The sequence below is a fragment of the Pseudomonas lurida genome (assembly GCF_002563895.1).
GTDB classification, from domain to species: Bacteria; Pseudomonadota; Gammaproteobacteria; order Pseudomonadales; family Pseudomonadaceae; genus Aquipseudomonas; species Aquipseudomonas lurida.
In genome coordinates, this window is record NZ_PDJB01000001.1 from 967,627 (window position 1) to 1,884,252 (window position 916,626).

847 protein-coding genes, 2 tRNA genes, 1 other RNA gene, 11 pseudogenes and 1 riboswitch (2 of these 862 cut by a window edge) are annotated in these 916,626 nt (G+C 60.2%); of the genes and pseudogenes, 480 read left to right on the forward strand and 381 right to left on the reverse strand.

What is annotated here, in order from left to right; translation table 11 throughout:
- The 4 genes in view from ATH90_RS04325 to ATH90_RS04340 are tightly spaced (at most 20 nt apart) and all read right to left on the reverse strand, a layout consistent with a single transcriptional unit that may run on beyond the window.
- Positions 1-526: the 5' end (the start) of an osmoprotectant ABC transporter ATP-binding protein OsmV gene (locus ATH90_RS04325; RefSeq protein ID WP_098465776.1), read on the reverse strand. 632 nt of this gene lie to the left of the window's left edge; the window shows 526 of its 1,158 coding nt (coding positions 1-526); it begins with the start codon at positions 524-526; its stop codon lies off the left edge, out of view.
- Positions 523-1,176, reverse strand: a complete 654-nt coding sequence (locus tag ATH90_RS04330) for an ABC transporter permease (RefSeq protein ID WP_034102123.1) — start codon at positions 1,174-1,176, stop codon at positions 523-525. The genes ATH90_RS04325 and ATH90_RS04330 overlap by 4 nt, the downstream gene beginning before the upstream one ends.
- 13 nt (positions 1,177-1,189) lie before the next feature.
- On the reverse strand, positions 1,190-2,083 hold the full coding sequence (locus tag ATH90_RS04335) for a glycine betaine ABC transporter substrate-binding protein (RefSeq protein WP_034102124.1): 894 nt from the start codon (positions 2,081-2,083) through the stop codon (positions 1,190-1,192).
- 20 nt (positions 2,084-2,103) lie between these two features.
- On the reverse strand, positions 2,104-2,820 hold the full coding sequence (locus ATH90_RS04340; protein ID WP_098465777.1) for an ABC transporter permease: 717 nt from the start codon (positions 2,818-2,820) through the stop codon (positions 2,104-2,106).
- 331 nt (positions 2,821-3,151) lie between these two features.
- Here ATH90_RS04340 and ATH90_RS04345 point away from each other — a divergent pair, with 331 nt between their 5' ends.
- From ATH90_RS04345 to ATH90_RS04355, 3 genes are all read left to right on the forward strand, one after another.
- Positions 3,152-4,735 (forward strand): peptide chain release factor 3, encoded by a 1,584-nt coding sequence (locus ATH90_RS04345; protein WP_098465778.1) that lies wholly within the window; start codon positions 3,152-3,154, stop codon positions 4,733-4,735.
- Positions 4,736-4,870: 135 nt separating this feature from the next.
- Positions 4,871-5,116 carry a hypothetical protein gene (locus ATH90_RS04350; protein ID WP_034102128.1) on the forward strand — a complete coding sequence of 82 codons (246 nt, stop codon included), beginning with the start codon at positions 4,871-4,873 and terminating at the stop codon, positions 5,114-5,116.
- Between the two features lie 96 nt (positions 5,117-5,212).
- Positions 5,213-5,476, forward strand: coding sequence for a hypothetical protein (locus ATH90_RS04355; protein WP_034102130.1), 264 nt, complete (start codon positions 5,213-5,215; stop codon positions 5,474-5,476).
- A gap of 117 nt (positions 5,477-5,593) precedes the next feature.
- On the opposite strand, the gene ATH90_RS04360 is transcribed toward ATH90_RS04355, so the two are convergent.
- The 11 genes from ATH90_RS04360 to ATH90_RS04410 form a co-directional block, all read right to left on the reverse strand.
- Positions 5,594-6,565, reverse strand: a complete 972-nt coding sequence (locus ATH90_RS04360) for a peptide ABC transporter ATP-binding protein (protein WP_034102132.1) — start codon at positions 6,563-6,565, stop codon at positions 5,594-5,596.
- Positions 6,565-7,533: an ABC transporter ATP-binding protein gene (locus ATH90_RS04365; RefSeq protein ID WP_034102134.1), complete on the reverse strand. Its 969-nt coding sequence runs from the start codon at positions 7,531-7,533 to the stop codon at positions 6,565-6,567. Before ATH90_RS04365 ends, ATH90_RS04360 begins: the two co-directional genes overlap by 1 nt.
- Before the next feature lie 10 nt (positions 7,534-7,543).
- On the reverse strand, positions 7,544-8,455 hold the full coding sequence (locus ATH90_RS04370; RefSeq protein ID WP_003188486.1) for an ABC transporter permease subunit: 912 nt from the start codon (positions 8,453-8,455) through the stop codon (positions 7,544-7,546).
- Between the two features lie 10 nt (positions 8,456-8,465).
- Positions 8,466-9,476, reverse strand: a complete 1,011-nt coding sequence (locus ATH90_RS04375; protein ID WP_034102486.1) for an ABC transporter permease subunit — start codon at positions 9,474-9,476, stop codon at positions 8,466-8,468.
- Positions 9,477-9,552: 76 nt separating this feature from the next.
- Complete coding sequence (locus tag ATH90_RS04380; RefSeq protein ID WP_034102135.1) at positions 9,553-11,148, reverse strand: ABC transporter substrate-binding protein; 1,596 nt, start codon at positions 11,146-11,148, stop codon at positions 9,553-9,555.
- Positions 11,149-11,228: 80 nt separating this feature from the next.
- Positions 11,229-12,623 (reverse strand): OprD family outer membrane porin, encoded by a 1,395-nt coding sequence (locus tag ATH90_RS04385; RefSeq protein WP_034102137.1) that lies wholly within the window; start codon positions 12,621-12,623, stop codon positions 11,229-11,231.
- 170 nt (positions 12,624-12,793) lie between these two features.
- Entirely contained in the window at positions 12,794-14,398 is a 1,605-nt protein-coding gene (locus ATH90_RS04390) for an ABC transporter substrate-binding protein (protein WP_034102139.1), read from the reverse strand.
- Positions 14,399-14,702: 304 nt separating this feature from the next.
- Positions 14,703-16,331: an ABC transporter substrate-binding protein gene (locus ATH90_RS04395; RefSeq protein WP_034102141.1), complete on the reverse strand. Its 1,629-nt coding sequence runs from the start codon at positions 16,329-16,331 to the stop codon at positions 14,703-14,705.
- A 258-nt stretch (positions 16,332-16,589) separates the two neighbouring features.
- Complete coding sequence (locus tag ATH90_RS04400; RefSeq protein ID WP_098465779.1) at positions 16,590-18,191, reverse strand: ABC transporter substrate-binding protein; 1,602 nt, start codon at positions 18,189-18,191, stop codon at positions 16,590-16,592.
- Positions 18,192-18,299: 108 nt separating this feature from the next.
- Entirely contained in the window at positions 18,300-22,169 is a 3,870-nt protein-coding gene (locus ATH90_RS04405) for a dermonecrotic toxin domain-containing protein (RefSeq protein ID WP_141537459.1), read from the reverse strand.
- Positions 22,170-22,398: 229 nt separating this feature from the next.
- Positions 22,399-23,109, reverse strand: coding sequence for an SIMPL domain-containing protein (locus tag ATH90_RS04410; RefSeq protein ID WP_034102144.1), 711 nt, complete (start codon positions 23,107-23,109; stop codon positions 22,399-22,401).
- Positions 23,110-23,314: 205 nt separating this feature from the next.
- On the opposite strand from ATH90_RS04410, the gene ATH90_RS04415 reads away from it, so the two are divergent.
- From ATH90_RS04415 to ATH90_RS04425, 3 genes are all read left to right on the forward strand, one after another.
- Positions 23,315-24,577, forward strand: coding sequence for an ATP-binding protein (locus ATH90_RS04415; RefSeq protein WP_034102146.1), 1,263 nt, complete (start codon positions 23,315-23,317; stop codon positions 24,575-24,577).
- Positions 24,570-25,130 (forward strand): response regulator transcription factor, encoded by a 561-nt coding sequence (locus ATH90_RS04420; RefSeq protein ID WP_003171731.1) that lies wholly within the window; start codon positions 24,570-24,572, stop codon positions 25,128-25,130. Before ATH90_RS04415 ends, ATH90_RS04420 begins: the two co-directional genes overlap by 8 nt.
- A gap of 100 nt (positions 25,131-25,230) precedes the next feature.
- The gene (locus ATH90_RS04425; protein ID WP_034102148.1) at positions 25,231-26,955 is read left to right on the forward strand and encodes an ABC transporter ATP-binding protein/permease; all 1,725 of its coding nucleotides are present in this window, start codon (positions 25,231-25,233) and stop codon (positions 26,953-26,955) included.
- A gap of 134 nt (positions 26,956-27,089) precedes the next feature.
- On the opposite strand, the gene ATH90_RS04430 is transcribed toward ATH90_RS04425, so the two are convergent.
- On the reverse strand, positions 27,090-27,527 hold the full coding sequence (locus ATH90_RS04430; protein ID WP_003171734.1) for a Z-ring associated ZapG family protein: 438 nt from the start codon (positions 27,525-27,527) through the stop codon (positions 27,090-27,092).
- 147 nt (positions 27,528-27,674) lie between these two features.
- Between ATH90_RS04430 and ATH90_RS04435 the strand changes: the two genes are divergently transcribed.
- The 3 genes from ATH90_RS04435 (at position 27,675) to zapE (ending at position 30,858) form a co-directional block, all read left to right on the forward strand.
- The gene (locus ATH90_RS04435) at positions 27,675-28,304 is read left to right on the forward strand and encodes an alpha/beta hydrolase (protein WP_098465780.1); all 630 of its coding nucleotides are present in this window, start codon (positions 27,675-27,677) and stop codon (positions 28,302-28,304) included.
- A 24-nt stretch (positions 28,305-28,328) separates the two neighbouring features.
- Positions 28,329-29,684 carry a tryptophan--tRNA ligase gene (locus ATH90_RS04440; RefSeq protein ID WP_098465781.1) on the forward strand — a complete coding sequence of 452 codons (1,356 nt, stop codon included), beginning with the start codon at positions 28,329-28,331 and terminating at the stop codon, positions 29,682-29,684.
- 79 nt (positions 29,685-29,763) lie between these two features.
- The gene (gene zapE, locus ATH90_RS04445) at positions 29,764-30,858 is read left to right on the forward strand and encodes a cell division protein ZapE (protein WP_034102154.1); all 1,095 of its coding nucleotides are present in this window, start codon (positions 29,764-29,766) and stop codon (positions 30,856-30,858) included.
- 190 nt (positions 30,859-31,048) lie between these two features.
- Here zapE and ATH90_RS04450 read toward each other — a convergent pair whose 3' ends face one another.
- Positions 31,049-31,969, reverse strand: coding sequence for a GlxA family transcriptional regulator (locus tag ATH90_RS04450; RefSeq protein ID WP_174555873.1), 921 nt, complete (start codon positions 31,967-31,969; stop codon positions 31,049-31,051).
- A gap of 220 nt (positions 31,970-32,189) precedes the next feature.
- Here ATH90_RS04450 and ATH90_RS04455 point away from each other — a divergent pair, with 220 nt between their 5' ends.
- Complete coding sequence (locus ATH90_RS04455; RefSeq protein ID WP_034102157.1) at positions 32,190-33,326, forward strand: acyl-CoA dehydrogenase family protein; 1,137 nt, start codon at positions 32,190-32,192, stop codon at positions 33,324-33,326.
- A gap of 112 nt (positions 33,327-33,438) precedes the next feature.
- Here the strand turns inward: ATH90_RS04455 and ATH90_RS04460 are convergent, their stop codons facing one another.
- Entirely contained in the window at positions 33,439-34,479 is a 1,041-nt protein-coding gene (locus ATH90_RS04460; RefSeq protein ID WP_098465782.1) for an NADP(H)-dependent aldo-keto reductase, read from the reverse strand.
- 248 nt (positions 34,480-34,727) lie between these two features.
- On the opposite strand from ATH90_RS04460, the gene rplM reads away from it, so the two are divergent.
- The 8 genes from rplM (at position 34,728) to ATH90_RS04500 (ending at position 40,525) form a co-directional block, all read left to right on the forward strand.
- Complete coding sequence (gene rplM, locus ATH90_RS04465) at positions 34,728-35,156, forward strand: 50S ribosomal protein L13 (protein WP_003188508.1); 429 nt, start codon at positions 34,728-34,730, stop codon at positions 35,154-35,156.
- Between the two features lie 14 nt (positions 35,157-35,170).
- Positions 35,171-35,563, forward strand: a complete 393-nt coding sequence (gene rpsI, locus ATH90_RS04470) for a 30S ribosomal protein S9 (RefSeq protein ID WP_002555064.1) — start codon at positions 35,171-35,173, stop codon at positions 35,561-35,563.
- Positions 35,564-35,829: 266 nt separating this feature from the next.
- Entirely contained in the window at positions 35,830-36,423 is a 594-nt protein-coding gene (petA, locus tag ATH90_RS04475; RefSeq protein ID WP_034102161.1) for a ubiquinol-cytochrome c reductase iron-sulfur subunit, read from the forward strand.
- The gene (locus tag ATH90_RS04480) at positions 36,423-37,634 is read left to right on the forward strand and encodes a cytochrome b (RefSeq protein ID WP_034102162.1); all 1,212 of its coding nucleotides are present in this window, start codon (positions 36,423-36,425) and stop codon (positions 37,632-37,634) included. The genes petA and ATH90_RS04480 overlap by 1 nt, the downstream gene beginning before the upstream one ends.
- Positions 37,634-38,413: a cytochrome c1 gene (locus tag ATH90_RS04485; RefSeq protein ID WP_034102164.1), complete on the forward strand. Its 780-nt coding sequence runs from the start codon at positions 37,634-37,636 to the stop codon at positions 38,411-38,413. The genes ATH90_RS04480 and ATH90_RS04485 overlap by 1 nt, the downstream gene beginning before the upstream one ends.
- A 149-nt stretch (positions 38,414-38,562) precedes the next feature.
- Positions 38,563-39,180 (forward strand): glutathione S-transferase N-terminal domain-containing protein, encoded by a 618-nt coding sequence (locus ATH90_RS04490; protein ID WP_024073431.1) that lies wholly within the window; start codon positions 38,563-38,565, stop codon positions 39,178-39,180.
- Between the two features lie 17 nt (positions 39,181-39,197).
- Positions 39,198-39,617, forward strand: coding sequence for a ClpXP protease specificity-enhancing factor (locus tag ATH90_RS04495; protein ID WP_025856284.1), 420 nt, complete (start codon positions 39,198-39,200; stop codon positions 39,615-39,617).
- A 158-nt stretch (positions 39,618-39,775) separates the two neighbouring features.
- On the forward strand, positions 39,776-40,525 hold the full coding sequence (locus tag ATH90_RS04500) for a FadR/GntR family transcriptional regulator (RefSeq protein ID WP_034102166.1): 750 nt from the start codon (positions 39,776-39,778) through the stop codon (positions 40,523-40,525).
- A gap of 1 nt (position 40,526) precedes the next feature.
- Here ATH90_RS04500 and ATH90_RS04505 read toward each other — a convergent pair whose 3' ends face one another.
- The gene (locus tag ATH90_RS04505) at positions 40,527-40,901 is read right to left on the reverse strand and encodes a hypothetical protein (protein ID WP_141537460.1); all 375 of its coding nucleotides are present in this window, start codon (positions 40,899-40,901) and stop codon (positions 40,527-40,529) included.
- 132 nt (positions 40,902-41,033) lie between these two features.
- Positions 41,034-42,188, reverse strand: coding sequence for a phospholipase (locus ATH90_RS04510; RefSeq protein ID WP_098465784.1), 1,155 nt, complete (start codon positions 42,186-42,188; stop codon positions 41,034-41,036).
- Positions 42,189-42,422: 234 nt separating this feature from the next.
- On the opposite strand from ATH90_RS04510, the gene kdgD reads away from it, so the two are divergent.
- From kdgD to ATH90_RS04535, 5 genes are all read left to right on the forward strand, one after another.
- Positions 42,423-43,334 (forward strand): 5-dehydro-4-deoxyglucarate dehydratase, encoded by a 912-nt coding sequence (gene kdgD, locus ATH90_RS04515; RefSeq protein WP_034102171.1) that lies wholly within the window; start codon positions 42,423-42,425, stop codon positions 43,332-43,334.
- Positions 43,335-43,388: 54 nt separating this feature from the next.
- Positions 43,389-44,834, forward strand: a complete 1,446-nt coding sequence (locus ATH90_RS04520; RefSeq protein WP_034102172.1) for an aldehyde dehydrogenase family protein — start codon at positions 43,389-43,391, stop codon at positions 44,832-44,834.
- Positions 44,835-45,015: 181 nt separating this feature from the next.
- On the forward strand, positions 45,016-46,380 hold the full coding sequence (locus ATH90_RS04525) for an MFS transporter (RefSeq protein WP_034102173.1): 1,365 nt from the start codon (positions 45,016-45,018) through the stop codon (positions 46,378-46,380).
- A gap of 11 nt (positions 46,381-46,391) precedes the next feature.
- Complete coding sequence (gene garD / locus ATH90_RS04530; RefSeq protein WP_034102174.1) at positions 46,392-47,945, forward strand: galactarate dehydratase; 1,554 nt, start codon at positions 46,392-46,394, stop codon at positions 47,943-47,945.
- Between the two features lie 123 nt (positions 47,946-48,068).
- Positions 48,069-49,010, forward strand: a complete 942-nt coding sequence (locus ATH90_RS04535; protein WP_034102175.1) for an AEC family transporter — start codon at positions 48,069-48,071, stop codon at positions 49,008-49,010.
- A gap of 109 nt (positions 49,011-49,119) precedes the next feature.
- On the opposite strand, the gene ATH90_RS04540 is transcribed toward ATH90_RS04535, so the two are convergent.
- The 6 genes from ATH90_RS04540 to gatC all read right to left on the reverse strand — a co-directional run bounded on the left by ATH90_RS04540 (position 49,120) and on the right by gatC (position 54,332).
- A complete protein-coding gene (locus ATH90_RS04540) occupies positions 49,120-49,503 on the reverse strand; it encodes a carboxymuconolactone decarboxylase family protein (RefSeq protein ID WP_034102176.1) in 384 nt (127 codons plus the stop codon).
- Positions 49,500-50,546 carry a calcium/sodium antiporter gene (locus tag ATH90_RS04545; RefSeq protein ID WP_098465785.1) on the reverse strand — a complete coding sequence of 349 codons (1,047 nt, stop codon included), beginning with the start codon at positions 50,544-50,546 and terminating at the stop codon, positions 49,500-49,502. The genes ATH90_RS04540 and ATH90_RS04545 overlap by 4 nt, the downstream gene beginning before the upstream one ends.
- Positions 50,547-50,604: 58 nt before the next feature.
- Positions 50,605-50,976, reverse strand: coding sequence for a septal ring lytic transglycosylase RlpA family protein (locus ATH90_RS04550; protein ID WP_098465786.1), 372 nt, complete (start codon positions 50,974-50,976; stop codon positions 50,605-50,607).
- Between the two features lie 144 nt (positions 50,977-51,120).
- Positions 51,121-52,566 carry an Asp-tRNA(Asn)/Glu-tRNA(Gln) amidotransferase subunit GatB gene (gene gatB / locus ATH90_RS04555; RefSeq protein ID WP_034102179.1) on the reverse strand — a complete coding sequence of 482 codons (1,446 nt, stop codon included), beginning with the start codon at positions 52,564-52,566 and terminating at the stop codon, positions 51,121-51,123.
- A 10-nt stretch (positions 52,567-52,576) separates the two neighbouring features.
- A complete protein-coding gene (gene gatA / locus ATH90_RS04560; protein WP_069021761.1) occupies positions 52,577-54,028 on the reverse strand; it encodes an Asp-tRNA(Asn)/Glu-tRNA(Gln) amidotransferase subunit GatA in 1,452 nt (483 codons plus the stop codon).
- A gap of 16 nt (positions 54,029-54,044) precedes the next feature.
- Complete coding sequence (gene gatC / locus ATH90_RS04565; protein WP_034102181.1) at positions 54,045-54,332, reverse strand: Asp-tRNA(Asn)/Glu-tRNA(Gln) amidotransferase subunit GatC; 288 nt, start codon at positions 54,330-54,332, stop codon at positions 54,045-54,047.
- Positions 54,333-54,542: 210 nt separating this feature from the next.
- Between gatC and mreB the strand changes: the two genes are divergently transcribed.
- The 8 genes from mreB to tldD all read left to right on the forward strand — a co-directional run bounded on the left by mreB (position 54,543) and on the right by tldD (position 65,814).
- Positions 54,543-55,580, forward strand: a complete 1,038-nt coding sequence (gene mreB, locus ATH90_RS04570) for a rod shape-determining protein MreB (protein ID WP_002555108.1) — start codon at positions 54,543-54,545, stop codon at positions 55,578-55,580.
- 140 nt (positions 55,581-55,720) lie between these two features.
- On the forward strand, positions 55,721-56,902 hold the full coding sequence (gene mreC, locus ATH90_RS04575) for a rod shape-determining protein MreC (protein ID WP_098465787.1): 1,182 nt from the start codon (positions 55,721-55,723) through the stop codon (positions 56,900-56,902).
- Positions 56,902-57,390, forward strand: coding sequence for a rod shape-determining protein MreD (gene mreD / locus ATH90_RS04580; protein WP_003171788.1), 489 nt, complete (start codon positions 56,902-56,904; stop codon positions 57,388-57,390). Before mreC ends, mreD begins: the two co-directional genes overlap by 1 nt.
- Positions 57,391-57,441: 51 nt before the next feature.
- A complete protein-coding gene (locus ATH90_RS04585; RefSeq protein WP_034102183.1) occupies positions 57,442-58,038 on the forward strand; it encodes a Maf family protein in 597 nt (198 codons plus the stop codon).
- Positions 58,039-58,108: 70 nt separating this feature from the next.
- Entirely contained in the window at positions 58,109-59,566 is a 1,458-nt protein-coding gene (gene rng, locus ATH90_RS04590) for a ribonuclease G (RefSeq protein WP_010213134.1), read from the forward strand.
- A gap of 76 nt (positions 59,567-59,642) precedes the next feature.
- Complete coding sequence (locus tag ATH90_RS04595) at positions 59,643-63,458, forward strand: YhdP family protein (protein WP_098465788.1); 3,816 nt, start codon at positions 59,643-59,645, stop codon at positions 63,456-63,458.
- A gap of 48 nt (positions 63,459-63,506) precedes the next feature.
- The gene (locus tag ATH90_RS04600; protein ID WP_098465789.1) at positions 63,507-64,355 is read left to right on the forward strand and encodes a carbon-nitrogen hydrolase family protein; all 849 of its coding nucleotides are present in this window, start codon (positions 63,507-63,509) and stop codon (positions 64,353-64,355) included.
- Between the two features lie 16 nt (positions 64,356-64,371).
- The gene (tldD, locus tag ATH90_RS04605; RefSeq protein WP_012722229.1) at positions 64,372-65,814 is read left to right on the forward strand and encodes a metalloprotease TldD; all 1,443 of its coding nucleotides are present in this window, start codon (positions 64,372-64,374) and stop codon (positions 65,812-65,814) included.
- Between the two features lie 45 nt (positions 65,815-65,859).
- Here the strand turns inward: tldD and yjgA are convergent, their stop codons facing one another.
- Positions 65,860-66,381, reverse strand: coding sequence for a ribosome biogenesis factor YjgA (gene yjgA / locus ATH90_RS04610; RefSeq protein WP_025856302.1), 522 nt, complete (start codon positions 66,379-66,381; stop codon positions 65,860-65,862).
- A gap of 108 nt (positions 66,382-66,489) precedes the next feature.
- Here yjgA and pmbA point away from each other — a divergent pair, with 108 nt between their 5' ends.
- The 6 genes from pmbA (at position 66,490) to ATH90_RS04640 (ending at position 71,749) form a co-directional block, all read left to right on the forward strand.
- A complete protein-coding gene (gene pmbA / locus ATH90_RS04615) occupies positions 66,490-67,836 on the forward strand; it encodes a metalloprotease PmbA (protein ID WP_034102186.1) in 1,347 nt (448 codons plus the stop codon).
- 152 nt (positions 67,837-67,988) lie between these two features.
- Positions 67,989-68,384, forward strand: coding sequence for a hypothetical protein (locus ATH90_RS04620; protein WP_034102187.1), 396 nt, complete (start codon positions 67,989-67,991; stop codon positions 68,382-68,384).
- Entirely contained in the window at positions 68,377-69,753 is a 1,377-nt protein-coding gene (locus ATH90_RS04625; RefSeq protein ID WP_034102188.1) for a class II fumarate hydratase, read from the forward strand. The genes ATH90_RS04620 and ATH90_RS04625 overlap by 8 nt, the downstream gene beginning before the upstream one ends.
- A gap of 27 nt (positions 69,754-69,780) precedes the next feature.
- Positions 69,781-70,209, forward strand: coding sequence for a hypothetical protein (locus ATH90_RS04630; protein ID WP_034102189.1), 429 nt, complete (start codon positions 69,781-69,783; stop codon positions 70,207-70,209).
- Between the two features lies 1 nt (position 70,210).
- Positions 70,211-70,822: a superoxide dismutase gene (locus ATH90_RS04635; protein ID WP_034102190.1), complete on the forward strand. Its 612-nt coding sequence runs from the start codon at positions 70,211-70,213 to the stop codon at positions 70,820-70,822.
- 33 nt (positions 70,823-70,855) lie between these two features.
- Positions 70,856-71,749: a ZIP family metal transporter gene (locus tag ATH90_RS04640; protein ID WP_098465790.1), complete on the forward strand. Its 894-nt coding sequence runs from the start codon at positions 70,856-70,858 to the stop codon at positions 71,747-71,749.
- Between the two features lie 97 nt (positions 71,750-71,846).
- Here ATH90_RS04640 and ATH90_RS04645 read toward each other — a convergent pair whose 3' ends face one another.
- The 10 genes from ATH90_RS04645 to ATH90_RS04690 form a co-directional block, all read right to left on the reverse strand.
- Entirely contained in the window at positions 71,847-72,119 is a 273-nt protein-coding gene (locus ATH90_RS04645; protein WP_012722237.1) for an HPr family phosphocarrier protein, read from the reverse strand.
- A gap of 16 nt (positions 72,120-72,135) precedes the next feature.
- On the reverse strand, positions 72,136-72,993 hold the full coding sequence (gene rapZ / locus ATH90_RS04650) for an RNase adapter RapZ (RefSeq protein WP_069021773.1): 858 nt from the start codon (positions 72,991-72,993) through the stop codon (positions 72,136-72,138).
- 2 nt (positions 72,994-72,995) lie between these two features.
- Positions 72,996-73,460 carry a PTS IIA-like nitrogen regulatory protein PtsN gene (ptsN, locus tag ATH90_RS04655; protein ID WP_034102194.1) on the reverse strand — a complete coding sequence of 155 codons (465 nt, stop codon included), beginning with the start codon at positions 73,458-73,460 and terminating at the stop codon, positions 72,996-72,998.
- Between the two features lie 10 nt (positions 73,461-73,470).
- Positions 73,471-73,776, reverse strand: coding sequence for a ribosome hibernation-promoting factor, HPF/YfiA family (hpf, locus tag ATH90_RS04660; protein WP_034102196.1), 306 nt, complete (start codon positions 73,774-73,776; stop codon positions 73,471-73,473).
- Between the two features lie 75 nt (positions 73,777-73,851).
- Entirely contained in the window at positions 73,852-75,345 is a 1,494-nt protein-coding gene (locus ATH90_RS04665) for an RNA polymerase factor sigma-54 (protein ID WP_034102197.1), read from the reverse strand.
- Between the two features lie 185 nt (positions 75,346-75,530).
- Entirely contained in the window at positions 75,531-76,256 is a 726-nt protein-coding gene (gene lptB / locus ATH90_RS04670) for an LPS export ABC transporter ATP-binding protein (RefSeq protein ID WP_003171806.1), read from the reverse strand.
- The gene (gene lptA, locus ATH90_RS04675) at positions 76,256-76,789 is read right to left on the reverse strand and encodes a lipopolysaccharide transport periplasmic protein LptA (protein WP_034102200.1); all 534 of its coding nucleotides are present in this window, start codon (positions 76,787-76,789) and stop codon (positions 76,256-76,258) included. Before lptA ends, lptB begins: the two co-directional genes overlap by 1 nt.
- Positions 76,776-77,348 (reverse strand): LPS export ABC transporter periplasmic protein LptC, encoded by a 573-nt coding sequence (lptC, locus tag ATH90_RS04680; RefSeq protein WP_034102202.1) that lies wholly within the window; start codon positions 77,346-77,348, stop codon positions 76,776-76,778. Before lptC ends, lptA begins: the two co-directional genes overlap by 14 nt.
- Positions 77,349-77,356: 8 nt before the next feature.
- Positions 77,357-77,881 (reverse strand): KdsC family phosphatase, encoded by a 525-nt coding sequence (locus ATH90_RS04685; protein ID WP_034102204.1) that lies wholly within the window; start codon positions 77,879-77,881, stop codon positions 77,357-77,359.
- Positions 77,882-78,856 carry a KpsF/GutQ family sugar-phosphate isomerase gene (locus ATH90_RS04690; RefSeq protein WP_069021777.1) on the reverse strand — a complete coding sequence of 325 codons (975 nt, stop codon included), beginning with the start codon at positions 78,854-78,856 and terminating at the stop codon, positions 77,882-77,884.
- Between the two features lie 324 nt (positions 78,857-79,180).
- On the opposite strand from ATH90_RS04690, the gene ATH90_RS04695 reads away from it, so the two are divergent.
- The 10 genes from ATH90_RS04695 to hisC (ATH90_RS04740) all read left to right on the forward strand — a co-directional run bounded on the left by ATH90_RS04695 (position 79,181) and on the right by hisC (ATH90_RS04740) (position 87,185).
- Positions 79,181-79,990 carry an ATP-binding cassette domain-containing protein gene (locus ATH90_RS04695; protein WP_003171811.1) on the forward strand — a complete coding sequence of 270 codons (810 nt, stop codon included), beginning with the start codon at positions 79,181-79,183 and terminating at the stop codon, positions 79,988-79,990.
- On the forward strand, positions 79,990-80,787 hold the full coding sequence (gene mlaE / locus ATH90_RS04700; protein ID WP_034102208.1) for a lipid asymmetry maintenance ABC transporter permease subunit MlaE: 798 nt from the start codon (positions 79,990-79,992) through the stop codon (positions 80,785-80,787). The genes ATH90_RS04695 and mlaE overlap by 1 nt, the downstream gene beginning before the upstream one ends.
- Entirely contained in the window at positions 80,787-81,254 is a 468-nt protein-coding gene (gene mlaD / locus ATH90_RS04705) for an outer membrane lipid asymmetry maintenance protein MlaD (RefSeq protein ID WP_003171814.1), read from the forward strand. The genes mlaE and mlaD overlap by 1 nt, the downstream gene beginning before the upstream one ends.
- A gap of 11 nt (positions 81,255-81,265) precedes the next feature.
- On the forward strand, positions 81,266-81,913 hold the full coding sequence (locus ATH90_RS04710; protein ID WP_034102210.1) for an MlaC/ttg2D family ABC transporter substrate-binding protein: 648 nt from the start codon (positions 81,266-81,268) through the stop codon (positions 81,911-81,913).
- Positions 81,910-82,215: an STAS domain-containing protein gene (locus ATH90_RS04715; protein ID WP_034102213.1), complete on the forward strand. Its 306-nt coding sequence runs from the start codon at positions 81,910-81,912 to the stop codon at positions 82,213-82,215. The genes ATH90_RS04710 and ATH90_RS04715 overlap by 4 nt, the downstream gene beginning before the upstream one ends.
- A gap of 114 nt (positions 82,216-82,329) precedes the next feature.
- On the forward strand, positions 82,330-82,569 hold the full coding sequence (locus ATH90_RS04720) for a BolA family protein (protein WP_034102215.1): 240 nt from the start codon (positions 82,330-82,332) through the stop codon (positions 82,567-82,569).
- A 23-nt stretch (positions 82,570-82,592) separates the two neighbouring features.
- Complete coding sequence (gene murA / locus ATH90_RS04725; RefSeq protein WP_034102217.1) at positions 82,593-83,858, forward strand: UDP-N-acetylglucosamine 1-carboxyvinyltransferase; 1,266 nt, start codon at positions 82,593-82,595, stop codon at positions 83,856-83,858.
- A gap of 185 nt (positions 83,859-84,043) precedes the next feature.
- On the forward strand, positions 84,044-84,679 hold the full coding sequence (gene hisG / locus ATH90_RS04730) for an ATP phosphoribosyltransferase (protein WP_003188599.1): 636 nt from the start codon (positions 84,044-84,046) through the stop codon (positions 84,677-84,679).
- Positions 84,680-84,806: 127 nt separating this feature from the next.
- The gene (hisD, locus tag ATH90_RS04735; RefSeq protein WP_098465791.1) at positions 84,807-86,129 is read left to right on the forward strand and encodes a histidinol dehydrogenase; all 1,323 of its coding nucleotides are present in this window, start codon (positions 84,807-84,809) and stop codon (positions 86,127-86,129) included.
- A gap of 3 nt (positions 86,130-86,132) precedes the next feature.
- Positions 86,133-87,185 (forward strand): histidinol-phosphate transaminase, encoded by a 1,053-nt coding sequence (gene hisC / locus ATH90_RS04740; protein WP_098465792.1) that lies wholly within the window; start codon positions 86,133-86,135, stop codon positions 87,183-87,185.
- 75 nt (positions 87,186-87,260) lie between these two features.
- On the opposite strand, the gene ATH90_RS04745 is transcribed toward hisC (ATH90_RS04740), so the two are convergent.
- Both ATH90_RS04745 and upp read right to left on the reverse strand, forming a co-directional pair.
- The gene (locus ATH90_RS04745) at positions 87,261-88,535 is read right to left on the reverse strand and encodes a uracil-xanthine permease family protein (protein WP_034102220.1); all 1,275 of its coding nucleotides are present in this window, start codon (positions 88,533-88,535) and stop codon (positions 87,261-87,263) included.
- A gap of 2 nt (positions 88,536-88,537) precedes the next feature.
- Positions 88,538-89,176: a uracil phosphoribosyltransferase gene (gene upp, locus ATH90_RS04750; RefSeq protein WP_025856322.1), complete on the reverse strand. Its 639-nt coding sequence runs from the start codon at positions 89,174-89,176 to the stop codon at positions 88,538-88,540.
- Positions 89,177-89,340: 164 nt separating this feature from the next.
- On the opposite strand from upp, the gene ATH90_RS04755 reads away from it, so the two are divergent.
- The 4 genes from ATH90_RS04755 (at position 89,341) to ATH90_RS04770 (ending at position 91,386) form a co-directional block, all read left to right on the forward strand.
- Positions 89,341-89,898, forward strand: coding sequence for a hypoxanthine-guanine phosphoribosyltransferase (locus ATH90_RS04755; protein ID WP_034102221.1), 558 nt, complete (start codon positions 89,341-89,343; stop codon positions 89,896-89,898).
- A 3-nt stretch (positions 89,899-89,901) separates the two neighbouring features.
- Entirely contained in the window at positions 89,902-90,369 is a 468-nt protein-coding gene (locus tag ATH90_RS04760; RefSeq protein WP_034102222.1) for a WbuC family cupin fold metalloprotein, read from the forward strand.
- A gap of 35 nt (positions 90,370-90,404) precedes the next feature.
- Complete coding sequence (locus tag ATH90_RS04765; RefSeq protein ID WP_098465793.1) at positions 90,405-90,890, forward strand: hypothetical protein; 486 nt, start codon at positions 90,405-90,407, stop codon at positions 90,888-90,890.
- A gap of 208 nt (positions 90,891-91,098) precedes the next feature.
- Positions 91,099-91,386: a PA4642 family protein gene (locus tag ATH90_RS04770; protein WP_016976601.1), complete on the forward strand. Its 288-nt coding sequence runs from the start codon at positions 91,099-91,101 to the stop codon at positions 91,384-91,386.
- Between the two features lie 69 nt (positions 91,387-91,455).
- Here ATH90_RS04770 and mqo (ATH90_RS04775) read toward each other — a convergent pair whose 3' ends face one another.
- Positions 91,456-92,964 (reverse strand): malate dehydrogenase (quinone), encoded by a 1,509-nt coding sequence (mqo, locus tag ATH90_RS04775; protein ID WP_034102224.1) that lies wholly within the window; start codon positions 92,962-92,964, stop codon positions 91,456-91,458.
- Between the two features lie 395 nt (positions 92,965-93,359).
- On the opposite strand from mqo (ATH90_RS04775), the gene ATH90_RS04780 reads away from it, so the two are divergent.
- Positions 93,360-93,680: a hypothetical protein gene (locus ATH90_RS04780; RefSeq protein ID WP_069021785.1), complete on the forward strand. Its 321-nt coding sequence runs from the start codon at positions 93,360-93,362 to the stop codon at positions 93,678-93,680.
- A gap of 8 nt (positions 93,681-93,688) precedes the next feature.
- Here the strand turns inward: ATH90_RS04780 and ATH90_RS04785 are convergent, their stop codons facing one another.
- Positions 93,689-93,922 (reverse strand): hypothetical protein, encoded by a 234-nt coding sequence (locus tag ATH90_RS04785; protein ID WP_034102226.1) that lies wholly within the window; start codon positions 93,920-93,922, stop codon positions 93,689-93,691.
- A 194-nt stretch (positions 93,923-94,116) separates the two neighbouring features.
- On the opposite strand from ATH90_RS04785, the gene ATH90_RS04790 reads away from it, so the two are divergent.
- Positions 94,117-94,704: a YajG family lipoprotein gene (locus ATH90_RS04790; protein ID WP_034102227.1), complete on the forward strand. Its 588-nt coding sequence runs from the start codon at positions 94,117-94,119 to the stop codon at positions 94,702-94,704.
- Between the two features lie 56 nt (positions 94,705-94,760).
- Here the strand turns inward: ATH90_RS04790 and ATH90_RS04795 are convergent, their stop codons facing one another.
- The gene (locus ATH90_RS04795; RefSeq protein WP_034102228.1) at positions 94,761-94,970 is read right to left on the reverse strand and encodes a hypothetical protein; all 210 of its coding nucleotides are present in this window, start codon (positions 94,968-94,970) and stop codon (positions 94,761-94,763) included.
- Positions 94,971-95,153: 183 nt separating this feature from the next.
- Between ATH90_RS04795 and ATH90_RS04800 the strand changes: the two genes are divergently transcribed.
- A complete protein-coding gene (locus ATH90_RS04800) occupies positions 95,154-95,411 on the forward strand; it encodes a hypothetical protein (RefSeq protein ID WP_034102229.1) in 258 nt (85 codons plus the stop codon).
- A gap of 129 nt (positions 95,412-95,540) precedes the next feature.
- On the opposite strand, the gene ATH90_RS04805 is transcribed toward ATH90_RS04800, so the two are convergent.
- On the reverse strand, positions 95,541-96,704 hold the full coding sequence (locus ATH90_RS04805) for a 1-acyl-sn-glycerol-3-phosphate acyltransferase (RefSeq protein ID WP_177431151.1): 1,164 nt from the start codon (positions 96,702-96,704) through the stop codon (positions 95,541-95,543).
- A gap of 132 nt (positions 96,705-96,836) precedes the next feature.
- Here ATH90_RS04805 and ATH90_RS04810 point away from each other — a divergent pair, with 132 nt between their 5' ends.
- The 3 genes from ATH90_RS04810 to ATH90_RS04820 are packed head-to-tail and all read left to right on the forward strand — an operon-like array spanning position 96,837 to position 97,949.
- Complete coding sequence (locus ATH90_RS04810) at positions 96,837-97,019, forward strand: CPXCG motif-containing cysteine-rich protein (RefSeq protein WP_034102231.1); 183 nt, start codon at positions 96,837-96,839, stop codon at positions 97,017-97,019.
- A 12-nt stretch (positions 97,020-97,031) separates the two neighbouring features.
- Positions 97,032-97,292 carry a putative signal transducing protein gene (locus tag ATH90_RS04815; protein ID WP_034102232.1) on the forward strand — a complete coding sequence of 87 codons (261 nt, stop codon included), beginning with the start codon at positions 97,032-97,034 and terminating at the stop codon, positions 97,290-97,292.
- Positions 97,293-97,328: 36 nt separating this feature from the next.
- Positions 97,329-97,949, forward strand: a complete 621-nt coding sequence (locus ATH90_RS04820) for an SOS response-associated peptidase (RefSeq protein WP_034102233.1) — start codon at positions 97,329-97,331, stop codon at positions 97,947-97,949.
- A gap of 112 nt (positions 97,950-98,061) precedes the next feature.
- Here the strand turns inward: ATH90_RS04820 and ATH90_RS29850 are convergent, their stop codons facing one another.
- Both ATH90_RS29850 and ATH90_RS29855 read right to left on the reverse strand, forming a co-directional pair.
- A complete protein-coding gene (locus ATH90_RS29850; RefSeq protein ID WP_420884284.1) occupies positions 98,062-98,904 on the reverse strand; it encodes a methyl-accepting chemotaxis protein in 843 nt (280 codons plus the stop codon).
- Positions 98,905-98,919: 15 nt separating this feature from the next.
- A pseudogene (locus ATH90_RS29855) lies at positions 98,920-100,200 on the reverse strand (methyl-accepting chemotaxis protein); the annotation flags it as partial.
- A gap of 246 nt (positions 100,201-100,446) precedes the next feature.
- Here ATH90_RS29855 and ATH90_RS04830 point away from each other — a divergent pair.
- Complete coding sequence (locus tag ATH90_RS04830) at positions 100,447-101,265, forward strand: M48 family metallopeptidase (protein WP_034102488.1); 819 nt, start codon at positions 100,447-100,449, stop codon at positions 101,263-101,265.
- Between the two features lie 143 nt (positions 101,266-101,408).
- On the opposite strand, the gene ATH90_RS04835 is transcribed toward ATH90_RS04830, so the two are convergent.
- The 3 genes from ATH90_RS04835 to ATH90_RS04845 all read right to left on the reverse strand — a co-directional run bounded on the left by ATH90_RS04835 (position 101,409) and on the right by ATH90_RS04845 (position 104,248).
- Positions 101,409-101,993, reverse strand: a complete 585-nt coding sequence (locus ATH90_RS04835) for a TMEM165/GDT1 family protein (RefSeq protein ID WP_004372026.1) — start codon at positions 101,991-101,993, stop codon at positions 101,409-101,411.
- A gap of 88 nt (positions 101,994-102,081) precedes the next feature.
- Positions 102,082-102,203, reverse strand: a riboswitch (yybP-ykoY riboswitch).
- 50 nt (positions 102,204-102,253) lie between these two features.
- Positions 102,254-103,252 carry a class I SAM-dependent methyltransferase gene (locus tag ATH90_RS04840; protein WP_069021791.1) on the reverse strand — a complete coding sequence of 333 codons (999 nt, stop codon included), beginning with the start codon at positions 103,250-103,252 and terminating at the stop codon, positions 102,254-102,256.
- Between the two features lie 30 nt (positions 103,253-103,282).
- On the reverse strand, positions 103,283-104,248 hold the full coding sequence (locus tag ATH90_RS04845) for a 2-hydroxyacid dehydrogenase (RefSeq protein ID WP_098465795.1): 966 nt from the start codon (positions 104,246-104,248) through the stop codon (positions 103,283-103,285).
- 85 nt (positions 104,249-104,333) lie between these two features.
- On the opposite strand from ATH90_RS04845, the gene ATH90_RS04850 reads away from it, so the two are divergent.
- The 5 genes from ATH90_RS04850 (at position 104,334) to ATH90_RS04870 (ending at position 113,334) form a co-directional block, all read left to right on the forward strand.
- Complete coding sequence (locus ATH90_RS04850) at positions 104,334-104,966, forward strand: LysE family translocator (protein WP_010213066.1); 633 nt, start codon at positions 104,334-104,336, stop codon at positions 104,964-104,966.
- A 132-nt stretch (positions 104,967-105,098) separates the two neighbouring features.
- Positions 105,099-106,781: a fatty acid--CoA ligase gene (locus tag ATH90_RS04855; RefSeq protein ID WP_034102238.1), complete on the forward strand. Its 1,683-nt coding sequence runs from the start codon at positions 105,099-105,101 to the stop codon at positions 106,779-106,781.
- A 330-nt stretch (positions 106,782-107,111) separates the two neighbouring features.
- The gene (locus tag ATH90_RS04860; protein WP_098465796.1) at positions 107,112-108,971 is read left to right on the forward strand and encodes a DUF1302 domain-containing protein; all 1,860 of its coding nucleotides are present in this window, start codon (positions 107,112-107,114) and stop codon (positions 108,969-108,971) included.
- A 30-nt stretch (positions 108,972-109,001) separates the two neighbouring features.
- The gene (locus tag ATH90_RS04865) at positions 109,002-110,366 is read left to right on the forward strand and encodes a DUF1329 domain-containing protein (protein ID WP_034102240.1); all 1,365 of its coding nucleotides are present in this window, start codon (positions 109,002-109,004) and stop codon (positions 110,364-110,366) included.
- Between the two features lie 238 nt (positions 110,367-110,604).
- On the forward strand, positions 110,605-113,334 hold the full coding sequence (locus tag ATH90_RS04870; RefSeq protein WP_098465797.1) for a winged helix-turn-helix domain-containing protein: 2,730 nt from the start codon (positions 110,605-110,607) through the stop codon (positions 113,332-113,334).
- On the opposite strand, the pseudogene ATH90_RS29510 reads toward ATH90_RS04870, so the two are convergent.
- A pseudogene (locus ATH90_RS29510) lies at positions 113,331-113,623 on the reverse strand (HipA domain-containing protein); the annotation flags it as partial. The gene ATH90_RS04870 and the pseudogene ATH90_RS29510 sit on opposite strands and share 4 nt — an antisense overlap.
- Positions 113,624-113,794: 171 nt before the next feature.
- Between ATH90_RS29510 and ATH90_RS04880 the strand changes: the two are divergent.
- Positions 113,795-114,439: an MBL fold metallo-hydrolase gene (locus tag ATH90_RS04880; RefSeq protein WP_034102243.1), complete on the forward strand. Its 645-nt coding sequence runs from the start codon at positions 113,795-113,797 to the stop codon at positions 114,437-114,439.
- 193 nt (positions 114,440-114,632) lie between these two features.
- A complete protein-coding gene (locus ATH90_RS04885; RefSeq protein WP_021491873.1) occupies positions 114,633-115,406 on the forward strand; it encodes a YiaD family glycine zipper/OmpA-like lipoprotein in 774 nt (257 codons plus the stop codon).
- Between the two features lie 58 nt (positions 115,407-115,464).
- Here ATH90_RS04885 and ATH90_RS04890 read toward each other — a convergent pair whose 3' ends face one another.
- From ATH90_RS04890 to ATH90_RS04905, 4 genes are all read right to left on the reverse strand, one after another.
- Positions 115,465-116,046 (reverse strand): BON domain-containing protein, encoded by a 582-nt coding sequence (locus ATH90_RS04890; protein WP_012722284.1) that lies wholly within the window; start codon positions 116,044-116,046, stop codon positions 115,465-115,467.
- Positions 116,043-116,636, reverse strand: a complete 594-nt coding sequence (locus tag ATH90_RS04895) for a phosphoheptose isomerase (RefSeq protein WP_007904374.1) — start codon at positions 116,634-116,636, stop codon at positions 116,043-116,045. Before ATH90_RS04895 ends, ATH90_RS04890 begins: the two co-directional genes overlap by 4 nt.
- Positions 116,637-116,728: 92 nt before the next feature.
- On the reverse strand, positions 116,729-117,100 hold the full coding sequence (locus tag ATH90_RS04900; protein ID WP_080758217.1) for a YraN family protein: 372 nt from the start codon (positions 117,098-117,100) through the stop codon (positions 116,729-116,731).
- Positions 117,100-118,911 carry a penicillin-binding protein activator gene (locus ATH90_RS04905; protein WP_034102245.1) on the reverse strand — a complete coding sequence of 604 codons (1,812 nt, stop codon included), beginning with the start codon at positions 118,909-118,911 and terminating at the stop codon, positions 117,100-117,102. Before ATH90_RS04905 ends, ATH90_RS04900 begins: the two co-directional genes overlap by 1 nt.
- A 176-nt stretch (positions 118,912-119,087) precedes the next feature.
- On the opposite strand from ATH90_RS04905, the gene rsmI reads away from it, so the two are divergent.
- From rsmI to lpxC, 18 genes are all read left to right on the forward strand, one after another.
- Complete coding sequence (gene rsmI / locus ATH90_RS04910) at positions 119,088-119,993, forward strand: 16S rRNA (cytidine(1402)-2'-O)-methyltransferase (RefSeq protein ID WP_164441208.1); 906 nt, start codon at positions 119,088-119,090, stop codon at positions 119,991-119,993.
- Between the two features lie 96 nt (positions 119,994-120,089).
- Positions 120,090-120,443: RNase P RNA component class A (gene rnpB / locus ATH90_RS04915), an RNA gene on the forward strand.
- Positions 120,444-120,797: 354 nt separating this feature from the next.
- Entirely contained in the window at positions 120,798-121,253 is a 456-nt protein-coding gene (gene mraZ / locus ATH90_RS04920; protein ID WP_003171868.1) for a division/cell wall cluster transcriptional repressor MraZ, read from the forward strand.
- The gene (gene rsmH, locus ATH90_RS04925; RefSeq protein WP_034102246.1) at positions 121,250-122,197 is read left to right on the forward strand and encodes a 16S rRNA (cytosine(1402)-N(4))-methyltransferase RsmH; all 948 of its coding nucleotides are present in this window, start codon (positions 121,250-121,252) and stop codon (positions 122,195-122,197) included. The genes mraZ and rsmH overlap by 4 nt, the downstream gene beginning before the upstream one ends.
- Complete coding sequence (gene ftsL / locus ATH90_RS04930; RefSeq protein WP_010213047.1) at positions 122,194-122,487, forward strand: cell division protein FtsL; 294 nt, start codon at positions 122,194-122,196, stop codon at positions 122,485-122,487. Before rsmH ends, ftsL begins: the two co-directional genes overlap by 4 nt.
- Positions 122,487-124,229: a peptidoglycan D,D-transpeptidase FtsI family protein gene (locus ATH90_RS04935; protein ID WP_164300045.1), complete on the forward strand. Its 1,743-nt coding sequence runs from the start codon at positions 122,487-122,489 to the stop codon at positions 124,227-124,229. Before ftsL ends, ATH90_RS04935 begins: the two co-directional genes overlap by 1 nt.
- A complete protein-coding gene (locus ATH90_RS04940) occupies positions 124,229-125,692 on the forward strand; it encodes a UDP-N-acetylmuramoyl-L-alanyl-D-glutamate--2,6-diaminopimelate ligase (RefSeq protein ID WP_034102248.1) in 1,464 nt (487 codons plus the stop codon). The genes ATH90_RS04935 and ATH90_RS04940 overlap by 1 nt, the downstream gene beginning before the upstream one ends.
- Positions 125,685-127,055 carry a UDP-N-acetylmuramoyl-tripeptide--D-alanyl-D-alanine ligase gene (locus tag ATH90_RS04945; RefSeq protein WP_069021807.1) on the forward strand — a complete coding sequence of 457 codons (1,371 nt, stop codon included), beginning with the start codon at positions 125,685-125,687 and terminating at the stop codon, positions 127,053-127,055. Before ATH90_RS04940 ends, ATH90_RS04945 begins: the two co-directional genes overlap by 8 nt.
- Positions 127,055-128,137, forward strand: coding sequence for a phospho-N-acetylmuramoyl-pentapeptide-transferase (gene mraY / locus ATH90_RS04950; RefSeq protein ID WP_034102250.1), 1,083 nt, complete (start codon positions 127,055-127,057; stop codon positions 128,135-128,137). The genes ATH90_RS04945 and mraY overlap by 1 nt, the downstream gene beginning before the upstream one ends.
- A 6-nt stretch (positions 128,138-128,143) precedes the next feature.
- Positions 128,144-129,490: a UDP-N-acetylmuramoyl-L-alanine--D-glutamate ligase gene (gene murD / locus ATH90_RS04955; RefSeq protein ID WP_098465798.1), complete on the forward strand. Its 1,347-nt coding sequence runs from the start codon at positions 128,144-128,146 to the stop codon at positions 129,488-129,490.
- On the forward strand, positions 129,487-130,710 hold the full coding sequence (ftsW, locus tag ATH90_RS04960; RefSeq protein WP_016974959.1) for a putative lipid II flippase FtsW: 1,224 nt from the start codon (positions 129,487-129,489) through the stop codon (positions 130,708-130,710). The genes murD and ftsW overlap by 4 nt, the downstream gene beginning before the upstream one ends.
- Positions 130,700-131,770, forward strand: a complete 1,071-nt coding sequence (gene murG / locus ATH90_RS04965; RefSeq protein WP_098465799.1) for an undecaprenyldiphospho-muramoylpentapeptide beta-N-acetylglucosaminyltransferase — start codon at positions 130,700-130,702, stop codon at positions 131,768-131,770. Before ftsW ends, murG begins: the two co-directional genes overlap by 11 nt.
- Complete coding sequence (gene murC, locus ATH90_RS04970; protein ID WP_034102253.1) at positions 131,763-133,208, forward strand: UDP-N-acetylmuramate--L-alanine ligase; 1,446 nt, start codon at positions 131,763-131,765, stop codon at positions 133,206-133,208. The genes murG and murC overlap by 8 nt, the downstream gene beginning before the upstream one ends.
- Complete coding sequence (locus tag ATH90_RS04975; RefSeq protein WP_098465800.1) at positions 133,205-134,161, forward strand: D-alanine--D-alanine ligase; 957 nt, start codon at positions 133,205-133,207, stop codon at positions 134,159-134,161. Before murC ends, ATH90_RS04975 begins: the two co-directional genes overlap by 4 nt.
- A 4-nt stretch (positions 134,162-134,165) precedes the next feature.
- Positions 134,166-135,035, forward strand: coding sequence for a cell division protein FtsQ/DivIB (locus ATH90_RS04980; protein WP_034102255.1), 870 nt, complete (start codon positions 134,166-134,168; stop codon positions 135,033-135,035).
- A gap of 15 nt (positions 135,036-135,050) precedes the next feature.
- Positions 135,051-136,313, forward strand: a complete 1,263-nt coding sequence (gene ftsA, locus ATH90_RS04985; protein ID WP_025855584.1) for a cell division protein FtsA — start codon at positions 135,051-135,053, stop codon at positions 136,311-136,313.
- A gap of 66 nt (positions 136,314-136,379) precedes the next feature.
- Entirely contained in the window at positions 136,380-137,576 is a 1,197-nt protein-coding gene (ftsZ, locus tag ATH90_RS04990) for a cell division protein FtsZ (protein ID WP_010170471.1), read from the forward strand.
- Positions 137,577-137,688: 112 nt separating this feature from the next.
- Complete coding sequence (gene lpxC, locus ATH90_RS04995; protein WP_003171886.1) at positions 137,689-138,600, forward strand: UDP-3-O-acyl-N-acetylglucosamine deacetylase; 912 nt, start codon at positions 137,689-137,691, stop codon at positions 138,598-138,600.
- Between the two features lie 137 nt (positions 138,601-138,737).
- On the opposite strand, the gene ATH90_RS05000 is transcribed toward lpxC, so the two are convergent.
- The 6 genes from ATH90_RS05000 to ATH90_RS05025 all read right to left on the reverse strand — a co-directional run bounded on the left by ATH90_RS05000 (position 138,738) and on the right by ATH90_RS05025 (position 148,267).
- On the reverse strand, positions 138,738-140,231 hold the full coding sequence (locus ATH90_RS05000) for a sensor domain-containing diguanylate cyclase (protein ID WP_098465801.1): 1,494 nt from the start codon (positions 140,229-140,231) through the stop codon (positions 138,738-138,740).
- A gap of 87 nt (positions 140,232-140,318) precedes the next feature.
- Positions 140,319-141,641 carry an OprD family porin gene (locus ATH90_RS05005; RefSeq protein WP_098465802.1) on the reverse strand — a complete coding sequence of 441 codons (1,323 nt, stop codon included), beginning with the start codon at positions 141,639-141,641 and terminating at the stop codon, positions 140,319-140,321.
- Positions 141,642-141,945: 304 nt separating this feature from the next.
- Positions 141,946-143,310 carry a heavy metal sensor histidine kinase gene (locus ATH90_RS05010; protein ID WP_069021821.1) on the reverse strand — a complete coding sequence of 455 codons (1,365 nt, stop codon included), beginning with the start codon at positions 143,308-143,310 and terminating at the stop codon, positions 141,946-141,948.
- Positions 143,300-143,977, reverse strand: coding sequence for a heavy metal response regulator transcription factor (locus tag ATH90_RS05015; protein WP_034102259.1), 678 nt, complete (start codon positions 143,975-143,977; stop codon positions 143,300-143,302). The genes ATH90_RS05010 and ATH90_RS05015 overlap by 11 nt, the downstream gene beginning before the upstream one ends.
- Positions 143,978-144,008: 31 nt before the next feature.
- Positions 144,009-147,104 carry a multidrug efflux RND transporter permease subunit gene (locus tag ATH90_RS05020; RefSeq protein ID WP_098465803.1) on the reverse strand — a complete coding sequence of 1,032 codons (3,096 nt, stop codon included), beginning with the start codon at positions 147,102-147,104 and terminating at the stop codon, positions 144,009-144,011.
- Positions 147,101-148,267: an efflux RND transporter periplasmic adaptor subunit gene (locus ATH90_RS05025; RefSeq protein ID WP_069021825.1), complete on the reverse strand. Its 1,167-nt coding sequence runs from the start codon at positions 148,265-148,267 to the stop codon at positions 147,101-147,103. The genes ATH90_RS05020 and ATH90_RS05025 overlap by 4 nt, the downstream gene beginning before the upstream one ends.
- A 213-nt stretch (positions 148,268-148,480) precedes the next feature.
- Between ATH90_RS05025 and ATH90_RS05030 the strand changes: the two genes are divergently transcribed.
- Together ATH90_RS05030 and ATH90_RS05035 are read left to right on the forward strand one after the other, a co-directional pair.
- The gene (locus ATH90_RS05030) at positions 148,481-148,714 is read left to right on the forward strand and encodes a hypothetical protein (protein ID WP_034102262.1); all 234 of its coding nucleotides are present in this window, start codon (positions 148,481-148,483) and stop codon (positions 148,712-148,714) included.
- Between the two features lie 163 nt (positions 148,715-148,877).
- Positions 148,878-149,648, forward strand: a complete 771-nt coding sequence (locus ATH90_RS05035; protein WP_034102263.1) for a transporter substrate-binding domain-containing protein — start codon at positions 148,878-148,880, stop codon at positions 149,646-149,648.
- A gap of 299 nt (positions 149,649-149,947) precedes the next feature.
- On the opposite strand, the gene ATH90_RS05040 is transcribed toward ATH90_RS05035, so the two are convergent.
- From ATH90_RS05040 to ATH90_RS05065, 6 genes are all read right to left on the reverse strand, one after another.
- Positions 149,948-150,691 carry a YkgJ family cysteine cluster protein gene (locus tag ATH90_RS05040; RefSeq protein ID WP_098465804.1) on the reverse strand — a complete coding sequence of 248 codons (744 nt, stop codon included), beginning with the start codon at positions 150,689-150,691 and terminating at the stop codon, positions 149,948-149,950.
- Between the two features lie 108 nt (positions 150,692-150,799).
- Positions 150,800-151,282 (reverse strand): GNAT family N-acetyltransferase, encoded by a 483-nt coding sequence (locus tag ATH90_RS05045; RefSeq protein ID WP_069021829.1) that lies wholly within the window; start codon positions 151,280-151,282, stop codon positions 150,800-150,802.
- 3 nt (positions 151,283-151,285) lie between these two features.
- The gene (locus ATH90_RS05050) at positions 151,286-152,188 is read right to left on the reverse strand and encodes a chemotaxis protein CheV (RefSeq protein WP_069021831.1); all 903 of its coding nucleotides are present in this window, start codon (positions 152,186-152,188) and stop codon (positions 151,286-151,288) included.
- Between the two features lie 184 nt (positions 152,189-152,372).
- Positions 152,373-153,347, reverse strand: coding sequence for a 2-hydroxyacid dehydrogenase (locus tag ATH90_RS05055; protein ID WP_098465805.1), 975 nt, complete (start codon positions 153,345-153,347; stop codon positions 152,373-152,375).
- Between the two features lie 123 nt (positions 153,348-153,470).
- Positions 153,471-154,439 (reverse strand): LysR family transcriptional regulator, encoded by a 969-nt coding sequence (locus ATH90_RS05060; protein WP_034102268.1) that lies wholly within the window; start codon positions 154,437-154,439, stop codon positions 153,471-153,473.
- A 97-nt stretch (positions 154,440-154,536) separates the two neighbouring features.
- Positions 154,537-156,738, reverse strand: coding sequence for a hypothetical protein (locus tag ATH90_RS05065; protein WP_141537461.1), 2,202 nt, complete (start codon positions 156,736-156,738; stop codon positions 154,537-154,539).
- Positions 156,739-156,968: 230 nt separating this feature from the next.
- Between ATH90_RS05065 and ATH90_RS05070 the strand changes: the two genes are divergently transcribed.
- Genes ATH90_RS05070 through ATH90_RS05085 form a run of 4 tightly spaced genes read left to right on the forward strand, consistent with a single transcriptional unit; the run spans position 156,969 to position 161,741 of the window.
- Entirely contained in the window at positions 156,969-158,480 is a 1,512-nt protein-coding gene (locus ATH90_RS05070; protein ID WP_098465807.1) for an efflux transporter outer membrane subunit, read from the forward strand.
- A gap of 10 nt (positions 158,481-158,490) precedes the next feature.
- Complete coding sequence (locus ATH90_RS05075; protein ID WP_098465808.1) at positions 158,491-160,680, forward strand: FUSC family protein; 2,190 nt, start codon at positions 158,491-158,493, stop codon at positions 160,678-160,680.
- A complete protein-coding gene (locus ATH90_RS05080) occupies positions 160,670-160,870 on the forward strand; it encodes a DUF1656 domain-containing protein (RefSeq protein WP_034102272.1) in 201 nt (66 codons plus the stop codon). Before ATH90_RS05075 ends, ATH90_RS05080 begins: the two co-directional genes overlap by 11 nt.
- Positions 160,871-160,880: 10 nt before the next feature.
- Positions 160,881-161,741, forward strand: coding sequence for an efflux RND transporter periplasmic adaptor subunit (locus tag ATH90_RS05085; RefSeq protein WP_098465809.1), 861 nt, complete (start codon positions 160,881-160,883; stop codon positions 161,739-161,741).
- A 13-nt stretch (positions 161,742-161,754) separates the two neighbouring features.
- Here the strand turns inward: ATH90_RS05085 and ATH90_RS05090 are convergent, their stop codons facing one another.
- On the reverse strand, positions 161,755-162,156 hold the full coding sequence (locus ATH90_RS05090; RefSeq protein WP_098465810.1) for a DUF4440 domain-containing protein: 402 nt from the start codon (positions 162,154-162,156) through the stop codon (positions 161,755-161,757).
- Positions 162,153-163,337: an MFS transporter gene (locus ATH90_RS05095; protein ID WP_098465811.1), complete on the reverse strand. Its 1,185-nt coding sequence runs from the start codon at positions 163,335-163,337 to the stop codon at positions 162,153-162,155. Before ATH90_RS05095 ends, ATH90_RS05090 begins: the two co-directional genes overlap by 4 nt.
- A gap of 111 nt (positions 163,338-163,448) precedes the next feature.
- On the opposite strand from ATH90_RS05095, the gene ATH90_RS05100 reads away from it, so the two are divergent.
- On the forward strand, positions 163,449-164,306 hold the full coding sequence (locus ATH90_RS05100) for a LysR family transcriptional regulator (protein WP_034102276.1): 858 nt from the start codon (positions 163,449-163,451) through the stop codon (positions 164,304-164,306).
- Here ATH90_RS05100 and ATH90_RS05105 read toward each other — a convergent pair.
- On the reverse strand, positions 164,303-165,115 hold the full coding sequence (locus ATH90_RS05105; RefSeq protein ID WP_098465812.1) for an SDR family oxidoreductase: 813 nt from the start codon (positions 165,113-165,115) through the stop codon (positions 164,303-164,305). The two genes, ATH90_RS05100 and ATH90_RS05105, sit on opposite strands and share 4 nt — an antisense overlap.
- 14 nt (positions 165,116-165,129) lie before the next feature.
- Positions 165,130-165,594, reverse strand: a complete 465-nt coding sequence (locus ATH90_RS05110) for a hypothetical protein (protein ID WP_034102278.1) — start codon at positions 165,592-165,594, stop codon at positions 165,130-165,132.
- A 333-nt stretch (positions 165,595-165,927) separates the two neighbouring features.
- On the opposite strand from ATH90_RS05110, the gene ATH90_RS05115 reads away from it, so the two are divergent.
- Complete coding sequence (locus ATH90_RS05115; RefSeq protein ID WP_034102279.1) at positions 165,928-166,251, forward strand: hypothetical protein; 324 nt, start codon at positions 165,928-165,930, stop codon at positions 166,249-166,251.
- A 93-nt stretch (positions 166,252-166,344) separates the two neighbouring features.
- On the opposite strand, the gene ATH90_RS05120 is transcribed toward ATH90_RS05115, so the two are convergent.
- The 13 genes from ATH90_RS05120 to yaaA form a co-directional block, all read right to left on the reverse strand.
- Complete coding sequence (locus tag ATH90_RS05120) at positions 166,345-167,796, reverse strand: mannose-1-phosphate guanylyltransferase/mannose-6-phosphate isomerase (RefSeq protein ID WP_034102280.1); 1,452 nt, start codon at positions 167,794-167,796, stop codon at positions 166,345-166,347.
- A 210-nt stretch (positions 167,797-168,006) separates the two neighbouring features.
- A complete protein-coding gene (locus ATH90_RS05125; RefSeq protein ID WP_033899560.1) occupies positions 168,007-168,663 on the reverse strand; it encodes an alginate O-acetyltransferase AlgF in 657 nt (218 codons plus the stop codon).
- A gap of 16 nt (positions 168,664-168,679) precedes the next feature.
- A complete protein-coding gene (locus ATH90_RS05130; RefSeq protein ID WP_034102281.1) occupies positions 168,680-169,864 on the reverse strand; it encodes an alginate O-acetyltransferase in 1,185 nt (394 codons plus the stop codon).
- A gap of 11 nt (positions 169,865-169,875) precedes the next feature.
- Positions 169,876-171,408 carry an MBOAT family O-acyltransferase gene (locus ATH90_RS05135; RefSeq protein ID WP_034102282.1) on the reverse strand — a complete coding sequence of 511 codons (1,533 nt, stop codon included), beginning with the start codon at positions 171,406-171,408 and terminating at the stop codon, positions 169,876-169,878.
- A 154-nt stretch (positions 171,409-171,562) separates the two neighbouring features.
- Positions 171,563-172,672: a mannuronate-specific alginate lyase gene (locus ATH90_RS05140; RefSeq protein ID WP_098465813.1), complete on the reverse strand. Its 1,110-nt coding sequence runs from the start codon at positions 172,670-172,672 to the stop codon at positions 171,563-171,565.
- A gap of 8 nt (positions 172,673-172,680) precedes the next feature.
- On the reverse strand, positions 172,681-174,129 hold the full coding sequence (locus ATH90_RS05145; protein WP_034102490.1) for an alginate O-acetyltransferase: 1,449 nt from the start codon (positions 174,127-174,129) through the stop codon (positions 172,681-172,683).
- An 11-nt stretch (positions 174,130-174,140) separates the two neighbouring features.
- Positions 174,141-175,730 (reverse strand): mannuronan 5-epimerase AlgG, encoded by a 1,590-nt coding sequence (gene algG, locus ATH90_RS05150; protein ID WP_069021845.1) that lies wholly within the window; start codon positions 175,728-175,730, stop codon positions 174,141-174,143.
- Complete coding sequence (locus ATH90_RS05155; RefSeq protein ID WP_034102285.1) at positions 175,730-177,217, reverse strand: alginate export family protein; 1,488 nt, start codon at positions 177,215-177,217, stop codon at positions 175,730-175,732. The genes algG and ATH90_RS05155 overlap by 1 nt, the downstream gene beginning before the upstream one ends.
- Positions 177,214-178,605, reverse strand: a complete 1,392-nt coding sequence (algK, locus tag ATH90_RS05160; protein WP_098465814.1) for an alginate biosynthesis TPR repeat lipoprotein AlgK — start codon at positions 178,603-178,605, stop codon at positions 177,214-177,216. Before algK ends, ATH90_RS05155 begins: the two co-directional genes overlap by 4 nt.
- Before the next feature lie 2 nt (positions 178,606-178,607).
- The gene (locus tag ATH90_RS05165) at positions 178,608-179,774 is read right to left on the reverse strand and encodes an alginate biosynthesis protein Alg44 (protein WP_034102287.1); all 1,167 of its coding nucleotides are present in this window, start codon (positions 179,772-179,774) and stop codon (positions 178,608-178,610) included.
- Between the two features lie 36 nt (positions 179,775-179,810).
- Positions 179,811-181,292 carry a mannuronan synthase gene (alg8, locus tag ATH90_RS05175; RefSeq protein ID WP_034102288.1) on the reverse strand — a complete coding sequence of 494 codons (1,482 nt, stop codon included), beginning with the start codon at positions 181,290-181,292 and terminating at the stop codon, positions 179,811-179,813.
- Between the two features lie 83 nt (positions 181,293-181,375).
- Complete coding sequence (locus ATH90_RS05180; protein ID WP_034102491.1) at positions 181,376-182,692, reverse strand: nucleotide sugar dehydrogenase; 1,317 nt, start codon at positions 182,690-182,692, stop codon at positions 181,376-181,378.
- A gap of 896 nt (positions 182,693-183,588) precedes the next feature.
- On the reverse strand, positions 183,589-184,368 hold the full coding sequence (gene yaaA, locus ATH90_RS05185) for a peroxide stress protein YaaA (RefSeq protein WP_034102289.1): 780 nt from the start codon (positions 184,366-184,368) through the stop codon (positions 183,589-183,591).
- Positions 184,369-184,488: 120 nt separating this feature from the next.
- On the opposite strand from yaaA, the gene ATH90_RS05190 reads away from it, so the two are divergent.
- The 5 genes from ATH90_RS05190 to moaE all read left to right on the forward strand — a co-directional run bounded on the left by ATH90_RS05190 (position 184,489) and on the right by moaE (position 188,691).
- Complete coding sequence (locus ATH90_RS05190) at positions 184,489-185,613, forward strand: polysaccharide deacetylase family protein (RefSeq protein WP_098465815.1); 1,125 nt, start codon at positions 184,489-184,491, stop codon at positions 185,611-185,613.
- A gap of 339 nt (positions 185,614-185,952) precedes the next feature.
- The gene (locus tag ATH90_RS05195) at positions 185,953-187,347 is read left to right on the forward strand and encodes a PhoH family protein (protein ID WP_012722339.1); all 1,395 of its coding nucleotides are present in this window, start codon (positions 185,953-185,955) and stop codon (positions 187,345-187,347) included.
- 179 nt (positions 187,348-187,526) lie between these two features.
- A complete protein-coding gene (gene moaC, locus ATH90_RS05200; protein WP_069021851.1) occupies positions 187,527-188,000 on the forward strand; it encodes a cyclic pyranopterin monophosphate synthase MoaC in 474 nt (157 codons plus the stop codon).
- On the forward strand, positions 187,997-188,239 hold the full coding sequence (locus tag ATH90_RS05205) for a MoaD/ThiS family protein (RefSeq protein WP_098465816.1): 243 nt from the start codon (positions 187,997-187,999) through the stop codon (positions 188,237-188,239). Before moaC ends, ATH90_RS05205 begins: the two co-directional genes overlap by 4 nt.
- A gap of 2 nt (positions 188,240-188,241) precedes the next feature.
- Positions 188,242-188,691, forward strand: coding sequence for a molybdopterin synthase catalytic subunit MoaE (gene moaE, locus ATH90_RS05210; protein ID WP_034102294.1), 450 nt, complete (start codon positions 188,242-188,244; stop codon positions 188,689-188,691).
- Positions 188,692-188,819: 128 nt separating this feature from the next.
- Here the strand turns inward: moaE and rhlB are convergent, their stop codons facing one another.
- Together rhlB and ATH90_RS05220 are read right to left on the reverse strand one after the other, a co-directional pair.
- Positions 188,820-190,289 carry an ATP-dependent RNA helicase RhlB gene (gene rhlB / locus ATH90_RS05215; RefSeq protein WP_170041152.1) on the reverse strand — a complete coding sequence of 490 codons (1,470 nt, stop codon included), beginning with the start codon at positions 190,287-190,289 and terminating at the stop codon, positions 188,820-188,822.
- 96 nt (positions 190,290-190,385) lie between these two features.
- Complete coding sequence (locus ATH90_RS05220; RefSeq protein WP_098465818.1) at positions 190,386-191,042, reverse strand: alpha/beta hydrolase; 657 nt, start codon at positions 191,040-191,042, stop codon at positions 190,386-190,388.
- Positions 191,043-191,388: 346 nt separating this feature from the next.
- On the opposite strand from ATH90_RS05220, the gene ATH90_RS05225 reads away from it, so the two are divergent.
- The 4 genes from ATH90_RS05225 (at position 191,389) to ATH90_RS05240 (ending at position 195,558) form a co-directional block, all read left to right on the forward strand.
- A complete protein-coding gene (locus tag ATH90_RS05225) occupies positions 191,389-192,420 on the forward strand; it encodes an amino acid ABC transporter substrate-binding protein (RefSeq protein WP_025855626.1) in 1,032 nt (343 codons plus the stop codon).
- Between the two features lie 72 nt (positions 192,421-192,492).
- On the forward strand, positions 192,493-193,674 hold the full coding sequence (locus tag ATH90_RS05230) for an amino acid ABC transporter permease (RefSeq protein WP_034102297.1): 1,182 nt from the start codon (positions 192,493-192,495) through the stop codon (positions 193,672-193,674).
- Between the two features lie 10 nt (positions 193,675-193,684).
- The gene (locus ATH90_RS05235; protein ID WP_034102298.1) at positions 193,685-194,782 is read left to right on the forward strand and encodes an amino acid ABC transporter permease; all 1,098 of its coding nucleotides are present in this window, start codon (positions 193,685-193,687) and stop codon (positions 194,780-194,782) included.
- Between the two features lie 11 nt (positions 194,783-194,793).
- Positions 194,794-195,558, forward strand: a complete 765-nt coding sequence (locus ATH90_RS05240; RefSeq protein ID WP_003171943.1) for an amino acid ABC transporter ATP-binding protein — start codon at positions 194,794-194,796, stop codon at positions 195,556-195,558.
- A 53-nt stretch (positions 195,559-195,611) separates the two neighbouring features.
- On the opposite strand, the gene ATH90_RS05245 is transcribed toward ATH90_RS05240, so the two are convergent.
- The gene (locus tag ATH90_RS05245; RefSeq protein ID WP_098465819.1) at positions 195,612-196,103 is read right to left on the reverse strand and encodes a type II toxin-antitoxin system MqsA family antitoxin; all 492 of its coding nucleotides are present in this window, start codon (positions 196,101-196,103) and stop codon (positions 195,612-195,614) included.
- On the reverse strand, positions 196,100-196,411 hold the full coding sequence (locus ATH90_RS05250) for a type II toxin-antitoxin system MqsR family toxin (protein ID WP_098465820.1): 312 nt from the start codon (positions 196,409-196,411) through the stop codon (positions 196,100-196,102). Before ATH90_RS05250 ends, ATH90_RS05245 begins: the two co-directional genes overlap by 4 nt.
- Before the next feature lie 158 nt (positions 196,412-196,569).
- On the opposite strand from ATH90_RS05250, the gene ATH90_RS05255 reads away from it, so the two are divergent.
- Together ATH90_RS05255 and ATH90_RS05260 are read left to right on the forward strand one after the other, a co-directional pair.
- Positions 196,570-197,229, forward strand: a complete 660-nt coding sequence (locus tag ATH90_RS05255) for a FadR/GntR family transcriptional regulator (RefSeq protein ID WP_025855630.1) — start codon at positions 196,570-196,572, stop codon at positions 197,227-197,229.
- Positions 197,219-198,484, forward strand: a complete 1,266-nt coding sequence (locus tag ATH90_RS05260) for a CynX/NimT family MFS transporter (protein ID WP_098465821.1) — start codon at positions 197,219-197,221, stop codon at positions 198,482-198,484. The genes ATH90_RS05255 and ATH90_RS05260 overlap by 11 nt, the downstream gene beginning before the upstream one ends.
- On the opposite strand, the gene ATH90_RS05265 is transcribed toward ATH90_RS05260, so the two are convergent.
- From ATH90_RS05265 to ATH90_RS05305, 9 genes are all read right to left on the reverse strand, one after another.
- A complete protein-coding gene (locus tag ATH90_RS05265) occupies positions 198,481-199,119 on the reverse strand; it encodes a DUF1120 domain-containing protein (protein ID WP_098465822.1) in 639 nt (212 codons plus the stop codon). The genes ATH90_RS05260 and ATH90_RS05265 overlap by 4 nt on opposite strands.
- Positions 199,120-199,140: 21 nt before the next feature.
- Positions 199,141-200,274: a DUF1120 domain-containing protein gene (locus tag ATH90_RS05270; protein ID WP_098465823.1), complete on the reverse strand. Its 1,134-nt coding sequence runs from the start codon at positions 200,272-200,274 to the stop codon at positions 199,141-199,143.
- A gap of 11 nt (positions 200,275-200,285) precedes the next feature.
- Positions 200,286-202,718 carry a fimbria/pilus outer membrane usher protein gene (locus ATH90_RS05275; RefSeq protein ID WP_098465824.1) on the reverse strand — a complete coding sequence of 811 codons (2,433 nt, stop codon included), beginning with the start codon at positions 202,716-202,718 and terminating at the stop codon, positions 200,286-200,288.
- 141 nt (positions 202,719-202,859) lie between these two features.
- Positions 202,860-203,561, reverse strand: a complete 702-nt coding sequence (locus tag ATH90_RS05280) for a fimbria/pilus chaperone family protein (RefSeq protein ID WP_237142817.1) — start codon at positions 203,559-203,561, stop codon at positions 202,860-202,862.
- Positions 203,562-203,586: 25 nt separating this feature from the next.
- On the reverse strand, positions 203,587-204,213 hold the full coding sequence (locus ATH90_RS05285; protein ID WP_098465826.1) for a DUF1120 domain-containing protein: 627 nt from the start codon (positions 204,211-204,213) through the stop codon (positions 203,587-203,589).
- Positions 204,214-204,274: 61 nt separating this feature from the next.
- Positions 204,275-204,895: a DUF1120 domain-containing protein gene (locus tag ATH90_RS05290; RefSeq protein ID WP_098465827.1), complete on the reverse strand. Its 621-nt coding sequence runs from the start codon at positions 204,893-204,895 to the stop codon at positions 204,275-204,277.
- 47 nt (positions 204,896-204,942) lie between these two features.
- Positions 204,943-205,566 (reverse strand): DUF1120 domain-containing protein, encoded by a 624-nt coding sequence (locus tag ATH90_RS05295; RefSeq protein WP_034102305.1) that lies wholly within the window; start codon positions 205,564-205,566, stop codon positions 204,943-204,945.
- 29 nt (positions 205,567-205,595) lie between these two features.
- On the reverse strand, positions 205,596-206,222 hold the full coding sequence (locus ATH90_RS05300) for a DUF1120 domain-containing protein (RefSeq protein ID WP_098465828.1): 627 nt from the start codon (positions 206,220-206,222) through the stop codon (positions 205,596-205,598).
- A 51-nt stretch (positions 206,223-206,273) separates the two neighbouring features.
- Positions 206,274-206,903 (reverse strand): DUF1120 domain-containing protein, encoded by a 630-nt coding sequence (locus ATH90_RS05305; protein WP_098465829.1) that lies wholly within the window; start codon positions 206,901-206,903, stop codon positions 206,274-206,276.
- 401 nt (positions 206,904-207,304) lie between these two features.
- Here ATH90_RS05305 and ATH90_RS05310 point away from each other — a divergent pair, with 401 nt between their 5' ends.
- From ATH90_RS05310 to dacB, 7 genes are all read left to right on the forward strand, one after another.
- Entirely contained in the window at positions 207,305-208,135 is an 831-nt protein-coding gene (locus ATH90_RS05310) for a response regulator (RefSeq protein ID WP_098465830.1), read from the forward strand.
- A gap of 207 nt (positions 208,136-208,342) precedes the next feature.
- Positions 208,343-208,978: a response regulator gene (locus ATH90_RS05315; RefSeq protein ID WP_069021882.1), complete on the forward strand. Its 636-nt coding sequence runs from the start codon at positions 208,343-208,345 to the stop codon at positions 208,976-208,978.
- 91 nt (positions 208,979-209,069) lie between these two features.
- A complete protein-coding gene (locus ATH90_RS05320; RefSeq protein ID WP_034102309.1) occupies positions 209,070-209,540 on the forward strand; it encodes a nuclear transport factor 2 family protein in 471 nt (156 codons plus the stop codon).
- 37 nt (positions 209,541-209,577) lie between these two features.
- Complete coding sequence (locus ATH90_RS05325; protein WP_016978233.1) at positions 209,578-209,853, forward strand: GIY-YIG nuclease family protein; 276 nt, start codon at positions 209,578-209,580, stop codon at positions 209,851-209,853.
- Between the two features lie 76 nt (positions 209,854-209,929).
- The gene (locus tag ATH90_RS05330; protein WP_098465831.1) at positions 209,930-210,865 is read left to right on the forward strand and encodes a glutathione S-transferase family protein; all 936 of its coding nucleotides are present in this window, start codon (positions 209,930-209,932) and stop codon (positions 210,863-210,865) included.
- A gap of 109 nt (positions 210,866-210,974) precedes the next feature.
- Positions 210,975-213,398, forward strand: coding sequence for a TonB-dependent siderophore receptor (locus ATH90_RS05335; RefSeq protein WP_098465832.1), 2,424 nt, complete (start codon positions 210,975-210,977; stop codon positions 213,396-213,398).
- 95 nt (positions 213,399-213,493) lie between these two features.
- On the forward strand, positions 213,494-214,951 hold the full coding sequence (gene dacB / locus ATH90_RS05340) for a D-alanyl-D-alanine carboxypeptidase/D-alanyl-D-alanine endopeptidase (protein WP_098465833.1): 1,458 nt from the start codon (positions 213,494-213,496) through the stop codon (positions 214,949-214,951).
- A gap of 1 nt (position 214,952) precedes the next feature.
- Here the strand turns inward: dacB and ATH90_RS05345 are convergent, their stop codons facing one another.
- Positions 214,953-215,732, reverse strand: a complete 780-nt coding sequence (locus ATH90_RS05345; protein WP_034102313.1) for an IclR family transcriptional regulator — start codon at positions 215,730-215,732, stop codon at positions 214,953-214,955.
- 120 nt (positions 215,733-215,852) lie between these two features.
- Here ATH90_RS05345 and hmgA point away from each other — a divergent pair, with 120 nt between their 5' ends.
- The 4 genes from hmgA (at position 215,853) to ATH90_RS05365 (ending at position 220,547) form a co-directional block, all read left to right on the forward strand.
- Complete coding sequence (gene hmgA / locus ATH90_RS05350) at positions 215,853-217,136, forward strand: homogentisate 1,2-dioxygenase (protein ID WP_034102314.1); 1,284 nt, start codon at positions 215,853-215,855, stop codon at positions 217,134-217,136.
- Between the two features lie 3 nt (positions 217,137-217,139).
- A complete protein-coding gene (gene fahA / locus ATH90_RS05355) occupies positions 217,140-218,426 on the forward strand; it encodes a fumarylacetoacetase (RefSeq protein WP_098465834.1) in 1,287 nt (428 codons plus the stop codon).
- A gap of 12 nt (positions 218,427-218,438) precedes the next feature.
- Positions 218,439-219,074, forward strand: a complete 636-nt coding sequence (gene maiA, locus ATH90_RS05360) for a maleylacetoacetate isomerase (RefSeq protein ID WP_069021892.1) — start codon at positions 218,439-218,441, stop codon at positions 219,072-219,074.
- Positions 219,075-219,209: 135 nt separating this feature from the next.
- Positions 219,210-220,547, forward strand: a complete 1,338-nt coding sequence (locus ATH90_RS05365) for an MFS transporter (RefSeq protein WP_098465835.1) — start codon at positions 219,210-219,212, stop codon at positions 220,545-220,547.
- Positions 220,548-220,564: 17 nt separating this feature from the next.
- Here ATH90_RS05365 and ATH90_RS05370 read toward each other — a convergent pair.
- A pseudogene (locus ATH90_RS05370) lies at positions 220,565-221,367 on the reverse strand (SirB1 family protein).
- A 187-nt stretch (positions 221,368-221,554) separates the two neighbouring features.
- Between ATH90_RS05370 and ATH90_RS05375 the strand changes: the two are divergent.
- Positions 221,555-222,574, forward strand: a complete 1,020-nt coding sequence (locus ATH90_RS05375) for a Leu/Phe/Val dehydrogenase (protein WP_034102319.1) — start codon at positions 221,555-221,557, stop codon at positions 222,572-222,574.
- 54 nt (positions 222,575-222,628) lie between these two features.
- Here ATH90_RS05375 and ATH90_RS05380 read toward each other — a convergent pair whose 3' ends face one another.
- Positions 222,629-222,889, reverse strand: a complete 261-nt coding sequence (locus ATH90_RS05380; protein WP_012722374.1) for a YebG family protein — start codon at positions 222,887-222,889, stop codon at positions 222,629-222,631.
- A gap of 248 nt (positions 222,890-223,137) precedes the next feature.
- Here ATH90_RS05380 and ATH90_RS05385 point away from each other — a divergent pair, with 248 nt between their 5' ends.
- On the forward strand, positions 223,138-223,626 hold the full coding sequence (locus ATH90_RS05385; protein ID WP_034102320.1) for a phosphate-starvation-inducible protein PsiE: 489 nt from the start codon (positions 223,138-223,140) through the stop codon (positions 223,624-223,626).
- Here the strand turns inward: ATH90_RS05385 and ATH90_RS05390 are convergent.
- The 3 genes from ATH90_RS05390 to ATH90_RS05400 form a co-directional block, all read right to left on the reverse strand.
- A complete protein-coding gene (locus ATH90_RS05390; RefSeq protein ID WP_034102321.1) occupies positions 223,623-223,937 on the reverse strand; it encodes a DUF3509 domain-containing protein in 315 nt (104 codons plus the stop codon). The genes ATH90_RS05385 and ATH90_RS05390 overlap by 4 nt on opposite strands.
- A 300-nt stretch (positions 223,938-224,237) precedes the next feature.
- Positions 224,238-225,539 carry a serine/threonine transporter gene (locus ATH90_RS05395; protein ID WP_098465836.1) on the reverse strand — a complete coding sequence of 434 codons (1,302 nt, stop codon included), beginning with the start codon at positions 225,537-225,539 and terminating at the stop codon, positions 224,238-224,240.
- 61 nt (positions 225,540-225,600) lie between these two features.
- Positions 225,601-226,977, reverse strand: coding sequence for an L-serine ammonia-lyase (locus ATH90_RS05400; protein ID WP_098465837.1), 1,377 nt, complete (start codon positions 226,975-226,977; stop codon positions 225,601-225,603).
- A 137-nt stretch (positions 226,978-227,114) separates the two neighbouring features.
- Here ATH90_RS05400 and ATH90_RS05405 point away from each other — a divergent pair, with 137 nt between their 5' ends.
- Positions 227,115-228,062: a LysR substrate-binding domain-containing protein gene (locus ATH90_RS05405; protein WP_017135169.1), complete on the forward strand. Its 948-nt coding sequence runs from the start codon at positions 227,115-227,117 to the stop codon at positions 228,060-228,062.
- Positions 228,063-228,274: 212 nt separating this feature from the next.
- Positions 228,275-228,685: an HPF/RaiA family ribosome-associated protein gene (locus tag ATH90_RS05410; RefSeq protein ID WP_016978251.1), complete on the forward strand. Its 411-nt coding sequence runs from the start codon at positions 228,275-228,277 to the stop codon at positions 228,683-228,685.
- A gap of 53 nt (positions 228,686-228,738) precedes the next feature.
- Here ATH90_RS05410 and ATH90_RS05415 read toward each other — a convergent pair whose 3' ends face one another.
- Complete coding sequence (locus ATH90_RS05415; RefSeq protein WP_098465838.1) at positions 228,739-230,250, reverse strand: MFS transporter; 1,512 nt, start codon at positions 230,248-230,250, stop codon at positions 228,739-228,741.
- 105 nt (positions 230,251-230,355) lie between these two features.
- On the opposite strand from ATH90_RS05415, the gene ATH90_RS05420 reads away from it, so the two are divergent.
- Entirely contained in the window at positions 230,356-231,228 is an 873-nt protein-coding gene (locus ATH90_RS05420; protein WP_034102325.1) for a LysR family transcriptional regulator, read from the forward strand.
- Here the strand turns inward: ATH90_RS05420 and fecA are convergent.
- From fecA to ATH90_RS05435, 3 genes are all read right to left on the reverse strand, one after another.
- On the reverse strand, positions 231,225-233,561 hold the full coding sequence (gene fecA / locus ATH90_RS05425; protein ID WP_034102326.1) for a TonB-dependent Fe(3+) dicitrate receptor FecA: 2,337 nt from the start codon (positions 233,559-233,561) through the stop codon (positions 231,225-231,227). The two genes, ATH90_RS05420 and fecA, sit on opposite strands and share 4 nt — an antisense overlap.
- Positions 233,562-233,652: 91 nt before the next feature.
- A complete protein-coding gene (locus tag ATH90_RS05430) occupies positions 233,653-234,594 on the reverse strand; it encodes a FecR domain-containing protein (protein WP_098465839.1) in 942 nt (313 codons plus the stop codon).
- Positions 234,591-235,079: a sigma-70 family RNA polymerase sigma factor gene (locus ATH90_RS05435; RefSeq protein ID WP_025858984.1), complete on the reverse strand. Its 489-nt coding sequence runs from the start codon at positions 235,077-235,079 to the stop codon at positions 234,591-234,593. The genes ATH90_RS05430 and ATH90_RS05435 overlap by 4 nt, the downstream gene beginning before the upstream one ends.
- Before the next feature lie 170 nt (positions 235,080-235,249).
- On the opposite strand from ATH90_RS05435, the gene ATH90_RS05440 reads away from it, so the two are divergent.
- The 7 genes from ATH90_RS05440 to ATH90_RS05470 all read left to right on the forward strand — a co-directional run bounded on the left by ATH90_RS05440 (position 235,250) and on the right by ATH90_RS05470 (position 241,780).
- Positions 235,250-235,552, forward strand: a complete 303-nt coding sequence (locus ATH90_RS05440) for a DUF3649 domain-containing protein (RefSeq protein WP_069021912.1) — start codon at positions 235,250-235,252, stop codon at positions 235,550-235,552.
- Complete coding sequence (locus ATH90_RS05445) at positions 235,549-237,123, forward strand: PepSY-associated TM helix domain-containing protein (protein ID WP_069021914.1); 1,575 nt, start codon at positions 235,549-235,551, stop codon at positions 237,121-237,123. The genes ATH90_RS05440 and ATH90_RS05445 overlap by 4 nt, the downstream gene beginning before the upstream one ends.
- On the forward strand, positions 237,124-237,450 hold the full coding sequence (locus tag ATH90_RS05450) for a DUF3325 domain-containing protein (RefSeq protein WP_034102330.1): 327 nt from the start codon (positions 237,124-237,126) through the stop codon (positions 237,448-237,450). It abuts the gene before it with no gap.
- Between the two features lie 7 nt (positions 237,451-237,457).
- Positions 237,458-238,036 (forward strand): RNA polymerase sigma factor, encoded by a 579-nt coding sequence (locus tag ATH90_RS05455; RefSeq protein ID WP_069021916.1) that lies wholly within the window; start codon positions 237,458-237,460, stop codon positions 238,034-238,036.
- Positions 238,033-239,010: a FecR family protein gene (locus ATH90_RS05460; RefSeq protein WP_098465841.1), complete on the forward strand. Its 978-nt coding sequence runs from the start codon at positions 238,033-238,035 to the stop codon at positions 239,008-239,010. The genes ATH90_RS05455 and ATH90_RS05460 overlap by 4 nt, the downstream gene beginning before the upstream one ends.
- A gap of 194 nt (positions 239,011-239,204) precedes the next feature.
- Positions 239,205-240,449, forward strand: a complete 1,245-nt coding sequence (locus ATH90_RS05465; protein ID WP_098465842.1) for a DUF2599 domain-containing protein — start codon at positions 239,205-239,207, stop codon at positions 240,447-240,449.
- Positions 240,450-240,511: 62 nt separating this feature from the next.
- Positions 240,512-241,780, forward strand: coding sequence for a DUF2599 domain-containing protein (locus ATH90_RS05470; RefSeq protein WP_098465843.1), 1,269 nt, complete (start codon positions 240,512-240,514; stop codon positions 241,778-241,780).
- Positions 241,781-241,827: 47 nt separating this feature from the next.
- On the opposite strand, the gene ATH90_RS05475 is transcribed toward ATH90_RS05470, so the two are convergent.
- A complete protein-coding gene (locus tag ATH90_RS05475) occupies positions 241,828-242,178 on the reverse strand; it encodes a glutaredoxin family protein (protein ID WP_098465844.1) in 351 nt (116 codons plus the stop codon).
- Complete coding sequence (gene yejK / locus ATH90_RS05480) at positions 242,178-243,182, reverse strand: nucleoid-associated protein YejK (protein WP_010212893.1); 1,005 nt, start codon at positions 243,180-243,182, stop codon at positions 242,178-242,180. The genes ATH90_RS05475 and yejK overlap by 1 nt, the downstream gene beginning before the upstream one ends.
- Positions 243,183-243,578: 396 nt before the next feature.
- Between yejK and ATH90_RS05485 the strand changes: the two genes are divergently transcribed.
- Positions 243,579-243,860, forward strand: a complete 282-nt coding sequence (locus ATH90_RS05485) for an HU family DNA-binding protein (RefSeq protein ID WP_003188840.1) — start codon at positions 243,579-243,581, stop codon at positions 243,858-243,860.
- Between the two features lie 67 nt (positions 243,861-243,927).
- On the opposite strand, the gene rlmF is transcribed toward ATH90_RS05485, so the two are convergent.
- From rlmF to ATH90_RS05510, 5 genes are all read right to left on the reverse strand, one after another.
- Positions 243,928-244,944 carry a 23S rRNA (adenine(1618)-N(6))-methyltransferase RlmF gene (rlmF, locus tag ATH90_RS05490; protein ID WP_034102334.1) on the reverse strand — a complete coding sequence of 339 codons (1,017 nt, stop codon included), beginning with the start codon at positions 244,942-244,944 and terminating at the stop codon, positions 243,928-243,930.
- A 226-nt stretch (positions 244,945-245,170) separates the two neighbouring features.
- A complete protein-coding gene (locus tag ATH90_RS05495; protein ID WP_098465845.1) occupies positions 245,171-248,017 on the reverse strand; it encodes a valine--tRNA ligase in 2,847 nt (948 codons plus the stop codon).
- Positions 248,018-248,138: 121 nt separating this feature from the next.
- Positions 248,139-248,519, reverse strand: a complete 381-nt coding sequence (locus ATH90_RS05500; protein WP_034102336.1) for a hypothetical protein — start codon at positions 248,517-248,519, stop codon at positions 248,139-248,141.
- Positions 248,520-248,526: 7 nt separating this feature from the next.
- Positions 248,527-248,955, reverse strand: coding sequence for a DNA polymerase III subunit chi (locus tag ATH90_RS05505; RefSeq protein ID WP_034102337.1), 429 nt, complete (start codon positions 248,953-248,955; stop codon positions 248,527-248,529).
- Between the two features lie 69 nt (positions 248,956-249,024).
- Positions 249,025-250,515 carry a leucyl aminopeptidase gene (locus ATH90_RS05510; protein WP_098465846.1) on the reverse strand — a complete coding sequence of 497 codons (1,491 nt, stop codon included), beginning with the start codon at positions 250,513-250,515 and terminating at the stop codon, positions 249,025-249,027.
- A 283-nt stretch (positions 250,516-250,798) separates the two neighbouring features.
- Here ATH90_RS05510 and lptF (ATH90_RS05515) point away from each other — a divergent pair, with 283 nt between their 5' ends.
- From lptF (ATH90_RS05515) to tadA, 10 genes are all read left to right on the forward strand, one after another.
- Positions 250,799-251,917, forward strand: coding sequence for an LPS export ABC transporter permease LptF (lptF, locus tag ATH90_RS05515; RefSeq protein WP_016978267.1), 1,119 nt, complete (start codon positions 250,799-250,801; stop codon positions 251,915-251,917).
- A complete protein-coding gene (gene lptG, locus ATH90_RS05520) occupies positions 251,910-252,989 on the forward strand; it encodes an LPS export ABC transporter permease LptG (RefSeq protein WP_034102339.1) in 1,080 nt (359 codons plus the stop codon). The genes lptF (ATH90_RS05515) and lptG overlap by 8 nt, the downstream gene beginning before the upstream one ends.
- 151 nt (positions 252,990-253,140) lie before the next feature.
- Entirely contained in the window at positions 253,141-254,940 is a 1,800-nt protein-coding gene (gene lepA, locus ATH90_RS05525) for a translation elongation factor 4 (RefSeq protein WP_003188853.1), read from the forward strand.
- A gap of 5 nt (positions 254,941-254,945) precedes the next feature.
- On the forward strand, positions 254,946-255,800 hold the full coding sequence (gene lepB, locus ATH90_RS05530) for a signal peptidase I (protein WP_025858998.1): 855 nt from the start codon (positions 254,946-254,948) through the stop codon (positions 255,798-255,800).
- Between the two features lie 150 nt (positions 255,801-255,950).
- Complete coding sequence (gene rnc, locus ATH90_RS05535; RefSeq protein WP_016978270.1) at positions 255,951-256,640, forward strand: ribonuclease III; 690 nt, start codon at positions 255,951-255,953, stop codon at positions 256,638-256,640.
- Positions 256,633-257,535, forward strand: a complete 903-nt coding sequence (gene era / locus ATH90_RS05540; RefSeq protein ID WP_034102340.1) for a GTPase Era — start codon at positions 256,633-256,635, stop codon at positions 257,533-257,535. Before rnc ends, era begins: the two co-directional genes overlap by 8 nt.
- Positions 257,536-257,692: 157 nt before the next feature.
- A complete protein-coding gene (recO, locus tag ATH90_RS05545; protein ID WP_098465847.1) occupies positions 257,693-258,382 on the forward strand; it encodes a DNA repair protein RecO in 690 nt (229 codons plus the stop codon).
- Between the two features lie 51 nt (positions 258,383-258,433).
- On the forward strand, positions 258,434-259,177 hold the full coding sequence (pdxJ, locus tag ATH90_RS05550; protein ID WP_098465848.1) for a pyridoxine 5'-phosphate synthase: 744 nt from the start codon (positions 258,434-258,436) through the stop codon (positions 259,175-259,177).
- Between the two features lie 270 nt (positions 259,178-259,447).
- A complete protein-coding gene (locus ATH90_RS05555) occupies positions 259,448-260,830 on the forward strand; it encodes a multicopper oxidase family protein (RefSeq protein WP_098467647.1) in 1,383 nt (460 codons plus the stop codon).
- Positions 260,830-261,327, forward strand: coding sequence for a tRNA adenosine(34) deaminase TadA (gene tadA, locus ATH90_RS05560; RefSeq protein WP_034102344.1), 498 nt, complete (start codon positions 260,830-260,832; stop codon positions 261,325-261,327). Before ATH90_RS05555 ends, tadA begins: the two co-directional genes overlap by 1 nt.
- Positions 261,328-261,406: 79 nt before the next feature.
- Here tadA and cmoB read toward each other — a convergent pair whose 3' ends face one another.
- The 6 genes from cmoB to ATH90_RS05590 form a co-directional block, all read right to left on the reverse strand.
- On the reverse strand, positions 261,407-262,363 hold the full coding sequence (gene cmoB / locus ATH90_RS05565) for a tRNA 5-methoxyuridine(34)/uridine 5-oxyacetic acid(34) synthase CmoB (protein WP_098465849.1): 957 nt from the start codon (positions 262,361-262,363) through the stop codon (positions 261,407-261,409).
- Positions 262,360-263,103 carry a carboxy-S-adenosyl-L-methionine synthase CmoA gene (cmoA, locus tag ATH90_RS05570; RefSeq protein ID WP_034102346.1) on the reverse strand — a complete coding sequence of 248 codons (744 nt, stop codon included), beginning with the start codon at positions 263,101-263,103 and terminating at the stop codon, positions 262,360-262,362. Before cmoA ends, cmoB begins: the two co-directional genes overlap by 4 nt.
- Before the next feature lie 36 nt (positions 263,104-263,139).
- Positions 263,140-263,796, reverse strand: coding sequence for a lysoplasmalogenase (locus ATH90_RS05575; protein ID WP_034102347.1), 657 nt, complete (start codon positions 263,794-263,796; stop codon positions 263,140-263,142).
- Position 263,797: 1 nt separating this feature from the next.
- Positions 263,798-264,187: a protease inhibitor I42 family protein gene (locus ATH90_RS05580; RefSeq protein ID WP_069021930.1), complete on the reverse strand. Its 390-nt coding sequence runs from the start codon at positions 264,185-264,187 to the stop codon at positions 263,798-263,800.
- Between the two features lie 123 nt (positions 264,188-264,310).
- The gene (lon, locus tag ATH90_RS05585; RefSeq protein WP_034102349.1) at positions 264,311-266,731 is read right to left on the reverse strand and encodes an endopeptidase La; all 2,421 of its coding nucleotides are present in this window, start codon (positions 266,729-266,731) and stop codon (positions 264,311-264,313) included.
- 160 nt (positions 266,732-266,891) lie between these two features.
- On the reverse strand, positions 266,892-267,881 hold the full coding sequence (locus ATH90_RS05590; RefSeq protein WP_034102350.1) for a GntR family transcriptional regulator: 990 nt from the start codon (positions 267,879-267,881) through the stop codon (positions 266,892-266,894).
- A gap of 337 nt (positions 267,882-268,218) precedes the next feature.
- Between ATH90_RS05590 and ATH90_RS05595 the strand changes: the two genes are divergently transcribed.
- The 9 genes from ATH90_RS05595 (at position 268,219) to ATH90_RS05635 (ending at position 279,436) form a co-directional block, all read left to right on the forward strand.
- The gene (locus ATH90_RS05595) at positions 268,219-269,541 is read left to right on the forward strand and encodes an amidase (protein WP_098465850.1); all 1,323 of its coding nucleotides are present in this window, start codon (positions 268,219-268,221) and stop codon (positions 269,539-269,541) included.
- 11 nt (positions 269,542-269,552) lie between these two features.
- Positions 269,553-270,431, forward strand: coding sequence for a polysaccharide deacetylase family protein (locus ATH90_RS05600; RefSeq protein WP_034096065.1), 879 nt, complete (start codon positions 269,553-269,555; stop codon positions 270,429-270,431).
- A gap of 54 nt (positions 270,432-270,485) precedes the next feature.
- Positions 270,486-271,826 (forward strand): MFS transporter, encoded by a 1,341-nt coding sequence (locus tag ATH90_RS05605; protein WP_034102352.1) that lies wholly within the window; start codon positions 270,486-270,488, stop codon positions 271,824-271,826.
- 10 nt (positions 271,827-271,836) lie between these two features.
- The gene (locus tag ATH90_RS05610) at positions 271,837-272,598 is read left to right on the forward strand and encodes an SDR family NAD(P)-dependent oxidoreductase (RefSeq protein WP_069021939.1); all 762 of its coding nucleotides are present in this window, start codon (positions 271,837-271,839) and stop codon (positions 272,596-272,598) included.
- 52 nt (positions 272,599-272,650) lie between these two features.
- Entirely contained in the window at positions 272,651-273,400 is a 750-nt protein-coding gene (locus tag ATH90_RS05615; RefSeq protein WP_098465851.1) for an SDR family NAD(P)-dependent oxidoreductase, read from the forward strand.
- A gap of 13 nt (positions 273,401-273,413) precedes the next feature.
- On the forward strand, positions 273,414-273,713 hold the full coding sequence (locus tag ATH90_RS05620) for a hypothetical protein (protein WP_034102355.1): 300 nt from the start codon (positions 273,414-273,416) through the stop codon (positions 273,711-273,713).
- Positions 273,710-274,684, forward strand: a complete 975-nt coding sequence (locus ATH90_RS05625; protein ID WP_034102356.1) for a CobW family GTP-binding protein — start codon at positions 273,710-273,712, stop codon at positions 274,682-274,684. The genes ATH90_RS05620 and ATH90_RS05625 overlap by 4 nt, the downstream gene beginning before the upstream one ends.
- A complete protein-coding gene (locus tag ATH90_RS05630; protein ID WP_034102357.1) occupies positions 274,681-275,856 on the forward strand; it encodes an ABC transporter substrate-binding protein in 1,176 nt (391 codons plus the stop codon). Before ATH90_RS05625 ends, ATH90_RS05630 begins: the two co-directional genes overlap by 4 nt.
- Before the next feature lie 1,243 nt (positions 275,857-277,099).
- Positions 277,100-279,436, forward strand: a complete 2,337-nt coding sequence (locus tag ATH90_RS05635; protein WP_098465852.1) for a putative bifunctional diguanylate cyclase/phosphodiesterase — start codon at positions 277,100-277,102, stop codon at positions 279,434-279,436.
- Between the two features lie 97 nt (positions 279,437-279,533).
- On the opposite strand, the gene ATH90_RS05640 is transcribed toward ATH90_RS05635, so the two are convergent.
- The gene (locus tag ATH90_RS05640) at positions 279,534-281,945 is read right to left on the reverse strand and encodes a glucose/quinate/shikimate family membrane-bound PQQ-dependent dehydrogenase (RefSeq protein ID WP_034102359.1); all 2,412 of its coding nucleotides are present in this window, start codon (positions 281,943-281,945) and stop codon (positions 279,534-279,536) included.
- A gap of 414 nt (positions 281,946-282,359) precedes the next feature.
- Positions 282,360-284,378, reverse strand: a complete 2,019-nt coding sequence (locus tag ATH90_RS05645; RefSeq protein ID WP_098465853.1) for a TonB-dependent receptor — start codon at positions 284,376-284,378, stop codon at positions 282,360-282,362.
- A 142-nt stretch (positions 284,379-284,520) separates the two neighbouring features.
- Between ATH90_RS05645 and ATH90_RS05650 the strand changes: the two genes are divergently transcribed.
- A complete protein-coding gene (locus ATH90_RS05650) occupies positions 284,521-284,754 on the forward strand; it encodes a VF530 family protein (RefSeq protein ID WP_016977534.1) in 234 nt (77 codons plus the stop codon).
- A 4-nt stretch (positions 284,755-284,758) separates the two neighbouring features.
- Entirely contained in the window at positions 284,759-285,400 is a 642-nt protein-coding gene (locus ATH90_RS05655) for a Pr6Pr family membrane protein (protein WP_098465854.1), read from the forward strand.
- A 30-nt stretch (positions 285,401-285,430) separates the two neighbouring features.
- Here the strand turns inward: ATH90_RS05655 and ATH90_RS05660 are convergent, their stop codons facing one another.
- Positions 285,431-286,198: a siderophore-interacting protein gene (locus ATH90_RS05660; RefSeq protein ID WP_069021954.1), complete on the reverse strand. Its 768-nt coding sequence runs from the start codon at positions 286,196-286,198 to the stop codon at positions 285,431-285,433.
- Entirely contained in the window at positions 286,195-286,770 is a 576-nt protein-coding gene (locus ATH90_RS05665) for a PadR family transcriptional regulator (RefSeq protein ID WP_034102364.1), read from the reverse strand. The genes ATH90_RS05660 and ATH90_RS05665 overlap by 4 nt, the downstream gene beginning before the upstream one ends.
- 460 nt (positions 286,771-287,230) lie before the next feature.
- Between ATH90_RS05665 and ATH90_RS05670 the strand changes: the two genes are divergently transcribed.
- The 5 genes from ATH90_RS05670 to ATH90_RS05690 all read left to right on the forward strand — a co-directional run bounded on the left by ATH90_RS05670 (position 287,231) and on the right by ATH90_RS05690 (position 292,954).
- Entirely contained in the window at positions 287,231-287,722 is a 492-nt protein-coding gene (locus ATH90_RS05670) for a CS1 type fimbrial major subunit (protein ID WP_069021956.1), read from the forward strand.
- 119 nt (positions 287,723-287,841) lie between these two features.
- Complete coding sequence (locus tag ATH90_RS05675; protein WP_098465855.1) at positions 287,842-290,361, forward strand: TcfC E-set like domain-containing protein; 2,520 nt, start codon at positions 287,842-287,844, stop codon at positions 290,359-290,361.
- 31 nt (positions 290,362-290,392) lie between these two features.
- Entirely contained in the window at positions 290,393-291,637 is a 1,245-nt protein-coding gene (locus ATH90_RS05680; RefSeq protein ID WP_069021960.1) for a hypothetical protein, read from the forward strand.
- A gap of 70 nt (positions 291,638-291,707) precedes the next feature.
- Entirely contained in the window at positions 291,708-292,466 is a 759-nt protein-coding gene (locus tag ATH90_RS05685; RefSeq protein WP_069021962.1) for a pilus assembly protein, read from the forward strand.
- 5 nt (positions 292,467-292,471) lie between these two features.
- Positions 292,472-292,954, forward strand: a complete 483-nt coding sequence (locus tag ATH90_RS05690) for a CS1 type fimbrial major subunit (protein WP_034102493.1) — start codon at positions 292,472-292,474, stop codon at positions 292,952-292,954.
- Between the two features lie 100 nt (positions 292,955-293,054).
- On the opposite strand, the gene ATH90_RS05695 is transcribed toward ATH90_RS05690, so the two are convergent.
- Both ATH90_RS05695 and ATH90_RS05700 read right to left on the reverse strand, forming a co-directional pair.
- Complete coding sequence (locus tag ATH90_RS05695) at positions 293,055-298,043, reverse strand: NEL-type E3 ubiquitin ligase domain-containing protein (protein WP_098465856.1); 4,989 nt, start codon at positions 298,041-298,043, stop codon at positions 293,055-293,057.
- 151 nt (positions 298,044-298,194) lie between these two features.
- The gene (locus tag ATH90_RS05700; RefSeq protein WP_098465857.1) at positions 298,195-301,284 is read right to left on the reverse strand and encodes a transglycosylase domain-containing protein; all 3,090 of its coding nucleotides are present in this window, start codon (positions 301,282-301,284) and stop codon (positions 298,195-298,197) included.
- A 642-nt stretch (positions 301,285-301,926) separates the two neighbouring features.
- Between ATH90_RS05700 and ATH90_RS05705 the strand changes: the two genes are divergently transcribed.
- A complete protein-coding gene (locus ATH90_RS05705; protein ID WP_098465858.1) occupies positions 301,927-303,345 on the forward strand; it encodes an amino acid permease in 1,419 nt (472 codons plus the stop codon).
- Positions 303,346-303,394: 49 nt separating this feature from the next.
- On the opposite strand, the gene ATH90_RS05710 is transcribed toward ATH90_RS05705, so the two are convergent.
- The 5 genes and pseudogenes from ATH90_RS05710 to ATH90_RS05730 all read right to left on the reverse strand — a co-directional run bounded on the left by ATH90_RS05710 (position 303,395) and on the right by ATH90_RS05730 (position 313,809).
- Entirely contained in the window at positions 303,395-309,871 is a 6,477-nt protein-coding gene (locus ATH90_RS05710; protein WP_098467648.1) for an NEL-type E3 ubiquitin ligase domain-containing protein, read from the reverse strand.
- A gap of 63 nt (positions 309,872-309,934) precedes the next feature.
- Positions 309,935-311,068, reverse strand: a complete 1,134-nt coding sequence (locus tag ATH90_RS05715; RefSeq protein WP_098465859.1) for an OpgC family protein — start codon at positions 311,066-311,068, stop codon at positions 309,935-309,937.
- A 149-nt stretch (positions 311,069-311,217) separates the two neighbouring features.
- Positions 311,218-311,331, reverse strand: a pseudogene (locus ATH90_RS05720) (cupin domain-containing protein); the annotation flags it as partial.
- 65 nt (positions 311,332-311,396) lie between these two features.
- Entirely contained in the window at positions 311,397-313,016 is a 1,620-nt protein-coding gene (locus ATH90_RS05725) for an FMN-binding glutamate synthase family protein (protein WP_034102373.1), read from the reverse strand.
- 28 nt (positions 313,017-313,044) lie between these two features.
- Positions 313,045-313,809: a helix-turn-helix transcriptional regulator gene (locus ATH90_RS05730; RefSeq protein WP_034102374.1), complete on the reverse strand. Its 765-nt coding sequence runs from the start codon at positions 313,807-313,809 to the stop codon at positions 313,045-313,047.
- 94 nt (positions 313,810-313,903) lie between these two features.
- Between ATH90_RS05730 and ATH90_RS05735 the strand changes: the two genes are divergently transcribed.
- From ATH90_RS05735 to ATH90_RS05760, 6 genes are all read left to right on the forward strand, one after another.
- Positions 313,904-314,725 (forward strand): carbon-nitrogen hydrolase family protein, encoded by an 822-nt coding sequence (locus ATH90_RS05735; RefSeq protein WP_034102375.1) that lies wholly within the window; start codon positions 313,904-313,906, stop codon positions 314,723-314,725.
- Between the two features lie 135 nt (positions 314,726-314,860).
- Positions 314,861-316,186 (forward strand): APC family permease, encoded by a 1,326-nt coding sequence (locus tag ATH90_RS05740; protein WP_034102376.1) that lies wholly within the window; start codon positions 314,861-314,863, stop codon positions 316,184-316,186.
- 100 nt (positions 316,187-316,286) lie between these two features.
- Positions 316,287-316,559 carry a type B 50S ribosomal protein L31 gene (locus ATH90_RS05745; RefSeq protein WP_098465860.1) on the forward strand — a complete coding sequence of 91 codons (273 nt, stop codon included), beginning with the start codon at positions 316,287-316,289 and terminating at the stop codon, positions 316,557-316,559.
- Positions 316,560-316,725: 166 nt separating this feature from the next.
- A complete protein-coding gene (gene nosR, locus ATH90_RS05750) occupies positions 316,726-318,066 on the forward strand; it encodes a response regulator c-di-GMP phosphodiesterase, NosR family (protein ID WP_034102378.1) in 1,341 nt (446 codons plus the stop codon).
- Between the two features lie 166 nt (positions 318,067-318,232).
- On the forward strand, positions 318,233-318,640 hold the full coding sequence (locus ATH90_RS05755; protein WP_069021972.1) for an NUDIX hydrolase: 408 nt from the start codon (positions 318,233-318,235) through the stop codon (positions 318,638-318,640).
- A complete protein-coding gene (locus ATH90_RS05760) occupies positions 318,637-319,143 on the forward strand; it encodes a GNAT family N-acetyltransferase (protein ID WP_034102380.1) in 507 nt (168 codons plus the stop codon). The genes ATH90_RS05755 and ATH90_RS05760 overlap by 4 nt, the downstream gene beginning before the upstream one ends.
- Positions 319,144-319,175: 32 nt before the next feature.
- Here ATH90_RS05760 and metR read toward each other — a convergent pair whose 3' ends face one another.
- Positions 319,176-320,093, reverse strand: coding sequence for a transcriptional regulator MetR (metR, locus tag ATH90_RS05765; RefSeq protein ID WP_034102381.1), 918 nt, complete (start codon positions 320,091-320,093; stop codon positions 319,176-319,178).
- 194 nt (positions 320,094-320,287) lie between these two features.
- On the opposite strand from metR, the gene ATH90_RS05770 reads away from it, so the two are divergent.
- The 5 genes from ATH90_RS05770 (at position 320,288) to ATH90_RS05790 (ending at position 323,903) form a co-directional block, all read left to right on the forward strand.
- Complete coding sequence (locus tag ATH90_RS05770; protein WP_034102382.1) at positions 320,288-321,307, forward strand: alpha/beta fold hydrolase; 1,020 nt, start codon at positions 320,288-320,290, stop codon at positions 321,305-321,307.
- 55 nt (positions 321,308-321,362) lie between these two features.
- Entirely contained in the window at positions 321,363-322,016 is a 654-nt protein-coding gene (locus tag ATH90_RS05775) for a DsbA family oxidoreductase (RefSeq protein ID WP_034102383.1), read from the forward strand.
- A gap of 188 nt (positions 322,017-322,204) precedes the next feature.
- On the forward strand, positions 322,205-323,125 hold the full coding sequence (locus tag ATH90_RS05780; RefSeq protein ID WP_069021977.1) for an arginase family protein: 921 nt from the start codon (positions 322,205-322,207) through the stop codon (positions 323,123-323,125).
- Positions 323,122-323,502, forward strand: a complete 381-nt coding sequence (locus tag ATH90_RS05785; protein ID WP_034102385.1) for a DMT family transporter — start codon at positions 323,122-323,124, stop codon at positions 323,500-323,502. The genes ATH90_RS05780 and ATH90_RS05785 overlap by 4 nt, the downstream gene beginning before the upstream one ends.
- A complete protein-coding gene (locus ATH90_RS05790; RefSeq protein ID WP_069021980.1) occupies positions 323,499-323,903 on the forward strand; it encodes an EamA family transporter in 405 nt (134 codons plus the stop codon). Before ATH90_RS05785 ends, ATH90_RS05790 begins: the two co-directional genes overlap by 4 nt.
- A gap of 38 nt (positions 323,904-323,941) precedes the next feature.
- Here ATH90_RS05790 and ATH90_RS05795 read toward each other — a convergent pair whose 3' ends face one another.
- Both ATH90_RS05795 and ATH90_RS05800 read right to left on the reverse strand, forming a co-directional pair.
- Complete coding sequence (locus ATH90_RS05795; protein WP_069021983.1) at positions 323,942-324,808, reverse strand: fatty acid desaturase; 867 nt, start codon at positions 324,806-324,808, stop codon at positions 323,942-323,944.
- A gap of 56 nt (positions 324,809-324,864) precedes the next feature.
- On the reverse strand, positions 324,865-325,635 hold the full coding sequence (locus ATH90_RS05800) for a MipA/OmpV family protein (protein WP_034102388.1): 771 nt from the start codon (positions 325,633-325,635) through the stop codon (positions 324,865-324,867).
- A 227-nt stretch (positions 325,636-325,862) separates the two neighbouring features.
- On the opposite strand from ATH90_RS05800, the gene ATH90_RS05805 reads away from it, so the two are divergent.
- The 6 genes from ATH90_RS05805 to ATH90_RS05830 are packed head-to-tail and all read left to right on the forward strand — an operon-like array spanning position 325,863 to position 333,213.
- Entirely contained in the window at positions 325,863-326,564 is a 702-nt protein-coding gene (locus ATH90_RS05805; protein ID WP_098465861.1) for an HAD-IB family phosphatase, read from the forward strand.
- A complete protein-coding gene (locus ATH90_RS05810; RefSeq protein WP_034102390.1) occupies positions 326,557-327,951 on the forward strand; it encodes an aspartate aminotransferase family protein in 1,395 nt (464 codons plus the stop codon). The genes ATH90_RS05805 and ATH90_RS05810 overlap by 8 nt, the downstream gene beginning before the upstream one ends.
- Complete coding sequence (locus ATH90_RS05815) at positions 327,948-328,901, forward strand: alpha/beta hydrolase (protein WP_034102391.1); 954 nt, start codon at positions 327,948-327,950, stop codon at positions 328,899-328,901. The genes ATH90_RS05810 and ATH90_RS05815 overlap by 4 nt, the downstream gene beginning before the upstream one ends.
- A gap of 31 nt (positions 328,902-328,932) precedes the next feature.
- Positions 328,933-330,057: a GNAT family N-acetyltransferase gene (locus tag ATH90_RS05820; RefSeq protein ID WP_098465862.1), complete on the forward strand. Its 1,125-nt coding sequence runs from the start codon at positions 328,933-328,935 to the stop codon at positions 330,055-330,057.
- On the forward strand, positions 330,057-331,826 hold the full coding sequence (locus tag ATH90_RS05825; protein WP_069021991.1) for a sensor histidine kinase: 1,770 nt from the start codon (positions 330,057-330,059) through the stop codon (positions 331,824-331,826). Before ATH90_RS05820 ends, ATH90_RS05825 begins: the two co-directional genes overlap by 1 nt.
- Positions 331,816-333,213 (forward strand): sigma-54-dependent transcriptional regulator, encoded by a 1,398-nt coding sequence (locus tag ATH90_RS05830; protein ID WP_034102394.1) that lies wholly within the window; start codon positions 331,816-331,818, stop codon positions 333,211-333,213. Before ATH90_RS05825 ends, ATH90_RS05830 begins: the two co-directional genes overlap by 11 nt.
- Positions 333,214-333,884: 671 nt before the next feature.
- Here ATH90_RS05830 and ATH90_RS05835 read toward each other — a convergent pair.
- From ATH90_RS05835 to ATH90_RS05885, 11 genes are all read right to left on the reverse strand, one after another.
- Positions 333,885-334,223 carry a GlpM family protein gene (locus ATH90_RS05835; RefSeq protein WP_034102395.1) on the reverse strand — a complete coding sequence of 113 codons (339 nt, stop codon included), beginning with the start codon at positions 334,221-334,223 and terminating at the stop codon, positions 333,885-333,887.
- On the reverse strand, positions 334,223-335,572 hold the full coding sequence (gene aauR / locus ATH90_RS05840) for a two-component response regulator AauR (RefSeq protein WP_034102396.1): 1,350 nt from the start codon (positions 335,570-335,572) through the stop codon (positions 334,223-334,225). Before aauR ends, ATH90_RS05835 begins: the two co-directional genes overlap by 1 nt.
- A complete protein-coding gene (gene aauS / locus ATH90_RS05845) occupies positions 335,569-337,470 on the reverse strand; it encodes a two-component sensor histidine kinase AauS (RefSeq protein WP_034102397.1) in 1,902 nt (633 codons plus the stop codon). The genes aauR and aauS overlap by 4 nt, the downstream gene beginning before the upstream one ends.
- Positions 337,471-337,657: 187 nt before the next feature.
- Positions 337,658-338,392, reverse strand: coding sequence for an amino acid ABC transporter ATP-binding protein (locus ATH90_RS05850; RefSeq protein WP_034102398.1), 735 nt, complete (start codon positions 338,390-338,392; stop codon positions 337,658-337,660).
- On the reverse strand, positions 338,389-339,060 hold the full coding sequence (locus ATH90_RS05855; protein ID WP_034102399.1) for an amino acid ABC transporter permease: 672 nt from the start codon (positions 339,058-339,060) through the stop codon (positions 338,389-338,391). Before ATH90_RS05855 ends, ATH90_RS05850 begins: the two co-directional genes overlap by 4 nt.
- A complete protein-coding gene (locus ATH90_RS05860) occupies positions 339,060-339,806 on the reverse strand; it encodes an amino acid ABC transporter permease (protein ID WP_098465863.1) in 747 nt (248 codons plus the stop codon). The genes ATH90_RS05855 and ATH90_RS05860 overlap by 1 nt, the downstream gene beginning before the upstream one ends.
- A gap of 194 nt (positions 339,807-340,000) precedes the next feature.
- Complete coding sequence (locus tag ATH90_RS05865) at positions 340,001-340,927, reverse strand: glutamate/aspartate ABC transporter substrate-binding protein (protein WP_034102400.1); 927 nt, start codon at positions 340,925-340,927, stop codon at positions 340,001-340,003.
- A gap of 304 nt (positions 340,928-341,231) precedes the next feature.
- Positions 341,232-342,770 (reverse strand): glycerol-3-phosphate dehydrogenase, encoded by a 1,539-nt coding sequence (gene glpD / locus ATH90_RS05870; RefSeq protein ID WP_034102401.1) that lies wholly within the window; start codon positions 342,768-342,770, stop codon positions 341,232-341,234.
- Positions 342,771-343,072: 302 nt separating this feature from the next.
- A complete protein-coding gene (locus ATH90_RS05875; protein ID WP_034102402.1) occupies positions 343,073-343,828 on the reverse strand; it encodes a DeoR/GlpR family transcriptional regulator in 756 nt (251 codons plus the stop codon).
- A 95-nt stretch (positions 343,829-343,923) separates the two neighbouring features.
- Entirely contained in the window at positions 343,924-345,429 is a 1,506-nt protein-coding gene (glpK, locus tag ATH90_RS05880) for a glycerol kinase GlpK (protein WP_034102403.1), read from the reverse strand.
- 79 nt (positions 345,430-345,508) lie between these two features.
- Positions 345,509-346,366 carry an MIP/aquaporin family protein gene (locus ATH90_RS05885; RefSeq protein WP_028619056.1) on the reverse strand — a complete coding sequence of 286 codons (858 nt, stop codon included), beginning with the start codon at positions 346,364-346,366 and terminating at the stop codon, positions 345,509-345,511.
- Positions 346,367-346,694: 328 nt separating this feature from the next.
- Here ATH90_RS05885 and ybaK point away from each other — a divergent pair, with 328 nt between their 5' ends.
- The gene (gene ybaK, locus ATH90_RS05890) at positions 346,695-347,165 is read left to right on the forward strand and encodes a Cys-tRNA(Pro) deacylase (RefSeq protein WP_034102404.1); all 471 of its coding nucleotides are present in this window, start codon (positions 346,695-346,697) and stop codon (positions 347,163-347,165) included.
- A 133-nt stretch (positions 347,166-347,298) separates the two neighbouring features.
- Here ybaK and ATH90_RS05895 read toward each other — a convergent pair whose 3' ends face one another.
- Both ATH90_RS05895 and argF read right to left on the reverse strand, forming a co-directional pair.
- Complete coding sequence (locus tag ATH90_RS05895; RefSeq protein WP_098465864.1) at positions 347,299-348,408, reverse strand: ABC transporter ATP-binding protein; 1,110 nt, start codon at positions 348,406-348,408, stop codon at positions 347,299-347,301.
- Entirely contained in the window at positions 348,405-349,325 is a 921-nt protein-coding gene (gene argF, locus ATH90_RS05900) for an ornithine carbamoyltransferase (protein ID WP_098465865.1), read from the reverse strand. Before argF ends, ATH90_RS05895 begins: the two co-directional genes overlap by 4 nt.
- Positions 349,326-349,759: 434 nt before the next feature.
- On the opposite strand from argF, the gene ATH90_RS05910 reads away from it, so the two are divergent.
- Both ATH90_RS05910 and grxD read left to right on the forward strand, forming a co-directional pair.
- Positions 349,760-351,868 carry a molybdopterin oxidoreductase family protein gene (locus ATH90_RS05910; RefSeq protein ID WP_098465866.1) on the forward strand — a complete coding sequence of 703 codons (2,109 nt, stop codon included), beginning with the start codon at positions 349,760-349,762 and terminating at the stop codon, positions 351,866-351,868.
- A 77-nt stretch (positions 351,869-351,945) separates the two neighbouring features.
- Positions 351,946-352,284, forward strand: coding sequence for a Grx4 family monothiol glutaredoxin (grxD, locus tag ATH90_RS05915; RefSeq protein WP_016970749.1), 339 nt, complete (start codon positions 351,946-351,948; stop codon positions 352,282-352,284).
- A gap of 98 nt (positions 352,285-352,382) precedes the next feature.
- On the opposite strand, the gene bfr is transcribed toward grxD, so the two are convergent.
- Positions 352,383-352,853: a bacterioferritin gene (gene bfr, locus ATH90_RS05920; RefSeq protein ID WP_010212744.1), complete on the reverse strand. Its 471-nt coding sequence runs from the start codon at positions 352,851-352,853 to the stop codon at positions 352,383-352,385.
- 201 nt (positions 352,854-353,054) lie between these two features.
- Complete coding sequence (locus ATH90_RS05925) at positions 353,055-353,273, reverse strand: bacterioferritin-associated ferredoxin (protein ID WP_010564137.1); 219 nt, start codon at positions 353,271-353,273, stop codon at positions 353,055-353,057.
- 244 nt (positions 353,274-353,517) lie between these two features.
- Here ATH90_RS05925 and ATH90_RS05930 point away from each other — a divergent pair, with 244 nt between their 5' ends.
- The gene (locus ATH90_RS05930; RefSeq protein WP_003172097.1) at positions 353,518-354,120 is read left to right on the forward strand and encodes a peroxiredoxin; all 603 of its coding nucleotides are present in this window, start codon (positions 353,518-353,520) and stop codon (positions 354,118-354,120) included.
- 64 nt (positions 354,121-354,184) lie between these two features.
- Here the strand turns inward: ATH90_RS05930 and rnt are convergent, their stop codons facing one another.
- Together rnt and pyrC are read right to left on the reverse strand one after the other, a co-directional pair.
- Positions 354,185-354,856, reverse strand: coding sequence for a ribonuclease T (rnt, locus tag ATH90_RS05935; protein WP_010564138.1), 672 nt, complete (start codon positions 354,854-354,856; stop codon positions 354,185-354,187).
- Positions 354,853-355,899, reverse strand: coding sequence for a dihydroorotase (gene pyrC / locus ATH90_RS05940; RefSeq protein WP_034102409.1), 1,047 nt, complete (start codon positions 355,897-355,899; stop codon positions 354,853-354,855). The genes rnt and pyrC overlap by 4 nt, the downstream gene beginning before the upstream one ends.
- Before the next feature lie 156 nt (positions 355,900-356,055).
- Here pyrC and ATH90_RS05945 point away from each other — a divergent pair, with 156 nt between their 5' ends.
- The 3 genes from ATH90_RS05945 to ATH90_RS05955 all read left to right on the forward strand — a co-directional run bounded on the left by ATH90_RS05945 (position 356,056) and on the right by ATH90_RS05955 (position 359,578).
- Entirely contained in the window at positions 356,056-356,964 is a 909-nt protein-coding gene (locus ATH90_RS05945) for a flagellar protein MotY (RefSeq protein WP_034102410.1), read from the forward strand.
- A gap of 142 nt (positions 356,965-357,106) precedes the next feature.
- On the forward strand, positions 357,107-358,324 hold the full coding sequence (locus tag ATH90_RS05950) for an argininosuccinate synthase (protein ID WP_034102411.1): 1,218 nt from the start codon (positions 357,107-357,109) through the stop codon (positions 358,322-358,324).
- A gap of 621 nt (positions 358,325-358,945) precedes the next feature.
- Positions 358,946-359,578: a response regulator transcription factor gene (locus ATH90_RS05955; RefSeq protein WP_034102412.1), complete on the forward strand. Its 633-nt coding sequence runs from the start codon at positions 358,946-358,948 to the stop codon at positions 359,576-359,578.
- An 84-nt stretch (positions 359,579-359,662) separates the two neighbouring features.
- Here the strand turns inward: ATH90_RS05955 and ATH90_RS05960 are convergent, their stop codons facing one another.
- The 4 genes from ATH90_RS05960 to metG form a co-directional block, all read right to left on the reverse strand.
- Complete coding sequence (locus ATH90_RS05960; protein WP_034102413.1) at positions 359,663-359,845, reverse strand: PA3496 family putative envelope integrity protein; 183 nt, start codon at positions 359,843-359,845, stop codon at positions 359,663-359,665.
- Positions 359,846-359,952: 107 nt separating this feature from the next.
- On the reverse strand, positions 359,953-360,591 hold the full coding sequence (gene nth / locus ATH90_RS05965) for an endonuclease III (RefSeq protein ID WP_038847851.1): 639 nt from the start codon (positions 360,589-360,591) through the stop codon (positions 359,953-359,955).
- Between the two features lie 151 nt (positions 360,592-360,742).
- Entirely contained in the window at positions 360,743-361,906 is a 1,164-nt protein-coding gene (gene rsxB / locus ATH90_RS05970) for an electron transport complex subunit RsxB (protein ID WP_098465867.1), read from the reverse strand.
- 137 nt (positions 361,907-362,043) lie between these two features.
- A complete protein-coding gene (gene metG, locus ATH90_RS05975; protein ID WP_069022002.1) occupies positions 362,044-364,095 on the reverse strand; it encodes a methionine--tRNA ligase in 2,052 nt (683 codons plus the stop codon).
- A 172-nt stretch (positions 364,096-364,267) separates the two neighbouring features.
- Between metG and apbC the strand changes: the two genes are divergently transcribed.
- A complete protein-coding gene (gene apbC, locus ATH90_RS05980) occupies positions 364,268-365,362 on the forward strand; it encodes an iron-sulfur cluster carrier protein ApbC (protein WP_034102417.1) in 1,095 nt (364 codons plus the stop codon).
- Between the two features lie 494 nt (positions 365,363-365,856).
- Here the strand turns inward: apbC and fdxA are convergent, their stop codons facing one another.
- A complete protein-coding gene (fdxA, locus tag ATH90_RS05985; protein ID WP_003208688.1) occupies positions 365,857-366,180 on the reverse strand; it encodes a ferredoxin FdxA in 324 nt (107 codons plus the stop codon).
- A gap of 143 nt (positions 366,181-366,323) precedes the next feature.
- Positions 366,324-368,915 (reverse strand): DNA mismatch repair protein MutS, encoded by a 2,592-nt coding sequence (mutS, locus tag ATH90_RS05990; RefSeq protein ID WP_034102418.1) that lies wholly within the window; start codon positions 368,913-368,915, stop codon positions 366,324-366,326.
- Positions 368,916-369,113: 198 nt separating this feature from the next.
- On the opposite strand from mutS, the gene ATH90_RS05995 reads away from it, so the two are divergent.
- From ATH90_RS05995 to recX, 24 genes are all read left to right on the forward strand, one after another.
- Positions 369,114-369,848 carry a LexA family transcriptional regulator gene (locus ATH90_RS05995; RefSeq protein WP_080758221.1) on the forward strand — a complete coding sequence of 245 codons (735 nt, stop codon included), beginning with the start codon at positions 369,114-369,116 and terminating at the stop codon, positions 369,846-369,848.
- A gap of 593 nt (positions 369,849-370,441) precedes the next feature.
- The gene (locus ATH90_RS06000) at positions 370,442-370,786 is read left to right on the forward strand and encodes a phage holin family protein (protein ID WP_034102420.1); all 345 of its coding nucleotides are present in this window, start codon (positions 370,442-370,444) and stop codon (positions 370,784-370,786) included.
- A gap of 21 nt (positions 370,787-370,807) precedes the next feature.
- Entirely contained in the window at positions 370,808-371,323 is a 516-nt protein-coding gene (locus tag ATH90_RS06005; RefSeq protein ID WP_034102421.1) for a hypothetical protein, read from the forward strand.
- 3 nt (positions 371,324-371,326) lie between these two features.
- A complete protein-coding gene (locus ATH90_RS06010) occupies positions 371,327-371,938 on the forward strand; it encodes a phage baseplate assembly protein V (RefSeq protein WP_098465868.1) in 612 nt (203 codons plus the stop codon).
- Between the two features lie 9 nt (positions 371,939-371,947).
- Positions 371,948-372,280: a phage baseplate protein gene (locus tag ATH90_RS06015; protein WP_098465869.1), complete on the forward strand. Its 333-nt coding sequence runs from the start codon at positions 371,948-371,950 to the stop codon at positions 372,278-372,280.
- Entirely contained in the window at positions 372,277-373,272 is a 996-nt protein-coding gene (locus ATH90_RS06020; RefSeq protein ID WP_098465870.1) for a baseplate J/gp47 family protein, read from the forward strand. The genes ATH90_RS06015 and ATH90_RS06020 overlap by 4 nt, the downstream gene beginning before the upstream one ends.
- Positions 373,269-373,997 carry a phage tail protein I gene (locus ATH90_RS06025; protein ID WP_098465871.1) on the forward strand — a complete coding sequence of 243 codons (729 nt, stop codon included), beginning with the start codon at positions 373,269-373,271 and terminating at the stop codon, positions 373,995-373,997. Before ATH90_RS06020 ends, ATH90_RS06025 begins: the two co-directional genes overlap by 4 nt.
- Positions 373,994-374,524 (forward strand): hypothetical protein, encoded by a 531-nt coding sequence (locus ATH90_RS06030; RefSeq protein WP_098465872.1) that lies wholly within the window; start codon positions 373,994-373,996, stop codon positions 374,522-374,524. The genes ATH90_RS06025 and ATH90_RS06030 overlap by 4 nt, the downstream gene beginning before the upstream one ends.
- A 47-nt stretch (positions 374,525-374,571) precedes the next feature.
- Entirely contained in the window at positions 374,572-375,354 is a 783-nt protein-coding gene (locus ATH90_RS06035) for a phage tail protein (protein ID WP_098465873.1), read from the forward strand.
- 2 nt (positions 375,355-375,356) lie between these two features.
- Positions 375,357-375,653, forward strand: coding sequence for a hypothetical protein (locus tag ATH90_RS06040; protein WP_240038420.1), 297 nt, complete (start codon positions 375,357-375,359; stop codon positions 375,651-375,653).
- 95 nt (positions 375,654-375,748) lie between these two features.
- Positions 375,749-375,922 (forward strand): hypothetical protein, encoded by a 174-nt coding sequence (locus ATH90_RS29320; protein ID WP_170041096.1) that lies wholly within the window; start codon positions 375,749-375,751, stop codon positions 375,920-375,922.
- A 2-nt stretch (positions 375,923-375,924) separates the two neighbouring features.
- The gene (locus ATH90_RS06045) at positions 375,925-377,091 is read left to right on the forward strand and encodes a phage tail sheath protein (protein ID WP_098465875.1); all 1,167 of its coding nucleotides are present in this window, start codon (positions 375,925-375,927) and stop codon (positions 377,089-377,091) included.
- The gene (locus tag ATH90_RS06050) at positions 377,091-377,597 is read left to right on the forward strand and encodes a phage major tail tube protein (RefSeq protein ID WP_069022024.1); all 507 of its coding nucleotides are present in this window, start codon (positions 377,091-377,093) and stop codon (positions 377,595-377,597) included. Before ATH90_RS06045 ends, ATH90_RS06050 begins: the two co-directional genes overlap by 1 nt.
- A gap of 181 nt (positions 377,598-377,778) precedes the next feature.
- Positions 377,779-378,351, forward strand: coding sequence for a phage tail assembly protein (locus tag ATH90_RS06055; protein ID WP_098465876.1), 573 nt, complete (start codon positions 377,779-377,781; stop codon positions 378,349-378,351).
- A complete protein-coding gene (locus ATH90_RS29695) occupies positions 378,348-378,473 on the forward strand; it encodes a hypothetical protein (protein ID WP_034102430.1) in 126 nt (41 codons plus the stop codon). The genes ATH90_RS06055 and ATH90_RS29695 overlap by 4 nt, the downstream gene beginning before the upstream one ends.
- Positions 378,474-378,478: 5 nt before the next feature.
- Positions 378,479-380,212, forward strand: a complete 1,734-nt coding sequence (locus tag ATH90_RS06060) for a phage tail tape measure protein (RefSeq protein WP_098465877.1) — start codon at positions 378,479-378,481, stop codon at positions 380,210-380,212.
- The gene (locus ATH90_RS06065; RefSeq protein WP_098465878.1) at positions 380,212-380,595 is read left to right on the forward strand and encodes a phage tail protein; all 384 of its coding nucleotides are present in this window, start codon (positions 380,212-380,214) and stop codon (positions 380,593-380,595) included. Before ATH90_RS06060 ends, ATH90_RS06065 begins: the two co-directional genes overlap by 1 nt.
- A complete protein-coding gene (locus ATH90_RS06070) occupies positions 380,588-380,800 on the forward strand; it encodes a tail protein X (protein ID WP_098465879.1) in 213 nt (70 codons plus the stop codon). The genes ATH90_RS06065 and ATH90_RS06070 overlap by 8 nt, the downstream gene beginning before the upstream one ends.
- Positions 380,801-380,809: 9 nt before the next feature.
- A complete protein-coding gene (locus tag ATH90_RS06075; protein ID WP_034102434.1) occupies positions 380,810-381,820 on the forward strand; it encodes a contractile injection system protein, VgrG/Pvc8 family in 1,011 nt (336 codons plus the stop codon).
- Positions 381,821-381,840: 20 nt separating this feature from the next.
- Entirely contained in the window at positions 381,841-382,398 is a 558-nt protein-coding gene (locus tag ATH90_RS06080; protein ID WP_034102435.1) for a glycoside hydrolase family 19 protein, read from the forward strand.
- Positions 382,386-382,865 carry a lysis system i-spanin subunit Rz gene (locus tag ATH90_RS06085; protein WP_098465880.1) on the forward strand — a complete coding sequence of 160 codons (480 nt, stop codon included), beginning with the start codon at positions 382,386-382,388 and terminating at the stop codon, positions 382,863-382,865. The genes ATH90_RS06080 and ATH90_RS06085 overlap by 13 nt, the downstream gene beginning before the upstream one ends.
- A gap of 86 nt (positions 382,866-382,951) precedes the next feature.
- Entirely contained in the window at positions 382,952-383,452 is a 501-nt protein-coding gene (locus tag ATH90_RS06090; protein WP_034102437.1) for a CinA family protein, read from the forward strand.
- An 84-nt stretch (positions 383,453-383,536) separates the two neighbouring features.
- Positions 383,537-384,595: a recombinase RecA gene (gene recA / locus ATH90_RS06095; protein ID WP_003189042.1), complete on the forward strand. Its 1,059-nt coding sequence runs from the start codon at positions 383,537-383,539 to the stop codon at positions 384,593-384,595.
- An 8-nt stretch (positions 384,596-384,603) separates the two neighbouring features.
- Positions 384,604-385,071, forward strand: coding sequence for a recombination regulator RecX (gene recX, locus ATH90_RS06100; protein ID WP_098465881.1), 468 nt, complete (start codon positions 384,604-384,606; stop codon positions 385,069-385,071).
- A 63-nt stretch (positions 385,072-385,134) separates the two neighbouring features.
- Here the strand turns inward: recX and ATH90_RS06105 are convergent, their stop codons facing one another.
- Entirely contained in the window at positions 385,135-386,247 is a 1,113-nt protein-coding gene (locus tag ATH90_RS06105; RefSeq protein ID WP_098465882.1) for an LOG family protein, read from the reverse strand.
- Positions 386,248-386,628: 381 nt separating this feature from the next.
- Complete coding sequence (locus ATH90_RS06110; RefSeq protein WP_034102440.1) at positions 386,629-387,069, reverse strand: PA3611 family quorum-sensing-regulated virulence factor; 441 nt, start codon at positions 387,067-387,069, stop codon at positions 386,629-386,631.
- A gap of 179 nt (positions 387,070-387,248) precedes the next feature.
- Between ATH90_RS06110 and ATH90_RS06115 the strand changes: the two genes are divergently transcribed.
- The 3 genes from ATH90_RS06115 to ATH90_RS06125 all read left to right on the forward strand — a co-directional run bounded on the left by ATH90_RS06115 (position 387,249) and on the right by ATH90_RS06125 (position 389,311).
- On the forward strand, positions 387,249-387,968 hold the full coding sequence (locus tag ATH90_RS06115; protein WP_069022050.1) for a tRNA-uridine aminocarboxypropyltransferase: 720 nt from the start codon (positions 387,249-387,251) through the stop codon (positions 387,966-387,968).
- A 254-nt stretch (positions 387,969-388,222) separates the two neighbouring features.
- Positions 388,223-388,873, forward strand: a complete 651-nt coding sequence (erdR, locus tag ATH90_RS06120; protein ID WP_003189050.1) for a response regulator transcription factor ErdR — start codon at positions 388,223-388,225, stop codon at positions 388,871-388,873.
- 75 nt (positions 388,874-388,948) lie between these two features.
- A complete protein-coding gene (locus ATH90_RS06125) occupies positions 388,949-389,311 on the forward strand; it encodes a diacylglycerol kinase (protein ID WP_012722527.1) in 363 nt (120 codons plus the stop codon).
- Positions 389,312-389,314: 3 nt separating this feature from the next.
- Here ATH90_RS06125 and ATH90_RS06130 read toward each other — a convergent pair whose 3' ends face one another.
- Positions 389,315-390,241: a LysR family transcriptional regulator gene (locus ATH90_RS06130; RefSeq protein ID WP_010212678.1), complete on the reverse strand. Its 927-nt coding sequence runs from the start codon at positions 390,239-390,241 to the stop codon at positions 389,315-389,317.
- 123 nt (positions 390,242-390,364) lie between these two features.
- On the opposite strand from ATH90_RS06130, the gene fpr reads away from it, so the two are divergent.
- Positions 390,365-391,144 carry a ferredoxin-NADP reductase gene (fpr, locus tag ATH90_RS06135; protein ID WP_003189055.1) on the forward strand — a complete coding sequence of 260 codons (780 nt, stop codon included), beginning with the start codon at positions 390,365-390,367 and terminating at the stop codon, positions 391,142-391,144.
- 114 nt (positions 391,145-391,258) lie between these two features.
- Here the strand turns inward: fpr and tsaA are convergent, their stop codons facing one another.
- The 5 genes from tsaA to rimO form a co-directional block, all read right to left on the reverse strand.
- The gene (gene tsaA / locus ATH90_RS06140) at positions 391,259-391,954 is read right to left on the reverse strand and encodes a tRNA (N6-threonylcarbamoyladenosine(37)-N6)-methyltransferase TrmO (protein ID WP_098465883.1); all 696 of its coding nucleotides are present in this window, start codon (positions 391,952-391,954) and stop codon (positions 391,259-391,261) included.
- 70 nt (positions 391,955-392,024) lie between these two features.
- Entirely contained in the window at positions 392,025-392,486 is a 462-nt protein-coding gene (locus ATH90_RS06145; protein WP_034102443.1) for a YehS family protein, read from the reverse strand.
- A gap of 69 nt (positions 392,487-392,555) precedes the next feature.
- Positions 392,556-393,266 carry an rRNA pseudouridine synthase gene (locus tag ATH90_RS06150; protein WP_034102444.1) on the reverse strand — a complete coding sequence of 237 codons (711 nt, stop codon included), beginning with the start codon at positions 393,264-393,266 and terminating at the stop codon, positions 392,556-392,558.
- A gap of 128 nt (positions 393,267-393,394) precedes the next feature.
- On the reverse strand, positions 393,395-393,865 hold the full coding sequence (locus ATH90_RS06155; protein ID WP_034102445.1) for a GNAT family N-acetyltransferase: 471 nt from the start codon (positions 393,863-393,865) through the stop codon (positions 393,395-393,397).
- Between the two features lie 97 nt (positions 393,866-393,962).
- Positions 393,963-395,303, reverse strand: coding sequence for a 30S ribosomal protein S12 methylthiotransferase RimO (rimO, locus tag ATH90_RS06160; protein ID WP_003231334.1), 1,341 nt, complete (start codon positions 395,301-395,303; stop codon positions 393,963-393,965).
- A 289-nt stretch (positions 395,304-395,592) separates the two neighbouring features.
- On the opposite strand from rimO, the gene ATH90_RS06165 reads away from it, so the two are divergent.
- The 3 genes from ATH90_RS06165 (at position 395,593) to ATH90_RS06175 (ending at position 399,207) form a co-directional block, all read left to right on the forward strand.
- Entirely contained in the window at positions 395,593-397,494 is a 1,902-nt protein-coding gene (locus tag ATH90_RS06165; protein WP_069022057.1) for a potassium transporter Kup, read from the forward strand.
- 149 nt (positions 397,495-397,643) lie between these two features.
- The gene (locus ATH90_RS06170; RefSeq protein ID WP_034102448.1) at positions 397,644-398,750 is read left to right on the forward strand and encodes an NADH:flavin oxidoreductase/NADH oxidase; all 1,107 of its coding nucleotides are present in this window, start codon (positions 397,644-397,646) and stop codon (positions 398,748-398,750) included.
- Between the two features lie 271 nt (positions 398,751-399,021).
- A complete protein-coding gene (locus ATH90_RS06175) occupies positions 399,022-399,207 on the forward strand; it encodes a hypothetical protein (RefSeq protein WP_034102449.1) in 186 nt (61 codons plus the stop codon).
- A 41-nt stretch (positions 399,208-399,248) separates the two neighbouring features.
- Here ATH90_RS06175 and ATH90_RS06180 read toward each other — a convergent pair whose 3' ends face one another.
- The 9 genes from ATH90_RS06180 to ATH90_RS06220 all read right to left on the reverse strand — a co-directional run bounded on the left by ATH90_RS06180 (position 399,249) and on the right by ATH90_RS06220 (position 411,510).
- Positions 399,249-400,874: a glucan biosynthesis protein D gene (locus ATH90_RS06180; protein ID WP_098465884.1), complete on the reverse strand. Its 1,626-nt coding sequence runs from the start codon at positions 400,872-400,874 to the stop codon at positions 399,249-399,251.
- A 276-nt stretch (positions 400,875-401,150) separates the two neighbouring features.
- Complete coding sequence (locus ATH90_RS06185; RefSeq protein WP_098465885.1) at positions 401,151-403,013, reverse strand: flavin monoamine oxidase family protein; 1,863 nt, start codon at positions 403,011-403,013, stop codon at positions 401,151-401,153.
- Positions 403,014-403,119: 106 nt separating this feature from the next.
- Complete coding sequence (locus tag ATH90_RS06190) at positions 403,120-404,544, reverse strand: gamma-aminobutyraldehyde dehydrogenase (RefSeq protein ID WP_034102452.1); 1,425 nt, start codon at positions 404,542-404,544, stop codon at positions 403,120-403,122.
- 159 nt (positions 404,545-404,703) lie between these two features.
- Entirely contained in the window at positions 404,704-405,513 is an 810-nt protein-coding gene (locus ATH90_RS06195) for an ABC transporter permease (RefSeq protein ID WP_069022064.1), read from the reverse strand.
- Positions 405,503-406,432, reverse strand: a complete 930-nt coding sequence (locus ATH90_RS06200; protein WP_034102453.1) for an ABC transporter permease — start codon at positions 406,430-406,432, stop codon at positions 405,503-405,505. The genes ATH90_RS06195 and ATH90_RS06200 overlap by 11 nt, the downstream gene beginning before the upstream one ends.
- Before the next feature lies 1 nt (position 406,433).
- Entirely contained in the window at positions 406,434-407,468 is a 1,035-nt protein-coding gene (locus tag ATH90_RS06205; RefSeq protein ID WP_034102454.1) for an ABC transporter ATP-binding protein, read from the reverse strand.
- A 230-nt stretch (positions 407,469-407,698) separates the two neighbouring features.
- Complete coding sequence (gene ydcS, locus ATH90_RS06210) at positions 407,699-408,850, reverse strand: putative ABC transporter substrate-binding protein YdcS (RefSeq protein ID WP_034102455.1); 1,152 nt, start codon at positions 408,848-408,850, stop codon at positions 407,699-407,701.
- Positions 408,851-409,007: 157 nt separating this feature from the next.
- Positions 409,008-410,465: a gamma-aminobutyraldehyde dehydrogenase gene (locus ATH90_RS06215; RefSeq protein WP_034102456.1), complete on the reverse strand. Its 1,458-nt coding sequence runs from the start codon at positions 410,463-410,465 to the stop codon at positions 409,008-409,010.
- Between the two features lie 133 nt (positions 410,466-410,598).
- The gene (locus tag ATH90_RS06220) at positions 410,599-411,510 is read right to left on the reverse strand and encodes a LysR family transcriptional regulator (protein ID WP_012722545.1); all 912 of its coding nucleotides are present in this window, start codon (positions 411,508-411,510) and stop codon (positions 410,599-410,601) included.
- Positions 411,511-411,678: 168 nt separating this feature from the next.
- Here ATH90_RS06220 and ATH90_RS06225 point away from each other — a divergent pair, with 168 nt between their 5' ends.
- The 16 genes from ATH90_RS06225 to ATH90_RS06300 all read left to right on the forward strand — a co-directional run bounded on the left by ATH90_RS06225 (position 411,679) and on the right by ATH90_RS06300 (position 428,581).
- Entirely contained in the window at positions 411,679-412,389 is a 711-nt protein-coding gene (locus ATH90_RS06225) for a tellurite resistance TerB family protein (protein WP_034102458.1), read from the forward strand.
- 148 nt (positions 412,390-412,537) lie between these two features.
- On the forward strand, positions 412,538-414,160 hold the full coding sequence (locus ATH90_RS06230; protein ID WP_034102459.1) for a methyl-accepting chemotaxis protein: 1,623 nt from the start codon (positions 412,538-412,540) through the stop codon (positions 414,158-414,160).
- Positions 414,160-414,672, forward strand: a complete 513-nt coding sequence (locus tag ATH90_RS06235; RefSeq protein ID WP_069022068.1) for a chemotaxis protein CheW — start codon at positions 414,160-414,162, stop codon at positions 414,670-414,672. The genes ATH90_RS06230 and ATH90_RS06235 overlap by 1 nt, the downstream gene beginning before the upstream one ends.
- A complete protein-coding gene (locus ATH90_RS06240; protein ID WP_098465886.1) occupies positions 414,669-415,928 on the forward strand; it encodes a CheR family methyltransferase in 1,260 nt (419 codons plus the stop codon). Before ATH90_RS06235 ends, ATH90_RS06240 begins: the two co-directional genes overlap by 4 nt.
- Positions 415,925-416,626 carry a chemotaxis protein CheW gene (locus ATH90_RS06245; protein WP_069022072.1) on the forward strand — a complete coding sequence of 234 codons (702 nt, stop codon included), beginning with the start codon at positions 415,925-415,927 and terminating at the stop codon, positions 416,624-416,626. Before ATH90_RS06240 ends, ATH90_RS06245 begins: the two co-directional genes overlap by 4 nt.
- Entirely contained in the window at positions 416,623-418,893 is a 2,271-nt protein-coding gene (locus tag ATH90_RS06250; RefSeq protein WP_098465887.1) for a hybrid sensor histidine kinase/response regulator, read from the forward strand. The genes ATH90_RS06245 and ATH90_RS06250 overlap by 4 nt, the downstream gene beginning before the upstream one ends.
- Positions 418,890-419,900, forward strand: coding sequence for a chemotaxis response regulator protein-glutamate methylesterase (cheB, locus tag ATH90_RS06255; protein ID WP_034102464.1), 1,011 nt, complete (start codon positions 418,890-418,892; stop codon positions 419,898-419,900). Before ATH90_RS06250 ends, cheB begins: the two co-directional genes overlap by 4 nt.
- Positions 419,901-419,951: 51 nt before the next feature.
- Positions 419,952-420,953 (forward strand): response regulator, encoded by a 1,002-nt coding sequence (locus ATH90_RS06260; protein ID WP_034102465.1) that lies wholly within the window; start codon positions 419,952-419,954, stop codon positions 420,951-420,953.
- A 338-nt stretch (positions 420,954-421,291) separates the two neighbouring features.
- Positions 421,292-422,387, forward strand: a protein-coding gene (gene prfB / locus ATH90_RS06265) for a peptide chain release factor 2 (RefSeq protein ID WP_098465888.1) whose coding sequence is annotated in 2 segments (ribosomal slippage) — positions 421,292-421,363 and positions 421,365-422,387 — 1,095 coding nt in all. Because the reading frame shifts where the segments join, the coding sequence is not laid out codon by codon here.
- Positions 422,388-422,495: 108 nt separating this feature from the next.
- On the forward strand, positions 422,496-423,998 hold the full coding sequence (gene lysS, locus ATH90_RS06270; protein WP_008431110.1) for a lysine--tRNA ligase: 1,503 nt from the start codon (positions 422,496-422,498) through the stop codon (positions 423,996-423,998).
- 106 nt (positions 423,999-424,104) lie between these two features.
- A complete protein-coding gene (locus ATH90_RS06275) occupies positions 424,105-424,821 on the forward strand; it encodes a TetR/AcrR family transcriptional regulator (RefSeq protein WP_080758224.1) in 717 nt (238 codons plus the stop codon).
- Between the two features lie 127 nt (positions 424,822-424,948).
- Positions 424,949-425,497: a hypothetical protein gene (locus ATH90_RS06280; protein ID WP_034102467.1), complete on the forward strand. Its 549-nt coding sequence runs from the start codon at positions 424,949-424,951 to the stop codon at positions 425,495-425,497.
- 21 nt (positions 425,498-425,518) lie between these two features.
- Positions 425,519-426,796: a flavohemoglobin expression-modulating QEGLA motif protein gene (locus ATH90_RS06285; protein ID WP_034102468.1), complete on the forward strand. Its 1,278-nt coding sequence runs from the start codon at positions 425,519-425,521 to the stop codon at positions 426,794-426,796.
- Positions 426,797-426,971: 175 nt separating this feature from the next.
- On the forward strand, positions 426,972-427,877 hold the full coding sequence (locus tag ATH90_RS06290; protein WP_098465889.1) for an alpha/beta hydrolase: 906 nt from the start codon (positions 426,972-426,974) through the stop codon (positions 427,875-427,877).
- Positions 427,874-428,200 (forward strand): PA3694 family proteiin, encoded by a 327-nt coding sequence (locus ATH90_RS06295; RefSeq protein ID WP_069022076.1) that lies wholly within the window; start codon positions 427,874-427,876, stop codon positions 428,198-428,200. Before ATH90_RS06290 ends, ATH90_RS06295 begins: the two co-directional genes overlap by 4 nt.
- Before the next feature lie 117 nt (positions 428,201-428,317).
- Positions 428,318-428,581 (forward strand): hypothetical protein, encoded by a 264-nt coding sequence (locus ATH90_RS06300; RefSeq protein WP_052211064.1) that lies wholly within the window; start codon positions 428,318-428,320, stop codon positions 428,579-428,581.
- A 52-nt stretch (positions 428,582-428,633) separates the two neighbouring features.
- On the opposite strand, the gene lptF (ATH90_RS06305) is transcribed toward ATH90_RS06300, so the two are convergent.
- The 3 genes from lptF (ATH90_RS06305) to ATH90_RS06315 all read right to left on the reverse strand — a co-directional run bounded on the left by lptF (ATH90_RS06305) (position 428,634) and on the right by ATH90_RS06315 (position 430,517).
- Entirely contained in the window at positions 428,634-429,419 is a 786-nt protein-coding gene (gene lptF / locus ATH90_RS06305) for a lipotoxin F family OmpA-related lipoprotein LptF (RefSeq protein ID WP_034102471.1), read from the reverse strand.
- A gap of 55 nt (positions 429,420-429,474) precedes the next feature.
- Positions 429,475-429,900, reverse strand: coding sequence for a DUF4398 domain-containing protein (locus ATH90_RS06310; RefSeq protein ID WP_033902822.1), 426 nt, complete (start codon positions 429,898-429,900; stop codon positions 429,475-429,477).
- Positions 429,901-430,172: 272 nt separating this feature from the next.
- Positions 430,173-430,517, reverse strand: coding sequence for a pilin assembly protein (locus ATH90_RS06315; RefSeq protein WP_098465890.1), 345 nt, complete (start codon positions 430,515-430,517; stop codon positions 430,173-430,175).
- A 185-nt stretch (positions 430,518-430,702) separates the two neighbouring features.
- Between ATH90_RS06315 and ppc the strand changes: the two genes are divergently transcribed.
- The 7 genes from ppc to ATH90_RS06350 all read left to right on the forward strand — a co-directional run bounded on the left by ppc (position 430,703) and on the right by ATH90_RS06350 (position 437,903).
- A complete protein-coding gene (gene ppc, locus ATH90_RS06320; protein WP_069022092.1) occupies positions 430,703-433,330 on the forward strand; it encodes a phosphoenolpyruvate carboxylase in 2,628 nt (875 codons plus the stop codon).
- 279 nt (positions 433,331-433,609) lie between these two features.
- Entirely contained in the window at positions 433,610-434,257 is a 648-nt protein-coding gene (gene adk / locus ATH90_RS06325) for an adenylate kinase (protein WP_010212617.1), read from the forward strand.
- A 91-nt stretch (positions 434,258-434,348) separates the two neighbouring features.
- On the forward strand, positions 434,349-435,035 hold the full coding sequence (gene tsaB, locus ATH90_RS06330; RefSeq protein ID WP_098465891.1) for a tRNA (adenosine(37)-N6)-threonylcarbamoyltransferase complex dimerization subunit type 1 TsaB: 687 nt from the start codon (positions 434,349-434,351) through the stop codon (positions 435,033-435,035).
- A gap of 160 nt (positions 435,036-435,195) precedes the next feature.
- Complete coding sequence (locus ATH90_RS06335; protein ID WP_034102475.1) at positions 435,196-435,486, forward strand: hypothetical protein; 291 nt, start codon at positions 435,196-435,198, stop codon at positions 435,484-435,486.
- Positions 435,486-436,346, forward strand: coding sequence for a DUF72 domain-containing protein (locus ATH90_RS06340; RefSeq protein WP_098465892.1), 861 nt, complete (start codon positions 435,486-435,488; stop codon positions 436,344-436,346). Before ATH90_RS06335 ends, ATH90_RS06340 begins: the two co-directional genes overlap by 1 nt.
- A gap of 27 nt (positions 436,347-436,373) precedes the next feature.
- The gene (locus ATH90_RS06345) at positions 436,374-437,201 is read left to right on the forward strand and encodes an isocitrate lyase/PEP mutase family protein (protein WP_098465893.1); all 828 of its coding nucleotides are present in this window, start codon (positions 436,374-436,376) and stop codon (positions 437,199-437,201) included.
- Positions 437,202-437,222: 21 nt separating this feature from the next.
- Positions 437,223-437,903, forward strand: coding sequence for an extensin-like domain-containing protein (locus tag ATH90_RS06350; RefSeq protein ID WP_189655478.1), 681 nt, complete (start codon positions 437,223-437,225; stop codon positions 437,901-437,903).
- A 3-nt stretch (positions 437,904-437,906) separates the two neighbouring features.
- On the opposite strand, the gene ATH90_RS06355 is transcribed toward ATH90_RS06350, so the two are convergent.
- Complete coding sequence (locus tag ATH90_RS06355; protein WP_034102479.1) at positions 437,907-438,527, reverse strand: hypothetical protein; 621 nt, start codon at positions 438,525-438,527, stop codon at positions 437,907-437,909.
- 96 nt (positions 438,528-438,623) lie between these two features.
- Between ATH90_RS06355 and ATH90_RS06360 the strand changes: the two genes are divergently transcribed.
- Positions 438,624-439,406, forward strand: a complete 783-nt coding sequence (locus ATH90_RS06360; protein WP_098465895.1) for a class I SAM-dependent methyltransferase — start codon at positions 438,624-438,626, stop codon at positions 439,404-439,406.
- 751 nt (positions 439,407-440,157) lie between these two features.
- Here ATH90_RS06360 and ATH90_RS06365 read toward each other — a convergent pair.
- Positions 440,158-440,793 carry a TetR/AcrR family transcriptional regulator gene (locus ATH90_RS06365; protein ID WP_034109131.1) on the reverse strand — a complete coding sequence of 212 codons (636 nt, stop codon included), beginning with the start codon at positions 440,791-440,793 and terminating at the stop codon, positions 440,158-440,160.
- 93 nt (positions 440,794-440,886) lie between these two features.
- Between ATH90_RS06365 and ATH90_RS06370 the strand changes: the two genes are divergently transcribed.
- Positions 440,887-441,987: an efflux RND transporter periplasmic adaptor subunit gene (locus ATH90_RS06370; RefSeq protein ID WP_034109130.1), complete on the forward strand. Its 1,101-nt coding sequence runs from the start codon at positions 440,887-440,889 to the stop codon at positions 441,985-441,987.
- A 6-nt stretch (positions 441,988-441,993) separates the two neighbouring features.
- Entirely contained in the window at positions 441,994-445,059 is a 3,066-nt protein-coding gene (locus ATH90_RS06375) for an efflux RND transporter permease subunit (RefSeq protein WP_098465896.1), read from the forward strand.
- A 559-nt stretch (positions 445,060-445,618) separates the two neighbouring features.
- Here ATH90_RS06375 and ATH90_RS06380 read toward each other — a convergent pair.
- From ATH90_RS06380 to plsB, 3 genes are read right to left on the reverse strand one after another with little or no spacing between them, the layout of a single operon-like run.
- Positions 445,619-446,308, reverse strand: coding sequence for a DUF4197 domain-containing protein (locus ATH90_RS06380; RefSeq protein WP_010212601.1), 690 nt, complete (start codon positions 446,306-446,308; stop codon positions 445,619-445,621).
- A 40-nt stretch (positions 446,309-446,348) separates the two neighbouring features.
- Positions 446,349-446,750, reverse strand: coding sequence for a YbaY family lipoprotein (locus ATH90_RS06385; protein WP_034109126.1), 402 nt, complete (start codon positions 446,748-446,750; stop codon positions 446,349-446,351).
- 51 nt (positions 446,751-446,801) lie between these two features.
- Complete coding sequence (plsB, locus tag ATH90_RS06390; protein ID WP_034109124.1) at positions 446,802-449,306, reverse strand: glycerol-3-phosphate 1-O-acyltransferase PlsB; 2,505 nt, start codon at positions 449,304-449,306, stop codon at positions 446,802-446,804.
- Positions 449,307-449,487: 181 nt separating this feature from the next.
- Here plsB and ATH90_RS06395 point away from each other — a divergent pair, with 181 nt between their 5' ends.
- Entirely contained in the window at positions 449,488-449,697 is a 210-nt protein-coding gene (locus ATH90_RS06395; RefSeq protein ID WP_003219353.1) for a cold-shock protein, read from the forward strand.
- 81 nt (positions 449,698-449,778) lie between these two features.
- On the opposite strand, the gene ATH90_RS06400 is transcribed toward ATH90_RS06395, so the two are convergent.
- The 4 genes from ATH90_RS06400 to ATH90_RS06415 form a co-directional block, all read right to left on the reverse strand.
- The gene (locus ATH90_RS06400) at positions 449,779-450,156 is read right to left on the reverse strand and encodes a hypothetical protein (protein WP_034109122.1); all 378 of its coding nucleotides are present in this window, start codon (positions 450,154-450,156) and stop codon (positions 449,779-449,781) included.
- Positions 450,157-450,210: 54 nt separating this feature from the next.
- Positions 450,211-451,020: a putative RNA methyltransferase gene (locus tag ATH90_RS06405; protein ID WP_098465897.1), complete on the reverse strand. Its 810-nt coding sequence runs from the start codon at positions 451,018-451,020 to the stop codon at positions 450,211-450,213.
- Positions 451,020-452,171 carry a succinyl-diaminopimelate desuccinylase gene (gene dapE / locus ATH90_RS06410; protein ID WP_034109119.1) on the reverse strand — a complete coding sequence of 384 codons (1,152 nt, stop codon included), beginning with the start codon at positions 452,169-452,171 and terminating at the stop codon, positions 451,020-451,022. Before dapE ends, ATH90_RS06405 begins: the two co-directional genes overlap by 1 nt.
- A 246-nt stretch (positions 452,172-452,417) precedes the next feature.
- Positions 452,418-455,009 (reverse strand): glycosyltransferase, encoded by a 2,592-nt coding sequence (locus ATH90_RS06415; protein WP_034109118.1) that lies wholly within the window; start codon positions 455,007-455,009, stop codon positions 452,418-452,420.
- 217 nt (positions 455,010-455,226) lie between these two features.
- On the opposite strand from ATH90_RS06415, the gene tcdA reads away from it, so the two are divergent.
- Positions 455,227-456,036, forward strand: a complete 810-nt coding sequence (gene tcdA / locus ATH90_RS06420; RefSeq protein WP_052198936.1) for a tRNA cyclic N6-threonylcarbamoyladenosine(37) synthase TcdA — start codon at positions 455,227-455,229, stop codon at positions 456,034-456,036.
- Between the two features lie 55 nt (positions 456,037-456,091).
- Here the strand turns inward: tcdA and ATH90_RS06425 are convergent, their stop codons facing one another.
- The 4 genes from ATH90_RS06425 to ATH90_RS06440 form a co-directional block, all read right to left on the reverse strand.
- Positions 456,092-456,505 (reverse strand): SufE family protein, encoded by a 414-nt coding sequence (locus tag ATH90_RS06425; protein ID WP_098465898.1) that lies wholly within the window; start codon positions 456,503-456,505, stop codon positions 456,092-456,094.
- Positions 456,502-457,707, reverse strand: a complete 1,206-nt coding sequence (locus ATH90_RS06430) for an aminotransferase class V-fold PLP-dependent enzyme (RefSeq protein WP_034109113.1) — start codon at positions 457,705-457,707, stop codon at positions 456,502-456,504. The genes ATH90_RS06425 and ATH90_RS06430 overlap by 4 nt, the downstream gene beginning before the upstream one ends.
- Before the next feature lie 64 nt (positions 457,708-457,771).
- Complete coding sequence (dapD, locus tag ATH90_RS06435; RefSeq protein ID WP_034109111.1) at positions 457,772-458,806, reverse strand: 2,3,4,5-tetrahydropyridine-2,6-dicarboxylate N-succinyltransferase; 1,035 nt, start codon at positions 458,804-458,806, stop codon at positions 457,772-457,774.
- A gap of 33 nt (positions 458,807-458,839) precedes the next feature.
- Positions 458,840-459,148 carry an arsenate reductase gene (locus ATH90_RS06440; RefSeq protein ID WP_234010469.1) on the reverse strand — a complete coding sequence of 103 codons (309 nt, stop codon included), beginning with the start codon at positions 459,146-459,148 and terminating at the stop codon, positions 458,840-458,842.
- Between the two features lie 267 nt (positions 459,149-459,415).
- Between ATH90_RS06440 and ATH90_RS06445 the strand changes: the two genes are divergently transcribed.
- Positions 459,416-461,059, forward strand: a complete 1,644-nt coding sequence (locus ATH90_RS06445; protein WP_098465899.1) for a Na+/H+ antiporter — start codon at positions 459,416-459,418, stop codon at positions 461,057-461,059.
- 26 nt (positions 461,060-461,085) lie between these two features.
- Here the strand turns inward: ATH90_RS06445 and ATH90_RS06450 are convergent, their stop codons facing one another.
- The 4 genes from ATH90_RS06450 to map form a co-directional block, all read right to left on the reverse strand.
- Entirely contained in the window at positions 461,086-461,805 is a 720-nt protein-coding gene (locus ATH90_RS06450) for a M12 family metallopeptidase (RefSeq protein ID WP_098465900.1), read from the reverse strand.
- A 124-nt stretch (positions 461,806-461,929) separates the two neighbouring features.
- Complete coding sequence (gene dapC / locus ATH90_RS06455) at positions 461,930-463,129, reverse strand: succinyldiaminopimelate transaminase (RefSeq protein WP_034109106.1); 1,200 nt, start codon at positions 463,127-463,129, stop codon at positions 461,930-461,932.
- A gap of 147 nt (positions 463,130-463,276) precedes the next feature.
- Positions 463,277-465,979 carry a [protein-PII] uridylyltransferase gene (locus ATH90_RS06460; RefSeq protein ID WP_069022118.1) on the reverse strand — a complete coding sequence of 901 codons (2,703 nt, stop codon included), beginning with the start codon at positions 465,977-465,979 and terminating at the stop codon, positions 463,277-463,279.
- Positions 465,980-466,043: 64 nt separating this feature from the next.
- Positions 466,044-466,838: a type I methionyl aminopeptidase gene (gene map / locus ATH90_RS06465; protein WP_025855126.1), complete on the reverse strand. Its 795-nt coding sequence runs from the start codon at positions 466,836-466,838 to the stop codon at positions 466,044-466,046.
- Between the two features lie 387 nt (positions 466,839-467,225).
- Here map and rpsB point away from each other — a divergent pair, with 387 nt between their 5' ends.
- The 23 genes from rpsB (at position 467,226) to ispD (ending at position 493,410) form a co-directional block, all read left to right on the forward strand.
- Positions 467,226-467,963 (forward strand): 30S ribosomal protein S2, encoded by a 738-nt coding sequence (gene rpsB / locus ATH90_RS06470; RefSeq protein WP_003189158.1) that lies wholly within the window; start codon positions 467,226-467,228, stop codon positions 467,961-467,963.
- Between the two features lie 191 nt (positions 467,964-468,154).
- The gene (tsf, locus tag ATH90_RS06475; RefSeq protein WP_025855127.1) at positions 468,155-469,018 is read left to right on the forward strand and encodes a translation elongation factor Ts; all 864 of its coding nucleotides are present in this window, start codon (positions 468,155-468,157) and stop codon (positions 469,016-469,018) included.
- 211 nt (positions 469,019-469,229) lie between these two features.
- Complete coding sequence (pyrH, locus tag ATH90_RS06480; RefSeq protein WP_003172271.1) at positions 469,230-469,973, forward strand: UMP kinase; 744 nt, start codon at positions 469,230-469,232, stop codon at positions 469,971-469,973.
- Complete coding sequence (frr, locus tag ATH90_RS06485) at positions 469,970-470,527, forward strand: ribosome recycling factor (RefSeq protein ID WP_034109101.1); 558 nt, start codon at positions 469,970-469,972, stop codon at positions 470,525-470,527. Before pyrH ends, frr begins: the two co-directional genes overlap by 4 nt.
- Before the next feature lie 17 nt (positions 470,528-470,544).
- On the forward strand, positions 470,545-471,300 hold the full coding sequence (gene uppS, locus ATH90_RS06490; RefSeq protein ID WP_016974405.1) for a polyprenyl diphosphate synthase: 756 nt from the start codon (positions 470,545-470,547) through the stop codon (positions 471,298-471,300).
- Positions 471,301-472,107: a phosphatidate cytidylyltransferase gene (locus ATH90_RS06495; protein ID WP_069022125.1), complete on the forward strand. Its 807-nt coding sequence runs from the start codon at positions 471,301-471,303 to the stop codon at positions 472,105-472,107.
- Positions 472,104-473,294 carry a 1-deoxy-D-xylulose-5-phosphate reductoisomerase gene (gene ispC, locus ATH90_RS06500; protein WP_098465901.1) on the forward strand — a complete coding sequence of 397 codons (1,191 nt, stop codon included), beginning with the start codon at positions 472,104-472,106 and terminating at the stop codon, positions 473,292-473,294. The genes ATH90_RS06495 and ispC overlap by 4 nt, the downstream gene beginning before the upstream one ends.
- Before the next feature lie 53 nt (positions 473,295-473,347).
- On the forward strand, positions 473,348-474,700 hold the full coding sequence (gene rseP / locus ATH90_RS06505) for a sigma E protease regulator RseP (RefSeq protein WP_034109094.1): 1,353 nt from the start codon (positions 473,348-473,350) through the stop codon (positions 474,698-474,700).
- Positions 474,701-474,774: 74 nt separating this feature from the next.
- Positions 474,775-477,162, forward strand: a complete 2,388-nt coding sequence (gene bamA / locus ATH90_RS06510) for an outer membrane protein assembly factor BamA (protein ID WP_034109092.1) — start codon at positions 474,775-474,777, stop codon at positions 477,160-477,162.
- Positions 477,163-477,207: 45 nt separating this feature from the next.
- Positions 477,208-477,711, forward strand: coding sequence for an OmpH/Skp family outer membrane protein (locus ATH90_RS06515; protein WP_003219314.1), 504 nt, complete (start codon positions 477,208-477,210; stop codon positions 477,709-477,711).
- 3 nt (positions 477,712-477,714) lie between these two features.
- Positions 477,715-478,770, forward strand: a complete 1,056-nt coding sequence (lpxD, locus tag ATH90_RS06520) for a UDP-3-O-(3-hydroxymyristoyl)glucosamine N-acyltransferase (RefSeq protein WP_034109090.1) — start codon at positions 477,715-477,717, stop codon at positions 478,768-478,770.
- 111 nt (positions 478,771-478,881) lie between these two features.
- On the forward strand, positions 478,882-479,322 hold the full coding sequence (gene fabZ, locus ATH90_RS06525) for a 3-hydroxyacyl-ACP dehydratase FabZ (protein WP_003172281.1): 441 nt from the start codon (positions 478,882-478,884) through the stop codon (positions 479,320-479,322).
- Positions 479,319-480,095 (forward strand): acyl-ACP--UDP-N-acetylglucosamine O-acyltransferase, encoded by a 777-nt coding sequence (gene lpxA, locus ATH90_RS06530; RefSeq protein ID WP_034109089.1) that lies wholly within the window; start codon positions 479,319-479,321, stop codon positions 480,093-480,095. The genes fabZ and lpxA overlap by 4 nt, the downstream gene beginning before the upstream one ends.
- Positions 480,096-480,097: 2 nt before the next feature.
- On the forward strand, positions 480,098-481,237 hold the full coding sequence (gene lpxB / locus ATH90_RS06535) for a lipid-A-disaccharide synthase (RefSeq protein WP_098465902.1): 1,140 nt from the start codon (positions 480,098-480,100) through the stop codon (positions 481,235-481,237).
- Positions 481,234-481,866 carry a ribonuclease HII gene (gene rnhB, locus ATH90_RS06540; protein ID WP_098465903.1) on the forward strand — a complete coding sequence of 211 codons (633 nt, stop codon included), beginning with the start codon at positions 481,234-481,236 and terminating at the stop codon, positions 481,864-481,866. Before lpxB ends, rnhB begins: the two co-directional genes overlap by 4 nt.
- Positions 481,867-481,942: 76 nt before the next feature.
- Positions 481,943-485,464, forward strand: a complete 3,522-nt coding sequence (dnaE, locus tag ATH90_RS06545; protein ID WP_034109083.1) for a DNA polymerase III subunit alpha — start codon at positions 481,943-481,945, stop codon at positions 485,462-485,464.
- Between the two features lie 128 nt (positions 485,465-485,592).
- On the forward strand, positions 485,593-486,540 hold the full coding sequence (locus ATH90_RS06550; RefSeq protein ID WP_016976871.1) for an acetyl-CoA carboxylase carboxyltransferase subunit alpha: 948 nt from the start codon (positions 485,593-485,595) through the stop codon (positions 486,538-486,540).
- A gap of 193 nt (positions 486,541-486,733) precedes the next feature.
- Positions 486,734-488,053, forward strand: coding sequence for a tRNA lysidine(34) synthetase TilS (gene tilS, locus ATH90_RS06555; protein ID WP_098465904.1), 1,320 nt, complete (start codon positions 486,734-486,736; stop codon positions 488,051-488,053).
- Between the two features lie 273 nt (positions 488,054-488,326).
- Positions 488,327-489,958 carry a CTP synthase gene (locus tag ATH90_RS06560; protein WP_010212443.1) on the forward strand — a complete coding sequence of 544 codons (1,632 nt, stop codon included), beginning with the start codon at positions 488,327-488,329 and terminating at the stop codon, positions 489,956-489,958.
- A 5-nt stretch (positions 489,959-489,963) separates the two neighbouring features.
- Positions 489,964-490,809, forward strand: coding sequence for a 3-deoxy-8-phosphooctulonate synthase (kdsA, locus tag ATH90_RS06565; protein WP_010212442.1), 846 nt, complete (start codon positions 489,964-489,966; stop codon positions 490,807-490,809).
- Between the two features lie 157 nt (positions 490,810-490,966).
- Entirely contained in the window at positions 490,967-492,256 is a 1,290-nt protein-coding gene (gene eno, locus ATH90_RS06570) for a phosphopyruvate hydratase (RefSeq protein ID WP_003189193.1), read from the forward strand.
- Positions 492,257-492,427: 171 nt separating this feature from the next.
- Positions 492,428-492,706: a cell division protein FtsB gene (gene ftsB, locus ATH90_RS06575; RefSeq protein WP_003172294.1), complete on the forward strand. Its 279-nt coding sequence runs from the start codon at positions 492,428-492,430 to the stop codon at positions 492,704-492,706.
- Positions 492,703-493,410 carry a 2-C-methyl-D-erythritol 4-phosphate cytidylyltransferase gene (gene ispD / locus ATH90_RS06580; protein ID WP_034109077.1) on the forward strand — a complete coding sequence of 236 codons (708 nt, stop codon included), beginning with the start codon at positions 492,703-492,705 and terminating at the stop codon, positions 493,408-493,410. The genes ftsB and ispD overlap by 4 nt, the downstream gene beginning before the upstream one ends.
- A 93-nt stretch (positions 493,411-493,503) precedes the next feature.
- On the opposite strand, the gene ATH90_RS06585 is transcribed toward ispD, so the two are convergent.
- The gene (locus tag ATH90_RS06585) at positions 493,504-494,400 is read right to left on the reverse strand and encodes a LysR substrate-binding domain-containing protein (RefSeq protein WP_098465905.1); all 897 of its coding nucleotides are present in this window, start codon (positions 494,398-494,400) and stop codon (positions 493,504-493,506) included.
- Between the two features lie 110 nt (positions 494,401-494,510).
- On the opposite strand from ATH90_RS06585, the gene ATH90_RS06590 reads away from it, so the two are divergent.
- From ATH90_RS06590 to rpoS, 8 genes are all read left to right on the forward strand, one after another.
- On the forward strand, positions 494,511-495,623 hold the full coding sequence (locus ATH90_RS06590) for an S-(hydroxymethyl)glutathione dehydrogenase/class III alcohol dehydrogenase (protein ID WP_010212435.1): 1,113 nt from the start codon (positions 494,511-494,513) through the stop codon (positions 495,621-495,623).
- A gap of 88 nt (positions 495,624-495,711) precedes the next feature.
- Entirely contained in the window at positions 495,712-496,557 is an 846-nt protein-coding gene (gene fghA / locus ATH90_RS06595; RefSeq protein WP_034109074.1) for an S-formylglutathione hydrolase, read from the forward strand.
- A gap of 54 nt (positions 496,558-496,611) precedes the next feature.
- Positions 496,612-497,085, forward strand: a complete 474-nt coding sequence (gene ispF / locus ATH90_RS06600) for a 2-C-methyl-D-erythritol 2,4-cyclodiphosphate synthase (RefSeq protein ID WP_012722614.1) — start codon at positions 496,612-496,614, stop codon at positions 497,083-497,085.
- Positions 497,082-498,140, forward strand: a complete 1,059-nt coding sequence (gene truD / locus ATH90_RS06605) for a tRNA pseudouridine(13) synthase TruD (protein ID WP_025855146.1) — start codon at positions 497,082-497,084, stop codon at positions 498,138-498,140. The genes ispF and truD overlap by 4 nt, the downstream gene beginning before the upstream one ends.
- Positions 498,128-498,877 carry a 5'/3'-nucleotidase SurE gene (gene surE / locus ATH90_RS06610; protein WP_098465906.1) on the forward strand — a complete coding sequence of 250 codons (750 nt, stop codon included), beginning with the start codon at positions 498,128-498,130 and terminating at the stop codon, positions 498,875-498,877. Before truD ends, surE begins: the two co-directional genes overlap by 13 nt.
- 41 nt (positions 498,878-498,918) lie before the next feature.
- Entirely contained in the window at positions 498,919-499,554 is a 636-nt protein-coding gene (locus tag ATH90_RS06615; protein ID WP_010563544.1) for a protein-L-isoaspartate(D-aspartate) O-methyltransferase, read from the forward strand.
- Positions 499,555-499,761: 207 nt separating this feature from the next.
- Positions 499,762-500,598, forward strand: a complete 837-nt coding sequence (locus tag ATH90_RS06620; RefSeq protein ID WP_034109070.1) for a peptidoglycan DD-metalloendopeptidase family protein — start codon at positions 499,762-499,764, stop codon at positions 500,596-500,598.
- 105 nt (positions 500,599-500,703) lie between these two features.
- Positions 500,704-501,708, forward strand: coding sequence for an RNA polymerase sigma factor RpoS (rpoS, locus tag ATH90_RS06625; protein WP_025855149.1), 1,005 nt, complete (start codon positions 500,704-500,706; stop codon positions 501,706-501,708).
- 199 nt (positions 501,709-501,907) lie between these two features.
- Here rpoS and ATH90_RS06630 read toward each other — a convergent pair whose 3' ends face one another.
- Positions 501,908-502,117, reverse strand: a complete 210-nt coding sequence (locus tag ATH90_RS06630) for a cold-shock protein (protein WP_002554837.1) — start codon at positions 502,115-502,117, stop codon at positions 501,908-501,910.
- A gap of 400 nt (positions 502,118-502,517) precedes the next feature.
- Between ATH90_RS06630 and dcd the strand changes: the two genes are divergently transcribed.
- Both dcd and ATH90_RS06640 read left to right on the forward strand, forming a co-directional pair.
- On the forward strand, positions 502,518-503,084 hold the full coding sequence (gene dcd / locus ATH90_RS06635; protein ID WP_034109068.1) for a dCTP deaminase: 567 nt from the start codon (positions 502,518-502,520) through the stop codon (positions 503,082-503,084).
- 108 nt (positions 503,085-503,192) lie between these two features.
- Positions 503,193-503,390: a hypothetical protein gene (locus tag ATH90_RS06640; RefSeq protein ID WP_010212420.1), complete on the forward strand. Its 198-nt coding sequence runs from the start codon at positions 503,193-503,195 to the stop codon at positions 503,388-503,390.
- A gap of 15 nt (positions 503,391-503,405) precedes the next feature.
- Here the strand turns inward: ATH90_RS06640 and pdeM are convergent, their stop codons facing one another.
- The 15 genes from pdeM to ATH90_RS06720 all read right to left on the reverse strand — a co-directional run bounded on the left by pdeM (position 503,406) and on the right by ATH90_RS06720 (position 519,553).
- Positions 503,406-504,056: a ligase-associated DNA damage response endonuclease PdeM gene (pdeM, locus tag ATH90_RS06645; RefSeq protein WP_069022149.1), complete on the reverse strand. Its 651-nt coding sequence runs from the start codon at positions 504,054-504,056 to the stop codon at positions 503,406-503,408.
- Positions 504,056-506,536, reverse strand: a complete 2,481-nt coding sequence (locus tag ATH90_RS06650) for a ligase-associated DNA damage response DEXH box helicase (protein WP_098465907.1) — start codon at positions 506,534-506,536, stop codon at positions 504,056-504,058. Before ATH90_RS06650 ends, pdeM begins: the two co-directional genes overlap by 1 nt.
- Positions 506,537-507,123: 587 nt before the next feature.
- Entirely contained in the window at positions 507,124-507,888 is a 765-nt protein-coding gene (locus ATH90_RS06660; RefSeq protein ID WP_016973168.1) for an ABC transporter ATP-binding protein, read from the reverse strand.
- A gap of 13 nt (positions 507,889-507,901) precedes the next feature.
- Positions 507,902-509,020, reverse strand: a complete 1,119-nt coding sequence (locus ATH90_RS06665; protein ID WP_034103891.1) for a succinylglutamate desuccinylase/aspartoacylase family protein — start codon at positions 509,018-509,020, stop codon at positions 507,902-507,904.
- 9 nt (positions 509,021-509,029) lie between these two features.
- A complete protein-coding gene (locus tag ATH90_RS06670) occupies positions 509,030-509,740 on the reverse strand; it encodes an ABC transporter permease (RefSeq protein ID WP_034103893.1) in 711 nt (236 codons plus the stop codon).
- Complete coding sequence (locus ATH90_RS06675) at positions 509,737-510,465, reverse strand: ABC transporter permease (protein ID WP_025855156.1); 729 nt, start codon at positions 510,463-510,465, stop codon at positions 509,737-509,739. The genes ATH90_RS06670 and ATH90_RS06675 overlap by 4 nt, the downstream gene beginning before the upstream one ends.
- A 57-nt stretch (positions 510,466-510,522) precedes the next feature.
- Entirely contained in the window at positions 510,523-511,302 is a 780-nt protein-coding gene (locus ATH90_RS06680) for a transporter substrate-binding domain-containing protein (RefSeq protein ID WP_027604451.1), read from the reverse strand.
- 332 nt (positions 511,303-511,634) lie between these two features.
- On the reverse strand, positions 511,635-513,269 hold the full coding sequence (locus ATH90_RS06685; RefSeq protein ID WP_098465908.1) for an ATP-dependent DNA ligase: 1,635 nt from the start codon (positions 513,267-513,269) through the stop codon (positions 511,635-511,637).
- Positions 513,266-514,270 carry a ligase-associated DNA damage response exonuclease gene (locus ATH90_RS06690; protein ID WP_098465909.1) on the reverse strand — a complete coding sequence of 335 codons (1,005 nt, stop codon included), beginning with the start codon at positions 514,268-514,270 and terminating at the stop codon, positions 513,266-513,268. Before ATH90_RS06690 ends, ATH90_RS06685 begins: the two co-directional genes overlap by 4 nt.
- A gap of 140 nt (positions 514,271-514,410) precedes the next feature.
- Complete coding sequence (locus ATH90_RS06695; protein WP_098465910.1) at positions 514,411-516,852, reverse strand: penicillin acylase family protein; 2,442 nt, start codon at positions 516,850-516,852, stop codon at positions 514,411-514,413.
- Between the two features lie 166 nt (positions 516,853-517,018).
- On the reverse strand, positions 517,019-517,663 hold the full coding sequence (locus ATH90_RS06700; protein WP_098465911.1) for a glutathione S-transferase N-terminal domain-containing protein: 645 nt from the start codon (positions 517,661-517,663) through the stop codon (positions 517,019-517,021).
- Positions 517,664-517,881: 218 nt separating this feature from the next.
- Positions 517,882-518,082 (reverse strand): SEC-C metal-binding domain-containing protein, encoded by a 201-nt coding sequence (locus ATH90_RS06705; RefSeq protein WP_003189235.1) that lies wholly within the window; start codon positions 518,080-518,082, stop codon positions 517,882-517,884.
- Positions 518,079-518,561, reverse strand: a complete 483-nt coding sequence (locus ATH90_RS06710; protein ID WP_098465912.1) for an LEA/WHy family protein — start codon at positions 518,559-518,561, stop codon at positions 518,079-518,081. Before ATH90_RS06710 ends, ATH90_RS06705 begins: the two co-directional genes overlap by 4 nt.
- 19 nt (positions 518,562-518,580) lie before the next feature.
- On the reverse strand, positions 518,581-519,051 hold the full coding sequence (locus tag ATH90_RS06715) for a YchJ family protein (RefSeq protein WP_098465913.1): 471 nt from the start codon (positions 519,049-519,051) through the stop codon (positions 518,581-518,583).
- 4 nt (positions 519,052-519,055) lie between these two features.
- Positions 519,056-519,553: a DUF6231 family protein gene (locus ATH90_RS06720; protein ID WP_034103906.1), complete on the reverse strand. Its 498-nt coding sequence runs from the start codon at positions 519,551-519,553 to the stop codon at positions 519,056-519,058.
- A gap of 190 nt (positions 519,554-519,743) precedes the next feature.
- Here ATH90_RS06720 and ATH90_RS06725 point away from each other — a divergent pair, with 190 nt between their 5' ends.
- Together ATH90_RS06725 and ATH90_RS06730 are read left to right on the forward strand one after the other, a co-directional pair.
- Positions 519,744-520,439, forward strand: a complete 696-nt coding sequence (locus ATH90_RS06725; RefSeq protein WP_098465914.1) for a PA1041 family peptidoglycan-binding anchor lipoprotein — start codon at positions 519,744-519,746, stop codon at positions 520,437-520,439.
- Positions 520,440-520,601: 162 nt separating this feature from the next.
- Positions 520,602-521,360, forward strand: a complete 759-nt coding sequence (locus ATH90_RS06730) for a hypothetical protein (RefSeq protein WP_098467649.1) — start codon at positions 520,602-520,604, stop codon at positions 521,358-521,360.
- A 79-nt stretch (positions 521,361-521,439) separates the two neighbouring features.
- On the opposite strand, the gene ATH90_RS06735 is transcribed toward ATH90_RS06730, so the two are convergent.
- Positions 521,440-521,904 carry a CopD family protein gene (locus tag ATH90_RS06735; protein ID WP_098465915.1) on the reverse strand — a complete coding sequence of 155 codons (465 nt, stop codon included), beginning with the start codon at positions 521,902-521,904 and terminating at the stop codon, positions 521,440-521,442.
- A 99-nt stretch (positions 521,905-522,003) separates the two neighbouring features.
- On the opposite strand from ATH90_RS06735, the gene dinG reads away from it, so the two are divergent.
- The 5 genes from dinG (at position 522,004) to pdxH (ending at position 529,724) form a co-directional block, all read left to right on the forward strand.
- Positions 522,004-524,148: an ATP-dependent DNA helicase DinG gene (gene dinG, locus ATH90_RS06740; protein ID WP_034103915.1), complete on the forward strand. Its 2,145-nt coding sequence runs from the start codon at positions 522,004-522,006 to the stop codon at positions 524,146-524,148.
- An 88-nt stretch (positions 524,149-524,236) separates the two neighbouring features.
- On the forward strand, positions 524,237-526,534 hold the full coding sequence (locus ATH90_RS06745) for a beta-galactosidase (protein WP_098465916.1): 2,298 nt from the start codon (positions 524,237-524,239) through the stop codon (positions 526,532-526,534).
- 80 nt (positions 526,535-526,614) lie between these two features.
- Complete coding sequence (locus ATH90_RS06750) at positions 526,615-527,760, forward strand: serine hydrolase domain-containing protein (protein ID WP_098465917.1); 1,146 nt, start codon at positions 526,615-526,617, stop codon at positions 527,758-527,760.
- Between the two features lie 143 nt (positions 527,761-527,903).
- The gene (locus ATH90_RS06755) at positions 527,904-529,049 is read left to right on the forward strand and encodes an OmpA family protein (protein ID WP_080758253.1); all 1,146 of its coding nucleotides are present in this window, start codon (positions 527,904-527,906) and stop codon (positions 529,047-529,049) included.
- A 27-nt stretch (positions 529,050-529,076) separates the two neighbouring features.
- Positions 529,077-529,724, forward strand: a complete 648-nt coding sequence (gene pdxH / locus ATH90_RS06760) for a pyridoxamine 5'-phosphate oxidase (protein ID WP_034103922.1) — start codon at positions 529,077-529,079, stop codon at positions 529,722-529,724.
- A 36-nt stretch (positions 529,725-529,760) separates the two neighbouring features.
- On the opposite strand, the pseudogene ATH90_RS06765 reads toward pdxH, so the two are convergent.
- Positions 529,761-530,020 (reverse strand): annotated as a pseudogene (locus ATH90_RS06765) (hypothetical protein).
- Positions 530,021-530,177: 157 nt separating this feature from the next.
- Between ATH90_RS06765 and ATH90_RS06770 the strand changes: the two are divergent.
- Complete coding sequence (locus ATH90_RS06770; protein ID WP_003189251.1) at positions 530,178-530,642, forward strand: outer membrane lipoprotein; 465 nt, start codon at positions 530,178-530,180, stop codon at positions 530,640-530,642.
- Between the two features lie 593 nt (positions 530,643-531,235).
- Here ATH90_RS06770 and nhaA read toward each other — a convergent pair.
- Positions 531,236-532,411 (reverse strand): Na+/H+ antiporter NhaA, encoded by a 1,176-nt coding sequence (gene nhaA, locus ATH90_RS06775; RefSeq protein ID WP_098465918.1) that lies wholly within the window; start codon positions 532,409-532,411, stop codon positions 531,236-531,238.
- 217 nt (positions 532,412-532,628) lie between these two features.
- Here nhaA and ATH90_RS06780 point away from each other — a divergent pair, with 217 nt between their 5' ends.
- Positions 532,629-533,723, forward strand: a complete 1,095-nt coding sequence (locus ATH90_RS06780; protein WP_098465919.1) for a PLP-dependent cysteine synthase family protein — start codon at positions 532,629-532,631, stop codon at positions 533,721-533,723.
- 127 nt (positions 533,724-533,850) lie between these two features.
- On the opposite strand, the gene ATH90_RS06785 is transcribed toward ATH90_RS06780, so the two are convergent.
- From ATH90_RS06785 to ATH90_RS06795, 3 genes are all read right to left on the reverse strand, one after another.
- The gene (locus ATH90_RS06785; RefSeq protein WP_098465920.1) at positions 533,851-535,464 is read right to left on the reverse strand and encodes an NAD(P)/FAD-dependent oxidoreductase; all 1,614 of its coding nucleotides are present in this window, start codon (positions 535,462-535,464) and stop codon (positions 533,851-533,853) included.
- Positions 535,465-535,570: 106 nt separating this feature from the next.
- Complete coding sequence (locus tag ATH90_RS06790; protein WP_034103929.1) at positions 535,571-536,242, reverse strand: COG3650 family protein; 672 nt, start codon at positions 536,240-536,242, stop codon at positions 535,571-535,573.
- 96 nt (positions 536,243-536,338) lie between these two features.
- Positions 536,339-536,938 carry a short chain dehydrogenase gene (locus ATH90_RS06795; RefSeq protein ID WP_098465921.1) on the reverse strand — a complete coding sequence of 200 codons (600 nt, stop codon included), beginning with the start codon at positions 536,936-536,938 and terminating at the stop codon, positions 536,339-536,341.
- Between the two features lie 104 nt (positions 536,939-537,042).
- Here ATH90_RS06795 and ATH90_RS06800 point away from each other — a divergent pair, with 104 nt between their 5' ends.
- Positions 537,043-537,951: a LysR family transcriptional regulator gene (locus tag ATH90_RS06800; protein WP_034103933.1), complete on the forward strand. Its 909-nt coding sequence runs from the start codon at positions 537,043-537,045 to the stop codon at positions 537,949-537,951.
- On the opposite strand, the gene ATH90_RS06805 is transcribed toward ATH90_RS06800, so the two are convergent.
- The 9 genes from ATH90_RS06805 to ATH90_RS06845 all read right to left on the reverse strand — a co-directional run bounded on the left by ATH90_RS06805 (position 537,948) and on the right by ATH90_RS06845 (position 545,698).
- Positions 537,948-538,433: a DoxX family protein gene (locus ATH90_RS06805; protein WP_034103935.1), complete on the reverse strand. Its 486-nt coding sequence runs from the start codon at positions 538,431-538,433 to the stop codon at positions 537,948-537,950. The two genes, ATH90_RS06800 and ATH90_RS06805, sit on opposite strands and share 4 nt — an antisense overlap.
- Positions 538,430-539,206 carry an HvfC/BufC N-terminal domain-containing protein gene (locus ATH90_RS06810; RefSeq protein ID WP_098465922.1) on the reverse strand — a complete coding sequence of 259 codons (777 nt, stop codon included), beginning with the start codon at positions 539,204-539,206 and terminating at the stop codon, positions 538,430-538,432. Before ATH90_RS06810 ends, ATH90_RS06805 begins: the two co-directional genes overlap by 4 nt.
- Positions 539,203-540,081, reverse strand: a complete 879-nt coding sequence (gene bufB / locus ATH90_RS06815; RefSeq protein WP_098465923.1) for an MNIO family bufferin maturase — start codon at positions 540,079-540,081, stop codon at positions 539,203-539,205. Before bufB ends, ATH90_RS06810 begins: the two co-directional genes overlap by 4 nt.
- A gap of 23 nt (positions 540,082-540,104) precedes the next feature.
- Positions 540,105-540,401 (reverse strand): BufA1 family periplasmic bufferin-type metallophore, encoded by a 297-nt coding sequence (locus tag ATH90_RS06820; RefSeq protein WP_034103941.1) that lies wholly within the window; start codon positions 540,399-540,401, stop codon positions 540,105-540,107.
- Positions 540,402-540,689: 288 nt separating this feature from the next.
- Positions 540,690-541,391: an ABC transporter ATP-binding protein gene (locus tag ATH90_RS06825; protein WP_010212366.1), complete on the reverse strand. Its 702-nt coding sequence runs from the start codon at positions 541,389-541,391 to the stop codon at positions 540,690-540,692.
- A 1-nt stretch (position 541,392) separates the two neighbouring features.
- Positions 541,393-542,160, reverse strand: a complete 768-nt coding sequence (livG, locus tag ATH90_RS06830; RefSeq protein WP_016975067.1) for a high-affinity branched-chain amino acid ABC transporter ATP-binding protein LivG — start codon at positions 542,158-542,160, stop codon at positions 541,393-541,395.
- The gene (locus ATH90_RS06835) at positions 542,157-543,410 is read right to left on the reverse strand and encodes a high-affinity branched-chain amino acid ABC transporter permease LivM (RefSeq protein WP_010212364.1); all 1,254 of its coding nucleotides are present in this window, start codon (positions 543,408-543,410) and stop codon (positions 542,157-542,159) included. The genes livG and ATH90_RS06835 overlap by 4 nt, the downstream gene beginning before the upstream one ends.
- Positions 543,407-544,330, reverse strand: a complete 924-nt coding sequence (gene livH / locus ATH90_RS06840; protein WP_098465924.1) for a high-affinity branched-chain amino acid ABC transporter permease LivH — start codon at positions 544,328-544,330, stop codon at positions 543,407-543,409. Before livH ends, ATH90_RS06835 begins: the two co-directional genes overlap by 4 nt.
- 228 nt (positions 544,331-544,558) lie before the next feature.
- On the reverse strand, positions 544,559-545,698 hold the full coding sequence (locus tag ATH90_RS06845) for a branched-chain amino acid ABC transporter substrate-binding protein (RefSeq protein ID WP_034103944.1): 1,140 nt from the start codon (positions 545,696-545,698) through the stop codon (positions 544,559-544,561).
- 341 nt (positions 545,699-546,039) lie between these two features.
- Here ATH90_RS06845 and ATH90_RS06850 point away from each other — a divergent pair, with 341 nt between their 5' ends.
- Positions 546,040-546,342, forward strand: a complete 303-nt coding sequence (locus ATH90_RS06850) for a DUF2288 domain-containing protein (RefSeq protein WP_034103946.1) — start codon at positions 546,040-546,042, stop codon at positions 546,340-546,342.
- Between the two features lie 291 nt (positions 546,343-546,633).
- On the opposite strand, the gene ATH90_RS06855 is transcribed toward ATH90_RS06850, so the two are convergent.
- From ATH90_RS06855 to ATH90_RS06865, 3 genes are all read right to left on the reverse strand, one after another.
- The gene (locus ATH90_RS06855; protein ID WP_098465925.1) at positions 546,634-548,811 is read right to left on the reverse strand and encodes a hypothetical protein; all 2,178 of its coding nucleotides are present in this window, start codon (positions 548,809-548,811) and stop codon (positions 546,634-546,636) included.
- 205 nt (positions 548,812-549,016) lie between these two features.
- On the reverse strand, positions 549,017-551,281 hold the full coding sequence (locus ATH90_RS06860; RefSeq protein WP_034103950.1) for a putative bifunctional diguanylate cyclase/phosphodiesterase: 2,265 nt from the start codon (positions 551,279-551,281) through the stop codon (positions 549,017-549,019).
- Between the two features lie 139 nt (positions 551,282-551,420).
- On the reverse strand, positions 551,421-551,786 hold the full coding sequence (locus ATH90_RS06865) for a YkgJ family cysteine cluster protein (RefSeq protein WP_069022195.1): 366 nt from the start codon (positions 551,784-551,786) through the stop codon (positions 551,421-551,423).
- A 251-nt stretch (positions 551,787-552,037) separates the two neighbouring features.
- Between ATH90_RS06865 and ATH90_RS06875 the strand changes: the two genes are divergently transcribed.
- The gene (locus ATH90_RS06875) at positions 552,038-553,384 is read left to right on the forward strand and encodes a spinster family MFS transporter (RefSeq protein ID WP_034103954.1); all 1,347 of its coding nucleotides are present in this window, start codon (positions 552,038-552,040) and stop codon (positions 553,382-553,384) included.
- Between the two features lie 147 nt (positions 553,385-553,531).
- On the opposite strand, the gene rapA is transcribed toward ATH90_RS06875, so the two are convergent.
- Positions 553,532-556,378, reverse strand: coding sequence for an RNA polymerase-associated protein RapA (rapA, locus tag ATH90_RS06880; RefSeq protein WP_034103956.1), 2,847 nt, complete (start codon positions 556,376-556,378; stop codon positions 553,532-553,534).
- Positions 556,379-556,596: 218 nt separating this feature from the next.
- On the opposite strand from rapA, the gene ATH90_RS06885 reads away from it, so the two are divergent.
- Positions 556,597-556,938 (forward strand): hypothetical protein, encoded by a 342-nt coding sequence (locus ATH90_RS06885; RefSeq protein ID WP_034103958.1) that lies wholly within the window; start codon positions 556,597-556,599, stop codon positions 556,936-556,938.
- Here the strand turns inward: ATH90_RS06885 and ATH90_RS06890 are convergent.
- The 3 genes from ATH90_RS06890 to ATH90_RS06900 form a co-directional block, all read right to left on the reverse strand.
- Positions 556,935-558,116: an aminotransferase class V-fold PLP-dependent enzyme gene (locus ATH90_RS06890; RefSeq protein WP_098465926.1), complete on the reverse strand. Its 1,182-nt coding sequence runs from the start codon at positions 558,114-558,116 to the stop codon at positions 556,935-556,937. The two genes, ATH90_RS06885 and ATH90_RS06890, sit on opposite strands and share 4 nt — an antisense overlap.
- Positions 558,113-558,583, reverse strand: a complete 471-nt coding sequence (locus tag ATH90_RS06895) for a RidA family protein (RefSeq protein ID WP_034103960.1) — start codon at positions 558,581-558,583, stop codon at positions 558,113-558,115. The genes ATH90_RS06890 and ATH90_RS06895 overlap by 4 nt, the downstream gene beginning before the upstream one ends.
- A 90-nt stretch (positions 558,584-558,673) precedes the next feature.
- Positions 558,674-559,540 carry a LysR substrate-binding domain-containing protein gene (locus tag ATH90_RS06900; protein WP_098465927.1) on the reverse strand — a complete coding sequence of 289 codons (867 nt, stop codon included), beginning with the start codon at positions 559,538-559,540 and terminating at the stop codon, positions 558,674-558,676.
- A 96-nt stretch (positions 559,541-559,636) separates the two neighbouring features.
- On the opposite strand from ATH90_RS06900, the gene ATH90_RS06905 reads away from it, so the two are divergent.
- Both ATH90_RS06905 and ccoM read left to right on the forward strand, forming a co-directional pair.
- Positions 559,637-559,831: a hypothetical protein gene (locus ATH90_RS06905; protein WP_141537463.1), complete on the forward strand. Its 195-nt coding sequence runs from the start codon at positions 559,637-559,639 to the stop codon at positions 559,829-559,831.
- Between the two features lie 143 nt (positions 559,832-559,974).
- A complete protein-coding gene (gene ccoM / locus ATH90_RS29700; RefSeq protein WP_010212341.1) occupies positions 559,975-560,091 on the forward strand; it encodes a cytochrome c oxidase subunit CcoM in 117 nt (38 codons plus the stop codon).
- Positions 560,092-560,261: 170 nt separating this feature from the next.
- On the opposite strand, the gene ATH90_RS06910 is transcribed toward ccoM, so the two are convergent.
- Both ATH90_RS06910 and ATH90_RS06915 read right to left on the reverse strand, forming a co-directional pair.
- Complete coding sequence (locus ATH90_RS06910) at positions 560,262-561,737, reverse strand: inorganic phosphate transporter (RefSeq protein WP_034103966.1); 1,476 nt, start codon at positions 561,735-561,737, stop codon at positions 560,262-560,264.
- Positions 561,738-562,049: 312 nt separating this feature from the next.
- Positions 562,050-562,250 (reverse strand): hypothetical protein, encoded by a 201-nt coding sequence (locus ATH90_RS06915; protein ID WP_003189295.1) that lies wholly within the window; start codon positions 562,248-562,250, stop codon positions 562,050-562,052.
- Between the two features lie 560 nt (positions 562,251-562,810).
- Between ATH90_RS06915 and pcaR the strand changes: the two genes are divergently transcribed.
- From pcaR to pcaC, 11 genes are all read left to right on the forward strand, one after another.
- Complete coding sequence (pcaR, locus tag ATH90_RS06920) at positions 562,811-563,653, forward strand: pca regulon transcriptional regulator PcaR (RefSeq protein WP_034103970.1); 843 nt, start codon at positions 562,811-562,813, stop codon at positions 563,651-563,653.
- A 145-nt stretch (positions 563,654-563,798) separates the two neighbouring features.
- Positions 563,799-565,139 carry a 4-hydroxybenzoate transporter PcaK gene (pcaK, locus tag ATH90_RS06925; RefSeq protein WP_098465928.1) on the forward strand — a complete coding sequence of 447 codons (1,341 nt, stop codon included), beginning with the start codon at positions 563,799-563,801 and terminating at the stop codon, positions 565,137-565,139.
- Between the two features lie 264 nt (positions 565,140-565,403).
- Positions 565,404-566,261: a CoA transferase subunit A gene (locus ATH90_RS06930; RefSeq protein ID WP_034103974.1), complete on the forward strand. Its 858-nt coding sequence runs from the start codon at positions 565,404-565,406 to the stop codon at positions 566,259-566,261.
- The gene (locus ATH90_RS06935; RefSeq protein WP_034103976.1) at positions 566,261-567,040 is read left to right on the forward strand and encodes a CoA-transferase subunit beta; all 780 of its coding nucleotides are present in this window, start codon (positions 566,261-566,263) and stop codon (positions 567,038-567,040) included. Before ATH90_RS06930 ends, ATH90_RS06935 begins: the two co-directional genes overlap by 1 nt.
- Positions 567,037-568,242, forward strand: a complete 1,206-nt coding sequence (pcaF, locus tag ATH90_RS06940) for a 3-oxoadipyl-CoA thiolase (RefSeq protein WP_174555877.1) — start codon at positions 567,037-567,039, stop codon at positions 568,240-568,242. Before ATH90_RS06935 ends, pcaF begins: the two co-directional genes overlap by 4 nt.
- Positions 568,243-568,259: 17 nt before the next feature.
- Positions 568,260-568,964 (forward strand): protocatechuate 3,4-dioxygenase subunit beta, encoded by a 705-nt coding sequence (gene pcaH, locus ATH90_RS06945; protein ID WP_034103980.1) that lies wholly within the window; start codon positions 568,260-568,262, stop codon positions 568,962-568,964.
- 1 nt (position 568,965) lies between these two features.
- A complete protein-coding gene (gene pcaG, locus ATH90_RS06950) occupies positions 568,966-569,532 on the forward strand; it encodes a protocatechuate 3,4-dioxygenase subunit alpha (protein ID WP_098465929.1) in 567 nt (188 codons plus the stop codon).
- 186 nt (positions 569,533-569,718) lie between these two features.
- Entirely contained in the window at positions 569,719-571,017 is a 1,299-nt protein-coding gene (locus tag ATH90_RS06955) for an MFS family transporter (RefSeq protein ID WP_034103984.1), read from the forward strand.
- Positions 571,018-571,027: 10 nt separating this feature from the next.
- A complete protein-coding gene (locus ATH90_RS06960) occupies positions 571,028-572,383 on the forward strand; it encodes a 3-carboxy-cis,cis-muconate cycloisomerase (RefSeq protein WP_098465930.1) in 1,356 nt (451 codons plus the stop codon).
- Between the two features lie 10 nt (positions 572,384-572,393).
- Positions 572,394-573,185: a 3-oxoadipate enol-lactonase gene (gene pcaD, locus ATH90_RS06965; protein WP_034103987.1), complete on the forward strand. Its 792-nt coding sequence runs from the start codon at positions 572,394-572,396 to the stop codon at positions 573,183-573,185.
- A 15-nt stretch (positions 573,186-573,200) separates the two neighbouring features.
- Positions 573,201-573,599 (forward strand): 4-carboxymuconolactone decarboxylase, encoded by a 399-nt coding sequence (pcaC, locus tag ATH90_RS06970; protein WP_069022212.1) that lies wholly within the window; start codon positions 573,201-573,203, stop codon positions 573,597-573,599.
- Positions 573,600-573,670: 71 nt separating this feature from the next.
- Here the strand turns inward: pcaC and ATH90_RS06975 are convergent, their stop codons facing one another.
- The 5 genes from ATH90_RS06975 to ATH90_RS06995 form a co-directional block, all read right to left on the reverse strand.
- Positions 573,671-574,570: a polysaccharide deacetylase family protein gene (locus ATH90_RS06975; protein WP_034103991.1), complete on the reverse strand. Its 900-nt coding sequence runs from the start codon at positions 574,568-574,570 to the stop codon at positions 573,671-573,673.
- Positions 574,571-574,654: 84 nt separating this feature from the next.
- Positions 574,655-575,905 carry an OprD family porin gene (locus ATH90_RS06980; protein ID WP_098465931.1) on the reverse strand — a complete coding sequence of 417 codons (1,251 nt, stop codon included), beginning with the start codon at positions 575,903-575,905 and terminating at the stop codon, positions 574,655-574,657.
- A 246-nt stretch (positions 575,906-576,151) separates the two neighbouring features.
- Positions 576,152-577,609, reverse strand: a complete 1,458-nt coding sequence (adeC, locus tag ATH90_RS06985; RefSeq protein WP_034103996.1) for an AdeC/AdeK/OprM family multidrug efflux complex outer membrane factor — start codon at positions 577,607-577,609, stop codon at positions 576,152-576,154.
- Positions 577,606-580,767 carry an efflux RND transporter permease subunit gene (locus ATH90_RS06990; protein ID WP_034103998.1) on the reverse strand — a complete coding sequence of 1,054 codons (3,162 nt, stop codon included), beginning with the start codon at positions 580,765-580,767 and terminating at the stop codon, positions 577,606-577,608. The genes adeC and ATH90_RS06990 overlap by 4 nt, the downstream gene beginning before the upstream one ends.
- 3 nt (positions 580,768-580,770) lie before the next feature.
- Positions 580,771-581,919 (reverse strand): efflux RND transporter periplasmic adaptor subunit, encoded by a 1,149-nt coding sequence (locus tag ATH90_RS06995; protein WP_034104000.1) that lies wholly within the window; start codon positions 581,917-581,919, stop codon positions 580,771-580,773.
- 286 nt (positions 581,920-582,205) lie between these two features.
- Between ATH90_RS06995 and ATH90_RS07000 the strand changes: the two genes are divergently transcribed.
- Entirely contained in the window at positions 582,206-582,838 is a 633-nt protein-coding gene (locus ATH90_RS07000; RefSeq protein ID WP_034104001.1) for a TetR family transcriptional regulator, read from the forward strand.
- A gap of 301 nt (positions 582,839-583,139) precedes the next feature.
- On the opposite strand, the gene ATH90_RS07005 is transcribed toward ATH90_RS07000, so the two are convergent.
- The 3 genes from ATH90_RS07005 to ATH90_RS07015 are packed head-to-tail and all read right to left on the reverse strand — an operon-like array spanning position 583,140 to position 585,731.
- Entirely contained in the window at positions 583,140-584,195 is a 1,056-nt protein-coding gene (locus ATH90_RS07005) for an alkene reductase (protein ID WP_034104003.1), read from the reverse strand.
- 29 nt (positions 584,196-584,224) lie between these two features.
- Complete coding sequence (locus ATH90_RS07010; RefSeq protein WP_098465932.1) at positions 584,225-585,391, reverse strand: MFS transporter; 1,167 nt, start codon at positions 585,389-585,391, stop codon at positions 584,225-584,227.
- A 13-nt stretch (positions 585,392-585,404) separates the two neighbouring features.
- Positions 585,405-585,731: an ArsR/SmtB family transcription factor gene (locus tag ATH90_RS07015; protein WP_034104007.1), complete on the reverse strand. Its 327-nt coding sequence runs from the start codon at positions 585,729-585,731 to the stop codon at positions 585,405-585,407.
- Positions 585,732-585,885: 154 nt separating this feature from the next.
- Here ATH90_RS07015 and ATH90_RS07020 point away from each other — a divergent pair, with 154 nt between their 5' ends.
- The gene (locus ATH90_RS07020) at positions 585,886-586,470 is read left to right on the forward strand and encodes an acyl carrier protein phosphodiesterase (protein WP_034104009.1); all 585 of its coding nucleotides are present in this window, start codon (positions 585,886-585,888) and stop codon (positions 586,468-586,470) included.
- A gap of 108 nt (positions 586,471-586,578) precedes the next feature.
- On the opposite strand, the gene ATH90_RS07025 is transcribed toward ATH90_RS07020, so the two are convergent.
- A complete protein-coding gene (locus tag ATH90_RS07025; protein WP_069022220.1) occupies positions 586,579-587,370 on the reverse strand; it encodes a lysophospholipid acyltransferase family protein in 792 nt (263 codons plus the stop codon).
- Positions 587,370-588,125, reverse strand: a complete 756-nt coding sequence (gene olsB / locus ATH90_RS07030) for an L-ornithine N(alpha)-acyltransferase (RefSeq protein ID WP_003172415.1) — start codon at positions 588,123-588,125, stop codon at positions 587,370-587,372. Before olsB ends, ATH90_RS07025 begins: the two co-directional genes overlap by 1 nt.
- Before the next feature lie 186 nt (positions 588,126-588,311).
- On the opposite strand from olsB, the gene ATH90_RS07035 reads away from it, so the two are divergent.
- The 8 genes from ATH90_RS07035 (at position 588,312) to ATH90_RS07070 (ending at position 596,543) form a co-directional block, all read left to right on the forward strand.
- Positions 588,312-589,385 (forward strand): serine hydrolase domain-containing protein, encoded by a 1,074-nt coding sequence (locus ATH90_RS07035; RefSeq protein ID WP_098465933.1) that lies wholly within the window; start codon positions 588,312-588,314, stop codon positions 589,383-589,385.
- Positions 589,382-589,696 carry a hypothetical protein gene (locus tag ATH90_RS07040; protein ID WP_034104014.1) on the forward strand — a complete coding sequence of 105 codons (315 nt, stop codon included), beginning with the start codon at positions 589,382-589,384 and terminating at the stop codon, positions 589,694-589,696. Before ATH90_RS07035 ends, ATH90_RS07040 begins: the two co-directional genes overlap by 4 nt.
- A gap of 108 nt (positions 589,697-589,804) precedes the next feature.
- Positions 589,805-590,980, forward strand: a complete 1,176-nt coding sequence (locus ATH90_RS07045) for a M20 aminoacylase family protein (RefSeq protein WP_098465934.1) — start codon at positions 589,805-589,807, stop codon at positions 590,978-590,980.
- 59 nt (positions 590,981-591,039) lie between these two features.
- Entirely contained in the window at positions 591,040-592,350 is a 1,311-nt protein-coding gene (locus ATH90_RS07050) for a citrate-proton symporter (protein ID WP_098465935.1), read from the forward strand.
- A complete protein-coding gene (locus ATH90_RS07055) occupies positions 592,347-593,789 on the forward strand; it encodes an amidase (protein ID WP_098465936.1) in 1,443 nt (480 codons plus the stop codon). Before ATH90_RS07050 ends, ATH90_RS07055 begins: the two co-directional genes overlap by 4 nt.
- A gap of 64 nt (positions 593,790-593,853) precedes the next feature.
- Positions 593,854-594,612: an IclR family transcriptional regulator gene (locus ATH90_RS07060; protein ID WP_034104021.1), complete on the forward strand. Its 759-nt coding sequence runs from the start codon at positions 593,854-593,856 to the stop codon at positions 594,610-594,612.
- 190 nt (positions 594,613-594,802) lie between these two features.
- On the forward strand, positions 594,803-595,384 hold the full coding sequence (locus ATH90_RS07065) for a YceI family protein (protein ID WP_034104023.1): 582 nt from the start codon (positions 594,803-594,805) through the stop codon (positions 595,382-595,384).
- Position 595,385: 1 nt separating this feature from the next.
- Positions 595,386-596,543: a phospholipase D-like domain-containing protein gene (locus ATH90_RS07070; RefSeq protein WP_098465937.1), complete on the forward strand. Its 1,158-nt coding sequence runs from the start codon at positions 595,386-595,388 to the stop codon at positions 596,541-596,543.
- A 71-nt stretch (positions 596,544-596,614) separates the two neighbouring features.
- On the opposite strand, the gene bglX is transcribed toward ATH90_RS07070, so the two are convergent.
- Entirely contained in the window at positions 596,615-598,906 is a 2,292-nt protein-coding gene (bglX, locus tag ATH90_RS07075) for a beta-glucosidase BglX (protein WP_069022225.1), read from the reverse strand.
- A gap of 242 nt (positions 598,907-599,148) precedes the next feature.
- On the opposite strand from bglX, the gene ATH90_RS07080 reads away from it, so the two are divergent.
- The 4 genes from ATH90_RS07080 to ATH90_RS07095 all read left to right on the forward strand — a co-directional run bounded on the left by ATH90_RS07080 (position 599,149) and on the right by ATH90_RS07095 (position 602,602).
- Complete coding sequence (locus tag ATH90_RS07080) at positions 599,149-599,760, forward strand: LemA family protein (protein WP_034104029.1); 612 nt, start codon at positions 599,149-599,151, stop codon at positions 599,758-599,760.
- 18 nt (positions 599,761-599,778) lie between these two features.
- Positions 599,779-600,510, forward strand: a complete 732-nt coding sequence (locus ATH90_RS07085; protein ID WP_098465938.1) for a TPM domain-containing protein — start codon at positions 599,779-599,781, stop codon at positions 600,508-600,510.
- A 28-nt stretch (positions 600,511-600,538) separates the two neighbouring features.
- Entirely contained in the window at positions 600,539-601,156 is a 618-nt protein-coding gene (locus ATH90_RS07090) for a TPM domain-containing protein (protein ID WP_098465939.1), read from the forward strand.
- 243 nt (positions 601,157-601,399) lie between these two features.
- On the forward strand, positions 601,400-602,602 hold the full coding sequence (locus ATH90_RS07095) for a class I SAM-dependent methyltransferase (RefSeq protein WP_098465940.1): 1,203 nt from the start codon (positions 601,400-601,402) through the stop codon (positions 602,600-602,602).
- Between the two features lie 89 nt (positions 602,603-602,691).
- Here the strand turns inward: ATH90_RS07095 and ATH90_RS07100 are convergent, their stop codons facing one another.
- From ATH90_RS07100 to ATH90_RS07125, 6 genes are all read right to left on the reverse strand, one after another.
- Entirely contained in the window at positions 602,692-603,591 is a 900-nt protein-coding gene (locus ATH90_RS07100; RefSeq protein ID WP_034104036.1) for a DMT family transporter, read from the reverse strand.
- A gap of 222 nt (positions 603,592-603,813) precedes the next feature.
- Positions 603,814-606,378: a TonB-dependent receptor gene (locus ATH90_RS07105; RefSeq protein ID WP_098465941.1), complete on the reverse strand. Its 2,565-nt coding sequence runs from the start codon at positions 606,376-606,378 to the stop codon at positions 603,814-603,816.
- A gap of 127 nt (positions 606,379-606,505) precedes the next feature.
- Positions 606,506-607,480 carry a FecR family protein gene (locus tag ATH90_RS07110; RefSeq protein ID WP_098465942.1) on the reverse strand — a complete coding sequence of 325 codons (975 nt, stop codon included), beginning with the start codon at positions 607,478-607,480 and terminating at the stop codon, positions 606,506-606,508.
- A complete protein-coding gene (locus ATH90_RS07115; RefSeq protein ID WP_034104040.1) occupies positions 607,477-608,016 on the reverse strand; it encodes an RNA polymerase sigma factor in 540 nt (179 codons plus the stop codon). Before ATH90_RS07115 ends, ATH90_RS07110 begins: the two co-directional genes overlap by 4 nt.
- A 210-nt stretch (positions 608,017-608,226) precedes the next feature.
- Positions 608,227-609,099, reverse strand: a complete 873-nt coding sequence (locus tag ATH90_RS07120; RefSeq protein ID WP_098465943.1) for a dihydrodipicolinate synthase family protein — start codon at positions 609,097-609,099, stop codon at positions 608,227-608,229.
- Positions 609,100-609,127: 28 nt separating this feature from the next.
- On the reverse strand, positions 609,128-609,910 hold the full coding sequence (locus tag ATH90_RS07125; protein ID WP_034104044.1) for an aldolase: 783 nt from the start codon (positions 609,908-609,910) through the stop codon (positions 609,128-609,130).
- A 160-nt stretch (positions 609,911-610,070) separates the two neighbouring features.
- Here ATH90_RS07125 and ATH90_RS07130 point away from each other — a divergent pair, with 160 nt between their 5' ends.
- Positions 610,071-610,598, forward strand: coding sequence for a helix-turn-helix domain-containing protein (locus tag ATH90_RS07130; RefSeq protein ID WP_034104046.1), 528 nt, complete (start codon positions 610,071-610,073; stop codon positions 610,596-610,598).
- Between the two features lie 63 nt (positions 610,599-610,661).
- Here ATH90_RS07130 and ATH90_RS07135 read toward each other — a convergent pair whose 3' ends face one another.
- Positions 610,662-611,678, reverse strand: a complete 1,017-nt coding sequence (locus ATH90_RS07135; protein ID WP_098465944.1) for a DUF4917 family protein — start codon at positions 611,676-611,678, stop codon at positions 610,662-610,664.
- Between the two features lie 123 nt (positions 611,679-611,801).
- Here ATH90_RS07135 and yiaY point away from each other — a divergent pair, with 123 nt between their 5' ends.
- The 6 genes from yiaY (at position 611,802) to ATH90_RS07165 (ending at position 618,279) form a co-directional block, all read left to right on the forward strand.
- On the forward strand, positions 611,802-612,950 hold the full coding sequence (gene yiaY / locus ATH90_RS07140) for an L-threonine dehydrogenase (protein ID WP_098465945.1): 1,149 nt from the start codon (positions 611,802-611,804) through the stop codon (positions 612,948-612,950).
- Between the two features lie 93 nt (positions 612,951-613,043).
- Positions 613,044-613,718: an NAD(P)H-binding protein gene (locus ATH90_RS07145; protein ID WP_098465946.1), complete on the forward strand. Its 675-nt coding sequence runs from the start codon at positions 613,044-613,046 to the stop codon at positions 613,716-613,718.
- Positions 613,718-614,626 (forward strand): LysR family transcriptional regulator, encoded by a 909-nt coding sequence (locus ATH90_RS07150; protein ID WP_069022245.1) that lies wholly within the window; start codon positions 613,718-613,720, stop codon positions 614,624-614,626. Before ATH90_RS07145 ends, ATH90_RS07150 begins: the two co-directional genes overlap by 1 nt.
- A 130-nt stretch (positions 614,627-614,756) precedes the next feature.
- Positions 614,757-615,950, forward strand: a complete 1,194-nt coding sequence (locus tag ATH90_RS07155; protein WP_034104055.1) for a CaiB/BaiF CoA transferase family protein — start codon at positions 614,757-614,759, stop codon at positions 615,948-615,950.
- Positions 615,947-616,888: a hydroxymethylglutaryl-CoA lyase gene (locus tag ATH90_RS07160; protein ID WP_098465947.1), complete on the forward strand. Its 942-nt coding sequence runs from the start codon at positions 615,947-615,949 to the stop codon at positions 616,886-616,888. The genes ATH90_RS07155 and ATH90_RS07160 overlap by 4 nt, the downstream gene beginning before the upstream one ends.
- 59 nt (positions 616,889-616,947) lie before the next feature.
- Positions 616,948-618,279 carry an MFS transporter gene (locus tag ATH90_RS07165; protein ID WP_034104059.1) on the forward strand — a complete coding sequence of 444 codons (1,332 nt, stop codon included), beginning with the start codon at positions 616,948-616,950 and terminating at the stop codon, positions 618,277-618,279.
- Here ATH90_RS07165 and ATH90_RS07170 read toward each other — a convergent pair whose 3' ends face one another.
- On the reverse strand, positions 618,280-618,768 hold the full coding sequence (locus ATH90_RS07170; RefSeq protein WP_034104061.1) for a DMT family transporter: 489 nt from the start codon (positions 618,766-618,768) through the stop codon (positions 618,280-618,282).
- Positions 618,769-618,845: 77 nt separating this feature from the next.
- Between ATH90_RS07170 and ATH90_RS07175 the strand changes: the two genes are divergently transcribed.
- The 4 genes from ATH90_RS07175 (at position 618,846) to ATH90_RS07190 (ending at position 621,597) form a co-directional block, all read left to right on the forward strand.
- A complete protein-coding gene (locus ATH90_RS07175) occupies positions 618,846-619,754 on the forward strand; it encodes a LysR family transcriptional regulator (protein ID WP_392396932.1) in 909 nt (302 codons plus the stop codon).
- Positions 619,755-619,843: 89 nt separating this feature from the next.
- The gene (gene fos, locus ATH90_RS07180) at positions 619,844-620,254 is read left to right on the forward strand and encodes a fosfomycin resistance glutathione transferase (RefSeq protein ID WP_098465948.1); all 411 of its coding nucleotides are present in this window, start codon (positions 619,844-619,846) and stop codon (positions 620,252-620,254) included.
- Positions 620,255-620,308: 54 nt separating this feature from the next.
- On the forward strand, positions 620,309-620,950 hold the full coding sequence (locus ATH90_RS07185; protein ID WP_069022252.1) for a LysE family translocator: 642 nt from the start codon (positions 620,309-620,311) through the stop codon (positions 620,948-620,950).
- Positions 620,951-621,069: 119 nt separating this feature from the next.
- Complete coding sequence (locus ATH90_RS07190) at positions 621,070-621,597, forward strand: DUF4142 domain-containing protein (RefSeq protein ID WP_005785958.1); 528 nt, start codon at positions 621,070-621,072, stop codon at positions 621,595-621,597.
- A gap of 54 nt (positions 621,598-621,651) precedes the next feature.
- On the opposite strand, the gene ATH90_RS07195 is transcribed toward ATH90_RS07190, so the two are convergent.
- The 3 genes from ATH90_RS07195 to ATH90_RS07205 form a co-directional block, all read right to left on the reverse strand.
- The gene (locus ATH90_RS07195; protein ID WP_034104070.1) at positions 621,652-622,077 is read right to left on the reverse strand and encodes a low affinity iron permease family protein; all 426 of its coding nucleotides are present in this window, start codon (positions 622,075-622,077) and stop codon (positions 621,652-621,654) included.
- A 110-nt stretch (positions 622,078-622,187) separates the two neighbouring features.
- Positions 622,188-622,688 (reverse strand): methylated-DNA--[protein]-cysteine S-methyltransferase, encoded by a 501-nt coding sequence (locus ATH90_RS07200; RefSeq protein ID WP_034104072.1) that lies wholly within the window; start codon positions 622,686-622,688, stop codon positions 622,188-622,190.
- Positions 622,689-622,735: 47 nt separating this feature from the next.
- Positions 622,736-623,674 carry a LysR family transcriptional regulator gene (locus ATH90_RS07205; RefSeq protein ID WP_098465949.1) on the reverse strand — a complete coding sequence of 313 codons (939 nt, stop codon included), beginning with the start codon at positions 623,672-623,674 and terminating at the stop codon, positions 622,736-622,738.
- Positions 623,675-623,769: 95 nt separating this feature from the next.
- On the opposite strand from ATH90_RS07205, the gene ATH90_RS07210 reads away from it, so the two are divergent.
- Together ATH90_RS07210 and ATH90_RS07215 are read left to right on the forward strand one after the other, a co-directional pair.
- A complete protein-coding gene (locus ATH90_RS07210) occupies positions 623,770-624,933 on the forward strand; it encodes an MFS transporter (RefSeq protein WP_069022258.1) in 1,164 nt (387 codons plus the stop codon).
- Entirely contained in the window at positions 624,930-626,117 is a 1,188-nt protein-coding gene (locus ATH90_RS07215) for an MFS transporter (protein ID WP_098465950.1), read from the forward strand. Before ATH90_RS07210 ends, ATH90_RS07215 begins: the two co-directional genes overlap by 4 nt.
- Here the strand turns inward: ATH90_RS07215 and ATH90_RS07220 are convergent.
- The 8 genes and pseudogenes from ATH90_RS07220 to ATH90_RS07255 form a co-directional block, all read right to left on the reverse strand.
- A pseudogene (locus tag ATH90_RS07220) lies at positions 626,110-626,337 on the reverse strand (addiction module antidote protein); the annotation flags it as partial. The gene ATH90_RS07215 and the pseudogene ATH90_RS07220 sit on opposite strands and share 8 nt — an antisense overlap.
- A 140-nt stretch (positions 626,338-626,477) precedes the next feature.
- Positions 626,478-626,783 (reverse strand): DUF6482 family protein, encoded by a 306-nt coding sequence (locus ATH90_RS07225; RefSeq protein ID WP_034104078.1) that lies wholly within the window; start codon positions 626,781-626,783, stop codon positions 626,478-626,480.
- A gap of 23 nt (positions 626,784-626,806) precedes the next feature.
- Complete coding sequence (locus ATH90_RS07230) at positions 626,807-627,331, reverse strand: DUF3833 domain-containing protein (protein ID WP_034104080.1); 525 nt, start codon at positions 627,329-627,331, stop codon at positions 626,807-626,809.
- 188 nt (positions 627,332-627,519) lie between these two features.
- Positions 627,520-627,593: transfer RNA gene (locus ATH90_RS07235), tRNA-Gly, on the reverse strand.
- A 163-nt stretch (positions 627,594-627,756) separates the two neighbouring features.
- Positions 627,757-628,641, reverse strand: coding sequence for an alpha/beta fold hydrolase (locus ATH90_RS07240; protein ID WP_034104082.1), 885 nt, complete (start codon positions 628,639-628,641; stop codon positions 627,757-627,759).
- Positions 628,642-628,945: 304 nt separating this feature from the next.
- The gene (locus ATH90_RS07245) at positions 628,946-629,638 is read right to left on the reverse strand and encodes a pseudouridine synthase (protein WP_098465952.1); all 693 of its coding nucleotides are present in this window, start codon (positions 629,636-629,638) and stop codon (positions 628,946-628,948) included.
- Positions 629,638-629,850: a cysteine-rich CWC family protein gene (locus tag ATH90_RS07250; RefSeq protein ID WP_034104086.1), complete on the reverse strand. Its 213-nt coding sequence runs from the start codon at positions 629,848-629,850 to the stop codon at positions 629,638-629,640. Before ATH90_RS07250 ends, ATH90_RS07245 begins: the two co-directional genes overlap by 1 nt.
- 84 nt (positions 629,851-629,934) lie before the next feature.
- Positions 629,935-631,557, reverse strand: coding sequence for a methyl-accepting chemotaxis protein (locus tag ATH90_RS07255; protein WP_034104089.1), 1,623 nt, complete (start codon positions 631,555-631,557; stop codon positions 629,935-629,937).
- Positions 631,558-631,819: 262 nt separating this feature from the next.
- Here ATH90_RS07255 and ATH90_RS07260 point away from each other — a divergent pair, with 262 nt between their 5' ends.
- Entirely contained in the window at positions 631,820-632,185 is a 366-nt protein-coding gene (locus ATH90_RS07260) for a hypothetical protein (protein ID WP_034104091.1), read from the forward strand.
- A gap of 51 nt (positions 632,186-632,236) precedes the next feature.
- Here the strand turns inward: ATH90_RS07260 and ATH90_RS07265 are convergent, their stop codons facing one another.
- The gene (locus ATH90_RS07265) at positions 632,237-633,349 is read right to left on the reverse strand and encodes an enoyl-CoA hydratase/isomerase family protein (RefSeq protein ID WP_098465953.1); all 1,113 of its coding nucleotides are present in this window, start codon (positions 633,347-633,349) and stop codon (positions 632,237-632,239) included.
- A gap of 136 nt (positions 633,350-633,485) precedes the next feature.
- Between ATH90_RS07265 and ung the strand changes: the two genes are divergently transcribed.
- The 4 genes from ung (at position 633,486) to ATH90_RS07285 (ending at position 641,112) form a co-directional block, all read left to right on the forward strand.
- On the forward strand, positions 633,486-634,178 hold the full coding sequence (ung, locus tag ATH90_RS07270) for a uracil-DNA glycosylase (protein ID WP_034104096.1): 693 nt from the start codon (positions 633,486-633,488) through the stop codon (positions 634,176-634,178).
- Between the two features lie 140 nt (positions 634,179-634,318).
- Complete coding sequence (locus ATH90_RS07275) at positions 634,319-636,328, forward strand: hypothetical protein (RefSeq protein ID WP_098465954.1); 2,010 nt, start codon at positions 634,319-634,321, stop codon at positions 636,326-636,328.
- A gap of 363 nt (positions 636,329-636,691) precedes the next feature.
- Entirely contained in the window at positions 636,692-638,623 is a 1,932-nt protein-coding gene (locus ATH90_RS07280; protein WP_098465955.1) for a DUF5011/hyalin repeat domain-containing protein, read from the forward strand.
- 317 nt (positions 638,624-638,940) lie between these two features.
- Positions 638,941-641,112, forward strand: coding sequence for an autotransporter outer membrane beta-barrel domain-containing protein (locus ATH90_RS07285; protein ID WP_420884278.1), 2,172 nt, complete (start codon positions 638,941-638,943; stop codon positions 641,110-641,112).
- A gap of 113 nt (positions 641,113-641,225) precedes the next feature.
- Here the strand turns inward: ATH90_RS07285 and ATH90_RS07290 are convergent, their stop codons facing one another.
- The 6 genes from ATH90_RS07290 to ATH90_RS07315 all read right to left on the reverse strand — a co-directional run bounded on the left by ATH90_RS07290 (position 641,226) and on the right by ATH90_RS07315 (position 650,393).
- A complete protein-coding gene (locus ATH90_RS07290; protein ID WP_098465957.1) occupies positions 641,226-644,828 on the reverse strand; it encodes a YncE family protein in 3,603 nt (1,200 codons plus the stop codon).
- A 129-nt stretch (positions 644,829-644,957) separates the two neighbouring features.
- The gene (locus ATH90_RS07295) at positions 644,958-645,986 is read right to left on the reverse strand and encodes an AbrB family transcriptional regulator (RefSeq protein ID WP_098467650.1); all 1,029 of its coding nucleotides are present in this window, start codon (positions 645,984-645,986) and stop codon (positions 644,958-644,960) included.
- Complete coding sequence (locus ATH90_RS07300) at positions 645,979-647,493, reverse strand: tripartite tricarboxylate transporter permease (RefSeq protein WP_098465958.1); 1,515 nt, start codon at positions 647,491-647,493, stop codon at positions 645,979-645,981. The genes ATH90_RS07295 and ATH90_RS07300 overlap by 8 nt, the downstream gene beginning before the upstream one ends.
- Position 647,494: 1 nt before the next feature.
- Positions 647,495-647,953: a tripartite tricarboxylate transporter TctB family protein gene (locus tag ATH90_RS07305; protein ID WP_034104104.1), complete on the reverse strand. Its 459-nt coding sequence runs from the start codon at positions 647,951-647,953 to the stop codon at positions 647,495-647,497.
- Between the two features lie 130 nt (positions 647,954-648,083).
- A complete protein-coding gene (locus ATH90_RS07310) occupies positions 648,084-649,067 on the reverse strand; it encodes a Bug family tripartite tricarboxylate transporter substrate binding protein (RefSeq protein ID WP_034104106.1) in 984 nt (327 codons plus the stop codon).
- A gap of 33 nt (positions 649,068-649,100) precedes the next feature.
- Positions 649,101-650,393: an OprD family porin gene (locus ATH90_RS07315; RefSeq protein ID WP_098465959.1), complete on the reverse strand. Its 1,293-nt coding sequence runs from the start codon at positions 650,391-650,393 to the stop codon at positions 649,101-649,103.
- Between the two features lie 235 nt (positions 650,394-650,628).
- Here ATH90_RS07315 and ATH90_RS07320 point away from each other — a divergent pair, with 235 nt between their 5' ends.
- Both ATH90_RS07320 and ATH90_RS07325 read left to right on the forward strand, forming a co-directional pair.
- The gene (locus tag ATH90_RS07320) at positions 650,629-651,300 is read left to right on the forward strand and encodes a response regulator (protein ID WP_017736361.1); all 672 of its coding nucleotides are present in this window, start codon (positions 650,629-650,631) and stop codon (positions 651,298-651,300) included.
- The gene (locus ATH90_RS07325) at positions 651,293-652,678 is read left to right on the forward strand and encodes a sensor histidine kinase (protein ID WP_034104116.1); all 1,386 of its coding nucleotides are present in this window, start codon (positions 651,293-651,295) and stop codon (positions 652,676-652,678) included. The genes ATH90_RS07320 and ATH90_RS07325 overlap by 8 nt, the downstream gene beginning before the upstream one ends.
- Here the strand turns inward: ATH90_RS07325 and ATH90_RS07330 are convergent, their stop codons facing one another.
- Positions 652,679-653,500: an HDOD domain-containing protein gene (locus ATH90_RS07330; RefSeq protein ID WP_034104118.1), complete on the reverse strand. Its 822-nt coding sequence runs from the start codon at positions 653,498-653,500 to the stop codon at positions 652,679-652,681.
- 36 nt (positions 653,501-653,536) lie between these two features.
- Positions 653,537-654,478 (reverse strand): CAF17-like 4Fe-4S cluster assembly/insertion protein YgfZ, encoded by a 942-nt coding sequence (ygfZ, locus tag ATH90_RS07335; RefSeq protein WP_098465960.1) that lies wholly within the window; start codon positions 654,476-654,478, stop codon positions 653,537-653,539.
- A 140-nt stretch (positions 654,479-654,618) separates the two neighbouring features.
- On the opposite strand from ygfZ, the gene ATH90_RS07340 reads away from it, so the two are divergent.
- Together ATH90_RS07340 and ATH90_RS07345 are read left to right on the forward strand one after the other, a co-directional pair.
- Positions 654,619-654,873 carry an FAD assembly factor SdhE gene (locus tag ATH90_RS07340; protein WP_012722757.1) on the forward strand — a complete coding sequence of 85 codons (255 nt, stop codon included), beginning with the start codon at positions 654,619-654,621 and terminating at the stop codon, positions 654,871-654,873.
- Positions 654,857-655,303 (forward strand): hypothetical protein, encoded by a 447-nt coding sequence (locus tag ATH90_RS07345; RefSeq protein ID WP_098465961.1) that lies wholly within the window; start codon positions 654,857-654,859, stop codon positions 655,301-655,303. The genes ATH90_RS07340 and ATH90_RS07345 overlap by 17 nt, the downstream gene beginning before the upstream one ends.
- Here ATH90_RS07345 and nadB read toward each other — a convergent pair.
- Positions 655,272-656,888, reverse strand: coding sequence for an L-aspartate oxidase (nadB, locus tag ATH90_RS07350; RefSeq protein ID WP_098465962.1), 1,617 nt, complete (start codon positions 656,886-656,888; stop codon positions 655,272-655,274). The two genes, ATH90_RS07345 and nadB, sit on opposite strands and share 32 nt — an antisense overlap.
- Positions 656,889-657,351: 463 nt before the next feature.
- On the opposite strand from nadB, the gene rpoE reads away from it, so the two are divergent.
- The 3 genes from rpoE to ATH90_RS07365 are packed head-to-tail and all read left to right on the forward strand — an operon-like array spanning position 657,352 to position 659,531.
- Positions 657,352-657,933, forward strand: coding sequence for an RNA polymerase sigma factor RpoE/AlgU (gene rpoE, locus ATH90_RS07355; protein ID WP_003172477.1), 582 nt, complete (start codon positions 657,352-657,354; stop codon positions 657,931-657,933).
- 32 nt (positions 657,934-657,965) lie between these two features.
- Positions 657,966-658,553 carry a sigma-E factor negative regulatory protein gene (locus ATH90_RS07360; protein WP_003172479.1) on the forward strand — a complete coding sequence of 196 codons (588 nt, stop codon included), beginning with the start codon at positions 657,966-657,968 and terminating at the stop codon, positions 658,551-658,553.
- Between the two features lie 15 nt (positions 658,554-658,568).
- Complete coding sequence (locus tag ATH90_RS07365; protein ID WP_034104123.1) at positions 658,569-659,531, forward strand: MucB/RseB C-terminal domain-containing protein; 963 nt, start codon at positions 658,569-658,571, stop codon at positions 659,529-659,531.
- A gap of 29 nt (positions 659,532-659,560) precedes the next feature.
- Here the strand turns inward: ATH90_RS07365 and ATH90_RS28990 are convergent, their stop codons facing one another.
- Entirely contained in the window at positions 659,561-659,740 is a 180-nt protein-coding gene (locus ATH90_RS28990) for a hypothetical protein (RefSeq protein ID WP_105161795.1), read from the reverse strand.
- Between the two features lie 25 nt (positions 659,741-659,765).
- Here ATH90_RS28990 and ATH90_RS07370 point away from each other — a divergent pair, with 25 nt between their 5' ends.
- Complete coding sequence (locus ATH90_RS07370) at positions 659,766-661,205, forward strand: DegQ family serine endoprotease (RefSeq protein WP_034104125.1); 1,440 nt, start codon at positions 659,766-659,768, stop codon at positions 661,203-661,205.
- A 65-nt stretch (positions 661,206-661,270) separates the two neighbouring features.
- Here ATH90_RS07370 and ATH90_RS07375 read toward each other — a convergent pair whose 3' ends face one another.
- Entirely contained in the window at positions 661,271-662,704 is a 1,434-nt protein-coding gene (locus ATH90_RS07375) for a M48 family metalloprotease (protein WP_034104127.1), read from the reverse strand.
- A gap of 95 nt (positions 662,705-662,799) precedes the next feature.
- Here ATH90_RS07375 and ATH90_RS07380 point away from each other — a divergent pair, with 95 nt between their 5' ends.
- Positions 662,800-663,039 carry a sulfurtransferase TusA family protein gene (locus ATH90_RS07380; RefSeq protein WP_003172483.1) on the forward strand — a complete coding sequence of 80 codons (240 nt, stop codon included), beginning with the start codon at positions 662,800-662,802 and terminating at the stop codon, positions 663,037-663,039.
- Positions 663,040-663,069: 30 nt separating this feature from the next.
- Positions 663,070-664,140 carry an AI-2E family transporter gene (locus ATH90_RS07385; RefSeq protein WP_069022293.1) on the forward strand — a complete coding sequence of 357 codons (1,071 nt, stop codon included), beginning with the start codon at positions 663,070-663,072 and terminating at the stop codon, positions 664,138-664,140.
- A 38-nt stretch (positions 664,141-664,178) separates the two neighbouring features.
- On the opposite strand, the gene ATH90_RS07390 is transcribed toward ATH90_RS07385, so the two are convergent.
- Positions 664,179-664,652 carry a peroxiredoxin gene (locus ATH90_RS07390; protein ID WP_025855402.1) on the reverse strand — a complete coding sequence of 158 codons (474 nt, stop codon included), beginning with the start codon at positions 664,650-664,652 and terminating at the stop codon, positions 664,179-664,181.
- 10 nt (positions 664,653-664,662) lie between these two features.
- Positions 664,663-665,223 (reverse strand): glycine cleavage system transcriptional repressor, encoded by a 561-nt coding sequence (locus ATH90_RS07395; RefSeq protein ID WP_003172487.1) that lies wholly within the window; start codon positions 665,221-665,223, stop codon positions 664,663-664,665.
- 273 nt (positions 665,224-665,496) lie between these two features.
- On the opposite strand from ATH90_RS07395, the gene dapA reads away from it, so the two are divergent.
- From dapA to ATH90_RS07420, 5 genes are all read left to right on the forward strand, one after another.
- The gene (dapA, locus tag ATH90_RS07400) at positions 665,497-666,375 is read left to right on the forward strand and encodes a 4-hydroxy-tetrahydrodipicolinate synthase (protein WP_098465963.1); all 879 of its coding nucleotides are present in this window, start codon (positions 665,497-665,499) and stop codon (positions 666,373-666,375) included.
- Between the two features lie 17 nt (positions 666,376-666,392).
- On the forward strand, positions 666,393-667,508 hold the full coding sequence (gene bamC / locus ATH90_RS07405; RefSeq protein ID WP_012722775.1) for an outer membrane protein assembly factor BamC: 1,116 nt from the start codon (positions 666,393-666,395) through the stop codon (positions 667,506-667,508).
- A gap of 4 nt (positions 667,509-667,512) precedes the next feature.
- Positions 667,513-668,271: an MBL fold metallo-hydrolase gene (locus ATH90_RS07410; protein ID WP_098465964.1), complete on the forward strand. Its 759-nt coding sequence runs from the start codon at positions 667,513-667,515 to the stop codon at positions 668,269-668,271.
- Positions 668,272-668,298: 27 nt separating this feature from the next.
- Positions 668,299-669,012 carry a phosphoribosylaminoimidazolesuccinocarboxamide synthase gene (purC, locus tag ATH90_RS07415; protein ID WP_010212191.1) on the forward strand — a complete coding sequence of 238 codons (714 nt, stop codon included), beginning with the start codon at positions 668,299-668,301 and terminating at the stop codon, positions 669,010-669,012.
- A gap of 82 nt (positions 669,013-669,094) precedes the next feature.
- Positions 669,095-669,184 (forward strand) — tRNA-Ser (locus ATH90_RS07420).
- A gap of 63 nt (positions 669,185-669,247) precedes the next feature.
- On the opposite strand, the pseudogene ATH90_RS07425 reads toward ATH90_RS07420, so the two are convergent.
- Positions 669,248-669,913, reverse strand: a pseudogene (locus ATH90_RS07425) (methyl-accepting chemotaxis protein); the annotation flags it as partial.
- 217 nt (positions 669,914-670,130) lie between these two features.
- On the opposite strand from ATH90_RS07425, the gene ATH90_RS07430 reads away from it, so the two are divergent.
- The 5 genes from ATH90_RS07430 to ATH90_RS07450 all read left to right on the forward strand — a co-directional run bounded on the left by ATH90_RS07430 (position 670,131) and on the right by ATH90_RS07450 (position 673,017).
- A complete protein-coding gene (locus tag ATH90_RS07430) occupies positions 670,131-670,379 on the forward strand; it encodes a hypothetical protein (protein WP_098465965.1) in 249 nt (82 codons plus the stop codon).
- A gap of 163 nt (positions 670,380-670,542) precedes the next feature.
- The gene (locus tag ATH90_RS07435; RefSeq protein WP_098465966.1) at positions 670,543-671,100 is read left to right on the forward strand and encodes a cytochrome b; all 558 of its coding nucleotides are present in this window, start codon (positions 670,543-670,545) and stop codon (positions 671,098-671,100) included.
- A 43-nt stretch (positions 671,101-671,143) separates the two neighbouring features.
- Complete coding sequence (locus ATH90_RS07440; RefSeq protein WP_098465967.1) at positions 671,144-671,695, forward strand: tetratricopeptide repeat protein; 552 nt, start codon at positions 671,144-671,146, stop codon at positions 671,693-671,695.
- A gap of 72 nt (positions 671,696-671,767) precedes the next feature.
- Positions 671,768-672,253: an RNA polymerase sigma factor gene (locus ATH90_RS07445; protein ID WP_034104260.1), complete on the forward strand. Its 486-nt coding sequence runs from the start codon at positions 671,768-671,770 to the stop codon at positions 672,251-672,253.
- Entirely contained in the window at positions 672,250-673,017 is a 768-nt protein-coding gene (locus tag ATH90_RS07450; RefSeq protein WP_098465968.1) for an anti-sigma factor family protein, read from the forward strand. The genes ATH90_RS07445 and ATH90_RS07450 overlap by 4 nt, the downstream gene beginning before the upstream one ends.
- Here ATH90_RS07450 and ATH90_RS07455 read toward each other — a convergent pair.
- Entirely contained in the window at positions 673,006-673,944 is a 939-nt protein-coding gene (locus ATH90_RS07455) for a LysR family transcriptional regulator (RefSeq protein ID WP_034104143.1), read from the reverse strand. The two genes, ATH90_RS07450 and ATH90_RS07455, sit on opposite strands and share 12 nt — an antisense overlap.
- Before the next feature lie 157 nt (positions 673,945-674,101).
- Here ATH90_RS07455 and ATH90_RS07460 point away from each other — a divergent pair, with 157 nt between their 5' ends.
- From ATH90_RS07460 to ATH90_RS07475, 4 genes are all read left to right on the forward strand, one after another.
- Positions 674,102-675,421, forward strand: a complete 1,320-nt coding sequence (locus ATH90_RS07460) for an MFS transporter (RefSeq protein WP_098465969.1) — start codon at positions 674,102-674,104, stop codon at positions 675,419-675,421.
- 13 nt (positions 675,422-675,434) lie between these two features.
- Positions 675,435-676,664 carry a Zn-dependent hydrolase gene (locus tag ATH90_RS07465; protein ID WP_098465970.1) on the forward strand — a complete coding sequence of 410 codons (1,230 nt, stop codon included), beginning with the start codon at positions 675,435-675,437 and terminating at the stop codon, positions 676,662-676,664.
- An 11-nt stretch (positions 676,665-676,675) separates the two neighbouring features.
- Complete coding sequence (locus tag ATH90_RS07470) at positions 676,676-677,701, forward strand: histone deacetylase family protein (RefSeq protein WP_098465971.1); 1,026 nt, start codon at positions 676,676-676,678, stop codon at positions 677,699-677,701.
- Positions 677,702-677,841: 140 nt separating this feature from the next.
- Positions 677,842-678,744: a LysR family transcriptional regulator gene (locus ATH90_RS07475; protein ID WP_034104154.1), complete on the forward strand. Its 903-nt coding sequence runs from the start codon at positions 677,842-677,844 to the stop codon at positions 678,742-678,744.
- Here the strand turns inward: ATH90_RS07475 and ATH90_RS07480 are convergent.
- Positions 678,736-679,494, reverse strand: a complete 759-nt coding sequence (locus tag ATH90_RS07480; protein ID WP_034104156.1) for a substrate-binding domain-containing protein — start codon at positions 679,492-679,494, stop codon at positions 678,736-678,738. The genes ATH90_RS07475 and ATH90_RS07480 overlap by 9 nt on opposite strands.
- Positions 679,491-680,798, reverse strand: a complete 1,308-nt coding sequence (gene tcuC, locus ATH90_RS07485) for an MFS transporter (protein WP_034104158.1) — start codon at positions 680,796-680,798, stop codon at positions 679,491-679,493. The genes ATH90_RS07480 and tcuC overlap by 4 nt, the downstream gene beginning before the upstream one ends.
- Before the next feature lie 197 nt (positions 680,799-680,995).
- Here tcuC and ATH90_RS29325 point away from each other — a divergent pair, with 197 nt between their 5' ends.
- The 7 genes from ATH90_RS29325 to ATH90_RS07520 all read left to right on the forward strand — a co-directional run bounded on the left by ATH90_RS29325 (position 680,996) and on the right by ATH90_RS07520 (position 687,578).
- Positions 680,996-681,139: a hypothetical protein gene (locus ATH90_RS29325; RefSeq protein WP_170041098.1), complete on the forward strand. Its 144-nt coding sequence runs from the start codon at positions 680,996-680,998 to the stop codon at positions 681,137-681,139.
- 210 nt (positions 681,140-681,349) lie between these two features.
- A complete protein-coding gene (locus ATH90_RS07495; protein ID WP_034104162.1) occupies positions 681,350-682,072 on the forward strand; it encodes a GntR family transcriptional regulator in 723 nt (240 codons plus the stop codon).
- On the forward strand, positions 682,069-682,857 hold the full coding sequence (locus tag ATH90_RS07500; RefSeq protein ID WP_034104164.1) for an SDR family oxidoreductase: 789 nt from the start codon (positions 682,069-682,071) through the stop codon (positions 682,855-682,857). The genes ATH90_RS07495 and ATH90_RS07500 overlap by 4 nt, the downstream gene beginning before the upstream one ends.
- 67 nt (positions 682,858-682,924) lie before the next feature.
- Entirely contained in the window at positions 682,925-683,857 is a 933-nt protein-coding gene (gene kce, locus ATH90_RS07505) for a 3,5-dioxohexanoate:acetyl-CoA acetone transferase (protein WP_034104166.1), read from the forward strand.
- 65 nt (positions 683,858-683,922) lie between these two features.
- A complete protein-coding gene (locus ATH90_RS07510; protein WP_034104169.1) occupies positions 683,923-684,801 on the forward strand; it encodes an SMP-30/gluconolactonase/LRE family protein in 879 nt (292 codons plus the stop codon).
- Positions 684,802-684,874: 73 nt separating this feature from the next.
- A complete protein-coding gene (locus tag ATH90_RS07515) occupies positions 684,875-686,197 on the forward strand; it encodes an MFS transporter (RefSeq protein ID WP_034104171.1) in 1,323 nt (440 codons plus the stop codon).
- Between the two features lie 55 nt (positions 686,198-686,252).
- The gene (locus ATH90_RS07520; protein WP_034104173.1) at positions 686,253-687,578 is read left to right on the forward strand and encodes an MFS transporter; all 1,326 of its coding nucleotides are present in this window, start codon (positions 686,253-686,255) and stop codon (positions 687,576-687,578) included.
- Here the strand turns inward: ATH90_RS07520 and ATH90_RS29330 are convergent.
- Positions 687,533-687,709 carry a hypothetical protein gene (locus tag ATH90_RS29330; protein WP_164403686.1) on the reverse strand — a complete coding sequence of 59 codons (177 nt, stop codon included), beginning with the start codon at positions 687,707-687,709 and terminating at the stop codon, positions 687,533-687,535. The genes ATH90_RS07520 and ATH90_RS29330 overlap by 46 nt on opposite strands.
- A 129-nt stretch (positions 687,710-687,838) precedes the next feature.
- On the opposite strand from ATH90_RS29330, the gene ATH90_RS07525 reads away from it, so the two are divergent.
- Together ATH90_RS07525 and ATH90_RS07530 are read left to right on the forward strand one after the other, a co-directional pair.
- Entirely contained in the window at positions 687,839-688,762 is a 924-nt protein-coding gene (locus ATH90_RS07525; RefSeq protein ID WP_034104176.1) for a LysR substrate-binding domain-containing protein, read from the forward strand.
- Positions 688,763-688,817: 55 nt separating this feature from the next.
- Positions 688,818-689,180, forward strand: coding sequence for a 5-carboxymethyl-2-hydroxymuconate Delta-isomerase (locus ATH90_RS07530; protein ID WP_034104178.1), 363 nt, complete (start codon positions 688,818-688,820; stop codon positions 689,178-689,180).
- Positions 689,181-689,183: 3 nt separating this feature from the next.
- Here the strand turns inward: ATH90_RS07530 and ATH90_RS07535 are convergent, their stop codons facing one another.
- From ATH90_RS07535 to ATH90_RS07555, 4 genes are all read right to left on the reverse strand, one after another.
- Complete coding sequence (locus tag ATH90_RS07535; protein ID WP_034104180.1) at positions 689,184-690,119, reverse strand: LysR family transcriptional regulator; 936 nt, start codon at positions 690,117-690,119, stop codon at positions 689,184-689,186.
- A gap of 137 nt (positions 690,120-690,256) precedes the next feature.
- Complete coding sequence (locus ATH90_RS07540; RefSeq protein ID WP_098465973.1) at positions 690,257-691,444, reverse strand: cyanate transporter; 1,188 nt, start codon at positions 691,442-691,444, stop codon at positions 690,257-690,259.
- A gap of 946 nt (positions 691,445-692,390) precedes the next feature.
- Positions 692,391-693,833: an aldehyde dehydrogenase family protein gene (locus ATH90_RS07550; protein WP_098465975.1), complete on the reverse strand. Its 1,443-nt coding sequence runs from the start codon at positions 693,831-693,833 to the stop codon at positions 692,391-692,393.
- On the reverse strand, positions 693,830-695,455 hold the full coding sequence (locus ATH90_RS07555) for a 5-guanidino-2-oxopentanoate decarboxylase (protein ID WP_034102505.1): 1,626 nt from the start codon (positions 695,453-695,455) through the stop codon (positions 693,830-693,832). Before ATH90_RS07555 ends, ATH90_RS07550 begins: the two co-directional genes overlap by 4 nt.
- A gap of 111 nt (positions 695,456-695,566) precedes the next feature.
- Here ATH90_RS07555 and ATH90_RS07560 point away from each other — a divergent pair, with 111 nt between their 5' ends.
- On the forward strand, positions 695,567-696,439 hold the full coding sequence (locus tag ATH90_RS07560; RefSeq protein ID WP_098465976.1) for a LysR substrate-binding domain-containing protein: 873 nt from the start codon (positions 695,567-695,569) through the stop codon (positions 696,437-696,439).
- A gap of 59 nt (positions 696,440-696,498) precedes the next feature.
- Here ATH90_RS07560 and ATH90_RS07565 read toward each other — a convergent pair whose 3' ends face one another.
- Both ATH90_RS07565 and ATH90_RS07570 read right to left on the reverse strand, forming a co-directional pair.
- A complete protein-coding gene (locus ATH90_RS07565; protein ID WP_069022335.1) occupies positions 696,499-697,113 on the reverse strand; it encodes an NAD(P)-dependent oxidoreductase in 615 nt (204 codons plus the stop codon).
- 33 nt (positions 697,114-697,146) lie between these two features.
- The gene (locus tag ATH90_RS07570; RefSeq protein ID WP_034102502.1) at positions 697,147-698,013 is read right to left on the reverse strand and encodes an MBL fold metallo-hydrolase; all 867 of its coding nucleotides are present in this window, start codon (positions 698,011-698,013) and stop codon (positions 697,147-697,149) included.
- Between the two features lie 104 nt (positions 698,014-698,117).
- On the opposite strand from ATH90_RS07570, the gene ATH90_RS07575 reads away from it, so the two are divergent.
- Together ATH90_RS07575 and ATH90_RS29335 are read left to right on the forward strand one after the other, a co-directional pair.
- On the forward strand, positions 698,118-699,023 hold the full coding sequence (locus ATH90_RS07575) for a LysR family transcriptional regulator (RefSeq protein WP_069022339.1): 906 nt from the start codon (positions 698,118-698,120) through the stop codon (positions 699,021-699,023).
- Positions 699,024-699,124: 101 nt separating this feature from the next.
- Positions 699,125-699,301: a hypothetical protein gene (locus ATH90_RS29335; RefSeq protein WP_164403623.1), complete on the forward strand. Its 177-nt coding sequence runs from the start codon at positions 699,125-699,127 to the stop codon at positions 699,299-699,301.
- A 16-nt stretch (positions 699,302-699,317) separates the two neighbouring features.
- Here the strand turns inward: ATH90_RS29335 and ATH90_RS07580 are convergent, their stop codons facing one another.
- Entirely contained in the window at positions 699,318-700,196 is an 879-nt protein-coding gene (locus ATH90_RS07580) for a helix-turn-helix domain-containing protein (protein ID WP_034102500.1), read from the reverse strand.
- 189 nt (positions 700,197-700,385) lie between these two features.
- Here ATH90_RS07580 and pobA point away from each other — a divergent pair, with 189 nt between their 5' ends.
- Together pobA and ATH90_RS07590 are read left to right on the forward strand one after the other, a co-directional pair.
- On the forward strand, positions 700,386-701,570 hold the full coding sequence (gene pobA, locus ATH90_RS07585) for a 4-hydroxybenzoate 3-monooxygenase (protein ID WP_392396933.1): 1,185 nt from the start codon (positions 700,386-700,388) through the stop codon (positions 701,568-701,570).
- 66 nt (positions 701,571-701,636) lie between these two features.
- Positions 701,637-703,154 (forward strand): MDR family MFS transporter, encoded by a 1,518-nt coding sequence (locus ATH90_RS07590; RefSeq protein WP_098465977.1) that lies wholly within the window; start codon positions 701,637-701,639, stop codon positions 703,152-703,154.
- A 741-nt stretch (positions 703,155-703,895) separates the two neighbouring features.
- On the opposite strand, the gene ATH90_RS07595 is transcribed toward ATH90_RS07590, so the two are convergent.
- Both ATH90_RS07595 and ATH90_RS07600 read right to left on the reverse strand, forming a co-directional pair.
- Complete coding sequence (locus ATH90_RS07595; RefSeq protein WP_098465978.1) at positions 703,896-704,735, reverse strand: cache domain-containing protein; 840 nt, start codon at positions 704,733-704,735, stop codon at positions 703,896-703,898.
- Positions 704,736-704,785: 50 nt separating this feature from the next.
- A complete protein-coding gene (locus tag ATH90_RS07600; RefSeq protein ID WP_034102508.1) occupies positions 704,786-705,556 on the reverse strand; it encodes a transporter substrate-binding domain-containing protein in 771 nt (256 codons plus the stop codon).
- 343 nt (positions 705,557-705,899) lie between these two features.
- Here ATH90_RS07600 and ATH90_RS07605 point away from each other — a divergent pair, with 343 nt between their 5' ends.
- The 5 genes from ATH90_RS07605 to ATH90_RS07625 all read left to right on the forward strand — a co-directional run bounded on the left by ATH90_RS07605 (position 705,900) and on the right by ATH90_RS07625 (position 710,551).
- Positions 705,900-707,270 (forward strand): glutamine synthetase family protein, encoded by a 1,371-nt coding sequence (locus tag ATH90_RS07605; RefSeq protein ID WP_034102509.1) that lies wholly within the window; start codon positions 705,900-705,902, stop codon positions 707,268-707,270.
- 100 nt (positions 707,271-707,370) lie between these two features.
- Positions 707,371-707,970 (forward strand): class I SAM-dependent methyltransferase, encoded by a 600-nt coding sequence (locus tag ATH90_RS07610; protein WP_034102510.1) that lies wholly within the window; start codon positions 707,371-707,373, stop codon positions 707,968-707,970.
- Between the two features lie 121 nt (positions 707,971-708,091).
- Entirely contained in the window at positions 708,092-709,225 is a 1,134-nt protein-coding gene (rnd, locus tag ATH90_RS07615; protein WP_034102511.1) for a ribonuclease D, read from the forward strand.
- Positions 709,222-709,515, forward strand: coding sequence for a YcgL domain-containing protein (locus ATH90_RS07620; RefSeq protein ID WP_069022347.1), 294 nt, complete (start codon positions 709,222-709,224; stop codon positions 709,513-709,515). The genes rnd and ATH90_RS07620 overlap by 4 nt, the downstream gene beginning before the upstream one ends.
- 103 nt (positions 709,516-709,618) lie before the next feature.
- Complete coding sequence (locus ATH90_RS07625) at positions 709,619-710,551, forward strand: D-2-hydroxyacid dehydrogenase (RefSeq protein ID WP_098465979.1); 933 nt, start codon at positions 709,619-709,621, stop codon at positions 710,549-710,551.
- 125 nt (positions 710,552-710,676) lie between these two features.
- Here the strand turns inward: ATH90_RS07625 and ATH90_RS07630 are convergent, their stop codons facing one another.
- The gene (locus ATH90_RS07630; protein WP_034102514.1) at positions 710,677-711,261 is read right to left on the reverse strand and encodes a nitroreductase family protein; all 585 of its coding nucleotides are present in this window, start codon (positions 711,259-711,261) and stop codon (positions 710,677-710,679) included.
- Between the two features lie 153 nt (positions 711,262-711,414).
- On the opposite strand from ATH90_RS07630, the gene ATH90_RS07635 reads away from it, so the two are divergent.
- Both ATH90_RS07635 and ATH90_RS07640 read left to right on the forward strand, forming a co-directional pair.
- Complete coding sequence (locus ATH90_RS07635) at positions 711,415-711,864, forward strand: YcgN family cysteine cluster protein (RefSeq protein WP_003172524.1); 450 nt, start codon at positions 711,415-711,417, stop codon at positions 711,862-711,864.
- Positions 711,865-711,877: 13 nt separating this feature from the next.
- Positions 711,878-713,098 carry a M61 metallopeptidase family protein gene (locus tag ATH90_RS07640; protein ID WP_098465980.1) on the forward strand — a complete coding sequence of 407 codons (1,221 nt, stop codon included), beginning with the start codon at positions 711,878-711,880 and terminating at the stop codon, positions 713,096-713,098.
- A gap of 132 nt (positions 713,099-713,230) precedes the next feature.
- On the opposite strand, the gene ATH90_RS07645 is transcribed toward ATH90_RS07640, so the two are convergent.
- The 3 genes from ATH90_RS07645 to ATH90_RS07655 form a co-directional block, all read right to left on the reverse strand.
- Positions 713,231-713,572: a YgaP family membrane protein gene (locus tag ATH90_RS07645; RefSeq protein WP_034102516.1), complete on the reverse strand. Its 342-nt coding sequence runs from the start codon at positions 713,570-713,572 to the stop codon at positions 713,231-713,233.
- A gap of 68 nt (positions 713,573-713,640) precedes the next feature.
- Complete coding sequence (locus ATH90_RS07650; protein WP_003189607.1) at positions 713,641-714,108, reverse strand: RNA methyltransferase; 468 nt, start codon at positions 714,106-714,108, stop codon at positions 713,641-713,643.
- 169 nt (positions 714,109-714,277) lie between these two features.
- Positions 714,278-714,652, reverse strand: a complete 375-nt coding sequence (locus tag ATH90_RS07655; protein WP_003210675.1) for a YajD family HNH nuclease — start codon at positions 714,650-714,652, stop codon at positions 714,278-714,280.
- A gap of 97 nt (positions 714,653-714,749) precedes the next feature.
- Between ATH90_RS07655 and ATH90_RS07660 the strand changes: the two genes are divergently transcribed.
- Positions 714,750-715,670 (forward strand): ParB/Srx family N-terminal domain-containing protein, encoded by a 921-nt coding sequence (locus ATH90_RS07660; protein ID WP_098465981.1) that lies wholly within the window; start codon positions 714,750-714,752, stop codon positions 715,668-715,670.
- Between the two features lie 69 nt (positions 715,671-715,739).
- On the opposite strand, the gene ATH90_RS07665 is transcribed toward ATH90_RS07660, so the two are convergent.
- Entirely contained in the window at positions 715,740-716,426 is a 687-nt protein-coding gene (locus ATH90_RS07665; RefSeq protein WP_069022356.1) for a spermidine synthase, read from the reverse strand.
- Between the two features lie 78 nt (positions 716,427-716,504).
- Between ATH90_RS07665 and ATH90_RS07670 the strand changes: the two genes are divergently transcribed.
- A complete protein-coding gene (locus ATH90_RS07670) occupies positions 716,505-716,783 on the forward strand; it encodes a hypothetical protein (RefSeq protein ID WP_034102519.1) in 279 nt (92 codons plus the stop codon).
- Here ATH90_RS07670 and ATH90_RS07675 read toward each other — a convergent pair.
- Both ATH90_RS07675 and ATH90_RS07680 read right to left on the reverse strand, forming a co-directional pair.
- The gene (locus ATH90_RS07675) at positions 716,780-717,253 is read right to left on the reverse strand and encodes a cyclic nucleotide-binding domain-containing protein (protein ID WP_034102520.1); all 474 of its coding nucleotides are present in this window, start codon (positions 717,251-717,253) and stop codon (positions 716,780-716,782) included. The genes ATH90_RS07670 and ATH90_RS07675 overlap by 4 nt on opposite strands.
- 70 nt (positions 717,254-717,323) lie before the next feature.
- Entirely contained in the window at positions 717,324-719,366 is a 2,043-nt protein-coding gene (locus tag ATH90_RS07680) for a S9 family peptidase (protein WP_034102521.1), read from the reverse strand.
- A gap of 24 nt (positions 719,367-719,390) precedes the next feature.
- Here ATH90_RS07680 and ATH90_RS07685 point away from each other — a divergent pair, with 24 nt between their 5' ends.
- From ATH90_RS07685 to ATH90_RS07695, 3 genes are read left to right on the forward strand one after another with little or no spacing between them, the layout of a single operon-like run.
- Positions 719,391-719,927 carry an MFS transporter gene (locus tag ATH90_RS07685; protein WP_098465982.1) on the forward strand — a complete coding sequence of 179 codons (537 nt, stop codon included), beginning with the start codon at positions 719,391-719,393 and terminating at the stop codon, positions 719,925-719,927.
- 30 nt (positions 719,928-719,957) lie between these two features.
- Positions 719,958-720,734 (forward strand): class II glutamine amidotransferase, encoded by a 777-nt coding sequence (locus ATH90_RS07690; protein ID WP_034102523.1) that lies wholly within the window; start codon positions 719,958-719,960, stop codon positions 720,732-720,734.
- A gap of 11 nt (positions 720,735-720,745) precedes the next feature.
- The gene (locus ATH90_RS07695; protein ID WP_032888750.1) at positions 720,746-721,288 is read left to right on the forward strand and encodes a DUF2937 family protein; all 543 of its coding nucleotides are present in this window, start codon (positions 720,746-720,748) and stop codon (positions 721,286-721,288) included.
- 121 nt (positions 721,289-721,409) lie between these two features.
- Here ATH90_RS07695 and ATH90_RS07700 read toward each other — a convergent pair whose 3' ends face one another.
- Entirely contained in the window at positions 721,410-722,321 is a 912-nt protein-coding gene (locus ATH90_RS07700; RefSeq protein ID WP_034102524.1) for a LysR family transcriptional regulator, read from the reverse strand.
- A 175-nt stretch (positions 722,322-722,496) separates the two neighbouring features.
- On the opposite strand from ATH90_RS07700, the gene ATH90_RS07705 reads away from it, so the two are divergent.
- The 4 genes from ATH90_RS07705 to ATH90_RS07720 all read left to right on the forward strand — a co-directional run bounded on the left by ATH90_RS07705 (position 722,497) and on the right by ATH90_RS07720 (position 725,505).
- A complete protein-coding gene (locus ATH90_RS07705) occupies positions 722,497-723,237 on the forward strand; it encodes a 5-oxoprolinase subunit PxpA (protein ID WP_034102525.1) in 741 nt (246 codons plus the stop codon).
- Positions 723,234-723,938, forward strand: a complete 705-nt coding sequence (locus ATH90_RS07710) for a 5-oxoprolinase subunit B family protein (RefSeq protein WP_098465983.1) — start codon at positions 723,234-723,236, stop codon at positions 723,936-723,938. The genes ATH90_RS07705 and ATH90_RS07710 overlap by 4 nt, the downstream gene beginning before the upstream one ends.
- Positions 723,935-724,843, forward strand: a complete 909-nt coding sequence (locus tag ATH90_RS07715; RefSeq protein ID WP_069022364.1) for a 5-oxoprolinase subunit C family protein — start codon at positions 723,935-723,937, stop codon at positions 724,841-724,843. The genes ATH90_RS07710 and ATH90_RS07715 overlap by 4 nt, the downstream gene beginning before the upstream one ends.
- 83 nt (positions 724,844-724,926) lie before the next feature.
- Positions 724,927-725,505, forward strand: coding sequence for a hypothetical protein (locus tag ATH90_RS07720; protein WP_141537465.1), 579 nt, complete (start codon positions 724,927-724,929; stop codon positions 725,503-725,505).
- A gap of 41 nt (positions 725,506-725,546) precedes the next feature.
- Here the strand turns inward: ATH90_RS07720 and ATH90_RS07725 are convergent, their stop codons facing one another.
- The 3 genes from ATH90_RS07725 to ATH90_RS07735 form a co-directional block, all read right to left on the reverse strand.
- Positions 725,547-726,725, reverse strand: a complete 1,179-nt coding sequence (locus ATH90_RS07725) for a vWA domain-containing protein (protein ID WP_098465985.1) — start codon at positions 726,723-726,725, stop codon at positions 725,547-725,549.
- A complete protein-coding gene (locus ATH90_RS07730; RefSeq protein ID WP_003210690.1) occupies positions 726,725-727,570 on the reverse strand; it encodes an AAA family ATPase in 846 nt (281 codons plus the stop codon). The genes ATH90_RS07725 and ATH90_RS07730 overlap by 1 nt, the downstream gene beginning before the upstream one ends.
- Before the next feature lie 99 nt (positions 727,571-727,669).
- A complete protein-coding gene (locus tag ATH90_RS07735; protein ID WP_098465986.1) occupies positions 727,670-728,746 on the reverse strand; it encodes a DUF748 domain-containing protein in 1,077 nt (358 codons plus the stop codon).
- Between the two features lie 125 nt (positions 728,747-728,871).
- Between ATH90_RS07735 and cysK the strand changes: the two genes are divergently transcribed.
- Entirely contained in the window at positions 728,872-729,846 is a 975-nt protein-coding gene (gene cysK / locus ATH90_RS07740) for a cysteine synthase A (protein WP_034102531.1), read from the forward strand.
- Between the two features lie 109 nt (positions 729,847-729,955).
- Positions 729,956-730,894, forward strand: a complete 939-nt coding sequence (locus ATH90_RS07745) for an aspartyl/asparaginyl beta-hydroxylase domain-containing protein (RefSeq protein ID WP_034102532.1) — start codon at positions 729,956-729,958, stop codon at positions 730,892-730,894.
- A gap of 64 nt (positions 730,895-730,958) precedes the next feature.
- On the opposite strand, the gene acnA is transcribed toward ATH90_RS07745, so the two are convergent.
- Positions 730,959-733,700 carry an aconitate hydratase AcnA gene (gene acnA / locus ATH90_RS07750; protein WP_098465987.1) on the reverse strand — a complete coding sequence of 914 codons (2,742 nt, stop codon included), beginning with the start codon at positions 733,698-733,700 and terminating at the stop codon, positions 730,959-730,961.
- Between the two features lie 191 nt (positions 733,701-733,891).
- On the opposite strand from acnA, the gene rlmM reads away from it, so the two are divergent.
- Positions 733,892-734,968, forward strand: coding sequence for a 23S rRNA (cytidine(2498)-2'-O)-methyltransferase RlmM (gene rlmM, locus ATH90_RS07755; RefSeq protein ID WP_034102534.1), 1,077 nt, complete (start codon positions 733,892-733,894; stop codon positions 734,966-734,968).
- Between the two features lie 142 nt (positions 734,969-735,110).
- A complete protein-coding gene (gene tusA / locus ATH90_RS07760) occupies positions 735,111-735,362 on the forward strand; it encodes a sulfurtransferase TusA (protein ID WP_034102535.1) in 252 nt (83 codons plus the stop codon).
- A 22-nt stretch (positions 735,363-735,384) separates the two neighbouring features.
- Here the strand turns inward: tusA and ATH90_RS07765 are convergent, their stop codons facing one another.
- Positions 735,385-736,764 (reverse strand): MATE family efflux transporter, encoded by a 1,380-nt coding sequence (locus ATH90_RS07765; protein WP_098465988.1) that lies wholly within the window; start codon positions 736,762-736,764, stop codon positions 735,385-735,387.
- 140 nt (positions 736,765-736,904) lie between these two features.
- Here ATH90_RS07765 and pdxB point away from each other — a divergent pair, with 140 nt between their 5' ends.
- Positions 736,905-738,047, forward strand: coding sequence for a 4-phosphoerythronate dehydrogenase PdxB (gene pdxB, locus ATH90_RS07770; RefSeq protein WP_098465989.1), 1,143 nt, complete (start codon positions 736,905-736,907; stop codon positions 738,045-738,047).
- Positions 738,048-738,127: 80 nt separating this feature from the next.
- Here pdxB and ATH90_RS29340 read toward each other — a convergent pair whose 3' ends face one another.
- The gene (locus ATH90_RS29340) at positions 738,128-738,301 is read right to left on the reverse strand and encodes a PA1571 family protein (protein WP_014717504.1); all 174 of its coding nucleotides are present in this window, start codon (positions 738,299-738,301) and stop codon (positions 738,128-738,130) included.
- Positions 738,302-738,547: 246 nt separating this feature from the next.
- Between ATH90_RS29340 and ATH90_RS07775 the strand changes: the two genes are divergently transcribed.
- Entirely contained in the window at positions 738,548-740,332 is a 1,785-nt protein-coding gene (locus ATH90_RS07775) for an ABC transporter ATP-binding protein/permease (protein WP_170041100.1), read from the forward strand.
- A gap of 85 nt (positions 740,333-740,417) precedes the next feature.
- On the opposite strand, the gene ATH90_RS07780 is transcribed toward ATH90_RS07775, so the two are convergent.
- Positions 740,418-742,346, reverse strand: a complete 1,929-nt coding sequence (locus ATH90_RS07780) for a transglycosylase SLT domain-containing protein (protein ID WP_034102539.1) — start codon at positions 742,344-742,346, stop codon at positions 740,418-740,420.
- A gap of 213 nt (positions 742,347-742,559) precedes the next feature.
- Between ATH90_RS07780 and ATH90_RS07785 the strand changes: the two genes are divergently transcribed.
- Positions 742,560-744,482: an ATP-binding cassette domain-containing protein gene (locus ATH90_RS07785; protein WP_098465990.1), complete on the forward strand. Its 1,923-nt coding sequence runs from the start codon at positions 742,560-742,562 to the stop codon at positions 744,480-744,482.
- 118 nt (positions 744,483-744,600) lie between these two features.
- Here the strand turns inward: ATH90_RS07785 and ATH90_RS07790 are convergent, their stop codons facing one another.
- Positions 744,601-745,041 (reverse strand): universal stress protein, encoded by a 441-nt coding sequence (locus ATH90_RS07790; RefSeq protein ID WP_034102541.1) that lies wholly within the window; start codon positions 745,039-745,041, stop codon positions 744,601-744,603.
- 105 nt (positions 745,042-745,146) lie between these two features.
- On the opposite strand from ATH90_RS07790, the gene ATH90_RS07795 reads away from it, so the two are divergent.
- The 7 genes from ATH90_RS07795 to ATH90_RS07825 all read left to right on the forward strand — a co-directional run bounded on the left by ATH90_RS07795 (position 745,147) and on the right by ATH90_RS07825 (position 753,606).
- On the forward strand, positions 745,147-745,584 hold the full coding sequence (locus tag ATH90_RS07795) for a hypothetical protein (protein ID WP_034102542.1): 438 nt from the start codon (positions 745,147-745,149) through the stop codon (positions 745,582-745,584).
- Positions 745,585-746,065: 481 nt separating this feature from the next.
- Entirely contained in the window at positions 746,066-748,213 is a 2,148-nt protein-coding gene (gene fadB, locus ATH90_RS07800; RefSeq protein WP_034102543.1) for a fatty acid oxidation complex subunit alpha FadB, read from the forward strand.
- Between the two features lie 29 nt (positions 748,214-748,242).
- Positions 748,243-749,418, forward strand: a complete 1,176-nt coding sequence (gene fadA, locus ATH90_RS07805) for an acetyl-CoA C-acyltransferase FadA (RefSeq protein WP_016971415.1) — start codon at positions 748,243-748,245, stop codon at positions 749,416-749,418.
- Between the two features lie 98 nt (positions 749,419-749,516).
- Entirely contained in the window at positions 749,517-749,753 is a 237-nt protein-coding gene (locus ATH90_RS07810) for a DUF1653 domain-containing protein (protein WP_028619417.1), read from the forward strand.
- Between the two features lie 114 nt (positions 749,754-749,867).
- Positions 749,868-752,489, forward strand: coding sequence for a type I DNA topoisomerase (gene topA, locus ATH90_RS07815; protein WP_034102544.1), 2,622 nt, complete (start codon positions 749,868-749,870; stop codon positions 752,487-752,489).
- 127 nt (positions 752,490-752,616) lie between these two features.
- A complete protein-coding gene (locus tag ATH90_RS07820) occupies positions 752,617-753,138 on the forward strand; it encodes a DUF6586 family protein (protein WP_034102545.1) in 522 nt (173 codons plus the stop codon).
- 234 nt (positions 753,139-753,372) lie between these two features.
- The gene (locus ATH90_RS07825; RefSeq protein ID WP_010212068.1) at positions 753,373-753,606 is read left to right on the forward strand and encodes a hypothetical protein; all 234 of its coding nucleotides are present in this window, start codon (positions 753,373-753,375) and stop codon (positions 753,604-753,606) included.
- Positions 753,607-753,728: 122 nt separating this feature from the next.
- Here ATH90_RS07825 and sulA read toward each other — a convergent pair whose 3' ends face one another.
- Both sulA and lexA read right to left on the reverse strand, forming a co-directional pair.
- Positions 753,729-754,202 (reverse strand): SOS-induced cell division inhibitor SulA, encoded by a 474-nt coding sequence (gene sulA, locus ATH90_RS07830; RefSeq protein WP_012722849.1) that lies wholly within the window; start codon positions 754,200-754,202, stop codon positions 753,729-753,731.
- Positions 754,203-754,212: 10 nt separating this feature from the next.
- On the reverse strand, positions 754,213-754,821 hold the full coding sequence (gene lexA, locus ATH90_RS07835) for a transcriptional repressor LexA (RefSeq protein ID WP_003172575.1): 609 nt from the start codon (positions 754,819-754,821) through the stop codon (positions 754,213-754,215).
- A 263-nt stretch (positions 754,822-755,084) separates the two neighbouring features.
- Here lexA and ATH90_RS07840 point away from each other — a divergent pair, with 263 nt between their 5' ends.
- Together ATH90_RS07840 and nagZ are read left to right on the forward strand one after the other, a co-directional pair.
- Positions 755,085-755,792 carry a TetR/AcrR family transcriptional regulator gene (locus tag ATH90_RS07840; protein WP_034102546.1) on the forward strand — a complete coding sequence of 236 codons (708 nt, stop codon included), beginning with the start codon at positions 755,085-755,087 and terminating at the stop codon, positions 755,790-755,792.
- A gap of 136 nt (positions 755,793-755,928) precedes the next feature.
- Positions 755,929-756,939, forward strand: coding sequence for a beta-N-acetylhexosaminidase (nagZ, locus tag ATH90_RS07845; RefSeq protein WP_034102547.1), 1,011 nt, complete (start codon positions 755,929-755,931; stop codon positions 756,937-756,939).
- A gap of 101 nt (positions 756,940-757,040) precedes the next feature.
- Here the strand turns inward: nagZ and ATH90_RS07850 are convergent, their stop codons facing one another.
- Genes ATH90_RS07850 through mfd form a run of 3 tightly spaced genes read right to left on the reverse strand, consistent with a single transcriptional unit; the run spans position 757,041 to position 763,771 of the window.
- Entirely contained in the window at positions 757,041-759,734 is a 2,694-nt protein-coding gene (locus tag ATH90_RS07850; RefSeq protein ID WP_098465991.1) for a DEAD/DEAH box helicase, read from the reverse strand.
- Positions 759,735-759,743: 9 nt separating this feature from the next.
- Positions 759,744-760,310, reverse strand: a complete 567-nt coding sequence (locus ATH90_RS07855; RefSeq protein WP_034102549.1) for a CsiV family protein — start codon at positions 760,308-760,310, stop codon at positions 759,744-759,746.
- Positions 760,311-760,321: 11 nt separating this feature from the next.
- Positions 760,322-763,771, reverse strand: a complete 3,450-nt coding sequence (mfd, locus tag ATH90_RS07860; protein WP_034102550.1) for a transcription-repair coupling factor — start codon at positions 763,769-763,771, stop codon at positions 760,322-760,324.
- Between the two features lie 340 nt (positions 763,772-764,111).
- Here mfd and ATH90_RS07865 point away from each other — a divergent pair, with 340 nt between their 5' ends.
- Complete coding sequence (locus ATH90_RS07865; RefSeq protein ID WP_034102551.1) at positions 764,112-765,575, forward strand: glyceraldehyde-3-phosphate dehydrogenase; 1,464 nt, start codon at positions 764,112-764,114, stop codon at positions 765,573-765,575.
- A gap of 158 nt (positions 765,576-765,733) precedes the next feature.
- Here the strand turns inward: ATH90_RS07865 and ATH90_RS07870 are convergent, their stop codons facing one another.
- Positions 765,734-766,267, reverse strand: a complete 534-nt coding sequence (locus ATH90_RS07870; protein ID WP_034102552.1) for a chalcone isomerase family protein — start codon at positions 766,265-766,267, stop codon at positions 765,734-765,736.
- A 260-nt stretch (positions 766,268-766,527) separates the two neighbouring features.
- Between ATH90_RS07870 and sthA the strand changes: the two genes are divergently transcribed.
- Positions 766,528-767,922, forward strand: coding sequence for a Si-specific NAD(P)(+) transhydrogenase (gene sthA, locus ATH90_RS07875; protein WP_010212052.1), 1,395 nt, complete (start codon positions 766,528-766,530; stop codon positions 767,920-767,922).
- 42 nt (positions 767,923-767,964) lie between these two features.
- Here sthA and ATH90_RS07880 read toward each other — a convergent pair whose 3' ends face one another.
- Both ATH90_RS07880 and ATH90_RS07885 read right to left on the reverse strand, forming a co-directional pair.
- A complete protein-coding gene (locus tag ATH90_RS07880) occupies positions 767,965-768,687 on the reverse strand; it encodes a glycerophosphodiester phosphodiesterase (RefSeq protein ID WP_034102553.1) in 723 nt (240 codons plus the stop codon).
- Between the two features lie 44 nt (positions 768,688-768,731).
- Complete coding sequence (locus ATH90_RS07885; protein ID WP_098465992.1) at positions 768,732-769,316, reverse strand: PilZ domain-containing protein; 585 nt, start codon at positions 769,314-769,316, stop codon at positions 768,732-768,734.
- Positions 769,317-769,410: 94 nt separating this feature from the next.
- Between ATH90_RS07885 and ATH90_RS07890 the strand changes: the two genes are divergently transcribed.
- From ATH90_RS07890 to ATH90_RS07900, 3 genes are all read left to right on the forward strand, one after another.
- Positions 769,411-770,661, forward strand: a complete 1,251-nt coding sequence (locus ATH90_RS07890; RefSeq protein WP_034102555.1) for a lipoprotein-releasing ABC transporter permease subunit — start codon at positions 769,411-769,413, stop codon at positions 770,659-770,661.
- Between the two features lie 7 nt (positions 770,662-770,668).
- Positions 770,669-771,352 carry a lipoprotein-releasing ABC transporter ATP-binding protein LolD gene (lolD, locus tag ATH90_RS07895; protein WP_162830773.1) on the forward strand — a complete coding sequence of 228 codons (684 nt, stop codon included), beginning with the start codon at positions 770,669-770,671 and terminating at the stop codon, positions 771,350-771,352.
- A 62-nt stretch (positions 771,353-771,414) separates the two neighbouring features.
- Positions 771,415-772,659 carry a lipoprotein-releasing ABC transporter permease subunit gene (locus tag ATH90_RS07900; protein WP_034102556.1) on the forward strand — a complete coding sequence of 415 codons (1,245 nt, stop codon included), beginning with the start codon at positions 771,415-771,417 and terminating at the stop codon, positions 772,657-772,659.
- Between the two features lie 105 nt (positions 772,660-772,764).
- On the opposite strand, the gene ATH90_RS07905 is transcribed toward ATH90_RS07900, so the two are convergent.
- Together ATH90_RS07905 and ATH90_RS07910 are read right to left on the reverse strand one after the other, a co-directional pair.
- Positions 772,765-774,111 carry a heavy metal sensor histidine kinase gene (locus ATH90_RS07905; protein ID WP_098465993.1) on the reverse strand — a complete coding sequence of 449 codons (1,347 nt, stop codon included), beginning with the start codon at positions 774,109-774,111 and terminating at the stop codon, positions 772,765-772,767.
- Positions 774,108-774,788 (reverse strand): heavy metal response regulator transcription factor, encoded by a 681-nt coding sequence (locus ATH90_RS07910; RefSeq protein WP_098465994.1) that lies wholly within the window; start codon positions 774,786-774,788, stop codon positions 774,108-774,110. Before ATH90_RS07910 ends, ATH90_RS07905 begins: the two co-directional genes overlap by 4 nt.
- A 155-nt stretch (positions 774,789-774,943) precedes the next feature.
- Between ATH90_RS07910 and copI the strand changes: the two genes are divergently transcribed.
- Together copI and queF are read left to right on the forward strand one after the other, a co-directional pair.
- The gene (gene copI, locus ATH90_RS07915; protein ID WP_034102562.1) at positions 774,944-775,456 is read left to right on the forward strand and encodes a copper-resistant cuproprotein CopI; all 513 of its coding nucleotides are present in this window, start codon (positions 774,944-774,946) and stop codon (positions 775,454-775,456) included.
- A 69-nt stretch (positions 775,457-775,525) separates the two neighbouring features.
- The gene (queF, locus tag ATH90_RS07920; RefSeq protein ID WP_034102564.1) at positions 775,526-776,356 is read left to right on the forward strand and encodes an NADPH-dependent 7-cyano-7-deazaguanine reductase QueF; all 831 of its coding nucleotides are present in this window, start codon (positions 775,526-775,528) and stop codon (positions 776,354-776,356) included.
- Between the two features lie 75 nt (positions 776,357-776,431).
- Here queF and ATH90_RS07925 read toward each other — a convergent pair whose 3' ends face one another.
- Positions 776,432-776,698 (reverse strand): DUF4404 family protein, encoded by a 267-nt coding sequence (locus ATH90_RS07925; protein WP_034102566.1) that lies wholly within the window; start codon positions 776,696-776,698, stop codon positions 776,432-776,434.
- 110 nt (positions 776,699-776,808) lie between these two features.
- On the reverse strand, positions 776,809-777,417 hold the full coding sequence (locus tag ATH90_RS07930) for an HAD superfamily inactivated hydrolase PcrP (RefSeq protein WP_098465995.1): 609 nt from the start codon (positions 777,415-777,417) through the stop codon (positions 776,809-776,811).
- 195 nt (positions 777,418-777,612) lie between these two features.
- Between ATH90_RS07930 and ATH90_RS07935 the strand changes: the two genes are divergently transcribed.
- The gene (locus ATH90_RS07935; RefSeq protein ID WP_034102570.1) at positions 777,613-778,302 is read left to right on the forward strand and encodes an MlaA family lipoprotein; all 690 of its coding nucleotides are present in this window, start codon (positions 777,613-777,615) and stop codon (positions 778,300-778,302) included.
- Between the two features lie 59 nt (positions 778,303-778,361).
- On the opposite strand, the gene ATH90_RS07940 is transcribed toward ATH90_RS07935, so the two are convergent.
- Entirely contained in the window at positions 778,362-778,658 is a 297-nt protein-coding gene (locus ATH90_RS07940) for a PilZ domain-containing protein (protein WP_034102572.1), read from the reverse strand.
- Positions 778,659-778,934: 276 nt separating this feature from the next.
- Here ATH90_RS07940 and rssB point away from each other — a divergent pair, with 276 nt between their 5' ends.
- Together rssB and rssC are read left to right on the forward strand one after the other, a co-directional pair.
- A complete protein-coding gene (gene rssB, locus ATH90_RS07950; protein ID WP_025856971.1) occupies positions 778,935-780,116 on the forward strand; it encodes a two-component system response regulator RssB in 1,182 nt (393 codons plus the stop codon).
- Positions 780,116-780,598, forward strand: a complete 483-nt coding sequence (rssC, locus tag ATH90_RS07955) for an anti-sigma factor antagonist RssC (RefSeq protein ID WP_003172602.1) — start codon at positions 780,116-780,118, stop codon at positions 780,596-780,598. Before rssB ends, rssC begins: the two co-directional genes overlap by 1 nt.
- A gap of 145 nt (positions 780,599-780,743) precedes the next feature.
- On the opposite strand, the gene tal is transcribed toward rssC, so the two are convergent.
- Positions 780,744-781,670: a transaldolase gene (gene tal, locus ATH90_RS07960; protein WP_034102574.1), complete on the reverse strand. Its 927-nt coding sequence runs from the start codon at positions 781,668-781,670 to the stop codon at positions 780,744-780,746.
- Positions 781,671-781,931: 261 nt separating this feature from the next.
- Positions 781,932-782,897, reverse strand: coding sequence for a tRNA dihydrouridine(20/20a) synthase DusA (dusA, locus tag ATH90_RS07965; RefSeq protein WP_098465996.1), 966 nt, complete (start codon positions 782,895-782,897; stop codon positions 781,932-781,934).
- 144 nt (positions 782,898-783,041) lie between these two features.
- Here dusA and ATH90_RS07970 point away from each other — a divergent pair, with 144 nt between their 5' ends.
- Positions 783,042-784,184 carry a tyrosine-type recombinase/integrase gene (locus ATH90_RS07970; protein ID WP_141537466.1) on the forward strand — a complete coding sequence of 381 codons (1,143 nt, stop codon included), beginning with the start codon at positions 783,042-783,044 and terminating at the stop codon, positions 784,182-784,184.
- A 30-nt stretch (positions 784,185-784,214) separates the two neighbouring features.
- Here the strand turns inward: ATH90_RS07970 and ATH90_RS07975 are convergent, their stop codons facing one another.
- The 3 genes from ATH90_RS07975 to ATH90_RS29860 form a co-directional block, all read right to left on the reverse strand.
- Complete coding sequence (locus ATH90_RS07975; RefSeq protein ID WP_141537467.1) at positions 784,215-784,427, reverse strand: helix-turn-helix domain-containing protein; 213 nt, start codon at positions 784,425-784,427, stop codon at positions 784,215-784,217.
- Between the two features lie 22 nt (positions 784,428-784,449).
- Positions 784,450-784,680 (reverse strand): hypothetical protein, encoded by a 231-nt coding sequence (locus tag ATH90_RS29000; protein ID WP_141537468.1) that lies wholly within the window; start codon positions 784,678-784,680, stop codon positions 784,450-784,452.
- A gap of 1,231 nt (positions 784,681-785,911) precedes the next feature.
- Complete coding sequence (locus ATH90_RS29860) at positions 785,912-786,409, reverse strand: helix-turn-helix domain-containing protein (RefSeq protein WP_098465999.1); 498 nt, start codon at positions 786,407-786,409, stop codon at positions 785,912-785,914.
- A 239-nt stretch (positions 786,410-786,648) separates the two neighbouring features.
- Here ATH90_RS29860 and ATH90_RS07985 point away from each other — a divergent pair, with 239 nt between their 5' ends.
- The 3 genes from ATH90_RS07985 to ATH90_RS07995 all read left to right on the forward strand — a co-directional run bounded on the left by ATH90_RS07985 (position 786,649) and on the right by ATH90_RS07995 (position 788,012).
- The gene (locus tag ATH90_RS07985; protein ID WP_098466000.1) at positions 786,649-787,044 is read left to right on the forward strand and encodes a DUF6957 family protein; all 396 of its coding nucleotides are present in this window, start codon (positions 786,649-786,651) and stop codon (positions 787,042-787,044) included.
- 47 nt (positions 787,045-787,091) lie between these two features.
- Positions 787,092-787,538 (forward strand): hypothetical protein, encoded by a 447-nt coding sequence (locus ATH90_RS07990; RefSeq protein ID WP_098466001.1) that lies wholly within the window; start codon positions 787,092-787,094, stop codon positions 787,536-787,538.
- Between the two features lie 90 nt (positions 787,539-787,628).
- Positions 787,629-788,012, forward strand: coding sequence for a hypothetical protein (locus ATH90_RS07995; protein WP_064052241.1), 384 nt, complete (start codon positions 787,629-787,631; stop codon positions 788,010-788,012).
- Between the two features lie 287 nt (positions 788,013-788,299).
- On the opposite strand, the gene ATH90_RS08000 is transcribed toward ATH90_RS07995, so the two are convergent.
- The 4 genes from ATH90_RS08000 to ATH90_RS08020 form a co-directional block, all read right to left on the reverse strand.
- The gene (locus ATH90_RS08000; protein WP_064052017.1) at positions 788,300-790,459 is read right to left on the reverse strand and encodes a YecA family protein; all 2,160 of its coding nucleotides are present in this window, start codon (positions 790,457-790,459) and stop codon (positions 788,300-788,302) included.
- Between the two features lie 110 nt (positions 790,460-790,569).
- Positions 790,570-790,866 carry a hypothetical protein gene (locus ATH90_RS08005; RefSeq protein ID WP_032900667.1) on the reverse strand — a complete coding sequence of 99 codons (297 nt, stop codon included), beginning with the start codon at positions 790,864-790,866 and terminating at the stop codon, positions 790,570-790,572.
- A 307-nt stretch (positions 790,867-791,173) separates the two neighbouring features.
- The gene (locus tag ATH90_RS08015) at positions 791,174-791,428 is read right to left on the reverse strand and encodes a hypothetical protein (protein WP_098467652.1); all 255 of its coding nucleotides are present in this window, start codon (positions 791,426-791,428) and stop codon (positions 791,174-791,176) included.
- Positions 791,429-791,928: 500 nt separating this feature from the next.
- Positions 791,929-792,183 (reverse strand): hypothetical protein, encoded by a 255-nt coding sequence (locus ATH90_RS08020; protein ID WP_141537469.1) that lies wholly within the window; start codon positions 792,181-792,183, stop codon positions 791,929-791,931.
- 368 nt (positions 792,184-792,551) lie between these two features.
- Here ATH90_RS08020 and ATH90_RS29705 point away from each other — a divergent pair, with 368 nt between their 5' ends.
- Positions 792,552-792,680, forward strand: coding sequence for a hypothetical protein (locus tag ATH90_RS29705; protein WP_256324232.1), 129 nt, complete (start codon positions 792,552-792,554; stop codon positions 792,678-792,680).
- 199 nt (positions 792,681-792,879) lie between these two features.
- Here the strand turns inward: ATH90_RS29705 and ATH90_RS08025 are convergent, their stop codons facing one another.
- Positions 792,880-794,088: a hypothetical protein gene (locus ATH90_RS08025; protein ID WP_064052019.1), complete on the reverse strand. Its 1,209-nt coding sequence runs from the start codon at positions 794,086-794,088 to the stop codon at positions 792,880-792,882.
- A gap of 109 nt (positions 794,089-794,197) precedes the next feature.
- On the reverse strand, positions 794,198-794,566 hold the full coding sequence (locus tag ATH90_RS08030) for a hypothetical protein (protein ID WP_098466002.1): 369 nt from the start codon (positions 794,564-794,566) through the stop codon (positions 794,198-794,200).
- A gap of 705 nt (positions 794,567-795,271) precedes the next feature.
- On the opposite strand from ATH90_RS08030, the gene ATH90_RS08040 reads away from it, so the two are divergent.
- From ATH90_RS08040 to ATH90_RS08065, 6 genes are all read left to right on the forward strand, one after another.
- The gene (locus ATH90_RS08040; protein WP_098466003.1) at positions 795,272-795,571 is read left to right on the forward strand and encodes a hypothetical protein; all 300 of its coding nucleotides are present in this window, start codon (positions 795,272-795,274) and stop codon (positions 795,569-795,571) included.
- Between the two features lie 372 nt (positions 795,572-795,943).
- Positions 795,944-796,162 carry a hypothetical protein gene (locus ATH90_RS08045; RefSeq protein ID WP_098466004.1) on the forward strand — a complete coding sequence of 73 codons (219 nt, stop codon included), beginning with the start codon at positions 795,944-795,946 and terminating at the stop codon, positions 796,160-796,162.
- 58 nt (positions 796,163-796,220) lie between these two features.
- Positions 796,221-796,454, forward strand: a complete 234-nt coding sequence (locus ATH90_RS08050; protein ID WP_098466005.1) for a hypothetical protein — start codon at positions 796,221-796,223, stop codon at positions 796,452-796,454.
- A 554-nt stretch (positions 796,455-797,008) separates the two neighbouring features.
- Positions 797,009-797,791 (forward strand): DUF4253 domain-containing protein, encoded by a 783-nt coding sequence (locus ATH90_RS08055; protein WP_065874735.1) that lies wholly within the window; start codon positions 797,009-797,011, stop codon positions 797,789-797,791.
- 666 nt (positions 797,792-798,457) lie between these two features.
- Complete coding sequence (locus ATH90_RS08060) at positions 798,458-800,098, forward strand: methyl-accepting chemotaxis protein (RefSeq protein WP_098466006.1); 1,641 nt, start codon at positions 798,458-798,460, stop codon at positions 800,096-800,098.
- 292 nt (positions 800,099-800,390) lie between these two features.
- Complete coding sequence (locus ATH90_RS08065) at positions 800,391-801,668, forward strand: DUF2254 domain-containing protein (protein WP_098466007.1); 1,278 nt, start codon at positions 800,391-800,393, stop codon at positions 801,666-801,668.
- A 3-nt stretch (positions 801,669-801,671) separates the two neighbouring features.
- On the opposite strand, the gene ATH90_RS08070 is transcribed toward ATH90_RS08065, so the two are convergent.
- On the reverse strand, positions 801,672-802,994 hold the full coding sequence (locus ATH90_RS08070) for a chloride channel protein (protein WP_098466008.1): 1,323 nt from the start codon (positions 802,992-802,994) through the stop codon (positions 801,672-801,674).
- A 105-nt stretch (positions 802,995-803,099) separates the two neighbouring features.
- Between ATH90_RS08070 and ATH90_RS29515 the strand changes: the two are divergent.
- Positions 803,100-803,324, forward strand: a pseudogene (locus ATH90_RS29515) (histone-like nucleoid-structuring protein, MvaT/MvaU family); the annotation flags it as partial.
- A gap of 280 nt (positions 803,325-803,604) precedes the next feature.
- Here ATH90_RS29515 and ATH90_RS08080 read toward each other — a convergent pair.
- The 4 genes from ATH90_RS08080 to ATH90_RS08095 form a co-directional block, all read right to left on the reverse strand.
- On the reverse strand, positions 803,605-804,627 hold the full coding sequence (locus tag ATH90_RS08080) for a transketolase family protein (RefSeq protein WP_098466009.1): 1,023 nt from the start codon (positions 804,625-804,627) through the stop codon (positions 803,605-803,607).
- Positions 804,624-805,472 (reverse strand): transketolase, encoded by an 849-nt coding sequence (locus tag ATH90_RS08085; protein WP_098466010.1) that lies wholly within the window; start codon positions 805,470-805,472, stop codon positions 804,624-804,626. The genes ATH90_RS08080 and ATH90_RS08085 overlap by 4 nt, the downstream gene beginning before the upstream one ends.
- 17 nt (positions 805,473-805,489) lie before the next feature.
- Positions 805,490-806,788, reverse strand: a complete 1,299-nt coding sequence (locus ATH90_RS08090; protein ID WP_098466011.1) for an MFS transporter — start codon at positions 806,786-806,788, stop codon at positions 805,490-805,492.
- A 99-nt stretch (positions 806,789-806,887) separates the two neighbouring features.
- Positions 806,888-807,637 (reverse strand): SDR family NAD(P)-dependent oxidoreductase, encoded by a 750-nt coding sequence (locus tag ATH90_RS08095; protein WP_098466012.1) that lies wholly within the window; start codon positions 807,635-807,637, stop codon positions 806,888-806,890.
- A 193-nt stretch (positions 807,638-807,830) separates the two neighbouring features.
- On the opposite strand from ATH90_RS08095, the gene ATH90_RS08100 reads away from it, so the two are divergent.
- Entirely contained in the window at positions 807,831-808,748 is a 918-nt protein-coding gene (locus ATH90_RS08100) for a LysR substrate-binding domain-containing protein (protein WP_098466013.1), read from the forward strand.
- A gap of 255 nt (positions 808,749-809,003) precedes the next feature.
- Here ATH90_RS08100 and ATH90_RS08105 read toward each other — a convergent pair whose 3' ends face one another.
- Both ATH90_RS08105 and ATH90_RS08110 read right to left on the reverse strand, forming a co-directional pair.
- The gene (locus tag ATH90_RS08105) at positions 809,004-810,161 is read right to left on the reverse strand and encodes an MFS transporter (protein WP_098467653.1); all 1,158 of its coding nucleotides are present in this window, start codon (positions 810,159-810,161) and stop codon (positions 809,004-809,006) included.
- Positions 810,162-810,340: 179 nt separating this feature from the next.
- Entirely contained in the window at positions 810,341-811,267 is a 927-nt protein-coding gene (locus ATH90_RS08110; protein ID WP_170041103.1) for an alpha/beta hydrolase, read from the reverse strand.
- A 121-nt stretch (positions 811,268-811,388) separates the two neighbouring features.
- Here ATH90_RS08110 and ATH90_RS08115 point away from each other — a divergent pair, with 121 nt between their 5' ends.
- The 5 genes from ATH90_RS08115 to ATH90_RS08140 all read left to right on the forward strand — a co-directional run bounded on the left by ATH90_RS08115 (position 811,389) and on the right by ATH90_RS08140 (position 817,106).
- Complete coding sequence (locus ATH90_RS08115) at positions 811,389-812,327, forward strand: LysR family transcriptional regulator (protein ID WP_098466014.1); 939 nt, start codon at positions 811,389-811,391, stop codon at positions 812,325-812,327.
- Positions 812,328-812,981: 654 nt separating this feature from the next.
- A complete protein-coding gene (locus ATH90_RS08125; protein ID WP_098466016.1) occupies positions 812,982-813,752 on the forward strand; it encodes an SDR family oxidoreductase in 771 nt (256 codons plus the stop codon).
- A gap of 74 nt (positions 813,753-813,826) precedes the next feature.
- Positions 813,827-814,918, forward strand: a complete 1,092-nt coding sequence (locus ATH90_RS08130) for a glycerol dehydrogenase (RefSeq protein ID WP_240038453.1) — start codon at positions 813,827-813,829, stop codon at positions 814,916-814,918.
- Positions 814,919-814,965: 47 nt separating this feature from the next.
- The gene (locus tag ATH90_RS08135; protein ID WP_027620510.1) at positions 814,966-815,928 is read left to right on the forward strand and encodes a cyclase family protein; all 963 of its coding nucleotides are present in this window, start codon (positions 814,966-814,968) and stop codon (positions 815,926-815,928) included.
- A 161-nt stretch (positions 815,929-816,089) separates the two neighbouring features.
- Positions 816,090-817,106 carry a LacI family DNA-binding transcriptional regulator gene (locus tag ATH90_RS08140; protein ID WP_098466018.1) on the forward strand — a complete coding sequence of 339 codons (1,017 nt, stop codon included), beginning with the start codon at positions 816,090-816,092 and terminating at the stop codon, positions 817,104-817,106.
- Between the two features lie 18 nt (positions 817,107-817,124).
- Here ATH90_RS08140 and ATH90_RS08145 read toward each other — a convergent pair whose 3' ends face one another.
- The gene (locus ATH90_RS08145; protein WP_098466019.1) at positions 817,125-818,072 is read right to left on the reverse strand and encodes a nuclear transport factor 2 family protein; all 948 of its coding nucleotides are present in this window, start codon (positions 818,070-818,072) and stop codon (positions 817,125-817,127) included.
- Positions 818,069-819,073, reverse strand: coding sequence for an LLM class oxidoreductase (locus tag ATH90_RS08150; RefSeq protein ID WP_098466020.1), 1,005 nt, complete (start codon positions 819,071-819,073; stop codon positions 818,069-818,071). The genes ATH90_RS08145 and ATH90_RS08150 overlap by 4 nt, the downstream gene beginning before the upstream one ends.
- 352 nt (positions 819,074-819,425) lie before the next feature.
- Here ATH90_RS08150 and ATH90_RS08155 point away from each other — a divergent pair, with 352 nt between their 5' ends.
- The 8 genes from ATH90_RS08155 to ATH90_RS08190 all read left to right on the forward strand — a co-directional run bounded on the left by ATH90_RS08155 (position 819,426) and on the right by ATH90_RS08190 (position 829,305).
- Positions 819,426-819,962 carry a 2,4'-dihydroxyacetophenone dioxygenase family protein gene (locus ATH90_RS08155; protein ID WP_007913179.1) on the forward strand — a complete coding sequence of 179 codons (537 nt, stop codon included), beginning with the start codon at positions 819,426-819,428 and terminating at the stop codon, positions 819,960-819,962.
- An 84-nt stretch (positions 819,963-820,046) separates the two neighbouring features.
- Complete coding sequence (locus ATH90_RS08160) at positions 820,047-820,973, forward strand: LysR family transcriptional regulator (protein ID WP_098466021.1); 927 nt, start codon at positions 820,047-820,049, stop codon at positions 820,971-820,973.
- 390 nt (positions 820,974-821,363) lie between these two features.
- Positions 821,364-822,752 carry an MFS transporter gene (locus ATH90_RS08165; RefSeq protein ID WP_098466022.1) on the forward strand — a complete coding sequence of 463 codons (1,389 nt, stop codon included), beginning with the start codon at positions 821,364-821,366 and terminating at the stop codon, positions 822,750-822,752.
- A gap of 65 nt (positions 822,753-822,817) precedes the next feature.
- Entirely contained in the window at positions 822,818-824,038 is a 1,221-nt protein-coding gene (locus tag ATH90_RS08170; RefSeq protein ID WP_098466023.1) for an alpha/beta fold hydrolase, read from the forward strand.
- 322 nt (positions 824,039-824,360) lie between these two features.
- Positions 824,361-825,323: a 3-hydroxyacyl-CoA dehydrogenase gene (locus ATH90_RS08175; RefSeq protein ID WP_098466024.1), complete on the forward strand. Its 963-nt coding sequence runs from the start codon at positions 824,361-824,363 to the stop codon at positions 825,321-825,323.
- 50 nt (positions 825,324-825,373) lie between these two features.
- A complete protein-coding gene (gene kce / locus ATH90_RS08180; RefSeq protein ID WP_007913166.1) occupies positions 825,374-826,300 on the forward strand; it encodes a 3,5-dioxohexanoate:acetyl-CoA acetone transferase in 927 nt (308 codons plus the stop codon).
- A gap of 111 nt (positions 826,301-826,411) precedes the next feature.
- Positions 826,412-827,782 (forward strand): MFS transporter, encoded by a 1,371-nt coding sequence (locus ATH90_RS08185; protein WP_098466025.1) that lies wholly within the window; start codon positions 826,412-826,414, stop codon positions 827,780-827,782.
- Positions 827,779-829,305, forward strand: coding sequence for a UxaA family hydrolase (locus tag ATH90_RS08190; RefSeq protein WP_098466026.1), 1,527 nt, complete (start codon positions 827,779-827,781; stop codon positions 829,303-829,305). The genes ATH90_RS08185 and ATH90_RS08190 overlap by 4 nt, the downstream gene beginning before the upstream one ends.
- Positions 829,306-829,370: 65 nt before the next feature.
- Here ATH90_RS08190 and ATH90_RS08195 read toward each other — a convergent pair whose 3' ends face one another.
- From ATH90_RS08195 to ATH90_RS08210, 4 genes are all read right to left on the reverse strand, one after another.
- Positions 829,371-830,063 (reverse strand): GntR family transcriptional regulator, encoded by a 693-nt coding sequence (locus ATH90_RS08195; protein WP_240038452.1) that lies wholly within the window; start codon positions 830,061-830,063, stop codon positions 829,371-829,373.
- Between the two features lie 198 nt (positions 830,064-830,261).
- Positions 830,262-831,050, reverse strand: coding sequence for an SDR family oxidoreductase (locus ATH90_RS08200; protein WP_038364716.1), 789 nt, complete (start codon positions 831,048-831,050; stop codon positions 830,262-830,264).
- 244 nt (positions 831,051-831,294) lie between these two features.
- Positions 831,295-832,374, reverse strand: coding sequence for an alkene reductase (locus ATH90_RS08205; protein WP_098466028.1), 1,080 nt, complete (start codon positions 832,372-832,374; stop codon positions 831,295-831,297).
- Positions 832,375-832,446: 72 nt separating this feature from the next.
- The gene (locus ATH90_RS08210) at positions 832,447-833,286 is read right to left on the reverse strand and encodes a pirin family protein (RefSeq protein ID WP_098466029.1); all 840 of its coding nucleotides are present in this window, start codon (positions 833,284-833,286) and stop codon (positions 832,447-832,449) included.
- Between the two features lie 238 nt (positions 833,287-833,524).
- On the opposite strand from ATH90_RS08210, the gene ATH90_RS08215 reads away from it, so the two are divergent.
- Positions 833,525-834,442, forward strand: a complete 918-nt coding sequence (locus ATH90_RS08215; protein ID WP_098466030.1) for a LysR family transcriptional regulator — start codon at positions 833,525-833,527, stop codon at positions 834,440-834,442.
- A 586-nt stretch (positions 834,443-835,028) separates the two neighbouring features.
- A pseudogene (locus tag ATH90_RS08225) lies at positions 835,029-835,495 on the forward strand (IS66 family transposase); the annotation flags it as partial.
- A gap of 60 nt (positions 835,496-835,555) precedes the next feature.
- Here the strand turns inward: ATH90_RS08225 and ATH90_RS08230 are convergent.
- The 3 genes from ATH90_RS08230 to ATH90_RS08240 all read right to left on the reverse strand — a co-directional run bounded on the left by ATH90_RS08230 (position 835,556) and on the right by ATH90_RS08240 (position 838,835).
- Positions 835,556-836,500: a DMT family transporter gene (locus tag ATH90_RS08230; protein ID WP_098466032.1), complete on the reverse strand. Its 945-nt coding sequence runs from the start codon at positions 836,498-836,500 to the stop codon at positions 835,556-835,558.
- Positions 836,501-836,579: 79 nt separating this feature from the next.
- Positions 836,580-837,308: a helix-turn-helix domain-containing protein gene (locus ATH90_RS08235; RefSeq protein WP_098466033.1), complete on the reverse strand. Its 729-nt coding sequence runs from the start codon at positions 837,306-837,308 to the stop codon at positions 836,580-836,582.
- A gap of 213 nt (positions 837,309-837,521) precedes the next feature.
- Complete coding sequence (locus ATH90_RS08240) at positions 837,522-838,835, reverse strand: sensor histidine kinase (RefSeq protein WP_098467655.1); 1,314 nt, start codon at positions 838,833-838,835, stop codon at positions 837,522-837,524.
- Between the two features lie 219 nt (positions 838,836-839,054).
- On the opposite strand from ATH90_RS08240, the gene ATH90_RS08245 reads away from it, so the two are divergent.
- Entirely contained in the window at positions 839,055-839,234 is a 180-nt protein-coding gene (locus tag ATH90_RS08245; protein WP_003191424.1) for a CsbD family protein, read from the forward strand.
- Between the two features lie 100 nt (positions 839,235-839,334).
- On the forward strand, positions 839,335-839,583 hold the full coding sequence (locus ATH90_RS08250) for a CsbD family protein (RefSeq protein WP_083221824.1): 249 nt from the start codon (positions 839,335-839,337) through the stop codon (positions 839,581-839,583).
- A 305-nt stretch (positions 839,584-839,888) separates the two neighbouring features.
- Here the strand turns inward: ATH90_RS08250 and ATH90_RS29865 are convergent, their stop codons facing one another.
- The 4 genes and pseudogenes from ATH90_RS29865 to ATH90_RS08265 all read right to left on the reverse strand — a co-directional run bounded on the left by ATH90_RS29865 (position 839,889) and on the right by ATH90_RS08265 (position 842,904).
- Positions 839,889-840,404 (reverse strand): DUF7693 family protein, encoded by a 516-nt coding sequence (locus ATH90_RS29865; RefSeq protein ID WP_420884285.1) that lies wholly within the window; start codon positions 840,402-840,404, stop codon positions 839,889-839,891.
- Positions 840,405-840,431: 27 nt separating this feature from the next.
- Positions 840,432-841,040 (reverse strand): annotated as a pseudogene (locus ATH90_RS29525) (histidine phosphatase family protein); the annotation flags it as partial.
- 68 nt (positions 841,041-841,108) lie between these two features.
- Positions 841,109-842,110, reverse strand: a complete 1,002-nt coding sequence (locus ATH90_RS08260; protein WP_098466035.1) for a metallophosphoesterase — start codon at positions 842,108-842,110, stop codon at positions 841,109-841,111.
- Positions 842,111-842,436: 326 nt separating this feature from the next.
- Positions 842,437-842,904: a helix-turn-helix domain-containing protein gene (locus ATH90_RS08265; protein ID WP_098466036.1), complete on the reverse strand. Its 468-nt coding sequence runs from the start codon at positions 842,902-842,904 to the stop codon at positions 842,437-842,439.
- 304 nt (positions 842,905-843,208) lie between these two features.
- Between ATH90_RS08265 and ATH90_RS08270 the strand changes: the two genes are divergently transcribed.
- From ATH90_RS08270 to ATH90_RS08280, 3 genes are all read left to right on the forward strand, one after another.
- Positions 843,209-843,763 carry a hypothetical protein gene (locus ATH90_RS08270; protein WP_215729431.1) on the forward strand — a complete coding sequence of 185 codons (555 nt, stop codon included), beginning with the start codon at positions 843,209-843,211 and terminating at the stop codon, positions 843,761-843,763.
- 122 nt (positions 843,764-843,885) lie between these two features.
- Entirely contained in the window at positions 843,886-844,287 is a 402-nt protein-coding gene (locus ATH90_RS08275; protein WP_098466038.1) for a hypothetical protein, read from the forward strand.
- 86 nt (positions 844,288-844,373) lie between these two features.
- Positions 844,374-844,838 (forward strand): 3'-5' exonuclease family protein, encoded by a 465-nt coding sequence (locus tag ATH90_RS08280; protein WP_098466039.1) that lies wholly within the window; start codon positions 844,374-844,376, stop codon positions 844,836-844,838.
- Between the two features lie 130 nt (positions 844,839-844,968).
- Here ATH90_RS08280 and ATH90_RS08285 read toward each other — a convergent pair whose 3' ends face one another.
- Positions 844,969-845,922 carry an aromatic alcohol reductase gene (locus ATH90_RS08285; RefSeq protein ID WP_098466040.1) on the reverse strand — a complete coding sequence of 318 codons (954 nt, stop codon included), beginning with the start codon at positions 845,920-845,922 and terminating at the stop codon, positions 844,969-844,971.
- 96 nt (positions 845,923-846,018) lie between these two features.
- On the opposite strand from ATH90_RS08285, the gene ATH90_RS08290 reads away from it, so the two are divergent.
- Positions 846,019-846,462, forward strand: a complete 444-nt coding sequence (locus ATH90_RS08290; RefSeq protein WP_098466041.1) for a winged helix-turn-helix transcriptional regulator — start codon at positions 846,019-846,021, stop codon at positions 846,460-846,462.
- A gap of 235 nt (positions 846,463-846,697) precedes the next feature.
- Here ATH90_RS08290 and ATH90_RS08295 read toward each other — a convergent pair whose 3' ends face one another.
- The 4 genes from ATH90_RS08295 to ATH90_RS08310 all read right to left on the reverse strand — a co-directional run bounded on the left by ATH90_RS08295 (position 846,698) and on the right by ATH90_RS08310 (position 852,030).
- On the reverse strand, positions 846,698-847,183 hold the full coding sequence (locus tag ATH90_RS08295) for a hypothetical protein (protein WP_098466042.1): 486 nt from the start codon (positions 847,181-847,183) through the stop codon (positions 846,698-846,700).
- Between the two features lie 192 nt (positions 847,184-847,375).
- Positions 847,376-849,550, reverse strand: a complete 2,175-nt coding sequence (locus tag ATH90_RS08300) for a DEAD/DEAH box helicase (RefSeq protein ID WP_098466043.1) — start codon at positions 849,548-849,550, stop codon at positions 847,376-847,378.
- The gene (locus ATH90_RS08305) at positions 849,543-851,207 is read right to left on the reverse strand and encodes a dsDNA nuclease domain-containing protein (RefSeq protein ID WP_098466044.1); all 1,665 of its coding nucleotides are present in this window, start codon (positions 851,205-851,207) and stop codon (positions 849,543-849,545) included. Before ATH90_RS08305 ends, ATH90_RS08300 begins: the two co-directional genes overlap by 8 nt.
- 256 nt (positions 851,208-851,463) lie before the next feature.
- Positions 851,464-852,030 carry a hypothetical protein gene (locus ATH90_RS08310; RefSeq protein ID WP_141537470.1) on the reverse strand — a complete coding sequence of 189 codons (567 nt, stop codon included), beginning with the start codon at positions 852,028-852,030 and terminating at the stop codon, positions 851,464-851,466.
- A 518-nt stretch (positions 852,031-852,548) separates the two neighbouring features.
- Here ATH90_RS08310 and ATH90_RS08315 point away from each other — a divergent pair.
- The 4 genes from ATH90_RS08315 to ATH90_RS08330 all read left to right on the forward strand — a co-directional run bounded on the left by ATH90_RS08315 (position 852,549) and on the right by ATH90_RS08330 (position 856,349).
- Positions 852,549-853,715, forward strand: a complete 1,167-nt coding sequence (locus ATH90_RS08315; protein WP_098467656.1) for a restriction endonuclease — start codon at positions 852,549-852,551, stop codon at positions 853,713-853,715.
- A 30-nt stretch (positions 853,716-853,745) separates the two neighbouring features.
- Positions 853,746-854,249, forward strand: coding sequence for a TIR domain-containing protein (locus ATH90_RS08320; RefSeq protein ID WP_098466046.1), 504 nt, complete (start codon positions 853,746-853,748; stop codon positions 854,247-854,249).
- A 61-nt stretch (positions 854,250-854,310) separates the two neighbouring features.
- Entirely contained in the window at positions 854,311-855,774 is a 1,464-nt protein-coding gene (locus ATH90_RS08325; protein WP_098466047.1) for an SIR2 family protein, read from the forward strand.
- 23 nt (positions 855,775-855,797) lie between these two features.
- Positions 855,798-856,349 carry a toll/interleukin-1 receptor domain-containing protein gene (locus ATH90_RS08330; protein WP_098466048.1) on the forward strand — a complete coding sequence of 184 codons (552 nt, stop codon included), beginning with the start codon at positions 855,798-855,800 and terminating at the stop codon, positions 856,347-856,349.
- Between the two features lie 583 nt (positions 856,350-856,932).
- On the opposite strand, the gene ATH90_RS29870 is transcribed toward ATH90_RS08330, so the two are convergent.
- From ATH90_RS29870 to ATH90_RS08345, 3 genes are all read right to left on the reverse strand, one after another.
- Positions 856,933-857,265 (reverse strand): type II toxin-antitoxin system RnlB family antitoxin, encoded by a 333-nt coding sequence (locus ATH90_RS29870; protein ID WP_098466049.1) that lies wholly within the window; start codon positions 857,263-857,265, stop codon positions 856,933-856,935.
- A gap of 15 nt (positions 857,266-857,280) precedes the next feature.
- Positions 857,281-858,354: a type II toxin-antitoxin system RnlA family toxin gene (locus ATH90_RS08340; protein WP_170041107.1), complete on the reverse strand. Its 1,074-nt coding sequence runs from the start codon at positions 858,352-858,354 to the stop codon at positions 857,281-857,283.
- 333 nt (positions 858,355-858,687) lie between these two features.
- Entirely contained in the window at positions 858,688-858,936 is a 249-nt protein-coding gene (locus ATH90_RS08345) for a hypothetical protein (RefSeq protein ID WP_098466051.1), read from the reverse strand.
- Between the two features lie 403 nt (positions 858,937-859,339).
- Here ATH90_RS08345 and ATH90_RS08350 point away from each other — a divergent pair, with 403 nt between their 5' ends.
- From ATH90_RS08350 to ATH90_RS29010, 5 genes are all read left to right on the forward strand, one after another.
- The gene (locus ATH90_RS08350; protein WP_098466052.1) at positions 859,340-861,598 is read left to right on the forward strand and encodes an nSTAND3 domain-containing NTPase; all 2,259 of its coding nucleotides are present in this window, start codon (positions 859,340-859,342) and stop codon (positions 861,596-861,598) included.
- 36 nt (positions 861,599-861,634) lie between these two features.
- The gene (locus ATH90_RS08355) at positions 861,635-862,138 is read left to right on the forward strand and encodes a 3'-5' exonuclease family protein (RefSeq protein WP_098466053.1); all 504 of its coding nucleotides are present in this window, start codon (positions 861,635-861,637) and stop codon (positions 862,136-862,138) included.
- The gene (locus ATH90_RS08360) at positions 862,131-862,532 is read left to right on the forward strand and encodes a hypothetical protein (protein WP_095181555.1); all 402 of its coding nucleotides are present in this window, start codon (positions 862,131-862,133) and stop codon (positions 862,530-862,532) included. The genes ATH90_RS08355 and ATH90_RS08360 overlap by 8 nt, the downstream gene beginning before the upstream one ends.
- Positions 862,533-862,609: 77 nt before the next feature.
- Positions 862,610-862,978: a histone-like nucleoid-structuring protein, MvaT/MvaU family gene (locus ATH90_RS08365; RefSeq protein WP_098466054.1), complete on the forward strand. Its 369-nt coding sequence runs from the start codon at positions 862,610-862,612 to the stop codon at positions 862,976-862,978.
- Between the two features lie 285 nt (positions 862,979-863,263).
- Positions 863,264-863,791, forward strand: a complete 528-nt coding sequence (locus ATH90_RS29010; RefSeq protein ID WP_141537471.1) for a hypothetical protein — start codon at positions 863,264-863,266, stop codon at positions 863,789-863,791.
- 813 nt (positions 863,792-864,604) lie between these two features.
- Here the strand turns inward: ATH90_RS29010 and ATH90_RS08385 are convergent.
- From ATH90_RS08385 to ATH90_RS08415, 7 genes are all read right to left on the reverse strand, one after another.
- Positions 864,605-865,207, reverse strand: a complete 603-nt coding sequence (locus tag ATH90_RS08385) for a DUF262 domain-containing protein (protein ID WP_098466057.1) — start codon at positions 865,205-865,207, stop codon at positions 864,605-864,607.
- Complete coding sequence (locus ATH90_RS08390) at positions 865,204-865,515, reverse strand: hypothetical protein (RefSeq protein ID WP_098466058.1); 312 nt, start codon at positions 865,513-865,515, stop codon at positions 865,204-865,206. Before ATH90_RS08390 ends, ATH90_RS08385 begins: the two co-directional genes overlap by 4 nt.
- A 489-nt stretch (positions 865,516-866,004) precedes the next feature.
- On the reverse strand, positions 866,005-867,159 hold the full coding sequence (locus ATH90_RS08395) for a relaxase/mobilization nuclease domain-containing protein (RefSeq protein ID WP_098466059.1): 1,155 nt from the start codon (positions 867,157-867,159) through the stop codon (positions 866,005-866,007).
- Positions 867,156-867,449 carry a plasmid mobilization protein gene (locus ATH90_RS08400; protein WP_098466060.1) on the reverse strand — a complete coding sequence of 98 codons (294 nt, stop codon included), beginning with the start codon at positions 867,447-867,449 and terminating at the stop codon, positions 867,156-867,158. Before ATH90_RS08400 ends, ATH90_RS08395 begins: the two co-directional genes overlap by 4 nt.
- Positions 867,450-867,806: 357 nt before the next feature.
- Positions 867,807-869,003, reverse strand: coding sequence for a hypothetical protein (locus ATH90_RS08405; protein WP_078732153.1), 1,197 nt, complete (start codon positions 869,001-869,003; stop codon positions 867,807-867,809).
- A 676-nt stretch (positions 869,004-869,679) separates the two neighbouring features.
- Positions 869,680-870,336, reverse strand: a complete 657-nt coding sequence (locus ATH90_RS08410) for a Wzz/FepE/Etk N-terminal domain-containing protein (protein WP_098466061.1) — start codon at positions 870,334-870,336, stop codon at positions 869,680-869,682.
- 190 nt (positions 870,337-870,526) lie between these two features.
- On the reverse strand, positions 870,527-871,714 hold the full coding sequence (locus tag ATH90_RS08415; RefSeq protein WP_034102581.1) for an MFS transporter: 1,188 nt from the start codon (positions 871,712-871,714) through the stop codon (positions 870,527-870,529).
- A gap of 482 nt (positions 871,715-872,196) precedes the next feature.
- On the opposite strand from ATH90_RS08415, the gene mqo (ATH90_RS08420) reads away from it, so the two are divergent.
- A complete protein-coding gene (gene mqo, locus ATH90_RS08420; RefSeq protein WP_034102583.1) occupies positions 872,197-873,843 on the forward strand; it encodes a malate dehydrogenase (quinone) in 1,647 nt (548 codons plus the stop codon).
- Between the two features lie 72 nt (positions 873,844-873,915).
- On the opposite strand, the gene ATH90_RS08425 is transcribed toward mqo (ATH90_RS08420), so the two are convergent.
- Complete coding sequence (locus ATH90_RS08425) at positions 873,916-874,587, reverse strand: NADPH-dependent F420 reductase (protein ID WP_098466062.1); 672 nt, start codon at positions 874,585-874,587, stop codon at positions 873,916-873,918.
- Between the two features lie 99 nt (positions 874,588-874,686).
- Between ATH90_RS08425 and ATH90_RS08430 the strand changes: the two genes are divergently transcribed.
- Positions 874,687-875,583, forward strand: a complete 897-nt coding sequence (locus ATH90_RS08430; protein ID WP_098466063.1) for a LysR family transcriptional regulator — start codon at positions 874,687-874,689, stop codon at positions 875,581-875,583.
- 174 nt (positions 875,584-875,757) lie between these two features.
- Positions 875,758-876,087, forward strand: a complete 330-nt coding sequence (locus ATH90_RS08435; protein WP_043274284.1) for a YXWGXW repeat-containing protein — start codon at positions 875,758-875,760, stop codon at positions 876,085-876,087.
- 7 nt (positions 876,088-876,094) lie between these two features.
- On the opposite strand, the gene ATH90_RS08440 is transcribed toward ATH90_RS08435, so the two are convergent.
- The 3 genes and pseudogenes from ATH90_RS08440 to ATH90_RS29345 all read right to left on the reverse strand — a co-directional run bounded on the left by ATH90_RS08440 (position 876,095) and on the right by ATH90_RS29345 (position 877,002).
- The gene (locus tag ATH90_RS08440) at positions 876,095-876,463 is read right to left on the reverse strand and encodes a hypothetical protein (RefSeq protein WP_098466064.1); all 369 of its coding nucleotides are present in this window, start codon (positions 876,461-876,463) and stop codon (positions 876,095-876,097) included.
- A gap of 77 nt (positions 876,464-876,540) precedes the next feature.
- Positions 876,541-876,868, reverse strand: a pseudogene (locus tag ATH90_RS08445) (PIN domain-containing protein); the annotation flags it as partial.
- Positions 876,853-877,002, reverse strand: coding sequence for a hypothetical protein (locus ATH90_RS29345; protein ID WP_170041109.1), 150 nt, complete (start codon positions 877,000-877,002; stop codon positions 876,853-876,855). The gene ATH90_RS29345 and the pseudogene ATH90_RS08445, both read right to left, overlap by 16 nt.
- 151 nt (positions 877,003-877,153) lie before the next feature.
- Between ATH90_RS29345 and ATH90_RS08450 the strand changes: the two genes are divergently transcribed.
- Positions 877,154-877,546: a RidA family protein gene (locus ATH90_RS08450; RefSeq protein WP_098466065.1), complete on the forward strand. Its 393-nt coding sequence runs from the start codon at positions 877,154-877,156 to the stop codon at positions 877,544-877,546.
- Between the two features lies 1 nt (position 877,547).
- Here ATH90_RS08450 and ppnN read toward each other — a convergent pair whose 3' ends face one another.
- Both ppnN and ATH90_RS08460 read right to left on the reverse strand, forming a co-directional pair.
- Positions 877,548-878,921 carry a nucleotide 5'-monophosphate nucleosidase PpnN gene (gene ppnN / locus ATH90_RS08455; protein WP_034102596.1) on the reverse strand — a complete coding sequence of 458 codons (1,374 nt, stop codon included), beginning with the start codon at positions 878,919-878,921 and terminating at the stop codon, positions 877,548-877,550.
- Between the two features lie 150 nt (positions 878,922-879,071).
- On the reverse strand, positions 879,072-879,896 hold the full coding sequence (locus ATH90_RS08460; RefSeq protein WP_069022410.1) for an aspartyl/asparaginyl beta-hydroxylase domain-containing protein: 825 nt from the start codon (positions 879,894-879,896) through the stop codon (positions 879,072-879,074).
- Between the two features lie 309 nt (positions 879,897-880,205).
- Here ATH90_RS08460 and fabV point away from each other — a divergent pair, with 309 nt between their 5' ends.
- Together fabV and ATH90_RS08470 are read left to right on the forward strand one after the other, a co-directional pair.
- Complete coding sequence (fabV, locus tag ATH90_RS08465) at positions 880,206-881,399, forward strand: enoyl-ACP reductase FabV (protein WP_034102600.1); 1,194 nt, start codon at positions 880,206-880,208, stop codon at positions 881,397-881,399.
- A 240-nt stretch (positions 881,400-881,639) separates the two neighbouring features.
- Positions 881,640-882,263, forward strand: coding sequence for an HAD family hydrolase (locus tag ATH90_RS08470; RefSeq protein ID WP_034102602.1), 624 nt, complete (start codon positions 881,640-881,642; stop codon positions 882,261-882,263).
- Here the strand turns inward: ATH90_RS08470 and ATH90_RS08475 are convergent.
- Positions 882,260-883,165, reverse strand: a complete 906-nt coding sequence (locus ATH90_RS08475; protein WP_034102603.1) for a LysR family transcriptional regulator — start codon at positions 883,163-883,165, stop codon at positions 882,260-882,262. The genes ATH90_RS08470 and ATH90_RS08475 overlap by 4 nt on opposite strands.
- A gap of 103 nt (positions 883,166-883,268) precedes the next feature.
- Between ATH90_RS08475 and ATH90_RS08480 the strand changes: the two genes are divergently transcribed.
- Positions 883,269-884,438 carry an aspartate aminotransferase family protein gene (locus ATH90_RS08480; protein WP_098466066.1) on the forward strand — a complete coding sequence of 390 codons (1,170 nt, stop codon included), beginning with the start codon at positions 883,269-883,271 and terminating at the stop codon, positions 884,436-884,438.
- A gap of 119 nt (positions 884,439-884,557) precedes the next feature.
- Here the strand turns inward: ATH90_RS08480 and punR are convergent, their stop codons facing one another.
- Positions 884,558-885,472, reverse strand: a complete 915-nt coding sequence (gene punR, locus ATH90_RS08485; protein ID WP_034102608.1) for a DNA-binding transcriptional activator PunR — start codon at positions 885,470-885,472, stop codon at positions 884,558-884,560.
- 122 nt (positions 885,473-885,594) lie between these two features.
- Between punR and punC the strand changes: the two genes are divergently transcribed.
- Positions 885,595-886,785, forward strand: coding sequence for a purine nucleoside transporter PunC (gene punC, locus ATH90_RS08490; RefSeq protein ID WP_034102610.1), 1,191 nt, complete (start codon positions 885,595-885,597; stop codon positions 886,783-886,785).
- Between the two features lie 63 nt (positions 886,786-886,848).
- Here the strand turns inward: punC and ATH90_RS08495 are convergent, their stop codons facing one another.
- Positions 886,849-887,682, reverse strand: coding sequence for a hypothetical protein (locus tag ATH90_RS08495; RefSeq protein WP_034102612.1), 834 nt, complete (start codon positions 887,680-887,682; stop codon positions 886,849-886,851).
- Positions 887,683-887,840: 158 nt separating this feature from the next.
- On the opposite strand from ATH90_RS08495, the gene ATH90_RS08500 reads away from it, so the two are divergent.
- Complete coding sequence (locus ATH90_RS08500; protein WP_034102715.1) at positions 887,841-889,343, forward strand: nucleobase:cation symporter-2 family protein; 1,503 nt, start codon at positions 887,841-887,843, stop codon at positions 889,341-889,343.
- 55 nt (positions 889,344-889,398) lie between these two features.
- Here ATH90_RS08500 and ATH90_RS08505 read toward each other — a convergent pair whose 3' ends face one another.
- Both ATH90_RS08505 and ATH90_RS08510 read right to left on the reverse strand, forming a co-directional pair.
- Positions 889,399-890,331 (reverse strand): proline iminopeptidase-family hydrolase, encoded by a 933-nt coding sequence (locus ATH90_RS08505; RefSeq protein WP_098466067.1) that lies wholly within the window; start codon positions 890,329-890,331, stop codon positions 889,399-889,401.
- 94 nt (positions 890,332-890,425) lie between these two features.
- Complete coding sequence (locus ATH90_RS08510) at positions 890,426-891,190, reverse strand: LuxR family transcriptional regulator (RefSeq protein ID WP_034102616.1); 765 nt, start codon at positions 891,188-891,190, stop codon at positions 890,426-890,428.
- Between the two features lie 183 nt (positions 891,191-891,373).
- On the opposite strand from ATH90_RS08510, the gene ATH90_RS08515 reads away from it, so the two are divergent.
- Genes ATH90_RS08515 through ATH90_RS08540 form a run of 6 tightly spaced genes read left to right on the forward strand, consistent with a single transcriptional unit; the run spans position 891,374 to position 897,534 of the window.
- Positions 891,374-892,261 carry a proline iminopeptidase-family hydrolase gene (locus ATH90_RS08515; RefSeq protein WP_034102618.1) on the forward strand — a complete coding sequence of 296 codons (888 nt, stop codon included), beginning with the start codon at positions 891,374-891,376 and terminating at the stop codon, positions 892,259-892,261.
- Between the two features lie 3 nt (positions 892,262-892,264).
- On the forward strand, positions 892,265-893,212 hold the full coding sequence (locus ATH90_RS08520; RefSeq protein ID WP_012722919.1) for an ABC transporter permease: 948 nt from the start codon (positions 892,265-892,267) through the stop codon (positions 893,210-893,212).
- Complete coding sequence (locus ATH90_RS08525) at positions 893,209-894,066, forward strand: ABC transporter permease (protein ID WP_098466068.1); 858 nt, start codon at positions 893,209-893,211, stop codon at positions 894,064-894,066. Before ATH90_RS08520 ends, ATH90_RS08525 begins: the two co-directional genes overlap by 4 nt.
- Positions 894,063-895,019 carry an ABC transporter ATP-binding protein gene (locus tag ATH90_RS08530; protein WP_098466069.1) on the forward strand — a complete coding sequence of 319 codons (957 nt, stop codon included), beginning with the start codon at positions 894,063-894,065 and terminating at the stop codon, positions 895,017-895,019. Before ATH90_RS08525 ends, ATH90_RS08530 begins: the two co-directional genes overlap by 4 nt.
- On the forward strand, positions 895,016-895,987 hold the full coding sequence (locus tag ATH90_RS08535) for an ABC transporter ATP-binding protein (RefSeq protein WP_069022422.1): 972 nt from the start codon (positions 895,016-895,018) through the stop codon (positions 895,985-895,987). Before ATH90_RS08530 ends, ATH90_RS08535 begins: the two co-directional genes overlap by 4 nt.
- A gap of 32 nt (positions 895,988-896,019) precedes the next feature.
- Complete coding sequence (locus ATH90_RS08540; RefSeq protein WP_034102625.1) at positions 896,020-897,534, forward strand: ABC transporter substrate-binding protein; 1,515 nt, start codon at positions 896,020-896,022, stop codon at positions 897,532-897,534.
- 74 nt (positions 897,535-897,608) lie between these two features.
- On the opposite strand, the gene ATH90_RS08545 is transcribed toward ATH90_RS08540, so the two are convergent.
- The 4 genes from ATH90_RS08545 to ATH90_RS08560 all read right to left on the reverse strand — a co-directional run bounded on the left by ATH90_RS08545 (position 897,609) and on the right by ATH90_RS08560 (position 901,211).
- Positions 897,609-898,349 carry a YciK family oxidoreductase gene (locus ATH90_RS08545; RefSeq protein WP_034102626.1) on the reverse strand — a complete coding sequence of 247 codons (741 nt, stop codon included), beginning with the start codon at positions 898,347-898,349 and terminating at the stop codon, positions 897,609-897,611.
- A gap of 91 nt (positions 898,350-898,440) precedes the next feature.
- Positions 898,441-899,112: an N-acetylmuramic acid 6-phosphate phosphatase MupP gene (mupP, locus tag ATH90_RS08550; protein ID WP_034102628.1), complete on the reverse strand. Its 672-nt coding sequence runs from the start codon at positions 899,110-899,112 to the stop codon at positions 898,441-898,443.
- 4 nt (positions 899,113-899,116) lie between these two features.
- Positions 899,117-899,815: a bifunctional 2-polyprenyl-6-hydroxyphenol methylase/3-demethylubiquinol 3-O-methyltransferase UbiG gene (gene ubiG / locus ATH90_RS08555; RefSeq protein ID WP_034102630.1), complete on the reverse strand. Its 699-nt coding sequence runs from the start codon at positions 899,813-899,815 to the stop codon at positions 899,117-899,119.
- 64 nt (positions 899,816-899,879) lie between these two features.
- A complete protein-coding gene (locus ATH90_RS08560; protein WP_069022426.1) occupies positions 899,880-901,211 on the reverse strand; it encodes a TRZ/ATZ family hydrolase in 1,332 nt (443 codons plus the stop codon).
- A 108-nt stretch (positions 901,212-901,319) separates the two neighbouring features.
- Here ATH90_RS08560 and mtnA point away from each other — a divergent pair, with 108 nt between their 5' ends.
- The 13 genes from mtnA to wbjC all read left to right on the forward strand — a co-directional run.
- On the forward strand, positions 901,320-902,390 hold the full coding sequence (mtnA, locus tag ATH90_RS08565; RefSeq protein ID WP_069022428.1) for an S-methyl-5-thioribose-1-phosphate isomerase: 1,071 nt from the start codon (positions 901,320-901,322) through the stop codon (positions 902,388-902,390).
- Positions 902,391-902,815: 425 nt separating this feature from the next.
- Positions 902,816-905,470, forward strand: a complete 2,655-nt coding sequence (gene gyrA, locus ATH90_RS08570; protein ID WP_010211963.1) for a DNA gyrase subunit A — start codon at positions 902,816-902,818, stop codon at positions 905,468-905,470.
- Between the two features lie 243 nt (positions 905,471-905,713).
- On the forward strand, positions 905,714-906,799 hold the full coding sequence (gene serC, locus ATH90_RS08575) for a 3-phosphoserine/phosphohydroxythreonine transaminase (RefSeq protein ID WP_034102635.1): 1,086 nt from the start codon (positions 905,714-905,716) through the stop codon (positions 906,797-906,799).
- Positions 906,799-907,893: a prephenate dehydratase gene (pheA, locus tag ATH90_RS08580; protein ID WP_003172650.1), complete on the forward strand. Its 1,095-nt coding sequence runs from the start codon at positions 906,799-906,801 to the stop codon at positions 907,891-907,893. The genes serC and pheA overlap by 1 nt, the downstream gene beginning before the upstream one ends.
- A gap of 9 nt (positions 907,894-907,902) precedes the next feature.
- Positions 907,903-909,015: a histidinol-phosphate transaminase gene (gene hisC / locus ATH90_RS08585; RefSeq protein WP_069022430.1), complete on the forward strand. Its 1,113-nt coding sequence runs from the start codon at positions 907,903-907,905 to the stop codon at positions 909,013-909,015.
- Positions 909,016-909,043: 28 nt separating this feature from the next.
- Complete coding sequence (locus ATH90_RS08590; RefSeq protein ID WP_244906011.1) at positions 909,044-911,254, forward strand: bifunctional prephenate dehydrogenase/3-phosphoshikimate 1-carboxyvinyltransferase; 2,211 nt, start codon at positions 909,044-909,046, stop codon at positions 911,252-911,254.
- Positions 911,251-911,940, forward strand: coding sequence for a (d)CMP kinase (gene cmk / locus ATH90_RS08595; protein WP_034102642.1), 690 nt, complete (start codon positions 911,251-911,253; stop codon positions 911,938-911,940). The genes ATH90_RS08590 and cmk overlap by 4 nt, the downstream gene beginning before the upstream one ends.
- 119 nt (positions 911,941-912,059) lie before the next feature.
- Positions 912,060-913,754 carry a 30S ribosomal protein S1 gene (gene rpsA / locus ATH90_RS08600; RefSeq protein ID WP_034102645.1) on the forward strand — a complete coding sequence of 565 codons (1,695 nt, stop codon included), beginning with the start codon at positions 912,060-912,062 and terminating at the stop codon, positions 913,752-913,754.
- A 161-nt stretch (positions 913,755-913,915) separates the two neighbouring features.
- Complete coding sequence (locus ATH90_RS08605; protein WP_098466071.1) at positions 913,916-914,200, forward strand: hypothetical protein; 285 nt, start codon at positions 913,916-913,918, stop codon at positions 914,198-914,200.
- Between the two features lie 132 nt (positions 914,201-914,332).
- Positions 914,333-914,629, forward strand: a complete 297-nt coding sequence (ihfB, locus tag ATH90_RS08610) for an integration host factor subunit beta (protein WP_003369729.1) — start codon at positions 914,333-914,335, stop codon at positions 914,627-914,629.
- 24 nt (positions 914,630-914,653) lie between these two features.
- A complete protein-coding gene (locus ATH90_RS08615) occupies positions 914,654-914,884 on the forward strand; it encodes a lipopolysaccharide assembly protein LapA domain-containing protein (protein WP_098466072.1) in 231 nt (76 codons plus the stop codon).
- Positions 914,885-915,220: 336 nt separating this feature from the next.
- Entirely contained in the window at positions 915,221-916,255 is a 1,035-nt protein-coding gene (locus tag ATH90_RS08620; RefSeq protein WP_098466073.1) for a polysaccharide biosynthesis protein, read from the forward strand.
- A 3-nt stretch (positions 916,256-916,258) separates the two neighbouring features.
- A protein-coding gene (gene wbjC / locus ATH90_RS08625) for a UDP-2-acetamido-2,6-beta-L-arabino-hexul-4-ose reductase (protein WP_098466074.1) crosses the window boundary here: on the forward strand, positions 916,259-916,626 show its beginning. The gene runs 751 nt beyond the window's last position; only the first 368 of its 1,119 coding nucleotides appear in the window; it begins with the start codon at positions 916,259-916,261; its stop codon lies off the right edge, out of view.

The following is a 916,626-nucleotide window of genomic DNA, read 5'->3' on the forward strand; positions in this document are numbered from 1 at the left end:
CGCGGTTGATCGGGTCGACCGCGCCGAACGGTTCATCCATCAGCAGCAGCGGCGCGTCGGCCGCCAGTGCGCGGATCACGCCGATACGCTGCTGCTGGCCGCCCGACAACTCGCGCGGGTAGCGATGCAGGTACTGCTTGGGCTCCAGCTTGATCATGCTCATCAACTCGCGGGCGCGGTCGTGGCATTTCTGCTTGTCCCAACCGAGCAGCTTGGGCACCACCACGATGTTCTCCTCGATGGTCATGTTCGGGAACAAGCCGATCTGCTGGATCACGTAGCCGATGTTGCGACGCAGGGTCACTTCATCGAGGTCGGTGGTGTCTTCGCCGTTGATCAGGATCTTGCCCGAGGTGGGCTTGATCAGGCGGTTGATCATCTTCAGCGTGGTGCTCTTGCCGCAACCCGAGGGGCCGAGGAATACGCAAATCTCGCCTTCGTTGACGGTCAGGCTCACGTCGTTGACGGCAGAAACAGTCTTGCCGTTGCTTTGAAAAGTCTTGGTCAGGTTTTGAAGTTCGATCATTTGAGCAGTCCTTTTGGGGTCAGCGAGCGTTGCAGCCATTGCAGAAGCAGGTCGGCGAAGATGGCCAGGAGACTGACCAGCACGGCGCCAACGATCAGCATCGACATGTCGCTGCGGCTGATGGAAGCCAGAATAAGTACACCCAGGCCACCGGCGCCGATGGTGGCGGCGATGGTCATCACACCAATGTTCATCACGACGGCGGTGCGCACCCCGGCGAGGATCACCGGCACGGCGATGGGCAATTCGACCATGCGCAGGCGCTGGCCGAAGGTCATGCCGATGCCTTTGGCGGCTTCGCGGATGCCTGGCTCCACGCCAGTCAGGGCGAGGTAGGTGTTACGCATGATCGGCAGCAGGGAGTAGAGGAACACGGCAGTGATCGCCGGCATCGGCCCCAGGCCCTGGCCGAACTTGGAGTAGAACGGCAGCAGCAGGCCGAACAGGGCGATGGACGGCACCGTCAGCAGCACCGTGGCGCTGGCTTGCAATGGGCCGGCCAGGGTCGGGAAGCGCGTCATCAGGATGCCCAGGGGCACGCCGATCAGGATCGCGAGGATCACGGCGATGCCGACCAGGGTAATGTGCTGCCAGGTCAGGTGCAGGACCTGGGCCCAATCAAGATGGGAAAAGGCGTTTAAAAATTCCATGTCTTCTCCTCTTTTAGTTGATTGGATGTTGGCGCAGGAAATCTGCGGCGACAGCGGAAGGGCTTTCATGGTCGACGTCGACCCGCGCGTTCAGCTGGCGCATGGTTGCGTCGTCGAACAGGTCGGCCAGTGGTTTGAGTTCAGCGGCGAGCGTCGGGTGCTGGTCGAGGTATTCCTGGCGGATCACCGGCGCGGCGGTGTAGTCGGGGAAGTAGTGCTTGTCGTCTTCCAGCAGCTTCAACTTGAAGGCATTAAGGCGGCCGTCGGTGGTGTAGACCAGGCCGGCAAACACCTGGCCGTTACGCAGGGCGGTGTAGACCAGGCCGGCGTCCATCTGCCGGGTGTTTTTGCGCGTGAGGTTCATGTCATACAGCTTGACCATGCCGCCCATGCCGTCGGAACGGTTGGCGAACTCGGTGTCCAGCGCGACCAGGCGTGTGCCTTTGGTTTTTTCCGCCAGGGCTTGGGTGAGGTCGCTGATGCTGTTGATCTGCGGGAATTCCTTGGCCACGTTCTCGGGCAGGGCCAGGGCGTAAGTGTTGCTGAAGCGCGACGGCGAGAGCCAGACCAGGCCTTTTTTCGCGTCGAGTTCTTTCACTCTTGCGTAGGACTGTTCGCTGTCGAGTTTCTCGTCGACATGGTTGTAGGCCACCAGCGACACGCCGGTGTATTCCCAGATCAGGTCCAGTTGCCCACTCTCCTGGGCACTGCGTGCCAGGTTGCTGCCCAGGCCACCGGTTACACGGGCGTCATAGCCCTTGGTGCGCAGGTACTGGGACGTGATTTCGGCGAGCAGGGTCTGTTCGGTGAACACCCGGGCGCCGATGCGGATCACAGGTTTTTCGGCGGCTTGCGCAATACCTGCAAACAGCAGGACGCAGCTCAATATCAGGGTCAGTCTTTTCATGTGATTTCCTTTGCCAAGCCTTAAGACGGACGCAACCCGCGTTCCAGCCAGAGGCGGCTGGCCATGGTCACCAGACCGTCAAGCAGCAATGCCAGCAACGCGGTGCATGCGGCGCCGAGCAGCAATTGCGGCTGATTGTTCAGGGCGATGCCAGGGAAGATCAGGCTGCCCAGGCTGTTAGCGCCAATCAGGAACGCCAGCGGTGCGGTACCCACGTTGATCGCCAGGGCCACGCGCACACCACCGATGATGATTGGCACGGCGTTGGGCAACTCCACGCGAAACAGCACCTGGCGCGGCGTCATGCCGATGCCGGTGGCGGCTTCTTTGAGCGAGCCTTGAACGTTTTTGAGGCCTTCGTAGGTGTTGCGCACAATGGGCAGCAACGAGGCGAGGAACAACGCGAAGATGGCCGGGCCACTGCCGATGCCGAGGACGCCGAGGGCGATGGCCAGTACGGCCAGGGGAGGGACGGTGTTGCCGATGTTGAAGATCTGCATGAAGCGTTCTGCGCGCCCGACCATGTTCGGTCGGCTGAGCAGGATACCGGCGGGGATCCCTACAACGATGGCTGCCAGCATGGAGACAAGAACGAGGATCAGGTGTGCTTGCAGGTAAAACAACAAATCGTCGCGGTACAGTTCGATCGTGTTGATGCCGATCCAGTGGACCAGCAGGGCCAGGAGAGCGACGACAACCGCTCCTCCTATCAGCCCTTTGCCATAGCGAATAGCCACAGGCGGACTCCTTTTTTCTTTTGTCGGCGAACACATTTCCTAGCGGCAATGCCATTCCTGGCTGTCGGCGAATGTGGTCGCGAAATGCAGCTCGCCGATACCGGCAACGCGGTATGCGATCGAGCCATGAGCGCAGCCTCGTCAGGCTAACTTGCTGATTTATCAGCCCCTGTTCCGAGTGCGGCAGCAGGGGAGTGGACGTCTCTACCTTTTAAAAGGTTCCACACTTGGCAGCATTTAGCCACCCCCAATCGGGTGAACGGTGGTCCGGCACCCGGGGTTTGCGCTATACTCGCAGCCCTTTTTTGACTCACCTGCCAGGCGATTTCCCATGACCCACCAGGCCGCCGAAGTCGCGAAACGCCGCACTTTCGCCATTATTTCCCACCCCGATGCCGGTAAAACCACCATCACCGAGAAGCTCTTGCTGATGGGCAAGGCAATCGCAGTGGCCGGCACGGTGAAATCCCGCAAATCCGACCGCCATGCCACCTCCGACTGGATGGAAATGGAAAAACAACGGGGTATCTCCATTACCACGTCGGTCATGCAGTTCCCGTATCGCGACCACATGGTCAACCTGCTCGACACCCCGGGCCACGAAGACTTCTCCGAAGACACCTACCGCACCCTGACTGCAGTGGACTCGGCGTTGATGGTCCTCGACGGCGGTAAGGGCGTAGAGCCACGTACCATCGCGCTGATGGACGTGTGCCGTCTGCGTGACACGCCGATCGTCAGCTTCATCAACAAACTCGACCGCGATATCCGCGACCCGATCGAGTTGCTCGATGAAATCGAAGCCGTCCTGAAGATCAAGGCCGCGCCGATTACCTGGCCGATCGGTTGCTACCGCGACTTCAAGGGCGTGTACCACCTGGCCGACGACTACATCATTGTCTACACCGCCGGCCATGGTCACGAGCGCACCGAAACCAAGATCATCGAGAAACTCGACTCGGACGAAGCCCGCGCCCACCTGGGTGACGAGTACGACCGCTTTGTCGACCAGTTGGAACTGGTGCAGGGCGCCTGTCATGAGTTCAACCAGCAGGAGTTCCTCGACGGCCAACTGACCCCGGTGTTCTTCGGGACCGCCCTGGGCAACTTCGGTGTCGACCACGTACTCGATGCTGTCGTCGACTGGGCGCCGCGCCCACTGGCACGCGTGGCCAACGAGCGCACCGTGGAGCCGGTGGAAGAGAAGTTCTCGGGCTTCGTGTTCAAGATCCAGGCGAACATGGACCCCAAGCACCGCGACCGTATCGCCTTCATGCGCATCTGCTCCGGCAAATACGAAAAAGGCATGAAGATGCGCCACGTGCGCACCGGCAAGGACGTGCGCATCGGCGATGCCCTGACGTTCTTCTCCTCCGAGCGTGAACAGCTCGAAGAAGCCTACGCCGGCGACATCATCGGCCTGCACAACCATGGCACCATCCAGATCGGCGACACCTTCACCGAAGGCGAAGCGCTGGGCTTTACCGGCATCCCGCACTTCGCCCCGGAACTGTTCCGCCGCGTACGCCTGCGTGACCCGCTGAAATCCAAGCAACTGCGCCAGGGCCTGCAGCAATTGGCGGAAGAGGGCGCCACCCAGGTGTTCTTCCCCGAGCGCAGCAACGACATCATCCTCGGCGCCGTCGGCGTGCTGCAGTTCGACGTGGTCGCCAGCCGCCTGAAAGAGGAATACAAGGTCGAATGCTCCTACGAGCCAATCACCGTGTACTCCGCGCGCTGGATCGATTGCAGCGATATGAAGAAGCTGGAAGAGTTCTCCAACAAGGCTGTGGAAAACCTGGCGGTGGACGGCGGTGGTCACCTGACCTACCTGGCTCCGACCCGGGTGAACTTGGCGTTGATGGAAGAGCGCTGGCCGGATGTGAAATTCCGCGCGACCCGCGAGCACCACTAATTCCTGAGCGCTGCAAAACAAAATGTGGGAGGGGGCTTGCCCCCTCCCACATTTTTTTGTCTCCATCAAGCGTGGGATTGGCGATAACCCTGCATCGGGTCTAGCGTTTACCCACCGACTGTAAAGGAGACAATCGTGCGAAATACTCAACGCGCCATCCCCCTGGTGTTGCTGGCCGCCCTAGGGCTGACGGCCCTTCCAGCCCTGGCGGGCGCAGGGGCGCCGCAGTGGAAAGACACCGGCCCGGTTACCAAGAAAAAGCAGCAGGAGGTCAACTCCGGCAGTTGGCAGCCCCAGGCCCAGCCTGCGCCCAAGGAGGATGCAGAAAACCCTTACAACGAAGGCGAGGACAGCGAGACCTACGACGATGGCGACACCTGACGCCTGGCGTAAACCCGGCATTGGAACTAGCGTCTAAGCTGATGAGGGTAAACCGCTGTCGTGCAGATTCATCTACTGACTGGATGGAAATCGACCATGAGTATTTTTCAACGTGTGGTGCTGTTGATAAAAGTGCTGGTGCTGTTGTCGTTGGGGATGTCGACGGCCTGGGCACATAACCCGGTGCAGAGCGGTCAGGCGAGCGTGTCGGCGTCGCATGACAAGGGCCTGCAACTGGCCAAGTCCGAAGCCGAGCCTGGGGACCAAGACCAGGGTGGCAGCAAGGACGATGATGACTCCACCACTAACGAGCCGGACAGTGACGACCCAGACGACGATGATGGCGACAGCCAAACGTAGGCGCTGATCAAAAAAAAGCCCCTCCCAACAGGCTGATGCGCAACCTGATGGAAAGGGCTTGTAGAACACCTGTCATGCCCTGGCTTTATCGCCAGGGCATTTTTGTTGCACGCAGGCTCAGGCCACGAACTGCTCCGCGTAGTGGCAAGCCACCTGGCGGTTGTCCAGCGGCCGCAACAACGGCTCCTCACTGCTGCAACGCGCTGTCGCATACGGGCAACGCTTGTGGAACGCGCAGCCAGGTGGCGGGTTCAGCGGGTTGGGCAGCTCGCCGACGATCTTGATCTTCGGCTTGTTCGGGTCCGGGTGGATGGTCGGGGTGGCCGACAGCAGTGCCTGGGTATACGGGTGCAGCGGGCGGGCGTAGATGTCTTCCTTGGGGCCCACTTCAACCGGGCGGCCGAGGTACATCACCATCACGTCGTCGGCAACGTGTTGCACCACCGCGAGGTTGTGGGAGATGAACACGTAGGCTGTGTTGAACTCCTGCTGCAGGTCCATGAACAGGTTGAGCACCTGGGCCTGGATCGATACGTCCAGTGCGGAGGTTGGCTCATCGGCAACCAGCACTTTCGGTTGCAGCATCATGGCGCGGGCGAGGGCGATCCGCTGGCGTTGACCACCGGAGAACATGTGCGGGTAACGCTGATAATGCTCAGGGCGCAGGCCCACTTGCTTCATCATCGCCTGCACTTTCTCGCGGCGTTCGGCGGCGGACAGGTTGGTGTTGATCAACAGCGGCTCACCCAGTTGATCACCGACTTTCTGCCGAGGGTTCAGCGAGGCGTACGGGCTCTGGAACACCATCTGCACGTCTTTGCGCAATTGCTTGCGCTGAGCCTTGTCGGCGCCGGCGACTTCCTGGCCGGCGATTTTCAACGAGCCCGAGGACGGTTCTTCAATCAGCGTCAGTGCACGGGCCAGGGTGGATTTGCCGCAACCCGACTCGCCCACAACGGCGAGGGTCTTGCCGGCTTCCAGCTCGAAGGACACGCCATTGAGGGCACGCACAGTGGCATGGCCCTTGAACAGGCCACGGGACACTTCGTAGTGACGGGTCAGGTCGCGGGCGGTAAGAACGACGGCCATTACGCCACCTCCTGGTTCAAGGGGTAGAAGCAGCGCGCGAGGCTGTTGCTTTTCGGGTCAAGGCCGGGACGCTGGGTGCGGCAGTTTTCCTGCACGTACGGGCAACGCGGCGACAGCAGGCAACCCTGCGGACGGTCATAACGACCGGGCACGATACCCGGCAGCGTGGCCAGACGCGTGGCGCCGAGGCTATGCTCGGGGATCGCCTTGAGCAGGGCTTCGCTGTACGGGTGCGCTGGGATATCGAACAGTTGCGGCACCTGGCCGACCTCGACTGCTTGCCCTGCGTACATCACGCACACGCGCTGGGCGGTTTCCGCCACGACCGCGAGGTCGTGGGTGATCAGCACCAGGCCCATGTTCTGCTCTTTCTGCAGGGCCAGTAGCAGGTCCATGATCTGCGCTTGAATGGTGACGTCCAGAGCGGTGGTCGGTTCGTCGGCGATCAGCAGTTTTGGCTCGCCAGCAATCGCCATGGCGATTGCCACCCGCTGGCTCATGCCACCGGAGAGTTGGTGCGGGTATGCATCCATACGGCTGGCAGCGCCCGGGATTTCAACCTTTTCCAACAGCTCGATGGCACGCTTGCGCGCTTGCTTGCCGGACATTTTCAGGTGCAGGCGCAGCACTTCTTCAATCTGGAACCCCACGGTGTAGCTGGGGTTCAGGGCGGTCATCGGGTCCTGGAACACCATCGCCAGGTCTTTGCCGACGATCTGGCGGCGCTGGCGGTTGCTCAACTTGAGCATGTCCTTGCCGTCAAAGTTCAGCGCGTCGGCGGTGACGATGCCGGGATGCTCGATCAGGCCCATCAGCGCCATCATGGTCACGGATTTACCCGACCCCGACTCGCCAACGATCGCCAGTACTTCGCCTTTGTCGACGGAAATGTCGAGGCCATCGACCACCGGTACGGCGGTCTTGTCGCCGAAGCGGACGTTGAGATTCTTGATTTCTAACAGTGACATGGGAATCTCCTCAGGCGGCGTTCTTGAGTTTCGGGTCCAGCGCGTCGCGCAGGCCGTCACCCATCAAGTTGATTGCCAGCACGCTGAGCAAAATGGTCAAACCAGGCAGGCTCACGACCCACCAGGCGCGTTCGATGTAGTCACGGGCCGAAGCCAGCATGGTGCCCCACTCGGGGGTTGGCGGTTGTACGCCAAGACCAAGGAAGCCCAGGGCCGCGGCATCGAGGATCGCCGAGGAGAAACTCAGGGTGGCCTGGACGATCAGCGGCGCCATGCAGTTAGGCAGCACGGTGATGAACATCAGGCGCGGCAGGCCTGCGCCGGCGAGGCGGGCGGCGGTCACGTAGTCGCGGTTCAGTTCGCCCATGACCGCAGCGCGGGTCAGGCGGACGTAGGACGGCAGCGACACGATAGCGATCGCAATCACGGTGTTGATCAGGCCAGGGCCGAGGATCGCGACAATGGCAACGGCCAGCAGCAGCGACGGCAGGGCCAGCATGATGTCCATCAGGCGCATGATGGTCGGGCCGAGCAGGCGCGGGAAGAAGCCGGCGAACAGGCCCAGCAGGATGCCCGGGATCAGCGACATCACCACCGACGACAAACCGATCAGCAAGGACAGGCGCGAGCCCTGGATCAGGCGCGAGAGCAAGTCACGGCCCAGTTCGTCGGTGCCGAGCAGGAACTGCATCTGCCCGCCTTCCAGCCAGGCCGGTGGGGTCAGCAGGAAGTCGCGGTATTGCTCGCTCGGGTTATGCGGTGCAACCCATGGGGCGAAAATCGCGCAGAACACGATCAGCAACATGAACAGCAGGCCGGCAACCGCGCCTTTGTTCTTGGAGAAGGCTTGCCAGAATTCTTTGTACGGGGACGGGTACAGCAGGCTTTGATCGACTGCTGACACTTGAGTAGGTGTGGTCATGGTCATGATCTCAGCGCTGGTGACGGATGCGTGGGTTGGCGAAGCCGTAGAGGACATCCACTACGAAGTTCACCAGGATCACCAGGCAGGCGATCAGCAGGATGCCGTTCTGCACCACCGGGTAGTCCCGCGCGCCAATGGCTTCGATCAGCCATTTGCCGATGCCGGGCCAGGAGAAGATGGTTTCGGTCAGGACCGCACCGGCCAGCAGCGTGCCGACTTGCAGGCCGACCACGGTCAGCACCGGGATCAGTGCGTTGCGCAGTCCGTGCACGAACACCACGCGTGCCGGCGACAGGCCCTTGGCCTTGGCGGTGCGAATGTAGTCTTCACGCAGGACTTCGAGCATCGACGAACGGGTCATCCGCGCGATCACCGCCAGCGGGATGGTGCCGAGCACGATGGCCGGCAGGATCAGGTGGTGCAGGGCGTCGAAGAAGGCGTCCGGCTCGTCAGCCAGCAGGGTGTCGATCAGCATGAAGCCGGTGCGCGGCTCGATGTCGTAGAGCAGGTCGATACGCCCGGAAACCGGGGTCCAGCCCAGGCTTACCGAGAAGAACATGATCAGGATCAGGCCCCACCAGAAGATCGGCATCGAATATCCCGCCAGGGAGATGCCCATTACCCCATGGTCGAACAGGGATCCTCGCTTCAGCGCCGCGATCACCCCGGCCAACAGGCCCAGGATACCGGCGAACAACAGGGCAGCCATGGACAGTTCCAGGGTCGCCGGGAAGAGCGCGGTGAATTCGGTCCACACGCTGGTGCGGGTGCGCAGCGATTCGCCAAGGTCGCCCTGGGCGAGCTTGCCGACGTAATCCAGGTATTGCGCATACAACGGCTTGTTAAGGCCAAGGCGTTCCATTGCCTGTGCGTGCATCTCGGGGTCGACGCGCCGCTCGCCCATCATGACTTCAACGGGGTCGCCAGGGATCATGCGAATCAACGCAAACGTGAGCAACGTTATGCCGAAAAACGTGGGGATCAATAACCCCAGTCGGCGGGCAATAAAACTAAACATCTTGTCGTTTACCTCAATCAGCCGGTTAGGCAGGTCCGGCACCGTCAGTGTCGACGGTGCCGAGCGTTTTTCTTATTTACTTCACCTGGGTAGTGGCGAAGTTATTGTTCGTCAGAGGGCTTTGGGTATATCCCTCGACGTTCTTGCGCATGGCGGTGAACATTTTCGGGTAAGCCATGGGAATCCACGGTTGGTCCTTGTCGAAAACGTCCATTGCTTGTTCATAGAGTGCAGCGCGTTGTGCGGGTTCAGCGATAGCGCGCGCCTTGTCGATCAAGTCTTGAAACTCCTTGTTACACCAGCGCGCGTAGTTTTCGCCGTTTTTCGCTGCATCGCAACTCAGGTTCGGCGTGAGGAAGTTATCCGGGTCGCCGTTATCCCCCGCCCAACCGGCGGACACCATGTCGTGCTCGCCGTTTTTAGCACGCTTGAGCATTTCGCCCCATTCCATGACTTTGATATTCACCTTCAGGCCAATCTGCGCCAGATCCGCCTGCATGCGCTGTGCGCCGAGCATCGGGTTAGGGTTGGTCGGGCCGCCGCCGTTACGGGTGAACAGGGTGAACTCGGTGCCTTCCGGCACGCCGGCTTCCTTGAGCAGGGCGCGGGCCTTATCGAGGTCGCGCGGTGGGTTTTTCAGCTTGTCGTTGAATCCCAGCAGCGTGGGTGGAAACGGGCCGGTGGCATCGACAGCGTTGCCTTTGCCGTACAGCGATTCGTTGTAGCCTTTTTTGTCGAACGCGATGTTGATCGCATGACGCACCCGCGCGTCGCTCATGTACTTGTGGGTGGTGTTCAGTGCGGTGTAGGCGGTGGTCATCGCCGCCAGTTCATCGACCTTCAGGTTCGGGTCTTTCTTGATGCTGGGCAGGTCATCGGGCTTGGGATATAGCGCGACCTGGCATTCGTTGGCCTTGAGCTTCTGCAGGCGCACGTTGTTGTCGACGGCAATGGCCAGGATCAACGGGTCGGCCGGCGGCTTGCCACGGAAGTATTCCGGGTTGGCCTTGAAGCGTACCTGAGCATCTTTCTGATAGCGGATGAAGATGAACGGGCCGGTGCCGATCGGCTTGCTATTGAGCTCATCGGTCTTACCGGCGGCGAGCAGTTTGTCGGCGTATTCAGCGGAGTGGATGGCGGTAAACGGCATCGCGACATCGGCCAGGAACGGTGCTTCAGGGCGCGTCAGGGTGAAGACCACCGTGTGGTCATCAGTCTTCTCGACGCTTTTGAGCAGTTCCTTGAAGCCCATGCTTTCGAAATAGGGGAAACCTGTGGCGGATTTGTTATGCCAAGGGTGTTTCGGGTCCAACTGGCGTTGGAAGCTCCAGAGCACGTCATCGGCATTCAAGTTGCGCGTGGGCTTGAAGTAGTCGGTGGTGTGGAACTTGACGTCATCACGCAGGTGGAACGTATAGGTCAGGCCGTCATCACTGATTTCCCAGGTCTTGGCGAGCGCGGGAACGATTTCAGTGGTGCCTGGCTTGAAGTCCACCAGACGGTTGAACATGGTTTCAGCGGCGGCGTCTGCGGTCACGGCCGTGGTGTACAGGACCGGGTCGAAACCTTCCGGGCTGGCTTCGGTGCAGACAACCAGTGGTTTGGCCGAAACGCCGATCGCCACGCTCAACAGCGCGGCGGCCATGGTGGCTTGTAGCGGAAGCATTTTCATTCATAGCCCTCTGCAATCGATGGGACCAGACAAGCGTAGACGGCGGGCTCGTCCTGAGCCCGCCGTCTACCTGGCGCTAATTAAAGAATGTTGAACGGGATGGTGGTCACCAGACGGAACTCTTTGATGCTGCCGTCGGATTGGAACTCGCTACCGCGGTGCTCAACGTAGGTTGCACGCACGGTGGTGGCCTTGAGCGCGCCGCTCTGGATGGCGTAAGAGGCGCCTACACCGTATTCCTGGTGTTTTTCGCCGTCTTGTTTCTGGATGCCGTCGTAGGCGAACTTGGCCCGGCCGTTGTTGCCGGTGTAGTGAGTACCGTCGATGTCCCAGCCGCGCGCCGAGTAGGCGTTGAACTTCAGGCCTGGCACGCCGTATTCGGCCATGTTGATGCCGTAGGCGATCTGGAAGGATTTCTCGTTCGGACCGTTGAAGTCAGAGGTCAGGGAGTTGGCCAGGTAGATGCCGTTGGTTTCGTGCAGGTAGTCGAAGTACTCGTTACCGTTCACTTGCTGGTAGGAGAACGTCAGGCTGTGAGCCTGGTGCGCCAGGCCCAGGGACAGGGAGAAGGTATCGTTGTCGATTTCCCCCATCTCTTTTTTGCCTTCATCGACCGTTTTGTAGTAGTTGAAACCGGTGGTCAGCGCCAGTTGCTGGGCATCACCCAACTCGTGGGTAGCGCCGAAGTAGTACTGGTTCCAGAAGTCCTTCACGTTAGCGCCGAAGACGCTGACTTTCAGGCTTTTCAGCGGCTGGTAGTTCAGGCCCAGGGTGGACACCTTGTCGGTCTCCGCGCCATTGCCGTATTCGCTACGGAATTTCGACAGGCTCTGTTCGGTACGTGGCGAAACGCGGTCAAACACGCCGCCCTGGAACGACAGGTTGCTGAACTCTTCGCTGTTGAAGCTCACACCTTCGAAGCTCGATGGCAGTGCACGGTTGCCGATGGTGTCGACGATGCCGCTGCTGAAGTTCTGACGACCGGCGGTCAAGGTGGTGTTCGATACGCGGAACTGCACGTTGGCCAGGCCCAGTTTGCTCCACTGGCCTACTGCATCACCGTCGGAGTCAGCCAGTGTACGGTTGGAACCGCCCTTGATGTCACGCTTGCTGCGGTCCAGGACCAACGCGTTGTAGACCGCCAATTCGGTCTTGACGCCTACGGTGCCTTGGGTGAAACCCGAGCTGGCGTTGATGATGGTGCCCTGTACCCAGTTGGTACGGTTACGGTCGGTACGGGTTTGACCGTGCTTCTGGTATTCGAAGTTGCCGCCACGGTACTTGCTCTCGTGGGAGTACCAGTTACGCGTGGTGCCACCCAGGCTGAAGTCTTCGATAAAGCCCTTGGCTTCGCTTTGGGCGCTGGTGCCGGCCAATGTGGTGGGAACGAAGTCCTGGCTGGTGGATTCAGCGTAGGCGGTGGCCGTGATGCTGCTGATGGCCAGGGCCAGAAGCGCTTTGCTGCTCAGTTTCATTGATGAAGCTCCTTTGGTTCTCTTTTTAATGCCGGTCTTTTTTGGTGATCCGGCTATTGGGTGTGTAACTCGTTCAAGCCATGGCAAACGTTTGGCGTAGGAAAAATCCCAACAAAAGGCCGCGCGTTTGCAGCAAGGCGGGTTTCGCCCTGCGCAATCCGGTTATTTTCTTATGGGGTGATACTGACGCCCGAGAACACGTTGCGGCCGAAGGGGCTGACTTTGAACCCTTCGACGTTGGCGCTTAACGGCTGGTTGACCGTCGAGTGGGCGACTGGCGTGATCGGCACCTGCTGCTTGAGCAGTTGCTGCGCCTGTTTGTAGAGAACAGTCCTTTGTTCGCGGTCGGTCACGACCTTGGCTTGCTTGATCAGCTTGTCGTACGCCGGGTCACACCACATGGAGTAGTTGTTCCCGCCGATGGCGTCGCAGCTGTAGAGGGTGCCCAGCCAGTTGTCCGGGTCACCATTGTCGCCGGTCCAGCCGATCAGGCTCACATCGTGCTCACCGTTCTTGGTGCGCTTGATGTACTCGCCCCACTCATAGCTGACGATCTTGACCTTGAGGCCGATCTTGGCCCAGTCGCTTTGCAGCATCTCGGCCATCAGCTTGGCGTTGGGGTTGTAGGGGCGTTGTACGGGCATCGCCCACAGGGTGATTTCGGTGCCTTCCTTCACGCCGGCAGCCTTGAGCAGTTCCTTGGCTTTTTCCGGGTTGTAGGCGGCGTCCTTGATGCTGTCGTCGTAGGACCATTGCGTCGGCGGCATGGCGTTGACCGCCAGTTGCCCTGCGCCCTGGTACACCGCATTCAGGATGCTCTGCTTGTTCACCGCCATGTCCAGCGCCTGGCGCACTTCAAGCTGGTCGAACGGCTTATGGCGCACGTTGTAGGCGATGTAGCCGAGGTTGAACCCTGGTTTGGTCAGCAGTTGCAGCTTGGGGTCCGCCTTGAGGGCGTCGACGTCAGCCGGGCGTGGATGCAGGGTCACCTGACATTCGCCGGCCTTGAGTTTTTGCACCCGCACCGACGGGTCGGTGTTGATGGCGAAAATCAACTGGTCCAGCTTGACCTTGCTCGGGTCCCAGTACTGTTTGTTGGCCACATAACGGATCTGCGAATCTTTCTGATAGCGCTGGAACGCGAAGGGGCCAGTGCCGATCGGCTTCTGGTTGATGTCGCTGGGTTTGCCGGCCTTGAGCAATTGCTCGGCGTATTCAGCCGACAGGATAGCGGCGAAGCTCATGGCGATGTTCTGGATGAACGCGGCGTCAACCGTGTTCAGGGTGATCACCACCGTGTGCAGGTCGGTTTTCTCGACCTTGGCAATATTCTTGTTCAGGCTCATCCCGTTGAAGTACGGAAACTCGGTGGGGTAGGCCTTGCGGAACGGGTGGTCGGGGTCAAGCATGCGATTGAAGGTGAACAGCACGTCGTCGGCATTGAAGTCCCGCGTCGGCTTGAATTCCTTGTTGCTGTGGAATTTCACCCCTTCACGCAGGTGAAAGGTGTAGGTCAGGCCATCTGGCGAAATATCCCACTTGGTAGCCAGCGCGGGTACGACACCTGTCTCGCCCTTTTCAAACTCAACCAGACGGTTGTACAGCGGCTCGGCCGCATCGTTATCGGTGGCGGTGGTGTATTGCGCGGTGTCAAAGCCAGCCGGGCTGCCTTCCGAGCAGAACACCAGGCTCTTCTTGTCGGCGGCCTGGCCCATCGTGGCCACAGCCAGCAGGCTGGTGCCAAAAATTGCGGATAGAACGGTGGTATGGCGCATGACGATCCCGATCCTTGTTTGTAATTGTCATCAGTGAACAATCACCCTGGCGTACGGCCAGGGAAACATCACTGATCCCACACTCAGCAAGTGCCTTTCCGAATATGGAGCTTCTGCCGTCCTACGACGTTATGGGTCGCGGACTTCACAGTAAATGCGCCAAATCGGATTGACCTTGTAGGCAACGGCGCCGCGCATCGCAGTTCATTGCTGTAGGACGCAACGACTGCGAGCGTGGTTTGTTTCCTACGGGCCTGGCGGATGCAATAACGGCGACGTTATGAAACGTCGCCGTCAAGGCTCCTTACTTGCCGCTTACGCTCACGCCGTAGAAGGAGTTCAAGCCAAACGGGCTGATCTTGAAGTCCTGCACGGTGTTGCGCATGGGTTGATACACCGTCGAGTGCGCGATAGGTGTCATCGGGACTGCATCTTTGAGGATATGTTGCGCCTGCTTGTACAGCTCGGTGCGTTTGGCGACATCCGATGTGGCCTTGGCTTCTTTCACGATGCCATCGAATTTCTTGTCGCACCATTTGGAGAAGTTGTTACCGGACAGCGAGTCGCAGCCGAACAGCACGTTCAGCCAGTTGTCCGGGTCACCATTGTCACCGCTCCAGCCAATGATCATGGCCTGGTTCTCGCCACCTTTGGAGCGCTTGATGTACTCGCCCCACTCGTAGCTGGTGATCTTCACGTTGAGACCGATCTTCTTCCAGTCGTTTTGCAGCATTTCCGCCATCAGCTTGGCGTTCGGGTTGTACGGACGCTGAACCGGCATGGCCCACAGGACGATTTCAGTCCCTTCCTTGACGCCGGCTTCCTTGAGCAGCGACTTGGCTTTCTCCGGATCGTACTTGGCGTCCTTGATGGTGGTGTCATACGACCATTGGGTCGGCGGCATGGCGTTGACGGCCAATTGGCCGGCGCCCTGGTACACGGAGTCGATGATCTGCTGCTTGTTCACCGACATGTCCAGCGCCTGGCGTACGCGCAGGTCAGCCAGCGGGTTCGGCTGGTCGCTGCCCTTGACCTTGTCCATGACGTTGTAGGCGATGTAGCCCAGGTTGAAACCAGCCTGGTTCGGCAGTTTCAGGTCCTTGTCAGCTTCCAGCGCCTTGAGGTCGGCCGGACGTGGGAACAAGGTGATCTGGCATTCGTTTTTCTTGAGCTTCTGGATACGCACCGACGGGTCAGTGGTGATGGCGAAGATCAGGTTGTCGATCTTCACGTCTTCAGGTTTCCAGTAGTCCTTGTTGCCGGTGTAGCGGATGTTCGAGTCTTTCTGGTAGCTCTTGAACACGAACGGGCCAGTGCCGATTGGCTTCTGGTTGATGTCCGCGGCCTTGCCTTCTTTCAGCAGTTGGGCGGCGTATTCAGCCGACTGGATCGAAGCGAAGCTCATTGCCAGGTTCTGGATGAAGGCGGCGTCCACGGTGCCAAGGGTGAACTTGACGGTGTGTTCATCGACCTTCTCGATGTTCTTGATGTTGGTGTCCATCCCCATGTCCGTGAAGTACGGGAACTCGGTGGGGTAGGCTTTGCGGAACGGATCGTCCTTGTTGATCATGCGGTTGAACGTGAACAGCACGTCATCGGCATTGAAGGTACGGGTCGGCTTGAAGTACGAGGTGGTGTGGAACTTGACGCCGTCGCGCAGGTGGAAGGTGTAGGTCAAGCCATCCGGGGAAACGTCCCAGCTGGTAGCCAGGCCAGGAATCACAGCGGTGCCGCCGCGTTCGAACTGGGTCAGGCGGTTGAACATGGTTTCGGCCGAGGCATCGAAGTCTGTTCCGGTGGTGTACTGGCCTGGGTCAAAACCGGCCGGGCTCCCTTCGGAGCAGAACACCAGGTTAGTCGCCGCTTGGGCGAAAGGAGCTGCGGCCATAAGGCCAGCGCTAACAATTAACGGAATGACTGCGTGTTTAAGCATGTTGGCCTCATGATTTGTTGTCATTTTTGGTGGTGAGGGCGACCTCGTGAGTCGGCCTGCGGATACTTATGCAGGCGCCATACCCAATGCAAGATGCTGAACCGTTACGAGGGTGAAACAGTGGTACGAACGTACAGGAATGTCGCAATTATGAAAGTTTGTACATATTTGCGCATATTTTGAGGGTTTTTTCGGTGCAGCAGACGCACCAAAAATGACCAACCGAGGCGTCTAGCGCACTCGGTTGGGGCGTCGCTGTTACTTATCTAGACTCACGCCATAGAACGGGGTCAGTCCAAAGGGGCTGATCTTGAAGTCCTTCACTTCCTTGCGCAGTGGTTGGAAAACCGTCGAGTTTGCAATGGGCGTTATAGGTACTTGTTCCTTAAGGATTTTCTGTGCCTGTTGATACCACTTGATGCGCTGCTCGCGGTCGTTGCTGACCTTGGCTTGTTGCACGAGTTTATCGTAGGCCGGGTTACACCATTTGGCGTAGTTGCTGCCCTTGACTGCGGCACAACTGTAGAGCACGCCCAACCAGTTATCCGGGTCGCCATTGTCGCCAGTCCAGCCGTAGATCATCGCGTCATGCTCACCGTTTTTAGCGCGCTTGATGTACTCGCCCCACTCATAGCTGACGATATTGGCCTTGATGCCAATTTTCTCCCAATCCTGTTGGATCATTTGTGCCGACATGCGCGCGTTGGGGTTGGACGCACGTTGTACGGTCATTGCCCAGAGGTTGATGGTGGTACCAGGTGCAACCCCTGCTTCTTTTAGTAGCGCACGGGCTTTGGTCGGGTCGTGGGGTGCATCCTTGATGCTGGGGTCATAAGACCACTGCGCAGGCGGCAGCGCGTTCTGCGCCAATTGCCCGGCGCTCTGGTACACGGCCTTGATAATCGCCGGCTTGTCGATGGCCATGTCCAGCGCCTGGCGCACCTTGAGCTGGTCCAACGGCGGGTGGGTCACGTTGTAGGCCAGGAAGCCCAGGTTGAACCCGGCCTGTTGCAGCACGCGCAGGTTCGGGTCCTGCTTCATCACTTCAATGTCGGCAGGGCGTGGGTAACCACTGACCTGGCATTCGCCAGCCTTGAGCTTTTGCAGGCGCGATGCAGCATCCGGGGTGATCGCGAACACCAGGTTGTCGAGCTTCACGTCCTCGGGCTTCCAATACTGTTTGTTGGCCACGTAGCGGATCTGCGAGTCCTTCTGATAGCGCTTGAACACAAACGGCCCGGTGCCCACGGGCTTCTGGTTAATGTCCGAGGCTGTGCCTTGTTTCAACAGTTGGGCAGCGTACTCGGCGGACTGCACCGAGGCGAAGCTCATGGCCAGGTTCTGCACAAATGATGCATCGACGTTATTCAGGTTGAAGCGCACGGTGTGTTCGTCAAGTTTGTCGACGCTCTTGATCGTGGTGTTCAAACCCATGTCGGTGAAGTACGGCGATTCGGAGGGGTAGGCCTGGCGGAAGGGGCTCTGTGCATCCAGCAGCCGATTGAAGGTGAACAGCACATCATCCGCGTTGAAATCGCGGGTAGGGGTGAAGAAATCGGTGGTGTGGAACTTGACGCCATCGCGCAGGTGGAAGGTGTAGGTCAGGCCGTCTTTGGAGACCTCCCAGCTCGTCGCCAGGCCGGGCTCCACTTCGGTGCCGCCGCGCTTGAACTGGGTCAGGCGGTTGAACACGGTTTCAGCGGAAGCATCAAAATCGGTGCCGCTGGTGTACTGGCTGGGGTCGAATCCGGCGGGGCTGGCTTCGGAGCAGTAGACCAGGGTGGTGGCCGCATGGGCCATCGGCATAAAAGCCAACAGGCCGGCGGCGAGGAGCAGCGGTTTTAAGGTGATTCTTTCCATGGAGACCCCTGAAGTGGCAGGCATATATGAGCTGCTCAAACGAAAACGGCGCTACCGAGGGTAACGCCGTTCAGGGGGATCAGGTAAGAGGGCAGTTATTGACCCGCCTTACGGACCGGGTGCGACGGACACCTCGATATTGGTTGGCGCGTTTTTATCGATCACATAGGGCGCGTCCAGTTCGTTGCTCGCGCGTATCGTAAATGTCCTGGTGATGGTGACCTCCACGCCAGGAACATGGTTGATATCCTGCTCCGGATTGGAGAGGTGCCCTCTGGATGTGATCCGTACCGTGGTCACGTCCTTGGCAGGGACATGCTCGATATGAAACTGGGTATCGTCAGCGCCGAAGTAGTAGCCGTCCTGCAGCACCGAGCCCCCGTTCAAATCGATGGTCGCGGGTGCAATGGAGCCCTGATGCGCCACTTCGGAGATACGGGCGCGCAAATCGGCATCGGGGACGGCTTGCTCAAACTGCTTCAATCGTGCTTGCCGGATGCCCTCGGCCGAGTCTGCCTCGGCATTCAGTCGCTGAGTATTTAGCAGCCTGTTTTCTGTCGTGGTGACGGTGTAGGGGTTACGGTTTATATCCAAGACAAAGTTGGGGGAGTACTCACTGGAACTGTGCTCTGTGATTTGTGCTTTTTCGCCAGCCTCCACGGCGAATCCGGTTTCGTCGAGGTTCCAGGACACCCTGGCGTTTGCCTTGATGACGCCATTGTCCTCGTAGTTGTTGCTGGCGAATTCGTAATGGCTTCCTTCGCTGAATTTCAAGAATTCATCCGCTCGTTTACCGGCGGACAATTTCTTGCCGTCGAGATCGCGGAATTGGTTGGAGAAGGTGGAGGTGGACTTCATGTCGTCACTCAGCGTAGGTGATGGCGTGCGCTCCCATGGCCATTTTACCCCGCCATCTGCGGGCGCCCGCGCCCACTCACGATTGCGGCCGGGGTTAACCCTCATCACGGCCTTGCCGGTTTTGGGGTTGATGATCGACGCAAACATATCGCCTGTTTTGTAATGCCCCTTGAGTTCAAATACCTTGCTGCTGCCTGTTTCATCGGTAAAACGAACGAACGCGCGGTACAGGCCGTCGGCATCCTGGACCCTATAAACACCCAACGCATCAGGCGTGACATTTTTGATTGATGCCTCTCCATCGGACACTGCGTGCGCGCTCATTTTAATGAGGCTGCTTGAGGATTGGCGTGGTGGCGTTGCGCTGCGCGCACCCTTGCGCAGCGGTATGTCATCTGAACCGTCGGGAGTGGATCTTGGTGTGTCATCAATGTTTGAAACGGGAGATGATGAAAGCTCTTCTTCCGATAAATCGAACGGATCATTTGCTTTCTCTGCACCGGGGAGTGCCGAAAACAAGGTATTGAGGGCGCCATCGAAAATCTTCCAGGCGCCTTCTTTGCGCTCGGCCTGTGCGTCGCCCGAATAGGATTTCTCCGTTCCCAGCGCCATTTGGGTGAGGCCGGTGCCAATCCCTGCCAGGGCGACAGGCAAACCCAGGGGGGCCAGTTTGGCCAAGAGGCCTGCGCCCGCGGAAATATCATTGAGCCAAGTGTCCCGGGTGACCTCGCTGTTGGACTTGATCACGGTATCGGCGTCACTCGTCATGCGCTCCCTGGCGTTGTCACGCAGGTGCGTGAAGACATCACCCGCGATTTTAATATCTCGACGGTCGATGGTTTTTCCCTCCCAGTTCTCCCAGTCGCCAGTGGCCAGGTGGGCGAGTGCCGAATCGACGCCATACTTGCCAAAACTCCCACCGTCCTGGCGGTTGTACAGAGAAAAGTGCGAGGCCAGGGCTTCGCGTTTTTTCGGGTCCTTGGCCTGCTCGACCACCCAATCGTCCATTTTCTTGAGCGAATCAAACCGCAAGAACGCAGGTGTAGCGCCAGGCAGATAGAGGATTTGTCGGCCGTCTCGACGGTTATTTTCGTAGTTGTACTGGCCGTCATCCGCGTCAGCAAAACGGATGATATTGCTGGGCCAACCGTTGATATCGAAGACATGCGCGCGCACTTTGCCTTCTGTTGGCGCTTCAGCCTGCAACTGCTCAAGCGTGGCAGGGGCTTTTGGGTCCGCAGGGACGTTGGAAACGGCCTTCATCACCAGTTGGTAGTCAGACCGGGTAAATTGGTGTTCGCCTGCCTGTGACGCACGTTCAGAGGCGCTTTTTGCGTCTTGCGCCTTGAGCTGCTGGCGCGCTTGATTGACGAACTCCCCCTTTGAAGCCGTGCGGTAGTCAGTACCGTGCTCGGCCCAGAACGCGTCTATTTTTTGGGTCATCTCGCCCTGGAAGTCGGCTTTCCAGACGGCGCGCATAAAGGTTGAAGGGTCGATAGCCACTTCGTTGTGGGCCCCGTAGCCCTGCTTTTTACTTTGCCCTGGGCCATCCACATAAATGCCGGCGTTATTGTCGAGCTCTCCCGGAAGCCAATCGTGTTCGGTAAAGTTACTCAGCACCGCCTCGGTCAGAGTGAGTGAGCGTTTAGGCTCCTCGCCCGGATGGTCCCACCCGGATCGTGCCGTCGACGGTGCAACACCTCCCTGAAAACGGTTCAGGTACAGCTTGTCTGCATCCAGCGGTTCAAGCTTGGCCAGTTGCTCTGTCGACAGGTTTTCCCGGAGTATTTTTTCCGCCAATTGTTTCGCTTGCGCACGCGGTTCGGGAACAGCCTTTGCCACGCCGGTTGCCAGGCGTGTGTAGGCGAGCTTGGCAGGCGCCACTGCGTAAGCTTTGGCGGCATTGCGCCTGAGTGCCTCAAGGGCGTATGCCGATTGCCGTTCATCTGGCACGGCGTCAAAGCTTTTCTGCCTATTCAACTGTTCTATACGCGGCATGCACGCAGCCACGTTGGCAGGGGTAGATTCTCCATAGAACTTGGCAACCACTTTCAGGGAAACGGCTGCGACGCCTTGGTCAAAGGATACGCTCAAGGACTGTTTCGCAGAGGGGGCGATCACCTTGCCTGCTTCCAGCAACGGCCCCGCAATTTGCCGCCAGCCCGAATCGTCGGTCAGTGAGAAGTTTTTGGTGTTACCGGCGACCGTCGCCGACATGGCGCCGGTGGATGGAACGATTTTCAGGGTGCCTGGATCGATGTTCTGATCGCGCATCCAGTTTTTTACCACTGGCGTTTCCAGCAGGGCGCCATAGAGTGCCAGCCATTGGCCTAATGTGGTTTGAGCCGGGACGGTGACCAGGCCAGCGGTGCCACCCTCCATCTTTTTTTGCCATTCGCCGGTGAAGCGCTGCACCAACTGCGCATCGCCGGGCGGGGCAAGGCTGGCGCTGTTGCGCTGATAAATGGCAGCCAGGACCTGCTGTTGTTCACCCAATGCGTTGTCTCCGCGTACTGACGGCGACCTTTGCGCATCTGTCGGTTCAATCGGAGGGAACGCGCGAGTGCGCTCGATTTCTTTGACCGTCGCATCTTCCAGGGCTGGCACCCCATAGAATGACGCCACGTTTTTCAGTTCAGCGGTGTCGCGAAAAACCTCAGGATAGTGAATGGAGTCACCACTGCCGCTCCCTATCACTTTGCTTGCCGACACAATAGGGCCGGCTACGGTGGACCATCCGGAGTTGTCGTTGAGGGTGAACGTGCTGCGCTGATGGTTGATCGTGACCATGATGGCGCCGGAGTCTGGAAAAATCACAATGCTTTCAGGCCTGATCCCCTTGGCCTTTATCCAGTTTTGAAACTCAGGGTTCCTCAGTGCGATCACCAATTGGGTTCGCCACTGACCCAGCGTAGAAGAGGGGGGAACCTGAACAGGTGCCTGCCCATCATCCTTCGTCTTTTGCAGTGCGCCGACCAGGTTTTGTGCCAATTGGCGGTCGCCCTCGGCGCGGCTGCTGGGCGGTACATTAATCACACTTGGGGCGGTGGAGTCTTGCTGAATGGCGAGCGCTGGGCTGTGAGGCGCAAGGACGGACGAACGGGGTGCTGTGATGGTCATTAATTCAGTTCTCGCTGTGGTTTGGATACCTGCCCGCCGTGCTCTCCTTGCTAGTCTGGGAGGGTGTAGGTGAGTGTCCAGAACCGGATGACCAATTCCACAACGACAGTGCTGATTGATGGCGGAATGTTACGAAAAGGCTGACGCGACGCGTGTCGTATTGGGATTGCTTTACGCAAAAAAACGGCACGGTTTTTTAGGCCGTGCCGTTTCAGGATGGGGGCAGGCCTTACTGGATGACTTCAATCACGCCATCTGCCGACATGGATACTTGGCTGGTGCCCGCTTCCACTTCAGGCGTTGGCGCCGAATCCGCCATGGCTGCCTTCATCATCATGCCGCCACGGGCATACGGCATTGGGTAGCCGTTGGTGTTGAAGTTCAGGTTGACGATCTTGTAGCCCTTGCCGCCCAGCGCATCGGTGGCCAGTTGCGCGCGTGCTTTGAACGCGGCGACCGCGTCCTTGAGCAACGCGTCTTCGCTGGACTTGCGCGTGGCGTCGGCGATGGCGAAGTCCATGTTCTCCATTTTCAGCGTGTTCAACAGCTCGCCGGTGAGTTTGGACAGCGCCGGGAAGTCTGCGCTTTCCAGGCGCAGTTCAGCGCGCTCGCGCCAGCCGGTGATCTTCTGGTTCTTGTTGTCGTAGATCGGGTAGCTGTTGCGGCTGCCCTGGCGCAGGGTCACGCCTTTGACTTCGCGGGCCTGGCCCAGGGCCGTGTTCAGGGTGGTCGTGATTTCGGCAGCCAGTTTGGCCGGGTCGCTGTTCTGGGATTCGGTGTAGAGGGTAACGATCATCTTGTCCCGGGCCACCTCCTGGCTGACCTCGGCGCGCAAGGAAATCTGGTTGTAGTTCAGTGCGTCGGCGGCCGTAGCCGGCAGGCTGGCCAGGGCGCTCGCGCTGAGGGTGATGAGGGCGGCACTGCGAATGAAACGAGACATGGAAGCTCCTTGGGGTGTTCGTGTTCGGTATGACTGTAGACGCTGGCACTGGGTTCTTCGGGTTTACACATTACCTACAAGTGAGGGGGATGCCGACGAACGGTCATTTGCCCGGCCTGCGGCAAAGAGCCACACGCGCCGTGCCAGCGCGCCTGCTTCGTTTATACTCCTGCCGATCCGCCTGCAGCGCTCACCGGGAGAGCTCATGCTCGCCGCCGTAAAACTGACTTCCGCCACCCGCCAGAACCTCTGGCGGCTGACGTTCATCCGTACCCTGGTCCTGGCCGCACAGGCCGGCTCCGTCGGGCTCGCCTATTGGTTCGACCTGTTGCCGCTGCCGTGGCTGCAACTGGCCGTGACCCTGGGTTTCTCCACGGTGCTCTGTGTGTTCACCGCCATCCGGTTGCGCACAACCTGGCCGGTGACCGAGCTGGAATACGCCCTGCAATTGGCCTGCGACCTGTTTATCCACAGTGTGTTGCTGTATTTCTCCGGTGGCTCCACCAACCCGTTCGTTTCGTACTACCTGGTGCCACTGACCATCGCCGCCGTGACCCTGCCGTGGCGCTATTCGGTGGTGCTGTCGGGCATCGCCCTGACCCTGTATACCCTGCTGCTGGCGCGCTTCTACCCGCTGCAGACCTTTCCCATCGCCCGGGAAAACCTGCAGATCTACGGGATGTGGCTGAGTTTTGCCCTGTCCGCCGCGGTCATCACCTTTTTCGCCGCACGCATGGCCGAAGAACTGCGGCGCCAGGAAGAACTGCGCGCCATTCGCCGTGAAGAAGGTTTGCGCGATCAGCAACTGCTGGCCGTTGCCACCCAGGCAGCGGGGGCGGCCCATGAGTTGGGTACGCCGTTGGCCACCATGAGCGTGTTGCTCAAGGAAATGACCCAGGACCATCACGACCCGGCGCTGCAGGATGACCTGAGTGTGCTGCAGGAGCAGGTCAAGCAGTGCAAGCAGACCTTGCAACAACTGGTGCGCGCCGCCGAAGCCAATCGCCGACTGGCGGTGGAGATGCAGGACGTGACCCAGTGGCTCGACGAAGCCTTGAACCGCTGGCACCTGATGCGTCCTGAAGCGAGTTACCGTTTTCATCTGTTAGGGCAGGGCACCGTGCCACGCATGGCACCGCCTCCGGATTTGACCCAGGCGCTGCTCAACCTGTTGAACAATGCCGCCGACGCCTGCCCCGAAGGCCTGGGCGTGCAGCTGGACTGGGACGCGGAAAACGTCACCATCAGTATTCGTGACCACGGCGCGGGCGTGCCGCTGGCCATTGCCGAGCAGATCGGCAAACCTTTCTTTACCACCAAGGGCAAGGGCTTCGGCCTGGGCCTATTCTTGAGCAAGGCCAGCGTGACCCGCGCGGGCGGCTCAGTGAAGCTCTATAGTCATGAGGAAGGCGGCACGCTTACCGAGCTGCGCCTGCCCCGTGTCGCACGAGGAGATATCGATGAGTGACGAGATCCAAGTCGAAGGCGAAGAACTGCCGCACTTGCTGCTGGTAGATGACGACGCCACCTTTACCCGCGTGATGGCGCGCGCCATGAGCCGTCGCGGTTTCCGGGTCAGCACCGCCGGGTCTGCCGAGGAAGGCCTGACCATCGCCCAGGCCGACCTGCCGGACTACGCCGCGCTCGACCTGAAAATGGATGGCGACTCCGGCCTGGTGCTGTTGCCCAAGCTGCTGGAACTCGACCCGGAAATGCGCGTGGTGATCCTCACCGGTTATTCCAGCATTGCCACCGCCGTCGAGGCGATCAAGCGCGGTGCCTGCAACTACCTGTGCAAGCCCGCGGATGCTGATGATGTGCTGGCAGCGTTGCTGTCCGAGCACGCTGACCTGGACACCCTGGTGCCGGAAAACCCGATGTCGGTGGACCGCCTGCAGTGGGAGCACATCCAGCGCGTGCTCACCGAGCATGAAGGCAACATCTCCGCCACGGCCCGCGCCCTGGGCATGCACCGCCGCACCTTGCAGCGCAAGCTGCAGAAGCGCCCGGTACGTCGCTGAACGCCGGCTGAACAATCTGCTTCAGGCCGCACGGAGCTGCGAACCGATCAACTATGATCGGTTCGAATGCCTGTCACCTTTTCCCTACCGAGCCTGAACGATGAATCAGAACGCTGAGTACTCCGCGGTCAACGACGCGGTGCGTGGGCAATTCTTTCGCCGCACCTGGGCGATGATCACGCCCTATTGGCGCAGTGAAGAGAAGGGCAAGGCCTGGTTGTTGCTGGCGGTGGTGATCGGCCTGTCGCTGTTCAGCGTGGCGATTTCCGTGTGGCTCAACCACTGGTACAAGGACTTCTACAACGCCCTGGAGAACAAGGACACCGCCGCCTTCTGGCAACAGATCGGCTATTTCTGCGGCATCGCCACGGTGGCCATTCTCGGCGCGGTATACCGCCTCTACTTGACCCAGATGCTGACGATCCGCTGGCGGGCGTGGCTCACTGAAAAGCATTTTGCGCGCTGGCTTGGCCACAAGAACTACTACCAGCTGGAGCAGGGCGGCTACACCGATAACCCGGACCAGCGGATTTCCGAAGACCTCAACAGCTTTACCTCGAACACCTTGAGCCTCGGCCTGGGCCTGCTGCGCAACGTGGTCAGCCTGGTGTCGTTCTCGATCATCCTGTGGGGCGTGTCGGGCAGCATCGAGGTCTTCGGTATCACGGTCCCTGGCTACATGTTCTGGTGTGCATTGGTGTACGCCGTCGTCGGCAGTTGGTTGACCCACCTGATCGGTCGCCGTTTGATCGGTTTGAGCAACCAGCAACAACGTTTCGAAGCGGACCTGCGTTTTTCCATGGTGCGGGTGCGGGAGAATGCCGAGAGCATCGCCCTGTACAACGGCGAGCCCAACGAGAATCAACGCTTGAGCGCGCGCTTCGGGAAGGTCTGGCATAACTACTGGGACATCATGAAGGTGTCCAAGCGCCTGACGTTCTTCACCGCCGGCTACGAACAGATCGCTATGGTGTTTGCGTTTATCGTGGCCGCTCCGCGCTACTTCGCGGGCAAGATCGAGCTGGGCGAACTGATGCAAATCAACTCGGCGTTCGGCAACGTGCAAGGCAACTTCAGCTGGTTTATCAGCGCGTACGCCGACCTGGCGACCTGGCGTGCGACCAGCGACCGTCTATTGAGCTTCCAGCAGGCCATGCGTGACAACGAGCAGCGTCCCGCGGCCATCGATGTGAGCGCCGAGGGCGAACGCCTTGTGGTGCAAGGGCTGGGCATGGACCTGGGCGATGGTCGCCACCTGCTGGCCGACGCCGACATGGTCGTTGAGCCGGGTCAGCGCGTGATGCTCAGCGGCCGTTCCGGCAGCGGCAAAAGTACCTTGTTGCGCGCGATGGGTCATCTCTGGCCTGCCGGTCACGGCAGCATTCGCCTGCCGGCCAAGCGTTATCTGTTCCTGCCGCAGAAGCCCTACTTGCCGATTGGCACGTTGAAGGCGGTGTTGAGTTATCCACAGGACGACAGCGTGTATTCGGCAGAGCGTTATGCACAGGTCCTTGATACTTGCCGCCTGCCGCACCTGGTTGGACGGCTGGATGAGGCCAATCACTGGCAGCGCATGCTCTCACCCGGTGAACAGCAACGCTTGGCGTTCGCCCGTGCGTTGCTGTTCGCACCGCAATGGCTGTACATGGACGAAGCGACCTCGGCCATGGATGAAGAGGATGAGGCGACGTTGTATCAGGCGTTGATCGATGAGTTGCCGGGGCTGAGTATCGTCAGTGTCGGCCACCGCAGCAGCCTCAAGCGTTTCCATGGGCGGCATGTGCGTATCGAGGGGGGGCGGTTGCAAGAACAACAACCTGCTTGAAGCGATACTCGGTCACTGTGGGCGCTGGCTTGCCTGCTCCAACAGGTGATCAGCGTTGCGTGATGGATTGAGCGCCCAACAAAAAGCCCGGCTGATCATCGATCAGCCGGGCTTTTTGATTGCTTGAAGAGGACTTACTTCTTCAAACCGTAATGCTCATCCAGCATGCCTGGGGCGTTCGGCGTTTTTGGCGCGTAGTCCCGTGGTGGTTCCTGGTTTTCCCGGGGCGGGGTCAGGCGTTCCCGTGGGGTTTGCGGTGCATCGGAATGCAGCGCGGCCAGCAGGCGCTGACGGGTGATGTCGTCGAGGGCCAGGCGATTGGCGCCATCGGCGAGGTGATCCTGTACTTCCTGGTAGCTCTGGGTGAGCTTCTTGACCAGGGTCGCGGTGCTGTTGAAGTGGGTAACAACCTCGTTCTGATAACTGTCAAAACGTTCCTGAATGTCATCCAGCTGACGCTGCGTGCGGTTAGGCGCGGCATTCGGCAGCAAGCGAGCAACCAGGAAACCAATGGCGACACCGGCAACCAGGGCAAGAGTCGGCAACAACCAAACTAAGAGCGAGTGTTCCACGAGTCCTTCCTCTATAAACGGCTTTGCTTTACGTTAACGGCTCGGACCTGCGCTGTATACCGCGATTAAGCTCGCAATGATGCCATGCACAGACTTTTAGCTAGACGAGTCGACCCTTTGAGAGGTCACGGAGTTCATTCCTTGCTCATGCGTGAAACCCCCGTTTTGATCGATGGCCCGGTAGGCCAATTGGAAGCCCTGTACCTGGATCACCCCGAGCCACGTGGCCTGGCGCTGATCTGCCACCCCAACCCGGTGCAGGGTGGGACCATGCTCAATAAAGTTGTGTCGACCCTGCAACGCACCGCCCGTGATGCCGGTTTGATTACTTTACGTTTCAATTACCGCGGCGTCGGTGCCAGCGCCGGCACCCATGACATGGCCACCGGTGAAGTGGACGATGCCGAAGCGGCCGCCACCTGGCTGCGGGAAAAACACCCCGGGCTGCCGATCACCTTGCTCGGCTTTTCCTTCGGCGGCTACGTGGCCGCCAGCCTCGGCGGCCGCCTGGAAGCCAAGGGGGAAAAACTCTCGCATCTGTTCATGGTCGCCGCTGCGGTGATGCGCCTGCGCGATACCGACACGTTGCCACACGGCTGCCCGCTGACCCTGATCCAGCCGGAAACCGACGAAGTGGTCGACCCGCAAGTGGTCTATGACTGGTCCGCCGCCCTGAAACGCCCCCATGAGCTGCTGAAAGTGGCAGAATGCGGACACTTTTTTCACGGCAAGCTGACCGATCTCAAGGATCTGGTACTGCCGCGCCTCTCGAATTGATAGCAGTCTGATAAGCGATTACCCATGACGACTCGTACCCGTATCCTCACCGGCATCACCACCACCGGCACGCCGCACCTGGGCAACTACGCCGGTGCGATCCGCCCGGCGATCATCGCCAGCCAGGACGCCAATGCCGATTCCTTCTACTTCCTGGCCGACTACCACGCCCTGATCAAATGCGATGACCCGCAGCGCATCCAGCGCTCGCGCATGGAAATCGCCGCGACCTGGCTGGCCGGTGGCCTGGATGTGAACCGGGTGACGTTCTATCGCCAGTCGGACATCCCGGAAATCCCCGAGCTGACCTGGCTGCTGACCTGCGTTGCCGCCAAGGGCCTGCTCAACCGCGCCCATGCCTACAAGGCGTCGGTGGACAAGAACGTGGAAGCCGGCGAAGACCCGGATGCGGGCATCAGCATGGGCCTGTACAGCTACCCGGTGCTGATGGCGGCGGACATCCTGATGTTCAACGCGCACAAGGTGCCGGTGGGCCGCGACCAGATCCAGCACGTGGAAATGGCCCGCGACATTGGCCAGCGCTTCAACCATCTGTTTGGCAACGGTAAAGAATTCTTCACCATGCCCGAGGCGTTGATCGAAGAAAGCGTCGCCACCTTGCCGGGCCTGGATGGCCGCAAGATGTCGAAGAGCTACGACAACACCATCCCGCTGTTCACCAGCGCCAAGGACATGAAGGACGCGATCTCGCGGATCGTCACCGACTCCCGCGCGCCCGGCGAGGCCAAGGACCCGGACAATTCGCACCTGTTCACCCTGTACCAGGCGTTTGCCACCAAGGACCAGGAAGCAGAATTCCGTGCCGAGCTGCTGCAAGGGCTGGGCTGGGGCGAGGCGAAGAACCGTCTGTTCCAACTGCTGGATGGCCAACTGGGCGAAGCCCGTGAGCGCTACCACCAATTGATGTCGCGCCCTTCCGACATGGAAGACCTGCTGCTGATCGGTGCCAAGAAGGCCCGTGCCGTGGCGGCGCCGTTCCTGGCTGAGCTGCGTGAGGCGGTGGGCCTGCGTTCGTTCGTCAACCAGGCTGCAGCGCCGGTGGCGACCAAGAAGAAAGCCGCGAAAGCCGCGCGCTTCGTCAGTTTCCGCGAAGACGACGGCAGCTTCCGCTTCCGCCTGCTGGCGGCCGATGGCGAGCAACTGCTGTTGTCGCGCAACTTTGCCGATGGCAAGGCGGCGGGCGCGGTGACCAAGCAACTGCAAAACGGCGACGCGCTGGACCTGCGCACCGAGGCCCTGGGCTTCAGCGTTTGGCTGGACGGCGCCGCTGTCGCTGACAGTGCCGAGTTCGCCGACGAAGCGTCCCGTGATGCTGCCATCGCCGCTCTGCGCGTCGCGTTGACCCCCATCGAGGATTAACCCGACCAAGGGTTGATTGCCATTATCCAGGGCCGTCGTTACAGTGACGGCCCGTTTTTGTTGCCTTGCTAACGAAATTATGACGCCCCTAGAACGATATCAAGCTGATCTGAAACGCCCTGAATTCTTCCATGACGCGGCCCAGGAAAATGCGGTGCGTCATTTGCAGCGCCTGTACGACGACCTGATCGCGGCCTCGCAGAACAAGCCAGGGATGTTCAGCAAGCTGTTTGGCAAAAAGGACCACACGCCGGTCAAAGGCCTGTACTTCTGGGGCGGCGTAGGCCGTGGCAAGACCTACCTGGTCGACACGTTCTTCGAGGCGCTGCCGTTCAAGGAGAAGGTACGGACGCACTTCCACCGCTTCATGAAGCGCGTGCACGAAGAGATGAAGACCCTGCCGGGCGAGAAAAACCCGCTGACCATCATTGCCAAGCGCTTCTCCGAAGAAGCGCGGGTGATCTGCTTCGATGAGTTCTTCGTCTCCGACATCACCGATGCCATGATCCTCGGCACCCTGATGGAAGAGCTGTTCAAGAACGGCGTGACCCTGGTTGCCACCTCGAACATCGTGCCCGACGGCTTGTACAAGGACGGCCTGCAACGCGCGCGCTTCCTGCCGGCCATCGCGCTGATCAAGCAGAACACCGAGATCGTCAACGTCGACAGCGGCGTCGACTACCGCCTGCGTCACCTGGAGCAAGCGGAGCTGTTCCACTTCCCGCTGAACGAAGCGGCCCACGAGAGCCTGAAAAAGAGCTTCCGCGCGCTCACGCCGGAATGCACCCAGGCAGTGGAAAACGACAAGCTGATGATCGAGAACCGCGAAATCATCGCGCTGCGTACCTGCGATGACGTGGCCTGGTTCGAGTTCCGCCAGCTGTGCGATGGCCCGCGTAGCCAGAACGACTACATCGAACTGGGCAAGATCTTCCACGCGGTGATCCTGAGCGGCGTGGAGCAGATGAGCGTCACCACCGACGACATCGCGCGACGTTTCATCAACATGGTCGACGAGTTCTACGACCGTAACGTCAAGCTGATCATCTCGGCGGAAGTCGAGCTCAAGGACCTGTATACCGGCGGTCGCCTGAACTTCGAATTCCAGCGCACCCTGAGCCGCTTGCTGGAAATGCAGTCCCACGAGTTCCTGTCGCGCGGGCACAAGCCTTGAAGTGATGTACTTGAAATGAAAAGGCCCGCAGTGATGCGGGCCTTTTTTTATCGATGGATTCCACAGCACTGAAGATCAATGTGGGAGCCGGGCTTGCCCGCGATGGCGGTGGGTCAACAGCCGATGTATTCGCTGATACACCGCTATCGCAGGCAAGCCAGCGCCAACAGTGGGCCGTGTTCAACCGGGGTCATGCGGCCTGCTGGAACTGCTGGCGATACTGGTTCGGCGACAACTCGGTGTGCTGCCTGAACAGTCGCGCAAAGAAACTCGCATCGTCGTAACCCACCTCGTAACTGATGGTCTTGATGCTCTTGCGGCTGCCCGAGAGCAGGCCCTTGGCGGTCTCGATACGCAGCCGCTGCAGGTAATGCAGCGGCTTGTCACCGGTGGCGGTCTGGAAGCGGCGCATGAAGTTGCGGATGCTCATGCCGTGTTCCCGGGCGACGTCTTCGAAGCGGAATTTGTCGGCGAAGTGTTCTTCGAGCCAGTGCTGGATCTGCAGGATGATCACGTCCTGATGCAGTTTTTGCCCGCCAAACCCAATGCGGCCCGGCGAATAGCTGCGCTGCACTTCGTAGAGGATGTCGCGGGCCACGGCCTGGGCGATATTGGCGCCGCAGAAGCGCTCGATCAGGTAGATGTACAGGTCGCACGCCGAGGTGGTGCCGCCCGCGCAATACAGGTTGTCGGCGTCGGTGAGGTGCTTGTCCTGGTTGAGCTGAACCTTGGGGAAGCGTTCGCTGAACGCGTTGAAGAAGCGCCAGTAGGTGGTCGCCTCCTTGCCATCGAGCAGGCCGGCTTCGGCCAGCCAGAACACCCCGGTGGCTTCACCGCACAGCACCGCACCGCGTGCGTGTTGTTCGCGCAACCATGGCAGCACCTGCGGGTAGCGTGTGCACAGGGCGTCGAAGTCATCCCAGAAGGCCGGCAGCACGATGATGTCGGCGTCTTCCAGGCCGCCGTCCACTGGCATGATCACATCACTGAAGCTGCGTACCGATTGCCCGTCGGGGCTGACCAGGCGCGTTTCAAACGCGGGGGTCAGGCCCAGGCCTTGCTGTTTGCCGTAACGCAGGCTGGCGAGGTGGAAGAAATCCTTGGCTTGCATGAGGGTTGAAGCGAATACCCGATCAATGGCCAAAATGCTGACGCGCCGCAACGGCGTGGAGATTTGGTTAGACATAATTTCATTTATTCTTATAGGGGAAAGTGGTCACCAGACGGCTGGATCGTCTTATTTTTTGTCGCATGTGTCCAGTGTCCCGTGATGCCTTCGCGGCATAGTCTCTGTGGGTCCGTCTTTGTCCGACAATCCACGCAGGTGACCCATGATTCCCAGAACCTTGTTCAGCCCGGAACACGAACTCTTCCGTGAGAGCGTGCGCACCTTCCTCGAAAAACATGCGGCGCCGTTCCATGGGCAATGGGAGAAACAGGGCTACATCGACCGCAGTGTGTGGAGCAAGGCAGGGGAGGCGGGCATGCTGTGCTCCCACCTGCCGGAGGAATATGGCGGGCTGGGCGCGGACTTTCTATACAGCGCGGTAGTGATCGAAGAGATCGGCCGGATGGGCCTGACCGGCATCGGGTTTTCCCTGCACTCGGACATTGTTGCGCCGTACATCCTGCATTACGGCAGTGAGGCGCTGAAGCACAAATACCTGCCCAAATTGATCTCCGGCGAAATGGTCACGGCCATTGCCATGACCGAGCCGGGTGCCGGTTCCGACCTGCAAGGCGTCAAGACCACCGCCGTGCTGGACGGCGATGACTACGTGATCAACGGCTCCAAGACCTTTATCACCAATGGCTACCTTGCCGAACTGGTGATCGTCGTCGCCAAGACCGATCCCAAGGCCGGCGCCAAAGGCACCAGCCTGTTCCTGGTGGAAGCCGATACGCCGGGCTTCGACAAGGGCAAGCGCCTGGAGAAGGTGGGCATGAAGGCCCAGGACACCTCTGAGCTGTTCTTCCAGGATGTGCGGGTGCCCAAGGAAAACCTGCTGGGCCAGGCAGGCATGGGCTTCGCCTACTTGATGCAGGAGTTGCCTCAGGAGCGCCTGACGGTGGCGATCGGCGCGCTGTCGTCAGCCGAGGCGGCGTTGCAATGGACCCTGGAATACACCCGCGAGCGCAAGGCGTTCGGCAAGGCGATTGCCGACTTCCAGAACACGCGCTTCAAACTGGCTGAGATGGCCACCGAGATTCAGATCGGCCGTGTGTTCGTCGACAAGTGCCTGGCGTTGCACCTGGAGGGCAAGCTGGATGTGCCCACGGCGGCGATGGCCAAGTACTGGGCCACGGACCTGCAATGCAAGGTGCTCGATGAGTGCGTGCAGTTGCACGGTGGCTACGGCTTCATGTGGGAGTACCCGATCGCACGGGCGTGGGCGGATGCGCGGGTGCAGCGGATCTATGCGGGGACCAACGAGATCATGAAGGAGATCATTGCGCGGGCGCTTTGACCTTTGGTGTTGCTGAAGGCCTCTTCGCGGGTAAGCCCGCTCCCACATTTGAATGTATTCACAAGTCAAAGTGTGGAAGCGGGCTTGCCCGCGAAGGCGGCTTAAGGATCAATCAAGGCGCTGGGTTCGGATGATCCTTCTGAATTGCCTCAATCCCTTCCAATACGTCCTTCGACAGTGTCAGGTCGGCGCTGGCAATGTTGCTGTCCAGTTGCTCCAGGCTGGTGGCGCCAATGATGTTGCTGGTCACGAACGGTTGTTGCGTCACAAACGCCAGCGCCATCTGCGCCGGGTCCAGGCCATGCTCCCGTGCCAATGCGACGTAACGGCTGCACGCCGCTTCCGACTGCGGGTTGAAATAGCGGCTGAAGCGGCTGTATTCCGTCAGGCGGGCCTTGGCCGGGCGCGCACCGTTTTCATACTTGCCGCTGAGCATGCCGAACGCCAGGGGCGAATAGGCCAGCAGGCCGCACTGTTCGCGAATCGCGACTTCCGCCAGGCCCACTTCAAAGCTGCGGTTGAGCAGGTTGTAGGGGTTCTGGATCGACACCGCACGGGTCCAGCCACGGGCTTCGGCCAGGGCCAGGAATTTCATGGTGCCCCACGGAGTTTCGTTGGACAGGCCGATGTGGCGGATCTTGCCGGCCTTGACCTGCTCGTCCAGCGCTTCGAGGGTTTCTTCCAGTGGCGTGAGGTCGTCTTCGTCCTTGTGCTTGTAGCTCAGTTGGCCGAAGAAGTTGGTGCTGCGTTCCGGCCAGTGCAATTGGTAGAGGTCGATCCAGTCGGTCTGCAGGCGCTTGAGGCTGGCGTCCAGGGCGTCGACGATGTGTTTGCGGTTGTGGCGCAGGTGGCCATCGCGGATGTAATCGATGGTGTTGCCGGGGCCGGCGATCTTGCTGGCGAGGATCCAGTCGGCGCGGTCGCCACGGCTCTTGAAGTAATTACCGATGTAGCGCTCGGTGGTGGCATAGGTGTCGGCCTTGGGCGGCACCGGGTACATTTCGGCCGTGTCGAGGAAGTTGATCCCCGCGGCCTTGGCCCGCTCGATCTGTGCGAAGGCCTCTGCCTCGCTGTTCTGCTCGCCCCAGGTCATGGTGCCCAGGGCTATCGCGCTCACGTTCAGATCCGTACGGCCCAGCTGTCGATAATCCATCGGGTACTCCTTCGGGGAAAACAATCATAAAAGCAGGTTGAATTTTTTTTCGCAATCTGCATAATTGCCCACCTCTTTCTGCAGTGGAAGTGATGCGCCGCCTGCCGAAGAATCTTGCCGTTGAACGGACGCGCCGACCCGAGCCCCCGATAGCGTCTGTATCCGGCTGCCTTTGACTTGTCAAAGTACGCACTATTCAGTAAGATCCGCCGTCTAATTTACAGGGCGGCCCCTGAGGCTATTAAAGAATGACAACTTTTACTGCAAAACCGGAAACAGTTCAGCGCGACTGGTTTGTCGTCGACGCCGCTGGTCAGACCCTGGGTCGTCTGGCCACTGAAGTCGCCAGCCGTCTGCGTGGCAAGCACAAGCCTGAGTACACCCCTCACGTTGACACCGGTGACTACATCGTGATCATCAACGCTGAGCAGGTTCGTGTAACCGGCAACAAAGCAAGCGACAAAATGTACTACCGTCACTCCGGTTTCCCAGGCGGTATCAAGTCTTCCAACTTCGAAGGCCTGATTGCCAAGAAGCCTGAAGCCCCGATCGAAATCGCGGTCAAAGGCATGCTGCCTAAGGGCCCACTGGGTCGCGATATGTTTCGCAAGCTGAAAGTCTATGCGGGCGCTGTACACCCTCATGCTGCTCAGCAGCCCCAAGAACTGAAGTTTTAACGGAATAGTTCATTATGTCGGCGACTCAAAATTACGGCACTGGCCGTCGCAAAACCGCAACCGCACGCGTTTTCCTGCGTCCGGGCACTGGCAACATCTCGATCAACAACCGCTCCCTGGACAACTTCTTCGGCCGCGAAACTGCCCGCATGGTAGTTCGTCAGCCGCTGGAACTGACCGAGACTGTTGAAAAGTTCGACATCTACGTCACCGTTATCGGTGGCGGTGTAAGTGGTCAAGCTGGCGCAATCCGCCACGGTATCACTCGCGCTCTGATGCAGTACGACGAAACCCTGCGTGGCGCTCTGCGCAAAGCTGGCTTCGTGACTCGCGATGCCCGTGAAGTTGAACGTAAGAAAGTCGGTCTGCGTAAAGCGCGTAAGCGTCCGCAGTACTCGAAGCGTTAATTCGCTTTACGTTCCACAAAAACGCCCAGCCTCCTCACGGAGCTGGGCGTTTTTTATTGCCTGCGATTTATGCATAAAAATCGCCGTGACAACTTGCCACATCCGTAGACCCCCTATACTACAAGGCCTGGAGGCGGAGCCCCGGGCAATTCCCTTGTCATACGTGGGGCTTTTCATTACCATTCGGCAAAATTTTTATAAGTTCAGATTTAATACTTAGTAGACGCCTGATTTAACAGGCCAAAAAGCTGATGGGAGAGGACTGAATGAGCAATGACGGCGTGAATGCAGGCCGGCGTCGCTTCTTGGTAGCAGCCACATCCGTGGTGGGTGCTGCAGGAGCGGTGGGGGCTGCGGTCCCGTTCGTGGGGTCATGGTTTCCCAGTGCCAAGGCGAAAGCCGCAGGTGCACCGGTGAAGGTGAATATCAGCAAGATCGAGCCAGGACAGCAGATGATTGCTGAGTGGCGCGGCCAGCCGGTGTTCATTGTTCGTCGTACCGAGGAAATCCTGGGGAATCTGAAGAAGATCGAAGGCCAGTTATCTGACCCAAAATCCGAGAATTCCGACCAACCCGCCTACGCCAAGAACGAAGTGCGTTCGATCAAGCCAGAGATCCTGCTGCTGGTCGGTCTCTGTACCCACCTCGGATGCTCGCCAACCTTCCGCCCGGAAGTGGCCCCAGTCGACCTGGGCAAGGACTGGGTCGGTGGTTATTTCTGCCCCTGCCACGGCTCCCATTACGACCTCGCTGGCCGCGTCTACAAGTCCCAGCCTGCGCCCTTGAACCTGCCCGTGCCTCCGCATACCTACGAAACTGACGACCTCATTGTCATTGGCCTCGATAAGGAGAACGCGTGATGAGCAAGTTCATGGATTGGGTGGATGCGCGCTTCCCCGCCACTAAAATGTGGGAAGACCATCTCAGCAAATATTACGCGCCAAAAAACTTCAACTTCTTCTACTTCTTCGGTTCCCTGGCACTGCTGGTGCTGGTCAACCAGATCGTCACCGGCGTCTGGCTGACGATGAGCTACACCCCGTCGGCGGAAGAGGCATTCGCCTCCGTCGAGTACATCATGCGCGACGTCGAGTACGGCTCGATCCTGCGCCTGTTGCACTCTACCGGCGCTTCGGCGTTCTTCATCGTCGTCTACCTGCACATGTTCCGTGGCCTGCTCTACGGTTCGTACCAGAAGCCCCGTGAGCTGGTGTGGGTCTTCGGCATGCTGATCTACCTGGCGCTGATGGCCGAAGCCTTCATGGGCTACCTGCTGCCGTGGGGCCAGATGTCGTACTGGGGCGCCCAGGTGATCATCTCGCTGTTCGGTGCGATCCCAGTGATTGGCAACGACCTGACCCAGTGGATCCGTGGTGACTACCTGATCTCGGGCATCACCCTGAACCGCTTCTTCGCCTTGCACGTGGTGGCCTTGCCAATTGTGATCCTGGGCCTTGTGGTGTTGCACATCCTGGCGCTGCACGAAGTCGGTTCCAACAACCCGGATGGCGTGGACATCAAGAAGCACAAGGACGAAAACGGCATCCCGCTGGATGGTATTCCGTTCCACCCTTACTACACCGTGAAGGACATTGTCGGCGTAGTGGTGTTCCTGTTCGTGTTCTGCTCGATCGTGTTCTTTTTCCCGGAGATGGGCGGTTATTTCCTGGAGAAGCCTAACTTTGAACAGGCCAACGCCTTCAAGACGCCTGAGCACATTGCACCGGTCTGGTACTTCACGCCGTTCTACGCGATCTTGCGCGCGATCCCCGACAAACTCATGGGCGTGATCGCCATGGGCGCGGCCATCGCGGTGCTGTTCGTGCTGCCTTGGCTCGACCGCAGTCCGGTCAGGTCCATGCGCTACAAGGGTTGGCTGAGCAAGATCTGGCTATGGGTGTTCTGCATTGCGTTCGTGATCCTGGGTGTACTGGGCGTGTTGGCGCCGACCCCTGAGCGTACGTTGCTGTCGCAGGTCTGCACCTTCCTGTACTTCGCCTACTTCATTCTGATGCCGTTCTACACCCGGCTCGAGAAGACCAAACCGGTTCCGGAAAGGGTGACTGGCTGATGAAAAAGTTATTCGTTGCTTTGATGCTTGCGGCCCTGCCGCTCCTGTCCTTCGCTGCCGAACACGGCGGCCCGGAGCTGGAAAAAGTCGATATCGACGTGTCTGACAAGGCGGCCATGCAAGACGGCGCGCGTACGTTCGCCAACTACTGCATGGGCTGCCACAGCGCCAAGTTCCAGCGTTACGAGCGCGTGGCCGATGACCTCGGTATCCCCCATGAAATGATGCTCGAGAAGCTGGTGTTCACCGGTGCCAAGATCGGCGATCACATGACCATCGGCATGAAGCCTGCAGACGCCAAGACCTGGTTCGGCGCAGCACCGCCTGACCTGACCCTGGTGGCGCGTGTGCGCGGTACCGACTGGCTCTACGGCTACCTGAAATCCTTCTACGAAGACCCGGCGCGCCCTTACGGCGTGAACAACCGCGTGTTCCCGAACGTCGGCATGCCTAACGTTCTGGTCGGCCTGCAAGGCAAGCAAGTGGTAGGATGCAAGCAGATTCAGGTCGTTGAAGACGGCAAGAAGCAATACGATCCGTTGACCGGCACACCTTTGACTCATGAAGCGTGCGATCAACTGAAGATAGAAACCCCAGGTTCGTTGACAGACGAACAGTTCGACGAGAAGGTCAAGAACCTGGTGACCTTCCTGGCCTACTCGGCCAACCCGGTCAAACTGCAGCATCAGCGCATCGGTACGTATGTGTTGCTGTACCTGGCCTTCTTCTTCGTATTCGCCTATCTGCTCAAACGCGAATACTGGAAGGATGTGCATTGATCCAACCGTAAGCAATTGCTGTTAATCTTGCGCGCCCAGCGGCATCTCTGAATACGTAGCGGTCTGGTTGTACCAGGCGTTACAGGGATGCTCTCTGGGCGCGCTCGTTTTTGAGCTTTCGATAATTTCAACAAGCGAGGAGGACCGCCATGGGCGTGACCAACCGGTTGGCCTGTTACTCCGACCCCGCCGACCACTATTCCCACCGAGTACGTATCGTGCTCGCAGAGAAGGGTGTCAGCGCCGAGATCATCAGTGTGGAAGCAGGTCGTCATCCACCCAAACTGATCGAAGTGAACCCTTACGGCAGCTTGCCCACCCTGGTCGATCGTGACCTGGCGTTGTGGGAGTCGACCGTCGTGATGGAATACCTGGATGAGCGTTATCCGCATCCACCCTTGCTGCCGGTGTACCCGGTGGCGCGTGCCAACAGCCGGCTGCTGATCCATCGGATCCAGCGTGACTGGTGCGGCTTGGTGGATGTGATTCTGGATACCCGCAGCAAAGAAGCGGCACGTGTACAGGCGCGTAAGGAATTGCGCGAGAGCCTGACCGGCGTTTCGCCGTTGTTCGCCGATAAACCTTTTTTCCTCAGTGAGGAACAAAGTTTGGTGGATTGCTGCCTATTACCGATACTCTGGCGTTTGCCGATTCTCGGTATTGAACTGCCGCGGCCGGCCAAGCCGCTGCTTGATTACATGGAGCGCCAGTTTGCGCGTGAGGCTTTCCAGGCGAGTCTGTCTGGCGTCGAACGCGATATGCGCTAAGGCTTAAGGAGCCGCTGATGAACTCCAGTCGACCCTACCTGGTCCGCGCGCTCTATGAGTGGATTGTGGACAACGATTGCACCCCGCACATGCTGGTCAATTCCGAATTTCCTGCGGTTCAGGTACCGCAGGGTTTTGCCAGCGACGGGCAGATTGTGCTGAACGTATCACCCAGCGCCGTGCGCCACCTGCACATGGACAATGAAGCGGTAAGCTTCGAAGGGCGTTTCGGCGGTGTGCCGCATACGCTGTACGTGCCCATTGGCGCCATCCTCGGCATTTACGCCCGGGAGAACGGCCAAGGCATGGTGTTCGATCTGGAATCACCTTTCGAGGATGACGAATCGATCGAGACCGAAGAGGGCGATGATCTGCCGCCACCGGATTCCGAGCCACCGCGCCCGAGTGGCCGGCCGAGCCTGAAAGTCGTGAAGTAGCGAGCTGTCCCCTTGGGGTTAGCTGAAAAAATGCCTCGACCTGCGTCGGGGCATTTTTTTGCGCGCACGATAAGGATGAAAGTCGCGGCCAGACGGTGATCGTACAACCACCATGGGCTATGATGCGTGCTCAAGCTCACCGAGAAAGATGATTCATCATGGAAAACGCCAACACCGCCCCTCGTCTTCCCCGCAAGCGCCGTAGCCTTGCCCAGGAATTGGTCACGGTGTTGTCCGAGCAGATCCGCGACGGCCAACTCAAGCGTGGCGACAAACTGCCCACCGAGTCGGCGATCATGGACGCCCATGGGGTCAGCCGCACCGTGGTGCGCGAGGCGATCTCACGCTTGCAGGCAGCGGGGCAGGTCGAAACCCGTCACGGTATCGGTACCTTCGTGCTGGACACACCGAGCCCGAGTGGCTTTCGCATCGACCCGGCCACGGTGGTGACCCTGCGTGATGTACTGGCGATTCTGGAACTGCGGATCAGCCTGGAAGTGGAGTCGGCAGGCCTCGCGGCGTTACGTCGTAGTGACGAACAGTTGGCCGCCATGCGTGCGGCACTCGATGCCTTGAATGAAAGTGCCGCCCATGCCGGCGATGCTGTGGCCTCAGACTTCGCGTTCCACTTGGAAATTGCCCTGTCCACCGGCAACCGCTACTTCACCGACATCATGACCCACCTGGGCACCAGCATCATCCCGCGTACCCGCCTCAATTCGGCGCGGCTGGCCCATGATGACCAGCAGCACTACATGGGGCGCCTGAGTCGTGAGCATGAAGAGATCTATGAGGCGATTGCCCGCCAGGATTCGGATGCGGCGCGGGCGGCCATGCGGTTGCATTTGACCAACAGCCGGGAACGGCTGCGCCATGCCCATGAAGAGGCGCAAGCGCAGCGCGGGTGAGCTATCTGGTGATGGTCAGCGAAATCGGCGCAGAGCTCAGCGGTACGCTGGATTCACCGATGGTTTGATAGCGCAGCAGTGTGGTCTGGTCTGCAAATCGCTCCAAGGCTGATTTGGGAACCTCCACTGTCAGGTTCGGAAGCTGTTGATAGTCTTGCGCATCCTCCGGACATTCACCTGCGCTGATCTTGTCCCCCGACCAGGCAGGCTCTTCCGGATCAGCGCCCAGAATCGCGTACACCGTCCCCTCTGGAAAGAGGCGAGCGTCTTCTGGAATGAAGACCACCAAAGGGCCTGTGAACGTGGACAGGCTGATCTCCGCTTGGTCAAAGGGGCCAGTGACAGTGATAGTGAGGCCAGGGACTGGATTTTCCATGATGAGCGCTCCGATGCCATTGCGGTGGTAGGTCAACCCAGGGTTCAGATTCCTGGCTCCTGAGCCACCTTATCCACCGCAGCGGCGCTGTATGAAACTGTTAGAAATCACAGTTTCGATAAACGGTATTCCTCACGTAGGAGTATTCGGTTTGTAATCCTTGAGCAGCAAATACGTACTCCATCCCCACCAATCATTGGTCCATTGCTTGTCGTTCAAGTTATTCACGTCCTTGCGGCGCAACACTTTGTTTCCCTCCATCTTGAACAGCGGCGAGAAATTATTTGCCGGGTTTTGCGCGGCATTCAGATCCGGCACATACAGGGGCGCCTGGAATTCGGCCGGGGAGGGGGCAACACCCTTGATAAAGGTGTCGAAGATCTCATCCGCCGAGGCTTGCACCGCACGTTTGACCTGCTCCCGGTTGTCCGCGTCGATGGCGTCGAAGTAGCGTTTATCCCCATAGGCATGCCATTGGTCTCCGTGGGCATTGCGTACCTTGAGCCCGAACTTGCTGTCTTCGTCGTGCATGAAACGGCTGATCAGCGAGCCCAATTCGCCGGGTGTCACGACTGCAGCCAACTGCTTGCGCGGTACGCGCAGGTGGCCGGCGGAGAACAGGTCGGTCAAGAAGTGATCAGCAAAACTGTTCATGGCATACGCCAGTTCCAGTGCCTGGTCGGTACCTGTTTGATGCGCCACCACTGCCTGCTGCAACGCCGCCGTATGGCCGGCAAGGTAGGCCGACAGTGCCCATTCGCCGAAGTGGTCGGCATTGTCCGCCGCCAATTTCAGGTAGCGTCCCAATGGAATCAGTGCCGAAACGGCGCTGCCTCCTCCGGTGATGCGGTTCCACTCTTCAGACAACGAATCGCCCAGCGCGTCATAAGCCTCATGGGCTTGCTTGCCGTCCTTGATCGCCTGCTTGACCGCATTGATCTCCTTTTGCATCACCGCGAGGATCTTGTGCGCTTCTTCCCGCGAAGCGGGCAGCACCGCCAGGCTGTTGAAGGCGGCGTTAAAGCGTTGCACGCGTTCCGCAGGCGAGGCACCGTCGCTGATGGGCTGGCCTGGGATGCCGTAGAAGTCGCCGCCCAGTGCGATCACTTGGCCATACGTCAGCGCCAGTCCGTTGGGCAGGTGCAGTTCGACTTGGCGTGCGGGGATCGCCGGGGCGTCCTTGACGAAACGCAACAGCGTGTCGTCGCCAATGGCGGTGTGTTCACCCCCTTCGAAACGCAGGGTGGGCGGGTTCTTTTCGGGTGCCGCGAGTTCTAGACCTGACATGTTAGCTCCTTGCTATGTCGTAGGAATCTTCCGTAATAACTGTATGTATATACAGTTAATGCGAGCATAGAGGAAAAACTTCCTACGTCAAGAACTCACGCTTCAACTCGGCGGAGGATGAAGTCTGATGAATTGCTGTTGACGAATCTTTTTATGGTTGTACGATGACGTACGACATCACCAAAACCAACAACAACCTTTCGACAGAAAGTCTTCGCCCAGGGTGTTCGAATAATGAATCCACAAGAACTGAAGTCCATCCTCTCCCACGGTCTGCTGTCTTTTCCGGTGACCGATTTCAACGCCCAGGGTGACTTCCACCAGGCGGGCTACATCAAGCGTCTGGAATGGCTCGCCCCTTACGGCGCCACTGCCCTGTTCGCTGCCGGTGGTACCGGTGAGTTTTTCTCCCTCGCCGCCAGCGAATACTCCCAGGTGGTGAAAACCGCTGTTGATACCTGCGCCACCAGCGTGCCGATCCTTGCCGGTGTCGGCGGTTCGACCCGCCAGGCCATCGAGTACGCCCAGGAAGCCGAGCGCCTCGGTGCCAAGGGCCTGCTGCTGCTGCCGCACTACCTCACCGAAGCCAGCCAGGACGGCGTCGCCGCCCACGTTGAGGCGGTGTGCAAATCGGTCAAGATCGGCGTGGTGGTGTACAACCGCAACGTCTGCCGCCTGACCGCGCCGCTGCTGGAACGCCTGGCCGAGCGCTGCCCGAACCTGATTGGCTACAAGGATGGCCTGGGTGACATTGAGTTGATGGTCTCGATCCGCCGTCGCCTGGGTGATCGTTTCAGCTACCTCGGCGGCCTGCCGACTGCAGAGGTTTACGCCGCTGCCTACAAGGCCCTGGGCGTGCCGGTGTACTCCTCGGCGGTGTTCAACTTCATCCCGAAAACCGCGATGGACTTCTACCACGCGATTGCCAAGGACGATCACGCCACCGTCGCCAAGATCATCGACGACTTCTTCCTGCCGTACCTGGACATCCGTAACCGCAAGGCCGGCTATGCGGTGAGCATCGTCAAGGCCGGTGCAAAAATCGCAGGCTATGACGCCGGCCCGGTGCGTACGCCGCTGACCGACCTGCTGCCAGAAGAATATGAAGCACTGGCCGCGCTGATCGACAAGCAAGGCGCGCAATAACCCATCTACAAGGCCGCTGAGTGATCAGCGGCCTTTTGCGTCAGGAGAAGATTTGTGTCCCAAGCCCAACGTTTTGACAACTACATCAACGGCCAATGGGTGGCCGGTGCCGATTACTGCGTCAACCTCAACCCGTCGGAGTTGTCCGATGTCATCGGTGAATACGCCAAGGCTGATGTTGCCCAGGTCAACACCGCCATCGACGCTGCCCGTGCGGCATTTCCGGCCTGGTCCACTTCTGGCATCCAGGCTCGACACGACTCCCTGGACAAAGTCGGCAGCGAAATCCTCGCGCGCCGCGAAGAACTCGGCACCTTGCTGGCCCGTGAAGAGGGCAAGACCTTGCCCGAAGCCATTGGCGAAGTGACCCGCGCTGGCAATATCTTCAAGTTCTTCGCCGGTGAATGCCTGCGCTTGTCCGGTGACTACGTGCCGTCGGTACGCCCTGGCGTTAACGTTGAAGTCACGCGTGAAGCCCTGGGTGTGGTTGGCCTGATCACGCCGTGGAACTTCCCGATCGCCATCCCCGCCTGGAAGATCGCCCCAGCCCTTGCCTACGGTAACTGCGTGGTGATCAAGCCTGCCGAGTTGGTACCGGGCTGTGCCTGGGCCCTGGCCGAAATCATTTCTCGCGCCGGTTTCCCTGCCGGTGTGTTCAACCTGGTGATGGGCAGCGGCCGCGTCGTGGGTGATGTGCTGGTCAACAGCCCGAAGGTCGATGGCATCAGTTTTACCGGCTCTGTCGGTGTCGGTCGTCAGATCGCCGTCAGTTGCGTGTCGCGCCAGGCCAAGGTCCAGTTGGAAATGGGCGGCAAGAACCCGCAGATCATCCTCGACGACGCGGACCTCAAGCAGGCCGTCGAGCTGTCGGTACAGAGCGCGTTCTACTCCACCGGCCAGCGTTGCACGGCGTCCAGCCGCCTGATCGTCACCGCCGGTATCCACGACCAGTTCGTTGCGGCGATGGCTGAGCGCATGAAGTCGATCAAGGTCGGCCACGCCCTCAAAAGCGGCACTGACATCGGCCCGGTGGTTTCCCAGGCCCAGTTGGACCAGGACCTCAAGTACATCGACATCGGCCAGAGCGAAGGTGCGCGACTGGTCAGCGGTGGCGGCCTGGTCACCTGTGACACCGAAGGCTACTACCTGGCACCGACGCTGTTTGCCGACAGCGAAGCCGCCATGCGTATCAGCCGTGAAGAGATCTTCGGCCCGGTCGCCAACGTCGTGCGCGTGGCGGACTACGAGGCGGCGCTGGCGATGGCCAACGACACTGAGTTTGGCCTGTCGGCGGGCATTGCCACTACGTCGCTCAAGTACGCCAACCACTTCAAGCGCCATTCCCAGGCCGGGATGGTGATGGTCAACCTGCCGACTGCCGGCGTGGACTATCACGTTCCATTCGGTGGCCGTAAGGGCTCCTCCTACGGTTCACGCGAGCAAGGTCGCTATGCGCAAGAGTTCTACACCGTGGTGAAGACCAGCTACATCGGTTCGTAATACGCAGTACCCGAGGCGCCTGCTTGTTGGTGGCTGGCGTGCCTGCGATAGCATCATCGGTGTGTGCCTGACACACCGAGTTGCCTGTATCGCGGGCACGCCCGGCTCCCACCTAAAAGCGGTCCTCATCGACAACTAGGCAATTACCCGCAAAAAAAATAATTAGTGGGAGTACTTCTACATGCAAGCGACCAAGCCGACCCACGTCCGCTATTTGATCCTGCTCATGCTGTTCCTGGTGACCACGATCAACTACGCCGACCGGGCCACCATCGCCATCGCGGGCTCCAGCCTGCAAAAAGACCTCGGCATCGACGCGGTCACCCTGGGTTACATCTTCTCTGCTTTCGGTTGGGCCTACGTGGCCGGGCAAATTCCCGGCGGCTGGCTGCTGGACCGGTTCGGTTCGAAAAAAGTCTATGCCCTGAGCATCTTCACGTGGTCACTGTTTACCGTGCTGCAAGGCTACGTCGGTGAGTTTGGCGTCTCTACCGCGGTTGTTGCGCTGTTCATGCTGCGCTTCATGGTGGGCCTGGCCGAAGCGCCGTCCTTTCCCGGTAACGCACGGATCGTGGCCGCCTGGTTCCCGACCGCAGAACGCGGTACGGCGTCGGCGATCTTCAACTCGGCGCAATACTTCGCCACCGTGTTGTTTGCACCGTTGATGGGCTGGATCGTCTACAGCTTCGGCTGGCAGCACGTGTTTATCGTGATGGGCGTGATCGGTATCCTCTTCTCGCTGATCTGGTTGAAAGTCATCCACAGTCCGCGCCAGCATCCGATGATCAACGAGGCCGAGTTCAACCATATCGCCGCCAATGGTGCGATGGTCGATATGGACCAGGACAAAGGCAAGGGCAAGAAAACCGACGGTCCGAAGTGGGACTACATCCGCCAGTTGTTGACCAACCGCATGATGCTCGGCGTTTACCTGGGCCAGTACTGCATCAATGGCATCACCTACTTCTTTCTCACCTGGTTCCCGGTGTACCTGGTGCAGGACCGGGGCATGACCATCCTCAAGGCGGGTTTCATTGCGTCGTTGCCGGCGATCTGCGGGTTTATCGGCGGCGTGCTCGGCGGGGTGATTTCCGATTACCTGCTGCGCAAGGGCCACTCCCTGACCTTTGCACGCAAGGCGCCGATCATTGGTGGCCTGTTGATCTCCAGCAGCATCGTGGCCTGCAACTATGTGGATATCGAATGGATGGTGGTGGGCTTCATGGCCCTGGCCTTCTTCGGTAAAGGCGTTGGCGCACTGGGGTGGGCGGTGGTGTCCGACACGTCGCCGAAACAAATCGCCGGCCTCAGTGGCGGCTTGTTCAACACCTTCGGTAACCTCGCATCGATCACTACGCCGATCGTCATCGGCTACATCATCAGCACCACCGGTTCGTTCAAGTGGGCCTTGGTGTTCGTCGGCGCCAATGCGCTGGTGGCGGTGTTCAGCTACCTGGTCATCGTTGGCCCGATCAAACGTGTAGTACTCAAAGAGCCGCCCACCAAGGGACCTGAGTTGACCAACCTAACCGAAGCGCATTCCTGAGGGGCCGTGTGATGCAGTTGATTGAACATGCCGACTCACCGCGCTCGATTCGTCTGCACGAGCGCGACAACGTGGTGATCGTGGTCAATGACCAGGGCGTACCGGCCGGGACCGAGTTCCCGGACGGCCTGGTGACCGTGGATTTCATCCCGCAGAGCCACAAGGTGACCCTGGAAGATATCCCTGAAGGCGGTCAGATCATTCGCTACGGCCAGACCATCGGTTACGCCCTGGCGCCGATTCCACGCGGCAGTTGGGTGCAGGAAGATCAACTGCGCATGCCCACCGCGCCGCCGCTGGACAGCTTGCCGCTGTCCACCGAGGTGCCTGACACCCAGGCACCGCTGGAAGGCTTTACCTTCGAGGGCTATCGCAACGCCGACGGCACCGTGGGCACGCGCAATATCCTCGGTATCACCACCACGGTGCAGTGCGTCACGGGCGTGCTCGACCACGCGGTCAAGCGCATCAAGGACGAATTGCTGCCCAAGTACCCGCATGTCGACGACGTGGTAGCGCTGACCCACAGCTACGGCTGCGGCGTGGCGATCACTGCGACGGATGCCTACATCCCGATTCGCACCGTGCGCAACCTGGCGCGCAACCCGAACCTGGGGGGCGAGGCCCTGGTGATCAGCCTGGGCTGCGAGAAATTGCAGGCCGGGCAGGTGATGCACGACAACGACAGCTCGGTCGACCTGAGTGAGCCGTGGCTGTATCGGTTGCAGGATTCCAGCCACGGCTTTACTGAAATGATCGAGCAGATCATGGCGCTGGCCGAGACGCGCTTGAAGAAGCTCGACCAGCGCCGACGCGAAACCGTGCCGGCGTCCGAGTTGATCCTGGGCATGCAGTGTGGTGGCAGTGATGCGTTTTCCGGCATCACCGCCAACCCCGCGCTGGGGTATGCCTCGGATTTGTTGCTGCGGGCCGGGGCGACGGTGATGTTTTCCGAAGTAACGGAAGTTCGCGATGCGATATACCTGCTGACGTCTCGCGCTGAAAGCGAGGCCGTTGCCCAGGAGCTGGTCCGGGAAATGGACTGGTACGACCGCTACCTGGCCAAGGGTGAAGCGGACCGCAGTGCCAACACCACGCCGGGTAACAAGAAGGGTGGCTTGTCGAATATCGTCGAGAAGTCCCTGGGCTCTATCGTCAAGTCCGGCAGCAGTGCGATCAATGGGGTGCTGGGGCCTGGCGAGCGCTTCAAGCGCAAGGGCCTGATCTTTTGTGCCACACCCGCCAGTGACTTTGTGTGCGGTACCCTGCAACTGGCGGCGGGGATGAACCTGCATGTGTTCACCACCGGGCGCGGCACGCCTTACGGGCTGGCAATGGCGCCGGTGGTGAAGGTTTCGACCCGAACGGAACTGGCGCAGCGCTGGCCGGACCTGATCGATATCGACGCCGGGCGCATTGCCACCGGGCGCGCGACCATCGAGGAGCTCGGCTGGGAGTTGTTTCACTTTTACCTGGATGTGGCGAGCGGCAAGAAGCAGACGTGGGCGGAGCACCATAAACTGCATAACGACATCACCTTGTTCAACCCGGCGCCCATCACCTGAGACCGTCGCGGACCTTGTGGGGGCCGGCAAGCCAGCTCCCACATTTGATCAGCGTTGCCCGGACGAATCGGGCTGCATGGCTTATCATTAGCCACCTAACGACGCTCACCAAGGTTCACCGGCATGCTGGCAATTTTCCTCACCACCCTCACCATCACCGCGCCGGTGTTTGCCATGCTGTTCCTGGGTGTGCTGCTCAAGCGCATCAACTGGATCAACGACAACTTTATCCACACGGCGTCGTCCTTGGTGTTCAACGTCACCATGCCGGCGTTGTTGTTCCTTGGCATCCTGCATGCCGACCTGCACTCGGCGCTCAAGCCGGGCTTGCTGATTTATTTTGCCGTCGCCACGTTGCTCAGCTTTGCCCTGGCCTGGGGCTGGGCGATCTTGCGTTGCCCACGTGAAGACCGCGGCATTTATACCCAGGGTGCATTTCGCGGCAATAACGGCGTGATCGGGCTGGCGCTGGCCGCCAGCATGTACGGCGACTACGGGATTTCCCTCGGCGCGATTCTCGCGGCGCTGGTGATTCTGTTCTACAACACCCTGTCGACCATCGTGCTGGCGGTGTACAGCCCGGTGATCAAGTCCGACCCGTGGAGCATCTGCAAGAGCGTGGTGGCCAACCCGCTGATCATCAGCGTGATTGCGGCCACGCCGTTCGCGGTGTTCCAGATTGGCTTGCCGGGTTGGCTGGAGTCTTCGGGCCAGTACCTGGCGGACATGACCTTGCCGCTCGCGTTGATCTGCATCGGTGGCACGCTGTCACTGGCGGCTCTGCGCAAAAGCGGGAGCATGGCCCTCAGCGCCAGCCTGGTGAAGATGATCGGCCTGCCGCTGGTCGCGACGTTGGGCGCCTGGCTGCTGGGGTTCCGGGGGCCAGAGCTGGGGATTCTGTTCCTGTACTTCGGTGCACCGACTGCAGCGGCCAGCTTTGTCATGGCGCGGGCGGCCGAGGGTAATCATGAGCTGGCGGCGGCGATTATCGTGATCACCACCTTGATGGCGGCGGTGACCACGAATATCGGGATCTTTGTGTTGCAGGCGGGTGGTTGGATCTGATTTTCCCGGTGTGTGTGAGGGCCAATCGCAGGCGAGCCAGCTCCCACATTTACGCGTACTAAACATCAACCCAGTGGGAGCTGCCTTGCCTGTGATCGCTCGCTAACCGTCACTGCTTATCGGCCTGGTAGGCATCGATCACTTCCTGCGCCGCCCGAAACGCATCAATCGCCGCCGGCACCCCGGCATATACCGCGCAATGCAACAGCGCTTCGCGGATCTCTTCCACCGTACACCCGTTGTTCAGCGCGCCGCGCACGTGGCCCTTGAGCTCTTGCGGGCACTTGAGCGCGGTGAGGGCGGCGAGGGTGATCAGGCTGCGGGTCTTCAGCGGTAACCCTTCGCGGTTCCACACACTGCCCCAGGCGTGTTCGTTGACGAAATCCTGCAGCGGCTGGCTGAACTCGGTGGCGTTGCCCAGGGCGCGGTCGACGAACACGTCGCCCATGACCTGGCGACGCATTTCAACCCCAGGCTTTTTCTGATCGGTCATTGCGATTCCCTCTTGTGTTGGCGGCGCCAGGCTCGCAGCGTGCTGAACAACAGGAAAGCCACCAGCACTGGCAGGACGTAATACAGCATCAGTTGTTCAAGCTTGTTCGCCAGGGGCATGCCAGTGGTGAATGCCATCACATGCAGGCCGTACGCCAGGTACAAGCCCAGCAGCACCAGGCCTTCGGCGCGGGTGACGCGGTAGCCGATGTAGAACACCGGCAGGCACAGCACCACCACGCCGAGCATCACCGGCAGGTCGAAATCCAGGGCGTTGGGCGACACCGACAGGGGGGAGGGCGCGAGCAGGGCGGTCAGGCCCAGTACACCGAGCAGGTTGAACAGGTTGCTGCCGATCACGTTGCCCACGGCAATTTCACGTTCGCCGCGCAGGGCTGCAATCAGTGACGTCGCCAGGCACGGCAACGAGGTGCCGACACCGATCAGGGTCAGGCCGATCACGCGCTCCGACAGGCCCAGGTCGCCAGCCACATCCACCGCCGCTCCCAGCAGCAAATGCCCGGCCAGCACCAAGACCAACAACCCGCCGAATATCAACAGCACACTGCTCAACCAGGGGGCGCGGGCGACGGTGTCCAGTGTGCGTGGGCGGCGGGAATGGCGCGTCTGGTAATGCAACACGCCCAGGTAGGCAAGCAGGGCAACGAGCAGCACCAGGCCGTCGATGGGCGTGAGTTCTTCATTGGCCGCGAGGGTGAACACCAGCAGCCCGGCCAGGATCATCACCGGAATGTCCAGGCGCACCAGCTGGCGTGAGACTCGCAGGGGAATAATCAATGCCGACAGGCCCAGGGTCACCAGGATGTTGAAGATGCTGCTGCCGATCACGCTGCCCACGGCGATATCGGTGTTGCCGGCCAAGGTGGCTTGCAGGCTGACGGTCATCTGCGGCGCGCTGCTGCCGAAGGCGACGATTGTCAGGCCAATGATCAGCGGGCGCACCTTGAGGCTTGCGGCCAGGCGCACGGCGGCGCGTACCAGGATTTCGGCACCGATGATCAGCAGCACCAGGCCGCTGACCAATTCCAGCAGGCTCCAGGGCGAAAGGGCGGTTAATCCGAAAATGGCCAGGGCTCCGTCTTCAGTTGCTCAAGGCTTGCACGCGAACCCGTGCGGTTCCGCTGCTGATCATACCCAGTTGCTGTGCAGCCTTGCGCGAAAGATCAATCAAGCGCCCACGGGTATGCGGGCCGCGATCATTGATGCGGACAACCACGGATTTGTCGTTGTCGAGATTGGTGACCTTGACCTGGGTGCCGAACGGCAATTGCCGGTGGGCGGCGGTCAGGGCGTTCTGGTTGAAGGGTTCACCGCTGGCGGTCTTGTTGCCATGGTGCTTGGCGCCGTAATAGGAGGCGGTGCCGGTTTCGTCGTAGCCGTTGGGGTTGATGATACCGCTGGCACAACCGGCCAGCAGGGAGAACAGGGCCAGCAGGCCGAATAGACGCTTCATGCAAGGAGTCCCATTACAAATGTTGGCGTTGGCTTGTGTGGGAGCTGGCTTGCCTGCGATGGCATCACCTCGGTGTAACTGATGCACCGAGGCGCCTGCATCGCGGGCAAGCCCGGCTCCCACAGAAGCCGGGTCCTACACGTGTCAGCCTTCGAGCTTGCTTTTCAGCAGTTCGTTCACCTGTTGCGGGTTGGCCTTGCCTTTGGAGGCTTTCATCGCCTGGCCCACAAAGAAGCCGAACATCTTGCCGCGCTTGGCTTCGTCTGCCGCGCGGTACTGCTCGACCTGCTCGGCGTTGGCCGCGAGCATTTCATCGAGCACGGCCGAGATCGCGCCGCTGTCGGTGACTTGCTTGAGGCCGCGCTTCTCGATGATCTCGTCGGCGCTGCCTTCACCGCTGGCCATGGCTTCGAACACGGTCTTGGCGATTTTGCCGGAGATGGTGTTGTCCTTGATGCGCAGCAGCATGCCGCCCAATTGCTCGGCAGTGACCGGGGCTTCGTCGATTTCCAGGCCTTGCTTGTTCAGCAGGCTGCCCAGCTCCACCATCACCCAGTTGGCCGCCAGCTTGGCGTCACCGGCAATGCTCACGACTTTTTCGAAGTAGTTGGCTTGCTCACGGCTGGAGGCCAGCACGCTGGCATCGTAGACCGACAAGCCGAACTGCTCCTGGAAGCGCTCGCGCTTCTGCTGCGGCAATTCCGGCAGGGTGGCGCGGATGTCGTTGAGGAAAGAGTCCTCAAGCACGACCGGCAACAGGTCCGGATCGGGGAAGTAACGGTAGTCGTTGGCTTCCTCTTTGCTGCGCATGGCGCGGGTTTCGTCTTTGTTCGGGTCGTACAGGCGGGTTTGCTGGATGACCTTGCCGCCGTCTTCGATCAGCTCGATCTGGCGACGCACTTCGCTGTTGATCGCCTTCTCGATGAAACGGAACGAGTTGACGTTCTTGATCTCGCAGCGAGTACCGAACTCGACTTGGCCTTTTGGGCGAATCGACACGTTGCAGTCGCAGCGCAGCGAGCCTTCGGCCATGTTGCCGTCGCAGATACCCAGGTAACGCACCAGTGCGTGGATGGTCTTGACGTAGGCCACGGCTTCCTTGGCGCTGCGCATGTCCGGCTCGGAGACGATCTCCAGCAACGGCGTGCCGGCACGGTTCAGGTCGATACCGGTAGCGCCCGGGAATTCTTCGTGCAGGCTTTTGCCGGCGTCTTCTTCCAGGTGGGCGCGAGTGACGCCGACGCGCTTGATGGTGCCGTCTTCCAGGGGGATGTCCAGGTGGCCTTTGCCGACGATCGGCAGTTCCATCTGGCTGATCTGGTAGCCCTTGGGCAGGTCCGGGTAGAAGTAGTTCTTGCGCGCGAACACGTTGTGCTGGCCGATCTCGGCGTCAATCGCCAGGCCGAACATCACCGCCATGCGCACCGCTTCCTGGTTCAGCACCGGCAGTACGCCGGGCATGCCCAGGTCTACCAGGCTGGCCTGGGTGTTGGGCTCGGAGCCGAACGTGGTGGCGCTACCGGAGAAAATCTTCGATTGGGTGGCGAGCTGGGTATGAATCTCCAGCCCGATCACGACTTCCCATTGCATAGTGTTCTCCTCAGAAGCCGGTAGGGGTGCGAGTGTGCCAGTCAGTGTTCAACTGGTACTGGTGCGCCACATTGAGCAGGCGGCCTTCCTGGAAATACGGGGCGAGCAATTGCACGCCGACCGGCAGGCCATCGACGAAACCGGCAGGCATGGACAAGCCCGGCAGGCCCGCGAGGTTGGCGGTAATGGTGTACAGGTCTTCAAGGTACGCTGCCACCGGGTCGCCGTTCTTGGCGCCGAGCTTCCAGGCCGGGTTCGGCGTGGTTGGGCCAAGGATCACGTCGACCTGTTCAAAGGCGGCCATGAAGTCGTTCTTCACCAGGCGACGGATTTTCTGCGCCTTGAGGTAGTACGCGTCGTAGTAACCCGCCGACAGGGCGTAGGCACCGACCATGATCCGGCGTTGTACTTCGGCGCCGAAGCCTTCGCCACGGGAGCGCTTGTACAGGTCGGTGAGGTCTTTCGGGTTTTCGCAGCGGTAGCCGAAACGCACGCCATCGAAGCGCGACAGGTTGGAGGAAGCCTCTGCCGGTGCGATCACGTAGTAAGCAGGAATCGCGTGCTGGTTGTTCGGCAGGCTGATTTCCTTGATCACCGCGCCGAGCTTCTCCAGCGCCTTGACGCTGTTGTGCACCAGTTCAGCAATGCGTGGGTCGAGGCCGGCGCTGAAGTATTCCTTCGGCACGCCGATGCGCAGGCCCTTGATCGAGGTATTCAGGCTGGCGCTGTAGTCCGGCACGGGCTCATCGATGCTGGTGGAGTCCTGTTTGTCGAAGCCTGCCATGCCTTGTAACAAAATCGCGCAGTCTTCGGCAGTGCGGGCCAGAGGGCCGCCCTGATCAAGGCTGGAGGCGTAGGCGATCATGCCCCAGCGGGAAACGCGACCGTAGGTCGGCTTCAGGCCGGTGAGGTTGGTGAAGGCCGCTGGCTGGCGGATCGAACCCCCGGTGTCGGTGGCGGTGGCGGCCGGCAGGAAGCGCGCGGCAACCGCGGCAGCCGAGCCACCCGACGAACCGCCGGGCACGTGGTCCAGGTTCCACGGGTTTTTCACCGCGCCGTAGTAGCTCGACTCGTTGGCCGAGCCCATGGCGAATTCGTCCATGTTGGTCTTGCCCAGGGTCACGGCCCCGGCTGCGGCCAGTTTGGACACCACGGTGGCGTCGTAGGGTGCCTTGAAGTTGTCGAGCATCTTCGAGCCGCAGCTGGTGCGAATGCCCTGGGTGCAGAACAGGTCCTTGTGGGCGATCGGTGCGCCCAGCAGTGCGCCATTTTCACCGTTGGCGCGACGTGCGTCGGCGGCCTTGGCCTGGCTCAAGGCCAGCTCTTCGGTGAGGCTGATGAAGCTGTTGACCTTTGGATCGTGCTCGGCGATGCGCGCCAGCAGGGTCTTGGTCAGCTCTTCGGAAGAAAACTTTTTGTCGGCGAGACCGCGGGCGATCTCGGCCAGAGTCATGTGATGCATTGCAGGCTCTTTCCCTTTAGTCGATGACTTTCGGAACCAGGTACAGGCCGTTTTCGACCGCTGGCGCGATGGACTGGTAGGCCTCGCGATTATTACTCTCGGTCACGACGTCTGCGCGCAGGCGCTGGCTGGCTTCCAGCGGGTGAGCCAGGGGCTCGATGCCGTCGGTATTCACGGCCTGCATTTGGTCGACCAGCCCGAGAATGCTGTTCAGGGCTGCGGTGGTCTGTGGAAGATCGCCTTCATTCAGGCCAAGCGAGGCCAGATGCGCGATTTTTTCCACGTCGGAGCGTTCAAGCGTCATGGGAATCTCCAGTGGAAAACAGAACGGAGGCTGTCCGTGTGTTAGATTGTCGGAACACTACCGCATTTCTACGGTCTTACGGCCGCGATTGTGGGGGTTGGTGCACAGAAAGTCGGCCAATTTAGCACATTGGCGCCTTGCCCAAAATCCCTGTCGTTGTTAGAGTTTGCCGCACTTTTTTACCCACGCGTTGCCTAGGGTCCCTTTCCCATGTTCAAGAAACTGCGTGGCATGTTTTCCAGCGATCTTTCCATTGACCTGGGCACTGCCAACACCCTTATTTACGTGCGCGAGCGCGGTATCGTCCTGAATGAGCCATCGGTTGTGGCCATTCGGACCCATGGTAATCAGAAAAGTGTCGTTGCCGTCGGCACCGAGGCCAAGCGCATGCTCGGCCGTACACCAGGCAATATTGCCGCCATTCGTCCGATGAAAGACGGCGTGATCGCCGACTTCAGTGTCTGCGAGAAGATGCTGCAGTACTTCATCAACAAGGTTCACGAAAACAGTTTCCTGCAGCCCAGCCCTCGTGTGCTGATCTGCGTTCCCTGCAAGTCCACCCAGGTTGAGCGTCGTGCCATCCGTGAATCGGCCCTCGGTGCCGGTGCCCGCGAAGTGTTCCTGATCGAAGAGCCAATGGCCGCTGCGATCGGTGCCGGCCTGCCGGTTGAAGAAGCCCGTGGTTCGATGGTGGTGGATATCGGTGGTGGCACCACTGAAATCGCCCTGATTTCCCTGAACGGTGTGGTGTATGCCGAATCCGTGCGCGTCGGCGGCGACCGCTTCGACGAAGCGATCATCACTTATGTGCGTCGTAACTACGGCAGCCTGATCGGCGAATCCACCGCCGAGCGCATCAAGCAGGAAATCGGTACCGCTTACCCTGGCGGCGAAGTGCGCGAAGTCGATGTGCGCGGTCGCAACCTGGCCGAAGGCGTCCCACGGGCCTTCACCCTGAACTCCAATGAAGTGCTGGAAGCTCTGCAAGAGTCCCTGGCCACCATCGTTCAGGCTGTGAAGAGCGCCCTGGAGCAATCGCCGCCGGAACTGGCTTCCGATATCGCCGAGCGTGGCCTGGTGCTGACCGGTGGTGGCGCCCTGCTGCGCGACCTCGACAAGCTGCTGGCCCAGGAAACCGGCCTGCCGGTGATCGTCGCCGAAGACCCGCTGACCTGCGTCGCCCGTGGTGGTGGCCGTGCACTGGAAATGATGGATAAACACACCATGGACCTGCTCTCCAGCGAATAAGTGGTTGCTGGTTTGCCCATGTTTCGCCCGCAGGCAGCACTTTGCAGTGCTGCCTGTTGGCGTTTATCTTCTTCAATCTGCATCCAGGCCGGTTAGATGCCGTATGAATAAAGAGAACATTTGCCTGGGAGGAGCGGCTTATTAAACCGCTTTTCGCCAAAGGCCCCTCATTGGGCGTGCGCCTGTTGGTGCTGGTCGTGCTTTCGGTCGCGCTGATGGTGGTCGATGCCCGCTTTGCACTGCTCAAGCCCGTGCGTAGCCAGATGTCGCTGGTGTTGATGCAGACCTACTGGATCACCGACCTGCCGCAACGTCTGTATCAGGGCGTGGCCAGCCAATTCGGCAGCCGCACCGAGCTGGTCGCCGAGAACGAAAAACTCAAGACGGAAAACCTGCTGTTGCAGGGGCGCATGCAAAAGCTGGCGGCCCTCACCGAGCAGAACGTTCGGCTGCGCGAGTTGCTCAATTCCTCGGCACTGGTCAACGAAAAGGTCGAAGTGGCCGAGTTGATCGGCATGGACCCCAACCCCTTCACCCACCGGATCATCATCAACAAGGGTGAGCGCGACGGCGTGGTCCTCGGCCAGCCTGTGCTTGACGCCCGTGGCCTGATGGGCCAGGTGGTTGAACTGATGCCCTATACCTCGCGGGTGTTGCTGCTGACCGACACCACCCACAGTATTCCGGTACAGGTGAACCGCAACGGGCTGCGCGCGATTGCCAGCGGTACCGGTAACCCCGAGCGCCTTGAGTTGCGGCATGTGGCCGATACCGCCGATATCAAGGAAGGCGACCTGTTGGTCAGCTCCGGCCTGGGTCAGCGTTTCCCGGCCGGTTACCCGGTGGCCACGGTCAAGGAAGTGATCCACGACTCCGGCCAGCCGTTTGCCATTGTGCGTGCCGTGCCCACTGCTGCGTTGAACCGCAGTCGCTACCTGCTGTTGGTGTTCAGCGACAACCGCACCCCGGAAGAGCGCGCCAACGACGCCGCCCAGGCCCAGGAAGCCGAAGACAAGAAGAACGGCACCACGCCGATCGTTCCTGCCACGGTGCCAAAGCCTGCCGCTGCGACACCGGCTACGCCTGCGGCTGCCCCGGCAACGGCGGCGCCAATGACTACACCCGTGAAGCCCGCCGCGCACGCGGTTAAACCGGCCGCGACCAAGCCTCCCGCATCGACGCCGGCCACTACCACTCCGGCGGCCAAGCCTCCTGCGTCGACGCCGGCCACCACCACTCCGGCGGCCAAACCGCCTGCTGCTACCCCGGCCGCACGCCCAGCGGCCAGCGCCCCGGCAACCACGCGGCAGAGGGAGGAATAATGGCCGGTACTCATTCCCGCAACGGCTGGATCGTCTGGCTGACCTTCGCCATCGGCTTGCTGCTCAGCGTTTCGCCGCTGCCCCAGTTCATGGAAATCCTGCGTCCGCTTTGGCTGGCGCTGCTGCTGGCGTTCTGGTCGCTGAACCTGCCGCACAAAGTCGGCATGGTCACGGCGATGTTCCTGGGCTTGGCGGAAGATGTGCTCTATGGCACCTTGCTGGGCCAGAACGCGTTGATCCTGACCCTGATCACTTTCCTGGTGCTGTCCTTACAGCAGCGCCTGCGCATGTTCCCGATGTGGCAGCAGTGCCTGGTGATCCTGGTGATCTTCGGCCTGGCGCAGCTTGTCCAACTGTGGCTCAGCGCGTTGACCGGCAACCGTCAGCCGACCCTGGCGCTGGTGCTGCCAGCCCTGGTCAGTGCGTTGCTGTGGCCATGGATCAGCTTCGGTCTGCGTGGGTTGCGCCGTCGCTATAAAATCAATTGAATGGATTGCGAGGCTCTGCCTGGTTATCGAACCCTACAGGGAGAGTCTGCAATGAATTCGCTTTACCTGGCCTCGGGCTCTCCGAGGCGGCGTGAACTGCTGACCCAGATCGGTGTGCCCTTCACCGTGGTCAGTGCCGCCATTGATGAAACGCCTCTCACAAACGAACCTGCCGTTGCCTACGTCGAGCGCCTTGCGCGCGGCAAGGCCGCGGCGGGTTTTGCCGTGCTCGGGAAAACCTTGGGCGCCTGTGTATTGGGGGCCGATACTGCCGTGATCGTCGATGGCAAGATCCTCGGCAAGCCCGTGGACCAGGCCGACGCCCTGGCGATGTTGATGGCCTTGGCGGGGCGTGAGCATGAAGTGCTCACGGCCATTGCCCTCACCGACGGTCAGCGCAGCGAAACCCGATGTGTAAGCAGTCGTGTACGTTTTCGCGGTATTTCTGTCGAGGAAGCGACAACCTACTGGCACAGTGGCGAACCCCAGGACAAGGCGGGCGGCTATGCTATTCAAGGCCTGGGCTCGGTATTCGTCGCCGGGCTCAATGGCAGTTATTCCGCCGTGGTAGGCCTGCCGGTGTGCGAAACCGCGCAACTGCTCGACCAATTCGGCATACCCTGTTGGCAAAACCTTACCGTGCGCTGAGCGTCGTATTCCAGCGCCCAGCCTTAAGCGACCGGTCACTATTGTGAAAACGCCTGAACGAGACCCAGCCATGAGCGAAGAGATTCTGATCAATATCACGCCGATGGAATCGCGCGTGGCGGTGGTAGAGAACGGTGTTCTGCAAGAAGTGCATGTCGAGCGCACCCAGAAGCGCGGGATCGTCGGTAATATCTACAAAGGCAAGGTGGTGCGCGTATTACCGGGGATGCAGGCTGCATTCGTCGACATCGGCCTCGACCGTGCCGCGTTTATCCATGCTTCGGAAATTTCCCTGCGCGAAGGCCCGGCGGTAGAAAGCATCAGCGCCCTGGTGCATGAAGGGCAGAGCCTGGTGGTGCAAGTCACCAAGGACCCCATTGGCTCCAAGGGCGCACGCCTGACCACCCAGCTGTCGATCCCGTCGCGTTACCTGGTGTACATGCCACGTACCGCGCATGTCGGCATTTCCTTGAAGATCGAAGATGAAGCCGAGCGCGAGCGCCTGAAGAAGGTGGTCAGCGACTGCGTGGCCGCCGAGGGCATCAAGGAAGCCGGCGGCTTTATCCTGCGCACCGCTGCCGAGGGCGCTGGCGCCGATGAGATCCTCATGGACATCCGCTACCTGCGGCGCCTGTGGGACCAGATTGGCGCACAGATCAAGACCATTGGCGCGCCGAGCGTGATCTACGAGGACCTGGGCCTTGCCCTGCGCACATTGCGCGACCTGGTCAGCCCGAAGATCGAGAAAATTCGCATCGACTCGCGGGAAACCTTCCAGCGCACCACGCAATTTGTTGCCGAGTTGATGCCGGAAATTGCCGACCGCCTGGAACACTACCCCGGCGAGCGGCCGATCTTTGACCTGTATGGCGTCGAAGACGAAATCCAGAAAGCCCTGGAGCGCAAGGTGCCGCTCAAGTCCGGCGGCTATCTGGTGGTGGACCCGGCGGAAGCCATGACCACCATCGACGTCAACACCGGCGCGTTCGTCGGTCATCGCAACCTCGAAGAGACCATCTTCAAGACCAACCTCGAAGCGGCCACCGCGATTGCCCGCCAACTGCGCCTGCGCAACCTGGGCGGCATCATCATCATCGACTTCATCGACATGGAAGATGAAGAGCATCAGCGCCAGGTGCTACGCACCCTCGAGAAGCAACTGGAGCGCGATCACGCCAAGACCAACATCATCGGCATTACCGAGCTTGGCTTGGTGCAGATGACCCGCAAACGCACCCGAGAAAGCCTCGAGCAGGTGCTGTGCGAGCCGTGCAGCAGTTGCCAGGGCCGCGGTAAATTGAAGACGCCGGAAACGGTTTGCTACGAGATTTTCCGCGAAATCCTGCGGGAGGCGCGGGCCTACCAGGCCGAAGGCTACAGGGTGCTCGCCAACCAGAAAGTGGTCGATCGGCTGCTGGACGAAGAATCCGGTAACGTCGCCGAGCTGGAGGGGTTTATCGGGCGCACGATACGCTTCCAGGTCGAAACCATGTATTCCCAGGAACAATACGACGTGGTGCTGCTCTGATCCCCAATCGTTTTCCCTTTATGAGACAGGCAGGCCTTGACCTGCCGTCCGATTACCGCCTTGAGGGTCGCCTGACATGGAGCGTCTGATACGCTTTTTTGCCGCTTTGACCCGTTGGGGCCTGGGCCTCTGTGCCTTGCTGCTGGTATTGGCGGCAGTGTATGTGAGCCTGGGTCGTGAATTGACGCCGCTGGTGGCCGAGTACCGTGCAGAAGTCGAGGCCAAGGCGCAGGCTGCGGTGGGCATGCCATTGCACATCGGCAGCCTCGAAGGCCGCTGGAGCGGCTTTGCGCCGGTATTGCTGGCCCATGATGTGATGGTGGGCGAGGGCAGCAGTGCCTTGCGCCTGGACCAGGTCGAAGTGGTGCCGGACATCTGGGCCAGCCTGATGGCCCGCGAAGTCCGAATCGCGCACCTGCAAGTCAGCGGCCTGCAACTCAGCGTCAAGGAAGACAAGGACGGTAAATGGGCCCTGCAGGGCTTGCCCGTCCAGGACGAGCAGCCGCTGGACCCAGCGCAAGTGCTCAAGCGCATGCAAATGGTCAAGCGCGTTTCGCTGCTCGACAGCCAGGTGACATTGCAGCCGTTTGACCATGCGCCGGTGACCCTGACGTATGTCGGCCTGAGCCTGCATACCGGCGCAACTCGCCAGCGTCTGGACGCACGCTTGACGCTGCCTGACGGGCAGCCGCTGGCCGTCAATCTGCGCACCCGTATCCGGGCGAGCCAGTGGAAGGACGCTGAAGTCCAGGCTTACCTGAGCCTGCCGCAGAGCGACTGGGCCAAGTGGATCCCGGCCAAGCTCACCCAGCAGTGGAAACTCACCCAATTCAAGGCGGGCGGCGAGTTCTGGCTGACCTGGGCCAACGGCACCGTACAAAGCGCAGTGGCGCGGCTCAATGCGCCGCAGGTGAAGGGCAGCTACGCCGATCGCAAGCCGGTGCATATTGAGAACCTCGCCCTTACCGCCTACCTGCAACGCAGTGACACCGGCCTCAAGGTGCTGTTCGACTCGCTGGCGATGAACCTGGGGGAGACCCGCTGGGAATCTCGCCTGCAATTGCAGCAGGCCCTGGCCACCGATAAGGGCCAGGAAGTCTGGAAGCTCCAGGCCGACCGCCTGGACCTGACCCCGATCACGCCACTGCTCAATGCACTGGCACCGCTGCCGGAAGGCGTGGCCAAGACTGTCCAGCACCTCAAGGCCACAGGCCTGCTGCGCAATGTGCTGGTGGATTTCCGCCCTCAAGACACCACGGATCAAAAAGTCAGCTTCGCCGCCAATCTCGAGCGCATCGGTTTTGATGCCTACTTCGGCGCGCCGGCCGCGCGCAATGTGTCCGGCAGCATCAGCGGTGACCTTGGCCATGGCGAGTTGCGCATGGACAGCAAGGACTTCTCGCTGCACCTCGATCCAATCTTTGCCAAGCCCTGGCAGTACATCCAAGCCAACGCGCGCCTGACATGGAAGTTGGACAAAGAGGGCTTCACCCTGATCGCACCGTACATCAAGGTGTTGGGCGAAGAGGGCAAAGTGGCTGCCGACTTCCTGATTCGCCTGCATTTCGACCACAGCCAGGAAGACTACATGGACCTGCGGGTCGGCATGGTCGATGGCGATGGGCGCTTCACACCCAAGTACCTGCCGGCGGTGTTGAGTCCTGCGCTGGATGAGTGGCTGCGCACCGCGATCCTCAAAGGCGCGGTGGACCAGGGTTTCTTCCAGTATCAGGGTTCGCTGAACCACGACGCATTGCCAGCTTCGCGCAATATCAGCCTGTTCTTCAAGGTGCATGATGCCGAACTGGCGTTCCAGCCGGGCTGGCCGCATGTGAGCAAGGTCAATGGCGAAGTGTTTGTCGAGGAGAGCGGCGTGCGCATCCTCGCCAGCAAAGGCCAGTTGCTCGACACCAAGGTCAAGGATGTCTACGTCAATATTCCCCACGCCCCTGAAGGCAAGGACAGCCATCTGCTGCTCACCGGTGGTTTTGCCGGTGGCTTGGGCGATGGTCTGAAAATCCTCCAGGAGGCACCGATTGGCACCGCCTCGACTTTTGCCGGCTGGAAGGGCGAGGGCGACCTGCAAGGCAGTCTGGACCTGGACATTCCGCTGGCCAAGGGCACCGAGCCGAAAATCGTGGTGGACTTCAAGACCGATAAGGCACGCCTGCAACTGGCTGAACCCTCCCTGGACCTGACGCAACTCAAGGGCGATTTCCGGTTCGACAGTGCCAAGGGGCTCAGCGGCCAGAACATCACGGCCCAGGCGTTTGACCGGCCGATCAGCGCGCAGATCTTTGCCGACGGCAAGCCGGGCAATATCAGCACTCGCGTGACTGCCAAGGGCCAGGTCACGGTCAAGCGGCTGACGGATTGGCTGAAAATCACCCAGCCGTTGCCGGTGTCGGGCGATATTCCTTACCAGCTGCAACTGACCCTGGACGGCGCCGACAGCCAACTGATGGTCAGCTCCAACCTCAAGGGTGTGGCAGTGGACCTGCCAGCGCCGTTTGGCATGCCCGCCAGCCAGGGGCGTGACAGTGTCTTCCGTATGACCTTGCAGGGCGCCGAGCGCCGCTATTGGTTCGATTATGGTGAGCTGGCGAACTTTACCTTTGCTGCGCCGCCGGACAAATTCAATGACGGTCGCGGTGAACTGTTCCTTGGTGATGGCGATGCCGTGCTACCGGGGTCCAAGGGGTTGCGCATTCGTGGGGTGTTGTCGGAACTTGATATCGATCCCTGGAAGAAACTGGTGGACCGCTATGCGGGCAACGATCCGGGCGGCAGTGCCAAGCAATTGCTCAGCGGCGCCGATTTCAAGGTGGGTAAGCTGACCGGTCTTGGCACTCAGTTCGATCAGGTCAATTTGCAACTGGACCGCAAGCCTGCGGCGTGGGGCTTGCAGCTTGACAGCCAGCAGGCCAAGGGCACGGTGAACCTGCCAGACGCCAAGGGCGCGCCGATTGCGATCAACCTGCAATACGTGAAACTGCCGGCGGTGGACCCAACAGTTCAGGCTGACGAAAACGCGCCGGACCCGTTGGCGAGCATCGACCCCAAGGATATCCCGGCGCTGGATATTGCCATTGGCCAGCTATTCCAGGGCCCGGACCTGATAGGCGCGTGGTCGTTGAAAATCCGTCCGACGGCCAAGGGCCTGGCCTTCAACAACCTGGACCTGGGTCTCAAAGGCATGCAGCTCAAGGGTGCCGGTGGATGGGAAGGTGCGGCGGGTGACAGCAGCAGTTGGTACAAGGGCCGCCTGGACGGCAAGAATATTGGCGATGTACTCAAGGGCTGGGGTTATGCCCCCACCGTCACGAGCCAGGATTTCCATTTGGATGTGGACGGGCGTTGGCCCGGCTCGCCGGCCTATGTGGGGCCCAAGCGCTTCTCCGGCAGCCTGGATGCGGCGTTCCGCAACGGTCAGTTCGTGGAAGTGGAAGGCGGCGCCCAGGCCCTGCGGGTATTCGGGCTGCTCAACTTCAATTCCATTGGGCGCCGCCTGCGACTTGACTTCTCGGACTTGCTCGGCAAGGGCCTGAGTTATGACCGGGTCAAAGGCTTGCTCGCGGCCAGTAATGGCGTGTTCGTGACGCGTGAGCCGATCACCATGACCGGTCCTTCCACCAATCTGGAGCTTAATGGCACCCTGGACCTGGTGGCCGACCGTGTCGACGCCAAGCTGCTGGTGACCCTGCCGGTCACCAACAACCTGCCGATCGCCGCGCTGATCGTCGGGGCGCCGGCCATTGGTGGCGCGTTGTTCCTGATCGACAAGCTGATCGGTGATCGTGTTGCGCGCTTCGCCAGCGTGCAATACAAGGTCGAAGGGCCGTGGAAGGACCCGAAAATCACCTTCGACAAGCCATTTGAAAAGCCAAACTGAGAGCCTGTGGAGTAGCATGGCCGCATGCCCATTACGGAGTGTCGGCCCATGTCCTTTGCGGTAATTCAAATGGTCAGCCAGAGTGACGTGCTGGCCAACCTGGCCCAGGCCCGTCGCCTGCTGGAAGAAGCGGCGGCAGGCGGTGCGAAGCTGGCGGTGCTGCCGGAAAACTTCGCTGCCATGGGCCGCCGTGACGTGGCCGATATCGGCCGTGCCGAAGCGCTGGGCAAGGGCCCGATCCTGCCATGGTTGAAACAGACCGCTCGCGACCTCACCTTATGGATAGTGGCGGGTACTTTGCCGTTGCCACCCAAGGACCAACCGCACGCCAAGCCTAACGCCTGCTCGCTGCTGGTGAATGATCAGGGCGAAATCGTTGCTCGATACGACAAGCTGCACCTGTTCGATGTGGATGTCGCCGATGCTCGCGGTCGTTATCGCGAATCCGACGACTATGCTTTCGGGGGCGATGTGGTGGTAGCGGACACGCCCGTCGGTCGTTTGGGCCTGACGGTGTGTTATGACCTGCGCTTCCCCGAGCTGTATAGCGAATTGCGCGCGGCGGGGGCCGAATTGATTACGGCGCCTTCGGCGTTTACGGCAGTGACCGGTGCTGCACACTGGGACGTGCTGATTCGCGCGCGGGCCATCGAGACCCAGTGCTACCTGCTGGCGTCCGCCCAGGGTGGTGTGCATCCGGGACCACGGGAAACGCATGGCCATGCAGCGATCGTCGACCCCTGGGGACGCGTGCTGGCACAACAGGATCAAGGCGAGGCGGTGTTGCTGGCCGAACGCGATAGCAGTGAACAGGCGTCGATAAGGGCGCGCATGCCGGTGGTCAACCATCGGCGCTTTTTCTCGCAGGGCGCACAGCGACCTGCTTCGGAACGATGAATTTAAGGCCATACCTATGAGCGAGTTGTTGTCCTCAGTCAGTGAACACCTCCTGGCACCCGGTGGCGTGACCATCGAAAGCTTGCAAACCGTGCTGGGCGATCTCGCCGGGCCGGGCATCGATGCGGCCGACCTGTATTTCCAGGGGCAGATTTCCGAGTCCTGGGCCCTGGAAGACGGCATCGTCAAGGAAGGCAGTTTCAACCTTGATCAAGGGGTTGGTGTACGTGCGCAATCCGGCGAGAAAACCGGTTTTGCCTACAGTAATGCGATCACCCTGGAGGCCTTGGGCCTGGCCGCACGCGCCGCACGTTCCATCTCTCGCGCCGGGCAAAATGGCACGGTGCAGGCGTTCAGCACCCAGGACGTCGCGCAGTTGTACGCGCCGGATAACCCCCTGGAAGTGATCAGTCGCGCGGAAAAAGTCGAGCTGCTCAAGCGTATCGACGCCGCTACCCGCGCCCTGGACCCGCGTATCCAGCAGGTTACCGTCAGCATGGCCGGTGTGTGGGAACGCATCCTGGTGGCGTCGACTGACGGCGGCCTGGCGGCAGATGTGCGGCCGCTGGTGCGTTTCAACGTGAGTGTGATCGTCGAACAGAACGGCCGTCGCGAACGCGGTGGCCATGGTGGTGGCGGGCGTACCGACTACCGCTATTTCCTCACCGATGACCGTGCCATGGGATATGCCCGTGAAGCGCTGCGCCAGGCACTGGTCAACCTGGAAGCCATTCCGGCGCCGGCCGGTACTTTGCCGGTGGTACTGGGCTCAGGTTGGTCCGGCGTGCTGCTGCACGAAGCCGTTGGCCACGGCCTGGAAGGTGACTTCAACCGCAAGGGCAGTTCGGCCTACAGCGGCCGCATGGGCGAGATGGTCGCGTCCAAGCTCTGCACCATCGTCGATGATGGCACCCTGGCTGGGCGCCGCGGCTCGTTGAGCGTCGATGACGAAGGCACGCCGACCGAATGCACCACCCTGATCGAAAATGGCGTGCTCAAGGGCTACATGCAAGACAAGCTCAACGCTCGCCTGATGGGCGTGGCGCGCACCGGTAACGGCCGTCGTGAGTCCTACGCGCACTTGCCAATGCCCCGCATGACCAATACCTACATGCTCGGTGGCGAAAGCGACCCGGCCGAGATCATCGCGTCGGTGAAGCGCGGTATCTACTGCGCCAACCTCGGTGGTGGCCAGGTGGATATCACCAGCGGCAAGTTTGTGTTCTCCACCAGCGAGGCGTACTTGATCGAAGACGGCAAGATTACCGCCCCGGTCAAAGGTGCGACGTTGATCGGTAACGGTCCGGAAGCCATGAGCAAGGTGTCGATGGTCGGTAACGACCTGTCGCTGGACAGCGGCGTGGGCACGTGCGGGAAAGATGGGCAGTCGGTGCCGGTAGGTGTTGGCCAGCCAACGCTGAAGATTGATGCGATCACCGTGGGTGGCACGGGGTCGTAAGCGCGGGAGCTTCGGGTGGCGAAGACCGCCACCCGGGGAAGAGGATCAGCGCAGGCCGCGTTGAGTCTCGTCCAGCTCACGGATGTACTTGAAGATTTTACGGCTGGTGGCCGGCGCCTTGTTATGCGCCAGCTCGTGCTGGGCCTGACGGATCAGGGAGCGCAGTTGCTGGCGGTCCGCGTCCGGGTAGTCCAGTACGAATTTTTCCAGCACGGCGTCATCGCCCGAGATCAGGCGGTCACGCCAACGTTCCAGGTTATGGAAGCGTTCGTTGTACTGGCGAGTGGAGGCATCGGTTTGATCGAGCAAGGCCAGAATGGCGTCAGTGTCCTGATCGCGCATGAGTTTGCCGATAAACATGATGTGCCGTTTACGCGCGATATTCGCGGTGTGCTTGGGCGCATCCGCCAAGGCCCGGCGCATTTCGTCGGTCAATGGCAGTTTTGCAATCAAATCCTTCTTGAGCGTTGTAAGGCGCTCGCCGAGGTCAACCAGAGCATGCAGCTCACGTTTGACCTGGGTTTTGCTTTTCTCCCCATCGAGGGAGTCGTCGTAAGAATCAACCATGGTGGCAGTCCGCAAAGAAACGCCGCCATGATAACCAGTCGGGGGCCGCTTGTCCGGCCCGGTCGCTCGATGGCCTTAACCGAAAGCAGAATTTGAGTGGAGAAAACCATGAGTGCAGCCCAAAGCGTCGGTCCGCAAGCGTTACCGGCACTGCAGGAACAAGTCGAGCAGATCCTTGCCGAGGCCAAGCGCCAGGGGGCCAGTGCCTGTGAAGTGGCGGTGTCGCTGGAGCAGGGGCTGTCGACGTCGGTGCGCCAGCGGGAAGTGGAAACTGTAGAGTTCAACCGCGACCAAGGTTTTGGTATCACCTTGTATATGGGGCAACGCAAAGGTTCGGCCAGTACCTCGGCCAGTGGCCCCGAAGCGATTCGCGAGACCGTGGCAGCGGCGCTGGCGATTGCCAAGCACACCTCCGAGGATGAAAGCTCGGGCCTGGCCGACAAGGCGTTGATGGCCAAGGACTTGAAAGACTTTGACCTGTTCCACGCCTGGGACATCACGCCTGAGCAGGCCATAGAACAGGCGCTGACGTGTGAAGCCGCCGCGTTCGACGCCGATCCCCGCATCAAGAATGCAGATGGCACCACGTTGAGCACCCATCAGGGCTGTCGTGTGTATGGCAACAGTCATGGTTTTATTGGGGGTTATGCCTCCACGCGTCATAGCCTGAGCTGCGTGATGATCGCCGAAGCCAACGGCCAGATGCAGCGTGATTACTGGTATGACGTGAACCGCCAGGGCGATTTGCTGGCAGATCCGGTCAGCATCGGTCAACGTGCTGCGCAGCGTGCGGCGAGCCGATTGGGCGCGCGCCCGGTGCCGACCTGTGAGGTGCCGGTGCTGTTTTCGGCGGAATTGGCCGGGGGCCTGTTCGGCAGTTTCCTGGGAGCGATTTCCGGCGGCAATCTGTACCGCAAGTCCTCATTCCTGGAGGGGGCGATTGGCCAAAAGCTGTTTCCTGAATGGCTGACCATCGATGAGCGTCCACACCTGATGCGCGCCATGGGCAGTTCGGCGTTTGACGGTGATGGCCTTGCAACGTACGCCAAGCCGTTTGTCGAGAACGGTGAGCTGGTGTCCTACGTGCTTGGCACTTATGCCGGTCGCAAGCTTGGCCTGCCAAGTACCGCCAACTCCGGCGGCGTGCACAACCTGTTTGTGACCCACGGCGACGAAGACCAGGCGGCGCTGTTGCGGCGTATGGGCCGCGGCCTGCTGGTGACTGAGTTGATGGGGCATGGCCTGAATATGGTCACGGGCGACTATTCCCGTGGCGCGGCGGGTTTCTGGGTGGAAAACGGCGAGATTCAGTTTGCCGTCCAGGAAGTGACTATCGCCGGCAACATGCGCGATATGTTCAAGCAGATTGTGGCGGTCGGCAATGACCTGGAACTGCGCAGCAACATCCGCACGGGCTCGGTGTTGATCGAACGGATGACCGTCGCCGGTAGCTGATCCTTCCGACACGCTTCAACCAAAAGGCGCGCCATCTTAAAGATGGCGCGCCTTTTTTTGTGGTCGCGTGTCAGCGGTGATTGATTTGCCACTCTTGTTTTGATTCTCAATATCATTTAATAATAAATATCATTACCGAATGAGTGTGGATCATGAGTTCTGTCCTGCATGAGGATCCTTACCTCGAGAGCTGGCGCTGGATGAGTCGTCAGATTCGCTGCGGCCTCGACCCCAACGAGCCACGCCTGATCGAACACTACCTCAATGAAGGGCGATACCTGGCGTGCTGCACCGCGACCCATCCGTGGACGATCGCTGAAACCTCATTTCGCCTGTTGCTCGACACCGCCAGCGATATCGCGCTGCCCTGGCACTGGCGCTCCCTGTGCCTGGACCAGGCCTGGCGCCCGCTGCGCGACCTGGAAAAACTCTCGCACTGTGCCTGCCGCCTCAAGCGCTGGCAGGCGTTCGCCTGGCAACTGGCGACCTGCCAATTGCTGCCTTCCATTTCTCACTCCGACCTGGTGCAAGGATCTAACGATGAGTAACACCCGTATCGAACGCGACAGCATGGGCGAACTGCAAGTCCCCGCCGAGGCCTTGTACGGCGCACAAACCCAGCGCGCGGTGAATAACTTCCCGATCAGCAACCAGCGCATGCCGGCGCAATTCATTCGCGCCTTGATATTGGCCAAGGTTGCGGCGGCCAAGGTCAACGTTGACCTCAAGCAAATCAGCGAAGGGCAGGGCAAGGCGATCGTCGACGCTGCCCAAGGTTTGCTGGAAGGCGATTTCATGCGGCACTTCCCGGTGGATATCTTCCAGACCGGCTCCGGCACCAGTTCCAATATGAACGCCAACGAAGTGATCGCCACCCTCGCGAGCCGTTTACTGGGCGAGGCGGTCAACCCCAACGACCACGTGAACTGCGGTCAAAGCAGCAATGACATCATCCCGACCACAATCCACGTCAGCGCTGCGCTGGTCCTGCACGAGCAAACGCTGCCGGCCCTGTTGCACCTGGTGCAGGTGATCGAGCAAAAGGCCGAAGAGGTTCACCCGTTCATCAAGACCGGCCGCACGCACCTGATGGACGCCATGCCGGTGCGCATGAGCCAGGTGCTCAATGGCTGGGCGCAGCAGCTCAAGGCCAATATCGGGCATCTGCAGGACCTCCTGCCGAGTTTGCAGGCGCTGGCTCAGGGCGGTACTGCAGTAGGGACGGGGATCAACGCACACCCTGAGTTCGCCGCGCGTTTCAGCCGGCAACTGAGCAGCCTCACCGGCGTGACATTCACGCCCGGAAAGAACCTGTTCGCCCTGATTGGCTCCCAGGACACCGCCGTTGCCGTGTCCGGTCAGTTGAAAGCCACCGCTGTGTCGCTGATGAAAATCGCCAATGACCTGCGCTGGATGAACTCCGGTCCGCTCGCCGGCCTGGGTGAAATTGAGCTGGAAGGCCTGCAGCCTGGCTCTTCGATCATGCCTGGCAAAGTCAATCCGGTGATCCCGGAAGCGACGGCGATGGTGGCGGCGCAGGTCATCGGCAATGACACGGTGATCACCGTCGCCGGCCAGTCGGGCAACTTCGAGCTGAACGTAATGCTGCCAATCATCGCGCAGAACCTGATCGCCAGCCTCGAGTTGCTGGCCAATTCCAGCCGATTGCTGGCGGACAAGGCTGTCGCCAGTTTCAAGGTCAACGAAGCCAAGCTCAAGGAAGCGCTGTCGCGCAACCCGATCCTGGTCACCGCACTCAACCCGATCATCGGTTATCAAAAGGCCGCTGAAATCGCCAAAAAGGCCTATCAGCAGGGCCGCCCGGTGATCGATGTCGCCCTCGAGCATACCGACTTGCCGCGTAGCCAACTGGAGATCCTGCTGGACCCGGAAAAGCTCACGGCCGGCGGCGTGTAATCACCGACCCTGCTTTGGAGGCTCACCATGGAGCACTGGAAACGCACGATCGAACGGGCCAATCGCTGCTTTATGGCGGGCGAATTGGTTGACGCTCGCGAGGCCTATTTGCAAGCCCTTGCCCTGGCTCAAGTTTTGTTCGAACGCTGGGCGGATGCCGACGAAGCAGTGGCGGCTTGCGTCATTTCCCATCACAACCTGGCGGATCTGCACCTGCGCCTGAACCAACCGGAGGAAAGTGCGGAATACCTCTGTGCTATTCACCAACGTCTGTTGCAGACCATGCAGGACCCACGCCTGAGCCCGCAGCTGCGGGAAGCGGCCCTGCGCCAGAGCAGCAAAACCTACGTCGAGCTGTTGAATTTCATCAGCGATCACGGCGAGTACCCTCGAACCCATCGCTTGCTGGGTGGCACTGCGGCGCAGCCGACCACGTCTCAATACGGAGCCCATTGATATGACTTATACCTTGCCTGCCCTGCCTTACGCGTACGACGCCCTGGAACCGCATATCGATGCGCAAACCATGGAGATCCACTACACCAAGCACCATCAGACTTACATCAACAACCTCAACGCTGCGGTCGAAGGCACCGAGTTTGCGGGTTGGCCGATCGAGAGGCTGGTGGCCAGCGTGCAGCAGCTGCCGGAAAAACTGCGTGCAGCGGTGATCAACCAGGGCGGCGGGCATGCCAACCACTCGCTGTTCTGGGCGGTGATGTCGCCCAAAGGCGGCGGGAAGCCCGAGGGCGTGCTGGGCAAGGCCATCGACGAGCAGTTGGGCGGCTTCGACAGTTTCAAGGAGGCCTTCACCAAAGCCGCGTTGACGCGCTTTGGCAGCGGCTGGGCGTGGCTGAGTGTCACCCCGCAAAAGACCTTGGTAGTGGAAAGCAGTGGCAACCAGGACAGCCCACTGATGAACGGCAACACGCCGATCCTCGGCCTCGACGTGTGGGAGCACGCCTACTACTTGCTGTACCAGAACCGCCGCCCGGAATACATCAATGCCTTCTACAGTGTCATTAACTGGCCAGAAGTCGCCGCCCGCTATCAGGCCGCTGTGGCCTGACAATCACCTTCATAACAAGATCTAAGGCCGACTATGGGTACTGAAACACTGGCGATCAGCAGCGGGCGAATGTTTCGTTATGCGCTTGGTTCGTTGCTGCTATTGGCAGGTACTGCATTGCTGGTGGCCCACGGGCTGGCCTGGCTGAACCTTGAACCGCGCATTCTGCGCGCCCTACAGGGTGGCTCTATCTGCGCGCTTGGCACGGCGCTCGGTGCGGTGCCTGTGCTGGTGATCCGCCGCATGCCGGTGGCATTGAGCGATACATTGCTGGGCTTTGGTGCCGGGGTGATGCTGGCGGCGACGGCGTTTTCGCTGATCGTCCCGGGCATTGCCGCGGCTGAAGGCCTGGGGCTTTCGCCCTGGGGCGCCAGTGGCCTGATCAGCTTTGGCATTATGCTGGGGGCGTTCGGACTGTATCTGGTTGACCGCAAGGTCTCCGGCGCGAGCCCGGAAATGCTGGTGGGCACCCCGGACAAACCGGTGATTCCGCCACGCATCTGGCTGTTCGTGTTTGCCATTATCGCCCACAACATCCCTGAAGGCATGGCGGTGGGTGTCTCGGCCGGCGGCGGTATGCCGGATGCCGACAGCCTAGCGATGGGCATTGCCTTGCAAGACGTGCCCGAAGGCTTGGTGATTGCCTTGGTATTGGCCGGGGCGGGGATGTCGCGAATCAAGGCGTTCCTGATCGGAGCGGCATCAGGTCTGGTCGAGCCCGTGTTTGCTGTGCTTTGTGCCTGGTTGGTCAGCCTGGCCGAGGTGTTCTTGCCTCTGGGGCTGGCCCTGGCGGCGGGCGCGATGCTTTTAGTGGTGACCCACGAGGTCATCCCCGAATCGCGGCGCAATGGTCACGAAAAGCTCGCCAGCCTGGGGTTGTGCATCGGGTTCTGCTTAATGATGGTGATGGACACGGCCCTGGGGTAACAGCCGCTCCCTTGTAGGAGTCGGCTCGCCGGCGTTCAATCCCGAGACTTGCGGACTTGGCGACGCCACTGCCGGCGAGCCGGGCTCCTAAAGGGGGTTATTCACCTTCGTCGAAGTAGTTGTTGATCAACGCCACCAGGGCATCCATCGCTTCCTGCTCTTGCTCACCTTCGGTCTTCAAGTGAATCTTGGTGCCCTTGCCGGCGGCCAGCATCATCATGGCCATGATGCTTTTGCCGTCGACCATCGATTCTGGTGTGCGCCCGGCGCGGATCTGGCAAGGGAACTGCCCGGCAACGCCAACGAATTTGGCAGATGCCCGGGCGTGCAAGCCCAACTTGTTGATGATTTCAATTTCCAGAGCGGGCATCGCGGAGGTGTTCCTTTCAGCTAAGGTCGCGGTGGCGGACCTGGACATTCTTGAGGGTTTGTTGCAGCACCTGGCCCAGGCGCTCGGTCAGGTAGACGGAGCGGTGGTGACCGCCGGTGCAGCCGATGGCAATGGTCACATAGGCCCGGTTGCTTGCAGCAAAGCGTGGCAACCATTTGAGCAAGTAGCTGGAAATGTCCTGGAACATTTCCTCGACATCCGGTTGCGCAGCCAGGTAATCGGCCACGGGCTGATCCAGCCCGGACTGATCGCGCAGTTCCGGCTTCCAATACGGGTTGGGCAGGCAGCGCACGTCAAACACCAGGTCGGCATCGACCGGCATGCCCCGCTTGAAGCCAAACGACTCCACGAGAAACGCCGTGCCTGGCTCCGGCTGGTTCAGCAGGCGCAGCTTGATGGCGTCGCGCAATTGATACAGGTTGAGGCTGGTGGTGTTGATCTTGAGGTCGGCGAGGTCAATGATCGGCCCCAGCAGCGTGGTCTCGTCCTCGATGGCTTCGGCCAGGGAGCGGTGAGGGCTGCTGAGGGGGTGGCGCCGGCGGGTTTCGGAGAAACGCTTGAGCAGCGTCTCCTCGTCGGCATCCAGGTACAGCACGTCGCAATGGATGTGCTTGGCCCGCACTTCCTCTAGCAATTGCGGGAATCGCTCAAGGTGGCTGGGCAAGTTGCGGGCATCAATCGATACGGCGACCAGGGGTTGCGCCAGTTCAGTGTGGATCAACGCGCGTTCCGCCAATTCCGGCAGCAGGCCGGCGGGCAGGTTATCAATGCAATAGAAACCGCTGTCCTCAAGAACGTTGAGGGCGGTGCTTTTACCCGAGCCGGAGCGGCCGCTGACGATGATCAAACGCATGATTACTGCCCGTTCTGTTCATCCAGGACAACCTGGTACAGCGCCTCGTTGCTGTTGGCACTGCGCAGTTTGTCGCGTACTTCCTTGCGGTCGAGCATGCTGGCGATCTGCCGAAGCAGTTCCAGGTGCGCATCGGTGGCAGCCTGCGGGACCAGCAGTACAAACAGCAGGTCGACCGGGGCACCGTCGATAGCGTCGAAATCGATGGGAGCGTCCAGGTGAAGCAGGGCGCTGACTGGGGTCTCGCAGCCTTTGAGGCGGCAGTGGGGAATGGCGATGCCGTTGCCAAAACCGGTGGAACCGAGTTTTTCACGGGCAATCAGAGCCTCGTAGACATCTTGCATTTCCAGTTCAGGCACTTCGCGGCTGATCAGGTTGGCAATTTGCTCAAGGGCTTTCTTCTTGCTGCCGCCCGGCGCGTTCACGAGGGAACGGCCGGGGGTCAGGATGGTTTCAAGTCGGATCATGGGGGGAGAGTTAACGACCTGTGCCCTGAAGCAGGCTCAGATTCTTTTCCTTATGCTTTTTAAGTTGGCGGTCAAGCTTGTCTGTGAGCAAGTCGATTGATGCATACATGTCTTCATGTTCGGCATTGGCGACCACTTCACCACCGGGTATCTGGAGGGTCGCTTCAATTTTCTGCTGAAGCTTGTCGACCTTCATGATGACCTGCACGTTGGTGATCTTGTCGAAATGTCCCTCAAGCTTCCTCAGCTTCAGCTCGACATAGTCGCGTAGTGGAGGGGTGACTTCTACATGGTGTCCACTGATGTTGACTTGCATACAGCTTCTCCTTCGTTGCCAGTGCATAAAGCGGCAGGTAGGAATACCTGCCACTGGAACGCTGTGGCCCGCCCGTCACATCAAACGCTTACGCTCGCTGGAAGGCGCGATCCCGAGGGACTCGCGGTACTTGGCGACGGTTCGACGGGCGACCTGAATGCCTTGTGCCTCCAGTAAACCAGCGATCTTACTGTCACTCAATGGCTTTTTCTGATTTTCCGCGGCAACCAGTTTTTTGATGATCGCGCGGATCGCCGTGGACGAGCATTCACCGCCTTCTGAGGTGCTGACATGGCTGGAGAAAAAGTATTTCAGTTCATAAATGCCCCGTGGGGTATGCATGAATTTCTGCGTGGTCACCCGCGAAATGGTCGACTCATGCATGCCTACCGCTTCGGCGATGTCATGCAGTACCAGCGGCTTCATCGCTTCGTCGCCGTACTCCAGGAAGCCGCGCTGGTGCTCGACGATCTGGGTGGCCACTTTCATCAGGGTTTCGTTGCGGCTTTGCAGGCTCTTGATGAACCAGCGGGCTTCCTGCAATTGGTTGCGCATGAAGGTGTTATCGGCGCTGGTGTCGGCGCGACGCACAAAGCCGGCGTATTGCGGGTTGACCCGCAGGCGCGGCACCGATTCCTGGTTCAGCTCTACCAGCCAGCGCTCGTTGTCCTTGCGTACGATCACATCCGGAACCACGTATTCGGCTTCGCTGGACTCGATTTGTGAGCCGGGACGCGGGTTGAGGCTCTGCACCAGCTCGATGACCTGGCGCAGGTCGTCTTCCTTGAGCTTCATGCGGCGCATCAACTGGCTGTAGTCGCGGCTGCCCAACAGGTCGATGTAATCGGTGACCAGGCGCTGGGCCTCGGCGAGCCAAGGGGTCTTGGCTGGCAGTTGGCGCAATTGCAGCAGCAGGCATTCGCTGAGGGAGCGCGCGCCGATACCGGCAGGTTCGAACTGCTGGATGCGGTGCAGGACGGCTTCGATCTCGTCCAGCTCGATATCCAGTTCAGGGTCGAAGGCTTCAAGAATCTCTTCAAGCGTCTCGTCTAGATAACCCTGGTTATTGATGCAGTCGATCAGGGTCACGGCGATCAGGCGATCGGTGTCCGACATCGGCGCAAGGTTCAGTTGCCACAGCAGGTGGCTCTGCAAGCTCTCGCCGGCGGAGGTGCGGGTGGTGAAGTCCCACTCGTCATCGTCACTGCTGGGCAGGCTGCTGGCGCTGGTCTGGTAGACGTCTTCCCAGGCGGTGTCGACCGGAAGCTCGTTGGGGATGCGTTCGTTCCATTCGCCTTCCTCGAGGTTGTCCACCGTAGGGGCGGATTCCTGGTAGGAGGGTTCCTGCACGTCGGAATTGGGTTTTTGCTCGATGTTATCGGCCAGCGGGTCTGCGTTATCGAAGTCGTCGCCTTCTTCCTGGCGTTCGAGCATCGGATTGGACTCCAGGGCCTCCTGGATTTCCTGTTGCAGGTCCAGGGTCGACAATTGGAGCAGGCGGATGGCCTGTTGCAGCTGCGGTGTCATCGTCAGCTGCTGGCCCATTCTCAGGACTAGCGATGGTTTCATGGCAGGGGCTTAACACCTTATTCGCCGGCGCAATGCGCCATCCACGACAGGGCGCGTGAGCGCCAAACATAAGCAAATTATATGCCTGATGTCGGGGGCTTTGCCTAGAGCGCGGTAACAATAAAAATCCGGAGGTTTTCATTGACTCCCGCGCACCTTGGCGAACGGCCGTGACACCACGGTGTTTACAGGCGGAACTCGTGACCCAGGTACACTTCCTTGACCAGTTCGTTGGCCAGGATCGTGGCGGAATCACCTTCGGCGATTAGCTGGCCATCGTTGACGATATAAGCGGTCTCGCAGATATCGAGGGTCTCACGGACGTTGTGGTCAGTGATCAGCACGCCAATGCCCTTGGCCTTGAGGTGATGGATGATCTGCTTGATGTCGCCCACCGAGATCGGGTCGACGCCGGCAAACGGTTCGTCCAGCAGGATGAACTTGGGCGCAGTGGCCAGGGCGCGGGCGATTTCCACACGGCGACGCTCACCACCGGACAGGCTCATGCCGAGGTTGTCGCGGATATGGTTGATGTGAAACTCCTGCAGCAGGCTTTCCAGCTCCTTGCGGCGGCCGTCTCGGTCGAGCTCCTTGCGGGTCTCGAGGATGGCCATGATGTTATCGGCGACCGACAGTTTGCGGAAGATGGACGCCTCCTGCGGGAGATAGCCGATACCGGCGCGGGCGCGGCCGTGCATCGGCTGGTGGCTCACGTCCAGATCGTCGATCAGTACGCGGCCCTGATCCGCCTGGACCAGGCCGACGATCATGTAGAAACAGGTGGTCTTGCCGGCGCCGTTGGGGCCGAGCAAGCCGACGATCTGGCCGCTGTCGATCGACAGGCTGACGTCGCGCACGACCTGACGGCTTTTATAGGCCTTGGCCAGATGCTGGGCTTTCAGGGTTGCCATTACTCGGCCTTCTTCTTCGGCTGGATAACCATATCGATGCGTGGGCGCGGCGCGCTGAGCTTGCTGCCAGTCGCGCGGCCGGCGTTGGCAACCTGTTTCACGGTGTCATAGGTGATTTTCTCACCTTCCGTAGAGTTGCCATCGGGGCTGAGTACCTTCGCCTGGTCGATCAGGACAATGCGGTTCTGCTGGGCGTGGTACTGGATGGTCTTGCCGTAGCCCTTCATGGGGCCGGTATCGGTAGCAGACTGCTTCTGTTCGAAGTAAGCCAGGTTGCCTACCGACGTCACCACGTCGATATCGCCCGATTGGGTGCGCGTCAGTGTCACCGTGTTGCCGGTGATCTTCATCGAACCCTGGGTGATGATCACGCCGCCGGTGTAGGTGGCGACGCCTTGCTTGTCATCGAGCTGCGCGTCGTCAGCCGAGATGTGGATCGGTTGCTGGCTATCGTTCGGCAGAGCCCAGGCGCTCACGCTTCCCAGTGCTGCGCCCAGACCGAGCAAAATAGGGAGAGTTTTAACGAGCCTCATACTGTCCTCTTACGTTCGATAGCAGGTGTATCCTGCTTTCTTTCAAATACGCTTTCATTCCCTTGCCAGTCGATACACCGCCAGCGCCGTCGATTCTAACGTCTTGCTCGGTCTGCGCATATTGCTTCTGCGGGAATACGGTCATTCGACTGGTGGTAATCACGGTCTCACGCTTTTTATCGTCGGTACGCGCAACGCGCACCGAGTCGATCAGTTCCACCTCGGTACCGTCCGGGTTGACCTCGCCACGCTTGCTGGTGACGTGCCATGGAAACTCGGTACCCCGGTAGATATTCATGTCCGGGTTGGTCAGCAGGGTGACTTCGCTGGCCTTGACATGCTCAACCTTGTCCGAAGTCATTTCGTACTGCACCTTGCCATCTGGCAGGAACTGCACGCTCTTGGCATTGGTGGCGTAATAGTCGATAGCGCTCTCGTCAACCTGCGCAGCAGGCTGGTCGAGAAAGCGCTCCGGGCTGATATTCCAGTAGCCCACCGCCAGGAACAGCGCGGCGATGACCCCGAATAGCAGGAAGTTGCGAATCTTTTTGCTCAGCATAAAACGCTCTATAAGTAGGCGGCGTGGGCCGCTTCAAGGCTACCCTGGGCACGCAGGATCAGCTCGCAGAACTCGCGGGCGGCACCTTCACCGCCGCGGGCGGTGGTAATGCCATGGGCGTGCTCGCGAACAAAGGCTGCCGCATTGGCGACGGCCATGCCCAGGCCCACTCGGCGGATCACCGGCAGGTCTGGCAGGTCATCGCCCAAGTAGGCGACCTGCTCATAGCTTAGGTTGAGTTGGCCAAGAAGCTCGTCCAGAACCACCAGTTTATCCTCGCGGCCCTGATACAGGTGAGGAATCCCCAGGTTTTGTGCGCGGCGTTCCACTACCGGCGTTTTTCGGCCGCTGATAATCGCCGTTTGCACGCCCGACGCCATCAGCATCTTGATGCCCTGGCCATCGAGGGTGTTGAACGTCTTGAATTCACTGCCGTCTTCGAGGAAGTACAGGCGGCCATCGGTCAGCACGCCGTCAACGTCGAAAATCGCCAGTTTGATGTGCTTGCCGCGTTGCAGCAGGTCGCTGGTCATTTACATCACTCCCGCACGCAGCAAGTCGTGCATGTTCAGGGCGCCAATCGGGTGGTCGTCGCCATCGACCACCACCAGTGCGCCGATCTTGTGGTCTTCCATGATCTTCAAGGCTTCGGCTGCCAGCATTTCAGGGCGCGCGGTCTTGCCGTGAGGTGTCATCACCGCGTCAATGGTCGCGGTATGGATATCGATGGTGCGGTCCAGGGTGCGGCGCAGGTCGCCGTCGGTGAAGACCCCGGCCAGACGGCCGTCGGCTTCCAGGATCACGGTCATGCCCAGGCCCTTGCGGGTCATCTCCATCAACGCGTCCTTCAGCAAGGTGCCGCGTTGGACGTGGGGCAATTCATCGCCCGAGTGCATGACATTTTCCACTTTCAGCAGCAGGCGGCGGCCCAGTGCGCCCCCTGGGTGAGAAAATGCGAAGTCCTCGGCGGTAAACCCGCGGGCTTCCAGCAGCGCTACGGCCAGGGCATCGCCCATGACCAGCGCGGCGGTGGTGGAGGAGGTGGGTGCCAGGTTCAGCGGGCAAGCCTCGTGGGCCACGTGAACATTCAGGTTCACTTCGGCGGCCTTGGCCAGCGTCGACTCCGGGTTGCCGGTGATGCTGATCATCTGGATGCCCAGGCGCTTGATCAGCGGCAACAGGGTCACGATTTCGTTGGTAGTGCCGGAGTTGGACAGTGCCAGGATGACGTCATCCTTGGTGATCATGCCCATGTCGCCGTGGCTGGCTTCGGCAGGGTGCACGAAAAACGCGGTGGTCCCGGTGCTGGCCAGGGTGGCGGCGATCTTGTTGCCGACGTGGCCCGATTTGCCCATGCCGACCACGACAACGCGGCCCTTGCTGGCCAGAATCATCTCGCAGGCGCGTACGAAATCTGCGTCGATATGCGCCAGCAAGCCTTCCACGGCTTCAAGCTCGAGGCGGATGGTGCGTTGTGCGGATTGAATAAGGTCGCTGGATTGGCTCATGTCTGAAATCGTATAGCCTGACGAAAAGTCGGCGATTATAGCGGTAATGATCAATTCCCTCACGCAAGTTCGTCAGGGTTTGTTCACGATGCGGTTGAGATTCCATCTTCGGCAACCCTCCTTGGTAACATAGCCAGCAACGTTTTTTCCCTGTCCTCAATCTGAACAAGCGCTGTTCCGGCCTTGGGCGCCTTGTACCAGCAGTGATATAGTTCGCCGCCAGTTCGGTCCGCCCAGCCCACGTGGCCAACTATTGCGCAACGGTTGCAAACGTTTGTCGCACGCGTGGTGTCTGAGTGAGAGGCTGCATCCCAAGGAGTTTAGATGAGTGCCGATAACGCCTACGCGGTCGAGCTGAAGGGACTGACCTTCAAGCGCGGGACGCGCAGCATCTTCAATAACGTCGATATCCGCATTCCGCGCGGCAAGGTCACGGGCATCATGGGGCCTTCCGGTTGCGGTAAGACCACCCTGTTACGCCTGATGGGCATGCAGCTGCGCCCCAGCGCCGGCGAAGTGTGGGTCAACGGCCAGAACCTGCCGACCCTGTCGCGCAGCGATCTGTTCGATGCGCGCAAGCACATGGGTGTGCTGTTCCAGAGCGGTGCATTGTTCACCGACCTCGATGTTTTCGAGAACGTGGCGTTCCCGCTGCGGGTGCATACTCAGCTGTCCGACGAAATGATTCGTGACATTGTATTGCTGAAACTGCAGGCGGTAGGCCTTCGCGGTGCCATCGATCTCATGCCCGACGAGTTGTCCGGTGGCATGAAGCGTCGTGTGGCCCTGGCGCGCGCCATCGCCCTCGACCCGCAGATCCTCATGTACGACGAGCCCTTCGTCGGCCAGGACCCCATCGCCATGGGCGTGCTGGTGCGCCTTATCCGCTTGCTCAACGATGCGCTAGGCATCACCAGCATCGTGGTTTCCCATGATCTTGCAGAAACCGCGAGCATTGCCGACTACCTGTATGTAGTGGGCGATGGCCAGGTGCTGGGGCAGGGCACGCCCGAAGAGCTGATGAACGCGGATAACCCGCGCATTCGCCAATTCATGACCGGCGATCCTGATGGCCCGGTGCCTTTTCATTTTCCGGCAGCGGACTACCGCTCAGATCTTCTGGGGAAGCGCTGATGCGCAAGACATCTCTCATCGAGAAGGTTCGCCTTTTCGGTCGCTCGGGCATCGACATTGTCGAAGTGCTGGGCCGCTCGACGATTTTCCTGTTCCACGCCTTGCTCGGCCGCGGTGGCATTGGCGGCGGCTTTGGCCTGCTGGTCAAGCAACTGCATTCCGTGGGCGTTATGTCCCTGGTGATCATCGTGGTCTCCGGGGTGTTCATCGGCATGGTGCTGGCGCTGCAGGGCTTTAACATTCTTTCCAGCTACGGTTCGGAGCAGGCCGTGGGGCAAATGGTTGCCCTCACGCTGTTGCGTGAACTGGGGCCGGTGGTCACCGCCTTGCTGTTCGCCGGGCGCGCAGGATCTGCACTGACCGCTGAAATCGGCAACATGAAGTCCACCGAGCAGCTGTCCAGCCTGGAGATGATTGGCGTGGATCCGCTCAAGTACATTGTTGCCCCGCGCCTGTGGGCCGGCTTCATTTCCCTGCCACTGCTGGCAATGATCTTCAGCGTGGTCGGTATCTGGGGCGGTTCGTGGGTGGCGGTGGACTGGCTGGGCGTCTACGACGGCTCCTACTGGTCCAACATGCAAAACAGCGTGACGTTCACTGGCGACGTGCTCAACGGCATCATAAAGAGCATCGTCTTCGCCTTTGTTGTCACCTGGATCGCCGTATTCCAAGGCTACGACTGCGAGCCCACCTCAGAAGGGATCAGTCGCGCCACCACCAAGACCGTTGTGTACGCCTCGCTGGCGGTACTGGGCCTTGACTTCATTTTGACCGCCTTGATGTTTGGAGATTTCTGATGCAAAACCGCACTGTGGAAATCGGTGTCGGCCTTTTCTTGCTGGCTGGCATCCTGGCTTTACTGTTGTTGGCCCTGCGAGTCAGCGGCCTGTCGGCCAGCCCCACCGCCGACACCTATAAACTTTACGCGTACTTCGACAATATCGCCGGTTTGACTGTCAGAGCTAAAGTGACTATGGCCGGTGTGACGATCGGCAAGGTCACGGCAATCGATCTGGATCGCGACAGCTTCACCGGCCGAGTGACGATGCAATTGGACAAGAAGGTAGATAATCTGCCGACCGACTCCACTGCATCTATCCTCACTGCGGGTCTGCTGGGCGAGAAGTACATCGGTGTCAGCGTGGGCGGGGAAACAGCCCTGCTCAAGGATGGCTCGACAATCCACGACACACAGTCGTCGCTGGTACTTGAAGACCTGATCGGTAAATTCCTGCTCAATACGGTCAATAAAGACGCCAAATGAGGAATCTGTACATGATCTCTACCTTGCGACGTGGCCTCCTGGTACTGCTTGCAGCGCTGCCGTTGATGGCCAACGCAGCAGGTTCTGCCCACGAGCTGGTGCAGGACACGACTAACAAGATGTTGGCTGACCTGTCGGCCAACAAGGAAAAGTACAAGCAAGATCCAAGTCAGTTCTACAACGCGCTCAATACCATTGTCGGTCCGGTGGTCGATGCCGAAGGCATCTCCCGCAGCATCATGACCGTCAAGTATTCGCGCAAGGCTACCCCGGCGCAGATGCAGGCTTTCCAGGAAAACTTCAAGAAAGGCCTGTTCCAGTTCTACGGCAATGCACTGCTTGAGTACAACAACCAGGGCATTACCGTTGCTCCAGCCGGCGATGAGTCGGGCGATCGCACCAGCGTGAACATGAGCGTCAAGGGCAACAACGGCGCCGTCTACCCTGTGCAGTACACGCTGGAGAAGGTCAACGGCGAGTGGAAGCTGCGTAACGTGATCATCAACGGCATCAACATTGGCAAGCTGTTCCGTGACCAGTTCGCCGATGCCATGCAGCGCAATGGCAACGACCTGGACAAAACCATCAATGGTTGGGCTGGTGAAGTCGCCAAAGCCAAGGAAGAAACCGATAAAGCTGCCGGGAAGCCAGCGCAATGACCGAGTCGGCTGTTCGTCTCGGCGATGCCGGCGAGCTGTTCCTCAGCGGCGTGCTGGATTACCGCACCGGGCCTGACCTGCGCAAGCAGGGCCAGGCACTGATCAAGACCAGCACCGCGCCCGCGTTGGTGCTGGATTGTTCGTCCGTGACCAAGTCCAGCAGCGTCGGCCTATCGCTGCTGCTGTGCTTCATGCGCGATGCTGAAGCCGTCAAAAAAACGGTCAGCATCCGGGCATTGCCCGAAGACATGCGTGAAATTGCCGAAGTTTCCGGTCTGACCGAGCTGTTGGCGCATCCTTAATACACACTATTAGAGAAGCCCCCCGTCAGAGTCCTGCTATGCGGGGTTCGCAGGCGCGGGGCTTTTTTGTATGATGTGCGACCCGCGCGCACTGGGCGCCGATAGAGGTTGAGCATGCAGGCCCTAGAAGTTAAGCGCTTTCTTGAAGGAAAGCTGCCGGAAACGACCGTAGAAGTTGAAGGCGAAGGCTGCAACTTCCAGCTGAACGTGATTAGCGATGAACTGGCGGCACTCAGCCCGGTCAAGCGTCAGCAGCAGATCTATGCCCATTTGAACCCGTGGATCACCGATGGCAGCATCCATGCGGTCACTATGAAATTTTTCAGCCGCGCGGCCTGGGCCGAGCGCACCTGAGCCCCCAAGGCGTCGAGATTCTTATGGATAAATTGATTATTACCGGCGGTGCCCGCCTTGATGGCGAGATTCGCATCTCCGGTGCAAAAAACTCTGCCTTGCCGATCCTGGCAGCGACCCTGCTGTGCGATGGCCCGGTCACCGTGGCCAACCTGCCGCACCTGCACGACATCACCACCATGATCGAGTTGTTCGGTCGCATGGGCATCGAGCCGGTGATTGACGAGAAGCTGGCCGTCGAAATCGACCCGCGCACCATCAAGACCCTGATCGCCCCGTACGAGCTGGTGAAAACCATGCGTGCGTCGATCCTGGTATTGGGCCCGATGGTTGCTCGTTTCGGCGAAGCCGAAGTCGCTCTGCCTGGCGGTTGCGCCATCGGCTCGCGTCCAGTTGACCTGCACATCCGTGGCCTTGAAGCCATGGGCGCGACCATCGACGTCGAAGGCGGCTACATCAAGGCCAAGGCGCCGGAAGGCGGTCTGCGTGGCGCCAACTTCTTCTTTGACACCGTCAGCGTGACCGGTACCGAGAACATCATGATGGCCGCTGCCCTGGCCAACGGCCGCAGCGTCCTGCAAAACGCCGCGCGCGAGCCGGAAGTGGTCGACCTGGCCAACTTCCTGATCGCCATGGGTGCCAACATCACTGGCGCCGGCACTGACACCATCACCATCGACGGTGTGAAGCGCCTGCACCCGGCTACCTACAAAGTGATGCCGGACCGCATCGAGACCGGTACCTACCTGGTTGCCGCCGCCGTCACCGGTGGTCGCGTCAAGGTCAAGGACACCGATCCGACCATCCTGGAAGCGGTCCTGGAAAAACTGCGTGAGGCCGGTGCCGAAATCACCACCGGCGAAGACTGGATCGAATTGAACATGCACGGCAAGCGTCCTAAAGCCGTCAACGTCCGTACCGCTCCGTACCCGGCGTTCCCGACTGACATGCAAGCGCAGTTCATTTCCTTGAACGCCATTGCCGAAGGCACCGGTGCCGTGATCGAGACCATTTTCGAAAACCGCTTCATGCACGTGTACGAGCTGCACCGCATGGGCGCGAAGATCCAGGTCGAAGGCAACACCGCTATTGTCACCGGTACCGAGAAACTCAAGGGCGCGCCGGTCATGGCGACCGACCTGCGTGCTTCGGCCAGCCTGGTGATCTCGGCGCTGATCGCCGAAGGCGACACCTTGATCGACCGCATCTATCACATAGACCGTGGTTACGAGTGCATCGAAGAAAAACTGCAGATGCTCGGCGCGAAAATCCGCCGCGTACCGGGCTAGTCCCTGCTGCTGAGAGCGCCTTCATTGGGATGAGCGGGGGCAAGCCCGCTCACCCCAGGAAGGTGCTTGCCGTTGAATAGGCGGTATGCTGAATGTGTTCCAAATCGAGGCTGTAATGGCCTCGATCTGTGTCTGGCGCCGTTTGCGACCGGACAGCAATAGCCTGATGAAGGACTGACGTTTCCATGTTGACCATCGCACTGTCCAAGGGCCGCATCCTTGACGACACTTTGCCGCTTCTGGCTGAAGCGGGCATCGTGCCGACCGAGAATCCGGACAAGAGCCGCAAGCTGATCATCCCCACGACCCAGGACGACGTGCGCCTGTTGATCGTGCGGGCTACCGACGTGCCGACCTACGTTGAACATGGCGCAGCCGACCTCGGTGTCGCCGGCAAGGACGTGCTGATGGAATACGGCGGCCAGGGCCTGTACGAGCCATTGGACCTGCGTATCGCCCTGTGCAAGCTGATGACCGCTGGCCGTGTCGGTGACGTCGAGCCCAAAGGCCGCCTGCGCGTGGCGACCAAGTTCGTCAACGTCGCCAAGCGCTATTACGCCGAGCAAGGCCGCCAGGTCGATATCATCAAGCTCTACGGCTCCATGGAGCTGGCGCCGCTGATTGGCTTGGCCGACAAGATCATCGACGTGGTCGACACCGGCAACACCCTGCGCGCCAATGGCCTCGAGCCCCAGGATTTCATTGCCGACATCAGCTCCCGCCTGATCGTCAACAAAGCATCGATGAAGATGCAGCACGCCCGTATCCAGGCGTTGATCGACACCCTGCGCAAGGCAGTGGAGTCGCGACACCGCGGTTGACTCACCTGCGCGGCCCTAGGTCGCGCCCGTCTATCCGCCTCATAGCCAGAATTCTCAGGTGCCCAAGCGGATCGACTGCTAACTTTCGGCGCCTGAGCATTTTTGCCAATCCTATGAGGCCCTCGCTATGACCACGTCCACTGCAATTGCCCGACTCAACGCTGCCGACCCGGATTTCTCCCATCATCTGGATCATCTGCTGAGCTGGGAAAGCGTGTCCGACGATTCGGTCAACGGGCGAGTACTCGATATCATCAAGGCCGTGCGCGAGCGCGGTGATGCGGCGTTGGTGGACTTCACCCGCCAGTTCGATGGCCTGGACGTCGCGTCGATGGCCGACCTGATTCTGCCCCGTGAACGCTTGGAGCTGGCCCTGACGCGCATTACTGCACCTCAGCGCGAAGCCCTGGAAATCGCGGCGGCCCGCGTGCGCAGCTACCACGAAAGACAGAAACAGGACTCCTGGAGCTACACCGAGGCCGACGGCACCGTGCTGGGCCAGAAGGTCACGCCACTCGACCGCGCTGGCCTGTACGTGCCGGGCGGCAAGGCGTCGTACCCGTCGTCGGTACTGATGAACGCAATCCCGGCCAAAGTGGCGGGCGTGACCGAAGTGGTCATGGTGGTACCGACCCCACGCGGTGAAATCAACGAGCTGGTGCTGGCTGCAGCCTGCATCGCCGGTGTCGATCGCGTGTTCACCATCGGCGGTGCCCAAGCCGTTGCCGCCCTGGCCTATGGCACTGAAAGCGTGCCGAAGGTCGACAAAGTGGTCGGCCCTGGCAACATCTACGTCGCCACCGCCAAGCGCCACGTGTTTGGCCAGGTGGGCATCGACATGATCGCCGGCCCTTCGGAAATCCTCGTGGTGTGCGACGGCCAGACCGATCCGGACTGGATCGCCATGGACCTGTTCTCCCAGGCCGAGCACGACGAGGACGCCCAGGCGATCCTGGTCAGCCCGGACGCCGAGTTCCTCGACAAGGTTGCCGCCAGTATCGATAAGCTGCTGCCGACCATGGAGCGCGCCGAGATCATCGAGAAATCGATCAATGGCCGTGGCGCGCTGATCCTCGTGCGCGACATGGAGCAGGCCATCGAAGTGGCCAACCGCATCGCGCCGGAGCACTTGGAGTTGTCCGTAGCCGACCCACAAGCCTGGCTGCCGTCGATTCGCCACGCAGGCGCGATCTTCATGGGCCGCCACACCAGCGAAGCCCTGGGTGACTACTGCGCGGGCCCGAACCACGTTCTGCCTACCTCTGGCACCGCGCGTTTCTCGTCGCCGCTGGGGGTGTATGACTTCCAGAAGCGTTCGTCGATCATCTTCTGCTCGCCGCAGGGCGCTTCCGAACTGGGCAAGACTGCCTCGGTGCTGGCCCGCGGTGAATCCCTGAGCGCCCATGCCCGTAGCGCCGAATACCGCATCCTGGAAGAGAAGGGGAACTGAGACATGAGCAAATTCTGGAGCCCTTTCGTCAAGGACCTCGTGCCTTACGTGCCAGGCGAACAACCCAAGCTGACCAAGCTGGTCAAGCTCAACACCAATGAAAATCCCTACGGCCCATCGCCCAAGGCGTTGGCGGCGATGCAGGCCGAGTTGAACGACAACCTGCGCCTGTACCCGGACCCCAACAGCGACCTGCTCAAGCAGGCCGTGGCCAAGTATTACGGGATCGATGCCGCCAAAGTGTTCCTCGGTAACGGTTCCGATGAAGTCCTGGCGCACATTTTCCACGGCCTGTTCCAGCACGATCTGCCGCTGTTGTTCCCGGACATCAGCTACAGCTTCTACCCGGTTTACTGCGGCCTTTATGGCATCAAGTCCGACCCGGTACCACTGGATGCGCAATTCCAGATCCGAGCAGCCGACTACGCCAAGCCCAACGGCGGGATTATCTTCCCCAACCCGAACGCGCCCACCGGCTGTGTGCTGGCGCTGGACGCGGTGGAGCAGATCCTCAAGGCCAGCCCGGACTCGGTAGTGGTGGTCGATGAAGCCTATATCGACTTCGGCGGCGAAACCGCCATCAGCCTGGTGGATCGTTACCCGAACCTGCTGGTCACCCAGACCCTGTCCAAATCGCGCTCACTGGCCGGTTTGCGCGTGGGCCTGGCCGTGGGGCACCCGGACCTGATCGAAGCGCTGGAGCGCGTCAAGAACAGCTTCAACTCCTACCCGCTGGATCGCCTGGCGATTGCCGGCGCTGCGGCGGCGTTCGAGGACCGTGAGTACTTCGAGAAGACGTGCCAGTGGGTGATCGACAGCCGCAACACGTTGGTCGCGCAATTGGAAGGCAAGGGTTTTGAAGTGTTGCCGTCGGCCGCCAACTTCATCTTTGCGCGTCACCCACAGCATGATGCTGCGGGCCTGGCGGCCACGTTGCGTGAGCAAGGGGTGATCGTGCGTCACTTCAAGCAGGAGCGGATTGCCCAGTTCCTGCGGATCAGCATCGGCACGCCGGAGCAGAACCAGGCGCTGATCAATGGGTTGGGTGAGCTCTAGGCTTCATTGACTGAATGGCCCCATCGCCGGCCTTGCCGGCGATGGGGCCATCAGCAACCCAGAAAGCCGACAGCCCTACAGCAGCGGCTCATCCGGCTTCTTGTTCTTCCAGCCATCATTGCCCGGCAGCAACAGGTTCAAACCGATCGCTACCACCGCGCACAGGGCGATGCCCTTTAGGCCGAAGTCATCCGGGCCGGTGCCGGTACCGACCAGTACACCGCCAATCCCGAACACCAGGGTCACCGACACGATCACCAGGTTGCGTGCTTCGCCCAGGTCGATCTTGTGGCGGATCAGCGTGTTCATCCCCACCGCGGCAATCGAGCCGAACAACAGGCACAGAATCCCGCCCATCACGGGCACCGGAATGCTCTGCAGCAATGCGCCGAACTTGCCGATGAACGCCAGGCTGATGGCAAACACCGCTGCCCAGGTCATGATCTTCGGGTTGTAGTTCTTGGTCAGCATCACTGCGCCCGTCACTTCGGCGTAAGTGGTGTTCGGCGGGCCGCCAAACAGGCCGGCGGCGGTGGTGGCAATGCCGTCACCCAGCAAGGTGCGGTGCAGGCCGGGCTTCTTCAGGTAGTCGCGACCGGTCACGCTGCCCACTGCAATCACACCGCCGATATGTTCGATCGCCGGGGCCAGGGCCACCGGGACGATGAACAGGATCGCTTGCCAGTTGAATTCCGGCGCGGTGAAGTGGGGCAGGGCGAACCAGGGGGCTGCGGCAATCTTCGCCGTGTCGACCACGCCAAAATAGAACGACATGGCAAAGCCCACCAGCACGCCGGAGATGATCGGCACCAGGCGGAAGATGCCCTTGCCGAACACCGCCACGATCAAGGTGGTCAGCAGCGCTGGCATCGAGATCATCATCGCCGTCTGGTAATGAATCAGCTCGGTGCCGTCACCGGCCTTACCCATCGCCATGTTGGCGGCGATCGGTGCCATGGCCAGGCCGATGGAGATAATCACCGGCCCGATCACCACGGGCGGCAGCAACCGGTCGATAAACCCGGTGCCCTTGATCTTCACCGCCAGGCCCAGGAAGGTATAGACGAAACCGGCCGCCATCACCCCGCCCATGGTCGCCGCGAGGCCGAACTGGCCCTTGGCGAGAATGATCGGGGTAATGAAGGCAAAGCTCGATGCCAGGAAGACCGGCACCTGTCGCCCTGTCACCACCTGGAACAGCAATGTGCCCAGGCCTGCGGTGAACAGTGCGACGTTTGGATCAAGACCTGTGATCAGTGGCATCAACACCAGCGCGCCAAATGCTACGAAGAGCATTTGTGCGCCAGACAGGATCTGGCGCCAAAGCGGGTCGTTGAATTCATCCTGCATGTTCACGCGTCCTTCTGCTTGGTGCCGAAGATCTTGTCACCGGCATCGCCCAGGCCTGGAATGATGTAGCCGTGTTCGTTCAGGCGCTCATCGATGGATGCGGTGTAGATCTGCACATCCGGGTGAGCCTTCTCGACGGCAGCAATGCCTTCTGGGGCAGCGACGAGGACCATGGCACGGATGTCACGGCAACCGGCTTTTTTCAGCAGGTCGATGGTGGCAACCATGGAGCTGCCGGTGGCGAGCATCGGGTCGATGATCATCGCCAGGCGCTCGTTGATTTCCGGGACGAGTTTTTCCAGGTAGGTGTGGGCCTGCAAGGTTTCTTCATTGCGGGCCACGCCCACGGCGCTGACCTTGGCGCCCGGGATCAGGCTGAGGACGCCTTCGAGCATGCCGATACCGGCGCGCAGGATCGGCACCACAGTGATTTTCTTACCGGCGATTTTCTCGACCTGGACGGGGCCGGCCCAACCAGGAATCTCGTAGCTCTCCAAGGGCAAATCCTTGGTCGCTTCGTAGGTGAGCAACGCTCCGACTTCCTGAGCAAGCTCACGGAAGTTCTTCGTGCTAATGTCGGCGCGGCGCATAAGGCCGAGCTTGTGTCGGATCAGCGGGTGGCGGATCTCGCGAGTGGGCATGGGAAAGGCTCCGGCGGCGGGCAAAAAAACCGGCCTAGATTAATCTATCCGAGGGTGTTGTCCTATAGACATCTAGTACGTTAGTCCATTAAGGCTTGCTCGGAGCGCACGAGAAGCGTACCTTCGCCCGCTTTTCTTGCCACAGCACCCCCTTGGAGAGCGCCATGTCCGCTGATCTCGAGCATATCCGTCAAATCATGCGCGAGGCTGACTGCCTGTACACCGAAGCGCAAGTCGAAGAAGCGATCGCCAAGGTCGGCGCACATATCACCCGCGAAATGGCCGACACCAACCCGGTGGTTTTCTGCGTCATGAACGGTGGCCTGATCTTCGCCGGCAAATTGCTCACCCACCTGCAATTCCCATTGGAGGCGTCGTACCTGCACGCCACTCGCTATCGCAATGAAACCACCGGCGGCGACCTGTTCTGGAAAGCCAAGCCGGAAGTCTCCTTCATCGATCGCGACGTGCTGATCATCGATGACATCCTCGACGAAGGTCACACCCTGGGCGCGATCATCGACTTCTGCAAACACGCCGGTGCGCGCAAAGTGCACACCGCCGTGCTGATCGACAAAGACCACGACCGCAAGGCCCGTCCGGACCTGAAAGCCGATTACGTGGGGCTGCCGTGCATTGACCGCTACATCTTCGGTTATGGCATGGACTACAAAGGCTACTGGCGCAATGCCAATGGGATTTTCGCCGTCAAAGGGATGTAAGCCATGGTCCGCTTTCTTGATCAGACGCTGTTTGCCGACCTGGCCGAGAAAGCGGCCGCCAGCCCTCGCGGTCGACACCACCACAACTTTCATCAGATGGAAGAGCCTTGCCATCGGCTGGCGGTGGGCCTGCAACCTGAGACGTATGTGCCGCCTCATCGGCACCTGAGCGCGGATAAGGCGGAAACGTTGTTGGTGCTCCAGGGCCGCTTGGGCTTGCTGGTCTTCAGCGAAACCGGCGAGGTGCTTGCCAAGCGCGTCATGCAGGCCGGTGGCGAGTGTGCGGGCGTCGATCTGCCACCGGGCGTGTTCCATGGCCTGGTGGTGCTGGAGCCCGACACGGTCATGTTCGAGTGCAAGGCCGGACCCTATCGTCCGGTCAGTGAGGGCGAACTGGCCGACTGGGCGCCCCGCGAAGGTGACGCCGGCGTGGCCGAGTACCAACGCTGGATGCTTGCCCAGTTCGATTGAGCTACAGTGCTGGGCTCATCTTGCCGGAGCAGCCCATGAGCTTGTTGACACGTATCGGCGCCGTCCTGGCGCTGACCCTCAGTTTGCCCCTGGCCGCCGCGCCTGCACCGATGCACAGCCAGTTCCTGCCCTCGGATGACCTCACCCTGCGTGCCGAAGCGCCGGACCAGCAGCAACTGCTGCAAGTCACCGAGTACACGGTGGTGGCAGGCAACCAGCGCCAATCCAGCCAGCAGCCGATTCCGGTGACCTCCCCGTTGATGATCCGCCTCAAGGGTAAGCCCCTGAACAAAGGCGCGAGCATCAACCAGGTGGTGCTCAACTTCGACGCTGAAAGCAAAAGCCTGAAAAAGCCGGTGTATGACGACAAGAGCAAGGTCCTGACCTTGTCCTACCCGGTGGCTCAGTATCGGGTGATTATCGACCTGCTGCGCAATGACACGGTGTATGTGCAGTTCCTCGGTTATGCCAATGGGCATATCTGGGCGGATTTGCATACCGGTGCGGTGCGCGCAAAGTAGTCAGGCGACGCAGATTCCGCTATGTGGATGCAATTGATGTGGGCGCTGGCTTGCCTGCGATAGCGTTATATCAGTGACAGAGGGGCCGCTTGACGCACCGCTATCGCAGGCAGGCCAGCGCCCGCAGGCATGTTTGGTTGTTTTCGAAGGGGGTGTCTGGCAGGTAGACTTCCTTTCCCGTGTAAATGTCTGCAGGCTGGAGTCGGTAATGCGTAAAGATAAGAAACAGGTGATTGGTGACGAGATCGGTGACGACCAGATCAAGTTGTTCCTGGACTTCGAGCCGGTCGACGCGACTTCACCGTCCTTGCACAAGCTGATCAAGGCCTACCGTGGCCTGCGTATCGACGATTTCGAACGGTTCTTGGGCTTCTTCAAGGAAGCTGGCCTGGACCTCGACGGCAAGGATGAGCACGGCCAGACCTTCGTCGACCTGATCAAGGACCAGCGTAACGCGGACGAGTACATCGAACTGATCGAAAACGCTCGCGGCTGATTATCCGAGACCTAAAAAAACGCCCCGTTCTCATCACGAGAACGGGGCGTTTTTTATTGCGTCATGACCTCAAGCGTAGCTTTCGGTCTCGGCGGCAGGTTCCACCAGCTCCAAGCTGATGTTGTTCTGGGTGTTGATCTTGCGGTACAACTCGGCATCCGTCTCGAGCACCTTTTCCCGTGCGGGGAAGATCTCGTGCAGTTTGGATGCCCACTCACCGGCAGCTTTGGCCGGGAAGCAGCGCTCGATCAGTTCCAGCATGATCGAAACAGTCACCGAAGCGCCCGGGGATGCGCCCAGCAGGGCTGCCAGCGAACCATCCTTGGCGGCCACCAGCTCGGTGCCGAATTGCAGCACGCCGCCTTTCTTCGGGTCTTTCTTGATGATCTGCACCCGTTGGCCGGCCACTTCCAGGCGCCAGTCTTCGGCTTTCGCCTCGGGGTAGAAGCGGCGCAGGGATTCCAGGCGCTGCTCCATCGATTGGCGCACTTCGCTGACCAGGTACTTGGTCAGGTCCATGTTGTCTCGCGCCACTGCCAGCATCGGGCCGATGTTGCCGGCACGAATCGACATTGGCAGGTCGAGGAACGAGCCGTGCTTGAGGAACTTGGTGGTGAAGCCGGCGTATGGCCCGAACAGCAGGGACTTCTTGCCCTCCACCACGCGGGTGTCCAGGTGCGGCACGGACATCGGCGGCGAACCCACGGCGGCTTGGCTGTAGACCTTGGCCTGGTGATGCTTGACCACTTCCGGGTTGTCGCAACGCAGCCATTGGCCGCTGACCGGGAAGCCGCCAAAGCCTTTGCTTTCTTCGATACCCGAGGCTTGCAGCAGCGGCAGGGCCGCGCCACCGGCGCCGAGGAACACGAACTTGGCGTCCACTTCACGGCTGTTGCCGCTGTTGACGTCCTTGATGCTCACGGTCCAGCCCGCGCCATTGCGCTTGAGGCCGGTGACACGCTTGCTGTACTTGACCTGGGCGTCCGGCGAACTGGTCAGGTGGTTCAGCAGCTGATTGGTCAGTGCGCCAAAGTTGACGTCGGTGCCGTTCATCACACGGGTGGCCGCGATTTTTTCGTCGAGCGGACGGCCCGGCATCATCAGTGGCATCCACTCGGCCATCTCGCTGCGGTCTTCGGTGTAGTGCATGTCCGAAAACGCGTGATGCTGGCTGAGGGTTTCAAAGCGCTTCTTGAGGAAGGACACGCCTTTTTCGCCTTGCACGAAGCTCAGGTGCGGCACCGGGCTGATAAAGGACTTGGACGAGCCAAAGGTGCCCTTTTTGGTCAGGTACGCCCAGAACTGCTTCGACACCTCGAACTGGGTGTTGATGTGCACGGCTTTCTTGATGTCGATGGAACCATCGGCAGCCTGCGGCGTGTAGTTCAGCTCACACAGGCCGGCGTGGCCGGTACCGGCGTTGTTCCACGGGTTGGAACTTTCCGCGGCACCCGAATCCATCAGCTCAACGACTTCCAGCTTGAGGCCGGGGTCGAGCTCTTTGAGCAGTACGGCCAGGGTGGCACTCATGATGCCGGCCCCTACCAGTACTACGTCGACTGCTTCGTTATGCGCCATTTAACGCGTCTCCAAAATCTGCAGCACCAAATTGACGGCATGGCTGCCAGGAGTGACGGGGCGGTTCACGTGTTGCCCCAGGTTACCCATGGCCAGGATCGCCATGTCCGATTCGCAATTCTTTGCAACTTCAGCACACGCTTCCTGCCGGGCTAATCTGCCTATGAACGCATTCATGGGCGCCTGTGGCAATTCGACTTATGGTCAAAGCGTGTGATTCGTGCAACCAATCCGTAGCGGACAGGCTCAAGCTCCGGTTTTTGAGGCGTGCTCGGTCCTGTGTGGTTGGGCTGTTCCAGACGCTGATGGTGCTTGTACAAACGCCAAACTATTCATTTGCTCGCCACACTCTTGTGAAGTTGTGAAAACCCGTTTTTTCACGCTCTTTTGAAGACGTGAACCTCAAAAAAGGGCTGCCCCAGCCTGGCACCTGGCCCGGATACCTTGCCGACACGCGGCAAAACGGGCAAAAACTCAAGTGGCCGAGCGCAATGGCAGCTCTGGCAGATTCGGTAAAGGTGGGTGGTTTGCACGGAAAACAGCAAGCGCGCCAGCTTCACTCGATCTGTGTGGGCGGCTCTCTGTGGGCGATTCTTGGGGTTAATGCCGAGGCATTAACGATGCTGCGAGGCCCGATCAGGAGACGTCCTTATAATCGGGGGGAGATTGTAGCGAAGAACGCTATGGAAATGGGCGTGTTTTATGACTTTTATTAGGTGTTCGGTCAGGCGGCCAACGGCTGGTGCCGGGGCGACCGCGCTGGACGTGGGCTGACGCGCGCGCGGGCCGGCAGCGGGTGGTGCATCCAGCTCAGGCGGATTTCATCGATTTCCACCCAGCCGTCGCCTACGGGAGGCTGGCTGCACTCCTTGAAGGCCTGGCAGCGCCCCTGCGCATCCAGCAGGGCGAACTGGCGAAGGGTGGGTTTGCGCGTGAACAGCGACCAGAGAAAATGCATGGCGGTTGACCTCCTGAGATTGGGGCCAAGCTTGCCTGTCGGGCATGACGGGGCTGTGTATCGGTCGTGACATATCAGTGACAGCGAACCGCTCCGGGCCACGCAGGTCTCAGGTTGTAACTGGCGCTAGTTCCCGGCGCCGGCGCACCGCTATACTGCCCGCCTGTCGGTACCCGATTTCTGGAGAGAAGAGCATGTTGCAACGCCTGTTGTTCGGTTTGATCACTGTGACCAGTTTGACCCTGGTTGGCTGCGCCAACAGCCCGCAACAACTGACCCCGGAACCGAAGATCACCACGCAGCTGGCCCCAGTGGGCCACGGCCAGGCGGTGTCGGTGCGTGTGGTCGATGGCCGCCCATCGCCGACACTCGGCTCGCGCGGTGGCCTGTACCCGGAAACCGCGCTGGTGTCGGTGAACGCCCAGGACGTGCTGCCCAAGCTGCAGGCCCAGGCCGAAGCTGCCGTGCGCCTGCTGGGTTTCACCCCGAGCCCCAACGCGCCGGGCGCTCCGCAGTTGACTATCACCCTGGCCGAATTGAAGTATCAGTCGCCTAAAGACGGCCTGTACGTGACTGAAGCTTCCATTGGCGCAACCTTCAAGTCTGACGTCACCGCCGGCACTCGTCGCTATAGCGGTCGCTACGGCGCGTCCCTGAACCAGCGCTTCGGTATGTCGCCGAATCAGGAAACCAACACCAAGCTGGTCAGCGACGTCCTGAGCGACGCCTTGACCCGCCTGTTCAAGGACCCAAGCATCGGTTCATTGCTCAGCTCGCAATAATCGATCCTTCAAAAACCGGGCGCCTTGAGGCGCCCGGTTTTTTTTCGCCTCCAGTTTCACGCGGCGGTGTCGATACAGAAGTCCAGCATGCTCACCCCCGTCAGCAGATCGGTCTCCGGCAAGTCCGCATGCTGGTGCCCACCAAGGGCGCAATACACCAGCCAGTGGCGGTCCTGGACGTTGAAGGCCAGGCTGCCGATCAGCGCCTCCTGCTCATCGCTTTGGGTGATCAGGTACAGCCGATCCTGGTTCTGGGCGTGCAACATGACAAGCTCCTAAAGCGTCGAAGGGCAACAGAGTGGCCTGTTAAGGTGACGTTCAGGTGACGTTGTAAATTACTGGATACATTAGCCGTCAATGGGGGAGGGAGCATTTCAGGCGCCGGAGGCCGCTATCGTTCAGGTTTGTATCTGAACTGATACCAAGACACTGTTCTACTGAGGTTTGCGATGGCGCTGCCCGCACTATTGATCAATGCTGTGGCTTTATTGGTGGCCTGCCCCGGGGCGGCGCTGCTGTTCATCACTCGCCTGCGCGAACAGCGCGCGATGGCCGACCTGACCGCGCAAAGCGAAGAGCGCGCGATCGACCAACCGATGTTGTTTCTGGATGTGCGCACTGAACGGGCGCATCGCCTGGCTTACCGCATCGGGTTCGCCTGCCTGGGGCTGGCACTCACGATTTCCTGGCTGAGCACCCGCCTCTAAAAATACCGCGAAACAGCTATGGGAGCTGGGCTTGTGTGGGAGCTGGCTTGCCTGCGAATAGCATCACCTCGGTGTGACTGACACACCTAGGTGCCTGCATCGCGGGCAAGCCCAGCTCCCACACGTTGTTTACAGCGCGATTCCAGCCTTGACCCGATACTGATTGCGCACCGGCGTTGCATATTGCAGCACCAGGTATGGCCGGTGTTCGGCCGGGCATTCGTTCAGGCGGCGCTCCCATTCAGCCTTGGCCTTGGCCAATTCATCCGCCGGGAACACTTCGGCGGCCGTCGGCACCTGCAATTGCGGGTCGGCGTCGCTCCATTGCTGATACGCCAGGTAGTGCACCGGGAACAACCGGTAACCGCCCAGAATCTGCCGGTCCATTTCCACCGCCAGCAACTTGGTGTCTTCGAAACGCTCGGTGATCGGCGGTGCGAAATTGATGTGGACCCGGCCCTTGTAGCCTGTAATGCCAAGGGCGATGCTCACGTCGTCTTCGCCCGGCGCCTTGGTGTAGGTGCCGGTGGTGGCGCGGATGTACAACTCGCGAGCCTTGGCGGTGTCGCACGGGTCGTACTCGTAGCTGATCGACACCGGCGTCAGGTTCAGCGACTGGATCACCTCGGCGAACGGCTCGTCCTTGCGGCTGACGTGGAACATCTTGAGGATCGCCGACTCGGTGCGATCGTCCCCATCCTTGGCGCGCCCTTCGGCCTGTGCGATCCAGATGGATTGGCAATCGTTGCGGATCGAATGGTTGATGTAGGCCGACAACAGGTTGTAGGCCGCCATTTTCTCCTTTCGTCCGGTGATCGAGCGGTGCACGATGAAGCTCTTGTTCAGGCGCATCAGGTCGCTGACAAACGGCTTTTGCAGCAGGTTGTCGCCAATGGCGATGCGTGGCGTCGGCAGCCCGGCGTGGTAGACGGCATAGTTGACGAACGCCGGGTCCATCACGATATCGCGGTGGTTGGCCAGGAACAGGTAGGCGGTGCCGGACTTGAGTTGCTCGACGCCGGTGTAGGTCACGCCGTCGGTCGCGCGGTCAATGGTGTGGTCGACGTAGTACTCGACTTTGTCCTGCAGCGTGGCCACGGTAGTGACGCCGGCAAACTCACGGCGCAGTTTGCGGGCGATCATCGGCTTGAGCAGCCAGCCCAGGGCGCCGGCAAAGCGCGGGAAGCGGAAGTGGGTCAGGATGTCCAGAAAGGCCTTGTCACGGAACAGACGTGCCAGCACTGCCGGGACTTCGCTGTCGTTGTAAGGTCGGATGGTATCGAATTCGCCCATCATGCTCTCTTGTTAGAAACGGCTAGGGTAAGTATAGGAAATACCAGGGTACGGACCGAGTAATGGGCTCGGCCGGAAATAGCCCTGTAAATAGACCGGCGATTATACGCACAAGTCACCTTGGAGGCTGCGATGCTGGAAACCGCGACGTACGATTGTCCTTATTGTGGTGAAGAGGTCGAGACAACCGTGGATTTGTCCGGTGGTGATCAGACCTATATAGAAGACTGCCAAGTGTGTTGCCGACCGATCATTTTCCATCTGCAGGTTCATGGTGAAGAATGGATGCTGGAAACCCGTAGCGAAAATGAATGACGGGGGTGCCCCATGCAGCGAATCTACGAACCGGAAAACCTGATGGAAGGCGAGCTGCTGCAACAGATGCTCGCCAGCGAGGGCATCGAGGCGCACCTGGTTGGCCGCCATTTGCTCGGTGGCACCGGCGAACTGCCGATCTTTGGCCTGTTGGGCCTTGAGGTAGACAATGACCGCGCCGTGGATGCGCGCGAGCTGATTACCGCCTACATGGGCGCGCAACCCTTGCCCGGTGACGAACCTGACAGCTACCCCGACGTGCTGGTCTGTTAGGCTGTCGTTCGGTTTACCCAAGAGTCGTGTTGCCCCATGTGTGGACGTTATGCCCTGTTTCGCTGGACCCCTGCTTTTGCTGCTTTGCCAGGCTTCCCCGCCGACCAGCAGGCCCAGTGGAACATCTCCCCGAATGATTCGGTGCTGATCCAGCGCCTGAGCGACGGCCAGCGCACCCTGGCGCGCGCGCGCTGGGGGCTGACGCCGCCGTGGCTGACAGACCTTTCTCGCACACCCGCGCATGCCCGCGCGGAAACCCTGGCCGAGCAACCAATGTTTCGCGAAGCATTCCGGCAGCGCCGTTGCCTGCTGCCGGCCAATGGGTTCTACGAATGGCGCGGCACCCAACGCAAACGCCCGTACTGGCTGACGCCGGGGGAGGGCTCCACGTTGTTTTTTGCCGCGATCTGGGAAGCGTACCCCGTGCAGGAACAGGTGTGGCTGAGCACGGCGGTGGTGACCCAGGCTGCGCAGGCTCAGCGCCGGCCGCTGATTCTGGATGCCGCGGGGCAGGAAGCCTGGCTTGATCCCGAGACGCCGTTGCACGTGTTGCAAGGGCTATTGGCCGGTGAACCCACCGCATTGCGCGAGCGGGTGTTGGCCAACATGGTCAATGATCCGAAGCTCAATGGGCCGGAGTGCCTGACCCCGGCGTGACGCTGGGCGCTACGCGGTGTATGTGCGGGCCTCATCGCAGGCAAGCCAGCTCCCACATTGGACTGTATTCACACGTCCAAGTGTGGGGGCAAGCTTGCCTGCGATGGCGGTCTTACACCTTGAACTGATTGATCAGCCGGCGCTGCTGCTCCGCCAACTTGGTCAAATCCGCACTGGCCGCGCTGGACTCATCCGCGCCGCCCGCCACCTCGTTGGCCACCTGGCCGATATTGATCACGTTGCGATTGATGTCCTCGGCTACCGCGCTCTGCTCCTCGGCCGCGCTGGCGATCTGGGTGTTCATGTCGTTGATCACCGACACCGCCTGGGTGATTGTCTCCAACGCTTCAGCCGCCTGGGCGGCGTGCTGCACGCTTTCATCGGTGCGGTTCTGGCTGTCTTCCATTACCCGCACCACATCCCGCGTGCCTTGCTGCAGTTGCTGGATCATGGCCTGGATTTCTTCGGTGGCCTTCTGGGTCTTCTGCGCCAGATTGCGCACTTCGTCGGCCACTACCGCGAAGCCACGGCCTTGTTCGCCGGCACGCGCCGCCTCAATGGCCGCGTTGAGGGCCAAGAGGTTGGTCTGTTCCGCGATCCCGCGAATCGCCGTGAGGATGGCGTTGATGTTCTCGCTGTCCTTGGCCAGGGTTTGCACCACGCCGACCGCCTTGCCAATTTCCTCCGCGAGCGCACCGATGGAGAGGGAAGTATCGCGCACAATGCGCATGCCTTGGCTCGCGGCCTGGTCGGCATGGCTGGCGGCTTGTGCGGCTTGGGTGGCGTTGCGTGCAACGTCTTGCGCAGTGGCGGTCATCTCATGCACAGCGGTGGCCACTTGATCGATCTCCACCATTTGCTTATGCACCCCCTGGTTGGTGCGGATCGCAATATCAGCCGTGTGCTCCGATGAGTCGCTGACCTTCTGCACTGAACTCACCACCTGAGTGATCATGCCTTGCAGCTTGATCAGGAAGGTATTGAAGCCCGTGGCGATCGCGCCCAGCTCATCGGCGCGATCACTGGTCAGGCGCCGTGTCAGGTCGCCTTCGCCCTGCGCGATGTCATTGAGCATGGCCACCATTTGCTTGAGCGGGCGGGCGATACCGTGGCCGACCAGCCAGATCACCAGCAGGCCGATACCGGCGATCACCAGGCCGGCGACGGTCATGCCCAGGATGTCGGTCTTGCGCTGGGCTTCCAGGTCGCTTTGCAGTTTCTGCAAGTCGGCCATCACTGCGCTCAGGGGCAGTTGCACCATCAGGGTCCAGCGTGCGTCGGTCTGGCCGATATTGAACGGCAGGAACAACTCGATATGCCCGTGTTCCTTGTCGATGTCGTAGCGCACTTCACCGACTTTCAGCTGGTTCAGGTTGGTCAATTCGTTGCTGTCGAGCAGGTCGCCGGCTTTTTCGCCGAGTTTGCTCGCGTCCTTGGTGTAGGCCACCAAGCGGCCGTTGCTGGAGATCAGCGCCAGCTCGCCGGCGCCGTTGTAGAGTTTCTGGTCGGCGCTGGTGAGCATGTCCTGAATGAAATTCACCGACAGGTCGGCACCGACGATCCCCTCAAATGTGCCGTCGATCATGATCGGCTCGATAAACGAAGCCAGCATCACCATTGCATTGCCGACCTTGTAGGGAGCCGGGTCGATGGCGCAGGCTTTCTTGCTTTCCTTGGAACACAGGTAGTACTCACTGGCGCGTACACCGGTGGACAGGATGTTCTGGTCGTTGACGTCAGCGAGTTTATCCAGGCCCAGGCTGCCATCCGCGTTGCGGTACCACCACGGCAGGAAACGTCCGTCGGCGCCTATGCCGACAATAGGGCTGTTCACGTAGGCCGCGTCGTTGTGATCGATGGCGTTGGGCTCCCAGCCAATGTAGGCGCCGAGGATCTTCGGGTTGCGTACCACGGTTTCGTGCAGCAGGTTGATCAGTTGTTCGCGGCCGACTTGCAGGGCCGGATCGCCCTTGGCGTCTTTCATGCCGAGCAGGGCGTTGGCGGTGGCCAGGCCCTTGGCGGTCACCAGTGGCGCTTCCAATTCACGCTGGATCAAGGTGGCCTGGGTGTGCGCCAGGGTGGTGAGGCGTTGCTCGATAATCTGTTCGAACTGCACCTGGGTGCGCGTTTGCACCATCTCTTGGGTCCGCGCGCCGGCAAACAACGCGTAGAGCACCAGCACCGCGACCACACTCAGGACAATGGCCCCGGCCAAGGCCGCGACAGAAAACTGAATCGACTTGAATTTCATGAAAGCTCCGGGCACAGGGGGGGACGGTCCGCCTTTTTGTATCGGCCACGGGCGTGCTGGGCATGAGGGGGCGCCCTGCAAAATTGTTCGGGGTGTCGCGAATGGAATGCCCGCCGCCGTTACGGGTATTGGTGGGATGTATCTGAAAATCGGTGGTTACACGTCTGGTGTATCTGGCGCAGATACAAATGTACGCCTACGATACGCGCCATGTTTTCAGGGAGCAGGCGCATGAATATGAAAGGTATGAAGAAGTCGTTGGTCGTCAGCGGGTTGGTTGCAGCGATGCTGCTGGCCGGGTGTCAGTCGGTCAACACCACCAGCGGCGGCGCCGTCGGGGTTGAGCGCAAGCAGTACATGTTCAGCATGCTGTCGAGCCAGGAAGTCGACCAGATGTACGCCCAGTCCTACCAACAGACCCTGGGTGAAGCCAGTGGCAAGGGCCTGGTCGACAAAACCAGCGCCAACGCCAAGCGTGTGCAGGCCATCGCTAACCGCTTGATCGCACAGGCGCCTACCTTCCGCGCCGATGCCGCGCAGTGGAAGTGGGAAGTGAACCTGATCAAGAGCGACGAAATGAACGCCAACTGCGGGCCTGGCGGCAAGATCTTCGTGTACAGCGCATTGATCGACAACCTCAAGCTCACCGATGATGAACTGGCTGCCGTGATGGGCCATGAAATTGCCCACGCCTTGCGTGAACACGGTCGTGAAGCCATGTCCAAGGCCTACGGGATCGAGATGGCCAAGCAGGGGGCTGGTGCATTGTTCGGCCTCGGCCAGGACAGCCTGGCATTGGCCGATACCGTGGCGAACTACGGCATGACCTTGCCCAACAGCCGCAGCAATGAAAACGAAGCTGACCTGATCGGTCTGGAACTGTCGGCCCGTGCGGGTTACAACCCGAATGCCGCCATCACGCTGTGGAACAAGATGGCCAAGGCTTCGGAAGGCGCGCCGCCGGAGTTCATGAGCACTCACCCGGCGTCCGACAGCCGGATCGCCTCGTTGCAGGCGGCGATTCCGAAGGTGATGCCGTTGTACCAGCAGGCCAAGAAATCTTGATATTCCAGGGCCGGTGAACATCCAACTGTGGGAGCGGGCTTGCTCGTCAAAGCGTCAGGTCAGTCAATATACCTGTTGTCTGACACGCCGCCTTCGCGAGCAAGCCTGCTCCCACATTGGATCGGGTTTACCGTCTTGAACCCTTAGATCCAACCGCTGCTTTGCATGGCTTTGTACACGGCGACGATAGCCAGGATGAAGAACGCTGTTGCCGCCAGTCGACGAATCAAGGTCAACGGTAGTTTTTCCGCCGCAAAATTCCCCGCCAATACCACCGGCACGTTGGCAATCAGCATGCCCAAGGTCGTCCCGATAATCACCAGCCACAGTTCTGGGTACTGCGCCGCCAACATCACCGTGGCGATCTGTGTCTTGTCACCGATTTCCGCCAGGAAGAACGCGATCAGCGTGGTCAGGAACGGCCCGAATTTGCGCGTGGTGCTGGCTTCGTCATCGTCGAGTTTATCCGGCACCAAGGTCCACAACGCCGTGGCGCAGAAGCTCGCCGCCAGGATCCAGTGCAACACCGCATCCGAGAAGAAGCTCCCGAACCAAGCCCCGACTGCACCGGCAGCCGCGTGGTTGGCCAGGGTCGCGGCAACGATGCCGGCGATGATCGGCCAGGGTTTGCGAAAGCGGGCAGCAAGAATGAGCGCGAGCAGTTGGGTCTTGTCGCCGATTTCGGCCAAGGCAACGATTGCGGTAGGAACGAGCAGTGAATCCAGCATCAGGTAGGTTTCCAGGGGCGGGTCGACACGGCTATGACACGTACAGCCTTCCCGCCCCGGGTAAGGTGTGCGTGTCATAGGTCTTGTCAAACCCCGGTCCGTCTGTGCGGACTCCTGGGTCGCATACGCCATGGTCTGCTGACCAAGTATGTTGACGTATGCCGGACGAGCGTGGCGCTCGTGGGAGACTACTCCCCTAGGACGGAGCGGATTCTGCCTAGGCAAAACCCATTCGGCAAGCCTTCTTTTTCAAACGCCCGTCAGCCACGCTTGGCGCGGTAGATGCGAAAACCATTGCCTTCTGCCTTCACCGCGCACACGCCCAGATGCTCTTCGATCAGCGGTTGATACTTCAGGAAGCTGTTGGCAACCAAGCGAAGTTCGCCGCCTTTTGCCAGATGTTTGGCTGCTTTTCGCAGCAGATTCTCAGTGGCGAAATAGTCGGTATGCACCCCGACGTGGAACGGCGGGTTGCTCAGAATCGCGTTCAAACCCATCGGTGCGGCGTCGATGCCATCACCGGTCAACACCTCGGCCTCAAGGCCGTTTGCGGTCAGGGTCAGGCGGCTGCTGGCGGCGGCAAAGGCGTCCACATCCAGCATCGTCACGGCGTTGTGCGGGTAGCGACGTTTTACCGCAGCCCCCAGTACGCCGGCGCCGCAACCGAAATCCAGCAGATGACCGCTCGGCAGCTTGTCCAGGTGCGCCAGCAGCAACTCCGTGCCGCGGTCCAGGCGACCGTGGCTGAACACGCCCGGCAGGCTCACCACCTTCAGCGGACCTTCGGCCAGTGGCACCTCGAAGACCTGTGCCAGGCTCTCCAGCTCGATCGCTTGCGGTGCGTTGGCCACGGTAACCTGCCACAACTGGCAATGCCGTGCATTGTCGAGCTTGCGCGGTTTGCCGAAGGGGATCATCTGCTTGGCGGCGCTTTCGATACCGGCTTTTTTCTCGCCGACCAGAAACAGTTCGGCGCCGGGCAAGCGTGCAGCCACGGCGTTGAGCAGGTAATCGGTAAGGTCCTTGGACTTGGGCAGGAAGATCACGGCTGCATCAAACGCACGCTCAGGTACGTTCACGCCGAAGTGGCTGCGCTCGGCGAAGCGTGCATCAAGCGCCGCCTGGTCGCCAGCATGCCAGCTCCAGCCGTGTGCGTTGGGCAGGCGGCCGAGCAAGTCGTCGGCAGGCAAGCCCACCAACAGCAGGTTGCCTTGAAAAAGTTCGGCCTGACGAAGCAGTACTTCACTGCGCGGATCCATGGTCTGCTCCTTGAAAAGGGGCGCAGTTTATCAACTCACAACGCGCAGCGGGGTGCCGCTGAAAAAGCCCCGGGCGTTTTCCGCCAATTGGCCGACGATGCGCTGGCGCGCCTCACGGCTGCCCCAGGCATTGTGCGGCGTAACGATCAGGCGAGGGATATCGCCGGCCAACAACGGGTTGCCGTTGACTGGCGGTTCCACGCTCAGCACATCGGTCGCCGCACCACCCAGGTGGCCGTTGCGCAACGCATCGGCCAGCGCTTGCTCGTTGATCAACCCACCGCGTGCGGTGTTGACCACCAACGCGCCGGGCTTGAGCAGCGCCAGTTCGCGGGCGCCGATTAAGTCACGGGTATGTTCGTTGAGCGGGCAGTGCAAGGTGAGCGCGTCGACCTGCGTCAGCAGTTCATCCAGCGGCACGCGGTCGGCACGCGCCGGGCGGCCCGGAATCGCGCCAAGCAGCACGCGCATGCCGAAGGCTTCGGCCAGGCGTGCCACGGCGCCACCCAACTCGCCATGACCGAGCAGGCCGAGGGTCTTGCCTTCCAGCTCGATGATAGGGTGGTCCAACAGGCAGAACTGCTTGGCCTCCTGCCACTTGCCGGCGCTCACGTCCCGTTGGTAGTCCTTCAAGCGCGTCGCCAGGTTGAGCAGCAGCATGATCGTGTGCTGCGCCACCGATGGCGTGCCGTAGCCCTGGCAGTTGCTCACGGTGATGCCATGGGCGCGAGCGGCTTCAAGGTCAACGTTGTTGGTGCCGGTAGCCGACACCAGGATCAGCTTGAGTTCCGGGCAGGCCGCCAAGGTTTCACTGTTCAGGGCGATCTTGTTGCTGATCACCACTTGGGCGCCCTGCAGGCGTTCAACCAGGTTCTGCGGCGTGGTGTCCGAAAACAGCTGCAACTCGCTGAAACTGTTGCGCAAGTCGCTGAGGTCAAGGTCCCCCAGGTCCAGGGACGGGTGATCAAGGAAGACGGCGCGGCGATTGTTCGTCATCAACTGTACCTTTTGCGACAGGGTTCGAAGGCGTAATCTTCCGAGCCTATCAGATGAAATAATCAGTTACTTAATTGGAGTGAGCATGTACGCCGCCGAGTTCTTGACCGTAGCCCTGATTCACTTATTGGCGGTGGCCAGCCCAGGCCCGGATTTCGCGGTGGTGGTGCGTGAAAGTGTTACCCACGGCCGCCGCGCCGGGACCTGGACCGCGCTGGGCGTGGGGTCGGCGATTTTCCTGCACGTGGGGTATTCGTTGCTGGGAATCGGCTTGATCGTGTCCCAGTCCATCGTGCTGTTCAACGCGCTCAAGTGGGCGGCGGCGGCCTACCTGTTGTACATCGGCTTCAAGGCTCTGCGCGCGCAGCCGGCCAAGCCTGCCGCCGAGGGCGAGTTGCACCGCGAAGCTGGCGAGCGCACTCCGCGCGGCGCGTTTACCGCCGGTTTCGTGACCAACGGCTTGAACCCCAAGGCCACGCTGTTTTTCCTGTCGCTGTTCACCGTGGTGATCAACCCGCACACGCCGCTGGCAATCCAGGCCGGTTACGGCGTGTACCTGGCGGTGGCGACAGCGCTGTGGTTCTGCCTGGTGGCCATGCTGTTCAGCCAGCAACGGGTGCGAGCCGGGTTTGCGCGGATGGGGCATTGGTTTGATCGGACCATGGGCGCCGTGCTGATTGCCATCGGGGTAAAGCTGGCCTTCACCAGCATGAAATGAGCCGAATGCTGGCGCAAAGCTAGCATTCATTGGGGTCTGCAAATCATTCCTTTGGCTGATTTGGCTGAAACATAAGGTCTCTACAGTGCAGATCTTCAAGCCAAGACTGTGCAGTCATAAAAAGGGATTCGTATGTTGCAGACCCGTGTTATCCCGCCCGCCGAAGGTGCGTACCAATACCCGCTGTTGATCAAACGCCTATTGATGTCCGGCGCCCGTTACGAGAAAACCCGGGAGATCATCTACCGCGACAAGCTGCGCTATACCTACCCGACCCTGATCGAGCGCGTCGCGCGGCTGGCCAACGTGTTGACCGAAGCGGGCGTCAAGGCCGGTGATACGGTGGCGGTGATGGACTGGGACAGTCACCGTTACCTGGAATGCATGTTTGCCATTCCGATGATTGGCGCTGTGATCCACACCATCAATGTGCGCCTGTCGCCGGAACAGATCCTGTACACCATGAACCATGCCGAGGACCGCTTCGTGCTGGTCAACAGTGAGTTCGTGGGCCTCTACCAGGCCATCGCCGGCCAGCTCACCACCGTCGACAAGACCCTGCTGCTCACCGATGGTGACTCCACGACCGCCGAGCTGCCCAACCTGGTAGGCGAATATGAAACCCTGCTGGCCGCCGCCAGCCCGAAGTACGACTTCCAGGACTTCGACGAACACTCCGTTGCCACCACGTTCTACACCACCGGCACGACCGGTAACCCCAAGGGCGTGTACTTCACCCATCGCCAGCTGGTGCTGCACACCATCGGCGTGGCGACCATCATGGGCAGCGTCGACAGCGTGCGGCTGCTCGGCACCAACGATGTGTACATGCCGATCACGCCGATGTTCCACGTACACGCCTGGGGCCTGCCGTATGTGGCGACCATGCTGGGCCTCAAGCAGGTGTATCCCGGTCGCTACGACCCGGAATACCTGGTGGAGCTGTGGCGCAAGGAAAAGGTCACGTTCTCCCACTGCGTACCGACCATCCTGCAAATGCTGCTCAACGCCAAGGCTGCCCAGGGCGTGGATTTTGGTGGTTGGAAAATCGTCATCGGCGGCAGTGCACTCAACCGTTCTCTGTATGAAGCGTCCAAGGCGCGTGGCATTCAGTTGACCGCCGCCTACGGCATGTCCGAGACCGGGCCGCTGGTGTCCTGCGCCCACCTCAACGAAGAACTGATGGCCGGCACCGAGGATGAACGCACCACTTACCGCATCAAGGCTGGCGTGCCCGGGCCATTGGTGGAAGCGGCGATCATCGACGCTGACGGTAACTTCCTGCCCGCCGACGGCGAGTCTCAGGGAGAGCTGGTGCTGCGCGCACCGTGGCTCAGCGAAGGCTATTTCAACGAGCCGCAAAAGGGCGCCGAGCTGTGGGCTGGCGGCTGGATGCACACCGGCGATGTGGCCACGCTGGATGCCTTCGGCGTGATCGATATCCGCGACCGCATCAAGGATGTGATCAAGACTGGCGGCGAGTGGATCTCTTCCCTGGCCCTCGAAGACCTGGTCAGCCGTCACCCGGCGGTACGCGAAGTAGCGGTGGTGGGCATCGCCGACCCGCAGTGGGGCGAGCGTCCGTTTGCCTTGCTGGTGGTGCGTGATGGCCATGTGATAGGGGCCCGCGAGCTGAAGGAACACCTCAAGCCGTTCGTGGAATTGGGCCACTTGAGCAAGTGGGCGATTCCAAGCCAGATCGCCGTTGTTACGGAAATTCCCAAGACCAGCGTAGGAAAACTCGACAAAAAACGTATCCGTATCGACATCATTGAATGGCAAGCCAACAACAGCACGTTCCTGTCCACCCTCTGAGCTGATTTGCCGTGCCGTTGTGGCACGGCACTGCTCTATATCGCGCCTTCACTTGTGATTTGCCGATTTTCAGCCATCCTTGCCGCGTCGGCCCTCGCCGACATGGCGAAAGGACTGTGGCAGACGGGTTGGTGATGCAAATCACACTTTAGAGGGATCAAGCGGTACCCCCTGCTGGCTATAGTCCCACCCAGAGTTTTTCAAGGATGTTCCGCTTCGGGCCATGGGGGCTCGGCTGCCGAGCGGCATTGGAGTCGTTGTATTCCGGCCGTTACACGCATCAGGGAAAGAACTCACTGCCATAACAATAATGCACATGGAGTAGCGTCGATGACCTCAGTAAACCAGTTCTGGCGCCGGGCAAGACTGCCCCTGGCCGTCAGTCTCGCTTCTACGCTCGCCGGGCCCGCATTCGGCGTCAGTTTCAATATCGGTGAAATCGAAGGGAGTTTTGACTCGTCGCTTTCCGTGGGTGCCAGTTGGTCGACAGCCAAGGCCAATCGGGATCTGATCGGTGTCAACAACGGCGGCAGAGGCTTGTCGCAGACCTCCGACGACGGCCACTTGAACTTCAAGCGCGGTGAAACGTTCTCGAAGATCTTCAAGGGTATTCATGACCTGGAACTGAAGTACGGCGACACCGGTGTGTTTGTGCGTGGCAAGTACTGGTATGACTTTGAGCTCAAGGACGAAAGCCGTCCGTTCAAGGACATCAGCGACAACAACCGCAAAGAAGGCGCCAAGTCTTCGGGCGGGCAGATTCTTGATGCGTTCGTCTACCACAACTATGCGATTGCCGATCAGCCAGGGTCGGTGCGGTTGGGCAAGCAGGTTGTCAGCTGGGGTGAGAGTACTTTCATCGGTGGTGGCATCAACTCCATCAACCCGATCGACGTGTCGGCATTCCGTCGTCCGGGGGCTGAAATCAAGGAAGGCTTGATTCCAGTCAACATGTTCTATGTGTCGCAGACGCTGACGGATAACTTGTCGGCCGAAGCGTTTTACCAGTTGGAGTGGGACCAGACCGTCACGGACAACTGCGGAACGTTTTTCTCGCAGCCTGACGTGATCTCGGACGGTTGCGACAATAACCTGCGAGTACTCAACAAGCGCTCGACCATTCCGGGTGCCGCGCTCCCGACGTTGAATGCCCTGGGTGTGGACGTCAACAACGAAGGCGTGTTGGTGCGTCGTGGTCCGGACCGGGACGCGCGTGACAGTGGCCAGTTCGGCGTGGCCATGCATTACAACTTCGAACCGCTGGACACCGAGTTCGGTGCCTACTTCATGAATTACCACAGCCGTGCACCGATCTTCAGTGCGCAGGGTGCACCCTCCTCGGCGTACACCCGTCCGCTGGGGCCGCTGGCAGCGCTGCGTCCGCTGATCGTGGCGGGTAGCTCGAACTACTTCGTCGAGTACCCGGAAGATATCCGCCTCTACGGTTTGAGCTTCTCCACCACGCTGCCTACCGGTACAGCCTGGAGCGGTGAGTTGAGCTACCGGCCGAACGCGCCTGTGCAACTGAGCACGACTGACATCCTGTATGCCGGTGTCACGCCCATTCCGGGCTTTGGCAATGCATCAGTGCTTAAAGGGACGCCTGGCCAGGACCTGCATGGCTATAACCGCAAGGAAGTGACTCAGTTCCAGACGACCTTCACGCACTTCTTCGATCAGGTGATGGGCGCCAGTCGCTTGACCACCGTCGGTGAGATCGGTGTGACCCATGTAGGCGGCTTGGAAAGCAAGTCCGAGGCCCGTTACGGCCGTGATCCGGTATTTGGCCCAGGCAGTCTGCCTGGTGGGTTCTGCAACGCCCTCAATAACTCGACGGCCACCGGAGCCGGTCTGTCCAATGCGGCAGGACTGAACACCAACTGCAACAACGACGGTTACACCACCGCCACATCCTGGGGCTACCGCGCTCGCGCCATCTGGGAATACCCGGACGTGTTCGCAGGCGTCAACCTCAAGCCAAACGTGGCGTGGTCCCACGACGTCAAAGGTTACTCGCCAGGCCCTGGCGGTAACTTCGAAGAAGGTCGCAAGGCGGTCAGCCTGGGCCTAGATGCCGAGTATCAGAACACTTATACCGCCAGCCTGGCCTACACCAACTTCTTTGGTGGCAAGTTCAGTACGGTGGATGATCGCGACTTCGTCGCCTTGAGCTTCGGCGCCAACTTCTAAGCACACTGTATTTTCAGGAAGAACAACAACATGAAAATAACCAAAAGTCTGTTGCACGTGGGTGTGCTTGGGCTGTCGATCCTGGCGAGCAACGTCATGGCGGCAGTCTCGGCGGATGAAGCCGCCAAGCTGGGCACGACCCTGACTCCGATGGGCGCCGAGATGGCCGGCAACGCCGCCGGCACCATTCCAAAATGGTCGCCGCTGCCAACCAACGCCGGTGCCGTCGATGCCCGTGGGTTCCTGGCCAACCCCTACGCCAGTGAACAACCGCAATTCACCATCACTGCGGCAAACGTCGAGCAGTACAAAGACAAGCTGGCGCCGGGGCAGTACGCGATGTTCAAGCGTTACCCGGAGACCTTCAAGATGCCGGTCTACCCGACCCATCGCGGCGCTACCGTGCCGGCCGATGTGTTTGCGGCCATCAAGAAGAACGCCACCACCACCAACCTGGTGTCTGGCGGCAACGGCCTGGAAAACTTTGAAACCGCCGTGCCGTTCCCGATTCCAAAAAGCGGCGTCGAGGTGATCTGGAACCACATCACCCGTTATCGCGGCGGCAGCGTGACCCGCCTGGTCACCCAGGCCACCCCGCAAACCAACGGCTCGTTCAGCCTGGTGTATTTCAAAGACCAGTTCGTGTTCCGCGACAAAATGAAAGACTTCGACCCGAAGAACCCGGGCAACGTGCTGTTCTACTTCAAGCAACAAGTGACCGCGCCAGCGCGCCTGGCCGGTGGTGTGCTGCTGGTGCACGAAACCCTGGACCAGGTGAAGGAGCCGCGTTCGGCGTGGGTCTACAACGCCGGCCAGCGCCGCGTGCGTCGGGCGCCACAAGTGTCCTATGACGGCCCGGGTACCGCCGCCGACGGCCTGCGTACCTCCGACAACCTCGATATGTACAACGGTGCACCGGATCGCTACGACTGGAAGCTGGAAGGCAAGAAGGAGATCTACATCGCGTCCAACAGCTACAAGATCGACGATCCGAAGCTCAAATACGCCGACATCATCAAGGCCGGCCATATCAACCAGGACCTGGCTCGCTACGAGTTGCGCCGCGTCTGGCACGTCGTGGCCACCTTGAAGGAAGGCCAGCGCCACATCTACGCCAAGCGTGACTTCTTCATCGACGAAGACACTTGGCAAGCGGCGGTCATCGACCACTACGACGGCCGTGGCCAACTGTGGCGCGTCGCCGAAGCGCATGCCGAGAACTACTACGACAAACAAGTCCCGTGGTACGCCCTGGAAACTCTCTACGACCTGCAGTCCGGCCGCTACCTGGCCTTGGGCATGAAGAACGAAGAGAAGCAGGCGTATGACTTCGGCTTCACCGCCACCACCAGCGACTTCACCCCGGCGGCCCTGCGCCAGGATGGTGTCCGCTAAGCTGCACGCGTCACTCAATGTGGGAGGGGCTTGCCCCCGATAGCGGTGTGACAGTCAGCGCGTATTGACTGAGCCACCTCTATCGGGAGCAAGTGCCCTCCCATTTTTGTTTGTCGCGATATGTCTTGTCTCAGTTCTTTTTCAGGCAAATCCTGCAAAGATCTACAAACCTGCCGCTTTTACCGCTAGTCTGCGGACATCTGCAATGCCGACAACAGCCTTCTACAAGAGCCCGGCGATGACTGATCTGTCCCGAATCCAAGGGCCTGCCAGTGCGGTAATCCCAACCCTGGAAGGTCGCTTCTACAGGCCACCCCTACCTGACGGCTATGTGCTGCGTCCACGCCTGTGCGAACGCCTGAGTGCCGGCCTGGAAGGGCGGTTGTTGCTGGTCAGCGCACCGGCGGGGTTCGGCAAGAGTTCGTTGGCGGTGGAGTTCTGCCAGAGCCTGCCGGCGCATTGGCAAAGCCTGTGGCTGGGCCTGAGCCCTCGGGACAACGACCCTGGGCGTTTCCTCGAGCGCCTGCTCGACGGTTTGCAGCAATTCTTCCCGCAAATTGGCGCCCAATCGTTGGGCCTGCTGAAAATGCGCCAGCGTCACCAACCCTTTGCCTTCGAAGAATGGCTGGATGGCCTGCTCGATGAGCTGACCGTGCACCTGTCTACCCGCGCCCCCCTGTTGCTGGTGCTGGATGACTACCATCTGGCCCAGGGGCCGGTGCTCGACCGCTGCCTGCAGTTTTTCCTCAACCATCTGCCCGACGGCCTGGTGGTGCTGGTCACCAGCCGCCAACGCCCGGACTGGCATCTGGCACGGTTGCGGTTGTCGCGTCACCTGCTGGAGCTGCATGAGCAGGACCTGCGCCTGACGCACGGCGAATCGCTGGCAGTGCTGGATCGCCACAGCAGCTCGTTGCGCGGCGAAGCCCTCGATAACCTGATCCGCCGAAGCGAAGGCTGGGTCGCCGGGCTGCGTTTCTGGTTGCTGGCCGCCTCCGAAGCCGGCAGTGACGGCGCCTTGCCACAGAGCCTGCACGGCGGCGAAGGGCTGATTCGCGATTACTTGCTGGAAGAAGTCATCGACTGCCTGCCGGCCGAAGTCCAGGCGTTTCTGTACGACACGGCCCCGCAGGATCGTTTTTGCAGCGAACTCTGCGACGCGGTGCGTGAGGCCCATGACAGCGCCGACATCCTGCGCTACCTGCAAGCTCACCAAGTGTTCCTGGTGCCCCTGGACGAGCAGGGCCATTGGTACCGTTATCACCACCTGTTTTCCGACCTGCTGCGCACCCGTCGAGCCAGCAGTAATGTACTGCCGGCGGCCAGCCTGCACCTGCGCGCGTGCCGCTGGTTCAATGCCCAGGGCTTGATCGATGAGGCGGTGGAGCAAGCATTGCGCGCCGGCCACCTGGATGTCGCGGCCAACCTGGTGCAGAACCTGTCCGAAGAACAGCTGTTGGCCGAGCAGAATGTCGGCATGCTGCTGCGCTGGAAAATGGACTTGCCCGACAGCCTGCTGATCAGTACGCCGCGCTTGATCGTGCTCTACAGCTGGGCGCTGGGCCTGGCCTGCCAGTTGGATGCGGCCGAAGAACTGTCCAGCTACCTCAGCCGCTTCCTGCCGGCACCGTCGGCCACCGCGCAAAAGTCGATGTTGGCCCAATGGCTGGCGTTGAGCGGCATCATCGCCCGGGGCCGGGGGGACCGCGAACTGACCCAGCGCTATTGCAGCGAAGCCTTGGAAAGCTTGCCGCAACGGCGTTATGGCCAGCGGTTGATGTGCCTGTCGACCTTGTCCAACCTGGCCATTGTCGATGCCGACCTGTGGCGTGCGCGTGGCTTGAATCGCGAGTCCCTGGAGCTGGCGCAACGCGTCGGCAACCCATTGTTCGAGGCCTTGGCCCATTACGACCGGGCACGGGTGCTGCAGGCGCGCGGTGAAATCCTGCGTTCCCTGGATGAAGTGCGCCAGGGCCTGCAGCGCCTGCACGGGCTGGCGCCCCAGCGCTTGTACGCGGTGCGTGCGCGCTTGTCGCTCTATGAAGGTTATTTGCTGCTGGTGCGGTTCCAGCCCGAAGCCGGGCTTACCCGTTTGCGCGCCGGCCTTGCCGAAGCCCGTGCTTGCCGCGACATCAGCGTGTTGATCGGCCATTGTGTGATCGCCAGTTTCGAAGGGCGCCGGGGCGAGTTCGCCAAGGCCTTTGCCGAACTCGCCGAGGCCGAGCGCCTCATGCATATCTGGGACGTGCCGCCGATCTACTACCTGGCGATGATCACCCTGATCAAATGCGAACTGTGGCTGGCCCAGGGCCGTACCGACCTGGCCGACGCCTGGCTGACCCGCCTGGGGCAGACCTACAACGGTGAGCATGCCGCCGCCGCACCGGAATTCCACCCGCACCTGCCGCAGCACATCGGGCTGCAGCAGGCAGCGCTGGATGCTACTCGCCATCAACCCGCCGCGGCGTTGCAACGCCTCGAAGAACTAGCACAACAGGCCCATAACGACGGGCGCCAGATGATCGCCCTCATGGCCCTGACGCAACAGGCGCAGTTGCTGCTGGAAGGCGGCCAGGAAGCCAAGGCGCGTCCGGTACTGGCCCAGGCACTTGAGGCGGGCGCCGGTGGCGCGTTGCAACCCTTCCAGCGTTTGCTGGAAACCCACCCGGAGTGGATGCGCGAGCAGCTCGCCAAGGACCCCCATGGCCTGCTGAACCAGAGCCTGCTGGCGCTGTTGCCGGCGGTCGTGGTGGCGGAGATTGCGTCGACCCACGAAACCCTGAGCACGCGCGAGCTGGCGGTACTGCAACTGATCGCTCAGGGCTGTTCCAACCAGGAGATCAGTAACCGGCTGTTCATCTCTTTACATACGGTCAAGACCCACGCGAGCCATATCAACAGCAAGTTGGGTGTCGAACGACGTACGCAAGCGGTGGCGCGGGCGCAGGAGTTGAGGCTGATTGGTTAAGCCTGGGCTGTTGCGAAAGCCGCAGCCATGCAGCCTTGTTCTCGGGGTGAACCACCCGCTACTTCAGCCACGGTCCGCCAGTGGCTCACCGAAAGGCGCGGTCCATTGCCTGGCTCCAGGATAAGGCCCTGATTGCGCAAGTGTCGTCGGTGGTTGAAACCGAGATATTGAAGACGCTGCGTGTCCACAGTTCCTGCAGATCCCGCTCGGTATTCGAGCCGTTGCGCATCAGCACTTCTGCCAGCTCCATGTAGCGGGCTCCTGAACTCGCGTCGTCATCGTCGACCCGGCCAGGAGGGGCATGGCGCCAGCACGAAAGAGGTGACGGGCGCCCAGCAATTAGTCTGACTCGCCGAGCTGAGTGTTCGCGTCATATAACCCGTCGTGTAGGTCGCGTTCCAGGCGTCGCTTCATCAAATTATAGTTTAATTGCATTTAGTACGACTCAGAGACTCCTCCCATGACGCTAACGCCCCCCACGCTCATTCGCGAAACCTTCCCCGTCGGCCCGTTGCAGTGCAACTGCACCATCATCGGCGACCCCATTAGCAAGCAAGCCATCGTCGTCGATCCGGGCGGCAACCATGAACTTATCCTGGCGCGGCTCGATGCCCTGGGGCTCAAGGTGGTGAGCATCATCCACACCCATGCCCACCTGGATCACTTCCTGGCGTCTGGCCAGTTGAAAGAGAAGACCGGCGCCACGTTGCACCTGCACAAAGAGGATCAATTCCTTTGGGATAACCTGGAAATGCAGTGCCAGATGTTTCGTGTGCCCTATACCCCGGTGCCTGCCCCGGACCGCTGGCTGGAAGATGATGAAGAGCTGGCGTGCGGCTGCGGCGTGGCGTTGCACACGCCGGGGCATACGCCGGGTTCGATGAGCTTCTGGTTTGCCGATGCCAAGCTGCTGATTGCCGGCGATACACTGTTCCGTCGAGGCGTGGGGCGTACGGATCTATGGGGCGGCGACCAGGCCACCATCGTGCGTTCGATCAAGCAGCGTCTGTATACCCTGGACGAGGGCGCGACCGTGGTCACCGGTCACGGGCCGGACACCCGCTTGGGTGATGAAATGCGTGAGAATCCTTTCGTGCGGGCGTGAAGGAATAATGGCTGGGGAGGGGCTTTTGCCTGGCAGGCAAACGTTGTAGCAAAAAACTCAGGTCGTGTTCAGCGAGCGTCTGCTACGGTTTCTGTAGCCACGGAATTTTTACCGTTTATCGCGTTCCAAACTCGGCACAGGTCCATTGCCAATGTCCTTTGCACCATAGAATGCAAAAGTAGGAGCTCCCTTCATGTTCACTTCGCGTCGTCTGCTTGTTGTCGCTACCTGCGTAGCTTTGTTGTCCGGCTGCGCATCCCCTAACCCTTATGACGGCAGCAGCCAGGGGCAGGCAAGTAATGAGTCCGGCGGGATGAGCAAGACCGCCAAGTACGGTGGGCTGGGTGCCCTCGCTGGTGCCTTGGCCGGCGCGGCCATCGATCACAACAACCGTGGCAAGGGCGCACTGATCGGTGCCGTCGTTGCGGGTGCTGGCGCTGCCGGCTATGGCTACTACGCCGACCAGCAGGAAAAGAAACTGCGTGAAAGCATGGCCAATACCGGTGTTGAAGTTCAGCGCCAGGGCGATCAGATCAAGCTGATCATGCCGGGCAACATCACCTTCGCGACCAACTCCGATGCGATCTCCAGCAGCTTCTACCAGCCACTGAACAACTTGGCCAACTCCCTCAAGCAGTTCAACCAGAACACCATCCAGATCGTCGGTTACACCGACAGCACGGGTAGCCGCCAGTTGAACATGGACCTGTCCCAGCGTCGTGCGCAGAGCGTGGCCAACTACCTGACTTCCCAGGGCGTCAACGGTGCCAACCTGAGCGCCCGTGGCGCCGGGCCGGATAACCCGATTGCCAGCAACGCCGACGTCAACGGCCGTGCGCAGAACCGTCGTGTGGAAGTGAACCTCGGTCCGATCCCGGGCCAGCAGTACGGCCAGCCAGGCGCCCAGCAACAGGCGCCGCAACAGAACAACCAGTTCCAGGGCAACCCGTACTCCCAGTACCAGTAAATATTCGTTCATAAAAAAGGGCGCCGTAAGGCGCCCTTTTTTATGGCTGTCGGTTACATCAATCGATGTACTCGAAGACCTTCACGATTTTCTGCACGCCGGACACACCCTGCACCAGGTTGGCGGCGCGAGTGGCTTCCGCCTGGGTGAGCAGGCCCATCAGGTAGACGATGCCGTTGTCGGTGACGACCTTGATGCGCGAGCCGGGGATCGCGTTATCGGTGAGCATCTGTGCCTTGATCTTGGTGGTCAGCAATGCGTCATTGCTGATTGCCAGCAGCGTGATCGGGTCCATCACCTGCAATTCGTTGTGCACCTTCTTAACCCGCTGTACCGCGGCGGCGGCTTGTTCGGCCTGGGCCTTGAGGTCGGCGCGTGGCGTCTGGCCGGCGAGTAGCACGACGCCGTTGAAGCTGGTCACCACGATGCGCGAAGCACCGTTGCCCAGGTCTGGCGCGGCCTTGGCGACGTTGACCTCGACCTTGGTCTCGATCAGCGAGTCGTCGATCTTGCTGCCGAAGGTGCGGGTGCCCTTGTCATCCTGAATAGGGGTGTCACGTGTTGCGGTGATGGCCGTGCTGCAGCCGCTGATAGCGAGGCACAGGGTGATGGCCAAAAGGCTTAGGCGGTTAACGGTCATTCTTCACTCCCAAACAGTTGGCTGTCGATCAGGTCGCACAGGCAGTGGATCGCCAGCAGGTGGACTTCCTGGATACGTGCGGTGACATTGGCCGGTACGCGAATCTCCACGTCTTCAGGCAGCAGCAGCGAGGCCATGCCGCCGCCATCACGTCCGGTCAATGCTACGACAATCATTTCGCGATCATGTGCGGCCTGGATCGCTTGAATAATATTCGCCGAGTTGCCGCTGGTGGAAATCGCCAGCAGCACGTCACCTGGTTGGCCCAGGGCACGGATCTGCTTGGAGAAGATTTCGTTGTAGCTGTAGTCGTTGGCAATCGAGGTGATCGTCGACGAATCGGTGGTCAAGGCGATGGCCGGCAGGCTCGGGCGCTCACGCTCGAAACGATTGAGCAGCTCGGACGAGAAATGCTGGGCATCGCCGGCCGAACCGCCGTTGCCGCACGAAAGCATTTTGCCCTCGTTGAGCAAGGCATTGACCATGACCTGACTGGCTTGCTCGATGTGCGGTGCAAGTACGTCCATCGCCTGTTGCTTGGTGTCGATACTGGCCTGGAAAAGCTGGCGAATTCGGGATTGCATGTCCATCTGTGTGACCTTAAGTAGCGCGGCTGTTTGGCACAGGAATGTGCAGCCCGCAAAGCAAAGAGCAAAAGTGTGTGGTGAAGATGTCCGGCGAATCAGCTGTCGAAGGCATTTTTAAGCCAGTTCAGATCAGCCTGACCAGACGGTGTGCTTTCTATGGCAACCACATCGAAACGGCAGGGGGCGTCGGCCCAGCGATGCTCTTTTTGCAGGAAGAACTGCGCGGCGAGTATCAGCTTCTGACGCTTGCGCCCGTCGATACTGGCGAGCGCGCCACCCCATTGTGCGTGTTTTCTGTAGCGGACTTCGACGAATACTACTGTATCGCCGTCAAGCATGACCAGATCAAGCTCGCCACGTTTACATAACCAGTTCTGCGCCAACAGGCGCAGACCTTGTTGTTGCAAGTGCGTGAGCGCTTGTCGTTCGGCGTCCTTGCCGCTTTGTGCGCTGGACCGCTCGGGCATCAGCGCGGGGTGTCTGGCAGGCGTTGGACCTCACCGCCGACAAACTTGGCCCAAGGCATCTGGCGATCTACGCGTTGGTTGTTGCTGATGCCCAGGTTGCCCGACAGACCGTCGACACGGGTATCCGGCAGGGCCTTGAGTTGCCCCAGGCGTGGCGCCAGGCGGTAGGCATCGACGCCCATCGCGTAGAGGCGGCCGAGGCTGCCATTGGCTTGCGGCCATTGTGCGGCAACCTGGTTGCGCAGTGGGTCAGTGGTGTTGAGCAGCCAAGGGGTTTCGCAGAACATCACGTTGGTCATGTCCAGGTACTGGTTCTTGTCGCCGCTGGCACTGAACACGTGGGACGTGGCGTACACCGGTACATCGCCGGCGTATTGGAAGTTCAGTGTCGGCTTGATCTGCTGGGCCAGTTGCGGGGTGACGGCCAGGAAGATGAACTCGATGTCCTGGCGACGCGACGGCTGCGCGGCTACGTCGGTGCCAACGGTGCTTTGCAGGCTCTTGGCGCGGCCTTCGCTTTTACGCAGTTGGAACAGGTCGGCAATCTGCTGGGCGAGGGCAACCGGCTGGTCGACATACTCGACACCCACAACCGTACCGCCATTGGCTTCCCAGTCCTGGCGGAACGCCTTGTAGACGCGCTCGCCCCATTCGCCACGAGGCACCATCGCCGCAGCGCGATGCAGGCCGTCGGCACGGGCGCGGCGCGATACTTCGCGAGCTTCGTCTTCTGCGGCCAGGCCGAACTGGAACAGTTGCGCCGGGCCTTGATCCGTCTCGCTGTAGTTGAGCGCGAGGGTGGTGATTGGCAATTGCGGGCGCGCGCTGAGTTGCTTGACCAGCGGTTTTTCCAGCGGGCCGACCACCAGTTGCACGCCGGCGGCCTGGGCCTTGGCGTAGAAATCATCGAGGGAGGTCAAGCGCGAGCTGTCATAGAACTCGATCACTGGCGGCTTCTGCCCGGCTTGTTCAGCCTGGTAGTGCGCGGCCATGAAACCTTCGCGCAGCGCTTTGCCGACGGAGGCCAGAGGGCCATCCTGCGGCAGCAGCAGGGCGATCTTGTTCAGGGGCTGGCTGGCCAGTTCCTTGAGTTTGGTCAACGGCGTTGGCAGTTCCACGGCAGCCGGATGGCCCGGGTTCTGCGCGCGCCAGGTGTCGATGGCCGCTTGTTGTTGCTCCAGCGTGCCGGCGCCCTTGACCGACTGGGCCAGGGTGATCCAGCCGTCCAGCACCGGGTTGCCGCTGGCCTGTAGCTGTTCGGCCGGCAGGGCGGCAATCAGTACCCAGATGGCTTCGTGGTTGTTTTTGGCGGCATCGCCGGTGAGCAGCGGCGCCATGGCGACGCGTTCACGCGCGGCAGCCAGGGTCTGGCCATCGGCTTCATAAGCACGTGCGTGCACACTGCCGGTTCGGAGCTGCTGTTCAGGCGGCAGGTCCTTCAGGCTTTGCAGGCTCGGGTGGTTGAGGGCAGCCAGCGCCGCCTTGGGCTGGTTGCGCGCCATGGCCAGTTCGGCGGCCAGGGTGCTGGCAAAGACTTGCGCGGCTGGCTTGAGGACGTCCAGGGGCACTTGCGCAAGAATCTGCGACGAGCGACCAGGGTTGTTCTGCTTGTAGGCCATGTCTGCCGCACTCAGGCGCAGCAATGCGGCCTTTTCTGGCGTCTTGGCGGTAGTCGCCTGTTCGAGCAGTTGCTCGATACTGGCGTCCGGGGTCCGTGGAAGGTCGCCAAGGCTGGACGAGGGCGAGCTGGCGCACGCGGCCAGCAAGGCAGCGAGGCAGAGGGCGGAGAGCAGCCGCAGGCAAGCGATCATGTAAGTGTTCCTGATACCGATCAAATTAGCGTGGAATTGTACCCAAGCACTGGCCCAGGCGCGATGTTACTGGCGTGAAACCGTCGATTTAGGTCGTGCAAATGTTGCAGGTGGCTATCAGCGGCCTGAAAGGCATCGGCCGTGATGGCATATTTTCAAGGCGCCTACGCGCTACAATGTCGCTTTTGCCAACCATCGAGGTGTGCGTTTTGACTGCTCCAGGTCCTTTGAATTCCACTGCAGGCTCGCTTTTTGTCGTGGCGACGCCCATTGGCAACCTGGACGACATCAGTGCCCGGGCATTGAAGGTGTTGCGCGAGGTTAAATTGATCGCGGCTGAAGACACGCGGCACTCCCAGCGTTTGATGCAGCATTTTGGTATCAGCACGCCATTAGCGGCCTGCCATGAACACAACGAGCGCGAAGAAGGCAGCCGTTTTATCGTGCGCCTGCAGGCTGGCGACGATGTGGCGCTGATCTCCGATGCGGGCACGCCCCTTATCTCCGACCCTGGCTACCATCTGGTGCGCCAGGCGCGGGCCGCTGGTATCAATGTAGTGCCAGTTCCGGGAGCGTGCGCGCTGATCGCTGCATTGTCGGCGGCGGGCTTGCCGTCCGACCGTTTTATCTTTGAGGGTTTTCTGCCGGCCAAGGCCGTGGGGCGACGTGCGCGCCTGCAAGCGCTGAAGGAAGAACCGCGCACCTTGATCTTCTATGAAGCCCCGCATCGCATCCTTGAGTGCCTGCAGGACATGGAGCTGGTATTTGGCGGCGAACGCCTGGCACTGCTGGCCCGTGAGCTGACCAAGACCTTCGAAACCCTCAAGGGCCTGCCGCTGGAGGAGCTGCGCGCATTTGTCGAAGGCGACAGCAATCAGCAGCGCGGCGAGTGTGTGGTGCTGGTGGCGGGCTGGACGGCGCCTGAGGATGAAGATGCGGTTGGCAGCGAGGCCATGCGCATCCTCGACCTGTTGCTCAAGGAGATGCCGCTCAAGCGTGCGGCGGCCCTGGCGGCGGAAATCACTGGCGTGCGCAAGAACCTCTTATATCAAGCTGCGCTGGATAAACAGAAAGGCGAATAGTTCCGGGGTCTAAGCTGTATTCCGTCTGAACGTGATGGCAATTCTGAACTTTTATTACTTGTCCTAAGTCCGCCGTGCCGTTAACCTGCGCGGCGGAGAGTCGATTGGACAGTCGCTGCCCTCTATGAAAATTAGGGGGGGGAGGAAAGTCCGGGCTCCATAGGGCGAAGTGCCAGGTAATGCCTGGGAGGCGTGAGCCTACGGAAAGTGCCACAGAAAATAACCGCCTAAGCACTTCGGTGCCGGTAAGGGTGAAAAGGTGCGGTAAGAGCGCACCGCACGACTGGCAACAGTTCGTGGCTAGGTAAACCCCACTTGGAGCAAGACCAAATAGGGTCCCAAGGCGTGGCCCGCGCTGGGACCGGGTAGGTTGCTAAAGATGTCCAGTGATGGCCATCGTAGACGAATGACTGTTCAAGACAGAACCCGGCTTATAGATCGACTCTCCACCTTTTTCCTTCTGTCCGAATCTCGAGCAGAAACCCGGTAGTAACGCAAGAATCCCTCCCTGCCAAATCATTGGCAGATGCATCTTCGTAATACCAAAAAAATCTTACTCTTAATAAATTACTTTAACTTTAGGCCATAGCTCTTTGAGCTATTTGCGCTTGTTGGGCCCAAAACATCGCCGAACTCTGGTTTCTCCTCCTTTTACGCTCCTAAATCTCCGTTCTGTAAGGCTTTTCCTTGAATCCGCGCCTTGACGGTGTGGTGGGCGCATTCCTATAGTGTGCGCAAGTGGCGGAAAGTGGCACAAAGTGGGTTTTTTGAACGTAAAACGCTAAAATTTGGAGAAACGCATCTGTGTTTCGCGGAGCTAACGCTATCAGTCTCGATGCAAAAGGCCGTCTCGCCATGCCGAGCCGGTATCGTGACGAGCTCATTTCGCGAAGTTCCGGGCAGTTGATCATCACCATTGATGCCGTTGACCCTTGTTTATGTGTTTACCCGCTCGATGAGTGGGAGTTGATCGAAACCAAATTGCGCGCCCTGCCTTCATTGCGTGAAGAAAACCGCCGCCTGCAGCGTTTGCTGATTGGTAATGCCGTCGACCTCGAGCTCGATGGCAGCGGTCGTTTCCTGGTGCCACCGCGGTTACGCGAGTACGCCAAGCTGGACAAGCGCGCAATGCTGGTCGGCCAACTGAACAAGTTCCAATTGTGGGACGAAGATGCCTGGGATGCTGTTTCTGCAGCTGACCTGGCTGCTATTCAACAACCGGGCGCCATGCCTGATGAACTGCGTGATTTGATCCTGTGACTATTGATAGCGGCTTTAACCACATCACCGTACTGCTTGACGAAGCCGTTGAGGCTCTCGCCGTACGCGCGGATGGCTGCTATTTGGATGGCACCTTTGGCAGGGGCGGGCATAGCCGGTTGATACTCAGCCAGCTCGGGCCTGACGGTAAGCTCCTCGGGTTCGACAAAGACCCTCAAGCGATTGCCACCGGGCAAGCGCTAGCGGCCGAAGACGGCCGCTTTGTCGTTGTACAGCGTAGCTTTGCCGAGCTGGGTGCCGAAGTTGCCGAGCGTGGCATGGCGGGCAAGGTGGCCGGGGTTTTGCTCGACTTGGGCGTGTCTTCGCCACAGCTCGACGACCCGGAGCGTGGCTTCAGTTTCATGAACGACGGCCCACTCGACATGCGCATGGACCCGACCCGTGGCATCAGTGCCGCGCAGTTCATCGCCACCGCGCCGGTGGAAGAAATCGCCCGCGTATTCAAGGAATACGGTGAAGAACGCTTCGCCGGCCGCATGGCCCGTGCCGTGGTCGAGCGCCGCGAAATCCAGCCGTTCGAGCGCACTGCCGACCTGGCCGAAGTGCTGAAAGTCGCCAACCCTGCGTGGGAAAAGGGCAAGAACCCGGCCACCCGTGCATTCCAGGGCCTGCGCATTCACGTCAACAACGAATTGGGCGACCTGGAGGCTGGCCTCGAGGCTGCCCTCGAGGCGCTGGAAGTGGGCGGTCGCCTGGTGGTGATCAGCTTCCACTCCCTGGAAGACCGTATCGTCAAACTGTTCATGCGTCGCCTGGTCAAGGGTGAATCCGACAACCTGCCGCGCAACCTGCCGGTACGTTTCGAAGCCTTTGTGCCGAAAATCAAAATCCATGGCAAAGCGCAGTTCGCTTCCGAAGCCGAACTCAAGGCCAACCCACGTTCCCGTAGCGCCGTGATGCGCGTCGCGGAGAAGTTGCGGTGAGCAAGCTTTTCGCCAAGCCCCTCCCGGGCGGCAGCTTCTTTATGTTGCTGCTGTTTGTGGGCGTGCTGATTTCCGCGATTGCGGTGTCGTACAGCGCCCACTACAACCGTCAACTGCTCAACACCCTGTACGGGGAGTTGAGTGTGCGCGACAAGGCGCAAGCGGAGTGGGGGCGGCTGATCCTGGAGCAAAGCACCTGGACGGCCCATAGCCGTATCGAAGTGCTGGCCACCGAACAGCTGAAAATGCACATCCCCGGCGCGGCCGAAGTCCGCATGGTGGCGCCATGATGAAACTTGAGGGCGCACTCTACCCATGGCGCTTCCGCCTGATGCTTGGCTTGCTGGCATTGATGGTCGGTGCGATCACCTGGCGGATCATCGACCTGCAAGTGGTCGACCGTGACTTCCTGATCGGTCAGGGTGATGCTCGCAGCCTGCGTCATATCCCTATTCCTGCGCATCGCGGCCTGATCACCGACCGTAATGGCGAGCCTCTGGCTGTCAGTACACCGGTGACCACCCTGTGGGCCAACGCCAAGGAATTGCAGGTGGCCAAGGACCGTTGGCCGGCGCTCGCTGCCGCCCTGGGCCAGGACCCGAAAGCCTTGGCCGAGCGCCTTGAAGCCCAAGCCAATAAAGAATTCATCTACCTCGTTCGTGGCTTGACGCCTGAACAGGGCCAGCAGGTGCTCGACCTTAAAGTCCCTGGTGTCTACGGCATCGAGGAATTCCGTCGTTTCTACCCGGCCGGTGAAACCACCGCGCATATGGTTGGCTTTACCGACATCGATGACCACGGCCGTGAAGGGGTGGAACTCGCCTACGATGAATGGCTCGCCGGAGTTCCCGGCAAACGACAAGTCATCAAGGATCGGCGCGGCAGACTGATCAAGGATGTCCAGGTCACCAAAAACGCCAAGGCCGGTAAGCCCTTGGCGTTGTCGATTGACCTGCGCCTGCAATACCTGGCCAACCGCGAGCTGCGGAATGCGATCATCGAGAACGGCGCCAAGGCCGGCAGCCTGGTGATCATGGACGTGAAGACCGGCGAGATCCTCGCGATGGTCAACCAGCCGACCTACAACCCCAACAACCGTCGCAACCTGCAGCCGGCGATGATGCGCAACCGCGCGATGATCGACGTGTTCGAACCGGGTTCGACCATGAAAGCCATCTCCATGAGTGCCGCACTGGAGACCGGACGCTGGAAGCCCAGCGACAAGGTCGAGGTGTATCCAGGCACCCTGCAGTTGGGCAAATACACCATTCGTGACGTATCGCGTACCGAAGGTCCGGTGTTGGATCTGACAGGTATCCTGATCAACTCCAGTAACGTAGGCATGAGTAAGGTTGCCTTCGATATCGGCGGCGAAACCATCTACCACCTGGCGCAGAAAATCGGTTTGGGCCAGCCTACCGGCCTCGACTTCCCCGGCGAGCGCGTGGGCAACCTGCCCAACTACCGCGACTGGAAAAAAGCCGAGACCGCCACGCTTTCCTATGGCTACGGCCTGTCGGTGACCGCGATCCAATTGGCTCACGCGTTCTCGGTGCTGGCCAACAATGGCCGCATGGTGCCGTTGAGCCTGATCCACGTCGACGAAGCACCGAAAGCCACCCAGGTGATCCCGGAAAACGTCGCCAAGACCATGCAAGGCATGCTGCAACAAGTGATCGAAGCGCCGCGCGGTGTGTTCCGTGCCCAGGTGCCTGCGTATCACGTGGCCGGCAAGTCGGGTACTGCGCGTAAAACGTCGGTGGGCACCAAGGGCTACGCGGAAAACTCCTACCGTTCGCTGTTCGCCGGCTTCGGCCCGATGAGCGACCCACGCTACGCCATCGTCGTGGTCATCGATGAGCCGAGCAAGGCCGGTTACTTCGGTGGCCTGGTATCGGCGCCAGTGTTCAGCAAAGTGATGTCCGGCACCCTGCGCCTGATGAACATCACGCCGGACAACTTGCCGCCGACCCAACAAGCGAACGCCGGTCCACCGGCCGCTGCCGTGAAAGCCAATGGAGGGCGCGGCTGATGTCTCTTAGCCTGAACAAGATTTTTGCCCATGCCGGTCGCGATCTGTTGATCCGCGAGCTAAGCCTGGACAGTCGTAATGTGCGCGCCGGTGACCTGTTCCTGGCCGTGCCGGGTGGCAAGCTCGATGGCCGTGCGCACATCGCCGATGCGTTGCAACGCGGCGCTGCTGCCGTGGCTTATGAAGTGGAAGGCGCGACTGTGCTGCCGATCACCGACGTGCCATTGATTCCGGTCAAGGGGCTCGCCGCACAGCTGTCGGACATTGCTGGGCGCTTTTATGGCGACCCGAGCCGCCAACTCAACCTGGTCGGCGTCACGGGCACCAACGGCAAGACCAGCGTGACCCAACTGGTTGCGCAGGCCCTTGACCTGCTGGGCCAGCACTGCGGCATCGTCGGCACCCTCGGCACCGGTTTCTACGGCGCGCTGCAAAGCGGCCTGCACACCACGCCGAACCCGATCGCCGTGCAAGCGACCCTGGCCGACCTGAAAAAAGCCGGCGCCAAGGCAGTTGCCATGGAAGTGTCGTCCCACGGCTTGCACCAGGGGCGCGTGGCCGCGCTGGCTTTCGATGTGGCGGTGATGACCAACCTGTCCCGCGATCACCTGGACTACCACGGCACCATGCAGGCCTACGCTGCCGAGAAGGCCAAGCTGTTTGCCTGGAATGACCTCAAGTGCCGCGTGGTGAACCTGGACGACGAATTCGGTCGCCAGCTGGCCGCCGAAGACCGTGAGTCGCGCCTGATCAGCTACAGCCTGGAGGACGCGAGCGCTTACCTGTATTGCCGTGAAGCCCAATTCAATGACGAAGGCGTGCGCGCCACGCTGGTGACGCCGCAGGGCGAGCACCATTTGCGCAGCAGCCTGCTGGGGCGCTTCAACCTGAGCAACGTCCTTGCCGCCGTTGGCGCGTTGCTCGGCCTGGATTACGCCCTGGATGAAATCCTGCGTGTGCTGCCGAAGCTGGAAGGCCCGGCCGGTCGCATGCAGCGCCTGGGTGGCGGCACCCAGCCGCTGGTGGTGGTCGATTATGCCCATACGCCCGACGCCCTGGAAAAAGTCCTGGTGGCCCTGCGCCCCCACGCCAAGGGCAAATTGCTGTGCCTGTTTGGTTGTGGCGGTGATCGTGATCGCGGCAAGCGTCCATTGATGGCCGAGATCGTCGAGCGCCTGGCCGATGGCGTACTCGTGACCGACGACAACCCGCGCAGCGAAGACCCGAGCCAGATTTTCGACGATATCCGTGTTGGCTTCAAAGACGGGTCCAAGGCCACGTTCGTCGCCGGTCGCGGTGCGGCCATTGCCCAATTGATCGCCAGCGCCAGCGCTGACGACGTAGTAGTGCTGGCCGGTAAAGGCCACGAGGACTATCAGGAAATCAATGGCGAACGCCATGCCTTCTCCGATCTGGTCGAGGCCGATCACGCCTTGACCGCATGGGAGGTCGCCCATGCTTAAAGCAATGACATTCAGCGAACTGACCCAGGCCCTGTCGGCCCGTGTCCTGTCGAGCGATTGCAGCTTCGACGGCGTCAGTATCGACAGTCGCAACATCAAGCCGGGGCAGTTGTTTGTCGCGCTGGCTGGCCCGCGCTTCGATGGTCACGACTACCTGAATGAAGTCGCCGCCAAAGGCGCCGTCGGCGCTTTGGTGCAACGCGAAGTAGCGGACTCCAGGCTGCCGCAGCTGTTGGTCGCCGACACCCGCCTGGCCCTCGGCCAGCTCGGCGCGTTGAACCGCGCCGCATTCACCAATCCCGTTGCCGCCATCACCGGCTCCAGCGGCAAGACCACGGTCAAGGAGCTGCTCGCCGGCGTGCTGCGTACGCGCGGCCCGGTGCACGCCACCCGTGGCAACCTGAACAATGATTTCGGCGCACCGCTGACCCTGCTTGAACTGGCGCCGGAACACACCGCGGCGGTGATCGAACTGGGCGCCTCGCGCGTCGGCGAAATCGCCTACACCGTGGCGCTGACCAAGCCCCACGTTGCGATCATCAACAACGCGGGTACCGCCCACGTCGGCGAGTTCGGCGGCCCGGAAAAAATCGTCGAGGCCAAGGGTGAAATCCTTGAAGGCCTCGATGCGTCGGGCACTGCTGTGTTGAATCTCGACGACAAGGCCTTCGAAACCTGGCGTGTACGCGCCGCCGGGCGCAAGGTCCTGACGTTTGCCGTGCTCAACGCTGCGGCTGATTTCCATGCATCCAACATCACGGTCGATGCCCGTGGTTGCCCGTCCTTCACCTTGCATACCCCGCAAGGCAGCGAGCACGTCCAGCTGAATCTGCTGGGCAACCATAACGTCGCCAATGCCTTGGCCGCCGCCGCCGCCGCATACGCCCTGGGCGTTTCGCTGTTCGGTATCGCCACAGGCCTGGGTGCGGTGCAGCCGGTCAAGGGCCGCACTGTTGCTCAGCTTGCGACCAATGGCATGCGGGTGATCGATGACACCTACAACGCTAACCAGTCCTCGGTCTGTGCTGCCATCGACCTGCTCAAGGGCTTTGCCGGTCGCAAGGTGCTGGTGCTGGGCGATATCGCCGAACTGGGCGACTGGGCCGAACAGTCCCACCGCGAAGTCGGCGCCTACGCGGCGGGCAAAGTCGACGCTCTCTATGCCGTCGGCAAGAACATGGCCCACGCCGTCGACGCCTTTGGCCCCGGCGCGGTGCATTTTGCGACACAGGCCGAGCTGATCCAGGCGCTGACGGCGGCTGAACACGACACACACACAACCATTTTGATCAAGGGATCGCGCAGCGCGGTGATGGAAAACGTCGTCGCGGCCTTGTGTGGCTCAAGTACGGAGAAACATTAATGCTGCTGCTGCTGGCTGAGTATCTGCAACAGTTCCACAAAGGCTTCGCGGTCTTTCAGTACCTGACCCTGCGCGGGATCCTGGGTGTGCTGACCGCGTTGTGTTTGTCGCTGTTCCTGGGGCCGTGGATGATCCGCACCCTGCAGAACCTGCAAATTGGTCAATCGGTTCGTAATGACGGCCCGCAGTCGCACCTGTCCAAATCCGGCACCCCGACCATGGGCGGCGCGCTGATCCTGTCGTCCATCGGCGTCAGCACCTTGCTGTGGGCTGACCTGCACAACCGCTACGTGTGGGTGGTGCTGTTGGTGACCCTGCTGTTTGGCGCCATCGGTTGGGTGGATGACTACCGCAAGGTGATCGAGAAGAACTCCAAGGGCCTGCCCAGTCGCTGGAAGTATTTCTGGCAGTCGGTGTTCGGTCTCGCTGCCGCGATCTTCCTTTACATGACAGCGCCAAGCGCAGTGGAAACGACCTTGATCATTCCGATGCTCAAGGACGCCAGCATTCCACTGGGCATCGGCTTCGTGGTGCTGACCTACTTCGTGATCGTCGGCTCCAGCAACGCGGTCAACCTCACCGACGGTCTCGACGGCCTGGCGATCATGCCGACGGTGATGGTGGGCGGCGCGCTCGGCATCTTCTGCTACCTGTCGGGTAACGTGAAATTCGCTGAATACCTGCTGATCCCGTATGTACCGGGTGCAGGTGAATTGATTGTGTTCTGCGGCGCGCTGATTGGTGCAGGCCTGGGCTTCCTATGGTTCAACACCTATCCCGCACAAGTCTTCATGGGCGACGTTGGCGCGTTGGCGCTGGGCGCTGCCTTGGGCACCATCGCGGTGATCGTTCGCCAGGAAATCGTGTTGTTCATCATGGGCGGTGTGTTCGTGATGGAAACCCTGTCGGTGGTCATCCAGGTGGCTTCCTTCAAATTGACCGGGCGCCGTGTGTTTCGCATGGCGCCAATTCACCACCACTTTGAACTCAAGGGCTGGCCTGAGCCACGTGTGATCGTCCGCTTCTGGATCATCACCGTGATTTTGGTGCTGATCGGCCTTGCCACCCTGAAACTGAGGTAGAAACGAGTGTCCCTGATCGCTTCAGACCACTTCCGCATCGTTGTCGGCCTCGGCAAGAGCGGCATGTCCCTGGTTCGCTTCCTGGCGAACCGGGGCAAGCCGTTTGCCGTGGCCGATACGCGGGAAAATCCACCGGAGCTGGTCACGCTGCGCCGTGACTACCCGCACGTGGAAGTGCGTTGTGGCGAGCTGGATGTCGAGTTTCTGTGCCGCGCCGATGAGCTCTACGTGAGCCCCGGCCTGGCCCTGGCGACACCGGCCCTGCAAGCCGCTGCGGCCCGTGGCGTGAAGCTGTCCGGCGATATCGACCTGTTCGCGCGTAACGCGAAGGCACCGATCGTGGCCATCAGCGGTTCCAATGCGAAAAGCACCGTGACCACCCTGGTCGGCGAGATGGCGGCTGCGGCCGGCAAGCGCGTGGCCGTGGGCGGCAACCTCGGTACACCGGCGCTGGACCTGCTCAGCGACGACGTCGAGCTGTACGTGATGGAGCTGTCGAGCTTCCAGCTGGAAACCACCCACGACCTCGGTGCCGAAGTGGCCACCGTGTTGAACGTGAGTGAAGACCACATGGACCGCTACAGCGGCCTGCCGGCGTACCACCTGGCCAAGCACCGGATCTTCCGTGGCGCCAGGCAAGTGGTGGTCAATCGCCAGGACGCCCTGAGCCGTCCGTTGATGGGCGAGGGCCTGCCGTGCTGGACCTTCGGCCTGGGCAAACCCGACTTCAAGGCCTTCGGTATTCGCGAAGAGAACGGCGAGAAATACCTGGCCTTCGAATTCCAGAACCTGATGCCCGTCCGCGAACTGAAAATCCGGGGCGCGCACAACCAGTCCAACGCCCTGGCCGCGCTGGCATTGGGGCATGCCGTTGGCCTGCCATTTGATGCCATGCTGTCGGCGCTGCGTACCTTTGGCGGCCTCGAGCATCGCTGCCAGTGGGTGCGCGATCTGAATGGCGTGAGCTATTACAACGACTCCAAGGCCACCAACGTCGGTGCCGCCCTGGCGGCGATCGAAGGCCTCGGCGCCGATATCGACGGCAAGCTGGTGCTGATCGCCGGCGGCGACGGCAAGGGTGCCGACTTCAAGGACCTCAAAGGCCCGGTGGCTGAACACTGCCGCGTCGTGGTGCTGATGGGGCGCGACGCTGGCCTGATCGCCGCTGCCTTGGGTGATGCCGTGCCGCAAGTACGCGCCACCTCGCTGGACGATGCCATTGCCCAATGCAAAGCCCTGGCGCAGCCGGGCGATGCGGTGCTGCTGTCGCCGGCGTGCGCCAGTTTCGACATGTTCAAGAACTACGAAGAGCGCGGCCAGCTGTTCGCCCGCGCCGTGGAGGCCTTGGCATGAGTATCAATTTCAGAAACATCATCAAGCCGTACCCGTCGCCGATCATTACCGGGCGTGGTATCGACCTTGATTTTCCGATGCTTGCCGGTTGCCTGGCATTGCTCGGCCTGGGCCTGGTGATGATCACGTCGGCGTCTTCCGAAGTGGCCGCCGTGCAGTCGGGCAACACCCTGTACATGATGATCCGTCACCTGGTGTACCTGGTGATCGGCCTGGGCGCGTGCATCGTCACCATGATGATTCCTATCGCCACCTGGCAACGCCTGGGTTGGTTGATGCTGATCGGCGCGTTCGGCTTGCTGATCATGGTGATCCTGCCCGGCATTGGCCGGGAGGTGAACGGTTCGATGCGCTGGATCGGCTTCGGCGCCTTCAACGTGCAGCCGTCGGAAATCGCCAAGGTGTTCGTGGTGATCTACCTTGCGGGCTACCTCGTGCGTCGCCAGAAAGAAGTGCGCGAAAGCTGGATGGGCTTCTTCAAGCCGTTCATCGTGCTGCTGCCGATGGCCGGCCTGTTGCTGATGGAGCCTGACTTCGGTGCCACCGTCGTGATGATGGGAGCGGCGGCGGCGATGCTGTTCCTCGGCGGTGTGGGCCTGTTCCGTTTCACCTTGATGGTGGTGCTGGCCGTGGCCGCCGTGACCATCCTGGTGCAGGCACAGCCCTACCGGATGGCGCGTCTGATCACCTTTACCGACCCATGGTCCGATCAGTTCGGTTCCGGCTACCAGTTGACCCAGGCCTTGATCGCCTTCGGTCGTGGTGAATGGCTGGGCGTGGGCCTGGGCAACAGTGTGCAGAAGCAATTCTACCTGCCGGAAGCCCACACCGACTTCGTGTTCTCGGTCCTCGCCGAAGAGCTTGGCGTGGTCGGTTCGCTGTGCACCGTCGCGCTGTTCGTGTTCGTGTGTGTACGCGGCATGTACATCGGCTTGTGGGCCGAGAAGGCCAAACAGTATTTCGCCGCCTATGTGGCGTATGGCTTGTCGTTCCTGTGGATCGGCCAGTTCCTGATCAACATTGGTGTGAACGTCGGCCTGCTGCCGACCAAGGGCCTGACCTTGCCGTTCCTCAGTTACGGTGGCAGTTCGTTGGTGATCTGCTGCGCGTGCCTGGGCTTGTTGCTGCGCATCGAGTGGGAGAGCCGAACCCACCTGGGCAGCGAAGAGATGGAGTTCAGCGAAAGCGACTTTGCCGAGGAGCCGACCCATGGGCGCTAATGTGCTGATCATGGCGGGCGGCACCGGGGGCCATGTGTTCCCGGCCCTGGCGTGTGCGCGGGAATTCCAGAACCGTGGCTACACCGTGCACTGGCTGGGCACACCGCGTGGCATCGAAAACGAATTGGTGCCGAACGCCGGCTTGTCGCTGCATTTGATCAACGTCACCGGCCTGCGTGGCAAGGGCAAGTTGTCCCTGCTCAAGGCACCGTTCGTGTTGCTCAAGGCGGTGTGGCAAGCGCGCAAGCTCATGCGTGAATTGAAACCGGTGTGCGTGCTCGGCTTTGGCGGTTACGTGACCGGCCCGGGTGGTGTCGCCGCCAGGCTTGCCGGCGTGCCGGTGATCGTGCACGAGCAGAACGCCGTTGCCGGTACCGCTAACCGCCTGCTGGTGCCCTTGGCGGCGCGGGTGTGTGAAGCGTTCCCGAATACCTTCAGTGCGTCGCACAAGCGCCGTACCACCGGCAACCCGGTGCGCACCGAACTGTTCATGGACATCGCCCGCCAGGCGCTGGTCGGGCGCAAGGCACACCTGCTGATCCTGGGCGGAAGCCTGGGCGCCGAGCCGCTGAATAAATTGCTGCCGCAAGCGCTGGCGCAACTCCCTGTGGAATTGCGTCCGGAGATCTTCCACCAGGCTGGCAAGAATCACGATGAAGTCACCGCCACTCGCTATCGCGAAGCCGGTATAGAGGCAAACGTACAGCCCTTCATCAAAGACATGGCCCACGCCTATGGCTGGGCCGACCTGGTGGTCTGTCGCGCTGGTGCGTTGACCGTCAGTGAACTGGCTGCCGCCGGTCTGCCGTCCTTGCTGGTGCCCTTGCCCCATGCGATCGACGATCACCAGACCCGCAACGCCGAATATTTGGCCGGGGAGGGCGCTGCCTTCCTGCTGCCGCAAAGAACGACTGGCGCCGCCGATTTGGCCGCACGCCTGACCGAGGTTTTGATGCAACCGGAACGACTCAACAGCATGGCGAGCACCGCAAGCCGCTTGGCCAAACCTGACGCAACCCGCACCGTGGTCGATATCTGCCTGGAGGTGGCCCATGGTTGAGAATCAGAAAGCCATGCCGCAACCGGAAATGCGCCGTATCCGTCGCATCCACTTCGTCGGTATCGGCGGCGTGGGCATGTGCGGCATCGCCGAAGTGTTGCTGAACCTGGGCTACCAGGTGTCCGGCTCCGACTTGAAAGAGTCGCCGGTCACTGATCGCCTGAAGTCCTTCGGCGCACAGATCTTTATCGGCCACCGCGCCGAGAACGCCGCCGAGGCTGACGTGCTGGTCGTCTCCAGTGCCGTGAACACCTCCAACCCGGAAGTGGCCACCGCCCTCGAGCGCCGCATTCCCGTGGTGCCACGCGCCGAGATGCTGGCTGAGCTGATGCGTTACCGCCACGGCATCGCCGTCGCCGGTACCCATGGCAAAACCACCACCACCAGCCTGATCGCCTCGGTGTTCGCCGCCGGTGGCCTGGACCCGACGTTCGTCATCGGTGGCCGCCTGAATGCAGCCGGCACCAATGCCCAGCTCGGCACCAGCCGCTACCTGATCGCCGAAGCCGATGAAAGCGATGCCAGCTTCCTGCACCTGCAGCCGCTGGTGGCCGTGGTCACCAACATCGACGCCGACCACATGGCGACCTACGACGGTGACTTCAACAAGTTGAAGAAAACCTTCGTCGAGTTCCTGCACAACCTGCCGTTCTACGGTCTGGCCGTGGTGTGCCTGGACGATCCGGTGGTGCGTGAAATCCTGCCGCTGGTCAAGCGTCCTACCGTGACCTACGGCTTCAGCGAAGACGCCGATGTGCGTGCGATCAATGTGCGCCAGGAAGGCATGCAGACCTTCTTCACGGTACTGCGCCCGGATCGCGAGCCACTGGATGTGTCGGTGAACATGCCGGGCAACCACAACGTACTCAATTCCCTCGCGACCATCTGCATTGCCACCGATGAGGGCGTCAGCGACGAAGCCATCGTCGAAGGCCTGTCGCGCTTTGCCGGCGTGGGCCGTCGCTTCCAGGTCTACGGCCAGTTGCCGGTAGAAGGCGGTGACGTAATGCTGGTGGACGACTACGGTCACCACCCGACCGAAGTCGCCGCCGTGATCAAGGCCGTGCGCGGTGGCTGGCCGGAGCGCCGCCTGGTGATGGTCTACCAGCCGCACCGCTACAGCCGTACCCGCGACCTGTACGACGACTTCGTCAATGTACTCGCCGATGCCAACGTGCTGCTGTTGATGGAAGTCTACCCGGCCGGTGAAGAACCGATCCCGGGCGCCGACAGCCGCAAGCTGTGCAACAGCATCCGTCAGCGTGGGCAGTTGGACCCGATCTACATCGAGCGTGGTGTGGACCTTGCGCCGATCGTCAAGCCACTGCTGCGTGCCGGCGACATCCTGCTGTGCCAGGGCGCCGGTGATATCGGCGGCCTTGCGCCGAAATTGCTCGCGAGCCCGCTGTTCGCTGCCGTGCAGGGGAAGTCGAAATGACCACGAATTACGACGCCCTGTTCTCCACCCTCACGCCTGCCGACTTCGGCCGTGTGGCGGTACTGTTCGGCGGCAAGAGCGCCGAGCGTGAAGTGTCGCTCAAGTCCGGCAATGCTGTGCTCCAAGCCCTGCAAAGCGCCGGTGTGAACGCGTTCGGCATCGACGTCGGTGATGATTTCCTCGCCCGCCTGCAGGCTGAGAAGATCGACCGCGCCTTCATCATCCTGCATGGCCGTGGCGGTGAAGACGGCAGCATGCAAGGCCTGTTGGAGTGCGCTGGCATCCCTTACACCGGCAGCGGCATTCTCGCCTCGGCACTGGCGATGGACAAGTTGCGCACCAAGCAGGTATGGCACAGCCTGGGTATTCCAACCCCGCGTCACAGTGTGCTGTGCAGCGAAGACGATTGTATTTCTGCAGCCAAGGAACTGGGCCTGCCTTTGATCGTCAAACCAGCCCATGAAGGCTCCAGTATCGGCATGGCCAAAGTGAACTCGGCCGCCGAATTGATCGACGCATGGAAAGCGGCAAGTACCTACGATTCGCAAGTGTTGGTGGAACAGTGGATCCAGGGTCCCGAGTACACCATCGCCACCCTGCGTGGCCAGGTTTTACCGCCTATCGCATTGGGCACGCCCCACACCTTCTACGACTACGACGCTAAATACCTGGCTTCCGATACCCAGTACCGGATCCCATGTGGCCTGGACGCAACCAAGGAAAAAGAATTGATGGACCTCACGGCGAAAGCCTGTGAGGCGCTGGGTATCGCCGGTTGGGCGCGGGCAGACGTGATGCAGGATGACCAAGGGAATTTCTGGTTCCTGGAAGTCAACACCGCTCCCGGCATGACCGACCACAGCCTGGTACCTATGGCCGCCCGTGCCGCCGGCCTGGATTTCCAGCAGTTGGTGCTGGCGATCCTGGCCGCAAGCATCGAGCCTCGAGGCTAAGCACATGAACGGCGCATCGCTTCGTCATCAGCCCCCACAAGCACCCGGCCGCAAGCCGGTGCCACGGGGTGCCAGCCGAATGGTGGCTAAAGAGCCGATGTCGGCGCGCCTGCCGAAAGCCAATTTTGGTTTCCTCAAGGCGTTGTTCTGGCCTGTGCTGCTGGTGGTGTTGGGCTTCGGAACCTACGAGGGCGCCCAGCGTCTGTTGCCGTATGCCGACCGGCCGATCACCAAGATCAGCGTGCAGGGCGACTTGAGCTACATCAGCCAGCAAGCGGTACAGCAGCGCATTGGCCCATACCTGGCGGCGAGCTTCTTCACCATCGACCTGGCCGGTATGCGCGCGGAGCTGGAGCAGATGCCGTGGATCGCCCACGCCGAAGTCCGCCGCGTATGGCCGGACCAGGTGACGATCCGCCTGGAAGAGCAACTGCCCGTGGCCCGTTGGGGTGACGAAGCATTGCTGAACAACCAGGGCCAGGCATTCACCCCGCGTGAGCTGGCCAACTACGAGCACCTGCCGCAGCTGTTCGGGCCGCAGCGGGCGCAGCAGCAAGTGATGCAGCAGTACCAGGCCTTGAGCCAGATGCTGCGGCCACTGGGCTTCTCCATTGCACGCCTGGAACTGCGTGAACGGGGCAGCTGGTTTTTGACGACCGGGGCAGGCAGTTCCGGCCCGGGCATCCAGTTGTTGCTGGGACGCGACCGCTTGGTGGAAAAGATGCGCCGTTTCATTGCCATCTATGACAAGACCTTGAAAGAACAGATTACGAACATTGCGAGCGTCGACCTGCGTTACGCCAACGGCCTTGCCGTCGGCTGGCGTGAACCGGCTGCGCCCACGGCAGCGCAACCCGCTGTCGCGAAGAATTAAGAAGAGGCAGGACCCATGGCAAACGTGCAAAGCGGCAAAATGATCGTCGGTCTCGATATCGGCACCTCCAAGGTGGTGGCGCTGGTGGGCGAGGTCGGGGAAGACGGCACGATCGAAATCGTCGGTATTGGCACGCATCCGTCCCGGGGCCTGAAGAAGGGCGTGGTGGTGAACATCGAGTCCACCGTGCAATCGATCCAGCGCGCCATTGAAGAGGCGCAGCTGATGGCCGGTTGCCGGATCCACTCGGCGTTCGTCGGCGTGGCCGGCAACCATATCCGCAGCCTGAACTCCCACGGCATCGTGGCGATCCGCGACCGCGAAGTCAGCTCGGCCGACCTTGAGCGCGTCCTCGACGCAGCCCAGGCCGTGGCGATCCCGGCTGACCAGCGCGTGCTGCACACCCTGCCGCAGGACTACGTGATCGATAACCAGGAAGGCGTCCGCGAGCCCCTGGGCATGTCGGGCGTGCGTCTGGAAGCCAAGGTCCACGTGGTGACCTGCGCCGTCAATGCCGCACAAAACATTGAAAAATGCGTGCGCCGCTGCGGCCTGGAAATCGACGACATCATTCTTGAGCAACTGGCTTCGGCCTACTCGGTACTGACCGACGACGAAAAAGAACTGGGCGTGTGCCTGGTCGACATCGGCGGCGGCACCACGGACATCGCGATCTTCACCGAGGGTGCGATCCGTCACACCGCTGTGATCCCGATTGCCGGTGACCAGGTGACCAACGACATCGCCATGGCGCTGCGTACACCGACCCAGTACGCCGAAGAAATCAAGATCCGCTACGCCTGCGCCCTGGCCAAGCTGGCCGGCGCCGGCGAGACCATCAAGGTGCCAAGCGTGGGCGACCGTCCACCGCGCGAACTGTCGCGCCAGGCCCTGGCCGAAGTGGTCGAGCCGCGCTACGACGAACTGTTCACCCTGATCCAGGCTGAACTGCGTCGCAGCGGCTACGAAGATTTGATCCCGGCCGGCATCGTGCTGACCGGTGGCACCTCGAAGATGGAAGGCGCGGTCGAACTGGCCGAGGAAATCTTCCACATGCCGGTACGCCTGGGTGTTCCCCATGGCGTCAAAGGCCTGGGCGACGTGGTGCGCAACCCGATTTATTCCACCGGTGTGGGCTTGCTGTTGTACGGGCTGCAAAAGCAGACCGACGGCATTTCCCTGTCGGGCCCGAGCAACCGTGACAGCTACCGCAGCGACGACGAGGCCAAAGCGCCGTTGTTCGAGCGCTTGCAGGCTTGGGTTAAAGGCAATTTCTAAAGATTTACCGCAACACCGTTTCAAGCAGTAGGCGAAAAAACTAGAGAAAACGAAAGGAGAGGGAACATGTTCGAACTCGTAGACAACATCCCCGCAAGCCCGGTCATCAAAGTGATCGGTGTCGGCGGTGGCGGCGGCAACGCTGTCAACCACATGGTCAAGAGCAACATTGAAGGCGTTGAATTCATCTGCGCCAACACTGATGCCCAGGCGCTGAAAAGCATCGGCGCGCGGACCATCCTGCAATTGGGCACTGCCGTGACCAAGGGCCTCGGCGCTGGCGCCAACCCGGAAGTCGGCCGTCAAGCCGCGCTGGAAGACCGCGAGCGTATTGCCGAAGTGCTGCAAGGCACTAACATGGTGTTCATCACCACTGGCATGGGCGGTGGTACCGGTACCGGTGCTGCGCCGATCATTGCCGAAGTGGCCAAGGAAATGGGCATTCTGACGGTTGCTGTCGTGACCCGTCCGTTCCCGTTCGAAGGTCGCAAGCGCATGCAGATCGCCGACGAAGGCATCCGTCTGCTGTCTGAAAGCGTCGACTCGTTGATCACCATCCCTAACGAGAAGCTGCTGACCATCCTGGGCAAGGACGCAAGCCTGCTGTCCGCGTTCGCCAAGGCCGACGATGTACTGGCCGGTGCCGTTCGCGGTATCTCCGACATCATCAAGCGCCCAGGCATGATCAACGTCGACTTTGCCGACGTACGTACCGTCATGAGCGAAATGGGCATGGCAATGATGGGCACTGGCTGCGCCAGCGGTCCGAACCGTGCACGCGAAGCCACTGAAGCGGCTATCCGCAACCCGTTGCTGGAAGACGTGAACCTGCAAGGCGCACGTGGCATCCTGGTGAACATCACCGCCGGTCCTGACCTGTCCCTGGGTGAGTACTCCGACGTGGGTAGCATCATCGAAGCCTTCGCTTCCGAGCACGCCATGGTCAAAGTCGGTACCGTTATCGACCCGGACATGCGCGACGAACTGCACGTGACGGTCGTGGCTACCGGCCTGGGCGCAAAAATCGAGAAGCCTGTGAAGGTCATCGACAATACCGTTCATACCAGCCACGCCAGCCAGCAAGCTGCCGCTCCAGCGCCTGCGCGCCAGGAACTGCCGTCTGTGAACTACCGTGACCTGGACCGTCCGACCGTGATGCGCAACCAGGCTCAGGCCGGTGCTGCGGCGTCCCGTAGCCCGAATCCGCAAGATGATCTGGACTACTTGGACATCCCGGCATTCCTGCGTCGTCAGGCCGATTAATGGAATGTATCAGGGCTATGAAGGTGATTGGTGTTCAGCAAAGGTCTGGTCTGCTATTATCGCCAGCCTTTGTTGATACCAGTTCGCAATTTGCGCTGAAGCGGTCCAAGCCATGATTAAACAACGCACTCTGAAGAATATTATTCGTGCCACAGGTGTAGGTCTGCACTCCGGGGAGAAGGTATACCTGACCCTCAAGCCTGCACCTGTCGACACCGGCATCGTGTTTGTGCGTGCCGACCTGGACCCTGTGGTGCAGATTCCTGCTCGCGCGGAAAACGTTGGCGAAACCACCATGTCGACCACATTGGTCAACGGTGACGTCAAAGTGGATACGGTGGAGCACTTGCTCTCGGCCATGGCTGGCCTGGGCATCGATAACGCCTACGTCGAGCTCTCCGCGTCCGAAGTCCCGATCATGGATGGCAGCGCTGGACCCTTCGTATTCTTGATTCAATCTGCCGGCCTGGAAGAACAGGACGCAGCCAAGAAGTTCATTCGCATTCTGCGGGAAGTGACAGTAGAAGACGGCGACAAGCGCGCCACCTTCGTCCCGTTCGAAGGCTTTAAAGTGAGCTTTGAGATCGATTTCGATCACCCGGTATTCCGTGACCGCACCCAAAGTGCAAGCGTGGATTTTTCCAGCACTTCGTTTGTAAAAGAAGTCAGCCGCGCCCGTACCTTTGGTTTCATGAGTGACATCGAGTACCTGCGCAAGCACAACCTCGCACTCGGCGGCAGCGTTGAAAACGCCATTGTGGTCGACGCGGATGGTGTACTGAACGAAGACGGCCTTCGCTACGAAGACGAGTTCGTGAAGCACAAGATCCTCGATGCAATCGGTGACCTCTACCTGCTGGGCAATAGCCTGATAGGCGAGTTCAAAGGCTTCAAGTCGGGCCATGCCCTTAACAACCAGCTGCTGCGCAAGTTGATTGAGCAGACAGATGCTTGGGAAGTCGTGACCTTCGAAGATGCCAGCACCGCACCGATCTCTTACATGCGTCCCGTTGCGGCGGTGTAAGTCACAACTCTCTTCTTTAGTTTTGAAAGGCTGCCTTCGGGTGGCCTTTTTTTATGCCTGGTGATCCGCCAGCGATAACGCGCGGCAAGCCCCGCTCACCGCAGAAACCTGCGCACCCCAGGAAGGGGCCGCGCTCATCACAGGGTCGCCGCATCCACAATCCGATTACGCCCCGTATGCTTGGCTTCGTACAGCGCCCGATCCGCACTCAGCAACAACGTCTCCAGCGACAGGCGGCTGCGCTTTTCCCAGGTACTCATGCCAATGCTCACCGTAATCGGCTGTTTATCCCCCGCCACCCTCGGCAAGTGTTCGATGCTGCTGCGGATATGCTCGGCGATCACCCTGGCGCCCTTGGCATCGGTCATCGGCAGCACCACAGCAAACTCTTCACCGCCATAACGCGCCGCCAAGTCGGCCGGACGGCGGATATTGGCGCCGATCACTTGCGCCACCGTGCGCAGCGCCGCATCACCGCCATGATGGCCGTGGCGGTCGTTGAAGGCCTTGAAGTGATCCACGTCGATCATCAGCACTGTCAGCGGCTCCGTCGAGCGTTGCGCGCGATCCCACTCCAGGCGCAGGCGCTCGTCCAGGATGCGGCGGTTGGCCAGGCCGGTCAGGGCGTCGGTGGCTGCCAATTCTGACAGGACGCGCTCAGCGCGATAGCGGCGTCGCAGTTCCCGGCGCAGCATCCAGGTCAGCCATAACAAGCCAATACAGAGGATGCCAGTGGCACCACTGGTCAGGAGTGCGGCGCGTATCCAAGGGGCGAATACATCTTCACTGGACAGTGCTACCACCACAATCAGCGGCAGTTCTCCGACATTGGTGAAGGTGTACAGGCGCTCCTTGCCGCTAATGGCCGAGATGGCCTGGAAGCTGCCATTGCCTTCACGCAGTATTCTTTTGAAGTTCGGTCGTTCGCTCAGGTCCTTGTCAATCATGTCGCTTTCCAGCAGTGGCTGCTGCGCCAGCAAGATGCCTTGGTTGTTCAGCAGGTTGATGCTGCTGCCATTGCCGATCGTCAGGGTGCTGAATAGCTGATCGAAATACGCCAGGCGCATGGTCGCGACCGCGACGCCCGCGAACTCGCCATTGGGTCCCGACACGCGCCGACTGAATGCCATGCGCCAGACCTGGTCGCAGTTGCAGTGGATCTTGAACGGCCGACTGATAAACAGGCCGGCCTGGGCGTCCTTGGCATGCACCTGGAAATAATCGCGGCTGGCAAAGTTGCGCGGGGTGGGTTGCAGGGTGGAAGAGTCAGCGATCACCGCGCCATTGGCGTCCAGCAACAGCACTTCGCCCTTGAAAGGCGCCGCCGTGGATAAGTCGAACTGCACCAGGTGCTGGATATTCGCCGCAACCTGCGACAGATCATTGCGCTGCTTGGCTGCGATCAACCCCTTGAGGGCCAGGTCGTAGAGCTCGACGTTACGCAGCACGTCGGCGTTGATCAATTGCGCAATATTGGTGGTTGAGCGCGTGGCGGCCCGCAGGGTGCTGGCGTGTTCACGGATCAGCAATACGGCGACGATCACAACGATCAAGGCGACGGTGAGGCCACTGCCCAGAATCAGTAGAAGTTCCGGGCGTGCTGGCAGGGTACGAATGCGGGGTCGACTCATCGCGCAGACTTCAGCAGGGAAGATGCTGGCAGTTTAGTTCTACGCGATGAAAATTAAATCACTGGTTAAAAAGAAAGATGCGTGGGGTCAGAACACGTTGATCGGATAGTCGACGATCACCCGGTACTCATCCACGTCCCGGTCTACCGCGGCATAACCGTTGCTCCCGCGGTTGACCGCCCATTGCAGGCGCACCGCCAGGTCCTTGGCCTTGCCGCCCTGTACCACGTATTTCACGTCGATGTCCCGTTCCCAATGCTTGGCGTCCTTGCCATCGGCGCTGTACCAGGCACTGTAGCCACGGCTTTGCGGGTCGACTTTGGTCAGGTCGGTCTTGCCGCTGATGTACGAAACGGCCGAGGTCAGCCCGGGCAGGCCCAGGCCGCCGAAGTTATAGGCGTACTTGAGTTTCCACGAACGCTCATTGGGGCCGTTGAAGTCGGAGTATTGCTGGGAGTTGTCCAGGTACACGCTGTCGCCCTGGGCGATGTAGTCGAACGGCGTGTTGCCGTTGACCCGCTGGTACGCGGCGGTCACGCTGTGATGGCCGACGTCCACGGTGAAGTGCAGGCTGTAGGTGTTGTTGTCGATATCCCCCAGCAGCGACTGCCCGGTGTCCTGGGTATGGTAGTAATGCAGGCCGGGGTTGAGACTGATCATCTCGTTCACCACGTAGGTGTAGTCCAGGTCGTAGTAGTACTGGTGCCACACGTCCTTGAGCTCGGAGGCGTAGAGGTTGCTGGTCAGCCCGTCGATACCGCTGAACGACACGCCTGCCCAGTTCATGTGCTGGCTGTCTGCGTTGGCGGGCAGGGCGCCATAGCTGGTGCCGATGCGGCGGTGGCTGCTCTGGTTGTAGAGCTTGGTAAAGCTGGCCTGGCCACCTTCGAACATCCAGCCATCGAGGCTGTGATTGGTCAGGCTCACGCCGCGGAAGGTCTGCGGCAACATGCGGGTCGCGCCGCCGGCGATCACCGGGTTATTGAGGAACAGGTCGCCGGCTTTCAGTTCGGTGTCGAATGCGCGCATTTTCAAGGTGCCACCTGCGGTCGAGAACGAACCGGGGGCCTTGCCGTTGCCGCTGCCGTACGGAAGGATGCTGGAACCATCCGTGCCGCCACCGCCGTCGAGTTTAAGGCCGAGCATGGCGTGAGCGTCCAGGCCGAAGCCGACGGTGCCCTGGGTGTAGCCGGATTCGAAGGTGCCGATGAAACCCTGGCCCCACTCCTTGCTGTCATCGGTGTGGATGTCACGACGGTCGCGGTTCATGTAGTAGTTGCGGGTGTTGATGTTGAGGTGCGAGCCTTCGACGAAACCGTCTGCAGGTAGGGTGTCTGCCGCGTGGGCAAGGGGCGTGATCGTTGCTGTGATTGCGAGAAATAACGGGGTGAACGTCAGCGAGTTCTTCACCGGTGTAGCTCCTTTGGTCAATCGGAAACGGCCAATGTCGTGGGTGTGTGCCTGGCCTTTTTTACGGCAAAAAAAAGCCGCTGAAGTCAGCGGCTTTAAGACAGATTCCCAGTGTAGAGCCCTGGAAATAAGTCGAGGGAAATTCGGGTAAGCGGGAGGCTGCCTTTGCCGTCGCGCTCATCGATGCGTCAAATTAACGCAGGCGAGCGGTGCGATACAGAGTGTAACAAGATAATGACTGTTGCCCAAATCGCAACAGTCAGGGCGATGGAGGGCTTCTGTGGCCACCTGTTGACCGAGGTGTTCAGGCCGGAAGAGTAATGCCGAAGGTATTGCCGCCTTGCTCGCTGCGCACGAACACATCGCCGCCGTGCATCAACGCAATAGCCTTGACGATGGCAAGGCCCAGGCCGTGATTGGCGCCGCTGTTGCTGCGCGACGCATCTACCCGGTAAAAACGCTCGAACAACCGTGGCAGGTGTTCGCTGGCGATCGCGTCGCCGGGGTTGGTCACACCGATCGCCACCTGATGCTCCTGCACCTCGATGTTCACGGTGATCACCTGCCCGGGCGCGGTGTGCTGTACCGCGTTGCTCAGCAGGTTGATCAGGGCTCGGCGCAGGTGCGCCTTTTCGATCTGCACCAGGGCATCGCCTCGGACCTGCACCTGGACCTGGGCGTCTTCGAGGATGAAGTCCAGGTAGTCGAGGGTGGTCGCCACCTCATCGGCCAGGGAGCTTTCGATCAGCTTTGTGGCCTTGCTGCCCTGGTCGGCGCTGGCCAGGAACAGCATGTCGTTGATGATCGAGCGCAGGCGCTCCAGCTCCTCGAGGTTGGATTGCAGCACCTCGAAATAATGCTCGGCAGAGCGCCCGCGAGTCAGCGCGACCTGGGTCTGGCCGATCAGGTTGGTCAGTGGCGAGCGCAGTTCGTGGGCCACGTCGGCATTGAACGACTCAAGGCGTGAGTAAGCCTGTTCCACGCGGTCGAGGGTGGAATTGAATGAGTTGACGAACTGGCTCAACTCCGGCGGCAACGGTGACAGTTGCAGGCGTCCGGAGAGCTTGGGTGGGGCGAGTTTCTGTGCCTCATCCGAGAGTTTGCCCAGGGGTTTGAGGCCGATGCGCGCGACCCAGAAGCCCAGCAACGACGCCAGCACCACGCCCACCAGCGAGAGGGCGACCAGCGCTACCAGCAGGTGGTGCTGGGTGGCACGGAAATTCTCGGTGTCGATGGCGATCATGAAACGCAAGGGCGGGCGTTGATCCTTGGCCGGGAACTGGCTCACCAGGACCTTCAGCGGGTATTCGCGCCCCGGCAGGCGCAGGTCGCGCTTGCCCGTCGGGCCTTCGGCGAAGGCACGGATCTGCGCATCGGGGTTGCCGTACTCGTAGTTGGGATCGCTGCTCACGACCCAGAACCGGATGCGCTTGTCTTCCTCGCCCAACAACTTGAGCTTGGCCTGAATCTTCACCCAATGGTCCGGTGTGCCGAAGCGGTTCACCGACGACTCCAGCACGCTGTAGCGCGCATCCAGCTCGGCGCCTGGCAACAAGCCGAGGCTGCGGTCCACCTGCTGATACAGCGCGCCGCCGATCAACAGGAAGATCAGCAGCGCCACCAGCGTGAACAGGCTGCTCAGGCGCAGGGCAATGGAGTTAGCTGACACTTCGGCTCTCCAGCACATAGCCCATGCCGCGGATGGTGTGCAGCAGCTTGGTGTCGAACGGCCCGTCGAGTTTGGCACGCAGGCGCTTGATCGCGACTTCCACCACGTTGGCGTCGCTGTCGAAATTGATGTCCCAGACCATTTCCGCAATCGCGGTCTTGGACAGGATCTCGCCCTGGCGCCGCGCCAATACGCTGAGCAGCGAGAATTCCTTGGCGGTCAGGTCCAGGCGCAGGCCGTTGCGGCTGGCCTTGCGGCTGATCAGGTCGATCCACAGGTCGGCAACCGTCACCTGCACCGGTTCGTGGCCGCCGCTGCGCCGTGTCAGGGCTTGCAGGCGCGCCACCAGTTCCAGGAAGGAAAACGGTTTGCCCAGGTAATCGTCGGCGCCCTCGCGCAGGCCGCGAATGCGGTCTTCCACACGCTCGCGGGCGGTGAGCATGATCACTGGCGTCTGCTTGCGTGCGCGCAATGCACGCAACACACCAAAGCCATCGAGGCCGGGCAGCATCACGTCGAGCACGATCACGGCGTAGTCGTTTTCCAGCGCCAGGTGCAAGCCCTCGACGCCTTCGCGGGCGACGTCGACGGTGTAGCCCTGTTCCGTCAGGCCGCGGTGCAGGTAATCCGCGGTTTTTTCTTCGTCTTCAATAATCAGGACGCGCATCAGCCTTTTGCTCCAGGGCGGGGCCTCAGCCTCAATGTGTGGTCGCCAACGCAGGCGTTGGTTTGGGCTTGTGGAAAAACTTTTCAAGGTACAAGTATATGACGGGGGTGGTGAACAGCGTCAGCGCCTGGCTCACCAGCAAGCCGCCGACCACCGCGATACCCAGCGGTTGGCGCATCTCCGCACCGGGGCCGGCACCGAGCATCAGCGGCACCGCGCCGAGCAGGGCCGCGAGGGTGGTCATGATGATTGGCCGGAACCGCGTGACACAGGCTTCATAGATCGCGTCCTCCGGCGACAGGCCCCTGACGCGCTGGGCCTCCAGGGCAAAGTCGATCATCAGGATGCCGTTTTTCTTCACGATACCGATCAGCAGCACCAGGCCGATCAGCGCCATGATCGAAAAGTCCTGGCCCATCAGCGACAGCATGATCAGTGCACCCAACCCCGCCGAGGGCAAGGTGGAGATGATCGTCAACGGGTGCACGAAGCTCTCGTACAGCACACCGAGGATGATGTACACCGCCACCAGCGCCGCCAGGATCAGCCATGGTTGACTGGCCAGCGAGCTCTGGAAGGCTTGGGCTGCGCCCTGGAAATTGCCGATGATGGTGGTCGGCATGCCGATTTCATTCTTGGCCTGGTTGAGCATGATCACCGCATCGCCCAAGGCCACGCCCGGCGCCAGGTTGAACGACAGGTTGGCGGCCGGGAACATGCCGTCATGGCTGATCGAAAGCGGCCCCACGCTAGGTGGGTCAACCTTGGCCAGCGCTGACAGTGGCACCATCTCGTTGGTCAGCGGCGAGCGCAGGTAGAAATAGTTGAGGCTTTCGGCCTTGCCGCGTTGCTGGGTGTCCAGTTCCAGCACCACTTGGTACTGGTTGATCTCAGTCTGGAACTCGTTGATCTGGCGCTGGCCGAAGGCGTCGTACAGCGCCTGGTCGACATCGGTGGCGGTCAGGCCAAAGCGCGCGGCGGCCTGGCGGTCGATGCTGATATGGGTGATGCTGCCGCCCAGTTGCAGGTCGTTGGACAGGTCGCGGAATGCCGGGTTGGCGCGCAGTTTTTCGGTCAGGCGTTGGGTCCAGGTATTGAGCGTCGGGCCGTCATTGCTCTTGAGCACATACTGGTATTGGGCGCGGCTGGGGCCGGAACTCAAGTTGATGTCTTGCCCTGCGCGCAGGTACAACACGATGCCCGGCACCTTGGCCAGCTTCGGGCGGATGCGGTCGATGAACTGGCTGGCGGATACATCGCGGTCGCCGCGGTCTTTCAAGGCGATCCAGAAGCGGCCGTTGGCGATGGTCTGGTTGCTGCCCGTTACGCCTACCGAGTGCGAAAACGCCTGCACCGCCGGGTCGGCCTTGACGATCTCGGCCAGTGCCTTGTGCTTGGCGACCATGTCCGGGTACGACACATCAGCCGCCGCTTCACTGGTGCCGAGCACGAAGCCGGTGTCCTGTACCGGGAAGAAGCCCTTGGGGATAAACACATAGCCGACCACGGCCAGGGCGAGGGTTACCACGAAGATCGCCGCCATCGTGCGTTGATGCGCCAGGGCGCGGCGCAAGTTGCGCGCATAGCCAGCCAGCAGTCGCTCGCTGAAGCCTGGTTTGTCGTGGGCGTGATGGGTGGGGGCGCGCATGAACAGTGCGGCCAGGGTAGGCGCCAACGTCAGCGAGACCACTACCGAGATCAGGATGGTCGAGGTCGCCGTCAGCGCAAACTCCTTGAACAGCCGCCCGACCACGCCGCCCATGAACAGCAGCGGAATAAACGCCGCCACCAGCGAGAAGCTGATGGACACCACGGTAAAGCCGATCTCGCCGGCCCCCTTGATTGCTGCTTCGCGCTTGTCGAGGCCTGCCTCCAGGTGGCGGTGAATGTTCTCCACCACCACGATGGCATCGTCCACCACAAACCCCACGGCGATCACGATCGCCACCAGTGTGAGGTTGTTCAAGCTGAAGCCCATCAGGTACATCAACGCAAAACTGGCGACCAGCGACACCCCCAGCACGCTGGACACAATCATCGTGGCCGACAACTGCCGCAGGAACAGCGCCATCACCGCCACCACCAGCAGGATGGCGATCAGCAGCGTCACCTCGACTTCATGCAGCGACGCACGGATGGTCTTGGTGCGGTCAGTCAACACGCTGACCTGCACTGATGCCGGCAGCATGGCTTGCAGGCGCGGCAGCTCGGATTGGATGCGGTCAACGGTCTCGACGATATTCGCGCCGGGCTGGCGCGAGATCACAAGGTTGACCCCTGGCGTGTCGCCGGACCAGGCCTGTACGTAGGCGTTTTCCGACCCGTTGATGACTTTGGCAATATCACGCAGTTGAACCGGTGCACCGTCCTTGTAGGACACGATCAACTGGGCGTACTCATCCGGGTGGAACAACTGGTCGTTGGTCGACAGGGTCGACACGCTGTTCTCGCCGTAGATCGCGCCCTTGGCCAGGTTGAGGCTCGATTGCTGGATGGCCAGGCGGATATCGGCCAGGGTGAGGCCGATGGCGGCGAGTTTGTCCGGGGAGGCTTGTACCCGGATCGCCGGGCGCTGCTGGCCGGTGATATTGATCTGGCCCACGCCGTCGATCTGGCTGATCTGCCGCGCCAGCAGGGTTTCCACGTAGTCGCTCAGCTCAGTGCTGGGCATGCTGTTGGAACTGACGCTGAGGATCAGCACCGGGCTGTCCGCCGGGTTGACCTTCTTCCAGGTCGGCAGGCTGGGCATGTCACTGGGCAGTTTGCCGGACGCGGTGTTGATCGCCGCCTGCACTTCTTGCGCGGCCGTGTCGATGCTCTTGGTCAGGGTGAATTGCAGGGTCAGCAGGCTGGAGCCGAGGGCGCTGCTGGAGGTCATCTGGGTCATGCCGGGGATGGCGCTGAATTGCACTTCCAACGGCGTGGCCACGGATGAAGCCATGGTGTCCGGGCTGGCCCCGGGCAGGGTGGCAGTGACCTGGATCGTCGGGAATTCCGCTTCTGGCAGTGGGGCGATGGCCAGGCGTGGGAATGCGATGAGCCCGAGCAGCACCAGTGCGAAGGTCAGTAGCAGCGTGGCGACGGGGTGGTCGACGCACCAGGCCGACGGCGAACGAATGCCACTCATGGCTGCACCTTGGCATCGACGGTCTGGATCACCTGCGGCGGCTCCTTGAGCACCTCCACCTGGGCACCGGCCTTGAGCCGAGACTGGCCATCACTGACCAGCACATCCCCGGCCTGCACGCCCTTGATGATGTTCACGTCGCTGTCCTGGTACGTGACCTGCACCGGTACCACATCGACCTTGTCACCCTTGACCCGATACACAAAGTGCGAATCCAGGCCGCGTTGCACCACTGTCGGCGGTACCACCAGGGCATTTTTGTCGAGGGCGGTCTGGATCTTGATGGTCACCAGTTGCCCTGGCCACAGGCGCTGCGAGGCGTTGTTGAATTCGGCCTTGGCACGCAGGGTGCCGGTGGTAGAACTGATCTGGTTGTCGATGAGGCTCAGGTGGCCTTCGCCCAGCAAATCACCGGTCTGGCCGTCAGTGTCGGCACCCATGTAGGCATCGACGCTGGCCTTGGTGGGCGCCGCGATCAGGCCTTGCAGGGTCGGCAGCATCTGCTGCGGCAGGGAGAACTCGACGGCAATCGGGTCGATCTGTGTCACGGAGAACAGGCCCTGGGTGTCGCTGGTGCGCAGGAAGTTGCCTTCATCCACGGTGCGAATACCCACACGGCCGCTGACCGGTGAACGTATTTGGGTGTAGGAAAGTTGTACCTGAGCCGAGTCGATCGCCGCCTGGTTGCCTTGGGCCGTGGCCTTGAGCTGGTTGACCAGGGCTTGTTGCTGGTCATAGGTCTGTTTGGACACGCCGTCGTCGACGCTCAATTCCTTGTAGCGCTTGAGGTTGACCAGCGCCACCTGCAACTGCGCCTGGCTTTCGCCGAGTTGGGCCTTGGCCTGGTCAAGGCTGGCGCGGATCGAGCGGTCATCGATGGTGGCCAGCAGGTCGCCGACCTTGACCAATTGGCCTTCCTTGACCAGCAATTTGGTCAGGATGCCGTCCACTTGAGGGCGAATCACCACACTGTGCAGCGACAGTACCGAGCCAATCCCGCTGACAAAGCGCGGAATATCCTGCTGTACCACGCTGACCACCCGCACCGGTATCGCCGTGGGCGCCGCCAGCTTGGTCTTGGCTGGGCGGGTCAGTGCCCAGGCTGCAACAGCCAACACCACGAGGACACCCACGATCAGGGCGGTTTTTCGTTGAATTTGCATGGGTGAGGCGCCAGGACAAAGAATTGGAAGTGTGTGAGGCCTTTATAGCCTGCCAACCCGGTCAGCACGGTGACTGCTAACTGACAGCGCTGTCAGTAAAGGCCGACCATTCGTACAGGTGGTGGTTAAAGATCCGAGGCGGGCAGGTATACTGCGCCCCAGCGTGGCCCGCAAGCCGGCCCCGCGTCATTCTTTGCACGCTCCGGAGCTTCCATGACTTCCCCGACACAACCCCCTGTTGACGCGGCCGACCTCGTCGATCCGGCCAGCGCCGAAGGCGTTGAAAAAGCCGAGATCCCGGCGTTCAAGTTTCCCTTCAAGCCGGGTGAGCTGGCGGGGGCCAAGAATACCGCCCAGCCCTGGTACAAGAACGGCGCCAAGAATGGCCACACCAAGAGCCCAGGCATGGCGCCGCCGGGCACTCGCCGTTCCATGGGTAAACGTTAGGATTAATCCGCTGTAATATTTGCGGATGTTGCCTACAGCCTCCGTTGATCTTTCTGCTTGTAGGCCCGCGACCGTTTCTTGAAAGCTTGCACAGCTTCCGCTCTGCCCCGATTTTTTACCGGGGTGCAGCGGAGGGCGCTCTTTCCGGAAAAGGACGTTTCCTGTGCCCCTGATACACCTCTGTGTAGCGCTTGCCCTGTTATTCGCGGTGGATGCCGTAGCCGGCACTGATCAACCGCGACGCGAAATCCGCTTCGCTGTTGCCGCGCAATTCCCTCCCTTTCAGAGCCGCAACCCGCAAGGGCAGTTGGTCGGCCTGAACATCGAGCTGGGCAACGCGCTCTGCCAGCAATTGAATGCGCGCTGCACCTGGGTGGATCAGGTGCTGGTCGAAAGCTTCGAAGGCCTTGAGTCCCGGCGATTCGATGCAATCATGGGCATTGCCCCCACGCCCCTACGGCGGCGTTGGGTGAGCTTCACCGATAACCTCTACCCCTTCACCACGCGCCTCGTCGCGCGGCGAACTTCTGGTCTGTTACCGACGCCAAGGTTGCTCAAGGGCAAGCGAGTCGGTGTATTGCTCGGCAGTAATCGCGAGGCCTTCGCGCGGTCGCAATGGGCGCGCAAAGGCGTGATCATCAAGAGCTTCTGGCTCAACGACGAACTGGTTCGTAGCCTGGTGGCAGGCGATATCGATGCGACGCTGCAGGGCACGGTGGAAATCCGCGACGCCCTGCTCGACACCGCTGCCGGCCAGGATTTCGACTTCCTGGGCCCCGCCGTCTCCGCCGAATTGCTGGGCGACGGTGTGGCGATCGCGCTGCGCAATACCGACACAACACTGCGTGCGGAGCTTAACCGTGCCCGCGAAGAACTGGTGCACAACGGTGAATACCAGCGGATCCTGGCGCCCTATCGCCTGGATGTCCCTTGAAGGCCGGTTATTGCGCAAAACAGGCGCTGGACCCGTGTTCGCCTCACCGGTGGGCTTGGCGTCGACGCCAGCAACCGTTCGACTGAGGGCGTTGAGGTATTGCCTACGAAGTCAAAAGCCCAGTCGTGAGGGCCCACGTGTACTTGTTAAACCGTGTGGCGCGTTCTTGGCGTCGTTTCCCTGCCCGCACTACCTTTGCAGCGAGCACACAGTTCGCGAACGCGCGGATCGAAACCGACTGCCTGGCCAGCTATTGACCCGCTACAGACAGGTGAGCGAGGCGCCAGGGGCGACGCAGATCACGCAGCGCGCAACGAAATAAATGCGTAGTTGGCCGGCACCTCAGTTGCAATCTGCGCCCCGGCATCCAGCACTTGCTCGGCGATGTCCATGCCGGAGACATGGAACACCCACTCATTGGCCACGGGCGGCCGATCCACGGCCAATTCAATTGCGGTGGCAAACGCGCCCATGTCCGGAAGGTACGCGGTAAACCCATCACCCTTGAGCGCCGTGGTGCGAATGCCCAGCAGGGCGCATACCGCCTCCTTGGTCTGCACATCGTCACGGTCTGCCTGGCGCGAGCGGCGGATCAACTCGACCAGTTCCAGGTCCATCAACTCGCCACCGACGATCAGCGCCGGTCCCTGTTGCCAGGATTCCGGTGGGCAATCCTTGGCGGCTGGGTTCAGTGGGATATGCGGGTTGATCTCCATCGGGTAGATGCGACACACCAGCGGGCGACGCTCATAGATGCGACACAGGTTGTCTTCGTCAAGATTCCGGCAGCGCCCGGCGTTATAGGCGGCAAAGGTGATTGCCACAAACGCCTCGGTGGTGCCGCTGGGCACGATCACCGAACGGCGCTCGGCATGTTCGCGTTGCTGCTGGGGCAGGCCCAGGCCATTGCCCAGGAAGCCCTCCACCAGAACGATGACATGGCCGCCATCGGCCGCCCACATGCGGGCCTCGTCGAGGGTCAGGGGCACGTGGTGGTCCGTGCAGCATTTGCCGCAACCAACGCAGGAAAACTGAGTATTCATGGCGGATCTGTCACCAGGCTAGGTCAGAGGGCACGCAGGAACAGTGACGGGTTTTTACCTCTGTTCACCGTTTTGGATCTCTGGAAGCAAGTTATACGCCAGTGCCTGTCAGTCCTCAGGCACTGCATCGCGCAGGACAAATCTCATTCCCGCGCTTTCATACAGCTGGCGGGCACGCAGGTTGCTCTCGCGCACCTTGAGGTCCACATAGGGTTCTCCGCGCTGCTTGAACGTCTGGAAGCTGTGCAGCAACAACGCGCGGCCCAAGCCTTGGCCCTGGGCACACGGGTGAACCGAGAGGTTCTTGATAAACGCGCTGGTCCAGCACTGCGCCACGGCGAGGATGCCTTCGTCGTTGCTCGCCACCAGGCAGAGCGTGGGGTCGAACTCGGCATCGGTGGTGAACTGGTGCTGCCAGGTTTCCAGGTTGGGAACGCGGCCGCCGCCCTGGTCCTGGGTCAGGCGCAACACCGCATGAATCGCCGGGGCGAGGTCGGCGCGGTAATGATCCAACTGCGTGCCCGCCGGCCACTGCGGCGCCGGTAGGGCGGTGGTGAGGTCACGGCGCAACAGTTGGAAATACTCTGCCACCCGTTACTGCCCCTGTTGTGCCACGGTCTGCGCTGCCACGACCAGGCACTTGGTCAACTCGGGCGAGGAAAACTTGGTCAACACCGCGTTGGCGCCGGCCAGGCGGGCTTTCTCGCTGTTCATCGCGCTGTCCAGGGAGGTGTGCAGCAACACGTAGAGGTGCTGGAAGTCCGGGGTTTCGCGCAGGGTGCGGGTGAGGGCGTAGCCGTCCATTTCCGACATCTCGATGTCCGACACCACCACGTTGATCTGCTCGGCGGTGCCTTGCAGCTCCAGCAGCACGTCGATGGCCTCCTTGGCGCTGCGGGCGGTGTGGCAGGTGAGGCCGAGGTTGCGCAGGGTGTGCACGGATTGCTGGAGCGCCACCTGGCTGTCGTCCACTACCAGGATACGTGCGTGGCCGAGCACCTCGGCCTCTTCCATGGTCAGGTCAGTCGGTGCCACTTCGATCGGTGCCGGCGCGATGCCATGGATGACTTTTTCGATATCCAGCACTTGCACCAGGCCGCCTTCCACCTGGGTAACCCCGGTGATGAACGCGCGGTTCCCCCCGGAGCCATAGGGCGGCGGGCGGATGTCGGTGGTTAGGCAATGCACAATCTTGCTCACCGCCTGCACATGCAACCCCTGCTTGGAACGGCTTACGTCGGTGACGATCAGGCAGCCTCCGTCCGGATCCTGCAGGGGCATTTCGCCGAGTGCGCGGCTCAGGTCGATCACGGCCAGCGAGTTACCGCGCAGGGTGGCGATGCCTTTGACGTGCGGGTGGGACTCCGGCAGCTTGGTCAACGGCGGGCAAGGGATGATTTCGCTGACTTTCAGCAGGTTGATCGCCATCAGCTTGCCGCTGCGCAAGGTAAAGAGCAGAAGCGAGAGGGAGTCTGCGCGGGCTTTGGTGGTGGACATAAAAACCTTCTGTGGATCAGGAATGATGATCTATAGAGAGTTATCGACTTGGGGGAGCCAGGCTTTAACCGGATTTTGTGTCGGGATGGGGGGGCGCTGGCTTGCCTGCGATGCGCGCACCTCGGTCATTGATTTGCACCGGGGTGATGCGATAGCAGGCCAGCCAGCTTAAATGCGCTAGGGGTCAGCCCTTCCACACCTGCGGGTTCACCAGGTCCTGCGGGCGCTGGCCCAGCAGGGCGCTGCGCAGGTTGTCGAGGGCACGGTTGGCCATGGCTTCGCGGGTTTCATGGGTGGCCGAGCCGATATGCGGCAGCGTCACGGCATTGCTCAGTTGGAACAGCGGCGACTCGGCCAGGGGCTCTCGCTCATACACATCCAGCCCGGCACCGCGGATACGCTGGCTTTGCAGGGCTTCGATCAGCGCCGGCTCGTCCACCACCGGGCCGCGTGAAATGTTGATCAGGATCGCGCTGGGCTTCATCAGCCCCAGCTCGCGGGTGCTGATCAAGTGACGGGTCTTGTCGCTCAACGGCACCACCAGGCAGACGAAATCCGCCTCGGCGAGCAGCTCGTCCAGGCTGCGAAACTGCGCACCCAGTTCCTGCTCCAGCGCCGGCTTGCGGCTGTTGCCGCTGTACAGGATCGGCATGTTGAAACCCAGCCGCCCACGCCGGGCCACGGCCGCGCCGATATTGCCCATGCCGACGATACCCAGCGTCTTGCCATGCACATCGCAGCCAAACAACGACGCGCCGACGCTGGCTTTCCACTGGCCGGCCTTGGTCCAGGCGTCCAATTCGGCCACGCGGCGGGCACTGCTCATCAGCAGGGCGAAGGCCAGGTCGGCGGTGCTTTCGGTGAGCACGTCGGGGGTGTTGGTGAGCATGATCCCGCGCTCGTTGAAGTACGGTACGTCATAGTTGTCGTAGCCCACCGAGACGCTGGACACCACTTCCAGCTTGTTCGCCCCTTGCAACTGCTCGCGGCCCAGCTTGCGACCCACGCCGATCAGACCATGGGCGTGGGGCAGGGCTTCATTGAATTGAGCGTTGATATCCCCCAGCTTGGGGTTGGGCGCGATCACCTCGAAGTCCTGCTGCAGGCGTTCGATCATTTCCGGGGTGACACGGCTGAAAGCGAGGACAGTCTTTTTCATTGCAGGCGGGCTCATCGACTACGGAAGAATGCCAAGCACGCTAACATTCCTGGCCCCGGTTGTCAGGAGACGGCATACCTAAACTGGGCAGCGTCCCCATTGGGCCGGTGTTGCCAGATTGAATCAGTTCGCCAGTCGCGCACCGCTGAGGCTGCCACTCAATTCATACGCCACCAGTTCCGCCTGGTGTGCCGCCAGAATCTCTGGCAGCGAGCCGCGCAGGTATTCCACCCAGGTCTTGATCTTCGCATCCAGGTATTGGCGCGACGGGTAGATGGCGTACAGGTTCAACTCCTGGGAGCGGTAGTTGGGCATCACCCTCACCAGGGTGCCGTTGCGCAGGCCCTCGATCGCCGCGTACACCGGCAGCAGGCCGATGCCCATGCCGCTGGTGATCGCGGTTTTCATCGCATCGGCCGAGTTCACCAGAAAGGGCGAGGTGTTGATTGCCACGCTTTCCTGGCCTTCGGGGCCGTTGAAGGTCCACTTGTCGAGCTGGATCACCGGGCTGACCAGGCGCAGGCAGGCGTGGTTGAGCAGGTCATCGGGGCGATGGGCGCAGCCCTTGGCCTTGACGTACTCCGGTGAGGCACAGGCGATGCTGTAGGTGATGCCCAGGCGCTGGGACACGAAGCCGGAGTCAGGCAGCTCGCTGGCCAGCACGATGGACACGTCATAGCCTTCGTCGAGCAGGTCTGGCACGCGGTTGGCCAGGGTCAGGTCGAAGGTGACGTCCGGGTGGGTACGGCGATAGCGCGCAATGGCGTCGATGACGAAGTGCTGGCCGATGCCGGTCATGGTGTGCACTTTCAACTGCCCGGCAGGGCGTGCATGGGCGTCGCTGGCTTCGGCCTCGGCTTCCTCGACGTAGGCCAGGATCTGTTCGCAGCGCAGTAGGTAGCGTTTACCGGCCTCGGTCAGAGCAATGCGCCGGGTAGTGCGGTTGAGCAAGCGGGTTTGCAGATGGGCCTCAAGGTTGGAGACCGCGCGCGACACATTGGCTGTGGTGGTATCCAGTTGCACGGCGGCGGCGGTGAAGCTGCCGGCTTCGGCCACGCAACTGAAGGCGCGCATGTTTTGCAAAGTGTCCATGGAGTGTTCTCAAGGGAGATGCCAAATTGTGACATGAAGTTGCGCGCAGGTGTGTATCCGCTGGGCGCTGTACCCCCCCGACATAAGTGGCGAAAGGTCAGGACAAGGTCCAAGCCGCACTGACGTTCGCCCTATAGTGCGGCATATATTCCCGGAGCAAGTGATGGAAAGCCGCCCGTGCGCGGGCGCGGTTTTCACCGGTAGGCGCGTCGAGGGCGGCGTGGGCGTGCTGTATCAGCGCTTCGGCGGCCCGGGTGAGTACCGGGCTGATGCGCTTGAGCGCGTCAATCTCGGCGGTCAGCGACGTACCGTGGGCCTGCCGGCCCAGGGTGTCGAGCAATGCATGAACGTCATCGGCGTGCCGGTCTACGTAATCGTCCCAGCCCGGCTGCTCATCGGGGTTTTCCAGGTAGCGGCGGGCGATTGGCAACAGATGATCCAGCGAGTCGCTGCCTAGGCGTTCCTTGCGCAAGGTTTGCCGGGTGCGCAACGACTGCGCCTCGATGCCGCTGAACTGCTCGACCTGTTCCGGCAGCACCAGGTCGCGGTCTTTGTCCACCGTATGACGGGTATAGAGCACCACCGGTTGGCCGTGCTTGATCTTCACCAGCACTTGGGTGGACGAGGGTCTGGCGGGATCAAGCAGCGATTCGCTGATCGAGCGGACCAGGTGTTCCCAGTCGAATGCCTGCTCGCCAATGGCGCGAAGTGCTTGGTGCAGCATTTTCTTGACGACTTGCCGGGATTTTAAAGGGGCAATATCGATTGTCAGGTAATCACCGCTCAGGTGCGGGTCATCGAGCTTGCGGTGGCTGACTTCAATCGCCACCCCTTTGCCTGCCCCGGCCTGCGACGAGGCCGTTACCCCGGCAGAGAAACTCTGCACCTGGGCCGTGGCGGTCAACTTGTAGACTTTCAGCGCATCGGGGCGCAGCTGTGCACGGTTGCGCTGGATCAGCGTGTGCAGTTCAGTATCCAGCGACCTATCGATGCGCGATTGTGCCTTGAGCAGCACATAGCGCTCCAGCAATGACTGGGCCTGTTTGTTGCTGGCGCGGCGGGTGGCGTTCAGCTCGGAGGCGGGCACCGGTGTGCAGACCTGCTGGGTGAATTGTGTGCTGGTGGCGCCTATGTGGTTTTTCATGTCGGCCAACAGCGCCAAAGGGTTGTCGTTGTAGTGCGTGTGCGAGGCCAGGCGGCGGAGTGCTAACTCAGGCGCTGTTTCATACAGGCCCAGGATGTCCAGGGTGATGTGGCGGTGAGTGCGTTGCAGGGTTGGCTTTATCGTGGTGTTGACCTGCAGGGCACTGAAGACATTCACCGTCGCCTTGTTATGGGCCGTCAACGTGAAACCGCGTTCGGTGATCACCGGTTGGGAAGTGTTTCTTACGCTGGGCAGCTCGACATCGGTCAGGCCCGCGCCGGCCAGCGCAGCCCTGACATAGGGTTGGCTCAGCGCTGAGTAAGCCAGGTGTTTCTGCAGGTGATGGCTATCACGCAACAAACTGGGCAGGTTCTTCACCGTGCGACGGATGCTCTCGCTAAGAGAGGTGCGAACGGAATGGCTGCGGGCATCGGCGTACTGCTCCAGGTTGGTGTATTCGCAAGACGAAACATAGCCGATACCGAGTTGGCTGCGGGTCTGGAACTGCGCTTCGATCGATGACTTCAACTGTGCCTGCAGGCTGATGGCGCGCGTGCTTCTGATGCGCTGGTCGGCGCCGACCTCCAGGCGCGAGTCGGCTGCCAGCTGCGGCCCGGCACGCGTCTGCAGCGTTGGCTCCAATGCAAAGCTGTAGCCGATATGACGGTGGTTGCTGCGTTCGCCGCCGTTGCGGACATAGGCGAGTGCCGGCAATAGCTTTTGCGTCAGGCGCAGATGTTTGCCAGCGCTGACGGCTGCCCGAAACTGCCATTTGAGGGCGCGACACAGTGCATAGTCGGCTTCAATGCCCGGGTCCCGGGAGGTGCGGTGCCGGCGAAGCAGGTGTTCGGCCTTTTTGAAAAACGCGTAAAAATCCGGTAACGCCTCTACCGACACCTCAAGGCTCGGCTCTGGGCTGGACAGCTTGTGGTGAAGCGCCTCTATCGACGCTCGATCGCGATGATAGCCCGCAAGCGGGATCAGCTTTTCCAGGACTCGGTCTGCGATCCAGCACACATCACGTTCCAGGGGGCGCATGCCGGGTTGCAGGGGGGCTGGCGAGAGGTGTAGCTGCCTGCGCAGAACGTCAGCGGTCTCTTGTGCAGGCGCGGGTATGGACGCCTCGAAAGGGCGTGCGTTGAGGACTGAAAACATTCGGGCACTCCAGAGGGTGGAATGCTCGTTATTCTGCTCGCCGGCATCGCACCGGGCTGTAGGGGGAATACCCCTGCGCCGGTATAAATAGCCCAACATCCTTGGCGCCGACCCGGATTATCGTCTGAACGGTAACAAAGATTCACAGGAATGCCCGCTTATCGTTCCCCATGCCGCCCCCTAGAATTGCGCCACCTCTCCCCGCTATACCACCTCAGGAATTCGCAGCAGTGCCGCGTCGCATCAGCAGAGAGCTGAAGACTCTCAGTGTTTGGGCCTTATCGTTAGCAATCAGCGGCTGCATCGGAACCGGAGGAATCGCCCCCCAAGGCCAGTCCCTCAACGCCAGTAACCTGGCCACCGACGAAGCGATCCAGAGCGCCGCCCAGGATGCTCACTGGCCCACCGCGCAATGGTGGCAGGCCTACGGCGATCCCCAACTCAACCGTTGGGTCGACCTCGCCACCCAACACAGCCCGAGCATGGCCATGGCCGCCGCGCGGGTGCGTGAAGCACGGGCCATGGCCGGGATCGCCGAGTCGGCGGAGGCGTTGCAGATCAACAGCGACACCACCCTCAAGCGCCACAATTGGCCCAAGGATCAGTTTTATGGCCCCGGCGAGCTGAGCGGCGCCAACACCTGGGACAACGCTGCGTCCCTGGGCCTGAGCTATGCCCTCGACCTGTGGGGCCGCGACAGCAACGCCACCGAGCGTGCCGTAGACCTTGCCCACATGAGCGCCGCCGAAGGGCGCCAGGCCCAGCTCGAATTGCAGAACAACGTGGTACGCGCCTATATCCAGCTGTCGTTGCATTACGCCAACCGCGACATCGTCGCGGCCACATTGGCCCAGCAACAGCAGATTCTCGACCTGGCCAATAAGCGCCTGGACGCCGGGATCGGCACCCACTTCGATGTCAGCCAGGCCGAAACCCCCTTGCCCGAAACCCATCGCCAACTGGACGCCCTGAATGAAGAAATCGCCCTGACCCGTAACCAGTTGGCGGCATTGGCGGGCAAAGGGCCGGGGGAGGGGGCGACGTTGCAGCGTCCGACGTTATCCCTCGCCGCACCCTTGAAACTGCCGTCGAGGCTGCCGGCGCAATTGCTCGGGCAACGCCCTGACGTGGTCGCCAGTCGCTGGCAAGTCGCGGCCCAGGCCCGGGGCATCGATGTGGCCCACGCCGGGTTCTATCCCAATGTCGATTTGGTCGGCAGCCTCGGCTACATGGCCACCGGTGGCGGCGTGCTGGAGTTCCTGGCGGGCAAGAAACTCAACTACACCGTGGGGCCTGCGATCACCTTGCCGATCTTCGACGGCGGTCGCTTGCGTGCAGAACTGGGCGAAGCCAGCGCCGGTTATGACATCGCTGTCGCCAAGTACAACCAGACCCTGGTCAATGCCCTCAAGGGCATCAGCGACCAATTGATCCGTCGCGAATCCATGGCTAAGCAATCCGCCTTTGCCGCGCAATCGGTGGCGTCGGCGCAGAAAACCTACGATATCGCGATGATCGCCTACCAGCGTGGCCTCACCGACTACCTCAATGTGCTGAATGCGCAGACGTTGCTGTTCCATCAGCAGCAGATCGAGCAACAGGTCCAGGCCGCGCGCCTGAGTGCCCATGCTGAATTGGTGACGGCCCTGGGCGGCGGCCTCGGCGCCGGCGACGATGTGCCGCAAGACGCCAAGACCCTTCCGCGCAAGACCCCGGCGGCGCTGGCCGTGTTCGATCACTGAGTAGACTTTGATGACTCCCTTGCCTGCACCGCTGCGCTGGCTGCATTCCCTTGAGTGGCGCCGTGGTTTTTTCGACTGGGCACGCAGCGATGGCGTGACCTGGGTGTACATCTTCAAGGTCCTGGTCGCCGCGTTCCTGACATTGTGGTTAGCCATGCGCCTGGAGCTGCCGCAACCGCGCACCGCGATGATCACCGTCTTTATCGTGATGCAGCCACAGAGTGGCCAAGTGTTTGCCAAGAGCTTCTATCGTTTCCTCGGCACCCTGGCGGGGTCGGCGGTGATGGTGCTGTTGATCGCCTTGTTCGCGCAGAACACCGAGCTGTTCCTGGGGGCTTTGGCGATCTGGGTGGGCATTTGCACCGCTGGCGCGACGCGCAACCGTAACTTCCGTGCCTATGGCTTTGTACTGGCCGGCTACACCGCGGCGATGGTCGGCCTGCCGGCCCTGGCCCATCCCGACGGTGCCTTTATGGCGGCGGTGTGGCGGGTACTGGAGATTTCCCTGGGGATCCTGTGTTCCACGTTGGTCAGTGCTGCGATCCTGCCGCAGACCAGCAGCGCCGCGATGCGCAACGCCTTGTACCAGCGCTTTGGCGTGTTCGCGCTGTTCGTCACCGATGGCCTGCGCGGGCGCAGCCAGCGTGAGGGGTTCGAGGCCAGCAACGTGCGCTTTATCGCCGAAGCGGTGGGCCTGGAAGGGTTGCGCAGTGTCACCGTGTTTGAAGACCCGCACATGCGTCGACGCAATGGCCGGCTCAGTCGCCTCAACAGCGAGTTCATGAGCATCACCACGCGCTTCAACGCCTTGCACCAATTGCTGGAGCGGTTGCGCACGGATGACGCGGACCATGTGGTCGCGGCAATCAAACCCGGCCTGCAAGACCTTGCCGAAGTGCTTGATGGCTTTTCCGGTCGTGCGCTCACCAGCCCAGATGCGGCGCGCCTGGTCAATCAGCTGAGCGCCTACAAGGACGGCCTGCCCGCCAAGGTTCGTAGCCTGCGTGCGAGCTTCCAGGAGCAAAACCCCAGCGAAGCCGAACAGCTGGATTTCCACACCGCTTACGAACTGCTTTACCGCTTCGTCGATGACCTGCACAACTACGCGCAAACCCACGCTTCCCTGGCAGACCACAGCCATGCCCGCGAGCAATGGGACGAAACCTTTATCCCGAAAACCAACTGGCTGGCCTGCGCCGCCTCGGGGATTCGCGCGTCGTTCATCCTGATCGTGCTCGGCAGCTATTGGGTGGCGACCGCCTGGCCCAGCGGCGCCACCATGACCCTGATCGCCGCCGCCACCGTGGGCCTGTCGGCCGCCACACCCAACCCCAAGCGCATGGCCTTCCAGATGGCTTGCGGCACGTTGATCGGCGCGCTGGTGGGCTTCGTCGAAATGTTCTTCGTGTTTCCCTGGATCGACGGCTTCCCGCTGCTGTGCGTGATGCTCGCCCCGGTGATCATCTTCGGCGCGTTTCTCGCCTCGCGCCCGCAGTACGCGGGTGTCGGGGTCGGCCTGCTGATCTTTTTCAGCACCGGCTCGGTGCCGGATAACCTCACGGTCTACAACCCCTATACCTTTATCAACGACTACATCGCCATGGTCATCGGCATGCTGGTGTGCGCCGCGGCGGGGGCGATCATCCTGCCGCCCAACAGCCGCTGGCTATGGCGCCGGCTGGAGCAGGACCTGCGTGAGCAAGTGGTGTATGCGATCAGCGGCAAGCTCAAGGGCCTGGCTTCGAGTTTCGAAAGCCGTACCCGCGACCTGCTGCACCAGGCCTACGGCCTTGCCGTCGGCCAGCCGCAGGTGCAACGCGATTTGCTGCGCTGGATGTTCGTGGTGCTGGAAGTCGGCCACGCGATCATCGAGCTGCGCAAGGAGCAGGCGATTTTGCCGGTGCACCCGGCGTACGCCGAATCCCAGCCCTGGCGCCAGGCGATCCGGGTGATGGGCCGCTCGCTGGTGCGGCTGTTCCTGCAACCCAGCGCGAGCAACCTGGAGCGTGGCCTGATTGCCGTCGACCATGCGATCAGCCGTGTGCAGGCCACCGACGAGCCCTTCGCCCCGCACTTCGACACCTCGGCGCTGCGCCGGGTGAAGAGTTACCTGCACTTTATCCGCACCTCGCTTTTGGACCCGCAATCCCCCTTGGCGGCCCTCAAAGGCGCCACGCAAGGAGCCCTGCATGCCTCGTGAAATCGCGTTCCACGGCGTCTACATGCCGACCATGACCCTGATGTTCTTGATCGCAGCCGCGCTCGCCTGGGCGTTGGATCGCTTCCTGGCCGGGTTCGACCTGTACCGTTTTTTCTGGCACCCGGCGTTGTTGCGCCTGAGCCTGTTCGTTTGCCTGTTCGGCGCCTTGGCGCTGACCGTCTACCGTTGAGAATGCCCCGATGAAAAAGTTTTTCAGCCTGCTCGCGACATTGCTGGTACTGGCCCTGGCGATCTGGATTGGCCGCACGCTGTGGGTGCATTACATGGAGACGCCCTGGACCCGTGACGGCCGTGTGCGCGCCGACATCATCAACGTGGCGGCCGATGTGACCGGTGAGGTGGTCGACGTCCCGGTACGTGATAACCAGCGGGTGAAAAAGGGCGACCTGCTCATGCAGATCGACCCCGAGCACTACCGCATCGCGGTCAAGCAGGCGCAATCGCTCGTCGCCTCCCGCAAAGCGACCTGGGAAATGCGCAAGGTCAACGCCCATCGCCGGGCTGACCTGGATGCGCTGGTGATCTCCAAGGAAAACCGCGACGACGCCAGCAATATTGCCGACGCCGCGCTGGCGGATTACCAGCATGCGTTGGCGCAACTGGAAGCGGCCGAACTCAACCTGAAACGCACCCAAGTGGTGGCGGCGGTGGACGGCTACGTCACCAACCTCAACGTGCACCGTGGCGACTACGCACGGATCGGTGAAGCCAAGATGGCCGTGGTGGATATGAACTCGTTCTGGGTTTACGGCTTCTTCGAAGAAACCAAACTGCCCCATATAAAAGTCGGTGATAAAGCCGATATGCAGTTGATGAGCGGCGAGACGTTGAAGGGCCACGTCGACAGTATCTCGCGCGGCATCTACGACCGCGACAACCCCGAGAGCCGCGAGTTGATCGCCGACGTGAACCCGACCTTCAACTGGGTGCGCCTGGCTCAGCGCGTGCCGGTGCGCATTCACATCGATGAGGTGCCGGAAGGCGTGTTGTTGGCGGCGGGTATTACCTGCACCGTCATCGTCAACCCAACGCAACATTAACACCGTGGGAGCGTCAGGCCTTGATAAAGGTCTCATGCAGATGGCGCCACAACAGCGCGCCACTGGCCTGTTTCTCGAACACCACCGTGGCGCGGCGATCGGTCTGGGTGCCGCTGTCATCGACCTGATGCTCACGGTAGGTCACCGTCGCCCCCCGCGCATGCCGGTCAATCCCGGCCATCTCGCTCAGGGTGATCTTCAACCCCGGGCGCATGCCGCCCAGGCGCGTGAACAACGCATTGACCCCGGCCGTGTTGACCCGTGTACCCGTGGCGGGCGCAATCATGCTGAACTCGGGTGAGAAGCGCGCCAGCAGATTTTGCAGCGTGCCCTCAGGCGCAACGCCGGCAAACCATTGCTCGATCTCGATGTGGGTCTGGATCACTTCTTCAAAAAAATCACTGTAGTCAATCATCGCTGGGGCTCGCTGGCAGGGTGAAGCAGTGTGCGGACTCTGGAAGCGTCCAGGCGCAGCACCGCAAAAAAAGGCAGCAGGGTCAGGGCTGCCGCCATCGTGAAGGTTATGGCGAAGGAATCCAAGGCTGACAGCACTGCACTGAGCACGGCGGCGCCCACGCAGAAACTCACTTGGCGGTTGATGTTCCACAAGGCGCTGGCGTGGCCCATGCGCTCGCCGGGGATATCGAGAAACGCCAATGTCTGCGCGGTGCTGCTGCACAGGCTGCCGCCCAGGCCCATCAAGAGATAAGCCGGCACGATCAGGGAGGGCGCGTTGAGCAACAGGATGCCGACGCATTGCAAAGCCATGCCGGCCAGCAGCAGCGGCGTTGGCCCGTAACGGTTGAACAGCTTCTTACTGAGGTAAATAGCCAGTGCCGAGGCCAGCGCCCAGGGCAGCATCAGCACGCCGGTCTGTGCCGCGTCATAGCCGAGGCCGCGCAGGTAGAGGATGGCGATGAGGCTGGTGCCGATGAATACGCCTGGGATGCACAGGTAGATCAGCATGGCGGTGCGCAACATCGGGCTGCGGGCCTGTTTGAAAATACTGCCCACATCCAAGGCAGGTCGGGCATTGGTGGGTGCTACGGGTTTTATCCACAACAGGGCCAGTAGCAACGTGATCAATGCCAAGGGCAAGTTGGCATAGAAAATCCAGCGCCAAGACATGCTGTCGACAATCAAGCCGCCCAGCGCCGGGGACAACGCCGGCACCAGCAAGGCCACCGACATCACCCGCGCCGTCAGCTGGCTGCGCTCGGCGGGCGGAAAATACCGGTAGGCCATCGCCTGGCCCACTGGGATCAACAACCCACCGCCCAACCCTTGCAGAAGGCGCCAACCGATCAGCGCCTCAATCGAACTCGCCTGGTCTACCCATAACGAGGCGCCGGCGAACAGCAGCAAGCTGGCGGCAATCAAGCCGCGTTCACCCATCATCGCTGCCAACCACACGCTGAAGGGAATAATCAGGGTCAACCCGAGCATGTAGGCGTTGCTGACCCACGCCAGCTGCGTGACCGAGGCGTGCAGCTCACGGGCGATATCCGGGTAGGCGATCGTGGCGACGAACATGTTCACCAGGTCCAGGGCAAAGCCCAGCAAAAAGATCCAGGCGACTTTCGAGCGGTAGGTCATGGGCGCGATCCTGCGAGTGAGGCGGGCAGGGTAGGTGGCACGCAACGTTTGGGATACCTCGGTTTGCCTGCTAGTTTGTCAAAAATATTTTGACAAAGAGGCACGCAACCGATGGTCAGCCTGGACCGATTCGATACCTTCAAGGCCGTGGTCGAGGCCGGCTCGCTGACCGCTGCCGCCGACCTGCTGGGGCAGACCCGTGCCGTGGTCAGCTTCAACCTCAAGCGGCTGGAGGCCGAACTCGGCGTCACCTTGTTGACCCGTAACACCCGCCAACTGGCACTGACCGATGCGGGTGAGCGCTTCTACCGGCGTTGCACGCGCGTGCTCGAAGAGGCGCGGTTGGCGGTGGAAGAAGCGCGTTCGGAGCATGCCCAGCTCAAAGGGACATTGCGCATCACTACGACCGTGGAATACGCGTTGGCTGTGGTAGCGCCGGCGGTCGAGGCCTTCCGCCGCTTGCATCCCGACCTGAACATTCACTTATCCACCTCCTCGACCCATGCGGACCTGATCTCCGAGCGTTTTGACGTGGCGATTCGGTTGGGCAGCCTGCTGGATTCCAATCATCGCGCGGTGCAACTGTCCACGTTCGAGGTATTCGCCGTGGCGGCGCCCGCGTTTGTCGGGGCTGACACCCTGGATGCAGTGGAGCGATTGCCCAAGCTGGGGCACGGTCGCTTGGCGGAGCTGAGTGTGACCGACCCCGCAGGTGGCCAGCATCAATACCGCCCTGGCAATGCTTCGCTGGTGGCCGACAGCGCGGCGGTTCTCCAGGCCTTTGCCGTGCGCGGGCATGGCGTGGCAGTGTTGCCGCAATGGTTGGTGAAAGACGATCTGGAGGCCGGGAGGCTAGTGCGCCTGTTGCCGGACCATCGCTTCGCCCCGCAAGGGATCTATGCGATGTATCCGGACACCCGGCATTTGCCCCTGAAAGTGCGGGCGTTCATTGATTTCATGAAGGGCTAGAGCGAACCGGCCAGCCCGAAGCGTTTCTTCAGCACTTTTTCCAACAGCGCTTTGGGCAGCAACGCTGCCATTAACGGCAACGCTCGGCTGCCATTGCCCGAACGCAACAGCCGAGGTGGTTGCGCCTGTTGCACGGCTTTCAGCACCTGCGCCGCAAAGACGCTGGCCGGGGTCGGCTTGTGCTGCGAGGCCTGGCTGCGTGCACGAATGCCCTCGCGCAAGGGCCACCACGGCGACTGTTCATTGATCAACAGCTCTGCCTGGGCGCCGGCGTTTTTTGCGAAGTGGGTGTTGATGGCGCCCGGTTGCACTTCCATGACCCGCACGCCAAACGGTGCCAGTTCCATGCGCAACGCATCGCTCAGGGCGTGCACAGCCGCTTTCGATGCGCAGTAGGCGCCAGCGAAAGGGGTCACCAATACACCGGAAACGCTGCCGATATTCACCACCAGGCCTTTGCCGCGCCGCAGGGCCGGGAACAACGCCTGGGTCACGCCGACGATCGAGAACACGTTGGTTTCGAATTGGCGCTGCATCGCCTCGGTGCCGCCGTCGAGCAGCGGGCCCATGGCACCGTAGCCAGCGTTATTGATCAGTACATCCAGTTCGCCCCATTGCTCGGCCAGGTGCTGCAGGGCGGCGCTGTCGTTGACGTCCAGTTTCACGGCGTTGAAGCCGGCGGCGCTGAGGGTGGTGACGTCTTCTTCGCGACGGGCGCTGGCCCACACGTCATAGCCTGCCGCCTTGAATGCGTCGGCCAGGGCGCGGCCGATGCCACTGGAACAACCGGTGATGAGTACGTTGGGCATGGATCAATCCTTTGTCAGTCCGAGAAACTGCCTTGCAGGTGCTCGGCACGAAATTCCAGGGTTTGCGGGCGGTAGCCGGGGCGCAAGGGGGGTGTGGGCAGGCAGTCTTCCCAGGTGGCGGCGGCCTGCAGCTCGCCGGGGCCGCGATAGCGTGGGGCGGCGTAGACGTTGTCGGCCAGGTTGACCGAGTCGCCCGGTGCATAGGCGGCGACGCGCCAGCGCAGTTCGGTCAACGGTACGTCGTTGCCGTTGTTCAGGGTCAACTTCAGTGGGCGGTCCGCAGGGCATTCCTGTGGGGCGTAGGTGATGCGCAGCTCGAGGCGGGCCAATTGCGCGGCTTCGCGGTTGTCCAGCCATACCACCCAGGCGGCGACGCAACCCAGGCCGACGGCAGCCGCCAGCGAGACCGGCAGCGCCTTGGCCGGGTAGCGCAGCAGCAGGATCAACCAGGTGATGATCAGTAGGACGCCGAAGAACATGATGACAGTCTCGTGTGCGGGTAAAACATCCTACTCGCGGCATGGCCTTGATGCCTATCGCGGGCATGAGTTTTCGTCTGCGGGGGAACCGGATAACTCATTTTTCCCACAGAGCCAGCATAGGGACATGCAGATCATCCAGGAGGGTATCAACCGCGTTCTGATTATGTGAGACGAACTATGATTGCTTCAGCCCTTCTTGCGCCGGCTGCCACTTCCCTGATTGCGTCAGTGGTGACCTCTCTCGTCACGCCTGCGCCAGCGTCGACGCCAACCAACCCTCGAACCTCCAGCCAGGCGAATGCAGGGCGCCACACGCCTGTGCAGCCGCGCATGCAGAATCAAAGGCTGACCAGCCTGGGGCAAACGCTGCTGCAAGGGGCCGGGACGCTTTTCCCTACTGCGCGGTACAACCACAGCGAGCAAGCCAAAGGCGCGGGTTATATGGCGGGTGGCGCAGCGGCAGAAGGGATTGGGAAAAGGCTTGGCAGCAGTGGCGGCATGCTCACCAAGGCGTTTGGCGCCGCAATGGTCATGGGGGGCAGGGTTGCCCAGGAATATGGCCAGAACAAATATGACGGCGCTCGCAGTACCACCCAAAATACCGGCAGTTACAACGCCTATTCCCCGTCGGCCTGGGGGAACAAGTCGGCTTGACAGCTGATTGCCGTCGAATTGAAAAAGCCCCCACCCAACCCACTGCGGATAGGGGACGCAATGGGCTGGGCGAGGGCTTCTTGTACGACTGTTTTACTGCGCGATAGTTTTCACCGACACGCCACGTTCAACCGGGGTCGAGCGACCGTAGATATCTTCGAACCGCTCGATATCGTCTTCGCCCAAGTAGCTACCCGATTGCACTTCGATGATTTCCAACGGGATCTTGCCCGGGTTGCGCAGGCGGTGTACCGAGGCGATCGGGATGTAGGTGGACTGGTTCTCGGTGAGCAGGAACACATTCTCGTCACAGGTGACTTCGGCCGTGCCGCTGACCACGATCCAGTGTTCGGCACGGTGGTGGTGCATCTGCAGCGACAGGCATGCGCCCGGCTTGACCGAGATGTGCTTGACCTGGAAACGCCCGCCCATGTCCACCGAGTCGTAGGAGCCCCACGGACGGTAGACTTCGCAGTGGTTCTGGGTTTCGCTGCGGCCTTGGTCGTTGAGGGTCGAGACCATCTGCTTGACGCCCTGGACCTTGTCCTTGTGGGCAATCATCATCGCGTCCTTGGTTTCCACCACTACGATGTTGTCCAGGCCGATCACCGATACCAGCTTGCCGTTACCGTGGATCATGCAGTTGCGGCTGTCCTGGATCACCACGTCGCCCTTGCTGACGTTGCCGTTGACGTCTTTGTCGTTGACGGCCCACAGCGACGCCCAGCAACCCACGTCGCTCCAACCGGCACTCAGTGGCACCACGCAGGCACGCTGGGTTTTTTCCATCACGGCGTAGTCGATGGAGTTGTCCGGGCAGCAGGCGAAAGTGGCTTCGTCGAAGGTCACGGTGTCAGCGGTCTGCTCGCTGCGCTCCAGGGTCAGCAGGCAGGTGTCGTAGATGTCCGGGTCGTGCTTTTTCAGCTCTTCGAGGAAGCGGCTGGCGCGGAACAGGAACATGCCGCTGTTCCAGAAATAACCGCCGCTCTTGACGAACTCGACGGCGCGTTTTTCATTGGGTTTTTCCACGAACTGCTCGACGCGGCTCACGCCTTCGGGCAGCAGCGAATCATTGGTGGACTTGATGTAGCCGTAACCGGTTTCCGGACGAGTAGCCGGGACGCCGAACAGCACCATCTCGCCACGTTCAGCGGCCACAGTGGCCAGGGCCAGGGCGCGTTGCAGGGCTTTCTGGTCGTCGATCACGTGGTCGGCCGGCAGCACCAGCATCAGCTCATCACGGCCTTCATTGACCAGCATCATCGCCGTGAGGGCCACGGCCGGCGCGGTGTTGCGGCCGAATGGTTCCATCAGGATGCGTTGGCTTTCCAGCTTACGGGCGGCCAGTTGCTCGTTGACGATGAAACGGTGGTCCTTGTTGCAGACCACGATCGGGGTGTCCATGCCTTCGAACACCAGGCGCTCCAGGGTTTGCTGGAACAGCGTGTGTTCACCGGTCAGGGCCAGGAATTGTTTAGGGAACTGTTTACGGGAAAGCGGCCAAAGACGTGAGCCGCTACCACCGGAAAGGATTACTGGAATCATGGGTGTTTCTCCTTGAATCGATTTGGGTCAGAGCTACGAAGGTTTGTCGTTTCACTCTTGTTTTTGTCTCGGTCCGACCAGGCTCCTCGGTCCCTGTGGGCGCCGGGCTTGCCCGCGATGCAGACGACTCGGTTTGTCAGTTACACCGAGGTGATGCCATCGCAGGCAAGCCAGCTCTCATGGGGGAACGGAGCCAGGTCGAAAATGTAATCAGCGGGTCGACACAGGGCGTTTCACCCACACTGGCGACAGGCTCGAGCCGGAACCGGTGACGTACAGCACCGCTGCCTCACCACGCTCCAGTGCTACCGGCTTCACGTCGCCGACTTTCTTGTCGCCGTCATACAGCGCCAGGCTGACTTTCACCGGGTTGATTTCGCGCTCGCCACGGCCTTTGGCAGCGACTGCCTTGACCACGTCGGTCTTGCCGTCAGCGGTTTTCAGGGTCAGGGCCTTGTCGCTGAGGTTCTGCACGCGTACCAGGGATTTCTGCTTGTTCTTGAACGGTGGTTCTTCGATCAGCTGTGGCTGGCCGCTGCCGCTGTTGACCAGGGTGTAGTAGTGGTCCGGTGCCAGTTTGACCGGTACGGTCTGGCTGCCGACCTTGGCGCTGTAGTCACCGCCGGGCATGAAGCTGAAATCGCTGCTGGCCAGGGGGGCAACGTCGCTCAGGTTGGTGGCACCGACGGTGGCGCTGACTTCCTGGTTGCTGGCGTTGTAGATGCGCACGAAGCTCGAGCCTTTTGGCGCGGTAGGGCCGTAGAGGGCGGCGTCGCCACCGGCGAAGGCGGACATCGAGACGAAGCTCAGGCCGGCCGCGATAGCCAGGGTTTTAGCGAGACGACGAGGAGTTGTGGTGAAAGTCATGTGAGTTACCTCTCTTTCAGTTTTGCGCCCGGTCGGGCGTCTCGGATTTTTGGTGTTTAACTGGGGTGTTGATTGCCATGTTCTGTTGGCGCGAACCGGCTTGTTTAAGCTGCGCAACCCACGCGGGGTCGGCATCACCGATTTCGTTGTTCACGGGCAGATAACGTTCAGGAAACTCCCAGATCAGCACCTGCGGCGGGCTGTTCTTGAAGTCATCGCTTTTCAGGTAGCTGAGCATCGGCAGGATCGGGCCGTGGCCGTCTTCGGCGTAGCTGACCACGTCGCTGCCCAGGGCTTGCTTGAGGGCGCCGACGAAGTTCCAGTTGGGGTTGGCGCTGTAGCTGGTGCCTACCAGTGCTACCGGGGTTTCGCTGTCGCTGAACAGCGCGTCGTCGCCTTTGGTTTCGGCCAAGTGCGTCACGCGTTTTTCCAGCGGCTCTTTCGGCGGCATGAGGTTTTCGAACAGTGGGTCCAGCGGCAGGAACAGACGCAAGTCGCCTTTGTGCGGCTCGGTCTTCTCGGCTTCGGTGACAAAGCGCTGCGGCTCGCCACTCAGCGGGGTCTTGTCGGCAATGGCCTTGGCCAACTGCTTGGCGGCGATTTCAGCGCCGTCCGGCGTCCAGTGGGTGTCGGTGCGCAGGAACACTTGCTTGCCGCCGAGCTTGGCCTGTTGCAACGGGCCGAGCAGGTCCGGGGCGATGATCTTGTCGGCCGCCACGCGGGCATGGAAGTCCTGGTACAGGTTGGCGTGAATGCTGGCGGGTTTCACCTCACCCAGGTGCTCCGGGTACAGGCGCACCTTGGCCGGCACGATCGCCATCACCAGTTGAATACCCTGGGCCTTGAGTTTCTGGCGCACGCCTTCGACCAGCGCGTAGTTGCCTTCAAGGTTCTGGTCTTCGTTGACGGCGGGGTTGAACTCCTCGTCGCTGTACAGCCAGTGATCGCGGCCTAGCACCACGCCGGGACGGCCCTCATTGAACAGCTTGTAGTCCAGCGCCGCCCACAGGTTGGTGCCGATACGCTTGATCGGGAACTGGTCGTCGTAGTGCGTCTCGACGGCCTTGGTCCAGCGACCGTTGAGCACCGTCGCGTCGGCATTGGTGCTGAAGCCGAAGAAACTGCGCAGCGACCAGGCGCCCAGGGCCAGCAGCACCACCAGGAACAGGCCGATATAGAGGACGCGGAATGAACGGGTCATGGTCGGCTCCCTCAGAATTGGAAGTAAAGGAACGGCGAGAAACTCTGCGCCGACAGTTTGAGAATCGACGCCACGAACAGCAGCAGCACCGCAGCGCGCATGGCGTAGCGTGGCCAGTCAGCGGTCCAGTAGGCCGGTTGCACGGCGGCATCCTGGCCAACGGTGAAGCCTGGCTCGTGGATGCTGCCTGGGTTGTCGCCCGGCACGGCCTTGATCAGGCTCGGGTCGGCCGGCTTGGTTTTTTCCGCAGGGCGATTGGTGTAGAAATCGCGCAGGCCGAAGAACGCCAGCGTTGCGTAGGCCACCACCAGGGTCGCCACTTGCAGGCCAGTGAGGTTGGCGCGGTTGAGTTCCGACAGCGACCACTCGCCAAAGCTGAACATCGCGCCGTACATACGGCCGGCGACATGCAGGTTTTCGGCGCGGAAGATGACCCAGCCCATCACCACCAGCAAGAAGGTGAAGGCCCAGCGCAAGACGTTGAAGCTGCGCGGCGCGGTATTGAGGCCGATGGCTTTTTCAATCGCCAGCCACATGCCGTGCCAGGCACCCCACACGATGTAGGTGATGTTCGCCCCGTGCCACAGGCCACCGAGCAGCATGGTCAGGAACAGGTTGCGGTAAGTGGTCAGCGTGCCTTTGCGGTTGCCGCCCAGGGTGATGTACAGGTAGTCACGCAGCCAGGTGGACAGGCTGATGTGCCAGCGACGCCAGAACTCGGTGATCGACTGGCTGATGTACGGCTGCTTGAAGTTTTCCATGAAGCGGAAACCCATCATCAAGCCCAGGCCGATCGCCATGTCGCTGTAGCCGGAGAAGTCGAAGTACAACTGCGCGGTGTAGGCCAGCGCCCCGAGCCAGGCATCGCCGGTGGTGGGGTTTTGCAGGGCGAAGCAATGGTCGGCCACCACCGCCAGCGTATCGGCAATGAAGACCTTCTTGATGAAGCCCTGCATGAACCGCGTGCAGCCCTCGGAGAATTTGTCGAGGGTGTGCGTACGGTTGTTGAACTGGTCGGCCAGGTCGCGGAAACGCAGCACCGGGCCGGCAATCAGGTGCGGGAAGATCGCCACGAACGCTGCAAAGTCGATGAGGTTGCGAGTCGCTGGGGTATCGCCCCGGTACACGTCGATGATGTAGCTGATGGACTCGAAGATGTAGAACGAGATCCCGATCGGCAACAGCACGTGAGTCAGGATGAATGGCTCCAGGCCGGCCGACTTCATCATCAGGTTGATGCTGTCGACGCCGAAGTTGGCGTACTTGAAGTAGCCCAGGATGCACAGGTCGACCGCCACGCCCAACAGCAGCCAGCGTTGAGCCGGCTTGGTGCGCACGCCGGCTGCACCGACCTTGAGGCCGATCCAGTAGTTCCACAGCGTCACAGCGGCGAACAGCGCCAGGAAGTCCACTCGCCACCAGGCGTAGAACACGTAACTGGCAATCAGCAGCAGCAGATTGCGATAGCGTTGCCCGCTCAAGTAGTACAAGCCGAGAAAGATCGGCAAGAACAGAAACAGGAACACATTGGACGAGAAAACCATCCCGATCTCTCCATGTTTAACCAACAGTCAAGGGCCAGAGCCCCCCCAAACCCCCCCACGATTTCGCGAGGGGGCGGTACTACATTCCTACTGACGAAACCGGCTCAAACTGTGGGAGCTGGCGTGCTCGCTCCCCCATTTGAAGTGCGTTTCGTCAACTGCCTTTGTTGCCCTTTTCATGCGTCGGGTCGTAGACCTTGGTCAGGTCGCCCCCGAGACGGAAGGTCTTGAACGGCTGCATCCCGTGCTTGCGCTCGATGACATCCGGGGCGCAGGTGTAGAGGGTGCAGAAGGGTTCCAGCCAGGCGAATTTCATGTCCTGCTTCAAGTCCTTCATGTCCTGCTCCTTGCCGTTCTTCTGCTCGAAGATCTCCGGGTCCTTGACCCCAGCGAGCACTTTGTCGCCCAGGCGCTTGAGCGCGCTGTTGTTTTCCTGGCGCAGGTCCACACCGTTGACCAGGGCAAAACTGGCGATCATCGACAGCGGGGGCAGGGCGTAGTTGTGGTACGACAAGGCCCGTTGCTGGCGCTTCAATTCGTTCGGCAAGAAGCCTTGGTCGTCGACCTGGTTCGCGCCGACCTTGTATTCCTTCACGGCCCAATCGAACAGGTCGCGACGGTTGGTGGCGACGGACGTTGCCATCACCGACCAGGCGGCCCAGTAAGAGTGGTTGTTGGTTTTTTCCAACGGCAGGTTGTCCCAGTCGCTCACCACCTGGTCAGCCAGTTTGTTGAACCAGGCTTCGATCAGTTGTGATTCCTGCTGGTGGTTGGCCAGCGGGCGCGATTCGGAGAACTTCAAGCGAACATAGGCCGACGCCATGCTGCCCAGCGCCCATTTGCGCATGGACTTGCCGGTGTGGTTGAAGTCCTTGGACATCAACGCATCCGCCTTGGCCCAGCTGGTCAGCCAGTTGAGCGTGCATTCCAACTGCTCCGGACGACCGTCGCGCATGAACTGCATCACGCGCTTGCTGGTGTCTTTTTCCAGCTTGGTGATGTCGGCGGTGCTGTCGCGAAAGGCTTTTTCCGACTGCACATTCAGGGTGGAACGGGCCTTGTCCGAACCTTCGTACTTGCTGCGAAATTGCAGCGAGCCGGTGTACGGCGCCGGCATGGCGTCGCAGTCATTCTTGAAGTCGCCGGTCTTGAACGCTTCCACGGGGGCGAAATAGCCCTGGGGTGGACGCAGTGGCGCGGCGGCGTTGACTGAGCCGGCGAACATCGCCAGGCCCAGCAGCGTTGGAATCAATAACTTCTGCATAGGTAACCTCATTGCCCGAGCGACGCAGTCTTCTGACCGCTGCTAGGGAACACGTTGCGTGTGCAAATTTTCGCTTCGACTTTCTGCGCTGCAGCGCCCGCTTCGGGACCCTGCACTTCCACGGCCAGCAAGTTCTGCGAGGCCCAGTCTTCATCGGTGCGCAGTTCAAAGGCGAAACGCCCGTCTGTATCGGATGTTTCGGGTTTCTCGATCTTGATGTCCTCGTGGCGACCGTTCATGTACCAGAGGGTGGCTTGCAGGGTTTTCACCGACGGGTCGGCGAAGCGGATATCAACCTGATGGTTGGCGTTGCGCAGGTCTTTGTTCGAACTGTTAACCAGCAATTCGTTCTTGCCGGGTTTCAATGTCGTGCTGGCTGTCATCTGTGCGGTCTTGCCTTCGCAGCCGTTGTCGAGCAAGGCCATCATCTGGCGGTAGATGGTCTCCTGGTCGAGGCGATACAGCGGCGAGAATTCCCAGATCAGGATCTTCGGCGGGGTCTTCTGGAACTCATCGCTGCCCAGGTACTGGATCATCGAACCTTCCAGGCCACCGCCGGGGAAGGCGACGTTGAGGATGTCTGCACCGATTTCCTGTTCGAGGAAGCCGGCGAAGTTGTAGTTCTTGCCGCTGTGGCTGGTGCCCACCAGGGTGATCTGCGGGTTGCCCGAATCGCCGAACAGGTCGCCGTCGCCCGCTTCGCCCTTGGGCTCGGTGGTGAACTGGTCCATGTACTGGATCGCGTAGCTGGTGCCGCACAGTTGCCCGGCCATGTTGTGCAGGGTGCCGGTCTTGCCCATGCGCCCGGAGCGCTTGGTTTCGAATTCACGCTGCGGGATGCCCGCAAACTCAGGCATTGCACGCACTTTGGCACCGACGATTTTCGCCGTGCGCTGGGCACCATATGGGGTCCAGTGCTGGTCGCCACGGAAGTAGAAATCGTGGGCCGGCAGTTCATCCGGCAGTTGCTCGTTGGTCAACGGTGACAGGTCCGGCACCACGTAGCCCATCTTGGCGAAACGGCCGAGCATGGTCTTGTAGTTGCCCAGGGCCTTGTCGAAATCGAACTTGGCTTTCTCTTCCGGGTTGAGCTTGTTGCGGTTCACCAGGCCACGGGTCGGCTGGTAGACCACCACCAGTTCCACACCCTTGGCCTTGAACGCATCGTGCAGTTGTTGCATGCGCTTGTAGCCGGCCGGCGTGGTATCGAATTCGGTACGCAGGTCTTCCTGGGTACGGAACAGCCAGTCGCCCTGGGCTTGCACCAGGGTGGTGAAGTTCTGCTGGTAGCGCGTGGTGTAGTTCTTCGCATCGTGGGCGGCCGGGCACAGGCTGCAGCATGGCTCGGCGGTGAAGGTCGGTGCCTTCACATCGTCGGCGCGTACGCCCTGGCTGGCCGCGAGCAGGCCGAGGGTCAGACCCGAGAGGCTCAGCAGTTTGATCATGTGTGGGTGCATAAGGGTCATCCTCAGTCCTGCAATTCGGTCTGGCGTTCGACAGGGTCGATCAGCACGGCTTTCTGCTGGCGCACCAGCAGGTCGAGAATCTCTTCCTGGCGATCGCCCAGCACGCCGTTGAAGCTGATGCCGCTGGATTTGGTCGGCGCCAGCATCGACACGCGGTACAACTCGACACTCAACGGCGAGTCGATGGACAGCGGGCCACTGCCGTTACCCGCCAGTTCACCGCCGACCACGATCAGCGAGACCTTGGCGTCGAACGGGTCGAGGGCGATGTCGCGGTCGGTGTCGGTCAGGTCCTTGATGTGGCCGTAGAGGCCGGTGAGGCCGTTGGCCATGGAGGTGTTTTCGTACAGCTTGATGTTCACGCTGTTACGCACGCGGATACCGTGGCGACGGTTGGCAATCACCTTGTTGCCCCACAGCAGGTTGTCACCGCTCTCATAGAGCGTGATGCCGTCGGTGTGGTTACGATAAAACTCGTTGTCGGCCACGATGTTGTTGACGCTGTTACGGTCGAGCACCAGGCCCGAGAGCTTGTTGTCGAAGCTGCGGTTGTTGAAGATGAAGCTGTCGTTCACTTCCCGGGAGATGATGATGCCGTGCTTCTTCTTGGTGCCGTAGACGGTGTTGTCCGCGATGATCAGGCCGTGGGAACGGTCGTGGGGGTCAATGCCGTAGACGATGTTGTCCTTGTAGGTATTACCCTTGATCACAAAGCCCGTGGTCTCGTAGCAGTAGAAGCCGTACCACATGTCCGAGAACTCGGAGTCGATGATCCAGCCGGTCGGCTCGGGACGCTTGAGGACCTTGGCCATGTTTGGCGTGTACTGGGAAATACTCACCCCGTACGACTTACTGTTGGCGTAGCCGAAACTGGCCATCTTGGTGTTGGAGATGTAGGTCTGCGTACCGCCCCAGGCCAGCAGGAACGGGCGGAACTCCTTGGGCGACTTGAACAGCGCAGGGCCCTTGGCCTTTTCGTTCCAGCCGGTGACTTTGGTGTCACGCACGAACAGTTGGCCGTCGTTGATCAGGAACGAACCGGCTTCCTGGGACAAGCGCAGCTCCTGGGTTTTCTTGTCAATTTCCAGGATGCCCTTACGCCCAACCACGATCGGCAACTTCGCCAGGAACACACCCGGCGAGGTTTCGCTCAGGTACTGCTTGGGCACCTTGCCCAGCAAGTCCTTGAGGTTCATGTAGCCGTCGTCGACAAAGATCGCCTGGGGAATGCCGTGCTGGCGCACCACCCATTCGGCCATCTTGTTGTCACCGCCGATGAAGTCCTTGAGGGCGTCTTCCTGCATCATGCGACGGATGCTGATCTTGCCCGGCTTGGTGCGCACGATCTTCTTTTCCATCGCCGCGTCGGTGTAGCCGGACAGGTCCGGCAGGGCCGGCTTGGCCATTTCCAGCGGCGCGGTCGGCGGGCTGGAGATGGTGTAGGTCTTGGCCTGTTGCAGCTCCTTGGCGATGGTCGGCGCTTTAGCCTGCGGCGCGACATCGGCCATGGCAGCAGCGCTGGCCAGCAGCATCGCTGCCGCCAGCATGGCCGAGCCTTTGAGGGCTTGAGGGTTCATTGCGCAGGCTCCCATCAGAACTTCCAAATCACGTCGACAAACGCGCGATGCATGTACGAGTCAACCTGGCTGCCATAGGCGTCGCCCGGCTTGAACACACCTGCACGGAAACGCACCAGGGCCGATGGCTCGTCGATCGACTGGCTGAGCGCAGCCGGCAACAGGCCGGTCTTGAAGTACTTGGTGACCACCAGGTCCATCTCCTGGCCCAGGTCTTTCTTGCCGTCTTCAAGCGGCAGGGAAGTGCTGGACAGGATCGCGCCGGTCACGTCATCGGTGTTGTTCTGCACGGCATCGATGCCGTTGCTGCCCACCGGCTTGTTGCCGTCGACGCGCCAGAACTTGTGGTACACCAGGCTGGCGTCGTAGTCCTCGCGCAGCTGCCAGGAACCGAACAGGCTCATCGACTGCATGTTGTTCATCTCGCCGCGGAACGCTTCGCCGAAACGGTGCACGCGGGACTGGGTGCCGGTCCAGTTCGAACGGTTGCTTTGCAGGCCGTTCTGCTCGTACTCGGCGCTGGCGCGGGAGTAGGCCGCACCGACTTGCCATTGCGGGTCCAGGCGCAGGCGGATGCCCAGGTCGGTGGCCCAGCCATTCACGTCGTCGCTGCGCTTGGCCGTGGTCGGGCGGGTGCCGTCGGCGTTCAAGGCGTTGACCGTGTCGCGGTCGCCCTGCACGCCGGTAATGCTCGCCCAGTAGTTGACGGTGTTGGTGTTGCGCCAGTTGTAGGCATCGCTGTTGGCTTCGATACCGAGCCAGGTCAGATCGCCGTTCTCGCGCTTGTCCAGCGAGTCAGTGGCCACGCCTGGTTCCGGGTAGTCGAGCTTGCCGTCGTCATGGGTGTGGTGCGCGCGCAGGCCGATCCACTGGCCTGGGGTCCACTGATAGGCGGCGTCGGCATAGAGGTGCTGACGGTCCTTGTCCTTGGGCGACAGTTCCTTGAGGTCGGTGCGGTATTCGCTGAAGCGTTCAGCGACACCGACGTTGGCCTTGAGCAGGGTGGTGTCGAAGGTCCAGTTGAGTGCTTCGATGTTGGTGTCGCGCCATTGGCCGTCGTCATTGCGCAGGCGCTGGCGACCCAGCTTGAGGATCTCGCCTGGGTAAGGCGTGAAGCCGCTGTAGCCGACCCAGAACTCGCGCATGGCCAGGTAATTTTTCTTGGTCTTGCGATCGTCGTTGGTGGTCTGCTGGTTTTCGTCATCCGCCGACTGTTGCAGGGTGTCGGTCTCGATGATGTCGCTCGACACCACCGCCTGGCCCATGGCGTAGGCGCTCCAGTTGCCGCTTTCACCGTAGATCCACGGGCGCAGGTCGAGGCCGATACCGTTGACGTCACCGCCTTTTTGCGTGCCGAGGTCGCGGTCATCTTCGGACTGCGCGGTGGCTTTCACTTCCAGGCCGAAGTTCTTGGCTTCGGTCAGCGCGGCCAGGGTCGGGCACGACCACAGCAGGGCAAAGGTCAGGCCGATGCCGGCCTTGACGAATGGGTTGAGCTTCATAGGGATTCCTCGCCGTCTTCTTCTTCCAGGGCGTGCAGTTGCAGCGTGCTCTGGGCCAGGGTGCCGCGTGCGGCCAGTTCCTGTTGCACCAGGCGTTGGCCTTGGGCGCGTTGCTCCGGAGTGAGCGGGGTTTCGAGCTGCGTGGCCAAGTCATTGGCCTCTGGCGTGTCCTGGGCTTTAGCCAATTGGCTGAAGACATAGGCATTCAACGGGTCGGGCTTGGTGCCCTTGCCTTGGGAAAACAACTGGGCGATGGCGAAGTCGGCGCTGTTCTGGCCGTTGCGCGCAGCGGTCAGCAAATGGTCCAGGGCTTTTTGCGGGTAGACCTTGCCCAGGTAGCCGCGGCGGTAGATCTGGCCGAGGTAGTAATCGGCGGCGACTTCCTTGCCCACGGCTTTTTCGAAGTGTGCTTCGGCGGCCTTGGCATCGGCAGGCACCCACTTGCCTTCGTAGTAGAGCTTGCCCAGCAACAGCTCGGCGCGCGGCTGATCGGCGGCGCGGCCATTGTCCAGGTACTTCATCATCTGGTCGATGTCGCCCAGTTCAGGGAAGTCGTAGAGCAGTTGTGCCAGGCTGACCCACGACGCCGGGTAGCCGGGGGCGATCTTTTCCAGCAGCGCCTGGGCGGTTTTTTCGTCGGTCTTGCCCAGCGAGGCATCACCCAATACGCGAGCTACGCTGTCGACGCGCTGTGCAGTGACGGTGCCACGGCTGTAGCCGGCTTCCATCTGCTTGAGCAACTCGGCCTGTTTTTCCGGCTCGGCTTTTTTCTGGTAGACCGTGGCCAGCTCGACATAGCAGATATCGGTGGTGTTCAGCGCGGCCTTGCAGATGCGCTCCACGTCATCCAGGTGCTGGTCGTAGGTGTCCTGGGTGCGATACAGCAGCACTTGGGCCAGGCCCGCCTCCGGGTAACCGGAGGCCTGCCATTGGCTGATCTGCTGCTGGGCATTCACGTCCGGGAAGCTGTGCGGGTACTGCAGGTACAGCATCGCCAGTGGGATCAGGGTGTTGCCTTCGCCATTGGCAAAGGCTTTTTTCAGCAGGCCTTCGGCCTCATGGTGTTCGGCTTCGGTGCTGCCAGGCTTGGCCACCAGCAGGCGACCCAGGCGGGCCTGGGCGCGCGGCGAGGTGTCCGCCGCCGCACGGTAGGTGGCTTCAGCCTGTTTGATTTGCGCCGGATCGCGGGTGCCTACCTGGATGTCGGCCAGGCCCACCTGGGCCTCGCTGTAACCCAGGTCTGCCAGCTGCTGGTAATTCTGCTGGGCGGTGACGGTATCGCCACGCTTGAGCGCTTCATTGGCCAGGCGTTGGTCGGGCAGGCCGGCGCAACCGGCGAGGGCGATGGCCAGCGCCAGGGGCACCGGCAGGTTTCGAAGGGCGCTCATGATTAAAGACCCGAAGCCATGGCTTTATCGATCAGCCAGTTCAGGGACGGGCCACGGTCGCTGGTCACTTCCACCGGGCGGCCGGCGTAGGTGGTATCCAGCGGCGCATCAGGCTTGATCTGTACGCGGATGTCGGAAGACAGGTCGGCGCTGTTCAGGCTGGTGCTGCTGACGATGGTGCCGGTGCGAACCTGTTCTTCGTCGGCCACCTGGAAGCTCACCGGTGTACCTGGGCGGACGTCACCGAACTGGCGATAGGTGAAGCGCGCTTCAACATTGGCCAGGCTGCCACGGGGTACCAGTTGGAAGATCACATCGCCTTTGTTGGCGTACTGGCCGTCAGCGACCATTTGCTGGGTCACCACGCAATCGCATGGCGACGTCAGCGTACCGGTCATTTGCTTGCCGAACAGCTCCTCGACCTTGGCCGGTTGCAGTTGGTCTTCGTCCAAATGGCCCTTGAGCACATCGAGCATGCTGGTGCTGAAGGTCGCCAGTGGTGCGCCCTTGGCGGCAATTGCGTCGCCTTTGAGCAGGCTTTGCACGGTGCCGTCGCGTGGCATGGTCACGTTCATGCCCGGTACGCTGACGATGCCCGCCTGGGCGTGGCTGACGAAGTACATGCCGTAGATCGACTTGAAGACAAAACCGAACGCGGCGAGGCCGACCAGGAAGATTGCCAGGCTGAACGTCACGGCGCGCAGGCGACCGAAGGCGCTCATGTTGCTGCCGCTGTCCTTGACCTTGCGCGCTTTGGTGAAGTTGTCACGTTGCAGCGTCGCCAGCACGTCGCCCATGGTGACGATGTCACCCGACAGGTGCGAAGTGATCAGGTGGCGCAGGGTGGAAATGTCCTGCTGTTCCAGGTTCTGGAACTGGCAACCGGTGCGGCCGCTCTGGCGGTCGTAGGAGCGGATCTGCAGTTCCACGTCCATGGCCAGGCCGAGGTTGTCGATGACGAATTGCAGGCGACCCTTGTGCACTTCACCCACGGTCAACGGCTGGGTGGCGGTGAACGCCAGGCCGCCAGCGGACAGGTCGATCACCCGCGCTTCGGTCTGGGTGCGGTCGGTGTTGAAGAAGCGCAGCTTGGCCGGGATCTTGACCCGGGCATGTTGGCGCTGGGCTTCGGACTCGTGGACAACGTTGGCGTTTACTTGGCTATTCATGGTGTGTAGTTCCTAGTTAATTCAGGCTTGGCAGGGTCAGACCATCATCAGCAACACGGCGACGAAAATGCTGCCGGCGGAGAAGGTCATGGTCCGAGACGACCAGGTGTTGAACCAACGTTGAAAGCTGGCCAAATCGCGGGTCAGTTTGGTGTCCTGGCGGGTCCAGGACTGTTGATCAAGGCGGAAGAACACGTAGATCTTCACCAGCGCGCCCATGATCTGGTTGTAATAGAGAATCACCGGGTACGCCGGGCCGATCTTGTGGCCGGAGCACGACAGCAGCAGGGTCAGGATCAGGCGGGTGATGCCGATCCACAGCAGATACGCGAGGATGAACGCGCCGCCGTACTTGAAGGTGGCGATGATCGCCACGGTCAGGCCGAGCAGGGAGGTCCACATCGACACACGCTGGTCGAACAACACGATGCTGGTGAACAGGCCCAACCGGCGCATACCCAGGCCCAGGGCGCGGGAGTTCTGGCGCAGGTTGTTGCCGTACCAGCGGAACATCAGCTTGCGGCTGGCCTTGATGAAGCTCTTTTCCGGCGGGTGTTCCACGGTGTGGATCGCGGCGTCCGGCACGTAGAAGGTGTCGTAGCCCAGGCGCATCAGGCTGAACCAGCTGGACTTGTCATCGCCGGTCAAAAACTTGAAGCGGCCCAGGCGCCAGTGTTGCAGCGAGTCGCTTTCCACGTCGGCGATAAAGCCCGGGTCGGTCACGACATTGGCGCGGAACACCGACATACGACCGGTCATGGTCAGTACGCGCTTGGACAGGGCCATGGAGCACATGTTGATGTGGCGCTGGGCGAAGCGCAGCTTGTGCCACTCGCTCATGATGTAGCCGCCGCGCACTTCGCAGAACTCGTTGGTGGTCAGGCCACCGACGTTGCCGAACAACTGGAACCACGGCACGGTCTTGCGTACCACGCCTTCGGCCAGCACGGTGTCGCCATCGATCACCGCAACTACCGCACGTTCATCCGGCAGGTGGCGGGAGATGGCGCGGAACCCGAAGGCCAGGCCGTCGCGCTTGCCGGTACCGGCGATGCGCACGAAGTCGAGCTTCACGTGTTCCGGTGGGTTCATGCGTTCCCACAGGCTTTTCACCAGCAGTTCATCGGACATTTCCACCAGCGAGCAGACTACGGTGGTGGGGAAGCCGCATTCGATGGCTTCACGGATGACTGAGCTGTAGACCTGCGCGGTGGTCAGCGCGTCGATACGGAAGCTGGTGACCATCAGGAACACATGGGATGGGTCGGCAGCCTTGCCCAGCTTGCGTACTTTGCGGCGCAGGTGCGGGTAGACCACATACAGGAACAGCATGCCGCGAAAGAAATGCGTAGCACCCATCGAGTAGCGCCAGATGCCGACGGCGCCAATCAGGAAAATAAAATTCTTCGACTCGGAGTCGAACGTACTCGCCGGCAAGAGCAGGGCGAGTCCCATCAGCAGGCTCAGAAAGAACAGCCAGCCGGCGGATTGGAGCAGTACGTGTTTTAACTTGGACATAAGCGTCATCCGAAGGTGAAGAAGGCTCCAGGCTGCAAGCGCTGGGGATTGGTACGCTTGCAGCCCGGAACTTGCCGTTGCTGTTACCAGCAAATGCCTTCGGTGCGGCCGCTGACGCTGGTGGCCTTGGACATGAAGCCCACCAGGTCGACCACTTGCTTGCCGTGCGGTGCGTTATGCGCCAGGGCACGGAACTTCTCATCGCGGTTGCCCAGGATGATCACGTCGGAGTTGTTGATCACGTCGTCGAAGTTCGAGTTGAGCAGGGACGACACGTGCGGGATCTTGCCTTCGATGTAGTCTTTGTTCGCGCCGTGAACACGGGCGTACTCGACGTTGCTGTCGTAGATGCTCAGGTCGTAGCCCTTGCCGATCAGCATTTCGGCCAGCTCTACCAGCGGGCTTTCACGCAGGTCATCGGTGCCGGCCTTGAAGCTCAGGCCCAGCAGCGCGACTTTGCGTTTGTCGTGGCTGGAAACGATGTCGAAGGCGTTCTGTACCTGGGATTCGTTGCTGCGCATCAGCGAGTTGAGCAGCGGCGCTTCCACGTCCAGGGAGCTGGCGCGGTAGGTGAGGGCGCGCACGTCCTTGGGCAGGCAAGAACCACCGAAGGCGAAGCCTGGGCGCATGTAGTACTGGGACAGGTTGAGGGTCTTGTCCTGGCAGACCACTTCCATCACTTCGCGACCGTCGACGCCGACAGCCTTGGCGATGTTGCCGATCTCGTTGGCGAAGGTGACTTTGGTGGCGTGCCATACGTTGCAGGTGTACTTGATCATCTCGGCAACGGCGATGTCCTTGCGGATGATCGGCGCGTCGAGTTCTTCGTACAGGGATTGCAGGACATCGCCGGAGGCTTTGTCGAATTCGCCGATGACGGTCATCGGTGGCAGGTCGTAGTCGGCAATGGCGGTGGATTCACGCAGGAATTCAGGGTTGACCGCAACGCCGAAGTCGACACCGGCTTTTTTGCCCGAGCAGTCTTCCAGAATCGGGATCACCACGTTAGCGACGGTGCCTGGCAGGACGGTGCTGCGCACGACCACGGTGTGGCGGGTAGCTTTGTCACGCAGGACCAGACCGATTTCGCGGCATACCGCTTCGATGTAGTCCAGTTCCAGGTCGCCGTTTTTCTTGCTCGGCGTACCGACGCAAATCATCGACAGGTCGGTGTCTCGGATGGCTTCGGCGAAGTTGGTCGTGCCGCGCAGTCGGCCGGTTTCGATACCCTGGCTCAACAGCTCGCCCAGACCTGGTTCAACGATTGGCGATTTGCCCGCATTGATCAGGTCAATCTTGTCCTTGGAGATGTCTACGCCGACCACGTCGTGGCCACGGGCAGACAGGCAACCGGCACATACCGCGCCAACGTAACCGAGACCAAATATGCTGATGCGCATCGCATTTACCTCTTTGTCATTGAAGACGTTCATAATCATGCCAATAATTGGCCGGAGTTCATGTTTGCAAGCGTCACTGATGCCACGGAAGTTGAGCGAATAGACGCCGACTTACCGCGTACTGGCATGTTAAATAGTGAGTGACTAACTATTGCACTCAAGTTGTGCGCAACTTGGCCTTGTTATTGGGGCTTGCCCTGAAATGCAGCCAGCCTTCCTGGGAGAAGGGCTCGGCGCCAGTGCCGCATGGCTTTGATAGAGGCTGCAAGCCCTTAAATATCAATGCCTTGGGTTTTCTCACTGACCCATTAGGGTAAGCACAGCCTTGGCCTTATAGTTCGTGGCAATTGTTCCTTATCGCCGCTCTCAACTAATGGGTTTGTAATGTGACCACTGAGTCAAAGTTAATGTGACAACTTTGCTACTTCCCTGGGTCCGCCTTGTAAGTCATCTCCTACACAAGCAGAGAATTTCGTTACCGGTGGTATGAGCGGTGCTTTAGGACGAAGTTCCAGCCCGCTCATCCTGTTTACTGAAATTTTTTGAAATATTAGCCAAGATGGCACTAGTACTATATTGATAGCACTTGCTATTTGGGCCAGTAGTTATGGGGAGTTGGCACGCTGGGATAGTTTTTTGCCACTAGTGTTTTAAAAAAGTGGTGCCACTACGAAAAAAATCGACGAATGTCGAGTGAAAGAATTGTTAGAGAGGTGTCATGATATTTTTTGACGCCAAAATAATGACGTATATCTGTCAGCCGGGCGATGAAAACGTGGGCGCTGGCTTGCCTGCGAGGGCAGTGTTTCAGTCAGGATGGAGTCGACTGATGCACCGGCATCGCAGGCAAGCCAGCGCCCACGTTTTATATTCAGCGCGGCGACCGGCGGGCCGCTTTATTCCGGTGCGTGATCGCGCAGAAACACCAGGTTGTCCGGCTTCGACTGCTCGGCATTGAAGCGATAGCCCTGCACATCAAACGTTTTGAGTTTGGCCGGGTCATTGATCCGCTCTTGGATCACAAAGCGGCTCATCATGCCCCGCGCCTTCTTGGCGTAGAAACTGATGATCTTGTACTGGCCGTTCTTCAGGTCCTTGAACTCGGTGTTGATGATCCGCGCGTTCAGGGCGGTGCGCTTGACCGCAGAGAAGTACTCATTGGAGGCCAGGTTGAGCAGCACGTCGTCGCCTTGCTCAGCCAGCGCTTCGTTGAGCCACTCACTGATTCGCGTACCCCAGAAGGCGTACAGGTCCTTGCCACGGGCGTTGGGCAGCTTGGTGCCCATTTCCAGGCGGTACGGCATCATCAAGTCCAGGGGGCGCAGCAGGCCGTACAAGCCCGATAGCATGCGCAAGTGGTCCTGGGCGTAGGAGAAGTCGGCGTCGCTGAAGGTTTCGGCGTTCAGGCCGGTGTAGACGTCACCTTTGAACGCCAGCAGCGCCTGCTTGGCATTGGTTTGGTTGAATGCTGGGGTCCAGCTGCCGAAACGGGCGGCGTTGAGGCCGCCGATCTTGTCGGATACGTGCATCAATTCGCTGATTTGCGCCGGGCTGAGGGTACGCAGCTGCTCGATCAGCGCCTGGGAATGGTCCAGGTACTGCGGCTGGGTAAAGCGCTGGGTTACCGGCGGGGCCTCGAAGTCGAGGGTCTTGGCGGGGGAAATCACCATCAGCATGAAGTCGTCTCCTGTAAACGTGGAGGGGATTCTAGGGGGTTGGGCGGTTTGACTCCACCTATGATGGCGATAGGCGCGATCCGCTATGATGGCCGGTGACTCTGGAGAGGGAGACCCCGTGTGCGAATAGCACTTTTGTTGTCGGCTTGCTTGTTTTGCCTGAATGCACAGGCGGCGCCCGTGGATGTGGCCAGCCTGGACCGTGGCACCTGGCCGGAAAAACTCGGCAGCCCGGCGCTGTTCGATGTGGCCTCGCGCGCGGAAATTCTCATGTTCGCCCACAGCCTGCTGGCCAGTGAAAATCAGGATGAAGCTGCGCTCAAGCAGCGCCTGGGCCTGAAGATCATCAACTTGGCGGCCATTGACGACCTGCGTCGCCAGCTCTGGCAACGCCTGCTGGAGAACTACACCTTTGCCCAGCAGAGTTGCGAGGTCGATGCCTCGTTCTGCTACCTGGTGGAGAGCATGGACGACCTGCGCGAACAGGCCGGCAAGTTCGAAGTCAGCGAAGATTCCTTCTATATAGGCTGGGCGAACCCTAGCCATATCTTCCATGAGCGCTACCTGGACGAGCTGCTGCGCAAGGCCGCGCTGTTCCCGCAGATCAGCAGCGAAATCGCGCGTTTCGGCGACCATGAGCGAAACGGAGACGAATTCAACGATCGCCTGTTCCTGCTGACGTTCGACGGCGGCCCCGCCCCGGTCAGTGGCAACACCGACTGGCTCACCGACTACCTGCGCAAGCAGAAGATGAACGCGACCTTCTTCGCCCTCGGCAGCAGCCTGCAAACCCGCGTTGAACGCAGCGCTGTCGCCGATGTGCAGGCGCTGTACCAGGACCAGTGCGTGGGCACCCAGGGCTGGCAGTATCGCTCCCATAGCCATTGGGTGGATTGGCAGAGCTCAATCACCCGCAGTGCCTCGCTGGTGCAGAACCTGATGCCGGAAAACTATGTGCCGCTGTTCCGTCCGCCCTATGGCCAGCGCCGAGCGGACAGCCAGGGCTTTTTCCAGGCCCAGGGCCTGCAGGTGGCGTTGTGGGATATCGATTCCCAGGACGAGCCCGGCAAACTCAAGGCCGATGAGTCGGCGCAACGGGTGCTGACGTTGATGCTGCTGTGGCGCAAAGGCGTGATCGTGTTTCACGACACTCAGGACAAGGCGCGGGTCGCTTTGCCGATGTTGTTGCAGGCAACGGCACAGAGTGGTCTGGGTTGGCAGGACTGCCGAGAGGCTTTTCGCTGAAGTGCCCGGCCCTGTTGGACATGAGGCTTTTTAGGGGTGATTTTTCGCGACATTTCGATGCAGGCGGACTTCCGACTTTAACGGGGTACCTGGCACTCGGCTAGTGCTATTCGTCATCCTGAAAAATAAACTTCAAAAAAGCGTCAAAGTGCTTTTTCCTGTCATGGGTTTTGCGGTATTACGAAGTCAGATCGCCGAAACCTGCAGCACAGGTGGCGTCTTCCAAGACTCCTCATGTGGGCACTGCGCTTGACGTCACTCAGGTGCAGTCGGTGGTCGAATCGAGGCGCAGCACCGCTCAGGTATTGCGTCGACTGGCTCCCACAAAGGTGACCGAGTATGGATGATCATGGACGTAACCCTTCTTCCGACCAGCCAATCCTTTACGTGCTTGATACCAACGTATTGATCCACGATCCAAACGCACTGCTTAACTTCGAAGAACACCACGTCGCCATTCCGATGATCGTGCTTGAGGAGCTCGACAAACTCAAAAGCGGGCACCACAGCGTGGCTGCCGAATGCCGCCAGGCCATCCGCCTGATCGACAAGACCTTGGGCGAAGCATCGCCGGAGGACGTAGAGGTCGGTGTGCCGATCCAGCGCGGCAAAAGCGGGCCCAAGGGTTTGCTGTCGATTCTGATGAGCAAGCGCAGCGAGCCCAACAGCCTGCTGCCGGAAAACCTGAACGACAACAAAATCATCAACCAGTTGATCGACCTGCACGCGCGCGACAAGGACCTGCGCCTGGTGCTGGTGACCAAAGACATCAATATGCGCCTCAAGGCACGAGCGTGTGGGATCGCTGCCGAGGACTACAGTACCGACCAACTGGTCGACGACGTGTCGATGCTCTCCCGTGGTTATCACACGGTGACCGGCTCGTTCTGGGACCTGGTCAGCAAGGTCGAAACCCGTCAGGACCATGGCCGCACCTGGCACCAGGTGCAACTGATCGACAACCTGCCGGCCGTGCACATCAACGAATTCATCATCGACGAACAAGGCTTCGTAGGCTGGATCAAAGAGATCCAGGTCGACAAGCTGCTGATCCTCGACCTGCATCAGGAGCCCCTGTTGCACCAGGAAGCCTGGGGCCTGAAACCGCGTGACATCTACCAGAGCCTGGCGCTGTACGCGCTGCTCGACCCGGACATCCACCTGGTCAACCTGACAGGCGCCGCAGGCTCGGGTAAAACCATCCTCGCCCTGGCTGCCGCCATCGAACAGACCATGGTGACCAAGCGCTATCGCCGTATCATTGCCACCCGCAGCGTGCAGGGCCTGGACCAGGAGATCGGCTTCCTGCCCGGCACCGAAGCGGAAAAAATGGAGCCGTGGCTGGGGGCGATCACCGACAACCTCGAAGCCTTGCACATGGATGACGAAAACACCCATGGCAGCGTCGACTACATCCTCAGCAAAGTGCCGTTGCAGTTCAAATCCCTCAACTACATCCGAGGTCGCAGCTTCCAGCAAAGCCTGATCCTGATCGATGAATGCCAGAACCTGACCCCGCACCAGATGAAAACCATCATCACCCGTGCCGGTGCCGGTTCCAAAGTGGTGTGCCTGGGCAACCTGGCACAGATCGACACCCCTTACCTGTCCGCGACCAGCTCCGGGCTGACGTACCTGACGGAACGCTTCAAGGATTTCCCGAACGGCGTGCACATTGCGCTGCAAGGGGTGCCTCGTTCGATCCTGGCTGAATACGCCGAGTCTCACCTGTAACCACTGAACGGTAGGAGCCGGTTTGTGTGGACGCTGGCTTGCCTGCGATAGCCTCACCGCGGTGTAACGGATACACCGCGGTGCCTGCATCACGGGCAAGCCCGGCTCCCACACAAGCCGGCTTCCACTTTTAGTCAGCGTTGGGTTTACAATCGATGCTCCTGATCAGGAGTATCCCTGTGCTGACTCATCTCGATTCCCAAGGTCGCGCCCATATGGTCGACGTCACCGACAAGTCCGTGACGTTCCGTGAGGCGGTGGCCGAAGCGCGCGTGCGCATGCTGCCCGAGACCCTGAAAATGATTGTCGACGGCGCCCATCCCAAGGGCGACGTGTTTGCCGTGGCCCGCATTGCGGGGATCCAGGCGGCAAAAAAAACCAGCGACCTGATCCCCCTGTGCCACCCGCTGATGCTCACGGGCGTCAAGGTCGAGCTGCGCGCCGATGGCGTGGACGCGGTGCATATCCTGGCGCGCTGCAAACTCTCCGGCCAGACCGGCGTGGAGATGGAGGCCCTCACCGCTGCGAGCGTCGCGGCATTGACGATCTACGACATGTGTAAAGCCGTGGACCGTGGCATGACCATCGAAAGCATCCGCCTGCTGGAAAAGCTCGGTGGTAAAAGCGGGCACTTCAAGGCGGACCAGGCATGAGCATCACGGTATTGTTTTTTGCGCGTTACGCCGAGGCGGTGGGCTTTGACTCGCTGGAAATGGAAGGCGATTTTGCCACTGTCGAAGCTGTGCGCCTGGCGTTGGCCGGTGACCCGGATTTTGATGTGCTCAACGAAACCCGTTTGATGTGCGCCCGTAACGAAGAACTCTGCGGACTCGACGAGCCGCTGCAACCGGGTGACGAAGTCGCCTTCTTCCCCCCCGTGACCGGAGGCTGAACATGGCCATTCGTGTGCAGGCCCAGGCGTTCGATCCAGGGGCAGAGGTGAATGCCATGCATGCGGCCAATGTCGGTGTGGGCGCGGTGGTGAGTTTTGTCGGTTATGTGCGCGACTTCAATGACGGCCGCGACGTGTCGGGGATGTTCCTGGAGCACTACCCGGGCATGACCGAGAAAGCCCTGGCCAAGATCGCCGTGGAAGCGGAGCAGCGCTGGCCGTTGCTCAAGCTGGAAGTGCTGCACCGTGTTGGCGCGCTGGAACCTGGTGAGCCGATTGTGTTCGTGGCCGCTGCCAGTGCCCATCGCCAGGCTGCGTTTGATGCCTGCGCGTTTGTGATGGACTACCTGAAGACCCGGGCGCCGTTCTGGAAAAAAGAAAATACCCCTGAGGGCGCGCGTTGGGTGGAAGGGCGCAGCAGTGATAACGCCGCAGCGGATCGCTGGAAGTAGCCAGCCGAACCCAGAACACACTGTGGGAGCTGGCTTGCCTGCGATGCTGACACCTCGGTGTTTTTAGTGACACCAGGTGATGCTATCGCAGGCAAGCCAGCTCCCACGTTTGTTATTGCGTTTGAAGCTTAAGGACGTTTGCGCTCGACGGCGCGCAACAGATGCGTTGGCGGCGTTTCACAGCTGATCTTGCGCCCCAGCAGCGTCTCGATCGACGGCAGTTGGTACGAGTCATCCTCCCCGGCAAAACTGATCGACACACCCGCAGCCCCGGCACGACCGGTACGGCCGATGCGGTGCACGTAGTCGTCGGGTACTTCCGGCAAGGTGAAGTTGATCACGTGGCTGATGCCGTCGATGTGAATCCCGCGACCGGCGACGTCGGTGGCCACAAGCACACGAATCTTGCCTTCGCGGAAACCTTCCAGCGTCTTGATGCGCTTGTGTTGCGGCACATCGCCGGACAGTTGCGCGGCGTTCACACCGTCACGCACCAGGCGTTCTTCGATGCGGCGCACTTCGTCCTTGCGGTTGGCAAACACCATCACGCGCTCCCAACCATTGTCGTTGACCAGGTTGTAGAGCAGCTTGTACTTGTCCGCACCGGCCACGGCGTAGATGTGTTGCTCGACGTTTTCGCTGGCGACGTTTTCCGCTTCGATCTCGACGATGGACGGCTCAGTGGTCCATTGCTTGGCAAGGTTCATCACGTCTTCGGTGAAGGTCGCGGAGAACAGCAGGGTCTGGCGTTCGGATTTCGGCGGGGTCTGGCGAATGATCTGACGCACTTGTGGGATAAAACCCATGTCGAGCATGCGGTCGGCTTCGTCCAGGACCATCACTTCGACCATGTCCAGGTGCACGTCGCCGCGCTGGTTGAAGTCGAGCAAACGGCCAGGGGTGGCCACCAGGATGTCGCAGTGACGGGCTTCAAGGTGCTTGAGCTGCTTGTCGAAGTCCATGCCGCCCACAAACGTCATGACGTTGAGGCCGGTGTACTTGGTCAGGTCCGCGGCGTCCTTGGCGATCTGAACCACCAGTTCCCGGGTAGGGGCGATGATCAGTGCGCGCGGCTCACCCATGTAGCGTTCTTTCGGCGGCGGCGTTTGCAGCAGTTGGGTGATGATCGAGATCAGGAACGCGGCGGTCTTGCCGGTACCGGTCTGGGCACGGCCGATGGCGTCTTTGCCCGCGAGGGTAAAGCCCAGCACTTGCGCCTGGATCGGCGTGCAGTACGGGAACCCCAGGTCCTGGATGGCGTGCATCAGTTCCGGAGCCAGCTTGAAATCGTGGAAGCGGGTCTTGCCTTCCTGGGGCTCGACGACGAAGTCTTCGAGCTTCCATGGGGTCGCGGGCGGTTTGGGAGCACGTTCGCGCCGCGGCTTGGGTGCGACTGGCGCGGGAGCGGCTTCAACCGGCGTTGCCTGTTCAGGTGGCGTCACGGTTGGTTTCTTCGGCTGCGCGACAGGTGCGGTCCGGCCGGGCTGTTTACCGTCATTGCGGCTGCCGGGTGTCGGGACAGGAGCACTGGGAACAGGCGCGAGCGGCTCAGCCTCGCTTTTGCCGAACATCTTCTTAAGTGCTTTGAGCACGGTGATCTCATTAATTGGTTAAGGAATGTACGCCGGCCAGTGTAATGCAAGAATCGGGCGCGGCGTAGTGCGTCTGTCATACGGCTACATAAACGCTGGTTTTCAGCCCAGGCGAGCGGTCAACCAGGCGCCGATGTCGCGTATCTCCTCGGGTAACACTTCGTGGCCCATTGGGTATTCCTGCCATGCAACGGTGACACCACGGCTTTTCAAATGCTCGTAGGCACTGCGGCCCATGGCGTTCTGCACCACGTCATCGTATTGGCCATGCAGGCACAGGGCGGGAATGCGCTGCTGGCTGGCGGACAACTCCAGCTCGTCACCGAATGTCGGCGCATAGGTGGAGAGAGCGATCACGCCACCCAATGGGCCTTCCCAATTCAGAAACGCCGTGTGGAAAACGACGGCGCCGCCCTGGGAAAACCCGGCGAGGAAAATCCGCGAGGCGTCTATTCCGGTTCTCTTCTGCGTCTCGATCAGATCCACGACCATTTTGGCCGATACCTCCAACTCTTCCAGGCTGATAGACCGGGCCGGGCTCATGGCCTTGATGTCGTACCAGCTGGGCATCTCGTAGCCGCCATTGATCGTCACCGGACGGGTAGGCGCCTGGGGCAAAACGAAGCGAGTGCTCAGCAAGCTTTCCTGCAGCGCTTCGGCCACCGGCAGAAAGTCAAAGCGATCGGCACCCAGGCCATGCAACCAGATTACGCAGGCGTCTGCGGGCTTGGCGGGCTGAAGAATCAAGGGTTCGGTCATGTCTGCTCCATTAATGTGCGTGCGCTCCGATTGGGTGCGTCGGAACGGTGCGCGACGGGTTGATCTGTTAATAAGATGTCGCACGGTTGAATGTTTTACTATTGACCGTGGGCTGAATCGACTCAGCCGGCACTCTGGTACGGGCCTTGCTATGTGTTGAACGATGTCAGCGCTATCTCAGGACGGTAACACTATCAGTGACTGCCGCTCATGGGATAGCAACTGGAATTACCGCGACAACTTCATGCCGCTTGACCCTAAAAAAAGCCAACACGGGTCGATATCGCCTCATAAGGGTGCGCTGAGGTTCTAGCTCCGACACAACAAGAGCAAACTGGAGGTTTGAATGAAGGTATTGAAATCCACCCTGGCCATCGTTTCCGCGGCGGCTGTACTGGGTGTCAGTGGTTTCGCCCAAGCTGGCGCCACGCTGGACGCCGTGCAGAAGAAAGGCTTTGTGCAATGTGGCGTGAGTGACGGTCTGCCGGGTTTCTCGGTACCGGATGCCAGCGGCAAGATCCTGGGGATCGACGCTGACGTTTGCCGCGCTGTGGCCGCTGCCGTTTTCGGCGACGCTACCAAGGTCAAATTCAGCCAGTTGAATGCCAAGGAGCGTTTCACCGCGCTTCAATCCGGCGAAGTCGACATTCTGTCCCGTAACACCACCATGACCAGCTCCCGCGACGCCGGCATGGGCCTGAAATTCCCAGGCTTCATCACTTACTACGACGGCATCGGCTTCTTGGTAAACAATAAGCTGGGCGTTAAAAGTGCCAAGGAACTGGACGGTGCAACCATCTGCATCCAGGCCGGTACCACCACTGAGCTGAACGTTTCCGACTACTTCCGCGGCAACGGCCTGAAATACACCCCGATCACCTTCGACACCTCCGACGAAAGCGCCAAGTCGCTGGAATCCGGTCGCTGCGACGTACTGACGTCCGACAAGTCCCAACTGTTCGCCCAGCGCAGCAAGCTGGCCGCGCCGAAAGACTATGTGGTCCTGCCGGAAACCATTTCCAAGGAACCCCTGGGTCCAGTCGTGCGTAACGGCGACGACGAGTGGCTGGCCATCGTGCGCTGGGTTGGCTACGCCATGCTCAACGCTGAAGAAGCCGGTATCACTTCCAAAAACGTTGAAGCTGAAGCCAAGTCCACCAAGAACCCGGACGTTGCACGTCTGCTCGGTGCTGACGGTGAATACGGCAAAGACCTGAAAGTGAAGAAAGACTGGGTCGTACAGATCGTCAAGCAAGTGGGTAACTACGGTGAAGTGTTCGAGCGCAACCTGGGCAAGAGCACCCCGCTGGAAATCGACCGTGGCCTGAACGCACTGTGGAACGCCGGCGGCATTCAATACGCACCACCTGTGCGCTGATTGCTGATGGTTCTGTCACCCGGTGGGCCAACCGCCGGGTGATGTTCTGTTCCATTATTTCCGGGGCACTTCATGCAAAATCAAATCGGCGCACCAAAGCAGAAGCTCAGCTTCAGCGATCCCAAAGTGCGTGCGTGGCTCTTCCAGATCATCACGATTGTGGCGGTGGTCTCGCTGGGCTGGTACCTCTTCAACAATACCCAGACCAACCTTCAGCACCGGGGCATTACCTCGGGTTTCGACTTTCTTGAACGCAGTGCCGGCTTCGGCATCGCGCAGCACCTGATCGACTACACCGAATCGGACAGTTATGCCCGTGTGTTTGTGATCGGTTTGCTCAACACCTTGCTGGTGACCTTCATCGGCGTGATCCTGGCGACGCTGCTCGGGTTCGTCATCGGCGTGGCTCGACTGTCGCCGAACTGGATGATCAACAAGCTGGCGACCGTGTATGTAGAAGTCTTCCGAAACATTCCGCCGCTGCTGCAAATCCTGTTCTGGTACTTCGCGGTGTTCCTGACCATGCCGGGGCCGCGTAACAGCCACAACTTCGGCGATACCTTCTTTGTCAGCAGCCGTGGCCTGAACATGCCGGCAGCGATTGCCGCTGACGGCTTCTGGCCGTTTGTGGTCAGCATCGTCGTCGCCATCGTGGCAATCGTGCTGATGGCGCGTTGGGCCAACAAGCGTTTCGAAGCCACCGGCGTACCGTTCCACAAGTTCTGGGCAGGCCTGGCGCTGTTCATCGTGATCCCGGCGTTGTGCGCCTTGATCTTCGGTGCACCGCTGCACTGGGAGATGCCCAAGCTGCAAGGCTTCAACTTTGTCGGCGGCTGGGTACTCATCCCTGAACTGTTGGCACTGACCCTGGCACTTACGGTGTACACGGCGGCGTTTATTGCCGAGATCGTACGTTCGGGCATCAAGTCCGTCAGCCACGGCCAGACCGAAGCTGCGCGCTCCCTGGGCCTGCGCCCTGGTCCGACGCTGCGCAAGGTGATCATCCCGCAGGCACTGCGAGTGATTATCCCGCCGCTGACCAGCCAGTACCTGAACCTGGCGAAAAACTCGTCGCTGGCCGCCGGTATCGGTTACCCGGAAATGGTTTCGCTGTTTGCCGGCACGGTGCTCAACCAGACCGGGCAGGCGATCGAAGTCATTGCCATCACCATGAGCGTGTACCTGGCGATCAGCATCAGCATTTCCCTGCTGATGAACTGGTACAACAAGCGCATTGCGCTGATCGAGCGGTGAGGAAACACGCATGAGTACGCATACTTTCAAACCTGATATGCCGCCGCCGAACAAGGTGTTCGGGCCGATGGCATGGATGCGCGCCAACCTGTTTTCCAGCTGGCTCAACACCCTGCTGACCCTGTTGGCGTTTTACCTGATCTACCTGGTGGTGCCGCCGATCCTGCATTGGGCAATCCTGGACGCCAACTGGGTCGGCACCACGCGTGCCGATTGCACCAAGGAAGGCGCTTGCTGGGTGTTTATCCAACAGCGTTTCGGGCAGTTCATGTACGGCTACTACCCTGGCGACTTGCGCTGGCGCGTAGACCTGACCGTGTGGCTGGCCATCGTCGGCGTCGCGCCGTTGTTCATCTCGCGTTTCCAACGCAAGGCGATCTACGGCCTGAGCTTCCTGGTGTTGTACCCGATCATCGCCTACTTCCTGCTGCACGGCGGGATCTTTGGCCTGGCCAACGTGGCGACCAGCCAATGGGGCGGGCTGATGCTGACCCTGGTGATCGCCACCGTCGGCATCGCCGGCGCCTTGCCGCTGGGCATCATGCTGGCGTTGGGGCGCCGTTCGAACATGCCGGCGATTCGAGTGGTCTGCGTGACCTTCATCGAATTCTGGCGAGGCGTGCCGTTGATCACCGTGCTGTTCATGTCGTCGGTGATGCTGCCGTTGTTCCTGCCTGAAGGCATGGGCATCGACAAATTGCTGCGCGCGCTGATCGGCGTGATCCTGTTCCAGTCGGCCTACGTGGCCGAAGTGGTGCGCGGAGGCCTGCAGGCGATTCCCAAAGGGCAGTACGAAGCCGCCGCCGCGATGGGCCTGGGTTACTGGCGCAGCATGGGCCTGGTGATTCTCCCGCAAGCCCTGAAGCTGGTAATCCCTGGCATCGTCAACACCTTTATCGCGCTGTTCAAGGACACGAGCCTGGTGATCATCATCGGCCTGTTTGACCTGCTCAACAGCGTCAAGCAAGCCGCTGCCGACCCTAAATGGTTGGGCATGGCCACCGAAGGCTACGTGTTTGCAGCCCTGGTGTTCTGGATTTTCTGTTTTGGTATGTCGCGCTATTCCATTCATTTGGAACACAAGCTCGACACAGGCCACAAGCGTTAGGAGTTGTTGTTATGAGCGAAGCGATCAAACAGCCTGTGAGCCCTGAAGGCATTATCCAGATGCAGGGCGTCAACAAGTGGTACGGCCAGTTCCACGTGTTGAAAGACATCAACCTCAACGTCAAGCAGGGCGAGCGTATCGTGTTGTGCGGCCCGTCCGGTTCCGGCAAGTCCACCACCATCCGTTGCCTCAACCGCCTGGAAGAACACCAGCAGGGCCGCATCGTGGTCGATGGCGTGGAGCTGACCAACGACCTCAAGCAGATCGAAGCGATCCGCCGTGAAGTCGGCATGGTGTTCCAGCACTTCAACCTGTTCCCGCACCTGACCATCCTGCAGAACTGCACGTTGGCACCGATGTGGGTGCGCAAGATGCCCAAGCGCAAGGCCGAGGAAATCGCCATGCACTACCTGGAGCGTGTGCGCATCCCGGAGCAGGCCCACAAGTTTCCGGGGCAATTGTCTGGCGGCCAGCAACAGCGCGTGGCGATCGCCCGTGCCCTGTGCATGAAGCCGAAAATCATGCTGTTCGATGAGCCGACCTCGGCACTCGACCCGGAAATGGTGAAAGAGGTATTGGACACCATGATCGGCCTGGCCGAAGACGGCATGACCATGTTGTGCGTAACCCACGAGATGGGCTTCGCCCGTACCGTGGCCAACCGCGTGATCTTCATGGACAAGGGCGAGATCGTGGAACAGGCGGCGCCGAATGACTTCTTCGACAACCCGCAGAATGATCGGACCAAATTGTTCCTGAGCCAGATCTTGCACTGATCGATGCTTGAAACGATAAACCCGGCCTGGTGCCGGGTTTATTTTTTGGGGAGCTAGGAGGCCTTGAGTGTTTCAGTGTCGTTGTGCACGGTGTAGGTAAAGGCGCCGCGCATATCCGCGCCTTCTGCCAGGACTTTTGCGTCAGCAAGCAGGTGCGGGTGACGATCCAGTAGCCGCATCAGCACCACCAATGGTTTGGGAGCAAGCAACTCGCCACGTTCGTAGCGAGAGAATGCGTTGTGGCCGCCACCGGACAGCAATTCCACCGCTTCTTTTTGCGTAAGATGGAGTTTGCGACGGGTACGTTTGATCTCGGCGCCGATCATCTTTCTGGCTGCGAGGACAAGCTCATCACCTGCCTCTCCATAACGGTCAGCACTGTCGGTATCAGGATCCCAAAAGCCGTCTGCGCATACGTGACATTCCCAACCTGAAAGGTTGTCCACCCGGCGCTCCATGCCTTTGACTTTGATGGTTTCGCTGCGCCCCTCAAAATAATGCAACGCGTCGGGGGCGCCACAGATGTAGCAATTTTTTACCTTCATGGGTTTTTCTCCTTGAAAGAGATCACCGGCGGGGCACTGTCCGGGGAGTAAGTGACCTTTATGTAGATATCCCTTTCTTTTGAATGAGTGCAGTAAACGTCCTGCCAGACCCGATGATCGCTATAGGTGGTCATCGATTTGTACAACATCCAGTGTTGTAACCCATAGATGGCCTCCTGCATCTCACCGATGCTGAAGTGAAGTTCCCTGCCGCACCTTTGTGCTGTATGTGTAAACGCTCTTCTTCCAAGCCGCCTCACATCCAGCTTTATCACCGCCAAATCGTAATGAGGTGTGTACTTTTCCATAAGACACCTGAATCCATAATTACCCTCAGAGGGTAATTTTACCAATCGAAAATACTGCTCCTTTGCCTGCCTAAGAACCCTAGTGCGTTGCCTTTGTAGTCAAGTCCGAATAGGCTGTAGGAAAATTCATCCTATGATTGGACGAAAGCGCTGAGCCCATGACAGACATCGCCCCCTTGATCAAACGCTCCCTGGTCGACCAAGCCTTGGAGCAGTTACGGCTACGCATCACCGAAGGCCGATGGGCCATCGGTGAGCGCCTGCCCACCGAGCCTGAGCTGTCCGCCGAGCTGGGTATCAGCCGCAATACCGTGCGCGAGGCCATGCGCGTATTGGCGTTTTCCGGGTTGATCGAGATCCGTCAGGGCGATGGCAGTTACCTGCGCTCGATGACCGATCCGCTTGGAGCGATGCGGGCGCTGTCCCATTGCACCCTGGAGCAGGCGCAGGAGACGCGGCAGATACTGGAGGTGGAGGCCATCGGGCTGGCTGCAGTGCGCCGCACCCAGCAAGACCTCAAAGCGTTGCGCAGCGCACTGGACGCCAGCGCCGAGCTGTATCACGGTGACCTGGAGGCCTATATCAGCGCTGACCTGGTGTTTCACAAACACTTGGTCGACGCCGCGCACAACCCTGCCTTGAGCGAGCTCTACCAGTATTTCTCCGCCATCGTTGGCGCACAGTTGCGCCAGACCCTGAATATCTCACCGCGCCGCCAGGCCGTGTTTGACTTGCACGTCGCCCTGCTCGACGCGGTGGAACACCAAGACCCCGAGCGCGCCAAATCCGTCTGCCGGCAGTTGATCAATGAACCTTGAAGCCAAACGCACGACCGAACTCGAAGAACTCTTGATCGACGCCGAAGCCGACGACGAGGTGGTGCAGCACAGTCACCCGGTGGTCAGCCGCCCCTGGCTGTTGTTGCTGGGCCTGATCCTGGTGGCGTTGAACTTGCGCCCGGCACTGTCGAGCATGTCGCCGCTGCTGGCCGAGGTTTCACACAGCCTTGGGTTGTCAGCGGCCAAAGCCGGCTTGCTGACCACCTTGCCGGTGCTGTGCCTGGGCCTGTTCGCGCCGATGGCACCGATCCTGGCCCGGCGCTTCGGCGCCGAGCGCGTGGTGTTGGGGATTTTGCTGACGCTGGCTGCCGGGATCATCCTGCGCAGCTCGTTCGGTGAGGTTGGTTTGTTTGCCGGCAGCCTGATCGCGGGTGCGAGCATTGGCATCATCGGCGTGCTGCTACCGGGTATCGTCAAGCGTGATTTCGCCAGGCAGGCCGGCGCCATGACCGGCGTCTACACCATGGCGTTGTGCCTGGGGGCAGCGCTGGCGGCGGGCTCCACAGTACCGTTGAGTGATTACTTTGGCGACAGCTGGAACATCGGCCTGGGGTTCTGGCTGGTGCCGGCGTTGGTGGCGGCGTTGTTCTGGTTGCCGCAAGTGGGGCACAAACACGGCGCGCACCAAGTCGCCTATCGGGTGAAGGGTTTGCTGCGTGACCCCTTGGCGTGGCAGGTCACGGTGTACATGGGCCTGCAATCGTCCCTGGCCTACATCGTCTTTGGCTGGCTGCCGTCGATCCTCATCGGTCGTGGCTTGAGTGCCACTGAAGCCGGGCTGGCGCTGTCCGGCTCGATCATCGTGCAATTGGCCAGTTCGCTTGCGGCACCGTGGCTGGCCACCCGCGGCAAGGACCAGCGCCTGGCCATCGTCGTGGTGATGCTGCTGACCCTGGGGGGGTTGTTCGGTTGCCTGTACGCACCGCTCGATGGGCTGTGGGGGTGGGCAATCCTGCTGGGCCTGGGCCAGGGCGGTACGTTCAGCCTGGCGCTGACCTTGATCGTGTTGCGTTCGCGTGACGCCCACGTCGCCGCCAACCTGTCGAGCATGGCCCAGGGGGTTGGCTATACGCTGGCTTCCCTTGGCCCGTTTGCGGTCGGCCTGATTCACGACTGGACCGGCAGTTGGTCGGCTGTGGGCTGGGTCTTCGCGGTGATTGGCCTGGGCGCGATCGTCGCCGGGCTGGGCGCAGGCCGTGCGTTGTACGTCGGGGTGTGCAGCGAGAAGGTCTAGAGGTAGATCACCTCCAGAGTGCCCGAGCCGTCCAAGGGGATATCGGTGCTCAGGTCCAGGTTCTGCTTGGCATTGATCACCGCTTCGAGGGTCAGCGTGCTGGTCAGTGTCTGGATCGCAGCGGGGCCGGCCGTGCTGCCTTCAAGGTCGGTAAACCCCAGCAGGCTTCTGGCGCCGATGTCGATCGGGTTGCGGTTGGACGTGCGCCACGCTACGCCGCCGGTGGTGGACTCGGTGCCATAAAGGCCTGGCAGCGTGTCTGCCACGGTTTGCTTCGGATCGAAACTGACCGAATACACACCGATCTTGTTGCTGCTGTTGTCCAGGCCCATCCCGTAATAGATCTCGCTGTTGACGTGGGCGGTGCCGTCACGGTTATCGCGCATGCGCAGGGCGTAGCGCACCGGGCCATTGCAATCGACGCTCAGGTTCAGGGATTTGGCCGGCAGCCGCGTACCTGTGGTGAGGTTGAGGTCTTGTTGGGAAATCTTGCCGAAGTCGACCAAGCCCCCGGCTGACAAGGTTGGGGTGCAGGCCACCGGGGTGATCAGGCCTTTGACGTTCAGCTCGACCGTGGAGTCGGCCATCGCCAGCGGGCTCAGGGCAAGGGTCAGGAACATCAGTGACGGTTTCATTGTGGGGCTCCGGTACGCGGGTTAGAGGTAGATGATTTCCAGGGTGGCCGAGCCGTCGAGTCTGATCTCGCTGCTCAGGTCCAACTGCTGGAGCGGGGCGATGACTGTCTTCAGCGTCAGCAGCGCGGATACCTTCTGCAACGCTGTGGGGCCAAGGATGCTGCCGGCACTGTCGGTAAAGCCCAGGTAGCTGCGGCCAGCCAGGGGCAGTGGGTTGGCATTGGCGCTGCTCCAGGCAGCGCCCGCCGTGGTGGACTCGGTGCGATACAGCTGTTGCAGGTTATCGGCGCTGGCCTGCGCCGGGTCGACGTTTACCGAGTAGCGGCCGATCTTTTGCGCGCGTGCGTCCAGGCCCAGCCCGTAGGCTGTCTCATCGGTGCCGCCGGTTGCCGAGCCCAGGCGATTGTCTTGCATGAGCAACGCAAAATGAGTCGGTCCGTCGCAGTTCACTGTCAGGGCCAATTGCTTGTCCGGCAGGTGCGTCTCCTTGTCGGGGTTCAGTGCCTTGGCCGACACCTTGCCAAAGTCCACCGTGCCGCCATTGGACAGGCTGGGCGTGCACGCCGCTGGCGCGAAACGCGCGAGCAATTGCAGCTCCCGGGAGCGACCGGAGGCGGGCGCATCGACCCACCCAGAGGCCTGCCAGGTCACGGCATCGCGAACGCGGGCGGCGCCGTCCTCGGCCCAGGCATTGGCCACCATCTGTACGGAAAAGCGGCGACCGAGCGCGGGCTGGCCGTTGTGCAACGGCACGATGCCATGGTCGGCTCGCCAGGTCAGGCTTGAACCGTGGGTACTCGGTGCTAGCCCGTGACCGGCAATCAAGCCCAGGTTCACGGCATGGCCATCCAGCACCGCGTCCTGGACCTGTAACTGGTAGCTGCCCTGGTCGGTGAAACGAAACCGTTCGGCACCGGCGGCCAGGCCTCGGTAAAACAGGCTCATCGCCACAGGTTGCGAGCAGGTGAGGGTCAGGCCGACACGTCGCTCGCCGAGTAAACGCTCGGGCGCAGGCGTCACCAGTACGGCGCGGTTCATCAGGCCGAAATCCAGGCGTGGCTCGCTGAGGTCCAGGCGGCATTCTTCCTGCGCCTGTGCAGGGCCGATGCCGAACAGCACGAGCGCTATCGCGGGCAGCAGGTAATCAAGGTTCATGGCAGGTTTCCTCAAGGCAGTGGGCATCGGGCCGTGGCGGTTTCGAAATACACCTGCGGGTCGGCCTTCTTTGGCAATTCAAAGTGCAAGCGGCAGCGTGGCTGCCCTGGCGCCTTGATCCACAAGGGGGGCAGGTCAAGCACCGTGGGCAGGAACACGTGGTTGCTTTCTTGCACCAGCGTGACGAACTCGCCGTCGGCGGTGGTCACCGTGGCCCCACGCGGAACGGGCCTGTCCAGGGTCAGCAAGGCCCGACGCGTCAGCGCCACGCCAAACTCAAGCCGGTCTACCGCCCCACGGCCCGCCGAGACCACGGCCAGGCCATTGCTGATGTCGGCATTGCGCGGCAACGAGCCGGTTTGCACTTCCACCGGGCTTCGGCCATAGGCGCTGACCTGCGGCACCACCGCCTGGCCTTGCCAGTCGGTCCACACAGGGCCGCTCGGCGTGCTGACCTTGACGCCGGCCATGTCCCCCACCGACAGCAACGCGAAGGTGTCGCGCACCGGGTACGGCGAGAAGGTCACGCCGTCGCCGTGCAATACCACCGCGCCACGCGCGCCCCCCTGATAGCTGGAACGCTCGTCGTCCGAGCGCGTGTAGTTGACGTCCAGCTGGGTGTAGAACGGCAGCGCCGAGAGCCCCAGCGACGATTCCACCTGGCGGTCACGGCTGTCATGTTCAACCCCGACCCGATAGGCCAGTTGATCGTTGATCTGTTCGTTGACGCCCGTCCCGATACGGTGCTCGCCGCCGGAATTACGCACCCAGGCCCGGCCACGGCGGCGCTCGCCAAGGGGCACGCTGATATTCAGGTAAACGGCGTCATCGTTGTATCGGCGGCCGCCCATGTGCCATTCGGCGGTGGCCGACAGGGACACGCCACCCACTTGTGTTCCCCACGAGGCCAGCGCGCGGCTGCTGCTGTCGCCGGCAAACGAGGAGGTGCGGGAAACCCCGGCGCTGAACGCGCCCAGCCGGGGATGGGACCATGAGGCCGTGGCACTCTGCTGGTCGCGGTAGCGTGAGCGCTGTTGTTCACGCGTGTCCGTGAGGTAGGTTGATTCGCTGAGGTCGCGGTAGTCCTCGGTTCGCCAGGAGTTGGCGGCGCTGATGGCCCAGCGTTCACCCAGTCGTTGGCTCCATGAGAGGTCGGTCTGCAGGCCGCGTTGCTGATCACGGCGCGTTGACTCGGCGGCGATGACTGCCAGTTGCCATTGGCTGTCCTGCGCGGGCAAGAAGCCCAGGTTCAGGCCAACCGACCGGTAATCCATCGCCGCCAGTACGCCACTGCCCAGTGACACCAGAGGGTGAGGTGCACTGGTCCACCCCGCGCTGACCACCCAGGGTTGCGCGCCGTCGCCTCCGTCTGCATCGCGCACCCGGCCGGCGGCCACCGAATAGCCCGGCGCCGGCAAGCCCAGCCCGAGCATCGCAGCCGGGACGGTGAAGCGCCGTTCTTCGCCGGAGGTTTCCTTGACGGTCACCTCCACATCGGAGCGCCCGCTCAGGCGCGGCACATTGCTCAGGGAAAAGGGGCCGGCCGGCACCACGGTGGAGTGGATCAGCGCACCGTTCTGGCGTACTTCCACCTGGGCCGGCCCATTGGCGATGCCATCGATGGTCGCACCTTGATTCTGGTCTTGCAGGCCCTGCTCGGTCAGCACTTGTACGCCGGTGATCTGGGCCCCGGCCAGCACTGGGTTATAGAGATTGATCTGCCCCGCCTGCAACACCGCTTGTTGGCGGGCGAAGGTGCGTTGGGCGTAGGCGTCCAGGTGAGTGCTGCGCGAGACGCCGTCTTGCCAGGTCTGGACTTGGCGACTGCGCACAATCCAGTCGCCGGCATTCAAGCCGACTTCGGTATTGGCCGAGCCGAATCGGCTGGTGTCATCGCCGTACTGGTTATGCAGCCCCGTCACGTCGTAGTTGAGCAGGCCGGCAAACCCGCCGGTGCTGTAGCCGGAAAAATCCCGAGTCGCCGGACGCAGCGCCTGGGTGGGCACCACGAGGGACAGGCTCAGGCTGGCCGGGTCTGGCTCAATCATGGTTTGCGGGTACTGCTCGATAAACCCGTGACAGGCGCCCGTGCTGCGAGGCGGTGTTTCCAATTGCGCCGCGTCCAGCAATGCAGTGTCGAAGCACAGCGTGCCGTGGTCGTCGAAGGTGGCGTCGACACGCCCTCTGCGCAGGCCGTTGACCGACAGGTTGACGGCGTGGCGACCGCTGGCAAAGCGCGGTGCTTGCAGCAGCAAACTGGCCAGCTCCGGGTCGATGCCGCGTTGGTGCAGGGTCTGGTTGTCGAAGGTGCCCGTTGCCGGATCGGCCCAGGCGGGGCCAGCCAATAGGGCAGGGCCAAGGGCGGCCCAGGCAATGATGTGCAGCTGAGCGCGTGACAGGCGTGGTAAAGCGCCGGGCACGGCGTTGCCGTCACGGTAATTCATGACTGTGTTCACACAAATGCACTCTTGTGATGGAGGCCCGTGGCTAGACTTTCGTTGGCGCCAGGCTGTCTTCCCGGTGGCCTTCAGGGAGTGGCCACTTCGTTTTATAGAGGCGTCGCAGTGTCCATGGACGCCGTTGGATCAACGTGTGATCGGCGCATCATGAGGCGCGACGGCAAAGCCATACACCGTGGCCGGCTGCAGGCGTACCGCGGTTGCGGCAGGCCCTTTCGCCGGGACCGTCAAGGTCTCTCCCGGCAGCACATAGGTGCGTGGCAGCATGGCCGCGCCTTTGCCGGGTAGCAGTCGCAGTTCCTGGGCCAGGCGTACCACGTAAGGCGTGGGGTTGTGCACGCTGAGCCGGCCGTTTTTCAGCTTCCAGCTCAACCCCAGCCACGGCGTGCGGTTGGGCGGCAGGCCCTTGGGATTCAGGATCACCGGCAGGTTCTGCCGCACCGTGACGCCCACTTGGGCGCGCCCGGCCTCGGCGCCGGATCGTTTCTGGGGCATGCCCTCGAAAATCACCCGCTTGAGGCGTTGGGTCTTCAGCGGCTCCTTCGATTGCAGGATGAACCGCACCAACTGACTCTTGCCGGGCTCCACCCGTGCGAGAGGGGGCGTGACGAACAGCAGCGTGTCCTTGTCTTCGGGGATGTCTTCAAGGGTCACATGCAGCAGGGCCAGCTTGCTGTCGGTGTTGGTCACCGACACGGCAGCTTCGCCCTCCGCTTCGTGGACGATGACTACCGAGGTGTCGGGCACCATACCGTCGGCCAGCGCGCTGGTGGCGCAGCACCACAGGGCGAAGCCGGCACAACCGGCGCGTATCCAGGAAACTTGCATCATCTGAGCACTCATTCAATAAGGGTTACAGGTACTTGAGGTCCAGGGTGATCGAACCTTGCAAAGGCACTTCTTCCTTCAGCGTCAGGCCACTGGCCGGGCTGATGGCGGTTTCCACTCGCAGGCTGGCTACCAACTGCCTGATGGGCTCGGGCTGGAGGGCGTCCGAGCGCGCGAACCCAATGTATTGCGCCGGGTAGGCGTTGGCCTCGGGGTGCCAGGTGCCGCCGTTGTCGGGCGACGTCAGGACACGCAGCGCCGCGCCGTCGCCTACCGGCCCACGCAACGCCAAGCCCACTGACCCCAGGCGTTCCGACGGCGCGTGAATGTTCATGCCCAACCCGTAGAACACCAGCGGTGCCGGCGATGAGCCCGGGTGATTATCGATACCCACCAGGGCAAACAGGGTCGGGCCTTCGCAGCTGATACTCAGGCCCAGTTGCTGGCTGGGCAGTTGGGTGTATTCACTTGGCTTCAAGGTCCGTGCCGGGATCTTGCCGAAATCGACCAGGCCGCTGTCGGACAGCGACACGCTGCAGGCCTGGGGCGTGATTCGGCCGGTCACGCTCAAGTCCACGGTGGACCCTGCGAGGGCGGGCGTCAGGTTCACGGCGAGCAGTATGAGCGCGCAGGAGAGGATCGTTGTGTTCATCACGTAGGATCACTGTGGAAGAGTTCGGTATCAAAGACGTGCGCCAAGCAGCGCCAGGGTGTTACAGGTAGCGGGCTTCAAGGGTTACGTTGCCTTCGAAGGGGACTTCGCTCGTCAGCGTCAGGCTGTCGGTAGCCTCGATGGCGGCGATGACGCCTAACCTTGCCGAGAATCGAGTGCTGGGAATCGGCTGGCTGGCATCCGCCACGGCGCTGGGCGCGTATAGCCCCGGTAGAGTATAGGTGTAGGCTTTTTTCCAGGTCGCTCCAAGGTCTTGCGACTCACTCATTTGGACGGCGGTGTTATCCACCCTCGGCTCTTGCAGGTACGGGGTAAGAAAGCCGATTTTCTCCCCGGCGGGGGTCAACCCCAGCCCTGGGTAACTCGGGTTGGAGCTGGTCCCCGATCGGTTATCAACGAACTGCAAGGCCATCGCGGTGGGCGCCTCGCAATGGATGTCGAGTGACAAGTCCATGTGTTCGAGAAACGTGATATCGGTCTGTTTCAAGTCTTTTGCCGCTATCTTTCCGTAATCGATAACCCCTCCATCGGACAGTGTGGGAGCACAAGCACTCGGCGTGATCAACCCCCGTACGGTCAGGTCGGTAGTCGAGGCCGCAATGGCGCTGGTACTCGCGCCCAACAGCAGGGCGCAACTAAGGGTGCGGTGCAGGGTGTTCATGGCTCGGATCAATCCTGGGTTGTTGGGGGTAAAGCGCACGGTCGGGCTTACCAGTACTTCAATTGCAGGGTGGCATGACCGTCGATGGGCACCTCATCCACCAGGGTCAGGTCGGTGGCCTTGACCAGGGTGGTAAACGCGCTCAAGCGGGCGGTCAACACCTTCAGGGCGATCGGGGCGTTGAGGTCGTCAGCGCTGGCAAAGGCAGTCAGGCCTGCGTGCCCCAGGTAAGTGGAAGGGCGCCAGGAGGTCCCGCCGTTGCTGGACATGATGGTGCGCACCGGCACCGTGTCGGCCACTGCGTCCAGGACGCTGAACGCGACGCTGCCCAACATCTGGTCGTCATTGACCCTGCCCAGGCCCTGGCTGGCAGGGTGGATGGCCGAGGTGCCGGCGCGGTTGTCGATGGCAGTCAGCGTGAACAGCGTTTCTGCCTCGCAAGTCACCTCCAGTTGCAGGTTGGCGGTCTCCAGGCGAGTCGGCTGGTCGGGGGCCAGGTCCTTCACGGTCAGTTTGCCGTGGTCGACGATGCCGCCGCTGGACAGGCTGGGAACGCAGGAACTGGGTGTAATCACGCCGGTGACGCTCAAGTCGGTGGCGCTCGCGGCAAAAGCACCAGGAGTGCCAGCCATCAGCACAGTTGCGGTAAAGCAGGTCAGGGCACGAATCATGGTTGACACATCCTGTGGGGTAAGGTGGCTTACAGGTACTTCACTTCGAGGGTGGCAGAGCCGTTGAATGGCAGTTCATCGCGCACATTCAGTCTACGGGTCGGAGAGATAAGGGGGCTGATGACGAGATCCGTGCTCAGCGCCTGGATGGGGCTTGGCGCCCACAATGGACCACCGGGTTGATCACTGAATGCTGCGAGGAAAACCACAGGCCACACGTTGTCTTCATTGTTTTTCCAACTGTCACCGTCGGCTGAGGCGATGTGGGTAGCCGGGGACCCGTCGGCAATCGGGTTGGTGAGCATGAGGTGATAGCTACCGATGTTTTTGTCGCCAATCATGCCCAGGCCGTAGTAGTTGTAAGGGTCAATCGAGCCGGTACTGTTGTCGATGCCTTTGAGGGCGAACAGTGTGGGGGCCTCGCAGGTGACGGTCATTTGAAGGCTGGTCGCCGGTAACTCGGTTAGAAGGTCGGGATGGAGATCCGACAGGGAGATTTTTCCGTAGTCGACAACACCCATGCCAGACAAGTTGGGTGTGCAGGCCGTCGGCGTGATTATTCCCTTGACGGTCAAGTCGACGCTGCTGGCGGCATACACCTGTGAGCCGGCGGTCAGCAGCAATGAGAGGGCAAAGAGTCGGGAGCAGGGGGGCATGGCAAAAGAATCCGAGAGGGCGCGCGGTGCGCCGGGTCAAAAAAGGGTGATTTACAGGTACTTCACTTCGATCGTGGCGGAGCCGTCGAGGGACACTTCATTGCTCAGGTTCAAGTCTTGCGCAGGCGCGATCTGGGTCATCACGGCCAAGTCAGTGGACAGGTCCTGAATAGGCACGGGTACATACCGGTCACCGGAAACACCGCCGAAACCGGCCAGTTTGCCGCTGTACCAATATTCACCATCAATCGCGCTCCAGGTTTGCCCGCCGTTGTTGGATTCCAGGGGTATGACGGCGACGTTGTCCGCAACCGGGTTCACAAGCTCAAGGTGGTAGGTGCCGATTTTCTGCGTGTTATCGATCAAGCCCAGACCATAGCCCGTCGCGACGATGGCTGAGGACGCCCGGTTGTCGTTGCCGTTCAAGCCAAACAAGGTCTGTGCATCGCAGTTCACATTCATCTGCAAGGTCACGGCTGGCAGATCAGTGGGGGTGCCTTGATTGAGGTCCTTGGCGGAGATCTTGCCGTGATCGACAATGCCGTTGGCGGATAAGGTCGGCGTGCAGGCACTCGGCGTGATCAGGCCTTTGACGATCAGCTCCACTGAGCTTGCGGCAACGGCCGAGCCCTGGTGGGCGATCGTGAGAAAGAGGGCGAGTGCAGCGAGAGGCTTATTCATGTCGTGGGTTCCGGTGCAAGGATTGCTGACTGTGGGTCGTGTGTAACCGTCATGTGTTTGCGACCACCGGGAATGGCTGGCCGCGCCCTTTTTGGGCAGCGGCGAATTTATCCAGCGTTGAAGGGCTGGGGGAATACAACAATTACGACAGTGAGCGGAAGTCGTACGTCGTTGATCGGCGATGTCGGAACCGGCTTTTGATTACGTAGGATTTATGCAGTTTTCGTAGTTGTTGTATGGTCCGAAGCCCTCCATTCGACTATTTTCCGGTCCGCTTTCGCGGTCATGAAAAACTCAAAAAGATCATCCAGAATGCCGCGTCCTGTTGATCAGGTCGGGGCTGTTTCCTGCACGCCTTGCGTGCCATCCACGCCCGTTCATTACGGTAAGTCGAGGTCGTCATGTCATCGGGCATTCCCCCAGGCAACGGCAGTGGGCATGAACCCCTGCCGCCGGCCACCTCGCCCGCCTATTGGCGCCGGCTCAAGGTGTTGGTGATCGACGACCACCCGGCGTATTGCCTGCTGATGGGCGGGATCCTGGAACGGCTGGGCCTGGACTATGAGGCCTGTCGGGACGGTCGCGCCGCGCTCGCCGCCATGGACGAGCACCACTTCGACCTGATCCTGACCGACTGCCAGATGCCTGGTATGGATGGCTACGCCATGACCCGCAGGGTTCGTGCGCAGGAACGTGAGGCCATGACGACGCGAGTCCCCATCATCGGCTTGACCTCCAACCTGGGCCCGGAAGAGGTCCGCCTGTGCCTGGAAGCCGGCATGGACGCCTGGCTGGTCAAGCCCCTCACCTTCATACAACTGCGCAACGTCCTGGTGTACTGGCTGGCGCAGGCCGACATGTGCGTGCCGAGGCCGGAGGGTGAGGTTCATGCCCAGTTCACGCGCGAAGGCTGGCCAACGCGTGCCGTGCTGGTGCAGATGTTTGGAGGTGGCGAGGTCTTGGAAAGCATGCTGGGCAGCCTGACGCATGAGGCACGGCAAGACTTGCGAGCGCTGTCGAGTGCAGTGGTCCGCCTCGATGAGGGGGCCACCGTCCAGCACTTGCACCGGCTGATCGGCAGCGTTGCATTCCTGGGCGTTACCTCGCTGGAAAAACGTGGCATCCGGCTGATCTCGGCGGTCACCCGCGATGGCGTAGCCATGCATGCCCGTACCTTGGTGCGACTGCGACAGGATCTGGTGCGTTACCTGGCCTACCTGTCGACGCTCTGAAGTTCACCGTCATGGGCCGATTTGCAGGAATTTTACGACCTGTAATGTAGGGCGTTTCTGGCGGTACATTCTGTTTGTTTTGTAGGCCTTAATCTCGTCGGCAGCGATTGCGGGGCTATTCGCCATTAGCGGGTTTTGTTGACGGTTGTTGCGATCCAGAACCAGCGCTATTTTTGCGCAGGTCAATTTGCCATCATGGTGTCCCTCATGCTTCGCGTAATAATTGCTGACGATCATCCAATTGTGCGTATCGGCCAAAAAGTAGTGATCGAAGCGAATGGAAAGTGCAAGGTGGTCGGCGAGGCCGATGGTCCCGATCAGTTGCTCGCCTTGCTCGACCGCACGCCCTGCGACCTGCTGGTGACCGACTTTGCCATGCCGGGCAACCAACAGGCGGACGGTTACGGCCTGTTGAGCCTGATGCACCGCAAGTACCCGGCGATGCCGGTGATCCTGGTGACCATGTTTGCCAACGTCGCCACCCTGCGTGCTTCCTTCGCCCACGGCGCCCGGGCGATCGTGGCCAAGAGTGCCTCGGCCAGGGAGTTGCCCCAGGCCATCAAGGCGGTCAGCGAGGGCCAGACCTTTGTCAGTGAATGCCTGCGGGTGCAACTGGTGGAAGCCGGCACCGGTGATCAACAGGCGGTGCCGCAGTTGTCCGGCAAGGAGCGTGAGGTGGTGCGCATGCTCGCCAGTGGCCTGACCGTCAGCCAGATTGCCGCGCGGGTCAATCGCAGTATCTCGACCATCAGCAAGCAGAAAAGCACAGCGATGAGCCGGCTGTGCATTTCCACCGACGTGGATTTGTTCGCCTATGCCCGCAGCAGCGGCATGGTGCCGTGATACCGGTCATTTGCGCGGCGAATGTCAGTAGCATTGGCGACGTGGGCGGCTTATCGTGCGGCTATCTTTTCGACGCCAGCGGAGCCTGCCCATGAGTGATGCCCATAACGCCCTGATCACCGAGTTCTACAGCGCGTTCCAGCGCCTGGACGCCGAAGCCATGGCTGCCTGCTACACGGACGACGTGCTGTTCAGCGACCCGGCGTTTGGCGAACTGCGCGGGCGCGATGCCGGGGATATGTGGCGCATGTTGACCACGCGGGCCAAAGACTTCTCCCTGACGTTCGACCATGTGCGCAGCGACGAAACCACGGGCAGCGCGCATTGGGTGGCGACGTACCTGTTCAGCGCCACCGGCAATACGGTGGTCAATGATATCGGTGCGCGGTTCGTGTTTCGCGACGGCAAGATCTGCGAGCATCACGACCACTTCGACCTGTGGCGTTGGTCGCGCCAGGCGTTGGGTCTCAAGGGCCTGCTGCTGGGCTGGTCGCCGGCGCTGAAAAACGCCGTGCGCGCCCAGGCGCTCAAAGGGCTGAAGGCATTCCAGGCCAGTCGTTGATAAGATTGGCGCTCTTCTGGTTTGCCGACATTGACCCGTGACTGATCCTTCCGAACCCAAGCCCTGGTTTGTCTACCTGGTGCGTGCCGCCAATGGTTCGCTCTATTGCGGCATCAGTAATGACCCGGTGCGCCGCTTTGCCTCCCACCAGAGCGGCAAGGGCGCACGGTTCTTTCTCTCCAGCCCGGCCGTGGCGCTGGTGTACACCGAGCAATGTGCGAGCAAGGGCGAGGCGCTGCGCCAGGAACGCCTGATCAAGAAGTTGAAGAAGAGCGCCAAGGAGTGCCTGGCGGCAAGCGGCTCATTGATCTGACTGATGGGTTCCCATCGCCCCCACGCGTGATTTTGCAGGCTAAGCTAGCGGCTCATTCCATTGAGCGGAGCCTGGCATGTCTGAGTTGATCCTCCACCATTACCCGCAGTCCCCCTTCGCTGAAAAAGCTCGCCTGTTGTTGGGCTTCAAGGGCTTGTCCTGGCGCTCGGTGCTTATTTCACCGGTGATGCCCAAGCCCGACCTGACCGCCCTGACCGGTGGCTATCGCAAGACACCCGTACTGCAGGTCGGCGCCGATATCTATTGCGATACCGCGTTGATCGCCCGCCGCCTGGAGCAGGAGAAGTCGTCGCCGGCGCTGTATCCACAGGGCCTGGAACTGGTTACTCAAGGCTTCGCCGCCTGGGCCGATTCGCTGGTGTTTTCCCATGCGGTGGCGCTGGTGTTCCAGCCGGAATCCCTGGCGGTCAAGTTCGCCAAGGTGCCGCCGCACATGCTCCAGGTGCTGGTGGCCGACCGTACCCAATTGTTCAGCGGCGGCACCGCGACCCGGGTACAACTGGAGGTGGCCAAGCATCAGTGGCCGGCCATTGCCAGCCGTATTGAACAGCAGCTGCAGCACCAGGCCGGGGATTTCCTGTTCGGCGAGCCGTCGATTGCCGACTTTGCCCTGGCCCATCCGCTGTGGTTCCTCAAAGGCTCGTCGGTGACCGCGCCACTGGTTGACGCGTATCCCGCTGTCGCCGCGTGGCTGGACCGAGTGCTGGGCTTTGGCCATGGCACCGCCAGTGAGATGAGTGCCGAGCAAGCCTTGGACGTCGCCCGCAACGCCACACCTGCCGCCTTGCCCGATGAAGTGTTCGCAGACTTGAACGGCTTCAAGGCCGGCCAGCCGGTCACTGTTTCGGCGACCGACTACGGCACTGACCCGGTGGCCGGTGAACTGCTGTTTGTCGGGCGTGAAGAGCTGATCCTGCGCCGTAGCGACGAACGCGCTGGCACCGTGCATGTGCATTTCCCACGCATGGGGTTTCGCATTCAGGCGCAATAAAGAAAAATATTTGCAAATAAAGGTGAGGTAAATCCACCGCCCAACCGTGTAGTGCTTGAAACTGCGATCTATTCGCATTAACAGCGTTTTCTACACGGGTTCTCACAGCATGAAGTCGACGGCGGGCGGTTGGGTAAAACAGTGGCTGGGAGCCTCGGCATTGGCAGTGTCGGGGCTGGCGTTGCTGCCTCTGGGCGTGGCGCAGGCGCAGGAGCAGCAAAGCACGCAGTTCAACTTTGCCCTGGCAGCCAAGCCGCTGCCCCAGGCACTGAGCGATTTCAGCCGGGTCACCGGGATCAGCGTGATCTACACCGATGAAGCGCCGTACGGCTTGAACGCCCCGGCGGTCAGCGGGCAGATGAGCGCGACCCAGGCCCTGCAACGGTTGCTCGGCAGCACCGGCTTTACCTTCCGCCAGATCGACGCCCGCACCCTGGCCCTGGAGCCGGTACCCACCGAAGGCGCGGTCAATCTCGGCGCGACCACCATCAGTGGTGTCGGCCAGCAAACCCAGGACAGCACCAGCTACCAGCCACCGCCCACCAGCTCGGTGATGCGCTCCCATGGCCTGCTGCTGGAGACCCCGCAAACCGTTAACGTCGTGCCCGCCCAAGTACTGCGCGACCAGACCCCGCGTAACCTGGACGATGCTCTGGGCAATATCAGTGGCATCACCCAGGCCAATACCCTGGCCAGCACCCAGGACGCGGTGATGTTGCGCGGTTTTGGCGACAACCGTAACGGCTCGATCATGCGCGACGGCATGCCTATCGTGCAGGGGCGTGCGCTGAACGCTACGGCGGAGCGGGTCGAAGTCCTCAAGGGCCCCGCCTCCTTGCTGTATGGCATCCAGGACCCGGGCGGCGTGGTGAACATCGTCAGCAAAAAGCCTGAGCTGGTTCAATCCACCGCGCTGACCGTGCGCGGCTCCACCTTCGGTGACGGCAAGAATGGCAGCGGCGGCAGCCTCGACACCACCGGCCCGATTGGTGACAGCGGCCTGGCCTATCGGCTGATCGTCGACCATGAAGACGAAGACTACTGGCGCAACTTCGGCACCCACCGCGAAAGCCTGATCGCACCGTCGCTGGCCTGGTATGGCGACACCACCCAGGTGTCGTTCGCCTACGAGCATCGCGAGTTTCTGACGCCGTTCGACCGTGGTACCGCCATTGATCCCAAGACCAACCACCCGCTGGATATCCCGTCCACCCGTCGGCTGGATGAACCGTTCAACAACATGGAAGGCCGTTCCGACCTGTACCGTTTCGAAGCCGATCATGACCTGAACGACAACTGGAAAGCCCACTTCGGCTACAGCTGGAACCGCGAAACCTACGATGCCAGCCAAGTGCGTGTCAGTGCGGTGAATACCAACGGCACCCTGACCCGCAAGATGGACGGTACGAAGGGGGCGATCACCACCGACCGCTTCGCCACCGCGAGCCTGGAAGGCAAGGTCAATGTGTTCGGCCTGCAGAACGACCTGGTGTTCGGGCTGGATGACGAGTACCGCAAGATCTACCGTGCCGACCTGATTCGCCAGGATTCACGGGGCACGTTCAGCTACCAGAACCCGGTGTATGGCAATGAAGTCGCAGGCACCAAAGTCAGTGCTGCCGACAGCGCCCAGACCGACCTGCTGCGCAGCGATTCGCTGTTCTTCCAGGATGCAATCCACCTGAATGAGCAGTGGATCTTTGTCGCCGGCGCGCGCTACCAGATGTATGACCAGTACGCAGGCAAAGGCGTACCGTTCAAGGCCAACACCAACGGCAACGGCCAGGCCTGGGTGCCGCGTGCCGGGCTGGTGTATCGCTACACCGATGAACTGTCGTTCTACGGCAGCTACACCGAGTCGTTCAAGCCCAACTCCACCATCGCCGCGCTGGCCGACGGCAGCACCTTGACCGGCGACCTCACCCCCGAGGAGTCCAAGTCCTGGGAGCTGGGGGCCAAGCTCGACATCCCAGGGCGCATCACCGCCAGCGCGGCGTTGTTCACCATCGACAAGCGCAATGTGCTGGTGTCGGTCGGCTCCGGCGCGAACACCATTTACAGCATCGCCGGCCAGGTGCGCTCCCGTGGCCTGGAACTGGACGCCACCGGCCAACTGACCGACAAGTGGAGCCTGATCGGCAGCTATGCCTACACCGATGCCGAAGACATCAAGGACAAGGATCCGACCCTGGAAGGCAACCGATTGCAGAACGTCGCCAAGCACACCGGCTCGCTGTCGGTGGCGTATGACTTTGGCAATATCTTCGGTGGCGATCAGTTGCGGGTGGGGACCGGTGCGCGTTACGTCGGCGAGCGTGCGGGCGACGCCGCCAATGATTTCACCTTGCCGGGTTATACCGTGGCGGATGCGTTTGCCACTTACGACACCAAAATCGATGGGCAGAAGGTCAAGTTCCAGCTCAACGTGAAGAACATGTTCGACCGCGTCTACTACACCTCGGCGGCCAGCCGGTTGTTCGTGTCCATGGGCGATGCGCGGCAGGTGTCAGTATCGAGCACCCTGGAATTCTAAAAGGGGGGCATCACCCTTGTGGCAAGCCTGCTCGCCACAAGGGAACGGAGCTGTTAGCGTTGCCGCCACTGATAGCTTTGCGGACAACGCGACTGATGTATTTTGGAAAATGGACACACACCAGCGGCATGCTGGTTGGCCTGAGCCTTTTGCTGGGAGGTTGCGCGAGTGTTTCTCAGACTTCCTCCCCAGCCATCATCGAACACTTGATGGCTGACCCGGCCCTCAACGGTGCCACCGTCTCCCTGACGGTGCGTGACGCCCGCAGCGGCAGCACGCTCTACCAGCACAACCCCCGGGCTCGTCTAATCCCGGCATCCAACCTCAAATTGCTGACCACCGCAGCGGCAATGGACGTGTTGGGGCCGAACTACCGCTTCTCCACCCAACTGCTGAGTAACGGTTCGCAGCAAGGCGGGCGCCTCAGCGGCAACCTGTACCTGCGCGGCCTGGGCGATCCGACCACGCAATTGGCCGACTATCAGGCATTGGCGGCACAACTGGCAGCGCAGGGCGTGCGTCAGGTCCAGGGCGATCTTGTCTTCGACGACACGTGGTTCGACGCCGAACGGCTGGGCGTGGACTGGGCACATGACGATGAAAGCACCTACTACGGCGCGCAGGTTTCGGCGCTGACCGTGTCACCCGATACGGATTTCGATGCAGGTACGTTGCTGGTCACGGCGAAGGCGCCCGTGACGGCTGGCCAGCCGGTGAGCGTGGTCGTCAGCCCCTCCACCGATTACGTGCAACTGAACAACCGCGCTGTCAGCGGCCCCGGTAACAGCTACGGCATCACCCGCCAGCATGGCACCAACCTGCTGCAACTGACGGGCGCACTGGCGCCGGGCAAACAAAGCCGGCAATGGGTGAGTGTGTGGGAGCCGACGCAACTGGTCGCCAACCTGTTTGAGCAGGCGTTGGCGCAGCAGGGCATCCAGGTGCTAGGCCGGCGGGTGATTGGCGGTGCAAGCCCTGCGACAGCCAACGTGGTGGCCGAACATCAGTCAGCGCCGCTGCAAGAGCTGATCACGCCGCTGCTCAAACTCTCGAACAACAACATGTCCGAAGCCTTGCTCAAGGCCATGGGGCGCAAAGCGTCTAATGCGGGCACGGCGCAGGCTGGCGTGGCAGCAGTGGCGGACTTCATGCGGCGCCAGGGGTTGGACCCGATGACGCTTAGCCAGGTGGATGGCTCGGGCCTGTCACGGCGCAATCTGGTGTCTTCGCAGGGCCTTACCGATCTGCTGCTGGTGACGGCCAAACAGCCCTGGTTCGAAGCTTGGTACAACGCCTTGCCGATTGCCGGCAACCCGGATCGCATGAGCGGCGGCAGCCTGCGCTACCGCCTGCGTGCCACGGCGGCGCAAGACAATCTGCACGCCAAGACCGGCTCCATGGCCGGCGTTTCCTCCTTGAGCGGCTACATCACCGACGCCGATGGCCGGCGCCTGGTGTTTTCAATGATCAGCAACAATTACCTGAGCAACGCGGCGCCGATCCGGACGCTGGAGAACCGGGTGGCGCTGGCGCTGACCCAATGGCACGACTAGCTCAGGGCTGATAGCCCATGCGCCAACTGACTGCGCGGGTCGCTGCCAGTAAGCGTTGCGCCGCCGGGCCGTCCTCGTCGGCGTGGAACAGCGAGGTAGGGCCGACCACGGTCATCACCGCCGCCACGTGGCCGATGGCGTTGAACACCGGCGCCGACAACGCATCGACGCCGGGCATCAGCAAACCATGCACAAAGTGCAGGCCACGGCTGCGGATCTGTTCGCAGACGGTGGCGTAGGCCTGGTCGTCCGCCAGGGCATGGGCGATGCCGGCCTGGATCTCGCGCTCGCGCAACTCCACGGTTTCCCGCGAGGGCAGGAAGGCGCTGAAGACCAGTCCGGTGGACGAACCGAGCAGTGGTAGCACCGAGCCCAATTGCGTCACCACGGTCACCGCACGTACCGCCGGTTCGATCTGCACCACGGTCGCGCCCTGGTTGCCCCACACCGCCAGGAAGCAGGTTTCATTCAATTCATCGCGCAGCTCCGCCAGGGGCATCGCGCCGACTTTCAACACGTCCATGCTGCCCAGTGCCGCCAGGCCCACGCGCAGCGCTTCGCGACCCAGGCCATAGTGGTTGGTGGCGGTGTTCTGTTCGGCAAACCCGGAGGCGATCAGTGCTTGCAGGTAGCGGTGCACCTTGCTGGCCGGCATCTGCACGTGCTCGGCCAGGCGCGACAACGAGGTCGCCGGAGACAGCTCGGCCAGGGCCTTGAGGATATCGGTGCCCACTTCGGCCGAGCGGACTTTCTGTTTACCGGTGTCGCGGGGCTTTTCCATGGAGGGGCGAGAATCCGAGAGATGAATGGGCGTCTTTATAGCTTGACGGTCGATAGTGATCAAATTACGTTATGCGTAACTGGATTACGATAAAAACAACTTCCGCTCAGAGGACGATCCATGAACCTCGAATACCTGTCGGGCTTCGGCAATGAATTCGCCAGCGAAGCCCTGCCCGGGGCATTGCCCGTGGGCCAGAACGCTCCGCAAAAAGCCCCCTACGGCCTGTACACCGAACTGTTCTCCGGCACGGCGTTCACCATGGCGCGCAGTGAAGCCCGGCGTACCTGGCTGTACCGCATCCAGCCGTCGGCCAATCACCCTGCGTTCAGCAAGCTTGAGCGACAGTTGGCCGGGGGGCCGTTGGGGGGCGTGACGCCCAATCGCTTGCGCTGGAATCCGATGGATATTCCGAGCGAGCCGACGGACTTTATCGATGGGCTGGTAGGAATGGTCGCTAATTCCGGGTCCGATAAACCCTCGGGTATCAGCATCTATACCTACCGCGCCAATCGCTCGATGGAGCGCGTGTTCTTCAACGCCGATGGCGAACTGTTGATCGTCCCCGAGCAGGGTCGCCTGCGTATCGTGACTGAACTGGGGGTGCTGGAAGTCGAGCCGCTGGAAATCGTCGTGCTGCCACGCGGGCTCAAATTCCGTGTCCAATTGCTGGATGCGCAAGCTCGCGGTTATGTTGCCGAAAACCACGGCGCGCCGTTGCGACTGCCGGACCTGGGCCCGATCGGCAGCAATGGCCTGGCCAACCCGCGCGATTTCCTTACGCCGGTTGCCCACTACGAAGACTTGAAACAATCGACAACGCTGGTACAGAAATTCCTCGGCGAGCTCTGGGCCTGTGAGCTGGATCATTCCCCGCTCAACGTGGTCGCCTGGCACGGCAACAACGTGCCGTACAAATACGATCTGCGCCGCTTCAATACCATTGGCACCGTAAGCTTCGACCACCCGGACCCGTCGATCTTCACCGTATTGACCTCGCCCACCAGCACTCATGGCCTGGCCAATCTCGACTTCGTGATCTTCCCACCGCGCTGGATGGTGGCCGAGAACACCTTCCGTCCGCCATGGTTCCACCGCAACCTGATGAACGAATACATGGGCCTGATCCAGGGCGCCTACGACGCCAAGGCCGAAGGCTTCCTGCCCGGTGGCGCGTCGCTGCACAGCTGCATGAGTGCCCATGGCCCGGACGGCGAGACTTGCACCAAGGCCATCAATGCGGACCTGGCGCCGCACAAGATCGATAACACCATGGCCTTCATGTTCGAGACCAGCCAAGTGCTGCGCCCGACCCAGTTCGCCTTGGACTGCCCACAACTGCAACCTTCCTATGACGCGTGCTGGGCCTCGTTGCCCGCCACCTTCAACCCGAACCGGAGATAACCCATGACTCAGCCCACACTTACCCGCAGCTGGGTGGCCTCCGCGAATGGTCACACCGATTTTCCCCTGCAAAACCTGCCGCTGGGGGTGTTCAGCGTCAATGGCTGCGCACCGCGCGCTGGCGTCGCGATTGGCGACTCGATCCTGGACCTGCACGCCGCGATCGATGAGTTTGACGGTGATGCCCGTCGCGCCGTCGAAGCGACCGCCGGTGGCCAACTGAACGCTTTTTTTGAACTGGGCCGCGGCCCGCGCGTGGCCTTGCGCGAGCGTCTGCTGGCGTTGTTGGCCGAAGGCAGCAAACTGCAGGTGCGTGAAGCGCAAGTGCTGCATCGTGCTGCCGATTGCCAGATGTATGTACCGGCGCGAATCAATGACTACACCGACTTCTATGTCGGCATCGAACACGCGCAAAACGTCGGCAAACTGTTCCGGCCTGATAACCCCTTGCTGCCGAACTACAAGTACGTGCCGATTGGTTACCACGGCCGTGCGTCGACCATCCGCACCTCGGGCACGGACGTGCGCCGCCCCAAAGGCCAGACCTTGCCAGCCGGCCAGGCCGAGCCGACCTTCGGTCCGTGCGCGCGCCTGGACTACGAATTGGAACTGGGCGTCTGGATCGGCCAGGGCAATGAGATGGGGGATTCGATTGCCATTGGTGATGCGGCTGAGCATATCGCCGGTTTCTGCCTGCTCAATGACTGGTCGGCGCGGGATATCCAGGCCTGGGAATACCAGCCATTGGGGCCGTTCCTGTCGAAGAGTTTCATTACCACCATTTCGCCGTGGGTAGTGACGGCCGAGGCGCTTGAACCGTTCCGCAAGGCGCAACCGGCGCGACCGGCAGGTGACCCGCAACCGCTGCCGTACCTGCTGGACCCACGCGACCAGGCTGCTGGCGCCCTGGATATCGAGCTGGAAGTACTGCTCACCACGGCGGCCATGCGCGAACAGAACCTACCGGCTTTTCGCCTGGCCCTGAGCAATAGCCTGCATATGTACTGGACGGCCGCGCAATTGGTGGCGCACCACAGCGTCAACGGCTGCCAACTGCAGGCGGGTGACCTGTTCGGTACAGGGACCCTGTCGGGGCCGCAAGCCGGTCAGTTCGGCAGCCTGTTGGAAATGACCGAGGGCGGTAAAAAGCCTGTCGAGCTACCGTCTGGCGAAGTGCGCAAGTTCCTCGAAGACGGCGACGAAATCATCCTGCGTGCCCGCTGCAGCCGCGAGGGATTTGCCTCCATCGGCTTTGGCGAATGCCGTGGCACCGTGGTCGCGGCGCGCTAGGAGGGCAGGGTGATGGAACTCTACACCTACTACCGTTCCACCGCGTCCTACCGGGTACGCATTGCCCTGGCACTCAAGGGCCTGGATTTTACCGCCGTGCCGGTCAACCTGCTGGTGCCGGCGGGCGGTGCAAATCGCCAGCCGGCGTACCTGGCGATCAACCCGCAAGGCCGTGTGCCGGCCTTGCGCACCGATGAAGGTGAGGTGCTGATGCAGTCGCTGGCGATCATCGAGTACCTGGAGGAACGTTATCCACAGGTGCCGTTGCTTTCCACCGACTTGGTGGCCCGGGCCCATGAGCGTGCGGTGGCGTCGATTGTCTGCTGCGATATTCATCCGCTGCACAACTCCAGCACCCAGAACCTGTTGCGCCAATGGGGGCATGACGAGGCGCAACTGCTGGAGTGGATCGGCCATTGGATCAGCCAGGGGTTGGGCGCGGTGGAGCAGCTGATAGGCGATCGGGGCTTTTGCTTTGGTGAGCAACCGGGGATGGCGGATGCATTCCTGATTCCGCAGCTGTATGCCGCGGAGCGCTTCAAGGTGTCGTTGGCGGCGTATGCGCGTATTGGGCGGGTGGCGGCGTTGGCGGCGCAGCATCCGGCATTTATCCAGGCGCACCCTGCCAACCAACCTGATACCCCTTGATCCCTGTAGGCGCCGGCTTGCTGGCGACGGCGGTAGTTGAGTCGATCGATCATGGTCTGCTCCCCCGCCATCGCTGGCAAGCCAGTGCCTTCGGGCTGTGCTTGACCCTAAAAATAAAAACAAAGGTACCTTGCGATGCACAATCAGATTGCCAGCTTGCGCGCGGCACTCGACGCCCGTCCGGTGTCGCGCTATCAGTGGTTGATCCTCCTGTTGCTGGCGCTGCTGCTGGTGACCGATGGCTACGACGCCCAGGTGCTGGGCTATGTGGTGCCGGCGCTGGCCAAGGACTGGGGCCTGGAGAAAGCCGCGTTTGGTCCGGTGTTCAGTGCCAACCTGCTCGGGCTGACGTTGGGTTCACTGCTGGTCACGCCATTGGCCGATCGCTTTGGCGTGCGACGCATCCTGCTCGGCTGCGTGCTGATCTACGCCAGCCTCACCGTGCTGATGGTGTTCGCCAACTCACTGACCACCCTGATGGCCGCAAGGTTTATCTGCGGCATCGGCATGGGCGGCGCCATGCCCAGTGCCATGGCGTTGATGTCGGATTATTCCCCACCGCGACTGCGCACGTTGATGGTGACGTTGGCGGCCTGTGGCTTCTCGTTCGGTGGGGCGGCGGGTGGGTTTGCGGCGGCGGGGTTTATCGAAGGCTTCGGGTGGCAGGCGGTGTTCCTGGCCGGGGGCGTGACGCCGCTGCTGTTGTTTCCTTTTCTGGTGTGGTTGCTGCCGGAGTCCCTGCCGCGCTTGCTGCGTGACGCGCCACCTTATACGCGGCTGCAGAAGGTCACGTCACGCATGCTGCCGGGCTGGCAACCGCCGCCTGCGACCCAGGCCGAAAACCAGCAGGAGCAAGGCAGTAAACTGACCGTCGTGGAGCTGTTTCGAAACGGTTACGCGCGGCCGACCGTGCTGATCTGGGCGACCTTTTTTGTCAGCCTGATCCTGCTGTACTTCATGATCAGTTGGTTGCCTTCGCTGCTGCTGGAGAGTGGGCTGACGTTAAAAGAAGCCAATCTCGTGACCTCGATGTTCCTGTTTGCCGGCACCTTGGGCGCCATCGGCATGGCCTGGTTCGCCGACCGCTTGAAAAACAAAGTGCGACTGCTGGCCGGCGTGCTTGCGGCCGCAGCGGTGTGCACCCTCCTGCTCGGCCTCAACCATGACAACCCACGCTATCTGGTGGCCTGTGTGTTTGCGGCCGGGTTTTGCATCATTGGGGGCCAACTGACCCTCAATGCCTTCGCCAGCAACTTCTACCCGGCACACGTACGCGCCACCGGTACGGGCTGGGCGCTCGGTGTGGGGCGGTTTGGCTCGATCCTCGGGCCGCTGTTTGGCAGCATGCTGCTGGCGATGCATATCCCGGTGGAGCAGATTTTCTTCTTCTGTGCGATCCCGGCAGTGATTGCAGCGTTGTTGATCATCCAAGTGCGCTCGCCGCAACAACCGCGTTCACCGCAGGAGAAATGACCCCGCAAAGCAGGGGTTCAATGCACGACTGAATTGGGCGGCAGGTGCCCGAGGCGCTCGGTCAAGCGCAGGCGTTGGATGGGGTCTTCGCTGAGCATCAACGCATGTTCCAGGTCAAAACGCTCGGCATTCGGGCAGTCAAGGCGCTGGTAGAGGCTGGCCCGTGCCAGGTAGTCGGCGGCGCTGGCATTGCCCAGTTCCAGCACACGCTCGGCGTCGACCAGTGCCGCGAGCGGGGCATCGTTGGAAAGGTGCAATTGCCGCAGGTTGCGTGACAGCCGCTGCAGGATCGAACGCGGATCGGCGGTGTGCAGGTGGTCGGCCTGCAATGTGAGGTTGGGCCCATACTGGCGTTGCAGCAGGTCACGGCAATCATTCGGGTACAGGCGCCGGCCGCCGCACGGGTCCAGCAGATGATCGGCGCCGGGCACCCGCAGTAGGAAGTGGCCGGGGAAGTTCACGCCGACCAGGGGGATGTCCAGGCGTCGCGCCAGCTCAAGGGCGATCAACCCCATGGCCAAGGGCTGCCCGCGTTTGCGCTGCAGCACCTTGTCCAGCAGGGCGGCGGCGGGGCGCAGCGGGGTGAATTCATCCTGGGCGAACCCCAGGTCATTCATGCGCCGCAACAGCGGCTGCCCCAGTTCGTCCGCCGGCAGCAGGGGCATGCCCTGGTGCACCTGTTGTTGCAGTAACGTCAACGCCTGCAGGATCTGCACCGGCTGCACTGCCGGGTCATGCTCGGCGGCTATCCACAACGCCGCCTCAAACAGCGCGGGGGGGAGCGTTCCAGGCAGGCGAAAAAGGCTTTGCGGGGATTCATTGCATTCTCCGGCGGATGCTCCCGTTTTAGCCTTGCTGGGAATGTTCGTCCAGTGCCTTAGGAAATATCCTGCTCGCTTATGTCACAAGCGTTTCGAAAACGGGCGTCTTATTCCAGCGTGGTCCGGCAGTTTTCTGCCGCAAGCCTATACTTGGCCCACTACCAAAAGTGATTCGGGAGCTTGACGATGTTTGCTCTCATGCATAGCACCCGCCTTGAATCGCTGCACCTGAGCGTCGACCCGGTCACCGGGCTGAAGGCGGTCATCGCCATCCATAACAGCCGCCTGGGGCCTGCTCTCGGCGGCTGTCGCTATCTGTCCTACCCCGACGATGAAAGCGCCGTGGCCGATGCCGCGCGCCTGGCCCAGGGCATGAGCTACAAGGCCGCATTGGCGGGCTTGCCGGTGGGCGGCGGCACCGCGGTGATCCTGCGCCCGGCCCACGTGGAAAACCGCGCGGCGCTGTTTGAAGCCTTCGGCCGCTGTATCGAGCAACTCGACGGTCGCTACATCACCGCCACCGACAGCGGCACCTCAGTGGCCGACATGGACTGCATCGCCCAACACACCCGCTATGTCACCAGCACCAGCGCCGCTGGCGACCCTTCGCCGCATGCCGCCATGGGCGTATTCGCCGGTATCCGTACCACCGCGATGGCACGCCTGGGCAGTGATAACCTCGAGGGCTTGCGCGTGGCGATCCAGGGCTTGGGCAACGTCGGTTATGCCCTGGCCGAACAACTGCACGCCGCCGGGGCCGAACTGCTGGTCAGCGACATCGACCACGGCAAGGTGCAATTGGCCATGGAGCAACTGGGCGCGCACCCCATCGCCAACGATGCCTTGCTCAGCACCCCCTGCGACATCCTCGCACCCTGCGGCCTGGGCGCCGTATTCAATCGCCAGAGCGTCGGCCAACTGCGCTGCGCCGCCGTTGCCGGTTCCGCCAGTGCGCAATTGACCAACCTGCAAGTGGCCGACCAACTGGAAGGCCGCGGCATCCTCTATGCCCCCGATTACGTGATCAACTCCGGTGGCCTGATTTACGTCGCGCTCAAACACAGCGGGGCGGAACTGCCGACCATCACCGCGCACCTGTCGAACATCGGCAAACGCCTCACGGAAATCTTCGCCCACGCCCAGGCCGAAAAACGCTCGCCCGCACGGGTGGCGGATGAATTGGCCGAGCGCCTGCTTTACCAATAGCCAGTTATTAAAAAGGCCCTGAATCCATGATTCAGGGCCTGTTCAATTCGGGCTTTATTCCGCCGGTGCGTTCAGCAACTCGGACAACGCGTCCGGCTGGCTCTTGAACGCCTTGGCAAATACATCGCGGTTCTTCGCCATGTAGATCCCGGCTTCTTCCACCTGCTGCTCGCTCAGTGACGGCACGGCTTTTTGCAACACTTCTGCCAGCAACTCAGCGAGTTCAAGCATCTTGTCATGACGGTCAGCTTCGGCTTTATCCATGAACAAACGCTCCAGATCTCGGCTGCTGCGGTATACCACTTCGACGGCCATTCACCACCTCACATGCCTTCACGATAGTTGTCTTTTGCGACTACTGTATTTATATACAGCTAAAAGGGTAAGCCAAACAGCGGGCTTTGGGTAGCAGTTTTTTAATGTAGCCCGTAAATACAGGTTTGGCGTGTCTCATGTCACGCCGCCATCATCTCATACCTGCCCCTGGCCTTTTTTCTGCATGCAGAACAACCGTCACGTCCAACCCGCATTATCCGGTCGAGTCGACCTAAGGAAGCATCATCGTGAAGATCAATTGGGCCGAAAGGCTGCGCCAGAACGTACACGGGCTGGCCGAGTCCCTGGGCAATCTGTTTGTCGAGTCGTTCCACTACCTGGCGCTGTTCGCCATTGGTGCGGTGACCGCGTGGGCAGCGGTGATGGAGTTTCTGGGGATGCTCGAGAACGGGCATATCAAGATCGATGACATCTTGCTGCTGTTCATCTACCTGGAATTGGGTGCGATGGTCGGGATTTATTTCAAGACCAACCACATGCCTGTGCGCTTCCTGATCTACGTGGCGATCACCGCGCTGACGCGCTTGCTGATCTCCAACGTGTCCCACCACAACCCACCCGACGTTGGCATCATCTACCTGTGTGGCGGGATTCTGCTGTTGGCGTTTGCGATCCTGGTGGTGCGCTACGCGTCGTCGGCGTTTCCGTCAGTGAAGGTCGAAGGCCCGCGTCGCAAGGGCGAGGCGAGCCTGGAAACCGAGAAAGGCGAGCTTTAAAGCCCGACGCTGAAGGGCAGGGGACGTGCCGGCGGCCGCTGCAGCACTTTGTGGTCGCCATCCGTCATCACCGCCAGGATCTCCATGGCGCTGTGGCCCTGCTCGATGGCGATGCCGAATTGGATGCTCTGCACCAGTCGCTTCAGGCGCTTGGGGTCATTGCGTTGTTCGGCGCTGATCATGCGTTTGGCCACCACGCCTTGATCGTTGGAAAGGGTCAGCATGATGCTGCCGTCCAGCCGTTGGATGCTCAGGTTGACACGGTATTGGGGCGTAAACGTGTCAGTGATGATCTGAAAAGGATTGTCCATGGTGCGTTACCGCCTGATAAGAACATGCAGTCATTGACGACCGGTGTCGGGATTAGTTCGCGTTGCCTGACCACCGGCCACTCCGTCGCTGAGGTTTCACAAATTCCGTTTGCCTCATGAGCTGTACAGCAAAGGGCGTGCCGTGCGCGACTCCGCTAAGCAGCCGAATCCCAATGTGGGAGGGGGCTTGCCCCCGATAGCAGTCTTTCCGCCGAGCATTCATTGGCTGACGCTCCGCTATCGGGGGGCAAGCCCCCTCCCACCGTTGCTTTGGATTGCTGTTGAAATCGGTGACCTGTTTCAGGGCAGTACCGAGAAAACGATCGCAGACAGCGCAATCAAGCCGATCGCCACCACAAACACGTTCGACAGCTGGCCCGAATACTGGCGCAGGGAGGGTACGCGGCGGACCGCGTACATCGGCATCAGGAACAGCAGGCAAGCGATGATCGGCCCGCCCAGTGTCTCGATCATGCCCAGGATGCTCGGGTTGAAGGTGGCCACGGCCCAGCAGGTCAGCACCATGAACAGTGCGGTGCAGCGCTCCAGCCATATGGCCGACATCGAGCGGTTACGCCCGCGCAGGGATTTGACGATCAGGCCCTGGAAACCTTCGCTGGCGCCGATGTAGTGGCCGAGGAAGGATTTGGTGATCGCTACCAGCGCGATCAATGGCGCGGCGTAGGCGATCACCGGGGTCTGGAAGTGGTTGGCCAGGTACGACAGGATCGAGATGTTCTGGGCCTTGGCCGCTGCCAGGTCTGCCGGCGACAACGCCAGTACACAGCTGAAGCAGAAGAACATCACGGTCAGCACCATCATGCCGTGGGCGGTGGCGAGGATACCGCTGCTTTTGCGCTCGGCCTGCGGCCCGTACACGCGTTTCTGGTCGACGGCAAACGCGGAGATGATGGGCGAATGGTTGAAGGAAAACACCATCACCGGGATTGCCAGCCACAGGGTCTTGAAGAAGATCGGCAGCGGCATGCCCTCGCCAGCGGAGGCGAAGAATGCGCCGTTCCAATTGGGGATCAGGCTGACGGCCAGCAACAGCAGGGCGGCAACGAACGGGTACACCAGCACGCTCATGGCCTTGACGATTACGCCCTGGCCGCAGCGCACAATGGCCATCAGGCCGAGGATCAGTACCAGCGACAGGATCGCCCTGGGCGGCGGGACCGTGTGCAGTTGGTGTTCCATGAAGCTCCCGAGGGTGTTGGTCAGCGCCACGCTGTACACCAGCAGGATCGGGAAGATTGCGAAGAAATACAGCAGGGTAATCAGCTTGCCCGCGCCGACGCCGAAGTGTTCTTCGACCACCTCGGTAATGTCGCCGGATTTGCCCGACAGCACAAAGCGCGTCAGCCCACGGTGGGCGAAGAAGGTCATGGGGAAGGCCAGCAGTGCCAGCACGATCAGCGGCCAGAAGCCGCCGACGCCGGCATTGATTGGCAAGAACAGCGTGCCGGCACCGATGGCGGTGCCGTAGAGGCCCAGCATCCAGGTGGTGTCGTGTTTGCTCCAGCCAGTTGTAACGGTGTTCTCTACAGCAGGACCTGCTTTTGAAGGTGTCGCAACGTCAGGTGTACGTACATCGGTCATCGTTATTGCCTCGTTATTATTTTTGCGCGGGCTCACGTAGGGGGCGGTCGGGGAATGCTCCTCAGCACTCCACCCAGCTCACGGCCAGGCCGCCCCGTGAAGTTTCTTTGTATTTGTCATGCATGTCGGCGCCGGTATCGCGCATGGTGCGGATCACCCGGTCGAGGGAAATGAAGTGCTTGCCGTCTCCGCGCAGGGCCATTTGCGTGGCGTTGATCGCCTTCACGGCGGCGATGGCATTGCGCTCGATGCACGGCACTTGCACCAGGCCACCTACCGGGTCGCAGGTGAGGCCGAGGTTGTGTTCCAGGCCGATCTCGGCGGCGTTTTCCAGTTGCTCGGGGGTTGCACCCAGTACATCGGCCAAGCCGGCAGCGGCCATGGCGCAGGCCGAACCGACTTCACCCTGGCAGCCGACTTCGGCGCCGGAGATCGAGGCGTTTTTCTTGCAGAGAATGCCGACGGCAGCAGCGGCCAGGAAGAAATTGACCACGTCGTCGTCAGACGCGTCGGTGTTGAATTTCATGTAGTAATGCAGCACGGCCGGGATAATCCCCGCCGCGCCATTGGTCGGCGCGGTCACCATGCGCCCGCCGGCGGCATTTTCTTCGTTGACGGCGAGGGCAAACAGGTTGACCCATTCCATGGCCGACAAGGTTGAAGTGATCACATTCGGCTTGCCGATTTCCAACAGGCTACGGTGCAGTTTCGCCGCCCGGCGCGGCACGTCCAGACCACCTGGCAGAATGCCTTCATCGCGCAGGCCTTGCTCTACGCATTCGCGCATCACGGACCAGATATGCAGCAGCCCACTACGGATCTCTTCGTCGCTGCGCCACGCGCGTTCGTTGGCCATCATCAGTTCGGAAACCCGCAGGCCGTGCTTGTTGCACAAGGCCAGCAGTTCCACGGCGCTGGAGAAGTCGTACGGCAATTGCACATCGCTGGTCGGTGCAATGCCGGAGGCTGCTTCCGCCGCTTCGATGATGAAACCGCCGCCCACCGAGTAATACGTTTGCTCGCTCAGCAGGCCGTTTTCACCATAGGCATGTAAGGACATCGCATTAGGGTGGTAGGGCAGGCTCTCGTCCAGCAGCAGGAGATCTGTGTGCCAGTTGAAGCCGATTTCGTGAGTGCCGGCGAGCAACAGTCGCCCCGACTCGCGCAGTTGCTGGATGCGGGCATTGATCGAAGTGGGGTCGACCTTGTCTGGCCATTCGCCCATCAGGCCCATTACACAGGCGCGGTCGGTGGCGTGGCCGACGCCGGTGGCGGACAGCGAGCCGTATAGCCGCACTTCGACGCGCTGTGTTTTACCCAGCAATTGTTGGTCGGTGAGGGCCTGGGCGAAGGTCGCCGCCGCCCGCATGGGGCCGACGGTGTGGGAGCTGGAAGGGCCAATGCCCACCTTGAATAGATCGAAAACACTGATAGCCATGCTAAAGCCTTACAAGCAATGGAGTAGGAATCGCTGCCATGTTTTGTAGGACGAGCGCAATTGGCGCGATACTGAGCCTCTGGAACGGCACTGACCAACGAATTATCCTAAGACACCCTTTAGCAGGACTAAACGCTATGACCCGGCCTCTCCATGGCCAGACTTATGTCTGGCTGCACGTTTTTTCCTGCGCTGCGCGGCATTTGTCGTTCACCCGCTGCGCAGAAGAACTGCACATCACCCCTGGGGCGGTGAGCCAGCAGATTCGCCAACTGGAGGAACGTTTGGGCTTTCGGCTGTTTCACCGACGCGCACGCGGCGTGGAGTTGAGTGCCGAAGGCCAGCGCCTGGCGGCAACCGTGGGAGAGGCCTATGGCAGCATCGATGCCGAATTGCAGCGGCTGGACGCCGGAATGATCAGCGGCACCCTGCGCCTGCGCTCGATCCCGTCGTTCCTGGGCAAATGGCTGACCCCACGCTTGCCGCGCCTGCAGCAACGCTTTCCGGATATCCAACTGCGCATGGTCGCCGAGGACAGCAGCATTGCGCTGCATGAGGGCGATTTCGACCTGGCCATCGATTTGAACGACGGCAGCTACCCTGGTCTGTTATCCACAGCCCTGTTGGACGAACAGATCTTCCCGGTGTGTGCCCCCAGCCTGTTGCGCGGCCGCCCGCCCCTGCATGGTCCGGCGGACCTGGTGCACTTCCCGCTGCTGCACGATATTACTGCCTGGCGTGGGAGCTATGAGTATGCGGAGTGGGAGTTCTACCTGAATGCCATCGGCTATCACGACGCCGATGTGCGCCGCGGGCACACCTTCAACCGCAACCACCTGACTATCGAAGCGGCCATCGCCGGCATGGGCGTGGCCATCGCCCGTCGCACCTTGCTCAACGATGAATTGGAACGCGGCACCTTGATCGTGCCGTTCGGCCTGGCTGTGCCCAACCACAAACGCTACGTGCTGCTGTATGCGCCGGGTGCATTGAGCCACCCAGGCGTGCGTGCCGTGCATGACTGGCTGGTGGAAGAGGCCGGGATTTTTCGCGGATTGCACCCGTTGGGAGAGGGGCAATTGTAGGATTCGCAGGGCGTAAGAAGACGCGGCTAACTCCCCACCCTAACAGCGTTTTTGCTTGTCGTCAGGGTTAATTTGTAATGTGGGATTTATCTTTGCAAAGGGGTTGAAATGTTCTTCTGGCTGCTCAATTGTGTAATCAGGAGGTCATGGTTTCACCACACCGGTGTTGCAGTTGTGACCTCTAGCGAGCTAGCTGAAATAAGGGAAGAACTATGCAAATCCAAGTCAATAGCGATAACCATATTGAAAGCAGCATCCGACTGGAGGAGTGGGTACGTACCACCATTGAGAGCACGCTCGAACGTTACGAAGAAGACCTGACCCGAGTGGAGGTCTACCTGCGGGATGAGAACGGCGACAAGCCCGGTCCCCATGATTTGAGTTGCCGCCTGGAAGCGCGTCCAAAAGGCCATCAACCACTGTCGGTGCTGCACAAAGCCGATACCCTGGAACAGGCGATCGACGGTGCGGCGACCAAGCTGGACCATGCGTTGGAACATCTGTTTGGCAAACTGCAAGGCAAGCCACGCGCTGCCGGGAAAAACCAGCCGACCACCAAAGTCAACGAAGATGAACTTGAGCAGGAGTTCCTTGAAAAAGAACGTGCCGTATTTAATGGCTGACAGTGTTTAAGTCCCTCTAAAAAACGGGCCTGCATACGCAGGCCCGTTTTCGTTTACGGCCCGCGCCGGAAGAAATGCCGGCTCAATAATGCCAGCCCACAGGCTCCCAGCCCTGCAAACACCATGGCCCAGCCTGCACCGTGACGTAGTGCGGCCCGGGCATTCGTGACGTCCAGCCCGGGTACGTCCAGGTTCCCCGCTGCAATCTGCTGGCTGAGTGCCGGCCAATCCAGTGCAGTGCTGTCGGGCAGCAGACTGGCCAACGCATGACCGATCCCCAGCAACAGCACCAGCCCCATCAGCGCGATATTGACCGCCAGGGTGATCAGCCGTGCGCTGAGGTCAATGCCTGAAGCCATGCCGGCGCGGTCTGCCGATACCGACCCCGTTGTGGTGTTGGTAGTGGGCGAGTTGGTCAGCGCCAGTCCGACGCCGGCGAGGGCGCAACTGCCGAGGATCAGCAGGATGCTGGGATGCGCGGTGCCATTGATGGCGGCCATGGCCAGGAAACTCGCGCCCATCAGGCCGAGGCCGGTCGGGATGATGCGCTCGGCGCCGTAGCGCAGGGCCAGGCGTTCAGCCAGCGGCGGTACGAGCAAGGTGGGCAGGGTATAGGCGAGCAGGGCGCCGCCGGTGGTCAGGGTGTCGTAGCCCAGGCCAGCCTGGAAATACAGCGGCAGGTAGATCATGAACGGCCAGAAGCTGAAGTTCATGCCGATCGAGCCCATCAATGCGCCGTTGAAGCGCTGGATACGGAACACCGAGAAATCGAACATAGGGTGGGCGCTGCGCCGTTCAACGACGCCGAACAGCAGCAGCCCCGCCACGGCCAAGCCTGCCCAGCCGAGCATTGCCGGTGTGCCAAAGCCGTTTTCAGTGCTCTGGGTGATGAAGTAGACCAGGGCGAACACAGACAACGTCAAGGTGAGCATGCCGGAGATGTCGAGACGATGGGCGGCCGGGTCGCGAGACTCCTGCACACTGACGTGCAGCAGCACCAGGGTGAACAAGGTGAGCGGCACATGCACGAGAAACACCCAGCGCCAATCCGCGATCGCCAGGATCAGCGCGCCCACCATCGGCCCGAAGCCCAGGCCCACGCCGGCAATCACGCCCCATATTGCGAACGCTCGCGCCCGCGCCGCCGGTTCTCGAAACAGGTGCGACAGAATTGCGAACTGGCAGATCATCATCGCCCCGGCGCCGATGCCCTGGACAAAGCGCGCCGTTACCAGCGTGGACGCATTCTCGGCCAGCCCGCAGGCCAAGGATGCCAGCCCGAATGCCCACAGGCACAGCACCAGCATGCGGCGGCGGCCGAAGCGATCGGCCAGGGTGCCGGCGGCCATCAGCACGCTGGTGCAGGCCAGGGTGTAGGCGTTCATGATCCATTGGGCGTCCTGGAAGCCGGTGCCCAGTTGGTGTTCAAGGGTGGGCAGGATCACCGGTACGCTGGAAATTTCCAGGCCGAACATCAGCGCGACCAGGCACACGGCGGTGAGGGCGAGGCCGTTTCTGGCGGTGCGCGCTGGGCTGGCGACCGATAACGTGGCAGCGGGTGGCATGGGGACTCTCCTGTCGATGGGGTGTCGGGGTATTTTCAGGGGAATCTGGCTCTTTATTCGTGATAAGTTTTCCACTTATCAGGGACTTCAGGGCGACAATCGAGCATGGCCACTCCGCGTTTTGATGGTGTTGAGCTCTTTCTGCAAATTGTCGAAAGCGGCAATCTGACCGAGGCCGCCGAGCGCCTGAACCTCACGCGCTCCGCTGTCGGCAAGGGGTTGGCGCGATTGGAGGCGCGCCTTGGCACCTGCCTGTTGCAGCGCTCCACGCGGCGCCAGCGTCTGACCGAAGACGGCCAGGCCTACTACGAACATTGCCTGCGTGCACTGGCCGAGCTTGAGGCGGCTGAATCGGTACTCGAAAGCGGCCGGCAACAGCCACGCGGACGCTTGCGGGCAAGCCTGCCGCTGGCTTTCGGTCACCACTATGCGGCGCCCGCATTGTGGGGCTTGATGGCGCGTTATCCGGAACTGGAGATCGAGATCAGCTTCGCCGACCGGTTGGTAGACTTGGCACAGGACGGCTTCGACATTGCTGTGCGGATCGGTCCACTGCCCGATACCGACCGCCTCAGCGCGCGACGCCTGGGCGAGCAGTCGGTGGGGCTGGCGGCTTCACCGGCGTATTTGCAGCGGGTCGGGCCGATTTCATGCATCGAGGATCTGGCCGGTCACCGTGGTATCGCCTACCGCAGCAATACCCCGCACCGCAATCGAGTGGCCTCGCCGCTGATGATGGACGACCTCCAGGCCGTGGCCGATGCCGCCATTGCGGGCGTGGGCCTGGCCTGGTTGCCGAGTTGGTTGATTGCCCACTATGTGCTGCGTGGGCAATTGCAGGCAGTGCTGCCCGAGTACCGTGAGCAACCCGCACCTATCCATGTGATCTGGCCCACGGCGGCGCATATGCCGGCCAAGACGCGCTGCGCCATCGACGCGTTGGTGGCCGGCACCCCCAGTTGCCTGGCAGGCAGCTAGAACGCTATAGAGGTCTGCACATACACCGTGCGCGGCTCACCGACGTATTTGCCTTTGTTGTTATCGTCGAACGAGCGCGTGTAGTACTGCTTGTTGAAGATGTTTTTCACCCCCACTGCCACGTTCAGGTCCGACAGTTGCGGGCCGAAGTCGTAAGCCGCACGGCTGCTGAACAGCATGTAGCCGGGAATGCGCCCGTTCGCACCGTCGGCACTTTCGGCCTGGGTGTTGGCGTTGTCGGCGAACTGGCTGCTCTGGTAGCTGCTGTCCACATTGAGTTTCCAGCGACCTTCCGTGTAGCCCACGCCGAGGGTGCCCTTGTGTTTGGACGAGAAGGGCACGCGGTTGCCTTTGTTCGGGCCATCCTCGCGAATGGTCGCATCGACGTAAGCGTAGCTGGCATACACATCGAACCCCGCCAGCGCCGGGCTCAAACCGTCGAGGGCGTAGTTGACGCTCGACTCGATGCCCTGGTGACGGGTCTCACCTCGGGCAATCACCGAGTCGTTGGTCTGGTTGCTTTCATATTGGTTGTCGAAGTTGATCAGGAACGCGCCGATCTCCGCGCGCAGGCTGCCGTTGTCATAGCGCGTGCCGAGTTCCCAGGTGCGCGCTTTTTCCGGCTTCACTTCGCCGCTGGTCACCCGGTTGGGCATCTGGCTGTACTGCACGCTGCCGAACGATCCTTCGGTATTGGCGTAGAGGTTCCAGTCATCGGTGAGGTGATAGAGCACATTCAAGGCCGGCAGGGCAGTGTTGTAGTCACCCTTGTATTTGACGTTGCTCAGGTTGTTGGTTTGCTGGGACTCGATCATCTCGTAGCGGATGCCCGGGGTGATGGTCCACTTGCCGATATCGATCCGGTCATCGATGAAGAAGGCATTGGCTTCGGTGCCGCCGCGCGTGTCGCGGTCGTTGCGGCTGTTGGTGGTGGGGATCTGCTGGTTGGCAGCAATCGGCGTGCGATAACGCAGCTCGTGGCCGGCCTCGTTGATATAGCGGTAGCCGACGCCGACTTCGTGGCTGGTCGGGCCCAGATCAAAGCCCTGGGCGAAGCGGGTCTCCAGGCCGCGCACCCAGTATTCGCGTGGCGACAGCGACAGGAACGTGCCCTGGTCCAGGTAACCGCTGCGCAGGGTCTTGGTGAAGAAGCTGTTCACGGTGAATTCGCGACGGTCCTGCTCATAGCGATAGCCGACGTTGAACATCGTACGGCGCCCCCAGAATTTGTCGTAGGGGCGGGTGGACTGGTACGGATCGGCCTTGTAGTCCGCGACGTTCAGGCCGCCGGGCATATCGGCCTGGCCCTCGTAGTACTGCGCCATGGCGTTGAAGCTGTTGGCGTCGTCGAGCTGGTATTTGCCCTTGAGGATCAAGTCGTCGATGCGCGTGTTGCTGTTCTCACGCCAGTCGCCGCCACGGGTACCGGAGTACAGCAGCGCGCCACCCAAGCCATTGTCGGCGGTGCCGCCGGCCAGCAGGTTGCCGGTGGTCTTGAAGCCGTCATGGCTGGAGGAAGGACTGGTCTCGGTCTGCAGGCCACCTTTGACTGTGGGGGCATCCGGGATCGCGCGGGTCACGAAGTTGACCACGCCCCCGACGTTCTGCGGGCCGTAGCGCACAGCGCCGCCGCCACGTACGACGTCGACGGCGTCCATGTTGCCCATGCTGATGGGCGCGAATGAAAGCTGCGGCTGGCCATAGGGCGCAAAGGGCACGGGGATGCCGTCCATCAATACGGTAGAGCGTGACGCCAGGCGCGGGTTGAGGCCGCGAATGCCGAAGTTCAGCGCCATGTCGTGGCTGCCGGTGCCGTTGTTATCCGGGGCGTTGACACCGGGAATGCGGTTGAGCACGTCCTTGGCCTGGGTCGCGCCCTGGCGTTCGAATTCTTCACGGCGGATCACGTCACGGGCGCCTGGATGTTCGAACACGTTGGTTTGCGCCGCGTCGCCCAGCCAGTCGCCCACGACGCTGGAGGTGGCCAGTTCCACGCTGGCCGGCGCGTCGGCCGGTTGCAGGCTGAAAGCGTTATCCCCTTCCGGGCGGGCTTGAAGGCCAGTGCCTTCGAGCAGTTTGTGCAGGCCTTCTGCGGCGCTGTAGTTGCCGGACAGGCCCGGGCTCTGCCTACCCGCCGTGACTTCGGAACCGAAGGAGATCAGCACGCCCGCCTCGCGACCAAACTGATTCAACGCAGCTTCCAGCGAAGTCGGGGCAATGTGATAAGGCTTGGCCTCCGCCGCCACCGCAGGGGGCAATGCGGTAAGGCTCAGGCTGGCGCCGAGTAGGAGTTGGCGCAGGGTGCGGGCAAGAGGCGTCGGTGGCTGGGGCATGAAGAGCGGTCCTGAGAAGGAAGGATCAAGGTGGCTTTCCTTCTCTGTCACGCGAGGTGTGGAAAACGGCTCACAGTCTTTGAATTTAATTTCAGGCACGCGCCTGGACGGTCACCCAATACCGGGTAAAGCGCCGCACCTTGACCGGCAGGCTCACCTCCAGCAGGTCGAGAATGCGTTCGCTGTCATCCACCGGGTAGCTGCCAGAGATCAGCAGGTTGGCCACTTGCGGATCGCAATTGACCTGGCCACGGCGGTAGCGACCCAGTTCGCCGAGGAAATCTTCCAGACGCATATGCGCAGCCACCAGCATGCCATCGGCCCAGGCGCCGCTGTTGGCGTCGGTGGGGCGCGGGGTGTCCCAGCCTTTGCGCGTGAAGTTGACCTGGCGCGCGGCCTCCACAGTGAGGGGCAGGCCGCTGTAGGTATTGGGCATGACCTCGACGCGCCCGTCGAAGACCGCCACTTGGGTGTGATCATTGAACTGGCGCACGTTCATACGTGCCGCCTGGCTGGTGAGCAGGCCCTGGCCGGTCAGGATGTTCAGCGGTGTGTTGCCCGCGATGCCGGTCAGCAGGATCTCGCCTTCGAGCAAGCGGATCAGTCGTTGCCGGCCATCGAAATGCACATCCACGGCACTGCCGGTATTGAGTTGCAACTGGCTGCCGTCCGCTAGTTGCACCTGGCGGCGTTGGCCGACGGGGCTGCGGTAGTCGGCGGTCAGCGGCGGCAGAATGTGTTGCTGGCGCAGGCTCCAGGCAGCGGCCGACCCGGCACCGAGGATCAGTAGCAACTTGAGGGCCTGGCGGCGGCTGGTGGAGGTTGGCGCGTTCAATGCCGCATGGGCCAGTGGCGAGGGCATGCCCCGCAGGCGCTGGTTGACGCGTTGCATATGGTCCCAGGCACGCTGGTGTTCGCTGTGGGCGTTCAGCCATTGTTGCCAGGCCGCTTGCTGACGAGGATTGAGCGCGCCTTGCTGCATTTCCATCAGCCAATGCACGGCCTGTTCGGCCACTTGAGTGGAAAAACTCATAGGGCGAAGTAACAGCGCATGGCTGCTTTGTTCAGGTGACGTTTGACGGTGGCGATGGAGATGCCCAGTTCAGCGCCGATTTGTGCGTAGGTCAGGCCATCCAGTTGGGCCAGCAGGAACGCGCGTTTGACCTGGACGGGCAGGCCATCGAGCAGCTGATCCAGCTCCACCAGGGTCTGCAGGATGATGGCGCGTTCCTCTTCCGACGGTGCCACGTGTTCGGGCATCTGCGCCAAGGCGTCGAGGTAGGCGCGCTCCAGGTCCTGGCGGCGGTAGAAGTTGAACAGCACGCGCTTGGCGACAGTGGTGAGGAACGCACGGGGCTCGATCAGCGTGGGCGTTTCCCGCGCGGTAAGCACGCGAATGAAGGTGTCCTGCGCCAGGTCGGCGGCACTTTCGGGGCAGCCGAGCTTGCGCCGCAACCAGCCGGTGAGCCAGTGGTGATGGTCGTTGTACAAAACTTCGACAGTGTTGGACGGGCTCAACGGGGACACTCCACAAGCATCGCCATGCTTTAGAGAACAAGAATTGTTCGCATTGTAGGGCGCGTGGGAGGCTTCGGCAATCCATCTGCGCAGGTGATTCATCCGTTCTGTTTTGCTTATGAGAATATTTATCATTAATATTGCGCACTGATGAACCTGGCGCCTCCCGCATGAAAAGCAAAACCTCGCTGCCCGTCTCCTATCGTCTTGCCGTGACCTCGCGGGTGCTGGCTGCCGTGGTAGGGGGTTACCTGATGGCTTCTCTGGCCAGTATCTGCCTGGCGCTGTGGTTGCCCACGTCCCGTGCTGACGCGGTGATCACCGGCATGATGAGCTCGTTTGTGTTCTATCTGCTGGCCGTGCTCTGGTGTTTCGCCTGCCGCAGTGCCGCGCGTGCCTGGTTCGGCGTGATGCTGCCCAGCGCGGCATTTGCCACGCTGGCGGGGGTGGGCTTCTGGATGGCACGCACATGAAGGAGGGCTTTCGCCAAGCCATGGCCTGGCTGCACACCTGGGCCGGGTTGATCTTTGGCTGGCTGCTGTTCGCGATTTTCCTGACCGGCACCTTGTCCTACTTCAAGGACGAGATCAGCCATTGGATGCAGCCCGAAGTACAGGCCCATCCGCTCGACGACGCGCGCAGCCTCATGGTGGCGCAAACGTATCTGCAGCAGCAGGCACCGAAGGCCGCGCGCTGGTTCATCACCCTGCCGGACAGCCGCGACCCCGGCCTGTCGGTGATGTGGCAAGACAAGGTCGACCCCGGCAAGCGCGGCAATTTCATCCAGAAAACCCTCGACCCGGTCAGCGGCCAACCGGTGCAAGCCCGTGAAAGCATGGGCGGCGAGTTCTTCTATCGTTTCCACTTCCAGCTGCAAATGCCTCACCCGTGGGGCCGCTGGCTGTCGACCATTGCCGCGATGGTGATGTTTGTCGCGCTGGTCACCGGCATCATCACCCACAAGAAAATTTTCAAGGACTTCTTCACCTTTCGCCCCCGCAAAGGCCAGCGCTCCTGGCTCGACGGGCATAACGCGGTGGGGGTGCTGGTGCTGCCGTTCCACTTGATGATCACCTACAGCAGCCTGGTGATCTTCATGAGCCTGGTGATGCCCGCGCCGATCCTGGCCTCCTACGGCAACGACACCCGCGCGTTTTTCAGCGAGGTGTTCCCGGCGACCGACAATGCGCCGGCACTGGGCGAGCCCGCACCCTTGAAATCGCTGGTGCCGATGTACGAAGAGGCCCGGCGGCAGTGGGCGGGCGGGCATGTCGGCCGGCTGGCGGTGAATAACCCCAGTGACGTGAACGCGTCAGTGAATGTATTCCGCGCCGGGTCCGATCGCGTGGTGCACGATTTCGGCAGCACTGTGTCCTTCAACGGCAGCACAGGTGAATTACTGCGAGTGAGCGGCGAACAGTCGTTGCCGGCCGTCATCGGCGGCAGTTTCTACGGCCTGCACATGGGCCATTTCGCCGGGCCGGTACTGCGCTGGTTGTACTTCATCTGTGGCCTGGCCGGCACGGCGATGATCGGCACCGGGCTGGTGATCTGGCTCGGCAAGCGCCAGCTCAAGCACGCTAAAGCCTCGGTCATGCCGTTTGAGTTGCGCCTGGTAGAAGTGCTCAACATCGCCAGCATGGCCGGGCTGATGATCGCCATCGCCGCGTTCTTCTGGGCCAACCGTGTGTTGCCGGTGAGCTTCGCCGAGCGTTCCGACGGGGAAGTGCAAACCTTCTTTATTGCCTGGGGCCTGAGCCTGTTGCACGCCATCCTGCGGCGCGGTCGCCAGGGTTGGGTCGAGCAACTGAGTGTCGGTGCGCTGCTGTTCGTCACGATTCCATTGCTCAACGCACTGACCACGTCCAGCCACCTGGGGGTGTCACTGGCGACCGGCGATTGGGCGATGGCCGGCTTCGACCTGACCTGTCTGGCCAGCGGTGTGTTTCTCGCTTGGGCTGCCTGGAAGATGCAGCATCGCACCGCGCCAGCGCCCAAGGCTGAACGCGCTCGCACGTTGACCCTCAAGCAGGAGGCCAACTGAATGCTGCTCGCACTGCTGATGTGCTACGCCGGGTTCACGGCGCTGTGCTTGTCCACCGACCGTCATCACGGCGAACTGTTGCACCGCAAACTGTCACCACGCCGGCGCCTGGGCTTGCGTGTGGCCGGCTGGTTGCTGCTGACGCTGTCGATCTGGCCAGCGGTGAGTGTCGCGGGGTGGGGACAGGGCCTGGTGCAATGGTGCGCCGTGTTGATGCTCAGCGCGTTGCTGCTGGTGCTGTTGTTGCCGTATCGGCCAAGGTTGGCCTTGATCCTGGCGGGCGTCGGCCTGCTGGCCAGCCCCGTTGCGGCCTTCGCCACCCTTTGAGCTCACCTTGATGATCAGCACCCCACCCGAATCCCAAGACAGCCAGCACGCTGACGCGGCCGGTGGGCGTGCGCATTTCCTGCAGGTCTTCTTGTCCCAGCGCTCGCAGATGGAGGCCTTGGTGAGCCGCCGCGTAGGGTGCCGCGCCACGGCGGCCGACCTGGTGCAGGACCTGTTCCTGCGCTTCTGGCGTCGGCCGCTGGTGCAGGTCGAAGAGCTCAGCACCTACTTGTTGCGCTGCGCTGGCAACATCGCCATCGACCACCTGCGCAGCGAAGGCGCACGGGTACGCAGCAGCGAAGGTTGGCTGCCCGAGCAGCAAGACAACCAGGGCTGCGAACCCCAGGCGGCGCTTGAAGCCGGCAATGACCTGCGCCACGTCGAAGCCGCCCTGCGCAGCTTGCCTGAGCGCACGCGGCAGATTTTCCTGCTCAACCGCATCCACGGCCGCAAATATGCGGAAATCGCCAAGGCCATGGGCTTGTCCCAAAGTGCCGTGGAAAAACATATGATGCGTGCCCTCGAAGCCTGCAAAGCCAGCCTTCGCGACCCCTCATCCCCACGCACGCCAGGGAAAGCACCGTGAACGTCACCCCCACGCCCGACCAGGAACAAGCGGCCCTGGCCTGGTTAAGCCTGCTGCATGACCAGCCCAGCAGTGGCGACCAGGCCACGTTCAGCCAGTGGCTGCGGGCCGACCCTGCGCACATCGAGGCCTACTCCCAGGCCCAGGTGCTATGGGAGTTGAGCGAAGTACCGGCGCGCAAGCTGGCGGACGAAGAGGCGTTTGCACTGCAAGGCTACCTCAATGCGATGAACACCTCGAAGCGCTCGCGGGTGGTGCGCTGGTCCGGGGCGCTGGCCATGGCGGCCTGCCTGGTGGTGATGGTGTCCATGGGGGCGGGTTGGCAGCCATCGCGCTGGATCGATGACTTGGGCGCCGACTACGTGACCGCGCCCGGCGAAGTCAAAACCGTCACCCTGGCCGACAAATCCCAAGTCACCCTCGATGCCGACAGCGCCATTGCCGTGGATTTCAACCAGGGCGAGCGGCATATCCAACTGCGTCGCGGCGCGGGCTTTTTCAGCGTGACCCATACCGGTGAGTCCTTCGTCGTGGAGGCGGGCAGTGGCGAGGCGCGGGTCCTGGGCACACAGTTCGAAGTGCGCCTGCAACCGGCAGGGGCCCAGGTTACGGTGTTGTCCGGGCGGGTTGGCGTGACACCGTCAAAGCACGGCCAGCAGCAAATTCTTGCGGCCGGCCAGCAAGTGGCCTACGCCGATGGCATTGCTGATCAGATGCACGGGGTCGACAGCGAATCACGCCTGGCCTGGCGCGACGGTTGGCTCAACTACTACAAGGCGCCGCTGGCCGACGTGGTCAAGGACCTGGAGCGTTACTACCCCGGTCGCATCCTGTTGCTCAATGAGGAGATGGGCGCCAAGCGCGTCAGCGGCAGTTTCCCGAGCAAGGACCCGCAGGCCGTGTTGAATGCGTTGCAGGCCGTGCTCGGCTTTGAACAGCACACGGTACTGGGGCGGATGATCGTGGTGCGCTGAGCCTTACCTCATAAACTTGACTAAAGCTACTGTAAAAGTCAGCAATACGACGACAGACAAGTGTTGTTTCAGCATAACTACGGATTGGTCATTGCTAATCAGTATTCCTGACTGTTAATTCTCACAGTAGATACTGAGTACGTGCTGCGCTTTTATAAGGGGACAGATTTATCTGGTTCTTATAGAGGTGTATCGTGAAAAGCTTCATTAGGGCTTATATCCTTTCGGTACTGGTGTGTGCCTGCGGTAGTGTCGGCGCTGCCTATGAGACTCACGATCAAACCGGTGCGCGCACCGTGTTTGACATGTGGAAGTTCTACAGTCATGTCGTTTCTAATTGCGGAACGTCCAGGCGGCCGGCTTTTCTGTGTTCTGGTTTACTTCTTCGCGGTACGGTTTATTCTGAATCCTATCAATTTTGGAATTATGGCCCGGCCTCCGTGCAGGCCACCGCGTTTTCTTTTCTTCGTCAGGATGCAAAGTTCCGTCAGTTGGCGTCTGACCATCGGCACGGCTATGTAATGCGCGCTATGTTTGATACGCCTGATGATTATATTCAACTTGAAGTGTTATGTGTGTTCCCAATGGATGCGGGCTCCCATGCCAGGGGGGACGCTGGTTGTGGGGACTATAGTCTCACCCAACAGATTGAACGGAGTTGCCAACAGCAGGGCATCAAAACGGCGAATGCCTGGCTTAACGACTACTTGGTAAATGCAAAGTCTCATTATCGGCAATGTGGTTTTGACGTCAGGCCTGCCAACGAGCCTGCGGGTGCCGATATGTTCATGCAATTTATACAAGCACATCGTTTTCCTGACGTATTAAGCGAGCACTTCGGATCGACAGGGTTCAGTAATAACGAAATGCGTATCCAATCCTGGCCACAAAGTGATGGCAGTCGCGTGCCGGTATGGGCGATTTTTTGGGTAAATAAAGACACGGTCACAGGGGCGCCTTCTGAAGTCGGAAAAGACTTGGCCCAGAAAGATCAAATGGCACTCTATAAGTCGTCTGGGCATTTTGTTCCGGTCATCAGAATAGCTTTTCCAATGACGCCCAGTGAGGAACCCGCGTTTTTTTACTCGCCCGCAGACCAAGCCCCACTGGACACCGTGTTGTGTGATCGGTTTGTGGATAAAGCGCAGTGGATCAACCGCTACGATCCGGGTGCCAAAGGAGATCGATGGACACTACAAGTTACGCCCACGGATTGTGGTCGGTTGAGTCAGGCCAACCAGTTGGATCGCTTTTACTCGGAGATAGTTACCAAATATGGAAGCGATCCTCAGTGGATTGCAGAGAATAAAGGCGGTGTTCGTCGTCAGTTGGCTTGTTTGCTGGCGACCTATCGAAACAACACTAATTATAATCTCGAACCGTTCAGGCCAGATGTTTCCCAGTCCATTGCAGTCGCTGCGCAGTGTAACCCTGCTTAAAGCGTGTGGTGTTTAATTGCTGCAACTTCTTTCATTTTCATGAATGCTTAAGAGAGGCTGTTATGAATGCCAGGATTGCCAATATGGTTGTGGTTGTGATTGTGCTTCTTTGCGGTGGTTGGGGACGGACTGTTATTGCCGGCCCCGCTGAAGATTTCATTGGACAGGAGGCCGTCAAGGTGTTGCGTGACCGTTATAATGACACTCGCGATGGCTGCCCAAATGCCCCCGGTATCGTGTGTAATGGCGTTTTATTAAGGTCCACTGTGCCTGGGCCTACGTTCAGGTTTTGGGGCATCAGCCCCAATGCAGCGAAGAAAAATGGCCTGTCATTTTCTTATCTGCGTAAGGATATAAAGTTCGATAGAACTATCCGGGATGATGACAACGGCTATTTTGTCGATCCGCCTATTGGAAATCGCTCTAACAAGGAGGATGTCAATATTTTGTGTGCGACACCCAAGGATTCGTGGTCTGATTTTCGCAATGAACAGGGGTGTGGGATAAGTGCCAATACCGGGGCCGTCAGTGCGTCGTGTGAAACACAGGGCATTACAACCGGTGCACAGTGGATGACTAAGTTTCAGGCGGATGGCTTCGATAATCAAAAACAATGTGGTTTTAATCTCAGGGAAGGAAGGGGCGCCGCCGGGGTCACTGCGTTTAAAGCTTTCGTAGACGCTTCAAAAATGCTGTCACCGCAACCCCTGAATCAACAAAATGAAGTGATCTTGGCGATCGCCGACCCTGCTGATGTAAATAACCGTATTTATTGGAACGATTCTTCGCCGAAAACACTGCCCCTACGTGCGTTGTATTTCATCCCTGATAAAGAGGGCAGGGGCCAGGGACAACTCGATGCTCAATATGACCAGGGCGACTATTGCAAATACACAGGGGAATTCATGCCGATCGTCAGGCTGACACTGCCCAAAGCGCCTGATCAAGATGCAACGTTCACCTACGATCCAGCAGACCAGAAAAGCTGCGTAGCACCGGCAGCGGTTGGTAAATATATCGAAAAAGGAGAATGGATCTCTCGCTATGACCCCGGTACTAAGCAGGTTGAATGGTCACTGGCCCTGACCCCCACCACTCTCGGTCGCAATGTCAGGGACGATGCAGAAACCGAGTTGGTAATTGCGGAAATCAGGTCGCTGTTTGGCAAAGACCACCAGTGGCAATCCCCACCGGGTCGCGGGGCAAGTATGCGTGAACAATTGATTTGCCATTATCTGGACGCGCGCAATAAACCCGTATGGAACCTGGAGCCATTCCGTCCGGCAGCGACAACGGCGCAGTCACGCCAGTACGGCTGTAACCATTTGTGACTAGCAGTAATGCCCAGGGCGCCTGTGTGCGCCTCGGGTATTTAGGGTCAGGGGAGCGCGCGCAGTATGGCCTGCGGATCAAAATCGCGAATCAGCGTGCCATTTACGTCCACAAACGGAATCCCACCACCCCCCAACGCCTCATACGCCTTGCGTGCCTGGGCGTCTTTCTCGATATCGAACGCCTGGTAGGGAATGCCTTTCTGGTCCAGGAACCGGCGGATCTGCTTGCAGTACCCACACCACTCGGTGGCATAAAGCACCACGTGCGCCGAGGCGCGCACGTGCTCAGGGGCCACCTGCGAGGGGTTGAACACCCGCTCGATCTTGCCCCAGTTCTGGATCACTACCACGACCAGCAATACCAGCAGGACTTTCTTGAAAACCCCGCCGAGCATCAGTTACGGCGCTTGAGCTGATCGGTCAGTTGGGTGGGCAGGCCCTTGATGATCAAGGTACCGGCGGCTTCGTCGTATTCGATCTTGTCGCCCAGCAAATGGGCCTCAAAGCTGATGGACAGGCCTTCGGCACGGCCGGTGAAGCGGCGGAACTGGTTGAGGGTGCGTTTGTCGGCCGGGATTTCTGGCGACAGGCCGTAGTCCTTGTTGCGGATGTGATCGTAGAACGCTTTTGGCCGATCTTCATCGATCAACCCGGAGAGTTCTTCCAGGCCCATCGGTTCACCCAGCTTGGCCTGGCTGCTGGCGTAGTCCACCAGGGTCTTGGTTTTTTCGCGGGCGGACTCGTCCGGCAGGTCTTCGCTTTCGACGAAATCGCTGAAGGCCTTGAGCAGGGTACGGGTTTCACCCGGGCCGTCGACGCCTTCCTGGCAGCCGATGAAGTCGCGGAAGTACTCCGAGACCTTCTTGCCGTTCTTGCCCTTGATAAAGGAGATGTATTGCTTGGATTGCTTGTTGTTCTGCCACTCGGAGACGTTGATCCGTGCCGCAAGGTGCAGTTGACCGAGGTCCAAGTGACGCGAGGGGGTCACGTCCAGCTCGTCGGTCACCGCCACGCCTTCGCTGTGGTGCAGCAGGGCGATGGCCAGGTAGTCGGTCATGCCCTGTTGGTAGTGGGCAAACAGCACATGGCCGCCGGTGGAGAGGTTGGACTCTTCCATCAGCTTCTGCAGGTGCTCGACAGCGGTGCGGCTGAAGGTGGTGAAATCCTGCCCACCGTCGAAATACTCCTTCAACCAGCCGCTGAACGGGTGCGCGCCGGACTCGGCATGGAAGAAACCCCAGGCCTTGCCTTGTTTGGCGTTGTAGCTCTCGTTGAGGTCGGCAAGCATGTTCTCGATGGCGGCCGACTCGGCAAGCTCGGAGTCGCGGGCGTGAAGAACTGCAGGTGTGCCGTCGGGTTTTTTGTCGATCAGGTGGACGATGCAGTGACGGATCGGCATAGGCTTCTCGGCTGGTTGATAGGGGAGCGGTTGGCCTCCCCGAAAAGTCGCCAAGTGTACCGCACCATTGGCCGGGGCGTGCTTCGAAGGGTGTTTTGGGCACCGTCCGACGGGCTATATACCTTTTTTTCACGGTTTAGAGCGATAAAGCTGACCAAATGGGTAGGTAGAGGCGGATATTTCCCCGTCTCTGTGCTAGTTTTGCCCCGTCTTACGCCAAGTCTCGGCGATAAGCGTGCATTCAGCATCTGTCAGGTCGAACCAATCCCCGTTTCAAGCATCTATAACCCCGATCTCCGTGGTTATAGCCGGGGGTGCCAGGCCTTAACGGTCGGGCTCGATGGCTGACACTGCACTCTGCAATCCATATGAATTTGATAGGGAAGGAACACCACAATGGCTATTACTAAAGACCAACTGATCGCTGACCTGGCTGAAGCAGTAGACGCACCGAAAACTACCGTGCGCGCTCTGCTGGACCAACTGAGCCAAGTTGTTGCTGATCAGCTGGAAAACGGCGGCGAAATCACTCTGCCAGGCGTTGGCAAACTGAAAGTGACCGAGCGTCCTGCCCGTACTGGCCGTAACCCTTCGACTGGCGCTGCCATCGAAATCGCTGCCAAGAAAGTTATCAAGCTGGTTGTGGCCAAAGGCCTGACCGACGCTGTTAACAAGTAAGACGCAGCAAAAAAAACCGTGCACCGGAGCGATCCGGGCACGGTTTTTTGTTGCCTGCGATTTGTGCTTAGCGCACCCAGCGCTGGCGCCAGATCTGTTGCTCGTTCTTGGTCTGGAAGGTCCAGGCCACGAAGCGGCTTTGTTTCTGTCCCTGGGACATTTCCACCACGTGGCTTTCCAGCACGCCGGCTTTTTTCAGGGCTGTCTCGATCGCGGGCAAGTTCGACGCTTTTGACACCAGGGTGCTGAACCACAACACCTTGTGGGCAAAGTGCGCGCTCTCGGCAATCAGCTGCGTCACAAAGCGCGCTTCACCGCCTTCACACCACAGTTCGGCCGATTGGCCGCCAAAGTTCAATACTGGCAGCTTGCGCTTGGGGTCCGCCTTGCCCAGGGCGCGCCACTTGCGCTCGCTGCCCTTGGTGGCTTCTTCCATGGACGCGTGGAACGGTGGGTTGCACATGGTCAGGTCAAAGCGCTCACCCGGTTCCAGCAGGCCCAGCAGGATCTGCTTGGGGTTGGTTTGCTGGCGCAACTGGATGACCTTGCTCAGGTCGTTGGACTGCACGATGGCTTTGGCGGCAGCCACGGCGGTAGGGTCGACCTCGGAGCCGAGGAAATTCCAGCGGTACTCCATGTAGCCAATCAGCGGGTAGACGCAGTTGGCGCCCATGCCGATGTCCAGCACCTTGACGATCGAACCGCGCGGGATCTTGCCGTCATTGCCGCTGGCCAGCAGGTCGGCGAGAAAGTGCACGTAGTCGGCACGCCCCGGCACCGGTGGGCACAGGTAATCCGCCGGGATGTCCCAGTGCTGGATGCCATAGAAGGCTTTCAGCAACGCGCGGTTGAACACGCGCACCGCATCGGGGCTGGCGAAGTCGATGCTTTCCTTGCCGTACGGGTTCATGATCACGAACTGCGCCAGTTCCGGCGTGGTCTTGATCAGCGCCGGGAAGTCGTAACGGCCTGTGTGGCGGTTGCGCGGGTGCAGAGTGGCCTCTTTGCGCGGCGTGACGGGTTTGGCCGTGGCTGCGGTTTTAGGCTTCTTGCGCGGAGGTTTTGGCGTGCTGGGGGCGGTCATGGGCTACGTCGATTCTGGGGTTGCTTCAAAAGTGGTGGGTATTGTCACACATTCCGAAGTTGACCTCGGTTAAATGTGGGAACGGGCTTGCTCACAAATACGGCGGGTCCGTCATTGGGTGTGTGTCTGATAGACCGCATTCGCGAGCAAGCCCCCTTCCACATTGACCGGGTTTTCAAACCCAAAAAAAGAGGCCCGAAGGCCTCTTTCTTACACGCGGTCCACCTTACAGGCTGGAAATTCGCGCATGTTGCTCCGCCAGCTTGCCCAAGGCCTGTTCCGCCTCGGCCAGCTTGGCGCGTTCTTTCTCGATCACTTGCGGCGGTGCCTTGTCGACGAAGGCCGCGTTGGACAGCTTGCCGCCCACCCGCTGCACTTCGCCTTGCAGGCGCGCGATTTCCTTGTCGAGACGGGCCAGTTCGGCGCCCTTGTCGATCAGGCCGGCCATCGGCACCAGCACTTCCATGTCGCCGACCAGTGCGGTGGCGGACAGAGGCGCTTCTGCATCGGCCGCCAATACGGTGATCGACTCCAGCTTGGCCAGTTTCTTGAGCAGCGCATCGTTCTCAGTGAGGCGACGCTGGTCTTCGGTGCTGGCGTTCTTCACGAACACTGCCAGTGGCTTGCCCGGGCCGATGTTCATCTCGGCGCGGATGTTGCGCGTGCCAAGCATCAGCGTCTTGAGCCATTCGATATCACTTTCGGCGGCCTCATCGATGCGTGCTTCGTTGGCCACCGGCCAAGGTTGCAGCATGATGGTCTTGCCTTCGATGCCGGCCAGCGGCGCCAGGCGCTGCCAGATTTCTTCGGTGATGAACGGCATGAACGGGTGCGCCAGGCGCAGCGCCACTTCCAATACGCGCACCAGGGTACGGCGAGTGCCGCGCTGGCGTTCGATTGGCGCGTTTTCGTCCCACAGCACGGGCTTGGACAGTTCCAGGTACCAGTCGCAATACTGGTTCCAGATGAACTCGTACAAGGCCTGTGCGGCCAGGTCAAAACGGAACTGGTCGAGTTGGCGGGTCACCTCGGCTTCAGTGCGCTGCAGCTGCGAGATGATCCAGCGGTCGGCCAGGCTCAGTTCGACGGCTTCGCCGTTCTGGCCGCAGTCTTCGCCTTTATCCAGCACGTAGCGCGCAGCGTTCCAGATCTTGTTGCAGAAGTTGCGATAGCCTTCGACGCGGCCCATGTCGAACTTGATGTCGCGACCAGTGGACGCCAGCGAGCAGAAGGTGAAACGCAGGGCATCGGTGCCATAGCTGGCGATACCGTCGGCGAATTCGTCGCGTGTCTGCTTCTCGATCTTCTTCGCCAGTTTCGGCTGCATCAGGCCCGAGGTGCGCTTCTGCACCAGGGTTTCCAGGTCGATGCCGTCGATGATGTCCAGCGGGTCCAGGACGTTGCCCTTGGACTTGGACATCTTCTGGCCCTGGCCATCACGCACCAGGCCGTGCACATACACGGTCTTGAACGGTACCTGCGGGGTGCCGTCCTCGTTCTTCACCAAGTGCATGGTCAGCATGATCATCCGGGCAACCCAGAAGAAAATGATATCGAAACCGGTGACCAGCACGTCGGTGGAGTGGAATTTCTTCAGGAATTCGGTCTGCTGCGGCCAACCCAGGGTAGAGAAGGTCCACAGGCCCGAACTGAACCAGGTGTCCAGAACGTCGTTGTCCTGTTGCAGCACGACGTCTGCACCCAGGTTGTGCTTGGCGCGCACTTCGGCTTCATCGCGGCCGACATAGACCTTGCCCGACTCGTCGTACCAGGCCGGAATGCGGTGGCCCCACCACAGCTGGCGGCTGATGCACCAATCCTGTATGTCACGCATCCACGAGAAGTACATGTTTTCGTACTGCTTGGGCACGAACTGGATACGGCCGTCTTCCACTGCGGCAATGGCAGGTTCTGCCAGCGGCTTGGTGGACACGTACCACTGGTCGGTCAGCCACGGCTCGATCACGGTGCCGGAGCGGTCGCCCTTCGGCACTTTCAGGCCGTGGTCGTCAACGCTGACCAACAGGCCGGCGGCGTCGAAGGCGGCGACGATCTGCTTGCGCGCTTCAAAACGGTCGAGGCCTGCGTATTCAGCCGGGATCTTGCCGTCGATGCTGTCGTTCAGCGTGCCGTCCAGGTTGAACACCTGGCAGGCCGGCAGAACGGCGGCATTCTTGTCGAAGATGTTCAGCAGCGGCAGGTTATGGCGCTTGCCCACTTCATAGTCGTTGAAATCGTGGGCTGGGGTGATTTTCACGCAGCCGGTGCCGAATTCAGGGTCGCAGTACTCGTCCGCGATAATCGGGATGCGACGGCCCACCAGCGGCAGCTCGACAAACTTGCCGATCAGCGCCTGGTAGCGTTCGTCGTTCGGGTTAACCGCGACGGCGGCGTCGCCGAGCATGGTTTCCGGGCGCGTGGTGGCGACGATCAGGTAGTCGTTGCCTTCAGCGGTCTTGGCGCCGTCGGCCAACGGGTACTTGAGGTTCCACAGGAAGCCTTTCTCGTCGTGGTTTTCCACTTCGAGGTCGGAAATGGCCGTGTGCAACTTGGTGTCCCAGTTGACCAGGCGCTTGCCGCGGTAGATCAGGCCGTCTTCATGCAGGCGCACGAAGGCCTCTTTCACGGCTTCCGACAGGCCGTCGTCCATGGTGAAGCGCTCGCGGCTCCAGTCCACGGACGAACCCAGGCGACGGATCTGACGGCTGATATTGCCGCCGGACTGGTCTTTCCATTCCCAGATCTTTTCCAGGAATTTCTCGCGGCCCAGGTCGTGACGGCTCTGGCCGGTGGCTTCGAGTTGGCGTTCCACCAGCATTTGGGTGGCGATACCGGCGTGGTCGGTGCCCGGCTGCCACAGGGTGTTGCGGCCCTGCATGCGGCGGAAACGGATCAACGCATCCATGATCGCATTATTGAAGCCATGGCCCATGTGCAGGCTGCCAGTGACGTTCGGGGGCGGAATCATGATGGTGTAGGAATCGCCCGCGCCTTGCGGGGCGAAATAATTCTCGGACTCCCAGGTCTCGTACCAGGAAGTTTCAATAGCGTGCGGCTGGTAGGTCTTATCCATGCGCGGCGGGACCCTAGTTGGCATTTATTCAGGAAAGCCGGCAAGTATAGCGGGGGGGAGCAGTTGCAAGCTACAAGCTATGAGCTACAAGCTTGGGGGCAACTGCTCTGGCAGCGTGTTGCTAATTGTTTGTAGCTGCAGCGATCAACCGCTCCATCCGCGCATCCAGCCGGCGCTTGATCTCGGTTTCGATATGCGGGGCAAAGTCGTCGATCACGTCTTGCATGATCAGTTGCGCGGCTGCGCGCAGTTCGTTGTCCAGGTGCAGCAGCAGGGCGTCGGGGCCTTTTTCGACAGTGGCAGGGGCGCCAGCCTTGACCGCCGGCTCCGGCTCGACCGGCTTGCCACCGACCATATCGAATAACAGCGGAATCTGTACCTCGCCATCGACCGGCTCGGTCAATAGCGGCGGTTGCAAGTCATCATCACCCAGCAACTGACGGATCGACTCGAGGTCGTCCAGCAGGTGGTCATCTTTTTTTAGCGGGTTTGGAGTGTCCATCGTGTGCTCAAAGTCGTTGTAGCCGGTGATCTTGCAGAGGATAGCCCTGTTCGCGGTAGAAACGGAAACTCTCCCGCGCGGCCTGACGAATAGCCGGATCCTCCACCACGACTTCCGCCACACGGGCGAATGCCTTGGCAAACGGCGGTACTTTCAGGTCCAGGTTGACCAGCAGGTCATGGTGATCGCCGCAAGTGTCGCCCAGGCCCAGCACCACCAGGCCTTCAGGTTCAGACTCGGCGGGTCCGTGGGGCACGAAGCTTTCACCCTTGAAGCGCCACAGGCGGGCGTCTAGCTCTTCACGCTGGGCGGCATCGCTGCAATGCAGGTAGATGCGGTGGCCCATGCGCCAGGCTTTTTCGGTGAGTTTGCAGGCAAAGTCCAGGCGCGCGAGTGGGTCGGCGCTGGGCAATATATAGAAGTCGACTTGGGTCATTGCAATTCCTGGGCGTGCCATTTCCCCCTGCAGGCGCCAGCAAGCCGGCTCCTGCAGGGGGGATTGCATTTAAGCCTTGGCGCGATCCAGCAGGTATTGGGTCAGCAGTGGCACCGGACGGCCAGTGGCGCCCTTGTCCTTGCCGCCGCTGGTCCAGGCCGTGCCGGCGATGTCCAGGTGGGCCCAGTTGAAGTTCTTGGCAAAGCGCGACAGGAAGCAGGCAGCGGTGATGGTGCCGGCTTTCGGCCCGCCGATGTTGGCGATGTCGGCGAACGGGCTGTCCAGCTGTTCCTGATACTCGTCGAACAGCGGCAGTTGCCAGGCGCGGTCGTCAGCCGCCTTGCCGGCGCTGAGCAGTTGCTCGATCAGTTCATCGCTGTTGCCCAGCAGGCCCGAGGTGTGGGAACCCAGGGCGACGATGCAGGCACCGGTCAGGGTGGCGATATCGATCACGGCTTGCGGCTTGAAGCGCTCGGCGTAGGTCAGGGCATCGCACAGCACCAGGCGGCCTTCGGCGTCGGTGTTGAGGATCTCGACGGTCTGGCCGCTCAGGGTGGTGACGATGTCGCCCGGACGGGTTGCGCCGCCGCTCGGCATGTTCTCGGCGCAGGCCAGGATGCACACCAGGTTGATCGGCAGCTTGAGTTCCAGCACGGCGCGCAGGGTACCGAACACGCTGGCGGCGCCACCCATGTCGTACTTCATCTCGTCCATGCCCAGGCCCGGCTTGAGGCTGATGCCGCCGGTGTCGAAGGTGATGCCTTTGCCGACGAGGGCGTAAGGCTTCTCGGACTTCTTGCCGCCGTTGTATTGCATCACGATCAAGCGTGGCGGCTGGTCGCTGCCCTGGCCCACGGCATAGAACGAGCCCATGCCCAGTTCCTTGATCTTCTTCTCGTCCAGCACTTCGACTTTCAGGCCCTTGAACTCTTTGCCCAGTGCCTTGGCTTGTTCGCCCAGGAAAGTCGGGTGGCAGATGTTCGGTGGCAGGTTGCCCAGGTCGCGGGTGAAGGACATGCCGTTGGCAATGGCCTGCGCGTGGGTCACGGCGCGCTCGACTTCAGCTTGGGCAGCCTTGATGGTCAGCAGGGTGATTTTCTTCAGTGCGCGCGGTTCGGCTTTCTGGCTCTTGAACTGGTCGAAGCTGTAACCACCGTCTACCAGGGTTTCGGCCAGCAGGCGGGTCTTGCCGTAGCTGTCGCGGCCTTTTACAACGATTTCATCGAGTGCCAATGCTGCATCGCTGCCGCCCAGGCCCTTGAGCGTGTTGAGGATGCCGCTGATGATTTTGCGGAACGGACGGTCGCCCAGCTCGGCATCCTTGCCCATGCCTACCAGCAATACGCGGTCGGCCTTGAGGTTGGGCAGGCTTTGCAGCAGCAGGCTCTGGCCGACTTTGCCGGCCAGGTCGCCGCGCTTGAGCACTGCGCTGATAGCGCCGCCGCTGAGTTCGTCGAGTTGCTTGGCAGCAACGCCGAGCTTGCGGCCTTCGCCGATGGCGACCACGAGGGTGGCGGTTTTCAACGTTTCGGGGCTAACGCTTTTTACAACCAATTCCATTTTCGGGTCCCTTATAAAGGTCTGTTAGCCAGGAGTCTGTACTCCGGCTTTAATACCAGGCAGCTGTGTAAACCGCCGGTGACAAAGGCCGCAGTTTGAACCTCGTCGGCGGAGCCTGACAACCCTTGCCACCTGCTTTGTGCATGTGCATGAGGTTGCGCAGTGACAGGCGCGGCCAATCACAGGATAATGCGCCATCTTTTTAGCCGGCCCTGTGTAAAGGGCTGACTCGGTATGCTTGCTTGTTTGGCCGCCTTAGCCTGACAACCCTGGAGTGTCTGGTTTGATTGTCTTCCGTTATCTGTCCCGCGAAGTCCTGTTGACCCTGAGTGCCGTGAGTGCGGTATTGCTGGTCATCATCATGAGTGGTCGTTTCGTCAAATACCTGGCTCAGGCTGCTTCCGGCGCCCTTGATCCGGGCTCGTTGTTCCTGATCATGGGCTTTCGCCTGCCGGGCTTCCTGCAGCTGATCCTGCCGCTTGGCCTGTTCCTCGGGATCCTGCTGGCGTACGGCCGGCTGTACCTCGAAAGCGAAATGACTGTGCTCTCGGCCACCGGAATGAGCCAGCAGCGCCTGCTGGGCATGACCATGATCCCGGCCGCCGGTGTTGCGCTGATCGTTGCCTGGCTGAGCCTGAGCCTGGCGCCCCAGGGCGCCATGCAATTCCAACTGGTGCTGAACAAGCAGGACGCGATGACCGAGTTCGACACCCTCGAGCCGGGCCGCTTTCAGGCGCTCAATGACGGTTCGCGGGTGACCTACACCGAAACCCTGACCGACGATCGCGCCAACCTGGGCGGTGTGTTCATCTCCGAGAAGCGTCTGGGCCAGGACAAGAAAGACCGCGGTATTTCCGTATTGGTGGCTGATTCCGGTCGCCAGGAAGTCCGTCCTGACGGCAGCCGCTACCTGATCCTGGAAAATGGCTATCGGTATGACGGCAGCCCTGGCATGGCCGACTATCGCGCGATCAAGTACGACACCTATGGCGTGATGCTGGCCCGCCCGGATATCAGCGACGAAGTCACCGACCGCGACGCCATCCCGACCACCGATCTGTTCGGCAGCAAGGAATTGCGCTCCATCGCCGAGCTGCAATGGCGGATTTCCCTGCCGCTGCTGGTGTTTATCGTCACCCTGATGGCGGTGCCGCTGTCGCGCGTCAACCCGCGCCAAGGCCGTTTCCTCAAGCTGTTGCCGGCGATCCTGCTGTACATGGCTTACCTCACCATCCTGATTTCCGCCCGTGGCTCCCTGGAGAAAGGCAAGCTGTCGCCGACCCTGGGCCTGTGGTGGGTGCACGGAATCTTCCTGGTGATCGGCCTGGGGCTGCTCTACTGGGAACCGATACGTTTGAAAATGATGAGCCGTCGTGGCCAGAAGGAGTTGGCTCGTGGCTAAGCTCGATCGCTACATTGGTAGCAGCGTACTGATCGCCATCCTGGCGGTACTGGGCATCATCCTGGGCTTGGCGTCGTTGTTCGCCTTCATCGACGAAGTGGGCAACGTCAGCGACACCTACACCGTGTGGGACGTGCTCAGCTACGTGGCCCTCACCGCGCCGCGCCGCCTCTACGACATGATGCCGATGGCTGCGCTGATCGGCTGCCTGATCGGCCTGGGCAGCCTGGCCAGCAACAGCGAACTGACCATCATGCGCGCCGCAGGCGTGTCGATTGGCCGTATCGTCTGGGCGGTCATGAAGCCTATGTTGCTGCTGATGGCGTGTAGCGTGCTGATCGGCGAATACGTGGCACCGCCCGCCGAAACCACCGCCCAGGCCAATCGGGCCCTGGCGCAGGGTTCCGGTGATGCGCAGAGTTCCAAGCACGGCCTGTGGCACCGCCAGGGCGATGAATTCATCCACATCAACGCCGTGCAGCCAGGCGGCCTGTTGATTGGCGTGACCCGCTACACCTTCGACAAAGAACGGCACTTGCTGGCGTCGAGCTTCGCCAAACGTGCGCAGTACAGTGACGAAAAATGGCAACTGAGCGACGTCACCACCACCCACTTCCGCAATATCGGCCAAGGCACCAAGGCCAGCACCGAAGTGATCAATACGCCGAGCGAAGAGTGGGATATCGCCCTCAAGCCACAATTGCTGAATACCGTAGTGATGATCCCGGAAAGCCTGCCGATCTCCGGCCTTTGGGGGTATATCCACTACCTCAAGGACCAGGGCCTGAATAATGGCCGTTACTGGCTGGCATTCTGGGTCAAGGTGTTGCAACCGGTGGTGACTGCCGCGCTGGTGTTGATGGCCATTTCGTTCATCTTCGGTCCGTTGCGCTCGGTTACCCTCGGCCAGCGGGTATTTACCGGGGTACTGGTGGGCTTCACCTTCCGTATTGCCCAGGATCTGCTTGGCCCCTCTAGCCTGGTATTCGGCTTCTCGCCGCTGTTTGCGGTGCTGGTGCCCACGGCCATTTGTGCCCTGGCCGGCTTCTGGTTACTGCGCCGGGCCGGTTGATACCGCGCTTATGATCAAAAAATGCCCCGGTCGAGAGATCGGGGCATTTTTGTTCTGGTCAGCAAAGATGACGTCTGGCCTGAGCATCAGGTACAATTCCCGGCTATTTTTCAGCGGGCAATCTGCCTGCAGCCTTTTTGAGTGTTGATCCGTGAGTGATTTGAGTCATATCCGCAATTTCTCCATCATCGCCCACATTGACCATGGCAAGTCGACGCTGGCCGATCGATTTATCCAGATGTGCGGCGGCCTTGCCGAGCGTGAAATGGAAGCCCAGGTACTGGACTCCATGGACCTCGAACGCGAGCGCGGGATCACCATCAAGGCCCACAGCGTTACTCTGTATTACAAGGCCAAAGACGGTATCACCTACCAGCTGAACTTCATTGACACCCCGGGCCACGTCGACTTCACGTACGAAGTCAGCCGTTCGCTGGCGGCCTGTGAAGGTGCCTTGCTGGTGGTGGACGCCGGCCAGGGCGTGGAAGCGCAGTCGGTAGCCAACTGCTACACCGCGATCGAGCAGGGCCTGGAAGTCATGCCCGTGCTCAACAAGATCGACCTGCCCCAGGCCGAGCCCGAGCGCGTCAAGGAAGAGATCGAGAAGATCATCGGCATCGACGCCACCGACGCCGTCACCTGCAGCGCCAAGACGGGCCTGGGTGTCGACGAAGTGCTCGAGCGCCTGGTGCACACCATTCCCGCCCCGACCGGCAACTACGAGGATCCGCTGCAAGCGTTGATCATCGATTCCTGGTTCGACAACTACCTGGGCGTTGTCTCCCTGGTACGCGTGCGCCATGGCCGCGTGAAGAAGGGTGACAAGATCCTGGTCAAGTCCACCGGCAAGATCCACCTCGTGGACAGCGTTGGTGTATTCAACCCCAAGCACACCGCTACCGTTGATCTGAAAGCCGGTGAAGTAGGCTTCATCATCGCGGGTATCAAGGACATCCATGGTGCCCCTGTGGGTGACACCCTGACCTTGAGTTCCACGCCGGATGTCGACGTGCTGCCAGGCTTCAAGCGTATCCAGCCGCAGGTCTACGCCGGCCTGTTCCCGGTCAGTTCCGATGACTTCGAAGACTTCCGCGAAGCCCTGCAGAAGCTCACCCTCAACGACTCGTCGTTGCAGTACACCCCGGAAAGCTCCGACGCCCTTGGCTTCGGCTTCCGTTGCGGGTTCCTGGGCATGCTGCACATGGAAATCATCCAGGAGCGCCTGGAGCGCGAGTACGACCTGGACCTGATCACCACCGCGCCGACGGTTATTTTCGAGTTGTTGCTGAAAACCGGTGAAACGATTTACGTCGACAACCCGTCCAAGCTCCCGGATCTGTCGGCCATCGAAGACATGCGCGAGCCTATCGTGCGGGCCAATATCCTGGTACCGCAGGAGCACCTGGGCAACGTCATTACCCTGTGTATCGAAAAGCGTGGCGTACAGCGCGACATGCTGTTCCTCGGCACCCAGGTCCAAGTGACCTACGACATGCCGATGAACGAAGTGGTGCTGGACTTCTTCGACCGCCTCAAATCCACCAGCCGCGGCTATGCTTCGCTGGATTACCATTTCGATCGTTACCAATCGGCTAATCTGGTGAAACTGGATGTGTTGATCAACGGCGACAAGGTCGATGCCCTGGCACTGATCGTGCACAAGGACAACGCGCACTACAAAGGTCGCCAGTTGACCGAGAAGATGAAAGAACTGATTCCGCGCCAGATGTTCGATGTCGCGATCCAGGCCGCCATTGGCGGGCAGATCATTGCGCGGACTTCCGTCAAGGCTCTCAGAAAGAACGTACTGGCCAAATGCTACGGCGGTGACGTAAGCCGTAAGCGCAAGCTGCTTGAGAAGCAAAAGGCCGGTAAAAAACGCATGAAGCAAGTAGGTAACGTGGAAGTTCCACAAGAAGCCTTCCTTGCGGTGCTCAGGTTGGATAGTTAGGTCCTATGTCGCTAAATTTCCCGCTGTTGCTGGTCATCGCCGTTGCCGTTTGCGGTCTCTTGGCGTTGCTCGATCTAGTGTTCTTCGCCCCGCGTCGTCGGGCGGCTATCGCGTCCTATCAGGGCAGCGTCAGCCAGCCCGATGGCGTGGTGATCGAGAAGCTGAACAAAGAGCCTTTGCTGGTTGAATACGGCAAGTCGTTCTTCCCGGTGTTGTTCATCGTGCTGGTGCTGCGTTCGTTCCTGGTGGAGCCGTTTCAGATCCCTTCGGGGTCGATGAAACCTACCCTGGACGTGGGTGACTTCATCCTGGTGAACAAGTTTTCCTACGGGATCCGCCTGCCGGTGATCGACAAGAAGGTCATCGAAATCGGTGATCCGCAGCGCGGCGACGTGATGGTGTTTCGCTACCCGAGCGACCCGAACGTCAACTACATCAAGCGTGTAGTCGGCTTGCCGGGCGACGTGATTCGCTACACCAGCGACAAGCGCCTGTTCATCAACGGTGAGTCGGTGGCCGAGAAGCTGCTGGGTTCCGAGCCGAACACGCTGGGCAGCGCCGAGTTGTACCAGGAGAAACTCGGTGCAGTGGAGCACGAAATCCGCAAGGAAATGAGCCGCTACCGTGCCCAGCCTGATGGCGAATGGAAAGTGCCGGCCGGGCACTACTTCATGATGGGCGACAACCGCGACAACTCCAATGACAGCCGGTACTGGGATGACCCCAACATTCCCAAGGACCTGCTGGGCATGGTTCCCGACCAGAATATCGTCGGCAAGGCCTTTGCGGTCTGGATGAGCTGGCCGGAACCCAAACTCAGCCACCTGCCGAACTTCTCGCGGGTCGGGCTGATCAAGTAATACAGGCGGCGCTGTGAACACAGCGCCGAATGCTTTTCTGGGGTTGGGACAAATCGGTCCTGCCTCATGCAGCACCAACCAGGATTTGAATTTGAACACTGCGTCAATCGTCGATGGCCGCCGGTGCCACCAAACAGATATGGGTAAACCGTGAGCGTTTCTTTAAGCCGTCTCGAGCGCCAGCTCGGCTACACCTTCAAGGACCAGGAATTGATGGTCCTTGCCCTCACACACCGCAGCTTTGCAGGGCGCAACAACGAGCGCCTGGAATTCCTCGGTGATGCCATCCTCAACTTTGTCGCCGGTGAAGCCCTGTTCGAGCGCTTCCCTCAAGCCCGTGAAGGCCAGCTGTCACGCTTGCGTGCACGCCTGGTGAAAGGCGAGACCCTGGCCGTGCTGGCCCGTGGCTTCGGCCTGGGCGAGTACCTGCGCCTGGGCTCCGGTGAGTTGAAGAGCGGCGGTTTCCGGCGTGAATCGATCCTGGCCGATGCGCTCGAGGCGCTGATCGGTGCGATCTACCTCGATGCAGGCATGGAAGCGGCCAAGGAACGCGTCACCGCGTGGCTGACCTCCGAGATTGAAAGCCTCACGCTGGTCGACACCAACAAAGATCCCAAGACCCGCCTGCAGGAATTCCTGCAGTCCCGCGGTTGCGAACTGCCACGCTACGAAGTGGTGGATATCCAGGGTGAGCCCCATTGCCGCGTGTTCTTCGTGGAATGTGAAATCACCTTACTGAATGAAAAAAGCCGAGGTCAGGGTGTGAGCCGTCGTATTGCCGAACAGGTAGCGGCCGCTGCAGCACTGATTGCCCTAGGCGTGGAGAATGGCCATGACTGATTCAACCGCAACACGCTGTGGCTATGTTGCCATCGTCGGCCGCCCGAACGTGGGCAAGTCCACGCTGCTCAACCATATCCTTGGCCAGAAGCTCGCGATCACCTCGCGCAAGCCGCAGACCACTCGCCACAACATGCTGGGCATCAAGACTGAAGGCACCGTGCAAGCGGTCTACGTCGACACCCCAGGCATGCACAAAGGCGGCGAGAAAGCCCTCAACCGCTACATGAACAAGACCGCTTCGGCGGCGTTGAAAGACGTCGACGTGGTGATCTTCGTGGTCGACCGCACCAAGTGGACCGATGAAGACCAGATGGTCCTGGAGCGTGTGCAGTACGTCACCGGCCCGTTGATCGTCGCGCTGAACAAGACCGACCGTATCGAAGACAAAGCCGAGCTGATGCCGCACCTGAGCTGGCTGCAGGAACAACTGCCGAACGCGCAGATCATGCCGATCTCGGCCCAGCACGGCCACAACCTCGATGCCCTGGAGCGTGTGATCGCCGAGCACCTGCCGGAGAACGAGCATTTCTTCCCGGAAGACCAGATCACCGACCGCAGCAGCCGCTTCCTGGCCGCCGAACTGGTACGCGAGAAAATCATGCGCCAGATGGGCGCCGAGCTGCCGTACCAGATCACCGTCGAGATCGAAGAGTTCAAGCAGCAGGGCAAGACCTTGCACATCCATGCGCTGATCCTCGTCGAACGTGACGGCCAGAAGAAAATCATCATTGGCGACAAGGGCGAGCGCATCAAGCGCATCGGCACCGAGGCGCGCAAGGACATGGAATTGCTGTTCGATTCCAAGATCATGCTCAACCTGTGGGTGAAGGTGAAGGGTGGTTGGTCTGACGACGAGCGTGCACTGCGCTCCCTGGGCTACGGCGACCTGTAAGACACCGCTCCCCCTGCAGGAGCCGGCGGCTGTGGGAGCTGGCTTGCCTGCGATGGCGTCACCTCGGTGCAGTTGAAGAACCGGGTTGCCTGCATCGCGGGCAAGCCCGCTGCCACAGTGGTTTATCGCTGTTCCTGAGTTCCGCGAAGAGACGTCCATGTCCCAATCCCCGCCACCCAGCCAACTCGCCTACGTCCTGCACAGCCGCGCCTATCGCGAGACCAGCGCCTTGGTGGACTTCCTCACGCCCCAAGGTCGCCTGCGCGCAGTCTTGCGCAGTGCGCGAGGCAAGGCGGGCACACTGGCGCGGCCGTTCGTGGCCCTGGACGTAGAGTTTCGCGGCAAGGGTGAGCTCAAGAATGTCGGCCGCATGGAAAGCGTCGGCACGTGCGCCTGGCTCAATGGCGAGGCCCTGTTCAGCGGTCTCTACCTCAATGAGCTGCTGATCCGCCTGTTGCCCGCCGAGGTCCCGCACCCAGCGGTCTTCGACCATTACGCCGCTACCCTGTTGGCCCTGGCTGAAGGCCGTCCCCTGGAACCGCTGCTGCGTGCCTTTGAATGGCGCCTGCTCGACGACCTGGGTTACGGCTTCGCACTTGCCAACGACCTGCGTGGCGACCCCATCGCCGCCGACGGCATGTACCGCCTGCAGGTCGACGCCGGCCTTGAACGCGTGTACCTGCTGCAACCCGGCCTGTTCCAAGGCACCGAGCTGTTGGCCATGAGCGAAGCGGACTGGACGGCGCCGGGTGCCTTGTCCGCCGCCAAGCGCCTGATGCGCCAGGCGCTGGCCGTGCACTTGGGCGGACGGCCGCTGGTCAGTCGCGAGTTGTTTCGAAAGCCCTGACGTCCCCGTGTATGCTGTGCACCGATTCTTTCCCTTTTCAGGAGCGCTTCCGTGACCACCAGCAATCGCATTCTTCTTGGCGTCAACATCGACCACGTCGCTACCCTGCGCCAGGCCCGGGGCACCCGTTACCCTGACCCGGTCAAGGCCGCGCTGGACGCCGAAGAAGCGGGCGCCGACGGCATCACCGTGCACCTGCGCGAAGACCGTCGTCACATCCAGGAGCGCGACGTGCTGCTGCTCAAGGACGTGCTGCAAACCCGCATGAACTTCGAGATGGGCGTCACCGAAGAAATGATGGCCTTCGCCGAGCGCATCCGCCCGGCGCATATCTGCCTGGTCCCGGAAACCCGTCAGGAGCTGACCACCGAAGGCGGCCTCGATGTGGCCGGCCAGGAAGCGCGGATCAAGGCTGCCGTGGAGCGCCTGTCGCAGATCGGCAGTGAAGTCTCGCTGTTCATCGACGCCGACGAGCGCCAGATCGAAGCCTCGCGCCGTGTCGGCGCACCGGCCATCGAACTGCACACCGGCCGTTACGCCGACGCAACCACGCCCACCGAAGTGGCCGACGAGCTGCAGCGCATCATTGACGGTGTGAGCTGCGGCCTCAAGGAAGGCCTGATCGTCAATGCCGGCCATGGCCTGCATTACCACAACGTCGAGGCTGTAGCGGCGATCAAGGGCATCAACGAGCTGAACATCGGCCATGCGCTGGTGGCCCACGCGCTGTTCGTCGGTTTCAAAGGCGCCGTGGTCGAGATGAAAGCCCTGATCCTGGCCGCTGCCAGGGCCTGAAGTCCCCCTGCAGAACCCTTATGGGAGCAGGCTTGTGTGAGAGCGGGCTAGCTCGCGAATTCGCTGTGCAAGTCGACTCCTGTAGGGTCGACCTACTGCATTCGCGCACACGCCCGCTGCCACACGGCGCTCTTTCCATCTCTTGATCTGCGGTGTGATCTCCCGTGTTTCAGCCATGCGGCAATGCGAAGCCTTACTGTTTAGCCGGTGCAGGTGTATCGTATCTGCCCTTTGCAGGCCCTGGGCCTGCGGCAGATACGTGAGGTTGTTGTGTCCCGATCCTTTTCCCGTCGACAAATCCTGGGTGGTCTGGCAGGCCTGGCCGTAGTGGGTGTGGGTGCCGGTGGCGCCTACCGCTACTGGCTGGGAAAAGTCGCCGAGGCCGAAGCGGGGCACGACTACGAGCTGATCGCCGCGCCGTTGGACGTGGAGCTGGTGCCGGGACACAAGACCCAAGCCTGGGCGTTCGGCCCTTCGGCGCCCGGCACGGAGTTGCGGGTGCGTCAGGGCGAGTGGTTGCGGGTGCGTTTTATCAACCACCTGCCGGTCGCTACCACTATCCACTGGCATGGCATCCGCCTGCCGCTGGAAATGGACGGCGTGCCTTACGTCTCGCAATTGCCGGTGCTGCCCGGCGAATACTTCGATTACAAATTCCGCGTGCCCGACGCCGGCAGCTACTGGTATCACCCCCATGTGAACAGCAGCGAAGAACTTGGCCGTGGCCTGGTCGGCCCGCTGATCATTGAAGAGCGCGAGCCCACCGGTTTCAAACACGAGCGCACCCTCAGCCTGAAAAGCTGGCACGTGGACGAAGAAGGGGCTTTCGTGGCCTTCAGCATTCCCCGTGAAGCCGCGCGTGGCGGCACGGCCGGCCGCCTGTCGACGATCAATGGCGTGTCCCAGGCGGTGATCGATCTGCCGGCTGGGCAGATCACCCGCGTGCGTTTGCTCAACCTCGACAACACCTTGACCTATCGCATCAATATTCCCGACGTCGAAGCGCAGATCTACGCGCTGGACGGCAACCCCATCGAGCCGCGCCCACTGGGCAAGGAATACTGGCTGGGGCCGGGCATGCGCATCTGCCTGGCGATCAAGGCTCCGCCGGCCGGCGAAGAGCTGTCGATCCGCAATGGCCCCGTGCGCCTCGGCACGTTCCGCTCGGTGGCCAATACCGATGCGCCGACCGAGTGGCCGCCGGCGTTGCCCGCCAACCCGATCAGCGAGCCGGACCTGGCGAATGCCGAGAAGCTCAACTTCAATTTCGAATGGGTGGGTTCCGTTTCGGTCGATGTCGACAACGGCAGGCCGCCGAGCCTGTGGCAGATCAACGGCAAGGCGTGGGACATCACCGACAAGACCTGCGCCGACCGCCCGATTGCCAAGCTGGAGAAGGGCAAGAGCTACATTTTCGAATTGAAGAACATGACCCAGTACCAGCACCCGATCCACTTGCATGGCATGAGTTTCAAGGTGATTGCCTCGAACCGCCACAAGGTGATCCCGTATTTCACCGACACTTACCTGTTGGGCAAGAACGAACGCGCGCGCGTGGCGTTGGTAGCCGATAACCCAGGCGTATGGATGTTCCACTGCCATGTGATCGACCACATGGAAACCGGCCTGATGGCCGCCATCGAGGTGGCGTGATGCGACAATTTCGCCCCACCGCGATCATCGACCGCAGCCGCGACCAGGACTTCATGCGCGAAGCCCTGGCCCTTGCCGCCCAAGGTGCGGCGCTCGGTGAAGTGCCCGTCGGCGCGGTGCTGGTTCAAGACGGTGAGATCATCGGCCGTGGCTTCAATTGCCCGATCAGCGGCAACGACCCCAGTGCCCACGCCGAAATGGTCGCCATCCGCGCGGCTGCACACGCCATCAGCAACTATCGCCTTGTGGGCAGCACGCTGTATGTCACCCTGGAACCCTGCAGCATGTGCGCCGGGCTGATCGTGCACTCACGGATTGCGCGGGTGGTGTATGGCGCGCTGGAGCCCAAGGCCGGGATTGTGCAAAGCCAGGGGCAGTTTTTTACCCAGGGCTTTCTCAATCACAAGGTGCTGTTTGAAGGTGGGGTGTTGGCCGAGGAGTGCGGGACGGTGTTGAGCGAGTTCTTCAAGGCCAGGCGAGCCAAGCCCGCAACCTGAGCATCACGGAGAGATCAACGTGGGAGCAGGCAAACCAACTCCCACCGGTTGATCTCCATCTATTCAAGGAAACCGCAGGTTATTTCCTGGCGATGATCACCGCCCGCATCGGCGCCGGCAGCCCTTCGATGGTCTTGCTGTGATCCTCCGGATCCAGGAAGTCACTCAGCGACTGGTACTTCATCCACTCCGTCCCACGCTGTTCCTCGACCGTGGTCACGCTCACGTCCACGCAGCGCACGTCGCTGAAGCCTGCGCGGCGCAGCCACAGCATCAGGGCCGGCACTGACGGCAGGAACCACACGTTACGCATCTGCGCGTAGCGATCTTCCGGCACCAGCACTTGCTGCTGATCGCCTTCGACAACCAGGGTTTCCAACACCAGTTCGCCGCCTTTTACCAGGGTGTCCTTCAACGCCAGCAAATGCTCGATCGGCGAGCGGCGGTGGTAGAACACGCCCATCGAAAACACAGTGTCGAAGCCTTCCAGGTTCGCCGGCAGGTCTTCGAACGGGAACGGCAGGTGCCAGGCCCTGGGCTCGGACAAGTAGCGCTGCAACGCCTGGAACTGGCAGAAGAACAGCCAGTTGGGGTCCACGCCAATCACGCTGTCGGCGCCGGCGCCGAGCATGCGCCACATGTAGTAGCCGTTGCCGCAACCGACATCGAGGATGCGCTTGCCTTTCAGGTCCAGGTGCGGTGCCACGCGCGACCACTTCCAGTCCGAACGCCATTCGGTGTCCACATGCACGCCGAACAGGTGGAACGGCCCTTTACGCCAAGGGCTCAGGCCCATCAACGCCGTGCGCATTTGTGCGCGGGTATCGTCGTCGCAGTCGGTGTCGAGTGTCAGGCCATTGAGCAAATCCACTGTGCTGGGCTGGATGGCAGGCAATGCATCCAACGCACTTTGCCAGCGCTCCAGGTCGCCATGACCTTTTTCCATCTTGCTATCGAGTTGCGCTTGCAGGCCCTGGGCCCACACGGCCAGGGGAGTGCCGACCAAATGGCGGGCGAGGGGGGACAGATCAATCATGGCAAGGCAATCAACGAGGCAAAGTTAAGACACTGGAACCACGGCACGACTTTCGAGAACCCCGCCGCCAGCAGGCGTTCACGGTGTTCTTCGAGGCTGTCGGGCTTCATGACGTTTTCGATGGCGCTGCGCTTCTGGGCGATTTCCAGTTCGCTGTAGCCGTTGGCGCGTTTGAACGCGATGTGCAGGTCGGTGAGCAGCGCGTGTTCTTGCGCATCGTTGAACCGCAGCTTCTCCGAGAGAATCAACGCACCGCCCGGCAACAGCGACTGGCGGATGCGACCGAGCAGGGCCAGGCGTTCATCGGGGGCAATGAATTGCAGGGTGAAATTCAGCGCGACCACCGAGGCTGGCTGGAACTGCAGCGCGAGGATGTCGCCCTCGATCACTTCAACCGGCAGCAACTCCTGGAACATCGAGTCCTGGCCATTGAGGTACTCGCGGCAGCGCTCGACCATCGCCGCCGAGTTATCCACCGCGATCACGCGGCAACCGTCGGTGCGCACATGGCGGCGCAGGGCCTGGGTAACGGCGCCGAGGGATGAGCCCAGGTCGTAGAGCACGCTATTGGGCTGGGCAAATTGCGCCGCGAGGACGCCGAGGTTCTCGACGATGGTGGGGTAACCCGGTACCGAGCGCTTGATCATGTCCGGGAACACCCGCACCACGTCTTCGTTGAAGGCGAAGTCCGGCACCTGGGGCAGGGGCTGGGCGAATAGGCGATCGGGTTCTTTGCTCACGGCTGTTCCGGTGACGAGGAAGGAAAGGCCGGCATTTTAGCCAAGTTGGCCCTCGGATGCGCGGGTTGTCTGATGGAAAGCCGAAGCGGTGATGCCCCACTGGCCGAGCCAATACGTCGTGATCAGCAAATACGGCGCTGCCTCGAACGCCACGACAAAGCGGTTGATGCCGATCAACGTGTCGGAAAACACAAACGAGCCCGCACCCGCCGCCGCCAGCAGTGCCGAGCGTTTCGGTACGTCACTGCCCAGGCGTGCCAGTGCACGCCAGAGCATGGCGCTGATGACCAGTGCATAAACCACCACCGGTATCAGCAACTCGCCGAGACCGTGGGAAATCAGAATGCTAAGCAGCACTGCACCCACGCCTAGCGCCAGTACCAACGGCAACAAGGCCAGGCGACGGCAGTCACTGAAATAGGCCTTGAGATACGCCAGGTGCGCAAACAAAAACGCGCCCAGGCCAAAGATAAACAAGTCGCCCGGCCAGGCGAGCAACACATCGCCCACCAGGGAAAAAATCAGCCCCAGGCTGATCCAGCGCCGATAGTCGGTGGGCGGTGCATCATGCAGCCAGCCCAGCAACGCCAGGACCGGCAGCGGCTTGACCAGCAGGCACAGCAAGGTGGCATGGGTGGTCAGGCCATAGATGAAAGTGCCAGCGCCCATCAACGCAAGAATCAGCCATGGCATATCAGTTCACCGTAATGGCGCAGTCAAAGGTTTCGACGGGTTCGGCTTCCGGTTCCCAGGGTTGCTGGGAGGTCAGGCGCAAACGCCCCTGGCCGGCCGCGAAGGCCTGGAAGCGCCACGTCGACTGGCCACCGCCACCGATCACTCCGGATTCCGCGCTGCTGTAGACCTCGGGGCTCAACGCACGCAGCACCCCGCCAGCGGAGTCCTGGATGGCCCAGCGGTAACCCGTAGTGGGGTTGCTTGGCAGGGTGAGGGTCAGGTTCTGCCCGGTTTTAAGCTGGAGCGGGCAGGCGCTCTGGTTTTCCACGCTGATGTTTTGCTTCGGTGCGCTGGCGCACGCAGCCAGCAGGGCAAGGCTCAAGGGGAGAAGCAGGCGGGCAGCGGTCATGGGGGCTCCGTTGTGTGGCGACGAAGACCGAGCATAACCGAAGATGAGACAAGGTGTGACAAGAGGGGCTTTTGTGCGCAGGGCCTGGCCCCATCGCGGGCCAGGCCAGGCACTACCTATCTATCAGAACAACACCTTCGCCACGTCCGCAAAGCGCTTGGCAAAGTGCACGGTCATGCCTTCCTTCAGGTACTCCGGCAACTCTTCAAAGCTGCCGCGATTCGGCTCCGGCAAAATCAGCTCATGAATCTTCTGGCGTCGCGCCGCGATCACCTTCTCGCGCACGCCGCCAATGGGCAGCACATGCCCGGTCAGTGTCAGCTCGCCAGTCATGGCCACACCTTTCTTCGGCGGCTGGTTACGTGCCAGGGACAGTAGCGCACTGGCCATGGTCACACCTGCGCTCGGGCCGTCTTTCGGCGTGGCACCTTCCGGCACGTGCAAGTGCACGAAGGCTTCATCGAAGAACTTCGGATCACCGCCAAACGACTTCAGATTCGAACTGATGTAGCTGTAGGCGATTTCGGCGGATTCTTTCATCACCTCACCCAACTGCCCGGTCAGCTTGAAGCCGCGATTGAGCGTATGGATGCGCGTTGCTTCGATCGGCAGGGTAGCGCCGCCCATGCTGGTCCAGGCCAGGCCGGTGATCACACCGGTGCCGGACAGCACTTGTTCATTGCGGAACACGGGCATGCCCAGGGAGCTTTCCAGGTCCTTGTTGCCGATCTTGATCACCGAGTTCGGCTCATCCAGCAGCTTGACCACCGCTTTGCGCACCAGTTTGCCCAACTGCTTCTCCAGTTGGCGCACCCCGGCTTCGCGGGCGTAGCCGTCGATCAATGCACGCAGGGCGCCATCGCTGATGGTCAGGGTGTTTTTCGACACACCGGCTTTTTCCAGCTGTTTAGGCCACAGGTGGCGCTTGGCGATGGCGACTTTCTCTTCGGTGATATAGCCCGACAGGCGAATCACTTCCATGCGGTCCAGCAGCGGGCCCGGGATGGAGTCCAGGGTGTTGGCCGTGCACACGAACAGCACCTTGGAGAGGTCCAGCCGCAGGTCCAGGTAGTGATCGAGGAATTCGACGTTCTGCTCCGGGTCGAGGGTTTCCAGCAGCGCCGACGCTGGGTCGCCCTGGAAGCTCTGGCCCATCTTGTCGATCTCGTCGAGCATGATCACCGGGTTCATCACCTCGACATCCTTGAGCGCCTGCACCAACTTGCCCGGCATCGCGCCGATGTAGGTGCGGCGATGGCCCTTGATCTCGGCCTCGTCGCGCATGCCGCCCACGCTGAAGCGATAGAACGGCCGCCCCAGGGACTCGGCGATGGATTTACCGACGCTGGTCTTACCCACGCCTGGCGGGCCGACCAGCAGTACGATGGAACCGGCGACCTCGCCTTTATAGGCGCCCACCGCGAGGAACTCGAGGATGCGACTCTTGATGTCATCCAGGCCTGCGTGGTGTTTATCCAGTACCTTGCGCGCGTGCTTGAGGTCGAGTTTGTCCTCGCCGTACACGCCCCACGGCACTGAGGTGGCCCAGTCGAGGTAGTTGCGCGTCACCGCGTATTCCGGCGAGCCGGTTTCGAGGATCGACAGTTTGTTCAGTTCTTCATCAATGCGTTTCTTCGCCTGCGCCGGCAGCACCTTGCCTTCCAGGCGTTGTTCGAACTGTTCGACATCCGCACTGCGGTCGTCCTTGGTCAAGCCCAGCTCCTGCTGGATGACCTTGAGTTGTTCCTTGAGGAAGAACTCGCGCTGGTGTTCGCCGATCTTGCGGTTCACCTCGGCGGAGAGTTCTTTTTGCAGGCGTGCGACTTCGACTTCCTTGCGCAGCATCGGCAGCACTTTTTCCATGCGCTTGAGCATGGGCACGCAGTCCAGCACTTCCTGCAACTCGTTACCGGTGGCCGAGGTCAATGCGGCGGCGAAGTCGGTGAGTGGCGACGGATCGTTGGGGCTGAAGCGGTTGAGGTAGTTCTTCAGCTCTTCGCTGTACAGCGGGTTGAGCGGCAGCAGTTCCTTGATCGCATTGATCAGCGCCATGCCATAGGCCTTGACCTCGTCGGTCGGCTCGCTCGGCTGGTGCGGGTATTCGACTTCCACCAGGTACGGTGGGCGGTGGTGCTTGAGCCAGGTCTTGATGCGCACGCGGGTCAGGCCCTGGGCCACGAACTGCAGCTTGCCGTTCTCGCGGCTCGCGTGGTGCACCTTCACCAGGGTGCCGTACAGCGGCAGGCTGGAGGTGTCGAAGTGGCGCGGGTCTTCTGGCGGTGTGTCCATGAAGAACAGGGCCAGGGAGTGGTGGTCGGATTTGCTCACCAGCTCCAGGGTTTCGGCCCACGGCTCTTCATTGACGATCACCGGCAGCACTTGCGCCGGGAAGAAGGGCCGGTTGTGGATCGGGATGATATAGACCTTGTCCGGCAGGTTTTGCCCAGGCAGGGCCAGGCCGGTATTGGACGATGGGGATTCAGCGTTTTCGGGGTCGGCGTAGTCGTTCAAGTCGTAATCGGGGAAATCTTGCTGGTCGCTCATGGGGCACCTGCATAAGGAAGTATGGTGCTTAGATGGGGCGGGGCAGCGGTGGTTTCAATGGTGGGGGGTAGATAGCAACAAATTGCATGATATTAACGAAAGCGCCGCAGTACCTGTGCGGAGCAGGCAAGCCAGCTCCCACGGTTTGTGTTGCCCACGATCAGCTGATTTTGTGCAAATAGGCGGGAAGTGGCTGTTCGGGCAGTACTGAAAGCACCTTCAAACGCTGCAACATGCGCTGGCGTGCACGCTGCAAATGCTCGCGCAGGTTCAACGCTGCCGCGTCCACCGCGCCGTGCAGCAACAACTCCAGAATCAACCGATGTTCGGCCAACATCGCTGGATCAGCGCCAATCCCCAGTAAACGGTAGAAAATCCGACTGATGATCATCGGGCTCTGTCCCTGGCGAATCAGCGCGGCGATCTTGCGATTCTGCAAACCGGCCAGGCAGCGTTGGTGCAAGTCCTCTTCGATCTGTTCGATGGCCTCCAGGCTGCAGTGGGGGCTTTGCTGGGCATCCAGTACGCGCTGCAACATGGCTTCAAGCAGCTCGCGGTCGAGGTTGGGCGCGCTCTGGCGCAGGGCTTCGGGCTCCAGGCATGCGCGCAGCTCGTAGTCTTCGGTGACTTCCCGTGCGGTCAGGGGCCCCGCCAGCCATTGGGAGTAGGGTTCCTTTTCCACCAGGCCACGGTCGCGCAGGCGCATCAACGCTTCGCGCACTACCGCGCGGCTGACGCCGTAGTGGTCGGCCGCGGCTTGCTCGTCCAGGCGGTAATGGCCGAAGGCAATGCAGGTAGACAGCGCCGCGCCGATCTCTTCGACGATGCGCTCGCCCAGTGGCCGCGTGTCCACCAGTTCATCTTCACCGTTGAGCCCCAGGTGCGCATGGCTCAAGGGCAGGCGCAGTGGCTCCATCGCCAGGCCTTCGGGGTTGATCAGGTAACCCCGGCCGTTGAAGCGACAGATCAGCCCCTCTTCGTGCAGCAGGTCCAGGGCCTTGCGCACCGGCACGCGGCTGGTGCCGAACAGTTCGGCCAGCGGTGCTTCCAATAAGACCAGGCCGTGGCGCGCCGTACCGTTGACGATCGCGTCGCGCATCACTTGGTGAATCATCGCGTAACGGGAGGCCGAGGCGGACACTGCTTTCATCGCTTTCTCTGAAGGGCGTAGGACGGTGGCCGGGGATTCTCTCATAACTTGCGCCTGTCACTCTGCGCCACGTCAGTGGCACTTTTTTGGGGCCTTGGCTGTAGGAATGTTACTTTTCTGCACCAAAATGTATTTATTAATAAAAGATACGTTATTTCATTGAGAGCGCTTTCCCACCGCCGCGCAAGAATTTTTTCTACCGATTAAAACCATCTATCCCGTAGCTCTGGTCGCTATTGCTGTAAAGCGCACACACATGTCGCCAGAGACTGGCACGAATTCTGCCTTTGTAAAATGTACATTTTATTAATATGTACGTTTTATGAGGGGCACCCTGATGTCAGACGCCACATCAATGGCCGAGGATTTCGCCAGCGGTCGCAGCGACCCCGTGCAAGCACTCGAACAGGCACTCGAAAAAGCCAGCCAGACCCCGGCAGTCTTTATCAGCCTGACCGCTGGACGCGCGCGCCGCGAAGCTGAAGCCGCCGCTGCGCGCTGGCGTGCTGGCCAGCCATTGAGCGTGTTCGATGGCGTGCCGCTGGCCTGGAAGGACCTGTTCGATGTAGCCGGCAGCATCACCACGGCGGGCGCCGCCTATCGCCGCAACGCTCCCGCTGCATTGCTTGATGCGCCCACTGTCGGCCTGTTGTGCCGTGCCGGGATGGTCAGTGTCGGCAAGACCAACCTCAGCGAACTGGCGTATTCCGGCCTGGGCCTGAACCCGCATTTCGGCACGCCGCACAATCCCCATGGCGCAGACGAACCGCGCATCCCGGGTGGCTCGTCGTCGGGCTCGGCGGTGGCCGTTGCCGCCGCTGTCGTGCCGATCGCCATGGGCACTGACACGGCGGGTTCGATCCGCATTCCGGCGGCCCTCAATGGCTTGGTAGGTTACCGCAGCAGCAGCCGACGCTACAGCCGCGACGGGGTCTTCCCGCTGGCCCATACCCTCGACAGCCTCGGCCCGCTGACCCGCAGCGTGCGGGATGCGTTGGCCATCGACGATCTGTTGCACGGCCGTGCCCAAACCCACCGCGCCCGCAGCCTCAAGGGCCAGCGCTTTGTGTTGGCACAACAGGACGCCGAACCCGCTGTGCGCAACAATCTGTTGCGCGCCGTGGAGCAACTCAAGGCCCAGGGCGCACTGATCGAAGAGCGCGACTGCCCGACTTTCCAGGCGACGCTGGATCTGATCAAACAGCACGGCTGGCTCGGCGCTTTTGAAGCCTTCGCCCTGCATGAAGCGCTGCTCGACAGCCCCGACGCCGAACAACTCGACCCCCGCGTACGCCGCCGCCTTGAAGCCGCGCGCTCACTGCCGGCCAGCCAGCTCATCCACCTGGCCGACGCCCGCCGCCACCTGCAACAACAACTGATCCAAGACCTCGACGGTGCCGTCCTTATCACCCCCACCGTCGCCCACGTCGCACCGGCGTTGGCGCCGCTGGAAGCCGACGACGACCTGTTCGTCAGCACCAACCTCGCCACCCTGCGCCTGACGATGCCCGGCAGTTTGCTCGACATGCCCGGCGTCACCCTGCCCAGCGGCCGCGATGCCCAGGGCCTGCCCACCGGGTTGCTGCTCAGCGCCCCGGTGGGAGAAGACGCACGCCTGCTGCGCGCGGCGCTGTCCGTCGAAACCGTACTTAACGTTTAAGGAGACACACCATGGCTAAAGACATCCTCTGTGCATTTGGCGTCGACGTCGATGCCGTCGCCGGCTGGCTCGGTTCCTACGGCGGCGAAGACTCGCCGGACGATATCTCCCGGGGCCTGTTCGCCGGTGAAGTCGGCGCGCCGCGCCTGCTCAAACTGTTCGAACGCTACGGCCTGCGCACCACCTGGTTTATCCCTGGCCATTCGATGGAAACCTTCCCCGAGCAGATGAAGGCCGTGGCCGACGCCGGTCACGAAATCGGCGTGCATGGCTACAGCCACGAAAACCCCATCGCCATGACCGCCGAGCAGGAAGAAATCGTCCTGGATAAGTCCATCGAGCTGATCACCCAGGTCACCGGCAAGCGCCCCACCGGTTATGTCGCACCGTGGTGGGAATTCAGCAAGGTCACCAACGAGCTGCTGTTGAAAAAAGGCATCAAGTACGACCACAGCCTGATGCACAACGACTTCCACCCCTATTACGTGCGCAAGGGCGACAGCTGGACCAAGATCGACTACAGCCAGCACCCCGACACCTGGATGAAACCCCTGGTGCGTGGCGAAGAGACTGACCTGGTGGAGATCCCGGCCAACTGGTACCTCGACGACCTGCCGCCGATGATGTTCATCAAGAAAGCCCCCAACAGCCACGGCTTCGTCAACCCGCGTCACCTGGAAGAAATGTGGCGCGACCAGTTCGACTGGGTCTACCGCGAACACGAGCACGCGGTGTTCACCATGACCATCCACCCCGATGTCTCCGGCCGCCCGCAAGTGCTGCTGATGCTTGAGCGCCTGATCGAACATATCCAGAGCCATGCCGGCGTGCGCTTCGTCACCTTCGACGAAATCGCCGACGACTTTATCCGCCGCCAACCCCGTAGCTGAACCCCATCCCTGTAGGGGCCGGCTCCTACAGGTCAACCCCCAGAGGCGCGACCCATGTCCATCTACAACAAGCTTGACCTGACTGGCTGGAAACCCCGGCAACTGACATCCAAGGAGGTGCGCTTCGCCACCTGGATCGCGTTTTTCGCCTGGGTGTTTGCGGTGTATGACTTCATTCTGTTCGGCACGTTGTTGCCCGAGATCGGCCGGCACTTTGGCTGGGGTGAAGTGGAGCAAGCTGAAATCGCGACCTGGGTGGCGGTGGGCACGGCCGTGGTCGCCTTCGCCATTGGCCCCGTCGTCGATAAGTTGGGGCGGCGCAAAGGCATTATCTTCACCGTGGCCGGCTCTGCGCTTTGCTCGGCGTTGACCGCGATCGGCGGCGCGTGGGGCAAGTCGCCGCTGATTCTGATCCGTTCGTTGGGCGGCCTGGGCTATGCCGAGGAAACCGTCAATGCCACCTACCTGAGCGAGCTGTACGGCGCCTCGGAAGACCCGCGCCTGACCAAGCGTCGTGGCTTTATCTACAGCCTGGTGCAGGGCGGCTGGCCGGTCGGTGCATTGATCGCCGCCGGGTTGACCGCGTTATTGCTGCCGATCATCGGCTGGCAGGGTTGCTTTATCTTCGCCGCGATTCCGGCGGTGGTGATCGCGATCATGGCGCGCAAGCTCAAGGAGAGCCCGCAGTTCCAGATTCACCAGCGCATCAGCGAGCTGCGTAAAAGCGGCGCGGTGAAAGAAGCGCAGAACGTCGCCGTGACCTACGGCGTGGACTACGACGAACACAGCAAGGCCGGTCTCAAGGCCGCCTTCCGTGGCCCGGCCCGCCGCGCCACCCTAGTGATCGGCGCTGCACTGTTGCTCAACTGGGCCGCGATCCAGGTGTTCAGCGTGCTTGGCACTTCGGTGATCGTCAGCGTGCACCACATCTCGTTCGAGAACTCGTTGATCATCCTCGTGCTGTCGAACCTGGTGGGTTACTGCGGCTACCTCAGCCACGGCTGGATGGGCGACAAGATCGGCCGCCGCAACGTGATCGGCCTGGGTTGGATGCTCGGCGGCCTGGCGTTTGCCGGCATGCTGTTTGGCCCGAGCAATATGCCGATGGTGGTCGGGCTGTACAGCCTGGGCCTGTTCTTCCTGATCGGGCCGTACTCGGCGGCGCTGTTCTTTATCAGTGAAAGTTTCCCGACCAGCATCCGCGCCACCGGCGGCGCGATCATCCATGCCATGGGCCCGATCGGTGCGGTGGTCGCAGGTTTTGGTGCGACCCAGGTGTTGTCCGCCGGCAGCGACTGGCAGACCGCCGCGCTGTGGTTCGGTGCACTGCCGTGCTTCCTGTCTGGCGCCCTGATGTTTGCCGCGCGCCATGTGCGCCCGGAAACCGTTCAGTAAGGAGTTTTCGATGAGCCGTAAAGTTGCGTTGATTACCGGAGCCGCCAGCGGCATCGGCCAAGCCCTTGCCGTGGCTTATGCCCGCGTTGGCGTGGCCGTGGTGGGCGGGTATTACCCGGCCGATCCTCATGACCCGCATGCCACTGTCCGCCGGGTGGAAGAGGCGGGTGGCGAGTGCCTGATGCTGCCGCTGGACGTGGGCAATACCGCCTCGGTGGACGCCCTGGCCGCGCAGGCGGTACAGCATTTTGGTCGACTTGATTATGCCGTGGCCAATGCGGGCTTGCTGCGCCGCGCACCGCTGCTGGAGATGACTGACGCGCTGTGGGACGAGATGCTGAATGTTGATCTGACGGGGGTGATGCGCACCTTCCGCGCGGCGACTCGGCACATGAGCGAGGGCGGTGCGCTGGTGGCAATTTCATCCATTGCCGGTGGCGTGTATGGCTGGCAGGAACACAGCCATTACGCGGCGGCCAAGGCCGGTGTGCCAGGGTTGTGCCGGTCGCTGGCGGTGGAGTTGGCGCCGATGGGTATCCGTTGCAACGCGGTGATCCCGGGGTTGATCGAGACGCCGCAGTCCCTGGATGCAAAGAACTCGCTGGGGCCGGAAGGCTTGGCGAAAGCGGCGCGGGCCATCCCGCTGGGCCGGGTAGGGCGGGCGGATGAAGTGGCGTCGTTGGTGCAGTTTTTGACCAGTGAGGCGTCGAGCTATTTGACCGGGCAAAGCATCGTCATCGACGGTGGCCTGACCGTACGCTGGCCGGACTGACGGGTGTACATCAATCCAAATGTGGACCTGTGTTTGATTCAGGAGAATTTACATGCCTCAACTTCCTAATCGCCGCGCCGTGATCACCGGCGCCGGCAGCGGCATCGGTGCTGCTATCGCCCGCGCCTACGCCGCCGAAGGCGCGCGCCTGGTGCTGGCCGACCGCAACGCGGCCAGCCTCGCCGAAACCGCGATCACCTGCCGCAACCTGGGCGCCGAGGTGTTCGAATGCCTGGCCGACGTGGGTACCGTCGAGGGCGCCCAGGCCAGTGTCGACCGTTGCGTCGAACAGTTCGGCGGTATCGATATCCTGGTCAACAATGCCGGCATGCTCACCCAGGCGCGCTGCGTCGACCTGAGCATCGAGATGTGGAACGACATGTTGCGTGTCGACCTCACCAGTGTATTCGTCGCCAGCCAGCGCGCCTTGCCGTACATGCTCGCGCAGCGTTGGGGGCGGATCATCAACGTCGCTTCACAGTTGGGTATCAAGGGCGGTGCTGAACTCACCCATTACGCCGCGGCCAAGGCCGGGGTGATCGGCTTTACCAAGTCCCTGGCGCTGGAGGTGGCCAAGGACAATGTGCTGGTCAACGCCATCGCCCCCGGCCCCATCGAGACGCCGTTGGTGGGCGGTATCAGCGAAGACTGGAAACGCGCCAAGGCCAAGGAGCTGCCCCTGGGCCGCTTCGGCCTGGCGGACGAAGTGGCACCGGTTGCGGTGCTGCTGGCCAGCGAGCCGGGGGGCAATTTGTTCGTCGGCCAGACCCTGGGCCCGAACTCCGGCGACGTCATGCCATGAGCGGGGTGTAGTCATGTGCGGACTCTGCGGATTGCTCGGCGAAGACCTGCACTGGAGCGACCCCCTGGGCGACGAACTGCCCCGGCGTCGCGAACGCCTGCGCAGGATCGCGGCGATCAACCAGGTGCTGGCGGTGTTCCGGCTCAAGGTTGAAGACTTCCAGGGCGCGTCCTACCTGTTGTTGGGCGCCACCGGTAAACAGGCACTCGCCAGTGGCCTGGATCAACTCTGGCAGGCCGCCGAGACCCTGCTTGGCCGCCCGCTGGATCCCCTCGATCCGCGCTTGCTGGATCATCTGGAGTCACCCGCATGAGCATCGCCCTCAACGTCATTACCGGCTTCCTCGGCAGCGGCAAGACCACCTTGCTCAAGCGCCTGCTGCAAGGCGAAAGCCTGGGCGACACCGCGTTGCTGATCAACGAATTCGGCGATGTCGGCATCGACCACCTGCTGGTGGAGGAGGTCGCGCCGGATACGGTGTTGCTGCCCAGCGGCTGCGTGTGCTGTTCGATCCGTGGTGAGTTGAAAGACGCGCTGCTCGGCCTGTTGCAACGCCGCGAGCGCGGTGAAATCCCGGCCTTCAAGCGGGTGATCCTGGAGACCACCGGCCTGGCCGACCCGGCGCCGATCCTCGCTACGTTGAACAACGATGTGCAACTGCGCGGGCGTTTCCATATCGGCCTGGTGATCACCTTGGTCGACGCCAGCCACGCCGCGCTGCAAGAACGCTTGCACCCGGAGTGGTTGGCGCAGGTGGCGGCGGCGGATCGCCTGCTGCTGAGCAAGACCGATCTGGCCGGCGACTGCGCGGCACTGCGCGCGCATTTGCAGGCGCTCAATGCCGGTACGCCGATGCTGGATACCCACGATATCCACAGCGGTGATCAACTGCTGCTCGGTGAAGGCCTGCGCAGTCCCGAACCCGCGGTGGAGGTCAATCGCTGGCAGCTGCATCGCACCACCACGGCCACCCACGGTGATGCGCAAGTGTGCAGCCTGACCTTTGACCAGCCACTGGATTGGGTGGGGTTCGGGGTGTGGTTGTCGATGCTGTTAAGATGCCATGGCGAACGAATCCTTCGTGTCAAAGGGCTGCTCAACGTGAACGCCAGTAACGCTCCCATCGTCATTCATGGTGTGCAGCATTGCCTGCATGCGCCGGTGCATTTGCCTGCGTGGCCGGGCAGTGATCGCCGATCGCGCCTGGTGTTTATCCTGCGCGGACTCGACCCGGCGCTGCTGCGGCGCTCCTTCGACGTGTTCTCGCGGCGGTTCGCGGCATGATCACACTTCGCGTCCTCGGCACCTCGGTCACCCTGCTCGAATGCTTGCGTGTACGCGCCGAACAGGAGTTGGGCATTCGCTTGGTGTACCAGGTGCATGACGTCGAACAGGCCCAGCGTATCGCAGTGATGCAGCCCGAGAGCTACGACCTGTACGACCAGTGGTTTCACAATGTCGACTTCGTGTGGCCAGCCCGTGCGATCCAGCCCATCGACACCCGGCGCATTGCGCTGTGGCACGAGATCAATGACCTGCCCAAGCGCGGGCGCCTGTCGGCCAACGATCGCCTGGGCAGTGGTAGCGTGCCCAGCGAGCGCCTATTCGTGCAACACGATGGCAGCTTGGGCAGCACGGTCACCGAGCGCATCAGCATGCTGCCCCTGACTCACAACGCCGACAGCTTCGCCTACCGACCCGAGCGCCTGCCCGAAGGATTTTGCCACGGCAACGAAAGCTGGGGCTGGCTGCTCGACCCCGCGTGGCGTGCGCGTACCGCCTTGCAAAGCGACGCCGCCATTGGCGCCCTGGACGCCGCATTGGCAGTGCAGGGCGCGGGGCTGGCGAGTTTCAGGGACATCGGCAATATGAGCATCGAAGAGATCGACGTGCTCGCCGACATCCTCGTGCGTAAACGTAAGGAAGGGCACTTCGCGGCGTTCTGGTCCGATGATGAAGAGGCCGCGCAGTTGATGCTGAGCCCGAGCATCGACATCCAGAGCCTGTGGTCGCCGACCTTGATGCGTTTGCATCGCGCCGGGGTGAAATACCGCTTGGCGGTGCCGCGCGAAGGGTACCGGGCGTGGTTTGGTGGGTTGTCCCTTTCCCGGCATGCCAAGGGGCCCGTGCTGGATGCGGCCTATGCCTATTTGAACTGGTGGCTGTCCGGCTGGCCTGGGGCGGTGATGGCGCGGCAGGGGTATTACATCGGTAACCCGGCGCGTAGTCGTGATCACTTGAGCAGCGCGGAGTGGGATTACTGGTATGCCGGCAAACCCGCGCGGGAGGAGTTGTCGGGGAGTGATGGGTTGCCGTTGATTGATGTGGGGGAAGTGCGGGATGGGGGGTCTTATGAACAGCGTATGGGGCATATTGCTGTGTGGAACTCGGTGATGGATGAGCATAATTATCTGGTGCGGCGGTGGGGGGATTTTATGCGGGCGCGTTGTCTTTGATTGATTGAGTCCATATCCGTTGCTGCGGTAACGGCTGCTTAGGGTCCCGCTCCTGCAGCGGTTCACTTTTGGAGGACCGGGATGCCGGCCCAGCCAAAAGTAACCAAAAAGTCCTCGCCCCAACACTCGGCACCTCGACCAGGCTCCGATCAAAAAAAAAAGTGCGGCGACCTTAGAGCCGACCTCGTTCAAAGGTGGGAACTGGCTTGCCTGCGATGGCATCAACCCGGTCTGCCTGCTGTACCGAGGTGTCAGCTTCGCCGGCAAGCCAGCTCCCACAGAAAAGCAGATAGGTGATCGATCTCTCAGCCAAGCACGGCGGCCTCAAAGTCGACCGGTTTCTTTCTGCCGACCTCTGTCAAAGGTGGGAGCTGGCTTGCCTGCGATGGCATCAACCGGGTGTGCCTGCTGTACCGAGTTGCCTGCATCGCAGGCAAGCCAGCTCCCACAGAAAAGCAGATAGGTGAGCGATCTCTCAGCCAAGCACGGCGGCCTCAAAGTCGACCGGTTTCTTTCTGCCGACCTCTGTCAAAGGTGGGAGCTGGCTTGCCTGCGATGGCATCAACCCGGTCTGCCTGCTGTACCGAGTTGCCTGCATCGCCCGCAAGCCAGCTCCCACAGAAAAGCAGATAGGTGAGCGATCTCTCAGCCAAGCACGGCGGCCTCAAAGTCGACCGGTTTCTTTCTGCCGACCTCTGTCAAAGGTGGGAGCTGGCTTGCCTGCGATGGCATCAACCCAGTCTGCCTGCTGTACCGAGGTGTCAGCTTCGCAGGCAAGCCAGCTCCCACAGAAAAGCAAATAGGTGAGCGATCTCTCAGCCAAGCACGGCGGCCTCAAGGCCGACCGGTTTCTTTCTGCCGACCTCGTTCAAAGGTGGGAGCTGGCTTGCCTGCGATGGCATCAACCGGGTGTGCCTGCTGTACCGAGTTGCCTGCATCGCCCGCATTCCAGGCTCTTTTCCAACAGTGAACCGCCGTGTGGGCGGAACCCATAGCGGCCGTTACCCAAATAACGGAGATGTATTCAGCTTCCCAACACAGCCAACCCTCTGTCGCCAAAAAACCGCCACCAAATCCGCCGTTTTTATTGGGTGCACTCAAGCCCACTCCCAGCTAATCTGCTAAAACCAAATATCCTACTAAAATAGATGTTTTTTTGACGCCAGGTCAGCTGTCGCAAGGAATGCACATGACAAAAGGACGTAATGGCAGAGAGAGGCGAACGCTGCCAGAGGGCACTGCAATGAGGTGGCGCCACACGTTCCAAACCCGCATCGCCGGGGTGCTGGCGCTGTTGCTGCTGGTCGTCGTCGCCGCCACTTACTTCGCCGTCAAGGCCGCTACTTCCCGCGCCGTGGAAAACCAGGCGCAAGTCCAACTGCAGACCGGCAGCCAAGTCTTCGAACGCCTGCTTGACTTGCGCGGGCGTCGCCTGCAGTACGGCCTGGACTGGCTGACTGCCGATCTCCCGTTCAAACGGGCCGTGGCCGAAGGCAAGGCGGCGGCGGTTCTTGCCGCGCTGCGTCGCCACGGGACCGGTATCCGCGCCAGTGAAGTGTTCGTGCTGGGCCTGGATGGCAAGGTCATGGTCAGCACCTTGTCTATCCTTGCACGTGGCCAGGTGTTCCCCTACGACCATGCCTTGCGCAACGCGCGGCGTACAGGGCTGCAGATGCTGATCGTGGCGATGGATGGACGCCCCTATTTGCTGGTGCAGGATGAGGTGCTCGACCCGCTGCCCATCGCCCGCATTGTCATGGGCTTCGCCATGGACACACTGTTCGCCCATGAGCTGCGCTCCATGAGCAACCTGGAGGTGTCGTTCCTCAGTGTGCAAAACGGCAACCCCGGGCCGTTGTTCAGTACCCAGCCGGATGCCTACCAGGCCGCTGCCCTGAGTCTGTTGCGCGACGGCCACGTCGACCCCGAACCGAAGTTCCATCTGTTCCATGGCCAGCGGGTGCTCAGCCAGGTACTGCCGCTGGCCAACACCGACGATGGCGACGACGTGCGGGTGTTGCTGCAAAGCCCGCTCGACCACGCCCTGGAATCCTTTGCACCGCTGGACCGGCAGTTCCTCGGGATTGCCCTGGCGGTGCTGCTGGTGTCCCTGGCCGGTGCGCTGTTTCTGGCGCGACGGGTGTCGCGCCCGCTCAATGCCCTGGTGCAGGCGGCTGAGCGCATCGGTGCCGGTGACTACCGCACGCCGGTGCGGGGGCGCAGCCACGATGAATTCGGGCTGCTGGCCCGTGCTTTCAACGCCATGCAAAGCGGGATTGCCGTGCGCGAGCGACAACTGGCGCACAACGCGCTGCACGATCCGCTCACCGGCCTGCCCAACCGTGCGCTGGCCATGGAACGCCTGGGCAGTGCGATCAGTGCGCGGCGGCCGGTGGTATTGCTGTACCTGGGGATCGAGAACTACCGGGTGATCAACGAAGGTTTCGGGCCACAAGGCGTAGAAGAAATGCTGCGCGAAGCCAGCCGCTGCCTGTCCATGAGCCTGTTGGCCAGCGACACGGCGGCGCGCATTACCGGCAGCGAGTTCCTGCTATTGCTCGAGAATACCGAGATCGACCGCGCCGTGGCCCGTGCCGACCGCCTCTACGCACTGCTCACCGAGCCCCAGCGCATCGGCAATGACGAATTGCGCCACGAAGTGAGCATCGGTATTGCCGCGTACCCCGCCGATGGCCAGCAGGTAGAAGAGTTGATCAGCCGCGCCGCCATCGCCCGGCATGACGCCGCTAGCCTGCCGGGGCATTTGCAGATCTACCAGCAGGACCGCGACCTGGTGCATCAGCGCCAGATCACCCTTATCCGAGACTTGCGACGTGCGGCCATCGAGGGTGAGTTATTCCTGTGCTACCAGCCCAAGCTCGACCTCAAGCACGGCTATGTCCGCCAGGCCGAAGCGTTGTTGCGCTGGCAGCACCCAACGCTGGGGCAGGTGTCTCCAGCCGAATTCATCCCGCTGGCCGAACGCACCGGCAGTATGGGCAGCCTGACCCTGTGGGTGATCGAAGAAGCTATCCGCCAGATCGCCGAGTGGGCGCAGCGTGGCATGCTGATCCAGCTGTCGGTGAATATTTCGGTGGACGACCTGGCCGACAATGACTTGGCGATTCGCGTCACCACATTGTTGATGCAGTATCAGGTGGAGGCCGAGCAACTGATTTTCGAAATCACCGAAAGCGCGATCATGCACAACCCGCAACAAGCGCTCAGCGTGCTGGAGCAACTGCGCAACTGTGGCATCAGCCTGTCGGTGGATGACTTCGGCACCGGTTATTCCTCGCTGGCCCAATTGCAGCGTTTGCCGGTGCAGGAATTGAAGATCGACCAGTCTTTCGTGCGCAACCTCAACAGCACCAGCAGCGACGGGGTGATCGTGCGTTCCACCATCGAGATGAGCCACAACCTGGGCCTCAAGGTGGTAGCCGAAGGCGTCGAGTTTGCCCCCAGCCTCAAGCTGCTCAAACAGTGGAATTGCGACACCGCCCAGGGCTACCTGATCAGTCGGCCGTTGAACGCGATGGCGTTCGAGATGTGGATGCGCCGCGAGCGCTCACCCGTCTGATATCGGCCCCTGCACGCGCCGGCAGCCTGTTCCTGCGGGTTATGAAAAAGGCGGCTACCTGTTGAGGGTAGCCGCCTTTTTTTACCGCCGGTGTCGCTTAATCCGGCAGTTTGAACGCCATCACGTAGTCACCCTGTTTGGTACCCAGGGAACCGTGACCGCCGGCCATGACCAGCACGTACTGCTTGCCGTCCTTGCCGGTGTAGGTCATCGGGGTGGTCTGCGCGCCTGCAGGCAGGCGGCCTTCCCACAGTTGCTTGCCGTTCTTCACGTCGTAAGCACGCAGGTACTGGTCGAGCGTACCGCTGAGGAATGACACGCCACCGGCGGTGGTGAAGGTGCCGCCCAGGCTAGGCACGCCCATGGTCAGTGGGATCGGAACCGGCGAGCTGTCACGCACGGTGCCGTTCTTGTGCATCCAGATGGTTTTGTGGGTGGTCAGGTCGACCGCCGCCACGTAACCCCATGCCGGTGCCTGGCACGGCAGGCCCATTGGCGACAGCATGGCTTCGAGGATCACGCCGTAGGGCGCGCCTTTGTTCGGCTGCACGCCTTCGGTTTCGCTGACGCGTGGACCTTGCTTGGCGATGTCGGCGGCCGGGATCAGTTTCGATTTGAACGCCATGTAGCTCGGGTTCACGAAGGCAATCTGGCGAACCGGGTCGACGGAAATGCCACCCCAGTCGAACACGCCGAAGTTACCTGGGTAAACGATCGAGCCCTGCAGCGATGGCGGGGTGAAAGCACCGTCGTAGCGCATGGATTTGAAATCAATCCGGCACAGCATCTGGTCGAACGGCGTCACGCCCCACATGTCGCGCTCTTTGAGCGGCGGCGGCATGAAGTTCAGGTCGGACTTGGGTTGGGTCGGCGACGTGTGGTCGCCAGCGACTGCACCTTGCGGTACCGCGACTTCGTGGATCGGCACCACTGGTTGGCCGGTAGCACGGTCCAGCACGTAGATGCTGCCTTGCTTGGTCGACGCCATCACTGCCTGCTTCACGCCGGCTTCGGTCTTGATGTCGATCAGCGAAGGCTGGCCGCCCACGTCCATGTCCCACAGGTCATGGTGAGTGAATTGGAAGGTCCACTTCACGTGGCCACTGTCGATGTCCAGGGCGGTCAGGCCGGCGCTGTATTTTTCCGAGTCTTCGGTACGGTCGCCGCCGTATTGGTCGGGCATCTGGTTGCCCATCGGCAGGTACAGCATGCCGAGTTTTTCATCCACGGCGAACATGGACCACATGTTCGGCGAGTTGCGGGTGTAGGTCTTGCCCTCGGCCAACGGCGTGGTGTCGTCCGGGTTGCCGCTGTCCCAGTTCCACACCAGCTTGCCGGTGTGCACGTCGAACGCGCGGATCACGCCGCTTGGCTCGTCGGTGGAAACGTTGTCGGTCACGTGGCCGCCGATCACCACCAGGTTCTTGGTCACAGCAGGTGGCGACGTGGAGTAGTAACCGCCTGGGGCGAAGCTGCCGATGTTGGCACGCAGGTCGACCTGGCCTTTGTCGCCGAAGTCTTCGCACATCTTGCCGGTGTCGGCGTTGAGGGCGATCAGGCGGGTGTCGGCAGTCGGTACGAAGATGCGTTTCGGGCAGGCATTCGGTGCAGCGGCGGGGCTGGCGCTGCCAGTCGGGCTCTGCTCGGAAGCGTAGGCAGCGTCATCGTGATACGACACGCCACGGCAGGTCATGTGTGCCCAACCCTTGAAGTTCTCGGCACCCTGGCTGCTGATCTTCGGATCGAAGCGCCAGATTTCCTTGCCGGTGTCGGGGTCCAGTGCAATCACCTGGCTGTGCGGCGTGCACACGTAGAGCATGCCGTTGACTTTCAGCGGGGTGTTTTCTGCGGTGGTTTCACCTGGATCGTTCGGACCTGGGATGTCACCGGTGCGGAACGTCCACGCGGGGACCAGCTTGTGCGCGTTTTCCGGGGTGATCTGTGCCAGTGGCGAGTAGCGGTCGCCAAAGGCCGAACGGCCATAGGAGTTCCAGTCGCCATCGGCCTGGGTCGGTGCAGCGCTGGCCATGCCCGGTACCGCGTCGCGGTCCAGTTGGCCTTTGATCTCACCCGGGTTGGTGAATTGGCTGGCAACGGCAGCAGCGCCAGCGAGCACCACGGCCACGCTCAGCGCGCCAGTGCCCAGTGGGGCAGGCTGGCCGCGCAGTAGCGGACGGCGAAACCACGGGAGCAGCATGACGATGCCCAGGGCGAACAGCAGTGCCAGGCGCGGCACCAGCTGCCACCAGTCCAGGCCGACTTCCCACAAGGCCCACACAGTGCTGGCGAACAACACCAGTGCGTACAGGCCCAGCGCAGCGCGGCGGGTGGCCAGCAGCAGGACGCCGGTCAAGGTGATGCCGATACCGGCCAGCAGGTAGTACAGCGACCCGCCGAGCATCGTCAGCTTGATACCCCCGGCCAGCAAGGCCAGGCCCATGATCAGCAGCAAGACTCCAAGCAGCCTGGGCAGCAGGCGGCTTGGCGTTGAGGCACCGTCAGTGCTCATAGTTGTGTTTCTCCGTTACGTTGGAATTATGTAACCCCGTGCTTCACTGTAGATGACGATTCGGCGCGGGCTTGGTTCAGCGTTAATTCGGTTTTTCTAGGGATCGCAGTGTTATCCACAGGCGGGCGATTTATCCCCAGGCGCAGGTCGGTGAAAGACAGCGCTGTCTTCGAGGAGAGGAGAGTTCGGCAAGATGGGGTCGACCGCGGAAGTGAAACGTTTCAGTTTGTTGCGGCAAGGATAAAGTGCTGACGCGCCAAGAGAAAGCGCAAATCGCAAGATGCATCATTTCCGATTTGGTAACAGTGACAGAACGTCGCTGCTAGAGGCCCGGCAAACCCTGTGGGAGCCGGCTTGCCTGCGACAGGGCCCATGAGGACGCCATCGCCGGCAAGCCGGCTCCTGAAGGTAGGTTTAGAACGTGGTACGCACGCCGAACTGCACACTGCGGCCGGGTGCCGGTGCAATGTCGCGCAGGATCGAGCTGGCATACCGCACGGTCTGGTTGGTCAGGTTTTCCCCGTTCACAAATGCCAGCCATTGGCTGCCACCGAGAGTGAAGCGATACCCTGCGCTCGCCCCCAACGTGGTGTAGCCATCGGTGCCGCTCTCGTTATCCGGCACACGTCCCTGGCCTGCGGCATGCTCCACATCGATGCGCGCCTGCCAGCGGTCGAGTTCCCACAGCAAACCGCTGTTCACGCGCAACGGTGCAATGCGCGGCAGGGCTTCACCGGTGTCGAGGTTGGTGGCCCGGGTATAGTCGCCCGACAGTTCGAGGGCAAACTTGCCGTAGGCGCCTTCACCCAGCTTCCAATGATCCTGGGCTTCAAAGCCGGCGAAACGGGCACGCACGCCGGAGTATTCGTACTCGGGGATGCCGGCTGCGTCTTCTTCACCGTCGTCGTTCAAGGTACGACCGGTGCCCAGCAAGCCGATGTAATTGGAGAAGCGGCTGTAGAACACGCCGAAGCTGCCCTTGTGGGTGCCATTGTCGAAGCGCAGGGCCAGGTCGCTGGACACGGCTTTTTCTTTTTTCAGGTTGGCGTTGCCCCGTTCATAAGTGCCGGTGGCCACGTGGGCTCCGTTGGCATACAGCTCATAAAACGTCGGCGCGCGCTCGGTGTAGCCCAGGGTCGCGGCCAGGGACCAGATGGGCGTGAGCGTGTAGACCGCACCCGAGGACAGGCTGCCGGCGGTGAAATCGTTGGATTTGTCGGCATTGGCGAAGCGCGCATTGCCTTTGCCGTCGGGGTCGACGTTGGTGTGTTCCACGCGCCCGCCGAGGCTGAGTTTCAGGCGCTCGGTGGCCTGCATTTCCTCAAGGATAAACAGCGCGCCGGCGTTGGTGTCGGTCTGCGGTACGAAGGCTTCTTCGCCGAGGGCCGAGAATTCGTTGCGCGTCACCTGGGCACCGACCACGCCGTCGAACGGCCCGATGGGCTGGTGGCGAGCCTCAACGCGAGCTTCGTAGCCCTTGTTCTTGAAGACCGTGCCGGTCTCGCCACCTTCGATCTCGCGGTGCTCGTAGTCGGTGTAGCCGGCGTCGAGTTTTACCGAGGTGAACGGGCCTTGCAGGTTGCGGATCTGCGAGGCAAACGCGTAGTGATCCTGCTTCATGCGGATGCGCACGTCCTGCTCGGCGGGCGAGCCGTAATTAGCGTCGTAGTTGCTGTAGGACAGCCCGGCATAACCGTCATCCCACGTGTAGGCGCCGCCCACAGCGCCGCCGTCCTGGCGCCCGTCGCTGTTGCCCAGGCGACCGTTTTTGCCGGGGCCGTCTTCGCTCTCCGGGGCGTGGCGGCTGCGGGCAGCGCCGGGGATTCTCAGGTCGTTGAATTCCCGGGCGTTGGCGTCCAGGTGCAAGGCGAAGGTGCCGTTACCGGCTTCCAGTTTGCCCGCGCTGCTGCGCGTGGTGTCGGCGCCGCCGTAACGCAGTTCACCGGCACCGTGAATGCCCTCGATGGCTTCGGTGGGGATGCGGTTGTCGAAGGTGTTGACCACGCCGCCGATCGCGCTGCCGCCGTACAGCAGGGCGGCGGGGCCGCGCACAATTTCAATACGGTCGACGTTGACCGGGTCCAGCGGCACCGCGTGGTCGTAGGACAGTGACGAGGCATCCAGTGCGCCTACGCCATTACGCAGCAGGCGAATACGGTCGCCATCCTGGCCACGAATGATCGGCCGGCTGGCACCAGGGCCAAAGTACGATGACGACACTCCGGGCTGCTTGTTCAGGGTCTCGCCGAGGCTGCCCTTTTGTTGCAGGGTCAGATCGTCACCTTCAAGCACCGTGGTCGGCGAGGCGAGTTGCTCGCTGCCCAGTGGGTTGCCGGTGATGACTTGGGGTTGCAGTTCAAGGGCCTGGGCTTCAGAGCCGATCAGCAGGGCGGCAGCGAGCGGTGACAAGCGCCACAGAGAAGAGAGGGACATAGGACATTCCTTGGCAGAACGGGTATAGAGATTTATCGTTACAATATAACATCTCTTTTTCGCCGCGCACGGGAACTTTTTTACCTGGCAGGGCAGGGTGATAAGGTATGCACCTTCGTGACCCTTTTTTCATAGGCCCGGCATGACCGCGACAAGCAACGACCCGCTCCACGGTGTGACCCTGCAACACGTCCTCACTACGCTTGTGGAACATTACGAATGGGAGGGCCTGGCCGAGCGCATCGATGTCCGCTGTTTCAAGAGCGATCCGAGCATCAAGTCCAGCCTGACCTTCTTGCGCAAGACACCGTGGGCGCGGGAGAAAGTCGAAGGTTTGTATGTGAAGCTGATGCGCACCAAACGACCGTTGGATTGATCCCATGAAGCGGTTTGTTGCAGTGGCGGCGCTGGCCGGTTGGGTGGGGTTGGCGATCCAGCAATACCTGATTTTCTATTCGCGCTGGTCGACCGGCGCCAGCCTGCTCGGAGGGCTGATCAACTTTTTCAGTTTCTTCACTGTGCTCACCAACACCCTGGCGGTGGTGGTGTTGAGTTATGCGCTGGTCCGTCGGGAATCAGCGGCGAAGCGGTTTTTCCTGTCGCCCCCGGTCAGCAGTGGGATCGCCGCGAGCATCGTCGTGGTGAGCCTGGCCTATAACCTGTTGCTACGGCACTTGTGGAGCCCCACAGGCTTTCAGTTCATTGCGGATGAGTTGCTGCACGACGTGATGCCAGTGCTGTTTCTGATCTACTGGTGGCGGTGTGTGCCCAAGGGCAGTGTGCGGCTCAAGCACATTGGCGCGTGGATGATTTACCCACTGGTGTACTTCGCCTATGCACTGCTGCGCGGGGATTTGCTCGGGCAATATCAGTACCCGTTCATTGATGTGAGCACCCTGGGTTATCCCCAAGTATTTGTGAATGCCGTGGGTATTCTGGTGGGGTTTGTCGTCATCGCGCTGGTGGTGGTGGGGCTGGATAAAGGCTTGAAATCACCGTCGAACCAATGGGGCAGCGGGTGATTCCGCTCCCCCTGTTGGATCGCGCCAGGCTTACTCTTCCTGGCTGCCCTCGGCCCGCCAGTAACCGGCGGCCTTGAGGTAGTCTTCATTGACCTTGTGCGTATCCAGCAGCACACGCCGCAGCTGGCGCGACAGCTTGCTTTCCGTCGCGACGAAGCTGTAGAGCGAGCCGCTCGGCAGCGTCAGGTCGTGCACGGTGTCGAGCAAGTTGTCCTTGCCGCGCACGACCCATTTCACCTGGACATCGGCGGCACTTTTCAGGGTTTGCTGCTCTGCTTCGTCGGCGATTTCAATCACCGCCAGCACCGTACGCCCTGCGGGCAATTCTTCCAGGCGGCGCGCAATGGCCGGGATCGCCGTTTCATCACCAATCAACAAGTAGCTGTCGAAGATATCCGGCACGATCATCGAGCCCCGTGGCCCGCCGATGTGCAGGTGCTGGCCGACCTGCACTTGCTCGGCCCAGGTGGACGCGGGGCCATCGCCGTGCAGCACGAAGTCGATGTCCAACTCACCGATACTCAGGTCGAAGCGCCGTGGTGTGTAGTCACGCATGGCCGGTTGCGGACCGTCGCCCTTGAGACTGAAGGTCGGGCTTTCCAGCGCGGCTTGTTCGGCGGCGTTCTGCGGGAACAGCAGCTTGATATGGTCGTCGCTGCCCAAGCTGATAAAACCCGCCAGTTCCGGCCCGCCCAACGTGATGCGGCGCATGCGTGGAGTGAGGTCGACGACTCGTAGCACCTCAAGGCGACGGCGTTTGATCTCGTGGGTGACGCGATGGATGACTTGCGTATTCATTGAGCTTTCCCCTGCACAGGTGGGACGGCCGGGCCGTCGACAATGGCTTGGGCGGTGCTGTTGAGCAGCGCCGCGACGCGAATGATTTCTTCCGGGCTCCAGCGCCCATGGTGCAACTGCAAGGCGTGGCGCAGGTTATGCACCGCCTCGTGGATTTCGGGCGGGCGATCATGGCCGCGCAACGAGCGTTTGCTGACGTCGATGCGCATGCGCACGCCTTCCAGTGCAATCGCCTGCTCACTTAAAGAAAGACGACCGGCGTCGGTGATTGTGTAGCGTTTTTTTCCGCCCTCGGCGTCGCCCGTGACCAGCTCGGTTTCTTCCAGGAAGGTCAGGGTCGGGTAGATCACGCCGGGGCTGGGGCTGTAGGCGCCGTCGAACATGCCTTCGATCTGCCGGATCAAGTCGTAGCCGTGGCACGGCTGTTCGCCGATCAACGCCAACAGCAGCAACTTCAGGTCACCGGGGGCAAACACGCGCGGGCCACGGCCACCGCGTTCACGCCCAGGGCGTTTTTCAAACCCGTCACGGCCGTCGCCGTGCTCGCGGGGGTGGGGGTGATGCTCTCTCATTTTCGCGCTCTCCGTTTTGGATAAGATAGAACTTAAGATATATCTTGAGGCGGCGAAAGGTCCAGGCGACCAACGGCAGGTATCGTATGAGCGGGTCTAAGGCATATATTTAGAGTTAACGCTCAACTTCCGGTAAGCGTGTTAATGGACGTTAGTTGTTTCTGTCGTACAACTCTTACACTAATTTTTTCGGGAGTTCGTTTTGATTTTATGAATGTAGGTTGATTCTTACAGTTGATTTAAAAGTTTTGGCAAAATGCCATCTTTTTCGCTCGGGACTTATGCACTTAAGCCACGCTACTGTGCGAAATGGCGGGCATACCTGTGGGTTGATTTGCTTGATCATTGCTGCGCTTTTCAGTCTTTGAAGAGTCTGTAATGCCCATCGAAGTTGTGCCGTGGACTGCCCTCTGGCCCAACGTTCAAGCGATTCAAAACCATGCCAAAACAGGTGTCGACCATGTTCAAGAAATTCGCAATTGCCGCCCCCCTGGCTGCCTTGGCGCTATCCTCCACGGTGTTTGCAGCCGGTGAAGCCAACCATACCGTCAATATCAGGGCGTTCATCTCAACCATCGCGTTTCACGTACAACCGCGTGACCCTAACTGGGGCCGGGATGAGACCATGGCTTACAACTTGGCCAATGGTGAGTTGATTCCGTTGACCGCTATTTATGACATGCGCAACACCAACGGCTCGATCCACGCCCATATCGACGGAGGCCCGGCCGTACTCTTTAACGGCGACGCCTCGCAAAACATTCCGTTGACCGCCACCTTGAATGGCGTCGTGCTCACAGGTACGCCCCAGGAAGTTGTCAACGAGGCTGACTCAACCCCTGGGCTGGGGGCCGAACTGCGTATTGTCGCTGCCAAGCCGTCGGCAACTCAGCGCGGTCACTACACCACCGTCATTCCGTTGATATTCGACGCGGTGCTGCCAAACCTTTGATGTTCCCCCTTGCCCTCCAGCGTCGCGCTGGAGGGCAGCGCATCAGCAGGACGGCCGGCGTTAACGCGCGCCGACGGCCTAATTTTCATTCTGTGATTTGGCATTCAGAGTATTAGTTCATGTTCCCGATGACTCACATCGCGGCGGCGCTCGCGCTGCTGATTTGTATGGGCGTCCTGGCGGCGCCGAGTGCCGGTGCCGAGAACCCTGGCAGTCTGATTTCCCAGGCCCAAGACTTACCCCGCGGGTTCAGTGATCACTTCTTCGATGTGCCGCTGGCGGTGCGGGTCGATCTTGATCAGCAATTGCTCGGCGAGGCGCTGATCGTATTGTCCCGGGATGACCGGGTAACCCTGCTTGAATTCACCGACGTGGGTGACAGCAGGGTGCCCCTGCCCACCCGCGATACCTGGCAAGCCATCCTTGAACAGGGTGTGGCCCTGGGCGCCTGTAGCCAGGCGTGCCCCGAGCAAATGGTGTCTACCCACTACAGCCTCGAGAGCTCGCAGCTTTCGATCATCACGCGAAACGTCGAGCGCGCCGGCGACGCCCCGCGCTATTACGCGCAGCCTGAAGGCGGCAGCCATGGCGTGATCATCAACAATCAACTGAACCTCAATGGCGGCCAGAACGAAGACCTGGGCGGGCGTTTTGGCTTGCAGGCCAGTGCCAGCCTGGGCAACTGGAGCCAGGTGTTCAACTTGCAACTGGCTCGCCAGAGTGGCGACGAGGAACAACTGCGCCACGCGATCCACGAGCTGTACACCCAGCGCGAACTGGAAGGGCGTTTTCTGCGCCTGGGTCATTTCACGCCCAACTCCGATGGCCTGACCCGGCAGTTGCGCAGTTTTGGCGCCAGCCCCGACACCGCATTGGGGGTGATGTACGGCAGCTCCGACACCCTGGCGATCAACAACGCCAAGCCCAGTGTCTATCCGATCTACGTCACGGCCAACCGCCAGGCCGCCGTGGAGATCTACCGCAATGGCCTGCTGATCAATACCCAGTCGGTGGCTGCCGGCTTGCAGACGCTGGACACACGCCCGCTGCCCGGCGGTATCTATGAAGTGGAAGTGCGCCTGTTGGAAGACGGTATGACCGTCAGCACCACCCAGGAACTGGTGTACAAGCCGAGCAACTGGCGCAACGCCGAGGACCGCTGGCGCTACAACGTGTTTGCCGGTCGGGAGACCAAATTATTCAGTAACTGGGATGAGCAGGCCTCCGGCGCGGCAACCGCCGGCGCTTCCGTCAACTACCTGCTGCACCCACGGGTGATCCTTGGCCTGTCCGCGCGCGAAGTGCGTGAGCAACTGCAGTACGGCGGTTCGGTGGACTGGACCGTCGCCAACAACACCAGCCTCTACGCCAACCTCTACGAAACCCACGAACACGGGACCGGGATGGACCTGCAGGCGCTCTACACGTTGGGCGCCACCAACCTGGTGTTCAGCCACAACCGCAGTTGGCTGGACACCCGCGATACCTATGAAACGCTGCCTGACGGCACGCGGTTGCGGCGCAATACGTTCGTTGGCGAAGCCAGCAATTCGGCGTTGTCGGTCAACCACCGGTTCGACGCCTTCAACTCCTGGAACGTGCGCCTGTCCCACAGCGAAGGCAATGTCGAGGGTACCGGCCTGGACCTGGGCTGGAACCGTCGCGGTACCTGGCTGGGCAACGACGCCAATTGGCGCTTCTCGGTGTTCGATCGGCCGGGTACCAATGGCATCGACGATGAACGCAACCGTGGCCTCGACGTCACCTTGAGCCTGGCCCTGGGCACCGACGGCCGGCAAGTGTCCGGCAGTGTCGGCACCCGCACCGCCCGAGATGGCGGTCGCGACAACAATGCCTCGGTCACCTATCGCCAGGACCTCACTGACCACGTACTGCAAAGCGTCTCGGCCACCGCCCTCACCGATACCTATGGTGTTGGCTTGTCGGGCACGGCCAGCTTCACGACGGATACGATCAGCGGTGACGGCTTCCTGCAGCGCAGCTCGTTCAACAACACATTCACCGGTGGCTTGAACCTCAACAGCACGTTCGTGGCGGGCGCCGACAAAGCGTTGCTGACCAGCCAGTACCACGGCACGGGCGCGGGAATGATCATTGATGTCGAGACCGATCTCGAGGCCATTACCCTGCGTGCCGACGACTTCAGTGGCGGTGGCGCCCTGCTGCATCCCGGTCGCAATTTTGTGCCGCTGACCGCCTACAAGAGCAGCACCGTCAACTTCGACTTCGAGGGCAACCATCCGCCCGCCGCCAACATCCAGCCGGCGCGGACTCGCTATCACCTGAACAAGGGCGGGGTGGACTACCGCAAGGTCACGGTGATGAAAACCGTGTCGGTGCTGGGACGCCTGCTCGATGCCCAGGGTCGCCCGCTCAAGGGCCATCACGTGATCAACCACGCCAGCCGCGGGGTCAGCGAGGTAGACGGGTTCTTCTCGATGGAAATGAGCGCCAGCTCACCGACCCTCGAAGTGCGCTACCAGAACCAGTTGCTCTGCCAGTTCCGCCTCGACCCTGCCAACACGCCGAATGAAAGCGACGTGCTGATGATCGGCGACCTGCGCTGCACGCCCGACTCGCTGGCCGACACCCACTTCAACGCAGGAACTGCTGGCTGACGGCTGCCCGCACCTTTGAACCGGAGAATGTATGAAGTCAGTTGCCGTAACCAGAATTGCCTTGGGATCGTGTCGCGCACTGGTCCTGCTCGTGGGCCTGTTCAGTACGCCAGCGCAGGCATTTGTCGAGGAAATTACCGCCGTGTTCCGCCCCGATCCGGGCAACCCGATGGTCAACAAGTTCGAGAACACCACGCCGCAAAGCGGGATTTGCCCCTGGCATATTCCTGCCAGGTGCAAGGCGATGAATATTTTCACTATTCGCAGGACCTTCACGGCGACCTCCAGCCAGCCTGTCGTTGCCAATGCCGAGCCGCGCAAAGGTGCTTATTTCAAGGTGCCCTCGTCGTGGCGGGATCTACAGGTGACCCACCGTTCGACCGGCGAAACCGAGACTGTGCAGATGCGCATTGCCGGCGTCGGTGCTCGCTGGGATGTTGCCTACCCGCCGGGCGTCAGCGCCTGGGCGACCACCGGGGTGCCCCAGTGGTCCTACTACTGGCAGCACGGGCCAGCGCCTTGCCAGGGCGTGAACTACCTGGCGGCATCACCCGCCTTTGCGCTGTTTTTCTGGATCGTCCCCGAGAATGCCGGGGCCTGCAGTGTGACGGCTGGCAGGGATATCCCGTGGATGGTCTACAGCACCCTCGAATACGCCTACGAACTCAGGACCCCGAACCCGCTCACCATGTCCGCGGGGGAATACACCGGCAGCCTCACCTACACCCTGGGGCCGGGCGGTGATTTTGACCTGGGCGACGTGATGCAAACCAATGACAGCGTCGCCACCTTCAATTTCCAGCTGTCGGTGGAACACGCCCTCAAAGTCGACATCCCTCCCGGCGGCAACCGCATCGAGTTGATCCCCCAGGGCGGCTGGCAGGCCTGGCTCAACCACGGGCGCGCACCGGCACGCTTGTACCGTGACCAGACCTTCCGCATCGCCGCCAGCTCGCGTTTCAAAATGCAACTCGAATGCTCGATCGTCATGGGCAACACCTGCGGCCTGCGCAATGCCGAGGGTGATGAGGTGCCGCTGCAGGTCGCCGTGACCTTGCCCAACGGTCTGGTCGACCAGTACGGGCAAGCGGTGAACACATTGCCGCTGCGCCTGGATGGGGTCGGCACCGAGCTGTTCCAACCGTCGCGCTACGTGAACGACCGGCCGGGCAGCCTGCACTTCGAAGTGCGGCGAGGCGACATGGGCGAGATGCTCAAGCGACCGGGAAGTACCTATTCGGGCGTGGTGACCGTGGTCTGGGATTCGCAGGTCTAGACGGTCATCCGCATTACCGGCCCCGCGGGGTTTGCGCGGGCCGTGTTCAATCATTGAGGCGTAGTCAAACATGAAGCATGCAGTGTTATGGATCGGGATGTTCCTTTATGCCCTGGGCGCCCAGGCGGCACCGGCGATCAACGTCGGGGTGGTGTATGACTACCTGGAGCCGGACCGCAGTTCCTTTCTCAAGCGCGTGTCCAACACCGGCACCAGCACGGCGTTTATCCGGGTCGATGTGCTCGAGATCGTCTACAACGCCGACGGCACGCACCGCGAGGTGCCGGTCTCGTCGCTGGCCGACAACGAAGGCAAGACCACCAGCCGCGACGGCCTGATGGCCAGCCCGGCGCGGTTAATCGTGCCGGCCAACGGGCGACAGGGCACACGGCTGTTGTACATGGGGCCGCGGGACAGGGAGCGTTATTTCCGGGTGCGCTTCATCCCCGTGGTGCCGGGAAAGGACGACAACTTTGCCGTCACCGACGAAGAACGCGCCGAATACAACGACAGCCTGGCGGCGGGGGTCAACATCATGGCGGGCTACGGCACGGTGTTTTTCGTGCGGCCGAAGAACACGCGTTTCGACACGCAAATAAAGGAGACGGCCAACCAGTACCAACTGCGTAACCAGGGCAACAGCGTGGTGCTGCTGGATGAGTTTCGCGACTGCTCGGCGACGGCAAAAAATGACTGCCTGCCGACCACCAAGCATCACATCCTGCCGGGGCGCCTGTTGGTGCTCGAGAAAAAGGCCGGGCGCACCTTTGGCTTTCAAATGATTGAAGGGCAGAAGAAAAAGCTGATCACAGTCGACAGCAACGGGTGATAACGATGTTCAAGCTACTGACAAGGCTGCTGGTGTTGACGGCGCTGCTGTTCACGGCCGGTTACGCCAGGGCGATCGAGGAGCGTCATGCGTTCGATGTTTCGGTGACGATTCCGGTTCACGAGGCCTATGTGCTGCCTTCGGAGCCCGATTGGATGGGGCAGGAGCAAGAGCTTGCCTGGAACCTGGCGACCTCCCAGTTGAGTCGCCTGCGCAAGAATTTCGATGTGAAAAACCTCTCCGGCGGGGTCGCAGCACGCTTGGGCGCCGAGCCCTACCTGTTCAACGGGCGGTACCGGATCGACTTGCGGGTGCTGTTCAATCAGGTGCCCCTGACCCTGGACAGCACCGAGGTGGTCAACGCTGCCGAGGCTCAGGTGGGCCGGCGCGCAGAGTTGGAAATCGCGGCCATTGAGCCCGATGAGGGCTACAAGCCCGGGGAATATTACGGCACGGTCCATATCGTGTTTGACTTCCTTGCGCCCTGAATCGGGGCCGAGGTCATCCGGTTGAGCGTGAGCCGTGGGTTGGCCGGGCAATAAACCAGGCAGTGGCGAGGGGGCGTGTTCTCGCCACTGGCAACCGTGTTTATTGCGCCCGATTGCTGTGCCCGGTTGCCTTGTCAAGCGCCCTGCGTGTCAGGCGGCGCATCCATTCCTGTTGGTTGTAGCCCAAGTCGTTGAGCAAGCGATTGTACAGCTCGTCGCTCATCGGCTCGTCGGAGAACACCACGCTTTCGGGTACCTGCACCGCGTCGGTCAGGGCGATGAGTGGCGCCCTCAGGCGTTCGCGTGTCGGCGCATCGGCCTGCGTCCATTGAGCCTGAAGCGCTTGCAGATCGTCCAGGGCCAGGAAGCGTTCGCCATAGGCACGCTCGTTGTCGCGATATTCACTGTCATAAGCGTCGCGCAGGTGCTGCTCCCACCAGGGTTCGAGCAGCATCTGGTTGACCAGCCCGTCTCCCGTGCCCAGCTCCAGCACCGTGTCATGGGCTTGATCGATCTGTGCCGGGCTCACATTGGCGTTGACCCGATAAAGCATGTGATCACTCAGCCAGGGCAAGTCCAGTCGGCTGGCGAGGGCGGTTTGATACGCCAGGTGAATATCAACTTCATCGACCTCGCCGGGCTCGCCATCGCGCACATCCGAGCGCAACCGCAACCCCTCGCCTCCGTCCTGCACCGGTCGCAGGCGCCGGGCGACTTCCTGGCCGACGACCTTCGCCAGTTGCTTCAAGCGCGCGCTGCCTTTGGCCAGGGTGACCAGGTGGCCTTCGCGTTCGGCAAGGGTGACGGCGTTATGCTGGATCTCGCTGACCAGTACCTCAACCCCCATTTCGTTGAAAATCTGCGCGCCGGCGTCCGGGCACAGGCCGGGAAAGCTGGCCATCTTGAACAGGCGTTCACGCAACTCGGTATCCTCATGCACCTCCCACAGCATGCGCCAGACCTGCTGCGTCAACAGCGGGCGGTTGATGATGAAGCGTTGGCGGTCGGCATCGGTTTCAAAAACGTTCTCGATCACCAAAGCCTCGATGACTTCGAAGAAACCCTGGGAACCCTGCTCCTGCTCCACCGCTTGCCACAAAGCTTCAGCGCTCTGGCGGTCTTCGCCTTCAAGTCCTTCCATCCAGAAATCGTTGTGGCTGAGAGGCTCATACGTACGGTTGGGATCGAGGCCGGCGGCCACGCGCAAACCTTCATAACGTGCGCGTTGTTCGTCGACCAGGGTGCGCCGGTCCAGGCGTGTGCGGGCCACAACCCTGGCCCGCGCGGAGCCCGTCTCGACCGTGGGAATGCGGCTGATGCGGGTACCGCGCAGGTCGAGTACAAACGCGTCGTCGCGAGGGTGCGCGAACAGTCCTTCGGGCCAGGTCTCAAGCGGTGTGCCGCTGAGGTAAAGCAGGCGCAGGCCCGGCATCCAGCTGATGTCCGGCGCCCGCGCCAGCGGGTTGTTGCTCAGGTCGAGGCTGTTGAGTGCGCGCAGTTTCTTCAGCCGTGCCACCTCGTGGGCCGCCAGTTCCAGGCGGTTACCGGCCAGTTTCAGCACCCTGAGAAAACGCATCTGTTCCAGCGCTTTGGGAACCTGTGTGAGGCGGTTGTCGGCCAGGTTGAGCGCGCGCAGCGCGGGGAAGTGTTTGAGGAAATCGCTGTGAGCGTCACCGAAGTTACACACGCTGGCATCCAGGAAGGTCACGTGTTCGAAACTGGCGCTCAAGGTGGGCAGCCTGGGCGGCATGGGGATGCCCCGCAGCTTCAGGGAAGCACCTTGCTGGACGTGTCCCCAGTCGTCGGTGTACTCGGCGAATCGCTCACTCCAGCAGCGCTCGAGCATCCCCGTCAGTTGCCTTATGGAGGCACGCACTTGCTGTTCATGGGCCGCGTCCCGGAGGCTGAGGATGACCGAATTCTGCCAGCCCAGCAGGTCGGTATGCAGTTGCTGTTTTTCCAATACCAGACCGTTCAGCGTTTTACGCAATTGGGTGTTGGGGATGTCGTCCAGGAAGCGGTTCAAGCGCGCTTCACTCAAGTGCGGAAACAACAGTTGCAGCGTTTGCCGTGCGTGCTCGGTCTGGGTTCGGGAGGGTGGGGTGGCGCTGCGGCTGAGCACCGGGCCACCCAGCAGCCGGCTGGTTTCGCGGCCCTGGATGACCGACACCGGCGGTTCGGCAAGGATTTTGCGCCGCTCGGCCAGGGACGCCACGCGCTGCTTGAGCCACTGCCGGAGCGCGTCGCCTTCGCCGGCTTGAATGCCCAGCGCGTCACGCCGGTCGGCAGGCAGGGCCTGCACAATCGCCTGGTACAGGTCGGTGGGCGGCGACCGCTGTGTGGTTGCCGGGCCGTGCACTTGATAACCCTGGGTGTTGCGCAGCAGCACGTGTGTGGTACGGGCGGTCGCCGGTCCGGCTTCGCACAGCACGTCGCCAGTGGCGGAGTGTTCGCGGATTTCGATCCGCAAGTGGGCAAAGGTGTCGCTGTGGGATTTCAAGGTATTGAGCGCCAGCCTTTCCGTGTCCAACGGCAGCGGTGAAGGTTGGTCGAAGCCTTCGAAGGCCAGGACCGAACGCGCGGCGAAGTCCAGTTCGCGGGCCAGGTTGCGCAGGCGCAGCGGCAGTCGGTGTTGATTGAGCGCCTGGCGCTCCTGTTCCGTGGCGCTGTCGAGCAAGGTACTCGCGGTGAGGGTATCCAGGTGCGTAAAGGGTTGGCGCAGGGTCGACAGGCCGGGGTCGTCATTCTGTTCCCAGGTCTGGTACACCTTGTCGGCGATGTCGGGCGCCATGAGGTTCACATGGTCGGCCAGTGTGTTGCGCAGGGCTTGTACGCGTTGCTCGGTGGGCACATTGGCGCCGAGCAGGTCGCGTACGGCTGTCTCGCCGAGAAACCCCACTATTTTGTCCGGCAGTGTTCCCGACAGTGCCTGGGCCAGGCTCAGGCTCAACGTGTCGGCGGGGGCGGCCTCAGGGTTGCCGAACCGATGGGGCGACCCTGACCTATCTGTCTGGCGGAAGATTTCAAGAGCCTTGTCCTCGGGCCAGCCGGGCAGCTCCGTGACCATTTGCGGGAGCCAGTCGGAAGGGGGCTCCAGGGCCAACGCCTGACCCGCGCGAATCTTGCGGCTTGCAGCTTCGGGGTAGGTTTGGGCTTCCAGGCGTCTGAGGCTGCTGGCCAACAGGGGCGGCATCGGTTCGTTGTAGCGATACATGTTGCGTAGCACACCTTCATCGGTGCCGCTGGCGATCCGCAGTTGCTCCAATTGCTGGTCGGTGAAGCCCTGTACGCGAGGGCCGAGACGGCGCATCAGGGTCTGGCTGTCCCAGCTTTGCGGGAATTCGCCCTCGTGTACGAATGCACCGTCGCCATTGAAAAAGACCTGGGGCTGATAAGCGTCGGTGCGGGACGGATGCACGATGCGGTGTTGGTCCAACTTGGGCTCATGGCGTACGTCGAAGTGCCGGTCGTCCAGCGTTACCAGGGGTTTGCCCTGGTCGAGGTGTTCCTGGGCGTAAGGGGTGAGGTCCGGGTTCCACAGCTTGAGCGGGCCGTCGCCCCGTTGTACCGGGTGCAAGCCTTCGACAAACGACGACAGTTTGAGACGCGTGATTTCGCCTATTTTACCGGCACCGGCAAACAGGGCGACCTGGATCAGGTTTTCCGCCACCCCCAGCACGTGCTCGCCGGCTTCTTCGGCGTGCCCCTGGGCCCAGTCGACGATGCCTTCGAAGACGTCGTCGCACAGTTGATAAACGCTGTAGGCCAGCATCAGTTGCCCCACCACGGGCACAAAGGGCGTGACCACCAGCAAGGCCGCATTCAGCACATCCGAGAGCATCTGCTCCAGGTTGTCCCACCAGGCCCAACGGGCCAGTTGGTCGACATAGGCCGTGGACACCGCCAGCTCGCGGGCGTCATTCACCAGTTTGTTCAGCTTGGCCCTGTACAGGTAGTGCCAGGCATTGTCCTGCGCCGGTTCGGCGGCGCGGTTGGGGTGATCCTGGGTAATGTCCAGCAGGCTGATCGGGAGTTGGGCACGGGACCTTACCTGGGCGAAAAAGCTGCCGCGTTGAGCGTGTGCCACGAACTGGCTGAAGAACGCCTGATAGTCGGTGCCGCTGTGCAACTGGCGCGTCAGTTGCGCGACAAACGCCAACGGCGAGGGGTATTGCTTGAGGGGGTGCTCGGGGTCTTGGGGCACCCAGGCAATAAGGCGGCCACTGGCGGCACGTTGCTCCGGCGGTGTGGCGAACAGCAGGATCCCGGCCAGTTGGCAGCCTGCAAGGCTCAGGGTGTAGCAGCGCAGTGTGCGGCCATCCAATGTGAGGCCCAGCGGACCGTTGATAAAATCGAGCACCGCCTGACAGGCGTCACTTGGCAGGTGCCCGTGGTGCAGGCCAAGGTGGGCGCTGCTGCGCAAGTCCGCCTTGAGCTGGCTGACCACTTCGTTGCGCACGGTGCGGGCCAACGCAGGCTGGTCGAAGCCCAGGGCGCTTCTTAGTCGCGCCTGATAGAGGCGGCCGATGTCCAACGACCGACACAAGGTCTTGAAACCTTCGGCGGTCAGTTTTTGCCCATTGAAGCGATGACGGATCGACAGGATGTCGCGCTGGCCGCGGGCGTCCTCCGGGCCCATGAAGGCATGGTCGACGAAGCTGTCGCCAGCGGCGAAGTTGTGCAGGGCCATGTCCAGCAGCGACAGGGTCTTGCTGTGCACGCCGCGCTTGACGTTCATCATCCACCAGGCCCCGGGCGCGTTCACATAGATCCGCAGCCAGGTGTTGCGCACATCGACCTCGCCGTAGTGCGTGAACAGCGCACGCTTGAGCAGCGGCTCGGCAAAGGCGCGTAAATCGTTGAGGGGGCCGAGGCGGCGGTCAAGCGTCCCCTGGGCTTGCCAGTGGTCGGCGACGGCGCGCTTGAGTTCGGGCGAGACGTTGGCGGGCGGTGCCGGGGCTCGCAGGCCGTTGAGCTTGAGGGCGCGAATGCGTGCCAGCGTGGTGCCCTTGACCCAGGCGGGCAGTGCGTTCTGGATCAGTTCGAATTGACGGCCCTGGAACGCCAGGGCGGATGACTCGGTAGGCATGGTTCTAACCTGAATAGGGGAGTGGGGACTCCCTGAGTCTATTCAGCCGAGGGGGCGAAAATAAGTTTGAAAAATAGCGGGTTGCACGCCTGCTGGCGTGCCTGACAACCCACAATTCGAAAGTCGAAAATGCAGGAATACCACCCCGGTTTCAGCGCGCCACACACAGCGTCTGTGTGCCCGGTTGCAGATAGGGCGTCAGGATCGGCGCCATGCCCTTGAGCACTTGCACCGGCAGGGCCGAGGTGAACGTGAAGTGCTCCGCCGACGCGCCGGGGACGAAGGCTGTCAGCGTGCCGAAATGATGCTCGCCGATGTAGAACACGAAGGTGGCGGTGCGGTTGATGGATTTGGAACTGAGGATGCGTCCGCCGGCGCCCATGGCTTCGATACGGTTGTCGCCCGTGCCGGTCTTGCCACCCATGCCCAGGGGTGTGCCGTCGGCCAGTTTGAAACTGCCCGCCACGCGTTTGGCGGTGCCGGCGTCCACCACCTGGGACAGGGCACCGCGCAACGCCGTGGCGATTTCGCTGCGCAGCACGCGCTTGGCACGGTTCGGGTCGTTGATCACCCGGGTTTCATAAGGCGTACCGCTGGCAAATTGCAGGCTATCGATGCGCAACGCCGGCACACGCACACCGTCGTTGAGGATAATACCCATGAGTTCGGCGAGGGCGGCGGGGCGGTCGCCAGAGCTGCCGATGGCGGTGGCCAGGGAGGGCACCAGGTGATCGAAGGGGTAGCCAACCGCTTTCCAGCGCTCGTGGATACCGAGGAAGGCTTCGATCTCCAGCATGGTGCGGATGCGACTGTCCCGTGCGCTCTGGTGCCGGCTCTTGAACAACCAGCTATAGACTTCCTGGCGCTCGAATTCACTGGCTTTGACCATCTCGGTGAACGTCGCGTCGGGGTGGTTGATCAGGTAGCCCAGCAGCCACAGGTCCAGCGGGTGCACCTTGGCGATGTAGCCCTGGTCTGGTAGGTCGTAGGCGCCGGGGCCATAGCTTTTATACAGCGTGTCCAGGCGTTCATCGGTGAGCTTGTCGGTGGTTTTCAGCGTCTTGAGGTGCGAACGCACGAAGCTGTTGAAGCTCTCCTGGCTGGCCTGGGGCAGCAGGTAACGGTGCACGGCGGCCAGGCGAATCGCGGTGGGGTGCAGACTGTCCATGAACGTGTCGAGGCGCGCCTGGGTGTCTTTGTTGCGGTACTTTTTCCAGAACTTGAGCAGGAACGCGGTGCCTTCATGGTCGGCGAATTTGGCCAGGTATTCCTGGCGACGCGGGTCGCTGTCGTCCTTGAGCAACCGCGCGCTGTTGTCTTCACCGGAATAGGTGGTGTAGCGCACCAGGTCACGCATCAGGCGAATGAACGGCAGGTTGATCGACTCGCGCAGGGCATCGCGCAGGGTCGGGCTGCGACCGTTGTCTTCATTGCGAAAGTTGTGGAAGCGGTGCAGGCCGCCACCGGTGAAGAAGGCTTCGCCGGGGCTGGCTGAATAGGTGCGATCGAGCGCTGCGTCGAGCATCCGGGACAGGTCTCGGTCGGGGCTCTGGATCAGGTAGTCCAACGCCCAGCGCGATAATGGATCCTGGTCGGGCACTTCGATTTTCTTCAGATCGGCAGCGCGTTGTGCGCCATAGCGATCGTGCAGCTCGGTGATGATTTGCAGGTAGGTGGTGAGCACCCGCAACTTGGCGGTGGAGCCCAGTTCGAGTTTGCTGCCTTCGTTGATATCGAAGGGCTGGTCGGTGTTGTCGGTTTGGACCCGAACCCGCGCGCCATCGGGCGTCAGTTCGAACAGGGTGAAGCTGTAGCGCACCTGGGGCGTGCTTTGCGGGGTGAGCAGGCGCGGGCCGAGCAGGCCCATTTGCGCGGCGAACGTCGGGTCTGCCAGGTGCTTGAGATAGTCGGTGGCCTGGGTTTGCAAGTCGTAGTTGAGGGTGCTGGTGGCCGACAGATCGAGGCGGTCAAGATCGTACAACGGACGGTTGAGCAGATTGGCCAATCGGCTGCGGGCGACGTTGATCGCCTTGTTGGTTTCCACCGGCTGCACCGTCGGTTGCAGCTGCCAGTCGCGGTAGGTGACATGGCTGGTGAGGGCCGCCTTGGCCAGCGCCGGGTCGATCACGTTGTTCTGCGCCAGCAGGCGGATATGGCTATCGGTCAGTTGCGCCAGCTCCTCCCGGCCTTTGGTCAAATAGTGCGAAGGCCGGCGTTGGGCAATCATCAATGACAGCACTTCGCGCAGTGCCAGGCCCTTTGCGCCCAGGTCTTTGGGCGCGTTGCCGGCCAGCAGGGCATTGACCTGGTTGAAATCGGCGCCGTACCACACGCGTAACCCCTCGGCCAGGCCATGCACCTCACCGTGGCCTGGCACCGCCGACAGCGGCACGCTGTTGAGGTAATCGCGCACGATATTCTGCCGGCTACCCAGGGTGTTCGGCCCCGGTTGATAGGCGCGGACGCTGGCGGAAATCATCTGGCGGATTTTCTCGCCACCGGACAGGGTCAGGCCGTCGGGCGAGTGGCGGTATTTTTCCAACTGCGTGGCCAGGGTGCTGCCACCCGCCGTTTGCCCCGGCAAGTGCAGGAGTTTGGCCACCTGCGACCAGGCGGCCTTGGCGAAGCGCGGCCAGTCCACCGCCGGGTTGGCGAAGGGTTGCCTGGTGTCCAGCAAGTCGCGGTCTTCGATAAACAGCAGGCTCTGCACCACCAGCGGCGGGATCGCGGCAAAGTTGGCATACAGTTGTTGCGGGTAGGTAAAGCTGTACAGCGGTGCGGCACGGCAATCGGTGATGGTCAGGCCGGCCTGGACTTTTTCCGCGTAGGGCACGAACAAACCGTGTTCGGTGTAGTTCATCAGTGCCGGGGAAAAACGCGCCTGCGCCTGGATCAGGTAATTGCGCTTGAGCAGGCGTGGCAGGAATTCATCGAGGGCGCTGTAGCCCAGGCGCTGGTCAAACGGACCATCGCCCGGGTACACCACGGCGTCGCTGGCGCCAGGTTCCACACGGTAGCTGAGCTGTGCGGCGAACGGGCTCAGGTGCTCGGCCTGCAGGCGCGAGGTGCGCATTTCCTTGCTGGCGACCCACCCCAGGGCCACCAACGCGAGCAACAGCACCAGCCACATCAGCCGCCACCACAACCGTCGCGAGTGGGGGCTTTGTGGCAATGGCGGTGGATCCGCGCTGTCGGTGGAAGCCACAGCGGGTTTCGAATCGGTTTGCCATAAAGCGCCCATAGTCGATTGATCCATTCACGCAGATTGATCGGACTTGGGTGAAGCTTAGTCGCTGGCGATGCGCTGTGAAGAATTTGTGCGGCGAGCGCCGAGCGCCACCTGGATTCGACCCCGCGGGTCCACGCCCGAATCCGTGCATCGAATGCCCAAGGGTATGCATCCGCCGAGCAGGCAATCCTCGCCCAGGGGGCGCAGATCCACAGGTTCTGCCAGCCGTCCTCCTGGAAGTCCAGGGTTTGGATCAAGGGCGACGAGTTTTTACTGACGACCAGAAAGGCATGGGTGGCCGGGCTCAATGTGTTGCGCCAGAGCCTTCGGTGCGGTCATTGCGGCGTTGGCGGGGACATGACGCTACACCCTCACTGTGCAATACTCGCTGCCCTGCTAAATGCGTCAAGGCAGGCAATGCTTCCTTGTAAAAGGCGTATTTACCCCGACTTATCGCTGAATTTAGTCTGTTTTAGAGTGAAAGACCCTAGTGCCAGCTTTTTATACTGCACCCCCGCCGATCCCGCAGGCTGTGCCCTGTCGGACGTACCTGTCCACGAAACAGGCCCGGTTGAAGTTCGCCCCCGGCTTACCCGCCAGGCGCGCGGAACGCTCGGTGGCTCATATCCAATAACAAGACGAGGTTGTACCCCTATGCCAGTTGGCAATCACCTGCCCCATGGCGAGACCGCTCAGGGCGGCCCGCTGAAACGTGAACTGGGCGAACGGCATATTCGCCTGATGGCCCTTGGCGCCTGTATCGGCGTCGGCCTGTTCCTTGGCTCGGCCAAGGCCATTGAAATGGCCGGCCCGGCGATTATGCTTTCCTACATCATTGGCGGCCTGGCGATCCTGGTGATCATGCGCGCGCTGGGTGAAATGGCCGTGCACAACCCTGTCGCCGGCTCGTTCAGCCGTTACGCGCAGGACTACCTTGGCCCGTTGGCGGGCTTCCTCACCGGCTGGAACTACTGGTTCCTGTGGCTGGTGACCTGCGTCGCGGAAATCACCGCCGTCGCGGTGTACATGGGCGTCTGGTTCCCCGATGTGCCGCGCTGGATCTGGGCCCTGGCGGCCCTGGTCAGCATGGGCACGATCAACCTGATCGCGGTCAAGGCCTTCGGTGAGTTCGAATTCTGGTTCGCGCTGATCAAGATCGTCACCATCATCGCCATGGTGATCGGCGGTGTCGGCATCATCGCGTTCGGCTTTGGCAATGACGGCGTCGCGCTGGGTATTTCCAACCTGTGGGCGCACGGCGGCTTCCTGCCCAACGGCGTGCAGGGCGTGCTGATGTCCCTGCAGATGGTGATGTTCGCCTACCTGGGCGTGGAAATGATCGGCCTCACCGCCGGTGAAGCGAAGAACCCGCAGAAGACCATTCCGAATGCCATTGGCTCGGTGTTCTGGCGCATCCTGCTGTTCTACGTCGGTGCGTTGTTCGTCATTCTGTCGATCTACCCGTGGAACGAAATCGGCACCCAGGGCAGCCCGTTCGTGATGACCTTCGAGCGCCTGGGCATCAAGACTGCCGCAGGCATCATCAACTTCGTGGTGATCACTGCCGCGCTGTCGTCGTGCAACGGTGGCATCTTCAGCACCGGGCGCATGCTCTACAGCCTGGCGCAAAACGGCCAGGCGCCGGCAGCCTTCGGCACCACCTCGCGTAACGGCGTGCCGCGCAAGGCGCTGCTGTTGTCGATTTTTGCGTTGCTGCTGGGCGTGTTGCTCAACTACCTGGTGCCGGAAAAAGTCTTTGTCTGGGTGACCTCGATTGCCACCTTCGGCGCAATCTGGACCTGGGTGATGATCTTGCTGGCGCAGCTCAAGTTTCGCCAGGGCCTGAGCCCGGCCGAACGTGCCGGCCTCAAGTACCGCATGTGGCTGTACCCGGTCAGTTCGTACCTGGCCTTGGCGTTCCTGGTGCTGGTGGTGGGCCTGATGGCGTACTTCCCGGATACCCGTATCGCGCTGTACGTAGGCCCGGTATTCCTGGTGCTGCTGACGGTACTGTTCTACGTGTTCAAGTTGCAGCCGACTGACGTCGGGCAACGGGCCCCCCACTCGGTTTGATGGCCAACACCCTGGAGCTTGCGGTTTCAGCAGGCTCCAGGGTGCCGACTCAGGCGTGTTGCAAGGCGGCCTGTGTGGCGACGGTCAGCTGTCGCACCAGAAGGTCATGTTCATCCTTCTCCCAATCGACCAATGACTGGCGCCGCTCCAGATATTCGTCGGAGGTTTTGTTGGGCAGCTCTCGTTCCAGCAACCTCACTTTGTATTGAGTACGGTCCTTGATGGTGGAAAAGGGCTCCGGGTGACTCCTTGCCAGGTACTCGATCCAGAACCCTTCCGTCAACAGCCACTCTTGCAAGGCCGGGCTTTGACCCAGCCGACGCAGTTGGACGCGGGCATCATCGAGTACCGCGTCGGTCACGTAGCGCTCGACGGTATACAGCAACTCCAGCGGGTAGAACGGCAGATCGAACTCCGCGGCCATTTGGGCGCGAAAGTAAATGCAGACCTCGGCCGGATCGACCTCCAGGTTGGCCAGTTCCCGTTGCCGGATGAAGTTGTCGGAAATATGGTCCAGTTGGTTCAGATAAAAACGCCCGGTGGACAAGGCAATCAGCTCCCGGTCGCTTTCGTAGGTGCGAGGCTTGTTCTTGGCCTGGTGAATCCGGTGTTCCAGCTCCATTTTGGTGAAGGCCAGCAGGGCACTGTCGCCGCAATCCCCCGAACCATAGGTATTGAGGAATACGTTGTTACGTAACTCTGTCGATTCCCCCATCGCCAACAGCAACGTCCATACGCGGGTGGTCAGCGATTCCCTGGATACCCTCGACCCGACGTAGGCGTAGGTTTGGGTCAGGTCTCGAAGGACCTGGAATGCGTCATCCGGGCGCGTCTCCTCACTGAGCAGCAAACTCTCCCACAGCAACTTGCGCTCGGGGTACTCGCTGCCGGGCACCCCGTCCAGCCACTGGTTGAGTTCGTCATCGACCCCTGGAATATGGCGCAGGCCACCGAGGGCGCCGCCCAGGTCAATGCCGTTGCGACGTCGGTAGTCGGCAATCTGCTGACGCGCCGTGCCTGATAAGGGGTTGCTGTGCAAGAAGGTGTTGCGGTTGGTCGTTGCCAGCCGCGTGTCGGTCAACACCTGTTCGGGAATGCTGCTGATCAGGTTGTCCTCCAGGTGCAGGGTCAGCAGGCCGGGTAATTCCCAGGTACCCGTGGGCCACTGGCTGATCTGGGTATTGCGCAGGTTCAGGTAGGTCAGTTGGTTGAGCCGGCTTACGTCCGGTGTGTTGCCCAGTGCGTTATTGCTCAGGTCGAGATGCTTCAAACCGACCATGTTGGCCAAGCGTGCCGACGCTTCGTCGGTCAGGACCAAGCCGTTGCGGGACAGGTTCAGGTGGGTCAGCTGTGTCATGACGGTGATGGCTTGGGGTAAAACGTTCAGGCTGCAGTCGATCTCCAGGGAATTGAGCCCGGAGAACTTGCCCAGGAAGGCGTCGCCGCTGTCCGGGAAGGCGTTGCCCGAAATCTTCAGGTGTTCGATGTGTTCGAACCCTGTGAGGCTGGCGATGAACGAGGCCGGGGGCAGGTTGATGTCGTCCAGCTGCAGCGCCAGTGAATGCACATGGAACAAGCCGGTGATATAGCGCCGTGGCTCTTCCCGTCGCCAGGCGCGGCGCAATTGGTTGGCCACGAAGCGGCGGCGGCCCAGGTGCTGACCGAGGGGGTCGTTGTCGGGGTCGTCCATCGCCTGGTAGGTGTCGGACCAGCGTGTCAGTTCTGTGTCCATGGCGCTGTATTCGGCCTGGCGCCGGTCAAGTTCGATCATCGCGAGGGGCTCGCTCGTATTCAGTGAGCGGATAAACCGCTGGGCATCGCTGCTGCTGAAGCTGGGGTACAGCTCTTGCACCTTGGACACCAGGTCGAGTGGACGATTGGCACCGAACGGCCAGTGCCATTGCCAGATCGGGTAGGCCAGGAATGATCGGTCGACCCGCATGGGGGGCTGCATCCAGGGTTGCAGGTGGGGCAGGCCCAGCACGCCTTTGATGTCCACCCGGCGTCCTAGGGCCAGGGCTACCAGCTGTTCGCGCAAGGCGGACAAGTCTTCAGTGTCGGTGATGCCCAGGCTTGCCTGTTCGCTGGCAGACAGCAATGTCACCAGCGCGGGCAACAGCCTGTTCGAGGCGCTGCCCATCGGCCTGCCTGCGGCATCGTAGGCCTGATATCCACGGTCGGTCCTGGCCAGCAGACGACGCACCGCGCCGTCCAGGTGCCCTGCGCTTTCCAGCAACCTCCCTTGAGGGTCGCCTTGATGGATATCGACGCGCATTGCCCGTGGCCAGTCGGGCAGGAACTTGAGCAGGTACAGCGCGATCTTGTCGCTGTCCGGGTTGGCGCAGGACGGCAGGTACAACCCCTCGTACGCGCGGTTCAACCGCAGGTCGTGGCTGGACAGGCGTGCCTGCTCCGAAAGGCGCAGGCCCACCTGGTTGTTTTCATTCAGCTGCTTGAGTTCCCGTGGCGACGCGTGGCTGAGGATCGCCTTGACGGTACTGGTGGGCAGGTTCGGGTGTTTGGCCTTGAAGCGTTTTTCTTGCGCGGAGCCATTGCGTTCGCTGCTTGCGTAGATTGAATCTAAAAAGCCCATGCGTTCTTGCTCAGTGTACGCAACGATTTTGGTCACCAGTTTGAACAAGCGTTCGTCGTCGGTGGCGGGCGTTTCGGCCAGCAATCCCTGGCAAACGTGATCGTTCTTGATCACGGCGCCAAGCAATTTTCCGTCGAGGTAGTCCTGTTCCGTCACCGTGATCCTGCGCGCCGTGGCCGGTGCAGTGTCGGGGTATTGCTTCAGCACGCGTTGCTGCTCGTCGACAATTTGCAGCACATGGTCGGAGGGCCAGCCACGTAACCCGATCAGTGCCAGCAATTGGATTTCCGGGCGTGCTGTCTTTGCGGCGGGGTCGATGCGTATCGCCTTGAGAAACAGCTGGATCTCCTCATCGATCTTGAAGCGTTTGCAGGTGTCGGCCAGCAACGGTGGCGCGGCCCGCCCCGAACGGTGGACCTGGCGCAGCACTTCTGGCGAGGTATCGGTCAAGGCCATGATCTTGCCGGCCATGTCCTCGGTGAAGGCATAACGGTGATTGCCCAGACGGTAAAGCAGGCGGTGGTTGTCCCAGGTCATCGGGTTTTCGCTGGATAAGCGCCAGGCCCCGTCACCGTTGTGCTCAAGGGTGGGGGTGTTGACTCCGATTTTTTGCGGGTGGACCAGGCGCCACTTGAGCAGGTCTTTATCGAAGGCGATCCGATACAAGGAGCCCTGCAGTGGCAAGTAATGCCGGGCGTTGAACTCGAAGGGGCCGTCGGCCTTGGGCGTCAGGCCGAGCGGTAGCACCAGTTGTTGTTCGTACTGCACCAGGGAGCCGTTGACCAGGCTGACGAACCCCTCGGGGCTGCGCTGGGTACTCATGTAGTCGCCCAGTGTCTTGCGCAAACCCTTGGCGTCGTCAGCGCTGCTCATGCCCAGCAATCGATGTTCGTGGGGCTGCAGCACCGAACCGATCGCCAGGTAAAAACTGTCGACCGGGGGCGACACCGGGATTTCGCCGCCGTTGCGCATATCGTAGGCCCTGTAGTCGCCACCGCCGTAGTGACGCAGCGCGACGGTGGGATCGTCGGGGCCGGTAGATGCGTAGAGTTCGCCGCTCGCCACATCATTGACGACAAAGGGGCGCTTGAGCGTGTGGCGCACCAGCGCCGAGGCGAATTCCCTTGCCCATTGATCGATGTCTTCAGTGAACTCACGGGGGTGGTACAGGCCGTCGATCACCGCGTCGATGCGCAGCGCGGTGCGTTGGTGATCCAGCAGGTCGCGAAACGTCAGCGGCAGGGTGCCGTGTTGCAGGTAGTCCTGTTGCTGGCGCGGCGTCAGGGGTTCTTGCTCCAGCAGGCGCTTGAGGTTGGCGGTGGACAATGGTTGGTTCAGGTCGCGTAGTTTTTTCAACAACGGGGTGACTGTCACCAGTGGTGGCGCAGCCTTGAGCGGCAAAAAGCGGCGAGCGCCGAGGGGAGGGATGAGCTCGGTTTTTTCGTAACCGGCGTAGTTGACCACGGCGTTGAACAGCGTAATGCGCTCGCGGGCGGCCAGTTGCGCGACCTGGCGACGCAAGTGACTGAGGCGCTGCTCTTCGCTATGCGAGACCCCGCCGTCCTTGCCCAGGCTCGACGCGCCGGGCTGTTGCCGCATGATCAAGCGCAGCAGCGGGTCTACCGTGCCGGGCGGCAGGCGCTGGTTGTCCGCGTCACCGTAGCGGCCATCCTCCTGGCGGGTGAGGTACACCGTAGGCGAGGTGGGCGAGGGCAGGACGGACGGGCTGTAGGTCTCGATCAATACGCCGTGCTCATCCCGCACGCTCAGCAGCGTGTCGGCCGGCCAGCCGGGCAGTTGCGTCAACAGGCAAAACACCAGGCTGTCGCCATGGGGCGGCAGGTAGCCCGGCTCGTCGAAGCGCTCGATGACCTGTTGAATGACCTGGTCGGCCTGCAGGCGCCGCACGCCTTCGATCAGGTTCAGCGGGGCCGCCTGCTCGCTCCAGACCGCGTCCAGGGCGGTGCGGGTGGTCGAGGTGCTGCGCAGCATCAATTCCAGGTCGACATCCGGGGTGATGGAGGAACCATTGGGCAGCATGCGTTGCAGCAGTTGTACGTCGGATAAGGTGTGGGCGTTTTTCAGGTCGAACACCCAGGCCTGCAAGGCCGGCTCGAAGAGGATGGGCGGCGTGTAACTGGCGCCGGTCCCGTGCTTGAGGGTGTAGCGCATGCTGTGCGGGTCGCGACGGACTTCTACCACCAGGGTCTGGGCGCCCTCGCGCAGTTTGGCGTAGGTCTTGCCGTCCAGGGTGTAGATGCCCAGCGCGTCAGCGGTCCGCCCATCGAGCAGGTTCTGCCGTGAGTAGGCATAGGGCGAAGCGTCGGGTTTCCATAGCTCCTCGGTGCCGTCGGGACGGATCACCTTGCGCGGGTTACCGAGTGTCTCCAGGTAATTGAGCATGCGCAGGCGATGAGCGCGGCCGGCGACACTCATCAAGCGGCCGCTGATGGCGAGGTCGGCCAAGTCCGCCAGGGCGGAGGCGAAGCTGTTGGCCTGGCCTTTGGACGCATCGTCCAGGCCCTGGGCCAGGCTGTAAGTCATGCTGCCCAGTACGGTCAGTTGCATGATCCGATTCATGCCGCTGACACCGCCGGGCATGGGGGTCAGCAGCAGGTGCAGGACTTCCCCGGCGACGGCCGCCACGGCGTCCTTGAGCGCCCGCCAGTCAGCTTCGGAGCGCTCGGTGGCGAGGGTGGCGAGGTCCGACTGGTAACGCTGGATCAGGCGACGGGTGAATGCGTCGACCAGTGATAACGGGCGGCCGGTCTTGGCGTCGGCGGCGAAGCGCACAGTGTCCAGGGTCCGTGGTGCAAAAGCTGTGTGAAACCCGTCGTACAACGGTCCTGCCAGCCAGTTCAGGCCTTCCGGGCGTGGCTCCTGGTTCAGGAGCGAGGTGAAGACCGACAGGCCGATCAAGGGCAACTGCCGGGAAAACCAACCGAGGTCCTGTTGTTGCTGGCTGTCCTTGAGTTGCTGGCGCAGGTCGGCTTCGCCCGCCTGGGCGTCGATGTGATAACGGAAGGCACCGCCGGGGCGCTGGGGGAAATACGTCACTACCCCGAGGCTGGCGACGCGAATCAGCAGCAGTGGTAGCGGGATCACGTTTTCCCAGGGCACGAACGGGACGGACACGATAAGCGTCAGGCCCGAGGTCAGGCCCAGGGTGTCGAATGCCAGTGACGGCCCCCTCTCGGTGAGGCTGGCGCGCAAGGCGTCATACACTGGCTGGGTGAGCCCGGTGGTGGCACGCAGGCGCCAGGACTCCAGCAGGTCAAACTGCAACGTGGCTTTTGCGGCGGTGGCGAACAGGTTGCGCAATCGGCCGTTTTCCCCAAGTGCCGCATCGGTGCGTACCCGCAGTTGACCACCGAGGTTCAACGCTCGGGCCGTGTTGATAAACCTCAAGGTGTCGAGAGGCGGGCCAGGGCCGACAATTTCACTGGCCTCGACCTGGCTGAAGCCGGAGTCCTGGATGATCGAATGGGTAAACCCGAAATTCAGGCAGGCTGCCTCCCAGAGCGTCATGTCCTTGGTGTGCAGGGTGAACTGCCATTCGTCATAGGCGCGGCGCGGTCGATCGTCACGCTGGCGAGGCGGCGGGTCCCAGGGAAACGGTTGCTCGCGTTTCTCCAGGTAGGTGGTGTAGATCCGGTACTGCTCTGGATCCCGGCCCTCCAGCTTGTCGCGCAATTGCGCAAGCCCCTGGGTCTTGAAGGCCTGGACCAGCGCATTTTTTGCACGGTCGAGCGCGGTGAGCGCCTGCTGGGCCTCGCGTTGCAATTTCAGGTAAAGCGCTTGTTCTTGCGCGGTCAGGCTGCTCATGGCTTGCACAACATTGCGCTGGATCAGGTCCAGCGCCTGCTGCTGTGCCCAGGTGGTACTCGATTGGAGGTTGCCGGACAGACCGTTGAGGAGTTGATGGGTCGGCATGTGCATTGGCCTTTCACGAAGAGTGGAAGGCCAATGGGAGCATGCCGTTTTTTCGCTGCGGGGCTAACTATGTAGCTGTTGTCGGGCCGGCACCGGTTGGCTCAGGCGTTTATTGAATTCCAGCCAGGCGGCCAGCGCGGCCATCAGCCCGGCACCCACCAGCGCGGTGAACACCTGTACGGCGAAGGTATCGCCAGCCAGGGCGTTGACCATGTCTGCCAGTGGCGCCAACAGCACGCCCAGGCAGAACACCTCGAGGGAAAAACGGCCCATGCGGCAGACCTCGGCGGCCAGTCGGTTTCGTGTCCACCCGGCACCCGGCAGCAGCTTGGCGGTGACGTACGCCAGTGCGAGGAAGTGCACCAGGCGCACTGGCGACAAGTCGGTCTTGCTGATCGGGTACAGCAGGTCGCTCAAGGCTGACGGCATCAGTGCATCGTGGACCTCGGGCAAGCGCCAGCCGAGGGTGATCACGCCGGCCACCAGCACATACAGCGCCGCGGCGACGAACAAAGGCTGGCGCAGTAACGGCCGGGTCTCGGGTTGGCGCGGCTGTTGTGCGTGAATCGCCGCGGCTGCGCCCAGCACAAACAGAAATTGCCAGGTCACTGGGTTGAAGTACCACACGCCATCGGCAATCGCGCGCAGGTTCCACCCCATCCAGGGGGCCAGCAGGTACACCGTGGCGGACACCGTCACCACCGTCCAGGTCTTGCGGATCATCAGCGGCAACACCACCGACAGGCCGGCCAGCAGCACGATGTACAGCGGCAACGGGTCCATCAGGTTGGGCTTGAAGCGCAGCAGCAGCTCATCTGTAAGTGCCTGCTGTGGGTGGGTGACGAAGTGCGTCAGGCCCATCTCTTCGACCAGGTCACGGGTTTCCACGTGGCTGTTGGCGTAGAAGACGATGCCCATCAGCATGGCTAAAAGAAAGATATGCACCACGTACAACACCCAGGTGCGCCGCAGGATTTTCAGGCAGGCCATCCAGTAGCCGTCGCGCTGCATGATCTTGCCGTACGCCAACACGGCGGCAAAACCGGCGAGGAACACGAACACCTCGGCGGCATCGCTGAAACCGATATTGCGCAGGGTGATCTGGCCCAGGGGATTGTGGGGGACGTGATCCCAGAAAATGAAGATCAACGCCAGGCCCCGAAAAAAATCGATGCGCGGGTCGCGTCCGTTCAGCATGGCTACGGGCTCTTGAGCAAGGTGTTTAGTAATGACAAGCGAGCGCGGTTGTTATCGTACGCCGCACGTCGGGCGGGCGCAGGTTGGCGGTATTTGTAAGCAATTGCAAAGGTTGGGTATTACTGAATGTCTCTAGATATCAATGATCACTGGCGTGCCATGCGCAACACCTTGATCAGCGCCGGGCCGACCTGGCCCAGGCGCCTTGATTTCCAACTGTCGGGCAGTTGCCCGGCGATGGCGGCGAAGTCCACTAACGGCATGTGAGGCTCCTTGTTTCAACGATGCCGTCGGTGGTCCGGTTCAGCGCAGAAGGGGGGTACTGATGTTACGCAGCGCTGGCTTCATGGGGTTCAAAACTGTCCGCCCGTGCCATCTGCCACATGCGCGAATAGAACTCGCCGTTCACTTCGCCGGTGAGCAGTTCGCCTGGCTTGAGGAACACATGCAACTGCGAGAACAACTTGATCTCGGTCGCCGACATGCGCCGTACCAAGTGCTTGGCCGATAGCTGCGACGGGTGATCCAGGCCCGCTGCCGCGAGCATTTCCGCCAGGGCCTTGAGGGTGTTGCGATGGAAGTTGAACACGCGCTGGGCCTTGTCGGGTACCACCAGCGCACGTTGGCGCAAGGGGTCCTGGGTGGCGACACCGGTCGGGCACTTGTTGGTGTGGCAGCTTTGCGACTGAATGCAGCCGATGGCGAACATGAAGCCGCGTGCGGCGTTGGCCCAGTCTGCGCCGATGGCGAGGACGCTGGCGATATCGAAGGCACTGACGATCTTGCCGCTGGCGCCAAGCTTGATCTTGTCGCGCAGGTTCAGGCCCACCAGGGTGTTGTGCACGAACAGCAGGCCTTCACGCAGCGGCACGCCGATATGGTCGGTGAACTCCACCGGTGCGGCGCCGGTGCCGCCTTCCTTGCCATCGACGACGATAAAGTCCGGAAGGATGCCGGTTTCGAGCATGGCCTTGGCGATGCCCATGAACTCCCACGGGTGACCCAGGCAGAACTTGAAACCCACCGGTTTGCCGCCGGACAGTTCGCGCAGTTGGGCGATGAACTGCATCAGTTCGATAGGCGTGGAAAAGGCACTGTGGCGTGACGGCGAGATGCAGTCTTCGCCCATCATGATCCCGCGCGTATCTGCGATTTCCTGGGTGACCTTGTGCTTGGGCAGGATCCCGCCATGGCCGGGCTTTGCGCCCTGGCTCATCTTGATTTCAATCATCCGCACTTGCGGGTCTTGCGCCTGCACGGCGAAGCGTTCCGGGTCGAAGCGGCCATCGCTGGTGCGGCAGCCGAAGTAGCCGCTGCCCAGTTCCCAGGTCAGGTCGCCGCCGTTTTCGCGGTGGTAGGGGCTGATGCTGCCTTCGCCGGTGTCATGGGCGAAGTTGCCGAGTTTGGCGCCCTGGTTCAACGCGCGAATGGCGTTGGCGCTCAACGAGCCAAAGCTCATCGCCGAGATGTTGAACACCGACGCCGAGTACGGCTGCTTGCACTGCGGGCCGCCGACCATCACGCGAAACGCGCTGGGGTCGCTCAGCGGCGCGGGGCGCATGGAGTGGCCGATGAATTCGAAGCCCGACTGGTACACATCGATCAGGGTGCCGAAGGGTTTGTCGGCGGTTTCGTTCTTGGCGCGCGAATACACCAGCGAACGCTGGGCGCGGGAAAAGGGCAGGGCATCGCTGTCGGATTCGAGCAGGTACTGGCGGATTTCCGGGCGGATGGCCTCCACCAGGTAACGGATATTGCCCAGGATCGGGTAGTTGCGGCGTACCGCATGGGGGCTTTGCAGCAGGTCGAACAGGCCGATCAGGCTCAACACGCCGGTGACCAGGGTGATCGGCCATAGCCATTCATGTTCGATAAAGGGGAGGCTGGCGAGGGTGAAAATGACGCACACGGCAAAGAAGGCGTAACGGCTTAGTAACGACAGGCTCATACGGTTTTCCTTGGTTCGGACTCATCGGCTAGGCGTTTTGCGCCTGTAGAAAGATCGAGAACAGCTCAGACTGGGATTTGATCCCTAGCTTGCTGTACATGTGTTTCTTATGGACTTTCACGGTTTCAACAGAGATTTCCAGCTTACGAGCGATTTCCTTGCTGGAGCAACCGCTGAGCATCAAGCGGCCTACATCCAGCTCGCGGGCGGTGAGTTGCGCGCCCCAGTCATCATTCTGGATCGGCGGCTGCGGCGCGCTGACCTGGTTGAGTTCATAGGGCAGGCGCTGGCGCAACAGGCTCAGCACCCAGGGTTGTATCAGCGACAGCAGCGCAATCTGCTGCGGGTCAAAACGCTGTTTCGAGCCCAGGGACAGGCATAGCGTACGCCCATCCGGCAGTTGGCAATTAAATTGGATTTCATCGGCAACCACGTTCAGGCGGAAGTAGCGCTGGTAGTACTCGGTGAGTTCAAAGTGCTCCGGCGCGACTTCCGCCAGGCGGAACAAGCCGGTGCGCGAATGTTCACGGCTGGCGATGTAGAACGGGTCGAGCAGGTACAGGCCGTTGAGGTAGTCCTGGAACAGATGGTCTGGCGTGCCGTCGGCACCGGGGCATTCGGCGAACACCAGCGGGCGGTGCTCGCTGCTGAACAGCACCACCACCCAACTGTCGAACGGCACGTACTGGTCGAGCAAACGCACCAGTTGGGTCCAGAAATTGGCCTGGTCGAGGGCGTCTATCATTTGCCCGACCGAACGGTGCCAGGCGATGTCGTGCAGCGAGACTGTCATTCGTCTACCCCCATAGGGTTACCCCGGCGGCGTGATTTGCGCGACGGGTGCGGCTGCGCATACTGCGCCACAGATAAAACAACAGGACGTCCCAATGAAGGTCGAATTTGCCCAGTTGGCAGGCCGCGATAACGGCACAGCTTACAACCTTGAGCGCGCTTTGGCGGCGATTGCTGCAAGTGCAGTCGACACGCAACTGATCGTGTTCCCGGAAACCCACCTGATGGGCTTCCCTTCGGCCGAGACCGTCGCCGACATCGCGGAACCCCTGGATGGCCCCACTGTGCAGGCCATTATCGACGCCTGCCGCGTGCGCGATATTGCGGTGGTGATCGGGATGGCTGAAAGCGAAGCAGGCCAATTCTATAACACCACCGTGTTGATCACCCCTGACGGCATCGCCCTGCGCTATCGCAAGACCCACCTATGGGCCTCGGACCGTGGCGTGTTCACCCCGGGTGATCGCTACGCCACCTGCCTGTGGAACGGCGTGCGCGTCGGGCTGTTGATCTGCTACGACATCGAGTTCCCGGAAACCGCGCGTGCCAACGCGCAACTGGGTGCCGAGTTGTTGATCGTCACTAACGGCAACATGGACCCGTATGGCCCCACGCACCGCACCGCGATCATGGCGCGCGCCCAGGAAAACCAGGCGTTTGCGCTGATGGTCAACCGTGTGGAGGAGGGCGATGGCGGGTTGTTGTTTGCGGGCGGCAGCGCCTTGGTCGACCCCTTTGGCACGTTGCTGTTCGAGGCCGGGCGTGAGGAAGGGCAGTTCACCGTCGAACTGGATCTCGACCAACTGGCAGCGGCGCGCAAGGACTACCGCTACCTGGATGACCAGCGTTTGAAATTGCCCGGTGAGGTGATCGAGCGCAGCGATGGGACACGCGAGTTGTTGATCCCACGCCCCTGATCTGTGAATCGATCCTCGTGTCGAGTGGGGCAAGCCCACTCGCCACCGAAAACGTGCTTGACCATAAGAAAAATGACACCGGCTTCACCGACTTCAGTTCTGCCATAAATCTAATAAATCAGCGGAGAATCGCTCATGGCTCGTTTGCAACGCACCCTGTCGTTAGGGTCGGTGGTGCTGTTTGGCATCGCCTATATGACGCCGATCATTGTGCTCGGCACCTTCGGCATCCTGGCGCAATCCACCGCCGGCATGGTCCCCGCCGCTTACCTCGCCGCCCTGGTGGCGATGTTCTTCACCGCCATGAGCTATGGGCGCATGGCCTCGGCCTTCCCGGTAGCCGGTTCCGCCTACAGCTATGTGCGCAAGGCCATCAGCCCCAAGCTGGGATTCATCGCCGGTTGGGCGGTGTTGCTCGACTACCTGTTCCTGCCCATGGCCATCTGGCTGATCGGCGCGGCGTACCTGAATTCGGCGTTTCCGGCGGTGCCCCAGTGGGTCTGGGTGCTGGCATTCATCGGCATCACCAGCGCCATCAACATCGTCGGCCTCAAGTTGGCCAACGGCATCAATGCCTTGCTGATGCTGGTGCAGTTTCTGGTGCTGATCGCGTTTGTCGCGTTGTGCATCCACTACATCGGGGGCGATGCGAGCAAGCCGCTGTGGACCATCACGCCATTCTTCAATGGCCAGATGCAAATGCCGTTGATCATGAGTGGCGCGGCCATCGCCTGCTATTCGTTCCTGGGCTTTGACGCGGTCAGCACCCTCACCGAAGAAACCCGCGACCCACGCCGCACCATTCCACGGGCGATCATGTTGATCACCCTGATCGGTGGGCTGATCTTCGTAGCGGTGTCCTACTTTGTGCAGATCGCTCATCCATCGTTCGAATTCACCAATGTGGACTCTGCGGCGTATGAAATCGCGCGCAACATCGGTGGTGACCTGTTTGTGTCGATCTTCCTCATCGGCCTGATCGTGGGTCAGTTCGCCTCGGGGCTGTCGGCCCAGGCCAGTGGGTCGCGCTTGCTGTTCGCGATGGGCCGCGATGGTGTGTTGCCCAAATCGTTCTTCGGCACCCTGCATGCGCGATTCGGCACGCCGGTCAACAGCATCTTGCTGTGTGCAGTGGTGGCACTGCTGGCGTTGAAGCTGGACGTGACCACCTCCACCTCGTTCATCAACTTCGGTGCGTTCCTGGCATTCAGCCTGGTGAACCTGTCGGTGATCTTCCACTACTGGATCGGTGCCAGGCAGCGGGGTGTGCGTGAGCTGATCCTGTTCCTGGTGTTCCCGGCCATCGGCCTGCTGGCGGACCTGTGGTTGATGGTCAGCCTCGATCACTTGGCAATCTACCTGGGCCTGGTGTGGTTGGCGATTGGCTTGGTTTACCTGGGCGTACTCACCCGCGGTTTCTCGCAACAGCCACCGGAAATGGATTTCCAGGAAGCGGCATAGACCGTCCCGGTCTATTCTTATTGCAATCGGTTCTCGTTTGGGCGCATGCTTTGTGTTACTGTATAACACATCGAATGCACCCAGACGCCCCGGAGGCCTTATGAAAGCTGGTATCCATCCCGAGTACCGCACCGTGCTGTTCCACGACACCGCCGCCGACGTGTTCTTCCTGATCGGCTCCACTGCCGACAGCGACCGCATCCACTCACACAGCGACGGCAACACTTACCCGTACATTCCTCTGGACGTGTCCAGCGCCTCGCACCCGATCTACACCGGCCAACAGCGCAAGACCCAGGCCGAAGGCCGGATCGCCGGGTTCAACAAGCGCTTCGCTTCGTTCGGCTCAAGCCCGAAAAAAGCCGAGGCGTGAGGCTTGCATGCTTCACCTCGAAAGCCGCTCCGATGCCGGAGCGGCTTTTTTTTGCGTTGATATCGTAAGGCCATCACGCTGCGCAAAACCGACTAGACTACTCTGTAACCGCCAGGAGGGCAGGCCCAGACAATAAGGAACGCACACCGACGATCCGAGGTGTCCCATGGGAGAGTCAACGACGTTCACCGATGCCGACCGTGCCGTGGTGCTGTTGATCGATGCCCACCCGGACGTACTCCACAGCCTGACGCACTTGCTACGGCTGGAGCCCTTCGACGTGCACAGCGCCACGTGCGCTGCCGATGCCCTCGCCATTCTTGCCAGCCAACCCGTCGACCTGGTGATGAGCGCCGCACGCCTGCCGGACATGGATGGCGCCTCGCTGCTGGCGCATGTCCACCAGCACTATCCCCACACTGTGCGGATCCTGCTGACCAGCGAGACCGACCTGACCCTGATCATCAAAGCGATCAACGAAGGTGAGATCTATCGCTACCTGAGCAAACCCTGGAACGATGAAGAGTTGCTGCTGGCCCTGCGCCAATCCCTGGCCCATCAGCATTCCGAGCTGGAACGCCTGCGCCTCGAACAGCTGATCCAGCAGCAGAACGATGAGCTCAAGCAGCTCAATGCCACCCTGGAAAAACGCGTGGCCTCGCGTACCAGCGAACTGCAGCAGACCGCCGACATGCTCGACCTGGCCTACGAAGAGCTCAAGCACAGCTACGCCACAGGCACTGAAGTGTTCTCGCTGCTGGCCAACCTGCGCCTGCCGCGCGCCAAGCAGACCAACCGGCAGATCATCGAACTGGTGCGCACCTGGTGCGTGGCCCATGGTGTGGACGAAGCCAGCAACCGCGACCTGACCATGGCTGCCGCGCTCTACAACATCGGCAAGCTGAGCTGGAGCGACAGCATGATGGCCTCGCCCTCGGACCTGCTGCACAGCAGCGACCGCGAACGTTATCGCGCCTATGCGACCCAGAGCGAGTCGTTGCTGATGACCCTGGAGCCGATGAAAGACGCCGCGCGGTTGATCCGCCATCACCAGGAACGCTGGGATGGCAGCGGTTTCCCGGACCACCTCAAGGGCGAAGCGATTCCCGTCGGGTCGCGCCTGCTTAAACTGGCGGTGGACTTTATCGAACTGCAAAAAGGCCTGATCCTGGAACGGCAGATGAACAGCGACGAAGCGCTGCTCTACATCCGCAAATACGCTGGCCGGCTGTATGACCCGGTGATGGTCGAAGACTTTGTGCTGGTCTGCGCCACTTACCTCAACGACGTGACCCTGGGCGACCCCAACGTCAAAGTGCTTGGCACCCGCGAGCTTGCGGAAGGCATGGTGCTGGCGCGCAATCTCAATGCCGACAACGGCATGCTGCTGCTCAATGCGGGCAAGGTGTTGAACCTGCCGTTGGTGGACAAATTGATTGCGTTTGAGACCATGGAAGGCGCGCGGTACAGCGTGTTCATCAAGGACCACACGGTGATCCCGGGCTGAACACCGTCAACCGTGTGGGAGCGGGCTTGCTCGCGAAGGCGGTGGGGCAATCACCACAGCGTTGCCTGACACTGCGCTTTCGCGAGCAAGCCCGCTCCCACATTGGATTGCGGGGGGGCTTTCGGCATGTGATCCTTACGCTCTTTGCAACCAAGGAAGACCGTTCATGCCCTCCACCATCCGCATCGCCGCCGCACTCCTGATCGGCAGCGACGGCCAGACCCTGCTGGTGCGCAAGCGCGGCACCCAAGCCTTCATGCAACCAGGCGGCAAGATCGATGCGGGCGAGCAGCCCGCCGAGGCCCTGGCCCGTGAGCTGCACGAAGAACTGAACCTGCGTATCGACCCCGGCGCCGCGGTCTACCTTGGCACGTTTTCCGCGCCGGCGGTCAACGAGCCAGGTTTCACGGTGGAAGCCGAGCTGTTCCAGGTCCAGATCGACGTCGCGGTCAACCCGGCCGCCGAGATCGAAGAGGTGCGCTGGATCGATCCGGCCGGTGATGGTGGCCTGGTCCTGGCACCGTTGACGCGGGATCTGATCCTGCCGTTCTATCGCGCATCGTTGACGGCATGATCATCCGCACGCTGGGGGCCGACGACGCCGAGGCCTACCGGGCGTTGATGCTGGAGGCCTATGAGGCGTATCCCCAGGCGTTCACCTCCAGCGTGGCCGAGCGCGCCGCGATGCCATTGAGCTGGTGGCAGAAGCGCCTCGACAACCCGCTTGATCGGTTGCTGGGCGGGTTCCATGGGGATGAACTGGCGGGCATTGTCGGCCTGGCGTTCGAGCCACGGGAGAAGGCGCGGCACAAGGTGACCTTGTTCGGTATGTACGTGACGAAGGCTTGCCAACTCAAAGGCCTGGGCCGTCGACTGGTCGAGGCGGCGCTCGATGAAGCCCGCCAGCACCCGCGCCTGAAAGTGATCCAACTGACCGTCACCGCCGGCAATGACGCCGCCTTTGCCTTGTACCAGCGCTGCGGCTTCATCCAGTACGGCCTGGAGCCGCTGGCGGTGCGGGTAGGCGTTGATTATTTCGACAAGATCCACATGTGGCGCGAATTGCACGACCGGTGATAGCGACCACAATTGATCTCATCGGCTGTGCGCTAGCGCACCGCGCTGACCCCATCCAAGGTGGAAAACGAGGTGTCCTTGGCAGTCAGCAAGAAGTCGCGCATATACGGCGCGTCCAGCATGTCCGCACGGATCCCTGCATACAGCGTCGCAAACAAGCCTTTCTCGCCCAGGCGCTTGGCCTTCACGTAGCCGCGCGAGCTGTATTCATGCAGCGCCCAATGGGGCATGCCGCATACGCCGCGGCCGCTGGCTACCAGCTGCATCATCATCACCGTCAGTTCCGAGGTGCGCACCTGGGCCGGTTCGACGTCGGCCGGTTCCAGGAAGCGGGTGAAGATGTCCAGGCGGTCGCGCTCCACCGGGTAAGTGATCAGGGTTTCGGTCAGCAGGTCCTCCGGCACGATGTACGCCTTGTGCGCCAGCGGGTGCTGGTTGGCGACCGCGAGCATGGCTTCGTAAGTGAACAACGGCACGTAGGTGATGCCGGGCAACTCAAGTGGGTCAGATGTCACCACCAGGTCCAGATCGCCCCGGGCCAAAGCAGGCAAGGGCGCAAAGGCGAAGCCTGAGGCCAGGTCCAGCTCGACTTCCGGCCACGCGTCGCGGAACTGGTCGATGGTTGGCATCAGCCACTGGAAGCAACTGTGGCACTCGATGGCCATGTGCAAACGCCCGGCAGTGCCGCCGGCCAACCGTGCGATATCGCGTTCGGCACCGCGCAGCAACGGCAGGGTGGCATCGGCCAGTTGCAGCAGGCGCAGGCCGGCGCTGGTGAAGCGCAGGGGCTTGGTCTTGCGCACGAACAAGGGCATGCCCAGGCGCTCCTCCAGCTCCTTGAACTGGTGGGACAGCGCCGACTGCGTCAGGTGCAGGCGCTCGGCGGCTTCGACCAGACTGTCGGCTTCGCGCAGGGCGTGCAGGGTCTTGAGATGACGGATTTCGAGCACGGGCTCTCCATGAGTACAATTTGTGACGAATCGAAAGGCCGTGAGTTTGTCTCATGTTGGCAGGCCTGTCGACAAGCAGGTCCACCAGGACCGTTGAGCACTCTTCATCAAACTGTCACGTAACTGTGGCAGCGCGCTTGAACAAACTTCATCAGACTCGCGCTCTACTGGGGTTCTGCGTTTCGGTGTTTTTCATGCGCGTGTTGCTTTTACTGGCCGCTCTATTGTTCGGCCTGCCGTCTTTTGCGGCTTCTCGATGTGACGTCAATGTCCCGACCCAAACGGTCGACCTGGCTCAGGTGAGCATCGCCTACCAGAGCATCGGCCGTGCGTCCGACCCGGCCTTGCTGCTGGTGATGGGGCTGGGTGGGCAGTTGATTCATTGGCCCGACGAAGTCGTCGTTGCCCTGTGCCAGCAAGGGTTTCGGGTGATCCGTTATGACAACCGTGACGTCGGCTTGTCCACTTGGCGCCAGGCGCCCGCGAATGCCAACCTGACCTTCGAGGTGTTGCGCTACAAGCTCGGCCTGCCGGTGGCGGCGCCGTACACCTTGACCGACATGGCCGATGACGCCATCGGCCTGATGGACGCCTTGCAGATCGAGCAATTCCACGTGCTGGGGGCGAGCATGGGCGGGATGATCGCCCAGCACCTGGCCGCCATGGCGCCGCAGCGGGTCGAGAGCCTCACACTGATCATGACCAGTTCCGGCGCCGAAGGCCTGCCGGCACCGAATGCGGCGCTGGTGCAATTGCTGTCGCGGCGCAGCGCGCCGAACCGTGAAGTGGCCTTGGAGCAACAAGCCGATCTGCTCGCCGCGCTGGGCAGCCCGAACGTAAAGGATGATCGCCAGGCCTTGTTGCACCAGGCGGCGCTGTCCTATGACCGGGCCTTCAACCCGGACGGCGTGAAGCGCCAGATCATGGCGATCCTCGCCGAGCCGAGCCGTGTGCCGTTGCTCAACCAATTGCGCGTGCCGACCCTGGTGGTGCACGGTACCGCCGACCCGTTGCTGCCGGTGATGCATGGCGTGCACCTGGCGGCGCATATCCAGGGCAGCCAATTGAAGCTGATCCCCGGCCTGGCCCATCGTTTCCAGGAAGCCTTCAAGGCGCCGTTGCTGGCGGCGGTGCTGCCGTACCTGCAAGCGCATCGCGAGGACGCCGCGCACTGGGCGCAGGTCGATCCGGTCGCCCCTTCGAAGCTGCTGTGACATTGGTGTATCGTGCAACCTTTGCGGCCCATTCAAGCCAGCGAGGTTGCCTGCCATGAGTACTCCCCTGAAAATCGATTTCGTCAGCGACGTGTCCTGCCCCTGGTGCATCATCGGCCTGCGCGGCCTGACCGAAGCCCTCGACCAGCTTGGCGCCGAAGTGCAGGCCGAGATCCATTTCCAACCGTTCGAACTGAACCCGAACATGCCTGCCATCGGTCAGAACATCGTCGAGCACATCACCGAGAAATACGGCTCCACCGCCGAAGAATCCCAGGCCAACCGTGCGCGTATCCGCGACATGGGCGCCGAGTTGGGCTTTGCCTTTCGTACCGATGGCCAGAGCCGTATCTACAACACCTTCGACGCACACCGCCTACTGCACTGGGCCGGGCTCGAAGGCTTGCAATACAACCTCAAGGAAGCGCTGTTCAAGGCCTACTTCACCGATGGGCAGGACCCGTCCGACCACGCCACCCTGGCGATCATCGCCGAAAGCGTCGGCCTGGATATCAAGCGGGCGGCCGAGATTCTCGCCTCCGATGAATACGCCGCCGACGTGCGTGAGCAAGAGCAGCTGTGGATCTCCCGTGGCGTGAGCTCGGTGCCGACCATCGTGTTCAACGACCAGTACGCCGTGAGCGGTGGCCAGCCGGCAGAAGCCTTTGTGGGTGCGATTCGCCAGATCATCAACGACGCGAAAAACTAAAGCCGATCACGGTTCAAAATGTGGGAGCGGGCTTGCTCGCGAATGCGGTGGGGCAGTCAACACTTCAGTGACTGATTTACCGCATTCGCGAGCAAGCCCGCTCCCACATTGGTCAGTCACCGTCTTCAAGAGTTGTGCTGGCCCGTCCCTTGCATTGACCCCCTAAAGCCATTAGGGGGCACATTGCCTTGAACATTCTTGACCTCGACCACAGCCTCACGGGCCAGGCCCCGATTGCCCGGCGCCTGGCCAGTGGCCGCGCCACCCGTATCGACCTGCTGGACCTAGGGCCCAAGCTGCGCCTGTGGTCCACCGAAAAAACCTGGAAGCGTTTCACCGAACGCCTGGCCCAACGGCCCCGGCCCACGGATGCGCGGCCGGAAATCCTGTTTGTCGGCTCCGGTGATTATCACCACCTTACGCCGGCGTTTCTCGCCGATCTCAAAGAGCCCATCAGCCTGATCCATTTCGACAACCACCCCGACTGGGTACGCTTTGCGCCCAAGCGCCACTGTGGTTCATGGGTCAACCGCGCGCTGAAAATGCCGGCGATCAAACGCATCGTCACCCTCGGCCCGTGCAGCGATGACCTGCATAACCCGCAACTGCGGGGTGGCAACCTTGGCGCCCTCAAGCGCGGGCATTTGCAGCTGTTTCCCTGGCAGCATGCGCCTTCCAAGGTCTGGGGGCGGGTAGGGGACGGCGCCGGCCATCGGCAGCAGGAAGACCACCTGCACTGGCGCAACCTGGCCGAGCTGGAGTGGACGGCTTTCCTGGAGCAGATGATCAGCAGCCTGCCCACCGAGGCGATCTGGATCACCGTCGACAAAGACGTGCTCGCCAGTGAAGACGCGGCGACCAACTGGGACCAGGGCGGCATGCGCCTGACTCACCTGCTGCAAGCCCTGCGGGCCTTGGCGGCGCGCAAGCGCATCATCGGCATCGACGTGTGCGGCGAGTTTGCCCAGCCTGCCTTCAGCAATGCGTTCAAGCGCTGGGAGGCCAAGTCCGACCAGCCGCCGCCGGAGCGCTGGAGCGCGGCGGACCTGCAGCGCAACGCCGCCACCAATGAAGCCCTGATCGACCTGTTTGAGGAGCTGTTCCCGTGACCCTGACCGTCGTGTTGCTGGTGGCGTTTTCCATCGTGCTCGATGTGATCGGCCAGCTGTGTTTCAAGATCGGCCTGGACCGGTTGCCCGAGCTGGAGGGCGGCTTTCGCCTGAACGCGTTCTGGGGCCAGGTGTTCAATGCGCCGCTGCTGTGGGCCGGGATCGGCGCCTATGCGATCGAATTCTTCGTGTGGCTCGAGGCCTTGTCCCGTGCACCGTTGAGCCTGCTGTTTCCAGCCGCCGCGCTGGCGTATTGCGGCGTGGTGCTGGCAGGCAAGGTGGTGCTGGGCGAGACCGTCAGCCGCCGCCGTTGGTTGGGTACGCTGGTGATTACCTTGGGTGTGATGTTGGTCGCGATTGCGGGGAGTCAGGCATGAGTACGCAGACGATGAATACGGGATGGCTGCACGGGCGCTTCGGCACGGTGGTGCTGTGGGCCTTGTTGATCGGCACCGAAAGCGCCGGCCAGCTGTTTACCAAAGTGGCTGGGGATCAATTGGGCCAGATGGATTTCAACTGGCAATGGCTGGGCGAGGTGGCCCGCAACCCTGGGATCCTGGCGGCGATTGCCAGTTACATCGGTGCGTTTTTCGTGTGGATGCTGATCCTGCGGCGCAGCAGCCTGTCCTTGGCGTTTCCGCTGAGCTCACTGGTGTTTGTGGTGGTGCTGCTGGGGTCGTGGCTGGGGCTGGGAGAACATATCAGCCCGCTGCACTGGGTGGGGGTGGCGGTGATTATCGCCGGCATCGCCCTCCTGGCCGAAGGCGAAGAAAACTGACGGTCCCCTGCAGGAGTCGGCTTGCCGGCTCCTGCAGGTCAGGGTTTGCGGTGCGCCACCAGGAAGCCCAACCCGTGTGACACCGAAATCGCCTTGACCCCCGCCTCACGCTGCTGTTGGGCAATCTCCCGATGAAACGCCTTCACTTTGGTCCAGTGCATCTTCGGCCGGTAGTGGTGTTCGGCGTGGTAGCCGTTGTTCATCCAGATCAGGTTGTACAGCACGCTGTAGGAACTCACGCCCCAGGCAATCGGCAGGTCAGGGTTGCCACCGAAGTGTTCGTAGTATCCGTTGAGCGATGACAGGCACTGGCCCAGGTACCAGAACGGCAATAGCCACAGCACCGCCTGCCAGTTGTAGAACGCCAGGGCGATATAGAACGCCACGGTCACGCCGATCTCGACCTTGACCCAGCGCGCATCGGCCGGGCGCTTGCGCTTCATTTCGTCATAGAACGGCTTGGGATCGTCGCGGAAAAAACTCAGGAAGGTATAGGCCCAGGGGTTCTCCGGCTCGCCATTGTGGCCGCGCTGGTAGATCGACAGCGGGTCGATGGTTTTGCCATCCGGGCCGGGCAGGTCGGCGTTGCCACGGTGATGGCGGTTGTGGATATCGCGGTAGAGCGTCTGGGAAAACCCGATGGTCACCGACAGCAGCAGGTCGAAGGCCCGGTTCATCGCACGGTGGGTGAAGTAGGCGTTGTGGATCTGGTTGTGGGAGATGCTGTTGATGCTCCACGACAGGCTCACTGCGTAGACCAGAGCCAGCGGAACCAGGGCCCACCAGCTCAGGCTGTGGAAAGCGGTAACCAGCCAGATGACAAAGGCGAAATGCGCCAGGCCCAGGGCGATGGGCACCAGGTCCCAGAGTGAGTGATGCAGCAGGCGGTAAGCGGGGCGAGCCATGAGGAATGTCCTGGAAAAATGGATTCCAGGACCTCATTGCAAACCCCAGACCAACCTCAATCGAACGTATAGCTGATGGCCGTCTGCACTTGGCCCTGGTTCACGTCGCCGGTCTGCCGGACGATGCTGCTGTCCGCCGCCGAGCCCACCAGGTGTACCCAGCTGGCGCTGGTCAACAACGACCATTTGGCCGCCAGGGGAAACTCGAAACTCTGGGTCAGCGTCACGTTCTGGAAGCCACCGCTGGCGTTGTACGGGCGAATACCCGACGCGGCCGCCTCGTTGTCATCCACGCCGAAAAACGTCTGGGTCTGGCGTGCATCGGCGAAGTGCGCCACCAAGCCACTGCTACCGATAATCCCGTTGCCCAGCGGATAGCCAAGCTCGCCACCGACCTTGCCCAGTGCGCCGCTCTGCGAGTGGCCACCGCCGACGGCTTGGCCCAGCTGTGCATACACCCGCCAGAAATCAGCCGGCGCGTATTGGATGAAACCCCCTACCTCGGCCATGTCCGACACATTGCGCAGCCCCTGCAGCGCGCCGTTCGAGGTGCGTCCCTGCAGGTAGTTGATGTACGGGCCGGCGGTAAAGCCGTTGCTGTCCAGGGCGCTCCAGGTCAAGCCGTCATCGGTACTCAGGCTGAGAGTGCCCCAGTCCAGATCGAAATAGGGAACGGGCCGCGTTTCGTAGCGGCTGCCGGTAGGGTCATGGGGTTGGTAGCTGACGCCTGCACCGACTTCGCCGGTGATACCGTCGGCCTGAGCCGCGTTTGAAACGCTCCAGAGGCCCAGTAAACCGGCCAGTGCAGCGCAAGTGATCCTCAACATGGTCACTGTTCCTTGATTGATTACGTGCGCATGAACGCGCGAACGGCCGCCCTCGCGCAAGCACTCATCTTGTTTGTAGCAAGCTACAAAAATTGTAGCTCCCACGACACAAATCACCCTTCATGCCGAGCAAAGCCCCAGCCCCGCTGGGCTTGCGCCAGTTGGCACAGTCCCTGCTCTACCCCTGTTGCAAGCGCACAGAGCGCGCTCCTCCTAAGGTAAACGCAATGATCCACTGGCATATCGTGTGTGACTTCGACGGGACCATTACCCCCACCGATGTCATCGACAACGTCCTCCAACGCTTCGCCGGCCCCGAGTGGGAAACCATCGAACAGGAATGGCTGGATGGGCATATCGGTTCACGCGAATGCCTGAGCCGCCAACTGGCACTGATCAAGGCCACGCCTTCGCAGCTGCTGGCGTATTTCGACAGTGTCGAGATCGATCCGGACTTCCCGGACTTCGTCGATCACGTGATCGGCCTGGGCGCGTCCATCGAGGTGGTCAGCGACGGCATCGAGCAGGGCATCGCGCGGATCCTGTCACGCAACTACGTGACCTTGCTGCCGATCCTCGCCAACCGCCTGCGCCAGGTCGACCAGAACAGCTGGCGCATCGACTTCCCGTATGCCAGCGATGCCTGCCGCGCCGCCTCCGGCAACTGCAAGTGCAAGTCCACCCCGCGCAACAAGCGCGTGCTGGTGATCGGCGATGGCAAGTCCGACATGTGCGTGGCCTCCACCGCCGACTTCGTGTTTGCCAAGGGCAGCCTCGCCGACTACTGCGTGGCCAACAACCTCCCTCACGCGCGCTTCGACACGTTTGCCGAAGTGCCCGCATTGCTGGCGCTGCTGCCACAAGGCATTGCCGCCAACGCCACCTCCTTTACTGCTGCTGACAATCAGGAACTCTTCCATCATGTCTGATATCCGTATCGCTACCGCCGAAGACCAGGTGCTTCTGGATAAAGAAGCCAAGTACTGCTCCTACGGCGACACCGTCCACTACATCGAGCCGCCACGTATTTTCAGCCGCTGCGAAGGCTCCTACGTGTGGGACACCGAAGACCAGGCCTACCTTGACCTGCAAATGTGGTACTCGGCGGTCAACTTCGGCTACGCCAACCCGCGCCTGAACAACGCGCTGAAACAGCAGATCGACACCCTGCCGCAAATCGCCAGCCAGTACCTGCACAAGGGCAAGATCGAGCTGTCGGAAATGATCGCGGTCGACGCCAAGAAGAAGTTTGGCCTCGACGGTCGCGTGCACTTCAACGTCGGCGGTTCGCAGTCCATCGAAGACTCCCTGAAAGTGGTGCGTAACGCCACGAACGGCAAGAGCCTGATGTTTGCCTTCGAGGGCGGCTACCACGGACGTACCCTCGGCGCGTCGTCGATCACCTCCAGCTACCGCTACCGTCGCCGCTACGGCCACTTCGGCGAGCGCGCGCAGTTCATCCCGTTTCCGTATCACTTCCGTGGCCCGAAAGGCATGACCAAGGAAGAATACGGCAGCCACTGCGTGCAGCAATTTGCGCGCCTGTTCGAGACCGAATACAACGGTGTATGGGACCCGAAAGTCGGCCAGAGCGAATACGCCGCGTTTTACGTCGAACCGATCCAGGGCACCGGTGGCTACGTGATCCCGCCGATGAACTTCTACCGCGAACTCAAGCACGTGCTGGACCAGCACGGCATCCTGATGGTGTCCGATGAAATCCAGATGGGCTTCTACCGCACCGGCAAGTTGTGGTCGATCGAGCACTTCGACGTGCAGCCGGACGTGATCGTGTTCGGCAAGGCACTGACCAACGGCCTCAACCCACTGGGTGGCATCTGGGCCCGTGAAGAGTTGATCAACCCGAAAGTCTTCCCGCCAGGTTCGACTCACTCCACCTTTGCCTCCAACCCGTTGGGCACGGCGGTAGGCCTGGAAATGTTCAAGATGACCAACGAAGTCGACTACGGCGCGATGGTCATGGCCAAGGGCAAGTTCTTCCTCGAAGGCCTGCAAGACCTGCAGAAACGTTTCCCGATCATCGGCGATGTCGACGGCCTGGGCCTGGCGCTGCGCTGCGAAATCTGCGGCCCGGATGGTTTCACGCCGGACAAGGCGACCCTGGACTACATGGTCGAAGAAGGCATGAAGGGCGACATGGTGGTAGACGGCCAGAAACTCGGCCTGATCCTCGATGTGGGCGGTTACTACAAAAACGTGATCACCCTGGCACCGTCCCTGGAAATCAGCTATCCGGAAATCGAGCTGGGCCTGAAGCTGCTCGAACAACTGCTGGTGCGGGCGACTCGCCGGTGAGCCAGGCAGAGATCGACCTCGGTGAAGGTGATGCCGGCTTCGTTCTCGGTGAAGGTCCGGTCGGGATCCTGTTGATCCACGGCCTGACCGGCACCCCGACGGAATTGCGCCAGGTCGCCAAGGGCCTGGCCAAGGCGGGTAACTGCACGGTGTACGTGCCCACCCTGGCCGGGCATTGCGGCGACAACAGCGACCTGCAAGCCACCGGCTGGCGCGACTGGTACGAAGGCGTGCGCAAGACCTTCGTGGGTGTCAAACAGCGACACCCGCAGGTGTTTGTCGGTGGCTTGTCCATGGGCGCGGTCATGTCGATGTACCTGGCGTCGGAGCATCCGGGCGAAGTGGCCGGGTTGCTGATGTACTCCACAACGCTCAAGTACGACGGCTGGAGCATCAACAAAATGGCATTCATCACGCCGTTGTTGATCCGTATCCCGTTTGGTGTGCGTCTGTTCCGCTTTACCGAAAAGCCACCCTACGGCATCAAGAACGAACGTTTGCGTGCCATCGTTGAACGGCAGATGAAAGAAGGCGAAAGCAGCGAAGCGGGCTTGTTGACGATGGAAGGGGTGACTGTCCGGGAATTGCACTGGATGAACGCCGTGGTCAAGAAACGCATGCCGCAGATCAAGGTGCCGGCACTGGTGCTGCACTCCATCGAGGATGACATCACCAGCCGCTGGAACGCGGACTACGTGGAGCGCCATCTCGGCGGGCCGGTGACCAAGATCCTGTTGGACAACTGTTACCACATGATCACGGTCGACCTGCAATACCGGCGGGTGATCGAGTTGAGTGCCGACTTCGTCGAGCAGCACGCGGGCTTAAAACCAACGCGGGTCGATGTGGGAGCTGGTTTGCCCGCGATGCGGACACCTCGGTCTATCAATGAAACCGAGGCGATGCCATCGCAGGCAAGCCAGCTGCCACACACGCACGTGCACATCTGATCGGTGCTGGCCCAAGAAATAAGGGAAACCTGTGATTACCACCCAAGCGTTCCCGACCATCCGGGCCCTCCAGCGCAGCGCCTGGAACGACTGTTTTCCGGGTGCCTTGGAGGACTGGGACTATTACGTCGCCGTGGAAAACGCCGCCATTGCTGATTTCCAGTGGCGGTACCTGGCGGTTTACCAGGATGGAACGCTGGTGGCGGTGGCTGCCGCGTTCATCACTCATTATCGCCTCGACACCACGGTGTCGGGTGCCGGCAAGCGCTTGGCCGAGCGTGTGGAGCGCCTGTGGCCGGGGCTTTTGCAACTGGGGCTATACGCCCTTGGTTCGCCGGTGGCCGAACGTTGCGACGCCGGTTTCGCCAGCGGCGTGCCGCACGCGAGTCGTCCGCTGTTGCTCAAGCACCTGCTGCAGGCTGCGCGCCGGGATGCCGATGAGTTTGGCGTCGGCCTGGTGGCGGTCAAGGACGCGCCGAGCAAAGACCCGCATTGGCTCGAGAGTTGCCGGGCGGCAGGCTTCCAAAGCATGCCGAGCTTGCCCTCGGGCGTATTGCCGCTGCCGTACGGTTCGGTGGACGCCTACCTGGGCTCGCTGGGTAAATCCACCCGCAAGGACCTGCGCCGCAAACTGCGCGCGCCGGGGCCGCGGGTGGAGTGGCGGCGCAACATCGACGACGTGCTTCCCGAGGTCATGCGCCTGTACGAGGCCACGCTCACGCGCGCCGAATTGCAATTCGAGCGGCTGCCCGCCGGCTACTTCACTGGCGTGCTCGAACGGCTTGATGAACGCGCGGTCTGTGTTCTTTACTGGGTGGACGAGCACCTGGTGGCGTTCAACCTGGTCCTGGTGGATGAACACCGGTTGGTGGATAAATTCTTCGGGCATGACGTCGAATTCACCCGCGACTACAACCTGTACTTTCGCAGTTGGTTGACCAATGTCGACTACTGTATTGAGCACAATATTGCGTTGTATGAGTGCGGGCAGGCCGGGTATGCCAGTAAGCTGCGCCTGGGCTGCGAGTTCCAGGGCAACAGTGTGTTTTTCCGCCACCGCAACCGGCTGGTCAACGGCCTGCTCATGTTTGTAAAACTGTTTATTCGACCGGATCGTTCCGACCCTGCCATGGCTGCTGCGATAAGCGAAACCTGATGATCACCAAGACCCGCCAGAAAGCCCGCCCCTTTGCCATTTCGCGTTGGAGCGTCCAGCGCAAGCTGGTGCTGGCGTTCTGGTTGGTCAGCGTGATTCCCACCATGATCGCGGCCGAGTTGGCCGCTACCACGTTGTCGCAGATCTTCGACAGCAACGTGCGCATCTGGCTGCAGGAGTCGACCAAGATCGTCAAGGACGAGATCGGCGACATCCTTCATGACAACGCACGCATGGCCAAGCTGTTCCTGCGCTATACCAGCCCACCCTCCAACCGGCAGGCGGCCAAGCATGACCGGCTGACCGCCGACATTGCCGATGCGACGGATATCGACGTGGTCGCACTGATCCGCGTCAGTGACCACAAACTGGTGTTCAGCACCGCCTCCGACGACATCGTCAAGCAGATCAGCCTGACCAGCAATGCGGTGTTGCAGACGGTGCAGGTGGCCGGGGTGAGCACCGGCATCGTGGTGTCCACCTTCGAGACCACGCAGGACGGCGTCGATTACCTGCTGCTGGTGGCTACGTACCTGGACAGCAGTTTCCTCACCAGCGTGGCCGATGTGCATTCCCTCGACCTGCGCCTGTACCTGGCGAACCCCGAGGGTTTCTCCGAAATCTTTTCGACCCAGCGCTTCGAGGATCACCCCTCGCGCATTCCCAAGAATGTCGAAACCGCGATGCGCAGCACCAAGCAGCCCAGCGAACAGTTCACCAATAACTACAGCGGTCTCTACTGGCCAATCTTCAACGACGCCGGCGACTTGCAGGGCGTTATCTTCAGTGGCCTGCTGCGCCACACCAGCCTGGTGGGGCTGGTGAACCAGAGCAATCTGTTCGTGCTGATCTTCCTGCTCAGCTCGGCACTGTCGTTGGCGGCGGGGGTGTTGGTGTCACGGCGCCTGACCAAGCCGTTGCGCGACCTGTCCCAAGGCGTGAGCGCGGTGATCTCCGGCAATTACGCGCACCGTGTGGTGGTCAGCGGCGGTGACGAACTGGCGCAGTTGAGCAGCACCTTCAACCATATGACCGAGCGCCTGGGAGAGTTGCATCACCTCGAAGCCCAGTTGCGCCGGCGTGATCGCCTGCACGCCCTGGGTGAAGTCGCCATGGGCCTGGCCCACGAGATCCGTAACCCGCTGGGCATCATCAAGACGGCCACGCAACTGCTGCACCGCCGCGCCGACCTGCCGGACACCGACAAGCGTCATCTGGAATACGTGATCAGTGAAGTCAGCCGCATCAACGACCTGATCACCGAGTTCCTCGACTTCGCCAAGCCCAACCCGCCGTTGCGCGTGTTGCAGCCCGTGCGCCCGCTGGTGGAGGAAATACTCGGCTTCTGTGCCCCGGAACTGGCCACCCACAACATCGACGCGCACATCGATGACCAGGCGCCGGGGGCGACGATCTACGCGGACGCCAAGCAGCTCAAGCAGGCATGCCTCAACCTGATTATCAACGCCATCGATGCAATGCCCGAAGGCGGGCGCCTGACCCTGGGCATTCGCACGCACGACGACAACACCGTGATCAGCATCGCCGACACTGGCCAGGGCATTCCGGCGGACATGATCGAGCGTATCTTCACGCCATTCGTCACCACCAAGGCGTCAGGCACCGGGCTGGGCCTGGCCAAAGTCTATTCGATCATGGAAAGTCACGACGGCAGCATCGAATGTGCCAGCGAGAAAGATGCCGGCGCCACCTTCAGCCTGTACATTCCGGCGATTGGCGAAGACGACGAGGACAGTCATGACGCATAACATTCTGGTAGTCGACGACGAACCCAAGCTCTGCGACCTGCTGGCGTCGGCCCTGGGCCAGAACAACGTGCAGGTGTTTATCGCCGGCAACGGCCTGCACGCGCTCAAGGTGCTGGAGCAGGAAGACATCGACCTGGTGATCAGCGACTGGCGCATGCCGGGCATGGACGGGCCGGCGCTGCTGGCCGAGATCAAGGTGCGCTACCCCCACGTACCCGTGATCGTGATGACCGCCTACAGCACCGTGAAAAACGCCGTGCAGTCGATGCGCAACGGCGCCTACGACTACATCGCCAAGCCGTTTGACATCGACGAGCTGGACATCACCGTGGCCAAGGCCCTGCAGTTTCGCGACATCATGCGCGACAATGCGCGCTTGCGTGCCGAGTTGGACGAGCATGCGCAGTTCGACAGCCTGGTGGGCGACAGCCCGGCATTTCGCAAAGTGCTGCAAGCAGTGGACTCGGTGCGCGACAGCAGCGCTACCATCCTGCTGACCGGCGAAAGCGGTACTGGCAAGGAAATGGTCGCCCGCGCCATCCACAAGCACGGCAGCCGTGCTGACAAACCGTTCGTGGCGGTCAACTGCGCGGCCATCCCGGAGGGCCTGCTGGAAAGCGAGATGTTCGGTCACCGCAAAGGCGCGTTCACCGGTGCCGTGGCTGATCGGGTAGGGCGCTTCCAGCAAGCCGACAAGGGCACGCTGTTTCTCGACGAAGTGGGCGATATGCCCCTGGCGTTGCAAGCCAAGATTTTGCGTGCATTGCAGGAGCGCGTGATCGAACCGGTAGGCGATCCCCGCGAGCGCAAGGTGGATGTGCGGGTGATCGCCGCCACCAACAAGAACCTGCTGGACGCGGTGGCCAACAAGGAGTTTCGCGAAGACCTGTATTACCGCCTCAACGTGTTCCCGATCCCGTTGCCCGCGCTGCGCGAGCGGGTGGAAGACATTGCGCCACTGGCCCGTCACTTCGCCCAGACCCTGAGCGCCACCGCCGGCAAACGCATTACCGGTTTCAGTGCCGAAGCGTTGCAGGCCATGGCGGCGTATCACTGGCCGGGCAATATCCGCGAGCTGCAGAACTGCGTGGAGCGCGCGACCATCGTTGCGGCGTCGCCAGTGATCGAAGACATCGACCTGCCGGGTTACCTGTTTGCGTCGAAGCCGAGCGAGGGCGGCGTAACGGCCATCCTCAGCGACGGGCCGGGCATTCCCCAGGATTTGGACGCGGCGCTGGCGGAGGTGGAGAAGGCCTATATTCTGGCGGCGTTGCAGGAGAGCAATGGGGTGCAGGCTGCTGCGGCGGCGAAGATCGGGATTTCCGAGCGCAGCTTCTGGTATCGCCTGAAGAAGTTGGGCATCCAGGTCGACAAAATCGTGCGCTGATCGCTGGGTCAGCCACCGATGCAACTGTGGGATCTGGCTCGCCCGCGAAGGCGGCCTGACAGCCGACCGCAATCTACCGGTAAGGCCACGATCCAACTGTGGGAGCGGGCTTGCCTGCGAAGGGGGCCTGACAGCCGACCGCAATCTACCGGTAAGGCCACGATCCAAATGTGGGAGCGGGCTTGCCCGCGAAGGCGGCCTGACAGACGACCAGGAGATTGGATCAGACCGGGTACATATCCGTTATCTAGGTAACGGCTGCTATGGGTTCCGCTCTTACAGCGGGTCACTTTGGAAAAGCCCCAAAGTAACCAAAAGGCTCTTGCCCCAACACTCGGCACCTCGCCTAGGCTCGGTGTGCCCGTAATCCGACAGTGATTTGGGGGGCCGCCGCCACGCGCCCTCCATGGCGCGGGGCAGCTAAACCGGCATCCCTGCCGGTTTACCCCCCAAATCCCTGTCGAATTCCGGCCAGCGTGTTTGACGGGGCGCCTAAGATCAAGATCAACAGCAAGAGCAAGGCGGCCTGGCAGCCGGCCTGAGTGGGTGGATCAAAAGCAGCTAGGTGTATGAGCTGGCTTGCCGGCGATGCAGGCGACTCGGTATAGGAGGCACACCCAGGCGGTGCCATCGCCGGCAAACCAGCGCCCATATTGTTTGACCGAGCGGGGTCAGGAATGGATGCGGACCCAGACGCTGACCAATATCGTCGCGGCCATCAACCAGGCGACCGCCGCTACCGCGAGTGACGCCTCCAAGCGCATCCGGTCCACCATCACATACAACGTGGCCAGGTACACAAAGTACGGAATGATCGACCACATCCCGAACAGGATCGTGGTCTTCAAATCGTCCACCGAACGGCCCTTGCCGACGATGTAGTGGGCAATCAGCGCAAAGGTCGGAAACAGTGGCACCAAACCGGCGATGTAATAGTTTTTGGTCTTGGCCAGCGCGGCCAGAATCAACACCACTGCCGCGCCGAGGGCGGCCTTCAATACCAGATCCATCAGTGGCTCAACCCGTATTTTTTGACTTTGTCGAACAGCGTGGTCTTGGCCATTCCCAGTTCCTGGCTGGCCTGGGTCAGGTTGCCGCCGCTGCGTTGCAGCGCATCGTTGAGCAGGTTGCGTTCGAAGGCTTCCACCGCCTCGGTGAAGGCCAGGCCATGGCTGCCGCTGCTGGCGCCGCTTTTCTTGAAGGCGGGCAGGCCGAGGGCGAAGCGTTCGGCGACATTGCGCAGTTCGCGCACGTTGCCGGGCCAGTCGTGGCTCATCAGGCTGGACAGGGTCTGGTTGTCCAGCTCCGGCACACTGCGGTCAAAACGTAGGGACGACTGCTGCAGGAAATGTTCGAACAGTTGCAGGATGTCTTCGCGGCGCTCACGCAGCGGCGGCAGTTCCAGGGTCACCACATTGAGGCGGTAATACAGGTCGCTGCGGAACTGGTTGGCGCGGCTCAGTTCATCGAGGTCAGACTTGGTGGCGGCGATCACCCGGCAATCCACCGACACGCTCTGGTTCGAACCCAGGCGTTCCAGGGTGCGTTCCTGCAGCACCCGCAGCAACTTGATCTGCAGGTTGATCGGCATGCTTTCCACTTCGTCGAGGAACAACGTGCCTTCGTGGGCGTGTTCGATCTTGCCGATACGACGCTTGCCGGCACCGGTAAACGCATTGGCTTCGTGGCCGAAGATCTCGCTTTCGAACAGGTTCTCCGGCAGGCCTCCGCAGTTCAGCGCGACGAACTGATGGTCGTGGCGCCGGCTGAAATCATGCAGGCAGCGCGCGACCAGTTCCTTGCCGGTGCCGGTCTCGCCCTCGATCAGCACGTTGGCCGACGTGTCGGCAACGTTGGCGATCAGCTCACGCAGGTTTTGCATGGCCGGCGAGCGGCCAATGATGCGGCCTTCCAGCGAGTCGCGCTCGGCCAGTTGGCGGCGCAGCGACCAGACTTCGCGCGCTAGCCCGCGTTGCTCCAGGGCGCGGCGGGCCACGTCCACCAGGCGTTCGGGGGAGAAGGGTTTTTCCATGAAGTCGTAGGCGCCGTTGCGCATGGCGCCGACGGCCATGGAAATATCGCCGTGCCCGGTGATCAGCACCACTGGCAGGCTCTTGTCCAAAGCCTTGAGGCGCGTGAGCAGTTCCAGGCCGTCGATCCCCGGCAAGCGAATATCACTAATGACAATGCCCGCGAAGTTCTCGCCGATGCGCTTCAACGCTTCTTCGGCACTGCCCACGCCGACGCTGGGAATGTCTTCCAGGGCCAACGCTTGCTGGCAACCCAGCAGCACATGGGGGTCGTCTTCGACGATCAGTACGGTGAGGTCGTCTTTAAGGGCTGTAGCGTCTGTATTCATGTCGACTCAGCTTTTTGAGCGCCCGCCAGAGGCAGGCACAAGACAAAGGCCGTTCCACCACTGGCCGGGTGTTCCACGGCGAGGGTGCCGCCGGTGGCCGCCGCCAGGCTGGCGGACAGCGTCAGGCCCAGGCCCAGGCCTTGCTCGCCGGGTTTGGTGGTGAAGAACGGTTCGAACAAATGCTTGCGTGCCTCGGGGTCGATACCGTGGCCATTGTCGCGCACTTGCAGGCGGTATTTGCCCTCGCTGCTGCTGCCTTCCAGCCAGAGTTCGGGGGCCGGTTGCGCTTGCATGGCGTCGAGGGCATTGCCAATCAGGTTGACCAGGATCTGTTCCAGGCGCGTCTGGTCGATTTGCAGTTGGGCGTTGGAAAAGTCACGGTGCAGGGTCAGTGGCTGGCTGTCCAGGCGTGCGCCGAGTACTTGGAACGTGGCGTCCACCGCCTTGGCGAGGCTGGCTTCGCCCTGGTCGTCACCACGCCGGGCGAAGGAGCGCAGGCTGGCGGTGATGCGGCCCATGCGGTCGATCAGTTCGTTGATGGTCTTGAGGTTGGCGCTGGCCGTGTCCAAGGCGCCGCGCTCAAGGAAGCGCACGGTGTTGCCGGACAGGGTACGCAGCGCTGCCAGCGGCTGGTTCAATTCGTGGGCAATGCTGGTCGACATCTGGCCGATGGCTGCCAGCTTGCCGGCCTGCACCAGCTCATCCTGGGCGCGGCGCAGGGTTTCCTCGGCCTGGCGCCGTTCACGAATCTGGCCCTTGAGCCGTTCGTTGCTGGCGCGCAGGTCGGCGGTGCGTTCGGCAATCCGCCTCTCCAGTTGGCTGTTGGCTTCCTGCAGGGCTTCACGCGCGGCGAGGCGGGTGGCGATAACTTTGCGACGCTCGTTCCAGGCAATCAGCAAAAACGCCACCAGGCCAAACGCAACCGCCACCAGGATGCCCTGGTTGATCGCTGCGCGGCGCAGGTCGTTGAGCGGGGTGAGCAGGGTGAAATTCCACGGTGTGTCGTTGAGCGGGCGGGTTTGGGCCAGGTAACTGACCTCATGCTCGTCGTTGACCACTTCGCTGTTGGCCGGAAAGGTCAACTTCTCGGTGCCTTCGTTCAGGCGTTCGCGGGCCAGGGGTTCGAGCTCGTTGAGCGTCGCCCAGTAATATTGGAGGCTGTGGGCCAGGCGGTCCTTGGTGTCATCGCTTAGCGGGCGCACGGCCTTGAGGCGGCGGGCCGGGTCGCTGGAGAGAATAATGATGCCGTTCTCATCACTCACGAAGGCTTCGAGACGTGCGCGTTGCCAGCGTTCTTCCAACGCTTCGAGGCGTACCTTGACCACGGCGACGCCGATGATCTTGCCGTGCTCTTCCAGGCCGTGGGCCAGGTAGTAGCCGGGTTCGCCGTTGGTGCTGCCGATGCCATAGAAACGCCCAGGCTGGCCACGCACGGCGTTCTGGAAATACGCGCGGAACGACAGGTCTTCACCCTGGTAACTGTCGGCATCGCGCCAGTTGCTGGTGGCCAGCACGCGGCCGGTGGTGTCCATCACGTAGATGGCCCGACTGCGACTGCGTCGGTTCAGGCCTTCGAGGTAGTCGTTGACGGTCTTGCGGGTTTCCTGGTTCGGGTCGGCCAGCAGCGTGGAGACGCTGGACTCCAGTTCCAGCAGGCTGGGCAGGTAGGTGTATTTGCTCAGTTCGCTTTCGACAGTGCGGGCGTGCAGCTCCAGTTGGCGTTCGCCGGTGTCGCTGAGGGTGCGGATGCCATAGTACTCGCTGATCCAGAAGCCGATATAACCCAGGCCGATCATCAGGGCGATGATCAACGGTGGCAGGAACAGTTGGCGGATCAGGCGTGGTTTCACGGCAAGTGATGGCGGTGCGGCGCGAAATTGGTTGGGGTCGCATTTCATCACAGATGCCTTGGGTCAACCAGAGCTTGCCGGCCTGCGCAGTCCAATGTGGGAGCGGGCTTGCTCGCGAAGGCGGTGGGTCAATGAAAAATGTACCGACTGACACTACGCCTTCGCGAGCAAGCCCGCTCCCACACAAGCCCACTGTTACATGGGCCCGGTTTCTGCAGTGGAAGCTCTGTGGGGCTTAGTGCTGCAGGATTTTCTCAAGGAAGTGCTGCGCGCGCTCGGAGCGGGCGTTGATGTCGCCGAAAAATTCTTCTTTCGGGCAGTCTTCGATGATCTTGCCGGCGTCCATGAAGATCACGCGGTCGGCCACTTTACGGGCGAAGCCCATTTCGTGGGTCACGCACATCATGGTCATCCCTTCGTGGGCCAGTTGCACCATCACGTCGAGTACTTCGTTGACCATTTCCGGGTCCAGCGCCGACGTCGGTTCGTCGAACAGCATGACGATCGGGTCCATGGCGAGGGCGCGGGCAATGGCCACACGTTGCTGCTGGCCACCGGAGAGTTGGCCCGGGTGCTTGTGGGCGTGCGCCGACAGGCCCACGCGCTCCAGCAGTTGCAGGCCCTTCTTGGTGGCTTCTTCCTTGCTGCGGCCAAGTACCTTGATCTGCGCGATGGTCAGGTTTTCGGTGATGGTCAGGTGCGGGAACAGCTCGAAGTGCTGGAACACCATGCCCACGCGTGAACGCAATTTCGGCAGGTCTGTCTTCGGGTCGGCAATCGAGGTGCCGTCCACGACAACGTCGCCTTTCTGGAACGGTTCCAGCGCGTTGACGCACTTGATCAGGGTGGACTTACCCGAGCCAGACGGCCCGCACACCACGATCACTTCGCCTTTCTTAACCTCGGTGCTGCAATCGGTCAGCACCTGGAAGTCGCCATACCACTTGTTGATGTTCTTGATAGAGATCATACGGCAAACCTTTTTTGCAGACGCTTGACCAGCAGCGAGGCGGAAAAGCTGATGATGAAGTAGACGACACCGGCAAAGATCAGGAACTCATTGGAGCGGCCGATGATGTCGCCGTTCGAGCGGGCGGAGTTGAGGAAGTCCACCAGACCCACGGTGTAGACCAGCGAGGTGTCCTGGAACAGGATGATCGACTGTTGCAGCAGCAACGGGGTCATCTTGCGGAACGCCTGGGGCAGGATGATCAGGCGCATGGTCTGGCTGTAGGTCATGCCCATTGCCTGTGCCGCCGCCATCTGGCCCTTGGGGATCGACTGCACGCCGGCCCGCACGATTTCACAGAAGTACGCGGCTTCGAACATCATGAAGGCCACGACGCAGGAAGTGAACGCGCCGATCGGGGTGTCTTCGCCGGTGATCCAGCGCAATACGAACGGCACCGCCAGGTAGAACCAGGTGATCACCAGCAGCAGCGGGATCGAGCGGAAGTAGTTCACATAGGCGCCAGCCACACGTGACAGCAGTTTGCTGGAGGACAGGCGCATCAGCGCCAGGATCGTACCCAGCACGATACCGCCGACCACGCCCATGACCATCAACTGCAGGGTCATGACCATGCCGTTCCACAGGCCCGGGATGGCGGGGATGATGCCGCTGAAATCGAATTCCATTATTTACCCCCCACGGAGATCAGGCCGGGCACCGCGACTTTCTTCTCGACCACGCGCATCAGCAGCATCAGGCTCATGTTCAGGGTGAAGTAGATCAGCGTGGCCAGGGTGAAGGCTTCAAACAGGTTGGCCGAGAACTCGGCGGTCTGTTTGGTTTGCGCCAGCAGTTCCATCAGGCCGATCAAGGACGCCACGGAGGAGTTCTTGAAGACGTTGAGGAATTCCGAGGTGAGCGGCGGAATGATGATCCGGTAGGCCTGGGGCAGCAGCACGTTCCAGTAGATCTGCGGCAGCTTGAAGCCCATGGCGCGCGCGGCGGATTCCTGGCCACGTGGCAGCGCCTGGATGCCGGTACGCACTTGCTCACAGACACGGGCGGCGGTGAACAGGCCGAGGCACACCACAACGCTCAGGTAGGCCGAGGTGGTCGGGTTGAGGTCTTGTTTGTACCAGTCCTGCAGGTTCTGCGGCAGCATATCGGGTACCAGGAAGTACCAGATAAACAGCTGAACCAGCAGCGGCACGTTACGAAACAGTTCCACGTAGCAGGTCGCGATGCCCGATACGATGCGGTTTGGCACGGTGCGCATGACGCCCAGAATGGACCCCAGCAGCAAGGCGATAATCCATGCCACGACAGCGATGGCGATGGTCCAGCCCAAGCCAGCGATGTACCAGTCGAGATAAGTCTCGCTGCCCACGCCAGTGGACTTGAAGAACACGCTCCAGTCCCAGTTGTAATTCATTAGGGTCTCCCCTCGAGATCGATCGATGTACAAGCACCCGCTTGGGGAAAATCCATTCCCGCCTGGCGATGAACGCCAGGCACACGCGATCGGCTCGAAAACCGCCCGGTCGAGTGTTCCAAAGTAAAGCCAGCAGGTAGTAACAGACGCCTGAGGGAGGGTTGGCTCCCTCAGGAGATAAGCTTAGTCAGGTATCAGATTTTTACGTCAGGTGCTGGTTTGTCGCTTGGGTTAGCGATCAGCTCCTTAACCTTGTCGCTCATCGGGAAGTTCAGGTTCAGGCCTTTTGGTGGGATCGGGCTCTCGAACCACTTGCTGTAGATCTTGTTGATTTCGCCGGATTTGTACAGGGCAACAATGGCGTCATCGACCGCTTTCTTGAAGGCTGGATCGTCTTTACGAACCATGCAAGCGTAGGCTTCGAAGGATTGCGGGGTACCGGTGATGACCCAGTCGTCCGGCTTCTTGGCCTTGGCTTCTTCGCCGGCCAACAAGGCGTCGTCCATCATGAAGGCAACGGCGCGGCCGCTTTCCAGCATCTGGAAGGATTCGCCGTGGTCTTTGGCGGAGATCACGTTCATGCTCATCTGCTTGTCGGCGTTCATCGCTTTGATGATGCGCTCGGACGTGGTGCCGGCGGTGGTCACGACGTTCTTGCCTTTCAGGTCGGCGAAGTCGGCGTAGCTCGGCTTGCCATCCTTGTCTTTCTTGACCAGCAGGCGGGTGCCGATTTCGAAGATGTTGACGGTGAAATCAACTTGCTGGGCGCGTTCGGCGTTGTTGGTGGTGGAGCCGCACTCGAGGTCCGCGGTGCCGTTCTGGATCAGCGGAATACGGGTTTGCGAAGTGACCAGGTTGTACTTGGCCTTCAGGTCGGGTTTGTTCAGGTCTTTTTTCAGTTGCTCGACAACGGCCAACTGAATGTCGTGGGAATAGCCCACTGGCTTGCCCGAACCATCCGCGATGTAGGAGAACGGAATGGAGCTGTCGCGGTGAGCGAGAGTGATGGTGCCGGAGTCGTTGATCTTCTTCAGCGTGCCGGTGAGTTCAGCGGCGAACACTGGAGTGCTGATCAGAGCAGCAGCGATAGCTGCGCCCAGAATATGGGGAACGATGCGCATCAATACTTCCTCGACATTTGTTTTTTTTATGAAGCCGGCTAAACGGCTCTCTTGTACAGCGAATGCCCGTGACGGCTCCTGAGGCGTCCCAGGCAATCGTCCAAGAGTGTAGAGCATGAGTCGTGCCAGGCCAGCAGTAAAAGGCTAACTCTATGATTTATAGGGTGATTAACTTTGTGTGACGAATAATGGCTAGCCTTTGGGTCCGGCAAACCGAATACGTCGAGGCGCCTCGTTCGGAAAACCGAACGCCAAAAAAAGCCCCTGGGCCTTTCGGCGCAGGGGCTTTTGTCGTATCGGGCTGTCAGGCCGCTTCAATCTTGCTGCGATGCTGCTCGACCTTGGACAAGTAACGCTGCACGTTATCCTGCTCTTCGGGGGTAGTGAACAGGCCAAGCTTGGTACGGCGCCACAGGACGTCCTGGGGTTGGGTCGCCCATTCTTCGGCACACAGGTAATCGACTTCGCGGGTGTACAAGCCGCCACCCAGATGCTCACCGAGGTCGGCCTGGGACTGCACGCCTTCCAGCAGGCGCCAGGTACGGCTGCCGTAGGTGGTGGACCAACGACGTGCGATTTCACTCGGTACCCAGTCGAACTTGTTGCGAATGGCTTCGGCCAGGGCTTCTGGCGTGGTCATGTCTTCGCCACCGGGCAAACTTGCCGTGGCCGTCCAGCTTGGGCGCATCTGGGTAAAGTAGGGGGCCAGTTGCGCCATCGCCGACTCTGCGAGCTTGCGATAGGTGGTCAACTTGCCGCCGAATACCGACAGGATTGGCGCCTCGCCCGTGCCGCCGGACAGCGACAGGGTGTAGTCGCGGGTAATGGCCGATGGGTTGTCCGACTCGTCGTTGCACAGCGGGCGCACACCGGAATAAGTGTGGACGATATCATCGCGGCTCAGCTGTTTCTTGAAGTGAGCGTTGACCACCTTGAGCATGTAGTCGGTTTCGCCTTCGGTAATCGCGACTTTCGCCGGGTCGCCGGTGTATTCGCGGTCCGTGGTGCCGATGATGGTCAGGTGATTCAGATACGGAATAGTGAAGACGATCCGCTGGTCTTCGTTCTGCAGGATATGCGCGTGGGCGCCTTCGTACAGTTTCGGCACGATCAAGTGGCTGCCCTGGATCAGGCGGATGCCGTAAGGCGAGTCCAGCTTCAGGTCGTCCTTGATGAACTTGGCCACCCACGGGCCGGCGGCGTTCACCAACGCTCGGGCACGGATCGAGAACAGGCTGCCATCGGCGCGCTCCATGTTCATTTCCCACAGGCCTTTGCTGCGATGAGCACTGACGCAGCGGGTCTGGGTGTGGATGTGCGCGCCTTTTTCGCGGGCGGCCATGGCGTTCAACACCACCAGGCGAGCGTCATCGACCCAGCAGTCGGAGTATTCGAAGCCTTTGGTGATTTCGCTTTTGAGCGGGCTGTCGGGGCCGAACTTCAAGCTTTTCGAGCCGGCCAGTGTTTCGCGCTTGCCCAGGTGGTCGTACAGGAACAGGCCGGCGCGGATCATCCATGCGGGACGCAGGTGAGGACGGTGCGGCAATACGAAGCGCATCTGCTTGACGATGTGTGGGGCCTTCGCCAGCAATACTTCACGCTCGGCCAATGCTTCGCGCACCAAGCGGAATTCGTAATGTTCGAGGTAGCGCAGGCCGCCGTGGATCAATTTGCTGCTGGCAGAAGACGTGTGGCTGGCCAGGTCGTCCTTTTCGCAAAGGAATACCGACAAACCGCGCCCGGCTGCGTCTGCTGCGATGCCGACGCCGTTGATCCCGCCACCGATAACGGCAACGTCATACACTTCGGCAAGCGGTGGAGCAGGCAAGGTAGAAGGGTTCATCGGCTGGCCTCGCGATCTTTTTCGTATTGGAATTCGAACATTAATGTTCATTTGCGAAAATGGTAGCTGATAAACGCGCGCGCAGCCAGCCAACTTCGATTGAAAAAACTCATCGAAGGGCGGGAAAAGGAAAATTTGTGAACATAAGCCTGGGGAAGGCTCGAGCGTAAGAGGAGTGTTGAATAGCCTTCGCGGGCAGGCCCGCCCCCACAAGGGACCGCGTTCCGCCAGGGCCATGCGGTCAAGTGTGGGAGCGGGCTTGCCCGCGAGGGCGGTGGCACAGTTGCCAGGGATAGGGGGAGTTACACGACTTCCAACCGAACCTTATGCTGGTTCAGCAACTGCACCAATGCCGGCACCGGTTGCTGGTCAGTCACCAGGCAATCCACCAGGCTGATCGGCCCCAGGCGAATCATGGCGTTGCGGCCAAACTTGCTCGAGTCCGCTGCCAGGATCACCTGGCGAGCATTGGCAATGATCGCTTGCGACACCCGTACTTCCTGGTAGTCAAAGTCCAGCAGGCTGCCGTCTTCATCGATGCCGCTGATGCCCACCAGCGCAAAGTCGACCTTGAACTGGTTGATGAAGTCGACACTCGCCTGGCCCACCACGCCGCCATCACGGCGCACGTTACCGCCGGTCAACAGCACATCGAAGTCGTCCTTGGCGCTGAGCATGGTGGCGACGTTGAGGTTGTTGGTGATGATCTTCAGGTGGTTGTGGTTGAGCAACGCACGGGCGATGGATTCGGTGGTGGTGCCGATATTGATGAACAGGGAGGCGTGATCGGGGATCTGCGCGGCGATGGCTTCGCCGATGCGCTGTTTCTCGTCACGCATCTGGTCGGCACGCATGGCGTACGCCGTGTTCTCGACACTGGAGTCATAGGCCGCGCCGCCGTGGTAGCGGCGCAGCAGATTGGCGTCCGCCAACTGGTTGATATCGCGGCGGATGGTTTGCGGGGTGACAACGAACAGCTGCGCCATTTCCTCGATACTGACGTAGCCGCGTTCGCGGACCAGTTCGAGAATGTGTTGCTGGCGGGGAGGCAGATTCATGGGGCGTCCTTTGGGCTGCCATACAAAAGTGGCCCATGATGACGCAGGAATCTGCTCCCTGCCAGTTACAACCCTATATGGGTCCGGCGCTTGGCTTATTCAGCGCCTTCGTGAGGTTCCCAGTCGCGGGTGCGGCTCACGGCTTTTTGCCAGCCGGCGTAGAGTTTCTCTTTGGCCGCTTCGTCCAACTGCGGCTCGAACTCACGCTCGATCACCGCCTTGCCGCGCAACTCGTCCAGGCTGCCCCAGAAGCCACACGCCAGGCCGGCCAGGTAGGCGGCGCCGAGTGCGGTGGTCTCGCGCATTTGCGGGCGCTCGACCTGGGTGCCGAGGATATCGGCCTGGAATTGCATCAGGAAGTTGTTGGCCACCGCACCGCCGTCCACGCGCAGGGCTTTCAGGCGTTCGCCCGAATCCTGTTGCATGGCGTCGAGTACGTCGCGGGTCTGGTAGGCGATCGACTCCAGGGCGGCACGAATGATGTGATCCACGCGCACGCCACGGGTCAGGCCGAACAGTGCGCCACGGGCATACGGGTCCCAGTACGGAGCGCCCAGGCCGGTGAAGGCGGGGACCAGGTACACGCCGTTGCTGTCCTTGACCTTGCCGGCGAAGTATTCGGTGTCGGTGGCATCCGCGATGATCTTCAACTCGTCACGCAACCACTGCACAGTGGAGCCGCCGTTGAATACCGCACCTTCCAACGCATACGCCACTTCGCCACGCGGGCCGCATGCGATGGTGGTGAGCATGCCGTGCTTGGATTTCACCGCCTTGTCGCCGGTGTTCATCAGCAGGAAGCAGCCGGTGCCGTAGGTGTTCTTGGCCTGGCCGGCTTCGACGCACATTTGGCCGAACAGTGCCGCCTGTTGGTCGCCCGCAATGCCGCCGATGGCAATACCGCTTTTGGTGCGGCCATAGATTTCCGAGGAGGACTTCACTTCCGGCAGCATTTCGCGCGGTACGTCGAGGATCTCCAGCATCTTCGCATCCCATTCCAGAGTGTGGATGTTGAAGAGCATGGTGCGCGAGGCGTTGGTGTAGTCGGTGACGTGGGTCTTGCCGCCGGTAAATTTCCAGATCAGCCAGCTGTCGATGGTGCCGAACAGCAACTCGCCGTTGCGCGCACGCTCGCGGCTGCCCTCGACGTTGTCGAGGATCCACTTGAGCTTGGTGCCGGAGAAGTACGGGTCGGTGACCAGGCCGGTGGTGTCATTGATGTATTGCTCGTGGCCGTCGCGCTTGAGCTGCTGGCAGATCTCGGTGCTGCGGCGGCACTGCCAGACGATCGCGTTGTAGATCGGGCGGCCGGTGACTTTGTCCCAGACCACGGTGGTTTCACGCTGGTTGGTGATGCCGATGGCGGCGACCTGGTCGTGGTGCAGCCCGGCCTGTGCCAGCGCTTCGACCATCACCGCGCTCTGGGTCGCGAAGATTTCCATCGGGTCATGCTCGACCCAGCCCGCTTGCGGGTAATGCTGAGTGAATTCACGCTGGGCGGTGCAGACCACGTTGGCGTCACGATCAAAGATGATCGCGCGGGAGCTGGTGGTGCCCTGATCAAGGGCAATGATGTAGTTCTTATTCTGAATGTCGGTCATGTCGATTGCCTTGGACGAAATAAGGAAGTCAGAAATCAGCCTGGACCGCAGAAGGGCAGTGGGGACCAGGCTGGTGTTTTCAGGAAATACGCGTCTTGCCGTTGACAGCCGTGTCAGGTGTTTCTTCAGCTATAGCAGGTGCGGCGCTCGGCAGATGGCGGGCAATCAGCCCGCGATAGGCCGCAGCGCCGAGGCATGCGCCGACAATCGGCGCGAAAATCGGTACCAGGAAGTAAGGAATATCACGACCGCCGGTAAAGGCCATTTCACCCCAGCCGGCGAAAAAGGTCATCAGCTTGGGCCCGAAATCCCGCGCCGGGTTCATCGCAAAGCCGGTCAATGGGCCCATGGCGCTGCCGATCACGGCGATCAGCAGGCCGATCAGCAGCGGGGCCAGGGGCCCGCGAGGCAGGCCGTTGTTGTCATCGGTCAGGGCCATGATCACGCCCATCAGGATGGCGGTGATAACCATCTCCACCAGAAACGCCTGGGCAGTGCTCAGCAGCGCATGGGGGTAGGTGGAGAACACCGACGCCAGTTCCAGGCTGGCCTGTGAGCCGCGCACCATGTGATGGGTTTGTTCGTAATCGAAAAAAAGATTGCTGTACAGCGTGTACACCAAGGCCGCCGAGCAGAAGGCGCCTGCGATCTGGGCGAGGATATAGAAGGGCAGTTTGCGCTTGTCGAAGTCGGCGAAAATACACAGCGCGATGCTGACGGCCGGGTTGAGGTGGGCTCCGGAAATGCCGGCGCTCAGGTAGATCGCCATGCTGACGCCGACCCCCCATATGATACTGATCTCCCACAAGCCAAAGCTTGCACCCGCGACCTTGAGCGCAGCGACACATCCTGTACCGAAGAAGATCAGAAGCGCAGTCCCCAGGAATTCGGCCATGCATTGGCTCGAAAGTGAAGGCTGTTGAAGAGCAGTTGTCATGGAAAACCTCAGTTGTTGTTCTTGTCTGGCGCACGACCTCAACGGGTTGTTGCGCGATTTTCACCGTGACAAGGATCCCCATCCCGGTCACGGCTTACTGCTCGAATGCTGCGGCACTATTCCTACAGTATTCGGAAACGAAAAAATATAGACAAGAATGACTGCTGTCAAAGGTCGAAAGTGAACTGTCGGTCACTTTCCAACTATTGGTCTGGTGAATGATCACGCTTGTCACATTGAGCACGTACCGCGACAGAGGGCGCACTAGAGCGTTTTGTGTGGGGTTGGCCTAGAATTGGCCATCTGCTTGCCACGCTCCGGAGACTCCATGACCCCCGCATTGGATCTGTTGAAAAAAGTTCGCGCCGAACATCGAATCCACAGTTACGAACATGACCCCAAGGCTGCTTCCTATGGGCTGGAGGCCGCGGAAAAATTGGGCCTCGACCCCGCGCAGGTATTCAAGACCCTGCTGGCGAGCAGTGAAAAAGGCGAATTACTGGTGGCAGTGGTGCCGGTCGTCGGAAGTCTGGATTTGAAGGCGCTGGCACACGCAGCAGGCGTCAAGAAAGTCGAAATGGCCGACCCGGCAGCGGCTCAGCGTTCCACCGGTTACCTGTTGGGTGGCATCAGCCCGTTGGGGCAGAAGAAGCGACTGCGCACGTTTATCGATGTAACGGCGCAGCCTTTTACGACGATTTTTGTGAGTGCGGGGAGGAGAGGGTTGGAGGTCGAATTGCCAGCGGCGGTACTGGCTGAGCACACCCAGGCCACGTTCGCGCCGATTGGTCGCGCCTGACATTGATCTCAACGTGCGTGCGACCAAATGTGGGAGCGGGCTTGCCCGCGAAGGCGGTGTATCAGCTAATAACAAGTCGACTGACACTTCGCCTTCGCGAGCAAGCCCGCTCTCACAGGTTGCCCCGGTTTCTTCAGTTAGCGGGGCTGTGGCGGCGCACGCCTGATTCGCCTTGGGGGATTTGGGCGGCAGTGCTGCCGGACGCCTGGAACAACACCAGGTGTTCAGCGGCGACCCGAATCCCGACATCCGCACCCACCTGATGGTCTGCATGGCTGGGGAAAATCGACTCCAGCTGCGCGCCGGTCGGCAGTTGCAGGCGGTACAAGGTCGACGCGCCGAGGAAGGTCTTGCCGACGATCCGCGCGTTCAATGCGCTGTCCGGTGCGTAGACGATGTCATCCGGGCGCAGTAGCACGTCCACCGCACCGCCGGTAGGCCATGTGTAGGCGCGGTTGCCGCGCAACTCACCCAGTTCGGTGCTGACCGATTCCGGCGAGCTCAATTGGCCACGAATGAAGTAACCCTGGCCGATAAAGCTGGCGACGTAAGGCGTCTGCGGTTCGTGATAAAGGTTGTACGGCGTGTCCCACTGCTCAAGCCGGCCCTCTTTGAATACGCCGACCTGATCGCTGACAGCGAAGGCTTCCTCCTGATCGTGGGTGACCAGGATCGCACTGGTGCCGCGTGCCTTGAGGATGTCGCGCACCTCGTGGCTCAGCTTGCGTCGCAACTCGCCATCGAGGTTGGAGAACGGCTCATCCAGCAGCAACAGCGCCGGTTCTGGCGCCAAGGCGCGGGCCAGGGCGACGCGTTGTTGCTGGCCGCCCGAGAGCTCGTGGGGGAAGCGCTTGCCCAGGTTCTTCAGGTTCACCAGTTCCAGCAGTTCAGCCACCACGCGGTCTTTTTGCGGGTGCTTGCGAATGCCGAAGGCGATGTTGTCGGCCACGCTCAGGTGGGGAAACAGCGCGTAGTCCTGGAACACCATGCCGATGCGACGTTTCTCCGGTGCCAGGGTGAACCCGGCACTGGAGATCACTTCGCCGGCCAGGCTGATTTCACCTTCGTGCACCGGCTCAAACCCTGCGATCGCCCGCAGCGTAGTGGTCTTGCCGCAACCCGATGAGCCCAGCAGGCAACCGATGTCGCCAGCATTGAGGTGCAGGTTGAGGTTCTGCACCACCCGTTGATCTTGGTAGCCGCATGCCAGATTGCGCAGGTTCAGCAGTAATGGATGGCTCATGCGTGTTGGTACGACGGCGGAACGAGGAACTCGAGCAGCGCTTTTTGCGCGTGCAAGCGGTTTTCTGCCTGGTCCCAGGCGACCGAGCGTGGGTCGTCGAGCAGGTCGAGGCTGATTTCTTCGCCACGGTGGGCTGGCAGGCAGTGCATGAACAGTACATCCGGCGCAGCCAGGTCGAGCAGGGCACGGTTTACCTGGTACGGGGCGAACAAGGCAAGGCGCTGGGTGGTTTCGTCTTCCTGGCCCATGGAGGTCCAGACGTCGGTACTCACCAGGTGCGCGCCGATCACGGCGTCGCGTGGGTCGCGTACGAGGGTCACGCGGTCACCGGCTTGTGCCAGGAAGCGTGCGTCCGGCTCGTAGCCTTCAGGGCAGGCAACGCGCAGGTGGAAGTCGAATTGGATAGCGGCTTCTATATAGCTGTTGCACATGTTGTTGCCGTCGCCGATCCAGGCCACGGTCTTGCCCTGGATCGAGCCACGGTGTTCGAGGAAGGTTTGCATGTCGGCCAGCAGCTGGCACGGGTGCAGGTCATCGGACAGGCCGTTGATCACCGGTACGCGGGAGTTGGCGGAAAATTCGGTCACCGTGCTGTGGGCAAAGGTACGGATCATCACCGCATCGAGCATGCTCGACAGGACAATGGCGCTGTCGGCGATAGGCTCGCCACGGCCCAGTTGGGTGTCGCGCGAGGACAAAAAGATGGCTTGGCCACCCAGTTGGATCATGCCGGCTTCGAAAGACACGCGAGTGCGGGTCGACGACTTCTCGAAAATCATCCCAAGCACACGGTTTTTCAAAGGCTCGAACAGTACGCCGCGGTTACGCAGGTCTTTGAGCTCAATGCCTCGACGGATCACGCTGACCAGCTCTTCGGGCGTGCAATCCATCAGGGAGAGAAAGTGCCTTGCGCTCATCATTAACTACCTTTTTGCAACAGACCGCAGATACTCAAAGCCTTGTTTATTGTGACAACGGGCGAGACCTGCGGCGAAAGCCGCACGGGGCGACGAAATAGGGGAAGGCGCGATCTTATAATTAAATGTCGCGTCTTACCAATAGGGCTACGGTTTTTAGGGGCGTTCAAGGAGGGCGCGGGAGCGCTTTTGAAGACGAATTCCAGACAGCAGCAGGTCATTTGTACACTGGCGTCACGACCTTTTGCAATGCGCGGGGACGGCTGCAGGCCAGGCTGCGTCGGTTTCAGGGCGCATGTGCGAAGTTTTTGAAACATTTGCTCATGCTTGGCCATGGCTTGGCCTGATGCTCATCGATTCACGGCACTGACGTTGGTGGTGCCTTGGCCGTTCGCAGCCCATAGTGGGATCAAAGCCCTGATAAGAGACTGGCCATGACCAAGACTCTCCACCACCGTGCCTGCCATCTGTGTGAAGCCATATGCGGCCTGACGCTGGAAACGACTCAAGCCGACGATGGCAGCCTGGCGATCACGTCGATCAAGGGCGACGCCCAGGACAGTTTCAGTCGTGGGCATATCTGTCCCAAGGCCGTCGCGCTGCAGGATATCCAGAATGACCCCGACCGCCTGCACCAGCCCATGTTGCGGGTGGGCAGCGAGTGGCAGCCGATTGCCTGGGACGAGGCCTTTGCGCTCGTCGCCGAACGGCTGGTGGGGATCCAGGCGCGGCATGGGCAGAATGCCGTGGCGGTGTATCAGGGCAACCCCAGCGTGCATAACTATGGGCTGATGACCCACAGCAACTACTTTCTTGGCCTGTTGAAGACGCGCAACCGGTTTTCCGCCACGTCGGTAGACCAGTTGCCTCATCACCTCACCAGCTACCTCATGTACGGCCATGGCCTGTTGTTGCCCATCCCGGACATCGACCACACCGACTTCATGCTGATCCTGGGCGGCAACCCATTGGCGTCCAACGGCAGCATCATGACCGTGCCGGATGTCGAGAAGCGTCTCAAGGCCATCCAGGCCAGGGGCGGCAAAGTGGTGGTGGTCGACCCACGGCGCAGCGAGACGGCGGCGATGGCCGATCAGCATCTGTTCGTGCGCCCAGGCGGTGATGCGGCCTTGTTGTTTGGTGTGCTCAACACCTTGTTTACCGAGCACCTGACGCGCGACAGCCATCTGCCGGTTGAAGGTCTGGAAGATGTCCGCCGTGCCATCGCCGGCTTTACTGCCGAAGCCATGAGCCGCCAGTGCGCGGTGCCTGCCGAGCAGATCCGCCAACTGGCGCGAGACTTTGCCGCCGCGGACAAGGCGGTGTGTTACGGGCGCATGGGGGTCTCGACGCAGGCGTTCGGCACCCTGTGTCATTGGCTGGTGCAATTGATCAACCTGGTCACGGGCAACCTGGACCGTGTCGGTGGCGCGTTGTGCACCACACCGGCGGTGGACCTGGTGGCATCGACCGGAGGCGGGCATTTCAACCGTTGGCAGAGCCGGGTTTCCGGGCGGCCGGAGTACGGCGGAGAGTTACCGGTGTCCGCCTTGGCTGAAGAAATGCTGACTGAGGGCGAAGGGCAGATCCGTGCACTGGTGACGGTAGCGGGTAATCCTGTGTTGTCGACGCCTAATGGTCGTCAGTTGGAACAAGCCCTCGATGGCCTGGAGTTCATGGTCAGCATCGACCTCTATATCAACGAAACCACCCGGTATGCCGACCTGATCCTGCCGTCCACGTCAGCGCTGGAAAACGATCACTACGACACGACCTTCAACCTGTTCGCGGTGCGTAACGTCACCCGGTTCAATCGGGCGATCCTGCCCAAACCGGTGGGCGCGTTGCATGACTGGGAGATCTTTATCGGCCTGGCCCAGGCGTTCGCGGCCCACACCGGCGCAACGCTCAAGCCAACGATGCCGCCCGCGCAGATGATCGATTTCGGCCTGCGTGCCGGGGTATACGGTGATGCGTCCAGTCACAAGGTGTCCGTGGCAATGCTGGCGGATCATCCCCATGGTCTGGACCTGGGGCCGCTCCATCCCAATCTTGCTGCTCGGTTGAAAACCGCTGACGGCAAAGTGCAGGCGGCACCGCCGGTGATCCTCGCCGACCTGGCACGGTTTGCCGCGCAGCCGATGCCGGTGGCCGACGAACTGCTCCTGATCGGCCGACGTCATGTGCGCAGCAATAATTCCTGGATGCATAACTACCACCGGTTGGTGAAGGGCAAGCCGCGCCATCAGTTGCTGATGCATCCGGATGACCTCGCCAGTCGGCAGTTGAGCGATGGCCAGCGTGTGCGCGTCAGTTCGCGCATCGGCATGATCGAAGTGGAAGTGCTGGCCAGCCTGGACATGATGCCCGGCGTGGTCAGCCTGCCCCATGGTTGGGGCCATGGGCGACCCGGCGTACAAATGACGATCGCCAGCGGGCAACCAGGGGCGAGTGCCAATGACTTGACCGACGAGCGGCAGTTGGATGAGTTGTCGGGCAATGCTGCATTGAACGGCGTTCCAGTGCAGGTAGCAGCGGCCTGAGCACCACGCTGGAATTTTGCGTTACAATGCGCCACCGTGCCGACCTGTGAGTCGCAAAGTTCCAGCCGAGGTGTTCCATGGATATCATCGAAACGATCAAAGAGCAGATTGCCAACAACACCATTCTGCTTTACATGAAGGGCGCGCCAAACGCTCCTCAGTGCGGTTTCTCCGCGAAGGCTTCCCAGGCCATCATGGCGTGTGGCGAAAAGTTCGCTTACGTGGATATCCTGCAAAACCCTGAAATCCGTGCCAACCTGCCGAAGTACGCCAACTGGCCTACCTTCCCACAACTGTGGGTAGCCGGTGAGTTGGTCGGCGGTAGCGACATTATCGTTGAGATGGCGGCTGATGGTTCGCTGCAAACGTTGATCAAAGAAGCAGCCGCCAACGCTGCCGCAAAGACCGACGCTTGATTGTTGCAGGGGCCGGCGAGCCGGCTCCTCTCGCGGTCAATAAAAAGCCCCGCTTCTCGTGAGAGAGCGGGGCTTTTTTGTACCTGCGCGCTGAGGGCTTATTCGCCCATCTGCGATTGCAGGTAGTTTTCCAGGCTGACTTTGTCGATCAGGCCCAGTTGGGTTTCCAGCCAGTCGATATGTTCCTCCTGGTCTTCCAGGATGTCCTCCAGCAGTTCACGGCTGCCGAAGTCGCCCTTGGTTTCGCAGTGAGCGATGGCGGCCTTGAGGTCGCTGTGGCTCTTGCGCTCGAAACCCAGGTCGCTGCCGAGCATTTCCTGGGTGTGCTCGCCGATGTTCAGCTTGCCCAGGTCCTGCACATTCGGCAGGCCTTCCAGGAACAGGATGCGCTTGATCAGCGCGTCAGCGTCCTTCATGGCCTTGATGGATTCTTTGTATTCACGCTTGCCCAGCTTTTCCAGGCCCCAATCGTCATACATGCGTGCATGCAGGAAGTACTGATTGATCGCGACCAGTTCATTGGCAAGGATTTTGTTGAGTTGCTGGATGACTGAGATGTCGCCTTTCATGACTGGGGTCCTGCCCTGTAATAGCTGTGTATAGGGCGGAGTTTGAGCGGCGAACTCCTTAGTGTCAAACCTAAGTTATTGAATAATAAATGAAAATTAATCGGAATAAGAATGTTTGTGTTCCGCGTCTTGACGCTAACTAATTGAATTACGGGCATAAAAAAACCGGACACTAAGTCCGGTTCTTTAAAACACGCCCAATCAGGCGTGTGTAAATTCTGCTGAATAGGGGAGCGCGGCCTGGGCTGTCTGCAGCTGCGTCAGGGTTTCCCGTACCACTTGCTTGGCGAGGCAAGCACATTTACCGCACTGGCTGGCAACGCCGGTGGTTTCACGTACTTCCTTGTAGCTGCAGCAACCTTCATAGATTGCTTCGCGGATTTGTCCGTCGGTGACGCCAGTACAGAGGCACACATACATAAGGGAGAACCGTCGCGGGTTTAAGGCTTAAGTGCGATGGATCTTAATGTTAACGAGAATGATTGTCAAAGTAGATTCGCAGGGTATCTGCTGGTGCCGCGCCCGCACTGACGAACGGTTTTTTCAGTGTATGATGGTTGGTCTTCACGAAGCGTGACCGCGTCACAGGGCTGTCGCTTGAATGCGGCAGACTCAAGGCCGGTCCTTTTACTTCAATCGTCACCCTCACATCAGGAGATATCCAATGAGCGTACTCGTCGGCAAACAAGCCCCGGATTTCGACGTCCCAGCCGTCCTCGGCAATGGCGAAATCGTTGACAGCTTCAAACTGTCTGAAGCCATCAAAGGCAAATACGGCCTGGTATTCTTCTACCCGCTGGACTTCACCTTCGTCTGCCCGTCCGAGCTGATTGCCCTGGACCACCGCATGGACGATTTCAAGGCGCGCAACGTTGAAGTGGTCGCTGTTTCCATCGACTCCCATTTCACCCACAACGCCTGGCGCAACACTGCCATCAACGATGGCGGCATCGGCAAAGTCAAATACACCATGGCTGCCGACATGAAGCACGACATCGCCAAGGCCTACGACGTTGAATCCGAAGGCGGCGTGGCTTTCCGTGGCGCATTCCTGATCGACGACAAAGGCGTGGTTCGCTCGCAGATCATCAACGACCTGCCACTGGGTCGTAACATGGAAGAGCTGATCCGCCTGGTTGACGCCCTGCAATTCCACGAAGAGCACGGCGAAGTCTGCCCTGCCAACTGGAAAAAAGGCGACAAAGGCATGAACGCTTCGCCAGAAGGCGTTGCGGCTTACCTGACCGAGAACGCTGGCAAGCTGTAAGCCAGAATCGAGGTAAAAAAAACCGGCCTGTGAAGGCCGGTTTTTTTATGCGCGGGATTCAACGTCAGTCGTTGAAGTCTTCCCAGCCGCCCATCTGCTTCCAGCGGTTGACGATGCCGCAGAACAGCTCGGCAGTCTTCTCGGTGTCATAGCGGGCCGAGTGGGCCTCACGCCCGTCAAAGTCGATGCCGGCTGCCTGGCAGGCTTTCGCCAGCACGGTCTGACCGTAAGCAAGGCCAGCGAGGGTCGCGGTGTCGAAGCTGGAGAACGGGTGAAACGGGTTGCGCTTCATGTCCAGGCGCGCCACGGCAGCATTCAGGAAGCCCAGGTCGAAGCTGCTGTTATGGCCGACCAGGATCGCGCGCTTGCAGCCATTGGCCTTCAGCGCCTTGCGCACGCCACGGAAGATATCGGTCAGCGCCGCTTCTTCACTCACCGCCATGCGCAGTGGGTGATCGAGCTTGATCCCGGTGAACTCCAGGGCTGCGGCTTCGATGTTGGCGCCTTCGAACGGCTCGACGCGGAAGAAGTGGGTGTGTTCCGGGAACACGAAACCCTGTTCGTCCATGCCGATGGTGGTCGCGGCGATTTCCAGCAGCGCGTCGGTGGCGCAGTTGAAACCACCGGTTTCTACGTCGATGACAACCGGCAGATAGCCGCGGAACCGCTCGGCCATCGGGTGACGGGAACCGCCACCACTGTGCTCGTGTTCGTCATCGTAATGGTCTTCACTCACTTGCTTTCCTCCAGCAGGCGCCAGCGCAGTGTTTCACCGGCGCGCAGCGGGATAACAGTCAGCTCGCCAAACGGCAGGCTGGCAGGGGCGGTCCAGTCTTCACGGACCAGGGTGATGCGGTCGGTATTCGCCGGCAGGCCGTAGAATCGCGGACCATTGAGGCTGGCGAACCCTTCGAGCTTGTCCAGGGCGTTGCGCTGTTCGAACGCTTCGGCGTACAGCTCGATCGCGGCATAGGCGGTGTAGCAACCGGCACAACCGCACGCGGCTTCTTTTGCATGCTGGGCGTGTGGGGCGGAGTCGGTGCCGAGGAAGAACTTTGGATTGCCGCTGGTGGCGGCATCCAGCAAGGCCACCTGGTGGGTATTGCGCTTGAGGATCGGCAAGCAATAGAAGTGCGGCCGAATCCCGCCCACCAGCATGTGATTGCGGTTGTACAGCAGGTGATGTGCCGTGATGGTTGCGCCGACGTTGGCCGAGGCCTCGGTGACGAATTGCACGGCATCGGCGGTAGTGATGTGCTCGAACACGACCTTGAGGGTCGGGAACAGCTCGACTACACGGCGCATATGCTCGTCGATGAAGATCTTCTCGCGATCGAACACGTCCACATCGCCACGGGTGACTTCACCGTGGATCAGCAGCGGCATGCCGACTTCCGCCATGGCTTCGATGGCTGGCAGGATCTTGTCGATACTGGTCACGCCGGAATCGGAGTTGGTGGTCGCGCCGGCCGGGTACAGCTTGGCGGCGTGCACGAAACCGCTGGCCTTGGCCTCACGAATTTCTTCGGGCTGGGTGCGGTCAGTGAGGTACAGCACCATCAGCGGTTCGAAGCGGCTGCCGGCCGGCCGTGCAGCGAGGATACGCTGGCGGTAGGCGTCGGCTTGCTCGGCGTTACGCACCGGAGGTACCAGGTTAGGCATGATGATGGCGCGGCCAAACGTGCGCGCTACATCGGCCACGGTGTGGGGTAACGCAGCACCATCGCGAAGATGAATATGCCAGTCGTCGGGACGCAGCAGGGTCAGGCGGTCGGACATTGGGGATTCCAGGCGGGTCAATCTGGTGGGAATGCTACCGGAAAAGACTCTTGCAGGCACTCGCTATCAAGTTTTGCAGGATGCAACCGATAGCCTTTCGTATGCCTTATCGATGTATGACGCCTTGAAGTGTTGTAGAAACCAGTGGAGCCTCCCGTGCGCCAGCATTATCTAGCCCTGCTCAGTGTGTTTGCCAGCCTGCCTGCGATGGCCCTCACGTTCCAGACACGTCTGGAGAATATTGAGTGGAAGGTAGAGGGCGACCAGTTCGAGTGCCGCTTGACCCAACCGATCACCGACTTCGGTTCGGGTGAGTTCGTGCGCCGGGCTGGTGAGCAGGCGACGTTTCGCCTCAAAGCCTATAACGGCTCGCTGGGCGCGGGCTCGGCCACGTTGCTGGCCGCCGCGGCCCCTTGGCAGCCTGGGCGCGGTGATATCAACCTCGGCGCGGTGCGTGCCGGCAGTGGCGACGTCTTGTTCAACAGCTCCCAGGCCCAGGCCGGGCGCCTCTTCACCGGGCTGCTGGAAGGGCGTAGCCCGACGGTCCGCCACTACGGGCGTGAGGGCGGCTACTCGGAAATCCGCTTGTTGCCGGTGAAATTCAACAAGGCCTATAACGACTACCAACTCTGCACCACCAAGCTGTTGCCGATGAATTACGACCAGGTCAAGCAGACCGAAGTCGGGTTCCCCGGTGGCGGAATCGAGCTGGATGCGGCGGCCAAGAAGAAACTCGACGTAATCCTCGCGTTCATGAAAGCCGACCCCACCGTCAACCATATCGAGTTGAACGGCCATTCGGACAACAGTGGCAACCGCCTGACCAACCGCGACGTCTCGCGCCGTCGTGGCTTGGCAGTCATGGACTATTTGAAGGCCAATGGCATCCAGGAATCGCAGATCACCCTGCGTTTCCATGGCGAAAGTTACCCACTGGCGCCCAACACCAATGCGGCCAACCGGGCACGCAATCGGCGCGTGAATATCCAGCTTGAACGCGTGGCAGCCCCCGAGAAACCAGCGCCCACAGCCACTGGCCCGAGTAACCCAGCACATACTTCATAAATTGCTGCCCTGAGGTGCGGCTATCGGTCGCCCGTTCGACATAATCTGTCGCTTTATCTTCATTTGCTGTCGCGCCCCTGTAAATTCGCGGTTTTGGTCGGTAGAATCGACGCCTTTCCGTACAACCCCGTGGAGTGATGGCATGGCCGACGTAAACAAGGTCGTTCTCGCGTATTCCGGCGGCCTGGACACTTCGGTGATCCTCAAGTGGCTGCAGGATACTTATAACTGTGAAGTGGTGACCTTCACCGCTGACCTGGGTCAGGGCGAAGAGGTCGAACCTGCACGTGCCAAGGCGCAAGCCATGGGCGTGAAAGAGATCTACATTGACGACCTGCGCGAAGAGTTCGTCCGCGATTTCGTTTTCCCGATGTTTCGCGCCAACACCGTCTACGAAGGCGAGTACCTGCTGGGTACCTCCATCGCACGCCCGCTGATCGCCAAGCGCCTGATCGAAATCGCCAACGAAACCGGCGCCGACGCCATTTCCCATGGCGCTACCGGCAAGGGCAATGATCAGGTGCGTTTCGAACTGGGCGCCTACGCGCTCAAGCCAGGCGTGAAAGTGATCGCTCCTTGGCGTGAGTGGGACCTGCTGTCCCGTGAGAAGCTGATGGATTACGCTGAAAAGCACGCCATCCCGATCGAGCGTCACGGCAAGAAAAAGTCCCCGTACTCGATGGACGCCAACCTGCTGCACATCTCCTATGAAGGCGGCGTGCTGGAAGACACCTGGACCGAGCACGAAGAGGACATGTGGCGCTGGACCGTCTCCCCGGAGAACGCCCCAGACAAGCCGCAATACCTGGAGCTGACCTACCGCAACGGCGACATCGTCGCGCTGGACGGCGTCGAAATGACCCCGGCCACCGTACTGGCGACCCTCAACCGTATCGGTGGCGAGCACGGTATCGGCCGTCTCGATATCGTCGAGAACCGTTACGTGGGCATGAAGTCCCGTGGCTGCTACGAAACCCCAGGTGGCACCATCATGCTGCGCGCTCACCGCGCGATCGAGTCCATCACCCTGGACCGCGAAGTGGCTCACCTCAAAGACGAGCTGATGCCCAAGTACGCCAGCCTGATCTACACCGGCTACTGGTGGAGCCCTGAGCGTCTGATGCTGCAACAGATGATCGACGCTTCCCAAGCCCACGTGAACGGTGTTGTGCGCCTGAAGCTGTACAAGGGCAATGTGATCGTTACCGGTCGCAAGTCCGATGATTCGCTGTTCGACGCAAACATCGCCACCTTCGAAGAAGACGGCGGCGCCTACAACCAGGCAGACGCAGCGGGCTTCATCAAGTTGAACGCATTGCGCATGCGCATTGCGGCCAACAAAGGTCGTTCGTTGTTCTAAGTCTCAACCTGTTACGAAGAGTGGCCCCTTGTACAAGGGGCCATTTTTTTTGCCTGTGGTTTTACAAAGCGCTGCGATGTTTATAGCGGTTAAACATGAATTGATGCTTTTCACCGCAACAGTTTCTCAAGCGACGGCTTTGATTGAATGGTTGGAAGTTTGGAGAGGAATGAATTTTTTACACCTGTGTAGGAACTAGTCTTACAGATAATTCACTCATGGAAGTACAGCGGGGATATAAAACGCTGAACGGTCTGTAGGAATTAAGGATGTAAATGAATATGTTGAATGGAACTAAAACAGCCGGACTCTTCTCGTCGTGTTTCTTGTTCGCCGGCAAGAGGCAAGGGGCGTTTCCTGACAGTTGCGTCAGGCACGTTTACCCAGCCCCTCTTGGCGCACGGATATTTCACTCAAAATATGTAAGTCCCCGGAAAGGTCTGAAAGGCTCCATAAAATCGGATGCGACCGAGATAGCGTTTTTTTGTAGGGAAATTCTTTTATCGCTGTGGGGTGGGTCTCTGCTTGCTGTTGCTTGGGGGGGAACGCTATGCCAACTATGAAACGACTAGGCTATTGTGCTTGCTCTAAATAATTCGAACAGCGAAATTGGACTTTCTCATGAATAAAGTGCTGATCGTGGATGATCATCCCGTCATTCGTCTTGCTGTGCGTATGCTAATGGAACGTCATGGTTATGAGGTCGTTGCCGAGACCGATAACGGTGTCGATGCGTTGCAACTTGCACGGGAGCATATGCCGGACATTGTCATACTGGATATTGGGATTCCCAAACTTGATGGGCTGGAAGTTATTTGCCGGCTGTCTTCTACCAAACAGCTCGCGCCGTTCAAGGTGCTGGTGCTGACGTCCCAGGCGCCGGGTCATTTTTCCATGCGCTGCATGCAGGCGGGCGCTGCCGGCTACGTGTGCAAGCAACAGGACCTGACCGAGTTGCTGAGCGCGATCAAGGCGGTCTTGTCGGGCTACAGCTATTTCCCGAACCAGGCGCTCAACTCGGTGCGCTCCACCATGGGCAATGCCAGTGAGGCCGACATGGTCGAGCGTCTGTCAGGCCGGGAAATGATGGTGTTGCAGCAGTTGGCCCGGGGCAGGACCAACAAGGAGATTGCCGACGGCATGTTCCTCAGCAACAAGACCGTCAGTACTTACAAGACGCGTTTGCTGCTCAAGCTCAATGCCCGCTCGCTCGTAGACCTGATTGAACTGGCCCAGCGCAACGGCCTGGTGTAGAGGAGGGCCCCGCACCGCGCATTGCCCCGGCAACCGGCAGAAAAAAGCCTCCGTGAGGGAGGCTTCCGGCCGTCGAGTCTTCGATCAGAGATCGAAGTCGTAATCGGCCAGTTGTTTTTGCAAGCGTCGTTCTTCCAGAAGATTGTCGATAGTGCGGCGTTTGCTCAAATTGGTCTTCGCAACCTCTGCCACGGGTGCCTCAATCCCATCGTCATCCGACTCAACGAGGTCGTCTTCCACTTCCAGTTGTTCTTTGCCAGTGCTCATAAGGTTCACTCCGGGCTAAGACTGCCGTTGGCGCTCCTTATAACGATAATCCATGATCGGGTAAAAAAGATTTTTTCAATCGGCTGATCAAAAAAACCAATGATTCCTCAATCGTCCGACGTTTTGTCCTTGTATTCGCACAGGTCTTCGATGCGACAGCTGCCGCAGCGTGGCTTGCGGGCCTGGCAAACGTAGCGTCCGTGCAGAATCAGCCAGTGGTGGGAATCCAGCAAATAGGGCTTGGGCACGAACTTCATCAGCTGCTTTTCTACCTCCACCACGTTCTTGCCACGGGCAATGCCGGTGCGATTACTCACTCGGAATATGTGGGTGTCGACGGCCATGGTCAGTTGACGGAATGCGGTGTTGAGCACCACGTTGGCGGTCTTGCGGCCAACGCCTGGTAGGGCTTCCAGGGCTTCGCGGGTTTGTGGCACTTCACTGCCGTGCAGTTCCACCAGTAGGCGGCAAGTCTCGATAACGTTCTTGGCCTTGCTGTTGTACAGGCCGATGGTCTTGATGTACTCCGACAAACCCTCGACACCCAGCGCATAGATCGCCTCCGGTGTGTTCGCCACCGGATACAGCTTGGCGGTAGCCTTGTTGACGCCGACATCCGTGGATTGGGCCGACAGGATCACCGCAATCAGCAACTCGAACGGCGTGGTGTAGGCCAGTTCGGTCTTGGGTTCCGGATTGTCTTCGTGAAGCCTGCGGAAAATTTCCAGGCGTTTTGCGGCGTTCATGGGGCGGAGGGTTCCTTGCAAGCGGTCGACGTAAGGGTGAGCAGTGAATCCAGGCTTGGGATTCGGCGAGCAATAATCCGGGCAGGATAAACCATCGCCTCGGTGGTCGGCAGCGTGCACCTGCAGTCCAGGTGGCGGCGGCTGCGGTGGGTCAAGCGCCGGTGTAGACGTCCACCTGGCGCTGCGCCTCCTCCTGCTTATGTTGTGCGGCTTTCAATTGGTCCGTACTGGCGTCCGTTTGGCGTTGTAATTTGCTGACCTCGGCCCGGGCGTAGGCCAATGCAGTTTTCAGCTGACGCAGTCCGGCGTCGATGGGGCGTTTTTCTACGCGCTGCAGATCTGGCCTGGGCTGCTCGCTGTCAGCCTCGGCATCATGCAAGGCTTGCTCCGCGCTGGACAGCGCAGCGCTCAAGGCGGCCAGTTGCTGCTCGTCAGCCTGCAGGTCCTGAGCTTTTTTCAAGTCGGCGCGCCGCATGGCCAACTGGATTTTCGCGCGCTTGAGTGCGGGGTCTTTTTGCGTGGGCACGTCGGCTGGAGCGGTGGCTTCCAGGGCCGTGAGTGCCTGCTCCGCTGCTTCGAACTGCTGCTGCAGGACGATCAACTGCGACTGCTGCTCGAAGGTCGGCGGGTGGCCGAACGCCTTCAGAGACTTGTGCAATTGGGCACGACTCATGGCAACCGTGATTTTGGCCTTCTTGACCGCTGCATCTCGGGCCGCCTGAGCGGCGTTGTTCTGCATGGGCAACGCGGGCGTCGAGCGCTTGGCCCGTGCCAGGCGTTCGGCGAGTTTGTCTGCTTCTTCCCGTTGCAGGCGCGCATTGCGTTGCTCAAAACGCCGCCGCGCCCGGTCGCGTTTCAAGCTGCGTTCATGGCGCTGTTGATCATTGGTCGCCAGGCCGCCCACGATCGGCAGCACGTTGGTCGTTGGGCGCATCTCGATGCAATCGACAGGGCAGGGCGCGACGCACAGGTCGCAACCGGTGCACTCATCAATAATGACGGTGTGCATCAGCTTGGCGGCGCCGACAATGGCGTCGACCGGGCAGGCCTGGATGCACTTGGTGCAGCCAATGCACTCGGCCTCGCGAATATACGCAACCTGGGCTGGCGCCTCCCCGCGGCGGGTGTCCAGGTCCAGCACGGGCACGCTCAGCAACTGCGCAAGGCCAGCGATGGTTTCCTGCCCTCCGGGCGGGCACTTGTTGATCGCCTCGCCACGTGCGATGCCCTCGGCGTAAGGCTTGCAGCCCGGGTGCCCGCACTTGCCGCATTGGGTCTGCGGCAGCAGCGCGTCGATGCGTTGAATCAAATTCATGGGGTGATCATTGGCATGCCGGTTGAACAAACAGGGTTCGTTGTGGTGAGCCCGCCCGCGGTGGCGAGTGGGCTCGCCACGACAAGCCCGCTCACCACAGCGGGCGGGCTTACCGCAAGCATAGACCTCGCAGGGGCTTACTTGATGCGTTGACCCGGCTTGGCGCCGCTGTCAGGGCTCAGCAGGTAGATCTCTTCGCCACCAGGGCCGGCCGCCATCACCATGCCTTCGGATATACCGAATTTCATTTTCCGTGGCTTGAGGTTGGCGATCATCATGGTCAGGCGGCCATCGAGCTTGGACGGGTCCGGATACGCGCTCTTGATCCCGGAGAACACGTTGCGTTGCTCGCCCCCGAGGTCCAGGGTCAGTCGCAGCAACTTGTCTGCGCCCTCAACGGCTTCGGCCTTGACGATCAGCGCGACACGCAGGTCCACGGCAGCAAAGGCGTCAAACTCGATTTCCGGGGAAATCGGGTCCTTGGCCAGCTCGCCGTTACCGGCCGGTGCCGATTCGCCGGTGTCGGTCTGGCTGGCGACCAGGTCTTCTTTCGAAGCGTCGGTCATGGCCTGGACTTTCACTGGATCGATTCGGGTCATCAGCGGCTTGAACTCGTTCAACTGATGGTTGCTGAGCAGGGTGGCGTGGTCGTTCCAGGTCAGTGGTGCCACGTTAAGGAACGCCTCGGCATCGGCGGCCAGCAGCGGCAGCACCGGCTTGAGGAAGATCACCAGTTGGCGGAACAGGTTGATGCCCGTGGCGCAGATCGCCTGGACTTCCGCCTGCTTGCCTTCCTGCTTGTTCAGCGACCACGGTGCCTTGTCGGCGATCCAGGCGTTGGCGCGATCGGCCAGGCCCATGATCTCGCGCATGGCGCGGGCGAAGTCACGGGCTTCGTAGGCGTCGGCGATGCTTGGCGCGGCGGCCAGGAAAGCGTCGGTCAGTTCTGGCGCGGCGTTCTCGGCCACCAGCAGGCCGGCGTTACCTTTGTGGATAAACCCGGCGCAACGGCTGGCGATGTTGACGACTTTACCGACCAGGTCCGAGTTGACCTTCTGCACGAAGTCTTCCAAGTTCAGGTCCAGGTCATCGACGCCACGGCCCAGCTTGGAGGCGTAGTAGTAGCGCAGGTATTCCGGCGACAGGTGGTCTAGGTAGGTGCGCGCCTTGATGAAGGTGCCACGGGACTTGGACATCTTCTGGCCGTTGACCGTCAGGTAGCCGTGCACGGCGATGCCGGTTGGCTTGCGGTAGCCCGAACCTTCGAGCATCGCCGGCCAGAACAGGGCGTGGAAATTGACGATGTCCTTGCCGATGAAGTGGTACAGCTCGGCGGTGGAATCCTTGCCCCAGAACGCATCGAAGTCCAGCGCCGGCGTGCGGTCGCACAGGTTCTTGAAGCTGGCCATGTAACCGATCGGCGCATCCAGCCATACATAGAAGTACTTGCCTGGCTCGCCCGGGATCTCGAAGCCGAAGTACGGCGCATCGCGGGAGATGTCCCACTGCTGCAGGCCGCTGTCGAGCCATTCGGACAGTTTGTTGGCCACGGCGTCCTGCAGGGTGCCGCTGCGCGTCCAGGTTTGCAGCATCTGCTGGAAATCCGGGAGCTTGAAGAAGAAGTGTTGGGAATCCTTGAGCACCGGGGTAGCGCCAGAGATCGCCGACTTCGGATCCTTCAGGTCAGTTGGCGCATAGGTCGCACCGCATTTCTCGCAGTTGTCGCCGTACTGGTCTTCGGTGCCGCATTTCGGGCAGGTGCCTTTGATGAAGCGGTCGGCCAGGAACATTTTCTTTTCCGGGTCGAAATACTGGGTGACCGAACGCTGGTCGATGTGCCCGGCATCCTTCAACCGCAGGTAGATCTGGCTCGACAGCTCGCGGTTTTCGTCGGAGTGCGTCGAGTGGAAATTGTCGAAATCCACCAGGAACTCGGCAAAGTCGGCGCTGTGTTCAGCCTGCACGTTGGCGATCAGTTGTTCCGGGGTGATGCCTTCCTTTTCGGCGCGCAACATGATGGCCGAACCGTGGGCGTCGTCCGCGCAGACATAAATGCATTGATTGCCGCGATGCTTCTGGAAGCGCACCCACATATCGGTCTGGATGTACTCAAGCATATGGCCAAGATGGATGGAACCATTGGCATAGGGCAGGGCGCTGGTGACGAGGATCTTGCGTGGCTCGGACATGGGGCTCGGCTACTTGATGAAACGGAGGTCGGCCACTATAAAGCGCCGGGAAATATATTTCACCCCGTGGCGCTGTTTCAGAATCCTGCGAACCTGCGAAAGCATGCCGCAACGCCGCTGGAACGGTTAGGATAGCCGCCTGTTTCAGTCAGTCTTTTTTCGGGAGTAGCCCATGAGCGCCGTCAATCGCGCAGCGGTGGAAGCCGTTCTTCGCCAGTACACCGACCCTTATTTGAACCAGGACCCGGTCAGTGCCGGCTGTGTGCGCGCCATCGAGGTCCAGGGCGACCAGGTCTCGGTCCAGATGCAGTTGGGCTATGCCGCCGGTTTGTTCAAGAGCGGCTGGGCCCAGATGCTGCAAATGGCCATCGAAGGCTTGGACGGCGTGGGTTCCGCCAAGGTCGACATTCAGTGCGTGATCGCGCCGCACAAGGCCCAGGCGCAGATCCCAGGCCTGGCCAACGTCAAGAACGTGGTCGCCGTGGCGTCTGGCAAGGGCGGCGTGGGTAAATCCACCACGGCGGCCAACCTGGCGCTGGCCCTGGCCCGCGAGGGCGCGCGCGTGGGTATTCTCGACGCGGATATCTACGGGCCGAGCCAAGGCGTGATGTTCGGCATCGCCGAAGGTACACGGCCGAAGGTCAAGGACCAGAAGTGGTTTGTGCCGATCGAATCCCTGGGCGTGGAAGTGATGTCCATGGCCTTTCTCACCGATGACAACACGCCGATGGTCTGGCGCGGGCCGATGGTGTCCGGTGCCTTGCTGCAACTGGTCACTCAGACCGCCTGGGGCGACCTGGACTACCTGGTGATCGACATGCCGCCAGGCACCGGTGATATCCAGCTGACTCTGGCGCAAAAGGTCCCGGTGGCCGGCTCGGTCATTGTCACCACGCCTCAGGACCTGGCGCTGCTCGATGCGAAGAAAGGCGTGGAGATGTTCCGCAAGGTCAACATCCCGGTGCTTGGCGTCGTGGAGAACATGGCGGTGCACATCTGTTCCAACTGCGGCCATGCCGAGCATTTGTTTGGCGAAGGGGGGGGCGAGAAGCTGGCGACCCAATACGGCGTCGAACTGCTGGCCTCGTTGCCGCTGTCGAGGGGGATTCGTGAGCAAGCCGATGGCGGCAAGCCCACGGTGGCGGCAGAGCCCGATGGCCAGATCGCCATGATCTATCAGGAACTGGCACGCCACGTAGGCGCGCGAATCGTGTTGCAGGAAGCGGCAAGCCCGGCGATGCCGACCATTTCCGTCAGCGACGACTGAGACGGTTGCGGGTAAAGGAGCCTCGACAGTGTCGGGGCTTTTTCTTGCCTGCTGATTGAGAAAGGGTGCCTGTTACGCTTTTACGCAATTGCTCGTGTAAGCATTCACTTACTTTCTCGTAAGTGTTTGGTTTTTTCTCCGTCCCATAGCGCCTAAAATTTCCTGGGTGATTTTCTATATTATTGAAAAATAACACTTATTTATAGATTCTTTGGCGCTGAAAGCTGGCAGTTGCCGGGTTAGATCCTGTTGAACTTACTTTGGAACTCTCTAAGATCAGCCCTGTGTCCACGGATTGACACAGCCATCAAGGAACGATGGTTAGAAGGAACGTCGCAGGATGCGATTCATCAGGATGATGAAAAGGAATACAGGGACTAGGGAAAAAATGTGGGCGGGTCATACCGCCCCTTTTTTTTGCCTGTAGAAAAGTGAAACCCTTCATCCAGAAACGCAAAAAGGCCCGCGAGGGGCCTTTTAGGGGGGCGACGCTATCAGCGTTCGAGGTCTGCAATCTTACCTTTCTTGCCATCCCACTCCGCTGCATCCGGCATCGGGTCTTTGCGCTCAGTGATATTCGGCCAGATTTCCGCCAGCTCGACGTTCAACTGAATAAATTCCTGCATCTCTGCCGGGACTTCGTCCTCGGAGAAAATAGCAACGGCCGGGCATTCAGGTTCACACAGGGCGCAATCGATGCACTCATCCGGGTGGATAACCAGGAAGTTCGGGCCTTCGTAGAAGCAGTCCACCGGACAGACTTCTACGCAGTCGGTGTACTTGCACTTGATGCAGTTGTCGGTGACGACGAAGGTCATTTCTAATTTTCTCCTCAGGCGGCGGCAGCGAAACCCTTTGTGGCAGGGCTCGCGAGGTTTGGGAGCGATAGTCTGCAGGCCAGGCTAAAAAGCCCGCAGCATCCCAAACCGCGCGAGAGTCTACCAGCTTGCAAGCGTCTGCGTTATATCCGAGTCTTAAGTGCATATAACATTTCGAGCGCTTTTCGAGGCGTCAAGTCGTCCAGGTCAAGTTTAGCCAACTCGTCCAGCACGGGGTGGGGCAGGCTGGCGAACAGGTCACTCTGATGTGGGGCACTGGCTTTGCTGCTGGTTTTCTTCGGGCTGGCCACCACGGTTTCGTGAGGCAAGGCCGTGGTTTCCAGGCGGCTGAGGTGTTCGCGGGCGCGCGTGATCACATCGTTCGGCACACCGGCCAACTGGGCCACGGCCAAGCCGTAACTCTGGCTGGCCGGCCCTGGCAGCACGTGGTGCAGGAACACGATGCGCTCGTTGTGCTCGGTGGCGTTCAGGTGCACGTTGGCGACCAGCGGCTCGCTTTCCGGCAGCACGGTGAGCTCGAAGTAGTGCGTGGCAAACAGCGTATAGGCGCGCAAATGCGCCAGTCGCTCCGCCGCCGCCCACGCCAGCGACAGGCCGTCGAAGGTGCTGGTGCCGCGGCCCACTTCGTCCATCAGCACCAGGCTGCGTTCAGTGGCGTTGTGCAGAATGTTGGCGGTCTCGCTCATTTCCACCATAAAGGTCGAACGGCCACCGGCCAGGTCATCGCTGGAACCGATCCGGGTGAAAATGCGGTCCACCAGTGACAGCTCGCAACTGGCTGCCGGCACAAAGCTGCCGATATGCGCCAGTAACACGATCAACGCGGTCTGGCGCATGTAGGTGGATTTACCGCCCATGTTCGGACCGGTGATGACCAGCATGCGGGTATCGTCGTCCAGCGACAGGTCGTTGGCGACGAACGGCGTGGTCAACACCTGCTCTACCACCGGGTGGCGACCTTGCACGATGCGCATGCACGGCTCGCTGACAAAGCGCGGGCAGTTCAGGTCAAGGTTCAGTGCGCGTTCGGCCAGGTTGCTCAGCACATCCAGTTCGGCCAGGGCGGCGGCGGTGTCCTGCAGCGGCGCCAACTGGCTGATCAGGTCTTCAAGCAGGTTTTCATAGAGCATCTTTTCCCGAGCCAGGGCGCGGCTCTTGGCCGACAGTGCCTTGTCTTCGAACGCTTTGAGTTCCGGGGTGATAAAGCGCTCGGCACCTTTGAGGGTTTGACGACGCTGATAATCGATCGGCGCCGACTCCGCCTGTTTGCTCGGCAACTCAATGAAGTAGCCATGCACGCGGTTGTAACCGACCTTCAAGTTGGCCAGGCCGGTTCGGGCTTTTTCGCGGGCTTCCAGATCGATCAGGAACTGCCCGGCGTTTTCGCTCAGGGATTGCAGTTCATCCAGCTCACTGTCGTAACCGGTCTTGAGTACGCCCCCATCACGAATGATTGCGGGTGGGTTGTCGATGATGGCTTTTTCCAGCAGTGCCGCCAGTTCCGGGTAGGTGCCAGCCGTGACCGCAAGTTGCTGCAGGTGCGGGGTATCCAACTCGGTCATCGCCGCTTGCAACTGCGGCAGGGCGCCAAGAGCATCGCGCAGGCGCGCCAGGTCACGAGGCCGTGCGTTACGCAGGCCGATCCGCGCCAGGATGCGCTCGATATCGCCGATTTCCTTCAGCTGTGGCTGAAGCTTTTCAAAGCGGTAGCCGTCCAGCAGACAGGTAATAGAAGACTGGCGCGCTTGCAGCACCGCCAGGTCACGCAGCGGACGGTTCAGCCATCGGGTCAGCAAGCGACTGCCCATGGCGGTCTGGCAACGGTCCACCACCGATTGCAGGGTGTTGTCGCGACCACCGGCCAGGTTGGTATCCAGCTCCAGGTTGCGACGGCTGGCGCCATCGAGCACCACGGTATCGTCCAGACGCTCATGACGCAGGCTGCGCAAGTGCGGCAGGGCAGTGCGCTGGGTTTCCTTGGCGTAGCCCAGCAGGCAGCCGGCGGCGCCGATGGCCAGGGTCAGGGTTTCGCAACCGAAGCCTTTAAGATCCTGCACGGAGAACTGTTGGCAAAGACTTTTCAGCGCCGAGTCACGCTCGAAATCCCACGGCGCACGGCGCTTGGCCCCACGGCGTTTTTCCGCTGGCAGATCTTTCGGCCAATCATCCGGAATCAGCAACTCCACCGGATTGATGCGCTCCAGCTCCGCCAGCAGATTCTCCCAGCCCTTGATCTCCAGCACAGTGAAGTTGCCACTGGTGATATCGAGTACCGAAAGCCCGAACAGACGCTCATCGCCCAGCACGGCGGCGATCAGGTTGTCGCGACGCTCATCCAGCAGCGCCTCGTCACTCACCGTCCCCGGGGTAATAATGCGCACTACCTGACGTTCGACCGGCCCTTTGCTCGTGGCCGGATCGCCGATCTGCTCGCAGATCACCACCGACTCGCCCAGCTTCACCAGCTTGACCAGGTAACCTTCCAGCGAGTGGTAAGGAATCCCACACATAGGAATCGACTGTCCTGCCGACTGCCCGCGTGCGGTCAGGGTGATGTCCAGCAACTTGGCGGCCTTCTTCGCGTCTTCGTAGAAGATCTCGTAGAAGTCGCCCATGCGATAGAACATCAACTGATCAGGGTGCTGGTTTTTCAGGCGCCAGTACTGCTGCATCATCGGCGTATGGGAGGACAGATCGGACGTATTTTTACTCATTGGGTAGTAGGCAAATTCGTTGAAAGTGATGGGGCAAAGGGGGCGCTTGGCCCAGCATTTTTTGCGATGGCGGCAAGGTTAACACGCGAGGTCGGGGGTTCGCAGGTTGCGAACGGGGAGGTAGGCAGGCATGGCAAATGCATTAAATATGCAAATTAGCATTTGCCAACCCCAAAAACTCCCGTCACTATCCGCGTTATGCAAAAACGCAACGTTTCTATCGTCTTAAGAGAATTGCTGGACCGCGACCGGATCTCCCCCACGGAGCTTCACCGGCGTACCGGCGTGCCTCAATCCACACTGTCCCGGATCCTCAGCGGCAAGATCGTCGATCCGTCGGACAAGCACATCTCGCGCATCGCCGAGTACTTCCGCGTCAGCACCGACCATTTGCGCGGGCGCGCGGCAGTAGGGGCTTTGCGCGATGACGGGCGCGACCCGATGCATTCGGAACTCAAGGACATAAGCCTGTGGGACGACGACACCCCCGTGAATGACGACGAGGTGTCGATCCCTTTTCTGCGCGAGGTTGAATTGGCTGCTGGATCAGGAAGATTCGTCATCGAGGAAAGCGAGAAGGCCAGCCTGCGGTTCGGCAAGCGCAGCCTGCGGCATAACGGGGTGCAGTTTGACCAGGCCAAATGCGTGACGGTGCGCGGCAACAGTATGTTGCCGGTGCTGCGCGATGGCGCGACGGTCGGTGTGAATGCGGGTAAAAGCGCCATTGGTGATATCGTCGATGGCGACTTGTACGCCATCAATCACAATGGCCAGTTGCGCGTCAAACAGCTCTACCGCCTGCCTTCCGGGATTCGCCTGCGCAGCTTCAACCGCGATGAGCACCCGGATGAGGACTACAGCTTCCAGGATATCCAGGATGAACAGATCAGCATCCTCGGTCATGTGTTCTGGTGGGGCATGTACGCTCGTTAACCTTCTTCAGTAAGACAAAGCCCGCCAACGTGCGGGCTTTTTTTCGCCTATCGAAAATCATCAAACCCACAGCCCATAAGGCCGAAAATGCATGCATGCATTTCAATCGGCAAAATAAATGCATTCATGCATTGACTGTATATGCATACATGCATATTCTTCATCTCAAGCCAGCCAACAAGGCCTGGTGGAGGCGGCAAGGATGCTGCCAAGGAAGACAAGGAAGGCACGCAACATCGGCAAGGACGCCATCAGAGCGATGGCAGGGAGGCCAGGCAACACCGGCAAGGATGCCGACGCTCTTTAGTTATATCGCTTCAAGAACAGGCAGCGATGAACCGGCCTTAACGGTTCAGAGGGTTGGCAACTGACCCGGGTGCGCAGCGTAAAGCACCAGAAGCAGTTATCCGGCAGACAGGGATCGTGGTCGGAAAAACATTGAGGAAAGGTCCGTACCGCGCCAGTAGCGCCGAAAGACCGAGGACATCATTACTGAAAAGCCCGGGCAACCGGGCTTTTTGGAATGCCGACCTATAAATGGATTTACCCAAGTGCCGGCCTTTTGCCGGCAGTGCTCAGCCAGGAGGCGTGACATGACAAACGAGCAGCAAGCGTTAGCGGAAATGCCTGTCTGGCTGGTGATCGTACTGGCCCTGATCGGCGGGGTGTCCGGCGAAATGTGGCGCGCCGACAAGGAGGGCGCTCGTGGTTGGTCCCTGGTACGGCGCCTGGCGCTGCGGTCCGGGGCATGCATGGTCTGCGGCGTGTCGGCGTTGATGCTGTGCTACGCCGCCGGCATGTCGATCTGGACCGCCGGCGCCATCGGTTGCCTGACCGCCATGGCCGGCGCGGACGTGGCCATCGGCCTTTATGAACGCTGGGCGGCCAAGCGCATCGGGGTCAACGAGGCCCCGACCTCTCGCCCGGATCAGCAGTAACCGCTGCAAGGATGCAAGCAGATGACATTTCTCGAAAAACCTTCCCAGTTGCCCATGGCGATCGGGGACGCACTCAAGCGCGCGTTCCCCCACCTGCGCGTAGGCAATCACCTGGACTTTCCCGACACGGGCGATAAAACCGGGATCTTGATCAGCGTGGAGCGCAACGGTCCAGGTGTTCGCTCCCTCGCAGGGCGCAAGGCGCATGCCTTGTCGGTTTCACTCAAGGCCATGGTCGCGAGCGGCGCAGCACCTTTTGATGCGTGCGACCTGGCCAGCCAACTGATGGACCTGGCCCTGGACAATCGTTGGGGGCTGCCGCCGGACCAGTGCGACCTGCCCACCGCGATTGTCGCGGCGCCTTCGGTGCTGACCGGGGCGCAAACGGACTACGACACCTGGACCGTGTCCTTCAGCCAAAACCTCTACCTCGGCCCATCGCTGCTCGAAGATCCCACCGGCAAACCGCTGTTTGCCCGCACCTGGGAAGTGTCGAACATCGACGACCCCGACCAATATCGCCCATTGCAGGAGTAGTCCATGTTCGATGCACTGCTACGCATGCAATTGGGACCGATCGTCGAGCGCCTGGCGGAAATGGAGGCCCAGCTCGAAGACTTGTACCGACGCGCAGAAAGCTTCTGTCGGATTGGCGTGTGCCAGGAGGTCGATGCTGCCAGCAATACCTGCAAGGTCAGCCACGGTGAGTTGCTCAGCCCGGCGATCAAGTTTTTCAACCCCAGCGCTGGGGCGCAAACCGAAACCCGCATTCCTTCAGTGGGCGAGCAGTGCCTGCTGCTCAACTACGGCGGCGGGGAAGGGGGCACGCAGTCTGTGGCGTTGTTCGGCCTCAACAGTAGTCTCTTTCCGCCTGTTTCCGGTGTTGCGTCGCTGACGAGGCGTCGTCATCAGGACGGCACCCAGAGCGACTACGACGACACCACCCATACGTTCAACTGGGTTAACGGCCCAACCACGTTCAGCGGCTCCCGCGAGCAAGTCGAGGTCAACGTCGGTGCCGCCAGCCTCACTATGAGTGCCCAGCGCATCACCCTGCAACTCGGCCCCACCGGCTTGTTGCTGGATGCTGCCGGCGTGCATTTGAGCGGCCCGCTGGTGGATCACCAGGGCCGCGTGATCAGTCGCGCATAAGGATTTGCCATGATTGGAATCGAGAGGAATACCGGGGCAGCCGTCGATGACTGGCTGCAATTCGTACAGCGTGCTACCCGAGCGCTGACCACCCCTGTAGGTACCCGCCAGAAGCGCCCGCTGTACGGCTCGTTGATCCCGCAACTGCTCGGCCAGAACCTTGGCGACGATCTGCTGATCCTCGCCCAGAGCCACGCCGCCCAAGCGTTCTACAACGCCCAGAACGGCATCGCCGACTTTCAACCCCAGGTCATCGTTGCCACCCTTCAGGGCGCGGGTTTGTTGCTGCGTTTTGCCGGCACCTGGAAAAACCGCCAACAATCCTTCGAGGTCGTGACATGAGCATGTTGATCCCTGGCCAGAACCAACTGGCGGAACCGGCCATCATCGCGGTGGACGAGTTCGAACCGCTGTTGGCCGAGTTCAAGGCCTTCGTCGTTGACTATGTCGCCACCCGGGCACCGCAAAGCGCGGCCAAACTCAAGGTCAGCCTCGACAACGAAAGCGAACTGCTGACCCTGGCCCTGGAAGCGTTTTGCGTGCGCCTGCAAACCCACGAGCGCAAGTACAACGCCCGCATCAAACAGATGCTGGCGTGGTGGGCCACCGGCAGTAACCTGGATGCACGCCTGGCCGACATGGGCCTGGAGCGCCAGGTGCTCGACCCCGGCGACCCGGCCGCTTTCCCGCCGGTGCCGCCGATTCTGGAAAGCGACGACGACGCCCGCCTGCGTTACTACCTGGCCCCACACGCACCGGCTGCAGGCTCGCGCATGCACTATCGTCGCGAAGTGTTCACCCTCGGCGAGCGGCCGTCGGTCAAGGTGCAAAGCGCCACGCCGGGTGTGGTGACTGTCAGCTATACCTTTGATACGGACGGGTATGCGGCCCAGGTAAAAGATGGCAATGGGCGTCGAACGGCGCCTGGCGAAGTGATGGTCACTGTGCTGTCCCGCGACGGCGACGGTACGCCATCTGCGGATTTGCTTGACGGTGTTCGTCGCCATTTCGCACGGCCGGATGTACGGCCCGAGACGGATTCGGTCACTGTGCAAGCTGCGCAAATCCTGCGCTATAAAATTCGCGTGGTCGCGAAGATCAACGCAGGTCCCGATTCGGGCCTTACTCAAGTCGCCGCGCAGAAACTGCTGCAAGACTACGCAGGGTCGTGTCATCGCCTGGAAGGCCGAGTAGATCCGAGCTGGATCGATTACGCGATCCACAGTGCCGGCGCCGCCCAACTGCAAATCCTTGAACCGCTGGTACCGATTGTCAGCACTGCGTTCCAGGCCCCGTACTGTACGGGCGTCGAGGTGGAGGTGCGCACGCTATGAGTGAACCCAAAGCGAGCCTCTTGCCGGCTAACAGCTCACCGTTGGAGAAGTCGCTGGACCTGGGCTTCGGGCAGTTGCTGGAGCGGGTTGTACCGCCGTTTCCGGCCTTGATGAACCCGCTGCAGACGCCAGCCGAATTTCTTCCTTACCTAGCCGCCGACCGTGGTGTCAGTGAGTGGGATGCGGACGCCAGCGAGACCGAAAAGCGCCTCACCACAGCCTTGTCCTGGCAGATCCAGCGCCAGGCGGGTACGCCCAAGGCACTGAGCTACGCAGTGGAGTCGCTGGGGTTCACCCCCAACATCAGCGCCTGGTATCAGCAAAGGCCATTGGGTGCCCCCTACACCTTTGATGTGCAGGCGATTATCGGGCGCAGTTGGTCCAGCGGCGATCATAACCGGCTTATTCGCCGGATCAATGCTGCGCAGAGTGAGCGGGACCTGGCGACGATCACCATCGTGCATGAAACCTCCCAGGGGCTGCGGCTCACCAGTGCCGTTGACCCCGGTTTGAGCATCGGCGAGGACAACCCTCCTGGCGCACTGCCCGAAGTGAAGCTTCACGGTGCCGTGTGCTTCAACAGCGCAGCCCATACCCCATTGAGCGATGGCGAGTTGCAGCTTGAAGGTACGCTACCGGAATTCGGGCTTGCCGCCCGGCTAACCAGTGCCGGGCTGGCCCGGCACTACACCATTAACGACTACGACCTCAGGGCGCAGCCATGACAGATGACATTACGCGCCTGGTGCGCTTCACCTCCAAGGGTTTGGATGAAGTGCTGCAGGCAAAGAACCAGGGCCTGAAAGGCGAAATCACGCACGTCGGCGCCGGCACCGGTCGCTACAACCCGGACGGCACGGAGGTGGCGCTGCGCGATGAGCGCCAACGGGTCGCGATTGTGGATTACGAGGATCTGGGCGATCGGCAACTCAGGATGGCCGCGCTGTTTGATGGCGAGGCCGAATATGAAATTGGCGAGTTCGGGTTTTATCTCGCCAGCGGGACTTTGCTAGCGGTGTATTCCGTGGCAGGGAAGTTGTTGACGTACAAAGCGGCAGCGGCGCGAGTACTGCAAAAGTTTACGCTGGATATTTCGCCATTGCCGGCGGATAGCGTGACGATCGTGGTGGGGAGTGAAAACCTTAACGTGCTGTTGGCTGAGGAGATCGCAATCATGGGCGCCGCCTCCGTTGGCAATATGTCGCGGCATGTTGATTTGATGTTCAGGGTTATGAATCTCGAAGCGAAGTAGTTGCACTGAAAAAAGTGCAGGGAAGATTAATTAACAGGGAGTTGATGATGGGAATTGAAACGACTATCACGAAAGTTGTAGATGCGTGTAATAAGCTAACGGAAACGGTTACTAACCAAATTGGGAAAATTGATGCGCGGGTAGACATGGCTTCGAGTCAATTTACTGCGTGGCGTAATAGTGTGCAGGCTAAGGATATTAATGGCCGTGCTTCTTATACGCAGACGATTGATCTTACGGGACTTTCTACCAGTATTTTCTACCCGGTCTGGTGGCGTATGCCGGGTAATGAAAGAGGTATGTCGGAGGTCATTATTTCCAGAAATTATGGCTTGGATGCAGGCCTCAATCCGTTCAACAATAATTTCGACGTACATGTTGCCGGTTTGAACTTGCAAATGGAGGGCTGCGGAATTCCATGGAACGGGGACGCAAATTTTTTGACGATTAAGCGCATCTCTCAGACTTACCGCGAGACCGTCCGTCGCGCTCAGTTCGGCATGTTGTCTATCGTTCGTCCTGTTACTGGCCTTAAACCCATTTGGCTGAATCAGACGCCGGGTACGCTGGTCTCTTCCCCGCAGGAGTCGGGCTGTTACTTGCGAGGTGGACTGACGTATATCGTTACCAAGAGTTTTGAAGAACCTGTGAAGTTCAGTCGCTCAGACGCTGAAGTAGAACTTAGCCAATCGGTGGCACCGGAATATGAAATTTCTTGGAAGGTCAAACCGTTTGCGTTGACCGCCCCCGAGCTTGGAGAAACCTATCCGGAGAGCAGGTTGGCTTACACACTGGATAACGATCTGCGCTACGCGGTGAAAGGAGTATGAATATGGTTGGGACTATTAAAAAATTGCTGCTGGCTTCAGGTGAGACGCTCATCAATGTTCCGGCGGATCGTTCGACCCTTGTAGCGCTGGGTTTTGACGAATCTAGCGCAGATGAACTCGTTATCGAGGCTGAAAAAAGCGCCAAGTTAGAAGGTGTCATTTCCGCGCGCCGAACGTTATATGTAACTGAAGCCGATCCTTTGTTTCTCGAGTGGCAATACGACGAAACGCCGGAAAAAGAAAAAGCCTGGCGCGACAAAATTGCTGAAATCAAGGCGCTTTACCCCTTGCCTGACTGAGCGCTCCTGACCCCCCACCGCGAAAGCGGTTTTTTTGCCCCCCAAAGCCCCTGCCCGCAGGGGCTTTGGCGTTTTCCACCCTGAGAATCTCACTTATGCACACCCGCCAAACCTACACCGTCCTCATCCCATTCCCCACCGGCGCTGGCCATTGGTCTGTCGCCGGCCAGGAGCTGGACCTCCTGGACGTCGAAGCATCCGTCCTGCGCACCGCTGGCCGCCTGGAACTGACCAGCGTCCTTAACCCCACCCCCAAGAAGGCTGACTAACCATGGCTGAGGTTCTGAACTTCGAGCACAACGGCATCACCGTGAATGCCACTGAATCCCCCGAGGCCATGGGTGGCCTTGGCGACAACGTCATCGGCCTGGTCGGCACTGCGCCGAATGCCCATGCGTCGATCCCGAAAAACGCGCCGTTTCGTATCAACAGCTTCACCACCCAGGCGCTGCTGGACCCTACTGGTGCGGAGACTGGCACCCTGTTTCATGCCGTCTACCAGATACTGAAAGTGGTCAAGGTGCCGGTCTACGTGGTGATCGTGGAGGAGGGCGCCACTCCGGCTGACACGATCAACAACGTGATCGGCGGCGATGAGCCGGTCACTGGCCGCAAGTTGGGCCTGGCCGCGCTGGCCAGCGTGCCGGAAGACTTGACCATCATTGGCGCCCCTGGCTTTACCGGCACCAAGGCCGTGGCCGGTGAGTTCGCCTCCTTCGGCAAGCGCATCAAGGCCCGTGTGGTACTGGATGGCAAAGACGCAACCGTCGCCGATCAAGTGACCTACAGCGGCGAACTGGGCGGTGCCGACCTGGGCTTCGACCGTTGCCTGCTGGTGCACAACATGCCGTCGGTGTACTCCAAGGCGGCGAAGAAAAACGTGTTCCTGGCGCCATCGTCCCTGGCCATCGCCGCCTTGGCCAAGGTCAAGCAGTGGGAGAGCCCGGGTAATCAGGTGACGTTCGCCGAGGACGTTTCCCGCGTGGTCGAGTACAACATCCTCGACACCTCCACCGAAGGCGACCTGCTCAACCGCTACGGCGTGAGCTACTACGCCCGCACCATTCTCGGCGGCTTCTCGCTGCTGGGTAACCGCTCTATCACCGGCAAGTTCATCAGCTATGTCGGCCTTGAAGATGCGATCAGCCGCAAGCTGGTCAAGGCCGGCCAGAAAGCCATGGCCAAGAACCTCACCAAGTCCTTCATGGACCAGGAGGTCAAGCGCATCAACGACTGGCTGCAAACCCTGGTCGCCGACGAAACCATTCCCGGTGGCAGCGTGTACTTGCACCCGGAACTGAACAGTGTCGAGAAGTACAAGAACGGCACCTGGTACATCGTCATCGACTACGGCCGCTACGCGCCGAACGAACACATGATTTATCAACTCAATGCCCGCGATGAAATCATCGAGCAGTTCCTGGAGGACGTTCTCTAATGTTTACCAACCGTGTAAGACAGGCCATTGCGGCCACCCTCCAAGGCCTACCGTTGTCCGCGACCGTAGAGGAATTTACCCCGCCGAAGATTGAATTCGACATGGAGCCCATGTCCGGTGGGCGCTTTATCGCCGAAGAAATGGCCAAGAGCGGCAAGGTGCTCGGCGCCACGCTAGTGCTGCAAGGCGCCGGCCCGGAAATCATGCTGGCGCTGGGCGTGCGTCTGGGTGACGACATTCTGTTGAACGTGCGCGAAGCCGGCCAGGACCAGGACGGCAAGACCTACTTCACCTACCACACCGTCGGCGGCAAGCTCAAATCCCTGGCCGAGGCGAAGCTGAAGATGGGCGACAAGGCCACCACCACCCTGGAATTGTCCTGCCGCACCTACAACCGCCTGGAAAACGGTATTTCGGTGATCGACATCGACGTGCGCACCCAGAAGTTCGTGCTCAACGGCGTCGACATTCTTGGCGATGCCCGCCGCGCCGTGCTGATGCCTTAAGTGAGACCGTGATCTGACGTGGGCACGGTCCAAGTGGGCGTCGGCCTTGCCCGCGATGCAGGCGACTCGATTTGTCAGTTGCACCGACCTGATGCCATCGCAGGCAAGCCAGCTCCCACATTGATCGTGCACGCTCTGAGATGTAGCGTTTTTCAACAACGTTTGACCAAGGAGTTACCCCATGGCCTGGATGCCACCGCTGCATGTCCTGCTGTCTCCGATCACCGCCGATACCGGCGCGTCGATCCAGCAGGTTCAACTCAAGCCGCTGTACTACGCCGCGCAGAAAGACGCGCTGGCCCGGGCCGGTGATGATGAGGACGACCAGTTCTTCGAACTGGCGAAACTCGCCACCGGCCTGTCGGAAAAAGAGCTCGACCAACTCAAACGCCCGGACTACGTGACCATCGCCCAATACGTACACGAGACGTCGACACGTCCCGCGTCGTTTTTCCTCGGTGAGACGGCGGAATCGACCCACGAAGAGCCCGTCCAACTGTTGCTGCCCCTCGACGCGGCGGGCCGTACCTTCACCGAATTGTCCCTGGAAATGCCCGCCCTGCGCGCCACCAAGGCGATGAAAAAACTTGCCACCAACAAAGAGCGCGCCGAGTTCATCACGGCTCACTGCACCGGTTTGATGATTCCCGATCTCGCTGGCCTGACTGTGCCCGACTGGACCGAATTGCAGGAGCGCATCGACGATTTTTTAAATCAACCGGCGGCCTTCTTTCGCAACGCGACATCGAAGTGATCCTCGATGTAGTGCCGCTGGTCTACTCGGTAAATGAAGCGGAGATCCTCGATTGGGATGCCGCCAAAGCTTTGCGCCGCTACGACATCGCGATGACTCGCCTTGGCGTTAAACAGGAGTAAGCGGGATGCAAGACAAGTATTCGCTCGCGTATGCCATGGCCAAGGATGGCCGTGACATTTTCGGTGGCGCAGACGGCGAAAGGGATGCCGATCTCGCCCACCCGGGTGCCCTCGGGCCGAACGCCTCCGTCGATGCAGCAGCGCTGATGCCGCTTTCCGATACGACTCTGGCACTGGCCACCGCGGGCTTCAAACTTAACGAGCTCTCACAAGCGCTGGGCGTATTGCGCGAGAACGTGGATTCCCTTGTAACGTCTTTATCTTTGCTGAAGGCGGCTGATGCGCGTCCAGTGAAAACACAGGAACGTGCCGAAACGACGAAGGTCGCGGAATTTCGATCGACCTATTCTGAAGATCGGCGCCTTACGCGGGAGGCCATGACGGTCGGCGCCGGGCAATCTCTGGACCCGCTTGCAGCGCTGCGATATTCGAATGCCAATCTTTCGTTTGAGACAAAAGATACTTCGCAGAAGTCGATTACGGTGTTGCGGGAGGAGTCCACAGAGAGTGAAAAGCGGCTCTCTAAGACACTTGAGCCTGTGCCGATACTGCTGGAAGAAACGTGGCTGAAAACCAAGGCCGGGGTGATGGACACGGCCAACGATTTCGTCAGCGACTCGCCGACCGTCGCCAAAGCTGCCAAGACCGCTGAAGCTGTTATCTCACCCCTTGTATCCGGGCTTATGTCGGGGTTGGGGGAGACGATCAAGACCCGGGTTGCAGGCAACGTGGTCGATGTGACGCTTGGAAAGTTGCCTTACGTTGGCAAGTTGTTCCAAGACGGTGGCTACGGTAAGGAAAAAGCCACGGGCAAGGAGTGCTGCTGCCCAGGTGCACTGTCTCTCGGTGCCGGTACCGGCGCAGTGCTTGATGCGTCGATGGCAAAGCTGCCAGACACCATTGGCGACACGGTGCGGGACAATGACAAGGCACGCCCTGGGCGTCGACCCAAGCAGCAGCGGGGCAAGTCTCGCTCGCCTGGCAAAGCCGATTCACGTGCAGCCAAGGCGAGCGTCCCCGGCAAGTCGGTGGCGCTCAAATCGCAACCTGCTGCCCCACGGCTTAATGCGATGGGCCAACCGCTGGTACCGTTCGATGCAAAAAAGGCGAGCCAGGCTTCAGTCAAACTCCCAGGCAGTTCGTTTTCCTCCTACACGGCGGCACCTTCAGCAAGCCAGCGCCTGGCTCGACGTTCGGGCAAAGGCGTCGCGGCGAGCGTGTCGGGAGCGCTTGCCAAACTGGAGTCGGTCGGTGGCCGTCGCCTTGGCCCGATGAAATATGTCGACACCGCCATGGTCGTTGCCCAGGGCGTCAGCAATGGCGATGCAAAAGCCATCGGCAGCGGCCTGAGTACAGCCGGTGGCGCTTGGGCAGGAGCCTCTGCCGGCGCGGCGATCGGGACAATGATTTTCCCCGGCGTCGGCACCGCTGTTGGTGGCGCGATTGGTGGCCTGCTTGGCAGTGAAGCCGGCACCTGGCTCGGTGACAAATTGTTCGGCCCAGGCGACCGCCTGCCGCAACCAAGCACGGTGAGCAAGGAACTCAACGCGGCGCGCACGGACAACGTGCAAGTCACCCTCGCCCCGAGCATCCAGATCACTGGCGTGAACCCCGCTGATGCCCAGCAGGTGGTCAATCAGGTCATCCAGGCCCTGCAATTCCAATGCATGCCAATGGTTACCGACACCTTGGGCGTTCGGCGCAATGCGGCACTGACCGATCCAGCAGGAGGTGACTGATGAGACAGCAAATGGTACTCGGCGACTTTATTTTTGGTTTGTCCCGAGGGTTTGCCTATGCCTCGCTGGTGCGTACCAGCGATGGCGGCTGGAGTGACCTGTCGATTATTGCCAGCAAATCCCAGTCGCGACAAAGCGGGCAAAAGCTGGAAAAACTCACGTTCAGCGGCACCGCCATGTATGCCATCGGCATGCAGCGCCTGGACGAACTGCGTGCGCTGCAAAATACCCGGGCGCCGTTGACGCTGGTCGATGGCATCGGTCGCAACTGGGGCCTGTGGCGCATCAATACGATCACGGAAACCCAAAGTAATGTGATCGACGATGGCACCGCTATCGTCATGGCCTGGACCCTGGAGCTGGAGGAGTTCGTCAATGCGTAAAGTACGAAGTATTGCCGGTGACTCGGTCAACCTGTTGCTCTATCGCGAGCTGGGACGTTGCGATGACGCGGCCGAAGAAACCCTCTGGCGTGCGAACCCGGACCTGGCCGAATACGGCCCGGTACTGCCGGCCGGCGTATCGGTGACCGTGCCAGAAATGGCCTCGCGGTCAGCGCCACTGCGGCCTGTTTCGGCCTGGGATTAAGGAGGCGATATGGCACAGGGATTTACCCCGATCGTGGAGTTCTACGGCGCCAACGCGGCGCTGCTCAATCAACGCCTGATGCACTGGAGCCACACCGACGCCGCAGGGATCGAGGCTGACCGGCTCGAACTGACACTGAGTATCGAAGGGCTCGAAGGGCTGCCCAGCCTGAGTGGAAAGATCGGCCTGCGGGTTGGTTATCAGGAGTCGGGACTGGTGGAAAAGGGCGAATTTGTCGTCACCCAGCGAACCCCGGTGCTGTTCCCCATGCGGCTGATGATCGTAGCAACCGCTGCACCCTTCAGCGCTACGGATGCCAGTGGCTATCGCCAGCGTCGATCCGCCAGCTACGGGCCGACCACCCTCGGCGCGTTGTTTCGCCAATTGGTCAGCCGGCACGGCTTTTCACCGCGTGTGGCGCCGGCGCTGGAAGGTATTGCGATTCCTCACATCGACCAGTCCAACGAGAGCGATATGGCATTCATCACCCGCCTGGCTACGCGTTACGGCGCAGTGACCAAACCGATCAACGAGCTGTATGTGTTGGCCGAAGCCGGGCGGGCCAAGTCGCTTTCGGGCCAATTGCTACCGGAAGTGAGATTGTCCGTGACCGCCGACAACCGGCCCGGCGAACAGGCGTTCATCACCGCCAGGCTCGACGAAAAAAACCGCGCCAAATACCAGGGTTGCCGTGTCACTTGGTGGGATGCCGCCGCCGGCAAGCGGCGTGTGGTTCAAGTCGGCAATGCTCCTTTCAAAACCCTGCGCCAACCCTGCCAGAACGAAGATGAGGCCCGTGCCGTGGCCGAAGGCGAACTTCGAAGGGTAGGGCGCGAAGGTTTGAAGTTGCAGATCGATTGCCCGGGCAACCCGCTGCTTGCGGCTGAAGGGTTGCTGTTGCTGGATGAAACCTGGCCTTCGTATATGCAGGGGCAATGGTCGATAAAACAGGTGGTGCATGTCGGCGATCCGGCAACGGGTTATCGCAGTTCGATCACGGCATGTGGGCTGTCGGTGTAGTGACTTTCAAAGGTAAACCCATGGTGATTTCTCTCCCTCAACTGCTTCAAGTGATGCCAGGAGCCCGCTTGAGGGCCGACATGTTCATAACGGCTCTAAATGCAGCGTTGAATCAATATTCAATCAACAGCTTAAAGCGCACCGCTGCCTTCCTCGCCCAAATCGGCCATGAGTCCGGCCATTTTCGCTACGTTCGCGAACTCGGCAGCGATCAATACCTGAGCAAATACGACACTGGCACCCTGGCTGCGCGCTTGGGCAATACCCCCGAAGCCGACGGTGACGGCCAGAGGTATCGAGGGCGTGGGCTTATCCAGATCACGGGGCGCCGCAACTACCTGGCCTGCAGCCAGGCACTGTTCGGGGACGATCGCCTGTTGCGACAACCCGAATTATTGGAGCAACCGCAATGGGCGTGTGAGTCGGCCGCCTGGTTCTGGCAAAGCAATGGCCTGAACGAATTGGCCGACAACGACCAGTTCACCACCATCACGCGGCGTATCAACGGCGGGCTCAATGGGCTGGAGGACCGTTTGCGCCTGTGGGCGCGTGCCAAGGCGGTGTTATGCGTGTCTTAGGCACGTGCCGCCTGATCGGCATATGCCTGCTGGTGGCTGTTGTCTGGCAGGTGCAGGCGTGGCGATATGGGGCGCGCATTGAACGCTTGTCGGCAACACAGGCGCAGGCTGCCCTGCATCAACAACAGGCCGAACAGGCCAAACGGCAGGCCCTGGAGCAACAGCTCAATGCCAGTGATCAACAACATGCTCGGGAGTTGAGCGATGCGCAACGTAATCAAGCGGCTTTGCGTGACCGCCTGGCCACTGCTGATGTGCGGCTGTCAGTCCTTCTCGACGCTACCGACGCCGCCAGTGGCTGTTCACTGCCAACCCCCGCCCCCGCCGGCAGCGTGGTTCATGCAGCCCCGCGAGCCCGACTTGACCCGGCGCATGCTCGGCGAATTATCGGCATCACCGACGACGGTGATAACGCCCTGATTGCCTTGCGCGCCTGCCAGGCCTACGTGCGCGCGGTCGCCCGCTAATCTCTTGTTCCATTCTGTCGCTTGCATGCGCGATTTGCTCCTGTAGGGTAGGCAAACACGCCCCCCCCCCACTTCTGGAGACGACCGTGAAGGAAATCACTCAACTGGCTGCTGAACTGGGTCGCCGCCTGCAGGTGCTCAACGCCCATGTCACCACGGCCGAGTCCTGCACCGGTGGCGGTATCGCGGAGGCCATCACGCGGATCCCGGGAAGCTCGGCCTGGTTCGAGGCGGGTTACGTTACCTATTCCAACCGCCAGAAGACCCGGCAGTTGAATGTGCCGGAAGCGTTGTTTCCAAGAGTGGGTGCGGTCAGCCAGGAAGTGGTGGAGGCGATGGTCCGTGGCGCACAGGAAAAAAGCCTGGCGCGATTTGCCGTGGCGGTCAGTGGCGTGGCGGGGCCGGATGGGGGCTCGCCAGACAAACCGGTGGGCACCGTGTGGCTCGCCTTTGGCGTTGGCGAGGAGCTGACCGCCGAGCTGCAACACTTCCCTGGCAGCCGCGATGAGGTTCGCCGACAAACGGTAAAGGCCGCGTTAGAGGGGTTGTTGCGACGAGCTGCAGCAGAAATAGACAATCAGGGGTAGGCGATCTCCGATCTTTGTGGAACAATACTGTCTACTTATACAGGTGTTGGCCGACCAGGCCTTATTGATTACGTGAGGACTTTAATGGACGACAACAAGAAGAAAGCCTTGGCTGCGGCCCTGGGTCAGATCGAACGTCAATTCGGCAAGGGTGCCGTAATGCGTATGGGCGATCACGACCGTCAGGCGATCCCGGCTATTTCCACTGGCTCTCTGGGTCTGGACATCGCGCTCGGCATTGGCGGCCTGCCAAAAGGCCGTATCGTTGAAATCTACGGTCCTGAATCTTCCGGTAAAACTACCCTGACCCTGTCGGTGATTGCCCAGGCGCAGAAAATGGGCGCCACCTGTGCGTTCGTCGACGCCGAGCACGCACTGGACCCTGAATACGCCGGTAAGCTGGGCGTTAACGTCGATGACCTGCTGGTTTCCCAGCCGGACACCGGTGAGCAAGCCTTGGAAATCACCGACATGCTGGTGCGCTCCAACGCCATCGACGTGATCGTGGTCGACTCCGTGGCTGCCCTGGTACCCAAGGCTGAAATCGAAGGCGAAATGGGCGACATGCACGTGGGCCTGCAAGCCCGCCTGATGTCCCAGGCGCTGCGTAAAATCACCGGTAACATCAAGAACGCCAACTGCCTGGTGATCTTCATCAACCAGATCCGTATGAAGATCGGCGTGATGTTCGGCAGCCCGGAAACCACCACCGGTGGTAACGCGCTGAAGTTCTACGCTTCGGTCCGTCTGGATATCCGCCGTACTGGCGCGGTGAAGGAAGGTGACGAGGTTGTCGGTAGCGAAACCCGCGTTAAAGTCGTGAAGAACAAAGTGGCCCCGCCTTTCCGTCAGGCCGAGTTCCAGATTCTCTACGGCAAGGGTATCTACCTGAATGGCGAGATGATCGACTTGGGCGTTCTGCATGGTTTCGTCGAGAAGTCCGGCGCTTGGTATGCTTACAACGGCAGCAAGATCGGTCAGGGCAAAGCCAACTCGGCCAAGTTCCTGGCGGACAACCCGGACATCGCTGCCACGCTTGAGAAGCAGATCCGTGACAAGCTGCTCACCGCAGCGCCAGACGTGAAAGCTGCCGCCAACCGTGAGCCGGTTGAAGAAGTGGAAGAAGCTGACACTGATATCTGAACCAAACGATGACTGTTGTACTGGATACACTCGTCGCCGTTCGGCGCACTGCGATGGACCTGCTCGCTCGCCGCGAGCACGGTCGAGTCGAGCTGACGCGTAAACTGCGTCAGCGCGGCGCGGAGCCCGAGATGATCGAAACGGCCCTCGACCGTTTGACGGAAGAGGGGCTGCTTTCCGAATCCCGTTACCTCGAGAGTTTTGTCTCCTACCGAGCCCGCTCTGGCTACGGCCCGGCGCGTATTCGTGAAGAACTAAGCCAGCGCGGTCTGCAACGTGCGGATATCGACCTTGCCCTGCGTGAGTGCGGTATCAGTTGGCAGGCGCAGCTGGAGGAGACCTGGCGTCGCAAGTTTTCTGGCCATCTTCCGATTGATGCCAGGGAACGTGCGAAGCAGGGTCGATTCCTGAGTTATCGCGGTTTTTCGATGGAGATGATCAGTCGCTTGTTGAGCGGTCGGGGTATGGACGACTGAATTAGCTAAAAAACAAAAGACCCACTATGAAAATAGTGGGTCTTTTTTTTTGCCCGCAGAAAATTACGCCGGCTCCGGTGCCACCCGTTGCTGCGCCTTCCCCTGTGCCTGCGCCCAGTTCTCCGGCAGGTTGATGTAGTCGACCAACTCCCGCAGCCGGCCCTGGTCGCGACCATTGAAATTGAACACCAAGCGCGTCAAATGGCTGTACTTCGGCTCATCATGTTCCTCGCCGGTATACGCCAGTTGTTGGAACTCTCCACTCAGCCGCAAGCTGGCGAACTCACTTTGTAGATGGGCCAATGCCCGATCACTGAGCGGATGATGCATGCGCACTACAAATTCACGCTTCAACCAACGAGTGGAGTGGAAGTTGGCATAAAACTGGTTGATCTCTTCCACCGCCTCTTCTGCGCTGTACACCAGGCGTACCAGCTTGAGGTCGGTGGGCAGGATGTAGCGATTGGCTTCCAGCTGGCTGCGGATAAAGTCCAGGGCGCCTTGCCAGAACCCGCCGCCTGGTGCGTCCAGCAACACCACGGGTACCAGGGGGCTCTTGCCGGTCTGGATCAGGGTAAGGACTTCCAGCGCTTCATCCAGTGTGCCGAAGCCGCCGGGGCACAGCACCAGTGCATCGGCTTCCTTGACGAAGAACAGCTTTCGGGTAAAGAAAAAGTGGAATGACAGCAGATTCTCAGTGCCATCGATGGTTGGGTTGGCATGCTGTTCAAACGGCAGGGTGATGTTAAACCCCAGGCTGTGTTCCAAGCCTGCGCCTTCGTGGGCGGCGGCCATGATGCCACCGCCGCCGCCGGTGATCACCATTAGGTCCGAGCGCGACAGGGCTGCGCCGACTTCACGGGCCAGGGCGTACAGCGGGCTCTCTGCTGGCGTGCGGGCAGAGCCAAACACCGTGACCTTGCGGCGGCCCTTGAACTGTTCCAGTACGCGGAAAGCGTGGTCCAGTTCGCGGATGGCTTGCAGGGTTATCTTGGCGTTCCAGCGGTTGCGGTCGTCCTGGGCCATGCGCAGCACGGTGAGGATCATGTCGCGATACAGCGGGATGTTCGGACTGTTTGGCGCGATCAGCTGGAGTTGAGCTTCGACCTGCTGCGTGAGGTCGGCGCCGTTATCTTCAAAATGCCGGAGCAGGCTGTCGTTCGGTTCGTAAGGCATTCAACGTCTCCTTCTTCACAGAGGCAGGGCCTGCGGCGAGAAATTCGTCCGGGGGCCGCGACACTGCATGTGTCGCTGCATGCCCAAGGCATTGCACATGTTCGCCGGGCGGAAAACGGCCTCTGTATGTTCCTTGTGATTTAAAAAACTTTTGCACTGCAAGTTGCAGGAGGGCAACCCTCTTTTGCCCTGAAAATGTTACGGAACGGCGTGAAAACCGTGGTGAACGGGCGATTGGGATAGCTTGATCATGGGCCGAAAAACCCTTGGCTGGCAACCGCTTATTGGTCACTCATCAAGGAGTTTAGCCGCTTACGCAGAGATGACGCTGGGGGGGGCGTGCGCGCCACTGGACAGCAGCGCGCGAGGGTCAGGCAGCGATTACTTTTTCTTCTTCGCCGCAGCCGGTGCCGGGCAATCCGCTTCCACGAACTTCACCGAGGCCACAGGGCGGTTGGTCTTGTTCTCGGTGATTTCGTAGCGCATTACAGCGCCCTTGGCCATCAGTTCGCGGTAGCCTTTGTTCAGGCAAACGCTCTGGCCGAGCTGGAAATACACGGCCTTTGGGTTGGCGCGCATCTGCTCGGCGCGGTCGGGCAAGACGCTCAGGTGATCGATCAGTTGCATGCCTTCTACGGTGTAGGCCACTTCCAGGGTTTTTTCGTCGATTTCCCGGGGCAGGTCCTTGTTGCTCTCGGCCGCGACGCTTTGCAGCTTCCTGTTCATTTGGGCCTCCAGCAGCGAGGCCGCCTGGGCGCACACGGGCAATACCAGCGCGAGGGCGACGGATGGGGCGACAAAACGCAGCATGGAACGCAGCATGAAACTCTCCTGATTCGGTTACTGGTGCATAGACCAGCCACTGCGCCGTGCGTTCAGTGGCGCACAATTATAGGTGAGCCTCTGCCACTACAGCCAGGCGTATCGCTGGTAAACTGCGGCCTCTTTAGCCTTCCAAGAGTTTTCACCGTGTCGATTGACCCGTCCCAACGGCGCCTGCGATGAGCCATGCCGTTTCCCGCCTGCGCACCCAGCGCCTGGCCCGCGCCGTCCGGCCGTTCCTCAACCGTGGCTCGCGCGCCGAACGTTGCCCAGGCTGCCGGGTGATCCCCGAGTACTGCCTGTGTGCGTGGCGACCGAGCGTCGCGGCGAAATCCGCCATGTGCCTGCTGATGCACGACGTCGAGCCCATGAAGCCCAGCAACACCGGCTGGCTGATCGCCGATGTCATCACCGACACCACGGCGTTCGCCTGGTCGCGCACTGAGGTCGACCCCGGATTGCTCACCTTGCTGGCCGACCCGCAGTGGCAGCCCTATATCGTGTTCCCCGGCGAATTCGTCGCCCCTGAGCGCGTAGTCAGCGAAGTGACAGTGGAGGAGGGCAAGCGCCCGCTGTTCATCCTGTTGGATGGCACTTGGAGCGAGGCGCGCAAGATGTTCCGCAAAAGCCCCTACCTGGAGCAACTGCCGGTACTCAGCCTGGCGCCGGAACAGCTGTCACGCTACAAGCTGCGCCGCTCAAAGCGCGACGATCATTTCTGTACCGCCGAAGTCGCCGCGCTGTGCCTTGAGTTGGCAGATGACCTCGCCGCCTGCGAAGTGCTGGATGCCTACCTGGACGTGTTCAGCACCCATTACCTGGCGGCCAAGTTCCAGTTACCCCTGGACCCGACGGACATCGTCCATACTCGTCTTGCGCCCTATATACCGGCGGTATAGCCAGACGACGTTTGCATGATGGCACCCTAAACTCGCACGCCGCTAAAATGCCCGTGGGCGTAGTGCTTGACCCCCCAGGCTACGCTGGGCATGCTGAGCGCCGATTGGGGTGCAACCGTGAATTTTTTCGATGTCGTTCCAGGTGCTTTTGACGTCGAGCGTGCCCTGTGGCGATGGCTGCCTGGCTGTCGCCTTGTGTACCGGTGAACCCTGAACCCATCAGGGCTGCCATAAAAAACAGGATCATTTAATCAATGGCCACATACGAAATCCTGATAGCCGATGACCACCCGCTGTTTCGCAGCGCGCTGCACCAAGCAGTGACCCTGGGTCTTGGCCCGGACGTGCGCCTGGTCGAAGTGGCCAGCATTGCCGAGCTGGAAGCCCGCCTCACCGAAAAATCCGACTGGGACCTGGTGCTGCTCGACCTGAATATGCCTGGTGCCTACGGTTTCTCCGGGCTGGTGCTGTTGCGTGGGCAATACCCGCAAATCCCCGTGGTGATGGTCTCGGCCCAGGAAGAAGCCGATGTGGTGGTGCGCTCCAAGGAGTTTGGTGCCAGCGGTTTCATTCCCAAGTCCAGCGCGATGGAAGATATCCAGAAAGCGGTACGTACCGTGCTGGACGGCGATGTGTCTTGGCCGCCGCAGGCGTTTGAAGAAATCAACGTGTCCGACGAAGCCAAGGCCGCCCGTGATGGCCTCGCCAGCCTGACGCCCCAGCAGTTCCGGGTGCTGACCATGGTCTGCGAAGGCTTGCTGAACAAGCAGATTGCCTACGAGCTGAGCGTGTCGGAAGCGACGATCAAGGCCCACGTGACGGCGATCTTCCGCAAGCTTGGCGTGCGCACGCGCACCCAGGCGGCGCTGCTCTTGCAACAACTTGAGTCAATTTCGCAGCACTAAGCTGTCACCGGTTCACGCTTTTTTGACTTTGCGTGATCTAGTTTCCCCACTCCTTTGGTTCAGTTGCCTACATCTATGTCGCCTTTCAAGGGTCAAACCGGTATCAAACGTATCTTCAACGCTGGGGGGTATTCCCTGGATGGCCTACGCGCAGCGTTCACCGGCGAGGCAGCCTTCCGCCAGTTGGTACTGCTCAACGTGATCCTGATCCCGGTGAGCTTTTTCCTGAATGTCAGCCGCGTCGAGCGGGCCTTGCTGATCGCCGTGTGCCTGCTGGCATTGATCGTCGAGTTGCTCAACTCGGCAGTGGAAGCGGCGATCGACCGTATTTCCCTGGACCGCCACCCGCTGTCGAAAAACGCCAAGGACATGGGCAGCGCCGCGCAGTTCGTTGCGCTGACCATGATTACCCTGGTGTGGGCCGTCATCCTGGTCTGACCCTCAGGCAATACTCGGCAGCACGATTTCGTCGCTGCGCTGGACCCCGGCGGTGAAGGCGCGGCAGAGCTCCAGGAACTCGCGCATTGCCGAGGTCTGGTACTTCTGTTTGTGCCAGATGAAGTAGAACTGCCGGGCCAGGTCCAGGTCCGGGGTTTCCACCGGCACCAGGCTGCCACGGCGGAACGCATCGCGCAGTGCCAGCCGCGAAATGCAGCCGATACCCAGTCCCGATTCCACCGCACGCTTGATGGCCTCGGTGTGTTCCAGTTCCAGGCGGATATTCAGCGCGCTGCGGTGATGGCGCATGGCTTGGTCAAACGTCAGGCGCGTGCCCGAACCCTGTTCCCGCAGGATCCACGCCTCATGGGTCAACTCATCCATGCTTGCCACGCCACGCTTGGCCAAGTGATGCTGCGGCGCGCAAAACACCACCAGCTCATCCTCGACCCAGGTTTGCACCTCGATATCCGGGTGGCTGCAGTCGCCTTCGATTAGACCCAGGTCAATTTCGTAATGCGCCACTTGGTGCACGATATGAGCAGTGTTCTGCACATGCAGCTTCACCTGGCTTTCCGGATGCTGCTGCATGAAGCTGCCGATCAGCAGCGTGGCCAGGTAGTTACCGATGGTGAGGGTCGCGCCAACTGCCAGGGAGCCAAAGCCGGACTTGCCGTTGAGCAGGTCCTCGATCTCCTTGGCCTGGTCCAGCAGCGCCACGGCCTGGGGCAACAGCTGATGACCGAGGGCGTTGAGGCTCAGGCGCTTGCCCGCGCGGTCGAATAATTGGCAGCTGGATTGACGCTCCAGCTCGGTGATCGAGGTGCTGGCGGCGGATTGAGATAAGGCCAGAAGGCCAGCAGCGCGCGAGACGCTTTCCTGCTGGGCGACGGCGACGAAGACTTGCAGTTGACGGAGAGTAAATCGCATATCGATATAACCGATAACCCTTATCTTAATAATCCAGTTAACAGATATTGTCGCCGCCATTAGAATGCTGTGCAATTGCGCAACTACATTTGGCGCAGACCCATTTCCAGGAGTCCCCCGTACATGAGCAACATGAACCACGAGCGTGTCCTCAGTGTTCATCACTGGAACGACACTCTGTTCAGCTTCAAGTGCACCCGCGATCCGGGCCTGCGCTTCGAGAACGGTCAGTTCGTGATGATCGGCCTGCAACAACCCAATGGCCGCCCGCTCATGCGCGCTTACTCCATTGCCAGCCCGAACTGGGAAGAGCATCTGGAGTTCTTCAGCATTAAAGTGCCAGATGGCCCGCTGACTTCCCAATTGCAGCATTTGAAGGAAGGCGACGAGATCATCATCAGCAAGAAACCGACAGGCACCCTGGTGCTTGACGATTTGAAGCCGGGCAAACACCTGTACCTGCTCAGCACCGGTACTGGCCTTGCTCCCTTCATGAGCGTGATCCAGGACCCGGAAACCTACGAGCGTTTCGAAAAAGTGATCCTGTGCCACGGCGTGCGTTACGTCAACGAAGTCGCCTACCGCGAATTCATCACCGAGCACCTGCCGCAGAACGAATTCTTCGGCGAGGCCCTGCGTGACAAGTTGATCTACTACCCGACTGTCACCCGCGAGCCGTTCGAAAACGAGGGCCGCCTGACCGACCTGATGCGCAGCGGCAAGCTGTTCAGCGACATCGGCCTGCCGCCGATCAACCCCGAAGACGACCGCGCGATGCTGTGCGGCAGCCCAAGCATGCTGGACGAAACCAGCGAAGTGTTGAACAGCTTCGGTCTGAAAGTTTCGCCACGGATGCGTGAGCCGGGCGATTACCTGATCGAACGGGCGTTCGTCGAGAAATAAGCACTGACCCAATAATGTGGGAGCTGGTTTGCCTGCGATTGCAGACCTCGGTTCAACTAAAGACCGAGGCGTCTGCATCGCAGGCAAGCCCGCTCCCACACTGGTTTTTGGGGTTTATCCAGCCGCAAGCACTTCCAGCACGCAAATCACCCCGGTCTCGGGATAGTGCCAACGCACATCCACATCCCAGAACTGTGCACCGTATTCGCGCTCTGGCCCTGGCGTCTGGTACGCCGGCCGTGGATCCTGTGCCAGGCACTGATCAATCAGTTCCACCAGGGGCTCGCCAAGGCGTTGGGCGTGGCTTTGTGCCTGTTGCAGGGCGGTCTTCAGCCACTGCACGGGGATCAGCTGCGGCGCGCCGCTGGCAATCTCATTGGTGGCCGTGTCGACGATGTCGGCATACGGCACATACGGCTTGATATCCAGCACCGGCGTGCCATCCAGCAAGTCGATTCCGGAAATCCACAGGCGGCCCGGTTCCACCTTGTCCAGCTTCACCACCGACTGGCCAATGCCATTGGGGCGATGAGTCGCGCGGGTGGCGAACACGCCCATTGACGTGTTGCCGCCCAGGCGCGGAGGGCGCACTTTCAGGCGAGGCTTGTCTTCCAGCGCCTGGTGGAACAGGAACAGCAGCCACACATGGCTGACCTGCTCCAGGCCCTGCACCGCTTCACCGCCGTCGAACGGCGCCACCAGCTCCAGCACGCCACGGGCGGCTGGCGCCAGCTGCGGTTGGCGGGGGATGGCGAACTTCTCCTTGAAGCAGGAGCGCACGAAGCCGACGGGCGAGACGGGGTAGGTCATTTCTGAAGCCTCAAGTTACAAGCTGCAAGCCACAGGCGTTTAACGTGCGGCTTGAGGCTCGTCGCTGTTCTCAAGCCCTGACGCGCAGCGTCAGCCCCTTGAGGAAGTTACGCAGCAACTGGTCGCCACACGGGCGGTAGTTGGTGTGGCCGAACTTGCGGAACAAGGCGCTCAGCTCAGGTTTGGACACCGGAAATTCAGCGGCCTTGAGGATGGCGTGCATGTCGTCTTCTTTCAGCTCGAAGGCCACACGCAGCTTCTTGAGGATGATGTTGTTGGTCACCGGTGTCTCGATCGGCTGCGGCGGGCGGCTTTCGTCCTTGCCGCGCTTGAAGATCACCAGGCCATCGAGGAAGTGGGCCATGACTTCATCCGGGCAGAACACGAAGCCTTCTTCCTCGTCCTTCTTGAGGTAGGTCAGCAGGTCGTCCTTGGTCACTTCCATGCCGCCGAGCTTGATGATCTCGACCATCTTGTTGTCGCTGATGTCGAGCATGTAGCGCACGCTGCGCAGTACGTCGTTGTGAATCATGGTAGGCAATCCTGGTATTCAACTGAGGACACCGCCACAGTGGGGCGGTGTCGAGAAAAGGGCCGCGGCTTAGAACTTCTCTTTGCCGGACAGGTAGCGCCATTGGCCGACCGGCACCTTGCCGATGGACACGCCGCCGATGCGGATGCGGCGAATGGCGATGACTTTCAGGCCAACCGCTTCGCAGAACAGCGCGATCACGCCAGGCTGCGGGTTTTTCATCGCAAAGCGCAGGCGGTTTTCGTTCTGCCAGCTGGCTTTGACGGCCGGCAGCTCCTTGCCTTTGTAGGTCAGGCCGTGGTTCAGGCGGTTGAGACCGTGGGCAACCATGTCGCCTTCGACTTCCACCACGTATTCCTGCTCGATCTTGGCGGCGTCGGCGGTCAACTTGCGCAGGATCTTCCAGTCCTGGGTAAACACCAGCAGGCCGCTGGCCTTGGCTTGCAGGTCGGCGCTGGCGGTGAGGCGCAGGAAATGGCCCTTGAGTGGGCGCTTGCCGAAGCGGTGTTCTTGCGAGAGCGTCTCGGCGCTGATCGACGCCATGGCGGTTTCGGCATCCACGCCGGCCGGGGCGTTCAGCAGGATGGTCACCGGTTCTGGCGCGGTGGCCTTCGCGTCGGGGTCGAGCTCGACCTTCTGGGTGGTGACCTTGAACTGAGGTTCGTCGATCACTTCACCGTCCACCGAGACCCAGCCGCCTTCGATGAACAGCTCAGCCTCCCGACGGGAGCAACCGACCAGTTCGATAAGGCGTTTGGAGAGGCGTATGGGGTCAGTCATGACAGGGGCCGTAGCAAAAGGGGGCAGCTATTGTACCTGCCTGGCGCCGGTTAATCCCGGCCCCATTTCAGTGCTGTCGCTTTTTGTGGGCCCAGGCACGCCAGCACCCACAGGTGTTCTGCGGTTCGTCAGCCGCTGCGCAGGTGTTGCTGCTGGCGCAAACGCATATGCAGCAACGGATAGGGCTGGCCCAGGCCGTCATGCTCCGTGCGCCCGATCACCTCGAACCCCTGTTTGAGGTAGAAGCCCAAGGCCTGGGGATTCTGCTCGTTCACTTCCAGCTCGTCGGCGTTCATGTGCTCGATCGCATAGCGCAGCAATTGCCGGCCAAGGCCTTGGCCCCGGTGCTGCGGGTCGATAAACAGCATCTCGACCTTGCCCGCGGCGACACCGGCAAACCCGGTGATGCGTTGGTACGAGTCTTTGGTGCAAATCAGCATCACTGTGTCCAGGTAGTGAGTCAGCACCAGGTTCCTCAGTAGCTCGATGTAGCTGTCCGGCAGGAAATCATGGGTAGCCCGCACCGAGGACTCCCAGATTTCAGTCAGTTTTTGATAATCACTGGATTTAGGTGTGTGGATAACCGAATGCCGACGCATGCTCGCTGCCCCTGCCGATGATTGGCGATGGGCAAACGATAGACCTAAAAAAGCCCCACATCTTGATCAGATGCAGGGCTTTTTACAGTGTTACCGATCAGTCGCGCTTTTCAGCCCACAGGTCGTATTCGTCGGCATCGGTCACGGTGCACCAGACCTTGTCGCCCGGCTTCAGGCCGCTGGCGTCGTCGATAAAGACGTTACCGTCGATTTCCGGCGCATCGAAGAAGCATCGGCCAACGGCGCCTTGCTCATCGACTTCGTCGATCAGTACTTCGATTTCCTTGCCGATGCGCAGTTGCAGGCGCGCCGAGCTGATGGCCTGCTGGTGCGCCATGAAACGCTCCCAACGGTCCTGCTTGACGTCGTCCGGCACCACGGCCAGGTCCAGCAGGTTGGCCGGGGCACCTTCAACCGGCGAGTACTGGAAGCAGCCGACGCGGTCCAGCTGGGCTTCGGTCAGCCAGTCCAGCAGGTACTGGAAGTCTTCCTCGGTTTCGCCGGGGAAGCCGACGATGAAGGTCGAGCGGATGATCAGTTCCGGGCAGATCTCGCGCCAGTTCTTGATGCGCGCCAGGGTCTTGTCTTCGAAAGCGGGGCGTTTCATGGCCTTGAGCACTTTCGGGCTGGCGTGCTGGAACGGGATGTCCAGGTACGGCAGGATCTTGCCGGCAGCCATCAGCGGGATCAGCTCGTCCACATGCGGGTACGGGTAGACATAGTGCAGGCGCACCCACACACCCAGGCTGCTGAGGGCTTCGCACAGTTCGGTCATGCGGGTTTTCACCGGCGCGCCGTTCCAGAAACCGGTGCGGTATTTCACGTCGACGCCGTAGGCGCTGGTGTCCTGGGAGATCACCAACAGCTCTTTGACGCCGGATTTGACCAGGCGCTGGGCCTCGTCCAGTACGTCGCCGACTGGGCGGCTCACCAGCTTGCCGCGCATCGACGGAATGATGCAGAAGCTGCAGCTGTGGTTGCAGCCTTCGGAAATCTTCAGGTAGGCGTAATGGCGTGGTGTCAGCTTGATGCCTTGCGGCGGCACCAGGTCGATCAGCGGGTTGTGGTCCTGGCGCGGTGGCACGACTTCGTGCACCGCGTTGACCACCTGCTCGTACTGCTGCGGGCCGGTCACGGCCAGCACGCTCGGGTGCACGTTGCGGATATTGCCTTCTTCCACGCCCATGCAGCCGGTCACGATGACCTTGCCGTTTTCCTTGATGGCTTCGCCGATCACTTCCAGGGACTCTGCCTTGGCCGAGTCGATGAAGCCGCAGGTGTTGACCACCACCACGTCGGCGTCCTGGTAGGTGGACACAACGTCATAGCCTTCCATACGCAGTTGCGTGAGGATGCGCTCGGAGTCGACCAGAGCCTTCGGGCAACCCAGGGAAACAAAGCCAACCTTGGGGTTGGCCTTTGCGATGGTGGTGGACATGTCTAACCTCGGTATTGAATGACGCCGCCAGTCGGGCACGACAGGGCTGCGGACGGGCGCTTGGTGCGCCTCTGATCAAAAAGTGCGCAATTCTAGCGACGGGCAACGCACTTGACCAGCTTTATGCGGGGAAATGCGACGAGTGCTGCGCTATGCTTCGCGCCGTTGCATACGGGTAAAAGCCCGGGGTCAATAAAACGTCTGTTACGAGAAGTAAAACAGCGCATGCTACGGTCAGCTTAGACGCGTTGTTTATAAAAGACCTCAGGTCAAAGGGCAGGAGTGGTTGATGGGTCACGCGAGTAGTCAGGCAGCAGGTGCCGAGGAATCAAATGCCAAGCCGATCGGCATGCTGGTGGCAGCGGTCGGGGTGGTTTATGGCGATATCGGGACCAGTCCGCTCTACACCCTTAAAGAGGTGTTCAACGGAGGGTATGGGGTTCAGGTCAACCATGACGGCGTGCTGGGGATCCTGGCGCTGATCTTCTGGTCACTGATCTGGGTGGTCTCGATCAAATACATGCTCTTCGTGCTGCGCGCCGACAACCAGGGCGAGGGCGGTATTATGGCGCTCACTGCACTGGCACGACGAGCGGCGGGGGAGCGCAAGAAACTGCGCAGTTTCCTGGTGGTATGTGGCCTGTGCGGCGCGGCGCTGTTCTACGGCGACAGCATGATCACCCCGGCGATTTCAGTATTGTCGGCCATTGAAGGCCTGGAATTGGCGTTCGACGGCCTGGAAAAGTGGGTGGTGCCGATCGCGCTGGTGGTGCTGGTAGCGCTGTTTCTCATCCAGAAACACGGCACGGACCGTATCGGCAAGCTGTTCGGTCCGGTGATGGTGACATGGTTCCTGGTCCTCGGCGGTCTCGGTGTGTATGGCATCACCCTGCACCCTGAGGTGCTCAACGCGCTGAATCCGATGTGGGGCGTGCGTTTCTTCGAGGCTCACCCAGGCATAGGCGTGGCCATCCTCGGCGCGGTGGTACTGGCATTGACCGGCGCCGAGGCGCTGTACGCCGACATGGGGCACTTCGGCCGCAAACCCATCGCCCGTGCGTGGTTCATGCTGGTGTTGCCGGCGCTGGTGCTCAACTATTTCGGCCAGGGCGCCATGCTGCTGGGCGATCCGGAGGCAGCGCGCAACCCGTTCTACCTCCTCGCCCCGAGCTGGGCGCTGATCCCGCTGGTCGTGTTGTCCACCCTGGCTACGGTGATTGCATCCCAGGCAGTCATTTCCGGTGCGTTCTCATTGACCCGCCAGGCGATCCAGCTGGGTTACATCCCGCGCATGCATATCCAGCACACCTCGAGTGCCGAGCAGGGCCAGATCTACATCGGCGCGGTGAACTGGTCGCTTATGGTCGGTGTGATCCTGCTGGTGCTGGGTTTCGAATCCTCCAACGCATTGGCATCGGCCTACGGCGTGGCGGTGACCGGGACTATGCTGATGACCACCATCCTGGTGTCGGCCGTGATGCTGCTGCTGTGGAAATGGCCGCCGATCCTGGCCGTGCCCGTATTGGTGTGCTGCCTGTTGGTCGATGGGCTGTATTTTGCCGCCAACGTGCCGAAAATCATCCAGGGTGGCGCCTTCCCGGTCTTGGCGGGGATCGTGCTGTTCGTGCTGATGACCACCTGGAAACGCGGCAAGCAATTGCTGGTGGATCGCCTCGACGAAGGTGGCCTGCCATTGCCGATCTTTATCAGCAGTATTCGCGTGCAGCCGCCCCATCGGGTGCAGGGCACTGCGGTGTTCCTCACCGCTCGCCCGGACGCCGTGCCCCATGCGTTGTTGCACAACCTGCTGCATAACCAGGTGTTGCATGAGCAGGTGGTGATGTTGACGGTGGTCTACGAGGATATTCCGCGTGTGCCGGCCTCGCGGCGCTTTGAGGTGGATGCCTACGGGGAAGGTTTTTTCCGCGTGATCCTGCATTTCGGTTTTACCGACGAGCCGGACGTACCCGAGGCACTGAAGCTGTGCCATCTGGACGACCTGGATTTCAGTCCGATGCGCACCACCTATTTCCTCAGTCGTGAAACGGTGATCGCCTCGCGCATCAAGGGCATGGCCCGTTGGCGCGAAAGCTTGTTCGCGTTCATGTTGAAGAACGCCAACGGCAACCTGCGCTTCTTCAAACTCCCGGTAAACCGCGTGATCGAGCTGGGCACCCAGGTCGAGATGTAGACCGTCGCAGCACGGGGGCCGGCAATCGGCTCCCGCTTTCCTTTCTGAACCCTGTGCAATCCAGCGTTGTCGACTAGGCTCTAAGCACTGTCGTGCAGGAGCAAGGTTGCGCCTGCAAAAGTGCCCAAAATGCTAAGAAGAGGTGCGCCATGAGTCAGCTGCTCGAACCCTACACCCTCCGTCAATTGACCCTGCTCAACCGCATCGCCGTGTCGCCCATGTGCCAATACTCGAGCGTCGATGGCCTGGCCAATGACTGGCACCTCGTCCACCTTGGCAGTCGTGCAGTCGGCGGCGCCGGGTTGATTTTCACCGAAGCCACCGCCGTGACTGCCGATGGCCGCATCACCGCCGAAGACCTCGGCCTGTGGAACGATGAGCAGATCGAACCGCTGCAACGCATCACGCGGTTCATCGCAGCCCAGGGCGCCGTGGCCGGCATCCAGCTGGCTCATGCCGGGCGCAAGGCCAGCACCCATCGGCCCTGGATCGGCAAGCACGGCAGCGTCAAGCCGGAAGACGGCGGCTGGGTGCCGGTGGGGCCATCGCCGATTGCCTTCGACCCCCAGCACACCCAGCCCAAGCCGTTGGACGAAGGGCAGATCCAGCAAGTGATCGCCGATTTTGTTGCCGCGGCCAAGCGCGCGTTGACCGCAGGTTTCGAAGTGGCGGAAATCCACGCGGCCCACGGTTACCTGCTGCATCAATTCCTTTCGCCCATCAGCAACCAACGACAGGACCACTACGGCGGCTCGTTTGAAAACCGCATTCGCCTAGTGCTCGAAGTGACCCGTGCGGTGCGCGAGGTCTGGCCTCAGGAACTGCCGCTGTTTGTGCGGGTATCGGCCACCGACTGGGTGGAGGACGGCTGGAACCCGGATGAAACCGTGGAGCTGGCGCGCCGCCTGAAAGACCTGGGCGTCGACCTGATCGACGTCTCTTCCGGTGGCACCGCCGCCAATGCCGAGATTCCCACCGGCCCCGGCTACCAGACCCGCTTCGCCGAGCGGGTGCGCAAAGAGTCGGGTATTGCCACCGGCACTGTCGGCATGATTACCGAGCCCGCCCAGGCTGAGCACATCTTGCGCACCTGCCAGGCCGATATCATCTTCCTCGCCCGTGAGCTGTTACGTGACCCGTACTGGCCACTGCACGCCGACGATGACTTGGGCGGGCGCAAGGCCATCTGGCCGGCGCAATATCAGCGCGCGACCCATCGCGACCAGCCGATCCATGAGTCTGACTTGAGGGATTGAGCCGCATAACGTGCCACTGAAACCCACCCTGACCCGGTGGGTTTTTTTGTGGCCATGGAGTGGGATTAGGCTGTAGGTCTTTGTTACCTAGATATTTTTTTAAGTGAATACTCTAAAAAAATCCCACAAGTGACGAGATCGTTTCTACGCTTAGGGTAAGTCTGATTTCTGGCCCAGGAAGTCAGTCGGTTTGCCCGCTGAGGCATTGCGCTTCATGGGAGGCGGGTAATGGGCAACAGGAGTATTTGATGGATATCAGGAGAAACAGTCCATGGCCAAGTCCTATGGTGTAGCGGGTGTGGTGGCGTCTTTTCTGACTCGCCGGGTGTCTTTGCGGGGGCGAAAGTTGAGCTCGGATGAGCTGGAGCTGCTGGCGCAATATCGCGCCCTGACCGAGAACGATCAGGTGGCGATGCGGTATTTGATTGGGGCGATGAAGAGTGTGTCGCGGTTCTGAGCACTTGTAGGAGCTGGCGTGCCAGCTCCTACAAGGGCCGATCAGGTGTACTTGCGCTGGTCCGGTGCCGGCGGGAAGTACTGATACAACCAGGTCTCACTCAGGGTGCGGTCTTGAGTGCGGATAAACAGGCGCAGCTCCACCGGGTCCACGCTGTCGCTGGTCGGGTACCAGTCAAACAGGATGCGGTAGCCCTTGATGTTATCCAGCACCAGCACGCTGAAGTCTTTCACTTCGCCATGGGAGCAGGTGACCACCGGTTCGATTCCGGTACCCGGTGGCAGGCGGTCCAGGCCACCGCCCTTGAAGTCCACGGCAAAACGGCGGGCCCAGACTTGCGGGTAGTGTTCACCCGGTGCCCAGCCTTCGGTAAAGCCGCCCATGCCGGAACGGGTGGCATCGACCTGAGCCAGCGGTGTGCTGACCGGTGGCAGCGCGCTCCAGTACAGCTTGTAGCCGTAGTTGAGTGAATCACCGGCAGCCACGGGTTTTTTCGGGGTCCAGAAGGCCACGATGTTATCGAGGGTCTCGCCGGTCGTCGGAATTTCCAGCAGGTCGATCGAGCCTTCGCCCCAGGCGGTGGTTGGTTCGACCCACAGGCTTGGGCGCTTGCTGTACCAGTCCACAGTGTCCTGGTAGCTGGCGAACTCGTGGTCGGTCTGCACCAGGCCGAAGCCTTTCGGGTCTTTATCGGCAAAAGCGTTGAATTGCAGCTTGGCGGGGTTGTTCAGCGGGCGGCAGATCCACTCGCCGTTGCCACGCCACATTGCCAGGCGGTCCGAGTCGTGGATCTGCGGGTGGATGGTGTCGCACATGCGGCGCTCGTGGGTGCCGCAGCTGAACATGCTGGTCATCGGCGCAATGCCCAGTTGTTCGATGGTGGTGCGCGCATTGATATGGGCATCGATGGCCATCACCACCTGGTTGGCCTGGCAGTCGATGTCGAAGCGGTACGCACCGGTGGCGCTCGGCGAGTCGAGCAGGGCGTAGACCACGAAGCGGGTGGCGTTCTTGTCCGGGGTTTCAAACCAGAACTGTGTGAAGTCGGGGAATTCCTCGCGTTTTTTCGCGTAGGTGTCGATGGCCAGGCCGCGCGCAGAAAGGCCGTACTGGCCGGTGGAGTCCACCGCGCGGAAGTAGCTGGCGCCGAGAAACGACAGCACGTCATGGCGATCCAGTTCTGGCGCCTTGAACAGCTTGAAGCCGGAGAAACCGAGGTCGCCGGTCAGTTGCTTGGTGTCGACCGTGGTTTTTTCGTAATTGAACAGCGAAGGGCGGAAATGCACTTCACGTGCTTCGCGGGTCTTGGGGTCGACGCTGTGCATGCGTACTGGCGTCTTGAAACCCATGCCGACGTGGAAGAACTGCACGTCCAGTTGGCCGTTCAATTCCTTCCACAGCGAATGGTTGCCGTCGTAGCCGATGGCGTTGAAATTCTGCGGGGTCATGGTCGCCAGGGTCGGCGGCAATACCTGTTTGGTGTCTTTGTACGCGGTCCCGGCGAGTTGTTTGGCCTGGGCCTTGAGCGTTTCGAAGTCGAACGCCACGGCCTTGCCGTCGGCGGCACGGTTCCCGGCCCAGGCCTGGGCGGCAAGCAGGCCGCTGGCCGACAAACCGGTGTAGGCCGCAATGGCCATGGACGCTTTGAGCAAATTCCTGCGGTGCATAGAGACAACCTGTCGTGAGCAAATCCCGCGCCTTTCCTGGCACGTAGCGGATCAGAAATTAAGGTTCGGACATGCCTTCGACCAAACGCAACGGACATTAAACAGACGCCGGATAGCTTAAGCGGTTCGATGACGTAGGAAAATTGATTGATAGCGTGCTGATGGCGTTGCAAATGCGACAAGACATTTCAGACTCTGCGGACGCGCGCAGTACTTGAAAAGTATGAGGATCAAATATGGGAGCGAGCAAGCCCGCTCCCATATTCAGACTGCACGTCAGGCGACTTCACCCACCGCCCGATACGCCTCATCAATCGCCGCATGGGCATACGCACTCCATGCCGCATCCGAGTTGGCGATGGCCACATGCCCCACGGGCTTGCGCGCCAGGTTCATCCACGCTGTGTTCTCCTCGGCATCATCAAACAGACTGTTGGAGAAGCTCGCATAACCATGTGACCAGCGGTTGACAGTGATCGCCAGGATATCGCGCTCATGGTCGAAACCACCCGGGCCGAGCATGCGTTGCAACTGGTCACGCAACTGCGCTTCCAACTGCTCGAACGTCTGCCCGTACAACTTGCCCCGCCCGGCGCGGGCCTGGTCGCGGGCGTTCATGCCGCTGTTGGGGCTGGTGGGCACGTAGACCATGTGCAAGCCAATCGGCTGCGTCGGGTCACGCGGGTGGTCGTAGCCGCCCATGCTCACCGAGTAGTCCAGTTTGATCCGGCTGTAAGGCTGGGTCGCCGCGTAAATCTCATGCACGCCCAGTTTCTGGAACGACTGCCAATTGCGGATCACCACCTTGGTGTACACCAGCGGGTATTTCACGTTCTGGCTCAGGGCATGCGCTTGGGGTGCCGGCAAGTCCTTGAGCAGGTACGGAATCATCATGTTGTAGCAGGCCAGGATGCAGCGTTTGCCGCGCACCTGTGCGAGTTGTCCGCCACGGCTGTAGCCGACATGCACGCTATCACCGACGTTGCGCACGCTGACCGCCGTGCTGTTCAGGCGCAAGCGCACGGCGGCCTTGGGCTGGTCGAGCTTGGCGTAGTCAAACGCGGCCAACACGATATCGTCCATGGTGTGCCCCGGCGCGACGCCTGGGATCAGACTGCGCACCAGCAACCGCGCCACCGACGCATTGCCATCCGGGAAATGATAGATATAGGGCTCTTCCATTTCTGCAGCGGCTTCTTCGCTGATCGGCGCCAGGTTCATCCCGGCAAAGCCAGGGAAACCCACACTGTAGGCATCGGACGAGGCCACCGCATCAATGCTCAGGGCCATGAAGTCATTGGTCCGGCTCTGGAAGTACTTCACCGCGCCTTCTGATAGGCCGACGTTCTTCAGCAGGAAATCGCGGTAGCTGGTCGCCGCCAGATAAGTGGCCTTTTCTTCGGCGGTCTTGCCCGGCAGGTAGTCCTTGGGCGCCGTGTGCAGCTCAATCAGGGCCTGGCGGTCTGCCGGTGGCAACGGGAAGTCATTGATGAAATCGCTGATGGCACGCGCATTCAGTCGGTCTGGCGCGATGTCGTCGGCCACCATCGGGGTGGGATCGCCGGTCACCAGTTTGTCTTCGCCGAAGTTTTCCTTGTCGAAAAATACCCCGCGCGACAGCCCGAGGCCTGGGTAGAACTGGCGGTCGAAGGCGGTTTCGAAGCGCTTGATGTTCACCCCGAGTTTCTTCAGCAGCCCGTTCACCTCCTTGCTGTACAGGTGGTTGGGCGACTGGAACGCCTCGCTGCCACCGTAGCCGATGATCATGCGGCCACCGGCCTGGAATTCATTGCGCTTGGCATGGCCGCCGAAGTCGTCGTGGTTTTCCAGGATCAGGATCTTCGCCTTGGGGTGCTTCTCACGGTAGAACCACGCCGCCGACAGCCCACTCAAGCCGCCACCCACGACTATCAGGTCATAGTGCTCGGTGATCGGCAGTTTGTCGGTGTCGAACACCTTCTTTTCCCAGCCCATCTGGTGCGCCACTTCGAACGAGCCGACGTGGCTGCCGCGCAGGCCGGTGAGGGCGGGTGGGTAGTAGCGACCATCGGGAGCGGCTTGAAGCAGTTGCAGCGGGGTCATGCCAGCGGCAATGGTGACAGCGACGCCGTTGAGGAAGTCGCGGCGGGTGATATCCATGAGGAGAACCTACGAAGTATTTATTGTTATGAGGCCCCGTGGGCGCCGGGCTTACTGTGGGAGCGAGCGTGCTCCCACACAAGACCGTTCCCACAGGGGTAAAGCGTCAGTGCTTGAACATCACATGGCGAACGGTGGTGTAGTCCTCCAAGCCGTACATGGACATGTCTTTGCCATAACCCGACAGTTTCTGACCGCCGTGAGGCATTTCGCTGACGAGCATGAAGTGGGTGTTCACCCAGGTGCAGCCGTATTGCAGGCGTGCGGCCAAGCGATGGGCGCGTCCTACGTCGGCAGTCCACACGGATGACGCCAGGCCGTAGTCCGAATCATTGGCCCAGCCCAGCACCTGTGCTTCATCGGAGAACTTGGTCACCGACACCACCGGGCCGAAAACCTCACGGCGCACGATCTCGTCGTCCTGCTGTGCGTCAGCCAGCACGGTCGGCTCGAAGAAGAAGCCATTGCCTTCCACCGCCTTGCCACCGGTGACCAGGCGAATATGCGGCTGCGCCACGGCACGCTCGACAAACCCGGCCACGCGGTCGCGGTGTTGCGCGGTGATCAGTGGGCCCAGCTCGGTGGATGGGTCATCCTGCAAACCGTATTTGATGCTGGCGACTGCCGCGCCGAGCTTCTCGACAAACGCATCGTAGATGTCCGCTTGCGCATAAATCCGGCACGCCGCGGTGCAATCCTGGCCGGCGTTGTAGAAACCGAAGGTGCGAATACCTTCCACCGCTGCATCGATATCGGCGTCATTGAAAATGATCACCGGCGCTTTTCCGCCCAGCTCCATGTGCAGGCGCTTCACGCTGTCGGCGGTGCTGGAGATGATGTTCGCGCCGGTGGCGATAGAGCCGGTCAACGACACCATGCGCACTTTCGGGTGGCTCACCAGCGGGCTGCCCACCGTCGGACCACGACCGAATACCAGGTTGAGCACACCGGCCGGAAAAATGTCCGCAGCCAGTTCGACCAGGCGCAGGGCAGTCAGCGGGGTTTGTTCCGACGGCTTGAGCACCACGGTATTACCAGCGGCGAGGGCCGGGGCGATTTTCCAGGCGACCATCATCAGTGGGTAGTTCCACGGCGCGATGGAGGCGATCACGCCCACCGGGTCGCGGCGGATCATCGACGTATGGCCGGGCAGATACTCACCGCCGGCCGAACCGCTCATGCAACGGCTGGCGCCGGCAAAGAAGCGGAACACGTCGGCAATCGCCGGGATCTCATCGTTCAGCGCGGCGCTGTAAGGCTTGCCACAGTTGTCCGATTCCAGCTTGGCCAGCTCTTCGCCGTGGGCTTCGATCACGTCCGCCAGTTTCAGCAGCAGCAGCGACCGATCCTTGGGCGCGGTTTGCGACCAGCCCTCGAAAGCCGCATCGGCGGCGCGCACGGCGGCGTCGACCTGGGCTTCGCTGGCTTCCTTGATTTCCACCAGTACGCGGCCCAAAGCCGGGTTGAACACCGCCTGTGCCGGGCCTTCGCCTTCGACCAAGTGGCCGTTGATCAAGAGTTTGGTTTGCATGGTTCAGCTCTCCTCTGAGCGACAGTTCTTCTTCTGTAGAAACCGCGTCAACGGTGGGAGCGGGCTTGCCTGCGACAGCGGTGGTTCAGCCGATACTGTTATCGCAGGCAAGCTCGCTCCCACATTGACCGTGTTTAAACAGTGGCAATGTGTTGTCAGTTATTTACCGCCACTCCCCGCCACGCTTTCACCACCGCGGGTCAGGTAATAGGCACCGAGAATCGGGAACATCGTCACCAGCATCACCAGCATCGCCACCACGTTGGTCACCGGCACATCCCGTGGGCGACTCAGTTGATTGAGCAGCCACAGCGGCAAGGTGCGCTCGTGGCCGGCGGTGAAGGTGGTGACGATGATTTCGTCAAACGACAGCGCAAAGGCGAGCATGCCGCCGGCCAGCAGCGCCGAGCCCAGGTTGGGCATGATGATGTAGCGGAAGGTCTGCCAGCCGTCGGCGCCCAGGTCCATCGAGGCTTCGATCAAGCTGTGGGACGTCCGCCGCAACCGCGCGATGACGTTGTTGTAGACGATCACCACGCAGAACGTCGCGTGGCCGACGATGATGGTGAACATCCCCGGCTCGATGCCCAGTGTCTTGAAAGTCGCCAGCAGCGCGATACCGGTGATGATCCCCGGCAGCGCAATCGGCAGGATCAGCATCAACGACACGCCCTGCTTGCCGAAGAATTCGCGGCGATACAGGGCGGCCGAAGCCAGGGTGCCGAGCACCATCGCAATCAGCGTGGCAATGGCGGCGATCTGCAACGACAGCTTGATCGCTTCCAGTACATCCGGCCGGGCGAATGCCACGCTGAACCACCTCAGGGTGAAGCCCTGGGGCGGAAAGCTGAACGCGGCTTCTTCGGTGTTGAAGGCGTAGAGGAAGATGATCAGGATCGGGAAGTGCAGGAACACCAACCCGCCCCAGGCTGCGATCTTCAGACTCATGCTTGATTTTTCAGAGTGCATCGAAGGCCCCCAGGCGTTTGACGATGGACAGGTAGACCGCGATCAGCACGATCGGTACCAGGGTGAACGCCGCCGCCATGGGCATGTTGCCGATGGCGCCTTGCTGCGCGTACACCATGCCGCCAACGAAGTAGCCGGGCGGGCCCACCAGTTGCGGCACGATGAAGTCGCCCAGGGTCAGCGAGAACGTGAAGATCGAACCGGCGGCAATCCCCGGCACCGACAGCGGCAAAATCACCTGCATGAAGGTCTGGCGCGGCTTGGCTCCCAGGTCGGCCGAGGCCTGCAGCAGCGATGGCGGCAAGCGTTCCAGCGACGCCTGGATCGGCAGGATCATGAACGGCAGCCAGATATAGACGAACACCATGAAGCGCCCCAGGTGCGAGGTGCTCAAGGTGCTGCCACCCACGCCGGGAATGCCCAGCACGAACTGCAGCAGTGGCTCCAGCCCCAGGTGCTGCACGAACCACTGCGCCACGCCGCCCTTGGCCAGCAGCAAGGTCCAGGCATAGGCCTTGACGATGTAGCTGGCCCACATCGGCATCATTACCGCGATATAGAAGAACGCCTTGGTCTTGCCCGTGGTGTAGCGCGCCATGTAGTAGGCGATGGGGAAGGCGACGATGGCACTGGCGATCGACACCACAATCGCCATGCTCAGGGTGCGCACGATGATGTCGAAGTTCGACGGCTGGAACAGCGCGGCGAAGTTGGCCAGGGTCAGGTCCGGCGTGACCGCCATGGTGAAGTCGTCAAACGTATAGAAACCTTGCCACAGCAGGGTCAGTAGCGAGCCCAGGTAGATCGCGCCGAACCAGATCAGCGGCGGCACCAGCAACATCGCCAGGTAGAGGTTGGGCTTGCGATAAAGCAGGTTGGAAAACCTGCGCATCGGTGGTTGGGAAAGGGCCAGGCTCATGTCACACCTCGCCTGCGATGTCGGTCAGTGGCGTCATGGCTTCCCGCGCCCAGCGGGCGGTGATGGACTGACCGACCTGGTGGCCGCTGCTGGTATCCAGCCACTGGTTGTTGGCCTGGCTGATATTCAGTGCTTGGCCATTTTCCAGTTTCAGTTCATAGCGGGTGGCGCTGCCCTGATATTGGATGTCGTGGAGCAAGCCGCTGATTTCCACTTCGCCGGCGCCCAGCGGGCCGTCGGCAAACCGCACATGTTCCGGGCGGATCGAGAAGGGCTGCGCGCTGCCGCTGAGGCGCTGCGCCAGCTCGCCACGAATGACGTTGGAGGTGCCGACGAACTCGGCGACGAACGCGGTGGCGGGTTTCATGTAGAGATTGCGCGGGGTGTCGACCTGCTCGATGCGGCCCTTGTTGAACACCGCCACACGGTCGGACATCGACAGCGCTTCGGTCTGGTCGTGGGTCACGAAGATAAAGGTGATGCCCAGTTGGCGCTGCAGCTTCTTGAGCTCGCTTTGCATCTGCTCGCGCAACTTGAGGTCGAGGGCGCCCAGTGGTTCGTCCAGCAGCAAAACGCGCGGGCGATTGACCAGGGCGCGGGCCAGGGCGACCCGTTGGCGTTGGCCGCCAGAGAGCTGTACGGGCTTGCGGTCGCCGTAGCCACCGAGGGCGACCATGCCCAGGGCTTCTTCGGCACGGTTCAGCCGTTCGGTCTTGCCCACGCCCTTGACCTTGAGGCCGTAGGCGACGTTGTCGCGCACATTCATGTGGGGGAACAGCGCGTAATCCTGGAACACGGTGTTCACATCGCGCTGATAGGGCGGTAAGCCCGCGGCTTCCTCGCCATGGATCCGGATCGAGCCTGCGCTCGGCTGCTCGAACCCGGCGATCAGGCGCAGGCAGGTGGTCTTGCCCGAGCCGGAAGGGCCGAGCATGGAAAAGAACTCGCCGTCCTGGATATCGATGGAAACCCGGTCAACGGCTTTCACTTCGCCGAACTGACGGGAAACGTGGGTGAATTGGACTGCAAGCGTCATGGTGCGGTGCTCCGAAAAGGCGCGGGTCGTCGCAGCGGCCCGGCCTGGACTTCTGAAAAAACGAGATAACGGTGTGCGCGGTCAAAATGTGGGCACTTTTCGGTTGGGCGCTAGGCTTGCCCGCGATGCAGGCGCCTTGGTGTATCAGCTACACCAAGGTGATGCCTTCCCAGGCAAGCCAGCTCACTCCTGAACCCTGCCTACAGTGGACCTCTGCAGCCTGGGAGGCCTCAGCGGCCGCCCATGATCGCGATGTAATCCTGGGTCCAGCGGCTGTAGGGCACGAACTTGCCGCCTTCAGCCTGCGGGGTTTTCCAGAAGGCGATCTTTTCGAACTGGTCGAAGCCGTTGGTCTTGCAACCCTCGGCGCCGAGCAGTTCGCTTTCCTTACAGGCCGCAGGCACTGCCGGCAGCGAACCGAACCAGGCGGCGACATCGCCCTGGACCTTGGGTTGCAGCGACCAGTCCATCCACTTGTAGGCGCAGTTCGGGTGCTTGGCCTCGGTGTGCAACATGGTGGTGTCGGCCCAGCCGGTGGCGCCTTCCTTCGGAATCGTCGAAGCAATCGGCTGCTTCTCGTTCTGCAGGCCGTTGACCTGGTACGGCCAGGCGCTGGAGGCCACCACGCCTTCATTTTTGAAGTCACTCATTTGCACAGTGGTGTCGTGCCAGTAGCGGTGGATCAGCGGTTGTTGCGCGCGCAGCAACTCGAGCACGGCCTTGTATTGGGTTTCGGTCAGTTCGTACGGGCTTTGAATACCCAGTTCCGGCTTGGTCGCCTTGAGGTACAGCGCCGCGTCGGCGATGTAGATAGGGCCGTCATACGCCTGCACGCGGCCTTTGTTCGGCTTGCCGTCCGGCAGGTTCTGCGCGTTGAACAGCACGTCCCAGCTGGTGGGCGCGGTCTTGAACACGTTGGTGTTGTACATCAGCACGTTCGGGCCCCACTGGTATGGGGTGCCGTAGGTTTGCTGGCCGACCACGTACCACGGCGCGTCTTTCAGGCGTGGGTCGATGTTTTTCCAATTGGGGATGAGCGCGGTATTGATCGGCTGCACCCGCTTGCCGACGATCAGTCGCAGCGATGCATCGCCCGACGCGGTCACCAGGTCATACCCGCCCTTCGCCATCAGGCTGACCATCTCGTCAGAGGTGGCGGCGGTTTTCACATTGACCTTGCAGCCGGTTTCCTTCTCGAAACCGCTGACCCAGTCGTAGGCCTTGTCGCTTTCACCACGTTCGATATAGCCGGGCCAGGCGACGATATCCAGCTGGCCTTCGCCGGCACCCACCGCCTTGAGCGGTTCGGCGGCCTGGAGGCTGGCGCTCGCCAGCAGCGCGGTGGTCAGGGCACTGAGCAGTGCGGTCTTGTGCGCAGACATGGGGGTTCCCTCTTCTTTAATTATGGTCGGGGCAGTAAAAGCAGTGGTACGTGTCGTTTTTTGTTTTAGCGTAGCTCTTGCGCCAAGCTGCAAGCTGCAAGCTGCAAGCCGCAAGAAAACGCGGTTCCGCGTTTACTGGCAGCCGGTCGCTTGCTGCCTACAGCTGATTTCCGTGTCTAGCCATGATGTGGCGCACCACGCTGTAGTCCTGCAGCGAATCGCTGGACAGATCCTTCCCATAGCCTGAGCGCTTCAAGCCGCCGTGGGGCATTTCGCTGACCAGCATGAAATGGCTGTTGATCCAGGTGCAGCCGTATTGCAGGCGCGCCGCCACTTGCATGGCCTTGTCCAGGTTCTGGGTCCACACCGACGAGGCCAGGCCGTATTCGGAGTCGTTGGCCCAGTCCACCGCCTGTTCCAGTTCGTCGAAGCGCGTCACGGTGACCACCGGGCCGAACACTTCGCGCTGCACGATCTCATCGTTCTGTTTGCAGCCGGCGAGCAGCGTAGGCTGGTAGTAGAAGCCCGCACCCGAGTGCACGGCGGCCCCTGTAACCCGCTCGATATGTGGCTGGCCGAGGGCGCGTTCGACAAAACTGGCGACGCGGTCGCGCTGGCGCGTGCTGATCAGCGGGCCCAGTTCATTATCGGCATCGCGTTTGCCGGCAAAGCGCAGGCTGCTCACGGCCGCGCCAAGTTCGGCAACCAGCTTGTCGTGAATACCGGCCTGGGCGTAGATGCGACATGCCGCGGTGCAGTCCTGGCCGGCGTTGTAGTAACCGTAGGCGCGCACGCCCTCGACCACGGCTTGCAGGTCGGCATCGTTGCACACGATCACCGGCGCCTTGCCGCCCAGTTCCAGGTGCGTGCGTTTAAGGGTTTTGGAGGCTGCTTGCAGAATCTTCTGCCCGGTGACGATATCGCCGGTCAGCGAGACCATGCGCACCTTGGGGTGGCTGACCAGATGGCTGCCGACGCCTTCGCCGCCGCCACACAGAATGTTGATCACCCCACGCGGCAGCAGTTCTTTAAGGACGGGGGCGAGGGCGAGGATCGACAGTGGCGTGTGTTCCGACGGCTTGAACACCAAGGTATTACCGGCGGCCAGGGCCGGTGCGATTTTCCACGCCGCCATCATCAGTGGGTAGTTCCATGGCGCAATCGAGGCCACCACACCGATGGGATCGCGGCGCACCATGCTGGTGTAGCCCGGCAGGTATTCGCCGCTCAGTTGCCCGGTCTGGCAACGCACAGCCCCGGCGAAGAAGCGGAACACGTCGACGGTGGCACTCAAGTCATCCTGGCGCGCCAGGTGCAACGGCTTGCCGCAGTTCAGGGATTCCAGGCGGGCGAGGTAGTCGGCTTGTTTTTCGATCGCGTCGGCAATGCCGAGCAGAATGTTCGAGCGTTGCTGCGGCGTGGTGCGCGACCAGCCGGCAAAGGCGCGGTGGGCGGCAAGGATCGCGGTTTCCACCTGCTCGGTGCTGGCTTCGGCGATCTGGGTGAGGACTTCACCCGTGGCCGGGTTGAGGATCGGCTCGGCAACACCCTGGCCCTGGACCAGTTCGCCGTCGATCAGCAACGCAGTGAGCAGCGGGGTGGGCGCGCCGGACATTTTTCGCGATCTCTTTTCTTGTGTGGCCATTGGCGTTCTCTTACAAGGCGCCCGACCTTTCTCTTATGGATGAAGCGAGAGTAGAGGTCAGGCGCGAGGTCAACAAATACTAAATACTGAATGCAGCATTCGATTAAATAGATGGCTTGCGTGGGTGCGGCTGTTCCCGTGCGACGGTCAGGAACGGATCCACCAGCGCCGGGCGGGCGGTGCCACGGCGCCAGGCCAGGCCCACGTCGAGGGTCTGGCTGAGGTCGGCAATCGGCCGTGCTTCAATAATGTCGCCCTCAAGCGACCAGGGGCGGTATGTCATGTCAGGCTGGATCGACACGCCCAGGCCTGCGGCCACCAGGCTTCGGACTGCTTCGGTGGACGCCGTGCGCAATGTCACCCGTGGTTGCAGCCCGGCACCGGCCCACAGGCGCTGGGCGTTGTGGCCCATTTCGTCCACATTCAGTTGGATCAGCGGTTCACGCGCCACATCGGCCAGGTTGATGCTGTCGTGCTCCAGCAGCGGGTGTTGCGCCGGCAGCCACAGGCGGTGTGGCGAGTGGGTGAGTACTTCGGTCTGCAGGGCGTGGCGGTCTTCGAGGTTGGAGAGGATCAGTACGCCCACGTCGATTTCGCCGCTGACGAGCAAATGCTCGATATACGGGCGCTCATCCTCCATCACGCGGATTTCCACGTTGGGGTAGGCGCGCTGGAAGCGTGTCAGCAGGTCGGCCAGGTAATAGCCGGCCACCAGGCTGGTCACGCCGATGATCAACTGCCCGGCGACCTGGTCGGTACTCTGTTGCAGGCTGCGTTTGGCATTGTCGACGGTGGCGAGAATAAGGTGTGCCTGACGCAGGAATTGATGGCCCTGGTGGGTCAGGGTCATGCCCTTGGCGTGGCGGTTGAACAGGTTGACGCCGATTTCCTGCTCCAGCTGCTGGATCGCCAGGGTCAGGGTCGACTGGGAGATAAATGCCGTTTGCGCGGCGGCGGAGATCGAACCGGTCTCGGCCACGGCAATAAAGTGCCGGATTTGACGCAAGGTCATCATGCTGGAATTACCAGTGGGGTGTTTTTATAGATTTGCTCGAGTGTATATCGATTTTAGAGAAGGTCGACCGCGTTACATCTGGAAGCACTCTAGATCGCGGCTTTTTGGCACTTAGTTTTACGCTGGAGGCCTATTGGTCCTATGAACCCTAGTATCTGGAGACTGCGAATGAATACCCGTGGATTGCTCGATCAGTTGCTCAAGTCTGGCCAGGACATGCTGCAGAACAAGGCTGGCGGCCAGCGTAAACCCGACGACAAAGGCGCCTTGGGCGGCTTGCTCGGCGGTGGCGGCCTGGGCGGCCTGCTCGGTGGCGCGGGCGGCGGGGCCCTGGCGGCCGGCGCCATGGGCTTGCTGATGGGCAACAAGAAGGCTCGCAAGTTCGGTGGCAAGGCGCTGACCTACGGAGGCCTCGCGGCACTGGGGGTGATTGCCTACAAAGCCTACGGCAACTGGCAGGCGCAGCAGGCCAGCGCGCCCCAGGGTGAGCCGCAAACCATCGACCGCCTGCCACCCGCGCAGGTCGAGCAACACAGCCAGGGCATTCTCAAGGCGCTGGTCGCCGCCGCCAAGGCCGACGGCCATGTGGATGAGCGCGAGCGAGCACTGATCGAAGGTGAGTTCATCAAGCTGGATAACGACCGCGAGCTGCAAAGCTGGCTGCACGCCGAACTGAACAAACCGCTGGACCCGGCCGATGTGGCGCGCGCTGCGGGCACGCCGGAAATGGCGGCCGAGATGTACATCGCCAGCGTGATGCTGGTGGACGAGGAAAACTTCATGGAGAAGGCCTACCTTGACGAGTTGGCGCGCCAACTGAAACTGGAGCCTGGCTTGAAGCTGGAACTGGAAAAGCAGGTGCGCCAAGCCACCCTTTGAACCTGTCCGATAAATGAAAGCACCCCGGCTGCCGCAATGGCCCGGGGTGTTTTTGCATTCTGTGAGCGCTCCATCAAAACCCGTTGATAAATGAGGGCTTGTGCTCAGCTATACTCCCCCCATTTGAATGGCCCTTCGAGGAAATACTGTGAAGAACTGGACCTTGCGCCAACGGATTTTGGCGAGCTTTGCGGTCATTATCGCGATCATGCTGCTGATGGTCGTGGTGTCCTACTCACGGTTGCTGAAGATCGAAGCCAGCCAGGAAGCCGTCCGGGACGATGCGGTGCCGGGGGTCTACCTCAGCTCGATGATCCGCAGCGCCTGGGTCGACAGCTACTTGCATACCATCGACATCGTCGGCCTGCGCGACGACAAAACCTTGAACAATACGGATAAGACGGACTACAAGGCGTTCGAAGCGCGTATTGAACAGCAGATGGCCAACTACGAAAAAACCATACATGGCCAGGCCGATCGCATGGAGTTCGATAACTTCAAGGCGGCCCACCTCACCTACAACAAGGTCCTGAGCCAGGTGCTGGAGCGCGTCGAGGCCGATGACCTGCCGGGTGCGCGCACATTGTTGGAAGAGCAATTGACGCCGATCTGGACTGAAGGGCGCATGAAGCTCAACGACATCATTACTGAGAACAAGAGCGTGTCTGACCGGGCCACGGCGGCGATCGACGAGTCGGTGCTGTCGGCCAAGGTCAGCATGGCCGTGTCGCTGATCATCGCCATCCTCGCTGCCGGCCTGTGTGGCCTGCTGCTGATGCGCGCAATCATGGCGCCGATGCAACGCATCGTCGATATCCTCGGCACCATGCGCGACGGCGACCTGAGCAAACGCCTGAACCTGGAGCGCAAGGACGAGTTCGGTGCCGTCGAAACCGGCTTCAACGACATGATGACCGAGCTGACGGCGCTGGTGTCCCAGGCTCAGCGTTCGTCGGTGCAGGTAACCACCTCGGTGACCGAGATTGCCGCCACTTCCAAGCAGCAGCAGGCCACCGCCACTGAGACCGCCGCCACCACTACCGAGATCGGCGCCACGTCCCGTGAGATCGCCGCCACGTCCAAGGACCTGGTGCGCACGATGACCGAAGTGTCCACCGCCGCCGACCAGGCATCGGTCGCCGCCGGTTCCGGCCAGCAAGGCCTGGCGCGCATGGAGGAAACCATGCATTCGGTGATGGGCGCCGCCGACCTGGTCAACGCCAAGCTGGCGATCCTCAATGAGAAGGCCGGTAACATCAACCAAGTGGTGGTGACTATCGTCAAGGTCGCCGACCAGACCAACCTGCTGTCGCTGAATGCCGCCATCGAAGCCGAAAAGGCCGGTGAGTACGGCCGCGGTTTTGCCGTGGTTGCTACCGAAGTGCGCCGCCTCGCCGACCAGACCGCGGTGGCCACCTACGACATCGAACAGATGGTGCGCGAGATCCAGTCGGCGGTGTCGGCAGGCGTGATGGGCATGGACAAGTTCTCCGAAGAAGTGCGCCGCGGCATGTTCGAAGTGCAGCAAGTGGGCGAGCAGTTGTCGCAGATCATCCACCAGGTTCAGGCCTTGGCGCCGCGGGTGTTGATGGTCAATGAAGGCATGCAGGCCCAGGCCACAGGCGCCGAGCAGATCAATCACGCCCTGGTGCAACTGGGCGATGCCAGCAGCCAGACGGTGGAGTCCCTGCGCCAGGCCAGCTTTGCCATTGATGAGCTGAGCCAGGTCGCGGTCGGCCTGCGCAGTGGCGTGTCGCGTTTCAAAGTCTGATGAGCGACCTCGCGGCGAGACGCGGTGCCGTTCCGGCAGCGAAAAAGGCGTTGTTCCTGGTGTTCCACATCGGTGATGAGCGCTTTGCCCTCAGGGCCACGGAAATCGCCGAGGTCCTGCCACGCTTGCCGCTCAAACCCATTGCCCATGCGCCGGCGTGGGTGGCGGGTATCTTTGCCCACCGTGGCGCGCTGGTGCCGGTCATCGACCTCAGCGCCCTGACCTTCGGCAAGCCGGCCAAGGCCCGTACCAGTACGCGCCTGGTGCTGGTCAATTACCAACCACAGCCTTGGGTTGAAGCCCGCTGGCTGGGACTGATCCTGGAGCAAGCCACCGACACCCTGCGTTGCGAGCTTGGGGAGTTCAAGCCCTATGGCCTGGACAACCGCGAGGCGCGTTACCTGGGGTTGGTGCGTGAAGATGCCGTGGGCCTGATGCAGTGGATAGGTGTCAACGAATTGCTCACCGATGACGTACGTGCCTTGCTGTTTTCGACCGAGCAGTGCATATGAGCCACGACCCGCGTTTCTTTGCGTTCCTGAAAGCGCGCATCGGCCTGGATGTCGCGTCGGTCGGCGAAGCTATCATCGAGCGCGCGGTGCGCCAACGCAGCCAGGCCGTCAATGCACAGACGCCCGGCGACTACTGGCAGTACCTGCAAAGCTCCGAGGATGAACAGCAGGCGCTGATCGAAGCGGTCATCGTCCCGGAAACCTGGTTTTTCCGTTACCCCGAGTCCTTTGCGACCCTGGCCCGCCTGGCGAAGGCGCGCCTGGCCGATATCAAGCAGATGCGTGCCCTGCGTATCCTCAGCCTGCCGTGTTCCACCGGCGAAGAACCCTACTCGATTGCCATGGCGCTGCTGGATGCCGGCCTCGCGCCACACCAGTTCAAAGTGCAGGGCATGGACGTCAGCCCGCTGTCGGTGGAGCGCGCGCGACGTGGGGTATATGGCAGGAACTCGTTTCGGGGGGGCGATCTCGGTTTTCGCGACCGCCACTTCACCGAGTATGGTGACGGCTACCACATCGCCGACCGCGTGCGTGAACAGGTGCGCCTGCAGGTCGGTAACTTGCTCGATCCCGCGCTGCTGGCCAATGAGGCGAGCTACGACTTTGTGTTCTGCCGCAACCTGCTGATCTACTTCGACCAGCCGACCCAGAAGCAAGTGTTCGACGTGCTCAAGGGCCTGACCCACGTGGACGGCGTGCTGTTTATCGGTCCCGCCGAGGGCAGCTTGCTCGGGCGCCATGGCATGCGTTCGATTGGTGTGCCGCAATCCTTTGCGTTCAGCCGGCATGCCGAGCCGGCCCAGCCTGAGCCCGTGTTCAAGCCGATGCCCGCGCCATTGCCTCAGCGCAGCGCCGCGCCGATTCCGACCAGGCCGCGACCGTTCAGCTCGCCCAGCGCCCAGGTGGTGCCGATCAAGGCACCGCTGTCCGACGCAGGCGAGCTGCTTAGCCAGATCGCCACGTTGGCCAACGAAGGCAAAAGTGCCGAGGCCCGTGCAGCTTGCGAGCGTTATCTGAGCAGTCACCCGCCGGCCGCCCAGGTGTTCTACTGGTTGGGGCTGCTCAGCGACGTGGCCGGCAGTGCCCTGGAAGCCCAGGGGTATTATCGAAAAGCCTTGTACCTGGAACCCCAGCACCCGCAAGCCTTGATGCACCTGGCCGCGCTGCTCGAGTCCCAGGGCGACAGTGCGGGGGCACGCCGCTTGCAAGCGCGGGCCGCCCGTAGCGAGCGAGCTGACAGTGAGTCCAAACGATGAGTAGCCCCGATGCGCTCGACACCGCAGGCCTGGACCTGACCCTGGCCGACACCCAGGCCATCGACGACTGCTGGAACCGCATCGGTATCCACGGTGACAAGTCCTGCCCGCTGCTGGCGGACCATATCCATTGCCGTAACTGTTCGGTGTACTCGGCGGCGGCCACGCGCTTGCTAGACCGGTACGCCCTGCAGCAGGACGCGCATCGCCCGCATGCCGCGGTCGAGCTGGGTGAGGATGTGGTCACCCGTTCCCTGCTGATGTTCCGCCTGGGCGAAGAGTGGTTGGGCATTGCCACCCGCTGCCTGGTGGAGGTCGCGCCGCTGCAACCGATTCATTCCCTGCCACACCAGCGTTCCCGCGCCCTGCTCGGCGTGGCCAACGTGCGCGGCGCGCTGGTGGCGTGCCTGTCGCTGGTGGAGCTGCTCGGCCTGGACGCCACCGGGCCCGGCGCCAGCGGCGGGCGCATCATGCCGCGCATGTTGATCATCGCTGCCCAGGATGGCCCGGTGGTGGTACCGGTGGATGAAGTCGACGGCATCCATGCCATCGATGAGCGTACCTTGAAGGCGGCATCGGCCTCGGGCACCCAGGCCAGCGCGCGCTACACCCAAGGTGTACTGCAGTGGAAAGGCCGCAGCCTGCGTTGGCTCGACGAGGCGCAATTGTTGTCCGCCGTGACCCGGAGCCTCACATGACCCCCGACCAGATGCGCGATGCCTCGCTGCTGGAACTCTTCAGCCTGGAAGCCGATGCGCAGACCCAGGTACTGAGCGCGGGCCTGCTGGCCCTGGAGCGCAACCCGACCCAGGCCGACCAGCTCGAAGCCTGCATGCGCGCGGCGCACTCGCTCAAAGGCGCGGCGCGCATCGTTGGGGTGGACGCCGGCGTCAGCGTGTCCCATGTCATGGAGGATTGCCTGGTCAGTGCCCAGGAAAGCCGCTTGTACCTGCAACCCGAACATATTGACGCACTGCTGCAAGGCACCGACCTGCTGATGCGCATCGCCACGCCGGGTAATGACGTAGGGCCGGCAGATATCGAAGCCTATGTCGCCTTGATGGAGCGCCTGCTGGATCCGTCCCAGGCGCCGGTTAAAGCGACGCCGCCGCCGTCAGCGCCAGCGGCCGTCGTAGAAGAACTGCCGCCGGAGCCCGAGCCCGCGCCGCCGGTGACCAGCGAGCTGCCGCGCCAAGGCAAGCGCATGACCGAAGGCGGTGAGCGCGTCCTGCGGGTGACCGCCGAACGCTTGAACAGCCTGCTCGACCTGTCGAGCAAGTCCTTGGTGGAAACCCAGCGGCTCAAGCCGTACCTGGTCAGTCTGCAGCGCCTCAAGCGCATTCAAAGCCAGAGCGTACGGGCGCTGGATACGCTGGACGGGCATCTCAAGACCCAGCACCTGAACCTCGAAGCCCAGGAAGCCCTGGCCGATACCCGCCGACTGCTCAGCGAAGCCCAGGCCCTGCTGGCGGAAAAAACCGCCGAGCTGGACGAGTTCGGTTGGCAGGCCGGGCAGCGCGCCCAGGTGCTGTATGACACCGCGCTGGCCTGTCGCATGCGCCCGTTTGCCGATGTATTGGCCGGGCAAGTGCGCATGGTGCGTGACCTCGGGCGCAGTCTCGGCAAGCAGGTGCGCCTGGAGATCGAGGGCGAAAAGACCCAGGTCGACCGTGACGTGCTGGAAAAACTCGAAGCCCCGCTCACCCATTTGCTGCGCAATGCTGTCGACCACGGCATCGAAATGCCTGAGCAGCGCCTGCTGGCGGGCAAGCCGGCTGAAGGCTTGATCCGTCTGCGCGCCTCCCATCAGGCCGGTCTGCTGGTGCTGGAACTGAGCGATGACGGCAATGGCGTCGACCTGGAGCGCCTGCGCGGCACCATCGTCGACCGGCATCTGTCGCCGGCCGAAACCGCCCTGCGCCTGAGCGAAGAGGAGTTGCTGACGTTCCTGTTCCTGCCGGGGTTCAGCCTGCGCGACAAGGTCACCGAAGTCTCCGGGCGCGGTGTCGGCCTGGATGCGGTGCAGCACATGGTCCGCCAACTGCGTGGTGCGGTGGTGCTGGAGCAGACGGCGGGGCGCGGCAGTCGTTTCCACTTGGAAGTGCCGTTGACCTTGTCGGTGGTGCGCAGCCTGGTGGTGGAAGTCGGTGAGGAAGCCTATGCGTTCCCGCTGGCTCATATCGAACGCATGTGCGACCTGGTGCCCGATGACATTGTGCAACTGGAAGGTCGCCAGCATTTCTGGCACGAGGGCCGGCATGTCGGCCTGGTCGCCGCCAGCCAGTTGTTGCAGCGCCCAGCGGGCCAGAACCAGTCAGAAACGTTGAAAGTAGTGGTGATCCGCGAGCGCGATGCGGTGTACGGGATTGCCGTGGAGCGCTTTATCGGCGAGCGTACGCTGGTGGTGTTGCCGCTGGATGATCGCCTGGGCAAGGTCCAGGACATTTCCGCCGGCGCCTTGCTGGACGACGGGTCGGTGGTATTGATCGTCGACGTGGAAGACATGCTGCGTTCGGTGGACAAACTGCTCAATACCGGTCGACTGGAACGTATCGCCCGGCGCAGCCAGCAAACCACTGAGGCGCCGCGTAAACGGGTGCTGGTGGTCGATGACTCGCTGACCGTGCGTGAACTGCAACGCAAATTGTTACTTAATCGTGGTTATGAAGTGGCCGTGGCGGTCGATGGCATGGACGGCTGGAACGCCTTGCGTTCCGAAGACTTTGACCTGTTGATCACTGATATTGATATGCCCCGCATGGACGGTATTGAATTGGTCACACTCTTGCGCCGTGACAGTCGCCTGCAATCGTTGCCGGTGATGGTGGTGTCCTACAAAGATCGTGAAGAGGACCGACGCCGTGGACTGGATGCTGGCGCCGACTATTATCTAGCTAAAGCCAGTTTCCACGATGACGCCCTGCTGGATGCCGTGGTGGAACTGATCGGAGGCGCGCGGGCATGAGGATTGCGATCGTCAATGACATGCCCCTGGCGGTGGAGGCCTTGCGCCGCGCCTTGAGTTTCGAGCCCGCGCACCAGGTGATGTGGGTGGCCACCAATGGCCTGGAGGCGGTGCAGCGCTGTGCCGAGCTGACGCCGGACCTGATCCTGATGGACCTCATCATGCCGGTGATGGACGGCGTGGAAGCGACCCGCCAGATCATGGCCGAGACCCCGTGTGCCATCGTTATCGTCACCGTCGACCGCCAGGCCAATGTGAGCCGGGTGTTCGAAGCCATGGGCCATGGCGCCCTCGACGTGGTGGACACCCCGACCCTGGGCGTGGGCAACCCCAAGGATGCGGCGGCGCCGCTGTTGCGCAAGATCCTCAACATCGGTTGGCTGATCGGCCAGCGCGGCAGCCGAGTACGTGCCGAAGCCGTCGCTCCGCGTATCACCGGCAAACGCCAGAGCCTGGTGGCTATCGGGTCGTCTGCGGGCGGCCCGGCCGCCCTGGAAATCCTGCTCAAGGGCTTGCCCCGTGACTTTCCCGCCGCCATCGTGCTGGTTCAGCATGTCGACCAGGTGTTCGCAGCCGGCATGGCCGAGTGGCTGAGCAGCGCCTCCGGCTTGCCGGTGCGCCTGGCCCGCGAAGGCGAGCCACCGCAAAGCGGCGTGGTGCTGCTGGCCGGCACCAACCACCACATTCGTTTATTGAAGAACGGCACGCTAGCCTATACCGCAGAGCCGGTGAACGAGATTTACCGGCCTTCAATCGACGTGTTTTTCGAAAGCGTGGCCAGCCACTGGAATGGCGATGCCGTCGGCGTACTGTTGACCGGCATGGGGCGCGACGGGGCCCAGGGCCTCAAGCTGCTGCGTGAACAAGGTTATTTGACCATCGCCCAGGATCAGCAAAGCTCGGCGGTGTATGGCATGCCCAAAGCGGCGGCGGCGATTGATGCTGCTGTTGAAATTCGCCCACTGGATAGAATTGCGCCCCGACTGCTGGAGGTATTCGCCAAATGAACACGACCTCTCGCAGCACCGGCTTGCCGGCAGTAATTCAGGTGACTGCACATGAATGATTTACAGATCGACGACATCAAGACCGACGAAAACGCCGCCATGGTGCTGTTGGTCGACGACCAGGCCATGATCGGCGAAGCCGTGCGGCGTGGCCTGGCGCATGAAGAAAACATCGACTTTCACTTCTGCGCCGACCCGCACCAGGCCATCGCCCAGGCTATCCGCATCAAGCCCACCGTTATCTTGCAGGATCTGGTGATGCCCGGCCTCGACGGCCTGACCCTGGTGCGCGAATACCGCAACCACCCGGCCACGCAGAACATCCCGATCATCGTGCTTTCCACCAAGGAAGACCCGCTGATCAAGAGTGCGGCGTTTTCGGCTGGGGCCAACGATTACTTGGTCAAGCTGCCGGACAATATCGAACTGGTGGCGCGTATCCGCTATCACTCGCGCTCCTACATGACCCTGTTGCAACGCGATGCAGCCTATCGCGCGCTGCGGGTCAGCCAGCAGCAACTGCTGGACACCAACCTGGTACTGCAACGGCTGATGAACTCCGACGGCCTCACCGGGCTGTCCAACCGTCGTCATTTCGACGAATACCTGGAGCTGGAGTGGCGCCGTGCCATGCGTGACCAGACTCAACTGTCGCTGCTGATGATCGACGTGGATTTCTTCAAGACCTACAACGACAGCTTTGGGCATGTCGAAGGTGACGAGGCCTTGCGCAAGGTGGCCGCCGCCATCCGCGACGCCAGCAGCCGCCCCTCGGACCTGCCGGCGCGCTACGGCGGTGAAGAGTTTGCCTTGGTGCTGCCGAATACCTCGCCGGGTGGTGCGCGGTTGGTCGCTGAAAAGCTGCGCATGGCGGTTGCCGCGCTGAAGATCCCACATAACGCGCCGACCGAGGGATCGAGCCTGACCATCAGTATCGGGCTGTCGACCATGACGCCGGTGCAGGGGACGGATTGTCGGCAGCTGATTATGGCGGCGGATAAGGGGTTGTATACGGCTAAGCATAATGGGCGGAATCAGGTGGGGATCGAGTAGGGCAGGGCGCCGTGTTGTTGGGGGCGGGGTGCATATCCGTCGCTGCGGTAATGGTTGCTTGGGGTTCCGCTCTTACAGTGGGGCACCCCAGATCAAAAGCACAAGCGCGGCGGCCTTAGGGCCGACCGGTTCTTTGTGCCGATCTCGGTTTAAATGTGGGAGCTGGCTTGCCTGCGATAGCATCGACCGGGTGCGCCTGATGCACCGAGGTGCCCGCATCGCAGGCAAGCCGGCTCCCACACAACACCCACGCCTTTTCGCCAAGCGGGCTGCCGTTCCCCCCCGTTTGCCGTTATACTCGCCGGCTTTCAAAAGTTCGCCAACGAGTGCTGCCCGCCATGGAAATCAACCCGATCCTGAACACCATCAAGGACCTGTCCGAGCGCTCCGAAACTATTCGGGGGTATCTTTGACTACGATCAAAAGCATGAGCGTCTGACCGAAGTCAATCGCGAGCTTGAAGATCCGAGTGTCTGGAACAAACCTGAATACGCCCAGGAACTGGGCCGCGAGCGCGCAGCGCTGGCGCAGATCGTCGATACCCTTGACGAGCTGAACACCGGTCTGGCCGATTGCCGTGACCTGCTGGACATGGCCGTCGAAGAAAACGACGAAGGCGCAGTGGGCGATGTCGTCGCCGAACTGGCCCGTCTCGAGGAAAACCTCGCCAAGCTTGAATTCCGCCGCATGTTCAGCCACGAAATGGACCCGAACAACGCCTACCTGGATATCCAGGCCGGTTCCGGCGGCACCGAGGCACAGGACTGGGCCAATATCCTGCTGCGCATGTACCTGCGCTGGGCTGACAAGCGCGGTTTCGATGCGACCATCATGGAACTGTCCGCCGGTGAAGTCGCCGGTATCAAGGGCGCGACCGTACACATCAAGGGTGAATACGCCTTTGGCTGGCTGCGGACCGAGATCGGCGTGCACCGTCTGGTGCGCAAGAGCCCGTTCGACTCCGGCAATCGTCGCCATACCTCGTTCTCTGCGGTGTTCGTCTCGCCAGAGATCGACGACAAGGTCGAAATCGAGATCAACCCGGCCGACCTGCGGATCGATACCTACCGCTCCTCCGGTGCCGGTGGTCAGCACGTAAACACCACCGACTCGGCCGTACGTATCACCCACGTACCGACCAACACCGTGGTGAGCTGCCAGAACGAACGTTCCCAGCACGCCAACAAGGACACCGCCATGAAAATGCTGCGGGCCAAGTTGTACGAGCAGGAAATGCAGAAACGCAACGCCGCATCCCAGGCATTGGAAGACACCAAGTCGGATATCGGCTGGGGTCACCAGATCCGCTCTTATGTGCTCGATGCGTCGCGGATCAAGGATCTGCGCACTAACATCGAACGCAGCGACTGCGACAAGGTGCTCGACGGCGACATCGACGAATACCTGGAAGCCAGCCTGAAATCAGGCCTGTAATATTGCAATACGGGACCGGCTGACACAGCGCGATCCCGTAGGAGCCGGCTTGCCGGCGATCCCCGGCCGTAGGCCGGGGACAACGAACCCGATGGAAAATTTAAAGACATGAGCGACCAACAACTCGACCCGCAAGCCCTGCAACAGGAAGAAAACTCCCTGATCGCCCTGCGCAAGGAAAAGCTTGCTGCCGAGCGCGCCAAGGGCAATGCCTTCCCCAACGACTTCCGCCGCGAAAACTATTGCGATGCCTTGCAAAAACAGTACGCGGACAAGACCAAGGAAGAGCTGGCAGAGGCTGCGATCCCGGTCAAGGTGGCAGGTCGCATCATGCTCAACCGTGGCTCGTTCATGGTGATCCAGGACATGACCGGCCGTATCCAGGTCTACGTCAACCGCAAGACCCTGTCGGAAGAGACCCTGGCCTCGGTGAAAACCTGGGACATGGGCGACATCATTGCTGCCGAAGGCACCCTGGCCCGTTCCGGCAAGGGCGACCTGTACGTGGAAATGACCAGCGTACGCCTGCTCACCAAGTCACTGCGCCCACTGCCAGACAAGCACCACGGCCTGACCGACACCGAGCAGCGCTATCGCCAGCGCTACGTTGACCTGATCGTCAACGAAGAGGTGCGCCAGACTTTCCGCGTGCGTTCGCAAGTCATCGCCCACATCCGCAGCTTCCTGATGAAGCGTGATTTCCTGGAAGTGGAAACCCCGATGCTGCAGACCATCCCAGGTGGTGCCGCAGCCAAGCCGTTCGAAACCCACCACAATGCGCTGGACATGGAAATGTTCCTGCGTATCGCACCGGAGCTGTACCTCAAGCGCCTGGTGGTTGGCGGTTTTGAAAAAGTGTTCGAGATCAACCGCAACTTCCGTAACGAAGGCGTTTCGACCCGTCACAACCCAGAATTCACCATGTTGGAGTTCTACCAGGCCTACGCCGACTACGAAGACAACATGGACCTGACCGAAGAACTGTTCCGCGAGCTGGCGCAGCTGGTCCTGGGCAGCACCGACGTGCCATACGGCGACAAGGTGTTCCATTTCGGCGAGCCGTTCGTGCGTCTGTCGGTATTCGACTCGATCCTCAAGTACAACCCTGAGTTGACCGCCGACGACCTGAACGACATTGACAAGGCCCGTGCGATCGCCAAGAAAGCCGGCGCCAAGGTGCTGGGCTTCGAAGGCCTGGGCAAACTGCAGGTGATGATTTTCGAAGAGCTGGTGGAGCACAAGCTCGAACAGCCGCACTTCATCACCCAGTACCCGTTCGAAGTGTCTCCGCTGGCCCGTCGCAACGACGACAACCCGAACGTCACCGACCGTTTCGAGCTGTTCATCGGCGGTCGCGAAATTGCCAACGCCTACTCCGAGCTCAATGATGCGGAAGACCAGGCCGAGCGTTTCATGGCCCAGGTGGCCGACAAGGACGCCGGCGACGACGAAGCCATGCATTACGACGCTGACTTCGTGCGTGCCCTGGAATACGGCATGCCGCCAACGGCCGGTGAAGGCATCGGCATCGACCGCCTGGTGATGCTGTTGACCAACTCGCCGTCGATCCGCGACGTGATCTTGTTCCCGCACATGCGGCCACAAGCGTAAGCGTAGAGCAATCCGAAGCCGCCTTTTATAAGGCGGCTTTTTTATGTGGCGTCTATCAGCGTCAAGCAAACAGCGCCAGGTTTTGATCTATTCAAGGATGTGTGTCGTGAACCGCGTAATGGCTCAAGAAGGCGCCGCTGGCATTGCTGCTGCCGTGGCTGAAAGCGTCCAGTACCAGGGCCGCAAGGCCAGCCGTCGGGGCAGCGAGCAGCGCAGGCAGGACATTCTCGATGCGGCCATGCGCATTGTGGTGCGTGACGGCGTGCGAGCCGTGCGCCATCGGGCGGTGGCGGCAGAGGCGGGGGTGCCGTTGTCGGCCACTACCTACTATTTCAAGGATATCGATGACCTGCTCACCGATACCTTCGCCCAATACGTCGAGCGCAGCGCTGCATTCATGGGCAAACTGTGGGTGCGTAACGAAGGCCTGCTGCGCGAAATGGTCGCCTATGGTGACGGCAGCCCGCAGTCACGTTCGCAATTGGCCGACGACATCGCACGGCTGACGGCCGACTATGTGCTGCGCCAACTGACCAACCGTCGTGAACACCTCATGGCCGAGCAGGCATTTCGCCAGGAAGCCTTGCTCAACCCGCGCCTGGCGGAGTTGGTGCGTTCCCATCAGCAAATTCTGTTGCAGGGCACGGGGCAGTTTTTCCAGGTGTTGGGCTCCCGCGAGCCGCAACAGGATGCCAAAGTGTTGACGGCGATAATCAGTCGGATGGAATATCAGGGCCTGCTGGGCGGTGCAGAGCCTCTGACCGGTGACGAGATGCTTGAGATCCTCAAGCGTTATATGCATTTGGTGTTGGCCTCGGTCTAGCCAAGCCGATGCGCGATCCGCTTTATGTGGGAGCTGGCTTGCCTGCGATTGCATCACCTCGGTTCACCTGAAGCGCCGAGGTGGCTGTATGCAGGCAAGCCAGTTCCCTCACCTGATGGGGAATGTGATGAAAACCTGGCGCGTTGCGGTAATTGCCCTGTCGTTCCTGCTGCTCAGCGGGTGCCTGGTGACCTTTAAGGACCCTCTGCCTGCCCATGAAGCCGCGCCGCCCGCGCTGCTGGGCCAATGGTCGAGCAAGAACGCCTGGGGCGAGCCGCTCAACCTGCGAATCACGCGCGTCGGTGAACACCGTTACAAAGCCGTGAGCTACCCTACAGCCAAGCCGGGCCAGCGTGACGAGTACCTGTTCAGCGTGTCGCGCCATGGCAATCGCTGGTACCTGTCGGCGCCGTTGCCGGCCAAGCTGGGCGGGCATTTCATCCTGGCGGGTTTTGAAATCAGCGAAAAGCACGAATTGGTGGTCTACAACCTCGACCTTGAGCAGATCCATCAAGCGATCGGCCAGAAGGTGTTGCACGGCAGCACCGTAGACACCGTCGAAGGCGCCGGGGTTCTGGTGGACAGTCCTTTGGACCAGGTGTTTGCCTACCTGGATGACCCGGCCAATGCCGATGTATTCGTGGAAGCCGTACGCTACCAGCGCACGGGCAAATAACGTTTAAAGAGGAAGCAACGGGTGGACGATTACCAGCAGACGATACGCACCTTGTCTGATCGCATTGTGCTGGCGCAAACACCGATTCGCGTCCTCGACGCCGTGAAGTGGGACGAGAATATTCGCCAGGGATTCCTCAAGGCCAAGGGCAGGGAAATGCCCGCAGTTGACCGCGATTACTACCTCAACCGGCCGCTGTCGTTCGACTCCAGCGCGGTGAAGCTGGAGTTCCAGAACATCGAGCGCGACATCACCCGTCGCCTTGGCCAGTTCAGCCCGGTGGGGCAGATCATGCGCCGCATGTGCAAGGAGTACCGCATGGTGGTGCGCATGCTCGAAGCGCGTGGTACCGAGGATTTCGGCCTGATCTCCCAGGAACTCTACGGCGCCGCCTCCGATGCGTTCCATGCCGGCGACCCGACCCTGGCCGACCTGGGCCTGATGCTGTCCGACTACCTGAACAATATCGACGGCCGTGGGGACCTCAAGGACGAAGCCAAGACGCTCACCGCCAAGGACGCCGTCGCCTTGCTGCAAACCCGCCTGAACAAGGTATTCGGTGAGGCCGAAGAGACCATCCGTGTGTTCGAGTCCGACGGTATCGTCGCCGACGCAGCGGCGGGCGCCGACTACATCAAGATCCGCGCCGATGCGATGTTCAACGACCGCGACGTGCGTGCCCTCGAAGTGCATGAAGGCCTGGTGCATGTGGGCACCACGCTCAATGGCCAGAACCAGCCGATCTGCACCTTCCTGTCCAAGGGCCCGCCGTCGTCCACCGTGACCCAGGAGGGGCTGGCGATCCTGATGGAGATCATCACCTTCGCCTCCTACCCGAGTCGCCTGCGCAAGCTGACCAACCGTACCCGCGCTATCCACATGGTGGAAGAGGGTGCTGATTTCCTGCAGGTGTTCGAATTTTTCCGCGAGCAAGGCTTTGAGATGGCTGAAAGCTACGGCAACGCCAGTCGCGTATTCCGTGGCTCGGTGCCGACTGGCCTGCCGTTTACCAAGGATCTGTCCTACCTCAAGGGCTTTATCATGGTCTACAACTACATCCAGCTTGCCGTGCGCAAAGGCAAGCTGGAACAAGTGCCGCTGCTGTTCTGCGGTAAGACCACCCTGGAAGACATGCGCACCCTGCGCCAACTGGTCGACGAAGGCCTGGTGGTGCCTCCCAAATACCTGCCCGAGCAGTTCCGCGACATGAATGCGCTGGCAGCGTGGATGTGCTTCTCCAACTTCCTCAACCACTTGAGCCTGGATCGGATCGAGGCGGATTACTCGAATATCCTTTAGGCAATATGGCTGGCGAAACCGGATAAAAAATGTGGGAGCTGGCGTGCCTGTGATGGCGGTCTTTGAGTGACACCAACGGCGACTGATACACCGCCATCGCCGGCAAGCCAGTGCGCCCCTGTGATCTCATTTGCTGTCGAGAAATGAGTACAACCTACCAGCGAGGCTTCAACGGATGAGAATCCTCGGCATTCTGTGCCTGCTACTCACATTGAACGGCTGCAGCTCCCTGCTGTTCTATCCCGAACCCGGCCTGCCCTTCACGCCGGAAAAAGCCCGATTGCAATACCGCGACGTCACCTTGACCACCGCCGACGGCGTAAAGCTCCACGCCTGGTGGCTGCCGGCCAAACCCGGTGTGCCGCTCAAGGGCACGGTGCTGCACTTGCATGGCAACGGCGGCAACCTGGCCTGGCACCTGGGTGGCAGTTGGTGGTTGCCTGAGCAGGGCTACCAGGTGTTGTTGCTGGACTATCGCGGTTATGGCTTGTCGCAAGGCAAGCCCTCGTTACCCGCGATCTATCAGGATGTAGACGCGGCGTTCAACTGGATCGACAAGGCCCCCGAAACCCAAGGCCAGCCGTTGATCGTGCTCGGCCAAAGCCTGGGGGGGGCATTGGCGGTGCACTACCTGGCCGCCCACCCGGAGCGCCAATCCCGGCTCAAGGCACTGGTGCTGGACGGCGTGCCCGCCAGTTATCGTGACGTAGGACAATTCGCCCTGAGCACCTCCTGGTTAACATGGCCGTTCCAGGTGCCTTTGTCGTGGCTGGTACCGGACGACGACAGTGCGATCCATGCCATGCCTCGGCTGACGGGCGTACCGAAGCTGTTGTTCCACAGCCTGGATGACCCGATCGTGCCCGTGGCCAACGGCATCCGCCTGTACCAGGCTGCGCCGCCGCCGAGGGTGTTGCAACTGACTCGGGGCGGGCATGTGCAGACCTTTGCCGACAAGACCTGGCAAACCGTGATGCTGCGCTATCTCGATGACCCGCAACACTTCAACGGTTTGCGCCGCCTGGGCGAAATTCCGAACTACCCCACTCCCAACGTTGATTCATCAGAGAGCCCGCAATGAGCGAAGAACGCAACATGATCCCGCTGATCCTCACCGGCATCGGCACCATCATCGGTACCGTCGGTTGCCTGTGGTACTACGGCTACTTGCACTTCGCCAAGCCGGAAGATGCGTTGCTGCTCAGCGATTTCACCCTGCTCAAGACCGTGCCAGGCGAGGATTACAAGATCTCCCTGACCCCGGCCGCGCAAGTGGCGCAGTGCGTCGATGGCGTACTGGTGATGTTCGACACCGAGCAGAAAGGCCTGAGCGGTGTGCTGGTGAACAACAAGAAGCAGGCCGTGCGTTGCATGGGCCAGGAAACCCCGCAATTGCAGCAATAGCCGTTAGCTCATCGTCAATAGCCGGAAATGACTGGAACCGAATGTCTTCAGACACCACTGACTACTTTGTCAGCGGTACCGACAGGCAACTTACACATTCAGCTCTGGAGATTGATGATGGATATTGGCGCTATCGGCAAAATGTTGGGCATGGCCAGGGGGCAGCAAAGCCTGAGGCAGGAGGGGCCGCAGCAGGGGGGCAAGACTGACACCGAACTGCTCAGGAAACTCTTGGAAATGCTGTCGAGCAGCGGTTCCGCTGGCTCTGGTGGCTCCGCAGCTCAGCTGGATCCTGAACAGATCAAGAAAATGATGGCGGGACGCGAAGGCATGCAGGCGATGATGCCGGACAGTGACAACGGCCGCAAAGTCAGCGTCTGACAGGCAAAAAAAACCCACCGTGAGGTGGGTTTTTTCATGCAGCCTCAATCAATCAGTAAGCAACGGAAGAACGTGGCTTGACTGGCTGGTTGTCGTTGGAGATGGTCACTTCAACGCGGCGGTTCATGGCACGACCCGAGACGCTGCCGTTGTCGGCAACCGGGTATTCCTTGCCGTAACCCTGGGTCACGATGCGCGAAATATCCACGCCTTGTTGAGCCAGTGCACGCTGTACGGAAGCAGCACGACGCTCGGACAGGCTCTGGTTGTACGAATCGGAACCCGTGCTGTCGGTGTAGCCTTCGACAATTACTTTACGGTCCGGGTTGTCGCGCAGGAACTGAGCCAGCTTGGTGATGTTCACCAGACCGCTGGATTTCAGGTCGGACTTGTTGGTGGCGAACAGCACGTCACCGAAGGTCACCAGCGTACCGCGATCGGTCTGCTTGGCATTCAGGCTGTCTTGCAGTTGCTTGATCTGTGCGTCACGAGCATCCAGCAGTGCGCGGGCACGTTCGTCGCCAGCGTTTTTCAGCTTGGCTTCGGATTCGCGCAGCACGATGGTGTCTTTGGCCACTTCAACGCGCTGGTTGGTCAGGTAAGCCAACTGGTCGACTTTCTTCTCGTCTTCCTTGTCGCGGTAGGCCTTGTCAGCCTTGTCCAGCCATTCGCTGGCGTCCTTGGTTTCCAGTGCCGCGAGCTTGGTGGCTTGCGGGTTGGTTTGCAGGGCCGAGAAATTGGTCCGTGCGTTTTCCAGGTTCGCGTTCGGCGGGGTGGAGCAGGCCGCCAGTGCAACGCTCATCGCCAGCAGGGCAGGGATCATCAATTGTTTACGCATAGTCGTGTCGTCCTTTCAATTCGATATCAGGTGCGATGCGGTCAAGGGGGGCGTCTTACTTCTGCTGGATAGCAGCTGGACGCATACCTTCCTTACGCAACTCATCAACAGCCTTCTGGGAATCCTTCACAGCCTGTTCAGCCTTGGCAGCCTGAGCCTTGCGCTCTGCAACGCGAGCGTCCCACTCGGCTTGTTCAGCCAGGCGACGGGCTTCGTCGTAGTTCTTGTCGTGCATGGCAATCTCGGCTTGCTTGAGCTTGTCCTGGGCCGACTTCATCTCTACAGCCGCGTACTCGGTGCCGCCGGCGCTGACCGCGCTGTTTACAGCGGACTGGGTCACCGCGTACTGCTCGGTCGGCGGGTTACCGGCGCAACCTGCCAGAACGAAGCTGGTGCCGATTGCCAGCGCGGCCAATTTGAGCCCGCGCAGATGGTTAAACGAGGATTTGGCAGTGCTGGTCTTCATCGTCTTCAACTCCATTGGATAACTCCTGAAAAACATCAAAATCCATGTCACTGGTCTGCGGCCGGGGCTTGGCGCTTAAGCGCAAATAAGCCTTTAAAACGACCGTTCCAAGTGATGGCTTACTGGCTGTGACCGGAGGCTTTTTTCAAAAGTTCAGAGAAGATGGCGATTTGCCTAAAAAAATATTTGACTGATTGGTCAGGGTAAAAAACTTGGAACTTATGCGTCGCGCAGCGGTACGCCCGACCCGCGAGGGGCCCGGCGTACAAGGGTCTGGCGTGAGAGTTTCAGTGTTTCTGTTCGTCGCTGCTGGCCGACAAATCATGCAGATAACGCCGCGACAGCGTCAGGAAGCGCGGGGTAGGGCCGACATCTTCGTACAGCGGGTCACCCTCTTCATCGGTGGCAATCACCTGCTGGCCCTTGATATAGGGAAAGCTGGCTTCCAACTCTTCGAGGGCGGCGCCGATCAGCTCGCCGAGCAGTTCCTCGGTGCTGCGCTTGGGGTACATTTCGGCGATGGCCGCCAGCCTTGCGGCGGATTCCACATCCAGATGGATGGCGTATTCGGTCTTGGTCAAGCGACCCTTGGCGTTCTCTTCCCAATGCTGGGCCAATTCTCGGATTTTCATGGCAACCTCAATGAAGCCCGCGATGGCAGGCGGTGATGAGTGACCAGTCGCGCGTATGGATAAACACGGGCGACTCAGTGTTGAGACTCGCTGCAACCCACAAGGTTTAAAGTCTTGTCATAAAACGATGCTGGCGGCACTCTGGCAGACCTGCGCGTCCCGGATTTCTGGCTGGAGATTGGCTGATGAGTGATATCGATGCACGCTTGCGTGAGGATGTTCACCTGCTGGGTGAGCTGTTGGGCAACACCATTCGAGAGCAGTACGGCGATGACTTTCTCGACAAAATCGAGCAGATCCGCAAAGGCGCCAAGGCCGACCGCCGCGGGGCGGGCGATGAACTGAGCAGCAGCCTCAACCAGTTGCAGGAACACGAACTGCTGCCGGTTGCCCGGGCGTTCAACCAGTTCCTCAACCTGGCCAACATCGCCGAGCAATACCAACTGATTCACCGGCGCGATGAGTCGCAACCGGCGCCCTTCGAGTCTCGCGTATTGCCCGAGTTGCTGGCGCGCCTGCAAGCCGAAGGCCACAGCAACGAATCCCTGGCGCGCCAGTTGGGGCGCCTGGAGATCGAGCTGGTCCTTACCGCCCACCCCACCGAAGTGGCGCGCCGCACCCTGATCCAGAAATACGATGCGATTGCCGCCCAACTGGCGCTGCAGGATCACCGTGACCTCACCACGGCGGAGCGCGAGCAGATCCGCCAGCGCCTGCAGCGCTTGATCGCAGAAGCCTGGCACACCGAAGAGATCCGCCGCACCCGGCCCACGCCGGTGGACGAGGCCAAGTGGGGCTTTGCGGTCATCGAACATTCGCTGTGGCACGCCATTCCCAATTACCTGCGCAAGGCTGACCAGGCCCTGCACGCCGCCACTGGCCTGCGCTTGCCCCTGGAGGCGGCGCCGATCCGCTTTGCCTCATGGATGGGGGGCGACCGTGACGGCAACCCGAATGTCACCGCGCCGGTGACCCGTGAAGTATTACTGCTGGCGCGCTGGATGGCGGCCGACCTGTACCTGCGCGACGTCGACCATTTGGCTTCCGAGCTGTCGATGCAGCAAGCCAGCCCGGCGTTGCAGGCCAAGGTCGGCGACAGCGTCGAACCGTATCGCGCCCTGCTCAAGCAATTGCGCGAACGCCTGCGGGCCACGCGCCAATGGGCGCATACGGCGTTGAGCAGCAGCACACCGGCGCCTGCCGAGGTGTTGCAGAACAATCGTGACCTGCTGGAGCCGCTGGAGCTGTGCTATCAGTCGCTGCATGAGTGCGGCATGGGCGTGATCGCCGATGGTCCGTTGCTCGACTGCCTGCGGCGCGCAGTGACGTTCGGTTTGTTCCTGGTGCGCCTGGATGTGCGCCAGGATTCCAGCCGTCATTCGGCGGCCATGACAGAAATCACCGATTACCTCGGCCTGGGACGCTACGAAGACTGGGACGAAGAGGCGCGTATCAGCTTCTTGATGAAAGAGCTGTCCAATCGTCGGCCGCTGCTGCCGGGCTATTTCAAACCCTCGGCCGACACCGCCGAAGTCCTGAACACCTGTAAGGAAGTCGCCGCCGCGCCGGCTGCGTCGTTGGGTTCGTATGTCATCTCCATGGCCGGCGCTGCGTCGGACGTGCTGGCGGTGCAACTGCTGCTTAAAGAGTCGGGCGTGCAACGGCCGATGCGCGTAGTGCCGCTGTTCGAGACCCTGGCCGATCTGGATAACGCCGGCCCGGTGATCGAGCAACTGTTGCTGCTGCCGGGCTATCGCACGCGTTTGCAGGGGCCCCAGGAAGTGATGATCGGCTACTCGGACTCGGCCAAGGACGCGGGCACCACCGCCGCGGCCTGGGCGCAGTACCGCGCGCAGGAGCGGCTGGTGGATATCTGCCGCGAGCAACAAGTGGAACTGCTGTTGTTCCACGGTCGCGGTGGCACCGTGGGCCGTGGCGGCGGCCCAGCCCACGCGGCGATCCTGTCACAGCCGCCGGGTTCGGTGGCGGGGCGGTTCCGCACCACCGAACAGGGCGAGATGATTCGCTTCAAGTTCGGCCTGCCGGATATCGCCGAGCAGAACCTCAACCTTTACCTGGCGGCCGTATTGGAGGCGACCCTGTTGCCACCGCCGCCGCCCGAGCCGGCCTGGCGCCATTTGATGGATGAATTGGCGGCCGACGGTGTCAGCGCCTACCGTGCGGTGGTGCGGGAAAATCCGCAGTTCGTCGAGTATTTCCGCCAATCCACGCCGGAACAGGAACTGGGGCGCTTGCCCTTGGGCAGTCGTCCGGCCAAGCGCCGTGCCGGCGGGATTGAAAGCTTGCGGGCGATCCCGTGGATCTTTGGCTGGACCCAGACCCGCCTGATGCTGCCAGCCTGGCTGGGCTGGGAGGCGGCGCTGAGCAAGGCCCTGGAGCGCGGCGAAGGCGAGCTGCTGGGGCAGATGCGCGAGCAGTGGCCGTTCTTCCGTACCCGCATCGACATGTTGGAAATGGTGCTGGCCAAGGCCGACGCCGACATTGCCCGCCTGTACGACGAGCGCCTGGTGCAGCCAGACCTGCTGCCATTGGGTGCGCATTTGCGCGACCTATTGTCGCAGGCGTGCGGCGTGGTGCTTGGCCTGACTGGCCAGTCGCAACTGCTGGCTCACAGCCCCGACACCTTGGAGTTTATCCGGCTGCGCAACACCTATCTTGACCCCTTGCACTTGTTGCAGGCCGAGTTGCTGGCGCGCTCGCGCCAGCAGGAAGCGGCGCAGGACAGCCCTCTGGAACAGGCGCTGCTGGTCTCCGTAGCGGGTATTGCCGCTGGTTTGCGTAACACTGGCTAAGGTTTTTTGCGTGTTCTCAAGGGCTTGCAGGTAAACCACGACGGCCGCCCGGAAAAGGGCGGTCGGCGTTTACGGGGCCGGGTTGCACTCAGGCACACCCTACGTATGACGCATGCACGACGCGGGTTCCTGCGACTTTCGGCGGCTTGTGTGGTTAAGGCCTGCTGTGTATCTTGATCAGCCTTTGGCCGTTTGGGCGGCCCGAATTCTATTTTTACGCGATTGGCCCCTCGCGGCGAATCCGAGCGTCATCTCTATAAAAAATTGAGGAGCACATCGATGCGCGTCATTCTGCTGGGAGCTCCCGGGGCCGGTAAAGGTACTCAGGCAAAGTTCATCACTGAAAAATTCGGCATTCCACAAATCTCCACCGGCGACATGCTGCGTGCGGCCGTCAAGGCTGGCACCGAGCTGGGCCTGATCGCCAAGAGCGTGATGGACAGCGGTGGCCTGGTTTCCGATGACTTGATCATCAACCTGGTCAAGGAACGCATCAGCCAGGAAGACTGCAAGAACGGTTTCCTGTTCGACGGCTTCCCGCGCACCATTCCCCAGGCTGAAGCCCTAGTGAAGGCTGGCGTCGAGCTGGATGCAGTGGTCGAAATCGCGGTTGAAGATGAAGAGATCGTCCAGCGCATTGCCGGTCGTCGCGTTCACGAAGCCTCCGGCCGCGTGTACCACACCGTCTACAACCCGCCAAAGGTTGAAGGCAAGGACGATGTGACCGGCGAAGACCTGGTACAGCGCAAGGACGACACTGAAGAAACCGTGCGTCATCGCCTGTCGGTCTACCACTCCCAGACCAAACCGCTGGTGGATTTCTACCAGAAGTTGTCCGCAGCCCAGGGCAAGCCGAAGTACAGCCACATTCCTGGCGTCGGCTCGGTGGAAGCGATCACCGCCAAAGTGCTGCAAGCACTGAGCTGATCACACCCTCTGCTTCACGGATAACGGCCCGCTTGCGGGCCGTTGTTGTTTATAATGGCGCACTCTTTTTTCGACTTGGACACCCACACCGATGAGCACCCTGCTGGCCCTGGACACCGCGACTGAAGCTTGCTCCGTTGCCTTGCTGCACGATGGCAAGGTAACGAGCCACTACAAGGTGATCCCGCGCCTGCACGCGCAGAAGCTGTTGCCGATGATCAAGCAGCTGCTGGAAGACGCCGGTACCACCTTGGCTGCGGTAGACGCCATCGCCTTCGGCCGTGGGCCGGGTGCATTCACGGGTGTACGCATCGCCATTGGCGTGGTGCAGGGCTTGGCATTTGCGCTGGAACGCCCGGTATTGCCGGTGTCCAACCTTGCCGTGCTGGCCCAGCGCGCCTTGCGTGAACACGGTGCACACCAGGTTGCGGCGGCCATCGATGCACGCATGGATGAAGTCTATTGGGGCTGCTACCGCGAAACGGCGGGCGAGATGCGCCTGGTCGGCGTGGAAGCCGTGCAGCCTCCGGAGTCTTCGCAATTGCCTGGCGATGCCAGCGGCGACTGGTTCGGTGCAGGCACCGGCTGGGGTTATGGCGAGCGCATCGCTGTGCCGTTGGTAGGGCAGGACGCAGCGATGTTGCCCCACGCTGAAGACTTGTTGGCGCTCGCGCGCTTCGCCTTCGAACGGGGCGAGGCGATTCCCGCAGACCAGGCTGCGCCTGTGTACCTGCGCGATAAAGTGGCGCAGACCAAGGCAGAGCGCGGGATTATTTGACGTCAAAAATGATGGCAATTTGGGGCTAAGTTCACCAATCGTCAGAATTTGACCCCGGTTTTAAACCTTTTTCAAATTATGTGTTCTAGTTATCACCAGAGCATTTGCGCGCTACGGATTGCGCCACTAAAATGCCATCACCGATACCGAGTTCGCATCGATGCGTATAGACGGCTTTTCCTCACAGTCCTACCCCATCAAGCGTAAGCCGCGTAAGGCAAACGTCACGGTAGACGAGTCCGTCGAGGATTCACCGGACTTCATCGAAGTCCAGCCCGATGCGCAGGCCAACTCCCAAGCGCGTATCAGCGGTCTTCCCGCCCGTCAGCAAGACATGGTCTTCCCGCGCTCCATGAGCAAAAGCGTTGCTAACGCTCTGGCCAGCTACCTGACCACCGCCGGTTTTGTCGAATGGGACATGGAAGTGCTGGGTCTCGACATTCACATCTGATGCGTCTGCCTTACCACCTCGGTTGCCCGTCCTGGAGTGAAAACGCCTGGCGCGAGTACCTGTACCCCGCCGATGCCCGTTCCAGTGATTACCTCGCGCTTTATTCCCAAGTCTTCAACGCCGTGGAAGGCAATACCACGTTCTACGCGCGCCCCTCGGCGGCCACCGTGCAACGCTGGGCCGAGATCATGCCCGACGATTTCCGCTTCACGGCCAAATTCCCCGGTGATATCAGCCACAGCGGCAACTTGATTGAGCAACTGCCAGCAGCAGAAAGCTTTGTTGGCTTGATGAGCCCCTTGGGTGAGCGGGTATCGCCTCTGTGGTTGCAGTTGCCCGCGACGTTTACGCCGCAGCGCCTGGGGGAATTGGCAGGTTTCATTGATAGCCTGGAGCGGCCGATGGCGGTGGAAGTACGCCATTCGGAGTTCTTCGCCAAAGGCGATGCCGAGCGCATGCTCAATCGCTTGTTGCGGGACCGGGGCGTTGAGCGAATCTGCCTGGACCCTCGCGCCTTGTTCAGTTGCACGTCCACCTCGGCCGCCGTGCTGCACGCTCAATCGAAAAAGCCCAAGGTGCCACCGCGGCCAGCGGCGCTGACGCCGTTTCCCCAGGTACGGTTTATCGGTCATCCCGAACTGGAAGCCAATGATCCGTTCTTGGTGCCGTGGGTGGAAAAAGTCGCTGGCTGGATCGAAGAAGGCCGCACCCCTTATGTGTTCCTGCACACTTCGGATAACCGCCTCGCCGCGCAGTTGGCCCTGCGTTTCCACGAACAGTTGATGGCGCGTCTACCTGGGCTGCCGCCCCTTCCGACCTTGGATCGCGCCCCCGTAGCGGAGCAACTGGGGTTACTCTAGGGCTCCCTTACCCGCCAGGAGCCCGACATGGATGCCCAAACCCTTCGCGCTGAAACCTTCAAAGCCTTGCATGAGCGTGATCGCGCATTCGTGATGCCCAACCCGTGGGATGCGGGCTCCGCCGTGATGCTGGCCAGCCTGGGCTTTGAAGCGCTGGCCACCACCAGCGCGGGCTACGCGTTCAGCCTGGGACGCCCGGATGCAGAGGGGGCGTTGTCCCTGGAAGACACGTTGTTCAATGCCAGCATGATTGCCAAGGCCACGGCGTTGCCGGTGGCGGCCGACCTGGAAAATGGCTTCAGCGACACCCCAGAAGGCTGCGCCCAGGCAATCCTGCGTGCCGCTGCCACGGGGATCGTCGGCGGATCCATCGAAGATGCCACGGGCATTGCCGTTGACCCGATCTATCCCTTTGACCTGTCCGTCGAGCGCGTCGAAGCCGCGGTTGCCGCTGCCCGCAGCCTGCCATTCCCCTTCACCCTGACGGCCCGCGCGGAGAATCTCCTGCATGGGCGCCTTGATCTGGCCGACACAATCCGGCGCCTGCAGGCGTACGCCGAAGCCGGTGCCGACGTGCTGTACGCGCCGGCCCTGCGAAGTGCCGAGGAAGTGCTGGCGGTGGTCAAGGCGGTGGCGCCCAAGCCTGTCAATGTGTTGATGTCTGGGGGCTTGAACCTGAGCGTCGTGCAGCTGAGCGAAATGGGCGTGCGACGCATCAGCGTCGGTTCGGCCCTGGCGTTGGCGGCTTATGGTGAGTTCTATCGTGCGGCCCAAGAGGTGCATGAACTGGGGACGTTCACCTTTACCGAGCGCAAGATGCCGTTCAGTCAGGCCAACCAGTTCTTCAAGGACTAAGCGGTGCGTTTTTCCACAGTGATGGGCACGCTGCTGATGCTGGCTGCAGTCTTTGCCGTAGGCGTGTGGCGTGGCTGGGTACCCCTACCGGCCGATTGGAACCCGTGGGCACCGTTGGATGTGCGTGCCAGTCCCAACCTGTTGACGCGCTACAAGCTGGGTCGCTTGCAGGCTGACCCGGCGCTGTGCGACCAAGTGCTGGAAACCTCGGGCCTGCGCGTCAGCCATCAGGCGGATACGCCGGCGGATGCCACGTGCCCCTTGCGTAATACCTTGCGCGTACAGGGTGCAGCCGTCGGGCTGAGCAGCAGCTTTCTCGCCAGTTGCCCACTGGCGGTGGCGTTCGCCCTGTTCGAGCGGCACAGCCTGCAACCGGCGGCCCAGGCGGTATTTGGCCAGGCGGTGACGCGGGTCGATCACCTGGGCAGCTTTGCCTGCCGCAATATCTACAACCGTGCCGAGGGCCGACTCAGCCAGCACGCGTCGGCGAATGCGCTGGACATTGCCGGCTTTCGCCTGGCGGATGGGCGCAGTATCAGCGTGCTCAAGGATTGGCCAGGAGAGGGCGACAAGGCGCGGTTCCTGCGTCAGGTACGCGATAGCGCCTGTGATGATTTCAATGTGGTGCTGAGCCCGGACTACAACGCCGCGCACCGCAACCATTTCCATCTGGATATGGGGCGTTGGTGGGTATGTCGCTGAGTATCAGGCGGCCAGGCGCAGGTTCTGCGTGACCAACGGACGTGCCCAGTAATAATCGAAATCCAGGGCTTTTTGTTGCGCGACCAGTTCTTCGGTTGGGTACGGCGTGGCGGCGGGTGGCAGCAGGTCCAGTTCGAATTCGGCGATTGGCAGGTGCAGTGGGCGTGGTTCGGGCGCCGGGCCTGGTTCGGGCAGCGGTTGACCAGCGTTCAGCACGATCGGGCGCACCCAGCCACTTTCGAAGTTCTGCTGGCGCTGCTGGGCGACGATTTCTTCTTCCGGGAACGGCGGGGCGGCCGGTGGCAGCAAGTCGGTCTCGAGCTCGGCGATCGGCAGGAACAGCGGCTCGGGTGGGGCGATTTCGGTGTCTTTCACGTCGCACTCACGCTGCGTGAGGATCTGCGACAACAGGTCGGCGCCGGCACTCGGTTCTACCGCTGGGTCCGCCGGTGCGGTCGCCTGCACCGCGAGCGCGTCCGGCGTGTCACCGAGCTGCTCGGCCAGTGCCCGGGCGAAGAAGTCCTGCCACACATGACTCACCCCGGCCAGCGCTTGAGTATTGCGCAGGCCGTAGTGGTTATGGGTCGGCAGTACACCGATGGTTAGGGGAAGAATGTCTGACATTTTTCTCGGTCGACGCTCAGCTCTGGCAAAATACCTGACTGTTGTTTTTATCGGCCGCTGTTTGCCGATCCTTAATATTTTTGAGCGTAGCGATTGATGAGCGAACAACCAGCGGCCAGCCGCATCCAGGTCGAGGCCTTGGGCGAAGGTTTCAAGGCCCGTGCCGAGCAGTGGGCTACCCTGTTGGGCTTGCCGTTGTACCTGGCAGATGCGGAATTTTCCCTGCAAGTGGGAGAGCATGGCCTTCAGTTGCAACAGCTTGGGCCTGACGCGCCTGGGCCGGTGCGGGTGGACTTTGTCGAAGGCGGCGCGGCGCATCGACGCCTGTACGGCGGCGGCAGCGGGCAGATGATCGCCAAGGCCGTGGGCGTCGCCCAAGGCGTGCGCCCACGGGTGCTAGACGCCACGGCAGGCTTGGGCAAAGACGCATTCGTGCTGGCCAGCCTGGGTTGCGAGATGAGCCTGATCGAGCGTCAGCCGTTGATCGGTGCGTTGCTTGAGGATGGGTTGGCACGTGGCGCGGATGATTTTGAGGTGGCACCGATCGTGGCGCGCATGCAGCTGCTCAAGGGCAACTCCATCGACGTGATGCGCCATTGGGAAGGCGAGCCGCCCCAGGTGATCTACCTCGACCCGATGTTCCCGCACCGTGAGAAGACCGCGCTGGTGAAGAAGGAAATGCGTCTGTTCCGACCGCTGGTGGGGGATGATCCGGACGCTCCCGCGCTGTTGGCTGCCGCGCTGGCCCTGGCCAGCCATCGCGTGGTGGTCAAGCGCCCGCGCAAGGCGCCGTGCATTGACGGGCCCAAGCCGAGCCATGCGCTGGATGGTAAGTCCAGCCGGTATGACATCTACCCCAAGAAAGCGCTCAAGCCTTGAGGCTTTTCGGGCTTCATCGCGGTATAGATATCCGCATGACGCTGGCTACGGCGCTGTACCTGGGGCTTGGGAGCTTGCTCACTCCGGCGGCCCGACAGCCAACCGCTATCTAACGCTTACCCCACGACCCAACTGTGGGAGCGGGCTTGCTCGCGAAGGCGCCCCGACAGCCGACCACTGTCTAACGGTTATCTCGCGATCCAAAAATGTGGGAGCGGGCTTGCTCGCGAAAGCGCCCTAACAGCCAACCACAATCTTCCTGACACCCCGCGACCCAAAACTGTGGGAGCGGGCTTGCCCGCGAAGGCGCCCTGACAGCCGACCTGGATTTTGGATCAGACCGGGTACATATCCGTTATTCAGGTAACGGCTGCTAGGGGTTCCGCTCTTACAGCGGGTCACTTTGGAAAAGCCCCAAAGTAACCAAAAGGCTCTTGCCCCAACACTCGGCACCTCGCCTAGGCTCGGTGTGCCCGTAATCCGACAGGGATTTGGGGGGCCGCCGCCACGCGCCCTCCATGGCGCGGGGCGGCTAAACCGGCATCCCTGCCGGTTTACCCCCCAAATCCCTGTCGAATTCCGGCCAGCGTGTTTGATGGGGCGCTAGGATCAAAGGCAAGATCAAAAGCCAGATCAAGAGCGGCTCGCTTCGCATAGTGGGAGGGGGGGCGCGGTACTTATCGTGGATATGCCCGGCTTTTAGAAGCATGTATGGCATAGCAGGCGCTGGCTTGCCAGCGCTGAGGCCCGTTCATGGCCTGTAGGCACGCATGAACAACCCTACCACTTCCTGAACATGGGCTTCGGCGGCTTCTTCGCTCAGGTGCCCGCCGCAGCCATACAGCAAGCAAAAGTTCGCCGTGCCCTTGAGCAGGCAGAAGAAGTGCTCGGCCGCCGTAAAGGGTTTGTCGATGCTCAATGCGCCGCTCTGGTCGATCTTGCCGAGCAGGCGTTCCATGCCCTGCAGCATGCGCATGGGGCCTGCCTCGAAGAAGATCTGCGAGAGTTTCACGTCCTGATTGCCGGTGGTCATCATCAGGCGATGCAGGTTGACCGACTCTTCGCTATTGATCAGGCGATGGAACCCCCGCGCGATCGTCAACAGCACAGTCTCCACAGGCATGCCTGCGGGCAGCTCGAAGTACATCACCGGCAGTTGCTCTTCGCATTTGGCCACCACGGCGGCGGTGAACAAGGTCTCTTTGTCGTTGAAATGGCTGTAGACGGTCAGCTTCGACACGCCGGCTTCCAGTGCCACCGCGTCCATGCTGGTACTGGCGTAGCCATTGCTCAAAAACAGGATTTTCGCTGCTTCGAGAATTGCCTGGCGTTTTGCCATGTCCTTGGGACGCCCGGGGCTATTGGTGTTCACAGGATTGTCGGACATTTTCACCTTTAATACTGGACTGGTGAGTTTGGTATTAATAACATACCCGCCAGTATAATTATTCCTAGCTTCATTTGCGAAAGGTCCTCCAGCATGCGCAGTACTTTCCTGCCCTTTGCGTTGCCTGTCAGTCTGGTCTGCTTGCTGGCCGCCTGCGGCCATGAAGAAGCGACCCAAACCACCATCCGCCCGGCCATGGTGGTGCAACCACAGCCTTCTGTGCAGGCGATGGATAGCTACCCAGGTGAAGTACGCGCCCGCTACGAACCAGACCTGGCTTTTCGCATCGGTGGCAAAGTCAGCAAGCGGCTGGTGGAGGAGGGCGAACGGGTCAAGGCCAACCAGGCGCTGGCGGAACTCGACCCTCAGGACGTGCGCCTGCAACTGGAAGCGACCCGCGCCCAAGTTGCCGCCGCCCAGGCCAACTTGAGCCTGGTGCGTGCCGAGCGCGACCGCTACAAGACCCTGATGGACCGTCAGATGGTCAGCCGTTCCCAATACGACAATTCCGAAAACCTCTACCGCTCCGGTGAAGCGCGCCTCAAGCAGATCAAGGCCGAGTTTGACGTGGCCAACAACCAGGCCGGTTATGCCGTATTGCGTGCGCCCCAGGACGGTGTGGTGGCCAAGCGTGCGGTGGAAGTCGGCCAAGTGGTGTCTGCCGGCCAGACGGTGTTCACCCTGGCCACCGATGGCGAGCGCGAAGTACTCATAAGCCTGCCGGAGCAAGGTTTTGGCCGCTTCAAGATCGGCCAGCCGGTGTCGGTCGAACTGTGGAGCCAGCCCGACCAACGCTTCAGCGGACGTATTCGCGAGCTGTCGCCGGCAGCCGATCCGAAGTCGCGCACCTTCGCCGCCCGCGTAGCGTTCACGGGCGGCAAGGTCCCGGCTGAACTGGGTCAGAGCGCGCGCGTATTCATCCAGGCCGACGGCGTTGTGCCTCTGTCGGTGCCGCTGTCGGCGCTCAGTGCGGAGAACGGCGCGTCCTATGTCTGGCGCGTGCAGCCGGACAATTCCATCACCCGCGTGCCGGTGCGCATTGGCGCCTTTGGTGAAAAATCCGTCCCGGTACTGGAAGGCCTGGCCCCGACCGATTGGGTCATCGCCGCCGGTGTGCATGTGCTCCACGAGGGCCAGCAAGTGCGCCCGGTGGATCGCTCCAACCGTGTGGTGAATCTGGCGGCCAAGGAGTAGTCCCCGATGGGTTTCAATCTTTCCGAATGGGCGTTGCGTAATCGCCAGATCGTACTGTTCCTGATGATCCTACTGGCGGTCGTCGGTACATTGTCCTACTCCAAGCTGGGCCAAAGCGAGGACCCGCCGTTCACCTTCAAGGCCATGGTGATCAAGACCAACTGGCCCGGTGCAACCGCCCAGGAAGTCTCGCGGCAAGTCACCGAGCGCATCGAGAAGAAGCTCATGGAGACGGGCGAGTACGAACGCATCGTCTCCTTCTCGCGCCCCGGTGAATCCCAGGTCACCTTCATAGCCCGCGATTCCATGCATTCGGCGCAGATCCCCGAGCTGTGGTACCAGGTGCGCAAAAAGATCAGCGACATCCGCCAGACCTTGCCGCCGGATATCCAGGGGCCTTTTTTCAACGACGAATTTGGCACCACCTTCGGCAATATCTATGCGCTGACCGGCGATGGTTTTGACTACGCGGTGCTCAAGGACTACGCCGACCGTATCCAGATTCAACTGCAGCGGGTGGCGGATGTGGGCAAGGTCGAGTTGCTCGGCCTGCAGGACGAAAAAATCTGGATCGAACTGTCCAACCTCAAGCTCGCCACCCTCGGTCTACCCCTGGCAGCGGTGCAACAGGCGTTGCAGGAGCAGAACGCAGTCTCGACCGCAGGCTTCTTTGAAACGCCGAGCGAGCGCGTGCAACTGCGGGTGTCGGGCAACTTCAAGAGCGTGGAAGAGATCCGCAGCTTCCCCATTCGCGTGGGCGACCGCACCTTCCGCATTGGCGATGTAGCCGACATCCACCGCGGCTTCAACGACCCACCGGCACCGCGCATGCGCTACATGGGTGAAGACGCGATCGGCCTGGCCGTCGCCATGCGCGACGGTGGCGACATCCTGGTATTGGGCAAAGCCCTGGAAGGCGAATTCGCACGCCTGCAAAAGAACCTTCCGGCCGGCATGGAGTTGCGCAAGGTGTCGGACCAACCGGCGGCGGTGAAAACCAGCGTCGGCGAATTCGTGCAGGTGCTGGCCGAAGCGCTGGCCATCGTGTTGCTGGTGAGTTTCTTCTCCCTCGGCGTGCGCACCGGCATGGTGGTGGCCCTGGCGATTCCGCTGGTGCTGGCGATGACGTTTGCCACCATGTACTACCTTGGCATCGGCTTGCACAAGATTTCCCTGGGGGCACTGGTGTTGGCGTTGGGTTTGTTGGTGGATGACGCGATCATCGCCGTGGAAATGATGGCGATCAAGATGGAGCAGGGTTACGACCGGCTCAAGGCCGCCAGCTTTGCCTGGACCAGCACCGCGTTCCCGATGCTCACCGGCACATTGATCACCGCCGCTGGCTTCTTGCCGATTGCTACCGCGCAGTCGAGCACGGGCGAGTACACGCGTTCGATCTTCCAGGTGGTGACCATCGCGTTGCTGGCCTCGTGGGTCGCCGCCGTGGTGTTCGTGCCCTACCTGGGGGAAAAACTCCTGCCGGACCTGGCGAAGATGCATGCCGCCAAGCACGGCAGTGATGGCCCGGATCCCTACGGCACACCGTTCTACCAACGTGTGCGGCGTTTGGTGGAGTGGTGCGTGCGGCGACGCAAAACCGTGATCGTCTTGACCCTGCTGCTGTTCGTTGGCTCGGTTGCGCTGTTCCGTTTTGTGCCGCAACAGTTCTTCCCCGCCTCGGGCCGTCTCGAACTGATGGTCGACTTGAAGCTGGCTGAAGGCGCCTCCCTGAGCAACACCGCCGACCAGGTCAAGCGCCTGGAGGCGTTGCTCAAGGATCACGCGGGCATTGACAACTACGTGGCCTACGTCGGCACCGGTTCGCCGCGTTTCTACCTGCCGCTGGATCAACAACTGCCGGCCACCAGCTTCGCCCAGTTTGTGGTGTTGGCTAAAACCATCGAGGAACGCGAAAGCCTGCGCACCTGGCTGATCGAAACCCTCAACGAGCAATTCCCCGACCTGCGTTCACGGGTCACCCGCCTGGAAAACGGCCCGCCCGTGGGCTATCCGGTGCAGTTTCGCGTGACTGGCGAACACATCGAGGAAGTCCGCGCCCTCGCGCGCAAAGTGGCGGCCAAGGTTCGCGAGAATACCCACGTGGTCAACGTGCACCTGGACTGGGAAGAGCCGAGCAAGATCGTCTACCTCAATATCGACCAGGACCGCGCCCGTGCCCTCGGCGTGAGTACGGCCAACATGTCGAAATTCCTCCAGAGTTCGTTGACCGGTTCCAGCGTGAGCCAGTATCGGGAGGACAACGAGTTGATCGAAATTCTCCTGCGCGGCACCGTGCATGAACGCACCGAACTGTCATTGCTGCCAAGCCTGGCGGTGCCGACGGACAACGGCAAAAGCGTGGCGCTGTCGCAGATCGCCACCCTTGAATACGGCTTCGAGGAAGGCGTCATCTGGCACCGCAACCGTCTGCCAACAGTGACCATCCGCGCGGATATCTACGGCAAGGAGCAACCGGCGACGCTGGTCCAGCAGATTCTGCCGACCCTCGAGGGCGTGCGTGCCGAGCTCCCGGATGGCTACCTGCTGGATGTCGGCGGCACGGTCGAGGACTCTGCCCGTGGCCAAAACTCGGTGAAGGCCGGCGTACCCTTGTTTATCGTGGTGGTGCTGACCCTGCTGATGCTGCAACTGCGCAGCTTCTCGCGCACTGCCATGGTGTTTCTGACAGCCCCGTTGGGGTTGATCGGCGTGACGCTGTTCTTGCTGGTGTTCCGCCAGCCTTTCGGCTTCGTGGCCATGCTGGGAACCATCGCGCTGTCCGGGATGATCATGCGTAACTCAGTGATCCTCGTGGACCAGATCGAACAGGACATCAAGGCGGGCCTGGCGCCCTGGCAGGCGATTATTGAAGCCACCGTCCGACGTTTCCGCCCAATTGTGCTGACAGCCCTGGCGGCCGTACTGGCGATGATCCCGCTGTCACGCAGCGTGTTCTTCGGGCCGATGGCCGTGGCGATCATGGGCGGGTTGATCGTGGCGACGGCGTTGACGCTGTTGTTCCTGCCGGCACTTTATGCTGCGTGGTTCCGGGTGAAAAAGGACGTCGCATAATCACGCAGGCTCCCGGCCAGACCAACACGTCAAGGCGTTGATCTGGCCGGCTATCTCGGCCGTGCACGGGGTCGGCTAGCGTCCGATTCACATGCCGATGCAACCTCCATCGATGCAGGTGGAACGTTCCCTACGTTTACTCCACTCACAAAAGCGTGCTGGAACGGCGCGCAGGCTCGGACTTTGCCAGTGGGCAAACGAGCCTCTTTTTCTGTGGGTTAAGGGAGTGTTCTATGTCGATTTTTACCGCCATTGCTAATTTCAAGATTGCGTTCCTGGAGGCCCTGATAGGCAACCATTCATCTAAACCAGGCTATGAGCCCGCCAAGCCGCAGCGGCCAGGTTATGGCAACTGCCAGCACCCGCACCGTCCTCATACAAGCCGCCCGGGGTACCCCTATGCTCAACCGGCCAAGCCGATCGACAGCACACCACACCCACACAGGATCACCGGGCATCACGTGTCCGGCAGGCCAGTGTTTTCATTGAGTCGTTAAGCGCGTGAGAGCGCTGCGCCCAGGCCAGTGACAAGCGACTGGGCGCAATCGAGGGGAGGGGGTTACAGCGCGCCAAACACCTTCTTCGCCAGGCTGGTGGCCGCCGCTGCCGGGTTTTCGCGAATGGTTTCTTCCTGCTTGGCAATCATCTTGAACAACCCGTCCAGCGCCTGCTCGGTCACGTAGTTTTCGACGTTGGCGCTCTTGGCGTCCACTGCGCCAAACGCCGCGGCCTTGCCGGCCAAGGCGTTGTATTGCTGGGCCACACCCACCTTGTCGGTGGCGGCCTTGACGATCGGCAGGAACTTGGCGCGGATTTGTTCACGGCTGCTTTTGTTCAGGTACTGGGTGGCGGAATCCTGGCCTCCGCTGAGGATGCCCTTGGCGTCAGTCACGCTCATGTTTTTCACGGCGTTGACCAGGATCGGCTGGGCCTGGGTGACGGCGGTTTCGGCAGCCTTGTTCATGCTGGTTTCCAGCTGCGTGACCTGGTCACCCATGCCGAACATTTTCAGCTTGTCAGCGACTTTGCCCAGCTTGCCTGGCAGGCCGATCTTCACTTCCGGGTTGTTACTGAAACCACCGGGTACGCCCAGTTGCTTCACGGCGATCTGCGCGCCTTGGGTCAGGGCATCCTTGAGGCCGCCGCTGGCGTCACCCTGGGACAGGCTGCTCAAGTCCAGGGCCATGGCGTTGGCACCGAGCAACAGGCCGGCGCACAGGGCAGTAAAGCGAAGGGAGTTACGGAGCATGGGCGCTTCCTTTTGATAGGGCTTAGGTTCTAGAGGCTGTTCAATGAGCCACAGCATCAACGCGCAGGCGCAGAGGTTGTGGGTCCTCGCCATTGAGCTGCACAGCGTGCCGTTCGGTAGTGATAAACAGTAGCTTGCCATCCAGTTCGATGCGAGCACTCACCGAATAGCTGTGGCCGGGTTTGACCTGCGACGGGTCATAGCTCAGGTGGAAGGGCAGCGGCACCTGGCCTTTGACCGGGCCTTTCTGCTCGGCGAGTGTCACGGCGGGTGCATCCGCCAGGGACACGTCTTGCAGGCTGACACTCAAGGTCGCGCTTGGCGGCAGGGCGATGCGTTGCAGGTAGAACACTTCGCCGTCGAGACTGGCCTTGGGCGTGGGACTCATGCTTTGGCAGGCTCCGAGCAGGGCGGTGAGGCCCAGGAGGATGATCTTTTTCATGGTACAACTCCTTTTCAACGGCGCCGGCATCCAACCGGCGCCTGCTTAAATCTAGCGGTTTTCTTCAGGTTCGACAGGTGCTTCACCCGCGCCATCGACACGATGCAGGGCCACCTGGCGTATCGACAGGCGAATATCGGCTGGCAATACGCGCTTGGCGGCGCCTTCGGCCAACTCGCCGAGCAAATCGTGATAACTCAACTTGCCGGCTTCGTCGCGGCGCAGCACATCTTGCTCCAGCAAGGTCTGGATGAAATGTCGGAAAAGGCTCTTATCGAAGAACTCCGGGGCGTTGAGGCCATGCAGGATCGACAGGCGCTGGGCCATGATCGTGCAGAGGTCTTCCAGTTCTTCGGCACTGATGCTGTTCTGGCCGCTGTTGAGCAGCAGCGAGATCGCCATGTAGAAGCGTTGCAGGGTCTGGGCGATGCTCTTGGACAGCAGCGTCAGCAACACAAAGTGCCGTGAACTCGGTGCCGGGCGCAGGTAAACGTTATTCTCGAAACGCAGCAGGCCTTGTTCGACAAAGGCTTCCAGCCATTGGTCGATCACGGCGTCCAGCTCTTCCAGGGACCAGCGGATAAACAACTCCGATTGCAGGTACGGGTACAGCGCGTGGGTATAGCGCAGGATCTGATCGCGGCTCATCCGCGAACTGCTCTGGAAGAAACTGGCCAGCAGCGCCGGCAGTGCGAAGATGTGCAGCACGTTGTTGCGGTAGTAGGTCATCAGGACGGCGTTCTGCTCATCCAGGTACAGAATCTTACCCAGGGCATCGCTCTGTTCCGACAGCAGGTCCATGTCCTTGACGTGTTGGATCAGCGCCAGGCCATCGCCTTCGGGCAAGGTGGTGTGGGGCGAGTAGGGCACGCGGCGCAGCAGCGCCAGGTACAGGTCCAGTTGGCGCGCCATGGCCTGTTCGTCGAGGGCCAGGCGTGTGGTGGACAGCAGGGCCAGGGCCACCAGGTTGACCGGGTTTACTGCGGCGGCTTCGTTCAAGTGGCGCGCCACCTGTTCGCCGAGGCGGTTGGTGGTTTCGTTGAGCCAGGCCGGTTTGTAGTTCGGGGCCAATTCCTGGGCACGCCAGTCCGGTTGCTCGGCGTCGAGGAATTCGGCCAGTTTGATCGGCTCGCCAAAGTTGACCGCGACCTGGCCAAAGCGTTGCTTGAGCGCGCCAACCACTTTGAAGATATCGAAGATCGACTCTTTCTTCTTGCTCGCGCCGCGCAACTCACCGAGGTAGGTGCGGCCTTCGAGCACGCGCTCGTAGCCGATGTACACCGGCACGAACACGATCGGCATGCGTGAGGAGCGCAGGAAACTGCGCAGTGTAATCGCCAGCATCCCGGTTTTCGGCTGCAGCATGCGCCCGGTGCGCGAGCGCCCGCCTTCGACGAAGTACTCCACCGGGAAGCCTTTGGTGAACAGGGTGTGCAGGTATTCGTTGAACACCGAGGTGTACAACGGGTTGCCCTTGAAGGTGCGTCGCATGAAAAACGCACCGCCACGGCGCAGCAGGCTGCCGATCACCGGCATGTTCAGGTTGATCCCCGCAGCGATGTGCGGCGGGGTCAGGCCATTCTTGAACAGCAGGTAGGACAGCAGCAGGTAATCGATATGGCTGCGGTGGCACGGCACGTAGATCACCTCGTAGCCCTGGGCAACCTGTTGCACACCTTCGATGTTATTGACCTTGATACCGTCGTAGATCTTGTTCCAGAACCAGCTCAGCACCACTTCGAGGAAGCGAATCGCCGTGTAGGTGTAGTCCGAGGCGATCTCGTTGCCGTAGCGCAGGGCCTGGGCCTTGGCTTTCTCCGGGCTGATCTTTTCCCGTTCGGCTTCCTCGGCGATGGCTTGGCGCACCAATGGCATGTTGACCAACCCCTTCACCAGGTTGCGGCGGTGGGACAGGTCGGGGCCGATCACGGCGGTCTTCAGGTTACGAAAGTGCACACGCAAGATGCGCTGGGCCATGCGCACCGTACGTTCGTGCCCTTTATTGTGCTCGATCAATTCACGCAGGTTGATTGGCGCAGAGAATTGCACGCGGGTCTTGCGACCCAGGATCAGGATGCTCAACAACCGACGCAGACGGCCGGTGACGGCCCAGCTGTCGGCAAACAGCAGCTTCCACGGGCTGGACTCGCTCTCGGGCGACTGCCCCCAGAACACGCTGACCGGAATGATTTGTGCATCCTCTTGCGCGTGCTCGCTGAGGGTGTCGACCAGGCGAGTCAGGGTCGGCGGCGCGCCGCGCTTGTCCTGGCGGCCGAGCCAGTCCGGTTCTGGTGTGAGGTAGAAGAACGCCGCGGGCTCCATCAACGGGCCAACCGCCACCGGCAGCACCGGGCGCGGCAGGCCGGCCTTGGTGCACTCGGCATCGACCACGGCCAATTCGGTGAGGGAGGGCGATTGCAGGACGTAGAACACCGGCCGGCTGCGGTCCAGGTTAAGGGTTAAGGACGACTGGTTGATCGTCTCCGAGCGAACCCAGAGGTACAACAGTCGGCGCAAGGTGCCAAACACTAGACGGCGAAACGGAGAGCGGGTCATAGGCGTGCTGCTTCAAGTGGAAAAAACCGAGCAGATGCTCGGGCGGGTAGTGTGCCGTATTCGCCGAAAATCGGCAAAAAAGCAGCGAAGTAAACTTGAGTTGAACGTTTTTGAGCCTGTCTTATACTCGGCAGTTCAATGCGAGCGACTCAACAATAAAAAGCATGTGGGAGTAAAACAGATGGCAACGCGCGAAACCGGCAATGTGAAGTGGTTCAACGATGCAAAGGGCTATGGGTTTATTCAACGCGAAGACGGCAAGGATGTGTTTGTGCACTACCGCGCCATTCGTGGTGAAGGCCACCGCTCCCTGGCCGAGGGCCAGCAGGTGGAATACGCCGTGGTGACCGGCGAAAAGGGGCTGCAGGCGGAGGATGTGGTCGGTCTTTGAGCTAGAGTTACGTAACGCCGCTGAACCCATGTGGGAGCGGGCGAGCCCGCTCCCACATTTGATTAGGGCCACCGTTTGAATTCAGGCCGTTTTCCAGGTGATCTGCTCTTCACCGTCCGCGCTGATGCGGACCCAGGTGTCAGCGCTTTCCTCACCTTCTTCCTCAACCCACGTCCCCGGTGCGCAACGCACTTCGACGTTCAGCGCGGCAAACGCGGCGCGGGCGCAGGCGATGTCGTCGTCCCATGGGGTCTGGTCGCTTTCCAGGTACAGGCTGTTCCATTTGCCTACGGCTTTGGGTAGCCACGTGACGGGCACGTTGCCGGCCTTGCACTTGTAGGTCTGGCCTTTCTGGACCCAGTCGGTGCACGGGCCCAGGGCGGCGCCCAGCCAGGCGGCGATGGCCTTGTAGTCGACGTCGGCGTCCTTCAGGTAAATCTCGATATCAGGTTGGCGCATGGATGTTCCTCGTTGCGGGATTCGAAAATCCATTCGCGGATACTTAAAAGTCGGTTATTGAAGCACGAAATAATCGTAGCGCATTGACACCGTGACCTGCAGCGGCTCGGCGGCCCCGATCACCTCGGCGCGGCGCTCGGCACTGGCGCGCCAGCCGTGAGGCGTCATTGCCAACAGGTTGGCGCGGTCGTGGGGCTCGGCCAGGCTCAGGGTGAACGCCAGGGTTTCGCTGTGCGCCAAACTCATGCCGTCCGGTACCAGGGCCAGATGCTTGTCGTCGGTGTACTCGCGCACTTCGTCGTACAGGCGTTCGCGCAGTTCCATCAAGTGGCCGGCGGTGGGGCCGACTTTCATCAGGCCGCCGCCAGGGCTGAGCAGGCGCTTGGCCTCTTCCCAGTCCAATGGGCTGAAAACGCTGGCGAGAAACTGACAGCTGCCTGACGCCAACGGCACACGGGCCATGCTCGCGATCAACCAGGTCAGCGCCGGGTTACGCTTGCATGCGCGCTTGACGGCTTCCTTGGAAATATCCAGGGCATAGCCATCGGCATTGGGCAGGGCCTCGGCGATCTGCGCGGTGTAGTAACCCTCGCCACAACCGATGTCCACCCAGCGCTGCGGCGCGCGTTCGGCGGCAAGTTCCGCCAGGCGCCTGGCCACCGGAGCGTAGTGCCCGGCGTTGAGAAAGTCACGACGCGCCTCGACCATGGCCAGGTTGTCGCCTGGGTCGCGGCTGTTCTTGTGCTGCACCGGCAACAGGTTCAGGTAACCCTGGCGTGCACGGTCGAAACGATGCCCGGCCGGGCACGCCACGCCATTGTCCACCGCGTTCAGCGGGGCGCTGCAAATGGGGCAGGCCAGCATCAGGCGAGCAACTTGATCAGGGTCTGGTAGTAGATTTCGGTCAATACATCGAGGTCGCTGGCCAGGATGCGCTCGTTGACCTGGTGAATCGTCGCGTTGACCGGGCCCAACTCGACCACTTGGGTGCCGAGGGTCGCGATGAAGCGGCCATCGGAGGTGCCACCGCTGGTGGATGCCTGGGTTTCACGCCCGGTGATCGCCTTGATGCTCGCCGATACCGCATCCAGCAGTGCGCCGGGCTCGGTCAGGAACGGCAAGCCTGACAGCGCCCATTCCACGTGCCAGTCCAGGCCATGCTTGTCGAGAATCTCGGCAACCCGCTGTTGCAGGCCTTCGACGGTAGATTCGGTAGAGAAACGGAAGTTGAACACCGCCGTCAGGTCACCCGGGATCACGTTGGTCGCGCCAGTGCCAGCATTGAGGTTGGAGATCTGGAAGCTGGTCGGTGGGAAGAACGTGTTGCCGTCATCCCAATGCTCGGCGGCCAGTTCCGCGAGGGCGGGTGCGGCCAGGTGGATCGGGTTCTTCGCCAGGTGCGGGTAGGCCACGTGGCCTTGCACGCCGCGTACAGTCAGGGTGGCACCGAGGGAGCCACGGCGGCCGTTCTTGACCACGTCGCCCACCAGCGTGGTGCTCGACGGTTCGCCGACGATGCACCAGTCCAGGCGCTCCTTGCGTGCGGCCAGGCGCTCGATCACGGCCTTGGTGCCATGGTGCGCCGGGCCTTCCTCATCGCTGGTGATCAAGAAGGCGACCGAGCCCTTATGGTCCGGGTAGTCGGCGACGAAACGCTCCGACGCCACCAGCATGGCGGCCAGGCTGCCTTTCATATCTGCCGCGCCACGCCCGCAGAGCATGCCGTTGTCGTCGATCAGCGCGTCGAACGGGTCGTTCTGCCAGGCTTGCACCGGGCCAGTCGGCACCACGTCGGTGTGGCCAGCAAAGCACAGCACCGGGCCATCGTGCTTGCCATGGGTGGCCCAGAAGTTGTCCACCTCTTCGATGCGCATCGGCTCGAGCGCAAAACCGGCGTCGCCCAGGCGCTGCATCATCAGCTTCTGGCAATCGGCGTCGACCGGCGTCACTGAGGGGCGACGGATCAGGTCGATAGCGAGTTGAAGGGTCGGCGAAAGGTCGGCGTGGGCCGTCATGGGAAAACTCCGGGAGGCATGTCGTGGGCGCGGGACGAATGTGGACGTGAAACGGCGCAGAACCTTTGTGGGAGCTGGCTTGCCTGCGATGCAAGCGCCGCGGCCTGGCAGGTACACCGCAGCGATGCTATCGCAGGCAAGCCAGCTCCCACAAAGAGCAGGGCCTGCGCCAAGTCTCATAAAACGGCCGTTATCTTATAGCAAAACGGCGGCCAGAGGCCGCCGTTTAGTGCTTTGCGCAAGTTTTTACTCAACCGTTGCCGGCTCAACCTTCGGCGCCGGTTTCGGCAGCGACGATAGGAACGCCATGACCAGCGCGGCCACATACGGCAGCGACTGCACCAGCAGCATCACCACCCAGAAGCGAATGTCATTGCTTGGCAGGCCCTGCACCAGGTAGATCCCCAGCGCCGCGCCCCACAACAGCAGCATGATGAACATTTCTTCGCGGGCTTCGGAAATGGCTACCCAGAAACCATGGTTATCCGCGTTTTTCGGTGTACGAAAGAACGGAATACTGGTGGTGAAGAAGCCATACAACACCGCCTTGGCGATCGTGTGGGATAACGCCAGGCCGGCCAGGGCGGCACAGAACGCATCCTTGAGGTTCACACCCACCGCACGGCGGTAGAGGAAGATGATCTTGCCGACCTTGAACACGAACAGCGCCAACGGCGGGATCGCGAAAATCAGCAACGGCGGATCGACCCGCGTCGGCACGATGATCATCGCCGCCGACCACAACAGGGCGCCAACGGTGAAGAAGATGTTCATGCCATCCGCCACCCACGGCAACCAGCCCGCGAGGAAATGGTAGCGCTGGCCACGGGTCAGCTCGGTGTCCTTGCCGCGCAGCAGGCTGGCGGTGTGGCGCTTGATGATCTGGATCGCCCCGTAGGCCCAGCGGAAACGCTGTTTCTTGAAGTCGATGAAGGTGTCCGGCATCAGGCCCTTGCCGTAGCTGTCGTGGTAATACGCCGCTGACAGGCCTTTCTCGAACACACGTAGGCCCAGTTCGGCGTCTTCGCAGATGCACCAGTCGGCCCAGCCCAGTTCTTCGAGCACCGAGCGACGGGTCATGGTCATGGTGCCGTGCTGGATGATCGCGTCACGGTCGTTGCGGGTAACCATGCCGATATGGAAGAAGCCCTTGTATTCCGCGTAGCAGAGCTTCTTGAAGGTGCTTTCGTTCTGGTCGCGGTAATCCTGCGGCGACTGCACCACGGCGATTTTCGGGTCGGCGAAGTGCGGCACCATGTGCTTGAGCCAGTTTGGCGACACGCAGTAGTCGGAGTCGATCACTGCGATCACTTCCGCATCCTTGGCGGTGTGCGGGATCAGGTAGTTCAGCGCGCCGCCCTTGAAGCCAGCCAGGGGCGCGACATGGAAGAACTTGAAGCGCGGGCCGAGGGTTTCGCAGTAGTCGCGTACCGGCTCCCACACGGCCGGGTCCTTGGTGTTGTTGTCGATGATCAGGACTTCGTAGTCCGGGTAGTCGAGGGCCGCCAGGGCGTCGAGGGTCTGTTTGACCATCTCCGGCGGCTCGTTGTAGCACGGCACGTGGATCGATACTTTCGGGCGGTAGTCCGAATCCCCCACAACCGGCAGGAATTCACGCCGGCGCTTGTGGGTCCATACCGCTTCGGCCAGTTCGTGGGCCTCGGTCAGCAGCACGATAAACACGCCCAGGGCGCCGAGGGCCAGGAGGATGCCCACGGTGACACTGAACCAGGTGCTGTATTGCTGGCTGTAGTCGTAACCGATCCACACCAGCACCGAACCGCACAGGAACGCGATGAAGGTCAGGAAGGTCCGGCCACGCTGGCGCAGGGCCGAGCCGTCGATCATCAATAGGGTCAGCGACAGCAGCGCGAGCACCACCGAACCAATGGCCAGTACGCGCCATTGCGGGATCGCCACCACCGGCCCGTCAAAGTTGAACTTCTGCTGGCGCGCGGCGTTGTACACGCCCCAGTAGGCGCCGGCAGAGCCTTCGTCGCTGACTTTCCACGGCTGATCGAACGCTTCGATCACGAAGTAGTTGAAACCCTGGCGGTTCAGCTTGTTGACCAGTGTACGCAGGTAGATCGCCTGGTCTGCCGGGGACGTTTCATTGCCACCGCGCATGCGTCCGTTGCTCGGCCAGCCAACCTCCGAGAGCAACAGCGGTTTTTTCGGGAACATCTTCTTCAGGTCCCGGGCGCGGTCGAGTACGTACTGGCCGGCCTTGTCCATCGGGATATATTCCCAGAACGGCAGGATGTGCGCGGCGATCAGGTCGACGTGATTGGCCAGTTTCGGGTTCTTTTCCCAGATGTGCCATTGCTCGGACGTGGTCACCGGCACTTTCACGGCAGCGCGCACTCGGTCGAGCAACACAATCAGTGCTTCAGGGGTGATTTCTTCACGGAACAGGGCTTCGTTGCCGACCACCACCCGCACCACACTGCGCGAGCTGTTGGCGATTTCGATGGCGCGCTGGATTTCGCGCTCGTTGCGTTCCAGGTCCGGGCTGATCCAGATCCCAAGGGTCACGCGCAGGCCGAATTCTTCCGCCAGCTTGGGGATGTCACCCAGGGTGCCGTCGACCGAGTAGGTACGGATGTTGTCCGTCAGCTTGCTCATGATCTCGAGGTCGCGACGCATCTGGTCGTCGGTCGGGTACTGGTCTTTCTGCGGGTACTGGCCTTGCTGGAACGGCGAGTAGGAAAACCCGGAGATCTGCTCAGGCCAGTTGGGAGTGGTGACGGGGCGGTTGATCAACGCCCAGAAACCGGTGAACAGCGCGGCGATTGCCAGCACGATCACCAGGTTGAGTCCAAATTTACGCGATGCCATGGCTATTTCGGGTTCCAAAGGGTGTGGAACGAAAAGAGGTGTCGGCCTACGCCGAACGGCGCGCATCCTACACCGGCCTTTCCCTGACCGTACAGCGAGCAGAGCAAAACCGGACATTAGTCAGCGAAAGGCCATCTAAGTTCTTTACTTGTAGCTTGTCGCTTCGAACTTGTCGCTGCGTAGTCCATAATGCGCGCCGGTTTTTGGGGTAATGGTCATGAGTACAGAAGATCCGCGGTTTGCAGGCGTTGCCCGCTTGTATGGCATTGAAGGCCTGGAACGCTTGAAAGCGGCCCATGTGGCGATCGTCGGCGTCGGCGGCGTGGGCTCGTGGGCGGCGGAAGCCATGGCCCGTTGTGGAGTGGGCGAGATTTCGCTGTTTGACCTGGACGACGTCTGCGTCAGCAACAGCAACCGCCAGTTGCACGCGCTGGACAGCACCGTGGGCAAGCCCAAGGTCGAAGTGATGGCAGAGCGCCTGCGCGGCATCAACCCGGATTGCACGGTGCATGCGGTGGCGGATTTCGTGACCCGCGATACCATGGCCGAATACATCACGCCTAACATCGACTGCGTGATTGACTGCATTGATGCGGTCAACGCCAAGGCTGCACTGATTGCCTGGTGCAAGCGCCGCAAGATCCAGATCATCACCACCGGCGGTGCCGGCGGCCAGATCGACCCGACGCTGATCCAGGTGTGTGACTTGAACCGCACCTTCAATGACCCGCTGGCCTCGAAAGTGCGTTCCACCTTGCGTCGGGATTACGGCTTCTCCCGCACCGTGACCCGCCACTACAGCGTGCCCTGTGTGTTTTCCACCGAGCAACTGCGCTATCCCAAGCCGGACGGCAGCATCTGTTTGCAGAAGAGTTTTGTCGGCGATGGCGTGAAGCTGGACTGCGCGGGCGGGTTCGGCGCGGTGATGATGGTCACGGCCACGTTTGGCATGGTCGCGGCAACCAAGGCGGTGGATAAGATTGTCGCCGGAGTGCGTAGGCCGTCGGAGCGGGTCAAGCCCACCTAGATCTCACTGCCCTACAGCCATCCAAAATGGGGGAGCAGGCAAGCCAGCTCCCCCATCAGTTTTGTGTATGGGTCAGCGTTTGCATGCGCTGCAGCACAGCGTTCAGGCCATTGCTGCGCGAGGGTGACAGCTGCCGGGACAGCCCCAGCTGTGCAAACCAGTCTGGCAAGTCGACAGCCTGCAACTCGGCGGCCGACAACCCATTGACCCGCGCCAGGAGCAGCGCCACCAACCCACGAATCATCCGCGCATCGCTGCTCGCAGCGAACTGCCAGTGGCCGTCCTCCAAACGGCCTACCAGCCACACCAGGCTTTCGCAGCCCTGCACCAGGTTGGCGTCGACTTTATGCTCATCCGCCAGTGGCGGCAGCCGCTCGCCCCATTGCATCAGCATCCGCGCGCGTTGTTCCCAGCTGCCGACAGCCTGGAAGGCTTCAAGCGCGGCAACCGCATCCACTGGCAGGCTCATCGCAGCATATCCAGCGCCTGGTCCAGCGCGTCAAAGAAGCGCTCCAGGTCATCAGAGTCGTTATACAGCGCCAGGGACACGCGAATCGCTCCCGGCAGGTGCATTGCCTTGAGCAGCGGCATCGCGCAATGGTGTCCTGCGCGCACGGCAATGCCTTGCTCGGTGAGCAGGTGCGCAAGATCCGCGTTGTGCACGCCCTCCACCACGAAGCTGACCAGCGCTACCTGCGGTGACCCCAGCACGCGCACGCCATTGCGCGCGTTGAGCCCTCGCAACAGATAGTCATGCAGCGCCGCTTCGTGGGCGACAACCGCCTGCTGATCCAGCGAGCTCAGGTAATCCAGGCTGGCGCCGAGGCCGATCACGCCGGCAATCGGTGGAGTGCCCGCCTCGAAACCCAGTGGCGCCGGGCGAAAGCTGGCGCTGTGGTAGTCGGCCTGTTGCACCATCTCGCCGCCAAACTGCCAGTGGCGCAAGTGGTGCAGGGCTTCGTTGCGGCCAAACAGCACGCCGACGCCGTCCGGTCCGTAGAGTTTGTGACTGGAAAATACATAGAAGTCACAGCCCAGGGCCTGCACGTCATGGCGACCGTGGACGATGCCTTGGGCGCCATCGACCACGCTCAGGGCGCCGTGTGGCCGGGCCAGTGCGAGCAGGGCCTCCAGAGGCTGCCAGGCGCCCAGCACGTTGGACAGCTGGCTCACCGCCAGCAGGCGTGTGCGCGGGCCGATCAGCTCGGCGGCCGCGTGCAGGTCGATCACGCCGTCCGCGTCCAGGGGCAGCACCACGAGCGTGGCGGCGCGACGTTTGGCCAGTTGCTGCCAGGGCAGCAGGTTAGCGTGGTGTTCCAGGGCGCTGATGACAATCTCATCGCCCGCATTGAATAGGTGCTCAAGGCCGTAGGCCAGGAGGTTCAGCGCAGAAGTTGCGCCGTGGGTAAATACGATCTGCCCGCTGTCGCCTGCATTCAACCACTGCGCGACCTTGCTGCGACTGTCTTCGAACGCCTGGGTCGCATGGGCACCTGGCAAGTGCTGGGCACGGTGCACATTGGCTGCGCCATTGGCGTAGTAATGGCTGATCGCATCCAACAGGGCCTGGGGTTTTTGCGTGGTGGCGGCGTTGTCCAGGTAAGTCTGGTCTTGCCGTTGCAGGGTGGCGATGGCCGGGAAGTCGGCGCGCCAGGGGGAGGGCACTAGCATGGTGTTCAAGACTCGTATAAGCGAGCCCCAAGGTTGGAGCCCGCTAGTGGCATCGAGTGGCTGCTTAGTTGTGAGCGTGCAGCGCTTCGTTCAGTTCGATGGCCGATTTGTGGGTTTTGCACTCCACGGCACCGGTCTCGGAATTGCGGCGGAACAGCAGGTCCGGCTGGCCGGCCAGTTCACGTGCCTTGACCACTTTGACCAGTTGGTTCTGCTCGTCCAGCAGCGCGACCTTGGTGCCGGCGGTGACGTACAGGCCCGACTCCACGGTGTTGCGGTCGCCCAACGGGATACCGATACCGGCGTTGGCACCGATCAGGCAGCCTTCGCCCACCTTGATCACGATGTTGCCGCCGCCCGACAGTGTGCCCATGGTGGAGCAACCGCCGCCCAGGTCCGAGCCCTTGCCGACGAATACGCCCGCTGATACGCGGCCTTCGATCATGCCCGGGCCTTCGGTACCGGCGTTGAAGTTGACGAAACCTTCGTGCATCACGGTGGTGCCTTCGCCCACGTAGGCACCCAGGCGCAGACGCGCGGCGTCAGCGATACGCACGCCGCTCGGCACTACGTAGTCAGTCATTTTCGGGAACTTGTCCACCGAGAACACTTCCAGCAGCTCGCCACGCAGGCGGGCTTCCAGCTGGCGCTCGGCCAGTTCGGCGATGTCGATCGCGCCTTGGCTGGTCCAGGCCACGTTCGGCAGCTGCGGGAACACACCGGCCAGGCTCAGGCCGTGTGGCTTGACCAGGCGATGGGACAGCAGGTGCAGCTTGAGGTAGGCCTCGGGCGTGGAGGTCAGTGCGGCGTCTTCGGCCAGCACGGTGGCGACCAAGGGGTTGTGGCTTTCAGCCAGGCGGCTCAGCAGCGCGGCTTGGGCGGTATCGACACCTTTGAGTGCGTCAGCCAGTTGCAGGGCCTGGGTGACGGTGAAGGTGATCGCCTGGTTGCCTTCGGTGTACCCGAGGATCGGTGCGATGGCGGCAACGATTTCAGCCGATGGGTTGAGCAAGGGTTGTGCGTAAAACACTTCCAGCCAAGCACCTTGGCGGTTCTGAGTGCCGACGCCGAAGCCCAGGCTGAACAGGGAATGGGACATGCTGTTACCTCTACAAAAATGGAAAGGGCTGGCCTACTTGAGGGCCGCCGAATAACTATCTGGCTTGAAGCCAATCAGGGTTCTGTCACCGAGATCAAGCACCGGGCGCTTGATCATCGAGGGTTGTGCGAGCATCAAATCAATGGCTTTCGACTGATCGAGATCGGCTTTGCGTTCGTCTTCGAGTTTGCGAAAGGTGGTGCCCGCACGGTTCAAAACCACCTGCCAACCGTGCTCGTTGCACCATTGGGTCAAGTGTTCGCGGTCGATACCGGCCGTTTTGTAGTCGTGGAACTCATAGCTGACGCCGTGCTCATCGAGCCAGGTGCGCGCCTTTTTCATGGTGTCGCAGGCTTTGATACCGAAAAGGTGCAACGTTTTGCTTGAAGCGGTCAAGGAATTGCCCCCCTTTGGACCAAGTAGAAACGAAAGATCACCGATTATGCCATGACCAGCGGCTTTGAGTGCCGCTCGTCACGCCAGCCCATGACGCAGTGCGACTTTTGTGCAAAAGCCACCGCGCAGCATAGGCGGCTAATATGGCACTTCAACGGCGAGTTGTTGCCTGATGTGTGTCGTTGCAAGTCGATTGTCCGGGAAACCCGCTTTATGCAAACCGCCTACACCGTTCTTATCCTGCTGATGCTGGTCAGCGTTTCGCGTCTTGTCGGGCGTGTGATTCCCCTGCCGTTACCTTTGGTGCAGATTGCCGCCGGCGCCTTGCTGGCCTGGCCCACGCTGGGGCTGCACGTGGCGCTGGACCCTGAGCTGTTCCTGTTTCTGTTCCTGCCGCCGTTGCTGTTCTCCGATGGCTGGCGCATGCCCAAACGTGAGTTGTGGCGCCTGCGCGGGCCGATCCTGACCCTCGCCGTGGGGTTGGTGCTGTTCACCGTGGTCGGTGCGGGTTACTTCATCCATTGGCTATTGCCCACGATTCCGTTGCCGGTAGCCTTCGCGCTGGCGGCCGTATTGTCACCGACGGATGCCGTGGCGGTGTCAGCCATTTCCCAGAACCGCCTGCCGACGCCGCTGATGCATATGCTCCAAGGCGAGGCGTTGATGAATGATGCTTCGGGCCTGGTGACCTTTAAGTTCGCCCTGGCGGCGGCGCTGACCGGGGTGTTTTCCCTGGCCGACGCGAGCCTCACTTTTGTCCTGGTGGCCGTCGGCGGGCTGGCGGTCGGCGTCGCGTTGAGCTGGTTGGTCGGCCGCCTCCGCGCCTGGATGATTGCGCGGGGCTGGGACGATCCGGCCACTCACGTGGTGTTCATGTTGCTGCTGCCGTTTGCGGCCTATGTGCTGGCCGAGCGCCTGGGCGCATCGGGCATTCTGTCGGCGGTGGCGGCGGGCATGATGCAAAGCTGGCTCGACCTGCTGCCGCGCCAGACCAGCACGCGCTTGCTCAACCGCAGCGTCTGGTCACTGCTGGAGTTTGCCTTCAACGGTTTGATCTTTTTGCTGTTGGGCCTGCAACTGCCGGACATCATCAAGGCCGTGGTCAGTCACGAGCCAACCCTGTGGCCGACATTGTTCTATCGCTGCCTCGACGTGGTCGCGATCTTCCTGGTGCTGGTGGTGTTGCGCTTTATCTGGGTGCAAAGCATCTGGCGACTGTCAGGCCTGCTGCGCAGGATTCGTGGCAAAAGCGAGCTCACACTGGTGCCTACCGCCCGTTCCTGCTGGTTGCTGACTGTCGGCGGAGTACGCGGTGCCGTGACGCTGGCGGGTGTGATGTCGGTGCCTTTGTTGCTGGCGCCGGGCAAGGATTTTCCCGAGCGCGACCTGCTGATCTTCATCGCCGCCGGCGTGATCCTGCTGTCGCTGATCGCCGCCTGTATCGCGTTGCCGCTGCTGTTGCGCGGCATCGAGAAGAGCCCGGATGAAAAGCGCCACAACGAGGTGCGCGACGCCTGGAAAAAAACCGCCGTGGCCGCGATCCATGCCCTGGAGGCCGAAGAGCCCGCTGAAGCCGAAACCCTCGACGCTGCCCAGGCGGCGCTGGCCACTGAGCTCAAGGCCCGGCTGATGTCCGAATACCGCCATCAATTGGACGTGTTCAACGACTCGGCCGACGCCCAGGCGCTGGCACACCGGATGGATCAACTGGAGCGCAAATTGCGCCTCAAGGCGCTGCGGGCCCAGCGACTGGAACTGTACAGCCTCAGCCGTCATCACCAGATTGGCGATGACGTGCTGCGCGAAGTCTTGGCCGACCTCGACATGAGCGAGGCCAATCTGGGGTTGCAGAAGTAGGGCAGCCGTCTTCTGCAGGCCGGTGTTCATGAGGCGGGGCGTGGGTAGGCGTTTTTCGCCCAGGCGATATCGCCCTCGCTGATCGCCCAGCTCTCCGATTGAGCCCAGTTTCCCTGGGTCAATCTCGGGTCGATTTCATAGTGCATGACGGAGTCTGAGTCGTAGGGTTGATAGTCGTAGGCCGTGTTGCGGGGCAACGGGAGCAGGTCGGCATTGGCTTGTGCCTGGCTCACGCCATTGCGCCGATAGACTGCGTGCACCTTGGGCACGTTCCATGGGATGTCGGCGTCGGGATGCTGGTGGGCATGCAGGGCACCCAGCATGTGCCCGAATTCATGCAGGACAATGTACTCGAACCTCGGATCGGTATGGTCCAGGGGCAATGACATGGTCGGAGTGCTTTCGGGCATGCTCAGTGCACCCGTGCCAACGGCAGATTGGGGGCGTTGGTTGTTCGCTGCGATTCTGACGTCGCCTTCCTCTCCCGAGACAAACTCAAATTTCAGATTGATATGGGGTAGCCACTGACAGGCGGCTTTTTTGACTGCCAGCACATAGGGGTCGTTGACATCGAACTCGTACAGGGCAATTTTGAGGGTGGTGTTTTGCGGCCAGTATCTGCCGGGGTCGCCGACATTGCGTCGGTGCCTTGAGTGTGCAGCACTCGAGGGGGCGTTCGTGTGCCCATCGTCCTGTTTGTGCGGCAGGTGATGGAATTGGGGAGCAACGACGGCGGCAACGTTCATAAGGTTTCTCCTGCAGGGATCAATAAAAGTCGCTGATCCCTGATTGGTACGAAACCGCTGGAACGTTCAATCGTTGACTACGCGCCCTGGCGTGTCAGGCAAGGGCGCGCACAAACCGTTTCAATCAGCGGTTGCGGGTCATGAATGCGCGAATGCGCTCAGCCGCTTCCACACACTCTGCCAGCGGCGCAACCAACGCCATGCGTACACGCCCGGCACCGGGGTTGAAGCCGTCCACTTCGCGGGACAGGTAGGAGCCCGGCACCACGGTCACGTGTTCTTCCACGAACAAGTCCCGGCAGAACGCCGCATCGTCGCCGTTCACCTTTGGCCACAGGTAGAAACCGCCGTCCGGGCTTTGCACTTCCATCACCGGCTTGAGGATCGCCAGTACGGCGTCGAATTTTTCCCGGTACAGGTCACGGTTGGCCTGCACGTGGGCTTCATCCTGCCAGGCTGCAATGCTGGCCAGCTGAGTTTGCACCGGCATCGCGCAGCCGTGGTAGGTGCGGTAGAGCAGGAAGGCCTTGAGGATGTCGGCGTCGCCGGCCACGAACCCGGAGCGCAGGCCCGGCAGGTTGGAGCGCTTGGACAGGCTGTGGAACACCACGCAACGCTTGAAGTCCTGCCGGCCCAGTTCGACGCAGGCGCTCAGCAGGCCTGGCGGCGGGGTTTGCTCGTCAAAGTACAGTTCGCTGTAGCACTCGTCGGCGGCGATCACGAAGTCGTATTCGTCGGCCAGGGCGATGAGTTTTTTCAGGGTGTCGACCGGGATCAGCGCGCCGGTCGGGTTGCCGGGGGAGCACAGGAACAGGATCTGGCAGCGTTTCCAGATGTCTGGCGTCACGGCGTCAAAGTCCGGGTTGAAGCCATTGGTGTCCAGGCACGGCAGGTAGTGCGGCTTGGCCCCGGCCAGGAACGCTGCGCCTTCGTAGATCTGGTAGAACGGGTTGGGGCTTACTACCAGCGCGTCGTCACCGCGGTTGACCACCGTCTGGGTGAAGGCGAACAGCGCTTCACGGGTGCCGTTGACCGGCAGGATGTTGCGTGCCGGATCGAGCCAGCCCTTGGGTACGTTGAAGCGCCGTTCACACCAGGCGCCGATGGCCTCGCGCAGGGCCGGGATGCCTAAGGTGGTCGGATACACCGCCATTTGGTCGAGGTTGTTGCTCAGCGCTTCGGCGACGAATGTCGGCGATTTGTGCTTCGGCTCGCCAATGGACAGTGCGATCGGGCGCTTGTCAGGGTTCGGCGTGACGCTGCCCAACAGGGCGCGCAATTTCTCGAACGGGTAGGGCTGCAACTGGTTCAGGGCGTTGTTCATCAGGGCCTCGATCAGAATGAGGACGGCTTTTTGTAGTCGCCTGGTTGCCTGCGATGGGGCACTCGGTGTATCGGCGACACCGAGTCGATGCCATCGCAGGCAAGCCAGCTCCCACAGGGACCGTGCCCACTGGGACGTTAGATTAATTCAAAGGGTCAGTCTGGTCAGTTCGACGCCGGGCTCCTGGGTCACGCTCAATTGCTGGACGATCGCGTCCTGCAGGCGGCGGCACAGTTCCGGGTCGGACAGCGGATGGTTGTCGGCATCGGTAATGAAGAACACGTCTTCCACGCGTTCGCCGAGGGTCGCAATCTTGGCGTTTTGCAACGACAGGTCGAACTCCAGGAAGATCCCGCCGATGCGGGCCAGCAGGCCCGGGCGATCCGGTGCGCTGAGTTCCAATACCGTGACCGGGCGCTGCGCGTCGTTGGAAATGGTCACCTGGGGCGCAAACGCAAAGTGTTTGAGCTGGCGCGGTACCCGGCGCTGGATGATGGTCGGGTAGTCGTCAGGGTTGCGCAGGGCTTCGGTCAGGCCCTCGCGGATTTTCTTCACCCGTACCGGGTTGTCGCCAATCGAGTCGCCGTCGGTGTCGAGCACGATGTAGGTGTCGAGGGTGAACTGGCTGCTGGAGGTGATGACCCGGGCGTCATGGATGTTCAAGTTGAGCTGGTCCATGGCGGCCACGGTCACGGCGAAGAAGTCATGCTGGTCGGGAGCGTAGATGAAGATCTGCGTGCCGCCTTCGAATTCACGCTGGGTGGTTTCCTTGATCAGCACCAGTGGGCCGCCATCCGCGGGCTGTTGCAGGATCGCGTCGCTGTGCCAGGCCACGTCGCCGGCGGTGTGGCGCAGGAAATAATCGTCGCCCAGTTGCGACCACAGTTGTTCGACATCGTCCGGGTCGTTACCGCCACGCACCAGGATATCCAGGGCTGCGCTCTGGGTGCGACGGATCTGCTCTTCGCGGTCCACCGGGTTTTCCAGGCCGCGGCGCAGGGCACGCTTGGTCTCGGTGTACAGCTGGCGCAGCAGGCTGGCGCGCCACGAGTTCCATAGCGTTGGGTTGGTGGCGTTGATGTCGGAGACGGTCAGGACGTACAGGTAGTCGAGGCGGGTTTCATCGCCGACGATCTGCGCGAAGTCGTGGATCACCTGCGGGTCGGACAAGTCCTTGCGCTGAGCGGTGGTGGACATTACCAGATGGTTCTGCACCAGCCAGACGATCAGGCGGCTGTCCCAGAGGGGCAACTGGTGGCGCTGGCAGAACGCCTCGGCATCCACTGCGCCGATCTCGGAATGGTCGCCATGCCGGCCCTTGCCGATGTCGTGGTACAGGCCGGCCAGGTAGATCAGCTCAGGCTTGGGCAATTTCGCCATCAGCTTGCTGGCCAGCGGGAATTTCTCTGACACCTGGGTGTACTGCAGCTTACGCAGGTGTTTGATCAGGTTCAGGGTGTGGGCGTCCACGGTATAGATGTGGAACAGGTCGTGCTGCATCTGCCCGACGATAAAGCCGAACTCCGGCAGGTAGCGCCCGAGAATGCCGTAACGGTTCATGCGCCGCAGGTTACGGTGGATACCGATCTTGCACTTGAACAGTTCGATGAACAGGCTGGTGTTGCGGATGTCATGCCGGAAATCGTCGTCGATCAGGTGACGGTTTTCCCGCAGCAGACGGATGGTATCGGCGCGCACGCCCTTGATTTCGGGCTGCTGGGCCATCAGCACGAAGATTTCCAGCATCGCGAACGGTGTGCGGCGGAACACATTGTCGTTGCGCGCCTCGATATAGCCGTCGTGCAGTTGGAAGCGCGAGTTGATCGGTTGCGGCGGCGCTTCGTCTTCGGGCGCCAGGATCACTTCTTCGAAGTGCTGGATGATCAGGTCACTGAGCTGCGCAATGCTCATGACCACCCGGTAGTACTGCTGCATGAAGCTTTCGATGCTGGTCTTCGCGTCTTCGCCTTCAAAGCCCAGCAGGGTCGCGATGGAGCGCTGGTGATCGAACAGCAAGCGGTCTTCGGAGCGTCCGGCGAGCATGTGCAGGGCGTAGCGTACCTTCCAGAGGAATTCCTGGGACGAGGCCAGCAGGGCGTTTTCGCTCTCCACCAGGAAACCTTCGCCAGCCAGGGCGCGCAGGTTCAGGGTGCCATACTGGCGACGCGCGACCCACAAAATCGTCTGGATATCCCGCAGCCCGCCCGGCGAGCCCTTGACGTTGGGTTCCAGGTTGTACTCGGTGTCGTTGTACTTGTGGTGCCGGGCCTTTTGCTCGGCGCGCTTGGCCAGGAAGAAATCCTTGCTCGGCCACATGTGTGCGGTGCTGGTGACTTCGAGCATGCGCTGGCGCAAGCGTTCAGGGCCGGCAATGGTGCGGCTTTCCATCAGGTTGGTGATCACCGTGAGGTCGGCGCGGGCTTCTTCGGCGCATTCGTCCACCGACCGCACGCTCTGGCCGACTTCCAGGCCGATGTCCCACAACAGGGTGAGAAAGCGCTCGATGGAATCGCGAAAGATCTCATGGTCGGCGCTGTCCAGCAGGATCAGCAGGTCGATGTCGGAGTAGGGGTGCAACTCCCCACGACCGTAGCCACCGACGGCCACCAGGGCGATGTCGGCGTCCTCGCTCCAACTGAACTGTTCCCAGGCCTTTTGCAGGATGTTATCCACGAACCAGGCGCGGTCCTCGATCAAGCGACGGATGTCCCGGCCGCTGCGAAAGCGCGCGTCGAGCACCTCGCGGGCCTGGCGGATAGCCTTCTTGAACGCGGCGATAGGGCTCGCCTTCAGGGCCAGTTCGGCCTGGAACTGGCCACGGTCGAAGAGTTCGGGATCCACCTGGGGCATCGATCGGCTTTCCTTTCTATCTATCAGTCAGTCACAACACAGTGGGGGAAAACCTGAGCAATCTTTACGCCGAAACCGCACCCGAAGTGCGCGGGATGGTGTCGTCGGCGCGCAAGGTGAAGATCTCGTAGCCGGTTTCGGTGACCAGCAGGGTGTGTTCCCACTGGGCCGACAGCTTGCGGTCCTTGGTGATGGCGGTCCAGCCGTCGCCCAGCACTTTGGTGTCAGCCTTGCCCTGGTTGATCATCGGCTCGATGGTGAAGGTCATGCCGGCCTTCAGTTCCATGCCGGTGCCGGCACGGCCGTAATGCAGGATCTGCGGCTCTTCGTGGAATACGGTGCCGATACCGTGGCCGCAGAATTCGCGCACCACCGAAAAGCCGTTCTTTTCGGCGTGCTTCTGGATCACTTCGCCGATGTCGCCAAGGCGGCAGCCGGGCTTGACGATTTCAATGGCCTTGTACATGCATTCCTGGGTCACCTGGGACAGGCGCTCGGCCCAGACCGGTACGTTGCCGACGTGGAACATACGGCTGGTGTCGCCGAAGTAGCGGTCCTTGATCACGGTGACGTCGATGTTCAGGGTGTCGCCATCCTTCAACGGCTTGTCACCCGGAATCCCGTGGCAGACCACGTGGTTGACTGACGTGCAGATCGACTTGGGGAAGCCCTTGTAGTTCAGCGGCGCAGGGATGGCGCCCTGCACGTTGACTATATAGTCGTGGCAGATCTGGTTGAGGGTTTCGGTGGTGACGCCGGGCTTGACGTGCTCGGCGATCATTTCCAGCACGTCGGCAGCCAGTTTGCCGGCGATGCGCATGCCAGCGATGTCTTCGGCGGTTTTCAAACTAACGGTCATACAGGCTCTCTCTAGCGCGACGCGCTGAAATCAATACGGTTTACGGGCGCGCGACAAAAGGTTACAGAATTCGCACAAGCCACAAAAAACACGATTCTACCAGACGATGGCGTCAAATCATGAGCCTCTGATGATCGCTTCTCTCTATAAGGTGGGGGTATTCAGGCTCTATTCAAAGGGTTACGCAGAAACGGCTCACGGCAAATGTGATTGCGGGTTTCGTTTTCGCCCTTCGTGTGGTATAAAATGCGCCGCTTTCCGGGGATACCCCGCAAAGCTTAAATCCACACACGTGTCGACACGATGACCTGGGTGCCGGAGGCCTTGAAGCCGCTGGTTGGTCATTGGGATACGTGGAGGCCAAACCCGACTTATTAAGGAACTATCATGTCCCAAGTCAACATGCGCGATATGCTGAAGGCCGGTGTGCACTTCGGTCACCAGACCCGTTACTGGAACCCGAAAATGGGTAAATACATTTTCGGCGCGCGTAACAAGATCCACATTATCAACCTTGAAAAAACCCTGCCAATGTTCAACGAAGCGCTGACTTTCGTAGAGCGCCTGGCCCAGGGCAAAAACAAGATTCTGTTCGTCGGCACCAAGCGTTCCGCCGGCAAGATCGTTGCTGAAGAAGCAGCACGTTGCGGTTCGCCGTACGTGGATCACCGCTGGTTGGGCGGCATGCTGACCAACTTCAAAACCATCCGTGCTTCCATCAAGCGTCTGCGTGACCTTGAAGTGCAGGCCGAAGACGGTACTTTCGCCAAGCTGACCAAGAAAGAAGCGCTGATGCGCTCCCGTGACCTGGAAAAGCTCGATCGTTCCCTGGGTGGTATCAAGGACATGGGCGGTCTGCCTGACGCACTGTTCGTTATCGACGTTGATCACGAGCGCATCGCGATCACCGAAGCCAACAAGCTGGGCATCCCGGTTATCGGCGTAGTCGATACCAACAGCAGCCCGGAAGGCGTTGACTACATCATCCCAGGCAACGATGACGCAATCCGCGCTATCCAGCTGTACATGGGTTCGATGGCTGACGCTGTGATCCGCGGTCGCAACCACGTTGCTGGTGGTACCGAGCAGTTCGTTGAAGAAGCTCCGGTAGCCGCAGCTGAGTAATTGACGCCCTGGCGTTGACTCAGTAAGCAAAAAGGGGGCTTGGCCCCCTTTTTGCCACCTCGAAAACCATTTGTCGGCAGCGCAGCTACATCATCTGTAACGTGCAGCGGCCTACAAGGGAGATTCGGGAAGAATTGATCGCCCGTTTGATCGGGTGGAATGGTTGAAAACCTATCCAAGAGGATTTTGAAATGGCAGAGATTACTGCAGCGTTGGTTAAAGAACTGCGTGAGCGTACCGGCGAAGGCATGATGGATTGCAAAAAGGCCTTGACCAAGGCCGGCGGCGACATCGAAAAAGCCATCGACGACATGCGTGCCTCCGGCGCCATCAAGGCTGCCAAGAAAGCAGGCAACGTAGCTGCTGAAGGCGCAATCGCCCTGAAAGAAGACGGTAAATCCGCAGTGCTGCTGGAAGTGAACTCGCAGACTGACTTCCTGGCTCTGCAGGACGACTTCAAGGCATTCGTTGCTGCCAGCGTTGAAAAAGCGTTCGCTGACAAGCTGACCACCGTTGAGCCTCTGATCGAAGCTCAAGAAGCTGCTCGCCTGGTACTGGTCGGCAAGGTTGGCGAAAACGTCAACATCCGTCGCCTGGCGCGCGTTGAAGGTGACGTCGTTGGTGGTTACCTGCACGGCAACAAGATCGGTGTAGCGGTTGTTCTGAAGGGCGGCGACGTTGAGCTGGCCAAAGACATCGCAATGCACGTTGCTGCTAGCAACCCTGAGTTCCTGCTGCCTTCGGAAGTTTCTGCCGAAGCGATCGAGCGTGAAAAAGCTGTGTTCCTGCAGCTGAACGAAGAGAAAATCAAAGGCAAGCCAGAAAACATTGTTGAGAACATGGTCAAAGGCCGTATCAGCAAGTTCCTGGCCGAAGCAAGCCTGGTTGAGCAGGCGTTCGTCAAGAACCCTGAAATCAAGGTTGGCGAGCTGGCCAAGAAAGCCGGTGCTGAAATCGTTTCCTTCACCTACTTCAAAGTAGGCGAAGGCATCGAGAAGCCGGTCGACAACTTCGCTGAAGAAGTTGCTGCCCAGCTGGCTGCCGCCAAGCAATAAGACAGTTTTCAACTGTCGCCCGAAAGAGGCTGCCCGCTCACGCGCGCAGCCTCTTTTCAAATGGGAAGGCCGATTTTATTTGGCTTACCCTCGGAACTGGCTTACAAAGCCGTGTTCCGATGGCGCTGTGACAGCGTCCAGCTAGAGTGAACGCAAGCCGTAAACGGCTCGCCAAGAATTTTTAAAAAATACGCCGCAGGAGAGATTCGCAATGGCTCAGCAGGGCAGTGGTTATCAGGCTCGCTATAAACGCATTCTACTCAAGCTCAGCGGCGAGGCCCTGATGGGCTCGGAAGAGTTCGGGATCGATCCCAAGGTACTCGACCGCATGGCGCTTGAAGTCGGCCAACTGGTCGGTATCGGCGTGCAGGTCGGCCTGGTGATCGGCGGCGGCAACCTGTTCCGCGGCGCAGCACTGAGTGCGGCCGGCATGGATCGGGTCACCGGCGACCACATGGGCATGCTGGCCACTGTGATGAACGCCTTGGCCATGCGCGACGCCCTGGAGCGTGCCAATATCTCGGCTATCGTGATGTCGGCTATTTCCATGGTCGGCGTGACCGATCACTATGATCGTCGCAAAGCCATGCGCCACCTGAACGCCAAGGAAGTGGTGATCTTCGCCGCTGGCACCGGTAACCCGTTCTTCACCACCGACTCGGCAGCGTGCCTGCGCGCCATCGAGATCGATGCGGACGTGGTGCTCAAGGCTACCAAGGTTGACGGCGTATACACCGCAGACCCATTCAAAGACCCGCATGCCGAGAAGTTCGATCATCTGACTTACGATGAAGTGCTGGATCGCAAGCTGGGCGTGATGGACCTGACGGCTATCTGCTTGTGCCGCGACCACAAGATGCCGCTGCGCGTATTTAACATGAACAAGCCCGGCGCCCTGCTGAACATCGTACACGGCGGCGCAGAAGGGACTCTGATCGAGGAAGGCCAACAATGATCAACGAAATCAAGAAAGACGCCCAAGCGCGTATGCAAAAATCCCTGGAGTCTCTGAGCCACGCATTCGGCCAGATTCGTACCGGCAAGGCGCACCCAAGCATCCTGGGCAGCGTAATGGTGCCTTACTACGGTTCCGACACCCCGCTGAGCAGCGTGGCCAACGTCACCGTCAAGGACTCGCGCACCCTGCAGGTCGTGGCTTTCGAGCGCAACATGCTGGCTGCCGTCGACAAGGCTATCCAGAGTGCCGGCCTGAACCTCAACCCGACCAATCTGGGTGAGTTGCTGCTGATCTCCATGCCAGCCCTTACCGAAGAAACCCGCAAGGGCTTCACCAAGCAGGCGCGCAGCGCTGCCGAAGACGCCCGTGTTGCCGTGCGCAACATCCGTCGCGATGCCCTAGGTGACCTGAAGAAGCTGGTCAAGGACAAGGAAATCAGCGAAGACGAAGAGCGTCGTGCCACCGCCGATATCGACAAGTTGACCAAGGATGCCGAGGCCCAGATCACCAAGGCCACGGAAGAAAAAGAAAAGGACCTGATGGCCGTATAAGGGGTCAGGACGCCTTCATGGAAAAGACCAAGCAGACTGTACCCTCTGTGGTGCCGCGCCATGTCGCGATCATCATGGATGGGAATAATCGCTGGGCGAAGAAGCGCTTTATGCCGGGCGTTGCCGGGCATAAAGCGGGTGTCGACGCGGTACGGGCTGTGATCGAGGTGTGTGCCGAGGCCAAGGTCGAAGTATTGACCCTGTTCGCCTTCTCCAGTGAGAACTGGCAGCGGCCTGCCGAAGAAGTCAGTGCCCTGATGGATCTGTTCTTCAAGGCCCTGCGTCGTGAGGCCAAGCGCCTCAACGACAACAACATCAGCCTGCGCATCATTGGCGATCGCTCACGCTTCCATCCGGAGCTGCAAGCCGCCATGCGCGAAGCCGAAGCCATTACCGCCGGCGCCAACCGTTTTGTACTGCAGATCGCAGCCAACTACGGTGGCCAGTGGGATATCGCCCAGGCTGCGCAACGTCTGGCCCGCGAAGTGCAGGCCGGTCATCTGCGACCTGACGACATCACGCCTGAACTGTTGCAAACCTGCCTGGTTACCGGCGACCTGCCCTTGCCGGACTTGTGCATCCGTACGGGTGGCGAGCACCGCATCAGCAATTTCCTGTTGTGGCAACTGGCCTACACCGAGCTGTACTTCTCCGACCTGTTCTGGCCGGACTTCAAACACGATGCCATGCGTAATGCGCTGGCCGATTTCGCTTCCCGTCAGCGTCGCTTTGGTAAAACGAGCGAGCAGATCGAAGCTGGAGCCCGGGTTTAAATGCTTAAACAACGAATCATCACAGCACTGATCCTGTTGCCGATCGCCTTGTGTGGGTTTTTCCTGCTCGAGGGGTCCGGCTTTGCGCTGTTTATCGGCCTGGTCGTCACCCTGGGTGCCTGGGAGTGGGCGCGCCTGGCGGGCTTCAGCGCACAGTTGCCGCGTGTGGTGTATGCCGCCGTCGTGGCAGCCCTGGCCTTTCTCCTGTACATCCTGCCGGACATCGCGCCCTGGGTGTTGGGTGCAGCAGTACTGTGGTGGGCGCTGGCGACGTTCCTGGTGTTGACCTACCCACGTACCAGCAGCCAATGGTCCAGTGTTGCCTGCAAGCTGGTGATCGGTTTGCTGATCCTGCTGCCGGCATGGCAAGGGCTGGTTGAGATCAAGCGTTACCCGATGGGTAACTGGCTGATCCTGGCCGTCATGGTGCTGGTCTGGGGGGCTGATATCGGTGCCTACTTCTCCGGTCGGGCGTTCGGCAAGCGCAAGTTGGCGCCGGCGGTCAGTCCGGGCAAGAGCTGGGAAGGTGTCTATGGTGGTTTGGCGTTGACGCTGGTGATCGCGCTGGTCGTCGGTGTTGTGCGTGGATGGGCGGTGAAGGAGATCTTCCTGGCGCTGCTGGCCACCGCCATTGTCGTGTTTATCTCGGTGGTGGGTGACCTCACCGAAAGCATGTTCAAGCGCCAGGCCGGGATCAAGGACAGCAGTAACCTGCTGCCGGGTCACGGTGGTGTGCTGGATCGCATCGACAGCTTGACTGCTGCTATCCCGATCTTCGCTGTGCTGCTATGGATGACTGCTTCGTGAGCCGCCTGCAACAAGTGACGGTGTTGGGTGCCACTGGCTCGGTGGGGCTGAGCACCCTTGACGTGATTGCGCGTCATCCTGACCGCTACCAGGTCTTCGCCCTCACTGGGTTTACCCGCCTGAGCGAACTGCTGGCCTTGTGCGTGCGTCACGCGCCGCGCTTCGCCGTGGTGCCTGAGGCCGATGCCGCGCGGGGGCTGCAGGATGACCTGCGGGCTGCCGGGCTGGCGACTCAAGTGCTGGTGGGGGAGGAGGGGTTGTGCCAGGTGTCGGCCGACGCTGACGTGGACACCGTGGTCGCGGCGATCGTGGGTGCTGCAGGCCTGCGTCCGACCCTGGCTGCCGTCGACGCTGGCAAGAAGATTCTGCTGGCGAATAAAGAGGCGCTGGTTATGTCCGGCGCGCTCTTTATGCAGGCGGTACGCAAAAGCGGTGCGGTGCTGCTGCCACTCGACAGCGAACACAACGCAATCTTCCAATGCATGCCTGGCGACTATGCCCGCGGCTTGAACCAGGTCGGCGTGCGTCGGATCCTGTTGACCGCCTCCGGTGGTCCGTTCCGGCAAACGCCGTTGGCCGAGCTGGAGCATGTATCGCCCGACCAGGCGTGTGCTCATCCGAACTGGTCCATGGGGCGCAAGATCTCCGTGGATTCGGCCAGCATGATGAACAAAGGGCTTGAGTTGATCGAGGCGTGCTGGCTGTTTGATGCGCGCCCGGATCAGGTCGAGGTGGTGATTCACCCGCAAAGTGTGATTCATTCCCTGGTCGATTACGTCGACGGATCGGTCCTGGCGCAGTTGGGTAACCCCGACATGCGCACGCCGATCGCCAATGCCCTGGCCTGGCCGGAGCGGATTGATTCCGGCGTCGCGCCCCTGGATTTGTTTGCCGTGGCTCGCCTGGACTTCGAAGCGCCGGACGAGCAGCGCTTCCCGTGCCTGCGCCTGGCGCGGCAGGCTGCCGAAGCGGGTAACAGCGCGCCGGCGATGCTCAATGCGGCCAATGAAGTGGCGGTGGCGGCGTTTCTCGAACGGCGCATCCGCTTTCCGCAGATCGCGAGTATCATCGAGGACGTCCTGGCTCTTGAGCCTGTCGTGGCGGTGAGTGATCTGGGGGCAGTATTCGAGGCCGATACCAAGGCCCGAGCCCTGGCAGAGCAATGGCTGGGCCGCAACGCGCTTTAGTCTGTGGGCGGTTTTGAGTCTTCAGGCACTGGATTGGAATGCGGAGAAATTAGATGAGTGCGCTTTACATGATTGTCGGCACCCTGGTTGCTCTGGGTGTGCTGGTTACCTTCCACGAATTCGGCCACTTCTGGGTGGCGCGTCGTTGCGGCGTCAAGGTACTGCGCTTTTCCGTCGGTTTCGGCATGCCGCTGGTGCGCTGGCACGACCGCCGTGGCACCGAGTTCGTGATCGCGGCCATCCCGTTGGGTGGCTACGTGAAAATGCTCGACGAGCGCGAAGGCGAAGTGCCGGTCGACCAGCTGGACCAATCCTTCAATCGCAAGACCGTTCGTCAGCGTATCGCCATTGTCGCCGCGGGCCCGATCGCCAACTTCCTGCTGGCCATGGTGTTCTTCTGGGTCTTGGCCATGCTGGGTAGCCAGCAGGTGCGTCCGGTCATCGGCGCAGTCGAGTCGGACAGTATCGCCGCCAAGGCTGGGCTGGTCGCTGGGCAAGAAATTGTTTCCATTGATGGCGAACCCACCACGGGTTGGGGCGCGGTCAATTTGCAGTTGGTGCGTCGCCTGGGCGAAAGCGGCACCGTCAATGTGGTGGTGCGCGAGCAGGATTCCACGACCGAGACCCCGCGTGAGCTGGCCCTCGACCATTGGCTCAAGGGCGCCGACGAGCCTGATCCGATCAAGTCCCTGGGCATACGTCCATGGCGTCCGGCCTTGCCGCCGGTGTTGGCCGAGCTGGATCCGAAAGGTCCCGCACAGGCTGCCGGCCTGAAAACCGGTGATCGCCTGCTCGCCCTCGATGGTCAGCCATTGGGTGAATGGCAGCAGGTGGTCGATCTGGTTCGTGTACGGCCTGATACCAAAATTGTGCTGAAAGTCGAGCGCGATGGTGCTCAAATCGACGTCCCCGTGACCCTGTCGGTTCGTGGGGAAGCCAAGGCGGCCGGGGGTTACCTGGGTGCAGGGGTCAAAGGTGTCGACTGGCCGCCATCGATGGTGCGGGAGGTGAGCTACGGGCCGCTGGCAGCGATTGGCGAGGGTGCAAAGCGCACCTGGACCATGAGTGTGCTGACCCTCGAATCGCTCAAGAAAATGTTGTTCGGCGAGCTCTCGGTAAAAAACTTGAGTGGACCGATAACCATTGCTAAAGTGGCGGGCGCTTCTGCCCAGTCGGGTGTCGCGGATTTCCTGAATTTCCTGGCTTATCTGAGTATTAGCCTGGGTGTTCTGAATTTGTTGCCCATTCCAGTACTGGATGGGGGGCATCTGTTGTTTTATCTGGTCGAGTGGGTGCGTGGTCGCCCCTTGTCGGATCGGGTGCAGGGTTGGGGGATACAGATCGGTATCAGTTTGGTGGTCGGGGTGATGTTATTAGCCTTGGTCAACGATCTGGGTCGACTGTAACGCTTCGCTGAATTGCGAATCTGCCGCATTTTGCGGCAGTTTGTTTATTGCCAGTTGGAATAAGAAAGGACTTCATGAAACGTCTGCTGCTAACTGCGGTTCTCACCGTATTGATGATCGCCGAAGTTCACGCCGAGTCCTTCACCATCTCCGATATTCGCGTCAACGGCCTCCAGCGGGTTTCCGCGGGTAGCGTCTTTGGTGCCTTGCCGTTGAACGTTGGGGAACAGGCTGATGACCGTCGCCTGGTGGAATCCACTCGTGCGCTGTTCAAAACCGGTTTCTTTCAAGATATCCAACTGGGTCGCGAAGGCAACGTCCTGGTCATCACCGTCGTCGAGCGACCTTCCGTCGCCAGTATCGAGATCGAGGGCAACAAGGCGATCTCCACTGAAGACCTGATGAAGGGGCTCAAGCAGTCCGGCCTGGCCGAGGGCGAGATCTTCCAGCGTGCCACGCTTGAAGGTGTGCGTAACGAACTGCAACGCCAGTACGTTGCCCAGGGCCGCTACTCCGCGACGGTGGAGACCGAAGTGGTGCCGCAGCCGCGCAACCGTGTCGGCCTCAAGGTCAACATCAACGAAGGCACCGTGGCGGCGATTCAGCACATCAACGTGGTGGGCAATACCAAGTTTGCTGATGAAGACCTGATCGACCTGTTCGAGCTCAAGACCACCAACTGGCTGTCGTTCTTCAAGAACGATGACAAGTATGCCCGCGAAAAATTGTCCGGTGACCTGGAGCGCCTGCGTTCCTACTACCTGGACCGTGGCTATATCAACATGGATATCGCTTCGACCCAGGTGTCCATCACTCCGGACAAGAAGCACGTCTACATCACCGTGAACGTCAACGAAGGCGAGAAGTACAAGGTTCGTGACGTGAAGCTGAGCGGCGACCTGAAAGTGCCTGAAGACCAGGTCAAGGCGCTGCTGCTGGTGCAGAAAGACCAAGTGTTCTCGCGCAAGCTGATGACCACGACGTCCGAGCTGATCACTCGTCGCCTGGGTAACGAAGGCTATACCTTCGCCAACGTCAACGGCGTACCGACCCCGCACGATGACGACCACACCGTGGACATCACGTTCGTCGTCGATCCAGGCAAGCGTGCCTACGTGAACCGTATCAACTTCCGTGGCAACACCAAGTCTGCGGACGAAGTGCTGCGTCGTGAAATGCGCCAGATGGAAGGTGGCTGGGCGTCGACTTACCTGATCGACCAGTCCAAGACCCGTCTTGAGCGCCTGGGCTTCTTCAAGGAAGTCAACGTCGAGACCCCGGCCGTACCGGGCGTGGATGACCAGGTTGACGTGAACTATGCCGTGGAAGAGCAGGCATCGGGTTCCATCACCGCCAGCGTCGGCTTCGCACAGAGTGCCGGCCTGATCCTGGGTGGTTCGATCACCCAGAACAACTTCCTGGGTACCGGTAACCGCGTGTCCATCGGCCTGACCCGAAGCGAATACCAGAGCCGCTATAACTTCGGTTATACCGACCCCTACTGGACTGCTGACGGTGTGAGCCTGGGCTACAACGCCTTCTACCGCACCACCGACTACAAAGACCTTGACGTTGACGTTGCAAGCTATGCGATCGACAGCCTCGGTGCCGGTGTCAACATCGGTTACCCGATCAGCGAGACTTCGCGCCTGACATTCGGCCTGACCGCGCAACAGGATGAAATCAAGACCGGTGTCTACACCGTGGACGAGATCTTCGACTTTACCCGTCGCGAAGGTGACAAGTTCCTGAACTTCAAGGCGTCCGCCGGCTGGTCCGAGTCGACCCTGAACAAAGGTGTACTGGCGACTCGTGGTCATTCCCAGAGCCTGACCCTGGAAACCACTACGCCGGGCAGCGACCTGTCGTTCTTCAAGCTTGACTACCGTGGTCAACTGTTCCAGCCATTGAGCGACAACTACACCATGCGCCTGCACACTGAGCTGGGCTATGGCGATGGTTATGGTTCTACCAATGGCTTGCCGTTCTATGAAAACTACTATGCTGGTGGTTTCAACTCGGTGCGTGGCTTCAAGGACAGCACCTTGGGTCCTCGTGGTACGCCGAGCCGTGGCCAGGCATTCACGGGTAACCAGGGCACTGTCGCTGACTCCGACAACGATCCGCTGCCGTTCGGTGGTAACGTGTTGATCCAGGGTGGTGCGGAAATTCTGTTCCCGCTGCCATTCGTCAAGGATCAGCGTTCGCTGCGTACTTCGGTCTTCTGGGACGTGGGTAACGTGTTCGACTCCAAGTGCGAACAGATCACCAACCCGAGTGGCGTGAAGTCCAACACCCAGTGCAACGACGTGAGCCTTAGCAACTTGGCGAGCTCCGTGGGTGTGGGTGTGACCTGGGTGACTGCGCTTGGCCCATTGAGCTTTGCTCTGGCCATGCCGATCAAGAAACCGGATAACGCTGAAACCCAGATTTTCCAATTCTCCCTCGGCCAGACGTTCTAAGCGTCTGACCCAAGATAACGACAACGGATTCTGTAGGAGTACATCGTGCGTAAGTTGACTCAATTGGTTCTGCTGGCAACCGTGCTGGTAGCGACCCCGGCCTTCGCCGAAATGAAAATCGCCGTCCTGAACTATCAGATGGCCCTGCTGGAATCCGACGCGGCCAAGAAGTACGCCGTGGATGCCGAGAAAAAATTCGGTCCGCAACTGACCAAGCTCAAGACGCTCGAAAGCAGCGCCAAGGGCATCCAGGATCGCCTGGTAGCCGGTGGCGACAAGATGCAGCAAGGCGAGCGCGAGCGTCTGGAGCTTGAGTTCAAGCAAAAGGCCCGTGACTACCAGTTCCAGTCCAAAGAGCTGAACGAAGCCAAGGCTGTTGCTGACCGTGAAATGCTGAAACAGCTGAAGCCGAAACTCGACAGCGCTGTGGAAGAAGTCATCAAGAAAGGTGCCTTTGACCTGGTGTTCGAGCGTGGCGCTGTGATCGACGTCAAGCCTCAATACGACATCACCCGCCAGGTGATCGAGCGCATGAACCAGCTGAAGTAAGCCATGACCGCGACTATCAAGCTCGGCGAGTTGGCCGAGTTCCTGGGAGCCACCTTGCGTGGCTCCCCGGAGAAAGAGATTACTGGGCTAGCCACCTTGCAGGAGGCTGGCCCAGCTCAGTTGAGCTTCCTCGCAAACCCCCAATACCGTAAATACCTGGTCGACAGCCAAGCCGCAGCCGTGTTGCTGAAAGCCGCTGACGCCGAAGGGTTTGCCGGGGAAGCGTTGGTGGTGGCTGACCCGTACCTGGCTTACGCGCGGGTGTCGCACCTGTTCGATCCCAAGCCCAAGGCCGCTGCCGGTATTCATCCGTCTGCGGTGATCGCTGATGATGCCCAGGTCGACCCTGCGGCCAGCATCGGCGCCTTTGCGGTGATCGAGAGTGGCGCACGCATTGCGGCGGGTGTCACCGTCGGTGCCCATTGCTTTATCGGTGCGCGCTGCGAAATTGGCGCGGACGGTTGGCTGGCACCGCGCGTGACCCTGTACCACGATGTGCGTATCGGTGAGCGTGTGGTCATCCAGTCAGGTGCTGTGATCGGTGGTGAGGGCTTTGGCTTTGCCAACGCCAAGGGCATCTGGAACAAGATTGCCCAGGTCGGCGGCGTGTTGATCGGCGACGACGTGGAAATTGGCGTCAACACGGCTGTCGATCGCGGGGCCCTGGCCGATACCGTGATCGGCAACGGCGTGAAGCTCGACAACCAGATCCAGATCGCCCACAACGTACAGATTGGCGATCACACCGCCATGGCGGCGTGCGTGGGGATTTCCGGCAGTACCAAGATCGGCAAGCATTGCATGCTCGCCGGTGGTGTTGGGCTGGTGGGGCATATCGAAGTGTGCGACAACGTCTTCATCACCGGCATGACCATGGTCACCCACTCGATCACCGAGCCTGGGGCCTATTCTTCCGGTACCGCCATGCAGCCAGCAGCTGAGTGGCGCAAGAGTGCAGCACGGTTGAGGCAGCTCGACGACATGGCTCGACGTCTCAAACAGCTGGAAAAGCGTGTTGGGGACGTGACCCCTGGCGGTAATGCTTCATCAGAAGGCTGATACCATTTCCATATCAAGTGTGCACAGCCGCTAGACTGCCTCCTTGATTTGCTAGCGGGGCGTGCTTTTAGTTCGCCCGCCCCCAATCTTTATTACAGGCTTCCCCCCGAAATGATGGACATCAACGAGATTCGCGAATACCTGCCTCACCGTTACCCGTTCCTGCTGGTGGACCGCGTAGTGGACCTCAATGTCGAGGAAAAGCGCATTCGTGCCTACAAGAATGTCAGCATCAACGAACCGTTCTTCAATGGTCACTTTCCCGCGCATCCAATCATGCCGGGCGTGTTGATCATCGAGGCGATGGCCCAGGCTGCCGGTATCCTTGGTTTCAAAATGCTCGACCTCAAGCCTGCCGACGGCACGCTCTACTATTTCGTGGGCTCCGACAAGTTGCGTTTCCGCAACCCGGTTACCCCGGGTGACCAGCTGATCCTGGAAGCCAAGTTCATCAGCTGCAAGCGTCAGATCTGGAAGTTCGAATGCCAGGCCTCGGTGGACGGCAAGCCGGTCTGCTCCGCCGAGATCATCTGTGCGGAACGCAAACTATGAGTTTGATTGACCCTCGCGCAATCATCGATCCGTCGGCCGTTCTGGCCGCCGACGTTGAGGTCGGCCCCTGGTCGATCATCGGCGCAGGTGTGGAAATCGGCGAGGGGACTGTCATCGGGCCACACGTGATCCTCAAAGGTCCGACCCGCATTGGCAAACACAATCGCATCTACCAGTTCTCCTCGGTAGGCGAAGACACCCCGGACATGAAGTACAAGGGTGAAGAAACACGCCTGGTAATCGGTGATCACAACATCATCCGTGAAGGTGTGACCATTCACCGTGGCACCGTGCAAGATAGGGCCGAAACCACACTGGGTGATCACAACCTGATCATGGCCTATGCGCATATCGGCCACGACAGCGTGATCGGCAACCACTGCATCCTGGTCAACAACACCGCGCTGGCGGGTCATGTGCACGTTGACGATTGGGCGATCCTGTCCGGGTTCACCCTGGTGCATCAGTACTGCCATATCGGCGCCCACAGCTTTTCCGGCATGGGCACCGCGATTGGCAAGGACGTTCCGGCGTTCGTCACGGTATTCGGCAACCCGGCTGAAGCCCGCAGCATGAACTTTGAAGGCATGCGCCGTCGCGGTTTCAGCGAAGACGCCATCCACGCCTTGCGCCGGGCCTACAAGGTGGTTTACCGCCAGGGCCTCACGGTGGACCAGGCGTTGACCCAACTGGCCGAGCCGTCAGCGTTGTTCCCGGAAGTCGCGGTGTTCCGCGACTCGATCCAGGCGTCGACTCGCGGCATCACCCGCTAATCATGGCTAATCTGCGTATCGCGCTGGTGGCCGGTGAAGCTTCCGGCGACATTCTGGGCGCAGGTCTTATGCGGGCTCTCAAGGCCCAGCATCCGGCGGTGGAGTTCATCGGTGTCGGCGGCCCGCTGATGCAGGCCGAAGGGCTCACGTCCTATTTCCCCATGGAGCGTCTGTCGGTCATGGGGCTGGTCGAGGTGCTGGGTCGCCTGCGCGAGCTGTTGGCCCGCCGCAAGCTCCTGATCCAGACCCTTATCGAAGAAAGGCCCGATGTGTTCATCGGCATCGACGCGCCGGACTTCACCCTCAATATCGAACTCAAATTGCGTCAGGCCGGCATCAAGACCGTGCACTACGTCAGCCCGTCTGTCTGGGCGTGGCGGCAGAAGCGCGTGCTCAAGATCCGCGAAGGTTGCGACCTGATGCTGACCCTGCTGCCGTTCGAGGCCAGGTTCTACGAAGAAAAGGGCGTACCGGTGCGGTTTGTCGGGCATACCCTGGCCGACGCCATTCCCTTGCAGGCGGACCGCGCGGCAGCGCGTGCTGAGCTGGCCTTGCCCGACGGCCCGCTGGTAGCGTTGATGCCAGGCAGCCGTGGTGGCGAAGTCGGTCGCCTGGCCTCGGTGTTTTTCGACGCCGCCGAGCGACTGCAGGCCTTGAAGCCGGGCGTACGTTTCGTGCTGCCTTGCGCCAGCCCGCAACGTCGTGCGCAGATCGAAACACTGCTGGAAGGACGCAACCTGCCGTTGACCTTGCTCGATGGTCAGTCGCACCTGGCCCTGGCGGCCTGTGATGCGGTGTTGATCGCCTCCGGTACGGCCACCCTTGAGGCCTTGCTGTACAAGCGTCCAATGGTGGTGGCCTACCGCCTGGCGCCGCTGACCTTCTGGATCCTCAAGCGCATGGTCAAAAGCCCTTACATCTCCCTGCCCAACCTGCTGGCCCAACGCCTGTTGGTGCCGGAGTTGTTGCAGGACGATGCAACGCCCGAGGCCCTCGCGCAAACTCTACTACCCTTGATCGACGGCGGCGAAGAACAGACCCGTGGTTTCGACGACATCCACCGCACCTTGCGTCGTGATGCGTCAAACCAGGCGGCCGACGCCGTGTTGAACTTGATCGGCAAGAAACAGGAAGCCTTATGACGACGCAGATGGGCCTGGATTTCAGCCTGGTTGCCGAAGCCCGCGAACTGGTGGCCGGTGTGGACGAAGTGGGGCGCGGACCTTTGTGCGGCGCCGTGGTCACGGCGGCGGTGATCCTCGATCCGAACCGTCCGATCCTTGGCCTCAACGACTCGAAAAAACTCACCGAAGCGCGCCGCGAAAAGCTCTATGACGAGATCTGCGAGAAAGCCCTGAGCTGGCATATCGCCCGCGCCGAAGTCGAAGAAATCGACGAGCTGAACATTCTGCACGCCACCATGCTGGCCATGCAGCGTGCGGTAGAAGGCCTGCACATTACCCCGAAAATGGCGATGATCGACGGTAACCGCTGCCCCAAGCTGGCCATGCCTTCCGAGGCCGTGGTCAAGGGTGATAGCAAGGTGCCTGCCATTGCAGCCGCCTCGATCTTGGCCAAAGTCAGCCGTGATCGGGAAATGGCCGCATTCGAATTGATCTACCCCGGCTATGGCATCGGCGGGCATAAAGGCTACCCGACGCCCGTTCATCTGGAAGCCTTGGCTCGTCTTGGCCCGACGCCGATCCATCGCCGCTCATTCGCCCCGGTGCGCCAGGCTTATGAGCTGCGCGAGAGCCTCAGCGAGGTGTAGTCGCGAGGCTGATGTTTTGCTCAAGGCCCGGTACAATCCGGGCCTTGTTGTCTCCACGTTTCTAGACAGGATCACTATGCCGGCTTCATTCGTTCACCTACGCCTGCACACTGAATACTCCCTGGTCGACGGCCTGGTACGGATCAAACCGCTGGTCAAAACCCTGGTGGGCATGAACATGCCTGCGGTGGCGGTTACCGATCAGAACAACATGTGTTCCCTGGTCAAGTTCTACAAGAACGCCATGGGTGCGGGTATCAAGCCGATCTGCGGCGCCGACCTCTGGCTGTCCAACAAGGACCCGGATAACCCCCTGAGCCGCATCAGCCTGTTGGCGATGAACGGCGTGGGTTATCGCAACCTCACCGAACTGATTTCCCGTGGCTTTATCGATGGCCAGCGCAATGGCTCGATCATCATCGAGCGCGAATGGGTCGCCGAGGCCAGCGAAGGTCTGATCATGCTGTCGGCCGCCAAAGAAGGCGAGATCGGTATCGCGCTGCTGGGTGGCAACCCTCAGGAAGCCGAAGTTCTGGCCAAGGAGTGGATGCAGGTCTTCCCCGACCGTTTCTACCTGGAAGTCCAGCGTACCAACCGGCCCAATGACGAAGAACATCTGCACGCCGCCGTAGCCCTGGCCGATAAGCTGGGCGCGCCGCTGGTGGCGACCAACGATGTGCGCTTCATCAAGAAGGAAGACTTCGAGGCCCACGAAACCCGCGTGTGCATCGGCGAAGGCCGGGCCCTGGATGACCCGCGCCGTTCGAAGAACTACAGCGAAGAGCAGTACCTCAAGAGCGCCGAAGAGATGGCGGAGCTGTTCAGCGACCTGCCCGAGGCCCTGGAAAACTCCGTCGAGATCGCCAAGCGTTGCAATATCGAAGTCAAGCTGGGCAAGCACTTCCTGCCCAACTTCCCGATTCCGGATGGCATGACCATCGACGAGTACTTCCGCAAAGTCTCGTTCGACGGCCTGGAGGAGCGGTTGTCTGTCCTGTTGCCCAAGGACACCACCGAGGATTACGACGCCAAGCGCCAGGTCTATGTCGACCGGCTGAATTTCGAGCTGGATATCATCATCCAGATGGGTTTCCCCGGTTACTTCCTGATCGTGATGGACTTTATCCAGTGGGCCAAGAACAACGGCGTACCGGTAGGTCCGGGCCGGGGGTCAGGTGCTGGCTCGCTGGTCGCGTACGTGCAGAAGATTACCGACCTCGACCCGCTGGAATATGACCTGCTGTTCGAACGGTTCCTGAACCCGGAGCGGGTCTCCATGCCCGACTTCGACGTCGACTTCTGCATGGACGGCCGTGACCGCGTGATCGAATACGTGGCCGAGAAATACGGCCGCAACGCGGTAAGCCAGATCATCACCTTCGGTTCGATGGCGGCAAAAGCGGTAATCCGCGACGTGGCGCGAGTGCAGGGCAAGTCCTACGGCCTGGCGGATCGTTTGTCCAAGATGATCCCGTTCGAAGTCGGCATGACCCTGGAAAAAGCCTACGAACAGGAAGAAATCCTGCGCGACTTCATCAAGGTCGATGAAGAAGCCGCCGAAATCTGGGACATGGCGCGCAAGCTCGAAGGCGTGGTACGTAACGTCGGTAAACACGCCGGTGGTGTGGTTATCGCCCCCACCAAGCTCACCGACTTTTCGCCGATCTATTGCGACGAAGAGGGCGACGGCCTCGTTACCCAGTTCGACAAGGACGACGTGGAGGCGGCCGGTCTGGTGAAGTTCGACTTCCTCGGCCTGCGAACCCTGACGATCATCGACTGGGCACTCAAGACCATCAACCGCGACCGCGCCAAGGTGGGCGAGGAACCGCTGGATATCGCGTTTATCCCGCTGGACGACAAGCCGACTTACACCCTGCTGCAAAAAGCCGAAACCACAGCGGTGTTCCAGCTTGAATCGCGCGGCATGAAAGAGCTGATCAAAAAGCTCAAGCCCGACTGCCTGGAAGACTTGATCGCACTGGTGGCCCTGTTCCGTCCGGGCCCGCTGCAATCGGGCATGGTGGACGACTTCATCAACCGTAAGCACGGCCGTGCCGAACTGGCTTACCCGCACTCCGATTATCAGTACGAAGGCCTCAAGCCCGTATTGGCGCCCACCTACGGCATCATCCTGTATCAGGAACAGGTGATGCAGATTGCCCAGGTGATGGCCGGCTACACCCTTGGCGGTGCGGACATGCTGCGTCGAGCCATGGGTAAGAAAAAACCCGAGGAAATGGCCAAGCAGCGCGGCGGTTTCATTGAAGGTTGCGCGACCAACAATATTGACGCCGACCTCGCGGGTAACATCTTCGACCTGGTAGAGAAATTCGCGGGCTACGGCTTTAACAAATCCCACTCCGCCGCCTACGGCCTGGTGTCGTACCAGACCGCCTGGCTGAAAGCCCACTATCCGGCGCCTTTCATGGCCGCGGTCCTCTCGGCGGATATGCACAACACCGACAAGGTCGTGACCTTGATCGAGGAAGTGCGCACCATGAAGCTGCGCCTCGATGCGCCGGATGTGAACGCCTCGGAGTTCAAGTTCACGGTGAACGACGAGGGCCGCATCATCTATGGCCTTGGCGCGATCAAGGGCGTGGGCGAAGGTCCGGTGGAAGCCATCACCGAAGCGCGCCAGGACGGTCCGTTCAAGGATCTGTTCGACTTCTGCGCACGGGTTGACCTCAAGCGCATCAACAAACGTACCCTCGACGGCTTGATCCGCAGCGGTGCGCTCGACCGTCTCGGCCCGTATTTCCATGATGAGCCCAAGGCCTACCAGGCCAATATCGACCGCAACCGCGCGGTATTGCTCACGGCTATGGAAGAAGCGATCAAGGCCGCCGAACAGACCGCCCGTACCCATGACAGCGGCCATGCCGACCTGTTTGGCGGGTTGTTCGTCGAGGAAGATGCGGATGTCTACGCTAACCATCGCAAGGCCAAGGAACTGACGCTCAAGGAGCGTCTCAAGGGCGAGAAAGACACCCTGGGCCTGTACCTCACAGGGCACCCGATTGACGAATACGAGGGCGAAATCCGCCGTTTCGCCCGTCAGCGCATCATCGATCTAAAACCTTCACGGGATACACAGACCGTCGCTGGCATGATCATCGCCCTGCGCGTGATGAAGAATAAAAAGGGCGACAAGATGGGTTTCATCACCCTCGACGACCGTTCGGGCCGCATCGAAGCGTCGCTGTTTGCCGATGCATTCCACTCCGCACAGTCGCTGCTGCAGACTGACGCAATGGTGGTGGTGGAAGGGGAGGTCAGTAATGACGACTTCTCCGGTGGCCTGCGCCTGCGGATCAAACGGGTGATGAGCATGGAAGATGCGCGCACCAATTTGGCCGAAAGCCTGCGTTTGAAGGTAAAAACCGAAGCGCTCAAGGGCGACCAGCTACGCTGGCTGGGCGACCTGCTTAAACGCCACCGTGGCGCGTGCCCGGTGACCATGGAGTACACCGGCAATGACGCCAAGGCCATGTTGCAGTTTGGCGAGACCTGGCGAATTGATCCCGCTGATGGCTTGATTCAAGCTTTGCGTGACCAGTTCGGGCGAGACAACGTCTTCCTCCAATACCGTTGACGGTCAGATACGTCTGACCTCGACTCAACATTTAATCTCGACCTAAACGCGCCTCTCCCTTAAGGTAGGGCGCGAATAGACAACCGGCTGGCCAGGCCTCCCTGGCCGTCGACCCAAGACGGACGCTTATGAACCCGAATTTTCTTGATTTCGAACAGCCGATCGCTGACCTGCAAGCCAAGATTGAAGAACTGCGCCTGGTCGGCAATGACAATTCGCTGAATATCGGCGATGAGATCGCTCGCCTGCAAGACAAGAGCAGTACGCTCACCGAAGACATCTTCGGCAAGCTGACCAGCTGGCAGATCGCGCGACTGGCTCGCCATCCGCGCCGTCCGTACACCCTGGACTACATTCAGCACATCTTCACCGAGTTCGACGAGTTGCACGGCGATCGCCACTTCTCCGACGACGCGGCCATCGTGGGCGGTATCGCTCGCCTGGACGACCAGCCGGTGATGGTGATCGGTCACCAGAAGGGCCGTGAAGTACGCGAGAAAGTCCGCCGCAACTTCGGCATGCCGCGTCCTGAAGGCTACCGCAAGGCTTGCCGCCTGATGGAAATGGCCGAGCGCTTCAAGATGCCGATCCTGACCTTCATCGACACCCCGGGCGCTTATCCGGGTATCGACGCTGAAGAGCGCAACCAAAGCGAAGCCATTGCCTGGAACCTGCGTGTCATGGCCCGCCTGAAAACCCCGATCATCGCCACCGTGATTGGTGAAGGTGGTTCCGGCGGCGCACTGGCCATCGGCGTCTGCGACCAGCTGAACATGCTGCAATACTCGACCTACGCGGTGATCTCGCCAGAAGGTTGCGCCTCGATCCTGTGGAAAACCGCCGAAAAGGCGCCGGACGCTGCCGAAGCCATGGGCATCACCGCCGATCGCCTCAAAGGTCTGGGTATCGTCGATAAAGTGATCGCCGAGCCATTGGGCGGTGCCCATCGTGACCCGGCTGCCGCTGCTGCGACCATTCGTGCTGAGCTGGGCTCGCAACTGGCAATGCTCAAGAAGCTGGATAACGAAGCACTGCTGGCCCGTCGCTACGAGCGCCTGATGAGCTACGGTCTCTAAGCGCGACGCAATCCCTTAGTGTGGGAGCCGGTTTGAGTGGGAGCTGGCTTGCCTGCGATAGCATCGACTCGGTGCAATAGATGCACCGAGTCGATGCCATCGCGGGCAAGCCCGGCTCCTGCACAAGCCCGCTCCCACATTTGCTTTGTGTATGCTTGACGAACGTATTTCAGATTTGCGGCGGTGACATGTGATGAAACCAATCCTGCCGGCCAACCTCCTGAAAAAGCTGGCTCCATGGCGCAACGCCCCGGCCTGGCACATCGCATTCTCGGGTGGTCTCGATTCCACCGTCCTGTTGCATCTCCTGGCCTCCCTGGCCAACACCGAAACCCTGCCACCCCTCAGCGCCGTCCATGTCCACCATGGCTTGCAAGCGGCGGCCGACGCGTGGCCTGCTCATTGCCAGTCCATCTGCGACAACCTGGGCGTGCCGCTGAGTGTGAAGCGCGTGCAGGTACAACCGGGTGCCAGCCTGGAGCGTGCCGCCCGTGAGGCGCGTTACCGGGCCTTTGCCGAGGTGACCGGGGCAGGGGAGGTGGTGCTGACGGGCCAGCATCGCGATGATCAGGCTGAAACCCTGTTATTCCGCCTGCTGCGGGGTGCAGGGGTGCGCGGGCTGGCGGCGATGCCGGCACAGCGCCCTTTGGCCGGTGGCTATCTGGTACGGCCGTTGCTGGATGTTTCCCGCGAAGCGTTGGAGGTCTACGCCCACGAACATCAGCTCAAGTGGATTGAAGATCCTTCCAATGCAGATTCGCGGTTTTCCCGTAATTATTTGCGTCACCGCGTGTTGCCTGCGCTGACCGAGCGCTGGCCCCAGGCCGTCACCGGCTTGGCCCGTACCGCCGAGCATCTGGGCGAGGCCCAGGGGTTGCTGGATGAGTTGGCACTGTTGGACCTGCAGGCTGCAAGTAAAGCTTCGGCGTTTCCCTGGTTGGGGCTGCCGTCCTTGGCGCTTGCGCCGCTGTGCGAGCTTTCCGACGCCCGCCAGCGCAATGCCCTACGCCATTGGCTGGCTCCACTGACCCGTTTGCCTGACAGCGACCACTGGGCCGGTTGGCATTCCATGCGCGATGCCAAGGGCGATGCACAGCCGCTATGGCGCCTGGCCGATGGCGAGTTACATCGTTGCGGGCAACGCATCTGGTGGCTGCCCTCCACGAGGTCGGAATTTTCCGACGCCACGGTGAGCTGGCCCGATCCGCAAAACCCACTAGAGTTACCCGGCAACGGTCAGTTGACACTGACTGGCGAGGCGCCTGAAGGTCCGCTCGAGGTCCGTTACCGCCAGGGCGGTGAAATCCTCGAAGTGCCAGGTCGCGGTCGGCGTGACTTGAAGCGCCTGCTTAACGAAAGTGGCCTGCCGGGCTTTGTCCGTGGCAGATTGCCGCTGCTGTATCAGGGCGAGCAATTGCTGGGGGTGCCCAGCCTTGCGGGACTCTGGCCAGCACCCAGTGATGACTGGCAATTACATTGGATGCCACAGACCTGCGATCAAGGTTTGAGCTGATAGAGCCTTTCCGGTAGACTACGCTCCCTTCTTGATACAACTTCTGTGGATTCGACTGAATCGCAGCAGTTGCCGATTACCAAGCAGTCTTTGCTGGGCGATTCCAAAAAATGTGTAGCGATCAACGTACCGGTGTTTCATTGCTGGTCTGTCACCACGCGGCGGTTTTTTTGAAAGGTGCACTGTGATTAATGCAGGTGATCGGGGGCTTCGGCCTTCCTTCGCTTTCCCCGGCGGCTCGGACCGCTTTAACGCAGACTTCTAGGGTTTTTCATGACGCGCTACATATTCGTCACGGGCGGTGTTGTTTCTTCATTGGGGAAAGGCATTGCCTCCGCTTCATTGGCGGCCATCCTGGAGGCGCGGGGACTTAAGGTCACCATGCTCAAGCTGGACCCGTACATCAACGTCGACCCGGGCACCATGAGCCCGTTCCAGCACGGTGAAGTGTTCGTCACCCACGACGGCGCCGAGACTGACCTGGACCTGGGCCACTACGAGCGGTTCATCCGCACGACCATGACCCAGAACAACAACTTCACCACCGGCCGTGTCTACGAGCACGTGTTGCGCAAAGAGCGTCGTGGTGACTACCTGGGTGCAACCATCCAGGTGATCCCGCACATCACTGACGAAATCAAGCGCCGCATCATCAAGGGTGCCGGCGATGCCGACGTGGCGATGGTCGAGATTGGTGGCACCGTGGGTGACATCGAGTCCCAACCGTTCCTCGAAGCCATCCGCCAACTGCGTTTCGAAGTCGGTGCCAAGCGCGCGATGCTGATGCACCTGACCCTGGTGCCGTACATCGCCACGGCCGGCGAGACCAAAACCAAGCCAACCCAGCACTCGGTCAAGGAACTGCGTTCCATCGGCCTGCAGCCGGATGTACTGGTGTGCCGCTCCGATCACCCGATCGACATTTCCTCGCGTCGCAAGATCGCGCAATTCACCAACGTTGAAGAACGTGCGGTGATCGCGCTGGAAGACGCCGACACCATCTACAAGATCCCGGGCATCCTGCACTCGCAAGGCCTGGACGATTTTGTGGTCGAGCGTTTCGGCCTGCAATGCAACGGCGCGGACCTGTCCGAGTGGGAGGCTGTGGTCGACGCCAAGCTCAACCCTGAGCACGAAGTCACCATCGCCATGGTCGGCAAGTACATGGAGCTGCTGGACGCGTACAAATCGCTGATCGAAGCGATGAGCCACGCCGGTATCAGCAACCGTACCAAGGTCAACCTGCGCTACATCGACTCCGAAGACATCGAGAACCAGGGCACTGCGCTGCTCGAAGGTGTCGACGCGATCCTCGTGCCAGGCGGTTTCGGCCTGCGTGGCGTGGAAGGCAAGATCACGGCCGTGCAGTATGCCCGTGAGAACAAGGTTCCTTACCTGGGTATCTGCCTGGGCATGCAGGTGGCCGTTATCGAGTTCGCTCGTAACGTGCTGGGTTGGAAAGACGCCAACTCCACCGAGTTCGACAGCAAAAGCGGTCACCCGGTCGTGGGCCTGATCACCGAGTGGGAAGATGCCACCGGTGCCGTCGAGACCCGTACCGAAGCCTCCGACCTGGGCGGCACCATGCGCCTCGGCGCGCAGGACTGCCTGCTGGAGCCGGGCTCGCTGGTTCACGATTGCTACGGCAAGGACGTGATCGTCGAGCGTCACCGTCACCGCTACGAAGTGAACAACAACCTGCTGCCGCAGATCAAAGAGGCTGGCCTGAAAATCTCCGGTCGCTCCGGTGATGGCGCGCTGGTTGAAGTGGTCGAGGCGCCGGATCATCCGTGGTTCGTGGCATGCCAGTTCCACCCTGAATTCACCTCGACGCCGCGCGACGGTCACCCGTTGTTCAGCGGTTTTGTCAAAGCAGCACTGACGCAACATCAGAAGAAGGCGTAACCCTGATGGCCCAGAAGATCATTCGCGTAGGCGACATCGAGATTGCCAACGACAAGCCCATGGTGCTGTTCGGCGGCATGAACGTACTGGAAAGCCGCGACATGGCGATGCAGGTCTGTGAAGAGTACGTAAAGGTCACCGAGAAACTCGGTATCCCGTACGTGTTCAAGGCCAGCTTCGACAAGGCCAACCGTTCGTCCGTGACCTCCTACCGCGGCCCGGGCCTTGAAGAAGGCATGCGGATCTTCCAGGACATCAAGCAAGCCTTCGGCGTGCCGATCATCACCGACGTCCACGAGCCTGAACAGGCTGCCGTGGTCGCCGAGGTGTGCGACATCATCCAGTTGCCGGCCTTCCTGTCGCGCCAGACCGACCTGGTCGTCGCGATGGCCAAGACCGGCGCTGTGATCAATATCAAGAAAGCCCAGTTCCTCGCGCCCCAGGAAATGAAGCACATCCTGAACAAGTGCGTGGAAGCGGGTAACGACCAGTTGATCCTTTGCGAGCGCGGTTCGAGCTTCGGCTACAACAACCTCGTGGTGGACATGCTCGGTTTCGGCATCATGAAACAGTTCGAATACCCGGTGTTCTTCGACGTGACCCACGCGCTGCAAATGCCCGGTGGTCGTGCCGATTCCGCTGGCGGGCGCCGTGCCCAGGTGCTGGACCTGGCCAAGGCAGGCATCAGCCAGTCCCTGGCGGGCCTGTTCCTGGAAGCCCACCCGGACCCGGACAACGCTAAATGCGACGGTCCTTGCGCCCTGCGCCTGGACAAACTGGAGCCATTCCTGGCCCAGCTCAAGCAGTTGGACGAACTGGTCAAGAGTTTTCCGACGGTAGAGACCGCGTAAGCGCCATTTCTCCGGTAAAGTATCCCACGCTAAAAGCTCAGGCCCCCGGGCCTGAGCCTTGTCGCCTGCAAGCCTGCCCCGTTGTTCCACCCTTGCGGTCGGTCAAAAGATTTCCTTCAGCTGCGTCGTTTTCGTCAACTTTGGAGTGTTTACAACAATGGCAAAAATCGTCGACATCAAAGGTCGTGAAGTTCTCGACTCCCGTGGCAACCCCACCGTCGAAGCCGACGTGCTTCTCGATAACGGCATCATCGGCAGCGCCTGCGCGCCGTCCGGTGCTTCCACCGGTTCGCGCGAAGCGCTGGAACTGCGTGATGGCGACAAGAGCCGTTACCTGGGCAAGGGTGTACTCAAGGCTGTAGCCAATATCAACGGCCCGATTCGTGACCTGTTGCTGGGCAAGGACCCGCTGGACCAGAAAGCCCTGGACCACGCGATGATCAAGCTCGACGGCACTGAAAACAAAGGCAGCCTGGGCGCCAACGCCATCCTCGCCGTGTCCCTGGCTGCTGCCAAGGCCGCTGCACAGGACCAGGACCTGCCCCTGTACGCTCACATTGCCAACCTGAACGGTACCCCGGGTGTCTACTCGATGCCGGTGCCGATGATGAACATCATCAACGGTGGCGAGCACGCCGACAACAACGTCGACATCCAGGAATTCATGGTGCAGCCGGTTGGCGCCAAGTCCTTCTCCGAAGGCCTGCGCATGGGCACCGAGATTTTCCATCACCTCAAGGCTGTGCTGAAGGCCCGTGGCCTGAGCACTGCCGTGGGTGATGAAGGTGGTTTCGCGCCGAACCTGGCGTCCAACGAAGACGCACTGAAAGTGATCTCCGAAGCCGTGGCCAACGCTGGCTACAAGCTGGGCACCGACGTGACCCTGGCCCTGGACTGCGCGGCCAGCGAGTTCTACGAGGACGGTAAATACAACCTGTCCGGCGAAGGCCAGGTATTCAACTCCGAAGGTTTCGCTGAATACCTGAAGGGCCTGACCCAGCGCTACCCGATCATCTCGATCGAAGACGGCCTGGACGAGTCCGACTGGGACGGCTGGAAAATCCTGACCGACAAGATCGGCGAGAAGATCCAACTGGTGGGCGACGACCTGTTCGTGACCAACACCAAGATCCTGAAAGAAGGCATCGATAAAAAGATCGCCAACTCGATCCTGATCAAGTTCAACCAGATCGGCACCCTGACCGAAACACTGGAAGCCATCCAGATGGCCAAGGCTGCGGGCTACACCGCCGTGATCTCCCACCGCTCCGGCGAAACCGAAGATTCGACCATTGCCGACCTGGCCGTGGGCACCTCGGCGGGCCAGATCAAGACCGGTTCGCTGTGCCGTTCCGACCGCGTTTCCAAGTACAACCAGTTGCTGCGTATCGAAGAGCAACTGGCCGGCAAAGCCAAGTACAACGGTCGTGGCGAGTTTCGCGGCTGATCAGTAAATGCTAAAAAGTCGGCGGATTGCGTCGGAAAGCTCACGACAGTGTGTAATTCGACGCTAATCTGATGGCTATCAAGCACAAGCCTGGTTTTTCCAGGCTTCGTGCTATCAGTTGCTGCAAAAGTTTTGCATGGCGGTCTTTTTTCACTGGATACCCGATATTCGATGCGCAGTCCCAATTGGTTGTTCCTCGTCTTGCTCTTGTTGCTGGCTGGCCTGCAGTACCGCCTGTGGGTGGGTAATGGCAGCTTTGCGCAGGTAAAAGACCTGACCCAGCAAATTGCCGACCAGCACGCCGAAAACGAACGCCTGCTGGAGCGCAACCGCGTCCTCGATGCCGAGGTGCTTGAGCTGAAAAAAGGTACGGAGACCGTTGAAGAACGAGCCCGTCATGAACTGGGCATGGTCAAGGAGGGTGAAACCCTCTACCAGTTGGCCCAATGAGTCACCATTTACCGGCCTTCTGGGCCGTGATTCCTGCCGCGGGCGTCGGCGCCCGTATGGCTGCGGACCGTCCCAAGCAATACTTGCAACTGGGCGGGCGCACAATTCTCGAACACAGCCTTGGCTGTTTTCTCGACCATCCGAACCTCAAGGGGTTGGTGGTCAGTCTTGCTTCTGATGATCCATATTGGCCTACCTTGGCGTGTGCTGCGGACCCGCGTATCCAGCGTGCGGACGGCGGCTCTGAGCGCTCGGGCTCGGTGCTCAATGCCTTGCTGCAACTCAATGCCCTGGGCGCCAGTGATGACGACTGGGTATTGGTGCACGATGCCGCGCGCCCCAACCTGAGCCGTGATGATCTCGACAAGCTCCTGTTTGAACTGGCGGATGACCCGGTGGGCGGCTTGCTGGCCGTGCCGGCTCGCGACACTCTCAAGCGCGTCGACAAGCACGGTCGTGTTGTGGAAACCGTCGACCGCAGCCTGATCTGGCAGGCCTACACGCCTCAAATGTTCCGCCTGGGTGCGTTACACCGTGCGTTGGCCGACAGCCTGGTGGCCGATGCCGTGATAACCGATGAAGCATCGGCCATGGAATGGTCCGGCCAGGCGCCGCGCTTGATCGAAGGGCGCTCGGACAATATCAAGGTGACCCGGCCGGAAGATCTGGAGTGGTTGCGGTTGCGGTGGGCGAACCGCGGGTAGCCAGCTTCCATATCGACCGCGTCCTGCAGGGTAAACGTGGTCAAATGTGGGAGCTGGCTTGCCTGCGAAGCGCCCGGCACAAACAACTACCAATTACCGACTGTACTCCGGCCGCCCAGCCAACCCTTCCTTGAGGAAATCCACCAGTTTCCTGACCTTGGGCGACAAATGCCGCTGCTGCGGATACAGCGCCCATACGGCGGTGTTCGGCGGTTGATGCGCCTCCAGCAATGACACCAGTGCACCACTGTGCAGGTGCTCGAGTACGTAATAATCCGGCAGTTGGCACAACCCCACCCCTTGCAACGTCGCGTCCAATACCGCTTGGCCACTGTTGCAGCGCCAGTTGCCCTGCACGCGCTGGGAAAATTCCCGCCCGTCCTGGGCCAGTTGCCAGATATCCGAGCTGCCGATCAGGCAGTTATGCCGACTCAATTCCGACAGGCTATGTGGCCGACCGTACCGTGCCAGGTAGGACGGCGATGCGCACAGGTACATGCGCCTCGGTGCCAGCCGGCTGGCAACCATGCGCGAATCCTGCAAGCGCCCCAGGCGAATCGCCAGGTCGAGGCCTTCGTGCACCAAGTCCAGTTGGCGGTTGCTCAGCTCGATGTCTACCCGCAACTGCGGATAGAGCCCCATGAACCGCGTGACCAGTGGCACGATAAAGCGCTCGCCGTAAGCCACGGCGCAGGTCATGCGCAGCATGCCCTTGGGTTCACTGGTGAGATCGCCGACGGCGCGTAGCGCCTCCTCACGACCGTCCTGGAGTCGCTGGCAATGTTGCAGGAAGGTCTGGCCCGCTTCGGTCAGGGTCACCTTGCGCGTACTGCGATACAACAACCGCGTTTGCAGGCGCTCCTCCAGCCGTGCCACCTGACGGCTGATGTGCGAGGACGACACTCCCAGCCTTTCCGCGGCGGCAGTGAATTGACTGCACTCGGCCACCGCGACGAATTCATCGATGCCTTCCCAGCGGTTTTCCAGCATGTCGGATTATCCCTGTACAGCAATAAAGTTTTGCTTTGGCCTGGATTATTAATCAACCAGCCATGTTTTACACTCAACGCCTCAGTTTTTAACTCCCTGGAGAAACCCGGATGATCAAGTCCCGTGCCGCCGTAGCGTTCGAAGCCAAGAAGCCCCTTGAAATCGTCGAAGTGGATGTGGCTATGCCCAAGGCGGGTGAAGTGCTGTTGCGCGTGGTCGCGTCCGGCGTTTGCCACACCGATGCCTACACCCTCTCGGGTGCCGACCCGGAAGGTATCTTCCCGTCGATCCTCGGTCACGAAGGCGGGGCGGTGGTCGAGGCGATTGGCGAGGGCGTGACGTCCGTGGCCGTCGGTGATCATGTGATCCCGCTGTACACCCCGGAGTGCGGCAAGTGCAAATTCTGCCTGTCGGGCAAGACCAACCTGTGCCAGGCCATCCGCTCCACCCAGGGCAAAGGCCTGATGCCAGACGGCACCACGCGTTTTTCCTACAAGGGCCAGCCGATTTTCCACTACATGGGGACCTCGACCTTCTCCGAGTACACCGTGCTGCCGGAAATTTCCGTGGCCAAGATTCCTAAAGAGGCGCCGCTGGAAAAAGTCTGCCTATTGGGGTGTGGCGTCACTACCGGCATCGGCGCGGTGATCAACACCGCCAAGGTCAAGCCGGGCGATACCGTGGCGATCTTCGGCCTCGGCGGTATCGGCCTGTCTGCGGTGATCGGCGCAGTCAAGGCCAAGGCAGGCCGCATCATCGCCATCGACATCAACCCGGCCAAGTTCGAGATCGCCAAGCAACTGGGTGCCACCGACTGCATTAACCCGAAAGACTACGATCGCCCGATCCAGGACGTGATCGTCGACCTCACCGACGGCGGCGTGGACTTCTCGTTCGAATGTATCGGCAACGTGCAACTGATGCGCGCGGCCCTCGAGTGCTGCCACAAAGGCTGGGGCGAGTCGGTGATCATTGGTGTCGCCGGTGCCGGCCAGGAAATCGCGACGCGTCCATTCCAGTTGGTGACCGGTCGCGTCTGGCGCGGTTCGGCATTCGGTGGCGTGCGCGGCCGTTCCGAACTGCCGAGCTACGTGGAAATGGCCCAGACCGGCGAGATCCCGCTGGACACCTTCATCACCCACACCATGGGCCTGGAAGACATCAACAAAGCGTTTGACCTGATGCATGAAGGCAAGAGCATTCGCACCGTCATCCATTTCTGAAGCAGCGGCAAGCGACAAGCGACAAGCTGAAAGTGAGCACGCCTTACTTGCAGCTGGTTGCTTGCCGCTTGCAGCTGGGAGCATTCTCATGACCCTGGAAAACATCTCCTGCCAGAAGAGTTTTGGTGGCTGGCACAAACGTTACAAACACAGCTCCCATGTGCTCGGCTGCGACATGACCTTCGCCGTCTACCTGCCGCCGCAAGCGGAGCAGGGCGGCAAGTTGCCGGTGCTGTACTGGTTGTCCGGTCTCACCTGTACCGATGAGAACTTCATGCAGAAGGCCGGTGCACAGCGCATGGCCGCCGAACTGGGGTTGATCATCGTCGCGCCAGATACCAGCCCGCGTGGGCCGGGTGTACCCGGTGATCCGGATAATGCGTGGGATTTCGGCCTTGGCGCCGGCTTCTACCTCAATGCCACCCAAGAACCCTGGGCCAAGCACTATCGGATGCATGACTACGTGGTGCAGGAGTTGCCGGCGTTGGTTGAGGCGCATTTCCCTGCATCGGACAAACGTGGCATCAGCGGCCATTCGATGGGTGGGCACGGTGCGTTGGTGTGTGCCCTGCGCAACCCCGGGCGCTACCAATCGGTGTCAGCGTTTTCGCCCATCAATAACCCGATGGATTGCCCGTGGGGCCAGAAAGCCTTTTCGCGTTACTTGGGCGAAGAGCGCTCCAAGTGGCGCGAATGGGACGCCTGCGTGCTGATCAGCGAAGCCTCGGAAAAACTGCCGCTGCTGGTGGACCAGGGCGATCGCGACGATTTCCTCGCCGTGCAACTCAAGCCTGAAGCCCTGCAGCAAGCGGCCAAGGCGGCGAACCATCCGCTGGAACTGCGCCTGCAACCCGGCTATGACCACAGCTACTTCTTTATTGCCAGCTTCATCGAAGATCATTTGCGACACCACGGCCGTGCTTTGCTCGGTTAATGTGAGGCAAAAGTAGGTAGAATCACGCCCTGAATTAAATCGGGGCGTTTTTTTATGCGTATTGGCCACGGCTACGATGTGCACCGTTTCGCTGAAGGCGATTTCATTACCTTGGGCGGCGTGCGCATTGCACATCACCATGGTTTGCTGGCTCATTCCGATGGCGACGTTGTGTTGCATGCCTTGAGCGATGCCTTGCTCGGCGCGGCGGCGTTGGGCGATATCGGCAAGCACTTTCCGGACACCGATCCGACCTTCAAGGGTGCGGACAGTCGTGTATTGCTGCGTCATGTCGTCGGCCTGATCCATGCCAAGGGCTGGAAGGTCGGCAACGTCGACAACACCATCGTGGCCCAGGCGCCGAAGATGGCCCCCCATATCGAGTCGATGCGCGCGCTGATTGCGGCCGACCTGCAAATTGAACTGGACCAAGTGAACGTGAAAGCCACCACCACCGAAAAGCTCGGGTTCACCGGTCGTGAAGAGGGCATCGCCGTGCACTCCGTTGCCTTGTTGCTGCGCGCATGAACGATCTGCAATTGTTGGGGCCGCGGGCCTATGGCGAGGCCCTGGGCAGCGCGGTACTGAAGGCGACCGCCGAAGACTTCCAGGTCGACGAAGTGCTGGATATCCCGCTGACCGGCGAGGGTGAACACCTGTGGTTGTGGGTCGAGAAGCGAGGCCTCAACACCGAGGAAGCCGCGCGGCGCATCGCCAAGGCGGCCGGCGTGCCGTTGCGCACCGTCAGTTATGCCGGGCTCAAGGATCGCCAGGCGTTGACCCGCCAGTGGTTCAGCGTGCAGCTGCCGGGCAAGGCCGACCCGGACATGAGTGCCGCAGAAAACGACACCCTCAAGATCCTCAAGACCGGTCGCCACAAGCGCAAGCTGCAGCGCGGCGCGCATTCGGCCAATGGTTTCACCTTGCGCCTGACGCAGTTGGCCGGTGATACCGCCGCCATCGACGCGCGGTTGCAACTGATCGCCCAACACGGCATTCCGAACTACTTCGGTGCCCAGCGCTTTGGTCACAACGGTGGCAACGTCGTCGACGCTCGTGAGTGGGCCGCACGCAAAGCCTTGCCCGAGCAGCGCAATGTGCGTTCGCGGCTGCTGTCCACGGCGCGCAGCTTTCTGTTCAACAAGGTGCTGGCGGCACGTGTGGCCGACGGTTCATGGCAGCGCGCCCAGGTCGGCGACCTGCTGGCCTTTACCGACAGCCGCAGTTTTTTCCCGGCAGGCGAAGCGGAATGCAACGACCCGCGCCTGGCGATTCTGGACCTGCACCCCACGGGGCCGCAGTGGGGCGAAGGTGATTCACCTGCCAGTGGTGCGACCTTTGAGCTTGAGCAGGCGGTGGCCGCCGGGGAAGCCGACTTGCGCGATTGGCTGGTGAATGCCGGCATGAGCCAGGAACGTCGCATTCTGCGACTGCCCATTGGCGGTTTGACGTGGCATTATCCCTCGCTGGACATTCTGCAATTGGAATTCGTCCTGCCGGCCGGATGCTTCGCCACTGTCTTGGTGCGCGAGCTTGTTGATCTGGTCCCGGTGGGGCAGACGGACAACCCATGCGTATTCTGATATCAAACGATGACGGTGCCACCGCACCCGGCCTTGCTGCGCTCTATGCTGCGCTGGAAGATTATGCCGAGTGCTTGGTGGTGGCCCCCGACCAGGACAAGAGCGGCGCCAGCAGTTCGCTGACGCTCGACCGTCCGTTGCACCCGCAAGTCCTGGCCAATGGCTTTATCAGCGTGAACGGCACCCCTACCGACTGCGTCCACCTGGCGATCAACAGCCTGCTGGATCACGAGCCGGACCTAGTGGTGTCGGGCATCAACCTGGGTGCGAACCTGGGTGATGACGTGCTGTATTCCGGTACCGTGGCGGCTGCGCTTGAAGGGCGTTTCCTGGGGCGCACCGCGTTCGCCTTTTCGTTTGCCTCGCGCCAACTGGATAACCTGCCCACCGCCGCGTATTTTGCGCGCAAGCTGGTGCAAGCCCACGGCTCCCTCAACCTGCCGCCGCGTACCGTGCTCAACGTCAATATCCCCAACCTGCCCCTTGACCATATTCGCGGCATCCAGCTGACGCGCCTGGGCCATCGTGCCCGTGCGGCAGCGCCGCTGAAGGTGGTCGACCCGCGTGGCAAGGAAGGCTATTGGATCGCGGCAGCGGGCGATGCCGAAGATGGCGGTGAGGGCACGGACTTTCATGCGGTGATGCAAGGTTATGTATCGATTACCCCATTGCAATTTGATCGTACCTTCAGTGACGCCTTCAGTGGTCTTGATGGCTGGCTGGAGGAACTGCGCTGATGGGCCGTGAACAAGACGACTTGCTGCGCCGGGGTATCGGGATGACGTCCCAGCGTACCCGCGAACGCCTGATCCAGCGCCTGTACGAAGAGGGCTTGTCCAACGCCCAGGTGCTGGAAGTGATCCGGCGCACGCCTCGGCACCTGTTTGTCGATGAAGCCCTGGCCCACCGTGCGTATGAAGACACGGCGCTGCCCATCGGCCACAACCAGACCATCTCCCAGCCTTACATGGTGGCGCGCATGAGCGAGCTGCTGCTGGCGGCGGGGCCGTTGGACAAAGTGTTGGAAATCGGCACCGGTTCCGGTTACCAGACCGCCGTGCTCGCGCAACTGGTGGAGCGCGTGTTCTCGGTGGAGCGCATCAAGGTATTGCAAGACCGTGCCAAGGAGCGCCTGGTGGAGTTGAACCTGCGCAACGTGGTGTTCCGCTGGGGTGATGGCTGGGAAGGCTGGCCGGCGCTGGCGCCATACAACGGCATCATCGTGACCGCCGTGGCCACCGATGTGCCGCAAGCGTTGCTCGATCAGCTCGCTCCCGGCGGGCGTCTGGTGATCCCGGTGGGCTCCGGTGAAGTGCAACAATTGATGCTCATTATCCGTGAGGACGAAGGCTTTTCCCGGCATGTGCTCGGGGCCGTTCGTTTTGTGCCGTTGCTCAATGGCCCGCTGGCCTGATCAATTTTTGCCAGCGGTGAATTCTGCTGGCGGGGATGTGTCTTACAGCGGGGTCTATTGAGTCAACATGACTGGGGCGACGAATCAACACGCTGAACGATTGGTTTCAGACATGTGCCGGTAAAACTCTATTGCCCAGTTATACTTGCGTCATATTTCAAGCCTGATACAGGCGTTCATGTTCAGCCACCACAAAGGGAGCGGCGGGTGAGTCTCACAGGTCTTGCGCAGCGTATGAGTAAAACAAGCTTTCATCGACTGGTGCTTGGCCTCGTCTTCAGTTCCGTACTGGTAGGGTGTTCCAGCTCGCCAAGCAGCGGCGCGCGGGTGGTTGATCGTAATAATGCCGCTCCGCAGAAGCCTACGGTCACCACCGGGCAATATGTGGTGCGCAAGGGCGATACGCTTTTCTCGATTGCCTTCCGTTATGGCTGGGACTACAAGGCGCTCGCAGCTCGTAACAATATTCCCGTGCCCTACACGATACATCCAGGTCAGACGATTCGCTTCGACGGTCGCACCGGCTCAACGCCAACGGCAGTTGTGACAAACACTGGATCTTCGCCATCGTCCTCCAGCAAAACCACCATCATTACCCGGCCTGCAGGCAGTGCCACGCCAGCCCCTGCAGCCAAGCCGGCACCCGCGCCGCTGCCGCCTGCCGGGCCTGCCCCAACCGGTTGGGGGTGGCCTTCAAACGGTATCCTGATTGGAAAATTCTCTTCAAACGGTAGTTTGAATAAAGGCATTGATATCGCCGGGGATTTGGGACAGCCTGTTTTAGCTGCGTCTGATGGGACAGTGGTGTACGCCGGGAGTGGTTTACGGGGCTACGGCGAGCTGGTCATCATCAAACACAGCGATACCTACGTAAGTGCTTACGGCCACAACCGTAGGCTGTTGGTTCGGGAGGGGCAGCAGGTCAAAGTCGGACAGACAATTGCCGAAATGGGGTCAACTGGTACAGACCGGGTGAAACTGCACTTTGAGATTCGCCGTCAAGGGAAGCCTGTAGATCCACTGCAATTCCTACCCCGTCGTTGATGTGTTGCACAGCCTGTTCCTCGCGTAGAAGGAACAGGCTCCAGCGTTGCCAAGGATAGAGGCGTCGCTTGAGCTTGAGGTCGAACTCACCAAAGGACTATAACAATGGCTCTCAGTAAAGAAGCGCCGGAGTTTGACATCGACGATGAGGTTCTCCTTATGGAGACCGGCATCGCTACGGAATCGATGTCGAATGAGGGACCTGCTGTACCTTCAGTTCGCACCAAATCCAAGAACTCCACCGCGTTAAAACAACACAAGTACATTGACTACACACGGGCGCTCGACGCGACCCAGCTGTACCTCAATGAAATCGGCTTTTCCCCTCTGCTGACCCCCGAAGAAGAAGTCCATTTTGCGCGCTTGTCGCAAAAGGGCGATCCGGCTGGGCGCAAGCGCATGATCGAAAGCAACCTGCGCCTGGTGGTGAAAATCGCCCGACGCTACGTCAATCGTGGGCTGTCCCTGTTGGACTTGATCGAGGAAGGCAACCTGGGCTTGATCCGGGCGGTGGAGAAGTTCGACCCAGAGCGGGGCTTTCGTTTTTCAACCTATGCCACCTGGTGGATTCGCCAGACCATCGAACGGGCGATCATGAATCAGACCCGCACGATCCGGTTGCCGATCCATGTGGTCAAGGAGCTCAACGTCTACCTGCGGGCAGCGCGTGAGCTTACCCAAAAACTCGATCATGAACCTTCGCCTGAAGAGATCGCCAACCTGCTGGAAAAACCGGTAGGGGAGGTCAAGCGCATGCTCGGCTTGAACGAGCGCGTGTCTTCGGTCGATGTCTCGCTGGGTCCGGATTCGGATAAAACCCTGCTGGACACCCTGACGGATGATCGCCCTACAGATCCTTGCGAGCTGTTGCAGGACGATGATCTTTCCCAAAGCATTGACCAGTGGCTGTCGGAGCTCACGGACAAGCAGCGCGAGGTGGTGATTCGCCGCTTCGGCCTGCGCGGCCATGAGAGCAGCACCCTGGAGGACGTAGGCCTGGAAATCGGCCTGACCCGTGAGCGGGTGCGGCAGATCCAGGTGGAAGGGCTCAAGCGCTTGCGTGAGATCCTGGAGAAGAATGGCTTGTCGAGTGAGTCACTGTTCCAGTAAGTGACGCAGGACTAAGTGTGGGAGCGGGCTTGTTCGCGAGTGCGGAGTATCAGTTGAGAGATGTGCCGACTGATCCACCGCACTCGCGAGCAAGCCCGCTCCCACATTTTTTATGCCTGGATCAACCGCAGCGCCAAATAGCAGGCATAAAAAAACCCCGCTTTTGAGGGCGGGGTCTTTTCGACTAAGTCAGTACAAGTTAGATAACTTGAACTTCTTCAGCTTGCATGCCTTTCTGACCGCGGGTAGCGATGAAAGAAACCTGTTGGCCTTCTTTCAGGCTTTTGAAGCCGTCGGATTGGATAGCTTTGAAGTGAACGAACAGGTCGTCACCGGATTGTGGAGTGATGAAGCCGAAGCCTTTTTCATCGTTGAACCACTTAACGGTACCAGTTTGGCGATTAGACATGGTGTATCTCCTTGGACAAAGTTAACTGCGACTCAGGAAAAGCCCTGGCCGAGACTGAGTGCAAAGAGCAGGAAAAATTCTTGGAGATGGTTGGATCGAAATTCAACATATCGTGTAGAGATTCTCAGTGACACAAGCAGCACAGTGGCGCCACCTTAACCCTTTTTCCGGAACGTGCCAATGGTATTTCCGAAGGTTTCTCCAAATTCGTGACTGGCGGTGGTATTTCCAGTCACCCTGAATGGCACTACGGGTACCGGCCACGCTGGTTGAGGCTTTAAAGGCAGGCGCATTTGTCGCGACATTCTTCAACAAAAGCCCCGTGGCCTTTGAACCCCAACGCCGGCCCCGGTAAGATGCCCAACAGAATTTTTCCACCTCGCTATTCAGGACACCCGCCATGAGCATCAAATCGGACAAGTGGATTCGCCGCATGGCGCAAGAGCACGGCATGATCGAACCGTTCGTCGAGCGCCAGATCCGTGGTCAAGGCGATGCCCCTGTGATTTCCTACGGCGTTTCCAGCTACGGCTACGACGTACGTTGCGCCGATGAGTTCAAGGTGTTCACCAACATCAATTCGGCGATCGTCGATCCGAAGAACTTCGACGAAAAGAGCTTCGTCGACGTCAAGAGCGACGTGTGCATCATTCCGCCAAACTCCTTCGCCCTGGCGCGCACCGTGGAGTTCTTCCGTATTCCCCGCGATGTGCTGACCATCTGCCTGGGCAAGAGCACCTACGCGCGTTGCGGCATCATCGTCAACGTGACGCCGCTTGAGCCCGAGTGGGAAGGCCACGTGACCCTGGAGTTCTCCAACACCACCACCTTGCCGGCGAAAATCTACGCCAACGAGGGTGTGGCGCAGATGCTGTTCCTGCAGTCCGACGAGGACTGTGAAGTGTCCTACAAAGACCGCGCAGGCAAGTACCAAGGCCAACGCGGCGTCACCCTCCCACGCGCTTGATCGAAAGGTCTTACGCGTAAAGGGAATTAGTCTGCGGAAAGTGACTCTATCTAGGTGTACTGCCTCGGCGCGTGTAAAACGCGCCGAGCCACGCTTGAGGAGTACCTTATGAAGATCGACCCGAGAATCAGCGCAGAACTTGCCCGGCTTGAACCCAACCAGATTGGCGTTCTGGCCTGGTCCCTGATGGCCGATCCTGCTTATGCGGGCGGCATTCCCGGCCAACCCGAGCCGGATTACCCACAACCCACCGAACCGGGTGAACCGACCTTGCCGGACGAGCCACCACCCGCGCCTGTCGCCTGATACCTGGAAGGCCGGTCATCGCACTGGCCATACCTCGTGGTCGCCGATCACGAAGATTCGGCGGTCATTCTCCTGTTCCACCGCAAAGCCACCGGTAAATGCCCCGAACGCCGGCAGCAAGCTGACCCGCGTCCCGATCTGAAAGCACGGCAACCTTAGGCTCTGCCGGCCTCTGCCACGCAAGCGATATACCGGATGTACATGCCCCGCCAGCACATGATGGCTGGGATGCGCATCCGGTTCGTGCTGCAGGGCGAAAGGACCCATCAGCAGCGGCTCTGGGACGACCTCGATGTTCAAGTCGACAGGCGGGTCACCGGCGCGCTTGTCGTGATTGCCGCGAATCAGGGTCATCGCCAATTTGTCATGACGTGCGCGCCAGGCTCTCAGCGCGCTCAGGGTGCCGCTGGCATGTGAGCCGGGGCCGTGCAGGAAATCGCCGAGAAAGATCACCTGCGTGCACGGTAGCGCGGATAGCAGCCGATCCAGGCGCTGCAGGTTCTCGGTGGTGGTCCCCTGTGGCACCGGCTGGCCCAGGCTGCGATAGGCGGATGCCTTGCCGAAATGCGCGTCGGCTATCAGCAAGCACTGTCGAGCGGGCCAGTACACCGCCTTTTCGGCCAGCAGCCACAACGCTTCCCCCTCCAGCATCAATGAGCAATGCATCAGCGCTTCCCGTTATCCGCGACTTTTTCCAGGTCCTTGACCATCCGCGCAATGCGCTCCGAGAGTTTTTCCGAACTGAGGCTTTCGCGCATTCGCTCCACCAGCAATGGAAAGGCCAGGGGCGTAGGCCGTTCGATCAGGTGCAGGTCTCGTTTGAGCGCTGAAAGATGACGCAATGTCTCATCCAACCGATGAATATCCAACTCATCGCGCAGGACTTCTTCCCCGGCCTGGGTCAGCAGCAGGTTCTGCGGGTCATATTGCTTGAACACCTCAAAGAACAAGCCGCTGGAGGCCTGCACCTGCCGCGTACTTTTCGGTGCACCCGGATATCCGGCAAACACCAGCCCGGCAATACGTGCGATCTCGCGAAAGCGGCGCAGGGCCAGTTCACCGGCATTCAGACTGGCCGCCACGTGCTCCAGCAAATGCTCAGGGCTCAGTAACGATTCATTCAGCAGCGCCGGCCAGTCCACTTCGGTGGCGCTCAACAACTCCAGCCCGTAATCATTGACTGCAATCGAAAAAGTCACTGCCTGCCGCTGGCTCACCCGCCACGCCAGCAGGCTCGCCAGGCCCAAGTGCACCTGGCGCCCGGCGAACGGATAGAGAAACAGGTGCCACCCCTCCCTGGACTTCAACGCCTCGGCCAGCAAATGCTTGCGCGTCGGCAGGCCCGACCAGCGCAACTGCGTCTGCAACAGAGACTGCACCGCCTGCATCTCCGGGCCTTCATAGTGACCGTGCGCCGCCGCATCAAAGCGCTCCACCACGGCCTGGGCCAGCTCATTGGAAAGGGGCATGCGCCCGCCATTCCAGCGCGGTACGGCGGCTTTTTTCGCGGTGCTGCGGCGTACATAGGCGGTCATGTTTTCCACCCGTACCAGCTCCAGCAAGCGACCGGCAAATAGAAAGCCGTCGCCAGGCTTGAGCCGCGCAATAAAGCCTTCCTCGACACTCCCCAGATTCTTGCCGCCACCGCCCTTGCTCCAGAATTTCAGCTGGATACTGGCATCGCTGACGATCGTGCCCACGCTCATCCGATGACGACGCGCCAGCCGGGCATCGGGGACACGCCATACCCCATGCTCGTCTGGTTCTACGCGGCGGTAATCCGGGTAGGCGGTCAGCGAGAGGCCGCCATGGCGCACAAAACCCAGCGCCCACGCCCAGTCTGCGTCCGTGAGGTCGCGATAAGCCCTGGCACCGCGCACCTCGGCCAGTAAGGCATCGGGTGTAAACCCGCCGCCCAGCGCCATGCTGACCAAATGTTGTACGAGCACATCCAATGGCTTGCGCGGTGATTCCCGCGCTTCAATGCGCCGCTGGGCAATCGCATCCTGGGCCGCCGCGGCTTCCACCAGCTCCAGGCTGTGGGTCGGCACCAACGTCACCCGCGATGGCCGCCCTGGCGCATGCCCCGAACGCCCGGCGCGCTGCATCAAGCGCGCCACACCTTTGGCCGAGCCGATCTGCAGTACGCGCTCCACGGGCAGGAAGTCCACCCCCAGGTCGAGGCTCGATGTGCACACCACCGCCTTGAGCTGGCCGTCTTTCAGCGCCCGTTCCACCCAATCGCGGGTTTCCCGGGACAACGAACCGTGGTGCAGGGCAATCACCCCGGCCCAGTCCGGCCGGGCGTCCAGTAAGGCCTGATACCAGATTTCCGATTGTGCCCGCGTATTGGTAAACACCAGGCAGCTACTGCTGGCGTCCACCTCGGCCACCACCTGGGGCAACATCTTCAAGCCGATGTGCCCGGCCCAGGGAAAGCGCTCGGCGACGGGTGGCAGCAAGGTGTCGACCTGCAGCTGTTTAGCCGTTTTGCCTTGCACGTTGATCCCGCCCCCTTGTGGGACCAGTACTTCCAAGGCGTGGGACTGGTTGCCCAAGGTCGCCGAGATACCCCACACCATCAGCTCCGGATGCCAACGCCGCAGCCGTGCCAGCGCCAGTTGCAACTGTACGCCGCGCTTGTTGCCAATCAATTCATGCCATTCATCCACGACCACCATGCGCAGGTGCGCCAGGCCCACTTCGCTGTCGGCGCGCGCCAGCATCAGGGTCAGGCTTTCCGGCGTGGTGATCAGTGCAGTGGGTTGGCGCCGTGTCTGCCGGGCGCGCTCACTGCTGCTGGTATCGCCGGTGCGCAGGCCGACATTCCAGGGAATCTCCAATGTTTCAAGCGGTGCTTCGAGGGCGCGCGCGGTGTCGGCCGCCAGGGCACGCATGGGCGTGATCCACAGCACCGTCAGGGGTTCAGCGGGAGGTTTGCGTTTACCCGTCACGGGCGGGCGAGTGATGGCGAAGCGATTGAGGGCGGCAAACCACAGCGCATAGGTCTTACCCGCGCCGGTGCTGGCATGCAGCAACCCCGACTGGCCCCCCTTGACCGCCGCCCATACGTCTTTCTGAAAGGCGAACGGCTTCCAGCCTTTGGCGGCAAACCATTGTTTGGCGAAGTCGATGGGTTTTGCCATGCGGTGGCTGAACTCTGGAAGGCCTATTCCACAGACCTTCACGGAGTATCAAAGGTTTAACGCAATCCTTGTAGGCGCCGGTTTGCCGGCGATGGCGGCCCGACAGCCAACCGCTATCTAACGGTTGCCCCGCGATCCAAAAATGTGGGAGCGGGCTTGCTCGCGAAGGCGCCCTGACAGCCGACCAGGAGATTGGATCAGACCGGGTACATATCCGTTATCTAGGTAACGGCTGCTAGGGGTTCCGCTCTTACAGCGGGTCACTTTGGAAAAGCCCCAAAGTAACCAAAAGGCTCTTGCCCCAACACTCGGCACCTCGCCTAGGCTCGGTGTGCCCGTAATCCGACAGTGATTTGGGGGGCCGCCGCCACGCGCCCTCCATGGCGCGGGGCGGCTAAACCGGCATCCCTGCCGGTTTACCCCCCAAATCCCTGTCGAATTCCGGCCAGCGTGTTTGATGGGGCGCTAGGATCAAAGGCAAGATCAAAAGCCAGATCAAGAGCGGCTCGCTTCGCATCGTGGTTGGCGCTGGGTGCTTCAGAATGGTGTAGAAGCCTGTGCTGATCGCCGGTAAGGCGGCTCCTTGGTTATTTCAGGTTGCCGCTCAGGAACTGCTGCAAACGCTCACTCTTCGGGTTACCCAGCACGTCCTCAGGTGCGCCTTGCTCTTCCACCAGGCCCTTGTGCAGGAACAGCACCTGGCTCGATACCTTGCGTGCAAAGCTCATCTCGTGGGTCACCATGATCATGGTGCGACCTTCCTCGGCGAGGCCCTGGATCACCTTCAACACTTCGCCTACCAGCTCCGGGTCGAGGGCCGAGGTGGGTTCGTCGAACAGCATCACCTCCGGTTCCATCGCCAGGGCGCGGGCGATGGCCACGCGTTGCTGCTGGCCGCCGGACAGGAACGCCGGGTACTGATCGGCTACGCGCGCCGGCAAACCCACCTTGTCCAGGTAGCGACGGGCACGATCTTCGGCGTCCTTCTTGCTGCAACCCAGCACCCGGCGCGGTGCCATGGTGATGTTTTCCAGCACGCTCATGTGGCTCCACAGGTTGAAGTGCTGGAACACCATTGCCAGGCGCGTGCGCAGGCGCTGCAGTTCGGCATCATCGGCCACGCGCATGCCGTGGCGGTCGCTGACCATGCGGATCGGTTGGCCGTCGAGGGTCATGGCGCCGTCGTTGGGGGTTTCCAGGAAGTTGATGCAGCGCAAAAAGGTGCTCTTGCCCGAGCCGCTGGCGCCGATCAGGCTGATCACGTCACCGGTCCTGGCCTTGAGCGAAACACCTTTGAGCACCTCATTGTCGCCATAGCTTTTATGCAGGCCTTCAACGGTCAATTTGTACATGGGGCGTGCATCCTCAAGGCGAAAGTAGATAGCCGCTGCGGTAGGCCTCGGTGCCTGCGACATGGCCGATGACCATCCCGGCAGTGGCCATGCGGCGCAGCGAACGGGCGTAAAGCAGGCCGGCCTTCTGGCAGCGCACCGGCGTTACGCGGTCGGAAATGGGGTCGATGATTTCAGCGATCAACTGCCCGGCTTCCAGGTATTCACCCGGCAGTGCGCTGAACACCAGCAGGCCGCCGACTGGAGTTGCCACCGGTTCAACGCCGGCCAGCGGCGTGGCCGGGTAGGGCAGTTCGGGCAGTGGTGCTGCATCGCCCGCAATGGCGCCGAAATGAATCAGGTAATTGATGATCGCCTGACAGTCGAGGCTGGCCAGGCCATGGTTGACGTCGCCCTGGCCGCGCAGTTCTACGGTCACCGAGAAACTGCCCATGGGGATCGCAAAGCGCTCGCCGAAGCGTTGCTGCAATCGCCACCACACCAGGGTGAAACACTCATCGAAGGACTGCCCGCCGGAATCGGTGGCCAGCAGGTTGGCCTCCGAACCGATATAGCGTGCCAATGGTTCCACCTGCGGCCAGGCTTCGGGGGTGGTGTACAGATGCGCCACGGCTTCGAAGTCGCAATGCAGGTCCAGCACCATATCGGCGTCGCAGGCCAGGCGTTGCAGCACCAGCCGCTGGGATTGCAGTTGGGTGTCGGCGCGTTGTGCAGCGAGGGCGGTGGACAACGCGGCGCGGACCAACTTGACGTTCTGCCGGGGATCGTCCCCAAGCTCGTTCTCGATCTGGTCACCCACCGTTTCACTGAGGTCGACAAACAGGCGATTGAAGTTCTGCCCGCTCTCCAGCTCGTAGCGGCCCAGCGGGATATCCATCAACACCTGTTCCAGGCCCACCGGATTGGCAATGGGCACCAGCACGATCTCACTGCGCAGGCGACCGGCCGCGGCCAACTTCGCCAGCTGGACCTTGAGGTGCCAGGCAACGAGCATGCCCGGCAGCTCATCGGCATGCAGCGATGACTGAATGTAAATCTTGCCTTCGGCCTGTTCCGGGCCGAAGTGAAAGCTGTGAATCTGCCGCGCCGTGCCGGGCACCGGCGCAATCAGCTCGTGGACCTGATGACGCATGAAGGCTCCTTAGTGGCTCGGCCCGAGGAAGGCCAGCCAGCGGCGCTCCGCCAGACGAAACAGACCGACCAGGGCAAAGGTCACGGTCAGGTAGATCAGCGCAGCGATACCGAATGATTGGAAGGTCATAAAGGTAGCCGAGTTGGCATCCCGCGCCACCTTGAGGATGTCTGGAATCGTCGCGGTGAAGGCCACCGTGGTCGAGTGCAGCATCAGGATCACTTCATTGCTGTAGTAGGGCAGCGAGCGGCGCAACGCCGACGGCATGATCACGTACGCGTAGAGTTTCCAGCCGCTCAAGCCGTAGGCCTTGGCCGCTTCGACTTCGCCATGGGCCATGCTGCGGATCGACCCGGCGAAAATCTCCGTGGTGTAGGCACATGTGTTCAGGGCAAACGCCAGGATGGTGCAGTTCATCGCGTCGCGAAAGAATGCGTCCAGCAGTGGCTGCTCGCGCACGGCGGCGATGCTGTAGATGCCGGTGTAGCAGATCAGCAACTGGATATAGAGCGGCGTGCCCCGGAACAGGTAGGTGTAGAACTGCACCGGCCAGCGCACCAGGCGCTTGCGCGACACACGGGCGATGGACAACGGGATCGACACCAGGAACCCGATGACCAGGGCGGCCGTCAGCAACCACATCGTCATGGCCAGGCCGGTGATGTGCTGGCCGTCGCTATAAAGGAAGGGGCGCCAGTATTCCTGCAAGAGTTCGATCATCGTACGGCCTCCCGGGCGCCTGCAGAGTAGCGACGTTCAAGGCGGCGCAAGACGAAGTTGGACGCGCTGGTGATCAACAAGTAGATCAACGCCGCGAGTACCAGGAAGTAAAACAGCTGATACGTGCTCTTGCCGGCGTCCTGGGCGGCCTTGACCAGGTCGGCCAGGCCGATGATCGACACCAGGGCCGTGGCCTTGAGCATCACCATCCAGTTATTGCCGATACCCGGCAGGGCAAAGCGCATCATTTGCGGGAAGGTCACGTAGCGAAACCGCTGGCCGCGCTTGAGGCCATAGGCCGTGGCGGCTTCCAGTTGGCCACGGGGCACCGCAAGGATCGCGCCGCGAAAAGTCTCGGTGAAGTAGGCACCGTAGATAAACCCCAGGGTAATCACCCCGGCGCTGAATGGGTCGATCTCGATGTATTCCCATTCCATGAAGTCGGTCAGGCCGGTGAGCCAGGTTTGCAGGCTGTAGAAAATCAGCAGCATCAGCACCAGGTCGGGCACCCCACGGATCAGCGTGGTGTAGAGCTGGGCGGGGATGCGCAGGAACGGCAGGCTGGACAATTTGGCGCTGGCGCCGATCAGCCCCAGCAATACGCTGACGGCCAGGGACAGCACCGACAACTTGATCGTCATCCAGGTGCCTTGCAGCAACAGCGGGCCGAAACCCTTCAAGCTGAGCGCGCTCAGGCCGAGGGTTTGCAACAGTTCTTCGAACATAAATCGGGACCTATGGCGATAAAAAAGCGCCCCTCCAGGGGAGGGGCGCTCCAGGCATTATTTGCCGCTGTACAGGTTCAGATCGCCAAAGTGTTTCTTCTGGATGGTGGCGTAGGTGCCATCATCGTGTAACGCTTTGATACCTTTATCCAAAAGCGCCTTCAGTTCAGTGTTACCTTTTTTGATACCGATGGCGGTTTTCGACGGCAGCAACGGGTCGTCGATCGCCGCGCTCACTTCGTAGCCAGCACCGGCTGGCGACTTCAGGAAGCCCAGTTCGGCCTGCAGCATGTCTTGCACGGAAGCGTCGAGACGCCCGGAAGTCAGGTCGGCATACACTTGGTCCTGGTTGGCGTAGGCCTTGGTGGTCACACCGGCTTTGTCCAGCACGGCCTTGGCGTAGGCTTCCTGGATGGTGCCTTGTTCGTAGCCCACGGATTTGCCCTTGAGGGACTCAGGCGTCGAGTAGCCAGCACCTTTCTTGAACACCAGCGAGGTCGGGCCGGAGAACAGCTCACTAGAGAAGTCGATGGCCTTTTCACGCACCGGGGTCACGGTCATGGACGAAATCACGCCGTCGAATTTGTTGGCTTTCAGGCCTGGAATCATGCCGTCGAAATCACTTTCAACCCACTTGCACTTCACTTTCAGCTCGGCGCAGATCGCATTGCCCAGGTCGATATCGAAGCCTACCAGGCTGCCATCGGCGGCCTTGGATTCGAACGGCGCGTAGGACGGATCGACACCAAAACGCAGTTCCTTGTATTCCTTGGCCAGCGCGGTACCTGCGGCCATGCACAGAGCCAGTGCAGAAAGGGTCAGCAATGCTTTTTTCATTATGTAATCCCTGGAAACCAAGATAAGCGCTTGTGGCGCGTTTTTAGGACTGTTACTGAACGGTGTCAGACGGATCACAAGTAGCAATTTCTGCACCATAGTTCCGAATGAGCGTTTTAAAAGGTGGGGCGAGGGAGTTCTGAGTGTAGGAGATGCCCGAAAATGGGCGCACAAAAAACAGTGCACCAAGTTGGGTCCGTCATGGGTCAACATTATGGGAGCGGGCGTGCCTGCGATGGCGGCGTTTCAGTGACAGATGAACGAACCGGTCCACCGTTATCGCAGGCAAGCCCGCTCCCACAGGCGGTTTGTGGCGGTTTTTTGCCAACGAGTCAGGCCAGCAGGTCCTGCAGGGTGGCGAGGTTGTCGGCGTCCTCGACCTTCTTATCCTGGCGCCAGCGCAACATCCGCGGAAATCGCACCGCAATCCCGCTCTTGTGCCGTTTGGACAGGGCAATGCCCTCGAACCCCAGTTCAAACACCATGCTGGGCGTCACACTGCTCACCGGGCCGAATTTTTCCACCGTGGTCTTGCGCACGATCGCATCGACCTTGCGCATTTCTTCGTCGGTCAGCCCGGAGTAGGCCTTGGCGAATGGCACCAGCGTGCGATCGCTGCCGGGCGGGCCGTCCCACACTGCGAAGGTGTAGTCGCTGTAGAGGCTGGCACGACGGCCGTGGCCGCGCTGGGCATAGATCAACACCGCGTCGACGCTGAATGGGTCGACCTTCCATTTCCACCACACGCCCATGTCTTTGGTACGGCCTACGCCGTACAGGCCATCACGTGCCTTGAGCATCATGCCTTCCACGCCCAGGCGGCGGGACGCTTCGCGCTGTTCGGCCAGCGCTTGCCAACATGTTCCGGTCAGCAACGGGGAGGCGAGCAAAACCGGTTGGTTGCACTGGGCGACGACGCGCTCAAGTTGGGTGCGGCGCTCGGCTTGGGTGTGGTTGCGCCAGTCCTCGCCCTCGTGTTCCAACAGGTCGTACGCGAGCACCGCGACCGGGGCATCCTCCAGCACCTTTTTGCTCAGGGTCTTGCGGCCGATCCGCTGCTGCAGCAGGGCGAAGGGTTGCACCGCATCCTTCCACACCACGATTTCGCCGTCGATCACCGTGCCATCGGGCAGGCCGCTCACCAGGCTATGAAGCTCGGGGAAACGCTCGGTGACCAATTCTTCGCCACGGGACCAGATCCACAGGCGGCCTTCACGCTTGACCAGTTGCGCACGGATGCCATCCCACTTCCATTCCACCTGCCAGTCGGAGGGGGCACCGAGCAACGCGTCGAATTGCTCCACCGGTTGTGCCAGGCCATGGGCGAGAAAAAACGGATAAGGCTGCCCGCCCCGTTGCGCATGCTCGTCGGACGATTCGGCGGCGATCAGCTTGAGGTAGCCCTCAGGCGTAGGGCGATTGGACAGGTCGGTGTAGCCCACCAATCGCTGCGCTACCCGCTTGCTGTCGAGGTCGGCCATCGCGGCGAGGGCGCGGGTGACCAGCAACTTGGACACCCCGACCCGAAAACTGCCGGTGATCAGCTTGATGCACACCATCAGGCTTGGTTGATCCAATTGCGCCCATAACGCCGGGAGCCGCTCGGCCAGTTCCAGCGGAGGCAAGCCACGCAAAGGCAGGAGTTTTTCCTCCAGCCACACCGCGAGACCGTCCTCCGAGGTGTAGGGGGATTCCGGTAGTAGCAGGGAGATGGTCTCTGCCAGGTCGCCTACCGACTGGTAGCTTTCTTCAAACAGCCACGGCTCGATGCCGGACGCTTCGGTGGCCATGTCCCTTAACAGGCGCGTGGGCACCAATTGCCGGGGGCGTCCTCCGGAGAGGAAATACACAGCCCAGGCGGCATCCTCTGGCGCTGCGTGACGGAAGTAGGCTTGCAGCGCGGCAAGCTTGGCGTTGCTCGAGGTGGTGGCGTCGAGGTTCGCGTACAACTCGGCGAAGGCTTTCATGCGCTGGCCTCCTCTTCGTCGTCACCGTATTCAGTGGTGAAACCCTGGGCATCCAGGCCTTTTTCCCGCAGATGGCGCACCAGCACGCCGACAGAACCGTGGGTGACCATCACCCGTTCAGCGCCGGTTTGCTCGATGGCCCACAACAGGCCGGGCCAATCGGCATGGTCCGACAGCACGAAGCCACGGTCGACGCCGCGTCGCCGGCGGGTGCCGCGCAGGCGCATCCAGCCGCTGGCGAAGGCGTCGCTGTAGTCGCCGAAGCGCTTGATCCAAGTGCTGCCGCCGGCAGAGGGCGGGGCGATGATCAGGGCCTGGCGCAACAGCGGGTCGGTCTTCTTGAAGTCACCGGCGTAGAGCGTCTCAGGGATATAGATGCCGGCCTCGCGGTACACCCGGTTCAACGGCTCGACCGCGCCGTGGCTGAGGATCGGGCCGATGCTGGCGTCGATGCCATGCAAGATGCGCTGGGCCTTGCCGAATGAGTAACAGAACAACACGCTGGCCTTGCCGGCGGCGATATTCGCCTGCCACCAATCGTTGATCCCGGCGAAGATCTGCGCCTGGGGCTGCCAGCGGTAGATCGGCAGGCCGAAGGTGGATTCGGTGATAAAAGTGTGGCAACGCACCGGCTCGAAGGGGGCGCAGGTGCCGTCGGGCTCGACCTTGTAGTCACCGGACGCGACCCAGACTTCGCCCTGGTATTCCAGGCGCACTTGGGCCGAGCCGAGCACATGCCCGGCCGGGTGAAAACTCAAGGTGACGCCGTGGTGGACCAGTCGCTCGCCGTAGGCCTGGGTCTGCAGGTTGATGTCCTGGCCCAGGCGTGAACGCAGGATGCCTTCACCGGGGGCGGCCGCCAGGTAGTGCTGGTTGCCCGTGCGGGCGTGGTCGCCGTGGGCATGGGTGATGACCGAACGCGCCACCGGCCGCCAGGGGTCGATGTAGAAATCTCCGGCGGGGCAGTAGAGGCCTTCGGGGCGGGCGATGACAAGGTCCATGGGCGTGCCGGGGGCGATGGGCTTATCAGGTAGGAGGCGGGGTCGAGTGCAGAAGTTCTATCTGAATGCATGCAGAACAAATGTGGGAGCTGGCAAGCCAGCTCCCACAGTTTGATCCGGTTCCTTCAGGTGGAACCGGGTTATTTGCCGGGCGTCAGGGTCAGCCGGGCCTTCCCATACACCTTCTCGAAGTTCTGCGGCTGCATCGGGAAGCTCAGGTATTGCGCCTTGAGCGATGGGTCGATGCCATTCGCATAGTTCGGGCTGGCCGGGTTGCCGGACTGGCCGATGCCACCCTGGCCCATCATCGGTTCCACCTGGCCGAAGTCGACGATCATGCGCAGCGCCGGCACCTGGGTGGTGGTGAAGTCCTGGCCCCAGCGGTAGGGCGCCGGGTTCAAGGTGTTGTGGTCACCACCGGAAGCCAGTGGGCCGCGAATCACTTGGCCATTGGTGTTTTTCCAGGTGGTGGTGTGCAGTTTGCCCCACTGCCAAGCCTTGTGATCGGCACCCAACTGGCTGTCGCCCGCGCTGATCGCGGCGGCCAGGCTGCGGGCCAGGATCGCGGGTTTGTCTTCCTTCTGCGGGGTGCGCACGTCATCCCAGAACGGGCTGTCTTCACGGCCCAGCAAATGGTCGGCCTGGGCGGCGTAGGACAGGCCGGCGTTGCTCACAAACGCCTTCCAACTGGCGCTGTTTTCCGGGCCGAGCTCGTCGAGGAAGATCTGTTTGGTGCTTTCCTGCAGGAACAGTTCGTAGAGCGCGGCGTCGGCGGACGTGGACACCAGCCGACCATCGAAGGCCATCAGGCGACCCAGCGCTTCACGTGCCTTGACCTGTTCGCCAGCAGGCAGTGCATCAATGGCCTGTTTCAGCGGCTGGGCCATGCCCGGTGCCTGGAACAGGGTCTTGAGCTTGGCGGCGAAGAGGGTGGTCTGGTCGTACTGCATGGCGATCATGCTGCGGCTGTCATGCTTGCCGGCATTGGCCAATTGCGCCAGGCGCTCGCTGCGCTCCGGGGCATCCCATGAGTTGGACAACTGCATGCCGTAACCACGGGGCGCGGTGCGCTGGTTGGCAGTGCCGATCCAACCTTGGGCCGGGTCCTGGTCGTAGGGGTGCAGCATGGCGTCGGCGTAACCATCCCAGTCGAAGCGCGTGTCCCAGCCGGGCGACGGCAGCAGGCCTTCGCCTTCGCGGCGGTTGGGGAAGCGGCCGGTGACCTGCCAGCCAATGTTGCTGGCGTCGGCGAAGACCATGTTCAGTGCGATGGCGCGGATTTCCCGCGTCGCGTCCGAGGCCTTGCCGGCGTTTTGCGCGCGGGACAGGTCGAAGAACGCATCGAGGCTCTTGTCGTCCTTGAAGTCGGCGGTTTGCAAGGCCAGGCCGAGGCCCGTGGTCAGCGCCTGGCTGCTGTTGAGCAGGGCGCCGTGGCGGGTCTCGTACACCACCTCGCGAATCGAGCGCTGGCCTTTGACGAAGAAGGTTTCATTGCGCACGCCCGCCGGTAGCCATTTGCCGTTGTTCTCGTAGTACAACGCGCTGCCCTGGCGTTTGACCTTTTCCAGGAACAGGTCCTGGGTGTCGCCCTTGACCGTGCTCATGCTCCACGCGACTTTGCCGTTGAAGCCGGACAACAGGGTCGGCAAACCGGCAATCGATGCGCCCACGGCCTGGTACTTCGGCGCGCGGATCTGCACGTAGCTCCAGGGGGATGGCGCTTGCGGCTGGGCGGCGAGGTCGCTTGCCAGCAAGCTTTTGCCGCTGCGGCTGCGTTGCGGACCGATCGCCCAGTTACTGGATGTCGTCACTGCCAGCGAGTTGAGGCTGCTCAGTTGCTGGCCGACCGCGTCCAACCCGGCGAGACCGGTCACCTGGCCCAGGTTCACGCCCTTGAGTTTCTCGGCCTCGGCCAGCGGGATCGCCTCATCCGGAGCGCTTGGGGTCAGCCAGGCGAGTTTGTCGACACCGACTTTCTGCGCCAGCACCAGCGACGAAATTTCTTCCTGCAGGTTTGCCGACTCGCTGAAGTTGAGCAGGCAGAACAGCAGCGCCGAATCCTCCGGCTTCCAGTACTCGGGCTTGTAGCCGGCCTGGGCCAGGTCTGGCGGCAGCTTGTCGCGGTAGCGGAACAGGTAGGCGTTGACGCCGCGGGCATACACTTCAAAGAAGCGCTTGAGGCGCGGTGACGACGCGTTGTAGAGCTCGCCGGCGCTTTTCTTCAGGTTGACCGCACGCATGAACCGGTCGACGTCCAGCACCTCGGGGCCGGACATCTCCGCCAGGCGACCCTGGGCCAGCAGGCGCAGGGTGACCATTTGGGTGATGCGGTCGCTGGCGTGCACGTAACCAAGGCTGAACAGCGCGTCATGGAAGGTGTTGCTTTCGATCAGCGGCATGCCCTGGGCATTGCGGCGTACCGATACGTTCTGCGCCAAGCCTTTGATCGGCTGTACGCCGGCGACAGGGGGCAGGGTGTCCTGGGTGCTCTGGAGCTGGCAACCGGCCAGGCTTAATGCACTGGCCACTGCCGCGGCAACGCCGAACCGGGGAATAAAATGTGAGAGGGCTGGCGAGGCCATGGCAAAGCTCCTGCGGGGGGTAGCGTCAGTAAAGGCGCTACGTTAGTGAGCGCGGCGAAACGACGCAAGCAGGAGTTTGGGTTAAGCGTCAGATCTTGAGTCTTGCGCAAATCAAAGTGGGGGCGAGCAAGCCCGCGCCCACATGTTGAGCGAGTACGACTGCAACTCAGGGCTTTGGCGGGTTCACTTTCTGCACCAGTTCATACGCCCGGACGGTTGCCGGCCGCTCCTTGATGCTGTTGAACCAACGATGCACATGTGGGAAATCTTCCAGGCGCTGGCTCTGCCACTTGTGGGAAACAATCCATGGGTAGATCGCCATGTCGGCAATGCTGTACTCCTCACCCGCCACGAACGCACGGTCCGCCAGGCGTCGGTCGAGCACCCCGTAAAGGCGAGCGGTTTCATCCACGTAGCGCTTGATCGCGTAAGGGATTTTCTCCGGCGCGAACTGGCTGAAGTGGTGATTCTGGCCGGCCATGGGGCCAAGGCCGCCCATTTGCCAGAACAGCCATTGCAGCACTTCCTGGCGACCGCGCAGGTCTTTTGGAATGAACTGGCCAGTTTTTTCCGCGAGGTACAACAGGATGGCGCCGGATTCAAACAGCGAAATCGGCGCGCCGCCGTCGGCCGGGTGTTGATCGACGATGGCCGGAATGCGGTTGTTGGGAGCGATCTTCAGGAAGTCAGGCTTGAACTGTTCGCCCTGGCCGATATTGATCGGGTGCACCTTATAGGGCAGGCCGGCTTCTTCCAGGAACAGCGATACTTTGTGACCGTTGGGGGTCGTCCAGTAATACAGGTCAATCATCGAGTGCTCCAACGCTGTGGATTGGGAAGGTACACGCTACAAGTATCAAGCGGTAAGTTACAAGCGCTCTACCTTGCGGCTGGAAGCTTGCCACTGCGCTTGAACTGCGTTGTCCACCCACACCTGCACCAACCGCTGCGAGCATCGCTCGATGCACACCTGCACCTGGGCAAACCACCGGTAGGCGCCGGCAAGCCGGCGCCTAGGGGCTCAGGGCATCAAGCCCCGTGGCACTTCTTGAATTTCTTCTCGCTGCCGCATGGGCAAGGGTCGTTGCGGCCAACATCCTTCAAGGCGTTGCGCACCGGCTCCTGGTGGGCGTGGCCGCAGTTCGGGCCGTGGACATGGCCGTGGTCGTGATCGTGATGATCGTGATCGTGGTTGCAGTCAGGACCATGGACATGGGGTTGCTGAGTCATCGATGTCGCTCCGGAATAAAATCGCCGGGGATTATCTCGCCATTGTGATTCACCTGCACGTCATAACCGATGAATAATCCGGTTTTCAGCTCACCTTCCAGGCGATAAGGCACGGGCCGGTCGGGTTTTTTCAACATCTGCACCACATCACGGATCTGCGGCCAAAGGTTGGTGCGCACCGAGACCCGGAAAAACTTATGGCTGCGTGGCGGTACGGTCAGCCATTCGTCGGACTCGCCCTCGGCCAGCACGAAGGTGCCCAGGGTGACCTTGTAGATCAGGCCGCGCACGGTCAGGTCGGCGTCGTCGCGGTTGTCAACGCGAAAGTACAGCTTGAACTTCTGCTCCAGCAGCTTGGCGCGCACCACTTCGACTTTCACCAGGGAGACGTGAGGCGGCGGCGAATCGTCTTCGAACCACGACGCGCAACCGGTGAGGCCAAGGGTTAACGCCAGCATCAAGCTGTACATCCGGAGCATGGCGTGAGTCCTGTGGTGGTTAGAGGTAGCTGGAACAACACTTCTTGAATTTCTGCCCACTGCCGCACAGGCACGCATCATTGCGCCCGGCCTTCACTTCCACCGTCGGGTCGATGAAGTACCAGCGCCCGTCATTCTGTACGAAAGAGGACTGCTCACGGTGGCTATGTTCACCCGTGCTGTCATGCCAGCGCGCGGTGAAGGTCACGAACGCGTGTTCCGGCTGGCCGCCGAACACCTCGGAGGCTTCCACCTCAAGACCCAGCCAGGTGCTCTGCGCACTCCAGGCGGCAATGGCGTTACGGTCCAGGCCGGCCTGTTGGACGGGCAGGGTGGTGGCGACCAGGTAGTCCACCAGCCCCAGTACGTAGGCGCTGTAGCGCGAGCGCATTAATGCGGTGGCGCAGGGAGCCGGATGCCCGGCGTGATAATGACCGCAGCAGGCATCCAGCAGGTTGCCACTGCCGCAGGGGCAAATGGATGTACTCATCGGGTTACCACCAATACTTTCCGAAGTTTTCCGGGTTGGCCCAGAAGCGGGCGTTGAGCCAGTCCGGCACCTGTTTATAGTCAAGCAGATCGTAGGTAAACAGCGTCAGAACCTGCTCGTCACGCTGGAAACGCTCGCCGGCCTGCAGGGCCAGGGAGAAGAAATCGGTGTCCTTCCAGCCGCAGGCGCCCAGGTCCACCAGCACCGCGATACGGCTGGCGTTGAGGTTGCGGATGCCGCCAAGCAGGGTCAGTCCTTGCGGTTTTGACAGATGCTCCAGGCAGTCGACTGCCAGTGCCAGGTCGAAACGCTGCGCCGCCAACTCCGCCGGCAGTGGGCCGGGTGGCGCGAGGGCGACCTGGGTGTCGGGGTGCGCCGCTTGAAAAGCCTCCAGCGCCGGGAACTGGCTGGCGCCCAACAGCAACAGGCGTTTGGGCTGGTGCAAGTCGAGCAAGGCGGCCAGGGCTTGCTGGGGTGTACGGGCAGAAATACCGGCAGTCATCAGAGATCCTCACATCAGGACCGTAGAGACTAGCGCGGCTGAGCGTGCGGGCCTAGAGCGGGTGGCCGTGAAATGTCCGGTAAGCGCGGCGATCCTCAATGAATACAGGGGCGCGGCGAAGTGGCGCAGATGAAAAGAGCCGTCTTTACTCCACCCGTCGGCCCCCGCCGATCCCCTCAGGAGAAATCAGATGAGCATCATGCGGACAGCTCTACACTTGGTTCTGCTAACCGGAGTATTGACAGGTTGCGCAGGCTTGCAAAAAACCGATTGGCCCACCTGCGCCGCGCTTGGCGGTGTGACGGGTGCGGCGATCGGTGCCACTGAAAGCTCGGCCTATGCAGGCTATGGCGCGTTGCTGGTCGGCGGCATGGCTGGTGCCTATTGCTGGGTGAACGGCGATGGCGACGAGGATGGCGATGGCGTGCCGGACAGCCGCGACAAGTGCCCTGGCACGCCCAAAGGTGTGCAGGTCGATGCCAATGGCTGCCCACCCGCACCGCCTGCGGCCGTGGTAGAGGAGGTCGTGGTGGTCAAGGAAGAGACCATCGTGATCCGCGATGTGCACTTCCAGTTCGATTCGGCCCAGTTGACGGCCGCAGATAAAACCAAGCTCGATACCATCGCCACTCGCTTGAAACAGGAAGCACCGACCGCCCAGCTGCGGGTCAGTGGCCACACCGACAGCGTTGGCAAAGACGCCTACAATCAGAGGCTCTCGGAAAAACGCGCCCATTCGGTCACCGATTACCTGATCGGCGCCGGCGTGCCGCGCAGCAGCTTTGTGTCTGTGACCGGTGCGGGCGAAAGCCATCCCGTGGCCGACAACAAAACCGCTGATGGCCGTGCCTTGAACCGCCGTACAGAAATCCAGATCAACCGCTGAGGGCCCTTGCCCCTGTGGGAGAACCACAGGGGCATTGCTGCCAATCCTCCCCCTTTATTAACTTTTTTGATCCTTCACTGGCAAAGCGCCTGTGGAAGTCGTTACTGTGCGTCCAAAGAAAAACTAGACCTACTTTTTGAAGGCATTCAGGGGAGCTCCATGATGCGTAAGGTTTTACTGTTGGCCCTGTTGGTCAGCCCCGTTGCCCTGGCCCAGAGCGTCAGTGTTGAAACCAATTCGCTGATGCGCCTGCCCAGCAGCACCAGCGTGTTGCAACTGGAGCGCCTAGACGTGGCGGACTACGGCACCTTGCTGATTCCGGCAACCATCAGCCAGGTCACCGTGGATGAGCTGCATCTGGGCCGTGACGCCCGTATCGCCATCGTGCCCGGCAGCACCGCGTTGCAATTGCAGGTGCGTCACGCGCAGTTGGACCACGGCAGTCAAATCACCTCGCGCGGCGCTCCCGGCACCCACGAAAAACCGGCCAAGGCCGGACGCGACCTGACCTTGCGCATCAACTCGCTGGCAGCGGAAGAACTGTCGGTGGACGCCCGTGGCGGCGCCGGCGCCCAAGGCTATGTCGGGCTGGATGGCGCCAACGGCGAGGATCCGGGTTGCACCTGGGGCGCGGCCGGTCGTGGCGCCAATGGCGATAACGGCGGCGATGGCTTGCCCGGCGCGTCAGGTGCACAGGTGCGGATCGAGTTGCCGCAGGACTTCCCGGCTCAGCAGATCAAAGTCTGGGTGGAGGGTGGTGCCGGCGGTTTGGCGGGCACGGCGGGCAAGCCTGGTAAAGGCGGACAATCGAAGGGTTGCCTGGTGTACCGCGCCGACGGTGGCGAAAAAGGCCGCCCAGGGTTGGAAGGGCAGCCGGGGCCGGCTGGTCCTGCGGGTACCGTGACTATCCAGCGGCTCTAAAAAGCCGCGGTTTCGAGTCGCGAGCTTCACGCTGCAAGTCAAAGGCTTGTAGCTTGAAGCTCGAAACGTGCGACTGTATTCAAAACATCGGCCGCGCCGAAGCAATCGCCACCACCACCAGCCCCACGATCAGATTGATCCCCACCAACCTGCGAATCTGCCCCAGAACCGCAGCCCCTGCTGGCCAATCCTGCGCCGCCACCGCCTTGCGCAGCTCCGGGAACTTCAACGCCTGGATGCGGATAAAGAGCGCCGTCATCACCAGATACAAACCCATCATCACCTGCACATAACGCGGCGCCGTCTCAAACCCGTTGAAGCGCAATTGCAGCAGGCCAATGCCGCTTATCGGCAAAACGGCCACCGCTACCCACACCCATACGAAAAAACGTTGAAACACATTCGTCCATAGCGTGAGCCGGGCGGGGCCTTCAAGTGCCGCCACAGCGGCGGGGCGCAGGATCATCCAGGCGAAAAACATACCGCCGACCCAAATCAGGGCGGCCACTACATGCAGGGTGTAAGCGAGGCTAAACGCGGTCATTGTGGTACTCCGTTCTGCGCGGGATTAATTAGCGGGGTATGATAGCGGCCGATCCGAACCACTGAAAATTTATCCAGCGTTTTTTGCGCCCGACTATCCATGATCAGCACTGAACTCAAAACCACGATCCAGGGCGCCTATTCGCGTTTTCTCGAAGCCAAGAGCTTGAAACCGCGCTACGGCCAACGCCTGATGATCGCCGAAGTGGCCAAGGTCCTCGGGGATATCGACACCGACGACGAAGGCCGCCGCGAGGGTGAGCCCGCGGTCGTGGCCGTCGAGGCCGGCACCGGTACCGGCAAGACCGTGGCCTACAGCCTGGCCGCGATCCCCACCGCCAAGGCCGCCGGCAAGCGCCTGGTGATCGCCACCGCCACGGTCGCCCTGCAGGAGCAGATTGTCTACAAAGACTTGCCTGACCTGATGCGCAACAGCGGCCTGAACTTCACCTTCGCCCTGGCCAAGGGCCGTGGGCGCTACATGTGCCTGTCCAAGCTCGATGTACTGCTGCAGGAAGGTCACGCGCAAACCGCGACTGCCCAACTGTTCGAAGAAGAAGGCTTCAAGATCGAGGTCGATGAGGCCAGCCAGAAGCTGTTCACCAGCATGATCGAGAAGCTGGCCGGCAATAAATGGGACGGTGACCGCGACAGCTGGCCTACCGCCCTGGAAGACGCCGACTGGGCGCGCTTGACCACCGATCACAGCCAGTGCACCAACCGCCATTGCCCCAACTTCGGCCAGTGCGCCTTCTACAAGGCCCGCGAAGGCATGGGCAAGGTCGATGTGATCGTCACCAACCACGACATGGTCCTGGCCGACCTGGCCCTGGGCGGCGGTGCGGTATTGCCTGACCCCCGCGACACCCTCTACGTGTTCGACGAAGGTCATCACCTGCCGGACAAGGCCATCGGCCACTTTGCCCACTACACGCGCCTGCGCTCCACCGCCGACTGGCTGGAAACCACCGCAAAGAACCTCACCAAGTTGTTGGCCCAGCATCCGCTGCCCGGTGACCTGGGCAAGCTGATCGAACAAGTGCCGGAGCTGGCACGGGAGATCAAGACCCAGCAGCAATTCATGTTCAGCGCCTGCGAGCAGGTGGCCGACTTCAAGCCCGGCGAAGATGTCGAGGGCCGCGAGCGGCCACGTCACCGTTTCGTCGGCGGGTTGATCCCAGAACATATGCGTGAAATGGGCATCGAGCTGAAGAAAGGCTTCTCGCGCCTGACCGATCTGTTCACCCGCCTCACCGATCTGCTCAAGGAGGGCATGGATGGCGAGGTCAACATTGGTATCGCCAGCAACCAGGCCGAGGAATGGTACCCGCTGTTTGGCAGCCTGTTGTCGCGTTCCCAGGGCAACTGGGAGTTGTGGACCGCCTTCACCGTCGAAGACCCGGAAGACAACCCGCCGATGGCACGCTGGCTGACCCTGTCGGAAAGCGGTGCGCTGTTCGATATCGAGGTCAACGCCAGCCCGATCCTTGCCGCAGAAATGCTGCGCCGCAACCTGTGGAACGTCGCCTACGGCTGCCTGGTGACCTCGGCGACATTGACCGCCCTGGGCACCTTCGATCGGTTCCGCATGCGCGCCGGCCTGCCGAAAAAGGCCGTCACGGCAGTGGTGCCGAGCCCGTTCCATCACGCCGACGCGGGTGTGCTGCGGGTGCCTGACCTCAAGGCTGACCCTCGGGATGCAGCCGCCCACACGGCCGCGATCATTCGTGACCTGCCGGACCTGGTAGAAGGCTCGCGCGGCACGTTGGTGCTGTTCTCGTCACGCAAGCAGATGCAGGACGTGTTCGACGGCCTCGACCGTGACTGGCGCAAGCAGGTGTTTATCCAGGGCAACCTGTCCAAGCAGGAAACCTTGAACAAACACAAGGCGCGCGTGGATGGCGGCGATTCCAGCGTACTGTTCGGCCTGGCGAGCTTTGCCGAAGGTGTGGACTTGCCCGGCGCCTATTGCGAGCACGTGGTGATCGCCAAGATTCCGTTCTCGGTGCCGGACGATCCGGTCGAGGCGGCCTTGGCCGAGTGGATCGAGGCGCGCGGGGGTAACCCGTTCATGGAGATCTCGGTGCCGGATGCTTCCCTGAAGCTGGTCCAGGCCTGCGGTCGCTTGCTGCGTACCGAAGAGGACCGGGGCACCATCACCTTGCTCGACCGCCGTTTGGTCACCCAGCGCTACGGCAAGGCTATCCTCAATGCCTTACCGCCGTTCAGGCGCGAAATTTCTTAAGCCACCGTGGGCGAATGCGCCCACTTCGTGGTCTATCTCAATTATGTCATCAGGCCATTCATCGGCCGTCTGGGAGAACCTTGTTCGTATGATTCGCACGCTGCCCGCCCTTTTTGCCTTGCTGTTCGCCGCGCCGTTGATGGCCGCGCCCGCCGGGCAACAGACCTTGTTCAACTTCGTTCGGCCTGCCGATGTGGTCAAGGTGGCGACCCAGGACGCCAGCCTGCCGCAATACAACGCCGAACAAACGCCCGAAGGCGAGGTGTTGCGCCGCATTACCTTCAACCCGGCTGCCGAACCGAGCCTGGTACTCAGCCCGCAAACCGGTGCCTGGGACTGGTCTCAATCGGGGGCCATGAGCTTGCGCATCCAGAGTGCAATGGACTGGGCGCTCACGCTTTACGTCAAGGTGCAGAGCAGCGATGGGCGTACCTTGGTCAGCCGCGTCGATCTACCCGCCGGTCCGGCCCAGACCCTGCTGGTGCCGCTGCAGGCCAACTCGCCGCTGAGCCAGGGCATGAAGGCCGGCCCGCCGATGCCGATCACCGTGGACGGCCAGCGCGTATTGCTCGCCAGCAGCGCGGGTGAGGTCGACCGCAGCCAGGTGGTCTCGGTGACCCTGTCGATGATCAAGCCCAACGCTGCGCAAAGCATCCTGCTGGAGCGCTTTGGCGTGCAGGACAGCGAACCGGTGCTGAAGGCCGCCTACAGCGAACTGGTGGATGCCTACGGTCAATCCACCCGAGCGCGCTGGCCGGAAAAAGTCAGCAGCGACGAGCAGCTCAAGGCCGCCGCTGCCAAGGAACAACAGCAACTCCAGGGCTGGCTGGCCACGCGGGATAAATCCGCGCTGGACCAGTACGGTGGCTGGAACAAAGGCACTGCCTTCCACGCCAGCGGGTTTTTCCGCACCGAGAAGCGCGACGGGCGCTGGTACCTGGTGACGCCGGAGGGGCACCCGTTCTACTCCCTGGGCGTCAATACCGTGGCCCCGGACAACACCCAGACTTATGTGGCCGGCCGCGAGTGGATGTTCGCAGCGCTGCCCAAGGGCGGCGAACCCTTCGACAAGTACTACGGCAGCAGCGACAACCGCACCGGCAACGGTGCCGGCGAAGGGCGCAGCTTTGCTGCCGGACGCTGGTATGACTTTTACGGCGCCAACCTGCAACGCACGTACGGTGGTGAGGGCTTCGACCAGAAACGCTGGGTCACCCACACCCTGGACCGCCTGCAAGCCTGGGGTTTCAATACCGTCGGCAACTGGAGTGACGAAGCCCTGGCCAACGCCGACCGAGTGCCATACACCCTGCCATTGTCGATTGTCGGCGACTACGCCAGCATCAGCACCGGCACCGACTGGTGGGGCGGCATGCCCGACCCGTTTGACCCGCGCTTCGCCATGGCCACCGAGCGTGCCGTGGCCATTGCTGCCCGCGATCATCGGGATGACCCGTGGTTGATCGGCTTCTTTGCCGACAACGAACTGGCTTGGGCCGGCCCCGGCGATGAGCCTAAATCTCGCTACGCGTTGGCATACGGCACGTTGAGGATGACCACCGATGTGCCGGCCAAGCGCGCCTTCCTCAAGCAGCTGCGCGACAAGTACCGCAACGAGGAAGGCCTTTCGAAAGCTTGGGGCATCGAATTGAAGGGCTGGGAGCTGATGGAAGACCCGGGTTTCGAACCGCCGATGCCGAGCCCCGAGCACCCTGAAATCGAAGCTGATTTCAAATACTTCCAGAAGACCTTCGCGGATGCCTATTTCAAGACCCTCTCCGACTCGCTTAAATGGCACGCGCCCAACCAACTGCTGCTGGGCGGGCGCTATGCGGTCAGCACGCCGGAAGCCGTGGCCTCCTGCGCCCAGTACTGCGATGTGTTGAGCTTTAACATGTACACCCTCAAACCCCAGGACGGTTACGACTTCGCCGCTTTGCGTGCGCTGGACAAACCGGTGCTGATCACCGAATTCAACTTCGGCTCGGCTGACCGCGGGCCGTTCTGGGGGGGCGTGACGCAGTTGGCCAAGGAAGAAGACCGCGGCGCGGCCTACGGTAATTTCCTCAAGCAGGCCATGACCGAGCCGTCGATTGTCGGCGTGCACTGGTTCCAGTACCTGGACCAGCCGGTGACCGGGCGTTTGCTGGACGGTGAGAATGGTCACTTTGGGCTGGTGGGCGTCACCGACGTACCGTTCCAGGGGTTTGTCGAAAGCGTGCGCAAAAGCAACCTGGCGGCGGTCGAGCAACTGGGCAAGGAAGCTGAAAAGGCCAAGGCGGCAGGCAGCGTGCGTGAAAGCGAAGGGGGCAGGGACGGGCATGAGGGTAAAGGCCCGGGGCAGGGCGCCGGGCATGCGGGTGGCCACTCTGGGAATGGTCATTGATTGAGTGCTGACGGGTTCACAAAACCCATCAGGGCTGGAACAATGTCGGCCACTTTTTTGATGTTTTCGAGGGCGCTCAGGTGCAGATTCAGGGTCATTACGAACTCCAGTTCGAAGCGGTACGTGAAGCCTTCGCCGCATTGTTCGATGACCCTCAGGAGCGTGGTGCCGGGCTCTGCATCCAGATCGGCGGTGAAACCGTCGTCGACGTGTGGGCCGGTACCGCCGACAAGGACGGTGCCGAGGCCTGGCACAGCGACACCATCGTCAATCTGTTCTCCTGCACCAAGACCTTCACCGCCGTCGCGGCCCTGCAACTGGTGGCCGAAGGCAAATTAGAACTCGATGCACCGGTCGCCCGCTACTGGCCGGAATTTGCCGCAGCCGGGAAAGAAACCATCACGCTGCGCCAGTTGCTCTGCCACCAGGCCGGGTTGCCGGCGATCCGCGAGATGCTGCCCACCGAGGCCCTCTACGACTGGCAACTGATGGTCGATACCCTGGCGGCCGAAGCCCCGTGGTGGACGCCGGGCCAAGGCCATGGCTACGAGGCGATCACTTATGGTTGGCTGGTCGGTGAATTGCTGCGTCGCGCCGATGGGCGCGGGCCGGGAGAGTCCATCGTGGCGCGGGTCGCACGGCCATTGGGGCTGGACTTTCATGTCGGCCTGGCGGATGAAGAGTTTTATCGCGTCGCGCATATAGCGCGCAGCAAAGGCACTATGGGCGACGAAGCCGCACAACGTTTACTGCAAGTAATGATGCGTGAACCGGCGGCCATGACGACGCGTGCATTTGCCAACCCACCGTCAATTCTGACCAGCACTAATAAACCTGAATGGCGCCGTATGCAGCAGCCAGCGGCAAATGGTCACGGTAATGCGCGCAGCCTGGCGGGTTTTTATAGCGGGTTGTTGGACGGTAGTTTGCTCGAAGCCGACATGCTTGAACAATTGACCCGCGAACACAGTATCGGGCCGGATAAAACATTATTGACGCAAACCCGTTTTGGCCTGGGCTGCATGTTGGACCAGCCGCAGGTGCCCAACGCTACCTTTGGCCTTGGCCCGCGTGCTTTCGGGCATCCCGGTGCCGGCGGCTCGGTGGGGTTTGCCGACCCTGAGCATGATGTAGCATTTGGTTTCGTGACTAATACATTGGGGCCTTATGTACTTATGGACCCACGGGCACAGAAGTTGGTCGGAATATTGGCCGGTTGTCTGTAAACCCCTTGCTGTTTCACGTTTTTTTGTTACAAAGGCAACTATAAGAAGGCGCTGAACGAAATGATGTAACTTTAATGTTCTGTAAGCGTCTGTTTAACGGGTCACCCAGACCCCCGTTTCTTTTCTCATTTTGTGGATATCTCATGTTATCGAACAAGTCCTTGGCACTGGCGCTATGCCTCACTATTACTGGCTGCGCACAAACTCCACAAAATGATGCCGAGGGCGGGCATTGGTGGTCATTTGGATCTGATAAGGCCGCGACCAAGGACGCAGTGACCCAAACCGATGCCAAGCCGGACGCCAAGCCGGATGCCAAACCGGCTGCCGGCGCCAAGCCTGCCGCGCCGGTAGCTGCAGCTGCTGCTCCGGCTCCAGCCGCCAAGGCTGACACCGGCTCCAGCTGGTGGCCATTCTCCTCCAAGACCGCCGACGAGAAGGCTGCCGATGCCAAGGCCGACCTGAAAGCCGACCTCAAGGCTGCGGAGCCAGCGCCAGCGGTTGCGAAAAGCGACACCGAAACCCACTGGTGGTGGCCGTTCGAAAGCAAACCCAAGCCATTGGCCAAGGTCGACGTGACCAACGTGCCGATGCCTGATCCGAAAATCACCCAGGCTTGGCTCGACGACTACGAGCCACGCCTGCGCGCCGCTATCAAGGACAGCAACCTGCAACTTGAGCGTCGTGACAACGTGCTTGTTGTGATTGCTCCGGTCGACGGCTCCTACAACCCGAAACGCCCGGCGATGTTGCTGCCGGTCACCCTCGGTCCATTCACCCGTGTGGCCAAGGCCGTTGAAGCCGACCCTAAGACCGCCGTACTGGTACTGGGCCACGTCGATGCCACTGGCACCGCCCCAGCCAGCCAGGCGTTGACCAAGGAGCGCGCGCAATCCATCGCCTCGATCTTCAGTCTCAGCGGTTTGAAGCAGGACCGCCTGATGCTGCGCGGCATGGGCGACCTGATGCCTCGTGCGGCCAACGACAGCAACCAGGGCCGTGCCCTGAACCGTCGTATGGAAATCATGTTCACCCAGCGCACCACCATGTTGGCACTGCTGAGCAAGTATCAATCGGGCAAGACCCCGCCCGCCGCTGAAATGGTAGCGGTGCAGAACGTTCCGGCCCCGGCCCCGGCCGCCAAGGCGCCGGCTAAAAAGGCGCCAGCCGCGAAAAAAGCTGCTGCCAAGCCAGCGGCTAAAAAAGCCCCGGCCAAGCCCGCTGCGAAAAAGCCGGCGCCAGCCAAAGCCAAGGCTGCTGCACCAGCCAACGACCAGGCAAAAAACTGATCCGCTGAACCAGAAGGATAAAGCCGCATGACCCAGGCACTGGCCGATATGCGCCGTGACTACACACGGGATGGTTTGAGCGAGGCCCAGGCCCCGGGCGAACCGTTTGCCTTGTTCCACCAGTGGTTTGCTGACGCGGTGAAAACCGAGCAGCCACCGGTGGAGGCCAATGCCATGACTTTGGCCACGGTCGACCAGGAGGGGCGGCCACATTGCCGCATCCTGTTGCTCAAGGGCCTGGACGCGCAGGGCTTTACCTTCTTCACCAATTATCAGAGTGCCAAGGGCCAACAGCTTGCGGCGCGACCCTTCGCGGCCATGACGTTCTTCTGGCCGACCCTGGAGCGCCAGGTGCGCATCGAGGGACGGGTGGTCAAGGTCACGCCTGAGGAATCGGACGCTTACTTCCAGGTCCGCCCGCTCGGCAGCCGCCTCGGTGCCTGGGCCTCTGCGCAAAGCCAAGTCATTCGTGACCGCGAAGAGTTGCAGGAACTGCTCAAGGCCACCGAGCAACGCTTCAGCGATACCCAACCCGACTGCCCGGAGCATTGGGGGGGCTACCGCCTGCTGCCCGAGCGTATCGAGTTCTGGCAAGGCCGCGCCAGCCGCCTGCATGACCGCCTGAACTATCGCCTGCAAGACGCCCAGTGGACGCGCGAGCGTCTGGCACCTTGAGCTGCACCTTTCGTCACTTCGCCTGAATGTTGTCCGTCACCCCGAAGTCTCTATTGAAGAGACTTCGGGCGTGTACTGCTGCGCCGCACGCGTCAACCAATGCGGCAAATCGGATCGTTTGATTTTCAACGTGCCAGCCCGCTCCAACGCGTTGAGCATGAAGGCGCGCTTGTGTTGATCATCGCCTGCCAGGGACAACGCCAAGTCACGATCCATCCAGCGCCTGATGCGCAGGTATAACCAGGCTGGAAATACAGGCCGGCAAGGGTTGTGACTACAATGATGAAGTAATCCATGAAGGTCTTGGCTACAAGAGAAGTGCTACCGTTCGTCGAGTTTTCTGGTGCGGGCAGTCTGTACTAAGGCTGAATGAAAGCAATTTTCTGCCGTGCTTGCCGTGACAGGCGTCAAGCCGCAGCGTTTAATGAACACCTGTCCTTTGGAGTTGATGCTATGCGTAAGTCCGTTTTACTGGTTGCCTGCTTTACCACCCTGTCGTTGCTGTTGGGTGGCTGCGCCTCGAGTCTGACCGGCGACTCGTACTCCCGTGACGAAGCGCGTCGTGTGCAGACCGTGCGCATGGGTACCATCGAATCCCTGCGTCCGGTGAAAATCGAAGGCACCAAGACCCCTATTGGCGGCGCTGCTGGTGCAGTCATCGGTGGCGTTGGTGGCAGCGCCATTGGCGGCGGCCGTGGCAGCATCGTGACCGCTGTGATCGGCGCCGTCGCTGGCGGCCTGCTGGGTTCGGCCACCGAAGAAGGCCTGACCCGTACACAGGGTGTTGAAATCACCGTGCGCGAAGACGACGGCAGCATGCGTGCCTACGTGCAGGCCGTGCAGGAGAATGAGATCTTCCGCATCGGCGACCGCGTACGCATCATGACCGTGGATGGTACCAGCCGCGTTACTCGCTAAACGCCAGCGTTGTAAACACAAAACCCCAACCGGGTGACCGGTTGGGGTTTTTGGTTTCAGGGGCGGGCGTCTAGCCGGTTGCGGGCGGTTACATACAAAAACGCAGGCCATAAAAAACGCCTTAGTCGGGCGGTTTTTATTGCGGACCTGATTTTACGCTCGGCTCGCAAACTCATAGGACGCGGTGACAGAATCCGAAGGGGTTGAGCTTCAGGGCGTTCGATCAATTGGAGACAGGTATGTTCTGCCCACTCGCCATTCGTGTCATCAAGCCCAATTGAGATCAAGCCTCCGCTGACATCTGATGTTGCTAGATAGCGTACTGCTTCATCGTGTTCCAGTGATTCACAGGCGCCAGACGTCGGTATCCACCGGTGCCATTCCCTTAACATCGCCAAACTGGGTATACGTCCTTTTTATTTGCCATTGTGCCCTCCTGGCATGTTGCATAACGAGGTCCGGTATAAAAGCCGGAAGACGACGTTAGGCCAAGCCAGGAAGGGGGATGTAGGGGGCGTCTGAGAAGGGGAGAGATGCTGGGTGAACGGGGAAATCAGACGCCGGCTTGAAATGGCCGGCGCCTGCAAATAAGGTCAGGTTTTCTTACGACTCGCCATCGCCGTCACCGCATAACCGATGCACGCCGCGAGTATCGACCCCGTCAGGATTCCCATCCGGTCCTCACCCGCAAACTCACTGGCACCCGGTACGAACGCCAGGGAACCGACAAACAGGCTCATGGTGAAGCCGATGCCGCACAGGATCGCCACGCCAAACACCTGGCCCCAGTTCGCGCCACCAGGCAGGGCCGCAAGGCCGGTCTTGATGGCCAGCCAGGTAAGGCCGAACACGCCGACGGTCTTGCCGATCAACAAGCCGGCGGCGATGCCCATAGGCACGTGGTGAGTGAAGCTTTCCAGGCTGACGCCGGTCAGGGACACGCCAGCGTTGGCGAAGGCGAACAGCGGCAGGATGCCGTAGGCCACCCATGGGTGCAGGGCATGTTCCAGCGTAAGCAACGGTGATGGCTCGGCGTTCTTGGTGCGCAGCGGGATGCAGAATGCCAATGTCACACCGGCGAGGGTGGCATGGACGCCGCTCTTGAGTACGCACACCCACAGGATCAGCCCGACGATCAGGTAGGGCCCGAGCTTGATCACGCCCAGGCGGTTCATCGCGATCAAGGCAACCAGGCAGGCACCCGCGCCTGCGAGGGCAGCACCGGACAGGTCGGAGGAATAGAACACGGCGATCACGATGATCGCCCCCAGGTCGTCAATGATTGCCAGGGTCATCAGGAACAGTTTCAGCGACACCGGCACGCGCTTGCCCAGCAAGGCCAGCACGCCCAGGGCGAAGGCAATGTCGGTGGCCATCGGGATCGCCCAGCCAGAAAGCGCGGCCGGGTAGTCCTTGTTGATCGCCCAGTAGATCAGCGCCGGCACCACCATGCCGCCAATGGCTGCCGCACCCGGCAGTACCACTTGCGAGGGCTTGGACAGATGACCGTCGAGCAACTCGCGCTTGACCTCAAGGCCGATCAGCAGGAAGAACAGGGCCATCAGGCCATCATTGATCCATAGCAGGGCAGGCTTGGCGATTTTCAACGCGCCTATCTGCGCCACGACCGGTACATCGAGAAACGCGCTGTACAGGTGCGACAGCGGTGAATTGTTGATGATCAACGCCAGTGCGGCAGCCGCGATCAACAACAGACCGCTGGCGGCTTCCAGCTGGAAGAAACGGGTGAAAGTGCTACGCAGAGGCAAGGGATGCTCTCCAATCCAGGTTCAATAGGTGCGTACCCTAACCCGTACCGTTAGTTGTTAAAACAAAAGTTATATTCTTATTTGTTATAAGCAACCGTTAGGTATCGCGTTGCGCCCAAGCCTAGCAATTGTGTGTCCGATTGAGTCGGTACTGTATCTGTGTAGCGTGTAGGAAACCCCCTAAAATCAGGGCTTAGACCTTGCAGAGAAACCCTCCATGAGCGACCACCGTCCCTGGGCCCGCGAAGCCATTCGTATCATTGAAGCAGACTTCCAGCGCAGCGCCGACACGCATCTGATCCCCTTGCCGCTGCCGGGTTTGCCGGGTATCGAGTTGTACTTCAAGGATGAGTCCAGCCACCCCACCGGCAGCCTCAAGCACCGGCTCGCCCGCTCGCTGTTCCTGTACGCACTGTGCAACGGCTGGCTTAAGCCGGGCGCGCCGGTGATCGAAGCGTCCAGCGGTTCGACGGCGATTTCCGAAGCCTACTTTGCACGTCTGCTTGGCCTGCCATTTGTTGCGGTGATGCCGGCCACCACTTCGCAGGAAAAAATCGCGCAGATCGCCTTCTACGGGGGCAAGAGCCACCTGGTACAGGACCCGACGCAGATCTACGCCGAATCCGAACGCCTGGCGCGAGAAAGCGGCGGTCACTTCATGGACCAGTTCACTTACGCCGAGCGCGCCACCGATTGGCGGGCGAACAACAACATTGCCGAATCGATCTTCCAGCAGATGCGCTTCGAGCAGCATCCCGAACCGAGCTGGTTGATCTCCAGCCCCGGCACTGGCGGCACCACCGCGACCCTTGGTCGTTACGTGCGTTACCGTCAGCATTGCACCCGCGTGTTGTGTGCCGATGCCGAGCGTTCGGTGTTCTTTGACTTCTATCAGAGTGGCGATGCGAGCTTGCGTCTGGACTGCGGTTCGCGCATCGAAGGCATTGGCCGGCCACGGGTCGAGGCGTCGTTTTTGCCGAGGGTGATTGATGCGATGGTCAAGGTGCCGGATGCGTTCTCGCTGGCGGCCATGCATTACCTGGCCCAGCGGCTGGGGCGACGGGTCGGTGGCTCCAGCGGGACCAACCTGATTGGCGCCCTGGTGGCGGCGCAGCAGATGAAAGCGGCGGGGGAGTCGGGCTCGATCGTGGCGATCTTGTGTGATGGAGGCGAGCGCTACGTCACAACCTATTACGATCAGGCGTGGCTCAAGGCCCAGGGCTATGAATTGGACGGGCTGATCGCGGCCGTTGCCGCCAGTGTCGAACGGGGTGAGCCGTTGCCGGACACCGTCTTGCGCGCAAGCATCTGACTACAACACGTAGCACCCAATGTGGGAGCGGGCTTGCTCGCGAACGCTGAGTGTCAGTCAACAGATTCATCGACTGAACCAGCGCTTTCGCGAGCAAGCCCGCTCCCCCATTCCAGACTGCGCTGTGTCAGGCTGGCAGGCCCAACATATCCCGCGCCAACGCCTCGGCAATCCGAATCCCATCCACACCCGCGGACAGAATCCCGCCCGCGTAACCTGCGCCTTCACCGGCGGGGAACAAGCCTTTCACATTCAAGCTCTGCATCGACTCGTTGCGGGTAATCCGCAGCGGCGATGAGGTGCGTGTCTCGATACCGGTCAGTACCGCGTCGTGCAGCGAATAGCCCTTGATCTGCTTCTCGAAGGCCGGCAGTGCTTCACGGATCGCTTCGATGGCGAAGTCCGGCAAGGCCAGGGCCAAGTCACCCAGGGATACGCCGGGCTTGTAGGACGGTTCTACACTGCCGATCGCTGTGGACGGCTTGCCAGCGATGAAATCACCCACCAACTGCGCAGGCGCCTCGTAATTGCTGCCGCCTAGGATGTAGGCGTGGGACTCCAGGCGTTCCTGCAACTCGATACCCGCCAGCGGGCCGCCTGGGTAGTCCACCTCAGGCGTGATGCCGACCACGATGCCGGAGTTGGCGTTGCGCTCGTTGCGTGAGTATTGGCTCATGCCGTTGGTGACCACGCGGTTTGGCTCGGACGTCGCCGCGACCACGGTGCCGCCTGGGCACATGCAGAAGCTGTAGACCGAGCGGCCGTTCTTGGCGTGGTGCACCAGCTTGTAGTCGGCGGCGCCGAGTTTCGGGTGCCCGGCGTATTTGCCCAGGCGCGCGGCGTCGATCAGCGATTGCGGGTGCTCGATACGGAAACCCACGGAGAATGGCTTGGCCTCCATGTATACGCCGCGCCCGTGGAGCATGCGGAAGGTGTCGCGGGCGCTGTGGCCCAGGGCCAGGATCACGTGTTTAGAGAGGATCTGCTCGCCATCGTTGACGACCACACCGTTCAACTGGCCGTCTTCGATCAGCACGTCGGTTACCCGTTGCTCGAAGCGCACTTCACCGCCCAGGGCGATGATCTGTTCGCGCATGTTTTCCACCACGCCGGTTAGGCGGAAGGTGCCGATGTGCGGTTTGCTGACGTAGAGGATTTCTTCCGGCGCGCCGGCCTTGACGAACTCGTGCAGGACTTTGCGGCCGTGGAATTTCGGATCCTTGATCTGGCTGTACAGCTTGCCGTCGGAAAAGGTCCCGGCACCGCCTTCACCGAACTGCACGTTGGACTCGGGGTTGAGCACGTTTTTTCGCCACAGGCCCCACGTGTCCTTGGTGCGCTGGCGCACTTCCTTGCCGCGCTCGAGGATGATCGGCTTGAAGCCCATTTGCGCGAGCAGCAGCCCTGCGAAGATCCCGCACGGGCCAAAGCCGACCACGATCGGGCGTTCTGTCAGGTCTTGCGGCGCCTGGCCTACGACTTTATAGCTGACATCCGGCGCCGGGTTGACGTTGCGGTCATCGGCGAACTTGAGCAGCAGGGCGGCTTCACCCTTGACGTTCAAGTCGATGGTGTAGATGAAGCACAGCTCCGAGGATTTCTTGCGCGCATCGTAGCTGCGTTTGAACAGGGTGAAATCGAGCAGGTCATCACTGGCGATGCCCAGGCGCTGCACGATGGCAGGCCGCAGGTCTTCTTCGGGATGGTCGATGGGCAGCTTGAGTTCGGTGATTCGTAACATGACGGGATCCGGTAGGCGGCGGGCAGAGAGGCCGGCTGTTTTGCAAACCGGCGATTATAAGCCCCAATGGCCGTTTCCCGTCATGTTAAAACAACGCAGGAGGGCGTCAGTCGTCGCGCGAACCGCCAAATGCTGCGCAACCCCGTTGCACCTGGCCATTGACGCGCAACTCGGCGGTCATGTGCTGCAGGCTGCCGCTGACCGGGTCGACGCAACGCTGCGGGGCGACCCACAGTTCGACGTGCTGGTTGTTGGCTTCGGTCATCAGGTTGAAGCGTCCGTCACCGATTTGCTCTTCCACATACGGCACCGCGAGGGGTGGCTGGCCTTCGCGTTCCAGCACCATGCCCTTGGCCGTGACGTTCATCGCCCAGGCCGGCTTGTGGCCGTTGGCGCGCAGGATCATGCGCTTGAAGTCCGGGTCGTTGCAGGCCGAGGTCGAGCGCTCGACGCGATAGAGTTGTTGCAGGTCCACGCTGCCCTGGGTGCCTGTAGCCACGCCGGAGAACTGGCCGCGCAGGTCGGCAAACAGTGCACCCTGCTGGCCGGCCAGGGAGGCCGCCTCCTGCAGGATGCTGGTGCCACCGGTGTCGTTGACCACGTAGTTGCGCTTGTCGTTGCACGGCTGGAACAGCAGTTTGCCGCCGACCGCCGTGAGTTCGCCCTGCATGCGGGTCAGCCCGGCGAGAGAGGGCTTGGCTGGCTCGCGGTCGAACATCTGGCAGGCGGCGAACAGGGGGAACAAGGCAAACAGAGCAAGGGTATGGGCGGCGCGCATTATCGGTCTCCAGACAAGTGCCGCCACGTTACGCAGGCCTGCGCTGCATCACAACCCCGCTCGCCAGCTTCAGGCAATTCTGACAGCCGAACCTGTTCAGCCAACGATAAAGATCTGACCGGTTTGCAAGCCTTCCACGCTCTTCGCGTAGGCCAGCGCTACGTCGGCGCCTGGAGCCGGTTTGTAGCCACGGAAGTAAGGCGCATAGCTGTCCATGGCTTCCACCAGGACGGTCGGGCTGACAGCGTTGACGCGCAAACCGCGCGGCAATTCGATTGCCGCCGCTTTGACAAAGGCGTCAATGGCGCCGTTGACCAGCGCAGCCGAGGCGCCGGTGCGGATCGGGTCGCGGTTAAGAATGCCGCTGGTGAAGGTGAACGAAGCGCCATCGTTGGCGTAGTCGCGGCCGATCAGCAGCAGGTTGACCTGGCCCATCAGCTTGTTACGCAGGCCGAGTTCGAAGTCGGCTTCGCTCATTTCCGGCAGGGCCACGAAGTTGACGCTGCCCGCTGCGCAGATCAGCGCGTCGAAGTTGCCGGTTTGTTCGAACAGCGTGCGGATCGAAGCGCTGTCGCTGATATCCACCTGGAAGTCGCCGCCGCTGCGGCCGATGCTGATCACTTCGTGACGCTGAGCGAGTTGCGCCTTGACTGCCGAGCCGATGGTACCGCTGGCGCCAATCAATAGGATTTTCATGGTGCTGTTCCTCCAGGGGGTAAGTGAGGGTTCAGTCTAGAGTGGCTTTTTGGGTGGATAAACGCGCTAATAGGCAACCTTTGGTTTTCAAATGGAAACAATCCATGAGTGAGATGGATGATCTGGCAGCCTTCGCCGTGCTCATTGAGGCCGGCAGCTTTACCCTGGCCGCCGAGCAGTTGGGCTGCAGCAAAGGGCAGTTGTCCAAGCGCATCAGCCAGTTGGAAGCGCAGTTTTCAGTGGTATTGCTGCACCGCACTACCCGCAAGCTCAGCCTCACCGCCGCCGGCGCGGCGCTGTTGCCCCAGGCCCAGGCCTTGGTACTGCAAGTGGACCGTGCCCGCCAGGCACTGGCCCGGCTCAAGGATGATCTGGCGGGGCCGGTACGCATGACGGTTCCGGTGTCGTTGGGCGAAACCTTCTTCGACGGCTTGCTGCTGGAGTTCTCCAAGCAATACCCGCAGGTGCAGATCGAACTCGAGCTCAACAACAACTACCGCGACCTGGCGCGGGATGGCTTTGACCTGGGAGTACGCTCGGGCGCGACCGAAAACGAGCGCCTGGTCGCCAAGCCCCTGCTGGCCTGGCATGAGATGACCTGCGCGAGCCCGGCCTACCTTGAGCAACATGGCGAACCACAGACACCTGCGGAGTTGGCCGGCCATACCTGTCTGCTCAACAGCCACTACAGTGGTCGTGAGGAATGGCTGTACCACCAGCAGCACGAACTCCTGCGGGTTCGGGTCAGCGGCACCTTTGCCTCCAACCACTACAACCTGTTGAAAAAGGCCGCGTTGGTCGGCGCCGGTATCGCGCGCCTGCCGTCCTACGTATTGCCGACGGAATTGGCTGACGGTCGATTGCGCTGGCTCCTTCGCGATTATCAGACGCGGAGCATGCCGATGTACTTAGTGCACCCGTATCAGGGCGGTTTGCCGCGTCGCACCCAGGTATTGGCCGATTACCTGGTGGATTGGTTCAAGCGCAGCGGCGAGGCGCTGGACCGGCTTTAGGCGTAGCGGCGGGCGATCAGGTGATCGATCGACAGGCGTCCTGGCCCTTTGGCCACCAGCAACAACAGCAGCGCGATCCAGGTGCCATGGGTCGGGTAGGCATCCGGGTAGACGAACAACTGGATCACCAGCGTCATCCCGATCAGGGCCAAGGCCGAAAAACGCGTAGCGAAGCCTACAAGGATCAGCACCGGGAAAAAGTGCTCGGCAAACGCGGCCATCGGCGCTGCCACTTCCGGCGATAACAACGGCACGTGGTATTCGCTGCGAAACAGCGGCAATGTCGAGGCGGCCAGCTTCGGTTCACCGAGTTGGAAGGTGCCGTTGATGAAGTCGATGGCAAAGCCTTCGACTTTGGTTTGCCCGGACTTCCAGAACACCGCGGCAATGGAGAAGCGCGCGAGACAGGCAATCAGGCTGTAGGGGATTTGCTCGAAAAGTGCGATGAGCCGCTTGATCAGGCACGAGGGGCGGGTGTTCATGGCGATACCTTTTGTTCTAGGTGCAAATGAGTGAGGGCGTTGTGGGCGATCAGCAGCGTCAGGCATTGGTGCAGGTCAAACTCGGCTGACGCGTCCAGCGCATGCTCCACGGCTTTTTCCAATGCATTGCCGCGGCCCAGGCTGTTGATGAAGGCCACTGAGCCGGGGTCGATGGCAAACACCTTGACCTCAAGCCCTTGGCGCACCACCAGCGCGCCCTGGGCATGCCAGGGATTCAGCGTGGCAAGGCCGCCCTCGGTCTGGTGCGCTGCCCATACCGCCACCACCGCATAAGGCGAATTCAGCGTGGCCAGCGACGGGTGCAGTTGCAGGCGCAGGGTTCCCAGGTTTGCCTGACCCTGTAGCGTCTGGAGCACGGCCTGCTGATCCAACGCCTGGCAGTCGGCCGCGTGATAGGCGCGGACTCGCAAGCGCTCCAACCGTGCAACATCGGCCAGGTACGGCACGCTTTGCGCGGGTTCGAAGCCGTGGATGAACTCGGCGAGCGTGTCGCCGTACTCACTCATCAACGGGCTGGTGGGCGGGTGCGCCTGGACATAGAGGCTGGCCATGGCGCGAAAAAACGCTTCGCCCACCAATTGCAGCGTAACCGGATAAGCCGTAGCCAACGCGTTGATCAACGAGCTGTGCACCGTGTTGCGATGCACCGAGAAACGGCTGGCCGGGTCGGCGCCATTGCTACTGAACAGGCCATCGGGGCAGGGCTGGTACGGTGCCAGCAAGGCCGCGGAAAAATCATCATGAAGGCTCATGGACTCACCTGCGCCAGATGCCATTGGGCCTGTTGAGCCTCGGCCAGCAGCACGCTGAAGGCCGGCACCTGGTTGTCCCGCTCGATCAGCGTTGGCATCGGGCCGACTTGAGCCAGTACTTTTTCGTACAACTGCCACACGGCGTTATCGATCGGCGCGCCGTGGTCGTCGATCAGCAAGCGATCGCCGAGGCTGTCAGTGTCTTCAGCAAAACCGGCCAGGTGAATCTCACCGACGGCGTGCAACGGCAAGGCCTCAAGGTAAGAAAGCGGATTGCGCTGGTGATTGATGCAGGAAACGTAGACGTTGTTGACGTCCAGCAGCAAACCACAGCCGGTACGTCGGATGACTTCACTGATGAAGTCCGTTTCGTCCAGGGTCGAGCGTTGGAATTGCAGGTAGGTTGACGGGTTCTCCAGCAGCATCGTCCGCTTGAGGCTGCTCTGTACCTGGTCAACGTGTTCGCACACCCGTTGCAGGGTGGCGTTGTCGTAGGCCAGCGGCAGCAGGTCATTGAGGAACACCGGGCCGTGGCTCGACCAGGCGAGGTGCTCGGAAAAAGAGTGGGGTTGATAACGTTCGATCAGCGTGGCCAGCCGCGCCAGGTGCTCCGGGCTCAGCGGGCCTTCGCCGCCGATGGACAGGCCCACACCGTGCAATGACAGCGGGTACTGCGCGCGGATCAACCCCAGGTAATGATGAAACGGGCCGCCGGCCACCATGTAGTTTTCGGCGTGCACTTCGAAAAAACCGATATCGGGTGAGGTCTCGAGCACTTCAACGAAGTGCTCATGCTTGAGCCCCAGCCCGGCCCGGCGTGGGAGGCCGGGCACCTGAGCCTGGGAGACGGCTTGCAGGGATGAAGGAGTCATCATCAGTACTCAGGTTTTGCGAGGGGTCAGGATTTGGCGGTGAAGGCAGCTTCCTGGCCGAAACCGGTCGGCGAGGTGGAGCTTGGGGTTTTGAGGCAAGTGCCGGCAGGGACCAGTTTCCAGGCGTTGGCCTGGTCCTTGGTTTTCGAGGTGCCGGCGCAGGACGTGCCGGCGCCTGCGGCACAATCGTTCTTGCCGGCTTCGGCGACGCCAAAGCATTTCTGCATATCGTCGGCAGCGTGGGCGGTGGTGGTCAGGGCGGACAGGCTCAAGGCGGAACCGAGGGCCAGGACGAGGCTAGCGGCGGACAGTTTGGTGGTCATGGTGTATCTCCAGCAGTGGGTTGAGTTAGCGGGCTTGAGTGCCTGCTTGTACCACTAGAGACAGCACGACGGAATCCGTTACAAGCCCGTCGAAAATAATTTCAGGTCTTTTACGATTCAAGCGTCACACAAAGCAAACGTGGGAGCGGGCTGGTGTGGGAGCGTGGCTTGCCCGCGATAGCGGCACCTCGGTTTTTCAGTTGCACCGAGGTGATGCTTTCGCGGGCAAGCCAGCTTCCACACAAGCCGCTCCCACCTGTTTGATCCGGTTCCTACAGCAACCTTCTCTTAACCGCCCAGGTACGCCTCGCGCACCTTAGGATCGGTCAGCAACTGCTCGCCAGTCCCTTGCATCACCACCCGGCCGTTTTCCAGCACATAGGCGCGGTCAGCGATCTTCAAGGCCTGGTTGGCATTCTGTTCCACCAGGAACACCGTCACACCGTCCTTGCGCAGTTGTTCGATGATGTCGAAGATCTGCTGGATGATGATCGGCGCCAGGCCCAGTGAAGGTTCGTCCAGCAGCAACAGCTTGGGCTTGCTCATCAGCGCACGGCCGATGGCGAGCATTTGCTGCTCACCGCCGGACATGGTGCCGCCGCGTTGGCTGAAGCGTTCCTTGAGCCTCGGGAACAGGTGCAGCACCTTGTCCATCTGCTCTTGGTAGTCGCCCTTGTCGGTGAAGAAACCGCCCATGGCCAGGTTCTCTTCCACGGTCAGGCGCGAGAACACGCGACGACCTTCCGGCACCACTGCAATGCTCTTGCGCATGATCTGCGACGACTGCTGGCCCACCAGTTCTTCACCCATGTAGCGGATGCTGCCGCTGTGGGCTTGCGGCGACCCGCACAGGGTCATCAGCAAGGTCGACTTGCCGGCACCGTTGGCGCCGATCAGCGTGACGATCTCGCCTTGGCGCACTTCCACGTTGACGCTGTGCAGGGCCTGGATCTTGCCGTAGAAAGTGGAAACGTTTTCGAATTGCAGCATTTTACGCTTCCCCCAAATAGGCTTTGATCACTTCAGGATTATCGCGGATCTGCTCCGGTGTCCCGTCGGCCAAGGGCGTGCCCTGGTTGATCACCACGATGTGGTCGGAAATGCTCATGACCAGTTTCATGTCGTGTTCGATCAACAGCACCGTGGCGTTGTTTTCCTCACGCAACACGCTGATCAGCGCCTTGAGGTCTTCGGTTTCCTTGGGGTTCAGGCCAGCGGCCGGTTCGTCGAGCATGAGGATGCGCGGGCGAGTCATCATGCAGCGGGCGATTTCCAGGCGACGTTGCTGACCATAGGCCAGGGTGCCGGCAGGGCGGTTGGCAAACTCGGTGAGGTTGACCTTGTCCAGCCAGTACTCCGCATATTCCATCGCCTCGCGCTCGCTCTTGCGGAACGCGGGGGTCTTGAACAGGCCGGCGAAGAAGTTGGTGTTCAAGTGACGGTGCTGGGCGATCAACAGGTTCTCGACCGCCGTCATGTCCTTGAACAACCGCACGTTCTGGAAGGTCCGTACTACGCCCTTGCGGGCGATTTCGTGACCGGCCAGGCCCTGGATCGGCTGGCCGTCCAGCAGGATGCTGCCACCGCTCGGCTTGTAGAAACCGGTGAGGCAGTTGAACACCGTGGTTTTGCCGGCGCCGTTGGGGCCGATCAGTGCCACGACTTGTTTCTCTTTCACGGTCAGGGCCACGCCATTGACCGCCAGCAGGCCGCCGAAGCGCATGCTCAGGTTTTCGACTTTCAGGATCTCGCGGCTCATTTGCGCAGCTCCATGTGTGGACGTTGCATGGGCAGCAGACCTTGCGGGCGCCAGATCATCATCAGCACCATCATGGCGCCGAACATCAACATGCGGTATTCGCTGAACTCACGCATCATTTCCGGCAGCAGGATCATCACGATCGCGGCCAGGATAACGCCCAGTTGCGAGCCCATGCCGCCCAGTACCACGATGGCGAGGATGATTGCCGACTCGATGAAGGTGAACGACTCGGGGGTCACCAGGCCTTGGCGGGCAGCGAAGAAGCTGCCGGCGAAACCGGCGAACGCAGCACCCAGGGTAAAGGCGGAGAGCTTGATGATGGTCGGGTTCAGGCCCAGCGCGCGGCAGGCGATTTCATCTTCGCGCAGCGCTTCCCACGCGCGGCCGATCGGCATGCGTAGCAGACGATTGATCACGAACAGTGCCGCCAGTGCCAGCAACAGCGCCACCAGGTACAGGAACACCACTTTGCTCACCGGGTTGTAGTCGATCCCGAAGTACTCGTGGAAAGTCTGCATGCCTTCAGCGGCGGTGCGGTCGAACGACAGTCCGAAGAACGTTGGCTTGGGGATGCTACTGATACCGTTGGGGCCACCGGTGATGTCGGTGAGGTTACGCAGGAACAACCGGATGATTTCACCGAAGCCCAGGGTCACGATCGCCAGGTAGTCACCGCGCAAGCGCAGCACCGGGAAGCCCAGCAGGAAGCCGAACGTGGCCGCCGCCATACCCGCCAGCGGCAGGCAGATCCAGAAGCTCCAGCCCAGGTAATGCGAGAGCAGCGCGTAGGTGTAGGCACCCACGGCGTAGAAGCCCACATAACCCAGGTCGAGCAGGCCGGCCAGGCCCACCACGATGTTCAGGCCCAGGCCCAGCAACACGTAGATCAGGATCAGGGTGGCGATGTCGACCGCGCCGCGCGAACCGAAGAACGGCCAGATCAGTGCGGCGATGATCAGGGCAATGATGATGTAGCGCTGTGTACGTGGCAGGGTCAGGAATTGGCTGACCTTGGGCGACACCAACGGGCCACGGTTGCTCTTGAACAGGGCACCGACCTGCTGGGTGAACAGCACGCGCAGGAACATCAGCACCGAGCACAGGGCGATGATGGTCAGGGTCACGGGACCGGTGCCATGCACTTCAAGGTTAATGCCGACAATGCTCAGCTTGAGGCCGAGTACCGGAAAGGCCACGGCCCAGACCAGCAGGGCGCTGAAAAACGCCGATTTAAGATATCTGCTCATACTTTCTCAACCTCCGGACGGCCCAGGATGCCGGTCGGACGGAACAACAGCACCAGAACCAACAGGCTGAACGCCACGACGTCCTTGTATTGGTCACCGAAGATATCGGCACCAAAGGCCTCGGCCACACCCAGCACCAGGCCGCCGAGCATGGCGCCCGGGATACTGCCGATGCCGCCCAATACCGCCGCGGTAAAGGCCTTGAGGCCTACCAGGAAACCGGCGTTGGGGTTGATCACGCCGTACTGCATGCTCAGCAGCACCGCGGCGACGGCCGCCAGTGCGGCGCCGATCACGAAGGTCAGGGCGATGATGTTGTTGGTGTTGATGCCCAACAGGTTGGCCATCTTGATGTCTTCGGCGCAGGCGCGGCAGGCGCGCCCCAGGCGGGATCGGGAGATGAACAGGGTCAGGCCGAGCATCGCCACCAGGGTGACGACGAAAACCAGAATCTGCATGTAGGAAATCAGGACTTCTTCCGCGCCACCCGGGCCGAAGGAGAAGCTCCCCGGGATCAGGTTAGGGATGGATTTATCCTTGGAATCCTGGGACAGCAATACGGTGTTCTGCAGGAAAATCGACATGCCGATAGCGGAAATCAGCGGGATCAGACGGTTGCTGCCACGCAAGGGACGGTAGGCAACCCGCTCGATACTGTAGCCATAGGCACTGGTCACGACGATCGATGCGAGGAACGCAGCGGTCATCAACAGCGGCAGAGAGTGGATACCCATCATGGCCAGCCCGGCAAGGGCGATAAAGGCCACGTAGGAACCAATCATGTACACCTCGCCATGGGCGAAGTTGATCATTCCAATGATGCCGTAAACCATTGTGTAGCCAATGGCTATCAAGGCATAGGTGCTGCCAATGGTCAGGCCATTAACCAGCTGTTGGAAAAAATGATAGATCTCAGGCATTACAGCGCTCCTAAAAACCCGATACGCATTTCACTGGTGGAGTCATGTTCCGGCCCCGTGCTGTGTTCTGTGAGCACATTTGCACAAAGCGTTTGCCAGCGAACCGCTGGTGACGGTTTTAAGATTTTCAGGTGAGCCAGCGCCCGGATCGCGGGTGTCAGGCCCATAAACCTCGTAAAACAAAGCCCACTGCTCTCACAGTGGGCTTGTTGACCAGTAACGCCTGGCTTACTGAGGGGAAACTTCGGTTTTTGGTTTACCGAAGTGCCATTCGTAGACCACGAATTTGAAGTCCTTCAGGTCGCCCTTGGCGTCGAAGCTCAGTTCGCCGGTAGGGGTCTTGAAGGTACCCGCGTGGATGGCGGCTGCCACTTTCGCGGTGTCTTCGGTCTTCGCAGCGGTAATACCGCCAGCGATCACTTCGATGGCCGAGTAGGCTGGGAACACGAACGGACCGGTTGGGTCCTGCTTGTTCTTGGCGAACTCTTCAACGATGGCTTTGTTGGCCGGGTCAGTGTCGAAGGATTTAGGCAGGGTCACCAGCAGGCCTTCGGAAGCGCCCTGGGCGATTTGCGAGATGGAGTCGTTGCCGACGCCCTCTGGACCCATGAACTTGGCGTTCAGGCCTTTTTCCTTGGCTTGGCGCAGGATCAGGCCCAGCTCAGGGTGGTAGCCGCCGTAGTAGACGAAGTCGACGTTGGCTTGCTTGAGTTTCTGGATGATCGAGGAGAAGTCTTTGTCGCCGGCGTTCAGGCCTTCGAATACGGCAACCTTGGTGCCTTTTTTCTCGAGGGTCTGTTTGACGGCGGTGGCGATGCCTTCACCGTATTGCTGTTTGTCGTGCAGGACGGCAACGATTTTAGGCTTCACGTGGTCGGCGATGTAGTTGCCGGCCGCTGGGCCTTGGGCGCTGTCCAGGCCGATGGTACGGAAGATCAGCTTGTAGCCACGTGCGGTGATTTCCGGGCTGGTGGCAGCCGGGGTAATCATGATCACGCCTTCGTCTTCATAAATGTCGGAGGCTGGCTGAGTGGAGCTGGAGCACAGGTGGCCGACCACGAACTTGACGCCGTCGTTGACCACTTTGTTGGCGACGGCAACGGCTTGTTTAGGATCGCAAGCGTCGTCGTATTCCTTGGCTTCAAGCAGCAATTTCTTGCCATCAACATCAACACCGCCCTTGGCGTTGATATCGGCGATGGCTTGCTTGGCACCCATGAATTGCATGTCACCGTATTGCGTCACTGGACCGGTCTTGGGCCCGGCGATGCCGATCTTGATGGTGTCGGCTGCGAACGAATGGCCGGCAACCCCAGCCAGGACCATAGCGGCAAACAGTTTGGAAATCTGCTTAGTAGCCTTATTCATAGTGCTCCACTCTTACTGTTGTATTTTTTATAGTTCTAGCGGCCTTGTGAGCTGCAGAACCGGATCAGATATCTCGGATATCCCCCCGGCAGTGCCCTGGCAACTGTACCGGTACAGTGTAGAGCGCCGGTTGATCGGTTGAAAAGCTGGCTGCTGGGGGCAAAACCCGGGTATGTCGCTTAAATGAAAGAAAAAGACAGAATTGCGGCGGGGTGATGCCAGAGTTTCGGGCAATCCTTGGCTTTCCTGACACTTTCTATCGGTAACTCATTTGCAACTGGGTTTTTCTGCTTGAGGCGTGACGCTATGATTGCGCCGATTTTTTCCCAAGGTGAACTCCCATGACGCAAGAACCTAGCACCCTCTATGCCAAGCTGCTCGGTGAAACCGCCGAAATTTCCTGGAAGGAGCTTGAGCCGTTCTTTGCCAAGGGTGCCCTATTGTGGGTCGACGCCGGTCTGGATTTGATCGAGGCCGCCGAGGGAATGGCCGAGGACAACCGCGACAAAGTCGCTGCCTGGCTGGCCGCGGGGACCCTGGGCGAGGTGTCTGCGACGCGGGCATTGGACCTGGTGGCGCGTGATCCGAGCCTGTGGGCGGTGGTGGTATCGCCGTGGATTCTGATCCAGGAAAGGGCGGCGTAGGAAAGCGCTGCACGAAAAAGGTGCGCATTTTTTGCCGTCGCAAGTGTGTAGCGGGGTAACTGCGGAAGCGGTGATGGCATCTTGCCGTAGAGAAAGGTCACAGACGAGGGTGACGCGCACGTCATGGGAACAGTTTGGCGGGCGGTCAAATGCGTGTGGGATTGTTTCGGGATGTGGCAAGGCTATCCGTTTTCGGGGCAATCCAGGCCGTCATCGCAGGCAAGCCCGTGCCCACAGTTGAAATGCATTCCACCTGTGGGCGCTGGCGTGCCTGCGAAGGGCGCAACTCGGTCAGGCTGTCTTGCCAGTATGGTTATTCAACGAGATGACCTTGGTCTTGCCGATCCGGTGACGGTAAATCTCGCGCAGGTACTTGATCGCCTTCTTCACGCAGTCCCGTGACAGGCGAATGTCATTGATCGACACGAACTTCTCTTTGTCGTTGATCAATTCGCGGTACTTCTTTTCATACATCGGCTTGATCGCATACCAGTTGGTATCGAGGATCTTTGCCGGGTTCTCGAACTCGTTGAGCAGTTCGTCGATACGGTCTTCGTCGAAGTCCTCGTGGATGATGAAGTCCAGGATCGAGTTGTCCAGGGTGTCGTCAAAGCGGTAAGGGTTGCGCGCAAAGCAACGTTTGATAAACGCCACGATCAGCGTGAGGAAGTCATCCGACAGGCACGGGCTCTTCGCGATCAGGGTGGTCAACGACAGGTTGGCCGAGGCGCCGATCACCAGCGCGTAGCGCTTGAGGGTGGTGTTGGGAAACAGGCTGTTGAGGTGGGTCTTGAGCCGGTTCAGGTCCATGTAGGACAGTTTGTAGTCCTTGGGCAACGACACGATGGACACCACCGACGAGCAGTTCTTGAAGAAGTGCAGGTCATGCAGTGCGGCCGCGTCGTAGCCGGAGTTCTTGTACTGCTCCAGGGAGGCCTTGTAGCGCTTGGATTCGATCGGCAACAGGCTGATGCCTTCGATGGCCTGGGTGACCTTGTTGAAGTGCGGCAGGTCGATGGAGCGGAGGAACAGGTCATCGATGTTCAGGCGCTGTGGTTCTTTCTCGAACACCTTGAATTTGTCGTTCGACGGTGCCGGCGTTTCCGGGACCACCGATTCTGCGTAGGCAATCGCCACCGGGCCGGCCAGGCTCATGAACAGGTCGTTGGCATCCAGGCGGATGGTTTCGCCGATGTCGATACCGGCGCGACGGAAGTAGTTCTGGTCGTAGTCGGTGGTCACGGCCTGGGCGGTGAGGATGTTGAAGATCTGCTGCGAGATGTACTGGTTGGCGTGTTTTTCCATGGCATTGACGTCAATGTTCTGGATGTTGCCGTCATCGCTTTCTTCGGCATAACGCATGATGTCGTTGGAGATCAGCATCATCGCGTTCCACGGCCGGATGCGGCCCTTCACACTGGCTTCGCTGCTGTCTTCATTGGCGAAGTTGTACGAGAAATCCCATTCTTCCGAGAGGTATTTGCACAGCAGTCGTCCGGCATTGATGTGCAGTGCCTCGGACATTTCGCTGCGGTGGTCGGAGATATTCGGCAACACGCAAATACCGCTGGTGAAGATCGGCTCGAACACAAAGGCGTGTCCGCTCTTGCTGTCGTGCTCGTCGGCTGGCTTGGTATCGAACGTCTTGTTCATGTACGAATGCTGCTGGGCCAGGCCGAATTCCGAGGCCATGCCTGAACCGGTGCCGCCGCCAGCGCTGAAGATCGAGAAGTAGAGGCGCGACTGGTTGGCCTTGATGCCGCACGAGTCGATCAGGTACGAATGGATCATCTTCCAGTCGGGGCTGGAAAAGCGCTGGGTGTCTTTGTTGAGGATGATCTTGGCCAGGTACTGGCCGAGGATTGGCGCGTTACCGGCGCCACCGGCATGGACTTCCGACAGGTCCATGATTTTCATCTTGCTGTAGTCGCGCAGGAAGCCGCTTTTCTCGCCTTTGCGCGAGAAACGGATGCGCCCGGCAATGTCCTTGTCCAAGTCACCGAGCATCACCAGCGGCTCTACCAGGAACACCGGTTTGCTGGCCTTGCCGCTGCCCAGGCGCAGGTTGTTACGGAGCCACTGGGCGGGGCTGTAGCCTTTGTCCTGAGACTTGTCTTCGTTGCTGAATTCGTTCAAGTAGAACTTGCGGGCGTTGTACACCAACTCTGCTACGTCCAGCGCGATGTTCGAACCGCAGCGGCCCAGGCCGATCAAGCACACCGAGGGAAATTCCTGCTCGTTGCGCGGATCGCTGTCACCTTCCAGGTGAGGCGGGCGCGGGAACACCATGTCGCGCAGGCCGTCGAGGTTGTCGAGGATGCGGTCGGTATTGGTTTCGGTGAAGTAAAGGTATTGCTGGGTGGCCAGCGGGCGAGGCGTGCTCAATGACTTTGAACCTGAGGGCTTGTCCGCAGGAGCTGGGAGCAACACGTCGGATACCACGGTGGCAGAATTATTTTTAGAAGTCATTGTGCGCCATGTGCCTGGGCGGATGGCTGAAGAGTATCAAGTGGCCATCACGGAATGGGAGTTCGCGACTTTACAGTGCGTCCTTGTCCTGGACGAGTGGGTTGAACCCCAGTGTTTTCGGGGCAAAACCTGGCCGGACTCTGATGAATCGGCCGTTCGTCGGCGTTCTTTAGGCAAATGATGGCGAAATGCCAAAGATTCGGCGTCAGCGAATTGGCCTGACGATCGACGTGGAGCCCCCTAGGCTTGGGGACGGCTTTTTCGGCGAGCTGCTGTCCTTGTTGCCCGTCGGGCTATGCGAGTCGAGTGGGTTGCGCATGCCGATACCCTGGATCACACCGATGATGTCGCTGAACGGCACCGCCGGGCTCAACAGGTAACCCTGGACGAAATCACAGCCATGCTTGAGCAACAGCTCGAACTGGGCCTGGGTTTCCACGCCTTCGGTGACGACTTCGAGGTGCAGGGTATGGGCCATGCCGATAACCGCCTGGACAATCTCGATATCGGCGGTGGACTTGGGGATGTCCTGGATAAACGAGCGGTCGATCTTCAAGGTATTCAGGGGCAGGCGTTTCAGGTAGGCCAGGGACGAATAGCCGGTGCCAAAGTCGTCGATGGCCAGTGATACACCCAGCGCGCGGATTTGGCGCAACAGGGCCAGGGTGCTGCTGATATTGCCCATCAGCGCATTTTCGGTGACTTCCAGTTCCAGGCGGTTGGCGCCGATTCCGCTGAAGCGCAGGGCGTCTTCAATTTCATCCGCCAACTCGTCACGGGCCAGGTTCAGGGCCGAGCAGTTTACCGACATGGTCAGCCCGGTGTAGCCACGGTCAGACAGCAGGCTCAGGTCATGGCAGGCTTGGCGTAGCACCCAGTGGTCCAGTTCGGCAATCAGCCCGTTGCTCTCGGCGATGCCGATAAACCGGTCGGGTGCCAGCAACCCATGCTGGGGGTGTTGCCAGCGCACCAGGGCCTCCAGCCGTGTGACCTTGCCCTGTTTCATGTCAAAGATCGGTTGGTAGAACAGCACCAGTTGGTTGCGCGCGCGCAGGGCGCCGCGCAGTTCTTCTTCCAGTTGCAGTTCGAGGAAGGCGCGGGTTTTCAGGTTGGAGCTGAAGAAGTTCAGGCTGTTACGCCCCGTGTCCTTGGACTGGTACAGCGCCAGGTCGGCGGTTTTCAGCAGCTCTTCGCAGGTCACGCCGTCATCGGGAAACAGACTGATACCGATACTGGTGGTCATCACCATGCGCCGGCCGGCCAGTTCGATCGGTTCTTTCATTTGCTGCATGATGCGTTGGGCCAAGTGACGGGCTTCGTCGCGGTGGTGGATGCTGATCAGGATGCAGAACTCGTCGCCGCCAAACCGTGCAACCACATCCGCATGGCTGCGCACCGAACCTTTTATATGCCCGGCCAAGGCGGTGAGCAACTGGTCGCCAGCGTCATGCCCGAGGCTGTCGTTGATACGTTTGAAATGGTCGATATCGAGGAAGATAACCGCCATCATCCCGTTAGAGGCGGTTTTTTCGGCGAGTTTTTCAGCGAATATCTGGTTGAAGCCCCGGCGATTAAGCAGGCTGGTGAGGGCGTCGTAATGGGCCACTTGTTGCAGGGACGCGCGCGCCTGGTCGAGTTCGCTGAGCAAGGCGTTGACACGTCGCAGGTCGCGTTCCTTGTGCTGGAGTTTCTTGTCGGCCAGGGCGGCGCTGATGCTGCTGCCGATGACCAGGAGCGTGATCGCCGCCACTGACAAGCCGAGTTGAATGGGGTTGTTATTCAACGGTAACGAGAGGTCAGCGCCGGTGGGGACAATTAATTGCATGGCGGCCATGCCGGTAAAGTGCATGGTCAGGATCCCGGCGCCCAGGACCAGGCTGGCGGCGTATTTGAGCAACTGGTGGAACACGCCGGTGCCGGCGCGCAAATAACTCGACAGCAGTAACGCGGCCAGGCTGGCACCCATGGCGATGCCCACCGACGCCAGGAACAATCCTGATTCGAAATACATCTGCGCCTGGGAACGCATGGCCGACATGCCCACGTAGTGCATCAGGGCGATGCCGATCCCCATCCAAATGGACGCAAGCAAATATTGGTGAAACCGCAGGTTGGAATGACTCAAGGTTTGCATTGCGAACAGCGAAGCGACCAAGGCAATGAGCAGTGATGCGAACGTCATCAACAGGTCGTAGTGAATCGCAATAGGCGCCTGGAACGCCAGCATGCTGATGAAGTGAGTGGACCAGATCCCGCCCGCCAGGCACCCGGCGCCGAGCCAGCGCCAGTGGCGACGCGCGGTAGGGTCCTCGACATGGCCGACACGTTCGGCCATGTCCAGCGTGCCGAAACCTGCCGCGCACGCGACCAGGTAGGCCAGCAGCACCAGAAAGGGGTTATGACTGCAGTTGAGTAATAAGTGCCCGCTCTCTGGAAGCTCGGTAAAAAAGTGCAGACCTAGCCATTCCATAGCATGTCCTGTCATAGCGTCACGTCACAGCCCTAGGCGATGACCTATGATGTCCAGTATAGAAGCGCGGGAGAATTCGCAAGCGGTAATGGCACTTTGCTTCTCTATGATTTTGGCATGCCGCCCATAGCGTTTGATGCTAAGCGCTGATGGGCAGGTCCAACTCGAACGGTGGTTCCAGCGGCGCCAGGCCAAATGCTGCACGTGCTGCATCGCAATCGACATTCTGTACGCCCTGGTACCACGAAGACTCGAATTCACGGCACACGCTCGAGCGCTGCTCGTAGATTGTGCAGCGCGTGCCTTTGCCCACCTCACCCTCAAGGCTGCAGCAGCGCGCGGGTTTCTGGTCGGTGCCGATCATTGCCACGCGGGTAGGGTTGATCTGCACCACCAGGTCATCGGGCACCGTGCCCCCCGACGAGGCGCACTCACCCCAGAAGAAAGACACACGAAAGTGTGAACAGCAGGCACCGCAATTCAGACACGGACTGGCTTCGGACATGGGCGTCATCGATAAGAAAAAGTAAGGGGGGATGCTACGGAAGGCTCGCCATTCTATCCGTGCCATGGCCGTTGGGAAGGGGGGCGCGCACTTATATTTTTGTCGGCAAAGTCCCGCGCTGCCGGGTGAAATCATGCCCTATCAGCTTTACGAATCATTACAGACAAGCGTCGCCTGCCTGACTATGTTGCAGGTACCGGGCAGGATGCATCGGGCATCGCAGCTCTCATAACAATAAAAGAGACGGACCCATGCAGAACTCGACCCAAGCGGCGAATGCCTGGCGCATTCTGTTCCTGCTGTTCCTCGCCAATCTGTTCAACTTCTTCGATCGCACCATCCCGGCGATTATCATCGAGCCAATCCGCATGGAATGGCACCTGAGCGACTTTCAGCTCGGCATCATCGGCACTGCCTTTACCATCGTCTACGCCATTGCCGGCCTGCCCCTGGGGCGCCTGGCCGATACCGGCTCGCGCAGCAAACTGATGGGCTGGGGCCTGTTCGCCTGGAGCGGTCTGACGGCGGTAAACGGCATGGTCGGCAGTTTCTGGACGTTTTTGCTGGTGCGCATGGGCATCGGCATTGGCGAAGCCAGCTATGCGCCGGCCGCCAACTCGCTGATTGGCGACCTGTTCCCGGCGCACCGTCGCGCGCGCGCCATGGGGATTTTCATGCTGGGCCTGCCGTTGGGGTTGTTGCTGGCGTTCTTCACCATCGGCTGGATGGTCAAGGCGTTCGACAGTTGGCGCGCACCGTTCTTTATCGCGGCGGTGCCGGGGCTGATCCTGGCGGTGTTCATGTTCGCTATCAAGGAACCCAAGCGCGGCGCAGCGGAATCCGTGCAAGTCTCCCAGGAGCGCGTCGACCGCCCGATCCGGCGCGTGCTGGCAGTGCCGACTTTCTTGTGGCTGGTGCTGGCCGGGCTGTGTTTCAACTTCGCCACCTATGCCTGTAACTCGTTCCTGGTGCCGATGTTGCAGCGTTACTTCCTGATGCCGCTGCAAGAGGCGGCCGTCGCCACCGGTGTCATCGTCGGCATCACTGGCCTGGTCGGCCTGACCCTCGGTGGCTGGATCGCCGACAAGATCCATCAACGCGTCGCCAACGGCCGGCTGTTGTTCGCGGCGTTCAGCCTGATCATTTCCACCGTGACCACTGCCTGGGCATTGCACGCCGGGCGCATCGAGATCGGTGTGTTCGTGGCGCTGTTCAGTGTGGGCTGGTTGTTCGCCTATAACTTCTACACCTGCGTGTATACGGCGATCCAGGATGTGGTCGAGCCACGTCTGCGGGCCACGGCCATGGCACTGTTCTTCGCCGGCTTGTACTTGCTGGGCGGTGGCATGGGGCCGATCGTGGTGGGCGGCTTGTCCGATCATTTCGCCCACTCGGCGATGTATGCGGCGGGGGCCGAGCAGATGACCGAGGCCTACAAGGCGGTTGGGTTGCATGACGCCATGTATCTAATTCCGGTGGCGTTGTTCCTGACCATGCTGTTCCTGTTCCAGGCGTCGCGCAGTTTTGTGCGCGATGCCAAGCGGATGAAGGATGGGTTGGGGGTGGTTGAGGTGCCGGCTGCTGCGGCTACGGCTTGAAACCGAGGCGACCCTATCGCAGGCAAGCCAGCTCCCACAGGGGCATGCATTTCAACTGTGGGCGCCGGGCTTGCCCGCGATGAGGCCCTCAAGGCAAATAAAAAGGCCCGCATTGCGCGGGCCTTTTTTAACCGGGCAGGGAGGTGATCAACCCGCGACCAACACCCGAATCGCTTCCAGTCGCAGCGCCGCCTTATCCAGCATGGCCAGGCCCTGCTCGCGTTGGGTGCGCAGGGCAACCAGCTCGCTGTCACGCACGGTCGGGTTGACTGCTTGCAATGCAGTCAGGCGCGCCAGCTCTTCGTCGGTGTCCGCTGCCAGGCGGCGCTTGGCCTCGGCCACGCGTTCGGCGTGGCGCGGGGTGATCTTCTCTTCCCCGGCGTTGATCCGCGGCGTCAGCTGGTCGCGCTGGGCCTGGATGAACTTGTTGGCGCTGGCGCGTGGCACGCTTTCCAGCTGGTCGTTGAGGGTTTCGAACGACACGCGGCTGGACAGGTCGTTGCCATTGGCATCCAGCAGGCAGCGCAGTGCGGCCGGCGGCAGGTAACGGCCCAGCTGCAGCGAGCGCGGCGCAACCACTTCACTGACGTAGAGCAGTTCCAGCAACACGGTGCCCGGCTTGAGTGCCTTGTTCTTGATCAGCGCCACGGCGGTGTTGCCCATCGAACCCGACAACACCAGGTCCATGCCGCCTTGCACCATCGGGTGTTCCCAGGTGATGAACTGCATGTCTTCACGCGACAGCGCCTGGTTACGGTCGTAGGTGATGGTCACACCTTCGTCGTCACCCAGGGGGAAGCTGGCGTCGAGCATTTTTTCGCTGGGCTTGAGGATCAGCGCGTTTTCCGAATGGTCTTCGCTGTCGATGCCGAACGCGTCGAACAGGGTTTCCATATAGATCGGCAGGGCGAACTGGTCGTCTTGCTCAAGGATGTCTTCCACCAGCGCATCGCCTTCACCCGCGCCGCCGGAGTTGAGTTCGAGCAAGCGGTCGCGCCCGGTATGCAGCTCTTCTTCCAGGCGCTCGCGCTCGGCACGGGCCTCGTCGATCAGGGCTTGCCATTCGCCGTCGTCGGCGTTTTCCAGCAGCGGTAGCAGGCGTGGGCCGAACTGGTGCTGCAAGGCGTTGCCGGTTGGGCAGGTATTGAGGAAGGCGTTCAGCGCTTCGTGGTACCACTGGAAGAGGCGCTCTTGCGGGCTGGTTTCCAGGTACGGCACGTGCAGTTCGATCACGTGCTTCTGGCCGATCCGGTCCAGACGGCCGATCCGCTGTTCCAGCAAGTCCGGGTGGGACGGCAGGTCGAACAGCACCAGGTGGTGGGAGAACTGGAAGTTGCGGCCTTCACTGCCGATTTCCGAGCAGATCAGCACCTGGGCGCCAAACTCTTCATCGGCGAAGTAGGCGGCGGCACGGTCACGCTCGAGGATGTTCATGCCCTCGTGGAACACCGTGGCCGGGATGCCGGAGCGCACGCGCAGGGCGTCTTCCAGGTCCATGGCGGTTTCGGCGTGTGCGCAGATCACCAGCACCTTGGTGCGCTTGAGCATTTTCAGTTGGTCGATCAGCCACTCGACCCGTGGGTCGAAGCGCCACCAGCGGTTGTCGTCCTCGACGTCCGGCTGCGACTGGAAACTGACTTCCGGGTACAGCTCGGCGTGTTCGCCCAGCGGCAACTCCAGGTATTCGTCCGGGTTCGGCAGAGGGTAGGCGTGCAGCTTGCGCTCGGGGAAGCCTTGCACGGCGGCGCGGGTGTTGCGAAACAGCACGCGGCCGGTGCCGTGGCGGTCGAGCAACTCGCGCACCAGGCGTGCGCTGGCTTCGGTGTCGCCATCGTTGACGGCGGTGAGCAACGCTTCACCTTCGTTACCGAGGAAACCCTGGATGGTCTTGTGCGCCGCCGGTGACAGGCGACCCTTGTCCAGCAGCTCCTGCACCGCTTCGGCGACCGGGCGGTAGTTTTCGCTTTCGGCGCGGAAGGCCTTCAGGTCGTGGAAACGGTTCGGGTCGAGCAGGCGCAGGCGCGCGAAGTGGCTGTCCTGGCCCAGCTGTTCCGGGGTGGCGGTGAGCAGCAGCACGCCAGGAATGACCTCGGCGAGCTGTTCGACCAGCGCGTACTCCGGGCTGACTTTGTCTTCGTGCCACACCAGGTGGTGGGCTTCGTCGACCACCAACAGGTCCCAGCCGGCAGCGAACAGCGCGTCCTGGGCCTTCTCGTCGTCCACCAGCCACTCCAGGGCCACCAGGGCCAATTGGGTGTCTTCGAACGGGTTGGTGGCATCGCTTTCGATAAAGCGTTCTTCGTCGAACAGCGCAACCTGGAGGTTGAAACGGCGGCGCATCTCCACCAGCCATTGGTGCTGCAGGTTTTCCGGGACCAGGATCAACACACGGTTGGCGCGGCCCGACAGCAGTTGGCGATGGATCACCAAGCCCGCTTCGATGGTCTTGCCCAGGCCCACTTCGTCGGCCAGCAGTACCCGTGGCGCAATACGGTCAGCGACTTCACGGGCGATGTGCAATTGGTGCGCGATCGGTTGCGCACGCACGCCACCCAGGCCCCACAGCGCCGACTGCAACTGGCGGCTGGTGTGTTCCAGGGTGTGGTAGCGCAACGAGAACCAGGCCAGCGGGTCGATCTGCCCGGCAAACAGGCGGTCGCTGGCCAGGCGGAACTGGATGAAATTGGACAGTTGGGTTTCCGGCAGGGTGACCTGCTCGTTTTGCCCATTGAGGCCGTGGTACACCAGCAGGCCGTCGACGTCGTCGACTTCCTGCACGGTCATTTTCCAGCCTTCGAAATGGGTGATGGAGTCGCCCGGCGAAAACCTCACGCGAGTGAGGGGCGCATTCCGTAGCGCATACTGGCGGGTGTCGCCAGTGGCCGGATAGAGCACGGTCAACAAGCGGCCGTCCTGTGCCAGAACGGTGCCTAACCCCAGCTCTGCTTCGCTGTCACTAATCCAGCGTTGCCCCGGTTGATACTGCTGCGCCATGCTGCCTGACTCCCGCCGTGAAAAAGCCGACTATCTTAACGGAACAAGCCCCCACGCCCAAGGACTCTGAGAAAAACTACGCCCTTGGCAGGCGCATCGGACATTGAATCGACGGGTGGCGGGCACTTGCGAGTGTCGACTGGGTCACAGCTTGGCGAGCCTGTGCTCAAGTCGCCCTGCAACCCGCCGAAAGCCTGTTGATCAGGAGAGTAATCATTATGCTGCCACCCATGCTGCCCGTCAGCGTTGTGCCGGTCACGTCACAACTCGATCCGGTGCGCCAGAAGCCGGATATCCCGCCCGTGGTACCCGTTCAGCCGGGGTCCAACGAAAGCACCATCGACCTGAAAAAGGGCGATGCCGAGCAGTCGACCTTTTTGTTGCGCGAAGAACAGCGCCGGCAGCAGGAGCAACAGAAACGTCGGCGTGAAGCCGATGAAGACCCGGAGCAGCACCTGGCCATTCCGGGGGACCTGCTCAACGCCGACAACACCGTGCCAGTCGTGCCACTGATTGAAGACGCGCCGCGCCAGGGCCTGTGGGTGGACGTCGAAGTCTAGTCGCGCAGTTCCCGCAGGGCCGCTAGCAGCAACTCGATATCATGGTCGTTATTGAGTGGGCTGACAGAGACCCGCGCCACGCTTTCAAGGCCCCGCGCCTGCATGTCCAGCGGTGTGTAGGCGACGCCATTGGCACCGATGTTGATGCGCTTCAACCCCAGTCGTCGCTTGAGTTCGAATGCATCCCAGCCGGCCAGGTTGAAGGCGATCAAGCCGGATTGGCGAGTGCCGAGGTCATGCAGGGTAACGCCCGCCATCCCCCGTAATGCCTCGCGGATTCGCTCACTGGTGCGCGAAACCCTCTCCCAGACGCGCTCGATGCCCAGCCGATTCATTTCCTGCAACGCATTGCCCAGCCCCGCCAGCAAGGCAAAGGATGTCTCGCTGGTTTCAAAACGCCGTGCGTCGTTGCGCAGGTCGAAACCCTGGTTGGTCCAGGGCGCTGAAAACACATCACGCTGAGCGGGGCTCAGCCGCTCGAGGAAATCCCCCCGCACATACAATAGTGCTGTGCCACGTGGCCCGCGCAGGTGCTTGCGTCCGGCCGACTTGAGCACATCGCAGTGCAGTGCTTGCACATCCACCGGCACCTGGCCGACGGCTTGGCCGGCGTCGATGAAGTAGGGGATGGCATGACGCTTGGCGACTTCACCGATAGCCTGGGCGGGGTTGATCAGGCCGCCGTTGGCCGGCAGCCAGGTCAGGTCGATCAACTTCACCCTGGCATCGATCATCGCCTGCAGCGCGAGCGGGCAGGCTGCACCGCTGTCGTCGCAAGGGATGACTTCCACCCGCGCCCCCGCTTGCACCGCCAGTTCCATGCTCGCCAGGTTGCCGCCCCATTCATGGCGGCCGACCAGAATGCGATCGCCCGGCTGCCAAGGCCCCAAGGCCTGGAATGCCATGCTCCAGGCGGTCGAGCCACTGCTGGCAAATGCGATTGATGAGGCGGGGGCGTTGAGCAGTTGCGCGGCAGCACGGCGGGCTTTTTCCGCCAGCACCGCGCCATGCTCGCCGGCCTCCATCGGGCCGTCACGGGCTTCCCGTTGCAGTTGCTCGATGATCGCGTCGAGGGTCGCCTGGCTGGGCAGGGAGGCGCCGGCATGGTTGAAGTGCACGATGCCGGACTGACAACCAGGCGTTTCATCCCGCAGGTGCTGCACGTCGAGCGGGCTCACGGGCGCAGCTCGAAAATCGCGTCCACCTCCACTGCCACGCCGGCGGGCAGGCTGGAAACGCCTACGGCGGTCCGCACGTGCCGGCCCTTTTCGCCGAGGGCGTTGACCAGCAGGTTGGAGGCGCCGTTGGCAACCACGCTCTGTTGTTTGAAATCACCGCTGCTGGCGATAAAAACCCCCAGGCGCACGGTGCGCACCAGGCGCGACAGGTCATCACCCAAGGCATCGCTCAACTGCCCCAGCAGGCCGAGGGCCGCGAGCTCTGCCGCGTGTGCGCCTTCGTCATCGCTGACGGACTCACCCAACCGACCTACGTAGGCCGGTTTGCCGTCCAACAGGGGAATCTGCCCGGAAACGAACAGGTGGTGCTGGCTCGCGACGTGGTTGATGTAGTTGGCAATCGGCTGGCTGGGCGTGGGCAGTGTGAGGCCCAGGGCTTGCACGCGTTGGCGGATGGAGTCGCTCATGATCAATCCTCTGTGTTCGGGAGGCTTGAGCATGTGGGTTGCGTCGATGAGCGACAAACGGATAGATCTCACGCAACGTATCGAAAAAACTCACGCGTCGGCGCAGGCTTCCTTCAACCACTGGCTGAAACACGCGGCGGCGTCGCTGGTTGCACCTTGGGGGGCGATGAGCCAGTAGCCGATGTCACTGCGATAGGGTGGCCAGTCGAAGGCTTCCACCAGGCTGCCGTCCTGAAGCCGGCGCTCGATCAGGCGATGACGGCCCATGGCGATGCCTTGGCCGGCCACGGCCGCTTCGACCACGATGTTGTAGTCGTGCAGCAGCACGCGGGGATGATGGGCGAGGTCGACCTGAAAGTGCTCGGACCAATCGGTCCACTCAAAGGGGCGGTGCGAAGTGGCCATCAGCAGCGGGCTGTCATGCATTGCCTTGAATGTCGGGCTGCACACCGGCGAGATGACTTCCGGCATCAATCGTGTGGCCTGCACATCGGGCCAGTCGCCCTTGCCGTAGCGAATGGCCAGGTCTACCTCCGCGCCAGCGACGTTGGCTAATTGAATCGACGGCAGCAACTCCACTTGAATATGCGGATAGCGGTTGAGAAACCCGGCCAGACGCGGTGCCAGCCACAGTGTGGCGAAGGATGCCAGCAGGCCGACGCGCAGCACGGTGGTGCTGGGCGATGTTTTCTGGGCGCGGGTGGCGGCGGCGATGGCGTCGAGAGCCGGGCGGATCTCGTCGTAGTACTGCTGGCCGTCGATGGTCAGATCGATGGCGCGGGTGCGTCGGATAAACAGCGGTTTCCCCAGATGCTGCTCAAGTTTCTGCACCTGATGGCTGAGGGCACTCTGGGTTACCGACAACTCGGTCGCCGCCTTGATAAAACTCAAATGCCGCGCCACGGCTTCGAAGGCGCGCAGGGCCAGCAACGGCGGAAGGTCCTTGTGCAGTGCCACCTGGGTGCATCTCCGGTTCGATAAAGTACCGATTTTGTGCGATGACCTGCCTTTTGTCGCCGGCTGATTTGCCGTTGGGCGGGGGAGGCCGCATTATTGAGCCATTCCCTCCACGACGTAAGCCAAGCCATGAGTGAAGACGACAAGCTGATTGACCTGAATGCCGAACGTGCCAAGCGCGTGCATGACCTCAATGACAAGCGCCTGAATGAAGTGCGCCAGGCCTTTGAACAGGCAATGCCATTGGGTAAAGTTAAGAAAAAGCCGAAGAACAAACCGAAAAAGCGTTGAAACAGCCTGCATCCATTGATGCAGGTCAGTTATTGCCTTTCTTTACGCCCCGTTGCGGGCGACATTGATCCCCGTCAATTTTCCAATCCGCCTTCTCCATTAACTTAGCCCTATCGCAACAGGGCAAGTGCAGGAGGCCGGTCATGTTCATCGATAATGTGGTGTTTGCCGGAGTGCTGACTGTAAGCCTCATGGTGATGTTTTTTGTAGGGTTTGGAATTTTTATCTGGAAAGACGCGAACAAGCGAAAAAAACCATAGGGTTTTCCAGGTACATGAGCACGCAAGGCATTTTGGGCGACTTCGGTCGCCCTTTTTTTTGCCTGTAATTTGGTCAATGAGGGGCCGCTGTGGGCACGATGGGTTTGGCATCTGGCAATAAAAAAGGTGCGACCCTTGCGGATCGCACCTTTTTTATTGCGGCTGGGTTATCAGCTGCCCAGCGCCTTGGAGGCCAACCAGAACAAACCGGCCGACAGGGCGACGGTGGCTGGCAGGGTCAGTACCCAGGCCATCAGGATGGTTTTCACGGTGCCACCTTGCAGGCCGCTTTTGTTCGCGACCATGGTGCCGGCCACGCCCGACGACAGTACGTGGGTGGTGGACACCGGCAGCGCGAAGATATTGGCAAAACCAATCATGGTCGCGGTGGTGATCTGCGCCGACATGCCTTGGGCATAGGTCATGCCCTGCTTGCCGATCTTCTCGCCGATGGTCAGTACCACGCGCTTCCAGCCCACCATGGTGCCCAGGCCCAAGGCCAGAGCAACGGCGAGGATGACCCAGAACGGTGCGTATTCAGTGGTGGCGGTCAGGTCTTTGCGCAGCTTGTCGAGGTCGGACTTCTCACGGGCATCCAGGCCTGGCAGCTTGCCGACTTTCTTCGCGGTGTCATCCAGGCAGAGCAAATAGCGACGCACTTCAATGCGCTGGTCAGCGCTCAGCGAGTGATAGTCGGACACGCCCTTCAAGGTGTCCACCAGCGCGTTGATGGTCGGCTCGGTCTGCTGTGGGTTGCACTGGAACTTGCCCGGCAGGTCGTTCTTCACGCTTTTGCCCAAGGCCAGGAACTCGCCGAGCGTGGCGTTATTACGCTGGTAGAACTGGCTCAAGTGCACGGTAGCGTCGCGGGTACGTTCGATCTGGTAAGTGGTGCTGCCCAGGTCGAGTACGAACTGCGCCGGCACGATACCGATCAACACCAGCATAATCAGGCCAATGCCTTTCTGGCCGTCATTGGAACCGTGCACGAAACTCACGGCCATGGCGGAGATCACCAGGACCAGGCGGTTCCAGAACGGCGGGTGCTTCTTGTCATCGAGCTTGCGGCGCTGGTCCGGGGTCTTGTGCATCTTGGACAGCGGTCGCCACCATTTCAGGCCGATCAGCACCAGGGCTGCGACCAGGAAACCGGCCATCGGCGAAAACACCAGGGAGGCACCGATATCCACCGCTTTCTGCCAGTTCACACCGTCAGCCAGGGGGATGTCATTGATCAGGGCATTGGCCAGGCCGACACCGAGGATCGAACCGATCAGGGTGTGGGAGCTGGACGCGGGGATACCGAAGTACCAGGTGCCCAGGTTCCAGGTGATTGCCGCCGCCAATAACGAGAAGACCATGGCCAAGCCATGGCCTGTATTCACATTGATCAGCAACTCCACCGGCAGCAAGTGCACGATGGCGTAGGCGACACCGACACCACCGAGCAACACGCCGAGGAAGTTGAACACCCCGGAGAAGAACACGGCCAGGTGCGGCGGCATGGCTTTGGTATAGATGACTGTGGCCACCGCGTTAGCGGTGTCATGAAAGCCATTGATGAACTCGAAGGCGAGGACAAAGGCCAGGGCGAGCAATAGGCTCACGAGAACCCAAGCATCCAGTCCGCTGAATAAATCGATCATGAAGGTTTTCTGACCCGGTCGTAAGGGGGCGCGATTATGCCAGAAAACCTCGGTAATCGATGCACTAGCTGCTCATCGGTAACAATCTTCCCTGAAAAAAACAGGGCAAAAGGCGTGCATCCCAGGGTTTTCGGGGCTTTGGCAAGTCTTTGATTTATATGGCGCAGGGGGGCCATGAGGGAGGATTGTCACAAAAACGTCATCCCTGAAACATTTGTATGAAATTTTACGTAACGTGGTGGGATGCAGGCTAGTCGGCTGCTAGCTATGTGCTAGCAGCCGAGGCCAACCTTGAGGTTCAAACCGAATCGCTTATGGCTCTTCGGTTTTGAGTTCCTGCTCAATCTTTTGGATTTCCTGGGCAAACGCCTGGTCGAGCAGGCTGGCTCTTTTGCGCCATGGTTTGCGTTCAGGTTCGGGCTGGGCGGCGTAGGTGGTGACTTCCCCGCCGTAAACGTCCTTGTAACGTTGCTCCTGGCGCTCAAGTTCCGCGCGCAGTTCATCTTTCGTCACATCGTTACCTAATTGAGTTGAGAGTCAATACGTTGCAGCGTGATGCCGGAATGCGCCCTCGCGGGATTCCAAGTTGATGCGTGTAAACGTTCAACTTCGGAATAGGGAAGGGGCGTCACTTAGTGAGTGCAGTCATTCGAGGCCGGTAGTTGCAATCAACCATGCACCGCGTGTGCAGCAGCTGGCGAGCTCCGTTCCCGATAATGAAACCGGGCAGACCTGTGCACAGCGTGCATTATAGCGGCGCATTTGAATAACACTATCAGCATAAAGTTAAAAACCGTCAACTTGTGTGAGCGTTTTGTTACACGTGCGTATCGGTAAATGCGCAAATGACTGGCGCCCTACATTTAATCCAACTTCAAACGTTATTAACCGCCCTTCATTTTCCTACCGCCGGCGGGCCGCTCATGGCAGGGTGACGGGAAATTGCGATAATCGAATGATCGTCCGATAATCGCACAATGTTGTTGGCCCTGCCTTGTACATCTCGGCTGACGCAGCTTGTAATAGCAGCCAAAACCTCCCTTGCGGTCGACAATAAGAGAAAGGATCACGACATGAACGATCAATTGCGCAACTCTTTCGCATCAGTGGCGCCGCCGATCGTTGCCTCTCCGGCCAAGCGTATCCAGGCGTTTACCGGTGATCCAGACTTCATGACCTCCCTGGCCCGTGGCCTGGCCGTGGTGCAGGCGTTCCAGGAACGCAAGCGCCACCTCACCATCGCCCAGATCAGCCACCGTACGGAAATCCCCCGTGCCGCCGTACGCCGTTGCTTGCACACCCTGATCAAGCTCGGCTATGCCACCACCGACGGGCGAACCTATTCGCTATTGCCCAAAGTCCTGACCCTGGGCCACGCCTATCTGTCGTCCACGCCGCTGGCGGTGTCGGCCCAGCCTTATCTGGATCGCATGAGCGAGCAGCTCCACGAAGCCTGCAACATGGCCACCCTTGAAGGCGACGACATCCTCTACATCGCCCGTTCGGCCACCACGCAGCGCCTGATCTCCGTGGACTTGTCGGTGGGCGGCAGACTGCCGGCTTATTGCACCTCCATGGGCCGCATTTTGCTCGCAGCGCTGGATGACGCCTCGTTGCAGGATTATCTCGACCACGCCGAGCTGCAAACCAAGACCAGCCGCACCCTCACGACGCCCGAAGCGCTGTTCGAATGCCTGCAACAGGTGCGTCAGCAGGGCTGGTGCATCGTCGACCAGGAGCTGGAGCAGGGGCTGCGCTCCATTGCCGTGCCGGTCTATGACGCCTCGGGCCAGGTATTGGCCGCCCTGAACGTCAGCACCCACGCGGGCAGGGTCAGTCGCAGCGAGCTGGAGCAACGTTTCCTGCCAAGCATGCTCAGTGCCAGCCGCGAGTTGAGTGCACAGCTGTTTGCCTAAGCTGTTCGGTGACCGCACAGATCCCGGCTTGATCAATTGACGGTGTTTCCCCTGGCTTATTAATGTGCGGCAGCGCTGTTAGCGCCGCCCAATAATAACGACGACCCCAGGTCGTCAGCCCGCCATCGGTGTGGAAATAAAAACAATGAATCAGCCCTCTGTCGGTACTGCGTTGGACGTCCAGTCCTTCATCAACACCCAGCCACTGTCACGTTATCAGTGGCGCGTGGTGATCCTGTGTTTCCTGATTGTGTTCCTTGATGGGCTCGACACTGCGGCCATGGGCTTCATCGCGCCTGCGCTGTCCCAGGATTGGGGCATAGACCGCGCCAGCCTCGGCCCGGTGATGAGCGCCGCGTTGATCGGCATGGTGTTTGGCGCACTGGGCTCCGGCCCGCTGGCGGATCGTTTCGGTCGCAAAGTGGTGCTGGTGGGGGCGGTGCTGGTGTTTGGCGCATTCAGCCTGGCTTCGGCCTACAGCAGCAATGTCGATCAGTTGCTGGTGCTGCGCTTTCTCACCGGGCTGGGGCTGGGTGCCGGCATGCCCAATGCCACTACGCTGCTGTCCGAGTACACCCCGGAACGCCACAAGTCGCTGCTAGTGACCAGCATGTTCTGCGGCTTCAACCTGGGCATGGCCGGTGGCGGGTTTATCTCGGCCAAACTCATCCCGGCGTTCGGCTGGCATAGCCTGCTGCTGATCGGCGGCATCCTGCCGTTGATCCTGGCGGTGGTATTGCTGGTATGGCTGCCGGAGTCGGCGCGCTACCTGGTGGTGCGCAACCGGGGGACCGACAAGGTGCGCAAGACCCTGTCACCCATCGAGCCCTCTATCGTTGCACAGGCCAGCAGTTTCAGCGTGCCCGAGCAAAAAACCGTCAAGGCTCGCAACGTGTTTGCGGTGATCTTCTCCGGCACCTACAGCGCCGGCACCTTGCTGCTCTGGCTCACCTACTTCATGGGCCTGGTGATCGTGTACCTGCTTACCAGTTGGTTGCCAACCCTGATGCGCGACAGCGGCGCCAGCATGGAACAGGCTGCGTTTATCGGCGCGCTGTTCCAGTTTGGTGGCGTGTTGAGCGCGGTGGGCGTGGGTTGGGCAATGGATCGCTTCAATCCCCATAAGGTCATTGGCACGTTCTACCTGCTCGCCGGGGTGTTTGCCTACGCGGTGGGGCAGAGCCTGGGCAACATCACCCTGTTGGCGACCTTGGTGTTGATCGCCGGGATGTGCGTCAACGGTGCGCAATCGGCGATGCCCTCCCTGGCTGCACGCTTCTACCCGACCCAGGGTCGCGCCACCGGCGTGTCGTGGATGCTGGGTATTGGTCGTTTCGGCGCGATCCTCGGTGCGTGGATGGGCGCGACCTTGCTGGGGTTGGGGTGGAACTTCGAGCAGGTGCTCACCGCCTTGGTGATCCCAGCGGCGTTGGCAACGGCTGCGGTTGTCATCAAAGGCATTGTCAGCCACGCCGACGCCACCTGAGGATGGCCACTTCTCCTGTGGGAGCAGGCCAGCCTGCGAGGCAGGCGAATCGGTCTGCCGATGAGCCTGTGCGATGCCGTCGCAGGCACGCCAGCGCCCACATTGAACCCCGTTTGTCCAAACGATTAGCTAGGCAACAATTCGTTCGATAATCGAACACTGAGTCGATTATCGGATTGTTTGACCCCTTTCCCCGGCTTAATCTTCAAGCACTTCGGCGCCACCTCAGCGCCTTTTTCGATCCACTCCGGGAGCCCGAACCCCATGGCTGAAATCCTCGCGCTGCGTGACGCGGTGAAGCAATTTGTGAACGACGGTGACACCGTCGCTCTGGAAGGCTTCACCCATCTGATCCCTACGGCAGCAGGTCATGAAATCATTCGTCAGGGCAAGAAAGACCTGACGCTGGTGCGTATGACGCCTGACCTGATCTACGACCAGTTGATCGGTGCCGGCTGCGCCCGCAAGCTGATTTTCTCCTGGGGCGGCAACCCGGGTGTGGGCTCCCTGCATCGCCTGCGCGACGCGGTCGAGAAGCAATGGCCGCAACCGCTCGACATTGAAGAGCACAGCCATGCTGACCTGGCCAATGCCTACGTTGCCGGTGCATCCGGATTGCCGTTCGCGGTGCTGCGTGCCTACGCCGGTTCCGACTTGCCCAAGGTCAACCCGCTGATCAAGACCGTGACTTGCCCGTTCACTGGTGAGGTACTGGCGGCGGTGCCGTCGGTGCGACCGGATGTCACCGTGATCCATGCGCAAAAGGCTGACCGCAAAGGCAACGTGTTGCTCTGGGGCATCCTCGGCGTGCAGAAGGAAGCGGCCCTGGCGGCCAAGCGCTGCATCGTCACGGTCGAAGAGATCGTCGACGACCTCAATGCGCCCATGAACAGCTGCGTGCTGCCGACCTGGGCGCTGACTGCGGTGTGCCATGTGCCCGGTGGTGCGCACCCGTCCTACGCCCACGGCTATAACGAACGCGACAACCGCTTCTACCAGGCGTGGGACCCGATCGCCCGTGACCGTGCGACCTTTACCGCCTGGATCAACGAATACATCCACGGCACTGCCGATTTCACTGAATTCCAGGCCAAGCTGGCCACCGCGCAGGAGGCCAAGTAATGGCTTACTCGACCAATGAAATGATGACCGTCGCCGCTGCGCGCCGCCTCAAGAACGGCTCCGTCTGCTTCGTCGGCATCGGCCTGCCGTCCAAGGCGGCCAACCTGGCGCGCCTGACCTCTTCGCCGGACGTGGTGTTGATCTACGAGTCTGGCCCGATTGGCGCCAAGCCTTCCGTATTGCCGTTGTCCATCGGTGACGGTGAGCTGGCGGAAACCGCTGACACCGTGGTGCCAACCGGTGAGATCTTTCGCTATTGGCTGCAGGGCGGACGCATTGACGTCGGCTTTCTCGGCGCCGCCCAGGTCGACCGATTCGGCAACATCAACACCACGGTAGTGGGTGACTATCACCAGCCCAAAGTGCGCCTGCCGGGTGCCGGCGGCGCACCGGAGATCGCCGGTTCAGCCAAGAGCGTGCTGATCATCCTCAAGCAATCGGCGCGTTCGTTCGTCGACAAACTGGACTTCATCACCTCGGTCGGCCACGGCGAAGGCGGCGACTCGCGTAAGCGCCTGGGCCTGCCGGGCGCGGGGCCTGTAGGGATTATTACCGACCTGTGCATCATGGAGCCGGAAGAGGGCACCCATGAGTTCGTGGTCACCGCGCTGCACCCTGGCGTCACTCGTGAGCAAGTGGTGGCGGCCACCGGTTGGGCGATTCGTTTTGCCGACCAGGTCGACACCACCGCCGAGCCGACTGAGCTCGAGCTGACCGCCCTGCGCGACCTTGAAGCGCGCACCGCGGCCGCCCATGGCCAAGCGCCGGGAGAAGCCTGATGCGCGAAGTATTTATCTGCGATGCCATTCGTACCCCCATCGGCCGTTTCGGTGGTGGCCTGTCTACCGTGCGTGCCGATGATCTGGCAGCGCTGCCGATCAAGGCGCTGATCGAACGCAACCCGTCGGTGGACTGGAGTGCAATCGATGAAGTGTTCCTCGGCTGCGCCAACCAGGCCGGCGAAGACAACCGCAACGTCGCGCGCATGGCGTTGTTGCTGGCGGGCCTGCCGGACAGCATTCCGGGGGTGACCCTCAACCGCTTGTGCGCCTCGGGCATGGACGCGGTCGGCACCGCTTTTCGCGCCATTGCCAGCGGCGAAATGGAGCTGGCGATTGCCGGCGGTGTCGAGTCAATGTCCCGTGCGCCGTTCGTGATGGGCAAGGCCGATGCGGCCTTCTCACGCAACCTGAAGCTGGAAGACACCACCATCGGCTGGCGTTTTATCAACCCGTTGATGCAGGCGCAGTACGGCGTGGATGCCATGCCGCAGACCGCTGACAACGTCGCCGACGACTACAAGGTGTCCCGCGCCGATCAGGACGCCTTTGCCCTGCGCAGCCAGCAACGCGCCGCCGCTGCCCAGGCCGCCGGTTTTTTCGCGGAAGAAATCGTGCCGGTACGGGTCGCGCATAAAAAAGGCGAGACCGTCGTCGAACACGATGAACACCCACGGGCCGACACCACCCTGGAAGCCCTGGCCAAGCTCAAGCCAGTCAACGGTGCCGACAAGACCGTCACCGCCGGCAACGCTTCGGGTGTGAATGACGGTGCGGCGGCGCTGATCCTGGCTTGCGCCGATGCCGTCAAGAAACACGGCCTGACCGCCCGCGCCCGCGTATTGGGTATGGCCAGCGCCGGTGTTGCACCGCGTGTGATGGGCATCGGCCCGGTGCCGGCAGTGCGCAAACTGGTGGAACGTCTTGGCTTGGCGGTCACTGACTTTGACGTCATCGAGCTTAACGAAGCCTTCGCCAGCCAAGGCCTGGCCGTACTGCGTGAACTCGGCATCGCCGACGACGCGCCCCAGGTCAACCCGAACGGAGGCGCCATCGCCCTTGGCCATCCACTGGGGATGAGCGGTGCGCGGCTGGTATTGACGGCCCTGCACCAGTTAGAGAAAACCGGTGGCAGCAAAGGCCTGGCGACCATGTGCGTGGGCGTCGGCCAAGGCTTGGCCCTGGCGATTGAACGTGTCTAATAAGAGAGGATTGCTCCATGAGTGACAAGCCCGGATACCGGCGCCCGCAAGCGGGCACTCAACCTGATTACCTGCACCCGGCCTACCAGTCGACGAACCTGCGTTCGCCGTCGCAGCCCTTGGTGTTCCTGCCCCATTCCTTGTCGGAAATCACCGGCCCGACCATCGGCGCCGAGCGGGTCAATGAGAAGGACAACGACCTCACCGCCCAGCATGAAGGCGAGCCTCAGGGCGAGCGGATCATTATTCATGGGCGTGTGCTGGACGAAAACGGCTTGCCGGTGCCGGGCATTCTTGTGGAAATCTGGCAGGCCAACGCCGCTGGCCGCTACAACCACAAGCGCGACCTGCACGACGCACCACTGGACCCGAACTTCACCGGCACCGGGCGCACCGTCACCGACGCCGATGGCTGGTACCAGTTCCAGACCATCAAGCCCGGTGCCTACCCGTGGGGCAACCACCACAACGCGTGGCGCCCGGCGCATATCCACTTTTCGCTGTTCGGCCCGAGCGTGCTGACGCGCCTGGTTACGCAAATGTATTTCCCAGGCGACCCGCTGCTGGAATACGACCCGATCTACAACTGCGTACCGGATACCCGCGCCAAGGAACGCCTGATCGCCAGCTTCGACCTGGAAAAGACCATTCCTTCCTATGCCCTCGGCTACCGCTGGGACATCGTCCTGCGCGGCCGCGACGCCACGCCGATGGAGAAATGAGATGACACTCAACGCGACCACGTCCCACACCGTCGGGCCGTATTACCACATCGGCCTGACCTGGCTGAACCGCGAAGACCTGACCGTGGCCGCCACCCTTGGCGAGCGCGTGGCGATCAGTGGGCAAGTGGTGGATGGCAACGGCGATGTCGTCAACGACGCCATGCTTGAAGTCTGGCAAGCCAACTCGGCCGGCAAGTACGACCATCCGGAAGATGAACAGGACAAAGCGCTAGACCCGAACTTCGAAGGTTTCGGCCGGGTGCCGGTGGATGCCGAAGGGCGTTTTCGCTTTACCACCATCAAGCCGGGCGCCGTTCCGGGCCTGAAGGGCACGACCCAGGCGCCGCACCTGGTGGTGCTGGTCTTTGCCCGTGGGTTGGTGAAGCACTTGCTGACGCGGATTTATTTCGACGGCGAGGCACTGAATGGGGATGACCCGTTGCTGGCATGTGTGCCCACAGAGCGTCGCCGCACCCTGATTGCGAAGCAGGATGCGGCGGGGGTGTATCAGTGGAATGTGATTTTGCAGGGCACGGATGAGGAGACGGTGTTCTTCGACTACTGAGATGGCTGTAGGGCCCATCGCAGGCCAGCCGGCGCTCACATTTGAAGGTGTGTACCCGCAAAATGTGGGCGCTGGCTGGCCTGCGATAGGGCCCTCTAAAGCAACACACATCCAAAAGTCTGCTTGCGGAACATGGTTGTTGCAAAGTATGTCTAGGCTATAACCGTTCCCACTGAGTGCAAAAACATGACAACAACTACGACAAGTCACTACACCGGAGAAGAACGCAGCAAACGGATTTTTGCGATCGTCGGGGCATCCTCCGGCAACCTGGTCGAATGGTTCGACTTCTATGTCTATGCCTTCTGCGCCATCTACTTTGCACCCGCGTTTTTTCCGTCGGATGACCCCACGGTCCAACTGCTCAACACCGCCGGCGTGTTCGCTGCCGGTTTCCTGATGCGTCCCATCGGCGGCTGGCTGTTTGGCCGGGTGGCCGATAAGCACGGGCGCAAGAATTCGATGATGATCTCGGTGCTGATGATGTGCGCCGGCTCCCTGGTCATTGCCTTCCTTCCGACCTACAAGGACATCGGCGCCTGGGCCCCGGCGTTGCTGCTGGTCGCGCGGTTGTTCCAGGGCTTGTCGGTGGGTGGCGAATACGGCACCACCGCGACCTACATGAGTGAAGTCGCACTCAAGGGGCAGCGCGGCTTCTTCGCGTCGTTCCAGTACGTGACCCTGATCGGCGGGCAACTGCTGGCGGTACTGGTGGTGGTGATCCTGCAACAGCTGCTCACCGAAGAGGAACTGCGTGCCTGGGGCTGGCGGATTCCGTTCGTGATCGGCGCCGTCGCGGCGGTGATCTCCCTGCTGCTGCGTCGTACCCTGAAAGAAACCACCAGCAAGGAAACCCGCCAGGACAAGGACGCCGGCAGCATCGCCGCGCTGTTCCGTGACCACAAGGCCGCGTTTATCACCGTGCTCGGCTACACCGCCGGCGGCTCGTTGATCTTCTACACCTTTACCACCTACATGCAGAAGTACCTGGTGAACACTGCCGGTATGCACGCCAAGACCGCCAGCTACATCATGACCGGCGCGCTGTTCCTCTACATGTGCATGCAGCCGCTGTTCGGCATGCTGGCCGACAAGATCGGCCGCCGTAACTCGATGCTGTGGTTCGGCGCATTGGGCACCCTGTGCACGGTGCCGATCCTGCTGAGCCTGAAAACCGTCAGCAGCCCGTTCGTGGCCTTCGTGTTGATCACCCTGGCGCTGGCCATCGTCAGTTTCTACACCTCGATCAGCGGCCTGGTGAAGGCCGAAATGTTCCCGCCACAAGTGCGCGCCCTGGGCGTGGGCCTGGCCTATGCGGTGGCCAACGCGATCTTCGGTGGTTCGGCGGAATACGTGGCCCTGGGCCTGAAGTCCATGGGCATGGAAAACACCTTCTATTGGTATGTCACCGCCATGATGGCGGTGGCCTTCCTGTTCAGCTTGCGCCTGCCGAAACAGGCGGCGTACTTGCACCACGATTTGTAAGGGACGCGTTATGACACTGCGCACGAGCAATCAATTGTTCGACGCTTACTTCACGGCGGACAGCATGGCCGAAGTGTTCTGCGACAAGGGGCGCTTGCAGGGCATGCTGGATTTTGAAGCGGGCTTGGCCCGGGCCCAGGCTCAAGTGGGGCTGATTCCCCAGGCGGCGGTCGCACCGATCGCCCAGGCGTGCCTGGCGTCGCTGTACGACGTGGATGCCCTGGGCGTGGCGATCGCCACGGCGGGGAATTCGGCGATTCCGTTGGTGAAAGCGCTGGGCAAGTTGATTGCCAGTGAGGACGCCGGGGCCGAACGCTATGTACACCTGGGGGCGACCAGCCAGGATGTAATGGACACCGGCCTGGTGCTGCAACTGCGGCGCGCAGTGGGGTTGATCGAAGCGGACCTGGCGCGCCTGGGCGACATTCTGGCCGCCCAGGCCCAACGCTACGCCGGTGTGCCTTTGGCCGGACGGACCTGGTTGCAGCACGCAACGCCAGTCACCCTGGGGATGAAAATTGCCGGTTGGCTGGGGGCGGTAACCCGCAGTCGCCAGCGTCTGGTCGAACTGAAACCGCGCCTGCTGGTGCTGCAATTTGGCGGTGCATCCGGCACCCTGGCAGCGCTTGGCGAGCAGGCCATGCCCGTGGCCGAGGCGTTGGCAGCGCAGTTGCAACTGAACCTGCCTGAGCAACCCTGGCACACCCAACGTGATCGTTTGGTGGAGTTTGCCAGCGTGCTCGGATTGATCGCCGGCAGCCTGGGCAAGCTGGGTCGCGATATCAGCCTGTTGATGCAGACCGAAGCGGCGGAAGTCTTCGAGCCTTCGGCACCCGGCAAGGGCGGTTCTTCCACCATGCCGCACAAACGCAACCCGGTGGGCGCGGCGGTGTTGATCAGCACCGCCACCCGTGTGCCGGGCCTGGTGGCGACAATGTTCAGCGCCATGCCCCAGGAGCACGAGCGCAGCCTGGGCCTGTGGCATGCCGAATGGGAAACCCTGCCTGAGATTTGCCGCTTGGTGTCCGGCGCGTTGCAGCAGGCCTTGCTGGTGAGTGAAGGCCTGGAAGTCGACCCGCTGCGGATGACGCAAAACCTCGACCTGACCCAAGGCCTGGTGCTGGCCGAAGCCGTGAGCATTGTGCTTGCCCAACGGCTGGGGCGCGAAACTGCGCACCACCTGCTGGAGCAATGCTGCAAACGCGCTGTCGCCGAGGGGAGGCATTTACGTGCGGTACTGGCAGATGAACCGCACATCACCGCTGAGCTGTCAGCGGCCGAATTGGACCGCCTGCTCGACCCGGCCCATTACCTGGGCCAGGCGCACACCTGGGTGACCCGCGCTGTCGCCGACCACTTTGCTTGAGGAGACCACCGTGGCATTTGTACAACTCGCCGAGGGCGAACTGCATTACCAATTGGACGGACCTGTGGATGCGCCAGTGCTGGTGCTGTCCAATTCCCTGGGCACCGACCTGCATATGTGGGACATCCAGATCCCGGCCTTCACCGAGCATTTTCGCGTGCTGCGCTTTGACACCCGTGGCCATGGCAAGTCCCTGGTTACCGCAGGGCCCTACAGCATTGAGCAACTGGGTCGCGATGTGATTGCGTTGCTGGATGCGCTGGATATTCAACGCGCGCATTTTTGCGGCTTGTCCATGGGCGGCCTGATCGGCCAATGGCTGGGCATCAACGCCGGCGAGCGTCTGCAGCGCCTGGTGGTGTGCAACACCGCCGCTAAAATCGGCACGCCCGAGGTGTGGAACCCGCGCATCGAGATGGTGCTGCGCGACGGGGCCGATGCGATGGTGGCCCTGCGCGATGCATCGATTGCGCGCTGGTTCACCGCCGATTTCGCCGCGGCCAACCCGCACCAGGCCAAGCAGATTACCGACATGCTCGCGGCGACTTCTCCCGAGGGCTACGCCGCCAACTGCGCGGCGGTGCGTGACGCGGATTTCCGGGACCAGTTGGCCTCGATCAAAGTACCGACCCTGGTGATTGCCGGCACCGAAGATGCGGTCACCCCGCCCGCCGGCAGCCACTTTATCCAGAACCACGTGCAGGGCGCCGAATACGCCGAGTTCTATGCGGCCCACCTGTCCAATGTGCAGGCTGGCGCGGCGTTCAGTGAGCGTGTACTGGCATTTCTGCTGGCCAGGTAAATCAAGGAGTTTTTTGTGGATGAGAAACAACGTTACGCCGAAGGCCTGCAAGTGCGTCGCGAAGTGCTGGGCGACGCCCATGTCGACCGCAGCCTCAATGCCCTGACCGAGTTCAACAGCGAGTTCCAGGAGATGATCACCCGCCACGCCTGGGGTGACATCTGGACCCGCCCAGGCCTGCCTCGGCACACGCGCAGCCTGATCACCATCGCCATGTTGATCGGCATGAACCGCAGCGAAGAACTCAAGCTGCATCTGCGCGCTGCTGCCAGCAATGGCGTGACCCGCGCGGAGATCAAGGAGGTGCTGATGCAGAGCGCGATTTACTGTGGGATTCCAGCCGCGAATGCGACGTTTCACCTGGCCGAATCGGTGTGGGATGAACTGGGCGTCGAGTCGCGCCGGCACGACTGAATTGAAGTGCAGCTAAAAATGTGGGGCGGGCAAGCCCGCTCCCACAATAGATCTTCACAGGTGCACAGGCGTCAGTGGGAGTCGGCGTCCCACACCCAGTTCCACACGCCCGGCAGGTGCACCGGCTCACTCACATCCTTGACCGTACGTGCCAGCGCCGCGCGCTGAAGCTGGGCCGTGTCGGTGTAGAACGGTTCGGCGGCAGTCTTCACGCCGTTGATCCGGGCGCTGTCCAACAGGATCTGCAAATACTCTTGCATATGCCGCGCGGTGTAGCGGTTGATGTCGTGGAAAGTCACCACCACGGGTATGACGCCGTCCACCGTCGGCAACTCCCCCAAAGCGATGTGCTCGCGCACCACCGACAGCTGTCGATACAGATTGGCGCGCCGGCGTGGGCTGCCGTTGAAGCCCCAGATCTTGCCGTCATTGGCACTCAGATCCGTCAGCAACACGTGCATGCCGTGGCGCTGGTAGGCGGCGAAGGTACGGCGATCGTAGTTCCAGAACGGCGGGCGAACCAGCACGGGCGGGCTACCGGTGATCGCGGCCAGGTCGGCGGCGCCCAAGGTGAGGGTACGTTCCAGTTCGGCGTCATTGAGCCAGCGGTGGTTGGTATGAAAGCCGGTGGCGGTGTGGAAGGCCAGAATATGACCGGCCGCGTACTCGCGCTGCATGGTCTTGCGACCCCGTGAACTGCCGCCGGAACGCGCGGCTTCGGTTTGCAGGAAGAACACCGCCTTGATCCCCGGCAGCACGGGGTTGCTCGCCAGGTCAGCCATCACTGAACGGCTTGGGTTGTTGTAGCCCGACGCACTGGGGCCATCGTCGAAGGTCAGCAGGAAGCGAATGGGTGCCTGGGTTTGCAGGCGTTGTTCGGTCTGCGGGGTCAGGGCGATGGGGGCACCGATGCAGCCGCCGAGGCTCAAGGCCAGGGCAAGCACGGCGGATGCGATGGCGAAGGATTTCATAGGGTGCGCGGGCTCGAATAGGAGGCCGCTGCTGGGTGGATCAGCAGCGGCAGGCGCGCACCATACAGCAAGTCTGCCGTTGGTTTACAGCAGGCTTATCGGGTAACTGACGATCAACCGGTTCTCGTCGAACTCGTTGTTGCTGTAGTCGCGGCGCATGCTGGAATTACGCAGCCTTACCGTGAGGTTTTTCAGGCTGCCGCTCTGCACGGTATAGCCCAGTTCGCTTTCGCGGCCCCATTCCTTGCCGTCGGTAATGGTGCCGGTATGCACGTTGCTGCCGCTGATATAGCGGTTCATCAGGGTCAGGCCGGGCACGCCGAGGGCGGCGAAGTTATAGTCGTGGCGCACTTGCCAGGACTTTTCCTCGGCGTTGTCGTAGCTGCTGTTGTAGCTGTCGTTGGCCAGGGTGCCGCCGCTGGTACCGTTGACGCGCATCCAGGCGCTGTTGCCGGTGAGCTTTTGCAGCCCCACGTAGAAAGTGTTGCCGCCATAGCGGGCGGAGAACAGGCCGGACCAGGTCTTGTTGTCCAGGTCACCGGCGCGGGCGCTGCCGTCGTCCTTGCCGTAGAAGAAGCCGAGGTTGGCGCCCAGGGTCCAATCGCCGATGGGCTGGCTGTGGATCAGGTTGACGAACTGCTGGCTGTAGATGTCCTTGAGCTGGGCGTTCCACAGGCCGATCTGGGTGCGTTTGTCGTTGAACGCGTACTCGCCGCCCTGAAAGTTAAAGCGGTCGGAGGTGAACGCGGTTTTACCGAACATCGACATGTCAGTCATGCTGCTGTCGTCACGCGGGCTGTTGGCGCGAAATTGTCCGGCATAGAGGGTCAGCCCGTCGATTTCCTTCGAGGTGACCTGCCCGCCGCGCAGGGTTTGTGGCAGGGAGCGGCCATCGTCCGAGCGCAGGATCGGCAGCACGGGCATCCATTCGCCGACCTTCACTTCGGTCTTGGAAATGCGCGCCTTGAACGCCACTCCCAAACGTCCGAACTCATCCGCAGGGCGGCCATCACGGTCCAACGGCAACAGTTGGGTGCCGCCGGTGCCGCGCCCGCCATCCAGCTTCAACGCGTACATCCCCAGCACATCCATGCCGAACCCCACGGTTCCCTGGGTGAAGCCGGATTTGGCATCGAGGATGAAACTCTGCGTCCACTCCTGCGCACCACCCTGGGTCTTGGTAGGGTTGGTGTAATTGCGGTTGAAGAAGAAATTGCGCAGGTTGAGGTTGGCGCTGGCGTCTTCCAGAAAGCCGTGTTCTTCGGCGACGGCAGGCAAGGCAAGACTGGCGACAGCGGTTGCCAGCAGCAGCCGGCGCGGGTGAAAAATGCTCATGGTGTTAGACCTGTTGTTATTGGGTTTATGCAGGTGGCGGCCATGTTGCGGGGCGGTAAGGGGGCGATGAAAGTGGGGGAGGGCGGGTTGTGGGCGATGATCGAACGTAATCTTGGAGCGCTCAGATTCTGCGTTTCATGCACCTCTTGGCCTGGATGATGATGCAGATACCTTCCGGCATTTTTTGAGCTGCGCATAAAAAAACCGCCCCCTGTCAGGGGGCGGTTTCTGTTTACTGTTCCACTATCAGAACAACTTCAGGGCCGGCGCTTCTTCTTTCACCGGCTCGTTCTTCGCGGTCTGCTCGTTCCAGCCACCGCCGAGGGCCTTGTACAGGTTGACCTCGCTGGTCAGCTGCGCAAGGCGGTCGGTGATCAGCGATTGCTGGGCACTGAACAGCTGGCGCTGGGCATCGAGGAACGTCAGGTTGCTGTCGACGCCGATGCGGTAGCGACGCTCGGCCAGGCGGTAGTAATCCTGGTTGGCCGCGACGAAGCCACGCTGGGCCTCCAGTTGCTGCTTATAGGTTTCACGCGCGGCGAGGCCGTCGGAGACTTCCTGGAAACCGGTCTGGATCGCCTTCTCGTAGTTCGCCACGTTGATCTCTTTCTGGATCTTCGAGTAGTCCAGGCTGGCGCGCAGGCTGCCGGCGTTGAAGATCGGGATGTTGATCTGCGGGGCGAACGACCAGGTGCCAGAGCCGCCTTTGAACAGGCCGCCGAGGTCCGGGCTGAGGGTGCCGGCGTTGGCGGTCAAGCTGATGCTCGGGAAGAACGCTGCACGGGCTGCGCCGATATTGGCGTTAGCCGCCTTGAGGTTGTACTCGGCCTGCAAGATGTCGGGGCGACGTTGCAGCAGGTCCGACGGCAACCCGGCTGGCACTTCGCTGAGCAGGTCATCCGACAGCGGCTTGCTGGCGATATTCGCCGGCAGGCCGGTGCCCAGCAGCAGGGTCAGGCTGTTTTCGTCCTGGGCGACCTGGCGTGTATACCGGGCAAGTTGCACACGGGCGTTTTCCACCGAAGTACGTGCCTGGCTCAGGTCGAGGGCCGAGGCCACGCCGACTTCGTTGCTGCGCGAGGTGAGCTTGAAGCTCTGCTCGAACGCGCCCAGGGTGTCCTGGGTCAGCTTGAGCAGTTCCTTGTCGGCTTGCCAGGTCAGGTAGGCATTGGCCACGCTGGCCACCAGGCTGATCTGGGTGCTGCGGCGTGCTTCTTCAGTAGCGAAGTACTGCTGCAACGCTTCTTCGCTCAGGCTGCGCACGCGGCCGAACAGGTCCAGCTCATAGGAACTGATCCCGAGGGTGGCCGAGTACTGGCTGGTGATGTTCGCTTCGCCGGTCTGCGACGCACGGGCCGGCACACGCTGGCGGCTACCGCTGCCATTGGCCGATACGGCCGGGAACAGGTCGGCACGCTGGATACGGTACTGCGCGGCATACGCGTCGATGTTCAGGGCCGCGACGCGCAGGTCACGGTTGTTCACCAGCGCGGTCTGGATCAGCTGTTGCAGGGCAGGGTCATGGAAAAACTGCTTCCAGCCCTGCTCGGCAGCTGCCTGGTTCGGCGCCTGGGCCGACGAATACGCCGGCCCCTGCGGGAACTGTGCGGCCACCGGCGCTTCGGGGCGCTGATAGTCAGGTATCAGCGAGCAGCCACTGAGCACGAAGGCCGTGACGGCTAGGGAAAGTAGCGACTTGCTCATTGGCCAGCCTCTTTAGGAGTTTGCTTGGTTTCTTTCGGTTTACGGTCGCCGATGGCGGACACGGTTGCGAAGAACAACGGTACCCAGAAGATCGCCAACACAGTGGCCGTGATCATACCGCCAATTACGCCGGTACCGATCGCGTGCTGGCTGCCCGAGCCAGCGCCCGAGGAGATGGCCAGCGGCAATACGCCAAGGACGAACGCCATGGAGGTCATGATGATCGGCCGCAGACGCATCCGCGAGGCCTCGATGGCTGCCTCGACGATGCCTTTGCCTTGTTCGTGGAGCTCTTTGGCAAACTCTACGATCAAGATGGCGTTCTTCGCTGCCAGGCCCACCGTCACCAGCAAGCCCACCTGGAAGAACACGTCGTTGGACAACCCGCGCATGCTGGTCGCCATCAACGCACCCACGACCCCGAGAGGGACTACCAGGATGACTGCGATCGGGATCGACCAGCTTTCGTACAGTGCCGCGAGGCACAGGAACACGACCAGCAGCGACAGAGCGTACAGCGCAGGCGCCTGGGAGCCGGACAGGCGTTCTTCATACGACAGTCCGGTCCACGCATAGCCAATACCCGCGGGCAGTTGCTTGGCGATACGCTCGACTTCGGCCATGGCGTCACCGGTACTGTAGCCCGGCGCCGGGGTGCCGAGGATCTCCATCGCCGCTACACCGTTGTAGCGCGAGAGTTTCGGCGAACCGAAGATCCACTTGCCCGAAGCGATGGCAGACAACGGCACCATTTTCCCGGAGTCGCTGCGCACGAACCATTTGTTCAGGTCTTCAGGGGACATGCGGCTCGCGGCGTCACCTTGCACGTACACCTTCTTCACCCGACCGCGGTCGATGAAGTCGTTGACGTAGCTGCCACCCAGGGCAATCGCCAGGGTCTGGTTGATGTTCGACAGGGTGATGCCCTGGGCGCTGGCCTTCTCGTCGTCGACGGTGAGCTCGTACTGCGGCTCATCGTTCACGCCGTTGGGGCGCACACCTGCCAGGATCTTGCTTTGTGCTGCCATGCCGAGGAACTGGTTTCGTGCAGCCATCAATTTTTCATGGCCTACACCGCCCTGGTCTTGCAGGAACACGTCGAAGCCGGTGGCGTTACCCAGTTCCAGTACAGACGGCGGCACGATGGCAAATACCATGGCGTCCTTGAATGTCTGCATGAAGTAGCCCTGGGCGCGCTTGGCGATCTCGAACACCGAGTTGGAGGCGTCACGCTCGTCCCACGGCTTGAGCATCACAAATGCCAGGCCCGAGCTCTGGCCACGACCGGCGAAGTTGAAGCCGTTTACGGTAAACACCGATTTCACGCCTTTGCCTTCGCCAGGCTCGCCTTCCTTGTCGTTGAGCAGGAAGGCGCGCATATCGTCGATGACTTTCTGGGTGCGTTCAGCCGAAGAACCGACCGGTGTCTGCACCTGGGCAAAAATCACACCTTGGTCTTCGTCGGGCAGGAACGCAGCAGGGATGCGCATGAACAGCCAGATCATGCCGGCGAAGATCAGGACGTACACCAGGAACGCCGGGATCTTGTGCTTGATCATGTTGCCCACGCCACGCTCGTAGCTCAGTACGCCACGGTCGAAGGTGCGGTTGAACCAGCCGAAGAAACCGCGCTTGGGTTGGCCGTGTTTTTCCGGATCGATTGGCTTGAGCATGGTGGCGCACAAGGCCGGGGTGAAGATCAGGGCAACCAGTACCGACAGCGCCATGGCCGAAACGATGGTGATGGAGAACTGCTTGTAGATCACGCCGGTGGAGCCGCCGAAGAAGGCCATCGGCAACAGTACGGCCGACAGAACCAGGGCGATACCTACCAGGGCGCCCTGGATCTGGCCCATGGATTTGACCGTCGCCTCTTTCGGCGACAGGTGCTCCTCGGCCATTACCCGCTCGACGTTTTCCACCACGACGATGGCGTCATCCACCAGCAAGCCGATGGCCAGGATCATGCCGAACATGGTCAGGGTGTTGATGGTGAAACCGAACGCGGCCAGGATCCCGAAGGTCCCCAGCAGTACCACCGGTACGGTCATGGTGGTGATGATGGTGGCGCGGAAGTTCTGCAGGAACAGGAACATCACCAGGAACACCAGCACGATCGCTTCTACCAGCGTGTCGACTACACCGGAGATCGATTCAGTCACGACCGGGGTAGTGTCATACGGCACCACCGCCTTCATGCCAGGCGGGAAGAACGGTTCGAGCGAGGCGACGGTGGCACGGATGGCCTTGCCGGTGTCCAGGGCGTTCGCGCCCGAGGCCAGCTTGATCGCCATGCCGGAAGCAGGCTTGCCGTTGAACTGCGCACTGATGCTGTAGTTCTGGCCACCCAGTTCGATGCGAGCGACGTCACGCAGGCGAACCTGGGAGCCGTCGGCATTGACCTTCATCAGGATGTTGCCGAATTGCTCAGCCGTCTGCAGGCGCGTCTTGCCGATGATGGTTGCGTTCAACTGGTTGCCGGGCAAGGCGGGCAGGCCGCCCAACTGACCAGTGGCCACCTGTACGTTCTGGGCCGAGATGGCGGTGCTGACGTCGACCGGGGTCAACTGGTAGTTATTCAGCTTGGCCGGGTCGAGCCAGATACGCATGGCGTACTGCGAACCGAACACCTGGAAGTCACCGACACCCGCAGTACGCGAGATCGGGTCCTGGATGTTGGACACGATGTAGTTGGACAGGTCGTCCTTGGTCATGCTGCCGTCTTCCGACACCAGACCGATCACCATCAGGAAGTTCTTCACCGACTTGGTCACGCGGATACCCTGCTGCTGCACTTCTTGCGGCAGCAGTGGCGTCGCCAGGTTCAGCTTGTTCTGCACTTGAACCTGGGCGATGTCCGGGTTGGTACCCTGGTTGAACGTCGCGGTGATGGTCATGCTGCCGTCGGAGTTACTGTCCGAGGCGACATAACGCAGGTTGTCGATACCGTTGAGCTGTTGCTCGATGACCTGCACCACGGTGTCCTGCACGGTTTGTGCGGACGCGCCTGGGTAGGTCACCTGGATGTCGATGGCGGTCGGCGCGATGGCCGGGTATTGGTTGATGGGCAACTTCAGGATCGACAGTGCCCCGACCAGCATGATCACCAGGGCAATTACCCAGGCAAAAATGGGACGGTCGATAAAAAATTTCGACATGGGTTACTCCCCCTGGCCAGCAGCGGCAGCAGGAGCTGGAGCAGAACCGGCAGGCTTGGCGTTGTCGGCGTCCTTGACCTTGACTTCGATGCCCGGCTTGACGTACTGCAAGCCTTCTGTGATCACACGGTCGCCAGCGTCCAGGCCTTTTTCCACCAGCCAATAGGCGCCGGCGGTGCGGTTGGCAACCAGTACGCGTTGCTCGACCTTGTTGTCCTTATTCACCACCAACGCAGTCGGGATGCCCTTGAGGTCGCGGGTCACGCCTTGTTGTGGTGCCAGGATGGCCTTGCTGTTCACGCCAGCTTGTAGCTGGGCGTGCACGAACATGCCCGGCAGCAGGGTGTGGTCAGGGTTGGGGAACACGGCGCGCAGGGTCACGGAACCGGTGGTCTGGTCAACCGACACTTCGGAGAACTCCAGCTTGCCTTCCTGGCCGTAGTCGCTGCCATCTTCCAGGGTCAGCTTGACCTTGGCGGCATTGGCGCCGGCTTTTTGCAACTGGCCGCTTTCCAGGTCGCGGCGCAGTTTCAGCATTTCAGCCGAGGACTGCGTGACGTCGACGTAGATCGGGTCCAGTTGCTGGATCACGGCCATGGAATCGGCCTGGCCGTTGCTGACCAGCGCGCCTTCGGTCACTGAAGAACGGCCGATACGCCCGGAGATCGGCGCGTACACCTTGGTGTAGCGCACATTGATCTGGGCGGTTTGAACGTTTGCTTCGGCGGTCATGCGGTTGGCGACCGCGGTGTCGTATTCCTGGCGGCTGACGGCCTGCTCATCGACCAACTGCTTGTAGCGATCAGAGATGGACTTGGTCTGGGTCAGGCTGGCCTGTGCGCTTTTCAGGGTGGCTTCATACACCGACGGGTCGATCTGGTAGAGCTGTTGCCCTTCCTTCACGTCCGCGCCTTCCTTGAACAGGCGCTTGAGGATGATGCCGTTGACCTGTGGGCGAACTTCCGCGATGCGGTAGGCGGTGGTGCGGCCTGGCAGCTCGGACGTCAGGGTATAGGCTTGCGGTTGAAGGGTGACCACGCCGACCTGAGGGGTTTGAGCGGGCGGAGCCGCTTCTTCCTTTTTACATCCGCTGAGCAGCGATGCCAGGGCGACGGCAGTGACCAGAGCGGTAACAGCTGGCTTAAGTTGCATGAAGATCCTCGGGTCAGGCGCGCAGGGTGCGCACAAGAAGTGTGGAAGGGTAAAAAACAAGCTGTGAGTGGATAAGTAGCTTGCTACGCAATATACTTACGTTCATGGTTGTTTGTAAACTCTTGACAGGCTTCGCGCAATGTTGACAAAGCAACGCCCAAAGCCTCGATTTTAGTACGTTCGGCCCCCATGACGGTGTCGTCCCACAATTATTCAGATGATCGTCAGCAGCTATTAATTCTGCGTTAACGAAAGTCCCCAGTATCCTGATTGAGGTTTTACTGCCATGGTTCGTCGCACCAAAGAGGAAGCTCAGGAAACGCGCAGCCAGATTCTCGAAGCCGCCGAGCAGGCCTTTTATGAGCGCGGCGTTGCGCGGACCACGCTGGCGGATATCGCCGCGCTGGCCGGTGTGACGCGGGGTGCTATCTACTGGCATTTCAGCAATAAGTCCGATCTGCTGCAGGCGCTGCTCGACACCCTGCACGAGCCGCTGGACGAATTGGCCAGGGCCAGTGAAAGCGAGGATGAACTCGACCCGCTGGGCTGCATGCGCAAGCTGTTGATTCATTTGTTCCATCAAGTGGCCCTGGACCCGAAAACCCGACGCATCAACGAGATCTTGTTCCATAAGTGCGAATTCACCGATGAAATGTGCGACATGCGCCGCCAGCGGCAGACCCACAGCCTGGAATGCAACCTTCGCATCAGCCTGACACTGCGTAATGCGGTCCATCGCGGGCAACTTCCGGAAAATCTCGATACTACCCGTGGCGCGGTGTGCATCCACGCCTATATCAACGGTCTGATCGGCCAGTGGCTGCTGGTGCCCGACAGCTTCCAGCTGCATCAGGAGGCTGAGCGTTGGGTGGATGCCGGCCTGGACTTGCTGCGCTGGAGCCCGAGCCTGCGCAATTAAGACAAAATGCGTAATTGCATCAGGTTGTGTCAACAGTAAAGCCCAAGGACCGTCAATCGTCCTTTCGCCTGATTGGTGGGGTGACTTTATATACGGGCTGGCGGGCGGTTGATAGGTAGCCGCCTAAGTATTTTGTACTGAATTTGTTGCAAGGCAGTGAAGGAATGTTTCCGACAGCCACGCACATTCAGCTGGGGGACCCAGCAAGCCCGCTCCCCCGTTGGATCCCTGGTGTATTCCAGCGCGCAGCAAAAAGCCCCGGTTTTTGACAACCGGGGCTTTTTCGTTTCAGCACGTTACATTACAGCGCCAGCGTCGGGTAGTCGATGTAGCCGACCGGGCCTTTGCTGTAGAAGGTGTCCGGGCGCGGTTCGTTCAGCGGCGCATCGGCCTTCAAACGAGCCGGCAAATCCGGGTTTGCAATGAACGGCACACCCCAGGCCACGGCGTCGGCTTTGCCTTCGGCCAGCCAGGCGTTGGCGCTGTCCTTGGTGAAGCGTTCGTTGGCGATGTACGCGCCGCCGAATGCCTTTTTCAGTTGTGGGCCGAGGCTGTCGGCGCCTTCTTTTTCACGGGAGCAAATGAAGGCGATACCACGTTTGCCCAGTTCGCTGGCGACGTAGGTGAAGGTTTGCGCAAGGTTGTCGTCGCCCATGTCATGGGAGTCGGCGCGTGGCGCCAGGTGCACGCCCACACGGCCGGCGCCCCAGACTTCGATGGCCGCGTCGGTCACTTCCAGCAGCAGGCGCGCACGGTTTTCCAGGGAGCCGCCGTAGTGGTCAGTGCGCTGGTTGGTGCTGCTCTGCAGGAACTGGTCGAGCAGGTAACCGTTGGCACCGTGGATTTCCACGCCGTCGAAACCGGCGGCCTTGGCGTTCTCGGCACCGGTGCGGTAGGCGTCGACGATGTCGGCGATTTCAGCGGTTTCCAGGGCGCGTGGGGTTGGGTAGTCGGCCAGCGGGCGGACCAGGCTGACGTGGCCTTTAGGCTGGATCGCACTCGGTGCCACCGGGGTTTCGCCGTTCAGGTACGACTCGTGGGAGATACGCCCAACGTGCCACAGTTGCAGGAAGATCTTGCCGCCCGCGCCATGCACCGCCTTGGTGACGTTGGCCCAGCCGCGTACCTGGTCGTTGGACCAGATGCCCGGCGTGTCCGGGTAACCCACGCCCAGCGGCGTCACGGAGGTGGCTTCGCTGAGGATCAGCCCGGCGGAAGCGCGTTGCACATAATATTCGGCCATCAGCGCGTTGGGCACGCGACCGGCGTCGGCACGGCAGCGGGTCAGCGGCGCCATGATGATGCGGTTCGACAGTTCCAGGTCGCCCAGTTTGATTGGATCGAAAATAGTCGTCATGGGGAAAGCACCTTTGTCTTTGAAGTGGATCAGTTGGTCGCGGGGGCCAGGTCGGCATCGCCGCTCTGACGGAAAGTAATCAAGGTCACCAGCAGCGCGAGGATCGCCAGGGCCGCGGCGGCCAATGGCACGCTGGTCAGGCCGAAACCGTGGGCGATCACGCTGCCGCCGACCCAGGCGCCGAGGGCGTTGCCGATGTTGAAGGCACCGATGTTCAGGGTGGAGACCAGGTTGGGTGCAGCCTTGCCGAAGGTCACCACGTTGATCTGCAACGCCGGGACCGCGGCAAACGAGGCGGTGGCCCACAGGAACAGGGTGATCTCGGTCGGGATCACGGCAATGCTGGTCCAGGTCAGTGCCGTGGAGACCACGGCCATGCTGATGAACACGCCGATCAGCGTGGCTGCCAGACGCTTGTCCGCCAGCTTGCCGCCGATGATGTTGCCGACGGTGAGGCCCAGGCCGATCAACAGCAGGGTCCAGGTCACGCCCTTGGGCGACACGCCGGTGACATCGCCGAGCAGCGGCGCGACGTAGGTGAAGAGGGTGAACATGGACGCGGCAAACAGCGCGGTCATGGTCAGCGACAACCAGATGCCGGCACCCTTGAGGGCCGCCAGTTCGGCACGCATGTCGAGTTTCTCTTCATCACGCTTGGCGGGCAGGAAGCGGATCAGGCCGATCAACGCCACCACGCCAATCACCGTCACCGCCCAGAACGTCGAGCGCCAGCCGGCTTCCTGGCCCAGTGCGGTACCCAGCGGTACGCCGAGCACGTTGGCCAGGGTCAGTCCGGTAAACATCAGGGCCACGGCCGAAGCCCGCTTGTTGGCCGGCACCAGGTTGGCGGCTACCACCGAACCAATCCCAAAGAACGCACCGTGGCACAGCGCGGTGACGACACGGGCAAACATCAGCACGTTGTAGTCACTGGCCAGGGCACAGAGCAGGTTGCCGATAATGAAGATGCCCATCAGCGCTACCAGGGCCGCCTTGCGTGGCAGCTTGGCGGTGGCCAGTGCCATGAAGGGAGCACCGATGGCCACGCCCAGGGCGTAGCCGGTGACCAGCCAGCCGGCGCCGGGAATCGACACGCCCAGGTCCGCCGCCACATCGGGCAGCAAGCCCATGATGACGAACTCGGTGGTGCCGATGGCGAAGGCGCTAAGAGCCAGTATGAGTAGCGAGAGGGGCATTATCGTTTCCTTGTTACCGCGCTGCGTTGTCGTCAGCGCTGAGTTCGGTGATGAGTGCCGCGAGGAAGGCCTGGATGGTCTCCTCGTTGCGCTTGAAAAAGTGCCACTGGCCGGCCTTCTGGCTGCTGATCAACCCCGCCCGTTGCAACGTTGCCAGGTGAGCCGACACCGTCGACTGGGACAAGCCGCAGCGCTGGTCGATCTGCCCGGCACAGATGCCGTATTCGTGGTTGTGCAGTTGCTCGGGGAACTGCACTTTCGGGTCTTTCAGCCAAGTGAGGATGTCTCGTCGTACTGGGTGCGCCAGGGCTTTTATTATTTCGTCGAGGTCGATGGACATGGCAGGTGCTCGGTTGCGTACAGCGTTATATCGCGATGAGGCGAACTTTAAATCGGTCTATCCCGATATACCAATATGATTTTGGTCTGAGCCTAGGCTCAATCGGTATATCGGGTTATAACGATACGTTGAGCGCAGTGATAGACTGCGCGTCATGAATTATCTCGCACATCTGCACCTGGGCGGCCAACTTCCTGCGCAACTGCTGGGCAGCCTGTATGGCGACTTTGTCAAAGGCCGCCTGCAGGGCCAGTTCAACCCGCAAATCGAAGCGGCGATCCAACTGCACCGCGCCATAGACCGCTACACCGACAGTCACCCGTTGGTGGGGGCGGCGTTGTCACGCTTCAGCCTGACCCGCAGGCGGTACGCCGGTATTGTCCTCGACGTATTTTTCGACCACTGCCTGGCACGGGACTGGCAGCTTTATGCCGATCAGCCGTTGGAGCGCTTTACCTCGCAGGTGTACCAGGTGCTGGCGGCCGAGCCGCAATTGCCAGGGCGACTGGCGCAGATTGCGCCGTATATGGCGGCGGATGACTGGCTGGGGTCGTACCGCGAGTTTGCGGTGATGGAGCAAGTGTTGCGGGGGATTTCGCGGCGGCTGACACGGCCTGAGGAGTTGGGGTTTGCGATGCAGGAGTTGCACGCGCTTTATGAGCCGTTGAGTGACGACTTCCGTGTGTTCTACCCGGAACTGCAAGCCTTCGCCCTAAAACACCTGACCGCTGAGGTCTGAATGGGGGCGCGGGCTTGCTCGCGAAAGCGGTGTGTCTCTGACCAATGTGCTGACTGATCCACCGCATTCGCGAGCAAGCCCGCCCCCACCTGTTTAACCGTGCCCGTTTCAGGCGGCAAATGCCGGCCGCGCATCCACTTGCTCAGTCTCCGGCAACGGCCCAAACAACGCTTTCTGCACTGCCTGCTGCGCCTGGAACGCCAGCGCCGCGCGTTCCTGCCCGGCGCAGGCGATCGGCTTGAGCACATGGATTTCCACGTCGCCCTGATCATGGGCGAACAAACGCATCAGGTGCGAGAGCAAATCATCATCGCCAATGAACGGCGCCAGCGGGTCCACCTGCCCATCGCGCAGGTAACGGATCGCCACCGGTTGCAGCGACACATCCGCATCGATCGCACTGGCCAGCAAGCGCCCGTGGAACGTGCGCAGGCTGCGCCCGTCGGTGGTGGTGCCTTCGGGGAACATCAGCAGCGGGTGTTGCTGTTCCAAGTGGCGAGTCATTTGCTTGCGGATCAATTGGCTGTCGCCCGATCCCCGGCGAATAAACAAGCTGCCGGCCTTGGCCGCCAACCAGCCCGCCACCGGCCAGGTGCGCACCTCGGCCTTGGACAGGAACGACAGCGGCGTGACCATGCCCAACAAGGGGATGTCGGTCCACGACACGTGGTTGCTCACCCACAGCATCGGGGTTTGCGGCAACTCACCGTGCACGGTCACGCGAAAGGGCAAGGCGTTGGTCAGCCGCGCCATAAAGAACCGCGACCAACGCTGGCGCCGCACCATCGAGTTGGCGATGCCCAAGCGTTCGAACACACCAAACACACTGGCCATGCTCAAGCCCAGCGCCACCACCAGCAGTACCCGGGCAATGCGCCCGTACACGCGCAGGCGGCTCATCACATGGCCGCCTTGAAGTGGCGGGCGTAACGCGGGCACAGCTCATCGCGCTTGAGCAGGATGAATACGTCGGCCACCTGGAAATCTTCATCCCAGCACGGCTCGCCGCAGATCTTCGCACCCAGGCGCATGTAGGCCTTGAGCAGCGGCGGCATTTCGGCAATCACGTTGGACGGCAGGTCCAGCGCCGGCAGTGGTTTTTTCGGTTCGGCACGCAGGTGTTCGTTGCACAGGTAGCGTTCGCGCAGGCGCTGCATGATCGCGTGAGCCTGGATGCCGCCGTCGTGCATCGGAATGCTCGCGCAGCCCATCAGGTAGCTGTAGCCGCCCTGGTTGAGCACTTCAGCCAACTCGCCCCACAACACGGCGATGGTGCCGCCGTTGCGATAGGCCGGGTCGACGCACGTACGGCCGATCTCCAGGATCGGGCCCTGCAAATGCAGCAAGCCATGCAGGCTGAATTCTTCTTCGCTGTAGAACCGGCCCAGGGTGCTGGCAGCCTGGTGGTCGAGCAGGCGGGTGGTGGCGACGAGTCGACCGCTGTTCAAGTCCCGCACGCCGATGTGGCTGCAGTGAACATCATAGTCATCCATGTCCAGTCCCAGCTCAGCGCCTTTCAGCTTGGCGTTGAACTCGCCGCTGAACACGTTGAACCGCAGGGCCTGGGCTTCCTGCAACGCCTGCGCGCCAACCAGGCGTTCGGCTTGCAGACGGCGTTCATTGCCGGTGTCGCTGATGCGGGCGATCTGAGTCATGGCGAGTCTCCGAGTGCCGGCCACGATTTCGGCCGGTCGACTTTGTTGTCCAAAGTCAGGCTATGTAGGCTCGGTGTCATCTCCATGAAGTTATGGTGACGCTTGGATGACAGCCCCCTGTGTCGCAAATCTGTCATCACCCTCGGCTAGGCTCGCGGGCTTGAATGCCCCCTCGAGTTTGCGTCCATGGTCAGAGGCCTGTTGTGTGTTGCCCTGTTGTTCATCACCGTTGCCGCCCACGCGCAAACCTGGCCGGATAAAGACTGGGCCAAGGGCACACCGCTCAGTGGTCCTGCTGTCGATGCCCTGGAGGCCTACGCTTTTCCGCCGCGCGACGACGCCACCCGCCAAGGCATTCGTACCGATGCGCTGCTGGTGGTCCGTGACGGCGAGGTCATCTATGAACGTTACGCGGCGCCCACCACGGCCAGCACGCCGCACCTCACGTGGTCGGTCAGTAAAAGCCTGATGGCCACGGTCCTGGGCGTGGCCTACGGCGATAACCGTTTCAAACTGACCGACCCGGTGGCGCGTTTCTACCCGCCGATGAAACAGCACCCGAACGTGACCATGGCCGACCTGCTGCACTGGGCCTCGGGCCTGGACTGGCAGGAAGACTACGAATACGCGCCGTTGAAATCCTCGGTCGTGGCGATGCTCTACACCCGTGGTCGCGCCGACATGGCCGACTTTGCCGCAGACACCGCAGCGGCCATTGCCCCGGGCCAAGCCTTTCGTTATTCCAGCGGCGACACCAATCTGTTGTCCGCCGCGCTCAAGGGCATGCTTGGCCACAAGGCCTATATGAGCTACCCGTGGGATGCGCTGTTCAAGCCCCTGGGCATTCGCAGCGCCACCTGGGAAACCGACGCCGACGAAACCTTCGTCGCCTCGTCCTACGCCTACCTCACCGCTCGCGATCTGGCGCGTGTTGGCCTGCTGATGGCACGCAATGGTCGCTGGGGTGATCAGCAATTGCTGCCCAGCGACTGGGTCGCCTTCAACCGCCAGCCGTTCGATAAATACAAGGCCGGGCAGGACGAAGCCGTCCCCGGCGGTCATTGGTGGCTCAACCAGGGCACGCCTCGGCCCTGGCCCGATGCGCCCGCCGACACCTTCGCCGCCCTTGGCCATTGGGGCCAGGCGCTGTACGTGATGCCCGACGAACACCTGGTGATCGTGCGCTACGGCGATGACCGCGACGGCAGCTATCGCCATAACGAACTGCTTAAACGCGTGCTTGCGGCGGTGCAACCATGATCCGGCGTCGCCCGTTTGCCAGCCTGTTTGTGCTGCTGTTACTCGCGTTGCTGGGCTGGGTCTGGCACGAGCGCGTCAACCTGCAAGCCTTCCCCGACATCATCTCGGCCTACACCGCCAAGGAGTATTGCTCGTGCCGGTACGTGGCGAACAACCCGGCCGAGTATTGCCGGGGCTATGTGAAGCAGTACGTGCCCACCCATGCCTTCAGCGACAACCCGGAGCGCAGTGAAGTGACGGCGAGTGGGTTGGGGCGTACGCACAGTGCACGGTGGTTGGGGGATCGCCAAGGCTGTCGCCTGTTGCCCTGAGGTTCCACAGGGTGGAACCACCTTTGATTGTCCTCGCGCGCACATCGCGGTTAGCTGGCGGTGTGTTGCAAACAAGAACGGGAACACCCGCCTGTGAGGAGAATCACCATGCGCCCACACCAGCACATCCTGGATTGGCTCAGCGACGTTGCCGGCGATTTGCACGCCGTGCGGCAGGACATCCATGCCCACCCTGAACTGGGCTTCGAAGAAAACCGCACGTCAGCGCTGGTCGCCCAATCCCTGGCGGGTTGGGGTTACGAAGTGCATACCGGTATTGGCAAAACCGGTGTCGTGGGTGTGCTGCGCAATGGCAGCAGCTCGCGCACTCTCGGCATCCGCGCCGACATGGACGCCTTGCCCATCATCGAAAACACCGGCGCGGCCTATACCAGCCAGCACGCCGGTTGCATGCACGCCTGCGGACATGACGGCCATACCACCATGGTGCTCGGCGCCGCGCGCTACCTGGCAGCGACCCGGCAATTCGACGGCACCTTGAACCTGATTTTCCAACCCGCCGAAGAAGGCCAGGGTGGCGCCGAAGCGATGCTCGCCGACGGTTTGCTGGAGCGTTTCCCCTGTGACGGTCTGTTCGGCATGCACAATATGCCGGGCTTGCCGGCGGGGCATCTGGGCCTGCGGGTGGGGCCGATGATGGCGTCCCAGGACTTGCTCACGGTGACCTTGGAAGGCGTCGGCGGTCATGGTTCCATGCCGCACCTGACCGTCGATCCGCTGGTGGCCGCAGCCAGTATGGTCATGGCCTTGCAGACGGTGGTGGCACGCAATATCGACACCCAGGAAGCCGCCGTGGTCACGGTCGGCGCCCTGCAGGCCGGCCAGGCCGCCAATGTGATTCCCCAGGAGGCGTTATTGCGCCTGAGCCTGCGCGCGCTCAACCCCCAGGTGCGCGAGCAGATGCTGGAAAGGGTCATGGCAATCATCAAGACCCAGGCCGACAGCTTCGGTTGCACGGTGCACATCGAACACCGCCCGGCCTACCCGGTGCTGGTCAACCACCCCGAAGAAACCGAGTTCGCCCGCCAGGTCGGCGTGGCCTTGCTCGGTGCCGATGCGGTGGACGCCAACACCCGCACGCTGATGGGCAGCGAAGACTTTGCCTGGATGCTGCAGCGCTGTCCGGGCAGTTACCTGTTTATCGGCAACGGCGTGTCGCGGCCGATGGTGCACAACCCCGCCTATGACTTCAACGACGACATCCTGCTGACCGGCGCCGCCTATTGGGGGGCACTGGCCGAGAGCTGGCTCAAGCCTGCCTGACGACCTCTTTTTTTCTGCCGCTGGACCCTTTCCCTTATCGGTTGAATGGAGTGTTCCTCATGCAGACTGTACAACAGGGCGTATCCCGCACCCGCCAAGTCGTGGCGGCCGTGATCGGCAATGCGCTGGAATGGTATGACTTCATCGTTTATGGCTTTCTGGCCAGCATCATCGCCCGGCAGTTTTTCCCGTCGGAGGATGAGTACGCCTCGCTGTTGATGGCCTTGGCGACCTTCGGTGTCGGATTTTTCATGCGGCCGGTGGGCGGCATCCTGCTGGGGATGTATTCCGACCGCAAAGGCCGCAAGGCGGCGATGCAGCTGATTATCCGGCTGATGACCGTGTCCATCGCGTTGATCGCCTTTGCTCCCAACTATGCCGCCATCGGTATGGGCGCACCGTTGTTGATCGTGGTGGCGCGCATGCTTCAGGGGTTCGCCACGGGCGGTGAGTACGCGAGTGCCACGGCGTTCCTGGTAGAAAGCGCACCGGCCCATCGCAAAGGCTTGTATGGCTCCTGGCAGTTAGTGGGGCAGTGCCTAGCGGTGTTTGGCGGGGCGGCGATGGTGGCGACGGTTACCCACTTCTTTTCCGCGCAAACCCTCGACCTCTGGGGCTGGCGCCTGCCGTTTGTGTTTGGCTTGCTGATCGGTCCGGTGGGGCTGTGGATTCGCCGGCACATGGAGGACCCTGAAGAGTTCGTCGAGGCACGCAAACAGGCGACCGGGCCGGCGCCGAGCCTGATGCAGGTGGTCCGGGAGCATCGGCGCAGCATCCTGGTCTCCATGGGGTTGGCCTGCGGCGCGACCGTGTCGTTCTACGTGGTGCTGGTGAACATGCCGACCTTCGCCCACAAGAACCTGGGCTTGCCGCTCGACCAGGTGCTGATGGTGCAGATGTTCGCCGTGGCGCTGATGACCGTGGTGATCCCGCTGTCCGGGTTGTTGTCGGATCGCCTGGGACGGCGGCCCGTGTTGATGGCGTTCACCCTGGCGTTCTTCGTGATGGTCTACCCGCTGTATGTGTGGGTCGCGGCCGCGCCGTCCATCGAGCACCTGCTGGTGATGCAGGTGATGTTGTGCACGGCCATCGGCGGCTTCTTCGGCCCGGCGCCGACGGCGCTGGCCGAACAGTTTCCCATCGAGGTGCGCTCGACCGGCGTGTCCGTGGCCTATAACGTGGCCGTCATGGTATTCGGCGGTTTTGCCCCCTTGATCGTCACCTGGCTGAGCAAGGTGCTGGGCACGCCGGTAGCGCCATCGTTCTATGTGTTGTTCGCTTGCGTGCTGACGCTGATGGGCACTTACTGCATGCAGGAGGCACCGCGGGCCAAGAAACCGCTGCCGTTTTCCAAAGAGGTGAAGCCTTGAGTATTGTCGATTGGGATGCCACCGAGCTGTCGCGTGCGATCCATGCACGGCAGGTGTCGTGCGAAGAAGTGATGCAGGCGTACCTGGCGCAGATCCAGCGCTTGAACCCGGGCGTGAATGCGCTGGTGTCGCTGCGTGATGCCGACGACGTCATGGCTGAGGCTCGTGTGCGTGACCATGAGTTGGACCAGGGCCGCTCGCGTGGTTGGATGCATGGCATGCCCCAGGCGATCAAAGACCTGGCGGCCACCCAAGGTTTGCGCACCACCTTGGGTTCGCCGCTGTTCGCCGAGCATGTGCCGAGTGAAGACGCCATCAGCGTGGCGCGGGTGCGGGCCAGCGGCGCGATCATTATCGGTAAGAGCAACGTGCCCGAGTTCGGCCTGGGCTCGCAGACCTACAACACCCTGTTCGGTACCACCGGCAACGCCTACGACGCAAGCCTGGTGGCCGGCGGCAGCAGCGGCGGGGCGGCGGTGGCCTTGGCCCTGCGTATGCTGCCGGTGGCCGATGGCAGCGACATGATGGGGTCGTTGCGCAACCCGGCGGCGTTCAACAACGTGTTCGGCTTGCGCCCCTCCCAAGGCCGCGTGCCTCACGGGCCCATGCCCGAACTGTTCGTGCAGCAACTGGGTACCGAAGGGCCGATGGGCCGCAGCGTGACTGACGTGGCGCGGTTGCTGAGCATCCAGGCGGGTTACGACCCGCGGGCGCCATTATCGTCCAGGGACGATCCCGCGATTTTCGGCCAGCCGTTGCAGCGCGATTTCAAGGGCGTGCGCGTGGGCTGGCTGGGGGATTACAACGGCTACCTGCCGATGGACGACGGTGTGCTGAGCCTGTGCGAATCGTCCCTCGGCGATTTCGCTGCGCTGGGCTGCGCCGTGGAAAGCTGCCAGCCAGACTTCTCCATGGCGCGGCTGTGGCGCAGTTGGTTGGTGCATCGTCACTGGCTGGTGCACGGCAATCTCGGCGCGGCCTACGCCAACCCGAAGAAACGCGCGCTGCTCAAGCCCGAAGCACAATGGGAAGTGGAGGGTGGCCTGGGCTTGAGTGCCCAGCAGGTGTACCAGGCGTCAGTGGATCGCAGCGAGTGGTACCGCGCGTTGGCCAAGCTGTTCGAGCGTTACGATTTCCTGTTGTTGCCCACCGCCCAAGTGTTCCCTTTCGATGCACGACATGCGTGGCCGCGCCTCGTTGGCGGGCGCGAAATGGACACCTATCACCGTTGGATGGAGGTGGTGATCGGCCCGACCCTGGCGGGGCTGCCGAGCATGAGCGTGCCCGTGGGCTTCAACCCCCAGGGCCTGCCCATGGGCATGCAAATCATCGGCCCGGCCCAGGCGGACCGGGCGGTGCTGCAATTGGCCTACGCCCATGAACAGCTGACGCAATGGGTTCAGCGTCGGCCGCCGGCGTGCCTTGAATCGACGGGTTGATGCGCGACCAGGCCTGTATCTTGCTGTGAAAAATGATCATCCATCGGCAACAGGGAGATCGAACATGGAGACAGGCACCGTACGCTCGGTTGAGCGCGCACTGGCAATTGTCGAGTTGCTGGGCGAGCACCAGGCCTTGGGGCTGGAGGAGTTGCACTATCTCACACGGCTGCCCAAGGCCACCGTGTCGCGTATGTTGCTGACCTTGCAGGAGCAGGGCTGGGTCTATCGCGGCCTGAGTGATCGTCGTTACCGCCTGCGTGCCCAACGGTTGTTCGGCGACACGCAGCAACGCTTCAAGCGCCAGGTCGTCGAAAGCGCGGCGCCGTGGTTGCTGGCGCTCAGCGAGCGCACCGGGCTGGTGGTGGATTTGTCCTGCTTTGACGGCGAGCGCCTGGAGGTCATGGAAAGCGCGATCCCGCGTGTGTTGCGCAAGCTGTATCCCAACAATTGCCAGATCGTCGGCCAGCACGCCAGCCTGTTTCATTCGGCGATGGGCAAGGCGTGCCTCACGCAGTTGTCGGCCGAAGAAGTGCAGCGCCTGGCCGGCCGCGATCAGGTAGCGGCGGATGAGCAATACCAGGTCTGCGAGCAAACCCAGCATCAAGGCTTCGGCCAGCGAACCGAGGGTTACTGGGAGTATCCGGTGCGCCTGCCGTTCCTGATTCGCGCAGTGGCCTTGCCGGTACAGGCCAATGGCCGTTTGGTGGGAAGCATGGCGTTGCACTGGCCGATGCATCAGGCGCCGGTGGAGCGCGTACTGAACTTGCACATGGCCAGCTTGGAGGAGACGGTGCGCGACGTGCAGCGGGCGTTGGCCTGACGTACCGAGCCCTGGCAAACAGCACAAAACAACAGTGGGAGCGGGCATGCCCGCGAATACGGGGTGTCAGCTGCTGCGTCCTGTCACTTGACCCACCGCCTTCGCAGGCAAGCCCGCTCCCACATTGGATTTGCGCCTCTTGTGAGATTGCGCTTAAGGTTCGCCCAGGTTTCTTGCCTCATGAGTCTTTATGTTCAATGTCAAATCACTGGCCTTCACGCTGCTGACCTGTGCCGCTCTGCCTGCCCACGCCGACTGGTACCTGGATAACGAGTCCTCGCGCCTTTCTTTCGTTACCACCAAAAACACCGAAATCGCCGAGGTCCATCGCTTCCTCGTGCTGCACGGCAAGGTCGACAGCAAGGGCGCGGCGCAAGTGGAGGTGGAGTTGGAGTCGGTCAACAGTGGCATTCCGTTGCGTGATGAGCGCATGCGTAATCAGCTGTTCGAGATCAAGACGTTCCCCGATGCGCTGATCAACGCGCAGATCAACCTGCAACCCATCAACGACCTGGCGCCTGGCGCGCAGTTGGAGTTGCGCCTGCCGTTATCCGTGACACTGCACGGCAAGACCCAGACCTACAGCGCCGAGCTGCTGGCTACGCGTTTGGACGACCGGCGTTTCCAGGTGGTGACCCTGGAGCCCCTGGTCGTGCATGCCGAAGACTTCGACCTCGCGCCGGGTGTGGCCGCGTTGCGCAAGGCGGCGGGGCTCAAGTCGATCAGTCTGTCGGTGCCGGTGGGTGCGGTGCTGATCTTTACGGCGCGCTGACGTGAGTGGCGCGGTGTTCCCGTGGCGCAGCGCCAACCGTTTCGAACTGTTGATCGACGGGCCGAATTTTTTCCCCCAGATGCTGGTGGGCATTGCGCGGGCGGAGCACCAGGTTGATCTGGAGTTGTACCTGGTCGAAGCCGGAGCCTGCGCCGAAGAAATGGTGAAAGCCTTGGTGCAGGCCGCCGAGCGCGGTGTACGGGTGCGTTGCCTGTTTGATGACTACGGCAGCCTGGCGTTTACCCTCGGGCTGCGCAGACGCCTGACTGACGCCGGGGTGCAATTGCGGTTCTACAACCCGCTGAGCTGGCGTCGCTGGATGCGCAACCTCTACCGCGACCATCGCAAGCTGTTGCTGATCGACCAGTGCATTGCCGTGGTCGGTGGCACCGGTGTGACGGATGAGTTCTGGACGCCAGGGCAAGACACCGCCGACTGGCATGAGGTGATGGTGCAGATCAGCGGGCCGCTGGTATTGGATTGGCAGGCGCTGTTCGACCGGCAATGGCATGCCAATGCCGCCCGACGGGAGTGGAAGCCCGCGACCCATTTCGGGTTGCCACGTTTGCCCAAGGTGCCGGCGACGGGCCCGGGCCTGGGGCGCGTGGCCTATGCCGATGCCCGTCAGCACCGGGATATCCTGCAATCGCTGATCCGCGCCTTGAACAGCAGCCAACAGCGTATCTGGCTGGCCACTCCGTATTTCCTGCCGACCTGGAGCGTGCGCCGAGCCTTGCGCCGTGCTGCGGGGCGCGGCGTCGATGTGCGTTTGCTGCTGACCGGCCCGCGCACCGATCACCCGTCGGTGCGATACGCCGGCCACCGTTATTACCCGCGCTTGCTGCGTTCGGGCGTGCAGATCTTTGAATACCAGCCGTGTTTCCTGCACTTGAAGATGGTGCTGGTGGACGATTGGGTCAGCATCGGCTCATGCAACTTCGACCACTGGAATTTACGCTTCAACCTCGAAGCCAATCTGGAGGCGTTGGACCCTGAACTGACGCGGGCGGTGGAGGGCAGTTTCGAGCGGGATTTTGCACAGAGCCAGGCCGTGAGCCTGGAGGCGTGGAAGTCGCGGCCATTGTGGCGGCGGGTGAAGCAGCGGGTGTGGGGGTGGATTGATCGGTTGGTGGTCAACGTGCTCGACCGACGCGGCTAGTAAGAGCGCCGCTAATCAAATGTGGGAGCAGGCAAGCCAGCTCCCACATCGACTGTGTTTACAGCTTTAGATCAGAGCAATTCGAAGGTTTGTTGCTGCACATCCTGGGAATCCAGGCCGATCTGCACATTGAACTCGCCCGGTTCCGCGGCGAACTTCAGCTGGGTGTTGTAGAACTTCAAGTCTTCCTCGGTGATGGTGAAGTGCAGGGTGCGCTCCTCCCCAGCCTTGAGCATGATCTTCTGGAAGTTCTTCAGCTCTTTGATCGGTCGGATCATCGAACCGGCCACGTCCTGGATATACAACTGCACCACGGTTTCGCCGTCCACCTTGCCGGTGTTGGTCACGGTGACACTGGCGTCGAGCTTGCCGGTCTTGTTCAGGGTGGTAGACGACAGCGCCATGTCCGACAGGCCGAACGTGGTGTAGCTCAGGCCATACCCGAACGGGAACAGCGGCCCGGTGGTGTCATCGAAGTACTGCGAGGTGTAGTTGCCCGGCTTGCCTGGCGTGAACGGCCGGCCGATGGTCAGGTGGTTGTAGTAGGTCGGAATCTGCCCCACCGAGCGTGGGAAAGTGATCGGCAGCTTGCCCGACGGGTTGTAGTCACCAAACAGCACGTCGGCGATGGCGTTGCCGCCTTCGGTACCGGCGAACCAGGTTTCCAGGATCGCGTCGGCCTGCTGGGTCTCTTCGAGGATCGACAGTGGTCGACCGTTCATCAATACCAGCACCAGCGGCTTGCCGGTGGCTTTCAAGGCCTTGATCAGGTCGCGCTGGCTTTGCGGAATGTTCAGGTCGGTGCGGCTCGATGATTCGTGGGACATGCCTCGGGATTCACCCACGGCGGCAACCACGACATCAGCGTCTTTCGCGGCTTTGACCGCTTCATCGATCATCACCTGGGCAGGGCGGGTGTCATCCACCACTTCCGGTGCATCGAAGTTGAGGAAGTTCAGGTAGTCGACCACGGCCTTGTCGTTGGTGATGTTGGCGCCACGGGCATAGATGATCTTGCCCTTCTCGCCGATCACTGCGTTCAAGCCGTCGAGCAGGGTGACCGATTGTTCCGGCTTACCGGCGGCGGCCCAACTGCCCATCATGTCGATAGGGGCCTTGGCCAACGGACCGACCAGGGCAATGGTGGCGGACTTTTTCAGCGGCAGCGTTTCATTCTGGTTTTTCAGCAATACCAGGCTGCGGCGCGCGATGTCGCGTGCGTCGGCACGGTGCAGGCGGCTTTCGGCGTAGGTGTCCGCCGGGTCATCCTCGGCCTTGCCGATACGCAGGTACGGGTCCTTGAACAGGCCCATGTCGTACTTGGCGCCGAGCACTTCGCGCACAGCGTTGTCGATGTCGCTCTGCTCGATCTCACCGGACTTGAGCAGCCCCGGCAGTTCCTTGCCGTACAGCGAGTCGTTCATGCTCATGTCGATGCCGGCCTTGATCGCCAGCTTGGCGGCTTCACGCCCGTCCTTGGCCACCCCGTGCTTGATCAGTTCGAAGATCGCGCCATGGTCGCTCACGGCCAGGCCCTTGAAGCCCCAGTCCTTGCGCAGCAGGTCGTTCATCAGCCAGGTATTGGCGGTGGCGGGCACGCCGTTGATCGAGTTAAGCGCCACCATCACACCGCCGGAGCCGGCCTTGATCGCCGCGTGGTAAGGCGGCAGGTAGTCCTGGTACATCTTGACCGGGCTCATGTCGACCACGTTGTAGTCGCGACCGCCCTCCACCGCGCCATACAGGGCGAAGTGCTTGACGCTGGCCATGATGCTGTCGGCATTCGCGGGGCTCACGCCCTGGAAGGCCTTGACCATCACTTCGGCGATGCGCGACACCAGGTAGGTGTCTTCACCGAAACCTTCGGACGTACGGCCCCAACGCGGGTCGCGGGAGATGTCGACCATCGGTGCGAAGGTGATGTCGAGGCTGTCGGCGGCAGCTTCCTGGGCGGCGATGCGCCCGGAGCGGCCAATGGCCTCCATGTCCCAGCTGGACGCCAGGGCCAGGCTGATCGGGAAAATCGTGCGGTGGCCGTGGATCACGTCGTAGGCGAAGAACATCGGGATCTTCAAGCGGCTGCGCATGGCCGCATCCTGCATCGGACGGTTTTCGGGGCGGGTGATGGAGTTGAACGTGCCACCGATGCGGCCGGCGGCGATTTCCTTGCGGATCAGCTCGCGGGGCATCTCGGGGCCGATGCTGATCAGGCGCAATTGGCCGATCTTTTCATCCAGGGTCATCTGCTTGAGCAGGTCGCTGACGAAGGCGTCCTTGTCTTTAAGCGCAGCAGGCTTTGTTTCTGCCCATACGGGGTGACTGGCCAGAGTGGCAACAAGGCCGAGCAAACACAGCTTTTTCATGAATATCCTTTTTCGGCTCACTGCACAGCATCCAGGGAACGCTGACGGCCAAAATGTGGGGAGCGTCTATTGTTGTTCGGGTGTTGTTCAGATAAATGCAGCACACTCTGAACTCTTTTTCGCGCTGGGCATCTTTGTAGCTGATTGGCTCAATGCATTCCAGTGGTGGCGGATTATGCCCCAAGCGCGTGGTGTATAGGGTGAGTCGTAACATTCCATCAAGATTGGGCAGGAGAAACACCATGCAAGCAGCACAAGGTTACCGTTGGGGCTTGAAAGCCGCGGTTTTGCTACTGATCGGCACGGTGCTGAGCGGTTGCGGCATCAACACTATCCCGACCCTGGACGAACAGGCCAAGGCGGCCTGGGGCCAGGTGCAGAACCAGTACCAGCGTCGCGCCGACCTGATCCCCAACCTGGTGGAAGTGGTGAAGGGCTACGCCGCCCATGAACAGGACACCCTCACTGCCGTGATTGAAGCGCGGGCCAAGGCCACCTCGATCCAAGTGGACGCCAGCACCCTCGACAACCCGGAAAAACTCAAGCAGTTCCAGCAAGCCCAGGACGGTTTGAGCGGCGCACTCAGCCGTTTGATGGTGGTGTCCGAGCGTTACCCGGACCTGAAGGCCAACCAGAACTTCCTGGCCCTGCAATCCCAGCTTGAAGGCACCGAAAACCGTATCGCCGTGGCCCGCCGCGACTTTATCCAGGCGGTGCAGGCTTACAACACCGAGATCCGTACCTTCCCGGGCCGCCTGTGGCACAGCGTGATGTACAGCGACTTGCCGATCCGCGCTACGTTTGAAGCCACCAGTGCCGATGCCGATAAAGCGCCGCAAGTGAAGTTCAAGTAAAGCCGCACTGAGGTGTCGATGCGTTTATTACGGATAGGCCTGGCGCTGTGGCTGTTAGCCTGCGTCGGCATGGCCCAGGCGGCGCTGACCTTCCCGGCGCTGACCGGGCGGGTGGTGGACAGCGCCGAGATGATCGACCCCGCCACGCGTGCCCAACTGACACAGCAGTTGCAGGCGCTGGAGCAGACCTCCGGTGACCAGATCGTGGTGGTCACCGTGCCCGACCTGCAGGGCGTGCCCATCGAGGACTTAGGTTATCAATTGGGCCGCCAGTGGGGCATTGGCCAGAAGGGCAAGGACAACGGCGCACTGTTGATCGTTGCGCGCGATGAGCGCAAATTGCGCATCGAAGTCGGCTATGGCCTTGAAGGAGTGCTCACTGATGCGCAGTCGTGGGTGATCATCAACCAGGTGATTGCGCCCAAGTTCAAGGCCGGCAATTTCAGCCAGGGCATCAGCGACGGTGTGGCCGCGATGGTGCAGGTGGTGGGCGGCGAACCGCTGGCCGTACCGGCCCATGTGGCGGACGCCAACTTTGCCAAGGATAATCCCGGGTTTTCCATCGGCTTGTTTATCTTGCTGATCGGCGTCTTGTGGCTGTGCAATCGCATGGGGCTGCCGGTGGGCGCGATCCTGCTGGCGATTCTCAGCAGCAGCGGGCGTGGCGGTGGTGGCGGGGGAGGCGGCGGCGGTGGTTTCCGGGGCGGCGGTGGCGGCTTCGGCGGCGGCGGGGCTTCAGGCGGCTGGTGATGACAATAATGAGAGAGCAACTACAACCATGGCATTACTGACTGAACATGAGCAGCGCCAGGTCGCCGAGGCGATTGCCCGCGTGGAAAAAACCACCGACGCAGAACTGGTGACCGTACTGGCTGCCCGCGCCGATGACTACGCCTACATTCCGCTGTTGTGGGCCAGCCTGATCGCGTTGGTGGTGCCCGGTGTGGTGCACTACCTGTCGGGCTACCTGACCATGTACACCTTGCTGCTGGCGCAATGGGCGACGTTCATCGTGTTGTGCCTGGTGTTTCGCCTGCCGAAGGTGACCACCCACTTGATCCCGCGCTCGGTACGCCATTGGCGTGCGTCCAACCTGGCGCGGCGGCAGTTCCTGGAGCAGAACCTGCATCACACCCTTGGCAGTACCGGCGTGCTTATTTTTGTCAGTGAGGCCGAGCGGTACGTGGAGATCCTGGTGGATGACGGTATCTCCAGGCATCTGGATGACAGCAGCTGGGATGCAATCGTCAAGGCGTTTACCCAGCAGGTGAAGCAGGGGCAGACGCTGGCGGGGTTTATCAGTTGCATTGAAGCCTGTGGCGAGTTGCTCAAGGTGCATGTGCCGGTGACCCAGCCTCGCAACGAGTTGCCCAATCGCCTGGTCGTACTCGAATAACCCAGGCAACACCGAACCCCTGTGTGAACGCCCATTCCTGTGGGCGCTGGCTTGCCTGCGATGCGGGCGCCTCGGTCCAACAGGCAAACCAGGGTGATGCCATCGCAGGCAAGCCAGCTCCCACCTCACCCAGTGTTCACATTTGAGGGGGCGGCTGATTGACCGTTGATCAAATAACTCCGTGCCCTGAAGCGCCATCCCCCCTAAAATGCCCGGCATTCCCTGCCCGAGGCGTTTTTGTTCATGTCTGTCACTGCTCAACCGGATCATCACGCCCAGTTCATCGAACTGCTCAGCGCAAGCCTCGCGCAGAACGCCTTTATCAAGCTGGTGCTGGCCAAGTACGTCGGTGAGGAAGCCGAGTTGCAGCGGCTGATCATCAAGCCGGTCACCGTCAAGGAGCAGGCGTGCCTGTCCTTCGTCTATCGCTACAAGACCCGCGATATCACCAAGAACTTTCCTTTGGCAGACGGCGTGGCGGCGATCGCCGAGCTGCTGCCGGCCCAGTTCAAGAACGCGCACCTGCTGTCACTGACCGACGAAGCCCAACTGGAATACAGCAAGAAGAACAAAAGCTCGCTGTTCAAAAGCAAGCCGCAGCAACTGCGTGAAGCGCCTTCGGCTGAGCATAACCGCGAGAAGAACCGCTTCCTCGACCTGAGCCGGCCGTTTCTCGCCGACCTGGGTGTGACGGACGCTAAGCAGGCGCTGATCCCGTCGATGTCGCGCAAATGGAAGCAGATCAACAAATTCATAGAGGTGTTCAGCCATGCGCTGACCTCGTCACCCTTGAAACTGGACCAGCCGGTGCGTGTTGCCGACTTCGGCTCGGGCAAGGGCTACCTGACGTTTGCGATTCACGACTACCTGCGCAACACCCTCAAGGCCGAGGGCGAGGTGACGGGCGTCGAATTGCGTGAAGACATGGTGACCCTGTGCAACACCGCCGCCGCGCGCCTGGAGCACCCGGGGCTGGTGTTCAAATGTGGCGATGTGCGCAGCGTCGCACCCAGCGAGCTGGACGTGATGATCGCCTTGCATGCGTGTGACATTGCCACGGACTATGCGATCCACACCGGCATCCGCTCCGGCGCGTCGATCATCATGTGTTCGCCGTGCTGCCACAAGCAGATCCGCCTGCAGATCCAGAGCCCGGTGCTGCTCAAACCGATGCTGCAATACGGCCTGCACCTTGGCCAGCAGGCAGAAATGGTCACTGACAGCCTGCGTGCATTGTTCCTCGAGGCCTGTGGTTATGAGACCAAGGTGTTCGAGTTCATCTCGCTGGAGCACACCAACAAGAACAAGATGATTCTTGCGGTCAAGCGCGCCGAACCCGTGGACAATGCGCAGTTGCTGGAGAAAATCCAGGAGCTGAAGGCGTTCTACCACATCACCGAACACTGCCTGGAAACCCTGCTGCGCGCTGACGGCTACCTGAATTGAAGTGAACACGGTCCTCTGTGGGAGCTGGCTTGCCTGCGATAGCGGTGTGTCAGTCACCACCGCCATCGCAGGCAAGCCAGCTCCCACATTCAAATAGCGCTAGCCTTGGGGGCCGGCGCAGGCTGCACCGCCGTCTTGCGCCCCAGCATCACCGTCACGATCACCCCACACGCGAACAGCCAAGTGATCGGCTCGATATGTTCACCAAAGAACAACGCCGAAAACGCGATGGTGAAGAAAATCTGCAACAGCTGGATCTGGCTGACCCGCGCGATCCCGCCCATGGCCAGGCCCGCATACCAGGCAAAGAAGCCCAGGAACTGCGAGAACAGCGATACATAGCCAAACGCCCACCACGCGCGCATCGACACCGCGCCTTGATGCTGCGCCGCCAGGTACCACACCGGGCCGATCAGCACGGGGGTCGAGAGCACCAGCGCCCAGCAAATGACCTGCCAGCCGCCCATCTCCTTGGCCAGACGGCCACCTTCGGCATAACCCAGGCCACCGACGGCGATCGCACCCAGCATCAGCAGGTCGCCGGCCTGGACACTGCCGGCCCCGGTGATCAGCGCATAACTCAACACCAACGCACTGCCCAGCGCCGCACAGGCCCAAAAGGCTTTTGACGGCCGCTCATGGGACAGCCACGCCGCATACAGCGCCACGCACAGCGGTTGCAGGCCGTTGACCAGCGCGCCGTGGGAGGCCGGCAAGGTTTGCATGGCCCAGGCCGACAGCACCGGGAAGCCGAGAATAACGCCTGCGATCACCAGGCACAGCCCGCGCACCTGACGCCAGGTGGGCCAGCGCTCGCGCCGCCACAGCAACAGCGCCGCCGCCGGGATTGCCGCGAACAGTGCACGGCCCAGGCCGTTGAGCAACGGGTGGATTTCCTGCACCACGATACGGGTGAAGGGCAGGGTCAGGCTGAAGATGATGACGCCCAGCAGGCCGAGGGCCATGCCAGTGTTTTCGCGCGAGCTCATGGGGAGTAACCGACATTCAGAGGGCTTCAAGGTCAGCCCATCTAGCCACATCCCCCGCCGATTGCGGGCCTACAGCTGGGTGCGGATTTATCCGTACAGTTGACGGTGGGAGGGAACTGCCGAGCGTTCGCGAGGCTGTGACGGGGGCACCGGCGTTTCACGGGGGCACCGGGTCGCCTGCATCGCGGGCAAGCCCGGCTCCCACATGGGCCGTGACCTTCTTCAGAAGAAGCGGGTGACGCTGACCTTCGCGTTGCGGCCTTCGCTGTAGGCGCGGTCGCCGCTGAGGGCTGGGCGGTAGTTGCGGTTGAACAGGTTGTCGACGGTGAAGTTGACTTCGGTACCTTTGAGCCCCGCCTGCTGCGGTTTCCAGCTGGCGAACAGGCCCTGAGTATCGTAGCTGGCGTTTTCATACTGGTCGTAGAAGCTGTCACCGGCCACGCTGTTGAGGCTGCTGGAATATTTATCGCTGGGCAGGCGGTCGGTCTTGCGCACGAATTGCCCTTGCCAACCCACCTGCGCGTCCCAGCTCGGGATCTTGGTCCCCAGCACCACCACCCATTTGGCCGGTGGAACATCGCGGGCCCACACATGGGTGCTGGTGGCCCACGGGTTTGTGTAAGGGTTGTCGCGTTTACCGGTGGCCCAGGAATAGGAGAGGGAGCCGAACAGGTAAGTCGAGTCGTAGTAGCCCTCAACTTCGAAGCCCTTGATGGTCATGCCTCCGACGTTGCGATAGTTGGATTTGGCCGCCATGTCGCCGCCGCAAACCGTGTCGATAGTGCCCGGGACCGAGTTCTGCCGTTCACAGCCGATACCGGTCGCCTTGAAAATTTCGTCCTCGATACGGTTGTGGAACAGCGTGGTGCGCAGTTGCAGGTTGTCTTCGCGGCTGAAGACGCCGGAGAAGTTGGTGACGTTGCCCGCGGTGATCGCGGTGATGCGTTCGGGGTCAAGGTCGACGCTGGTGGCGGTTCGGCTGCCCACGCCTTGCACCTCGTACTGTTCGTCGATCACCGGGGCGCGCCAGGTTTTGTTCCAGCTGGCGAACATCGCCACGTCCGGCGTGATGTTCCAATAGGCCGCCAGGCGCGGCGACCAGCCGGTGTAGGTGCGGTTGCTGTAGTCATGCCCGAACGACGGGTTCGGGTTGCTGTAGTACGGCGCATCGTTGGCTTCGCCACGGTTGCGCACGTGGTCGTAGCGCAGGGATGGGGTGATGGTCACGGCGCCAATGGTCACGGCATCCTGAAGGTAGAACGACTGAGTGTCGACTTTGCCGTGGGGCATGAAATACGGCTGGAAGTGCCCGTAGTTATAGCGAGGCGTGTTGTAGGTGGCGCCGGGCATCCAGCTTTCGGTTTCACGGATGTGCTTGCGAATCTGTACACCACTGGTCACGGCGTGTTCCAGCGGCCCGGTGGTGAACAGGCTGATGTTGCGTGCTTCCAGGATCTTGTCGTTGTACGAGGTATCCATCTTGCGTCCGCCGGTGGCCAGGGAGAACGAGGCGTCTTCGTTGCGCTCATCGGTCTGGTCGGTATTGGACACGGAGTAGCTGAGTTTCAAGTCCACCCAGGGGTTGTCCAGTGGCTTGTATTCGTACTTGCCCGAGTAAGTGGTGTCGATGGTCTCGCGATCCGCCAGGAAGCGTTTGAGGGCGCCTTCGTAGCCGTAGCGATCAATGGCCGATTGCAGCGGCGGCGTTGGGTAGCTCTTGGCCGAGAAAGGCGTCCAGCGCTGGCTTCTCGAGCGCGAATAAGACAGCCCCATGCTGTGTTCGTCGGTGAAGTGCGCATTGAATTTGAACAAGGCGCCGTCGACATTCTGCGCGCTGTTGGGCAAGCGCTTAGGATTGATCGGGTACTCGTTGCGCGTGTCTGGCGGGGTGGCCGCCAGCTTCATGTCGCCGCCGTCGCGTTGGGTGATGTAGGCCAGGCCGTCGAAGCGAGCGTCGTCGGTACGGCCGTAGATGGCCGAACTGTAGACCTGTTCGTGATCGTTGCTGGAATAGCCATATTTGAGCATGGCGCCGGCATTGCGACCGTCTTCGAGCAAGTCCGGAGCGTCCTTGGTTTCCATGTGCACCGTGCCACCGAAGCCGCCGTTGCCGGTGAACGCCGAGTACGGGCCTTTTTCCACTTCGATGCGCTTGATCAGTTCAGGCTCGATGAACACGGTGCCTTGCTGGTAACGCTCGAAGCCGCTCTTGGTCGCGCCATCCACGGTCATTGGTATGTCTTCGGCCTCGCCCATGCCGCGAATGTTCATCGTCTGGCCACCCGGTTTGGGCGAGCCACCCATGAACACACCGGGCAGGGTTTGCAGCAGCGAAGGGATGTTGTTGGGCTGGTAGCGGTCGATATCGGCCTGGCTCAAGGTGGAGCGCCCGACGGTACTGGAGTCCACCTGGTTGCCCGTGCCGATCACGCTCAGGGCGTCCAGTTGTACGGCACCGCTGCTGGTGGTCTTGGCCTCTTCGGGCCTTACCACATAGGTGCTGCCGACCTTGATCAGGGTGAACTCACCATTTTTCAACAAGGTGCGAATCGCCACTTCCGGCGTGAAGTCACCGTTGAGTGAGGGTGCATGCACGTGCTTGAGCAACTCTTCGTCAAACAGCAACTGGATCTGGGCCTGCTGCGCCACCTGGCTCAGGGACGTGGCCAGCGCCTGGGCAGGCAGGTTGAAAGTCTCGGCGTGGGCGCTGAGGCTGAACGCCAGGCAGGTGACGATGAGGCTCGGTCGAAGAAACAGGTGCGAAGCGTGGCAAGGCGCGCGAAACATGAGATCCCCCGGTGCGGCCAAATGGCCAAAAGGTGTGCGTATCAGATGCAGACCGGAGGAAGACGGGGCAGGTAAAAAAATCCACACCTGCGAATGAAAAATATTCTCAAATAAGAAGCGGGTGGGATTATTTGCTCGGTTCGATTCTGACAATGCCGTCGGCCGAGGCCACGGTTTTCACTGGCAACAGCGCGGGCAGGGCATTGAGCAGGGCGTCTGGGTCATTCACATCCAGGTTGCCTGAAACCTTCAGGTGCGCCACGGCGTTGCTCACCTGCAGCGGTGCCTGGGGACGATACAGGCTCAACTCGTCGATCAGGCTGGCCAGTTCGCGGTTGCGAAACGACAAGTGCCCGCTGCGCCAGTCGGCGACTTCTTCAGCGGTGAGGGTTTGCTGTTGCAAGGTGCCCTTGGCATAGCTGTAGATCGCGCGTTGCTGTGTACCCAGCAAGCTGACCGGGCTTTTTGCGTCTGGCTCGAAGGCGACCTGGCCATGGGCGACGCTGACCACCAGTTGTTGTGGGCTGCGGCGCACATCGAAGCCGGTGCCGACCACGCGCACACTGGCTTCACCTGCTTGCACGAACAGTGGCCGCTCCTTGTCGGCGGCGACGTCGATATACACCTGCCCTTTGTCCAGGTGCACGATGCGTTGGTACGCGGTGAAATCAACCCGCACGCGGGTGTTGGCGTTCACGTACAAGGTGCTGCCATCGGGCAGGTCCAGGGTGCGCATGCCTTTGGCATGCGCCGCCAGCTGGGTGTGATAGAGCTCGCGGGGAGCACCGATGTGAGTGGCCAGCACCGCACACAGCAAGGCGGCGGCCACGGCCAGGGCCAGGGCAGGGCGCCATGCCGACGGTTTGCGCTTGGGCAGCGCCACGGGTTTGTTCAATTGCTGCAACTGGGCCAGGTCCGCCCACAGTTGCTCGAATTCGGCATAGGCGCGCGCATGGGCAGGCTCGGCCTGCCAGGCAGCAAAGGCCTTGCGCTCGGCGCGCCCGGCCTCATTGCGATTGAGGGCAAACCAACGGGCGGCTTGGGCATCGATAGCGTCACTGTCTTCGATGTCCAGGACGTCGGTGTCGCTCAGGCGGTTCATTCTGGCTGCTCCGTGCCGGGTTCGTGTTGAAGGCGTCGCTTGCAATGCAGCAGGGCAAACGCGATGTGCTTTTCCACCATGCTGGTCGAAATGCCCATGCGCTCGGCGATCTGCGCCTGGCTCAAGCCTTCGAAGCGGTGCAGCATAAGGGCTTCTCGCCTGCGGGGCGAGAGTTCGGCGAGGACTTCTTTCAACTGTTCCAGGCGTTGCAAGCGTTGAGCGGCGGCCATGGGATCGTTTTGCTCGTCGGCGATCGGCTCGGCGTCCATTTCGGCCGGATCAAAGTGGGCGGTCTGTCGTACCTTCTGTTTGCGCCAGTGATCGCGCAGCAGGTTGCGCGCCATCTGGAACAGAAACGCCCGTGGCTGCTCGACCTTGGCCCGGTCGCGGTAGTCCAGCCACTGAGTAAAGACATCCTGGGTCATGTCCGCCGCGTCGCTGGCGTTGTCCGTGCGTTTGCGCAGGAAATACAGGATGTCTGTATAAAACCCGCGAAAGGCATCGGCCGACAACGGGTCGGGCTTGGGACGAGACATGGATATCCTTCTTGGCGAAGCACGACGTAGAAAAGTCGCGAATGATATCGAGAATTATTGTCATTTGTCTCTGGGTAAAAGAGTTATTCGGTCAAAATGTGGGCGCTGGCCTGCCCGCGATGCAAGCCCCTCGGTTGGCCAATTGCATGAGGGGACGCCGTCGCGGCGATGCATCGACCCCAAAACCAGCTCCCACCTAGCGCTTTTGTTTTAGCGCAGCAATGCCTGAAGTTGCTCGATCCCGGTTTCACTCAAAGGAAAAACCGGCAAACGCGGGTCGCCCACATCCAGCCCGGTCAAACGTAGCCCGGCCTTGATCGTCGCGGGCAACCCGCCCTTGAGGATGAACTCCAGCAACGGCAACTGGCGATAAAACAGGTCTCGCGCCTTGGCCAGGTCATTGCCCAATACCGCGTCATACAAATCCAGGTTGAGCTGTGGGATCAGGTTCGGTGCCGCCGTGCACCAACCCTTGGCACCCGCCGCGAAGGCTTCCAGCGCCAGTGGGTTGCAACCGTTGTAGAACGGCACGTCGCTCTGGCGATGCAACTGGTGCATGCGCTGAATATCCCCAGTGCTTTCCTTGACCATCGTCACGTTGGCCACCCGCTTGATGATGCGCAGGATCAAGTCCATCGACATGTCCGTACCGCTGGTGGCCGGGTTGTTGTAGAGCATGATCGGCACGCCGATGCTGTCACCGATCGCGGCGTAGTGGGCGAGGATCTCCGCTTCGCTGAGTTTCCAGTAAGACGTCGGCAGCACCATCACTGCATCGGCGCCATTGGCTTCGGCGTAGCGGGCGCGACGCACGGCTTTGGCGGTGGTCAGGTCCGAGACACTGACGATGGTCGGTACGCGCCGGGCGATCTTTGCCAGGCTGAAGGCACTGACTTCATCCCACTCGGCGTCACTCAAGTACGCACCTTCGCCGGTGCTGCCCAACGGCGCGATGGCGTGCACGCCGCTGGCGATCAGGCGGTCGATGGAGCGACCCAGGGCGTTGAGGTCGATGCGTTGGCCGTCGGCGCTGAACGGGGTGATGGTGTAGCCGATGATGCCGTGAATGGTTGGGCTGGACATGGAGAGTCTCCGGTCGGAAAAGGGTAAATCAGTTCAGGCAATCGGCGTGTTGACGCAGGTTCTGCCGGGCGTAGTAGTTGAATGCGGCGCCATGGCGCTTGGGCCGGGAGATCCAGTCATGGGCCTCGCGACCCAGCTGCGGCACGATCGGCTTGATGGTGCCGGCCGCCATCGCCAGCAACTGCAACTTGGCCGCTCGCTCGATCAACTGCGCGATCACGCAGGCTTCCTCGATACTCGCCCCGGTGGACAGCTGGCCGTGGTGCGAGAGCAGGATCGCGCGCTTGTCTCCCAGCGCCGTGGTGATGATTTCGCCTTCTTCATTGCCCACCGGCACACCCGGCCAGGCCTCCAGGAATGCGCAGTCTTCATACAGCGGGCACAGGTCCATATGGGACACCTGCAGCGGCACTTCCAGCATCGACAGCGCGGCGACGTGCGTGGGGTGCGTGTGGATGATGCAGTTCACATCCGGACGGCCACGGTACACCCAGCTGTGGAAACGGTTGGCCGGGTTGGGAATGCCGTGGCCCTCGAGGACTTCAAGATCCTCGTTCACCAGCAGCAGGTTGCTGGCGGTGATCTCATCAAAACCCAGGCCCAGTTGCTGCGTGTAGAACGTGCCCTGTTCCGGTCCGCGCGCGGTGATCTGCCCGGCCAGGCCGGAGTCGTGGCCATTTTCGAACAGGATGCGGCAGGTCAGCGCCAGCTTTTGCCGGTCGGTCCACGTATTATCCGCCAGGGTGTTTTGCATCTGGATCAGCGCTTGCTTGACCAGTTGGTCTTTTGGGAGTGCTAATGTCTTGGCCATATCGGTGTCCCTTGGGTGGTTCAATGGACGTCTGTTTTGCTGCTTTCCCGCTGCTCGCGAGGCCGTTGGGTCACTGCAAATGACACTAAAGATGCTATATGACACTTTGTGTCATTGGCAAGCACAGCTCATCGCTTATTGCCTGGATTAATCGCAGCGCATGTCTATCCGTTTGAAATTATTAAGAAAAAAACTTGGCGTTACCTTGGAGGCGCTGGCCGAAAAGTCGGGGATGACCAAGAGCTACCTGTCCAAGGTCGAGCGCGGGCTTAACACGCCGTCGATTGCCGCCGCGTTGAAACTGGCCAAGGCATTGAACGTGAAGGTCGAAGAGCTGTTCAGCGAAGACAGTGTCAGCCTCGACAGCTACAGCCTGGTGCGCAGCCATGAGCGGCCCGACACGTCACCGGGTTACGCGGTGCTGGCCCATCAGGTCAGCGAACGCAGCCTGCTGCCGTTCATCATCTACCCGCCGGCGGAATTCACCGACAAGACCTTCAAGGAGCACTTGGGGGAAGAATTCCTGTTCGTGCATGAAGGCCGGGTGGAGGTGGACTTCATGAGTGAGCGCGTGATCCTGGAGCGGGGCGATGCGCTGCACTTCAATGCGCAGAAGCCGCATCGCTTGCGCTCGGTGGGGCCGGTGCAGGCACAGTTACTGGTGGTGGTGCACAGCGCGGAAGAATGACCACGATGCAGGATTGAAATAGGGGCCAGTCTGGGAGCGAGCAGGCCCGCTCCCATATTGTGATCAGCGTTCGACAGGGACGGACAGGGCAGGATGACCCAATGGATGCGTGCGCGCCGCAAAGAATTTCAGTTCCACGCCAGCCCCCTCAAACAACTCCGAATACCGCCGCTTCTGCTGACGAATAAACCCATCGCTGCGCCCCGACACCGAGATCGCCAGTGTCGTCACATTGGCCTGGCGTATCGCATCCACCACGTGTTTATCCTGCGCCCCCAAGTCATGGCCGAAGATGCACAACGCGCCCTCATGGACCAGCAACTGCTCATAGCAAAACGACAGGTAATCCGAACTGCGGATGGTCTTGAGCTTCTCCTCCACCTTGCCCTCGCTGACGAACAGTGGCACGTCGTCGAGGGTCTTGAGGGTGTTGTTGATCGCGAAACTACTGAGCAAGGTGCTGTCGGTGGTCGGCAATTTGCGCGCGGTGCCGTCGAGGTTGCGCACCAGGTGCAGGCCGCCATGCAAATACAAAATGCGTGTGGCATCAGTGCGGGTGTCGCGCAGGTTGAAGCTGGCGTCGGCGCTGCGAAACAGGTCATCGATGCCGGGGGCATGCAGGATCGCCCAGTAGTTGAGCAGGTCGTAATTGGTGGTGAATACCGTGGGGTAATTCTTCAATTCATGGTTGATTGTTGCCAGCGTCGACGGTTGCACCAGGCGCCAGGGGATATGCACGGCGTGGATGGTGTTGATCAACGCTTCCTTGATTGCGTAGTAGCGATTGCGCGGCGCGGCCGAGCTGACCGCCAGGGCCTTGTTGACCCGGCTGGTGGTCTTCAATGCCCCCAGCGCCTGCTCGAAACTACGGGTTTGCAGGGCATCGAACACGCTGAGTTCGGATTGGCTCAGGGGCTTTTCTTCGACGGTGCGGGCGTTTTCGAACAGCGAGTCGTAGGCAAAGTCTTCCCAAATCGTGCGGCTTGCGCCGTTGCCGATCAGAATCCCGCTGAAGTCGAGGGTCGCGCGCAGCGCGCTCCAGTCTTCAAGGTGGGCGTCAATATCCTGGAAATCCTTCATTGCGGCGGGTCTACTCGAAATCGGCTGGACGGTGACTTTATCACGGCTTGGTGTTGATCCTGATCAAGATGCGGCCGCTGGCGCAGGTTGATGCTGTAGGCATAAAGCCTCTGAGGATTCGCCATGAGCAGCACCTTCTTTATCCCCGCCGTCAACATCATGGGCACTGACTGCCTTGACGAAGCCATGAACGCCATCCGCAACTATGGTTTTCGCAAGGCGCTGATCGTCACCGACGCCGGCCTGGCCAAGGCGGGCGTCGCGAGCATGATCGCTGAGAAGCTGGCGATGCAGGACATCGACTCGGTGATCTACGACGGCGCCAAGCCTAACCCCAATGTGGAAAACGTCGAGAAAGGCCTGGCCCTGCTGCAACAGAGCGCCTGCGACTTCGTGGTGTCCCTCGGCGGCGGTTCGCCCCATGACTGCGCCAAGGGCATCGCTTTGTGCGCCACCAACGGCGGGCATATCGGCGACTACGAAGGCGTCGACCAGTCGAGCAAGCCGCAACTGCCGCTGGTGGCGATCAACACCACCGCCGGCACTGCCAGCGAGATGACGCGCTTCTGCATCATCACCGACGAAACCCGCCACGTGAAAATGGCCATCGTCGACCGCAACGTCACGCCGCTGCTGTCGGTCAACGACCCGGCGTTGATGGTCGGCATGCCCAAGGGCCTCACCGCTGCCACCGGTATGGACGCGCTGACCCACGCCATTGAAGCCTATGTGTCCACCGCCGCCACGCCGATCACCGATGCCTGCGCTATCAAGGCCATCGAACTGATCAGCGCCAACCTGCGCCTGGCGGTCCGCGACGGCAGCGACAAGGTCGCGCGGGAAAACATGGCCTACGCGCAGTTCCTCGCCGGCATGGCGTTCAACAATGCGTCGCTGGGCTTCGTGCACGCCATGGCCCACCAACTGGGTGGTTTCTACGACCTGCCCCACGGCGTTTGCAACGCGGTGTTGCTGCCCCATGTGCAAAGCTTCAACGCCAGCGTCAGCGCCAAACGCTTGAGCGACGTCGGTCGTGCGCTGGGCGCCGACATCAAGGGCATCACCGACGAAGAAGGTGCCCAGGCCGCCATCGCGGCGATTCGCAGCCTGGCCCACGACGTTGAAATCCCCGCCGGATTGCGTGAGCTGGGCGCCAAGTTGCAGGACATTCCCTTGCTGGCGACCAATGCGCTGAAGGATGCGTGTGGCCTGACCAACCCACGGCGGGCGGATCAGCGTCAGATCGAGGAGATCTTTCGCAGCGCGTTCTGAGGAGGGGCAGTTGTGAGCTGCAAGCGGTAAGCTACACGTTGAACTGCATTCAACTTGAGCTTGAAGCTTGCGGCTTGCCGCTGAGGTCCCCCTATGAGAGTTCTGTTATTCGGCGCCACCGGCATGGTCGGCCAGGGCGTCCTGCGTGAGTGCCTGTTGGCGGCCGACGTCCAGGAAGTCGTCGCCGTTGGCCGCACGGCATTGACCCAGGAGCACGGCAAGCTGCACCAGGTGTTGCACGGTGACATGCTGGATTTCCAGCCTCTGGAAAACCTGTTGCAAGGGTTTGATGCATGCTTCTTTTGCCTTGGCGTCTCATCGGCGGGGATGAAGGAAACCCAGTACACGCACCTCACCTACGACCTGACGCTGGTCGCCGCGAGCACGCTGGCGCGGCTCAATCCACAGATGACGTTTATCTATGTCTCCGGCGCCGGTACAGACAGTTCCGAGGCGGGCAAATCGATGTGGGCGCGGGTCAAGGGCAAGACCGAGAATGCCTTGCTGCGCCTACCGTTCAAGGCCGTGTACCTGTTTCGGCCGGGGGTGATCCAGCCCTTGCATGGCGTGCGGTCCAAGACACCGTTGTACCAGTCGTTTTATTCGGTACTCGGGCCGGTGCTGTCGTTCGTGCGCCGGTTGAAACCGGGCTGGGTGGTGAGTACCGAGACGGTGGGCCGGGCGATGTTGCAGGCGGCCAGCCACGGCGCGCCGCAGCCCGTGGTGGAGCAGGCCGAGATCAACCGGCTGGCCAGCGAGCGTCGCTGATGTTGCACAAGAGCCTGGTGCGTCGCTTGGATCTGATCACGCTGCAGTTGTTTGTGGCGGTGTTCGAGGAGGGCACGCTGACCCGGGCCGCCAACCGTGAAGCCATTGCCGTGTCGGCTGCCAGCAAGCGCCTGATGGAGTTGGAGCAGGTGCTGGGCGTCAGTCTGTTCGTGCGGCGCGCCAAGGGCATGGACCTGACGGCGGCCGGCGAAACCTTGCTGCACCATGCGCGGCAGATGCTGTTCAACGTCGAGAAGATGGGCCTGGAGCTGGGCGAACACAGCCATGGCGTGCGCGGTTATGTGCGGATGCTGGCCAATCTGTCGGCGATCATTCAGTTTCTTCCGGAAGACCTGCGGGACTTTTCCGAACGGCACCCCGAAGTGAAGACCGACCTGGAAGAACGTCCCAGCAAGGGCGTGGTGCAGGGGGTACTGGATGGCGTGGCGGACCTCGGCATCTGCTCCAGTGACACCGACACCAAAGGCCTGCCCAGCGTGACCTATCGTCACGACAAACTGGTGGTGCTGATGCCGGCAGATCACCCGTTGGCGGCACGTAGAACCCTGGCGTTTGCTGAAACCCTGGGCAGCGACTACGTCGGCCTGCACGCCGCCAGCTCCATCAACATGCGCACCCACGCCGCCGCACGCGAGGCGGGCAAGATGCTGCGCCTGCGCATTCATGTGCCGGGGTTCGATGCGATGTGCCGCATGGTCCAGGCCAACATGGGCATCGGGATCTTGCCGCAGAAAGCCTATGAGTTGTTTGGTCGCGCATTGGGTTTGCATGCCGTGCCGCTGACGGACGACTGGTCGGATCGCAGCCTGATCCTGGTCGTGCGCGATGAAGCGCAGTTATCCCCGGTAAGTCGCCTGCTGTTCGACTACCTCAGCGGCCCCCTGTAGGCGGCCGCCTTGCCGGTTCCTACCAGTGCGTTCGCGTTTGGCGAACGCTTCTTGCCAACTGACGGTTGGATTTTCTGTGCACCGGCCCTCTAGTCTTTGCGTCACATTCCAAGAATAAGAGGTGCACCCCATGACGGCTCCCCTGAGCGGCATCAAGGTGATCGAGATCGGCACTCTGATTGCCGCGCCGTTCGCCGCCCGGCTGATGGCCGAGTTTGGCGCCGAGGTGATCAAGATCGAGGCTATGGGCCAGGGCGACCCGCTTCGCAAATGGCGAAAGCTGCACGAAGGCACGTCGCTGTGGTGGTACCTGCAATCGCGCAACAAGAAATCCCTGGCGCTGGATCTAAAGTCGCCCGAAGGCCTGGAGCTGATCAAGCAATTGCTCGGCGACGCCGATGTGCTGATCGAAAACCTGCGCCCCGGTGGCCTCGAAAAACTCGGCCTCGGCTGGGACGTGTTGCACGCCCTCAACCCCAAGCTGACCCTGGTGCGCATCTCTGGCTACGGCCAGACCGGCCCCTATCGCGACCGCCCAGGTTTTGGTGCCATCGGCGAGGCCATGGGCGGCATCCGCTACACCACCGGCAACCCGGATTCGCCGCCGGCGCGAGTCGGTGTGAGCTTGGGGGACTCCCTGGCGTCGTTGCATGGCGTGATCGGCGCGCTGATGTCGCTGCTGCGGGTCAAGACGGGGCAGGGTGATGGGCAGATTGTCGATGTGTCGCTGGCTGAAAGCGTGTTCAACTTGATGGAAAGCCTGGTGCCGGAATACGACATGCTCGGCCATGTGCGCGAACGCAGCGGCGGTGCCTTGCCAGGCATAGCGCCCTCCAACACCTACCTGACAGCCGACGGAGCGTATGTGGTGATCGCGGGCAACAGCGACCCGATCTACAAGCGCCTGATGCACACCATCGGCCGCGCCGACCTGGCCGAGGCGCCCGAGTTTGCCCACAACGATGGACGCGCGGCCAAGAGCGGCCTGCTCGACGCGGCGATCACCCACTGGACCAGCAGCCTGCCTATCGACCAGGTGCTCAGCGCCCTTGAAGCCGCTGAAGTTCCTGCCGGGCGCATCTACTCCGTCGCAGACATCGTCAATGACCCGCACTACCAGGCGCGCGACATGTTGCTCAAGGCCGAGCTGCCTGGCGGTGTGTCGGTGAAGATGCCCGGCATCGTTCCCAAGCTGTCGCAAACCCCTGGTGGCGTGAACTGGCAGGGCCCGACCCTGGGGCAACACACCGACGAAATTCTCGGTAGCCTGGGCCTGGCCGGCGCCGATATCCAACGCCTGAAAACCGCGGGAGTGGTGCAATGATTGCAGACTATTCAGACCCCCTGATCGTGCAGGAAGTGTCCCCGCGCGATGGGCTGCAGATCGAGCCGACCTGGGTCGAGACGGCGGATAAGATCGCCTTGATCGATCAGCTGTCCCTCGCCGGTTTTTCGCGCATCGAAGCGGGTTCGTTCGTCTCCCCCAAGGCGATTCCAGCATTGCGTGATGGCGAGCACGTGTTCCAGGGCATCCAACGCAAGGCGGGTGTTATCTATGTGGCGCTGATCCCCAACCTCAAGGGCGCCCAGCGTGCCATCGAGTCCCGTGCCGATGAATTGAACCTGGTGATGTCTGCGAGCCAGACCCATAACCTGGCCAATATGCGCATGCGCTGCGAAGCGTCGCTGGCGGCGTTTGGCGATATTGTCAGCTTTGCTGCCGACCATCCGGTGAGGCTCAACGGCAGCATCGCCACCACCTTTGGCTGCCCGTTCGAAGGCAAGATCGACGAAGACCGCGTACTGCAGATTGTCGAGGCGTATCAGGCGCTGGGCATCCAGGGCATCAGCCTGGCCGACACCACCGGCATGGCCAATCCGCGCCAGGTGGGACGCCTGGTCAAGCGCGTGCTGCAGCGCGTATCCGCCCGTGACCTGACCCTGCATTTTCACAATACCCGCGGCCTGGGCTTGTGCAATGTGCTGGCCGCCTATGAGGCCGGTGCCCGTCGTTTTGACGCGGCGCTCGGGGGGTTGGGCGGTTGTCCGTTTGCGCCGGGGGCATCGGGCAATATCTGTACCGAAGATTTGGTCAACCTGTGCGAGGAGGTCGGGATTCACACCGGTATCGACTTGCCGCACCTGCTGCACATGTCCCGCCGCCTGCCGGCCCTGTTGGGCCACGAACTGCCCGGTCAAGTGGCCAAGGCCGGGCGCAATTGTGACCTGCACCCGCCGCCGGCCTACATCGCCGCGCTGTAGCACCACACCAGACAACAAAAACAAACGGGCGCCTGTGAGCAGCCCGCTGGAGAGAAACCATGAGCACTAATACGTTGGAGGCCGGCGCGCGCCCGGCCGCTGAAATCGATGCCGAAAAAGCCTTGGTCAGCAAGGTCGCGTGGCGCCTGATGCCGCTGATCATGGTGTGCTACCTGTTCGCGTTTTTTGACCGTATCAACATCAGCTTCGCCAAGTTCCAGCTGCAAGCGGACCTGAGCTTGAGCGACACCGCCTATGGCCTGGGCGCCGGGTTGTTCGTGGTGGGGTATGTGATCTTCGAAGTGCCGAGCAACATGATGCTGTACAAGGTCGGCGCGCGGCGCTGGATTGCGCGCATCATGATGTCGTGGGGGCTGGCAACGGCGGCCATGGTGTTTGTCACCGCGGAATGGCAGTTCTACGGCTTGCGCTTCATCATCGGCGCCATGGAGGCGGGTTTCGCGCCTGGCGTGCTGTATTACCTGACATTGTGGTTTCCGCAGCACTTCCGGGGGCGCATCACGTCGATGCTGTTCCTGGCGTCGGCCTTCGCGGGCCTGGTGGGCGCACCGTTTTCCGGCCTGGTGCTGGAGCACCTCGACGGTGTCTTCCAGATGCGCGGTTGGCATTGGCTGTTCCTGCTCGGCGGCTTGCCGTGCATCGGCCTGGGGTTCCTGGTGCTGACCTTGCTCAAGGACCGCATCGAAGACGCCCATTGGCTGACGGCGGCGGAGAAAACCTTGCTGGCGAGCCGTATCGCCAAGCATGAGCCGAATCAGCACGGTGGCTCGCTGCTGTCGGCACTGCGCATTCCGGGCTTCTTGATGCTCGGCTTCATCTACTTCCTGATCCAGGTGGCGTCCTACGGCCTCAACTTCTGGGCGCCGCAACTGATCCGCAGCGCCGGCACCCAGAGCCCGGTGATGATCGGCCTGCTCACGGCGATTCCTTATGTATGCGGCGCGATCAGCATGGTGGTGATCGGGCGTCTGTCGGATGCCACCGGCGAGCGGCGCAAGTTTGTCTGCGGCCTGGTGGTACTGGGGGCGGTGGGCTTCTTCAGTGCCGGCATCTTTGCCGACCACACGACCTTCCTGATCATTGCCCTGGGCATGTTGGGGGCGGGCATCATCGCCTCGATCCCGACCTTCTGGACCTTGCCTCCCAAGTTGCTGGCCGGTGCCGGTGCAGGCGCGGCCGGCGGGATTGCGGTGATCAATACCCTCGGGCAGTTCGGTGGCATTGTCAGCCCGGTGATGGTGGGGCGGATCAAGGACCTCACCGGCAGCACCACCCCGGCGCTCTATGTGATCGGCGTGTGCGCGCTGTTGGCGGCGGCGCTGCTGTTGTGGGGCTTGCCCCAGAAGTTGCGTACGCTCGACAAGGGCTGATCAGCCCGCGGTTGCCAAGGCGCGGGCCGGTGTAGCGCTGAACTGAATCAACGCTACGCCGCCGATCAACAACAACGCCCCCAGGACCCGGGGCGTTGTCAGTTGACGCTCCACCAGACCGAACAGGCCGAAGTGATCCAGCACCAGCGACGCGAGAATCTGCCCGGCCATGGCTAATGCGATAAACCCCGACGCGCCCAGTTTGGGCAGCAGCATCAACGCCAGTGAAATGAAGCACACGCCAAACGCGCCACCCGCCCACATCCACAACGGGGCCTTACTGATAAAGGCCAGGCTCGGCAACGGCAGCCGTAACGCCATGATGACCGGCAGCAACACGATGATACTCACCAGCAGCGACGCCAGCGTGGCCCACAACGGGTGGCCAAGCCCGCGCCCAAGGTTGGCGTTGATCGCACTTTGAAACGGCACCACCGCTCCGGCGATGACCGCCAGCGCCAATAGACCCACCCAATGCAACGTCGTCATGTCGAATCTCCCAGAGGCTTTGCTGGACTCTAGGCTATTCGTCGCGCAAATTTAAATTCCAAGTTCTTATGCAGTGTATGCAGCTGATGAATGATCTTCGCCGCATCGACCTCAATCTGCTGGTGATTCTCGATGCCTTGCTCAGCGAGCAACACGTCACCCGTGCCGCTGAGCGTTTGCACCTGAGCCAGCCGGCGGTCAGCCATGCGCTGGCGCGTCTACGTGACCTGCTCGGTGATCCCTTGCTGGTGCGTCAGGGCGGTAGCCTGGTGCCGACGGCTCGCGCACTGGAGTTGGCTGCGCCACTGGCCGAAGCACTGGCCCAGGTACAGGCCTTGCTGGCGCCGAATCGGTTTGAGCCGGCCTCGGCCAAGCGCAGGTTTCGTGTGGCGATGTCTGACTACAGCGCGGCGATTTTCTTGCCCGACCTGGTGCGTAGGCTGCGCCGCGCCGCGCCGGGTATCGACCTGCAAATCATCCAGGCCAGCCGCGAAGGCATGGTGGATGGCGTGCTCAATGGCGATCTCGACCTGGCGGCGGGTGTCTTCCCCGACATGCCCGCCGAACTGCGTACTACGCCGTTGTTCGAAGAACACTACACCTGCCTGGTGGACCGCAACAGCCTGCCGGCAAGTGGTACATTGGACCTGCCCACCTACCTGTCGCGTCCCCATGTTTTGCTGGAAATGCGCGGCAGTGGCACCCCTGAAATCGAGCGGGCGCTGACGGCCATTCGTGAGCGTCGACACGTGGCGATCAGCCTGCCGCATTGGGGCGTGGCGCCGCAGTTGATTCAAGGCACCGACCTGATCCTCACCGTATCGTCACGAGGTTTACTGAATATTGATCACCAGCACTTGCTGGCCGTACTGCCGCCATTTCATATTCCGTCGTTTGCGTTTGAGCTTGCGTGGCATGCACGCCGGGGTGGGGACTCGGGGTTGCAGTGGTTGATCGGGCAGGTGCACGGCGTACTGCATGATTGACTAATTACCGCGCCGAGACGGGTCGCTGGCGCTGTAAGGTATCCAAGACTTGCCCCGTTCGTCCGGGGGATCGTGAAAAGGGGATTTGCATGCTTTCAGGTTTCAATCACCTCACCCTCGCCGTCACCGATGTGGACCGCAGCGTGCGCTTCTACCATGAGCTGTTGCAACTTCAGCTCGATGCCACCTGGGAGGCCGGTGCCTACCTTTCACTGCCGGGTCTCTGGCTGTGTTTATCCCTCGACCCGCTGCGCGAAGCGCAACCGGTGTGCGATTACACCCATTACGCGTTTACAGTGGCGGCGGCTGATTTCAGCGCACTGGTCACTCGCCTGCGAGCGGGCGAGGTGCAGGAGTGGCGCGACAATCGCAGTGAAGGGGCCTCGTTCTATTTTCTCGATCCCGATGGCCACAAGCTCGAGGCCCATGTCGGCGACCTGGCCTCACGCCTGCAAGCGTGTCGCGCCAAGCCTTACGCCGGAATGAAGTTTTACCCGTAGCGCGGGAACGTGCAGAATCCCTCCACCGCTTAACCCTCAGTTTGAGTTGTGCCCATGACCCCGTCTTTGCTGCTGGCCGTCCTCGCTTCAGGTTTCATCTACGGTATTACCCCGGGGCCGGGGGTGCTGGCCGTGTTTGGCATCGGCGCCGCGCGTGGCCGTCGTGCCGGCGCGGGGTTCCTGTGCGGGCATTTGCTGGGGGATGTGGTGTGGTGCTCGACAGCGCTGATCGCCATCGTTGGCGCGCGGGAAGTGGGCAGCAGTGCGTTTGATGTGCTCGGTGTGCTCAGCGGCCTGTATCTGTTCTGGCTGGGCTGGCGCGCGATTCGTACCCAGCGTCGCAGCAGCGATACGCCTCAGGGGGCCGCACGGCATCCGTTCTGGCATGGCATTCTGTTCGGCCTGACCAACCCCAAGGCGTATCCGGTGGCGGTGGCGACGTTCACGGCGTTGCTGTCCAGCCGCGCCGAACTGCTGACCTGGTCGATGCTGCCTTCGCTGATCGTCCTCAGTTTCGTTGGCGGCCTGCTGGCGTATGCGATTCTGATCGGTGTGGTCGGCGCCCAGCGGGTGCGCACGGTGTATCAACGCCATGAAATCCTGATCACCAGACTCTGCGGCGTGATGTTCATCGGTTTCGCCATCAACGCTCTGGCGCACGCGTTGCCGGGCCTGTTTGGCAGCAAACCCGCCTGACTCGTCGATGACCGTTCGTCGCACTGGCGAGTTTTTTCTAAACCTTTGCCGCCCTGAAAATTCGAATTCAGGGCGGGGTGTATTCCCCCGCACCTATTTTTACCCTGGAGGAACCCATCATGAGCCGCATGGCTATCCGGTTACGCACCGCCAGTTTCGCGATGCTGCTGGGCCTCGGCGCCAGCAATGCCTTCGCCCAGTCGCCTGCTGAATTCATCGAGCAGGCTTCGGCCAAAGGCATGGCCGATATCGAAACCAGTCGCATGGCCCACGCCAAGACCTCGTCCCAGGAAATCAAGGACTACACCATCGAGGTGATCAACGAACGCACCCTGGCCAACCAGCATCTGGCGGCCATCGCCAAGAAGCTGGACCTGCCTGTGGCACCCCGCGAGAAGATCGTCGACAAAGCCGAAACCTTGATGCCCGAACTCAAGGACGGCGACTCCTTTGATGCGGCCTACACGGCGCAACAAGTGAAGGAAAACGAAGACGCGATCGCCCTGTTCAAAAAGGAAGGTGCGGCGTCGGATGTGCCTGAAATAAAAGCCCTGGTGGATGAGACACTGCCCAAATTGGAAGAGCGTCTGCAGAAGGCCCGCGCGTTGGCATCGACCTACGGCAAAGGTCACCAAGGCGACGGTTGAGTCCGTCACGTGCACTGAAAAACGGCGGTTGGATCTTCTCCAACCGCCGTTTTTTCATGCCTTGTTCAGATCGGTTTTGATCGGCGCCGAATCGTCGGCGTGCTCGCCGCAACTGCTGTTGAGACTGACGCTGCCCATCGCGCCAATACTGCGGTATTCCTTGCGCAGCTTCTCCAGTTCTTTACGGTCGAGTCCGTCCAGGCTCAGCACGGCATTTTGCGCATCCTTGGACACGCGCAGCAGCTCATCGATCTTGATGTGCAGGATGTCGTTGTCGCGGTTCTGCGTGTTCTGGATCAGGAACACCATCAAGAACGTGATGATGGTGGTCGAGGTATTGATGATCAGTTGCCAGGTGTCGTTGTAGTGGAAATAGGGCCCGCTCAAGCTCCACGCCAGGATCAATGCCACCGCCGCATAGAACGTGCGCGGGCTGCCCGCCCAACGGGACAGGGATTGGGAGACTGCGGAGAATTTCATGACCTTTTTCCTTTGGGGGGTGATGAAATAATGGACCGCAGGGGTTCTTTGAAATTTCTTTTTACATTTGCGCGGATGAACAAAGGTGTACGTTTTTGTCGTCGGCGACCTCAAAAGGCCAGTACCGCCTGGCCCGCGCCTTCCAGTGCGAGTAGATATTGCTTGGCTTCCAGCCCTCCGGCAAACCCGGTCAACCCGCCCGACGCACCAATGACCCGATGGCACGGCGCAATGATTGATATCGGGTTGCGCCCGTTGGCGGCACCCACTGCGCGGACGGCTTTCGGGTTGCCGATCTGTTGCGCGATCTGGCTGTAGCTGCGGGTTTCGCCGAAGGGAATGGTCAGCAGCGCCTGCCAGACCTGCTTTTGAAAGTCGGTGCCGGAGAAGTCCAGTTCCAGCTCGAATTGGTCGCGGGTACCGGCGAAGTACTCCTTCAACTGGCGTTCGGTTTCCAGCAGTACCGGGCTGTCGTTGGCCTCGTGCAACTCACCCAGTCGGACGCGATTGGCGCGCTCGGTTTCCCACAGGACGGCGCCAAGTTTGCCGTGACGCGCCACCAGCGTGAGCTGGCCGACGGGGGAGGGCATGAGCTTGTATTCGTAAGGCATGGGCGGGCTCCTGAGGCGGGGTGTGGCTGAAGTCTAGAGCGGCGAGCTTAGGGGCAAACTACGTTTCTTGCGGTCGAATTCATGGTTGATGAGCCCTGTGGACCGGGCGTCTGTGCAATCACGGCGAGAAACGCATCAACCAGCACACTTTTTGTTTCAGTCTGGGTCAGCACCAACAGTTGCGCACAGGCATCCGCTTCCTCCAACGGCCGGTACGTCACGCCTTTATTCATCAGGCTTTGCGTACACGCCGGCACCAGCGCCACGCCTTGCCCGGCGGCCACCAGTGCAATGATCGAGGTGATCTGCCGCCCGGTCGGCCCGGGTCGAAGGGGCTGGCCGTGATGTCGGTAAAGCTGTTCGATGGATTGGTTGAGCCCTGAGCCATAATCGGCTGGAAACAGAATCAACGGGTAGGCACTGAGCTGCGCCAGGTTGACGCTAGGCTGACTGGCCAGCGGGCTGTCGCTGGCCACGGCGGCCACCAAGCGCTCTTCTCCGAGGGACCGCGCGTGCACCTCTTCACCCTGCGGTAACAAGCGACTCAGCCCGATATCCAGCCGCCCGTCCGCGACTTGCGCACCCAGGCTGCCCGAGGCGCACTCCACCAGGGTCAACTGCACATCAGGAAACCGTTGCGCAAACGCCTGGATCGCCTGGCTGAACAAGTCCGAGAGAGCGATCGAGCTGACATACCCCAACGCCAGCTGCCCCGCCGTGCCCGCCGCCAGCTTGCCGGCGATGACCTGCGCCAATTCCACCTGATCCAGCACGCCGCGTGCATAAGGCAGGAAGGACCGACCTTGAGCGGTGAGGGTGACCGTGCGGCTGGTGCGATCAAATAGCTTGAAGCCCAGCTCGGTCTCCAGTGCCGAGATCTGCCGCGTCAGTGGCGGCTGCGCCAGGTGCAGGCGAATGGCCGCGCGGCCGAAGTGCAGTTCTTCGGCGACGGTCAGAAAGTAACGCAGCTTGCGTAGGTCGAGCATCCTGGTCCTTGGGTATTGATCGGTCCGAAATCGGTATTGGTTTAAGACCCTGCGGCCATTCTATAAAGACCTCACAAAATAAAACGAGAGGTTTCATGAAACCGCGCCTGCATTGTGCCCGTCTTGCCCTGTTCCTGTGCGGCTGCGCGGCGTTCCTCAACCTGTATGCCACCCAAAGCATTCTCCAGGTCTTTGCCGCGCAGTTTCACATCAGCCCCAAGGCGGCGGGGTGGAGTATCACTGTGACGACGCTGGCCGTGGCGATCACTGCGCCGTTTGTCAGCCGGCTGACCGGACGCTTCGAGCAGCGCACGGTGATCAGCGTGGCAGCCTTGTTGCTGGCGGTGCCGGCGCTGATGACCGCCTATGCCGAGAGCTTTGCCGAAGTGCTGGTGTGGCGGTTCGTTGAAGGAATGGTGATCCCGGTGGTGTTTGCCACCAGCGTGGCGTATATCGGCGACCGCTGGAGCGGCGGCACGGTGACGGAGGTCACCAGCCTGTACGTAGCTGGCACGGTACTGGGTGGGTTTGCCGGGCGCTTTGTCACGGGGGTGATGACCGAATACGTTGGCTGGCGCGAAGCCTTTGAATGGCTGGCGGTGATGAGCCTGATGGTGGCCGGGTTTATCCAGTTCCTGTTGCCTGTCAGTCGCGTGCGTCCGGCGAAGATTCGGTCTTTGTCCTCGGCTGTTTTTCGCAAGCCTTTGCTGGCTGCCTACGCTGTGGGTTTTTGCGTGCTGTTCTCCCAGGTCGCGGCGTTTACCTACGCAGGTTTGTACCTCGGATTACCGCCGTTCAGCCTGGGGCCAGCGGCGTTGGGTACGCTTTATATGGTGTTCCTGTTGGCGCTGATCGTGATTCCCATTGCCGGTCGCCTCAGTAAATCGCGGCCGCACGCCGAACTGTTGAGCGTTGCTGCGGTGCTGGGTATCAGCGGCTCAGCACTGACGCTGGTGCCCGCGTTGTGGTGCATCGTGGTGGGCCTGGCCCTCAGTTCCACCGGCGTGTTCCTCGCCCAGGCGGCGGCCAACGCCTTCACCACCGCCAGCGCCGGCGATGACAAAGCCGGCGCCGTGGGCGTGTACCTCACCTGTTATTACCTGGGCGGCAGTTGCGGTGCGATTGCCCCGGCGTTGATCTGGGAGCGCTGGGGCTGGGCCGGGTGCGTGGCGCTGATTATCGCCTTCCAGGTACTGACCTTGCTGATCGCGCTGACTGGCTGGAAGCCCCTTAAACCTGAATTGATCCCGACACCATGAACGACACCGTCGCCGTGCCCGCACCCGCATCATCAACCCGCCGCCGTACGCTGATCGCCGGCTGTAGCGCCCATGCCGTGCATGATGGCCTGACCGACGTTATCTACGTGCTGCTGCCGATCTGGCAGACGCAATTCGCCCTGTCCTACGCCCAGGTTGGACTGTTGCGCGGGGCCTATTCGGGGATGATGGCGGTGTTCCAGCTCATGGCCAGTCGCGCCGCAAAACACTGGGGCCGTGTACCGATGCTGGTAGGCGGAACCGCGCTCGCCGGTGCGGCTTATCTTGTGGTGGGCCAAGCCACGGGGCTGGTGATGTTATTGCTGGCGCTGCTGCTGGGCGGGTTGGGCGCCAGTGCCCAACACCCACTGGCGTCCTCGATGATCAGCGATGCCTACGAAGACGGTGGTGGCATCAAGCAGGCCTTGTCCCAGTACAACTTCTCCGGCGACATTGGCAAGACCCTGGTCCCTGGGCTGGTCGGCCTGTTGCTCACGGTCATCAGTTGGCGCGCCAGTGCCACGCTTCTGGGGTTGCTGGGTCTGGCAGCCGCGGGGCTGTTGTGGTGGTTGATTCCCAGCCAGTCGCACGCCGTTGCGATGCCCAAAAAAACCAAGTCGACTACAGGCACCGGCTCCGTCACCGGCCTTCGTGCACTGATCCTCACCGGCACCCTCGACAGCGCTGTGCGCATGGGGTTTCTGACCTTCCTGCCGTTTCAGCTGCAAGCCAAGGGGGCTGGCACCGCCGGTATTGGCCTGGCCCTGACGCTGCTGTTTATCGGTGGCGCTTTCGGCAAATTAGTGTGCGGCTACCTGGGCGCGCGAATCGGCATGATGAGGACGGTGTGGTTGACGGAAAGCAGCACGGCCTTGCTGATCGCCGCCGCCGTGTATATGCCGCTCACCGCGTTGATGGTGATGCTGCCGTTGCTAGGCTTGGTGCTCAATGGCACGTCTTCGGTGTTGTACGGCGCCGTGCCCGACCTGGCGGGCGCGGGGAAGCGGGAGCAAGCCTTCGCGATGTTCTATACCGGCACGATTGGTGGCGGGGCGCTGGCCCCAATGGTGTTTGGCGGGGTAGGGGATGCGCTGGGCGTGCCGGTGGCGGTGATGGTATTGGCGGGGGTGTTGTTGGTGACGTTGCCGTTGGCGTGGGGGGTGCAGCGGGGGACACTCAAATGATTGAGTGATGGGCAATGTGTCCAGCTCGGGCGAATAGATCAATACCCAGGGAGTGGAGTACTTCCAGTACGGTTTCAACGCGAGGTTTTGCCCCGGGAGCAAAGGCCTTGTAGAGGCTCTCACGACCCATGCCCGCATCAACGGCAACCTTTGTCATTCCTCGGGCTTTAGCCACATAGCCAATGGCGCGATGAAACGCTTCATTGACACCGTCGGACAGCCATATCAACTGTCTCGACGGTGCGGCATTGCCTACACAACCATCAGAGTCGTCTGGGTTGTGCGCCTTGGATTTACCTCTTTAAGGTGCGTTTGCCGGTGGTTGCGCGGAGTGGGGAGGGGATCCGAACAGGCTGAGCCTTAAAATGACGAATCCAGCGTAAACGGAATCCGCATTGCGCCAATGGGGCCTTCCCGGGCTCCGCACATTTCATCGTGCACGCACTGCTGCACAAGCACACACGGAAACGGCGGAACCCGTTGCAACAAGTCGCGTAAGTGCGTGGTGGAGCGGATGCGCAGCGGCTGGTTGTCATCGCCCAGCAACGTCATTTCGACATGATCCAGCCTGACACGCGCGATATAGAATCCACCCTCCAGCGACAGCAGCTGCAGCTCGCGAATTTCTCCTTTTACCGCCAATTCAGTCAGCATGTGCAGATTCATGATTCACCTCCGTTGCAGGTCATTCACTGGCGACGAAAGAACAACGTGACCTGACCCCATTCGACGCCGAACTTGGTCATGCTGGAGCGGTTGATCAAGGTGTCTTCGTCCATCAGGTACATCCAGTCGTCAAAGCTCACTTCGTAGACCGAACCGTCTACCGGCAGGTTGAGTCGGTAGCGCCAACGCAATGCGTTACCCGCCACCTCGCCGATGGCCTCGCCGACCACATCACCCGCCCGACCGCGCCAACGTCCAGGGCCATCGGGTGTCAGCGTCCACACCCGTTGTTGGCGTGTGCCATCGCTGTACAGGAAGCGTTCGTCGAGAATCAACGCATTACCCTCGCGTCGGCTGGCGATGTTCACTTCAAAGCGCTTGGCCACTTCGCCCGAACGCTTCTGGAAAATCCCCCAGGCCTTGACGGGCTTGCTGAAGAATCGCTCCAGGTCCAGTTGTGGTTGCTGGTCAGCGTAGTGCTCGACGCCCACGTTGGCGCAACTGCTCAAGCTCAACATCAGCAACACTGAAACCAGTAGACGTGTCATTGCTCGGCTCCTTGATCGTGCCTCAGCGCGTTGCAATGATAGTTGTACAAAAATATTGATTTGTACAGGTATGTCCGAAAAGAATGGCGGCTACCGCAAATCGCAGCCATAAAAAAACCGGCCTCAAAGGACCGGTTCTTTATGCATCCCTCGTCAAAAACCAACCTGACGCGAAACGCGAATTTGAGTGGAGCGGGTAGAGGGAATCGAACCCTCGTCGGAAGCTTGGGAAGCTACTGTTCTACCATTAAACTATACCCGCTCAGAGCGGCTGACTTTGTACCAGATGTTCGCCGGGATTTGAAGTTTTTCTTCAAAAAAGTGAGTGTGGGAGCGGGCTTGCCTGCGATTTCGACACCTCGGTGTGTCCCTCACACGTCAGTGAGGCTGTCGCAGGCAAGACCGCTCCTACACGAGCGTGCACTTTAGATTGCAAAGGCATGCTGCGTCTGGCCATGGTGATAACGCAATCGGCTGACGTGCCGCTCCGGTTTCAAGAAACCCACCACTGCCTCCCGACTGTCCCGGCATGCTGCCTTGTGCTCCATGTCCAGGAAATGCCCGGTGGCCTGGATCGTGCTGAAGCTGCTGTTGGCCACATGCTGGCCAAACAGCTTGGCATCCTGGGCGCTGGTGTACTCGTCCCATTCGCCGTTCAGGAACAACACCGGAATGTCGATCTGCCTCGCCGCCTTCAGGTAGCACAAGCGATCACTGTTCAGCACATGGCTGATGTGAAAGTGCATCTGCCCATACTCATGCTCGGCCAGGCTGCTCACGTGCTTGTAGTTGAACCGCTTGAACAGCGACGGCAGGTGTTTGCCGAGGGTGCTGTTGACCAGATGGCCGACGCGGTCGCGATCGAGGTTGCCGAGGTAGTCGACGCCGCGTTCCAGGTAGTCGCGCATCGGTGCGTTGATCACCGGGGAGAAGGAGCTGATCACCGCTTTTTCCACACGACGAGGGCGGTGGGCGAGGGCGACCAGAGCCGCGGCGCCGCCCCAGGAAAAGGACAGTACATGTTCGGCGGCGAAGTGGTCGATGAGCTCCAGCAGGAGCTGGCCTTCGACTTCCTTCGTCAGCATCTGCTCATGGCGGTTATGGATTTTGGAACGGCCCGCGTAGGGCTGGTCGTACAAAACCACATTGAACTGCGGGTACAGGCTTTTCACGGTTTGGGCGAAAGACGCCGTGGTGGCCATGGAGCCGTTGACCAGGATGATGGTCTTTGCAGCAGCGTCCGCGCGATAGAACTCCGTGTAAACCCGATATTGACCCTGTATATCCAACACAGCGATTTCTGGCCTCATGTCGTAAGACTCCTGGCAAGCGGGTAGGGCGCGCAGATCACTCTGCACGAGCTTTGTGACAGGTAGGCATACGCCTGGAAATGGAGGCCCATGTCGATCCGATGACGGCTGGCCGACGGGTGTTGTTATGGCGGGCTGTTTGCCGGGGAGGCCCGAGGATCAAGCGCGGGCGGGGCAAGGTGTTTCTTGGAGGTTATAGGCGACTCGCCAGTCATATTTAAACTGGTGATCCTGATTCAAGCAGCAGAGCGGGCACCCCGCAAGGCGATGAAGCGGTTTTTTGCCATCACCGGCCGAACGGTCGTCAGACCTGGCCGATCTCGTCGTCCGTCAATGCCCGATACTGGCCCGGCGCGAGGGCCGCATCCAGCACCAAGGAACCCATGCGTTCGCGGTGCAGGCCAATCACCTTGTTATCAAAGTGCCCGAACATGCGCTTCACCTGGTGATAGCGCCCTTCGATGATGCTCAACCGTGCGGTTCTCGCCCCGAGCAACACCAGCTCGGCGGGTTGGGTGGTGAGGTCTTCGAAGGCGAAATACAGGCCCTGCGCGAACGTCGCGGCGTAATGCGCGCCGATGTCCTGTTCGGTCTCCACGCGGTAGACCTTGGGCAATTTGGTCTGCGGCTGCGTCAGGCGCCGCGACCATTGGCCGTCGTTGGTGATCAGCATCAGGCCGGTGGTGTTGAAGTCCAGGCGACCGGCAATGTGCAATTCATCTTTGTCCGGCTCATCGAGAAAGTCCAGCACGGTCGGGTGCTGTGGGTCCGCTGTGGCGCTCACACAACCCTTGGGCTTGTGCAGCATGAAGTAGCGCGCCGGTTTGCCCGCCTGCAGCACCTCATCGTCAACGCACACGCGGCTGAAAGCCCGCACCTCGTGATGGGGATCGCTGACCGCCACGCCATCGACCGACACACGCCGCTCAACCAGCAACAGGCGCACTTGCTTGCGATTAAAACGCGGCAGGTTGCTGAGGAAACGATCAACCCGCATTACGTCGGCTCAACCCCGCGCAACTGTGCATCGACGTGGGCACAACGGGGGCACAGGCAGGCCTTGTTACGCAACGCGTCGGGCAGGGCCTGCAGCACTGCTGGGTCGAGGGTGACGCTGTAACACCAGCAGGCCTGGTCGGCCGTACGTGGGTCAGCCAGGGCGCAGTCGTTGCGGGCCCCGCAGGCGGGGCAGAGTGTTGGCGTGGTCATGGGCAGGTTCGGGCTGGATCGGACAAGTTCCCGGAGAGTCCCGGTGTGACGTGTACGATACAGGGCCGACCCTGCCCAGGCTACTTAGAGCTGGAACTTGCTGACCAGTACGTTAAATGACGTGGCCAGGCGCGACAGGTCCTGACTGGACGCGTTGGTCTGATGGGCGCCGGCGGCCGTTTGAGTGGACAGGTCCTGGATGTTCAACAGATTGCGGTCGACTTCGCGGGCCACCTGGGCCTGTTCTTCCGAGGCGGAGGCGATCACCAGGTTGCGTTCATTGATCTTCGCCACGCTGGCGGTGATCCGTTGCAACGCCTCGCCGGCATTCTGTGCCAGCGCCTGGGTATTGTTGGCCCAGCTCAGGCTCTTGTTCATGGCTGCGACCGCATCGTCGGCGCCGGTCTGCACCTCACCGATCATCTTCTCGATATCCACCGTGGATATCTGCGTACGGTGGGCCAGCGCCCGCACTTCATCGGCGACCACAGCAAAACCACGCCCTTGCTCGCCCGCACGGGCGGCTTCAATGGCCGCGTTGAGGGCCAGCAGGTTGGTCTGGTCGGCGATGCCACGGATCACATCGATAACCTTGCCGATCTCGCGCACTTGGCCGGCGAGGTCTGCAACCGATTGTGTGGAGTCGTTGATCTCGACCACCATCGAACTCATGCCGGACACGGCCTGTTCCACCTGTTGGCGGCCATCTTCGGCCTCGGTGGTGGCCTGGCGCGAGGCTTCAGAGGTCGAGACCGCGTTGCTGGCCACCTCGTCCACAGCGGCGGTCATCTGGTTGACGGCGGTGGCCGCTTGTTGGATCTCATCATTCTGGCGGGTCAGGCCACGGCTGCTTTCATCGGTGACCGCGCTCAGTTCTTCGGCCGCCGACGCGAGTTGGTCGGAGGCGTTGGCGATTTCCAGCAGGGTGCTTTTCAGGCCGCCCTGCATATCCGACAGCGCCATCAGCAATTGCCCGGCTTCGTCGGTGCGTTCGGTGATGATGGCCTGGGTCAGGTCACCCTTGGCAATGCGCTGTGCGCTTTCGACCGCCTGAGCGATGGGGCGGGTGATCAAGCGGGTGATCAACACGCCAATGATGATCGCAATGAGGAAGGCCAGCACAATGCCGCTGATCATCCACGTCAAGGCGCTGTTACGCAGCTCCTCGGCGGCGATCGTGCCTTCCTTGATCTGGCGGTTATTGGACTCGATCATCACGCGGATCAGCTCGCGCGCCTGGCGGAAGAGTTCATTGTTGGTGGTGTTGAGCAGGGTGCGGGCCTGATCGCCCTGGCCACTGTCGAGCAGCGCCATGATGCGTTCGGAACTGCTGATATAGGTGGGCCAGATCTGGTCGAGTTTGTCGCCCGCCGCCCGTTCGTCATCTTCCAGTGGGGTTGCGCGATAGGTCGCGTAGGACGCCTGGCTGCGCTTGAGTTCCTGGGTGATGTCCTGGCGCACGCGGTCGCGATCCTGAGGGGAGACGTCGCCCTTGCTGGCATCCATCAAGCGGTACAGGCCGCGGTTATGGGCCACCAGGCCGTTGAGGGTGGCGGCCGTATTGCTGACCGACACCAAGTTGTTGGAGAACGTCAATTCCAGCGCCGTAGAGAGGCGAACCACCCCTTTGATCCCCAGCAGGCCGACCCCGAGGGTGACCAGCGCACACAACAGAAACGAGAGCAGCAGTTTGGTTGAAATTTTCATCAGTCAAGTCCGGGCAGGGTAGCGAAGAGTGCACGCTAGGGCCTCCCTGGCACTATGCGATGCCATAGTGACATCATCGTAATCGACAAAGTTGCGAGCCTGGTGAATTTACTGAATCGATAAAGCTGACGCAGATGTATCAAGCTGTTGCGAAAACGCACCAGATTCCGTTTTTGATGTCAGATGTTTCGTCATTCAGTGAAAGCTGAATGCCGCCCTCCCGCGTCGCTGGAGGCGCTCTTCCGCGGTCCAGGAGGCCGCCATGTATCGACGACTGCTGCTCAGCGCTTTACTCGGTCTGACCCTTTCCGCGTGTGTGCCTTACTACGATGGAGGCCAGAGCTACTATCGGTCCGAGGTCTACACCTCACCGGCGCCGGTGTATTACTACGGCGGTGGCACGGCGTATCAGTACCGCCGTGACTACTACCCTGCACCGCGCTATTACGCGCCACAACCGCGTTACTACTCGGCTCCGCGTTACTATCAGCCGGCGCCGCGTTACTACGGTCCGCGCGCGGGTTACCGGCCTTACCCTAACCAGGGTTGGGGGGGCGGTAACCGTTGGGGCAATGGTGGTCACGGTCGCGGTGCCGACCATGGAGGTGGCCGCGGCGGTCATCGCTGACAGGCCTGCAGGCAAGCGGCGCATGAAACGCCGCTTTTTTATGGGCAACCTTCAGTAATCGGACAGGTCGGCCAGGGGATGGCGACCCTCCCACGCTTTATTGAAATGCGCCTGCACCACCGCATCCGGAATCGAATTGATATCCGGCCAATGCCAATGCGGCGTCTGGTCCTTGTCGATCAACCGTGCGCGCACGCCTTCGCTGAATTCCGGATGACGGCAGCAATTGAGGCTCATGGTGTATTCCATCTGGAACACCTGGGCCAGGGACAGATGGCGGCCACGCTGGAGCTGTTCCCACACCAGGTGCGCGGTCAACGGGCAGCCTTCGCTGAGTGTCTTGCCGGCCCGGCTGAACAGCGGGTCGGCGTGCTCGCGCAATTGGCTCAACGCGCGCCACGCACAGCGTACATCGCCCACGTCCAGCCATTCGTCGATCTGTGCCCGGCGTGGCAGCCATTGAGCCTGCGGTTGCTGATCGACGGCTTCCTGGGCCAGCGCCTTGAGCAGGCTGTTGAGTTGCATCGAGGTCTGTTCCTGCCAGTTCAGTTGCAGCAGGCCGTCGAGCAGTGCGTCCTGCTGATCGTCGCGCAGGAAGCGGTCTGCAAGGCCCAGGTCCAGGGCGTCACGGCCGTTGATATGGGCACCGGTCAGGCCCAGGAACAACCCGAGCTTGCCGGGTAGACGCGACAGGAACCCGCTGGCGCCGACGTCCGGATACAGGCCGATGCTGATCTCGGGCATGGCCAACCGGCTGCTGGGTGTGACGATGCGTACCGCGGCACTTTGCAGCAAACCCATGCCACCCCCCAGCACGTAGCCGTGGCCCCAGCAAACCAGCGGTTTTGGGTAGGTGTGCAGGCGATAATCAAGGCGGTATTCCGCCGCAAAGAACTGCGCAGCCAAGGGCGGTGCCACGCCGGGGGTTTCCCGGCACGCTTGCGCCAGGCTGCGCACTTCACCCCCGGCGCAAAAGGCCTTGGCGCCGTTGCCGCGCAGCAGTACGCAGACGATGTTCGGATCCTTGGCCCAGGTGTCCAGGCGTTCGCCCAGGGCGAGGATCATCGGCAAGGAGAGGGCATTGAGGGATTGTTCAGCGTCGAGGCTGGCGATGCCGAGGCGGGCACCGTCGCTGCCGGTCAGCTCTTCGAAGTGCAAGTTCATCGTGACCCCAATCGAGAAGGTGAAGGATGAGTATGATCGCTTCACAGGAAAGCGCCGGTGGTGTGTCAGATCAATTGACAAGCGGGGTCGGCTTTCCTAGGGTTCGCCTCACTCTTTTTGACAAGACAATTGAACCATGACCGAAGACGACCGTATCAAACTCGAACCCAGCTGGAAACACGCACTGCGGGATCAGTTCGAGCTGCCGTACATGGCGCAGTTGCGTGAGTTCCTGCGCCAGGAACATGCCGCCGGCAAAGAGATCTACCCGCCCGGCCCACTGATTTTCAACGCGCTCAACTCCACGCCGCTGGACAAGGTCAAAGTGGTGATCCTCGGCCAGGACCCTTACCACGGTCCCGGCCAGGCCCACGGCCTGTGCTTTTCGGTGCAACCCGGGGTGCCGGCGCCTCCGTCGCTGGTCAATATCTACAAAGAGCTCAAGCGCGACCTGAACATCGACATCCCCAACCACGGCTACCTGCAAAGCTGGGCCGACCAGGGCGTGCTGATGCTCAACACCACCATGACCGTCGAGCGTGCCAACGCCAACGCCCATGCGGGCAAGGGCTGGCAGTTCTTTACCGACCGGATTATCGAGGTGGTCAGCGAGCATCAGCCGCACCTGGTGTTTTTGCTGTGGGGCGCGCATGCCCAAGGCAAGCAGAAATTGATCGATGCGACCAAGCATTTGGTGCTGACGTCGGTGCACCCGTCGCCGCTGTCGGCGTATCGCGGGTTCCTGGGCTGCGGGCACTTCAGCCGCACCAACAAGTTTCTCGAGCAGAATGGCGAAACGCCGATCGAGTGGCGGTTGCCGCCCGTCTAATCAGCGGGATACCTGTTATATCCGACAGTATCCAGAGGGTCTACTTGCGCATTAAATGATTCACCTGGCCTTGTCGGTTGGGTGCACTCCCATCGGTGGTCAATGGCCGGTCATTGATCGATTGCCCAAGGAGAGTGGACATGCCCAAATACAAACCCTCGACCCCTATTCCTCGCATGCTGGACCAGCCCTGGGTCCCAGTGGCGCTGCCATTGCTGGCCGATGAAGTGGCCTACAAGATACATCGGTTGGACCAACTCGCCCCGTTGGCCGTGCAAGTCCCTACGCTTTGGTCAGGTGGGGAACTGCTCGATCCCGGCGAAGTGACACGCGTTACCTGGCTGTGGGATGGCGAGCAGGTCGATGAGAAGGAGTTGGTAGCCCCCTATGGAGAAATCAATCTTCCGAATGTGGCAGGCGTCATACCGGCCATCCTTCTGGCGGTGCCCGGGCTGCACTCTTTGCAATACATAGTCGAGCTGGTGGAGGGTAACCCTACGGAGCCGTCCTTTCCGATCCAGATCGACGTGGACAAGGTTGCGCCCAATCAAGGGCAGCAAACCAACAAGTTGATATTTGACGCTTATATTGAAAGCAACGGCGTGACGGATGATTACTTGGCCGACCCCACCCACAATGACCAAGTCGTGGCAATCGTGCCGCCATGGCCCGATATGCGCCTGGAGGATCGCGTTGAAGGTAAGTTGACGCTGTTGCCGGCACTCCGCCGCCCGCTTTTACGCAGCGACGACATCGTGGCATCGGTTGAAATCACCCAGGCTCACAAAGACGGTGATCCCATCGAACTGGTATTTGAAGGCGAAACGTTTCGCTCTCTGCTCAGTAATCGAGAGTACTCCGCACAGTACTTTTTGATCGACCGCGCCGGTTGGCAGGGGCCAGCGTCGCGGACGTTCGCAATATTGAATGCCCTCACACCCTCGCCCATTGAGTTTCGTGCGCCTGAGGTGCCACAAGCGTTCGGCGTGGGTGCGAACGGGCGGATTGACCTGGAGGATGCCCGCGAAATCGGCGGCGTCTACATGAATATCCTGGAAATCACTGGCGCACTGGAGGGTGACGTGGTGACGCCTTCGTGGAACTTGATTACCCTTCCACAGATCATCGTGGGGCCCATTCAGGCCTGGCCAGTTCGTGTCGCGATCCCCTGGCCGATCCTGGCCCTAGGCGGTTTCGAGCTGGTGGGCGGGAGCATCCGGGCCAGCTACACCTGGCGACGAGACACCGGTATTGCGCGGCCATCCGTTGCCAGGTTCGTCCCCGTGGACCTCACCGCGGCAGGCGAACTTAACCCGGATAACCCCAATTACATGAATCCCCGGCTTTTGCGTCCAACGGTCAAGGGGTTGACGGGCGATGATGTGTTGACCCTTCTGGACCGAGATCGGCCCGCCGAGGTGGTGTTGGAGTTGGGCATTGACTTCACTGTGGGGGATTTGCTGGAGCTGATCTGGAATGACAACCCCACGCCGGTGGGTACCCACGCTGTCGCTATCGGTGAGAATCCGGGGGATTTGATCCGGTTCCAGATTCCCTGGGCGCTCATCGAGCCGATTGGCAATGGGCCGGTCAATCTCTTCTACCGCACGTTCAATGGCGTGAACCGCCAGCGTTCAAACAACAAAGTGGTGACCGTGGCGGTTTCGCCGATCATGGGGCTGAAGGCCAGCCAATACCCCGACGTTAACTATGCCCCAGGACCCGACTCCGGGTTTATTGGTTGCAGGCTCGACCCTCATCCTTCCTTCGGTGTTCAGGTCTTTGTCCCGGGGGACGATACGCGCCTGCAAGTCGGCGATGTGTTGCGATTGACCTGGGTGGGCTATGCCAGCCCCAATGGCAACCTCAGTCATGTGATCAGCGACTCTGAAGGCGTGTGGGAGTCACCGCCCTTGACCCTGGACTGGGTGCAAAACGGTTACCCGTTCACCGTGCCATTCGAGCCCTATGTGCTGTTGCCTGGGTTGGTCAAACCAGACGACTACGCCCATAAGCCTTCCCACGGCTCGGCCACTACGCGTTACGAGGTGATTCGAAGTGGGGTGCCCGTCGGCGAGTCGAATCGGAGCCTGGTGTTGGTCACGTTGATTCGCCCCAATGGTGCACCGCCCTGCATCGGGCCTGCCTGAGTCAGCGTTGAACGCGGAAGGGCGCAACGCCCTTCCCATTCATTGGCGCGCGGTTGCACGCACTTTCCAATAGAACCATTCGCGCTTTCAGCGCCTGGTCCATGCGCGCGGTTAGTGAAAAAAGGACGATTCACAGGCCTTTAGCTATCGAATGCCTAGCAGCATATTTTTTGGCTTTTGACAAGTTGTGAGCATTGACAGTTACGCCGTGAATGAGGCCGCGGTTTAATCAGCTAACCGATGTCAGGTTGTAGTGATACCCGGGAATGAAAAACGCTCTCTCCAACAACAGGGTCGCAGGTCTGTGGGTGAAATGCCGTTGTCCGGTCCTGATCCGTCCATCGATGCAAGGAGCTTAGGATCATGTCAAGCAAACAGCCTTCCAAGAGTGCCAAACTGCTCGCCAATCAGGCGCGGCATCCGCATCACCGTAGAGTCGCCGACGACCCGTTGGCGCCCGCGCCGCAGATCATGAATGCGCTCCCTGATGTAGAAGGAGACGATCAACAAAATGTGATTTCCAGGGATGTTCAGCTCGCGGGTTTGCAGCTCTCGATAGCGCGGTGGTTTCCTCTCGCGGATCCGGATGAGGAGGATACCGTTTATATTTACGCCGGTAACACGATGATCGGCTTCTACGTCTATGACGGGGATGATCCTGAGCCTCCTGATCCGGTCGAGATCTCGCTTGCGTCCGTGGCGGCGTTACGATCTCACGGGAGCAAGGAGATCACGTACAAGATTGAGCATCCCAGCGGCAACACCTCGCTCTCAGAGATAATGACGGTGTTTGTCGACACTATTGATCCCAACTACAACAACCAGCCACCAGCGATTACCTTGCCTACCGATTTGACGGGGGACATTACGCCAGCGTATCTGGCAGATAAGCTCGGGCTGGTGTGCTCCATTCCACGGATGGACGACGCCAGGCCGGGAGACACTTGGCAGGCTTTTTTCGGCGACGCAGATGAAACGGGCATCAGCGGTGAATTTCCGGACACTGGTAACGCCAGCGTTACGTTCACCACCGCTAATATCATGGCTGCCGGGCCTGGCGATTACGCTATCAGGTATATCGCGACTGACCGTGCGGGTAATTCTTCGAAGTTCTCCTTTCCCCGGACGGTCACGGTGAACGTCAACGAACCGCCGATACTCGGTACGCTGTCCGTCCTGGAAGCGCCTTTGGTGGATAAGGAAGAAGCGCGTAATGGCGTGACGGTTCGCCTTTCGTCGATTACAAATGTGCTGTCGGTGGATGTTGTTCGGGTGTTTTGGAACGACACGCTGGTCGCTGAGCAATCTGTTGGAGGGTTTCCGATTTTTCCTTTCGACTTCCCTGTTGGCTATGACCAGATTGCGCTGCCCGGTGATCTGTATACAGCCAATATTGAGTGTAGGGTAAGCCGTGCAGAGACTCCCGCCACCACGACCGTGGACGTAGACCTGGTCGAGCCCGGCACCGGCAACCCCGGCCCGGGGCCGGTGGATGACCGTCTTATCAGGCCGATTGTGCGTGGCGGCGTTGAAATGCGCGACAACCAGGTGGTAGAAGAGGATCGGAACGAGCCTGCCATCGCCAGTTTCACGATTCCGGACAACCTGGTGTCGGGCGACTTCATTGACATTTTCTACGGCTCCATGGGAGGTACGCAGGGTGACACTTATCCGGTAACGGGCACTGAAGCTCCGGATTTCCTGGTTGAACTGGAGATCGCTTGGTCGATTATCGAGCTCTACGGCAATGGAGATATTCCCTGCTATTACCGGATTCGCAACGCGATCAACTACAAGCATTCACCGAGTCAAAACGTGGCAGTCAGTACCTACAGCCTGGATGGCCTTGCGGATGCGCAGTTCACCGTGACGAGCTCTAAGGGTACGCTCAATTGTGAAGCGGGGCTGAGCCCACGACCCTGGGAGGGAGTCCCTGTCTTTATCAAAGACACCGCCACGCTGGAAGTGGGGGACATGGTCACTGTTCATGCCGCCCGCTACGCCTTTCTCGATCCAAGCGTACCGGTAGGCGATCCCATCGAGTCGCTTGCGCGAGAGGTCACGTTCAACGATGTCCAGAATGGCTTCACCGTAACGCTCGACTTGGGTGAGTGGTTCCGGGCTCACACTGCCAGTGGGGGGCGCGGGTGGGTCGGTGTCAATTGGAGCATTTTCCGGCCAAGCACGGGAGACCGAGGCACCTCGGACGTAGTGCAAGTCCAGTGGGATTTCCGTATCTCGGCGCCACCAGTGAACTCCTGTGTACCTGGTGCGACGCGGGCCGGTACGCTTTGATCGACCCATTGACCCTGTGGTCTGCCTCGGCAGCCACAGGGTTTTTTATTGAGTGCCAGCAACCGGCCTCAGTGCCATCCAGATTGACAGGGATGAGTTAAGGAAAGTCCTACATAAAGCGGTAACTCCAGTCTTTAGTCTTCGCGCCGTGGAAAACGGAAGCCTTGTCGGTATGGCCTCCGGTTTCGAACTGGTACCTATTCTGAGGTTGACTGGAAATGCATACGACTGACTCTTCTCGTTTTAAATATTCTCGTTTAACGACAGCCATAAAGCTGATCGCGGTTGCGCCCCTCTATTTCATGAGCGCCCAAGCCATGGCACTGGAGGAAATTGATGGTCGGACCAAAGACGTCTACGCCAGCGACTTTGTCGACTCCTTCACGCTGCGAAACGATGCCACCCTGAATCTTCATGAAGGCGCAATGGCACGTGGCATCGTGGCGGCCAGCTCGACGTTGAACATGAACGGTGCAAGTGTTATGTCGACCACCACGGGCACTGCGGTCGTGTTGACCAACAGCACGGCCCAGATCAACAACTCGCTGATCACCAGCACCGTGGCGGGCGGCCTGGATGTCGTGCGCAACCCGACGAGTGATACGGGCAGTGAAGCGTACCTGAACGCCAGTGAAGTACGGGGTGCCACACACGGCGCCAATGTGACTTCGCACAGCACGCTGTACCTCAACGACTCGAAACTGATCGGTGGCAGCGAGGCTGGCCTGATCTTGCGCGGCGGTAGGGCTGAGGCGTTCAACAGCGAGATCATCGGTGCTAACAACGGCATCCGCATGACACGCGAACACAGCACCGTGCCCGACTCCCCCGAACTGCGGCTGGAGGGCACACGCGTAGAAGGGCTGGCAGGCGCCGCGATCAGGGTCGATACACCCATCACTGCTGAAATCGATGTGAACAACGGCTCCACGCTGATTGGCAGCGACGGCACGATGGTCGAGCTGGCCAATAGTGGCAACGCGAACATGCGCGTCAACAACAGTGCGTTGACCGGCAACATCCTGGTCGGTACCGGCAGCGCCCTGGACCTTAGCCTTGACCGCGCCATCATGAACGGCGACATCATCAACAATGGCGGCAGCGCCAGCGTTGGCCTGAGCAACGGCTCGATCCTTACCGGTCGCCTGGAGAACGTCGACGCGCTGGCGATCAACAGCGACGCCACCTGGGTGATGGTCGACAACCAGACAGTGGGCGACCTGTCCCTGAGCGGCGGCAACGTCCGGTTCGGCGACCCGGGCGTGTTCTACCAACTGGACGTGGAGAACCTGTCGGGCAACGGCACCTTTATCATGAGCGCGGATTTCGCCACGTTGACCGGTGACTTCCTCAACGTCACCGGGACGTCGTCCGGCGACCACAAGCTGCTGATCGCCAGCACCGGTGCCGATCCGTTGGGCGAGGACCGCCTGCATGTGGTTCACACCGAAGACGGCGTTGCCACGTTCAGCCTGGTGGGCGACCGCGTGGACGTGGGCACCTACTCCTACAGCCTGATCAACGAAAACGAAGGCCAGGACTGGCTGCTGGACGCGGACAGCAGGGTGATCAGCCCCAGCACCAACGCGGTGCTGGCCCTGGCCAATGCGGCCCCGAGCGCGTTGTACGGTGAGATGACCAGCCTGCGTACGCGCATGGGCGAACTGCGCCACAGCGATGGCCAATCGAGCGGCCTGTGGACGCGTGTCTATGGCAACAAATTTGAAGTGAACAACGGCGACATAGGCGTGCAGTACAAACAGAATCAGCGCGGCTTCACGTTGGGTGCAGACGCGCCACTGTCCGGTGGCGACGGCCAATGGTTGGCAGGCTTCATGGCCGGCCACAGCACCTCGGACCTGGACCTGAGCCGTGGTAGTAAAGCCACCGTCGACAGCTACTACCTGGGTGGTTACGCAACCTGGATGGACGCTGAAAGTGGCCTTTACTTCGATGGCGTGCTCAAGTTCAACCGCTTGCACAACGAGTCCGATGTCGCCATGAGCGACGGCAAGAAAGCCAAGGGCAGCTACGCACAAAATGCGGTCACCGCGTCGGCTGAAGTGGGTCGCCACATCAAGCTGGAGGACGGTTTCTTCGTTGAACCTTATGGCCAGTTGGCCACGGCGTTCATCCAGAAGCAGAGCTACGAGCTGGACAACGGCCTGCAAGCCAAGGGCGCGCGTACCGCTTCGGTAGTCGGCAAGGCGGGCGTGACGGCCGGGGTTGATATCCAGTTGGACGGTGGCAGTGTGTTGCAGCCTTACCTGCGTACGGCAGTGGCCCATGAGTTCAACCGGAGCAACAAGGTCTCGGTCAACGGCAACAGCTTCAACAACGAGCTGTCGGGTACCCGGGTTGAAATGGCGGCGGGTGTCGCGATGGCGGTGTCGAAGAACTGGAAGGTGCATGCGGATGTGGAGCGCAGCATGGGCAAGCGCATAGACCAGCCGTGGGGTGTGAATGTGGGGGTGCGGTACGATTTTTAAAGTGGGAACTTATCGTTTAACTGCAGTGCACATTGATAAGTAACAAAAAATGCCCCGTATCGGAAGATACGGGGCATTTTTTTTCGCTTTTAAGTGTATCGATTATAGGTTGGTTAAATACTCACTACCGCTACGGTATTATTCCCAGAGTTGCACACCAACAAGGTTTTACCATCCGGGGTGCAAGCCAGGCCATCGGGTAGATCAAAGCCGTCGATAGTGCCGACCAGTGTCTCGCTGATCGTATCAATGATTCTGACGCGGTTGTTGTTTAGCTCCGCAACATAGGCCAGTGGTTGAGTCGGATGGAAAGCGATTCCACGTGGGTTACTTATTCCCGCGAGAGAATTGATGAAGGTAAGTCCATTGCTGCTGGTGTCGTAGATGTCAACTCTGTTAGAGGCTGACACGGACACATACAAACGATCGCTGTGTGCTTTATAGAGGCTATGGGCAAGTTCTCGAGCTACGCCATTGATGATTGAGTGTGTACGGACTGCGGTGTCGAGGTTAAACCGCTCTGTGGCAGTGCCCGTGATAAATATTGCGGCGCCTAGTGGGTCCGTTGTTAGTGCAGAGGACAAGGGTGATCCCATGCAGGTGTTTATGTGGACATAATCGTGGGTATAGAAATTTGAAGATGTAGACACAGTAGAACTGCCGAGAAAAAATCGCGAACCGTTGGGGCTGACGCCACACATATTAGATGCGATGAAGGGTATTACGTTACTGACGGAGAGAGTATCGGTATTAACGACCCTCGTATGGTGTCGACTGCCTGAGACGAAGTCGCCGGATATAAACAGCCTTGAATCGGTAGGGTGTAATGCCAATCCACTAGGAGTGGCACCGTAATCCACTGTTCTGACGCCATACGTCGAGAGGTCAATGACTGCAATCGTGCGATCACCGGAGTTGAGGACGCACGCCCTTGAGCCGTCTTTATGGATCACAATTTTAGTCGGGAAGCTCCCTGTCACGATCTCACGAACAATCCCCCCCGGACTCTTGCGAACCCGGTAACTGCGCTCTCCAAAGTACGTAGCCGTCTCCAGGCTGCTGGAACCATCCAGCGATACCCAGGCTTTCACCGAGACTTCGTCATCATCGTTGAGTTGCTCGAGATACTCCGCCGGAATCTGATCCAGTGTCCGCCCAGCGCTGACTTCCGCGGCGGTTACCGCGTCGCCTGGGCGCAACTTGAAGTCGACATCGGAATCCAGGTCAATCCACACCGCCAGTCCTGCGCGGAAAAAAGGCCATTTATCGATTCTCACGGTGTTTGTCACTGTGGTATCGATGACCCCATCTTTCGCCTCAGGAATACTGACCAAGTCAAACGCGTGCGCTGGCAGCGCTTCGACCTGCAATGTCAATTCATCGGATTTGGTCGACTTGCCGATTTCCACCAGGTTGTAAAACACCTTGCACGCCTCGCCCAGGTACGCACCGACAAAATTGTTCTGCACGGTAAAGCTGACGTAGTTGGTACCCGGCTCGGGCCTGGCCGGTTTTGCTGCGATGTCGGGCGTGCCAACGCCTGGTTTGCCAACAATAAACAGCTTGATGTCTGCACTCGGCGGAAGATGGTCGGTAACCACGCGGATGGTCACGACAGGTGGCTGGGGCGGCAGCACATTCAGCGGGTTGATCGAGGCAATATCGGCGCCAATCACAGTCGCTTCCACTACGGTAGGGGCTTGCAGTACCAACCTTGAACCGACTCCCATGGTGACGGTCTGGGAGAAGCGTGTCAGTGCGTGGTCGCGTTCACGGGTGTAATAGATGCGCATGCTTTGGTTGATATTGGGCGTGATGTACCTGCGCTCCAGCGTAAAGGGCAGGTCCCTGTCTACCCAGAAGCCTAATATCGGGAAGCGTATGGGCGGTTGGGTGCCACCGGCGGCGGTTCCTTCGCAGTACAGGACGACGGTATCACCTGCCTTGAAGTCGCTATGGCTCTTCACCACGACCTGGGTATCGCCGGTAGACACGGCCGGGTCGAATTGATACTGCGGCGGGGGGGCTTCTTCCACCAGAGGTTCCGGCAACGAGGCGACGGCGTGGCCGACGTTGACCGTCTCGTCCAATGAGGTGCGGGTGCCAATTTCATTGGTCACTTTATAAAGGAACCGGAGCGTACCTCCCTCAAGTTTCGCGATCTCACCGTTTGGACCATTGTTGAGTTTGAACAGGATAACGCCGGTGCCTGCCGCTTTATCGAATTCCCGATAATAGCGATCGCCGTTGGCATAGGTGCCGTCGAGGATCAGTGTCACCAGGTCGAATGCTTGGCGGCCTTCATACACCGGGACCCCCACGTTGACAAACAGCAGTTGTGGGTCAAGCACCCCATTGTTGGCGTCGATGATGATAGGCCGCTGCAGGCCCGTCTCGATAGGGGTACCGATCACCTCCACGATGGTGCCCAGGGACCCGCGGTTGGGCACATCGCGACGGATACGTTCATAGGAAAGCTGCAACCGTCCGCCGATCAGCTTGCGCAGGTCTGCATTGGGGCCGGGGATGATGACAAAGGAGGCACCGACAAGAGCGCTTGAGTCATAGGTGGTGATGAGGGCGCTTCCGTCCGCCGCACGCCCATTAACGGTCACGCGAACAATGTCTCCGGCGATGAAGTCCGGAGAGGGCGTGTTGATGAAAAAGTTGGCCGGGGCGCCATTGAGTGCATCGTGGTCAAGCGAACCGGACGGCGCCTCAAGGATAAAAGCTGCAGGCAATAACGGTTCGGTACCGTCGTTGATCTGCACGTTGAGCAACTGCGCCGGAGACCAACCATCAGACGCGTTACCCACCTCATCTATGATTTCGTATTCGCAAACGCGTGAGCCGCTGCCGACTTGTTGCCAGAATCCGTAGTAGAGCACGACCGAAATGTCGTCGCGACCGCTGGCCTGGTCCACGGTCAGTGGCTGGATGGGCGCGAACACTCCACCAACGCTCAGGCGAATACGGTCACGCGCCGCCCGATAGGTGCTGGGGGCCTGGGTATCGTCCACGGGGTAGAACTTGAACGTGACGGTAACGCCGCGTTGCGCGTCCGCCTCCGAAACACCGAAATCGATGATTTCCTGCGGGAATAGGGGTTTTGGCAGGTTTTCATTTTGCAGGGTGCTGGCCACCGGGTTGCGGCCACCGGGGCGGACGGTGTCCACTTTCAGCCTGAAGCGAGCGGTCTCATTGGTGTTACCACCGATACTGGTGACCCGCATGAATACTGGGCTGACCGGCCCGTCTGTGAGCCGCGTGCGAGGAATGTACAACGGGATGATCCGGCCCGTGTTGGCATCCTCTTCAGTGATGCTATAGGTGGCCACAGGCGTGATGGTATCCACGCAAAACAACTCGACGAAATCGAGGGCGGCCATGTTCAAGTAAGGCAGCAAGTTACACAGCAGGCCGTTGTCCAGGTGCACCGCCAGTGCGGCGTTGTTAATGCCGCCGTCGAAGCCTTCTACGTTTTGCGTCATCCCGGGAATGTACAGAGGCAGCTCGGCGAAAGGGACGTTGACGAAGTCTTGAGCGGTCTTGACTGCGTGAGTTGCTTGGGCAGGCATGAAGTATTGGGGCAACAGGCGTTGCGGTTCGGACAGATCAATATCCTGTAGATCTTTATAATGGTCGTGCGGTTGCAATGGCATGACCATAGGGAGTTGGTTGGGTTGTGGGTCAGTAAGGTGACTGTCTAGGCTCATGGTAGAAATCCTTTGTCATGCACAGGCGTGGGAGACGACCGGATGCCCCTGAGCATTCGTCGCTTGAGGAACTTAGCGTCGCCTGTGCAGGCGTGGATAGCTGTGAGAATTGACAGTGCCGACAAGCGGTCAGGGCCGGCGATTCCATCGTCTGAACAACGGTTCGGCCAAAAACAACACAAACAACAACCGCATCACCTGCATCGCCGTCACCAGTGGCACCGACAGCTGCAGGGTCTCGGCCGTGAGGCTCATCTCGGCAATGCCGCCGGGCATCATGCCCAGGGTCAGCGAGCGCAGGTCCAAGTGGGTCAGTGCGCTCAGGCCCATGGCCGCCAGCGTTGCCAGCGCCATGGTCAGCACTGTGCCAATCAAGGTGCGGCCCATGAACGAAGGCGCGCGTCGAAAGAACTGACGGTTGAAATGGCAGCCCAGGCCGCTGCCGATCAACCATTGGCCAATCTGGCTGCCGCCGTTGGGCAACCCGATGTGCAGGTCCCAGGCAACACTGGCAGTAGCGCTGACCAGCAATGGCCCGAACAGCCAAGGGTTAGGCTGACGCAAGCGCTGCCAGCCCCAGGCCACCAGCGCACCGATAGGGAACAGCGCCGCCAGCCAGGCCCAGTTCACCGGCGCCGGATGAAACTGCGGTGTACCGCCTTCGAGCCAATACTTGAAGATCGCTGGTACACACAGCACCACCACCAGCACGCGCAAACTCTGCCCCGCCGCGACACGGCTCAACACGGCACCATTGCGTGCGCCGAGGTTGACCATCTCACCGGAACCGCCTGGCATGCTGGAGAAAAACGCGGTGGCGCGGTCTTCACCGCTGCGGCGCATCAACCACACGCCAACCACGCTCGACAGGCTGGTAACCAGCGCGCCGAAGAAGATCAGGCCGAAGTGGCTCATGACCTGCTCGATCACCACTGGGGTGAAGTGCAGGCCGATACCGATGCCCACCACCCACTGGCCGCATTTGCGCCCGCCGGGTATCTCCGCCAACTGCCACGGAGTGAGGCAACGCACCAGGATGATCGCCAGCAACGAGCCGACCATGTACGGCAAAGGCCAGCCCACCAGGCTGGCCAGGTAACCGCCGGCCAGGCCGACCAGCGGTGTTCCCCACCAATGTCTGAAGGTGACCTCAGACATCGGCCACGGCACGACGCTGCAGGGCACGTTTGCGGTAGATACGCACCAGCGGGAACGCCAGCATCAGCGCGGTCAGTACCCACACGCCAAAGGTGATCGGGCTCGACCAGAGGATCTGCAGGTCACCGTTGGAGATCGACAGCGCACGGCGCAGGTTCTGCTCCATCAAGCCACCGAGGATAAAGCCCAGCAGCACCGGCGACAGCGGGAAGTCGAGCTTGCGCAGGATGTAGCCGAAGATGCCGATACCGACCATCAGGAACAGGTCGAAGGTGGTGGCGTGAACCGCGTATACGCCGATCGCCGTGATGATGGCGATCACCGGCACCAGCGCCCAGTTCGGCACAGCCAGGATGCGCGTGAAGATGCGGATCATCGGAATGTTGAGGATCACCAGCATGATGTTGGCGATGAACAACGAGGCGATCAGGCCCCAGACGATGTCCGGTTGCTGCTGGAACAGCAGCGGGCCTGGAGTGATGTTGTACAGCGACAACGCGCCGATCATCACCGCCGTGGTACCCGAACCGGGTACGCCGAGGGTCAGCATCGGCACCAGCGCGCCGCAGGCGGACGCGCCGATGGCGGTTTCCGGCGCTGCCAGGCCGCGCATGTCGCCTTGGCCGAATTTACCGCTGGCACCGGCCAGGCGTTTTTCGGTCATGTAGGCAACGGCGGAGGCCAAGGTCGCACCGGCACCCGGCAACACGCCCATGATGAAGCCCAGCAGGCCGCAACGGATGTTAACCACGAAGACGGCAGACGCTTCCTTCAGGTTGAACATCATCCGTCCGGTGGCCTTCACGGCTTCCTGGCCACGGTGGGTTTTTTCCAGCAGCAACAGGATCTCGCTGATGGAGAACAGGCCCAGTACCAGCACTACAAACTGGATGCCGTCGGTGAGGTGGATGTTATCGCCGGTAAAACGGTACACGCCGCTGTTGGCGTCGATGCCTACTGCCGACAGGAACAAACCGATCAGCGCCGCCACGAACGTCTTCAAGGGTTTGTCACCGGCCATGCCGCCCAGGCAGACAATCGCGAACACCATCAGGACGAAATATTCTGCCGGGCCGAAGGCAATCGCCCATTTGGCCAGCAGCGGCGCAAACAGCACCATGCCGCAGGTGGCGATAAACGCGCCGATGAACGAACTCCACGCCGACAACGACAAGGCCACACCGGCCAGGCCTTTGCGGGCCATGGGGTAGCCATCGAGGGTGGTCATCACGGTGGAGGCTTCGCCCGGGATGTTCAGCAGGATCGAGCTGATACGGCCGCCGTATTCGCAGCCCAGGTACACGGCTGCCAGCAGGATCAGCGCCGATTCCGGCGGCAGGCCCAGGGCGAAGGCGATGGGGATCAACAGCGCTACGCCGTTGATTGGCCCCAGGCCTGGCAACAGGCCGACCACGGTGCCGATCAGGGTGCCGCACAGCGCGGTCACCAGGTTGTAAGGGGACAGTGCAACGCCGAAGCCCTGGCCCAAGTAGCCGAAAGTATCCATATCAGTTCTCCAGAACGTCGAGCAGGCCGAGGGGCAGCGGCACATCCATGGCTTTATCGAACAGCAGGTAAAGACCGATCGCCATCAGGCTCACGATCACCACGCTGGGCAGCCAGCGGCCGCCATACAGGCGCGCCATCGGGATGCCGATCAGCATGCTGCTGAGGATGAAACCCAGGGGTTCGAAGGTGCCTGCGAACACGATCAACAGCGCGACGCAGACGCTGATCTTGATCAGGGTCTCGCGGTCCAGCGCGGGTTCCTCGACGGTGTGTTTGGTGGGCTGTGGGCGAAACAGCATGTAGATCAGTGCCAGGCTCATCAGCCCGAGCATCAACAGCGGGTAGGCACGAGGCCCCACCGGCTCGTAGGAAAATGACGCCTGATACGGCCAGGCCATCAGCGCCAGGCCGGCGCAGGCCAGCAACAGCGCGGCGGCGAAAATGCGTTGTAAGAGCATAGGAAACTCCTTGGAGACGCCTGTAGGCGCGAGATTGCTCATGAAGAACGCCAGGACGTCGCGTGTATCCAGGCAGCACGCGTCATCGTTGATGTTTTTCGCAAGCAAGCCCGCTCCCACAGAGAGGCGATTACTGGATCAGGCCGAACTCTTTGGCCAGCACTTTGTAGTCAGCCACCTGTTTCTTCACGTAGGTGTCCAGTTCCGGGCCGGTCATGGCAAACGGGAACAGCTCGCGCTGGTCACGCAGCTTGGCGAACTCGTCGGAGGCCAGCAGTTTGTCGAAGGCATCTTTCCACCAGGCATAGTCGGCGTCGCTGACTTTCGGCCCGAGGTAGAAGCCGCGCACCACTGGCCAGACGATGTCGTAGCCTTGCTCTTTGGCGGTCGGAATATTCTTCATTTCCGGCTCGTCCAGGCGCTGCTCGGAGAACACCGCCAGCAGGCGCATATCGCCGCTCAAGATGTGCGGCATGGAGTCGGAGATGTCGGTACTGCCCACCTGGATGTGGCCGCCGAGCAAGGCGGTGGCAATTTCACCGCCGCCTTCGAGGGCTACGTAACGCAGTTCGCGTGGGTTGATCCCGGCGGCCTTGGCGATCAGGGCGGTTTGCATCCAGTCCTGGCTGCCAACGGTGCCGCCGGACCCGATCACTACGCTGCCCGGATCTTTCTTCAGGGCTTTGACGAGATCGTCGAGGCTCTTGTAGGGCGAATCGGCTTTCACGGCGATAGCCCCGTAGCTGGTGCCGACGGCTGCCAACCAACGCACGGCGCTTTCATCGAAGCGACCGAACTTGCCCTGGGCCAGGTTCAACAGCGAACCGCTGGACCAGGCCACCAGCGTGCCGGCGTCGGCAGGGCGCTGGGCGACCACGGCGTTGTAGGCCACCGCGCCTACGCCGCCAGGCATGTAGGTCACGCGCATCGGCTTGCTCAGCAGTTTCTCGTTGACCAGCGCGCTTTGCGCCAGTTTGCAGGTCAGGTCAAAACCACCGCCAGGCGAGGCCGGGGCGATGCATTCCGGGCGCTTGGGTTCGTCGGCGGCCAGCAGTTGGCCGGCGAACAGCATGCAGCCGGCGGCGAGGGCCAATTTACGCAGTGAAAGGGTCATGGGTTTCTCCGTCTTTGTTGTTATGAGTGGCTACTACCAAAGCGCGACGCTGTAGCTGACCAGCAGGCGCATTTCATCCGCATCACGGGCTGAATAGTTGGAGCGGTAGGTGGCGTTACGCAGGCGCACGGCCACGTCCTTGAACGTGCCGCTTTGCACCACGTACTTGATCTCGCTGTTGCGTTCCCACTCCGTGCCGGTCTCGCCGTTCTTGAGCTTGATGTTGTCACCTGAGAGGTAACGGCTCATGAAACTCAGGCCGGGAATCCCCAGCTTGGCGAAGTCGAAGTCGTAGCGCGCCTGCCAGGAGCGCTCTTCGGCGCCGGCGAAGTCGTTGATCTGCACGAAGTTGACCAGGTACGGGTCGCTGCCATCCACATACGGGAACGCGCTGTCGCCGGACATGTGCTGGTAACCGGCGCTGAGCTTATGGCCATTGAGCGCATAGCTGAACAGGCCGTTGAGGGAGGTATTGTCGATCTTGCCGCCACGGGCACTGCCTGTGTCATCGCTGATGGCCAGGCGCAGGTCGGTGCCGAACGTGCCGGGGCCCATCGGGCGTGAAGCCACCAGGCCGAGGAAGTGCTGGCGGTACACGTCGTCGAGTTGGGCGAAGTGGTAGCTGCCGGTGATTTTGTCGGCGAATTTGTAGTCGACGCCGCCGAAGTTGAAGTGCTTGCCGGTGGCGCCGCTGAGGAAGCGACTGTTCTTGTTGTTGAGGGCGATGTCTTCGTAGTTGCTGTCGTCACGGTCCTTGGCTTTGTCCAGGCGTCCGCCGGTGAACACCAGGTTCTTGAACTCCTTGGAGGTGATCAGGCCGCCGTTGAAGGTCTGCGGCAGGATGCGGCCGTCGTTGGGCTTGAGGATCGGCAGTTCGGGGATCAGCGAGCCGATTTTCAGCTCGGTGGCCGAAATCTTCACTTTGCCGGTCAGGCCCAGCTTGGAGTACTCGTCGGCGGCGCGGCCATCGTCGTGGGTGGGCAGCAGGCCGGTGCCAGTGCGGTCAGGGCTGGAGTCGAGCTTGACCCCAAGCATGCCCAGTGCATCCACGCCGAAGCCAACGGTGCCGTCGGTGTAGCCCGATTGCAGGTTGAGCATGAAGCCCTGGGCCCATTCGTCGCGCTTGGATTGCTGGGCGCTGGTGCCGTCGCGGAAGTCGCGGTTGAAATACATGTTGCGGGTTTCCAGGGTCGCGCTACTGTCTTCGAAGAAGGCAGCCTGGCTAAGCGGCGAAAAGCCGGCAAGGGTAGCAGCACTGGCAAGGGCGGTCTGGGTCAGGCGAGAAAAACGAACAGGCGAGGGGGCCTGGGGCTGTGTCGACAGCATCGTTGTGTACTCCGTTATTGTTCTTATTTTGGCGAAAACGCTTCGAGGCGTTTTTCGGGCGCTGCGCTTCAGGCAGCTCGGTGGGCACAGACCACCTTGGCTGGATGCTAAAGGGCGAAGCTTTCACTAACCTTTCAGTTGCCTTTCAATGTTTTCGGGCTTCACAGGGCAGGCGGCGCCTGTAAACTGCCCGGCAAAGCGTGGTGCCAACCACCCCTGACTGAGGTAGAAATCCATGCGTGTCTTGCTGGTTGAAGACCATCTGCAACTCGCTGAAAGTGTCGCCCAGGCGCTCAAGAGCACGGGTTTGACCGTTGACGTGCTGCACGATGGCGTGGCGGCGGACCTGGCCCTGAGCAGCGAGGAGTACGCCGCGGCGATTCTTGATGTGGGGCTGCCACGCATGGATGGTTTCGAGGTGCTCGCGCGTCTGCGGGCCCGTGGGAAAAATCTTCCGGTGCTGATGCTGACCGCGCGCAGTGATGTCAAAGACCGCGTGCACGGCCTGAACCTGGGGGCGGACGACTACCTTGCCAAACCTTTCGAGCTCACGGAGCTGGAAGCGCGGGTCAAGGCGTTGTTGCGGCGCAGCGTGTTGGGCGGGGAACGGCAGCAGACCTGCGGCGTGTTGGTCTATGACCTCGATACCCGCCGTTTTACCGTGGGCGGCGAGCTGATGACGCTCACCTCCCGCGAGCAAGCGGTGCTGGAAGCGCTGATCGCCCGTCCGGGCCGGGTGATGAGCAAAGAGCAGTTGGCCTCCCAGGTATTCGGCCTGGACGAAGAAGCGAGCCCCGACGCCATCGAAATCTACGTGCACCGCCTGCGCAAGAAACTCGATGGCCAGCCCATCGCCATCGTGACCTTTCGCGGCCTCGGTTATCTGTTGGAAGCCCGCGATGCATAAGCCCAGCAGCCTGCGCTGGCGTCTACTGTGGAACCTGGCGCTGTTGCTGGTGCTGCTGATGTTTGCCAGTGGCATGAGCGCCTACTGGAATGGTCGCGAGGCGGCTGACACTGCCTACGACCGCACACTGTTGGCCTCGGCGCGCACCATCGCCGCCGGCTTGACCCAGGTGGACGGCACCCTGAGTGCCAATGTGCCCTATGTGGCGCTGGATACCTTCGCCTATGACAGTGCCGGGCGTATTTATTACCAGGTCAATGACATCGACCAGAAGTTGATCTCCGGCTATGAAAACCTGCCCGGTCCACCGCCCGGCACGCCACGCACCGATGACTATCCCGCGTTGGCGCGCTTCTATGACGCGGTGTACCAGGGACAGCCGGTGCGCGTGGTCAGCCTGCTCAAGGCCGTCTCCGAACCGAACATGAACGGCATGGCGGAAATTCGCGTAGCCGAAACCGACGAAGCGCGCGTGAGCATGGCCCGCAGCCTTATGGCCGACACCTTGCTGCGCCTGGGCATGCTCGCCGTTGGCGCGTTGTTGCTGGTGTGGTTTGCCGTGAGTGCGGCGTTGCGGCCACTGGAGCGCTTGCGTACGGCGGTGGAGGAGCGCCAGCCTGATGACCTGCGGCCGTTGCCGTTGGTAGAGGTGCAGCACGAGTTTGGCCCGTTGGTGCGCTCCCTTAACCACTTCACCGAACGCCTGCGCGGTCAGTTCGAGCGTCAGGCGCAATTTATTGCCGATGCAGCGCATGAATTGCGTACACCTCTGGCCGCGCTCAAGGCCCGGCTGGAACTGGGCTTGCGTGCAGAGGACCCCGCCACGTGGCGCAGTACCCTCGAAACCGCGGCCCAGGGGACCGACCGCCTGACTCACCTGGCCAACCAATTGTTGTCCCTGGCACGCATCGAAAATGGTGCTCGCGCGATTGCCGAGGGGGGCGCGCAATTGCTCGACCTCAGCCAGCTGGCCCGAGAGCTGGGCATGGCGATGGCGCCGCTGGCTCATGCGCGCGGCGTGGCGCTGGCGTTGGAAGCCGACGAGCCGGTATGGCTGCGCGGGGAGCCAACCCTGTTGAACGAGCTGTTGAGCAATCTGGTGGACAACGCCCTGGCCCACACGCCACCGGGCGGCAATGTGATCCTGCGGGTGACGGCGCCGGCGGTACTGGAAGTGGAAGATGATGGCCCAGGCATCCCGCTGGATGAGCGGGACCGGGTGTTCGAGCGCTTTTACCGGCGCAGCCAGCAGGGTATGGGGTCGGGGCTGGGGCTGGCGATTGTCGGCGAAATCTGCCGGGCGCATCTGGCGCAGATCAGCCTGCACGATGGTGAGCAGGCCGGGTTGAAGGTGCGGGTGAGTTTTGTCGCCGGCTGATCAGTAGAACATCGAGCGGGCTTCATCCAGCTCGGCGCGCAAGGTGTCGCTGTAGGGGTCGATCCGCAGTTTCTTGATCGCTGGCAGCGAGGCAACCGGGATGTTGGCGAGCGGGTGATCGGTGCCGCGATGGCAATACAACACGGCGACCTGCACCAGGTCGATGTAGTCGAGGCTGGGCGAATCGCGCTCCAGGTCCAGGTATTGGCCTGGCAGTTTCGCCAGCATTTCCGGGAAGTCCCAGCCACCGAGCAGTTTGTCGCCCAGTAACGGGTGAATGGTCTCGATGACGTAGTTGAGGCTGACCGGGTCTGACAGCAACTCGTAGTGGTCTTCAGCGTACGTCAGGATCGGCAGCACGCCGATCTGGTGTACCAGGCCGCCGAGGGCTGCCTGGTCGGGCTTGAGCTGGCTGTGGCGGCGGCAAAGGGCGTAACTCACGCCCGCGACTTCCAGGCTGCGGCGCCAGACCTCACGCATCTTTTGTTCGACCACATCGGAGCGGGCGTGGAAGATCTGCTCCATCACCAGTCCGATCGCCAGGTTGCTGCTGTAGTTGGTGCCCAGCCGGGTGATGGCGGTGTGCAGGTCAGTGACTTCCTGGGTTGCGCGCATCAATGGGCTGTTGACCACCTTGATCAGGCGCGCCGACAGCGCGGTGTCGCGACCGATCACTTTGCTCAAGTGGCTGATGCTGATTTCCGGGTCTTCGGCAGCCTGGCGAATCTTCAGGGCTACCTCCGGCAATGTCGGCAGAACCAGGTCATCGTTGTCGATGGCCGTCACTAAAGCCTGTTGGACTTTTTCCGCCAGCATGTTCATTCATGATCTCTAGGGTGTTGCAAAAAAGTACGGCGACTAACGCTGGATCTCTTGGTCACGATCAAGCGTGTAAGGCAGGTCGAGCAGTTGCAACCCCGGACCTTCCAGAGAACCTAGGTGCACATCGCCACTATCGGCAGCTTCGGCTTGCAACACGGCCAGAAGTTCAACGCCCTGGTCGGTTTTTGCAGCAATGACCACCTCGCCGATCGCGCTGTTATGGCTGGGGGCAAACAGTGCAGTACCTGGCTCGGGCATTTCAGGCGCATTGAGGCTCAAGCGGTACAGGCGACGTTTGAGCTTGCCGAGGTACTGCATGCGCGCGACGATTTCCTGGCCGGTGTAGCAGCCTTTCTTGAAGCTTACGCCGCCGACGGCCTGCAGGTTGAGCATCTGCGGTATGAACAGCTCGCGGGTTTGTGGCATGACCTGGCCAATGCCTGCGCGGATCTGGCCCAGCAGCCATTGATTCAATTCGGCTTGTTGCAGGTGTTCAGCCAGGTGGGTGCGCACAGTTTCGGCCTGCTCGGCAGGCACCCAGAGTTCGGCACGGCCGGGGGACACGCGAACGGCGATCGACGCATCGGCGCGAGCGACGCTGTCGGTCTCGGCGGGCAGTTCCAGGCCAAGGCGGGACAGGGCCTGGTCGGCATTCGCCAGGCCGAAACGCACCCAGGCGGCGCTTTCGTCGGTGAGTTTGGACTTGGAAAATACCGCGTACTTCTTCAGGTCTGCCAGTTGCGGCTCCAGCAGTTCGGTGGCCATGGCGAGCAACACGCCGTCACCTTGCAGCAGGATGCGAAAGCTCGACTGCATGCGTCCTTTTTGCGTACACCGCGCGCCGAGGCTCGCCCGGGTGTCGCTCAGGTAATTGAGGTTGCAGGTCAGTTGGCCCTGAAGGAATTTGGCAGCGTCGGCGCCGCGGACGGCAAGAACGCCTTCGTGGGACAGGGGGCAGAAAAAAGCAGAGTCAGCCATGGGTCATCGCAGGTCAAAAAGTCATGGGTGCATCATAGAGGGGCGCCCGGCAAATGGATAGTTTCCGTATGGGGCGACCAAAGCCGACTGTTCCCGTGTCGTCGGGCCTGTATACTTGCCGCCTATTTGAGGAGCGCTCCATGGTCGAAGAAGTAGAAATCAATCGCCTCTACTGGCACAGCCGTCGTGGCATGCTGGAGTTGGATGTGTTGCTGGTGCCTTTCACCAAGGAAGTGTACGCAACGCTCAACCAGGTGGATCGCGACCTCTACGTCAGGCTGCTGACTTGCGAGGATCAGGACATGTTCGGCTGGTTCATGGAGCGCGCCGAATCTGAAGATCCGGAGCTGCAGCGCATGGTCCGGATGATCCTGGATCGTGTCCAGCCCAAGTAATGTCTTCGAATGCCGTTGGCAGGCCTCACGGCTGTTGCTGGCGGCGTATCTCCTTGCCCAGCTGTTTGCGCTGGGTGCGCTTGTACTGATCGATGTGCCTTATTCAAGCCTTGGCCTGCTGCTGTGCCTGGCGCACGCTGCTTGGGTCGTGCCGCGCTCCATCCTGTTGACTCACCGTTCGTCGATTCGTGGCCTGCGTCGCGACGCGGACGGCTGGCAGCTATTCAGTGCCGAGCGCGGCTGGCACAGCGTGCAACTGCGCCCCGACAGCCTCGCCCTGCCGTTGATCGTCGTGCTGCGTTACCGAGTAAAAGGTGAGTGGGCGGTGCGCACAATCTGTGTGCCCATCGATGCGCAGGTCGCCGATGTACATCGGCGCCTGCGTGTGCGCCTCAAGTTCAGCCGCCGTAGGTGGTTGGCACCAGAATAGTGTCGCGCCCCTCGGGCAGCATCTGTGGATAGTCGAGGGTGTAGTGCAGGCCGCGGCTCTCCTTGCGCGCCATCGCCGAGCGGATCATCAGCTCGGCCACTTGGGCCAGGTTGCGCAGCTCGATCAGGTCGCGGCTGACCTTGTAGTTGCTGTAGAACTCATCGATCTCATCCAGCAGTAGCCGTACGCGGTGTTGCGCACGTTGCAGGCGCTTGTTGGTGCGCACGATCCCCACGTAGTCCCACATGAAGCGGCGCAGTTCGTCCCAGTTGTGCGCGATGATCACGTCTTCGTCCGAATCGGTGACCTGGCTGGCGTCCCAGCGGGGCAGGGCGGCAGGCACTGGAATACGTGGCAACTGGTCGAGAATGTCCGCCGCCGCCGAGCGCGCATAGACGAAACACTCCAGCAACGAGTTGCTGGCCATGCGGTTGGCGCCGTGCAGGCCGGTGAAGCTGGTTTCGCCAATCGCGTACAAGCCCGGTACGTCGGTGCGGCCGTGTTGGTCGACCATCACGCCGCCGCAGGTGTAGTGCGCGGCCGGGACGACCGGGATCGGGCCCTTGGTGATATCGATGTTGAAGGTCAGGCAGCGCTCGTAGACGGTGGGGAAGTGCGTCTTGATGAAGGCTTCGGGCTTGTGGCTGATGTCCAGGTAGACGCAGTCGATGCCCAGGCGCTTCATTTCATGGTCGATGGCGCGGGCCACGATATCGCGTGGGGCCAGCTCGGCGCGCGGGTCGAAGCGCTGCATGAAGCGTTCGCCGTTGGGCAGTTTCAGGTGCGCACCTTCGCCACGCAGGGCTTCGGTGATCAGAAAACTCTTGGCCTGCGGGTGATACAGGCAGGTGGGGTGGAACTGGTTGAATTCCAGGTTGGCCACCCGGCAGCCCGAGCGCCAGGCCATGGCGATGCCGTCACCGCAGGCGCCGTCGGGGTTGCTGGTATAGAGGTAGACCTTGGCTGCGCCGCCGGATGCCAGGATGGTGAAACGCGCGCCATAGGTGTCGACTTCGCCACTACCGCGGTTGAGCACGTAGGCGCCCAGGCAGCGTTCGCCGTCAAGGCCCAGGCGTTTTTCGGTGATCAGGTCGACAGCGACGCGTTGCTCGAGCAGTTCGATGTTGGGACGTTGCCGGGCTTGTTCGAGCAGCGTCTTGAAGATCGCAGCGCCGGTGGCGTCGGCGGCATGGATGATGCGGCGGTGGCTATGACCGCCTTCGCGGGTCAGGTGGAACTCGAAACCGCCGTCGTCGCTGCCTGCGTGTTCATCGCGGGTAAAGGGAACACCTTGATCAATCAGCCATTGGATCGCCTCGCGACTGTGCTCGACGGTGAAGCGCACCGCTTCCTCATCGCACAGGCCGCCACCGGCGTTGAGGGTGTCTTCGACGTGCGACTGCACCGTGTCGGTGTCGTCCAGCACGGCTGCGACGCCGCCCTGGGCCCAGAACGTCGAGCCGTTGGCCAGGTCGCCCTTGCTCAATACCGCAATGCGCAGGTGGCTGGGGAGGTTCAGCGCAAGGCTCAATCCGGCTGCGCCGCTGCCGATCACCAGGACATCGTGTTGAAACTGTTGGCTCATTGGAAGGATTCCGCAAAAAGCGATCCGGAGAGGTGGCGCAAACAGGACGCCTGGATCGGCGAATCAAAGGGTCACACGGGCTACTAGTATATAGAGGGGTGGAGCGGCACAATAGCCGGGCATTCGTGGCAATGTGAGATTACGGTGCACGGCTTGGGTAAAATCGACAGGTTATTGAAACGGGAACTTTTTGCATAAGCCCCGACTCAATAGCAGGTTGCCCGAAAGCTGGGAAAACGTTGAGTTTATTGGCCCGTCGGGAGCATTGGACGCGTCAGAAAACCGGCGACAAGATTATTCGCGCAGTCGGCGCTGGCCGTACTGCGTTTTTCGTGTGTGCCAAATCAGTGCGTGCCGGAAACTTGCTTGAAGGGGGAGAACTTTTGCGAAAAGACCGAGTCTATGTTTGCAAGCCTGATCGTTTAGTTATGCAAGCCTCCTTCAAGTACAACGAGGAGTGTTCATGCTAACCCAGGAAGAGGATCAGCAGCTGGTCGAGCGCGTTCAACGCGGCGACAAGCGAGCTTTTGATCTGCTAGTGCTGAAATACCAGCACAAAATTCTCGGGTTGATCGTGCGGTTTGTGCACGACACCCATGAAGCGCAGGACGTTGCACAGGAAGCCTTTATCAAGGCTTACCGTGCACTTGGTAACTTCCGCGGTGATAGTGCGTTTTATACGTGGCTGTACCGCATCGCCATCAACACGGCGAAGAACTATCTGGTGTCTCGCGGACGCCGCCCACCGGATAGCGATGTTAGTTCGGAAGATGCGGAATTTTACGATGGTGATCACGGCCTCAAGGATCTCGAGTCGCCGGAGCGTGCATTGCTGCGCGACGAGATCGAAGGCACCGTTCATCGCACAATTCAGCAACTGCCAGAAGATTTACGTACGGCGTTAACTTTACGTGAATTCGATGGTCTGAGTTACGAAGACATTGCGAGCGTCATGCAGTGTCCGGTGGGGACTGTGAGGTCACGGATTTTCCGGGCCCGGGAAGCCATCGATAAAGCCTTGCAACCGTTGTTGCAAGAAAACTAAAGACAGCGGCGACAGCCAAGAGAGGAACCGCCATGAGTCGTGATGCCCTGCAGGAATCGCTGTCCGCAGTGATGGATAACGAAGCGGATGAACTGGAACTTCGTCGAGTGCTCAACGCATTTGATGATGCCGAAACCCGTGATACCTGGTCTCGTTACCAAGTCGCTCGGGCGGTAATGCACAAGGATCTTCTAATCCCTCGTCTGGATATTGCTGCGGCCGTTTCTGCTGCACTTGCTGATGAAGCCGTTCCGGCAAAAGCTGCTCGTGGTCCATGGCGTAGCCTGGGTCGCCTGGCAGTCGCTGCCTCGGTGACTGTTGCCGTATTGGCTGGTGTTCGCCTGTACAACCAGGACGAAATCGCCGGTGCCGAACTGGCTCAACAGACTCAGCAACCGGTCATGGCAGGTCCGCAAGTCAAAGGCCCAGCGGTACTGGCCGGCTACAAGGAAAGCTCTGACACAACCGGCCCTATGGCCAATGGTGTGTTGCAAGGGCAATCCGGCTGGCAAGACCAGCGTCTTCCAGGCTACCTGCGCCAACACGCACAGGAATCTGCCTTGAAAGGCACTGAAAGTGCTCTGCCCTACGCTCGTGCGGCAAGCCTGGAAAACCGCTAATCCGTAAGGAGCTCTATGCGAGCCATACCGCTCCTTACGCTTTTGCTCAGTGGTTGGTTTGCACTCCCCGCCCATGCCGATGAAGCCCAAGACTGGCTGACTCGACTTGGGCGTGCTGAGCAGCAGCAAAGCTTTCAAGGTACGTTCGTCTACGAACGTAACGGCAGTTTTTCTACCCATGACATCTGGCATCGTGTCCAGAATGGCCAGGTCCGTGAGCGGCTGTTGCAGCTCGATGGTTCTGCGCAGGAAGTCGTGCGGTTGGATGGTCGGACGCAATGTGTCAGCGGCACCCTCGTCGCAGGCCTGGGCAATTCGAGTGGCACTTCGTCACGTTCGCTTGATCCGCAAAAACTCAATCAATTCTACGAACTGGCCGTCATCGGCAAATCCCGCGTGGCCGGTAGAAATGCGGTCATCGTGTCGATCACGCCGCGTGACCAGTACCGTTATGGGTTTGAACTGCACCTGGATCGAGAAACCGCATTGCCGCTCAAGTCCCTGCTGCTGAGCGACCAGGGGCAGTTGCTGGAGCGCTTCCAGTTCACACGGTTAGATACCTCACGGGTGCCGGACGATAGCGATCTGCAGCCGAGCAGCGAATGCACACCGATCGCTGTCACCAATAGCAAGGCGCCACAGGTGCAGTCTACCGAGACGTGGCATATGGAATGGTTGCCGCCGGGCTTTCAGCTGACCAGTACCAGCGCACGCAAAGACACCCAGACCAAAGCGACCGTCGACAGTTTGATGTATGAAGATGGCCTGGCGCGTTTTTCGGTGTTCCTCGAGCCGATCAGCGATGCGAGCGTCACCGAGACCCGTACTCAACTTGGCCCTACGGTAGCTGTATCCCGTCGCCTCAATACGGTGGACGGCGAGATGATGGTGACAGTGGTGGGTGAGATCCCGATCGGCACCGCAGAACGTATTGCGTTGTCGGTGCGCGGTGAAAAAAAGCCGGCCGCCCAGCCTTGAGTCGTTAATCCTATGTTCATCCTGACCTTTCACTGTATTTCCATGCCAGGTTGGCTGCCGAGAGCATGAAATGTCTGGATCAGCATTTTCACTTGCAAAAAACTCTCATGTTTTTTATAGGTCAGGGCTTGTCGGCTCTGGCCTTGTTTTGTTCGCGGAACAAAAATGTCGGTCGCAGTTTCCGGCGTTTCTTGAACCCTGTCGCTCAACCCTGCTCGTCGTAACGGGAGCTGTATGTCGATACCACGTTTGAAGTCTTACCTATCCATAGTCGCCACGGTGTTGGTGCTGGGTCAGGCCTTGCCTGCGCAAGCAGTCGAGCTGCCTGACTTCACCCAATTGGTTGAGCAAGCCTCGCCTGCGGTGGTGAACATCAGTACCACGCAAAAACTGCCGGACCGCAAAGTCTCCAACCAGCAGATGCCAGACCTGGAAGGCCTGCCGCCAATGCTGCGCGAATTCTTCGAGCGCGGCATGCCGCAACAACGCGCTCCTCGTGGTGGCGGTGGTGGCCAGCGTGAGGCTCAGTCCTTGGGCTCGGGCTTCATCATCTCGCCTGACGGCTATATCCTGACCAACAATCACGTGATTGCCGATGCGGACGAGATCCTCGTGCGCCTGGCCGATCGCAGTGAGCTGAAAGCCAAGCTGGTGGGCACCGATCCACGCTCCGACGTGGCATTGCTGAAGATCGAGGGTAAAGACCTGCCCGTGCTCAAACTGGGCAAATCCCAGGACCTGAAAGCCGGGCAATGGGTCGTGGCCATCGGTTCGCCGTTTGGTTTTGACCACACCGTTACCCAAGGCATCGTCAGCGCCATCGGCCGCAGCCTGCCGAATGAAAACTACGTGCCGTTCATCCAGACTGACGTGCCGATCAACCCGGGTAACTCCGGTGGCCCGCTGTTCAACCTGGCGGGTGAAGTGGTCGGCATCAACTCGCAGATCTACACCCGTTCCGGTGGTTTCATGGGTGTATCGTTCGCCATCCCGATCGACGTGGCCATGGATGTTTCCAACCAACTGAAAAGCGGCGGCAAAGTCAGCCGTGGCTGGTTGGGTGTGGTTATCCAGGAAGTGAACAAAGACCTGGCTGAATCCTTCGGCCTCGACAAGCCGGCGGGTGCCTTGGTCGCGCAGATCCAGGACGATGGCCCGGCTGCCAAAGGTGGCTTGCAAGTCGGCGACGTGATCCTGAGCATGAATGGCCAGCCGATTGTCATGTCGGCCGATCTGCCGCACCTGGTGGGCGCGCTCAAGGCTGGCAGCAAGGCCAAGCTGGAAGTGATCCGCGAAGGCAAGCGCCAGACTGTTGAGTTGACCGTGGGCGCAATCCCCGAAGAAGGCGCAACACTGGATGCCCTGGGCAACGCCAAGCCGGGTGCCGAACGCAGCAGCAACCGCCTGGGTATTGCCGTGGCTGAGCTGACCGATGAGCAGAAGAAAGCGTTCGACCTCAAGAGCGGCGTCGTGATCAAGGAAGTGCAGGACGGCCCTGCGTCCCTGATCGGCCTGCAGCCAGGTGACGTGATCACCCACCTGAACAACCAGGCAATCGATACCACCAAGCAGTTCACCGACATCGCCAAGGCGTTGCCGAAGAACCGCTCGGTGTCGATGCGTGTGCTGCGTCAGGGACGTGCGAGCTTCATTACCTTCAAGCTGGCTGAGTAAACCGTTAAAAACAAAAAGCCCCGCCTTCGTTGAACGAAGGCGGGGCTTTTTTGTGGACGAAGGGTTTAGCTCATCATGCCTTTTACCAAGCGTTCCTGTTCGATAAGCTCGCGCTGGCGTGCGTCGATACGGGAAGACAGCGGGAAATTGTTGCCAGCGCGACGCTTGGCAAAATCCAGTTGTTGGATGGCCTGCTGGAAATCACCCACCAAGGCAAAGTACTCGGCACGCGCCTGATGCAGGCCGATGATGTTGCCGGACAAGCCGCGTGTCTCCGCGACCTGATACCAGACGTCCGGGTCATCCGGGCGAGACTTGAGCAAGCTGTCCAACGCCTTTTCCGCGTCTGCCGTGCGGTTTTGCTTGAGCAGCAGATCCACGCGCATCTGATTCAACGGATAGTTGCCCGGGTACTGGGTCAGCATCCGATCCGTGCGTTGCTGGGCATCGGGCAGACGGCTGTTGTCGATGTCCAACTGGATCTGCGCCAAGTTGTAGGTAATGTCGTTGGGCGCCTTGGCCAGCAATGGCGCCAGGTTTTCCCGTGCCTGTTTGAACTGCGAGCCTTTGATCTGAGCGATAGCCAGGCCATAGCGCGCGACATCGTTCTTCGGGTTCTCGTCCAACTGCGCCTGGAAGCGCTTGGCAGCGAGGCCGGAGGTGTCTTCGTATTGCAACTGAACCCGTGCGCGAATCAGCTGATAGCGCAGGCTGTCTTCCTTGCCGCCAGGCTTGGCCTGCTCGGCACGGTTGCGGGTGTCGGCGATCCGCGATTCGGTGACCGGGTGCGTCAACAGGAATTCCGGTGGCTTGGCATCGAAACGGTACTGGCGCATCAGGCGTTCGAACATGGTCGGCATGGAGCGCGGGTCGTAACCGGCTTTTTCCAGGTTGACGATGCCGATACGGTCCGCCTCTTGTTCGTTCTGGCGCGAGAACCTGCGTTGTTCCTGGATCGCGGCGGCCTGCGTGCCGGCAATGGCAGCAATGCCGGCATCGCCTGCACCGGCGGCCGCCGCAATGATGCCGCCCAGCAGGGCAGCCATCATCGGGAGCTGCATGCGCTGCTGCGCTTCAACGCCACGGGCGAAGTGGCGTTGGGACAAATGCGCCAATTCGTGGGCCAGTACCGAGGCATATTCGCCCTCGGTCTGGGCGTTGAGGAACAGGCCGCCATTGACGCCAACAATACCGCCGGGTGCGGCAAAGGCGTTCAGTTGCGGGCTGTTGATCAGGATGAACTCGAGGCGCCGGTCGTTGACCTGGCTGGTCTCCACCAGTTTATACACGCTGGTTTCGACGTAATCCTTGAGCTGCGGATCGTTGAGCTGCGAGACCTGGCCCCGCAGGTAGGCCAGCCAGGCGCGGCCTAATTGGTATTCCTGTTGTGGCGAGACAATGGCAGAACTGGCGTCGCCAAGTGACGGCAGGTCGTCAGCGAAGCCTGGGGAGGCCAGCAGGCAAGCCAGCGTCAGCAGGGTAGGGCGCAAAAAAGTCATGCACAGAGCCTTTCGACAAAGAGCTTACTGTAGCCGGACACTGAGCTTCGGACCAGATATTCTAAGCAACCCAAACGCGTGTCCGGAGTAAAAACATGACCGACGCTGTAGCCTTTGATGCCGAACTCGATGCCAGTGGTCTCAATTGCCCTTTGCCCTTGCTCAAGGCCAAGCTGGAGCTCAATCGTTTGGCCAGTGGCGCAGTACTCAAGGTGATCGCTACGGACGCGGGCTCCCAGCGTGATTTCCGTACGTTTGCCAAGCTGGCCGGCCACACCCTGTTGCATGAAGAAGACGTCGCCGGTGTGTACCGTTACTGGTTGCGCAAGGCCTGAACCGTTTGCCCCATCACCCGAGGTTGATTGATGTTCAAAGTGTTACGAGACTGGATTCAGCGCTACTTCTCCGATGAGGAGGCCGTTGTGCTGGCGGTCCTGCTGTTCCTGGCCTTTACAGCCGTGCTCACCTTGGGTGGCATGTTGGCGCCGGTATTGGCCGGGATGGTGCTGGCCTACCTGATGCAGGGCCTGGTGACGACGCTGGAACGCTTGCGCCTGCCGGGCGGGGTCGCGGTGGGGCTGGTGTTCGCCTTGTTCATGAGCCTGTTGGTGCTGTTTATCGTGGTGGTATTGCCACTGCTATGGCACCAACTGATCACGCTGTTCAATGAGTTGCCGGGCATGCTCGCCAAGTGGCAGTCGCTGTTGCTGCTGTTGCCGGAGCGTTATCCGCACCTGGTGTCGGACGAGCAGGTGTTGCAAGCCATCGACGTGGCGCGCGGCGAGATCGGAAAGTTCGGCCAGTGGGCGCTGACCTTTTCCCTGTCCAGCCTGCCGCTGCTGGTCAACATCATGATCTACCTGGTGCTGGTGCCGATCCTGGTGTTTTTCTTCCTCAAGGACCGCGCCATGATCGGGCGTTGGGTGCGTGGCTACTTGCCGCGCGAGAGGGCGCTGATCACTCGCGTGGCCGAAGAGATGAACCGACAGATCGCCAACTACATCCGTGGCAAGGTCATCGAGATCATTATCTGCGGAGGCGTGACCTATATCGCCTTTATTGCCCTGGACCTGAACTACGCAGCCTTGCTGGCTTTGCTTGTAGGGATTTCGGTCGTGGTCCCGTATGTCGGCGCCGTGGTGGTGACCGTGCCCGTGACGTTGATCGCCTTGTTCCAGTGGGGGTGGAGCGACCAGTTCATTTACCTGATGGCGGTGTACGGGATCATCCAGACCCTGGATGGCAACGTGCTGGTGCCGTTGCTGTTCTCGGAGGCGGTCAACCTGCATCCGGTAGCGATCATCTGCGCAGTGCTGCTGTTTGGTGGGCTGTGGGGGTTCTGGGGCGTGTTCTTTGCGATCCCGCTGGCGACGCTGTTCAAGGCGGTGCTGGATGCGTGGCCACGGCAAGAGCCGGTAGTTGCACCGCTGTTGTAGTGAGCGGGGCAAGCCCGCTCACTGCACTGGTCAGCGTTTCAAGCCTTGTTCAAAGCCTGCGCCGCGGCCAGAACGGCATCCACGTGCCCCGGCACTTTCACGCCACGCCATTCCTGGCGCAGCACACCTTCGCTGTCGATCAGGAAGGTGCTGCGATCCACGCCCAGGTATTCCTTGCCGTACAGCTTCTTCAACTTGATCACATCAAACAGCTGGCAAACCGCTTCATCCTTGTCGCTGATCAGCTCGAAGGGGAATTCCTGCTTGCCCTTGAAGTTTTCGTGGGACTTCACGCTGTCTCGCGACACGCCGAACACTTCGGTGTTGGCTGCCTTGAATGCTGCATATTGGTCGCGAAAGCCCTGGCCTTCGGTGGTGCAGCCTGGCGTGCTGTCCTTCGGGTAGAAGTAGATCACCACTTGCTTGCCCTTGAGGGCGGCGAGGCTGAAGGTCTGGCCGCTGGTGGCCTGGGCTTCGAAATCGGCTACGGGTTTGTCGATGACTACTGCCATGAAAACTTCCTTACATTGGGTTCTGTGGGCGCCATGGCTCGATCAAGGCGTCGAGGTTCAGGGCATCGGCGAAATCCAGGAACTGATCGCGCAGCCAGCTGATCTGCACGCCAGCCGGCAAGGTCACGGTAAAGGTGGCGTTCAACATGGTGCCGCCGGTTTGCGGAGCCTGGTAGGTGTCGCAGGTCAGGTTCTCCAACTCGACGTTATGGTCGATGAAGAACTGGCATAGCTCGTTGACGATGTCCGAGCGGTAGGCCGAACTGACATACGCCACATACGGCAGGGCCTGGGGACGATTCTCCAGGGCCGCACTGCGCACTACATTGACGGTGAAGTCATGCTTCTTGGCCAGGCCCGGCAGGCCGGTTTCCAGGCGCGCCAGGGCATCCCAGGTGCCGGAGATCTGCAGGACCAGCGCGCTGCACTCGCCATGGCGGGTCAGGCGGGAGGTCACGACGGCGCAGCGGTTTTCATGGCTGGCGCGGCACAGGACGTTGGTCAGCTCCATGGGGTTGGCGCCGAGGGCACTGATAACAAGGAATTGTTCGCGAACTGTGGGGGTGGACATGCAGCCTTCCTAAAACGATGAGCGGTCGATACTGTGAGGGCCGTATCGATCAAAGGATGAAGGGTAGCGAAAACCGCCGCCAAGGGATAGGAGGTGGCGTTTTCATTGCGTGATCGGTCTGATTTCAGCGTGATTCAAGGCCTGCTTTTTCCCAATGATGGCATTGCCCGTCGTTTAGTTGCGCCAGAACGCATCCTCAGGCGGTACTTCGCTTGTGCAAGCATCTTGGCGCCAGTACCATTACGGCTCTCTTTTTCCGGCAGGAGCGGTTGCATGATTGCGGGCAGTATGGTGGCACTGGTCACACCCATGGATGCACAAGGTCATCTCGACTGGGACAGCCTGGGCAAACTGGTGGACTTCCACCTGCAAGAAGGCACCAATGCCATCGTGGCGGTCGGCACCACAGGTGAATCGGCCACCCTCGATGTGGAAGAACACATTCAGGTGATCGAATTCGTGGTCAAGCGGGTCGCGGGTCGTATTGCCGTGATCGCCGGTACCGGCGCCAACTCCACGCGTGAAGCGATCGAGCTGACCAAAAACGCCAAGAAGGCCGGTGCCGATGCCTGCCTGCTGGTGACGCCCTACTACAACAAGCCGACCCAGGAAGGCCTGTACCAGCACTTCCGCGCCATTGCCGAAGCGGTCGACATCCCGCAGATCCTCTATAACGTGCCGGGTCGTACCGCCTGCGATATGAAGGCCGACACCGTGATCCGCCTGTCCACCGTGCCGAACATCATCGGTATCAAGGAAGCCACCGGCGACCTGCAGCGCGCCAAGGACATCCTGGCCGGCGTGAGCAGCGATTTCCTGGTGTATTCCGGTGACGACGCCACCGCTGTCGAGCTGATCCTGTTGGGCGGCAAAGGCAACATCTCCGTGACCGCCAACGTGGTCCCGCGTGCCATGAGCCAAATGTGCGCCGCCGCCATTGCCGGCGACGCCGTCACCGCCCGCGCGATCCACGAGAAGCTGATGCCGCTCAACAAGACACTGTTTATCGAATCCAACCCTATTCCCGTGAAATGGGCACTGACTGAAATGGGCATGATGCCGGACGGTATCCGTCTGCCGCTCACCCGTCTCAGCGACGCCTGTCACGAACCGCTGCGACAGGCCCTGCGCCAGTCCGGCGTCCTGGTTTAATTGAGGAAGCACTACGCATGAAGCGATTGGCCGGACTTTCCGCACTTGCCTTGATTATCTCCAGCACCAGTGGCTGCGGTTGGATCTGGGGCCCGGAAGGCTACTTCCGTGACCGCGGCAGCGATTACCTGGAAGCACAACCCACCAAACCGATGGAATTGCCGCCAGGCGTCAACGTCGCCAAGCGCCTTGACCCGTTGCTGCCCATTCCGCGCAACGTCGCCGACGACACCACCAAGGGTGAGTACGTGGTGCCGCGTCCACAGCCGATCTCGGCCGTGGCGGATGCCAGTGACTACAGCCTGCAGAAAAGCGGCGACTCTCGCTGGATCGTGGCTCAGCGCCCACCTGCCGAAGTCTGGCCGGTGGCCGTGCAGTTCTTCCAGGACAACGGTTTCCGCATCGACGAGCAACGCCCGCAGACCGGCGAGTTCACCACTGCATGGCAGCAGGGCAGCGAACTGTCCGCCACCATGGCCAAGCGCTTGCAGGCCGGTGGCGTCGCCGCTGACAGCGAAGCCCGCGTGCGTGTACGCATCGAGCCAGGCGTGCAGCGTAATACCAGTGAAGTCTACGTAGTCAGCGCCGAGCGTCCTGCCGGCAGCACCGCCAACGTTGATTTCACCAACCGTTCGGTCAACACCGGTGTCGACTCGGCGCTGGTCGACGAGATGCTGGCGAGCATGAGCCGTATTTCCGAGAAGGGCGGTTCGGTTTCCCTGCTCGCCGCACGTGATTACGACACCCCGAGCCGCGTCAGCCTCACCGAGGACGGCAGCGGCAACGTGGTGCTCAACCTGGGTGAAGACCTCGACCGTGCCTGGGCCAGTGTTGGCCGCGCGTTGGAGCAGGGCCCTTGGCGTGTTGAAGACATCAACCGCAGCCTGGGCCTGTACTACATCAACGTGGCCGAGAAGGCCGAGCGTAAGGATGAAGAGCCTGGTTTCTTCGGCAAGCTGTTCGGCAGCAAGCCGACCAAGGAAGAAATCGAGACCCGTGCCGAGCGTTACCAGGTTCGCCTGAGCAAGGTTGGCGAGAGCGTGCAGGTCACCGTCGAGAAGAACATCAATACCGTTGCGCCGGCTGAAACAGCGCGCAAAGTGTTGGGCGTGATTCAAGACAACCTGGGCTGATCCGGTGCGTTTTGCCGTTCTCGGCAGCGGTAGCCAAGGGAACGGTACGCTGGTCGCCCACGACGATACGTACGTGCTGGTGGATTGTGGTTTCTCGCTACGAGAAACCGAGCGGCGCCTGCTGCGCCTGGGGGTTCACCCCGCGCAGCTGAGCGCGATTCTGGTGACCCACGAACATGCCGACCACGTGCATGGCGTGGGTTTGCTGTCTCGGCGCTACAATATTCCGGTGTACCTCAGTCGCGGTACCTTGCGCGGGATGCGCAAACCCATTGAACCCGCAGGTTTCCTGGCCGGCGGCGAGCAGCTGCAAATCGGAGCCTTGAGCGTCGAAGTGATTGCCGTGGCGCACGACGCCCAGGAACCGACGCAGTATGTATTCAGTGATGGTGAACGGCGCTTCGGCGTACTGACCGACCTGGGCTCCTATTGCGCCAAGGTGCTGGACGGCTACCGGAACCTCGATGCCTTGATGATCGAGTCCAACCACTGCCGAGAGCTGCTGGCTCGCGGCCATTACCCCTACTTTCTCAAGCAGCGGGTAGGCGGCGAACTGGGACATTTGAACAACCACCAGGCGGCGTACCTGGTGTATGAGTTGGGCTGGCAAGACTTGCAACACCTGGTCCTGGCCCACCTGAGCAGCAAGAACAACCTGCCGCAGCTGGCCCGGCAATGTTTTGTCGACACCCTCGGGTGTGACCCGGACTGGCTGCAACTGGCCGATCAAGATTCAGGGCTCGACTGGCGACACATCGCCTAGCCCACCATTTAGCAAGCGGAGCCCATCATGGAAAAACGTGAAGAACTCTACCGCGGCAAAGCCAAGTCGGTGTACAAGACCGACGACGCCAACCGCCTGATCCTGCTGTTTCGCAACGACACCTCGGCGTTCGACGGCAAGCGCATCGAACAGCTCGATCGCAAAGGCATGGTGAACAACAAGTTCAACGCCTTCATCATGCAAAAGCTCGAAGCGGCCGGCATTCCGACCCAGTTCGACAAGCTGCTGGGCGACAACGAGTGCCTGGTCAAGAAACTCGACATGATCCCGGTTGAATGCGTCGTGCGTAACTACGCCGCTGGCAGCCTGGTCAAGCGCCTGGGCGTGGAAGAGGGCCTCAAGCTCAATCCCTACACCTTCGAGCTGTTCCTGAAGGACGACGCCAAGGGTGACCCGTTCATCAACGAATCCCACGTCGTGGCGTTCGGCTGGGGCACCGCTGAGCAACTGGCGCGCATGAAGGAGTTGTCCCTCAAGGTCAACGACGTGCTGAGCAAGCTGTTCGACGATGCAGGCCTGCTGCTGGTGGACTTCAAGCTTGAGTTTGGCGTATTCCACGACGGCTCCATCGTCCTGGGCGACGAGTTCAGCCCGGACGGCTGCCGCCTGTGGGACAAGGACACCAAGAAGAAGATGGACAAAGACCGCTTCCGCCAGGGCCTCGGTGACGTCATCGAAGCCTATGAAGAAGTCGCCAATCGTCTCGGCGTACCGCTTTAATCGACGCAAGCATCTGATAGCACGGAAAAAATCGCTTCGGCGCTTTGCATCCACTAATCATGCTGTTATGATGCGCGCCGTTGGAGAGATGCCAGAGTGGCCGAATGGGACGGATTCGAAATCCGTTGTACCTTCACCGGTACCTAGGGTTCGAATCCCTATCTCTCCGCCATTACACAGAAAAAGCCCCGTAGCTGAACAAGCTACGGGGCTTTTTCGTTTCTGGGGATAAACCCTAAACCACAAACTTCGCAATCATCGTATTGAGATCCACCGCCAAGCGCGAAAGCTCCTGGCTGGCTGCAGTCGTCTGGTTCGCACCGGCGGCAGTCTGGGCCGACAGGTCACGGATATTGGTCAGGTTGCGATCCACCTCCCGGGCCACTTGGGCCTGTTCCTCGGAGGCGCTGGCGATGATCAGGTTGCCTTCGGTGATTCGGGTGATTGCATGGGTGATCTGCTCCAGTGACTCTCCCGCACTGTGGGCCACGGTCAGTGTCGAGCGTGCGCGTTCATTGCTGCTGTGCATCGCCGAGACCGCTTGGGTCGAGCCTTTTTGCACGCCGCTGACCATCTGTTCGATTTCCTGGGTCGACTGCTGGGTTCGATGGGCCAGCGCGCGGACTTCGTCGGCCACCACGGCGAAACCACGACCCGCCTCACCGGCGCGGGCGGCCTCGATGGCTGCGTTCAGGGCCAGCAGGTTGGTTTGTTCGGCAATGGCACGGATCACGTCCAAAACCTTGGTGATGTCCTGGACGCTATCGGCCAGGCTCTGGATTTCCCCGGTTGCCGACGTCACTTCTTCGGCCAGCAGCGAAATCGACGCGACGGTGTCCATGACATGGCTGTGGCCGTTGCCTGCCAGGGTGTCACCGTCGCGTGAGGCATCGGCGGTGCTGAACGTGAAATCGGTGGTGGACTTGGCGGACGTTGCCCGGCGCAATAATCTGATTTGATGCGGTATGAAGTGCGACCTACATTAAGATCGCGCCTGTCTTACACATTTCCAAAACGTTGCGCACAGGCCCCGCATTGCGACCCTCCAGGGAACTCATTATCTTTCGGTCTCGACGATTTCTAAGGTAGAAATCACTGCACCGCAAAGGAAATGCACCATGAGCACGAACACTAAAAAAACCTCCAGCACGATGGCCTCGTTGGCCGCAGAAACACTCAACAATCCGAATGCCTCGGCGATTGCCAAAAGCCTTGCAGCGTCCGCGTTGGCTCAGAGCGGTACTGACAAACAGACCGGTGCCGTGATGGAAGAGAAGGCGGGCAAGGTCCTAAGGAGCGGTCAATACCGTGAGGAGACTAATTCCCTTGCCGCGTCGGCGCTTTCCCAGGCCAATAAAGAACGCTGAAACCTGCGCCCCGTCATGAAAAAGCCCGGTGGCTGAGCAAGCCACCGGGCTTTTTGGTTTCCGAGCGGTTTATTTTTCGCGGCGCCCTGAAACAAAATTCCATCCCCGGCGAATAACTTTCCCTCCTGCGGTGTTCATCCCACAGACCACCCAGGGAACGCCCATGAACAGCCTATCCGACCGCTACGACCGCCTGACCCGCGCCTTTCACTGGCTGACCGCCGCAGTGGTGGTCTTCATGTTTGCCAGTGCCCATGTCTGGGAAAACCTGGCGAAGGGGACGCCGCTGCGCAAGGGGCTGCAGTCGGTGCATATCTCGTTGGGCATCGCCATGGCGCTGTTGATCGCCGCGCGCCTGCTTTGGCGGCTGTTCGGTGGCAAGCGCCTCAAGGCCGACAGTCACCCAGCGCTTAACCTGCTGGCAAAAATGGCGCATGGTTGCCTGTACCTGTTGTTGCTGGCGCAGATTGCGCTGGGGTTCCTGTATCGCTGGGCCCAGGGCGAGCCGTTCAACTTTTTCGGGCTGTTTTCCGTTCCCGCGCCTTTCGGGGTCGATCATGAGTGGCGGGGCACCCTGGGTGACCTGCACAACGACGTGGCGTGGGCGATTATCGTGCTGGCGGGGCTGCATGCCGGGGCTGCGCTGTGGCATCACTGCGTGATGCGCGACGGCACCTTGCGCCGCATGCTGCCCCGCCCGCGGAGTGCTTGGCAAAAATAACGTTTGCTGCTGTACCACCCTGTCGTTGCGGAGCAATACAACCATGAAGACTCACCCTCCATACCTGCTCAACCCTCACCGCGCGCTGTTGTTCGGTGCCTGCCTGGCGGCCGCGTTGTTGGCCGGGCAGGCACGTGCTTCGGGCGATGAATCGGCACCGCCCAAGCCCAACTGCCCCAAGGGCCAGGTCTGGGATACCAAGACCGGCAAGTGCGTGCTGCAAACCAGCAAGGCCACCTCGGATGCCGACCGCACCGATTACGCCTACCGCCTGGCCAAGGACGGGCGTTACACCGAAGCCCTGGCTCTGCTCGACACCCTGCAAAACCCGAACACCGCCAAGGCCTTGAACTATCGCGGCTACGCCACGCGCAAATTGGGTCGCACCGACGAAGGCATCGGCTACTACCTGCAATCCGTGGCGCTGGACCCCAATTACGCCCAGGTCCGTGAGTACCTCGGTGAAGCCTACGTGATCAAAGGGCGTATAGACCTGGCGCAGGAGCAGTTGCTGAAAATCAAAGCCCTGTGCAGCACCACCTGCGAAGAATATGAAGACCTCGCTGAAGCCATCGCTGCCGCACCACGGGTATGAAACCGGTGATTGAACGAGCAGGGGGCCGCCATCACCAGAGACGCTGAGTTTCGTCGCGAGCTAGGCCTGTTGTTGCCACGTTTATGGCGATACGGGCTGGTGTTGTCGCGGCAAAAGCATCTGGCCGAGGACCTGGTCCAGGCCACCTGTGTGCGCGCATTGGAGCGAACCGGGCAGTTCGCGGCAGGCACGCGGCTGGATCGCTGGTTGCTGGCGATCATGCACTCGATCTGGCTTAACGAACTGCGCTCGCAACGGGTGCGGCAGGGGCAGGGCTTCGTCGATGCTGAGCAAGCCTTGTCGTTCGATGGCGAAAGCCAGGCCCAGGACCAGGTGCTGGCCGCGCAAGTGATCAAGCGCGTCAACGGCCTGCCCGAAGCGCAACGGGAGACGGTGTTTCTGGCGTATGTCGAAGGGCTTTCCTATAAGGAAATTGCCGACGTCCTGCACATACCGGTGGGGACGGTGATGAGTCGGCTGGCGGCCGCACGCGCCAAGCTTGCCGAGGCGCCCCCCTCCAATCACCGAGCGGAAAAAACCAGCGGAGAACGACGATGACCGACCTTAATGCACCGTCCGACGAACTGCTGGTGGCGTATCTGGATGGCGAACTGGACGCTGATCAGTGTCGGTTTGTCGTCGACCAGCTCCACGCTCATCCCGCTGTGGCGGAGCGTCTGGCGGCATTGCAATGCGCTGATATGCCTTTCAAGGCCGCGTTTGAGGGGGTGCTGGATGAGGCTCCCACCGAACGCTTGAACGCAATGCTCAAGGCGCTGCCAGCGAGAGAACCGCCTGCCTTGAGTCGCCGGCGATTCCTGGCGGTGGCGGCGAGCTTTGCGGTGGCCGGCGTCGTTGCCGACCGCCTGTTCATGGCATGGCCCCATGCCGAGTCCGGCCAGGGCTGGCGTGCATCGGTCGCTGAATACATGGCCTTGTACACGCCCCAGACCCTGGAGAATCTAAGCGCCGATCGCGCTGCTCATGTCGCGCAACTGCGTTCTGTTGGCACTCAACTGGGCCTGCCATTGTCCCCAGACGCAGTGAGCCTGCCCGGTGCCGAGTTCCGGCGCGCGCAGATCCTCAACTATGACGGCGTACTGATCGGCCAGTTGACCTACCTGGACCCGCGCCACGGTCCACTGGCGCTGTGCATTACCGCGAGCCAAAAGGGCCCGGCGGGCTTGGCGACTGAGCAGCGGCGGGGGATGAATGTGGTGTATTGGTCCAATGCGTCCCATGGTTTCATGTTGATCGGCAGGAACCCTTTCGACGATTTACAGATCATGGCGCGCAGTGCAGAGGAACGCCTACTGGGCTAACCGTGCCCTGAAGCTATCGATAAACACGCGTTCTGCCCGGCTCATCTTTTGCTCCCGATTCCACAGCAGATAAATGTCCACATCCGCGATGCCTTCATCCGGCGGCAGCCGCCACAGCAAGCCGTTTTTCACATCGTCCGCCACCACATGAATCGGCAAGCAGCCCAGGCCAAACCCGGCGATCACCAGCCGCCGCACTTCTTCCAGGCTGGATGACGACGCCACGATGCGCCCACTGAAGCCCTGTTGGTCGCGAAATATGGTCAGCGGCGAGAGCATCCCGCCGATTTGATCGCTGGTGAAACTCACGAAGTTTTCCGACTGCAAGTCGCCCTCGGCCAGGGCGCTGCGACCAAACAGCGGGTGGTGGCGCCCGCAAAAGAAAGCATAACGTTGGCGCAGGAACAGGTGCTGTTCCAGGCGCGGTTGTGGCCGGCGATTGAGGCTCAGCCCCAGGGTCGCCGTTTTTTCGAGAAGGGCGGCGACGATGTCGGAGCTGCGCATTACCTCGACATCCAGATCCACCCGCGGATGTTCGCGGTGAAAGCCTGCGAGAAAGTCATCGAACAGGTCGGAATTGATGCGACTGATCGTCAGCAAGCGCACTTTGCCAATGACCTCGTCGCCCGGTTTTTGCAGCGCGTTGCTCATCTGCGATACCTGGCCGTACATCTCGCCGGCGATGGCGAAAATCTGTTCGCCAGCTTCGGTGAGCACAAAACGCGGACCACGGCGCACGATAAGTTGGCAATCGAGTTGTTCTTCAAGACGCTTCAGGGCCTGGCTGATCGCCGGTTGGGTCAGGTGCAGGCGGGCGGCGGCGCGACTGATGCTCAACTCCTGGCCGATCACGCGAAAGGTGCGCAGCAGGTTCCAGTCCAGGCGGTCGTTGAGCAGCGGGTGAACGTCGCGGCGAAACTCAGGCATGCTCGGGCTCGATAATAAGCAGGATTTATAATTAGAATAATAAATAGAAAATTGACTAATCATAGCCCCGAGACAAAAAATCCTCCTGACAAGCGCCTTCAGAGCGCACGCGTTTGACCCTTCTCCTGCCAAAAAAATAACCAAAGGAGCCAGCCCCATGAAGCCATCCGCTTCGCCCCAGCCCCGCCGTGCTGCGGCCGCCGCTTTCATCGGCACCATGATCGAGTGGTACGACTTTTACATCTATGCCACCGCCGCCGCGCTGGTATTTGGCCAACTGTTTTTCCCCTCCGAAGACAAGCTGTTCAGCACCATGGCCGCGTTCGGCACGTTTGCCGTGGGCTTCTTCGCGCGGCCGTTGGGCGGCATTGTGTTCGGGCATATCGGCGACCGGATCGGGCGCAAGAAATCCCTGGTGATCACCCTGGTGATGATGGGGGTGGTCACCGTGTGCATCGGCTTGTTGCCGACCTACGCCCAGATCGGCGCCGCGGCACCGGTGCTGCTGATCCTGCTGCGCGTCGTGCAGGGCATTGCCGTCGGCGGCGAGTGGGGCGGGGCGGTGTTGATGGCGGGCGAGCATGCGCCGAAAGGTCGGCGTAACTTCTTTGCATCCTTCGCGCAATTGGGCAGCCCGGCGGGGTTGATCCTGTCGTTGCTCGCCTTCAGTGCGGTCACTCGTTTACCGGAAGACCAATTGCTCAGCTGGGGCTGGCGCGTGCCGTTCCTTGCCAGCGCCTTGCTGTTGGTGGTGGGCCTGGCGATTCGCCTGGGCGTAAATGAGTCGCCTGAATTCCTCGAAGACAAAGCCCTGGCGGAAAAAGCGCGAGCGATCAAGAAAGACCAAGCCCCAGTGATCGAAGTGCTGAAAACCGCCTGGCGCCCGCTGTTGCTGTGCATCGGCGCGAACACCCTGGGCATCGCCGGCGTGTATTTCACCAATACCTTCATGATTGCCTACAGCACTCAGCAATTGGGCTTGCCGCGTTCGTTGATTCTGGAGTGCCTGTTTTTCGTGGCCATCATTCAGTTCTGCGTCCAGCCCCTGGCCGCGTGGGTGGCGGAGAAAGTCGGTGCCACGCGCTTCCTGTGTGCGATGACGGTATTGGCAATGGCGTCGCCTTACCCGATGTTCGTGCTGGTGAGCAGTGGCCAGGCGCCGTTGATCATCCTTGGCATCGCCCTGGCGGTGGTGTGCATGGCCTCCTTTTATGCCGTGATCGCCGGGTTTGTCAGTGGCCTGTTTGAAACCCGCGTGCGCTACACGGCGATCTCCCTGGCGTATCAGGTCTGCGGTGCGCTGGCGGGTGGGCTCACGCCGTTGATCGGCACGTGGCTGGCCCATGAATACCAGGGCCAATGGTGGCCGATGGCAGTGTTCTACAGCCTGATCGCGGCGGTCTCGCTGGTGTGCGTACTGGCGTTGTCGCGCCGCCACGCCATCGCTCACCGTCATGAGATGGCCCATAGTGTTTGATGGAGCGTGTGCAATGTTGAAGATCAATGGCGAGCGCCTGTGGGCCAGCCTGATGGCCATGGCCGAGATTGGCGCCACGGCCCGCGGCGGCAGTTGCCGCCTGGCGCTGAGCGCTGAAGATAAAAGCGGTCGAGAACTGTTCAGCCACTGGTGCGACGCTGCCGGGCTGACGTTGAGCGTGGATGCCATCGGCAATCTGTTCGCTCGGCGTGCCGGCACGGATAAGGACGCGGCACCGGTCATGATCGGCAGCCACCTCGACACCCAACCCGAAGGCGGGCGCTTTGATGGTGTCTACGGTGTACTCGCCGGCCTGGAAGTGATCCGCAGCCTCGACGACCACGGTATCCAGACGCGCAAACCCTTGGAAATCGCCGTATGGACCAACGAGGAGGGCGCGCGTTTCACCCCGGCCATGCTCGGCTCGGCGGTGTTCACCGGCACCCTGGCGCTGGACGAGGCCCTGGCCACGGCCGATGTCAATGGCATCCGCGTGGCCGAGGCATTGCGCGCCACGGGGTATAACGGTTCGCGCCCATTGGGCGGCGCAGTGGATGCGTATTTTGAAGCGCATATCGAGCAGGGCCCGATCCTTGAGGACAATGCCAAGAGCATTGGCGTGGTCACCGGTGGCCAGGCGATTCGCTGGTTGGATGTGCGCGTCGACGGCATGGCCGCCCACGCCGGTACGACGCCGATGGCGTTGCGTAAAGATGCGCTGTATGGCGCCGCGCAAATGATCCAGGCGCTGGAGGCACTGGCGGCGGATTTTGCCCCGCAAGGCCTGACCACCGTCGGCGAATTGAACATCGCCAAATCATCGCGCAATACCATTCCAGGATTGTTGACCTTCACCGTCGACCTGCGTCATCACCGCGACAGCGAGATCGACGCCATGGAGCAACAGGTACGCCAGCGGTTACACGCCATCGCCGAACAGCGTGGCCTGAGCGTGACTGTCAGCCCCCACTGGGTCAGCCCCGCCACGCCATTCGACAGTGAGTGTGTCGCGTGCGTGCAAACCTCGGTGGACGCCCTGGGCTACAGCCAGCAACGCATCGTCAGTGGCGCCGGCCACGATGCCATCCACCTGGCGCGCTACTGTCCGACGGCGATGATCTTTATCCCGTGCGTGGGCGGCCTCAGCCACAACGAGGCCGAAGACGTGTTGCCCGAGGACGTGCGCCAGGGCACCGATGTATTGCTCAACGCCGTGTTGAAACGCGCCGGCCAGGTTCAGTAAGGAGAATTTTAATGCGTACGTTTTTCCACCCCGAACAACTCCTGCACCATCCGCGCAGCTACTACTCCCGTGGGCAGATGCGCACGCCACAGGAAGTCCCGGAGCGCGCCCGCAACCTGTTGCTGGCCGCACAGACCCTGGGCTTCGACATCCAGCAACCGCAGGATTTTGGCCTCGACCCGCTGCTGGCCATCCACGGCGCGCTGTACCTGACCTTCCTCCAGGAAGCCCATCAGCGCTGGAAAGAAATCCCCGAAGAGTGGGGTGACGAAGTCATGTCCAACATCTTCGTACGTGAACCCAACGCCTTGCGCGGCATCCTCGCCCAGGCTGCGCGCTACCTGGCGGACGGCAGTTGCCCCGTTGGCGAGCTCACCTGGCGCTCGGCCTACTGGTCGGCCCAGAGCGCGGTCGCGGCCGCCAGGACTATTCTTGACGGCGCCCCGGCTGCCTACGCACTGTGCCGCCCACCTGGGCATCACGCGCGATACGACGCTGCCGGCGGGTTCTGTTACATCAACAACGCGGCCGTTGCGGCGCAAGCCCTGCGCCAAGGCTTCCAGCGCGTCGCGGTGCTCGACACCGACATGCACCACGGGCAAGGCGTCCAGGAGATCTTCTACGACCGCGACGACGTGCTGTATGTGTCGATCCATGGCGACCCGACCAACTTCTATCCTGGCGTGGCCGGCTTCGCCGAGGAGCGCGGACGTGCGGCGGGTGAAGGCTTCAATCTCAACCTGCCGATGCCCCACGGCGCCAGCGAGGCGGTGTTCTTCGAAAACCTGCAACGGGCCCTGGCGGCGGTGAAAGACTTCTCGGCGGATGTGCTGGTGCTGTCGCTGGGTTTCGATATCTACGAACTGGACCCCCAGAGCAAGGTTGCGGTAACGCGCGATGGGTTTGCGCGTTTGGGCGCGTGCATTCGAGGGCTGGGGCTGCCGTGTGTGATCGTGCAGGAAGGTGGCTATCACCTGGAAACGCTGGACAGCAATGCGCAGGCGTTTTTCAGTAGCCCGCAGGCTTGGCAGAATTAAACCGGCTGCTGTTGCAGGGGGGCTGTCCTGTAAGCAATGGGCGGCAGCGTTATCAGCGTAGTCTGGCTCCGGTACGCATGGCGCCTCATCGGCTCCCATACGATAATGCTCGCCACCCCGACCACTTTGGCCTTCCTACCGTGATCATCAACTTCGACCTCAACGACCTCCAGGCTTTCCGTGCCGTGGTAGACAAGGGCAGTTTCCGTGGTGCCGCCGAGGCCATCCGCATCTCGCAACCGGCCCTGAGCCGGCGGATCGAAAAGCTCGAGACTGCCCTCGACGTCAAGCTGTTCGAGCGCACCACCCGGCGCGTCAGCCTGACCATGGTCGGCCGCGCGTTCCTGCCGCAGGTCGAACGCATGCTCGACGACCTCGACGTGGCGCTGATGGGCATCAGTAACGTCGCGTCCACGCGCATGGGCAATGTCACCATCGCCTGCGTGCCGTCGACCGCGTATTACTTCATGCCCCACGTGATCTCCGAATTCCACAAGCTGTACCCGAAGATTCGCCTGCGGGTGCTGGATGCCAGTGCCGGCGAGGTGTGCAATGCGGTGGAAAGTGGCGAGGCGGATTTTGGCGTGAGTTTCAGCGGCAGCCTGGCCGATGAAGTGGAGTTCGAACTGCTGTTGCAAGAGCGCTATGTACTGGCGTGTCGCCGTGACCACCCGTTGGCCCAACGCGACAGCGTGACCTGGGTCGAGGCCTATGAGCACGACTACATCACCGTCGACAAAACCTCTGGCAACCGTTTCCTGCTCGACCAGGCCTTGCGCGGTGTGCGGGTGAAAAAGCCGAGTATTTGCGAGACGCACCACGTGACCACGATGATCGGGCTGGTGGAGGCGGGGTTGGGGGTCGCGATGGTGCCGTCGATTGCCATGCCCGCCATTGAACACCCGATTCTGGTGAGTGTGCCGCTGGTGGAGCCGCAGGTGATGCGCAATGTGGGCTTGATCAAGCGCCGCGGGCGGACGTTGCCACCGGCGGCGCTGGAGTTGGAGCGGTTAGTGCGGGAGATGCCGTTTCGCTCAGCGTGACACCGAGTCCAGGCCGGTGGATTGCACCACCGGTTGCGCTTCGGGCGAGGCCAGGTAATGCAGCAGCGCCTTGGCCTGCTCCGGGTGCTGGGCGTTGACCGGAATGCCAGCGGCAAAGCGCGTCACCGATTGCACGTCTTCCGGGATCTTGCCGACGTAGGTCACACCCGGCACCGGCAACAATTCCGCCACCTGCTGCAGGCCCACTTCGTAGTCACCCTTGGCGACCTGCTCGGCCACCGGGAGGCGTTCGATCATGGTGCCCTTGGCGGGCATGCCGAGCTTTTTGAACAGCTCTTTCTCGACATACACACCGCTGGCACTGTCCGAATACGCCACGGACTTGGCCTTGCTCAGCACGGCTTTGAGCTCGGCATCAGTCCCGATGGCAGGCTTTGCTGCACCTTCTTTCACTACCAGGCCGATGCGCGAATCCGCGAGCTCCACGCGGGAGGCCGGGTCGACCTTGCCCTGCTTGATCAGCTCATCCAGGGCGTAGCCGACCATGATCACCACGTCGGCATGTTCGCCACGGGCCAGGCGGTTGGGAATCGCTTCCGGCGCCTTGCCCATGGAGGGGCCGAGAATGGTGTCGAGGCTGTCACCGCTTTGCTTGGCGTACTGCGGGCCGAGCAATTTATACGCGGCGGTGAAGCCGCCAGAGGTCATCACTTTGAGCTGTTCGGCCTGGGCCGTCAGCGCCAGCGCGCCGAGGGCCAGGCCCGTCAGGGTCTTGAACAGTGCCTTCATTGCGCGGCCCCCTGCATGACCTGCCCGCGAGCGTTGGCGCGGCGATACAGCGCCAGGGTCGAGCACAACGCGCACAGCGCAGCGAACATCATCCAGTAGGCCGGCGAGGCCTTGTCTTCGGTGATGTGAATGAACCAGGTCGAGATCGCCGGGGTGAAGCCGCCGAAGATCGCGGTCGCCAGGCTGTAGGCCAGGGAGAACCCTGCCACGCGCACTTCCACGGGCATGATCTCGGTAAGCGCCGGGATCATTGCGCCGTTATACATGCCGTAGAGGAAGGAGAACCACAACAGGGTTTCCAGCATATGGCCGAAGCTTGGCGCATTCACCACGTAGGACAGCGCTGGATAAGCGGTGAGGACGGTCAGTGCGGTCATGGCGATCAGCACCGGCTTGCGGCCGAAACGATCACTCAAGGTACCGCCGATCGGCAGCCAGACAAAGTTCGACACCGCCACCAGCAGGGTTACCAGCAGTGCATCGGAAGTGCTCAGTTGCAGCACGGTCTTGCCGAAGGTCGGCGCGTACACAGTGATCAGGTAGAACGCGGTGGTGGTCATCGCCACCATCAGCATGCCGCCAATCACCACGGTCCAGTTTTTCACCAGGGTCGCCAGCACTTCGCGCATGGTCGGCCGATGCTTGCGGTTGGCGAACTCCTCGGTCTCCTGCAGGTTGCGACGCAGGAAGAAGATGAACGGGATGATCACGCAGCCGATGGCAAACGGAATGCGCCAGCCCCAATCGGCCACTACGGCCGGTTCCATCCACACGTTCAGGCCATAACCCAGCGCGGCGGCGACCACGATGGAGATCTGTTGGCTGCCCGATTGCCAACTGGTGTAGAAGCCTTTGCGGCCTGGGGTGGCCATTTCAGACAGGTACACCGACACACCGCCCAGTTCTGCACCGGCAGAGAAGCCCTGCAAAAGGCGGCCCAGCAGCACCAGCAAGGGCGCCCACAGGCCAATAGTGTGATAACCGGGCACCAGCACGATCAGCAGCGTGCCGCTGGCCATGATCGAGAGCGTCACGATCAGCCCTTTGCGACGACCGACGTCATCGATGTAGGCACCCAGGATGATCGCGCCCAACGGACGCATCAGGAAGCCTGCGCCGAATACGGCGAAGGTCATCATTAATGACGCAAACTCATTAGCGGCAGGGAAGAACGCGGCAGCGATGTAGGTGGCGTAGAAACCGAACAGAAAGAAGTCGAACTGTTCGAGGAAGTTGCCCGAAGTAACGCGGAATACCGCACCCACTTTCGAACGGGCAGAGTCGGGCCGGGAAGGGCTAGTCATGGTTTTGTGTCTCCAGCGTTCTTTTTAAAGTGCTTGTTTCGCCTAAGACTTCGAATAGTGGCTGACACATTTAGAAATGATAAGTGACAAATTTGGATAGATTGATGTTCATTGGCTATCAATCGGCGGTGCAGTCCAAAATGTCTTCGCTGTTCTATGCTTGCAAAGTGACCAATTCTTACGGATGGGAGGTGGCAATGGCTGACCAACACACACCGCAGGACGCACCGGAGCGCGAGCGACCCCGGCGGCAGGAGGAAGAAAAACCGCAGACCTGGAAGCATCCCGATGACGGGACGGAGCTGTCCGAGCGCGACCAGAAACGTCCGCTCAAGCCCTGACCTCAAGCTCAACACCACCCCACTGTGGGAGCGGGCTTGCCCGCGAATGCGGTGTGTCAGTCAACCAATGTGTCGGCTGATCCACTGCTTTCGCGGGCAAGCCCGCTCCCACAATTGTTGTGCGCGCGCATCCGTCTGGGAAACTATTTGACATATTTGATTTGTGATCACATATTGAGGCCATAAGAACGACAACACAGGTTTTGCCTCATGACAGATGGTCCGCTCCTCCTGCCTACCCTGCGCCAGGTGTCCCGCGATACCTTGCAAGACCAGGTCTATCGCCAGATCCGCGAAGCGCTGATGAGTGGGCGCTTCCAGCCCGGCCAGAAACTCACCATCCGCGGCCTTGCCGAAGCACTGGGTTCCAGCCCCATGCCGGTGCGCGAAGCGCTGCAGCGCCTCAGCGCCGAAAACGCTTTTGAAGTCACCGAAACCTCTCGACTGCGCGTGCGCCTGATGACGGTCGAACGTCTGCGCGAAATCCGTGATGCACGGGTCGCACTCGAAGGTTTGCTGGCGGAAAAAGCCGTGCTGCGCCTGCAAAAAGCCGACCTCGATGAAATCACCGACCTGTGCCAGCAGATGCAGCACGCCGCTGACGAAGTCGACGTGTCCCGCTACCTGTGGACCAACTTTGCCTTCCACCGGCGCATCTACGCCGTGGCCCAAGCCGAATTGACCATGGCCGCCGTGGAAAACTTCTGGCTGCACATGGGCCCGTGCTTTGCGCTGGTCGCCCCGGATAAAGCTCACCTGCAACGCTCGATGGAGGCGCACACGCGCATCGTTGAAGCGCTGGCTGCCCGTGATGGCGCCGGCGCACGCGCCGCGGTGACCGATGACATCATGCAGGCCGCCGACTCCCTGGCGCGCCTGCTCGTCAAGAACGACCGTACGCGGTCGTCTGCTTCAGGAGGTAAACGTGCATGAGTGTCCTACAACGGTTGCAGCCCTATCCTGGGTTACGTGTGTTGATTTCCGGCGGGGCTGCCGGCATCGGTGAAGTGCTGGCGGCGGCGTATCTGGAAGCCGGTGCCCAGGTGCATGTGTGTGATGTGAGCGAGCCGGCCCTGGCCGCGTTTCGCGACAAATACCCAGGCACCGTCGCCACCCGTGCCGACGTCAGCGATGCCGCGCAGATCGAGGCGGTGTTCAAGGTGCAGCACGAGCATTTCGGTGGCCTCGATGTGCTGGTCAACAACGCCGGGATTGCCGGGCCCACCGGCGGCATTGACGCGATCAGCGACGCGGAGTGGCAAGCCACCATCACGGTCAATCTCACCGCGCAATACCGGTTTGCCCACCACGCGGTGCCGATGCTCAAGGCATCGTCCCACGGCCATCTGCTGCATATCGCCTCGGTGGCGGGGCGCTTGGGCTACGCGTGGCGCACGCCGTATGCGGCGACCAAATGGGCGATTGTCGGCTTGATGAAGTCCTTGGCGTCGGAGTTGGGCGAGAGTGATATTCGCGTCAACGCCTTGTTGCCCGGCATCGTCGAAGGCCCGCGCATGGACGGCGTGATTCGCGCCCGTGCCGAACAGGTCGGCGTACCCGAAGCCGAGATGCGCCAGGAATACCTCAACAAGATTTCCCTCAAGCGCATGGTCACCGCCGAAGACGTGGCAGCCATGGCTCTGTTCCTCTGTTCGCCCGCCGCGCGCAACGTGACCGGCCAGGCGATCAGCGTCGACGGTAACGTCGAGTACCTGTAAGTCACGCAAGACCACATCGCGCTGTACCCAGGATTTTTTTCATAAGAATAAAAGCCGGAGATTCGTCATGCCCAAAAATCGTCCTGTCATCATCACCTGTGCCGTTACCGGTGCGATCCATACGCCGTCGATGTCGCCGCATCTGCCCATCACCGCGCAGGAAATTGCCGATGCCGCGATCGGTGCCGCCGAAGCCGGCGCCGCGATCGTCCACTTGCATGCCCGCGACCCGATTGACGGCCGTCCCAGCCAGGACCCGGCCTTGTTCGCCGAATTCCTGCCGCACATCAAGGCCGCCAGCGACGTGGTGATCAACATCACCACCGGTGGCGCACCGACCATGGGCGTGGAAGAGCGCCTGCAACCGGTGATGCAGTTCAAGCCGGAATTGGCCTCGCTGAACATGGGCTCGATGAACTTCGGCCTGTACGAAATGCTCAACCGCTTTACCGAGTTCAAGCACGACTGGGAGCGGCCATACCTGGAAGACAGTGACGACCGGATCTTCCGTAACACCTTCCGCGACATCACTCACATCCTCAATTCGTGCGCCGAGAACCGCACGCGTTTCGAGATCGAGTGCTACGACATCGGCCACCTGTACACCGCCGCGCACTTCCTGGAGCGCGGCCTGCTCAAGCCGCCGTTGTTCATCCAGTCGGTGTTCGGCCTGCGCGGCGGTATCGGCGGCCACCCGGAAGACCTGGCGCACATGCGTCGCACCGCCGACCGCCTGTTCGGCGACGACTATGTGTGGTCGATCCTCGGCGCCGGGCGTGGGCAGATTCCGCTGGCGACCATGGGCCTGTCGATGGGCAGCAACGCCCGTGTCGGCCTGGAAGATTCGCTGTGGGATGGCCCGGGTAAGCTGGCCGCGTCGAACGCCGACCAGGTACGGCGCATTCGCACGGTGATCGAAGCCCTCGGCCACCGGGTTGCCACGCCGGATGAAGCGCGGGAAATCCTCGGGCTCAAGGGGCGCGACCAGGTCAATTTCTAACCCGACAAACTGCCGCGTCAAGGCGCGGCCTGCATCCCGCACAACAACAATAAGGGGATCACACCATGCGTATCGAAGTGCTTGTCGACGTCAAGACCACCCTGGGCGAAGGCCCGGTGTGGGACGTCGAGCAACAACGCTTGTATTGGATCGACAGCGCCGACGGCCGCATCCTGCGCTGCACCGACGACGGCCGCGAACTGCGTGCGTGGGAGGTGGGCCAGAAGATCGGCTCCATGGCCCTGCGCCAGGCGGGCGAGTCGGCGATTGTCGCGCTGCAGAATGGCGTGCACACGCTCGACCTCGACAGCGGAGAGCTCGACCTGGTCATTGACCCGGAACCGCACCTGCCCGACAACCGCCTCAACGATGGCAAGGTCGACCGCCAGGGCCGCTTCATCTTCGGCTCCATGGACACGCAGGAAGACCACGCCAGCGCCAAGCTCTACCGCCTGGACGCCGACTTGAGCCTGCACACCCTGGACGAAGGCATCATTGTGTCCAACGGCCCGTGCTGGAGCCCGTCGGGAGAGACCTTCTACTTTTGCGACACCTGGTCCGGCGATATCTGGGCCTACGACTATGACCTCGCCACCGGCCATGTGAGCAACCGCCGCACCTTTGCCAAGGTCGATACCGCTGGCGGTGGCGCCGCCGACGGCTGCACCGTGGATGCCGAAGGCTGTCTGTGGCAAGCCTTGGTCTACGCCGGAAAACTGGTGCGCTACACCCCGGATGGCCAGGTCGACCGCATCATCCAGATGCCGGTGAAGAAGGTCACCAGCCTGACGTTTGGCGGGCCAAACCTGGACACCCTGTTTGTGACTTCCATGGCCAAGCCGCCACTGCCGCGTTTTCCGGCGGACGGCCAGCAGCGCGGAGCGCTGTTCGCCATTACCGGGTTGGGCGTGCAAGGAATAGCCGAGCGACGATTCGCCAGCTAGCGCGTGTGTGTGACAAGGCATATTCCTTCGCAACCTTGTGTCAGTGCGCGCCCTCGCGCGCCTGGAGAGGCCCATGGCAACTATAAAAAAAGCGTCGCTGCGCAGCATTCACCGGCATTCCTGGGTATCGCTGCTGGTCTGCTGGATGATCTGGATCCTCAACGCCTACGACCGTGAGATCGTGTTGCGCCTGGGGCCGACCATCTCCAAGCATTTCGATTTGTCCGCAGACCAATGGGGCACCGTCGCCACGGTGGTCATGCTGGCGCTGGCCCTGCTGGATATCCCCGGCTCGATGTGGAGCGACCGTTACGGTGGCGGCTGGAAACGGGCGCGCTTCCAGGTGCCGCTGGTACTGGGCTATACGGCGATCTCGTTCCTGTCCGGCTTCAAGGCGTTGAGCGGCAACCTTGCCACCTTTATTGCACTGCGTGTGGGCGTCAACCTCGGCGCCGGCTGGGGCGAGCCCGTGGGGGTGAGCAACACCGCCGAATGGTGGCCAGTGGAACGTCGCGGGTTTGCCCTGGGCGCGCACCACACCGGCTACCCGATTGGCGCCATGCTCAGTGGCATCGTCGCGAGTTTTGTCATCACGGTGTTTGGTGAGGAGAACTGGCGCTACGTGTTCTTCTTCGCCTTCGTGGTGGCGCTGCCGCTGATGATCTTCTGGGCGCGTTATTCGACCGCCGAACGCATCACCGCGCTGTACGTCGACATCGCCGCCAAAGGCATGACCCCTCCGGACAACGCCCCGGCCAGTTCGGTAAAAGGCGAGGCCTGGCGGACCTTTGTCGCGACCTTGCGCAACCGTAATATCGCCCTGACAGCGGGCAATACGATGCTCACCCAGGTGGTGTACATGGGCGTGAACATCGTGCTGCCGGCGTACCTCTACAACATCGCCGGGCTGTCGCTGGCCGAGTCGGCGGGGATGAGCGTGGTGTTCACCCTCACCGGCATTCTCGGGCAACTGGTGTGGCCGTCGCTGTCGGACATCATCGGCCGGCGCACCACCCTGATCATCTGTGGGCTATGGATGGCGGCGAGTGTCGGCGCGTTCTACTTCGCCAACACCCTGACATTGATCATCGTCGTGCAACTGCTGTTCGGCCTGGTGGCCAATGCGGTGTGGCCGATCTACTACGCGGTGGCCTGCGACTCGGCCGAGCCGTCGGCGACCTCCACCGCCAACGGCATCATCACCACGGCAATGTTCATCGGCGGCGGCCTGGCGCCGGTGCTGATGGGCAGCCTGATCGCCATGGGCGGCGGCTGGACCACGCTGCACGGCTACACCGTGTGTTTCTTCGTGATGGCCGGCTGCGCTTTGGGCGGCGCGCTGCTGCAACTGTTTTCCCATCGCCCCCAGGCGCTGGTTGTGCAACTCGACTCCTAGAACAACACCGATGCGCCCCCCAGCCCGGCTGGCGGGGCGCCAAGAGGAATTGCCGATGACTACCGCCACCCACGCCCGCGAGCCGCAGGCGTTGAACAAACTGATGTTCGTCAAGCTGATGCCCTTGCTGATCATCGCCTACATCCTGAGCTTCCTGGACCGCACCAACATCGCCCTGGCCAAGCATCACCTGGACGTCGACCTGGGCATTTCCGCCGCGGCCTACGGGTTGGGCGCGGGGCTGTTTTTCCTCACCTATGCGCTGTCGGAAATCCCCAGCAACCTGATCATGCACAAGGTCGGCGCACGGTTCTGGATTGCGCGGATCATGGTGACCTGGGGCCTGATCTCGGCGGCCATGGCCTTTGTACAGGGCGAGACTTCGTTCTACGTGCTGCGCCTGTTGCTGGGCATCGCCGAGGCCGGTCTGTTTCCCGGCGTGATGCTGTACCTGACCTACTGGTTCAACCGTGAACAACGGGCGCGCGCCACCGGGTACTTCCTGCTCGGGGTGTGCTTCGCCAACATCATCGGCGGCCCGGTGGGTGCCGCCTTGATGCGCATGGACGGTATGCTCGGCTGGCACGGCTGGCAGTGGATGTTCCTGCTGGAAGGCTTGCCCGCCGTGGCGTTTGCCTGGGTGGTGTGGCGCAAGTTGCCCGACCGCCCGAGCAAGGCCCCCTGGCTGTCGGCCGAGGAAGCACGAGGGATTGAACAGCGCATCGCCCTGGAAACCGAAGAGGGCGCAGGCGAGGGCGGTCACTCGTTGAAAAACTGGCTGACCCCACAAATCCTGCTGGCGATCTTTGTGTACTTTTGCCATCAGATCACCATTTACACCGTGATCTTTTTCCTGCCGAGCATCATCAGCAAGTACGGCGAGCTGAGCACCATGAGCGTTGGCCTGCTGACCTCCTTGCCGTGGATCGCGGCGGCACTGGGTGCGGTACTGATCCCGCGATTTGCCACAACGCCGGGACGCTGTCGTCGCCTGTTGATCACGGGGCTGCTGACCATGGCGCTGGGCCTGGCGATTGCCTCGGTGTCGGGGCCGGTGTTCAGCCTGCTGGGTTTTTGCCTGTCGGCGGTGATGTTCTTTGTGGTGCAGTCGATCATTTTTCTGTACCCGGCCTCGCGTCTCAAGGGCGTGGCGCTGGCGGGCGGGTTGGGTTTCGTCAACGCTTGCGGGCTGTTGGGCGGGTTTGTCGGGCCTTCGGTAATGGGCGCGATCGAGATGAGCACCGGCAATGCGATGAACGGCTTGAAAGTCATTGCGCTGGTGCTGGTAGTGGCCGCCCTGGCCGCGTTGCGTCTGCGCCAAGGCCAGGAGGAGGCTCAGACCAGCAGCGAAGTCGGAAACCCGGAAGCCAGCACCAGGTAGGCCACGACCGCCGCCAGGCATAACCCGACAAAAACGCGCAGCAGTGTCCTGGCGGTGGGGTGAGCGATGTACTTGATGGCCCAGAGCAAACACCCGCCGAGCAGGATGCTGAGGGCAAGGATGACCAGCACGGTGGAATTCCTGCGACCTGTGAGAGCTGTTTTATAGTCGCAAAGCCGCTGGATGAACAGTGCGCACATAGACGCAGGCCCCCGCGCTTTCTAAACTGCGGCTTGTCTTGGGCAAAGGGGCAGGCGCCGATGAATCGCAATGAATTACGCAAGGCCGACATCAACCTGATGGTGGTGTTCGAAGCTCTGATGCTTGAGCGCAACGTGACGCGGGTGGCGGAGAAGCTGTTTCTTGGCCAGCCGACTATCAGTTCGGCCCTCAATCGTCTGCGCACGCTGTTCAACGACCCGCTGTTCATTCGCGTGGGCCACCGCATGGAGCCGACGGCACGCGCCGAGGAAATCATCCAGCACCTGTCGCCGGCCCTTGATTCGTTATCGTCGGCCTTGAGCCTCACCCACGATTTCGACCCCTCCATCAGCACCATGACCTTTCGCATCGGCTTGTCCGATGACGTTGAATTCGGCCTGTTGCCGCCATTGCTGCGCGCCTTGCGCCAGGAAGCGCCGCAAGTCGTGTTCGTGGTGCAGCATGTGGACTACTGGCGTATTCCCGACCTGTTGGCTTCCGGCGATATCACTGTCGGCATTACCCAGACCCGTGGCTTGCCGGCGAATGCCAAGCGCAAGCTGCTGCGCCATATCCGCCCGCGCTTGCTGCGCGCCGATGCCTCGGACACACCGCTGACCCTCGATGAATATTGCTCGCGCCCCCATGTGCTGGTGTCCCACACCGCCAACGTGGCCGGGTTTGCCGATGAGTGGCTGGCGGAAATCGGCCGCAAACGCCACGTGGTGCTGTCGGTGCCGCAATACAGCGCGCTGCCGGCCTTGCTGGCCGGCACTGACTTGATCGCCAGCTTGCCGGACTACACCGCCGAGGCGATGGCGGTGTCGGGCCAACTGTTCTGCGAGCCGTTTCCGTTCGAGACGCCGACCCTGGACTTGTCCATGGTCTGGCTGAGCCATGTGGACACCGACCCTGCCGAGCGTTGGGTACGCTCACGGCTGGAGGCGTTTATGAGTGATCGAGGGTTGGCGAACAAGGCCTGAGGCTTTTATCCGTGGTATATCTAGGAATCTTCCTACGAAAACCTCGGAGCCATCCATGCCGCACCTGCACTTGGAATACACCGCCAACCTTACCGGCCTGGCCGTCGAGAAGACCTTGTTGCGGCTCAATAACGTGCTGATGGTGTCCGGGCAGTTCGCTTCCGAGTTCGATATCAAAAGCCGTGCGGTCAAGGTCGAGAGCTTTCAGGTTGGTACTTCCCTGAACCCGCGCGGGTTTATCGCAGTGAAGCTGTCACTGCTCAGTGGGCGGTCACCGCAGGTCAAGGAGCAATTGTCGCAAAGCCTGCTGGCGGCGCTACAGGACCTCGGGGATTGGCCGGAGGGTGTCCAAGTCCAACTGAGTGTCCAACTGGTAGACATGGATCGTGATTCCTACAGCAAAGTCGCCATCGGCTGACGCTTAAAGCAGGCCCTGATCGGCGCAGACTTTCACCACCTGCTCACGAAACCAGGTATTGGCACTGTCCTGTTCACTGGTTTCGTTCCACTGCATCTCCAGCGTGAATCCCGGCAAGCCATTGGGCGCCTCGCAGTGGCCAAACACTGTCGCCGGCGCCAGCAGCTTGTGCACGCGACGCGGCAGGGTGACGATAAAGTCGGTGCCGGTAATCATCTTCAAGGCTGCGCTGTAGCTGTTGGCGCGGGCGATCACCTGGCGCTTGTGAGCCTGGCGCGCCAGCCAGCCATCGATCATGTTGGTGTCGGAGGTCCACGGCGTGGGGAACACATGGCGCCGCTCGACAAACGATTGCAGGCTGAAGGCCGGCTCCCGCGGTGCCGAGCGCTTGTCGAAGACGCACACCAGGTCGTCCTCTAGCAGCATCTGGGTGCGGAAGTCTTTGTGGGCGCGGTGGAAGTTGGGGCCGAAGCAGATCACCAGGTCGAGGCGATTTTCACGCAGGTCATCGGCGGGGATGTCGGTTTCCAGTTTTCGCACATTGACGATCACCGGCAGGTCGGCGCGGTCGAAGTGCTTCAACAGGCGCGGCAGGATCAGCTGTTCGAAGTATTCCGGCGCGCAGACATTAAAGGTCACGGCTTTCTGGGTTGGGTCGAAAGCCTGGCCACCCGCGTGGCAGAGGTTGATGCTTTCGAGGATTTTCTGCACATGGCCATACATCGTGGTGGCCTTGTACGTCGGCCGCATGCCCGCCCGGGTATTGATGAACAGCTCGTCTTCGAAGCTGGTGCGCAGCTTCTTCAGGCTGTAGCTCACGGTGGACTGGCTGACGAACAGCGTTTCGGACACCTCGGTAACGCTGCTCTGGTCGTAGACGGCGATAAACACCATCAAGTCCTGCATGTCGAGCTTTCTGAGCAAGTTACTGTTTAGCATCCATTCCGTCCGGTAAGCCTTGGCACTGAAACAGTGCGCGACAAGGGCAAAAGCTTAACGGAACGAACGTACCATTAGAAAGCTCTGTAGGGCGTTTCTATGTTTGGTGTGAGACAAATACTGTTTGCAACACGACGTCAGCCAATGTGCCGTGCGTAATGCCGAGGGTTGAAGCGCGTGACGATCACTAGCATCACCACGATCACCGCTGTCAGCGACCACCAGGCCCATTCGAAGCTGCCCAGTTGGTCGCGGATCATCCCGGCGATCAAGGGCGACAGCCCGGCAATCAGGTAGCCGATACCTTGCACAAACGCGGTGAGGCCGCCGGCGCGGCGTGGGTTGTCGAGGTGGTCGAGGGACAGGATCAGGCTCATCGGGAACAAGCCACCGATGCCCAGGCCCAGCAGGCAGGGCCACAATAAGCTGAGGTGGTGCGGGCTGAGAATCAAGCCGCAGAAACCCAGGATGATCATCACCAGCAGCACGGCCACCACACCGCGTTTATCCTGGCGACGGTTGGCGATGGCGGGTGTGATCAAGCCGGACACCACTTCCATGGCCGTCAAGAAGCCCAGCAGCAACCCTGCGTTCTGTTCGCTCCAGCCTTGCTCCACGTAGTAGGGCGCCAGCCAGGCCAGCACGCAGGTGTAGGAGGCAGTGCCGAGGCCGAAAAAGACCGCCAGCAACCAGGCGCGGCCGTTAGCGAAAAACGACGCCTGAGGGCCGCGCGCGGCTTGGGGCATCGGCGGCAGCACGCAGCGTTGCGCATGCCAGGACACCAAGGCCAGCACTGCGAGCACGGCCCAGATCGCCAGGCCGATGCGCCAACTGCCGGTCTGCACCTGCACGAAGGGTGAAAACGACGCGGCCATTGCCGCACCGCCCATGATCGCGGTGACGTACAGGCCCATGAACAGCGACACATTATCGCTGAACCGCGCTTTGATCAGCGCCGGCATCAATGCCTGGATCATCGCAATCCCCACGCCGGCGGCGATGGCGCTGACGATCAACTCCAGCGCCGAATCGAGGAACAGCCGTGACAGCGTGGCCATGCCAATCACCACCAGTGACACCACGATGCTGCGGTGCTCGCCAAAGCGCTTGGCCAGGCCCATGCCAAGGAACATCGCCGCGCCCATGGCCATCACCGGCAACATGGTCAGTAGGGCTGCGCTGCTGAAGCTCAAGGCCACCTCCGCGCGGATCGATGACAACAACGGGCCGACGGCAGCCATCGATGGGCGCAGGTTGAGGGCGACCAGCACGACGCTGATCATCAGCCAAAGGGCGGTGGTGGGTTTGGTGTGGACGGTTTCCATGGTGCGGCCTTGAATGAACGAGGGGCAATCAGGCCATGGGTGGGGGAGTGGGGCAAATGAGAAAGTCGCAGGTGCTATTGAAAAATTGCGGGTTGGTTGACACAACGCCGATCCAATGGGGGAGCTGGCTTGCCCACAAAGGCGGCCTGACAGCCAACCCCTATCTGCCTGTCACCTCGCGATCCAAAAATGTGGGAGCGGGCTTGCTCGCGAAGGCGGCCCCGCAGCCAACCACCCTCTAACTGTCACCCCGCGCTCCAACTGTGGGAGCGGGCTTGCCCGCGAAGGCGGCCTGACAGCCGACCACTCTCTGCCTGACACCTCGCGATTCAAAAATGTGTGAGCGGGCTTGCCCGCGAAGGCGGCCTGACAGCCGACCACTCTCTCCCTGACACCCCACGATCTAAAAATGTGGGAGCGGGCTTGCCCGCGAAGGCGGCCTGACAGCCAACCACTCTCTTCCTGACACCCCGCGATCCAACTGTGGGAGCGGGCTTGCCCGCGAAGGCGGCCTGACAGCCGACCTGGATGTTGGATCAGACCGGGGACATATCCGTTATTCAGGTAACGGCTGCTATGGGTTCCGCTCTTACAGCGGCTCACTTTTGAACAGCGCAAAAGTAAGCAAAACGCTCTTGCCCCAACACTCGGCACCTCGCTCACGCTCGGTGTGCCCGTAATCCGACAGTGATTTGGGGGGCCGCCGCCACGCGCCCTCCATGGCGCGGGGCGGCTAAACCGGCATCCCTGCCGGTTTACCCCCCAAATCCCTGTCGAATTCCGGCCAGCGTGTTTGATGGGGCGCCTGAGATCAAGAGCAGGATCAAGAGCAGGATCAAGAGCAACAGCGGCTCGCTTCGCATCGTGGTTAGGGGTGGTTGCTTCACTGTTGTGGGGATGCCGGTCTTTTCACAGGTGAGCCAGTTCCCATGTGAATGTTGCGTGGCTAGTTAGACCGGATCACGTGCTTGATCTCTTGGAACGCCGCCAGCCCCCACGGCCCCAATTCGCGGCCGATGCTGCTCTGCTTGTAACCGCCCCATGCGGTTTGCGGGAAGATTACTTGCGGTGCGTTGATCCACACCAGCCCGGCTTGCAAGGCATTGGCCACGCGTTCGGCGGTCTCGGTATTGGCACTGACCACACTGGCGACCAGGCCGAAGTCACTGTTATTGGCAAGGGCGATAGCTTCTTCCTCCGAGGCAAAACGACGTACACACAGTACCGGGCCGAAAATTTCTTCGTTCCACAGTGCGCTGTCCAACGGCACATCGGTGAACACGGTGGGACGAATGAAGAAGCCCTTCGGCAAGTCCACCGGCCGCGCGCCACCGCAGAGTAAGCGGGCGCCGTCTTCGAGGCCTCGTTGGATATGCCCCAGCACCCGCTGATACTGCACGCGGTTGATCAAGGCACCCATTTCCACCGCGTCGGCAAACGGATCGGCCACGCGAATGCCTTCGGCCCGCGCCTGCAGACGCTGCAGGAATGCATCCGCCATGCTGTCCGCTACCAGTACGCGGCTGGTGGCGGAACACATCTGGCCGGCATTGAAAAAACCGCCGCCACAGGCCAGTTCCACCGCCAGGTCCAGGTCGGCGTCCGCCAGTACCAGCAACGAGGACTTACCGCCCAATTCCAGGCTCACACCCTTGATGGTTTCGGCGGCGCGCTGCATTACGTGCACACCGACTGCGTTACTGCCGGTGAAGGAAATCTTCGCCACCCGATGATCCGCCGCCAGCGGCGCGCCGACCTCCAGGCCCGGGCCACACACGAGGTTGAATACCCCAGCCGGCAAGCCTGCCTCGGCGATGATCCGCGCCAACTGTAGCTCTGCCAACGGCGTCACTTCCGAGGGCTTCAGCACCACGCAGCAACCGGCTGCGAGGGCCGGTGCGAGTTTCCAGGCGGTGGTCACCATCGGGAAATTCCACGGCACGATCAGCCCCACCACGCCGCACGGTTCACGCCGCAGGCGTGCGCTGAAGTCGGCGCTGGGCAGCACTACCGGACGGTCCTGGCCGGCGTCCATGCCGTCGGCCACCGTGGCGTAGTACTCGAAGGTGGCGATCACGTCGTCCACATCAATCGCCGCTTCAAACAGCGGCTTGCCATTGTTGCTCGACTGCAGGTGCATCAGCTGTTCGCGCTGCTCGCTCACGCCCTGGGCGATCTTGCGCAGCAGCGCGCCGCGATCGCGGCCGGTGCTTTTCGACCAACCGACAAAGGCGGCACTGGCCGCATCCACCGCCAGGGCCACGGTGCTCGCATCGCCAACGCTGACCTTGGCCAAAACGGCCTCGCTGGCCGGGTTGATCACCTCAAGTACTTCATGACCGGCACGCCACGAACCGTCGATATAGATCCCGTTCAACACCGCGCTCATACCGCGACCTCCCGCATCCACTGGCCCTGTTCGATTTCAATCAGCGTCGGCCCCGGGCGATCTGCAGCACTGCGCAATGCCGTACGCAGGTGCGCGATGCCCTGGATGCTTTCGGCAGCACAACCCAGTGCCTTGGCCACCCCGATGAAGTCCGGGGTGTAGATGTCTACGCCGACCGGCTCGATCGCGCGGTTGACCATGTATTTCTTGATCTCTTCATAGCCGTGGTTATTCCACAGCAGCACGATGACCGGCGTGCGGGCTTCCACGGCGCTGGCCAGTTCCGACAAGGTGAATTGCAGGCCGCCGTCGCCGATCAGGCACACCACCGGTTGCCCGTCGCCGCGCCCCAGCCAGGCACCGATGGCGGCGGGCAGGGCATAGCCCAAGGTGCCGTAGCCAGTGGATGAGTTGAACCAGCGGCGCGGGTGGTCGAGGTTCAGGGTCAGGTTGCCGCTGTACACCGGTTGGGTGGAATCGCCGACCAGCACGGCGTTGGGCAATGTTTCCAGGACAGTGTGGAGGAACAGGGTTTGCGCGCGGGTAGCCGCATCCCAGGCAGGGTTCAGTTCGGCCCATAGGCGCGCGACACGCTCAGCGCCCCAGGCACTGTCACGGGGTGGCAATGGCTTGCTGTCCAGTTCGGCGAGCAAGGCTTCGGCGGCCATGTGTGCATCGGCCACCAAGGCGACTTGAGGCGGGTAGTTGCGCACGGTCTGGTCCGGGTCGATGTCGACGCGCAGCAACGCGCCGGGAATCTCGAAGCCCCCGGCGAAGGTCACGTCATAGTCGGTTTCTGCCAGTTCGGTGCCGATGGCCAGGACCACGTCTGCTTCTGCCACCAACGCGCGGGTGGCGACCAGGGTCTGGGTCGAGCCGATCAGCAGCGGATGGCGGGCAGGCAGCATGCCCTTGGCGTTGATGGTCAGCGCCACTGGCGCGCCGAGCGCCTCGGCCAATTGCGTCAGTGCCGGGGCTGCATCGATGGCGCCGCCACCGGCCAGAATCAACGGTTTTTTGGCCGCGGCGAGCAACTGGCTCATCTGCTTGACCGCCGACGGCGCCGCCCCGGCACGGGCCACGCTCACCGGCTCACTGCCCAGCAGTGCGTCGGCGTTTTCCACCAGCACGTCCAACGGGATTTCGATGTGCACCGGGCGCGGTCGCCCGGCCTGGAACAACGCAAAGGCCCGCGCCAATACGCCTGGCAATTCTGCTGCCGACATCAGGGTATGGGAGAACGCCGCCACGCCAGCCATCATCGCGCCCTGGTTCGGCAGCTCATGCAACTTGCCGCGCCCGCCGCCCAACTGGCTGCGTGACTGCACGCTGGAAATCACCAGCATCGGGATCGAGTCGGCATAGGCCTGGCCCATGGCGGTGGTGATATTGGTCATGCCGGGGCCGGTGATGATGAAGCACACGCCAGGCTTGCCGCGGGTGCGCGCGTAACCGTCGGCCATGAAGCCAGCGCCCTGTTCGTGGCGCGGGGTGACGTGACGGATGCTGGAGCGGGCCAGGCCGCGGTACAGCTCCACGGTGTGTACGCCGGGGATGCCGAACACCTGGTCCACGCCGTAGCCTTCCAGGAGGTTGACCAATACTTCGCCGCAGGTCGCCATAGGTGTCGCTCTTATTGTTGAGGTAGGGCGTTATTGGACCGGCTGGCCCGTAGCGGCAACAATCGATAAAAAGTCATACTAGCCATGTCCTCACGTCATGGCTCAGCCCTCATGAAACGCCTCCCGCCGCTGCCTGCGTTGCACACCTTCTGGATCACGGCCCAGTGCTGCAACTTCACGCGTGCCGCCGAGCAATTGCACATCACCCAGGGCGCGGTGAGCCGGCAGGTTGCCGGGCTGGAAAGCCACCTGGGCTACGCGCTGTTCCAACGCCAGGCGCGGGGCTTGAGCCTGACCGAAGAAGGCCGCGAATGGTCGCTGCGCGCGCAACAGGTGTTCGGCCTGCTCGGCGAGGCGGTCGAGCAGATCGGCAGTCGCCGCCAGACCCTGCAACTCAAGGCCTCCACCTGCGTGATGCGCTGGCTGCTACCGCGCCTGATGCAATGGCAGAAAGAGCGCCCGGACGTGCCGGTCGAACTCACCACCACGGTGGCCTACACCGTGGACTTTCGCCGTGAGCAATTCGACGCTGCAGTGATCTATGCGCCTATCGCCGAGCAGTCGGCCGAGGCGCGGCACCTGTTCGATGAACAGCTCACCCCGGTCTGCGCGCCGGCCTTGCTCGGGAGGTTGCACACCCCGGCAGACCTGCAGCAACAGGTACTGCTGCACCCCACGCGGGACGAGCGGGACTGGGCGCTGTGGCTGAAGGCGGCGAGTACGCGGCTCAGCAATTTGAGCCAGGGGCATCATTTTGAAACGCTGGATCTGGCCATGACGGTAGCGTCCCAAGGTTCCGGCGTGGCGATTGGCGACAGTGCGTTGATTGGCGAGGATTTGAAGGCAGGGCGGTTGGCGACGCCGTTTGAACTGCGGGTGCCGACGGGGATGGGGTATTACCTGGTGTATCCGCCGGGCACCGAGCCTTCGGCGGGGCTTGAGGCACTGATGGATTGGTTGGTCAGCCAGGCACGACACTCGTAGCGCTGAAGATCAACCGTGGGGGCTGGCTGGCCAGCTCCCACCGTTTTAACCGTGTCGGGTCAGTAACCCACGGTGAAGCGTTGGCGCGAGTGTTTCGGCGATTCAACTTCGTCGATCAGGGCGATGGCGTAGTCGGCAAAGCTGATCCAGCTACGGCCTTCGCTGCTCACCAGCAGATCATCCTGGCCCACACGGAATGTGCCGGTACGTTCGGTTTCAACGAACTCCGCCGATGGCGACAGGAAGGTCCAATCCAATGCTTTTTCCTGACGCAACGTGTCGAGAAACGCTGCGCCTGCGCTGGCTTCGGCCTTGTACTCAGCCGGGAAACCTTCGCTGTCGATCACCCGACCGCCACCCGGCAGCAGCAGAGAACCGGCCCCGCCCACTACCAGCAAGCGTTTCACCCCGGCTTTCTTCACGGGCTCGATCACGGCACTGGCGGGCAGGGTGGCAAAGTGCGCCGCGCTGATCACCACGTCGCTGCCGCTGATGGCCTGTTGCAGGGCGTCGGCATCCAGTGCATCAACTTGCTTCACGGTGACGCCCGGGCGCACGGCCAATGGGTCGGTATTGCGCGCAATGGCCACGACGCTATGCCCACGGCGCAAGGCTTCTTCCAGCAGTTGGCTACCGGCACGGCCGGTGGCCCCAATGATTGCGATCTTGCTCATGACGTTCTCCAGTACGTTAAGGGTTAAAACCCATCACCACTTCATTTCGCCCTTGGCGACTTTGGCGCTCAGTTCCAGGCTGCTTTCGTCTTCAAGGTTCGGGTAACGCTTTTTCATCGCCGCGATCAGTGCAGTCGAGTCCTTGGCCTTGGCGGTCTCGATATCGAAAGCCTTGATGTAGTCGGCGGTAAAGGCCACGGACTGTACGGTGGGCGTACCCAGGTAGTGGCCCGGAATCACGGTGGACGGTTTCAGGTCCTGGATGCGTTGCAAGGTGGCCAGCCAGTCGGTGTGGGACTTCGCGGTTTGCGTATCGGCCATCCAGACGTGGGTGTTTTCAAAGACGACGACGCCCCCGACCACGGCCTTGATCGATGGAATCCACACAAAGGTGCGGTCCGGTTGCGCGCCGTCCAGGCCGATCACTTCCAGCGTCTTGCCTTCGAGGGTCAGGGTATGGCCTTTCAGCACTTGCGGGATGATGGCTTTGCTTGGCTTGTCTGCCCCCAGCTTCGGGCTCCAGAACGCGATTTTTTGCTCAATGGTGGCCTTGATGTGGTTCACCACGGGCTGGGTTGCCAGTACCTTCGCGTCGGGGAAAGCGGCCGTCAGGGTGTCGAGGCCAAAGTAGAAGTCAGGGTCGCCGTCGCTGACATAGATGGTGGTCAAGTGCTTGCCGCTGGCGCGAATCTTTGCCACAAGCTGCTCGGCTTGGGACTTGCCGAATTGGGCGTTCACCAGGATGAGGTCTTTCTCGCCGCTGACCAGCACCGAGCTCACGGGCATCATCGCCGAGGTGCCGGGGTTGTAGGCGTCCAGCTTCAGGTCGGCGGCCGCGGCATGGGCGGCGAAGGCCAGGGCAGCCGTGGCGATGGCCAATCGTTTGAGCGTCGAGATCATGTGCAGCTCCAGCAGGAGGTAAGTGATGCACAGAGCTTAGTTGCACCAAACACAACAAAAAATGCCATGCTTGGACATAGTTTGTTTCTAAAAGCGGGCAAATCATGGATCGTCTTCAAGCAATGCGAGTGTTTGTGACGGTAGTCGACCTGGGCAGCCAGTCGGCCGCTGCGGATCAACTGGAGCTGTCGCGACCGGTGGTCTCGCGGTACCTGGCCGAGCTCGAGGATTGGGTCGGCGCGCGCCTGATGCATCGCACCACGCGCAAGCTCAGCCTCACCGCCGCCGGTGGTGAAATGCTGCCCCGCTGCCGGCAGATGCTGGAGCTGTGCAGTGACATGCAGGCGGCCGTCAGTGAGCCGGACGAGGCGCCACGCGGCCAGTTGCGGCTGAGTGTCAGCAGCTCATTCGGCCAGGCGCAGCTGGCGGATGCCGTGGCCGAGTACGTGAAGCGTTTTCCGTTGGTCAGCATCGATCTGCAGATGCTCGACCGCACGGTGAACCTTGTGGATGAGCGTATCGACCTGGCAATCCGCACCAGTTTTGAACTTGACCCCAACCTGATCGCACGCAAGCTGACGCTTTGTCGTTCGGTGATCTGCGCGTCGCCGGCGTACCTGCTGGAGCACCCGCAGCCACGCCAGGTGCACGACCTGGCTGGACACAATTGCCTGACGCACTCTTACTTCGGCAAAAGCCTGTGGCATTTCACCGAGAACGGCGAGCCGGTGTCCGTGGCGGTGCAGGGCAATATCACCGCCAATGAAGCGACGACCTTGTTGCGGGTGACGCTGGCGGGGGCCGGGGTGGCACGGTTGCCCAGTTATCAGGCGGGGGATTACATCCGCAGCGGCGAACTGATCCGTTTGCTGCCCGAGGCTGAGCCCCAGCAAATGAATGTCTACGCGGTGTATGCCTCGCGCAAGCACATGCCGTTGGCGCTGCGCAGTCTGCTTGATTTCCTGGTGCTGCGGTTCCCGGAAGAACCCGTCTGGGATATCGGTCTTTGAACCCGACATAAATGTGTTGAATGGCGCCCAATAATGGCAACTCGCGCTGGTTGACCTATGCTTTGGATAGCACCGTGTAGATCCGCTCAGAGGTCTGTGCCATGAGCATTAAAACCAGAAAGTACCTGATGATTTTCAGCCTGTGCGCCATCGCCAGCGCGCTTTACGCAACTGCCGCCTACCGCGTGGAGCAGACCCGAATGCAGCCAACCTTTGCGATCAGCTGCCATCAGGACCAATGCGTTCCGCACACCGGCAGCTTCAGCGCCCTGCGCTAAAAGCCTGCTGCCACATTCAGGGCTGAGGCGTTTCGCTCTTCAGTTGTTCGCGAAACGCCTTGGGTGAGAACCCGACCCGGCGGCGGAACAGCCGAGAGAAGTTGGTCGGGTCGGAAAAACCCAATACCTCCGACATTTCATTGATGGTCATGCTGGTGTAGGTCAGCAGCCGCTTGGCCTCCAGCAGCTGGCGGTCGTGCATGATCTGCAGCGCCGGCTGCCCCCCCAATTCCCGACATGTCCCGTTCAGGTGCGAGACCGAGATGCCCAGCTTGTGGGCCAGGTCCTCGATCTTCGGATGCTCGCGGTAGTGTTGCTCGACCAGTTGGGTAAAGCGCCGGAAGTATTCCTGACCCCTGGGGGCCCGTGGGTGGCGACGCTGGATGGCCTGGCGGCTGATCCAGACCAGCAGCACGCTCACCAGTGCATGCATCATCATGTCCCGCGCCGGTTGTTCGTCGGCGTACTCTTCCTGCAAGCGCACAAACAGGCTGTTGAGGTAGTCACTGTCCTTGCCCGCTGTATAGCAGCCCAGCGCGTGCAAGCCGTCTACCGTGGTGCCCAACTGGGCTTGCAAGTGGCTGACCAGCGGCGCCGCGAGCGTCACCACGTAGCCTTCGACATCCTCGGAAAAATGAAACCCGTGCACACACAGGGGTGGCAACACCTGCAAGGTCGCTTCATTCAGCGTGGAGCGCTGGCCTTCGATTTCCAACTGTGCCTGGCCCTTGTGCACGTACAGCAACTGGCACAGATCCGCGTGCCGGTGGGGTTGGATTTCCCACTGGTATTCCCGGCTGCGTCGGGAAATAGTTTCGCAGTGCAACAAATCGGGGGTCGGCCATTGCTGGTGTTCCCCGTAAAGCTTGAAGACCGGAATCGCGGTTTTGGTCATGGTTTCAATCCGATACTCAGGAGAGTGGTGCGGTAATCGCCCCGATTGGCAAAAAGCGCAGGCTTTGTCTCAGTTTTCACCTTCTTATGCCGGCCACTCAAGTGAAAAATGTCAGCTACAAGACCAATGACCACTCTTTCACCCTATCCGTTCGGGTGGAGCTTGCGGGCGATAAAAATAATGAAAACGTTGAACACCCAAGTCGCCATTATCGGCGCCGGTCCCGCGGGGCTGTTGCTCGGCCAACTGTTGCACAACGCCGGTATCGAGACCCTCATCCTAGAGCGCCAGAGCGCTGATTACGTGCAAGGCCGCATCCGTGCCGGGGTGCTGGAACAAGGCATGGTCGACCTGCTGAGGCAGGCGGGCGTCAGCCAGCGCATGGACAACGAAGGCCTGGTGCACGATGGCTTCGAGTTGGCGCTCAACGATCAACTGACCCACATCGACCTCAAGGCGCTCACCGGTGGTCAGTCGGTGATGATCTACGGCCAGACCGAAGTCACCCGCGACCTCATGGCTGCCCGCACTGCCGCTGGCGCCATCACCCTGTACGAAGCCCGCAACGTTCAGCCCCACGGGCTCAAAAGTGATCAGCCCTGGCTCACGTTCGAGCATCAGGGCGAAGCTTTTCGCCTGGAGTGCGACTACATCGCCGGGTGCGATGGTTTCCACGGCGTTGCACGCCAATCGATCCCGGCGGATTCACTCAAGGTCTTCGAGCGGGTCTACCCATTCGGCTGGCTGGGCATCCTCGCCGACACGCCACCAGTGCACGCTGAACTGGTGTACGCCAAGCACCCGCGTGGCTTTGCCCTGTGCAGCATGCGTTCACCCACGCGCAGCCGTTATTACCTGCAAGTGCCGGTGGACGAACCTATTGATGAATGGTCCGATGCACGCTTTTGGGACGAACTGAAAACACGCCTGCCCAGCCATCTCGCCGAACACCTGGTGACCGGCCCCTCGATCGAGAAAAGCATCGCGCCGCTGCGCAGTTTTGTGGTGGAACCGATGCAGTACGGACGCCTGTTCCTGCTGGGGGACGCGGCACATATCGTGCCGCCCACGGGGGCCAAGGGCTTGAACCTCGCAGCCAGTGACGTGAGCACGCTGTATCGGATCCTGCTCAAGGTCTACCGCGAGGGGCGGGTGGACTTGCTGGAACGCTACTCCGCCATCTGCCTGCGGCGGGTGTGGAAGGCCGAACGGTTTTCGTGGTGGATGACCTCCATGCTGCACCAGTTTCCCGAGGCGGACGGGTTCAGCCAGCGTATCGCCGAGAGTGAGCTCGAGTACTTCATCCACTCCGAGGCGGGGCGCAAGACCATCGCAGAAAATTACGTCGGACTTCCTTACGAAGCTATCGAATAGCCTGCTATCGTATCGAGCATTCCCGCGGGCTGCCTTTTCCTGCGGGCCCTGCTCGAAGGTTCTGCCGTGACGCACCTCAACCAGCCCGTTCCGCCGCTGCCCGCCGTGCGCAGCATCCTCGCCTCGCTGATGATGGCGATCTTCCTGGGGGCCCTGGACCAGACCATTGTCGCTGTGTCCATGCCGGCCATTTCCGCGCAGTTTCATGACGTCAACCTGCTGGCCTGGGTCATCTCTGGCTACATGGTGGCGATGACCGTGGCGGTGCCGATCTATGGCAAGCTCGGTGACCTGTACGGGCGGCGGCCGATGATGCTGATCGGCATGGGCCTGTTTACCCTGGCCTCGCTGTTCTGCGGCATGGCAAACAGCATGGAGCAACTGGTGCTGGCGCGGATCCTCCAGGGCATCGGCGCCGGCGGCATGATCTCGGTGAGCCAGGCGATCATCGGCGACATCATCCCGCCCCGCGAACGCGGGCGCTACCAGGGCTATTTCAGCAGCATGTACGCGGTGGCCAGCGTGGCCGGGCCGGTGCTCGGCGGCTACATGACCGAGTACCTGTCGTGGCGCTGGGTGTTCCTGATCAACTTGCCCTTGGGCGCCGGCGCCTGGTACGTGGCCCATCGCACCCTGGTCGGGCTGCCGGTGCCGCAGCGCAAGCCGATCATCGATTACCTCGGCACCCTGTTGATGATTGTCGGGCTGACGGCCTTGCTGCTGGGCATCACCGAAATCGGCCAGGGCCATCATTGGCGCGACGACGAAGTGCTGGGCCTGCTGGTGTGCGCGCTGGTGGCATTGACGCTGTTTGTCTGGCACGAGCGGCGTGCGCGCGAGCCTTTGCTGCCAATGCATTTGTTCGCCAACCGCAGTGCGGTGTTGTGCTGGTGCACGATCTTTTTCACCAGTTTCCAGGCGATTTCCCTGACGGTGCTGATGCCGCTGCGTTATCAGACGGTGACCGGCTCCGGGGCCGACAGCGCGGCCCTGCACCTGCTGCCGCTGGCCATGGGCTTGCCGATGGGCGCCTATTTTGCCGGGCGCATGACGTCAGTGACCGGACGTTACAAACCGATGATCCTCAGCGGCGCGCTGCTCAGCCCGTTTGCGATCCTCGGCATGGCCTTGAGCGCCCCCCAGGCGGTGGGGCTGACGGCAATGTTCATGCTGCTGGCCGGGATCGCTGCGGGCATGCAATTCCCCACCTCGCTGGTGGGCACACAGAACTCGGTGGAACAACGCGACATCGGCGTCGCTACCAGCACCACCAACCTGTTCCGCTCCTTGGGCGGCGCAGTAGGCGTGGCATGCATGTCGGCGTTGTTGCTGGCGTTGCTGCAGGATTCAAGTTTCGCCCACCTGGCCAGCGGCGCACTGGCGGCCGAAGGCAGCTCTGGCAACGTACTGCTCGACGGCCTCAACGCCGCACCCGGCCCGGCGCAGGACGCCCTGCGCAGCGAATTGGCAGTGACGTTCCGGCATTTGCTGATGGTCAGTGCAGCCGTGTCGCTGCTGGGGCTCGCGGCAGCAATCGCAATGCCAAACCGAGTGCTGCGCGGCCGCGAAGACAAAGCCAACTAAACTGCCCGGCGGCCCAGTAGGAATCTAAACAGCGTTGTGGCAACCAACCGCACCCGCACCCGCACCCGCACCCGCACCACGATGCGAAGCGAGCCGCCGTTGCTCTTGATCCTGCTTTTGATCTCAGGCGCCCCATCAAACACGCTGGCCGGAATTCGACAGGGATTTGGGGGGTAAACCGGCAGGGATGCCGGTTTAGCCGCCCCGCGCCATGGAGGGCGCGTGGCGGCGGCCCCCCAAATCACTGTCGGATTACGGGCACACCGAGCGTGAGCGAGGTGCCGAGTGTTGGGGCAAGAGCCCTTTGGTTACTTTGGGGCTCTTTTCCAAAGTGACCCGCTGTAAGAGCGGAACCAATATCAGCCGTAACCTTAATAACGGATATGTACCCGGTCTGATCCAACATCCAGGTCGGCTGTCAGGCCGCCTTCGCGGGCAAGCCCGCTCCCACATTTTTAGATCGTGGGGTGTCAGGAAGAGAGTGGTTGGCTGGCAGGCCGTCTTCGCGGGCAAGCCCGCTCCCACAGTTGGATCGCGGGGTGACAGGCAGATAGTGGTTGGCTGTCAGGGCGCCTTCGCGGGCAAGCCCGCTCCCACATTTTTGGATCGCGGGGTGACAGGCAGATAGTGGTTGGCTGTCAGGGCGCCTTCGCGGGCAAGCCCGCTTCCAGAGTTGGATCGCGGGGGTTACGGTTACATCGGTAAACAACCCCCCACAGCAAATCGTATCTCAACGCTCCATCAAGGACTGTAGTACCCGACCGCCACCATGAAATGCCCAGCCTTGCGCACATAAGCATGCTTATTCTCAACCTTATCGGTCACCGGATTCTTCCACCGGTATTTGTATTCCCCCTGATCCTGCTCGGCCATCAACTTCAGGATCGGCTCTCCCACGGGCTTGCCATCCGGGTCCTTGATCTTGCTGAAGTCCGTGTTGACCAACCGCAAATTAGTGCCATGGGCCACGTAGCGCCGGGTATCGAGGTCCACCACAAACACATAGAGGTCATCCTGCAGGAACCCACCCTGCAGTGAGTTGATGGCCTTGAGCGTGCCGGCTTCATCCTTGAGCAACGCGTTCACTGCCTTGTTGCGCAAGGCCTTGGCCTGTTCCGGCGTGGCCCGGGGCAGGTAATAACCCACTGCCAGGATGCGATCACCCACGCGCTGATAAAACACGTGCTTATGCTCGACCTTGCCGTCGTTCCAGTTCTGCCAGCGGTAATCAGCTTGCTGGATGCCCTGGCCTTGCGCACGATTGAGTGCATCCTTGAAGGACTGGCGCAAATCCGGGCCCAGCACTTCGGACACATCGCGGCCGATCAGAGCGGAGGAGGGCCCGCCACTGGCCAGCAGCACGCCTTTGGTATCGACCACGAACACGTAGCGGTCCTGGTCGATGAACTCGCCTTGCCGGCTGAAGGCGGCAAAGGCCTTGTCGCCGTTGCTCTGGTAGTAAGCCAAGGCTTTTTCCAGCAGCGCCTTGGCCGCCTGCGCGTCCTCGTCCTGAGTCGTGGCGGCGTGCACTTGGCTGAAACACAACAGCAGCAGCCAAGTGAGTCGGAGCAGTCCCTTCATGGCCCATCCCTCGTTATTGTTGGTGTGCACACAGCGTAGACGCCCAGCGCTCAAGGCGCCGCCAGCCATTGATTGACGATGCCGTCATAGACGCCGGTGGCGACGCTCAGGTGCAGCCACTGGTCGACATAGCTTTTCCACGCCACATCATCGCGAGGCAGCAAGAAGGCTTTTTCGCTGTACTGCATCTGCCGTTCCGGGTTGACCGCACACAGCCCGGGCTTGAGCTTCTGCTGGTAACGCGCTTCGCTGGCGTCGGTAATCATCACGTCGGCCTTGCCTGCCAGCAATTCGTCAAAGATGGTCACGTTGTCATGCAAACGGATTTGCGCCTGGCCCAGATGAGCGCGGGCGAACACTTCGTTGGTGCCGCCCGCCGGCTCGATCACCCGCACTTGGGGCTGGTTGATCTGCTCGACGGTCTGGTAACGCTGCACGTCTGCGCAACGCACCAGCGGAATCTTGCCGTCGACGCCCAAGGCCTGGCTGAAGAACGCCTTTTTCTGGCGCTCCAGGGATACCGAAATCCCGCCCACGGCAATATCACAGCGCTGGGCCAGGAAGTCCGGCATCAGCGTTTTCCAAGTAGTGGGCACCCAGTGGATCTTGGCGTTGAGGCTCTTGGCCAGGGATTCGGCCATGGCAATGTCGATGCCTTCATAACGGCCGTCGGCACGCAGGGAGGTATAGGGCTTGTAGTCGCCGGTGGTGCAGACCGTGAGCGTGCCCCTTTCAAGCACCTGGTCAAGGCGCGAGGGGGCGGTGTCAGCCAGGGCGCTGGTTGCCAGGCCGAGTACACACAGGGCAAAAGGAACTTTCATGCGGTCGAGTCCTTGGGGCATGGGCAGGGCGCTCATTATTTCCAGCACCGGACAAGGTGGCAAGGCGCGACGAATGTTTAGCCAAGTTGCAACCAAACTCCGTCAACCCTGAATTTAACCCCCTATGCAGGCGTGTGACGCTGGCGGTTATCTCTAGCACTGTGATCCCCGCATGGACGGCTCTTCCGACACCCACCCCGCGACACTGCCGTCCGATCTCGCATTCTGGGCCCTGTTTCACTGCCGACACGCACGCCCACCAGATACCTCATTCCTACGTTGACCCAAGCCCTGGATGGCGTGCACCTGTGCGCCTGCCCGACACATACGTATGAGAATGCCCATGAGTGTTTTTGCCTGCCTGCACGAAGCCCAGTCTTTCCTTGAGCAACACCCGGACATCGAGATGTTCGAGCTGTTTATCCTCGACAATAACGGCGTGCCGCGTGGCAAGTTGTTGCATCGCGATGAACTGCTGGCGGTGTATGAAAGCGGCCGGCCGCTGCCCAGCACCATCCTTGGCTTGACCATCAACGGCGACGACGTGGAAAACTCCGGCCTGGTCTGGGAAGTGGGTGACATCGACTGCCGCGCCTACCCGATCAGCGGCAGTTTGCAACGCATGCCGTGGCGCCTGATCCCCACCGCCGCCGTGCAAGTCAGCATGCACCCCACCGAAGGCCTGCCCGCCACCGTGGCCGATCCCCGGCATTTGCTCGCCAAGGTGATCGACGGCCTCAAGGCCGACGGTTATTACCCCGTGATGGCGGCGGAACTGGAGTTCTACCTGCTCGACCAGAAGTCCGACAGCAACGGTCGCCCGCAACCGGCACGGGATGTGGATGGTGGGCGCCCGCGCTCGACCCAGGTCTACGGCCTGCGCGAGCTGGAGCAGATCGAACCGTTCCTCGCCGACCTCTACAGCGCCTGCAAACTGCAGGGCATTCCCGCGCGCACGGCGATTTCCGAATACGCGCCGGGCCAGGTGGAAATCACCCTGGAGCATCGCCGCGACGCCTTGCAAGCCATGGATGAAGCCGTGCGCTACAAACGCCTGGTCAAGGGCGTGGCGCACAAGCACGGAATGAGCGCCTGCTTCATGGCCAAGCCGTTCGACGACCTGGCCGGCACCGGCATGCACATGCACGTGAGCCTGGCGGATGCCGAGGGCAACAACCTGTTCGCCAGCGAGGCCACCGACGGCACGCCGCTGTTGCGCCAGGCAGTGGGCGGCATGCTCAGCACCTTGCTCGACTCGCTGCTGATGTTCTGCCCCAACGCCAACTCCTACCGTCGCTTCCAGACCAACAGCTACGCACCGTTGGCCGCCACCTGGGGCGTGGACAACCGCACCGTCAGCCTGCGCGTGCCGGGCGGGCCGGCCCCTTCGCGGCATATCGAACATCGCATCTGCGGTGCCGATGCCAACCCTTACCTGGCAGCCGCCGCGATCCTGGCTGGAATTCATCGGGGCATCCGTGAACAGCGCGACCCCGGCGCCCCGGTAGAAGGCAATGGTTACGCCCAGGCCAAGGAATTGCTGCCCACTGACTGGTTGACCACCCTGCGCGCCCTCGAAGAATCGAGCTGGGCACGAGAGGCCTTCGGCAGTGAGTTCCTCGGTGTGTACCTGGCGGTCAAACGCGCCGAATACCGGCAGTTCATGGGCGAGGTGGGCGAGCAGGATTGGCGCTGGTATTTGCATCAGGCGTGATCGGGCGAGCGGCAGTCACCTTTCGACCTTTTTTTGACATTGCAGTGGTTAAGCTGCCAATCAAGGTCGTTCACTGCCGTTCCACCCCTATGAGCCCGCGATGTCGTCACAGCCACCTTCCTCCATCGAGATCGAATACGCCGAGCGCTGTGACCGTGAGCACGCCAGGGTCTGCGGCGAAACGCGTCCGCCCGGGTTGCGGCGCCGCCTGGCGTCGTGGCGCGACGAGTGGCTGGTGCGCCAGGCGCTGAAAGTCGCCGGCGAACCTGGGCTGGTGCTCGACCTGGCCTGTGGTTCGGGGCGCTTTTGGCCGGTATTGGCCGAACATATCAACCGGGTGATCCTGGCGTCGGACAACTCTCAGGACATGCTCGACCACGCCCGCACCCACCACCCGGCGTCCTTGCTCAAGCGCGTCAAGACCTTCCAGGGTTCGGCGTTTTCCATCGGCTTGTCGGCCAATGCAGTGGACTGTATTTTCTGCCTGGAATTGTTTCGCCATGTGCCCAGCAGCGAAGGGCGACTGGCGTTGCTGCGCGAGTTTCACCGGGTCAGCCGTGACACGGTGATTGTCTCTGTCAGTTCTCGTACTGCAGTAGAGGACGAGTTTCGCCAGGCGGGCTTCAAGGTCCTGAATCATCAGGAATTCATGCCAGGCTCAAACCTGTGGCGGGTCTACGTGCTGCGTAAGAGAGGATAACTCCCGCCTGTCGGACTATTCTTCATCTACTGTCTGAGTTTTCATGGTTGCCGTGCACTGCGAATGCTCGCAAGTCCCTTTAGCGATATATACTGCGCGCCATTCTTCAAGGGAGAGCCGTGTGGCCATCGATATTCACTGGATCTGCGACAACGATAGCCTCGGCCAGCATTGCGCCGAATGGCAGCAGTTGCCATTCGTCGCCCTCGACACCGAATTCATGCGGGTCGACACCTTTTATCCCATTGCCGGGCTGATCCAGATCGGTGATGGCGTGCGCGCTTACCTGATCGACCCCCTGACCATCGACAACTGGCAGCCCTTGGCCGCGTTGCTGGAAAACCCGGCGGTGATCAAGGTGGTGCACGCCTGCAGCGAAGACCTCGAAGTGTTGCTGCGCTTGACCGGCAGCCTGCCGGTGCCGTTGTTCGACACCCAGTTGGCGGCGGCTTATTTGAACCTGGGTTTCTCCATGGGCTACTCGCGCCTGGTGCAAGCCGTGCTGGATATCGAACTGCCCAAGGGCGAGACCCGCTCGGACTGGCTGCAGCGGCCATTGTCCGAGACACAGATCAGCTACGCCGCCGAAGACGCGGTGCACCTGGCCGAGGTCTACGTCCGCCTGCGCCCGCAGCTGTCGGATGACAAATACGCCTGGGTCTTGGAAGACGGCGCCGAACTGGTCGCCAACCTGCGCCGTGAAGTCGACCCGTACGAGGTGTACCGCGACGCCAAGCTGGCGTGGAAGCTGTCCCGCGCGCAACTGGCCGTGCTGCGTGAGCTGTGCGCCTGGCGCGAGCAGCAAGCCCGCGCCCGTGACCTGCCGCGCAACCGCATCATTCGCGAGCATTCGTTGTGGCCCCTGGCCAAATCCCAGCCGGATAACCTTGCTGCGCTGGGCAAGATCGAAGACATGCACCCGCGTACCGTGCGTCAGGATGGCCAGTTCCTGCTGGACCTGATCAAACGTGCCGGCAGCGTGCCGATGGACCAATGGCCGCCCGCCGTTGCCGAGCCGTTGCCGGTGGACGCCGCCGCACTCATCAAGCAACTGCGCGCCCTTGGCCAGGCTGAAGCCGAACGCCTGGACATGGCGCCGGAACTGATGCTGCGCAAGAAAACCCTCGAAGCCCTGGTCAAGAGCGGCTACCCCGATGGGCCTTATAAATTGCCAGACTCGCTGCGTGGCTGGCGCCGCGAGTTGATGGGCCAGGCGCTGCTCGACAGCCTGGCCACTGCCGGAGAACAGCCTTGAAACGTATCTGCTCCATCTACCGCAGCAAGAAAAAAGACGGGATGTACCTCTACGTGCTGAAAAGCGACGCCCTGGAGCGCGTGCCCGAACCGTTGATGGACGCCTTCGGCAAGGCCCATCACGCGTTTGACATGGTGCTGACGCCGGAGCGCAAGCTGTCCCGCGAAGACATTGCCGTGGTCCTGGAAAACCTCGACAAGCAGGGCTATCACCTGCAAATGCCGCCAGCCGAGGACGAGTACATCGAACACTTGCCCGAAGAGTTGCTGCGCCGTAACGACCCGATGTGATCGGGACGTGCCCCAGGGCACACGCTTCAATGGAATCGTATAAGTGGGCGGTGGCCGTAAGGATGCGGGCGGCCGCCCGGACTGTTTTTGAAAGGTTTTAAGCATGCGTGTTCTGATTGCTGAACAGGATCACCCGCTCTACGCGCGGTTGTTGGGCGAAGCGGCACCGGACCTGGAGGTGCTGACCAGTGGCGACTCGGCCGAGTTGTCACGCCTGGCCGCTGATTGCCCGGTATGGTTGGGCCAGCCGGACCTGTTGGCCACATTGTTGCGCCAAGGTCATCACCCGCAATGGCTGCAATCGACCTGGGCCGGCATCACCCCATTGCTCGCCGAAGGCCTGCCGCGCGACTATCGCCTGACCCGAGCGGTCGGCATCTTTGGCCAGGTCATGGCCGAATTTGTCCTGACCTACATGCTGGGCCACGAACGCGAAGTGTTGGCGCGCCTGGTCAGCCAGGTCGAGCGCAAGTGGGACAACCGCATGGGCCAGAGCCTGGCGGGCCGCAAGGCGCTGATCGTCGGCACCGGCGATATCGGCCAGCGCGTCGCCGAGTTCCTGCTGCCGTTCGGCGTGAAGCTTTACGGTATTGCCAGTGCGGCGCGCGAGCAGGTGCCGTTTATCGAGGTGGCCGGGCTCGACCAACTGGGCCGGCTGGTGGGGGAGGTGGACTACGTGATCAACCTGCTGCCCAATACGCCGAATACCCATGACCTGTACGACGCGGCGCTGTTCAAGCAGTTCAAGCCGACCGGGTTGTTCATCAACGTCGGGCGCGGGGTGGCGGTGGTAGATGCCGACTTGGTCGACGCCTTGAAAGAAGGGCATTTGGCGGGTGCGGTGATCGACGTCTGCCGTCAGGAACCTTTACCGCAGCGTCACCCGTTCTGGACGGCGTGGGGGCTGTTGCTGACCGGCCACAGTTCGGCGCCGACTTCGCCGGAGTTGATGGTGGCGTTGTTTGTCGAAAACCTGCGGGCGTACCAGGCCAAGGAAGCGTTGCGCGGGGAAGTGGATTTCGAGCGCGGTTACTGACCCAACTCGGGATAAAAATGTGGGAGCGGGCTTGCCCGCGAAAGCTGTATGTCAGTCGCCAGACAGGCTAGCTGATCTACCGCGTTCGCGAGCAAGCCCGCTCCCACAGTGGTTCTGTACAAGGTTTAGAGGCTGAAGTCGCCCTCGCAAACCAGCTCGCTCAGCGGCCGACGCGGGCTGGGTGTTTCGCGACCTTGCAGGTAGTCCGGCAGGCTCGACTTGTCGCCCAGCTTGCCCACGGCCACGGCGGCATGCAGGGCATAACCGTCCGGGATCTTCAGCGCTTCGCGGGTCAGTTCCTGGTCGAAGCCAGCCATGCCATGGGTGTGCCAGCCGCTGAGGCTGGCCTGCAGCGCCAGGTGGCCCCAGGCGGAACCGGTGTCGAAGGTGTGCCACAGGGCCGGGGTTTCTTCCGTAGCGCCGGGGGCGGTGAAGTCGGTTTTCGAGGCGATGATCACCAGGGCAGATGCATGCTGCGCCCAGCCACGGTTGAATTCATTCAGCAAGCCCAGGAAACGCTCCCAGTCCGGCGTATCGCGGCGCGCGTAGAGGAAACGCCAGGGCTGCGAGTTGTAGGCCGAAGGTGCCCAGCGCGCGGCTTCGAAGAAGCTCAGCAGGGTTTCCTGGGAGATAGGCTCGCCGGTGAAGGCGCGAGGCGACCAGCGGTCGGTGAACTGGGGGTGGATCGGGTAGTCGGCAACACGGGTCATGAGCAGTTCCTGATCGTCAATTCGGCGCTCAAAGCTACTGCGCAGTCACTAGACTGACAAGTGTTGTTACACCGCCAGTCGCTAGCGCTTGGTTCCAGGCGCCTGGGGCACTAGACTGGCGGCCTTTTCACCTACCGATACTGATGTAGAGCCATGGCCGCCAAAGTCGAACCATTCTGGATACGCAAAACCCTCGAGCACCTCGACCAGGAGGAATGGGAGTCGTTGTGCGACGGCTGTGGCCTGTGCTGCCTGCAAAAGCTCGAGGACGAAGACGACAACAGCGTCTATTACACCCGAATCGCCTGCAAGCTGCTCGACCTGAAAACCTGCCAGTGCACCGACTACCCCAACCGGCGCGCCTCGGTGCCTGACTGCATCCAGCTCACCCCAGGCCAGGCCGACCAGTTCAAATGGCTGCCGCCCACCTGTGGCTATCGCCTGGTCAGCGAACGCAAGGACCTGCCGCTGTGGCACCACCTGGTTTGCGGTGACCGCGACGCCGTGCACCACGAACGCATTTCCCAGTCCGGGCGCATGCTCAGCGAAGGCAGCGTGCCCGAGGACGACTGGGAGGACTACCTGATCTTCCGCGCTGGCTGAACAAGGAGTGTGTATGAGGGGGGGAGTCAAGCTGACGGCAACTGTCGTGCTGCTGGCGCTGAGCATGCCGGCGTGGTGCGCCAAGAAAGTCGACCTGGATTATCACGTCAAACTCCTGCCCCAGAGCGATCAGGCCGAGGTGCGCGTGAGCTTGTCTCAGGGTTCGGCAGTGCGCAGCCTGAACTTTGACTTGGGCCACGACGGTGACTACAGCGACTTCAAGGCCGATGGCCAGTGGAGCGTCAGCGAGCACCGTGGCCTCTGGCAACCTGGCCCCAATAAAGCCAGCCTCACCTACCGCGTGCACCTCACCCACGCGCGCAAAGCGGGTCTGTATGAGGCGCGCATGACACCGGGTTGGGCGCTGTTTCGCGGCGAAGACCTGGTGCCGCCGGCGCGGCTCGATCAGCAGGACGGCGTCGAGCTGGTCTCGCGGCTGGTGTTCGAACTGCCGGCCGGCTGGAAAAGCGTCGAAACCGCCTGGCCGCGCATTGGCAAGAACACCTTTCGCATCGACAACGTTTCCCGCCTGTTCGACCGGCCCACCGGCTGGATGCTCGCCGGCAACCTCGGCAGTCGCCGCGTGCGCCTGGGCGAGACCGAGGTTACCGTGGCCTCGCCCAAAGGCCAGGCCATGCGCCGCATGGATGTACTCACGTTGCTGACCTTCGTCTGGCCGCAGGTGGAAGCTGCATTCCCGCGCCATCCGGCCAAGTTGCTGGTGGTGGGTGCCAGCGACCCGATGCGCCGCGGCGCGTCCTCGGCGCGCGATTCGATCTACCTCAATAGCCGCACCGCGCTGGTCAGCGAAAATGGCAGCAGTCCGTTGATCCGTGAATTGGTACAAGCGATCGGGCGCTTCAATGATCACGACACCAGTGACTGGATCAGCGAAGGCCTGGCCGAGTACTACGCCATCGAGCTGGTGCGCCGTGCTGGTGGTATTACCGATGAGCGCTACCAGGCGATACAGGCGCGGCTGGCGAAGGAAGGCAAGGACGTGACCAGCCTGCGCGGCGCACAGGTCAGCGGCGCGACGGTGTCACGGGCGGTGGTGGTGCTGCAGGAGCTGGACCGCGAGATCCGCGTGAAGACCCATAACAAGCGGTCGCTGGATGACCTCACGCAAGCGGTGATGCGCGCCAACAGCATTACCACCGCCGAGTTCGTGCACCTGGCCGAGAGCGTCATCGGCGAGTCGTCGGTGGTGTTGGATAACAAACTGCTGCGCTGATTCTGTGTCGTGCTAATCAAAAATGTGGGAGTGGGCGTGCTCACAAATACGGTGCTTCAGCCGGACAGTTGGGGCCTGAATCACTGCTTTCGCGAGCACGCTCGCTCCCACATTTGACGGTGTTCGGTTTGACTATTTGGTGGCCTTCTCAGCCGCCACTTCGGCCTTGGTCTTCAAATTCATCAGTTCTTCCCCGGCCCGCTCGATCTTCGCGCGCACCGTGTTCATTTCCTGGCGGCCCTGTTCGAGCTTTTCCTTCAGGTTGCTGTGACCGGTAAGGCCACGTGCCAGCGCTACACCGCCAATTGCTACCTGGATCAAGCCGAAAATCCCACCACGGCGCAGGCCTTTACCTACCATCATCACGCCACCGGCCACCGAGCCAATGCGCTCCCAGCCGTGCACGTTTTGCGTGGGCTGGGCCTGGAATGGCGTGTGTTCGATGATAGGTCGCAGGGTTTTGCTGTCGCTCATGATCTGTCTCCAACAAGGGCTAGTGATAAATAGCTGACTGCCGGCAGGCGCTGGATGTTCCCGAAATATCAGTACTTGGGGCCCGAACGGGTGTTGTTGCCCTTGGCCAGGCGGTCATAGAGCACCACGTTGACGGTGGCGGCAAGGTTCATGCAGCCGGTGGTGGGGATGTAGACCACGTCTTCACACCAGTCGCGGATCTCCTTGTCGAGGGAGCCGTCTTCCGGGCCGAAGATATACAGCGCTCGGTCGGGGTGGGTGTATTCCGGCAGGGGGCGGGCGCCTTCCACCAGTTCCACCGCGACGGGGATGCAGCCCAGCGGCAGGATCTTTTTCAAGTCGTCGATACCGATCAGCGGGATATCGTGGTGGACCTTCTTGGTGTCGGTGATGAAATCCCGGGCGCGCTCGTAACGCACGCCGGTGTAGAACACCGAGGCCACGCCGTAGCAGCCGGCGGCGCGCATGACCGAGCCGACGTTTTCGGGGGATTTGGGGTTATACAGACCGATGCAGCTGTAGCGTTTATTGCCCACGGGGAAGGGTGCCTTGGAGAAAAACGGCGATTATACGGCCTGGAAGGCATGTGGTGGTTGGGCGATCGCTATCTCGGGCAAGCCCGCTCCCACAGTTGAATGCGTTCACACTTCACCCGTGTGGGAGCGGGCTTGCCCGCGATGAGGCCTGTACAGCCGACGGAGATCTTCAGTCGTCCTTCTTCATCAACCCCGCCAACGCCGCAAACGGGTTATGCGTGGCCTTGGCAATTGTCGGGCTGCTGGTGGAGCCTTCGCCGAAGTACTGTTGGTCGGTGTAGCGCGAGTGCTCGTTATCGTGGCAGTACAGGCACAGCAACTCCCAGTTGGAGCCGTCCTGGGGATTGTCATCATGGTTGTGGTTGCGATGGTGTACGGTCAGTTCACTCAAGCGTTTGCCTGCGAACTCACGGGCACAGCGACCGCACACGTGGGGGTACATCTTCAGGGCTTTGTCGCGGTAGCCCATTTCCCGGTCGCGCTGGGCATCGGCGAGGATGCGGTCCAGCTTGGCGGTGTGGGAGGGCGGGTTGGTCGAGCTCATCATGGCTCCTGGCTATTTGGTGGTTCACGGATAGGGTTGATTCTAGCCGCTCGCGCTCTAAATAACCGCTTCACTTTATCGGTAAGGATTGAAACTCATGCGTCTGCATTCATGGACAGTTGCACTGTTGTTGTGTGGGCTCACCGCCCACGCCCACGCATTCTCTACACCCCAACCCGGGCAGGTCATCGAGGTGTCCCTCGAACAACTGCACCCGACCCAGGCCGTGGTGGGCTTCGACCAGATTTACTACAGCCTCGGCCTGTTCGCCGACAAACCCGCCAAGGTCTTCGATGAATACTGCGAAACCAACGGCCAGGGCGAAGCCGACAAAGTGCCCAAGGGCGCGGACCTGCACACCCCCGCAAGCTTCAGTTGCAAGGACCCTGTGGGCACTCATCCCGACGAGATGAAAACCGTGGTCGTCGGCCCTGGCGGCCAGTTGTACCTGACCGACGGCCACCACAGTTTCACGACCTTGTGGGAGGTGCCGGGCGGCGGCCCCCGCTTGAACATGTGGGTCAAGGTCACCGACGACTTCAGCAACAGCCCGACCATGGCGAACTTCTGGCAGCGCATGGAGGCTGCGCGCAAAGTCTGGCTCAAGGACAACCAGGGCCAGGCCCTGCCGCCCGAGCAGTTGCCCGCCCACCTGGGCTTCCAGAACCTGCAGGACGATACCTTGCGCAGCCTGGTGTATTTCACCCGCAAGGCCGCCTATGGCAAACCTGATGCAGGCGAGATCGCGCCGGAATTCCTGGAGTTCTATTGGGGCAACTGGCTGCGCACCCAGATCGACCTGGGTGCGTTCAACCTGAACAAGAAGGGCGGTTACAAGGACGCGATCGAAGCGGTGGCCAAGCGCATGGTCAGCCTGGCGCCGGGTTCACAAGTGGGTGACAGCGGCTTTACCGCCCATCAATTGGGCGGCATGACCAAGCTGGACCGCGACGAACTGGAAAAGACGTTCGACAAAAAAGTGCCCTACGTGATCGACTACCGCAAATCCCGAAACTGACGCCGATCAAAATGGGGGAGCGAGCAATCCCGCTCCCGCACTGGATCTGTGGTGTTCAGTAATGTGTATTCAGCCTTTGAGCTTCTCGGCGATCCAGATGGTGTGCCGCGTGCCCTTGTTGCCATGGGCAAACACCTGCACTTCCTCGGCCTTGAAACCGGCCTTGCGCAGTTTGTCGCTGAACAGCTTGTCGGCGCTGGCCGACCACACCGCCAATACGCCTTTAGGGCGCAGGGCCTTGGCGCACGCCGCCAGGCCACCTGCGGAGTAAAGCCAGCTGTTGGCCCTTTGCGTCAGGCCTTCGGGGCCGTTGTCCACATCCAGCATGATCGCGTCAAAGCCCTGGGGCTCGGCCTGCAGCACCTTCGCCACGTCTTCCTGGCGGATCACCGTGCGTGGGTCCAGGAGCGGCCGGCCGGATTTTTCCCCCAGCGGCCCACGGTTCCATTCCACAACGCCCGGCACCAGCTCCGCCACGACCACTTCGGCGGTCTTGCCCAGGTGCTTGAGCGCCGAGGCCAGGGTAAAGCCCATGCCCAGGCCGCCGATCAATACCCGCGAGCCCGGCCGCCCCGCGACCTTGCGGCAGGGAATTTCCGCCAGGGCATCTTCGGAACCGTGCATGCGCGTGTTCATCAACTGGCCGCCGTCACCACCCTGGATCTTGATGACGAAATCTTCACCGTATTCGAACAGGCACAAGGCACCGCCGTTGTCGGGGATTGGGGTGGTGTCCAGCAGAACGAAACGTTTCATGGAAATCTCATTGGGAAGGGCATTCTTGCGCGGTTGGGAGTAGCCTTGTGACATTCCGGTCAGGCCATGGAGCCATCGATGAAGTGCAGCATTCTAACGGTCATTGTGTTGAGCGCGCTCGCATTGGGTGCGGCGCAGGCTCAGGAGTTGCAAACCGTACCGGTCGCGCCAGCCCCAACGCCGGGTGCGCCGGGCACCCCGACGCCAACGCTGTACCCGCAAATCACCCCGCCAGCCGTGCCCAAGACGAACGGCTCGCCACCCCTGGTGCCCATCGTGCTGCCGACGCCGCCGAAGGACCAGACGGTGCCCGGCCTGCTGCAAAACGACAGCAAGCCGAAGACGCCGGGGGGTTAAAACTGCTGCGAGAGTAGTTGGCCGTCAGCCATGCGCAGGCGTTTGGACAGGGCGATAGCGATTGCGCGGATGATCTTGGCGGCCACCCTGGGCGCTTCGTTGAGCATCTTTTCCAGGGCATCCTTGCCCAGGTTCAGCAGCACGCAGTCACTGGCCGCCACGCAACTGGCTGAGCGCCGCTCGCCGTCAAGCACTGCCATTTCGCCAAAAGCCCGGCCGCTGCGCAGGGTCGCGATGGTCAGGCGCTGGCCGTCATGGTTGGTTTTCTGCACCGCCACCTGGCCGCTGTGGAGGATGCACATGAAGGTGCCCGCATCGCCTTCGAGGAAGATCACTTCGTCACGGGCAATGCTGCTGATATTGAAGTAGCCGGCGGCCACGTGAAAGTCTTCCGGCAACAGTGGGTCGAACAGGCCGCAGTCCATGAGCATGTCGCGGATTTCGTTATTGAGGAGCGTCGGTTGTGGCATGGCGGCAGTATTGATCCATCAATCAGGTAGGGCGGTCCTGTGTTCAGACAGGACCGCCCGGCGAAGTTCCTTAAACCAGCCCCAGCGCCTTGAACACGAACCCATATTCGAGCGCTACGTCACGTAATCCCTGGTAACGGCCGCTCATGCCGCCATGGCCGGCGCCCAGTTCGGTCTTGAGCAACAGCAGGTTGTCGTCCGTCTTGGTGTCACGCAACTTGGCCACCCACTTGGCCGCTTCCCAGTACTGCACACGGCTGTCGTTGTAGCCGGCGATCACCAGCATGTGCGGGTAGGCCTGGGCGCTGACGTTCTCGTACGGTGCGTAGGCCTTGATGCGCTCGTACACCTGCGGCTCCTGCGGGTTGCCCCATTCGTCGTACTCAGTGATGGTCAGCGGCAGTTCCGGGTCGAGCATGGTGTTGAGTACGTCGACAAACGGTACTTCGGCAATCGCTGCCTGGAACAGCGCTGGGCGCTGGTTGAGCACTGCTCCGATCAACAGGCCGCCGGCACTGCCGCCGCTGATGGCCAGTTGCTTGGAGGTGGTCAGACCCTGGGCGATCAGGTGCTCGGCGCAGGCGATGAAGTCGCTGAAGGTGTTCTGCTTGTGTTCCTGCTTGCCAGCGCGGTACCAGGCTTCGCCCAGTTCTCCGCCGCCGCGCACATGCGCAATGGCGAACGCCACGCCGCGGTCCAGCAGGCTCAGGCGTGCATGGGAAAACCACGGGTCGAGGCTCGCGCCGTAGGCACCGTAGCCGTACAGGTACAGCGGCACCGGTTTGCCGAGCTGGTCGCGCTTGACCACCAGGCTGATCGGCACCTGGGTGCCATCCGCCGAGGTGGCCCACAGTCGCTGGCTCACATAGTCATCGGCGTTGAACACGCCGAGCACCGGGGTTTCCTTGAGCACCTGTTGCGCGCCACTGGCCAGTTCCAGCTGGCGGACCTGGGCCGGGCGGTTCAGGGCCTCGTAGCGCAGGCGAATCCTGTCGCTGACGAACTCCAGGCTGTTTTGTACGTACAGGCTGTAGGCGGCGTCAGGCAATTCCACGCGATAGGCCGGCAGGCCTTCCGGGTGTACCTCGATCACCGGCAGGCCACCGATGCGCAGGCTCAGGGTCATGGCGCTGGCATTGAGGCTGACGCCGTCGAGCATCACCTCGTCGCTGTGGGGGATCAGGTTCTGCCACTCACCCTCGGTGGGTACGTCGCCAATGTCGGTCGCCACGAACAGTGCGTAGTTGATGCCATCACGGTTGCTGCGGATAAACCAGGTCCACGCGCCGTTCAACTGGCCATGGTCGACATCGTATTCATGGTCCTCGACCCGTGGCGCCAGGCAGGTGAAGTCCAGGTGCGGTTGGTTGGCATCCAGCGCCCAGATCTCGCTGGTGGTCTTGCTGCCAAGCGACAGCAGCAACTGGCGCTCGGAGCTGGAGCGGTAGCAATGCAGGAAGAAGCGCCCGTCGGGCTCGTGGAACACTTCCTGCGCCGCCGTGCCATCCAGGCGATAGCGATACAGTTTGTGCGGGCGATGGGTGTCGTCCAGTTCGCCGAAGAACAGGGTCAGGCTGTCATTGGCCCAGGTCATGCTGCCGTCGCAGTCCTGGAATTCCAGTTCGCTGACCTTGCCGGTGGCCAGTTCCTTCACGTACAGGGTGTAGACCTCTTCACCGCTGGTATCGAGGCTGTAGGCCAGGCGCTGGTGGTCGGGGCTGATGCTGAACGCGCCGAGGGAGAAAAAACCGCCATTGGCCAGCACATTGGGGTCGAGCAGCAACTCTTCGCTGCTGTCATCCACCTGGTTGCTGTCGTCGGCCGGGCGGCGGCAGCGGTAGTGGCGGGCGTACTCGTCACCGGCGGTGGTGCGGGTGTAGTAGAGATACGGCCCCCACGGCGAGGGCAGGGACAGATCGGTTTCGAGAATGCGGCCCTTGATCTCCTCGAACAGGGTTTCGCGCAGCGCCGCCTGGTCGGCGAGCTGGGCTTCCTGCCAGGCGTTTTCGGCCTTGAGGTAATCGAGCACCTCAGCGCTGTCACGCGCTTGCAGCCAGGCATACGGATCCTGGCCTGGGGCCTTGCGGGCAATCGGGGTGGTCGATATAGGCATGGATTATTCTCTATCTGGCGGACGGTGGCAGGCATTGCAGCCGCGACACGCAAAAGCCGTTATCATAGCCGTCTGTTTGCCAACCTTGCCATGGACACCATGACCGAGAACGACTATCTGATCGCTTGGGGCCTTTACGCCTTCGCTGCCTTGGGCTGCCTGTTGGTGTGGTGGCGCATGACCCGCTGGATCTGGCGCTGGCTGCGCGAGCCGCTGCAATTGCTGATGGCGGTGCTGCTGTTCAGCCCGACCATCGTCGACCCGGTCAAGACCCAGTTCGCGCCCGCCGTGGCCATCACCGCCCTGGACCTGGTGCTCAAGGTCGGCAATAACGCCTGGCGGGCCATTTCCGACCTGTTCATGTACACCATGATCGCCTTTGGTGTGTACATCGTGTTTGTGTTGATCCGCTGGCCCATCGAGCGTGCCGCCAATGCCCGTCGTGAGCGCAAGGCTGCCGCCGATGCCGCCTTGGCCGCGGAGCCGGATGAAGATGAAGAAGACGTGCCTTTTCGCCGTCCTGCCCCCGTGAGCGGTATGCGCGTAGAACCGCGCCTTTAACGTCGTCCGCCCTGCAGCGAGAGCCCTGGCATGTGTGAATTATTGGGCATGAGTGCCAACGTCCCCACCGACATCGTGTTCAGCTTTACCGGGCTGATGCAGCGCGGCGGGCGTACCGGCCCCCACCGTGACGGTTGGGGCATTGCGTTCTACGAGGGCCGTGGCCTGCGCCTGTTCCAGGACCCGGCCGCCAGCAGCGAATCGGAAGTCGCGCTCCTCGTGCAGCGTTACCCGATCAAAAGTGAAGTGGTGATTGGCCATATCCGCCAGGCCAATGTCGGCAAGGTCAGCCTGGCCAACACTCACCCGTTCGTGCGCGAACTGTGGGGCCGCAATTGGTGCTTCGCGCACAATGGCCAATTGGCGGACTTCAACCCTCGCGCCACCTTCTACCGCCCGGTGGGCGACACCGACAGCGAAGCAGCCTTCTGCGATCTGCTCAACCGCGTGCGCGAGGCCTTTCCTGAGCCGGTCGACCTTGAACAGGTGCTGCCGGACCTGATCGCCGCCTGCTCCGAATACCGCAGCAAAGGCGTGTTCAACTGCCTGCTCAGCGATGGCGACTGGTTGTTCTGCTACTGCTCGACCAAATTGGCGCAAATTACCCGGCGCGCACCGTTTGGCCCGGCGCGCTTGAAAGATGTCGACGTGATCGTCGATTTTCAGGCCGAAACCACGCCCAATGATGTGGTGACGGTGATTGCCACCGAGCCTTTGACCGACAACGAAAACTGGACCCGCTACGAACCGGGCCAATGGAGCCTGTGGCGACGCGGTGAATGCGTCAGCCAGGGCGTTACCGAGTAAGGATATCGACCATGTTGCTCAGTTATCTGCGGTTGGTGCTGTTTGCCATTGGCCTGTTGGTTGGCGTGCAAGTGCCAGGGTTCATCAACGACTATGCCAAGCGCGTCGAGGCCCACCTGATCGAGGCCCAGACCGGCCTCAGCGGGTTTGAAACCACCGCACGGCAGTTCTTCAACGGCGACTTGAAGGCGTTGGTGGCGCATTACCGCGCCAGTGATGACCCGGTGTTCCAGAGCGATGCCAACAGCCTGGGCGCCATGCTGGATCGCCAGGTGGCGCTGGACAAGCAATTCCAGGCCATGCAAGGCCCGTGGTATATCCGCGCCCTGCAAGTGGCGGTGGCGGCAGATCCGGATATCCGCCAGGAAACCTGGAATGGCTACAGCTACCAGATCCTGCTGACGCCCGAGGCGATGGGCTGGGGGTTGGGTGGGGCGATGCTGTTGTCGTTTGGCCTGGAATGTCTCTTCCGCCTGATCGACTGGGTGGTATTGGGCGGCAAGCGCCTGCGCCAGAGCCGGCCGATCGAAGAGCGAGACCTGAAGGGCCTCTAACGGTTACCGCACGTCCAAAGGGTGGAAGCGGGCATGTTCGCGAATGCGCGGTGTCAGTCAGCAATGTTTCAACTGACCCACCGCTTTCGCGGGCTAGCCCGCTCCCACAGTGTTGACTGGGTCAGGCCAGGATCATGCGCTCTGCGCCAACCTCCTCGGCATACCGCGCCACCACCTTCTGGCACAGCCCCACGATCTCCTCCACCAGCTCCACCCCCACGCGCCACGACACCACCACCTGCAAATTCGGCAGTTTCTGGGCCATCGGCAGCATCACCAGCTCCCCGCGCGTCAGTTCTTCGCTGACCAACACCGGCGGCAGCGCGCCAATCCCGAAGCCATCGCGCAGCAGGCGGGTAATCGCCGACACTGAATTCACGCAGTTCATCCGTGGTGCGGCCACGCCGTTGGCTTGCATCAGGCTGATGACGTCCTGGTGCGGGTGAGAGTTTTTCGAGTAGGTGATGATGCGCTCCTGGGCCAGTTCGGCGAGGGAGGCATAGTCGCGGTTGTAGATCGACTGGCTGGCGACGATCCAGGCCATGGGGTGGCTGGCCAGTTCCAGGCTACGCACGGTTTCCAGGCGCAGCAGGTCGGTTTGCAGGATCAGGTCGAGGAAACCTTTTTGCAGCTGATCGCTGAGGTTCAGTGCGGTATCGGCGACCAATTCGATTTCTACCAGGGGGAAGTGGTCCATCAGTTCCGCGACCAGGGGGCTGAGCCAGGTGTGGATCACTGTGTCCATGGCGCCGATCCGGATGCGCCCGACCTTGCTGCTGGTGGTCTCCAGGGACTGCTTCAAGCCCTGCATGGTCACCATCATCTGCTCCGCATAGTCGAGCACCTTCAAGCCTTCCGGGGTCAGGCTCACGCCACGCGAATCGCGCAGAAACAACTTCACCCCCAGCTCGCTTTCCAGCACCGCGATGCGGCTTGAGATCGACGCCTGGGTGGTGAACAACTTCTCGGCGGTCAGGCGGAAACTCTTGAGCTTGGCCACCCAGACGAAGGTTTCAAGGAACTTCAAATTCATGGGATCAACTTTTTCTTATGCATGGATCGGTTTTTATTAGTTGGACGCCGCACCGGGCCAGCGCCAAAAATCGAGTCATTCCACGATAAGCGCCGTTGGGGTCTCAGGACAAGTTGCGAGTTCTGTGTGAAAAATCCCAAACTACAAAAAATAAAGCCTACAGGAGCGACAGTCCGTGAGCCGTCTTTTACTCAATTGCGATATTGGCGAAAGCTTTGGTAACTGGACCATGGGTCTGGACGCCGAGGTCATGCCGTTCATTGATTGCGCCAACGTGGCCTGTGGCTTTCATGCCGGCGACCCGAGCATCATGCGCAAGACCGTCAGCCTGGCGCTCAAGCATGGCGTGCAAGTTGGCGCACACCCGGCATACCAGGACCTGCAAGGCTTCGGTCGTCGCTCCATGGCCTACACCCCCCAGGAAATCCAGGACCTGTTGCACTACCAGGTCGGTGCCCTCGACGGTATCTGCCGGGCCCAAGGCGGGCGCGTCAGCTATGTGAAGCCCCACGGTGCGATGTACAACGACATGATGGCCAACCCCGCGCAGTTGCGTGCGGTGATCCAGGCCGTGGCGGCCTACGGCGAACTGCCGTTGATGCTGCTCGCCACCCGCGACAACAGCGCCGCCCAGGCCTTGGGCGACGAGTACGGCGTCACCCTGTGGTTTGAAGCCTTCGCCGACCGCGCCTACGACAACAAGGGGCACTTGGTCTCCCGCCAGTTACCCGGTGCCGTGCATCACGACTCCGACACCATCGTGCAGCAAGCCCTGACCCTTTCCCGGGGGGAAGCGCTGATCGCCAGCGATGGCAGCCCGCTGGTCCTGCAGGCCAATACCCTGTGCGTGCATGGCGACAACGCCAGCTCGGTCGCGGCCGTGCAGCGCATACGCGAGGCGTTGAAGCCGGTATGAAGCCACGCATTGAAGTGGTGGCCATCGACTGCCTGATGGTCCGTCTGTTCGACGTGATCGCCGAAGCCAACATGCCGTGGATGCTGGCCGCGACCCAGCGCCTGCGCAGCGGCTTTGGTGCGGCACTGGTGGACCTGGTGCCGTCCTACACCACCTTGATGGTGCATTACGACCTGACTGCAGTGAACCCGGCCCAGGCGCGGGAATTGATCGACCTGGCCCTCACCGACCTGCAGCCACAGGCTCAGGGCAGTGGCCAGTGCCATGTGCTGCCGGTGTGGTACGACCTGAGCGTCGGCCCGGAATTGACCTTGCTGAGCCAGCGCAGTGGCCTGGCGATCGACGACGTGATTCGCCGCCACAGTGCCCACGAATACCAGGTGTTCGCCCTCGGCTTCGCCCCCGGTTTTGCCTTTATGGGCCTGGTGGATGAAAGCCTCGCCACCCCGCGCCTCAACACCCCACGCAAACGCGTGGCGGCTGGCAGTGTCGGCATCGCCGAACGGCAGACTGCCGCTTACCCGGTGGTGTCGCCGGGCGGCTGGAACCTGATCGGCCGCACGCCGGCCAAACTCTTCGACCGCGAGCGTGACGGCTACAGCCTGATGCAACCGGGCGACACGGTGCGCTTTGAAGCGGTCGAGCGTGCTGAATTCATCAAACTGGGTGGCGATGACACGCCGTTGGAGGCGCAGGCATGAGCCGCTTGATCATCGAGGCCAGCACGCCGCTGTGCCTGTTGCAGGACGCCGGCCGCGTTGGCGTGCGCCACCTGGGCGTGACCCAGGGCGGGGCGCTGGATTGGGTATCGATGTCCTGGGCCAACTGGCTGCTGGGCAATGCACTGGATGCCCCGGTGGTGGAAATCACCCTGGGCGGTTTCACCGTGCAGGCCGAGGAGTATTGCCTGCTGGCCCTGGCCGGTGCCGACCTGGGGGCCTTTATCGACGAGCGCGCCATCAGCCCCGGTCGCAGTTTTATCCTGCAAAAGGGCCAGCGCTTGCGTTTCACCCAGCCGTTCAGCGGTGCGCGTGCCTACCTGGCGGCGCCGGGTGGGTTTGATGCGCCGGAGGTGCTCGGCAGTTGCGCCACTGTTGTGCGTGAGGCGCTGGGCGGGGTGGACGGTTTCGGCAAGGCACTGGCCGAAGGAGGGTGCCTCGCTTATTCCGGTACGGGCGGGGCGATGAAGGTACTGAGTGAGCCCCATTTGCACACCGGGGCAGCACTGGATGTCATCCTCGGCGCACAGATCGGCCAGTTCAGCGGCCAAAGCCTGTTCGATGCCTTCAACAGCGATTGGGCCCTGGACAGCCGCGCCGACCGCATGGGCATGCGCTTGCTCGGCACGCCCTTGCACTATCAAGGGCCTTCGCTGATTTCCGAAGGGATTCCGCTGGGGGCGATCCAGGTGCCGCCGGATGGGCAGCCGATTGTGTTGCTCAATGATCGGCAGACCATCGGCGGCTATCCACGCCTGGGGGCACTGACACCGTTGTCACTGGCGCGGCTGGCGCAGTGTTTGCCGGGTGAGAAGGTCCGGTTGGCGCCGGTGGTGCAAGAGACCGCGCACCAGCAGCACGTCGACTTTTTGCGTCGCTTCATTTAACTGCTGAGGCAGTACGCAATGACAATACGAGATATGTCCTACGGGGTTTGAGTCCTCCGTCGTATTGGTCCACAAAGACGCACATGGAAGTCTTGGTCGTTCATTCACCATCAGGACTCACCATGCGCTACATGAAGATCTACGCACAGGACATACTCGATAACGATGTGCCCGACGTGGTCACGCTGGAATTTCACGACGATACGCGCGCCCCGTCGCTCGTGCATCAAGCCACGACGTTCGATATCACGGATGATGGCAAGCTGGACTGGGTGATCGCCGATGATGTGAACCAGGACGGCATCATCGACGCGGTCGACCGTGCACAGGCCATCGAGTTGGCCCAGCTGTTTCTCGCGTTCAATTGGTTCAGCCTTGACGAACCCTTCGACAAATACCTGAAAGTGTTTGCCCGGGACTTTGATGGTAACGGCGTGCCTGACACGGTGCGCCTGCATTTTCATCAAGGCGAAGGCGAGCCCACCGATGAAAGCATTGCCTACACGGCGGCGGTCTATGCCGATGGCAATGGGCTTGGTGGGGTTTCGATCAATCAAGACGTCAACAATGACCAAAAGGTCGACGGAAAGGACGCCGAGCTGGTCAAACAGTTTGCCGCGCTGTTCCTGAAGTTCGGTTGGGTCGACGCCCAGCACGGCTGAGCACACGCCTGTAGCCGCTGCCCGCGGCTACAGGTTGCAGGCTACTTCGACAGAAACCGCATGCCTTCTTCCAGGCCACGCAATGTCAGCGGATACATCTGATCCTCCACCAACTCCCGCACGATTCCCGTCGACGCCGTATACCCCCAGGTGTCCTTCGGGTACGGGTTAATCCAGATCAGCTTCTTGTACTTGGCCATGAAACGCTGCATCCACACATACCCCGGCTCCTCGTTCCAGTGCTCGACGCTGCCGCCAGCCTGGGTGATCTCATAGGGCGCCATCGATGCGTCGCCGATAAAGATCACTTTGTAGTCGGCGCCGTATTTGTGCAGCAGATCCTGGGTGGACGTGCGTTCGGATGTGCGGCGCTGGTTGTTTTTCCACACCGATTCGTACACGAAGTTGTGGAAGTAGAAGTACTCCAGGTGCTTGAACTCGGTCTTGCACGCGGAGAACAGTTCTTCGCAGATCTTCACATGGGCGTCCATCGAGCCGCCGATATCGAACAACAGCAGCAACTTGATGGTGTTGCGCCGCTCTGGGCGCATCTGGATATTCAGCAAGCCGGCATCACGGGCGGTGTGGTCGATAGTGCCATCGATATCCAGCTCTTCCGCCGCGCCCTGGCGCGCGAACTTGCGCAAGCGACGCAAGGCGATCTTGATATTGCGCGTGCCCAGTTCTACCTGGTCGTCAAGGTTCTTGTACTCGCGCTGGTCCCACACCTTCACCGCCTTGCCCTGGCGTTTGCCGGCGTCGCCGACGCGAATGCCTTCGGGGTTGTAACCGCCGGAGCCAAACGGGCTGGTCCCGCCGGTGCCGATCCACTTGTTGCCGCCGGCGTGGCGTTCCTTCTGTTCTTCCAGGCGTTTCTTGAAGGCTTCGATGAGCGCGTCCAGGCCACCCAAGGACTGGATCTGCGCACGTTCTTCGTCGGTCAGCGAGCGTTCGAACTCCTTGCGCAGCCAATCCTCGGGAATCAGCGCCTGCAGGTGGTCGTCGAGCTTTTCCAGGCCGTTGAAATAGGCGCCGAAGGCCCGGTCGAACTTGTCGTAATGCCGCTCGTCCTTCACCAGGATCGCCCTGGCCAAGTAGTAGAACTCGTCCATGTCGGCGAAGGTCACGCGCTGTTTCAGCGCGTTGATCAGGTCGAGCAGCTCACGCACCGACACGGGCACCTTGGCTGCACGCATTTCATTGAACAGGTTGAGCAGCATCAGCGATTACCGCGACGGCTCATGAACGCCAGACGCTCCAGCAATTGCACGTCCTGCTCGTTCTTGACCAAGGCTCCGGCCAAAGGCGGGATGGCCTTGGTCGGGTCGCGCTCGCGCAGGACGGCCTCGCCGATGTTGTCGGCCATCAGCAACTTGAGCCAGTCGACCAGTTCGGAGGTGGACGGCTTTTTCTTCAGCCCTGGCACTTTGCGCACGTCGAAGAACACGTCCAGGGCTTCGCTGACCAGGTCTTTCTTGATGTCGGGGTAGTGCACATCCACGATCTTTTGCAGGGTGGTGCGGTCGGGGAAGGCGATGTAGTGGAAGAAGCAGCGGCGCAGGAACGCGTCCGGCAGTTCTTTTTCGTTGTTGGAGGTAATGATGATGATCGGGCGCTTCTTCGCCTTGATGGTCTCGTCGATTTCGTAGACGTAGAACTCCATCTTGTCGAGTTCCTGCAGCAAGTCGTTGGGGAACTCGATGTCGGCCTTGTCGATTTCATCGATCAGCAGGATCACCCGCTCCTCGGACTCGAAGGCTTCCCAGAGCTTGCCCTTTTTCAGGTAGTTGCGCACATCGTGCACCTTGTCCACGCCCAGCTGCGAGTCGCGCAGGCGGCTGACCGCGTCGTACTCGTACAGGCCCTGGTGGGCCTTGGTGGTGGACTTGATGTGCCAAGTGATCAGCTTGGCGCCAAAGGATTCGGCCAATTGTTCGGCGAGCATGGTCTTGCCGGTGCCGGGCTCGCCCTTGACCAGCAATGGCCGTTCCAGGGTAATGGCAGCGTTGACGGCCAGTTTCAGGTCGTCGGTGGCAACGTAGGCCTGGGTGCCTTCGAACTTCATGGGTATTTCCTCGAATTCATCAATGCCGGGACTATACCGCGCAGCCCCGGCGACTGTGAACGCAGGCGGGCTATTCAGTCTCTGAATGACCGGTCACCTTCAGTCCGCCGAGGGCTTGGGTTGTTCATAGCGCGCGTTGAACGCCTGGATGAAACCGTTGCGCAATATCGATATAAACGCCGAGAACGCGCTGACATTTTGCTGGTGCACACTACCGCTGAGTTCCACGCGCGTGGCGAACTGGTTCTTGCTCTGGTTTTTCAGCACGGTCTCACTGGTGCCGACCACCGCCTCCCAGATCGAGCGGAAGATGTTCTTGTCTTTGTTTTCCACATCCTGTTTCCAATCAAAGACCTCCACATCGCGTAGCAGCGGCTTGATGTAGCCGGTCAACTGGCCTTTTTCCGCCTGGGCCTCGATCACCACATCGCCGGTGCCGGCCTTGAAGTCGAATTTGCCGTAGGCCGAGGCAAAGTCATTCATGCGCTTGAGCTGCAGATCCTTGGCGCGGAAACGGAATTCGAAGTTTTCGAAATTGCTCAGCGGGTCGAAGGTGGCGGTGGCTTCCAGCGGCGCCTGGCCCTGGAGCAACGCCTTGCCGTCGAAGCGCGCGTCGCGCTTGCCTTCAACGTCCACCACATTGGTCAGGTTGTAAAAGCTGGCGTTGACCGAGCTGGCATTGATGTTGACGGGGGGCTTGGAGTTGAAGTTACGGAAGGTGATCTTGCCGTCTGCGATGCGTACTTCATCGAGGGTGATGGGCGCCAGCTTGCTCAATTGCTCGCGCCAATCGGTGCCCTTACCGGTCTGGGACGCCTGCTTGTTGGGGCCGCCGTCGACGAAGTTCACTTCAGGGTCGACAAACAGCACCTTGGCGACCACTGCATGGTCGTACCACAGCGAGTGCCAGCTCACTGCCAAGTCGATCAGCGGCGCCTTGACGAACGGTACGGGCACCTTGCCATCTACCTTGGTGATCTCCAGCCCATTGATCCTGTAGGCGCCGCGCCACAGTGCCAGGTCGACGTCGATGACGTGGCCGCGGTAATCGCCCATGTCGGCGAGTTTGTCATTCAAGTAGTTACGCACCAGATAGGGCAGGGCGACGGTCAAGGCGACCAGCACCACCACCACCCCGGCGACGGTCCATAGCGGACAGCTGTAGCGACGTTTCATTGCTCAAATCTCCATACAGGTAGGCGATTGACTACCGTCAAGCGCCCAACGTTCCTCTGACTGGACGCTTTGCAGCACGAGGCATACCCTTGGGGCCTTCCAGAAACCGAGCAATAGGACCCGTCATGAGCCGTATCTTTGCAGACAATGCGCACTCCATCGGTAATACGCCCCTGGTTCAGATCAACCGTATCGCACCGCGTGGCGTAACCATACTGGCCAAGATCGAAGGGCGTAACCCGGGCTACTCGGTGAAGTGCCGCATTGGCGCTAACATGATCTGGGACGCCGAAGGCACCGGTAAGCTCAAGCCGGGCATGACCATTGTCGAACCCACTTCCGGTAACACCGGCATCGGCCTGGCGTTCGTCGCCGCGGCCCGTGGCTACAAGTTGCTGTTGACCATGCCGGCGTCCATGAGCATCGAGCGGCGCAAGGTCCTCAAGGCGCTCGGCGCCGAGTTGGTGCTCACCGAGCCGGCCAAGGGCATGCCCGGTGCCATCGCAAAGGCGAATGAAATCGTCGCCAGCGACCCGGCTACTTACTTCATGCCGGGCCAGTTCGAAAACCCGGCCAACCCTGCGATCCATGAGAAAACCACCGGTCCGGAAATCTGGAACGACACCGATGGCGCCGTGGATGTACTGGTCGCAGGCGTGGGCACCGGTGGCACCATCACGGGCGTGTCGCGCTATATCAAGAACACCGCGGGCAAGCCGATCCTGTCGGTGGCGGTCGAGCCAATGGTGTCCCCGGTGATCACCCAAGCGTTGGCGGGCGATGAGATCAAGCCCAGCTCGCACAAGATCCAGGGGATTGGCGCCGGTTTCGTGCCCAAGAACCTGGACTTGTCGATGGTCGACCGCGTGGAGTTGGTGACCGACGACGAATCCAAGGCCATGGCCCTGCGCTTGATGCAGGAAGAGGGGATTCTGTGCGGTATCTCCTGCGGTGCGGCGATGGCTGTCGCCGTGCGCCTGGCCGAGAAGCCGGAAATGCAGGGCAAGACCATCGTGGTGATTTTGCCGGACTCCGGTGAGCGCTACTTGTCGAGCATGCTGTTCAGCGATTTGTTCACCGAGCAGGAAAACCAGGCTTGATGTATGTCAGCGCCCGAACCTTAGGCCTTCTGCATAATGGCCCAACTGTTTATCATGGCCGGCTGCTACGTCTGCTGTTGGCCAGGCGCTTATTTCCAGGAGTTGCTGCATGACCTTTTCTTTGGCCGCCAAACTGTCGGTACTGGCGTTGTTTATCGGCAGCACGCTGTACGTGCACCTGCGCGGCAAGGCGCGTTTGCCGATGTTGCGCCAGTTCGTCAACCATTCGGCGCTGTTCGCCCCCTATAACGCCTTGATGTACCTGTTTTCGGCGGTGCCGTCCAAGCCGTACCTGGACCGCAGCAAGTTCCCGGAACTGGATGTGCTCAAGGACAACTGGGAAGTGATCCGCGAAGAGGCGATGCACCTGTTCGACGAGGGGTACATCCGCGCCGCCGAAAAGAACAACGATGCCGGTTTCGGTTCGTTCTTCAAGAAGGGCTGGAAGCGTTTCTACCTCAAGTGGTACGACAAACCGCTGCCCTCGGCCGAGGCCCTGTGCCCGAAAACCGTGGCGCTGGTGAGCAGCATTCCCAACGTCAAGGGCGCGATGTTTGCGCTATTGCCAGGTGGCAGCCACCTCAACCCGCACCGCGACCCGTTTGCCGGTTCCCTGCGTTACCACTTGGGCCTGTCCACGCCGAACTCCGACGACTGCCGCATCTTCGTCGACGGCCAGGTGTACGCCTGGCGCGACGGTGAAGACGTGATGTTCGACGAGACCTACGTGCATTGGGTCAAGAATGAAACCGAGCAGACCCGAGTGATCCTGTTCTGCGACATCGAGCGACCGCTGAGCAATCGCCTGATGACCCGCGTGAACCGTTGGGTCAGCAAGCAACTGGGGCGCGCTACGGCACCGCAGAACCTGGATGACGAACGCGTTGGCGGCATCAACCAGGCATATGCCTGGAGCAAGACCTTCAGCGACAAGTTCAGCGGTGTGGTCAAGCAGTGGAAGCGCAAGCATCCGAAGGCTTATCGCATTGCGCGACCAGTGCTGGCTGTCGTGGTGCTGGTGCTGCTGTGGAAGTGGCTGTTCGGCTAGTTGGAATACGGTCGACACTGTGGGAGCGGGCAAGCCCGCTCCCACAGTTGATCGCCAGCCTTTGTCAGGAGGCGATCAACTGGCGCAGCACATAGTGCAAGATGCCCCCTGACTTGAAGTACTCCACTTCATTGAGCGTATCGATCCGGCACAGCACCTCGACCTTCTCCGTGCTGCCGTCCTCCCGCGTAATCACCAACGTCAGGTTCATGCGCGGCACGATCTCAACGTCCGTCAGCCCTAGGATATCGATCTTCTCCTTGCCGGTGAGCTTGAGCGACTTGCGGTTCTGATCCAGCTTGAACTGCAACGGCAGCACACCCATGCCCACCAGGTTGGAGCGGTGAATGCGCTCGAAACTCTCGGCGATCACCGCCTTGACGCCCAACAGGTTGGTACCCTTGGCCGCCCAGTCACGGCTGGAGCCGGTGCCATACTCCTGGCCGGCAATCACCACCAGCGGCGTGCTGGAGGCCTGGTATTTCATCGAGGCGTCGTAGATCGGCATTTTCTCGCCGGTGGGGATGTACAGCGTATTGCCGCCTTCCTCGCCGCCGAGCATCTCATTGCGGATACGGATGTTGGCAAAGGTGCCGCGCATCATCACTTCATGGTTGCCCCGGCGTGAGCCGTAGGAGTTGAAGTCCCGTGGCTCCACGCCTTGCTCGCGCAGGTAGCGGCCGGCGGGGCTGTCGGTCTTGATATTGCCGGCGGGGGAGATATGGTCGGTGGTGACCGAGTCGCCCAGCAGGGCCAGGACGTTGGCGCCCTTGACGTCTTTGATCACCGGCAACGGGCCGGCAATATCATCGAAGAACGGCGGGTGCTGGATGTAGGTGGAATCTTTCTGCCACACGTAGGTGGCCGCCTGTGGCACTTCAATCGCTTGCCATTGCTCGTCACCGGCGAATACCTCGGCGTATTCCTTGTGGAACATGCCCGTGCTGACCTGGGCCACCGCGTCGGCGATCTCTTTGCTGCTTGGCCAGATGTCCTTGAGGTATACCGGGTTGCCGTCCTGATCGTTACCCAGCGGCTCGCTGCTGATGTCGATGCGCACCGTGCCCGCCAAGGCGTAGGCCACCACCAGCGGCGGCGAAGCCAGCCAGTTGGTTTTTACCAGCGGGTGCACGCGGCCTTCGAAGTTGCGGTTACCGGACAGCACCGACGCCACGGCAAGGTCGGCTTTCTGGATGGCCTTTTCGATCGGCTCAGGCAATGGCCCGGAGTTGCCGATACAGGTGGTGCAGCCGTAGCCGACCAGGTCAAAGCCCAGTTTGTCGAGGTAGGGAGTAAGGCCCGCCGCCTTGTAATAGTCGGTCACCACTTTGGAACCCGGGGCCAACGAGGTCTTCACCCAGGGTTTGCGGGTCAGGCCTTTTTCCACGGCCTTTTTCGCCACCAGCCCGGCGGCCATCATGACGCTGGGGTTCGAGGTGTTGGTGCACGAGGTGATCGCGGCGATCACCACGGCGCCGTTTTTCAGGCGATAGGTCTGGCCGTCGTATTCATAGTCGGTTTCGCCCACCAGGTCGGCATTGCCCACGGCAACCCCACCACCGCCTTCGCTTTCCAGGCGGCCTTCTTCCTTGTTGGCGGGTTTGAATTGCAGGTCGAGAAAATCGCTGAAGGCCTGGCCGACATTCGGCAGTGCCACGCGGTCCTGTGGGCGTTTCGGCCCGGCGAGGCTGGCTTCGACCGTGCCCATGTCCAGCGCCAGGCTGTCGGTGAACACCGGTTCCTGGCCAGCGTTGCGCCACAGGCCCTGGGCCTTGGTGTAGGTCTCTACCAGCTTCACGGTTTCTGCCGGACGGCCGGACAGGCGCAGGTAGTCCAACGTCACTTCGTCCACTGGGAAAAAGCCGCAGGTGGCGCCATATTCCGGGGCCATGTTGGCGATGGTGGCGCGGTCGGCCAGCGGCAGGTCGGCGAGGCCGTCGCCGTAGAATTCGACGAACTTGCCCACTACGCCTTTCTTGCGCAGCATCTGGGTGACGGTCAGCACCAGGTCGGTGGCGGTGATGCCTTCTTTCAGTTTGCCGGTGAGCTTGAAGCCGATGACTTCCGGGATCAGCATCGACACCGGCTGGCCGAGCATCGCCGCCTCCGCCTCGATACCGCCCACGCCCCAGCCGAGTACGCCGAGGCCATTGATCATGGTGGTGTGGGAGTCGGTGCCGACAAGGGTGTCCGGGAAGGCATAGGTGCGGCCGTCTTCGTCCTTGGTCCAGACCGTGCGGCCCAGGTATTCGAGGTTGACCTGGTGGCAGATACCGGTGCCCGGTGGTACCACGCTGAAGTTGTCGAAGGCGCTCTGGCCCCAGCGCAGGAAGGCGTAGCGTTCGCCGTTGCGCTGCATCTCGATGTCCACGTTTTGCTCGAAGGCGCTGGTGGTGCCGAACTTGTCGACCATCACCGAGTGGTCGATCACCAGGTCGACGGGGGAGAGTGGGTTGATGCGCTGCGGGTCGCCCCCGGCCTTGGCCACGGCGGCGCGCATGGCGGCCAGGTCGACCACGGCGGGTACGCCGGTAAAGTCTTGCATCAATACCCGGGCCGGGCGGTACTGGATCTCGCGGTCCGACTGGCGCTCTTTGAGCCAGGCGGCAATGGCCTTGAGGTCGGCGCCGGTGACGGTCTTGTCGTCTTCCCAGCGCAGCAGGTTTTCCAGCAACACCTTGAGGGACATCGGCAGTTTATCCAGGTCGCCCAGGCTCTTGGCGGCTTCGGGCAAGCTGAAGTAGTGATAAGTCTTGTCGTCGATCTGCAGGGTTTTAAGGGTTCTCAGGCTATCAAGGGATGACATTACATGACTCCTTATGGTCCGCACGGCTACGGACCTGACGGGACGAACAGAGCTTTCAACTTAGCCCTGTTTTCATTAGCAGGCTAATAACTGGACTCTATCGTTAAGTCCAAGGTTCCGAACTCGGCTATCATGCGCGCGTTTTCATGACAGGACTTGCGCTACAGCAAGCCCAGTTGCCAGGAGATTCAATGAACACCCTTTTTATGCACTGCCGCCCGGGTTTTGAAGGCGAAGTCTGTTCCGAGATCGCGGAGCACGCCGCGCGCCTGAACGTTTCCGGCTACGCCAAGGCCAAGACCGGCAGCGCCTGCGCCGAATTCGTCTGCACCGAAGAAGACGGCGCCCAGCGCCTGATGCACGGCCAGCGCTTTGCCGAGCTGATCTTCCCGCGGCAATGGGCGCGCGGGGTATTCATCGACCTGCCGGAAACCGACCGCATCAGCGTGATTCTCGCCCATCTGCGCGAATTCCCGGTGTGCGGCAGCCTGTGGCTGGAGATGGTCGACACCAACGACGGCAAAGAACTCTCGAACTTCTGCAAGAAGTTCGAAGTGCACCTGCGCAAAGCCCTGCTCAACGCCGGCAAGCTGGTGGACGACCCGAGCAAGCCGCGGCTGCTGCTCACCTTCAAGAGTGGCCGCGAAGTGTTCATGGGCCTGGCCGAGTCGAACAACTCGGCAATGTGGCCCATGGGGATCCCGCGTCTCAAGTTCCCTCGCGAAGCCCCTAGTCGCTCGACCTTGAAGCTGGAAGAGGCCTGGCACCACTTCATCCCCCGCGACCAATGGGACGAGCGCCTGCATGGTGACATGACCGGCGTCGACCTCGGCGCGGCACCGGGCGGCTGGACCTGGCAGCTGGTCAACCGTGGCATGCTGGTGACCGCCATCGACAACGGCCCCATGGCCGAAAGCCTGATGGACACCGGCCTCGTGCAACACTTGATGGCCGACGGCTTTACCTTCGTGCCCAAGCAGCCGGTGGACTGGATGGTCTGCGACATCGTCGAGAAGCCGGCACGCAACGCCGCGCTGCTGGAAACCTGGATCGGCGAGGGGCATTGCCGCGAGGCGGTGGTGAACCTGAAATTGCCGATGAAACAGCGTTACGCCGAAGTGAAGCGGTTGCTGGAGCGTATAGAGGATGGCTTCAAGGCGCGTGGCATTCGTGTGGAGATCGGCTGCAAGCAGCTGTACCACGACCGCGAGGAAGTGACCTGCCATTTGCGCCGGTTGGAAACAGCGAAGAAACCCAAGGCCCGCTGAATCTCTGGCTGGCACCGCTCAACGGTGGGCGCTGGCTGGCGTGCGATACCGGTATAACGGTCGATATCTATGTTGAATGTGTCCGCGTCTTCGCGGGCCAGCCTGCTCCCACAGGTGAGCAGGTACGTTTTAGGAGTACATGATGAATCAGTCTGTTGATTTGCCCGTCGACGCGACATTGGACGCCACCGGCCTCAACTGCCCCGAGCCTGTGATGATGCTGCACCAGCACATCCGCGACCTGCCGCCAGGCGGTTTGCTCAAGGTGATCGCGACCGACCCGTCCACGCGCCGCGATATTCCCAAGTTTTGCGTGTTCCTGGACCACGAACTCGTGGATCAGCAGGAGCAGGCGGGCACCTACCTGTACTGGATCCGCAAAAAAGCCGACTGAACACGCCGGCTCGTACACCGGGTTATGCGCGAATGCGCCGGCGTGCACTGCGCGCCAGGCGCACCAGCAACATCCCGGCCGCACAGCTCAGGCCCACGATCAGCCCTTGCCACAAGCCGCTTGGGCCGCTGGGTTCGCCGAACCAGTGGGTCAGGCCCAAGGCATAACCCACCGGCAGGCCCACGCCCCAATACGCGAACAAGGTCAGCACCATGGTCACCCGGGTGTCCTGGTAGCCACGCAATGCGCCCGCCGCCGTTACCTGGATCGAGTCGCTGAACTGGAACAGTGCCGAGAACACGATCAGCATCGACGCCAAGTGAATGACCACTGGATCGGGGGTGTAGATCGCCGCAATCTGCTCGCGAAACACCAGCATCAGGCTGCAGGACAGGCAGGCATATGCCAGCGCAGTGCCCATGCCCACGCCCGCCGCGAAGCGCGCTTCACGCGGCTCGCCACGCCCCAGCGCCTGACCGACGCGCACGGTCACGGCCATGCTCAGGGAGTAGGGGATCATGAACACCAGCGAGCTGACGTTCAGCGCGATCTGATGGCCTGAGACCACGGTGGCGCCCAGGCTGCCGATCAGCAGCGCGATGACCGCGAAGATACTCGATTCGGCAAAGATCGCGATGCCGATGGGCAGGCCGATGCTCAATACACGCTTGATCACCGCCCATTGCGGCCAGTCGAAACGCTTGAACAACTCGCTGCTCTGGTAAGCCGGGCCCCAACGGGTCCAGACGGCCAGGCCGAGCATCATCACCCACATCGCAATGGCCGTAGCCCAGCCGCAACCGACGCCGCCCATGGCCGGCACACCCAGGTGGCCGTAGATAAAGATGTAGTTCAGCGGGATGTTCAAGGCCAGGCCACACAGGCCCATCACCATGCTTGGCCGCGTGCGGCCCAGGCCGTCACTGAAACAGCGCAGCACGTAATACAGCGCAATGGCCGGCATGCCGGCCGCGATACCGTGCAGGTAGCCCATTGAAGGCTCGATCAGGTCCGGCTCCACTTTCATCGCATGCAGGATCGGTTCGGCGCACAGCAGCAACAGTGACGCAGTGATGCCAACCACCACTGCCAGCCACAAGGATTGACGCACCAGTGGCCCGATCTCGCTGAACTGGCCGGCCCCATAGCGCTGCGCGACTTTGGGCGTGGTGGCCAGTAGCGTGCCGGTCATCAGCAGGTACACCGGGATCCAGATCGAGTTGCCCAGGCCTACGGCCGCCAGGTCCTGGGGGCTGACGCGCCCGGCCATCACCGCATCGACAAAGCTCATCGCGGTCGTCGCCAGTTGGCCGATCATGATCGGCAAGGCAAGCGTCAACAGGCCGCGCACTTCCCGGCTGATGCGGGCGGGGCGGGTGAGGGTGGCGGTGGCAGTGTTCACGTACAGGTGTCCAATAGAAGGAAGCGCAAGGACGGCGGATTCTACGCGTTGACGCATCGGTCAGGAAAAAACCTGTGTTAGCGATTTGTAAGCGAGGGCTGCGATCCCTGTACACTGCGGGTCCGCCAAAGGAGCCTGCCATGCTGATTGTTGCCGACGAAAATATTCCGCTGCTCGATGCATTCTTCCAGGGATTTGGCGAGATTCGCCGCGTCCCCGGCCGTTCCATCGACCGCGCCACGGTCGAGCAGGCTGATGTATTGCTGGTGCGCTCGGTGACCAACGTCAACCGCGCGCTGCTGGAGGGCACGAAGGTGCGCTTCGTCGGCACCTGCACCATCGGCACCGATCACCTGGACCTCGACTACTTCAAGCAGGCCGGCATCCAGTGGTCGAGCGCCCCCGGCTGCAACGCCCGTGGCGTCGTGGACTATGTGCTGGGCAGCCTGCAGACCCTGGCCGAGATCGAAGGCGCCGACCTCAATCAACGCACCTACGGCGTGGTCGGCGCGGGTGAAGTCGGCGGGCGGCTGGTCAAGGTGCTCAAGGGCCTGGGCTGGAACGTGCTGGTCTGCGACCCGCCACGGCAGATCGCCGAGGACGGCGACTACGTCAGCCTGGCGCAGATCATCGCGCAGTGCGACGTGATCAGCCTGCACACGCCGCTGACCAAGTCCGGCAACGGCTCCACCTGGCACCTGTTCGACCGCCAGCGCCTCGAGCAGCTCAAGCCCGGCACCTGGCTGATCAACGCCAGCCGCGGCCCGGTGGTGGACAACGCCGCCCTGCGTGAGGTGCTGCTGGACCGCGAAGACCTGCAAGCGGTGCTGGATGTGTGGGAGGGCGAACCGCAAGTGGACGTCGACCTGGCTGACCTGTGCGTGCTGGCCACGCCGCATATTGCCGGCTACAGCCTGGACGGCAAGCAGCGCGGCACGGCGCAGATCTATCAGGCGTTCTGCGCGCACCTGGGCCAGGAGCCGAGCATTCAATTGAGCGATCTGCTGCCGCCACCGTGGTTGGCCGAGATGCACCTGAATGCCTCTACCGACCCGGCCTGGGCGCTCGCCACCCTGTGCCGCAGCGTGTACGACCCACGCCGTGATGATGCGGATTTCCGTCGTAGCCTTGTCGGGACCGTGGAGGAGCAGCGCAAGGCGTTTGACCTGCTGCGCAAGCATTACCCAGAGCGCCGCGAAATTGAGGGGTTGAAGGTGCGCATCAACGGGGAATCCGCCGCGCTCTCAGCGATAGTCTCGGCCCTGGGCGCCGAAGTCCTTTAACGCCAGGCACCGGCCTGCCGGTTTTTACCGGGCATAAAAAACCCGGCCACCAGGGCCGGGTTTGAAAGAGCGTAGGCGCTTCAGCCTTGCTGGGCAGGCTTGACCAGTCGCTGTTCCAGTTCGCTGCACGCTTGCTGGATCATCTCTTCGGTAATCTGCACTTCGCGGCCTTTCGCGTCGATGTACGAGCAAGGCAACTGCTGCGGCTGGCGGATCACTTCAATCTTGGCATCGCTGCTATTTTGCAAGGTCATGGCCTGTCTCCTCATCAGGTTGTGTACCTATTGTAAAACCCCCGCGTGACCAGGCTGTTACAGCTCCCTGCAAGGTCAGCGGCTCGAACACCCAGTCCACCAGAAACCGCTGCGGATTTCCAGCCGGGGGTTAGACCGATAGCCTCTAGGGATCAGCATCGGCGGGCATAATTAACCTGACTCATTGTTATTTACCCAAGTTCCCCCAATGTTGTGGTGTAGATACCTATCTTCCCTGCGCAGGTGATGCCCTCCATGTTCTCAGTCCGTCAACGCCGTGCGATCCGCCTGGCCAGCCGCTTCATTGCGCCCTACCGCTGGCACGCGCTCGGCGCGCTGTTGGCGCTTATCGTCACCGCGGGTATTACCTTGTCCATGGGGCAGGGTATCCGCCTGTTGGTCGACCAGGGTTTCATGACCCAGTCACCGCACCTGCTCAACCAGTCCATTGGCTTGTTCATGGTGTTGGTGCTGGGCCTGGCGGTGGGCACGTTTGCGCGGTTTTACCTAGTCTCGTGGATCGGCGAGCGGGTGGTGGCGGATATCCGTCGGCAGGTGTTCAACCACCTGATCTACCTGCACCCGGGCTTTTACGAGAACAATCGCAGTTCGGAAATCCAGTCGCGGCTGACCACCGACACCACCCTGCTGCAATCGGTGATCGGCTCCTCGCTGTCGCTGTTCCTGCGCAATGCCCTGATGGTCATCGGCGGTATCGTGCTGCTGTTTGTCACCAACCCCAAGCTCACCAGTATCGTGGTCGTGGCGCTGCCGCTGGTGTTGGCGCCGATCCTGATCTTCGGCCGGCGCGTACGCAGCCTGTCGCGCCAAAGCCAGGACCGCATCGCCGACGTGGGCAGCTATGTGTCCGAGACCCTCGGCCAGATCAAGACCGTGCAGGCCTACAACCACCAGGTGCAGGACGAACAGCGCTTCGCCGTGACCGTGGAAGACGCCTTTACCACCGCGCGTAAACGCATCACCCAGCGCGCCTGGCTGATTACACTGGTGATCATGCTGGTGCTCGGCGCGGTGGGGGTGATGCTGTGGGTCGGCGGCATGGACGTAATCAACGGGCGCATCTCCGGTGGTGAGCTGGCGGCGTTTGTGTTCTACAGCCTGATCGTCGGCAGTGCGGTCGGCACGCTCAGCGAGGTGCTCGGCGAGCTGCAACGGGCCGCCGGTGCTGCCGAGCGCATCGGCGAGTTGTTGCAGTCGAACAACGAAATCCAGGCGCCCGCCGCCAACACCGTCCAACTGCCGGCGCGGGTCAGCGGCCGCATGGAGTTGCAAGACCTGCGGTTTTCCTATCCCTCACGTCCCGACAGCTATGCCATCGACGGCTTGAACCTGACCATCAACCCCGGTGAGACCCTGGCCCTGGTGGGGCCGTCCGGCGCGGGCAAATCGACGATTTTTGACCTGCTGCTGCGCTTCTACGACCCCCAGCACGGCCGCATCCTGCTCGAAGGCCACCCGCTGACCGAACTCGACCCCATGGACCTGCGCCGCCACTTCGCCCTGGTGTCCCAGAGCCCGGCGCTGTTCTTCGGCAGCGTCGAAGAAAACATCCGCTACGGCAACCCGACGGCCACCACAGAGCAGGTCGAAGCCGCCGCGCGCATTGCCCACGCCCATGACTTCATCCTGCAAATGCCCGACGGCTACCAGACCCACCTGGGTGACGGCGGCATGGGCCTCTCTGGCGGGCAACGCCAACGGCTGGCCATCGCCCGGGCGCTGCTGGTAGACGCACCGATCCTGCTGCTCGACGAAGCCACCAGCGCCCTCGATGCCCAGAGCGAGCACCTGATCCAGCAGGCCTTGCCGCAATTGATGCAAGGGCGTACCACGCTGGTGATCGCGCATCGCCTGGCGACGGTGAAACACGCTGACCGCATCGCTGTAATGGACCAGGGCAAGCTGGTGGCCATAGGCACGCACCAGCAGCTGATTGCGAGCAACCCGCTGTACGCGCGGTTGGCGGCGTTGCAGTTCAGTGATGGGGTAGAGGAAAGCGCCTCGCACTAAGTATCACAGCCCATAAAAAATGCCCGCATTGAGAAATGCGGGCATTTTTATTGAGCGTGAAGCTTACCGCTTATCGCTGCCGTTATTACTGATCATCAAAATACCGCTCATGCCAATCCACCAACGGTTGGGGTGAATTGAGCTTCTGGCCGTAGATCACCGAATAAGACAGCACGTTCTGCACGTACTGGCGGGTTTCGTCGAACGGGATGCTTTCCACCCATACATCGAAACTCAGGTGATCCGCGCCGCGCAGCCATTGGCGCACACGGCCGGGGCCGGCGTTGTAGGCGGCAGAGGCGAGTACACGGTTGCCGTTGAACTGGCTGTGCACCTGGCTCAGGTAGGCGGCGCCGAGCTGGATGTTCTTGTCCGGGTCCAGCACTTGGGCGGGGGAGGCCAGGGGGATGCTGAACTTGCGCGCGGTTTCCTTGGCGGTGCCGGGCATCAGTTGCATCAGGCCGCTGGCGCCAACGCCGGAGCGGGCGTCGTCCATGAAAGCGCTTTCCTGGCGAGTGATCGCGAACACCCAGCTCGAATGCAGGCCGCGCACCTTGGCTTCACGCACCAGGGTATCGCGGTGGGCCATCGGGAAGCGGATGTCCAGGTCGTCCCAGTACTGCGCCTGGCTGATGGTACGGATAGCCGGGAAGTACCACTTCATGTCGTACGCCAGCTTGGCCTGGGCGACCATCTCGTCGCGGTTGAAGTGACGGCTCACGTGGTACCACTCACGGCGACCATCCACCACCTGGCCACGTGCGTAGAACTCCAGGGCGCGACGTACGCCGGGGGTGTTGCGCACCTTGTTGACCAGCGCCTGGCTCATCAGCAGCGGTTTGTTCTTCAACTGGTACGGGGCCTTGGAGCGGTCCGCCGCCAGGAACCCGTAGAAATCGCGTTCTTGCGCCAGGTGCTTGTACAGGACCAGCGCTTGCGGGTTCTTCGGCTCGGCCAGTTCCAGGCTGCGGGCCTGCCAGTAGCGCCAGCGGTTGGTGGTGGCCAGGTCCTGGGGAAGCTTGCGGGTCAACTGGTAGGCGTCTTCCCAGCGAGCCAGGCGCAGCAGCAGGCGCAGGCGCCACTCGGAGACGGTGTTGTCGCGCAGTTCGGGATCGTACTTGGTCATCACCTCGAGGGCGCGCGGGTCATAGCGCTTGGCCAGGGTGAGACCGATTTCGCGGGCGATCGACACTTTTTCGTCACGCGAGAAGTGCATGCTGCTGGCGTAGCCGTCGAGCAGGGCCATGGCCTTGTCGGGATCCTGGCGTGCCAGGCGGCGCAGGCCCAGGCCCACGGCGTCAGACATGGCCTCGGTGGCCGGCAGGAAGCGTGAGGGGTCGCTGAGCATGTCGGGCTTCTGCGCCACGTCCACCATCAAGCGGCCTTGGGCGCCGAGGGTGGGCAGGGTTTTCACCAGGCTGTTAGCCAAGGCGTAGTTGCGCGCTTCGGCGGCGAGTTTGGCGCGATCCCAGATCTTCTGTTCAGTGAGTTGGCCGTCAGCCGCCCACTGCCCGAAGGTGACATCGCAGGCCGCCGGCTGGGACTTGCCCGTCATCCAAAGCTTTTCGGCGGTCTTGTAGCCTTCGGCCTTGAGATTGTGGGTGAGTTGGTACTGGCCGTGCAGGCAGTCCAGTTCGACGAAGTTGAGCTTGGCGTCATAGTACTTTTCAAAGGTCTGCCAGTCACCGCGTTCGGCCAGCCAGCGCAACCAGCGCAGTTTCATCCAGTTGGCCTGGGGCAGGTCGCCGTTTTTGGCGAGGAACTGCTCGATTTCCTGATTGCTCGCGGTTTTCAGGCGGGCGGTCAGTTCGTCGTAGGCCAGGTACGGCGTCAGCGGGTAGTCGGCCAGGGCCTGGCTGTATTGCATGTAGGGGCCGGTATCGCCCTTGGCCAGGGCGCGTTTGGCTTCATCGTAATATTGACGTTGGGTGGTGAGGTCCACGGCCTGGGCGGATTGAACGGCGGTGGCAGAAAGAAGCAGACAAGATAAAAGACTAAAAAGGCGACTGCGCATGAGACGTCCGTGCAGAGAAATCACGACTAGCACCGGCACCGCCGACACTGATTGCCCCTAGCTTAGCCTTTTGCCCGCAGCCTAAGAAAGCTTTGCCGGCTGGTTCGTTCAAGTTCGACGGAAATGTCCTACAGAACGTGTCGACAACGAAAATGCCGGCCGCATCCCACCCTCAACTCAGGTAGAATGCGCGCCCAGTTTTTGGAGAAGCGTATGACCCTGCTCAAATTCAGCGATGTGTCCCTTGCTTTCGGCGCTATGCCGTTGTTGGACAAGGTGTCCTGGCAGATCGCCCGTGGTGAGCGGGTGTGCATCATCGGCCGCAACGGCACCGGCAAGTCCAGCATGATGAAGCTGGTAAAAGGCGACCAGAAGCCCGATGACGGCTCTGTTTGGCGCGCCCCGGGCCTCAAGATTGGCGAATTGCCGCAAGAGTTGCCGGTGGCCGACGGACGGACAGTGTTCGACGTGGTCGCCGAAGGCCTGGACGGCGTCGGTGAGTTGCTTGCGCAATACCATCACCTGGCGCAGAACTGCGTCACCGAAGAAGACCTGGACAAGCTGATGCACGTCCAGCAGGACCTCGAAGCCCGTGACGGCTGGCGCCTGCAGCAACTGGTCGACAGCACCCTGAGCCGCCTGCAACTGCCGGCCGACAAGACCCTCGCCGAATTGTCCGGTGGCTGGCGTCGTCGCGTGCTGCTGGCCCAGGCGCTGGTGTCCGAGCCCGACCTGCTGCTGCTCGACGAACCAACCAACCACCTGGACATCGGCGCCATCGCCTGGCTCGAAGAAGCCCTCAAGGATTTCCAGGGCGCCGTGCTGTTCATCACGCACGACCGGTCCTTCCTGCAGAACCTGGCAACCCGCATCCTCGAACTGGACCGTGGTGGCCTGATCGACTGGAACGGCGACTACTCCAGCTTCCTGGTGCACAAGGAAGCCGCACTGGCGGCCGAAGAAACCGCCAACGCGCTGTTCGACAAGAAACTGGCCCAGGAAGAAGTCTGGATTCGCCAGGGCATCAAGGCCCGTCGCACCCGTAACGAAGGCCGCGTGCGTGCCCTGAAGGCCCTGCGCGTTGAGCGCAGCGAGCGTCGTGAACGCACCGGCAAGGCCAATATCCAGCTGGATACCGCCGACAAGTCGGGCAAGCAGGTGATGGTGCTGGAGAACGTCAGCTTCCATCACCCGGACGGTCCGTTCCTGATCAAGGACTTCTCCATGGTCCTGCAGCGCGGCGACCGTATCGGCCTGCTGGGCGCCAACGGCACCGGCAAGACCACCTTGCTCAAGCTGATGCTCAGCGGCCTGCAGCCGACCAGCGGCACCGTTGAAGAAGGCACACGCATCGACGTGGCTTACTTCGACCAACTGCGCCACCAGTTGGACCTGGAAAAAACCGTGATCGACAACGTTGCCGAAGGCCGCGACTTTATCGACATCGACGGCCAGAGCCGCCATGTACTCAGCTACCTGGGTGACTTCCTGTTCAGCCCGCAACGCGCGCGCACGCCAGTAAAAGCCTTGTCCGGTGGTGAGCGTGCGCGCCTGCTGCTGGCCAAGCTGTTCAGCAAGCCGGCCAACCTGCTGGTACTCGACGAACCGACCAACGACCTCGACGTGGAAACCCTCGAGCTGTTGGAAGAAGTGCTGCTGACCTTCAACGGCACCGTACTGATGGTGAGTCACGACCGGGCATTCCTCGACAACGTGGTGACCAGCACCCTGGTCTTCGAAGGTGAAGGCAAGGTGCGTGAATACGTCGGCGGTTACCAGGACTGGCTGCGCCAGGGCGGTTCGCCACGCCTGCTGGGCGTGACCGAGAGCAAATCCGGCAAGGCTGACCTCACCTCGGCAGTCGTGGCGCCTGTGGCCGCAGCTGCCGCACCGGCCCAGGAAGCGGCGCCGGCGGCCAAGAAGAAGCTCAGCTACAAGCTGCAACGCGAGCTGGAAGCCTTGCCCGGCGATATCGACGCCAAGGAACAGCAGATCGCCGCGGTAGAAGCGGAAATGGCCGACGCGGGTTTCTACCTGCGCCCGGCGGCGGAAACGGCCAAGGTCATCGCTTCCCTGGAGACGTTGAACCAGGAGCTGGAAGCGCTGGTCGAGCGTTGGGCCGAGCTGGATGCCTGAGTGATTCCAGGGCATTAAAAAACCCGGTGTTCATCTGATGAACACCGGGTTTTCTATATGGAATGCGATCCAGATGCGGGAGCGGGAAGGCCCGCTCCCGCATTGGCTCCTCACTCGTCTACGAGGATTTGACCAGCTTCACCGCCAGAACATCGCACGGCGCACCGTGCAGCACGTCATTGGCGGTAGAGCCCAGCAGCAGCGCCAAACCGTGACGGCCATGGCTGCCGACCACGATCAGGTCGCAGCCGTGTTCCTTGGCGAGGTGGTGGATTTCCTGGCGCGGTTGGCCGTAAGTGAGGTGGGAGTTTTCCTTGGTCACTTCCGGGTATTTGAGGATCAACCGGTCCAGGCGCTCCTTGGCCTGGTCAAACTGTTGTTGCTGCAGTTGGGAAAGGTCCATGGGTACGTCGCCGCCAAAGGCCATGGCCATCGGTTCGACGATGTGCACCAGTGAGAGCTTGGCGTTGCTGGCGACCGCGAAGGCGCGGGCCCGCTTGATCACTGGATCGCACTCTTCGGTCAGGTCGACAGCGACCAGAATATGTTCGTAGGACATGGGGCGTTCCTCCAGGGGACTGCAATAGATTCAGTATGGCTGCTTTCAAGCGGATGGGGTTGCGCGAGATCAAATCCGCTCATCTAGAAAATCGGGAGTACACATATGACGGTCTGGATAGTGGTGTCAATCCTTGTGGTGGTTCTGAGCCCTCTGGCATGGCTGCGCCCGTCGCGTCACCAGAGCGGGCGCATGGCCCTGCGCATGGAGGCGCGCCGCATCGGCCTGGCCATGCAGCTGGCCCCCCAGGAATGGCCGCACTGGCTCAAGCAGGAGCCGCCCAGCCCCTGCGCGCAATACTGCCGCCCTCGGCGCGGCAGCACGCCGGCCATCTGGAGTTATTGGCAGTTGGAGCCGGGTGTGTGGGTCAATCAGTGGCGTGAAGTGTGTGTCGATGAGAAGTTGTTGCCGCATTTTGCAAAGCTGCCGGCCAACGTCTACAAGGTCGAGGCCGACAAGCAGATGATTGCGTTGTATTGGGGCGAGAAGGGCGAGGCGAGTGTGTTGAAAGACATTGATGCGCTGCTCAAGGCGCTCGCCTGAAGGCCAGGCAATAAAAAGCCCGACATCATCATCGGGCTGGAGTTGGCCAGGCAGGCCGGTAAATCTGTGGTTCCCACGCCGGGTGTTCATCCAGGCGCATGTGGCTTGTCGCTAGCCTAGCGGCATATCCCGTTCTGTACAGTCTTTTCCCACATCTTTTCTAATATTGATTTTGTGAATATTTGAATATTGACGAGTCGCGGGCTTAGGCTTGGGGTTCTGAAATGACTGGAAAGTCGCGTTTTTCCTAGCCTTTCGAGCGATTGACAATTGCCCGGAATTGGATGAAGGTGGCGTACCCAAATCAAACGGGCGTATGAATTGAGCGTTTGTCTGTCAGACTGCTCATACAGAATCCCGACTATCGCATTGGCGGGTGTGCCTGGCGGATCGGCATGAGCATTGACGCAACTGTCAGTGTCCAACCAGAGGCCAGCGTCCAATGTGTACTGTTCAGCTTCCATATCGTGGAGATCAGTTGATGATTTACGAAGGTAAAGCCATCACGGTTAAGGCTCTTGAAAGTGGCATCGTCGAATTGAAATTCGACCTCAAGGGTGAGTCCGTCAACAAGTTCAACCGTCTAACCCTGAATGAATTGCGTCAGGCCGTAGACACCATCAAAGCAGATGCTTCGGTCAAGGGCGTGATCGTCTCCAGCGGCAAGGACGTGTTCATCGTCGGCGCTGACATCACCGAATTCGTCGACAACTTCAAGCTGCCCGATGCCGAGCTCGTGGCTGGCAACCTCGAAGCCAACAAGATTTTCAGCGATTTCGAAGACCTCAATGTCCCCACCGTGGCTGCCATCAATGGCATCGCGTTGGGTGGCGGCCTGGAAATGTGCCTGGCCGCAGACTTCCGCGTCATGTCGGCCACTGCCAAGATCGGCCTGCCTGAAGTCAAACTGGGCATCTACCCAGGTTTCGGCGGCACGGTGCGCTTGCCGCGCCTGATCGGTGCCGACAACGCGATCGAGTGGATCGCCGCCGGTAAGGAAAACAAAGCTGAAGACGCGCTGAAAGTCGGTGCCGTCGACGCCGTGGTTGCCCCGGACAAACTGGCCGAAGCCGCTCTGAACCTGATCAAGGGCGCCATCAGCGGCGAATTTGACTACAAGGCCAAGCGTCAGCCGAAGCTGGAAAAACTCAAGCTCAACGCCATCGAACAAATGATGTCGTTCGAAACCGCCAAGGGTTTCGTGGCTGGCCAGGCCGGCCCGAATTATCCGGCACCGGTTGAAGCGATCAAGACCATCCAGAAGGCCGCCAACTTCGGTCGCGACAAAGCCCTGGAAGTGGAAGCGGCAGGCTTCGTCAAACTGGCGAAGACGTCGGCTGCACAGAGCCTGATCGGCCTGTTCCTGAACGACCAGGAGCTGAAGAAAAAGGCCAAGGCGTACGACGAGATTGCCCGCGACGTGAAACAGGCTGCCGTACTCGGCGCCGGTATCATGGGCGGCGGTATCGCCTATCAGTCGGCGTCCAAAGGCACGCCGATCCTGATGAAAGACATCAACGAGCACGGTATCGAGCAGGGCCTGGCAGAAGCCGCCAAGCTGCTGGTCGGTCGTGTGGACAAAGGTCGCATGACCGCTGCGAAAATGGCTGAAGTGCTCAACGGCATTCGTCCTACGCTTTCCTACGGTGATTTCGGCCACGTCGACCTGGTGGTCGAGGCCGTTGTCGAGAACCCGAAGGTCAAGCAGGCGGTACTGGCTGAAGTCGAAGCCCAGGTCAAAGACGACACCATCCTGGCCTCGAACACCTCGACCATTTCCATCTCGCTGCTGGCCAAGGCCCTCAAGCGTCCGGAAAACTTCGTCGGCATGCACTTCTTCAACCCGGTGCACATGATGCCGCTGGTGGAAGTGATCCGTGGCGAGAAGTCCAGCGAGCTGGCCGTTGCCACCACCGTTGCCTACGCCAAGAAAATGGGCAAGAACCCGATCGTGGTCAATGACTGCCCGGGCTTTTTGGTCAACCGTGTGCTGTTCCCGTACTTCGGCGGTTTCGCCAAGTTGGTCAGCGCCGGCGTGGACTTCGTGCGCATCGACAAGGTCATGGAAAAATTCGGCTGGCCGATGGGCCCGGCGTACCTGATGGACGTGGTCGGCATCGACACCGGTCACCACGGTCGCGACGTAATGGCTGAAGGCTTCCCGGACCGCATGAAAGACGACCGCCGCTCGGCGATCGACGCGCTGTACGAGGCCAAGCGCCTGGGCCAGAAGAACGGCAAGGGCTTCTATGCCTACGAGGCCGACAAGAAGGGCAAGCAGAAGAAAGTCGCCGACCCGTCGGTGCACGAAGTGCTGGCTCCGGTCATCTACGAACAGCGTGAGGTGTCTGACGAGGACATCATCAACTGGATGATGATCGCCCTGTGCCTGGAAACCGTGCGTTGCCTGGAAGACGGCATCGTCGAGACCGCCGCCGAAGCCGACATGGGCCTGGTGTACGGTATTGGTTTCCCTCCATTCCGTGGTGGTGCACTGCGTTACATCGATTCCATCGGTGTGGCTGAGTTCGTTGCCCTGGCTGACAAATACGCTGATTTGGGCCCGCTGTACCACCCGACCGCGAAGCTGCGTGAAATGGCCAAGAATGGCCAGAGCTTCTTCGGTTAAGCGCCCAGACGACTAGAGCGAGAATATTTATGAGCTTGAATCCAAGAGACGTGGTGATTGTCGACTTCGGTCGCACACCGATGGGCCGCTCCAAGGGCGGCATGCACCGCAACACCCGTGCCGAAGACATGTCGGCACACCTGATCAGCAAAGTGCTGGAGCGCAACACCAAGGTCGACCCGAACGAAGTCGAGGACGTGATCTGGGGCTGCGTCAACCAGACCCTGGAGCAGGGCTGGAACATCGCGCGCATGGCGTCGCTGATGACCCAGATCCCGCACACTGCGGCCGGCCAGACTGTCAGCCGCCTCTGCGGTTCGTCGATGAGCGCGCTGCACACCGCTGCCCAGGCGATCATGACCGGCAACGGTGATGTGTTCGTGGTCGGTGGCGTGGAGCACATGGGCCACGTCAGCATGATGCACGGTGTCGATCCGAACCCGCACATGTCGCTGTACGCGGCGAAAGCCTCGGGCATGATGGGCCTGACCGCGGAAATGCTGGGCAAAATGCACGGCATTACCCGCGAAGCCCAGGACGCGTTCGGCCTGCGTTCCCACCAACTCGCCCACAAGGCGACCGTGGAAGGCAAGTTCAAGGATGAAATCATCCCGATGAACGGCTATGACGAGAACGGTTTCCTGAAACTGTTCGACTACGACGAAACCATTCGTCCGGATACCACCCTGGAAAGCCTGGCAGCGCTCAAGCCTGCCTTCAATCCAAAGGGGGGCACCGTGACAGCCGGTACTTCGTCGCAAATCACCGACGGTGCCTCGTGCATGATCGTGATGTCGGCGCAGCGTGCCCAGGACCTGGGTATCCAGCCGCTGGCCGTGATCCGTTCGATGGCCGTGGCGGGTGTGGACCCGGCGATCATGGGCTATGGTCCAGTACCGGCCACACAAAAAGCCTTGAAGCGCGCGGGCCTGACCATCAACGACATCGACTTCTTCGAGCTCAACGAAGCTTTCGCCGCACAGGCCCTGCCAGTGCTGAAAGATTTGAAAGTGCTCGACAAGATGAATGAGAAGGTTAACCTGCACGGCGGCGCGATTGCCCTGGGCCACCCATTCGGTTGCTCCGGTGCACGTATCTCCGGCACTTTGCTTAACGTGATGAAGCAAAATGGCGGCAACCTCGGGGTAGCCACCATGTGCATTGGTCTCGGCCAAGGCATTTCCACCGTCTTCGAACGCGTCTAAGCGTTGGGTTGACGGAAGCCGGGGCCCAGTGCCCCGGTTTTTGTTTTTTGGCGGTTTTGTATTTTTTTTTTTAACAAATTTTGTAAGAGGGCCAGAGCATGAAAGTCGAACCAGGGCTCTACCAGCATTATAAAGGTCCGCAGTACCGTGTTTTCAGTGTGGCGCGGCACTCCGAGACCGAAGAAGAAGTGGTGTTTTACCAAGCACTGTATGGCGATTACGGCTTTTGGGTGCGCCCACTGAGCATGTTCGTAGAGACTGTCGAAGTTGACGGCGAGCAGGTCCCGCGCTTTGCTTTGGTCCAGGCCGAACCCAGTCTTTTTTCAGGGCAATAACGGCAGGTCGCGCAGAATGCTGCGCTTGACCTCACCTTGTTGCCACTATATATAGCGTTGCCGCGACAGGCGCCAACTGCCTTTCACTTCTCGAATTCAGGAATTTTCCGATCCATGGGCAAATCGCTGGTCATTGTGGAATCCCCGGCTAAGGCCAAGACCATCAACAAGTACTTGGGCAACGAGTACGTGGTGAAGTCGAGTATCGGCCATATCCGAGACCTGCCCACCAGCGGTTCGGCTAGCGCCAGCAAGGAGCCTGCCGCCAAGCGCGGCAAGGCCGCTGCAGGCGAAGGTCCGGTACTCACCCCTAAAGAGAAAGCGCGCAAGCAGCTGGTCTCGCGCATGGGTGTGGACCCGGAACATGGCTGGAAGGCCAAGTACGAAATCCTTCCCGGCAAGGAAAAGGTCATCGAAGAGCTGCGCCGGCTCGCCAAGGATGCCGACACCATCTATCTCGCGACGGACTTGGACCGCGAAGGGGAAGCCATTGCCTGGCACCTGCGGGAAGCCATTGGCGGTGACGACAGCCGCTACAAGCGCGTGGTGTTCAACGAGATCACCAAGAAAGCCATCCAGGAAGCCTTTTCCAAGCCGGGCGAGCTGGACATCGACCGCGTCAATGCCCAGCAGGCCCGGCGTTTCCTCGACCGTGTCGTGGGCTACATGGTCTCGCCACTGCTGTGGGCCAAGATCGCCCGTGGCCTGTCCGCCGGCCGTGTGCAATCGGTTGCAGTGAAGCTGGTGGTGGAGCGTGAGCGCGAGATCCGTGCGTTCATCCCCGAAGAGTACTGGGAAGTCCACGCCGACCTCGGTACCGCCAAGGGCGCCAACGTGCGCTTCGAAGTGGCCCGCGAGAAAGGCGAGGCCTTCAAGCCGCTGAACGAAGCCCAGGCCATGGCCGCGCTGGAAAAGCTCAAGGCGTCCAGCTACAGCATCGTCAAGCGTGAAGACAAGCCGACCAGCAGCAAGCCGTCGGCGCCGTTCATCACCTCCACCCTGCAACAGGCCGCGAGCAACCGCCTGGGCTTTGGGGTGAAGAAGACCATGATGATGGCCCAGCGCTTGTACGAAGCCGGCTACATCACCTATATGCGTACCGACTCCACCAACCTGTCGGTGGACGCGGTCGCCATGGCGCGTACTTATATCGAGAGCGAATTCGGCAAGAAGTACCTGCCGGAGAAGCCGAACGTCTACAGCAGCAAGGAAGGCGCACAGGAGGCTCACGAAGCGATTCGTCCTTCCGACGCCAACACCGAGCCAAGCAAGCTCAGTGGCATGGAGCGCGACGCTGAGCGCCTCTACGAGCTGATCTGGCGCCAGTTCCTGGCTTGCCAGATGCTGCCGGCGCAATACCTGTCCACCACCGTGAGCGTGGGCGCAGGCGACTTCGAGTTGCGTGCCAAGGGCCGTATCCTCAAGTTCGACGGCTACACCCGTGTGATGCCGCAGATCGCCAAGCCTGGCGATGATGACGTGCTGCCGGACATGGCCCAGGGCGATACGTTGAAGCTGATCAAGCTCGACCCGTCCCAGCACTTCACCAAGCCGCCGGCGCGTTACTCCGAAGCCAGCCTGGTCAAAGAGATGGAAAAACGCGGTATCGGTCGGCCCTCGACCTACGCGGCGATCATCTCCACCATCCAGGACCGCGGCTACGTGGCGCTGCACAACCGTCGCTTCTATTCGGAAAAGATGGGAGACATCGTCACCGAGCGCCTGTCCGAGAGCTTCTCCAACCTGATGGACTACGGCTTCACCGCCGGCATGGAAGAGAACCTCGATGACGTCGCCCAGGGCGAGCGTGACTGGAAAAACGTGCTGGACGAGTTCTACGGCGACTTCAAGAAGAAACTCGAAGTGGCCGAAAGTCCTGAGAGCGGCATGCGCGCCAACCAGCCAGTGATGACTGATATCCCGTGCCTGACCTGCGGCCGTCCGATGCAGATTCGCACCGCGTCCACCGGCGTGTTCCTCGGTTGCTCGGGCTACAGCCTGCCGCCGAAAGAACGCTGCAAGGCCACGGTCAACCTTGTGCCGGGCGATGAAATCGCCGCGGACGACGAGGGTGAATCCGAGTCGCTGGTACTGCGTGGCAAGCACCGCTGCCCGATCTGCAGCACGGCGATGGACGCCTACCTGCTCGATGAGAAGCACAAGTTGCACATCTGCGGTAACAACCCGGATTGCGACGGCTACGAGATCGAAGAGGGCAGCTACCGCATCAAGGGCTATGAAGGCCCAAGCCTGGAATGCGACAAGTGCGGCAGCGAGATGCAGCTCAAGACTGGCCGTTTCGGCAAGTTCTTCGGTTGCACCAACCCGACGTGCAAGAACACCCGCAAACTGCTGAAAAGCGGTGACGCAGCGCCGCCGAAGATGGACCCGGTGAAGATGCCTGAACTCAAGTGCGAGAAGGTCAACGACACCTATATCCTGCGTGACGGCGCTTCGGGGTTGTTCCTGGCGGCCAGCCAGTTCCCGAAAAACCGCGAGACCCGTGCACCGCTGGTGCTGGAAATCGTGCCGCACAAGGACGAGATCGATCCGAAGTACCACTTCCTGTGTGAAGCGCCGAAGAAGGACCCGGACGGTCGCCCGGCCGTGATCCGCTACAGCCGCAAGACCAAGGAGCAGTACGTGCAGTCCGAAGTGGACGGCAAGCCTACCGGCTGGAAAGCGTTCTACGACGGCGGCAAGTGGAAGGTCGAGGACAAGCGCCAGGGCGCTTGATCGACAAATCTGCGCAATACAAAGGCCGCCTGCATAGGCGGCCTTTTTCTTTGCGCTTGCAGTGCGCTCGGCTGATCCGTGACACTGTTAAGCCAGCATCACGCTATTCGTTGTGGAGATTGCCGTCATGGCCAACGAACTCTATACCCGTACCAATCAGAAAATTTACTTCGCGGGTTTGTCCCTGGAAGCCCTTGGCCGTGCCGAGGAAGGGCGGGAGATGAATGCCATCGCGCTGGTCCAGGCAGGTCGTGAAGCAGCGTTGTTCCACCTGTATGGCGCCTTGCTGGGCCTGTGTCATGAAATCGCCGGGTTCTATCGCCTGCCCCAAGCCGGTTCGCCGCGCGCAGAAATGATCATGAATCGCGACGTGCTGGACACGATGGCGATCCCTGAACTGGCCGAGCTGGTAGAAATGGCTCAGAGCCCCGATAGCTGGATCGCCCGCTTGCTCAAGGCACATGCCGATATGTTCCAGCCGCCGCGTGTTCCCCATGTGCCCAAGGGGGATGTGACCCAGCCGTTGATCGTGGCGGTTGCGGTGGAAGAGGAAGAGCCCAAGCCGTTGAGCCGGGAAGAGCTGGAAGGCTGGCGCCAGGCGCTGAAGAAGATGGCACTGCGCTTTCGCGAAGGCCTCAATGAGTGCTGAGGCGGCGCCGCTGATGTACACCCGTCAAACTGGGGTGGCGGGCTTGCTCGCGTAGGCGCAGTGCCAGTTGCTTGCGGGGCACTGATCACCACCTTCGCAAGCAAGCCCCATCCCGCATTTGAAGCGAGTCATCCCGGCACCATTCATCAAGCCGGCGAGAAACCTGGGCAGATCCTCAGCGAAACGCAACGGATGACTGATATAATCCCGGCCTTTCGTGGAGAACAGACTTTTATGCCGACGTCCTTTCTGGAAATTGTTGAGTTGCCTGACGGCCGAATCGAGCTGCGCCGGGCTGAGGACGAGGGTTCTCTGGTTATTCTGGATTTTTCCGAGGACGCCAAGGTGTTCCTGCAGGGCCAACACGTGGAAGTGGCTAAAGCCATGTTGAGCGTGGGTGTGCAGATGGCAGGTCGCCTGGCGGAAGGCGAGCCGGAGAAAGAAGACGGGCCGCGGGTTCTTCACTGAGCCCATTGGTCGCTTTATGTGCTGTGTGTTGCAGATCGGCTTCTCAATCCTGAAGAAGCCTTGCGTCCATCGCGGGCACTGACATTCAAGGGTCAGCGAGCCGCGAGTGCTGACGCTTCTTGTTATCCCAATCGAATATTCAAGCTCTGAGCATCGCCCGTACGTGCGGCGCTGATCAGCTGCTGCTTGGCCGCAGCATTCAGCGGGTTCAGCCAGCTCACCACGGTGTGGCTACGGCCCAGTCGCAAGGCCTCGCAGGTCAACTGCTGGGCACTTTGTGCGCCACGCGGTTGCAGCAACAGGATGCGCTCGCGGTTGAGGCCAGCGTCCCGCAGCCAGGCCTGGGTGAGGCTGGCGGGCGGGGCGATCAGCGTCAGCCAGCGGGCGTCCTGCTCTTCGCTCAATTCGCGAAGGATTGGCGCCAACAGGCTCAGGCAGCTCCCAGCTGCACCGCGCAACGACAATTCACTGAACGCCTCAGGCTCGGCGCTCCAGGGCGCTTCGATCGTTTCCTTGAGGATGGGCGCAAGGGGTTGGGCCATGAAGGCCTCGAACAGCGACAGTTGTGTGTGTTGTGGGGTGTGCACGAGCTGCATGATGCCTCCTTTAGCGGCGAATGACGCCGACGCTCAAGCCTTCGATCACCAGGTCCTGATCTTTCAGGTTCACTTCAATCGGGGCGAACTCAGGGTTCTCGGCCAGGAGCCAGACCTTGCTGCCTTCGCGCTTGAAGCGTTTAACGGTGACTTCGTCGCCGATACGGGCCACGACGATCTGGCCATTACGGGCTTCGCGGGTGGTGTGGACGGCCAGCAGGTCGCCGTCGAAGATGCCCACGTCCTTCATGCTCATGCCATGGACCCGCAACAGGTAGTCGGCGCGAGGATGGAAGAAAGTCGGGTTGATGTTGCAGGACTCTTCGACGTGCTGCTGTGCCAGGATCGGCGCACCAGCGGCGACGCGACCGATGATCGGCAGGGTCGATTCGTCGGCCTTGGCTTCGAAGCCAGGGATGCGAATACCGCGCGAGGCACCTGGCGTCATCTCGATCGCGCCTTTGCGAGCGAGGGCCTTGAGGTGTTCTTCGGCGGCGTTAGGGGACTTGAACCCCAGTTCCAGCGCAATTTCCGCTCGTGTCGGCGGGTAGCCGTTATCATCGAGGCAGCGCTTGATAAAAGCCAGAATCTCAGCTTGGCGTGGCGTCAGTTTTAGCATGTTGATCGCTCTGTCTTTTTATACAGTGACTGGGATTATATACAGTGGACTGCGCTTGGCAATCATCCTTTTCAGTCCCTCCGCTGGACGGTCACCCGGGACGCTTCCTACAAGGCAGAGATAGCGCTGCCTACAGACCCGTAGGGATGTGATTAAATAGCGATGAAATACATGACTGACCGGCCGGAAAGCGAACCCACAGGCTTGACAAGACACAACCTGAAACGTATGTTTCAAACAAGTGTTTGTCAGGCGGAATAACCATGGCCCAGTCGGAAACCGTTGAACGCATTCTCGATGCTGCCGAGCAGTTGTTCGCGGAAAAAGGATTTGCTGAAACTTCATTGCGGCTGATCACCAGCAAGGCTGGGGTCAACCTGGCCGCCGTGAACTACCATTTCGGCTCGAAAAAAGCCCTGATCCAGGCGGTGTTCTCGCGCTTCCTCGGGCCGTTCTGCGCCAGTCTCGACCGCGAGCTCGAGCGTCGCCAAGCCAAGGCTGACCACAAGCCAACGCTGGAAGAACTGCTGGAGATCCTCGTCGAGCAAGCCCTGGTGGTTCAACCGCGCAGTGGCAACGACCTGTCGATCTTCATGCGCCTGTTGGGCCTCGCATTCAGCCAGAGCCAGGGCCACCTGCGGCGGTACCTGGAAGACATGTACGGCAAGGTATTCCGTCGGTATATGCTGCTGGTCAACGAAGCCGCCCCGCGTATTCCGCCGATCGAGCTGTTCTGGCGCGTGCACTTCATGCTCGGTGCCGCGGCGTTCAGCATGTCCGGGATCAAGGCGTTGCGCGCGATTGCCGAGACCGATTTCGGGGTGAACACCTCCATCGAGCAGGTGATGCGCCTGATGGTGCCGTTCCTCGCTGCCGGCATGCGTGCCGAAACCGGCGTGACAGACGCCACCATGGCGGCCGCCCAACTGCGCCCACGCAGCAAATCCGCGCCAACCCCCGCCAAGGTTTGACCTCCCCGGGTGGGCGCGGCCGCTTGCATCCGCTAAGCTAGCGGCCCATGCCGAATTCAGCTATTTACTCGCAACCCGTTGTGCTCACTGTGCCTGGTGAGAGCAACGGGTTGTGTGCGTTCTATAAGGAAGGTTTATGACTGTTGCCCTGCAAGGTTCTTTGATGGTCGACGTGGCCGGTACCTGGCTGACGGCCGAGGATCGCCAACTGTTGCGCCAGCCTGAAGTGGGTGGCCTGATCATTTTCGCGCGCAATATCGAGCATCCGCGCCAGGTGCGGGAGTTGAGCGCGGCGATTCGTGCCGTGCGCCCGGACCTGCTGCTGGCGGTCGACCAGGAAGGCGGTCGCGTACAGCGCCTGCGCCAGGGCTTCGTGCGCCTGCCGGCCATGCGTGCGTTGGCGGATAACCCCAATGCTGAATTCCTGGCCGAGCAATGCGGCTGGATCATGGCGACTGAAGTGCTGGCGGTGGGCCTTGACCTGAGTTTCGCCCCGGTACTCGATCTGGACTATCAACGCAGCGCCGTGGTTGGCACCCGTTCCTTCGAAGGCGACCCCGAGCGTGCCGCCGTGCTGGCCGGTGCATTCATCCGTGGCATGAACAGCGCCGGCATGGCGGCCACCGGCAAACACTTCCCGGGCCATGGTTGGGCTGAGGCGGATTCCCACGTCGCGATTCCCAATGACGAACGTAGCCTGGAACAGATTCGCGCCAATGACCTGGTGCCTTTCGCACGCCTGAGCCAACAGTTGGCGGCGGTCATGCCTGCCCACGTTATCTACCCGCAAGTCGACGCCCAGCCTGCCGGCTTCTCACGCCGCTGGTTGCAAGACATCCTGCGCGGGGAGTTGCAGTTCGATGGGGTGATTTTCAGCGATGACCTGTCCATGGCCGGGGCTCATGTGGTTGGCGACGCGGCCAGTCGTATCGAGGCTGCGTTGACGGCGGGTTGTGACATGGGCCTGGTGTGCAACGACCGTGCGGCGGCGGAGTTGGCGCTGAGTGCGGCGCAGCGGATGAAGGTCAAGCCGTCGGCGCGCATTGCACGCATGCGTGGGCAGGCGGTTGCTTCGACGCAATACAAGCAGGATCCGCGATGGTTGGCGGCGCTGACGGCATTGCGTGACGCTCAATTGATCGACTGAAAACCGCAGCGCGTCCTTCGCGGGCAAGCCCGCTCCCACACTTGATTGTATTCACACATCAACACGTGGGGGCGGGCTTGCTGGCGAAGGCGATCTGACATTTAGCGCTTCTCTTGCTTATTGGGCAGCGGCGCAAACAACGCCTCGATATCCTCATTACCCAACTGCCAGTCCCCCGTCGTCCGCCCATCCAGCACACCCGCCGCCAGGTCGGATTTTTCCTTCTGCAGGTGCTGGATTTTCTCCTCCACCGTGCCCCGGGCAATCATCTTGTAGACGAACACCGGCTTCTCCTGTCCGATGCGATAGGCACGGTCAGTCGCCTGGTTTTCCGTCGCGGGGTTCCACCATGGGTCATAGTGGATGACGGTATCGGCTTCGGTCAGGTTCAGGCCTACGCCCCCGGCCTTCAGGCTGATCAGAAAAATCTGCAGCTTGCCGCTCTGGAAGTCCTTCACCGGCGTGCGCCGGTCCCGGGTCTGGCCGGTTAACAGGGCGTAGGCCACACCGCGCTTCTTGAGCTCGTCCTCGATCAGGCTCAGCATCGAGGTGAACTGAGAAAACAGCAGGATCCGCCGACCTTCTTCAAACAGCTCTTCAAGCATTTCCATCAGACTGTCGAGCTTGCCTGAACTGCTGCCGCGCGCGGGCAGGGCGGCGTCGTTGACCAGGCGCAGGTCGCAACACACCTGGCGCAGCTTCAGCAGCGCCTCGAGAATGATGATCTGGCTGCGCGCCACGCCCTTGCGGGTGATCTCGTCGCGCACCTTTTTGTCCATGGCCAGGCGCATGGTTTCGTACACGTCGCGCTGGGCTTCGTTGAGGTCGACCCAGTGGATGATCTCGGTCTTGGGCGGCAACTCCGTGGCGACCTGTTCCTTGGTGCGGCGCAACAGGAAAGGTTTTATCCGACCGTTGAGGTGCTGCAAGCGCACATCACTGGCGCGCTTCTCGATGGGCACGCGGTAATCGCGGTTGAAGCTTTTCACGTCGCCCAACCAGCCTGGCAGCAGGAAGTGAAACAACGACCACAGCTCACCCAAGTGGTTTTCCAACGGCGTGCCGCTCAGGCACAGGCGCTGCCGTGCATTCAGTTCGCGTGCCGCCTGGGCAGCCTTGCTGGAAGGGTTCTTGATGTACTGGGCCTCATCGAGGATCAGGACATGCAGGGGCAGGGCCGCGAGCTGTTCGATGTCCTTGGGCAGCAGCGCGTAGGTGGTCAGCAGCAGGTCATAGTCCCGCAGGTTCGCGAAATGTTTCTTGCGTGCCGCGCCATACAGCGCCAGCACCTTGAGCTGCGGCGTGAAGTGCGCCGCTTCATCCAGCCAGTTGGGAATCAGGCTGGTCGGCATCACCACCATGCACGGTCGATCCAGGCGCCCGGCGGCTTTCTCTGTGAGGATATGCGCCAGGGTTTGCAGGGTTTTGCCCAGGCCCATGTCATCCGCAAGTATCCCGCCGACGTCCAGCTGGCGCAGTGACTGCATCCAGCTCAAGCCTTCCAGCTGGTACGGGCGCAAGGTTGCGTTCAGCCCCTCGGGGGCCACGCAGGTGAAGTCCTTGATGTCCCGCAGGCGCTGGGCGAAGTTGCGGATCTTCTCGCCACCTTCCCATTGCAGTGGCAGGTCTTCGAGTGGGTTCAACCGAATCGCATCGGCCTTGGCCAGGCGCAGCGTCGTAGTGCCGGCGTCTTGCAGGTAGAACTCGCCCAGGGTAGCCAGCACCGGTTTCAGGCGGCCGTAGGGCAGGGCAACTTGCAGCGGGCCATGGCCGCCGTTGGGCAGGCCGGGGATGTTCACCAGGATCAGTTCATCATCGCGGCGGCGTGCGAGTTTTTCCGGGTTGAGGATCTCGGTGTGGGAGCGCATCAGGTTCAGCAGGATCGGCAGCAGGCTCAGCCGTTCACCGTTGACGATAATCCCCAGCTCCAGGTCGAACCAATCGCGCTCCGGGCCTTCGTCGACGGTGGCGTACCAGTCGTCGACGGCGCTCAGGTCGAAGCCGAAGTCCTCATCGATCTGCAGCTCCCACCCCTCGGCCCGCAAGGTCGGTGATGCATTGAGGGTGAAGTTCAGCCAGGCACTGTCGTTGACCATCTCGAACAGCTCGCCAGCGCTTTCGGGCAGCGCCTTGCTCTGGCGCGTAGCGATCTTGAAGCCCAACAGGCGCAGTTGCTCGCGATACGGCTGCTCCCGCTCCGGATGCCGCTTGATGCGCAGGCTCTGGGTTTCCTGGCGCACGATGATGTCGGCATTTTTCTGCCCACTGACGTAGTTGCCCAGATAGTTGAAAGACAGCGCCGCACGGTGCTGGATGTAACGCTGCATCTTGCCGTTGCGCGGCTCAAATGCACTGAACTCGACACTGGCGAGCCACAAGCGCGGCACGGGTAACACGTCTTCCATGACCACCTGGGGCAGCACCGCACGGTTTTCCAGCACAGCCTGGAGTTTTTCCAGCAGCTCGGCGTCCTGGGCGGCGGCGGGGTAGGCCAGGGTTTCCTGGACCTTGAGCAGCACCGCCGCGATGTGTTTGCAGTTGGTGTGCACCGGGCAGGTACAGCGGCTGTCCACCAGGATCAGCGTGCCCTTGGCCGACTCACGCAACGAGATGGTCTGCCGGTAGACGTTGCCGCCCGAGCCTTCGCAACTGGCGACGATGGTGCTGTCGCCGGACTCGACGATGCGCACGCGGTTCTCCAGGGCATAACGTCGCCCGCGCTCCAGGCTTTGCTCTTTGAAGCGATTGGCCCACGAAGGGGCCAGGGGTTTGGTCAGCGACGACGTCAGGGGCATGGCGCTGGATCAGTCCTGGAGGTCGGGCGGTGGTGCGCTGGGTGGCTTGGCGGTCAGCGAGGTGATCTTGATCAGCAGCGCCAAGTGGCCGCCGTCCAGGTAGTTGAGCTGATTGTTCTTGGTGCGCACATCGGTCTGGCTCAGGTGCTCGCTGGCGATCACGCTGCCGTTGGCGTCGAACTGGTTGATCCAGAAGTTCGCATCAATGTCGGTAAAACGCCCCAGTTGCAGGCTCAGCACGCCCTCGATAGGAAACTGGCCGAACTGCTCTTGCCCATCAGTGATGGCGATCTTGACCGGCTGCTCGCCCAGGTTCTGCTCCCACGCCTTGTGCGCCAGCACGGTGTAGCTTGAGTCGGCACGCAGCTTGTCGACGATATTACCCAGGCGCGGCGGGCTCAACCTGTCCCCCAGGCGCACGGCGCCAGCATCCCAGTTTTCCGGGGCGGCGCGGCTGTTGATCACCGGCTCCGCGTTCTGGCGCACCAGGATCATTTCCACCTGGTACGGGCTGTCGGCGAACGCCGTGGGTGCCACTACTACCAACAACAGGCTCAAAATGCGGAACAGGCGCATTGGGGCGTCCTTCAAGCAGATTTCGGGATGAGGCGCTCGAACAACGCCTCCAATGTATTAAAGCGTTCTTCGGCACGTTCCATCGGCACCATGAACTTGAACAGCGTAGCCCCTTCGAACTTATAACGGTTGGGCTGGCCCTGGATCAGCTTGATCAGCACCAGGGGGTCCACCGGCGTCTGCGCTTCGAACTCGATGCGCCCACCTTGCGGCCCGGCGTCGACCTTCTTGATACCCAGTTGCTCGGCCTGCAACTTGAGCAGGGTCAGGCGCACCAGGTTCTTGGTCGGCTCCGGCAACAGGCCGAAACGGTCGATCATCTCCACCTGCAGGTCCTTGAGGCCTTCTTCGTCGGTGGCCGAGGCGATGCGTTTGTACAGGATCAGTCGCGCATGCACGTCCGGCAGGTAGTCTTCGGGAATCAGTGCAGGCAAGCGCAGGTTGATCTCCGGGCCGCCACCCAGGGGTTGATCGAGGTTGGGCTGCTCGCCTTTGCGGATGGCTTTCACCGCGCGCTCAAGCATCTCCATGTACAGGGTGAAACCGACCGCCTGGATCTGCCCGCTCTGGCCGTCGCCCAGCAATTCGCCGGCACCACGGATCTCCAGGTCGTTGGTGGCCAGTACGAAACCGGCGCCCAGGTCCTGGGTATTGGCGATGGCTTCCAGGCGCTTTTCTGCGTCGCCGGTGATCTGTTGGCGCGGTGGCGTCAGCAGGTAGGCATACGCCTGGTGGTGACTACGACCCACCCGGCCGCGCAATTGGTGCAGTTGCGCCAGGCCGAACTTGTCGGCGCGCTCGATGATGATGGTGTTGGCGCTCGGTACGTCGATGCCGGTCTCGATGATGGTCGAGGCGATCAGCACGTTGAAGCGCTTGTGGTAGAAGTCGCTCATCACCTGTTCGAGTTCACGCTCGCGCATCTGCCCGTGGCCGATCGCAATACGCGCTTCCGGCACCAGTTCGGCGAGGTCGGCGGCGCACTTCTCGATGGTCTTCACGTCGTTGTGCAGGTAGTAAACCTGCCCGCCGCGCAGCAATTCGCGCAGCAGTGCTTCCTTGACCGTGCTTTTGTTCTGCTCCATCACGAAGGTGCGCACCGACAGGCGACGCGCCGGTGGCGTGGCGATGATCGACAGGTCGCGCATGCCCGACACCGCCATGTTCAGTGTGCGCGGAATCGGCGTGGCGGTCAGGGTGAGGATGTCGACTTCGCTGCGCAGGGCCTTGAGCTGTTCTTTCTGGCGCACACCAAAGCGGTGTTCTTCGTCGATGATCACCAGGCCCAGGTTCTTGATCTTCACGTCGTCCGACAGCAGCTTGTGCGTGCCGATGACGATATCGATCTTGCCTTCCGCCAAATCGGCGACGGCCGCGTTGACTTCCTTGGCCGATTTGAAGCGGCTCATCACTTCCACGGTCACCGGCCAGTCGGCAAAGCGGTCGCGGAAGCTGTTGTAGTGCTGCTGGGCGAGCAGGGTGGTGGGGACCAGGATCGCCACTTGCTTGCCGCCATGCACGGCAATAAAGGCGGCGCGCATCGCCACCTCGGTCTTGCCGAAGCCCACGTCACCGCACACCAGGCGGTCCATTGGCTTGGGCGCCAGCATGTCGGCGCGTACTGCTTCGATGGTGGTTTGCTGGTCCGGGGTTTCTTCGAACGCGAAGCCGGCGCTGAATGTCGCATAGTCGGCTTTCGGGTCGGCGAAGGCATAACCTTCGCGCGCCGCACGCCGGGCATAGATGTCGAGCAATTCGGCGGCGACGTCGCGCACCTGCTCGGCGGCCTTGCGCTTGGCTTTTTGCCAGGTCTCGGAACCCAGGCGGTGCAACGGCGCCAGGGCATCGTCGCTGCCGGTGTAGCGCGCGATCAGGTGCAGGCTGGCCACCGGCACGTAGAGCTTGGCGCCCTCGGCGTATTCCATGGTGAGGAATTCGGCAGCCTGGTTGTCGATCTCCAGGGTCTGCAGGCCCAGGTAGCGGCCGACACCGTGATCGATATGCACCACCGGCGCGCCTTCGCGCAGCTCGGTGAGGTTCTTGATCACCGCGTCGTTGTTGGCGTCGGCGCGTTTTTCACGGCGACGACGCTGCATCACGCGCTGGCCGAACAGCGGGCTTTCGGCGATCAGCGCGAGGGCCGGGTCATCCAGCAGCAGGCCTTCGTCGAGCGGTGCGATGGTGATCGCCAGGCGCTCTTTGCTCTTGACGAAATCAGGCCAGCTGTCGACGGTTTTGGGGCGCAGCTTCAGGCGCTCGAGCAATTCCAGCAGCACTTCGCGACGGCCTGCTGACTCGGCCGTAAACAGCACGCGGCCAGGGAAGTCGCCGAGGAAGTTGGACAGCGCTTCCAGCGGTTGCGTGGCTTTGGCCTGGATCGCTAGATCCGGCAACGCCGCCGCGGGGAAGCGCTCGCGGCCCACACCGGGGTCTACATCTTGCTGGCTGGCGACTACACGCGGCCAGTTTTTAAGGCGCGCGAAGCAGTCTTCCACCGGCAGGAACAGCTCGGCGGGCGGCAATAAAGGACGCGAAGGATCGACGCGGCGTTCTTCGTAGCGGTTACGCACGTCGTTCCAGAAGTTTTCTGCAGCTTGCTCAATGCCCGGCAGCGAGAACACTTGAGTGTCCTGGGGCAGGTAATCGAACAGGGTGGAGGTTTCATCGAAGAACAGCGGCAGGTAGTACTCGATACCGGCCGGGGTGATCCCGCTGCTCAGGTCCTGGAAGATCGGGCAGCGGCGGAAGTCGACGTCGAAGCGTTCACGGAAGCGCGCCTTGAAGCGGGTGACCGCGTCTTTTTGCAGCGGGAATTCCCGAGCGGGCAGCAGCTTGACCGAGTCCACCTTGTCGATGGAGCGCTGGTTTTCCGGATCGAAGGTGCGCAAGGTCTCGATTTCGTCATCGAACAGGTCGATGCGGTAGGGCAGTTTGCTGCCCATCGGGAACAGGTCGATCAATGCACCGCGCACCGCGAACTCACCGTGTTCATACACCGTGTCGACGCACCGGTAGCCGCTGGCTTCCAGGCGTGTGCGCATCTGCTCTACGTCGAGCTTCTGGCCGATATCCAGGACCAGGCTGCTGCCCAGCAGGAACTTGGTCGGCGCCAGGCGATGCAGCGCCGTGGTGATCGGCACGACCAGCACGCCGTGGGCCAGTTCCGGCAAGCGGTACAGGCTGGCGATGCGCTGGGAGATGATGTCCTGGTGCGGCGAGAACAGGTCGTAGGGCAGGGTTTCCCAATCGGGGAAATGCAGCACCGGCAAATCGGGGGCGAAGAAGCTCAGCTCCTGCTCCAACCGTTCGGCACTCTGGCTGTCGGCGGTGAGCAGCAGGGTAAAGCGCTTGGCTGCGCTGGCAGCCTCGGCAATGGCCAGGCTCAGGGCGGCACCGGGCAGGTTGCCCCAGTGCTGTTTACCTGCCGCGGCAGGGAGAAGCGGTAGACGCAGAACGGGCACGGAAGGTTGAGCTCCAAGCGTTGCGACAAAGTCGGTAATTGTAACGGCCCAAGGTGCCGCCTGTCAGTTTCTGACTGAGCCTATTACGGTTTGTAGGAAATGTAGTGGCTAAGACAAACAATGGCGTGTTTTGACTCAATATGTAGTGCCGAAATACGCGATTGTTTAGGAGGGTTACGGACAAGTCGACACGCTTCCCCAACTAGTGGCCTTCTGGAACCCGCGTATTTACTGGGCTGCAGCGGGGCGGTATTTTTTGGCAAGGGGTTTTTGTTGTAGGACGCGCATTGCTCCGAGGGCGGTCGGGCGGCATAATGTAGCCCCTTTTTTCAGCCCCTACATGTGGAAGGTTCCCGTGACTCAGAAGCCCGACCAGTGTCTTGGTGAATGGATCGACCGTGAAGCACTCGCAGAAGCGATGATCCCGCTTATCGGTCAGCTGTACCGCAATAACAATGTGGTGAGCTCGATCTATGGCCGCAGCCTGATCAACCAGTCTGTCATCGCGATTCTCAAAGCCCACCGCTTTGCGCGCCATCGCTCCGCCGACGACAGCGAACTCTCCGTCCACGAAACATTCCCACTGCTCAAGGCCATGAGCGAGCTCAAGCTCGGCGCGGCTTCGGTAGACCTGGGCAAGCTGGCCTACAAATTCCGTAAAGAAGGCAATGGCCGTAGCGCCGAGCAGTTCGTACGCGAAGAAATGGCCGAAGTGGTAGGTCAGCAAAACGCCGCGGCTCGCAAGGGCACCGACGTTGTGCTGTACGGCTTCGGTCGTATCGGCCGCCTGCTGGCGCGCATCCTGATCGAAAAAACCGGTGGCGGCGACGGCCTGCGCCTGCGTGCCATCGTGGTGCGTAAAGGCGCCGAGAACGACCTGACCAAACGTGCCAGCCTGCTGCGTCGCGATTCGGTACACGGTCCGTTCAACGGCACCATCGTCATCGACGAAGAAAACAACACCATCACCGCCAACGGTAACCTGATCCAGGTGATCTACGCGAAGAACCCGTCCGAGGTGGATTACACCCAGTACGGCATCAAGGACGCCCTGCTGGTGGACAACACCGGCGTATGGCGTGACGCCGAAGGCCTGGGCCAGCACCTGGCCTGCCCGGGTGTCGACCGCGTTGTGTTGACCGCGCCTGGCAAGGGCAAGCTGAAGAACATCGTTCACGGCATCAACCACACTGAAATCACCGCCGACGACAAGATCGTGTCCGCCGCTTCCTGCACCACCAACGCCATCGTGCCGGTGCTCAAGGCAGTGAATGACAAGTTCGGCATCGTCAACGGCCACGTCGAGACCGTTCACTCGTACACCAACGACCAGAACCTGATCGACAACTTCCACAAGGGCGATCGCCGTGGCCGTAGCGCCGCGTTGAACATGGTGATCACCGAGACCGGCGCTGCCACCGCTGCTGCCAAGGCCCTGCCTGAGCTGGCCGGCAAGCTGACCGGTAACGCGATTCGCGTTCCGACGCCGAACGTGTCGATGGCCATCCTCAACCTGAACCTTGAGAAAGCCGCCACCCGTGAAGAGATGAACGAGTACCTGCGCTACATGGCGCTGCACTCCGATCTGCACAAGCAAATCGACTTCGTCAATTCCCAGGAAGTGGTCTCCACCGACTTCGTGGGTTCGCGCCACGCCGGTGTGGTGGACGCGGAAGCGACCATTACCCAGGACAACCGCGTTGTACTGTACGTCTGGTACGACAACGAGTTCGGCTACAGCTGCCAGGTGGTTCGCGTGATGGAAGACATGGCCGGGGTCAACCCGCCTGCGTTCCCGCGTTAAGCGTTTGCGTTGAATGAAAAAGCCCCGACTGGTTCGGGGCTTTTTTACACCTGATGGTTTCGTGCTGTCGGTCATGGCCCCATCGCAGGCAAGCCAGCTTCCACCTTTGAATGTGTTCGCAAATCAAAATGTGGGTGCTGGTTGCCCGCGATGGGCTGTCAGTCCAAAAGCTTGCTACGCAGGCTGTCGGACAATCCGTTGGGCGCAAGCCAGATCCCCAGGTAAGCCTTTGCCAGCTCGTCATCGCGACTGCTGAACGCCACTTGGCCATTGATCTCGAGGTTCAAGCCCCGCCCCGGACGAAAATCCAGGGCATAGCGATCGCCGCTGCGGATATTGCGAAAGCTGGCGTGCAGTTTTTCTATCTCGGGCTTCAGCCGGGCACTCGCTTGCTGGCGTTCCAGTGTGGTGGTGGCGGCCTTGATCACATCGTTGCGGTCGATATCACGGAAGTAGTACAGCACAAGGTGCAGTGCTTTTTGTTGGTCCCAGGCTTGTTTGGCGCTCAAGTCCGACGGGGCATACAGCGCCGCCGCATACACATCCGCCCAGAGGTACGTGAGCACCGCCTGGTTTTTCAGCACCAGTGACTGGGACTGTGCCGGGAAGTTGGCTTGCTTGAGCCGATCCGCCTCATTGGCGTGTGCGGTGATCGACAGCATGAGCAATAAACAGAAAACGATGTGTCGCATAATGGCCCGTCCCGAAAAGATGCGTGACTACAGGTTAATTCATTTTCCGACAGCAGCAGGGTTCAGGGATAATCTGCGTTGTGTAGTAAAGGCAAGACTGGCCTACGACGCGACCAAGGGTTAATGTTCGCGGCGTTGAGCCTTATATAGACTGTGCCCCGGTTCACACACTTGAGCCAAATTGTCCTTCATGACCGCTGGCCGCGGCATGATTTAGCCCGGCGTCCAACCGTACGCCTGGCCTGTTCTGAGGAGTACGCATGGCTGTCTACAACTACGACGTGGTGGTACTGGGTTCCGGCCCGGCTGGAGAAGGTGCGGCGATGAACGCCGCCAAAGCTGGGCGCAAGGTGGCGATGGTCGATAGCCGTCGCCAGGTTGGCGGTAACTGCACCCACCTGGGCACCATCCCGTCCAAGGCCTTGCGTCACTCGGTGCGCCAGATCATGCAGTTCAACACCAACCCGATGTTCCGGGCCATTGGTGAGCCGCGTTGGTTCTCGTTCCCGGACGTGCTGAAAAGCGCCGAGAAAGTCATCTCCAAGCAGGTTGCTTCGCGTACTGGCTACTACGCCCGTAACCGCGTCGATCTGTTCTTCGGCACCGGCAGCTTCGCCGACGAGCAAACCATCGAGGTGGTCTGCCCCAATGGCGTGGTCGAGAAGCTGGTGGCCAAGCACATCATCATCGCCACCGGTTCGCGCCCGTATCGCCCGGCGGATATCGATTTCCACCACCCGCGTATCTACGATAGCGACACCATCCTGAGCCTGGGCCACACCCCGCGCAAACTGATCATCTACGGCGCCGGCGTGATTGGCTGTGAATACGCCTCGATCTTCAGCGGCCTGGGTGTATTGGTCGAGCTGGTGGATAACCGCGACCAGTTGCTGAGCTTCCTCGACTCGGAAATCTCCCAGGCGTTGAGCTATCACTTCAGCAACAACAACATCACCGTGCGCCACAACGAGGAGTACGAGCGGGTCGAGGGCCTGGACAACGGTGTGATCCTGCACCTCAAGTCCGGCAAGAAGATCAAGGCTGACGCCTTGCTGTGGTGCAACGGCCGTACCGGTAACACCGACAAGCTGGGCATGGAAAACATCGGGGTCAAGGTCAACAGCCGTGGCCAGATCGAGGTGGACGAGAACTACCGCACCTGCGTGACCAACATCTACGGTGCCGGTGACGTGATCGGCTGGCCAAGCCTGGCCAGTGCCGCGCACGACCAAGGGCGTTCGGCCGCTGGCAGCATCGTCGACAACGGCAGCTGGCGCTACGTGAACGACGTGCCGACCGGCATCTACACCATTCCGGAGATCAGCTCGATCGGCAAGAACGAGCACGAACTGACCAAGGCCAAGGTGCCTTACGAAGTGGGCAAGGCGTTCTTCAAGAGCATGGCGCGTGCGCAGATCGCCGGTGAGCCGCAAGGCATGCTGAAGATCCTGTTCCACCGCGAAACCCTGGAAGTCCTCGGCGTGCATTGCTTCGGCTACCAGGCGTCGGAGATCGTGCACATCGGCCAGGCGATCATGAACCAGCCAGGTGAACTCAATACCCTCAAGTATTTTGTCAACACCACGTTCAACTACCCGACCATGGCGGAAGCCTATCGGGTAGCGGCCTACGACGGCCTCAACCGGCTTTTTTGAGCGGCTCCGGCCGGTGGCCTGAGCCGGCCGGGGAGACCGATTTCAGTAATTCCCGAGAGTGGCAGTGGCCAAACCGGGAAAGTCTGTAATCAGGCTATCTACGCCGAAGTCGGCGAGCCTGCGCATCAGCGCGGGTTCGTTGACTGTCCACACGGACACGTGCAAACCCTGGCGCTGGGCTTTTTCCAGGCGCTCGGGGGTGCACAACGTCCAGTTCAACGCCAGAATCTCACAGCCATAGTTCTGCGCGACCTTCAACGGGTCGAGCCAGGCGTATTCGGCGACCAGCCCACGTGACAGGTCTGGGGTGAGTTCAACCGCTGCTTTCAACACTTCTCGCGAACTCGAGGTGACGGTGACTTTGTCCATCAGGCCAAAGCGCACGGCCATTTCCCGAATCGCCAGCACGGTAGTGGCAGCGCGGGTGCGCGAAGCGCTTTTGACTTCCAGTTGCCAGTGATCGAAATCGCAGTGCTCGAACAGCTCTTCCAGGCGCGGGATCGGGCAAGGCTTGACCCAGCCCGGGCCGCCTTTGCGCGCGTCCATTTTCACCAGGTCTGCCGCCGAGTACTCGACGACTTTGCCGCGCCGGTCGGCGGTACGCTTGAGGGTCGGGTCGTGAATGACCATCAGCTCGCCGTCCATGGACAGGTGCAAGTCCAGTTCGCAGCGGCGTACGCCGTGCTTGAGGCACTCCTGGAAGCTGGTCAGGGTGTTTTCCGGTGCTTCGCCTTTGGCACCGCGGTGGCCGTAGATCAGGGTCACAGTTGCTCCTTTATGCCAGGTCGTCTGGCCGTGTAAATACGTATTCAGGTGTCTTGTGCGTCGCTCTGTTCCCGCGCCAGGCGCCGTTCCTGGGCCTGTTTCTGCAGGATGTAGCGCGCCAGCAGCTGGCGTTGGGCGTCGGTCATGGCTTCGAATTCCGTGCCAACATCAAAACCACCGGCCTTGGGGTCGCAATGAGTGACCCGCGCGCGCAGCAGCAGGCCGAGCGCCTGGGGCATCAGCACCAGCTTGACCGCCAGGTGGGCGCCGGGCGCCAAGGGCGTGGGGTGCTGGAAGTCGATACCGCCCTCGGAAATGATCACCGGCTGCGGTGCGCCGACCTCATCCAGCAGGCCGCGTGCCATGATCTGGCTGAGCAGGTCGAGGCGTTTGTTCTGCACGCGGAGGAAGGCGGCGAGGGTGCGATCCTTCTCGCTGAGCTGGCGTAGCAGGTGCTGGGCTTCGAATTCACTCAGGTGCAATTCGCTGAGCAGATTGAACAGTGGCGAATCATCCAGCAACACTTCCTTGCTCGCTGCTTCGGGGGCAGACAGGCTTTTGATTTGGAGTGCGATCATGTCGTCGATACGGTAGTATTCGCGGCGCTCTTCTTCATCTAATGTCGACATGGCGAACCCCAGGTAACGGTAATGGTCTGAGTGTAAAGCTGCTGACCAGACCCCGCCACCGGGACGTCTTCTTTTCCTCCGAACAAGCCCCGACATGTTCAGACCTCTCTTCGTATTTATCGGCACGCGTTATACCCGTGCAAAGCGCCGCAATCATTTTGTGTCGTTCATTTCCCTCACGTCGATGATCGGGCTCGCCTTGGGCGTGGTCGTGATGATCGTGGTGTTGTCGGTGATGAACGGCTTCGATCATGAGATGCGCACCCGCGTGCTGGGCATGGTGCCCCACGCGACCATCGAGGGCGATGCGCCCATCAGCGACTGGCAAAGCCTGGCCGACAAGGTCAAGCAGAACCCCAAGGTCCTGGCCGTTGCGCCATTTACCCAGATGCAGGGGTTGCTGACCAATGACGGCAAGGTGCAAAAGATCCTGCTCAATGCCATCGACCCGGCCCAGGAGCGCAACGTCTCGATCATCGACAAGTTCATGCTGCAGGGCAAACTCGACGACCTGGCGCCCGGCAGCTTTGGCATCGTCATCGGCGACAAGGCCGCGGCCAAGCTCGGTGTAGGTGTCGGCGACAAGCTGACCTTCGTCGCCCCGGAAGTCACCGTGACCCCGGCCGGCATGTTCCCCCGCATGAAGCGCTTCACTGTGGTGGGCACCTTCCACGTCGGCGCCGGCGAGATCGACGGCTACCTTGGTCTGACCAACCTCACCGACCTGGCCCGCCTGCACCGCTGGCAGCCAGACCAGGTGCAGGGCCTGCGCCTCAAGTTCAACGACCTGTTCGACGCACCGCGCGGTGCCTGGGAGATCGCCCAGCACCTGGGTGAAAGCCAGTACTACGCCCGCGACTGGACCCGTACCCACGGCAACCTGTACCAGGCCATCCGCATGGAAAAAGCCATGATCGGCCTGCTGTTGCTGCTGATCGTCGCCGTGGCTGCCTTCAACATCATCTCCACGCTGGTGATGGTGGTGAACGACAAGAAGGGCGATATCGCCATCCTGCGTACCCTGGGCGCCACGCCGGGGCAGATCATGGCGATCTTTATGGTGCAGGGCACCGTCATCGGCGTGGTCGGCACCTTGATCGGTACGGCCGTCGGCATTCTGGCCGCGTTGAACGTCAGTGCGGCCATTGCCGGCCTCGAAACCCTGATCGGCCACAAGTTTCTCAACGCCGACGTCTATTTCATCGACTACTTGCCGTCCCAGGTTCAGGCCCAGGACGTGCTGATGGTGGGCGGCGCTGCGCTGCTCCTGAGTTTCCTTGCCACCCTGTATCCAGCCTGGCGCGCGGCACGTACCCAGCCAGCACAGGCCTTACGTTATGAGTGAATCGGGCATGAGTGAAAAAGCAATCCTGAGCTGCCGCAACCTGGGCAAATCCTACGAGGAAGGCCCGGAATCGGTGGTGGTGCTGTCCAACCTGCAACTTGAGCTGCACCCTGGCGAGCGCGTAGCGATCGTCGGCAGTTCCGGTTCCGGCAAAAGTACCTTGCTGAACCTGCTGGGCGGCCTTGATACGCCGTCCCAGGGCAGTGTCTGGCTGGCCGGTGAAGAACTGTCGGCCCTGGGCGAAAAGGCCCGTGGCCAACTGCGCAACCGTTCGCTGGGCTTTGTGTACCAGTTCCACCACCTGTTGCCGGAGTTCACCGCCCTGGAGAACGTGTGCATGCCGCTGTTGATCGGCAAGACCGCGATCCCCGAGGCGCGCCAGCGTGCTACAGCCTTGCTGGAGCGCGTCGGCCTCGGCCACCGCCTGGAGCACAAGCCGGCGGAATTGTCCGGCGGCGAGCGCCAGCGTGTGGCGATTGCCCGCGCCCTGGTGAACAACCCAGGCTTGGTGATGCTCGACGAGCCGACCGGCAACCTCGACTCCCACACCGCCCAGGGCATCAAGGACTTGATGCTGGAGCTGAGCACCCAGATGCGCACCGCGTTCCTGGTGGTGACCCATGACATGAGCATGGCCCGGCAGATGGACCGCGTGTTGCACCTGCAGGAAGGTCACCTGGTCGCCATCTGACCTGCTTCAAGCCCGGTGTTTTTGACGCTGGGCTTTTTCATTTTTTCAGGCGGTGTACGCGAATGTTCAGACCGTTATCCATTTTCATCGGCACGCGCTATACCCGCGCCAAGCGCCGCAACCGTTTTGTCTCGTTTATCTCGATGACCTCGATGATCGGCCTCGCCCTGGGCGTGCTGGCAATGATCGTGGTGTTGTCGGTGATGAATGGCTTCCAGCGCGAAATGAGCTCACGCATTCTTGGCATGGTGCCCCACGCCACGATCGTCGGCGTAAACCCGATCGACGATTGGCAGCCCGTGGCCGCCGCGGCGATGAAGAATCCGCAGGTGACTGCTGCAGTGCCCTTCACACAGATGGATGGCATGTTCTCCTACAAGGGCGCGATGCAGCCGATCGAGATCAACGGCGTTGACCCGGCGCAGGAAGGCAAGGTGTCGATCGTGGCCCAGCACATCGTGCGTGGCAAACTCGATGACCTGAAGCCCGGCGAGTTCGGCGTGGTGGTCGGTGAAATCACCGCCCGACGCTTCCGCCTGAATGTGGGCGACAAGTTGACCCTGATCGTGCCGGAAATCAGCACCGCACCGGGTGGCATCACCCCGCGCATGCAGCGCTTGAATGTGGTGGGCATTTTCAAGGTCGGCGCCGAGCTGGACGGCTCCATGGCGTTGATCCACATGGCCGACGCCGCAGAAATTCAACATTGGCAACCGAACCAGGTGCAAAGCGTACGCCTGGCGGTGAAAGACTTGTATGCGGCGCCCAAGGTCTCGTCGGACATCGCCGCCAGCCTGGGCGCCGGCTACAAGCCCGATGACTGGACCCACACCCAGGGCAGCCTGTTCAGCGCGATGAAGATGGAAAAGACCATGATCGGCCTGCTGTTGCTGATGATCGTCGCAGTGGCTGCGTTCAACATCATCGCCACGTTGATCATGGTGGTGAACGACAAGGGCGCGGACATTGCGATCCTGCGCACCATCGGCGCCACGCCACGGCAGATCATGGCGATCTTCATGGTGCAGGGCACGGTGATCGGTATTGTCGGCACCCTCATCGGCGGCGTATTGGGTGTGATCGCGGCGTTGAACGTGAGCGAGCTGGTGGGCTGGGTAGAGCGGGTCACCGGGCAGCATATCTTCAGTTCGGATGTGTACTTTGTCAGCAACCTGCCTTCGGAACTGCAGGGCGGGGATGTGCTGCTGATCTGCACGGCCGGGTTTGTGTTGAGCTTCTTGGCGACGATTTACCCGGCGTATCGGGCGGCGAAGATTGAGCCGGCGCATGCGCTGAGATATTCGTAAGATTCGAGACCGCTATCGCAGGCAAGCCAGCTCCCACCTGTTGATTTGTGAATACATTCAAATGTGGGAGCTGGCTTGCCTTCCATAGGGCTGGCCCAGCCTGCATCAAATCACCTCGGGCAATTCGATCACAAACCGTGTCCACCCCGGCCCAGACTCACAATAAATCCTCCCCCCGTGCGCCCGCACAATCGACTGGGTAATTGCCAACCCCAGCCCCGCATGCTCGCTGCTGCCTTCGTGCCGCGACGGGTCCGCCCGGTAGAACCGATCAAACAACCTGGGTAACAACGGCGCGGGAATGCCTTCACCGGTGTTCTCAACCGTCAGCGTCACGCCATCCACCATGCGCACCCGCACTTCGCCACCCGCGGGGGTAAAGCGCAGCGCGTTATCGAGCAGATTCGACAGCGCCCGGCGCAACATACCGCGATCCCCCGATGCATGGGCGCTACCTTCGCGCACCAGGCTGACTTGAGCGTCGTCCGCCAACAACGCGAAAAACTCCAGCAGCGCATCCACTTCATCCGCCAGCGCCAGGGGCTCGCGCTTGGGCATGAGCAACCCATGATCCGCCTTGGCCAGGTACAGCATGTCATTGACCAGTTGTGCCATCCATTGCAGCTCTTCCAGGTTGCTGTGCAGCGCCTCGCGGTAATCCTCCAGCGGGCGTGGCTGGGTGAGGATGACCTGGGTTTGGGTCAGCAGGTTTGACAGCGGTGTACGCAGTTCGTGGGCGATGTCAGCCGAGAACGCCGAAAGGCGCTGGAACGCGTCGTCCAGGCGTTCGAGCATGGCGTTGAAGGCCTGGGCCAGCTCGGCCAGCTCTACCGGCATGTGTTGCTGGGGCAGGCGCTGGGTCAAGGAGTGTGCCGATACGCCAGCCGCCACTTCACCCATGCGTCGCAACGGCCGCAACCCACTGCGGGCAGCCCACGCGCCGAGCAGGGCGGTTGCCAGGGCTGACAGGCCGACGGTGAGCCAGATCAGACGCTGCATGCGTTGCAGGAAGTGCTGGTGGTGGGTGATATCGAGCATCAGGCTCAGGTGCGGCGAGTCGGGCTGGCCCGGCGTCAGCGGCGCATTGTAGACCCGGTAGTCAGTGCCGGCGTTTTGCAGGCTGTGCAGCCCGGAGGCGGTGGGTAACGTCATGCTCGGCGCATCGTCGAGCCAGCGTTGCCCGGCCGCGCTAATGCGCAGGGTCAAGTCTGGTTGGCGAATGAGCTCGGCGCGCAGTTGCGCTTGGCGTTGGGCGAACGACGCTGGCGAGCCCACACCCTGCAGAGTGCTGCGCAGCGCCACCAGCGTGCTGTCGAGTTGCTGCTGGTCCAGCTCGATAAAGTGTGCCTCGCTGGCGCGGTTGAACAGTACGCCTGCGATCAGCGACACCACCGCCGTGCAGGCGGCAAACAACAGCGCCAGGCGACTGGCCAGGGACAGGCGCTTGATCAATTGACGTGCTCCTCCAGCACATAACCCATGCCGCGTACGGTATGGATCAGTTTAGTGGGGAAGTTGTCATCGACTTTCAGGCGCAGGCGACGGATCGCCACTTCGATAATGTTGGTGTCGCTGTCGAAATTCATGTCCCACACCTGGGACGCGATCAGTGATTTGGGCAACACTTCGCCCTGGCGGCGCAGCAGCAGTTCGAGCAGGGCAAACTCCTTGGCCGTCAGGTCGATGCGCTGGCCGTCCCGCTCGACGCGGCGGCGGATCAGGTCCAGGCGCAGGTCGGCCAGTTGCAGCGCGGTTTCCTGCGGTGCGCTGCTGCCACGGCGTAACAGGCTGCGCACCCGCGCCAGCAGTTCGGAAAAGGCGAAGGGCTTGACCAGATAGTCGTCGGCGCCCAGTTCCAGGCCATGCACGCGGTCTTCCACGGCGTCGCGGGCGGTCAGGAACAATACCGGGATGTCCAGGCCCGCACTGCGCACGGCCTGGAGGATCTGCCAGCCATTACGGCCCGGCAGCATTACATCCAGGATCAACAGGTCGTAGTCGCCAGTCAGCGCCAGGTGCTGCCCGTGAGTGCCGTCGGCCACCAGTTCGGTGGTGAAGCCGGCCTCGTTCAAACCCTGGCGCAGGTAATGGCCGGTTTTCGGTTGGTCTTCGACGATCAGCAGTTTCATGGGCGACTCTTGGCAGCGTTGGACGACGGCTTTATACCTTGGGTGCCAGGGCTGGGGGGCAACCTGACAAAGTTGTAATCTAGCAGTCAGCTGGCTGGCAGCGGCGCAGGCTTAGAGTGTGCCCCAGGCGAGTCAGACATATTTGGAGAAAAGAGATGGTAGTGCGTTTACCCCAGGTGTTGGCGGTGTGCCTGCTGGCGTTGAGTGTTGATGCGATGGCCGATGCTGCCCATGGTTACGCGTTTGGCGAGGCCGCGCCAGCAAGCAAGGCCACGCGTACCGTAGAGGTGACGCTGCAGGACATTTCCTTTTCGCCCACGTCCATTGACGTAAAAGCCGGTGAGACGGTGCGCTTTGTGCTGGTCAACAAAGGCCAGTTGCTCCACGAATTCAACCTGGGCGACGCGGCGATGCATGCCGAGCACCAGAAGGAAATGCTGCAGATGCAAGCCAGTGGCATGCTCACGTCCACGGGCATGGGCAAGATGGACCACAGCGCCATGGGCCACGGCGCGATGAAACACGACGATCCCAACAGTGTGTTGGTCGAACCCGGCAAAACCGCCGAGCTGACCTGGACGTTCACCAAGGCCACGGGCCTGGAGTTTGCCTGCAACTTACCAGGGCATTACCAGGCGGGCATGGTCGGCAAGCTCAACGTCGATTGATCTGCTGGCGCTTAGGCGCGGGGGCAAAGGCTGGTAGACTGGCGCGGTTTATTTAGCCAGGTTTCCGCCATGCATCCCGCAGCCGAACATTCACCGCTGGGCAAGTCCAGTGAATACATCTCCACCTACACACCTTCGTTGCTGTTCCCGATCCCGCGTGCGGCCAAATGGGCCGAGCTGGGCCTGAGCGCCGAGACCCTGCCCTACAAGGGCGTGGATTTCTGGAACTGCTTCGAACTGTCCTGGTTGCTGCCGTCGGGCAAGCCAGTGGTGGCCATCGGTGAATTCAGCATCCCGGCCGACTCGCCGAACATCATCGAGTCCAAGTCGTTCAAGCTCTACCTCAACTCGCTGAACCAGACGGCGTTTGCCGACACCGCAAGCCTTGAAGCGACCCTGCGCACCGACCTCAGCGCCGCTGCCGGCAAGCCGGTGAGCGTGCGCATCCGCCGCTTGGCCGAGATCGAGGCAGAAGGCGTGATGGCATTGCCGGGCGTGTGCATTGACGACCTGGATATCCGTGTCAGCAACTATGAGCACCCGCGCCCGGAACTGCTGCGCTGCGATGACTCGCGCGTTGTCGAGGAGAGCGTGCACAGCCACTTGCTCAAATCCAACTGCCCGGTGACCAGCCAGCCTGACTGGGGCAGTGTGGTGGTGGAGTACCGTGGCCACGCGTTGGATCACGCCAGCTTGCTGGAATACATCGTGAGCTTTCGCCAACACTCGGACTTCCATGAGCAATGCGTCGAGCGCATCTTCCTGGACTTGCAGCGGTTGCTGAAGCCGCAGACGTTGACGGTGTACGCGCGGTACGTGCGGCGTGGCGGGTTGGACATCAACCCGTATCGCAGTACCGAGGATGTGGCGTTCCAGAATGTGCGCCTGGCTCGCCAGTAGCCTTCACGCACACCGAATGTGGGAGCAGGCAAGCCAGCTCCCACATTGGTTTCTGTGCATGCATCGGGTCTTGGTTTAAATCCCCATGCTGCCCAGCGTGTTCATGATATTGCGCAACGTGCCGGAAATGACCGGATGTTCGGCATCGAACTCGATGGCGGCTTGGTTCACATCGTCGGAAATACTGGGCGTCTGAGTCGCCGGTTCAAGTTCAAGTTGTAATTCGAACTTGGCAATCAAGGCTTCCAGTGCTTCACGTTTTTCTTCCGACAGCGGCGGTTCCTGTTCCAGTTGCCCGCGCAGGATCTCGACCTGTTCTTCCAGTTTTTTGCGATCAGGCATGACGTGTTTCCTTTTATCGATTGGCACTGGCATAGACCACGGCACGCCGAGAAAGGTCTACGGGCTGACCTGTAGATTAATCCACTGGCGCTTGCTGTGCATGATCCGTGTCAGGGCTTCTCGCCTTTGAGCTGGCGCAGGCTGATGTCGGCGAGGCAGGTGCCGAGTTCGCCCAGGTGATCGATCACCGAGTGCACGCCCAATCCGTACAGCGCCAGGGTGGCCTTGCCGCGCTTGAGCTCGCGTTCCGGTTCGCTCAGCGCCAGCCATTGCTCGGGGGCCATGCCACAGAGTGAGCCGCAGGAGGCGAGGCCGATGGTCCATAACCCGGCGTTAAGGCCCGATTGCAGCAGGCGTGGTTCGCCGCTGACCAATACGCAGCCTTCCAGGCGTTCGATGTTGAGTTCCATCAAGGCTTGCCAGCAGGCGTGGGGCGCGGGCCAGCGAATGGAGGAGGGCGAGGTGGCCTTGACCCAGTCGGGCAGCGTGGCGGCCAGGGGCGTGGTGACGGTGGGGGGGAGCTCATCCAGCCAGGCGCAGGGCACGCCTTGTTCCTTGAGGCTGCGCAGGATCTGCAGTGCACCGGGGGTGGCCTGGGAGTCGGGGGAGGGTGAATCGGTGCGCGCCCGGGAACCGAAGTCCACCAGGCAGCCACTCAGGCCAAACAGGACGGCAGTCAAGGCGGGAGCGCTGGCGATGGCTATCTCGGCGTGAGGCATGTCGACATCCCTGAAATAGCGTTAACGCTATCCAGGGACCATGACAAACCGATGACAGGACTGTTAATTGTAGGAATTTTGTCCATTTTACGTCTGACGTTTCCTAGTTGCTGCCTAATTGGAGACTTCCGTCATATACTGACGGCCTTATTCAGGGCATAGCGCCCATGACAGACCATTCAAGGAGCAAAAGCTATGCGCTGGAGCCAATACTTCGCTCAGCTGTCAGTGTGTGCCACTGTCCTGCTGGCCCCGTTTGCCGCACACGCAGCGTCGGAAGACGATCCGTGGGAAAGCGTCAACCGCCCGATTTTCACCTTCAACGACACCGTTGATACCTACGCCCTCAAGCCATTGGCCCAAGGCTATCAGTTCGTGACGCCGCAATTCGTCCAGGATGGCGTGCACAACTTCTTCCGCAACATCGGTGATGTCGGCAACCTGGCCAACAACGTGCTGCAGCTCAAGCCCCATAATGCCGGTGTCGACACCGCCCGCTTGCTGGTCAACACCACCTTCGGCGTGCTGGGCTTTATCGACGTCGGCACCAAAATGGGGCTGCAACGCAGCGACGAAGACTTCGGCCAGACCCTCGGCTACTGGGGCGTCGGCAGCGGTCCTTACGTGATGCTGCCACTGCTGGGTCCAAGCACCCTGCGTGATGCGCCGTCCAAGTACGTGGACAGCTACACCCAACCGTACCGCTACATGAACGATATCGGCTGGCGCAACAGCACCTTCGGCCTGAACATCGTCGACACCCGTGCCAGCCTGCTCGACAGCGAGAAGCTGATCACCGGTGACAAATACACCTTCATCCGCAACGCTTACCTGCAGAACCGCGAGTTCAAGGTCAAGGACGGCAAGGTCGTCGACGACTTTTAAGCTGTGACGTTTTGAAATGAAAAAGGCGACCCACAGGTCGCCTTTTTTTCGCGCGGTTTTCAGCGCATTTTCAGGATTTTGAGGCCCAGGTGCTGGTCTTGACCGGTGGTTTTGGTCCACACCACTTCGGTGTCCGCTTCCAGGCCCTTCAGGGCGGCGTGCTCCGAATCGATGCGCACGGTCAGTTGGTCGCCGACGTTGAACTGGCGAGGCGCCTGCACTTGCATGCCGGAGCTGGACAGGTCTACACAAACCCCGGCGATCTCCTGGCCTGCGTGGATCAACGACACATCGGCATCCACACGCATGCGGATGAAATCGCGTTTTTCGGCGTAGTCGCGCTCGTGTTCGCTCATGGGTTCCATCCTTACTTTGTGTTGTGGTCGTGCCTGTTCTTATAACTCCCGGTGATTTGCGGTGTAAAGACGCCCGGCGACCATCGGCATGAGCTTGAAACCCCTCACGGATGGGAGTACCGTCTGCGCCTTAGAAGGGCACCTCTGCTTTACCTTTGTGCATGGGCTAAATCCCAGTACTTTGTAGGACAGAGAGGCTAGAAAGCGAATCCAGTACGTGAGCCCGGCCATTGCCGAGCCGCCTACGCCAACCTAATTCTGGCGCCGTTTGCCCACATGCAAAAAACCAGTGCCACGCTGCTGATAATCGATGACGACGAAGTAGTGCGCGCGAGCCTCGCGGCCTATTTGGAAGACAGTGGCTTCAGCGTCCTGCAGGCCAGCAATGGCCAACAGGGTCTCCAGGTGTTCGAGCGCGACCAGCCCGACCTCGTGATCTGCGATCTGCGCATGCCCCAGATGGGCGGCCTGGAGCTGATTCGCCAGGTGACCGAGCGTGCCCCACAGACGCCGGTGATTGTCGTGTCCGGTGCCGGCGTGATGAACGATGCCGTCGAGGCCTTGCGCCTGGGTGCCGCCGATTACCTGATCAAGCCCCTGGAAGACCTGGCCGTGCTGGAGCATTCGGTGCGCCGCGCGCTGGACCGTGCCCGCCTGCTGGTCGAGAACCAGCGTTACCGCGAAAAGCTCGAAACCGCCAACCGCGAACTCGAAGCCAGCCTCAACCTGCTACAGGAAGACCAGAACGCCGGTCGCCAGGTGCAGATGAACATGCTGCCGGTCAGCCCGTGGACTATCGACGAATTCAAGTTTGCGCACCAGATTATCCCGTCGCTGTACCTGTCGGGTGATTTCGTCGACTATTTCCGCGTCGATGAGCGACGTGTCGCGTTCTACCTGGCCGACGTGTCTGGCCACGGTGCTTCCTCTGCATTCGTCACCGTGTTGTTGAAGTTCATGACCACACGGCTGTTGTTCGAATCCAAGCGCAATGGCACCTTGCCGGAGTTCACCCCTTCCGAGGTGCTGGGCCACATCAACCGAGGCCTGATCAGCTGCAAGCTGGGCAAGCACGTGACGATGGTCGGTGGCGTTATTGATGAAGAAACCGGTCTTTTGACCTATAGCATCGGCGGTCACCTGCCGATGCCTGTTTTATACACTCCAGACAGTGTGCGTTACCTGGAAGGACGTGGTCTGCCGGTAGGCTTGTTCAATGAGGCCACCTACGAAGACCACATCCTGGAGTTGCCGCCGACCTTCAGCCTCACGCTGATGTCCGATGGCATACTGGACCTTCTTCCAGAGCCTACACTCAAAGAGAAAGAAGCCGCCTTGCCCCAAAAGGTCAAGTCGGCGGGCGGCAGCCTGGATGGCCTGCGGCAGGTTTTTGGATTGGCCACGCTAGGGGAGATGCCGGATGATATCGCCCTATTGGTGTTGAGCAGGAATCTTTGATGAGTACCGGAAGAATCCAATTCGCCGAGCAAGACGGGACCTTCGTCCTGAAATTTGTCGGTGAAGTGCGCCTGACCTTGTGTTCGGCGCTGGATGCGACGATTGAGCGGATCTTCACAGCGCTGAACTTCTCGGCGATCGTGATCGATCTGACCGAAACCCGCAGCATCGATAGCACCACCCTTGGCTTGCTGGCCAAGTTGTCCATTCTGTCTCGGCAGAAGGTCGGCCTGTTGCCGACAGTCGTCACCACCCACGAAGACATTACCCGGCTGCTGCAGTCGATGGGCTTCGACCAGGTGTTCAACATCGTTGACCGCCCGATCCCATGCCCGGAATGCCTCACCGACCTGCCGTCCCAGGACCAGTCCGAGGAAGTCGTGCGGGTCAAGGTGCTGGAAGCGCACAAAATCCTGATGGGCCTCAACGAGTCCAACCGCGAAGCCTTCCACGACCTCGTGAACGCGCTAGAGCGCCACTGACCCCCTCGGCTGCTGGAACACCGTCCAATGTAGGAGCAGGCAAGCCAGCTCCCACAGTTGATCCGAGGTCGGCCTGAGGTACGGGACACAAGCATAAAAAAGGGCGGCACCCGCGAGGGTACCGCCCTTTTTGTCGCCGCCTGCTTTACAGCTTGGCAGTCAACAACGCTTCAAGCTTCTCTTGGTCGCGAGCAAACTGACGAATACCTTCCGCCAGCTTCTCGGTCGCCATCGCATCCTCGTTGGACTCCCAACGGAACTGCGCTTCAGTCAGATGCACACGCGCCTCACCGGCATGGCCTGGCGACAATTTACGCTCCAGCTTGCCTTCATCCGCCGCCAGCTTTTCCAGCAGGTCAGGGCTGATGGTCAGGCGATCACACCCAGCCAACTCTTCGATCTGGCTCAGGTTGCGGAAGCTCGCACCCATGACCACGGTCTTGTAGCCGTTGGCCTTGTAGTAGTTGTAGATGCGCGTCACCGACTGCACGCCCGGGTCTTCAGCACCGGTGTAGTCGTTGCCGTTGGCCTTCTTGTACCAGTCGTAGATACGGCCCACGAACGGCGAAATCAGGAACACCCCGGCTTCTGCACACGCCACGGCCTGGGCGAACGAGAACAGCAGGGTCAGGTTGGTCTGGATGCCTTCTTTTTCCAGTTGCTCGGCGGCGCGGATGCCTTCCCAGGTGGAAGCGATCTTGATCAGCACGCGGTCGCGGCCAACGCCGGCCTTGTCGTACAGGTCGATCAGACGGTGCGCACGCTTGAGTACGGCGTCAGTGTCGAACGACAGGCGGGCATCTACCTCGGTGGAAATGCGGCCCGGTACCACTTTGAGGATCTCTTGGCCCACCGCCACCGCAAAACGGTCACTGGCCAGGCCCACGTCACCATTGCAGTCCTTGACGCACTCATCCAGCAGCTTGGCATAGCCAGGGATCGAAGCGGCCTTGAGCAACAGGGAAGGGTTGGTGGTTGCGTCTTGCGGCTTGAGCTTGGCGAGGGTGGAGAAATCGCCGGTATCGGCTACGACGGTGGTGAATTGCTTGAGTTGTTCCAGCTTGGAAGTCATGGGCGTGCTCTGTCCTATGGGTCTGGTGACATTACCCGAGCGCCGGCAGGCGCTCAAGGGCGCAAATGCGTTCGATCGTTTGCGAGGGCAACAACCTGAAAACAGCCGTTTGAATCACCGGCTGTGGTGCTAAATAGGAGGCCAAAAACACCATCGGGTTCAACCTAACTTGCACCCGATCCACTCAGTCGACCTGAGGGCGCGGGCTTGCTCACGAATGCAGCCAGTCAGCCGCCAATGCACCAACTGACACCCAGGCCATCACCGCCCCTCCAACAACTCCCCCGCCTGATCCAGCAACGCCAACGGATCGCTCGCCTTGTGAATGTCCACCGACAACAACTGCCTGAACTTGCGCGCGCCCGGGAAACCGGTGCCCAGCCCAAGAATATGTCGAGTGATATGGTGCATCGATCCACCCGAAGCCAAATGCTGCGCAATGTAAGGCCGCAACTGCACCAACGCCTCAGCCCGACTGATCACCGGCGCCTCACTGCCAAACAACTGCTGATCCACCTCCGCCAACAAATACGGGTTGTGATAAGCCTCGCGCCCCAGCATCACCCCATCAAACACCTGCAAATGCTCCTGGCACTGCTCCAGCGTCTTGATGCCGCCGTTGAGGATAATCTCCAGTTCCGGGAAGTCCTGCTTCAACTGCGCCGCCACGTCATAGCGCAACGGCGGAATGTCGCGATTCTCCTTCGGCGACAACCCCTCCAGAATCGCAATCCGTGCATGCACGGTGAAACTGGTGCAGCCGGCGTCCCTCACCGTCCCGACGAACTCACACAACTGGCCATAACTGTCCCGACCATTGATCCCGATACGATGTTTCACCGTCACCGGAATCGACACCGCATCACGCATTGCCTTCACGCAATCCGCCACCAACGCCGGGTGCGCCATCAGGATCGCGCCGATCATATTGTTCTGCACCCGGTCGCTGGGGCAGCCGACGTTCAGGTTCACCTCGTCGTAACCGGCCGCCTCGGCCATGCGCGCGCACGCGGCCAGGTCAGCGGGCACGCTGCCGCCCAACTGCAGTGCAAGCGGGTGCTCGGCTTCGTTGTGGCGCAGGAAACGGTCGTGGTCACCGTGCAGGATGGCGCCGGTGGTGACCATCTCGGTGTAGAGCAGGGCGTGCTTGGAGAGCAGGCGCAGGAAGAACCGGCAGTGGCGGTCGGTCCAGTCCATCATTGGGGCTACACTAAATTTACGATTCATAAAGCCTTGTATTTAAAGGTCTCCAGCATATTTTAGTGCTATCCTGCGTGTACATTTCAGGGCCAAAATGACGGTTTTGGTACACCTGGGGTACACGCCGTGTGCAAAAAGGTATGCATCGGGGTACGGGTTAATGAACATTGAGTGAACACAAGTATGGCTTCGATACACCAGCTCCCCAGTGGCAAATGGCGCGCCCTCATTCGGAAAAAGGGCATCACCCCGATCAGCGCAACGTTCGTGACCGAAAAGCTTGCGAAGACATTCGCGAAGGAGAAGGAGCGTCAGCTTGAAGAGATCAAGGCTACAGGCAGGACGGCGGCCCCCAAGGGTTCAACTGTCGCTCATTATATCGATGACTACCTCGATTACATACAGCGTGGGCGAACCCTTCAGCGGAGCGCGCTGTTTATCTACAAGGCGTTGAAGAAAAGATTTGGCAAAATCGGCATCGAACGGCTTTCGAAGAGCCACCTGGATTCGTTCATCAATGATCGGAAAAAGGAGGGCGTACAGGGCCAGACTATCGCCGGTGATCTCTCCCTGCTGTCATCTGTCCTTCGCTATTGCTATGACAGTAAGCACCTAGATGTAGATCCCGACCTTGCAGACAAAGCTCGGAAAAGCCTCAAGACCAATCACAAAATGAGGATCAAAAGCCGAGAGGTTGAATGCTTGCCGACTCAGTCAGAAGTTGACGCCATTATTGCGGCCTACGCCAACAAAAAGCGCCAAAAGATCGACATGCCCAAGGTCATCAAATTCGGACTTTACACCTCCATGCGACAGTCGGAAATCTGTGGGATCAGAATTGAAGATTTAGACAGGGAAAATAAAACTGTCATCATTCGTGACCGTAAGCATCCGAGTGACAAAGAGGGTAACGATGAGACAGTTGCATTGCTTCCATCTGCCTGGCAGATAGTCGAAACGGTCATTGGGAGTCGCCAGTCAGGCTGCATTTTTCCCTACAATCCCAAGTCTGTGTCCACCGCGTTCACTCGTGCAAGGGCAGTTGCGGGAGTAACACGTCCGGTTCGATTCCACGACCTAAGGCATAAAGCAATTACCGACTTCTTTGGCCTTGGCCTTAACGTACCCCAGGTCGCTTCAATGAGTGGCCATCGCGACTGGCAAACACTGAAGCGCTATACACACGTCAAAGCGACTGATGTTCATGCAGCTTACAATGCTCTAAATCTCAAACAGGGAGATTTGAAAAATGTCGACAGCCAGCTCGCTCTGATCTTGCAGAAGCTCGGTGATATGAATGGCGCCCCGGCATAAAAAACAAGGGGGCCATCTGGCCCCCTTTTTTTAAATGCAGCGCCTGATAAAGTCGTCAGAATCTGTTTCCATCAAACTACCAATGAACTCCATCACAGCGTTTTTTGGATATAAGTAAGCAGAGCCGAAGCGTATAGGTTTCGGGCCTTTGCCGTGTTTTCTCCAGTAAGCAAGGGTCTCAAGAGTTACCTTGGCAAGCTCGCTGATGTCCTCGGCGGTGTAGCAGTTGATCTCGTCTGCCATTTTGCTTCTCAAGTTGCTGGCGTCAATCATTAGATGCAGGCTTTTTCTGAGTGCTGCCGAAATCATTAACCCTAGTAATCAGGACAGTTCTTTTTCTCTCATTAGCACTGCAGAGGTGATTTTTGTCATCAGTATGTGCTTGCTCAATAAAGTTCCTGCACAAGTCTTCCAGGCGTAGTTTTGAACAAATTAAGATTTGCGCGGTTTCTTTTTCAACGACATGGCCTGTGCCCTGAGCGATTTTTTTTTGCATATCAACATCTCGGAAGTGCTCGCCATCATGACCGTCAGCACCCCCATTTTTTCTGAAGCCCGGTGTCGTACCTGCGGCCTGTCAATACATGAGAAATGTTTTTTGTCTGGGCGTCAAGGAGCACTCCGTATTATTTAAACGGTATGCCTAGGGCATACTCTTAACTATGAGGATGTTGAAATCTATACTGAGATAATAGAGATCTAGTCGTTGATGGTAAAGTTGTCATCGGCAAAGTTTTTTTGGGTTGGGCGGCATGTCCGTAGTAACTGCGCGTAGGGGCGCAGTCTTAGAATGTAAGTTGCAAAGTAAAAAATGAGTATTGCCACTATAAAACAAAGTTTGCAGCTTACGGCTAATCACTTTTCTACCTTGGGTTAACGATATAACCAAGAATCAATTTTATGTGGCTTAGTGGTGGCTAGGTGAGGTTTTACATATGTAACGTGTTCGCAAATATAGGTTGATTCGGGAATTCTATCTAACCATCCATCCGGCGTTGCTGAGAGAAACCTCGAGCCACTGAGGCGGTGTTTATTTATCAACGGCGACTCAGCGGTGTGCTGTATATCGCAGAGAAAATTTCTAGTCCTTGATGCTGGGGATAGTTACGAAGGCTCGGGGCGAAATTATGCCTCTTGCTGATTCGCTGGATTTTTCGATTTTCGATCACGCAGAGCCTCGGATTTACCAAAAAAAGTAAGTGAAAAGCTTAGCTTTGGATGCCAAAAAGGAGCCGGGGCCTTCGGCCCCAAATGGGCGAGTAGTTATGAGGGGGGCGGAGGCGCAACCCTAAACGATGTCATTTTGTTGAAAATGAGCTCAAGAATCCTATAGATCGAAGGATCAGATTTGAAAAGCAACCAGCAAACACGACAGTTTTTAGAACATGAAACTGGGGAGGCCCGGGCAATGCTGCTTTTCTTTTGAGTTCAAAATATAGATCTCCGGTTTTGAAAAACGAATTCAAGGGCAGAGATCTCATGATGTCGAAAAAAAGACATTAATGTCGCATTTATGTAAATATTGAATCAAGATCTGGCACCATCGCTTATGAGGTTCGCGTGCGCAGGGGGGCTGTGGATTAGGCAGGAAATAAGGTTATCCAGTGATCGAAGCCATTTGGCTGCAAACCGATCTTTCCGCTTGGCCTCGAGTTGTCGTGTAGGCCAAGCTCAATCTCAACGCACCGCCCCCTTTGAGAGCACCTGCGTCAATCCAGCATTGTCCTCTAACAATCAGCTCTAGATTCGGTAGCGTTAATCCTCTTCCAATATCGATGCACAGTCGATAGAGCTAGCCCCGTCTCCCGCGCAATTTGCGATTGATTCATTCCAGCAGTCTTAAGCTCGCGAACGACGCTTTCGCTTCCCTTGTTCTGAGGCTTTCCAGGCTTACGGGGGGCAACCGCTCCATCAGTGAGCTGTTCAGCGAGAATTCCAAGACCTCCTTCTTTCTCAAACGCTTGCAGCTGCTTTAAAGCAGCATCAATGAGGACAGGGTAGGGGGTGTCCTGCTGTTGGGACATACAAAGAGCTAGGAGGGCCAGAGGGTTTATTCGAAGGCCCTCAGCAAGGCTCTCGAACTTCTCAAGAGTAATACTTGTTTCGCCTCGCTCGAGGGCGCTGAGTTTGGATTTCGCGGAGGCGTCAGAAAGGTCTTCGTGCCGAAGTTGACGCTGCTTACGCAGTGCTCGGATGGCGCCCGCGAGTGCGATTCTAAGCTGCATGGCTCACTCAAAAGTCAGGATATAGCCACACAGGAGGGTTTCCGTTAAATACCTGAATGAGGTAGTATTGCGCATACTGCGGTCAGGACGGCCCATTGCGAAGCTTCCGTAAGCTCGTTTTGGCAATTTATGGGAATTAGATGAGAGCGTTTCGCTGGGCATGAAGACCGGCGCGCGGACTTTCCAGCAAGCCTCTGCTGAGCAGGCGTATCACTCGTAAAATATTTCGGAGGCTGTACATGGTTGGAGTGATCGATACAGGGCTTTTCGGAGACCCTGGAGCCTCTTTAGTTGGCTCAGAAGTTAGCCTCCAAGACGCGATGTCTGCAGCCAGAAAGCGCTACAAGTGGATGCCCCTGTGCGCCGTAGAAGAATGGACAATCCTAGACGCCATCGTCACCGACGAAGAGCGAGCCAAAGTAGCCGCCGCAGGCTGCCAACCAATGTTTATGTTTGCCCACAAGGTCGTGGATGACGAGCAGAGACGTTTTGAACCTGGCCACTGGGTCAGGTCGAGTATGGCCACTGCGTTCAACGACGGCTTTCTGTTCGAAACTCGGAATAGCGTCTATGTGCTACTTGGGCCGGGTCATCGCAAATCAGCAACCATCAAAGAAATCTTCTCTCTATTTTGAATTAACCAACCGGGCTGCTTTGCGTCCGCAGAAAACTGAGGCACCTGATGTTCAGAACCGAAGACTCAGACGCTATTGGCGTTCCGGGATTGTTTGGCGAAGGCTTGATGCACTGGCAGGGCGTGTCACGGGTGCTCAGATCGCACTGGTATCACCTGACCGTTCGAATCAGCGAGCAGGGTCGAAGCACTGAGTTCACGCGAATGATCGAAGGTGAGCGCAGACTGCAGCAAATGCTTGTGCAGCAAAATGCAGGGGAAGTGATAGTCGACGTGCAAGTGGTCACCCCCCCTTGGATGAATAACTGCGATGGCTGGGGTATGGAACGCGTCGTTAAGGTGACTGTTGGTGATGATAATTGCGACTTTGAGGTCAGCCTGATCGAGGTGGACAGTGGGGCTGTTTACCACAACTCACACCAACCAGGTTTTCAAATTCAGTCACTGCAGAACTGCCGGCCAATTTTTCTCGAAACCATGATTCGATCAGTCTGAAAATTACCAACAATCTTGCACGATACCAACGCGCCTGGTTGCGTGTGCAATTCCAGATATCTCCATACAGAACGCAGCCGGAGGGCAGTGATGCTCGACACGATAGATGTAAATTTCCACGGAAAGCGCCATACAGATTTCGATCTCAAACGAATCATTAAAGCCCAGGAGCAAGGCTTTGATGTGCCGGTTACCGCTTATCTCTGCGGTGTTTCGATTAGGTCGCGCGCAGGTATCGGTGTTGTTTTTGGCCACAAGCGCAAAGACCAGTACGGTCGGTTTGGCGATGGTCACCTGATCAGGACTTCTGACGTGCTGAAGGTCGAACGTGAAGGGCGATTTTGGGTGATGACAACCGTGAATTCGCGTTATGTACTAGCAACGTTCCAGCGGGATAATGGACGTGCAAGCCTCCGCCAATACCTTCGACTTTCTAGTGCTCAGCATCATCTATCCCCGAACCTGCTGCAATAAAGGCGTGCCTCCTATGATCGGCCTATGACTAAAGGATCCGGAGACTGTATGTCGAGCATGTTGATGAGAGCGGGCGAAACGATCTTTATTGCATCAGGTGTTGATGACCATCCTGTTTCGTAGTCGATGGCTATTCACATCCCTACCGGGCTTGCCCCCTTTGGGGGCTGACTGGCGTGACCAATCCCTGACTGCACCAGGTTTTGGCCCTATGGGCTTTCATTCTCAGGCCTTTGGCCCCAGAGGGCCGGCGCGCTCCGCTTGCTTTAGGCAGTCAATGAGCGCTTTTATAGGCAGCACCTCTTGTATTTTGAGCCGCTTCCACAAGGACATTGGTCGTTGCGCCCATGTCTCTTTGGAACCAATGCTCTCTCGACCATTTTCATTGCCGAACCCAGCGATGAAGAAGGCTTCATTGCCTTCGTCAACTCATCCATTTCTGACGATTGCTCCCACGGAAAATCGAGCGTGATACCGAATTGAATCTCCCCTTGAAGCCCCACTGAAACTCCAAACCAGTTCGCGGTTCGCTGAGCGTATTTGCGTTTCGCACAATGGAGTTCCAAGGTTCTGACGGCTGCTTCACTAGGCGTCGGGTTGCAATGGAAACAGATGCCAGTACCTGGTTCAGTCATCCCAAGTACGAAGTCATGTCGCTGACCATCCATCTTTCCCATCTTGGTCAGCCCATCAATAGCCCGATGAACCGTAATACATGAGTCTCCGTCCATGGAAAGAAGCGTGAAGCCCAATTCTAGTACCGCTGGATGGGGGCGGCGCTCTATCTGCTCAATCAATCGCTCGTAGTATGTGCCCTTCATCTTGGTCAAAATTCCTGGCGGCACACGCTGGCCAGGAAGGCCTTCACGCCGAACAGTCATGGCCGTATCTAGGTCGGCTGCGATTGAGTCTTCCAGCATCACTATATTGTATTGCTCGTCGAGAAAGAGGTTGCATCGAAGGTGGTACGCAAGAGCAGTGAGCTCATGCCCCATCATCAATTTTTGTGCCGACTCTAGCCGCATACGGACGTAGCTAATGAAGCGCAATGGCGTATCCAGCATTTCTGCTAGGACATCCAGCAGGAAAACGTCCATCACGAAAGGGGGACGGATGATCTCATCGGCAGAATATTTGAGGTACTGGCTGACTTGAAACGCCAATGCGGGGTAGTGGTCGGATACCACGCAGAATGGATAGATCTCCTTGATCGTCTCTGGGAGCACGACAGCTTGGCCACTATCATTTTCTAAGCGACATTTGCCTGAGAGGATGGCCGCCGCACACTCAGCCCCTTGGTCGTAGGCCTTTTGAATCGCTGCGGCAAAATCAGCCTTGATCTGTCCGTCGCTACCTTTGCGGGCAGCAAGAGTTAACTTTTTTGCTTTTGCCTGAACGATGATGACTCGGTCACCAAAGATGACCAGAACGTCCGCCTCGGCGACAATCCGTTTGCCCTCGTAGATATTGACGTTTGTGTGAACATTCGCTTTTCCGAAAACCGCTGCCAGGCGACATTGAGAGAATTGTTCAGTGAATGCGCCTCGATTGTCGGACGCTTGTTGCCTGTAAGCTTTATCCTGGTGCATCCAGAAGAAAGGTGACTCGTACAGCGCTTCATAGATCGCGTAATGAGAGAACAGTAAGACCGAATCCCGCCCTGTCGGCAGCAGTGGGGTTGCAGCTACCTGATTAAAGTCTCCCACTTCATTAAATTGGCCATTATCGCCACTGAAGGTTAGAGCTTTGAAAACGGCTTCAACAACAGCGAGCTCTTGACCAGAACGCGCAGCGATCTCTTGTGCGGTGAACTCGAAGAGTGCCAGCACCGATGCTGCAGGTAGCTCCCCTATCTTGGCTCCGCCACCTACTTGCGCTCCTTTGGTCGCTCTAACGTCCATCAATGAACACATTGCACTCGCCACTTGCAATGCCTGTGCACTGCTAAACGCCATGGCCCGAACCAACCAGTCATCATCCTGGGCATGTTTCTCAGCAAAAAAATCTCGATACTGGAAGCTGTAAGCTGACTCGGTGCCATAGAAAATCGGCTCCTTCATCATGGCGCCTTTCCAAATGTCACTCATGGCGATGCCTTGCTGAGCTTGAGGCATAAGCTCGCCGATCATAAGGCCGGTCATTGCGTCGTGAAGCTCACTCATCAACTCATCAGTACGCGAGGCGTAGCTTCTCAGCGTGGCTTCATCAACTTCAGTTAGATCTAGAGGTTGACGCGACATCAACCCCAAGATCGTAGTTATTTCATTCCGATTGAGCCTTTTGCGGTCGAAGAGATGCTCAATATCAGAAGACTTATGCTCACCTTGAAAAGACACTAAGTTGTCGCGATAACAGATGCCAGCCATGGCATGAGCGTACCCTGGCTTGGCCGCCAGAGCTGCTAAATCATCAATGACGTCAGCTTCGCTTCGGTGCATGGGATGCATGGCTGATACCCTCAGAACTTATGATTTATGAATAGCTCGGAAGGGAACACTTCGGCTAGAAAACCCGCCAAAGACCCTCTGAGAGAACCGTCGTCGAAAACAGTAAGCCTTTAGGTCGTACCTGCGCCCCACGCCCAGTCACCACCTACCACAATGAAGATCTCAGACTTCAAAAGTCGCGCTCGGAAGGCAGCTTGTACCGAATTACGGACATCGTTTCGTACAGCAACTGCGCTGGTGCCGTTAAAGAAACCCATCGTAGAGGTGGTGGGAATGACTACATGCTGCCCCTCGTCTGCCTTAACCACCTTTGCTAGGCCGATCCGCTGAAGATCTGCATAGGCGCTTTCGTAGTCCTTCGAAGAGGCGTTCTTCAAATCAAACGTGCAATAGACCAAATAGCTCATAGTACAAACTCCTGGATAACTCACGCTCAATGAGATGGGGGCCAGCCGATCCAGCAGCCGGCTTACCCAAGAGCGAGAAACCTAACCTCTAGCCTCTTCCTACTGGGTGTGGCACACCGAGGAGCACGTCCGGCAGCCGTTCGACTGCGGGTATGTGTTGCGAGCCTGACGCACGGCAGTCACACAGCTGCTGTGTTGGCCCAAATCGAGGCGGTTCTGCAATGCCGGCAAGAAAATGCATGAACTGGTATGCACTTCATGATCGCCATTGTTTTGGGCATTGCGGTTAACGTAATACTGAGCCATCTCACTCACCCCGCTGTTTATTCGATTGGGCAAGTACCGAGGCCGCGAGGGTCTTGGTGGTGGCGTTGTATTTATTGCTGTCGAGGACGTGGCTTGCTTTGGTCTCCATGTCAGCACCAGTTTGTTTACCGCTGGAGGCTTGGGCCATAGCCGACCCCGCTAATTCTTTCTGAATCGCGGAGGAGCTGTCGCTACGCAGGATTTTGGAGGCCAGGCTGGCCACGGGAATCGAGGTTTGTTTGATATTTTTAGGCACGGTTAGGTGCTCCTGTATTTGCATAAAAATTTGCGTAAGCAGGAGCAACCCTTGAGCGGAAAACCGAGCCGGATAGTTGACATCCAAAGTCGGATTTTTCTCTAATGCGCATCCCACCGATGTTCGCATTGGTTCAGGGTAGGCAGGTATGTGTGCTCGGCGACCAAACTTCGCACACATACCTGCTGTCTTTACTGAATCCTCAGCTCACTCGAAAAACACTACATATAGATGTGCCTCTCTGGTGTAGCCACAAGATAGTGTGGTCGATTTTACTTTGCAAGATCACAAGGTTGTGGATAACGTGTATGTAAATTGCAATTTGGATCCATTTTGATGCTGTATGGATGCCCAGGCCTTCTAAATCGGGGGCTAAGAGCCATAACAGCCGAAACAACTTGTAACACTCTCCGTCCTTACCGTCGATTTACCTTTAAAAGTGCGGCGATCAGCATTCGAAAATGACGATTCTATGACGTCATTTTTTATGCCTCATCACGTCAGTAACCGTCGGTTTCCAAGCTCTTACTCCAGTTGCCCCAGCGCTTTGATCCGGCAAAAGTTTTTCCAGTGGTCGTACTAGAAGCAGAGCCTTCGCTGAGCGTGTAGTTGATGACCACATCATCGTGAATCAGGATGGCGAGCGTTATCTCAATGCCTGTCGTCATCACCTCCATGGTGGTCACGATTGGAGCAGCACAAGAACCACTAACTATCTTCATCGCTGATCCACCTTCGTCGTGCAGCCGGCGCATCGCCCAGGCCTGCCTGGCAGTTACAGTGGCTGTCCTGAGAGCTACTTCTCCCCAGCGCCGGACACTTCATCCTAAATACCCATCACCTGTCAGCCACCAGAGTCTTCAAAAGCGAAAGCACGCCTTCGGAAAATTCTCCAATTTGCCGCAAATTCTTCAGCAAAAACTCTTCCGTGGTGTACTTAAAACCAAGGTCGGAACAGACAATTGGGCGTTATTTTTGTGGATGTCTGGACTGGTTAGGTGGCGTCGCTGAGTGACACAAATTCCCTCGGCAGTTCCCTATTGGTGATTGGTGCTGGGGTTGATACTGGCCTCACCCGCACTGCTCCCGCTTGCGGGCTAATCTACCAACGAGGACACAGATCATGAGCAGTAAATCAGACAACGACAATCGCTCGAATCAATTAAATGAGAACAATGACGCGTATTGGCAGTCTCGTGATTACGACGAGCGCCCTGAAGATTGGGAAGATCGCTCGGGCGAGGAGAACTGATATGACAAGCCGACGTAAAGCTCCAGAGGACGCACGATCCGACCAAAAGAACTCCAATCCTGGCTCGCCTGGAACAAACCCAATTTGGGATAAGGCTCAAGGTAATCGAGGCAAGCAGTTAAACCCAAACCAGCGCAGTGGTAAGACTTAACAGTCTGCACTCTATGGTGCTTGAGGCTGCCGTTTGGCAGCCTCGACTTCATGGTGAGGTCATAGGTTTTCCGAGAGCGGTGCGGGCGAAGCGATACTCCCATCTGTAGGCATCCATGATTCCAATGATGTGCTCAGCATCCATTCCAACGTCCACCAATCCCTGACGAATGAGGGAGAGAGTTTCGCCAATGCGTAGAATCACTGCCTGAGTCCATGTGTAGCCCTCATTGCCCTCGAAAGGCTCGTCGCTCAACCTAGCTTTTTCAATGGTTACTGCATGAGCAAGGCTTTTCAAGGTTCCAAACTGGGGGCGTCCCTTTTTGCGTTGCTCCCAGTTTCTCAACAGTCTGATCCGGGAGCTTGCCTCTGTATTTCGATCATGGTTGTGCCGAGCCCAAAGATTTCCAAGGAAGGTAATCGCCCTCTGTTTTTGTTCCCACCCTGCTTGTTTCGCTAGGTGTTCAAGTGCGCAGGTTGTTGAATTGTTCCACTCGCCAGATATGGGTTCAATGGCGGGTAGTATGCTGTTCAATGGCGTGACTTCTTCCATTCCGTCTCGAACCGTCATCTCCCAAATATCCACCACTGTATCCGCCACCATCCAGGCAAGCATACGCATCAAAACCGCGACCCTATCTGCAATGATCACGTGCTGTGTTATCTCGTCATTGGCTATTTCTTCATCCCTGAGTTCATCCAAGCGAGCGTGCAGACATGCTCGTACGGTGGGACAGCCAACACGCTCAACTATGGGGGATTTGGCGTAAGCTTGAAACTGTGCCGTTACGCTTCTATCAATATGCATGTCCACCGCGTTAAGTAATTCAGCGTCACGGACAATACCGATCCAAAAGTCGCATGGTACTTGATTGATAAATAACCGGGACGTGAGCAATGCGCGCCACTCATGTGCAGGCTGCCAGCTATAGTCTTTTCTGCCCTCATCAATAAGGTTTTGCAGCACTTCCTGGTGCGGTGTATCCCTAAAAAGACGCAGTAGAGTTCCACGAGATGGCAGGTGGTGCGGTTCGCTGATGAGTTTTGCTATTGTCTTGTCGCTCGGTACAAAAGGTTTTTGCTGGCGGGCATTACTCAAGACTTCTTTCAGGGAGGTATCAAGTAAATGCAAAACGGCTTCTACGGGCATCAACAAAGCGTTGCTATTGATTACTCGGATTGTTCTTTGCTCGCTATCCAATGCTTGGATAAAGTCACAAAGTGTTTCGACAGATACGAGGAGGGGAGGGCTTTCCATGGCATACACTCGAGCAAGATCATAGCGTCGTACGATATGAGCATTGCATTTAGCAATGACCCATCAACAACTGATTGAGCGCGGTAAGTGGCCCAATCTAAGGTTGCATTCAGTTCGTGGCGGTAGTTGTGCCGGGCGCAGGGCCTTCGCTGAACGTGTAGTTGATGACCACGTCATTTCGGATCAAGACGTCGAGGGTCTTCTGAATGCCAGTAGTCGTCACCTTCATAGTGACCACGTAGCTTTGGGCATGGGCTGAGCCATTGGTGTAGGTGTAGATCCACTTTTCGTCAGTCTCGCTGACAGCACTCTTGGCGTAGGGCTGACCAAACAGGGACTTCAACTCAGTAGTCGTCGTTTTGCCTTTGGTGATGCTCGCTACACTGGCCGACGGAAAGTCTCGTCCTGCGGTGTAGTGGGACGTAGCGCAACCGCCAAGTGCGACACAGATCCCCATTACTGCGATGAGCTTTTTCATATCCTTCCTTGATCGTAGAAAGCTCCAAATCTAGCTGGCATCTAGGCTAAAAGCCATCGCCATCTTGACCACCTGCGTTCGCGGTTGCCGACAGGGCACTGAACGCCTAAACAACAGTGCTAGTGCCTAAGATGACCAGAGGCAAACTACTAATGTCTCGATCTAAAAATTACGGGGCCAAATATACTTTTGCGTGGGAGAGATGATTTCGGTTAGCAATCGACTGGCCGTCGCTTTGGGGGCAGTAGCCGACGGGTGTTTACGGCCAAATGCCACCCTAAGTCTCTTGTCATTTTTTCCGCTTGCGTTTTTGATCACAGAAAAAGGTCAGGGGATTTATCCTTCCGGTGCGACGCCTATGAAGCCCACTGATAAAACACTTAATGTGAAACTCGACTCAGGACACCTGCCTTATGCTGCTTTTCCCAATGTAGGGCTGAAAGGGGATCAGATGATTCTACTAAATGGTACTCAGTCGATTGTGAGTTACCCCATCTGAATGCCTTTGCTTCTGCAGCGTTGAGATAGTTTGCTCAGCCATGATTTCATTTGGCTATTCGTGCTTGCCGTCTTCAATTGTCGATTGCCCGACCTTTATCTGGTGAGTAGCTTACTCCCGTCTGCGCGGTTGAGCTGCCGACGCTTGGAGCGACCCGCTATACCTGAAAGTCTACCTGTATCTACACATCGGTAAGGTACAGAGCAATGGATAAGACAATCACTGTCGATCAACTGGCTACCACCGACCTTGGATCAATCAATGAGATATGGTTGAGCGGGACGCATACCCGGCTATGCCTATGGCGTGGCGAACACGTTTTCGCACACGAAATGATGAGCGAGGGCACCCACGATCAGAATGTCCGACGTCTTTGCGTGAAGGTGGTCAACCCTGACGATCAAGCTGCAGTGGCTAACGTTGAGTTGATGGTGCGAGAACGGTTGGAAAAGATGGGGAAAGAAGGCGAGTTTTATCCGGCTGAGGAGGCGGACACACATCGATAGCACCCAGCCGCTCTGGTAAAAATAGGGTGTCGGCTAGTCGTGAGTACCTCAGTACGCCGCGTCAGGATGTGTCGCGATTTCGGCTTTATGGGCAATTGCACTAATTCTGTGTTTTGGAGCTCCTGTATTGTTCGTTCCACCAAACTATGACCCAGGCATTTGAGTGGGGTGCTAGTAGAGCCAAAGAGCTGCGGGTTGACACCACGAAAAAAATCCACAGGTACTCAGGTCTTTAAAAAGCCTCTTCAACCCCGAATCCACTAAGCTAATTGACCGTTCATCGATTCACTTGAATGCGCTCATGAATCATCGGTCACTACAGCGATGGGTACATTCCGGAATCTCCGGTGAGGCTCGTCGCAAGGCGAGCGTATGAGCGGAATCGATGATTTCAGATTCAAGTCCCACTACCTTTTAATTGAGCTAGATGCGGCAACTAGCACAATGATGATGCTTGTTTCTTCTAAGGAGGTTGCAGGAGCCAAGTGGGATGCCGCAGCTTTGCGTCATCATGAGGCCTTTCAAGCCTGGAGCTCATTTCTAAATTTCCCCTATGGTCACTTACGTGGTTCGACGCCGTCGCCTCATTAACTGGAAGACGGACAATTCTTTAGCCCGCAGCAACCGTTAAGAATTAGGGTGGAAATCCATGTTAGGCGCCAGTAAAGATACTCACCCCGCTAAACGTGTATCGGTTCATTTACTCGCCCTGATCGCGCAAGCACCTACCGCAGTTGAAGCGTTGCTCCATGATATTCGCGCGCAGGAGTTGATATTGAATCTTCAAGGAACAGAGACCATCTCCAAGCTTGACGGTGATAATCTGAGGATCCTGTGCAGGGTGGCGCTTGAGAAGCGTCTCCATAAAATTGCGAACGCGTAGGACGAAATCATCTTAGGCCATGGCGCGAGCTGGACGTCCTTGTTGGCGGCAGCGGTTGAGCATTTACGAGCTTTTGGCGTCTAGGAGAGGCCCTTTGGCCTAATGGGCGATGCTTCACCGCTAAGGTAAGGCAGAATTCGCGGGCCGTATCTACAACCGAGTAGCACAGGTGGTGCTCTAGATACGATCTTCGAGAACTCTGGGCCCATCAAGCAGGTGCCGGCTAGGCTGAAGGCTCAAGGGGCTATCTCAAAGCTGTGCTCACGTTACTGCTGACGCACCGAACTGCTACCGCACAGGTGGGCACCCGTTTAATCACGCGAAGTGTGTTGGGCAGACGCTCACTCAGTTTCTTCCCTGAGTCGATTAGAAATTGCATGGTAGGCCAGTTTCGGACACCAACATTACCTCGAATTGCGAACGTCAAAGTTAGCGTAGCGTGCTGCTATGTGATGGCAGACCTATTTCGCTCGGCGGCAGACCTTCAATGATGATCCTGGAACGCTTAGGATTACTCACTCAGTTCAGTTCCATCATGGAGAAGGCCACGGTTTATGGATATCGAATTTCGCGGTAATGGCATGCGTGAAAATCCGTCTGTAGGTACATGCGACGAGTACGGCGTGAGCGGGATTACCAGCTTTGACGATTTGACCGAAGCTCGGCGTAAGATTGCTGAAACGCACCCAGGCTTTAAGCCTCTGTTCTCGCTCGATGATCTGCACCAAGCCCGTTACACCTCGGGGCATGTGCGCAATAATTTAGGGATGGACGATGCATCGGAGCAGGACATAGCGGGTTTACCTCCAGAGTGCTTTGAGAATGGTGAATACATTGGCTATCCGACTACGAAAGCGGAGTTCGCAATCTGTCTTCGCAATTTCATGAGCCTGGTTGCAGCCACGTCCTTCGAGGATGCTTGCGCTCATGGTTTGACGTTAGATCAGCAGGCCCTCCAGGAGTGGATCGGTTACCAGAACAACCCTATCTCTCTTCTAGAGCAGCCCCTTTCAGCGCTCTTGGTGCCCGTTCAGCATTCTTGCCAGGTACTCGCCGCTTTTCCGAATGGCTATTTCACTTCCGACCTAGATCCTGCGAAAAACTTTGCGGTTGCGCGTCACTTTTCAGAAGCACATGGCTATGAGTTGATGGGTGTAGGTGCTTCTTACATCGGCTTCATTCGTGCTGAACCGCCTGATACATCCCTTGCTAACGTCGTAGCCCAAGACTTCTGTGCGCTCTACAACACTAACGATGAAGATCTACAAGCACGCATTTCCGCAGTCGCACAGGCGATCTCTGGTCGGACATATTTGTGGCTCCGTTACGTGGAGTGAGCTTCGTGCGCAGCAAAAGCCCGGCTGAATAGATACCTGAGCTTGTGAGAGGTCTGGGGTTTTTGGCAGCCATGTAGGAGGGCATTTGCTTTACGCTTTTTGTTCAGCCACGGCGGTGGTGCTACTGAGTCAAGCAAGATCTGACTGACTTACGTCTGTTGGCGAGCCGCTGTGCGCGGGCGGGCTGTCGTAAACCGAGCTCCCGCGTCCCGCCGTATCTCGGCCCTGCGGGCGTCCATCCTTCACGCCTTCGGCTGTGCCAGCCCGCGCGCTCCGCTTGCTCCGGTTACTCAGCGTTTTCCGACGTACTGTGGTTAAGCCGGATTGACGATCTCAGATTCCCAGCTGACTCGGTCTAGTGGAAGGATCAGAGAAGCATCAGCTATTCAGATTGCTTCCCACCCAACTGGGAAAGGCGGCCTTCAATGGACAAGAAGCTAAATCAGCCAAGTTGGTCTCAGTAAATATTCACCAACCCTAAAAATTGAAGTGCGAATTGTTATTAAAATTAATATTACTTGGGGTTAGTGTGATAAGCATAAGAAACAATCTATTTAAGCTGCGCGTGAGAAAAAAGCTCAATAATTATACTTGCCTGCCGATACCCTCCCTGATCAATGGCACGCCTCAAGGTTAACCAGATCTCCCCTATGAAGAGAAAGCTCTATGACTTGGTTTTTGAACTTACGCCTTGCGGCAAAATTGTCCATATCATTCTTGATATGCGCATTGATAACTATCGCGATTGGGCTCGTCGGGATGAACGGCAACTCGCGGCTGGGCGACGCGATTTCATCTGTATTTAGCAATAATATAACTTCAATTAACAAGGTAAATGAAGCTCTGCAGCAAGTGATTTATCACAATAGAGACCTATACTTGTTGCTAGCACAAAAAGCTGATGGTGCAGCTGAGAGGGAACTCGCAACCACTCAAAAATCATTATCTGATCGTCAGCGTGCTGTAGAGAAAGCATTTGCTATTTATCGTAGCACCCCGCTGCGCGATGACGAAAAGGCCTTAGGTGATAATTTTGAACGGGATTGGCCTGCTTATATAAAATCGGGAGAGAAGTTCGCCAATACGTTGATGTCGGGGGATTTGCCAGGGGCGAGATTGCAACTGATAGGAGACGTCAGCGATAAGTACGGTTTCGCTGAGAAAGAAATGCTAGGGATAATTGCATCTAACAATGATCAAGCAGACGATCTCCGAAGTGAAAGCGATGCTCTCATTCAAAGTTCTAAGCTAACGATGATTGCAGGTATGGTAATCGCGTTCGTCCTGGCAATGGGCCTGGGTCTTCTTATTACGCGACTCATTACACGGCCACTCTCCTATGCAGTATCGGCTGCGGAGCGTATTGCAGGTGGAGATCTTACGCAACGTATTGACGCAGGTAGCCAGGACGAAACCGGGAAATTACTGTCCTCCCTAGATGGGATGCAGGCGAGCCTTCGAAGCACAATTCAAAATATATCCAGTGCATCAGATCAGCTCGCCTCGGCAGCAGAAGAACTGAGTGTCGTAACGGACGAGAGCACACGGGGTCTTACTCAGCAGAACAGCGAAATTGAACAGGCTGCTACCGCTGTAAATGAAATGACAGCTGCAGTCGATGAAGTCGCTCGCAATGCCGTTTCTACAGCAGAAATATCGCAAAGAACCAATCAAGACGCCATGGCTGGCAAAAGTAAGGTTGGAGAAGCTGTTGTAGCGATTGAAGGAATGGTTGGGGAAATCAACTCATCGAGCTCGCAGGTTCAAGAGCTTGCTCATCAGACGAAAGAAATCAGCAAGGTGCTTGAGGTCATCAGGTCGATTGCTGACCAAACCAATCTCCTAGCTCTGAATGCGGCCATTGAAGCTGCTCGAGCGGGCGAGCAAGGTCGCGGATTTGCAGTAGTAGCTGACGAGGTAAGAGCTTTAGCTCATCGTACCCAATCATCGACTATTGAAATCGAGGGGATGATTAACGCTGCTCAGACAAGCGCTACCTCTGTAGTAGAAACCATGACTAAGAGTCAGAGCCAGGCAACTAACACACGTCAGCTTGCGCAGGCTGCAGGCATTGCTCTGGAGTCAATCACTGAGGGTGTAGCTGCAATCACAGAACGCAATCTGGTTATCGCAAGCGCGTCAGAAGAACAGGCACAGGTTGCTCGTGAGGTAGATCGTAACCTCGTCAACATTCAAAGCTTGTCAGCTCAAACTGCTACAGGAGCACATCAGACAAATGCCTCGAGCCACGAGCTCTCAAGGCTTGCAGTATCCTTCAACCAGTTGGTAGCCAAATTTAAGCTTTAGACCCCACAGAAAAGTGCGCTTTTGCTGGCGCACTTTTCATCTTTCGCTAAGCACGCACGGCATAACCCGACCCTTTGAAGCGGCCATTACCTGAACAAACAACGTAAACGTTTTCGCACCCCTTCTTCGTCTCGCTGCAATGGGCCGTGCAGGTGACGCTCGCAATCGCAGCAACACGGATAACTGTGAGATGCTTCATCTCTAGCCAGGATGTAAAACCAGTTTCAAATTTCCGAATAAAACTTCTGCGCTGCTCGCGACGTCCACTGACGTAGTCACTGAAGGATTGCACATGATTGCTCGTTGGCGTTGGGTAACGAATCAACTCACCAAACGGCTGTGGTTCAGAGCCTCCCTATTCTCCCTTCTAGGGGTGGCTACGGCACTGCTCGCTGTTGTATTCAAAGACTTCATTCCGGAGTCATTGCCAGCGCGCATCGGCGCAGATGCCGTAGACAAAATTCTGGGGATCATTGCCTCCAGCATGCTGGCCGTCACAACCTTCTCGTTGAGCACAATGGTCACCGCTTATGGGGCCGCGAGCAGCGGAGTGACACCGCGCGCCACCACCTTGGTAATGGAAGACACGACGACCCAAAATGCCCTTGCCACGTTTATAGGCTCATTCCTGTTTAGCCTGGTGGGGATCATCGCGTTGAGCACGGGTGCTTATGGCACGCAAGGTCGGGTGTTGCTGTTCGCAGTGACGATAATTGTGGTGATCTTGATCGTTTACACCCTCTTGCGCTGGATCGACCACCTGTCAAAACTTGGACGGGTGGGAGAAACCATCGACCGCGTCGAGAAGGCTGCGATAACGGCAATCACTCAACGAGTTCAGTGGCCCTACTTAGGCGGTTCAGCTTACCCGACCGATCTTTCGCTACCTCCTGGCGCAATCACAGTCAAAAGTGAGCTGACAGGTTACGTGCAACATATTGATGTAAGCGCACTCGGAGCTTTCGCGCAGGACGATCAAGTACAGATTTATCTGGAGGTGCTTCCGGGGACATTTGTGCACGAGGGAATGCCACTCCTGCATATTGTGAGCTTGGGCAACACGTCGGACGGTGATATCGATACTGCACGTGAGATGGTTCTAGAGGCTCTGACGATAGGCGTCCGTCGAACCTTTGAAAATGATCCACGCTTCGGACTTTGTGTTCTCTCGGAAATCGCTTCTCGCGCCTTATCGCCTGCGGTGAACGACCCAGGAACAGCCATCGATGTCATTGGCCGGGGAGTGAGGACTCTAACTTGCTGGAGCAAACCTCACGTCTCTGGCTCGCAAACAGACCAAAGGTGTAAACAGGTCTTTATCCGAGGATTGACGGTTGATGATCTGTTCGATGATTTTTTTGCCCCGATCAGCAGGGACGGTGCAGCTTTGCTGGAAGTTAACGTGCGCCTGGTGAAAGCCCTCATCAGTCTCGCTGAAATAAACCCAGCGATCTTTAAAGATCCATGCGACACGCACGTGGATCTTCTGATGACTCGTGCAGAGACCACGTTAGCGCTGCAGCATGAGAAGGATCAACTGAACGCTCTGGCTAGAACGATGACACGATAAGGTCTATCGAGCTGGATTCTTTGGCGCGGCAGCAGGTTCTGCACTCTCGAGAAAGCCTCGCGCCAATTGCTGGTACAACTCAGGGCCCATTCTCGAACTGACAGCTTTGGCGATCAGGGCTACCGCCATGAGACTGATCACCATGCTGTGGCTATCAATCATCTCCATCACAATGATTGCGGAGGTGATTGGCGACTGAGTAACTGCAGCCAGAAATCCGACCATGCAGAGTGCAATAGTGGGCTGCGCGGCCAGATGGAATAGCTCTGCGGTATTGGCGCCGACTGCGGCCCCTACAGCGAGCGAGGGGGCGAAAATACCTCCTGGAATACCAGAGAAGTAGGTCACTACGGTCGCTAAGAAGCGAGTAATGGGGGCGTGCCATGGCAGGACTACATCGGATGCGATGACCTGAGAAGTAATGCCGTACCCACTACCGAACGACATTCCGCCGCTCAACCAACCTAAGATGGCGACGACCAATCCACAGATGCCGGCAAACCACACCGGGTGCAGGCGCCGCCATTGCCAGATGATGAAGTGTGGATGCCGCTGCGGCCATAACAACATTCGACTAAACAAACCACCCAATAGCCCACATCCAATTCCTATGACTAATGCCGGGACGACAATGTCGAGGTTTATGTCCTGAATGCCGAAATGACCGAAGTAGTTGTAGTTTCCCTGCAAGGCAATGGCAACCATCCCAGAGAGGATGATGGTGCTAAGAAGAACGCCGCTGGTACGGGTCTCTAGCTTGCGTCCTAGTTCTTCTACAGCGAATGCGATCCCTGCTAGGGGCGTATTGAATGCTGCCGCAATACCCGCTGCACCTCCCGCCAGAATGAGATCCTCGCTGCGGACGATTCGCGCATTGGGCAGGAAGCGGTGGAAGAAGTGCATGATGGATGCGGCAACCTGAACTGAGGGGCCCTCACGCCCCGCCGAAAAGCCGCCGGTCAGCGCCAGAGTTCCAAGGCTTATCTTGGCGAAAGCAATGTGCAATGAAGCCAGTCTGTTAATGGGCTTACCTTGACGTGCAAGTCGTGTTGCTGCGATTACCTGAGGTATTCCGCTGCCTTGGGCGCCTTCGAAAAAGCGCGTCGTCAGCCAGACTACGAGCATGCCGATCAGTGGGGTGTAAATAAGAGGAAGCCATGCTCGCTCAGCGGTCTGTTGAGCAAACTGTGCCAGTGCCATGTCTGCCAGCCTTGCGAAAGCCACCACCAGTAGGCCTGCAATGGTTGCCGCAATCCATAACGTGACCCTGGTGCGCCAGCGCATTGAGGCAAAGCCTCGGCGTAACAGCATTATCGGTTTGATCACCCGAAGGGCTCCCTTGAAGTCGCCATATTGACCGCAAGACTAACCAAATAAGCAGCTCGTTCCAAACAGCTTTGGCGGAGTCGCTCGACAGGCTTTTTTTGCGCCCATGGGTACAGCCTGAAAGATGTGATCAATCTGCTTGATCCACAAGCAGGTCGTCGCGCTCCAGTATCCGAACCTAAAGCCAAACGCAAGGCCCGCCAGGTGAAGGTTTATAAGAACCCACACACCGGTGAAACCATTGAGACGAAAGGTGGTAATCACAGAGGCTTGAAACAGTGGAAAAGTGATCACGGCGCGGCGACTGTTGAGTCCTGGCTCAACAAGTAGTTTTAGCGCTCGAATAAAATGGGCCCGGGAGGGCCCTTTTTTTTGGTGCTTAAAAACACTAACGCGTTTGCTCTCTCGCTCCTCGTTGATCGAAAGATACCTGATGCTGTTGTATCCCTCGTACGCCGTGATTTTCTGTCGTGTAGCATCGTCAGCTACCAGACTTCCGCGCCGGTAATTAAAAGGCTGCAGGAACGGATTATGTAGTTGAGCATTTTCCTATGCCACGCAATGTAACCTTGCAAAAGGCGCCTCAAACTAAGGCGCCTTGCACAGAGGCCTACAGCCAAGCTTTGATTTGCGCACATACAGCTGCTGTTGAGATGCCATACCGATCATGTAGCGTCGGCAGTGCGCCCGCGTCCAGGAATGCGTCGGGTAAAGCGATTTGCCGGAAGGTAGGAGTTACGCCGTTACGCAGAAGTAACCCTGCAACAGCCTCGCCGAGTCCACCGATAATCGAGCTGTTTTCGGCTGTGACTACCAAACGTCCGGACTTTCGGGCTTCAGCCAAGATGGTTTGCTCATCTAGCGGCTTGATGGTTGGGACGTGTAGCACTGCGACTTCGATACCGTCCGCCTGAAGCTGCTTTGCTGCTTCCAATGAACGCATCGTCATCAGACCCGTAGAGATGATCAGAACATCGTTACCAGTGCGCAGAGTTTTGGCTTTACCGATCTCGAATTTGTAGCCGTACTCGTCCAGCACCAGCGGGACATTGCCACGCAGTAAACGCATGTAGACCGGGCCTTGATGCGCAGCGATTGCAGGCACGGCCTGCTCGATTTCCAGTGCATCGCAGGGATCGACGATCATCAGGTTTGGCATCGCGCGGAAGATCGCTAGGTCATCGGTGGCCTGGTGGCTTGGGCCATACCCTGTGGTGAGGCCGGGTAAACCGCAGACGATTTTGACGTTAAGGTTTTCTTCTGATATCGCCATGCAAATGAAGTCATACGCGCGGCGAGATGCGAACACGGCATATGTAGTGGCGAAGGGTACGAAACCTTCCCGCGCCATGCCTGCCGCAGCGCTCATGAGCAATTGTTCGGCCATCCCCATTTGATAAAAGCGATCCGGGTGTGCCTTGGCGAAGATGTGCAGGTCGGTGTACTTGGACAGGTCAGCGGAGAGACCGACGATGTCCGAGCGCTGGTCAGCCAATGCAGCCAATGCGTGTCCGAACGGGGCCGATTTAGTCGCTTGGCCTTCAGAGGCAATAGAAGCGATCATCGCCGAGGTAGTCAGGCGTTTTTTGCTTGGCTCGCCAGTTGAAGTCGGAATGTTAGCGGCGTTGCTCATTGGTCTTTTCCTTCTTCAAGGTTGCTCAGTGCCAGATCCCATTCGTGTTCTTCCACGCGGATGAAGTGGGTCTTCTCGCGGGTTTCCAGGAACGGCACGCCTTTACCCATTTTTGTGTCGCAGATGATCACCCGTGGCTGAGTGCCAGAATGATTGCGTGCGGCATCGAACGCGGTGACCAGTGCCTCCAAGTCATTGCCGTCGACTCGCTGGGTGAACCAGCCGAAAGCTTGCCAGCGATCGACGATGGGCTCGAAGGATAGGATTTCACTGGAGTAACCATCGGCTTGCTGGTTGTTGACGTCGACGATGGCGATTAGGTTGTCGAGCTTCCAGTGCGATGCCGACATCACGGCTTCCCAAGTCGAGCCTTCATTCAGTTCGCCGTCCGACAGCAAGTTGTAAACGAAGGAGGACGAGCCTTTGCGTTTGAGGCCGAGACAGGCACCCACTGCGATGCCCAAGCCCTGACCCAGCGAACCACCGGTGATTTCCATGCCGGGGGTGTAGGCGGCCATTCCCGACATCGGCAGGCGGCTGTCATCCGAACCGTAGGTTTCCAACTCATCGAGTGGGATGATTTCGGCTTCGATCAAGGCCGCGTACAGCGCAATCGCGTAGTGACCGATGGAGAGATAGAAGCGATCTCGCTGTTCCCATTCAGGATCTTCTGGCCGATGGTTCATGGCATGGAAGTAGGAGACCGCCAGCAGGTCGGCAGCACCGAGGGCCTGGCCAACATAGCCCTGTCCTTGTACTTGTCCCATTCGCAGCGCATGGCGGCGGATATTATGTGCGCGTTCAACCAGGGTCGTGGATGAAGCGAGTGAAGGATTAGTAGTCATGGTGAAACTCCATTAACTCAACGATTGACCAAGGCTGCGGGGATGCGTAGCACCAGAGCGGCGCCGGCGAACAGCACGCCGGTGATCAGGTACATGCCGATGGCGCTGGAGCCCGTGATTGTGGTGATCCAGCCGATCAGATAGGGCGAGCAGAACCCTGCGAGGTTGGCGAAGCTGTTCACCGCCGCGATGCCGGCGGCGGCAGAAACGCCACCTAGCAGCGTGGTCGGCAACATCCAGAACAATGAGGTCGCAGACAAAATGCCGGATGCGGCCAGGCAAAGACTGAGGATGGACAGGGTTGGATTTCCCCCCATTAGCGCCGCTAGGCTCAAGCCGATAGCGCCGGCAATCATCGGCACGATGAGATGCCAGCGGCGCTCACGATGCTTGTCACCACTGCGCCCAACCAACAGCATGGCGGCGATGGCGCAGAGGTAGGGCAGGCTGGTAAGAAAGCCGATATGCAGAGGGTCGGAAACGCCTGAATTACGCACTAGGGTGGGCAGCCAGAAAGTGATTGCGTACTGTCCCATCACCACGCAGAAGTAGATCGCAGCCAGTAACCACAAACGACGGTCGCGAACGAATTCGCCGACGGAGGCATGGGTGACTTTCTGTTGGTCGTCTTCCGCCAGCTCCCGAGTGATCAGGGCTTTTTCTTCGTCGTTGAGCCAGGTGGCCTGATGCACCCCGTCCTTCAGGTAACTCAGAACCAAAAGACCAACAACAACGGTCGGAACGGCTTCAATAACGAACATCCATTGCCAGCCCGCCCAGCCATGAACGCCGGCGAAGTGATTCATGATCCAGCCGGAAAGGGGGCCACCCACCATCCCCGACAACGGAATGGCGATGAACCACAACACGGTCATGCGTGCGCGACGATAGGATGGAAACCAGTAGGTCAGGTAGAGCAACAGGCCAGGCGCGAGACCGGCTTCAGCAATGCCTAGAAGAAAGCGAAGGGCATAGAACTGCCATGCGGTTTCGACGAAGGCAAACATCGCCGAGACGATGCCCCAGGTGATCATGATGCGTGCGATCCAGACACGCGCACCGACCTTGTGGAGAATGATGTTGCTGGGGACTTCGCAGAGGAAGTAGCCAATGAAGAACATGCCAGCGCCAAGTCCATAGACAGTTTCGCTGAGCGCCAGATCGTTCATCATCTGCAGTTTGGCAAACCCGACGTTGACGCGATCAAGATAGGCGCACAGGTAGCACAGCATTAGAAATGGCATCAGGCGCCAGGCAGTTTTACGGTAAGCATTGGAACGCACGGTCGAAACCGCTTCGAGCGACAGGGTTGTCATGATGGTCTGATCTCTTGTTTTTATTGACCGCCGGGACATCAAACCCGACGTATCGTCGATCCAGAACCGCACGGGCCGCGCATGCCCGCCCAGATGTACTCAGTGAATCAACATGCCGCCGTTCACATCCAGCGTGATACCTGTGAGGTAAGAGGATAGGTCGCTGGCCAGGAACAATGCTGCGTTGGCGACATCCTGTGCGGCACCGAGTCGGCCCAAGGGAATACCGTCGATGATCGCGTGGCGACGATCATCCTCCATCAAGCCGCCGGTGATGTCGGTGTGAATCAAGCCGGGTGCGATGGAGTTGACGCGAATGTTGTCTGGCCCTAGCTCACGCGCCATGGCTTTGCCCAATCCAAGAACGCCTGCCTTGGCGGCGCTGTAATGAGGGCCGCCGAAGATGCCGCCGCCGCGTTGAGCAGAAACGGAGGACATGCAAACAATGCTGCCGGAAGACTGTTGACGCATGAGCGGAATCACCGCCTGTGACATGAGCAGCGTGCCGCGCAGGCTGACGTCGAGCACTTTGTCGTAATCAGAGGGACGGATGTCCAGAGTCTTGAGGGGCTGGGTGATGCCAGCGTTATTGACGAGTACGTCGATGCGACCGAAGTGCTCTATGATTTTGGCAACGGCCTGTTGAACCTGCGATTCATCGGCAACGTTGGCGGCAAGACCGAGATGACCTTCGCCAAGAGAAGCTGCGGCATCACAAGCAGCGGACTCATCCAGGTCGAGGATCACGACGTGAGCCCCTTGTTGCGCAAAAGTGGTCGCTGTCGCGCGGCCAATGCCACGGGCAGATGCAGCACCAGTGATGATTGCGACTTTGCCTTGGAGAAGCATGTAGGAGTACCTCAAATTGTTTTTATTGGTCGATCCAAGCAGAACCGATGGGCTCAGCTTGTTCTCCGAGGGTGTCCTGAGCAATAACGTAAATATCACTCGATGCTGAAAAAAATTCAGCACTCGTCAAGCCGATCACTAGGTGATTGAATAAAAGACAGTCCAATAATCTAAAAAATGTAATGAGGACGCCATGCGCACTGATGCCGACACGCCAATCATCCTTCCACCGCTGAGAGCAATTCAGGCCTTCGAGCAGACGGCTCGCTTCGGAAACGTTGCTAGGGCAGCGGAAGTATTAGATTTAACGCCATCAGCTGTTAGTCATCAGTTGGCCAAGCTTGAGGGGATGATTGGCCGGCAATTATTCGTGCGAGCGGCACGTGGTGTCTCCCTGACTCCGGTGGGGGAGCAGTACCTGAAAGAAGTCTCCGGGATCCTCCACAGCCTTGCAGTGGCAACCGAGCGTGCTGCCAGCGATGTCAGTCTCGACTGTCTTCGGCTGCATTCGTCGCCTAGCTTCGGCCTGCTCTGGCTGATGCCGCGATTGGAGGCGTTTCGCGCGAGTAATCCCGATATTCAGCTCAACCTGTCATGCTCATACGAGTCTTTGCACTTCAGCCGCGACAAGATTGATGTGGATATCCGTCATGGCATGCCCAACTGGCCAAGCTATGAGGTTCGTACAGTACAAAATGAAAAATTCGCCGTCCTGACCTCACCGAAATTGCTTGCGCAACGACCCATCCAGGTTGCTTCGGATTTACTGGATTGTGATTTGGTGTTGTCTGAAGCCACGCTACTCAAGTGGCCCCAATGGTTTGCCCAACATGGTTTAGCTCGACCGGAAAGACCTTACGCGTTGAGCTTTGATCGATCTTACATGTCACTGGAAGCCGCCAGCCACGGGCTTGGATTCGCACTTGAAAGTACGCTGCTCGCACAGAAGTACCTGGCCTCGGGCGCGTTGGTCGAGGTCGCGCCCGAATCACTCAGCGCGCCGGTAGCCGCTCATCATCTTGTGTTCCCAAAAGCGCACTCCAGCTTTGCGCGCGTCAGACGATTTTTAGAGTGGATGGAAAGTGAACTGGGGCATGAATTCGCGTATTGAGTGGCGCGTATAAAACTTAGAGCAGAGAACATGGATCCGCCATCGTTGAGTCCTGGCTGACCGAGTGATTTTGATTTGAGTACAAAAGGGCCCAGGGTGTCTTTTCATTAGTGCGATAGCAGAGCGTTAGTTCCAGCAGTCGGCCCGCTGAACCCGTGAAGCTTGTGTATCGACGCGCCATGTCCCGCATTGGCCAGCACTTACTTAATGCTCATGCACTTTCAAGCATCCGTTTACGGCTCAGCCATTATGCTGTTAGTGGCTGCGTTCGATTTTCCATCGGGTACACAGCGCCAGAGCAATGAAGCATGCGCCAACCCAGCCTATGCAGCTAACGCCCACGCGATCTGCCAGCAACCCAGTGATGACTGCACCAATGCCGATGCCTAGATTTATCATTGATACGTTTATAGCGTTGATCAACTGACCAGCGTTTCCAGCCCTTTTTAGCACGTCTATTCCGATAAGCAGGCTGACACCAGCGTGGCTGCTGGCAACGATGATGACGGCGAGTGGGACAGTCCATGTGAGATTGCTAAACACTGACAGGGCGCACATGCCCACGGCCATGGTCACCAAGACCCGTCTGAACAGTGGCTCAAGATCATCTTTCACGCGTTTGGATAGGATCAAATTGCTCGCAATGTCTGCGACTCCGTAGAGACATAGGATCAGTGTGACGTTCATCTCACCGAAGCCGGTCTCCTTTTCCAGGAAGGTAGCCAAGAAGTTGAATACCGAAGCAACGCCAGCAAACATTAAGCATGAACTGACCAAGGTCATTGAGACGTCAGGCTTGAAGGCTACACGGAGGGTGTCGCGCAGATTTTCTTTCTGCCGCGATTCTTCTGTAGGCCTCACCCAAATCCACACGGTTAGCAAAGCCACACTGCTCAGCGCTGTCATCATCCACATTGCCATCCGCCAATTGGTGGCGTCAGCGATGAGTTTGCCGACTGGGACGCCTACGACCGATGCGATCGAGATTCCTACCAAGACTCTACCAATCGCCATGCTTTCATTGCGGCCTTGCGACAGTGACTTCGCGGCCAAAGCGGCGTTTGTCCAGAAAACAGCAACACCGATTCCTCCTAGTACGCGACCAATGAGGATGATGTAGTAGTCGCTAAAGACTGCGGAAATCCCATTCCCGAGAACAAGTGCCACGCACGCGGCGATGAGCAGGGATCGTTTCGAGGCTCGGTGTGCTAGCACACCAATGATGGGCGCGCTGATGCCCATGCCTAAAGCAAAAGCTGTCACCAGCCCACTCGCCGCGCCAATAGTGATGGCTAGCGATGTTGCAATTTCAGGTAGTAAACCTGCTACGATAAATTCAGAGGAGAGCATTACAAATGCAGTGAAGGTCAGCGCATAGACCCTTGGGTTGATCGTGCTGCGGTCTGGTGTCATCGGAAAAACCATCTTCTGAGTTCAGTGGACACCGCCTGCCAAGAAGGGGCGTTTGGTGAAATTTTTTCGGGTTGTGCAGGGCGCTTACTCAGGCTCTCTGAATAGCCTGATGAAGCTTTTATAGAAGCAGGATGAGCAAAACCGCGACAGCCACAAAGCTATCGCGGTTGTTCTGCGTTTTAGCGGTTAGCGTCGGCCAAGCCAGCCTCGATGAAGCGAACGGAACTCTCCATAGCCTGCTGACCTTCTGGCAGCATGGTGGCGTAGAAGTGCCAGGCGTGGAACATCGCAGGCCATACTTCCAGGTTCACGCGAACTCGGTTATCAGCCAGGTGATTTGCAAGGCGCATTGCATCACTCAACATCAGCTCGTTCTCGCCGATCTGCACCAAGATTGGTGGAAGACCGGTGACGTCCGCGAACACAGGTGAGGCCAGAGGATGATTGGCCAATGTGTCGCCTAGGAAGGCTCTGGCGAGGATGTCCAAGACAGGCTTGGAGTTCAGAGGATCCAGACCTTCACGGTTGCTCATGGAAGCACCGGTGTGTTCAAGGTTCGCCCATGGCGAGATGGACGAACCAACTGCAGGTAGTGGAAGCCCTTTGGATTTCGCAGCCACCATAACGCTGACAACCATCGCGCCGCCAGCCGACTCGCCAGAGAACGCAATTTTGTTAGCCGGGATTTTCTGCTCAAGCAGCCACTCGTAGGCGCGCAATGTGTCGTCAATAGAGGCTGGGAACTTGTGCTCAGGAGCGAGGCGGTAGTCCGGCATGTACACACGAGCACCGAGCATTTTTGCGTAGTTGCCGCCGATACCATGGTAGCCGTCTGGACGTCCTACAATGTAGGCGCCGCCGTGGATGTACATCACGACCGCGTCGGTTTTGATCTCGTCCGGAGTAACCAGTGTGCCGGGTACGCCACCCATGTCGACTGCTTCGAATTTAACGCCAGCTGGCGCTGGATTTTGCGCGAGCATTTTTGCGTAAGAGTCGCGGATGTCGCTCATTTTTGTGGTGGTATCGATTCCCTTAAGAACGGGTACCAGATCGCTAAGGCTATTGGCCCAGGTTTGGACGGCTGCTTGGACTTTAGTGTTCATAATGACCTCAATTGATCGCTGGGAGTGGATTGGCTAATTGAGATACTATGCTTAGTATTGGGGAATAGGGTTCCCCATAACAGGTGCTAAGCCGCCCGAACGTTGAGACCTCCGAGGCCGTATGGAACTCCATAACCTGAATGATATTGCCGCGTTTGTGAGCTCGGTAAACGCTGGAAGCTTCACTGCGGCGGCAAAACAGCTTGGCCTTACGCGCTCTGCAGTAGGGAAGTCGATAGTCAGGCTCGAGGCTCGTTTACAGGTGCGTTTACTGAATCGCACTACGCGCAGTTTAAGCATGACGGATGACGGCCAGGTTCTGTATGAGCGCTGCGTGGGCGTTCTTCAGGATCTGGACGACGTGGAGGATGCCCTTGCGTTTCGTCGTTCGACACCCAGTGGGCGACTGCGGATGAGTCTGCCGGTTGCGCTGGGCAGACTTCATGTCCTTCAGCACATTGAGTGCTGCCTTAAGGATTGGCCCTCGCTGAGCGTGGATATCACCTTTTCTGACAGGCTGGTCGATCTGATCGATGAGGGATTTGATTTGGCCATGCGCATCGGGCCACCGAAGGAAGATTCTCGGTTGTTAACGCGCACTGTGGCCTACCAACAAATGATTACCTGCGCTTCCCCCAAATATTTGGATCAGCATGCCGAGCCTAAAACGCCGGAGGACTTATCCGAGCACCAGTGCCTGCATTTCGTGAGTGGTGGGAGATTGCTTCCTTGGAATTTTCGCGTGAATGGTAGCTCTGTGTCCGTTACTCATGGTGGAAGGCTACAGATGGACAGTGCTGAGTCATTACACCAGTCAGCAGTAGCTGGCTTGGGTATCGCGACTCTTCCTTCCTACGTGGTGAACGACGATTTGAGGAGCGGCAAACTTGTTCAATTGCTCGCTGGCTATGCAGAGGCCGCAGAGCCTATTCGGGTGATCTACCCTAGCAAGCGGCACCTATCTCCAAAAATTCGACTCTTCATCGATAAGCTCGTGGAGGCTTGGTCACCATGCCCACCATGGGAGCAGCATTCTGCGGAAGGCATTCACTCTGCCTGACCCGTGAGCGAGGCGCGCTCGTCTAGTCGATACCTAGCATATGCATCGCGTATTCATCTCACTTGAGCATCGACTCCCAGGCGTGGGCACTGCGCCCGTGTTCCGTGCATCTGCCGAAGGAGCCAGTGCCTCAGAGGCTTAGTGCGCCGGTGTTTTTCACATCCTCAATATGATTGGCGCAGATGCACATGACTGCGTTTCGTAGGAGCTACTGGCGCTCCTTGCGGGGAAGTGACCGTGCAGACAGCTTGACAGCGGTCAAATATCCGAATAAAAATGAAGCGCTTCATAAATATCTCTTTAGAGAATAAATACAAAAAATAGAGTCGTGAAAAGATCATTTGTTTTGTTGGCTTAGGGCCGCAGGCTATGAGAATGAATCGATTCATATTTGCCGTTTTCCTAGGCAAGTCTGGAGATCATAATGGTCACTGCATCATTAGCCTTCGCTCGGTCAACGACGCAGGCTGCCCTCGCCACTCTCTTACCTAAAGTCACAGACCGCTCCGGCACGGGGGCACTGGCTTCGCCACGTAAATCTCCTAAAACCACCCGCCTACATGAGTCCGAAATTTTCAGTCAGCCAGCGCGGCATCGGACGCGTTTGAGCATCACCGCCTCTTGTTTCTGTTTTTTCAGCGCGGGGAATTTGGCATGACGAATTTTCGACATTCAGGACGCACAGTTCTCATTACCGGGGCAGGAGGGGGCATCGGTGCCTCAATTGCCCGGCTGTACTGCGAGGAGGGCGCGCGGGTTGCCTTGGTAGATTTCGACGAGCAGTCAGTTGCCGAGCTTTCCCGGCAACTCAGTGCTGCCGGACATTTGGTGGCTTGGGCTAAAGCTGACGTATCAGATTTCGCTCAATGCAGTCGAGCCTGTCTTAAGCTTAGTGAGCAGCTCGGCCCGATCGACACCTTGATCAACAATGCAGGCGTGTCACCCAAACATCAGGGCGCACCCGCATCGATTTGGGAAATGGATCCTCTGGAATGGGAAAGGGTCGTCGGCATCAACCTCACTGGCTCGTTCAACCTGGTTAGGGCAATCGCGCCGGGAATGGTTGAGCGGGGCTTTGGAAGAATCGTGAACATGTCTTCCGTCGCCGGCAGCGCCTATTTGCCTATTGTCGCGGCGCATTACAGCGCTACTAAAGCCGCGATTATCGGTTTTACCCGTCACCTGGCAGGCGAGCTCGGGCCCTATGGCATTACTGCAAACGCACTGGCTCCGGGACGCATCGAAACGCCGCTTCTTAAAACCGTTTCTGCGCAAGCGAACCAGGCAGTCGTTGATGAGACTCCGTTGGGCCGTCTTGGAACGCCACTTGAGGTAGCTAAAGCAGCATGCTTTTTGACTTCAAACGACAGCGACTTCATCACGGGCCAAGTCGTGGATGTGGCAGGTGGCTGGTTGATGCGCTGATCCAACCGGGCTCGTATTCAACGTAACGATTTATCTCACAGTTTTCAGCAGCGGGTGGTGGCATGGTTCGAACAATGGGTTTTCCTGGCCGATACGAGCAAGGGCCAGGCGCGCTAAAGCAGCTTGGCAGAATCCTTTCGGATATGGGGCAATCGCGCCCTTTGGTCTTATGCGACGAGTTCGTCTCGAGGCATCTGTGGCCTGAGGTAGGGAATGCATTGTCAGAGCATGGCTTCGAGGCGAACAGTATCGTTTTTCCTGGTGAATGCACTAAAGCTGCAATTGCGTCTCTCTGTGAGCGATCAGCTGATTACAGGCCAGACACCATCATCGCTTTGGGCGGGGGTAAGACAATTGACACGGCTAAAGGGATGGCTGCTCAGCTTAACGTCCCCATTGTCGTATGCCCGACCATTGCTTCCAGCGACGCCCCAACCAGCCGTTTGATTGTGCTTTACGACGAAGCGCACAAGGTCGTTGGTGTCGAGTACCTGAACATGAACCCCTCTGCAGTAGTCGTGGACACCGAAGTGATTGTCCGTGCGCCTGCAAGGTTTTTCGCCGCAGGCATCGGCGACGCCATCAGTAAAAAGTTTGAGGCGCAACAATGTCAGTCTGCCGGAGGCAATAACTCATTTGGTACTCCAGCGTTGAACACTGCATTGCTGCTAACAGAGGCTGTGTTTAAGACGCTTATGACCTACGGGTACAGCGCTTACCAAGCAGTAGGCCGGCACGAGGTTAATGATGATGTCGAGCGGGTTGTTGAAGGAACCGTCCTTATCAGTGGCGTTGGGTTTGAGAGTGGCGGCTTGTCGTTAGCCCATGCGCTTGTGCGAGGTCTTACGTCAATTCCTGCGATTACTTCCATGCTGCATGGTGAGCTTGTCGCATTCGGGACGCTGGTGCAGATGTCCGTCGAAGAGCGCCCAGACTCAGAGATCCTAGAGGTCGCACAGCTTCTGAATGATGTGAATCTTCCCGTCACCCTCGACGGCCTTGGCCAGACCTCTGCGTTTACCTCTGAGGAATTGGACATTGTCGTCCAGGCAACACTGGGTGCGGTGTACGCGAAAAATATGGCGCCACCCCTTACGGCTGAACGACTCATCCGAGGACTCGCTCGTGCCGACGAGCTGGGACAACGATTTGAACGTTTCAACTAAACGCTAAATGCAGCACAGCTAATCCAAGAATAAAAGAGGCTCAGAAAATGACAGACAAGACCGTTCCGCATATTCATGACTTGCTCAAAGACTCCCCTAAGAACTGGGGTAAGTGGGGCCCGGATGATGAGGTAGGCTCCCTCAACTACCTTACAGGTATCGAAGTTCTCCAAGGGGTCAAAGAGGTCAAGCAAGGCAAGACATTTACTTTGCAGGTGCGGATGGCAGATCCTGCTGGTGACCCGGTCTGGCCTGGTCGCTCCCAGTCAAAACGCATGAATATCATGGATCGTGGTCACTACAACTGTGGCAAAGGCCCACATTTTCCGGGCTCTTATGAGTTCGCCGACGACGTGATGTTTTTTCATCTTCAAGGGTCAACTCAGTACGACGCCCTTGGGCATGTCTGGTACGACGATCAGATTTGGAATGGCTACAGCGCCGATACCACTATCGGTTCCCTGGCCAAGGCGAGCGTTGCTCCATTGGGTGAAAAAGGCATCGTTGGCCGAGGCATTCTGATCGACATAGCGCGCCACCGTGGTAAAGACGTGCTGGATGCAGGTGAAACGTTCAACCATGAGGATTTAATGGCTGCGGCCCGGGCGCAAGGCGTCTCTATCAACAAGCGCGACATTCTCATCATCCGCACTGGATGGATCGGCTCGTTTTATAAACGCGATCCGGAAGAGTTCTACAAAGACTTTATCGAGCCAGGCCTGACCTACAGCCCTGAGCTGGTGAAGTGGTTTCAGGAGATGGAGATTCCGAACATCGTCACCGACACCATTGCTAACGAAGTCACCGTCGATCCCGTGTCAGGGGTTGCGTTGCCGTTGCACAACGCACTCATGAGGAACTTGGGCATCACTCTCACTGAGATCGCTCAGCTTGATCCTCTCGCTGAGGACTGCGCTGAGGACGGGCAGTGGACGTTCCTCTACACCGCAGCCCCTCTAAAGGTCGTTGGCGGAACTGGAGCTCCTGTGAATCCGATAGTCATTAAATAAGTGTCTTTGCCTGGGGGCAGCAGAAACGCTGTTCTCAGGTTTTTCCCTCCAATTAACGGCTCCCGAACGGCAGGCTGTTGGCTTATCATCCTCTGCGCAAATCGAGGGCGTTCTTCTGATCGTCCTGTCTCCGCGCTACGATCAAGGATGCTGAATCTCCAATGAAAAAAATCGAGAAACCGAAGCTCAAGGATGTGGCTGAATTGGCGGGCGTCTCGATGGGGAGTGCTTCAAGAGCATTGGCTGTCCCGCACTTAGTGAAACCTGCCACGCTGGCCAAAGTACAAGCAGCTGTTCAAGAGCTCGGGTACGTGCGAGACGGGGCCGCGCGTGCTTTGGCATCCAGGCGCACGCACAGCATCGGAGCCGTTTTTCCTACGTTTAATAACCCTGCGTTCGCTGAAGCCGTCCAGGCCCTCCAGTTAAGGCTAACGGAGCTTGGGTATCACTTAATCATTTCTTCCCATGAATACGACCAGGCGCAGGAACTGGTAAACGTAAGGAACATGATTGAGCGGGGCGTTGAAGGCCTACTGTTAGTGGGTACTGAACATAGTCCTGAAATTTATGAAGCACTAACTGCCGCTCAATGCCCATTCATTCTCATGTGGTCGCTAGATGGTGCTCACGACCATCACTGCGTGGGATTCAGCAATGAGGAGGGTGGTCGATTGATAGCCAGGCACTTGCTTAGCCTTGGTCATCAAAGTATCGCCATGATCAGTGGCGTTGTTTCTAACAACGAACGGGCAAAATACCGTCTGAAAGGAATCACCGCTCAGCTACTCGAGTCAGGGATAGAGCTTTCAAGTGAACGGATTATTGAGCAGCCATTCACGATTGAGGGAGGGCGCGCCGGGCTGCGGATTGCTATGGAGCTTAACCCCAAGCCTACGGCCATTGTCTGCAGCACTGACCTCACCTGTATCGGAGCGTTGGCGGAAGCGCGCTCCATTGGGATCGACGTCCCCAAAGAACTATCAGTCAGCGGGTTCGATGATATCGAGTTCGCGGCTGCCTGCGTGCCAGCCCTGACGACCGTCAGGGTGCCGACTTCGAAAATTGGTATCAGCAGCGCCAACAACATCGTTGCGCTGATCGAGGGGCGCCCACTTGCACGCCGCGAGCGCATACAAATCGAACTCGTCGTCCGAGATAGTACGGCGCCACGGCCCTAGAGCGTTTCCAGGAAGGGACTAAGCTCTTGGTGCTTCATTGGCATTGAACCAGCCTGGGCGGTACTCGCTCCAGGTCAGTTGCCAGAATCCTTCATGCTTGCGACGAAGCCGCATCCGATAATGCGCGCCATAAAGAGGCGTGCCATCTTGCGTGTGTGAGTTTCCAGGAATGACTCTGCCGACAATCATTTCCGCTACACCCTTTTCCTCGTCAGATTTGATCTCCAGCACCTCCGCGAAATGCTGCATCCACGGCCAGGGCCTGCGAAATTCTTTGAAGGAGCCGATGATCGCGTGGCGCCCTTCAATAAGGCCCATCGGCTGGAAATCACCATTGGCGTCGTTGGTAAAGCAATGAGCAAGCTGCTGCATGTCAGCCTGATCCAGCGCCCATGAGTAACGAGCGTAGGTTTCAGCAATACACTCCGCACTGGTCACCGAAGCCGTTGAGTTAGGGAAAGCAAGCCATGGCGAATTCAGCTCGCTAACGATTGTGGGGGCTGGATCGCCTATCCTCCATCCGTCGTCACCTGGCGGAAGCTGCCAGTGAATTGCAAGCGAGTAGTCCCCGGTTACCCAATTCAAGGCAATCAGCACGCTGTCGAGGCGCCAGGTGCCTGCTGTCTTTTTCAGAGAGCCCGTGACAGTCATTCCAAATCCGAGTGTGGCCGACTTTGTGGCTTTGCTGATATGGCCATAGGCGTAGAAACTGAAAGTGGCGTCGGTTTCTCCACCTCCCACATAGTGATTAGTTGCCTTCACTGAAAAGCCATCAGCCTTGGCACGGTCTTGCTGGAAAGCTCTGACAATCTTGCGTCCACCCTCATGAGCGGACATGTGGCTTGTCACCAACTGGCAATTGTCAGTGAATATACCCCCAGCAGATTCCCAAGTATTGCTCTGCCAGGCTTGCAGAAAGGTGGCTATAACGCCCTTAATGTCGATGCGATCACTTGAGCCGGTCACTGGGTCACCTGCGAGGCAGGTTGGCCTATGGGAAAGTGTGGCAGGACATACTCAGCCATCTCCTCCAGGACATCAGCGGCTGGTCGCTGCAGAGGTTTGATATTCAGTGCGACGTGTGAAACACCTTCATCCTGTTGCCGTTTCCAGAGCTCCACGAGAGCATTACGCCCGATCCTTATTCCGTTGTAGCCGCGTTCCAGCGGTGTGCTCGGATCCTTCGCCAGATCGAAAAACGTCGCGTAGCCGTATGGTTTTACATTGCCGATCTGACTGGCAGAACGGAACTCGCGGATGAGGCCGGGCAAACGATTGAAGTCGCTCAGATGCCAAATCCAGGCGTCGGCATTATTGGCTATCCACTCAAGCGTCTGACGGGCCCGGCCCACGACAATCATGGGGAGTCGAGGGCCAACTGGCTTGGGTACCATGTCTAGCAAACCTTTCAGATGGCCGAAAAGTTTGGTTGAGACGCTTGGGAAGCTATTTTCAGTGACTGTCTTAATCAGCTCGAAGCCTTCCCGGTATCGTTCTTCTCTCGCTTCGAAATCAATCCCGAATGCTGGATATTCGATCGGGCGATCTCCGCTGGAGAGCCCTAACAAGAATCGTCCACCGGTGAGCTGGTCAACCGACACAGATTGTTTAGCAACGATCAACGGCTCGCGCAGTGGAAGAACGATTCCTGTGGTTCCCAAAGCAATTTTTTTAGTTACGGCTGCCAAATATCCAAGGTAGACGAAGGGGTCGATCATCTGCCCTGTGTCACCAAAGCTCGGGTCATAGAAGGGCACATCTCTCATCCACAGACTTGCGAATCCAGCCTCGTCCGCGATGCGAGCAAGGCGTTGATGATCCTGCAGCGTGGGAAACGGTGAATTCGGATAGCCCTCCAAGGGCATGATGTATCCGAAGGTGAGGCCTTCGGGCTGGAACACTCGCGAATAGGCCGGATGAGCTGCAAGCTCGGGACTGAGCTCAAGGGAAGGGCTGAGAGAAGTCATTGCTAAACCTCATTATTTCAAGCCGATTTCTACTGTGTAAGCGGCTTTCAGATGAACAGGTCTGCATGGTAGTGAAGGTATTGGGGAAAATGTGTCCCCTCTGATGGGGCGCGATCCACTGGTCGCCGCTATCCACTCAATGAAAAATCTTCTGGGTCAATCGCTTGAACTCGTCCGTAGTAGGCGTCTTAGATGTGTCGCGGCCTTCAACGGGATGAGTCTTACGCGCTGTGACGAGTGGTCACAGATGGTGTGAATTTCTGAGTATTCTCCTGTGCGAGAGCATCACCTACTCTCACTCAGCGATTGAAATCCTGGCTCGCTCGCCAGTCACACGTTGAGAGAAATTATAATGAATACGCCCGTTAAACCTGATGAACTTGCCATTCCTTATGCTTTGCCGCAGGTGCCTTTCATGTCTCCAGACATGGTGCATCCAGGCGTTATGACCACTTGGCTCGAAGACGATAATCTCTGGGTGCCTGTCACCAAGTCAGTATCTTTCAAACCACTGCTGCTGAGCGTTAGCGGTGGGTACTACATCAACTTGCTCCGAGTGCGGCAGAGCGGGGTTTTGTCTCGTCACCGCCACTCAGGTGCAGTACATGCGATCGTGTTGAAGGGGCGTTGGTACTACCTGGAACACGATTGGGTTGCTGATGAAGGCTCCTTTGCATTCGAGCCGCCAGGGGAGACGCACACTCTGTTCGTGCCTGAAGATGTCGAAGAAATGATTACTTGGTTCCACGTTCAGGGTGGCTACACTTACGTCGATCCACAGGGGGTCGCGGTTGGCTATGAAGACGTTTTCACCAAACTGGAAGCTGCCCGCAGCCATTACAAAAATTTGGGCTTGCCGGACGATTATATCGAGCAGTTCATTCGCTGATTTGGGTTCAAAAAAGAACGCGCTACGGCGCGTTTTTTTGTGTAGAAAAACAGGTAGATTCAGTCGCGTAAGGAGCGTACCGAAATGGATCAATACTCCCAAATGCTAGCCTTCATCTGGTCAACAGAGTGCGGAAGTTTTTCTGCTGCCGCCAGGGCGCATGAGATGACTCCGTCGGCCATCAGTAAATTGATAGCGCGGCTAGAGGATCGGCTTCGAGTTCGACTGTTCCAGAGGGGTTCCCGAGTCCTCACTCTGACGGAGGAGGGGGCTACTTATTTGCGCAGTGCGAAAGCTGTGGTTGAGGCGATGAGTGAAGCTGACTCTCTGGCAGAAGGGCTTCCTTCAAGGGTAAGTGGCACGCTACGCATCCACACGATGACCTCTTTTGCGAAGCAGCAGATCGTGCCTTGGTTGCCGGAGTTCCTCGACACTTATCCCGGTCTTGATGTCGAGATTCAGTTAGGCGCTCAGTTCGTTGACCAGTTCGAGCAGGGATTGGACATAGCCATCCATAGCGGGATTCTTCCGAGCTCTTCCAGAATCGCAAAGAAGATAGGCGAATGTGAATGGTTGCTGTGTGCTTCACCTGACTACCTGGAAAAGTATGGAACACCGCAGCAGCCACAAGACCTGATGAATCATCGATGCTTTAACTTCAGTTTTGCCAGCCCTTGGAACAAATGGGCCTTTATCCAAGATGGCCTAGGTGTGACGACCCCTGTGAAGCCTCGAGGATCCTTTACCCAGGGTGAGCTGCTGAGAGATATGGCCAAATCAGGTGCGGGTATAGTCCGCCTTGCGGATTTCCACATTGGAAAAGACATTCAGGACGGATCGCTGGTGCTCCTGCTTGACGAGTACAAAGCGGAGATCTTAGAGCCTATTTACCTGCTCTACTCGGATAGAAAACATCTAAGTCCCCGCATCCGAGTGTTCATCGAGTTTTTCCAAAAAAAATGGATAGCAAATCCATGGAAGGTCGTGAGGGGACTACCCGAAGCGACTTGATAGCCACTACGGCCCCGCGCTTATTTTCACTTTCCCTCCGCGCAAGCGTGCAACTTTGGCTCCTGCACAAGAGAGCCAATACTACACCTCTCTGTAATTTTACCTACTGCTCTGTGCCCAACAGAGCTTTCAAAAAATTAAGACCTATTTCCCAGTAATTATTTAGCCAAATGCTTCGCTGGCGCCTCTCTCATTTTGTGCCACCGACCTGTTCCTGGCGGTCACAGCAGGTGTGCTTTGCCAGCTATATTCAGCCCTGAAATTGAGCCATAACCTCTGTCCATGGTGAGCAGTACGACAAGTGCTGGATCATCTCGGATGTTGAGGCGTATGTGTGCAAAACACCGATCCTCAGCCGGAGAATAAAAATAAATACCCGGAGATATCCCCATGGGATTTGCTCAAGACAAAATCGAACCATTACCTGCGGTCAATCGTGTGCCAAAAGGAGCAGGTGCAGCCTCGTGGGGCGCAATGGCTCTTTTGTGGCTCGTGTATGCCATGGATGCCAACTCCCGCCAGATGTTCTTTATGGTATTGCCCTCCATCACCAGCGAGTTCAAGACAAGCGCTGAGCTGACTGGACTGCTTGCCGCGTTCATCACGATCGCTACATCTTTGATAGCCGTGCCTTGCATGATTTGGGCTGATAAAGGCGGTCAGGGATGGATGCGTAAATACCGCCACTTGCCAATCGTGATTGCTTACACGCTATTCACCTTTCTGACCGGCCTCAATTTCTTGACTGGCTCGCTTGGAGTGCTTGTCGCGCTGCAAGTGATGTCTCACGCATTTGGTGGTGCTGGCGAAGCCATCGAAGTCACCTCCTTGTCTGAGTGGTGGTCGAAGGAGCGCCGTGGTTTCGCCCTAGGACTTCATCACACCGGATACCCTTGGGGCACATTGATCGGTGGCTTGGCGATCAGTGCTCTACTCCACGCTTACGGCCCGGAAAATTGGCGCTTGGCATTCCTGCTGTTCCCTGTACCGATGATCATCATCTTTTCGGTCTACTGGTGGTTCAGTACGAAGAGGCGTTACGAATCCTTTGTTGAACACGCTCAAGCCGTGGGTGAGACCCCTCCATCAATGGAAGCGGTACAGGGTGTGGTGGAGGTGCCCAAAGGCGCGTTCAAGTCTGCAATGAAAAATCCGAACATCTCCGCTATCGCTCTTATCTCGATGTTCGCAATCGTTGGCTACTTCGGCATCAGCTTCTGGCTACCTCAGTACCTGGCCTTTGTTGCCCATTACAACTTCGCAGAGGCGGCTGCTTACTCGGTGCTCTTCACGATCACCGGTGGTATCGGCCAGATCGTTTGGGGATGGATTTCAGACCGTGCAGGCCGAAAACTTTGCCTAGTGCTTGTTTTCGCGTGGCTTGCGGTGGGCATGTACCTCTTCAAATACTCATCGGTCAGCCTGACTTGGCTTATCGCGATTCAGTTGTTTGCTGGATTCGCGATGAACGCGCCCTACACGTTGCTGTATGCCATTGCGTTTGACTCTGCGAAGCAAGGCACCACTGGCCTGGCGGGCTCAATCGTCAACGTCGGTATTTACGCCGGTGGCTTTGGGCCATTCGTGATCGGGATGTTCATCGGCGCAGGTGGTGGCTTTGAGCAGGCTGCGGGCTACAACTACGCGCTCTACTTTATCTCCGGCCTCATGGTACTGGCGGCCATCATCACCATTTTCTTCACCCGTGAAACTACCGGCTGGTTCCTTAAGTACGACAAGGCGCTGGTATCGAAGTCCTCTTGCAACATGGGTTTGTAACGAACCGATCGTACCTGCAATTACAAGAAAATCCCCTTGGGGATAGCTAAAGCTAGGAGAAAATCATGACCCTTATTAATGATGCCAAATGGTTGAGCCAATTCGCCGACGAGTTAAACGGTGATGCTGATTGGACTGCCGCTGCTCGCTATTTTGATGGGCGCATTCAATTCAAGCACAGCACAGGTTTCTCAACGCTTGCGGTTCTCGCCGGTAAAGTTGTTGCGGTTTACCCGGAAGGAAGCCCGTTGGGCGCTGACATCATCGTGTCTGGTGCTGATGATGAGTGGCAGCGCGTTCTTGACGGAAAGATCGACTGGTTTGAAGCGTTGTCCCCTGGATTGGGAAAACTTGAGCTTGAGGGCAACGTGGTCGCTGCATGGCAGTACGTAGATGTGATGGCCCGCGCGTTCGACGCAATGAAGCGTGTAGGGAAAGCTAATAATAACCCACCAGTCTCGTACTCTCCCGGGCCTAAGCCGTCGGGGAAAGAGACGGTAGGACGGTACATTACCGTTGATGGAATTCGCGTTTATTACGAAGAATCAGGGGAGGGGCGTCCACTCGTTTGCTTCCACGCAGCATCACAAGATTCTCTGATGTACAGGCACGTACTGGACGGCCTCTCAGATGAGTTCCGCGTCATTGCAATTGACGCCCCCGGGCATAGCAAATCAGAGCTACCCGAATCAGGCCCATTCCACAGCCTCACTCGCCATGCGGAGTTGAATGAGCACCTTATGGAGGCTTTGGGACTTGAGAAACCCGCCATCATGGGATGCTCGATGGGTGGCAATCTGGTGTTGGAATTGGGGGCACGTCGGCCCGATGCGTACAGCGCGATCATTTCAGCTGAAGGGGCAGATTTTACCCCGACGGTTTCCGAGTTCTTCCTCGATATGTTGCTCATGAATGGGCCAGAGATCATCGGTGCCTGGTCTCGTTCGATGACGGGCAATCGCACTCCACCAGATCGTGCGAGGGAGGTGGTGTGGCAGATCTCGCGCACCACGCCGCAGGTGATGAAAGGTGACCTCACAGGCTATGCGAACTTTGATCAGCGGCAACAAGTTGGAAAAATCAAAGCGCCTGTTTTACTTCTGCGCGGTGACGCAGATTGGTTGGTGTACCAAGAGAAGGTTGAGGAGACAGCATCTCGCATTCCCGGCAGTAAGATCGCCGTGCTCGCAGGTACTGGCCACTATCCAATGACTGAAAACCCATTGGAGTTCTGTGACACGGTACGCGCTTTCCTTCGTGAAGCGGATCACGGCCACGCAGGCTGAAAGATCTGATTCAGGAGCCCGCTCGTCAGGCGGGCTTTTCTGCGTTTATTTAACGCTAAGGTTCAATCCCGAAAAAAACCTTTTCTATTCCCGCACAAAAACCTGAAGCGCGCCGACCCACTGAGGCTCAGGCCGTTGCGGGAGCTATCTCGACCCTCGAATCCCTTCCATAGCCGATCGTCAGACAATCAGAATTATTTTCTTGTGATCTGTGATCACAGTAGATAGCATCTGTCTCAGAGCGAACATCTGAGCGTCAGCATTGTTCACCAACCGCTCAAACGATTACTCCTAAACATAAATACAAAATTTGGAGAACATCATGCGAAGTACAACTCCATCTGCGACAGAGCGTGGCCCCATTGCAATCGTTGGCGCGGGCCTGATTGGGAGAGCTTGGGCGATTGTTTTTGCTCGGGCAGGACATCCGGTGCGTTTACACGATATGGATCTGCAGACAATGCAGAACAGCCATGCCTACATCGAAGCGAGGCTTAATGAGCTCGCAGAATTCGATCTTCTTAATGACGCCCCCCTCACCGTACTGACACGCATTACTTGCGTTCCCGACCTGGCCGAGGCGCTACGTGATGTAGTGCTCGTACAGGAAAACGTTCGGGAAACGGTAGAGGCGAAAATCGATATTTTCAGTCGAATGGATGCGTTGGCGCCCAAGGACGCGATTCTTGCCAGTTCAACTTCATGGTTACCGGCCTCCGAGTTCACCAAAGATCTACCAGGTCGGGGGCGCTGCGTAGTTGCACACCCTACCAACCCACCTTATTTAGTTCCTCTTGTGGAGCTTTGCCCTGCGCCGTGGACAGAATCTGAAGTGATGATTCGAGCGCATGAGATCTACACAGCAGCAGGGCAGAGCCCTGTCGTTCTATCCCGAGAGATCCACGGCTTCTTATTGAACCGAGTCCAAGCCGCAGTCCTCAACGAATGCTTCAAATTGCATGAGGAAGGCTTTGCCAGCTCGGAGGATATTGATCGGGTGCTCAAAGATGGACTCGCCCTCCGCTGGTCATTTATGGGCCCCTTCGAAACCATCGATCTCAACGCCCCTGCCGGCGTATCTGACTATGCCAAACGCTACGGTCAGCAAAATCGCGAAACGATCAATTCCGAAAATGCTTTTGACTGGTCGGAATCAGCAGTCGCCCGAGTACATGACGAGCGCCGCCAAAAACTTGAACTTGAAGGAATTGCGTTGCGATCCGCCTGGCGTGACCGCCGCCTTATGGCTCTCGCTGCGCACAAGCGTCAAGCACCAAATTCCTGAGGGCATCACTTCATCCTGAACACCAAAATAAAAGTAACCAGGAGGTCACCATGGCTCGTAAAGTCATCATCACTTGCGCGGTCACCGGCGCAATTCATACACCTTCCATGTCCCGTTACCTGCCGGTAACACCAGGTCAAATTGCCGAAGCGGCGATTGGTGCCGCTGAGGCTGGCGCCTCAATTGTTCACCTACATGCTCGTAATCCAATTGATGGCAGCCCCTCTCAGGATCCGGAACTGTTTAAGCAGTTTCTGCCGGCTATCAAAGAGGCTAGCGATGTGGTGATCAACCTGACTACAGGTGGCGCACCGACAATGTCGCTTGAAGATCGACTTCGTCCAGCACATCAGTTCAAACCGGAAGTGGCCTCACTGAACATGGGCACGATGAACATGGGTCTTTACCCAATGCTCAATCGGTTTAAGGAGTTCAAACACGCTTGGGAGGAACCATACCTCGCCGGCAGCCATGACCGCATTTTCAAAAATACATTTACCGACATAGCCCACATCCTCGAGTCATGCAGTGAGAACGGTACCCGTTTTGAAATCGAATGCTATGACATTGGGCATCTCTACACTGCTGCACATTTCATTGATCGCGGCCTCATCAAACCTCCATTTTTGATCCAATCGGTTTTCGGCATTTTGGGCGGTATCGGCGGTCACCCTGAGGATGTCCTGCATATGCGTCGCACAGCTGATCGTCTCTTCGGAGATGACTATCAGTGGTCGGTTCTTCCAGCAGGAAAGCAGCAGATGAGCATTGGTGCTCAATCAGCCACGCTTGGAGGACACGTGCGTGTGGGTCTTGAAGACTCGCTTTGGGACGGGCCGGGCCAATTGGCAAAAAGCAACGCCGATCAAGTCTCGCGTATGCGCAAAATTCTCGAAGGGCTTTCACTTGAAGTGGCGACACCTGCTGACGCGAGGGAAATCCTGAAGCTCAAAGGTGGCGATAACGTCAATTTCTAAGCGCCGGCACTCAGCCCCCATAAAGTCTATCTAGAGGATATTTTGATAATTAAAGGGCGTGGCACAACACCCCCGGCTTAGCAACTTATCCTCATGAGGAGAAAATGAACCATGTTAGCTACGACCCATACAAAAACACAAAAGGGACAGTCGCTGAACGCTTTAATGTTTCGCAAACTAATGCCGATGTTAATCTTTGCTTACGTTATAAGCTTTCTAGACAGAACTAACATTTCACTTGCCAAAACACATATGGCAGTAGACTTGGGTATTTCCGCTGCCGCATACGGTTTTGGTGCAGGGCTCTTCTTCCTTACCTATGCACTCATGGAGGTACCCAGTAACCTGATCATGCACCGGGTAGGTGCCCGACTCTGGATCACCAGGATCATGATCACCTGGGGTTTGTTGTCTGCCGGTATGGCCTTCATTACCGATGAGACTACGTTTTACATTGCCCGCGCGCTATTGGGGGCAGCTGAAGCCGGATTATTCCCAGGTGTAATGCTCTATTTAACCTATTGGTTTGGTCGTGAGCAAAGGGCACGAGCCAGTGGCTATTTTCTAATCGGGGTCTGTCTCGCGAATATCATCAGCGGGCCGGTTGGTGGGCTGCTGTTAGAAATGGATGGAGTCTGGGGGTGGCACGGCTGGCAGTGGCTGTTCTTCTTGGAGGGAATTCCAGCTGTTCTATTTTCCGTCGTGATTTGGCGAAAGCTTCCGGACGGCCCATCTACTGCAAGTTGGTTATCAAAGGAAGAAGTCACTGAAGTAGAGCAAGTTCTGAAGAAAGCACATGATGAAGAAATCGCCTCCGGCAATGTAGGTCATTCTTTTAAGGGCGTTCTTAAAATCCCTCAGATTTGGCTTGCGATCGCGGTGTACTTCCTCCACCAAGTTAGTGTGTATTCGGTAATTTTCTTCTTGCCGGGCATCATTGGAACATATGGAGGCTTGTCATCTTTACAAATAGGATTGTTAAACTCAATCCCATGGATCGCAGCAGCACTCGGGGCAGCGTTTCTTCCGAAATATGCAACTACTCCAAAAATTTCACGCAAAATAATGTTCGGTGGGCTGCTCCTGATGTCGGCTGGATTGACCCTCGCGGCCTTTACTACTCCACTGATAGCTCTAATAGGATTCACTCTTACGGCATCAATGTTTTTCGTTGTTCAGCCTGTGATATTCCTCTTTGCCAGTTCAAGGCTGGCCGGAGCAGGTATGGCGGCGGGTCTGGCGTTAGTGAATACCTTCGGTATTACTGGTGGTTTCTTCGGCCCTTCACTTCTGGGCTTCGTTGAACAAACTACTGGTAGCACAAAGAATGGGCTAATTATTGTAGCGGCTCTTTTAACGCTCGCAGCATTCCTGAGTTTGAAATTACGTCAGGCACAAGAAACGATTGCTAAAAAAACGCGGGACAACATTGTATTGCCCCAGGCTGCGCCGTGTATTACTGATAATGCGAGTACAAAATGAAGAGTACATCCCTGGCACTTAAACTACATCCCAACGATAATGTTGCAATCGCACGCGCGTCGATACCTCAAGGAGCCGTGGTTACGGAGTTCGGTAATATCGTGGTGCTCGCCGATGTGCCCGCAGCGCACAAAATCGCCCTTGCACACGTAAACCCAGGTGATCCTGTTCTGCGTTATGGCCAGATCATTGGCTTTGCTACTAAATCCATTGAGCCAGGCGATTACGTGCATACGCACAATCTGGAGATGGCTACGTTCGAGCGAGACTACGCGTTCGGCGAGGATGCCAAAGTCGCGTCGCCTGCTGCCTCTCCTGTGACATTCCAAGGTTTCGTCCGCGCTGACGGGCGAGTAGCAACTCGAAACTACATTGGTGTAGTGAGCACTGTGAACTGCTCCTCCACTGTTACCAAAATGGTGGTTGAACACTTCTCGCGAAACGGTGTGCTGGATGCTTACCCAAACGTGGACGGTGTGGTGCCGATCACTCACAGCTTCGGTTGCTGTATAGAGCACAATGGCGAGGGGGTGAACCAACTGCGGCGCACGCTAGGCGGGTTCATCAAGCACGCCAACTTCGCTGGCGTGGTTGTCATCGGCCTTGGCTGTGAAGCCAATCAGATGGGCGCTCTGTTCATGGCCCAGGGCATCGAGACCGGCAAGCTTATCGCTCCCGTGGTCATCCAAGACGTTGGCGGAACCCGCAACGCAACGGACGCCGCCATTGCCGCCGTAGAATCGATGCTGCCGGTTGCCAACGAGTGCCGACGCGAGCCAGTCTCGGCGCGGCACCTGACCGTGGCGCTCCAGTGCGGCGGTTCAGACGGATACTCGGGCATCACGGCCAACCCCGCCCTCGGTGTGGCTGTCGATATGCTCGTAGCGCAGGGCGGAACGGCCATTCTTAGCGAAACGCCCGAAATCTACGGCGCTGAACACCTCCTGACTCGCCGCGCGGCAACCCGTGAGGTTGGCCAAGGTATCGTCGACCTTATCAAATGGTGGGAAAGCTACGCAGACCGCGAAAAAGGCAGCATCGATAACAACCCCACACCTGGCAACAAGGCTGGCGGCTTGACGACCATTCTTGAAAAGTCTTTAGGCGCAGTTGCCAAAAGCGGCTCCACCGCACTCATGGGGGTGTACCGTTACGCCGAGCCAATCACGGCCCGAGGCTTGGTGTTTATGGATGCACCTGGCTACGACCCGATGGGAGCCACTGGCCAAATCGCCAGCGGCGCAAACCTCGTTGCGTTCACCACCGGACGCGGCTCGTGCTTTGGCGCCAAACCTGCTCCTTCGATCAAGCTTGCGACGAATACCAAAATGTACACTCGCATGAAGGATGATATGGACATCAACTGCGGGGATGTCATGGATGGCGATGCCACCCTTGAATCGAAGGGTAAAGAGATTTTCGACATGCTCATACGAGTGGCTTCTGGAGAAAAATCTAAAAGCGAGGCGTTGGGCGTCGGCAATGAAGAAACAGTACCTTGGATGATCGGCGCTCAAATGTAATAAACGAGCGAAAAAAAAGAGGTGCCCTGATGCCAGGCGCCTCTTTTCAAAACATGTTGGTGGAATTAATCAGCTTCGGCAGGCTTCTGCGCATCGGCAACGATCAGCGCCCCTGTATTCAGGATAAACTCGGCAGCACTTTTGATGTCATCTTGAAGTGATTCACAGGCGGCAACGGAGTCACCCTTCTTTAAAGCATCAACCATCGCTGCGTGATGACTGGCTTGCACTCGCTGAACCACACGCTCAGTGCCAGATCGTAGGTCATAGTTGATGATCGGCCCTATTCTCAGCCACAGGGACTCAACTATCTGGAGCAGGATGGGCATGTCCGCCTGATTATAAATTGCAAAATGCAATTCTTTGTTCAGCGTAATCAGCCTTGACTCATCGGGAGCACCTTTTGCAAACTCTGCGCAAAATGCCTCGTGTATCTTTTCAATCTCAGCCAGCGCCTGCGAATCAACAAGTTCCGCAGCACGAGCTGCAGCTTGCCCCTCCAGATTCAACCGGATACTGGTGATTTCCCGGAATTGGCTGACAGTCAGCACAGGCACACGAATATATCGATTTGCCGCCATTTCAAGCGCTTGCTCTGCGACCAACCTGTGAACGGCCTCTCGCACTGGCATGACGCTAACACCTAGAGCTTCCGCTATAGATCTGAGCGAGAGCTTTTCCCCTGGCATAACGCGCCCGCTTATCAGCAGATCACGCAGTTGGGCATAAACGTCCGCACTGAGGGTCTGGCGGATCATGGGCGTTACGAGTGTGGATAGGTTCATGGCGAGGATTATAGGCAGGTTCGATCAGCCGGCATAGGAAAATGAGACAACTGTGATCACGGATGTGTCGGTATAGAAAGTGACGGAATTCGGGAGAAACAAGTTCTCTAGCACACGCTCAATAAGCGTCTCGCTACCAAGGTCGATGGCGAGACGTGTAGGTCTGACTAATCAAAGATACTCGACATTGCCGTCGATGCTGATCGCTTGTCCTGTCACATTGTTAGCAGCAGGAGAGCATAGAAATAGGGCCATTGCTGCCACGTCTTCGGGTGGAGTCATCCGGCGCAATGAGATTTTCTTCAATGTTTGTTGGCGCATCTCCGGCTCTGAAATGCCTAACTGTTTGGCGCGATCACTGATGACGCGATCCTGGCGCGGGCCCTCGACGATGCCTGGCAGCAATGCGTTGACTCGAATGTCTTTTTCGCCCAACTCGGCTGCCAATGACTTCATAAGACCAACGATGGCCCACTTGGTCGCGGCGTATGGAGTCCGCCAGGCATAGCCTAAGCGCCCTGCGACGGATGAAATATGAATGATGTGTGCGTGTTCTGACTTCGTTAGGAGGGGGACAGCATGATGAGCGAAGCGATACTGCGCATTGAGATTGATGTCTATTGTCTGTTCCCATTCTGCATCGCTAATTTTGTCGATTCCGCCGGTCGGCCCTGCTATGCCTGCATTGTTGATAAGTACATCGAGCCCATCCACCCAATCCTGTTGTATCTCGAAGACTCGCTTAATTTGAGCAGAGTCGGAGACGTCAGCCAGTGTGGCCAAAGCCTCTGGATAGCGCTCACGAAATTGTGCGATCGCCTGCTCACTTACATCACATACATGGACTCTTGCCCCAATTTCGAGATATGCAGCCGCGATCGATTCGCCAATGCCTGCTGCCCCACCGGAAATCAAAACTCTCAATCCGGTATAGGGTGTCAGCCGCTTCATCACGTTCATAGCTAATGCGTCCTGTCTTATTTTTGTTCATGAGTTCTTTCGTGGCTACGGCGTGCGTAGACAAGAAAACCTCATTAAGTGATATGTGATCACAACTTGCTTGTCAAGACAGGCTTGCCGCAGATTTGCAGGTGATAACCGGAGAGGGTGCAGACTCCTACTACGGTTCAGCATTGCTACCTACGGCCCGATTACTCTGCAAGAGGCAGCCGGCGGCGACTGAGCTTACCTCAGCACTACATCGTTATCGAATCTGGGCCATGGTTGGGTAATCCGTGTAACCGCGCTCCTCACCCTGGTAGAAGGTAGTCGGGTCTGCGTCATTCAATGCGACACCCTGTTCGAATCGCTCTACCAGATCCGGGTTGGCGAGGAACGCAGTGCCAAAGGACACCAGATCAGCATTTCCTTCTCTGAGGGACGTTTCTGCGCGTTCCGCGTCATAGCCCCCATTGGCGATGTAGGTGCCTGCGAAACGACGCTTTAGTTCTCTGAAGTCGAATGAACCCGCACCGACTTCTACTACGTGAATGTAGGCTAGCCCGTAGCGACTGAGCATTTTCGCTGCGTAGTTGAATGTCGCTTGGGGATCGCTGTCGCTCATGGAGAAGTAATTAAAAATCGGCGACAGGCGAACGCCCACGCGGCTAGCCCCGAATACTTCGATGACCGACTCCACAACCTCCTTAAGAAACTGAGCTCGATTTTCTGCAGATCCACCGTATGAATCGGTTCGGATGTTGGTGCCATCGCGCAGGAACTGATCGATCAAGTAACCGTTCGCACCATGTATTTCCACACCGTCAAAACCTGCACGCTTCGCGTTTTCAGCACCTTGGCGAAAATCCGCGATCACGCCAGGAATTTCATGCAGACTCAGAGCCCGTGGTGACTCGTAAGGCTTCAATCCTTCAGGCGTGTAGATCTCGCCATCAGCCTTGATCGCTGAGGGGGCTACTGGCAGCTGATTATCGATCTGTACTAGGGAGTGTGACAGGCGCCCAACGTGCCAGAGCTGGAGAAATATCCGTCCGCCTTCTGCATGCACGGCGTCGGTCACGTGTTTCCAGCCGGCGATTTGCTCGTTGGTGAAAATGCCCGGTGTTCTCATATAGCCTTTGCCTTGAGCCGAGACCTGAGAACCCTCAGTAATGATGAGGCCGGCGCTTGCACGTTGACGGTAATACTCGACCACTGTGGAAGTTGGAACATCGCCTTGGCCAGCTCGGCTTCGCGTCAGCGGCGCCATCACCATGTGATTTTTCAGGGGGAGGTTGGCGATTCGGGTGGGGGACAAAAGAAGGTTGAGATTGCTCGCTGTCATGACGTGCCTCAGTATGATTTGGGGTGTTGGATAGTTATCGTCGAGATGATTTTCACGCCGGGTTGAGCGGCGCTAGTTGAGCCGTCCTTGCTGCCGCAGCCGTGTGCCAATCCGCTGTATTTCCGTTTCGCCCTGTGACAGAGCTGCCTTGCTCGTGTGAACCGAGTAGTTACCTGTTACCAGGTCGTACGGATGCTTTACCGCCGAGCCCATCACGAAAGAGCAATCGCCTTTCGCGATGAGGTTGATGTGTTGCTCTGACTCTTCGAACACAGCTAATTCGCCGACATTGACCAACCCCCCTGCATCCAGACTTCCTGAACTAACCGCGAGCCAGGCAATGTTGTGACCCGACGGTGGGGTGTAACGCCAGTGCTCACCGTCTTTTAAACTCACGGCGAGATAGTTCATTTCACTCGGTACTTCGATCAGGCTTTGGGCTGCCCCGTAACGTCCCAGTAGTACCCGTGCTGGGCCCACTTGTGGAACTTGCGAAGGATCAAGGTAGGTACTCATCGCGGGAGCGTTTTCAAGCGGCGGCGGCAATGCCACCCAGAGCTGGAATCCCTGTATTGCGGAATCGCTTGCTAGCTTAGCGTCGTGCCAAACCCCATTGCCGGCCTGCATCCACTCAACACCACCCGCGAGCAGTAAACCGGTCGCCCCAGTGGTGTCCTCATAAGAGACATCCCCTTTTGTCATGAAGGTAACCGTTGCGATTCCTGAGTGCGGATGCATGCCGAAACTCGACTTACCACCACTGGCGTTAAGGCTGAAAATGTCCAGGAAAATAAACGGTTTCAACAGCTCTCCTAGATCACCTGGACTCATAAGCCTCGTTATGGGGCCATGTGTGGTTCCTTCAGTACGATGGACAATGGCGCGTGGTCGAACTACTACGGTGGCGGTCATATGTTTTCTCTTTGTTCTCCCTTGCCGACAGAAGATATCGTCGAGCGGAGTTCCGGCTGCCTGGACTGGATGGGGATTAACTCAGTGATGCCGAAAAACCTTGACGGTCAGCCCGTAGGAGATTCCGGCAACTGAAGGTCAGCTGCAGCAATGACTGAAGGATATGCGTCTGTTGATTGCTTTATTAGATGGCATAATTGGATTGAACTGATCCATTTTTGGAGTTGGTGGTGGCAAGATGATCGATCTGAATGACGTCGCATTGTTTGTAAAAGTGGTGCGCAGCGGTAGTTTCGCTGAGGCAGCACGGCAGCTTGGAATGCCCTCAAACACCTTAAGCCGTCGGATTCAACAGCTTGAGGCTCAACTCGGTACAAGGCTGCTGCAGCGCTCCACGCGCAAGCTCACACTCACCCAGTCTGGCGAGGCTTTTCACGAGCGATGCTGTGGAGCCGTGGATGGACTGATTGACGCTGGTGAGCAGCTGATGACAGGAAACCAAGAGCCGAGTGGCACCGTGCGCATTGCGGCAATGGCTGATTTCTTCGACTTCTTTCCTATGGAGTGGGTAGCCGATTTTCTCGAGGCGCATCCACGGGTACACGTCGACTTTGTGCTGAGTGATGCACGCGCCGATTTGATCGCTGATCGTATCGACATTGCGTTTCGAGGCGGAGCGTTGCAAGACTCAGGATATGTTGGTCGCCAACTCCTTGGAGCTGGTAACGAAGGTCTGGTGGCCAGCCCGAATTACCTTAGAAAAAAAGGCGTACCTGATTCGCTTGGAGATTTGGTCAATCATGATTGTGTAACTTTTGGCCATCCTAGTGGCGTCACCACCTGGACTCTCCATGGGCCAAATGGTGCAGCGGAAGAAGTGCGGGTCACTGGCAGTTTCAATGGAAACACCGCCCAAGCTTTGCGCAAGGCGACGTTGGCCGGGCTAGGAATTGCCTTGCTGCCGCCCGCCATGACTAAGTCTGATCTTCAGACGGGGCGCCTTGTGTCTGTGCTGCCGCAGTACCATAGAACCGGATACGGCCTGCATGTGCTATACCCCAGCCGGCAACATTTGCCCTTAGCTGTGTCTGCATTCATTGGGTTGGTGATGGAGAAACTGGAGGGACAAGAATTTCCTGCGACGGCTCTTTCCTGATCCATGCATTGTCGAAATATCGACAATTGGGTCGTGCTCGATTGAGAGGAGGGTAGGCGTGATAATGTCTTCACGAGCCCGTGATTCTAGTGCAGGCTGGGGAACGACCTTTCTAATCGCCGCCAGAGGCTTATTCTCAATGTAAATTTGAAGCAGTGGTTGGTCAGAACGAATTCGAATGACTAGCAAGGTCTAATAAATACTCAAGGGATCCTTTGTGGCTTCAACTTTAATAGGCATTATCACCCGCGACCTTGGCGCGGAGGCCTATTCCGAGTACGCAGAGTTCCAGATTAGCGATCCAGATGTAATCGTTAGCGCCGCTAGGCAAACGCTCGATTCGATCCCTCCATCATTTGGTTCTTGCGTCATGGTCAGTGCTGGCTTCACTGCCATTCTCAAATCTCAACGGATACCCGCAGTTGTCGTCCTGGGAGACCTGCTGATTAACGGCCAGTATGCTTTCGAATGCAGGGGAACATTCCAGGGGCAACCTACGAGGGAGAGTTTGTGGACGCCAAGTGGGACGGTCACGCCTGGGTAATGCTCGCGGATGTGCTCTGCGACCTATCCATCTTCCGAGTAAGCCCTGCGTTATATCCAGTTTCTGTACGAAATCGAAAGCGAAGTCCGCGATCTGGAGCCGGATTTAAGGCGTCGAATACGACAAGAAAAAGCTGTACGGGTGATGAACATGCTCCATGCCTGGATGAGCGCCCAGCGCGATCTGGTGCCCGAAGGCTCAGCCATCAGCAGAGCACTCGATACAGCCTGAAACGCTGGGCAGCGCTATCGCTCTACATCGATGACGGGGCAGTACCCATTGACAACAATTAGGCCGAAAACCAAATCAGGTCATGTGCTCTTGGGCGCAAAAACTGGCTCTTCGCTGGATCACTACGCAGCGGCAAACGGGCGGCGGCAATCATGACCTTGATCCAGTCTGCGCGGCTGAATGGTCATGATCCGTATGCGTATCTGAAGGATGTTCTCACGCGCCTACCGACGCACCGGGCGAGTGAGATCGATCAGTTGCTACCGCATAGTTGGTGACCAATTAATCACAACTGGTAGGGGTAGTCAGTATTCCTGTCGCTATAGCATCTTTGCGAGTTAAACAGCCGGAGAGTGACGGGGAGTACGATGACAATTCAGACACCACACGACACCGGTGACCAGAAGTGCAATCGCCGCAATTTCATATGAGTCGGGCAGCCGATGCTCCCATAGAAATCCAAAAACCAGCGCCGCTAACGTCTCAATCACGAGCACTTGTCCGCTTAGTGCCAGTGGTAGAAGTCGGCTCGCCTGATTCCAGCACGCATTACCCACAACCGAAGATAAAAACGCTACGCCACCGGCTACCATGACAAAGTGTAGCCATTCGGAGTTGCCATGCGTTCCGACCTGCCAGCCTAGGACAGGTACCGCCAAAAGCAGTGACTGAGCGCCAGTCATGACCCCTGTCAGCAGTGCCCAGTCATGAGCGGAAACGCTTGCTACTTGAGCCAGCCGCCGGGCGTTGCTCACTGCGAACCAACTCCATGTCACTAACGCGCCCGCTGCGCATAGAATTCCGGCGACGTTTGTCAGTATGTCTGGCTTGTCGCCGTTGATCAGTGCGTGCCAGCTGATGAGTACGACCCCGCCCACAGCGCAGAACAGCGAGGGAGTGAGCTTGCGCAAAGAAATTGCGTTGACGTCATGACGACCTGCCAGCGTGACGAACACCGGAATGAGTCCGACGATCAGAGACGTTGTGGCAATGCCAACCAACTGCACACCGGTGCCGACTAGCGTGTAGTAAATGAGGTTCCCAATCAGGCTAAGCCAGAAGAGTGACTTCCAGTCGGCGGTAGTGAGATTGGCGCAAACGCGCCTCCAGCGGGGCATAAGCAAGGCCACCGAAATCGCGCCGTAGCAGAGAAATCTCAGAACGGCGAATTGCAGGCCGCTCAGCCCCGGGGTGAGCTGGGGGCCGAGGAAGATCACTCCCCAACACAGGCCCGCGCAAACTCCGTAGACAATGCCCTTTAGCAGTAATCGATCAGCAAGCATTTCATCCCCGCTCCAAAGCGTTATGGGTAAAGTCTGGAGCAACTGATTCGGGGAGTATTGTCGGTAACTGCGGGATTTTTTACCCAGACTGTTTTTGCGTTTTACGATAAACCGCCGGGGTCGTGGCCCTCACGCGCTGCATGGCACGGGTCAGCGATGCCTGGTCGCTAAAGCCGGCACGCAAGGCAATCTCGGATATGGTCAATGAGGTTCCACGCAACCATCGTTGAGCTTCTTGCAGGCGTAAATCAGTCAACCAAACTTGAGGACTCATCTCGAACATTAGCCGGAAACGTTGGTGCATCTGACTCATGCTCATTTTTGCTACTTGAGCCATGCTTTCATTGCTCCAGTTCGCTCCAGGATCCGCCTGAATACGAGCGATCAACTGCTTCATGGGGTCTGGAAAGCGGGAGATATCCGGATTTAGAGACGATAAAAGCAGAGGCCCCAATTGGGAGGCCGCGATGGACAATTGTGCATTGCCGATTAGCTCAGCGAACTCTATAAGCCGACGAGTAGCGGGGGAAATGGGCACATATATTTTCTGAGCAAGACGCTCGATCTGGAGCGTTTCCATAATCGTCGGCGCACAGTCCAAAACTAAAAAACGGCTATCAAGGTTAGTCTGCTGCGAATGGATCGAGCCAGGTGTCACAAGCGCTGCCAATGACTGATCAATGCAGCCGCCGCGACCGTTTACGTCAATTTCCATTTCGCCACGAATCGGCAGTACCAATTGAGCATGCTCGTGGTGGTGGTGACGGTCTTCCCTCTCATAGCTGCGAACTTCAAGACTAAGAAACATTACTGCACCTTCCGGCCCGTCTGGTTATCCAAGGTTGACGTCCCAAAACGCCCAATGCGCGCCCGCGTTAGGTCAGACTTGCCACTGATTCTAACATCTACGGATCAGCCCGTTGGTCGCACAACCTGTATTGGCCATACACTTACGGAACAACAGCGTATCAGGCCGGCATACAGGCAAATCATGTCAAGAAGGTTACTTAAGCCACGATGATTATGTGGGAATAATCGCAGAGTCGGTTCGACCCAATGATTTCAAGTACAAAGATACGACTGTTCCCTTGTCGGGTGCATTATCCACCATGACCGTGCCCCCAGCGTTCTCTGCGAACTTACGGACTTGCGATAAGCCCAAGCCCGTACCTTTTCCTCTTTCCTTTGTGGTGAAAAAAGGATCAAAAATTTTAGCCGCCAGGTCATCTGGTATACCTGGCCCGGTATCAGTGACGCTGAGCACGACGTAATTGCCTCCAGCCAGTGTTACGTCATCATCAACCCGCATCAGTCGCGTTGAAATGCAGATACTTCCTGCTGGCCCGAGCGCATCCCTGGCATTTGTGAGAAGGTTCAAGACAGCTGCATTCAACTGGGCTTCTTCACACATCACTGCGGTGTCGGGGGCTGACAGGTCGAAAGTCAGCTCAACACTTTCGGTCGCGGTGCGAGACAACACATCGCGCATTGCATCAAGTCGAGCATTAACGTCAACGCACACCAAATTTGGGCTGTCGAGTCGAACACAAGAAAGCAGATGATTGACCAACTGCCGTCCCTGTTCGACCGTCTGCAATCCGGTATCACTAAATTGCTCGACATCTTTTGGTCGTCTGGCGCGCAAGCGGATCATCTGCAAACTTGCGCTTAGCGCTTGAAGAATATTGTTGAAGTCGTGCGCAATACTGGCCGTGACCATTCCCAAGGAGGAGATACGCTTGGCGTGACGCAGTGACTCTTCGGCCACTTGATTAAGTGCATTCGCCTGAGCCAGTTCTTGTTCAAGCATTTCTGCTCGCCGCTCTATTTGATGTCTGAGCAGGCGCAATTGCAACAACGAAGCGGTCTGTCTCGCCAATGCCAACAATGCCGTGCGCTGTGGTGCTGTCAGGGTTCGCGGCTTGGTATCAATCACGCACACCGTACCCAGAGCGTGCCCCGTATCGTCAATGATAGGAGCTCCCGCGTAAAAGCGAATGTAGGGCGGGCCAAGCACCAGCGCGCTGTGTTCAAAGCGCGGGTCGAGTCTGGCATCTTCGACAGTCAACACATCGGCGGTAGCCAGGATCGCGTGCGCGCAAAACGCCAGATCCCGATGCGTCTCCCTCACGTCCAGCCCGACGCACGCCTTGAACCACTGGCGTTCTCTATCCACCAGAGAAACCAGCGCGACCGGCACTTCACACAAGGTGCTCGCGAGCACGACGATATCGTCGAATTCTTTCTCCGGAGCTGAGTCCAGCACCCCGAGATGCTCTAGCGACAGGGCTCTTTCATCCTCGTTCGGAGGAAAGGGGGCAGGAATGTGGGGCATCTGATTATGCATCGCTGAGGGCAGTAGGGCGATCATGCTGTTTTGATAGCTTGGACAGCAAGAAATTGTTTCTCCATCCGAACAGCGATGTATCTGTTTCCAGATAGCACTCGAAGGGCCGGCGACGAGTGGTAGTCGTCAACCGTGGAACTCCCGGTCGCAGTCGCCAGTCAATTTTTCTGTCCAGATAGGACACCTATTCCTAACCGGGAGACAACCATGAGTGGTACTTCAGACAAAATCAAAGGCCTGGCCAACGAAGCTATCGGTAACGTGAAGCAAGGTGTCGGCAAGGTCACAGGCAATGAGAAGCTACAGGTCGAAGGTGCCATCCAAGAAAAGAAAGGTGAAGCACAGCAAGTGGCTGGCAAGGTCAAAGACGCCGTAGACAAAAAGTAGTTCTAGGCGGTAACACCGTTTCGCTGCGATGGCTATCGGATGGTAGCCATCGCAGTTCACTCATTCTGAGCTTCCAACTTATACGAAGGTTTAATCAATCATGAGAAGTGAGCAGGTAGAAGGTGTTGTAGAAAAGGTTGCCGGTAAAGCCCAAAGCGCAGTCGGAAAACTGCTTGGTGATTCGAAGCTGGAAGCCGAAGGTGCGGGACGCCAAGCTGCCGGTCAGCTGACTCAAACCTATGGCGATGCCCTGGACAGCGTATCCACGTTCGTTAAAGAGAAACCAGTTGCTGCAATCGCGATTGGTGCAATTGCTCTGCTGGTTCTAGACCGTCTCTTTCGCCGCTGAGTAAGGAAAAGGACGTTTCGACAGGGGTGCTCCCTTTAACGTTTATCGCCTCCGTCCCCTAGAACTGTCCATCAGCGGGCTGCGGGGGTACGAGGGCAGGTATGCACAACTCACTTCCATCCAAGCAGCACGTCCAAATTACGACGAGGCTATTGGGCCACAAATCTCTTGGAAGGGTGACTAGGGGTCAGTAGCAAGCGGAGCGCGCAGGCGGGAGGATGGAAGCCCACAGGGCCAAGACTCGGCAACATCGAGGCTTGGTTTACGACAGCCGTCCTCGTAGAGGCCCGTTCGAACTTGGCTCCCTAGAGCGCTTTCAGGAGACGCTCAAGCGTCTGATGTTCCCAAGTGCTGAGCAACGCTATTGGGTCAGTACCAAAGCGATCTCCAGAGTCAAACGACCAGCGTCGCCCATCAGAGCTGATGCACTCTTCGCAGTAGTCGAGCGTGTCACAGTCGTTGTAGATCGATATCCGCCAACCCTCGACGCTCACCACGAAATGGCCCGCATAAATCTCATCCCAAGACGGCTGACTGACCTTGGTCATCGACCGTCGCTCGAAGATGACCTCTCGCAATAATTGGCATACCTTTCTCGCTGAGATCTCCGCCGTAGTGTTTCCGCTAACGCTACCTACTTGGGATGAACGAGCTGCGGTTCTGGCCTCTTTCAGCCTTTGCTCAGCGTACATAGCCGGATCATCGTCTGGCGGAGGGTAGCCTGCTGCTGCGAGAGTTTCGGCGCGCTCCTCAATGAGCAGACGTTCTGGATCTCGAGTGACTTGATAAGCTCTGCCCGGCACGCGCCAAGTGGGGTCCATTCGTGGCTCCCTAGTGGCTGACCGGCTTACTTTCCAACCGGCTTCGTCGGTATCTTTCGAAAGCAGACACTCACCACAATTGGGCACGTGGTTTGCGATCTCATACTCACGCCAGTCCACCATAGCTCCGCCGTCAATGCCGAGCGATTTGCGCTCAATTAGCCAGGCTACAGCGTTAATGAACTGGCCATGAGAGTACGCAACGATGTCTTGGGCGGGATGCTTTGCAACATACTCCAAGAAAGACTGAGCTCTAGCTATGAAATCTAGAAATGACTCAGCGCCTTCACCATCCGTGAAACCAGGATCTGCTTTGGCCCAATACGCCTCAACCCATTCTCGTCTTTGAGCGACGGTTGTATTAGCGCAACGCTCAGGTTCGAGGTAAGTGAATTCGTGGATGGGCCAGGTTTCAAAAGGGATAAGAGGAAACACCGCTGCGGTCGCCATAGCGGTTGAGTGCGCTCGGGTGAAAGGCGAGGCAACGATCAGAGCCGGAGCATGGTTGAACGACAATGCCACCAGCTGCGCTTGCTCAACTCCTCTTGGGGTGAGAGTAATGGTCGCGTGATCTAAAGTGGCTTCGCCCGCGTTCGCAGCGCTTTCTCCATGTCGTATTAGTCTCACATGCTTCATTTACGAACTACTCGCACAGATTCGGCCATCATTTCTGTTAGATCCCCAAGGTTACTGGTACTCAACCCTCAATCAAGAAGCCTCGACAGCAATCCCTCAATCTGGGTGCCGGCATGCTTGAATTTCAGCTCTTCGAGCTTAGCTTCCCTTCGTTCGCCGGTGAGCAAGCTGAGTCCGTGAAGCGCATTAAGTAACTTCTGAGACTCACCAATTTCCGAACGCAAAGTCAGCCAGGTAGTGTTCACTCGACGAGCTAACTCGTCGGCCTCATGGCTCAAGCGTTGTGACTCAATTAGCTTGTTAGCGTTGGTGGTGGCCTTAAGATGACCTAAAGCCTGCTCAAGTTCGTCCAGTAGCTCGGTAACAGCCTCCGATTGGTCAAGTGACACGGGGCGCCCCTCCACATAAATCGTGTCCGCCTGAACGCAATAGACAGCTAGTGGCCCTTCACCCCCTCCGGTGCAATCAAGTGCAAGAACGTTCCCTAGCCGAACAGGCTCTGGAATCCAGGTGTGCCCCGTGCACACACGCCAGACCCCTTTGACACCTTCTCGATGGTGCTTTTTGATCCGCTCGCGCCCCCATAGCGCGATCTCTTCTACAGCAGGGATTGATATGTCTCGAGTGAACTCGACCCATGACATCCCGGCAGGGACATCAGCATGAACAACGCCAACCAAACCGCGAGGGGACTCGATTTCTATGACTGTGGGAAGGCTCTCGAGCTTCCCAATGACCATCTCTTTCGATTCGTCAGCGATGGTCGACCACCAGCCTGCACCATGAGCTACATAACGAGCGCTGGGGTCTTCCCTATAAGCGTTGATAAGCATCTGCTCATGGTTACCTTGAACGGTGAAGAACCACGGCTCACCAAGAAGCTTCAGACCGTCGAGGACTCCAGGCCCGCGATCTATGAGATCACCCACCCCAATGACTCGGTCGATAGCTTTGTCGAAACCTAGCTTCAACAATCCTTTATGAAGATCAATCGTCTTGAAATGGATGTCACCGACGACAAAGTCGCGACCGACCTCGTTCCGAGGAAGCCTTAGGACTTTCTGACTCATGCGCGGGGTTCCTTCCTCAATGGCGAGCTACCAGGTGGCCAAACCCGTATTGTCCACCCAGCAATTGCACCTTCCAACAGAAATCTGGACGGACAGGATGACTACACTCTATTGCGCAGGGCTGAGGTATACCGAATTTCTTCCGTCGATGAAAATAACCAGAGCAAGCGGAGCGCGCAGGCCAGTAAGGCCGGAGATGCGAGGATGGAAGCCCAGAGGGCCATGACTTGGCGTCAGCCATGGCATGGTTTACGACAACCGACCCGATAGGGCGCGCCATAAACCGCGATTTGCTTAGATTGCAGGATTGCTGATGTTCTGCAGGCTTATGTATTCCAATATTTTTGGACTGTGCTTCTGGCAATGCCGAGCTTTTCAGCGATTGTTTTCCTGTCGAAACCTTGCGCTCTCAAGGCTCGAATGTATTCCGCATTAAGCGGTTGCTTAGGCTTTCCCTGGGAGCGCTTGATGAGCTTTCCATCACTGAATTGCTCCTCTACTAACTGCCACCCTCCCGACATCTCAAACTCCCTGATTCGCAACGCAGTACGTTGCAAAGCCTCGGATGGAAGTTCGTCACCCTGCGCAGCAATGGCGAGAGTGACCATAGTCAAAAGGTCGAGGCCTAAGTAGTCAGCGATCTCGTCCAGTTTCTCCAGCGTCGGCGTCGTCCTGGCCTGTTCAAGCTTCCCTACATTCGTTCTATGCGTTGCTCCCGCCAGATCCTCGTAACTCAACCCTTGGTGTGCACGGGCTCCGCGTAATGCCCCCGCCAGCGCTTCCTTCAGATTCATGAGTCGGATCCCCAAAAGCGAGGATAGAGCCACGGCAAGCGTGTTTCGATAAACAGACTATAGTGATATTATCGTGACATATGGTTTGCCAAGCAGTCGTTTGATCATAACGGCGGGATGTTTGGATTGGTGATGGATTGGTCATGAGAGCAGCACCTAAGACACGGTCAAGGGCGTCTCGATGGGAGACGCGCTCATCAAGTCCTCCGTTTATGGCCTGCGTAAGCCCGCCTGCATTCGTCACTGAGCGACGTCTTGGCAAAAACCAGATCCACTTTTTAAGCGAAGTCAGGGATAGTGAGTGATGAAGTTCGATTGCGTGAAAGTTTCAGGAAAAGTTGACTACGTTCGATCTGTTGATCGAATGAACGGCGGACATAAAGCTAAAGTCAGCATTGACGGTGCAGTTATCCCAAATTTGCAAGTGTCGAATAAGCTTTACGAAGAGTTAGAAGCCGGCGAGAGTGTAACTTTGTATGGGCTTTTTAAAAGAAGTAATGACAAGGAAAAAAACACAGGCATCTTGTACGGCCTAGCGAAGCAGAACGGCGAGAAATCATTTGCTACCCAGTATAGATATCAAGTCCCGCTTTTTCTGATGGTCACTGCGGTCATCGCATTTTGCTTAACTTTCGTCGCCGGCTGGATAGCTTCGATATTTCCAGTGCTTTTCTTATTTGGAGAAAATTCAGATTATATGTATACCACTACGGTATTTGCAGTAATTGAGTCGAGCTTGGTTGCCGCCTTTTTCCTGTGGAGGGCATGGGTGATGTTTAACGCTACGTCTGATCCTGAAGCTTGGGAAACTACCGAAGCTGCAGTGCTATCGAGTCGCTTCAGTAAGCTCCATAAGTAATAATCCTGTACGTAGGGCACGGTTACACCTGCCCCGGCTCCGGTCTCGCTGCGCCAGCCTTCCGCCGCAGGCGGCACGCCATAGCTACTGCCCGATATCAAATCAACAAGGATGCGGCTGAAATGACCCACGATGAACTCCGTCAGCTTGAGGGCGCTAGGCGAAGGACTCTGTGGGCACTTGCCAGCCTCCGTCCTGGTGATCCCAAAGCATCCTACCTCCTTGGCATCCTCGATGATCTTGACGACCAAGAGCGAAACGACACCCCCTGTAGCGATAAGCCACGCGAACTCATTGAGGTTCGTAACTCTGTCTCGATGATGCGTCATAACTCCGGAATCGACATCATCTTGGAGCGGACTATTCCGCAGCCCTGGCGAGAACGCTTTCTGCAAGCGAGCATCGGATCAACCAGGATTCCTGAGGGGCCCTACGCCGCAGACTGGGATAAATTTCTGACTGAATGGGAGCGTGAGATGCAGCATCTGAAAAATCACCGAGCTGCACAGGCTGCTAACAGTTAGAACTGCTGGTTCGAGCGATGGCGGCGCAAACACATAAGCAGTCGGTGTAGCCGCTGAAGATCGCAGCCTCAAACAGGAGCAGCAAGGTGGAACGGCCTTCTTTTTTTATTGATTTTGAAGCTTCTGGAATAGCTCCTGACAGCTATCCGATTGAAGTTGCCGTCGTGTCGAGTGAGGCCACCTTCAGCTCGCTTATCAAGCCCGTCCGGTACTGGACGCACTGGTCGTTTGACGCGCAAGACATGCACGGTCTCACTCAAGATCAGTTACATCAAGAAGGTGAGACCCCAGTCGCTATGGCGACAAATATGAACAGGCTGTTTTCAGGGCAAGTGCTTTGCAGTGATTCACCTCAGGACGGTTTTTGGCTCGATGTGCTCTACGAGGCAGCAGATCTGATACCTACCTTCGAGTTGAAGCCTTTGGAGGTTTTTGTGGGCCGGGAGGCTGCCAGTGAAATCTACCGGCGACTGGCGACAGCCAGGCACCACCGAGCTCTAAATGACGCAACTGCTCTGATGAACGCCTGCCGTGCTTTTTTCGAAGCTTGAACTACTTTGCGGGACGGTTATCTGAAACCGTCCGGCCAAGTTATCTATTCGTAGATCCAGAGGTGACACACGTGCTCGATATTCTCGAGCGAGACATCCTGCCCGCCCGTGGACGGCTTTAGCTCATTAATCAATCGGCTGGTGAGCCTGATGCCAGATTTGCCTGCGCCCACTCCTGAGCGGTCGTGACTAGAATCGCCTGCTGCGCGTTGAAGGTACCCGCTTTAGGCCAGGCCACGCCGCTGCCCTGGGCGAATACAGCGCGGTACTTCTTGATGTGATGCGTTGGGTCTTTCTCCAACTCTTGGAGCAAGTACGGAACAGTCCACACGTTACGTTTGAATGGACGGCCCAGTACGCGTTCGAGAAGGCTTGCAACCTCTTCATACGTCACTGTGTCTCCTGAGAGATAAACGATTTCATTGCTAAAGCGCGGTTCGAAAAAAACGATTTCCGCTGTCAATGCACCGATGTCGTCTGGAGTCGTGAGTGTCACGCTGGTCTCGAGGCTACCAAGCGCGTTTACTGTATCGTTTTCGAAATCAACCACCTCGAATACTGGCTCGAACAGAAAGCTCGTGAACATACCAGTCGAGATGATTACCCATTCAGTTTTATCCTGGGCACGAAGCAATTCGCGAACATCAAGCTGAGCATCGAACAGATCCTGAGGACTGCCCCGACCGATTACTTCGAAGTCGACACCAAACTGCCAAGGGAAGTAGCGCTTCACACCGGACTTGAGCGCAGCGGTAGCCAGCTTCATCGGAGTTTCCCGGCCTGCGACCATGCCCGCACAGCCTATTACGGTATCGAAGCGTGCGAATACCTCAGCCAGTTGATCGATAGAGTCGTTCACAAGGTCTGCGGCCACCATCTGGATGCCTAGGCCACGAAGCCCATCGATTTCGGCCTTTTTCTCAGGCACTTCAGTGTTGATGGTCGAGTCCCTGAGAAGGACGCTGATTGTGGAACCGGGCGCGCGCGCTGCCACGCTCGCGAGATTGCGCAAGACCGGGAGCCCAAGCTCACCGGCGCCTAGAACCAGAATGGATTGCGGGGAAAATTGGGTCACTTCGGTCATGATTTCTCCTGAGACCTGTTGCCTGTAAGATGAACCAATGCTTGCACGATTAGGCAACGCTCGTAAGAAGGCACACCTGTGATACCAGACAATGAAATGACCGATCAGGAGGCTCTTAGTCAGGCAGAGACAATCTGCCGAACGTTGAGAGAAGATGATGATGGTGTCAGGCGGGAAGTGCTTGCTCACGCAGGCAGCCGCTGGTCGTTGGGCATCCTGCACGCCTTGGGGGTGTACGGCACCATGCGTCATGCCGAAATAAAAAGGCAGATGACTGGTGTAACTCAGCGGATGTTGACCAAGACGCTACGCTCCATGGAGCGAGATGGCCTAGTGGTTCGCCGCGAGTTCGGTGAGGTTCCGCCACGTGTCGAGTATGAGCTGACTCCGCTCGGTATGGGGCTGTTGGTTCGTATGTCCCCTATCTGGACTTGGGTAGTCGAGAACGTCGAGGATTTCCGCAAGGCCCGGCAGATTTTCGACAGCCAGGTTGATAAAAAACCTGAATGGCAAATACCCACGTCGATTCCATTAGATTGAGAACCGCCTCGATAATCATTGCTCACACCGCTCGAATGGGCCTGTGACCATTGGCAAAGTCGTTGCTGTTCAAGCTTTCTCGCCACCTGCGCTCGCAGGCTCGCCAACCGTCCCTGAGATATTCACACAGATTCAGCCCATCGAAGCGCGCCGACTGGATAAGACCCATGATCACGGTCGGCCCGGTAGCTGCCACGCAGGGAGCCGGCGACAGCCAATTGGATTGTTCAAGCGCCTAGCTGAAGGTTTGCGTACACAGCCACGATTCCACTTTTTGCCATCGGCCAACCTCGGAAAGCTTTGACCTTCCTGTATCTAGAATCTCAAGCAGTCGCTCTCTCTCCGCACGAGAGGGAAACCAATCATCGATCTCGACGTTGCAGTGGATAGACTCACTCAATGCCCATCTAACGATCATGTCCGCAGCGGCTCGGTAGTGATCGGCCATGAACAGACGTCGGCCCTCCACAGACCATCCACGCTTTGCTAGCTCATCGGTCACGTCGATGATGCCAAGGTCACCAAAGTAGGCTGCGGTGTCAGGATAATGGATGCCTGCCAATGACACTTTGGTCTCGCCGGATTCCCGATCAAAATAGGAAAGGAAATGCCACCCACCCGTGGTGCTTCCTGGATGGGGGAAATTGATGGCGGCTTTGCCTGTTATGTAGTGCTGGTGCGAGACGCGTTTGAGGTCAAAGTCGAAGAGCGGCCTGTTCATGCGTTTCGACCCACTTGTTTATGTAAGCATCTTATAGATCTCAGTATTGACGGAATGGCGCTACCGCCTTTCCGAGCTCCGAGGATGTAGAGGCAGGCTGGAAGCCTGACGATACCTACTAAGGGCCGAAGCCTGCGGGTGAGCTGATCAAAGACAAAGTTGCTGGCGGCGCCCTTCGTCTAATTAGTTCATTCACCGCTTTACTCGACCTAGCGCTCTATCGATGAAATGCCGCTCAAGCAAGGTTAGGCTTTGGAGTCGATCCAGGTTTTCACGCAAGATTCGAGAAGCATCGTCTACGCTTGCCTCTTCTGCAAATGGAAATCGTGTTCCGAGCTTATGAAGCAATTGGACAGGGATTCCCATCTCTTCAAGCCCGGCCCATGCCGGATGCAAATGATAGTTTTCGAAAACACTGCGCAGATGCCCATAGGATACCCGGTAGTCTTTACCCCTCTCCTCTAGCTTGAGGTTGACGATGTCCTCAAGTAGAGCTAGTGCTTTAGGTATGGCATAACCAAATATCCGACTCGCAAAGTTTAGGGCATGATTTATTTGCTCGGATAATTCTTCGCTATCGACACTGGATGGTATGCGAGATATTTGTTGGGTTAGGTAGCTTTCGTGGCTGGTCGCCATTAGGTAGGCAGAGACTCTGGCATTGATAACGCTGATGTTATTGATCAGCCCTAGTTTTTTAAATGAGCCAGAGCAAACACGATCAACGAAACGAGACAGGAAATTTGCGAATCCTGCTTTGGGGACGCCTGAGAATAAGCAACTGTGGAATTCACTTTCATCGGACATGTCTACGAAGCTGAATGCTGCTTCAATAATTTCCAGTTTGAATGAGGCATGTTTCCTCAGAAAATCCTTCCCAGCCCTGCTGGCTGACGTCCCGGCATCGAACCTGGATTGGGAGAAATCTGTCAAATGTTCCGGCTGAATGCCTGCGAGGAAATTTAAGGGCAGCTCTTCTGTTTGTTTTCCTAGAGGTATCACTACCTCAAAACAGTCGCTTTGTTTTGGTAGTTCTTCCATGCAAAAAACCTTACCGACGAAATGCTCACCCATCCGTCCTGCTCGGCCTTTTATATTCCCATGCGTGAACCGATCAATGCTGAAGTTACCGGCTCGATTATCGTAAATAAATACGTTCTTAGCGACAGTGTTTACGCCTTCAATGATAGTTGAAGTGCAGATCAGAAATGGGAGTTCGCCACGGTTAAACTTATCGATAGTGTATTGCTGCATAGCTCTGGGTAGTCCACCGTAGTGAAGGCCTATCCCATTTCGAAAAGCGCGCGTGTACTCCCACTTGGGATGGTAGTGTTGATCTAACCAGCTGAGGTAGTCATCTTCGATGGCTTTCATAAAGCCGGATTTTAGTAGAAATTTAGCAACCTGTACCGCGCGGCCTGGAGATTTGCAGTAAATGATGGTAGGCCCATGGATCTGCTCGAGTGTTGTCGCTAATGCCTCATTCTTCTCATTCACGCTATCAGGTTTAATGTTGAAGAATTTGACGTCCACAGCTACCGTGTTGTAGTCGGTAGGGATAAACGTGTAATGCAGGTTGGACGACGGCAGTCCGCTTACACCGTTGATAAATGGCCCTGTCATGAAAAACTGCTTGGAACAGCGAAGTAGTTTGCTCAGTGCCGAATTTAGAGCTGGTACTCTTTCATCTTCATCGTCTATCTCGCCGTCCTTCTTGCGTTTGAAGGCGAGCTTGTAAAATTCATCAAGTACGAATAGGTCGATGTCGATCAGATCGTCCCGGTCATTAACACGCTCTTGTGTCAACACATATAGAATGTGCTCCTGTCGAGAACGCTGTGTGCCATGGTGAATTATTTGAAATGTTTGTCCAAAACGCTCTTCAAGTCGACGTCGTGTTTCGTCGACCAAGGCGACAGTGGGGAGGACAATTACGAGTTTATTAAATTTCCCAGACGCGATCAGCGAGTCAACGATAGCGCTCTTACCCATGCTAGTCGGTGCACTCAGGATCACGTTTCGATATTCAAGAAGCAACTCGTAGATTTTGAATTGCATGGAGTGAAAGACGATATCTGTTGATATAGGCGTCTGATATGCCTCTAAGACAAACTCCTCCGCAAGCGACAGATCTTGAAACTGTGTTTTCAAATATGGATATAGCCCAGATTTCCGAACTAGGTGGCGTAGTAATGCATGAACTCCCGAAAATTGGCTTCGAGAGTCCAAGGCTCGAATGACAAGCTCTCGCCCGGAGCTCCTGTACTTCGGATTAGATAGGAGCTGCTCAGCGGTTTTGAGGTAGGCAAAGGCCGAGAAGTTTGGATGTTGCAGGCTTTGGAGCGCGGATTCGTAGTTTTCAAGCACAAGCCTTCTCCAGCGCCTTCTTTACTTCGGATAACAATCTATCTATGTTCGGTACAGGGTAAAGGTGAAGATCGATCACTACCTCTCCGAACCCGCTGGTTTTTAAGTCTGACGAAAAATTATCGAATAGTTTCTTAGTTTCTGTATAAAGTTCTGGCTCATAACCCGGTGTCTCGGGCTCGGTCAGCAAAATGGAGTTGTAACCAAGAAAAATTATAAAACGATACCTGTTTAGGTGGATATCGAAAGTTTGACTGGTTTCGAGGAGCTCATCAATATCGTGCTGGAGCAAGTAGGAGTCTTGTTTGATTTCAAGAATTTTGGAACGAGCCGAATCGATATTTTCGATGATGTCTGTGTATAGAATCGTTCGAAGATTGTTCAAACATTCGGCTAGGTCGGAACCGTTGTAAAGGTGGCTAAACCCTACCCAAAGCTCATCACCTCCTGAGGCTCTTGGGACGATATGAACATTCTCGAGGACTTTTACCTCGAAGGGTTTCTCAATATATAGAGAGGCAGGTATTGGCTGGCTCGTATGTTGGCTTCGGATACAAGAGTGAAGTAATACTTTTCCAAGAAAATCCCCAAGCTCGCTCATGGATGCTTCCAATCGAGATAACAAGATCCGGTATCGATCACTTGTTGATATGCCTGTGATGTCCGCTATTTCCTCTGGCATCAGTAGGATTTCATCAATCCATTTAATTACACTTTCTGAGATGTAGCTATATCTGTAGTTTCTAATGCTGTAATGCTGGTGCATTACTTTTCCGCATCTTGTGATGCTTCCGCAGCTGGGCGCATGCGTGTGGAGGTGCACGAGAATGGGTTGGAGTTTTTTGTTTGCGTATATTTTTGTACTCGTATATGCGGATTTCTCGTGTATCAAAATCTCAGATTTAAACCAGTCGATGAGATTGTTTCGATAGTAGGTCTTATCGTCTTCGCAGTAGACTTTTCTGGAAAGCGCACTTTTCTTGGTTAGTGTGTAAACGATGTCTCGCCAAATTGCCTCGGCAGCGACATCGGAACTCAGGCTTACGCCAACGACCTCTAGAGCCGCGTTGCGGATATTTTTAATACCCATAAGTTCGATTTCGTGTACCGACGCATATACCTGCCACCAAGTCGAATCTACCCAATGCCCGATATCGTTTTTGGATGCGGCAACAAAGTTAGCAGTTCGCTGGTTGAGGTCGTCGACTAGCTCTTGTCGTCCTGGCCTGCCAATTCGCGAGGTCGGCAATACTCGGAGGTACTCCAAGAGGCCCGTCGGGCGCTCTGCTGAAACGATCCGAAATCTGCATTTGCCAATTGGGATGTTCGCTTGCTTCATCGATTTATGCACCATCGATGAATCAGGTATGCGTTTTTTCCGTGGCTTGCCCCCGGACTTGCTCTTCGCCGAGGAGACAGCAGTGCTTGTTGAATTATCTGTGATTGTGGTCGGTGTCCACTTCTTCTCGGCAGCAGCCTTGACTTGGATGAACTCTGTGAAACCTGCCCAGACGATATCTACATCATCAACGGTCTCGACACGCACGGCACGCATTTCCCTGTCCATGAGCATCTCAGTTGCAAGCCAGGCAGCGACACAGTCCTGATATAGGAAGCCGTATTTTGCTGCTACGCCCCCCGAGTCGGTTATTTCCATTGCGCTCGTATTCCATGGCACTTTGCTATGCCCAGCGTATGGGATTGTACTCTGCCAGTCTATGGGCGGAATGGAGGCTTTCGTAGCCAATAGGGACACGGCGCTAATCCGGATGGAAGGTAGCTGATCCCAGCTCGAGGAAGTAGCCTCGTTCAGGCACCTCAAAAGCAACAAGCTTCATTCCACGCTGTTTAGAAACGCTACCGAATACACCCCGTTGGTTTCGCCTCCTGGCCGCAGTCGCACGGGCGTATCCCTAGCTCGGCTCATCCTCACAGGTTGTACCTTCATCAGCAGGCCGCCATCTTGGGAACATCCAGTTCGCAATGAACCAGTCTTGCTGGAGGCTACCATCTTTGGCAAATATGTCTTTTCCTTCAGCTAGCCTAAAACTGAATGTCTGCAATTCCTCGCGATTCCCCGAAAAAACGGTGACCTTCAGAGCAGCTTCAGAGCCGTAGAGCTCGCCAAATTTTCGATTTACCTCATCGACAAAAAAGTTCTCGGTGATGGTGGATGGGTCTTCAGGTGTGGGGACGTGTACGTCTTGAAGGGTTTCCTCAGTCAGCCAAGTAGACAAGCCCTGTAGGTGAATGCTCTTTGAGACCCGAACCCAAACACTTGCACCTGGTTCAACCTTGATAGGCGTGTTGGCGTTCGGGTTTTCGGACAATACGCACATTCCCGCTGCACCGGCTAGGCCGAGCGTTGCCGTATTGCTTTTGGTGACTTCAATTTGAGCCGACGTCAGGTAGACGGGATCCTTTCCATAGTTCCTCAGCTGCAGCTGAACAAATACGTCATCTTGGTTTTCAGGCATCACGGCGTTAATTCTGAAAGGCTTTAGCCTTGCTCGGACAACGGCTAGTGGGGCTTTGTCCTGTCCTCGCAACTGACTCACGAACGATATGAGGGAAGACCCGTCACTCAAAAAGCCAACGAAGGCGAAGAGGGCACCGACCGACAGCATATTTCGAATTGCGGGGCGGCTCCGGATTGATGACAAGGCTGAGACAAGCTTTTCTAACAAAATAAACTCCACCCTTTCAGGATTTTCATTGCTGCACGGGATCTTTAAAATCGTTCATGCGTATACCTGTCGGCATGTAACGAGGAAATATTAATTGCATAGATTCCGATTTGAACAGAAGGCGCAATGATTACGACGGGGAGCTTGCTGAGGAGCGCTGGTAGCCTTGCCAGCGTGCCCTCTGTCGATGAGCGCTTAGCGACTATCCAACAGCGGGACGCAAGCGCGTGGACGTGCTGACGGCACTCAGATAATGTCTCAAGCATGAAGACGCGCAGGTCGCGTGACGCCTCATGAAAGGGATAGACGCGATGATTTATCAATGCAATGGATGCAATAGGACTACCTTCGAGATCGCATGCCCCTGGTGCATGGGCTCTCAAGTTTCACCATCATCAGAGCTTACGTTGCGACACCTTACGCCACTGGATCCTTCTTTTTATCCCGACTTTCAATACAGATCCAAAGGCTTGATCCAAGACTTCTTCGGGAAGAAAAAGGAGCAAGCCCAGCTCAACGAGCTCCTGAATAACGTTTTGAGAAAGTACGCAGAGCTAAAGCAGCCATACTTCACGAACTTCATCCACACCACTCGCGAAAGCGCAGGTAGTAGCGATGACGCGGGCGTGCCTGGGCCACGATTGGATGGTGTGTACAGCGAGAGGGAATTGTTCAGGGAAGTCTTGATTCGCAAAGGCTTTGACGAGCTTGAAGGTCTTCCATCCCTCTTGGACAAACTGTTGCAGACCACAGCCTTCAACTCTGCATATCTGGGTTTCTCCAGAGAACTGACCCGCCACATTCGAAATGACCTTGCCGACACCTTACGTTCTTGGATTGAAGAAGCAGGGACGACTTTCAGGTCTGACTTGGCTCTGTTCTATTACTACCTTTGGGAAAATGACCTGGCTTTCCCCAATGTTCAATTCAATCCCCAGGCGGCTTCGACGTCTGGTGTACCGCTCCTCCCGATACAGGTTTTCCGGAATGGCCTGAGCCTCTGCGAGGAGATTTATTTCGATATTCTCGTCGAGCGGCTGGGATCTCAGCTGGAACATTTCAATCCGAATCAGTTCATCACCATGTATCTGGTTGACGCTATGGACGGATTTCAGTTTGAGACCTTCCTGGTTGAGATCTTCCAGACCATTGGCTATGACGTCAAAGAGACCAAGAAGACGGCTGATCAAGGCGCCGACCTTTTCGTTACCCGGTTCGGTAAAAACATGGTCATCCAGGCTAAGAACTACTCTGGCTCTGTAGGAAACGCGGCTGTGCAGCAAGCCATCTCTGCTAAAGCGTTCTACGGGTGCGACGAGGCTATGGTAGTCACGAACTCCTATTACACAAAGTCTGCAAAAGAATTGGCCGGCACGGCGGGCGTGCGGCTGATCGACCGGGATGGGCTTCAGAGTTATCTGGATGATTACAACCAGAAGCTCATTGAGGCCTTCCAGGCCGAGGAAGAAAGCGCCTAACCTTTTCCATAAGCCTAGAAGGAATTATCCATGGCTCGAAATGTGTTCTTCAGTTTCCACTTCGCTAACGACTTCTGGCGTACTCAGCAGGTACGCAATATCGGCGCTTTGGAAGGGCAAAAGCTCTACACCGCCAATGAATGGGAGGAGGTCAAAAAAAAGGGTGACGCGGCGATTAGGAAATGGATCGACGATAGCCTGGTCGGAAAATCATGTGTAGTTGTCCTCGTGGGCTCAGAAACCGCTACCCGGCCTTGGGTATTGGAGGAGGTCATTAAGGGGTGGAACGCAGGAAAAGGCGTTGTCGCCATTCGGATCAACCGTCTTTTAGACAACCATCAGAATACGTCCGTCGCTGGCTCTAACCCCTTCGATGCCGTCACGCTAAAAAATGGCACGGTGAGGCTATCCGGCTATGCGAAGCTGATGACTCCAGCGGGGAACGATAGCAAACAGGTTTATGCTTCCATCCAGGCCAATATCGAAAGCTGGATCGAGGACGCCATCACTATTCGTAAAAATTACAAACCTTAAAACCTCACTACTCGTCCGTATGGGTGGTTTAGCCTGCCAATTGCACATATAAGAGCCCGATATGACCAAAGTGGCCATGAATCGTTTTCTCACCGAGTATCCTGACGCTTTGAATGATGGGCTCGGAGCTGTATTTATAGGCGCTGGTGTCTCCATGGCTGCAGGCTACCCTTCGTGGTCGGGCCTACTGAGTGACATCGCCGATGAGCTGGAAATCAATTCAAGAAATGTACACGACCTCGCCGCTCTGGCTCAGTGGAGCATCCAGGAGAGCGGTGGTGCCACTCGTGTTCGCAATGTCATCAGAAAAGAGATTGGCCCAGACAAGCCTATTCCTGAAACTCTGGATATCCTCGCCCGACTGCCTGTCAGGCATATTTGGACGACTAACTATGACCGGCTCGTGGAGCGTGCATTTGCGGCCATTAGCCGCCCGCTCAACTCTATTTCCGCCCCAAAAGATCTTGCTCTAAGAACCACCCCTGGCGCGGCATTGCTCTACAAAATGCACGGTTCGGTGGATCGTCTCGACGATATTGTGATATCCACAGATGACTACGAGCTTTTCCGATCCCGGCGTGGCCAATACCTCCCTCTATTCCAAGCACATCTGACCAGCATGTCGATGCTGTTCATCGGCATCAGTTTCACTGACCCAAATGTTAGACATGTGCTTTCGCTGATCAGAGAAAGTTTCACTGAGTCGCCCCCAGAACACTTTGCCATCGTCAGAGCGCCGAAAAGATCAGATTTCAAAACTAAGGATGAGTTCTCAGCCAGGCTCGCTCAGCATAATCTTTGGACTAAAGACCTGAAGCGCTATGGTCTCCTTGCAGTAGAGATTGATAACTATGACGAGGTGCCCGCTCTCCTTCGGCAGATCGAAAGGCGAGTAGCCGCGCGCAGAATTTGGGTAAGCGGTAGCTGGCCACTTGAACACGGAGGCACGGAGCCTGCGAATATTTATGCCTTGGCCGAAGAAGTTGGCCGCAAGGTAGGTGAGACCAATAGATATCTGGTCACGGGTGCTGGCTTATTGGTCGGCTCCGCTTCTCTGTCTGGCTTTCTTGCTGCTCTGCGCAACGGTGGAGGTTGGGATTTAGATCGCCGACTGATCGCTAGACCGTTTCCTCAGCCACTTAAGGGAGGAGTTCCCAAGGATAAGGAGTGGGCTGCCCTTCGTCAGGAGTTAGCCCGCCAGGCGGGTATTGCGATTTTCATTGGTGGTGCAAAGTTAGTTGAAGGCCTCCCCACACCTGCAGAGGGAGTTGAACGAGAGTTCGAGTTTGCAAAGGCCGCTGGCGTTTTCGTTCTGCCTATTGGTGCTGCAGGCGGGGCTGCCGAAAAAATATGTAACCAGCTTCAAGGTTCAGCACTTTCCTACAAGGGGAGCTCACCGATGCGACCTACCGATAAGGAGCTAAAAGCTCTGGCAGATACTAATGCTTTAGCTACCGCAGAAGGCCGGACATCCTTGGTGAATTTAGTATTTCAGATCATTGATAGGGTCGCCCGTGTTGGTTGATATCATTATTTCAGGAAAGAAGTATGGCTCGTAATGTCACAACGGCGGAGCTAAGAAATATCTCCGCTAACAGCTCTCAAGCTACTCGCGATCACGTATTCAAATCTTTAGCAGCCACGGCATCGATGAGTACGTTTCTATCGCACTCCAGTAAAGATAAGGAAGTTCTACCTGGCGCGATTCAGGTACTTCAGAATCATGGGGCTTCTGTGTACATCGATGAAATCGACCCCGAAATGCCACCTTACACAGCCGAGGAAACAGCAGCTTTACTCAAACAACGTATTGCGCAGACGAAAAGATTCGTGCTCCTTACTACTAAAAACAGCAAGGAGAGCAGGTGGGTGCCTTGGGAGTTAGGCATCGCTGATGGAGCGAAGGGGCTCTCAAAAATTGCAATATTTCCAGCCTCGGATTCTGCATACGATGATAGCTGGGTCAGCTGGGAGTACCTGGGTCTGTATCAAAGAGTCGTGTGGGGCTTATTGCAAGGACATCCGCAAGAGCTTTGGATGGTGCTCGATACGAAAGCAAATACGGCTGTCCCGTTGAAAGACTGGCTAGCGGGGTACTGACCGAACCTCGTTGGCATGGTGTGCCCAAGTAGATTGTGCCTAGATGAGTGCTGGCGAGAAACGCGCAGAAGATCAAAATCAAATAGCCGCACGTTGCGCACTAGCGACCTCAGACATTGGAGCCCCTAGAGTCGTCCGAAGCCACAAAGCCTCACAACGCGAGGCTGAGCGGAAAAAAGCACAACTACGCACACATCCATTAGGTGAGCGTCGGACGGAAGAAGCGTGGCGGACGGCGTCGGTGCAGCCGCTCATCGAAGAGAATACATCCCAAGCCGCTGAGTAATGCGAGACCCCCACCTATACCCAATGCGACCAGCCCCAGACCGAAGGTCGCAGGCACCTGCCATCCAAATGTTGAATTCAACCATTGAGGCATCAGCCCAAAAACTCCAACCCTCGCTCAAGACTGCACAAACTCATAATCCAAAACTTTAGGTCAATTGCGTCAGTCCCGGTAGAGATTGACTGGATGACATTGTTGTATTAGTTGGCGCCAACAATTCATTCAAAATTAATATCTTGCGAGCTTATGAAATTGTCGCTTCTGGTCAAGGCTTGGAGATGAATTGCAATAACCTGCTTAACTCAATACGGAATCAAGCAAGTATTCTGGGTGTTTGTCAAAGAAACGGCTCTGGGTTTCTATAAAGTCGGCAGGAATAGCGCACTTCGAAATAATATGGAGTGTATTTTTCTCGAACTCGGTACCGTTGTAATTCATGGAGGCGAATCGATTCCACTCTTCGCCGTTTGAGCAGAGTAGATCGAACAAAACAATTTCTTTGCTAGAGTGACACGTGTTACGCATCTCACTAGCAATTATAGGAAGACTAGCAAGGGGGTTCTCATAACTGGTAGCGGTGACTACCGTCATGGTTCCTGTCCTAGTTTCTAGTCTTCGTATGTCAAACATTTGCTGTACCAATATTTAGCTATACAGATTCTTAATGTGGACGTAAGCCTCATCACACAATGCCACGGCGTGAGTGATGTTGCTAATCACCCGGCTCGCGGAAGCCATTTCTTCCATGTGGAACAAGCCGTGGCGTTGCTTGTTGAAAAACGTATAAGCATTGCCAAAATCTCCCGTCAGTTTAGCATCATCCACGTGACCATGGTATTCCTGCTTAAGATTGAACTGGTTACCGGTCTTGGCGAAGAAACCGCCAAAGCTATCTTCCTGATGTGAAAGGTTTTTCTCGGAAAGTCTCTGTTTGATTGCACCTTCAAGGCTGCGGAGCTCTGGGTAGACCAGCATGCAGTAGTCCGGCAGCGTTGGGCTCGCCAGCCTCACGCAGAGGCTTGCGAGCAGGAGCTTGCGGGTGGTTATTGGCAGACTGGCGAAGCAGGTACCAAAGCTAGCCTTAAGCACACTCTCCGCGACCTCGGCGCAGACGAACTCGGAGCGATTTTCGTCCTTTTTGAACAGGATGCTCTCGAGGGCGTTGATCTCCAGGATCTCGGTGAGCAAATAGCTCAACTGCTGATAGCAACTGAGTGGACGGCCTTGGATCTGCAACTTGTTGGTGGTCTCATACTGGGTGACGGTCAGCTCGTCGGAGTGCTTCTTGGACTTGAGCTTCCAAATATGCCGCCGGTCAAGGCCTGTATACGAGTCGATCCCAATGTCCGCTTCGGCTGATTCGGTGAGTTCTTTGATCAGTGCCTCGGCATCAGACAGATCGATGCCTTTGATAGCAAGGTTGATCGTCACGAATTCATCAGGGTGGATCGTTTCGTAAAGAGCGTCCGCTAGCTTCTGGCCGAGCTCTTGGTTCTTCCCCACCTTGTATTGCAGGGTGGACGCACCTTTGTTCGTGAAGAAGATGTCAAGCGTTGCGTCTTCAATCCCTGTACTTCCAACGACTACACGAAGGCCGGAAGTCCCAGGTTTATCGCCATACGCCCTGAGCTTCAGTCCATTTTCTCCGAGGAAGCGGTGAGTCGTTTCCTCAATGATGCACCGTTTCAGGTTGATGTTTTTGTAGTCGCGTTCGGTCACGTCACAGTCCTTTGCAGGGTTCGGTAGAGCAGGGAGACCGGAAATATGGCACGACGAGAACCAGGCGTCCAATAGGCAGCCAGCCTGATGCGAGCGCATCACTGTCGTAGATCAACAGGATGGGGGAAGCACAGAACGTTCAGCATTTCGTCCACTGGGGCGTTGCGGTGTAAGGCTTTTTTAAGACTTCGGCATTAAACTCGTTATGGTGCGGCTCACAAAAATTGATGACAATCTCGCACTCCTTCGAAAGCGCTGTCTCCGAAATGGTGGAGTGCGGTTCACCGACAAACTTACCTTATTCTGTCGATGCTTCGCGGGATGAGCGAGCATTTAACGAACGTTGGAATTTTTGTAGTGAGCGATAATGTTGTTGAGATGATAATCAGATTTTATTTTCAGCAGTTGGTCTTCGATGTTGGTGTCAATTATTTTATTGATAATTGGGTGTGTGTTAAAGTTCTGGCGAATGAAAATTAGATAACTCGAATCCAGCTCTTCAAGAATCTTGACCAAGGTCGGAAGATTGTGAAGTTCTGGTGCCTCTCCGAGAAGGCAGCTCTTGAAGTTGTGAGTTTGCATGTCGGCCTCTAAGTTAATAAATAAAGTTGGCCGAATTAGTAGCGTCTTGAGGCAACAGTCAGCGTCACTTGTCGCTACTGTTCGGCTGAATTGTTGAAGCGGTTTTCAGCGGTTTCATTAATTGCTTAGGCCTGAGTAATTTGGTAAGCCTAGAGCTCGGTATAGCCTATTTTTTTCACCTTGACAAATTCCATTGTGCTCCAGGCTGGCATCGCCGACGTTGGCAGCGCTTTCTTCATGGCGGATCAGCCTGATATGTCTCATTGACCAAATACCCTCCAGTTTTGTCCCGCCTGTACGTGACGCAATGCGGCTTCTGCTAACACAGCCCCGGCATTTTCACAGTTCCGCTATGATGGCTTTCTGTCCGACCTCTAGATTTTGCTGCAAGGATCGAATGCTCATGACGCCCCCAAAATACGACCTTCATCTCTTAGGTTGGCATGGTTTTCAGCAACTTTGCATGGCAGTAGCCTCAACAGTTTTGGGCCAAACAGTCGAGACGTTCCTTGAAGGAAATGACGGAGGCCGCGATGGTGGGTTCAAGGGAACGTGGTCTCCTCAGCCTAACGAGTTGTATGCAGGCGAATTCGTCATCCAGTGCAAGTTCACATCTCGCCGTGATCACAATCTCACTCTATCTGATGTGACTGGTGAGCTTGAAAAGGTGCGCAGACTCGTCGCCAAGGGAAAGTGTGATGTCTATGTCCTGATGACAAACGCAGGCTGGACAGGGGATAGCAATCTCAAAATACGGTTGGCGTTTGAGCATGCTGGGGCCGAGCACGTGCTTTTGCTGGGCTCTACCTGGATCTGCGAGAAGATCCAGCTGAACAGTGATCTGCGCATGAACGTGCCCCGACTCTATGGTCTTGGCGACCTTAGCCAGATCTTGGATGGGAGACGTTACAAGCAGACGAAGGCGTTGCTGACGGAGCTTCCCGACCTTTCAAAGCTAGTGGTGACGGGCACCTATCGCAAAGCGCTTCAAGCCCTTCAGCAGCATGGCTTTGTTCTTTTGGTTGGAGAACCCGCAGCAGGTAAGACAACGATTGCATCACTCATGGCCATGTGTGCGATGGATAAATGGGGGAGCCTAGTATTGAAGCTGGAGAGGCCTGAGCAGATAAGAGATCACTGGAATACTGAAGAAGCATCGCAGTTCGTATGGGTTGATGACGCCTTCGGGGCCATGCAGTACGAAGCAGACTTGGTGATGGAGTGGAACCGGATTCTTCCCGCTCTCACGACCATGATCCGAGGTGGGCATCGGATAGTTCTGACCAGCCGTGACTACATTTACAACAGCGCACGACGTGATCTCAAGAAAACAGCATTTCCTCTAATGGAAGAGAGCCAAGTTGTCATCGACGTGAAAGAGCTGACCTCCCAGGAAAGGTCAGAAATCCTCTACAACCATGTGAAGCTTGGAAACCAACCACAGCGGGTTCGGACGGTCTTGAAGGAGTTTCTTCCTGCAGTGGCAGCTCACAGTAGGTTCGCTCCCGAGACTGCTCGGCGCTTGGGGAGCGTTGAATTCACCAAAGCGCTAAAGATTGACCAGAAAAATATTGACGAATTTGTCGCGAAGCAGGAGCGATGGCTCGTCGAGACGATGCAGGGAATGGATGACGAGAGCCAGGCCGCACTTGCTCTTCTCTACATGAAACATGGAGCAATCGAAAGCCCGGTGAGTCTGTCTAGTGGCGAGATGCAGACAATTGAGAGGCTGGGCGGTAGCCAGCCCGGGTGTATCCGAGCCCTAGAGAGCCTCCGGGGTAGTTTTCTTCAGATGGCAGATACGGCTGATGGGCGTTTCTGGCGATATAAGCACCCGACGATTGGGGATGCGTTTGCGTTGATACTCGCCCAGAGTCCTGAGCATCTGCAGATCTTTGTGGATGGAACACCGATTGAGCGGTTGATGGAACTGGTGACATGCGGCAACGCAGGGGTTCAAAACGCTACGATTTTGCCTTCAAGCATGTTCGCAGAAATCGCGAACCGGTGCTGTGGATACGTTGAATGCGAGGGCGACATGGAGCGGACGAGGCGGGGAAGGCTGTATTCTTTTCTGCAGCGCAGGACAAATGACGTGTTCTTGGACATCTACTTGAAAACTGATGGAAAGCTGCTTTCCAGCTTGGTTCGTGACTTCGCGATAAACTTGTTCACGAGGTCGTCTGATCTAGCTCTCCGTCTGCTACGGCAAGGGCTTTTAGCTGAGTCAGCGAGAGAAGCGATTTCCACCAAGATTCGGGACTTTGTCTTTGATCATGATGAGCTCGGGCACATCTACGATAACGAGATGCATGAGTTCTTCACTAGCCAGGAGCGTGAAGACTTCTACAGCGATGTACAGAAACATGTGCTGCCTGACCTGGACAGGGTTCGCAAGTCCCTGCAGGAATCGTATTGCTACGAAAACGATCCTGATAACCACTTTTCTGATTTTATTGATGAGCTTGAGGGTATTTACGCTGCCTTTCCGGAATGGCCCGGTATCGAGGATGTGGTCGATACCCAACGGCGTCGAGTTGACGATTGGGTGAGTGAGGTCTCGCAAGAGCGGTATGAGGAACCAGCAGTCGGACGGAGCGATCTGATTCGGCCCTCTGCAACGGGGGGAGGACGTAACATCTTTGACGATGTAGATCTCTAAACTAGGTGAAAAAGGGTAAGGGCTACGGAGGAGAGGATGAAGCTATTTTTGGACTGTGAGTTCACTCGGCTCAACCGAGATACGAAGTTGATTTCGCTGGCACTCGTGTCCGAAGCCGGGCACGAATACTACGTCGAGCTCACAGACACGTACGTCACTCAGGACTGCAGCGACTTCGTGATTCAAAATGTCCTGCCACAGCTTAATCTGCCTGAACATGGGCAACCCTTGGTCGAAGCTCAAACCTCACTGCTCGCTTTCTTGAGCAACCTTGAAGGCCCGCTCGAGATTTGCTCGGACGCGCCGGATTGGGACTGGGATCTCTTCTGCCAATTGGCCTACGTAAATCACCGTTGGCCAGCTAACGTTGCCAATCGTCCAACCAACCTGATCCTGCTATTCAGGCATCTCGAAGCGGAGGATATCGGCGACGTGACGCTCCCGGAACTTCCACATCACGCGCTGCTGGATGCTCGTCTCTTAGCCGAACTTTATCGTCGACTGACTGCCGGTTCCAATCGAGGCACTGAACATGGCTGATGATCTTCGTACGCGTGAGTCTGTTAGGCGCAAAGCCCTCTGGACACTTTCGCACCTGGTGCCGGGCGACCCACAAGCTGCCACTATTTTGAATGTGCTTGACGACATTGAAGACCAAGAGCGCGTCGACTTAAACCAGAGTCATCCACATCTCGATATTGATGCTGTCCGCAAAGCAGTCCTGATTGAGCGCCACAGTTCCGGTATCAACATCGTTGACGAGGCCAGTATTCCGCAGCCGTGGCGTGAGCGTTTTCTACAAGCGAGCATCGGCTCGACCCGCCTGATCGATGGCCCATACGCCCATGATTGGGAAAAATTTCTGGCTCAATGGCAGGCTGAGATGAAGCACTTGGATGCTCACATGTCTGCAAGGCGAGCGCGTCAGCGTTAGGCGTCGGAGGGCACCTTCGATTGTCTACTTTGGATAGTGCTGACTATACTGGCAACACTAAATATCTGAGGTGTTACATGTCCCGTCTCGCTGAATTCCGCGCTCTTGAACAACAGCTTGCTGCCCAATTGGCAGAGCTTGAAACGCTGAAAAACGATGATGGTCTGAAGCGTGAGATTGAATTCGAAACGAAACTTCGTGATCTGCTGGGTGAGTATGGTTACAGCTTGCGCAACATTGTCGCGATTCTCGATCCGCATTCTTCAAACCGCCGTTCTCCAACAGCGGCTGAAACCAAGGGCACCCGTAAAGCTCGCGCTGTGAAGGTTTACAAAAATCCTCACTCGGGCGAAGTTGTCGAGACGAAGGGCGGCAACCACAAGGTTCTGAAGGAGTGGAAAGCTGAATACGGTTCCGACACCGTCGAGAGCTGGCTGGCTCAGTAAATTCGGTTGAGTACAAATAGAGGGCCCTGCGGGGCCCTTCTTTATGAGTGATAGGTACTGTCGTTCAGGAGCGCTTGAGCTGGTTAGCAACGGCAGCAATATTCGTCACGCCAATGCGGATGGCCTGGCGATAAAGTTAGTCATCTACTAATTTTCGTGCGTGGTACGGGGTGTTATGCCCGTATCTAGACGTCTGGATAGACACCGTCATGCCGTCTATTCTCTAGGAAGCAAGGAGGCGGACTAAATGCAGTCTGCGGCCAATTAGAGCGAAAGGAGCAACCAGTGAAGGTTCCATCAAGTAGAAATCCATCCATCTCCACTTCGAAAAATCCGTTCATAGCAACCTCGCTGAACCCTACGGTGGCTACGTCGCTGAATCCAAACGTAGCGACGAGCAAAAACCCGTTCGTGGCCACCAGCCTGAATCCTCATGTTGCTACTAGCAACAACCCGCTGATCGCTACGAGTCTTAATTACAAGGTTGCCTCAAGCCTCAATCCAAGGGTGTCGTCACGTCTTAATCCTAAGGTCAGCAGCTCGTTGAACCCGAACGTATCGTCCAACATTGAAGGGTTGTATCTATGGAATCTCGACCTTGTGCAGGATGGGTTCACCGCCCGAGCAAACGACCGTGTTGTGCTGATGTACGACGTCAATGCCGAGTTCAATGGGGTGCTGATCTCGGCAAAGGCGAACCATTGGAATCAGTTTGACCTCGATAACCAGTGGGTTGGGTATTGGGTGCATGCTAGGGAAAACACGTGGCTGCGTTACACGTTGCGCAATCAGTGGTACGGCTTTACCACCTGAATACCGATTCACAAGTCAGTGGGGGAGGAGGGAAGCATCTAGCGTCGCTTCCTCATCCATGACAAAGCTAAGATTTACCCGTTGATTTATGCGCTCGCATGCAAGCGGAGCGCACGGGCACGGACACGAGGATGAAACCGCGTAGCGCCGAAACTTTAACCCGGTTCACGACAGCCGCTCCCGAAGGGTACGCAACGACCACAATGTACGTGGAGAGTCCGATGGGCATAACAGACGATGACGACACAGTGTACTGCAACGTTCAAATGCCCCTGGCTCAGGGCACACTGAATTGGGGGCTATGGCGTCAGTGAATAGACCTCCATTGAGCACCATTTTTAAATTTCTGAACCCGTGCGAATGGGCTGTGGCTGCAAGCAGGTTGCCTGCTCACTACCGTTATTTTTGAACCAGGTCTTTGTATAACTCTCGCGCCGCAAGAATCTGATCCCTGAGCTCTTCAGGATCAATCCTCATGCCACCACGAGGCGTGACCTGAAGCGTCTTTAAGCGGTTCGCAGCCTTGATGAATTCCCGTTCCTCTGCCTGAACCCAGGCGGGCCGCTTGTCTTTCCAAAATAGCCAACCCATTTGCCCGGCCTCATCTTTGATCGGATGCTCAGCAGTATGTGGGAGTGATAGCTAATGTCCAAGCAAGAAGGTGAGTCGGATCGCTCTGCAAGCGGAGCGCGCAGACCATGATGGTCGAAGAGCGTAAGGATGGAAGCCCGAAGGGCCGAGACCCAGCGTAGCGGGGCTCGGTTTACGACAGCCGCTCCCGAGGGGATACGCCCGAGCGCCTTGATTAAAAGGTTACCGAACAGCTCGTTGATCAAATGACCGAGGCACTACGCCCAGCGCGCAAAGATCGTATGTCCTGCGCAATGCCACCTCGTCACCAGACGGCACCCTGACATGGGTAAAGATCGTCGACAGAAAGCGTTTCCTTTCGCTGTTGCCGAGCTCAGACCAGATCCGTGGCTGCCCTTGTGCATCAGGAATCGCGAGACGGTCGAGGAAATACTCTTCCAGGCTGTGCAGACGTTGTTGGCCATCAATCAAAATTTCACTGTTTTCGGCCAATGCCCTGCTACCGCTCCCTGATTCGTACCAGTCATTCGTGAGGTAGCTCCCCAGATCCCCGCCTGACCATACTGCGGAGATAAAGCGAGACTTCTGTCCGATGTTCCATTCCAGCCCGCGCGACCAGGTTGGCACGGGCATGCCCATAACGAATCGCGCTGCCCATGGACAATGCTCATGAGTGGAGGAGGGATCTACTAGATACTTTTCCCAGTGGCCCACTAAGACCTCGATGGGACAATGACTGACGGTCGTGGGCAGAAGACGCTGCGGCATATGGATGTGTAGGTCTGATGTTCCGCCGTCGGCGTAACGTTTAAAAAGCGAGGTCATAGTTTTCCTGGGCAGCTCAGGTTGGTCGAAGTATTCGGGTAAGTACGAGTGCATCGCCATGCATCCACCGTTGCAATGATCAGCAGATCCCGATCTGTGGAAATATCGATCTGCCCGCTATCGGCCAAAGCATGTGCATAGCCCTCGGAATAGGCTGCCGCCTTGTTGAATTCGGATGTGCAGGCTGAGGATTCGAGGTAGCCGATCAGCCGCTCCCATGTCCGCCGTTGGCGGTTGCCGATAATCGTGTAGGGGAACGATAAGGCGCTGTTCAGGCGCTGTGCGAAGTCATGTGTAGAGAAGGTCAAAGCCGTCGCTCAAAAAGGGTACTTACTCATCACAAACGGTTGGTTTCGGAAAACCTTGAGCCTGAAGCGATTTTTTTTTAAGAGATACAGATTTGCCCAAGCACGGCAGCTGGGACTGATGCGTTGGAGGACTGTCACATCAGGCAAGCGGAGCACGCAGGCACGAAGATGGAAGCCCGGAGGGGCAAGATAGCCATTGAAAATGGTTGGCTTGATTCACGACAGCTGGCCCGAAGGGCGTGCCAAATGCCGTTCTGCATGAATAAGCTCTCTGACTGAATTTGCATGCTGTCAGCATTACTCAAATACCCTGTTCCAGGCCCGTTTATACAGCTCGTTGCAGGCATCTGGTGAGCCACCGAATACACCTCCAGCTACCCTTTAAGCGCCAATATCTTCTACTGAGCCAAAGCCATAGAGTCCAAGATAGAAGGCGCAGTAAAGGAAGGCTGACTCAGCCCTACTGCGTACTAACTGACTAACGAGATCTTATAGCGCTGGAGCCAGTTCCTCTTCTAGCTCCAGCGGCTGGCCTGGTATGTACTCTATGTAACTGCGTATCAACCTGCACTCCCTTGGCTTAAATAGCTCATCAAAAATAGCATCCAGCAGCTCCAGAATCTCCTGAATCATTTTCTGGACGTCATAGTCTTTTGCCGTGAATCTGACGTAGACAGGCTTTCTTCTGCTCCCGTTAACTGCGATGAATTCATAGTAGTAGATTCTAGCTCTTTCTTGTTCCTCGCTATCTCGGCGAGCAATTTCAACCTGAAGTTGATGAACGGTTTCTGGGTCATAGTGAATTCCCTCTTGTGTGGTTAGTTTGTGCCACGTCAGTCTGGAGCGCTTTAGTTGTCTGCCGCTTATATGATTGCCGTCAAACTCAAACGAAATGCCCTTGGGCTCGCCTTTGCCGTTGAGCGTCAGGTTGATGTAGACCTTTTGCTTCCTGAGCAGCCGGGTGAACGTGAACATATCGCCATCGACGGCGTTGGTGGCTTCGATAGCGCCTGCGATCTTGGCGATCATTTTGTGCTTGAGCGGTAGGTCACCGTCCCGGATCGATGCTTGTAGCTCTGCGTGGGTAATGGAAACGCCCCAGGTGTCCTTCGGCTTCGGTGCTTTTGACAGGCTGAAGCGGGCTTCTATGGCCGACACTGAGTCCAGGCTGATGCTTCGCTCGTTGCTGTCTTTGACCATGGAGAACTCGTCATTGAGGCGAATCCTGTTGGCGACGATGTGGACGTGTTGGTGGTCTTTGTCCTGATGCATCACAGCGACGTATTGGTTGGTTTCGTCGAAGCCCAGGTCTGTCATGTATTTCTCGACAGCTGAGCGCCACTGAGGGGTTGTCAGGGACTCGCCGGGGCGCAGGCTTATCATCGCGTGGAAGACCGGCTTGATGGGCTTGTCGGAGTCGATAGCGAAGCGCCTGAGCGTCTCGACTTGGTCGAACTCTCTAATCATCTCTGCGAGATCGTCTTCGTTACCCTGGAGAACACATGGCAGGGGATCGCGGCTCATTGTGTTGAAGCTGATGGTTCGGATGCCACTGATCTCGTGGTCGTGCTTCGTGCAGCCGAAAATGTACCTGATGCGGTTCTTGAAAGACCCTGCGGACTTGGGAAATATCTTGCCGATCATTTCACACCCCCAAGATTCACTTGAGCGATGTACTTCACTTTCTCAAGCAGTTCGGAGCCTGGACGGTCGGCGTTGATCATTGATGCCAGATTCATGAGCTCACGGGCGATCTGAACAACGTCCTGGCCGACTTTAGGCTTCACTTGTCCGTTAGCAACGAAATCGCGAATGAACGCTCCAGCGGACTTGTATCCTGCCTCAACGACTTTAGCATTCATGGCATCGAGCTCCGTTTTGTTTAGTCGCAGGGTGATGCGGGATTCTTTGTTTTGTCTCTCAATAGTTTTCATCTTGGCTCACCTTTATCGTTTTTATATGAGCTTTGCTCTAACGCAACACCCGTAGGGATGTGAGTATCTAGCCCTACTTGTCTGACATAGACACAACTGGCTAAAAAGAAGCTCTAGATCTATTGTGCAAAAGGAGTTTTAGGTGGGTCTAGTGGTTTTGCTAATTATTTTGATTTATTTGCTTGTATACCGAAACTTTCGCAAGGTGTGAATGCGAAATCGTAGTATTGGAGTGCGAAATCACTCTGGTCGAGTGCGGTTTTACTTTAGGTAAGTCCGGAGCTCGCAAGGGATGAGTGCGAAATCGCAGTATGGTCTTGCGACTTCGCTTTGACAGTAAGTAATATGGAAGGTATATCAGTTGTAGAAGGTTATACTTGGGAATATACCAGTCTCTTTACCTTCTTCAACGATACTGTCAAATGGATCAAAGAACTTCTCTGGTGTACTGAGCTTTGCTGTCCATGTCACAAGCTCTGGATATCCCATTACGTAACATGAAGAATTCATTTCTTTACCCAGCCCAAGAACTCGTTCCGAGTAGCTCTCCCATTCATTGATGAAAGTTTCCTGGACAACTATAAGGTTTCGGATCACTTTGTCGTGCGTTTCAATCTCAAAGATATCTTCGCCAAAGTGAAACTGCAGGTTCTCACCACGTCTGAGGTACTTAATCGCTCCTCTCGTTTGATCAATAGCTTTATCAAGAGCCTTTGAAACTGTCGAGATCTTTCTTTTTAGAGTTCGATCTAAGGACTTCTCCGTGTTTGGGCTGTCCTTGGCCTGAATCAGCAGCAGATATTCATCGGAGGCAACTAAAACGTCGACGAACTCTTCATTGTTATCTGTGCGAAGTGGGTTCAGGAATATTGAGTCTTCATGAAATACTTTCTGAAGTAGCTTAACAATATCCATCTCTTGAAAGCTACCTGGCTCTAGCCTCTCAAGGGTCGAGTGGCTCACAGGTGGGCCTTTTTGAAACAGATTGTTCATGGGTACTGCGTCTAGAATGAATAAATCCTCGATCATTAGTGGTTCAAGGAAGTTAACCTTGATCGAGTTCTTATCATCCTGAAGCGATCTGCGCATGAACCAGTGATTAGTTAAGTCACGAATTTCATAAGCAGCCTCAAGGCTTGATGGGGCAAGCTTGTATTGGCTTTTGTCGAACTCTGCGAATTTTGTGTTCTGCGACCTGTAGCCAAGAAGTTCGCGATTGTTGTCGTCAAAGAAATGAATGTCGAAGCTTTCCGATGAAAGCAGGTCAAATATGGAGTGTCCCATTTCATCGTCTAGCAGGGGAGTAACAACCATCAGTGGGTTGAGCTCATCATCTTCATATGTAGTGACCAGACCGTGGTAAGTCTCTCCGTTCATCCGACATGGGGCTAGATAGAACCCGATGCGCTGCTTGGCTTTTGCGGCTAGTACGGCCTCCTTGGGCACTTTAATTATGAGGAGGAGCGTACCTTCCTTGTCGTTTGCAATCGTACTTATCCCGTGATGTAGGTCTCTCACGTGCTGCATCAGATGTGGATAGCGGATGGTCAGCATTGTGTCTCCATGAGGCTGGCATAGATCAATGTGCCACTACTCATAGCATGAAAGTGGCAGCTATTCACTGTGCAGGAGAGGGGAAAAGTAGGTAGTGCCAGTCGGTAGTGCTATGGCTGGAGGCACTGGCGCTCAGCGTGGAGTCCAATCGGTCTGTCCAATGTTTTCGCTGTCAGGGTAGGAGGGCGGTATCGATGTCTGCACACAGAATGTACACGATCACAGCAAACCCCAATGAATTAAGGATTTGGTGATCCAATCCATCATCGGGGCGACGGAGAAGCGGCGGGAGAGTGACTTCGGTGAGGCGCTGATCAGGGGCATTGGACAATCTGAGTGGGTAGGGCGGAATGCGTGAGTTTATCAGGAATGGGCGTGCAGGTTTTGTGCTCAGGCTGAGAGGGTTCTTCTGTCCATAATGCGACTGCGGCCTTGGCGTTCGACGTTGACGAACCTGGCGAGTGAAGGGGGAAGCGTGCGTGCTGTTTTCAGCAAAAAATTACCGTGAAAAAAGGCAGGCACGGTGCAATAATGGCTTAGGGCCATTATTTTACTTTATAAAAGTATCCTTGATGAAAACAACATTTTCCGCGAAATTGTTTATTGTTTTTATTGCTTCCCTGCTGGTCTGCGTTGTTTATTTCCTGGTTGAAGAATTCCTGTAGCGTTACGACGCTCAGTTCGACTGTTTGTATTGTCGAATGAAGAACCTGCCGAGCACAAAGACACTCCCTAGCACCAGTCCTAAAAAGGCGCCGAGAAAGGCAAACTTTTTAGTGCTCTTGGTGGAGGACGTTTTTATTTCATCAAGGGCGTTAAAGGCTTTTAGCGTATTGCCTGCGGCCAGGGCCGGCAGGTTAAGTGCTATCGACTCGGCGTTGGCCGTTTCCATCGCGGACTTCAACTGGGCAGACGCCAGTGCTGCTGTCGTAGCGGTGGTTGAGGCGACATAGAGTACAGGCTCATTACCTCCCGACTTAGGTGGGGTGTCTTTCAAGGCAATGGAGTTGGCGGCCATCACGCCCATCGCAGAATAGAAAATATCATTCTGTATCGTGCTGTACAGCTTGGTTTCCAATGACAGCGGGCTGGCCTTCGCGGGCGCGTCCTTTTCATTGATTTCTTTATATAAGCTGTAGAGGGAAGGTTTAGTGATGTAAGTGCTGGCAGTCCATTGTTCAGGCGACGTGACAGAGAGAGCCAAAGAAGCAACTGTACCCAACACCGTGGTTGCAATAATCGTGGTCTTGCTAGTCCACAGTGCCTGAATAAGCGGTATCAGATCTATCTCATCATGGTTGGAACGGTCGTTTGAATTCGTAGGGCTGCTCACGAAAAATTCCTTTATTTGCGTTTGCAAATTGTAGAGAAAAAAACACAATGCGCCCACGTAAAAGTACGCGTCGTATTAGATGCGAATAGTTCTTGTCTGTTAAGCTCGGCGGACTCTAATAGCGTCGCGCCGACTCAGTACACTTGCCGTAGGATCATTTCTACGACGCATTCGTTCATCTACCAACGGCTCAATGTCCGCCACGCATCCTTCGTGCGATGAGATAAACACCGAGACCCACCAAAGCCGTTACCGCACCGATATAACCGGTACTCGTCCAGCCATAACCTGCGGTAATCGCCATCCCACCAAACCACGGCCCCAACGCGTTCGCCAGGTTGAACGCCGCGTGGTTCGACGCTGCCGCCAGGCTTGGCGCTTCATGGGCGATGTCCATCAGGCGGATTTGCAGCGGTGCGGCCAGGGCCACCATGGTGCCGACCAGGCCCATGCTCAGCAGCACGCCCCACAGCGACGATGCCGCGAAGGGGAAGAACAGCAGCACGGCCATCGACCACACCAGGATCAAGCCCACTGCACGGAACTGCATGCGGTCAAACAGCTTGCCGCCGGCAATGTTGCCGATGATCCCGCCCACGCCAAACGCCGCCAGGCCGAAGGGAATCCACTGGGGTGACACTTTGGTCACCTCGAGCATGGTCGGGGCCAGGTAGCTGAACACGCAGAACATCCCGGCAAACCCGATCGCGCCAATCGACAGCGCCATCCACACCTGCGGTTTGGTGAATGCGCGCAGTTCCTTGCGCGGGTCGCTGCGTTGTTCGTCGTGGCGATGGGGCACGAATTGCCAGACCAGCGCGATGGTGCACAGGGCGATGACGCTGACCAGTGCAAAGGCCGAGCGCCAGCCCAGGTGCTGGCCGAGGAAGGTGGCGATGGGGTTGCCGAGCAGCATGGCCAGGGTCAAACCCATCATTACGCGGGCCACGGCGCCAGCGCGTTTGTCGTTGGGCACCATGCTCGAGGCGACCACGGCGGCAATCCCGAAGTAGGCGCCATGGGGCAGGCCGCTGATGAAGCGGAAGGCCACCAGCGAGCCAAAGGTCGGGGTGAAGGCCGTGGCGAGGTTGCCCAGGGCGTACAGGCCCATCAACAGCAACAACATGTGTTTGCGCAGCAGCTTGGCGCCGAGGATGGCCAGCAGCGGGGCGCCGACCATCACGCCGAGGGCGTAGGCGCTGATGGCGTGGCCGACCTGCGGTTCGCTTAACCCCAGGTTCTGGGCGATGTCGGGCATCAGGCCCATGATGGCAAATTCGCCGGTGCCGATCGCGAAGGCGCCCACGGCCATGGCAGCTTCCATTTTGGCGGCGCTGCGCGCGGGCAGCACGTGCCCGGGTGTTTGCTGGATAGTCATGGGTAACTCTATTTGGAAGGATTGCACGAAGGACAGTCGCCGATGCTACGCAAGCAACGGCGAAGGTGTCTAGAACAGCCATTTGCACGAGAGTTCCAGGCCTGTGACCTCAGGTCGCGCCTGCCACCCTTGACATCGACACGGCAAAACATGCGATTTGGAGCTGTCAATTGGCCAAACAGCGCATATCGGCTGTTTGCCGTGATATTCTGCGCGCCGTCTTGGTCTAGTCTTTCTCTGGTACGTACACCCGTATACGTCCCAGCGATTGGCTGTCGCCCAGGTAGCTGAAGCCAATAATGATAAGAAGTCAGCGCAGAAGGGACATAAAAGTGAGGTCGATACGTCGGCCTTGTGTGCCCACCCTGCGGCCCTCTAGTGAATGTGTGAACCCCGCGGTGCGTTGCCTGGCGCAGCGTGATCGAGGGTTGCCCATGATCAGGGGCGGTAGGGCGGATGGCGTTTTATCATAGGTGCTACTGATGTTTAAAAAAGTAAACACTGCCCTGCTGGGGCTGGCTTTGTCGATGGGGATCACGTCCGTTCAGGCGGAAGAGGCAAAGAAAGTCGATGTGCTGCTGATCGGCGGCGGCATCATGAGTGCGACCCTGGGTGTATGGCTCAATGAGCTGGAGCCGGGTTGGTCGATGGAGATGGTCGAGCGCCTCGATGGCGTGGCCGAAGAAAGCTCCAACGGCTGGAACAACGCCGGTACCGGTCACTCGGCCCTGGCTGAGCTGAACTACACCCCGGAAGACAAGAACGGCAACGTTGAGATCCCGAAAGCGGTCGAGATCAACGAAGCGTTCCAGATCTCCCGTCAGTTCTGGTCCTGGCAGGTCCAGCAGGGCGTGCTGAAGAACCCGCGTTCGTTCATCAACTCCACACCGCACATGAGCTTTGTGTGGGGCGATGACAACATCAAGTTCCTGAAAAAGCGCTACGAAGCCCTGCAAGCGAGCCCGCTGTTCGCCGGCATGCAGTATTCCGAAGACCCGGCGCAGATCGCCAAGTGGGTTCCGCTGATGATGGAAGGGCGTGACCCGAACCAGAAAATCGCGGCCACCTGGACCCCGATCGGCACCGACGTTAACTTCGGCGAGATCACCCGCCAGTTCGTCGCTCACCTGCAAACCACTCCTAAGTTCGACCTGAAACTGTCGAGCGAAGTGCAGGACATCACCAAGAACGCCGACGGTTCGTGGCGTGTGAGCTACAAAAACCTGAAAGACGGCACCAAGACTGAAACCGACGCCAAGTTCGTGTTCATCGGCGCCGGCGGCGGTGCACTGCACCTGCTGCAGAAGTCGGGCATTCCTGAAGCCAAGGAATACGCTGGCTTCCCAGTGGGCGGTTCGTTCCTGGTGACCGATAACCCAACCATCGCCGAGCAACACCTGGCCAAGGCCTACGGTAAAGCTTCGGTTGGCGCGCCACCGATGTCGGTTCCGCACCTGGACACCCGTGTGCTGGATGGCAAGCGCGTGATTCTGTTTGGCCCATTCGCAACCTTCTCGACCAAGTTCCTGAAAGAAGGCTCGTACCTGGACCTGCTGACCAGCACCACCACCCACAACATCTGGCCAATGACCAAAGTGGGTATTCGTGAATACCCACTGGTCGAGTACCTCGCCGGCCAACTGATGCTGTCGGATGACGACCGCTTCAAGGCGCTGCAAGAGTACTTCCCGAACGCCAAGCAATCCGACTGGCGCCTGTGGCAAGCCGGTCAGCGCGTGCAGATCATCAAGCGTGACGAAGAGCAGGGCGGCGTCCTGAAACTCGGTACCGAAGTGGTCAGCTCCGCCGACAACACCATTGCTGGCCTGTTGGGTGCATCGCCAGGCGCGTCCACCGCGGCTCCGATCATGCTGACCGTGCTGCAGAAAGTGTTCAAGGACAAGGTCGCGACCCCTGAGTGGCAGACCAAGTTGCACCAGATCGTACCGAGCTACGGCACCAAGCTGAACGACAATCCTGAGGCTGTTGCCAAGGAATGGGCCTACACCGCCGGTATCCTGCAACTGACGCCGCCACCTGCTATCCCGCAAGTGACCGCGCCAAAGGCCACCGAGGCTGCCAAGCCTGCGGCTGCGCCGAGCAAGCCGGCCTCTGACCTGGCGCTGTAAGCCCAGTAACGAGCCGATGTCACAAGCCCGCTGAACCGGTCACGGTCAGCGGGCTTTTTTGTGGGCGGGTGTTTAAGCGTGGGTGTGCTCGCGGTTGACGGGCGGCAGCTCGACCGTGCGCTCGGCCGCTTGCAGGGCAGCCTTCAGCCTCGGCTGGTCCAGCGCCACGCAATACGCGGGCTTGGCGCGCTCGAACCGCCAGCTTTCATCCAGGCTGCCGGCATCGACGGCGTCAAAGCCCAGTTCGTCGAGCAGGGTAATCACCAGCGCTTTAGCGACAGCTTCGTCGCCCGCCACCGGCAATGCGCGGCGGTCAGGTGCGCCGTGGGGGCGGGCATCATCGATAAGGTCTGCGGCGAAGATCGCGTTGAACACCTTGACCACCGTTGACTGGGAAAAATGCTCGGCGAGCAGCCGGCTGGTGGTGGCTTCAAAGCGATCCAGCACGGGGAAGTGCCCGTCACGCTCCGGGTAGTAATTGTTCGCGTCCAGTACGGTCTTGCCTGCCAACCACTGCGCAGGGACGCTGCGGTAGTGTTCAAACGGAATCGCCACCAGCACCACGTCACCAAACTGTGCAGCATCTTCTGCACTGCCCACTTTGACGCCGCGTATGCCGCTGAGCACGCTGCTCATGGTCTGCGGGCCGCGCGAGTTGCTCAGCATCACTTCATGCCCTGCGGCCAGCGCCAGTTGTGCCACGGCACGTCCGATAAAACCGGCTCCAATCACGCCAATTTTCATGGTCTTGCTCCTGTCGAAAGGGGGAGCGGCTATGATGATTGGCAACCAGCGGGTGATAAATAAGCGTTCCAGCGGGGGTGTTGTTACTGGGAGTGGGGAATGATGGATCGTCTATCGAGCATGAATGCGTTTGTGATCGCCGCCGAGTTGGGCTCTTACGCCCGCGCGGCGGAGCGTTTGAACATGTCGGCGCAGATGGTCGCCAAACATGTGACCGCGCTGGAGCAGCGTCTCGGCGCGCGTTTGCTCAATCGCACCACGCGCAGGCAAAGCCTTACGGAGTTGGGGGGCGCGTATTACGAGCGGTGCAAACATATCCTCGCGGAAGCCGAGGCTGCGGACTCCCTGGCGCAGATCATGAATGACACGCCGCGCGGCAAGCTGAAACTCACTGCACCCGTGACCTTCGGCTCTTACAGCCTGATGCCGCTGATTACTGCGTTCCTGCGCGATAACCCGGACGTGGACATCGACCTGCACCTGACGGATCGTTTTGTCGACCTGGTGGAAGAGGGATACGAAGCGGCCTTTCGCATCGGCCCCTTGGCCACCACTGGCCTGACGGCTCGGCCATTGGCGCCTTATCGCTTGGTGGCTTGCGCTTCCCCTGCGTACCTGGCGGCGCGGGGTACGCCGCAGTTGCCGGCCGACCTTGAGCAGCACGAATGCCTGGGCTACGCCTTTTGGTCACGTCCTGCGGACCGCGAATGGATGTTTTATCAAGGTTCGACGCAGCACACCGTTCAGGTGAACAGCCGTCTGCAGATCAACGAAAGCAGGGCGTTGATGTCGGCAGCGCTGGATGGTTTTGGCATTGTCCTCGGCCCCTTGGACTTCCTGGGTACGGCGATTGGCAGGGGGGAGCTGGTGCAGGTGCTGCCGGACTTCGAGGCGCCGAGCCGGCCGATGCATCTGGTCTACACCGCCAATCGGCAGCGTACCGCCAAGTTGCGGCGATTTGTCGAGGCGGTGCTGGTGCGCTTCGGTCCGGCTTGAACGCTCACCTATGGCAGCGACCGACCGTCGCGTGCGCGACTTGAGCACCGCAGGTTCAGCAAGCTGACAGACACCACCTGTTAAAAATACCCAATGCCAAGCAGGAGCGAGGCTGCAACAAGGGGGCATTTTTTACCGGTGTAAGTGTTGGGCGCCAGCGCCCGAGGGTTTTGTATGTTGCTACGTTACGCAGCATTGGCGGCCATGGTCGTCGCGGCATCCGGGTGTGTACAAGAGCGCGTCGTGCATGAGCGCAGGCCGGTGCAACGTGAGTATGTCGAAGTCGTCGCGCCGCAACCGCCGCCGGTGCAAGTGATCGAAGTCGAGCCGCCAGTGCGTTACGGCTATATATGGTCACGCGGTTACTGGCGCTGGGAAGGCGGGCGCTATGTCGCGGTGCATGGCCATTGGGAGCCGGTGCGCGAGGGCTATCGCTATGTGCATCCGCATTGGGTGCAGCGTAATGATGGCTACCACTGGCAGGGTGGCGGCTGGGTTCGCTGAATAGCGGCTAAATAGGCTTCTGGGTGCCCAGCAGCCGCACCTCCCGCAGTAGCGCGGCACCGAGCTGATCGGTGCCCAGTTCCCTGTAGCCTACTGCCTTGACCTCGCCATTCTCCTCCGCCTGGATGAGGATCACCGGGGTTTCCTTGCTGGTGGCTTCGTCCACGTGCATGGCGTACTGGGGAATATCCAGCTTGATCGGCGTACCCGCCGCCTGGCCTTTCACATTGATCAGGAAGGCGGCGCAACCGGTATCCACATCTGCGCTGGTGGCGGAGCGGCCGCTGACGAAGCAGGTTTTTGGCAGGTCCGGCCAAGTGATGGTGTCGGCCAGGGCGGGTATGGAGGCCGTGGCCAAGGCTGCGAGTAGAAACATGCGCACGTCAGTCTTTCTCTCGATCAAGGTTGGAAGCGTTTTTTACCAAAGCCCGCCCGCTGTCGCAACGCGACGGTTCAGGCCAGCCGCTTCATGCCGGTGGTCTTGATCGCATTGAGGACGAAGGTGGCCGTGTACTTGCAGCCAGCGGCATGGCCACAGCGCTCGATCGGGCCGTCTGCAACGTCAGCCTTGTTGGCCACAAACTTGCGCAGTGCCTGCCAGACAATCTCCGCATGTTCTACGGTCAATTCGCGGGTACGGAGCACGGGTTCCAGTACCGTCACGCCTCGCTCCTGGCCGACGGGTAGCAGCTTTGCAGCACCCAGACCAACGCCACGATGGAAACCATGCTGACGAAGCCTGGCGAGGCGGAGGCAGTGATTCGATCAGCCCGGACTGGCGGGTTTACGGATCAACCCCTTGAGGTCTTGAACCGTGTGGCTTGCGGCAATGATGGAAAACTGCCCGTCTTCCATTTCAACAAATTCGGCCCGGTCACCTGTTTCCAGGCCAAGGGCGGTCGCTATGGTGAACATCTCAATCGCTATATTCCTTACCTTAGGCTAAGGAGTGGCAGAGGAGGATAGGCGTTGGTCCATAGGTCTCTCATCTGGTGCGGGTGAGTCGGAACAGGTAAAACACTCGTCCGAACTGTGCTCGCCCACTGGGTTTAAAGAGATACAAACCATGACCGACCGCCACCTCATCATCCCTCCTGCCATGCACCCCATCGTCGAGCGCGCCGGCTACGTGCCCGCGGTCAAAGTTGGCAAGACGCTGTACTGCGCAGGGCAGGTCGGGCGTACGGAAGGGTTGGCGGTGATCGAGGACCCCGAGGCGCAATTCGTCGCGGCCTGGGAGAACCTGCGGCAGGTATTGGAAGAGGGCGGCTGCACCTTCGACGACGTGGTGGACATGACCACCTACCACGTGAACATGAGCCAGCACATGGCGGTTTTTCGCGAAGTGAAAAACCGCCTGTTTCCACGCGGGCATTGCGCCTGGACCACGATCGGGGTGTCGGAACTGGCACACCCCGGTCTGTTGGTGGAAATCAAATGTGTGGCAGTACAACGCTAATTCATTGCACCACGCGGTAGCACGGCACATACGCCGCGCCACCCGGCAACTTCATGCGGTGCTGGGCGACAAATGCCTGTAGCAATTCGTCCAGCGGTTTCATGATGGCCGGGTCGCCGTGGATCTCGTACGGGCCGTTCTGCTCGATCAGGCGAATACCCTTGTCCTTCACATTACCCGCCACGATCCCCGAGAATGCACGACGCAAGTTGGCGGCGAGTTCGTGGGGCGGCAGCGCGTGGCTCAGTTGCAGGCTGGCCATGTTTTCGTGGGTCGGGTCGAACGGGCGCTGGAAGCCCTCGTCGATCTTCAGCAGCCAGTTGAAGTGGAACGCGTCGTTGCGCTCGCGGCGGAACTGCTTCACGGCCTTGAGGCCGGCGGTCATCTGGCGTGCCACTTCGGCCGGGTCGTCGATGATGATCTGGTAGTGCGCCTGTGCAGCCTCACCCAGGGTGGCACCGACGAATGCGTGCAGTTGCTGCAGGTACGGCGCGGCGTGTTTCGGCCCGGTGAGGATGACCGGGAAGGGCAGGTCGCGGTTGTCCGGATGCATGAGGATGCCCAGCAGGTACAGGAACTCTTCCGCCGTACCGGCACCGCCCGGGAAGATGATGATGCCGTGGCCGACGCGTACGAAGGCTTCCAGGCGTTTCTCGATGTCCGGCAAGATCACCAGCTCGTTGACAATCGGGTTTGGCGCTTCGGCGGCGATGATGCCCGGCTCGGTCAGGCCCAGGTAGCGCCCACCGGTGATACGCTGCTTGGCGTGGGAAATGGTCGCGCCTTTCATCGGCCCTTTCATCACGCCAGGGCCGCAGCCGGTGCACACGTCGAGGCTGCGCAGGCCCAGTTCGTGGCCGACTTTCTTGGTGTACTTGTATTCTTCGGTATTGATCGAGTGGCCGCCCCAGCACACGACGATTTTCGGTTCGATACCTGGACGCAGCGTACGGGCGTTGCGCAGCAGGTGGAACACGTAGTCGGTGATGCCTTGGGAGTTGCTCAGGTCGATGCGTTGGCTGTCGAGTTCGTTCTCGGTGTAGACAATGTCGCGCAGGGCGCTGAACAGCATCTCGCGGGTGCTGGCGATCATTTCGCCATCGACGAATGCGTCGGCGGGGGCATTCAGCAGTTCGAGGCGCACACCACGGTCCTGCTGGTGGATGCGTACTTCAAAGTCCTTGTAGGCGTCGAGAATGGTCTTGGCGTTGTCGATGTGCGCACCGGTGTTGAGGATCGCCAGGGCGCATTGGCGGAACAGGGTGTAGATGCTGCCGGTACCGGCTTCGCTCAGTTGCTGGACTTCACGTTGTGACAGGGTTTCGAGGCTGCCCTTGGGGCTGACGGAAGCATTGATGACATGACGTTGGGGCATTCTGATTCCTTGAAAGCGCAGCCACCGCACCCGCAAGGGGCCGCGATGGCTTGAGAATGATGGGCGCCGATTTCGGTCGCACGAGCACGTTATTTACCTCAGGCACAAGGCCGAGCGCAAACACCGTCCAGCACCATCATGCCGCAGAACTTACTGAATCAGCTTCCAGTTTTTGTAGAAAACCCGACGCAGGGTAAAGACCATGCCGGCAAATCCAGCGATCACGGCGTTGAGCACCGAAGGCAGCGGGGTGGGCCGCACGATGTCGATGAACAGGCAGTAACGCTTTGCATCGTTTTTGTTGAAGGAGGCATGCATCAACGTGTCATCGAAGATGAACAGCGGGTCGTCGTGCCAGTAGTGCTTGTGCTTGCCCACCTGGATGTACACCCCTTCGTGATGGGGCGCCGGTGCCATGTTGTAGAGCACGCGGAACATCATGCGCAGGGGCCCGAAGTGAAACGACGTCGAGCGGTTTTCATTGAACACCGACACGCCGATGGTCTTCACGAACGGCAGCTTTTCGCGCAGCGTCGGAATGTCCAGGGCGGTCTCGATGGGCCGGCCATACCATTGGAAAAACAACATGCCGCGCTTCTTCTCGGCCATGCGTGCGTCCAGGTAATCGATGATTTCGTCCTTGTGGGCCATGGCATCATCGATGACCTGTTGCAGGTCTTCGCGCCAGGCCGGCGGCAGGTCACGCATCGTGTAAACGTGGCGATTGCGCGAGCTCAACAGGTCGAACAAGGTATTGAACGGCGCCAGCAGCCAGGTGTTGCGGCCACTGCCGATAAAATATTTCTTGAGGGTGCCCGCGTCATACAGGCCATTGCGCAGGAAGTCGTAGATACCGCAGACCACCACCAGGCCCAGGAACACCAGTGTGGTCTCGGGGAAGATATCAATAATCAGCAGCACACCGAGTACCCAGGCGACCGATACCGCTTTTTTACGCAAAGCAGGCTTGTTCATGTAACTCAGCTCCAGCAGGACGCCATTCGACAGGTCCGGATCCGTGGCTTCGAGTGGTGGGGTTTTGAAACATATTGAAACAACTGCATCATGATAAGACGTTCTGCGCTGGATAGGCGTTTTAAATATTGCGAAATTGTGAAGGCTCTACACAGTTTTTAACCCTTGCCGAGCGGTGTGGATTGGATTTTGTAAACGGAAGATTTGCGACTATCGTGACGCTTCGGTTTTTTGGACGTCATAGACCGGTACGATTGAAGTTGAATGGCCACCACTGGCCTTCGGCACCTTGGAAGAGGCAGAAATTTTATGATCATCAAACCGCGGGTTCGTGGCTTTATCTGTGTGACCGCTCACCCTGTTGGCTGTGAAGCGAACGTCAAGGAGCAGATCGACTACGTAACTGAGCACGGCGCCATCGAAGGCGGCCCCAAAAAGGTGCTGGTCCTCGGCGCTTCCACTGGCTACGGCCTGGCCGCGCGCATCAGTGCTGCGTTTGGCTGCGGCGCCGACACCCTGGGCGTGTTTTTTGAGAAAGAAGGCGAAGAAGGCAAGCTGAGCTCCGCCGGCTGGTACAACAGCGCTGCGTTCGAGAAGTTTGCCGTCGAAAAAGGCCTGTACGCCAAGAGCATCAACGGTGACGCGTTCTCCGACGAGATCAAGCGCCTGACCATCGAAACCATCAAGAAAGACCTGGGCAAGATCGACCTGGTTGTCTACAGCCTGGCCGCGCCTCGCCGTACCGACCCGCAAGGCGTGGTGCACAATTCCACCCTCAAGCCGATCGGCAAGGCCGTGACCCTGCGCGGTATCAACACCGACAAAGGCGTTGTGGTCGACACCACCCTTGAGCCGGCCACCCAGGAAGAAATCGACGGCACCGTGAAAGTCATGGGCGGCGAAGACTGGCAGCTGTGGATCGACGCCCTGCGTGACGCCGACGTCCTGGCCGAAGGCGCCAAGACCACTGCGTTCACCTACCTCGGTGAAAAGCTGACCCAGGATATCTACTGGAACGGCTCCATCGGCGAAGCCAAGAAAGACCTGGACAAAAAAGTCCTGACCCTGCGCGACAACCTCGCGGCACTCAAGGGCGACGCCCGTGTATCGGTGCTCAAGGCCGTGGTGACCCAGGCGAGCTCGGCCATCCCGATCATGCCGCTGTACCTGTCGCTGCTGTTCAAAGTGATGAAAGAGCAGGGCACCCACGAAGGTTGCATCGAGCAGGTGTATGGCCTGTTCAAGGACAGCCTGTACGGCAAAGAGCCGAAGCTCGACGCCGACGGTCGCCTGCGTGCCGACCTGGCCGAGCTGGAACCTAAAGTCCAGGACGCCGTGGCGGCCCTGTGGAACCAGGTCAACGACGACAACGTCAACGAGATCAGCGATTTCGCCGGCTACAAGGCGGAATTCCTGCGTCTGTTCGGCTTTGAAATCGACGGCGTGGACTACGAGGCCGATGTAAACCCGACCGTTAAGATCAATGGCCTGATCCAGGCCTGAATACGCTCGACAATGTAGGAACTGGCTCGCTGTGGGAGCCTGGCTTGCCCGCGATGCAGGCGCCTCGGTGTATCTGATGCACCGAGGTGATGGTATCGCAGGCATGCCAGCGCCCACATAAGGCTGTTCCCACATTTGATCTGCGTGGTTTCAGACTCCTGTTGGGCGTCAACGCTCGCCTCCTGCCTTCCAGAATCTGCCAGACTTCATCCGCTATCACTCACGCTAACGGAGGATCTGATGACGATTCGTGCAGTAGTTTTTGATTTCGGCGGTGTCCTGTTCGATTGGAACCCGCATCACCTCTATCGCAAGCTGATTGCCGACGACCATGAGCGGCAATGGTTTCTCGATAATATCTGCACCCAGGCCTGGAACACCCAACAGGACGCGGGCCGCACCCTGGCCGATGGCACCCTCAGCCTCATCGAGCAATACCCCCATCATGAGCGCTTGATCCAGGCCTATTACGACCGCTGGCACGAAATGCTGCGTGGCGCGTTGCCGGACGGCGTGGCGATCCTCAAGGCGTTGCACCAGGCCGACATGCCGCTGTTCGGGCTTACCAACTGGTCTGCCGAGACGTTCCCGTATGCGCGGGCCAATTACCCGTTCCTGCAGTGCTTTCGCGACATCGTGGTGTCCGGCGAGTTGAAGCTGATCAAGCCAGACGCGGCGATTTATCACGCCAGCCTCAGCCAGGTACGTGCCCACCTGCCGGATATCCAGCCAGCTGAAGTGGTGTTCATCGATGATGTCGCCGGCAATATCGAGGCGGCCATTGCCCTGGGTTGGCAGGGCATTCACCACGTGTCGGCCGACAGTACGGCGGCGCGCCTGCGCGAAATGGGCGTGGAGTTCTAGCGCGCCCACTTTTCCATGGCGAAATCCACAAAGGCGCGCAGCTTGGGCAGGCGATACCGGTCCTGGCCGTAGAGCAGGTGCATGGGGCGGCTGGGCAGGCGATAGGTGGTGAGCAAGGCCACCAGCCTGCCGCTCTCCAGGTCCGGTTGCACCAGGGCATCGGCGAGCATGATGATGCCCATGCCGTTGACGGCCGCCTGGCGCAAGCCTTGCGAGCTGTTGATGGTCAATGAGCCGGACACCGGCACTTCCACCTCGCCGGCATCGTCGGTCATGCGCCAGCGTTTTTCAGTGTCGCGCCAATTGTCATTCGCCGGGTAGGCGAACGCCAGGCAGTCATGCTGCCTGAGGTCCTCGGGCTTTGACGGGGTGCCGCGTCGCGCCAGGTAGGCAGGTGAGGCGCACAGCGTGAGGGTGTAGTCCTGCATCGGCCTGGCGATCAGGCTCGACGTTTCCAGTTCGCCAAGGCGGATCGCCACGTCGAAGCCGCTGTCGACCAAGTCCATGCGCTCATTGCTCAACACCACGTACAGGTTGATGTGCGGGTAGCGCCGGGAAAACTCGCTCAAGGCCGGTGTGAGGCGTTCGGTGCCGAACACGGGGGGCGCGGTGATGCGCAGGGTGCCCTTGGGCACATCGCTATGGGCTTGCTCGGCCAGTTGCTCGGAGTCGGCCACCAGCCCCAACACTTCCAGGCAGCGCTGGTAATACTGCCCGCCAAATTCCGTGAGGCTTTGTTTGCGTGTGGTGCGCTTGAGCAGGCTGACACCCAGGCGCTGCTCCAGGGCGCGCAGGTGATTGCCGACCATGGTCGTGGACAACCCGCAGGCTTGGGCTGCCGCCGTCAGGCTGCCGGTCTCGACCACTTTCACGTACACCGACATTGCCTGGAACAGATCCATTATCAAGCCCTGGTTTAAAGTCATTGCAGGAATGTGCAGTTTATCCAGCTTGGGTGGCTAACGATACTGCAGCCATCCCTACGATGCACTGGAGCTTCGCACCATGACCGCCGCCTGCCTGATGACCACTTACCAACCCTTGGCCCTGAGCTTCACCCGCGGCCTGGGCACACGCCTGTGGGACCAGCAGGGGCGCGAATACCTGGACGCGGTGGCCGGCGTGGCGGTGACCAATGTCGGCCATTCGCACCCCAGGCTGGTGACGGCAATCAGCGAGCAGGCCGGCTTGCTGTTGCACACCTCCAATCTCTACAGCATCGACTGGCAGCAACGGCTGGCCCAGCGCCTCACCCAACTGTCTGGCCTGGACCGCGCCTTCTTCAACAATTCCGGTGCCGAGGCCAACGAAACAGCGCTGAAACTGGCGCGCCTGCATGGCTGGAAGAAGGGCATTGAAGCCCCCTTGGTGGTGGTCATGGAAAACGCTTTCCATGGCCGCACACTGGGCACGATGGCCGCCAGCGATGGGCCATCGGTGCGCTTGGGTTTCCAACGGTTGCCGGGGGATTTTCTCAAGGTGGGGTTTGGCGATATCGCCGCGATAGAAGCGATCACCCAAGCATTTGGCTCGCGGATCGCAGCGGTCCTGCTGGAGCCGATCCAGGGTGAAAGTGGCGTACTGCCGGCGCCGCCGGGCTACCTGCAAGCCCTGCGCGATCACTGCACACGCCACGGCTGGCTGCTGATGCTCGATGAAATTCAGACCGGCATCGGCCGCACCGGCGCCTGGTTCGCCTTCCAGCATGAAGGCATTCTCCCCGACGTGATGACCCTGGCCAAAGGCCTCGGCAATGGCGTACCGATTGGCGCCTGCCTGGCCCGTGCCGCGGTGGCCCAGTTGTTCACACCGGGCAGCCACGGCAGCACCTTCGGCGGCAACCCGTTGGCGTGCCGGGTCGGGTGCACGGTGCTGGAAATCATCGAAGAACAAGGCTTGCTGCAGAACGCGGCGCAGCAGGGCGAACGCTTGCTGGCACGGTTGCGGGTGGAGTTGAGCGAGCACCCGCAGGTACTGGCGATTCGTGGCCAGGGCTTGATGATCGGGATCGAGCTGGCGCGCCCTTATCGAGACCTGGCCCTGCGTGCCGCGCAGGAGCACGGGCTGCTGATCAACGTGACGCGCGGCAAGGTCATTCGCCTGCTGCCGCCGCTGACCCTGGACGCCAAGGAAGTCGAGATGATTGTGCGGGCCATTGCCCGCCTGTTGAGTTGAAATACAATCATACGGTGGGAGCGGGCTTGCTCGCGAATGGGGTGGGTCAGCAACAAATGTAGCGGCTGACACGCCGCCTTCGCGGGCAAGCCCGCTCCCACATTCGATCTACCTGATGTTCATAGATCTGGCCCGTTCAGCCATTCCTGGTTCATGGTCTCGGTATCCCCCAGGTACTCCAGCAACCACGCCATGGCCGGCGACAGCTTGCTCTGCGCCCAGGCCACACACGACGGGCTGGCCGGAAACGGCCGGCTCAGTTGCAGCGCCACCAGCTCACCGCGTTCGATCCACGGCAACACCTGATGCGCCGGCGCCATGCCGACGCACAGGCCGTCACGCAGGCAATCAAGGGCCGAAGACCAATTCGGCACCACCAGCCGGCGTTGGTTATCCAGGGTCCAGGTGTCGCGCTTGGGCAGATTACGCGAGGTGTCGGTCATGCACAGCGAAGCGAAGGGGCGCAATTGATCGTCGCTCAGCAAGCCTTCGACGCTTGCCAGCGGATGCCGCGCGCTGACCACGCAGAGCCAGTTCAACAAGCCCATATCGCGAAAGGTAAAATGACTGGCGACCGGCACCGCGCTGGTGGCGCCGATCACAATGTCAGTGCGCTCATCCGCCAACGCATCCCACACGCCGTTGTACACCTCGTACTCCAGCAACAGCTCGACCTCGGGAAACTGCCGATAGAAATCCACTACCAACTGTCGGCAGCGCTGGGGTTTGACGATGGAGTCCACCGCCACCTTCAACTGGCCACTCCAGCCATTGGCGACCTGCTGGCACAAGCGCCGCGTGCCAAGCATTTTTTTCATCACGCCACGGGCTTCGTCGATAAACAGGCGACCGGCGGGTGTCAGCTCGACGTCGCGGTGGCGTCGCACGAACAGCGGCACCGCCAGCCACTCTTCAAGCTGGCGCACCGTGTAGCTGATGGCCGACGGCACCCGGTGCAGTTCCTGGGCGGCTGCGCTGAAGCTGCCATGCCGCGCAACGGCATCGACGACATCCAGGGAATATTCGGACCACATTGTGATTGCCTTCAAATTTATTGATAAGAGTGTCCAATTATTATCGCTTCACACACAAACTGTCAGCTTCATAATGGGCGCCAGTCAGCAAATAGTTTGATGGCAAGATCAGCAAGGCTTCAATGAAAAATTCTTTTGGTTTCACGTGGTATCTGGCGGGGCTGAGCATGCTCGGTTACCTCGCAATGGACATGTATTTGCCGGCGTTCGGCGCCATGGGCGAGCAGTTGCACATTGGCGCTGGCGCGGTGGGCGCCAGCTTGAGTATTTTCCTCGCGGGCTTCGCGGTCGGGCAGTTGCTGTGGGGGCCGTTGTCCGACCGCCTGGGGCGCAAGCCGATCCTCCTCGCCGGCCTTAGCCTGTTTGTACTGGGCTGCGCGGGCATGTTCTGGGTCGAGACCGCACCGCAACTGCTGGCGCTGCGCTTCATTCAGGCGATTGGCGTGTGTTCCGCCGCTGTGAGCTGGCAGGCCCTGGTGATCGATCGCTACCCGGCCGACAAGGCCCATCGTGTGTTCGCCAGCATCATGCCGCTGATGTCGTTGTCGCCGGCGCTCGCACCGCTGTTGGGCGCAATGGTGCTGAATCACTTCGGTTGGCAGGCGATTTTCGGCGTATTGCTGGGCGTCTCGGTGCTGTTGCTGCTGCCGACCGTATTTCTGCGCGGCGTGCCGAAACGTCCTACGGAGGAGCGCAAACCGGTACGTCTCGGTTATGGGCAACTGCTCACGTCCCGCGTGTTTACCGGCAACGTGATGATTTTCGCCGCCTGCTCGGCCAGTTTTTTCGCCTGGCTGACCGCGTCGCCGTTCATTCTCGGCGGCATGGGCTACAGCCCGAATGACATCGGCCTGAGCTACGTGCTGCCGACCCTGGCCTTTCTGATCGGTGGCTACAGTTGCCGCAGTGCCTTGCAGCACTTACCGGGCAAGACGCTGCTGCCGTGGTTGCTGCTGGCGTACTGCATCAGCATGGTGGCGTTGTACCTGGTCGCCACCTTGACCGTGCCGACGCTCACCACCTTATTGATTCCGTTCTGCCTGATGGCGCTGTGCAACGGTGCCAGTTACCCCATCGTGGTGGCGAATGCGCTGATGCCCTTTTCGGAAAACTCCGGCAAGGCGGCAGCCCTGCAAAACACCCTGCAACTGGGCCTGTGCTTTCTCAGCAGCCTGCTGGTGTCGTCGATGCTCGACCAGCCCCTGCTGATTACCGTGATCGTGATGCTGGCGACTGCGCCGTTGGCCGTATTGGGCTACTGGCTGGCGCGGCCGAAAGCCGACGCTTCAGCGCTGGCACCGGAGCTGAAATGACAATGCGGTCAACACGGTGGGAGCTGGCTTGCCTGCGCCCACCGTTTGATTGGGTTTCTCCGGTTAGAAGGTGATTTCCATGTTCACCGTCGGCGTCGATGTGCGGCTCCCCCGGCCGCCGTCTACGCCGAACTTGTTATGCCAGTACTCGTAGCCCACCCCAAGGTACAGGTTCGGCTTGACGCTTTTGCCCGGTCGCACTGCCACCATCAGCGCAGTGCGCATCAGGGCTTCCGGCGCGGTGTCGCGGCCGTGGTAGTCCTCGCCTTTTTCCCCGACATAATTGATAAAGCCCTGGAATTTCGCCGCGTGGTTGGCGATCTCGAACGGGCGCATCCACGTCAGGTTGAGCAGGTAGGTATCGTCGAACGTGTGGTTCGACTCCTGCGCGCCGGGGATGCCGGTGTGGTTCCTTTCCTTGTAGTACATCAGGCTCAGGTCCAGCACGCCGACCGTGTTGAACTTCAAGGTCGGGCCGATCACCAGTGCGCGTTTTTTCGCTGAGGCGAAGTTGTTGTTGCGGTTGGCATCGAAACCCAGGGTCAGTGCGTAGTCCTTGATCAGCCCGCTGCCCAGCGGCACGTCGAACACCCGCGATGCATACACCTGGTGGCGGTACACCGCGTACACCTCGCTCCCGCCATGATCGGTGCCCTTGCGCGGGTCGCGGCTGTCGGACAGGAACACATCGAGGTTGAGGAAGTTGCTGCCGTACCGGTAGCCGCTGGCGTGGGTGAAGCTGTAGATGCGCTTGCTGAATTCGTCGGGGTTGTTCGGATTAGTGAACTGCTGGCCGTAGCGAAATCCTACGCTGTTGTTCATCCATTCCACTGCGACGGCCTCCCCACCGCCGAGGAGGGTGAGTGCAACGGTCGCTCCCTGTAATGCCTTTTTCATTGTTCTGGGTCCTTTGGCGTTCTGGCTCATCACGGCCGGATTGTTTTTGTAACGCCGATGGAGGGTATCTTGTTCGATTGATTGTATACAACTCTATGGACATCCAGTCCAAACATTGCATACAGTGGCCGCACAACAAAAACAGAGAACCCCTCACCATGACTATCCCGAAGGCGTCACCGCAGCGGCCAGAAGATGAGAATCTCGGCGTCGCCGCCAACATGGCTTACGGCCTGCAACATGTGCTCACCATGTACGGCGGCATCGTCGCGGTACCGTTGATCGTCGGCCAGGCGGCCGGTTTGTCGCCGGCGGATATCGGCCTGTTGATCGCCGCGTCGTTGTTTGCCGGCGGCCTGGCCACGCTGCTGCAGACCCTGGGCCTGCCGTTTTTTGGTTGTCAGTTGCCGCTGGTGCAGGGTGTCTCGTTTGCGGGCGTGGCAACCATGGTGGCGATTGTCGGCAGTGATGGCGCGGGCGGCGTGCCGGCGATTCTCGGGGCGGTGATGGCCGCGTCGTTTATCGGGCTATTGATCACTCCGGTGTTTTCGCGGATCACCAAGTTTTTCCCGCCGCTGGTGACCGGGATTGTGATCACCACCATCGGCTTGACCTTGATGCCGGTTGCGGCGCGCTGGGCCATGGGCGGCAACAGCCGCGCGGCCGATTTTGGCAGCATGTCCAACATCGGCCTGGCGGCGTTGACGCTGGTGCTGGTATTGCTGCTGAGCAAGATCGGCAGTGCGACCATTTCGCGCTTGTCGATCCTGCTGGCGATGGTGATCGGCACCGTGATTGCGGTGTTCCTCGGCATGGCCGACTTCTCCGGCGTCACACAGGGGCCGATGTTCGGTTTCCCCACACCGTTCCATTTCGGCATGCCGACCTTCCATGTGGCGGCGATCATTTCCATGTGCATCGTGGTCATGGTGACACTGGTCGAGACCTCGGCGGATATCCTGGCCGTGGGTGAAATCATCGACACCAAGGTCGACTCCAAACGCTTGGGTAACGGCCTGCGCGCCGACATGCTGTCGAGCATGTTTGCGCCGATCTTCGGTTCATTCACCCAAAGCGCCTTCGCCCAGAATGTCGGCCTGGTGGCGGTTACCGGCGTGAAGAGCCGCTTCGTGGTGGCCACGGGCGGGCTGTTCCTGGTGATCCTCGGCTTGTTGCCCTTCATGGGGCGCGTCATCGCGGCGGTGCCCACCTCGGTGCTGGGCGGCGCCGGGATCGTGCTGTTCGGCACTGTGGCAGCCAGTGGCATCCGCACCTTGTCGAAGGTGGATTACCGCAACAACATGAACCTGATCATCGTCGCTACCTCCATCGGGTTTGGCATGATCCCGATTGCTGCACCGAGCTTCTACGATCACTTCCCGTCCTGGTTCGCGACCATCTTCCACTCGGGGATCAGCTCGTCGGCGATCATGGCGATCCTGCTGAACCTGGCGTTCAACCATTTCACCGCCGGCAATTCGGACCAGCAATCGGTGTTTGTCGCGGGGACCGAGCGCAGCCTGTGCTTCCGTGATGTGTCGGAACTGCGTGATGGGGATTATTTCAAAGGCGGCAAGTTGTTTGACGCCGAGGGACGCGAGATTCCGCTGGTGGCGGATGCGCCCAGGAAAACATCCAAGCCTGAGACCTCGCAGGCCTGAAGCCGAAAGGGGGGGGGCTTAATGTGGGAGCCGGCAAGCCAGCTCCCACATTGACTCAGCCAGCCTTGAGTTCCTTGTAATGCGCTGAGCACACCTCATCCAGAAACTTCACTACCGTCCCCATGCACGCCTGGCGTTCTTCCACGTGGGGCATGTGGCTGGAGTCTTCAAACAGTGCCCAGCGCACATCCGCGATTTCATCCAGGAACGGCTTGACCACCAGCGGCGTGGCTTCGTCGTGGCGGCCGGAGATCACGAGGGTCGGCACCTTGATCGCCGACAGTCGGCCAATGGATGTCCAGTCTTTCAAGCTGCCGATCACGTGGAATTCGGTCGGGCCGCTCATGGCGTGATACACCGTCGGGTCCGCATCGACCTGGGCGAAGGTGCGTGCCACCTCTTCCGGCCACGGGATGACCCGGCACACGTGATGGTCATAGAACACCCGCGACGCGGTGAGGTATTCCGGGTCTTTATAGGTGCCGGCGGCTTCATGTTTGAGCAGGGTTTCATGCACGCCTTCCGGTAGCAACTGGCGCAGGCGGTTGGCTTCGCTGACCCAGGTGCGCATGCACGTCGGCGAGTTGGCAGGGATGAAGGCGCGCAGGCCCTTGGGTTGCAGGATCGCGTGTTCACTGCCGAGCATGCCGCCCCAGGACTGGCCGAGGATCGCGTAGTTATCGCTGATCTGCAGGTGGTCCAGCAGGTTGTTGAGCTCTTCGAGGAACAGGCCGACGGTCCAGAACGACGCGTCTTTGTCGGGCAGATGGGTGGAGCGGCCGTTGCCCAACTGGTCGTAGTGGATCACGGCGTGGCCGCTGGCCGCGACGTCCTTGAACGCGTCGACATAATCATGGGTGCATCCGGGGCCGCCGTGGATAACCACCAGGGGGGTGCGGCCGCTGGAGAGGTCACCGGTGACGCGGTACCAGGTTTGGTAGGCGCCAAACGCCGCATACCCTTCGCGGATTTTTTCGATGAATTCCATTTCGTACCCTGCTCTGAAAAAAAAGGACCAGGGACACGATAATGCGTGAGGGACATTTAAGTAACTAGCAAAACAGCTAGGTTTTGCCGGGTGGTCAATCGTCGAGCAAGCGGTAATGAGTGGCACGAACCACGGCCTGTACGCGGTTCTTGGCGCCCAACTTGTGCATCGCCGACGCCAGGTGCAGGGTGACCACGGCGAGTGAGCGGCTCAATTGCGTGGCGATTTCGGCGGCCGTCAGGCCGTCGGCGGCCCACTTGAGGCACTCGCGTTCGCGTTTAGTCAGGTGAATATGCGGGTAAGTGCGTAGCTCTTTGCTGAACAGCGGGTAGGCTGCTTCCTGCAAGGCGTGGGAAATCAGGCTGAAATCCGACAAGGTCTGCTGCGCATCCTGCAACACACTGCGGGCCTTGCCGGTACGCAAGCCGGTCAGCGAGGCGAAACCGCCGCGGGGCAGGTGGATCGGCACGCTGACGCCGCAGGTCAGTTGCTGGTCGTGCAGGTAGGATGAAACCGGCGCATGGCAGGGGTCGATGATCTTTTGCAGGGGGGTATCGACCTTGACGTCGTAGGACCACACGAAGGGCGACACCGTACTCAGCGCCACGTGTTGCACCGGGTCGATCTGGTAGAACCCTTCTCTGCACCACAAGGTGTGCCAGTCGGACGGGGTGTTGCGCAGTTCCAGCACCGAAGGCGTGATCAACGCACCATCCTGGTCGATCGGCACCGGGGTGTAGTCATACACCAGTGCATCGAAGCCCAACTGCTGGGCGAGGATAAAGGTGTTGTCCATCTGTTCATCCAGGCTCCTGCCCGGCATCAGACGGTGATTTAAGGCAGTCAGCTTGGCCAGCATCCGTTCTGCTCCCGAATTCATTTGAATCTCGACTTGCTGCAAGTAGAATGCCACGCCCCGGCGAAGGACTGCCAGGCCAAACCTATAAGAAATGCTAGGTTATGGACGCGCGGCATCCTCGGTAGTGTTGGCCTGAGCAACGGCCGCTACCTGCCAGGCCGACACTACACAAGGAATGTATGCATGTGGCGTGAAATTGCCCCCGACCAGCAGTACAACGTGCAAGTCGACGGCCATAACCTCGTGGTCTACAGCTTCGGCGAAGGCGATGAGGTGCTGCTGTGCCTCAACGGCGGGCCGGGCCTGCCGTGCGACTACTTGCGCGACGCCCATGGCTGGCTCAAGGACCATAACCTGCGAGTGGTTGCATTCGACCAGCTTGGCACGGGCGCATCAGCCAGACCCACCGACGTTTCCCTGTGGGAAATCGGCCGTTATGTCGAAGAAGTCGAAACCGTCCGCCAAGCCCTGGGCCTGGGCCGCGTGCATTTGCTCGGGCATTCCTGGGGCGGCTGGCTCGGTATCGAATACGCCATCCATTACCCCGACGCCCTGAAAAGCCTGATCCTCGAAAACACCGTCGGCGACATTCCCCACCTGTCCCAGGAGCTGGAACGCCTGCGCGGCGCCCTCGGCAGCGAAACCGTGGCGATGATGCAGCGCCACGAGGCCCTGGGCACCCTGGACCACCCGCAGTACCAGGCCGCGATTACCTTGCTCAACTACCGCCACGTGTGCCGCCTCGATGAGTGGCCCGAGCCGGTCAAGCGATCTCTGGGCGACTGGAACATGGGGCCCTACGAAACCATGCAGGGCCCCAACGAATTCCTCTACATCGGCAACCTCAAGGACTGGAACCGCATCCCCGAGATGGCCGAATTCAAGATGCCGATCCTGATCACCACCGGTCAGCACGACGAACTCACCCCGGCCTGTGCCCTGCGCATGAAGCTTGCCGCCCGGCACGCTGAATTGCATGTATTCCCCAACAGCAGCCATATGCCCTTTTATGAGGAACCCCAGGCGTATTTCCCGGTGCTGTTGGACTTTCTCGCTCGTCATCGAGGCTGACGGATGAACCTGGCGCGTTATCGCTTTGTGCTCTCCCGGCCGCTGCAATTGCTGCCAGTGCTGTTTGGCATCAGCCTGATCACCTTTGTGCTGGTGCGCTCGATTCCCGGCGACCCGGCGCGCGCCTTGCTGGGCTCGCGCAGCACGCCCGACGCCTTGCTGAAGATCCGCGCCCAGTACGGCCTCGACCAGCCGTTGTGGCTGCAATATTTCTACTTCCTCAAGAACCTGCTCAAGGGCGACCTCGGCCAATCGCTGCTGTACAAAGTCGACGCCCTCAAGCTGATCGTTACCCGCATCGAGCCCACGCTGGTATTGGTGCTGGGCAGCGTGGTGCTGGCGCTGCTGATCGCGGTGCCGTTGGCGACCTTGGCCGCACGCAATAAAGGCGGCTGGGCCGATAACCTGATCCGCGTGTTCACCACGGTCGGCCTGGGCATGCCGGCGTTCTGGCTGGGCTTGATGCTGATCCTGTTGCTGAGTGTGCAATGGGGGTTGTTTCCGGTGTCTGGTTACGGTCGCACCTGGCTGGACAAGGCGCACCACATGGTTTTGCCGTGCCTGACGATTGCCCTGGCGTTGTCGGCCGTGCTGGTACGCAACCTGCGGGCGAGCATGTTGATGGAGTTGCAGGCTGACCATGTGACTGCCGCCCGCGCCCGTGGGCTGTCAGAAGCCGCGGTGTTCCGTCGCCACGTGCTGCCCAATTCCCTGGTGCCGGCGGTCAACCTGCTGGCGGTGAATATCGGCTGGCTGATCAGCGGCACGGTGGTGATCGAAAGCCTGTTCGCCATCCCCGGCATCGGCCAGTTGCTGGTGCGCGGCATTTTCACCCGCGACTACATGGTGGTGCAGGGCGTGGCCATGGTGCTGGCCTGCGCGACGGTGGTAGTCAACTTCATCGCCGACGTGGTGACGGTGGCCCTCGACCCACGGGTGAAGATGCAATGAGCAGCCGCCCATTAATTGCCCCGTGGCGCTTGCGCCTGCGTTTCGGTTTTCGCAATGGCCGGTTGACCGCCGCGTGGGGCCTGTTGATTCTGCTGGTGTGGTTGGTGCTTGCGCTGTGTGCACCCTGGATCGCACCCTATGACCCGATCGCGCAGAACACCGATTTCAGTTTGCTCGGCCCCAGCCTGGCACATCCGTTTGGTACGGATAACTATGGCCGGGATATCCTTTCGAGGGTGATCTGGGGCGCGCGCATTGACCTGCAGTTGGCCATCGTCGGCGTGATTTTTCCGTTCATGATCGGCACCTTCGTCGGCGCCGTCTCCGGCTATATCGGCGGGCGCTTCGACAGTTTCTGCATGCGTGTGATCGATGTGATCCTGGCGTTCCCGTTCCTGGTGCTGATGCTGGCGATCATGGCCATCCTCGGCCCAGGCCTTAAAAGCTTCTACATCGCCATGGCCCTGGTGGGCTGGGTGTCGTATGCGCGGCTGATCCGCTCGCAGATCCTGGTGCTCAAGGAAAGCGAGTTCGCCCTGGCCGCCAAGAGCCTGGGCTTTGGCCATGGGCGCATTCTGTTCCGGCATCTGCTGCCCAACGCGATGTTCGGTTCGATTGTGTTTTCCATGTCTGACGCGGTGCTGGTCCTGCTCAATGGCGCCGCCGTCAGCTACCTGGGCCTGGGCGTGCAACCGCCGACTGCCGAATGGGGCACGATGGTGGCCGAGGGGCAGGCCTTTATCACCACGGCCTGGTGGATCTGCATTTTCCCGGGGTTGGCCATCGTGACCTTGGCCATGGGCTTCAGCCTGTTGGCTGATGGTGTGGCGCAAGTGTTGGGGGATCGCTCATGAGCCTGCTGCAAGTGCGCGACCTCAGCGTGATCGCCAACAACAGCGGGCGTGACGTGACCCTGGTGGACCGGGTGTCCTTCGATTTGGCCGAGGGTGAAATCCTTGGCCTGGTGGGCGAGAGCGGCTCGGGCAAGACCATGGCTTGTCGCGGCTTGATGCGCCTGCTGCCATCGCCCAGCCTGCGCGTGCAGGGTGGCACGGTGCGGCTGGCCGGCCAGGACCTGTTGTCACTGGATGACGCTGGCATGCGGGCCGTGCGTGGCGGCAAGCTGGGCATGATCTTCCAGAACCCCAGCAGCCACCTCGACCCGTTGATGCGTATCGGCGAGCAGATTGCCGAGGGGATTCGCCTGCATCAAGGCGCCTCAAAGAAAGACGCGCGCCTGCAGGCCATCGAGGTGCTGCGCCAGGTGGGAATCCCCGATCCCCAGGCGCGGGTCGACAATTACCCCCACGAGTTTTCCGGTGGCATGCGCCAGCGGGCGATGATCGCCGTAGCCCTGGGGTGCAACCCGAAGGTACTGATCGCCGACGAGCCGACCACGGCCCTGGATGTGACGGTGCAAGCGCAGATCCTGCGCTTGCTGCTGGACCTGCGTGATCAACGCGGCCTGTCGATCATCATGATTACCCACGACCTCGGCGTGGTCGCGCAAACCTGCGACGCCATCGCCGTGATGTACGCCGGGCGCCTGTGCGAGCACGGCAGCAAATACGACCTGTTGGCTCGGCCACAGCACCCGTACACCGCCGGCTTGATCGACTGCCAGCCAGCCCACAGCAGCGGCCACGCCTTGCTGCGCACGATCCCTGGGCAGCCGCCGTTGCTGGACGCATTGCCCGCCGGGTGCCGGTTCAATCCGCGCTGCCCGCAGGCGGGGGCCTTGTGCACCGAGGTGCTGCCGCAAGGTTCGCGCGTCGCCTGTCATTACCCGTTGGGAGTGCAGCCATGAGCCTGTTGCAGATCAAAGACCTTGAGGTGAAGTTTGCCGCCTCCGGCACCGGCCTGTTCGGTTTGAACAAGCAGTGGGTGAGGGCGGTGAACGGTGTATCGCTGGAGCTGGCGGCAGGCCAGACCCTGGGGTTGGTCGGTGAGTCTGGCAGCGGCAAAAGCACCCTCGGCCGCGCCATCCTGCACCTGAACCCGATCAGCGCCGGGCAGGTGTTGTTCGATGGCATCGACATGGCCCACGGCAGCGCTATCGACATCGCTCGCCTGCGCCAGGAAACCGCGATGATCTTCCAGGACCCGTATGCGGCGCTGAACCCGCGCCACACCATCGGCGAAACCCTCGCCGAAGTGCTGCGTGTGCAGCGCAAGGTCGCGCCAGGGCAGATTCCAGCACGCGTGAATCAACTGCTCGAGCTGGTCGGCCTGCGCCCCGAACTGGCCAGCCGCAAACCCGGCTCCCTCAGCGGCGGGCAATGCCAGCGAGTCGGAATAGCCCGGGCGCTGGCGGTGGAGCCACGCCTGATCATCGCCGACGAATGCGTGGCGGCGCTGGATGTGTCGATCCAGGGGCAGATCATCAACCTGCTGCTGGCGCTGCAGCAGCGCATGAACCTGGCGATCCTGTTCATTGCCCATGACCTCGCCATTGTGCGTCGCCTGTGCGACCGCGTGGCGGTGATGTACCTGGGCAAGATCGTCGAGGAAGGTCCGGTGGAGGCGGTCTTTACGGCACCACGCCATCCGTACACGGCGGCGCTGATCCAGGCGATTCCCGAGATTGACCCGCATCGGCCATTACCGACGCAGCCCTTGCCGGGTGAGCCACCCAGCCCGCTGAATTTGCCGACGGGCTGCGCCTTTCATCCGCGTTGCCGGCATGCCCGCTCCATGTGTTCCGTGGTGTTGCCGCCGACGCATTACCTGCACGAGCATCGGTACAGTTGCGTGCTTGAAGAACCTTTGCTTTAACCCTCTGCCATTCATTAACAAGGAGTTGTGATATGCAATCGCGCCACTTGAAGTTGCTCGCCGCCGCGACATTGACCGCCTGGTCGCTGACCGCTGGTTTCGCCCAGGCCGCCGGTGTCCTGACCATCGGCTGCCGTGAAGACAGCACCACGTTCGACCCGATCAAAAGCGCGCAAAACCGCGACACCTGGGTGTTCGCCAACGTCTACGACACCCTGGTGCGCGTCGACAACCTGGGCACCAAGATGGAACCGGGCCTGGCCGAAAGCTGGGACATCTCCAAGGACGGCCTGACCTACACCTTCAAACTGCGCGATGCGAAGTTCTCCGACGGTTCGGCGATCACCGCCGACGATGCGGCGTTCAGCCTGTTGCGCATCCGCGACAACAAGGCCTCGCTGTGGGCAGACCCCTTCAACCTGATCAACACGGCCAAGGCAGCGGACCCGAAAACCCTGGTGGTCACCCTGAAGACCCCGGCCGTGGCTTTCCTCTCGCAACTGGCGTCGCCGACTGTGTCGATCCTGTCGGAAAAAGCCATGACCAAGATGGGCGAAGACGCCTACTCGGAAAATCCGGTGACCTCCGGCGCGTTTACCGTGGACGAGTGGCGCAAGGGCGATCGGGTGATCCTCAAGAAAAACCCGAACTTCTGGCAGGCCAAGAACGTGAGCCTCGATGGCGTGGAGTGGGTCTCCGTCACCGACGACAACACGCGCATGCGCATGGTGCAGAACAACGAGCTGGACACGGCGATCTTCGTACCGTTCTCGCGGGTTGAAGAGCTGAAGAAAGACAAGAACGTGGTGATCCACGCCGACCCGTCCACCCGCGAAGACCACCTGCTGATCAACCACGACCACGGGCTGCTGGCCAAGCCGGAAGTGCGCCAGGCGCTGGACATGGCCATCGACAAGCAATCGCTGGTAAAGACCGCCACTTACGGTCAAGGCACTGTGGCCTATTCCTACATTCCAAAGGGCTCGCTGTACCACTACGCCAACAACCTGCAACGCCCGTATGACCCGACCGCCGCCAAGAAACTGCTGGAGCAGGCCGGTGCCAAGGACTTGAAGCTCAACTACGTGGTCAACGCCGGCAACGAAGCCGACGAGCAGATCGCGGTGATTATCAAGGACCAACTGGCCAAGGTCGGCGTGACCGCCAACCTGCAAAAGGTCGACCCGACCCAGAGCTGGCAGATGCTGGTGGACGGTGAGTACGATATTTCGGTGATGTACTGGACCAACGACATCCTCGACCCGGACCAGAAGACCACCTTCGTGCTGGGCCATGACACCAACCAGAACTACATGACCCGCTACAAGAACGACAAGGTCAAGGAATTGGTAGCCGCGGCACGGATCGAAGCAGACCCGGCCAAGCGTGAGCAGATGTACGTGGAACTGCAGAAACTGGCGAAACAGGATGTGAACTGGATCGACTTGTACTACAGCCCGTACATTAATATTTCACGCAAGAACGTGAGCAACTTCCTGCAAAACCCACTGGGGCGCTTCACCCTCGAGGAAGTGGTGAAAAACTAAACCCCAGGTACATCGAACATCAACTGTGGGAGCTGGCAAGCCAGCGCCCACAGTTGCGCTGCGGTGTTTCAGGTTTATTGCGCGTCAAATGCCTGCCCGTTGATCCCGGCACTGTCCGGCCCCATCAGGTACAGGTACACCGGCATGATCTCTTCCGGCGCAGGCCTTTCCATCGGGTTTTCCCCCGGATACGCCTGGGCGCGCATGCTGGTGCGCGTGCCGCCTGGATTGATGCTGTTGGACCGTACCGCCGCCACATCCTCGAGCTCGTCCGCCAGGGTTTGCATCAAGCCTTCAGTGGCAAACTTCGACACGCCATACGCTCCCCAATACGCCCGACCCTTGCGCCCGACACTGCTGGAGGTGAACACCACCGAGGCGTCCTGGGACAGCTTGAGCAGCGGCAGCAGGGTGCTCGTCAGCATGAACATCGCGTTGACGTTCACGTGCATGACCCGCATGAAGTTCTCGCCGGACAACTGCTCGAGCGGTGTGCGTGGGCCGATGATCGACGCGTTGTGCAGCAGCCCGTCGAGGTGGCCGAATTCCTTTTCGATCATCGCAGCCAGCTCATCGTATTGATGGGGCAGGGCGGTCTCCAGGTTGAAAGGGATCACCACCGGTTGCGGTTGGCCCGCCGCTTCGATCTCGTCATACACCTGGGCCAGGTTGGCTTCGGTCTTGCCCAGCAACAATACGGTCGCGCCATGGGCGGCGTAGGTTTTTGCCGCCGCCGCGCCAATCCCGCGCCCGGCGCCGGTCACCAGGATGATTCGGCCTTTGAGCAGGTCTGGACGTGCGGAGTAATCAAACATAAATAGCCTCGACAAAATTCAAGGTTATACAGCTCTCAATGTGGAATCCAATTCCCACATTGACCTCAGTGTTTGCAGGGGCGGCAACCCATCAGCAACTGCACAGTGCGTTATCCAGCACCTTGCGCAATTCCAGCGGGTGATCCACCACCACATCGGCGCCCCAATGGCGCGGGTTGTCGTCCGGGTGGATATAGCCGTAGGTAACCGCTGCGGTGCGGGTGCCGGCGTCGCGGCCGGACTCGATATCGCGCAGGTCATCGCCCACGAACAGCACGCTGGCCGGGTCCAGGTCGAGCATCTTGCACGCCAGGATCATTGGCTCCGGGTCCGGCTTGCTGTTTTTCACGTGGTCGGGGCAGATCAGCAGCGCCGAACGCTCGGCCAGGCCCAGTTGCTGCATGATCGGTTCGGCAAAGCGCAGTGGTTTGTTGGTGACCACGCCCCAGATCAGCTTGGCTTTCTCGATGTCTTCCAGCAGCTCGGCCATGCCGTCGAACAGCCGGCTGTGGACCGCGCAGCCCTTGAGGTAGCGCTCGAGGAATTCCTGGCGCAGTTCTTCAAAACCTGGGGATTCCGGGTCCATCGAGAAGGTCACGGCGACCATCGCCCGTGCGCCACCGGAGATCTCATCGCGGATATGCTCAGGGTTGATCGGGGCCAGGCCGCGGTCGGCGCGCATCGCCTGGCAGATGGCGATAAAGTCCGGCGCGGTGTCCAGCAGGGTACCGTCCATGTCGAAGAGAACCGCTCGCAACTTCACAGGCTCACTCCTCGCGCAGGGTTTGGATCATGTAGTTGACGTCAACATCGTTGGCCAGCTTGTAGTGCTTGGTCAGCGGGTTGTAGGTTAGGCCAATGATGTCCTTGACGGTCAGGCCGGCCTGGCGGCTCCAGGCGCCCAGCTCGGATGGGCGGATGAATTTCTTGAAGTCGTGGGTGCCGCGCGGCAGCAACTTCATGATGTATTCGGCGCCGATGATCGCGAACAGGTAGGCCTTGGGGTTGCGGTTGATGGTGGAGAAGAACACCTGGCCGCCCGGCTTGACCATGCGGAAGCAGGCACGGATGACCGAGGATGGGTCCGGCACGTGTTCGAGCATTTCCAGGCAGGTGACCACATCGAACTGCTCGGGCAGCTCTTCGGCCAGGGCTTCGGCGGTGATCTGGCGGTACTCCACGCTCACGCCGGATTCCAGTTGGTGCAACTGGGCCACGGCCAACGGTGCTTCGCCCATGTCGATGCCCATCACGGTCGCGCCGCGCTGGGCCATGGCTTCGCTGAGGATGCCGCCGCCGCAACCGACGTCCAGCACTTTCTTGCCAGCCAGGTTGACGCGCTCGTCAATCCAGTTGACCCGCAGCGGGTTGATGTCGTGCAGGGGCTTGAACTCGCTCTCGCGGTCCCACCAGCGGTGAGCCAGGGCTTCGAATTTGGCGATTTCGGCGTGGTCGACGTTGCTCATGGTGAATCCTCTAAATCTGATAAATCGGTTTGTCAGTCCTGAACGCCAGGGTTCAAGACCGGCGTTATTCGCTGTGCCCGCTGATCCGTTGACCCCAGGCAATGGCCGTCTCGGTCAACTGGTGTTCATCCATGCGGGTCAATTGCCGGTCGTCGAGCAGTTGCTTGCCGGCGACCCAAAGGTGTTTCACGCAATCGCGTCCGGTGGCATATATAAGTTGTGAGACCGGATCGTAGATCGGTTGTTGCGCCAGCCCCGACAGATCGAAGGCGACGATATCCGCCGCCTTGCCAACTTCCAGCGAGCCAATCTCGCTTTCCAGTCCCATGGCCCGCGCGCCGTTGAGCGTCGCCATGCGCAGCGCCCGATGGGCATCCAGCGCAGTGGCCGAGCCGGCGACAGCCTTGGCCAGCATCGCTGCGGTGCGGGTTTCGCCCAGCAGGTCGAGGTCATTGTTACTGGCGGCGCCATCGGTGCCGATGGCCACGTTAACGCCAGCCTGCCACAGACGCTCCACCGGGCAAAAGCCGCTGGCCAGTTTCAGGTTCGATTCCGGGCAATGGATGACGCTGGTGTTGCTTTCTACCAGCAAAGCCAGGTCGTCCTCGCTGATTTGGGTCATATGAACGGCCTGGAAGCGCGGCCCCAGCAGCCCGAGGCGACCCAGGCGCGCCAGTGGGCGCTCGCCGGTCTGCTCGACGGCTTGCTGCACCTCGAAGGCGGTTTCATGGACATGCATGTGGATCGCGGCGTCCAGCTCTTCGGCGATCACCCGGATTTTTTCCAGGTTGCCGTCGCACACCGTGTAGGGCGCGTGGGGGCCGAAGGTGATCTTGATGCGCGGGTGGTGCTTGAGGTCGCCGAACAGTTCGATGCCCTGGCGCAGCGCCTCATCGGGCGTGCTGGCGCCGGGAATCGGGAAGTCGAGGATCGGGATGGCGATCTGCGCGCGCATGCCGCTGTTGTGCACGCAATCGCTGGCGACCTTGGGGAAGAAATACATGTCGGAGAAACAGGTAATGCCGCCCTTGAGCTGTTCGGCGATGGCCAGGTCGGTGCCGTCGCGCACGAAGGCTTCATCGACCCATTTGGCCTCGGCGGGCCAGATGTGTTTTTCCAGCCAGGTCATCAGCGGCAGGTCGTCGGCCAGGCCACGAAACAGGCTCATCGCCGCGTGCCCGTGGGCGTTGATCAGGCCGGGGCTGAGCAGCATGCCCGGCAGCTCGCGCACGTCGGTGGCCGACAGCTTCAACGCCGCTGCCCGTGGCCCGATAAAGGCAATGCGCCCATCGCGAATGCCCAGGCCATGCTCCTTGAGCACCACGCCGGCGGGTTCGACAGGCACCAGCCAGGTTGGCAGCAGCAACAGGTCGAGCGGGGCGGCAGTGGAGGTCATCGCAGGCTTCTTCCCAGGCAGCTATAAAAGAAGGGCGAAGTATACCCGAGCGTCCTGGCTGGCGGATCGCTATAATCGGCGGCTTTGTTCATGAGTGCGGAGTAAGGGATGCGCGATCGACTGTTGGCAGCGGAGAAGGTGAAGGCCATCGATTGGCGTGATGGCGCGCTGTACCTGCTCGATCAGCGTGCCCTGCCGTCCCGGGAAAGCTGGGTGGCCTGTGTGACGGTCGATGACGTGGCGGCGGCCATCCGTTCGATGGTGGTGCGCGGGGCACCGGCCATTGGCATCAGCGCCGCGTACGGCCTGGTGCTGTCTGCCCGCGAGCGGATCGCCGAGGGCGGTGACTGGCAGGCCGCCTGGGAGGAAGACTACGCACTGTTAGCCGATACCCGTCCCACTGCGTCGAACCTGTTCTGGGCGCTGAAGCGCATGCGCGACCGGCTCGACCGCGTCAAGAAGCACGCGGACCCGCTGTCGGTGCTGGAAGCCGAGGCGATTGCGATCCACGAAAGTGATCGCGAAGCCAACCTGACCATGGCGCAGCTGGGCGTCGAACTGATCCGCAAGCACCAGGGCAACGCCCAGGCCATCCTCACCCATGGCAATGCAGGCGCCTTGGCGACCGGCGGCGTCGGTACGGCACTGGGGGTGATTCGCGCGGCCTACCTGGAAGGCATGGTCGAGCAGGTGTACGCCAATGAAACCCGGCCGTGGCTGCAAGGTTCGCGGCTGACTGCCTGGGAGCTGGCGGGCGAGGGCATCCCGGTGACGGTGAATGCCGACTCGGCCGGCGCGCACATCCTCAAGACCAAGGGCGTGACCTGGGTGATCGTCGGCGCCGATTGCATTGCCGCCAATGGTGATGTGATCGGCAAGATCGGCACCTACCAGTTGGCGGTGTGCGCCATGCACCACGGTGTGCGTTTCATGGTGGTGGCGCCGAGCTCTACCCTGGACATGATGATCGCCACCGGCGATGACGTCGCCCTGGAAGAGCGCGATGCCGGTGAGTTGCTGGACGTGCCGGGGCAGCGCCTTGAGGTGGCGGCGTTCAACCCGGTATTCGATGTCACGCCGGCTGACCTGATTGATGTGATCGTCACCGAAAAAGGCGTTGTCGAGCGGCCGGATACGGCCAAGCTGGCCAAGTTGATGTGCCGCAAGCGCTTGCATTGAGGGGCTTGGCGCTTGTGACATTACTATCGCAGGCAAGCCAACGCCCACACTTGGATGTGTGAACACTGTCCAAGTGTGGGGGCTGGCTCGCCCGCGATTGGCCATTTAAGTCAATAAAAACCTTGGATCCACGCCCGAAAAATAGCACCACCCCACTTCTGAGCCCCTCTCGTCGCCCTCAAGCCTGTCATCCGTCAACTTACTATGCTCCATGCGCATCAGGGGGATAGGTGCGTGGCGGCGATTGTGATAACATCCGGCGGTTTCCAGGGTTGCCCCGAGGGGTGGCCTATAACGTGCAGATCCGTGTCATAACTCGTTGATTTGTCGTAAGTCGTTGTCAGGCACTTTGCCGGCAGCGGCGAGCTTCGTTCGTCCCATATGGATGTGACGAGGTTTCACCCGAAAAAGGAATCAGGCTTCTCATGGGCGAACTGGCCAAAGAAATCCTCCCGGTCAATATCGAAGACGAGCTGAAACAGTCCTACCTCGACTACGCGATGAGCGTAATTGTCGGTCGGGCACTGCCTGATGCGCGCGATGGCTTGAAGCCCGTGCACCGGCGTGTGCTGTTCGCGATGAGCGAGCTGGGTAACGACTGGAACAAGCCGTACAAGAAATCTGCCCGTGTTGTCGGTGACGTGATCGGTAAGTATCACCCTCACGGCGACACTGCGGTGTACGACACCATCGTTCGGATGGCCCAGCCGTTTTCCCTGCGCTACCTGCTGGTAGACGGCCAGGGCAACTTCGGTTCGGTCGACGGCGACAACGCCGCGGCCATGCGATACACCGAAGTGCGCATGACCAAGCTGGCGCACGAGCTGCTGGCCGACCTGCACAAAGAAACCGTGGACTGGGTGCCGAACTACGACGGCACCGAAATGATCCCGGCCGTCATGCCGACCAAGATCCCCAACCTGCTGGTCAACGGTTCCAGCGGTATCGCCGTGGGCATGGCGACCAACATCCCGCCGCACAACCTCGGTGAAGTCATCGACGGTTGCCTGGCCCTCATCGACAACCCCGAGCTGACGGTCGATGAGCTGATGCAATACATCCCCGGTCCGGACTTCCCGACCGCCGCGATCATCAACGGTCGCGCCGGCATCATCGAAGCCTACCGCACCGGTCGCGGCCGCATTTACATGCGCGCCCGCTCGATCATCGAAGACATCGACAAGGTCGGTGGCCGCCAACAGATCGTCATCACCGAGCTCCCGTACCAGCTGAACAAGGCGCGTCTGATCGAGAAGATCGCCGAGCTGGTCAAGGAGAAGAAGCTCGAAGGCATCACCGAGCTGCGCGACGAGTCCGACAAAGACGGCATGCGCGTGGTGATCGAGCTGCGTCGTGGCGAAGTGCCCGAGGTGATCCTCAACAACCTCTACGCCCAGACCCAGCTGCAAAGCGTGTTTGGTATCAACGTGGTTGCACTGATCGACGGCCGCCCGCGCATCCTGAACCTCAAGGACCTGCTGGAAGCCTTCGTGCGTCACCGCCGCGAAGTGGTCACCCGCCGCACCGTGTTCGAACTGCGCAAGGCCCGCGAGCGCGGCCATATCCTGGAAGGCCAGGCGGTTGCGCTGTCGAACATCGACCCGGTGATCGCCCTCATCAAGGCGTCGCCTACCCCGTCGGAAGCCAAAGAGGCGCTGATCAGCACCCCTTGGGAATCCAGCGCCGTGGTGGCCATGGTTGAACGTGCTGGCGCCGACTCGTGCCGTCCGGAGACCCTGGACCCACAATACGGTCTGCGCGAAGGCAAGTACTTCCTGTCGCCGGAACAGGCCCAGGCCATCCTGGAACTGCGCCTGCACCGCCTCACCGGCCTGGAGCACGAGAAGCTGCTGGCCGAGTACCAGGAGATCCTCAACCAGATCGGCGAGTTGATCCGCATCCTCAGCAGCGCCGTGCGCCTGATGGAAGTGATCCGCGAAGAACTGGAAGTGATCCGCGCCGAGTACGGCGACGTGCGCCGCACCGAGATCCTCGATGCGCGCCTCGACCTGACCCTGGGTGACATGATCCCGGAAGAAGAGCGTGTGGTGACCATCTCCCACGGTGGCTACGCCAAGACCCAGCCCCTGGCTGCGTACCAGGCCCAGCGTCGTGGTGGTAAAGGTAAATCGGCTACTGGCGTGAAGGATGAGGACTACATCGCTCACCTGCTGGTCGCCAACAGCCACACCACGCTGCTGCTGTTCTCCAGCAAAGGCAAGGTGTACTGGCTGAAAACCTACGAAATCCCGGAAGCGTCCCGTGCCGCCCGTGGTCGTCCGCTGGTCAACCTGCTGCCGCTGGACAGTGATGAATACATCACCACCATGCTGCCGGTCGAGGAATACACCGAAGGTCACTTCATCTTCATGGCCACCGCCAAAGGCACCGTGAAGAAGACCCCGCTGGAATCCTTCAGTCGTCAGCGCAGCGTGGGCCTGATCGCCCTGGAGCTGGACGAAGGCGACGTGCTGATCTCCGCTGCCATTACCGATGGCGAGCGTGAAGTCATGCTGTTCTCCGACGGCGGCAAGGTCACGCGCTTCAAGGAATCCGACGTTCGCGCCATGGGCCGTACCGCTCGCGGTGTGCGCGGCATGCGCCTGCCAGAAGGGCAGAAGCTGATTTCGATGCTGATCCCGGAAGAAGGCAGCCAGATCCTCACCGCTTCCGAACGCGGTTATGGCAAGCGCACCGCCATCAGCGAGTTCCCGGAGTACAAGCGTGGCGGCCAGGGCGTTATTGCCATGGTCAGCAACGACCGCAATGGCCGTCTGGTCGGCGCGGTCCAGGTGCTCGATGGCGAGGAGATCATGCTGATTTCCGACCAGGGCACTTTGGTGCGTACCCGTGTGGCTGAAGTGTCGAGCCTGGGCCGTAACACCCAGGGCGTGACGCTGATCAAGCTGGCCAAGGACGAGAAGCTGGTCGGCCTGGAGCGTGTCCAGGAGCCGTCGGAAGTCGAAGGCGAAGAGCTGGAAGGCGAGGAATTCGAAGGCGAGGTGATCGCAGCAGGCGATGACAACGTCGACGAGCCAACCCTCGACGCTGCCGCAGACGAAGAAGAACCGCAGGAATAAGCGGACACACAGGGGGCGGATGAAGATTCGCCCCCTTGTTGTTTGTCCCTTGTGAAATAACACGTCCTTTGGCTGGACGCGGTCAATGTGGGAGCTGGCTTGCCTGCGATGGCAGCGCCGCGGTATCACTGCGCTACCGAGGTGCCCTTATCGCAGGCAAGCCAGCTCCCACAAGGGTTCGCTCCAGAGAAAGGTTGTTGCCGAACATGATTGCAGCCCCACCAGATCAGAGTGAGATTGGATGTGAGCAAGAGAGCCTATAACTTCTGTGCCGGTCCCGCGGCGCTTCCTGAAGCAGTCCTGCAGCGCGCGCAGGGTGAACTCCTCGACTGGCATGGAAAAGGCCTCTCCGTGATGGAAATGAGCCATCGCAGCGATGAGTTCGTGTCCATTGCCACCAAGGCCGAGCAGGATCTGCGCGACTTGCTGGACATCCCATCCAACTACAAAGTGTTGTTCCTGCAAGGCGGCGCCAGCCAGCAGTTCGCCCAGCTGCCGCTGAACCTGCTGCCGGAAGACGGCACCGCCGACTACATCGACACCGGTATCTGGGGCCAGAAGGCCATTGAAGAGGCCTCCCGCTACGGCCACGTCAATGTGGCGGGCACCGCCAAGCCTTATGACTACTTCGCGATTCCAGGCCAGAACGAGTGGAAGCTGTCCAAGGACGCTGCCTACGTGCACTACGTCGCTAACGAAACCATCGGCGGCCTGGAATTCGACTGGGTACCGGAAGTGGGCGACGTGCCGCTGGTGTGCGACATGTCCTCGGACATCCTCTCGCGCCCGATCGACGTGTCCAAGTACGGCATGATCTACGCCGGCGCGCAGAAGAACATCGGCCCGAGCGGCATCCTGGTCAACATCATCCGCGAAGACCTGCTCGGTCGTGCCCGTTCGCTCTGCCCGACCATGCTCAACTACAAGGTCGCGGCCGATAACGGCTCGATGTACAACACCCCGCCGGCGTTCGCCTGGTACTTGTCCGGCCTGGTCTTCGAGTGGCTGAAAGAGCAGGGCGGCGTAGCGGCCATGGGCAAGCTGAACGAAGAGAAGAAGCGCACCCTGTACGACTTCATCGACGCCAGCGGCCTGTACAGCAACCCGATCAACCTGAGCGACCGCTCGTGGATGAACGTGCCGTTCCGCCTGGCTGACGATCGCCTGGACAAGCCATTCCTGGCCGGTGCCGACGAGCGCGGCCTGCTGAACCTCAAGGGCCATCGTTCGGTCGGTGGCATGCGCGCCTCCATCTACAACGCTGTCGACATCAACGCCATCAAGGCGCTGGTTGCCTACATGGCAGAGTTCGAAAAGGAACACGGCTAATGTCTGAGCAAGAACTCAAGGCCCTGCGTGTACGCATTGACAGCCTGGACGAGAAAGTCCTGGAGCTGATCAGTGAGCGCGCGCGGTGCGCCCAGGAAGTGGCACGGGTGAAAATGGCGTCCCTGGCGGAAGGCGAAGTGCCGGTGTTCTACCGCCCCGAGCGTGAAGCCCAGGTGCTCAAGCGCGTGATGGAACGCAACAAAGGCCCGTTGGGCAACGAAGAGATGGCGCGGTTGTTCCGTGAAATCATGTCCTCGTGCCTGGCCCTTGAGCAGCCGCTGAAAGTCGCCTATCTCGGCCCTGAAGGCACCTTCACCCAAGCGGCGGCCATGAAGCACTTCGGCCACGCGGTGATCAGCAAGCCCATGGCGGCGATCGATGAAGTGTTCCGTGAAGTCGCGGCCGGTGCGGTGAACTTTGGCGTGGTGCCGGTGGAAAACTCCACCGAAGGCGCGGTCAACCACACGCTGGACAGTTTCCTCGAACACGACATGGTGATCTGTGGCGAAGTCGAGCTGCGTATCCACCACCACCTGCTGGTGGGCGAGAACACCAAGACCGACAGCATCAGCCGCATCTACTCCCACGCCCAGTCCCTGGCCCAGTGCCGCAAGTGGCTGGATGCGCACTACCCGAATGTCGAGCGCGTGGCGGTCTCCAGCAACGCCGAGGCGGCCAAGCGGGTCAAGGGTGAGTGGAATTCGGCAGCCATCGCCGGTGACATGGCCGCGGGCCTTTACGGCCTGACGCGCCTGGCCGAGAAAATCGAGGATCGCCCGGACAACTCCACGCGCTTCCTGATGATCGGCAGCCAGGAAGTGCCGCCGACCGGCGACGACAAGACCTCGATCATCGTCTCCATGAGCAACAAGCCCGGCGCGCTGCATGAGCTGCTGGTGCCGTTCCACGATAACGGGATTGACCTGACGCGCATCGAGACACGTCCTTCGCGCAGCGGTAAGTGGACGTACGTGTTCTTTATCGACTTCATCGGCCACCACCGCGACCCGCTGGTCAAGGGTGTGCTCGAGAAAATCAGTCAGGAAGCCGTGGCACTCAAGGTGCTGGGCTCTTACCCGAAAGCGGTTTTGTGAGGCTTTAACATGAGTGGCAACTTCCTCGCCCTGGCCCAGCCGGGCGTGCAACAACTGTCGCCTTACGTTCCGGGCAAGCCTGTGGACGAGCTGGCGCGTGAGTTGAACCTGGATCCTTCCAAGATCGTCAAGTTGGCGAGTAACGAGAACCCGCTGGGCCCTAGCCCCAAAGTCTTGGCGGCGATCCGTGAGGAATTGGCCGAGCTGACCCGCTACCCCGATGGCAACGGCTTTGCGCTCAAGTCCCTGCTGGCGCACAAGTGCCGGGTCGAACTGAACCAGGTGACCTTGGGTAACGGCTCCAACGACATCCTTGAGCTGGTCGGTCGTGCCTACCTCGCGCCGGGCTTGAACGCGGTGTTCAGTGAGCACGCGTTTGCGGTCTATCCGATCGTGACCCAGGCTGTCGGCGCCGACGCGCGCGTCATTCCTGCGAAGGACTGGGGCCATGACCTGCCGGCCATGCTGGCGGCCATCGACGCACAGACCCGCGTGGTGTTTATCGCCAACCCGAACAACCCGACCGGCACCTGGTTCGATGCCCAGGCGTTGGACGACTTCCTGCAAGACGTGCCGGAGCACGTGCTGGTGGTGCTGGACGAGGCCTACATCGAGTATGCCGAGGGCAGCGACCTGCCGGACGGTCTCGATTTCCTGGCGGCGTACCCCAACTTGCTGGTCTCGCGCACCTTCTCCAAGGCGTATGGCCTGGCGTCGCTGCGCGTCGGCTATGGCCTGTCCACTGCGGTGGTCGCCGATGTGCTGAACCGCGTGCGCCAGCCGTTCAACGTCAACAGCCTCGCCCTGGCGGCAGCCTGTGCGGCGGTGAAGGATGCCGAGTACCTGGAAGAGGGCCGTCGCCTCAACGAAAGCGGCATGCTGCAGTTGCAGGACGGTTTCCGTGAGCTGGGCCTGGGCTGGATTCCGTCCAAGGGCAACTTCATCTGCGTCGACCTCGGCCAAGAGGCTGCCCCGGTATTCCAGGGCCTGTTGCGCGAAGGCGTGATCGTGCGTCCGGTGGCCAACTACGGCATGCCGAACCACCTGCGTATCACCATCGGTTTGCCGGCTGAAAACAGCCGCTTCCTGGAGGCGTTGGCCAAGGTCCTGGCTCGTGGTTGATGTCACTGCATTGCAACCTGCTGTGCCTATGATCGGTCGCCTGGTGGTGGTCGGCCTGGGGTTGATCGGCGGATCCTTCGCCAAAGGCCTGCGTGAAAGCGGGTTGTGTGGCGAAGTGGTTGGCGTGGACCTGGACCCGCAATCGCGCAAGTTGGCGGTTGAGTTGGGGGTGGTGGATCGCTGTGAGGCGGACCTGGCGCTCGCGTGCCAAGGCGCTGATGTGATCCAGCTGGCCGTGCCGATCCTGGCCATGGAGAAATTGCTGGCCGTGTTGGCGGGCATGGACCTGGGCCAGGCGATCCTGACGGATGTCGGCAGTGCCAAGGGCAATGTGGTGCGCGCGGCGCAACAGGCGTTTGGCGGTATGCCAGCGCGTTTCGTGCCGGGCCATCCGATCGCCGGTTCCGAGCAGAGCGGGGTGGAGGCGTCGAATGCGCAGCTGTTCCGTCGTCACAAAGTGATCCTGACACCGCTGGAGCAAACCGATCCGGCGGCCTTGGCGGTGGTGGATCGCCTGTGGCGTGAGCTGGGGGCGGATGTCGAGCACATGCAGGTTGAGCGTCACGACGAAGTGCTGGCCGCGACCAGCCATCTGCCGCATTTGCTGGCATTTGGCCTGGTGGATTCCCTGGCCAAGCGCAACGAGAACCTCGAGATTTTCCGTTACGCCGCCGGTGGCTTCCGCGACTTCACGCGGATTGCCGGCAGCGACCCGGTGATGTGGCACGACATCTTCCTCGCCAATCGCGAAGCGGTGTTGCGCACCCTGGACACCTTCCGCAGCGACCTCGACGCCTTGCGCGACGCGGTTGATGCCGGCGATGGCCATCAATTATTGGGCGTGTTCACCCGTGCGCGGGTGGCGCGTGAGCATTTCAGCAAGATCCTGGCGCGCCGGGCCTACATGGAAACTGCTGTGAACACCGATGACCTGACCTTCCTCGCCAACCCGGGCGGCCGCTTGAGCGGACACATGCGGGTGCCGGGCGACAAGTCGATCTCCCATCGGTCGATCATGCTGGGTTCGTTGGCCGAGGGCGTGACCGAGGTCGAGGGTTTCCTCGAAGGTGAAGACGCCCTGGCGACCTTGCAGGCGTTTCGCGACATGGGCGTGGTCATCGAAGGCCCGCACCATGGGCGCGTGACCATCCATGGCGTGGGCTTGCATGGCTTGAAGCCAGCGCCGGGGCCTATCTATCTCGGTAATTCGGGAACCTCCATGCGCCTGCTGTCGGGCCTGCTGGCCGCGCAGCGCTTCGACAGCGTGCTGACGGGCGACGCTTCGCTGTCCAAGCGCCCGATGAACCGCGTCGCCAAGCCGCTGCAGGAAATGGGCGCAGTGATCGAGACGGGGCCGCAAGGGCGCCCGCCGCTGACGATCCGTGGCGGCCAATCCTTGAAAGGCCTGACCTACGCCATGCCGATGGCCAGTGCCCAGGTCAAATCCTGCCTGTTGCTGGCGGGGTTGTATGCCGAGGGCAAGACTGCGGTGATCGAGCCTGCGCCGACCCGAGACCACACCGAGCGCATGTTGCGCGGTTTTGGTTATCCGGTCGCGGTGGAGGGGGCGACGGCTTCGCTGGAGTCGGGCCATACCTTGACCGCTACCCATATAGAGGTGCCAGGGGACATTTCCTCGTCGGCGTTCTTCCTGGTGGCCGCTTCGATCGCCGAGGGCTCCGAGTTGTTGCTGGAGCATGTAGGTGTCAATCCGACGCGTACGGGTGTCATCGATATCCTGCGCCTGATGGGGGCGGACATCACCCTGCAAAACCAGCGCGAAGTCGGCGGCGAGCCGGTTGCCGACCTACGGGTGCGCGCGGCGAAGCTGAAAGGGATCGACATTCCCGAAGCACTGGTGCCGTTGGCAATCGATGAGTTCCCGGTGCTGTTCATCGCAGCAGCCTGTGCCGAGGGGCGTACCGTGTTGCGAGGCGCACAAGAGCTGCGCGTGAAGGAATCCGACCGCATCCAGGTCATGGCCGACGGTCTGCTGGCGTTGGGCGTGAAGTGTGAACCAACCCCTGATGGGATTATCATTGACGGTGGCCTGATGGGCGGTGGTGAAGTCCATGCCCATGGCGATCACCGGATTGCCATGGCGTTCAGCGTTGCTTCCCTGCGGGCGGCGGTGCCGATTCGTATCCGTGACTGCGCCAATGTTGCTACGTCTTTTCCGAACTTTCTTACACTGTGTGCCCAAGTCGGCATCCGTGTTGCCCAAGAGGCTCAATTGTGAATATCAAAGCACCGGTGATTACCATCGACGGGCCAAGTGGCTCGGGCAAAGGCACGATCGCCGGCATCCTGGCCAAGCGCCTGGGCTGGTGCCTGCTGGATTCGGGCGCGTTGTACCGCTTGCTGGCGTTTGCCGCTCGCAACCATGGCGTCGACCTGACCAACGAAGAATCCCTGAAGCTGCTGGCAGCGCACCTCGACGTGCAGTTCGTCGGCGCGACGGAAGGTCATCCCCAGCGCATCATCCTCGAAGGGGACGATGTGACGGATGACCTGCGTAATGAACAAGTCGGCTCCTGGGCTTCCCAGGTTGCCGCGCTGCCGGCCGTGCGCGATGCGCTGCTGCAGCGTCAGCGGGCTTTCCAGGAGCCGCCGGGGCTGGTGGCCGATGGCCGTGACATGGGGACCGTGGTGTTTCCCGACGCGCCATTGAAGATTTTCCTGACCGCCAGCGCAGAGGAGCGAGCTCGCCGCCGTTACTTGCAGTTGAAGGGCAAAGTCGATGGTGTTAGTCTGTCGAGTCTGCTAGATGAGATCCGTGCACGCGATGAGCGTGATACCCAGCGCGCAGTAGCCCCGCTCAAGCCGGCGGCTGATGCCATACAGCTGGATTCCACGGAGCTGTCCATCGAGCAGGTGCTGGAACGCATCATGAGCGAGATCGCCATTCGCGATATCGCCGGGTGACCAAGAAGGCCGCAGGGGACCAGTCATAGTCCTGTGGTGCTTCTTTTAATTGAAACTGACCCATACCGTCTGGGGTGTGGAGATGGGCGTATTCTTCGCCCTTATCAACAGGAATTAAAATGAGCGAAAGCTTTGCGGAACTCTTTGAAGAAAGCCTAAAAACCCTGAACCTTCAGGCAGGCTCCATCATCACCGGTGTTATCGTTGATATCGATTACCAAGCTCGCTGGGTAACCGTTCACGCTGGTCTGAAGTCTGAAGCTCTGATCCCGCTGGAACAGTTCTACAACGATGCTGGTGACCTGACTATCAATGTCGGTGACGAAGTTCACGTTGCTCTGGACTCGGTTGAAGACGGTTTCGGTGAAACCAAGCTGTCCCGTGAAAAAGCCAAGCGCGCTGAATGCTGGATTGTTCTCGAAGCAGCCTTCGCAGCTGAAGAAGTGGTCAAGGGCGTTATCAACGGTAAGGTTAAAGGCGGCTTCACTGTCGACGTTAACGGCATCCGTGCGTTCCTGCCAGGTTCTTTGGTCGACGTTCGTCCAGTGCGCGACACCACGCACCTGGAAGGCAAAGAACTCGAATTCAAGGTCATCAAGCTCGACCAGAAACGCAACAACGTTGTCGTTTCCCGTCGCAGCGTCCTGGAAGCAGAGAACTCCGCCGAGCGTGAAGCTCTGCTGGAATCCCTGCAGGAAGGCCAACAAGTCAAAGGTATCGTCAAAAACCTCACCGACTACGGCGCATTCGTCGACCTGGGTGGCGTGGATGGCCTGCTGCACATTACCGACATGGCTTGGAAGCGTATCAAGCATCCTTCCGAAATCGTCAACGTTGGCGACGAGATCGATGTCAAGGTTCTGAAATACGATCGCGAGCGCAACCGTGTTTCCCTGGGCCTGAAGCAACTGGGTGAAGATCCATGGGTTGCTATCAAAGCGCGTTATCCAGAAAGCACTCGCGTGACCGCGCGTGTTACCAACCTGACCGACTACGGCTGCTTCGCTGAGCTGGAAGAAGGCGTGGAAGGCCTGGTACACGTTTCCGAAATGGACTGGACCAACAAGAACATCCACCCTTCGAAAGTCGTACAAGTCGGCGACGAAGTGGAAGTTATGGTTCTGGACATCGACGAAGAGCGTCGTCGTATCTCCCTGGGCATCAAGCAGTGCAAATCTAACCCATGGGAAGATTTCTCTGGCCAGTTCAACAAGGGCGATAAAATCTCCGGCACCATCAAGTCGATCACCGATTTCGGTATCTTCATTGGTCTGGACGGCGGCATCGACGGCCTGGTTCACCTGTCCGACATCTCCTGGAACGAAGTGGGCGAAGAAGCTGTTCGTCGTTTCAAGAAGGGCGACGAGCTGGACACCGTTATCCTGTCGGTTGACCCAGAGCGTGAGCGTATCTCCCTGGGCATCAAGCAACTGGAAAGCGACCCGTTCTCTGAATACGTTCAGGACAACGACAAAGGCGCAATCGTTAAGGGCACTGTGAAAGAAGTTGACGCTAAAGGCGCCATCATCACTCTGGCCGACGATATCGAAGCGACTCTGAAAGCCTCCGAAATCAGCCGTGACCGCGTTGAAGACGCGCGCAACGTTCTGAAAGAAGGCCAGGAAGTAGAAGCCAAGATCATCAGCGTTGACCGCAAGAGCCGCGTAATCCAGCTCTCCATCAAGTCGAAAGACGATGCTGAAGAGAAAGAAGCAATCCAGAGCCTGCGCGACAAGCCAGCTACCTCTGAAATTGCTGCTGGTCCTACCACTCTGGGTGACCTGCTGCGTGCACAAATGGAAAAACAGAACTAAGTTCTGTCAGACCATAGAAAAAGGGCGACTTCGGTCGCCCTTTTTTGTGCCTGAAATTTATTGAATCAACAACCGAGAACCGGGGCGTATAGCTCACTGTCAGAACTGACTATAGTCTTAACAAAAACGCGTTCAGCGTGGTTGCTTCAATAAGGATATGAATGAACAGACTTATCGTAATAATCGCAGTGCTCATGCTCGCGGGCTGCTCTGCCACCAGTGCCAAGACCCACGCCAAGCGCGGCGTCAGCGGCATTGAGGTCGATTGCTCAGGGCTGGGTAACAAGTGGGAGAAGTGCGAGAAGCGAGCGGCCCGCGAATGCAAGATGCAGGGCTACAAGGTCATCACCCGATCCAGCGACGCCAAGGATGAGGAGGGTGACTATCCTTTCGGCTGGAACCCCGCCGGCGCGGTAACGCGAACCATGCTGGTGATCTGTAATTGACGATGGAATCGACCTATAGCGGGTTGTCATCTATCCTGCAGATAAGTTGTCGAGCGGGCTGTTCAAATTCATCAAGTCATGCTAAAACCTTCGAAGCGCTTTTCCTAGCTGCTTGAAAAAGAAGGGAAAAATATGACGAAGTCGGAGTTGATCGAACGAATTGTCACCCATCAAGGGCTGCTCTCATCCAAGGATGTGGAGCTGGCTATCAAGACCATGCTCGAGCAAATGTCCCAGTGCCTGGCGACCGGGGATCGGATTGAGATCCGTGGGTTTGGCAGCTTCTCGCTGCACTACCGCGCACCGCGAGTGGGGCGCAACCCTAAGACTGGGCAGTCGGTGAGTCTGGATGGGAAGTTTGTGCCTCATTTCAAGCCGGGGAAGGAACTGCGGGATCGGGTGAATGAGGATGAGGAAGAGGGGCTTTGATTCGATTTTGCCTCGGAGAAGATCATGCTTAGATTCAAGCGCGTTTTACTGGCAGTGTTCGTCCTATTATTGGCTCTGGTTGTATTGGCCTTTGTACTGGAGAACCAACAAGCTGCGTCATTATCTTTTCTTGGCTGGACCACGGCTGAGCTTCCAGTTTCAGTTTTCGTGACACTGGGTCTAATCGTTGGATTGGCTGTCGGGCCTGCATTGAGCCTGCTACTCGGGCGCAAACGTTCGGGTTTGAAGAACTAGCCGTTGCAAAGAGCTGCCGGCTCTTTCCTGTATTGTCTGTGAGATTCAGATATCAGTCGCCACGTGGAAGGCGGCTGAAAGTCGCGCATACGTGATCGCTTTTGACTTTGAGGGTGCAGGGCTTAAAATAGTGGTCAATTTCAACCCCTTCATCTTTAACTGCACCACACAACGCTGATTTTTCAGCCTGCATGCCATCAAGCTTCGACGTTTTCCTTGAGTCTCTTGACCTCCGAGCCATTGCCGGGGACGAGTAGGTTATGTTGGTCAGCAGGTTTTGAGGTGAGTGGCCGGCTAAAAGCTTGTCGTGCTGTGCGGGTTGCTCTAGGACCTATTATGTTTAGCGGAAAAACGCTTCTTATCACTGGCGGTACCGGCTCTTTCGGTAATGCGGTTCTTAAACGCTTCCTCGACAGTGACATTGCTGAAATTCGCATCTTCAGCCGAGATGAGAAGAAGCAAGATGATATGCGCAAGCGTTACGCCAATCCCAAGCTGAAATTCTATATTGGCGATGTGCGCGACTATCAAAGTGTCCTTAACGCTACCCGCGGTGTTGACTATATTTTTCACGCCGCAGCGCTCAAGCAGGTTCCTTCCTGTGAGTTTCACCCGATGGAAGCGGTCAAGACCAATATCATCGGCACTGAGAATGTGCTCGAAGCCGCCATTCAGAACACCGTTAAACGTGTTGTATGCCTTAGCACCGACAAGGCGGTCTACCCTATCAATGCCATGGGGATATCCAAGGCGATGATGGAAAAGGTGATGGTTGCCAAGTCCCGCAATGTGGATGACGAAAAAACCGTCATCTGCGGTACTCGCTACGGTAACGTCATGGCTTCCCGCGGTTCTGTGATTCCTTTGTTTATCGAGCAGATTCGAGCGGATCAGGCATTGACCTTGACCGACCCGAACATGACGCGTTTTATGATGACGCTCGCGGATGCCGTCGACCTGGTGTTGTATGCGTTCGAGCATGGTCGCAATGGCGATCTCTTCGTGCAGAAAGCGCCGGCTGCTACGGTCGAGACCCTCGCCAAGGCACTCACCGCAATGGTTGGCAAACCTGAGCATCCGATACAGGTCATCGGAACTCGACACGGTGAGAAGTTGTTTGAAGCACTCCTCAGTCGTGAAGAGATGGCGTGCGCCGAAGACAAGGGTGACTACTATCGTGTTCCTCCAGATTTGCGCGATCTGAACTACTCCAAGTTCGTGGAGTTGGGCGAAGAAAAAATCTCTCGAACTGAAGACTACAATTCCCATAACACCGAAAGGTTGGATGTGGCTGGCATGCAGCGTCTCTTGCTCAAGCTCGATTTCATGCAGGCTATCCAGCGTGGCGAACATGCTACGCCGGAGGAGTGAGTCATGAAGGTATTGATCACGGGGGCAAACGGTTTTGTCGGCAAAAACCTGGTTGCGCACCTGAGTGAGCGAAAGGATATAGAGGTTGTGCCCTTTACCCGGGAAAACACCCTCGCCCAATTGCCTTCAATGGTGGCCGATACTGACTTTGTTTTTCACTTGGCCGGGGTCAATCGACCGCAGTCTCAGGACGAATTCAAGGTTGGCAACACGGACCTGACATCCGCGCTTTGTGACGCCATCAAGGCGAGTGGCAAGCCTATACCCGTGTTATATACCTCCTCGATTCAGGCCGAGCGCGACAATCCCTATGGAGTCAGCAAGCGAGCTGCCGAGCAGCTATTGGAAGACTTGCACTTTAGTCACGGCTC

Bases quoted from the DNA above. Each gene is read 5' to 3' on its own strand.
- ATH90_RS04330 (WP_034102123.1), bottom strand. From the start codon at position 1,176: ATGGAATTTTTAAACGCCTTTTCCCATCTTGATTGGGCCCAGGTCCTG.
- ATH90_RS04335 (WP_034102124.1), bottom strand. From the start codon at position 2,083: ATGAAAAGACTGACCCTGATATTGAGCTGCGTCCTGCTGTTTGCAGGT.
- ATH90_RS04345 (WP_098465778.1), top strand. From the start codon at position 3,152: ATGACCCACCAGGCCGCCGAAGTCGCGAAACGCCGCACTTTCGCCATT.
- ATH90_RS04355 (WP_034102130.1), top strand. From the start codon at position 5,213: ATGAGTATTTTTCAACGTGTGGTGCTGTTGATAAAAGTGCTGGTGCTG.
- ATH90_RS04360 (WP_034102132.1), bottom strand. From the start codon at position 6,565: ATGGCCGTCGTTCTTACCGCCCGCGACCTGACCCGTCACTACGAAGTG.
- ATH90_RS04365 (WP_034102134.1), bottom strand. From the start codon at position 7,533: ATGTCACTGTTAGAAATCAAGAATCTCAACGTCCGCTTCGGCGACAAG.
- ATH90_RS04370 (WP_003188486.1), bottom strand. From the start codon at position 8,455: ATGACCACACCTACTCAAGTGTCAGCAGTCGATCAAAGCCTGCTGTAC.
- ATH90_RS04375 (WP_034102486.1), bottom strand. From the start codon at position 9,476: ATGTTTAGTTTTATTGCCCGCCGACTGGGGTTATTGATCCCCACGTTT.
- ATH90_RS04380 (WP_034102135.1), bottom strand. From the start codon at position 11,148: ATGAAAATGCTTCCGCTACAAGCCACCATGGCCGCCGCGCTGTTGAGC.
- ATH90_RS04385 (WP_034102137.1), bottom strand. From the start codon at position 12,623: ATGAAACTGAGCAGCAAAGCGCTTCTGGCCCTGGCCATCAGCAGCATC.
- ATH90_RS04390 (WP_034102139.1), bottom strand. From the start codon at position 14,398: ATGCGCCATACCACCGTTCTATCCGCAATTTTTGGCACCAGCCTGCTG.
- ATH90_RS04395 (WP_034102141.1), bottom strand. From the start codon at position 16,331: ATGCTTAAACACGCAGTCATTCCGTTAATTGTTAGCGCTGGCCTTATG.
- ATH90_RS04400 (WP_098465779.1), bottom strand. From the start codon at position 18,191: ATGGAAAGAATCACCTTAAAACCGCTGCTCCTCGCCGCCGGCCTGTTG.
- ATH90_RS04405 (WP_141537459.1), bottom strand. From the start codon at position 22,169: ATGACCATCACAGCACCCCGTTCGTCCGTCCTTGCGCCTCACAGCCCA.
- ATH90_RS04410 (WP_034102144.1), bottom strand. From the start codon at position 23,109: ATGTCTCGTTTCATTCGCAGTGCCGCCCTCATCACCCTCAGCGCGAGC.
- ATH90_RS04415 (WP_034102146.1), top strand. From the start codon at position 23,315: ATGCTCGCCGCCGTAAAACTGACTTCCGCCACCCGCCAGAACCTCTGG.
- ATH90_RS04420 (WP_003171731.1), top strand. From the start codon at position 24,570: ATGAGTGACGAGATCCAAGTCGAAGGCGAAGAACTGCCGCACTTGCTG.
- ATH90_RS04425 (WP_034102148.1), top strand. From the start codon at position 25,231: ATGAATCAGAACGCTGAGTACTCCGCGGTCAACGACGCGGTGCGTGGG.
- ATH90_RS04435 (WP_098465780.1), top strand. From the start codon at position 27,675: ATGCGTGAAACCCCCGTTTTGATCGATGGCCCGGTAGGCCAATTGGAA.
- ATH90_RS04440 (WP_098465781.1), top strand. From the start codon at position 28,329: ATGACGACTCGTACCCGTATCCTCACCGGCATCACCACCACCGGCACG.
- zapE (WP_034102154.1), top strand. From the start codon at position 29,764: ATGACGCCCCTAGAACGATATCAAGCTGATCTGAAACGCCCTGAATTC.
- ATH90_RS04450 (WP_174555873.1), bottom strand. From the start codon at position 31,969: ATGCAAGCCAAGGATTTCTTCCACCTCGCCAGCCTGCGTTACGGCAAA.
- ATH90_RS04455 (WP_034102157.1), top strand. From the start codon at position 32,190: ATGATTCCCAGAACCTTGTTCAGCCCGGAACACGAACTCTTCCGTGAG.
- ATH90_RS04460 (WP_098465782.1), bottom strand. From the start codon at position 34,479: ATGGATTATCGACAGCTGGGCCGTACGGATCTGAACGTGAGCGCGATA.
- rplM (WP_003188508.1), top strand. From the start codon at position 34,728: ATGACAACTTTTACTGCAAAACCGGAAACAGTTCAGCGCGACTGGTTT.
- rpsI (WP_002555064.1), top strand. From the start codon at position 35,171: ATGTCGGCGACTCAAAATTACGGCACTGGCCGTCGCAAAACCGCAACC.
- petA (WP_034102161.1), top strand. From the start codon at position 35,830: ATGAGCAATGACGGCGTGAATGCAGGCCGGCGTCGCTTCTTGGTAGCA.
- ATH90_RS04480 (WP_034102162.1), top strand. From the start codon at position 36,423: ATGAGCAAGTTCATGGATTGGGTGGATGCGCGCTTCCCCGCCACTAAA.
- ATH90_RS04485 (WP_034102164.1), top strand. From the start codon at position 37,634: ATGAAAAAGTTATTCGTTGCTTTGATGCTTGCGGCCCTGCCGCTCCTG.
- ATH90_RS04490 (WP_024073431.1), top strand. From the start codon at position 38,563: ATGGGCGTGACCAACCGGTTGGCCTGTTACTCCGACCCCGCCGACCAC.
- ATH90_RS04495 (WP_025856284.1), top strand. From the start codon at position 39,198: ATGAACTCCAGTCGACCCTACCTGGTCCGCGCGCTCTATGAGTGGATT.
- ATH90_RS04500 (WP_034102166.1), top strand. From the start codon at position 39,776: ATGGAAAACGCCAACACCGCCCCTCGTCTTCCCCGCAAGCGCCGTAGC.
- ATH90_RS04505 (WP_141537460.1), bottom strand. From the start codon at position 40,901: ATGGAAAATCCAGTCCCTGGCCTCACTATCACTGTCACTGGCCCCTTT.
- ATH90_RS04510 (WP_098465784.1), bottom strand. From the start codon at position 42,188: ATGTCAGGTCTAGAACTCGCGGCACCCGAAAAGAACCCGCCCACCCTG.
- kdgD (WP_034102171.1), top strand. From the start codon at position 42,423: ATGAATCCACAAGAACTGAAGTCCATCCTCTCCCACGGTCTGCTGTCT.
- ATH90_RS04525 (WP_034102173.1), top strand. From the start codon at position 45,016: ATGCAAGCGACCAAGCCGACCCACGTCCGCTATTTGATCCTGCTCATG.
- garD (WP_034102174.1), top strand. From the start codon at position 46,392: ATGCAGTTGATTGAACATGCCGACTCACCGCGCTCGATTCGTCTGCAC.
- ATH90_RS04535 (WP_034102175.1), top strand. From the start codon at position 48,069: ATGCTGGCAATTTTCCTCACCACCCTCACCATCACCGCGCCGGTGTTT.
- ATH90_RS04540 (WP_034102176.1), bottom strand. From the start codon at position 49,503: ATGACCGATCAGAAAAAGCCTGGGGTTGAAATGCGTCGCCAGGTCATG.
- ATH90_RS04550 (WP_098465786.1), bottom strand. From the start codon at position 50,976: ATGAAGCGTCTATTCGGCCTGCTGGCCCTGTTCTCCCTGCTGGCCGGT.
- gatB (WP_034102179.1), bottom strand. From the start codon at position 52,566: ATGCAATGGGAAGTCGTGATCGGGCTGGAGATTCATACCCAGCTCGCC.
- gatA (WP_069021761.1), bottom strand. From the start codon at position 54,028: ATGCATCACATGACTCTGGCCGAGATCGCCCGCGGTCTCGCCGACAAA.
- gatC (WP_034102181.1), bottom strand. From the start codon at position 54,332: ATGACGCTTGAACGCTCCGACGTGGAAAAAATCGCGCATCTGGCCTCG.
- mreB (WP_002555108.1), top strand. From the start codon at position 54,543: ATGTTCAAGAAACTGCGTGGCATGTTTTCCAGCGATCTTTCCATTGAC.
- mreD (WP_003171788.1), top strand. From the start codon at position 56,902: ATGGCCGGTACTCATTCCCGCAACGGCTGGATCGTCTGGCTGACCTTC.
- ATH90_RS04585 (WP_034102183.1), top strand. From the start codon at position 57,442: ATGAATTCGCTTTACCTGGCCTCGGGCTCTCCGAGGCGGCGTGAACTG.
- rng (WP_010213134.1), top strand. From the start codon at position 58,109: ATGAGCGAAGAGATTCTGATCAATATCACGCCGATGGAATCGCGCGTG.
- ATH90_RS04595 (WP_098465788.1), top strand. From the start codon at position 59,643: ATGGAGCGTCTGATACGCTTTTTTGCCGCTTTGACCCGTTGGGGCCTG.
- ATH90_RS04600 (WP_098465789.1), top strand. From the start codon at position 63,507: ATGTCCTTTGCGGTAATTCAAATGGTCAGCCAGAGTGACGTGCTGGCC.
- tldD (WP_012722229.1), top strand. From the start codon at position 64,372: ATGAGCGAGTTGTTGTCCTCAGTCAGTGAACACCTCCTGGCACCCGGT.
- yjgA (WP_025856302.1), bottom strand. From the start codon at position 66,381: ATGGTTGATTCTTACGACGACTCCCTCGATGGGGAGAAAAGCAAAACC.
- pmbA (WP_034102186.1), top strand. From the start codon at position 66,490: ATGAGTGCAGCCCAAAGCGTCGGTCCGCAAGCGTTACCGGCACTGCAG.
- ATH90_RS04620 (WP_034102187.1), top strand. From the start codon at position 67,989: ATGAGTTCTGTCCTGCATGAGGATCCTTACCTCGAGAGCTGGCGCTGG.
- ATH90_RS04625 (WP_034102188.1), top strand. From the start codon at position 68,377: ATGAGTAACACCCGTATCGAACGCGACAGCATGGGCGAACTGCAAGTC.
- ATH90_RS04630 (WP_034102189.1), top strand. From the start codon at position 69,781: ATGGAGCACTGGAAACGCACGATCGAACGGGCCAATCGCTGCTTTATG.
- ATH90_RS04635 (WP_034102190.1), top strand. From the start codon at position 70,211: ATGACTTATACCTTGCCTGCCCTGCCTTACGCGTACGACGCCCTGGAA.
- ATH90_RS04640 (WP_098465790.1), top strand. From the start codon at position 70,856: ATGGGTACTGAAACACTGGCGATCAGCAGCGGGCGAATGTTTCGTTAT.
- ATH90_RS04645 (WP_012722237.1), bottom strand. From the start codon at position 72,119: ATGCCCGCTCTGGAAATTGAAATCATCAACAAGTTGGGCTTGCACGCC.
- rapZ (WP_069021773.1), bottom strand. From the start codon at position 72,993: ATGCGTTTGATCATCGTCAGCGGCCGCTCCGGCTCGGGTAAAAGCACC.
- ptsN (WP_034102194.1), bottom strand. From the start codon at position 73,460: ATGATCCGACTTGAAACCATCCTGACCCCCGGCCGTTCCCTCGTGAAC.
- hpf (WP_034102196.1), bottom strand. From the start codon at position 73,776: ATGCAAGTCAACATCAGTGGACACCATGTAGAAGTCACCCCTCCACTA.
- ATH90_RS04665 (WP_034102197.1), bottom strand. From the start codon at position 75,345: ATGAAACCATCGCTAGTCCTGAGAATGGGCCAGCAGCTGACGATGACA.
- lptB (WP_003171806.1), bottom strand. From the start codon at position 76,256: ATGGCAACCCTGAAAGCCCAGCATCTGGCCAAGGCCTATAAAAGCCGT.
- lptA (WP_034102200.1), bottom strand. From the start codon at position 76,789: ATGAGGCTCGTTAAAACTCTCCCTATTTTGCTCGGTCTGGGCGCAGCA.
- lptC (WP_034102202.1), bottom strand. From the start codon at position 77,348: ATGCTGAGCAAAAAGATTCGCAACTTCCTGCTATTCGGGGTCATCGCC.
- ATH90_RS04685 (WP_034102204.1), bottom strand. From the start codon at position 77,881: ATGACCAGCGACCTGCTGCAACGCGGCAAGCACATCAAACTGGCGATT.
- ATH90_RS04690 (WP_069021777.1), bottom strand. From the start codon at position 78,856: ATGAGCCAATCCAGCGACCTTATTCAATCCGCACAACGCACCATCCGC.
- ATH90_RS04695 (WP_003171811.1), top strand. From the start codon at position 79,181: ATGAGTGCCGATAACGCCTACGCGGTCGAGCTGAAGGGACTGACCTTC.
- mlaE (WP_034102208.1), top strand. From the start codon at position 79,990: ATGCGCAAGACATCTCTCATCGAGAAGGTTCGCCTTTTCGGTCGCTCG.
- mlaD (WP_003171814.1), top strand. From the start codon at position 80,787: ATGCAAAACCGCACTGTGGAAATCGGTGTCGGCCTTTTCTTGCTGGCT.
- ATH90_RS04710 (WP_034102210.1), top strand. From the start codon at position 81,266: ATGATCTCTACCTTGCGACGTGGCCTCCTGGTACTGCTTGCAGCGCTG.
- ATH90_RS04715 (WP_034102213.1), top strand. From the start codon at position 81,910: ATGACCGAGTCGGCTGTTCGTCTCGGCGATGCCGGCGAGCTGTTCCTC.
- ATH90_RS04720 (WP_034102215.1), top strand. From the start codon at position 82,330: ATGCAGGCCCTAGAAGTTAAGCGCTTTCTTGAAGGAAAGCTGCCGGAA.
- murA (WP_034102217.1), top strand. From the start codon at position 82,593: ATGGATAAATTGATTATTACCGGCGGTGCCCGCCTTGATGGCGAGATT.
- hisG (WP_003188599.1), top strand. From the start codon at position 84,044: ATGTTGACCATCGCACTGTCCAAGGGCCGCATCCTTGACGACACTTTG.
- hisD (WP_098465791.1), top strand. From the start codon at position 84,807: ATGACCACGTCCACTGCAATTGCCCGACTCAACGCTGCCGACCCGGAT.
- hisC (WP_098465792.1), top strand. From the start codon at position 86,133: ATGAGCAAATTCTGGAGCCCTTTCGTCAAGGACCTCGTGCCTTACGTG.
- ATH90_RS04745 (WP_034102220.1), bottom strand. From the start codon at position 88,535: ATGCAGGATGAATTCAACGACCCGCTTTGGCGCCAGATCCTGTCTGGC.
- upp (WP_025856322.1), bottom strand. From the start codon at position 89,176: ATGCCCACTCGCGAGATCCGCCACCCGCTGATCCGACACAAGCTCGGC.
- ATH90_RS04755 (WP_034102221.1), top strand. From the start codon at position 89,341: ATGTCCGCTGATCTCGAGCATATCCGTCAAATCATGCGCGAGGCTGAC.
- ATH90_RS04760 (WP_034102222.1), top strand. From the start codon at position 89,902: ATGGTCCGCTTTCTTGATCAGACGCTGTTTGCCGACCTGGCCGAGAAA.
- ATH90_RS04765 (WP_098465793.1), top strand. From the start codon at position 90,405: ATGAGCTTGTTGACACGTATCGGCGCCGTCCTGGCGCTGACCCTCAGT.
- ATH90_RS04770 (WP_016976601.1), top strand. From the start codon at position 91,099: ATGCGTAAAGATAAGAAACAGGTGATTGGTGACGAGATCGGTGACGAC.
- mqo (WP_034102224.1), bottom strand. From the start codon at position 92,964: ATGGCGCATAACGAAGCAGTCGACGTAGTACTGGTAGGGGCCGGCATC.
- ATH90_RS04785 (WP_034102226.1), bottom strand. From the start codon at position 93,922: ATGCATTTTCTCTGGTCGCTGTTCACGCGCAAACCCACCCTTCGCCAG.
- ATH90_RS04790 (WP_034102227.1), top strand. From the start codon at position 94,117: ATGTTGCAACGCCTGTTGTTCGGTTTGATCACTGTGACCAGTTTGACC.
- ATH90_RS04795 (WP_034102228.1), bottom strand. From the start codon at position 94,970: ATGTTGCACGCCCAGAACCAGGATCGGCTGTACCTGATCACCCAAAGC.
- ATH90_RS04800 (WP_034102229.1), top strand. From the start codon at position 95,154: ATGGCGCTGCCCGCACTATTGATCAATGCTGTGGCTTTATTGGTGGCC.
- ATH90_RS04805 (WP_177431151.1), bottom strand. From the start codon at position 96,704: ATGGGCGAATTCGATACCATCCGACCTTACAACGACAGCGAAGTCCCG.
- ATH90_RS04810 (WP_034102231.1), top strand. From the start codon at position 96,837: ATGCTGGAAACCGCGACGTACGATTGTCCTTATTGTGGTGAAGAGGTC.
- ATH90_RS04815 (WP_034102232.1), top strand. From the start codon at position 97,032: ATGCAGCGAATCTACGAACCGGAAAACCTGATGGAAGGCGAGCTGCTG.
- ATH90_RS04820 (WP_034102233.1), top strand. From the start codon at position 97,329: ATGTGTGGACGTTATGCCCTGTTTCGCTGGACCCCTGCTTTTGCTGCT.
- ATH90_RS29850 (WP_420884284.1), bottom strand. From the start codon at position 98,904: ATGATCACTCAGGTGGTGAGTTCAGTGCAGAAGGTCAGCGACTCATCG.
- ATH90_RS04830 (WP_034102488.1), top strand. From the start codon at position 100,447: ATGAAGAAGTCGTTGGTCGTCAGCGGGTTGGTTGCAGCGATGCTGCTG.
- ATH90_RS04835 (WP_004372026.1), bottom strand. From the start codon at position 101,993: ATGCTGGATTCACTGCTCGTTCCTACCGCAATCGTTGCCTTGGCCGAA.
- ATH90_RS04840 (WP_069021791.1), bottom strand. From the start codon at position 103,252: ATGGATCCGCGCAGTGAAGTACTGCTTCGTCAGGCCGAACTTTTTCAA.
- ATH90_RS04845 (WP_098465795.1), bottom strand. From the start codon at position 104,248: ATGACGAACAATCGCCGCGCCGTCTTCCTTGATCACCCGTCCCTGGAC.
- ATH90_RS04850 (WP_010213066.1), top strand. From the start codon at position 104,334: ATGTACGCCGCCGAGTTCTTGACCGTAGCCCTGATTCACTTATTGGCG.
- ATH90_RS04855 (WP_034102238.1), top strand. From the start codon at position 105,099: ATGTTGCAGACCCGTGTTATCCCGCCCGCCGAAGGTGCGTACCAATAC.
- ATH90_RS04860 (WP_098465796.1), top strand. From the start codon at position 107,112: ATGACCTCAGTAAACCAGTTCTGGCGCCGGGCAAGACTGCCCCTGGCC.
- ATH90_RS04865 (WP_034102240.1), top strand. From the start codon at position 109,002: ATGAAAATAACCAAAAGTCTGTTGCACGTGGGTGTGCTTGGGCTGTCG.
- ATH90_RS04870 (WP_098465797.1), top strand. From the start codon at position 110,605: ATGACTGATCTGTCCCGAATCCAAGGGCCTGCCAGTGCGGTAATCCCA.
- ATH90_RS04880 (WP_034102243.1), top strand. From the start codon at position 113,795: ATGACGCTAACGCCCCCCACGCTCATTCGCGAAACCTTCCCCGTCGGC.
- ATH90_RS04885 (WP_021491873.1), top strand. From the start codon at position 114,633: ATGTTCACTTCGCGTCGTCTGCTTGTTGTCGCTACCTGCGTAGCTTTG.
- ATH90_RS04890 (WP_012722284.1), bottom strand. From the start codon at position 116,046: ATGACCGTTAACCGCCTAAGCCTTTTGGCCATCACCCTGTGCCTCGCT.
- ATH90_RS04895 (WP_007904374.1), bottom strand. From the start codon at position 116,636: ATGGACATGCAATCCCGAATTCGCCAGCTTTTCCAGGCCAGTATCGAC.
- ATH90_RS04900 (WP_080758217.1), bottom strand. From the start codon at position 117,100: ATGCCCGAGCGGTCCAGCGCACAAAGCGGCAAGGACGCCGAACGACAA.
- ATH90_RS04905 (WP_034102245.1), bottom strand. From the start codon at position 118,911: ATGATCGCTTGCCTGCGGCTGCTCTCCGCCCTCTGCCTCGCTGCCTTG.
- rsmI (WP_164441208.1), top strand. From the start codon at position 119,088: ATGTCGCTTTTGCCAACCATCGAGGTGTGCGTTTTGACTGCTCCAGGT.
- ATH90_RS04935 (WP_164300045.1), top strand. From the start codon at position 122,487: ATGAAACTTGAGGGCGCACTCTACCCATGGCGCTTCCGCCTGATGCTT.
- ATH90_RS04940 (WP_034102248.1), top strand. From the start codon at position 124,229: ATGTCTCTTAGCCTGAACAAGATTTTTGCCCATGCCGGTCGCGATCTG.
- ATH90_RS04945 (WP_069021807.1), top strand. From the start codon at position 125,685: ATGCTTAAAGCAATGACATTCAGCGAACTGACCCAGGCCCTGTCGGCC.
- mraY (WP_034102250.1), top strand. From the start codon at position 127,055: ATGCTGCTGCTGCTGGCTGAGTATCTGCAACAGTTCCACAAAGGCTTC.
- ftsW (WP_016974959.1), top strand. From the start codon at position 129,487: ATGAGTATCAATTTCAGAAACATCATCAAGCCGTACCCGTCGCCGATC.
- murG (WP_098465799.1), top strand. From the start codon at position 130,700: ATGGGCGCTAATGTGCTGATCATGGCGGGCGGCACCGGGGGCCATGTG.
- murC (WP_034102253.1), top strand. From the start codon at position 131,763: ATGGTTGAGAATCAGAAAGCCATGCCGCAACCGGAAATGCGCCGTATC.
- ATH90_RS04975 (WP_098465800.1), top strand. From the start codon at position 133,205: ATGACCACGAATTACGACGCCCTGTTCTCCACCCTCACGCCTGCCGAC.
- ATH90_RS04980 (WP_034102255.1), top strand. From the start codon at position 134,166: ATGAACGGCGCATCGCTTCGTCATCAGCCCCCACAAGCACCCGGCCGC.
- ftsA (WP_025855584.1), top strand. From the start codon at position 135,051: ATGGCAAACGTGCAAAGCGGCAAAATGATCGTCGGTCTCGATATCGGC.
- ftsZ (WP_010170471.1), top strand. From the start codon at position 136,380: ATGTTCGAACTCGTAGACAACATCCCCGCAAGCCCGGTCATCAAAGTG.
- lpxC (WP_003171886.1), top strand. From the start codon at position 137,689: ATGATTAAACAACGCACTCTGAAGAATATTATTCGTGCCACAGGTGTA.
- ATH90_RS05000 (WP_098465801.1), bottom strand. From the start codon at position 140,231: ATGAGTCGACCCCGCATTCGTACCCTGCCAGCACGCCCGGAACTTCTA.
- ATH90_RS05015 (WP_034102259.1), bottom strand. From the start codon at position 143,977: ATGCGCGTCCTGATTATTGAAGACGAAGAAAAAACCGCGGATTACCTG.
- ATH90_RS05020 (WP_098465803.1), bottom strand. From the start codon at position 147,104: ATGAGTGGCATTCGTTCGCCGTCGGCCTGGTGCGTCGACCACCCCGTC.
- ATH90_RS05025 (WP_069021825.1), bottom strand. From the start codon at position 148,267: ATGCAAATTCAACGAAAAACCGCCCTGATCGTGGGTGTCCTCGTGGTG.
- ATH90_RS05030 (WP_034102262.1), top strand. From the start codon at position 148,481: ATGACTTCCCCGACACAACCCCCTGTTGACGCGGCCGACCTCGTCGAT.
- ATH90_RS05040 (WP_098465804.1), bottom strand. From the start codon at position 150,691: ATGAATACTCAGTTTTCCTGCGTTGGTTGCGGCAAATGCTGCACGGAC.
- ATH90_RS05050 (WP_069021831.1), bottom strand. From the start codon at position 152,188: ATGTCCACCACCAAAGCCCGCGCAGACTCCCTCTCGCTTCTGCTCTTT.
- ATH90_RS05055 (WP_098465805.1), bottom strand. From the start codon at position 153,347: ATGAAAAAGACTGTCCTCGCTTTCAGCCGTGTCACCCCGGAAATGATC.
- ATH90_RS05060 (WP_034102268.1), bottom strand. From the start codon at position 154,439: ATGGACACTTTGCAAAACATGCGCGCCTTCAGTTGCGTGGCCGAAGCC.
- ATH90_RS05065 (WP_141537461.1), bottom strand. From the start codon at position 156,738: ATGTTTTCAGTCCTCAACGCACGCCCTTTCGAGGCGTCCATACCCGCG.
- ATH90_RS05075 (WP_098465808.1), top strand. From the start codon at position 158,491: ATGACTCCCTTGCCTGCACCGCTGCGCTGGCTGCATTCCCTTGAGTGG.
- ATH90_RS05080 (WP_034102272.1), top strand. From the start codon at position 160,670: ATGCCTCGTGAAATCGCGTTCCACGGCGTCTACATGCCGACCATGACC.
- ATH90_RS05085 (WP_098465809.1), top strand. From the start codon at position 160,881: ATGAAAAAGTTTTTCAGCCTGCTCGCGACATTGCTGGTACTGGCCCTG.
- ATH90_RS05090 (WP_098465810.1), bottom strand. From the start codon at position 162,156: ATGATTGACTACAGTGATTTTTTTGAAGAAGTGATCCAGACCCACATC.
- ATH90_RS05095 (WP_098465811.1), bottom strand. From the start codon at position 163,337: ATGACCTACCGCTCGAAAGTCGCCTGGATCTTTTTGCTGGGCTTTGCC.
- ATH90_RS05100 (WP_034102276.1), top strand. From the start codon at position 163,449: ATGGTCAGCCTGGACCGATTCGATACCTTCAAGGCCGTGGTCGAGGCC.
- ATH90_RS05105 (WP_098465812.1), bottom strand. From the start codon at position 165,115: ATGCCCAACGTACTCATCACCGGTTGTTCCAGTGGCATCGGCCGCGCC.
- ATH90_RS05110 (WP_034102278.1), bottom strand. From the start codon at position 165,594: ATGTTCTTCGGCGTCCTACTGATCATCACCTGGTTGATCCTGCTGCTG.
- ATH90_RS05115 (WP_034102279.1), top strand. From the start codon at position 165,928: ATGCAGAATCAAAGGCTGACCAGCCTGGGGCAAACGCTGCTGCAAGGG.
- ATH90_RS05120 (WP_034102280.1), bottom strand. From the start codon at position 167,796: ATGATTCCAGTAATCCTTTCCGGTGGTAGCGGCTCACGTCTTTGGCCG.
- ATH90_RS05125 (WP_033899560.1), bottom strand. From the start codon at position 168,663: ATGACTTTCACCACAACTCCTCGTCGTCTCGCTAAAACCCTGGCTATC.
- ATH90_RS05130 (WP_034102281.1), bottom strand. From the start codon at position 169,864: ATGACCCGTTCATTCCGCGTCCTCTATATCGGCCTGTTCCTGGTGGTG.
- ATH90_RS05135 (WP_034102282.1), bottom strand. From the start codon at position 171,408: ATGGTTTTCTCGTCCAATGTGTTCCTGTTTCTGTTCTTGCCGATCTTT.
- ATH90_RS05140 (WP_098465813.1), bottom strand. From the start codon at position 172,672: ATGCAGAAGTTATTGATTCCAACGCTGCTGGGCCTGGCGATGTTCGCC.
- ATH90_RS05145 (WP_034102490.1), bottom strand. From the start codon at position 174,129: ATGCACCCACACATGATCAAACTGCTGAGCCTCTCGGGTCTGACCCTC.
- algG (WP_069021845.1), bottom strand. From the start codon at position 175,730: ATGGGAGCCTGCGCAATGAACCCTCAAGCCCTCAAAGGCTCGGCCATG.
- ATH90_RS05155 (WP_034102285.1), bottom strand. From the start codon at position 177,217: ATGAAGCTCAACCCATTCGTCAAGGCCGGCATCGGCCTGACCTTTGCC.
- algK (WP_098465814.1), bottom strand. From the start codon at position 178,605: ATGAGCGCCCTTCGAAACCTGCCGGTGCCCCTGGCGCTGGCCATCGCC.
- ATH90_RS05165 (WP_034102287.1), bottom strand. From the start codon at position 179,774: ATGAATAGCCAAGTAAACGCCAACGTTGTCCACGAGTCCGAAGCCCAG.
- alg8 (WP_034102288.1), bottom strand. From the start codon at position 181,292: ATGTCCAAGTTAAAACACGTACTGCTCCAATCCGCCGGCTGGCTGTTC.
- ATH90_RS05180 (WP_034102491.1), bottom strand. From the start codon at position 182,692: ATGCGCATCAGCATATTTGGTCTCGGTTACGTTGGCGCGGTATGTGCC.
- yaaA (WP_034102289.1), bottom strand. From the start codon at position 184,368: ATGCTGATGGTGATTTCCCCCGCCAAGACCCTCGACTTCGAGGCCCCG.
- ATH90_RS05195 (WP_012722339.1), top strand. From the start codon at position 185,953: ATGGATGATCATGGACGTAACCCTTCTTCCGACCAGCCAATCCTTTAC.
- ATH90_RS05205 (WP_098465816.1), top strand. From the start codon at position 187,997: ATGAGCATCACGGTATTGTTTTTTGCGCGTTACGCCGAGGCGGTGGGC.
- moaE (WP_034102294.1), top strand. From the start codon at position 188,242: ATGGCCATTCGTGTGCAGGCCCAGGCGTTCGATCCAGGGGCAGAGGTG.
- ATH90_RS05220 (WP_098465818.1), bottom strand. From the start codon at position 191,042: ATGACCGAACCCTTGATTCTTCAGCCCGCCAAGCCCGCAGACGCCTGC.
- ATH90_RS05225 (WP_025855626.1), top strand. From the start codon at position 191,389: ATGAAGGTATTGAAATCCACCCTGGCCATCGTTTCCGCGGCGGCTGTA.
- ATH90_RS05230 (WP_034102297.1), top strand. From the start codon at position 192,493: ATGCAAAATCAAATCGGCGCACCAAAGCAGAAGCTCAGCTTCAGCGAT.
- ATH90_RS05235 (WP_034102298.1), top strand. From the start codon at position 193,685: ATGAGTACGCATACTTTCAAACCTGATATGCCGCCGCCGAACAAGGTG.
- ATH90_RS05240 (WP_003171943.1), top strand. From the start codon at position 194,794: ATGAGCGAAGCGATCAAACAGCCTGTGAGCCCTGAAGGCATTATCCAG.
- ATH90_RS05245 (WP_098465819.1), bottom strand. From the start codon at position 196,103: ATGAAGGTAAAAAATTGCTACATCTGTGGCGCCCCCGACGCGTTGCAT.
- ATH90_RS05250 (WP_098465820.1), bottom strand. From the start codon at position 196,411: ATGGAAAAGTACACACCTCATTACGATTTGGCGGTGATAAAGCTGGAT.
- ATH90_RS05255 (WP_025855630.1), top strand. From the start codon at position 196,570: ATGACAGACATCGCCCCCTTGATCAAACGCTCCCTGGTCGACCAAGCC.
- ATH90_RS05260 (WP_098465821.1), top strand. From the start codon at position 197,219: ATGAACCTTGAAGCCAAACGCACGACCGAACTCGAAGAACTCTTGATC.
- ATH90_RS05265 (WP_098465822.1), bottom strand. From the start codon at position 199,119: ATGAAACCGTCACTGATGTTCCTGACCCTTGCCCTGAGCCCGCTGGCG.
- ATH90_RS05270 (WP_098465823.1), bottom strand. From the start codon at position 200,274: ATGAACCTTGATTACCTGCTGCCCGCGATAGCGCTCGTGCTGTTCGGC.
- ATH90_RS05275 (WP_098465824.1), bottom strand. From the start codon at position 202,718: ATGAATTACCGTGACGGCAACGCCGTGCCCGGCGCTTTACCACGCCTG.
- ATH90_RS05280 (WP_237142817.1), bottom strand. From the start codon at position 203,561: ATGCAAGTTTCCTGGATACGCGCCGGTTGTGCCGGCTTCGCCCTGTGG.
- ATH90_RS05285 (WP_098465826.1), bottom strand. From the start codon at position 204,213: ATGAACACAACGATCCTCTCCTGCGCGCTCATACTGCTCGCCGTGAAC.
- ATH90_RS05290 (WP_098465827.1), bottom strand. From the start codon at position 204,895: ATGAACACCCTGCACCGCACCCTTAGTTGCGCCCTGCTGTTGGGCGCG.
- ATH90_RS05295 (WP_034102305.1), bottom strand. From the start codon at position 205,566: ATGATTCGTGCCCTGACCTGCTTTACCGCAACTGTGCTGATGGCTGGC.
- ATH90_RS05300 (WP_098465828.1), bottom strand. From the start codon at position 206,222: ATGCCCCCCTGCTCCCGACTCTTTGCCCTCTCATTGCTGCTGACCGCC.
- ATH90_RS05305 (WP_098465829.1), bottom strand. From the start codon at position 206,903: ATGAATAAGCCTCTCGCTGCACTCGCCCTCTTTCTCACGATCGCCCAC.
- ATH90_RS05310 (WP_098465830.1), top strand. From the start codon at position 207,305: ATGTCATCGGGCATTCCCCCAGGCAACGGCAGTGGGCATGAACCCCTG.
- ATH90_RS05315 (WP_069021882.1), top strand. From the start codon at position 208,343: ATGCTTCGCGTAATAATTGCTGACGATCATCCAATTGTGCGTATCGGC.
- ATH90_RS05320 (WP_034102309.1), top strand. From the start codon at position 209,070: ATGAGTGATGCCCATAACGCCCTGATCACCGAGTTCTACAGCGCGTTC.
- ATH90_RS05330 (WP_098465831.1), top strand. From the start codon at position 209,930: ATGTCTGAGTTGATCCTCCACCATTACCCGCAGTCCCCCTTCGCTGAA.
- ATH90_RS05335 (WP_098465832.1), top strand. From the start codon at position 210,975: ATGAAGTCGACGGCGGGCGGTTGGGTAAAACAGTGGCTGGGAGCCTCG.
- dacB (WP_098465833.1), top strand. From the start codon at position 213,494: ATGTATTTTGGAAAATGGACACACACCAGCGGCATGCTGGTTGGCCTG.
- ATH90_RS05345 (WP_034102313.1), bottom strand. From the start codon at position 215,732: ATGGAAAAGCCCCGCGACACCGGTAAACAGAAAGTCCGCTCGGCCGAA.
- hmgA (WP_034102314.1), top strand. From the start codon at position 215,853: ATGAACCTCGAATACCTGTCGGGCTTCGGCAATGAATTCGCCAGCGAA.
- fahA (WP_098465834.1), top strand. From the start codon at position 217,140: ATGACTCAGCCCACACTTACCCGCAGCTGGGTGGCCTCCGCGAATGGT.
- maiA (WP_069021892.1), top strand. From the start codon at position 218,439: ATGGAACTCTACACCTACTACCGTTCCACCGCGTCCTACCGGGTACGC.
- ATH90_RS05365 (WP_098465835.1), top strand. From the start codon at position 219,210: ATGCACAATCAGATTGCCAGCTTGCGCGCGGCACTCGACGCCCGTCCG.
- ATH90_RS05375 (WP_034102319.1), top strand. From the start codon at position 221,555: ATGTTTGCTCTCATGCATAGCACCCGCCTTGAATCGCTGCACCTGAGC.
- ATH90_RS05380 (WP_012722374.1), bottom strand. From the start codon at position 222,889: ATGGCCGTCGAAGTGGTATACCGCAGCAGCCGAGATCTGGAGCGTTTG.
- ATH90_RS05390 (WP_034102321.1), bottom strand. From the start codon at position 223,937: ATGGACAATCCTTTTCAGATCATCACTGACACGTTTACGCCCCAATAC.
- ATH90_RS05395 (WP_098465836.1), bottom strand. From the start codon at position 225,539: ATGACCGATGTACGTACACCTGACGTTGCGACACCTTCAAAAGCAGGT.
- ATH90_RS05400 (WP_098465837.1), bottom strand. From the start codon at position 226,977: ATGGCTATCAGTGTTTTCGATCTATTCAAGGTGGGCATTGGCCCTTCC.
- ATH90_RS05405 (WP_017135169.1), top strand. From the start codon at position 227,115: ATGACCCGGCCTCTCCATGGCCAGACTTATGTCTGGCTGCACGTTTTT.
- ATH90_RS05410 (WP_016978251.1), top strand. From the start codon at position 228,275: ATGCAAATCCAAGTCAATAGCGATAACCATATTGAAAGCAGCATCCGA.
- ATH90_RS05415 (WP_098465838.1), bottom strand. From the start codon at position 230,250: ATGCCACCCGCTGCCACGTTATCGGTCGCCAGCCCAGCGCGCACCGCC.
- ATH90_RS05420 (WP_034102325.1), top strand. From the start codon at position 230,356: ATGGCCACTCCGCGTTTTGATGGTGTTGAGCTCTTTCTGCAAATTGTC.
- fecA (WP_034102326.1), bottom strand. From the start codon at position 233,561: ATGCCCCAGCCACCGACGCCTCTTGCCCGCACCCTGCGCCAACTCCTA.
- ATH90_RS05430 (WP_098465839.1), bottom strand. From the start codon at position 234,594: ATGAGTTTTTCCACTCAAGTGGCCGAACAGGCCGTGCATTGGCTGATG.
- ATH90_RS05440 (WP_069021912.1), top strand. From the start codon at position 235,250: ATGAAAAGCAAAACCTCGCTGCCCGTCTCCTATCGTCTTGCCGTGACC.
- ATH90_RS05445 (WP_069021914.1), top strand. From the start codon at position 235,549: ATGAAGGAGGGCTTTCGCCAAGCCATGGCCTGGCTGCACACCTGGGCC.
- ATH90_RS05450 (WP_034102330.1), top strand. From the start codon at position 237,124: ATGCTGCTCGCACTGCTGATGTGCTACGCCGGGTTCACGGCGCTGTGC.
- ATH90_RS05470 (WP_098465843.1), top strand. From the start codon at position 240,512: ATGAATGCCAGGATTGCCAATATGGTTGTGGTTGTGATTGTGCTTCTT.
- ATH90_RS05475 (WP_098465844.1), bottom strand. From the start codon at position 242,178: ATGCTCGGCGGGGTTTTCAAGAAAGTCCTGCTGGTATTGCTGGTCGTG.
- yejK (WP_010212893.1), bottom strand. From the start codon at position 243,182: ATGCCGATCCGTCACTGCATCGTCCACCTGATCGACAAAAAACCCGAC.
- ATH90_RS05485 (WP_003188840.1), top strand. From the start codon at position 243,579: ATGGCTATTACTAAAGACCAACTGATCGCTGACCTGGCTGAAGCAGTA.
- rlmF (WP_034102334.1), bottom strand. From the start codon at position 244,944: ATGACCGCCCCCAGCACGCCAAAACCTCCGCGCAAGAAGCCTAAAACC.
- ATH90_RS05495 (WP_098465845.1), bottom strand. From the start codon at position 248,017: ATGGATAAGACCTACCAGCCGCACGCTATTGAAACTTCCTGGTACGAG.
- ATH90_RS05500 (WP_034102336.1), bottom strand. From the start codon at position 248,519: ATGGACACTCCAAACCCGCTAAAAAAAGATGACCACCTGCTGGACGAC.
- ATH90_RS05505 (WP_034102337.1), bottom strand. From the start codon at position 248,955: ATGACCCAAGTCGACTTCTATATATTGCCCAGCGCCGACCCACTCGCG.
- ATH90_RS05510 (WP_098465846.1), bottom strand. From the start codon at position 250,515: ATGGAATTGGTTGTAAAAAGCGTTAGCCCCGAAACGTTGAAAACCGCC.
- lepB (WP_025858998.1), top strand. From the start codon at position 254,946: ATGTCGCTAAATTTCCCGCTGTTGCTGGTCATCGCCGTTGCCGTTTGC.
- era (WP_034102340.1), top strand. From the start codon at position 256,633: ATGACTGATTCAACCGCAACACGCTGTGGCTATGTTGCCATCGTCGGC.
- recO (WP_098465847.1), top strand. From the start codon at position 257,693: ATGTCCCAATCCCCGCCACCCAGCCAACTCGCCTACGTCCTGCACAGC.
- tadA (WP_034102344.1), top strand. From the start codon at position 260,830: ATGCGACAATTTCGCCCCACCGCGATCATCGACCGCAGCCGCGACCAG.
- cmoB (WP_098465849.1), bottom strand. From the start codon at position 262,363: ATGATTGATCTGTCCCCCCTCGCCCGCCATTTGGTCGGCACTCCCCTG.
- ATH90_RS05575 (WP_034102347.1), bottom strand. From the start codon at position 263,796: ATGCCATGGCTGATTCTTGCGTTGATGGGCGCTGGCACTTTCATCTAT.
- ATH90_RS05580 (WP_069021930.1), bottom strand. From the start codon at position 264,187: ATGACCGCTGCCCGCCTGCTTCTCCCCTTGAGCCTTGCCCTGCTGGCT.
- lon (WP_034102349.1), bottom strand. From the start codon at position 266,731: ATGAGCGACCAGCAAGATTTCCCCGATTACGACTTGAACGACTACGCC.
- ATH90_RS05590 (WP_034102350.1), bottom strand. From the start codon at position 267,881: ATGAAAGCAGTGTCCGCCTCGGCCTCCCGTTACGCGATGATTCACCAA.
- ATH90_RS05595 (WP_098465850.1), top strand. From the start codon at position 268,219: ATGTCAGACGCCACATCAATGGCCGAGGATTTCGCCAGCGGTCGCAGC.
- ATH90_RS05600 (WP_034096065.1), top strand. From the start codon at position 269,553: ATGGCTAAAGACATCCTCTGTGCATTTGGCGTCGACGTCGATGCCGTC.
- ATH90_RS05605 (WP_034102352.1), top strand. From the start codon at position 270,486: ATGTCCATCTACAACAAGCTTGACCTGACTGGCTGGAAACCCCGGCAA.
- ATH90_RS05610 (WP_069021939.1), top strand. From the start codon at position 271,837: ATGAGCCGTAAAGTTGCGTTGATTACCGGAGCCGCCAGCGGCATCGGC.
- ATH90_RS05615 (WP_098465851.1), top strand. From the start codon at position 272,651: ATGCCTCAACTTCCTAATCGCCGCGCCGTGATCACCGGCGCCGGCAGC.
- ATH90_RS05620 (WP_034102355.1), top strand. From the start codon at position 273,414: ATGTGCGGACTCTGCGGATTGCTCGGCGAAGACCTGCACTGGAGCGAC.
- ATH90_RS05625 (WP_034102356.1), top strand. From the start codon at position 273,710: ATGAGCATCGCCCTCAACGTCATTACCGGCTTCCTCGGCAGCGGCAAG.
- ATH90_RS05630 (WP_034102357.1), top strand. From the start codon at position 274,681: ATGATCACACTTCGCGTCCTCGGCACCTCGGTCACCCTGCTCGAATGC.
- ATH90_RS05635 (WP_098465852.1), top strand. From the start codon at position 277,100: ATGAGGTGGCGCCACACGTTCCAAACCCGCATCGCCGGGGTGCTGGCG.
- ATH90_RS05640 (WP_034102359.1), bottom strand. From the start codon at position 281,945: ATGAGCACTGACGGTGCCTCAACGCCAAGCCGCCTGCTGCCCAGGCTG.
- ATH90_RS05645 (WP_098465853.1), bottom strand. From the start codon at position 284,378: ATGTCCCTCTCTTCTCTGTGGCGCTTGTCACCGCTCGCTGCCGCCCTG.
- ATH90_RS05650 (WP_016977534.1), top strand. From the start codon at position 284,521: ATGACCGCGACAAGCAACGACCCGCTCCACGGTGTGACCCTGCAACAC.
- ATH90_RS05655 (WP_098465854.1), top strand. From the start codon at position 284,759: ATGAAGCGGTTTGTTGCAGTGGCGGCGCTGGCCGGTTGGGTGGGGTTG.
- ATH90_RS05660 (WP_069021954.1), bottom strand. From the start codon at position 286,198: ATGAATACGCAAGTCATCCATCGCGTCACCCACGAGATCAAACGCCGT.
- ATH90_RS05665 (WP_034102364.1), bottom strand. From the start codon at position 286,770: ATGAGAGAGCATCACCCCCACCCCCGCGAGCACGGCGACGGCCGTGAC.
- ATH90_RS05670 (WP_069021956.1), top strand. From the start codon at position 287,231: ATGTTCAAGAAATTCGCAATTGCCGCCCCCCTGGCTGCCTTGGCGCTA.
- ATH90_RS05675 (WP_098465855.1), top strand. From the start codon at position 287,842: ATGTTCCCGATGACTCACATCGCGGCGGCGCTCGCGCTGCTGATTTGT.
- ATH90_RS05680 (WP_069021960.1), top strand. From the start codon at position 290,393: ATGAAGTCAGTTGCCGTAACCAGAATTGCCTTGGGATCGTGTCGCGCA.
- ATH90_RS05685 (WP_069021962.1), top strand. From the start codon at position 291,708: ATGAAGCATGCAGTGTTATGGATCGGGATGTTCCTTTATGCCCTGGGC.
- ATH90_RS05690 (WP_034102493.1), top strand. From the start codon at position 292,472: ATGTTCAAGCTACTGACAAGGCTGCTGGTGTTGACGGCGCTGCTGTTC.
- ATH90_RS05695 (WP_098465856.1), bottom strand. From the start codon at position 298,043: ATGCCTACCGAGTCATCCGCCCTGGCGTTCCAGGGCCGTCAATTCGAA.
- ATH90_RS05700 (WP_098465857.1), bottom strand. From the start codon at position 301,284: ATGGGCGCTTTATGGCAAACCGATTCGAAACCCGCTGTGGCTTCCACC.
- ATH90_RS05705 (WP_098465858.1), top strand. From the start codon at position 301,927: ATGCCAGTTGGCAATCACCTGCCCCATGGCGAGACCGCTCAGGGCGGC.
- ATH90_RS05710 (WP_098467648.1), bottom strand. From the start codon at position 309,871: ATGCCGACCCATCAACTCCTCAACGGTCTGTCCGGCAACCTCCAATCG.
- ATH90_RS05715 (WP_098465859.1), bottom strand. From the start codon at position 311,068: ATGCTGAACGGACGCGACCCGCGCATCGATTTTTTTCGGGGCCTGGCG.
- ATH90_RS05725 (WP_034102373.1), bottom strand. From the start codon at position 313,016: ATGAGCCTGTCGTTACTAAGCCGTTACGCCTTCTTTGCCGTGTGCGTC.
- ATH90_RS05730 (WP_034102374.1), bottom strand. From the start codon at position 313,809: ATGACAGTCTCGCTGCACGACATCGCCTGGCACCGTTCGGTCGGGCAA.
- ATH90_RS05735 (WP_034102375.1), top strand. From the start codon at position 313,904: ATGAAGGTCGAATTTGCCCAGTTGGCAGGCCGCGATAACGGCACAGCT.
- ATH90_RS05740 (WP_034102376.1), top strand. From the start codon at position 314,861: ATGGCTCGTTTGCAACGCACCCTGTCGTTAGGGTCGGTGGTGCTGTTT.
- ATH90_RS05745 (WP_098465860.1), top strand. From the start codon at position 316,287: ATGAAAGCTGGTATCCATCCCGAGTACCGCACCGTGCTGTTCCACGAC.
- nosR (WP_034102378.1), top strand. From the start codon at position 316,726: ATGGGAGAGTCAACGACGTTCACCGATGCCGACCGTGCCGTGGTGCTG.
- ATH90_RS05755 (WP_069021972.1), top strand. From the start codon at position 318,233: ATGCCCTCCACCATCCGCATCGCCGCCGCACTCCTGATCGGCAGCGAC.
- ATH90_RS05760 (WP_034102380.1), top strand. From the start codon at position 318,637: ATGATCATCCGCACGCTGGGGGCCGACGACGCCGAGGCCTACCGGGCG.
- ATH90_RS05770 (WP_034102382.1), top strand. From the start codon at position 320,288: ATGCGCGTGTTGCTTTTACTGGCCGCTCTATTGTTCGGCCTGCCGTCT.
- ATH90_RS05775 (WP_034102383.1), top strand. From the start codon at position 321,363: ATGAGTACTCCCCTGAAAATCGATTTCGTCAGCGACGTGTCCTGCCCC.
- ATH90_RS05790 (WP_069021980.1), top strand. From the start codon at position 323,499: ATGAGTACGCAGACGATGAATACGGGATGGCTGCACGGGCGCTTCGGC.
- ATH90_RS05795 (WP_069021983.1), bottom strand. From the start codon at position 324,808: ATGGCTCGCCCCGCTTACCGCCTGCTGCATCACTCACTCTGGGACCTG.
- ATH90_RS05800 (WP_034102388.1), bottom strand. From the start codon at position 325,635: ATGTTGAGGATCACTTGCGCTGCACTGGCCGGTTTACTGGGCCTCTGG.
- ATH90_RS05805 (WP_098465861.1), top strand. From the start codon at position 325,863: ATGATCCACTGGCATATCGTGTGTGACTTCGACGGGACCATTACCCCC.
- ATH90_RS05810 (WP_034102390.1), top strand. From the start codon at position 326,557: ATGTCTGATATCCGTATCGCTACCGCCGAAGACCAGGTGCTTCTGGAT.
- ATH90_RS05825 (WP_069021991.1), top strand. From the start codon at position 330,057: ATGATCACCAAGACCCGCCAGAAAGCCCGCCCCTTTGCCATTTCGCGT.
- ATH90_RS05830 (WP_034102394.1), top strand. From the start codon at position 331,816: ATGACGCATAACATTCTGGTAGTCGACGACGAACCCAAGCTCTGCGAC.
- ATH90_RS05835 (WP_034102395.1), bottom strand. From the start codon at position 334,223: ATGGATCTGGTATTGAAGGCCGCCCTCGGCGCGGCAGTGGTGTTGATT.
- aauR (WP_034102396.1), bottom strand. From the start codon at position 335,572: ATGAATACAGACGCTACAGCCCTTAAAGACGACCTCACCGTACTGATC.
- aauS (WP_034102397.1), bottom strand. From the start codon at position 337,470: ATGAAATGCGACCCCAACCAATTTCGCGCCGCACCGCCATCACTTGCC.
- ATH90_RS05850 (WP_034102398.1), bottom strand. From the start codon at position 338,392: ATGATCTCTATCAAGAACATCAACAAGTGGTATGGCGACTTCCAGGTG.
- ATH90_RS05855 (WP_034102399.1), bottom strand. From the start codon at position 339,060: ATGGAATTCGATTTCAGCGGCATCATCCCCGCCATCCCGGGCCTGTGG.
- ATH90_RS05860 (WP_098465863.1), bottom strand. From the start codon at position 339,806: ATGAATTACAACTGGGACTGGAGCGTGTTCTTCAAGTCCACTGGCGTG.
- ATH90_RS05865 (WP_034102400.1), bottom strand. From the start codon at position 340,927: ATGCGCATCGTTCCCCATATTCTGGGCGCAGCTATCGCTGCTGCTCTG.
- glpD (WP_034102401.1), bottom strand. From the start codon at position 342,770: ATGAACCCTTCTACCTTGCCTGCTCCACCGCTTGCCGAAGTGTATGAC.
- ATH90_RS05875 (WP_034102402.1), bottom strand. From the start codon at position 343,828: ATGAATCTGCCTCCCCGCCAGCAACACATTCTCGAACTGGTCCGCGAA.
- glpK (WP_034102403.1), bottom strand. From the start codon at position 345,429: ATGACCGACATTCAGAATAAGAACTACATCATTGCCCTTGATCAGGGC.
- ATH90_RS05885 (WP_028619056.1), bottom strand. From the start codon at position 346,366: ATGACAACTGCTCTTCAACAGCCTTCACTTTCGAGCCAATGCATGGCC.
- ybaK (WP_034102404.1), top strand. From the start codon at position 346,695: ATGACCCCCGCATTGGATCTGTTGAAAAAAGTTCGCGCCGAACATCGA.
- ATH90_RS05895 (WP_098465864.1), bottom strand. From the start codon at position 348,408: ATGAGCCATCCATTACTGCTGAACCTGCGCAATCTGGCATGCGGCTAC.
- argF (WP_098465865.1), bottom strand. From the start codon at position 349,325: ATGAGCGCAAGGCACTTTCTCTCCCTGATGGATTGCACGCCCGAAGAG.
- ATH90_RS05910 (WP_098465866.1), top strand. From the start codon at position 349,760: ATGACCAAGACTCTCCACCACCGTGCCTGCCATCTGTGTGAAGCCATA.
- grxD (WP_016970749.1), top strand. From the start codon at position 351,946: ATGGATATCATCGAAACGATCAAAGAGCAGATTGCCAACAACACCATT.
- bfr (WP_010212744.1), bottom strand. From the start codon at position 352,853: ATGAAAGGCGACATCTCAGTCATCCAGCAACTCAACAAAATCCTTGCC.
- ATH90_RS05925 (WP_010564137.1), bottom strand. From the start codon at position 353,273: ATGTATGTGTGCCTCTGTACTGGCGTCACCGACGGACAAATCCGCGAA.
- ATH90_RS05930 (WP_003172097.1), top strand. From the start codon at position 353,518: ATGAGCGTACTCGTCGGCAAACAAGCCCCGGATTTCGACGTCCCAGCC.
- pyrC (WP_034102409.1), bottom strand. From the start codon at position 355,899: ATGTCCGACCGCCTGACCCTGCTGCGTCCCGACGACTGGCATATTCAT.
- ATH90_RS05950 (WP_034102411.1), top strand. From the start codon at position 357,107: ATGGCCGACGTAAACAAGGTCGTTCTCGCGTATTCCGGCGGCCTGGAC.
- ATH90_RS05955 (WP_034102412.1), top strand. From the start codon at position 358,946: ATGAATAAAGTGCTGATCGTGGATGATCATCCCGTCATTCGTCTTGCT.
- ATH90_RS05960 (WP_034102413.1), bottom strand. From the start codon at position 359,845: ATGAGCACTGGCAAAGAACAACTGGAAGTGGAAGACGACCTCGTTGAG.
- nth (WP_038847851.1), bottom strand. From the start codon at position 360,591: ATGAACGCCGCAAAACGCCTGGAAATTTTCCGCAGGCTTCACGAAGAC.
- rsxB (WP_098465867.1), bottom strand. From the start codon at position 361,906: ATGAATTTGATTCAACGCATCGACGCGCTGCTGCCGCAGACCCAATGC.
- metG (WP_069022002.1), bottom strand. From the start codon at position 364,095: ATGTCCGAGCCACGCAAGATCCTCGTCACCAGCGCCCTGCCCTATGCC.
- apbC (WP_034102417.1), top strand. From the start codon at position 364,268: ATGAGCGCCGTCAATCGCGCAGCGGTGGAAGCCGTTCTTCGCCAGTAC.
- fdxA (WP_003208688.1), bottom strand. From the start codon at position 366,180: ATGACCTTCGTCGTCACCGACAACTGCATCAAGTGCAAGTACACCGAC.
- mutS (WP_034102418.1), bottom strand. From the start codon at position 368,915: ATGAGTAAAAATACGTCCGATCTGTCCTCCCATACGCCGATGATGCAG.
- ATH90_RS05995 (WP_080758221.1), top strand. From the start codon at position 369,114: ATGCAAAAACGCAACGTTTCTATCGTCTTAAGAGAATTGCTGGACCGC.
- ATH90_RS06000 (WP_034102420.1), top strand. From the start codon at position 370,442: ATGACAAACGAGCAGCAAGCGTTAGCGGAAATGCCTGTCTGGCTGGTG.
- ATH90_RS06005 (WP_034102421.1), top strand. From the start codon at position 370,808: ATGACATTTCTCGAAAAACCTTCCCAGTTGCCCATGGCGATCGGGGAC.
- ATH90_RS06010 (WP_098465868.1), top strand. From the start codon at position 371,327: ATGTTCGATGCACTGCTACGCATGCAATTGGGACCGATCGTCGAGCGC.
- ATH90_RS06015 (WP_098465869.1), top strand. From the start codon at position 371,948: ATGATTGGAATCGAGAGGAATACCGGGGCAGCCGTCGATGACTGGCTG.
- ATH90_RS06020 (WP_098465870.1), top strand. From the start codon at position 372,277: ATGAGCATGTTGATCCCTGGCCAGAACCAACTGGCGGAACCGGCCATC.
- ATH90_RS06025 (WP_098465871.1), top strand. From the start codon at position 373,269: ATGAGTGAACCCAAAGCGAGCCTCTTGCCGGCTAACAGCTCACCGTTG.
- ATH90_RS06030 (WP_098465872.1), top strand. From the start codon at position 373,994: ATGACAGATGACATTACGCGCCTGGTGCGCTTCACCTCCAAGGGTTTG.
- ATH90_RS06035 (WP_098465873.1), top strand. From the start codon at position 374,572: ATGGGAATTGAAACGACTATCACGAAAGTTGTAGATGCGTGTAATAAG.
- ATH90_RS06040 (WP_240038420.1), top strand. From the start codon at position 375,357: ATGGTTGGGACTATTAAAAAATTGCTGCTGGCTTCAGGTGAGACGCTC.
- ATH90_RS29320 (WP_170041096.1), top strand. From the start codon at position 375,749: ATGCACACCCGCCAAACCTACACCGTCCTCATCCCATTCCCCACCGGC.
- ATH90_RS06045 (WP_098465875.1), top strand. From the start codon at position 375,925: ATGGCTGAGGTTCTGAACTTCGAGCACAACGGCATCACCGTGAATGCC.
- ATH90_RS06050 (WP_069022024.1), top strand. From the start codon at position 377,091: ATGTTTACCAACCGTGTAAGACAGGCCATTGCGGCCACCCTCCAAGGC.
- ATH90_RS06055 (WP_098465876.1), top strand. From the start codon at position 377,779: ATGGCCTGGATGCCACCGCTGCATGTCCTGCTGTCTCCGATCACCGCC.
- ATH90_RS06060 (WP_098465877.1), top strand. From the start codon at position 378,479: ATGCAAGACAAGTATTCGCTCGCGTATGCCATGGCCAAGGATGGCCGT.
- ATH90_RS06065 (WP_098465878.1), top strand. From the start codon at position 380,212: ATGAGACAGCAAATGGTACTCGGCGACTTTATTTTTGGTTTGTCCCGA.
- ATH90_RS06070 (WP_098465879.1), top strand. From the start codon at position 380,588: ATGCGTAAAGTACGAAGTATTGCCGGTGACTCGGTCAACCTGTTGCTC.
- ATH90_RS06075 (WP_034102434.1), top strand. From the start codon at position 380,810: ATGGCACAGGGATTTACCCCGATCGTGGAGTTCTACGGCGCCAACGCG.
- ATH90_RS06080 (WP_034102435.1), top strand. From the start codon at position 381,841: ATGGTGATTTCTCTCCCTCAACTGCTTCAAGTGATGCCAGGAGCCCGC.
- ATH90_RS06085 (WP_098465880.1), top strand. From the start codon at position 382,386: ATGCGTGTCTTAGGCACGTGCCGCCTGATCGGCATATGCCTGCTGGTG.
- recA (WP_003189042.1), top strand. From the start codon at position 383,537: ATGGACGACAACAAGAAGAAAGCCTTGGCTGCGGCCCTGGGTCAGATC.
- recX (WP_098465881.1), top strand. From the start codon at position 384,604: ATGACTGTTGTACTGGATACACTCGTCGCCGTTCGGCGCACTGCGATG.
- ATH90_RS06105 (WP_098465882.1), bottom strand. From the start codon at position 386,247: ATGCCTTACGAACCGAACGACAGCCTGCTCCGGCATTTTGAAGATAAC.
- ATH90_RS06110 (WP_034102440.1), bottom strand. From the start codon at position 387,069: ATGCTGCGTTCCATGCTGCGTTTTGTCGCCCCATCCGTCGCCCTCGCG.
- ATH90_RS06115 (WP_069022050.1), top strand. From the start codon at position 387,249: ATGAGCCATGCCGTTTCCCGCCTGCGCACCCAGCGCCTGGCCCGCGCC.
- erdR (WP_003189050.1), top strand. From the start codon at position 388,223: ATGGCCACATACGAAATCCTGATAGCCGATGACCACCCGCTGTTTCGC.
- ATH90_RS06125 (WP_012722527.1), top strand. From the start codon at position 388,949: ATGTCGCCTTTCAAGGGTCAAACCGGTATCAAACGTATCTTCAACGCT.
- ATH90_RS06130 (WP_010212678.1), bottom strand. From the start codon at position 390,241: ATGCGATTTACTCTCCGTCAACTGCAAGTCTTCGTCGCCGTCGCCCAG.
- fpr (WP_003189055.1), top strand. From the start codon at position 390,365: ATGAGCAACATGAACCACGAGCGTGTCCTCAGTGTTCATCACTGGAAC.
- tsaA (WP_098465883.1), bottom strand. From the start codon at position 391,954: ATGACCTACCCCGTCTCGCCCGTCGGCTTCGTGCGCTCCTGCTTCAAG.
- ATH90_RS06145 (WP_034102443.1), bottom strand. From the start codon at position 392,486: ATGATTCACAACGACGTACTGCGCAGCGTGCGCTACATGCTCGACATC.
- ATH90_RS06150 (WP_034102444.1), bottom strand. From the start codon at position 393,266: ATGACTGACCCCATACGCCTCTCCAAACGCCTTATCGAACTGGTCGGT.
- ATH90_RS06155 (WP_034102445.1), bottom strand. From the start codon at position 393,865: ATGCGTCGGCATTCGGTTATCCACACACCTAAATCCAGTGATTATCAA.
- rimO (WP_003231334.1), bottom strand. From the start codon at position 395,303: ATGTCCACCACCATCGCAAAGGCCAACCCCAAGGTTGGCTTTGTTTCC.
- ATH90_RS06165 (WP_069022057.1), top strand. From the start codon at position 395,593: ATGGGTCACGCGAGTAGTCAGGCAGCAGGTGCCGAGGAATCAAATGCC.
- ATH90_RS06170 (WP_034102448.1), top strand. From the start codon at position 397,644: ATGAGTCAGCTGCTCGAACCCTACACCCTCCGTCAATTGACCCTGCTC.
- ATH90_RS06175 (WP_034102449.1), top strand. From the start codon at position 399,022: ATGGCCAAGTCCTATGGTGTAGCGGGTGTGGTGGCGTCTTTTCTGACT.
- ATH90_RS06180 (WP_098465884.1), bottom strand. From the start codon at position 400,874: ATGCACCGCAGGAATTTGCTCAAAGCGTCCATGGCCATTGCGGCCTAC.
- ATH90_RS06185 (WP_098465885.1), bottom strand. From the start codon at position 403,013: ATGGATATCACCCGCCGCGACTTCCTCAACGGCGTCGCTGTCACCATT.
- ATH90_RS06190 (WP_034102452.1), bottom strand. From the start codon at position 404,544: ATGCAAACCAAACTCTTGATCAACGGCCACTTGGTCGAAGGCGAAGGC.
- ATH90_RS06195 (WP_069022064.1), bottom strand. From the start codon at position 405,513: ATGCACTCTGAAAAATCAAGCATGAGTCTGAAGATCGCAGCCTGGGGC.
- ATH90_RS06200 (WP_034102453.1), bottom strand. From the start codon at position 406,432: ATGAGCCTGGCCCTTTCCCAACCACCGATGCGCAGGTTTTCCAACCTG.
- ATH90_RS06205 (WP_034102454.1), bottom strand. From the start codon at position 407,468: ATGACGCTTGCAGTCCAATTCACCCACGTTTCCCGTCAGTTCGGCGAA.
- ydcS (WP_034102455.1), bottom strand. From the start codon at position 408,850: ATGTCTGCGCACAAGACCGCACTGCTCAGTGCCCTGACCACCGCGCTG.
- ATH90_RS06215 (WP_034102456.1), bottom strand. From the start codon at position 410,465: ATGTCCGGCGCGCCCACCCCGCTGCTCACTGCGTTGCTGATCGACGGC.
- ATH90_RS06220 (WP_012722545.1), bottom strand. From the start codon at position 411,510: ATGATGACCTTGCGTCAAATCCGGCACTTTATTGCCGTGGCCGAGACC.
- ATH90_RS06225 (WP_034102458.1), top strand. From the start codon at position 411,679: ATGAATACCCGTGGATTGCTCGATCAGTTGCTCAAGTCTGGCCAGGAC.
- ATH90_RS06235 (WP_069022068.1), top strand. From the start codon at position 414,160: ATGAGCGACCTCGCGGCGAGACGCGGTGCCGTTCCGGCAGCGAAAAAG.
- ATH90_RS06240 (WP_098465886.1), top strand. From the start codon at position 414,669: ATGAGCCACGACCCGCGTTTCTTTGCGTTCCTGAAAGCGCGCATCGGC.
- ATH90_RS06245 (WP_069022072.1), top strand. From the start codon at position 415,925: ATGAGTAGCCCCGATGCGCTCGACACCGCAGGCCTGGACCTGACCCTG.
- ATH90_RS06250 (WP_098465887.1), top strand. From the start codon at position 416,623: ATGACCCCCGACCAGATGCGCGATGCCTCGCTGCTGGAACTCTTCAGC.
- cheB (WP_034102464.1), top strand. From the start codon at position 418,890: ATGAGGATTGCGATCGTCAATGACATGCCCCTGGCGGTGGAGGCCTTG.
- ATH90_RS06260 (WP_034102465.1), top strand. From the start codon at position 419,952: ATGAATGATTTACAGATCGACGACATCAAGACCGACGAAAACGCCGCC.
- lysS (WP_008431110.1), top strand. From the start codon at position 422,496: ATGAGCGACCAACAACTCGACCCGCAAGCCCTGCAACAGGAAGAAAAC.
- ATH90_RS06280 (WP_034102467.1), top strand. From the start codon at position 424,949: ATGAAAACCTGGCGCGTTGCGGTAATTGCCCTGTCGTTCCTGCTGCTC.
- ATH90_RS06290 (WP_098465889.1), top strand. From the start codon at position 426,972: ATGAGAATCCTCGGCATTCTGTGCCTGCTACTCACATTGAACGGCTGC.
- ATH90_RS06295 (WP_069022076.1), top strand. From the start codon at position 427,874: ATGAGCGAAGAACGCAACATGATCCCGCTGATCCTCACCGGCATCGGC.
- ATH90_RS06300 (WP_052211064.1), top strand. From the start codon at position 428,318: ATGGATATTGGCGCTATCGGCAAAATGTTGGGCATGGCCAGGGGGCAG.
- lptF (WP_034102471.1), bottom strand. From the start codon at position 429,419: ATGCGTAAACAATTGATGATCCCTGCCCTGCTGGCGATGAGCGTTGCA.
- ATH90_RS06310 (WP_033902822.1), bottom strand. From the start codon at position 429,900: ATGGAGTTGAAGACGATGAAGACCAGCACTGCCAAATCCTCGTTTAAC.
- ATH90_RS06315 (WP_098465890.1), bottom strand. From the start codon at position 430,517: ATGAAAATCCGAGAATTGGCCCAGCATTGGGAAGAGAACGCCAAGGGT.
- ppc (WP_069022092.1), top strand. From the start codon at position 430,703: ATGAGTGATATCGATGCACGCTTGCGTGAGGATGTTCACCTGCTGGGT.
- adk (WP_010212617.1), top strand. From the start codon at position 433,610: ATGCGCGTCATTCTGCTGGGAGCTCCCGGGGCCGGTAAAGGTACTCAG.
- tsaB (WP_098465891.1), top strand. From the start codon at position 434,349: ATGAGCACCCTGCTGGCCCTGGACACCGCGACTGAAGCTTGCTCCGTT.
- ATH90_RS06335 (WP_034102475.1), top strand. From the start codon at position 435,196: ATGCGTATAGACGGCTTTTCCTCACAGTCCTACCCCATCAAGCGTAAG.
- ATH90_RS06340 (WP_098465892.1), top strand. From the start codon at position 435,486: ATGCGTCTGCCTTACCACCTCGGTTGCCCGTCCTGGAGTGAAAACGCC.
- ATH90_RS06345 (WP_098465893.1), top strand. From the start codon at position 436,374: ATGGATGCCCAAACCCTTCGCGCTGAAACCTTCAAAGCCTTGCATGAG.
- ATH90_RS06350 (WP_189655478.1), top strand. From the start codon at position 437,223: ATGGGCACGCTGCTGATGCTGGCTGCAGTCTTTGCCGTAGGCGTGTGG.
- ATH90_RS06355 (WP_034102479.1), bottom strand. From the start codon at position 438,527: ATGTCAGACATTCTTCCCCTAACCATCGGTGTACTGCCGACCCATAAC.
- ATH90_RS06360 (WP_098465895.1), top strand. From the start codon at position 438,624: ATGAGCGAACAACCAGCGGCCAGCCGCATCCAGGTCGAGGCCTTGGGC.
- ATH90_RS06365 (WP_034109131.1), bottom strand. From the start codon at position 440,793: ATGTCCGACAATCCTGTGAACACCAATAGCCCCGGGCGTCCCAAGGAC.
- ATH90_RS06370 (WP_034109130.1), top strand. From the start codon at position 440,887: ATGCGCAGTACTTTCCTGCCCTTTGCGTTGCCTGTCAGTCTGGTCTGC.
- ATH90_RS06375 (WP_098465896.1), top strand. From the start codon at position 441,994: ATGGGTTTCAATCTTTCCGAATGGGCGTTGCGTAATCGCCAGATCGTA.
- ATH90_RS06380 (WP_010212601.1), bottom strand. From the start codon at position 446,308: ATGCTCCGTAACTCCCTTCGCTTTACTGCCCTGTGCGCCGGCCTGTTG.
- ATH90_RS06385 (WP_034109126.1), bottom strand. From the start codon at position 446,750: ATGAAAAAGATCATCCTCCTGGGCCTCACCGCCCTGCTCGGAGCCTGC.
- plsB (WP_034109124.1), bottom strand. From the start codon at position 449,306: ATGACCCGCTCTCCGTTTCGCCGTCTAGTGTTTGGCACCTTGCGCCGA.
- ATH90_RS06395 (WP_003219353.1), top strand. From the start codon at position 449,488: ATGGCAACGCGCGAAACCGGCAATGTGAAGTGGTTCAACGATGCAAAG.
- ATH90_RS06400 (WP_034109122.1), bottom strand. From the start codon at position 450,156: ATGCGCCAACCTGATATCGAGATTTACCTGAAGGACGCCGACGTCGAC.
- ATH90_RS06405 (WP_098465897.1), bottom strand. From the start codon at position 451,020: ATGCTGGCCTGCCCCATTTGCAGCGCCCCGCTGAACGCGGTGGACAAT.
- dapE (WP_034109119.1), bottom strand. From the start codon at position 452,171: ATGACGGCCCACGCCGACCTTTCGCCGACCCTTCAACTCGCTATCGAC.
- ATH90_RS06415 (WP_034109118.1), bottom strand. From the start codon at position 455,009: ATGGCATCGCGTAAATTTGGACTCAACCTGGTGATCGTGCTGGCAATC.
- tcdA (WP_052198936.1), top strand. From the start codon at position 455,227: ATGAGTACAGAAGATCCGCGGTTTGCAGGCGTTGCCCGCTTGTATGGC.
- ATH90_RS06425 (WP_098465898.1), bottom strand. From the start codon at position 456,505: ATGAGCCTGCCAGTGGATGCGGTTGCCGCGCTTGAAGCCTTCCAGGCT.
- ATH90_RS06430 (WP_034109113.1), bottom strand. From the start codon at position 457,707: ATGCTAGTGCCCTCCCCCTGGCGCGCCGACTTCCCGGCCATCGCCACC.
- dapD (WP_034109111.1), bottom strand. From the start codon at position 458,806: ATGTCCCATTCCCTGTTCAGCCTGGGCTTCGGCGTCGGCACTCAGAAC.
- ATH90_RS06440 (WP_234010469.1), bottom strand. From the start codon at position 459,148: ATGAAAAAGGCGCGCACCTGGCTCGATGAGCACGGCGTCAGCTATGAG.
- ATH90_RS06445 (WP_098465899.1), top strand. From the start codon at position 459,416: ATGCAAACCGCCTACACCGTTCTTATCCTGCTGATGCTGGTCAGCGTT.
- ATH90_RS06450 (WP_098465900.1), bottom strand. From the start codon at position 461,805: ATGAACGTTGCCGCCGTCGTTGCTCCCCAATTCCATCACCTGCCGCAC.
- dapC (WP_034109106.1), bottom strand. From the start codon at position 463,129: ATGAACAACGCCCTGAACCAGTTGCAGCCCTACCCGTTCGAGAAATTG.
- ATH90_RS06460 (WP_069022118.1), bottom strand. From the start codon at position 465,979: ATGCCCCAGGTGGATCCCGAACTCTTCGACCGTGGCCAGTTCCAGGCC.
- map (WP_025855126.1), bottom strand. From the start codon at position 466,838: ATGACCGTTAGTTTGAAAACCGCCGAAGACATCGCTGGCATGCGCATC.
- rpsB (WP_003189158.1), top strand. From the start codon at position 467,226: ATGTCCCAAGTCAACATGCGCGATATGCTGAAGGCCGGTGTGCACTTC.
- tsf (WP_025855127.1), top strand. From the start codon at position 468,155: ATGGCAGAGATTACTGCAGCGTTGGTTAAAGAACTGCGTGAGCGTACC.
- pyrH (WP_003172271.1), top strand. From the start codon at position 469,230: ATGGCTCAGCAGGGCAGTGGTTATCAGGCTCGCTATAAACGCATTCTA.
- frr (WP_034109101.1), top strand. From the start codon at position 469,970: ATGATCAACGAAATCAAGAAAGACGCCCAAGCGCGTATGCAAAAATCC.
- uppS (WP_016974405.1), top strand. From the start codon at position 470,545: ATGGAAAAGACCAAGCAGACTGTACCCTCTGTGGTGCCGCGCCATGTC.
- ATH90_RS06495 (WP_069022125.1), top strand. From the start codon at position 471,301: ATGCTTAAACAACGAATCATCACAGCACTGATCCTGTTGCCGATCGCC.
- rseP (WP_034109094.1), top strand. From the start codon at position 473,348: ATGAGTGCGCTTTACATGATTGTCGGCACCCTGGTTGCTCTGGGTGTG.
- bamA (WP_034109092.1), top strand. From the start codon at position 474,775: ATGAAACGTCTGCTGCTAACTGCGGTTCTCACCGTATTGATGATCGCC.
- lpxD (WP_034109090.1), top strand. From the start codon at position 477,715: ATGACCGCGACTATCAAGCTCGGCGAGTTGGCCGAGTTCCTGGGAGCC.
- fabZ (WP_003172281.1), top strand. From the start codon at position 478,882: ATGATGGACATCAACGAGATTCGCGAATACCTGCCTCACCGTTACCCG.
- lpxA (WP_034109089.1), top strand. From the start codon at position 479,319: ATGAGTTTGATTGACCCTCGCGCAATCATCGATCCGTCGGCCGTTCTG.
- lpxB (WP_098465902.1), top strand. From the start codon at position 480,098: ATGGCTAATCTGCGTATCGCGCTGGTGGCCGGTGAAGCTTCCGGCGAC.
- rnhB (WP_098465903.1), top strand. From the start codon at position 481,234: ATGACGACGCAGATGGGCCTGGATTTCAGCCTGGTTGCCGAAGCCCGC.
- dnaE (WP_034109083.1), top strand. From the start codon at position 481,943: ATGCCGGCTTCATTCGTTCACCTACGCCTGCACACTGAATACTCCCTG.
- ATH90_RS06550 (WP_016976871.1), top strand. From the start codon at position 485,593: ATGAACCCGAATTTTCTTGATTTCGAACAGCCGATCGCTGACCTGCAA.
- tilS (WP_098465904.1), top strand. From the start codon at position 486,734: ATGAAACCAATCCTGCCGGCCAACCTCCTGAAAAAGCTGGCTCCATGG.
- ATH90_RS06560 (WP_010212443.1), top strand. From the start codon at position 488,327: ATGACGCGCTACATATTCGTCACGGGCGGTGTTGTTTCTTCATTGGGG.
- kdsA (WP_010212442.1), top strand. From the start codon at position 489,964: ATGGCCCAGAAGATCATTCGCGTAGGCGACATCGAGATTGCCAACGAC.
- eno (WP_003189193.1), top strand. From the start codon at position 490,967: ATGGCAAAAATCGTCGACATCAAAGGTCGTGAAGTTCTCGACTCCCGT.
- ftsB (WP_003172294.1), top strand. From the start codon at position 492,428: ATGCGCAGTCCCAATTGGTTGTTCCTCGTCTTGCTCTTGTTGCTGGCT.
- ispD (WP_034109077.1), top strand. From the start codon at position 492,703: ATGAGTCACCATTTACCGGCCTTCTGGGCCGTGATTCCTGCCGCGGGC.
- ATH90_RS06585 (WP_098465905.1), bottom strand. From the start codon at position 494,400: ATGCTGGAAAACCGCTGGGAAGGCATCGATGAATTCGTCGCGGTGGCC.
- ATH90_RS06590 (WP_010212435.1), top strand. From the start codon at position 494,511: ATGATCAAGTCCCGTGCCGCCGTAGCGTTCGAAGCCAAGAAGCCCCTT.
- fghA (WP_034109074.1), top strand. From the start codon at position 495,712: ATGACCCTGGAAAACATCTCCTGCCAGAAGAGTTTTGGTGGCTGGCAC.
- ispF (WP_012722614.1), top strand. From the start codon at position 496,612: ATGCGTATTGGCCACGGCTACGATGTGCACCGTTTCGCTGAAGGCGAT.
- truD (WP_025855146.1), top strand. From the start codon at position 497,082: ATGAACGATCTGCAATTGTTGGGGCCGCGGGCCTATGGCGAGGCCCTG.
- surE (WP_098465906.1), top strand. From the start codon at position 498,128: ATGCGTATTCTGATATCAAACGATGACGGTGCCACCGCACCCGGCCTT.
- ATH90_RS06615 (WP_010563544.1), top strand. From the start codon at position 498,919: ATGACGTCCCAGCGTACCCGCGAACGCCTGATCCAGCGCCTGTACGAA.
- rpoS (WP_025855149.1), top strand. From the start codon at position 500,704: ATGGCTCTCAGTAAAGAAGCGCCGGAGTTTGACATCGACGATGAGGTT.
- ATH90_RS06630 (WP_002554837.1), bottom strand. From the start codon at position 502,117: ATGTCTAATCGCCAAACTGGTACCGTTAAGTGGTTCAACGATGAAAAA.
- dcd (WP_034109068.1), top strand. From the start codon at position 502,518: ATGAGCATCAAATCGGACAAGTGGATTCGCCGCATGGCGCAAGAGCAC.
- ATH90_RS06640 (WP_010212420.1), top strand. From the start codon at position 503,193: ATGAAGATCGACCCGAGAATCAGCGCAGAACTTGCCCGGCTTGAACCC.
- pdeM (WP_069022149.1), bottom strand. From the start codon at position 504,056: ATGCATTGCTCATTGATGCTGGAGGGGGAAGCGTTGTGGCTGCTGGCC.
- ATH90_RS06650 (WP_098465907.1), bottom strand. From the start codon at position 506,536: ATGGCAAAACCCATCGACTTCGCCAAACAATGGTTTGCCGCCAAAGGC.
- ATH90_RS06660 (WP_016973168.1), bottom strand. From the start codon at position 507,888: ATGTACAAATTGACCGTTGAAGGCCTGCATAAAAGCTATGGCGACAAT.
- ATH90_RS06665 (WP_034103891.1), bottom strand. From the start codon at position 509,020: ATGCGTCATCAGGTCCACGAGCTGATTGCGCCGGTGCCCGGCACGGCG.
- ATH90_RS06670 (WP_034103893.1), bottom strand. From the start codon at position 509,740: ATGATCGAACTCTTGCAGGAATACTGGCGCCCCTTCCTTTATAGCGAC.
- ATH90_RS06675 (WP_025855156.1), bottom strand. From the start codon at position 510,465: ATGTTCGAAGAACTGTTGCAAACCCTCGGCCTGAGCGCGCTCAGCTTG.
- ATH90_RS06680 (WP_027604451.1), bottom strand. From the start codon at position 511,302: ATGAAAAAAGCATTGCTGACCCTTTCTGCACTGGCTCTGTGCATGGCC.
- ATH90_RS06685 (WP_098465908.1), bottom strand. From the start codon at position 513,269: ATGAAAGCCTTCGCCGAGTTGTACGCGAACCTCGACGCCACCACCTCG.
- ATH90_RS06690 (WP_098465909.1), bottom strand. From the start codon at position 514,270: ATGGACCTTGTCATCGCCCGCCCCGAAGGCCTCTACTGCCCCGCCGGA.
- ATH90_RS06695 (WP_098465910.1), bottom strand. From the start codon at position 516,852: ATGGCCTCGCCAGCCCTCTCACATTTTATTCCCCGGTTCGGCGTTGCC.
- ATH90_RS06700 (WP_098465911.1), bottom strand. From the start codon at position 517,663: ATGATTGACCTGTATTACTGGACGACCCCCAACGGTCACAAAGTATCG.
- ATH90_RS06705 (WP_003189235.1), bottom strand. From the start codon at position 518,082: ATGACTCAGCAACCCCATGTCCATGGTCCTGACTGCAACCACGATCAC.
- ATH90_RS06710 (WP_098465912.1), bottom strand. From the start codon at position 518,561: ATGCTCCGGATGTACAGCTTGATGCTGGCGTTAACCCTTGGCCTCACC.
- ATH90_RS06715 (WP_098465913.1), bottom strand. From the start codon at position 519,051: ATGAGTACATCCATTTGCCCCTGCGGCAGTGGCAACCTGCTGGATGCC.
- ATH90_RS06720 (WP_034103906.1), bottom strand. From the start codon at position 519,553: ATGACTGCCGGTATTTCTGCCCGTACACCCCAGCAAGCCCTGGCCGCC.
- ATH90_RS06725 (WP_098465914.1), top strand. From the start codon at position 519,744: ATGAGCATCATGCGGACAGCTCTACACTTGGTTCTGCTAACCGGAGTA.
- ATH90_RS06730 (WP_098467649.1), top strand. From the start codon at position 520,602: ATGCGTAAGGTTTTACTGTTGGCCCTGTTGGTCAGCCCCGTTGCCCTG.
- ATH90_RS06735 (WP_098465915.1), bottom strand. From the start codon at position 521,904: ATGACCGCGTTTAGCCTCGCTTACACCCTGCATGTAGTGGCCGCCCTG.
- dinG (WP_034103915.1), top strand. From the start codon at position 522,004: ATGATCAGCACTGAACTCAAAACCACGATCCAGGGCGCCTATTCGCGT.
- ATH90_RS06745 (WP_098465916.1), top strand. From the start codon at position 524,237: ATGATTCGCACGCTGCCCGCCCTTTTTGCCTTGCTGTTCGCCGCGCCG.
- ATH90_RS06755 (WP_080758253.1), top strand. From the start codon at position 527,904: ATGTTATCGAACAAGTCCTTGGCACTGGCGCTATGCCTCACTATTACT.
- pdxH (WP_034103922.1), top strand. From the start codon at position 529,077: ATGACCCAGGCACTGGCCGATATGCGCCGTGACTACACACGGGATGGT.
- ATH90_RS06770 (WP_003189251.1), top strand. From the start codon at position 530,178: ATGCGTAAGTCCGTTTTACTGGTTGCCTGCTTTACCACCCTGTCGTTG.
- ATH90_RS06780 (WP_098465919.1), top strand. From the start codon at position 532,629: ATGAGCGACCACCGTCCCTGGGCCCGCGAAGCCATTCGTATCATTGAA.
- ATH90_RS06785 (WP_098465920.1), bottom strand. From the start codon at position 535,464: ATGTTACGAATCACCGAACTCAAGCTGCCCATCGACCATCCCGAAGAA.
- ATH90_RS06790 (WP_034103929.1), bottom strand. From the start codon at position 536,242: ATGCGCGCCGCCCATACCCTTGCTCTGTTTGCCTTGTTCCCCCTGTTC.
- ATH90_RS06795 (WP_098465921.1), bottom strand. From the start codon at position 536,938: ATGAAAATCCTATTGATTGGCGCCAGCGGTACCATCGGCTCGGCAGTC.
- ATH90_RS06800 (WP_034103933.1), top strand. From the start codon at position 537,043: ATGAGTGAGATGGATGATCTGGCAGCCTTCGCCGTGCTCATTGAGGCC.
- ATH90_RS06805 (WP_034103935.1), bottom strand. From the start codon at position 538,433: ATGAACACCCGCCCCTCGTGCCTGATCAAGCGGCTCATCGCACTTTTC.
- ATH90_RS06810 (WP_098465922.1), bottom strand. From the start codon at position 539,206: ATGAGCCTTCATGATGATTTTTCCGCGGCCTTGCTGGCACCGTACCAG.
- bufB (WP_098465923.1), bottom strand. From the start codon at position 540,081: ATGATGACTCCTTCATCCCTGCAAGCCGTCTCCCAGGCTCAGGTGCCC.
- ATH90_RS06820 (WP_034103941.1), bottom strand. From the start codon at position 540,401: ATGACCACCAAACTGTCCGCCGCTAGCCTCGTCCTGGCCCTCGGTTCC.
- ATH90_RS06825 (WP_010212366.1), bottom strand. From the start codon at position 541,391: ATGCTGCAATTCGAAAACGTTTCCACTTTCTACGGCAAGATCCAGGCC.
- livG (WP_016975067.1), bottom strand. From the start codon at position 542,160: ATGAGCCGCGAGATCCTGAAAGTCGAAAACCTGAGCATGCGCTTCGGC.
- ATH90_RS06835 (WP_010212364.1), bottom strand. From the start codon at position 543,410: ATGAGCAGATATCTTAAATCGGCGTTTTTCAGCGCCCTGCTGGTCTGG.
- livH (WP_098465924.1), bottom strand. From the start codon at position 544,330: ATGCCTGAGATCTATCATTTTTTCCAACAGCTGGTTAATGGCCTGACC.
- ATH90_RS06845 (WP_034103944.1), bottom strand. From the start codon at position 545,698: ATGAATAAGGCTACTAAGCAGATTTCCAAACTGTTTGCCGCTATGGTC.
- ATH90_RS06850 (WP_034103946.1), top strand. From the start codon at position 546,040: ATGACGCAAGAACCTAGCACCCTCTATGCCAAGCTGCTCGGTGAAACC.
- ATH90_RS06855 (WP_098465925.1), bottom strand. From the start codon at position 548,811: ATGACTTCTAAAAATAATTCTGCCACCGTGGTATCCGACGTGTTGCTC.
- ATH90_RS06860 (WP_034103950.1), bottom strand. From the start codon at position 551,281: ATGGAATGGCTAGGTCTGCACTTTTTTACCGAGCTTCCAGAGAGCGGG.
- ATH90_RS06865 (WP_069022195.1), bottom strand. From the start codon at position 551,786: ATGTCCGAAGCCAGTCCGTGTCTGAATTGCGGTGCCTGCTGTTCACAC.
- ATH90_RS06875 (WP_034103954.1), top strand. From the start codon at position 552,038: ATGCAGAACTCGACCCAAGCGGCGAATGCCTGGCGCATTCTGTTCCTG.
- rapA (WP_034103956.1), bottom strand. From the start codon at position 556,378: ATGGCGCAGCAGTATCAACCGGGGCAACGCTGGATTAGTGACAGCGAA.
- ATH90_RS06885 (WP_034103958.1), top strand. From the start codon at position 556,597: ATGCTGCCACCCATGCTGCCCGTCAGCGTTGTGCCGGTCACGTCACAA.
- ATH90_RS06895 (WP_034103960.1), bottom strand. From the start codon at position 558,583: ATGAGCGACTCCATCCGCCAACGCGTGCAAGCCCTGGGCCTCACACTG.
- ccoM (WP_010212341.1), top strand. From the start codon at position 559,975: ATGTTCATCGATAATGTGGTGTTTGCCGGAGTGCTGACTGTAAGCCTC.
- ATH90_RS06910 (WP_034103966.1), bottom strand. From the start codon at position 561,737: ATGATCGATTTATTCAGCGGACTGGATGCTTGGGTTCTCGTGAGCCTA.
- pcaR (WP_034103970.1), top strand. From the start codon at position 562,811: ATGAACGATCAATTGCGCAACTCTTTCGCATCAGTGGCGCCGCCGATC.
- pcaK (WP_098465928.1), top strand. From the start codon at position 563,799: ATGAATCAGCCCTCTGTCGGTACTGCGTTGGACGTCCAGTCCTTCATC.
- ATH90_RS06930 (WP_034103974.1), top strand. From the start codon at position 565,404: ATGGCTGAAATCCTCGCGCTGCGTGACGCGGTGAAGCAATTTGTGAAC.
- ATH90_RS06935 (WP_034103976.1), top strand. From the start codon at position 566,261: ATGGCTTACTCGACCAATGAAATGATGACCGTCGCCGCTGCGCGCCGC.
- pcaH (WP_034103980.1), top strand. From the start codon at position 568,260: ATGAGTGACAAGCCCGGATACCGGCGCCCGCAAGCGGGCACTCAACCT.
- pcaG (WP_098465929.1), top strand. From the start codon at position 568,966: ATGACACTCAACGCGACCACGTCCCACACCGTCGGGCCGTATTACCAC.
- ATH90_RS06955 (WP_034103984.1), top strand. From the start codon at position 569,719: ATGACAACAACTACGACAAGTCACTACACCGGAGAAGAACGCAGCAAA.
- ATH90_RS06960 (WP_098465930.1), top strand. From the start codon at position 571,028: ATGACACTGCGCACGAGCAATCAATTGTTCGACGCTTACTTCACGGCG.
- ATH90_RS06975 (WP_034103991.1), bottom strand. From the start codon at position 574,570: ATGAAATCCTTCGCCATCGCATCCGCCGTGCTTGCCCTGGCCTTGAGC.
- ATH90_RS06980 (WP_098465931.1), bottom strand. From the start codon at position 575,905: ATGAGCATTTTTCACCCGCGCCGGCTGCTGCTGGCAACCGCTGTCGCC.
- adeC (WP_034103996.1), bottom strand. From the start codon at position 577,609: ATGAGCAAGTCGCTACTTTCCCTAGCCGTCACGGCCTTCGTGCTCAGT.
- ATH90_RS06990 (WP_034103998.1), bottom strand. From the start codon at position 580,767: ATGTCGAAATTTTTTATCGACCGTCCCATTTTTGCCTGGGTAATTGCC.
- ATH90_RS06995 (WP_034104000.1), bottom strand. From the start codon at position 581,919: ATGCAACTTAAGCCAGCTGTTACCGCTCTGGTCACTGCCGTCGCCCTG.
- ATH90_RS07000 (WP_034104001.1), top strand. From the start codon at position 582,206: ATGGTTCGTCGCACCAAAGAGGAAGCTCAGGAAACGCGCAGCCAGATT.
- ATH90_RS07005 (WP_034104003.1), bottom strand. From the start codon at position 584,195: ATGACGACTATTTTCGATCCAATCAAACTGGGCGACCTGGAACTGTCG.
- ATH90_RS07010 (WP_098465932.1), bottom strand. From the start codon at position 585,391: ATGCCCCTCTCGCTACTCATACTGGCTCTTAGCGCCTTCGCCATCGGC.
- ATH90_RS07015 (WP_034104007.1), bottom strand. From the start codon at position 585,731: ATGTCCATCGACCTCGACGAAATAATAAAAGCCCTGGCGCACCCAGTA.
- ATH90_RS07020 (WP_034104009.1), top strand. From the start codon at position 585,886: ATGAATTATCTCGCACATCTGCACCTGGGCGGCCAACTTCCTGCGCAA.
- ATH90_RS07025 (WP_069022220.1), bottom strand. From the start codon at position 587,370: ATGAGCCGCCTGCGCGTGTACGGGCGCATTGCCCGGGTACTGCTGGTG.
- olsB (WP_003172415.1), bottom strand. From the start codon at position 588,125: ATGACTCAGATCGCCCGCATCAGCGACACCGGCAATGAACGCCGTCTG.
- ATH90_RS07035 (WP_098465933.1), top strand. From the start codon at position 588,312: ATGGTCAGAGGCCTGTTGTGTGTTGCCCTGTTGTTCATCACCGTTGCC.
- ATH90_RS07040 (WP_034104014.1), top strand. From the start codon at position 589,382: ATGATCCGGCGTCGCCCGTTTGCCAGCCTGTTTGTGCTGCTGTTACTC.
- ATH90_RS07045 (WP_098465934.1), top strand. From the start codon at position 589,805: ATGCGCCCACACCAGCACATCCTGGATTGGCTCAGCGACGTTGCCGGC.
- ATH90_RS07050 (WP_098465935.1), top strand. From the start codon at position 591,040: ATGCAGACTGTACAACAGGGCGTATCCCGCACCCGCCAAGTCGTGGCG.
- ATH90_RS07060 (WP_034104021.1), top strand. From the start codon at position 593,854: ATGGAGACAGGCACCGTACGCTCGGTTGAGCGCGCACTGGCAATTGTC.
- ATH90_RS07065 (WP_034104023.1), top strand. From the start codon at position 594,803: ATGTTCAATGTCAAATCACTGGCCTTCACGCTGCTGACCTGTGCCGCT.
- bglX (WP_069022225.1), bottom strand. From the start codon at position 598,906: ATGAAAAAGCTGTGTTTGCTCGGCCTTGTTGCCACTCTGGCCAGTCAC.
- ATH90_RS07080 (WP_034104029.1), top strand. From the start codon at position 599,149: ATGCAAGCAGCACAAGGTTACCGTTGGGGCTTGAAAGCCGCGGTTTTG.
- ATH90_RS07085 (WP_098465938.1), top strand. From the start codon at position 599,779: ATGCGTTTATTACGGATAGGCCTGGCGCTGTGGCTGTTAGCCTGCGTC.
- ATH90_RS07090 (WP_098465939.1), top strand. From the start codon at position 600,539: ATGGCATTACTGACTGAACATGAGCAGCGCCAGGTCGCCGAGGCGATT.
- ATH90_RS07095 (WP_098465940.1), top strand. From the start codon at position 601,400: ATGTCTGTCACTGCTCAACCGGATCATCACGCCCAGTTCATCGAACTG.
- ATH90_RS07100 (WP_034104036.1), bottom strand. From the start codon at position 603,591: ATGAGCTCGCGCGAAAACACTGGCATGGCCCTCGGCCTGCTGGGCGTC.
- ATH90_RS07105 (WP_098465941.1), bottom strand. From the start codon at position 606,378: ATGTTTCGCGCGCCTTGCCACGCTTCGCACCTGTTTCTTCGACCGAGC.
- ATH90_RS07110 (WP_098465942.1), bottom strand. From the start codon at position 607,480: ATGAACCGCCTGAGCGACACCGACGTCCTGGACATCGAAGACAGTGAC.
- ATH90_RS07115 (WP_034104040.1), bottom strand. From the start codon at position 608,016: ATGTCTCGTCCCAAGCCCGACCCGTTGTCGGCCGATGCCTTTCGCGGG.
- ATH90_RS07120 (WP_098465943.1), bottom strand. From the start codon at position 609,099: ATGTCCAGCCCAACCATTCACGGCATCATCGGCTACACCATCACCCCG.
- ATH90_RS07125 (WP_034104044.1), bottom strand. From the start codon at position 609,910: ATGGCCAAGACATTAGCACTCCCAAAAGACCAACTGGTCAAGCAAGCG.
- ATH90_RS07130 (WP_034104046.1), top strand. From the start codon at position 610,071: ATGTCTATCCGTTTGAAATTATTAAGAAAAAAACTTGGCGTTACCTTG.
- ATH90_RS07135 (WP_098465944.1), bottom strand. From the start codon at position 611,678: ATGAAGGATTTCCAGGATATTGACGCCCACCTTGAAGACTGGAGCGCG.
- yiaY (WP_098465945.1), top strand. From the start codon at position 611,802: ATGAGCAGCACCTTCTTTATCCCCGCCGTCAACATCATGGGCACTGAC.
- ATH90_RS07145 (WP_098465946.1), top strand. From the start codon at position 613,044: ATGAGAGTTCTGTTATTCGGCGCCACCGGCATGGTCGGCCAGGGCGTC.
- ATH90_RS07150 (WP_069022245.1), top strand. From the start codon at position 613,718: ATGTTGCACAAGAGCCTGGTGCGTCGCTTGGATCTGATCACGCTGCAG.
- ATH90_RS07155 (WP_034104055.1), top strand. From the start codon at position 614,757: ATGACGGCTCCCCTGAGCGGCATCAAGGTGATCGAGATCGGCACTCTG.
- ATH90_RS07160 (WP_098465947.1), top strand. From the start codon at position 615,947: ATGATTGCAGACTATTCAGACCCCCTGATCGTGCAGGAAGTGTCCCCG.
- ATH90_RS07165 (WP_034104059.1), top strand. From the start codon at position 616,948: ATGAGCACTAATACGTTGGAGGCCGGCGCGCGCCCGGCCGCTGAAATC.
- ATH90_RS07170 (WP_034104061.1), bottom strand. From the start codon at position 618,768: ATGACGACGTTGCATTGGGTGGGTCTATTGGCGCTGGCGGTCATCGCC.
- ATH90_RS07175 (WP_392396932.1), top strand. From the start codon at position 618,846: ATGCAGCTGATGAATGATCTTCGCCGCATCGACCTCAATCTGCTGGTG.
- fos (WP_098465948.1), top strand. From the start codon at position 619,844: ATGCTTTCAGGTTTCAATCACCTCACCCTCGCCGTCACCGATGTGGAC.
- ATH90_RS07185 (WP_069022252.1), top strand. From the start codon at position 620,309: ATGACCCCGTCTTTGCTGCTGGCCGTCCTCGCTTCAGGTTTCATCTAC.
- ATH90_RS07190 (WP_005785958.1), top strand. From the start codon at position 621,070: ATGAGCCGCATGGCTATCCGGTTACGCACCGCCAGTTTCGCGATGCTG.
- ATH90_RS07195 (WP_034104070.1), bottom strand. From the start codon at position 622,077: ATGAAATTCTCCGCAGTCTCCCAATCCCTGTCCCGTTGGGCGGGCAGC.
- ATH90_RS07200 (WP_034104072.1), bottom strand. From the start codon at position 622,688: ATGCCTTACGAATACAAGCTCATGCCCTCCCCCGTCGGCCAGCTCACG.
- ATH90_RS07205 (WP_098465949.1), bottom strand. From the start codon at position 623,674: ATGCTCGACCTACGCAAGCTGCGTTACTTTCTGACCGTCGCCGAAGAA.
- ATH90_RS07210 (WP_069022258.1), top strand. From the start codon at position 623,770: ATGAAACCGCGCCTGCATTGTGCCCGTCTTGCCCTGTTCCTGTGCGGC.
- ATH90_RS07215 (WP_098465950.1), top strand. From the start codon at position 624,930: ATGAACGACACCGTCGCCGTGCCCGCACCCGCATCATCAACCCGCCGC.
- ATH90_RS07225 (WP_034104078.1), bottom strand. From the start codon at position 626,783: ATGAATCTGCACATGCTGACTGAATTGGCGGTAAAAGGAGAAATTCGC.
- ATH90_RS07230 (WP_034104080.1), bottom strand. From the start codon at position 627,331: ATGACACGTCTACTGGTTTCAGTGTTGCTGATGTTGAGCTTGAGCAGT.
- ATH90_RS07240 (WP_034104082.1), bottom strand. From the start codon at position 628,641: ATGAGGCCAGAAATCGCTGTGTTGGATATACAGGGTCAATATCGGGTT.
- ATH90_RS07245 (WP_098465952.1), bottom strand. From the start codon at position 629,638: ATGCGGGTTGATCGTTTCCTCAGCAACCTGCCGCGTTTTAATCGCAAG.
- ATH90_RS07250 (WP_034104086.1), bottom strand. From the start codon at position 629,850: ATGACCACGCCAACACTCTGCCCCGCCTGCGGGGCCCGCAACGACTGC.
- ATH90_RS07255 (WP_034104089.1), bottom strand. From the start codon at position 631,557: ATGAAAATTTCAACCAAACTGCTGCTCTCGTTTCTGTTGTGTGCGCTG.
- ATH90_RS07260 (WP_034104091.1), top strand. From the start codon at position 631,820: ATGTATCGACGACTGCTGCTCAGCGCTTTACTCGGTCTGACCCTTTCC.
- ATH90_RS07265 (WP_098465953.1), bottom strand. From the start codon at position 633,349: ATGAACTTGCACTTCGAAGAGCTGACCGGCAGCGACGGTGCCCGCCTC.
- ung (WP_034104096.1), top strand. From the start codon at position 633,486: ATGACCGAAGACGACCGTATCAAACTCGAACCCAGCTGGAAACACGCA.
- ATH90_RS07275 (WP_098465954.1), top strand. From the start codon at position 634,319: ATGCCCAAATACAAACCCTCGACCCCTATTCCTCGCATGCTGGACCAG.
- ATH90_RS07280 (WP_098465955.1), top strand. From the start codon at position 636,692: ATGTCAAGCAAACAGCCTTCCAAGAGTGCCAAACTGCTCGCCAATCAG.
- ATH90_RS07285 (WP_420884278.1), top strand. From the start codon at position 638,941: ATGGCACTGGAGGAAATTGATGGTCGGACCAAAGACGTCTACGCCAGC.
- ATH90_RS07290 (WP_098465957.1), bottom strand. From the start codon at position 644,828: ATGAGCCTAGACAGTCACCTTACTGACCCACAACCCAACCAACTCCCT.
- ATH90_RS07295 (WP_098467650.1), bottom strand. From the start codon at position 645,986: ATGTCTGAGGTCACCTTCAGACATTGGTGGGGAACACCGCTGGTCGGC.
- ATH90_RS07300 (WP_098465958.1), bottom strand. From the start codon at position 647,493: ATGGATACTTTCGGCTACTTGGGCCAGGGCTTCGGCGTTGCACTGTCC.
- ATH90_RS07305 (WP_034104104.1), bottom strand. From the start codon at position 647,953: ATGCTCTTACAACGCATTTTCGCCGCCGCGCTGTTGCTGGCCTGCGCC.
- ATH90_RS07310 (WP_034104106.1), bottom strand. From the start codon at position 649,067: ATGACCCTTTCACTGCGTAAATTGGCCCTCGCCGCCGGCTGCATGCTG.
- ATH90_RS07315 (WP_098465959.1), bottom strand. From the start codon at position 650,393: ATGCTGTCGACACAGCCCCAGGCCCCCTCGCCTGTTCGTTTTTCTCGC.
- ATH90_RS07320 (WP_017736361.1), top strand. From the start codon at position 650,629: ATGCGTGTCTTGCTGGTTGAAGACCATCTGCAACTCGCTGAAAGTGTC.
- ATH90_RS07325 (WP_034104116.1), top strand. From the start codon at position 651,293: ATGCATAAGCCCAGCAGCCTGCGCTGGCGTCTACTGTGGAACCTGGCG.
- ATH90_RS07330 (WP_034104118.1), bottom strand. From the start codon at position 653,500: ATGAACATGCTGGCGGAAAAAGTCCAACAGGCTTTAGTGACGGCCATC.
- ygfZ (WP_098465960.1), bottom strand. From the start codon at position 654,478: ATGGCTGACTCTGCTTTTTTCTGCCCCCTGTCCCACGAAGGCGTTCTT.
- ATH90_RS07340 (WP_012722757.1), top strand. From the start codon at position 654,619: ATGGTCGAAGAAGTAGAAATCAATCGCCTCTACTGGCACAGCCGTCGT.
- nadB (WP_098465962.1), bottom strand. From the start codon at position 656,888: ATGAGCCAACAGTTTCAACACGATGTCCTGGTGATCGGCAGCGGCGCA.
- rpoE (WP_003172477.1), top strand. From the start codon at position 657,352: ATGCTAACCCAGGAAGAGGATCAGCAGCTGGTCGAGCGCGTTCAACGC.
- ATH90_RS07360 (WP_003172479.1), top strand. From the start codon at position 657,966: ATGAGTCGTGATGCCCTGCAGGAATCGCTGTCCGCAGTGATGGATAAC.
- ATH90_RS07365 (WP_034104123.1), top strand. From the start codon at position 658,569: ATGCGAGCCATACCGCTCCTTACGCTTTTGCTCAGTGGTTGGTTTGCA.
- ATH90_RS07370 (WP_034104125.1), top strand. From the start codon at position 659,766: ATGTCGATACCACGTTTGAAGTCTTACCTATCCATAGTCGCCACGGTG.
- ATH90_RS07375 (WP_034104127.1), bottom strand. From the start codon at position 662,704: ATGACTTTTTTGCGCCCTACCCTGCTGACGCTGGCTTGCCTGCTGGCC.
- ATH90_RS07380 (WP_003172483.1), top strand. From the start codon at position 662,800: ATGACCGACGCTGTAGCCTTTGATGCCGAACTCGATGCCAGTGGTCTC.
- ATH90_RS07385 (WP_069022293.1), top strand. From the start codon at position 663,070: ATGTTCAAAGTGTTACGAGACTGGATTCAGCGCTACTTCTCCGATGAG.
- ATH90_RS07390 (WP_025855402.1), bottom strand. From the start codon at position 664,652: ATGGCAGTAGTCATCGACAAACCCGTAGCCGATTTCGAAGCCCAGGCC.
- ATH90_RS07395 (WP_003172487.1), bottom strand. From the start codon at position 665,223: ATGTCCACCCCCACAGTTCGCGAACAATTCCTTGTTATCAGTGCCCTC.
- dapA (WP_098465963.1), top strand. From the start codon at position 665,497: ATGATTGCGGGCAGTATGGTGGCACTGGTCACACCCATGGATGCACAA.
- bamC (WP_012722775.1), top strand. From the start codon at position 666,393: ATGAAGCGATTGGCCGGACTTTCCGCACTTGCCTTGATTATCTCCAGC.
- purC (WP_010212191.1), top strand. From the start codon at position 668,299: ATGGAAAAACGTGAAGAACTCTACCGCGGCAAAGCCAAGTCGGTGTAC.
- ATH90_RS07430 (WP_098465965.1), top strand. From the start codon at position 670,131: ATGAGCACGAACACTAAAAAAACCTCCAGCACGATGGCCTCGTTGGCC.
- ATH90_RS07435 (WP_098465966.1), top strand. From the start codon at position 670,543: ATGAACAGCCTATCCGACCGCTACGACCGCCTGACCCGCGCCTTTCAC.
- ATH90_RS07440 (WP_098465967.1), top strand. From the start codon at position 671,144: ATGAAGACTCACCCTCCATACCTGCTCAACCCTCACCGCGCGCTGTTG.
- ATH90_RS07450 (WP_098465968.1), top strand. From the start codon at position 672,250: ATGACCGACCTTAATGCACCGTCCGACGAACTGCTGGTGGCGTATCTG.
- ATH90_RS07455 (WP_034104143.1), bottom strand. From the start codon at position 673,944: ATGCCTGAGTTTCGCCGCGACGTTCACCCGCTGCTCAACGACCGCCTG.
- ATH90_RS07460 (WP_098465969.1), top strand. From the start codon at position 674,102: ATGAAGCCATCCGCTTCGCCCCAGCCCCGCCGTGCTGCGGCCGCCGCT.
- ATH90_RS07465 (WP_098465970.1), top strand. From the start codon at position 675,435: ATGTTGAAGATCAATGGCGAGCGCCTGTGGGCCAGCCTGATGGCCATG.
- ATH90_RS07470 (WP_098465971.1), top strand. From the start codon at position 676,676: ATGCGTACGTTTTTCCACCCCGAACAACTCCTGCACCATCCGCGCAGC.
- ATH90_RS07480 (WP_034104156.1), bottom strand. From the start codon at position 679,494: ATGAAGGCACTGTTCAAGACCCTGACGGGCCTGGCCCTCGGCGCGCTG.
- tcuC (WP_034104158.1), bottom strand. From the start codon at position 680,798: ATGACTAGCCCTTCCCGGCCCGACTCTGCCCGTTCGAAAGTGGGTGCG.
- ATH90_RS29325 (WP_170041098.1), top strand. From the start codon at position 680,996: ATGGCTGACCAACACACACCGCAGGACGCACCGGAGCGCGAGCGACCC.
- ATH90_RS07495 (WP_034104162.1), top strand. From the start codon at position 681,350: ATGACAGATGGTCCGCTCCTCCTGCCTACCCTGCGCCAGGTGTCCCGC.
- ATH90_RS07500 (WP_034104164.1), top strand. From the start codon at position 682,069: ATGAGTGTCCTACAACGGTTGCAGCCCTATCCTGGGTTACGTGTGTTG.
- kce (WP_034104166.1), top strand. From the start codon at position 682,925: ATGCCCAAAAATCGTCCTGTCATCATCACCTGTGCCGTTACCGGTGCG.
- ATH90_RS07510 (WP_034104169.1), top strand. From the start codon at position 683,923: ATGCGTATCGAAGTGCTTGTCGACGTCAAGACCACCCTGGGCGAAGGC.
- ATH90_RS07515 (WP_034104171.1), top strand. From the start codon at position 684,875: ATGGCAACTATAAAAAAAGCGTCGCTGCGCAGCATTCACCGGCATTCC.
- ATH90_RS07520 (WP_034104173.1), top strand. From the start codon at position 686,253: ATGACTACCGCCACCCACGCCCGCGAGCCGCAGGCGTTGAACAAACTG.
- ATH90_RS07525 (WP_034104176.1), top strand. From the start codon at position 687,839: ATGAATCGCAATGAATTACGCAAGGCCGACATCAACCTGATGGTGGTG.
- ATH90_RS07530 (WP_034104178.1), top strand. From the start codon at position 688,818: ATGCCGCACCTGCACTTGGAATACACCGCCAACCTTACCGGCCTGGCC.
- ATH90_RS07535 (WP_034104180.1), bottom strand. From the start codon at position 690,119: ATGCTAAACAGTAACTTGCTCAGAAAGCTCGACATGCAGGACTTGATG.
- ATH90_RS07540 (WP_098465973.1), bottom strand. From the start codon at position 691,444: ATGGAAACCGTCCACACCAAACCCACCACCGCCCTTTGGCTGATGATC.
- ATH90_RS07550 (WP_098465975.1), bottom strand. From the start codon at position 693,833: ATGAGCGCGGTGTTGAACGGGATCTATATCGACGGTTCGTGGCGTGCC.
- ATH90_RS07555 (WP_034102505.1), bottom strand. From the start codon at position 695,455: ATGGCGACCTGCGGCGAAGTATTGGTCAACCTCCTGGAAGGCTACGGC.
- ATH90_RS07560 (WP_098465976.1), top strand. From the start codon at position 695,567: ATGAAACGCCTCCCGCCGCTGCCTGCGTTGCACACCTTCTGGATCACG.
- ATH90_RS07565 (WP_069022335.1), bottom strand. From the start codon at position 697,113: ATGAGCAAGATCGCAATCATTGGGGCCACCGGCCGTGCCGGTAGCCAA.
- ATH90_RS07570 (WP_034102502.1), bottom strand. From the start codon at position 698,013: ATGATCTCGACGCTCAAACGATTGGCCATCGCCACGGCTGCCCTGGCC.
- ATH90_RS07575 (WP_069022339.1), top strand. From the start codon at position 698,118: ATGGATCGTCTTCAAGCAATGCGAGTGTTTGTGACGGTAGTCGACCTG.
- ATH90_RS29335 (WP_164403623.1), top strand. From the start codon at position 699,125: ATGAGCATTAAAACCAGAAAGTACCTGATGATTTTCAGCCTGTGCGCC.
- ATH90_RS07580 (WP_034102500.1), bottom strand. From the start codon at position 700,196: ATGACCAAAACCGCGATTCCGGTCTTCAAGCTTTACGGGGAACACCAG.
- ATH90_RS07595 (WP_098465978.1), bottom strand. From the start codon at position 704,735: ATGAAGGGACTGCTCCGACTCACTTGGCTGCTGCTGTTGTGTTTCAGC.
- ATH90_RS07600 (WP_034102508.1), bottom strand. From the start codon at position 705,556: ATGAAAGTTCCTTTTGCCCTGTGTGTACTCGGCCTGGCAACCAGCGCC.
- ATH90_RS07605 (WP_034102509.1), top strand. From the start codon at position 705,900: ATGAGTGTTTTTGCCTGCCTGCACGAAGCCCAGTCTTTCCTTGAGCAA.
- ATH90_RS07610 (WP_034102510.1), top strand. From the start codon at position 707,371: ATGTCGTCACAGCCACCTTCCTCCATCGAGATCGAATACGCCGAGCGC.
- ATH90_RS07625 (WP_098465979.1), top strand. From the start codon at position 709,619: ATGCGTGTTCTGATTGCTGAACAGGATCACCCGCTCTACGCGCGGTTG.
- ATH90_RS07630 (WP_034102514.1), bottom strand. From the start codon at position 711,261: ATGACCCGTGTTGCCGACTACCCGATCCACCCCCAGTTCACCGACCGC.
- ATH90_RS07635 (WP_003172524.1), top strand. From the start codon at position 711,415: ATGGCCGCCAAAGTCGAACCATTCTGGATACGCAAAACCCTCGAGCAC.
- ATH90_RS07640 (WP_098465980.1), top strand. From the start codon at position 711,878: ATGAGGGGGGGAGTCAAGCTGACGGCAACTGTCGTGCTGCTGGCGCTG.
- ATH90_RS07645 (WP_034102516.1), bottom strand. From the start codon at position 713,572: ATGAGCGACAGCAAAACCCTGCGACCTATCATCGAACACACGCCATTC.
- ATH90_RS07655 (WP_003210675.1), bottom strand. From the start codon at position 714,652: ATGAGCTCGACCAACCCGCCCTCCCACACCGCCAAGCTGGACCGCATC.
- ATH90_RS07660 (WP_098465981.1), top strand. From the start codon at position 714,750: ATGCGTCTGCATTCATGGACAGTTGCACTGTTGTTGTGTGGGCTCACC.
- ATH90_RS07665 (WP_069022356.1), bottom strand. From the start codon at position 716,426: ATGAAACGTTTCGTTCTGCTGGACACCACCCCAATCCCCGACAACGGC.
- ATH90_RS07670 (WP_034102519.1), top strand. From the start codon at position 716,505: ATGAAGTGCAGCATTCTAACGGTCATTGTGTTGAGCGCGCTCGCATTG.
- ATH90_RS07675 (WP_034102520.1), bottom strand. From the start codon at position 717,253: ATGCCACAACCGACGCTCCTCAATAACGAAATCCGCGACATGCTCATG.
- ATH90_RS07680 (WP_034102521.1), bottom strand. From the start codon at position 719,366: ATGCCTATATCGACCACCCCGATTGCCCGCAAGGCCCCAGGCCAGGAT.
- ATH90_RS07690 (WP_034102523.1), top strand. From the start codon at position 719,958: ATGTGTGAATTATTGGGCATGAGTGCCAACGTCCCCACCGACATCGTG.
- ATH90_RS07695 (WP_032888750.1), top strand. From the start codon at position 720,746: ATGTTGCTCAGTTATCTGCGGTTGGTGCTGTTTGCCATTGGCCTGTTG.
- ATH90_RS07700 (WP_034102524.1), bottom strand. From the start codon at position 722,321: ATGAATTTGAAGTTCCTTGAAACCTTCGTCTGGGTGGCCAAGCTCAAG.
- ATH90_RS07710 (WP_098465983.1), top strand. From the start codon at position 723,234: ATGAAGCCACGCATTGAAGTGGTGGCCATCGACTGCCTGATGGTCCGT.
- ATH90_RS07715 (WP_069022364.1), top strand. From the start codon at position 723,935: ATGAGCCGCTTGATCATCGAGGCCAGCACGCCGCTGTGCCTGTTGCAG.
- ATH90_RS07720 (WP_141537465.1), top strand. From the start codon at position 724,927: ATGGAAGTCTTGGTCGTTCATTCACCATCAGGACTCACCATGCGCTAC.
- ATH90_RS07725 (WP_098465985.1), bottom strand. From the start codon at position 726,725: ATGCTGCTCAACCTGTTCAATGAAATGCGTGCAGCCAAGGTGCCCGTG.
- ATH90_RS07730 (WP_003210690.1), bottom strand. From the start codon at position 727,570: ATGAAGTTCGAAGGCACCCAGGCCTACGTTGCCACCGACGACCTGAAA.
- ATH90_RS07735 (WP_098465986.1), bottom strand. From the start codon at position 728,746: ATGAAACGTCGCTACAGCTGTCCGCTATGGACCGTCGCCGGGGTGGTG.
- cysK (WP_034102531.1), top strand. From the start codon at position 728,872: ATGAGCCGTATCTTTGCAGACAATGCGCACTCCATCGGTAATACGCCC.
- ATH90_RS07745 (WP_034102532.1), top strand. From the start codon at position 729,956: ATGACCTTTTCTTTGGCCGCCAAACTGTCGGTACTGGCGTTGTTTATC.
- acnA (WP_098465987.1), bottom strand. From the start codon at position 733,700: ATGTCATCCCTTGATAGCCTGAGAACCCTTAAAACCCTGCAGATCGAC.
- rlmM (WP_034102534.1), top strand. From the start codon at position 733,892: ATGAACACCCTTTTTATGCACTGCCGCCCGGGTTTTGAAGGCGAAGTC.
- tusA (WP_034102535.1), top strand. From the start codon at position 735,111: ATGAATCAGTCTGTTGATTTGCCCGTCGACGCGACATTGGACGCCACC.
- pdxB (WP_098465989.1), top strand. From the start codon at position 736,905: ATGCTGATTGTTGCCGACGAAAATATTCCGCTGCTCGATGCATTCTTC.
- ATH90_RS29340 (WP_014717504.1), bottom strand. From the start codon at position 738,301: ATGACCTTGCAAAATAGCAGCGATGCCAAGATTGAAGTGATCCGCCAG.
- ATH90_RS07775 (WP_170041100.1), top strand. From the start codon at position 738,548: ATGCCCTCCATGTTCTCAGTCCGTCAACGCCGTGCGATCCGCCTGGCC.
- ATH90_RS07780 (WP_034102539.1), bottom strand. From the start codon at position 742,346: ATGCGCAGTCGCCTTTTTAGTCTTTTATCTTGTCTGCTTCTTTCTGCC.
- ATH90_RS07785 (WP_098465990.1), top strand. From the start codon at position 742,560: ATGACCCTGCTCAAATTCAGCGATGTGTCCCTTGCTTTCGGCGCTATG.
- ATH90_RS07790 (WP_034102541.1), bottom strand. From the start codon at position 745,041: ATGTCCTACGAACATATTCTGGTCGCTGTCGACCTGACCGAAGAGTGC.
- ATH90_RS07795 (WP_034102542.1), top strand. From the start codon at position 745,147: ATGACGGTCTGGATAGTGGTGTCAATCCTTGTGGTGGTTCTGAGCCCT.
- fadB (WP_034102543.1), top strand. From the start codon at position 746,066: ATGATTTACGAAGGTAAAGCCATCACGGTTAAGGCTCTTGAAAGTGGC.
- fadA (WP_016971415.1), top strand. From the start codon at position 748,243: ATGAGCTTGAATCCAAGAGACGTGGTGATTGTCGACTTCGGTCGCACA.
- ATH90_RS07810 (WP_028619417.1), top strand. From the start codon at position 749,517: ATGAAAGTCGAACCAGGGCTCTACCAGCATTATAAAGGTCCGCAGTAC.
- topA (WP_034102544.1), top strand. From the start codon at position 749,868: ATGGGCAAATCGCTGGTCATTGTGGAATCCCCGGCTAAGGCCAAGACC.
- ATH90_RS07820 (WP_034102545.1), top strand. From the start codon at position 752,617: ATGGCCAACGAACTCTATACCCGTACCAATCAGAAAATTTACTTCGCG.
- ATH90_RS07825 (WP_010212068.1), top strand. From the start codon at position 753,373: ATGCCGACGTCCTTTCTGGAAATTGTTGAGTTGCCTGACGGCCGAATC.
- sulA (WP_012722849.1), bottom strand. From the start codon at position 754,202: ATGCAGCTCGTGCACACCCCACAACACACACAACTGTCGCTGTTCGAG.
- lexA (WP_003172575.1), bottom strand. From the start codon at position 754,821: ATGCTAAAACTGACGCCACGCCAAGCTGAGATTCTGGCTTTTATCAAG.
- ATH90_RS07840 (WP_034102546.1), top strand. From the start codon at position 755,085: ATGGCCCAGTCGGAAACCGTTGAACGCATTCTCGATGCTGCCGAGCAG.
- nagZ (WP_034102547.1), top strand. From the start codon at position 755,929: ATGACTGTTGCCCTGCAAGGTTCTTTGATGGTCGACGTGGCCGGTACC.
- ATH90_RS07850 (WP_098465991.1), bottom strand. From the start codon at position 759,734: ATGCCCCTGACGTCGTCGCTGACCAAACCCCTGGCCCCTTCGTGGGCC.
- ATH90_RS07855 (WP_034102549.1), bottom strand. From the start codon at position 760,310: ATGCGCCTGTTCCGCATTTTGAGCCTGTTGTTGGTAGTAGTGGCACCC.
- ATH90_RS07865 (WP_034102551.1), top strand. From the start codon at position 764,112: ATGTGGAAGGTTCCCGTGACTCAGAAGCCCGACCAGTGTCTTGGTGAA.
- ATH90_RS07870 (WP_034102552.1), bottom strand. From the start codon at position 766,267: ATGCGACACATCGTTTTCTGTTTATTGCTCATGCTGTCGATCACCGCA.
- sthA (WP_010212052.1), top strand. From the start codon at position 766,528: ATGGCTGTCTACAACTACGACGTGGTGGTACTGGGTTCCGGCCCGGCT.
- ATH90_RS07885 (WP_098465992.1), bottom strand. From the start codon at position 769,316: ATGTCGACATTAGATGAAGAAGAGCGCCGCGAATACTACCGTATCGAC.
- ATH90_RS07890 (WP_034102555.1), top strand. From the start codon at position 769,411: ATGTTCAGACCTCTCTTCGTATTTATCGGCACGCGTTATACCCGTGCA.
- lolD (WP_162830773.1), top strand. From the start codon at position 770,669: ATGAGTGAAAAAGCAATCCTGAGCTGCCGCAACCTGGGCAAATCCTAC.
- ATH90_RS07900 (WP_034102556.1), top strand. From the start codon at position 771,415: ATGTTCAGACCGTTATCCATTTTCATCGGCACGCGCTATACCCGCGCC.
- ATH90_RS07910 (WP_098465994.1), bottom strand. From the start codon at position 774,788: ATGAAACTGCTGATCGTCGAAGACCAACCGAAAACCGGCCATTACCTG.
- copI (WP_034102562.1), top strand. From the start codon at position 774,944: ATGGTAGTGCGTTTACCCCAGGTGTTGGCGGTGTGCCTGCTGGCGTTG.
- queF (WP_034102564.1), top strand. From the start codon at position 775,526: ATGCATCCCGCAGCCGAACATTCACCGCTGGGCAAGTCCAGTGAATAC.
- ATH90_RS07925 (WP_034102566.1), bottom strand. From the start codon at position 776,698: ATGCCTGATCGCAAAAAACTGGAAGAACAGGTCGAGATCCTGCGCGGG.
- ATH90_RS07930 (WP_098465995.1), bottom strand. From the start codon at position 777,417: ATGCCTCACGCCGAGATAGCCATCGCCAGCGCTCCCGCCTTGACTGCC.
- ATH90_RS07935 (WP_034102570.1), top strand. From the start codon at position 777,613: ATGCGCTGGAGCCAATACTTCGCTCAGCTGTCAGTGTGTGCCACTGTC.
- ATH90_RS07940 (WP_034102572.1), bottom strand. From the start codon at position 778,658: ATGAGCGAACACGAGCGCGACTACGCCGAAAAACGCGATTTCATCCGC.
- rssB (WP_025856971.1), top strand. From the start codon at position 778,935: ATGCAAAAAACCAGTGCCACGCTGCTGATAATCGATGACGACGAAGTA.
- rssC (WP_003172602.1), top strand. From the start codon at position 780,116: ATGAGTACCGGAAGAATCCAATTCGCCGAGCAAGACGGGACCTTCGTC.
- tal (WP_034102574.1), bottom strand. From the start codon at position 781,670: ATGACTTCCAAGCTGGAACAACTCAAGCAATTCACCACCGTCGTAGCC.
- dusA (WP_098465996.1), bottom strand. From the start codon at position 782,897: ATGAATCGTAAATTTAGTGTAGCCCCAATGATGGACTGGACCGACCGC.
- ATH90_RS07975 (WP_141537467.1), bottom strand. From the start codon at position 784,427: ATGGCAGACGAGATCAACTGCTACACCGCCGAGGACATCAGCGAGCTT.
- ATH90_RS29000 (WP_141537468.1), bottom strand. From the start codon at position 784,680: ATGCAAAAAAAAATCGCTCAGGGCACAGGCCATGTCGTTGAAAAAGAA.
- ATH90_RS29860 (WP_098465999.1), bottom strand. From the start codon at position 786,409: ATGCAGCTTAGAATCGCACTCGCGGGCGCCATCCGAGCACTGCGTAAG.
- ATH90_RS07985 (WP_098466000.1), top strand. From the start codon at position 786,649: ATGGTTGGAGTGATCGATACAGGGCTTTTCGGAGACCCTGGAGCCTCT.
- ATH90_RS07990 (WP_098466001.1), top strand. From the start codon at position 787,092: ATGTTCAGAACCGAAGACTCAGACGCTATTGGCGTTCCGGGATTGTTT.
- ATH90_RS07995 (WP_064052241.1), top strand. From the start codon at position 787,629: ATGCTCGACACGATAGATGTAAATTTCCACGGAAAGCGCCATACAGAT.
- ATH90_RS08000 (WP_064052017.1), bottom strand. From the start codon at position 790,459: ATGCATCCCATGCACCGAAGCGAAGCTGACGTCATTGATGATTTAGCA.
- ATH90_RS08005 (WP_032900667.1), bottom strand. From the start codon at position 790,866: ATGAGCTATTTGGTCTATTGCACGTTTGATTTGAAGAACGCCTCTTCG.
- ATH90_RS08020 (WP_141537469.1), bottom strand. From the start codon at position 792,183: ATGCGCCGGCTGCACGACGAAGGTGGATCAGCGATGAAGATAGTTAGT.
- ATH90_RS29705 (WP_256324232.1), top strand. From the start codon at position 792,552: ATGAGCAGTAAATCAGACAACGACAATCGCTCGAATCAATTAAATGAG.
- ATH90_RS08025 (WP_064052019.1), bottom strand. From the start codon at position 794,088: ATGGAAAGCCCTCCCCTCCTCGTATCTGTCGAAACACTTTGTGACTTT.
- ATH90_RS08030 (WP_098466002.1), bottom strand. From the start codon at position 794,566: ATGAAAAAGCTCATCGCAGTAATGGGGATCTGTGTCGCACTTGGCGGT.
- ATH90_RS08040 (WP_098466003.1), top strand. From the start codon at position 795,272: ATGGATAAGACAATCACTGTCGATCAACTGGCTACCACCGACCTTGGA.
- ATH90_RS08045 (WP_098466004.1), top strand. From the start codon at position 795,944: ATGAGCGGAATCGATGATTTCAGATTCAAGTCCCACTACCTTTTAATT.
- ATH90_RS08050 (WP_098466005.1), top strand. From the start codon at position 796,221: ATGTTAGGCGCCAGTAAAGATACTCACCCCGCTAAACGTGTATCGGTT.
- ATH90_RS08055 (WP_065874735.1), top strand. From the start codon at position 797,009: ATGGATATCGAATTTCGCGGTAATGGCATGCGTGAAAATCCGTCTGTA.
- ATH90_RS08060 (WP_098466006.1), top strand. From the start codon at position 798,458: ATGACTTGGTTTTTGAACTTACGCCTTGCGGCAAAATTGTCCATATCA.
- ATH90_RS08065 (WP_098466007.1), top strand. From the start codon at position 800,391: ATGATTGCTCGTTGGCGTTGGGTAACGAATCAACTCACCAAACGGCTG.
- ATH90_RS08080 (WP_098466009.1), bottom strand. From the start codon at position 804,627: ATGAGCAACGCCGCTAACATTCCGACTTCAACTGGCGAGCCAAGCAAA.
- ATH90_RS08085 (WP_098466010.1), bottom strand. From the start codon at position 805,472: ATGACTACTAATCCTTCACTCGCTTCATCCACGACCCTGGTTGAACGC.
- ATH90_RS08090 (WP_098466011.1), bottom strand. From the start codon at position 806,788: ATGACAACCCTGTCGCTCGAAGCGGTTTCGACCGTGCGTTCCAATGCT.
- ATH90_RS08095 (WP_098466012.1), bottom strand. From the start codon at position 807,637: ATGCTTCTCCAAGGCAAAGTCGCAATCATCACTGGTGCTGCATCTGCC.
- ATH90_RS08100 (WP_098466013.1), top strand. From the start codon at position 807,831: ATGCGCACTGATGCCGACACGCCAATCATCCTTCCACCGCTGAGAGCA.
- ATH90_RS08105 (WP_098467653.1), bottom strand. From the start codon at position 810,161: ATGACACCAGACCGCAGCACGATCAACCCAAGGGTCTATGCGCTGACC.
- ATH90_RS08110 (WP_170041103.1), bottom strand. From the start codon at position 811,267: ATGAACACTAAAGTCCAAGCAGCCGTCCAAACCTGGGCCAATAGCCTT.
- ATH90_RS08115 (WP_098466014.1), top strand. From the start codon at position 811,389: ATGGAACTCCATAACCTGAATGATATTGCCGCGTTTGTGAGCTCGGTA.
- ATH90_RS08125 (WP_098466016.1), top strand. From the start codon at position 812,982: ATGACGAATTTTCGACATTCAGGACGCACAGTTCTCATTACCGGGGCA.
- ATH90_RS08130 (WP_240038453.1), top strand. From the start codon at position 813,827: ATGGGTTTTCCTGGCCGATACGAGCAAGGGCCAGGCGCGCTAAAGCAG.
- ATH90_RS08135 (WP_027620510.1), top strand. From the start codon at position 814,966: ATGACAGACAAGACCGTTCCGCATATTCATGACTTGCTCAAAGACTCC.
- ATH90_RS08140 (WP_098466018.1), top strand. From the start codon at position 816,090: ATGAAAAAAATCGAGAAACCGAAGCTCAAGGATGTGGCTGAATTGGCG.
- ATH90_RS08150 (WP_098466020.1), bottom strand. From the start codon at position 819,073: ATGACTTCTCTCAGCCCTTCCCTTGAGCTCAGTCCCGAGCTTGCAGCT.
- ATH90_RS08155 (WP_007913179.1), top strand. From the start codon at position 819,426: ATGAATACGCCCGTTAAACCTGATGAACTTGCCATTCCTTATGCTTTG.
- ATH90_RS08160 (WP_098466021.1), top strand. From the start codon at position 820,047: ATGGATCAATACTCCCAAATGCTAGCCTTCATCTGGTCAACAGAGTGC.
- ATH90_RS08165 (WP_098466022.1), top strand. From the start codon at position 821,364: ATGGGATTTGCTCAAGACAAAATCGAACCATTACCTGCGGTCAATCGT.
- ATH90_RS08170 (WP_098466023.1), top strand. From the start codon at position 822,818: ATGACCCTTATTAATGATGCCAAATGGTTGAGCCAATTCGCCGACGAG.
- ATH90_RS08175 (WP_098466024.1), top strand. From the start codon at position 824,361: ATGCGAAGTACAACTCCATCTGCGACAGAGCGTGGCCCCATTGCAATC.
- kce (WP_007913166.1), top strand. From the start codon at position 825,374: ATGGCTCGTAAAGTCATCATCACTTGCGCGGTCACCGGCGCAATTCAT.
- ATH90_RS08185 (WP_098466025.1), top strand. From the start codon at position 826,412: ATGTTAGCTACGACCCATACAAAAACACAAAAGGGACAGTCGCTGAAC.
- ATH90_RS08190 (WP_098466026.1), top strand. From the start codon at position 827,779: ATGAAGAGTACATCCCTGGCACTTAAACTACATCCCAACGATAATGTT.
- ATH90_RS08195 (WP_240038452.1), bottom strand. From the start codon at position 830,063: ATGATCCGCCAGACCCTCAGTGCGGACGTTTATGCCCAACTGCGTGAT.
- ATH90_RS08200 (WP_038364716.1), bottom strand. From the start codon at position 831,050: ATGAACGTGATGAAGCGGCTGACACCCTATACCGGATTGAGAGTTTTG.
- ATH90_RS08205 (WP_098466028.1), bottom strand. From the start codon at position 832,374: ATGACAGCGAGCAATCTCAACCTTCTTTTGTCCCCCACCCGAATCGCC.
- ATH90_RS08210 (WP_098466029.1), bottom strand. From the start codon at position 833,286: ATGACCGCCACCGTAGTAGTTCGACCACGCGCCATTGTCCATCGTACT.
- ATH90_RS08215 (WP_098466030.1), top strand. From the start codon at position 833,525: ATGATCGATCTGAATGACGTCGCATTGTTTGTAAAAGTGGTGCGCAGC.
- ATH90_RS08230 (WP_098466032.1), bottom strand. From the start codon at position 836,500: ATGCTTGCTGATCGATTACTGCTAAAGGGCATTGTCTACGGAGTTTGC.
- ATH90_RS08235 (WP_098466033.1), bottom strand. From the start codon at position 837,308: ATGTTTCTTAGTCTTGAAGTTCGCAGCTATGAGAGGGAAGACCGTCAC.
- ATH90_RS08240 (WP_098467655.1), bottom strand. From the start codon at position 838,835: ATGCCCCACATTCCTGCCCCCTTTCCTCCGAACGAGGATGAAAGAGCC.
- ATH90_RS08245 (WP_003191424.1), top strand. From the start codon at position 839,055: ATGAGTGGTACTTCAGACAAAATCAAAGGCCTGGCCAACGAAGCTATC.
- ATH90_RS08250 (WP_083221824.1), top strand. From the start codon at position 839,335: ATGAGAAGTGAGCAGGTAGAAGGTGTTGTAGAAAAGGTTGCCGGTAAA.
- ATH90_RS29865 (WP_420884285.1), bottom strand. From the start codon at position 840,404: ATGGACCCCACTTGGCGCGTGCCGGGCAGAGCTTATCAAGTCACTCGA.
- ATH90_RS08260 (WP_098466035.1), bottom strand. From the start codon at position 842,110: ATGAGTCAGAAAGTCCTAAGGCTTCCTCGGAACGAGGTCGGTCGCGAC.
- ATH90_RS08265 (WP_098466036.1), bottom strand. From the start codon at position 842,904: ATGAATCTGAAGGAAGCGCTGGCGGGGGCATTACGCGGAGCCCGTGCA.
- ATH90_RS08270 (WP_215729431.1), top strand. From the start codon at position 843,209: ATGAAGTTCGATTGCGTGAAAGTTTCAGGAAAAGTTGACTACGTTCGA.
- ATH90_RS08275 (WP_098466038.1), top strand. From the start codon at position 843,886: ATGACCCACGATGAACTCCGTCAGCTTGAGGGCGCTAGGCGAAGGACT.
- ATH90_RS08285 (WP_098466040.1), bottom strand. From the start codon at position 845,922: ATGACCGAAGTGACCCAATTTTCCCCGCAATCCATTCTGGTTCTAGGC.
- ATH90_RS08290 (WP_098466041.1), top strand. From the start codon at position 846,019: ATGACCGATCAGGAGGCTCTTAGTCAGGCAGAGACAATCTGCCGAACG.
- ATH90_RS08295 (WP_098466042.1), bottom strand. From the start codon at position 847,183: ATGAACAGGCCGCTCTTCGACTTTGACCTCAAACGCGTCTCGCACCAG.
- ATH90_RS08305 (WP_098466044.1), bottom strand. From the start codon at position 851,207: ATGGAAATAACCGACTCGGGGGGCGTAGCAGCAAAATACGGCTTCCTA.
- ATH90_RS08315 (WP_098467656.1), top strand. From the start codon at position 852,549: ATGATTTATCAATGCAATGGATGCAATAGGACTACCTTCGAGATCGCA.
- ATH90_RS08320 (WP_098466046.1), top strand. From the start codon at position 853,746: ATGGCTCGAAATGTGTTCTTCAGTTTCCACTTCGCTAACGACTTCTGG.
- ATH90_RS08325 (WP_098466047.1), top strand. From the start codon at position 854,311: ATGACCAAAGTGGCCATGAATCGTTTTCTCACCGAGTATCCTGACGCT.
- ATH90_RS08330 (WP_098466048.1), top strand. From the start codon at position 855,798: ATGGCTCGTAATGTCACAACGGCGGAGCTAAGAAATATCTCCGCTAAC.
- ATH90_RS29870 (WP_098466049.1), bottom strand. From the start codon at position 857,265: ATGTTTGACATACGAAGACTAGAAACTAGGACAGGAACCATGACGGTA.
- ATH90_RS08345 (WP_098466051.1), bottom strand. From the start codon at position 858,936: ATGCAAACTCACAACTTCAAGAGCTGCCTTCTCGGAGAGGCACCAGAA.
- ATH90_RS08350 (WP_098466052.1), top strand. From the start codon at position 859,340: ATGACGCCCCCAAAATACGACCTTCATCTCTTAGGTTGGCATGGTTTT.
- ATH90_RS08355 (WP_098466053.1), top strand. From the start codon at position 861,635: ATGAAGCTATTTTTGGACTGTGAGTTCACTCGGCTCAACCGAGATACG.
- ATH90_RS08360 (WP_095181555.1), top strand. From the start codon at position 862,131: ATGGCTGATGATCTTCGTACGCGTGAGTCTGTTAGGCGCAAAGCCCTC.
- ATH90_RS08365 (WP_098466054.1), top strand. From the start codon at position 862,610: ATGTCCCGTCTCGCTGAATTCCGCGCTCTTGAACAACAGCTTGCTGCC.
- ATH90_RS08385 (WP_098466057.1), bottom strand. From the start codon at position 865,207: ATGACCTCGCTTTTTAAACGTTACGCCGACGGCGGAACATCAGACCTA.
- ATH90_RS08395 (WP_098466059.1), bottom strand. From the start codon at position 867,159: ATGATCGGCAAGATATTTCCCAAGTCCGCAGGGTCTTTCAAGAACCGC.
- ATH90_RS08400 (WP_098466060.1), bottom strand. From the start codon at position 867,449: ATGAAAACTATTGAGAGACAAAACAAAGAATCCCGCATCACCCTGCGA.
- ATH90_RS08405 (WP_078732153.1), bottom strand. From the start codon at position 869,003: ATGCTGACCATCCGCTATCCACATCTGATGCAGCACGTGAGAGACCTA.
- ATH90_RS08415 (WP_034102581.1), bottom strand. From the start codon at position 871,714: ATGACTATCCAGCAAACACCCGGGCACGTGCTGCCCGCGCGCAGCGCC.
- mqo (WP_034102583.1), top strand. From the start codon at position 872,197: ATGTTTAAAAAAGTAAACACTGCCCTGCTGGGGCTGGCTTTGTCGATG.
- ATH90_RS08425 (WP_098466062.1), bottom strand. From the start codon at position 874,587: ATGAAAATTGGCGTGATTGGAGCCGGTTTTATCGGACGTGCCGTGGCA.
- ATH90_RS08430 (WP_098466063.1), top strand. From the start codon at position 874,687: ATGATGGATCGTCTATCGAGCATGAATGCGTTTGTGATCGCCGCCGAG.
- ATH90_RS08435 (WP_043274284.1), top strand. From the start codon at position 875,758: ATGTTGCTACGTTACGCAGCATTGGCGGCCATGGTCGTCGCGGCATCC.
- ATH90_RS08440 (WP_098466064.1), bottom strand. From the start codon at position 876,463: ATGTTTCTACTCGCAGCCTTGGCCACGGCCTCCATACCCGCCCTGGCC.
- ATH90_RS29345 (WP_170041109.1), bottom strand. From the start codon at position 877,002: ATGTTCACCATAGCGACCGCCCTTGGCCTGGAAACAGGTGACCGGGCC.
- ATH90_RS08450 (WP_098466065.1), top strand. From the start codon at position 877,154: ATGACCGACCGCCACCTCATCATCCCTCCTGCCATGCACCCCATCGTC.
- ppnN (WP_034102596.1), bottom strand. From the start codon at position 878,921: ATGCCCCAACGTCATGTCATCAATGCTTCCGTCAGCCCCAAGGGCAGC.
- ATH90_RS08460 (WP_069022410.1), bottom strand. From the start codon at position 879,896: ATGAACAAGCCTGCTTTGCGTAAAAAAGCGGTATCGGTCGCCTGGGTA.
- fabV (WP_034102600.1), top strand. From the start codon at position 880,206: ATGATCATCAAACCGCGGGTTCGTGGCTTTATCTGTGTGACCGCTCAC.
- ATH90_RS08470 (WP_034102602.1), top strand. From the start codon at position 881,640: ATGACGATTCGTGCAGTAGTTTTTGATTTCGGCGGTGTCCTGTTCGAT.
- ATH90_RS08475 (WP_034102603.1), bottom strand. From the start codon at position 883,165: ATGGATCTGTTCCAGGCAATGTCGGTGTACGTGAAAGTGGTCGAGACC.
- ATH90_RS08480 (WP_098466066.1), top strand. From the start codon at position 883,269: ATGACCGCCGCCTGCCTGATGACCACTTACCAACCCTTGGCCCTGAGC.
- punR (WP_034102608.1), bottom strand. From the start codon at position 885,472: ATGTGGTCCGAATATTCCCTGGATGTCGTCGATGCCGTTGCGCGGCAT.
- punC (WP_034102610.1), top strand. From the start codon at position 885,595: ATGAAAAATTCTTTTGGTTTCACGTGGTATCTGGCGGGGCTGAGCATG.
- ATH90_RS08495 (WP_034102612.1), bottom strand. From the start codon at position 887,682: ATGAAAAAGGCATTACAGGGAGCGACCGTTGCACTCACCCTCCTCGGC.
- ATH90_RS08500 (WP_034102715.1), top strand. From the start codon at position 887,841: ATGACTATCCCGAAGGCGTCACCGCAGCGGCCAGAAGATGAGAATCTC.
- ATH90_RS08505 (WP_098466067.1), bottom strand. From the start codon at position 890,331: ATGGAATTCATCGAAAAAATCCGCGAAGGGTATGCGGCGTTTGGCGCC.
- ATH90_RS08510 (WP_034102616.1), bottom strand. From the start codon at position 891,190: ATGCTGGCCAAGCTGACTGCCTTAAATCACCGTCTGATGCCGGGCAGG.
- ATH90_RS08515 (WP_034102618.1), top strand. From the start codon at position 891,374: ATGTGGCGTGAAATTGCCCCCGACCAGCAGTACAACGTGCAAGTCGAC.
- ATH90_RS08520 (WP_012722919.1), top strand. From the start codon at position 892,265: ATGAACCTGGCGCGTTATCGCTTTGTGCTCTCCCGGCCGCTGCAATTG.
- ATH90_RS08525 (WP_098466068.1), top strand. From the start codon at position 893,209: ATGAGCAGCCGCCCATTAATTGCCCCGTGGCGCTTGCGCCTGCGTTTC.
- ATH90_RS08530 (WP_098466069.1), top strand. From the start codon at position 894,063: ATGAGCCTGCTGCAAGTGCGCGACCTCAGCGTGATCGCCAACAACAGC.
- ATH90_RS08535 (WP_069022422.1), top strand. From the start codon at position 895,016: ATGAGCCTGTTGCAGATCAAAGACCTTGAGGTGAAGTTTGCCGCCTCC.
- ATH90_RS08540 (WP_034102625.1), top strand. From the start codon at position 896,020: ATGCAATCGCGCCACTTGAAGTTGCTCGCCGCCGCGACATTGACCGCC.
- ATH90_RS08545 (WP_034102626.1), bottom strand. From the start codon at position 898,349: ATGTTTGATTACTCCGCACGTCCAGACCTGCTCAAAGGCCGAATCATC.
- ubiG (WP_034102630.1), bottom strand. From the start codon at position 899,815: ATGAGCAACGTCGACCACGCCGAAATCGCCAAATTCGAAGCCCTGGCT.
- ATH90_RS08560 (WP_069022426.1), bottom strand. From the start codon at position 901,211: ATGACCTCCACTGCCGCCCCGCTCGACCTGTTGCTGCTGCCAACCTGG.
- mtnA (WP_069022428.1), top strand. From the start codon at position 901,320: ATGCGCGATCGACTGTTGGCAGCGGAGAAGGTGAAGGCCATCGATTGG.
- gyrA (WP_010211963.1), top strand. From the start codon at position 902,816: ATGGGCGAACTGGCCAAAGAAATCCTCCCGGTCAATATCGAAGACGAG.
- pheA (WP_003172650.1), top strand. From the start codon at position 906,799: ATGTCTGAGCAAGAACTCAAGGCCCTGCGTGTACGCATTGACAGCCTG.
- hisC (WP_069022430.1), top strand. From the start codon at position 907,903: ATGAGTGGCAACTTCCTCGCCCTGGCCCAGCCGGGCGTGCAACAACTG.
- ATH90_RS08590 (WP_244906011.1), top strand. From the start codon at position 909,044: ATGATCGGTCGCCTGGTGGTGGTCGGCCTGGGGTTGATCGGCGGATCC.
- rpsA (WP_034102645.1), top strand. From the start codon at position 912,060: ATGAGCGAAAGCTTTGCGGAACTCTTTGAAGAAAGCCTAAAAACCCTG.
- ATH90_RS08605 (WP_098466071.1), top strand. From the start codon at position 913,916: ATGAACAGACTTATCGTAATAATCGCAGTGCTCATGCTCGCGGGCTGC.
- ihfB (WP_003369729.1), top strand. From the start codon at position 914,333: ATGACGAAGTCGGAGTTGATCGAACGAATTGTCACCCATCAAGGGCTG.
- ATH90_RS08615 (WP_098466072.1), top strand. From the start codon at position 914,654: ATGCTTAGATTCAAGCGCGTTTTACTGGCAGTGTTCGTCCTATTATTG.
- ATH90_RS08620 (WP_098466073.1), top strand. From the start codon at position 915,221: ATGTTTAGCGGAAAAACGCTTCTTATCACTGGCGGTACCGGCTCTTTC.